General features: G+C 54.2%; 697 protein-coding genes, 24 tRNA genes, 1 other RNA gene and 12 pseudogenes. 345 read left to right on the top strand and 389 right to left on the bottom strand.

What is annotated here, in order from left to right; all coding sequences use genetic code 11:
• The first annotated feature begins 104 nt into the window (after positions 1 to 104).
• The 3 genes from ACZ5GQ_RS08080 (at position 105) to ACZ5GQ_RS08070 (ending at position 2,130) form a co-directional block, all read left to right on the top strand.
• Positions 105 to 443, top strand: coding sequence for a helix-turn-helix domain-containing protein (locus tag ACZ5GQ_RS08080; protein WP_498856629.1), 339 nt, complete (start codon positions 105 to 107; stop codon positions 441 to 443).
• Between the two features lie 354 nt (positions 444 to 797).
• Complete coding sequence (locus ACZ5GQ_RS08075) at positions 798 to 1,103, top strand: hypothetical protein (RefSeq protein WP_498856628.1); 306 nt, start codon at positions 798 to 800, stop codon at positions 1,101 to 1,103.
• Positions 1,104 to 1,347: 244 nt separating this feature from the next.
• The gene (locus ACZ5GQ_RS08070; RefSeq protein ID WP_498856627.1) at positions 1,348 to 2,130 is read left to right on the top strand and encodes a PIG-L deacetylase family protein; all 783 of its coding nucleotides are present in this window, start codon (positions 1,348 to 1,350) and stop codon (positions 2,128 to 2,130) included.
• Positions 2,131 to 2,165: 35 nt separating this feature from the next.
• On the opposite strand, the gene ACZ5GQ_RS08065 is transcribed toward ACZ5GQ_RS08070, so the two are convergent.
• The gene (locus ACZ5GQ_RS08065; RefSeq protein ID WP_498856626.1) at positions 2,166 to 2,462 is read right to left on the bottom strand and encodes a hypothetical protein; all 297 of its coding nucleotides are present in this window, start codon (positions 2,460 to 2,462) and stop codon (positions 2,166 to 2,168) included.
• A gap of 628 nt (positions 2,463 to 3,090) precedes the next feature.
• On the opposite strand from ACZ5GQ_RS08065, the gene ACZ5GQ_RS08060 reads away from it, so the two are divergent.
• Positions 3,091 to 3,663 carry a hypothetical protein gene (locus tag ACZ5GQ_RS08060; protein WP_498856625.1) on the top strand — a complete coding sequence of 191 codons (573 nt, stop codon included), beginning with the start codon at positions 3,091 to 3,093 and terminating at the stop codon, positions 3,661 to 3,663.
• Between the two features lie 112 nt (positions 3,664 to 3,775).
• On the opposite strand, the gene ACZ5GQ_RS08055 is transcribed toward ACZ5GQ_RS08060, so the two are convergent.
• Complete coding sequence (locus ACZ5GQ_RS08055; protein ID WP_498856624.1) at positions 3,776 to 4,207, bottom strand: hypothetical protein; 432 nt, start codon at positions 4,205 to 4,207, stop codon at positions 3,776 to 3,778.
• 519 nt (positions 4,208 to 4,726) lie between these two features.
• Between ACZ5GQ_RS08055 and ACZ5GQ_RS08050 the strand changes: the two genes are divergently transcribed.
• Positions 4,727 to 4,855: a hypothetical protein gene (locus tag ACZ5GQ_RS08050; RefSeq protein WP_498856623.1), complete on the top strand. Its 129-nt coding sequence runs from the start codon at positions 4,727 to 4,729 to the stop codon at positions 4,853 to 4,855.
• Between the two features lie 217 nt (positions 4,856 to 5,072).
• On the opposite strand, the gene ACZ5GQ_RS08045 is transcribed toward ACZ5GQ_RS08050, so the two are convergent.
• The 3 genes from ACZ5GQ_RS08045 to ACZ5GQ_RS08035 form a co-directional block, all read right to left on the bottom strand.
• Positions 5,073 to 6,578 (bottom strand): glycosyltransferase family 2 protein, encoded by a 1,506-nt coding sequence (locus ACZ5GQ_RS08045; protein WP_498856622.1) that lies wholly within the window; start codon positions 6,576 to 6,578, stop codon positions 5,073 to 5,075.
• 217 nt (positions 6,579 to 6,795) lie between these two features.
• Positions 6,796 to 7,440 (bottom strand): methyltransferase, encoded by a 645-nt coding sequence (locus ACZ5GQ_RS08040; protein ID WP_498857405.1) that lies wholly within the window; start codon positions 7,438 to 7,440, stop codon positions 6,796 to 6,798.
• 259 nt (positions 7,441 to 7,699) lie between these two features.
• Complete coding sequence (locus tag ACZ5GQ_RS08035; protein WP_498856621.1) at positions 7,700 to 8,404, bottom strand: GNAT family N-acetyltransferase; 705 nt, start codon at positions 8,402 to 8,404, stop codon at positions 7,700 to 7,702.
• A 234-nt stretch (positions 8,405 to 8,638) separates the two neighbouring features.
• Between ACZ5GQ_RS08035 and ACZ5GQ_RS08030 the strand changes: the two genes are divergently transcribed.
• Together ACZ5GQ_RS08030 and ACZ5GQ_RS08025 are read left to right on the top strand one after the other, a co-directional pair.
• Complete coding sequence (locus ACZ5GQ_RS08030; protein ID WP_498856620.1) at positions 8,639 to 9,322, top strand: PIG-L deacetylase family protein; 684 nt, start codon at positions 8,639 to 8,641, stop codon at positions 9,320 to 9,322.
• Between the two features lie 134 nt (positions 9,323 to 9,456).
• Complete coding sequence (locus tag ACZ5GQ_RS08025; RefSeq protein WP_498856619.1) at positions 9,457 to 10,767, top strand: sulfatase-like hydrolase/transferase; 1,311 nt, start codon at positions 9,457 to 9,459, stop codon at positions 10,765 to 10,767.
• Here ACZ5GQ_RS08025 and ACZ5GQ_RS08020 read toward each other — a convergent pair.
• From ACZ5GQ_RS08020 to ACZ5GQ_RS08000, 5 genes are all read right to left on the bottom strand, one after another.
• Positions 10,750 to 11,802, bottom strand: coding sequence for an FkbM family methyltransferase (locus ACZ5GQ_RS08020; RefSeq protein WP_498856618.1), 1,053 nt, complete (start codon positions 11,800 to 11,802; stop codon positions 10,750 to 10,752). The genes ACZ5GQ_RS08025 and ACZ5GQ_RS08020 overlap by 18 nt on opposite strands.
• A gap of 438 nt (positions 11,803 to 12,240) precedes the next feature.
• Entirely contained in the window at positions 12,241 to 12,657 is a 417-nt protein-coding gene (locus ACZ5GQ_RS08015) for an FkbM family methyltransferase (protein ID WP_498856617.1), read from the bottom strand.
• A 44-nt stretch (positions 12,658 to 12,701) separates the two neighbouring features.
• The gene (locus tag ACZ5GQ_RS08010; RefSeq protein ID WP_498856616.1) at positions 12,702 to 13,109 is read right to left on the bottom strand and encodes a class I SAM-dependent methyltransferase; all 408 of its coding nucleotides are present in this window, start codon (positions 13,107 to 13,109) and stop codon (positions 12,702 to 12,704) included.
• A 25-nt stretch (positions 13,110 to 13,134) separates the two neighbouring features.
• Positions 13,135 to 13,272 (bottom strand): hypothetical protein, encoded by a 138-nt coding sequence (locus ACZ5GQ_RS08005; RefSeq protein ID WP_498856615.1) that lies wholly within the window; start codon positions 13,270 to 13,272, stop codon positions 13,135 to 13,137.
• Positions 13,273 to 13,282: 10 nt separating this feature from the next.
• A complete protein-coding gene (locus ACZ5GQ_RS08000) occupies positions 13,283 to 13,423 on the bottom strand; it encodes a hypothetical protein (protein WP_498856614.1) in 141 nt (46 codons plus the stop codon).
• A gap of 1,380 nt (positions 13,424 to 14,803) precedes the next feature.
• Between ACZ5GQ_RS08000 and ACZ5GQ_RS07995 the strand changes: the two genes are divergently transcribed.
• Positions 14,804 to 15,451, top strand: coding sequence for a glycosyltransferase (locus tag ACZ5GQ_RS07995; RefSeq protein ID WP_498856613.1), 648 nt, complete (start codon positions 14,804 to 14,806; stop codon positions 15,449 to 15,451).
• A gap of 377 nt (positions 15,452 to 15,828) precedes the next feature.
• On the opposite strand, the gene ACZ5GQ_RS07990 is transcribed toward ACZ5GQ_RS07995, so the two are convergent.
• From ACZ5GQ_RS07990 to ACZ5GQ_RS07970, 5 genes are all read right to left on the bottom strand, one after another.
• Entirely contained in the window at positions 15,829 to 16,182 is a 354-nt protein-coding gene (locus tag ACZ5GQ_RS07990) for a carbamoyltransferase N-terminal domain-containing protein (protein ID WP_498856612.1), read from the bottom strand.
• An 829-nt stretch (positions 16,183 to 17,011) separates the two neighbouring features.
• Positions 17,012 to 17,308, bottom strand: coding sequence for a hypothetical protein (locus ACZ5GQ_RS07985; RefSeq protein WP_498856611.1), 297 nt, complete (start codon positions 17,306 to 17,308; stop codon positions 17,012 to 17,014).
• Positions 17,309 to 17,322: 14 nt separating this feature from the next.
• Complete coding sequence (locus ACZ5GQ_RS07980; RefSeq protein ID WP_498856610.1) at positions 17,323 to 18,009, bottom strand: glycosyltransferase family A protein; 687 nt, start codon at positions 18,007 to 18,009, stop codon at positions 17,323 to 17,325.
• Between the two features lie 153 nt (positions 18,010 to 18,162).
• Entirely contained in the window at positions 18,163 to 19,158 is a 996-nt protein-coding gene (locus tag ACZ5GQ_RS07975; RefSeq protein ID WP_498856609.1) for a glycosyltransferase family 4 protein, read from the bottom strand.
• Entirely contained in the window at positions 19,155 to 19,316 is a 162-nt protein-coding gene (locus tag ACZ5GQ_RS07970; RefSeq protein ID WP_498856608.1) for a hypothetical protein, read from the bottom strand. Before ACZ5GQ_RS07970 ends, ACZ5GQ_RS07975 begins: the two co-directional genes overlap by 4 nt.
• A gap of 456 nt (positions 19,317 to 19,772) precedes the next feature.
• Between ACZ5GQ_RS07970 and ACZ5GQ_RS07965 the strand changes: the two genes are divergently transcribed.
• Positions 19,773 to 20,735 carry a dTDP-glucose 4,6-dehydratase gene (locus ACZ5GQ_RS07965; protein WP_498857404.1) on the top strand — a complete coding sequence of 321 codons (963 nt, stop codon included), beginning with the start codon at positions 19,773 to 19,775 and terminating at the stop codon, positions 20,733 to 20,735.
• A gap of 2 nt (positions 20,736 to 20,737) precedes the next feature.
• Here the strand turns inward: ACZ5GQ_RS07965 and ACZ5GQ_RS07960 are convergent, their stop codons facing one another.
• The 3 genes from ACZ5GQ_RS07960 to rfbD are packed head-to-tail and all read right to left on the bottom strand — an operon-like array spanning position 20,738 to position 23,306.
• On the bottom strand, positions 20,738 to 21,808 hold the full coding sequence (locus ACZ5GQ_RS07960; protein WP_498856607.1) for a glucose-1-phosphate thymidylyltransferase: 1,071 nt from the start codon (positions 21,806 to 21,808) through the stop codon (positions 20,738 to 20,740).
• Positions 21,805 to 22,395: a dTDP-4-dehydrorhamnose 3,5-epimerase family protein gene (gene rfbC / locus ACZ5GQ_RS07955; protein WP_498856606.1), complete on the bottom strand. Its 591-nt coding sequence runs from the start codon at positions 22,393 to 22,395 to the stop codon at positions 21,805 to 21,807. The genes ACZ5GQ_RS07960 and rfbC overlap by 4 nt, the downstream gene beginning before the upstream one ends.
• Positions 22,396 to 22,427: 32 nt before the next feature.
• Entirely contained in the window at positions 22,428 to 23,306 is an 879-nt protein-coding gene (gene rfbD / locus ACZ5GQ_RS07950) for an SDR family oxidoreductase (protein WP_498856605.1), read from the bottom strand.
• Positions 23,307 to 23,463: 157 nt separating this feature from the next.
• On the opposite strand from rfbD, the gene ACZ5GQ_RS07945 reads away from it, so the two are divergent.
• Both ACZ5GQ_RS07945 and ACZ5GQ_RS07940 read left to right on the top strand, forming a co-directional pair.
• Positions 23,464 to 24,489, top strand: coding sequence for a glycosyltransferase family 2 protein (locus ACZ5GQ_RS07945; protein WP_498856604.1), 1,026 nt, complete (start codon positions 23,464 to 23,466; stop codon positions 24,487 to 24,489).
• Positions 24,490 to 24,510: 21 nt separating this feature from the next.
• Positions 24,511 to 25,629 carry a glycosyltransferase family 2 protein gene (locus tag ACZ5GQ_RS07940; RefSeq protein WP_498856603.1) on the top strand — a complete coding sequence of 373 codons (1,119 nt, stop codon included), beginning with the start codon at positions 24,511 to 24,513 and terminating at the stop codon, positions 25,627 to 25,629.
• On the opposite strand, the gene ACZ5GQ_RS07935 is transcribed toward ACZ5GQ_RS07940, so the two are convergent.
• On the bottom strand, positions 25,626 to 26,741 hold the full coding sequence (locus ACZ5GQ_RS07935; RefSeq protein WP_498857403.1) for a glycosyltransferase family 4 protein: 1,116 nt from the start codon (positions 26,739 to 26,741) through the stop codon (positions 25,626 to 25,628). The two genes, ACZ5GQ_RS07940 and ACZ5GQ_RS07935, sit on opposite strands and share 4 nt — an antisense overlap.
• A gap of 181 nt (positions 26,742 to 26,922) precedes the next feature.
• Between ACZ5GQ_RS07935 and ACZ5GQ_RS07930 the strand changes: the two genes are divergently transcribed.
• Positions 26,923 to 28,020, top strand: coding sequence for a glycosyltransferase (locus ACZ5GQ_RS07930; RefSeq protein WP_498856602.1), 1,098 nt, complete (start codon positions 26,923 to 26,925; stop codon positions 28,018 to 28,020).
• On the opposite strand, the gene ACZ5GQ_RS07925 is transcribed toward ACZ5GQ_RS07930, so the two are convergent.
• Positions 27,998 to 28,843 carry a glycosyltransferase family 2 protein gene (locus ACZ5GQ_RS07925; protein ID WP_498856601.1) on the bottom strand — a complete coding sequence of 282 codons (846 nt, stop codon included), beginning with the start codon at positions 28,841 to 28,843 and terminating at the stop codon, positions 27,998 to 28,000. The genes ACZ5GQ_RS07930 and ACZ5GQ_RS07925 overlap by 23 nt on opposite strands.
• Positions 28,844 to 29,323: 480 nt before the next feature.
• Here ACZ5GQ_RS07925 and ACZ5GQ_RS07920 point away from each other — a divergent pair, with 480 nt between their 5' ends.
• Both ACZ5GQ_RS07920 and ACZ5GQ_RS07915 read left to right on the top strand, forming a co-directional pair.
• Positions 29,324 to 30,502: a hypothetical protein gene (locus ACZ5GQ_RS07920; protein WP_498856600.1), complete on the top strand. Its 1,179-nt coding sequence runs from the start codon at positions 29,324 to 29,326 to the stop codon at positions 30,500 to 30,502.
• 137 nt (positions 30,503 to 30,639) lie between these two features.
• Complete coding sequence (locus ACZ5GQ_RS07915) at positions 30,640 to 31,029, top strand: hypothetical protein (protein WP_498856599.1); 390 nt, start codon at positions 30,640 to 30,642, stop codon at positions 31,027 to 31,029.
• A gap of 45 nt (positions 31,030 to 31,074) precedes the next feature.
• Here the strand turns inward: ACZ5GQ_RS07915 and ACZ5GQ_RS07910 are convergent, their stop codons facing one another.
• From ACZ5GQ_RS07910 to ACZ5GQ_RS07890, 5 genes and pseudogenes are all read right to left on the bottom strand, one after another.
• Positions 31,075 to 31,245, bottom strand: coding sequence for a glycosyltransferase family protein (locus tag ACZ5GQ_RS07910; protein ID WP_498856598.1), 171 nt, complete (start codon positions 31,243 to 31,245; stop codon positions 31,075 to 31,077).
• A gap of 49 nt (positions 31,246 to 31,294) precedes the next feature.
• On the bottom strand, positions 31,295 to 31,870 hold the full coding sequence (locus tag ACZ5GQ_RS07905; RefSeq protein ID WP_498857402.1) for a glycosyltransferase family 4 protein: 576 nt from the start codon (positions 31,868 to 31,870) through the stop codon (positions 31,295 to 31,297).
• Positions 31,844 to 32,155, bottom strand: a pseudogene (locus ACZ5GQ_RS07900) (glycosyltransferase family 4 protein); the annotation flags it as partial. The pseudogene ACZ5GQ_RS07900 and the gene ACZ5GQ_RS07905, both read right to left, overlap by 27 nt.
• A 139-nt stretch (positions 32,156 to 32,294) precedes the next feature.
• Positions 32,295 to 33,440 (bottom strand): glycosyltransferase family 4 protein, encoded by a 1,146-nt coding sequence (locus ACZ5GQ_RS07895; protein ID WP_498857401.1) that lies wholly within the window; start codon positions 33,438 to 33,440, stop codon positions 32,295 to 32,297.
• Positions 33,441 to 33,445: 5 nt separating this feature from the next.
• Positions 33,446 to 33,571 (bottom strand): hypothetical protein, encoded by a 126-nt coding sequence (locus tag ACZ5GQ_RS07890; protein ID WP_498856597.1) that lies wholly within the window; start codon positions 33,569 to 33,571, stop codon positions 33,446 to 33,448.
• 124 nt (positions 33,572 to 33,695) lie between these two features.
• On the opposite strand from ACZ5GQ_RS07890, the gene ACZ5GQ_RS07885 reads away from it, so the two are divergent.
• Positions 33,696 to 34,466, top strand: coding sequence for a glycosyltransferase family 2 protein (locus tag ACZ5GQ_RS07885; RefSeq protein WP_498856596.1), 771 nt, complete (start codon positions 33,696 to 33,698; stop codon positions 34,464 to 34,466).
• Positions 34,448 to 34,792, top strand: a complete 345-nt coding sequence (locus ACZ5GQ_RS07880; RefSeq protein ID WP_498856595.1) for a hypothetical protein — start codon at positions 34,448 to 34,450, stop codon at positions 34,790 to 34,792. The genes ACZ5GQ_RS07885 and ACZ5GQ_RS07880 overlap by 19 nt, the downstream gene beginning before the upstream one ends.
• A gap of 70 nt (positions 34,793 to 34,862) precedes the next feature.
• On the opposite strand, the gene ACZ5GQ_RS07875 is transcribed toward ACZ5GQ_RS07880, so the two are convergent.
• Positions 34,863 to 35,996, bottom strand: a complete 1,134-nt coding sequence (locus ACZ5GQ_RS07875) for a glycosyltransferase family 4 protein (RefSeq protein WP_498856594.1) — start codon at positions 35,994 to 35,996, stop codon at positions 34,863 to 34,865.
• A 101-nt stretch (positions 35,997 to 36,097) separates the two neighbouring features.
• On the opposite strand from ACZ5GQ_RS07875, the gene ACZ5GQ_RS07870 reads away from it, so the two are divergent.
• Positions 36,098 to 37,636, top strand: coding sequence for a lipopolysaccharide biosynthesis protein (locus tag ACZ5GQ_RS07870; protein ID WP_498856593.1), 1,539 nt, complete (start codon positions 36,098 to 36,100; stop codon positions 37,634 to 37,636).
• Here the strand turns inward: ACZ5GQ_RS07870 and ACZ5GQ_RS07865 are convergent.
• The 5 genes from ACZ5GQ_RS07865 to ACZ5GQ_RS07845 form a co-directional block, all read right to left on the bottom strand.
• Positions 37,633 to 38,649 carry a glycosyltransferase family 2 protein gene (locus ACZ5GQ_RS07865; RefSeq protein WP_498856592.1) on the bottom strand — a complete coding sequence of 339 codons (1,017 nt, stop codon included), beginning with the start codon at positions 38,647 to 38,649 and terminating at the stop codon, positions 37,633 to 37,635. The two genes, ACZ5GQ_RS07870 and ACZ5GQ_RS07865, sit on opposite strands and share 4 nt — an antisense overlap.
• 45 nt (positions 38,650 to 38,694) lie before the next feature.
• On the bottom strand, positions 38,695 to 39,273 hold the full coding sequence (locus ACZ5GQ_RS07860) for a cysteine hydrolase family protein (RefSeq protein WP_498856591.1): 579 nt from the start codon (positions 39,271 to 39,273) through the stop codon (positions 38,695 to 38,697).
• A 218-nt stretch (positions 39,274 to 39,491) separates the two neighbouring features.
• Complete coding sequence (locus ACZ5GQ_RS07855) at positions 39,492 to 40,469, bottom strand: glycosyltransferase (protein ID WP_498856590.1); 978 nt, start codon at positions 40,467 to 40,469, stop codon at positions 39,492 to 39,494.
• Between the two features lie 5 nt (positions 40,470 to 40,474).
• Positions 40,475 to 41,620: a glycosyltransferase family 4 protein gene (locus tag ACZ5GQ_RS07850; protein ID WP_498856589.1), complete on the bottom strand. Its 1,146-nt coding sequence runs from the start codon at positions 41,618 to 41,620 to the stop codon at positions 40,475 to 40,477.
• Positions 41,621 to 41,650: 30 nt separating this feature from the next.
• On the bottom strand, positions 41,651 to 42,646 hold the full coding sequence (locus tag ACZ5GQ_RS07845) for a glycosyltransferase family A protein (protein WP_498856588.1): 996 nt from the start codon (positions 42,644 to 42,646) through the stop codon (positions 41,651 to 41,653).
• A 40-nt stretch (positions 42,647 to 42,686) separates the two neighbouring features.
• Between ACZ5GQ_RS07845 and ACZ5GQ_RS07840 the strand changes: the two genes are divergently transcribed.
• Together ACZ5GQ_RS07840 and ACZ5GQ_RS07835 are read left to right on the top strand one after the other, a co-directional pair.
• Positions 42,687 to 43,574, top strand: a complete 888-nt coding sequence (locus tag ACZ5GQ_RS07840; RefSeq protein WP_498856587.1) for a glycosyltransferase family 2 protein — start codon at positions 42,687 to 42,689, stop codon at positions 43,572 to 43,574.
• Between the two features lie 177 nt (positions 43,575 to 43,751).
• Positions 43,752 to 43,886 (top strand): hypothetical protein, encoded by a 135-nt coding sequence (locus tag ACZ5GQ_RS07835; protein ID WP_498856586.1) that lies wholly within the window; start codon positions 43,752 to 43,754, stop codon positions 43,884 to 43,886.
• Positions 43,887 to 43,928: 42 nt separating this feature from the next.
• Here ACZ5GQ_RS07835 and fdhF read toward each other — a convergent pair whose 3' ends face one another.
• Genes fdhF through ACZ5GQ_RS07820 form a run of 3 tightly spaced genes read right to left on the bottom strand, consistent with a single transcriptional unit; the run spans position 43,929 to position 48,078 of the window.
• Positions 43,929 to 46,604 (bottom strand): formate dehydrogenase subunit alpha, encoded by a 2,676-nt coding sequence (gene fdhF, locus ACZ5GQ_RS07830; protein ID WP_498856585.1) that lies wholly within the window; start codon positions 46,602 to 46,604, stop codon positions 43,929 to 43,931.
• Positions 46,605 to 46,609: 5 nt separating this feature from the next.
• Positions 46,610 to 47,365 carry an NADH-ubiquinone oxidoreductase-F iron-sulfur binding region domain-containing protein gene (locus tag ACZ5GQ_RS07825; RefSeq protein ID WP_498856584.1) on the bottom strand — a complete coding sequence of 252 codons (756 nt, stop codon included), beginning with the start codon at positions 47,363 to 47,365 and terminating at the stop codon, positions 46,610 to 46,612.
• A 44-nt stretch (positions 47,366 to 47,409) separates the two neighbouring features.
• Positions 47,410 to 48,078, bottom strand: a complete 669-nt coding sequence (locus tag ACZ5GQ_RS07820) for a hypothetical protein (RefSeq protein ID WP_498856583.1) — start codon at positions 48,076 to 48,078, stop codon at positions 47,410 to 47,412.
• A gap of 79 nt (positions 48,079 to 48,157) precedes the next feature.
• Here ACZ5GQ_RS07820 and mobA point away from each other — a divergent pair, with 79 nt between their 5' ends.
• The gene (gene mobA, locus ACZ5GQ_RS07815) at positions 48,158 to 49,009 is read left to right on the top strand and encodes a molybdenum cofactor guanylyltransferase (protein ID WP_498856582.1); all 852 of its coding nucleotides are present in this window, start codon (positions 48,158 to 48,160) and stop codon (positions 49,007 to 49,009) included.
• A gap of 180 nt (positions 49,010 to 49,189) precedes the next feature.
• Here the strand turns inward: mobA and ACZ5GQ_RS07810 are convergent, their stop codons facing one another.
• Complete coding sequence (locus ACZ5GQ_RS07810) at positions 49,190 to 49,522, bottom strand: hypothetical protein (protein WP_498856581.1); 333 nt, start codon at positions 49,520 to 49,522, stop codon at positions 49,190 to 49,192.
• Between the two features lie 250 nt (positions 49,523 to 49,772).
• Here ACZ5GQ_RS07810 and ACZ5GQ_RS07805 point away from each other — a divergent pair, with 250 nt between their 5' ends.
• The 3 genes from ACZ5GQ_RS07805 to ACZ5GQ_RS07795 are packed head-to-tail and all read left to right on the top strand — an operon-like array spanning position 49,773 to position 54,503.
• The gene (locus ACZ5GQ_RS07805) at positions 49,773 to 51,497 is read left to right on the top strand and encodes an adenine deaminase C-terminal domain-containing protein (RefSeq protein WP_498857400.1); all 1,725 of its coding nucleotides are present in this window, start codon (positions 49,773 to 49,775) and stop codon (positions 51,495 to 51,497) included.
• A 1-nt stretch (position 51,498) separates the two neighbouring features.
• Positions 51,499 to 53,052, top strand: coding sequence for a glutamine-hydrolyzing GMP synthase (gene guaA / locus ACZ5GQ_RS07800; protein WP_498856580.1), 1,554 nt, complete (start codon positions 51,499 to 51,501; stop codon positions 53,050 to 53,052).
• A 41-nt stretch (positions 53,053 to 53,093) separates the two neighbouring features.
• Positions 53,094 to 54,503 (top strand): IMP dehydrogenase, encoded by a 1,410-nt coding sequence (locus ACZ5GQ_RS07795; protein ID WP_498856579.1) that lies wholly within the window; start codon positions 53,094 to 53,096, stop codon positions 54,501 to 54,503.
• Here the strand turns inward: ACZ5GQ_RS07795 and ACZ5GQ_RS07790 are convergent.
• From ACZ5GQ_RS07790 to ACZ5GQ_RS07775, 4 genes are read right to left on the bottom strand one after another with little or no spacing between them, the layout of a single operon-like run.
• The gene (locus ACZ5GQ_RS07790) at positions 54,497 to 55,483 is read right to left on the bottom strand and encodes an ABC transporter ATP-binding protein (protein ID WP_498856578.1); all 987 of its coding nucleotides are present in this window, start codon (positions 55,481 to 55,483) and stop codon (positions 54,497 to 54,499) included. The genes ACZ5GQ_RS07795 and ACZ5GQ_RS07790 overlap by 7 nt on opposite strands.
• On the bottom strand, positions 55,483 to 56,304 hold the full coding sequence (locus tag ACZ5GQ_RS07785; protein ID WP_498856577.1) for a carbohydrate ABC transporter permease: 822 nt from the start codon (positions 56,302 to 56,304) through the stop codon (positions 55,483 to 55,485). Before ACZ5GQ_RS07785 ends, ACZ5GQ_RS07790 begins: the two co-directional genes overlap by 1 nt.
• Entirely contained in the window at positions 56,301 to 57,125 is an 825-nt protein-coding gene (locus ACZ5GQ_RS07780) for a carbohydrate ABC transporter permease (RefSeq protein ID WP_498856576.1), read from the bottom strand. Before ACZ5GQ_RS07780 ends, ACZ5GQ_RS07785 begins: the two co-directional genes overlap by 4 nt.
• 15 nt (positions 57,126 to 57,140) lie before the next feature.
• Entirely contained in the window at positions 57,141 to 58,490 is a 1,350-nt protein-coding gene (locus tag ACZ5GQ_RS07775) for an ABC transporter substrate-binding protein (protein WP_498856575.1), read from the bottom strand.
• A 171-nt stretch (positions 58,491 to 58,661) separates the two neighbouring features.
• Between ACZ5GQ_RS07775 and ACZ5GQ_RS07770 the strand changes: the two genes are divergently transcribed.
• Positions 58,662 to 59,609 carry a sodium:calcium antiporter gene (locus ACZ5GQ_RS07770; protein ID WP_498856574.1) on the top strand — a complete coding sequence of 316 codons (948 nt, stop codon included), beginning with the start codon at positions 58,662 to 58,664 and terminating at the stop codon, positions 59,607 to 59,609.
• Here the strand turns inward: ACZ5GQ_RS07770 and ACZ5GQ_RS07765 are convergent.
• From ACZ5GQ_RS07765 to ACZ5GQ_RS07750, 4 genes are all read right to left on the bottom strand, one after another.
• Positions 59,593 to 60,969: an ATPase domain-containing protein gene (locus tag ACZ5GQ_RS07765; RefSeq protein WP_498856573.1), complete on the bottom strand. Its 1,377-nt coding sequence runs from the start codon at positions 60,967 to 60,969 to the stop codon at positions 59,593 to 59,595. The two genes, ACZ5GQ_RS07770 and ACZ5GQ_RS07765, sit on opposite strands and share 17 nt — an antisense overlap.
• A gap of 139 nt (positions 60,970 to 61,108) precedes the next feature.
• The gene (locus ACZ5GQ_RS07760; RefSeq protein ID WP_498856572.1) at positions 61,109 to 62,404 is read right to left on the bottom strand and encodes a type 1 periplasmic-binding domain-containing protein; all 1,296 of its coding nucleotides are present in this window, start codon (positions 62,402 to 62,404) and stop codon (positions 61,109 to 61,111) included.
• A gap of 85 nt (positions 62,405 to 62,489) precedes the next feature.
• Positions 62,490 to 63,173, bottom strand: coding sequence for a DUF2258 domain-containing protein (locus tag ACZ5GQ_RS07755; RefSeq protein ID WP_498856571.1), 684 nt, complete (start codon positions 63,171 to 63,173; stop codon positions 62,490 to 62,492).
• A 197-nt stretch (positions 63,174 to 63,370) separates the two neighbouring features.
• Positions 63,371 to 64,066 (bottom strand): 2-oxo acid dehydrogenase subunit E2, encoded by a 696-nt coding sequence (locus ACZ5GQ_RS07750; RefSeq protein WP_498856570.1) that lies wholly within the window; start codon positions 64,064 to 64,066, stop codon positions 63,371 to 63,373.
• 122 nt (positions 64,067 to 64,188) lie between these two features.
• On the opposite strand from ACZ5GQ_RS07750, the gene ACZ5GQ_RS07745 reads away from it, so the two are divergent.
• Positions 64,189 to 64,698 (top strand): hypothetical protein, encoded by a 510-nt coding sequence (locus tag ACZ5GQ_RS07745; RefSeq protein ID WP_498856569.1) that lies wholly within the window; start codon positions 64,189 to 64,191, stop codon positions 64,696 to 64,698.
• Between the two features lie 69 nt (positions 64,699 to 64,767).
• Here the strand turns inward: ACZ5GQ_RS07745 and ACZ5GQ_RS07740 are convergent, their stop codons facing one another.
• Both ACZ5GQ_RS07740 and ACZ5GQ_RS07735 read right to left on the bottom strand, forming a co-directional pair.
• On the bottom strand, positions 64,768 to 64,998 hold the full coding sequence (locus ACZ5GQ_RS07740) for a hypothetical protein (protein ID WP_498856568.1): 231 nt from the start codon (positions 64,996 to 64,998) through the stop codon (positions 64,768 to 64,770).
• 6 nt (positions 64,999 to 65,004) lie between these two features.
• Complete coding sequence (locus ACZ5GQ_RS07735) at positions 65,005 to 65,577, bottom strand: prenyltransferase (RefSeq protein WP_498856567.1); 573 nt, start codon at positions 65,575 to 65,577, stop codon at positions 65,005 to 65,007.
• A 110-nt stretch (positions 65,578 to 65,687) separates the two neighbouring features.
• Here ACZ5GQ_RS07735 and ACZ5GQ_RS07730 point away from each other — a divergent pair, with 110 nt between their 5' ends.
• From ACZ5GQ_RS07730 to ACZ5GQ_RS07720, 3 genes are read left to right on the top strand one after another with little or no spacing between them, the layout of a single operon-like run.
• Positions 65,688 to 66,278 (top strand): hypothetical protein, encoded by a 591-nt coding sequence (locus ACZ5GQ_RS07730; RefSeq protein ID WP_498856566.1) that lies wholly within the window; start codon positions 65,688 to 65,690, stop codon positions 66,276 to 66,278.
• A 44-nt stretch (positions 66,279 to 66,322) separates the two neighbouring features.
• Positions 66,323 to 66,856, top strand: coding sequence for a hypothetical protein (locus ACZ5GQ_RS07725; RefSeq protein ID WP_498856565.1), 534 nt, complete (start codon positions 66,323 to 66,325; stop codon positions 66,854 to 66,856).
• A gap of 35 nt (positions 66,857 to 66,891) precedes the next feature.
• Entirely contained in the window at positions 66,892 to 67,446 is a 555-nt protein-coding gene (locus ACZ5GQ_RS07720; protein WP_498856564.1) for a cysteine hydrolase family protein, read from the top strand.
• On the opposite strand, the gene ACZ5GQ_RS07715 is transcribed toward ACZ5GQ_RS07720, so the two are convergent.
• Genes ACZ5GQ_RS07715 through ACZ5GQ_RS07705 form a run of 3 tightly spaced genes read right to left on the bottom strand, consistent with a single transcriptional unit; the run spans position 67,425 to position 69,746 of the window.
• Positions 67,425 to 67,835, bottom strand: a complete 411-nt coding sequence (locus ACZ5GQ_RS07715; RefSeq protein WP_498856563.1) for an MFS transporter — start codon at positions 67,833 to 67,835, stop codon at positions 67,425 to 67,427. The genes ACZ5GQ_RS07720 and ACZ5GQ_RS07715 overlap by 22 nt on opposite strands.
• Positions 67,826 to 68,542: an MFS transporter gene (locus ACZ5GQ_RS07710; RefSeq protein ID WP_498856562.1), complete on the bottom strand. Its 717-nt coding sequence runs from the start codon at positions 68,540 to 68,542 to the stop codon at positions 67,826 to 67,828. Before ACZ5GQ_RS07710 ends, ACZ5GQ_RS07715 begins: the two co-directional genes overlap by 10 nt.
• A complete protein-coding gene (locus ACZ5GQ_RS07705; RefSeq protein ID WP_498856561.1) occupies positions 68,532 to 69,746 on the bottom strand; it encodes an MFS transporter in 1,215 nt (404 codons plus the stop codon). The genes ACZ5GQ_RS07710 and ACZ5GQ_RS07705 overlap by 11 nt, the downstream gene beginning before the upstream one ends.
• Before the next feature lie 94 nt (positions 69,747 to 69,840).
• Here ACZ5GQ_RS07705 and ACZ5GQ_RS07700 point away from each other — a divergent pair, with 94 nt between their 5' ends.
• The 4 genes from ACZ5GQ_RS07700 to ACZ5GQ_RS07685 are packed head-to-tail and all read left to right on the top strand — an operon-like array spanning position 69,841 to position 73,241.
• Positions 69,841 to 70,419: a hypothetical protein gene (locus tag ACZ5GQ_RS07700; protein WP_498856560.1), complete on the top strand. Its 579-nt coding sequence runs from the start codon at positions 69,841 to 69,843 to the stop codon at positions 70,417 to 70,419.
• 50 nt (positions 70,420 to 70,469) lie between these two features.
• Complete coding sequence (locus ACZ5GQ_RS07695) at positions 70,470 to 72,032, top strand: bifunctional ADP-dependent NAD(P)H-hydrate dehydratase/NAD(P)H-hydrate epimerase (RefSeq protein ID WP_498856559.1); 1,563 nt, start codon at positions 70,470 to 70,472, stop codon at positions 72,030 to 72,032.
• A 45-nt stretch (positions 72,033 to 72,077) separates the two neighbouring features.
• Positions 72,078 to 72,647, top strand: coding sequence for a hypothetical protein (locus tag ACZ5GQ_RS07690; protein ID WP_498856558.1), 570 nt, complete (start codon positions 72,078 to 72,080; stop codon positions 72,645 to 72,647).
• Positions 72,648 to 72,677: 30 nt separating this feature from the next.
• A complete protein-coding gene (locus ACZ5GQ_RS07685; RefSeq protein WP_498856557.1) occupies positions 72,678 to 73,241 on the top strand; it encodes a hypothetical protein in 564 nt (187 codons plus the stop codon).
• Here the strand turns inward: ACZ5GQ_RS07685 and ACZ5GQ_RS07680 are convergent.
• From ACZ5GQ_RS07680 to eno, 9 genes are all read right to left on the bottom strand, one after another.
• Entirely contained in the window at positions 73,238 to 73,987 is a 750-nt protein-coding gene (locus tag ACZ5GQ_RS07680) for an SDR family oxidoreductase (RefSeq protein WP_498857399.1), read from the bottom strand. The two genes, ACZ5GQ_RS07685 and ACZ5GQ_RS07680, sit on opposite strands and share 4 nt — an antisense overlap.
• Positions 73,988 to 74,104: 117 nt before the next feature.
• Complete coding sequence (locus ACZ5GQ_RS07675) at positions 74,105 to 74,371, bottom strand: hypothetical protein (RefSeq protein WP_498856556.1); 267 nt, start codon at positions 74,369 to 74,371, stop codon at positions 74,105 to 74,107.
• Between the two features lie 101 nt (positions 74,372 to 74,472).
• Positions 74,473 to 74,697, bottom strand: coding sequence for a CDGSH iron-sulfur domain-containing protein (locus ACZ5GQ_RS07670; RefSeq protein ID WP_427973381.1), 225 nt, complete (start codon positions 74,695 to 74,697; stop codon positions 74,473 to 74,475).
• A gap of 74 nt (positions 74,698 to 74,771) precedes the next feature.
• Positions 74,772 to 75,518, bottom strand: a complete 747-nt coding sequence (locus tag ACZ5GQ_RS07665) for a substrate-binding domain-containing protein (protein ID WP_498856555.1) — start codon at positions 75,516 to 75,518, stop codon at positions 74,772 to 74,774.
• Positions 75,519 to 75,575: 57 nt separating this feature from the next.
• On the bottom strand, positions 75,576 to 75,959 hold the full coding sequence (locus tag ACZ5GQ_RS07660; protein ID WP_498856554.1) for a M67 family metallopeptidase: 384 nt from the start codon (positions 75,957 to 75,959) through the stop codon (positions 75,576 to 75,578).
• 5 nt (positions 75,960 to 75,964) lie between these two features.
• Entirely contained in the window at positions 75,965 to 76,468 is a 504-nt protein-coding gene (locus ACZ5GQ_RS07655) for a metallophosphoesterase (RefSeq protein WP_498857398.1), read from the bottom strand.
• Positions 76,469 to 76,522: 54 nt separating this feature from the next.
• The gene (locus tag ACZ5GQ_RS07650) at positions 76,523 to 77,653 is read right to left on the bottom strand and encodes a site-2 protease family protein (protein WP_498856553.1); all 1,131 of its coding nucleotides are present in this window, start codon (positions 77,651 to 77,653) and stop codon (positions 76,523 to 76,525) included.
• Positions 77,650 to 78,894, bottom strand: a complete 1,245-nt coding sequence (gene ahcY / locus ACZ5GQ_RS07645; RefSeq protein ID WP_498856552.1) for an adenosylhomocysteinase family protein — start codon at positions 78,892 to 78,894, stop codon at positions 77,650 to 77,652. Before ahcY ends, ACZ5GQ_RS07650 begins: the two co-directional genes overlap by 4 nt.
• Before the next feature lie 60 nt (positions 78,895 to 78,954).
• A complete protein-coding gene (gene eno, locus ACZ5GQ_RS07640; protein ID WP_498856551.1) occupies positions 78,955 to 80,253 on the bottom strand; it encodes a phosphopyruvate hydratase in 1,299 nt (432 codons plus the stop codon).
• A gap of 135 nt (positions 80,254 to 80,388) precedes the next feature.
• Here eno and ACZ5GQ_RS07635 point away from each other — a divergent pair, with 135 nt between their 5' ends.
• Positions 80,389 to 80,721: a chromatin protein Cren7 gene (locus tag ACZ5GQ_RS07635; protein WP_498856550.1), complete on the top strand. Its 333-nt coding sequence runs from the start codon at positions 80,389 to 80,391 to the stop codon at positions 80,719 to 80,721.
• 3 nt (positions 80,722 to 80,724) lie between these two features.
• On the top strand, positions 80,725 to 81,054 hold the full coding sequence (gene cutA, locus ACZ5GQ_RS07630) for a divalent-cation tolerance protein CutA (protein WP_498856549.1): 330 nt from the start codon (positions 80,725 to 80,727) through the stop codon (positions 81,052 to 81,054).
• 272 nt (positions 81,055 to 81,326) lie between these two features.
• Here the strand turns inward: cutA and ACZ5GQ_RS07625 are convergent, their stop codons facing one another.
• Positions 81,327 to 81,902 (bottom strand): hypothetical protein, encoded by a 576-nt coding sequence (locus ACZ5GQ_RS07625; RefSeq protein WP_498856548.1) that lies wholly within the window; start codon positions 81,900 to 81,902, stop codon positions 81,327 to 81,329.
• 146 nt (positions 81,903 to 82,048) lie between these two features.
• Here ACZ5GQ_RS07625 and ACZ5GQ_RS07620 point away from each other — a divergent pair, with 146 nt between their 5' ends.
• On the top strand, positions 82,049 to 83,266 hold the full coding sequence (locus ACZ5GQ_RS07620) for a pyridoxal phosphate-dependent aminotransferase (protein ID WP_498856547.1): 1,218 nt from the start codon (positions 82,049 to 82,051) through the stop codon (positions 83,264 to 83,266).
• A gap of 104 nt (positions 83,267 to 83,370) precedes the next feature.
• Entirely contained in the window at positions 83,371 to 84,453 is a 1,083-nt protein-coding gene (locus ACZ5GQ_RS07615) for an NAD(P)/FAD-dependent oxidoreductase (protein WP_498856546.1), read from the top strand.
• On the opposite strand, the gene ACZ5GQ_RS07610 is transcribed toward ACZ5GQ_RS07615, so the two are convergent.
• The 3 genes from ACZ5GQ_RS07610 to rtcA form a co-directional block, all read right to left on the bottom strand.
• Complete coding sequence (locus tag ACZ5GQ_RS07610) at positions 84,450 to 85,262, bottom strand: SAM hydrolase/SAM-dependent halogenase family protein (protein WP_498856545.1); 813 nt, start codon at positions 85,260 to 85,262, stop codon at positions 84,450 to 84,452. The two genes, ACZ5GQ_RS07615 and ACZ5GQ_RS07610, sit on opposite strands and share 4 nt — an antisense overlap.
• Positions 85,263 to 85,387: 125 nt before the next feature.
• Positions 85,388 to 88,330, bottom strand: coding sequence for a glycoside hydrolase (locus tag ACZ5GQ_RS07605; RefSeq protein ID WP_498856544.1), 2,943 nt, complete (start codon positions 88,328 to 88,330; stop codon positions 85,388 to 85,390).
• Between the two features lie 154 nt (positions 88,331 to 88,484).
• The gene (gene rtcA, locus ACZ5GQ_RS07600) at positions 88,485 to 89,546 is read right to left on the bottom strand and encodes an RNA 3'-terminal phosphate cyclase (protein ID WP_498856543.1); all 1,062 of its coding nucleotides are present in this window, start codon (positions 89,544 to 89,546) and stop codon (positions 88,485 to 88,487) included.
• A 76-nt stretch (positions 89,547 to 89,622) separates the two neighbouring features.
• Between rtcA and ACZ5GQ_RS07595 the strand changes: the two genes are divergently transcribed.
• From ACZ5GQ_RS07595 to ACZ5GQ_RS07570, 6 genes are all read left to right on the top strand, one after another.
• Positions 89,623 to 90,507: a hypothetical protein gene (locus ACZ5GQ_RS07595; RefSeq protein ID WP_498856542.1), complete on the top strand. Its 885-nt coding sequence runs from the start codon at positions 89,623 to 89,625 to the stop codon at positions 90,505 to 90,507.
• A 106-nt stretch (positions 90,508 to 90,613) separates the two neighbouring features.
• Positions 90,614 to 90,973, top strand: a complete 360-nt coding sequence (locus ACZ5GQ_RS07590) for a DUF981 family protein (protein ID WP_498856541.1) — start codon at positions 90,614 to 90,616, stop codon at positions 90,971 to 90,973.
• A complete protein-coding gene (locus ACZ5GQ_RS07585) occupies positions 90,879 to 91,208 on the top strand; it encodes a DUF981 family protein (RefSeq protein WP_498856540.1) in 330 nt (109 codons plus the stop codon). The genes ACZ5GQ_RS07590 and ACZ5GQ_RS07585 overlap by 95 nt, the downstream gene beginning before the upstream one ends.
• 45 nt (positions 91,209 to 91,253) lie before the next feature.
• The gene (locus tag ACZ5GQ_RS07580) at positions 91,254 to 91,727 is read left to right on the top strand and encodes a YbbN family protein (protein ID WP_498856539.1); all 474 of its coding nucleotides are present in this window, start codon (positions 91,254 to 91,256) and stop codon (positions 91,725 to 91,727) included.
• Positions 91,728 to 91,822: 95 nt separating this feature from the next.
• Positions 91,823 to 92,347, top strand: a complete 525-nt coding sequence (locus ACZ5GQ_RS07575; protein ID WP_498856538.1) for a DUF123 domain-containing protein — start codon at positions 91,823 to 91,825, stop codon at positions 92,345 to 92,347.
• Positions 92,348 to 92,373: 26 nt separating this feature from the next.
• The gene (locus tag ACZ5GQ_RS07570) at positions 92,374 to 93,093 is read left to right on the top strand and encodes an HAD-IB family phosphatase (protein WP_498856537.1); all 720 of its coding nucleotides are present in this window, start codon (positions 92,374 to 92,376) and stop codon (positions 93,091 to 93,093) included.
• Positions 93,094 to 93,102: 9 nt separating this feature from the next.
• On the opposite strand, the gene ACZ5GQ_RS07565 is transcribed toward ACZ5GQ_RS07570, so the two are convergent.
• A complete protein-coding gene (locus ACZ5GQ_RS07565; RefSeq protein ID WP_498856536.1) occupies positions 93,103 to 94,392 on the bottom strand; it encodes an NADP-dependent isocitrate dehydrogenase in 1,290 nt (429 codons plus the stop codon).
• Between the two features lie 57 nt (positions 94,393 to 94,449).
• Complete coding sequence (gene mtnA / locus ACZ5GQ_RS07560) at positions 94,450 to 95,550, bottom strand: S-methyl-5-thioribose-1-phosphate isomerase (protein WP_498856535.1); 1,101 nt, start codon at positions 95,548 to 95,550, stop codon at positions 94,450 to 94,452.
• A gap of 73 nt (positions 95,551 to 95,623) precedes the next feature.
• Here mtnA and ACZ5GQ_RS07555 point away from each other — a divergent pair, with 73 nt between their 5' ends.
• Positions 95,624 to 96,124 (top strand): DUF2299 domain-containing protein, encoded by a 501-nt coding sequence (locus tag ACZ5GQ_RS07555; protein ID WP_498856534.1) that lies wholly within the window; start codon positions 95,624 to 95,626, stop codon positions 96,122 to 96,124.
• A gap of 12 nt (positions 96,125 to 96,136) precedes the next feature.
• Positions 96,137 to 96,601: a hypothetical protein gene (locus ACZ5GQ_RS07550; RefSeq protein ID WP_498856533.1), complete on the top strand. Its 465-nt coding sequence runs from the start codon at positions 96,137 to 96,139 to the stop codon at positions 96,599 to 96,601.
• Here ACZ5GQ_RS07550 and ACZ5GQ_RS07545 read toward each other — a convergent pair.
• Genes ACZ5GQ_RS07545 through ACZ5GQ_RS07530 form a run of 4 tightly spaced genes read right to left on the bottom strand, consistent with a single transcriptional unit; the run spans position 96,591 to position 100,326 of the window.
• Positions 96,591 to 97,352, bottom strand: a complete 762-nt coding sequence (locus ACZ5GQ_RS07545) for a GTP cyclohydrolase IIa (protein WP_498856532.1) — start codon at positions 97,350 to 97,352, stop codon at positions 96,591 to 96,593. The two genes, ACZ5GQ_RS07550 and ACZ5GQ_RS07545, sit on opposite strands and share 11 nt — an antisense overlap.
• A gap of 2 nt (positions 97,353 to 97,354) precedes the next feature.
• Complete coding sequence (gene ribH, locus ACZ5GQ_RS07540; protein WP_498856531.1) at positions 97,355 to 97,822, bottom strand: 6,7-dimethyl-8-ribityllumazine synthase; 468 nt, start codon at positions 97,820 to 97,822, stop codon at positions 97,355 to 97,357.
• Between the two features lie 40 nt (positions 97,823 to 97,862).
• Positions 97,863 to 98,546: a nucleotidyltransferase domain-containing protein gene (locus tag ACZ5GQ_RS07535; protein WP_498856530.1), complete on the bottom strand. Its 684-nt coding sequence runs from the start codon at positions 98,544 to 98,546 to the stop codon at positions 97,863 to 97,865.
• Positions 98,547 to 98,598: 52 nt separating this feature from the next.
• A complete protein-coding gene (locus ACZ5GQ_RS07530; RefSeq protein ID WP_498856529.1) occupies positions 98,599 to 100,326 on the bottom strand; it encodes a hypothetical protein in 1,728 nt (575 codons plus the stop codon).
• Between the two features lie 64 nt (positions 100,327 to 100,390).
• Here ACZ5GQ_RS07530 and ACZ5GQ_RS07525 point away from each other — a divergent pair, with 64 nt between their 5' ends.
• Positions 100,391 to 101,485, top strand: coding sequence for an ATP-NAD kinase family protein (locus ACZ5GQ_RS07525; RefSeq protein ID WP_498856528.1), 1,095 nt, complete (start codon positions 100,391 to 100,393; stop codon positions 101,483 to 101,485).
• A gap of 213 nt (positions 101,486 to 101,698) precedes the next feature.
• On the opposite strand, the gene ACZ5GQ_RS07520 is transcribed toward ACZ5GQ_RS07525, so the two are convergent.
• The 6 genes from ACZ5GQ_RS07520 to ACZ5GQ_RS07495 form a co-directional block, all read right to left on the bottom strand.
• Entirely contained in the window at positions 101,699 to 102,967 is a 1,269-nt protein-coding gene (locus tag ACZ5GQ_RS07520; protein WP_498856527.1) for an ABC transporter ATP-binding protein, read from the bottom strand.
• Positions 102,964 to 104,328: an ABC transporter ATP-binding protein gene (locus ACZ5GQ_RS07515; protein ID WP_498856526.1), complete on the bottom strand. Its 1,365-nt coding sequence runs from the start codon at positions 104,326 to 104,328 to the stop codon at positions 102,964 to 102,966. Before ACZ5GQ_RS07515 ends, ACZ5GQ_RS07520 begins: the two co-directional genes overlap by 4 nt.
• Complete coding sequence (locus ACZ5GQ_RS07510) at positions 104,325 to 105,287, bottom strand: ABC transporter permease (protein ID WP_498856525.1); 963 nt, start codon at positions 105,285 to 105,287, stop codon at positions 104,325 to 104,327. Before ACZ5GQ_RS07510 ends, ACZ5GQ_RS07515 begins: the two co-directional genes overlap by 4 nt.
• Complete coding sequence (locus ACZ5GQ_RS07505; protein ID WP_498856524.1) at positions 105,284 to 106,375, bottom strand: ABC transporter permease; 1,092 nt, start codon at positions 106,373 to 106,375, stop codon at positions 105,284 to 105,286. Before ACZ5GQ_RS07505 ends, ACZ5GQ_RS07510 begins: the two co-directional genes overlap by 4 nt.
• A gap of 73 nt (positions 106,376 to 106,448) precedes the next feature.
• Complete coding sequence (locus ACZ5GQ_RS07500; protein ID WP_498856523.1) at positions 106,449 to 109,322, bottom strand: ABC transporter substrate-binding protein; 2,874 nt, start codon at positions 109,320 to 109,322, stop codon at positions 106,449 to 106,451.
• 184 nt (positions 109,323 to 109,506) lie between these two features.
• Complete coding sequence (locus ACZ5GQ_RS07495) at positions 109,507 to 110,457, bottom strand: isoaspartyl peptidase/L-asparaginase (RefSeq protein ID WP_498856522.1); 951 nt, start codon at positions 110,455 to 110,457, stop codon at positions 109,507 to 109,509.
• A 170-nt stretch (positions 110,458 to 110,627) separates the two neighbouring features.
• On the opposite strand from ACZ5GQ_RS07495, the gene ACZ5GQ_RS07490 reads away from it, so the two are divergent.
• Positions 110,628 to 111,350, top strand: coding sequence for an ABC transporter ATP-binding protein (locus tag ACZ5GQ_RS07490; RefSeq protein ID WP_498856521.1), 723 nt, complete (start codon positions 110,628 to 110,630; stop codon positions 111,348 to 111,350).
• A complete protein-coding gene (locus ACZ5GQ_RS07485; RefSeq protein ID WP_498856520.1) occupies positions 111,337 to 112,041 on the top strand; it encodes an ABC transporter ATP-binding protein in 705 nt (234 codons plus the stop codon). Before ACZ5GQ_RS07490 ends, ACZ5GQ_RS07485 begins: the two co-directional genes overlap by 14 nt.
• 2 nt (positions 112,042 to 112,043) lie before the next feature.
• On the opposite strand, the gene ACZ5GQ_RS07480 is transcribed toward ACZ5GQ_RS07485, so the two are convergent.
• Both ACZ5GQ_RS07480 and ACZ5GQ_RS07475 read right to left on the bottom strand, forming a co-directional pair.
• Complete coding sequence (locus ACZ5GQ_RS07480) at positions 112,044 to 112,994, bottom strand: branched-chain amino acid ABC transporter permease (RefSeq protein WP_498856519.1); 951 nt, start codon at positions 112,992 to 112,994, stop codon at positions 112,044 to 112,046.
• Positions 112,984 to 113,874: a branched-chain amino acid ABC transporter permease gene (locus tag ACZ5GQ_RS07475; RefSeq protein ID WP_498856518.1), complete on the bottom strand. Its 891-nt coding sequence runs from the start codon at positions 113,872 to 113,874 to the stop codon at positions 112,984 to 112,986. The genes ACZ5GQ_RS07480 and ACZ5GQ_RS07475 overlap by 11 nt, the downstream gene beginning before the upstream one ends.
• Positions 113,875 to 114,143: 269 nt before the next feature.
• On the opposite strand from ACZ5GQ_RS07475, the gene ACZ5GQ_RS07470 reads away from it, so the two are divergent.
• Complete coding sequence (locus ACZ5GQ_RS07470; protein WP_498856517.1) at positions 114,144 to 115,433, top strand: ABC transporter substrate-binding protein; 1,290 nt, start codon at positions 114,144 to 114,146, stop codon at positions 115,431 to 115,433.
• Positions 115,434 to 115,504: 71 nt separating this feature from the next.
• Here ACZ5GQ_RS07470 and ACZ5GQ_RS07465 read toward each other — a convergent pair whose 3' ends face one another.
• A complete protein-coding gene (locus tag ACZ5GQ_RS07465) occupies positions 115,505 to 116,713 on the bottom strand; it encodes an amidase (protein WP_498856516.1) in 1,209 nt (402 codons plus the stop codon).
• Between the two features lie 69 nt (positions 116,714 to 116,782).
• Between ACZ5GQ_RS07465 and ACZ5GQ_RS07460 the strand changes: the two genes are divergently transcribed.
• Together ACZ5GQ_RS07460 and ACZ5GQ_RS07455 are read left to right on the top strand one after the other, a co-directional pair.
• The gene (locus ACZ5GQ_RS07460) at positions 116,783 to 119,017 is read left to right on the top strand and encodes a bifunctional alpha,alpha-trehalose-phosphate synthase (UDP-forming)/trehalose-phosphatase (RefSeq protein WP_498856515.1); all 2,235 of its coding nucleotides are present in this window, start codon (positions 116,783 to 116,785) and stop codon (positions 119,015 to 119,017) included.
• On the top strand, positions 119,014 to 120,153 hold the full coding sequence (locus tag ACZ5GQ_RS07455; RefSeq protein WP_498856514.1) for a glycosyltransferase family 2 protein: 1,140 nt from the start codon (positions 119,014 to 119,016) through the stop codon (positions 120,151 to 120,153). The genes ACZ5GQ_RS07460 and ACZ5GQ_RS07455 overlap by 4 nt, the downstream gene beginning before the upstream one ends.
• Here the strand turns inward: ACZ5GQ_RS07455 and ACZ5GQ_RS07450 are convergent.
• Positions 120,140 to 121,027, bottom strand: coding sequence for a metallophosphoesterase family protein (locus tag ACZ5GQ_RS07450; protein WP_498856513.1), 888 nt, complete (start codon positions 121,025 to 121,027; stop codon positions 120,140 to 120,142). The genes ACZ5GQ_RS07455 and ACZ5GQ_RS07450 overlap by 14 nt on opposite strands.
• Positions 121,008 to 122,192, bottom strand: a complete 1,185-nt coding sequence (locus tag ACZ5GQ_RS07445) for a PALP domain-containing protein (RefSeq protein WP_498856512.1) — start codon at positions 122,190 to 122,192, stop codon at positions 121,008 to 121,010. Before ACZ5GQ_RS07445 ends, ACZ5GQ_RS07450 begins: the two co-directional genes overlap by 20 nt.
• A 110-nt stretch (positions 122,193 to 122,302) precedes the next feature.
• On the opposite strand from ACZ5GQ_RS07445, the gene ACZ5GQ_RS07440 reads away from it, so the two are divergent.
• The 6 genes from ACZ5GQ_RS07440 (at position 122,303) to ACZ5GQ_RS07415 (ending at position 127,167) form a co-directional block, all read left to right on the top strand.
• Entirely contained in the window at positions 122,303 to 123,736 is a 1,434-nt protein-coding gene (locus ACZ5GQ_RS07440) for a SelD-related putative sulfur metabolism protein (protein ID WP_498856511.1), read from the top strand.
• Positions 123,729 to 123,995, top strand: a complete 267-nt coding sequence (locus ACZ5GQ_RS07435; protein ID WP_498856510.1) for an acylphosphatase — start codon at positions 123,729 to 123,731, stop codon at positions 123,993 to 123,995. Before ACZ5GQ_RS07440 ends, ACZ5GQ_RS07435 begins: the two co-directional genes overlap by 8 nt.
• Before the next feature lie 104 nt (positions 123,996 to 124,099).
• Positions 124,100 to 124,246, top strand: coding sequence for a hypothetical protein (locus tag ACZ5GQ_RS07430; protein ID WP_498856509.1), 147 nt, complete (start codon positions 124,100 to 124,102; stop codon positions 124,244 to 124,246).
• A gap of 50 nt (positions 124,247 to 124,296) precedes the next feature.
• On the top strand, positions 124,297 to 125,298 hold the full coding sequence (galT, locus tag ACZ5GQ_RS07425; RefSeq protein WP_498856508.1) for an HIT family protein: 1,002 nt from the start codon (positions 124,297 to 124,299) through the stop codon (positions 125,296 to 125,298).
• 34 nt (positions 125,299 to 125,332) lie between these two features.
• On the top strand, positions 125,333 to 126,403 hold the full coding sequence (locus ACZ5GQ_RS07420; RefSeq protein ID WP_498856507.1) for a galactokinase: 1,071 nt from the start codon (positions 125,333 to 125,335) through the stop codon (positions 126,401 to 126,403).
• Between the two features lie 44 nt (positions 126,404 to 126,447).
• Positions 126,448 to 127,167 (top strand): hypothetical protein, encoded by a 720-nt coding sequence (locus tag ACZ5GQ_RS07415; RefSeq protein ID WP_498856506.1) that lies wholly within the window; start codon positions 126,448 to 126,450, stop codon positions 127,165 to 127,167.
• Here ACZ5GQ_RS07415 and ACZ5GQ_RS07410 read toward each other — a convergent pair.
• Entirely contained in the window at positions 127,159 to 128,073 is a 915-nt protein-coding gene (locus ACZ5GQ_RS07410; RefSeq protein WP_498856505.1) for a dihydrodipicolinate synthase family protein, read from the bottom strand. The genes ACZ5GQ_RS07415 and ACZ5GQ_RS07410 overlap by 9 nt on opposite strands.
• A 116-nt stretch (positions 128,074 to 128,189) precedes the next feature.
• Between ACZ5GQ_RS07410 and ACZ5GQ_RS07405 the strand changes: the two genes are divergently transcribed.
• Positions 128,190 to 129,335 (top strand): MFS transporter, encoded by a 1,146-nt coding sequence (locus ACZ5GQ_RS07405; protein WP_498856504.1) that lies wholly within the window; start codon positions 128,190 to 128,192, stop codon positions 129,333 to 129,335.
• On the opposite strand, the gene ACZ5GQ_RS07400 is transcribed toward ACZ5GQ_RS07405, so the two are convergent.
• The 3 genes from ACZ5GQ_RS07400 to ACZ5GQ_RS07390 all read right to left on the bottom strand — a co-directional run bounded on the left by ACZ5GQ_RS07400 (position 129,332) and on the right by ACZ5GQ_RS07390 (position 131,815).
• On the bottom strand, positions 129,332 to 129,910 hold the full coding sequence (locus tag ACZ5GQ_RS07400; RefSeq protein ID WP_498856503.1) for a methylenetetrahydrofolate reductase: 579 nt from the start codon (positions 129,908 to 129,910) through the stop codon (positions 129,332 to 129,334). The two genes, ACZ5GQ_RS07405 and ACZ5GQ_RS07400, sit on opposite strands and share 4 nt — an antisense overlap.
• Before the next feature lie 219 nt (positions 129,911 to 130,129).
• Positions 130,130 to 130,885 (bottom strand): sulfite exporter TauE/SafE family protein, encoded by a 756-nt coding sequence (locus ACZ5GQ_RS07395; RefSeq protein ID WP_498857397.1) that lies wholly within the window; start codon positions 130,883 to 130,885, stop codon positions 130,130 to 130,132.
• An 81-nt stretch (positions 130,886 to 130,966) separates the two neighbouring features.
• The gene (locus tag ACZ5GQ_RS07390; RefSeq protein ID WP_498856502.1) at positions 130,967 to 131,815 is read right to left on the bottom strand and encodes a geranylgeranylglycerol-phosphate geranylgeranyltransferase; all 849 of its coding nucleotides are present in this window, start codon (positions 131,813 to 131,815) and stop codon (positions 130,967 to 130,969) included.
• A gap of 70 nt (positions 131,816 to 131,885) precedes the next feature.
• On the opposite strand from ACZ5GQ_RS07390, the gene ACZ5GQ_RS07385 reads away from it, so the two are divergent.
• Entirely contained in the window at positions 131,886 to 132,791 is a 906-nt protein-coding gene (locus tag ACZ5GQ_RS07385) for a hypothetical protein (protein WP_498856501.1), read from the top strand.
• On the opposite strand, the gene ACZ5GQ_RS07380 is transcribed toward ACZ5GQ_RS07385, so the two are convergent.
• From ACZ5GQ_RS07380 to ACZ5GQ_RS07365, 4 genes are all read right to left on the bottom strand, one after another.
• Positions 132,774 to 134,192, bottom strand: coding sequence for an aldehyde dehydrogenase family protein (locus tag ACZ5GQ_RS07380; RefSeq protein ID WP_498856500.1), 1,419 nt, complete (start codon positions 134,190 to 134,192; stop codon positions 132,774 to 132,776). The two genes, ACZ5GQ_RS07385 and ACZ5GQ_RS07380, sit on opposite strands and share 18 nt — an antisense overlap.
• Before the next feature lie 12 nt (positions 134,193 to 134,204).
• Positions 134,205 to 134,717, bottom strand: a complete 513-nt coding sequence (locus ACZ5GQ_RS07375; RefSeq protein ID WP_498857396.1) for a cob(I)yrinic acid a,c-diamide adenosyltransferase — start codon at positions 134,715 to 134,717, stop codon at positions 134,205 to 134,207.
• A 65-nt stretch (positions 134,718 to 134,782) separates the two neighbouring features.
• A complete protein-coding gene (locus ACZ5GQ_RS07370) occupies positions 134,783 to 136,921 on the bottom strand; it encodes an ATP-binding protein (protein WP_498856499.1) in 2,139 nt (712 codons plus the stop codon).
• On the bottom strand, positions 136,922 to 138,142 hold the full coding sequence (locus ACZ5GQ_RS07365) for a DNA double-strand break repair nuclease NurA (RefSeq protein ID WP_498856498.1): 1,221 nt from the start codon (positions 138,140 to 138,142) through the stop codon (positions 136,922 to 136,924).
• 115 nt (positions 138,143 to 138,257) lie between these two features.
• Here ACZ5GQ_RS07365 and ACZ5GQ_RS07360 point away from each other — a divergent pair, with 115 nt between their 5' ends.
• From ACZ5GQ_RS07360 to ACZ5GQ_RS07340, 5 genes are all read left to right on the top strand, one after another.
• Positions 138,258 to 138,926 carry a glycosyltransferase gene (locus ACZ5GQ_RS07360; protein WP_498857395.1) on the top strand — a complete coding sequence of 223 codons (669 nt, stop codon included), beginning with the start codon at positions 138,258 to 138,260 and terminating at the stop codon, positions 138,924 to 138,926.
• Positions 138,927 to 139,057: 131 nt separating this feature from the next.
• Positions 139,058 to 140,935 carry an APC family permease gene (locus ACZ5GQ_RS07355; protein ID WP_498856497.1) on the top strand — a complete coding sequence of 626 codons (1,878 nt, stop codon included), beginning with the start codon at positions 139,058 to 139,060 and terminating at the stop codon, positions 140,933 to 140,935.
• A gap of 65 nt (positions 140,936 to 141,000) precedes the next feature.
• On the top strand, positions 141,001 to 143,175 hold the full coding sequence (locus ACZ5GQ_RS07350; protein WP_498856496.1) for a glycoside hydrolase family 31 protein: 2,175 nt from the start codon (positions 141,001 to 141,003) through the stop codon (positions 143,173 to 143,175).
• A gap of 41 nt (positions 143,176 to 143,216) precedes the next feature.
• A complete protein-coding gene (locus ACZ5GQ_RS07345) occupies positions 143,217 to 143,564 on the top strand; it encodes a DsrE family protein (protein ID WP_498856495.1) in 348 nt (115 codons plus the stop codon).
• A gap of 48 nt (positions 143,565 to 143,612) precedes the next feature.
• Entirely contained in the window at positions 143,613 to 144,095 is a 483-nt protein-coding gene (locus ACZ5GQ_RS07340) for a deoxyuridine 5'-triphosphate nucleotidohydrolase (protein ID WP_498856494.1), read from the top strand.
• Here the strand turns inward: ACZ5GQ_RS07340 and ACZ5GQ_RS07335 are convergent.
• From ACZ5GQ_RS07335 to ACZ5GQ_RS07315, 5 genes and pseudogenes are all read right to left on the bottom strand, one after another.
• Positions 144,090 to 144,215 (bottom strand): LysO family transporter, encoded by a 126-nt coding sequence (locus ACZ5GQ_RS07335; RefSeq protein ID WP_498857394.1) that lies wholly within the window; start codon positions 144,213 to 144,215, stop codon positions 144,090 to 144,092. The genes ACZ5GQ_RS07340 and ACZ5GQ_RS07335 overlap by 6 nt on opposite strands.
• Before the next feature lie 34 nt (positions 144,216 to 144,249).
• A pseudogene (locus ACZ5GQ_RS07330) lies at positions 144,250 to 144,696 on the bottom strand (LysO family transporter); the annotation flags it as partial.
• On the bottom strand, positions 144,668 to 144,970 hold the full coding sequence (locus ACZ5GQ_RS07325) for a hypothetical protein (RefSeq protein ID WP_498856493.1): 303 nt from the start codon (positions 144,968 to 144,970) through the stop codon (positions 144,668 to 144,670). The pseudogene ACZ5GQ_RS07330 and the gene ACZ5GQ_RS07325, both read right to left, overlap by 29 nt.
• Before the next feature lie 48 nt (positions 144,971 to 145,018).
• Complete coding sequence (locus ACZ5GQ_RS07320) at positions 145,019 to 145,378, bottom strand: hypothetical protein (protein ID WP_498856492.1); 360 nt, start codon at positions 145,376 to 145,378, stop codon at positions 145,019 to 145,021.
• Positions 145,320 to 145,874, bottom strand: coding sequence for a hypothetical protein (locus tag ACZ5GQ_RS07315; RefSeq protein ID WP_498856491.1), 555 nt, complete (start codon positions 145,872 to 145,874; stop codon positions 145,320 to 145,322). Before ACZ5GQ_RS07315 ends, ACZ5GQ_RS07320 begins: the two co-directional genes overlap by 59 nt.
• A 155-nt stretch (positions 145,875 to 146,029) precedes the next feature.
• On the opposite strand from ACZ5GQ_RS07315, the gene ACZ5GQ_RS07310 reads away from it, so the two are divergent.
• From ACZ5GQ_RS07310 to ACZ5GQ_RS07300, 3 genes are all read left to right on the top strand, one after another.
• Positions 146,030 to 147,538, top strand: a complete 1,509-nt coding sequence (locus tag ACZ5GQ_RS07310; protein ID WP_498857393.1) for a PINc/VapC family ATPase — start codon at positions 146,030 to 146,032, stop codon at positions 147,536 to 147,538.
• A gap of 62 nt (positions 147,539 to 147,600) precedes the next feature.
• On the top strand, positions 147,601 to 148,659 hold the full coding sequence (locus ACZ5GQ_RS07305; RefSeq protein WP_498856490.1) for a HesA/MoeB/ThiF family protein: 1,059 nt from the start codon (positions 147,601 to 147,603) through the stop codon (positions 148,657 to 148,659).
• A gap of 10 nt (positions 148,660 to 148,669) precedes the next feature.
• Positions 148,670 to 149,668, top strand: a complete 999-nt coding sequence (locus ACZ5GQ_RS07300) for a pyridoxal-phosphate dependent enzyme (RefSeq protein ID WP_498856489.1) — start codon at positions 148,670 to 148,672, stop codon at positions 149,666 to 149,668.
• Here ACZ5GQ_RS07300 and ACZ5GQ_RS07295 read toward each other — a convergent pair.
• The 3 genes from ACZ5GQ_RS07295 to ACZ5GQ_RS07285 all read right to left on the bottom strand — a co-directional run bounded on the left by ACZ5GQ_RS07295 (position 149,646) and on the right by ACZ5GQ_RS07285 (position 152,550).
• Positions 149,646 to 149,795 (bottom strand): hypothetical protein, encoded by a 150-nt coding sequence (locus ACZ5GQ_RS07295; protein ID WP_498856488.1) that lies wholly within the window; start codon positions 149,793 to 149,795, stop codon positions 149,646 to 149,648. The genes ACZ5GQ_RS07300 and ACZ5GQ_RS07295 overlap by 23 nt on opposite strands.
• Before the next feature lie 293 nt (positions 149,796 to 150,088).
• Entirely contained in the window at positions 150,089 to 152,008 is a 1,920-nt protein-coding gene (locus tag ACZ5GQ_RS07290; protein WP_498856487.1) for an aldehyde ferredoxin oxidoreductase family protein, read from the bottom strand.
• A 152-nt stretch (positions 152,009 to 152,160) separates the two neighbouring features.
• Entirely contained in the window at positions 152,161 to 152,550 is a 390-nt protein-coding gene (locus ACZ5GQ_RS07285) for a single stranded DNA-binding domain-containing protein (protein WP_498856486.1), read from the bottom strand.
• A gap of 140 nt (positions 152,551 to 152,690) precedes the next feature.
• On the opposite strand from ACZ5GQ_RS07285, the gene ACZ5GQ_RS07280 reads away from it, so the two are divergent.
• Both ACZ5GQ_RS07280 and ACZ5GQ_RS07275 read left to right on the top strand, forming a co-directional pair.
• Positions 152,691 to 153,047, top strand: coding sequence for a hypothetical protein (locus tag ACZ5GQ_RS07280; RefSeq protein WP_498856485.1), 357 nt, complete (start codon positions 152,691 to 152,693; stop codon positions 153,045 to 153,047).
• Positions 153,048 to 153,103: 56 nt separating this feature from the next.
• Positions 153,104 to 153,181 (top strand) — tRNA-Val (locus tag ACZ5GQ_RS07275).
• Between the two features lie 10 nt (positions 153,182 to 153,191).
• Here ACZ5GQ_RS07275 and ACZ5GQ_RS07270 read toward each other — a convergent pair.
• The 3 genes from ACZ5GQ_RS07270 to ACZ5GQ_RS07260 all read right to left on the bottom strand — a co-directional run bounded on the left by ACZ5GQ_RS07270 (position 153,192) and on the right by ACZ5GQ_RS07260 (position 155,219).
• Positions 153,192 to 153,767, bottom strand: a complete 576-nt coding sequence (locus ACZ5GQ_RS07270; RefSeq protein WP_498856484.1) for an MBL fold metallo-hydrolase — start codon at positions 153,765 to 153,767, stop codon at positions 153,192 to 153,194.
• A 94-nt stretch (positions 153,768 to 153,861) separates the two neighbouring features.
• Positions 153,862 to 154,359, bottom strand: coding sequence for a hypothetical protein (locus ACZ5GQ_RS07265; RefSeq protein WP_498856483.1), 498 nt, complete (start codon positions 154,357 to 154,359; stop codon positions 153,862 to 153,864).
• Entirely contained in the window at positions 154,347 to 155,219 is an 873-nt protein-coding gene (locus ACZ5GQ_RS07260; RefSeq protein ID WP_498856482.1) for a hypothetical protein, read from the bottom strand. Before ACZ5GQ_RS07260 ends, ACZ5GQ_RS07265 begins: the two co-directional genes overlap by 13 nt.
• A 191-nt stretch (positions 155,220 to 155,410) precedes the next feature.
• On the opposite strand from ACZ5GQ_RS07260, the gene ACZ5GQ_RS07255 reads away from it, so the two are divergent.
• Complete coding sequence (locus ACZ5GQ_RS07255; RefSeq protein ID WP_498856481.1) at positions 155,411 to 156,076, top strand: type 2 periplasmic-binding domain-containing protein; 666 nt, start codon at positions 155,411 to 155,413, stop codon at positions 156,074 to 156,076.
• Positions 156,077 to 156,158: 82 nt separating this feature from the next.
• Here ACZ5GQ_RS07255 and ACZ5GQ_RS07250 read toward each other — a convergent pair whose 3' ends face one another.
• The gene (locus ACZ5GQ_RS07250; protein WP_498856480.1) at positions 156,159 to 157,412 is read right to left on the bottom strand and encodes an MFS transporter; all 1,254 of its coding nucleotides are present in this window, start codon (positions 157,410 to 157,412) and stop codon (positions 156,159 to 156,161) included.
• Positions 157,413 to 157,482: 70 nt separating this feature from the next.
• Here ACZ5GQ_RS07250 and ACZ5GQ_RS07245 point away from each other — a divergent pair, with 70 nt between their 5' ends.
• Together ACZ5GQ_RS07245 and ACZ5GQ_RS07240 are read left to right on the top strand one after the other, a co-directional pair.
• The gene (locus ACZ5GQ_RS07245) at positions 157,483 to 158,085 is read left to right on the top strand and encodes a TenA family protein (protein WP_498856479.1); all 603 of its coding nucleotides are present in this window, start codon (positions 157,483 to 157,485) and stop codon (positions 158,083 to 158,085) included.
• Between the two features lie 95 nt (positions 158,086 to 158,180).
• On the top strand, positions 158,181 to 161,090 hold the full coding sequence (locus tag ACZ5GQ_RS07240) for a PEGA domain-containing protein (protein ID WP_498856478.1): 2,910 nt from the start codon (positions 158,181 to 158,183) through the stop codon (positions 161,088 to 161,090).
• Positions 161,091 to 161,122: 32 nt separating this feature from the next.
• On the opposite strand, the gene ACZ5GQ_RS07235 is transcribed toward ACZ5GQ_RS07240, so the two are convergent.
• The 4 genes from ACZ5GQ_RS07235 to ACZ5GQ_RS07220 all read right to left on the bottom strand — a co-directional run bounded on the left by ACZ5GQ_RS07235 (position 161,123) and on the right by ACZ5GQ_RS07220 (position 165,346).
• Positions 161,123 to 161,455, bottom strand: a complete 333-nt coding sequence (locus ACZ5GQ_RS07235) for a hypothetical protein (RefSeq protein WP_498856477.1) — start codon at positions 161,453 to 161,455, stop codon at positions 161,123 to 161,125.
• Between the two features lie 69 nt (positions 161,456 to 161,524).
• Positions 161,525 to 162,610, bottom strand: coding sequence for an L-threonylcarbamoyladenylate synthase (locus ACZ5GQ_RS07230; protein ID WP_498856476.1), 1,086 nt, complete (start codon positions 162,608 to 162,610; stop codon positions 161,525 to 161,527).
• 81 nt (positions 162,611 to 162,691) lie between these two features.
• On the bottom strand, positions 162,692 to 163,861 hold the full coding sequence (locus tag ACZ5GQ_RS07225) for an MFS transporter (RefSeq protein WP_498856475.1): 1,170 nt from the start codon (positions 163,859 to 163,861) through the stop codon (positions 162,692 to 162,694).
• A gap of 78 nt (positions 163,862 to 163,939) precedes the next feature.
• Positions 163,940 to 165,346, bottom strand: a complete 1,407-nt coding sequence (locus ACZ5GQ_RS07220) for a YeeE/YedE thiosulfate transporter family protein (protein ID WP_498856474.1) — start codon at positions 165,344 to 165,346, stop codon at positions 163,940 to 163,942.
• A gap of 224 nt (positions 165,347 to 165,570) precedes the next feature.
• On the opposite strand from ACZ5GQ_RS07220, the gene ACZ5GQ_RS07215 reads away from it, so the two are divergent.
• Both ACZ5GQ_RS07215 and ACZ5GQ_RS07210 read left to right on the top strand, forming a co-directional pair.
• Positions 165,571 to 165,646, top strand: a tRNA-Ala gene (locus tag ACZ5GQ_RS07215).
• A 281-nt stretch (positions 165,647 to 165,927) separates the two neighbouring features.
• A complete protein-coding gene (locus ACZ5GQ_RS07210) occupies positions 165,928 to 167,181 on the top strand; it encodes a Cdc6/Cdc18 family protein (protein ID WP_498856473.1) in 1,254 nt (417 codons plus the stop codon).
• Here ACZ5GQ_RS07210 and ACZ5GQ_RS07205 read toward each other — a convergent pair.
• Both ACZ5GQ_RS07205 and glmM read right to left on the bottom strand, forming a co-directional pair.
• A complete protein-coding gene (locus ACZ5GQ_RS07205; protein ID WP_498856472.1) occupies positions 167,150 to 167,536 on the bottom strand; it encodes a Trm112 family protein in 387 nt (128 codons plus the stop codon). The genes ACZ5GQ_RS07210 and ACZ5GQ_RS07205 overlap by 32 nt on opposite strands.
• Complete coding sequence (gene glmM / locus ACZ5GQ_RS07200) at positions 167,533 to 168,921, bottom strand: phosphoglucosamine mutase (protein ID WP_498856471.1); 1,389 nt, start codon at positions 168,919 to 168,921, stop codon at positions 167,533 to 167,535. Before glmM ends, ACZ5GQ_RS07205 begins: the two co-directional genes overlap by 4 nt.
• A 131-nt stretch (positions 168,922 to 169,052) precedes the next feature.
• Between glmM and ACZ5GQ_RS07195 the strand changes: the two genes are divergently transcribed.
• Both ACZ5GQ_RS07195 and ACZ5GQ_RS07190 read left to right on the top strand, forming a co-directional pair.
• A complete protein-coding gene (locus ACZ5GQ_RS07195) occupies positions 169,053 to 169,985 on the top strand; it encodes a prenyltransferase (RefSeq protein ID WP_498856470.1) in 933 nt (310 codons plus the stop codon).
• A 5-nt stretch (positions 169,986 to 169,990) separates the two neighbouring features.
• Positions 169,991 to 171,241 carry a radical SAM/SPASM domain-containing protein gene (locus tag ACZ5GQ_RS07190; protein ID WP_498856469.1) on the top strand — a complete coding sequence of 417 codons (1,251 nt, stop codon included), beginning with the start codon at positions 169,991 to 169,993 and terminating at the stop codon, positions 171,239 to 171,241.
• Here ACZ5GQ_RS07190 and ACZ5GQ_RS07185 read toward each other — a convergent pair.
• Both ACZ5GQ_RS07185 and ffs read right to left on the bottom strand, forming a co-directional pair.
• Positions 171,231 to 171,869, bottom strand: coding sequence for a DUF973 family protein (locus tag ACZ5GQ_RS07185; RefSeq protein ID WP_498856468.1), 639 nt, complete (start codon positions 171,867 to 171,869; stop codon positions 171,231 to 171,233). The genes ACZ5GQ_RS07190 and ACZ5GQ_RS07185 overlap by 11 nt on opposite strands.
• Before the next feature lie 15 nt (positions 171,870 to 171,884).
• Positions 171,885 to 172,194: signal recognition particle sRNA (gene ffs / locus ACZ5GQ_RS07180), an RNA gene on the bottom strand.
• Positions 172,195 to 172,400: 206 nt separating this feature from the next.
• Here ffs and ACZ5GQ_RS07175 point away from each other — a divergent pair.
• Positions 172,401 to 173,970 (top strand): annotated as a pseudogene (locus tag ACZ5GQ_RS07175) (aldehyde dehydrogenase family protein).
• Between the two features lie 112 nt (positions 173,971 to 174,082).
• Here ACZ5GQ_RS07175 and ACZ5GQ_RS07170 read toward each other — a convergent pair.
• Genes ACZ5GQ_RS07170 through ACZ5GQ_RS07160 form a run of 3 tightly spaced genes read right to left on the bottom strand, consistent with a single transcriptional unit; the run spans position 174,083 to position 177,217 of the window.
• Positions 174,083 to 175,582 (bottom strand): carboxypeptidase M32, encoded by a 1,500-nt coding sequence (locus tag ACZ5GQ_RS07170; protein ID WP_498856467.1) that lies wholly within the window; start codon positions 175,580 to 175,582, stop codon positions 174,083 to 174,085.
• Positions 175,583 to 175,631: 49 nt separating this feature from the next.
• Positions 175,632 to 176,555, bottom strand: a complete 924-nt coding sequence (locus tag ACZ5GQ_RS07165) for an APC family permease (RefSeq protein WP_498856466.1) — start codon at positions 176,553 to 176,555, stop codon at positions 175,632 to 175,634.
• On the bottom strand, positions 176,531 to 177,217 hold the full coding sequence (locus ACZ5GQ_RS07160) for an APC family permease (protein ID WP_498856465.1): 687 nt from the start codon (positions 177,215 to 177,217) through the stop codon (positions 176,531 to 176,533). The genes ACZ5GQ_RS07165 and ACZ5GQ_RS07160 overlap by 25 nt, the downstream gene beginning before the upstream one ends.
• A 127-nt stretch (positions 177,218 to 177,344) precedes the next feature.
• Here ACZ5GQ_RS07160 and ACZ5GQ_RS07155 point away from each other — a divergent pair, with 127 nt between their 5' ends.
• The 5 genes from ACZ5GQ_RS07155 (at position 177,345) to ACZ5GQ_RS07135 (ending at position 184,229) form a co-directional block, all read left to right on the top strand.
• Entirely contained in the window at positions 177,345 to 177,626 is a 282-nt protein-coding gene (locus ACZ5GQ_RS07155) for a MoaD/ThiS family protein (RefSeq protein ID WP_498856464.1), read from the top strand.
• 94 nt (positions 177,627 to 177,720) lie between these two features.
• On the top strand, positions 177,721 to 180,639 hold the full coding sequence (ppdK, locus tag ACZ5GQ_RS07150) for a pyruvate, phosphate dikinase (RefSeq protein WP_498856463.1): 2,919 nt from the start codon (positions 177,721 to 177,723) through the stop codon (positions 180,637 to 180,639).
• Positions 180,640 to 180,789: 150 nt separating this feature from the next.
• Positions 180,790 to 181,689 carry an ABC transporter ATP-binding protein gene (locus ACZ5GQ_RS07145; protein WP_498856462.1) on the top strand — a complete coding sequence of 300 codons (900 nt, stop codon included), beginning with the start codon at positions 180,790 to 180,792 and terminating at the stop codon, positions 181,687 to 181,689.
• Positions 181,686 to 182,978 carry an ABC transporter permease gene (locus ACZ5GQ_RS07140; protein WP_498856461.1) on the top strand — a complete coding sequence of 431 codons (1,293 nt, stop codon included), beginning with the start codon at positions 181,686 to 181,688 and terminating at the stop codon, positions 182,976 to 182,978. The genes ACZ5GQ_RS07145 and ACZ5GQ_RS07140 overlap by 4 nt, the downstream gene beginning before the upstream one ends.
• A 309-nt stretch (positions 182,979 to 183,287) precedes the next feature.
• Positions 183,288 to 184,229 carry a hypothetical protein gene (locus ACZ5GQ_RS07135; protein ID WP_498856460.1) on the top strand — a complete coding sequence of 314 codons (942 nt, stop codon included), beginning with the start codon at positions 183,288 to 183,290 and terminating at the stop codon, positions 184,227 to 184,229.
• On the opposite strand, the gene ACZ5GQ_RS07130 is transcribed toward ACZ5GQ_RS07135, so the two are convergent.
• From ACZ5GQ_RS07130 to ACZ5GQ_RS07095, 8 genes are all read right to left on the bottom strand, one after another.
• Positions 184,213 to 187,761 (bottom strand): S53 family peptidase, encoded by a 3,549-nt coding sequence (locus ACZ5GQ_RS07130; RefSeq protein ID WP_498856459.1) that lies wholly within the window; start codon positions 187,759 to 187,761, stop codon positions 184,213 to 184,215. The genes ACZ5GQ_RS07135 and ACZ5GQ_RS07130 overlap by 17 nt on opposite strands.
• Before the next feature lie 137 nt (positions 187,762 to 187,898).
• Positions 187,899 to 188,207 (bottom strand): DUF131 domain-containing protein, encoded by a 309-nt coding sequence (locus ACZ5GQ_RS07125; RefSeq protein WP_498856458.1) that lies wholly within the window; start codon positions 188,205 to 188,207, stop codon positions 187,899 to 187,901.
• A gap of 12 nt (positions 188,208 to 188,219) precedes the next feature.
• Positions 188,220 to 189,416 carry an MFS transporter gene (locus tag ACZ5GQ_RS07120; RefSeq protein ID WP_498857392.1) on the bottom strand — a complete coding sequence of 399 codons (1,197 nt, stop codon included), beginning with the start codon at positions 189,414 to 189,416 and terminating at the stop codon, positions 188,220 to 188,222.
• A 57-nt stretch (positions 189,417 to 189,473) separates the two neighbouring features.
• Entirely contained in the window at positions 189,474 to 191,384 is a 1,911-nt protein-coding gene (locus ACZ5GQ_RS07115) for a glycoside hydrolase 5 family protein (protein WP_498856457.1), read from the bottom strand.
• Between the two features lie 299 nt (positions 191,385 to 191,683).
• Positions 191,684 to 192,388 carry a restriction endonuclease gene (locus ACZ5GQ_RS07110; protein WP_498856456.1) on the bottom strand — a complete coding sequence of 235 codons (705 nt, stop codon included), beginning with the start codon at positions 192,386 to 192,388 and terminating at the stop codon, positions 191,684 to 191,686.
• Between the two features lie 12 nt (positions 192,389 to 192,400).
• Positions 192,401 to 193,594 carry a radical SAM protein gene (locus ACZ5GQ_RS07105; protein WP_498856455.1) on the bottom strand — a complete coding sequence of 398 codons (1,194 nt, stop codon included), beginning with the start codon at positions 193,592 to 193,594 and terminating at the stop codon, positions 192,401 to 192,403.
• 491 nt (positions 193,595 to 194,085) lie between these two features.
• On the bottom strand, positions 194,086 to 194,976 hold the full coding sequence (locus tag ACZ5GQ_RS07100) for a coenzyme F420-0:L-glutamate ligase (protein ID WP_498856454.1): 891 nt from the start codon (positions 194,974 to 194,976) through the stop codon (positions 194,086 to 194,088).
• 254 nt (positions 194,977 to 195,230) lie between these two features.
• On the bottom strand, positions 195,231 to 195,902 hold the full coding sequence (locus ACZ5GQ_RS07095; RefSeq protein ID WP_498856453.1) for a DedA family protein: 672 nt from the start codon (positions 195,900 to 195,902) through the stop codon (positions 195,231 to 195,233).
• A 124-nt stretch (positions 195,903 to 196,026) separates the two neighbouring features.
• Between ACZ5GQ_RS07095 and glcS (ACZ5GQ_RS07090) the strand changes: the two genes are divergently transcribed.
• Positions 196,027 to 197,625 (top strand): glucose ABC transporter substrate-binding protein GlcS, encoded by a 1,599-nt coding sequence (gene glcS, locus ACZ5GQ_RS07090; RefSeq protein WP_498856452.1) that lies wholly within the window; start codon positions 196,027 to 196,029, stop codon positions 197,623 to 197,625.
• A 57-nt stretch (positions 197,626 to 197,682) separates the two neighbouring features.
• Here the strand turns inward: glcS (ACZ5GQ_RS07090) and ACZ5GQ_RS07085 are convergent, their stop codons facing one another.
• Complete coding sequence (locus ACZ5GQ_RS07085) at positions 197,683 to 198,117, bottom strand: pyrimidine dimer DNA glycosylase/endonuclease V (protein WP_498856451.1); 435 nt, start codon at positions 198,115 to 198,117, stop codon at positions 197,683 to 197,685.
• Between the two features lie 70 nt (positions 198,118 to 198,187).
• Between ACZ5GQ_RS07085 and ACZ5GQ_RS07080 the strand changes: the two genes are divergently transcribed.
• Positions 198,188 to 198,913, top strand: a complete 726-nt coding sequence (locus tag ACZ5GQ_RS07080; RefSeq protein ID WP_498856450.1) for a 5-formyltetrahydrofolate cyclo-ligase family protein — start codon at positions 198,188 to 198,190, stop codon at positions 198,911 to 198,913.
• Positions 198,914 to 198,916: 3 nt separating this feature from the next.
• Entirely contained in the window at positions 198,917 to 199,435 is a 519-nt protein-coding gene (locus tag ACZ5GQ_RS07075) for a class I SAM-dependent methyltransferase (RefSeq protein ID WP_498856449.1), read from the top strand.
• Here the strand turns inward: ACZ5GQ_RS07075 and ACZ5GQ_RS07070 are convergent.
• Positions 199,432 to 199,812, bottom strand: a complete 381-nt coding sequence (locus tag ACZ5GQ_RS07070) for a hypothetical protein (protein ID WP_498856448.1) — start codon at positions 199,810 to 199,812, stop codon at positions 199,432 to 199,434. The two genes, ACZ5GQ_RS07075 and ACZ5GQ_RS07070, sit on opposite strands and share 4 nt — an antisense overlap.
• Before the next feature lie 266 nt (positions 199,813 to 200,078).
• On the opposite strand from ACZ5GQ_RS07070, the gene ACZ5GQ_RS07065 reads away from it, so the two are divergent.
• From ACZ5GQ_RS07065 to ACZ5GQ_RS07045, 5 genes are all read left to right on the top strand, one after another.
• Positions 200,079 to 200,966 (top strand): helix-turn-helix transcriptional regulator, encoded by an 888-nt coding sequence (locus ACZ5GQ_RS07065; RefSeq protein WP_498856447.1) that lies wholly within the window; start codon positions 200,079 to 200,081, stop codon positions 200,964 to 200,966.
• 59 nt (positions 200,967 to 201,025) lie between these two features.
• Positions 201,026 to 201,802 (top strand): class II glutamine amidotransferase, encoded by a 777-nt coding sequence (locus tag ACZ5GQ_RS07060; protein ID WP_498856446.1) that lies wholly within the window; start codon positions 201,026 to 201,028, stop codon positions 201,800 to 201,802.
• A gap of 4 nt (positions 201,803 to 201,806) precedes the next feature.
• Positions 201,807 to 202,670 carry an EamA family transporter gene (locus tag ACZ5GQ_RS07055; RefSeq protein WP_498856445.1) on the top strand — a complete coding sequence of 288 codons (864 nt, stop codon included), beginning with the start codon at positions 201,807 to 201,809 and terminating at the stop codon, positions 202,668 to 202,670.
• A gap of 194 nt (positions 202,671 to 202,864) precedes the next feature.
• Positions 202,865 to 203,752 carry a ribokinase gene (locus tag ACZ5GQ_RS07050; RefSeq protein ID WP_498856444.1) on the top strand — a complete coding sequence of 296 codons (888 nt, stop codon included), beginning with the start codon at positions 202,865 to 202,867 and terminating at the stop codon, positions 203,750 to 203,752.
• Positions 203,753 to 203,787: 35 nt separating this feature from the next.
• Positions 203,788 to 204,009, top strand: coding sequence for a hypothetical protein (locus tag ACZ5GQ_RS07045; protein ID WP_498856443.1), 222 nt, complete (start codon positions 203,788 to 203,790; stop codon positions 204,007 to 204,009).
• Here ACZ5GQ_RS07045 and ACZ5GQ_RS07040 read toward each other — a convergent pair.
• The 11 genes from ACZ5GQ_RS07040 to ACZ5GQ_RS06990 all read right to left on the bottom strand — a co-directional run bounded on the left by ACZ5GQ_RS07040 (position 204,006) and on the right by ACZ5GQ_RS06990 (position 216,277).
• Positions 204,006 to 204,698 (bottom strand): hypothetical protein, encoded by a 693-nt coding sequence (locus ACZ5GQ_RS07040; protein ID WP_498856442.1) that lies wholly within the window; start codon positions 204,696 to 204,698, stop codon positions 204,006 to 204,008. The two genes, ACZ5GQ_RS07045 and ACZ5GQ_RS07040, sit on opposite strands and share 4 nt — an antisense overlap.
• Positions 204,699 to 204,731: 33 nt before the next feature.
• Positions 204,732 to 206,699, bottom strand: coding sequence for a hypothetical protein (locus ACZ5GQ_RS07035; RefSeq protein ID WP_498856441.1), 1,968 nt, complete (start codon positions 206,697 to 206,699; stop codon positions 204,732 to 204,734).
• Between the two features lie 110 nt (positions 206,700 to 206,809).
• Positions 206,810 to 207,049 carry a hypothetical protein gene (locus ACZ5GQ_RS07030; protein WP_498856440.1) on the bottom strand — a complete coding sequence of 80 codons (240 nt, stop codon included), beginning with the start codon at positions 207,047 to 207,049 and terminating at the stop codon, positions 206,810 to 206,812.
• 62 nt (positions 207,050 to 207,111) lie between these two features.
• Complete coding sequence (locus ACZ5GQ_RS07025; RefSeq protein ID WP_498856439.1) at positions 207,112 to 208,164, bottom strand: encapsulin; 1,053 nt, start codon at positions 208,162 to 208,164, stop codon at positions 207,112 to 207,114.
• A 174-nt stretch (positions 208,165 to 208,338) separates the two neighbouring features.
• Positions 208,339 to 208,689 (bottom strand): hypothetical protein, encoded by a 351-nt coding sequence (locus ACZ5GQ_RS07020; protein WP_498856438.1) that lies wholly within the window; start codon positions 208,687 to 208,689, stop codon positions 208,339 to 208,341.
• A gap of 59 nt (positions 208,690 to 208,748) precedes the next feature.
• Complete coding sequence (locus ACZ5GQ_RS07015; protein ID WP_498856437.1) at positions 208,749 to 209,420, bottom strand: B3/B4 domain-containing protein; 672 nt, start codon at positions 209,418 to 209,420, stop codon at positions 208,749 to 208,751.
• 40 nt (positions 209,421 to 209,460) lie between these two features.
• The gene (locus tag ACZ5GQ_RS07010) at positions 209,461 to 212,022 is read right to left on the bottom strand and encodes an ABC transporter transmembrane domain-containing protein (RefSeq protein ID WP_498856436.1); all 2,562 of its coding nucleotides are present in this window, start codon (positions 212,020 to 212,022) and stop codon (positions 209,461 to 209,463) included.
• 76 nt (positions 212,023 to 212,098) lie between these two features.
• Positions 212,099 to 213,361, bottom strand: a complete 1,263-nt coding sequence (locus ACZ5GQ_RS07005; protein ID WP_498856435.1) for a metal-dependent hydrolase family protein — start codon at positions 213,359 to 213,361, stop codon at positions 212,099 to 212,101.
• A 42-nt stretch (positions 213,362 to 213,403) separates the two neighbouring features.
• Positions 213,404 to 214,534 carry a hypothetical protein gene (locus ACZ5GQ_RS07000; protein WP_498856434.1) on the bottom strand — a complete coding sequence of 377 codons (1,131 nt, stop codon included), beginning with the start codon at positions 214,532 to 214,534 and terminating at the stop codon, positions 213,404 to 213,406.
• 40 nt (positions 214,535 to 214,574) lie between these two features.
• Positions 214,575 to 215,036 (bottom strand): hypothetical protein, encoded by a 462-nt coding sequence (locus tag ACZ5GQ_RS06995; RefSeq protein ID WP_498856433.1) that lies wholly within the window; start codon positions 215,034 to 215,036, stop codon positions 214,575 to 214,577.
• Positions 215,037 to 215,356: 320 nt separating this feature from the next.
• Positions 215,357 to 216,277 carry a hypothetical protein gene (locus tag ACZ5GQ_RS06990; RefSeq protein ID WP_498856432.1) on the bottom strand — a complete coding sequence of 307 codons (921 nt, stop codon included), beginning with the start codon at positions 216,275 to 216,277 and terminating at the stop codon, positions 215,357 to 215,359.
• A gap of 229 nt (positions 216,278 to 216,506) precedes the next feature.
• Here ACZ5GQ_RS06990 and ACZ5GQ_RS06985 point away from each other — a divergent pair.
• Positions 216,507 to 216,579: transfer RNA gene (locus ACZ5GQ_RS06985), tRNA-Thr, on the top strand.
• Between the two features lie 10 nt (positions 216,580 to 216,589).
• Here ACZ5GQ_RS06985 and ACZ5GQ_RS06980 read toward each other — a convergent pair.
• The 5 genes from ACZ5GQ_RS06980 to ACZ5GQ_RS06960 all read right to left on the bottom strand — a co-directional run bounded on the left by ACZ5GQ_RS06980 (position 216,590) and on the right by ACZ5GQ_RS06960 (position 219,345).
• Entirely contained in the window at positions 216,590 to 217,135 is a 546-nt protein-coding gene (locus ACZ5GQ_RS06980; RefSeq protein WP_498856431.1) for a PLP-dependent transferase, read from the bottom strand.
• On the bottom strand, positions 217,080 to 217,754 hold the full coding sequence (locus ACZ5GQ_RS06975; protein WP_498856430.1) for a PLP-dependent aminotransferase family protein: 675 nt from the start codon (positions 217,752 to 217,754) through the stop codon (positions 217,080 to 217,082). The genes ACZ5GQ_RS06980 and ACZ5GQ_RS06975 overlap by 56 nt, the downstream gene beginning before the upstream one ends.
• Before the next feature lie 117 nt (positions 217,755 to 217,871).
• Positions 217,872 to 218,198, bottom strand: coding sequence for a hypothetical protein (locus tag ACZ5GQ_RS06970; protein ID WP_498856429.1), 327 nt, complete (start codon positions 218,196 to 218,198; stop codon positions 217,872 to 217,874).
• A 76-nt stretch (positions 218,199 to 218,274) separates the two neighbouring features.
• A complete protein-coding gene (locus ACZ5GQ_RS06965) occupies positions 218,275 to 218,685 on the bottom strand; it encodes a zinc ribbon domain-containing protein (protein WP_498856428.1) in 411 nt (136 codons plus the stop codon).
• Positions 218,686 to 218,775: 90 nt separating this feature from the next.
• On the bottom strand, positions 218,776 to 219,345 hold the full coding sequence (locus tag ACZ5GQ_RS06960; protein WP_498856427.1) for a DUF998 domain-containing protein: 570 nt from the start codon (positions 219,343 to 219,345) through the stop codon (positions 218,776 to 218,778).
• Between the two features lie 163 nt (positions 219,346 to 219,508).
• Here ACZ5GQ_RS06960 and ACZ5GQ_RS06955 point away from each other — a divergent pair, with 163 nt between their 5' ends.
• The 3 genes from ACZ5GQ_RS06955 to ACZ5GQ_RS06945 all read left to right on the top strand — a co-directional run bounded on the left by ACZ5GQ_RS06955 (position 219,509) and on the right by ACZ5GQ_RS06945 (position 222,524).
• Positions 219,509 to 220,606, top strand: coding sequence for an MFS transporter (locus tag ACZ5GQ_RS06955; RefSeq protein WP_498856426.1), 1,098 nt, complete (start codon positions 219,509 to 219,511; stop codon positions 220,604 to 220,606).
• Between the two features lie 95 nt (positions 220,607 to 220,701).
• On the top strand, positions 220,702 to 221,697 hold the full coding sequence (locus ACZ5GQ_RS06950) for a DrrA family ABC transporter ATP-binding protein (protein WP_498856425.1): 996 nt from the start codon (positions 220,702 to 220,704) through the stop codon (positions 221,695 to 221,697).
• Positions 221,694 to 222,524 carry an ABC transporter permease gene (locus tag ACZ5GQ_RS06945; RefSeq protein ID WP_498856424.1) on the top strand — a complete coding sequence of 277 codons (831 nt, stop codon included), beginning with the start codon at positions 221,694 to 221,696 and terminating at the stop codon, positions 222,522 to 222,524. The genes ACZ5GQ_RS06950 and ACZ5GQ_RS06945 overlap by 4 nt, the downstream gene beginning before the upstream one ends.
• 53 nt (positions 222,525 to 222,577) lie before the next feature.
• Here the strand turns inward: ACZ5GQ_RS06945 and ACZ5GQ_RS06940 are convergent, their stop codons facing one another.
• Both ACZ5GQ_RS06940 and hjc read right to left on the bottom strand, forming a co-directional pair.
• The gene (locus ACZ5GQ_RS06940; RefSeq protein WP_498856423.1) at positions 222,578 to 223,774 is read right to left on the bottom strand and encodes a citrate/2-methylcitrate synthase; all 1,197 of its coding nucleotides are present in this window, start codon (positions 223,772 to 223,774) and stop codon (positions 222,578 to 222,580) included.
• Between the two features lie 52 nt (positions 223,775 to 223,826).
• On the bottom strand, positions 223,827 to 224,309 hold the full coding sequence (gene hjc, locus ACZ5GQ_RS06935) for a Holliday junction resolvase Hjc (RefSeq protein ID WP_498856422.1): 483 nt from the start codon (positions 224,307 to 224,309) through the stop codon (positions 223,827 to 223,829).
• Between the two features lie 92 nt (positions 224,310 to 224,401).
• Here hjc and ACZ5GQ_RS06930 point away from each other — a divergent pair, with 92 nt between their 5' ends.
• A complete protein-coding gene (locus ACZ5GQ_RS06930) occupies positions 224,402 to 225,514 on the top strand; it encodes an MFS transporter (RefSeq protein ID WP_498856421.1) in 1,113 nt (370 codons plus the stop codon).
• 30 nt (positions 225,515 to 225,544) lie between these two features.
• Here ACZ5GQ_RS06930 and ACZ5GQ_RS06925 read toward each other — a convergent pair whose 3' ends face one another.
• From ACZ5GQ_RS06925 to ACZ5GQ_RS06915, 3 genes are all read right to left on the bottom strand, one after another.
• A complete protein-coding gene (locus ACZ5GQ_RS06925; protein WP_498856420.1) occupies positions 225,545 to 226,474 on the bottom strand; it encodes a 2-oxoacid:ferredoxin oxidoreductase subunit beta in 930 nt (309 codons plus the stop codon).
• Positions 226,464 to 228,401, bottom strand: a complete 1,938-nt coding sequence (locus ACZ5GQ_RS06920; RefSeq protein WP_498856419.1) for a 2-oxoacid:ferredoxin oxidoreductase subunit alpha — start codon at positions 228,399 to 228,401, stop codon at positions 226,464 to 226,466. The genes ACZ5GQ_RS06925 and ACZ5GQ_RS06920 overlap by 11 nt, the downstream gene beginning before the upstream one ends.
• 101 nt (positions 228,402 to 228,502) lie before the next feature.
• Positions 228,503 to 228,799 (bottom strand): hypothetical protein, encoded by a 297-nt coding sequence (locus ACZ5GQ_RS06915; protein WP_498856418.1) that lies wholly within the window; start codon positions 228,797 to 228,799, stop codon positions 228,503 to 228,505.
• A gap of 180 nt (positions 228,800 to 228,979) precedes the next feature.
• Here ACZ5GQ_RS06915 and ACZ5GQ_RS06910 point away from each other — a divergent pair, with 180 nt between their 5' ends.
• The gene (locus ACZ5GQ_RS06910; RefSeq protein WP_498856417.1) at positions 228,980 to 229,339 is read left to right on the top strand and encodes a DsrE family protein; all 360 of its coding nucleotides are present in this window, start codon (positions 228,980 to 228,982) and stop codon (positions 229,337 to 229,339) included.
• Here ACZ5GQ_RS06910 and ACZ5GQ_RS06905 read toward each other — a convergent pair.
• Together ACZ5GQ_RS06905 and ACZ5GQ_RS06900 are read right to left on the bottom strand one after the other, a co-directional pair.
• On the bottom strand, positions 229,287 to 230,597 hold the full coding sequence (locus ACZ5GQ_RS06905; RefSeq protein ID WP_498856416.1) for an APC family permease: 1,311 nt from the start codon (positions 230,595 to 230,597) through the stop codon (positions 229,287 to 229,289). The genes ACZ5GQ_RS06910 and ACZ5GQ_RS06905 overlap by 53 nt on opposite strands.
• A gap of 44 nt (positions 230,598 to 230,641) precedes the next feature.
• Positions 230,642 to 231,610 carry an ROK family protein gene (locus tag ACZ5GQ_RS06900; protein ID WP_498856415.1) on the bottom strand — a complete coding sequence of 323 codons (969 nt, stop codon included), beginning with the start codon at positions 231,608 to 231,610 and terminating at the stop codon, positions 230,642 to 230,644.
• 77 nt (positions 231,611 to 231,687) lie between these two features.
• On the opposite strand from ACZ5GQ_RS06900, the gene ACZ5GQ_RS06895 reads away from it, so the two are divergent.
• On the top strand, positions 231,688 to 232,374 hold the full coding sequence (locus ACZ5GQ_RS06895) for a phosphoribosyltransferase (protein WP_498856414.1): 687 nt from the start codon (positions 231,688 to 231,690) through the stop codon (positions 232,372 to 232,374).
• A 1-nt stretch (position 232,375) separates the two neighbouring features.
• Here ACZ5GQ_RS06895 and pyk read toward each other — a convergent pair whose 3' ends face one another.
• Both pyk and ACZ5GQ_RS06885 read right to left on the bottom strand, forming a co-directional pair.
• Positions 232,376 to 233,767 (bottom strand): pyruvate kinase, encoded by a 1,392-nt coding sequence (gene pyk / locus ACZ5GQ_RS06890; RefSeq protein WP_498856413.1) that lies wholly within the window; start codon positions 233,765 to 233,767, stop codon positions 232,376 to 232,378.
• A gap of 50 nt (positions 233,768 to 233,817) precedes the next feature.
• Complete coding sequence (locus ACZ5GQ_RS06885; protein ID WP_498856412.1) at positions 233,818 to 234,375, bottom strand: nucleotidyltransferase; 558 nt, start codon at positions 234,373 to 234,375, stop codon at positions 233,818 to 233,820.
• 137 nt (positions 234,376 to 234,512) lie between these two features.
• On the opposite strand from ACZ5GQ_RS06885, the gene ACZ5GQ_RS06880 reads away from it, so the two are divergent.
• From ACZ5GQ_RS06880 to udg, 6 genes are all read left to right on the top strand, one after another.
• Positions 234,513 to 234,596: transfer RNA gene (locus ACZ5GQ_RS06880), tRNA-Ser, on the top strand.
• A gap of 63 nt (positions 234,597 to 234,659) precedes the next feature.
• Positions 234,660 to 234,736 (top strand) — tRNA-Pro (locus tag ACZ5GQ_RS06875).
• 183 nt (positions 234,737 to 234,919) lie between these two features.
• Positions 234,920 to 235,441, top strand: a complete 522-nt coding sequence (locus ACZ5GQ_RS06870) for a TQO small subunit DoxD (protein WP_498856411.1) — start codon at positions 234,920 to 234,922, stop codon at positions 235,439 to 235,441.
• A gap of 12 nt (positions 235,442 to 235,453) precedes the next feature.
• Positions 235,454 to 235,969 carry a TQO small subunit DoxA domain-containing protein gene (locus ACZ5GQ_RS06865; protein WP_498856410.1) on the top strand — a complete coding sequence of 172 codons (516 nt, stop codon included), beginning with the start codon at positions 235,454 to 235,456 and terminating at the stop codon, positions 235,967 to 235,969.
• A gap of 215 nt (positions 235,970 to 236,184) precedes the next feature.
• Complete coding sequence (locus ACZ5GQ_RS06860; RefSeq protein ID WP_498856409.1) at positions 236,185 to 236,847, top strand: hypothetical protein; 663 nt, start codon at positions 236,185 to 236,187, stop codon at positions 236,845 to 236,847.
• A gap of 64 nt (positions 236,848 to 236,911) precedes the next feature.
• A complete protein-coding gene (udg, locus tag ACZ5GQ_RS06855; RefSeq protein WP_498856408.1) occupies positions 236,912 to 237,544 on the top strand; it encodes a type-4 uracil-DNA glycosylase in 633 nt (210 codons plus the stop codon).
• On the opposite strand, the gene ACZ5GQ_RS06850 is transcribed toward udg, so the two are convergent.
• Positions 237,531 to 239,435 (bottom strand): hypothetical protein, encoded by a 1,905-nt coding sequence (locus tag ACZ5GQ_RS06850; RefSeq protein WP_498856407.1) that lies wholly within the window; start codon positions 239,433 to 239,435, stop codon positions 237,531 to 237,533. The two genes, udg and ACZ5GQ_RS06850, sit on opposite strands and share 14 nt — an antisense overlap.
• A 141-nt stretch (positions 239,436 to 239,576) precedes the next feature.
• On the opposite strand from ACZ5GQ_RS06850, the gene ACZ5GQ_RS06845 reads away from it, so the two are divergent.
• Positions 239,577 to 240,107 (top strand): hypothetical protein, encoded by a 531-nt coding sequence (locus tag ACZ5GQ_RS06845; RefSeq protein ID WP_498856406.1) that lies wholly within the window; start codon positions 239,577 to 239,579, stop codon positions 240,105 to 240,107.
• Positions 240,108 to 240,254: 147 nt separating this feature from the next.
• A complete protein-coding gene (locus tag ACZ5GQ_RS06840) occupies positions 240,255 to 240,656 on the top strand; it encodes a helix-turn-helix domain-containing protein (RefSeq protein ID WP_498856405.1) in 402 nt (133 codons plus the stop codon).
• Here the strand turns inward: ACZ5GQ_RS06840 and ACZ5GQ_RS06835 are convergent.
• Positions 240,646 to 241,020 carry a hypothetical protein gene (locus tag ACZ5GQ_RS06835; RefSeq protein ID WP_498856404.1) on the bottom strand — a complete coding sequence of 125 codons (375 nt, stop codon included), beginning with the start codon at positions 241,018 to 241,020 and terminating at the stop codon, positions 240,646 to 240,648. The two genes, ACZ5GQ_RS06840 and ACZ5GQ_RS06835, sit on opposite strands and share 11 nt — an antisense overlap.
• Entirely contained in the window at positions 241,017 to 241,682 is a 666-nt protein-coding gene (locus ACZ5GQ_RS06830; RefSeq protein ID WP_498856403.1) for an MBL fold metallo-hydrolase, read from the bottom strand. The genes ACZ5GQ_RS06835 and ACZ5GQ_RS06830 overlap by 4 nt, the downstream gene beginning before the upstream one ends.
• Before the next feature lie 84 nt (positions 241,683 to 241,766).
• Between ACZ5GQ_RS06830 and ACZ5GQ_RS06825 the strand changes: the two genes are divergently transcribed.
• The 3 genes from ACZ5GQ_RS06825 (at position 241,767) to ACZ5GQ_RS06815 (ending at position 244,617) form a co-directional block, all read left to right on the top strand.
• Complete coding sequence (locus ACZ5GQ_RS06825) at positions 241,767 to 243,014, top strand: phosphoglycerate kinase (RefSeq protein ID WP_498856402.1); 1,248 nt, start codon at positions 241,767 to 241,769, stop codon at positions 243,012 to 243,014.
• Positions 243,005 to 244,051 (top strand): type II glyceraldehyde-3-phosphate dehydrogenase, encoded by a 1,047-nt coding sequence (locus tag ACZ5GQ_RS06820; protein ID WP_498856401.1) that lies wholly within the window; start codon positions 243,005 to 243,007, stop codon positions 244,049 to 244,051. The genes ACZ5GQ_RS06825 and ACZ5GQ_RS06820 overlap by 10 nt, the downstream gene beginning before the upstream one ends.
• A 104-nt stretch (positions 244,052 to 244,155) precedes the next feature.
• A complete protein-coding gene (locus tag ACZ5GQ_RS06815) occupies positions 244,156 to 244,617 on the top strand; it encodes a hypothetical protein (protein ID WP_498856400.1) in 462 nt (153 codons plus the stop codon).
• A 71-nt stretch (positions 244,618 to 244,688) separates the two neighbouring features.
• On the opposite strand, the gene ACZ5GQ_RS06810 is transcribed toward ACZ5GQ_RS06815, so the two are convergent.
• From ACZ5GQ_RS06810 to ACZ5GQ_RS06795, 4 genes are read right to left on the bottom strand one after another with little or no spacing between them, the layout of a single operon-like run.
• Entirely contained in the window at positions 244,689 to 245,531 is an 843-nt protein-coding gene (locus ACZ5GQ_RS06810) for a triphosphoribosyl-dephospho-CoA synthase (protein WP_498856399.1), read from the bottom strand.
• Positions 245,506 to 245,886 (bottom strand): protein-tyrosine phosphatase family protein, encoded by a 381-nt coding sequence (locus ACZ5GQ_RS06805; protein ID WP_498856398.1) that lies wholly within the window; start codon positions 245,884 to 245,886, stop codon positions 245,506 to 245,508. Before ACZ5GQ_RS06805 ends, ACZ5GQ_RS06810 begins: the two co-directional genes overlap by 26 nt.
• On the bottom strand, positions 245,841 to 245,993 hold the full coding sequence (locus ACZ5GQ_RS06800) for a hypothetical protein (protein WP_498856397.1): 153 nt from the start codon (positions 245,991 to 245,993) through the stop codon (positions 245,841 to 245,843). Before ACZ5GQ_RS06800 ends, ACZ5GQ_RS06805 begins: the two co-directional genes overlap by 46 nt.
• Complete coding sequence (locus tag ACZ5GQ_RS06795; RefSeq protein WP_498856396.1) at positions 245,965 to 246,681, bottom strand: uracil-DNA glycosylase; 717 nt, start codon at positions 246,679 to 246,681, stop codon at positions 245,965 to 245,967. The genes ACZ5GQ_RS06800 and ACZ5GQ_RS06795 overlap by 29 nt, the downstream gene beginning before the upstream one ends.
• Before the next feature lie 243 nt (positions 246,682 to 246,924).
• Here ACZ5GQ_RS06795 and ACZ5GQ_RS06790 point away from each other — a divergent pair, with 243 nt between their 5' ends.
• The 3 genes from ACZ5GQ_RS06790 (at position 246,925) to ACZ5GQ_RS06780 (ending at position 249,969) form a co-directional block, all read left to right on the top strand.
• Positions 246,925 to 247,905 (top strand): COG1361 family protein, encoded by a 981-nt coding sequence (locus ACZ5GQ_RS06790; protein WP_498856395.1) that lies wholly within the window; start codon positions 246,925 to 246,927, stop codon positions 247,903 to 247,905.
• 61 nt (positions 247,906 to 247,966) lie between these two features.
• The gene (gene malQ, locus ACZ5GQ_RS06785) at positions 247,967 to 249,442 is read left to right on the top strand and encodes a 4-alpha-glucanotransferase (protein WP_498856394.1); all 1,476 of its coding nucleotides are present in this window, start codon (positions 247,967 to 247,969) and stop codon (positions 249,440 to 249,442) included.
• Between the two features lie 62 nt (positions 249,443 to 249,504).
• Positions 249,505 to 249,969 (top strand): DsrE/DsrF/DrsH-like family protein, encoded by a 465-nt coding sequence (locus tag ACZ5GQ_RS06780; RefSeq protein ID WP_498856393.1) that lies wholly within the window; start codon positions 249,505 to 249,507, stop codon positions 249,967 to 249,969.
• A gap of 145 nt (positions 249,970 to 250,114) precedes the next feature.
• Here ACZ5GQ_RS06780 and ACZ5GQ_RS06775 read toward each other — a convergent pair whose 3' ends face one another.
• Both ACZ5GQ_RS06775 and ACZ5GQ_RS06770 read right to left on the bottom strand, forming a co-directional pair.
• Positions 250,115 to 250,891 carry a metallophosphoesterase family protein gene (locus tag ACZ5GQ_RS06775; RefSeq protein ID WP_498856392.1) on the bottom strand — a complete coding sequence of 259 codons (777 nt, stop codon included), beginning with the start codon at positions 250,889 to 250,891 and terminating at the stop codon, positions 250,115 to 250,117.
• A gap of 100 nt (positions 250,892 to 250,991) precedes the next feature.
• Positions 250,992 to 251,069: transfer RNA gene (locus ACZ5GQ_RS06770), tRNA-Val, on the bottom strand.
• Between the two features lie 106 nt (positions 251,070 to 251,175).
• Here ACZ5GQ_RS06770 and ACZ5GQ_RS06765 point away from each other — a divergent pair.
• Genes ACZ5GQ_RS06765 through ACZ5GQ_RS06750 form a run of 4 tightly spaced genes read left to right on the top strand, consistent with a single transcriptional unit; the run spans position 251,176 to position 255,155 of the window.
• Entirely contained in the window at positions 251,176 to 252,666 is a 1,491-nt protein-coding gene (locus ACZ5GQ_RS06765) for an MFS transporter (RefSeq protein WP_498856391.1), read from the top strand.
• Between the two features lie 43 nt (positions 252,667 to 252,709).
• Positions 252,710 to 253,576, top strand: a complete 867-nt coding sequence (amrB, locus tag ACZ5GQ_RS06760) for an AmmeMemoRadiSam system protein B (RefSeq protein ID WP_498856390.1) — start codon at positions 252,710 to 252,712, stop codon at positions 253,574 to 253,576.
• A gap of 20 nt (positions 253,577 to 253,596) precedes the next feature.
• The gene (locus ACZ5GQ_RS06755; RefSeq protein ID WP_498856389.1) at positions 253,597 to 254,385 is read left to right on the top strand and encodes a hypothetical protein; all 789 of its coding nucleotides are present in this window, start codon (positions 253,597 to 253,599) and stop codon (positions 254,383 to 254,385) included.
• Between the two features lie 41 nt (positions 254,386 to 254,426).
• Positions 254,427 to 255,155: an isopentenyl phosphate kinase gene (locus ACZ5GQ_RS06750; RefSeq protein ID WP_498856388.1), complete on the top strand. Its 729-nt coding sequence runs from the start codon at positions 254,427 to 254,429 to the stop codon at positions 255,153 to 255,155.
• Here ACZ5GQ_RS06750 and ACZ5GQ_RS06745 read toward each other — a convergent pair.
• Genes ACZ5GQ_RS06745 through ACZ5GQ_RS06735 form a run of 3 tightly spaced genes read right to left on the bottom strand, consistent with a single transcriptional unit; the run spans position 255,139 to position 259,115 of the window.
• On the bottom strand, positions 255,139 to 256,602 hold the full coding sequence (locus tag ACZ5GQ_RS06745) for a DUF790 family protein (RefSeq protein WP_498856387.1): 1,464 nt from the start codon (positions 256,600 to 256,602) through the stop codon (positions 255,139 to 255,141). The genes ACZ5GQ_RS06750 and ACZ5GQ_RS06745 overlap by 17 nt on opposite strands.
• Positions 256,589 to 257,929 carry a DEAD/DEAH box helicase family protein gene (locus ACZ5GQ_RS06740; RefSeq protein WP_498856386.1) on the bottom strand — a complete coding sequence of 447 codons (1,341 nt, stop codon included), beginning with the start codon at positions 257,927 to 257,929 and terminating at the stop codon, positions 256,589 to 256,591. The genes ACZ5GQ_RS06745 and ACZ5GQ_RS06740 overlap by 14 nt, the downstream gene beginning before the upstream one ends.
• Before the next feature lie 52 nt (positions 257,930 to 257,981).
• Positions 257,982 to 259,115, bottom strand: a complete 1,134-nt coding sequence (locus tag ACZ5GQ_RS06735) for a saccharopine dehydrogenase family protein (protein WP_498856385.1) — start codon at positions 259,113 to 259,115, stop codon at positions 257,982 to 257,984.
• Between the two features lie 215 nt (positions 259,116 to 259,330).
• Between ACZ5GQ_RS06735 and ACZ5GQ_RS06730 the strand changes: the two genes are divergently transcribed.
• Together ACZ5GQ_RS06730 and ACZ5GQ_RS06725 are read left to right on the top strand one after the other, a co-directional pair.
• Positions 259,331 to 259,678, top strand: a complete 348-nt coding sequence (locus ACZ5GQ_RS06730; RefSeq protein ID WP_498856384.1) for a hypothetical protein — start codon at positions 259,331 to 259,333, stop codon at positions 259,676 to 259,678.
• Between the two features lie 75 nt (positions 259,679 to 259,753).
• Positions 259,754 to 260,884, top strand: a complete 1,131-nt coding sequence (locus ACZ5GQ_RS06725) for a cation:proton antiporter (protein ID WP_498856383.1) — start codon at positions 259,754 to 259,756, stop codon at positions 260,882 to 260,884.
• A 42-nt stretch (positions 260,885 to 260,926) separates the two neighbouring features.
• On the opposite strand, the gene ACZ5GQ_RS06720 is transcribed toward ACZ5GQ_RS06725, so the two are convergent.
• Positions 260,927 to 261,781, bottom strand: a complete 855-nt coding sequence (locus tag ACZ5GQ_RS06720) for an SPFH domain-containing protein (protein ID WP_498856382.1) — start codon at positions 261,779 to 261,781, stop codon at positions 260,927 to 260,929.
• A gap of 64 nt (positions 261,782 to 261,845) precedes the next feature.
• On the bottom strand, positions 261,846 to 263,156 hold the full coding sequence (locus ACZ5GQ_RS06715; protein ID WP_498856381.1) for an NfeD family protein: 1,311 nt from the start codon (positions 263,154 to 263,156) through the stop codon (positions 261,846 to 261,848).
• 58 nt (positions 263,157 to 263,214) lie between these two features.
• Here ACZ5GQ_RS06715 and ACZ5GQ_RS06710 point away from each other — a divergent pair, with 58 nt between their 5' ends.
• The 4 genes from ACZ5GQ_RS06710 to ACZ5GQ_RS06695 all read left to right on the top strand — a co-directional run bounded on the left by ACZ5GQ_RS06710 (position 263,215) and on the right by ACZ5GQ_RS06695 (position 264,602).
• Positions 263,215 to 263,451: a hypothetical protein gene (locus ACZ5GQ_RS06710; protein ID WP_498856380.1), complete on the top strand. Its 237-nt coding sequence runs from the start codon at positions 263,215 to 263,217 to the stop codon at positions 263,449 to 263,451.
• 20 nt (positions 263,452 to 263,471) lie between these two features.
• Positions 263,472 to 263,669, top strand: coding sequence for an NfeD family protein (locus ACZ5GQ_RS06705; RefSeq protein WP_498856379.1), 198 nt, complete (start codon positions 263,472 to 263,474; stop codon positions 263,667 to 263,669).
• A 142-nt stretch (positions 263,670 to 263,811) separates the two neighbouring features.
• Positions 263,812 to 264,162 (top strand): Rieske (2Fe-2S) protein, encoded by a 351-nt coding sequence (locus tag ACZ5GQ_RS06700; RefSeq protein ID WP_498856378.1) that lies wholly within the window; start codon positions 263,812 to 263,814, stop codon positions 264,160 to 264,162.
• A 101-nt stretch (positions 264,163 to 264,263) separates the two neighbouring features.
• A complete protein-coding gene (locus ACZ5GQ_RS06695; RefSeq protein ID WP_498856377.1) occupies positions 264,264 to 264,602 on the top strand; it encodes a DNA-directed RNA polymerase subunit G in 339 nt (112 codons plus the stop codon).
• On the opposite strand, the gene ACZ5GQ_RS06690 is transcribed toward ACZ5GQ_RS06695, so the two are convergent.
• Positions 264,599 to 265,099, bottom strand: a complete 501-nt coding sequence (locus tag ACZ5GQ_RS06690) for a DUF1947 domain-containing protein (protein WP_498856376.1) — start codon at positions 265,097 to 265,099, stop codon at positions 264,599 to 264,601. The two genes, ACZ5GQ_RS06695 and ACZ5GQ_RS06690, sit on opposite strands and share 4 nt — an antisense overlap.
• Before the next feature lie 355 nt (positions 265,100 to 265,454).
• On the opposite strand from ACZ5GQ_RS06690, the gene ACZ5GQ_RS06685 reads away from it, so the two are divergent.
• The 3 genes and pseudogenes from ACZ5GQ_RS06685 (at position 265,455) to ACZ5GQ_RS06675 (ending at position 267,006) form a co-directional block, all read left to right on the top strand.
• The gene (locus tag ACZ5GQ_RS06685; protein WP_498856375.1) at positions 265,455 to 265,931 is read left to right on the top strand and encodes a hypothetical protein; all 477 of its coding nucleotides are present in this window, start codon (positions 265,455 to 265,457) and stop codon (positions 265,929 to 265,931) included.
• A gap of 58 nt (positions 265,932 to 265,989) precedes the next feature.
• Positions 265,990 to 266,106, top strand: a pseudogene (locus ACZ5GQ_RS06680) (hypothetical protein); the annotation flags it as partial.
• Positions 266,107 to 267,006: a PP-loop family protein gene (locus tag ACZ5GQ_RS06675; RefSeq protein WP_498857391.1), complete on the top strand. Its 900-nt coding sequence runs from the start codon at positions 266,107 to 266,109 to the stop codon at positions 267,004 to 267,006. It begins immediately after the preceding pseudogene.
• Here the strand turns inward: ACZ5GQ_RS06675 and ACZ5GQ_RS06670 are convergent.
• From ACZ5GQ_RS06670 to ACZ5GQ_RS06660, 3 genes are read right to left on the bottom strand one after another with little or no spacing between them, the layout of a single operon-like run.
• A complete protein-coding gene (locus ACZ5GQ_RS06670) occupies positions 266,999 to 268,135 on the bottom strand; it encodes a M24 family metallopeptidase (RefSeq protein ID WP_498856374.1) in 1,137 nt (378 codons plus the stop codon). The two genes, ACZ5GQ_RS06675 and ACZ5GQ_RS06670, sit on opposite strands and share 8 nt — an antisense overlap.
• Before the next feature lie 46 nt (positions 268,136 to 268,181).
• A complete protein-coding gene (locus ACZ5GQ_RS06665; protein ID WP_427971839.1) occupies positions 268,182 to 268,370 on the bottom strand; it encodes a 50S ribosomal protein L37e in 189 nt (62 codons plus the stop codon).
• A gap of 15 nt (positions 268,371 to 268,385) precedes the next feature.
• A complete protein-coding gene (locus tag ACZ5GQ_RS06660; RefSeq protein WP_498856373.1) occupies positions 268,386 to 268,622 on the bottom strand; it encodes an LSm family protein in 237 nt (78 codons plus the stop codon).
• A 141-nt stretch (positions 268,623 to 268,763) separates the two neighbouring features.
• Here ACZ5GQ_RS06660 and ACZ5GQ_RS06655 point away from each other — a divergent pair.
• Positions 268,764 to 268,839: transfer RNA gene (locus ACZ5GQ_RS06655), tRNA-Arg, on the top strand.
• Positions 268,840 to 268,859: 20 nt separating this feature from the next.
• Here ACZ5GQ_RS06655 and ACZ5GQ_RS06650 read toward each other — a convergent pair.
• From ACZ5GQ_RS06650 to gins23, 3 genes are read right to left on the bottom strand one after another with little or no spacing between them, the layout of a single operon-like run.
• Positions 268,860 to 271,034 carry a DEAD/DEAH box helicase gene (locus ACZ5GQ_RS06650; RefSeq protein WP_498856372.1) on the bottom strand — a complete coding sequence of 725 codons (2,175 nt, stop codon included), beginning with the start codon at positions 271,032 to 271,034 and terminating at the stop codon, positions 268,860 to 268,862.
• Positions 271,035 to 271,045: 11 nt separating this feature from the next.
• On the bottom strand, positions 271,046 to 273,133 hold the full coding sequence (gene mcm / locus ACZ5GQ_RS06645) for a minichromosome maintenance protein MCM (protein ID WP_498856371.1): 2,088 nt from the start codon (positions 273,131 to 273,133) through the stop codon (positions 271,046 to 271,048).
• Entirely contained in the window at positions 273,130 to 273,690 is a 561-nt protein-coding gene (gins23, locus tag ACZ5GQ_RS06640; protein ID WP_498856370.1) for a DNA replication protein Gins23, read from the bottom strand. Before gins23 ends, mcm begins: the two co-directional genes overlap by 4 nt.
• A 122-nt stretch (positions 273,691 to 273,812) precedes the next feature.
• On the opposite strand from gins23, the gene ACZ5GQ_RS06635 reads away from it, so the two are divergent.
• Both ACZ5GQ_RS06635 and ACZ5GQ_RS06630 read left to right on the top strand, forming a co-directional pair.
• A complete protein-coding gene (locus tag ACZ5GQ_RS06635) occupies positions 273,813 to 274,802 on the top strand; it encodes a replication factor C small subunit (RefSeq protein WP_498856369.1) in 990 nt (329 codons plus the stop codon).
• Positions 274,799 to 276,250, top strand: a complete 1,452-nt coding sequence (locus ACZ5GQ_RS06630; RefSeq protein WP_498856368.1) for a replication factor C large subunit — start codon at positions 274,799 to 274,801, stop codon at positions 276,248 to 276,250. The genes ACZ5GQ_RS06635 and ACZ5GQ_RS06630 overlap by 4 nt, the downstream gene beginning before the upstream one ends.
• Positions 276,251 to 276,321: 71 nt before the next feature.
• Here the strand turns inward: ACZ5GQ_RS06630 and ACZ5GQ_RS06625 are convergent, their stop codons facing one another.
• Positions 276,322 to 277,776, bottom strand: a complete 1,455-nt coding sequence (locus ACZ5GQ_RS06625; RefSeq protein WP_498856367.1) for a class I adenylate-forming enzyme family protein — start codon at positions 277,774 to 277,776, stop codon at positions 276,322 to 276,324.
• A gap of 115 nt (positions 277,777 to 277,891) precedes the next feature.
• Between ACZ5GQ_RS06625 and ACZ5GQ_RS06620 the strand changes: the two genes are divergently transcribed.
• On the top strand, positions 277,892 to 279,157 hold the full coding sequence (locus ACZ5GQ_RS06620; RefSeq protein ID WP_498856366.1) for a mandelate racemase/muconate lactonizing enzyme family protein: 1,266 nt from the start codon (positions 277,892 to 277,894) through the stop codon (positions 279,155 to 279,157).
• A gap of 195 nt (positions 279,158 to 279,352) precedes the next feature.
• Here the strand turns inward: ACZ5GQ_RS06620 and ACZ5GQ_RS06615 are convergent.
• Positions 279,353 to 279,426 (bottom strand) — tRNA-His (locus tag ACZ5GQ_RS06615).
• 282 nt (positions 279,427 to 279,708) lie between these two features.
• Here ACZ5GQ_RS06615 and ACZ5GQ_RS06610 point away from each other — a divergent pair.
• From ACZ5GQ_RS06610 to ACZ5GQ_RS06590, 5 genes are all read left to right on the top strand, one after another.
• On the top strand, positions 279,709 to 281,088 hold the full coding sequence (locus ACZ5GQ_RS06610; RefSeq protein ID WP_498857390.1) for an RtcB family protein: 1,380 nt from the start codon (positions 279,709 to 279,711) through the stop codon (positions 281,086 to 281,088).
• Between the two features lie 114 nt (positions 281,089 to 281,202).
• Entirely contained in the window at positions 281,203 to 281,574 is a 372-nt protein-coding gene (locus ACZ5GQ_RS06605) for a PadR family transcriptional regulator (RefSeq protein ID WP_498856365.1), read from the top strand.
• A 34-nt stretch (positions 281,575 to 281,608) separates the two neighbouring features.
• Positions 281,609 to 282,898 (top strand): M20 family metallopeptidase, encoded by a 1,290-nt coding sequence (locus ACZ5GQ_RS06600; RefSeq protein WP_498856364.1) that lies wholly within the window; start codon positions 281,609 to 281,611, stop codon positions 282,896 to 282,898.
• A 225-nt stretch (positions 282,899 to 283,123) separates the two neighbouring features.
• Complete coding sequence (locus ACZ5GQ_RS06595) at positions 283,124 to 283,711, top strand: peroxiredoxin (RefSeq protein WP_498856363.1); 588 nt, start codon at positions 283,124 to 283,126, stop codon at positions 283,709 to 283,711.
• Between the two features lie 161 nt (positions 283,712 to 283,872).
• Positions 283,873 to 284,781, top strand: a complete 909-nt coding sequence (locus tag ACZ5GQ_RS06590; protein ID WP_498857389.1) for an Mrp/NBP35 family ATP-binding protein — start codon at positions 283,873 to 283,875, stop codon at positions 284,779 to 284,781.
• Between the two features lie 62 nt (positions 284,782 to 284,843).
• Here the strand turns inward: ACZ5GQ_RS06590 and ACZ5GQ_RS06585 are convergent, their stop codons facing one another.
• From ACZ5GQ_RS06585 to ACZ5GQ_RS06575, 3 genes are read right to left on the bottom strand one after another with little or no spacing between them, the layout of a single operon-like run.
• Positions 284,844 to 285,110: a 50S ribosomal protein L23 gene (locus ACZ5GQ_RS06585; RefSeq protein WP_498856362.1), complete on the bottom strand. Its 267-nt coding sequence runs from the start codon at positions 285,108 to 285,110 to the stop codon at positions 284,844 to 284,846.
• Positions 285,107 to 285,937 carry a 50S ribosomal protein L4 gene (gene rpl4p / locus ACZ5GQ_RS06580; protein WP_498856361.1) on the bottom strand — a complete coding sequence of 277 codons (831 nt, stop codon included), beginning with the start codon at positions 285,935 to 285,937 and terminating at the stop codon, positions 285,107 to 285,109. Before rpl4p ends, ACZ5GQ_RS06585 begins: the two co-directional genes overlap by 4 nt.
• A 4-nt stretch (positions 285,938 to 285,941) precedes the next feature.
• On the bottom strand, positions 285,942 to 286,979 hold the full coding sequence (locus ACZ5GQ_RS06575) for a 50S ribosomal protein L3 (RefSeq protein ID WP_498856360.1): 1,038 nt from the start codon (positions 286,977 to 286,979) through the stop codon (positions 285,942 to 285,944).
• A gap of 157 nt (positions 286,980 to 287,136) precedes the next feature.
• Here ACZ5GQ_RS06575 and ACZ5GQ_RS06570 point away from each other — a divergent pair, with 157 nt between their 5' ends.
• The 5 genes and pseudogenes from ACZ5GQ_RS06570 to ACZ5GQ_RS06550 all read left to right on the top strand — a co-directional run bounded on the left by ACZ5GQ_RS06570 (position 287,137) and on the right by ACZ5GQ_RS06550 (position 291,434).
• On the top strand, positions 287,137 to 287,799 hold the full coding sequence (locus tag ACZ5GQ_RS06570) for an HAD-IA family hydrolase (protein WP_498856359.1): 663 nt from the start codon (positions 287,137 to 287,139) through the stop codon (positions 287,797 to 287,799).
• A 76-nt stretch (positions 287,800 to 287,875) separates the two neighbouring features.
• Positions 287,876 to 288,253, top strand: coding sequence for a hypothetical protein (locus ACZ5GQ_RS06565; protein ID WP_498856358.1), 378 nt, complete (start codon positions 287,876 to 287,878; stop codon positions 288,251 to 288,253).
• A gap of 73 nt (positions 288,254 to 288,326) precedes the next feature.
• Positions 288,327 to 288,875 (top strand): macro domain-containing protein, encoded by a 549-nt coding sequence (locus tag ACZ5GQ_RS06560; protein ID WP_498856357.1) that lies wholly within the window; start codon positions 288,327 to 288,329, stop codon positions 288,873 to 288,875.
• A gap of 186 nt (positions 288,876 to 289,061) precedes the next feature.
• Positions 289,062 to 289,808 (top strand): ABC transporter ATP-binding protein, encoded by a 747-nt coding sequence (locus tag ACZ5GQ_RS06555; protein ID WP_498856356.1) that lies wholly within the window; start codon positions 289,062 to 289,064, stop codon positions 289,806 to 289,808.
• Positions 289,809 to 289,810: 2 nt separating this feature from the next.
• Positions 289,811 to 291,434 (top strand): annotated as a pseudogene (locus ACZ5GQ_RS06550) (ABC transporter permease subunit).
• Here ACZ5GQ_RS06550 and ACZ5GQ_RS06545 read toward each other — a convergent pair.
• Positions 291,431 to 292,357 (bottom strand): MDR/zinc-dependent alcohol dehydrogenase-like family protein, encoded by a 927-nt coding sequence (locus tag ACZ5GQ_RS06545; RefSeq protein WP_498856355.1) that lies wholly within the window; start codon positions 292,355 to 292,357, stop codon positions 291,431 to 291,433. The pseudogene ACZ5GQ_RS06550 and the gene ACZ5GQ_RS06545 sit on opposite strands and share 4 nt — an antisense overlap.
• A gap of 107 nt (positions 292,358 to 292,464) precedes the next feature.
• Here ACZ5GQ_RS06545 and ACZ5GQ_RS06540 point away from each other — a divergent pair.
• The 4 genes and pseudogenes from ACZ5GQ_RS06540 (at position 292,465) to ACZ5GQ_RS06525 (ending at position 293,942) form a co-directional block, all read left to right on the top strand.
• Positions 292,465 to 292,538, top strand: a tRNA-Met gene (locus ACZ5GQ_RS06540).
• A gap of 21 nt (positions 292,539 to 292,559) precedes the next feature.
• Positions 292,560 to 293,078, top strand: a pseudogene (locus ACZ5GQ_RS06535) (NAD(P)-binding domain-containing protein); the annotation flags it as partial.
• On the top strand, positions 293,058 to 293,492 hold the full coding sequence (locus tag ACZ5GQ_RS06530; RefSeq protein ID WP_498857388.1) for an NAD-binding protein: 435 nt from the start codon (positions 293,058 to 293,060) through the stop codon (positions 293,490 to 293,492). The pseudogene ACZ5GQ_RS06535 and the gene ACZ5GQ_RS06530, both read left to right, overlap by 21 nt.
• 66 nt (positions 293,493 to 293,558) lie before the next feature.
• A complete protein-coding gene (locus ACZ5GQ_RS06525) occupies positions 293,559 to 293,942 on the top strand; it encodes a RidA family protein (protein ID WP_498856354.1) in 384 nt (127 codons plus the stop codon).
• 4 nt (positions 293,943 to 293,946) lie between these two features.
• Here ACZ5GQ_RS06525 and ACZ5GQ_RS06520 read toward each other — a convergent pair whose 3' ends face one another.
• The 4 genes from ACZ5GQ_RS06520 to amrA are packed head-to-tail and all read right to left on the bottom strand — an operon-like array spanning position 293,947 to position 296,129.
• On the bottom strand, positions 293,947 to 294,696 hold the full coding sequence (locus ACZ5GQ_RS06520) for a DUF357 domain-containing protein (protein ID WP_498857387.1): 750 nt from the start codon (positions 294,694 to 294,696) through the stop codon (positions 293,947 to 293,949).
• 5 nt (positions 294,697 to 294,701) lie between these two features.
• The gene (locus ACZ5GQ_RS06515; RefSeq protein WP_498856353.1) at positions 294,702 to 295,217 is read right to left on the bottom strand and encodes a transcription elongation factor Spt5; all 516 of its coding nucleotides are present in this window, start codon (positions 295,215 to 295,217) and stop codon (positions 294,702 to 294,704) included.
• Positions 295,218 to 295,228: 11 nt separating this feature from the next.
• A complete protein-coding gene (locus ACZ5GQ_RS06510) occupies positions 295,229 to 295,408 on the bottom strand; it encodes a SecE/sec61-gamma family protein translocase subunit (protein ID WP_498856352.1) in 180 nt (59 codons plus the stop codon).
• A 34-nt stretch (positions 295,409 to 295,442) separates the two neighbouring features.
• Positions 295,443 to 296,129, bottom strand: a complete 687-nt coding sequence (gene amrA, locus ACZ5GQ_RS06505; protein WP_498856351.1) for an AmmeMemoRadiSam system protein A — start codon at positions 296,127 to 296,129, stop codon at positions 295,443 to 295,445.
• 156 nt (positions 296,130 to 296,285) lie between these two features.
• On the opposite strand from amrA, the gene ACZ5GQ_RS06500 reads away from it, so the two are divergent.
• Positions 296,286 to 296,543 carry a hypothetical protein gene (locus ACZ5GQ_RS06500; protein ID WP_498856350.1) on the top strand — a complete coding sequence of 86 codons (258 nt, stop codon included), beginning with the start codon at positions 296,286 to 296,288 and terminating at the stop codon, positions 296,541 to 296,543.
• Here ACZ5GQ_RS06500 and ACZ5GQ_RS06495 read toward each other — a convergent pair.
• Together ACZ5GQ_RS06495 and ACZ5GQ_RS06490 are read right to left on the bottom strand one after the other, a co-directional pair.
• The gene (locus ACZ5GQ_RS06495) at positions 296,515 to 297,324 is read right to left on the bottom strand and encodes an endonuclease V (RefSeq protein WP_498856349.1); all 810 of its coding nucleotides are present in this window, start codon (positions 297,322 to 297,324) and stop codon (positions 296,515 to 296,517) included. The two genes, ACZ5GQ_RS06500 and ACZ5GQ_RS06495, sit on opposite strands and share 29 nt — an antisense overlap.
• Positions 297,311 to 297,934, bottom strand: a complete 624-nt coding sequence (locus ACZ5GQ_RS06490; RefSeq protein ID WP_498856348.1) for an Ntn hydrolase family protein — start codon at positions 297,932 to 297,934, stop codon at positions 297,311 to 297,313. The genes ACZ5GQ_RS06495 and ACZ5GQ_RS06490 overlap by 14 nt, the downstream gene beginning before the upstream one ends.
• Before the next feature lie 141 nt (positions 297,935 to 298,075).
• On the opposite strand from ACZ5GQ_RS06490, the gene ACZ5GQ_RS06485 reads away from it, so the two are divergent.
• Both ACZ5GQ_RS06485 and ACZ5GQ_RS06480 read left to right on the top strand, forming a co-directional pair.
• Complete coding sequence (locus ACZ5GQ_RS06485; RefSeq protein ID WP_498856347.1) at positions 298,076 to 298,876, top strand: hypothetical protein; 801 nt, start codon at positions 298,076 to 298,078, stop codon at positions 298,874 to 298,876.
• Between the two features lie 60 nt (positions 298,877 to 298,936).
• Positions 298,937 to 300,094: an AAA family ATPase gene (locus ACZ5GQ_RS06480; RefSeq protein ID WP_498856346.1), complete on the top strand. Its 1,158-nt coding sequence runs from the start codon at positions 298,937 to 298,939 to the stop codon at positions 300,092 to 300,094.
• Positions 300,095 to 300,097: 3 nt separating this feature from the next.
• Here the strand turns inward: ACZ5GQ_RS06480 and ACZ5GQ_RS06475 are convergent, their stop codons facing one another.
• The 5 genes from ACZ5GQ_RS06475 to ACZ5GQ_RS06455 are packed head-to-tail and all read right to left on the bottom strand — an operon-like array spanning position 300,098 to position 307,743.
• Positions 300,098 to 300,928, bottom strand: coding sequence for a methyltransferase domain-containing protein (locus ACZ5GQ_RS06475; RefSeq protein ID WP_498856345.1), 831 nt, complete (start codon positions 300,926 to 300,928; stop codon positions 300,098 to 300,100).
• A gap of 47 nt (positions 300,929 to 300,975) precedes the next feature.
• Positions 300,976 to 302,538: a helicase HerA domain-containing protein gene (locus tag ACZ5GQ_RS06470; RefSeq protein ID WP_498856344.1), complete on the bottom strand. Its 1,563-nt coding sequence runs from the start codon at positions 302,536 to 302,538 to the stop codon at positions 300,976 to 300,978.
• A gap of 12 nt (positions 302,539 to 302,550) precedes the next feature.
• Complete coding sequence (locus tag ACZ5GQ_RS06465) at positions 302,551 to 303,759, bottom strand: DNA double-strand break repair nuclease NurA (protein ID WP_498856343.1); 1,209 nt, start codon at positions 303,757 to 303,759, stop codon at positions 302,551 to 302,553.
• 1 nt (position 303,760) lies between these two features.
• Positions 303,761 to 306,499 (bottom strand): AAA family ATPase, encoded by a 2,739-nt coding sequence (locus ACZ5GQ_RS06460; protein WP_498856342.1) that lies wholly within the window; start codon positions 306,497 to 306,499, stop codon positions 303,761 to 303,763.
• Positions 306,496 to 307,743: a metallophosphoesterase family protein gene (locus ACZ5GQ_RS06455; RefSeq protein WP_498856341.1), complete on the bottom strand. Its 1,248-nt coding sequence runs from the start codon at positions 307,741 to 307,743 to the stop codon at positions 306,496 to 306,498. The genes ACZ5GQ_RS06460 and ACZ5GQ_RS06455 overlap by 4 nt, the downstream gene beginning before the upstream one ends.
• Before the next feature lie 169 nt (positions 307,744 to 307,912).
• Between ACZ5GQ_RS06455 and ACZ5GQ_RS06450 the strand changes: the two genes are divergently transcribed.
• Positions 307,913 to 308,599: an orotidine 5'-phosphate decarboxylase / HUMPS family protein gene (locus tag ACZ5GQ_RS06450; RefSeq protein ID WP_498856340.1), complete on the top strand. Its 687-nt coding sequence runs from the start codon at positions 307,913 to 307,915 to the stop codon at positions 308,597 to 308,599.
• Between the two features lies 1 nt (position 308,600).
• Positions 308,601 to 308,897: a hypothetical protein gene (locus ACZ5GQ_RS06445; protein ID WP_498856339.1), complete on the top strand. Its 297-nt coding sequence runs from the start codon at positions 308,601 to 308,603 to the stop codon at positions 308,895 to 308,897.
• On the opposite strand, the gene ACZ5GQ_RS06440 is transcribed toward ACZ5GQ_RS06445, so the two are convergent.
• Both ACZ5GQ_RS06440 and ACZ5GQ_RS06435 read right to left on the bottom strand, forming a co-directional pair.
• Complete coding sequence (locus ACZ5GQ_RS06440; protein WP_498856338.1) at positions 308,866 to 309,774, bottom strand: MBL fold metallo-hydrolase; 909 nt, start codon at positions 309,772 to 309,774, stop codon at positions 308,866 to 308,868. The genes ACZ5GQ_RS06445 and ACZ5GQ_RS06440 overlap by 32 nt on opposite strands.
• 159 nt (positions 309,775 to 309,933) lie before the next feature.
• Positions 309,934 to 310,419, bottom strand: coding sequence for an OB-fold nucleic acid binding domain-containing protein (locus tag ACZ5GQ_RS06435; RefSeq protein ID WP_498856337.1), 486 nt, complete (start codon positions 310,417 to 310,419; stop codon positions 309,934 to 309,936).
• 196 nt (positions 310,420 to 310,615) lie between these two features.
• On the opposite strand from ACZ5GQ_RS06435, the gene ACZ5GQ_RS06430 reads away from it, so the two are divergent.
• Positions 310,616 to 311,230 (top strand): ParB N-terminal domain-containing protein, encoded by a 615-nt coding sequence (locus ACZ5GQ_RS06430; protein ID WP_498856336.1) that lies wholly within the window; start codon positions 310,616 to 310,618, stop codon positions 311,228 to 311,230.
• A gap of 14 nt (positions 311,231 to 311,244) precedes the next feature.
• Here ACZ5GQ_RS06430 and ACZ5GQ_RS06425 read toward each other — a convergent pair whose 3' ends face one another.
• The 12 genes from ACZ5GQ_RS06425 to ACZ5GQ_RS06370 all read right to left on the bottom strand — a co-directional run bounded on the left by ACZ5GQ_RS06425 (position 311,245) and on the right by ACZ5GQ_RS06370 (position 321,240).
• A complete protein-coding gene (locus tag ACZ5GQ_RS06425; RefSeq protein ID WP_498856335.1) occupies positions 311,245 to 311,679 on the bottom strand; it encodes a CBS domain-containing protein in 435 nt (144 codons plus the stop codon).
• A gap of 85 nt (positions 311,680 to 311,764) precedes the next feature.
• Positions 311,765 to 312,289, bottom strand: coding sequence for a Mut7-C RNAse domain-containing protein (locus ACZ5GQ_RS06420; protein WP_498856334.1), 525 nt, complete (start codon positions 312,287 to 312,289; stop codon positions 311,765 to 311,767).
• Positions 312,290 to 312,376: 87 nt separating this feature from the next.
• Positions 312,377 to 313,060, bottom strand: a complete 684-nt coding sequence (locus ACZ5GQ_RS06415; RefSeq protein WP_498856333.1) for a phosphatase PAP2 family protein — start codon at positions 313,058 to 313,060, stop codon at positions 312,377 to 312,379.
• A gap of 80 nt (positions 313,061 to 313,140) precedes the next feature.
• The gene (gene pyrD, locus ACZ5GQ_RS06410; RefSeq protein WP_498856332.1) at positions 313,141 to 314,046 is read right to left on the bottom strand and encodes a dihydroorotate dehydrogenase; all 906 of its coding nucleotides are present in this window, start codon (positions 314,044 to 314,046) and stop codon (positions 313,141 to 313,143) included.
• Positions 314,036 to 315,136: an amidohydrolase family protein gene (pyrC, locus tag ACZ5GQ_RS06405; protein WP_498856331.1), complete on the bottom strand. Its 1,101-nt coding sequence runs from the start codon at positions 315,134 to 315,136 to the stop codon at positions 314,036 to 314,038. Before pyrC ends, pyrD begins: the two co-directional genes overlap by 11 nt.
• A gap of 163 nt (positions 315,137 to 315,299) precedes the next feature.
• A complete protein-coding gene (pyrI, locus tag ACZ5GQ_RS06400; protein ID WP_498856330.1) occupies positions 315,300 to 315,797 on the bottom strand; it encodes an aspartate carbamoyltransferase regulatory subunit in 498 nt (165 codons plus the stop codon).
• Positions 315,794 to 316,732 carry an aspartate/ornithine carbamoyltransferase family protein gene (pyrB, locus tag ACZ5GQ_RS06395; RefSeq protein ID WP_498856329.1) on the bottom strand — a complete coding sequence of 313 codons (939 nt, stop codon included), beginning with the start codon at positions 316,730 to 316,732 and terminating at the stop codon, positions 315,794 to 315,796. Before pyrB ends, pyrI begins: the two co-directional genes overlap by 4 nt.
• Before the next feature lie 206 nt (positions 316,733 to 316,938).
• Positions 316,939 to 317,541 (bottom strand): orotate phosphoribosyltransferase, encoded by a 603-nt coding sequence (locus ACZ5GQ_RS06390; RefSeq protein WP_498856328.1) that lies wholly within the window; start codon positions 317,539 to 317,541, stop codon positions 316,939 to 316,941.
• Positions 317,538 to 318,221 (bottom strand): beta/alpha barrel domain-containing protein, encoded by a 684-nt coding sequence (gene pyrF, locus ACZ5GQ_RS06385; protein WP_498856327.1) that lies wholly within the window; start codon positions 318,219 to 318,221, stop codon positions 317,538 to 317,540. The genes ACZ5GQ_RS06390 and pyrF overlap by 4 nt, the downstream gene beginning before the upstream one ends.
• 32 nt (positions 318,222 to 318,253) lie before the next feature.
• Complete coding sequence (locus ACZ5GQ_RS06380) at positions 318,254 to 319,210, bottom strand: NAD-dependent epimerase/dehydratase family protein (protein WP_498856326.1); 957 nt, start codon at positions 319,208 to 319,210, stop codon at positions 318,254 to 318,256.
• A 60-nt stretch (positions 319,211 to 319,270) separates the two neighbouring features.
• Positions 319,271 to 320,383: an o-succinylbenzoate synthase gene (gene menC / locus ACZ5GQ_RS06375; RefSeq protein WP_498856325.1), complete on the bottom strand. Its 1,113-nt coding sequence runs from the start codon at positions 320,381 to 320,383 to the stop codon at positions 319,271 to 319,273.
• Entirely contained in the window at positions 320,374 to 321,240 is an 867-nt protein-coding gene (locus ACZ5GQ_RS06370) for a hypothetical protein (protein ID WP_498856324.1), read from the bottom strand. The genes menC and ACZ5GQ_RS06370 overlap by 10 nt, the downstream gene beginning before the upstream one ends.
• A 109-nt stretch (positions 321,241 to 321,349) precedes the next feature.
• Between ACZ5GQ_RS06370 and ACZ5GQ_RS06365 the strand changes: the two genes are divergently transcribed.
• Positions 321,350 to 322,339 carry an aldo-keto reductase family protein gene (locus ACZ5GQ_RS06365; RefSeq protein ID WP_498856323.1) on the top strand — a complete coding sequence of 330 codons (990 nt, stop codon included), beginning with the start codon at positions 321,350 to 321,352 and terminating at the stop codon, positions 322,337 to 322,339.
• Between the two features lie 121 nt (positions 322,340 to 322,460).
• Positions 322,461 to 323,576: a PLP-dependent aminotransferase family protein gene (gene mfnA, locus ACZ5GQ_RS06360; protein WP_498856322.1), complete on the top strand. Its 1,116-nt coding sequence runs from the start codon at positions 322,461 to 322,463 to the stop codon at positions 323,574 to 323,576.
• A 5-nt stretch (positions 323,577 to 323,581) separates the two neighbouring features.
• On the opposite strand, the gene ACZ5GQ_RS06355 is transcribed toward mfnA, so the two are convergent.
• Together ACZ5GQ_RS06355 and ACZ5GQ_RS06350 are read right to left on the bottom strand one after the other, a co-directional pair.
• A complete protein-coding gene (locus tag ACZ5GQ_RS06355) occupies positions 323,582 to 324,919 on the bottom strand; it encodes an NAD(P)-dependent malic enzyme (protein ID WP_498856321.1) in 1,338 nt (445 codons plus the stop codon).
• 105 nt (positions 324,920 to 325,024) lie between these two features.
• Positions 325,025 to 326,560 (bottom strand): cytosine permease, encoded by a 1,536-nt coding sequence (locus ACZ5GQ_RS06350; RefSeq protein WP_498856320.1) that lies wholly within the window; start codon positions 326,558 to 326,560, stop codon positions 325,025 to 325,027.
• 1,016 nt (positions 326,561 to 327,576) lie between these two features.
• Here ACZ5GQ_RS06350 and ACZ5GQ_RS06345 point away from each other — a divergent pair.
• The 5 genes from ACZ5GQ_RS06345 (at position 327,577) to glcV (ending at position 332,891) form a co-directional block, all read left to right on the top strand.
• The gene (locus ACZ5GQ_RS06345) at positions 327,577 to 327,951 is read left to right on the top strand and encodes a cupin domain-containing protein (RefSeq protein WP_498856319.1); all 375 of its coding nucleotides are present in this window, start codon (positions 327,577 to 327,579) and stop codon (positions 327,949 to 327,951) included.
• Between the two features lie 255 nt (positions 327,952 to 328,206).
• Positions 328,207 to 329,805: a glucose ABC transporter substrate-binding protein GlcS gene (gene glcS, locus ACZ5GQ_RS06340; RefSeq protein WP_498856318.1), complete on the top strand. Its 1,599-nt coding sequence runs from the start codon at positions 328,207 to 328,209 to the stop codon at positions 329,803 to 329,805.
• A gap of 276 nt (positions 329,806 to 330,081) precedes the next feature.
• Complete coding sequence (gene glcT, locus ACZ5GQ_RS06335) at positions 330,082 to 330,918, top strand: glucose ABC transporter permease GlcT (RefSeq protein WP_498856317.1); 837 nt, start codon at positions 330,082 to 330,084, stop codon at positions 330,916 to 330,918.
• A 5-nt stretch (positions 330,919 to 330,923) separates the two neighbouring features.
• Positions 330,924 to 331,775, top strand: coding sequence for a glucose ABC transporter permease GlcU (glcU, locus tag ACZ5GQ_RS06330; RefSeq protein WP_498856316.1), 852 nt, complete (start codon positions 330,924 to 330,926; stop codon positions 331,773 to 331,775).
• Positions 331,776 to 331,778: 3 nt separating this feature from the next.
• Positions 331,779 to 332,891, top strand: a complete 1,113-nt coding sequence (gene glcV, locus ACZ5GQ_RS06325) for a glucose ABC transporter ATP-binding protein GlcV (RefSeq protein ID WP_498856315.1) — start codon at positions 331,779 to 331,781, stop codon at positions 332,889 to 332,891.
• A gap of 122 nt (positions 332,892 to 333,013) precedes the next feature.
• Here the strand turns inward: glcV and ACZ5GQ_RS06320 are convergent, their stop codons facing one another.
• Together ACZ5GQ_RS06320 and ACZ5GQ_RS06315 are read right to left on the bottom strand one after the other, a co-directional pair.
• Positions 333,014 to 333,850: a PRK04328 family protein gene (locus tag ACZ5GQ_RS06320; protein ID WP_498856314.1), complete on the bottom strand. Its 837-nt coding sequence runs from the start codon at positions 333,848 to 333,850 to the stop codon at positions 333,014 to 333,016.
• Positions 333,851 to 333,874: 24 nt separating this feature from the next.
• Positions 333,875 to 334,294 (bottom strand): ASCH domain-containing protein, encoded by a 420-nt coding sequence (locus ACZ5GQ_RS06315; protein ID WP_498856313.1) that lies wholly within the window; start codon positions 334,292 to 334,294, stop codon positions 333,875 to 333,877.
• A 253-nt stretch (positions 334,295 to 334,547) separates the two neighbouring features.
• On the opposite strand from ACZ5GQ_RS06315, the gene ACZ5GQ_RS06310 reads away from it, so the two are divergent.
• The gene (locus ACZ5GQ_RS06310; protein ID WP_498856312.1) at positions 334,548 to 338,009 is read left to right on the top strand and encodes a S53 family peptidase; all 3,462 of its coding nucleotides are present in this window, start codon (positions 334,548 to 334,550) and stop codon (positions 338,007 to 338,009) included.
• A gap of 59 nt (positions 338,010 to 338,068) precedes the next feature.
• Here ACZ5GQ_RS06310 and ACZ5GQ_RS06305 read toward each other — a convergent pair whose 3' ends face one another.
• Both ACZ5GQ_RS06305 and trxA read right to left on the bottom strand, forming a co-directional pair.
• Positions 338,069 to 338,713 (bottom strand): hypothetical protein, encoded by a 645-nt coding sequence (locus tag ACZ5GQ_RS06305; RefSeq protein WP_498856311.1) that lies wholly within the window; start codon positions 338,711 to 338,713, stop codon positions 338,069 to 338,071.
• Entirely contained in the window at positions 338,692 to 339,141 is a 450-nt protein-coding gene (trxA, locus tag ACZ5GQ_RS06300) for a thioredoxin family protein (RefSeq protein WP_498856310.1), read from the bottom strand. The genes ACZ5GQ_RS06305 and trxA overlap by 22 nt, the downstream gene beginning before the upstream one ends.
• 244 nt (positions 339,142 to 339,385) lie before the next feature.
• Here trxA and speD (ACZ5GQ_RS06295) point away from each other — a divergent pair, with 244 nt between their 5' ends.
• Positions 339,386 to 339,835 (top strand): adenosylmethionine decarboxylase, encoded by a 450-nt coding sequence (gene speD / locus ACZ5GQ_RS06295; RefSeq protein ID WP_498856309.1) that lies wholly within the window; start codon positions 339,386 to 339,388, stop codon positions 339,833 to 339,835.
• Between the two features lie 78 nt (positions 339,836 to 339,913).
• Here the strand turns inward: speD (ACZ5GQ_RS06295) and ACZ5GQ_RS06290 are convergent, their stop codons facing one another.
• From ACZ5GQ_RS06290 to ACZ5GQ_RS06275, 4 genes are all read right to left on the bottom strand, one after another.
• Positions 339,914 to 340,648 (bottom strand): MBL fold metallo-hydrolase, encoded by a 735-nt coding sequence (locus ACZ5GQ_RS06290; protein WP_498856308.1) that lies wholly within the window; start codon positions 340,646 to 340,648, stop codon positions 339,914 to 339,916.
• A gap of 56 nt (positions 340,649 to 340,704) precedes the next feature.
• Positions 340,705 to 341,064 carry a peptidyl-tRNA hydrolase Pth2 gene (gene pth2 / locus ACZ5GQ_RS06285; RefSeq protein WP_498857386.1) on the bottom strand — a complete coding sequence of 120 codons (360 nt, stop codon included), beginning with the start codon at positions 341,062 to 341,064 and terminating at the stop codon, positions 340,705 to 340,707.
• 8 nt (positions 341,065 to 341,072) lie between these two features.
• Entirely contained in the window at positions 341,073 to 341,780 is a 708-nt protein-coding gene (locus ACZ5GQ_RS06280) for a hypothetical protein (RefSeq protein ID WP_498856307.1), read from the bottom strand.
• Positions 341,781 to 341,910: 130 nt separating this feature from the next.
• Positions 341,911 to 342,735: a nucleoside phosphorylase-I family protein gene (locus ACZ5GQ_RS06275; protein WP_498856306.1), complete on the bottom strand. Its 825-nt coding sequence runs from the start codon at positions 342,733 to 342,735 to the stop codon at positions 341,911 to 341,913.
• A 72-nt stretch (positions 342,736 to 342,807) separates the two neighbouring features.
• On the opposite strand from ACZ5GQ_RS06275, the gene ACZ5GQ_RS06270 reads away from it, so the two are divergent.
• The gene (locus ACZ5GQ_RS06270) at positions 342,808 to 343,284 is read left to right on the top strand and encodes a MogA/MoaB family molybdenum cofactor biosynthesis protein (RefSeq protein ID WP_498856305.1); all 477 of its coding nucleotides are present in this window, start codon (positions 342,808 to 342,810) and stop codon (positions 343,282 to 343,284) included.
• Positions 343,285 to 343,389: 105 nt separating this feature from the next.
• On the opposite strand, the gene ACZ5GQ_RS06265 is transcribed toward ACZ5GQ_RS06270, so the two are convergent.
• Positions 343,390 to 343,617, bottom strand: a complete 228-nt coding sequence (locus ACZ5GQ_RS06265) for a hypothetical protein (RefSeq protein ID WP_498856304.1) — start codon at positions 343,615 to 343,617, stop codon at positions 343,390 to 343,392.
• A 226-nt stretch (positions 343,618 to 343,843) separates the two neighbouring features.
• On the opposite strand from ACZ5GQ_RS06265, the gene ACZ5GQ_RS06260 reads away from it, so the two are divergent.
• Positions 343,844 to 344,488 carry a hypothetical protein gene (locus ACZ5GQ_RS06260; RefSeq protein ID WP_498856303.1) on the top strand — a complete coding sequence of 215 codons (645 nt, stop codon included), beginning with the start codon at positions 343,844 to 343,846 and terminating at the stop codon, positions 344,486 to 344,488.
• Positions 344,489 to 344,511: 23 nt separating this feature from the next.
• On the opposite strand, the gene ACZ5GQ_RS06255 is transcribed toward ACZ5GQ_RS06260, so the two are convergent.
• Entirely contained in the window at positions 344,512 to 346,488 is a 1,977-nt protein-coding gene (locus tag ACZ5GQ_RS06255; RefSeq protein WP_498856302.1) for an AMP-binding protein, read from the bottom strand.
• 237 nt (positions 346,489 to 346,725) lie between these two features.
• Here ACZ5GQ_RS06255 and ACZ5GQ_RS06250 point away from each other — a divergent pair, with 237 nt between their 5' ends.
• The 3 genes from ACZ5GQ_RS06250 to ACZ5GQ_RS06240 all read left to right on the top strand — a co-directional run bounded on the left by ACZ5GQ_RS06250 (position 346,726) and on the right by ACZ5GQ_RS06240 (position 348,814).
• Positions 346,726 to 347,727 carry a hypothetical protein gene (locus ACZ5GQ_RS06250; RefSeq protein ID WP_498856301.1) on the top strand — a complete coding sequence of 334 codons (1,002 nt, stop codon included), beginning with the start codon at positions 346,726 to 346,728 and terminating at the stop codon, positions 347,725 to 347,727.
• Between the two features lie 79 nt (positions 347,728 to 347,806).
• Positions 347,807 to 348,310, top strand: a complete 504-nt coding sequence (locus ACZ5GQ_RS06245; protein ID WP_498856300.1) for a DUF2258 domain-containing protein — start codon at positions 347,807 to 347,809, stop codon at positions 348,308 to 348,310.
• A 129-nt stretch (positions 348,311 to 348,439) separates the two neighbouring features.
• Positions 348,440 to 348,814, top strand: a complete 375-nt coding sequence (locus ACZ5GQ_RS06240; protein ID WP_498856299.1) for a NifB/NifX family molybdenum-iron cluster-binding protein — start codon at positions 348,440 to 348,442, stop codon at positions 348,812 to 348,814.
• Between the two features lie 45 nt (positions 348,815 to 348,859).
• Here the strand turns inward: ACZ5GQ_RS06240 and speD (ACZ5GQ_RS06235) are convergent, their stop codons facing one another.
• On the bottom strand, positions 348,860 to 349,243 hold the full coding sequence (gene speD, locus ACZ5GQ_RS06235) for an S-adenosylmethionine decarboxylase family protein (RefSeq protein ID WP_498856298.1): 384 nt from the start codon (positions 349,241 to 349,243) through the stop codon (positions 348,860 to 348,862).
• Between the two features lie 99 nt (positions 349,244 to 349,342).
• On the opposite strand from speD (ACZ5GQ_RS06235), the gene ACZ5GQ_RS06230 reads away from it, so the two are divergent.
• Positions 349,343 to 349,531, top strand: a complete 189-nt coding sequence (locus ACZ5GQ_RS06230; RefSeq protein WP_498856297.1) for a hypothetical protein — start codon at positions 349,343 to 349,345, stop codon at positions 349,529 to 349,531.
• 24 nt (positions 349,532 to 349,555) lie between these two features.
• On the opposite strand, the gene rpsB is transcribed toward ACZ5GQ_RS06230, so the two are convergent.
• The 11 genes from rpsB to ACZ5GQ_RS06175 all read right to left on the bottom strand — a co-directional run bounded on the left by rpsB (position 349,556) and on the right by ACZ5GQ_RS06175 (position 357,141).
• On the bottom strand, positions 349,556 to 350,275 hold the full coding sequence (gene rpsB / locus ACZ5GQ_RS06225; protein WP_498856296.1) for a 30S ribosomal protein S2: 720 nt from the start codon (positions 350,273 to 350,275) through the stop codon (positions 349,556 to 349,558).
• Between the two features lie 6 nt (positions 350,276 to 350,281).
• A complete protein-coding gene (locus ACZ5GQ_RS06220) occupies positions 350,282 to 350,512 on the bottom strand; it encodes a DNA-directed RNA polymerase subunit N (protein ID WP_498856295.1) in 231 nt (76 codons plus the stop codon).
• Positions 350,513 to 350,518: 6 nt separating this feature from the next.
• Positions 350,519 to 351,010: a 30S ribosomal protein S9 gene (locus ACZ5GQ_RS06215; protein WP_498856294.1), complete on the bottom strand. Its 492-nt coding sequence runs from the start codon at positions 351,008 to 351,010 to the stop codon at positions 350,519 to 350,521.
• 7 nt (positions 351,011 to 351,017) lie between these two features.
• The gene (gene rplM, locus ACZ5GQ_RS06210; RefSeq protein ID WP_498856293.1) at positions 351,018 to 351,473 is read right to left on the bottom strand and encodes an uL13 family ribosomal protein; all 456 of its coding nucleotides are present in this window, start codon (positions 351,471 to 351,473) and stop codon (positions 351,018 to 351,020) included.
• An 11-nt stretch (positions 351,474 to 351,484) separates the two neighbouring features.
• Complete coding sequence (locus ACZ5GQ_RS06205) at positions 351,485 to 351,841, bottom strand: 50S ribosomal protein L18e (protein ID WP_498856292.1); 357 nt, start codon at positions 351,839 to 351,841, stop codon at positions 351,485 to 351,487.
• A complete protein-coding gene (locus ACZ5GQ_RS06200) occupies positions 351,838 to 352,701 on the bottom strand; it encodes a DNA-directed RNA polymerase subunit D (protein WP_498856291.1) in 864 nt (287 codons plus the stop codon). Before ACZ5GQ_RS06200 ends, ACZ5GQ_RS06205 begins: the two co-directional genes overlap by 4 nt.
• 212 nt (positions 352,702 to 352,913) lie before the next feature.
• Positions 352,914 to 353,309, bottom strand: coding sequence for a 30S ribosomal protein S11 (locus tag ACZ5GQ_RS06195; protein ID WP_427970454.1), 396 nt, complete (start codon positions 353,307 to 353,309; stop codon positions 352,914 to 352,916).
• Positions 353,290 to 353,823 carry a 30S ribosomal protein S4 gene (locus tag ACZ5GQ_RS06190; protein ID WP_498856290.1) on the bottom strand — a complete coding sequence of 178 codons (534 nt, stop codon included), beginning with the start codon at positions 353,821 to 353,823 and terminating at the stop codon, positions 353,290 to 353,292. Before ACZ5GQ_RS06190 ends, ACZ5GQ_RS06195 begins: the two co-directional genes overlap by 20 nt.
• A complete protein-coding gene (locus ACZ5GQ_RS06185; RefSeq protein WP_498856289.1) occupies positions 353,801 to 354,322 on the bottom strand; it encodes a 30S ribosomal protein S13 in 522 nt (173 codons plus the stop codon). The genes ACZ5GQ_RS06190 and ACZ5GQ_RS06185 overlap by 23 nt, the downstream gene beginning before the upstream one ends.
• Before the next feature lie 12 nt (positions 354,323 to 354,334).
• Positions 354,335 to 354,718: a 50S ribosomal protein L7ae gene (gene rpl7ae / locus ACZ5GQ_RS06180; RefSeq protein ID WP_498856288.1), complete on the bottom strand. Its 384-nt coding sequence runs from the start codon at positions 354,716 to 354,718 to the stop codon at positions 354,335 to 354,337.
• A gap of 215 nt (positions 354,719 to 354,933) precedes the next feature.
• A complete protein-coding gene (locus ACZ5GQ_RS06175) occupies positions 354,934 to 357,141 on the bottom strand; it encodes a sodium-translocating pyrophosphatase (protein WP_498857385.1) in 2,208 nt (735 codons plus the stop codon).
• Positions 357,142 to 357,455: 314 nt separating this feature from the next.
• On the opposite strand from ACZ5GQ_RS06175, the gene ACZ5GQ_RS06170 reads away from it, so the two are divergent.
• The gene (locus ACZ5GQ_RS06170) at positions 357,456 to 358,202 is read left to right on the top strand and encodes a hypothetical protein (RefSeq protein WP_498856287.1); all 747 of its coding nucleotides are present in this window, start codon (positions 357,456 to 357,458) and stop codon (positions 358,200 to 358,202) included.
• A 67-nt stretch (positions 358,203 to 358,269) separates the two neighbouring features.
• A pseudogene (locus ACZ5GQ_RS06165) lies at positions 358,270 to 359,238 on the top strand (aldo/keto reductase); the annotation flags it as partial.
• A gap of 13 nt (positions 359,239 to 359,251) precedes the next feature.
• On the opposite strand, the gene ACZ5GQ_RS06160 reads toward ACZ5GQ_RS06165, so the two are convergent.
• From ACZ5GQ_RS06160 to ACZ5GQ_RS06145, 4 genes are all read right to left on the bottom strand, one after another.
• Positions 359,252 to 359,324 (bottom strand) — tRNA-Ala (locus ACZ5GQ_RS06160).
• A 179-nt stretch (positions 359,325 to 359,503) separates the two neighbouring features.
• A complete protein-coding gene (locus ACZ5GQ_RS06155; RefSeq protein ID WP_498856286.1) occupies positions 359,504 to 359,977 on the bottom strand; it encodes a hypothetical protein in 474 nt (157 codons plus the stop codon).
• Between the two features lie 5 nt (positions 359,978 to 359,982).
• The gene (locus ACZ5GQ_RS06150) at positions 359,983 to 360,402 is read right to left on the bottom strand and encodes a hypothetical protein (RefSeq protein ID WP_498856285.1); all 420 of its coding nucleotides are present in this window, start codon (positions 360,400 to 360,402) and stop codon (positions 359,983 to 359,985) included.
• A gap of 4 nt (positions 360,403 to 360,406) precedes the next feature.
• Entirely contained in the window at positions 360,407 to 360,730 is a 324-nt protein-coding gene (locus ACZ5GQ_RS06145; protein ID WP_498856284.1) for a hypothetical protein, read from the bottom strand.
• Between the two features lie 256 nt (positions 360,731 to 360,986).
• Here ACZ5GQ_RS06145 and ACZ5GQ_RS06140 point away from each other — a divergent pair, with 256 nt between their 5' ends.
• Positions 360,987 to 361,889, top strand: a complete 903-nt coding sequence (locus ACZ5GQ_RS06140; protein ID WP_498856283.1) for a protoheme IX farnesyltransferase — start codon at positions 360,987 to 360,989, stop codon at positions 361,887 to 361,889.
• On the opposite strand, the gene moaA is transcribed toward ACZ5GQ_RS06140, so the two are convergent.
• Positions 361,834 to 362,916 (bottom strand): GTP 3',8-cyclase MoaA, encoded by a 1,083-nt coding sequence (gene moaA / locus ACZ5GQ_RS06135; protein WP_498856282.1) that lies wholly within the window; start codon positions 362,914 to 362,916, stop codon positions 361,834 to 361,836. The two genes, ACZ5GQ_RS06140 and moaA, sit on opposite strands and share 56 nt — an antisense overlap.
• 127 nt (positions 362,917 to 363,043) lie before the next feature.
• Here moaA and ACZ5GQ_RS06130 point away from each other — a divergent pair, with 127 nt between their 5' ends.
• The 5 genes from ACZ5GQ_RS06130 to ACZ5GQ_RS06110 are packed head-to-tail and all read left to right on the top strand — an operon-like array spanning position 363,044 to position 367,879.
• The gene (locus tag ACZ5GQ_RS06130) at positions 363,044 to 363,970 is read left to right on the top strand and encodes a hypothetical protein (RefSeq protein ID WP_498856281.1); all 927 of its coding nucleotides are present in this window, start codon (positions 363,044 to 363,046) and stop codon (positions 363,968 to 363,970) included.
• Between the two features lie 6 nt (positions 363,971 to 363,976).
• Complete coding sequence (locus ACZ5GQ_RS06125; protein WP_498856280.1) at positions 363,977 to 365,296, top strand: glycerate kinase type-2 family protein; 1,320 nt, start codon at positions 363,977 to 363,979, stop codon at positions 365,294 to 365,296.
• On the top strand, positions 365,286 to 366,434 hold the full coding sequence (locus tag ACZ5GQ_RS06120; protein WP_498856279.1) for a PUA domain-containing protein: 1,149 nt from the start codon (positions 365,286 to 365,288) through the stop codon (positions 366,432 to 366,434). Before ACZ5GQ_RS06125 ends, ACZ5GQ_RS06120 begins: the two co-directional genes overlap by 11 nt.
• The gene (locus ACZ5GQ_RS06115; protein ID WP_498856278.1) at positions 366,427 to 367,242 is read left to right on the top strand and encodes a class I SAM-dependent methyltransferase; all 816 of its coding nucleotides are present in this window, start codon (positions 366,427 to 366,429) and stop codon (positions 367,240 to 367,242) included. Before ACZ5GQ_RS06120 ends, ACZ5GQ_RS06115 begins: the two co-directional genes overlap by 8 nt.
• Positions 367,220 to 367,879 (top strand): tRNA(Phe) 7-((3-amino-3-carboxypropyl)-4-demethylwyosine(37)-N(4))-methyltransferase, encoded by a 660-nt coding sequence (locus ACZ5GQ_RS06110; RefSeq protein ID WP_498856277.1) that lies wholly within the window; start codon positions 367,220 to 367,222, stop codon positions 367,877 to 367,879. Before ACZ5GQ_RS06115 ends, ACZ5GQ_RS06110 begins: the two co-directional genes overlap by 23 nt.
• Here ACZ5GQ_RS06110 and ACZ5GQ_RS06105 read toward each other — a convergent pair.
• Positions 367,776 to 368,801, bottom strand: coding sequence for a hypothetical protein (locus ACZ5GQ_RS06105; protein WP_498856276.1), 1,026 nt, complete (start codon positions 368,799 to 368,801; stop codon positions 367,776 to 367,778). The genes ACZ5GQ_RS06110 and ACZ5GQ_RS06105 overlap by 104 nt on opposite strands.
• A 71-nt stretch (positions 368,802 to 368,872) precedes the next feature.
• Here ACZ5GQ_RS06105 and ACZ5GQ_RS06100 point away from each other — a divergent pair, with 71 nt between their 5' ends.
• On the top strand, positions 368,873 to 370,261 hold the full coding sequence (locus tag ACZ5GQ_RS06100) for an MmgE/PrpD family protein (RefSeq protein ID WP_498856275.1): 1,389 nt from the start codon (positions 368,873 to 368,875) through the stop codon (positions 370,259 to 370,261).
• A gap of 49 nt (positions 370,262 to 370,310) precedes the next feature.
• Here the strand turns inward: ACZ5GQ_RS06100 and ACZ5GQ_RS06095 are convergent, their stop codons facing one another.
• The gene (locus ACZ5GQ_RS06095; RefSeq protein ID WP_498856274.1) at positions 370,311 to 371,552 is read right to left on the bottom strand and encodes a hypothetical protein; all 1,242 of its coding nucleotides are present in this window, start codon (positions 371,550 to 371,552) and stop codon (positions 370,311 to 370,313) included.
• 82 nt (positions 371,553 to 371,634) lie between these two features.
• Here ACZ5GQ_RS06095 and ACZ5GQ_RS06090 point away from each other — a divergent pair, with 82 nt between their 5' ends.
• On the top strand, positions 371,635 to 372,036 hold the full coding sequence (locus ACZ5GQ_RS06090; RefSeq protein WP_498856273.1) for a DUF120 domain-containing protein: 402 nt from the start codon (positions 371,635 to 371,637) through the stop codon (positions 372,034 to 372,036).
• 247 nt (positions 372,037 to 372,283) lie between these two features.
• On the opposite strand, the gene ACZ5GQ_RS06085 is transcribed toward ACZ5GQ_RS06090, so the two are convergent.
• The 3 genes from ACZ5GQ_RS06085 to ACZ5GQ_RS06075 form a co-directional block, all read right to left on the bottom strand.
• Positions 372,284 to 372,418 (bottom strand): hypothetical protein, encoded by a 135-nt coding sequence (locus ACZ5GQ_RS06085; RefSeq protein WP_498856272.1) that lies wholly within the window; start codon positions 372,416 to 372,418, stop codon positions 372,284 to 372,286.
• A 17-nt stretch (positions 372,419 to 372,435) separates the two neighbouring features.
• Complete coding sequence (locus ACZ5GQ_RS06080; protein ID WP_498856271.1) at positions 372,436 to 373,668, bottom strand: FAD-dependent oxidoreductase; 1,233 nt, start codon at positions 373,666 to 373,668, stop codon at positions 372,436 to 372,438.
• An 84-nt stretch (positions 373,669 to 373,752) separates the two neighbouring features.
• Positions 373,753 to 374,073 carry a hypothetical protein gene (locus ACZ5GQ_RS06075; RefSeq protein ID WP_498856270.1) on the bottom strand — a complete coding sequence of 107 codons (321 nt, stop codon included), beginning with the start codon at positions 374,071 to 374,073 and terminating at the stop codon, positions 373,753 to 373,755.
• A gap of 83 nt (positions 374,074 to 374,156) precedes the next feature.
• On the opposite strand from ACZ5GQ_RS06075, the gene ACZ5GQ_RS06070 reads away from it, so the two are divergent.
• Positions 374,157 to 374,987: a D-aminoacyl-tRNA deacylase gene (locus tag ACZ5GQ_RS06070; RefSeq protein WP_498856269.1), complete on the top strand. Its 831-nt coding sequence runs from the start codon at positions 374,157 to 374,159 to the stop codon at positions 374,985 to 374,987.
• 5 nt (positions 374,988 to 374,992) lie between these two features.
• Here the strand turns inward: ACZ5GQ_RS06070 and ACZ5GQ_RS06065 are convergent.
• Together ACZ5GQ_RS06065 and ACZ5GQ_RS06060 are read right to left on the bottom strand one after the other, a co-directional pair.
• Positions 374,993 to 375,084 (bottom strand) — tRNA-Gln (locus ACZ5GQ_RS06065).
• A gap of 180 nt (positions 375,085 to 375,264) precedes the next feature.
• On the bottom strand, positions 375,265 to 377,283 hold the full coding sequence (locus ACZ5GQ_RS06060; protein WP_498856268.1) for a 3-hydroxyacyl-CoA dehydrogenase/enoyl-CoA hydratase family protein: 2,019 nt from the start codon (positions 377,281 to 377,283) through the stop codon (positions 375,265 to 375,267).
• 114 nt (positions 377,284 to 377,397) lie between these two features.
• On the opposite strand from ACZ5GQ_RS06060, the gene ACZ5GQ_RS06055 reads away from it, so the two are divergent.
• Positions 377,398 to 377,664 (top strand): hypothetical protein, encoded by a 267-nt coding sequence (locus tag ACZ5GQ_RS06055; protein WP_498856267.1) that lies wholly within the window; start codon positions 377,398 to 377,400, stop codon positions 377,662 to 377,664.
• A 72-nt stretch (positions 377,665 to 377,736) separates the two neighbouring features.
• Here ACZ5GQ_RS06055 and ACZ5GQ_RS06050 read toward each other — a convergent pair whose 3' ends face one another.
• Together ACZ5GQ_RS06050 and ACZ5GQ_RS06045 are read right to left on the bottom strand one after the other, a co-directional pair.
• The gene (locus ACZ5GQ_RS06050; RefSeq protein ID WP_013266950.1) at positions 377,737 to 377,922 is read right to left on the bottom strand and encodes a chromatin protein Cren7; all 186 of its coding nucleotides are present in this window, start codon (positions 377,920 to 377,922) and stop codon (positions 377,737 to 377,739) included.
• Positions 377,923 to 378,549: 627 nt separating this feature from the next.
• Positions 378,550 to 378,652 (bottom strand) — tRNA-Lys (locus ACZ5GQ_RS06045).
• 138 nt (positions 378,653 to 378,790) lie between these two features.
• Between ACZ5GQ_RS06045 and ACZ5GQ_RS06040 the strand changes: the two are divergent.
• From ACZ5GQ_RS06040 to hmgA, 5 genes and pseudogenes are all read left to right on the top strand, one after another.
• Positions 378,791 to 379,844 (top strand): annotated as a pseudogene (locus ACZ5GQ_RS06040) (hydroxymethylglutaryl-CoA synthase).
• Between the two features lie 11 nt (positions 379,845 to 379,855).
• Positions 379,856 to 381,001, top strand: coding sequence for a thiolase family protein (locus ACZ5GQ_RS06035; protein ID WP_498856266.1), 1,146 nt, complete (start codon positions 379,856 to 379,858; stop codon positions 380,999 to 381,001).
• 1 nt (position 381,002) lies between these two features.
• Complete coding sequence (locus tag ACZ5GQ_RS06030; RefSeq protein WP_498856265.1) at positions 381,003 to 381,245, top strand: Zn-ribbon domain-containing OB-fold protein; 243 nt, start codon at positions 381,003 to 381,005, stop codon at positions 381,243 to 381,245.
• Complete coding sequence (locus tag ACZ5GQ_RS06025; RefSeq protein WP_498856264.1) at positions 381,236 to 381,421, top strand: PhlB family protein; 186 nt, start codon at positions 381,236 to 381,238, stop codon at positions 381,419 to 381,421. Before ACZ5GQ_RS06030 ends, ACZ5GQ_RS06025 begins: the two co-directional genes overlap by 10 nt.
• Positions 381,414 to 382,664 carry a hydroxymethylglutaryl-CoA reductase gene (gene hmgA, locus ACZ5GQ_RS06020; RefSeq protein ID WP_498856263.1) on the top strand — a complete coding sequence of 417 codons (1,251 nt, stop codon included), beginning with the start codon at positions 381,414 to 381,416 and terminating at the stop codon, positions 382,662 to 382,664. Before ACZ5GQ_RS06025 ends, hmgA begins: the two co-directional genes overlap by 8 nt.
• Here hmgA and ACZ5GQ_RS06015 read toward each other — a convergent pair.
• A complete protein-coding gene (locus ACZ5GQ_RS06015; protein ID WP_498856262.1) occupies positions 382,661 to 383,536 on the bottom strand; it encodes an NAD(P)-dependent oxidoreductase in 876 nt (291 codons plus the stop codon). The two genes, hmgA and ACZ5GQ_RS06015, sit on opposite strands and share 4 nt — an antisense overlap.
• Before the next feature lie 64 nt (positions 383,537 to 383,600).
• Complete coding sequence (locus ACZ5GQ_RS06010) at positions 383,601 to 384,110, bottom strand: hypothetical protein (protein ID WP_498856261.1); 510 nt, start codon at positions 384,108 to 384,110, stop codon at positions 383,601 to 383,603.
• A gap of 74 nt (positions 384,111 to 384,184) precedes the next feature.
• Between ACZ5GQ_RS06010 and ACZ5GQ_RS06005 the strand changes: the two genes are divergently transcribed.
• Both ACZ5GQ_RS06005 and ACZ5GQ_RS06000 read left to right on the top strand, forming a co-directional pair.
• On the top strand, positions 384,185 to 384,547 hold the full coding sequence (locus ACZ5GQ_RS06005) for a hypothetical protein (RefSeq protein WP_498856260.1): 363 nt from the start codon (positions 384,185 to 384,187) through the stop codon (positions 384,545 to 384,547).
• 48 nt (positions 384,548 to 384,595) lie between these two features.
• Entirely contained in the window at positions 384,596 to 385,834 is a 1,239-nt protein-coding gene (locus ACZ5GQ_RS06000) for an acyl-CoA dehydrogenase family protein (RefSeq protein WP_498856259.1), read from the top strand.
• On the opposite strand, the gene ACZ5GQ_RS05995 is transcribed toward ACZ5GQ_RS06000, so the two are convergent.
• Positions 385,831 to 386,997 (bottom strand): iron-containing alcohol dehydrogenase, encoded by a 1,167-nt coding sequence (locus ACZ5GQ_RS05995; RefSeq protein WP_498856258.1) that lies wholly within the window; start codon positions 386,995 to 386,997, stop codon positions 385,831 to 385,833. The two genes, ACZ5GQ_RS06000 and ACZ5GQ_RS05995, sit on opposite strands and share 4 nt — an antisense overlap.
• 57 nt (positions 386,998 to 387,054) lie before the next feature.
• Between ACZ5GQ_RS05995 and ACZ5GQ_RS05990 the strand changes: the two genes are divergently transcribed.
• From ACZ5GQ_RS05990 to ACZ5GQ_RS05980, 3 genes are all read left to right on the top strand, one after another.
• Positions 387,055 to 387,133: transfer RNA gene (locus ACZ5GQ_RS05990), tRNA-Gly, on the top strand.
• A gap of 148 nt (positions 387,134 to 387,281) precedes the next feature.
• On the top strand, positions 387,282 to 387,620 hold the full coding sequence (locus ACZ5GQ_RS05985; protein WP_498856257.1) for a hypothetical protein: 339 nt from the start codon (positions 387,282 to 387,284) through the stop codon (positions 387,618 to 387,620).
• Positions 387,621 to 387,675: 55 nt separating this feature from the next.
• Complete coding sequence (locus ACZ5GQ_RS05980) at positions 387,676 to 388,443, top strand: geranylgeranylglyceryl/heptaprenylglyceryl phosphate synthase (RefSeq protein WP_498856256.1); 768 nt, start codon at positions 387,676 to 387,678, stop codon at positions 388,441 to 388,443.
• On the opposite strand, the gene ACZ5GQ_RS05975 is transcribed toward ACZ5GQ_RS05980, so the two are convergent.
• On the bottom strand, positions 388,409 to 388,693 hold the full coding sequence (locus tag ACZ5GQ_RS05975) for a nucleoside triphosphate pyrophosphohydrolase family protein (protein ID WP_498856255.1): 285 nt from the start codon (positions 388,691 to 388,693) through the stop codon (positions 388,409 to 388,411). The two genes, ACZ5GQ_RS05980 and ACZ5GQ_RS05975, sit on opposite strands and share 35 nt — an antisense overlap.
• Positions 388,694 to 388,750: 57 nt before the next feature.
• Here ACZ5GQ_RS05975 and ACZ5GQ_RS05970 point away from each other — a divergent pair, with 57 nt between their 5' ends.
• Entirely contained in the window at positions 388,751 to 388,936 is a 186-nt protein-coding gene (locus ACZ5GQ_RS05970) for a preprotein translocase subunit Sec61beta (protein ID WP_498856254.1), read from the top strand.
• 435 nt (positions 388,937 to 389,371) lie between these two features.
• On the opposite strand, the gene rpiA is transcribed toward ACZ5GQ_RS05970, so the two are convergent.
• Entirely contained in the window at positions 389,372 to 390,094 is a 723-nt protein-coding gene (gene rpiA, locus ACZ5GQ_RS05965; RefSeq protein WP_498856253.1) for a ribose-5-phosphate isomerase A, read from the bottom strand.
• Positions 390,095 to 390,131: 37 nt separating this feature from the next.
• Here rpiA and ACZ5GQ_RS05960 point away from each other — a divergent pair, with 37 nt between their 5' ends.
• Complete coding sequence (locus ACZ5GQ_RS05960; protein ID WP_498856252.1) at positions 390,132 to 391,106, top strand: TatD family hydrolase; 975 nt, start codon at positions 390,132 to 390,134, stop codon at positions 391,104 to 391,106.
• On the opposite strand, the gene ACZ5GQ_RS05955 is transcribed toward ACZ5GQ_RS05960, so the two are convergent.
• The 7 genes from ACZ5GQ_RS05955 to ACZ5GQ_RS05925 all read right to left on the bottom strand — a co-directional run bounded on the left by ACZ5GQ_RS05955 (position 391,103) and on the right by ACZ5GQ_RS05925 (position 398,573).
• Positions 391,103 to 392,464 carry a vWA domain-containing protein gene (locus tag ACZ5GQ_RS05955; protein ID WP_498856251.1) on the bottom strand — a complete coding sequence of 454 codons (1,362 nt, stop codon included), beginning with the start codon at positions 392,462 to 392,464 and terminating at the stop codon, positions 391,103 to 391,105. The two genes, ACZ5GQ_RS05960 and ACZ5GQ_RS05955, sit on opposite strands and share 4 nt — an antisense overlap.
• 14 nt (positions 392,465 to 392,478) lie before the next feature.
• Positions 392,479 to 393,600, bottom strand: coding sequence for an AAA family ATPase (locus ACZ5GQ_RS05950; protein WP_498857384.1), 1,122 nt, complete (start codon positions 393,598 to 393,600; stop codon positions 392,479 to 392,481).
• Positions 393,601 to 393,771: 171 nt separating this feature from the next.
• The gene (gene porB / locus ACZ5GQ_RS05945; protein ID WP_498856250.1) at positions 393,772 to 394,689 is read right to left on the bottom strand and encodes a pyruvate synthase subunit PorB; all 918 of its coding nucleotides are present in this window, start codon (positions 394,687 to 394,689) and stop codon (positions 393,772 to 393,774) included.
• Positions 394,689 to 395,891, bottom strand: a complete 1,203-nt coding sequence (locus ACZ5GQ_RS05940) for a transketolase C-terminal domain-containing protein (RefSeq protein ID WP_498856249.1) — start codon at positions 395,889 to 395,891, stop codon at positions 394,689 to 394,691. The genes porB and ACZ5GQ_RS05940 overlap by 1 nt, the downstream gene beginning before the upstream one ends.
• Positions 395,888 to 396,202 (bottom strand): 4Fe-4S binding protein, encoded by a 315-nt coding sequence (locus tag ACZ5GQ_RS05935; protein ID WP_498856248.1) that lies wholly within the window; start codon positions 396,200 to 396,202, stop codon positions 395,888 to 395,890. Before ACZ5GQ_RS05935 ends, ACZ5GQ_RS05940 begins: the two co-directional genes overlap by 4 nt.
• Before the next feature lie 96 nt (positions 396,203 to 396,298).
• A complete protein-coding gene (locus ACZ5GQ_RS05930) occupies positions 396,299 to 396,850 on the bottom strand; it encodes a 2-oxoacid:acceptor oxidoreductase subunit gamma family protein (RefSeq protein WP_498856247.1) in 552 nt (183 codons plus the stop codon).
• A 406-nt stretch (positions 396,851 to 397,256) separates the two neighbouring features.
• Complete coding sequence (locus tag ACZ5GQ_RS05925) at positions 397,257 to 398,573, bottom strand: TiaS agmantine-binding domain-containing protein (RefSeq protein ID WP_498856246.1); 1,317 nt, start codon at positions 398,571 to 398,573, stop codon at positions 397,257 to 397,259.
• A 364-nt stretch (positions 398,574 to 398,937) separates the two neighbouring features.
• Here ACZ5GQ_RS05925 and ACZ5GQ_RS05920 point away from each other — a divergent pair, with 364 nt between their 5' ends.
• The 3 genes from ACZ5GQ_RS05920 to ACZ5GQ_RS05910 all read left to right on the top strand — a co-directional run bounded on the left by ACZ5GQ_RS05920 (position 398,938) and on the right by ACZ5GQ_RS05910 (position 403,027).
• The gene (locus ACZ5GQ_RS05920) at positions 398,938 to 400,296 is read left to right on the top strand and encodes an MFS transporter (protein ID WP_498856245.1); all 1,359 of its coding nucleotides are present in this window, start codon (positions 398,938 to 398,940) and stop codon (positions 400,294 to 400,296) included.
• An 87-nt stretch (positions 400,297 to 400,383) separates the two neighbouring features.
• Entirely contained in the window at positions 400,384 to 400,803 is a 420-nt protein-coding gene (locus ACZ5GQ_RS05915; protein WP_498856244.1) for a hypothetical protein, read from the top strand.
• The gene (locus ACZ5GQ_RS05910) at positions 400,769 to 403,027 is read left to right on the top strand and encodes a DEAD/DEAH box helicase (RefSeq protein ID WP_498856243.1); all 2,259 of its coding nucleotides are present in this window, start codon (positions 400,769 to 400,771) and stop codon (positions 403,025 to 403,027) included. Before ACZ5GQ_RS05915 ends, ACZ5GQ_RS05910 begins: the two co-directional genes overlap by 35 nt.
• Before the next feature lie 4 nt (positions 403,028 to 403,031).
• Here ACZ5GQ_RS05910 and ACZ5GQ_RS05905 read toward each other — a convergent pair whose 3' ends face one another.
• Entirely contained in the window at positions 403,032 to 404,453 is a 1,422-nt protein-coding gene (locus ACZ5GQ_RS05905) for an MFS transporter (RefSeq protein WP_498856242.1), read from the bottom strand.
• Between the two features lie 190 nt (positions 404,454 to 404,643).
• On the opposite strand from ACZ5GQ_RS05905, the gene cdd reads away from it, so the two are divergent.
• Positions 404,644 to 405,063 carry a cytidine deaminase family protein gene (gene cdd, locus ACZ5GQ_RS05900; RefSeq protein WP_498856241.1) on the top strand — a complete coding sequence of 140 codons (420 nt, stop codon included), beginning with the start codon at positions 404,644 to 404,646 and terminating at the stop codon, positions 405,061 to 405,063.
• On the opposite strand, the gene ACZ5GQ_RS05895 is transcribed toward cdd, so the two are convergent.
• From ACZ5GQ_RS05895 to ACZ5GQ_RS05880, 4 genes are all read right to left on the bottom strand, one after another.
• The gene (locus tag ACZ5GQ_RS05895) at positions 405,054 to 406,442 is read right to left on the bottom strand and encodes a dihydrolipoyl dehydrogenase family protein (protein WP_498856240.1); all 1,389 of its coding nucleotides are present in this window, start codon (positions 406,440 to 406,442) and stop codon (positions 405,054 to 405,056) included. The two genes, cdd and ACZ5GQ_RS05895, sit on opposite strands and share 10 nt — an antisense overlap.
• 331 nt (positions 406,443 to 406,773) lie before the next feature.
• Positions 406,774 to 406,847 (bottom strand) — tRNA-Ile (locus tag ACZ5GQ_RS05890).
• A gap of 34 nt (positions 406,848 to 406,881) precedes the next feature.
• On the bottom strand, positions 406,882 to 407,952 hold the full coding sequence (locus tag ACZ5GQ_RS05885) for a geranylgeranyl reductase family protein (protein WP_498856239.1): 1,071 nt from the start codon (positions 407,950 to 407,952) through the stop codon (positions 406,882 to 406,884).
• Positions 407,953 to 408,123: 171 nt separating this feature from the next.
• Complete coding sequence (locus tag ACZ5GQ_RS05880; protein WP_013266982.1) at positions 408,124 to 408,372, bottom strand: Lrp/AsnC ligand binding domain-containing protein; 249 nt, start codon at positions 408,370 to 408,372, stop codon at positions 408,124 to 408,126.
• A gap of 222 nt (positions 408,373 to 408,594) precedes the next feature.
• Here ACZ5GQ_RS05880 and prs point away from each other — a divergent pair, with 222 nt between their 5' ends.
• Complete coding sequence (prs, locus tag ACZ5GQ_RS05875) at positions 408,595 to 409,491, top strand: ribose-phosphate diphosphokinase (protein WP_498856238.1); 897 nt, start codon at positions 408,595 to 408,597, stop codon at positions 409,489 to 409,491.
• Here the strand turns inward: prs and ACZ5GQ_RS05870 are convergent.
• The gene (locus ACZ5GQ_RS05870; RefSeq protein WP_498856237.1) at positions 409,488 to 410,195 is read right to left on the bottom strand and encodes a phosphoribosyltransferase family protein; all 708 of its coding nucleotides are present in this window, start codon (positions 410,193 to 410,195) and stop codon (positions 409,488 to 409,490) included. The two genes, prs and ACZ5GQ_RS05870, sit on opposite strands and share 4 nt — an antisense overlap.
• Before the next feature lie 75 nt (positions 410,196 to 410,270).
• Between ACZ5GQ_RS05870 and ACZ5GQ_RS05865 the strand changes: the two genes are divergently transcribed.
• The 4 genes from ACZ5GQ_RS05865 to ACZ5GQ_RS05850 are packed head-to-tail and all read left to right on the top strand — an operon-like array spanning position 410,271 to position 413,318.
• The gene (locus ACZ5GQ_RS05865; protein WP_498856236.1) at positions 410,271 to 410,852 is read left to right on the top strand and encodes a DNA-directed RNA polymerase; all 582 of its coding nucleotides are present in this window, start codon (positions 410,271 to 410,273) and stop codon (positions 410,850 to 410,852) included.
• Positions 410,849 to 411,217: a methionine--tRNA ligase subunit beta gene (gene metG / locus ACZ5GQ_RS05860; protein ID WP_498856235.1), complete on the top strand. Its 369-nt coding sequence runs from the start codon at positions 410,849 to 410,851 to the stop codon at positions 411,215 to 411,217. Before ACZ5GQ_RS05865 ends, metG begins: the two co-directional genes overlap by 4 nt.
• A gap of 42 nt (positions 411,218 to 411,259) precedes the next feature.
• Positions 411,260 to 411,724: an RNA-binding protein gene (locus ACZ5GQ_RS05855; protein ID WP_498856234.1), complete on the top strand. Its 465-nt coding sequence runs from the start codon at positions 411,260 to 411,262 to the stop codon at positions 411,722 to 411,724.
• Position 411,725: 1 nt separating this feature from the next.
• Positions 411,726 to 413,318, top strand: coding sequence for a DEAD/DEAH box helicase (locus ACZ5GQ_RS05850; RefSeq protein ID WP_498856233.1), 1,593 nt, complete (start codon positions 411,726 to 411,728; stop codon positions 413,316 to 413,318).
• Between the two features lie 4 nt (positions 413,319 to 413,322).
• Here ACZ5GQ_RS05850 and sucD read toward each other — a convergent pair whose 3' ends face one another.
• The gene (gene sucD, locus ACZ5GQ_RS05845; protein WP_498856232.1) at positions 413,323 to 414,204 is read right to left on the bottom strand and encodes a succinate--CoA ligase subunit alpha; all 882 of its coding nucleotides are present in this window, start codon (positions 414,202 to 414,204) and stop codon (positions 413,323 to 413,325) included.
• Positions 414,205 to 414,216: 12 nt separating this feature from the next.
• Positions 414,217 to 415,353, bottom strand: coding sequence for a succinate--CoA ligase subunit beta (sucC, locus tag ACZ5GQ_RS05840; protein WP_498856231.1), 1,137 nt, complete (start codon positions 415,351 to 415,353; stop codon positions 414,217 to 414,219).
• Between the two features lie 349 nt (positions 415,354 to 415,702).
• Here sucC and ACZ5GQ_RS05835 point away from each other — a divergent pair, with 349 nt between their 5' ends.
• Both ACZ5GQ_RS05835 and ACZ5GQ_RS05830 read left to right on the top strand, forming a co-directional pair.
• Positions 415,703 to 417,673: a glycoside hydrolase family 13 protein gene (locus ACZ5GQ_RS05835; protein WP_498856230.1), complete on the top strand. Its 1,971-nt coding sequence runs from the start codon at positions 415,703 to 415,705 to the stop codon at positions 417,671 to 417,673.
• Positions 417,674 to 417,759: 86 nt separating this feature from the next.
• Positions 417,760 to 419,355: a glycogen/starch/alpha-glucan phosphorylase gene (locus ACZ5GQ_RS05830; protein ID WP_498856229.1), complete on the top strand. Its 1,596-nt coding sequence runs from the start codon at positions 417,760 to 417,762 to the stop codon at positions 419,353 to 419,355.
• Here the strand turns inward: ACZ5GQ_RS05830 and ACZ5GQ_RS05825 are convergent.
• Positions 419,342 to 420,172, bottom strand: coding sequence for an ABC transporter substrate-binding protein (locus tag ACZ5GQ_RS05825; protein ID WP_498856228.1), 831 nt, complete (start codon positions 420,170 to 420,172; stop codon positions 419,342 to 419,344). The two genes, ACZ5GQ_RS05830 and ACZ5GQ_RS05825, sit on opposite strands and share 14 nt — an antisense overlap.
• 138 nt (positions 420,173 to 420,310) lie before the next feature.
• Between ACZ5GQ_RS05825 and ACZ5GQ_RS05820 the strand changes: the two genes are divergently transcribed.
• The 6 genes from ACZ5GQ_RS05820 to ACZ5GQ_RS05795 all read left to right on the top strand — a co-directional run bounded on the left by ACZ5GQ_RS05820 (position 420,311) and on the right by ACZ5GQ_RS05795 (position 424,903).
• Complete coding sequence (locus ACZ5GQ_RS05820; RefSeq protein WP_498856227.1) at positions 420,311 to 422,011, top strand: methylmalonyl-CoA mutase family protein; 1,701 nt, start codon at positions 420,311 to 420,313, stop codon at positions 422,009 to 422,011.
• Positions 421,989 to 422,432, top strand: coding sequence for a cobalamin B12-binding domain-containing protein (locus tag ACZ5GQ_RS05815; RefSeq protein WP_498856226.1), 444 nt, complete (start codon positions 421,989 to 421,991; stop codon positions 422,430 to 422,432). The genes ACZ5GQ_RS05820 and ACZ5GQ_RS05815 overlap by 23 nt, the downstream gene beginning before the upstream one ends.
• A gap of 17 nt (positions 422,433 to 422,449) precedes the next feature.
• Positions 422,450 to 423,439, top strand: a complete 990-nt coding sequence (gene meaB, locus ACZ5GQ_RS05810; RefSeq protein ID WP_498857383.1) for a methylmalonyl Co-A mutase-associated GTPase MeaB — start codon at positions 422,450 to 422,452, stop codon at positions 423,437 to 423,439.
• Positions 423,440 to 423,570: 131 nt separating this feature from the next.
• Positions 423,571 to 423,954 (top strand): hypothetical protein, encoded by a 384-nt coding sequence (locus ACZ5GQ_RS05805; RefSeq protein WP_498856225.1) that lies wholly within the window; start codon positions 423,571 to 423,573, stop codon positions 423,952 to 423,954.
• A gap of 244 nt (positions 423,955 to 424,198) precedes the next feature.
• Positions 424,199 to 424,447 (top strand): 30S ribosomal protein S28e, encoded by a 249-nt coding sequence (locus tag ACZ5GQ_RS05800; RefSeq protein ID WP_498856224.1) that lies wholly within the window; start codon positions 424,199 to 424,201, stop codon positions 424,445 to 424,447.
• A gap of 27 nt (positions 424,448 to 424,474) precedes the next feature.
• Complete coding sequence (locus ACZ5GQ_RS05795; protein ID WP_498856223.1) at positions 424,475 to 424,903, top strand: Rpp14/Pop5 family protein; 429 nt, start codon at positions 424,475 to 424,477, stop codon at positions 424,901 to 424,903.
• A gap of 74 nt (positions 424,904 to 424,977) precedes the next feature.
• Here ACZ5GQ_RS05795 and ACZ5GQ_RS05790 read toward each other — a convergent pair whose 3' ends face one another.
• Entirely contained in the window at positions 424,978 to 426,168 is a 1,191-nt protein-coding gene (locus tag ACZ5GQ_RS05790) for a redox-regulated ATPase YchF (RefSeq protein ID WP_498856222.1), read from the bottom strand.
• Between the two features lie 124 nt (positions 426,169 to 426,292).
• Positions 426,293 to 426,775 (bottom strand): hypothetical protein, encoded by a 483-nt coding sequence (locus ACZ5GQ_RS05785; RefSeq protein ID WP_498856221.1) that lies wholly within the window; start codon positions 426,773 to 426,775, stop codon positions 426,293 to 426,295.
• Positions 426,776 to 427,010: 235 nt separating this feature from the next.
• Here ACZ5GQ_RS05785 and ACZ5GQ_RS05780 point away from each other — a divergent pair, with 235 nt between their 5' ends.
• From ACZ5GQ_RS05780 to ACZ5GQ_RS05765, 4 genes are all read left to right on the top strand, one after another.
• A complete protein-coding gene (locus ACZ5GQ_RS05780; RefSeq protein WP_498856220.1) occupies positions 427,011 to 428,192 on the top strand; it encodes a glycosyltransferase family 39 protein in 1,182 nt (393 codons plus the stop codon).
• A 74-nt stretch (positions 428,193 to 428,266) separates the two neighbouring features.
• Positions 428,267 to 428,686: a hypothetical protein gene (locus tag ACZ5GQ_RS05775; RefSeq protein ID WP_498856219.1), complete on the top strand. Its 420-nt coding sequence runs from the start codon at positions 428,267 to 428,269 to the stop codon at positions 428,684 to 428,686.
• Between the two features lie 190 nt (positions 428,687 to 428,876).
• Positions 428,877 to 429,242 carry a hypothetical protein gene (locus ACZ5GQ_RS05770; RefSeq protein WP_498856218.1) on the top strand — a complete coding sequence of 122 codons (366 nt, stop codon included), beginning with the start codon at positions 428,877 to 428,879 and terminating at the stop codon, positions 429,240 to 429,242.
• A gap of 365 nt (positions 429,243 to 429,607) precedes the next feature.
• Positions 429,608 to 430,156, top strand: coding sequence for a hypothetical protein (locus tag ACZ5GQ_RS05765; protein ID WP_498856217.1), 549 nt, complete (start codon positions 429,608 to 429,610; stop codon positions 430,154 to 430,156).
• On the opposite strand, the gene ACZ5GQ_RS05760 is transcribed toward ACZ5GQ_RS05765, so the two are convergent.
• The 5 genes from ACZ5GQ_RS05760 to ACZ5GQ_RS05740 form a co-directional block, all read right to left on the bottom strand.
• Positions 430,142 to 430,486, bottom strand: coding sequence for a hypothetical protein (locus tag ACZ5GQ_RS05760; protein WP_498856216.1), 345 nt, complete (start codon positions 430,484 to 430,486; stop codon positions 430,142 to 430,144). The genes ACZ5GQ_RS05765 and ACZ5GQ_RS05760 overlap by 15 nt on opposite strands.
• Positions 430,449 to 430,676, bottom strand: coding sequence for a hypothetical protein (locus tag ACZ5GQ_RS05755; RefSeq protein WP_498856215.1), 228 nt, complete (start codon positions 430,674 to 430,676; stop codon positions 430,449 to 430,451). The genes ACZ5GQ_RS05760 and ACZ5GQ_RS05755 overlap by 38 nt, the downstream gene beginning before the upstream one ends.
• Before the next feature lie 27 nt (positions 430,677 to 430,703).
• Positions 430,704 to 431,318: a hypothetical protein gene (locus tag ACZ5GQ_RS05750; protein WP_498856214.1), complete on the bottom strand. Its 615-nt coding sequence runs from the start codon at positions 431,316 to 431,318 to the stop codon at positions 430,704 to 430,706.
• 71 nt (positions 431,319 to 431,389) lie between these two features.
• On the bottom strand, positions 431,390 to 431,941 hold the full coding sequence (locus ACZ5GQ_RS05745; RefSeq protein WP_498856213.1) for a nucleotidyltransferase family protein: 552 nt from the start codon (positions 431,939 to 431,941) through the stop codon (positions 431,390 to 431,392).
• 56 nt (positions 431,942 to 431,997) lie between these two features.
• Positions 431,998 to 432,843, bottom strand: coding sequence for an MBL fold metallo-hydrolase (locus ACZ5GQ_RS05740; RefSeq protein ID WP_498856212.1), 846 nt, complete (start codon positions 432,841 to 432,843; stop codon positions 431,998 to 432,000).
• Positions 432,844 to 432,989: 146 nt separating this feature from the next.
• Here ACZ5GQ_RS05740 and ndk point away from each other — a divergent pair, with 146 nt between their 5' ends.
• Positions 432,990 to 433,415 carry a nucleoside-diphosphate kinase gene (gene ndk, locus ACZ5GQ_RS05735; protein ID WP_498856211.1) on the top strand — a complete coding sequence of 142 codons (426 nt, stop codon included), beginning with the start codon at positions 432,990 to 432,992 and terminating at the stop codon, positions 433,413 to 433,415.
• Positions 433,416 to 433,543: 128 nt separating this feature from the next.
• On the opposite strand, the gene infB is transcribed toward ndk, so the two are convergent.
• From infB to ACZ5GQ_RS05685, 10 genes are all read right to left on the bottom strand, one after another.
• Positions 433,544 to 435,373, bottom strand: coding sequence for a translation initiation factor IF-2 family protein (infB, locus tag ACZ5GQ_RS05730; protein ID WP_498856210.1), 1,830 nt, complete (start codon positions 435,371 to 435,373; stop codon positions 433,544 to 433,546).
• A 125-nt stretch (positions 435,374 to 435,498) separates the two neighbouring features.
• Positions 435,499 to 436,209, bottom strand: a complete 711-nt coding sequence (locus tag ACZ5GQ_RS05725) for a nucleotidyltransferase family protein (protein WP_498856209.1) — start codon at positions 436,207 to 436,209, stop codon at positions 435,499 to 435,501.
• 34 nt (positions 436,210 to 436,243) lie between these two features.
• Positions 436,244 to 436,315, bottom strand: a tRNA-Phe gene (locus ACZ5GQ_RS05720).
• A gap of 96 nt (positions 436,316 to 436,411) precedes the next feature.
• Positions 436,412 to 436,828: a type II toxin-antitoxin system VapC family toxin gene (locus tag ACZ5GQ_RS05715; protein WP_498856208.1), complete on the bottom strand. Its 417-nt coding sequence runs from the start codon at positions 436,826 to 436,828 to the stop codon at positions 436,412 to 436,414.
• The gene (locus ACZ5GQ_RS05710; RefSeq protein ID WP_498856207.1) at positions 436,825 to 438,102 is read right to left on the bottom strand and encodes a translation initiation factor IF-2 subunit gamma; all 1,278 of its coding nucleotides are present in this window, start codon (positions 438,100 to 438,102) and stop codon (positions 436,825 to 436,827) included. Before ACZ5GQ_RS05710 ends, ACZ5GQ_RS05715 begins: the two co-directional genes overlap by 4 nt.
• A gap of 109 nt (positions 438,103 to 438,211) precedes the next feature.
• A complete protein-coding gene (locus ACZ5GQ_RS05705; protein WP_498856206.1) occupies positions 438,212 to 438,943 on the bottom strand; it encodes a 30S ribosomal protein S6e in 732 nt (243 codons plus the stop codon).
• A gap of 78 nt (positions 438,944 to 439,021) precedes the next feature.
• Positions 439,022 to 440,359, bottom strand: a complete 1,338-nt coding sequence (locus ACZ5GQ_RS05700) for a BPG-independent phosphoglycerate mutase family protein (RefSeq protein WP_498856205.1) — start codon at positions 440,357 to 440,359, stop codon at positions 439,022 to 439,024.
• A gap of 65 nt (positions 440,360 to 440,424) precedes the next feature.
• A complete protein-coding gene (locus tag ACZ5GQ_RS05695; RefSeq protein WP_498857382.1) occupies positions 440,425 to 440,649 on the bottom strand; it encodes a KEOPS complex subunit Pcc1 in 225 nt (74 codons plus the stop codon).
• 35 nt (positions 440,650 to 440,684) lie between these two features.
• Positions 440,685 to 441,968, bottom strand: a complete 1,284-nt coding sequence (locus tag ACZ5GQ_RS05690; protein WP_498856204.1) for a hypothetical protein — start codon at positions 441,966 to 441,968, stop codon at positions 440,685 to 440,687.
• 93 nt (positions 441,969 to 442,061) lie between these two features.
• Positions 442,062 to 442,520, bottom strand: a complete 459-nt coding sequence (locus ACZ5GQ_RS05685) for a 30S ribosomal protein S15 (protein WP_498856203.1) — start codon at positions 442,518 to 442,520, stop codon at positions 442,062 to 442,064.
• A 114-nt stretch (positions 442,521 to 442,634) separates the two neighbouring features.
• Between ACZ5GQ_RS05685 and ACZ5GQ_RS05680 the strand changes: the two genes are divergently transcribed.
• Positions 442,635 to 443,153, top strand: a complete 519-nt coding sequence (locus ACZ5GQ_RS05680) for an eS1 family ribosomal protein (RefSeq protein ID WP_498856202.1) — start codon at positions 442,635 to 442,637, stop codon at positions 443,151 to 443,153.
• 8 nt (positions 443,154 to 443,161) lie between these two features.
• The gene (locus ACZ5GQ_RS05675) at positions 443,162 to 443,308 is read left to right on the top strand and encodes a hypothetical protein (RefSeq protein WP_498856201.1); all 147 of its coding nucleotides are present in this window, start codon (positions 443,162 to 443,164) and stop codon (positions 443,306 to 443,308) included.
• Positions 443,309 to 443,406: 98 nt separating this feature from the next.
• Here the strand turns inward: ACZ5GQ_RS05675 and ACZ5GQ_RS05670 are convergent, their stop codons facing one another.
• The 6 genes and pseudogenes from ACZ5GQ_RS05670 to ACZ5GQ_RS05645 all read right to left on the bottom strand — a co-directional run bounded on the left by ACZ5GQ_RS05670 (position 443,407) and on the right by ACZ5GQ_RS05645 (position 447,316).
• Complete coding sequence (locus tag ACZ5GQ_RS05670) at positions 443,407 to 443,697, bottom strand: transcription elongation factor (protein ID WP_498856200.1); 291 nt, start codon at positions 443,695 to 443,697, stop codon at positions 443,407 to 443,409.
• Positions 443,698 to 443,811: 114 nt separating this feature from the next.
• Positions 443,812 to 444,901 (bottom strand): annotated as a pseudogene (gene amrS, locus ACZ5GQ_RS05665) (AmmeMemoRadiSam system radical SAM enzyme).
• Entirely contained in the window at positions 444,901 to 445,776 is an 876-nt protein-coding gene (locus tag ACZ5GQ_RS05660; RefSeq protein ID WP_498856199.1) for a hypothetical protein, read from the bottom strand. Before ACZ5GQ_RS05660 ends, amrS begins: the two are co-directional and overlap by 1 nt.
• Before the next feature lie 105 nt (positions 445,777 to 445,881).
• The gene (locus tag ACZ5GQ_RS05655; RefSeq protein ID WP_498856198.1) at positions 445,882 to 446,514 is read right to left on the bottom strand and encodes a haloacid dehalogenase; all 633 of its coding nucleotides are present in this window, start codon (positions 446,512 to 446,514) and stop codon (positions 445,882 to 445,884) included.
• A gap of 43 nt (positions 446,515 to 446,557) precedes the next feature.
• Positions 446,558 to 446,651, bottom strand: a tRNA-Ile gene (locus ACZ5GQ_RS05650).
• Positions 446,652 to 446,695: 44 nt separating this feature from the next.
• A complete protein-coding gene (locus tag ACZ5GQ_RS05645; RefSeq protein WP_498856197.1) occupies positions 446,696 to 447,316 on the bottom strand; it encodes a hypothetical protein in 621 nt (206 codons plus the stop codon).
• Between the two features lie 119 nt (positions 447,317 to 447,435).
• On the opposite strand from ACZ5GQ_RS05645, the gene ACZ5GQ_RS05640 reads away from it, so the two are divergent.
• Entirely contained in the window at positions 447,436 to 447,609 is a 174-nt protein-coding gene (locus ACZ5GQ_RS05640; protein WP_427970631.1) for a 50S ribosomal protein L40e, read from the top strand.
• A gap of 153 nt (positions 447,610 to 447,762) precedes the next feature.
• On the opposite strand, the gene ACZ5GQ_RS05635 is transcribed toward ACZ5GQ_RS05640, so the two are convergent.
• Positions 447,763 to 448,050 carry a 30S ribosomal protein S26e gene (locus ACZ5GQ_RS05635; protein ID WP_498856196.1) on the bottom strand — a complete coding sequence of 96 codons (288 nt, stop codon included), beginning with the start codon at positions 448,048 to 448,050 and terminating at the stop codon, positions 447,763 to 447,765.
• Between the two features lie 221 nt (positions 448,051 to 448,271).
• Here ACZ5GQ_RS05635 and rpl18a point away from each other — a divergent pair, with 221 nt between their 5' ends.
• The 3 genes from rpl18a to ftsY are packed head-to-tail and all read left to right on the top strand — an operon-like array spanning position 448,272 to position 449,918.
• Positions 448,272 to 448,538 (top strand): ribosomal L18ae family protein, encoded by a 267-nt coding sequence (gene rpl18a / locus ACZ5GQ_RS05630; RefSeq protein WP_498856195.1) that lies wholly within the window; start codon positions 448,272 to 448,274, stop codon positions 448,536 to 448,538.
• 3 nt (positions 448,539 to 448,541) lie between these two features.
• Positions 448,542 to 448,997 carry a prefoldin subunit alpha family protein gene (gene pfdA, locus ACZ5GQ_RS05625; RefSeq protein ID WP_498856194.1) on the top strand — a complete coding sequence of 152 codons (456 nt, stop codon included), beginning with the start codon at positions 448,542 to 448,544 and terminating at the stop codon, positions 448,995 to 448,997.
• A 6-nt stretch (positions 448,998 to 449,003) separates the two neighbouring features.
• Positions 449,004 to 449,918, top strand: a complete 915-nt coding sequence (gene ftsY / locus ACZ5GQ_RS05620; RefSeq protein WP_498856193.1) for a signal recognition particle-docking protein FtsY — start codon at positions 449,004 to 449,006, stop codon at positions 449,916 to 449,918.
• Here ftsY and ACZ5GQ_RS05615 read toward each other — a convergent pair.
• From ACZ5GQ_RS05615 to ACZ5GQ_RS05595, 5 genes are all read right to left on the bottom strand, one after another.
• Positions 449,915 to 450,778 carry a CBS domain-containing protein gene (locus ACZ5GQ_RS05615; protein WP_498856192.1) on the bottom strand — a complete coding sequence of 288 codons (864 nt, stop codon included), beginning with the start codon at positions 450,776 to 450,778 and terminating at the stop codon, positions 449,915 to 449,917. The two genes, ftsY and ACZ5GQ_RS05615, sit on opposite strands and share 4 nt — an antisense overlap.
• Positions 450,779 to 450,782: 4 nt before the next feature.
• A complete protein-coding gene (locus ACZ5GQ_RS05610) occupies positions 450,783 to 451,763 on the bottom strand; it encodes a CBS domain-containing protein (RefSeq protein WP_498856191.1) in 981 nt (326 codons plus the stop codon).
• Between the two features lie 7 nt (positions 451,764 to 451,770).
• Positions 451,771 to 452,616, bottom strand: coding sequence for a CBS domain-containing protein (locus ACZ5GQ_RS05605; RefSeq protein ID WP_498856190.1), 846 nt, complete (start codon positions 452,614 to 452,616; stop codon positions 451,771 to 451,773).
• A gap of 144 nt (positions 452,617 to 452,760) precedes the next feature.
• Positions 452,761 to 453,609 carry a hypothetical protein gene (locus tag ACZ5GQ_RS05600; protein ID WP_498856189.1) on the bottom strand — a complete coding sequence of 283 codons (849 nt, stop codon included), beginning with the start codon at positions 453,607 to 453,609 and terminating at the stop codon, positions 452,761 to 452,763.
• Positions 453,610 to 453,690: 81 nt separating this feature from the next.
• Complete coding sequence (locus ACZ5GQ_RS05595) at positions 453,691 to 453,888, bottom strand: hypothetical protein (RefSeq protein WP_498856188.1); 198 nt, start codon at positions 453,886 to 453,888, stop codon at positions 453,691 to 453,693.
• Between the two features lie 241 nt (positions 453,889 to 454,129).
• On the opposite strand from ACZ5GQ_RS05595, the gene spt4 reads away from it, so the two are divergent.
• Both spt4 and ACZ5GQ_RS05585 read left to right on the top strand, forming a co-directional pair.
• Entirely contained in the window at positions 454,130 to 454,333 is a 204-nt protein-coding gene (gene spt4, locus ACZ5GQ_RS05590; protein ID WP_498857381.1) for a transcription elongation factor subunit Spt4, read from the top strand.
• 16 nt (positions 454,334 to 454,349) lie between these two features.
• Positions 454,350 to 454,877: a GTP-dependent dephospho-CoA kinase family protein gene (locus ACZ5GQ_RS05585; protein ID WP_498856187.1), complete on the top strand. Its 528-nt coding sequence runs from the start codon at positions 454,350 to 454,352 to the stop codon at positions 454,875 to 454,877.
• A gap of 74 nt (positions 454,878 to 454,951) precedes the next feature.
• Here the strand turns inward: ACZ5GQ_RS05585 and ACZ5GQ_RS05580 are convergent, their stop codons facing one another.
• Both ACZ5GQ_RS05580 and ACZ5GQ_RS05575 read right to left on the bottom strand, forming a co-directional pair.
• On the bottom strand, positions 454,952 to 455,152 hold the full coding sequence (locus tag ACZ5GQ_RS05580) for a hypothetical protein (protein ID WP_498856186.1): 201 nt from the start codon (positions 455,150 to 455,152) through the stop codon (positions 454,952 to 454,954).
• Positions 455,153 to 455,344: 192 nt separating this feature from the next.
• Positions 455,345 to 455,451: transfer RNA gene (locus ACZ5GQ_RS05575), tRNA-Pro, on the bottom strand.
• 373 nt (positions 455,452 to 455,824) lie between these two features.
• On the opposite strand from ACZ5GQ_RS05575, the gene ACZ5GQ_RS05570 reads away from it, so the two are divergent.
• Entirely contained in the window at positions 455,825 to 456,166 is a 342-nt protein-coding gene (locus ACZ5GQ_RS05570) for a hypothetical protein (protein WP_498856185.1), read from the top strand.
• A gap of 27 nt (positions 456,167 to 456,193) precedes the next feature.
• Here the strand turns inward: ACZ5GQ_RS05570 and ACZ5GQ_RS05565 are convergent, their stop codons facing one another.
• From ACZ5GQ_RS05565 to thpR, 3 genes are read right to left on the bottom strand one after another with little or no spacing between them, the layout of a single operon-like run.
• Positions 456,194 to 456,886: a hypothetical protein gene (locus tag ACZ5GQ_RS05565; protein WP_498856184.1), complete on the bottom strand. Its 693-nt coding sequence runs from the start codon at positions 456,884 to 456,886 to the stop codon at positions 456,194 to 456,196.
• Between the two features lie 47 nt (positions 456,887 to 456,933).
• Entirely contained in the window at positions 456,934 to 458,307 is a 1,374-nt protein-coding gene (gene cca, locus ACZ5GQ_RS05560; protein ID WP_498856183.1) for a CCA tRNA nucleotidyltransferase, read from the bottom strand.
• Positions 458,304 to 458,861: a 2'-5' RNA ligase family protein gene (gene thpR / locus ACZ5GQ_RS05555; protein ID WP_498856182.1), complete on the bottom strand. Its 558-nt coding sequence runs from the start codon at positions 458,859 to 458,861 to the stop codon at positions 458,304 to 458,306. Before thpR ends, cca begins: the two co-directional genes overlap by 4 nt.
• 68 nt (positions 458,862 to 458,929) lie before the next feature.
• On the opposite strand from thpR, the gene ACZ5GQ_RS05550 reads away from it, so the two are divergent.
• The 3 genes from ACZ5GQ_RS05550 to ACZ5GQ_RS05540 are packed head-to-tail and all read left to right on the top strand — an operon-like array spanning position 458,930 to position 459,811.
• Positions 458,930 to 459,313: a DNA-binding protein gene (locus ACZ5GQ_RS05550; RefSeq protein WP_498856181.1), complete on the top strand. Its 384-nt coding sequence runs from the start codon at positions 458,930 to 458,932 to the stop codon at positions 459,311 to 459,313.
• A 10-nt stretch (positions 459,314 to 459,323) separates the two neighbouring features.
• A complete protein-coding gene (locus tag ACZ5GQ_RS05545) occupies positions 459,324 to 459,479 on the top strand; it encodes a 50S ribosomal protein L39e (RefSeq protein ID WP_013267044.1) in 156 nt (51 codons plus the stop codon).
• Between the two features lie 11 nt (positions 459,480 to 459,490).
• A complete protein-coding gene (locus ACZ5GQ_RS05540) occupies positions 459,491 to 459,811 on the top strand; it encodes a 50S ribosomal protein L31e (protein ID WP_498856180.1) in 321 nt (106 codons plus the stop codon).
• Positions 459,812 to 459,874: 63 nt separating this feature from the next.
• Here ACZ5GQ_RS05540 and ACZ5GQ_RS05535 read toward each other — a convergent pair whose 3' ends face one another.
• From ACZ5GQ_RS05535 to priX, 3 genes are all read right to left on the bottom strand, one after another.
• Positions 459,875 to 460,555, bottom strand: coding sequence for a translation initiation factor IF-6 (locus ACZ5GQ_RS05535; protein WP_498856179.1), 681 nt, complete (start codon positions 460,553 to 460,555; stop codon positions 459,875 to 459,877).
• Between the two features lie 78 nt (positions 460,556 to 460,633).
• Positions 460,634 to 460,744: transfer RNA gene (locus ACZ5GQ_RS05530), tRNA-Gln, on the bottom strand.
• 150 nt (positions 460,745 to 460,894) lie between these two features.
• On the bottom strand, positions 460,895 to 461,386 hold the full coding sequence (priX, locus tag ACZ5GQ_RS05525) for a DNA primase noncatalytic subunit PriX (RefSeq protein ID WP_498856178.1): 492 nt from the start codon (positions 461,384 to 461,386) through the stop codon (positions 460,895 to 460,897).
• A gap of 158 nt (positions 461,387 to 461,544) precedes the next feature.
• Between priX and thyX the strand changes: the two genes are divergently transcribed.
• Positions 461,545 to 462,546 (top strand): FAD-dependent thymidylate synthase, encoded by a 1,002-nt coding sequence (thyX, locus tag ACZ5GQ_RS05520; protein ID WP_498856177.1) that lies wholly within the window; start codon positions 461,545 to 461,547, stop codon positions 462,544 to 462,546.
• On the opposite strand, the gene ACZ5GQ_RS05515 is transcribed toward thyX, so the two are convergent.
• The 3 genes from ACZ5GQ_RS05515 to ACZ5GQ_RS05505 form a co-directional block, all read right to left on the bottom strand.
• Complete coding sequence (locus ACZ5GQ_RS05515; RefSeq protein WP_498856176.1) at positions 462,457 to 463,125, bottom strand: PHP domain-containing protein; 669 nt, start codon at positions 463,123 to 463,125, stop codon at positions 462,457 to 462,459. The two genes, thyX and ACZ5GQ_RS05515, sit on opposite strands and share 90 nt — an antisense overlap.
• On the bottom strand, positions 463,122 to 463,538 hold the full coding sequence (locus tag ACZ5GQ_RS05510) for an RNA-binding domain-containing protein (protein WP_498856175.1): 417 nt from the start codon (positions 463,536 to 463,538) through the stop codon (positions 463,122 to 463,124). Before ACZ5GQ_RS05510 ends, ACZ5GQ_RS05515 begins: the two co-directional genes overlap by 4 nt.
• A gap of 80 nt (positions 463,539 to 463,618) precedes the next feature.
• The gene (locus ACZ5GQ_RS05505) at positions 463,619 to 464,281 is read right to left on the bottom strand and encodes an eL15 family ribosomal protein (RefSeq protein ID WP_498856174.1); all 663 of its coding nucleotides are present in this window, start codon (positions 464,279 to 464,281) and stop codon (positions 463,619 to 463,621) included.
• 188 nt (positions 464,282 to 464,469) lie between these two features.
• Here ACZ5GQ_RS05505 and ACZ5GQ_RS05500 point away from each other — a divergent pair, with 188 nt between their 5' ends.
• Positions 464,470 to 464,760, top strand: a complete 291-nt coding sequence (locus ACZ5GQ_RS05500; protein ID WP_498856173.1) for a hypothetical protein — start codon at positions 464,470 to 464,472, stop codon at positions 464,758 to 464,760.
• Positions 464,761 to 464,830: 70 nt separating this feature from the next.
• On the opposite strand, the gene ACZ5GQ_RS05495 is transcribed toward ACZ5GQ_RS05500, so the two are convergent.
• The 12 genes and pseudogenes from ACZ5GQ_RS05495 to ACZ5GQ_RS05440 all read right to left on the bottom strand — a co-directional run bounded on the left by ACZ5GQ_RS05495 (position 464,831) and on the right by ACZ5GQ_RS05440 (position 474,064).
• On the bottom strand, positions 464,831 to 465,100 hold the full coding sequence (locus ACZ5GQ_RS05495; protein ID WP_498856172.1) for a KEOPS complex subunit Pcc1: 270 nt from the start codon (positions 465,098 to 465,100) through the stop codon (positions 464,831 to 464,833).
• Positions 465,081 to 465,554, bottom strand: coding sequence for a hypothetical protein (locus tag ACZ5GQ_RS05490; RefSeq protein ID WP_498856171.1), 474 nt, complete (start codon positions 465,552 to 465,554; stop codon positions 465,081 to 465,083). The genes ACZ5GQ_RS05495 and ACZ5GQ_RS05490 overlap by 20 nt, the downstream gene beginning before the upstream one ends.
• 113 nt (positions 465,555 to 465,667) lie before the next feature.
• A complete protein-coding gene (locus ACZ5GQ_RS05485; RefSeq protein ID WP_498856170.1) occupies positions 465,668 to 465,940 on the bottom strand; it encodes a 50S ribosomal protein L37Ae in 273 nt (90 codons plus the stop codon).
• Between the two features lie 6 nt (positions 465,941 to 465,946).
• Positions 465,947 to 466,789: an exosome complex protein Rrp42 gene (gene rrp42 / locus ACZ5GQ_RS05480; protein WP_498856169.1), complete on the bottom strand. Its 843-nt coding sequence runs from the start codon at positions 466,787 to 466,789 to the stop codon at positions 465,947 to 465,949.
• Entirely contained in the window at positions 466,786 to 467,514 is a 729-nt protein-coding gene (rrp41, locus tag ACZ5GQ_RS05475) for an exosome complex exonuclease Rrp41 (RefSeq protein WP_498856168.1), read from the bottom strand. Before rrp41 ends, rrp42 begins: the two co-directional genes overlap by 4 nt.
• A 4-nt stretch (positions 467,515 to 467,518) precedes the next feature.
• A complete protein-coding gene (gene rrp4, locus ACZ5GQ_RS05470) occupies positions 467,519 to 468,223 on the bottom strand; it encodes an exosome complex RNA-binding protein Rrp4 (RefSeq protein ID WP_498856167.1) in 705 nt (234 codons plus the stop codon).
• The gene (locus ACZ5GQ_RS05465) at positions 468,220 to 468,924 is read right to left on the bottom strand and encodes a ribosome assembly factor SBDS (RefSeq protein ID WP_498856166.1); all 705 of its coding nucleotides are present in this window, start codon (positions 468,922 to 468,924) and stop codon (positions 468,220 to 468,222) included. The genes rrp4 and ACZ5GQ_RS05465 overlap by 4 nt, the downstream gene beginning before the upstream one ends.
• 101 nt (positions 468,925 to 469,025) lie before the next feature.
• Positions 469,026 to 469,798 (bottom strand): annotated as a pseudogene (gene psmA / locus ACZ5GQ_RS05460) (archaeal proteasome endopeptidase complex subunit alpha).
• 180 nt (positions 469,799 to 469,978) lie between these two features.
• A complete protein-coding gene (locus ACZ5GQ_RS05455) occupies positions 469,979 to 470,170 on the bottom strand; it encodes an eL24 family ribosomal protein (RefSeq protein WP_498856165.1) in 192 nt (63 codons plus the stop codon).
• Between the two features lie 44 nt (positions 470,171 to 470,214).
• Positions 470,215 to 471,036: a cation diffusion facilitator family transporter gene (locus ACZ5GQ_RS05450; RefSeq protein WP_498856164.1), complete on the bottom strand. Its 822-nt coding sequence runs from the start codon at positions 471,034 to 471,036 to the stop codon at positions 470,215 to 470,217.
• A 130-nt stretch (positions 471,037 to 471,166) separates the two neighbouring features.
• Positions 471,167 to 472,363 (bottom strand): cytochrome ubiquinol oxidase subunit I, encoded by a 1,197-nt coding sequence (locus ACZ5GQ_RS05445; protein ID WP_498856163.1) that lies wholly within the window; start codon positions 472,361 to 472,363, stop codon positions 471,167 to 471,169.
• Positions 472,364 to 472,375: 12 nt separating this feature from the next.
• Positions 472,376 to 474,064 (bottom strand): cytochrome ubiquinol oxidase subunit I, encoded by a 1,689-nt coding sequence (locus ACZ5GQ_RS05440; RefSeq protein WP_498856162.1) that lies wholly within the window; start codon positions 474,062 to 474,064, stop codon positions 472,376 to 472,378.
• 491 nt (positions 474,065 to 474,555) lie between these two features.
• Between ACZ5GQ_RS05440 and ACZ5GQ_RS05435 the strand changes: the two genes are divergently transcribed.
• A complete protein-coding gene (locus ACZ5GQ_RS05435) occupies positions 474,556 to 475,038 on the top strand; it encodes a hypothetical protein (RefSeq protein ID WP_498856161.1) in 483 nt (160 codons plus the stop codon).
• Positions 475,039 to 475,096: 58 nt separating this feature from the next.
• On the opposite strand, the gene ACZ5GQ_RS05430 is transcribed toward ACZ5GQ_RS05435, so the two are convergent.
• Entirely contained in the window at positions 475,097 to 475,432 is a 336-nt protein-coding gene (locus ACZ5GQ_RS05430) for a hypothetical protein (RefSeq protein WP_498856160.1), read from the bottom strand.
• 154 nt (positions 475,433 to 475,586) lie between these two features.
• Between ACZ5GQ_RS05430 and leuS the strand changes: the two genes are divergently transcribed.
• The 4 genes from leuS to ACZ5GQ_RS05410 all read left to right on the top strand — a co-directional run bounded on the left by leuS (position 475,587) and on the right by ACZ5GQ_RS05410 (position 480,929).
• Positions 475,587 to 478,484, top strand: a complete 2,898-nt coding sequence (gene leuS, locus ACZ5GQ_RS05425; RefSeq protein WP_498856159.1) for a leucine--tRNA ligase — start codon at positions 475,587 to 475,589, stop codon at positions 478,482 to 478,484.
• 85 nt (positions 478,485 to 478,569) lie between these two features.
• Positions 478,570 to 479,103: an HD domain-containing protein gene (locus ACZ5GQ_RS05420; protein ID WP_498856158.1), complete on the top strand. Its 534-nt coding sequence runs from the start codon at positions 478,570 to 478,572 to the stop codon at positions 479,101 to 479,103.
• 105 nt (positions 479,104 to 479,208) lie between these two features.
• Positions 479,209 to 480,339: a DUF763 domain-containing protein gene (locus tag ACZ5GQ_RS05415; RefSeq protein ID WP_498856157.1), complete on the top strand. Its 1,131-nt coding sequence runs from the start codon at positions 479,209 to 479,211 to the stop codon at positions 480,337 to 480,339.
• Positions 480,336 to 480,929, top strand: a complete 594-nt coding sequence (locus tag ACZ5GQ_RS05410) for a metallophosphoesterase family protein (RefSeq protein WP_498856156.1) — start codon at positions 480,336 to 480,338, stop codon at positions 480,927 to 480,929. Before ACZ5GQ_RS05415 ends, ACZ5GQ_RS05410 begins: the two co-directional genes overlap by 4 nt.
• 6 nt (positions 480,930 to 480,935) lie before the next feature.
• On the opposite strand, the gene ACZ5GQ_RS05405 is transcribed toward ACZ5GQ_RS05410, so the two are convergent.
• Positions 480,936 to 481,346 carry a YjbQ family protein gene (locus ACZ5GQ_RS05405; RefSeq protein ID WP_498856155.1) on the bottom strand — a complete coding sequence of 137 codons (411 nt, stop codon included), beginning with the start codon at positions 481,344 to 481,346 and terminating at the stop codon, positions 480,936 to 480,938.
• Positions 481,347 to 481,417: 71 nt separating this feature from the next.
• Here ACZ5GQ_RS05405 and ACZ5GQ_RS05400 point away from each other — a divergent pair, with 71 nt between their 5' ends.
• Positions 481,418 to 482,071 (top strand): dihydrofolate reductase family protein, encoded by a 654-nt coding sequence (locus tag ACZ5GQ_RS05400; RefSeq protein WP_498856154.1) that lies wholly within the window; start codon positions 481,418 to 481,420, stop codon positions 482,069 to 482,071.
• Positions 482,072 to 482,165: 94 nt separating this feature from the next.
• Here ACZ5GQ_RS05400 and tes read toward each other — a convergent pair whose 3' ends face one another.
• The 4 genes from tes to ACZ5GQ_RS05380 form a co-directional block, all read right to left on the bottom strand.
• Positions 482,166 to 483,941, bottom strand: coding sequence for a tetraether lipid synthase Tes (gene tes / locus ACZ5GQ_RS05395; RefSeq protein ID WP_498856153.1), 1,776 nt, complete (start codon positions 483,939 to 483,941; stop codon positions 482,166 to 482,168).
• 183 nt (positions 483,942 to 484,124) lie between these two features.
• Positions 484,125 to 484,553 carry a thioredoxin family protein gene (locus ACZ5GQ_RS05390; RefSeq protein WP_498856152.1) on the bottom strand — a complete coding sequence of 143 codons (429 nt, stop codon included), beginning with the start codon at positions 484,551 to 484,553 and terminating at the stop codon, positions 484,125 to 484,127.
• 53 nt (positions 484,554 to 484,606) lie between these two features.
• On the bottom strand, positions 484,607 to 486,019 hold the full coding sequence (locus ACZ5GQ_RS05385; RefSeq protein ID WP_498856151.1) for a phosphohexomutase domain-containing protein: 1,413 nt from the start codon (positions 486,017 to 486,019) through the stop codon (positions 484,607 to 484,609).
• Between the two features lie 294 nt (positions 486,020 to 486,313).
• A complete protein-coding gene (locus ACZ5GQ_RS05380) occupies positions 486,314 to 486,565 on the bottom strand; it encodes a hypothetical protein (protein WP_498857380.1) in 252 nt (83 codons plus the stop codon).
• Between the two features lie 210 nt (positions 486,566 to 486,775).
• Between ACZ5GQ_RS05380 and ACZ5GQ_RS05375 the strand changes: the two genes are divergently transcribed.
• The 4 genes and pseudogenes from ACZ5GQ_RS05375 to ACZ5GQ_RS05360 all read left to right on the top strand — a co-directional run bounded on the left by ACZ5GQ_RS05375 (position 486,776) and on the right by ACZ5GQ_RS05360 (position 491,670).
• Positions 486,776 to 487,963, top strand: coding sequence for a nicotinate phosphoribosyltransferase (locus ACZ5GQ_RS05375; RefSeq protein ID WP_498856150.1), 1,188 nt, complete (start codon positions 486,776 to 486,778; stop codon positions 487,961 to 487,963).
• A gap of 18 nt (positions 487,964 to 487,981) precedes the next feature.
• On the top strand, positions 487,982 to 489,448 hold the full coding sequence (locus ACZ5GQ_RS05370) for a hypothetical protein (protein ID WP_498856149.1): 1,467 nt from the start codon (positions 487,982 to 487,984) through the stop codon (positions 489,446 to 489,448).
• Between the two features lie 115 nt (positions 489,449 to 489,563).
• Entirely contained in the window at positions 489,564 to 490,355 is a 792-nt protein-coding gene (locus tag ACZ5GQ_RS05365; protein ID WP_498856148.1) for a P-loop NTPase family protein, read from the top strand.
• A 95-nt stretch (positions 490,356 to 490,450) separates the two neighbouring features.
• Positions 490,451 to 491,670 (top strand): annotated as a pseudogene (locus ACZ5GQ_RS05360) (methionine adenosyltransferase).
• 66 nt (positions 491,671 to 491,736) lie between these two features.
• Here the strand turns inward: ACZ5GQ_RS05360 and ACZ5GQ_RS05355 are convergent.
• On the bottom strand, positions 491,737 to 493,716 hold the full coding sequence (locus ACZ5GQ_RS05355) for a DUF460 domain-containing protein (RefSeq protein WP_498856147.1): 1,980 nt from the start codon (positions 493,714 to 493,716) through the stop codon (positions 491,737 to 491,739).
• A 33-nt stretch (positions 493,717 to 493,749) separates the two neighbouring features.
• Positions 493,750 to 494,661: a protein kinase family protein gene (locus tag ACZ5GQ_RS05350; RefSeq protein ID WP_498856146.1), complete on the bottom strand. Its 912-nt coding sequence runs from the start codon at positions 494,659 to 494,661 to the stop codon at positions 493,750 to 493,752.
• A gap of 266 nt (positions 494,662 to 494,927) precedes the next feature.
• Here ACZ5GQ_RS05350 and ACZ5GQ_RS05345 point away from each other — a divergent pair, with 266 nt between their 5' ends.
• Positions 494,928 to 495,290 carry an ArsR/SmtB family transcription factor gene (locus ACZ5GQ_RS05345; RefSeq protein WP_498856145.1) on the top strand — a complete coding sequence of 121 codons (363 nt, stop codon included), beginning with the start codon at positions 494,928 to 494,930 and terminating at the stop codon, positions 495,288 to 495,290.
• A 78-nt stretch (positions 495,291 to 495,368) separates the two neighbouring features.
• Here the strand turns inward: ACZ5GQ_RS05345 and ACZ5GQ_RS05340 are convergent, their stop codons facing one another.
• The 8 genes from ACZ5GQ_RS05340 to ACZ5GQ_RS05305 all read right to left on the bottom strand — a co-directional run bounded on the left by ACZ5GQ_RS05340 (position 495,369) and on the right by ACZ5GQ_RS05305 (position 502,879).
• A complete protein-coding gene (locus tag ACZ5GQ_RS05340; RefSeq protein ID WP_498856144.1) occupies positions 495,369 to 495,824 on the bottom strand; it encodes a competence protein CoiA family protein in 456 nt (151 codons plus the stop codon).
• 257 nt (positions 495,825 to 496,081) lie between these two features.
• On the bottom strand, positions 496,082 to 497,512 hold the full coding sequence (locus tag ACZ5GQ_RS05335; protein ID WP_498856143.1) for an MFS transporter: 1,431 nt from the start codon (positions 497,510 to 497,512) through the stop codon (positions 496,082 to 496,084).
• A 9-nt stretch (positions 497,513 to 497,521) separates the two neighbouring features.
• Positions 497,522 to 498,910, bottom strand: a complete 1,389-nt coding sequence (locus ACZ5GQ_RS05330) for a COG1361 S-layer family protein (RefSeq protein ID WP_498856142.1) — start codon at positions 498,908 to 498,910, stop codon at positions 497,522 to 497,524.
• Between the two features lie 176 nt (positions 498,911 to 499,086).
• Positions 499,087 to 499,548 carry a helical membrane plugin domain-containing protein gene (locus ACZ5GQ_RS05325; protein WP_498856141.1) on the bottom strand — a complete coding sequence of 154 codons (462 nt, stop codon included), beginning with the start codon at positions 499,546 to 499,548 and terminating at the stop codon, positions 499,087 to 499,089.
• A gap of 14 nt (positions 499,549 to 499,562) precedes the next feature.
• Positions 499,563 to 500,732: an NAD(P)/FAD-dependent oxidoreductase gene (locus ACZ5GQ_RS05320; RefSeq protein ID WP_498856140.1), complete on the bottom strand. Its 1,170-nt coding sequence runs from the start codon at positions 500,730 to 500,732 to the stop codon at positions 499,563 to 499,565.
• Between the two features lie 102 nt (positions 500,733 to 500,834).
• Positions 500,835 to 501,194: a hypothetical protein gene (locus ACZ5GQ_RS05315; RefSeq protein ID WP_498856139.1), complete on the bottom strand. Its 360-nt coding sequence runs from the start codon at positions 501,192 to 501,194 to the stop codon at positions 500,835 to 500,837.
• A 59-nt stretch (positions 501,195 to 501,253) separates the two neighbouring features.
• Positions 501,254 to 502,453, bottom strand: coding sequence for an NAD(P)/FAD-dependent oxidoreductase (locus ACZ5GQ_RS05310; RefSeq protein ID WP_498856138.1), 1,200 nt, complete (start codon positions 502,451 to 502,453; stop codon positions 501,254 to 501,256).
• A gap of 12 nt (positions 502,454 to 502,465) precedes the next feature.
• A complete protein-coding gene (locus ACZ5GQ_RS05305; RefSeq protein WP_498856137.1) occupies positions 502,466 to 502,879 on the bottom strand; it encodes a DsrE/DsrF/DrsH-like family protein in 414 nt (137 codons plus the stop codon).
• A 170-nt stretch (positions 502,880 to 503,049) separates the two neighbouring features.
• On the opposite strand from ACZ5GQ_RS05305, the gene ACZ5GQ_RS05300 reads away from it, so the two are divergent.
• The 9 genes and pseudogenes from ACZ5GQ_RS05300 to ACZ5GQ_RS05260 all read left to right on the top strand — a co-directional run bounded on the left by ACZ5GQ_RS05300 (position 503,050) and on the right by ACZ5GQ_RS05260 (position 512,989).
• Positions 503,050 to 503,466: an AAA-associated domain-containing protein gene (locus ACZ5GQ_RS05300; RefSeq protein WP_498857379.1), complete on the top strand. Its 417-nt coding sequence runs from the start codon at positions 503,050 to 503,052 to the stop codon at positions 503,464 to 503,466.
• A gap of 175 nt (positions 503,467 to 503,641) precedes the next feature.
• A tRNA-Lys gene (locus ACZ5GQ_RS05295) sits at positions 503,642 to 503,745 on the top strand.
• 155 nt (positions 503,746 to 503,900) lie between these two features.
• A complete protein-coding gene (locus ACZ5GQ_RS05290; protein ID WP_498856136.1) occupies positions 503,901 to 504,152 on the top strand; it encodes a DNA-directed RNA polymerase subunit H in 252 nt (83 codons plus the stop codon).
• Positions 504,153 to 504,165: 13 nt separating this feature from the next.
• Positions 504,166 to 507,693, top strand: coding sequence for a DNA-directed RNA polymerase subunit B (locus ACZ5GQ_RS05285; RefSeq protein ID WP_498856135.1), 3,528 nt, complete (start codon positions 504,166 to 504,168; stop codon positions 507,691 to 507,693).
• Between the two features lie 11 nt (positions 507,694 to 507,704).
• Positions 507,705 to 510,374 (top strand): DNA-directed RNA polymerase subunit A', encoded by a 2,670-nt coding sequence (gene rpoA1 / locus ACZ5GQ_RS05280; protein WP_498856134.1) that lies wholly within the window; start codon positions 507,705 to 507,707, stop codon positions 510,372 to 510,374.
• A 77-nt stretch (positions 510,375 to 510,451) separates the two neighbouring features.
• Positions 510,452 to 511,709: pseudogene (rpoA2, locus tag ACZ5GQ_RS05275) on the top strand (DNA-directed RNA polymerase subunit A'').
• A 10-nt stretch (positions 511,710 to 511,719) separates the two neighbouring features.
• Positions 511,720 to 512,034 (top strand): 50S ribosomal protein L30e, encoded by a 315-nt coding sequence (locus ACZ5GQ_RS05270; RefSeq protein ID WP_498856133.1) that lies wholly within the window; start codon positions 511,720 to 511,722, stop codon positions 512,032 to 512,034.
• A gap of 12 nt (positions 512,035 to 512,046) precedes the next feature.
• A complete protein-coding gene (locus tag ACZ5GQ_RS05265) occupies positions 512,047 to 512,499 on the top strand; it encodes a NusA-like transcription termination signal-binding factor (RefSeq protein WP_498856132.1) in 453 nt (150 codons plus the stop codon).
• Between the two features lie 52 nt (positions 512,500 to 512,551).
• Positions 512,552 to 512,989: a 30S ribosomal protein S12 gene (locus tag ACZ5GQ_RS05260; RefSeq protein ID WP_498856131.1), complete on the top strand. Its 438-nt coding sequence runs from the start codon at positions 512,552 to 512,554 to the stop codon at positions 512,987 to 512,989.
• A gap of 190 nt (positions 512,990 to 513,179) precedes the next feature.
• Here ACZ5GQ_RS05260 and ACZ5GQ_RS05255 read toward each other — a convergent pair whose 3' ends face one another.
• Complete coding sequence (locus ACZ5GQ_RS05255) at positions 513,180 to 513,671, bottom strand: bifunctional nuclease family protein (RefSeq protein ID WP_498856130.1); 492 nt, start codon at positions 513,669 to 513,671, stop codon at positions 513,180 to 513,182.
• A 126-nt stretch (positions 513,672 to 513,797) separates the two neighbouring features.
• Between ACZ5GQ_RS05255 and ACZ5GQ_RS05250 the strand changes: the two genes are divergently transcribed.
• From ACZ5GQ_RS05250 to ACZ5GQ_RS05225, 6 genes are all read left to right on the top strand, one after another.
• Positions 513,798 to 514,409, top strand: a complete 612-nt coding sequence (locus tag ACZ5GQ_RS05250; protein ID WP_498856129.1) for a 30S ribosomal protein S7 — start codon at positions 513,798 to 513,800, stop codon at positions 514,407 to 514,409.
• Between the two features lie 94 nt (positions 514,410 to 514,503).
• Entirely contained in the window at positions 514,504 to 515,814 is a 1,311-nt protein-coding gene (tuf, locus tag ACZ5GQ_RS05245) for a translation elongation factor EF1A family protein (protein ID WP_498856128.1), read from the top strand.
• Positions 515,815 to 515,841: 27 nt separating this feature from the next.
• Entirely contained in the window at positions 515,842 to 516,153 is a 312-nt protein-coding gene (gene rpsJ, locus ACZ5GQ_RS05240; RefSeq protein ID WP_013267101.1) for a 30S ribosomal protein S10, read from the top strand.
• 145 nt (positions 516,154 to 516,298) lie between these two features.
• Positions 516,299 to 516,384: transfer RNA gene (locus ACZ5GQ_RS05235), tRNA-Ser, on the top strand.
• 84 nt (positions 516,385 to 516,468) lie between these two features.
• Positions 516,469 to 518,292 carry an ATP-dependent DNA ligase gene (locus tag ACZ5GQ_RS05230; RefSeq protein ID WP_498856127.1) on the top strand — a complete coding sequence of 608 codons (1,824 nt, stop codon included), beginning with the start codon at positions 516,469 to 516,471 and terminating at the stop codon, positions 518,290 to 518,292.
• A gap of 13 nt (positions 518,293 to 518,305) precedes the next feature.
• A complete protein-coding gene (locus ACZ5GQ_RS05225) occupies positions 518,306 to 518,617 on the top strand; it encodes a ribonuclease P protein component 4 (protein ID WP_498856126.1) in 312 nt (103 codons plus the stop codon).
• Here ACZ5GQ_RS05225 and ACZ5GQ_RS05220 read toward each other — a convergent pair.
• Positions 518,614 to 519,474: an SDR family NAD(P)-dependent oxidoreductase gene (locus ACZ5GQ_RS05220; RefSeq protein ID WP_498856125.1), complete on the bottom strand. Its 861-nt coding sequence runs from the start codon at positions 519,472 to 519,474 to the stop codon at positions 518,614 to 518,616. The two genes, ACZ5GQ_RS05225 and ACZ5GQ_RS05220, sit on opposite strands and share 4 nt — an antisense overlap.
• 100 nt (positions 519,475 to 519,574) lie before the next feature.
• A complete protein-coding gene (locus ACZ5GQ_RS05215) occupies positions 519,575 to 520,297 on the bottom strand; it encodes a putative RNA uridine N3 methyltransferase (protein WP_498856124.1) in 723 nt (240 codons plus the stop codon).
• Between the two features lie 284 nt (positions 520,298 to 520,581).
• Here ACZ5GQ_RS05215 and prpB point away from each other — a divergent pair, with 284 nt between their 5' ends.
• Complete coding sequence (gene prpB, locus ACZ5GQ_RS05210) at positions 520,582 to 521,520, top strand: isocitrate lyase/PEP mutase family protein (RefSeq protein WP_498856123.1); 939 nt, start codon at positions 520,582 to 520,584, stop codon at positions 521,518 to 521,520.
• A gap of 104 nt (positions 521,521 to 521,624) precedes the next feature.
• Here the strand turns inward: prpB and ACZ5GQ_RS05205 are convergent.
• A tRNA-Leu gene (locus ACZ5GQ_RS05205) sits at positions 521,625 to 521,712 on the bottom strand.
• Positions 521,713 to 521,787: 75 nt separating this feature from the next.
• On the opposite strand from ACZ5GQ_RS05205, the gene ACZ5GQ_RS05200 reads away from it, so the two are divergent.
• From ACZ5GQ_RS05200 to ACZ5GQ_RS05160, 9 genes are all read left to right on the top strand, one after another.
• Complete coding sequence (locus tag ACZ5GQ_RS05200) at positions 521,788 to 522,189, top strand: PadR family transcriptional regulator (protein ID WP_498856122.1); 402 nt, start codon at positions 521,788 to 521,790, stop codon at positions 522,187 to 522,189.
• A 100-nt stretch (positions 522,190 to 522,289) separates the two neighbouring features.
• Complete coding sequence (locus tag ACZ5GQ_RS05195; RefSeq protein ID WP_498856121.1) at positions 522,290 to 522,535, top strand: hypothetical protein; 246 nt, start codon at positions 522,290 to 522,292, stop codon at positions 522,533 to 522,535.
• A gap of 81 nt (positions 522,536 to 522,616) precedes the next feature.
• Entirely contained in the window at positions 522,617 to 523,660 is a 1,044-nt protein-coding gene (dph2, locus tag ACZ5GQ_RS05190; RefSeq protein WP_498856120.1) for a diphthamide biosynthesis enzyme Dph2, read from the top strand.
• A gap of 425 nt (positions 523,661 to 524,085) precedes the next feature.
• The gene (locus ACZ5GQ_RS05185) at positions 524,086 to 524,673 is read left to right on the top strand and encodes an METTL5 family protein (protein ID WP_498856119.1); all 588 of its coding nucleotides are present in this window, start codon (positions 524,086 to 524,088) and stop codon (positions 524,671 to 524,673) included.
• Positions 524,654 to 525,283, top strand: coding sequence for an exosome complex RNA-binding protein Csl4 (locus ACZ5GQ_RS05180; protein WP_498856118.1), 630 nt, complete (start codon positions 524,654 to 524,656; stop codon positions 525,281 to 525,283). The genes ACZ5GQ_RS05185 and ACZ5GQ_RS05180 overlap by 20 nt, the downstream gene beginning before the upstream one ends.
• The gene (locus ACZ5GQ_RS05175; protein ID WP_498856117.1) at positions 525,283 to 525,897 is read left to right on the top strand and encodes a DUF2067 family protein; all 615 of its coding nucleotides are present in this window, start codon (positions 525,283 to 525,285) and stop codon (positions 525,895 to 525,897) included. Before ACZ5GQ_RS05180 ends, ACZ5GQ_RS05175 begins: the two co-directional genes overlap by 1 nt.
• Positions 525,881 to 526,186 carry an RpoL/Rpb11 RNA polymerase subunit family protein gene (locus ACZ5GQ_RS05170; protein ID WP_498856116.1) on the top strand — a complete coding sequence of 102 codons (306 nt, stop codon included), beginning with the start codon at positions 525,881 to 525,883 and terminating at the stop codon, positions 526,184 to 526,186. The genes ACZ5GQ_RS05175 and ACZ5GQ_RS05170 overlap by 17 nt, the downstream gene beginning before the upstream one ends.
• Entirely contained in the window at positions 526,183 to 526,476 is a 294-nt protein-coding gene (locus ACZ5GQ_RS05165; RefSeq protein ID WP_498856115.1) for a hypothetical protein, read from the top strand. The genes ACZ5GQ_RS05170 and ACZ5GQ_RS05165 overlap by 4 nt, the downstream gene beginning before the upstream one ends.
• 34 nt (positions 526,477 to 526,510) lie before the next feature.
• Positions 526,511 to 526,598: transfer RNA gene (locus ACZ5GQ_RS05160), tRNA-Leu, on the top strand.
• Positions 526,599 to 526,601: 3 nt separating this feature from the next.
• Here the strand turns inward: ACZ5GQ_RS05160 and ACZ5GQ_RS05155 are convergent.
• The 5 genes from ACZ5GQ_RS05155 to hemL are packed head-to-tail and all read right to left on the bottom strand — an operon-like array spanning position 526,602 to position 532,156.
• On the bottom strand, positions 526,602 to 528,563 hold the full coding sequence (locus ACZ5GQ_RS05155) for a molybdopterin biosynthesis protein (protein ID WP_498856114.1): 1,962 nt from the start codon (positions 528,561 to 528,563) through the stop codon (positions 526,602 to 526,604).
• A 3-nt stretch (positions 528,564 to 528,566) separates the two neighbouring features.
• A complete protein-coding gene (locus tag ACZ5GQ_RS05150) occupies positions 528,567 to 529,268 on the bottom strand; it encodes a uroporphyrinogen-III synthase (RefSeq protein WP_498856113.1) in 702 nt (233 codons plus the stop codon).
• Entirely contained in the window at positions 529,238 to 529,999 is a 762-nt protein-coding gene (gene cobA / locus ACZ5GQ_RS05145) for a uroporphyrinogen-III C-methyltransferase (RefSeq protein WP_498856112.1), read from the bottom strand. The genes ACZ5GQ_RS05150 and cobA overlap by 31 nt, the downstream gene beginning before the upstream one ends.
• A 1-nt stretch (position 530,000) precedes the next feature.
• Positions 530,001 to 530,900, bottom strand: a complete 900-nt coding sequence (gene hemC, locus ACZ5GQ_RS05140) for a type 2 periplasmic-binding domain-containing protein (protein ID WP_498856111.1) — start codon at positions 530,898 to 530,900, stop codon at positions 530,001 to 530,003.
• The gene (gene hemL / locus ACZ5GQ_RS05135; RefSeq protein WP_498856110.1) at positions 530,897 to 532,156 is read right to left on the bottom strand and encodes a glutamate-1-semialdehyde 2,1-aminomutase; all 1,260 of its coding nucleotides are present in this window, start codon (positions 532,154 to 532,156) and stop codon (positions 530,897 to 530,899) included. The genes hemC and hemL overlap by 4 nt, the downstream gene beginning before the upstream one ends.
• A gap of 190 nt (positions 532,157 to 532,346) precedes the next feature.
• On the opposite strand from hemL, the gene ACZ5GQ_RS05130 reads away from it, so the two are divergent.
• Positions 532,347 to 532,631 carry a hypothetical protein gene (locus ACZ5GQ_RS05130; protein ID WP_498856109.1) on the top strand — a complete coding sequence of 95 codons (285 nt, stop codon included), beginning with the start codon at positions 532,347 to 532,349 and terminating at the stop codon, positions 532,629 to 532,631.
• On the opposite strand, the gene ACZ5GQ_RS05125 is transcribed toward ACZ5GQ_RS05130, so the two are convergent.
• From ACZ5GQ_RS05125 to ACZ5GQ_RS05110, 4 genes are all read right to left on the bottom strand, one after another.
• Entirely contained in the window at positions 532,621 to 534,207 is a 1,587-nt protein-coding gene (locus tag ACZ5GQ_RS05125; RefSeq protein WP_498856108.1) for an HD domain-containing protein, read from the bottom strand. The genes ACZ5GQ_RS05130 and ACZ5GQ_RS05125 overlap by 11 nt on opposite strands.
• Before the next feature lie 72 nt (positions 534,208 to 534,279).
• Complete coding sequence (locus ACZ5GQ_RS05120; protein WP_498856107.1) at positions 534,280 to 535,281, bottom strand: bifunctional phosphoglucose/phosphomannose isomerase; 1,002 nt, start codon at positions 535,279 to 535,281, stop codon at positions 534,280 to 534,282.
• Positions 535,282 to 535,435: 154 nt separating this feature from the next.
• Positions 535,436 to 536,524, bottom strand: coding sequence for a coiled-coil protein (locus tag ACZ5GQ_RS05115; protein WP_498856106.1), 1,089 nt, complete (start codon positions 536,522 to 536,524; stop codon positions 535,436 to 535,438).
• Positions 536,525 to 536,529: 5 nt separating this feature from the next.
• Positions 536,530 to 538,665, bottom strand: a complete 2,136-nt coding sequence (locus ACZ5GQ_RS05110; protein WP_498856105.1) for an acetate--CoA ligase family protein — start codon at positions 538,663 to 538,665, stop codon at positions 536,530 to 536,532.
• Between the two features lie 219 nt (positions 538,666 to 538,884).
• On the opposite strand from ACZ5GQ_RS05110, the gene ACZ5GQ_RS05105 reads away from it, so the two are divergent.
• Positions 538,885 to 541,095 carry a CDC48 family AAA ATPase gene (locus ACZ5GQ_RS05105; protein ID WP_498856104.1) on the top strand — a complete coding sequence of 737 codons (2,211 nt, stop codon included), beginning with the start codon at positions 538,885 to 538,887 and terminating at the stop codon, positions 541,093 to 541,095.
• Positions 541,096 to 541,105: 10 nt separating this feature from the next.
• Positions 541,106 to 541,636: a class IV adenylate cyclase gene (gene cyaB, locus ACZ5GQ_RS05100; RefSeq protein ID WP_498856103.1), complete on the top strand. Its 531-nt coding sequence runs from the start codon at positions 541,106 to 541,108 to the stop codon at positions 541,634 to 541,636.
• Here cyaB and ACZ5GQ_RS05095 read toward each other — a convergent pair.
• Positions 541,633 to 542,088: a 30S ribosomal protein S19e gene (locus tag ACZ5GQ_RS05095; protein WP_498857378.1), complete on the bottom strand. Its 456-nt coding sequence runs from the start codon at positions 542,086 to 542,088 to the stop codon at positions 541,633 to 541,635. The genes cyaB and ACZ5GQ_RS05095 overlap by 4 nt on opposite strands.
• 58 nt (positions 542,089 to 542,146) lie before the next feature.
• Here ACZ5GQ_RS05095 and ACZ5GQ_RS05090 point away from each other — a divergent pair, with 58 nt between their 5' ends.
• From ACZ5GQ_RS05090 to ACZ5GQ_RS04995, 20 genes are all read left to right on the top strand, one after another.
• Positions 542,147 to 542,731 (top strand): PNPOx family protein, encoded by a 585-nt coding sequence (locus ACZ5GQ_RS05090; RefSeq protein ID WP_498856102.1) that lies wholly within the window; start codon positions 542,147 to 542,149, stop codon positions 542,729 to 542,731.
• Complete coding sequence (locus tag ACZ5GQ_RS05085) at positions 542,718 to 543,404, top strand: hypothetical protein (RefSeq protein ID WP_498856101.1); 687 nt, start codon at positions 542,718 to 542,720, stop codon at positions 543,402 to 543,404. Before ACZ5GQ_RS05090 ends, ACZ5GQ_RS05085 begins: the two co-directional genes overlap by 14 nt.
• Positions 543,405 to 543,543: 139 nt before the next feature.
• On the top strand, positions 543,544 to 544,197 hold the full coding sequence (locus ACZ5GQ_RS05080) for a molybdopterin molybdotransferase MoeA (protein WP_498856100.1): 654 nt from the start codon (positions 543,544 to 543,546) through the stop codon (positions 544,195 to 544,197).
• Between the two features lie 22 nt (positions 544,198 to 544,219).
• Complete coding sequence (locus tag ACZ5GQ_RS05075) at positions 544,220 to 544,420, top strand: molybdopterin-binding protein (RefSeq protein WP_498856099.1); 201 nt, start codon at positions 544,220 to 544,222, stop codon at positions 544,418 to 544,420.
• The gene (locus tag ACZ5GQ_RS05070) at positions 544,387 to 544,812 is read left to right on the top strand and encodes a MoeA family protein (RefSeq protein ID WP_498856098.1); all 426 of its coding nucleotides are present in this window, start codon (positions 544,387 to 544,389) and stop codon (positions 544,810 to 544,812) included. Before ACZ5GQ_RS05075 ends, ACZ5GQ_RS05070 begins: the two co-directional genes overlap by 34 nt.
• A 52-nt stretch (positions 544,813 to 544,864) precedes the next feature.
• Entirely contained in the window at positions 544,865 to 545,641 is a 777-nt protein-coding gene (locus ACZ5GQ_RS05065; protein WP_498856097.1) for a PIN domain-containing protein, read from the top strand.
• A gap of 71 nt (positions 545,642 to 545,712) precedes the next feature.
• Positions 545,713 to 546,297 carry a vWA domain-containing protein gene (locus ACZ5GQ_RS05060; protein WP_498856096.1) on the top strand — a complete coding sequence of 195 codons (585 nt, stop codon included), beginning with the start codon at positions 545,713 to 545,715 and terminating at the stop codon, positions 546,295 to 546,297.
• A gap of 42 nt (positions 546,298 to 546,339) precedes the next feature.
• Positions 546,340 to 546,546 (top strand): DUF5622 domain-containing protein, encoded by a 207-nt coding sequence (locus tag ACZ5GQ_RS05055; protein ID WP_498856095.1) that lies wholly within the window; start codon positions 546,340 to 546,342, stop codon positions 546,544 to 546,546.
• Between the two features lie 60 nt (positions 546,547 to 546,606).
• On the top strand, positions 546,607 to 547,155 hold the full coding sequence (locus tag ACZ5GQ_RS05050) for a 50S ribosomal protein L6 (protein WP_498856094.1): 549 nt from the start codon (positions 546,607 to 546,609) through the stop codon (positions 547,153 to 547,155).
• Positions 547,155 to 547,289, top strand: a complete 135-nt coding sequence (locus ACZ5GQ_RS05045; protein ID WP_498856093.1) for a hypothetical protein — start codon at positions 547,155 to 547,157, stop codon at positions 547,287 to 547,289. Before ACZ5GQ_RS05050 ends, ACZ5GQ_RS05045 begins: the two co-directional genes overlap by 1 nt.
• A 20-nt stretch (positions 547,290 to 547,309) precedes the next feature.
• Entirely contained in the window at positions 547,310 to 547,543 is a 234-nt protein-coding gene (locus tag ACZ5GQ_RS05040) for an eL32 family ribosomal protein (RefSeq protein ID WP_498856092.1), read from the top strand.
• 2 nt (positions 547,544 to 547,545) lie between these two features.
• Positions 547,546 to 548,010: a 50S ribosomal protein L19e gene (locus tag ACZ5GQ_RS05035; RefSeq protein WP_498856091.1), complete on the top strand. Its 465-nt coding sequence runs from the start codon at positions 547,546 to 547,548 to the stop codon at positions 548,008 to 548,010.
• Positions 548,007 to 548,645, top strand: coding sequence for a 50S ribosomal protein L18 (locus ACZ5GQ_RS05030; RefSeq protein WP_498856090.1), 639 nt, complete (start codon positions 548,007 to 548,009; stop codon positions 548,643 to 548,645). Before ACZ5GQ_RS05035 ends, ACZ5GQ_RS05030 begins: the two co-directional genes overlap by 4 nt.
• Positions 548,642 to 549,295, top strand: coding sequence for a 30S ribosomal protein S5 (locus ACZ5GQ_RS05025; protein WP_498856089.1), 654 nt, complete (start codon positions 548,642 to 548,644; stop codon positions 549,293 to 549,295). Before ACZ5GQ_RS05030 ends, ACZ5GQ_RS05025 begins: the two co-directional genes overlap by 4 nt.
• A gap of 6 nt (positions 549,296 to 549,301) precedes the next feature.
• Positions 549,302 to 549,775 carry a 50S ribosomal protein L30 gene (locus ACZ5GQ_RS05020; protein WP_498856088.1) on the top strand — a complete coding sequence of 158 codons (474 nt, stop codon included), beginning with the start codon at positions 549,302 to 549,304 and terminating at the stop codon, positions 549,773 to 549,775.
• A gap of 53 nt (positions 549,776 to 549,828) precedes the next feature.
• Positions 549,829 to 550,329: an uL15 family ribosomal protein gene (locus ACZ5GQ_RS05015; RefSeq protein ID WP_498856087.1), complete on the top strand. Its 501-nt coding sequence runs from the start codon at positions 549,829 to 549,831 to the stop codon at positions 550,327 to 550,329.
• On the top strand, positions 550,326 to 550,925 hold the full coding sequence (locus ACZ5GQ_RS05010) for a DEAD/DEAH box helicase family protein (RefSeq protein ID WP_498856086.1): 600 nt from the start codon (positions 550,326 to 550,328) through the stop codon (positions 550,923 to 550,925). The genes ACZ5GQ_RS05015 and ACZ5GQ_RS05010 overlap by 4 nt, the downstream gene beginning before the upstream one ends.
• On the top strand, positions 550,913 to 551,416 hold the full coding sequence (locus ACZ5GQ_RS05005) for a CDP-2,3-bis-(O-geranylgeranyl)-sn-glycerol synthase (protein WP_498856085.1): 504 nt from the start codon (positions 550,913 to 550,915) through the stop codon (positions 551,414 to 551,416). The genes ACZ5GQ_RS05010 and ACZ5GQ_RS05005 overlap by 13 nt, the downstream gene beginning before the upstream one ends.
• Before the next feature lie 132 nt (positions 551,417 to 551,548).
• Positions 551,549 to 552,700 carry a fructose-1,6-bisphosphatase gene (gene fbp / locus ACZ5GQ_RS05000; RefSeq protein WP_498856084.1) on the top strand — a complete coding sequence of 384 codons (1,152 nt, stop codon included), beginning with the start codon at positions 551,549 to 551,551 and terminating at the stop codon, positions 552,698 to 552,700.
• 78 nt (positions 552,701 to 552,778) lie between these two features.
• On the top strand, positions 552,779 to 553,456 hold the full coding sequence (locus ACZ5GQ_RS04995) for a triose-phosphate isomerase (protein WP_498856083.1): 678 nt from the start codon (positions 552,779 to 552,781) through the stop codon (positions 553,454 to 553,456).
• Here ACZ5GQ_RS04995 and ACZ5GQ_RS04990 read toward each other — a convergent pair.
• On the bottom strand, positions 553,440 to 553,817 hold the full coding sequence (locus ACZ5GQ_RS04990) for a helix-turn-helix domain-containing protein (protein ID WP_498856082.1): 378 nt from the start codon (positions 553,815 to 553,817) through the stop codon (positions 553,440 to 553,442). The two genes, ACZ5GQ_RS04995 and ACZ5GQ_RS04990, sit on opposite strands and share 17 nt — an antisense overlap.
• Before the next feature lie 71 nt (positions 553,818 to 553,888).
• On the bottom strand, positions 553,889 to 554,920 hold the full coding sequence (locus ACZ5GQ_RS04985; protein WP_498856081.1) for an acyl-CoA dehydrogenase family protein: 1,032 nt from the start codon (positions 554,918 to 554,920) through the stop codon (positions 553,889 to 553,891).
• A 76-nt stretch (positions 554,921 to 554,996) separates the two neighbouring features.
• On the opposite strand from ACZ5GQ_RS04985, the gene ACZ5GQ_RS04980 reads away from it, so the two are divergent.
• On the top strand, positions 554,997 to 555,578 hold the full coding sequence (locus ACZ5GQ_RS04980; protein WP_498856080.1) for a 50S ribosomal protein L16: 582 nt from the start codon (positions 554,997 to 554,999) through the stop codon (positions 555,576 to 555,578).
• Between the two features lie 89 nt (positions 555,579 to 555,667).
• On the opposite strand, the gene ACZ5GQ_RS04975 is transcribed toward ACZ5GQ_RS04980, so the two are convergent.
• Positions 555,668 to 555,994 (bottom strand): hypothetical protein, encoded by a 327-nt coding sequence (locus ACZ5GQ_RS04975; RefSeq protein WP_498856079.1) that lies wholly within the window; start codon positions 555,992 to 555,994, stop codon positions 555,668 to 555,670.
• Positions 555,995 to 556,317: 323 nt separating this feature from the next.
• Between ACZ5GQ_RS04975 and glyA the strand changes: the two genes are divergently transcribed.
• From glyA to ACZ5GQ_RS04955, 4 genes are all read left to right on the top strand, one after another.
• On the top strand, positions 556,318 to 557,619 hold the full coding sequence (gene glyA / locus ACZ5GQ_RS04970) for a serine hydroxymethyltransferase (protein ID WP_498856078.1): 1,302 nt from the start codon (positions 556,318 to 556,320) through the stop codon (positions 557,617 to 557,619).
• Between the two features lie 212 nt (positions 557,620 to 557,831).
• Positions 557,832 to 558,773, top strand: a complete 942-nt coding sequence (locus ACZ5GQ_RS04965; protein ID WP_498856077.1) for an ABC transporter ATP-binding protein — start codon at positions 557,832 to 557,834, stop codon at positions 558,771 to 558,773.
• 12 nt (positions 558,774 to 558,785) lie between these two features.
• The gene (locus ACZ5GQ_RS04960; RefSeq protein ID WP_498856076.1) at positions 558,786 to 559,760 is read left to right on the top strand and encodes an ABC transporter ATP-binding protein; all 975 of its coding nucleotides are present in this window, start codon (positions 558,786 to 558,788) and stop codon (positions 559,758 to 559,760) included.
• A 14-nt stretch (positions 559,761 to 559,774) separates the two neighbouring features.
• Positions 559,775 to 560,032 carry a hypothetical protein gene (locus tag ACZ5GQ_RS04955; protein ID WP_498856075.1) on the top strand — a complete coding sequence of 86 codons (258 nt, stop codon included), beginning with the start codon at positions 559,775 to 559,777 and terminating at the stop codon, positions 560,030 to 560,032.
• 44 nt (positions 560,033 to 560,076) lie between these two features.
• On the opposite strand, the gene ACZ5GQ_RS04950 is transcribed toward ACZ5GQ_RS04955, so the two are convergent.
• Together ACZ5GQ_RS04950 and ACZ5GQ_RS04945 are read right to left on the bottom strand one after the other, a co-directional pair.
• A tRNA-Leu gene (locus ACZ5GQ_RS04950) sits at positions 560,077 to 560,164 on the bottom strand.
• Positions 560,165 to 560,237: 73 nt separating this feature from the next.
• Positions 560,238 to 560,954 (bottom strand): CdvA-like protein, encoded by a 717-nt coding sequence (locus ACZ5GQ_RS04945; protein WP_498856074.1) that lies wholly within the window; start codon positions 560,952 to 560,954, stop codon positions 560,238 to 560,240.
• Between the two features lie 123 nt (positions 560,955 to 561,077).
• On the opposite strand from ACZ5GQ_RS04945, the gene ACZ5GQ_RS04940 reads away from it, so the two are divergent.
• The 3 genes from ACZ5GQ_RS04940 to rgy all read left to right on the top strand — a co-directional run bounded on the left by ACZ5GQ_RS04940 (position 561,078) and on the right by rgy (position 566,393).
• A complete protein-coding gene (locus ACZ5GQ_RS04940; protein WP_498856073.1) occupies positions 561,078 to 561,758 on the top strand; it encodes a Snf7 family protein in 681 nt (226 codons plus the stop codon).
• Positions 561,759 to 561,899: 141 nt separating this feature from the next.
• Entirely contained in the window at positions 561,900 to 562,625 is a 726-nt protein-coding gene (locus ACZ5GQ_RS04935) for a TrmB family transcriptional regulator (RefSeq protein ID WP_498856072.1), read from the top strand.
• 120 nt (positions 562,626 to 562,745) lie between these two features.
• Complete coding sequence (rgy, locus tag ACZ5GQ_RS04930; protein ID WP_498856071.1) at positions 562,746 to 566,393, top strand: reverse gyrase; 3,648 nt, start codon at positions 562,746 to 562,748, stop codon at positions 566,391 to 566,393.
• Here rgy and panB read toward each other — a convergent pair.
• Entirely contained in the window at positions 566,379 to 567,242 is an 864-nt protein-coding gene (gene panB / locus ACZ5GQ_RS04925) for a 3-methyl-2-oxobutanoate hydroxymethyltransferase (RefSeq protein ID WP_498856070.1), read from the bottom strand. The two genes, rgy and panB, sit on opposite strands and share 15 nt — an antisense overlap.
• On the bottom strand, positions 567,203 to 568,129 hold the full coding sequence (locus ACZ5GQ_RS04920; protein WP_498856069.1) for a ketopantoate reductase family protein: 927 nt from the start codon (positions 568,127 to 568,129) through the stop codon (positions 567,203 to 567,205). The genes panB and ACZ5GQ_RS04920 overlap by 40 nt, the downstream gene beginning before the upstream one ends.
• Positions 568,130 to 568,265: 136 nt before the next feature.
• Here ACZ5GQ_RS04920 and ACZ5GQ_RS04915 point away from each other — a divergent pair, with 136 nt between their 5' ends.
• Both ACZ5GQ_RS04915 and ACZ5GQ_RS04910 read left to right on the top strand, forming a co-directional pair.
• Positions 568,266 to 568,532, top strand: a complete 267-nt coding sequence (locus ACZ5GQ_RS04915) for a ribonuclease P subunit p25 family protein (protein ID WP_498856068.1) — start codon at positions 568,266 to 568,268, stop codon at positions 568,530 to 568,532.
• 74 nt (positions 568,533 to 568,606) lie between these two features.
• Positions 568,607 to 569,017 carry a translation initiation factor IF-5A gene (locus ACZ5GQ_RS04910; protein ID WP_498856067.1) on the top strand — a complete coding sequence of 137 codons (411 nt, stop codon included), beginning with the start codon at positions 568,607 to 568,609 and terminating at the stop codon, positions 569,015 to 569,017.
• Positions 569,018 to 569,215: 198 nt separating this feature from the next.
• On the opposite strand, the gene ACZ5GQ_RS04905 is transcribed toward ACZ5GQ_RS04910, so the two are convergent.
• Positions 569,216 to 570,172: a transcription initiation factor IIB gene (locus ACZ5GQ_RS04905; protein WP_498856066.1), complete on the bottom strand. Its 957-nt coding sequence runs from the start codon at positions 570,170 to 570,172 to the stop codon at positions 569,216 to 569,218.
• Positions 570,173 to 570,340: 168 nt separating this feature from the next.
• Here ACZ5GQ_RS04905 and ACZ5GQ_RS04900 point away from each other — a divergent pair, with 168 nt between their 5' ends.
• Positions 570,341 to 571,123, top strand: coding sequence for a GTPase (locus tag ACZ5GQ_RS04900; RefSeq protein WP_498856065.1), 783 nt, complete (start codon positions 570,341 to 570,343; stop codon positions 571,121 to 571,123).
• On the opposite strand, the gene ACZ5GQ_RS04895 is transcribed toward ACZ5GQ_RS04900, so the two are convergent.
• Positions 571,120 to 572,958 (bottom strand): aldehyde ferredoxin oxidoreductase family protein, encoded by a 1,839-nt coding sequence (locus tag ACZ5GQ_RS04895; protein WP_498856064.1) that lies wholly within the window; start codon positions 572,956 to 572,958, stop codon positions 571,120 to 571,122. The two genes, ACZ5GQ_RS04900 and ACZ5GQ_RS04895, sit on opposite strands and share 4 nt — an antisense overlap.
• A 190-nt stretch (positions 572,959 to 573,148) precedes the next feature.
• Here ACZ5GQ_RS04895 and ACZ5GQ_RS04890 point away from each other — a divergent pair, with 190 nt between their 5' ends.
• The gene (locus ACZ5GQ_RS04890) at positions 573,149 to 573,598 is read left to right on the top strand and encodes a DUF2153 family protein (protein ID WP_498856063.1); all 450 of its coding nucleotides are present in this window, start codon (positions 573,149 to 573,151) and stop codon (positions 573,596 to 573,598) included.
• A 65-nt stretch (positions 573,599 to 573,663) separates the two neighbouring features.
• On the top strand, positions 573,664 to 573,966 hold the full coding sequence (locus tag ACZ5GQ_RS04885) for a hypothetical protein (RefSeq protein WP_498856062.1): 303 nt from the start codon (positions 573,664 to 573,666) through the stop codon (positions 573,964 to 573,966).
• Here ACZ5GQ_RS04885 and ACZ5GQ_RS04880 read toward each other — a convergent pair.
• Positions 573,963 to 576,233: a ribonucleotide-diphosphate reductase subunit alpha gene (locus ACZ5GQ_RS04880; protein WP_498856061.1), complete on the bottom strand. Its 2,271-nt coding sequence runs from the start codon at positions 576,231 to 576,233 to the stop codon at positions 573,963 to 573,965. The genes ACZ5GQ_RS04885 and ACZ5GQ_RS04880 overlap by 4 nt on opposite strands.
• Positions 576,234 to 576,372: 139 nt before the next feature.
• Here ACZ5GQ_RS04880 and ACZ5GQ_RS04875 point away from each other — a divergent pair, with 139 nt between their 5' ends.
• Positions 576,373 to 577,656, top strand: coding sequence for an NAD(P)/FAD-dependent oxidoreductase (locus ACZ5GQ_RS04875; protein WP_498856060.1), 1,284 nt, complete (start codon positions 576,373 to 576,375; stop codon positions 577,654 to 577,656).
• Positions 577,653 to 578,963 (top strand): hypothetical protein, encoded by a 1,311-nt coding sequence (locus ACZ5GQ_RS04870; RefSeq protein WP_498856059.1) that lies wholly within the window; start codon positions 577,653 to 577,655, stop codon positions 578,961 to 578,963. Before ACZ5GQ_RS04875 ends, ACZ5GQ_RS04870 begins: the two co-directional genes overlap by 4 nt.
• A gap of 39 nt (positions 578,964 to 579,002) precedes the next feature.
• Here ACZ5GQ_RS04870 and surE read toward each other — a convergent pair whose 3' ends face one another.
• The gene (gene surE / locus ACZ5GQ_RS04865) at positions 579,003 to 579,806 is read right to left on the bottom strand and encodes a 5'/3'-nucleotidase SurE (RefSeq protein WP_498856058.1); all 804 of its coding nucleotides are present in this window, start codon (positions 579,804 to 579,806) and stop codon (positions 579,003 to 579,005) included.
• Positions 579,807 to 579,895: 89 nt separating this feature from the next.
• A complete protein-coding gene (locus ACZ5GQ_RS04860) occupies positions 579,896 to 580,426 on the bottom strand; it encodes a hemerythrin domain-containing protein (protein ID WP_498856057.1) in 531 nt (176 codons plus the stop codon).
• Positions 580,427 to 580,560: 134 nt separating this feature from the next.
• On the opposite strand from ACZ5GQ_RS04860, the gene ACZ5GQ_RS04855 reads away from it, so the two are divergent.
• Complete coding sequence (locus ACZ5GQ_RS04855) at positions 580,561 to 581,157, top strand: metallophosphoesterase family protein (protein ID WP_498856056.1); 597 nt, start codon at positions 580,561 to 580,563, stop codon at positions 581,155 to 581,157.
• A 74-nt stretch (positions 581,158 to 581,231) separates the two neighbouring features.
• On the opposite strand, the gene ACZ5GQ_RS04850 is transcribed toward ACZ5GQ_RS04855, so the two are convergent.
• Positions 581,232 to 581,777 (bottom strand): hypothetical protein, encoded by a 546-nt coding sequence (locus ACZ5GQ_RS04850; protein WP_498856055.1) that lies wholly within the window; start codon positions 581,775 to 581,777, stop codon positions 581,232 to 581,234.
• Positions 581,778 to 581,879: 102 nt separating this feature from the next.
• Here ACZ5GQ_RS04850 and ACZ5GQ_RS04845 point away from each other — a divergent pair, with 102 nt between their 5' ends.
• Entirely contained in the window at positions 581,880 to 582,302 is a 423-nt protein-coding gene (locus ACZ5GQ_RS04845; RefSeq protein ID WP_498856054.1) for an SRPBCC family protein, read from the top strand.
• Between the two features lie 91 nt (positions 582,303 to 582,393).
• Here ACZ5GQ_RS04845 and ACZ5GQ_RS04840 read toward each other — a convergent pair whose 3' ends face one another.
• Both ACZ5GQ_RS04840 and ACZ5GQ_RS04835 read right to left on the bottom strand, forming a co-directional pair.
• Positions 582,394 to 583,401 (bottom strand): acetate--CoA ligase, encoded by a 1,008-nt coding sequence (locus tag ACZ5GQ_RS04840; protein ID WP_498856053.1) that lies wholly within the window; start codon positions 583,399 to 583,401, stop codon positions 582,394 to 582,396.
• A complete protein-coding gene (locus tag ACZ5GQ_RS04835) occupies positions 583,353 to 584,363 on the bottom strand; it encodes an AMP-binding protein (RefSeq protein ID WP_498856052.1) in 1,011 nt (336 codons plus the stop codon). The genes ACZ5GQ_RS04840 and ACZ5GQ_RS04835 overlap by 49 nt, the downstream gene beginning before the upstream one ends.
• Before the next feature lie 95 nt (positions 584,364 to 584,458).
• Between ACZ5GQ_RS04835 and ACZ5GQ_RS04830 the strand changes: the two genes are divergently transcribed.
• Genes ACZ5GQ_RS04830 through ACZ5GQ_RS04815 form a run of 4 tightly spaced genes read left to right on the top strand, consistent with a single transcriptional unit; the run spans position 584,459 to position 587,833 of the window.
• On the top strand, positions 584,459 to 585,634 hold the full coding sequence (locus ACZ5GQ_RS04830) for a thiolase domain-containing protein (RefSeq protein WP_498856051.1): 1,176 nt from the start codon (positions 584,459 to 584,461) through the stop codon (positions 585,632 to 585,634).
• Positions 585,634 to 586,818 carry a thiolase domain-containing protein gene (locus ACZ5GQ_RS04825; RefSeq protein ID WP_498856050.1) on the top strand — a complete coding sequence of 395 codons (1,185 nt, stop codon included), beginning with the start codon at positions 585,634 to 585,636 and terminating at the stop codon, positions 586,816 to 586,818. The genes ACZ5GQ_RS04830 and ACZ5GQ_RS04825 overlap by 1 nt, the downstream gene beginning before the upstream one ends.
• A 14-nt stretch (positions 586,819 to 586,832) precedes the next feature.
• Complete coding sequence (locus ACZ5GQ_RS04820) at positions 586,833 to 587,369, top strand: Zn-ribbon domain-containing OB-fold protein (protein WP_498856049.1); 537 nt, start codon at positions 586,833 to 586,835, stop codon at positions 587,367 to 587,369.
• 5 nt (positions 587,370 to 587,374) lie between these two features.
• Positions 587,375 to 587,833, top strand: coding sequence for a Zn-ribbon domain-containing OB-fold protein (locus tag ACZ5GQ_RS04815; protein WP_498856048.1), 459 nt, complete (start codon positions 587,375 to 587,377; stop codon positions 587,831 to 587,833).
• On the opposite strand, the gene ACZ5GQ_RS04810 is transcribed toward ACZ5GQ_RS04815, so the two are convergent.
• Complete coding sequence (locus tag ACZ5GQ_RS04810; protein WP_498857377.1) at positions 587,830 to 588,450, bottom strand: undecaprenyl diphosphate synthase family protein; 621 nt, start codon at positions 588,448 to 588,450, stop codon at positions 587,830 to 587,832. The two genes, ACZ5GQ_RS04815 and ACZ5GQ_RS04810, sit on opposite strands and share 4 nt — an antisense overlap.
• 98 nt (positions 588,451 to 588,548) lie before the next feature.
• Between ACZ5GQ_RS04810 and ACZ5GQ_RS04805 the strand changes: the two genes are divergently transcribed.
• Genes ACZ5GQ_RS04805 through ACZ5GQ_RS04795 form a run of 3 tightly spaced genes read left to right on the top strand, consistent with a single transcriptional unit; the run spans position 588,549 to position 590,753 of the window.
• Entirely contained in the window at positions 588,549 to 589,430 is an 882-nt protein-coding gene (locus tag ACZ5GQ_RS04805) for a thiamine-phosphate kinase (protein WP_498856047.1), read from the top strand.
• A complete protein-coding gene (locus ACZ5GQ_RS04800) occupies positions 589,421 to 590,308 on the top strand; it encodes an N-glycosylase/DNA lyase (RefSeq protein WP_498856046.1) in 888 nt (295 codons plus the stop codon). The genes ACZ5GQ_RS04805 and ACZ5GQ_RS04800 overlap by 10 nt, the downstream gene beginning before the upstream one ends.
• 43 nt (positions 590,309 to 590,351) lie before the next feature.
• A complete protein-coding gene (locus ACZ5GQ_RS04795) occupies positions 590,352 to 590,753 on the top strand; it encodes a 30S ribosomal protein S8e (RefSeq protein ID WP_498856045.1) in 402 nt (133 codons plus the stop codon).
• 90 nt (positions 590,754 to 590,843) lie between these two features.
• On the opposite strand, the gene speE is transcribed toward ACZ5GQ_RS04795, so the two are convergent.
• Positions 590,844 to 591,767 carry a class I SAM-dependent methyltransferase gene (gene speE, locus ACZ5GQ_RS04790; protein WP_498856044.1) on the bottom strand — a complete coding sequence of 308 codons (924 nt, stop codon included), beginning with the start codon at positions 591,765 to 591,767 and terminating at the stop codon, positions 590,844 to 590,846.
• Positions 591,768 to 591,936: 169 nt separating this feature from the next.
• Here speE and cedA1 point away from each other — a divergent pair, with 169 nt between their 5' ends.
• The 4 genes from cedA1 to ACZ5GQ_RS04770 are packed head-to-tail and all read left to right on the top strand — an operon-like array spanning position 591,937 to position 595,800.
• A complete protein-coding gene (gene cedA1 / locus ACZ5GQ_RS04785) occupies positions 591,937 to 592,185 on the top strand; it encodes a DNA import protein CedA1 (RefSeq protein WP_498856043.1) in 249 nt (82 codons plus the stop codon).
• On the top strand, positions 592,182 to 593,570 hold the full coding sequence (locus ACZ5GQ_RS04780) for a hypothetical protein (RefSeq protein ID WP_498856042.1): 1,389 nt from the start codon (positions 592,182 to 592,184) through the stop codon (positions 593,568 to 593,570). The genes cedA1 and ACZ5GQ_RS04780 overlap by 4 nt, the downstream gene beginning before the upstream one ends.
• Positions 593,571 to 593,573: 3 nt before the next feature.
• Positions 593,574 to 595,121 (top strand): ATP-binding protein, encoded by a 1,548-nt coding sequence (locus tag ACZ5GQ_RS04775; protein ID WP_498856041.1) that lies wholly within the window; start codon positions 593,574 to 593,576, stop codon positions 595,119 to 595,121.
• On the top strand, positions 595,087 to 595,800 hold the full coding sequence (locus ACZ5GQ_RS04770; protein ID WP_498856040.1) for a 50S ribosomal protein L2: 714 nt from the start codon (positions 595,087 to 595,089) through the stop codon (positions 595,798 to 595,800). Before ACZ5GQ_RS04775 ends, ACZ5GQ_RS04770 begins: the two co-directional genes overlap by 35 nt.
• A gap of 2 nt (positions 595,801 to 595,802) precedes the next feature.
• Here the strand turns inward: ACZ5GQ_RS04770 and ACZ5GQ_RS04765 are convergent, their stop codons facing one another.
• Positions 595,803 to 597,191, bottom strand: coding sequence for a bifunctional hydroxymethylpyrimidine kinase/phosphomethylpyrimidine kinase (locus tag ACZ5GQ_RS04765; protein ID WP_498856039.1), 1,389 nt, complete (start codon positions 597,189 to 597,191; stop codon positions 595,803 to 595,805).
• A 6-nt stretch (positions 597,192 to 597,197) separates the two neighbouring features.
• Positions 597,198 to 598,268, bottom strand: a complete 1,071-nt coding sequence (locus tag ACZ5GQ_RS04760; protein WP_498856038.1) for an AIR synthase family protein — start codon at positions 598,266 to 598,268, stop codon at positions 597,198 to 597,200.
• Positions 598,269 to 598,342: 74 nt separating this feature from the next.
• On the opposite strand from ACZ5GQ_RS04760, the gene ACZ5GQ_RS04755 reads away from it, so the two are divergent.
• The 3 genes from ACZ5GQ_RS04755 to ACZ5GQ_RS04745 all read left to right on the top strand — a co-directional run bounded on the left by ACZ5GQ_RS04755 (position 598,343) and on the right by ACZ5GQ_RS04745 (position 600,966).
• The gene (locus tag ACZ5GQ_RS04755; protein ID WP_498856037.1) at positions 598,343 to 599,356 is read left to right on the top strand and encodes a glycosyltransferase; all 1,014 of its coding nucleotides are present in this window, start codon (positions 598,343 to 598,345) and stop codon (positions 599,354 to 599,356) included.
• A gap of 64 nt (positions 599,357 to 599,420) precedes the next feature.
• A complete protein-coding gene (locus tag ACZ5GQ_RS04750; RefSeq protein ID WP_498856036.1) occupies positions 599,421 to 600,329 on the top strand; it encodes a fumarate hydratase in 909 nt (302 codons plus the stop codon).
• Between the two features lie 10 nt (positions 600,330 to 600,339).
• Positions 600,340 to 600,966: a FumA C-terminus/TtdB family hydratase beta subunit gene (locus tag ACZ5GQ_RS04745; protein ID WP_498856035.1), complete on the top strand. Its 627-nt coding sequence runs from the start codon at positions 600,340 to 600,342 to the stop codon at positions 600,964 to 600,966.
• On the opposite strand, the gene ACZ5GQ_RS04740 is transcribed toward ACZ5GQ_RS04745, so the two are convergent.
• The 4 genes from ACZ5GQ_RS04740 to ACZ5GQ_RS04725 are packed head-to-tail and all read right to left on the bottom strand — an operon-like array spanning position 600,932 to position 604,746.
• A complete protein-coding gene (locus tag ACZ5GQ_RS04740) occupies positions 600,932 to 602,089 on the bottom strand; it encodes a SufB/SufD family protein (protein WP_498856034.1) in 1,158 nt (385 codons plus the stop codon). The genes ACZ5GQ_RS04745 and ACZ5GQ_RS04740 overlap by 35 nt on opposite strands.
• Positions 602,086 to 603,534: a Fe-S cluster assembly protein SufB gene (sufB, locus tag ACZ5GQ_RS04735; protein ID WP_498856033.1), complete on the bottom strand. Its 1,449-nt coding sequence runs from the start codon at positions 603,532 to 603,534 to the stop codon at positions 602,086 to 602,088. The genes ACZ5GQ_RS04740 and sufB overlap by 4 nt, the downstream gene beginning before the upstream one ends.
• On the bottom strand, positions 603,534 to 604,289 hold the full coding sequence (gene sufC / locus ACZ5GQ_RS04730; RefSeq protein ID WP_498856032.1) for an ABC transporter ATP-binding protein: 756 nt from the start codon (positions 604,287 to 604,289) through the stop codon (positions 603,534 to 603,536). The genes sufB and sufC overlap by 1 nt, the downstream gene beginning before the upstream one ends.
• Positions 604,290 to 604,347: 58 nt before the next feature.
• Positions 604,348 to 604,746 (bottom strand): HEPN domain-containing protein, encoded by a 399-nt coding sequence (locus ACZ5GQ_RS04725; RefSeq protein WP_498856031.1) that lies wholly within the window; start codon positions 604,744 to 604,746, stop codon positions 604,348 to 604,350.
• Positions 604,747 to 604,859: 113 nt separating this feature from the next.
• On the opposite strand from ACZ5GQ_RS04725, the gene ACZ5GQ_RS04720 reads away from it, so the two are divergent.
• Complete coding sequence (locus ACZ5GQ_RS04720; protein ID WP_498856030.1) at positions 604,860 to 606,482, top strand: B12-binding domain-containing radical SAM protein; 1,623 nt, start codon at positions 604,860 to 604,862, stop codon at positions 606,480 to 606,482.
• Between the two features lie 74 nt (positions 606,483 to 606,556).
• Here ACZ5GQ_RS04720 and ACZ5GQ_RS04715 read toward each other — a convergent pair whose 3' ends face one another.
• Positions 606,557 to 608,086, bottom strand: a complete 1,530-nt coding sequence (locus ACZ5GQ_RS04715) for an APC family permease (RefSeq protein WP_498856029.1) — start codon at positions 608,084 to 608,086, stop codon at positions 606,557 to 606,559.
• Positions 608,087 to 608,309: 223 nt separating this feature from the next.
• Between ACZ5GQ_RS04715 and ACZ5GQ_RS04710 the strand changes: the two genes are divergently transcribed.
• Positions 608,310 to 608,882, top strand: coding sequence for a class II aldolase/adducin family protein (locus ACZ5GQ_RS04710; protein ID WP_498856028.1), 573 nt, complete (start codon positions 608,310 to 608,312; stop codon positions 608,880 to 608,882).
• An 83-nt stretch (positions 608,883 to 608,965) separates the two neighbouring features.
• On the opposite strand, the gene ACZ5GQ_RS04705 is transcribed toward ACZ5GQ_RS04710, so the two are convergent.
• A complete protein-coding gene (locus tag ACZ5GQ_RS04705; RefSeq protein ID WP_498856027.1) occupies positions 608,966 to 609,466 on the bottom strand; it encodes a hypothetical protein in 501 nt (166 codons plus the stop codon).
• 78 nt (positions 609,467 to 609,544) lie between these two features.
• Here ACZ5GQ_RS04705 and ACZ5GQ_RS04700 point away from each other — a divergent pair, with 78 nt between their 5' ends.
• The 6 genes from ACZ5GQ_RS04700 to ACZ5GQ_RS04675 all read left to right on the top strand — a co-directional run bounded on the left by ACZ5GQ_RS04700 (position 609,545) and on the right by ACZ5GQ_RS04675 (position 615,659).
• Positions 609,545 to 610,456, top strand: coding sequence for a dipeptidase (locus ACZ5GQ_RS04700; RefSeq protein WP_498857376.1), 912 nt, complete (start codon positions 609,545 to 609,547; stop codon positions 610,454 to 610,456).
• A gap of 75 nt (positions 610,457 to 610,531) precedes the next feature.
• Positions 610,532 to 610,849 carry a DUF424 domain-containing protein gene (locus ACZ5GQ_RS04695; protein WP_498856026.1) on the top strand — a complete coding sequence of 106 codons (318 nt, stop codon included), beginning with the start codon at positions 610,532 to 610,534 and terminating at the stop codon, positions 610,847 to 610,849.
• Between the two features lie 90 nt (positions 610,850 to 610,939).
• A complete protein-coding gene (locus ACZ5GQ_RS04690) occupies positions 610,940 to 611,746 on the top strand; it encodes an electron transfer flavoprotein subunit beta/FixA family protein (RefSeq protein WP_498856025.1) in 807 nt (268 codons plus the stop codon).
• Positions 611,747 to 611,756: 10 nt separating this feature from the next.
• Entirely contained in the window at positions 611,757 to 612,665 is a 909-nt protein-coding gene (locus tag ACZ5GQ_RS04685) for an electron transfer flavoprotein subunit alpha/FixB family protein (RefSeq protein ID WP_498856024.1), read from the top strand.
• 128 nt (positions 612,666 to 612,793) lie between these two features.
• Entirely contained in the window at positions 612,794 to 614,710 is a 1,917-nt protein-coding gene (locus ACZ5GQ_RS04680) for a 2-oxoacid:ferredoxin oxidoreductase subunit alpha (RefSeq protein WP_498856023.1), read from the top strand.
• Entirely contained in the window at positions 614,700 to 615,659 is a 960-nt protein-coding gene (locus ACZ5GQ_RS04675; RefSeq protein WP_498856022.1) for a 2-oxoacid:ferredoxin oxidoreductase subunit beta, read from the top strand. The genes ACZ5GQ_RS04680 and ACZ5GQ_RS04675 overlap by 11 nt, the downstream gene beginning before the upstream one ends.
• A gap of 49 nt (positions 615,660 to 615,708) precedes the next feature.
• Here ACZ5GQ_RS04675 and ACZ5GQ_RS04670 read toward each other — a convergent pair whose 3' ends face one another.
• From ACZ5GQ_RS04670 to ACZ5GQ_RS04645, 6 genes are all read right to left on the bottom strand, one after another.
• Entirely contained in the window at positions 615,709 to 616,560 is an 852-nt protein-coding gene (locus ACZ5GQ_RS04670) for a DMT family transporter (RefSeq protein ID WP_498856021.1), read from the bottom strand.
• A gap of 10 nt (positions 616,561 to 616,570) precedes the next feature.
• Positions 616,571 to 617,014: a PPC domain-containing DNA-binding protein gene (locus tag ACZ5GQ_RS04665; RefSeq protein ID WP_498856020.1), complete on the bottom strand. Its 444-nt coding sequence runs from the start codon at positions 617,012 to 617,014 to the stop codon at positions 616,571 to 616,573.
• Positions 617,015 to 617,051: 37 nt separating this feature from the next.
• Positions 617,052 to 618,953 carry an aldehyde ferredoxin oxidoreductase family protein gene (locus ACZ5GQ_RS04660; protein ID WP_498856019.1) on the bottom strand — a complete coding sequence of 634 codons (1,902 nt, stop codon included), beginning with the start codon at positions 618,951 to 618,953 and terminating at the stop codon, positions 617,052 to 617,054.
• Complete coding sequence (locus tag ACZ5GQ_RS04655; RefSeq protein ID WP_498856018.1) at positions 618,940 to 619,257, bottom strand: 4Fe-4S dicluster domain-containing protein; 318 nt, start codon at positions 619,255 to 619,257, stop codon at positions 618,940 to 618,942. Before ACZ5GQ_RS04655 ends, ACZ5GQ_RS04660 begins: the two co-directional genes overlap by 14 nt.
• 316 nt (positions 619,258 to 619,573) lie before the next feature.
• Positions 619,574 to 619,652: transfer RNA gene (locus ACZ5GQ_RS04650), tRNA-Gly, on the bottom strand.
• A 27-nt stretch (positions 619,653 to 619,679) separates the two neighbouring features.
• Positions 619,680 to 621,206: a B12-binding domain-containing radical SAM protein gene (locus tag ACZ5GQ_RS04645; protein WP_498856017.1), complete on the bottom strand. Its 1,527-nt coding sequence runs from the start codon at positions 621,204 to 621,206 to the stop codon at positions 619,680 to 619,682.
• A gap of 69 nt (positions 621,207 to 621,275) precedes the next feature.
• Between ACZ5GQ_RS04645 and ACZ5GQ_RS04640 the strand changes: the two genes are divergently transcribed.
• The gene (locus tag ACZ5GQ_RS04640) at positions 621,276 to 622,427 is read left to right on the top strand and encodes a radical SAM protein (protein WP_498857375.1); all 1,152 of its coding nucleotides are present in this window, start codon (positions 621,276 to 621,278) and stop codon (positions 622,425 to 622,427) included.
• Here ACZ5GQ_RS04640 and ACZ5GQ_RS04635 read toward each other — a convergent pair.
• Together ACZ5GQ_RS04635 and ACZ5GQ_RS04630 are read right to left on the bottom strand one after the other, a co-directional pair.
• Entirely contained in the window at positions 622,390 to 622,842 is a 453-nt protein-coding gene (locus ACZ5GQ_RS04635; RefSeq protein WP_498856016.1) for a PadR family transcriptional regulator, read from the bottom strand. The genes ACZ5GQ_RS04640 and ACZ5GQ_RS04635 overlap by 38 nt on opposite strands.
• A 159-nt stretch (positions 622,843 to 623,001) precedes the next feature.
• Positions 623,002 to 623,475, bottom strand: a complete 474-nt coding sequence (locus ACZ5GQ_RS04630; RefSeq protein ID WP_498856015.1) for an NUDIX hydrolase — start codon at positions 623,473 to 623,475, stop codon at positions 623,002 to 623,004.
• 143 nt (positions 623,476 to 623,618) lie between these two features.
• Here ACZ5GQ_RS04630 and ACZ5GQ_RS04625 point away from each other — a divergent pair, with 143 nt between their 5' ends.
• Positions 623,619 to 624,419 carry a mechanosensitive ion channel family protein gene (locus ACZ5GQ_RS04625; protein ID WP_498856014.1) on the top strand — a complete coding sequence of 267 codons (801 nt, stop codon included), beginning with the start codon at positions 623,619 to 623,621 and terminating at the stop codon, positions 624,417 to 624,419.
• A gap of 33 nt (positions 624,420 to 624,452) precedes the next feature.
• On the opposite strand, the gene ACZ5GQ_RS04620 is transcribed toward ACZ5GQ_RS04625, so the two are convergent.
• Positions 624,453 to 624,695 (bottom strand): sulfurtransferase TusA family protein, encoded by a 243-nt coding sequence (locus tag ACZ5GQ_RS04620; protein WP_498856013.1) that lies wholly within the window; start codon positions 624,693 to 624,695, stop codon positions 624,453 to 624,455.
• Between the two features lie 124 nt (positions 624,696 to 624,819).
• Here ACZ5GQ_RS04620 and ACZ5GQ_RS04615 point away from each other — a divergent pair, with 124 nt between their 5' ends.
• Together ACZ5GQ_RS04615 and ACZ5GQ_RS04610 are read left to right on the top strand one after the other, a co-directional pair.
• On the top strand, positions 624,820 to 626,238 hold the full coding sequence (locus ACZ5GQ_RS04615) for a YeeE/YedE thiosulfate transporter family protein (RefSeq protein WP_498856012.1): 1,419 nt from the start codon (positions 624,820 to 624,822) through the stop codon (positions 626,236 to 626,238).
• 121 nt (positions 626,239 to 626,359) lie between these two features.
• The gene (locus ACZ5GQ_RS04610; RefSeq protein WP_498856011.1) at positions 626,360 to 627,634 is read left to right on the top strand and encodes a Glu/Leu/Phe/Val family dehydrogenase; all 1,275 of its coding nucleotides are present in this window, start codon (positions 626,360 to 626,362) and stop codon (positions 627,632 to 627,634) included.
• 104 nt (positions 627,635 to 627,738) lie between these two features.
• Here ACZ5GQ_RS04610 and ACZ5GQ_RS04605 read toward each other — a convergent pair whose 3' ends face one another.
• Both ACZ5GQ_RS04605 and ACZ5GQ_RS04600 read right to left on the bottom strand, forming a co-directional pair.
• The gene (locus tag ACZ5GQ_RS04605; protein WP_498856010.1) at positions 627,739 to 628,725 is read right to left on the bottom strand and encodes an NOG1 family protein; all 987 of its coding nucleotides are present in this window, start codon (positions 628,723 to 628,725) and stop codon (positions 627,739 to 627,741) included.
• Positions 628,726 to 628,758: 33 nt separating this feature from the next.
• Positions 628,759 to 629,298, bottom strand: coding sequence for a TFIIB-type zinc ribbon-containing protein (locus ACZ5GQ_RS04600; RefSeq protein ID WP_498856009.1), 540 nt, complete (start codon positions 629,296 to 629,298; stop codon positions 628,759 to 628,761).
• A gap of 178 nt (positions 629,299 to 629,476) precedes the next feature.
• On the opposite strand from ACZ5GQ_RS04600, the gene ACZ5GQ_RS04595 reads away from it, so the two are divergent.
• Positions 629,477 to 630,451 (top strand): tyrosine-type recombinase/integrase, encoded by a 975-nt coding sequence (locus tag ACZ5GQ_RS04595; RefSeq protein WP_498856008.1) that lies wholly within the window; start codon positions 629,477 to 629,479, stop codon positions 630,449 to 630,451.
• A 4-nt stretch (positions 630,452 to 630,455) separates the two neighbouring features.
• On the opposite strand, the gene ACZ5GQ_RS04590 is transcribed toward ACZ5GQ_RS04595, so the two are convergent.
• Entirely contained in the window at positions 630,456 to 631,199 is a 744-nt protein-coding gene (locus ACZ5GQ_RS04590) for a hypothetical protein (protein ID WP_498856007.1), read from the bottom strand.
• 186 nt (positions 631,200 to 631,385) lie between these two features.
• Between ACZ5GQ_RS04590 and ACZ5GQ_RS04585 the strand changes: the two genes are divergently transcribed.
• The gene (locus ACZ5GQ_RS04585; protein WP_498856006.1) at positions 631,386 to 631,952 is read left to right on the top strand and encodes a hypothetical protein; all 567 of its coding nucleotides are present in this window, start codon (positions 631,386 to 631,388) and stop codon (positions 631,950 to 631,952) included.
• Here ACZ5GQ_RS04585 and gatE read toward each other — a convergent pair.
• From gatE to ACZ5GQ_RS04570, 3 genes are all read right to left on the bottom strand, one after another.
• The gene (gene gatE, locus ACZ5GQ_RS04580; protein ID WP_498856005.1) at positions 631,949 to 633,877 is read right to left on the bottom strand and encodes a Glu-tRNA(Gln) amidotransferase subunit GatE; all 1,929 of its coding nucleotides are present in this window, start codon (positions 633,875 to 633,877) and stop codon (positions 631,949 to 631,951) included. The two genes, ACZ5GQ_RS04585 and gatE, sit on opposite strands and share 4 nt — an antisense overlap.
• Positions 633,864 to 635,198 carry a Glu-tRNA(Gln) amidotransferase subunit GatD gene (gatD, locus tag ACZ5GQ_RS04575; RefSeq protein WP_498857374.1) on the bottom strand — a complete coding sequence of 445 codons (1,335 nt, stop codon included), beginning with the start codon at positions 635,196 to 635,198 and terminating at the stop codon, positions 633,864 to 633,866. The genes gatE and gatD overlap by 14 nt, the downstream gene beginning before the upstream one ends.
• A gap of 124 nt (positions 635,199 to 635,322) precedes the next feature.
• Positions 635,323 to 635,493, bottom strand: a complete 171-nt coding sequence (locus tag ACZ5GQ_RS04570; RefSeq protein WP_498856004.1) for a 30S ribosomal protein S30e — start codon at positions 635,491 to 635,493, stop codon at positions 635,323 to 635,325.
• Positions 635,494 to 635,766: 273 nt separating this feature from the next.
• On the opposite strand from ACZ5GQ_RS04570, the gene ACZ5GQ_RS04565 reads away from it, so the two are divergent.
• From ACZ5GQ_RS04565 to ilvA, 4 genes are all read left to right on the top strand, one after another.
• Positions 635,767 to 637,020, top strand: coding sequence for a C/D box methylation guide ribonucleoprotein complex aNOP56 subunit (locus ACZ5GQ_RS04565; RefSeq protein ID WP_498856003.1), 1,254 nt, complete (start codon positions 635,767 to 635,769; stop codon positions 637,018 to 637,020).
• 6 nt (positions 637,021 to 637,026) lie between these two features.
• Positions 637,027 to 637,719, top strand: a complete 693-nt coding sequence (locus ACZ5GQ_RS04560) for a fibrillarin-like rRNA/tRNA 2'-O-methyltransferase (RefSeq protein ID WP_498856002.1) — start codon at positions 637,027 to 637,029, stop codon at positions 637,717 to 637,719.
• Between the two features lies 1 nt (position 637,720).
• A complete protein-coding gene (locus ACZ5GQ_RS04555; protein WP_498856001.1) occupies positions 637,721 to 638,146 on the top strand; it encodes a DUF61 family protein in 426 nt (141 codons plus the stop codon).
• 159 nt (positions 638,147 to 638,305) lie between these two features.
• Positions 638,306 to 639,430, top strand: a complete 1,125-nt coding sequence (gene ilvA, locus ACZ5GQ_RS04550; protein WP_498856000.1) for a threonine ammonia-lyase — start codon at positions 638,306 to 638,308, stop codon at positions 639,428 to 639,430.
• Positions 639,431 to 639,433: 3 nt separating this feature from the next.
• On the opposite strand, the gene ACZ5GQ_RS04545 is transcribed toward ilvA, so the two are convergent.
• The 3 genes from ACZ5GQ_RS04545 to ACZ5GQ_RS04535 are packed head-to-tail and all read right to left on the bottom strand — an operon-like array spanning position 639,434 to position 641,835.
• Positions 639,434 to 640,210 carry a hypothetical protein gene (locus ACZ5GQ_RS04545; RefSeq protein ID WP_498855999.1) on the bottom strand — a complete coding sequence of 259 codons (777 nt, stop codon included), beginning with the start codon at positions 640,208 to 640,210 and terminating at the stop codon, positions 639,434 to 639,436.
• Between the two features lie 28 nt (positions 640,211 to 640,238).
• Positions 640,239 to 640,736 carry an Lrp/AsnC family transcriptional regulator gene (locus ACZ5GQ_RS04540; protein WP_498855998.1) on the bottom strand — a complete coding sequence of 166 codons (498 nt, stop codon included), beginning with the start codon at positions 640,734 to 640,736 and terminating at the stop codon, positions 640,239 to 640,241.
• Positions 640,737 to 640,773: 37 nt separating this feature from the next.
• Positions 640,774 to 641,835 carry a geranylgeranyl reductase family protein gene (locus ACZ5GQ_RS04535; RefSeq protein WP_498855997.1) on the bottom strand — a complete coding sequence of 354 codons (1,062 nt, stop codon included), beginning with the start codon at positions 641,833 to 641,835 and terminating at the stop codon, positions 640,774 to 640,776.
• Positions 641,836 to 641,897: 62 nt separating this feature from the next.
• Between ACZ5GQ_RS04535 and ACZ5GQ_RS04530 the strand changes: the two genes are divergently transcribed.
• Positions 641,898 to 642,329 carry an archease gene (locus tag ACZ5GQ_RS04530; protein WP_498855996.1) on the top strand — a complete coding sequence of 144 codons (432 nt, stop codon included), beginning with the start codon at positions 641,898 to 641,900 and terminating at the stop codon, positions 642,327 to 642,329.
• On the opposite strand, the gene ACZ5GQ_RS04525 is transcribed toward ACZ5GQ_RS04530, so the two are convergent.
• Positions 642,326 to 642,865, bottom strand: coding sequence for an archaemetzincin family Zn-dependent metalloprotease (locus ACZ5GQ_RS04525; protein WP_498855995.1), 540 nt, complete (start codon positions 642,863 to 642,865; stop codon positions 642,326 to 642,328). The two genes, ACZ5GQ_RS04530 and ACZ5GQ_RS04525, sit on opposite strands and share 4 nt — an antisense overlap.
• A gap of 66 nt (positions 642,866 to 642,931) precedes the next feature.
• On the opposite strand from ACZ5GQ_RS04525, the gene ACZ5GQ_RS04520 reads away from it, so the two are divergent.
• From ACZ5GQ_RS04520 to ACZ5GQ_RS04490, 7 genes are all read left to right on the top strand, one after another.
• Complete coding sequence (locus ACZ5GQ_RS04520) at positions 642,932 to 643,624, top strand: endonuclease III domain-containing protein (protein WP_498855994.1); 693 nt, start codon at positions 642,932 to 642,934, stop codon at positions 643,622 to 643,624.
• Positions 643,570 to 644,106, top strand: coding sequence for a hypothetical protein (locus ACZ5GQ_RS04515; RefSeq protein ID WP_498855993.1), 537 nt, complete (start codon positions 643,570 to 643,572; stop codon positions 644,104 to 644,106). Before ACZ5GQ_RS04520 ends, ACZ5GQ_RS04515 begins: the two co-directional genes overlap by 55 nt.
• Positions 644,107 to 644,221: 115 nt before the next feature.
• The gene (locus tag ACZ5GQ_RS04510; protein ID WP_498855992.1) at positions 644,222 to 645,460 is read left to right on the top strand and encodes a Cdc6/Cdc18 family protein; all 1,239 of its coding nucleotides are present in this window, start codon (positions 644,222 to 644,224) and stop codon (positions 645,458 to 645,460) included.
• An 11-nt stretch (positions 645,461 to 645,471) separates the two neighbouring features.
• Positions 645,472 to 645,735 (top strand): helix-turn-helix domain-containing protein, encoded by a 264-nt coding sequence (locus tag ACZ5GQ_RS04505; protein WP_498855991.1) that lies wholly within the window; start codon positions 645,472 to 645,474, stop codon positions 645,733 to 645,735.
• Positions 645,736 to 645,797: 62 nt separating this feature from the next.
• The gene (gene moaC / locus ACZ5GQ_RS04500) at positions 645,798 to 646,229 is read left to right on the top strand and encodes a cyclic pyranopterin monophosphate synthase MoaC (RefSeq protein WP_498857373.1); all 432 of its coding nucleotides are present in this window, start codon (positions 645,798 to 645,800) and stop codon (positions 646,227 to 646,229) included.
• Positions 646,230 to 646,276: 47 nt separating this feature from the next.
• Complete coding sequence (locus ACZ5GQ_RS04495; protein ID WP_498855990.1) at positions 646,277 to 646,525, top strand: hypothetical protein; 249 nt, start codon at positions 646,277 to 646,279, stop codon at positions 646,523 to 646,525.
• The gene (locus ACZ5GQ_RS04490; RefSeq protein ID WP_498855989.1) at positions 646,525 to 647,595 is read left to right on the top strand and encodes a hypothetical protein; all 1,071 of its coding nucleotides are present in this window, start codon (positions 646,525 to 646,527) and stop codon (positions 647,593 to 647,595) included. The genes ACZ5GQ_RS04495 and ACZ5GQ_RS04490 overlap by 1 nt, the downstream gene beginning before the upstream one ends.
• On the opposite strand, the gene ACZ5GQ_RS04485 is transcribed toward ACZ5GQ_RS04490, so the two are convergent.
• Positions 647,592 to 648,752 carry an NAD(P)-binding protein gene (locus tag ACZ5GQ_RS04485; protein WP_498855988.1) on the bottom strand — a complete coding sequence of 387 codons (1,161 nt, stop codon included), beginning with the start codon at positions 648,750 to 648,752 and terminating at the stop codon, positions 647,592 to 647,594. The genes ACZ5GQ_RS04490 and ACZ5GQ_RS04485 overlap by 4 nt on opposite strands.
• A gap of 90 nt (positions 648,753 to 648,842) precedes the next feature.
• On the opposite strand from ACZ5GQ_RS04485, the gene acnA reads away from it, so the two are divergent.
• Positions 648,843 to 651,515, top strand: coding sequence for an aconitate hydratase AcnA (gene acnA / locus ACZ5GQ_RS04480; protein WP_498857372.1), 2,673 nt, complete (start codon positions 648,843 to 648,845; stop codon positions 651,513 to 651,515).
• 122 nt (positions 651,516 to 651,637) lie between these two features.
• Here acnA and ACZ5GQ_RS04475 read toward each other — a convergent pair whose 3' ends face one another.
• The 3 genes from ACZ5GQ_RS04475 to ACZ5GQ_RS04465 form a co-directional block, all read right to left on the bottom strand.
• Positions 651,638 to 652,993, bottom strand: coding sequence for an APC family permease (locus ACZ5GQ_RS04475; protein WP_498855987.1), 1,356 nt, complete (start codon positions 652,991 to 652,993; stop codon positions 651,638 to 651,640).
• 70 nt (positions 652,994 to 653,063) lie between these two features.
• The gene (locus tag ACZ5GQ_RS04470) at positions 653,064 to 653,663 is read right to left on the bottom strand and encodes an alpha/beta fold hydrolase (RefSeq protein WP_498855986.1); all 600 of its coding nucleotides are present in this window, start codon (positions 653,661 to 653,663) and stop codon (positions 653,064 to 653,066) included.
• A 51-nt stretch (positions 653,664 to 653,714) separates the two neighbouring features.
• Positions 653,715 to 653,897 carry a DUF7128 family protein gene (locus ACZ5GQ_RS04465; protein WP_498855985.1) on the bottom strand — a complete coding sequence of 61 codons (183 nt, stop codon included), beginning with the start codon at positions 653,895 to 653,897 and terminating at the stop codon, positions 653,715 to 653,717.
• A gap of 166 nt (positions 653,898 to 654,063) precedes the next feature.
• Here ACZ5GQ_RS04465 and ACZ5GQ_RS04460 point away from each other — a divergent pair, with 166 nt between their 5' ends.
• The 3 genes from ACZ5GQ_RS04460 (at position 654,064) to ACZ5GQ_RS04450 (ending at position 656,284) form a co-directional block, all read left to right on the top strand.
• Positions 654,064 to 655,395: an MFS transporter gene (locus ACZ5GQ_RS04460; RefSeq protein ID WP_498855984.1), complete on the top strand. Its 1,332-nt coding sequence runs from the start codon at positions 654,064 to 654,066 to the stop codon at positions 655,393 to 655,395.
• 100 nt (positions 655,396 to 655,495) lie between these two features.
• On the top strand, positions 655,496 to 656,020 hold the full coding sequence (locus tag ACZ5GQ_RS04455) for a hypothetical protein (protein ID WP_498855983.1): 525 nt from the start codon (positions 655,496 to 655,498) through the stop codon (positions 656,018 to 656,020).
• Positions 656,021 to 656,110: 90 nt separating this feature from the next.
• Positions 656,111 to 656,284, top strand: a complete 174-nt coding sequence (locus ACZ5GQ_RS04450) for a hypothetical protein (protein WP_498855982.1) — start codon at positions 656,111 to 656,113, stop codon at positions 656,282 to 656,284.
• Between the two features lie 8 nt (positions 656,285 to 656,292).
• On the opposite strand, the gene deoC is transcribed toward ACZ5GQ_RS04450, so the two are convergent.
• On the bottom strand, positions 656,293 to 657,039 hold the full coding sequence (gene deoC, locus ACZ5GQ_RS04445; protein WP_498855981.1) for a 2-deoxyribose-5-phosphate aldolase: 747 nt from the start codon (positions 657,037 to 657,039) through the stop codon (positions 656,293 to 656,295).
• 53 nt (positions 657,040 to 657,092) lie between these two features.
• Between deoC and ACZ5GQ_RS04440 the strand changes: the two genes are divergently transcribed.
• Complete coding sequence (locus tag ACZ5GQ_RS04440; RefSeq protein ID WP_498857371.1) at positions 657,093 to 658,502, top strand: FAD-binding oxidoreductase; 1,410 nt, start codon at positions 657,093 to 657,095, stop codon at positions 658,500 to 658,502.
• 16 nt (positions 658,503 to 658,518) lie between these two features.
• On the opposite strand, the gene ACZ5GQ_RS04435 is transcribed toward ACZ5GQ_RS04440, so the two are convergent.
• Together ACZ5GQ_RS04435 and glmS are read right to left on the bottom strand one after the other, a co-directional pair.
• Entirely contained in the window at positions 658,519 to 658,641 is a 123-nt protein-coding gene (locus tag ACZ5GQ_RS04435) for a hypothetical protein (RefSeq protein ID WP_498855980.1), read from the bottom strand.
• Positions 658,642 to 658,752: 111 nt separating this feature from the next.
• Positions 658,753 to 660,519 (bottom strand): glutamine--fructose-6-phosphate aminotransferase, encoded by a 1,767-nt coding sequence (gene glmS / locus ACZ5GQ_RS04430; RefSeq protein ID WP_498855979.1) that lies wholly within the window; start codon positions 660,517 to 660,519, stop codon positions 658,753 to 658,755.
• 51 nt (positions 660,520 to 660,570) lie between these two features.
• Between glmS and nagA the strand changes: the two genes are divergently transcribed.
• A complete protein-coding gene (nagA, locus tag ACZ5GQ_RS04425) occupies positions 660,571 to 661,734 on the top strand; it encodes an N-acetylglucosamine-6-phosphate deacetylase (RefSeq protein ID WP_498855978.1) in 1,164 nt (387 codons plus the stop codon).
• Between the two features lie 40 nt (positions 661,735 to 661,774).
• Positions 661,775 to 662,416 carry a LysE family translocator gene (locus tag ACZ5GQ_RS04420; protein ID WP_498855977.1) on the top strand — a complete coding sequence of 214 codons (642 nt, stop codon included), beginning with the start codon at positions 661,775 to 661,777 and terminating at the stop codon, positions 662,414 to 662,416.
• Here the strand turns inward: ACZ5GQ_RS04420 and ACZ5GQ_RS04415 are convergent.
• Positions 662,413 to 662,991 (bottom strand): O-methyltransferase, encoded by a 579-nt coding sequence (locus ACZ5GQ_RS04415; RefSeq protein ID WP_498855976.1) that lies wholly within the window; start codon positions 662,989 to 662,991, stop codon positions 662,413 to 662,415. The genes ACZ5GQ_RS04420 and ACZ5GQ_RS04415 overlap by 4 nt on opposite strands.
• Positions 662,992 to 663,103: the final 112 nt, after the last annotated feature.

The raw sequence follows: 663,103 nt of genomic DNA, 5'->3' as shown, positions 1-663,103 counted from the left end.
CGCCCTCAAGCCCTGAGAGCGGACGACTCCCGGGGCCGCATGTAGCCAATACTTATATTTCTGTACTAAATAATAGGTATACCGGCCTGTCAGGGGTCAACGTTTTGAGCGACCTCAACAGCACGCGGAGTCAAGGCTATGGCAGGTGCCCCAGGTGCGGCCTGCCAATAGACAACATAATCATAGTTAAGAGGGGGAAGCGAAAGTACATAGTGGCGTACCACTCCTCCAGCACCACCGGCGGGAGGCCCAGGTACTGCTACCTGGGGCCGGCGGACCACTACGTCTACGTGGCGGGCATGTACGGGCTCAACCTCATGTCGCCCTTCTTCCAGGACTACTACTCCCTGGCCCTGTGGGCCCTCAGCATGCTTGACGAAAGCCAGAGGGAGGAGATCCTGAGGGAGCTGGGCAAGGGGGACGACAGGGCCAGGCGGGGCTGAGAGCAAACCCGAGGCTGCGGCGTTCATAGCTGGCCGCGAGGCCGCCACTGTTAGCCCTGCGCCAAATCACGATAAGATGATTAGGGCGAAGGCGCAGGGACAAAAGGCGCCCGATGAAGGGCAACCTAAAGCCTGAGGGGCGCAGGTTAATTTGACCCCGCCCGCCGACCTGTAGGATACGCATGGCCAGGCTGGCCCATAGCCAGGGAGCTGACGTCGTGCAGCGTGAGGTGGCCTCTCAGGGAGGTGAGCCTAGGGCCAGCTGAGGCTTAGCCTCGTGCCGGAGCGGGGGAGCGGCCTCGAGGAGCTCATGGAGAACGCCAGGAGGTCGGGCAGGCCGCTTTCAGTAGCCGAATGAAGGCGCAGGAGGGAGACCCCGTGCTGGAGGCGGAGCTGAGGCAGAAGGCCTGCGATTACCTCAGGAGGAGGGGCGCCGGCGTTGACGACCCTATAATAGTGGTCGAGGAGGGGAACGGCTACAGGGTCCTGGACGGCAACGGGAGGGCCCTCGCGATGCCCTTCCTGCAGCAGGGAACCTCATGGAAGCAGCTTAAGGTGAGGGCCTACGCGGGCCAGGGTCCAGTGCCCCGCAAGGACATGGTAGTCCCATGGGGCATAGCGCACCTCCTGGACGAGTACGCAAGCGCTCCTGACGCCTAAGGCCGGCCACAGCTAGGGGACAGGCCGAGCCGAGAGGTTGTGGCGCTCCCCTTGCCTTAACTCTAATAATGCCAGTATCACGGCATCGAAAATTGCCCGAGGGCCAGAGACCCTTTGGATCGCGGGGGTACGCACCCGAGGCCACGCTATTGAATGGCGCAGGCAAGTTGTCAAGGCGTTGCGCCTTTGACACTTTTAATTCCAAGCCACCTAGGGGGCTGAGAGGCTTGGCGGTGAGTTCTCAGTGAGGGTGCTCTTCGTTGCCCCTCATCCCGACGACGAGTGCGAGGCCGGAGGGCTGCTCTTAAGGCTTTTGGCCGAGGGGCACGAGGTTCACATAGTTTACATGACGGACGGCAGGCTTGGGTCCCCAAGGCCAGAGGAGAGGGGGGACGCCCTGGCGGCGAGGAGGAGGCAGGAGGCCCTCAGGGCCCTGGGCGTCTTGGGCATACCGCAGCCTAACGCGGCCTTCCTCAACTTCAGGGACGGCGAGCTGATAGGCCACGTTCATGAGGCGGCGGCCGCCCTAGCAGGCATTTTGACCTCCCTGAGGCCTGACCTGGTGGTCTCGCCTCACAGCTACGAGCTTCACCCTGACCACAGGGCCTCTGGGCTGGCCGTTGACGAGGCCATGAGGGCCTCTGGCGTAAGGGCAGAGGTCGCCTATTACATACTTTACAGGCCTCCTCCCCATGGGTTGAGGTCCCTCGTTTGTCGTCGCTTCCCCTCCCTCTGTAACCGCCTTCACCAATATCTCCAATACCTCCCCCGGCGCAGGCGACTTTCCCCTGGCTGGAGGCCCCCTGACCTAACCATCTTCTACGTTGACGTGAGCGACTTCAAGGCCAGGAAGATGGAGTGCATGAGGGCTCACGAGTCCCAGCTGAGGTACATGACGAAAAGTTACATAAAAGAGCACTTTGAGGTCGACTGTGAGGCCTACTACAGCAGGGGAGGGCCGCCGCAGCCCCTGCTCAGGCTTCAGGGAAAGTGCCCGGGGCCGACTAGGCCATCAGCCTCCTCCTAATTTAATGCCTCGCCACACAGAAGGACCAAAGCTGGCTACAACGCGGGCTTCACGTATGCTGCTATCTCATCCAAGTCTATGCTCTCCACGCCCTCAAGCCAGTTAGGCGTTGGGAGCCTCTCGAAGGCCTCAAGCGCCCTAAGCCTCAGCAGCCTCATCCACTCTGGCTCCCCCTTTACCTTCGAGACCTCCTCTACTAGGTCCCTTGAGACCTTCCCCCTCAGCTCCACCTCCTTAGGGTAAGGAACAGTCCTCGCCGCAGCGCCCTTGCCGGACAGCTCAAGGACGTCCTTGAGCTTGTCAGTCCTTTCAGGCCTTACGCCATCCCTCAAGGTATATCACCTACCGGGCGGGCTGACGTAAGGGTCAGGGATCACCTGAGGGCTTTACCTTACGCGCCTCAACCGGCTGTCGAGGCGCGTTTAAGGCCGCCTCCGCAGCTAGGCCACAGAGGGCCAGGCTCCCAGCTGTTAACATGACGTTCGCCGGTCTCTTTAACGCAGTTAAAGTTAATAAGTGGTGTATATGCTGATACCATACCTCCTTCACGTCCTGGGAAGGGGAGGCCTCCAGCCCAGCTCGCCTTTCCGCGCCTTAACGACCTCACTCACCTTACGTTCAGTCGTGGCAGGCGCAATTGAACGGCCCTCTGCCGGCGTTCTCCACAGGGTTTCACGCGTGGGTCATGGGTACCCTTTGAGGTAGACGGCGCTGGGGCCCGCGCTCCTCCTATCGCTCCCGCCGCCTTAGGCGCTGCCAGCGTAAGCGCAGGGGATCACCGCTTATTAAGAAGGGGGCAAGCCTAAAATGACATGAAGGGCCTCTATTAACGTAAAAGCTGTTCAGCCCAGGCTGCTATGGCCAAACTACACATCAAGCAGGAGGCATGCCGACACGTTCTATTCATTAAAAAAGCTAATAATAAGTTCTGAGACATATATTATTAGAAAAGGGGCTAAAATGAGCCTGCCCATGCTTCCTCTGGCAGTTGGCTTTTTCGGCCTAGGGACAGGGTACTACGTCTACGGCGGGTGGGAGGTAAGCGGCTACCCAGGGCCTAGCGAGTCATTAAATAAATCGATGGGGCAGTGGGGCATTTGGATGCCTGGCTTTATGCAGTTTTTCACTTCCGTAATACTGTGGACATACATAGCTATGTACCACGTGACCCCGCCTAACGCGCTGTACATGGCAGCGGTCGCCTTCACTGCTTATGGGGTGCACTGGTTCGCTTTAGGCCTGAGCAGGTATAATGGAGGGGACGCCAGGGTAGATGGCTACATGGCGGTCGCCTTCCTATGGATATCGATAATAGGCGCGCTGGTGTTCTTTGAGGCAAAGGACATACCTGTAGGCATACTGTTCACACTGCTGTCGTTGGTCTACATCTCAGACATACCGGCGAGCCTACTAGCGTCCAAGCAGTGGACTAGGATCAAGGGGTACTTCCACCTGATAACTGGGACGTGGCTGATGTACCTCACGCTTGCTGCTGTAGCTGACTTCGCCCTGGGCTGGAGCCTACCTTTATGACTCCGTGGAGCTGAAGAAGTATCCTTACCTTTTCTATCTAACTTTACTATTTACTATTAAGTTTTTGCGCGGCCCATGCGTGGCTGAGGCAAGAGGCCTCCTAGCATGGGCGCTACGCCCCCTTTCCAAGCAGCCTCCTTAAGTAGGCTAGCCTAGGGCCCTGTTTTGCCCCGAGGGACTGGGCGTCCAGAAGGGCGTGAAGCTCAAGCAGCCTGACCCTAAGCCTCCTGTAGGCCTTGGCCTCGCCGCGTAGCTCTGCTATCGCTATGCCCCTTGAGCCGACCCCAAGCAGCTCGATGAACCTGCGGTACCGCTCCCCCGTGCCCTCCAGCCTTAGCGACCTCAAGGGCCCGCGGGGAGGCCTTAGCTTAAGGTCGTCGGGCGAGTCCACGTCGACGAACTGCCTCCCCCCGCCCAGCTGGCCCGAGCCCAACAGGAGGGCGCCTTCAGCGCCCCTTATGAAGTCGGTCATCCTCACCCTGAGCCCGGCTGAGGCCTTAAGGCAGGCCAGCCTCGCCGCCTCCCTAAGGGCGTCAGCCCTCACGGAGAGCAGGTTGGCCGCGACGCGCGGGCCCCGCCGACCTGGCCCTAGGTGTCCACGACCTGCGCGACTAAGGTCGGCGCGGCCGAGGGCTAAGCCCCTGCACTTAATAATGGCTGGCGGAGTGAGCTAAATGAGGCGCAGGGACGGACGGTCGTCACCTTCCCGCGCCTGCACCTTACCTGGTCAGGCACGGCCGCCTTCCAGGCCATCGCCAGGCTGACGGTTTACTCTGACGACATTAAAGGTCACAGCCGCCTAAGTTAACAGTCCTCCTGAACTTGAAGGGCGACGCGTAAGGTAATGAAGGCGCCAACGCCTGCCAGCAGGGCGGCTTCGTGACGACCCTTCCCAGCGCGCCCCGCTGCAGGCTGCCTTAAGTGCCCGTCAGCCCGCCGCCCCCGGCGGCCGCCGGCCCGTTGACCTCATCGCGGAGGGAGAACGGGGCCTAAGCCTGCGACCTAAAGGACCTCCTGGCGGAACAGTTATTAAAGTATAGCTCCACGCCTAATTGGAGCGCCGTTGACGCAGCCCAACATAGTAATAGTGCTCTGCGACACGCTGAGGAGGGACGTGCTGGACCTCTACGGCGTCCCCATGTACTTCGGCCCCCATCCCTCGTCACTGCCCTGGCACTCTCCCGAAGTGTGAGACTTAACAAGACAAAGGCCCGGTCACTATAGGCCGCACTGTAAACCCTTAGGACCTCCCTAAGCCTCTGGAGGTCTGTAAATTCAGCCACGCCTTAAGGGGCGCGGGTCTCGAGCGAGGGGGGCCATTTTTAAGACCCTTATGCGAATGCATCGGGTAGAGCCTTGATTTCTTAGCACCGTCACGCTTGAGCGTTTTCATGGAACTTAACGTAGTATTAAGTTTTACAAAGCATTCCACGACTTAGCTCTCGTAAAAGTGCTCCCCAGTTCTTTAGACGGGATGTTAACTTTTCCCTGAAACTGCTGTAGTAATAGTATTTTGATATTACGCTGCTTTTTGAAGTACAAATCAAGAAACCCCTTGCCGTCGATATAATTGTGCATATAAAACCTCTTCGTTCTATAATATTTTTTGCTTTGAGAACGCTATCGAATCTATCGTAGTCACCAGTGACCATTATGATACCCCTTCCCGACAGTAATTTAGGCAGGAACTTAGCAAACATTACTTTATCGTTACCAAAAGAGTCTATCACTATGCAATCTACTTTACCAGCTAACAAACGTGCGTCCTCCAAGGTAGGCACTAACCTCACGTTATTGTAATTTCCGATGACATTAAGTAAATCCTGCTTGTTGTATTCGGATATTAAATATAGTGAACCCAGCTTATTGGCCGCGATGGCTTCCAAAACGGCCTTCGTGACAACGCCTCTAAATGGATTCGTTTCGATGCATACTGACGGTTTGGTAGCCCTAATCAAGCTATATATGAGGTTCACGGTCTCGAGCTCTGGAGTTACGGCGTCTGTACAACTCCAGGCCTGAGCATCAAGTATTTTGTCATCTACAGCTTGAGGTTTGAAGAGCATAGAAATTTCTGGCTGAACCAATATATTAGTGTCAAGCTTGTAACCGAATTCAGTTTTCCTTTCTGGCTTTACTTTCTTTTCCCAATATTCTAACCTTTTTTTCAATCCGTGAACTCTCAGCCATTCCTTGGATTCATAGTTTTTAATATAGTAATCGATCCTTCTTATCATCTCTTGATATGAATGGCCCAGGTTTCTTACTAAATAGTAGGGCGACCATGCAACGATATACCCTAGCTTTTTAATATCTTGCGAGAGCCTCTCGTCGTCAGGGAACAGGAAGTTTTTCGTAACTATTGTATGGATTCTTACCCCTTTGTCCCATACCTCTCTTCTTATAACGCTCGATGTCCCCACATTACCAGCTGCTTCATAAATTATCTCCCCTTCTTTATATAAAACCTCTTTGATGGGATGAACTTCCCAAACCTCTTCATCGCTAGGAACGGGGGAGAATAAAGAAAGCTGGCCGAGTCTATCAAAGACTTTAAAGAGCTTTAGCACTTTACTTGACCAGTGTGGCAGGTATTCTAGGTCGTTTTCGCTTATATGAAGAAGATAACCTCTAGCTCTAGACAGCCCTATGTTTATGGCTTCACCACCTATGTTCTTTTCTAATAATATTACTCTGCTAATTTCGTCTTTATATTTATTTACTAGCTCGTTAATTACATGTACAGAATCGTCCGTAGATCCGTTGTCGACAATTATCAACTCGTAGGGGATTTCGACGGTCTTAATGTAACTTTCGATAGTGATCCTTAATAGATCCGATCTGTTCCAGTTGAGTACAACAGTAGTTAGCAATGGAATCGTGCCGCTTTGGTTATTAATGACGAACTCCCTCACGACATCCCGCCCCATATATAATGTAGGGTTCCCCTTATCAGATTTATGCTAAGGTTTAGTGTCATGACGAGTGTGAGTTCCCGCCTGCGCGGCGATAGGATAGCAAAGCAGTAGTATAAGGCCGAACAGCTGTGAATGACCTTGACCCTAAAGCGATATCTTCAATTATTAACTTCATAATACACTTTATTTACAACCTTTTCACGATACATCATTATCAAGGATTATATAGTTTCATAATCAAGAAATAAAAATGCCTATGCCAATAGAGGCTTATAAAGAACACCTCTTTTAATTCTGATATTAATTTTAATATATCATGACGGCGATCTCTCCTTCCAAAAAAGGCCAACATTGAAGCATAAATCGAATCTAAGATGTTTGGCTCCATAATATAGCATATAACTTTTTTATTAGTACAAATTACGTGAGAAACTACATTAAATGGCAAATTTACTTTGTCTTCCAGCAAGACCGCTACTCCATTCTCACTAAGATGATTTGGTAGCTCTTCTATAAATCTTTGATGAATAGAATAGTTGGGATCGACTGCCTTTAATCTTCTCGAAGGTTCTACTCCTTTGTAGTCCGGTATTCTTGGAGGGTTCCCAATTATTAGATCGTACCTCTTCTTTTCAAGATTATTGAAAAGGTCTGAAACTACTGCTATAGCTTTGGTTTGGAGCGCATTATGCTCTATATTTAATTTTGCGAATGCTATAGCTTGAGGATTTATATCGACCAGTTCCACAGAATTACATAAATTCATCGACAAAAGCGTTAGGCCTGTAATACCGACACCTGAAAACATTTCTAAACAAGTATTAAATTTTTTATTAAATTTTTTATAATAGGAATAAATAAATTGGCATGAGCTGAACCTCCGCCATCTAATTCATCTGTATAAATTAAGTTAAGCCTTCGTAAAGTAAAATACTTTATTTGATTACGCACTACGACTCACCTTAGTATGTAAGTTAATAAGGGCTTAAAATGAGACAGTATTCTAATAGCGGATCCTTTATAATGATAGTAAGGGATAGGTACGCTCCGCCCAAAAGTTTTTTTAAAATTCAAATATTCCTATGTGCTTCTTATCTGAGTCTGACGTACTTTTGCCATTATAGCTCAAAGGCCATACCCCTTTCCTTAAGTATATCTATAGCGGTCGAGACTAGTAAGTACCCAGCACCAGATTTACGCCCTTCCTCACATACTGCTGCTGGATTGAAAAAGGCTACGTCACTAAAGTCGTCTAACAATATTGATAGTAAACCGTGAATTTTGCCATCTTTCTCCGCGATGATTAGTAGCGATAACCTTTTTTTGAGTAGATAATCAAAATAATTGTATAATTGGTGGTAACTATAAGGGGGTCTATTGTCGTGTACATAGGTGTAACAGCTATAGTACCATTCTTTTATCAATTCTGAATCATCGATTTGATTTAGGATCCTAACCTTAACTCCATTATTTCTGGCCCGTTTAAGCCACGTATGAATCCTATGCCTAGAATTCTTGCTGAGTTTTACTTTCTCATCTACTACAAGATCGATGAATTCCTCTTTGTCGAAGCTGTTACTATCATAGTTCTTTTCATATATATTTAGCGCTTCCTTGTTATTTACATAAAAATGTACAGTATTAGAATTCATTAAGCTGCCTTTGATTCTTGATGTTATCAAATAAAATTTATTGGCGTCATCTAAGCTGTGAGTTATCGCTGGGAAGAAAAAGGTAATATGTGTAACAAGTTTATGGTACGTATTCTTGGTTATCATCGAATATCCTATATCATCTATTTTCAGGATTTTACTCCACTCCATAAGAGGCTTCTCGCCAAAATGTGAAAGGGATTTAAATACGGATGTTTAACGAAAGCGTTTTTATAAACATCTAATAGTTCCTCTGCTATTTCTTCATTTACTGAAGTCTCAGTAAACTTATAGACCCCCAAGTTGCTTGCCAGCCCCAAAGTGATTATCTATAGCTATGTTTTTAAAGCTTGTGAAGCGCTCTGCGATTCGAGCTAACAAGACCCATAGATGCGGGGTGACTAAATGGCTACTGTCGTTGTTGCACCTCATCCTGACGACGAAACTATTTGCTGTGGCGGCCTAATAGCTAAAAAAAGGTCTGAAAACGAAGAGGTCTACGTAGTTTTCATGACCGATGGAAGGTATGGCCGCCCCCGCAATTACGCTTCTGGAACTTCTGTCGTAGATCTCATTAAAAAAAGAAAGGAAGAAGCGATAGAGGCCCTCAGTACTCTTGGGGTACCTCAAGAAAATGCGATATTTCTGGGGTTTGAGGACACTAGGCTCATCTTTTACGTAGACTATGCCGCTAAAGTCTTAAGAGACCTATTATATAGGCTTAACCCGAAAGAGATTTATTTCCCTTCATCCGTTGATATTCACAAAGATCATGAAGCTGCTAGTAAAGCCGTTATGAAGGCGATGAAAGGTTTTGGTAATAATATTAAAAGATACCAATATGTAGTTCATGAACCATGCTTTCGCATTGCGTTAACCAAACACCTAAGCGAACATTACTATAACTTAAACGTCCTTATCAAGTACCTAAAGTCAAAGTCGCTTGAGCGATACAAGGTGATCTTAGACATCAGGGCATTCAAGGAACAGAAGGTGCTTGCATTTCTAAAGTACGAAAGCCAGCTAAACGCCTATTTATTAGATAAGGTGTTAAATAGAAACGAGGAAATATTTTATTTAGCTAAATAATCAACTCGCCAATTATACTGTTCTCATAAAACAATTTTATGTAAATAAGCCTAACCAACCCTGAATGGAACATTGAAGGTCTCACCATAACATTACTTTTTTTAAGTTTGTGGCCAGCTTGGTTTAATGGTGTAGTGCCGTTGACGCAATCCAACATAGTAATAGTGCTCTGCGACACGCTGAGGAGGGACGTGCTGGACCTCTACGGGGGCCCGGTCTCGACGAGGCCCCTCCTTGAGGCCCTCGGCGGAAGCGCGGTGGCCTACGTGGGCTACTCGAACTCCTTCTGGACTTTACCGTCGCACTTCAGCCTCTTCACCGGCATGCCTGTTAGCAGGCACGGTGTTCACGAGTCGCCGGGCAGGAACTCAGTACTTGACATAATGGCGCTGGGCAGGGAGTACTCGGGTACCACGCTGGCCTGGGAGCTGAGGAAGAGGGGGTACGAGACTATAGGGATATCAAATAACGTACCGATGGTTTCTCATTTTAGTGGCCTAGATAGAGGTTTTAGGGTGTTCCTTCCTTACGACTTTGAATATCAATTAATGCCTGGTCTTAATCTAGGCGAGAGAGAAGTCTTTGCTGAGTTAAGCGAAAAGTACTCAGGCAATCTGTTTAAGGCTTTCCTAGGGGAGGTTTGGAATAAAGGAATTAAGTGGGCGTTAAGCTTAACTCAAAGCTACCTCAGGGAGCGTATGGTAGAGCTCCTTCTCTCGGGCTACATAAATGATAAGGGGGCAATAAATACAATATCATCGATTAATTTCCTGATCAAGACAGAGCCATCCTTCTTGTTCATCAACCTTATGGAGGCCCATGAGCCATACTATTTCAACGATCCTAACCCTATTTTATTACTAGTTAAAGGCCACCCAAAGATTAGTTGGAGCGTACGCAGGAAAATTAACAAGCTGTTAATGGGATATCACATGGCAGCCAGGATATGCGTTGAGGCCGCAGCCGAGATAGCTAGAGTTATTCATAAGAAGGGCCTACTATCTAGAACGCTCTTTATCTTCACCTCTGACCACGGCCAGGAGTTCATCGAGCACGGCGCCCTCGGCCACGACAGCGGCCACCTCTACGAGGAGAACGTGGGGATACCAATGATAGTCAAGCCGCCCGAGGGCCTCAAGTTGTCCCCAAGCGGCTGCTACGTCGGCCTCCACGAGCTTTACGGCCTTGCCCTGGCGGCTGCGTCGGGTGACAGGGAGTGGGCGCCCTCGTGCGGCCCAGGCCTCGCGGAGTCCTACGACGGGGTCATGCCCGACCCGGGCGCGGGCAAGGGGGTCAGGAGGGTCGCCGTGTTCGAGGGCGACAGGAAGGCGGTGCTCAGGCTGAACGACAGAGAAGTCGAGGAGGTCATAGTCGGCGGCAGGAGGCTCGACCCGAGGTCTGAGGGGGCGAGGAGGATCGCCGAGGCCCTAGCCGTCCCCGGCTGAGGAGTCCTTGGCGCAGTGGTACATGTCAACCTGGCCCAGGGCCCTGTGAAGCTTGCACCTGAAGCCCGCCGACCTGAGGAGCCCCAGGAGCTCCTCGTTGGGGACCTTGGTTATGTACGGGTGGAACTCGACTATGACGTGCTCGAACTCGGCCACGGAGTCGAGCTCGCCCTTAATAAGCCTGGCCTCGCAGCCCTCGCAGTCCACCTTGAGCAGGTAGGGGTCGCCGACCTCCTTCACGAGCTCAGCGAGCCTCACCGACGGCACCTCGCACTCGCCCTGGGCAGAGAGCGTCGAGAACCCCCCGCTGTCGTGAACTGGGAATCCGCAGGGAACCCTCACTGCCCCGTCTGACCCTACCGCCGCGTTGACCACCTTGACCCTGTCCTCCAGCTTGTTGAGGGCCACGTTCTCCTGGGCGCACCTGGCCACGTTGGGGAGGGGCTCCACGGCGACAACCTTGCTTGCTCCTCTGAGCGCGAAGTATATGGCCGAGTCCCCCACGTTAGCGCCTATGTCGACCACGCCCCTGCCCCTGATGTTGCTAATAACGTCCGCCACGTCGTACTGGAAGTCGCCAAAGACTTCATATATAGAGTAGGACGCACACGAGGCCTTGAACGTGGCGGAGACGCCGTGGCCCCTCAAAACTAGCGCCCCCTTCTCGCTTACCCCAACTTCATAGCCCCTGGACGCAAACGACGCAAACAAGCCCGCATAGTAGTTAAGTAACCCGAGTAACTTGAGTAACGATACTGCCCCTAGAGGGCTCTGGGCCTCCGAGGCCGCCGACTCAAGCGCGGCGTCAGCAACCCCCGGGCCAAAGGCCCTCCTGAGTTCCAGGTAGCCCCCTATGAGTGTCCTAAGCCCTTCTCTGTCCAGCTCCAGGGCTGTGCCGCCCGGCGTCACTACCCTGAACCCCCTGCTCCCCAGCGCGTAGTGCAGGAGCGTCAGCGCCCACCCCCTGTCCACCTCCCTTAAGTACATGACGGCCTCGGCGTACCTCCCGACCTTACCTAGGCGCTGAAGGGCCAACAACATCACTCAGCCCTAGACCTACTCTATGCATTTAAAAAGGCAGCGCGCTTATGAAGTCTGCTGCTGACAGCGGAACCTTAAATGACGTTATCGTTGCTGTATACGTAGACGTGAGTTCTTTGCTGTAAGGGGGCTTTTGTAGTCTCAAGGCGGTCTAAGGGCCTTATGATCCGGAGGCCCTCAAGGCGTTAATTGGCCGCCCTGACCTGAGAGCCCATCAGCGCTGGACTTAAGATGGGCTATCGGCAAACTGCCAGATGAGCGTTACCAAAGTTCGAGGGCCGCGATCTACTCGTTCAATGTAGGCGCAGGCTACCCGTTATATGCTAGTGTGCGCACAAGGCTCCGCCAGTCCCCCTAAGGCAGGGCAGCCTGGTAGGCCTCTGCGACATCCACGTTGATGACATACTTAGCATAGACACACAATCAAATAGCTCAGGCCCTTTTAACTGCGTAAAGGCTCCCTGAGCTCCCCTTCTTACTTCTGCCGAGTTCGGTGACTGTTACGGAGAACCCCAATGTCTCAAGCTTATGCTTTAGAGCCTCGTACCCATAGTGGTATTCTAAAAAGATCTGCTCAAACTGCTGGAGCTGGCCGCTGCACAGCAGGGCCTCGTACTCGCAGCCCTCGCAGTCCATCTCCAGCACCTGGAAGGGGCCATACTTTTCTATAAGGGAGTCGAGGGTGCAGAGGGGCACCTGCCTTGCTGATGCCGCACCGCTAGCCTCGCCCCTCCACGGGGCTATGGAGTCAGCACTATCGAACGTCTTATAGGTGTGGCTAAGCACCTGGAGGAAGCAACCTTTGGCGGAGACATAAGGCAATGATATGCTCCCGGGCCTTCCGCTCACCCCGCAGTTGAGCAGGAGCACCCTGTCAGCCAGGTCATTGGCCTCTATGTTGCGTTAGCCACCTCGAACGCCCAAGGCGACGGCTCTACTGCGACGACTCTCCTTGCGCCCCTGGCTACAAACGCCAGCGGCGAGTCACCCACGTAAGCGCCCACGACAAGCACGTCCTTGTTTGACACGTCTAGCCGCTCATATGTCTTGATGCTGTCATAGAAGGTCTGGATGTCGTGTGTCTTCAGGGAGTAGCTCCTACCCTGATATGAGAACCTCAGCGTGGCGTCAGCAAACTCGTCGTAGTCGTCCAGCAGCGTTATATAGCCTTGCCTTAGCAGCTCACCAAGGAGTGCGAGCTCGTTCCACTGCCCCGCTGAGAGGACGACCTTCCTCCCACCAAAGCTGGCTACAACGCGGTCCTCATCAAGTTGCACGTACTCGAAGCCTTGGAACAACAAACGCGCCACAGCCCCTATCTTGGTTCTATCCCCACAAATCCTTGCTCCTGCCCGCTCCGTGGCGCAGCCCCTTCTTAATGAGAACCCCGAGGATGACGAGCGGCCAGTCCCTGTAGGCCCTCCTGTAGACCTTTATAGCACTGATAGCTTCTGTCGCCCTCACTAATTGTGCCCTAATCATGCAGTCCCTCCGCTGGACTATTAGCCTTTTGCGATGCCTGCAACTTTGAGGATGAAACCTTCAGCCTGTAGGCCTCCTCGACCACCCTCCCCAGCCTCTCCCTGAACCTCTCGTACGAGAACTCGCCCGCCACCTCAACTGACCTCCTCGACAGCCTGAGCCAGAGCCCACCGTCCCCTAGCAGCCTCCTGACTATTGAGGCGGCCTCGTCCCTCGACTTCGGGCACGTACTAGCGCTGCCAGGGAGGCTGACGCTCTACAGGATCCACGCCGAGAACACGTCAGCGGTAGGCAGGCTCAGCGCAGAGCCTGCCTTTGCGAAGAGCTGCAACGTACTGTCGTGGTGGGCTCCTTCAAAAAGATCCTATCGTCCTTCGATGCCGTTTACTAGGACAAAGTAATAAGATTTATAAATGTCGAAGGTCTTGTACTCGTCATATATGAGATCATATATGAGATCGACCACCTTGAGAGCCCAGGACTTACAGGCCGATAGCATTTCGAAAATCTAGCACGTTCCTGCTGCAGAGCACGTCATTAGGTAACCGGTCATCCGTATGGTCTATCATACACGACTAATCAAACTCGTCTACAATCAAAAAAATAGTAAGTTAAGTTATATAAGAACTTTATATAATATGAGGTCTCGTCAGCAATATTTTAACTAAACTATCGTCAACACGATAAGGTTAACATTGAGGACAGCCGTCCATGTATACTTAAAACCCCAAGCGTTATGAGCTTGAAGGCACTTATTAAAGCTTATTTTATAGCGAGCACGCCATCTGTAGGCTTTAGGCTCTCCACTTAGTAATTTTGAAAGTCTATATATTTCACCCTGCCTAACCTCTTGAGGTAGGGTAATGAGCGATTGAAGATCGCTATATTTCATGGAAACTTCCTTATAGGCGCTGGAGGCGCAGAAGTTGCGGCGCTTAGAATGGCCAAGGCGCTAATAGAGTTAGGCCACGAAGTCGATCTGTATACGATTTTCTTTGACAAATCGGTATTTCAAAGGGCTTGCGAGAACGCAGGAGTTTGCCTGACGCCAAAGGTCCTTAGTATATCTAATTACGGTAGCTCGTTATTTAAGGTGCTTGCAGAAAAGCATCTGCTTAGCAGTATCTGGGAAATAGAAGAACATAACAGCTTTTTTAATGAATTAGCTCATAAAATAGCGGATTTATCCACAAAATATGATATAGTTATAAGCAAACAAAGTCCTTTTCCTATGATCATTCCTGCTGACATTATGTACTTTCACTATCCATCAACATTAGTGGGAATGCCTCTTCCTGATTTATACATACCGGACTCCGCGTTTCCATTTGTAAAGCTATACAAAAAGCTCATTAAAAGTATGGAGGTCAAGGCGTTTTACAAAGAACTAGCTGTTACCTCTTCTAGAAAAACATATAAAGTTGCTTGCAATTCTTCATGGACCAAAAAGGGCCTAATTGAGCTGAATTTACGGTTGCTAGGGCCCCTCTCAGATAGCCTGAGAGCTTATGTGATGGGCCTGCTGAGCAACGCGAGCGTGATCTACCCACCCATAGAATATGAGACCTACGCATCTATATACGATCCTAATGTTAAGAATGACTTGGTACTTACTGTTTCTAGGTATACGCCAAATAAAAATTTATGGTCAATAATATATGTGGCCTCTAGAGTGCCGAACGCTAATTTTGTAATAGCTGGCACTACGAGGACTGTAGGCTCTGATAAAGTCGTAGCCCGGCTAGAGTCGCTTATAGATGAGCTCAAAGTGAAGAACGTGACCTTGGAGAAGGACGTGCCTAGGAGGAGGCTAATCGAGCTCTACTCGGAGGCCAGCGTGTACCTGCACCCAATGCACCCCGAGCACTTCGGCATAGCTATTGCAGAGGGCGCGGCGGCGGGCGCCGTGCCGGTAGTCTACAGGGACGGGGGAGGGTGGACCGACATAGCGTCAAGGGTTGACCCGATGCTGGGCTACACCACAGTTGAGGAGGCCGCCTCAATACTCAGGAGGCTCTTGGGTGACCGCGACCTCTGGCTCAGGCTGTCGAGGAGGTCAGTTGAGGTGGCGAGCGAGTTCTCATGGAGCAGCTACAAGAAGAGGGTGAGTTCTCTCGTGAAGGAGGTTTACGAGCTCAAGTACGGCAGGAAACCCAGTTAGTTTCAATAAAGCCCTTTCGCTAAGTTATTAATCAGATAAATGCTATAATGACAATTTAGAATGATCAGGACAGTCTTTCAAAGTCAAATTAAGAGGGCTGCAGAGCCATGCGTAGTTTAGTTGCAAGGTATACTAACGGCACTTGCAGGACAAGCTGCCTTACTAGATGAGCGTCACTGAAGGCTTTTCTGGGGCCGAATAATAGGCGAGCCGCTGAAGCCTAGCAGTGTCTTTAAGCCCTCTATGGGCTTGTCCTATGCCAGTTTATTATCTTAAGGGGGCTGGTACTTGACTTCTCTTAGCCCTATACGCCTTCTCGCCCAGCTGGTGTATTGCAGTCCTGACTAGTGAGGCCACAAGAGTAACGTAGTCACCCCTTAAGAAGAGGGGGCTAGCCTAAGTGCTGCCCTGGCAGCGCTGCCGGTCCAGGAGATGTTTACCCCCATCCTTTTCAGCAAAACAAGGTCTTCCCTAAAGAAATACAATCTATCTTGGCGAGGGAAGAGGTGAGGATCCCAATTGACGGCATAGGCGTCAACATCCTTGGGCTTAATGCCCTCACTCATGAGATAGCGATATGCTGCCTTCAGGGCGTTTAAGGGCGGCTCCTCTATAGAGTGCTTATGTCTAGTGAACCTCTCCTCCTCAGCGGCGAAAACTAGCCTGCCATCCTGTATGACGGCAACTGTATGATCGTGCTCTACAGGCCAGTTGAAGCCTATAACTATCAAGGCCATCGCCTGTTATGTTTAGCTGTATCTTCATTTTAAACCTTTTGCTTTACATCATTCATCGAACCTTGGTATTGTGCCTGATTCTCGGGAAACTCAGGATCCATTATGGTATTCTGCAGCCAAATACTCTCAAGTCTGGAGGTATGCCTCACCGTTATCTGGCACGAACCTTCAGGAGCTGTGTCGTGAGGGTAACCGTATTTTCTAGGATCTAGTAGCAACGTGTATAGCTACTAAATATAATCACATTCTTCACATCATTAACGACTAGCCTAACGGTCTCTCACATGCTCTAGAAGTCAGTTAACATCACAATGCTAGAGTCATGATCTTTATAGCGCGCTGGACTTACAAAGAGCCTATGGAGGTATTAGTGACCTATGATGAGGGCTCAAGCGACGATGCTCAAGTGTGATCTTTAAGCTGAGAGCAAGTTTCATGAAAACTCAGGAGAGACCTACCATAAGGCTTAGGGTCGTAAGCCATGCATGCCACGCTGTCTAAGGCTGCCCCTAAGGACCCCACGTTGTTGTGTTCCTTCATTATAGTTCTAGCTAAGATAGCCTTATGTCTGTTATTGTGTTGCACCCGGAGTCATTATAGTTTTTTAACTTATAAATATAACATGTTACGTTTAACCAATTGTTGCGAAGGATTATCTTTGCTCACTGACAAAGTAAATATAGCTCTACTATAACTAAGGATTGGCTTCCGCGGCTATCTGACATACTAGCCATCTGTAAAGCTAATCGCCTATAGTAGTCTCATTTATAAGCTCCCTATGTTCCGTGCTCGCATTCTGCTGATCTATGGTATCTATGTTAAGTTAAAGGCCAAGAACTATTTTAGCCTTGTTGACGATTGTCCTTGAGATATGGCTCAACCTGGATCTAAGGATATGCCTAATAATTAGGGTGTAAATGTGCACGTCCCCGTGGTCTCTTCTATTGGCCACTATTTGAAGGTGTAACTTTGAGAAGTAGATCAGCCTTGCCGCAAGCTGCTCCAGCAGGAGCCTCTTAAGGTTCTCATTAAGCGATCCCTTTTCAATTAAATAGAAGGTCGTTAAAGTCCGTAACTCTAGCTCCAGATTGTAAAGAAGCTTTAGCTTCGTCTGGTCCATGAAAGCTCCGTAGGTCATGTTGTCAGGATGAACCCTATACAGCACATAGGCGCGTTGAATGTGCCTTGCGCGCAGCGCCTTAATGCCAGAAGGGCCAGGAGCCAGTTAGGGTGGGCATCTTCTAAGTACCTTGATGTTAGGGATGAGACCAACGAGTAGAGCGTCTTGGCGCAGACGGCGCTGAATACCATCGTATTAGCATCTATATAGTTCCCCTTGATGAGCTCCCTAATGTCATAGGGGTTCTCAGGCATTTGAACTAGCCCCCTGCCGAGCGACCTGCCCTCGGCGTCTATCAGAAGGGCCTTAGTGAAAGCGAAGCCGACGGATGGGTCACTGGAAAGCTCCTCAGCAACTGTCTCCAGGTAGTTCTCTGGCATGACATTATCATAATCTAAGAAGATGACGTAGTCAGTTGTAGAGAGCTTAAGACCTAGCAGAGTAGCCCTTAATAATGTCATGTGCGTGTGCCTCTCTAACCTAAACTTAATGTTGGGACGAACATGGCTGTTCTTGAACTCGTCGCTTAGCCTGTAGAGAACGCTCAGCGTGTCGTCGCTGGATCCCTCGTCATATAGCACGAGGAGCTCTACAGGGCCCTGGTAGGTCTGCCTGTACACGGAATGCACTGCCTGTTCGATGTACCTAGAGGCGTTGTAGGCCCTTACTACTATTGTGAACGACGGAAATTGAGATCTCACGGCCTAGCCCCTATCTGCAATTAAGATTAAGAGGATGTTAAAATATGATGCGAGGGAGTTATAGGCTTAGCACCAGGTTACTTGTGTTGTTGTAGTGATCTACATGCGTGTCCAGAACGCTAACAATACAACATCACGCGAGTCCAAGAACTTCTATCCTGAGCCATCTTTGACGTCAACCACCCTGTCCCACGCGAACCTCCTTGCGGTCTCCAGGCTGCCCTGAATCAGCCTGTCCCTCAGCCCCTGGTCTGTGAGGACCCTGTAGGCCGCGTCAGCCAGGCCCTTTACGTCCCCTGGGGGCACAACGATGGCGTTATGCCCGTCTACAGCGTAGTCCCTGGTTCCCTTGGCGTCGGTCATGACTACCGGCGCGCCGCACGCCATGGCCTCAAGGGGAGGGAGGCCGAAGCTCTCGGCGTAGGAGGTGTAGATGAACAGGTCCGCGCTGGAGTAGAGCCTGGCCAGCTCCTCGTCGCTTACGCCGCTGAACACCCTGTAGGGGAACCTCGGCGGGACCGCCCTGAGCAGGTCCGAGATGTAATTCTTATCTCCTACCAGGATGGCAGTTATTGGCAGCCTCGAGGCCAGCTCGTTAATTGCCCTGACGGCGACCTCAGCCCCCTTGAGCCTTAGAGGCCTTAGGATTGCCATAACCTTCGGCCCCCGGCCCTCGTCATAGGCACCCTTAGTTGGGTGAAACACGGAAAGGTCGACACCAACGTAGGAGACGTAAACCCTCGCTGAGGTGTTCCGCTGGGCCACCAGTTCCCTCGTGTAGCCCGAGTTCGCAATGAAAGTGAGTGGGAGCCTGAGGGTGGCGTCAAAGGCCCTTAGGCCGTACTCCCCGTCACCCTCGGCCACGAGCTCTGGGAAGTCCTGGAGGAAGTAAAGCTTCCTGGACCCCTCGCGGCCGCCGAAGTAGACGGAGAACGCCGTGGGGTACCAGGTCGCCACGTAGGCGTCGGAGTCTGGAAGGGCCTCGGCGAGGTGCCTCACCAAGTCTATGCGCAGGCCCCTCCTCTCTAACCACGCGCCCAGGTCTAACAGGCCGTAAGGGCTCATCCTGCCGTGCCTGAGCAGCCTGTAGAGCCTCGACAGCGAGCTCAGGCCCCTTAGGGCCCCCCTCACGGCTGACCCAACGCTCACGTAGGTGACAGGCGCCCTGACGTTAAACCACTCATGGGAGCCCCTAGGGCCACTACGCTTACCTCGTGGCCCCTTCCGGCGAGCCTGTTGGCGACCTCAAATATGGCTCTGGTGCCCCCTGCCAGCCCAGTGTGCCACATGGCGAAGACGACCTTCACGGCTCGCACCGCTGATAAGTAGATGGCTTACCTCTGTATATTATTCTTGATTTGACTACTGATTCAGGATTAGTCCGACGTTAGTGCGACAGCGCCGTAGCAAACGTGCCCCGCTGCGGCGTCTCTATCACGAGCTTAATGTCAAGCCTCTCCACGGCAGCGCCCAAGACGTTCTTCTGCAATATATTTAATAAGCCCTGCCGCGACTAGCGCTCACCATCGCTTCCTGAGTCGTGTTAAGAGCTCAAGACGAGCGTACTGACAACCAGGGGAGACGAAGGGCTCTCCTTAGGGCGGCATGGGGACAGCCATGCAGATAAATTTTAATTTGAAGAGTTCATGAAAAAGGCTTAAGAGAGTTGTGGGCCTATGATGCCATTCTTCATGGAACCTTCGGCAAATGCGCCTTAAGGGTTTTATGTCGCGAGCCCCCCAGCTGCGACGGACGTGAGCACGTTGAGGGTAATGGTGCTGGGCGGCGCCGGGTTCATAGGCTCGGCCTTCGTCAGGGAGCTTAACAGGAGGGGCTTCAGGCCCCTCGTCTTTGACCTCCTCACATACGCTGGCAGGCCCGAGAACCTCCAGGGGACAGAGCACGACTTCATTAGAGGCGACGTCAGGGGACCTGAACTTCATGAGGCCATTAAGTCCTACAGGCCCGACGTCGTAGTTAACTTCGCCGCAGAGACGCACGTGGACCGCTCTATCTACTCGCCGCAGGACTTCGTCACAACTAACGTGCTTGGCGTCGTAAACGCGCTGGAGGCCGCGAGGCGCCACGGCTTCAGGTACGTCCACATCTCAACTGATGAGGTCTACGGTGAGGAGTGCTCAGACGAGGGCTCCCCCCTCAACCCGTCGTCGCCGTACAGCGCGGCCAAGGCATCTGCGGACCACTTCGTCAAGGCCTACGTCAGGACCTACGGCGTTAAGGCCATAATAGTCAGGCCTTCAAACAACTACGGGCCCAGGCAGCACCCCGAGAAGCTGATACCCAAGGCCATAATAAGGACCCTGCTTGGCCTCCACGTGCCTGTCTACGGGGACGGCTCACAGGAGAGGGACTGGATCTACGTTGAGGACACCGCCAGGGTCATAGCTGACCTTCTTGACAGTGCCGAGTGGAGGGGTGAGGCCTACAACGTGCCCGGCAACCAGAGGGTGAAGAACATTGAGCTCCTCAGGCTCCTCGGCAAGGTAATGGGCAGGGAGGTTAAGGTCAGGTTCGTCTCTGACAGGCCAGGGCACGACAGGAGGTACTGCATGAGGAACACGAGGCTGAGCTACTCTGTGACCCCGCTCGAGGAGGGCCTTAGAAAGACCTACGAGTGGTACCTTAACAACAGGTGGTGGTGGGAGCCGCTCATAAAGGACAGGTTCTTCGCTGAGGACGAGCCGTGGAAGGCTATGGGCCAGTAGGCTCATTCAACCTCAACGGCGGAGTAGTCGCCAACCGAGAGCTTTACCCTGACAGTGTTAGAGTTCTGGCGCCCCCTCACCCTGGTGTACCTCCCCACGAGGCTGTCCTCAAGCTCCACGTCTGAGACCTCAGCGCCCTCAAGGAGCACGCTGTTCTGAACCCTTGACCTCCTCACAGCGGAGGCCCTGCCAACGCTCGTGTAGGGGCCCACGAAGGAGGACTCTATGATAGCTCCCTCAGCAATTGAGGCTGGCCCCCTCACGACGCTGTCCCTTATTACGGCGCCCCTTCCAACTTCCACCCTGCCCTCAACCCTTGAGTTTATCACCTGGGCCCCTGGGTCTATGGACCTCCTGGCCCTCTCGTCAAGCATCAGCTGGTTCGCCAGTATTATGTCGTCCTTCTTGCCCGTGTCAAGCCACCAGCCCTCATGGATTGCGTAGCCCACCTTGTACCCCCTCTGAATCATGAGCTGGAGTGCGTCGGTTATCTCAAGCTCGCCCCTGGCGCTCGGCTTAAGGGCCCTGATAACGTCGAAGACCTTGGGTGTCAGCAGGTAAACCCCTATCAGGGCCAGGTTGCTGGGCGGCTCCCTGGGCTTCTCGACTAGCCTGACGAGCTTCCCATCCTTTATCTCCGCGACCCCGAAGGCCCTGGGGTCCTCGACCTCCTTCAGGATGACCATGGCGTCGTAGTCCCCCTCCTCAAACATCTTAACATACCTTGATATGCCCCCCTGAAGCAGGTTGTCGCCAAGGTACACCACGAAGGGCTCGTTGCCCACGAACTCCTCAGCCAGGAGCACCGCGTGGGCTATTCCAAGGGCCCTGCCCTGGTATATGTAGGTTAGGTTGACGCCTAGCCATGAGCCGTCGCGGTAGTATGAGACCACAAGGTCAGGGAACGTCTCGCCGAGTATCAGGGCTATGTCCTTAACGCCGGCCGCGGCTAGGTCCTCGATGACGTACTGGCTCACGGGCTTGTTGGCCACTGGTATCAGCTGCTTGGGCCCACTGAAGGTGAGGGGCCTGAGCCTGGTCCCCTGGCCGCCGTGGAGGACGACACCCTTCACCTCTGGGCCCCCTCCGCAGCCATAGGGTAGAGGAGTCCCTGACTCAGGGCCTCCTTCAGCGTTGGCCACGATGCGTCCTTCTTAGACAGGACCGCGTCGTCCCTTATGGGCCACCTTATGCCGAGGTCCGGGTCGTCCCACCTTATGCCTGCCTCCGCCTGCGGGGCATAGACGTTGTCAACCGCGTAGAGCACCAGCGTGTCGTCCTCAAGTGACTGGAAGCCGTGGGCGAAGCCCCTCGGTACGTACAGGGCTTTCCCGTTCTCTGCTGAGAGCTCCACCATGGCCCACCTGCCGAAGGTCCTGGAGCCAGGCCTTATGTCAACGACCACGTCAACGACTCTTCCCCTGAGGACGGCCACGTACTTGGCCTGGGCATAGGGGTCCCTCTGGAAGTGGAGGCCTCTTACTACTCCCCTCCTGGAGAGCGACAGGTTGAGCTGAACCACGTTAAAGGCCACGCCCAGCTGAAGCAGCTCGGAGGGCCTGAAGAGCTCCGTGAAGTAGCCCCTCTCATCGGGGAAAGTAGCCCTCTCGACCACGACAACGTCGGGCAGCTCCGGCAGCCTGTAGGCCCTGAACGGCAAGGTAGTTTACCTAGTTGTCCACAGCCTTAGGGTTAAATAAATTTGATAAGGCCGAGCGACCTTGCCTCGTCAACCAGCAGGCTAATGCCGTGTTCAATACTGCTGAAGTTGGCGCTCACATAGGAGCTGGCCCTCCCAGAGTCAAGGCTTGAGTCTACAGGCCTCCTGGCCTTCCACGTGAACTCTGAAGACCTGGCAGGCCTCACGAGGTCCTTAGGGAGGCCGGCGGCCTCAGCTATCTTTAGCGCAAGCTCGTACCTGGAGGTCCTCTCGCCCGCCACGTGCAGCACCCCGGTCCTCCTCTGCTCTATCAGCTCAGCTATTGCAAGGGCCAGCTGCCTTGCATGTATAGGCGAGTACCAGGAGTCCTCTATGGCGTTGACCTGCTGGCCGGAGGCCAGCCTCTCTATCACGAACCTAGGGAAGTTTGACTTGTAGCCGCTGTAGACGCCTGACGTCCTGACCACGAGCGAGTAGTCGTAGGAGAGGGCGTGGGCCTCGCCGAGTAGCTTTGTTAGCCCGTAGTAGTTTACCGGATTGGGCAGGTCTTCCTCCCTGTACATGCCCTTCTCGCCGTCGAAGACATAGTCCGTTGAGACGTGAACTAGGTACGCCTTGACTACCGAGGAGGCCCTGGCGATGTGTCTAACAGCCTCAGCGTTCACTGCATAGCACCGGGCCCTGTCCACCTCGCAGCCGTCCACGTCGGTCATAGCCGCGCAGTTGACCACGACGTCTGGCCTGAGCTTTATTATCAGGTCCTCGAGCCTCAGGTAGTCCGTCACGTCCAGCTTCGCGTCGGAGAGGGCCCTGGAGTTGTACGTGCCAACCACCTCAAAGCCCCTCTGCCTCAGGACAGTGTACAGCGCCTGGCCTAGCTGGCCTGAGGCGCCTAAGATGATCGCCCTCATTAGAGGCCTCGCCTCAACGACAGGTGCGCTAAGGGAAAATAAGTGCTCTGGCTTCGGCGCGGTGCAGCTCTCGCTGAAGGGGTGGCAACTTTCCTGAACGCTTTTAAGCCTAACCCCGACCAAGCTGTTGCATTGATGAGCTTCCGAGGCGAGGTTATTGACCCACCCCTACATCTCCGTCATAGTAACGGCCTACAACAGGAGAAGGTACCTGCCAGAAGCGCTGGGCTCCGTCAAGGCACAGAACATAGATGAGAGTGAGTACGAGGTGATAGTGGTTTCCAACTTCGAGGGCAGCTACGAGGGCATTAGCAACCTAAGGTGGATAACAACTGATGAGGAGGGGCTGGGCGCTAAGTTAGTTATAGGCTTTGAGGAGGCTAGGGGTGAGCTCGTCTCGATCCTAGAAGACGACGACCGGTGGCTGCCGGACAAGCTCAGGTACGTGAGGGACTTCATGAAGACCACCAGCGTGGACTACCTTCATAACAATATGATATACGTGAGAGACCAGGAGGTTTTACCGTCTAGCAGGCAAGACTTTTTGAGAAACTGCAGCTTCTCCATGATAGTAGGGCCGAGGTTTAAAGGCCTAGACCTTAGGAAGTTTAAGAGGTTATGGCTATGCGCATGGAACAATAGCTCCATCACCCTGCGCCGCGACTTCGTGCTGCAGGATGAGGGGCTGGTAAAGTTCCTCAAGGGTCTAGGCAATGCGCATGGCGTAGACTGGTTGTTGACACTTTACTCTATAGAGAACGGCCGAGCTGCCCACGTTCCTCGTGCGCTCACGCTGTATAATACACACAACTGGTACGAATTCGCCAAGCTCTCCGCCGAAGAGAGTTGTAAGCTCGCGCTCTTAAATACCATAAAGATTTCCCTGAACCATATAAGAATCCTGGATTTCCTGTCAGGTACATGTAAGGACGAGCTTTGCAAAAGGATAATCGACATGCTCAAGGTTATTTATGTCCCTCCGTATGTTTCACTGACTAACAATGATAGCCGCTTATCGTTAAGAATCCCCAGGCAGCGTCTGATGGCATTGATAGCAGGCGACATGGTCAGCTACTTCAGGCTTGCCTTATACTTTCCTAAAAGCTTCCTAGAGAAGATTTCGTATTTTGTGCTGCCAGACACTATGATTATGGCGAAAGAGTGCTCGTCAGGGAATACTTAAACCTTCCACAGGTGAAGTCTTATGGATCCTTACATCTCTGTCATAGTGACTGCTCACGACAGGAGGAAGTACCTGCCTGACGCACTGAGAAGCCTCGAGGCCCAGACGCTGGGCAGGGACAGGTTCGAGGTCATCGTGGTCAAGAACTTCGAGGACCCGGCCTCGGACAAGATAATAAGGAGGAACGGCTGGAAGGACATAGTCACCGACGTGGTTCCCCTGGGAGGCAAGGTAGCCATAGGCCTCGAGGAGGCCAAGGGGGACATCATAACCTTCCTCGAGGACGACGACATGTACTTGCCTGACAGGCTGCAGGTCGTGGAGGAGGCCTTCAGGGGCCACAGGGACGTCGTCTACTTCCACAACAGGCAGCTGGCTATAGACGAGAGCGGACGGCCTCTAAGGTCTGCGGGCGACCTTGGGTTACAAGGTTTACCAAGCGGAATAGAGGTTCTGATAGGTAGCGGCATCAAGAGCTTGCCGTGCGCTATTGACATTATATCCGAGATGTTAGGGGCGAACTTCAATAATTCGTCAATAGCTATCAGGCGTGACCTTATCGACCAGGCAACCTTTAAGGACCTCATGCAGATGTTCACCGGAGTAGATAATTACCTCTATGTCAAGGCTTTTGTAGGAGATAAGTTGCTGTATGTGACGGGACGGACCCTAACACTATATAGGGTTCATCCGCATAGGCTCTCTGCAGCTAACGGTTTGAGCGAGCCCCAGAGGCTCCTTGCACTGTTAAGGAGGCTCTGGGAACACAGAGCGTACTCCATAATTTCTCGTGTTGCCGACGTCAACTGTCAGCTAAACTCGTATAGGGCCGCGCTGAACTTCTCGCGACTTAGCGCTTCTCTTTACGCGAAGAGGCCCTTGGAGTTAGGGCACGTCCATCTCGACGAGGCCCTGGCCGCCGCGACGTTCCAGATTTCATATAACCTGAAGGTGGTGAGGGTCGCCGGTAAGGCGGCTGGCACGCTAGGACTCCACAATTACGGCAAGATTAAGGTTAGGGCGCTTGAGCTAGTGGTAAGGCCCTTGGTCTCTGCGCTCGGGGATTACCTGCTTCAATTCCTGCCGTGGGAAATCAAGAGACAGCTGGTAATGGGGCTTACAATTAAGATGCAGGGCTAATCAATATTTGACGGCGCGGTCAGCAGCCTGTGGTATCTACTGGCTGACACCCTTATGTCGTAGAGCTTCGAGGCCCTCTGCCTAGCCGCGCGAGACAGCTCCTCTCTCGTAGCATCGTCTTTAATTAGCGAGCATATGGCCTCGACGAAAAACGCTGGTTCGGGGCGCGGCACGTTGACTAGGGCGCCTTCGGCCTCCTCTATATGTATATATGACACCACCGGCATGGCAAGCGCCATGTACAGAAGCGACTTGAGCACGTCAACTGGATATATGGTGTTCTCGTGAACCAGCGAGAGGCCTATCCAGCAGTCGCCGCAGACACCGGAGAGCTTTCCGAACTCCACGTCACCAATAAACGTGAAGGCCTTGCTTAGGCCGAGGTCGGCCACCTTACGCTCAAGCCACCCCCTGAGAGGGCCCGTTCCCACCACTACGAACTCCGCGCCACCACACCGCCTGAGCGTCTCGCGAGCAATGTACGGGAGCATCTCGACCCCCCTGCCAACCAGAGAGCCTATGTAGGCTATCCTGGGCCTGTCAGACTTCCTGGTCGGCCTTATGATGTCGGTGTCTATGGATGACGCTATGTGCACTACCCTGCCCCTTAGCCTCTCTGGCAATAGCATCCTCGCTAGCTCTGTCATAGACCTCGTAGGCATCACGACATAGTCGACGAAGCCCTTAATCATTGCAATCAAGTACAACGTAGACAGCCTCTTGTAGAGCCGCGGGTCACGCCGGGAGTACCACACATCGCCGAAGTCAAGTATTACAGTTGATCTCATTAGCTTCTTGGCGGCTGAAACGTTGGCCCTAAATACTGGCGAGGGTAGCACCACTATCGCCGGCGCGCCGGTTAGGGCCCTCAGCGGTAACGCAAGGCCGTTGGCCAAGTAGGCCTTGAGCTTCTTAACAGGAGCGTCGGCAAAGACCTCGCGCTCAAGGAGACGATGAGGCTGCGCGATCAAGTCCTCGTAGCGGATCCTATACCACGGCGTCACAAGATAAACCTCGTAGTTGTAGTACCTGGAGAGACCGCGCGCTATCATGAGCGACCTGTGCTGGCCGCCTGGCCCTATGACATTGAACTGGTTGCTGTATATCTCCACTAACTTCAAGATCACCCTCCACCGCTATATTACTCAGCGCTGTGGCACAACTCATTTCAATTAAAAACCCTTAAATAAGACTCTTCCAACCGCCAAGTTACTCGCTCAAAGGATATGCCTTAATAAAGGATTACATAGCCTACAGTACCATGACAGGTCTAGCAGGATGAGAGGAGCTAAGTTGTCCCTACTGCTCGTTGATGACACCGACTTGTCTAAGCCTGGGAGTGGTCAGCAGACAAGGACTATTGAGCTATACTCGAGGGTAGCTAAATATGCTAATGTAAAACTGGTTCTCCAAGAGGTAAGACATCCTGAGAGATTGACGTGGGCCAGTGAACTCATGATTGCTGAGGCGTTCAGGTGGAGACCATCATGGGGAGGGGATCTCAAAGCATTAAAGGAGCTAATCGTCGCCGCTAGGGACTCTGATATAATTATAGCTGAGCACGTGTATGGTATCAACAGGCTAGCGCCGCTGGCTGCAAAGACGACCGGCATTCCATTCGTCTACGACAGCCATGGAAATGAGGTGGAGCTCTGCAGAAGCTCTAGGTGCTTCATTTCAGTGTACCCTTTCGAGAGGTACATGTATAGGTTCGCCAATGCGGTAGTTGCAATAAGTGAGGAGGTGCTTAATAGTGCCGTGAGGCTTTATGGGATCGCTGGCAAGAAGTCCCTCGTGCTTACGCCAGGGCTGAGGGAGGTAAGGTGCAATGACAGGAACATGCGTCAGAAGCTAGAGCAAATGGGGGTCAGAGAAGGTGAGGTTATAGTTATCACTCACGGATCCCTTGACTACGGACCTAACTCCGAGGCCCTTCAACTGCTGGTCAGTACGAGCGTGAGAGCCAGAGAGAGGTACGGCATAGTTTTCGTAGTTGCAGGGGCTTCCAAGCGCCTAAGACCAGGGTGGCTGTCCGACAGCGTACTCTACATAGGTTTTGTGGACGATCTTGATAACCTACTGTGCTCAGCTGACGCGGCCGTCTCGCTCAACGTGTCAGGGACAGGCGTGCACATGAAGGTCCTCGACTACCTTTCTGCTGGTCTGCCCCTCATAGTCACGCCAAAATCTCTAGAGGGCCTCCCTTTAAGGGCTCTTGAGGGCTACCCTGTGGCTATTGTGAGGCCCGGCAAGAGCGACCTAGGCAGGGTCGTCGCCAACCTCATCGAGAGGCGTCGGGGACCATTCTCAGGAAGAGCTAGCCTGCCCACGTGGGACGAACAGGCTGAGAAGCTCCTCTCATTTCTCTCTAGTGTTCTACAACAGGTCTAAAGCTTGGAAGGACCAAGCCTCTCAAGCACTCCCCCAGGTAGAGCCTAATCAGGTAGTTCTCATAGGGATCTGGAGGGCTACGGGAGAGGCTCCCATGGACTAAATGGAGGACCGGGTTATCTGGCACGTAGACATAAAGGAAGCCCTTAACGGCAAGGTAGACCCCGAGCAGCTGCTCGTTGCCCCTGGCAGCCCCTAGCCTTGGGTGCTCCGGCAGCCTCACATCCTCTATGGCTTCCCTCCTGAAGGCCATGTTGGCCCCCCTGAAGGGCAGGGAGACGCATGCCTCATCAGGTATGCAGGGGCCGTGGGCCACCCTCAGGTCGCGGGTTACGAAGACGCCCTGCCTAAATTGCTCTAGGCCAGCGTGAGGCCTCTCGAAGAACCTGACGTAGGTTTGCCTGTAGATCTTAACTAGCGGCTCGTCGTCGGGGGCCCTGAGCGGCCTCTGAGCTGATAGGTCATACGGTACGTCCCTGCTGCAGGCCCCAGCCACCTTCTGGGGCAGAGCCTCAAGAAGCTTAACATAGTTCTCTACGAGACTGCGGTTGGGAATAACGTCATCGTCAAGGAAGATTATTATGTCGCCAGTCGAGGACTCAATGCCTTGGTTTAGGGCGCCCGTGAAACCTAGTCGCCTCTGAGGCTCTGCTTCAACGCTTAGGCCCTTTACACTGCTGGTGAGCAGCTTCACGAGCTTCTCATCGCATTTATATATCAATACTACCTCGTCCGGCTTCCTCCTCTGTCGCTCCAAGGCCTTAATAAGGTAGCTTATGTATCCATCCCTGCAGAGCGTGGGCACCACAACGCTTACTTTCAAGTAGGTCCCGGTAGTACATTTACTCTTGTAGCGCAATTAAGATTTTAAGATTAACTGCCTCGATGAACGCGAATGTGTAGTCTATGATCTGAACTACCTGACTTTGTTCATAACCCTGCGCCCTGAAGTGATGAAAGACGTTGGGTATGTCAATCTATTAAACCGTTAAGTCCTATGCTTGTTTTACATCAAGATCTCTAGGAGGCCGTACAACGTATCTAAGGAGGCACTTATTTAGGGCCTCTCTGATGAGCTTCTAGGGCCACCAGAGCATCCACCCGTGATAGTAAGTAGCTAGCTACGGTGACAGCGCATGCCATACCATGATAAAGTGCTGGTGCTTATATTCGCTCATAAGCGCGACATGGCCTAAAATGAGTAAGAGATCGATGCGACTGCACTTTCAACCTTAACTAGAGGGTTGAAAGCCCCGTGAATTCTTCCAAAAGCTATTTCTATTAGCAACGCGCTAAATGCAGGGTGCTCGCCCTGAGGAGGCTAGCCCTATACTACGTCATGGCTGGGATCAACGCCGCGCTCGCCGCCTACCTTGCGGCGCTCTACTACCCGTTGACAGGCACCATATACTCTTACACTCAAATTTACGGCCCCCTCTCGCTGTCGCCCCTCATAGGTCCCCTGACGGCCTTCGTCTCAACGGCCTCCACCGCGGCAGTAGTGCTGGCCTCCAGGGACAGGCAGGTGTCTGGCAGGAGCTTCGCTGCCCTGTTTGCCATCTTCACGTCGTTCATAGTGATAGTCCAGATACTCATGCCTGACGAGGCCTCCAGGTACTACCTATCCAACTGGGTGAGCGACTCCTACGCCCACCTCTGGGGCGAGGGCATGTACCTCGCTATGTACGGCCGCCTCACGCCTTACCCTACCTTCATGTGGTTCAACAGGGCCTTCTGGTTCACCTTCGCTGAGTCCGTGCTAGATCTGTGGGGCCACCCAGGCTACTACATGGCCTCCCCGGCTACCTTCACGCCGAAGTGGTTCCCAGCGATAATGAGCGTGGCCGTCGCGCCCCCTGTATACCTGCTGGCCAGGGCGCTGGGCCTGGGAAGGAGGGCCTCAGCTGCCGCTGTCACCCTTACCGAGGCGCTGTGGCCGATACTTCCCTACGCGGCGTCCGAGTCCTGGGCCACCGTTACGTTTACCGCAGCGCTGGCCCTGTTCATTGCGGCGTCGCTTGAGGGCGACAGGAGGCACCTGGTCCTGCTGTTTATAGCTTCCCTGGCCCTCGTCTACACCCACGAGTACCCAGCGGCCATAGGCACTGTGGGCCTAACAGGGGCCGGGCTCCTGCTCGCTACTAGGGGCAGGGCAAGCAGGTACCCGCCGCTCGCGTCCCTTGCAGTTGTAGCGGCCTCGTGGCTCGTCATGGGGGTCTACGACTCCCACGGCTTCGTGCAGCAGGGCATACGCTACTACTGGGACGTCGTGACAGACACACTGCACGACCTACTCGTAAAGGCTCCCCAGGTGATCGCCCAGTCAACGGCTAAGGCCTACGTGCCGTATGAGAGGGCTGTGAGGGTAGAGGCGTACACGTTCATGTTGGACCTCCTGGTCCCCTTCCTGACGTCAATAGCTATTGTAAGGAGCCCTAGGGGCAGGGCGCTCTTCGGCGCAATGGGGGCGCGGGGCTCGTAGGGGCAGGCCTCTCAATACCTTCAACCTTCGGCCTCGGGTGGTCCTACAGGGTCCCGCTGCTCCTGGTCGGCCTCCTGTCAGCGGCCCTAGCCTCGCTGAGCGAGGCCAGGAGGCACCGCAGGGCGGCGCTTGCAGCAGTGGTCCTGGCTGTATCGCTGCTAGTGCCCCTGTCGGTCTACACGGAGTACACTGGTTACTCGCAGCTTGCGGTGCCAGACACGGGCGGGGGTCTGACACTCCTGGGCGCTGTGACGGAGAGCGGCGGCTACCAGCCTGGCATCGCTGGCGAGCTGGCCCCTGGGACGGCGGTCCAGGGCTATATACCGTGGTACGGCAGCTGGTGCTCAAACGCGACGCCCAGCTTCCCCAGCGGGGTCTACCTGGAGTACTACTACAGGGAGTTTGTATACTACCTCTACGTGGTCTGTCCTAATTATGCGCTGCTGTCAAGCCGCATAAGCAGCTTCGCGCAAAACAACAGTATTGTAGTGGACACTAACATAGGGTTCTTCTCGCTGACGAGGTAAGCACTAAAGCAGCTTCACGCGACCTCCGATGCGCCCAGGGCAGCCCTAGGCCCGCGATCTCCTGCTGAGGGCCTTGCCGTAGGCCTCCACGGCCATCTCGTAGACCTGGGGCCAGCTGTAGACCTCAGGCCTCCCGGCTGCGCCCATCCTATCATCTGGCGAGGCCGCGAGCCTGGCCATTGCCTTGGCCAGCGCCTTTGGGTCCCTCGGGGGCACGAGGGGCCGTTTACCTCGTCCCTGACCCTGTGCCTTAGGGCCCTTTGATTTATTTGTTATGAGAGCCTCTGAGAACTTCATTATATAGCTTTACGTACTCATAGGCTATGACGCTCCAGTCAAACCTCTTTGAGAACTCTATTCCACGTAGAGAATACAAACCCTGGTTTTCCATAACTTCTTTTATGGCCGCCATCAGCTGGCCTGCGTCCTTAAAAAGGAAGCCTGCCCCTGACGTCTCTATGAGCTCTCGCCTGGCGTCGTCCCTGTAGAGTGCTACCACGGGCATCCCAGTCGCAAATGCCTCAAGAATTGGCATCCCGAAGCTCTCCCATCTCGACGTTAGCAGGTAAATGTTGGCCTTACAGTAAAGGCTGGGTAGCTCCTCCTGGGGCACTAGGTCGAAGTCTATTATGTCGCTGCCCTTCAGCCCTACGCCGTGCGCTATGAGCCTTGCGCTGGGGTACCTCTCCTTTACGACCTTATAGTACCTTATGAGCAGGTCCCTGCCCTTCAGGTTATTGTAAGCTGTCACGTTGAGCAGAACCGGCGCACCAAGAGGCCTCTCCTTGCAGGGCCTGAAGAGCTCCAGGTCAACGCCATTGTATATGACTCGGGCCTTCACCCCATACATCCTCTCGAGCTGCGTCGCAGCATAGTTAGACACAGCTGTCACGTACCTGACCTTCCTCAGCAGCGGCCCGTATAGGTGCCTCAGCAGGTAGTTCACCACCTTATTCTTTAAGCCAGGGACGTAGATGGAGGGCGCGTAGCCGTGCCATGTAAAGACCACGTTGTCCAAGCCGCCTGAGATAGCGGCCTTCAAATAGGGGTAGGAAGTGTGTATGTGAACTACGTCATATTTCTTGGCCTCGTGTATAAAAGCATCACTATCTAAGGGCATTAAATTTACGTATTGAGGCGGCTTTAGCTTGACGACCCTTGCTGCAACTACAGCTTCGACTCAATACTTTGGAAGATATTAGCTAACGCGTTTACTACTGATGTGAATCCGCCGCCCTCATAGTACCCAAGCCCGATAAGTACTCTCAAGGCTGTTCGCCTAAGGGGCCTTTTGCCTTCCTATAAATCTGCAGGATAACGTCTACTATATAATCCCATGTGACCACATGCTCCCTGCCACGCTCTCCAAGCCTCCTCGCGAGGGCTTCATCGCTACGCAACTTCATCATTGAGTCAGCAAGCGTCTGAGGATCCCCTGGCCTTACCAGGATACCGTTGTACCCATCCTTGACTCTATACTGTATCTCCCCAACGGACGACGCGATCACGGCCTTCCCTCTGGCCCAGGCCTCAGTAACTGCCAGGGAGAACGCCTCAACGTAGTCGCTCACGCTAGGAATGATAAGGCCTACGGAGGCGTCTATGGCACCCACCTTCATCTCGTCGTCTATGAAGCCTGTGAAGAGCACCCTATCCTTGACCCCAAGCCTCTCTGCAAGCCTAACATAGGGCCTCTGGTCTCCAGGGCCTACTAATACGAGCCTGAGCTCCTTGTCCTCCTTAGCGACAACAGAGAAGGCCCTGATCAGCACGTCTATCCCTTTCAGCCTGTGCAGCCTTCCCACGTAAACAAAGAAGGGATCCCAAATGTTAAACCTCGTCCTAAAGGCGCCTGACATATCTGGCAGCACTAGCAGCTTCCTGTCGACGCCATCTGGCACATAAATTGCCTCAACCCCGTACCTCTCCTTCAGGACCTTCGCGTCCCTCAGACTCTTGACCATCTTAAGCTTGGCTGCCTCAATTGCTCTCCTCACCTGCACGCCCGCGTAGTAGGGCCCCACCAGTCTCACCAGCGGGTTTGGGTGATCCCTCAGCGAGTCGACAGCCATGAAGTGAATTGCCGTGGTGGCGCCGAGACCCTTTGCCTCCTCCAAGGCTTTCACAGTGAAGGCGCTGTTCTGGCTGTGCCCATGAACTACGTCCGCGCTCCTTAAGATCCCGCGGGGAAGCCCAAGTGGGTAGGTTAGGTCGGGGAAGCCGAGCCTCATTGACCTAACCCTGTGAACGTGGACCCCGTTTATGACCTCCTCCCTCGGTTTGCCCTCAGCTCCGTAGGCGCTAGTAATCACGTGAACCTCATGACCTAGGGCAGCCATGAGCTCAGATACGGACTTGACGACGCTCTCCATCCCACCGACCACGGGCCAGTAGTGGTGGTGCACATGCACTATTATCAACTCGTAAGCCCCCTCCTGGCCTGCCCCTCCGCGAGCCTGAAGATGGCAATCTCCATGCCTTCCCTGACTGGGAGGTAGCTGTGATGTACATGAACTATAACGGCTTTAGCTATGGGCTTCAACTTCTCATGCGCCCACCTGAAGTTCGCTGATGAAATCTTTTAAAAGGTGATGCTGCTCTCTATCAGCGGCGTGATGAAGTATTGAATATAAATATAGATAACGATCCTTATATTCTCCGTCATAGTGACTGCTCACGACAGGAGGAGGTACCTGCCTGACGCACTGAGAAGCCTCGAGGCCCAGACGCTGGACAAGGACAGGTTTGAGGTCATAGTTGTCAAGAACTTCGAGGACCCGGCCTCTGATGAAATTATAAGGAGGAACGGCTGGAAGGACGTAGTCACCGACGTGGTCCCGGTCGGAGGCAAGATAGCTGTAGGCCTCGAGGAGGCCAAGGGGGATGTCATAACCTTCCTCGAGGACGACGACATGTACAGGCCGGAGAGGCTCGAGAGGGTCTACGAGGCATTTTCGAAAGTGCCAGCTCTCGTATATTTCCATAACAATCAGCTGTTGGTTAATCATGAAGGGAAGCCGCTTTATAGACTACCTAAAAGCTCGCAACTCGACACAATTATATTGCCCAGCAGGATGCTGTCAAAGGTAGGTTCTGAAACTGGTCTTTGTTACTTTCAGTTTCTTCCAATGGTACCAAGCATTAAGTCCTTCCACGACTTTAACCTTAGCTCGATGGCCGTTAGGAGGAGCCTTTTAAATAGTCGCATAGATTTGATTGAGCACACAGGCTTAGCCATAGATGTGGCTATATACGTTGCTGCCATAACGAGTGAGGGATTTGCCATGTTCACTAATGAGCCGCTCACATACTACAGGGTTCATACAGAAAGCACAACCAACATAAGCAGCACTTCCCCTGATAAGCTCAACAGAAGGATGCACTATACAAAGAAGCCTTATATCAGCTTCGCTTGGCCTTGTCCAGGGATAAGATAGCTGCGACGCTCCCCAAGGATTGCAGGTGCAACAGGTATCGCAGCACGATAGTGAAGCTTCACCTTTATACAATACCGCTGCCAGGGCTCAAGTACATCTACGCTCAGCTTCCCTTAAGCCTAAATGAGCTGAAGAACTATGTAACCTGTCAAACTAGGCTTTTTAAGATCTCGGAGGGAGCACGCGCCATATTCAAGGATCTTGTACTAATGCCAGGCTCTCTGCTTTTGTTTTTTGCGGGCTATTCCAGGTCCCCCTCGGTAAAGGCGGCGATCTACGGACTTACAGCCAAGTTGACCAAAAGGCTTAACGCAGACTTCTCTTAGCGTCAATCACTATAATAGTGATTTCCATAAAGCTGCCAAGCGTGGGCATCAACAGCGGCGTATGCCGCCCTTAACTTAGAAGCTTCCTGTAAAGCTCCTCATACTTAGGAAGTATTCTGTCCCACTTATGCGCTTCCGCGACCCTCCTGGCGCCATTTGCCAGCTGCCGTCTCAGACTATCATCAGTAAGCAGCTTGACTATGGCCTCTGAGTAGGCCTCAGGCCTCGGCCTAGCCCATAGGCCGGCCCTGCCTGGAGGCGACGCCTCGAGCTGGCCCCCGTACCCCGTTATCACGGAGGGCGTAAGGTGGTAGCCCGCCTCGAGCAGCGTTATGCCGAAGGGCTCGTAGAGGGACGGGAGGGCGTAGGCCTCGCTCTCCGAGTAGAGCCTGTGCTTCTCGGCCTCGCTGACCTGGCCCAGGTAAGTTACGCTGGCGCCGTGCCTCCTAGAGTAGTCGACGAGCGTTGCGGCCAGGCCCTCGTCGGGGCCTGCCAGGATCAGCCTGGCGCGCCGAACCTCCTTAGCCACATACACGAACGCCTTCGCCAGGAGGGCCAGGTTCTTGGCGATGCTCACCCTGCCCAGGTAGAGGACCTGGCCGTCTACCTTGGAGTCCAGGCTCACTGCGCAGCTGTCCTCCTCGACGCCGTTGGGTATCACCCATGTCCTGTTGTCAGCAACGCCTAGCCCCTTGACCCTCTCAGCCTCAAGTCTAGTAAGGGCCACATATGCGTCATACCGCTTCATGTAGCCCTTGCCAAAGGCGTCTGCCACCCTGTAATAGAGCCACGTGATGAGCCCAAGCTGGCTCAGCCTGTGGAACGGCGCGTGGCCGTGTAGCACCGCACTGAACCCGAGCTCCTCCCTGAGCCTCGCGACCTGGAAGACGTGTGGGTGCCTCCAGACGTGCACGTGCACGACGTCAGGCCTAAGGCCCCTAATGAGCTCGGGCAGCTCTGGGCTGTAGGACCCGTGGCTCCACGTCAGCGACGGCCTCAGCCTGTGGACGTGGACCCCGTTTATGACCTCCTCCCTAGGCAGCAAGCCCCTGCCGCCGGACCTGAGCCTGTTGTACGTTATCACGTGAACCTCGTGGCCCCTTGAGGCCAGGTACTCTGAGACCCTCCTCACGACCTCCTCAACTCCCCCTACTACAGGCTGGTAGAAGGGGGCCACCTGGATTACCCTCAGCGTCGACGTCAAGCGGCCGCCTCGCCCCTTCAGGCCTAGCCTTTGTCTCAGTTAGCCTTCTGCATGAATTCCTTTTTAACTTAAAGGGCTCCCACAGACCGTGCGACGGCATAATGTCGCTGAGGGCCAGGGTGTTCAGGGGCGCCGCGAAGCTGCTGTCGGCCAGCACGTTTGTCACGCTGCTCCAGTTCGCCTTCTACCTCACCATAGTCAGGGTCCTGGGCCTGAGGGGCCTCGGGGCCTACTTCGACACAACTATAATATGGGGCTTCGTGGGCTTCGCCCTCACCTGGCCCGCAGGCGGCTTTGGGAGGTTCGTGACTGGCGAGTACCAGGCCGGGAGGGTTGAGAGGGCCAGGCACCTCTACAGGCTCGGGGTCCTGATAGGGCTTACGAGCGGGCTCTCAGCGTCCATTGCCTTCATACTTCTTGCCCCCCAGGTGGCGGCCTTCGCCTTCAGGAGCCCTTCGTACGCCAACGTAGTCAGGGCGCTAGGCGTTGACACGGCCCTCGGGGTCTACAACGCGTACGCGGGGGTTGGCCTTGGGGCTACCATGAGGTTCGGGAGGGCGTCGGCCCTGCAGATCCTGTGGGCTGTAGCAAGGTACCTCACGGGCTTAGGCCTCCTGCTGGCCGGCTACGGGCCTGTAGGCCTCATAGTTGGCTGGGTGGCTGGCGACCTGGTCAACGCGGCCTTCTACACGTACTGGACCAGGGACCTCCTCGTGGGCCCAAGGCTTGCGACTAGCCTGAGGCCGGTGCTCGAGTACGCGGCCCCGCTCGCCCTGGGAGGCGCGGTTGTTACAGTGCTCCAGAGCCTCGACAGGGTCTTCGTGCTTGCAAGGCTAGGGCTGCCTGAGCTGGGCTCCTATTCAACTATAATGCTTGCCTCCACTATACCGCAGATGCTGCCACGCGCCATAGCTGGGGCCCTGCTGCCTGCCATGGTTGGCCTCGAGGAGAGAGGCCAGCTGACGCCCGAGGCCGTCGAGGGGGCCGTGAGGTACGTCACCACGCTCTCAATACCTCCCCTCCTCCTCGTGGCGGCCCTCGGGAGGCCCCTTGTGCTCCTCTTCCTGGGCCCCAGCTTCGTGCACGACTGGGAGGCCTTCGTAATACTCACCGTTGGCCACAGCCTCATGTCATATGACATACCGATAACCATGGTGCTCACAGCTAAGAGGGACTCAAGGGCCCTGGCCCTCCAGTCCATCGCCTCGGCCGCGGTGATAGCTGCCCTTGCGCCCCCGCTGATAAGCCTGTGGTTCGCTGCAGGGGCAGCGATAGCGTACGTCCTGGCCAGGCTCACGGGCTTCCTGGCCGTAGCGATGCCAAGGGTCAGGAGGTACGGCCTGCTAAGGGTTAACGTGGGGGAGTACGCAAGGCTCGCCGTCGCCTCGCTGGCAGTGTTCTCAAGCACGCTGGGCCTGGTGCTCCTCACCGGCTCCTCGCTGGCCCTGCTGCCTGCCTACGCGGCGTTCGGCCTCGCCGTAACGTGGGCCAGCGTAAAGGGCCTTGGGGTGCTGAGGCCAGAGGACTACGACGCGCTGGTTGAGGCCCTGCCGCCCGAGCTCAGGGGCGTGACATCAAGGCTGTGGGTCAGGCTGGGCCTGCCGCGCCCAGTTAAGGGCGACGGCCCCGCTGACAGCTAGCCGAGGGACCACCTGAGGCGCCACCAGGCCTCCCGTACGGGGTTTGGCATGTGCGATACAAGGGAGTCCATCGCAAGGGTTAACATGAGCTTAGCGCTCCCCTCCATCCTGCCAGTCGCCCTTAGGTAAAGCGCCCTTGCGAAGTCGAGGGGCGACGACCTCGGCCTCTCGCCTAAGGCCCAGTCGGGGGCCGCCGAGGCCTCAAGCCTTCTAACGAGCTCCAGGTGCTCCGCGTAAGGCATGCAGGGGTGCCCCCTGAGCATCTTAACCATAAGCCCAGCCTCCCTGGCCCACCTTAGGTATGCCTTTGCAAGGCCTGAGATCGCCCCCCTCCAGTCGCCTTCCCTTAAGCCGTAGGCGTGGGGCGTCTGGGAGGCCGTGTGAACCCTCCAGAGGGTCAACCTAGAGCCGCTCAGAAGCATTGGCTTGCCTGCAAGCACGGCCCTGACCATTATTGCAAGGTCTGGGGAGGCCTGGACGCCCCTGAGGCTCCTCCTGAGGTCCTCCGAGAGCCAGGAGGCCACGGCTATTGAGCTCATGTTGTGAAATCCCCCGGGGCTGACGAAGAGCTCCCTGCAGGCCCTCTCCGGGCTCCTCACAATGATGTCCTGCATCTCGTCGCTGTCAAACGCCAGCGGCCTGCCCTCGGGGCCCACGGGCTCCTGCGAGTTGTGAAAGTACGCAAGCCCTTCATGCCTGGAGAAGTAGTCTAGAATCCTCTTGAGCCTCTCCGGCCTGTACATGTCGTCGTCCTCGAGGAAGGTTATGACATCCCCCTTGGCCTCCTCGAGGCCTACAGCTATCTTGCCTCCGACCGGGACCACGTCGGTGACTACGTCCTTCCAGCCGTTCCTCCTTATAATTTCATCAGAGGCCGGGTCCTCGAAGTTCTTGACAACTATGACCTCGAACTTGTCCCTCGGGAGGGCCTGGGCCTCGAGGCTTCTCAGTGCATCAGGCAGGTAGACTCTCCTGTCGTGGGCAGTTACAATAACCGAGATGTAGGGCTCCATGCTCTCAGGTGGCTTTCCTCTGCCAGCTTATTAAAATCGCTTGCCTCAGGCCCAGTACTGGGCCAGCTCGCCTGAAGTTATCACTGGGAACAGTTTCCTCATGTTAGCCAGCGACCTCTCGTGCGCCTCCCTGTCATAAGAGGACACGGCGTCAGACACGACTACAGGTATGAAGCCGAGGGCGTAGGCGTGCCTTGCTGTTGTCTCAACTCCTATCTCGGTTGCTATGCCAGTGAGGACCACGGCGTACCTCCCCGAGTTCCTGAGCAGCAGCTCAACGTTTGTCCCAACGAAGAGCGACGTCGTGTTCTTGTTGACAACTATGTCGTTGGCCTGGGGCTGGACGACGAGGTCCATCTCCTCGGGCCTCAGCGGGCTCCTCCACTGGGCCACCTTCAGGCTTATCGGCTCGAAGCCCGGCGGGTACGGGGTTATCCTTGTAAATATTATTGGCACCCCGGCCCTCCTCGCGGCCTCTATGGAGGCGAGCAGGGCCCTCATGAACTCGTCCTTGTTGAATATGTTGTTGTAGAGCGCCCTGTGAACGTCCCAGACCACCAGCACTGAGGAGCTGGGCTTCAGGAGGTCCCTCAGGGACGCCTGGGCCGACACGCCCAACACCACAGATATATCGAAAACTAACATTTAATAGGGTTTGCCTAAGGGCTTTTAGCCGAAAGGCCCATAGGTCAGCTGAGAGCATGGAGCCCTACATATCTGTCATAGTAACGGCCTACGACTGCGAACATCGCGATGATTGAGCCGAGGAAGAGGGTCAACCTCTCGTCGTGATCTACAGCCTCGGACACCCAGGCCCCCGAGCCTCTGGAACAGGACGGGAATTAAAGGGGCCTGCACCTCACGTTGGCCAGGGCGAAGGACTCCATGAGGCTCTCAAGGGCCGAGCGGCTGGCCGCCAGGATCACCCTGCCGTTCGTGCACTCGTAGGCCTTCAGCGGCGCCCCCACCCTCCCTGAGGCCCTCCTCGCGAGGGAGCCGAGGTCCACCTTGATGGCCAGGGTCCAGGCCAGGGGTATTGACGCCATGCTTCTCGGCGCCCCCACAGCCTCAGGGCTGACGGCCCTCAGCGCGCTGAGCAGGCCAGCGAGCTCCAAGTTCGTGAGCGCCCTCACCGTCCTGTACTTGCCCCTCGCGCTGGCGGCCAGGTACTCGGCCACCACGAGGGGGGCCGTGAGGGCCGCCCTTTGGCCCGCCCTCCTCAGCTCCTGCCCCAGCCTCTCGGGCAGCGTGTTCCCGTTGCCCCTGTAGTCGTCTATGCCGGCCCTGAGGGCCCTGGCCAGGTACCGCAGCAGACCCCCCACGTACCTCCTCTCCCTCGCGACCCTCGTCCTCTTCATGGGCCTCCTTATCGGCAGGGGGATGAAGTGGGAGAAGCCGACCCTGGCGAAGAACTCGACATCCTCTGCGTAGTTTAGGTCCCTCCAGCCTCCCCTGGCGATCGCGTATTCCCTCAGCGTGAGCCACGGCAGCGGGTCCGGGACCCCGAGCGACGCCCCCCACTCCACGCTCCTGTGGAAGTACACGTTGTACTCGTCGTCAAGGTCGAAGTAGGCCGCGTAGCTCCCCTCTGGGCACCTGTACAGCGCGTACTGCCTCCCGAGGCCCCTGCTGGAGCCCGGCAGCCTGTGGACCCTCAGGTTGTAGTCCTTGGACATCTCGAGAAGCCTCTCGTAGGTGCCGTCGGTCGAGCCGCCGTCAACGACCACTATCTCCGCGTCTGGCCTGTAGACGCTGCGTACTGACCTCTCAACCGTGTCGACAGAGTTAAGCACCGTGCCGTAGAGGCAGAGGCGGGGCAAGTTCCTCACTCCCTCAGCCCCTTGAGCTTCGCCACCTCCTCGACGACCTTCCCCAATCTCTCCCTGAACCTCTCGTACGAGAACTCGCCCGCCACCTCAACCGACCTCCTCGACAGCCTGAGCCAGAGCTGTTTGTCCATCAGCAGCCCCCTGACTATCGAGGCCGCCTCCTCAACGCTCGTGTAGCCCAGCATCGGGTCAACCCTTGACGCTATGTCGGTCCAGCCTCCGCCGTCCCTGTAGACTACGGGCACGGCCCCAGCGGCCGCGCCCTCTGCAATAGCTATCCCGAAGTGCTCGGCAAAGGGAGGGTGCAGGTACACCTTGGCGGCGGAGTACAGCTCGTCGAGCCTGCGCCTGGGCACGTCGGTCTCTATGGTCACGTTCTTCACTTTGAGCTCGTCGGCCAGCGACCTCAGCCTCTCTAGCACCGGCCCCGAGTAGGGGCTCGTGCTGCCCACGATGTAGAACTGGGCGCTGGGGACCATGCTGGCGACCCTCACTATGGCCTCGAGGTTCTTCCCGGGCGCGAACCTCGACACCGTGAGCACCACGTCCTCCTTCCTGGCGGGGTCCACGCCCTCGAACCTCTCGACGCTGACCGGGGGGTGCAGCACCCTCGCCTCCAGCCCGTAGGCCTGCCTTACCTTCCCCGCCGTCCAGGAGCTGTTGGTGAGCGTCATCAGGGGCCTGCCGGCCAGCCTCCTGGCCTCCCTGACCACGAGCCAGTCGTATAGCCTCCTCGCGGCGCCCGGCCTCCTCCCCATCTCGGCCAGGTAGTCCAGGACGGCCGGGTAGTGTATGTAGGAGGCGTCGAGGGGGACAGGGACGTTCGCCTGGGTCTCGACGTAGACGTCGTGGTCTCCCTCTTCCAGGAGCAGCCTCCAGGCCACCTTGGCGGCCTTCAGCCTCCTCAGCCTCGTGAGCCTGTCGCCTGCCAGCCTCCTCAGGAGGTCGGCGCGCCACGCCCTCAGGACCCTCGGCCTAGGGTCCTCGGGGCCCGCCAGGAGCGACCAGGCCCTCTCGTCGAGGTAGGTCGTGTAGAGGTCCACCTCGTGCCCCAGCTCCCTAAGGGCCCTGGCCATCTGCAGTGCAAGCCTCTCGCCGCCGCCCGCCTCCTCGAAGACCGTGTGGAGCAGCGCTACCCTCAAGGCGCCCACCCCCACCGGGGGCTCAGGGTTTTATCTGGCGAACCCCAGGGGCCTGCACCTCACGTCCGCCCTGGCCGCCGACGCCTCGTAGGCCTCCCTGCCCGCCTCGGACCTCGCGAGGAGGTAGTGGCCGTTGCTGCAGAGGTAAAGCTCTGGCAGGGGTCCTAGGGCCGACTCGGCCAACGCCCTTAGGTCGCCCAGCCTCACCTTCCCCGCCAGGGACCTGTGGAAGGCGACGTACGCCGCCTCTTGGGGGAGGCCTACAGCCTTGGCTGGGTCCTCGAGGGACTTGAGGCACGCTAGGTCGAAGAGCTCCCTGTTCGTCAGTGGCCCGCAGGCCCTGAACCTGGTCGGCGACATGAGCGACTCGATAACCAGGAGCGGCGCCGTTACCATAAGGCGGGCGGAGAGACCGACCCTCTCGACCTCAGCCCTCAGCCTCTCGGAGAGCCTGTAGCCGTTGCCCCTGAAGTCGTCTATCCCGACCCTCACGAGCCTTTTGAGGTAACGGAGCCCCCTGGCGTACCTGGCCTCCCTGCCGGCGGGCGCCCTGAATATTGTCCTCCTGAAGGGGACCTGGACGCACCTGCTGAAGCCCACCCTGACCGCGAAGTCAACCTCCTCGGCGTAGTTGAGGTCCCTCCAGCCTCCCCTTGCGAGGGCGTGCTCCCTCATGGCCACGAACGGCGCCGGGGCTGGGCCGCCCACTACCTCGACGGCCCAGTCCACGTAGCGGCGGAAGTACTCGTTATACTTGTCGTCCAGGTCTAGGACTGCGACCGTATATGATCCCTCTGGGCACCTGTACAGCGCGTAGTCCCTGCCCAGCCCTCTGCTGGAGCCCGGCAGCCTGTGGACCCTCAGGTTGTAGTCCTTGGACATCTCGAGAAGCCTCTCGTAGGTGCCGTCGGTCGAGCCGCCGTCAACGACGACTATCTCCGCGTCTGGCCTGTAGACGCTGCGTACTGACCTCTCGACCGTGTCGACAGAGTTAAGCACCGTGCCGTAGAGGCAGAGCCTAGCCAAGCGTCCTACCGACCTTTAAAGGCCGCGCTCTAGTACTTTAATGCACCGCAGAGGCGCTGCCTTGAACCCCTACGTCTCAGTTATAGTCACTGCCTACAATAGGAGGAGGTACCTGCCTGACGCGCTGAGAAGCCTCGAGGCCCAGACCCTCCCGAGGGACAAGTTCGAGGTCATAGTCGTCAAGAACTTCGAGGACCCGGCCTCAGATGAAATTATAAGGAGGAACGGCTGGAGGTGGGTCTACAGCGACGAGAGGAGGCAGGGCCCGTTCCTTCTCACAGGCATAGAGGAGGCCAGGGGCGAGGTAATAACCTTCCTGGAGGACGACGACATGTACGCCCCGGAGAGGCTGCAGGCCGTTTGCACCGCCTTTTCGTCTGACCCAGGCAAGGGCACCTCTATGGTGTACAACGCGCAGCAGGCGGTCGACGACAGCGGGACCCCCCTAAGCTTCAGGCTCAGGCCGGCCGAGCTCAGAGAGGAGCTGAGGGTCAGCGGCTCCTCGGATGGGAAGCCCGTCGCCCTCTACAACCTTGACTTCAACGCAAGCTCAATGGCGATTAGGAGGGAGGCGCTCGAGGCCGGGGGCCTCAGAGCCCTGAGGGCCGTCAGGAGGTCCGTTGACACCGCCCTGGCGGCCTCCGCCCTTGACTCTGGCCTCCTGCTTGCCATGCCAGGCAGGCTTACCCTCTACAGGGTCCACGCGGGCAACACCTCCGCAGTGGGCAGGCTGAGCGCCGAGGAGGCCATAGCGAGGTACAGGGAGTACTACGAGGACTACGTCAGCCTCCTTGACCTGGCGAGGTCAGGGCCTCCAGGGGCCTCCTCTCGTATAGGGCCGCTGTCACGGGTAGCATACTGTGCCTGGCCAAGGGCTCGCGGGCCTTCAGGGGGGTCAGGGCCAGGCCCCTTGAGGCCATATCGCTGAGGCTCAGGGGCTGGCCGGTGCCCAGGAGGGCGATGCTCGGCTCAGCCGCGTGCCTAATGCCAGGCAGGCTCGTGAAGTTCCTCGGCCTTGAGAGGCCCGCGCCGCCAAGGCAGGCCTAGCGGGCCGACGCCCTTCTCTAATAATGAAAATATAGCCTTTGGCCGCCTTGGCCACGCGGTGAGGAAAGCGTCGGAGGACGAGGAGGCTGAGGAGGAGCCTAACTACTCAACTGAGGGCCCCGGGGACGACGCGTACTACGACTATGACAACGAGGAGTGGGTGTCCGAGGAGGACGATCAGGGCTCGGCTTAGGCTCTTTCCCCTTTCGCCTCGTTAACTCCCCGGTTGACGGCCTCAGCTCGCCCTCTCGACCCTGACGGCGGTGACCTTGTACTCAGGTATGTGGGAGAGCCTGTCAACGTGCGGGCCCACCACCAGGTTTATCGAAGCCTCAGGGTAGTGCACGGTGGCGAACAGCGTGCCCCTGGGAACCCTGTCGGTCAGCCTTGCCCTGAGCACGGCGCTGCCGTACCTGCTTGTCACCCTGACCAGGTCGCCGTCCCTGACCCCGAGGGAAGCCGCGTCGTCAGGGTTCACCTCTATTATGTCCTCAGGGGCTATGACGGAGTTCAGCGTCCTCCTGGTCATTGAGCCCATGTTGAAGTGGTAGAGGACCCTGCCCGTTATGAGCACGAAGGGGTACTCGTCAGTGGGCTGCTCGGGGGAAGGTATGTACATGACGGGCCTCAGCCTGGCCCTCTCGCCGACGCCAAACCTGTCAGTGTAGAGGACCCTTGCGGGCGGCGCGTCGAGCCTTGGGGTCGGGTACTGAAGCCCTCCCTCCCTGTCAAGCCTCTCGTACGTTATCCCGTAGACGGCCGGCCACACGGACCTTATCTCGTTCCACACGTCCTCAGGCGAGGAGTAGTTGAAGGCGTCCCCGTAGCCCATGGCCCTGGCAAGCTCCACTACTATCTGCCAGTCGGGCTTTGACTCGCCGAGGGGCTCTATGACCTTCCTGACCCTCTGGACCCTCCTGTCGGCGTTTATGAAAGTGCCGTCCTTTTCGAAGGAGCTCGCGGCAGGGAGGAACACGTGGGCGTACCTGGAGGTCTCGTTGTGGAACAGGTCTACGAGGACCAGCAGCTCCAGCTTCGACAGGGCCCTCTCGGTCATCTCCCTGTAGGGGTGCGACATGACGACGTCCTCCCCGAAGACTATGAGGGCCCTTAGCTTGCCCTGGTCGGCGGCCTCTACCATCTCTATGCCGTCCATGCCCGGCTCCGAGGGGACCGGGTGGCCCCACGCCTTCTCAAACCTGGCCCTCTGGGCTGGGTCTGAGACTGGGACGGCCCCTGGCAGCTTCCTCGGGTGGGCCCCCATTATCGCGGTGCCCTGGACGTTGTTCTTGCCCCTCAGCGGCATGAGGCCTGAGCCGGGCCTGCCCACGTTGCCCGTAAGCAGCGCCAGGTCTATGAGCTGGTATATTATCTCAGTGCCCTGGACGTGCTCCGTGGCCCCCAGGCCCCACATGATCATTGAGGGCCTGTTGGTGGCGTAGAGCCTGGCGGCCTCCCTTATTGCCTTGGCAGGCACGCCTGTCACCCTCTCCGCGAACTCAGGCGTGTAGTTCTTGACTACCTCGGAGAACTCCTCGAGCCCCTCGACCCTCCTGGAAACGAAGTCAGAGTCGTAGAGGCCCTCGCCCAGTATCACGTTTGCCATGGCGTTGAATAGCACCACGTCCGTCCCAGGCCTCAGCTGGAGGTGGTAGTCCGCGTACTGGGCTATCTCGGTCCTCCTCGGGTCAACCACTATAAGCTTCACCCTGCCCTCCGAGGCAAGGCGCTTCAGCCTGACCCCTATGACCGGGTGGTTCTCAGTTATGTTTGAGCCCACGAGCATCACCGTCCTCGCCAGGTCGAGGTCGTCGAAGGAGTTGGTGGCCCCTCCCGTGCCCAGCACCTCCTCGAGGGCCGCCGCCGAGGGCTCGTGGCACACCCTGGCACAGCTGTCAACGTTGTTAGTACCAAGCACGACCCTTGCGAACTTCGCCTGGAGGTACTCCTCCTCGCTCGTGACCCTCGCGCTCACCAGGACGCCCACGGAGCTCGGCCCATACTTCGATACTATCTCCCTGAGCCTTGAGGCCACGTATGATATGGCCTCCTGCCAGCTCACCTGCCTCCACTGGCCGTCCACCTTTATGAGCGGGTGGAGCACCCTGTCCTGGGCGTAGACGAAGTCCCAGGCGTACCTGCCCTTGACGCAGAGGTTGCCCCTGTTAACAGCGCCTGGCCTCCTGGAGGGCCTCACGTCAACTATCCTGCAGTCCCTGACTCCAACAAGCATCTGGCAGCCCACGCCGCAGTAGGGGCACGTGGTCTCAACCCACCTCTCGGGCCAGCCGTACTGAAGCACGCTCCTGTCCTCGAGGGCCCCAGTTGGGCAGACGTCGACGCAGAGGCCGCAGCTGACGCAGCTGCTGTGCCCGAAGTCAGGGCCGTCGGGCCTTATCATTACCCTGCCTCCCCTGTACCAGGCCCTCCAGACGTGGTAGCCCTGGACCTCGTCGCACGCCCTGACGCACCTGAAGCACTTGATGCACCTGTTCATGTCTACGAAGATGTAGGGGTGGGACCTGTCCACCAGGTCCTCCCTCTCCTCGGCCCCCTGGGCCTCGATGCCGTACTTCGAGAGAAGCTCGTGGAACTCCTTCTCAGGGCGCTCCTTGACCGCCGCCGCGGGGTAGCTCATGGCCAGGAGCCTGAGCACCTCCCTCCTGACCTGCTTTACCTGGTCCGTGTCGGTGAGCACCTCCATGCCGTCCTGTACCTGCGTGGTGCAGCTGGTGACGAGCCTGCCGTTGACCTCAACGACGCAGAGCCTGCAGGCCCCGTAGGGCTCAAGCCTGTCGTCGTAGCAGAGGCCTGGCACGTAGTAGCCTAGAGACCTTAGGGCCTTTAGGAGGCTCTGGCCAGCCTCGACCTCGTGTTCGTTCCCGTTAACCCTTATCTTGACCGTGGTCAACCCCCTCACCCCTCGCCCACCATCTCGTCCCACGCCTTGTTGAGGAAGGAGATTATGGCGTCGCCGGTGGCCTGCCCGTGGCCGCAGAGGCTGGCAGACCTCATAACTGACGCTATGGACCTCAGCTCCTCCGCCTCGGCCCTCGTGAGCCTCCCCCTCCTGATCGCCGCAGAGAGGAGCTGGGCGGCCCTTGAGCTCCCCAGCCTGCACGGGAAGCACTTGCCGCAGGACTCGTAGGCTGAGAAGTCAACTATCTCGTACAGTGCCTCGAGGAACGTCGTGTCGTCGCTGAAGGCTATCACGTTGCCGTGCCCCAGGCTGGCGCCTATGGCCCTGAGCTCCTCAACTCCCAGGGGCGTGTCCAGCTCGCCTGGCAGCACTGGGCCTGCCAGGGGGCCGCCCACTATGAGGAACTTGAGCCTCCTGCCGCCCCTCAGGCCCCCTCCCATGTCATAGACCACGTCCCTGAGCTTGACGCCGAACTCGACCTCGTAGAGGCCCGGCCTGTTGAAGAGGCTGTTGAGGCTCAGCACCTTTGTGCCCCTGCTCCTGTTGAACCCAAGGGAGGCGTACTCCTCGCCCCCGTTCTCAACTATCCAGGGGACGCTTGCAAGGGTCTCGACGTTGTTAACCACCGTGGGCCTGCCGAAGAGGCCCCTCTCTGTTGGGTAAGGGGGCCTCGGCGTGGGCTCGGGCCTCCTGCCCATTATCGCGTTTATCATGGCAGTCTCCTCGCCGACAACGTATGAGCCCTTGCCCACCTCGACGATGACATCAAGGCCCCTCCCCTTGAGCGCGCTGGGGCCTATGTGCCCTGCGCCCTCAGCTCCTCCACGGCCCTCCTCACTGACCTGACGGCCCCGGGGTACTCCCTCCTTATGTAGAAGTATATCGTCCTGGCCCCTATCGCGTACGCGGCTATCATTGCCCCCTCGAGCACTAGGTATGGGTCCCACTCCATGAGGAACCTGTCCACGTACGCCCCCGCGTCCCCCTCGTCGCCGTTAACTATGACGTACTTCTCGTCCGAGGGCTGGGAGGCGGCGGACTCCCACTTCAGGCCTGTGGGGAAGTACGCCCCTCCCCTGCCCCTCAGCTGGGAGGCCTTGACCTCATCTATGACCTTCCTGGGGCCAAGCTCGAGGGCCCTCCTGAGGCCCTCCATGCCTCCCATGGCAACGTAGTCGTCAAGGCTGTTCACGGGCCCCCTGACTATGTGCCTGAGGACGACGCTGACCCTCGACCTGACCTCGACTACGGGCTTGCCAGTCATGTCAGCGTTTGAGGGCCCCTCGTAGCAGTGCCCAAGGCAGTACACCCTGGGCTCCTGCCTTAACGCGGCGTTCCAGGCGGCCGGGTTAAGGGACCTGGCGGCGAAGCACGCGAGGCCCCTGCACGCGGCGTGGGGCACGTCAAGGGTGGCCATGGTGTAGAAGGAGTCGACCTCGGGCCTCTTTAAAAGGACGCCTGGCACCCTGCAGCCTCCTCTTTTACCTCTGTTAGACCACCTATATTAGCCCTTGCCACGGCCGCGCCCTATTAGCCCTTAAGGCTTGCAGCCCCCAGGGCCCCTGGGACCCAGCAGGGTCACAGCAGTAGTGCTCGCGGGCGGCGCCTCGAGCAGGTTCGGCTCGGACAAGGCCCTCTTCCAGGTCGAGGGCAAGCCCATGATCATCAGGGCCGTTGAGCTAGCCTCCAGCGTCGCGGACAGAGTGCTAGTAGTGGGCAGGGAGCCCCCCGCGGCCCTGCCCCCCGGCGTCAGGCACCTGAGGGACGACCAGTCGCTGCCGTGCGGGGGGCCCGTCAGGGGCCTTGTGACCGCGAGCGGGGAGATCGAGGACGAGGAGGTCATAGTGGTCCCTGTCGACATGCCGTTCCTGAGGCCCGCCGCCGTCCACGCGCTTCTTGAGGCCCTTGGCTCCTCCGGGCTGGCCTCTGTCCTGCTGAGCAGGGGGTCCGTTGCCGCTAACTTGCTCTCAGCAAGGGCCGACGCCCTTAGGCGGTCCGTAGAGCTGACCTGCCTTAAGGCCTCCCTCGGACTTAAGGTTAGGATGACTGACATCATAAGGGGCAGCGAGGGGGCCCTGCTGCTGGGCTCGGGCCTGCTGGGAGGTGGGAGGCAGTTCGTCGACGTCGACTTCCCCAGCGACCTCAGTTTAAGGCCCCCTCGCGGGCCCAGGAGGGCGCTTAGGCTTGAGGGCACAGGGGAGCGGTACCGCAGGTTCATAGAGCTGCTCAGGGAGGGCTTGAAGGGCAAGGCAGTCAGGGAGCTCATGGACGAGGCCAGGGCCTACAGGGCGCTCAGGGTCAGGCTGCTTGAGCTCCACGCCCTCCTCGACGCCCAGTCCCTGGGGGCAGCGCAGGGCCCCAGGGCGAGTCGCCTGAGGGAGCTGCTTGGAAAGTAGGGGCGCGTGAAACAGACTTAAGCCATGACAGCTCATCATGTCAGCCTGAGGCGCCTTTTCATAAGCTTATGGCCTCCGTTTGCCGCGGGCCCCTGTTAAGGCGGCTAATCACAGGGCCGCAGTGGAAGGGGGATCTAACTTACCATAGGACCCCTTAAGCTGCCATGGGGGCGCTGGCCCTCACCGAGGGCGAAGCCTGTTCAGGGCCCTGAGCCACCTTACAAGCGCCCTGTAGAGGAGGAGCACCGCCGTGAGCGCAAAGAACAGGTGCCCAAGGTACACGTTTATGAAGTAAGCTATGAGGCTCATGAGGAAGAGTAAGCCCACCCTCATCCTCACACTCGCCTCCCTCCTCAGGTCTGATGAGGCCTGAGGGCGAAGGCCCTCCCTCTTAGCCAGGTCGTTAATCATGTACGCCCACGCGAAGGCCATGGAGACCATGAGCCCGCTTAGGTAATCTATGTCCCTTGACCTCAGCGCGGCGGGAAGCATGGACATCAGTATGAGCATCATGACGTCAATAAGCGGGAACCTGCTCTGAGAACCCTCGCCCTTTAGGGCGGGGAGGAGGTCAGAAAGGTGGTAATACTGATAGCCCTCCGGCCGCCTTGCAAAACGGCCTGGCGCGCCTCGGGCGGTGCCAAAAGTTACTCTCGGCCTTAGTCCTTTAAAAGCCTTAGTCAGCTTAACCCTTTAACTAACTACTTAATACTTCTGGGCCTCACAGGCTGTAACAAACAAAGAGTAGGTGCTAATCTTGACCGTGGTTAAGGACCCGCGCCCCTCGCCCCAGGAGCTGGTCCAGGCCTCAAGGGCAGCGCTGGGCCTTGAGCCCCTGGACCTGGTGATAGCCGGCGGCTACGTAGTCAACGTCTGGACTAAGTCAGTATCGAGGGCCGACGTGGGAATTAAGGGTCGCATAGTGGCCTGCGTCGGTGACTGCAGGGCGAGGGCGAGGAGGGTAGTCCCTGCAGAGGGCAAGTACGTGCTGCCTGGCTTCATAGACGCCCACATGCACCTCGAGAGCACCCTCCTCAGCCCGCCCGAGTTCTCAAAGGAGCTCCTGAGGCACGGCACCACCGCCGCCTTCGTTGACGTCCACGAGGTCGGTAATGTACTTGGCCTCAGCGGCGTCAGGGCGGTGGCAGAGATGTTCAAGGGCGTCAAGCTTAAGGTGTTTTTACTTGAGCCTGCCAACGTGCCCCCGTCCAGGGTCGTTGACGACGTCGGGGGAGCCGCGATAGGCTACGAGGACTCCCTCAGGGAAGCCAGGGAGCTCTCAGGCATGGGGGAGGTCATGGACCTCCACTCCCTGCTTGAGGCTGACGAGGAGTTCATGGAGTATGCTGCCTCCGCCTCGACCTCGGTCTTCACCCAGGGCCACATGGCCGGGCTCAGGGGCAGCGGGCTTGACGCCTACGTTAGCCTGGGCATAAGGAACGACCACGAGGTTGTAAGCGAGGAGGAGCTCATGGACAGGCTCTCGAGGGGCGTCTACCCCTACGTGAGGTATGGCTCCAGCTGGAGGGACCTGGACAGGCTCTACAGGCTCGTGCAGGCCTACTCGCCCCTCGTGCCCATAGTAGCGGATGACATACACGCCCTGCACCTGGTCAGGGAGGGCCACCTGGACAGGGCCCTCAGGAGGGCCGTGGAGCTCGGCCTTGACCCTGTGGACGCTGTGAGGGCAGTAACCCTGTCGCCTGCCATAGCCAGCGGCATAGAGGCCTGGTACGGTTCCGTGGCTCCCGGCAGGTTCGCAGACATAAACGTGGTCAAGGACCTCAGGGAGTTCAGGGTGGAGCAGACCTTCCTGGACGGCAGGGAGGCCTCGTGCTCCCCGACATTCGAGGCGCCTGACTTCATGAGGAACACCGTCAGGGTCTCCTTCAGGCCCTCACTTGAGCTCAGGGCCCCCGTGGAGACAGGGCAGGTGGTTGCAAGGGTCATAGAGGTCCCCTGGGGCTCCACGCTCACGGCAGAGTCCAGGGAGTTGCTGAGCGTCTCGGACTGGAGGCCCAGGGTAAAGGGCGACCTGACTGAGGTGCATGTGATAAACAGGTATGGCAGGGCCCTGGAGGGCAGCGGCATCCTGGGTCTCAGGGTTGAGGGTGCCGTGGCCTCATCAGTGGCCCATGACACGCACAACATAGTCGTGGTGGGCTCCGACAGGGCCTCCATGGAGAGGGCCCTTGACTACGTCGTCTCCCACGGGGGCGGCATAGCAGTGGCCAGGGGAGGCGACGTGGAGGCTGGCCTTCCCCTGCCCTTAGCTGGACTCATGTCAGACATGAGCTCCGAGCAGGTGGCCTCGTCACTTGAGAAGGTCACTTCGAGGCTCAGCTCCATCTGCAGCTGCGACGGCGAGGTGCTGCTTAACCAGGTGCAGCTGCTTACGCTCACAGTTATACCTGAGCTCAGGGTCACCGACAGGGGGCTTTACAGCGTGAGCAGGAGGTCTCACGTGCCGCTCTTCGAGGTGTCCTGAGTTGTCGTGGAGCCCCAGCGAGGAGCACGACACTGTACTAATTATTAGCTTTGGGGGCCAGTACGCCCACATGATATCAAGGAGGGTCAGGGATCTCGGCGTCTACAGCGAGGTCGTGCCCTATAACTCAGTAAGCCAGGACGCTGTTAAGGGCCTGAGGCCCAAGGCGATAATACTCTCAGGGGGCCCGAGCAGCGTCTACGAGCCCGGAGCCCCAACAATAGGAGACTGGGTCCTGAGGCTCGGCCTGCCGGTGCTTGGCATATGCTACGGCCACCAGCTGCTGGCCAAGATGACTGGGGGAAGGGTTGAGAGGGGCCAGGGGGAGTACGGGAGGACCAGGGTCACGGTGAGCGGCCCCGACCCACTCCTAGACGGCTGGGGGCCAGAGGAGGACGTCTGGATGAGCCACTCTGACTACGTGGCCTCGGTGGGCCCAGGCGTCAGGGTCCTGGCGACCTCAAAGGACACCGGCTACATAGCTGCCATGAAGGTCAATGAAAGGGTCTACGGCGTCCAGTTCCACCCCGAGGTGAGGCACACCGAGAAGGGGGCTAAGCTGATAGCTAACTTCCTCTTCAAGGTGGCCGGCGTCAGGCCAACCTGGAGGGTCGAGGACCTGGCGGGGAGGCTCGTTGAGCAGGTCAGGTCACAGGTGCCCCCTGGGGACAAGGCCATAGTTGCTGTCAGCGGAGGCGTCGACTCAACCACCGCGGCTGTCATAGCTAAGAGGGCCCTGGGCGACAGGGCGGTGGTATTATTCATAAACCATGGCCTTCTGAGGGAGGGCGAGGCCGATGAGGTGCTGAGGGCCCTCAGGTCGCTGGGCCTGAACCCAATATACGTTGACGCCTCCTCCAGGTTCCTGCAGGCCCTGAGAGGCGTGACGGACCCGGAGCAGAAGAGGCTAACAGTGGGGAGGGTGTTCGCCGAGGTCTTCAGGGAGGTGGCGGCCTCGGACCCCTCGATAAGGTGGCTCGTCCAGGGGACCACGTACCCTGACGTGGTTGAGAGCGGCGCGGAGGCAGGAGCTGACAGGATCAAGAGCCACCACAACGTCGGGGGCCTCCCGAGGGACATGGGCCTCAGGGTGATAGAGCCCCTGAGGTACCTCTACAAGGACGAGGTCAGGAGGCTCGCCCTCTCGCTCGGCGTCCCGGAGAGCATAGCCATGAGGCACCCGTTCCCGGGGCCAGGCCTTGCGGTCAGGATAATAGGAGAGGTCACTGAGGAGAAGCTGAGGATAGCCAGGAAGGCCTCCATGATAGTTGAGGAGGAGCTGAGGAGGGCTGGACTTTATAACTCAGTGTGGCAGGCCTTCGCCGTGGTCGGAGACGACAAGTGGGTCGGGGTCAAGGGAGATAGGAGGGCTTATGGCTACATAGTTACCATTAGGGTGGTGGAGAGCGAGGACGGCATGACCGCCGACTGGGCTAGGCTCCCCTATGACCTGCTGCAGCGCATGGCCTCCAGGATAACCTCTGAGGTGCCCGAGGTGGTCATGGTCACCTACGCCGTTACCACGAAGCCCCCGTCAACCATAGAGCCCGTTTAAAGTTAAAAGCGGCCAGCCCAAGGTCCCACGCGGTGGAGTGCATGGGGTTCCTCGAGAAGCTGGGCAGCGCAGAGAAGCTGTACACCTTTGACGACGTCTACATAGTGCCCGGCAGGGCGCCTACTGACCCCAGCAGGGTAGACATAAGCACTAGGTTCAGCAGGCACGTGAGGCTCCTCATACCCATATCATCGTCCCCCATGGACACCGTCACGGAGTACGATATGGCAGTGGCCATGTCACTCATGGGGGGCATAGGGGTTATCCACAGGAACATGCCGAGGGAGCAGCAGGCTGAGATAGCCAGCAGAGTCAAGAGCGCTCCCCCTGTTCCAACCTCCAGGATATACGTGACGCCTGACGAGGACTGCAGCAGGGTCTACGACGACCTCAGGTCCCTGGGCCTCAGGGACGCGCCGCTGGTCTCGGCTGACGGCAGGGTGATAGGCCACGTCAGGGCCAGCTCGCTCAGGGGCTGCAGTGGCAGGCCGGTGGCTGAGCTCGCGGAGCCCCCTAAGGCCTTTGACGTCAGACACGCGGAGGACGCGCTGAACTTCCTTGAGTCTGGCGGCTCCGACACGGTGGCCATCGTGGCCCCCGGGAACGCCTACGTCGGCACTGTGACCTTCGACTCCTCGCTCAACAGGGTCAGGCCGTCGCTTGACCCTGAGGGAAGGCTGCTCGTGGCTGCTGCCGTCTCGCCCTTTGACCTGGACAGGGCGAGGCTGCTCGACAGGTACGCGGACGCCCTGGTCACTGACGTGGCCCACTTCCACAACTCCGAGGCCATGGCTGCAGCCAAGGTCATGGCGAAGGAGGTCTCAGCGGACTTTGTCGTAGGCAACATAGGCACCTACGAGGCGGCGGTGGACGCCCTCACTGTGGTCGAGAGGGTCGACGGCTTCAGGGTCGGCATAGCAGGGGGCTCGATATGCACTACCTCCAGCGTGGGCGGTGCGTATGCGCCTGCCCTCTGGGCAGTGGCTGCGGTGAGGGACGCAGTTGACCAGCACGGGGCGGGCGACGTGCCCATAATAGCAGATGGGGGCATAAGGTCCTCGGGCGACGCCGTCAAGGCCCTGGCCGCGGGGGCCTCGAGCGTGATGCTGGGCTACCTGCTGGCTGGCACTGACGAGGCCTCAGCGCCCCTGATAAGGATAGGGGACTCGGCCTACAAGCCGTACAGGGGCATGGCGAGCAGGGGCGCCATGGAGAGAAGGTTTGCAGTTGACAGGTACACCAGGGCCTCCAAGAGGGTTGCCGAGGGCGTCGAGGGAGTCGTGCCCTACAGGGGCTCAGTGATGTCTGTGCTGGCTGACCTGGCTGAGGGCATAAGGGCTGGGCTCGGCTACGCTGGGGCCTCAAACATAAGGGAGCTGTGGGAGAGGGCTAAGTTTGGGGTGGCCGTGCCAAAGCAGGTGCCGGGCGAGCTCTTTAAGACGGGTCAGTGAACGTCCGCCTTAAGTAGCCTCCCATCCTTGTAGACGTTGTACCTAGTTACCTCAAACTTAACGCTGTCGCCTATGTTATAGGGATCATGGCTCAGGAGCGTGATGGAGTACTGCCCGTGGCTGCAGAAGAGGTACCTGAGCTCCCCAACTACCTCCAGCGAGTCCACGCGGCACTCTAAGCTTCCTCTGCCGACCTCCACCCACTCGGGCCTGAAGCCCACTTCTACGTCACTGCTCTCGCCCACTGTGCTCCCTGGCAGGAAGTTCATGGGGTAGTCCCCTATGAATTGGGCTACCCACTTCGTCAGGGGCCTCTCATAGAGCTCCTGGGGGGACCCCACCTGCTCGAAGACGCCGTTGTGAAGCACTGCGATCCTGGTGGCCATGCTCATTGCCTCCTTCTGATCATGCGTCACGTAGATGAACGTCTTCCTGAGCTCCATGTGAATCCTCTTCAGCTCGCCCCGAGCTATGGCCCTCATCCTGGCGTCCAGGTTGCTCAGGGGCTCGTCGAGGAGGAAGAACGAGGGGTCCCTCACTATGGCCCTGGCCAGGGCGACCCTCTGCTGCTGCCCTCCGCTTATCTGGGTCACCTTCTTGTACAATATGTCGCTTATGTTGAGCAGCTTGGCCACCTCTTGCACCTTCTTCTCTATCTCTTCCTTGGGGTAGTGCCTCATCTTCAGAGGAAATGCTATGTTATCGTGTACGTTCATGTTGGGGTACAGGGCATAGCTCTGGAAGACCATGGCTATGTTCCTCTTCTCCGTGGGGGTATCAGTGATGTCTTTTCCGTCCACTATTATCCTGCCGCTGTCCGGCCTCTCAATACCAGCTATCACCTTTAGGAGCGTAGACTTGCCAGCTCCGCTCGGGCCTAATATAACGAAGAACTCGCCGTCCTCTATCTTCTCAGAGATGCCGTTAAGGACCACAGTGTTGCCGTACCTCTTAGTTATCTTGACGAGCTCTATAGTCATCAGGCTGTCGCCCCCTTGAGCCCTCCTGCTATGTACTCCCCCTTAAGGTACTTCTGAAGTCCATAGGTTAATATTATTACTGGAATCGTGAACACTACGGAGAAGGCAGCTCCAGCAAGGAGGTTTCCTCTGGTCACGTCAATGTATATGGTCACTGGCAGCGTCGAGTGATACGGCATTAACAGTATTGCGTAGGTGAACTCGTCCCATGAGAACATCCAGGATATCAGGTAAGCTGCCGCTATGCCGGGGGCCGAGTTGGGCAGGAGCACATAACGAAGCCTGTCAATCAGGCCAGCGCCGTCAATCATGGCCTGGTACTCCAGGTCCCTGGGTATTGACGAGAAAGTGCCCTGAAGTATAAGCGTCGCCAGGGGCAGGGTAACGAGGGTCTGGGCCAGGGCAAGCCCCACTACAGTCTCATAAAGGCCTATCCTTATGAACTGAACAGCTATAGGTATCCCTATCACGACCCCAGGCATTATGTTCGTGAGCAGTATGAGCACCAGCACCGGGTACGAGATCTTAGGGGGCAGCCTGCTGAGGCCGTACCCTGCAGGTATGGCTAAAGCCAGGGTTATGATGCCCACCAGCGTGGCCGTTTCAACGCTCTTCAGGAAGGGGTCTATGAAGGCGGTGCCGCTCAGGGCCGCCATCAGGTTGGCCAGGGTCAGCTTCCTGGGCACAAGGGATGGGTAGAGGGCTGTTATTGTGTACTTAGGCGGCTGGAAGGCTATGAGGATTAAGATGTAGAGCGGGAAGAGGAAGAGCACTGATAGAATCCCAGCCGCTATATAAATGAGGGCTCTGCTAACCCTCACCTTCCCCTCACCCTAAGTATGATAACCAGGAATGCCAGTATGAACAGGAGGAGCACGGTGGCCGCTGCCAGCGATGGTCCCACTGCTGGGAAGCTGGTAGTATAAAGCTCATACACTAGCGTCGTCAGCAGCGGCGGGTGATAGCCTATCAATATAAGGGGCAAGGCGAATATGTTGAACTCCTGAACGCCCCTAATTATAAGCGCGATGGCTATGAACTCCCTGAGGTTAGGAAGGGTTATGTAGAAGAACCTCCTCAGGGGACCGGCGCCGTCCACAGAGGCAGCGTAGTAGAGGTCCTGCGGTATTGAGCTCATGCCGGCCGTGAGTATAAGAGCGACTATTGGCGTGTTCTTCCAGGCATCAGAAAGTATGACGACAAGCAGCGACATGGCGTCGTTGGCGTACCAGTCTATGCCCCTGAGGCCGAACAGGTGTAGCAGGGAGTTGGCGTAGCCTCCGCTCACCTCAAATATGAAGCTAAAGGTTACGGCAGCTACCACGGTTGCTATGCCCATGGGCGTTATCATGATGGTCGAGAAGGCCCCCTTACCCCTGAACTCCCTGGTGAGTAGGCTAGCTATTGCCAGGGCTAGGGCTAGCTGAACAGCCAGGGCGCCCACAGTAACTATGACTGTGTCTATTATGGCCCTCCCAAGCCCCACGGACTCCAGGAACCTGTAGTAGTATGTGGAGAACTTCCCGTCGGGCAGCACGAAGCTGAAGTAAACAGCCCTGGCTGCCGGGTAAACTACGAACAGGGCTATATAGAGGACCGCGGGGACCACGAGAAGAAAAGGCTTAACGTAGTCCTTTCTCATACAAACCCCCAACGCTTATGGGACGTAGAGCGGGGCGAACTTGCCCTCCTCGTACTCCTGCGCCACTGTGGCATTGTAGGTGCTCTTGAGGTACTCGTACATCTGCTGGTTGTAGTAGCTCAGTATGCTGGGTATCTGGCTGTAGGGGGCGTGGTCAACTATTATTTTGACGAACGCCTCGTCAGCTAAGGTGTTCCACTCGCTCTGCCACGGCACGGGCAGCCTGAAGAAAGGCTTACTAAGCGCCTGCTCCAGGGCCTGGTAGATGCCGCTTATGTTGGACGGCAGGTTCTGGTAGGCCAGCTGGTTCACGGCTGGCCAGCTGAGCAGCTCTATGAACTGCCTCTGGACCTGGGGTGACAGGAGGAACTCAGCGAACTCCAGGAGGGTGTGTATGTGCGTCGCAGTCTTAGGTATTGCAAGCACGTCGCCGCCAACAAGGTGATCCCCGTTGGCCGGTCCCACAGGGCCTGGGTAGAAGCTTATGTTGTCCTGGGCGCCTGCGGGCACTATGTAGGTTGACCAGATGTAAGGCCACTGGTAGTCAAGTATGAAGTAAGTTCCGTCGAGAAGGCCCTTGTAGCTCCCCCAGTAGCCGTGAACGTAGTTAGGCGCAAAGTACTGGGAGAGGTTGTAGAGGAACTCAAAGGCGTAGACGTCGCCGCTGTCGTTAAAGAGCAGCGGGTTGCCGCCGGCCTGAACCATCCACTGGTAGAGCTCCGTGGCCGTGCTGGCGCCACCGTGCCCCTGGAACATGACCGGCTTTACGCCGGTCTTGTTGTAGATGATCTGGGCATCATAGAGGAGCTCACTCCAGTTGGCAGGAGGAGTTATGCCTAGCCTCTTGAAGAGGGAGGCGTTGTAGAACACGAGAGGCACGTTGGCCCTGAGGGGCACGAAGTAAATGGCATGGAAGACGCTGTTCTCATAGTCAACTATGGCCTTCATAGAGGGTATGAGGCTGACGTTGGCGAGCAGCTGGTTTATGTAGGGCGTGAGGTTCATGAGGTCCCCTCCGTAGATCAGCTCGCCTATGACCATGTTGTCCTCCCCTATTATCACCGGCTCCTTTTTGTCAGCCTGGACTAATGCTTCTATGTCACTAGCTATGTCGTTCGCGGGCGCATCTATGTAATCTATGCGAATGTTAGGGTGAGTCTTCTCGAACTCGGGCAGTATGTCGTGCTGGAACACGCTGGCCTCCGTTGGCGCCAGGTCATCATAGTACGTGATAGTTATAACCTTGCTTGGGTGGTACGTCGCTAAAAAGACGCCTGCCACTACTGCTACTATTACAACTATTATTATGATTGCCATGACTGCAGTTGAGAGAGACCTCCGCCTACTTCCCCTGCTTTTGTGCAAGAAAGGCGCACCTCCCTGAGTACATGTTTTAAGGGGTCACTGCTTAAATTCGCATGTGTCCCACTACTTTTAAAGAAACTAAACTATTACAGAACTCATTTTATTGACTTACGCCCTTACTAGGCCCAGCCGCGTCAGAGTAGTAAGCTGAACGGCTGAAAGGTGTCAGCGGTGCCCTGGCAACTCGACGTCATAGCTGGCCTCGCCCTGACCCTGGCCTCCTCGGTGGCGTTTGGGGGCTCCATGGAGTTCCTGGGCTCCAGGCTCGGCCTCAGGTCAGGTCTGCTGGGATCTGTCGTGACCCCTCTCCTGACGTCAGTCCCAGAGCTTGTCGTGTTCCTTTACGCCCTGCTCGCCTACCGCGGGGGCATCGGGGTGGCTGAGGGCACTGTTATTGGGGAACCCTTTCTCGTGTCAACACTGATGTTGCCTCTTCTGGTGGCCCTCTCACTTGTAAGGGGCCGCGGGGGGCTGAGGGCCGGGAAAGAGCTCCTGGCCCCCATGGCGGTCTTCGCCGTATTCTTCCCCTCGGTGGTGACTCCTGAGCTGCTGGCCGACAGCAGGGCCAAATACCTGGCTGCGGCCATGCTGCTGGCCGCGTACCTGGCCTTCACGGCAAGGCAGGGTAGGGCAGGCGAACCGTTGGCGGAGCCAGTTAAGCCGCTGCTCCTGGGCAAGTCCAGGCTTACAGGGGGCGCCCTGCAACTCTTGCTCTCGCTGGCGGGCCTCTACGTCGGGGCAGAGGTCCTGGTTAGGGGGGTGGTAGCCGCGTCACGTAGCTTAGGCCTCTCGCCCTTCGAGGTCTCCGTGCTCCTGGTGCCGCTGGCCACCGCCGTCCCTGAGTCAAGCGTCGCCTTCCTCTGGGAGCTTAGAGGCCACGACAGCCTCGCGATAGGCGCCCTCATAGGGGAGACGGTGCTTTACGCCACTGTCTACCCCGCTCTGGGGCTGCTGATAACCCCCTGGCGGCTGGGACTCCATGGGATGGCTGCCGTGGCCGTCGTAGAGGTCGTGTGCGCGGCAGCCACGTATGAAGTGTGGAAAGGAAGGGTATCTAAGATCACTATGTTGCTGGGGCTAGGAGGGCTGGCAGCTTACCTGGCTATGCTGTGGGCCTGAGCCCGTTTGACCTTACGAAGTCGCAGGAGGCGAGGTCGGAGGCCTTAAAGTAAACCGCGCTGCCCGGCACCACCTCGCCCCACGTCTTGATGGGCCTAACCTCCAGCTGCTCCCCGACGGGCCTTACGGTAATTACGAAGTCGTAGAACTTGGCCAGCGGTATCTCAAACACCCTCTCAAGCGGCCACAGGTATATGTGGAATGTAACAATGTTGTTTGTAGCTAGGTAGGGCAGGCAGCTGTAGATGAGGTTAGCGTAGTCCTCCCTGTCCAGCAGCTCTAGGAGTACGTTATTACCTTCATCTATGACGACGTCTGGCTTAAATTCCTCGACAAGTCTGAAGAGGTTGGCCAGCAGCTCGCCGACGCTTATGGACGACGGCTCATAGGCCGGCACCATCAGCTTTCCCTGAAGGCCCTCCCCGATGCACTCGCTAACCTGATCCCTTATGGTAGAGGGCCCATGTATGAACGACTTGACAACAACCTTGAGCCCGGCCGAGATAGCAGATGAGGCCAGAAGCAGTGAAGTTATCTTAAGCGGATCCACCGAGGGGTCAACGGCAATTAACACGTTGGCACCCTCTGGTATCCTTAGCCCTAGAAGCGAGAAGCTCCTGCGGGGCTTCACGCCGCTAGGCATGGATGATATGTCAGGCGGCACAACTACTTCGACCCCTCTGGAGGTTATCGCTATGGGGAACTCGCTCCTCTTTATGTTGGTCCCCCTCATCTTCCTTATCTCGGCGTACCTCTCCAGCTTCCCCTTGACGACCCTGTACCTCAGGACTATTATGCCGTCAACTATGAACTCCTCCGGCCCCAGGCCCGAGGACTCCTGGCCGACCGGGAGCTCAGCTATGAGCAGGGCCGTGGCCCCCCTCCTCTTGAGCCCAAGGTATAGGGCTGAGTGCATTATCTCCCTGGCCCTCGGGGGGTCCCTGGCCAGCTGCTCAACCGCCGTCACGCTGTCAACCACCACGCGCCTGGCCCCCATGCTGTCGGCCTGCGAGAGCACGTCCTCGACGACGTCACCGAGGGCGTCGGGGTCGCTGACGCTGAGGGCCTCGTAGTACCTGAAGAGGCCCCTGGACTCCAGGGGCCTGAAGTCCATGCCGAACTGGGAGGCGTTCGCCATGAAGTCCTCCCTGGGCTCCACGAAGCTGACGTAGAGCGAGGGCTCCCCGGCCGCCGCCCCGGCGTAGGCGAACTGGCTGGCCAGCGTGGTCTTCCCGGCGCCGGGGTAGCCCGCAACGAGTATTATGGAGCCCCTCCTTATGCTGCCTGCAACCCTGTACCATGCGTTTAGAGGCATAACTATATTATTGTCGCTAGAAGTTAGCTCGGCCAAGTGAAACACCTCAAAGGTAGCGCCTCCCTTATATCCTTGAGCATCTCTCCGTAGCGGAGAGTTTTAAAATAATTTTTATTAATGCTGGCGGCGAACTGCTTATATACAGTCAGCAGGAGTCATTATATTGTGATGATGCAGTTTTACATCATGGGCACGGCTCAGGTACTACTGGAGTACTATTTGCAAACTCAGGCGGGTAAACTATGTTAACAGTTGTCGTCCCGTTGGGCCACACGAAGACCTGCCCTATGGGCGGCGCCTCGCCCACCTGCATCCCGTTTGAGGTCACGTTGAATACTCCTGCCAGAGTCATCACCTTGCCGCTTATGTCGTTAAGCACCGCCTGCTTGAGCGCCGCCTGGCTAAGGGTCCCAGCGTCCTGTATGGCCAGCTGGATTATGAGGCCTGCGTTGAAGCCGGCTATATTATTATAGTTGACACTGCTCGTGTGGAACTCCTGCTCAAACATCTGCTCGAACTGCGGCAGCGTGGGCCCAAACCACTGGAGGCCCAGCTTCGACGCCATCTGCGGCGTGTAGCTAATTATTGGCGGGAAGACAGCAGTGAAGGTACCATTCATGTCGCTCCCTATGTCGCTGAGCAGCGTTGGAAGCATTATGCCTGGGTAGTTAGTGAAGACTAGCGGGAAGCACGCCTTAGAGGCCACGAGCTGGGGCAGGAAGGCCTCATCGTTAGTTGGGTAGCCAAGCTCAACAACAGCGAACGGGTGCTCAGACTCCATAGCGCTTATCAGCGAGAGGTACTGGGTGGTGTCGGTGGCCACGCTGGTGTTGTAGACAACAGGTATGCCGTACTGCTTAAGGAAATAGCCAAGGTAGTAGGACTGGAACGCGTTAAAGTCGTTGTCGTCCCAGATCACTGAGACGTTGTGGACGTCCTCGTACTTTAGGAAGTCGGCCACGCTCTTCATCCAGACCTCTGAGACGGGTATTGAGGTGTCTATTATGTAGTTGTTATTTGTGAAGAGCCCAACAGCGCTGGCAGTAACGTCCCAGAGAAGCACGTGGCTGGCGTTTGTGAAGCTCACGGCTGGGGCCGTCATCACTGAGCCGAAGTCTGCCACGAGTATGTCAACGTGGTAGGTGTTGACCAGGGTCTCGTAGTCGCTCTCAGCCGTCGAGGGGTTGCTGGCGGCGTTGAGGGCGATTACCTTGACCGTGAGGTTCCTGCCGTACTGCTTAACGTATATGCCCCCGTGGCTGTTGACCCAGTCCGCCCAGAGCTCAAGGCCCTCGTACTGCGCCAGGGAGTCCACTGCCTGGCTTCCGCTGTTATCATAGACTGTGCCAACTAGTATGTACTTAGGGGCGGCCGAGACCCTATGAGAGTAGGCGCTATACGCCATGTAGCCTCCCACTGCGGCCACTACTATGATCACTACTATTACAGCAAGCGCAACGGAGGAGAGACTAGCCCTCATTACATTCCCACCAGCTGGCAGTATTAAAAGAAGGAGGTTTTATACAAATTTGTACGTACTTGTCAGTAAGGGCGTCGCTAATACTTTATGACTTATCTGCGCCTGCGATCTCAGGGCTAAGCCTTGACCTGAGCTCACTTATAATTTTAGATGCGCGCTCCCGGTCTTGCTCCTCCTGCAGGAGGTCCGGCAGCGAGTCCATTATGACGTCCTCTGGGGAGCGGCCCCTCAGCTTGAGCTGAGACCTCCTTATTGTAGCCGGCGTCGGCAGGAGCACCGCGCCTCCCTTCACTAACAGCCCGCCCTCAAGGGGGGTCACTATGATGGCCCCCGCGTCCTCGCCGTTTAAGCTAAGCGAGTAAAGTACGTCACCATCTATTGTTGAGCCAAGCTTGACGAGCGAGTACCTTGGTATGGCCGCCAGCTGCTCGGCGGCGGAAATGGTTTCGCGCAGCGCCGCCGTCAGGTCCTCCTGGCTAACCCTCCTGAAGGCCTCAACCGTTAAGGTGTCCCACTTCCACTTAACCTCCTTGGAGCTCTCGTCAACGTCGAAGTCTATCCTGACCCTGACGACGTCACCCTTGTCAAGTTTAAGCCTCCTCACCAGGAGCTCGAAGAGCACCCTGTTGAGCTGAGCCGACGAGTAGGCTATCCTCCTGGACCACTCCCTGTCACCCTTAGCCTTGTCGCTGAGAAGCGCGAAGAGGGCCCTTCGAACCTTTGTGGCGTAAGCGCCCACTATTATAAGGCCTGTGCTTAGTCGGGGCAAGGCTGACGCCCACTAGTATAGCTAATAGTGGCTAACTATATATAAATGATCTGAAAGGACTAGATATATACCTGAAAAAGGACAGCTCTATGGGTATCTTAAGACAATGCAGCTCACAAAAGGAGTTTAGCGGAGTAACCCCGTATATAAAGTTACTTACTTAATTTACTTAATATTAATTTTTATAAATAGTCTCATCAGGACAGGAGCTGGAGCACCAGATCCTTGTCAGCCAGCACGCTGGCGAGGTCAGCCAGGAAGGATCCCGTGACATCTGGCCCCACAACCCTTGGGTCCACGGTGAGCGTTACCCATGCTATGTTTGCGGTTACCGTCCTGTCCTTTGCCTCGTCGTATATGGGCCCCTTCCTGATTCTGCCTACCGCTACTGACGAGGCTATGCCCGGCAGGCTGACGCCCGTTATGGCATCTATGCCCATCACGCCCAGGTTCACGAGGAGGAACGTGGCCTTTGAGTAGTCCGTGCCCTCCTTTGCCGACTTGATCTCCGAGGACAGCTCCTCGAGCGACTTCCTGCCTACGTCCTCGATAACTATGACCGTGGTCCTCCCCTTCTCCTTGTATATTGGAAGAGCGACGTTGATGTACTCGTAAGTTATAACAGTGTCCTGGTCCACCCTGGAGTTAAGCTCGATGTACTGGGGCCTCGAGAGTAAGGCGCCCAGGACCTTAAGCAGGATTACTGTGGGCGTCAGCCTCTGGAGGGGGGCCTTCCTGCCGAGCTCCTCCCTCGCCTTAATCATGCCGTCGAACGGCACAAGCCTCATGAGGCTGAGCCTGGGGCCTGCCTCATGCAGAGTCATGGACGCGGCGAAGAACTCCTCAGCGCCCACTAGCCGCCTCTGGGTAGGCATCCCGCTCTCCACTATCACTAGGGCCCTCAGGTAAATATTTGTTCAAAGGGCACCGCAGGGTCATAAGACCAGTTCTGAAGGGCAAGGGCATCAGCAACCCTTTTTAAAGCTCCCTCGCTGAAAAGGCTCGGTGCCCATGTTTGCAGCAGACAAAGCCTGACGTTAAGTTCTTTACGATAGGGCTCGTCCTGGCTGTCGTGGCAAGCCTCATAGGCTTCATAATGTCCTACGTCTTGATATTCTACATAAAGTCCCCCGCAGTAATGAGTTACCTCAAGAGCGTCCTAGTGGAGAGGGTGCCAAACGTGAGCCAGTCCCAGCTAAACGAGACCTTGACAGAGGTAGTCCAGATAGCGAGGGGCCTCGGCTACTACCTCCTAGGTCTAAGCATCCTGGGGCTGGTCCTGGGCCTCGCGCTGCTGGCTCCGAGGAGCATGGCCCTTAACATGAACTTCGGCGGCGCCTCCTCGGCGTCGTTAGCTATAGGGGTTGTGCTGATAATACTTGGAGTCTTATCCATAGTAGACATCTTTCAGTTGGCACTCTACGTGGCCGCGGGCGCCATGGTTTTGCATGAGCGCACCCTCATAAAGAGAGCCGAGGCCCTGGCGGCGGCCCAGCCGGCAGGCGGCGTAAACATGACAGCCTAAATTAACGTCAGGCTTAAGGCCATACCTGCGAGCGCGAGGGCGCCAAGTATGTAGGAGTAGACAGCAGTGTCAAAGTCCAGCTTCTCCAGCCTTCCCCCCTAGGGCCTCCCTGAGCAGCTTTGCAGCGTAGGCCGCTGAAGCCAAGGAGATAAGCGAAAGGGGAGGGTACAGCCCTGTGAATATCAGGGCCGCCACTACAGCCAGGGAGGCTAGGAGCACGGCCGTGTAATAGGCAGCTGAAAGCCTGGGACCCAGTATCTGTGCCAGGGTTCTTGCGCCGAGCGAGCGATCCTTGCCCATGTCCCTCTAGTAGTTCGCGAAGAGGACGCCCTCAGTCGCGATGACAACTGGCAGCCCTGCCAGCAGGCCCTCTGGCAGTAGCCTCCCGCTCGCCAGGTAAAAGCCTGCCTCCGAAAGGATGATCATTGAGAGCGGGTAGGCAAGGTCGCCGAGGGCCCTGTACTTAAAGCCTATGCGGGGGTCACTGTAGCCGTAGCCAAAGAATATGCCTATAAGGCCAAACACTATGGCCAGAGGCCTGCCCAGCAGCGTCACGGCAACCCCAAGCGAGAGCCCTGCCAGACCAACAGCTACTGCGTCCCTCCTCAGGTTACATGACTTGACTATGCCGTTGAGTATTGGGTGAACCCTGACAGGGCTGGGAGCTGAGTCAAAGCCGAGCTTAAAGTCAAAGTAGTCATTAAACATGTTAACCATAGTGTGCACGAGGGCCTCCCCTGCAAGGCCCAGGCCCACCAGGAGGTAGCTGACTCCTAGGCCCATCCTGGCCGCGGCCATAACGCCCAGCATGTAGATTATCGCTGAGAAGACCACAGTCCAGGGCCTAGTGGACTTTATGTACTCTACTATGTTTGACACGCCCAGCCCTAGCGCTGAGCAGAGGCGGAGTCTCTAAAAGACGGGGTATAGATGTGGGCTGCCTGCAGAACTTTTAACATGGTGAAAGCCAAAGAGTCAAGGAGGTTACTTTGAAGTACAAGGGCTTAGCTACAGCAATTTCGTGGGTCTTTCATCCGACCGTTATGACTGCCGCCCTCTTCCTAGCGGCCAGCTCGACGCTTAAGTACGGGCCGCCGGGGGCCGCCATAGCAGTGTTAACTTACTCAGCGCTCCCCATGGCCTTACTGGCGGCCCTGAGGGCACTCGGGCTCGTGAGCTCCTTCGACGTAGTTAAGGCGTCGCAGAGGCTTATGCCGCTCGCCCTGGCGGAGGCCTCCTACGTGACAGGTGTAATAATAACTGCCCTGGCGGGCCACAGCCGCGGCCTACTGCTGCTTGAGTTGCTTTACCTTGTCAACTCAGCTATAATAGTGGCAGTGACGCTCCTGCTGAAGTTTAAGATAAGCATACATGTATCAACGGCGTCCGCCATAGTCACGGCAATTGTTTACCTTGATGGTCTTCCAGCGCTCCCCCTCATTGTTATACCTCTCGCCCTAACTTGGGCCAGGGTCAGGCTGGGGGTTCACACCCCGAGGCAGGTGGCAGCTGGATGGGCTTTCGTGCCGTTAACTCTCGCGCAGCTGCTCCTCTACCTGGGCCCAGCGTTTAAGCGATAGGCCGGCGCTTCAGCTGGGGGCAGCTGCAGCTCAGGTGGTCAGCCTTGGCGAGGCCAATCTATGGCAACGGCTTCTTTCATGTGACCCCCGGAACCATATTTTACACTATAGTTTTCGAGTACTCAGACGAGGACGAGGAATATTACAAGCTTATCAGTAGGGGCGAGGAGGGAGAGGAGGAGAGGAGGCTTAAGGCTGAGATGCAGAGGATACTTGACGATGAGAAGATAATAATAAACGGCTCCTACTCGAGAGCCTTTGTGATCTCAGCTAAGGCCGAGGTGAGGGGACTGAGGAAGCTCTCGTCAGCTACGTTCTTAATAGAGATACCCTATAGGCCCGTGAGCGGCACTAACACCTATGAGAACGTGTACGAGGAGGCGGTCGCTGAGTACGACTACACGGTCTACTGGGTAATGCCGAGAGGAGGCAGGGTGAAGAGCTTTGACATAAGCGGCGAGGCCAAGCTCTCTGAGGATGGCAGGGTGCTCTCGGTGAGGGTCAGGAGTGGCACCAAGGTCAAGGGCTACGAGAGCATAGCCTTTGAACTGCCGCAGCCTGTAAGTGCTAACCGATAAATACCTGGAGAACGGCTGTTCTCCAGGTGAGTTGCTTGAGGCCTGCCCTGGTAGTTGTTGACATGCTTAATGACTTCATTGATGGGGCGCTTGCCACCCCTGAGGCCAAGGCCACCGTGGCCCCGGCCAGGAGGGTTCTTGACGCCTTCAGGCGCAACGGCTGGCCCGTAATATATGTCAACGACGCCCACTACCCAACGGACATAGAGATGCCCCTCTGGGGCCCTCACGCCATGAAGGGCACTAAGGGGGCCGAGGTCTACAGCGAGCTGTCGCCCAGGGAGGGCGAGTACGTCCTCGAGAAGCACGCCTACAGTGGCTTCTTCGGCACTGCCCTGGACCACATACTCAGGTCCCTCGGCGTTGACACAGTGGTCCTTGTTGGGCTTGACGCTGACATATGCGTCAGGCACACGGCGGCTGACGCGTTCTTCAGGGGCTACAAGGTGGTCGTTGTCAGGGACGCGGTGGCCGCCAGGATCGACAAGAACTGGGAGACATACTACAGGAAGGTGTATGGCGCTACCGTGCTTAACAGTGATGAAGTCGAGGGCTACCTAAAGTCAGCTCAGTCAACCACGGCTAGGTAGCCCACCGACGACGCAAGGGCTACTGAGGCCATGAGGGCCCACCCATAGGAGACCCCCAGGGAGTAGGCGGCTGCAGCGAAGATTGCTGAGGACAGGTTCCTTCCAATAGTGTTGACTATACCATAAAGGCTCATGTGGGACCCCCTGGACCTGGGGGAGCTGAGCTCGGCTGCCACCGCCGATGAGACGGGCATCACTATCATTTCTCCCAGGGTAATTACCATTATGTCAGCTGCCGCCGCCGGGACGCTGTTGACCATAGGCATGAGGCCGTAGCCCAGGCCGTAGATTGCCATGCCTGTGGCCAGTGATTTGGAGGGGCTGTGCGCGCTGACTCTTTTAGCTATCGCATCCTGTAGCAGGACAACCATGAGGCCGTTTATCGCCATGAGCACACGGAGTAGCTGGTGCTTATCCTCAGGAACCCAGAGAAGTACTGCACAAGCGGGTAGCCCATGAGCCCTGCTATTATGAACGTCATGAAGGTGGGGGCCAGGAACTTAACCATGGCTGGAGTCGGCCTCTCGAAGGCAACTGCGGGCTCGGCCCTTGGTGGCTCCCCAAGGTTCCAGAGGGCTGCCAGGGAAGCGGCCAGGACGGCTGAGGTTACCACTAAGAGTGACCTAAAGCCTATGGAGGCATAGAGCTCCCCGCCCACGGCTATTCCCAGGGCCCAGCCCAGGTTGGAGCCTACCCTGAGCCTACCGTATGCCTTCACTAGGCTGGAGTGCTCGCTGAAGTAGTCGCCTACTATAGCCATGGTGGCTACGGAGTAAGCGTTGGAGAAGAACGACTGAAGGGCCAGCATTGACTCCACTGCAGCAGCCCTCCACAGGAGGGCCGCCACCGCCAGGCTGAGGGACGCCGCCAGCCCAGTGACGAGCATGGTCTTCACCCTCCCCGCCCTGTCGCTCACGTAGCCGCCCGCCACCTGGCCCATGGCGCTGGCTACTGCAAGAATTGCGTAGAACTCCGAGACCACGGCAAGGGGCTCCCTGAAGTCAAGGTTAAGTGCCAGCCCTGCGAAGGGCAGAGTTATCGAGAAGCCCAGCACCCTCAGGGCGCCTATTATGGCAAGCCTGTCCTCAGGCCTCAACTCCAGCGCTTGACCCCCTCAGCCTTGCCTCGTCAGCCCCGAAGAACCTCCTATAAAGGTATATGTTGGCCCCCATGGCCACGGCGTAGGCCATGAATGGCACCGCGTAAAGCGGCATGAGGCCGAGCAGCGAGGCATCCTGGAAGTAGAAGAACGGGGAGCCCATGAAGGTGCCAGCTGACGAGAGGAGGAGCCTTGAGCCCTGGTTGTAGCCCGAGACCCTCCCCCTCTCCTCAGGTGGGGTGAGCTCAAGCAGGAACGACTGCTGCACAGGTATTGCTATGACCCTCAGCATGGGGTACGCCAGGTAAAGGCCCGCGGCAGCCCAGAAGTTGCCTACCAGGGGAAAGGCGAGCATTATGGGTATCGTGAGCCCCCTGGTTATGTATATGCTCCTCAGGAAGCCCAGGGAGTCCTCGAGCTTCGGCGCCAACAGCATGGAGAACGTTGCTATCAGAGACGCCGCGGCTGTTATCTCGCCTGTAAGGTACCTCGGGGCGCCGTAGACGTAGATGAATATGGGCACTATGAACGGCACTGTGAGGCCGTTGGTGAGGCCATTGAGCATCCCTGTCACTGAGAACTTGAAGGCGTTGACCTTTGACCTCATGCTCAGGCTCCTAGCCCTCACGTCAGGGAGCCTGAGAGGCGGTATGAGAAGCATGGAGGCGGCGCTTATCGCCGTGGCCAGTAGCAGCTCCTCCTTGTAGCTGAACACGCCGCCTATTAGTGTTCCCACAGCTGCCGTAACGCTGCCCACGAAGAACATCAGCGATATAAGCCTTGTCCTGTTGCCCCTGTGAGTCAGGTCAGCTATTATGGCGTTCTGCACCGGCCCCACGACCCCTCCTACGCCCCCAGCTCCCATGGCCCCGGTAGCTGATATGCCTCCCAGTATTGCTGCCGCGAACGCTGTGGACAAGTTGAACTTGACGAGCATAACTATGGGGGTCAGCACCAGGAGGGCTGACGATATGTAGAGCGACGCCTTCCTCCCAATGAGGTCAGCCATGTAGCCTACTATTATAGAGAGCGCTGCCGTGGCAAGCCCCGCCACGGCGTACATTATGCTGAGCTCAAAGAGGCTGGCGTGGAGCAGCTCGCGCACCATGTAGGGGAACACTATGAAGAGTATCCCGGCTGCGAGGCTCCTAACGAACCTTAGCGCGCTCAGGTAGGCCAGCGACCTGGTAGGCTCCTTCATTTATTAGCTCCCCTAAGAGTAAATTTCCCATATATCTCTGTTAGAAATATCTAGGCTTTAAATTTGCTCCCTGGAGGCGCCATTGGTGAAGTGAATGGAGAGCAGCGTCAGGAGGCTTGAGGACATAGACATCTCAAAGTACAATGTTAGGCAGGAGCAGTACGCGGTCATATTCCCCATAACTGTCATGCCCAGGGAGTCCATCTACAGCGTCTACCTGGAGGCCCAGAAGAGGGCCATGCAGGCAGGCATAGCGTTCCTGAGCGGCAGCACGAGCAAAAGGCTTGTCGTGAGGCAGCTGAGGCCCCAGGACCTGGGACTCCCAGGCCCTGAGTGGAGGTTCCAGGTGAGGAGCGGCAGGAACGTCCTGCTGAGGTACAGGGTCAGGGACGACCAGGCTATAGTTGTTTTTGGGTTCTATAACCAGTCGCTCTCGCCCAAGGTTGTCCAGCTGGAGCTCATGCGAGGAGATGTCAGAAGACTCATAATAGTTATGCAGGAGCTCTACACGAGGGGCTACGACCCCATGGGCGTGCTCGCCGACTTCGAGGTCTTCAGGCCAGGCGACGAGGTGGAACTCATAGGCCACGCCATAGGCGACGGTGAAGAGATACTGGGAATAATGGGCTACGTAGCGGAGCCGGAGGGGAGGCTTAACAGGGCAGGACTCTAGCCCGTGGCCACTTAAATAGAGCCTTGAGCCCCAGACCAACGGGGTCCGGCTTGGACCTGGAGTGCCCCGGCTTTATCAAGAGCCCTGAGACGTGGACCACTGAGGACACCAGGGCCTACGAGACAAACACTGTGTGGCTCGGCCTCCCTCTGCTGCTCCTCATGGAGAACGCTGGAAGGGCCGTGGCGGACGCGGTGGAGTGCATCCTAGGTGACGTGAGGAACAAGAAGGTCATAGTTTACGCGGGCAAGGGAGGCAACGGAGGGGACGCCATAGTTGCAGCGAGGCACTTGGCCCTGAGAGGAGCTGACGTAACCGTCTACCTCCTGTACGACCCAAAGCTGGTGGAGCACAGGGACGCCGCGCTGAACCTGCAGCACCTCCAGAGGCTTAAGACGGTAAAGGTCATACATCTTGACGATCCCAGGGCCTACGCCCCTCAGGACGCCGACGTGCTCATAGATGGCATACTTGGCATAGGCGTCAGGGGTAAGCTGAGGGAGCCGGTGGCCAGCGCCCTGGCCGCGTTCAACGCCTCCAGGGGGCTCAGGGTTGCGGTAGATATACCGACCGGCCTTGACCCTGACACGGGTAAGGCCGTTGAGGGGACTGCTAGGGTTGACGTAACTGTTACCATGGGCACCCTCAAGCCAGGGCTTCTGGCTGGCGAGGCCAGGCCTTACGTGGGCCAGGTGCTTGTGGCTGACATAGGCATGCCCAGGGACGCCTACATCTACGCCGGCCCCGGCGACGTGGCCGCCAGGATACCCAGGAGGCCCAGGGACGCCTACAAGGGGGGCAACGGCAAGGTGTTAAGCGTAGGCGGCTCCTACCACTACTTTGGGGCGCCGTTCTACATGGCTTCGGCGGCGCTCTACGCCGGGGCTGACCTCTCGTTCCTGGCAGCGCCCGAGGAGGTGGCCAGGTCAGCAGCCACCGCCGACCCAGGCATAATACCGGTGCCTCTCAAGGGCGACATCATTACCAGGGAGCACGTTAAGGACCTGGTCGAAGAGGCTAGGCACGTGAACGCAGTCGCCATAGGCCCGGGACTCGGCACCGCTGAGGAGACCAAGGAGGCCGTGGTAGAGTTCCTGGAGGCCATAAGGGGCAAGCCAACAGTCATAGACGCTGACGCGCTCAAGGCAGTTGCAGAGCGCAAGCCTAAGCTGTGGCCGGAGGCCGTGCTGACGCCCCACAGGGGCGAGGCCAAGATGCTCGCGGGCCACGACGGGGAGCCACAGGAGCTCGCTGCCGAGATAGCCAAAGCGTACGGCGCCACGGTGATAGTTAAGGCGCCCAAGCCCCCGGGCGACGTCATATGCAGTCCCGACGGAAAGTGCAGGTTCAACCTGACAGGTCACCCATCCATGGCAGTTGGGGGCACGGGCGACGTGCTAACCGGGATAACCGCTGGCTTCCTGGCCAGGAGGTCGGCCCTCTCAAAGGACCTGGAGCCCCTCAACGTGGCCGCCGCGGCCGCCTGGACCTCGGGAAGGGCGGGCGAGCTGGCGGTCGAGGAGAAGGGGGACAACATAACAGCTATCGACGTGCTTAACAAGGTTCAGGCCGCCATAAAGGAGGCATACTCGCTCCTCTCGGGCGGCGGCTAAACAATCGCGAAACGTTATTAAATGCTCATATGTCCAGGGGCCTTGGTGGCTAACACGCTTATAGAGTGCAGGGACGGCACCTACGTCAGCTTCGGCACGTGCGAGGGAGTCAAGGGCTACAAGGGCATAACCCACTGCGTCGTTTACATAAGGAAGGCAGAGGGAGGCGTCAGGCCGCTGGCGTCCGTTGGTCAAGTTGCCTCATATGAGCGGAACTCAGCGAGGAGGTGGCTCTACGCTGCCATTGGCGTTATACTTGACGTTCTGCTTACCATAGTCCTCTCCCAGGCTAAGGCAGTGACGCCCCAGGAGCTTTACCTTGCTGCCGCAATACTTGCAGCAGTCATAATAGCGGCAGTGGCCCTGAGGGCCAGGTCCTCGCCCGCGCCGCGGATATCAACAGTTTCGCTCATAACAAGCAGGGACGAGCTGTGCATGGCCGGCGGCACGGAGTTCGCTACCATAACGTCAGCCGAGGAGCTGGAGGGCGCCGGGGACGCGAGGCAGGTTAGGGTTACGCTGTCCAACGGCGTCAGGGTCGCTCTTTACTTGAGCGCCAGGGAGCTTGAGCAGCTCAGGAGCCGGGGCGTCCTGAACCCGACGCCAACCTATTAGTTTCCCGCGCAAGCCTTATTTAGCACGGGCATGCCCTTAGGCCCTGAAATGAACAGGGACGGCGCCTGGCTATCGTATGTTCATAGGTGCAGGACCGGCGCATGGGTAGTCACCGGCATGTGCTCTGGGCCCGACAACACTGAGTACCCCTGCGCTGTCACTATATTGTCAGGGACTGCGGTGGAGAGGCCCGTGAGCGAGGATCTACTAATGGGCGCCGCGCGGGACAAGCGAAGGAGCGCCTTCGGCCTGGCCGAGGCCGTGGCGGCCGCCTTAACGGGCCTGAGCCTGGCTCTCCCATGGATTAACGCCAAGGGCCCCCTTGGCCCAGTCCTTGGCTTGACCGCCAGCGCCCTGACAGTGCTCGCCTCTGTGACGCTAGCGCGGGGCTCGCGGGAGCTTGCCAGAACGTTGAGGGAGTCATGCAGCGTGAGCGGGCTGCAGCAACACTATATAGAGTCCGTCCAGGTGGTTAAGGGCGGGCTCATAAGCGAGGTCCTCATAAAGTTCGGCAGAGGGCGCAAGGTCACAGTAAGGGTCAGCAGTAGGGCCCTAAGGAGGCTGGGCCTAGGCGCGTACCTAGAGCCTCCCTAAAAGACCCCGTGCAGCAGCCCGCCGTCAACGGGTATGGCGGCGCCGCTCACGTAGCTCGCCCTGTCGCTGAGCAGGAACTCCACAACCTCCCCAACCTCCTCCGGCTTGCCAATCCTGCCGAGCGGCACGTCTGCCATCTCCAGCCTTAGCTCCTCCTCGTAGCTTATGCCCTTAGCCTTGGCCCTGCTCTCTATCACCTGCCTCGACCTGTCCGTCTCTATGTTGCCAGGCAGCACCATGTTGACCCTGATGCCGTACTTGCCCAGCTCCCTGGCCAGGGTCCTCGTCAGGCCGGCCAGGGATATCCTTATCACGTTACTCAGGGCGAGGACCTCGACGGGCTCCCTTATGGCAAAGCTTGACAGTATAACTATGCTTCCCCTGCTGGCCTTGAGGTAGGGCAAGGCTTCCTGTACGAGCCACACGGCGCTGAGAAGGAGCTGCCTGGTGCCGAGCTCCCAGTCGGCTGGGCTGAGCTCTTCGAACCTCCCCGGCTTCGGGGGCGGCGCTATGAAGACGAGGCCCTCGAGGCCCCCCATGGCTTTAACTGCCTCGGAGACCAGCCTGACCACGCCCTCGCGCGTCGTTATGTCCGCCACGACCCCGTGCACTTTGCCCAGGGGCGACAGCTGCCTCAGCGCGATGTTCACGTGCTCCTCTGAGCTGCCATTTATTGTGACCTCGTGCCCCCTTGAGAGCATTACCTTGGCCACTCCGAAGCCTATGCCCCTGCTAGAGGCCGTTATTAAGGCCCTCAGCCTTAGCCACCGCTGGTGGGGCTGGGGCTACAAGTTAAAATGCGTAGGCCCGGTGATGTAATGTAATCGCCGATTGATGAGGACCCACTGCAGCACTGAGGGCCTTCACGTGACGCCAGCGGCCTGCTGGGGTCTCGCGACCACGCTGTTCACGACCTCTATGTTATGATAGCTGGCAAATCCTAGGAGCTGGTCAAGGTCCTCGACGAGCTGCCTCTTGTAGGCGCTCATAACTATGAACTCTATCCTTGACTCGTCGTCGCTCTTCCCCCTGAGCTCCTCAAGCCTTGCGTCAACATTGCCTATCTCCTCGAGAACCTCGGCCACCTCCTCCTTAAGAAGCCTCTCCACGTGAACGTCCAGGCACTCCAACAGGGACACCGAGAGGTAGTAGTCATGGAGGCCATTAACGCCAACAGGGGAAATAATACCTAAAGCAAAAAGCTAATGTTATAGCTTTAGCTTACTTGAGCTTACTTGCCCTGCTCCTCAGGGTAGTAACTTATGAGCTCGACCCTAGTGCCGTCAGGCTTGTAAACGTATATCTTGCCTGGCTCCTCGTTAAGGGTCAGCTTATGGTGGCCATCACAGTAAGGCTTATTCTGTGAGAGGCCGCAGGCACATATGTGGAGCTCCTTTCCGTTGTCGAGCTTTATAATGTAGGGGTGGTTCCTCTCGTGAAGTACTATCCTTGCCATTTCTGCTCACGGCTCACAAAAGGGCTTATTAGTTAAAAAGACTTCTTAATATAGGACTCACCTGGGCCTCTTTATCAACTCCCTATCCATCTGAAGCCGTAGGCCTCGTAGGCTGCCTTCAGCTCATCCCTTGAGCTCACTATGACCCTGTAGGCCCTCCTGGCCTCCTCGCTGGCGCCTCTGAGCAGCGCAAAGGCGAGCCTCCCCTTGAGCTCAGGCTGTGGCACCACGTAGTTGAAGCCCCAGTACTTGGCCTCCGAGATCCACATCACTCCTGCGTCCACCACGTTGCCATAGAGGAGCGGCGGTATCTCCCTGTGGTGAACCCTTGTTATGAACGACCGCGAGGCCAGGGACTCATACCCGCCGCAGGACCTCTCTATGGCGTCCCTGACCTGGGCCCCTATGCCCTCGGTTATGGGGTTCGGGATTGCAAGCCGTGGGAGCTCCCTGACGTCGCACCACGAGCTCACATTGGGCCTTGAACCCCTGTAGGCCAGCACTATGGTATCTTCGACATACTCGTACTTCTCCTCCACATCTAAGCCCTCGAGGAGGGCAGGGGGCAGGGACACCACCTGGGGCCTGGCCGAGAATGTAAGGGTGCCTACCTTCAGCGGAGCTCCAAGGGCTCTCTGCCTCACTATCCCGGGCGGTATCGTCTCCACGTAGGCCCTTATGCCGTTCCTCGCCAGGATGTCTATAATCCTGTCGACTAGGAACCACTGGTTGCCGGCGAACGACATAGGGACGCCATCAGTGTAACCATGTATATCAGAGAGCGAGTCGTAAGGGGGGAGCGTAAGCTCCACGGACTCCATGCCTGGTCACATTCGCTCAGTGACGCCTTTCACAAAAGGGCTTTCGCTTATACTCCGCTACACAATCTCAACCGCCAGCTCCTCGGGCAGGCTGCCAGCCAGGACCCATGCCCTGAGGCTGCCCCTCGAGGCTATTATCCAAGGAAGCGGCCAGAACCTCATGCCCTCTAAGTCCTTATTGCTCGGCACTGGGAGGCCCCCAGGGTGCGTGTGGTAAAGGGCCACCACATCAACCCTGAGGTTCTCGGCGACGGAGTAGCCGGCAACTATGTCAAGGGGGTTGGCCAGGAACTCGGTCGGCGACCTCAGCAGGTTCTCCGCGGGCTCCAGGGCTAGCACCCTGTTGCCTATCCCAAGGCATATGCCCGTCTCCTCAATCTTCCCCATGGATAGCCTCATGAGGTGCTCCGCGAGGCCCCTACCTATAATTAAGCCCTTCATCACCCTCAGCTCAGCCTCACCAGCCTGGCAGCCATGGAGTTGGTATCGAGCAGGGCCATGGATGGTCCTCCGAGGAATGAGGCCAGCGGGCCAGGGTTCAGTATCAGCACGCCCCTCTCGTAGGTGAGCTCCTGCTGGTGGGTGTGTCCATAGAGGACGCCGTCATACCTGCCGGACTCAGCAAGTGCATGGGCAAGCTCAACTGTACTGTCCGCGGGCCCCTGGCCGTGCATTATGAGGATCCTCCTCCCATCTATGTCAAGAACCCTCGGCCACCTCCCTATTCTGCCTCCCAGTGACCTTGCGACGTCGCTTAGCATCTCAAACTCGCCGTCGTTGTTTCCAAACACCGCCTCCACCTTAGCCCCAGACTGGCTGAGCTCCCTGAGCGTGAAGGGCGATATTATGTCGCCCAGGTGTATGATAAGCTTCGCCCCGAGGGACTTTACCTTAGCCGCCGCCAGCCTCATGGAGGCCACATCGTCATGCGAGTCGCTTATTACAGCCACTAACAAGGCGTGACCCCCTCTGACGTTGGCGGGGGACCTATTTTTCCTTAGCCCTCACGGGAGCCTGACGGGCGCGAGGGTCAGGAGGCTTATTATCAGTAACAGCGTTGCTACCTCGACACCAGCCGATATAGCGTAGCCCAGCCTGCCCGCGGCCCTTGACAGCACCTCCCTGAGCATCTGGCCCCCATCGCTCTCAACGCCGAAGCCTGGGAGCGGGAAGGCAAAGGGGGCGGCGTTTATGAGCGCCAGGCCCATGTTAACCACGTATAATGACGTGAGGAGCTCCATGAGCCAGTTGAGTCTGAAGCTCTGGACTACCTCTATGCCTATGTGATTCACCCCCGCGGGCTTGGCCACAGTTATGGCCTTCTCAAGCCCGTTGTATATCACCGTCAGGGTAACGTTTGCCGGCACCGCGCTCTCGGCACCAGCCTTTATTAGCTCCTGAAGGCCCTGAGTCACCGTCCTCACGGGCACTCCGTCTATGGCCACTATTTTCATGCCGGGCAGGAGGCCAGCCACGTAGGCTGGGCTGTTGGCCTCCACGGATACTATTGTTATGCCAGAGGCCAGCGACGGCGCGAGCATTGAAACCATGTAGGCGAAGAGGAAGCCCAGGGCCACGTTGGAGGCCACGCCGGCCGCGTATATCATTACCTTGGACCTCAGCGGGGCAGCCCTAAGTGACTCCTCATCAGGTTCCACGAAGGCGGCGGGTACGAAGGCCATCAGGAGCAGGCCCGCCCCCTTCACAGGCACCCCGGTGGCCCTTGAGACTATGGCATGGGAGAACTCGTGAATTAGAACGGCCACTCCGACGGCTATCAGTATGAATATGAACTCGTAGAGGCCAACCGTGACCCCAGGTATGAGGGGCACGAAGCCCTCCGCGCTAGCCTGCGGGGCCCTGACAAGGTACCTCTCAAGGAACAGGGAGCCACTTACTAGGTAGAAGTAGCCCATCGCAAAGGCAGTGGCAGCCAGGCCCGCAATGCCGTAGGCCCTCACAAGCCTTGACTTAAGGCCCGGCCTCAGGGGGCTCCTGGAGTAGCTCAGCCTGTAAATCAGGAAGAAGGGGTAAACCGTGAGGCCCTCCACCTTTCGGTTTCTCAGGCCCATGTAGATTAGGAGCCACGCAGCTACGAACAGGGCCACCGCCAGGGCCGCAGTGACTACGCTCATTTCCAGCTCCTCAGGTACTCCTGCTGCTCCGGCGTGAGTTCATCTATGTTTATGCCCATAGTTCTTAACTTTAGCCTCGCCACCTCCTGGTCCTGCTCCACGGGCACGTCGTAAACCTTTGGCTGCAGCTTTCCCCTGTTGTTTATGTGATACAGCACTGAGAGCGCCTGGTTGGCGAAGCTCATGTCCATGACCTCGCTCGGGTGGCCCTCAGCAGCTACCAGGTTGACGAGCCTTCCCTCGGCCAGGAGGTAGAGCCTCCTGCCGTCAGGCAGCGTGTACTCAACCGTGTTAGGCCTTATCTCCCTCTTGGACTTAGCTATAGACTCCAGGTCGGTCACGCTAACCTCAACGTTGAAGTGGCCTGCGTTAGCAAGTATTGCCCCGTCCTTCATCTTCAGCATGTGCTCCTTCCTTATCACGTCCCTGTCTCCCGTGGCCGTTATGAATATGTCCCCCAGGGGCGCGGCCTCGTCCATGCTCATAACGTCAAAGCCGTCCATGACAGCCTCAAGGGCCCTTATTGGGTCAACCTCGGTGACTATGACCCTAGCGCCCATGCCCCTGGCCCTCATTGCTATGCCCCTCCCGACCCAGCCGTAGCCGGCCACGACGACCCTCTTGCCTGCGAGGAGCACGTTAGTGGCCCTGAGCACGCCGTCCAGGGCGCTCTGGCCGGTGCCGTACCTGTTGTCGAAGAGGTACTTGGTCAGCGCGTTGTTAACTGCTATAACGGGGTACATGAGCCTCCCGCTAGCCTCCAGGGCCTTGAGCCTTATGACGCCCGTGGTCGTCTCCTCGTTGCCCCCAATGACGTTCCTCGCCACGCTGGGCATCTCCTCGTGAATGGTAACATGAAGGTCAGCGCCGTCATCTATTACTATGTCGGGGGAGGACCTGGCGGCCTCCCTTATGGCGTCAAAGTACTCCTGCTCGCTCATGCCCCTCCAGGCCCTCACTGCTATGCCCTCCTCGGCCAGGGCCGCAGCTACGTCGTCCTGCGTTGAGAGGGGGTTGCTGGGCACCAGGGATATCTCAGCCCCCCAGGACTTCAAGGTCCTTATGAGCACCGCCGTCTCCTTGGTCACGTGGAGGGCCGCCGAGATCCTGTAGCCCTTCAGGGGCCTCTTGTCCTGGTACCTGCGCCTGAGCTCCATGAGGACGGGCATGTGGGCCTCGGCCCACTCTATCTTAAGCCTGCCCTCGCCGGCGAGCGAGGGGTCCTTGACTCTGACCTCCACTTGGCTTCCCCAGCCCAGGGAGAGGGGGCTTGAAAATAAGCTTAGATGTGGGCCGCCCCCTCAGGCCCTGGTGATGAAGGGCTCCTTGCCAGCGTACGTGGCAGTTGGGCCCAGGGAGTCCTCTATCTCGAGGAGCCTGTTGTACTTGGCCAGCCTCTCGCTCCTGGCCGGGGCGCCCGTCTTTATTACGCCCGCGCCGATGGCGACTGCAAGGTCCGCTATGAACGGGTCCTCCGTGTCCCCGCTCCTGTGGCTTATCACAGGCCTTATGCCGGCGTTCCTGGCGACCCTTATATAGTCCAGGGTCTCCGTGAGCGTACCCACCTGGTTCACCTTGACCAGGGCCCCGTTGGTTGCCCTGGCCTTGATGCCCTCCTGCAGGTACTTGACGTTCGTGGCGTAGAGGTCGTCACCAACTATGAGGACCCTGGAGCCCAGCTTCGCTGTTATCTCTGAGAAGTGCTGCAGGTCCTCCTCGTGGAAGGGGTCCTCAAGATAGGCTATGCTGAACTCGTCTACAAGCTGCGTGTAGAGGTCTAAGAGCGAGCCTGGGTCGTAAAGCTTCCCGTCAACCCTGTAGGCCTTCTTCTCGGGGTCGTAGAACTCGGAGGAGGCGGCGTCTATGCCTAGGAAGAAGTCGGAGCCTAGCTCATAGCCTGCGGCCTTTATGGCAGCCCTCAGCGCCTCCAGGGGCTCCCTGACCTCATTCATGGGCGGGGCGTAGCCCCCCTCGTCGCCCACGTTGGTTGACGTCTTGCCGTACTTGTCGCCCAGGTAGCTCTTGAGCGACTTGTAGACTTCGACGGCCATCCTCATGGCCTCAGTGAAGGTGGGGGCCCCCGCGGGTATTATTATGAACTCCTGGAAGGCGAGGTTGTTGCCGGCGTGCACCCCACCGTTTATGACATTCATTAGGGGGGTCGGCAGCACCTTGGCCCCTGGCCCTCCCAGGTACTCGTAGAGCTCAACCCCTGAGGAGGCCGCGGCGGCCTTAGCTACAGCTATGCTAGTAGCTGTAGTGACGTTGCCCCCAAGCCTTGACTTGTTGGGCGTGCCGTCTATCTCTATCAGGACGCCGTCTATGAGTGACTGCTTCCTGGAGTCAAGCCCTATGAGCCTGGGGGCCACTATGGTGTTGACGTTTGACAGCGCCTGGTTAACCCCCATGCCGCCCCAGCTCCTGCCGCCGTCCCTCTTCTCTATGGCCTCCTTGCTGCTCTTGCTCGCCCCGCTGGGGGCTATGCCGACGCCCACACCGGCCTTAGTCTTGACGATTACCTTTACGGTCGGGTTCCCCCTCGAGTCAAGCGCCAGGACGCCGTGAACCGAGGATATAATGAAGTCCTCGTCGCCTGCCACTCAGATCACCTCGTTGTCAGTGAGGGCCCTAGGTAAAAAGCGATGGGTTTCGCTGCGGGCCTTGGCCTGGCACTTATTAAGCTACGAGCGCGGACGGCCCTGCTAGGTATTTTAACGCTAAGGGCCAAAGGGCCAGTGGGCGGAAGCTTGCCAAGGAAATCCAAGGGCAAGTCAGGGGACCCGTTCACGTGCCCCGTGTGCGGTGTGAGGGTAACGGACCCTGAGAGGACCTGGACGCTGGTGTCGCCGATACCTGACAAGGAGGGGAGAGTGACGATAACAGTTATGGGGGCCTTCAGGTGCCCCAACGGCCACACGTGGAAGGCGGTGATAAAGAAGTTCAAGAGCGGTGAGGAGGAGGGCAGCGAGGCCCCGCAGGCCGCTGAAAGGGAGGAGGGAGAGACCATAACTCTTGACCTCAGCGACATACAGAACTTTAACGATGAGCCGCCCGAGGAAGAGGGCTAAGCCTTGGCGGCCCTCGTGGTGCTGGTGACGGCGCCCAAGGGGGACGGCGCGAGGATAGCCAAAGAGCTGCTCGACAACAAGGCAGCAGCCTGCGTTAACGTGGTGTCCGGCGTTCACAGCTCCTACTGGTGGGAGGGCAAGGTGGAAGAGGCTGAGGAGGACCTGCTTATAATAAAGACTACCGAGGACGCCTACGGCAAGCTCGAGGAGCTCATAAGGAGAGTTCACCCATACAAGGTGCCCGAGGTGCTTGCGCTCAGGGTTGAGAGGGGGCTCCCTGAGTACCTATCCTGGCTTGAAGGCTCAGTTTCGCCCAGGGGTCAGCAGGGCTAAGGCTTAACCCAAGGCTCCCCTTCGCTTTTAACTGCCTAAGTCGCGATATTACCTTAGGGGCAAGTTGTCCAGGAGAAGCTCGGAGCTGCTGGAGTATGTCATTGTTGAGAACGTGGCCAAAATAGCCAGCGGCCTGGAGAGCCCCGAGAGCGCCGAGCTTGGAATGCTCTCAGGCCACTACGCTGAAGCGGTAAAGCTCGTGGGCATGAGGCTGAGGAGCCTCAAGGATGGGGTGCTCACATGCGCCCTCTGCAAGGAGAGGAGGGGGACATTCACTCCTCGGGGCTACTACCTTCACCTCCTCCGCTCTCATCGCCCTGAGATTCTTGATCTTGTGAGACAGGAGGCCTCAAGGATAGCAGGAGCCTCGCGAGCCTCTGGGCCCTTACAACCCTGACGCCGTCCTCAAGCTGAAATACGACGTACTCAACGTCGTCCTCCGCCTTGAGTGGCCCGTCAAATATGTATGTGTCAGGCGGGGCGTCGTACCACTCAAGCGAGCTCAGGGAGAACTTGGCCATGCCCTCGGTTTGAACTGATGAGAGGGACCCTAGCCTTATCACCGCGAGCTTCAGGAGCCTCTTGGGCAGGAAGCTGAGCTGCCTGGTCCCCACCCTGTCCCTGACGCCCTCACCAATGACGTACCTGGTCTCGGGCGAGTCAGCCGTGATTATGGCAAAGTCCCCCTTCCTATCCCTCATCAGCTTATCTGCCTCGCTCAGCATCGCATCTAAAACGTTGCCGCTGACCTCCACCGTATCATCAGCTACTGGGTTCATTACCTCGAGCTCCACAGGGCCTATTGTCAGCATTCTCCTTTTGAACCACTTGATCTGCAGCTTTGCCAATAGGCTCCCCCTCTAGTTGTCCTCTCCAAAGCGTATTTAATACGTAGTAGCGAGCTCTCTTATAGATTAAATACTTCAGATGTCCCTATCTGTATCTCAAACCCTTATAATTTCTGACAGTACAAGTTAACTTTGGTGCCTGAGAATTGTCGAATGAGCCTCCGACGCTGGGGCTCAAGCAGGAGATGTTTCTAATACAGGGAGAGAGTGCTTTCAGCTACCTCCCAATTATAAGGGAGCTCGAGTCCAAGGGAATTAAGGTTATCAGCTTTGGCATAGGGCAGCCCGACTTCCCAACGCCTAAGCACATAAGGGAGGCTGCCAAGGACGCGCTTGACCAGGGCTTCACTGGTTACACGGAGACCGCCGGCATACCGGAGCTGAGGGAGGCGATAGCTGACTACCTCAACAGCAGGTACAAGTCAGACGTCAAGCCAGATGAGATAATAGTAACCACCGGCACTAAGACAGCCCTCTTCATGGCAGGGGCAGCCTACCTAAGGCCTGGGGACGAGGCCTTAATAATAGAGCCCAGCTACTATGCCTACGCCCAGGTCACTAAGTTCTTCGGCGCCAAGCCGAAGTTCGTGAGCATGGACTTTGAGCCAGGCAAGGGGTTCAGCCTCGACATAGGCAAGGTTGAGGACGCCATAACTGACAGGACCAGGATACTCTTCCTCAATAACCCCAACAACCCGACGGGCCTAGTAATAGGCCCCAAGCAGATAGAGGAGCTAATGGACGTGGCGGCAAGGAGGAACGTTATAGTGGTCGCTGATGAGATCTATGACAACTTTATATATGAGGGGGAGTTCAGCAGCACCATAAGCTACCCAGGCTGGAGGGACAACCTGCTCTACATAAACGGCTTCTCCAAGACCTTCTCGATGACTGGCTGGAGGCTGGGCTACCTAGTGGCAAGGCGCGAGGTAATAAATAGGATGCTTGACCTCGCAGTGTCGATATACAGCTGTGCCACCAGCATAGCTCAGAAGGCCGGGGTGGCAGCGCTCAGAGGCGACTGGACTCCCGTGAGGAACATGATAGACGAGTTCAGGAGGAGGAGGGACACCCTCTACAACCTGCTTAAGGATGTGCCAGGCTTTGAGTCGTACAAACCCCAAGGCACCTTCTACATGTTCCCGAGGGTCTCGCAGCTCATGAAGGCCCTGGGGCTTGACAGTGTGGACAAGCTGGTCAACAAGCTCCTCTACGAGAAGGGAGTCCTAGTGCTGCCCGGCACCACGTTCCCTGACAGGCTCGGCAGGGACTTCGTGAGGTTCAGCTTCGCCACGTCAATGGATAACATAGTAGAGGGCGTCAGGAGGATAGCTGAGTTCGCCGCGGAGGCCATGAAGAGGTAGCCGCGGTCCCCTGCGTAACTTCTAAGTCAATCCCTTCTTTTGGACACGGCAACTACTTGTTAATGTTAATAACCCTCCGGGGCTACCGTCAACGTACAGGTGCGATGTTGCATAGACGAGGGAAGGCCGCAGTAGTAGGCGGCGGCCTCTCGGGCCTCTGGATATCATATGAACTTGCTCGAAGAGGTTATGACGTGACCCTCTACGAGGCTAACGCTGTCGGCTATGGGGCCTCGTCAAGGGCTGCGGGCATAATATCGCTGCAGCTCCCCAAGTCATTACTTAAGTATGCCATAGAGGGCCTGAAGGCCTACGCTGAGCTGGGCATAGAGAAGATGACAAGGACCCTGTGGATACCAAGGCCTGAGGAGCTCCACTGCATCAAGGACATAATCTCCACCCTGAGGCTCGAGGGCATAGACGCCGACGTGCTAAAGCTAGAGGAGCTGAGGGAGCTGGGCCTGAGGGTCACGGGCGACGGCGACCTGCCAGTTTCAACTATGGTGCAGGGCGTGGTAAGCCCAGGCGACGCCCTGGGCCACCTGACCAAGGCCCTAGCTGGCATGAGCTTCACCTTGAAGGAGGGCCCTGTGGTCCGAAAGGGTGGCAGGCTCCTCTACGATGGCCTTGAGATTGACGCTGACCTGAAGTTCATAGCGGCAGGGCCCTGGACGCCAGAGCTCCTAGGCTTAAAGGATAACTTCACTGTGTACAGGTGCTCCGCCCATAGTGTGCGGGGCCAGACGCCCGATGTGATAGTCGAGGACGATATAAATGGCTTCTACATAGTGCCTGAGACTGAGGGTCAGGCGATAGTTGGGGGCGGCGACTCCCAGCTTGTGAGGCCCGAGGACGGCTTCAGGCTATCCCAGGGCGAGGCCTATGAGGTGCTGGAGCTCGTGGCGTCCAGGCTTCCTGACGCCGAGAACTTCTACCCAGTCTCGTCGTGGGCAGCGCCGTGCATCTCGGCCTCCGACGGCATGCCTGTGGTGGGCGAACTCAACAACTACTATGTACTCACGGGCCTCAACGGGGCAGGGCTAACGCTTTCGCCAGGCCTGGCAAGGCTAGTGGTGGACATAGCTGAAGGCGTTAGTAAGGAGGACAGCAAGCTGTCGCCCAGGAGGCTCTTAGGGGGAAAGCTCAAGGGCCCCAGGGAGCCCTTCGACAGGCTCTGTGAGTGTTAAGGTGTCAAGAGCACCTCGTCGCCTACGTTTACGTTAAGCTTTGAGGCAGCGCTTCCCTGGTTTATGGCAAGCTCCACGAACCCGAAGCTGTTTATGTAAGCCACCGCGTCCCCAGGCTTGACGTCAGCGAATGTCCTGCCAGTGGTGAACACGTGCTGGGAGCCCTTGACGTTCACTATGAGCCTGCCGCGCGGCAGCCTGTACTCCCTCGTGGTGAGCCCTAGGGCCACGTTGCCGAACTTATCTATGTAGACTACCCTGGTGCGCGTGGAGCCCCTCAGGTGAACGCTGTACCTGAGGCGGAGGGACACGAGAGAGCTCACCGGTATAGGTGTTGCAAACTGAGACGGCGGAACTCCCTTGGCTATGAGGGCCGCCGCCGGGGCGAACACGTCCCTCCCGTGGAACGTGTAGGAGAGGGGCCAGGCGCTGAAGGCCTTAACGCCTGCCAGCGAGCGAACCCTGGAGTAGTTTATAGCGTAGGCCTCCCTTATGCCGTCCTCTGTGGCCGCCTCGTACACTACTCCGTTGTCAGGCGCCACGAAGTAGTAGTTGTTGGTCCTTACAACTACCGCTCTCCTGCTGGTTCCGACCCCGGGGTCAACTACCACCATTATTACAGAGCCCGGCGGCAGCCACCTGTAAGATGAGTACGTTATGTAGCTTCCGGCGAGCACGGAGAAGTGTGGGACCTCATTATCAATCCTTATCACGTTTATGGAGGGGTCCACGTACCTTATAACGGACTCCACAATACCGTCATAGACTGAGTCCCCGAAGTCAGTTATTAGCCCCACGAACCCGGGCAAGGTCCTCGCCCAGGAATGCTTCACAGTCTAAGTCGCAATAAACGCGTTCGCGCCTTGGAAGGTCCCCAAGGATTTATTATAAAAGAAATAAGGAAGGAAAAGGCCTTAAAGGGAAAGCCTTGTGCTCAGAGCCTAAGGTACCCTGCTAGGACCGCTATTATAACTGCAACAACTACTAGTGCAACTATTACCCAGACGCCGTAGTTGCCGGTGGGCTGCGCGACCTGCTGCGCTGCTCCAGGCGTTGTAGTGTTCATGTTAGCTATGTGCACCGCGTTAACATTGAAGGTGACGTTGCCGAGCCCGAAGGTGCCGCTGGATATCAGCAGCCCGTACTTGCTGAAGGGCACCACGTAGGAGCCCAGCTGCGAGGCGTTCAGTGGAGCGTAAATGTAGACTGAGACCGGCGACGATGGCTTGAAGTAAACACCTCTCACTATTGCTATGTCAACGCCAGGGTACAGGGTGACCTCAGCACTCGCGTTGGCTGTGCCGTTGCTCACCACAACTATTACGTGGGATGCTATGGGCAGCGGCGCGCCGAGGCTGTCATTTATGAATACTGTCACGCCCTTGAGCCCAGGCAGCGGTATGGCACCGCTTGGCGTTATCTCCGAGAGCTGGGACTTGACGTAGTTAACCATTGCGCTGTCATATATTATGGGCTGCACTGAGAACCACTCCGGCCCATAGTTGGGCGGCCCGGCCTGCCAGGTCCAGTCGCTGCCCTCGCTCACGTAGAGGTAGTTCCACAGGGTGTAGTACATGTAAAGCGGGTTGACCTCGACGTAGCCTGAAGAGTTTATGTAGGCGGGCATGTGGGTCATGGCCTCAAAGGCCGTTATGCTGGCGTTAGGCGCATGGGTGAAGGAGAGTGGCACCAGCGGCGACAGCGGCATGCCCAGAACGTTTGAGAACGCCACCAGGTACTCCCTGGCCTCGCTCACGTTCCTCCAGATGAGGACCTTGCCTATGTAGCCGTTGTTCCAGTTGTTGAGGCTCAGGGCCCAGCTCTCCTCGGGCAGGTTGGTGAGCACGGCTGAAACACTGTGGGCCGCTATGGCCTGATCAACGGTCTGCGTCACAAGCCATCCCTGGTCCTCGGCGTTCGATAGTGCCTGGTATATGGCGTAGAGGTCCTCGCCCGACAGGGGCATTGGGTTGAATATTATTGGGTTCTCGCCGTCTAGGGCCACCACCACGACCCCTCCTGGGTGCTCCATGTAGACCTTTGCCAGGTACTGGAGAAGCTCCTGCTCGGTCAGCTGCGGCGACTGGTGGAAGAAGAGGAACGCGAACTCGTTAGAGAGGTTGGTGTCCCTGAACAGCACGTAGATCCTCTGGCCCAGGGAGTTCTGAACCACGTAGACGCCATAGGGGCCGTTGTTAAGGCTTCCTGACACTACGGTCAGGTCAGGTGCCATCTGCACAAAGGCCTGGTAGTCCAGCACGGTGACGTTAATGCCCGTCTCGTTGTAGAGCCAGACTAGGCCCATGTTGAACGCCATCTCAGGGGTCCAGGCGCCGTTGGGCGTCACGCCGAAGACGTACTCAGTCATGTTTTTACCCATCAGTATCTGCGCCAGCAGGTCAGAGGACCAGCCGTTGTCGTACTCTATCGCCATGAGCGGGTGGTAGAAGGGCACCGTCAGCACCTGAAGCCTGCCCTCCTTGGCTAGCTTCCTGTAGAGGCTCAGGGTGTACTCTGTGGCGTTAAGGTCATGGGTTACGTTGACGCCTGGCGTCGTGAAGGTCGGGCTAGGCTGGTGCAAGAAAGCCTCCCACTGGTAGAGGAGCACTGGCGTGAAGTCTATGGTGACGTTTATGTTGGGGAACTCGTTGAGCAGCATGGCCTGCAGCTCATAGGCGCCTACGAGTTGCCCATCCCACTCCATGTCCTGGCCCGTGTGTATCTGCACCCACGGCTGGCCCCAGGTGCCGTTGGGCTCTATGTAGAGCGGCTGGTGCATGTTCCACACTATCACGACGCTTATGGGCTTCTTGCCAGTTGTGTTGAGCACGTAAAGCTGTGGCAGCGAGGTGTTCTGCCACAGACCTGAGGTGCCGACCAGGAAGTAAACGTTATAGATGCCCTGCGGGTAGTTAACGGGGAAGCTGAACGTTAGGTTAGTTGTCCCCGACGGTATGGTTACCGTTGAGTTGAAGACGGCGGTAGTGCCCACCACCAGGGCCACGTCGTAGCTTGCTGTCGGGCCCTCGTTCTGCACGGTGACGTTGATCTTAGCTTGCTCCCCGACGAGGTAGACATACTCGTTATAGTAAGCTGCCACCACGTGCACAGGTGTGTAGACGTCCTGTATGGCAAAGTTCGCGCTAGAGCTCACGTTGGCGTTGTGTATCCAGGCCCCGGTGGTGTTGTCGTGGTATACCCACTGGACCCACTGGCCAGGCTCAAAGGGGCCTATCATCACTGTGTAGTTGCCCCAGAGCGGGTTGTAGTGCATGACGCTCACGTTGTTCCCTGGCTTCCCAACAGTGTTGTACCATGGCAGGCCAGTCTGGGGGCCAGTAGTGAGGCCCCACCAGAGCAGCAGGGTGTCCGGCGGCCTCCCTATGGTGGTTATCATTATGGACCCGTTCGGCAGCACCCAGGCCCTGGTGAAGCCTATTATCTTGGCGGGCGGGTTAATTATGACGTTCCAGTTCCAGAACGGGTGGTTGTCGTAGTTAAGCCATGTGCTCCCGTTAACGTTGAAGACGTAGCCTATCCACGTGCCATTCTTGAACGGCCCTATGGTGGCCTGGAAGGCGCCTATGGAGCTGTTATACGTCATGGGAGTCTCCATGTTACCTGGGGTGCCGTTGACAGTGCTCCACGGCCCCTGAGGGTATGGCTCTATGCCCCACCAGAGCAGCACCTTGGACGACGGCGGCACTCCATAGAGGTAAACAGTCAGGTAGCCCGTTGGCGTCACTGTGAAGTTCGAGTAGACCTCGCCACTCTGGGCCAGGGATACGCTTAGCCTAAGCGGCGCGAAGGGCACCACTAGGGCTGCCACCACTAGGGCCAGCAGAAAAGCTGCCAGGGCCCTTCTAGGGGCTTTCATGGCATTCACCGCCGTAGCTTTATACTTCTTTACTTTTAACCTTTATGCTAACATGTATACAAGTAAATACAGAGCTATACCGTTATGTGCAGGAGCTGTACATCCTATTTATTAAAGAAGCAGCGACTTTACGATAGCCTAAAGCGCAGGTTACCTAGAGGAGGCCCAGGCCCTTCACCGTAACCGTGAAGGGAGCCTCAGGCCTCCCCTCGAGTGACATCGAGGCCTGTGGAGCCATTATTTTAACTAGGTCTATTACTGTGCTCGCGTGCGAGGTCAGTGATGCACCTCCAAGCCTGCTCACCCCGCCGGCCAACAGTGCATATATTATAAGCATGTCAGATGAGTGCCTGTCCAATGCCATGCCAGTGGAGAGGTCCTGCATCAGTGAGGCCGCGGCCTCCCTGCCGACCTGCTCCGCGGGCTTACCTCTCTCCCCAAGGGAGTCACCGCCCAGGACCGAGTTCTCTGTCAGGGCCCAAACCACGATACCGCTTCCTGGGCCCAGGTGGGGGTCCGGCCTGCCCTCGTAGTGTTCCACGCTAATGTTCACTGGCACCCCGAGACCGCTGAGGGCCTCGCTGGCGGCCCTGGCCTGCCTTATGGCCACGTGCGCCGGGAGCCTAACGCAGTGGCTGAGGCCCTCAATCCTTATGAGCTTCCCCGCGCACACCAGGTCAACGGGCCTGAGGGCCCCGGTCCTCCTAACCTTCACTAGGACCTCGCCCCCACCCCTGGGGTAGTGCCCCCTCCTGATGAGCTCCACGTTGAGCTCTATGCCAAACTTAGAGAGGAGGGGCCTCAGGACAAAGCGGTAATAATCTATTGGGGGTGACTTGGGCACGTCAGTGCCGCCCTTGACACGAACGCTGACCTCACCCTCGGCAGCAACCATGAGCGGCATTATGGCCTGGAGCAGAAGCGTCACGCTGCCGGCCGTGCCTATGTCAAAACTGTACTCGCCTCCTGATATCTTGCCGGGGTAGAAGGTCACCTCCGTGGAGCCGATCCTCGCGCCCTCAACTCTGCCGTGCGACATCTTCGCTATGGCGTTGACAGACTCCAGGTGTTGGTGCTGCAGCCCAGGCCTTGACCTCTTAACCCTTATGTTGTAGACCCTCACTGACACCCCAAGGACGGCCGCCAATGCCAACGCTGTCCTCAGCACCTGCCCCCCTCCTTCCCCCATGCTGCCGTCTATCTGGAGCACCTTCACCTGCCTCCCCAGCCACGACAGGGGCTAAGCCGTATATGAGGTGAAGGCCTACCTATCCACGAGCTGGGGACAGGGGTTGAAGGTACTGGTTGCCGGCCTAGTGCCAAGGAACTCAGGCAAGACTACGCTGGCGGCTAGCCTGACAGCGCAGCTTATAAGGGAGGGCTTCACGGCAGCCCCCTCAAAGCCCGTGGGCGCCACGGACCTGTGGGGCTCCCCGGAGGCGGTTGCGTACACTCGCAGCCTTCGCGTTCTGACCACAGAGGACGGGTACCTGCTTTACAAGGCATCAGGGGAGAGGCTACCAGTAGAGGTGGTGAACCCCGTTGGGGCTTTGCTCGTCCCCACGCCAAGGTCAAAGTACCCCAGCAGGACGGCATATGAGGCCTCGCTCTCGCAGCCCTACTCCAGGGCCGCACTGCTTAGGGTGACAAGCTGCGTCGGCGGCAGCTCCAGCGTCCACCTCGTAAGCTCCGCCGTGCTCTCAAGGGTGACCCGCCCCGTTGAGCAGGAGATCCAGGACATTGTTTCGTACCTTACTCCCCCGCCGGTCCAGGTAAATGAGCAGGTGGTGGAGGGGGTATTCATGGGCTCGGCCAGCGAGGCCGCCGACAGCTGCATATCGCTTGAGGAGAGGTCAAGCGACGTGGTTGTCATAGAGTCTAACAGTGACGTTGCAGCCCCCACGCCCGCCTCGGCGGCCCCAGACCTAGTGGTCCTGGTGTCGCCGGGGGAGGCCTACATAGTTGACGGGAGGAGGTACAGGAGCGCCATGGAGATACTCGTGATGAACGGTAAGCCGTGGGTCTCTAAGGCCTCGGAGCTCTTCGAGCTCACAGGCTACTCGGGCAGGGTTGAGCTGCCCCTGCTGGAGGACCCCCGCGAGGGCTACGGGCCTGAGGTGACGGAGCCCATAGTTGAGGCTGTGAAAAGCGTGGCTACATCAGGAAGTAAAGCCTAAGGCTTGCCCTCGTGAGCTCCACCACCTGTTAGAGGGGGCATACGCGTGCTCTTATTAGAGAAAAGCTTAAATATTATTATCTCTAACTAGAGAAAGGGAGACAGAGTTGTCGGATCCCCTCTTTGTGGACACCCTTGATATTTGGCTCGCTGTGCTGGCCTGGGGGCTCCTCACGGCAGCTGCCTGGGTCGCCTACAGGTTTGTCATGGGGAAGGGACAGCAGGCGGACAGGGGCTTCGGGTACGCCTTCTTAGCGATAGGCATCTACGCCCTGGTGATGGGCCTCTGGGGCTCCATGACGTGGCCTCTGCCCAGCTCCTACAATATAGTGCTCATGGACCCGTACGCCCTCTACGGGGTCGTGCTCCTGAATGCTGGGACTCTCACTGGTGGCTGGCGTGGACCTCAAGGGGCCCACGATTGCCATAGCTTTCCTCTCGGTCTCAGTGCTGATATACGCCGCTGACATAGCTAAGTATCATCTGACCAACTCCCCTGCGGCGGCAGCGGCCCTGTTCACATTGACAGGGCTCTCCGGGATACTCGGCCCATTCCTTAACCTGGGCAAGCCGTCAAAGTACTTTGCATACATTGAGTTGATACTGCTCGTCCTGGCGGCCCTGCTCTCGGCGTACATAGGAGGGGCTGCAACGTTTGAGCACACGGCTGACTGGATGAAGTGGGTGCCCTTCTACGGGTAAGTGATAAGCCTAACCTTTTCTTTTTGAACTTGCTCTAATAAGGGCGTGGTCGAGGGCGGGTCCGTGGAGCTTCAGATACCTAAGGCCGAGGGAGTTTACGTTTACAGCGGGGACAGGGGCTGGTCAAGGGCCAGCTGTCTAAGCGCGTCCTCCCTCAGCGATGGCCTGAACCTGATATACTTCAGGAATAACTGGTGCGCCTCCTGCGCCATCCTAGACCTTAAGATGCCCGACATAGTTGAAATGTACTCCTGCAGGGCTACGATTTATGTAGTCTCGTGTACCTGGTTCACTACAATGTGCCTGGACACCATGGCTAGGAGAACCTTCCAAGAGTTCAAAGTTAAGGACTCCCCGACGCTCTATTGGGCCTTGGTGTCCCAGGGGAGGCTGCTCAAGGAGCTGCGTATCATAGGGGTTCCTTCATTGTCTGAGCTGAAGAGGTACGTGGCCTCTAACTTAGGCATTAAGCCATGCGCCCAAGGGTTGGTTAAGAGAAGAGGTCAGAATAGCGGCTGACAGGCTCCCGTCTTACGTGACTCTTGGCTGGTCCTGTGACATAAGTATAATACCTTCACCTATGTGCATAGACCCAAGGCGGCGGGTGAAGTGAGTTGTGCCCGGAGGGAGCCCTGAGGGGCAGTGACGCTCTCCGGGGTATCAGACGCCGCCCTGAGGGCGTCGTTGACGCGCTGCCCTCGTGTAAGGGCGTCTACGCCATCTGCTTCAGGCTAGACCGCCCGGTCAGCGTTGTAGGCAGGAGAGGCAAGGTTTTGGGCTCTGTTGGGCCAGGACTCGTGCTATACGTGGGCAGCGCCGGGGGTCCGGGAGGGCTCAGGTCAAGGATCTCGAGGCACTTCCTGGGGGCTGACCGATGCTGGTGGCACGTTGACTGCATATCAATGGCAGCAGCCTTAGTGGAGTTCATATTCTACAGGGTTGGGGGCTCAGGCGTTAAGGCTGAGGACGAGCTCGCCGGGAGGCTTATGGAACTTGACGCCCTGAGGCCCATGGGAATGCTCGGGGCCACGGACTCCGAGAGGCCCCACATGTTCATGTGCAGTGACAAGGGGGCAGTTCTGTCACTCCTCAGGTCGTTGGGGACGCTTATTGACCTAGGCAGCGACCATAGTCAGTAGGCGGCCACGCTAATGGGTTGCTGTCATTGGTTCCAGAGGTGAAAAACATAAGGTCCCAGGCCCTCTGGGACTCGGGGACCCGTGGGACATTGAAGGTTAAGGCAGTGATATTTGACGTTGACGGGGTGCTCACCGAAGTTAAAAGCAGCTGGGGCTTCGTCCACGAGACGCTCGGGGTCGCTGACAGGGCCAGGCAGTACGCTGAGATGTTTGAGAGGGGTGAGATAACCTACCAGGACTGGCTGAGGCTGGACACAGGCCTCTGGGTTGAGGCGACGCATGGTCAAATAACTAGGTGGGACCTGGAGAGGATACTCTCAAGGATACCCCTGAGGCCGTGCATAAGGGACGTCTCTATATGCATCCACAGGATGGGCAAGAGGATAGCCCTGTTGAGCGGGGGCATAGACCTCCTGGTGGCAAGGGTGGCCGACGTAGTTGGCGCTGACCTTTGGATGGCAAACCAGCTGAGCTTTGACTCCAGGTGGAGGCTGGTCCCCGGAGGCATAGCTGCAGTTGGGGTCAACAAGGCCAGGGCCCTAAAGCTCCTGGTTGGCGAACTTGGGGTCAGCCTCGGGGAGGTCATGTACGTCGGTGACTCAAAGTGGGACGCAGAGGCCATGAAGCTTGTCGGCTACCCTGTTGCCATCGGTGATGACGGGTCCCTTGAGGGCGTGGCAAAGTACAGAGTCAACAGGCTCTCAGAGGTGTGCGATATCCTAAAGAAAATAGAGGGTGAGGGCTAAGGCAGGCCTTCACTGGCCCTTGAGGGCCTTGAGGTCCGCGTGCCTTATGTAGTCAACTAGGACATCGGTGTACTCCGTGGTCGATATTGGCGTTACCCCTCCCATCTCCCTGGCCAGGTCATAGGTCACCTGCTTGTGGGCTATCGCCTGCTTGACTGCGTACTCAACCAGCAGCTTGACCTCTGGCCATCCCACGAAGTCGCTGAGCAGGTACATGCCGCTCAGTATCTCGGCGGTCGGGTTTATGACGTTCTTACCAGCGTACTTGGGGGCGCTGCCGTGGACTGGCTCCGCAACCGCTATGCCATCGCCCATGTCAAGTCCCGCAGCCATTCCAATGCCGCCCACCAGGGCGTTGGCCTCGTCGCTTATGTAGTCACCGTTCAGGTTGGGGGTTACTATAACGTTGTACTCGCCGGGCCTGGTTATTATCTGCTGCAACATGTTGTCAGCAATCCTGTCATTAACTATTATCTTGCCCTCCGGCGCCTTGCCGCCGTACTTGGTGTTAACCTCCTCCTCGGTGACCACGTAGTCCCTGAACTCTGAGAGTATGAGGTCGTAGGCCCACTGCCTGAAGGCGCCCTCCGTGTACTTCATTATGTTGCCCTTGTGCATTATAGTCACGTGCTTATAGCCGTTCCTTATGGCCCACTCCATGGCCCTCCTGACGTGCCTCTGCGTCCTCCACTTGGATATGGGCTTAATGCCTATGCCTGTGTCTGGCGTCAGCTCTATACCGAACTCCTTCTTGAGGAAGTCCCTTATCTTCTGGGCCTCGGGGCTGTCGAAGGGCCACTCGATGCCAGCGTAGACGTCCTCCGTGTTCTCCCTAAATATCACCCAGTCTATATTCTCTGGGTGGCAGTGCGGAGTCGGCTGGCCGTACCACTTGACTGGCCTGACGTTTGAGTACAGGTCAAGCACCATCCTGAGGGTCACGTTGAGGCTCCTGAAGCCGCCTCCAACGGGCGTGGTCAGGGGCCCCTTAAGGTTGACGCGAGCCAGCTTGAAGGCCTGAAGCGTGCCGTCGGGCAGGAGGGAGCCGCACTCCTTCTGGGCCTCCTCGCCAGCTGTCACCTCCCACCAGACTATCCTCCTGGTGCCCCCGTAGGCCTTGTCAACTGCTGCGTCAAGCACCTTCTTAGCGCTTTCAACTATCTCAGGCCCTATGCCGTCGCCCTTGAAGTAAGCAACTATTAGGTTGTCAGGCACTATGAGCTTGCCGTTCTCAAACCTTGCCAGCTGGCCCTCTGAAGGAGGCTTAGCCTCATCTGCAGTGCATGGGTGAGAGACCATGAAAGGTCCCAGGTAGAGGGTACATACGAGGCTTTAAAAAGGTTAAATGTAGTCTTATTACGTTAGGCCTAAGATTTCCTTTAAGGTCTTCTCATAGGGCTTCCTTGCAACGCCCTTCTCAGTTATTATGCCGGACACGAGCTCGGGGGGCGTTATATCAAAGGCCGGGTTCCAGGCCTCCACGTCCTCAACGGTTATGGTCAGGCGGCCAAGCACAGTCTTCACCTCGTCGGGCGACCTCTCCTCAATTACAATTGAGTCCTCGCCCATCACGGGCTGTATGGTGCTTGTAGGAGCTGCCACGTAGAACTCCTTGCCGTTGGCGTTGGCAGCAAGAGCCAGGTTGTAGGTGCCTATCTTGTTTGCCACGTGGCCGGTGAGCGTTATCCTGTCAGCGCCGACTATTGCAAGGTCAGCCATGCCCCTCCTGAAGAGCAGGCCCGAGGCGCCGTCAACTATCAGGGTTACCGGTATGCCTTCCTTCTTGAGCTCCCACACCGTCAGCCTGGCTCCCTGGAGCAGGGGCCTGGTCTCGTCAGCGTAGACCTTAATGCTCTTTCCCTCGTGCCACGCGTACCTTATGACTCCCAGGGCGGTTCCAAAGCCCGCGGTCGCCAGGGAACCCGTGTTGCAGTGCGTCACTATCCTATCTCCGTTGTCTATAAGCTTGGCCCCGTTCCTGCCCATGTTAACGTTGTTCTCAACGTCCTCAACATATATGGTAAAGGCCTCCCTCAGCACGGCCTCCCTTATGGCGTCGACGTCGTTCTCCGCTTCGAAGGCCCTCTGGGCGGACCTCCACACCCTGTCGAGGGCCCAGAAAAGGTTGTAGGCCGTGGGCCTGGTGGCTGCAAGGACGCCGTAGGCCTCCTTTATTTCATTCATCAGCTCCTCGGCCTTCTTAGCCTTTGAGTGCACCGCAGCCAGCGTGAGGCCGAAGGCCGCCGTGACCCCTATGGCCGGCGCGCCCCTTATCTCCATGTCCTTTATAGCCTTGGCGACCCTGTTGTAGTCCTTGGTCCTTATGTAGACCTCGTTCCAGGGCAGCTGCCTCGTGTCTATCCAGACAAACTCGTTAGTGTTAAGGTCGTAGTAGAGGGGCTTTATGGTGAGGAACTCCCTGAGCTTGTCAAGCCTGGACAGCAGGTCCTCCAGCAAGGCTCTCGCCTAAGGTTAACGGCATTGAGAAGGTTAATAACTGTGTGTAGTTAGAAGCTATCAGGCGTCCAGCTTGGGACTTAAGGACGACGTGACCAGGTGGCTCAAGGACGAGGAGATAGATGTTGAGGAGGTTCCTGTGCCTGCCGGGGCGCCTGTTGAGTGGGCCCTCAACGCCACGGTCAAGGCCCCGCTCAGGGTCCTGTTGGGGGTTCAGAAGCCCAAGACTAGGGCCGACAGGCTAGTGATAAGCATGGTCGTCAAGGTGGCCGACCAACATAAGGCGGCGCTGTCATCCATGGCGCCGAAAGACAGGGCAAAGCTCATGAGCCAGCTCCTGGTGAACGTCACGTCCCTGTGCCCGTCCTGCATAATAGTCTTCCAGCCACAGCTTGACCTGCCGGACACCATAGTTGTCAGCAAGGTGATATATGACGAGGACATAGGACCCTCGGCCATAGGCGAGAGCGTGAGGGTGCTCGTTAACGAGTATGCGCTGATAGTGAGCTTCTTCAACGCCGAGGTAGCCCACGTGGACCAGGGCTCCGGTTTCAGCACGGTTATCCACATGTGAGGTGCCCTGCTCTTGGTCACGGTGAGGCCCGCGGCCATCCTGGCGTCCTCCAGGTGCCTTAAGGTGGCTGCCCCCCTTGAGGGCGCGCCATTTGCCGCAGAGCCTGACGTGGAGAAAGCCATAAATGACGTCTATCTCTCGTTCTCGCAGTGGAGCCCTCCCGCCGGGTGGGATTCAGTTAAGCTCTCACTGTGGTACGCCACTGTCTATGGAGGGCTCGTGCTTATGTACACGTGCGGTCCCGTGACGCCCATATCCAGGGTCACTACGTCGGTCGGAATAGACGTGACGGTCTCCGGTGACGCCACCCATAGGGCCCTTGACGACTCCAAGATTCTGGCCGCCTGGGCCAAGCTGTGGGCCGGGAATGAGGAGGAGGGCATAAGGGAGCTTGAGGGCGCCATGGAGTTCCCTCAAGGCTACTCGTGGAGGGCTGGGGGCACAGTCAGGATAGCCACGAGGGGGATCATGTATTGAGCGCCTTTCCCTCGTCGCCTGAGGCCGTCACTGGGGCGCTGAGGTCGCTCATAACCTTCACGTAGGCGGTTCCCCTGTGGCCCCTTATCCAGTCAAGCGACTTTGTTGCCAGCTCGGCCGCTCTCCTGGGCTTCACCGAGACCCCCACCCCGACCTTGACTCTATCAGTCTCGGAGAGCCTCTTGGCTAGGGCCTCATAGCTGTCGACTGGCATTACTACAAGTATGTTGTCGCCCCCAAGGTATTGGGCCACGCCGCCGTACAGCCTGGCCTCCCTTGAGACGTAGTGGAGCAGCTCCTGAACCCTGTGGAAGGCCTCAAGGGGGTCGGTCCTCTCCGTTAACCCCGTGACATCGTCAAGGTCCACGTGGCCCAGCACAGAGACCTCCTGACTGCAGTCCTCCTGGTGATTCTCAGGGTTACCTCTGAGCAGCGCGAAGGCCCTTGAAACTGCCGCGGCGGGGCTTCGCGAGGCCGCGGTGGAATACCTGACCTCAACGGGCGACTCCTCCTTTATTGAGTCAACTATGGCCCTCACGTCATCATCAGAGAGCCCGCTGGTGAGGAGCAAGAGGTAGTCGTACCTAAGGGGTATCGCAAGGCCCCCCCTTGAGGAGGCCGCCTCCTGCGCCCTGCTGTAGATCCTGGACTGCTCCTCCTGTATCCTCCACTCCCTGTCGCTTCCCAGCAGCTCAGTCCACTCCCTGTATCTCGCGAGCTCCACGAGCGTTACCTTAACGCACTCGCCCAAGGTCACTCCACCACTAGCGTCTGGCCTGGGGTGTACCTGAGGGCGGACATTTCTCTCTGCCTCCTTACCAGCTTCACGGCGGCCTCTATGGCTCTCCTCGAGTACTCCTCTATCCTCTCAAGGGCCTGGGCCCTGGAAGCCCCTGGACCTATGACCCCGAGGGTCACAGGCTTGTTATACTGGAGAGACAGGTCCACGAGGGCCCTCGTAGCCTGGTTAGCTATCAGCTCGTCGTGCTTAGTCTGTCCCTGAATCACAGCGCCTATTACTGCAACAGCGTCAACGTAGTCAAGCTTTATCACTTGGGCTACGCCGAACGGGGAGTCGTAGAAGCCAGGCACGTGAAACACCACAGGCACCTCAGCCCCAAGGAACTTGGCGTGGCTAAGCGCCTTCTCCTCCATCATCTTAGTTATGTCATAGTTGAACTCCGAGACCACGAGGGCAATCCTCACGGGCTGCGCCGACATGTCAGGCTCCCACCTGCCTGGCTCCCTTTAAAATAAAAGCCTAGAGGTCCACGGCCCTCCTGAAGAACTCGTTCCTCCACGCGATCCTCCTCACGGCGTCCTCTATTGGCTCGTCCGGGGGGACCTCGACCTTAAGGAAGGTGCCAGTCCTCCCTATCTCCCTCCTCCTGCTGAGTACCCTGAGCCTCTCCTCGACGGTGTCCAGGCTTATCCCCAGCAGCCTCGCCACCTCCGCTTCGTGGCCCGCGACGGGATACTCTATGTGCCCGTCCTCCGTGGGCACTATCAGGTTCAGCTCCTTGTTAACTCCTGGCACCCTCAGTCCCTTCCTGAGGCCCTCCAGGTCAAGCTTCCCTCCCCAGGAGTAGAACTCCGCCTCCCTCCTCTTCATCCTGCCCAGGGGGAAGCTGACTGTGACCTTGAGGTCAGGGTCGAGGTATATGTAGGCCTTTGGGACATAGTTAGGGGTCGCCTGGACTATCTCCTTAGCGTACGGCCTCAGGCCGGCGGCCTCAAGCTTCACCTCAACCATGAAGGGCGACACGTTATCAAGGACAACTACGTCAACGTCACTTGACGGCCTCACGTCCCCCCTGGCCACGCTGCCATAGACGAAGGCGTTGAGCCCGCTCAGGGCCCTGAGCAGCGCCTCGGCCTGGGCCCTCTTCAGCCTTAGCGTCTCCCACCGACTAGCGTCGTACTTTACCCTTAGCCCCTGTATCAAGCCTCCTCTGGCCTACGGTGTCAGGCCAAGGCTTATAATTAGTTGAAACTAGTCACGAGTAAACGATCCAGTACTCCTGGTCAGTGCACGCATAAAGGTAAAGCCCTGGCTGCAGCTGGGGCAGCGACTGCCCAACCCTCAGGGGGGCTCCAAGGGAGACCCGCAGCCCCTCTACCTGGGCGGGGAACAGCAGCCCAGGGCACGGTAGGGTCACGTTAGCGCCTGGTATCACTGCCACCACAGGCCCCGGCTCCGCGACGCCGTTGACAATTATGGGCCTGCTGCGGTAGGTGGAGGGCGACAGGAACACACTGTACGAGGAGTCGTTAACCTCAAGCAGGTACGCGAGCGGCTCCACGTAGAACGCTTCATCAGCCCAGGCGACGCCGGTCACGTAGCTGCCGTAGTTGGTGTAGCTAAATGTCAAGTTAGATGTTATCGGCATCATGAACGACTCGGGCGACTCCACGTATATGGAGCTGCTCGGTATAAGGAACGTGCCGTTGCCGAAGTACTCTGAGGCCTCCCCCAGCTTGGTCTGGAAGGATACCCTGAACGGCCTGTATATCGACATGAGTTCCTCTGCCAAGTAGGCCCTCTCGCTGGTATTAGTGTAAACTGGCACTGAGTAGAACGAGATTGGCGACGGAAGGCTTATGTTCGCGTGGGAGCTCCCCGCGACGCTGAAGATCTTCAGGCTCAGGGAGGCGCTAAGATTTATTGTTGTGGGCCAGAGCATCAGAGGGTCATGATAGAACATCACGTAGTAGGCGAGGTTTATGGGCCCAAGCGTTGAGCCTTGGCCGGAGGCTGTGGAGTTGTAGCGGTAGTAGTATGTGGTGTTAATTATAGGGTTGCCTATGAACCACTTCGAGGTGAAGTTGCCCGAGTAGCCCACCAGCGACGCTAGGACCGTAGAGAGTATAGTGGTGTAGGGGTTGGAGATGAACCCCCTGACGCTGACCTGCCCAGTGTAGTTAACTAAGTCGCCTGGGCCCCCCACCGCTATGCCAACTACGCCCCTGCTCGGTATATCATAGGCTGCTACCGCCACGTTCCGTCCAGAGACGCTGATGTAGCCCAGCAACGTCATATAGTTACCAGTTGAGGGGCTAACTGTCCCGCTGAAGCTCCTGCCCCCTGAGGTGACGACAACATTGATGTAACTGAACAGCTTGCCCTTCATGCGAACAGTTAGGTTGGCCTCCCCCAGGTACTCAAGCGTTGAGTTCTCCCCGTCGAGCCCTGAGATGTAGACCATGTCAAGGGCCGCAGGGTAGGAGTCCGGCCCAAGGTATGCCTGTGAGGGCCCCGCCGTCTGGTAGGCTCCTCCGGCAGAGGAGACGTTCCACCCGCACTCCTCAGCTATGAGCGGGTCTGAGGACGTGGAGTAAGCAAACATGGCCCCACTTGAGGTCACCAGGTACACGCTCACGTTCTGGCAGGCGGAGTAGTTGCCGGGCAGTGGTATGGCCGCCGATGAGCTGACTAGCTTGTTGACCCTCTCTATAAAAACGTTGCCGCTGGCCTCCACTATGGCGTAGGATATGTTTAGCGGGGAGTTAGGGGACACCATCAGGTAAAGCCTTGAACCGTTCACCATGAGCTCGAGCCTGGGAGGCGCCGCCTCCTCCGCGGCCCTCTGGAAGAGCTGTGACGACACCTTCTCCGAGTAGCCCACTATTTCAGAGCCCATCCTGATGAGCGATATGGCGGCGAGGAGCACCACGCCAAGTACTATGAAGGCGCCTATTACCTCGCTCAGGGACCTCCTAACCATTAACTTCACCAGAGGTGAGGCAGGTTAAAGAACATCCCCCACCCCTCGCTGAAAGTGAAGTAAGATGAAGGGCAGGGTCGGGCTTATAGTTAACCCGATAGCGGGCATGGGGGGCAGGGTGGGCCTGAAGGGGACTGACGGGGACGCCTACCTGAGGGCCCTAAGTCTTGGCTCAAAGCCCGTGGCCCCCTCGCGTGCTAGGGAGTTCCTGAGGTACCTACATCGCGACGTGGAGCTAGTGACGCCCAACGGCATTATGGGCGAGGAGGAGGCCAAGGAGGAGGGCCTCAGGCCCACCGTAATTAGATGCGCGAGCGAGGACAGGCTGACGAGCGCAGAGGACACCAGGAGGTGCGCCTCCACGATGATCAACCAGATCGACATACTAGTCTTCGTTGGAGGGGATGGCACCGCCAGGGACGTGATTAGCGCGGTTGACTGCAAGGTGCCAGTGCTTGGCGTGCCCTCCGGAGTTAAGATGTACAGCGGCGTCTTTGCCGAGACGCCGGCCGCGGCTGCCGAAGCCCTGAGGAAGTTCCTTAGCGGGGAGGCCAAGCCCGTTAGGGCTGAGGTGCTTGACATAGATGAGGAGGCCTTCAGGAGGGGCGAGCTTGTGGTAAAGCTCTACGGCTACGCTGTGGTTCCAGGGTCGCCGGAGGTCGTCACTGAGGGCAAGGACTCCTCAAGACATGACGCGGAGGAGCTCAAATCCATAGCAAAGTACGTGATTGAGAACATGGAGCCTGACACGCTCTACCTCCTGGGCCCTGGGACCTCTGTGGCTGCCATAGCTGAGGAGCTGGGAGTTCCTAAGACCCTCCTTGGCGTGGACGCCGTCTACAACGGTAAGGCTATTGGCCTGGACCTTAACGAGTCTCAGATACTTGACCTGCTGAGGACGTACCGTAAAGTTAAGGTGGTGCTGTCCCCGCTCGGAGGCCAGGGCTTCCTGCTGGGAAGGGGGAATCAGCAGCTGAGCCCCCAGATATTAAGGGCTGTTGGAGTGGACAACATAATAATAGTTTCAACCAAGGACAAGCTCTCAAAGCTTAGGGTGCTCCGCGTCGACACCGGTGATGAGGAGCTCAACAGGCAGCTCAGGGGCTACAGGAGGGTTATAGTTGGGTACGGCGAGGAGGCAGTCATAAAGGTTGTTTAAAGGTAAGGAGGTGACAGGGGGAGAACCATCGGAAGCCCTCACAGCCAGAGGCCGTGAGGGTTCCAGTGGGCCGTGGCGCCTTGGCCTAAGGGCTTGGGGCCCTTGGGCCGTGGCGTGCGGCCCTTTAGTGGTTCTCCCCCTGCCACCGCTGTTCCTACTACTGGCCCAGCATATATAAGGGGTCAGCCTGAGAAAGGGGTTTAACTCAAGGCTTCAGGCCTGAGGCCTTGGGCTAACTAGGTGGCATGCAGCGTAGTGGCCCCCTGAGACGGCTCTCATTGAGGGCTCAGCGTATCTAGTTAACCTTACGATCACCCTGCCGCCCTCCTCCTTGACCGACTCTATAGACTTAAGGGCCCTGACCTCCTCTGACTCGTTGTCTATTATGGACTTCAGCTCACCCGAGGATATGCCGCTGACTGCCAGGGTGAGCTCATCTATTACCTTTATTGAAAGCCTGCCGCTTAGCTCTGAGTACCTGGCCTCGGAGAGCCTTATGAGGGCCTCAGCCACCTCGTCAGAGGTCCACCCGCAGGTGGCAATCGCTACTGGGCACCTCTCGTGGAACCTGCACCCCTTGGGAGGGCTGACAAGGCTGGGCACGTCACCTTTAAGCACAACCCTCTGCATCAGCTTGCCCACCTGGGGCACCGAGGAGATCAGAGCCTGCGTGTACGGGTGGGCGGGGCTCTTTATCACCGCTGACTTGGGGCCCTTCTCCATTAGCTTGCCAGCGTACATGACGTATATCCTGTCTGCCATGTATGAGACCACGGAGATGTTGTGAGTTATGAGGAGCATGGCCATGTTGTACTTCTCTCTGAGGTCCTTCAGCAGCTCAAGTATCTCCGCTTGGACCGAGACGTCCAGGGCGCTCGTGGGCTCGTCAAGCACGACGAACTTGGGGTTAGTCGCTATGCCCCTGGCTATGGCCACCCTCTGCCTCTGGCCCCCGCTGAGCTCGTGCGGGTACCTGTCAGCGAACTCCCTGGGAAGCTGTACCTCCTCTAGGAGGTCGTAGACCCTTGACATTGCCTTGTCCCTGCTGGCGAAGCCCGTCTCTATCATGGGTTCGGCTATGATATCTGCTATCCTTAGCCTTGGGTCAAGCGACGAGTAGGGGTCCTGGAACACTATGCCGACTTCCCTGCGGAACTGCTTGAGGGCGGAGCCCCTTAGCCTAAGGATAGAGTACTTAGACGCTATCTTCTTCGCCGACTCAAGGTCATTCCTTTCGAGGGCGGCGTCGTAGTTTTCAAGCTCATTGTCAGGCACCTTGAACAGGACGTCACCCGCCGTGGGCTCAAGGAGCCTTATCAACAGCCTCCCCAGGGTGCTCTTGCCGCTGCCGCTCTCGCCCACAAGGCCTACTATCTCTCCCTCCTTGACTTCAATGCTGACGTCGTCAACGGCCCTTACGTAGGCCCCTCTGACGCCCTTAACAGGGAAGTACATCTTAAGGTTCCTTCCAGCTATTATCACTGCTTCTCACCTCCAGCGTAGAGCCAGCAGGCGACTCTATGCCCGTTGCCAAGGTCAACCGTCGGGGGCTCCCTGGACTTGCACACGGGCATGGCAAAGGGGCACCTCGGGTGGAACATGCACCCGCTCGGCGGGTTCCTGAGGTCGGGCACCTCGCCCTTTATGCCCTTGAGCTCGTGCGGCTCTATCGTGGGCACGGCCTCGAGGAGCATCTGCGTGTAGGGGTGCTTAGGTTCCTTGAACACTGCCTCCTTGGGGCCCACCTCGACCACTTTCCCCGCATACATTATGGCAATCCTGTCCGAGACCTGGTACAGCACGCTCAGGTCGTGCGATATGAACATGAACGCTGAGCCTATGTCTTCCTTCAGCTCCCTGAGGAGCTCCAGTATCTGGGCCTGTATGGTTACGTCCAGGGCGCTCGTGGGCTCGTCAAGTATCACCAGCTCAGGGCTATTAATCATGGCAGTCGCTATGACCACTCTCTGTCTCATGCCTCCGCTGAGCTCGTGCGGGTACATCTTGACTACCTTCTCGGGCTCAGGCATGCCAAGCAGGCCCAGGAACTCGGCCGCCTTGATGTAGCCTTCCTTGACGAGCTCCCTCCTTACCATTGAAGAAATTATCGGCGTCTTAGGTATCCTATTTGTTCTGGCCACGTCCTCCAGGGGCTTCGCCAGCAGCGGGCTGATCTTCTGGCAACAGAGGTTAAGGATCCTGAGCTCCTTGACTATGTCGTGCAGGTCCTTCCTCCTCCAGATGGCTATTGCCTGGTCATCGAGGCCCTCAAGGCCCTTTGCCTTGACGAACTCCCTCAGGTTGTCGTAGTCGTTAGATTTAAGGTAGCCCAGTATAGTCTTGACGTCGTCCTTCGTAGCCCTAGCCCTCGCAAGCCTCCTCTTGGCCAGGAGTGCAGGGTTGTGCTGAAGCACGACCTCAGCTATCTGGTAGCCCACCGGCAGCACGGGGTTAAGTGTCGTCATGGGCTCCTGAAACACCATTGATATTTTGGTGCCCCTTATGCTCATCATATTCTTGTGAAGCTTCTTGAGCACGTCCTCATTTTTGTCAGCCCTGAACTTCTTCGCCCTCTTGAAGTACTCCCTGAGAGGCGCGACTACGTCAAAGCCGTCCACAAGGACCTGGCCCTCGGTCACTGCGGCGTTCCTTGGTATAAGGCCCATTATTGTGAGGCCAAGGGTGCTCTTGCCGCAGCCGCTCTCGCCCGCCACTCCAAGCACCTCGCCCCTGTAGATCTCTAGGTCAACTCCGTTCAGCGCCTTGTAGATGCCTCTCCTCGTGTAGTACGCCAGCCTGAGGTTTCTGACAATAACTATTGGGGTCCTGTCCCTCTCGCTCATAGTGAGCTCCTCCTCCTTGGGTTAATCACATCCATGAGGCCCATTCCCATCAAATAAACTGCAACGGCAAATATTACAATGAAGGAGCCGGGCACTATGACAGTCCAGGGGGCCGTGGTGAGGTACTGTATGCCAAGCGTGGTGAGGTAGCCCAGCTCTGGGAAGTTGGAGACGGGCAGGAACCCTATGAAGGCCAGCGTCGATATGGTAAGCATTATAGTTCCAAGGTCCATTGACATCTGCACCAGAACCGGGGGCAGGGCGTTGGGGAGTATGTGCCTAAACATTATCTTCACGTTGCTGGCCCCAGCAGCCCTGGCGGCCTCTATGAACGTCATCTCCTTCACCTGGAGCGTGACGCTCCTCGTGTACCTAGCGTAGAGCGGCCACCACACGACTATGAGAGCTATTAGGAGGCTCTTCAGGTCCCTGCCGAGCACGTAGCCCACGGCAACTGCCAGGACCAGGTAGGGGATGCTGAAGAATATGTCTGTGAGCCTCATGAGCACATCGTCAACTATGCCGCCCAGGTAAGTGGCCAGTATGCCAATAACTATACCAATGGAGGCCCCTGGGAGCACGACGGCCACGGAGAGCGCCAGGTCAACTCTTATTGACTTTATAACGGCCCTGAGCAGGTCGACGCCTGGGTAGGTTGTACCTAGGGGGTGCCTCCACGAGGGGGGCTGCGGTATCGGGTTAGCATAGTTAGGCACCAGCGCGTAGGGGTGCCTGAGGCCAAGCATCCACGGCGCGAACTGCACTAGTAGGGCGTCAACCACGTAGGCCAGTACTATTATAAGGCCGGCGACGGCGGGCTTGTTTGAGAAGAACACCTGAAGCGAGAGCTTTCTCTCTGGCGTCAGGATTGAGATGGACCTCCGCCCTCTGGCAAGTGCAACGAGAGACGCTAAGAGGGCAACGGCTGCGACAGCCGCCACCGCTGTGGGCGCGTTCATCCTAGCCTCACCCTCGGGTCCTTGAGCGCAAACACTATGTCAAGCACGAGGCTGACGGTTATGAATATCAGGCCGAAGAGCAGGGTTCCAGCCATTATCCCCCCCATGTCGTTCTCCTCCATGGCCAGGGTGAGCCAGTAGCCTATGCCAGGGTAATTAAAGACATCCTCAACAACAACTACGCCGCTTAACATGCCAGCCACTGTGTAGGCGAAGTTAGTGTATACTGGGAACATGGCAGTTGGCCTGGCGTGCTTGTTTATAACCACCTTCTCTGGCAGCCCCTTGGATCTGGCAAACTTAACGTAGTCCTGGTCAAGCACCTCCAGCATTGAGGCCCTAAGTATGTTTATGACGCCGGCCATGACGGCTAGCGCCAGAGTGAAGGCTGGCAGCAGCAGGTGCTCAAACGCGCTTAGTGCAACAGGCCAGTCCTTGTGTATTATCGCGTCTATCAGTATTATGTGGGTAGGATAGGAGGTGCCGTCGCGGTACCAGCTGACTCCAGCTAGGAGGGCAGTGTTGACAGTGCCTGAAATGGGTAGCACCTTGAGGTAAACCCCGAATATGATTATCAGGGCGAAGGCTATCAGGTAGATAGGCATGCCGTAAAGCCCGTAGGAGAGAACCCTTATAGCTATGTCATCTGGCTTGTCCCTCCTGACTGCAGACCAGGTGCCCAGGGGTATCCCCATCAGCCACGTAAGTATGCCCGCAACTATTGCCAGCATCGCAGTGTTAGGGAAGAATATCTCTATGGCCTGGGTCACGGGGCCGCTGAAGAAGCTCGTGGTCGTGTAGCCAAGGTTGCCGTGGAGCACCGCGTCAAGCCAGTAGAAGTACTGGACATAGAGGGGCTGGTTGAGGTGGAACTTCTCTATTAGCATCTGTATCTGCTGCTGCCTGGCGGGCCCCGTGAGCCTCGGATTTATGTACATGGCTAGGAGCTTCGTGACTCCGCCGACGTGTATTAAAGCGAAGACTAATACTGTGAGCCCTATTAGCGTGGGTATATAGTAGAGAATTCTCTTAATTATGTACTGCCAGAGCTTTATTTTAAACCACCCTCCACGGCATACGGAGAACAAAAGTGGAACCTAAAAAGCGTTAGGGCGTGAAAAATCAATAAAATATTAAGGTTATTATTTGAAAATCTGCCGGCTAACCTTTAACCCACCAGAAGTACCAGCTGTCGCCGGAGCCTCCAACCATTGGGTTCTCTTCCCATGATATCATGCCCATATAGCCGTGCATGTAAGGCTTGATGACCCAGTACTCGTTGGGCTGTATGGTGTATACGTACATGTAGAGCTCTATGGCCAGGTCCTCGGCCTGCTTGTAGTAGGTGGAGGCCGCAGTCACGTTGTTGGCAAGCTCAGCGGCGTCGGCCTTGGTGATTATATTGTTAAGCTCCTGGTACTCCATGGCCTCCTGCCAGAGCCACTTGCCTATCTCGGGCTCGACGCTCGGGCTCAGGCCTGGGTAGCTAATCTTTGACTGGTTGAAGTAGGCGCTGAGGTTCTCAAAGTACTGCACCGTCCACCCGTCAGGGCTTGGGTAGGTTCCTCCCTGCTCGTACATGGCATTTATGAAGTCTGAGGCCAGCGGGTAGTCAGCTATCCAGCCCAGGTAGTATATTGGCATTGGGTTCTGGCCAGGTATCTCGTCGCTTATTATAGTTGAGAATGGCAGGTATATGGGCACGGCGTTTATGTTCGGGTCTATGTTGTGGAGGGCCGCGGCCCACATCTGGGCCGCCGTGTAGTCCGTCGTGTCGCCGCTTGATATTACTATCGGGAAGTAGACGCTTATGTTATAGAACCCGCTCTCCTCGAGCAGCTCCTTGGCGTACGTCAGGTTGAACGTGGGGCAGCCGGTGAGCTGGGACGGTGGGAAGTAATAGTTCAGCCCAGGTATGAGCACGCCGCAGTAGGGGCTGCCGAAGTTGAAGTGGTACTTCACGTTCCCAACTATGTCGTTTATGTACTCAGTGTAGTTGAAGGCGTAGGCGAAGGCCTCCCTGACCAGGGGGTTGGCGAAGTACCAGCTGGGTATGTGGTACGCGGGGTTGAGCTGGTGAAGCGCTGACTGGCTCACATTATTGACGAACACAAAGAAGAACTCGCTAAGAGTTGGGAACTCGTAGAGCTCAGCCTGGCCCTTGGACTCAAGGGACTCGAGGCTCGGTATGAAGCTGCTGGGCAGTCCTGTCACTATGTCCGCCTGGCCGGAGGCGAAGAGCTCATAGGCGGTCGTCGGGTCCTTGACCCACTCTATAACCACGGTATCGTTTGGCCTGGGGAAGTAGGTTATGTTGTCAGGCCAGTAGGGGTTAGGCTTGAGCACCACGCTCTGGCCCGGCGTGTAGACAGCTATGTAGTAGGGCCCCGTGAAGCCGGCGGACCGCCCTGAGGGCCACTGCACCGCCGTGTTGTAGCTGCCCTCGCTGCAAGTCTGCTCGTAGCTGTAGAAGGCCTCCGCCAGCTGGGTCATGTTGTGGTCGTAGAGGCCTGTGAAGTTTATGCCGTCCCCCACCTCCTCGAGCCACTTCGCGTCAAGGACTCCTCCTCCAAGCGGGTCTGCTATTGCTGTGAAGAATGCCTCAGGCGATGTTGGCTGTGCCAGGTGGAACGTGACAGTGTCGGTCTCGTTGTTGTAGCTGACAGCGTTTATGATCTCCTCGGCCCCCTGGGTGTCGTTGGGCGACGTGACGACGAAGGTGAAGGGCGTGTAGTTCGGTATGAGGTACTGGGTGAGTATCCAGCCCGGCGTGCCGGGCGTTCCGCCGGCGCAGAGCATGTCCCTTATCACGCTGTACCAGACGTCGTACGCTGTTATCGGGTCGCCGTTGGCGGCCCTAAGGCCAGGCCTGAGCTGGAAGGTGTACTCTGTGTAGTTAGAGTTAATGCCGTGACCAACAGTGGGCACATACTCGGCGAGCATTGGTATGAACTTCGTAGTGTTGGCGCCGAAGTACTGTATGAGCGTTCCATAGACGTTAGCTATAACTTCAAAGCCGACGCTCTCATAGTCTATGTCTGGGTCGAAGCTGAAGGGACCTCCTGGCACGTTCTCTGCAACCACGATGGTGCCTGGGTTGGGCACGCTTACAAGCGGGCTGAAGATCGAGAACGGCGCGCTGGTGGAGCTGACAGCTATAGTGTAGTATGCGGTGTACTTATACGTGGCCTTGGTGGTTATGTTCTCAGTTACTATCGTAAGCGACACGGCGTAAAGACCTGGAGAGCTGTAGCTCACACTTATGTACTTCTCCTTTGGCTCCAGGTAGGTCGTGTTACCTGAGCCGGTCAGCCACACCTGCTCCGCGTAGCCCGTGCCGTTAACTGAAGGTATGGTTATTGTGGTCCCGTTGCCCAGGTTCCAGACGTACTCCTCTATGGTCATGTTTGTCCCGGACGGCGGCTGCAGGAAGCCCGCTGAGAGGTTGACCGGCTGACCAACGCTGACGACTGGGGTGGTTGGGCTAACGAGGGTTATGACCGGCACCGTTATGAGCTGGGCATAGCTCTCGTTGAACTGAGGCGGCGTGACGAGGACCTCGAGCAGGTTGCCCTGGGAGCTCCCCACAAGCTGGCCGTTCCTGTAGATGGCGTAGTACACCAGGTAGTGGCCTGGGTAAGCATAGTAGAGTGATGCATAAGAGTTGGTGGTGTTAATCACTGATCCGTTGCCCGTGTATATGAGCACGTAGCTGCCAGCCGACGGTGTAAACGTTGATATAGTTATCGATATGGGGGAGCCAGCGGTGGTTGAGTAGGAGCTGAGGGCTGCTGGTGACATGCTGTAGGAAGGTGATATGGAGGTTGTCGTAGTTGTAGTAGTGCTTGTAGTGCTCGTGGTGATTGTAGTAATCGGCGTAGTAGGGGAGGTTGTCGTTACATGGTGCCTTGTAGATACGTAGGCATAGTACCCGCCTATGGCTACTATCACTACTATTACAATAATTATCGCCGCAAGGGCTGCTGTCGACAGGGACCTTCTGCCTTTTGAACCTATGCTATGCCTACCTTTCATAAAATCACCACTTTCTGGCACTGGGAGATTCCTCTCAATGGGAATATTTAAGGTTTATCCTATCAGAAAGGGACCCACTAATATGTGTACGTTTCAAAAACATGCTTTACTTTTTATAATATTGTTTTTGTTTAGTTGTACTTGGCTTCGCAGGCTTGCATCTTTCTAACAATTTCAAAACATGCTAGCGGTGGCTCTCGGGCAGGCCAAGTACTAGGAGCCTTTTACCGTCAGCCACTCCCCACGGCATGGCGTTGGTGTTTGCACTTCCCCACGCATTGCCCATAAAGTCTATTCCTATGAGGCCCGCCGTGCCAGGGCCGAAGGTTTCTGTTATGAGCTTTATCTGGGTCTCCACCGCCTGCGTGACGTCCCTGCTCTGGGCGTAGGCCAGCGAGGCCCTGATGCTGAGGCCCAGAGACATGATGTACTCACCTATGCCAGTTGCGGCAAAAGCTGAGAGCCTGTCGGCGTAAAGACCAGCGCCAACTATGGGGGAGTCCCCGACCCTGCCAGGGAACTTCATTATTACGCCCCCGGTGCTCACAGCCGCCGCCAGCGTTCCGTCAGAGTCGACGGCGACGGCCCCCACAGTGTCAAGGCCCACGGCCCTGGCCATCTCAAGCCACCTCCTTACAAGCTCGTCATCGCCTCCGCCGCTCTCCCTGAGCTGCCTCCACCTCTCCAGCGACCTCCTGCTAGGCCCTGGGAAGGGCTCAAGGCCCAGCCTCTTAGCAAGCTCGTCAGCCCAGCTGCCCACTATCATTACGTGGGGCGTCCTCTCCATGACTGCCTTTGCCAGCCTTATTGGGTTCTTCGGATATGTTACGGCTGCCACAGCGCCAGCCCTCAGGTCATAGCCTCTCATCACAGCGGCGTCCATGGTTACGTGGCCCCTTAGGTCAAGCACAGAGCCCACCCCAGCGTCAAAGACGCCAGAGTCCTCCATGGAGGCCACGGCCTCGACTACCATCTCAACACTGCTCCCGCTCCTTGAGGCCTCAAGGCCCCTCTCCAGGGACTCCCTTACTGCTCTGCTAACCGCCTCTACGTCGGCGTTTTTCCACGCGCCAGCGCCGCCGTGAACAACCAGGGCGGGCCTTGAGAGCCTGATGGGCCTCTCAGCGATGCTCATGGCTTGCCTCCTTGTAGGCCTGTGCCCTCTAGGACTTTAAGTTTAGAGCTTTGGACGTAACTGTGGGCTTCTCGTAAAGGCCCTTAAGGGCAAAACAATCAGTACCTGGGTCGAGGTTACGTATATTTCTTTCCTACCAGAAACCCTACATAAGGCGCGGGGAAGGGAAGTTGTTAGAGGCGGAGTCGCTGGTGAAAAGCTTTGGCAAGCTAGTCGCAGTTGACCACTTCAGCCTGAGCATAGAGAGGGGCGAGGTGAAGGCCCTCATAGGCCCCAACGGCGCAGGCAAGACCACCTTCGTTAACCTGGTGACTGGGGCCCTGGCCCCAGACGAGGGGAGGATAAGGCTTGACGGCAGGTGTATAGTTAAGTTGCCCTCATATAGAAGGGCCAGGCTGGGCATTGCCAGGACCTACCAGATACCTAAGCCATACCCAAACCTCACGGTGCTGGAGAATGCCCTAGTGTCGTCAATCTACGCTGCAGGCCTTGAGGGAGAGGAGGCGATGAGCGCTGCCGTAGAGGCGCTTAAGTACGTAGGCATCTATAACATGGCCGAGAGGCTGGCCTCGGAGCTCAACGCCGAGCAGCAGAAGCTCCTAGACTTCGCTAGGGCCCTGGCGGCCAGGCCCAGATACCTGCTCATTGACGAGATAGGGGCCGGCCTGAGCGTTGACGAGCTTGAGGGCCTGGCCTCAAAGATAAGGGCCGTGGCCAAGCAGGGGGTTGGAGTTCTCTACATAGGTCACATAATGAAGATGGTCAAATCTGTAGCAGACTGGGTTGTAGTGATGAACGAGGGCAAGAAGGTCGCCGAGGGGACCTACGACGACATAGCTAACAACGAGGAGGTCATAAAGATCTACCTGGGTGAGAAGGGTGCAGTCGAGTAAACCTATACTTGAGGTCAAGGGCCTCTGGGCGGGCTATGGAAAGCTAGTGGTCGTCAGGGACCTCAGCATCTCACTTGAGAGTGGAACTACCACTCTAATACTTGGACTTAACGGGGCCGGGAAGACCACGACGCTCAAGACTATAGCGGGCATACTGCCGGCCATAAAGGGTAACATAATCTTTGAAGGAAAGGACATCACCCGTACGCCGTCCTTCCAGAGGGCCAGGATGGGGCTAATCATGATAACCGATAACCCTATTTTCCCCGACATGACAGTCTCAGACAACATAAAGCTGGCCGCAAGGACCAGCGACAGCAGGGTCATTCAAGAGGCTGTTAAGTACTTCCCTGAGCTGTCAAAGTTTCTCTCCTTCAGGGCCGCCTCGCTCTCAGGGGGTCAGAGGAAGATGCTCGCCATGGCCATGGCTATGGTATCCAAGCCAAAGGTTCTGCTCCTTGACGAACCGTCAACGGGCCTCTCCCCCTTGATGGTGTCCAAGGTGGTGGGCTACGTGAAGCTGCTTAAGTCGCTGGGGATAACTATACTTCTTGCGGAGCAGAACCCCTCATTTATATCAGTGGCCGACTATGTAATGGTTATGGAAATGGGCAGGGTCAAGCTGTTCGGGAAGGCCGAGGAAATAGGAAAGCTGGAGGACGTCAGAAGGACCTTCTTCCAGGTGACCTAAGGCTAGGGCAGCCTCAGGTGCGCCTTTCTGTTAAGCAAATCCACTAGGCCTCTCGGCATGAAGAGTATCAGCAGCACCAGCAGAATGCCGAACACTATGTTAAGGTATTCCGTGTAGTAGATGCCTATGAACTGGTAGACGCTGCTCAGTATTATGGAGCCCAGTATGGGCCCCGTGAGGCTCCCCGCGCCGCCGAATATAGCGTAGGTTATCACGTAGACGTCGGTGGCGACGCTGAATATATCAGGGTAGAAGAACGAGACGTACCAGCCGTACATGGCTCCAGCGACAGCAGCCATGAGAGCGCTTATCATCCACGCCAGGCCCCTTATGAGGGGCACGTTAATGCCGTCCATTGATGCTGTGAGCACGCTGCCCCTTATGGCCCTGAGGGCTAGCCCATAGCGGCTGTACTTGACCAGAGAAGTCACGGCCAGGAATATCAGGAGGAACGCAAAGGTCACGTAGTACGTCAGGTTAGGGTCATAGATGGTCACCAGCGACGCGCCCTTGCCGCCTCCCGTCCACCTTGCCAGCTCCGAGGAGGCCACGAGGTAGTTGACTGCCAGCAGGGCTGCCAGGGTGGCTATGGCAAAGTAGTGGGACCTGAGCCTGAACAGGGGCAGAAGAACTGCGGCGACGGCCATTGAGATGGCTATGCTGAAAAGGAAGGCCAGGGCGGGGTGAAGGCCGAGGACCAGGCCTATGTAGACGCCGTAGGCTCCAAGGCCGTAGAACACCGTGTAGCCGAAGGGGAGGTAGCCCGTGAACCCGTATATCATGTTTATTCCGAAGGCCAATATCATGTATATCATCATGCTGAGGAAGAAGAACTGGTTCCTGTAGGCCAGCGGGCCAGCCAGGAATATGACTGCCAAGACTGCTGCAAGTATGGCCAGCTCCCTTGCCTCCCTCTTGCCGAAGCCCACGGGGTTCCTTAGCTCAGACCTCACGCTGCTCACCTCCCAGCAGGCCTCCCGGCTTCGCCACGATTATTGCAAGCAGCGCTATGAACACTACTGCATAAGCGAGCGACGGCACGAAGACCTCAAGCACTTGATAGAAGACGCCGAATATGAGCCCCCCTATGACGGTGCTGAGGGGGTTCCCCAGGGCCCCTATGATGACTATCGTGAAGGCTATAGCTGTTATCTGAGTCCCTGCGGCAGCGTAGATGTTGCCAAACACGTACGGGGTGAAGGCTCCGGCCGCGCCAGCCAGGGCTATGCCATAGGCAAAGGCGAAGAGCGCCACAAGCTTCGAGTTCACGCCTAGGGCGGCCGACTGCTCGGGGTTCTGCATCATAGCCCTGGTGGCCCTGCCAAGGCCTGTCGTCTCAAGGTAGTAGTAGGTGAGTGCGAGCACCGCCGCTGAGATGCCTGCCATCACTATAAAGGCCTTGGGTATGCCGTGGCCCATGAACTCAACGGATCCCCCTAACAGTGCTGAGAAGGGTAGGCTGAGCGGGTACTCACCAAATATCAGGGTCGCTATGGCCTCTATGAACATGGAGATGCCGAAGAAGGCTATGAACGAGAACATCTCAGGATCCGAGCTGCCCTGGAGCTTTGGCACAAGAACGTAGTAGAGGGCTATGCCTACAACAAAGAACAGCAGGAACGCCATCACCATGGAGCCGAGGCTGTTAAGCCTGAACGCAGAGAAGAGCACGAAGGCCAGGTAGCCGCCCATAACTATCAGATCCCCGTGAGCTATGTTGACCATCCTAACTACGCCGAAGACTAGGTTCAGGCCCAGTGCCATAAACGCGAAGTAGAGGCCCTCTAGAAGGCCGACCACTAGAGCGTACCCTATAAGTGGGCCAACGTTCAACCTGCTACAGCCTCTGATCAACGTGGTATACACGCCTGGACTTAAAAGTTAACTTCAAGGCCAGCAATGCGAAACCCACTCGGGAGCCCGGTCAATGAGCTCGCGCAGCTGTTTGAACGCCTTGCAGTCGCTTTACCGAGAGATAATCCCTGGAAAACTTTTAGGAATAATGATCAGCAATCATAATAATAAATTAATACTCTGATAACTCAACTGTAGTCACACGACATAATAGGTAATCTAGGAGCGAGGTGGTAGGGGTTTTGAGTATGGCCCGTAAGAGCATATCGACCACGATTCTGGCGGTCATTATTGTAGTGGTGGTCATAATAGTTGCCGTGGGGGGATACTACGCGTACGTGGCAACTAGGAAGCCGTCAGTTAAGTACATAACTATTGGAGTGGTTTACGACTCCAGCGGCGAGTTCGCGTCATCATCAATGCCTGAGTACGAGGGCCTTGAGCTCTGGGCGGACTGGGTCAACAGCCACGGGGGCATATACGTTAAGCAGTACGGCAGGAACCTCACGGTCAAGGTAATCGCCCTCAACGCCGCCAGCAACCCCTCGACGGCTGAGAGCGACTACGAGACCCTGGTCAACACCTACCACGTTGACATACTCGTGGCAGACTTCGGCTCAGTGATGACGGCCCCAGCCGTGAGCTTCACAAACGCCAGCCACGTGCTTCTCTGGGACGTGACCGGCAGCTCGTTCAAGTTCTTCACTAACAACAATTACATAATACTGACAAGCCTGCCAGTCTCGCCGTACTTCGTGCTCTACGTCCCAGGGTTCCTGCACATGCTAGGCATCCATAACGTTGCAGTAATATATGACGATAACGACTTCAACGCCTACCAGTCCTACTTCCTGGCCCCTGGCCTAAGCAACTATGGCATCAAGGTCGTCTATAACACGAGCGTGGCCACATCAACGTCACAGTACACTAGCCTGATAGCAGCTGTTGAGAGCCTACACCCGCAGGCCGTGCTTGAGCTTGGCTACCCGACCAACGATGAGGCCTTCCTCTCGCAGGTGGAGGCCTCGCACGCCTGCTTCCCGCTCGTGTTGACCAACTTCCCAGGACAGCTGCTCCCAATATTTGTCAGCAGTGAGCCAACTGCTGTTAACGGCACCTTCACCCTCGCCTACCCGCCCATAGTGGAGTACACGCCGCAGATGGCGTCGAAGCTGGGCCTCCAGTGGTTTGGGCCCACGCTGCCGCAGTTCGAGAGCATGTGGGTGAACTTCACCCACACGCCGCCCAACTTCCTGGCAATAGCCGGCTTCAACGCAGGCCTCATAATCCAGCTGGCCATACAGGACGCTGGGACCCTTAGCCAGGCGGCGCTCAAGCAGGCGGTGCTTAACGACATAAGCGGCAAGGTGATGACAATAGATGGCATATTCAACGTGACCTCAAACGGGATGCAGGTAGGTGAGAACCCAATACCTGCCCAGGTCTTCGTGTGGCCCAACGGGACGACCACTGTTAACCTGCTCTACCCGTCCGAGTACGCCAATGCCACAGCCGTCTACCCGGAGCCCTGTCCATGAAATTATAGATGATAAGCCCCCTGCTAAGGTTCCTGAGCCTTTTATTATTTCCTTTTTTATTTATTTTATTTTTAGAGACTCAACAGGCGTTCGGCCAGCCCTATGAGCTCCAGGTCCTCTCCAGGCTTCCCTATAAGCTGAAGTCCCACGGGCAGCCCCCCAACCTTAAACATAGGCACTGAGATCGCTGGCGCACCAACAAAGGGGGCGAGCCACGAGTCGCCAGTCAGCAGGTCCCTGATAGGTCCGTCCTCATTGCCTATAACCTCGTCTATCCGCGGCGCCGGTACAGCAGTTGATGGCAATATCATTGCATCAAAGTTCCTCATGACTGACATGAACTCATCCTTGACTCTCCTCATGACCTCCAGCGCGGTGGCGTAGTCAGTGGCTTTGAACTCCAGCCCCTTCTCGAGGAGTCTTCTGACGTCCGGGAAGTACTCCTGCCACCTGTCCCTGAAGGGCAGGTGAACGCTGGAGGCCTCGGAAAGCCTTATCACAGTAAACGACTCCCTGCCCCTGGCCCTTGCTATAGGGAGGTCAACCTCGACGGCGTTCAGCCTCGTGGCCAGGTCCCAGAAGGCCCTGGCGACCTCCCTGTCAGCCACGATAAGCCCCCTTGGCACGGCAAGCCTGGGCCGCCCCTGGAGAGGCCTGACCTTCCTCCTCCCCCTGATCATTATTGCCTGAAGGGCCCTCCGGAGCAGCTCAAGGTTTGACGCTATGACACCAACCTCGTCAAAGGTGGGCGAGAGCGGGAAGACCCCAGCCTTAGGCGTTGAGCCCGAGGTGGGCCTGAAGCCGAAGACCCCGCAAAGGGAGGCCGGGATCCTCACGGAGCCGGCAGTATCAGTGCCTATGGCGACCTCGACTATGCCGGCGGCCACCGCGGCGGCGCTGCCTCCGCTGCTCCCGCCAGCTATCCTGTCCCTGTCAAGGGGGTTCCTGGTGGGCCCAAAGACGGACGACGTCGTGGTTGCCCCTGAGGCGAACTCATGCGTGTTGCCTTTGCCTATAACTACAAAGCCCGCCCTGCGCAGTCTCTCGACCACCGCCGCGTCCTCCTTGGGCACGTAGTCCTTAAACACCCTTGAGCCCATGGTTGTCCTAAGGCCCTTGGTGTAAACTATGTCCTTTATTACTATTGGGACTGGGGTTAGGCCCCTTCTGACCACCGCTTTTGCCTCGACCTCTGCCTTATCGTTTATCGTGACCACGGCATTTATGTCGGCAAGCCTGGCGGCCTTCTCGAGGGACTCGCTGACCTCCAAGCCTTGCACCTGTATACCTAGAGCTCACTTGAAAAATATATGCCTCTTAGCCTCCTTGAGAGCTAAGGAGGGTTCATAGTGTCAAGCAACATATCTTACCTGCTGGGCACGTCAAGGCTGCTGCTGGTGTCCAACAGGCTTCCGTTCACGGTTAAGGTAGACCAGAAGGGCCAGGTAAGCCTAGCGCCCAGCACAGGAGGCCTCGCCACCGGCATGAGGCCGCTCCTGGAGAGCGGCATAGCCACGTGGGTCGGCTGGCCAGGGATCAGCGAGGAGGCCGCGGGAGACCTCAGGGACTCGATAGGCAAGGCCCTCAGGCTCAGGGGCGTGGTCCCGGTCTGGCTTAGCTCTAAGGAGATAGAGGGGTACTATGAGGGGTTCTGCAACAGCACCATATGGCCCCTCTTCCACTACTTCGTTGAGAGGGCAGTCTACAATGAGGACTACTGGAGGTGGTATGTGGAGGTCAACAGGAAGTTCGCTGACGTCGTGCTTCAGGTCTACAGGAGGGGCGACGTAATATGGGTTCATGACTACCACCTGATGTTATTGCCCTCACTGCTGAGGGAGAAACTAGGGGATGACGTTCCCATAGGGTTCTTCCTCCACATCCCGTTCCCCTCATTTGAGGTCTTCAGGCAGCTGCCATGGAGGGAGGACCTAATAAGGGGGCTCCTCGGGGCTGACCTCATAGGCTTCCACACCTATGACTACATGAACTACTTCCTTGAGAGCGTCAGGAGGCTCCTCGGCATAGAGCACTACCTTGGAGAGCTGAAGTACGGCGAGAGGAGCGTTAAGGTAGACGTCTTCCCGATGGGAATAGACTTTGGGGGCATCAGGTCTGCTGCCATGGGGGAGGCCGTAACAGCTAAGTACAACGAGCTGAGGAAGAAGCTGGGCAACGTCAAGGTAGTATTCTCAATAGACAGGCTCGACTACACTAAGGGCCTGCCCGAGAGGCTCAGGGCCTTCAAGAGGTTCCTCGAGAAGTACCCCGAGTACCGCGGCAAGGTATCCTATGTATTTGTTGTATCCCCCTCGCGGGAGAGGGTTGAGGAGTACGCCAGGCTTAAGAGGGAGATAAACGAGCTTGTGAGCGAGATAAACGGCCAGTTCTCAACGCTGGAGTGGACCCCAGTCATTTACATAAGGAGGTTCATACCCGAGGACGAGCTGTTTGCCTTGTACAGGCTTGCTGATGTGGCCCTCATAACTCCCCTCAGGGATGGCATGAATTTAGTGGCGAAGGAGTACATAGCTGCCAACGTTGGTCACAACGGCGTCCTTATAATCAGCGAGGGAGCGGGCGCGTCGAGCGACCTGGTGGAGGCCATAGTGGTAAACCCCAATGACTACGACGGCGTTGCCGACGCGCTGAAGAGAGCCCTTGACATGAGTGACTATGAACGCGAGAACAGGATGGCCTCCCTAGAGAGCAGGGTCTCTAGCTATGATGTCAACGCCTGGTCATATGACTTTATCTCGACGCTCCTGTCATTCAAGAAGACCCAGGTGACAGAGATAGAGGAGGCCAGGACCAGGAGGCTCTCAGGCATGCAGCTAACTATGGTCGTGAGCTCCTTCATAGCTTCAAGGAACAGGATACTCTTCCTCGACTATGACGGGACGCTTGTGCCCCTCACGCAGTTCTCGTGGATGGCCAGGCCTGACGATGAGCTCAAGGGGCTGCTGTCCAGGATGGCGTCAAAGCCTAACACTAAGGTAGTTATAGTGACCACCAGGTCAAGGACCTCGATAGAGTCCATGCTGGGGGACGTCAAGGGCATTGACATAGCTGCGGAGAACGGCGGCTGGCTGTACGTCGATGGGAAGTGGTCCCAGGGGGTGGCGGCGAGCGACCTAAGCTGGAAGCAGGAAGTGATGAAGATACTTACGTCGTTCACCAAGAGGACCCCTGGCTCCTACGTCGAGGAGAAGGACTTCTCGATAGTTTGGCACTACCGCAACGTGCCCAGCGAGCTCGGCGAGGCCAGGTCAAACGAGCTGATGGACCTGCTCTCAAGGTTCATAGCGGTTCACCCTAACCTGGCGGTGGTCAGGGGACCCATGAGCGTAGAGGTTAGGCTGGCCGAGCTCACCAAGGCGAGGGCTGCCCTGAACTGGCTCTCCAGGGGAAGTTACGACTTCATATTTGCGGCCGGGGACTCCGGTGATGATGAGGACCTATTTGCGTCACTTCCGCAGGGAGCCGTAACGGTTAAGGTAGGCTACGGCCCCAGCAAGGCTAAGTATTACGTGGCGAGCCCGCAGGAGCTGAGGGAAGTGCTCCTAAGGCTGGCTGAGTCATGATGACCCTGCTGAGGTACCTCCTCTACTTGCTGGTCTGGCTCCTATCAGCTGCAGCAACGGGGATCTACGCTTATGGCATCATCAGGTTCCGGAGGAGCGTCTCCCTCCTAAGGAAGCTCGAGGATGGCGAAGTTAAGAGGCCAGTGGAGGTAGTTGTAGCAGCCAGGAACGAGGAGCGCAGGATAGGGGAGCTCATGAGGTCCCTCTCGTGGCAGCCCCTCAGGGACGTGATCCTAGTTGACGATAACAGCTCCGACGGCACCGTCAGAAAGGCGAAGGAGGAGCTCAAGGGGGTGGAGCTTAAGGTTATCAGTGCAGAGGACCCCCCGCCAGGCTGGCTCCCTAAGCCCCACGCGCTTGAGCTAGGCGCCAGCAAGGTCAACGTAGGTTCCTCAATTCTGTTCCTTGACGCTGACGTCAGGGGAAGCCTCGGCGCAGTTATAGCGACGGCGTCCACTACGAGGCCCGGGGAACTGATAGCCTTTGAGCCTAGGTTCGTCTGTAGGACGTCACTGTGCAGGTTCACCCAGCCGCTGCTCACGTCAATAGTCCACGGTTTCTTTGGGTTTGACAGGGCGCTCAGCCCAGGAGACAGGCACTCGATGATGTTTGGCTGCTGCTGGTCAATAGACCCGTACTCATTCTGGGAGTCAGGAGGCATGGCCCAGGTCAGGGACAGCGTAGTTGAGGACAGGACCCTGGCAGTGAAGCTCAAGGAGAGGGGCTTCAGGCTGAGGCCCTACGACGCCAGGGGGAACCTAATGGTCGAGTCCTGGGGCACGGCGAGGGACTTCGTGAACCTAATAAGGAGGGTCTCCTACGCGGTGGCCAACACGATGAGCCTGCAGTCTTACCTGGCCTTCTCGGCGGGCGTCACGACCTTAATGGTTTGGCCCCTTGCGGCGATCCCGCTGGCAGCTCTAGGCTATACGCTGCTCGCCCTTGGGCCGGCCGTAAGTTATGTGGCGCAGGCGGCGTTCACTGCCATGGGCCAGGAACTGGAAGGCATAAGGGGGCCCTGGTTCCTCATGTCGCCGCTAGCCGGGGCCCTAGTCGCCTATGGGTTTATCACGGCGAGGTTTAAGCCCATCTCGTGGAGGGGCAGGACGCTCAGGCCGAGCATTACAGACACTTAAGTACAAGGCCGTCATTATCAAGTATCAGGGCCCCGGCCCTGCCTCCGTGGTACCTGCTTGAGAACACGGTTATCACCCCGCCGCTGACCTCACGCCTAGCGCGCCACTCGTTGCACTTAAGCGACCCCATGGGCCTGCCGTCGTGCCTTATCACGAAGGCGCCATCAACAACCTCGTGACCCCTAATTATTAGGTCCAGGCCGTTCTTCCTAAGGAACGAGGACCACGCCAGCCTCCCATAGTAGTAGATTCCAGGCCCCCTCGGGTTGGGCTCAAAGTACTCCACGTCTCCGTTTGGGTCGTTCCAGAGCATCTGAAAGAGCACGTCATCGGCCAGCTCCAGGTACCGCCTGGTGCCCTTGACGCCCGAGTAGTGTAGCTCAACGTCACTGAGCGACGTCGGCACGTCAGGCCTGGCGCAGTCAGAGCATGGTATGCCTCCGTGGACCAGGAAGGCCCCGAGGCCCACGGCCGCGGCGGGCAGGTCCTGGTATGCCCTTACCACGTGTGAGAAGAGCTCCGTGGCCTGCATGTATAGAACCTCCTCGTAGAACCCGTAGCCCTCGTTCATCCTGGGGTCCTCGTGGTCGCCCCTCAGGGGTATGAACCTGTTGGGCTCAGAGCTGGCGAGGCTGAGGACCTTAACTATGGTCTGGGAGCTGTTCGGCCCCCTGTCGACGTAGTCCCCTAACATTATAGCTTTGTCTACCGAGAACTCATCCACCAGCTGCTCGAACCTGTCGACAACCTCATCGTATCCATGGACGTCGCCGAGCACTGCCAAGCTCTTAGCCCCATCGAGGTGGACTATAAGGGGCAGCTTCCTTAGGGTTTCAACAGCATCATCAACTACCTTAATGGCCTCCTCCCACAACCTCCCCGCTCCCTAGCCTTGAGAGGTAGCGGTCCAAGTACTTAATGCCATGATCGGGGATCACTACTATGTAGTCTCCCTCCTCTAGCTTGCCTTTCTTACGCAGCGCTGCCACGGCCGCGCCTCCGCTCATCCCAAAGAGGAGGCCGTTGGTCCTGGCAACCGCTATTGCTGAGTCTATGGCCTCCGAGTCGGTGACGTCAATAACCTCGTCGGGCCTCTCGGCCATGGGCCACCACTTCGAGGGATCCTGCCTCCTGATGCCGGGTATAACGCTTCCCTCGGCGGGCTGCACGCCGAAGATCTTGACGTCGGGCCTCCTGTTCTTGAAGTAAAACGCTATACCAGCTGAGTGGCCGCGGGTGCCGAGGGTCACAAATATGCCCTTGAGCTTGAGGCCCAGGAAGTTGGCCTGGAGCTCTATCTCCTTGGCAGTGGTCCCTACGTGCGTTAACGGGTTGGCTATATTTTCAAACTGGTTAGGCATTATAGCGCCCTCGGCCCTGGCCTCAGCGATGGCAGAGGGGAGGGCCTCAACAGTAGACGAGCCCCTCACCACGACCTCGGCCCCTAGGACCCTCAGCATTGAGGGGCCGAAATCTTCAGCGGTGATCGGCACGTAGATCCTTGCCCTCAGGCCCAGGGCGGCTGAAAGCGCCGCGAGGGCTATGCCCGTGTTAGAGGAGGACACCTCAAAAATTTTACTGGCGCCAGGGTTCCTCGTGAGGGCGTCCATCAGTATCCCGAGGGCCGTCCTGTCCTTTATGCTGAGGCTGAGCGGGTTGTACCACTCAAGCTTGGCCCACACCCTCACTCCCTGGCCCCAGTCACCCCTCAGCATAACCATGGGCGTCGGCCTGTCGCTGTTAAGGAGCTCCATGACGTCCCTGTAGGCCCTGTACTCGTTAGACAAGGCGTTGTCGTAGAAACCCAGGGCCTCAAGTGGTATGGGCCCACCCTCCCTCAGGCCATCGCTGACGGGGGCCAGCCTGCACCTGAGCCACCTCAGGGCCCAGTAGTCGGCCGCGCCGTCGACTACCGCGTTTCCTTTCACGGCGAGCGAGGAGGCCACGGAGTTGGACCTCAGCATGGACCTCATGGAGTTCAGCAGCTCCTCAAGGCTTACATCCTTGGCAGTCAGCTCCTCGAGGGGCCTAAGCCTCAAGCCTGCACCAGCCCAGCTCTGCTACAGTTTAAGGACTTTTAACGGGCCATGCAATTCTCTTTATAAAAAAGGCTTAAATTCTCTATTAGAGAATATTATCGCGAGCAGCCATGGTAAGTGAGGAGGTCAAGGAGAGGCTTCGCAATGTGAGGTTGATGGCGGCCCACTACAGGTCCCTGGGGGCGGACCCCATGTCTTTGGCCGCGGGCTGCTCTGTCAAGGTGGACCTGCTCAGGGTTGTGTACCCCGCCATGAAGTCCCTGAGGCCCAAGCTTGGAGAGTCTATAGAGATTGCCGAGAGGGAGGACGCGGACGTCTTTGTAGGAAACCACAATGACATAGAGGTAGCCAGGTTCGTGGCGCCCCTGGGGACCGAGTTCGAGCCAAGCAGGAGGCTCTCAAGGCAGGCCAGGGCCGCGGTACTGATACAGGCTTACCAGCTTAACGCAGAGTCCCCGGAGAAGTTCGCAGCCAGCGTGGAGCCAGCCTACAGGTCTCTCGCCAAGTGCGCGCCCCGCATAAGGATAGGCAAGGGCCACTCAATAGTGACCCCATTCAGGGAGGACGAGTTCATACTTGCTGACCTCGTCTCGTCGGGGGAGGGCGACGAGTTCATAGCTATAAACAACGACACCATGCACATAATAGACCCAACCCAAGACCCGCTTGACATAAGGCAGGTCTCAGGGGCAATATCGAACGCCCTCAACGACCTGTTCGTCATAGGGGTTCACAGGGGCCTCATGATAGCGCCCGTGATAAATGCCCCCACTCAGGACCTCAGGGAGAAGCTCGTTGAGAACGCCCGCGAGTTCTCTAAGACCGTAGGGGCAGAGGTGCTCGACGTCCCAGGCCCTGGCAGGGGAAGGCTACTCATGGGCGCCACGGTAATAGGCTACAGCGGCAGGCAGCCGCCACAGTTCTACGACAGGGTTAGGCCAGGCATGAAGGTCATAGCCACAAGGCCCTTGGGGGAGCTGGCGCCGATAACTACGTACCTCACAGCAGCGATAGATGAGAGCGTCGTTGACGAGCTTGAGGCCGAGGGGATGAGCTTTGACGAGCTGGAGAGGCTTAAGGAACAGGCCGTCAACATAATATCGTCACCTAACGTGGCTGCGGCTGAGGTCATCGAGAAATACCTGCCCGCCTTTGGTGAGGAGTACAGCCCGGACGAGCACATAGCAGCAACTACTGACGTGACGGGGCCAGGGATTTATGTTATCAAGGAGCTGGCCGAGCTCTCAAGGACAACTATAAGGATAGACCAGTTCCCCCTGCTGTTCCCAGAGATAGCCAGGTTCGCCACGGAGCACTTCATTATGCCCAACGCCACCGCCGGGACCAACGGGGGCTTCATAATAATAGCCCCCGAGCAGGTGGCCGACGACATAGTGAGGGACCTGAGGTCTAGGGGCTACTTGCCGTCAATAATAGGTGAAGTCATTGCCAAGGGCGCGCCGAAGGTGATACCGCCTAAGGACATTTCACATTATATATACGATGAGGCCGTACTTTCTGAGCTGGGTGCGGGAGGTGCCTGAGGCCTGCAAGAGGATCAGGGTGACCGGCGTGGTCCAGGGCGTCGGCTTCAGGGCCTACGTGAGGAGGCACGCCACAATGCTGGGCCTCACGGGCTACGCTAAGAACATGCCGGACGGCAGCGTTGAGATAGTGGCCCAGGGCCAGGAGAGGTCCATAGAGGAACTGCTCCAACAGCTGAGGGAGAGCCACTTTGACATAGACAACATAGAGGTAGAGGACCTGACGGGCTGCAACTACGCCCACTTCACCACCATGTGAGGTGACCCGCCATAACCGATAGGGCGTCAAAGGTCCTTGACCTCAGGGGCCTCGACTGCCCAGAGCCTGCCGTACTGCTTTACCGTGAGTTTGGGAAGCTCAGCGTGGGCGAGTGGGTCGAGGCCGAAGTTGACATAAAGGAGTGCGCCTTTATCGCTGCAGAGCTCATAAATAGGAGCGGCTTTGGGGTGGCCACCGTAGAGGAGCTAGGAACTAGACGGTATAAGGTGAGGGCACTCAGGACGAGGTAAGGCAAGTCCGCCTTTATTTCTAGGGAGGCCCGCTGCACCCGGCGGGCAACTTGAGGGAGCTCAGGTACAACCCGCTCACCGGCCAGTGGATAATGGTGTCAAGCGAGAGGGCCCACAGGAGGTGGAGGCCCCAGGGGTATTGCCCGTTCTGCCCGGGGGCTGAGGAGACTGGCTACGGCTGGGATGCACTAGTACTTCCCAACAGGTTCGCCGTGCTCTCAAAGGACGCGGAGCCCGTGATGGGCGGTGACGTCCTCAGGAGGGCCCAGGCCTACGGCGACTGCGGCGTGATAGTTGAGACCCCAGAGCACAACGTTAAGGACCTGGACGAGCTCAGCCTTGACCACGTGGTCAAGGTCCTGAAGCTGTGGCAGGAGGTAACGGCCAAGGAAATGTCCGACAGGAGGATAATCTACCTGGCAATATTCAGGAACAAGGGCGAGGAGGTTGGGGTGTCTCTCACACACCCCCACGGGCAGTACTACGCCATGCCGTTCTTCCCGCTCAGGCCAAGGCTAATAGCTGATAACGCAAGGAAGTACTACAGGAGGTTCGGCAGGTGCGCCTTCTGTGACATAGTGAGGAAGGAGCTTGAGGACAAGGAGAGAGTAGTCTACTCCAACGGCCGCTTCGTTGCTTTCCTGCCCTACTACGCCTCGTGGCCCTTTGAGCTGCACGTCTACCCCCTCAGGCACGTCCAGTACATAACGGAGCTCAGCGACGAGGAGCTGAAGTATATGGCTGACGCCCTGAGGGCCTCGCTGGGAACTCTCAACGCCCTGTTCTCAAGGCAGATGCCTTACACCTTCAACCTTTTCCAGGCGCCGCTTAAGGGAAGGTGGCCCTTCCTTCACATGCACCTGGAGATATACCCGCTGCTCAGGGACAGGGACAAGCTGAAGTACGCGGCCGGCATAGAGATGTCCACCTGGGACTTCACCTATGACAGCGTGCCAGAGGAGAACGCCGAGCTACTGAGGAGGGCCTGCGAGTCAGTGAAGTCCAAGCTGGGCCTCATGGGAGTGTGCGGCGCGGGGCCAGGCATTATTTAGGTGGGGCGCCCACAGGGGTACCAGGAGGCTCAACATGATAACCGTCAGGTCGCCCGGCAGGGTTAACATAATTGGAGAGCACACAGACTACGCCCTAGGCTACGTTATGCCCATGGCCATCCAGCTGGGCACCACCTTCACCGCCGAGCCCTCCCTGGACGAGAGGACGTGCATATACTCTGAGGCCATGAAGGAGGAGCTTTGCTTCGGCGACGAGCTGGTCAGGGAGGGCAAGTGGATAGACTACGTCAAGGGGGTCTACTACGCAATAAGGAGCAGGGGGCTCAGGTACATGCATGTCAGCGGCAGGCTGAGCGGCGACCTGCCCATGAGCTCCGGCCTCAGCTCCTCTGCAAGCCTAGAGATGGCCATAGCTGTAGCCCAGAATGAGCTGGCAAGGCTGGGCCTCTCGAAGCTTGAGCTTGCTAAGTTAGGGGTCACCGCAGAGAATGAGTTCCTCGGGATACCAAGCGGCATCCTGGACCAGTTCGCTGCCGTGATGGGTAAGGAGGGCAGGGCCGTGTTTACCGACACGGAGACGCTCAGCTATGAGTACGTCCCGATACCTGACGATGTCGAGTTCCTGGTCTTCCACACGGGCATAAGGAGGGCTGTCGCAGGCACGGAGTACTCCGAGAGGGTCAAGGTCGTTAAGTCTGCCCTCAGGGCCCTTGGGGTCAACTCATCAAAGTACGTGAGGGAGGAGCAGCTCTCGAGGCTTGATGAGCTGCAGAGGAAGAGGCTTGGGTACGTCATAAGGGAGAACGCCAGGGTCCTGGCCGTGAGGGACGCCCTGAGGAACGGCGACGTGGTAACCGCCGGCAGGCTGCTGACGGAGGCGCACTGGGACATTGCTAAGAACTATGAGGTTAGCGTTCCAGAACTTGACTTCTTCGTGGAGTTCGCGACCTCCCACGGAGCCTACGGGGCTAGGCTGACAGGAGCAGGCTTTGGAGGCGCAGCCATAGCACTGGTCGACAGGGGCAAGGGGGAGCAGCTTGGCAGGGAGGCCGAGGAGGAGTACGTCAAGAGGTTCCCGCACAGGCCGCAGCACTGGGTCGTTACCCCGGCCGAGGGGGCAAGGGTGATCGAGGTCAGGCCTTGAATCAGCTTTATACCTTGCAATGCCGGACATAGAGGGGGTGGCGATTGGACAGGCAGGCAATTATTGAGGGCGTGGCCCTCATAGTAATAGGGGTCATCGCGCTGGGCCTCTACCTGGGCCTAGCTATGAGCCAGCTCACAATATATTACCCGCTGAGGGGCTCGTCACTGGCAGAGAACCCCACCTACGAGGCCCTCTTCTATAACGTGACTGCAAGGCTTTACCAGGAGAACAGCACCGGGTGGGCCCTAATAATGGTTAGGTTCAACCAGACGCAGCCTCCATTCATAGTTATGGGCGTCTATGTCATCCGTACAGGCGGGTCGCCTGTAATAACGGCGTCGCTGCAGAGCCTGGCCCTTCAGCCCACGGAGGTCCTTGAGTCAGCACAGCCCTTTGTGCTGAACGAGACCGAGCTCGAGCACCTGCCTCACCTTGTCTACTACCTTAACGGCGTTCCCTACGCCGCGGCCCAGCTGAACGTGACCAATATAAGTAATGGCAAGCTGAGGGGGTCCATAACGTCCTACTATGACCTGAGCACCGGGAACCTGCTCTTCGCCAACTTAACCTACACTTATGTCAACGGCACCCCGTACTCGACAGCCATCTACAGGCTCTATAACGTGACTGTGCTGTTCTATCACAACGGAGTCCTCAGGGTCCAGAACGTGCCCCTGGTTTACTTCGCCTATGGGGTCCTCGCAATGGTGGCCGGCGTCGGCATGGTGCTAGGGGCTATCAGGATAATCGGCTCAGCCTAGCTCTTTCTTGGCCTCCTCAACTATTTTCATAGCATCCCTCATCTCGTCGTCGCTGAGCGGCCTGAGCGGCTCCCTGACGAACCTCTTCACTGGGGTCCCCATGGCCTCCAGCGCGCCCTTTATCACTGCAGGCGACTCGGCCCCCTGTCCGCCCATCCAGTACAGCCTGCTCAGGCTAAGTATCGAGGCGTTGAACTTCTCCGTGAGCCCCCAGTCCTTTGACTCGAAGGCCCTTATGAGGCCCACGTAGGGCTCAGGCATAATGTTGCCGAGCCCTGGAACCACCCCGTCGCCCCCAGCGAAGAGCGTAGGGAGCAGCATGTAGTCAAGGCCTGTCAGCACGCTGAAGTCCTTCCTAACGGCCTTGACTTCCCTTATGAGCTCCACCAGGTATGAGAAGTCTGCAAACGTGACCTTAGCCGCCGACACGTTGCTGAACTCCTTAGCTAGCCTCACGTAGATGCTGATGGGCACGACAACCCCCGTGTTCAGCGGGTTATTGTATATTATCACAGGGACGTCAACACTCTTGGCCACTGCTGAGAAGTGCCTGTACATGATCTCATCAGAGGACCTGTAGAAGAACGGGGGCAGGACGACAACTCCGTCGGCGCCTACGTTAACGAACTCCTTTGCCATTTTGACTGAGTCCTCGGTCCTCAGGGAGCTGACGCCTGGGAGCACCATTACCCCTGACGGGGCTACGTTGACAGCTGTCTTCACGAGCCTAAGGGCCTCGTCAAAGGTTACGTGGACGAACTCGCCAGTGGTGGAGTTGGGGAAGAGGCCGTTGACTCCGCTCTCCACGAGCCTCTTAACGTGCCACTCGAAGGCGTCGTAGTCGACCTTAAGGTCAGCCGTGAAGGGCGTTATGAGGGGTATGACCACCCCTTCAACCCTGGGCAACCTTCCACCCGGCTCCCCCTTCAGCGTGGGGCATTAATAGGGCCATAGGAGCACTGAGCGCTTGTCGTTATTTATTTGCCACAGCCAAGAGAGGTCCCCAGCGGCCGGTGCCGACAGTGAGTGGACAGCCGGACGATCAAGTAAGGTCACGAGGAGTGAGGAGGATATCGCTTTACAACCTGGTAAACGGCATGACTAGCAGCGCCTACTCCCCTTACCTTTCATTCATAGGGGCCTCCCTGGGGCTCTCGGGGTACACCCTTGGCATAGTCTCAACTGCGGGCACGTTCTTCACTAACATGGCGCAGTACTTCTCGTCAGTCACGAGTAGCAGGGCAAGGCTCCTGGTGCTTGAGGGAAACGTGGTGAGGAGCCTTGGCCTCTTCCTCATGCTGTTCTTCCTGAACAACCACGTCATATACACCCTGCTCGTGGCCGTGATCATGGCGGGCTCGGGCGTAAGCTCACTGGGGCTCTCCCTCCTGAGCGAGTACTACAGCAGGGGCAGCAGGAGCATACTTCTGTCAAGGATGGCCTTCTACTCGGCCCTGGGCTCACTTCCAGTCATAGTGGCAGGAGGCCTTTATATGGCCACTAACGTGGAGCTAGCCAAGTACATCTTTGTAGCGTCTGCAGTCGTGACCGCCCTCTCCACGTTCATAGTGTTCAACCTGCCCTACGACGAGCCTCAGAGGCGAAGGTCCCTAAGGCTCTCAGCCAAGGGCCTTGAGAAGTTCCTGACGTTTAACTTCATCTACATGATAGTGTGGTCCTTTGCCTGGCCTCTCTTCCCCCTCTCACAGATATACATCTTCAGGATGACTACTGAGCAGGTGGCCATAATAAACGTCATAGCCACCTCCTCAACAGTCGTCGTCCAGAGGTTCATAGGGGGGTTCATAGCCAGGAGGATGAAGCTCTCCATGTTCCTGGGCAGGCTCACCAACACGTTCTTCGCGCTGGCCTACGCGGTGTCGCCCAACATCTACGGCATATACCTATCCCAGCTCCTCGCGGGCCTGGCCAACTCCATAAACAACGTGGCCTACTTCTCATACCTAGTCGATAAAGCAGAGGACAAGAGGGCCGCCATAGGCACCTATAGCGTCGTCATGGGCGTGGGGGCCCTGATAGGGGGCGAGCTGGGCGGCTGGGCGTTCGAGTATCTTAAGGCGATAGAGGGCTACGAGTGCCTCAGGCAACTGATGCTATACACTGCTATAGCCAGGGCCTCGGCAGCCTCCCTCTTCCTGTTGCTCTAAAGCGCTGCCCTGGCCTCCCTGAGGGCGTTGACCTGGGAGTCGAGGTCCCTGGGGGAGGAAACTATGACCCCGTCCACCACCCCCCTGAGCCTCTCAACGGCCTCCCTGACCTCGTCCATAGTTACTAGCTCCTCCCTGGGTATAGACCTTAGAACGTCGGCGTTGGCGCTAGTGAGGAGCACCAGGTACACGTAGACCTTAGAGCCCTTGAGGTGGGCCTCCCTTGCGACCTCGCTCACAAGGCCCGAGCGCCAGGGCCTCGTTATCACGTAGAAGTCGGCGCCTGAGGACACCCTCCTGAGCACCTGGTCCATTGGCTTTGCGAGGCTCAGCAGGTGACCGACCTTCACCCTTATCCCGAGGGACCTTATCACAGCGGCCATGGCCTCGGGGTCAGTGTTGCAGGGGTCCCCGAGGGTGGGCCTGTCCCCTCTGAGCAGGAGGAGCCTCGAGATGCCGGCAGCCTCCATTGACATAGCAATGTTGACAACCCCAAGCGGACTGACGTCAAGGAGTCTTAGGTGAGCAATTATTTCAGCCCTACCGCCCAGGGCCGACCTAATGACTGCAGCCATGACCGGGGATGAAGGGGCCGTGCGCCGAGCGGGGCATCAGGCAAGTCAAGGGAGTCCGCCAGCTCCAGGAGCCTTGACGCAGCCCTTGTCATCTTCTCCAGGGACCTCTTGGGTGGCAGCTCGGCGATAAGCTCAAGGTCTCCCAAGGCTCTCGCCTTTCAGCTCTGCTTCGGGGGCTGCTATTATAAACTACAAGGCTGCTTAACTGCTCATAGGGTCTCAAATTATTTTGACTAGCTCACTTATAGTGGTCAGCACAAACACGCTTCCAAGGAACTTGTATATTGTTGACGACCTCATCCTGTTGGCCAGCCTGGCGAAGTATATGCCTGACAGCATGGCTACAACGCCTATTACTATCGACGCCATGACGTCAGACATCCCATCAGCTATGTAGGCCTCCGCCCCTGAGGCCGCGGACATGAACATAGCTAGGGTTGCGGTTCCTATCATTCTCTTGACCTCCATAGAGAAGAGCAGCATCATTATCGCTATGAACATTATTCCTCCGCTGGCCCCAAGGGTGCCGGTGACCAGGCCGACCACGAAGCTCAGGGCGGGCGCCAGGGCGTAGGAGGCCCTGCCAAGGCCCAGGTTCCTTACGCCCAGCGAGGGGTTCTTGGACCTCCTAAATGAGACGTAGGCCATGTATGCTGTGAAGGCCGAGAACGCTACCTCAAGGGCCCTGACGGGGGCCCTGAAGGCTATAGCTGAGCCCACCTGAGCTCCAAGGACCGCCCCAAGGCCTATGATCAGGGCCTTCTTAACGTCGACGTTCCTATGAGTGAAGTAAACATATATCACCGAGGTCGTAGTTATGACGTCAACCAGGAGGCTCGACCCTATGGAGTCCTTGAAGCTGAGGCCCAGGTAGGAGAGGGCTGGAACCACTATAAGGACGCCGCTTGATCCAGTTATCCCCGTGAGGGCTCCAACGGCGACCCCTATGAGCACGAGCGCGTACAGTGGTATTATGTGTGCCATTGCTCGGTCCAGGAAGGCTATAATATGTAAACCAACTCTTTAAAGTTTTTGTAAGTAATTAAACAGGTAACGTCAGCCTATTGCGCCAAGCGCAAAACCTAGCAGGGCCAGGGGGACTACGTAGAGCTCCATGTCCTTCACCCTTGTGGCGACATCCTTAGTGGGCGACCTGACGAGCCTCAGGGACTCATAGATGAACACCGCATCCACCACAGCTACTGGCACGCCGTAGTAGAGCGGGTTTGCTATTCCAAGAAGGGGAGGCAGCGGGCTGAGTGCCACCGCGGCCAGGTAAAAGGCCAGGGAGGCCGCGGAGGCCCTTTCAGGGCCGTGCACAACAGCTAGGGTCTTAACTCCGTGAATCCTGTCACCCTCAACGTCAGCTACCCCCTTCGCTATCTCCCTCCCGACCATGGAGAGGAATATCATGATGGTCTCAAGCACTATAGCCGTGTTGACCCCGCCCCCCATAAAGGCGCCGTAGAGCAGGGGCGATACCCCAGTGAAGGCGACCATGAAGTTGCCTGGGAGGCCCGTCCTCTTAGTTACAGCGTCGTAAAGCACTGCGTCAACGTAGGACACGGCGGCTATGATCAGCTCTGGGAGGCCCATAGCTGCTGAAATTGCCAGGCCTGTAACCGACGTCAGCGCAAAGAGGGCTTTGGCCTCAGCTACGCTCACCCTGCCTGAAGGTATGGGCCTCTCGGGCGAGTTTACCATGTCGATCCTAACGTCAACTATGTCGTTAAGTATCATGGCCGACGAGGTCAAAGTGTATGCCACCAGGAAGCCCATGGCAAGCGTGGCCGCGGGCGGAAGCCTGCCGTGACCAGCAACGAAGGCCCCAACTATCACTATGATTCCCATCATGACGCCATTTAGTGGCCTCATCAGCTCTGCGTAGGCTGCAGCCTTCGACAAGCAGGGCCCCAAGAACGCTGGGACTGTCCGCTTATAAGCTGTAATAGCTATCTACAACAGGGGACAGGGCTTGAGCGAGCTTGAGTCGCAGTTAGGCAACGCGGTGGCCAGGCTAAGGTACCCTGACGCCAAGACGTTCAAGTCAATAATAGACTCCCTCTCAGACATAATTGAGGAGGCATCGTTCACCATCACTAAGGATGGAGTTAAGGTCTCTGGGCTGGACCCAGCTAAGGTTGCCTACATAGAGGTGACCATACCTTACTCGAGCTTCCTTGAGTATGAGTTGTCTCAGGACTCCGTCACCATGGGGGCCAACCTGGCCTCCCTCTCTAAAGCTTTAGTGGACACCAAGAAGGGCAACAGCGTTGAGTTCAGGATCTCCCAGTCCCAGGTGCTTATAAAGGTCGAGGGCCAGGCCAGGAGGGTCTACCTGCTCCCAAACATAGAGGTGAGCAGCGAGATACCCGAGATGAAGCTTGAACATGACGCCGACGTCAAGATAATGGCTGACCCCTTCAGGAGGGCCGTTGAGGACGCCGGGGAGTTCGGAAACGCCGTAGAGTTTGAGGCCACGGACACGTACTTTGCGGTAAGGGCCAGCGGGGGCAGGCAGGCAGAGGCTAAGTTCCTCAGCGGCTCCGGCTCCCTGATATCGCTTGAGGTCAAGGAGAACGCCAAGGCTACCTATGATTACAGCTACCTCGACAAGGTCCTGTCGTTAGCTAAGGTCGCCGAGCAGGTGGAAGTGATGTTTAAGACCGACAACCCGCTCGAGCTCAGGCTTGACTCGCCCAGCTTCTCGGTCAGGTACGTGCTAGCGCCATACACTGGCGAGGCCGCAGGAGGGGAGGAGACGGGCAAGAGGTCAAGGAAGAGGAAGGAGAAGGCCGAGGAGGAGGCTGAGGAATCCGAAGAGGAGTCTGAGGGGGGCGAGGAGGAAGAGGGCGAGGGCTCCTCAGAGGAGGAGCAGTGAAGTCCTTGTCGTTGGAACCTCCGGCTCTCCGCCAAAGTATTTAACTGGGTCCCCAACGACGTGACATAAGGCCTTTAGGGCCTCAAATGAGTCGTCCCTTCCCCTTATTATCACCCCCTGCCTTGACTTGGAGAGCTGCAGCGCCGTGCTCACGCTGCCGTAAACTAGCACCGCTGTAGCGCCCTCAATCATGGCGGCCACCTGCAGGGCCTCTGAGCAGTCGTCGTAAAGGGACACGGACACTATAGGTGCCTGGACGTCAGTCCACAGGAGCTCCGCGCCCTTGGGCACGTCACTTATAACTAGCGGCGAGACGTAGTTGCCATTAACGTTGACTTCATTGGAGAGCTCCGCGCCCTTGGAGGCGGCGTCGTTTATGAGCTTCACGGCCCTGTCCACCAGGCCCCTGGTCCTAAGCGGCCCCACGTCCTTGCCCTCCAGCGGGCTCCCGACGCTGAGCTGTGACATGTAGTCCTCCATTGAGTCTAGGAGCTCCCTGCCAAGGCGCCTTGACGCCAGCACCCACCTCACGGAGCCGCAGGCCTGCCCAGCGTTGGAGACTGCGGAGTCCACTACCTGCCTTGCCAGGGACTCTATGTCGTTGGGCTCGCCGCACAGGAGAAGTGCGGCCCTCCCTGAGCAGTTGGCCACCACGTTGCTAAATATCCTGCTGACCGAGAGCCTGGTGAACTCCCTGCCGAAGAGCACTGTTGTCGCGGCGTCCTGCTCCGCCAGCCTGCCGTAGCCGTTCATGTTGATAAGGGACACGAAATCCCCTAGGTCGGTGTTCCTAAGTATTGCTATGGCGGCAGCCGTCGAGGCGGAGGCCCCCCAGGGGGACTTAACTACCGCAGGCATGCCGTTTGCAAGGAGCGAGGCGGCGCCAGCCATGGCGCCGAAGAAGGGCGACGTGAAGGGGGGCAGAACCAGTCCAACGCCCTCCCTAGAGTGAACGGTGGTCGAGGTCCACTCGCCGCTCATGTCAAAGTGAAGCCTGCCCGTGAGCGAGCCGCCCCTGGCGCTGGCCAGCTCCTGGGCCTGGGACAGTATTGCCTGCGAGGCCTCGACCTCCTCCCTGGCCTCGGAGAGCTTCTTGCCCGTCTCCATGGAGATGATTTTTGTAATCACGTCCTTATAATCATCTATGGAGTCGGAGACCTCAAGGAGCGACTCAACCCTGTCAGAGGGCGACATGAGCGAAAGCGAGTCATACCTGAGTCTAAAGGCTGGTGATGGGTCAGGTGGGACTGCGACGTAATATTTGAGCCCCAGTGGGGTCTCAACCCAGACCCTCCTTCCCTGCTCGCTCGCCTGCCCTCCAACGACGTACCTAACCCCGAGCCCGTCGCCCGTGACGAGGGCCTCGTCTATTGACTTTAGAAGTCCTGGGACCTCACTCAAAAGTAACACCTCTCACACGGGCTCCTCGGGGTAGCCCATGCTTGTGGCTACGTAGACTGCCAGGGCGAACAGGGCGCTGCTCAGCCTGTTAACTATCTTCAGGGCGAGAGGGTCTATCTTGTACTCCCTCGAGGCCCTTACCATGGCCCTCTCGGCCCTCCTGACCACCGCCCTGGCCACGTGAAGCGCCGCCGCAGGGCTTGGGCCCGCTGGCAGCACAAAGTTCTTGAGCGGGTGCCTGCCGTAGTAGTTATCTGCCATGTCCTCAAGCCTCCTCAGGTCGTCCTCTGTTACAGAGGCCTTCCCGGACACGGTGTAGCCTACCCTGAAGATTAGCCTCTGCAGGTACTCCAGGTCAGCCAGCACGTCAGTCATGTAGCTGGGGACCAGCGACCTGGCGAGCCCGACGAAGCTGTTGGCCTCGTCCAGGGAGCCCATGAGCTCCACGAGGACGTGATCCTTCGGGACCCTCTCGTTGAGGAGGCTGCAGTAAGTCGTGCCCTCGTCGCCCGTCCTGGTGAACACGTGGGACAAGCGCTTCCACCGCCTGGCTAAGGCCTGCCAGGGTAATAAAGGCTGGCCCACGGCCGCTAGGCAGAGATATCGTAGTGCATGGTCAGCGGCGTGGTCGTCTGGGCGAAGACGTAGCCCTCCCTGAAGGCGTAGCTTATGACGGCCATGTACCTGTCCTGAAGCCTCGGGAGGTACTGCTTCACCTCCTGCGGGAGCGACAGCGACTCAACCTGGGACTCCTCGCTCCTGAGCAATATCTTAGTGTTGGTGAGCTGTATGACTATGCTGTTGAGGTCCTTTGGGCTGTGGGTGCTGAAGACGAGCCCTATGCCCCTTGACCTTCCAAGCCTGGCTATCCTCGATATCATAGCTGAGACCTCGCTCACCTCCTCCGCCTCCTCCTTGGACCTCCCCTCGCTTGGGAAGAACTGGTGGGCCTCATCTATGAAGATAACTACCTCGGGCGAGTCCCTCTCCCTCCTCCTCCAGGCCTCGTGCTTCCACGCTATGATCCTCTCCAGCATCCTGTACGTGAGCACCCTGAGGGACTCGGGACCTCCCTGGGAGCTCTCGAGCCCCCTCCTGAGGTCAAGGACCACGGGCACCTGCAGCAGGTTGGCCTCCCTTACTATGCTCTCCCAGCTGGGCTCCCTCAGGACCTCGAGGCCCTTCTCCGAGACTATCATAACGTCCACGAACCCCGTGTCCAGCAGGGCCGAGACCCTCCTGAACAGGGCCTCAACGGTGCTCCTGTGCGGCATGAGCGACAGTATTGCCTCGGCGGTGAAGTTTACTGCCTCGTCTATCTTGACAGCGTTGGCCCTCCCCCTCTCGTCGTAGCCCACAAGCCTCAGGAGCGGTATGTCCTCAGGGCTCGCGGCCTCCTCAGGCTCTCCCCTGTTGGCCACGTAGTTGCTCATGAGCTCCCAGGCCATCCTCATGGCCTCATCCTCGCTTGGCATGCTCTTCCTGAGCTTCATCAGGGTGATCAGCAGCGCCGCCTGCAGGATCTCCATGGGCGGGTTAAACTTGAACTTGGCATTGAACTTCCTCCTTATTGAAGTCAGCATGCTCCTTGCCAGCTCACTTAGGCCTGGCATGAGGCTGACGAGCGAGTCGGTGGTGCTCTTGCTGGTGTCAATGAAGTATGGCACCAGGGCCAGCTTAAACGGGAGCCCCTGCGCCTCAAGGTATGTCAGGCCGGTGGAGTCGGAGACCTTGTACTTCAGGTTGGCCTCGGACTCACTCTCAAGGAGGGGAGCTATGACGTCCCTTATGTACTCTTTTCCGAGCTCCCTGAGGACGTCGACGTACTTGCTTCCCTCCCTTGAAGTCCAGAGCCCGCTGAGGACCTGGGCCGTTATCGGTAGGACCACCATCACTCCGGGGGGCGGCGACACCTTTGAGTAAACGTTCTCGTAGACTTCCCGGGGCTCCGGGGGCCTCTGGGGCTTCATGGGCAGCTGCACGAAGTCGTCGTTGAGGTCGACTATTATTGCAGTGAACCCCCTCCTTGGGTCGCTGTAGGCAGCAGCTATCATGTTCTTCAACAGTGTGGTCTTCCCGGCCCCGGTAGTGCCTATGATCAGTATGTGGTGCAGGAACGTCTGAACTGGAAGTTTAACTGGTATCCTGCCGCCCTCTATGAGGCCTCCTGGGGTAGCGAGGCTGCCGAGGACCACACCCTCCGAGGGCAGGTCCAACAGCTCCCTGAGTGTCTGGGGCGACGGAACAACCACGGGGGCCTGAGGCTCTATGCTCTTGACCGCAGGCCTTGGCGACGGGTCCCCGTCGCCCTTCTCCAGAACAAGCTCCCCCTCTATTATGGCGTCAGTTATGAGCCCCCTGGGCTCAACGCTGTTAACTATCGGGCTCACCGGGGGCTGAAGGCCCATCATGGCGAGCTCGTCCCTCCTGTTTATTGCTGTAACCCTCACAAGGACGAGCCTCAGGTCCTTGGGGTCTACTATGACCAGGTAGTCGCCAACCCTCTGGAAGGGCGCCTCCCTCTCCCTGTAGTACGTGGAGGGGTCTATGACAAACTCTATCCTTGAGCCCTCGCCTACCTTAACCTCGTTGAACCTGGAGACCCTGCCCACCAGCCTGCCAACGCTGTTGGCCTTTTCGTAGGCGGCTCTCAGCATCTGGTCTAGCTTGTCTACCTCGCTCTCGACCGCCTTGAGCCTGTCCAGCTGCAGCCCCCCGCTGTCAGGCAATTACTCCTCACCCTCCTGGGCCAGCCCCCTCAGCTCAACCTCGCTCTCGTAGCCCAGCCTGCCGCCCAGCCCCACGACCTCCTTGGCCAACAGGGCTCTTAAGGAGGAAGTCAGGGCCTTGGCCCTCCTGTCGCTCATGGAGACGCTCACTGGCTCAAGGCTCTCCCTGGCCAGGGAATCGCCAAGGAACGCCTGAAGCGGGTCCACGTTAAACTCCTCGAGCATGTTGAGCGTCTCCTCGGTGTACTCCAGTCTAAAGACCTTGGACCTCACGCCGAGCTTCTGCCAGGCGCTGGGCATCATAATTACGTACTCCACTATCTTCTCTATGCCGTCGCCGCCCTTAACTATTATCTTTGGGGTAACATATACCCTGCCAGGTACCTCGTCCACGCAGCCCAGCGACGCCAGCCTCTGTAATATCATAGAGTCGGTCTCTCCTGAAGCGGGGACGCCGCAGCTCTCAAGGAGCCTTGAGTAGGTGGGCGAGGAGGATAGTATGGAGCTCCTCTCAACCCTCTTGACAACCCCTATCACGGGGACGCCGGCTGACTCAAGCTGTTTGACGGCCTCGTACCTTTGAACCATGAGGTTACCGACCCCCTTGCCCTGGCTTATGAATATGGGCCCGTCAAGCATGACCACGGGCCTCCTGCCGGCCTCGGCGAACGTTCTGGCTATCTGCTCGACTGGGACCTCCATGGCCCACTTCTCGAGCGAGAGCCTGGCGTAGTCCGCAAGCTTTGATATAAATGACTGGGAGAGGTCTGAGGGGCTTGCAAGGACTGAGGCCACCCCCTCTTGCTCAGGCAGCTCAACGGCCCCGTGTGGCACGACATATATAAAGGGCGGGGGCGAGGCACCGCAGCTCATGGGCCCGCCGTAGAGCGAGGGATAGTCGCACAGCTCCACGGGCCCAGGCCCTGACACTGAAAGGGCCGAGAGCACTATGTCGGCGTAGGGCGTGGCCAGGAGCCTCGTGCTCGTGTCGACGCCTATGTGAACTATGTCCTTTGAGTAGCCTGGCACCCTCCTGGGCAGGAGAGGCCTTGAGGCCCTCTCGAACATGTCAACTGGCCCCCTGTCCTCATCGCTTGACGCCTCAAGTATCTCAGAGAGGCTAAGTGATGACCTGCCACTACTCCTGGAGCTGCTGCCTGGGTTCAACAGGTTCCTTGCAAGCTCGCCCAGTATCTCTGAAACAGACGGCGTGCTGCTCACCAGCTATGCTCGTGGTAATAACGTTACAGTAATACCTAATAAAGAGACTCCCCTCCGGGTACGGCTATTATTCCCTGAAACTGGAGGAAAGTAATACGGAAGAACCTTGATCTCCGTGGTCACAGCCGCCTACAACGAGGCTGAGAACGTCCCAAAGCTCGCTGAGAGGCTCAGAGGCTCGCTGAGAGGCTATGACCATGAGATCATATTGGTTGACGACAGCTCCCCTGACGGCACCGCGGCGGTGGCAGCAAAGTACTTTGACAGGGTCATAGTTATGGGTAACGTGGGCCAGACGGCGAGCCTCCTGGAGGGCATCAAGGAGGCCCTGGGGGACGTGGTGGTTACCATAGACGCGGACCTAGAGAACCCGCCTGAGCTCATACCGGGCCTTATCAAGGCCGCGGAGCGCATGGGGTGTGACGTGCTAGTAGCCTCAAGGACGTGGCTCCCAAGGCCCGCTGAGGTGATGGCCTCAGCCACCCTTGGAAGGCTCCTGGGAGTCAGGGACCTCTTCTCAAACTTCAGGGTCTTCAGGAGGTCCCTCCTGGCGGACTATAACATTAAGCTTGGGGAGACCTTTGGGTGCGAGCTGCTGGCGGCCTCAAGGCTCAGGGGGGCTAAGGTCTGCGAGGTGCTTTACAGGCCGCCCCCGAGGAGGCGGAGCCCCAGGATTGGGGGAACCGTTAAGGCCAACGTCAGGGCGACGCTCGCCTGGCTCAAGTGCATGTACTTTTACCTCGGCCTCTCCGCGGCGAAGGCCCTAGGCCTAAACGCGGTATAAGTGGTGTTACATTAGAGCTCTTCTTCTGTGGGATAGATGCTCTTGTTAAGAAAGCATTTCATAAACCAGTGTAGCCAATGCAGTAATGTTTAAAAGACTACTTAGTGGGACCCACGCTGGTGTTTTAGTGCATGAGCAGTGAGGAGAGGGTTCAGAGGGCGGAGAGAACAGACAGACAGCTCAGGAGGTCCCTGTCGTTCATAGACATAACTGCGCTGGTCTTCGGCGCCCTGGTGGGAAGCGGGTGGCTCTTCGCCTCCTACTACACCGCAATGGCTGTAGGCCCCGCGGCCTTCATTTCATGGATCGTGGCCGGAGTCCTCATGCTCTTCGTTGCCCTGGCCTTTGCTGAGCTCTCAGCTGCTATACCTAAGTCGGGCTCTATAGTGAGGTACCCTCAGTACACTCACGGCAGCTTCGCGTCCTTCGTGCTCTCATGGTCATACCTCGTGGCATCACTTAGCGTCGCCCCGGCCGAGGCCATAGCCGTGGTGACTTACCTAGCCATCTTCTTCCCGTGGCTTTACACCACCAAGACCACGCCCCTGGGGAGCGTCACGGTGCTCACGGCCCCTGGCGTTGCCATAGCCTTTGCGCTGCTGACCGCGTTCTTCCTGATAAACTACTACGGAGTTAACATCATGGGCTCAACTAACACATTCCTGACGTACATAAAGTTCGTGGTGCCCGTGATCACTGTGCTGCTCCTCCTTGGCCTTGCGCTGCACCCGAGGAACTTCAGCACACCGTCATTTGTGCCCTACGGCACGGCCCCGATCATAATGTCTATATCGACTACTGGCATAGTGTTCTCATACCTTGGGTTCAGGCAGGGCCTTGACTTTGCCGGAGAGGCCAGGAACCCGCAGAGGGACGTGCCGCTCGGAACCATACTGGGCTTCGTGATGGGCATAATAGTCTACGTGCTCCTCCAGGTCTCGTTCACGGGCTCAATACCGTGGTCAGCGCTCCACTTAAGTCCCGGCAACTGGACGGGCCTCTCCGCCACGCCAATCTCGGCGGCCCCATTCTTTGAGGTCGCGAGGCTCTCAAGCTCCTCAGCCCTGAAGTGGTGGAGCTGGGGAATCATGTTAGGCGCCATAGTGGCACCCATAGGGACGGGCCTGATATACATAGGCACGGTGTCAAGGGTTCTCTACGGCATGTCAACTAACGGCAGCGTGCCGGAGACCTTCATGAAGCTCAACAAGCACAGGGTGCCGTGGATAGGGCTGCTCATATCATGGCTTATAGGAGCCCTCTACCTTCTGCCGTTCCCCTCGTGGGCCTACATAGCCAGCCTGACCGTGTTTGCCACGGTGTTCACCTACACCATAGGCGGGGCGGCGGTACCCGCGCTCAGGAAGCACGCGCCTGAGATAAGGAGGCCGTTCAAGCTCTGGGCCCCAACAGTCATGGGAGGCATAGCGTTCATAGCTGCCTACATGATAGTCTACTGGGCAGGCTTCAGCACCATGTGGATAGCCGTCCCGCTTGTGCTGGCGGGCCTGCCCATCTTCTACATTTACGTGGCGCCGCGCTGGTATAAGGTTAGCAGGTCGCTGGGAGCTGCCCTTGGCGTGATCTACTGGGCCGTGCTGGCGGCCACCACGTACTTCCTTATTTACAAGGGCATAGTGCTGCCCTGGGCCTCGATAGGCTATGGGCCGCTGCCGCTTAAGCCCATATACCAGCTGGACTTCTGGGCCTTCGTGCTAATTAACCTGGTCACCGCGGTTGGCTTCACGTTAGTGATATACTACAAGGGCAACGATGAGCTGAGGCACGAGATAAACTCGGGCTGGTGGGTCATAGCTGCCCTCTTCGTAGGCCTCGTGCTAGTCTTCTACGGCACCCTGGGACCCTTTGGGTCCAACGCGCCCATAGGCTATCCCCTTGACGACATTAGCACCGCCGTGGTGGCGGCCATACTTTACGTGTTTGCGTTGTTCAGTGCGCGTAGGACCAAGGACCTCGAGGCCCTGATACAGGCCCTCAAGGGCCCCTGACCTCGTCTGATTGACGTAGGTCCTTTTATTTGCATTCAAATAGCTGTTTTGTCCAGGGACCCTAATTGCCCACGTTTAGGTTTGATGAAAGCAAGTTCAGGGCGATAAGCTTCCTCCCGTCCTCCAACAGGGCCTTTGTGGACGGCTGCATAGCGAGCGACTCTGGCAGGATATGCATTTCGCAGGTCAGCGAGAGAACCATAAGGATAGCCGAGCCTGATGCCAAGGACTTCAGGGCCCAGCAGGCGGGGTCTCCTGAGCTAACCGTTGGGGAGTACAGGCTGCAGCTCCTACCCCACATAAAGGTGACCCGCGGTGGCGTGACCGTATTTGAGGAGTGGGAGCCAGATGACAAGCTTGTGCGCGGCGCCAACAGGACGTGGGTCGATCCGCTCTTCGCCGACGTGAGGCCCACCGAGAGCTGGCTCAGCTACCGCACCATAGTCACAGGCAAGGTCACGTGCTCCGACGGCAGGGTGTGCAGCTCCTTTGCCGTCTCCCTCAAGCCCGGCGAGCCCCTCTACGGCCTCGGGGAGCACTTCGGGCACATAAATAAGAGGGGAGGCGAGTTCATAACGTGGGCCGCTGACGCGCCCTCCACGCCAAATTACGCGACTTACGTGCCGGTGCCCTTCATATGGTCGCCCAGGGGCTGGGGACTCCTGGTAAACACTTACTCCCCGGTTTACTTCGACCTCGGCAAGAGCTCATATGATAGGCTCCTGATCATAGTCAGGGGGCCCCTGGACCTCTACCTCTTCCTCGGAAGCCCCAGGGAGATACTTGCAGAGCTATACAAACTGACGGGGGTGCCCAAGGCGCCGCCGCCCAAGTGGAGCTATGGCTTCTGGCAGAGCAAGTGCGCCTACTACAGCCAGGACGAGGTCCTGAGCGTTGCCAGGGAGCTGAGGAGCAGGGGCTACCCAGCTGACGTAATTCACATAGACCCCCCGTGGGAGGGCAACTGGAAGAAGTACAGGTGCGACACGATAGACCTTGAGTGGGACACCTCTGCCTTCCCCGACCCCAAGGGCCTCGTGGAGGAGCTGCACAGGATGGGCTTCAGGCTGTCGCTCTGGATGAACCCCTACATAGAGCCTGGAACCAGGCTGTGGGCAAGGCTTGAGAAGTACATGGTCAAGTCCAAGCTGGGAGGCCTTGCAACCCCAGCGGCTGACTGCCAGAGGAGGGAGGGGGCGGGCATAGTTGACCTCACGGACCCTGAGGGCTTCAGGGCGTTCAAGGAGGCCCTCAAGGACCTGGTGCTCCCCTACGCGGACGTGATAAAGGCAGACTACGGCGAGGCCGTGCCTGAGGAGGCGGACTTCAGGAACGGCATGAGCGGCGAGGAGGCCCACAACTACTACCCGCTCCTCTACATGAAGGCCGTCTACGAGGCTACCGTGGAGGCCAAGGGCTACGGCATAGTGTGGGGCAGGTCGGGCAGCACCGGGGTCTGGGCCTACCCCCTGAACTGGGGCGGCGACGTGCCCTCGAGCTGGGAGGGGCTCAGGCAGGCCATAAGGGGGCTGCTCTCGTACCACGCCAGCGGCGCCTTCTTCGGCTCCTTTGACGTGGGGGGCTTCATAGGGAGGCCGAGCGACGAGCTGTACCTAAGGTTCCTCCAGGCCGGCGTCACTGTCAGCCACGTGAGGGCCCACGGCGTGACTGACAGGGAGCCATGGAAGTACTCGCCCAAGGAGACCCTAGCCGCCCTTAAGCTGCGCTACAGGCTGCTGCCCTACCTCTACTCAGAGTCGTGGAGGTCCATAGAGGAGAGGGTGCCTCTGGTGAGGCCCCTGCCGCTTGAGCACCCAGATGACCCCAACACCTATGACATAGATGACGAGTTCTACCTCGGCTCAGCCCTGCTTGTGGCCCCGATAGTTGAGGAGGGCCAGACCAGCAGGAGGGTCTACCTGCCCGAGGGCAAGTGGATAGACTACTTCACGGGCAAGGAGTACGAGGGCGGCAGGTGGGTCACGATATCCTACGACTCCCTCGACAGGTTCCCGCTGCTGGTCAGGGAGGGCTCAGTGATACCGCTGCTCGGCGCAGAGGTTGACCACGTGCCTGACGGCCACTTCAGCCCAGTGGAGTTCCACGCGTTCAAGGTCACGGAGGCTGAGTATCCCTACTACGATGACGGGCTCAGGGCAACCGTCAGGTGCAGGGGAGGCACCTGCTCGGCTGATGGGATGCCGGCCGACGTCAGGTACGCGTTTGTCTACCACAGCTGAAGCGTTTAATCCTGCTGGGCACTCAGGTCAGGGCGACGTGCATGGTAAAGATATTTGTAATATGCACGGCTGGAAGGGATGACATAAACAGGGTTAACATGGCCATAAACTTCGCCCTCGGCGCCAGGAAGAACGCCGGCGCCGAGGTGTCGTTCATGTTCCTCGGCAGGGGCGTCGAGTACCTGATGAAGAACGCCGCCAACGCCGACGAGGTAAGGAAGCAGGTGGAGCAGATGAAGCAGGCGGGCATAGACGTCTCCTACTGCAGCGTCTCTGCCAAGGGGCTGGGGCTGACGCCCGACATGCTGATAGAGGGCGTCGAGCCTGTTATGGGCGGCGTGCACACGGCTAAGAAGATACAGGAAGGTTATGAGGTCGTCTCCTTCTGAGCCGCCACCTCTCCGCTTCTTTTAGGCCTCAGCCCTTAGGTATCCTAGGTGCAGGCCTTGGCTCTCCCAGGCCACGTGGCCAGGTCTTACGTCAGGGACTCCAAGGATGAGCAGGTCCAGCCGGCGGGCGTTGACATAAGGCTAGGGGAGGTTATGGAGTTCCTCAACGAGGGGGAGCTGAGGGCAGGCTCCAAGAGGCTCCCCGACGTCAGGCCCGTGAGGCCCGTGGAAGGCCTTTACAGGCTCCAGCCCGGCGCGTATAAGATAAGGTTCCTTGACGTCGTCACAGTTCCCCCAGACGCCGTCGGCATCTGCTACCCCAGGAGCACCCTGCTGAGGATGGGGGTCACAATATCGTGCGCCGTGTGGGACCCCGGCTACACGGGCAGGGGAGAGGCGCTCATGATAGTGGCTAACCCACACGGCGCTGTGATAGAGCAGGGTGCCAGGGTGGCCCAGATGGTGTTTGTCAGGCTTGAGTCAAGGCCCTTGTCGCTCTACAGCGGCTCGTACCAGGGCGAGAACCTATAGCCTGACCACTGCAGGTATTATAATAGGAATTAGCAGCGTAAGCACCACGCCCTGGACCAGGCCCTCTAGGCCCGCCTCGGGCCCAGCGTACCTGGTTATGACGCCCAGGGTCGTGTCCATCGAGGTCTGCGCCCCCCATGACCACGGAGCCCTCCCCTATGAGCCTGTCAATCGCGGGGAACAGGGCAAGCGTCAGGTCCTCCCTGAGCTGGTTCGCCACAAAGCCCACGACGCCCATTGATGGGCTGAAGAGTGACAGAAAAGGCCCTGTAAAGGAGTACCAGCCCGAGCCGAGGGCTGCTGCAACGGTGAGCCTAAGCGGAAGGCCCAGGAGTCTACCAATTGCCAGCCCCGCAACCACGTCGCCCGCTATGGCGGCAGCTGTGAAGAGGAGGCCAACCGAGAGTATCCTCCTGCCGGCCCTGGCGAGCCTCCTCCACGAGAGGCCCACGTAGGCCCCGGCGATCGCAACAACTATATACAGGAACAGGTAGGCGTAGGGGAGCACCTCGTCAGGCCTTGGCCTTATCAGGGCCCCTAAAGCTATGCCAAGTACAAATGCCGATGCGGTCCTAACCGCTGCCCTTAGCTCTTCCCTCAAGCCTCCTCAGCCCCCACTCAGCCATGTAGGCCCCCAGCAGGCCTGGAATGACCGCTATTAGCAGGGAGGCGATCGTTATGCTTATCGCGCTCCTACCTATGGAGAGCACCTCGGAGCCAACTATAAGGCCCATTGAGAAAACCAGGGCCAATATGAACACCGTCGAAGTCGTGTCAAGGGCCTTCAGGTGGTTCACGCCTTTGACCTCCAGCGAGAGGCCGACAATGAAGCCTATAATCAAAGAGAGGTAGAGGATTTCCTCCAGGTACTCCACAGCAACCCCTAGGGAGGGGCCGAGGAGCTAGGATTAAAAGGATGTGCGTCAGGCGTAGCCTAGCCTCCTGTAGAGCTGGGTCGCCTCGTTCAGGTGCTTCTTGCCTATCCTCATGTGCTCCCCCATCTCAACAAGTATGTCCATTCCAGCTATGAGGCTTTCAAGCGTTGCGTGTGACGTGTATATCCTCCTTATCTCGTCCTCGCCGGCCTTGTATATTAACATGGCTGGGGGCTTCGAGGCGTCATATACCGCGAGCTCTGCGGGTCTGTTGGGCTCTATGAGCGTCTCCTCAAGCCCCGCCAGCTTCCTGAGGGACTGGCTCATGGAGAGCACGTCCCCCAGACTCTCAAGTCCATAGCCTCCCCTGCCGCTCAGCACCAGGTGCTCCCTGTCGCCGTCCTCCACCTGGCCCCCTGGGCACTCCTTGTCGCCTATAGTAACTAGCCCCCTCAGTATGGGCTGTATGGAGAAGGCCTCGGTGCACGAAGGCCTGGCGACCCCGTAGAAGCCGCCTATCCTGCGCCAGATCAAGGGCAAGGGAACTTGAGAGGCTCTCTACCAGGGCGGTTGTCACCCCCATCATGTGGAGCTCGTAGACCCCCGGCAGGGACGCCGTGAAGAGCTCCTCCTCGTTGAGCCTCCTGTAGAACTCTATCCTCTCCGTCAGCGAGGGCCTCGCGTACCTCATTGGGTAGGCGGCTACGTCGGCCACAGCGGTGAGCCCAGGGACCACGACCCTGCCCTCACCGCCTATCACCAGGGTGGCGTCCTGTATGTCATCAGGGGCCGGCTGGGGCCCCACGTCCTTTATTATACCGTCCTCTATGTAGACGTAAGAGTCCCTTATGAGCTCCTTGCCCGTGTAGACGGCCGCCGCATTAATCAGCACTGTGAGGGTCATCTTTCATCCAAGCTCTCTTGGTTTTCGGTGGGTAATTACGCGTGTCGGCCCGTCCTTCTATTGAGGAAGTCCTCAGCTACGTGAGAGGTTAAAATCGCTGGACTTTATGCTTACAACAGTGGACTAAGGGGCCAGATGGGTTGAGCGGCGAGCCGATGACATACGTGGCAGACGTGGACTCCATAGTCGACGGTAGCCTCAGGAAGCTCATGGAGTCAGGCAAGGTAACGGGCAGGGTAGTCATACCGAAGGGCGCAGTCGACTACTTCTACTCAGAGGCCAAGGCGGGCAGGAGCGTGGGCTTCACGGGCCTCCAGGAGCTTGAGAGGCTGACCAAGGAGGCCCTCAAGGACGTAACCATAGAGGTCTCAGCCGAGATAGAGGGCGATAACTACGAGAGGCTCAAGCTGTCCGTGAGGGACTACGCGCTGAGGCGCGGGGCCGTCCTTGTGACCAGTGACCCCATACAGGCCCAGGCGGCCCAGTTCACGGGCGTCAAGGTGCTGTACACGGGCATGCCCAGGGAGGGAAAGCTCAGGATAGAGGAGTACTTCAACGAGAAGACCATGAGCGTCCACCTCAAGGAGGGGGCGGCCCCGCTGGCCAAGGTAGGGAGGCCCGGGAGCTGGCTCTTCGTGAAGCTCTCGGATAAGCCTCTCGAGAGGTCAGAGCTTGAGGAGATGGCCAGGGAGATAATTGAGAGGGCGCTGACCACAAGCGATGGCTTCGTTGAGATAGACAGGAGCGGCTCCACCATAGTTCAGCTGGGCGACTACAGGGTAGTCATAACTAGGCCCCCGCTGAGCGACGGGTGGGAGATAACGGCCGTGAGGCCAATAGCTAAGCTCAAGCTTGAGGACTATAACCTCCCGGAGAAGCTCATGGACAGGCTGCTCTCAAGGGCCGAGGGCATACTCATAGCGGGGTCGCCAGGCGCCGGCAAGACTACGTTTGCCCAGGCCCTGGCCGAGTTCTACGCCAGCAGGGGCAAGGTTGTTAAGACCATAGAGTCCCCGAGGGACATGAGGCTCCCGCCGTCAATAACCCAGTACTCAAAGAACTATGCTGACATGACGGAGCTCCACGATATACTGTTGCTCTCGAGGCCTGACTACACCGTGTTTGACGAGATGAGGGACGATGAAGACTTCAAACTATACGTGGACCTAAGGCTGGCAGGCATAGGGATGATAGGCGTAGTCCACGCCACGACGCCCATAGACGCCGTTCAGAGGCTTGCCACCAGGGTGGAGCTCGGCATGATACCCAGCATCGTCGACACTGTAATATTCATAGACAGCGGCCAGGTCAGCAAAGTATACGAGCTCGGCATAACTGTCAAGCTGCCGACGGGCCTCAAGGAGGAGGAGCTTGCCAGGCCAGTGGTGGAGGTCAGGGACTTCCTGACGGGTGAGCTTGAGTACGAGATGTACACCTTCGGCGAGCAGGTGATGGTCATACCTGTGGGCCAGAGGAGGTCATCGCTCAGCATAGAGGACAAGGTCTCAAAGATAGTTCCAGGTGCTGAGGCAGAGGTCAGGGACGGGGCCCTGATAGTTAAGCTCCCCAGGAGGGCCAACCTGAGCTCAAGGAAGGTCAGGAGCCTCAAGAAGCTCGCCAAGGAGGAGAACCTGGACCTGAGGTTCGTGCCGCGCGAGGACTGAGCCTGTCAGGCCGTTTACTAACGCTCAAAAACTCGCTAGGCCAGGCCCTAGCTGGGAGCTTTATGGCCTCAGCTGGCGTTGCGGAGATCCTCTCAAGGTTCTCGAGGGAGGCCCTGGTAAAGGGGATAGGGCAGGAGGGAGTCAAGAGGCTGAGGGAGTCAAGGGTTGCAATAATAGGCTGTGGGGCCCTCGGCTCCACGGAGGCGGAGCTTCTGGCAAGGTCAGGGGTAGGGTTCCTGAGGGTGGTGGACAGGGACGTAGTTGACTACACAAACCTCCACAGGACCCACATGGTAGGCGAGGCCGAAGCTGAGCAGGGGGTCCCCAAGGCAATAGCATGCAGGGACGGCGTGGCGAGGATAGACAGGTCCGTGAGGGTTGAGGCCTTCATAGACGACGTGGACTCGGACAACATAGAGGACATAGTTAAGGACGTTGACATAGTGCTTGACGGCACTGACAACATGGACACCAGGTTTGTTATAAATGAGGCGACAGTCAAGTACAACAAGCCCTGGGTCTACGCAGGCGTGAACTCCTGGTATGGCACGGTGATGTTTATAGAGCCCGGCAAGGGGCCCTGCCTCAGGTGCCTCATACCTGAGGGCCATGAGGGACAGCAGGCCTCATGCGATGTCATACCTGCCATAGGCACCGTGACAACGATAGTCGGCGCTATGGCAGCTAACATTGCTATAAGGTACCTGGCCGGCGACAGGCCTGAGCCCGGCGTCCTGTACTCCATAGACGCCAGGGAAAACACCATAGAGAAGGTTAAAGTTGAGAGGAACCCCTCGTGCCCCGTCTGCGTTAAGAGGGAGTTCAAGCTCCTCTCGAGGCCCCCAAGGGTTGGGGTTATCAGCAAGGTCTGCGGCAGCGAGGCCTTCAAGCTCAGGCTCCCGGCTGACGCGCCTGAGCCCCAGGACCTGGCGTCCAGGCTCTCAAACAGGTTCAGCTGGGTGATCTCGAGGCCCAACTACGTCAAGGTAGTCACCAAGGAGGGCGTCAGCGTCACGGTGCTGGGCAGGAGGGTAGTTGTTATAGAGGGCGCCATGAACGAGAGTGACGCAAGGAAGGCCTACGACGAGGTGGCGGAGGCCGCGGGGCTTCCCACATACTGAGGCCTGAGCCTTGACCTGGAGGCTCGTGTGCCCCAGGTGCGGCTTCAGGGGCGAGGAGGGTAGGTACTACCACAGGTGCCCAAGGTGCGGCTCGCCGCTCGAGTTCGAGGGGGAGAAGCCGAGGTATGGGAGGCTCCTCGGCGAGGGGTCGACCCCCCTCGTCTACAGGGAGACCCCCCTTGGCCCTATAGGCTTCAAGCTTGAGTACGTCAACCCTACCGGGAGCTTCAAGGACAGGGGGGCCTCCTACTCGCTTCAGCTGGCCAGGGACCTGGGCTACAGGTGCGTCGTGGAGGACTCGAGCGGCAACGCCGGCATCTCCACGGCAGCCTACGCCTCATTCCTTGGGCTCGAGGCCATAGTTGCGGTGCCGAGGACTGCGGCCCCCTCCAAGAAGTCCATAATATCGTCGCTGGGGGCGAGGGTTGTCGAGCTTGACAGCAGGGAGGACGCAGCGAGGTACGCTGAGGCCATGGCAGGTAAGTGCTTTTATGTTGCTCACTCGACCAGCGCCGCCTTCCTCGAGGGAATGACGTCCGCGGGCAGGGAAATGCCGGAGGGCTCCGCCGTGGTAGTGCCCTCGGCCAGCTTCTCACTTTTCCTTGGCATCTGGAGGGGCTCCGGAGGTAAGGTTAAGTTGTACGCCGTGCAGGGCGTGCAGAGCGCCACCCTCAGGGGGCTTGTGGAGCCCCTGGCTGTGGGCTCGGGCAGCACCTCTTCATTAGCTGACGGTTTAGTGCTCCCCTCGGCCCCCAGGGCCCAGGAGGCCGCTGATGTCATAAGGAGGAGCGGGGGAGGGCTGGTGCTGGTATCTGACAGGGAAATAGCAGAGGCCACCCGTGACCTCTGGTCCATGGGGCTCATGGCCGAGCCCACCTCAGCGTCAGCCTACGCCGCGCTGAAGCTGTTAAGGGAGGCAGGCGTTGACGTGAGCGGCTTCATAGCCGTGCTCACGGGCAGCGGGCTGAAGTTCTACGACCTGGTGTCTAGGCTCCGCACCTTGACTTGAGATCCTCGACGCACGACCTGACGCACTCGGCGAAGTCCTCCCCTCCCAGGCTTGTCGCCGCGCACCTCTCCCTGCAGACCTCAACCACGTGGCCCCTGATGAAGGAATCGCACTCGTCGGAGCCCATAGTAGGTCGTGTTACTAGCTCCGGAGACGTTTATTAATTTTTGTATACAGTATTACTATGGTATTTTCAGGTAAATATTAGGAGAAACCTTTTTTAGGCTTTTAGAGTTCTATTAAATATTTGGAGAAAAGGTGAGAAAAATGGAGAGGGGGTATAGGCAGGTAAACAGGCAGAACCAGAGGCTTGAGGCCGTGGCTGACCTGTACATTGCCATCTACAGGGTGAGGTCCGGTTGATAAATAGCCCCTGCAGCCGCCACTGAGCAAAAACTGCTTTCTTCCTTTTATTTCAGCTTAGTCGACTAGCTTACCAAGCTTCTGGAGCTGCTCCTCGACGTCCTTCATGCCAAGCCTCTCAAGCGTTGACCTCCTTATGTAGCCGGTCCTCCTGTCCCACCCAAAGGCGTCGTAGGCCTCGTCAACAAGCCCATCTGGGTTCTCAACCTTAAGTCCCTTGGCGGGCCCGGTTAGTATAGGCGTTATCATCCTCTTGGGCAGCCTGTCTTGCTCCCTGGTGAACCCCTCCCTCAGGTTAAAGGCCCTCTTGAGGTTCCACGTCCTCTCGCCTGCCAACAGGACGTCCTGAGGCGTAGTCTCTATGCCCGTGAGCGCTGTGTATATCCTGGCTATCCTTCTTGGGCTCATGACCCCGCTCTCGGGCCCGGCCGAGTAGAATATGCAGAGGCCGACGTTGTTGAACGCCTCCCCATAGCTTGCGAGCACCCTGTAGGCTACCCCCTTCCCAACGCCAGTCTCAGCAAGCCTGTCCGGCAGGGGCCACGGGAGGCCGAAGTCCTTGAGGCCGGCGTCAACCTGCATCATGTCGTATGAGGGATATATTGGGTGCACGTGGCAGGCCCCCCTTGGGCTTATAGCGTACTGTATTGCCAGCAGCTTGGACTCGACCCTTGGGTCGTGGGCGGGGAACTCGAGGCCTTTGACGTGGTTCACCAGCTCCTCGGCCCCCCTGCCTATTGCCTTAGCTGCCCTGTAGCTTCCCTCGGCCAGTAAGTTCCCAAAGCCCTTCCTGTAGGCTATCATCTCAACAAGCTTTACGTGGGTCTCAGGGTCGTTCCACCTGAGCTCTAGGCCTCCGGTGTCCTGCTTCGTTATTATCCCCTTCTGGTAGGCCTCTATGGCCCAGGCTATGGTGTGCCCTGTCGATATGGTGTCGAGGCCGTAGTTGTTGGCTAGGTAGTTCACCCTTATTATGGCCTCCATGTTATCTATCATGTTCATGGGACCGTTCATGTCGGTGGTCTCATACTCGGGGCCCTCGTTGGGCGGGGTGGCAAAGGGGCCGTATGCGACGTAGCTGTACCTGCTGCACCCTATTGCGCAGGCGTGGCAGGCCCTCCTCTTTATCATGTAGTTCCTCTCGAGGGTCTCGTGAGAAACCTTGTCGGCCGCCTCAAAGTACCCTGTCTCAAAGTTAGCCGTGGGGAGCCCTCCCATTGCGTTGGTTCCCAGGAGCCCCCCTATTGTGCCGTGCTGTCCCATGAACCTCTGGCCTGGGTCAGCCTTTATGCCCCCCTGGGCCTCCAGCACGGCAGCCATGAAGCCCTCGGGGTCGTAGACATCTATCCCCTCGCCGCCGGCTGCCACTATGGCCTTGAGGTTCTTTGAGCCCATGACGGCCCCTCCGCCGGTCCTGCCGGCGGCCCTGTCGTAGTCGTTTATTATAGCAGCGAACCTGACCAGGTTCTCGCCGGCTGGCCCTATGGCTGCCACGGAGGCGTCGTGAACTCCTGTGTCGTCCCTGAGAGCGTCGGTGACCTCATGTACTGTCATGCCCCAGTACTTCTTTGCGCTCCTTATCTCGGCCCTGCCCGACTCAAGGTATAGGTAGACGGGCTCGGGGGCCCTGCCCCTTATAACTATGAGGTCAAAGCCGCTGTACTTCATCCATGAGCCAAACTTGCCCCCTGACCTTGTCTCCCCCCAGCCGCCCGTCATGGGGGCCTTGAAGGCCCAGTATATGTTGCCGCTGCCTGGGGCCAGGGTTCCCGTGAAGGGGCCGGCTGTGGCTATGAGTATATTGTCGGGCGACAGCGGGTCCACGCCGGGCTGAAGCTCGTCCCAGAGCACCTTGGCCGCGTAGCCGAGGCCTCCCATGTACATCTTGACGTAGTCGAGCCTGAGCTCCTCCACGCTTGTCTTGCCCGCTGACAGGTCGACCCGGAGAACGCGGCCCTTGTAGCCGTACCACTTCACAGCAAGTCCCAGCCCGCTGAGAAAAGTCCAAACCGTATAAAGTGAAGCTCAGGCCAGTAAGGTCCATCTATGACTATAGGGAGGCTTAGTATTAAGACACAGATTACAGCCGGAGGAAGAATTAGCCTAAAACAGGGTGGTGTTAGGGAGGGTTAAAACCTGCGACCCCTCCCAAAGCTGCGCCTCCTGGGTGGGGCGTCCTCAACTACCTTGTCGGAGAGGTTGTTTGACGTGTTCACGTTCTCTATCTGGGCATCTGACTCGCTCAGCGTGCCGCCGCGGCCCAGGTTCAGCCTCATGTGGCCCTTGAACGTGCCCACGAAGCCGTTCCTGACGGTTATCACGGCGCCAGGCCTAACAGCGTCTATGTTCCTGTCCCACAAAGTCATCAGTATGCTTCCGCTCTCGTCCCCAACCAGGGCGTCAGCAACCCTATGGGTTGACCCATCCCTTCCGCTCACGCTCCTGGGCTCCTCAACCTTGACAACCTTCACTGTGAGGCTGTCAACGTTGACGCCAGGAGCCAGGTCCTTTACCTGCACTCCTATTTACCCAGTTGCTGTTGGGCGGGGCCCTTATAAGCTAAGATGAAGTACTTGGGAGGCGATGTAGCCGAGCTGGTTAATATCAATATTATTTTTATTTTTAAGTCCCACCAGAAGAGAGGGAAGCGCGTGGGAGCATGAAGCTGCTCTTCGTCGTGATGGACGACCCCTCGGGCCTCGAGGGATCCATAAGGGCGGCCCACGCCTTTCATTATGCCGTGAACCTGGCGAAGGCAGGCCACGAGGTAAAAGTATACCTAGACGGCCCGGGCGTTAAGATCCCAGTGTCGGAGTCCCCCTACAGGGGGCTCAGACAGGCTTTTGAGGAGGTGCTTAGGGGCAACCTCCTCCTGGGAGCCTGCGGCTACTGCGCCTCCCCTCCTCACCTGAACCTGAGGGAGAGGCTCAGGGGGCTCAGGCTCATAGGCGACGAGGAGCACCACTACGCCTTTGAGGACCTGGTGGCGCAGGGCTACCAGATAATCATAGCTTAGCACTTAAGGCCTGGCACAAAGCTTTAATTGGTTCCCCTTGGAGCTCTAGTGCTGGTGGGCCCGTCGTCTAGACTGGTTAGGACGCCGCCCTCACACGGCGGAGGTCGCCGGTTCAAGTCCGGCCGGGCCCACCACTGCAGGCATTCATGATAGGACTATGGGCCTTCCATGTCCAGGGTAAATGACCTTAGGCCTAAGGCTGAGCAGCCTCCTAAGGCTTTCCCTAGCCGTGGCGTAGTCCGCGTTGAGAACTCTGGAGGGCAGTGAGGGCCTCCCGCCGCGGCTCACTATGGCGTCGCCGCTGAACATAACATTATCCTTAACGTACGCAGTGCTGCCCGGGGTGTGCCCTGGGGCTGACACAGCCACGTAGCCCTCGACAACGTCTCCGTCATTAACTCTTATGTCAACGTGGACAGGCCTGACCCTTAAAAGGGCGTGAATGAGCGATGTGACGGCGCTGCCCGAGGGCCTGGCCCTCCCCTCGATCACTTCTGCCTCCAGCGATGGGGCGACCACCCTGCAGCTGAAGGCGCTGGCTATTTCAGCTGCGTGCATTACGTGGTCCGCGTGCTGGTGCGTTATGAGGAGGTACCTTACCTTCACGCCGTGCTCCTTAGCGACCCTGGCCACATCGCTGGCGCTGGCACCCGCGTCTATGAGGATCCCGTCGCTGGTGAGGTACGAGTTTGACATGCCCCTTATGTGAAAGACCTCCACTGGCGACGCCCTGGAAAGGGCGCAGGGAGGAGGTAAAAACGTAGGCCAACCTGGTCAAGAAAAAGAGGCTTGTCAATAAAGGCTAAAGGCTGCCTCAGCCTGAAGGCCCGGACCTTATGTAGAGGGGGGCCAGCGCGTTGAGAAGTAGGTCAAGCCCTGAGACGACAAGGGCCACCTCAAGCAGGGTAGGTATCAGGGTCATTGTGTAGAACTGGACCCCGAGGTAGCGGAGGAGGGAGGCGAAGGTGAGGTAGGCCAGGTACCTCTTGGCTCGGCCCCCTCCCTTAACTATGTAGTCTACTGCTAGCATGGTAGCGGCCAGCAGGGGTATTATCATGAAGGCTGTGACCAGGTGCCCCTTCATGAAGGTATCGTCGAACATGTAGCCGGGCCCCCCGCTGGGCGGCTGGCCAGGGCTCCCAAAGCCGAAGAAGGCCTCGTTGAACTCTATGAAATAGCCTATGCCCACGAGTATGGCCATGGCGGCAACCCACGTGGCCAGGGCTGCGAGCCTGTAGAGCCTCTCGTCGTTCTGCCCAGACCTGGCCAGGTATGCGAGAGGCCCAACGTAGAGGGCCGCTAGCACCAGCATAGCCCCCAGCCTGAGAGCCCCGTGGTGAAGTCATCGAGTGCCAGCCCGTTAACTCCCTGGGGCCCGAAGGGGGCTATCGTTGGTATAGAGTATGTGCCGACGCCTGAGATCCAGTACAGGTAGGTGAAGCCAATGACGCTGGCGACGCCTATCATAAGGCCTACCGTTGCGGCGGCCCTGGCCTTTCCCCTGAGCTCGGAGTACCCGAACCAGATGGCCGCGAGCCCAACTATGACGTCGCCTACGGCGGGGAGCATCTGGTGGGAGTGCGAGGTCACCAGGTCTGATACAAAGGTCTGGTTACCTACTGCGCTAACAGTGGAGGCCAGGAAGCTCAGTCGCCAGGTCTGCGGCATAAGTGATATAATTCCATAGACGGGGGCGAGAATTATGGAAACTCCGGCGACCAGTACCAAAGTGAAGGGAGCCCAGTAGGCCCTGAGCGAGGCCCTCTCGCGGGCCGCCTTTAGTATTGCTGCAACCAGGACTGCCAGGGCGACCAGGTAGAGCAGCACGTCCCTGACGCCCTGGACGGCGTAGTTAGCCAGGGAGGAGGGGTAGTAGTTTTGAAGTATAGCGTTACCCACGAACGTGAGAAGGAGCGTTGGGTAGGTCGCGTAGTTTGCCAACAGCCTAGCCCAGCGGGGCAGGCCGAGCAGCTCGCACGCGAGTATTGCCAGCAGCAGGGTCAGGGGTATCATGAGGGCGTGGTAGACCGCCTGGGTTGAAGAGTTGAAGTCGCCTGGCGACGCCCAGTTGGCGCCGAGCAGCGGCGATATGGCGAACACCACGGCAGCGTAGATCGCTATCGCGGTCAGGTTCTTCCTGGGGTCTGAGAGGAAGGATCCTCCAGCGGACACCTTCCCACCAATTCTATTATAAGAGAAAGGGCCATATATAAAGTTACTTATTTAGTAAAAATAAATATATACAAGAAAATACTGGCCTGCCATCGCGTTACGATGGCTGCGATAAACGGCTTATCTTAAATTATGTTATATATAGAAATGCTTAATAATGGTCGCGGCACTTGCGGCTGAGGTGACATACGTTGGCCGTTAAGGTGCTTGCTGCCCCAGGGCCTGTCTCATACCCGCTCGTGGCGGCCGAGGACAGGGCGAATATATCGCTGGAGTTCAGCAAGGAGGGCTCCGCGGACACCGTAGTTGACTCCATAGTATCCCTTATCAAGAGGGGGCTGAGGGTGGACTACATAACTGTAAAGGAGCTAATGACCGTCTACCCTGAGCTGAGGGGCCCAAGGATAGGCGTCTGGAGGAGGGGCTCAGCAGCCGACGTCCTGGTCAGGGCGGCCGCGGACATGTATGGGGTCAGGGCCACCTTAATCTACGCGGACGAGTGGCAGCAGCTCTACAGGATGGTCTCCTCGGGCGACGTGGACAGCGCTGTCTTAAGCATAGCAATGGTCAACAGGAGGCCAACCCTTGAGGCCATGGTTGGGGCCCCTGGGGCCTGCGGCGTGAGCCTCCTTAACCCTGAATCGCTGGGCAGCATCAGGGAGGCTTACGAGCTCGGCGTTGAACTCATGAGGAGGGACCCTGAGGGCTCAGCTGACATAATAGCCTCAAGGCTTCCTATAAAGGTTCCCAGGGACTTCGTGCTGGGCATAATAAGGAACGCCGAGTACTTCTTCAGGCCCGCGGAGGACATGGAAAGCTTCACGAGGCTCGTGATGAAGTACCTGGGCAACGCTTAACTTCCGCGGGGCCAACAGAGGCCTAGGGATGACGAGAGGTCTCATTGGGCTAAACGGTGGCCGAAGCGCTCTTCGCTGACCCTTAGGCCATGTTCCTGATCTCGTTGAATATGTAAGCGGAGCCTCCAAGCATGGCGCCAGCAATTACATAAGTATACCCAAAGCCCACTGAGTTGGCCAGGAAGCCCGATGCCAGGGACCCGGCGAAGTAGGCAGAGCCCGTGAGCGTGCTGTAGAGCCCAAGCCCCCTGCCCTCCCTGTTGCCCTTCAGCACCTCAAAGACCATTACGTTGGATGCCGTGAAGAACGTGGCGAAGGCTATACCTGCCGCCAGGGGGTAGAGAGTGAGCCCCGTGCCAAGCAGGTAAACAGGGGTTCCCCCTGCGGCCGTGGCGATGCCGATACCTATGTAGGAGGCCCCCCTGGCTAGGAGGGCCCTGAAGGAGGCTTGGGCGTTGCCCTTTGAGGCGGCTATTATCCTAGGTGCTAGCTGGAACCCAGCGACCTGCGCTGCCATGCCGGCCGATATTACCAGGAAGACCTCTGACCTGGAGAGGCCGAGGGCCTTAAGGCCGTAGGGGTAAAGAGTGTTGAATATGCCCGACGAGACGTAGAATACGGTTATCGCTATGAAAAGCATGGGCACGTAGGCAGCGGGACTCCTGCCCAGCTTTATAAGCCTCAGGGGCTTGAACGTGCTCTTTGATGGAAGCCTCAGGAAGAACGTGGGCACCAGCCTTATCCTGAGCAGGAAGCCCTCAATTATGTGAAGCAGGGACTCCCTCTCAAACGAGACTGGTGACCTGGGCACTGTGAGGGAGGCCCACACCACCGAGGCCGCGGTGATCGCCGTCATTACCTCAACTATGGTCCTGGTCGGCATGAGGCCCGACGCCACGGCCGCGGTCACGTCCCCTGACAGGTAGCCCACGGAGGAGAGCATGTTGTACCTTGAGTAGGCCGAGCTCCACCTGGACTTCTCTATGGTATCCATTACTAGGACGCTAACTGCCATGCCAACTGCTGAGGAGAAGAGGGACGCGGCTGCATAGTATGTCGCCACCTCCGCCAGGGAGCTCGAGAAGGCCAGGGCGAGGAGTGAGAGCAGGGTGCCAACAAGGCCCGCGGTCAGGACATCCTTCCTGTCGTACCTGTCCAGGGTGAACCCCCATATTATGGAGGCAACTATGGATGCTGCGGTGCCCGCTGACATGGCGTAGCTTACGCCTACAGCCCCTCCCCTGAGCTCGTAGACCTCCAGCGTCACCAGAGTGGAGAGTGGCCCCATGGCGAGGTTAAACGGCATCAGCGATATCATCCAATCCCTGCGGTTCAAGCTCTTCCCTTGAAAGCGTAAAGAGCGTCCTCTTTAAAGCCGAGGAGCCCCCAGGCCTGGGGGTATTCAAGTGGGCCGCGTGCTTGACGAGCTCAGGGAGTACGTGGCTGACCTTACCAGGCAGGTGGAGTCGGCCCTTCAGGGCCTCAGCCCAAGTCTTGAGGCTCTCAGGAGGTTTGCTGTGAATGAGATGTACATAGCGCCTTATGACTACAGGGCGCTCTCCCTCTTCGTCCCCAAGGCTAGAGCCGACGACGAGGTGGACTTCATAATGGGCCTCCTCGAGGGAGGCCCCAGATGGATAAGGAACATAAGGTCTCTCGCGGAGGAGCTGGGGGTTTCCTACAGCCCCGACCAGGTGAGCCCCGACGCTGTGGCCTACTCCCACTTCATGACGTGGCTTGGAGTAAACGGCACCATGGGGGACCTGGCGGTGCTGGTCGGGGTTAACTTCAGGTCCTTCTGCGTCAACACTAACATCCTGGCCGAGTGGGCTGAGTCCCTCGGCATAAGGTCGGCTGGCTTCCTCAGGTGCAGGGGGATTGACGAGGCCAGGGAGTCTCTAGCGGAAGCTATAGCCGAAAGGTACCTTGACATAGGCATGTACAGGCACGTGGCCTTGTCAGCCCAGACCTACGAGCTTAACTTCTGGAGGCGCGTAGGGGGTCGGTAACACCGAGGGGCACCTTTCAAAAAGCTGTACCTCAAGTTGGCTCAGGTAACGCAATTAGGTTCCCTTAGATTGAATTACGGTATTGGGGCGCGCCTTTGCCAAAGTTATGGGCAGTAATACTGTTGACGGCGATTGTAGCTACAAGCCTCGGGCCTTACGCCGCCAGTACCTTTGCCGAGGCCCCTGCTACCCTGCCGGTACTCCTTAACGAGAGCTCCGTAAGCCTGTGCTACCCCTACCTCATAGCTCAGGGCGGAGTGATGAACTTGGCAACTGGCTACTTCGCGGACCCCTGGCCCGGCGACGTAGCCCTTGGGGCCTCCTGCGGCGACGGCTTCATAGCAGTCCTGGGGCTCTACGGAACTTACTTCCTGTACTCCTCCAACGGCTCCCTGGCCTGGGTCGTCAGGGAACCGTACTCAAGCGTGATAGGAGCGTACCGCGGGCTTGTCGTCTATAACTTGAGCAACGAGGCCTACGTTGAGGGCCCAAGGGGCACAGTTGCGACAATTCCGCTGCCCCAGGGCTCTCGAGTCATATCGTTCAGCTACGCCGGCGACCCCCTGCTGCTGGAGGACGTCAACGGGACCCTGGTACTTCAGTCGCCTCAGGGCGAGCTACCTCTTAACGTGAGCGGCTTTGGCCTGTCGCAGCCTACGGGGATCCTGAACGGGACCAGGGTGTACGCCTTCGGCTACGTCAATGGGCAGGGCCCCATGCTCCTGACATTCAACGTGAGCGCAAGCCCCCTGAGGGCCACCCCTGTGGGGGAGTTTGCCATCAGCTTTGTGCCGCTTGCAGTCTACAGGGCTCAGGGCAACGAGCTCCTAGTAGAAGGACCCCTGGGACTGGAGCTGGTCACAGTCTGCTGCGGCAGGGCCAAGGTGCAGGTCATAGGTGACGCCCTGCCAGCGCCTGACGGATACTACGTTCCGTCCTCGGGCTACAGCTACGTCATGAGTGGGGGCTCCTGGTACCCCGTGCCAGGGCTTGAGGTGGCCTCGCTGGGAGGAGAGGCGTTCATAACTGACTACAACGGCGATACCCTGCTAGCGCCGGCAGTGTCTACAACTTTAGTCGCAAAGGTCCCGCTTCGCGGCATACTTAACGTAAGCGGCCTGCTGGTTCAGCTGAACCTCACCCCTGGAACCTATGAGCTACCGACGCCCTCACTGCTGGCCGTTGGAAGTAAGCTCATTGAACTGCTAGGGGGCACCATAGTTTACCCTGCCAAGGCCGCTGAGCCCGTGAGCACGGTTTACATTGTGAGGCCTCCGACCATGTCACCAGTGGAGGTCTTCCACGGAGTCACCTACATGGCCTCAGGGAATGGGGCGCTCCTGTTGGTGGTGCCGTCAAAGGCAATAGTGCTCTCCCCAGGCCTTAACGTCGCGCTGCCGCTGAGGCCCCTCGTAATCCCTGGCGAGTGGCTCTACGGGGGCCTTGGGCCGGGCGGCATAGCCCTGTACTCTACCAATGGCACAATTTACGTGTTCAGCTACAGCGGGGACCTCTTAACGACCTACAGGGCCAACATAACCTTCGTGCCCGTCTACATGGGGGTCTACAGGGCCTACGGCGGCTACTACATCGTGGTTGAGTCCTCAGGCCCCCTCGGCACCTACATGTACGTCTACGGCCCCGGCTGGACAGGAGAGTACCGGCTGCCGGCGCCGCTTGTTGAGGACCCCTCATCGGGGGTCTCTGTTACGCCTACCGGCGTCCAGGCACCTGGGCTTAACGTCAGCATTCCGGCGGTCGTGAGCACGGCGTCTGTAAACGGTTACTCAGCGGCCTTCCAGGGACCTGACGGCGACCTGTACATAGTGAACCTGAGCTCCATGACTGAGTACGTGGTGGTACCTGCCTGGGCCGGGTACCTAAGGTATGCCCCGGTGCCTGGGGGGCTCCTGGCAATCTACAATGAGAGCAGCTTCACCGTTGAGGTAATCAGCCTTGAGGGCCTGACCCAAGGCGCCTGGCAGGTTAACATATCAGTGACGCCTCCGTCAGCCACCATATATGTAAACGGCACCAGGGTCGGCGTGGGCTCCGCCACTCTCTATGACTTGGACGTACCCATTAACATAACCGCGTCGGCCGCGGGCTACGCAGTCTACTCGTCCACAGTGCTGCCCTTATCGCCTGAGGACATAAGGGTTAGTCTAAGGCCACTCGCGGTGTACGCGACGCTCTCAATAGAGTCCCCCATACCTGTGAGCTACGTTGGCGGCTACATAAACGGGTCAGCCTTCAGGCTGCCCGTTAACTCAAGCCTCCAGCTGCTCTCAGGGGTTCCCTACGAGGTCAAGCTGAACTACTTCTACCCACTCAACGTCTGCGCCCCGGTAAGCGAGCTGGTGACCCTGAGGTCCAACGGCACCCTTGAGCTCAGGTGCAGCCTCACGACGCCCGTCCTGGAGCTCGTGAGCTCTACCCCAGCCTTGGTTACAGTGAGCAAGGCCGGAATTACCGTGTTCTCGGGCCAGCTGGAGCCTGGGGCGCCTCTCTACCTGCCGGTGGCGCCTGGAGACTACAGCGTCTACTCAACAGCCAAAGGCCTCTCGTTCAAGGTAACAGCTAACATCACCTCACCCCAGCTCTACTTCTATAACGTGACCCCGGTGGCCCCTCCGCCGCCCCCAAGGGGCACCATAGAGGCCGTAAGCAACGTCAGCAGCGCCTCCGTCTACGTCAAGTTCCCCAACGGCACCATAGTGGCAGTTGGCGTTGGCCGCGTTGAGGTCTCCGTGGCCCCAGGCCAATACATAGTATCAGCGGAGGGCAGCGGCTACGTGAGCGTTAACAGAACGGTTACGGTCTCCCCTGGCTCAACCATAAACGTTACCTTGGGCCTTGTCCCGCTCAGGCACAGGGCCTTCACGATAAGTAACGTGAAGGACTACATCATAGCCGGGGCCCTGGCGGCCACTGCCATAGCCGCCTACATGGGCTACTCCTACTACAGGTCCAGAACCCCCTACCGGGAGCAGCAGGAGATCTGATGAGGCGGGGCCACGGGCCGTGGGGAGGGCCCTCACTGGGCCGCCCTGCTAAGGAGGGCGAGGAACTTGGATGGTATTCCTGTACTGAGCATCTGTAAGGCTAACTCGATGTCAGCTGAGGAGGCCCCCAGGCCAAGCCTCAGGGCAGCTCTGAGGGCAGCCTTGACCAGGCTATCCGGGTACCTCCTCGTGGCAAGCGTGTAGGCCTTGACAGGGTCCTCCATGAGGTACTGGACAAACCCCTTGCCGACGGTCTCCCTAAAGTAGACGTCTAAGTCTGCCAGGAGGCCCAGGGCGGCCCTCCTCAGGCCGTACTCCAGCATAACCGCCTTAGGGCCCTGCCTACTCGAAATGGACTCCACCAAGCTTCATTTTAGGCACTCATTGGTTAAAAACGAAGGCATACAGTTCAGCGGACTACGTCCAATGGGGCTTTAGACGCGGATAATACTGAAGCCGCTGGCCTTCCTGGCCCTGTTCATGACGGCGAGGCCCAGGCCCCTCTCCTCGAAGCCCTCCATGAAGGCCTCGTCAACGTCAAGCATCTCATCAATGTTCCTGAATGTCTTGAACAGGTTCCTGGCCACTATAAATATGTTACTCCTCGGGCCTAGGACTATGTACCTCAGGCCCTGCTGCTCGTAGTACTGGGCCGTCTCGGCTGAGCAGAGTATTATTGGCCTCATCCCTTTGGCCACCTCCTGCTTGACTATCTCGGCCACCTTGGCTGCATACGCCTTTAGGTCACTGTAGTCGCCCTCAACTATGGTCAGCCTCTTGAAGGGGGCGTAGTGCCTGTACTTCATGCCAGGCGCCAGGGCCACGTCGGCCTGCCCCAGGCCCCTCGCGAATGGCGGTATCACAATCTCCTTGCCCAGCTCCTTCTCTATCTCCTCCACAGGCAGCCCCCCAGGCCTAAGGAGCACAGGCGGGTCCCTGGTCATGTCTACTATGGTGGACTCAACCCCATACACGGTGTCGCCAGAGTCTATTATGACATCAGCTCTGCCGTAGAGGTCCCTTACTACGTGCTCGCCTGTCGTGGGCGAGGGCCTGCCAGCTAGGTTAGCGCTGGGGGCCGCTATCGGGACCCCGCTCTCCCTTATGAAGGCCAGGGCCACCGGGTGGGCGGGCATCCTCACTGCCACCGTGGGCCTCCCAGCGGTAACCTCGGGGGGCACCTTGTCGGACTTCCACAGAAGCAACGTCATGGGGCCTGGCCAGAACCTCCTGGCCAGCCTCTCGGCCTCAGGGGGTATCCTAACTGCCACCTCGTAGAGCTGGTCGAGCGAGTGTATGTGGACTATGAGGGGGTTGTCCATGGGCCTCCTCTTGGCTATGAATATCTTCTTAACAGCCTCAGGGTTGTAGGTGTCAGCGCCCAGGCCGTAGACGGTCTCCGTGGGGAAGGCCACTATGCCGCCCGCCCTTATGGCGGCCGCCGCCTCCCTGACCAGGTCCATGTCTATGTTCTCCGGGTCTATCCTCAGTATCTTGGTGTTCACTCTGAGGTCGTCCAAGGTAGCTCACTAGAGGTTAAGTTGGGTCTCTGAGGTTTAAACACCCTTTCTAAATTAATAAGTATAAAAATACATAAAGAGTCAATGAGGCCTACAGCCCCCTGCGGACCTTATTGCCCTGTAAGGGCCCCTGAACCTGGCGTAGAGGCTGACGTCATACGCTATCTTAATCACCCCCGCCAGGAGCACCGGCAGCTCAACGGCCCCAACGCTCACCAGGGCGCCAACCACTGCGCCACCAGGCAGGGAGGCGAGCAGCCTGGCTGTGTTAGTTAGCGAGTTGGCGGGCGCCAGGTCCTCCCTTGGAAACACCTCAGACATGAATGCCTGCCTCGTCGGCACGTCCATCTGGGAGAGCGACTGCCTCGCCAGCAACATGGCCGCTGCCAGGACGAAGCCGGGCGATAGCGCCACGTCTATGAGGAAGACGTTGGACAGCAGGTGGCTGAACACCATGACGTTAAGGTTGCCATACCGCCTTGCCAGGGGGTACGTGGCCAGTATGGATGCCCCGGTTAGGGCCAAGGCGGCTGAGAAGAGCGGCCCAAGCTGGGCCAGGCCGACGCCGTAGCGGTAGTGGAACCAGAACGAGAGCAGGGACAGCGACACAAGCCCTCCTCCAAAGGCGTCAGCCGCAAACATGGCCGCCAGCAGGGCGGCCGTTGACCTTGACCTGTCGTCAGAGAAGTACCTCCTCCTTTCAGGCCTCCTGGCCGGCATTGTAAGCCTGGAGTAGAGGGCCAGCATCATAAGGCCTGAGGCCACGAGGCCCAGGTATGCTTCCCTGAGGTCCCTGAGGGGCGTCACGGCCAGGCTGCCCAGCGAAGAGGCGGCGTAGCCAAGGAAGTTGTAGATGGTGTAGGCCATCTGGGGGTCCCCGGAGACCAGCGGCATTACGGATGCCTCGACGGACTGGTAGGGCCCTGCCTCGGTGCCCGTGGAGCTTATGTTGCCAACCGCCAGGAACACCATTATGACCGCTATGTCCCTGGAGACGTAAAGTGCAGCGCCGCTGGCGGCGGTCATCGCGAACATAACCATTAGCGCTAGCCTGAGGCTCCCTCCGCGGAGCCTGGCCACCACTAGGTTTGACGCCACGTTGCCTAAAACCATGAGCACAATAGCGGCGCCCACGTAGAGCGGCCCAAGTCCAAGGGACTCCAGGTACAGGGGCGTCACGACGCTGACGGCGGCCGAGCTCAACACCCTGATGAACTTCACCAGGTAGAGCGGCAGCTCCTGCGAAGTCAAGGTCCGCCCTAGGGGCCTCAGGAGGTTTGACGGAAAATAAAGGAAAAGGGTAAGATAGCCCTGTTTGCTAGCAGGGCTTTACTTCCTGAAGCCCCACTTGTTTATCTTCAGGCCGAGCACGCCGTAGAGGGTTATCCAGGCGCCTATCATCACGAATATCATGAAGACGAAGCTCGATATGGCCATCTGGGTGTTGCCGCTCAGTATGTGGCCGCTGGCGCAGCCGTTAGCCATCCTGGCGCCGAAGAGCACCAGGTAGGCTCCAAAGAAGCTGCCGAGGGCCCTCTTGGCCTCGCTGTTCCCGAACCTCCTGGCCCATATGGTTGGCACCTGCCCCTTGTAGCCCATGAACCTCCTGGTGACGAAGAGCGAGCTTATCAGCGCCCCCAGGAAGGTGCCGAGGTCGCTGAACGGCTCCCAGCCTATCTCGCTGAAGGGCTTGTCATAGGGCACTCCGTTCTTGAAGCCGAGGCCTCCGAAGAGCTGCCAGTACGGGTTGGCGGCGGCCCACCTCGGGTTGATGGCGTAGGCTATCTGGGCGCCTATCCATGAGTACGTCGTTGACTCGCCGAATATCTGCCTGAGGTAGATAACGGCCACGGCGGTTATCGTAAAGGCTATGCCCAGCAGTATAATTGACCTGGAGTTCCTTATGCTGCTCTCGTTGGTGAGCCTGGCTATGAACTTGTTGGCCCTGGGGTACTTCCTCATCTCCTCGGCCACTACCTCCTCCCAGACCACGGACTCCTTGCTGGCGCCCGAGAGGTGGTAGCCGCACGACTGCCTCACTGGCTGCCCAGGGTACCTGGGCAGGAACAGGAACAGGCTGAACATTATGATGAAGAACACCACTGCAACGGCGAAGTATCCGAGCCTGTCAGACATGCTGAAGCCAGCTAGGGTGGCCCAGGTTATTGGGCCGAAGTTGAGGGTGTTCCAGAAGAAGCCCCTCGCGGCGCCGAATATCAGCGACCAGGTGAGGGCGCCGAGCAGGCCGCCTATAACAGCGTATATGGCGTCCCTCCTCCCCTGGCCCAGGCTGATCCATATGAGCCCTGGGAAGTAGCCAGAGAGGCCTACGCCTATGCCGAAGAGTAGGCCTCCAACAACGATGCCAGGCACGAAGAAGTCCTTGATGCCGAAGTGGGGGGCTGTGCCAGGTATCAGGTAGAGGCCGTAGAGCAGCAGGGCGCCGAGCCCAATGGCGAAGCCGAAGCACACTATTAGGAACCTGTCCTGGAATGCCATGACCCTCCAAACTATGTCAGGGTCGCCCCAGTTCCAGATCTCCAATGGGGTGGCAAGCACGAAGCCCGCAAGTATGCCGAGGAGCAGCGGGGCAGGCTGGTGGTGCAGGTCAAGCTGGAAGTAGAGGCCAAGCCCAAGGAGTATTATGGCGAGCGCCAGCAGGACGCCGCTTATGGCCCAGTAGGCCTCCCTGTCTCTCTTCTCCTCAGCCTCCTGCGGTACAGTTGGATTCGCCATTGTATTCACCTCACAAAAGAAAGCAATTTTCATAAAACACTTTTAAAGTTTTATTATTTAATTAAAAGCATTTTTCAAAGATGTATTTTTAGTCTATATAATTAAGTTATTAAAATGTTTTTTAAAATATTTGATCAGCTTAATATCTTTATACCTAAAGCTTCTTCAGGGCTCCAGCTGTAAGCTTTTTAATGCTTCCCTTGAAGTATTGTTAATGGCCCTGTGGGCCGGTAGCTCAGCTGGAAGAGCGCTCGGTTGGCATCCGAGAGGTCCCGGGTTCAAGTCCCGGCCGGTCCACCAGGGCCTCCTAACCATACACAGGACAACTAGGGCTGGGCATTATTGTCAACTAAGGGCCAGGAGCCCTTTGACGTCGCACAAGGGTTCCCCCTGAGGTGCAGGCCTTCAAGGCTGGAACATCCACGAAGCCTTCGCGTCAAGTTAGGCCGCCTGCCTGTGGCCACGTTTTGCCCAGCAGCCTATGTCTGGGCCAGCTGCAGGGGCCCCTTCAGTCTGACGCCCCTGTGTTACCGCGGCCCACCCCCGCTCACCGGCAGCCTGCAAGGCTTCCTCTGGAGCCGGTGTTTCCCTTGGACGAGCTCGACAACATATTTGAGGCCGCCACGAAGAGCAGGATATTCAAGGACAGGGAGGTCCTGCTCCCTGACTACGTGCCCCTTGAGCTGCCCCACAGGGAGGCTGAGATAAAGAGGCTGGCCGAGGTCGTGGCGCCAGCGCTGAGGGGGGAGAGGCCCAGCAACGCGTTCATCTACGGCCTCACGGGAACCGGGAAGACCGCGGTCACCAAGTACGTGCTGAGGAGGCTTGAGGAGCTGGCTAAGACGAAGGGCTCCAGAGTATCATGGATATACGTTAACGTGAGGCAGAGGGAGACCCCGTACAAGGTCCTAGCAGACATGGGGGAGCAGCTGGGCCTCAGGGTGCCCTTCACGGGGCTCTCCATAGGGGAGCTTTTCGCAAGGATTGTCAAGAGGCTCTCAAAGCTGGAGGGGGTCTACATAGTTGTGCTTGACGAGATAGACTTCCTAGTCAGGAAGGGGGACGACGTGCTCTACGACCTCACGAGGATAAACGAGCACCTACCGAGGGCCAGGGTCTCCCTGATAGGCATAACTAACAGCGTGAAGCTCGTGGACTCCCTGGACCCCAGGGTCAAGAGCAGCCTGGGCGAGGAGCAGCTGGTCTTCTCGCCGTATAACGCGGAGCAGCTGAAGGACATACTTTCCAGGAGGGCCTCCATGGCCTTTAACGAGGGCGTGCTGGAGGAGGGCGTCATACCCCTTGTGGCGGCCCTGGCCGCCAGGGAGCACGGCGACGCCAGGAGGGCCCTGGACATGCTCAGGGTTGCGGGCGAGATAGCAGAGAGGGAGGGGGCCGAGAGGGTTAGCGAGAACCACGTCTACAGGGCCAGACAGGAGATAGAGAGGGACAAGGCAAGCGACGTCATAAGGACCCTTCCCCTGCACAGCAAGCTCATACTGGCCGCTATACTCAAGGCCTCCGTTGCGTCGCCGGAGGGCAGGGCCACCACTGGGGAGATATATGATACCTACAGGCAGCTGGTCTCGTCCCTTGGGCTTGAGGAGGTTACGCTGAGGAGGGTCAGCGGCGTCCTTGGGGAGCTTGACATGCTTGGCATAATAAGCAGCAGGGTGATAAGCAGGGGCAGGTACGGCAAGACCAGGGTCGTCGAGCTGGCGGTTAGCCCGGACACGGTAATAAGCTCGCTCTCCGAGGACCCAACAGTGGGCTCAATAGTTCAGTCAATGTCTATTAAGGGGCTCACTGGGAGGGGAGGGAGGGCCACTTCATGAGCTTCCTCACGTCCTCGGGCACCTTGTCCAGGTGGGACGTGAGCCAGGCCACGTCATCCTTGACCTTCCTGAACTTGTCGTCAAGCATCCTTGGTATGCCGTCAATTATGGGGTACCACCTGCCGCAGCTCCTACAGACCAGCACGCCCTCTATCACGTCCTTGTTAACGCACTGGGCGCAGGTCTCCAGGGGCACCTGCGAGGCTGGCCTCCTGAGCAGGTAGCACGTCTCCCTGCACCTGACCTTAGCTGGGTCCACGTTAGCCTTGCTCTCGTCCACCCTGAACTCGACAAGGGCAAGGTCAGGGCTCTTGCAGACCGGGCACGCCAGGAGCTCGAAGAAGTAGTACCTCACTTCCCTGCTCCCCCGCACCTCGACCTGTACAGGTCCTCGACCTGCTTGACCAGCGCCTCGGCCCTCTCCCTGGTCCTGGCCTCCACTGATATCCTCATTATGGGCTCGGTGCCGCTGGGCCTGACCAGGACCCAGAAGTCGTCGCCTATCACCTTGACTCCATCTATGGTTATCTGCCTGTAGCCCGAGAAGGCCTCCTTGACGGCCTCGACGCCGCAGAGGGCCTGCTCCCTGGTGGCCTCAACCTTTGTCTTTATGGCGTAGTACTGGGGCAGGGAGTCGTAGAGCTCCCCGAGGCTCCTGCCCTCCAGGGCCAGCATGTAGAGCGCCAGGGCCGTGGTCATGCCCCCGTCCCTGACGGTGTGATGAGGCACGTGCATGTAGCCGCCGTTGTCCTCGAAGCCGCTTATGGCGCCTCCCTCACTTAATATGGTCCTCGCTATGGTGACGCTGCCAACGGGCGTCCACCTAACCTCGACGCCCACAGGCTTCAGGTACTCCTCAACCAGCTGGCTGCTGGAGACCGCCGTGTACGTCCTCGTAGGGAGGCCCTTCCATCTGCCGCTCTCGACCACGAAGCGGGTCAGCAGGGCCCCCGCCCTGTCCCCCCATATTAGCCTCCCCCTCTCGTCTATCAGTATAGCCCTGTCAGCGTCGCCATCGTGGGCAACACCCATGTTGACGCCCGCCTCCCTCACGAACCTGAGCGTCAGGGCCAGGTTCTCCTCGTTGGGCTCAGGGTTCCTCCCCGGGAAGCCGGGGTCAAGGTTGCAGTTCACCGTTATGGCCCTGACCCCCAGCTCCCTAAGTATGAGCGGCGTCGTGACCGCCCCAACGCTGTTGGCGCAGTCGACTAGCACGGTGAAGTTCCTCTTGGCTATCAGGTCCTTGTCGACCTGGGACACCACAGCCTTGACGTAAGTGTCTATGACTACCTGGCTCACGTCGGTGACGTCGTAGACCATGGACCTCCAGGGCAGGTTGGCCTCGTGGCCCTTGAAGTAGTACTCCTCTATTATGGGCTCCCTCTCGTGGGGTATCTCAACCCCGTCGCGCTCGATGACCTTTATCCCGTTGTACTCCCTCGGGTTGTGGCTGGCCGTTATCATGACGCCCCCGTCAAAGCCCAGCGCCTTGACGCCGTACTGCATGGTCGGGGTGGGCACCATGCCGGCGTAATACACCTTCACCCCCTCAGCCATGAGTCCCGCGGCAACCGCCCTGGCCAGGGCGTCCCCGGCCGCCCTCGCGTCCCTGGCCAGCAGCACCCTGGAGCCGGGGCCGAAGTAGGCGCCTATGGCATGCCCCATCCTCAGGGCGAAGGTAGGAGTCATGAGGTCGCCCACGATCCCCCTGATGCCGTCAGTGCCGAACAGCTTAGCCAAAGGCTTCTCCCACTGCTGTGAAGTTAGGCAGGCTATTAACCCTTCAGCCAGCGGCGGCCTCCCCTTAACCACAGAGGGCGCCTCGCAAAACCACTTATAGGTGGTGAAATCCTCTGAGAGGTGGTGAAACGTTGAGGGACCTAGGGCTGAAGCTTAAGGGGTTCCTCATGCTCAGCAGGCTGCCGTTCCTGACGCCTGGGCTCTCACCGTTCCTCGCAGGCCTCCTGCTTGGATGGGAGCAGGAGGGCCTCAGGCTTTACGGCCTTGAGGCCGTGGGGCTTGCAGGAATAACCTTGATAATGCTCGCGACCTACTACTCAAACGAGTACTTTGACTATGAGGGGGACGTCATAAACGTCAACTTTAACAGGTTCAGCGGCGGCAGCAGGGCGCTCTCAGGAGGGCTGCTGTCAAGGAGGGTTGGGCTGATATCGCTTTACGGCGACTTGGCTGCCTTTGCGGCCCTCACAGCAGTTTACTTAGCCATGTACTTTGCGCAGAGGCCGCTGCTCATCATAATGGCGTTTATAGGAGTCATAGCAGGGGTCTTCTACTCGGCCCCTCCACTCAGGTGGGCCTACCGTGGCCTTGGTGAGCTGTTGATAGGTTTCTCATATGGCTGGCTCGCCACCGTCAGCGCCTACTATATAGTCACAGGCAGGATAACCCTTGACGCTACCCTCATCTCGCTGCCAGCAGCCTTTACGGTGTTCGCAGTCATAATAATAAACGAGGTGCCTGACTACGTAGCTGACCTCAGGGTAAACAAGAGGAACCTGGTGGTAAGGCTGAGCCCCGCAAGGGCCAGGTACCTCTACGTCATTGCAATGTCTTTAGCCGTAATATCTGCCGGTGTGGCCTCCCTCGAACTCTCTGGCGTAGGGGCTGCTGTCGCTTCCGCGGCAGCAATGGCAGCTATCGTAGCCTACCCAACGGCCAAGGTGCTTGAGGGCGGCGTGCTGAGCGACACCAAGGGGGCGCTGGAAAGGATTTGCGCTATGACTGTCCTAATTAACGCCCTTGCCCCCTACCTCGTGCTAGCGCCTGCCCTACTGCTAAGGTGAGCCCCTTGGCCAAGGTAGTGAGGCCCTACTTCATGCCTCCAACCCTGCTGCTGAGGCAACTTGGGGCCCTGACCGTCATTCATAGGTCCACGGGCTGGAGGATAAGCGGCAGGTGGGTCAAAGACCTGGACAGGCTGCTGAGGATTGCCGCCGGCGCCAAGGCCTTCAGCTGCTTCGGCTTCTCGCCTCACCCAGTGTATGAGGTTACATCGCTCTGCAACCTCAGGTGCCTCCACTGCCATGCAAGGGGAGGGGCCAAGTACCCAGGGGAGCTTGACACCGAGGGGGCCCTGCAGGTTATTAACAACCTGACATCAGTTAAGGACTTCAGAACGCTTGTCTTCACTGGCGGGGAGCCCCTGGTCAGAAAGGACATATTCCTGCTCACGCAGCACGCCAGCGACCTCGGCTTCAACGTGGTCTACGCGACCAACGGGGTCCTGATAACGGATGAGGTCGCCAGGAGGATGGAACAGTCAGGCGTCATAGGCGCCGCCATAAGCCTTGATAGCCTCAGCCCAGGCAGGCACGACTGGTTCAGAGGGGTGCCAGGCGCTTGGAGGGCCGCCATAAGTGGCATGGAGAACGTGCTTAGGCACAACATGTACCTGCAGGTGAACATAACAGTATCAAAGTTAAACATAGACGAGTTTGACAGGATAGTGGAGTTTGTCGACAGGATGGGCGCTCACGTCATACTACTTTACACGTTCGTGGCGGTAGGCAGGGGCGGCGAGAACAGGGGGCTCGCGCTCACGCCAGAGGAGGCCGTATACGTCGTCAGGAGGGCCGCGGAGCTCCAGGGCACTTCCAACCTAGTGATAGCCCCCATAGGGGTGCCGTGGTACTACGCCTACCTCGTCTCCAAGTCAGGCCTGCCTCTTAACGTCGCCAGGTACTTTGTATATGGATGCGCCGCCGGCAGGGGGATATTCTACATAAAGCCTGACGGCGAGGTGTGGCCGTGCCCGTTCTTGCCGATATCGGCCGGCAACGTGGCCAGGGATCCTGCCTCAAAGATATGGAACGGTCCTTTGTTCAGGTCCCTAAGGTTAAGGGACTCCCTGCAGGGAGCCTGCGGGAGCTGCAGGTTCAAGGATGTGTGCGGGGGCTGCAGGGCCAGGGCCTACATAAGGCACGGCAGCCCCTACGCCGAGGACCCCCTCTGCCCGCTGTCCAACGGAGCTAATGACCTGACAGAGGCCATCTATGCTGCTAAGCCGACTCCCTGCGGGGCCCCCATATTCATAGGGTAGGCGACGCTGCAGGTGCCGCGCTGGGCTGGCCCGCCTTGAGCTCCATTAGCCGCCTCTCAACCTCGCCCAGGCCAACGTAGCAGAGTATGAGACCTATGAAGCTAGTTATTAGCAGGGGTATGGCGGCCAGGATGCCTCCCGCCTCCAGTATGCCGCTGTTGTAGGATGAGCCGACCTCGAAGAAGCCAATGCCTATGAATATGTACCCCGCCACGATTACCACCAGGCCGGCCATTATAAGCAGGAGGCCCACCACGGGGCTCAGCAGGGCCCCAACTATGACTATCAGTATCCCAACCAGGACCACGAGGACCCCCACGGACCCCGTGAGGCCTCCCCTGCCGGCGGCGCTCAGTAGGCCAAAGCCCTCCCTGAGGTCAACAAAGGCGAGGACTATCAGGAGCAGCGATATGACGCCTATTATCACGGCAGCCACGAGGGCCCCCAGGGCCGCCCCGCTGTAGCCCGCGTACCTGAAGTGCGCCATGCCGGGCTCGACCACGATTTGATTGTACGTGAAGAAGCTCAGGCCCACTACGGCTGGCAGGATCATTAACAGCAGTGGCACTATTATCATGTAAAGCACTCCCGACCTCAGCTTCCTTATGCCATCAAGCTCCTGCGACATCTGCTCCACCGCGGGCGCGCGGACCCCCGCCGCGTTCCCAGAGCCAGGTCAGGCTTTAACCCCGCGGCTCCTTGCGCCCAGTCACCACGAACGTCAACGGCCGGGCTAGGTTGCTCCCTTCCGGGCCTGGCCAGGTTAGCCCGGCTGAGGCCGTCAACGCCCGTCCTCCGGCGGGCGCTCGGCCACCGTTGACCCCGTGGGCTGGACGCTCACCGTTACCGCGGGAGCCTTGGCCTGGCCCCGCGGCCCGCGGCGGAGTTACTGGCCCCCGCGTGGCGCCCTCGGGCTATGGGAGGGAGGCGGCCCCTCCGGCCCTTCCCGCGCGCCAAAAGTAAAGCCTTAGGGAAAGTTAAAAGCTACCCTCGGCTTGCCACTACAAGCCTTTTACGTAAGCCCTGAGGTCCACAGCCCTTAGCCTTGATCTTAATACTGTATTAATATACATCTAAGGTTCTTGATCCGTATGTATATATTTTCAAGGTTATCCAGCTTATTGTCCCCTTGGCTTACCTGGCCCCTCGGCGAGCCTCCATGCCATTCGTGAATGAGAACACGTACAACAGGTACGTGGCCGAGGGCAGGGAGGAGGAATTCCACAGGCTCTACGAGAGCGCCCTTGAGAAGGTGAAGGAGGAGCTGGGCAGGGAGTACCCAATTCTAAATAGGCAGGGAGGAGGTCAAGGCTGAGAAGAAGATGGTCGAGAGGTCCCCCATAGACATGTCTATAGTGGTGGGAATTTTCCAGTCAGGGAGCGTTGACGACGTTTCCCGCGCTGTTGACGTTGCCAAGGCGGCGTTCAAGGAGTGGTCCTCGGTGGACTGGAGGGACAGGGTCGAGCTGTCACTCAAGGCGGCGGAGGAGATCAGAAGGCAGAAGTTTGAGCTGGCCGCGCTGCTGACCTATGAGAACGGCAAGAACAGGTTTGAGAGCGTCGCAGAGATAGACGAGACCATAGATTACTTCACGTACTACGCGCACATACTTGAGGAGAACAGGGGCTTCGTAAAGGAGATGGAGAGCCGCATATACAAGAATGAGCACGCCTACTCCGTGATGAGGCCCTACGGCGCGTGGCTAATAATGGCCCCGTTCAACTTCCCGGCGTCGATCACCACTACCATGACCCTCGGGGCCGTGATCACGGGCAACACTGCCGTGGTGAAGCCGTCGCCCCACACGCCGCTGCTGCCCTACAGGATAGTTGAAGCCATGAGGAGGGCCGGCTTCCCGCCGGAGGTAGTCAACTACATAACGGTTGAGAACGAGGTAATAGCTAAGTACCTCGAGACTGACAACAAGCTTGACGGCCTCGCCTTCACGGGCTCCAAGGAGGTTGGCCAGAGGCTGCTGAAGCAGTTCATAAACATAAGGCCGAGGCCCGCGGTGCTTGAGCTTGGGGGCAAGAACGCCACCATAGTGACCGCCAAGGCCGACCTTAACAAGGCTGTGGAGGGCGTCTTCAGAGGGGCCTTCGGCTTCGGGGCACAGAAGTGCTCGGCCACGGCCAGGGTCTTTGTTGAGGCCCCGGTTTACGACAAGTTCGTCGAGATGCTCGTCGACAGGGTTAAGAAGGCCGTCATAGGGGACCCGAGGAAGAGGGAGACATTCCTTGGGCCCATAATAAACAGGGCAGCTGTCGAGAAGTACAGGAGGTTCATAGAGCAGGTCAAGAGGGAGGGCGGAAGGATACTTGTTGGCGGCCGCGTAATTGATGATGAGAGGAGCTACCTGGTCGAGCCCACGGTGGTGGTGGACCTGCCGTACACAAGCGACCTCTGGAAGGTAGAGCTCTTCGTACCGATACTCCTAGTGATGAAGGTGAACGGCCTCGAGGAGGCGGTAAGGTATGCTAACGACGTGGACTACGGCCTGACCGCTGGGATATTCTCTGAGGACCCGAAGGAGATCCAGTACTTCTTCAACAACATAGAGGCCGGGGTCACCTACGCTAACAGGACCGTGGGCTCCACGACAGGAGCGATGCCAGGCGTGCAGCCCTTCGGCGGGTGGAAGGGCTCAGGCTGGACCGGCAGGAACGCGGGAGGGCCCTACTACCTGCTCTCATTCATGAGGGAGCAGGCCAGGACCTGGTACGACTGAGGCCTATAGCTTAAGCCACACGAAATGCCTTTGAGGTTAAACATTTTTTCATTGTCCTTGCACTAGGCGGTACAAAAGCCCGCGGTCTCAAGGTCGGGGCTCTTCTATCCTCTCAGTGTTTAAGGTACTTAGATGAAAGGTAGTCCAGGAGCCTCTGGGCGTTGTACTCCTCTCCGAGCTGCCTCCTCAGGAGCTCCTTCGGGGCGTAGGTAGCGCCGTACTTGTGCACCAGGTCCCTCAGGAATGACTTTATTGTGTCGAAGTCGCCCTTGGCAACGTAGTCATATATGTCGCCGACGCGTGAGTTGAAGGCAAAGTACATCATGGAGGCCACTATGTTGCCGAGCGTGTAGGTCGGGAAGTAGCCTATAGTTCCGTGGGCCCAGTGCACGTCCTGGAGTATTCCCTCGGCGTCGTTCTTAGGCCTCACGCCTATCAGCTTCTCGCTCTCGTCGTTCCACATCTCCGGCAGCTCGTCCACCTTCACCTCGCCGTTTATCATAAGCTGCTCCAGCTCGAACCTCAGGAGTATGTGCAGGTTATATGTAACCTCGTCGGCCTCAGTCCTTATCAGGCTCGGCCTTACCGTGGCGAAGTACCTGTAAAGGTCGTCCTCGCTTATGCCCCTGGTCAGCCCTAGCTCCTGGTCGAGCACTGGCTTTACGAGGGATGCGAAGGCCCTGCTCCTGCCCACCACGTTCTCCCAGAACCTGCTCTGGCCCTCGTGCACCCCAAGGCTCACGCCGCCACCTATGGGGGTCATGGCTAGCTCTGGATCCACCTGGAGCTCGTAGGTTGCGTGGCCGAACTCATGGACTACGCTGAAGAGGCTCCTCTTGAAGTCGAAGCCCTCGTACCTCGTGGTTATCCTGACGTCGTTGACGCCCATGTTTGTGGTGAACGGGTGGGGGCTGACATCAAGCCTCGTCCTGTCCTGAGGGAACTTCAGGAGCTCTAGGACCCTCTGGTTGACCCTCCTCATGGCGCTCTCGTCATACTTGGCCTCCTCCAGGGGGCTCGGCACGGTGTAGTAGCCGTCGCTTATCACCTTGTTAAGCAGCGACCTGAGGCCCGGTCCAAGGACGTCAAAGACGGCCTTGACGTCCCTGGTCCTCAGGCCCTCCTCGTAGAGGTCTAGCAGGGCGTCATAGGGCACCTCGTCGTAGCCCAGCTTCTCCGCCATCTGCTTGTTCAGGTCTATGAGCTTCTGGAGGTACGGCTTAAAGGCGCTGAAGTCTGACCTCTTCTTGGCCTCGCTCCAGGCCACGAAGGCCTCCGAGGAGGTCTTGGCCATCTCGTAGGTCAGGCTCGGGGGCACCCTCTTGGCTATCCTCAGCTCCCTGTCGACTACCCTCACCACCCCCCTCTCGTAGTCGTTAAGGTTCTCCTGAGCCTTAGCCCTCTCTACAAGGGAGACGAACTGGTCGCTCAGGAGCAGCTCCTGGTAGAGGGCCCTCAGCTCAGCCGTGGCAACGGCCCTCTCCTCGACGCCCTTAGGCGGCATGTATGTCTCCTCGTCCCACCCCATCAGGGCCATGGCGTGATTGAGGGCCCAGAGCCTCCTATACTTCTCAATAAGTTCCTTTATCACAGGATTCTCAAACTTGGGCAAGGCGGACCCCAGCTCTGGGGGCGGTGTGGGATATAAAGGGTTGACACTTTCACCTGCCAGGCTCCAGCCTCTCCTCCTCTACTATGTTCACAGTTACCCCGGCGCTCCTGTAGGCCTCGGGCCTCGAGCGCCTCAGCCACGCCGTGTAGCCTACGGAGAACGCCAGTAGCGCGATGCCAACTGCCGCCGCCTGCGTCACCGGGAACTGGGGCGGCCATATGGACTCTACGAGCACGAAGGCGAATATGACCGTGGCCACGGCCGGCAGGAAGTAGTGGAGAACTGGGTGCACAACCTTGTTTACCCCAAAGTGCCTCTCTCTGAGCCTCCTGAACATAACCATGACTGCGGTGTTGTTTATGAAGTGCGCAGTTATGAAGCCCACGAGCGCTATTGTAGTAAGGAAGTCGAAGGTGTTGCCCAGCGCGGTCACGACCTTCTGTGACGTGGCGGGCAGCAAGAGCATGGCAAGTGGACTGACGCCGCTGTAGTAGCTGACTATGAAGGCGGAGGCCACCGCCGCCACGCTTGACGTTATCCCCACGAAGAGCAGCGACTTGCTTGGAGTCACCCACCTGGGGTGCACGTAGGAGAAGAACCTGGGAAGTATGCCATCCCTGCCCATGGCGAAGTAGACCCTGCCAGCGTTTGACTGCATGGCGACGCTGTCGGAGAACGCTGAGTTGAACGCGAAGAGGGCGAGCATGAGGCCGCCCGCCACGCCAAGGTATTCTGTGTAAACTATTATGCCCGGTATGGCGCTGCCCGCAAACGACACCAGCCTGTTGGTCCCCCAGCCCACGGTGAGCCCATAGGCCACCTCGGTCAGCACGACGCCAACTATGAGGACCCCGAGCACCAGGGCCTTAGTTATGTCCCTGCTCCTCTTGACCTCCTCGCCCAGCGGGGCTGAGCCGCCGTACCCTATGAAGCTGGTGAGCCCAAATATCATGCCCAGCCCCAGGGCCGCCATGGGCCCCCCCGTAGGCCTTCCAGTAGGGCCCATAGACGGCCTGCCAGGAGAAGGGGTCGAAGACCCTTCCAAGTGTTGTCAGGGGCCCTGATTATTATTATAAGGGAGCTCACCGCCAGGAAGCTGACCTCTGCGAGGGCGGCGTACCTCAGGAACTTCATCTGGGGCCTTATGCCCACCGCCGCGAGGGCTATGGGGACCATAATGAAGATCACTATGAACGGCAGCCACGTCCACCCTGGAAGGTTCATGCCCCAGAAGTAGTGCACGACTCCTGGCAGAACAACGCCGGCCACGTAAACTGGTATGGCGGCTGTGCTCGCTATCTGGTAGACCGGGTACATGAGGCCAGTTATTATGGCTGGGAAGGGGCCGAAGGCCGTCGCCACGTAGCCGTAGTAGCCGCCGGCGCTGGCGTGCCTTTTCGAGAGGTGGTAGAGGGTGTTGACCTCTATCAACATGGTCAGCGTCGCTAAGAGGAAGGCCAGGGGCGTTAGGACGAACGCGAACGCGGCGGCGGCCGTTATGAACGCCACCGTGTCGCAGGCAGGAGCCATGGCTGCTATCTCCTGGGCCACGGCCTCAAGGGTTCCCACCACGCCCCTCTTAAGCCTTGGAACTGCCCTGATCGCGCGCTTCCTCTCTGCCTGCGCTACGCTCAAGTTGCCCACTGAACCTCACGGTCAGAATTTGTGCATAAAAACCTTTGTACTTTCAAATCTGTGTGCACAAGGAGTATACTGGCTAAAGCCCTTATCCCTTGGCTACCACTGGCGGCGGGGCCTGGAATTGAAGGTTAACGTTATGTACGGCGGCGAGCTTGCCTCCATGGCCGGGGTCAGCAAGGAGACCGTGGAGCTCCAGGAGGGCTCCACGCTGTCCGACCTGCTGACCTACATAGAGAAGGCCCACGGCAGGAGGCTCCTCGAGGCCCTGGGCGACAGGCTGCTCGTCCTGGTCAACGGCAGGTCCGTCAAACTCTCGGAGGCGGACAACCTGAGGCTCTCGGAGGGCGACTTCGTCTCGCTCCTGCCCCCTGTCCTCGGCGGCCTGCGTGGGCGTACAGTTTAGCCGCGTTTATTTTTCAGGAACTTTATATTTAACTATATGAAAGCTAAGCTTTTATAAGAAGCTTTATACAGCGCAGCACAGGAAGTGGGATAAGTTGGCAAGGACAGGGCTGGTCCTATGGTTCGAGGAGGCTGACTGGAAGGACAAGAAGCTCCTGGGAGGCAAGGGCGCCTCGCTGGCCCAGATGACCCAGATAGGCCTCCCAGTGCCCCCAGGCTTCATAATAACCACCGAGGCCTGCCGCAAGTTCTACTCCTCTAAGAAGGCCGAGATGGACGAGCTTGAGAGGCAGCTCAGGGGCAACCCGCCGCCCGCGGTGAGGGACGAGATAATAAAGAAGATATGGGCCCTGATAGACCAGTGTGACCTGCCCGCGGGCCTAATGGACGACGTCAGGGAGCACATGCAGGAGCTGGAGAGGAGGACGGGCAAGAAGTTCGGCGCGGCCGAGGGCATACCGCTCCTGGTCTCCGTGAGGTCAGGGGCGGCGCTCTCAATGCCCGGCATGATGGACACCGTGCTTAACCTAGGACTTAACGACAACAGCGTCCAGGCCCTTGCCAAGGCTACTAACAACGAGTGGTTCGCCTACGACGCATACAGGAGGTTCATCCAGATGTTCGCCAGGATAGTGCTGGCGCTCGACGAGAAGCCGTTCAATGATGCGTTTGACAGGAAGAGCGAGCAGTTCGCCAGGGAGGCGGAGACCACTTACAAGGACGAGCTTGACGCCATAAGGAAGATTTACCCGGAGTACACGCCAAGGCTTGACGCCCAGCCGCCTAGGGACATAGCGCCAAGGCTGTGGGCGCGCTCGCTGGAGCTCATAAAGGAGCTGGTGAACGAGTACAAGGACCTCGTAAGGAAGATGTGGGGCGAGTTCCCGCAGGACCCGTACGTGCAGCTGGAGCTGGCCATAAGGGCCGTGTTCAGGTCATGGATGAACCCGAGGGCCATATTCTACAGGATAGCCAACAACATAACCCCTGACATGGCCGACTGCACCGCAGTGAACGTGGTCACGATGGTGTTCGGCAACATGGGCTGGGACTCAGGCACCGGCGTCTACTTCACCAGGGACCAGTCCACCGGCGAGAACAGGCCGTACGGCGAGTTCCTGCCCAACGCCCAGGGCGAGGACGTGGTAGCAGGCATAAGGACCCCGCTGGGCCTTGACGAGCTCAAGAAGAGGATGCCTGACGTCTATAACCAGCTAATAGAGGCCGGCAAGAAGCTCGAGCAGGTGAACAAGGACGTCATGGACATAGAGTTCACCGTCGAGAGGGGCAAGCTGTACTTCCTGCAGAACAGGCCCGCTAAGATGACCCCGCTGGCCAGGGTCAGGACGGCAGTTGAGATGGTGAAGGAGGGCCTGCTGACCAAGGAGGAGGCGCTGCTCAAGGTTGACCCAGAGCAGGTGAGGAGGCTGCTCTACCCAACCATAGACCCCAAGGTCAAGGCCACGCCGATAGCCAAGGGCCTGCCCGCCTCGCCTGGGGCAGCCAGCGGGCAGGTGGTCTTTAGCCCTGACGACGCCGTCGAGTGGGCCAAGCAGGGCAAGAAGGTCATACTGGTCAGGGTTGAGACCAAGCCAGATGACGTCCACGGCTTCTACGCGGCCCAGGGAGTGCTGACCTCCAGGGGAGGCATGACGTCGCACGCGGCCATAGTGGCCAGGGCCATAGGCAAGCCGGCCGTCGTGGGGGCTGAGGCCATAAAGATAGACTACGAGTCCAAGACGTTCACGGTGAACGGGATTACAGTGAAGGAGGGCGACTGGATAACCATAGACGGCAACAGCGGCTCGGTCTACCTCGGCGAGCTGCCGACGGTGACTCCTGAGCTCGGAGGGTGGCTTGACGAGCTGCTGAAGTGGGCTGACGAGGAGAGGAAGCTGGGCGTCAGGGCCAACGCCGACGTGCCCGAGGACGCCATGATGGCCAAGAAGTTCGGCGCCGAGGGGATAGGGCTGCTTAGGATAGAGAGGATGTTCAGGAAGCCGGAGAGGCTTGAGGCCCTGAGGAGAGTCATACTGGCCGCTGACGACAAGGAGAGGGAGGTTCACATGAAGGAGCTCGCGGATATGATAAAGCCTGACTTCAAGGAGATGCTGGACATAATGGACGGCAAGCCTGTAGTAATAAGGCTCATAGACCCGCCGCTCCACGAGTTCCTGCCCTCAGGCGAGGAGCTGCTAACTCAGATCTATGACCTCAGGGAGCAGAGGGAGAAGGCCCAGGCCTCCGGCGACGCTGCGAAGGTGAAGGAGCTTGACCAGAAGATAGCTGAGCTCCAGGACCTCTACAACAGGGTCAAGGCGCTGCAGGAGGCCAACCCAATGATGGGACACAGGGGAGTCAGGGTAGGCGTCACCTACCCAGTCATCTACTACTACCTGACCAGGGCGATGGCTGAGGCGGCGGCGGAGCTCATAAAGGAGGGCAAGCACCCCGTGCTTGAGATAATGGTGCCGCAGGTCTCAGACGTGAACGAGATAAGGTACGTCAAGAACAACGCCATACTGCCAGCTCTTAATGATGTTGAGAAGGAGTACGGCGTCAAGCTCAACGTGAAGATAGGCACCATGATAGAGACCGTCAGGGCTGCCCTGACGGCCAGCGAGATAGCCAAGGAGGTGGACTTCTTCAGCTTCGGAACCAACGACCTGACCCAGGCAACCTTCAGCTTCAGCAGGGACGACGTTGAGAACAAGTTCATGAACCAGTACCTGGAGAAGGGCATACTGGCCAACGACCCCTTCGACACCGTTGACGTCGCCGGCGTGGGGAGGCTGGTGCAGATAGCCACTAAGGAGGGCAAGGAGGCCAACCCCAAGCTTGAGGTTGGCGTCTGCGGCGAGCACGGCGGCGACCCGGCGTCAATCAACTTCTTCCACGGCGCTGGCGTTGACTACGTGAGCGCCTCGCCGTTCAGGGTGCCCGTGGCCAGGCTGGCCGCGGCCCAGGCGGCGATAAAGGAGAAGCTTGGCATCAAGGGAGCCATAGGCGAGTGAAGGGCTTCCGCTTTTTTGTAATTTATCGCTAAAGTCACTTTTGGCTGACGGTCATTTTCTGCACCCCAGTTGAGGTGGACCCCTGCAGGCACCTTACAGTGAGCACCTTTTTAATAGTAGTCACTTTTCAAGTCTAGTGAGGCGCTTAGCTTGCTAGAGCTGAGGGACGTGACCAAGTACTATGGAAAGCTGAAGGCCCTTGATGGCGTGTCCTTCAGGGTTAACAACGGCGAGATAGTCGGCTTCGTGGGGGTCAACGGGGCCGGCAAGACCACCACAATTAAGATTTCGGCCGGCGTCCTCAGGCCCACGTCTGGTCTAGTGCTCGTGGACGGCATAGACATGTTCAAGGACAAGGTCAAGGCCTCCATGAGGGTTGGGTGGGTGCCTGAGCTGCCGGCCTTTGAGGAGGAGTTCAGGGCCAAGGACTACCTGGTCTACCTTGCCGGGTACTATGGGATAACCGGCAGGCAGGCCGATGAGCTGGCTGAGAGGCTGCTCTCAGAGGTCGGCCTCAAGGGGGCCGAGCACAGGAGGCTTAGGGAGTACTCCCAGGGAATGAAGAAGAGGTTTGCCCTGACGGCCTCCATGATATCAGACCCCACTAACTACCTGTTCGACGAGGTGCTGAACGGGCTGGACCCCCAGGGCATAGCGTTCTTCAGGCAGTTTGCGGTTGAGGCCAGGAAGGGAGGGAAGGCCGTGCTCTTCTCGTCGCACATACTCAGCGAGGTTCAGAACGTGGCTGGCAAGGTGGTCTTCATACACAGGGGCAGGATAATAGCCGTGAAGGGGATGGAAGAGGTGTTGGCTGAGGCCAGCTCCGGGGTCAAGGTAACAGTTGAGAATCCCGATGAGAAGCTGCCCGACGTCCTGTCGAGGCTTGGCAGGGTAGTTAAGCTGGGTCCCAGCTCCTTTGAGGTTGTCGGCGCCCTGCCACAGGACGTCAACGCTGAACTCGTTAGGTCGGGCTACAGGGTCAGGGAGCTGACGCAGGTAGGAGGCCTTGAGGACTACTTCTTCAGGCTGATAGGAGGCGAGGGGCAGTGAGGGGCACCTTCATCTATGACGTGAGGAGGTCAACGCTAAACAGGATGCTCATAATTCTCCTGGTGGGCCTGATAGCCGCGGGCGTGGGCCTGGGCTACGCCTTCAGCAGGCTGGTCGCGGCCCAGAGCGGCGTAACCGAGTACCACTTTGTCGTGGCCTCGCCAGTGTCGAGCTCCCCGGGCGGTGAGCTCGGCCTCCTGCTCTCAAACTCAGGCCCGCTCGGAGGGGTCACGGTTTACTACGGGGCCATCAACGTTACCACCGGGCGGGCGCTCGCCGTAGTGGCCAGGACCAACTCCTCGGGCTACCTGAGGCTAGCGCCTGGCGTGAGGGTCACTTACATGTACGCCCTGATAGACGGCTCCAACAGGAGCGTTGACATAACGCCCGTCGCTGTCACTAACTTTAATCTGGCGTCCAGGCAGGCCACGCTTGTATTCGCGGTCCCCAACACGTCATACCCTAGCATGTACAGCCTCTACGTAGCCCAGCAGGCCAGGTTCAACAGCAACTTCAGCTGGACCTACGTGGGAGCCTTTGGGCCAGGCGTGCACCAGGTCAGGGTAAGGCTTGACATTAATAAGCCGATCCTGAGGGTGGGCCTCTCTGCCTCGAACAGCACCGGCGAGCTGCTGGTCTCCGCAGCGATCAACGTGCCACAGCTTATGGTGAGCAGCCTAAGGTCGCAGGCGCTGAGCGAGGCCCTGGACGTCTTCGCTGAGTTCTTCCCGCTCGCAGGGCTGTTCCTAGTTAACGACCTGTTCGCCAGGCACAGGTCCACCGGGGCAATAGAGTTCATACTAGCGAGGCCGCTGACCAAGCTTCAGCTGATAACGTCAAGGTACACGGGCGGGCTGGTGGCGCTCGTTCTCTCGTCCCTTGTGACGGCCCTTGCTGTGACGGCCAGCGCCTCGGCGTTCTATGGGCTGCAGTTCAGGGCCGCCGTGGCCCTGGTGGCCTTTGCGTCCCTGCTCACTGACCTTGCTGGCTTCTACTCACTGCTGTACCTAGTGGCGGTGCTCACCAGGAGGTCGTTCCTGGTTATAGCAATTGTCCTGTACCTGCTGCTCTACCTCTTTAACGTGGGCGAGGTGCTGTCGTTCATACTGAACTCCAGCTGGCCCCTGTACCTGACTCCTCTGAGCTCGGCGAGCTCAATACTTGCGAACTACCTGAGAACCTCCATCTTCAGCGTCAGCTACCTCTACGCTGCTGTCTCTTCAGCTGCGTGGGCAGTGGTGCCGGCGGCCCTGGCCTTTATGATTTACAATAGGGAGGCCGAGGCCTGACCGCTTTTACGGCTTTCCCATGGCTGAGGCTTTACATTAAATGGCCGTTGGCCGCTGACCTTCACCCGCCTCCGGAGAAAGAAACCCTTTAGCCACGGCATGGAGGTTCGGGCGCCTAACGAGGCTTAAGCAGACCTTATGATGGCTTCCGGCACGGCTCGCCCAGCAGCTAAATAAAAGGAAGGGCAGGGTCGCAGTGAGGAGGGTCTGGGCGTCAAGGAGTCATGGTCGCTCAACGCCTTCCCTCCTACATCATTGGCTGCTTCGTTTTTATAACATGCTTCTCTCCTGGCCGAGGCGGGAGGCAGGTTGAGAGCCCTTGCTGTGGCCGCCGCCCTTCTGCTGGTGGCAGCAATAGCCGTGGCCCCAGCCATGGCGGAGTGCGGGCCTGCAATAGCAGATGGCGAGGCCGCCTTCGCCTACGCTGAGAGGGCGTACCATAACTACCTCTTCGTCAACATGAGCTATGTCAACGAGCTCAACGAGCTCATGGTTAACGCATCATATGCAAATAGCGCTGTGTGCAGCTCGCTGGCTTCAACCGCTAAGGCCCTTGAGTCTCAGGGACCCCTTATCCTTGCAAGGGCCAGGGCGAGCTTCTGGAGGCTTATGGGCTCCGTCATAGCATCTGTCGTAGCCCTATTGCTCGGCGCCTTTGCCTCAGTAAGGTACGGCAGGAGGCTGACGTGGAGGCTCTGGATGTACGCGCACAGGAACTACAAGGTAATCCTGAGGGAGGGGCCGAGGAGGGAGGCTAGGCCGAGCAAGGCCGGCCCCGAGAGGTTCCCGCTCTACGTGGCTGGGCTTTTCATAGTGCTCGCTATAGGCCTCTCGGGCGTCACGCTGGCCCAGCTCTACTGGAGGCCTGGCCCCTTCAGCGTCATAGCCCTCCTCAACAGCCAGCTGGAGATAGGTGACTACCCCCAGGTGCTCCTGCCTAATACTAGCACCACGCTCTACGTGTTAATAAAGAACGAGATGAACGACGTCATGCTCTACCAGGTCAGGGTCGGGGTCCTGAACTCCTCGCTGCCCCCGGAGCCCTCCTCCTTAAACGAGTCCATAAACAGCTACGACATCTATATTGTTATACCGTCAGGCCACAACGCGACGGCGCCAGTGGTGCTGAGGGCCCCCGCGAGGCCAGGGCAGTACAAGCTGCTGCTACTGCTCTACTATTACAATGTGAGCTCCAGGAGCTTCTACTACTCTGGCCTGTTCAACCAGCTCTACTTCAACGTGAGCGGCTAGCGCGGCTCATCAGGAGGAGCACGACGGCCACTATAAGAATCCCCAGCGCCGCGGCCACGGCAAGGTTCCTGTAGCCCTCCAGGGACCTGACCCTTCCCTCATGGATTTGGGCTACCTGGGCCTGCTGTATCGAGGCTATGTAGGGCCTTGAGGATGGCAGAGATATGGAGCGCTGCAGGGTCCAACCAGCTATCCTTGCTATCTGGTACTGACCGCCCACGGAGCCTATGGTTGAGTAGCTAGAGGTGTAGTTAGAGCCCGGCCCAAGTATCAGCTTGCCCACGCTCGAGTACCTGAGGTAGAGCCTGCTGTCTATCAGCACAACCTCGTTGGCGCTGACGTAGCTCATAGTGACCACGCTGTCATATATTATGAGCTCCCCCTCCACGTCGTCGAACTCAAGGCCAAGGCTGCTGTTGCGTATGGAGTTAACGCCCTCAAAGTAGCTCCAGCTCACGTTGCCCCTGTAGCCCTCTATGGTGACGTTGTTAAACATGGCGCCCGTGGTCTCAAAGGGGAAGGTTAGGGCCTCGTTGGCGTAGTACGCCACCCTGCCCTCTATGACTGAGGCCTGTGAGTAGGTCAGCACGTTGCCAAAGGGGCTGACCCCAGTGACTATTATGTACCACTCCTCGCCCTTGCCCACCTCGAAGGGGCTCACGTTGCCTATGGAGCTCGGCCCTGGAAGGTACGCCTGGCCCACCCAGAGGCCGAGGGTCGAGTTGTAGTAAAGGGGCACCTCCACCTGCCTGCTCGCGTTCTCATAGAGCTGCGCGAGGCTGGCCGGGACTATGGTGGCGGAGAACAGGCCGTACCTGACGGGGGTCCCGTTCTGGTACGTGATCCTGGCCTCTATGGATACCCTCCCGCCCCCCTCAACTATGGGCGGGAGCACTGCTACCTGGGCGCTCAGGGGCTGCCCCACGTAGATCATGTCGACGCCGTAGCCCTTGACCAGGCCGCCCAGCGTGGTGGAGTTGTATGAGGCGTTGAGCAGCACCCAGTAGTAGCCTGGCTGGGCCTGCCTGGGCACCTGGAGGAAGCCGTAGTAGAGGCCCGAGTCCGTCAGGGGCACCTGGGAGGAGGCCTCCTCGCCGCCCCCAGGGCCCACAATGCTTACCGTGACGTTGGAGCCGTAGAGTATGGCGTCGAAGAGGTCAAGCCCCGTCTGAGAGGACACAAGGGCCGCGGTCTCTATTGGAGGTACGGGAATCCCTTCAACCATTATATAGCCTCCCTCAGGCACGGCGCCAGGCATTGAGAGCACCTGGGGGAGCAGGATGAAGAGCTGCATGAGGTCGCCCATGTATATGGGCGTCATGCCGTAGGCCTGACCGGATAACTTGACTATGTAGTAGCCCGGCGGGGCCGTGAAGTTTATGCTCGAGGTCCCCAGCGTTATGGGCTGCGAGTAGACCTCCGTGTAGGTGTTGTTGAGTGGGTTATACCTGAGGATCTCAACCTTCATACTGACGTTTCCAGGGGCCCCCGTGGGCGACGTGGCGAAGGCCGCCAGCGGCACGCCCAGGTACGGCATGTACGGGTACATGGGTGTCGGGAGCGACATGGCCCCGAAGTAGCCCACGAAGTCCTCAACTGCGCATGAGGCCTGGGAGCCGTTGTAGCTGCCGCTGACCTCTATTAAGGCAGGGCCTGAGGAGTTAAGGGGCACGTGGAGGGACGCCTCCCAGAGCCCTGTGGTGGAGTTAAAGTGCATGGGCTCCTCGGCCACGGTCCCGCTCATGAGCTCCAGGCCTGCCACGAAGGAGCCGTTGACAACCTTGGAGCCCCTGTAAGTTATCTTAGCGCTCACGTTGATAGTAGAGCCAGGCTCTATGAACTGGGACGCGTTGCTCGGGATCACCTTTATGGAGAGGCCCTGTCCGTGGAGCCCTGAGAGGTAGAGGGCCAGGTTGCCCGCGTTGATCGCCCCGAGCCCTGTGACTAAGTTGTAGCCGTTGGACGCGACCCAGGGTATGTTATAGCCAAACGTCACCGGTATGAACGCGTTCCTGGTCGACTGGTTTAAGTAAAGGCTGTAGAGCGTGGGAGCTATGAGGCCCAGCCTGTGGCCCACGTAGCCCTCAACCAGGGCCAGGAGGCCCGCAACCAGCTGGACGGCCTCGCTCGTGCCGCCGGCCAGGACGGTCTCGTTGTCCTCAGTAACCATTAGGGCTCCCGGGAAAATGTTAGCGTTGGCAGAGACGTCAGGGACAGCCCTCCCGTGTGGGAACCCCTGAGGGGGGCTCGGGGCCACGCCCTGCTGCCACCAGGGCATGGGCTCATATGCGCTGTAACCTCCCGTGGAGCCTCCCACGTTCTGCATGTACGGCACGAAGCCGGCCGAGGACCAGGCCGTCTGGACGCTTGAGTTTCCGCTAATGTAGGTCGTCGTGCCCCCAACGGAGAGCACCCAGGGCGACGAGGCTGGGTAGTTCACGTCCCCAACTGGCCCAGCGCTGTACCCCATGCCGCCGCCGTCGCCGCTCGCCGCGAGGAAGGTTATTCCCTCCGCAGCCCCAAGCGCGTAGTAGACGTCGCTAAGGTAAATATTGTAGTAGTAGAAGCTGAAGCCATAGTATGAGAACACCGACTCAGGTATGCCGAAGCTCTGGCTCACTATGGATACGTTGTCGTGCTGGTCTATGTAGGCTATTATGGTAGACAGGGGGAGGGCTCCCCCGGCCACGTACAGGTATATGTGGGCCCTCGGGGCCACCGAGTGCACAGCCTCAACGTCAAGGTCTATCTCCACGTCCCAGCCGGTGAGCACGCCCAGGTTGGGGTTGTACGGCCCTATGGGGACCACGGTTATGTTGGCGGGCGGGAGGCCCAAGAGGGAGTCGTAATAAGCTATGTCCTGGAGCAGCGTCGGGTCACCGTAGAAGTCTACTATTCCAACGTTGACTCCCTGGCCCTCATCGCCAAGCGAGTAGAGGTATGTGGCGTTGTAGGCCTCGGCAAGCGAGGTCATGGGGTACACCTCCTCAGGGTATGAGACGTTGACGTCGTAGAGGGACCTGAGCCTAATCAAGTTCTGAGCAGTTACCAGGAACTTGGGGGTGCCCAGCACTATTCCTGTAATATTAGATATGTAAGGGAGGGGCCATGGAAGCCCGCCCCTGTATCCGGTCACCGCGTAGTAGCTTGAGGTGCCGTTGCTGAAGAGCCCCAGGGAGACGCCGAGGGCCCCCTCGACCAGCGACGCGGGGCCGCTGAAGACGACCATTGAGCCCGCCACCGCAATGACCCTGAGGCCCCTCGACCTCAGGTAGCCTACGGCCCGCTCCACCTGGGCCTCAGGCACGAACATGGACTCAGCCTGGGACGGTGTCAGGAACCTGCGGTAGAGCGGCGAGCCTGGGTCGCCCACCGCCTGGGCGTAGTAGAATATCAGGGGCACGTCCCTGAGAGGCACGTAGAGGACACCTACAACATTAACATTTCCTGGAAGGGGGCCTACATACTTGAAGCCCCTCAGTCCTCCTATCATGTAGTTAAGCAGGCCGTTAGGGCTGGCGGGCTCGCCCACTGCCTTGACGTAGCTAACTGGCAGAATGGTGGCCGCGGCTAGGAGCGCTAGGAGGACTAATGATATTACCTTAACGCTCAGAGCCAGTCGCCCAGGGGGCTCTGCCGGCCGGTGGGCTTAAGCTTAAGCTGTTATTTTCAAGTGGGCCTCAGGAGCAGGGCCGCCAGCGACTCCGCCTTAGGTATGGTCATGCCCCTGGCCAGCAGCATCAGCACTACCGATATCACTATGAGCACCACCGCCAGGATCATAGCTATTATCGCCATCTTCCACGAGGTGCCAAACACTATGGGTATGGGGCCTATCATAACCACGCCGCCGGCCTGCACCTGACCCTTGGCCTGGGAGGACTGCCTGTAGGCCTCGTAGATGCCTGCCGCCATTATTATGAACATGCCCACAAGTATTATTAGGAAGCCTATGAGGAACCAGGCCGCGGCGTTCATATAATCACCACTTTACCTCTCCGCCCGGGCCTTAAAGGCCTTGCCTCTCCTGTCGAAGTAGCTAAAGAAGGCGTAGTATAGCACCGGGTCGAGCAGTGATATCCCAGCGGCCGCCGAAAACACGACGACAAAAGCGCCAACCTGGAATAACACAGAGCCAACGGCAGCTGCCGCGCCGTATGGAAGCCTCCTGAAAACGCCAGTTATGCTGAGCCCCCTTGACCTCTCCGAGGGGTCGTAGAGCTCCATGCTCACGTTCTGCCTTATCGGCAGGGCGGCCTGGTAGAGCCCAGTCCTCAGGGCATATATGGCCCCTGCCAGGGCGAGGGGCCTTGAGAGGGGTATTGCGGCCAACAGCGCCGAGCCAAGCCCCCTGAGTATCAGTATCGACCTCACGGGCCCCATAGCCTTCTCGGCCAGAGGCGCGATGAGGGCGCCCACCGCGGCGGCCGCGTAAGAAGCGTCGTATATCAATGACACCTGGAAGTCGTTAGCTCCCAGCTCCTTGAAGTAGACGGGGAGCAGCGACATGACCATTCCAAGGCCAAGGCTGCCGAAGAGGCCGGCGAGCGAGACCTTGCCTATGTTCCTGGCCGACCTCCTGGGGACGGCGCTGGAGGGCCTCTGCGACCTGTCCGGCTCCTCCGAGACAAGCAGCACTAGGGCGGCCGTGCTCACGGTTATCAGCAGCGCTATCATGAAGAGCTCAAGGTAGTAGGCCTGCGAGAGTCTCATGACGGTCCCTGAGAAGGCCGAGCCTGCCAGGGCTGAGACTATGGCTGCCATCATTAAGTATGAGTAGATCCTCGTCCTGGCCTCCTGGCTCACCCTGCTGGCCACCATGGCCGTCTGGAGGGGCGCCACTGGGCCGCCGCCCGAGCCCCCGCCCATGGGGCTCATGGTGAGCCCAAAGGCAGCCGAGGCCATGAGCACCGCGTGGTTCTTGGTTAAGAGCACCGCCGCGTAGGTGCCCGCGGGCAGCAGGGACATTATGGCCAGGGCCTTCCTCCTGCTGTAGAGATCGCCGAGCCACCCGCTCACGAGGGTCAGGACAGCGCTGCTTATGGTAGCTATGAGTGTGTAGAGGCCTATCATCTCATAGGAGAAGCCCACGTGTTTAAGGTAGAGCGGAAGCAGGAAGGCTACGTAGCCGAAGCTGAAGCTCCTGAGGGTCCTCACGGCGCCAAGTATGTATATGTCCCTGGACACGCGATCCAAGGCGTCTCATGGAAACCGTGAGCCATGAGGGTAAATAACTTATATCGCTCAAAACCTTATCACGGCCACGCCCCTGGGCGGCATCACCGCCCTCCCCTCCTTCACCTGCGAGTTGCCTGCCACCAGGTCGCCCTTAACCGGCAGCGAGGCGGTCAGCTCGCCAGGCCAGTGGCTTATCATGAAGGCGAGCCCCCTGCTGCCGTCGCTCAGCACCTGGACCTCAACCCTCGGGTCGTCGCTGGCGGCAAGCTCAACCCCGGCCTGGACCGCGAGGGCCCTGTACAGGGCCGCGTAGGGCGACCAGTCGTCCACATAATACAGGTCGGCAAGCACCGCCTCAAGCGGGAGCAGCGAGAGGACCACCCTTCCGGCCCCCCTCCTTGCCATGAACGCCACGGGCCTGTCGTTGGCGGTAGCTATGACCTCAGCGTCGACAGGCCTGACGTCATACGTCAGCAGGGGCTGCTGAAGGGCCACTGGGACCTCATGCCCTGCCCTGAGGTCGCCAAGGTCGACCTCCAGCCTCAGCCTGACCGCGCCCTCCAGCCTCACCCCTGGGGAGCCCGCCCTCAGCGACGGCTCCACGCCGAAGAGCTCGCCCCAGAGGTGCGTGGCGGACTCATGCATGAACGCCGCCTGCCCGAGGCCCCTGAGAAGGGACGCGTAGACCAGCCTCCCGCCCTCGGCCAGCCTGAGCAGCCTCCTCCAGGTTACCGTGAGCCCGCCTATGGTAGAGGGGAAAACCACGAGCTTCCTAGGGTCGTCCTCCTTAAGCTCGGGCTCGTACCTTATGGAGGCCTGGGCCCCAGCCATGGTCAGCAGCTGGTGAGCCACTAGCGTCGGCCTGGCCGCCTGGAGCAGGCCCCCAAGCCACCTCCTGTAGTCGGCGAACTGGTACTCGCCGAACACGTAGAAGGGCGCCACCACCAAGGCCTTGGAGGTCCTCCTGAGGCCCTCGAGCCCGAGGCCCTCAAGGGCCTCAAGCTCCCTGGAGAACCTCCTGAAGCTCTCAGCTGATGGCTTAGGCCTTCCGTCCCTGTCAAATAGGCCGAAGCCAAGCTCGAGGGGCCTCCAGAGGTAGGGCATGTCGGCCTCGTCTGGGAAGTCGGAGAAGCACCACACGAAGGCGCCAGAGGCCCTGTGGGCTAGGGCCGAGTAAAGCACCTCGTATATGAAGGCGGCCCTGTCCGCCTCAGAGTACTGGAGGCTGCTGAAGCCGAACTCCTCAAGTATGACCGGGCTCTGGCCGTCGTCGGAGAACAGCTCAAGCATGCCCGAGTATAGGTAGCCGTGCCTGACGGGGTCGCCGTCGTAGAGGTACAGGTGAGGTCCCACGTAGTCCGTCACCCCCCTGACCAAGTGGGGGGTCTGGCCGTAGCTGTCAGGCACGTCGCCCGAGCTGAAGACGTGGTTGCCGTCGGCTGAGCTTATGGCCTGCCTCACGGCCCTGAGCAGGGTCAGCTCCTCCTCAGGCCTCGAGGCCCGCCTCACAAGGCTCATCTCGTTGCTCAGTATCCAGCCTCCAAGCCCCCCGCTGTCCCTGACCTTCTCTGCCACCTGCCTGGCGAACGCCGCGGCGCCCTCCACGGCCCTGGGCGAGTATATGTCGTTGTCGGGGGCCCACGGTATCCCCCAGTTCCTGCCGCTCATGTGGCCAACCATCAGGGTCACGAAGCCTGCGATGTTGTTGTCGCCGAGCCTGTCAAGGAGCCACCTGAGCCTCTCAAGCTGTTGACCGTTGACGTCGCCGCTGGAGCTCACGAAGTCCTGGTCGAGGAGGAACAGCCTCACAGCCCTGACCCCTATGGACTTCATGGAGTTTATGTCATCTAGCACTGCGGCCTCGTCCCAGTCCCTCCACATCCTTATGTTGGTCTTCCTCGGCCAGTAGTTGACCCCGAGCAGGAACCTGAAGGAGCCGTCAGTAACGACTAGGCCGCCCCTGACCTCGGTCCTCAAGCTAACCTACCGTGAGCGCAGTGATTGACAGATTATTTATAAGGATTATAATCATGGAAGCCTTAACGCATGGCCTTAGTTACAGTCGCAACGTCTAGCCGCAGGCCGTGGGCAGGGAGGCCAGCAGTTCAGGATCCATGAGCTCTCCGCGATCCTGGTCGGCGCACCCTCGCCCATCGCTCCTTGGTGCGACACTTATTGCATTAGGTGAACGCGCTGACCGTTGAGGTGGAATGCCTTCAGGCCTTTCGCCGTGCGCCGTTTCAGCGGCCCGAGGCGCTTCTCGGGGTTGCCTGGCTTCAAATACTGGCCTGCCCCGAAGGGTAGGAATGTTTGTACTCCTTCCTGTCAATGCCCAGCTCGTCCACCAGGGCCTCAAGCTCCCTGGTGAAGCCGCTGAGCTGTAGCACCGGCACCACGGCGACCCCGTTGACTACCTTAGGGAGGTCCTCCCTGAGCACCACCAGGGCCGGCAGCAGCCTCCTCGGGGCGCTTGGAAGGCCCAGGCGCTCCCAGAGGGCTATGAGCCTCCTGACCCTCTCAACGTGCCTTGAGGCGGCCTCGGCTATCCTTGAGGGCGAGCTTGACCTGTAGGACCACCTCTTGCAGTCCACCACGACGCCGCTGTCGCCGCCGAGGCCAAGCACGTCGACCTCGAGGCCGCCCCTGCCCGGGACCCTCAGGTTCCTCCATACCCTGAGGCCGGCCTCGCTGAGGGCCTCCGCCACAAGCCCCTCAAAGTCCCTCCAGCTGAGGAGCCTAGACACGGCCTCAGGGTCAGCGCCAAGCCTCACTGCCGCGGCGGCCAGGAGCGCCCTGTTGAGGGGGCAGATGGAGTCGCCGTCAACGCTCAGGCCGCCGAGCTCCTCCAAGCGGCTAAGGTATCCCTGGACGACGTCGCCGCCGAGCCCCGTCCTTGAAACTACCTCGCCCAGCGGCACGCAGCCGGCGGAGCTCAGCAGCGCTAAGGCGATGTCCGTGGCAGGCCCCAGCAACTCAGGCAATCCTAGCGCTGCTCAGAGGCCCGCCCTTATAGCCGCAGCCCTTATGTGGGACACCTTAATGTAGAAGAGCTTCATGAGGAGGCTAACCGTGTAGAGCCCCCTGCTGGTTGGCATAATGCTTCTCCCCGCGTCCCTGACAAGCCCGAGCAGCTCCATTAAGAGCAGCTCCTTAGGCATTGCCCTGTAGACGCTCCTCCCGAACCTCCTCCTGAAGCCCTCCTTGTCGAGCCTGAGGCCGTAGAGGCCGTAAAGCGCGTAAAGCCTTTCCTCCTCTTCCCTGCTGAGCCTCCTGACAAGGCTGACTGCCGGCCTTCCCTTGACCACGAGGCGCTCGTACCTGGATATGTTGAAGGTGTTGGCGCTGAAGAGCCCCTCAAGGTGGCTCATGGCCCCCGCCCCAGCCCCAACGAAGAGGTCTGAGTCAACTATGTACTCGTCCTTGAGGCCGCTGGGTGACTTGGAGAAACACCAGGCCGTAATCTGGGTCAGGCCCAGCCTCCTGGCCTCGCTGACCGCTGACCTGTAGAGGGTCCTCTCCTTCTCCTCGCCGCACGGGCATACGGTTGCCCGCCCCCTTATTGACGGCATGAGGGGGTAGAGGGTCAGCTGGTTGGCCCTGCTGTCATAGAAGGCCTCGAGCTCCTCCCTGAGCTCCCTCTCCCCCTGCCCTGGGTAGTTGAAGAGTATGTCTACGTTGACGGTCCTCACCCTGGAGCAGGCCTCCACGGCTGAAGTTATGGCGTCACAGCTTATCCTCGGCCTTCCAAGCCTGGCAAGCCTGTCAGGGAAGAAGGACTGGACCCCCAGCGAGATCCTGGTAACCCCGGCGGACGTCAGCATGGAGACCTTATCGTCGTCAATGTCGTAGGGTGATCCCTCGACTGACGCCTCCACAGACCCCTGGTAGGACCTTATAACGTCAAGGAGCTCGCAGACCCCCTCAGCTAGCACGGTGGGGGTGCCCCCTCCTACGTAGACCTCGGGGAAGCGAACTCCTTCCCAGCGGCTCATGAGGCCCTCAACCTCGGCCATCAATGACTTGACGTAGGTCCTGGCCTCGGCCTCCCTGTAGGGGACGCTGAAGAACACGCAGAAGGGGCACATGAAGGGGCAGAAGGGCATGTGCACGTAGAGGGGCAGGGGGCCGTCGGGCTCCGGCAGCTCAAGGCCGTCCACGGGCTCAACGTTAAAATTAAAGCTATTCATCATCTTTTTTATAAAACCTTCAAACGTAAGCTACTCCCTGTATAAATTAGTCGTACGAGAGATAAAAGCTTTTCCTAAGAAGAGAAAGGAATCACCGATGAGGCCGCTTAAGGCTCTGAGGAAGCTCAGCATACCTTCCATGAATGTTACGGGCCCCGCTACAGCCTTAGTTAGCTGCTGTTAGTACGCACCATATAAAACATGACCCTCAGCGTGACGTACTCAAGCCCGGAGGCACTCCGGCGTCAGGCTAGAGAAAGTAGACGGCCGTTTAGGGCCATATGCGGCGAGGGCTGTGGGCAACCTCCTCGGAGGAAGAGGTGGAGTAAGGCCTCACCCTTCTATGGTGGCTATTCCAACAGTAGTGGTTATGAAACTTCCAATTAGGCCGCCCAGAGGGCCCTTCGCTCGCAGGCGACACCAAAGAGAAAACTCGCTGATACGGTGCTAAGCGTAACGCCTTGGCACGCTCAATGCCGGGACAGCTGGGCTCATGGCAGGACATCGCCTACTAGCTTGGCCAGGGCCTCGGGGCCCAGCGCCCTCAGGCTGGCCCTTATCACTGCCCTCAGCGCCTCAGCCGGCTGCCTCATGGAGAAGTCCCTTAGGCCCCCCTCGTACCACTCGTAGCTTATGCCCCTCACGACGACAACAGGTATTGACTCGCTCGTTTGCCTCGCCAGCAGGGCGGCGGAGGCGCAGACCTCGTTAGCTATATGGTCAACGCCGCCATACTTGGGCACGCCGTTCCTGTCAGGCTTGCCGAAGCCCCTGTCAACCGGCCTTATGCCGTAGGATCCTATGGCCCTGTCAGTTGAGGCGCCCGCGACGCTAACCTCAGTGTCGCAGAGGACAACAGCAACCCTGACGCCGCACCTGGACGCTATGTTATTGGAGAGCTCCCTGGCCTCGGCGTCCGGGTCCGGGGGCGGCACAGCGTAGAGGCCCCCTGGGACGTTTGAGGCGTCAATGCCCGCGTCAGTCCATATCATGCCTGAGCGCCTAACTATGAATAGGTAGGGGAACCTCTCAAGGGCCCTCCTGGCGGCGTCCATATCGTATGCCACGTCCTCGAGCCTCAGCACGCCGGAGTCGTAGAGCTCCTTGACAGGTATGACGCCCAGGACCTCGTCGCTCTGGCTGAGCACGAGCTCAACCCACCTGGGGTCCATGCCGAGGGCTGACGCTATCCTTGATGCCTTCTCGCTCGGCCTCACCGAGCTCAGGTCGAGGAGGTAGCCCTTGGCCTTCGAGACCACCTTGCTGGCTATCGCGACCACGTCATGGTCCTGGAGCCTGGCGGAGGAGCATATGAGCGAGGCCAGGTCGTCACCCCTCTTAACCTCAGGAAGTTCAACCCCTATGAGCGACGCCTCCCTCAAGAGGAGTCCCGAGCTACTGTTCGCCAGGGGTTAATTATGCCCGTCGAGTTTTACCTGGCTGAGGCCCCTCGCTGCCGCAGGCCTAAAAGTAATCCTTAACGCCTCAGGCGCCTAGCCTTGAGGCCTGCGCGTTAAGCCGTTATGTAGCTGCAGAAGTGTAAAGTCCTCATCGCTGAAATTCATAACAGTTTGATGGCTCTGCGCTCGGACACTTAAGGCCCTTTGGCGCAGGGATTCAAACGCGGCCAGGGCATTCATGCCCTGAGGAGCATCGCAAGGCCTAACGCCACGAGCCCTGCGGCGCCGGCGTAGTCAAGCCATGGTGAGGTTATTATGGAGTAGCCGACGCTATAGCCCAGCCACGCCAGGAGCGAGTTCCAGGCCACAGAGCCCGCAAGCGTGTATGCCAGGAACCTCGCGGCGGCCATCCTGAAGAGCCCCGGAGGGGCGGATATGTAGGTCCTGACGGCAGGCAGCATCCTTCCTATGAGCACAGCCAGGCCTCCCCTGCTGGCGAAGAACTCCTCGGCCCTCCTCAGCTCCTCCCTGCTTACGCCTAGCGCTGAGGAGTACCTGTAAAGGAGCTCCCTCCCGCCCTCCCTCGCAGCATAGTAGAGCGCCGCCGAACCCAACAGGTTGCCGGCCGTCGACGCCAGGACAACACTGATGAGCCCCTGGATGGACCTGAAGTGGAGTGACGCCAGAGGAACTACAACCTCGCTGGGCACAGGCACGGCGGCGCTCTCAAGGGCCATGAGGCCAGCGATGCCAGCGTAGCCAAGCCTGCCTATGGCGAGCTCCGTCAGCCCCGCCAGGTACGATAACACCGCCGAGTCTGGCCTCAAAGCCTTGAACGCTGCCAGGCCGACGCCCACAGCGATCACTGCCGCTGCAAGCCAACGAACGGCATTCAACTGTCCTCCCACCGACAGCGGCTTTGCAGACATTTTAATATAGACTTGCCATGCGGCGCTCCTAATAAGGCCTAAATGTGTGTATACATGTTAAGCTCTTTAACTTCCAACTCTATGGTTCAGAGGTGTGAATAAAATGGGCTCGAGGTCCTTAAGCACGGCAGCTGTAGCGGCCATAGTAGTAGTTATTGTTATTATCGCCGCTGTCGGCGGCTACCTGGCTTACGTGTCGACGAGGCATCACGTGACAACAACCACTATAACGAGCCCCACGGTGACCACGCCCATTACAACATCAACTACGACCACCTCTGTTACAACGATAACCTTCTACACGTGGTGGGCCACTGAGGGCAAGATAGCGCTGGACCACGTCATTAACGCCTTTGAGGAAGCTTACCCGCAGTACGTGATAAGTCCCGAGGTCATACCCGGCGCGGGCGGCACGAACGCCAAGTTTGTGGTGCTTGGCATGATGGCGGCCGGCAAGCCGCCCGCCGCCTTCCAGGCCGACACCGGCCCCCTGATAGCCTCCTACGTGCTCGCGGCGCCCGAGGGGGCCAAGAGCTTCGTGAACTTCACCCCAATTATGATGAGCATGAAGGGCCTCTGGGACAACATAGTACCTGCCGTTATCGAGGCCAGCGCCTACAACGGAACCATGCCCTCAGCCCCCATAGACCTTGAGAGGGGCGCGCTGCTATTCATCAACATAAAGCTCCTCAGGGAGTACAACCTGCCGCTGCCGACTAACCTGAGCACGCTGATCTACGACACTGTGCAGCTTGCAAATCACGGCGTCTACCCGTGGATGGTGCCTGGCGCCGACGGAGGCTGGGACCAGCTTGAGCTGTGGAACAACATATACCTGTCCCTGCTGGTCCAGAACTTCGGGCCAGTCGGAGGGACCAGGGTATACCTGGAGACCATGTACGGCGTGGTTAACCTCGACAACTCCACCATACAGGACATAATAAACGAGACTGACGACCTCTTCCTTAACTTCACCTCGTACGACTACCCAGGCTGGCAGGACCTCACCTGGACCCAGGGCCTCAGCGACCTGATAGAGGGCAAGGTCGCGTTCCAGGCCAACGGCAACTGGGTGCCGCCCTACGCCTACGACTACGACAACACAACCATATACCCTGCCACCGAGCCCTACATAAGCTGGCCCAACGTTACGGTTGTGGCTGAGCCGTTCCCAGGCACCCAGGAGGTCTACGCGATAGCCATAGGCTCAATAGGGGTGCCTGCTGGGTTCCCGACGACGCAGGAGGGCGTGACCTTCGCTAAGTTCTTCATGTCATATCAGGGGCAGGTCACGTGGGGCACCTGGAAGGCAGTGCCCATGTACAAGAACGCCACTTCGCCAAAGTGGTGGTCCTTCGCGCCCTCTAGGTACGTTGACTGGGAGCAGGCCATATCGACGCCTCCCGACCAGTTCGTGTGGTGGATGCCCGACGGGGGAACCTTCGCTGACGTCTTTGGCACGTGGATATCGCAGCTCCTGGCCCTCCAGGAGGTGGGGAAGCCCTACATACCTGTCTACAACAGCCAGTTCGCCTCAATGATGCACGAGGAGTGCAGCGAGTGGTACTCAGCAGCCAAGGCGGGCCTCGGCTACCTGGGCCTCTCGGGCAAGCCATTTGACGGCTACTACCCGCCCTGGGTCATCGCGTCCACGAACTCCGTAAACATGAGCTACGTCTGCCCGACCTATTCCCTCCCATGAGGAGCCTAAGTCTTAGGCCTTTCTTTAGCTCCTTCTTTTTATTTTTATTTATTTTCTTTATTTTGCCCTCTCCCAGGGCTCCACGGGGCCCTCGACAACGTAAAACAGCGGGTGCGGCCTCACGTCCCTCACGTTCACCAGCTCCCTGTACCTCCCCGGGTCCCTGACGAGCAGCTTCCTGAGGAGGTGGCTGAACTCATAGGTCAGCTGCCCGCTCGTGACCGGGAGCCTTTCCACGGAGGTGCTATACTTGACTACCCTGCTTAAGTCGAAGCGGTAGCCCCTCCTGGCGCCCTCAAGGTACACATAGTAAAGGTAGCTGCCTATGTAGAGCACCGGGTCGCTGGTCGCCCTAAACCTTACCAGCTGCGGGTGGTTAACGTAACCCCTGGTTAGTCCCATCAGCACCCTCTGTGCTAGGAGGCCCTCCCTCCAGAGGGCTGTAAGGCCCTTTGAGTCAAGGTAAGAGGGGTCTATCGACCAGAGCCTCAAGGTCCCCAGCGGAGGGTGAGGGGGACAGCTAAAAGGCCTCAGGCCCGTAGCCCCAGGAGAGCTGGGAGCCTTGGAGGTAGAGGAGAAGCAGAGGCTCAGGCAGAGGATATGGGACCTCATGGAGAGGACAAACGTGGCCTCGTTTCCAAGGCCCGTCCACGGCAGGATACCGAACTTCGTGGGCTCCAGGAGGGCCGCTGAGAACCTAGCATCAACTGAGGAGTTCAGGAGGGCCAGGGTGATCAAGGTCAACCCGGACTCGCCCCAGAGGCCCGTCAGGGAGCTGGCCCTGAGGGCGGGGAAGCTGGTGCTGGTGCCGACGCCCAGGCTGAGAGGCCAGTTCTACCTCCTCGACCCCTCCAGGGTTGACCCTGGCTACGCGTCCTCAATAAGCGGCTTCACCAGGATAGGCGAGAGGGTGGGCGTCGAGTCGGCGCCTAACATAGATCTTATTGTGGTCGGCTCCGTCGCCGTCGCGCCTAACGGCTTCAGGGTGGGGAAGGGCGAGGGGTACAGCGAGCTCGAGTACGCCATGCTGAGGGAGATGGGGAAGGTGAGCGACTTCACGCCCATAGCGACCACTGTGCACGACGTCCAGGTGGTCAGCGAGGTCCCCCACATGCCCTACGACGTGCCAGTTGACATAATCGCCACGCCTACCAGGGTCATAAGGGTATCCCCGAGGCAGCCCAGGCCGCCCGGGCTGCTCATGGAGTACCTAAGCGATAAAAAGGTGCTGGAGACCCCTTACCTTAAGGCCTACCTCCAGAGGACAGGCAGGTGGCCGAGGAGGTAGCAGTTGGTCGGTGACAGGGAGCTGGCCGCCAGGTATGACTACGGCGCGGAGGCCTACGAGGAGCTCTATGGAGACGAGCAGCTTGAGAAGTACGAGGTTGGCCTCAGGCTCCTGCCTCCCAGGGGCAGGGTCATAGACGTGGGCTGCGGCACCGGGCTCCTGCTGGAGTACATGGCGTCCGCTGGCCTGCTGGACAACGTTAATGAGTTCGTGTGCCTTGACGTCAGCCGCTCCATGATCCTGGCCGCGGTAAGGAGGATGTCAGCCCTCTGCCCTGGCAGGTGTGCGGCCCTCATAGCCAACGCTGAGGCTCTGCCCTTCAGGGACCTGCAGTTCGACGTCGCCTACTCCTTCTCCGTGGTTAACCTCCTGGAGCGACCGGCCACGGCTATGGCAGAGATAGCCAGGGTCTCAAGGCACTCGCTCGTGACCCTGGTGCCGAGGGTGAGCGACTTCAGGCCGGGGGAGGGCTGGAGGCGCGTGGGCCCAGCAGGGAAGGACGAGGCCTACATGAGGCCCTAGGCGCCTATGACGGGCAAAGCCACCTCCCTGCCGCTGTTCATGTAGGCATAGGCGACAGCAGTTATGGCCAGGTTTATGAGCACTATAAGCAGGCTCACTATCTCCGTTGTCATGTCAAGGTTTGACTGGACCAGCAGCCAGGCCATCACCACATTGAATATGACGCTGACGGCTAACATTGACCTCCTGTAGCCTGCCATGGTTAGGCCTAGCGAGCCCCCCATGCCTATGAGTATGAATATCAAGGCCCCAAAGAAAGTGTAAAAGTCGTGCCTGAGGGCGGGCCCTCCCACGGCCAGGGCCACCACAAGGAAGACTATAGCTACTATCAGGTCCACCAGCAGGGCCCCAACCATGAGGTAGGTTGAGTACTTCAAGCCGCACCCCGCGTAGGCTTTGGCCTAGAGGCATTTATGCATTTAAGTTACGGGCCTTGCCAAAGCTAAGCGTCAGTACCTCACCTTATATTCCGTTCCATAAAAAGGATTGCGGGTGGCCTTAATGTCCCAGGAGCAGAAGGCCAAGAGGAGGGGCGGCTGCGGCCAGTGAGGATAGCCGCAGGGTCAACGTAGTTACCTTTTTACCTAGGTTGAGTTTCTAAAGCTTAAGAGCCCGGCCTTATACGTCATTCCCGGTTGCCCTTATGAGGCTTGCGGCCGCCGCCTTGGCAGTACTGCTGCTGGCCCTGCTTCCAGCGGCCAGGGCTCAGGCCGTCTGCTACTCGTCGCGCGCCTCTATAGACGTGGCAGGCGACCTGAGCCTCTGGGCGGCCTACAACGTCACTAAGGCCCCAGCGCTCATAGTGCTCCCGGCCGCCCTCCCCGTGGCATACCAAGCTGTAGAGAACGGCACGACGCCCCTGCCCATAAGCTACAATGGGTCTGACCTGGAGGTGGCGGTTGACGAGCCCGGCGTCGTTAACGTGAGCTACCTGACGCTCCAGGCGACCTCTAAGAGCGGCGACCTCTGGCAGGCGCAGCTTTACATGCCGTGCGAGGGCTGGCTCGTCATGCCTCCTGGCTCCGCCCCGGTCCAGGTGAGCCCGCTCCCCATACAGGTGAGCTACATTGACAGCTCCCCGGAGCTCCTGCTGCCCGAGGGCCAGGTCTCCGTGAGCTACATGCTATCACCGGCAACGACAACGGCGACTCCGACGCTAACCACGTCCACGAGCCCGCCGGCCACCACGACCCCCAGGCACGTGACGAGCTCGGAGGCGTACCTGATAGCGGCAATGGTTGTTGCTATAGTTGTGATCGCCCTCCTCCTGGGCTTTAGGGTTGGCAAGAGGCTTAGGAGGGCTGAGGCGGCCGGGCCTGAGAACGCGCTCGACGACAGGGACAGGGCCATACTCGACGCCCTGGCCAGGAGGGGAGGGGAGGCGACGGCGTCGGACCTGATGAAGGACACGGGCATACCCAAGACGCCCATGTACAGGAGGCTCTCCAAGCTCGAGGGCATGGGCTACATAGACGAGTACATGAAGGGAGGGGTGAAGGTCTACAGGTGCAAGAGGCCCGGCTGCAGGTGAGCCGCTAAAAGAGCCGTTTAGCGTAAGAGCCCCGCAGCCTTGCCATCCCCGGGAGCCCTATGTGCAGGATGGTGGGAGCTGTATCGTCCTCCCCCGGCGAGGTCAGGCTGCTGGCCTCCTGCCTAGCCAGGGCGGCCCAGAGGGACGTGCTGAGGTATGACGAGGTTCACGGTGACGGGTGGGGCATGGCCGTCTACTCGCGTGATGGGCTGTTGGTCAGGAGGAGCGCAAGGCCAATATTTGAGGACCTCAAGGACCCCGGATCCCTTCAGCTGCCCTCAGGGGAGCAGGTGGTCGTGCTGCACGCCAGGGCCGCCTCGGACAGGTCAAAGGTTGGCATAGCCTACTCACACCCCTATGAGGCGCTAAGCGTGGACGGCGAGAGGCTCTACCTGCTGGCCCACAACGGCTCCGTCGACAGGGAGGGGGTTGGAGGGGCCCTAGGCCTCGGCGGGCTCTCCAGCAATTACGTCGACAGCGAGCTGGCCCTCATGCTGATAGCCAGGGAGGGGCTCAGCGAGGGGACCCTTGAGCTCTTAAGGAGGTACACGGAGACGGCCCTGGACCTCCTAATAGTGGAGGTTGAGAGGCGCTCAGGCACTGCAAGGCTCTACGCCTACAGCTACTGGAGGAACCCTGAGGACGGTGAGTACTACGAGCTCAGGGCGGTCAGCACGGGCTCCACCACGGCCGTCATGTCCTCAACTGTAGCTAAGTACTGCGAGGAGCTCGGGCTGAAGCACAGCGGCCTCAGCCCCGGCGAGCTGGTCAAGGTGGGCGAGCTCTCAGTCAACAGCTCAGGCGACCTTGTGAGCTTTAGCCGCTGGCGGGGGTAACTTCTTGAGCCTCCCTGGCGACGCCGCGGCCCTGGCAACGGCAGTAATATGGGCCTACGCCAGCCTTGCCTACAAGCCGTTCATAGTCAGGCTCGGCGCCCTCAGGACCAACGTGATGAGGATGCTCTACGCCTCACTGGCCACACTCCCCTTCGCCGTGGCCCTAATGACCTTTAAGGAGGGGGAGGCCTTTGCCGTCCTGAGCGGCGTCCTCTCGCTCAGCGTTGGGGACACCCTGTACCTGGCCTCAATAGGCTCGGCTGGCCTCTCAGTGGCGGCCCCGCTGTCATACACCTACGTCATATTGGCTGAGATGATGTCAGTCCCTGTCCTGGGCGAGAGGCTGACCCCCGGCCTGGCAGCCGCGGGGGCTCTCATAGTTGCCGGCGTCACGCTTATCAGCGCCGGCCCGGGCGGCAGGGCCTCGCCGAGGGGGGTCGCGATGGCCCTGGGGGCCTCGGCGGCCTGGGCCCTGGGACAGGTCATGATAGGCCTCGCCGACGCGGGAGGGGTGCCGCCGGTGGTCATAGCTTTCCTGAGGGTGGCGGCCTCGGGAGGCCTGCTGGCCCTGGGGCTTAAGCTGGCTGCCTACGCCAGGGGTAATGACTCTGGCCTGCTCATTGCCCTGAGGAAGACCGTGCGGTCCTCCCTCCCGCTGGTGGCTGCCCTGGACCTCGGCCTCGGCGTCACGCTGTTCGCGTTCTCAGTCAGCGCCTCGGGCTTCGACCAGGCAGTCGTGCTCGTCAGCTCGCTTCCGCTCTTCGCCCAGCTCATGGCGTGGCTCTCTGGGGCTGAGAGGCCCAGGCCGACCGAGGTAGCGGGGGCCGCGGCCGTGGTCGCAGCTGTGGCGGTCGCCTTCATGGCCTAGCTCAGGGCCCTGGGGTTCTTCCCAGCTTTCCAAGGGCCCTCCTGCGCCCTCTAACGCGCCATCGCTGCGGGCCAGCTAGCGCTGTTAGCCCTTAAGTTGGAACGCGGGCCCGGCGTCGGATGGCTTCAGCCATCCAAGGCGCGGGGCAGTTAACGTCTAAAAGCAGGCCGGGTACTCGCTGGGCGGCAGCCGTCATGAGGCCCCAGCTGACCTCGGTGGGAAGCTACAACGTAGATTATTACATAGTCGTTGACAGGCTGCCCGTGCCGGGGGAGACCATCAGGGCAAAGGAGTTCTACCTGGGCCACGGCGGCAAGGGCTCGAACCAGGCGGTCTCGGCAGCCAGGCTCGGCGCCTCCGCAAGGCTCATAGCGGCCGTCGGGAACGACGAGGAGGGCAGGAAGGCCCTGGAGTTCCTCTCGTCCGAGGGAGTTGACACCTCGGGGGTCTCAGTGAAGCCCTCCAGGACAGGCAGGGCTTACATACTGGTGAGCAGGGGCCAGAACATGATAGTTGTGGACCCGGGCGCAAACTCCATGCTCAGCGAGGAGGACGTGCTCAGGTCGCTGCCAAGGGGAGGGGCGCTGACGGCGTCCCTTGAGGTGCCCCTGAGCGCTGTCAGGGCTGCCCTGGAGTCCTTCAGTGGCGTCAAGGTTTTCAACCCGGCCCCTGCGGCTCCTGAGGCGAGGGAGCTGGCGAGGCTGGCAGACGTAATAACGCCTAACGAGGTCGAGGCGCTTCAGCTCACCGGGGCCTCAACGCCCGCCGAGGCCGCCGAGAGGCTCCTTGAGCTCGCCCCAGCGGTGATTATAACCCTGGGCGAGAGGGGGGCCATGGTGGCCGAGAGGGGCAGGGACAAGGCCATCATAGAGGCCCCCAAGGTTGACGCAGTTGACCCCACCGGGGCAGGGGACGCCTTCAACGCAGCCCTGGCGTACTCGCTCGCCTGCGGCCTTGACCTTGTGGGGGCGGCGTCGGTGGCCGTTAGGGCGGCGTCATACAAGGTGACCAGGAAGGGGGCCCTGGGCCTCAGGGCCTCGGAGCTCCTCAGCCTTGGCCTTGAATTGCCCTGCAGCAGATAATAGGCTTGCCCTTACACCAGGAGGGGGGAGATGGCTTGAAGCTGCTGCTCTTGATAGCCCTCGTCGTGGCCGCGGGAGGGCTTGGCGTGGCCGCGCACGCGGCCGTGGGGCACGGCCTGCTCCTGGTTCACCTGCTTAGGGTCATCCACGTCCTTCACGTTGCACGCAGGGCTGCCCCCTCAGGGCCCGTCGTCTCCAGCGGCCCCTCTAACCTGTTAATCTCAAGGACTTTGACTGGCATAGCTGTGCCTCCCTAGAGCAGGTTGACCAGGTCCCCGTACCTCTTCAGGACGTCCTCGCCCTCCGAGAGCTTAAGCCACGAGAGCCAGGTCACGGCCACTGGGCTGACGCCGTACTTCCTGAGGGACTCAAGGAGCCTCACGAACTCCGCGTCGTCCTGAGGCACTGTGACCCCAGCCCTCTCGCCCACGGCCTGGACATACTTCTTGACTATCCTGTCTGGCATGGCCGTGTCAACGCCTCCCATCATCCTGAGGTACTGATAAGTTATGAGCCCCACCCCCCTGACCGAGCCGACCGGGTCGGACCTCCAGCCCTCAAGCCTTGACTGGGCCGCCCATGACCTTAGCCTTGACCTGTCATCGTCCCCGAATCGCAGCAGCGACGAGGCGACACCCTTGGCGACGGACCACGACCTCCTGTTCCTCCAGTACCTGAGCAGGAGGCCCTCGTCAGCTGAGGCCAGGTCCTCCAGCCTCCTCACCACGCCCGAGTCCACCAGCTCCTCCTTGAACCTGAGCACCCTCGGCACCACAGCTGTGAAGTAGCTGAGCCCGGCCGAGGTGAAGGAGGCGTCGACTACCATGAGGACCACGCTGCCTCCCCACCTCATGGAGTTGAGGCACCTCTGAGCGAACTCCTCAGCCGAGGGCTCGGACTCCAGCTCCCTGGCAAGCTCCCTGGCAAGCCTTGAGGGGGCCTCCAAGGCGTTCCCCTCAGCCCCTCCGCGGCCTCAGACTTAAGGCAGGCCTCCCCATCTATAGAGGAACACTATAACCGCGTAGAAGTACGTGACCCCTGGCCCCTGCCACGAGTACGGCACTGATACGAAGAACGCCACGGGCACGTAGTAGGGCTCAGGGCTCGGCGCGCTAACCGGGGCGGGTGCTATGCTGCCCGTGGGCCCCACGTAGGCCACCGCGGCCGGGGTGAACGAGGAGGCGCTCCTGAGCCACGAGGCCCCCTGGCCAAGGACCCCATACCTGCCCAGCTGGGAGAGGCCGTACATCATGAGGTCGTATATGGTGGTGTTGAGCACGTTGCTCACGTTCCTGGCGGGGCCGCCTGTGAGGCCGGGGAACTGGAGCACCTCAACGTTGTACTGGTAGCTGGCCGAGGAGTAGCTGGTGAACAGCGCTTGGCCCGAGTAGGGGTTGACCCTGCCGGCTATCCTGAGCATCTGATAAGACTTGGCCATGTCGCCCAGGCCGTAGGTCACAGCGTAGACTCCTGGTCCCACGCTGATTATGTTTGGGAACGGCATTATGGTCACGGAGCCGGTGGAGTTGTCATATATTCCAAGGAAGACGTCGTAAACCATAACGTACGTCTCGTTCGCGGGGAGCCTCAGCATCCTCAGGTAGGCCCCGGACTGCCCAACGGTGGCCGTGAGGGCGTCTGCAACCAGCTCTATCTGGGTGCCATTTATGGTTGAGCCATCTACCACGGACGTCCTGTTGGCCAGGACGCCTATCCAGTAGCCGTAGTCCCACCAGGCCACTATCACCGAGCCGGGAGGCGTGTTGTCCCTGACGTAGCTGAGGGCGAGGGGCCAGGCGTTGTTAACTGGGACTATCACCTTCCCATCAGGGGACCTCAGGGCCCCAAGCCAGCCGGTCTCTATTGACGGCGCCTCAAGCTGAAGCGTGTTGTAGTCGGACACCGCATAGTAGGCCATGGACGCCAGGACTATGGCTGTCAGCAGAGCCGCTCCTATCGCTGCGCCTCTACTGGTCGTCGCCTGCTGGGGCCTGCGGCGCCTCGCAGCGCTATGGACTGGCCTGAGCGACCCTAACAGGGCTATTGAGGTGCCCCCTGCAATCACTGCATAGAGCGCAGCTGACGGCAGGTAGTAGGCCTGGTTGACGGAGGCGTAGGTGAATATAGCCATGAGCTCCAGCGACGTCACAGCAATGACGTCGATGGGGGAGGGCTCCAGCCTTCCAGTTGCCCTGCCGGCGAGCACGGCAACCATGCCTATCAGCGACAGGACGAAGAACGGCGCATATGACGATATCACCTGCTGCGGCGGGACCCCCATGTACTCCTGCACCGTCAGGGGCACCACCGCCCCAGGCGGCGGAGCTACGCCGAGGCCCATGAGGACCCTGGAGGGGAGGCTAACCATACCCGAGGCCACGGCTACCACTGCGAGGCCAGCCAACACTGTGAGGGCCCACGCGTGCACCCTGAGCCTGCTGAGACCCCTGAACCTGGTGAGCATGAGGAGCTCTATGGCGTAGGTTATCAGCGAGGCCTCAGCGACCAGCCCCACCCCCCTGGTGAAGACGTGGGGGCTCACGGCCGGCGAGGTCAGGGCGACGGCAACAAAGGCCGCCCACGAGGCCAGCAGCCTCCAGAGCCCCGTCAGGGAAGGCTTGTATAGGAAGGGCTCGGTGAGGGCCAACAGAGCCACGAGGAGGGCCATGTACTGGTAGCCTCCCCAGAGCCACGCTATGAGGCCCCCTGAGGCCCCCGCGGCTATGGCCATTGTAGCTGCCGCGGCGGCCCTGGAGGCCCTGTAAGACCTGGCGATGAAGTAGAGGGGGTAGGGGAGCAGGGCTATGCCGTCAAAGACCTTGGCTGGGTCAGTTGCAAAGCCGTGGTCCAGCACCGTTATTGGCAGGAAGGCGAAGCCCGCCGCGGCCGCGAGGGCAGCCATGGAGCTGCCCCTGACCTCCTTAACTGCCATGTAAACGCCTACCACGCCAAGCACTGCAAAAGCCACGGGGGACAGCGAGAGGGTGACCTCGACGCTGGCGCCCGTGAGCCTTGAGGCCAGGGCTGAGAGCCACGGGAGCCCAAGGTACTCGCTGTTCAGGAAGTCCCTTCCCCAAGGGTACCACCAGAAGCTTGAGGCGCAAGGCCAGCGAGGCCGCCGAGGCCGTGTGAGTAGAAGTAGTTGGCAAGCCAGAGGTACTCGTAGGGGTCTACCTCGCTCAGCGTTGGCCCGTACCTGAGGTACGGCACGAGCCTCAGGGCCGCCGTGAGGGCCGCCACTAGGGCCAGCAGGGCGTACTCTATAGCCCCCTTGAGGGCGTTCCTCAGCCTTATCAAGCCTCTTCACGAAAATGGCGAGGACTAACATAAAAATACTTTGTAAATAATTACAAATAAAATCAGCCCGTAATTACAGCTATGGCCTGGGGTGACTTGACCCTAACGGCCAGGGTCTCCCAGAGCGCGAACCTGTGGGAGCTCCCGCTGGGGCCAAGGTAGTCAAGCCTCAGGTCTGAGCCGACGACCACGTCAGCGACGTCAGGGTAGGGCGGCACCAGGATTGCCACACCGTCGCCCACGCCAGCGGAGACCACGACCTTGTCGACCAGCCTCGAGGCCCTGCTGAGCTCGTCAACCCCCGCTGGGTCAACCACCGAGGCCAGCCTGGCCCTGGTCGAGGGGGAGATTAGCAGCAGGTACGAGGGGTACCTGACCTTCAGGTCCTCCAGGGCCTTGGCCAGGAGGGACGTGAAGGAGCCTGGGGACGACCAGCCGCCGGCCTCCCTGACTGAGGCCGCGGAGGCCAGCGAGTTGGCTATAAGCGAGTCCTCCTCAAGCCCAAGGAGCGACGCCGCCCTGGCTGCTGATGCCGGCCTGAGAGGGGCGGAGAGCCTGCGAGAGTAGTCTATCAGGTCCTGCTCCACCTCAAAGTAGGTTATCAGCCTCGAGAGCTGCACCGGCTGCGAGGACGCCTTAATCACGTCCCCCTCAGTTATGGCTTCCGACGGGGCCACGAGGGAGCCGTCGCCTAGCACAGTGACCGGCAGGGATGACCTCAAAGCCCTGGCCCTGCCAAGGGCCTCTTTTATGGTAGACCTGAGGGAATCTGCCTCGTCGCCGCTCAGCGGCCCAAGGGGCTGCGGGTCGCCTTCCTGGCCCTTGCCCTTGCCGCCGCTGACAAGGGACGCCACCTCCTTGGACCCCGCCTCAAACTCCTTGACCTGCTCAGGGTCAAGCCTTTTGAGGAGCTCAAGGAACTCGCCGAAGTGGGTCTTCTCCTCGCCGGCCACGTCCAGAAGCACCTTCCTGACGGACTCGTCGCTCACGGCGTCCGCAAGCTGCTGGTAGAGGTTTATGGCGTCAAGCTCAGCTATTATGGCAAGCCTCACGGCCTGGGCAACTCCAGAGCCCTCAACCTTCTGCGAGGGCTCCGTCGGGTTCCTTGAGAGCAAGCTTTGCACCGCGCTTTTATGGAGATGTAGGTTAATATTGATATACTGTCGTGGAAGTCGCGAGGCCAGGACTTGAGCCGCAGCCCCGGGGTGACGCGTTGCATGACCGCGCTGTCTCCGGCTGGCAGCACAGCTTAGCGCGTCCTGTGAGGGGCCGACCCTGAAGACTCCCCTTTACTTGAAGAAAGCCACCGCGGCCCCTATGAGGAACCCCACGAAAATTATAACTGACGTGAACAGGGGCTCTATGACGCTCAGGAACGGCGCGAGCGACTTAAGGCCCTCGGCCAGCTGCGTCGTGTTGCCCGAGACGACGCCCGCCGCCAGGGACTTGAAGTTCAGCGCGCTAATCCTCCAGACGCTGAGGAGGTCGCCCACTATTAGTATAAGGAAGAACGCTATGATGTACTTAAGGCCCTTGAACAGCACGTACCCAGCGCCGAAGCCCAGGAGGAACTCTATTATGGTGATAGCTATGCCTGTAGGCGACGAGAGGTCGACCCCTAGCGCCTGAAATATGTTCACTATTATATCACCGCCTCGGGAGGAAAGCCTTTGGCAAAGGTTATAAGTTTTGATCACCTTCACGCCTCGCAGGCGGGGCCCTCCTGGGCCCAGCCAACGGCCGAGGAAAGCCTAACCGTGAGGTCAACGGCCTGCCCCACCAGCTCCCTCCCAACCCCTGGGACGCCAGTGCCGACTATCAGCGCCCTCCTAGTGGACTCCCTCACTGAGGTGAGCGAGGAGTCCCTGTGGGCGTAGAGGTGCACGACGACGCCCCTAGAGTCAACCATTATCGGGTACCCCTCGGGCAGCTCCTGCTCCCTGCCGCCTATGGGGTAGAACTTGACCCTCTGCCTTGACAGAGTTATGGTAAGCGGAGGGGAGGCCAGGTCAAGGTCGTAGATGCCTATGGGCACCAGGGTCCTCAGCGACGCCAGGTTGCCCGCGTCCACGAGGGGGCTTACCCTTGGGAACTCGCCCCTCAGGGCCCTCCTGGCCAGGGCCTCGGAGCTGGGCCTGACCTTAGTTGGGTCTATGCCAAGCCTCCAGAAGAAGTCCCTGTAGGCCCTGACCACGGGGTGGTCCTTGAGCCCCTCAAGGGTCAGGGAGGACCTAACGTAGGCCACGTAGTCTGAGACGACGCCTCCCAGGGGGTCCCCGTCTACCCTTCCCCTGAGCTCAACGGTAGTGTAGACCACGAAGATGCCCCTCTCCCTGGCCTCCTCAGAGACCTTGACCAGGTCGCAGCTCAAGCCTGCCCCCGCGGGTCCCAGGCCGGGCGGGCTTTTGGGCTTAGCCCACGGTCTCCCTGAGGAGCTTGAGGCTCCTGCCGTCCAGCTGGTCTGGGTAAATCTCGTATATCACCCCGCTCCTGCTGTCGATGACCGCTATCCTGTTGTTCAGCATTATCACGTCGCCCCTGCTCTGGGAGAGCACGGAGGCCTCAAAGCTCCTGGAGCCGTCAACAGCTATCACCCTCCACGACAGCCCGTCGCCCGTGGCAACTATGTCCCTGATCCTTGAGACCCTGTACTTCACAAGGCCCCTCCTTATGGCGTCTGCCAGGGCCCTCCTCGATGCCTCGTCAAGCCTGTTCATGTCAAGTATTATGGCCACCTCGTTGCCCTCGCCGTCGTAGAGGCCAACAACCTCGGGGTGGGTTATTGGGAAGAGCAGCTTGGGCCTGAGCCCCCTGTACGTGATACCGCCTAGGGTTACGTCAACGAGGCTCCCCCTGTCCGACGGCATAACCTTGACCGTGGATGGGTCCTCTATTATGGGGGCCTCCCTCACCTGCCTGGGAGGCGGGGGCGGGACGTACTCGGCGTAGCCATACGATGACATGAGGTCGTAGAGCTTGCCGTGGGACTCCATGAGCTCCCTTGGCGTGCCCACCTCCACCACCCTGCCGTTCTCCATGACCACCACCTGCTCGGCCCCCATGATCTCGACCGGGTTGTGGGTTATCATTATGGTCGTCCTCCCCCTGGTCAGGTTCGTTATGGCCTGGTACACCAGGGTCTCGCTCTCGACGTCAAGGTTTGACGTGGCCTCATCAAGTATAACCAGGTCAGGGTCCTTTATGAGCGCCCTTGCTATCCCAACCCTCTGCCTCTGCCCGCCCGAGAGGTAGGTGCCCCTCTCGCCCGCTATGGTGTCGTAGGCCAGCGGGAACTGGACTATCTCGCCGTGTATCATAGCGGCCCTGGCGGCCTCTATTATCTCCCTTGGCCCCACGGGCTTCTCCGCGCCGAAGGCTATGTTGTTCCCAATGGTGTCGTAGAACAGTGTGACGTCCTGGGGCACGTAGGCGACCCTTGACATGAAGTGCCTCCTGTCAACCCTGCTCACGTCGACGCCGTCCACAGTTATCGAGCCCTCCTGCGGCCTGTAGAGGCCGAGCAGGAGCTTGACGAGGGTGCTTTTGCCCGAGCCTGAGCGGCCCACTATGGCGACCCTGGAGCCTCCCCTGACCCTTATGTTCACCCCCTTCACCACGGGGACCAGAGGGTCATAGCCGAAGGTGACGTCCCTGAACTCCACGTCACCCCTCATGTTTGGCCTCTCAGACCCGCCTGGGCTTGAGGCGGGGGCCTCAAGCAGCTCCCTGAGCCTGTCGGCCGAGGTCAGCGACTGCTGCACGAAGGGGAGCACGTTGCCCAGGTTGTTTATGGGGGCGTAGAACTGGCTGGCGTAGGCAACGAAAGCCACAAGCACGCCGAGCTTGACCGTCCCGTTTATTACCTCCGTGCCGCCGACCCACCATATCACCACTGTGGCCAGCGAGAGCAGGAAGCCCAGGAGGGGCCAGTAGGTCTGGTTCATCAAAGTTATGTCGATGCTTGACCTCAGGAGCCTCCTGAGGCCCGACTCAAGCCTTGAGCTCACCGCCTCCTCCTTGCCGAAGGACCTTATTACTACGTAGTTCGGCACCGTGTCGTTTATCAGCGACGTGACGTCGGCGCTGTTCCTCCAGTTCCTGTGGTAGAGCCTGTGCGACTTCCTCCTGTAGCTGTATATCATGTAGGCCACCAGGGGCACGGGGATAACCAAGTAGGCCGCCAGCCTGGCGTCCATAGTGAAGAGTATGACCCCTATGCCTATCACCGTGAGCACGTTAGTTAGCACAGTAGGCAGCCCCCAGACCATCAGCCAGTTGGTGTTGCCGGCGTCTGTTGTGAGCCTGGAGAGTATCCTTGACGGCGTCACCCTGTCTATGAACGAGGCCTCCACGTTGTTTACTACGTGCCTGTAGAGCTCGTGCCTTATGTGGTTTATTATCATGGAGCCCGTGGAGTTCAGCACGTAGTTTTGGACAGCAGAAACTATGGTAAGGGCCACGTAGGAGCCCAGGAGGGTCGCTATGAGCTCCACGAAGAGGCCCCGCGGGTGCGACGGGCTCTCCAGGACGCTGTCTATGAGCACCTTCAGGAGGTACGGGGGCACCAGGTTGAGGGCAGTGGCCACGAGCGCCAGGGAGGTGCCTATTATGAGCCTCCTCCTGTAGGGCCTTGCAAACGTGTAGAGCCACCTTATAGTGCTCGCCCTCCTCTCCCTCCTGCCGCCGCCCTCGCTCGACGGCTCGCCCTGGACCCTTAGCCTCCTGTTTATGGCCTCGGCCAGCCTCCTGAAGTCGTCCTCCCTGGGCCTGGTGAAGTAGAGGGCCTCAACCTGCCTCCCGTCGTTCAGCTCAAGGACCAGCCTGCTGACGTTAACCCCTGGCTCCACGAAGGCCCTCCTGACGTCGCTTAGCCTAGCTATTACCCTGCCGTCGGCCAGCAGGGCCTCATCGCCTAGCTCAACGTTTATGCACGCTGGCGTCATGTCAGGGCCCAGGTCAGCGCAGGCTCTCAACCCTCAGTTCCCTTTACCCACTAAAGGGTGGAAGGGGCCCATTTACGTGTTGAGGTTACTTTTAACAGGAGAAAGGTCAGGCCTTAGAGGTCAGGTCCTTTATTATGTCCCCTCCCCTGACCACCAGCTTTATCCTCGACCTGTCCGTGAGAACTCTGACGTTCTCAAGTGGGTTGCCGTCGACAAGTATGAGGTCAGCCAGGGCCCCCTTGGCTATTACGCCCGCCCTGCCCTCGAGGCCTGCGGCGTAGGCCGCGTTCCTGGTGGCAGCTATGAGCGCCTCCTGCGGGGTCATGCCTACCTTCTCGACGAATATGGCGACCTCTTCGGCGTTCTCCCCGTGCCTGCCCACGCCGCCCGAGAAGTCTGTGCCAGTGGCCAGCCTCACGCCCATCCTGTAGGCCCTCTTTATGTTCTCGAGGTGGACGTCTGCCAGCTCAGCTATCTTCTTCATGCCCCACTCGGGCACCCCTAGCTTCTGGCCCTCCTCGAGGAGCCTGTAGTCTATGGCGAACGTGGGCACGCAGGTGGCCCCTGCCTTGAGGACCTCCTCCGCGGCCTCCTCGTCCATCATGTCGCAGTGGGCCACTATCTTAACCCCTGCCCTGGCGGCGTTCACTATGCCCGCCTTGCCCTCCGCGTGGGCGTGAACCCACCTGTTGGCGGCCCTGGCCTCGTCAACTATTGCCCTGAGCTCCTCGAGCGTGAACTGCCTGTACTCGGGCCTGTCCCTCTGGCTCAGCACACCTCCGGAGGCCATGACCTTTATGAAGTCTGCCCCCTCCCTCATTGCGTACCTGGCGGCCTTCCTGCACTCAGCCTCACCGTCGCATATGAGCGCGGCGAAGGGCGTGAGCTTCCTGGTGGTCCTGTAGTCGACCCACTCCACGGGCAGGTAGTGGGTGTCGGCGTGGCCGAAGGTCTGGGACAGCACGGGGCCGGCGGCCACCACCCTGGGGCCCCTCACCGTGCCCTCGGCCACGGCGTCCCTCAGATGAAGCCCAACTATGCTCCCCGCGTCCACCACGGTGGTGAAGCCGGCGTCAGCCAAAGCCTCCAGGTCCCTCACGGCCCTGGCGAAGAAGACCCCTATGGGTGTCAGCAGGTCCTCCTCTATCTTTCCGCTCCTTGAGCCCGTGAGGTGCATGTGGGCGTCTATGAGCCCCGGCATGAGGAACATGCCCCTGGCGTCTATAACCCTGGCCCCCTCCGGCGGCGAGACCTCGCCCCTGGTGCCGACGTCCTCTATTACGTTGTCCTTAACTACAACCGTGCCCCTGAAGGGCTGCCCTCCGGATGAGTCGAAGATCAGCGCGTCCTCTATAACAAGCGTGCCCACTATCAGGCACCTGGCCCAGGCGGGCCAGGCCAAAATATAAGCCTAAGGCCTGCCCCTCCTGATAGACCTGAAGTAGGAGCCCCCCGCCAGGGCGAAGGCCCCCGGCACCAGAGGCGAGGCGAAGGGGCCCAGGGAGTTAACCAGGGCGAGCACCAGGAGGCTCGCGGCGACCCTGCCAGTGTTGAGCATTAGGTGCCTGTTCGTCATGTACTCGGCGAACCTCTCGTGCCTCATGGAGTTCCACGTGTCCACGTCCACGAAGGTCACCATCTGCCCCATGAAGGAGGAGGCGACCAGGTAGGCCGGGGCGGCCCTCCAGGTGACCGCGGTGGCCGCAGCAGATGCCATAAGTGCTACGGAGGAGTACATCACCAGGTTGCCGGCGCCGAGCCTGCTTGCCATCCACCTCCTGGCCCTCACCACCGCGACCCCCAGCGCGTTGAGGGCGTAGTTGAACTCTGCGAACCTGGCGTAGCTGTCGCCAAAGTAAACGTACGTCAGTATTGGGTTAACGTAGGAGGTGGCGTAGCCGTAGCCGAAGAGCATGGAGAGCGCTGTCACCAGGCCCCCGTACCTCCTGTCCCTGGCCGGGAGCGAGGCCATGTGAAGGACTGAGAAGCTGCCGAGGCTGGGCCTGAGGCTTGGCATGAGGGCGCTGGCAACGGCTAGCCCAACGGCTGACGAGGCGAAGAGCACGTAGTAGCCTGACGACCTGAGGGCGGCCAGGACGCCGCCGTATATAGCTGGCAGCGCCAGGGAGGAGGCGAACCCAAGGTATGAGAGCCTGTTGAAGAACGTCAGCCTGTCGCTTATGAACTCGTAGTAAGCTATGTCCCAGCCGCTCCAGTAGAGCCCGGAGGCCACTCCGTAGAGGGCCGCCAGAGGGGGCACGTAGCTGTGGGCCCTGGGGCCGAGGGCCAGGAGGGTGAAGTAGAAGGCCGCCAGCAGGGCGAGGCCCGGCCTGTAGAGGGAAGCCGTTGACCTGAGCCTCCCGCTTGACATTCCCACTGCTATGTATGTCGCCAGTATGAACGCTGCGCTCACTATGTAGAACTCTATGGAGGTCTCCATGGAGCCCCCAGTAAAGAGGTACAGGCCCAGCACTGGCGACGAGAGGCCGTTGGCGACGCTGAAGGTCCAGCTGGCCCACAGCAGCCTTGAGCCTTTGTCCAAGGGCCCGCCCCAAGGTCCTGGCCAGGGCTAGGCTTTAATCCTACAAGAACTTGTCAAGCTCCCTGTAGAGCTCCTCCCACTCCTCGCCCTGCCCAACTATCCTGCCTCTGACGAGGGCCTGGTAGAGGTCATGGAGGACCACGTGGTGGAACTTCTCGTCCCTCAGCAGGAGCTTGAGGATGAAGGTGAGCTGCAAATTGGAGGCCACAGAGGGGTTCCTCAGCTGGGACTCGAAGAACTTGACAGCGTCCTCCTCGGTCACTATGTGCTCCCTTATGTCGTTGAGGGTGTCCTCAAACTCCTCAAGGCTGAGCTCGCTGTTAGTAAGTAGCTCCTCCGCTATCTTAAGCAGCTGGTAGTGCTTTTCAGAGTCAACAGCCACTGCGGTGAGCACCGCCCTCACCAGTGGGCTCCTTACCTTCCTGGCGGTGGCGGAGAGCCTGGCAGCGTGGGCCGTCTCCACGTTGGCCCACTCCTCAAGCTGAGCCCTGATGTCGACCAAAGGCACTGGCACCGCGTAACTGGCAGGGGCCCTTAATTATTAAGTTTTTTTAAAGCCTGCTGACAACGTAAGCCCCTAAGGCTTTCACTGGGGCCCCGCCCTAGGAGAGCCTCAGGACAGCGAGGAGGATAGCCTCACCCTGTCAGGAACTTCGGGTGGCTTTATAGCGAAGGGCGGGAGACGTTCTTTAGCTCCTCTAGACCAACAAGCTAAGAACCGCGACATTTAATGAAGCGGCATGACTGCCCAACGGATTTCCACAGCGCGCTGATTCTCCTTAAAATTAATTATTGTGCATAAGTTAAGTCAAGTTAACTGCCTCAGCCCTGGCGTACGTTTGTGCCGCTCATGCTGCTCAGCTCCCTGTAAGCCTTTATCATGCTCCCTATTCCTATGCCTCCCACCACTGTAAGTACAAGAACTAGCCCTACGTCTACAGCGTCTAGGTTAGGTATTGGCACCCCAGTGCTCAGGGCCATGTAGTCTATGGCTGGGAACAGCACTATGAGAAGACCTATTGCCATGAAGGCTATACCTCCATAGTATAAGGTCCTCCCGGCAGTGGCCGCGCCAAGCCTCTTTACGCCCTCCTCGCCCAGGCCCTTAAGTCTTGCCAGGTTGGCGAACAAGGCCCCAAATATTATCTGCATGGTCATAGTTCCAAGGCCGAACATCACGCCTGGGAGGGGGGCGTAGAGCAGGGAGCCGACCCTAGGCGCAAGTATGAAAGTTATCACGCTGGCGTAAGCGCCGAACCCGAAGCCAGCTATGAGACCGTGCACAATGGTCATCTTAAGCGGCACGTCCCTCAGCTGCTCATATATATTCCTCCTCTCTGCCCTGCTGCCGTGGGTCCTGCTGCCCAGCAGCCTGTCAAACTCAAGGTGCAGGTACCTGCCCTTCAGTATGTAGGACCCAGCTATGGCCATGACTATGCCCACCACAAAGTACACAGGGCCGTCAAGGTTATACCTCTGGTAGAAGTACGCCAGCCCCAGGAAGCCGAGGGTCGTGAGGAGAGCCCTCTGCAGCGTGAACCCGAGCGAGAAGAGGAGGCCTGCCTTCATGCCCCCCCTCGTGCTGTACTTGCCCACGGCGTAGCTGAAGGTTATTGGCCATGTGTGCTCGTCGGGCGTCGCACCGTGCAGAAGGCCAAGCACGTAAGACACCAGCAGTATCATGCCCAGCGACAGGTTCTGCGGCGGGTTCAGCAGCCACTCCACCCAGCCCCAGGCGCTCATTGTGCACACTCACCAAAGGGATTAATGCTTGTTGTGCACATATAAACCTTTCTTTAGATCTGCCAGCGAGGCCGCGCTTAAGGCTGTTACATGGTTTTGTCCTGCCTACGCATAGGGGCTCAAAACGTGGGAATTCATCGCAATATAGGCGATACAAAGGCCACGAAAGTTATAAAAAGTTATAACTAGCTAGGGTAGGGAGGAGTTGGGGGTCAAAGGGGCCCCCAGCGCCGCCGTAGCTCAGCTGGTAGAGCGCTGCCCTGGTAAGGCAGAGGTCCCGGGTTCAAGTCCCGGCGGCGGCTCTGCCATGCTTTAACTTATGGACTCCAGAGCCTTACCAAAGTCCTCCACAAGGTCACTCTCATCCTCCAGGCCCACGGAGACCCTTATCAAGGACTCCTCTATTCCTAGCGCTCTCCTCTCCTCAGGGTTTATGTGGCTCGACGCAGTAAACGCCGGCAAGGTCACTAAGGTCTCCGTGCCTCCGAGGCTTGGAGCTCTCCTGGCCACCCTGAGGGCCTTCACAAGCCTGAGGGAGGCCTCTGGACCTCCCTTGGGAATGAAGGAGAGGACGCCGCCGTATAGGGGCCTCTCGAAGAGCCTTGAGGCCACACCATGATATGGGCTATCGGGAAGGCCTGGATAGTAGACACTGGCCACCTTGCTGCAGTCATGAAGGAACTCGGCCAGCGCCATAGCTGTCCTGCTCTGCCTCTCAAACCTCAGGGACAGCGTCTTCAGGCCCCTGTAGGTAAGGTAGGCCTCGAACGGCGGCTGCACCGTTCCGAGCTTCCTCCTCCACTCATAGAGGCCCTCCGCCTCTTGCGCCTGCGGCCGCCACCCCGCCCACCACGTCATTGTGGCCAGCTAAGTACTTAGTGCTGCTGTGCACCACTATCGAAGCTCCCATCTTGAGGGGCCTAACCAGCAGGGGGGTTGTGAACGTGCTGTCAACTATAAGTTTGGTGCCGACCTCGTTGGCGGCTTTACCTATCTCCCTTAGGTCCACTACCTTGAGCGTTGGATTTGTCATCGTCTCGAGCACAGCCACATCATACTTTCCTCTCACGAGCTCATTAATTACCTCCTCCGTTGAGGGGTAGACTTTAACCAGGGAGCCTCCAACTAGGTTCACTAAGTCCTGAAGCAGCTGGATTGTAACGCCGTACATCTCCATCAAGGCTAGGATTCTCACGCCCCTTCTCAGCAGGGCCAGGAGGGACGCGGCCATGGCGCCCATGCCTGAACTGAAGGCCAGAGCGTCATCAGCGCCCTCCAGCGCGGCTACGGCCTTTTCGAGGGGCCTTAGGCTTGGATTTGTCTCCCTTGAATACCTGACTACCCTGCCCCTGTCATCCCTGACTGCGTTGTCGTCAGTTATGTAATCATAAGCAACGCTGAGGTAGATGGGAGGTACAACAGGTCCGTAAGGATCATTGCCGTACTGAGACCCTAAGATCCTCGTGTCCTCGCGCAAGTTAAGCACCAGGACTTAGATATGGCTATAGCTTATATACGCTGCTAAGTAAGGCCATTACAAGAATTAATATGACCTAAGGGACCTTCGATCAAAACTATGAAGGGCGGTAAAACTTTAATGCTTAGAGGTGCGAAGGCTTGAGTGCCTAGCTGTTATCAGTAGGTACCTTAGGTACTCATAGGCGTCCTTGGCGTTGGGGGACGCGTAAACTACTAGGTCCTCAATGCTTCTGCTCTCCACTATCTCATATGCCTTCTCGACGTCACCTTTGGCCAGGTACATAGTAACCTCCTTAGCGCTCTCCTCGAGCGACTTAAGGGCTTCAGCCACGTCCCTGAGGCCCTCCCGGTAGGCTAGGTTGGCCTCCCTTCTGGCTTGCCTCGCCAGCTCCATGGAGGCCCTCATCGCCTCGTCTGGGAGAGCGCTGATCACAGCTCTCACTACACTTGTAGTGGCTGCCGAAATTAAAAAGATTTATTGAAAAGTTTATGATCGATACATTATATTTAAGCAGCCATCATCCGCCCTTTCCCTTGGGGACTGTATATGGTCTGCCTCCCTGGGCAAGCGGGTAGAAGTACCTGAACTTAAGGCCGCACCTGGGGCACTGAAGGCTTCTGCCCACGTACTTGCCAAAGTACCACGGGGGACGAAGGAGCTTGAAGTCCCTGACCCTGCCTTTAAAGCCGCAGCCTGGACACGTGAGCTCCGAGTCCCAGCCTATCATAGCGTCACTCAGCAGCTTTATTGCGTCTGCGAGCGACCTAACGTCGCTGAGAAGGCTCGCCAGGTCACCCCTGCCTATGTAGTCAAGCCATGCCCTTATGTGGCCCTGAGCCAGGTGGTACTCCACAGCCTTGGAGTCAACCTGGGAGAGCCTCTTCATCTCGGCCAGTAGCTCCTCCTCATCTTTGGCGACGCCTATCACCCTGTCGAAGCTCTTGAAGTAAAACGGCTCCTTAGACGTGGCGGTCCCCAGTTATTTAGTGCAGCAGCTTCTACTTATCCTTACCTGCGACTAGCTTCTTCCCTCGCCCAGCAGCGCTCCTGAGAAGCCCGCGGCCCAGAGCAGGTTAGGGTAAACTATGAGCCTCTCCATCCCGCCCCACCCAAGGCCTAGGTATATCCCGCCCACGTAAAGCGCCAAGGCGATAAGGCCTACAGTGCCTAGGATTCCCCACAGGGGATTCTTAAGTCCTCTGTAGAATGACGCCGGGTACGAGGCCAGCGAGGAGGCCAGGAAAGTCACGAGTGAGAAGACTAGGTGAAGCCCATGCGGAGACCCCTCTGGGAAGAGGCCAACGCCCGCAGCTCCGATGCCTGAGGCAGCCACCAGGGCTCCGAGCGCCCTAGCGGTCAAGTCCCTTCCAGAGCGGTATAGCAGTGCGCCGCCTGCTATTAGCAGAAGGCCCAGCAGCACTATTGAGGTGTTGAAAATAACCGCGTGGGGCGTGGAGGGCTCTAGCCTTGGATTGCCCAGGTCGCTTATGTAGTTCCTCGAAACGCTATACCCTGGGTATATGGCCTCGGCTATTAGCATAAAGAGAACGAACTGCGAGATTCCAACAAATATAACGTATCCAGCCAAGCGATTCCCACTCAAGCGGGACCCCGGACAGCTCGCCGGCGGAAGACAATAAGCGTGGTTATCGCTCCCGTAACTTTCCACGTAAAGGCCCTAAGCTTATAAACCCATCAAGGTTGGCGTTAGCCTAAAGGGCGCAAAAGGCACGAGCAGGCTGAGGCAAGAAGTGATCCTCCTGCTGACAAGGCTTGTTTACTCGATGCAGTGGTACGTCCTAGCGCCAGCTATGCTCCAGATGCTCTCAGAGTACGGCGCCCCCAGCTGGCTCTCAGGCGTATTGCCGCTGGTCTTCATAGCGGGGGCCGCGTCAACGCAGCTGGTCAGCGTGGCCCTCTCCGCCAGGATAGGGGCAAGGAACACTTTTGTCATCGGCCTTGCTATACTCTCGCTCTCGGACATCATGATATACTTTGCTGACAGCACCTGGGAGGCGGTGGCGCTCAGGCTAATAGCTGGTCTCGGCACTGGCCTCTTCTTCGCCCCAGCGGGCTTCGTGCTCGTGAACATAAGTGACTCGTCGTCAGCAAGCCTCATGGGACTTTACAACGCCACGTTTAACTTAGGGGGCCTTGTGGCCCTGGCCTGGGGGGTTGTGGACGGCCTCCTGGGATGGAGGCTCGGAACCCTCACAGCGGGGCTCCTGGGCATTGTTATGGACGTCGCCAGCGCCGTGACGATAAAGTTCAACGGAAGGCCCGCCAACGCAAGCCCAAGCGCTAAGAGCTCGTGGACTGACCTCCTGATAGTGGGCGCGGCTGGGGCCGGCGCCTTCGGAACCTCTTACGCCTTTGGCTTCCTCCTGCCATCCATGGCTCAGCTCTCGTTCGGCGCATCCCCCTTCGGCTCTGGGTCCCTGACGCTGCTCATGTTCGCTGGTGCCGCCCTCGGGGGCTTCCTTGCGGTATGGGTGCCCATCAGCTGGGCCAGGAGCAGGCTGCTAGTCTCCATCCTCTTAGCAGTGTCCTCCATAAGTTACCTTTTAATTTACAGCAGATCGTTCACGTTTTTCCTGGTAGCCTCCTTTATTAACGGCTTCCTGGTTGACCTAGCCTTCAGCGTCTACTACGCGTACATTGTAGAGAGGTACGGCAGGGACCAGAGCGCCCTCTCACTTGCGTTCATTAACATGGCTAACATGGCCTTCAGCCTCTGGATATTCCCCCTAGCTGGGTATGCGCTTTCCAATGGCCTCCTGGCTGAGGCCCTGATCCTGGGCGCCGCCAACGTGGCGACCGTGCCCCTGCTTTACGTTACCAGGAGATGACAGGCGGCTAGTGCACAGAGGGTTAGGAAGAGAATGTTATGATTCACAAATATAGAATAAAGATATATAAAGCTCTTAGATAATCAAAGGCCTAGGTGGCCCATACGTCAGACGTGAGCATACAGGCCATAAACCTCACCAAAAGGTATGGCAGCCTCTTGGCGGTTGACCACATAAACTTTAAGGTTATGAGGGGCGAAATTTACTCTTTGCTGGGACCTAATGGAGCTGGTAAGACCACTACCATATCCATGTTAGCGACTCTCAGAATGCCCTCAGAGGGCGATGCCCTTATTGAAGGCTACAGCATAGTGAGGGACAAGGTCAAGGTCAGGAAAGTCATAGGCATTGTGCCCCAGGACCTCACGGCTGATGATGAACTTACAGGCTTCGATAACGTGCTGCTTATGGCTAAACTTCACGGCTTCAGAGGTAAGGAGGCCGAGGAGAGGTCCTGGGAGGCCATCAAGTTCATGGAGCTTGAGGACGCGGCCAAGAGGAGGGTAATGTACTACAGCGGCGGCATGAGGAGGCGGCTCGAGATAGCTATGAGCATAGTCCATAACCCTAAGGTGGTGTTCCTTGACGAGCCCACTGTTGGGCTTGACGTTCAGAGCAGGAGGCATATATGGGACCTCGTAAGGGCCCTGAAGAAGGAGGACGTCACTATAATACTGACAACCCACTACATGGAGGAGGCCGAGGAGCTTTCCGACAGGGTGGCCATTATAGACCATGGCCGCATAGTGGCCGAGGGCACGCCTGAGGAGCTGAAGGCCAAGGTAAAGGGCGACAGGATCTACATAAAGTTCTCAAGCGACGCTGAGACGGAGAAGGCCATGAAGGAGCTCTCCCGCAGCTTTAGTGACGTAAAGCTGCTAGACAACTACGTCGTAATAAAGGTAGAGTCCTCCGCAGAGGCAATGCCGCAGCTCATAAAGGAGCTCTCCCAGTTCAACGTGCTTGAGCTCAGGGTCGTGAGGCCTAACCTAGAGGAGGTCTTCCTGGAGCTAACGGGCCACGGGCTAAGGGATGAGGAGTCATTTGACGCGTTTAAGTTCAGGAGGCTCATGAGGGCGGTGAGATCATGATGAGGGAGACCTACGTGCTAGTTGAGAGGGAGCTCAAGAAGTGGGTCGGAAGGAGGGGCACCTTCTTCATATCGTTAATAACCCCCGTCGCGTGGCTGGCCCTCTTCGGAAAGAGCCTCAACTTCGTCAACATGTTCTCATCCGCGGGTCTACAGGGGGCCAACCCTGTCATCATTAAGCAGTACGTTGACCAGACGCTACTCAGGCTCTTCGGAACTACCAACTACTTTGCCTACCTGGCCACCGGCATGTTCGTGGTCTTTGCCTTCTTCCAAAGCGTCTTTGGCGGCGTTAATATAGTGTTTGAAAAGAGGCTAGGGAGCATGAACAGGCTAAGAATGACGCCGGCTCCCAGGTCCAGCATATTCCTGGCCAAGATGATAGCCACACTCATAAGAACGTTCTTCTATGAGACGGTGCTCCTAGTAATAGCAGTGGCGCTGGGCTTTAGCGTTGACTGGAACGCCATTAACTTCGTTGAGGCGGGCGCGGCGATAGCCCTCTTGGCGGCGGGCTTCATAAGCATATTTGAGGCCATAGGCTTCACCGTTGACAACCAGGAGATAATGTTCTCCATAGTCAACCTCATAAACCTGCCACTCATGTTCGCGTCGCCGGCCCTCTTCCCCCTCCAGCAGATGCCGTGGTGGCTCAGGGACATTGCAAGGTTTAACCCGCTCACGTATGCTGTTGACATAGTTAGATATAACCTGCTTGGAGTTCACAGCTTCAATATACTTGAGGACTGGATGATACTTATAGCAATAACTGCCATTTTCATAATTGCTGGACTTCTGGCAAGCCTAAGGGTGCTTGAGAATTACTAATCGGAATATAATATAAAATAAACATTTTAAAAGTTAAAAAGTGAGTAATAAAGTTACTTCCTCTCACTCATGGGGACGTACTTGAGGCCTGTGGGGCCTACGTACTTCTCATCGGGCCTTATTAACCTGTTGTTGAGGAACTGCTCTATATAGTGAGCAGTCCAGCCTACTATCCTGCCCATGGCAAATATTGGCGTGTACATCGGTATCGGGATGCCGAGCTGGTAGTAGAGCACCCCAGTGTAGAGGTCTATGTTGGCCGGCAGGTTCTTCTCCCTCTTCATGACCTCCTCTGCCTTGGCGAGAACCTTAACCCACATGTCACCGTTAGGCAGCTGGGCCACGAACTTCCTGGCTACATCGGTCCTTGGGTCGTGCACCTTGTAGACCCTGTGGCCGAAGCCCATTATGAGCTCCTTCCTGGCTAGCCTGTCCTTTATGTACTGCTCTATGTAGTCCTCGAGCGGTATTCCCTTCGCCTGGGCCTGCGCCTGGGCCTCAAGCAGCATCTTCATAGCCTGCTCGTTGGCCCCTCCGTGCAGCGGTCCCTTGAGCGAGGCTACGCCGGCGGCCACGGCGCTGTAGATGTCCGTTAGCGTGCTGGCGGCTACCCTCACAGTGAAGGTGCTGGCGTTGAAGCCGTGATCCATGTAGAGGACCAGTGTGGCCTCAAAGGCCCTTGCCTCGATGTCGCTCGGCATCCTCCCCAGGATCATCCTCAGGGCGTCCTTGGCGTGAGGCAGGCTTGGGTCAGGCCTGTAGAGGACGCCGTCCCTCGGCAGGTGCCACGCGGCGGCGAAGATGAACGGGGTCAGCGCTATGAGCCTCATGGCGTGCTCCTCTAGGAACTCGAATGAGGCCTTCTGGGGCCACTCAGGCGCGTAGAACTGACCCAGCAGGTTGTAGGCATACTGAGCGTAGTACATCGGGTGAGTTGCAGGGACCAGCTTCAGCGCGTCTATTAGCTTCTCAGGTATCTCGGCCCTGTAGCTGTCAAGCTTCTTCCTGAACTCGTCATACTCCTTCTGGTTTGGCAGGTGCCCGTAGTGTATGAGGTAAGCGGCCTCGTAGAAGTCTGCGTTTGCGCCTATGTCATCTATGGTGTAGCCGCGGTATATAGTGGCCTTGCCCGTAGGGTCGACGCCGCTTATGTTAGTAGTGTCAACTATTACATTGTCAAGGCCCTTTGGAACCACGATCCTTCTGCCAAGCGGGCCCTCTTCGTACTGGCACTCCACCTGCTTGGACAAACTGAACCTACCTCCGTCCGCGCTAAACTGTACGTGAGGCTCAATAAGAGAGTTAGAGGTCAGTCGTATCTAACTTGCCAAGACTTGGAGAGTTAGAGTCCAGCCTAAGGTATGTTGAGAGGTCCTTATGCTTCCTTTCTAGCAGCTCCTCGACGTCCCTGAGCCTCATGCCGCTCGCTGGGTCGTCCACAGCAAAGCTGGAGCCCGTGGGCCTTAGGGACTCAACCGTGTGGAACCTCCACTCGCCTCCCCTGGCTCTGAACGCTATCAGGGCCAGCCCTCCCGCCCTTCTTGCGAACTCCGCCAGGCCTACAACCTGCTCCGCCTCTATGTAAAGAGGGCCTGAGCCCGACCTGGACTTAACTTCGATGACTAAAACCTTACCGTCCTTGACGGCCACCAGGTCAGGCTGAAATCTCCTCTTAGTCCCTCCCCCGCTGGCAGGCCCCCTGACCACAGCGAACCCTCTTTCCCAGAGCATGTCGGCAAGCTCGTTCTCAGCCCTCGTACCCTTTGCCTTAGGGTTCCTAATCATCTGCGCTTCAATGTCTATATAGTCCTACACGATTATTAATTCTTATGTCCTGGACCTCCAGGCGCGGGGAAAGGACTTTGCGGCATAGACTTATGACTACAACGTCTGTGTCGCTCTCGTTCCTGTGGGCTGCGGTATCAGTCCTGTCGCTGGGCTATGATATAAAGGGCGTGGCGCTGTCCCTGAGGGCCAGCATAAGCGAGGTCTCAGTGGCCATACTGCTCTCGTGGGAGGTCGGTGCGATAGCTTCCGTGCTCCTCGGCAGGCTTGCAGACCTACTGGGTGACAGGCCAGTGATGGTTATGTCATCATCCCTCCTTGCCCTTGGCCTCCTGCTTGCCTCAACCTCAAGGTGCCTCTGGCGCCTGTACGTAGCGTGGTCCCTGGTCGGCGTGGGCGCCAACTCAAACAACGGAATAGCCTACTACGTGGCTGCAGGCCTTCATCCATCTAAGTCTGGAACTATAATCGGCGTGCTCGAGAGCCTGTACTTCATAGGAGCCATGGTAATGTCTGGCATCTACGCATCGCTTGGAGCCTCCGGCTGGAGATTAACATTCCTGCTCCTCTCCATGGTTAACGCGCTCTCTGCCGCGCTTCTGGCGGCATCGGAGTTCCCTCAAAGGGAGCGAAGGGCCTCCTTCAGGATTTCAAGAGTCCCCGCAGGCCCCCTTCTCTTCTCATCTATCGTAATGGCGTCGTACTTTGTGCTAACAGTTCCACTACTCACATACCCAACATATACGCTTTCACTAGCTAACATAGGCGAACCCCTAGCGTCAGTAATTATAAGCGCTGCCAGCGTAGTCGGCATAATATCATATGTAGGAATGGGCGTCATTTCAGATAGGGTTGGGAGGAGGCTTCCGCTGGCGCTCGCGGGCATCATAGGCGTGGCCGCGGGCGCCCTTATGATAGCCCTGACCAGTGACAGGGCGGTGTTTGCAATAGCTTACATAGCTGCGGTGGCCGCCGGCGGCTTCTTCTCGGCAGCAGGCGCGTGGATAACTGAGATATTCCCAGAAAGCAGCGAGGGCATAGCCGTTAACCTGTCACTTCTGCTTGGAAGGATAATAGGGGGGCTGGCCCCATTCCTTGTGACTCTTCCTAGCTCCGGCAGGGGGCTTATCATGGCAGTGCTAGCGGCCTCGGTCACTCTTATTGTAAGCTCAGCCCTCGTCCCTGGCGTACATGAGGGGAAGTAAGGAAAAGAAGGGGGAACTTAAACCTAAAGCTCAAGTAGGCACGAGCCTGTCCTTAAACGCGTCAAACGGGTTCGTCAAGGCTCTTCCGTTAACGTCGATCACTCTCCTTGCTGGCGGATTCTGCAGGTAGCCAGGCATTATCTTCTCTATCCTCACGTCGAAAGGCTCCACCATGGTGTTCCTGTAGAATATGCCCAGCGGTATCCTGGTGTCCCACTCCAGCATCTTCTCAACTATCTTCGGTATCTTCTTTATGTCCTCAGGCTTCTCTATGTTGGGGTCCCAGCTCGGGTCCTCCTTGTCCAGGTAGTATATCCTCTTCTCGTACCACTCCTTTGTCATCACGTCGTTGTACGTTGGGCACGGCTGGAGTATGTCAATGAGCGAGGTCCCCTTGTGCTTTATGGCAGCCTTTATCATCTCCTTCAGCTGGTCTATGTGGTAAGCGTAGGCCCTCGCTATGAACGTGTAGCCGCTGGCAAACGCAAGCATGAGCGGGTTAACAGCGCTCTGTATGTTGGGCTGTCCTAGAGCCTTGGTCTTAACGTAAAGCGGCAGCGTCGGCGCCGCCTGGCCCTTAGTGAGCCCGTAGACAGCGTTATCATGAAGCAGCACCTTTATGTCTATGTTCCTCCTGCCGACCGCGACAAAGTGGCCAGCTCCTATTCCCAGGAGGTCGCCGTCTCCTGAGGCCACTATAACCACCTGGTCTGGGTTGGCGAGCTTTATGCCCTGGGCCACAGGTATGGGCCTGCCGTGAAGGGTGTGCACGTTTGACGTCTTAACGTAATATGGCATCCTGCTGGAGCACCCTATGCCTGAGACTATGGTGACCTTCTCGTTCGGCAGGTCAAGCTCCGCTAGCGCCCTCTGCAGGGCGGTCAGTATGCCGAAGTTGCCGCAGGCAGGGCACCACTGGACCCACGCGTCCGTCTTATAGTCCATCCAGCTACGAGCCATCGCTCACCACCACCAGGCCCTCCTTCATTCCGAGCGCCTTCTTAATTCCATTATAAACCTCCTGCTCCATGAGGCTCCTGCTGTTGAGCTTTGCGACCCTCTTCTTTATGTCAAGCCCTGTGAACATCCTTATAGCCATGACCATCTGGCCAAAGGCGTTGTTCTCGACAGCTATGACATCGTCTGAAGAGCCTATGATGCCCTTCACGACCTCCGTTGGGAACGGTAGGAACGTCTTTATCTGGAGGAACCTGACCCTGAGGCCATCAGCCTTGAGCCTCTCCATGGCGTCCAGTATCGGCCCCTTGGTGGACCCCCAGGACACTATAGTTATCTTGGCGTCTGGGTCGCCGTAAAGTACCGCCTTCTCTGAGTCGGGTATGCCCTTCTCTATAGTCTCCATCTTCTTTATCCTCTTCAGCATCATCTTCTCCCTAGTCACTGGGTCCTCGGTCACGATGCCGTACTCGTTGTGCTCCAGGCTCGAGACAAGGAACCTCACGGTGCCGAGCGGGGCCCTTGGGCTTATGCCATCCTCAGTTATCTCATACCTCTTGTAGTCAGGACCAGGGTTCACCACGTAGTTGCCCCTAGTGAGGGGCACCTTGTATGGATCTACGTCCTCCCTATCAAAGCTCATCATGCTTGCCGCCATGTACTTGTCTAGCAGGTGAATTACTGGGACCTGGAACTGCTCAGCCCAGTTGAGGGCCTTTATTGTGTCGTAGTAGGCCTCCAGGTGGTCGCCGCTGGCGATCACTATCTTAGGCCACGCCTCGCCGTGGCCAGCAAATATGGCATGCAGGAGATCCTGCTGGCCCTGCCTGGTAGCTATCCCAGTTGAAGGCCCAGTCCTCATCCAGTCACTTATGACAACTGGCGCCTCGGCCATCACCGCAAAGCTTATGGCTTCATTCATAAGCGAGAGGCCGGGGCCGCTCGTGGTGGTGGCTACCCTGGCGCCTGCTATGGCTCCGCCTATGGCCATGTTGAGCGCTGCGAGCTCATCCTCAGCCTGAAGGGTCAGCGAGTTCATCTTGCTGGTCCCAAGGGCCTTGCTTGCCTCCTCGTCAAGGTCGAACACCCTGTGGGACTCCATGTAGAACGCCTCGTCCTGGCTTGGCGTTATTGGGTAGTAAGTCTCAAGTCCAACGCCGCCCACTATTTTGGCCATGGCAACTATGTCGTTGCCCGTGGCTATCATTCTTACCTTGCCCTTATGGGGCCCATCTGGAAGCTCCTTGGAGATGCCGAAGTTATTCTTGACGTAATCATAAGTCACCCTGGCCGCCTCCACGTTAGAGTCGATGATGCTCTTTCTTCCTGAGAAGTAGAGGTTTATGGACTTCTCGACAGCAGTAAGGTCTATGCCCAGCACCGTGGCCAGGGCGGTTATCGTCATTGTGTTAACTGTCTTCGAGACGCTTACCACGGTCGTCTTAAGCCTGTCCGCGGTCTGCTTCAGCAGGTCCTTTAACGGAAGCCCTATAGTCTTTATGCCGTTCTTGGAGAGGTACTTAACCAGCTCAGATGCTATTGGCTCTACTCCCTTAGACTTGAGGTCGGCTATGACCCTCTCCTTGACCTCAGGCTCCATTGGAGCTATCTTCTCTATCCTGGTCTGCAGGGAGTCGAGGTCATATATTAGGTAGCTGCCCTCCTTCAGCTCATTATAGTGCGTAAATATAGCCTCGGCATCGAGAGCCAACAGCGCGTCGGCAGGAAGCCTGACGCTCCTAGGCCTTGATGCCTTCACCCTTACATTATAATAACTGTGGGCCCCAATTATGTCGCTGTGGTACTCCCTTATACCGAAGACGTCATATCCCTTAAGCATGAAGACCCTGAGCATCATCTGCCCTGAGGACTCTATGCCGCCTCCCTGGGGCCCCCCTATCATGACGTCAATGTCTACTGCTTCGCTCAATCTCAGCAGCACCCCCACACCGCGCTCTGTTGCCCTAGCAGGACTTATTAAGCGAGATCAAATTACCTATAAGTTTGACCTTAAAGCTTACGTTGGGGCCTTTAAAAGGCCCCGTAGATCTCCTCCCTGACGTCAGGGTCAACATATGCAGCAACGTAAACCTTTACGCCCTCCTTGACCAGCAGCATCGCTTCCTCCCCGCTAACCCTTGTCCTGAGCTCTGGCACCCAGTAGAACGAGCTAGGGTCTATCTTAAGCTCGGCGTGCCTTTCACAGCCATCATCGTCCATGGTAAGCTTGCCCCAGGCAGTACAAAGGCCCACGAAGGGGTAAACTACGTGCGGCCTCCAGTAGGCGCACGTGGAGCAGCTTTCGGTCTCGTTCAAGTCCTCTCCCAAGCGCTACATAGTGACAGTTAACACTTAAAAGAAGTAAGATATTTGCCGTCAACAGCTGACAGGTACCATTGTGGGAGCCTTAGAGCAAAGGATCCAGGGGCGGCTAAGCCAAAATGTGAGGAGGCCCAGCTCCTGCCGCCTGCTTAAATTTTCGGCAGAGCCCCGCCACTGGGACCAACGGTGAGCGCTGAGTACAAGGCAATTATACATGTTGACGAGGACTCACGTGAGAAGTTAATGGCCGCGCTGAGGAACGCCTATAACCTACTTGACAGTGTCGGCGAGAAGAACGCCGAGGTTGCATTTGTATTCAACGTCAGAGGGCCCTTGACATTACTTAAGGGATCCCTAGACGACTACACCAGGGAGCAGATAAACGAGCTGCTCAGCATGGGCGTAAAGTTCTTTGTGTGCTCAATATCGCTTCGGTCGCTTGGGGTTAAGAAGGAGGACCTCGTTGACGGCGTTGAGGTCGTGGACTCGGGCGTCAAGAGGATAGTTGAGCTTGAGAAGGAGGGCTACGCCTATATAAAGCCCTAAGGGCCGTCCCGCTGAGGCCTGCGGCGGCTGCCACGCATATAGTGGGCATAACCCCGACCAGGGCTGTCACAAGGCCCTGGGAAATTACCTCATAGTAGAGCCCTGCAATCATTAGCGCTGCTCCCCCTACAGCCAGCGGCAGCCCTCTCACTGCGCTGTTTAGGTACTTGCGCGAGAACGCCGCGTAAAGCAGTGATATTACTGAATGTGACGCGAACAGCGCCGTTAGCGAAATTATCACTGAGTAGAAGTAGACGTTCAGGGTTCCTACCGCCATTCCAACAAGGTTGACCCCTACAACCACGGCCAACACTAGCAGCGCTGACCTGTCCACCCTAACGCCGGTTAATGCATAGGTCAGCCTCTGCACTGCCATGAAGGCGGCCACCAACGTACCAAAGAGGCTGCTCAAGGTGAGCGCCGCGTAGATATAGGGGAACCAGCCCCCGACGAACCTCTCAGCAACCCAGAGGCCCGGGTACTGGGTCTCCGCCAGCATCGAGGAGACCCCGCTGTTCGTGAAGCCTGCAGCGGCGACTTCATAGTATGCCGCAAATGATATGGCAGCCGCGCCTACCATGAAAGCAGCAAGAAACGAGAGGCTCACGTCCCTCGACCCTCTCCTAGCCTCATACCCCATGAAGAACGAGGCTCCGCCTCCTGCTACAGTGAAGGCCGCAGCCATGGAGCCCGCGAAGAGCTCCTGGGGAGTGACCGTGAGGCTGAGGGGCCTCAGCCCAGTGTGCATTAGCACTAACACGCCAAGGGACGCTATCACCGCTATCTCAGCCGTTGAAGTGAAGAGCGTGACGCTCAAAGGAGCTGTCGTGCCAGCTATTGCGAGCCCTGCCACGACCAGGGGCACCAGCACCGCAGCAAGCTCTACGAGAGTCCTTGACGCAGGAATCAACATGGGGAGCACCGCGCCGGCAAAGTACGACGAAATTGCGGAGATGTAGATAGTATAGCTGAGCCAGTAAGTCCAGCCGACTGCCCTGGCTATGCTTTCCCCTGCGGACCTTCTGGCGAACTCGTAGGTGCCGCCGTAGGACGCTATAGCCTTAGAGTAGCTGTAACCTATGGCCACCCAGATCCCATACATGGCCACGCCGAGCAGGGCGGCCAATGGGGCTGACGCGAGCGACTGAGCCATGACTATTGTCAACAGGGCGGCCGTCGAGCTGAGAGGGGCTATTGAGCTTAGCGACTGGGCAAATATCATGTAACCGGGAACAGACGACTTCCTTAATTCCTTCACTGGATACCCTATCCAGCTATTTAGGGGAGCTAATAAAAGTGCTTCTACTTTGGCCTATAGGCGTTCCTAGCTATTGCCTGCGGCGGCGTTATTGCCGTGGCAGCGGCGCCGTAAAGAACTTCGTCATCTCCAAAGGTGCACCTCTCTATTCTAGGCACCCCGAAGACGCCCACGTACTCTTTCATGAATTCCATAAGCTCACCCTTTATTAGATCCTCGTTGTATAGATATATACTGCCCCCTATGAATATGACCTCAGGGTCGTAAGCCGCCACTATGTTCATCATGCCTGCTGCGTGAACCCTGTTTATGAAGCTCACAGCGTATCGCGCAAACTCGTCACCCTGCCTAGCCATGGAGTAAAGGGCCTCTGGGCTGAGCTCACCCTTAGAGGCAAGCTCAAATGCCTTAGTGCGGGGGCCTGACCACCTTGAAGTCAAGTACTGGGCAGTCCTAGGTATGTTCCTCCCCCCAACGTAGGCCTCCCAGTGGCCATTGCCACCGCAGCCGCACCTGAGCTCGGACTCGAAGTTAACCACGCTGTGCCCTAGCTCGTGCGCGTTGCCCCTTCTTCCAACTATAAGGTTGCCGTCCACTACAGCGCCCACCCCTAGCCCAGTGCTCATGGTAACGTAAGCTAGGTCGTCAAGCTCCTTGCCAGCCCCGAGGACCTTCTCCGCCCAGGCCCCCGCCAGGGCGTCGTTGGTTAGGTAAACGGGCCTCTGAAACTCCTTGCCAAGCGAGTCCCTTATGTTAACGTTACCATAGCCTAGGTTGGGCGCCCAAAGGAGGGTCCCCTCCCTTAGGTTAAGGGGCCCTATGGAGGCCACGCCTATAGCCTCAAAGTCGGAGCCCCCGCTCACTTCACCTATCAATGATATTATTGTCTTAACTAGGTCGCTGCCGCTGGTCTTGGGCGTCTGAGTCTTTCTTACCGTAACAGGCCTATCACCATCAAACAGGGCAACGCGCAGGTTAGTGGCGCCTATGTCAACGGCTATTACCTTCCTCATAGACTTCCCCCGGCCCACAAAAGCGTAGCTCCCGATATATTTTTAAATGCAGTCAAATGGCTCCAGTGGGGATAGCTGTGCCCAAAGTGGTCACTAAATTAGTCTCCTGGGACGAGGTCGTTGAGTGGAGCCTTGGGCTTGCCAGGAAGATCGAGGAGTCCAACTGGATTCCTGACATGGTGGTGGCGGTTGCAAGAGGCGGGTACGTGCCCGCCAGACTCCTGTGCGACTATCTAGGCATAAGCGACCTTATGAGCCTACAGAGCCAGCACTGGACCGAGGCGGCCAGGGCCTCACAGAAGGCCATCATAAGGAACCCCTACTCAGTTGAGGCCAAGGGCCTGAAGATCCTGGTAGTTGATGATATAGTTGACACCGGTGAAACTCTTGCCCTGGCAAGGGACTTCATAGCGAACGAGTGGAAGCCTGAGGAAGTGAGGACTGCGGCCCTGCAGTGGATAAGCCCCGTGGCCAAGTTCAAACCTGACTACTACTACCTTGAAGTTAAGGACTGGGCCTGGTTCCAGTACCCGTGGACCCGCCTTGAGGACCTGACGCAGTTCATAGAGAGGATCTTCAGGGAGGACGAGAGGGCTAAGAAGGGCCTGAGCGAGGATCAGCTTAAGTCACTCTTCGTTGAGTGGTATGGCGTTAAACCTGAGGACTTCGGCAGCTACTGGAGGCTGGCAATAGACAGGCTGACCTCCAAGAGGGTTCTAGAGGTCAAGGACGGAGTCTTCGTGCTGTCCAAGCTAAAGACGTAGCTCAGAAGACCTGCTTTACCTTAACTACGGCTGTGCTCCTGTCAGGGGTCCAGGACAGCTCTACCAGCAGGCTCCCAGGCCCCGTTATTCCCCTGTTCTCGAGCTCCTTCTCAGTGGCCTCAAGCCCCTGCTCCTCGCTGTCTGCGGGTCCTACCACTATGGGCACCGTAGCCCAGAGCAGCGAGAGCTGTCTGGCAAGCTGCGCAGTGGGCACGCCCACGTATATTGAGGTGCCTGGCCTGAACGCTGATATCAGCCTGGCCACGTCAAAGTCGTGAGCGTAGACGACCACCGAGGCCCCAACGTTCTGCGCCATCTCAACCACCCCTCTTGATATCCTGCTCTCAAGGCTTGATGTCAGCTGGTCGACGCGCCTAGGCCTCACGTTCTTGTTTGCCTCCTCTATTACCCTGCTCAGCCATGAGACGACCTCGGCAGGGTACTTACCTATGGAGGTCTCTGAGGTAACCAGGAAGCCGTCAACCCCCTCCTCAATGCCTGCATAGACGTCTGAGATCTCGCCCCTAGTCGGCAGGGGCCTCTCTATCATGCTCATGAATATCTCCGTGGCCAGTATAACTGGCTTCAGCTTCCTCCTGGCGGCCTCTATTATTCTCCTCTGAATCACCGGTATGTCCTCTAGCGGGAAGTGCATGCCCAGGTCCCCCCTAGCCACAACTATGCCGTCCACCACGTCAAGTATGGAATCTATGTTGTTGACCCCGCTCGGAGTCTCTATCTTTGCCAACAGCTTCACGTCCTTGGCCCCAGCGTCGCTAAGGGCCTTCCTTATGATCTCCACGTGCCTCGCGCTCCTGACGAAGCTGGCCATTACATAATCAAAGTCGTTGGCCGCTATGAACTTCATGTTCTGCAGGTCCTTCTCGGTAACTGGGGGCAGGTCATATTCCTTGCCGGCCAGCACGACCCCCTTCCTTGGCTCCAGCCTCTGGCCACTTATCACCCTGAGCGTGGCTGAGTCCCTCTCAACGTCCTCCACCGAGAGCACGACCTTGCCATCATCCACAAGCACTCTGTCGCCCCTCTCAAGGGACGCAAAGAAGGCCCTGTTGTCAACTGGCACGCCGTCACCTTGGGTGTCCTTATACTTGAACCTGACCTGTTGCCCTGGAGCTATGTCCATTCCCTGAAACTCGCCAAGCCTGACCCTCGGGCCCTCAAGGTCTGCGACCTTGGCCACGTAAACGCCAAGCTCCTGGGAGGCCTTGTCTATGAGCTCAAGGAACGTTGCCCACTGCTTCTCATCGCCGTGGCTCATGTTTATCCTGAAGCCATCAGCTCCCGCTGACATCATCCTCCTGACTATGGCGTAGTCCAGCGTAGAGGGGCCCATGGTAACCATTATCTTGGCTAGCCTCTTCACGTGCAGCACCCACTAGCCCTGGCCTGCTAGGGAATATTAGCTCAAGCAGTCATTTAGCGCTAAATTATGCCGTGCTCACGAAGTCTTCTAAGTATCACTTGCCTTTCGTCGAACTCGCCTGCAAGCTCCTCAACCCTACCCCTGTCTACCCTTAGCCTGCCTCCCTTCACTAGGCTTCCTATTTCCTTCAGGGCGTCCTCGTCCTGCTCCCTTCCCGCCCTGGCCTTAAGCACCAGGTAGTGCTCCACACCTATGGACTTAACCTTGATGCCCTCCACCTCAACTCTCCTCGCGCTTGATATGAAGTCCTCTGGCACGTAGAAGTCATAAAGGTTGTCGTAGAACTCCACTGGTACCTCCTCACCCTCCACGAGCATGGTTATTCTCGGGGTGCCAAGCCACGTCTGTCCGTAATCCCATGAGTTGGCCTCGGCCATAGCGCGGTATGCGTCCTCATTATCTATTACGTTGGGGGACTCCGCGAAGAGGTCTATGTCATCACCTAAGTCGCTGGCACCCACCGCTATGGCTATGACGCTGCCCCCTATCAGCGTGAACTTAACGTTATTCGACGTGAGCATCCTTATCGCCTGGGCGAAGGCCTTCCTGCTGACCATCTTGCCCTACCTCACGTCATACTTCCTTGGAGGCCTTAAAGTAACTTAATGAACTTCATCACAGTCAACTTAGCTTCGCCAACTCAAGCAGTGCTAGTGGAAGCGATAAAAGGGCCTCGTGACAAGTTAGTGCGTGAGCCGGGGTGGCCGAGCGGTCCAAGGCGACGGGCTCGAGACCCGTTACCCGCAAGGGTGCGTGGGTTCAAATCCCACCCCCGGCGTCATGAGGGCCCTCGGGGCCTGAGTCCTAAAGCTTAAATGTATGGGGAGAATACACCCACCATGGGGCCGTAGTCCAGCTTGGTAAGATGCGAGGCTTGGGCCCTCGTGATCCCGGGTTCAAATCCCGGCGGCCCCACCACCTCCTCCTTACAGCCATGAAAGATTGGCCGCCAAGGGCCCTTCATAAGGGATCGCCGCAACTTCGGTTTTATTAAACTATAAAATAGTTATAAAGTAATTTATATGAACTTAATTGATATATTTAATTACTTGTTAAAAACGTTTAAACATCGCTGCCTATCTTGAAAGTTTTGTGAGATATATGAGCAGAAGTGTTGAGACCACACAAATGTACCTTCCTATACTTCGCGTGACCCTCGGCTTCATGTTCTTCTCAGCCTTCGTAAGGAGAACCATAAACGTCCCGGACAAGCTGAACCCACATTCCTCGGCCTACGTTGGAGGCAAGCTGATAACCTTCCTGCCCCACGCATGGGCGCCCATAAGGGGGACCCTTGAGTACGTGCTCCTACACCCAGCCCTCCTCTACGAGTTCCTGATCTTCTTTACGGCTATGGAGGCCCTCTTCGGCCTCCTGATGATGCTTGGCCTGCTCACCAGGCTCTCTGGCCTCGTGCTCGCCTTGCTCTCGTGGGGCATAGGGCTGGGGGCAGGCTGGCTAGGGCCCACATGCGTTGACGAGTGGCAGATAGCAGTAGTTGAGGGCGCCGCGGCCTTCATGTTCATCTTCACCGGAAGCAGGTGGCTCTCGCTGGACCAGCTGCTCTCAAGCAGGTTCCCGCAGGGCCTGAAGATAGGGAAGGTGTACATACCCCTGTGGTGAGGGGTGAGCCTCATGAGCTTCTCGCCTAAGGTCATGGAAGCCATAGCAGTGGTAGCATTCATATTCGTTACTGGAGTCACCCTAGCTATGTACCAGATAAACTTTGGAGGCCTGAGCCACTTAGTAAACTACTCCAAGACCCCAGCCTATGAGCTCTATGGGACCAGACTTTATGAGAATGGCACCCTATTCCTCCAGATAGCCAGGGTGGCGGGGCCTGACACCTACGGCGGCTTCATATCGCTTGTGCAGGTGCTCTACCCTAACGGCACGGTGCTGTACCAGTGGAATGAGAGCCAGCTGGCTCACATACCCTCAAGCGACATAACTAATAGGTATGACCTACCGGGCCACCTAACGCACTCCACAGGCTTTGCCCTTGAAGTTCCCCTAGGGCAGAATTCAACGGTTATTCTTCAGATGCCCATGCACGTGAGCCCTGGTAACTACATAGTTAGAGTTTATGACGTTGATGGACAGGACTCGGCCTACGGTATAACGTTCCAGGTCGAGGTAACGGTAAGCTGAGAGCTCTAGCTTGGGGTACGATATCCTCCACTTCTTTCTCTTTCTTTTCTTATCCTTAAGTTCTTTCCACTTCATGCGCTAAGGCTTAAACCTATTATAATCATAATTGCATAAGCCTGGCCGCTGGGCCTTGTTGGAATTGCTGCGCCAGAGAGCCATATCTCTCAGATCAGCATAAAAACGCCGCGTGCAAGGTAACTTGTGACGTGATGGACTTGAACTTGAAGGTGGCTGTGGCCGTCGCAGTAATAGCAGTTGCTGTCATTGGTAGCCTCTACTACTTCATTGTTGTAAGACGACCAGCAGTGCAGCAGTCAGGCAGCATCAGCCTAGGGCAACTGGTTGCAGCTAGGCCTGGAGCCGTCAACTCGAGTGAGCTCTCCTCGCTCCTGGGAGGCAATTGGACGATGTTAAGCAACACCTCCTTTGCAGCCGTTGTGAACCTGAAGAAGGGCCAGCTGGATGTTGCATACCTCAACGGCACCAGCAGGGTCCTAAACCTAAGCAATGGACTTGAACTTATAGGCCCAACAGGCCAGGCCAACGGCGGCTACCCCCTCTGGGTCACGGGGTACTTCTACTATTACAAGGTATCGCCCAACGTGACCTACCAACTTGGAATAGAGGTTTTCAGGGCGACCAACTCCACTCAGATAAACTGGACCATGAGTGCCGTCGAGGATCACTTTAACATCGCGCCCCAAGCCACTGACGGCATAACCTACGTTGTAGTTCAGCCCTACACGCCGATATATAACATAACCTTCGTATATGCATCATATAGGTCATCTTACCTCATTATAGTGATTAGTCTCTCAAACGCCAGCAAGGAGCAGCTAGTGCAGGTCACCGCCGCGGCAGCCAAGACTATTGGATAAGGCTGCCGCAGCGCTGGCTTTAGCCTCTACAAGAAATTATTTGTTTAAACTGGGGTGCCTCCCAGTGAGCCTTGAAGACAAGAAGGCTCACTACGACGACATTGCAGAAAGGGTGAGGGGCTGCAAGGCATGCCCACTTCACAGGCTGAGAACTAACGCGGTTCCTGGGGAGGGGAACCTCAACGCAAAAATCATGCTAGTTGGCGAGGCCCCGGGGAAAAACGAGGATGAGCAGGGAAGGCCATTTGTAGGCGCCGCTGGGCAGCTCCTTAACTCGCTGCTCGAGCAGGCGGGCCTGGGGAGGCAGGATGTCTACATAACTAATGTCGTAAAGTGTCGCCCACCCAACAACAGGACTCCAACGGAGGACGAGGTAGCGGCATGCATAGGGTTCCTAAGGGAGGAGATATCACTGGTCAGGCCAAAGGTTATAGTGGCCCTTGGCAACACTGCTGGTTCCGCAATAATGTCCCTCGCAGGAAAGCGCTGGAGGGGAGTCACAGCCGAGAGGGGAAGGAAAGTAAGGACGTCCATAGAGGGCGTTGAGCTGGTTGTCATTCCAACTTATCACCCTGCGGCAGCCCTCTATAAGCCGGACCTAAAGGGTTACCTGGCTGAGGACATCAGGAAGGCCGCTGAGGAGGCTACAGAACCTAAGGGCAGCAGGAGAACCCTGCTTGACTTCATGGACGGCTGAGACCCCTTATATAGTTCTTGTATGACCTCAGCGAGACAGCTGCCACCGCCATGGCGCCCACTGCCATGGCGGCCAGGACAAGGGCTAACGTCACGCCTAGGCTAGGACCCGACTGCTGTACGCTCACTGCCTGAGGCCCGCCGCTGCTGTAACCTATAGCACCTATATACCACACAAGCTCGTCGACCACAGCGCTTTCCATTATATAGATAGCGTCCTGCGGATCTGAGGGCATCAATGTGACGGCGTAATTCATGTATGAGGCGTCAAGTGAGCTGCTGAGCCCCCTCATGGACAGCACTGAGCCTAACAGCGAGTACTCCATCTCAAGCTCCTTCGCGTACGCATTAATAACTGCTGGGTTCGAGAAGCTCTGCGTCTCTATGAATATGACGTTAAGGGCGTTAGTGAGGGCGTCCTCATAGACTCCTATGGCAGCCAGGTAGTAGCCCTGCGAGAGCATGTGGTCCCCTTCGCTGACGAGGAAGTTTAGGTCATTCTCCATGGACTGCAGCACCTGGGCGTCTGCTAAGTCCCCCACGCTCTCAAACTCCTGTACGTAGTAGCTTATCAAGGAGTCGGCATACTTTATTGCCGTGTCCGTGAAGGCTCCCACAGAGCCTGCTGTCGAGGCCACGAACTGAGGAGACACCAGGGGTCCCGTGTCCCTGGTCGCGTTCGCAGCTAGCAGCCAACCTATGGCGCTCTGTATCCTTGCCTTAGCTACCCCAAGGTAGTAGGCCGGCAGGTAGGCTGTGCTGACGTTTACCTCCTGGGATATGCTTGAGGCGTAGCTCGCATAATATATGGAGTCTGCTAGCCTTGCAAAGGCTGTCGCCGCGAGCTCGTCATATGCAAGCCCATTGGAGCTGTTAGTATAAGCTACCGCCTGAGCTATTAGGCTCTCGGCGTCAGAGGTTATGGCGCTCGACTGCGAGGAGAAGAACTGTGAAAGCCCCTCCCCTGACTGGTAGGCCCTGTAGGCCCAAACCGTGTAGTTAGCTGCCAGGGCGTTAATGTAAGCCGTGAACGCGTAGCTGGCAGCCGCGTACGGGAGCGTCTTGAGGAACTTCTCGGCTAGACCTATGTCCTGCTCACTGCCATTTATGTAACTTTCCACTTCACCCTGAATGGGCTGCGGCTCGTCAAACAGGTTCACGCTATGTAGGAGCGAGCTAGTCTCGTTAATGAAGCCCGTGGCTACGTTCTCCATCACCGAGTTAAACATGGGCAGGGGCTCCACACTTAGCGTTACATTGAACCTATAAGAATGAAGCACCTTAACTAGGGCCTCTACTATGCCGGCCACTGGCACCTGCTCCGTGTCGTTGCATGACGTTATGCCTGTCTCAAGGTTCCCCACCGGGTATACTATTCCAAGGTTATGGCTGCTCGCGGCCTCGCACTTGTAGGGAAGACCTCCTATGGGGCCCGAGAGCCCTGACGGTGACACCGCGCCAGTTATAGCGAACCTGTGAAGGTACGTGTCGTTGAGGCCCGTAGCTAGGGTGTAAACCGCAAGCATCACTCCAAAGCTGCCGCTAGGCCCCGATATCTGGCCGCTTACATTTATGTGGACGTTAAGGTTATAGTACCTCCAGTTAAGGCCAGCATAAGTCATGGCCACCATGAATGCAGTCTCCATGCTGTACAGCGTTGACGGCTGTGCGGGTCCAGTGTTGTCACTTACGGTGACCTGACCGCTACCCGGGTAGGAGAGCGTTATTGTGGTGTTCGTCACCACCCCGCTGGTGCCCTCCACTGCCGGCAATAATATCCAGGTGCTCCTGCTCCACGAGATCTGCTGGGCCCTCGCTGTTGAGGATGACGCGGCGGCTAGCAGTGCTATTATCAACAATGATGCTAGCAGGATAGCTAAGCCTTTGGGCATGCTACCCCCCGCGAGTGAGCCTCCTGTAAAGATTTATATGTTCTGATTATGTCAACGCAAAGGCCCATGGAGTTAACCATTGAGCATCACTTTTTAAGGGCCTGGAAGCCCTAGACAGGTGAGCCTGTTAGGTGAGAGGTTATGGGAGGTAGAAAGCAGCCAAGGCTTAAGGAGGCCTCCATTGACGAGAAGGCAGGGTCCGCCAAGGAGCTCAGGATAACGCCTACCCAGGTGGTCACCAAGGACAAGGTGCTCCAGAACCCTAAGCTCATGTCACTGGTGTACCTCGTCAGCAGGCTGGGCCCCATACATGAGAGGACCCTTCACATGGTAGTCAACGAGGTCCAGCAGAAGGGCTTTGACCTGGGCTACCAGTTCTTCAAGGTGGGCCAGGACCCCTATAGCCCTGCGTTAAAGAATGACATTGTAGCGCTGCTGTACGTTGGCCTACTTGAGGCGGAGCCCAGGTATAAGAAGCTCGTCGTGAGCTCCTCAGGCAAGGAGGCCTTAGAAAAGGTTGGCACCCCCAAGGGGCTGCAGGACATAGTGGAGAGCTCCATACAGGAGCTCAAGGCCAAGAGCTCTATGATGGACGCCAGGATAGATGTGGAGATACGCAGGGGCGTCGGGGCCCCCAGCCGCCGCTCCTACAGGCCTCCCATGGGTCTCTGAGGCTTTATTGCGGCCTACGCTCAGCCCTCGAGCCCTACATTGATGATCCAGTTTAGGTGAAGTCTAGGTGGCCTAGGCATTTATAAGGCGTAAGGCCCACGGGCGGTTTCTAACACCCCAATTAGCTTAATGGCCTAGCAAGCCACGGTGCTGCTATTGCCCAGTTATGTGCACCTGCTAGGGAAAGAGACCAGAAGGAAGATCATAGAGCTCATGGCCTCAGGAAGGGGGGTGAGGCAGCTGGCCGAGGAGCTGGGCGTGACGCCGGCGGCCATAAGCAAGTACCTTAAGGGCGAGACGCACCCGTCAGATAAGGTACTTGAAAGGGCCATAGAGTCCGCGAGCCCTGAGGAGGCCCTGGAGATCTCAAGGATGGTGGCTGCCGAGCTCCTTGATGGAATAGATGACTACGTTAACTGGTCCCTGGAGAAGGGGGTCATAGACCCTAGGCTCTCGGTTAAGCTTTCAGAGATAGCCGCTAAGGTAGGCCTGGCCTCCCTCTCCTCAAGGAGGTTCTCGGAGCAGGTTGACGAGAAGGTTAATCCTTAGGCATCTGGTACCTGGACCTCAGGCCCAGCATCATAAAAGACTCGGCCGCCTCCACCAGCCACCCAGCTATTATAAAGAGGAGCCTCTCCACCGCCACCTCCTCGGGCTCCCCCAGGGCCCTCGAGGCGACCCCTGGGTCAACCCTGCCCTGAAACCTCGTCATTATTGCGTCCACTAGCTCAAGCAGGGTCATTGAGGGTGACGACTTGACCAGACCCTCGACAAACTTAAAGTCGTCCTCGCTTAGCATGGACTTCTCTACCAGGTCCTCCCTGCCCTCCGCCCTGGCCCTCTCCCAGTATAGGAACAGCGGCGTATAGTCGCTGACTATCTTGCCTGTAGCAAAGGGTGGCGCCCTGCTCAACTTTGCTCACTTTCCAGGGGTAGTATTACAAGGGCAGGGCCGTTAAGCTTGCCTGGCTCAACTTCTAATGGCCTGCTTAACTTAACGACGTCGCCGCGCCAGAGCGAGAGCATCACATCCAGTGGGTCAAGGGGCACGTTGGATCCAGCGACCCAGTAGTGCATGGGCAGTATTAGCCTTGCGCCAAGCCGTGCAGCCCACTCAAGGGCCTCAGACTGCTTTACTGTGGTAACATTGCCTGCTGGCACCATAATAATGTCGACCTTGCCCACGGACCTAACTATTTCATCGGTGGGGCCCACGCCCACGTCACCCATGTGCATTATTCTTAGCCCCTCTGCGCCAATGACGTAGGCCACGGTCCAGCCGTACTTAGATCCGCCCTCGGCGTCGTGAGGCAGCCTGAAGCCGATCACCGAGAACGGCCCCATAGTGAATGACCCCTCCCTTGAGAAGGCCACACCCTTAGTACTGGGCCCCCTGGCCGTCTCTACAGAATTATGATCATAGTGGTCGTGCGTCACAAGGACATAGTCTGCGTTGGGTTCGCATCTAGGCAGTCCCAGGCTGTCGCCATCATGGGGGTCTATGGCGAGCTTCACGCCGTTGCTCTTTATAACAAAGTACGACTGCCCGCACCAGCTGATCCTCAACTCCCTCACTCAGGGCCCCTGGGGAGGCAAGGCCTATTATTGTTAGGCCTCTTGTTTCAAAATTTTTATATTTCTGGTTCTGAAAGATGCCTGGTGCTGCTCTTGCTTCACGTGAGGTTCAGGGGAATTATAGTAGGCACCATGGACGACGTCAACTTCTGGGGGAAGAAGGTTCTGGCAAGGGTCGACATAAACAGCCCCATGAAGGACGGCAAGCTCCTCGACAGGAGCAGGATAGAGGCCCACGCAAAGACCATAAGGGAGCTCCACGAGTCCGGGGCAAAGGTAGTAGTCATGGCTCACCAGGGCAGGCCTGGAGGCGACGACTTTGATCACCTTGAACAGCACGCCAGGGCGCTCGAGCCCCTGGTGGGCACCTCGGTGAAGTTCGTGAAGGACGTCGTGGGGCCTGAGGCCATCAGGATGATAGACTCCCTCGAGCCCGGCGAAGTCCTGGTCCTTGACAACGTCAGGCTCCTCGCGGAGGAGAACCTGCAGGCCGAGCCCGAGAGGCTGGTGAAGACAATCCTGGTCAGGGAGCTAGCCCCCCACTTTGATGTATACGTTGGCGACGCCTTCGCTGCGGCCCACAGGAGCCAGCCCAGCATAGCTGGCTTCCCGTACGTTCTTCCCTCTGTGGCGGGCCGAGTCATGGAGTCGGAGCTCAGGGGGCTCTCTAAGGTGCTTGACGTGGGCTCAAGGTCATTCTTCGTGGGGGGCTCCAAGGTTGACGACGTAGTTAAAGTCATGCCAAACCTGATTAGTAAGGGAACAGTTATGACCGGGGGCCTCGTGGCCCTGGCGTTCGCTAAGGCCTACGGCCAGTACCTGGGGCCGGCGGAGGACATAGTTAAGTCGCTTGGGGTTGAAGTTATCGAGGGGGCCAGGAGGGTCCTTGAAAGGGGGAAGGTTATGGTTCCCGTTGACTATGTCGTTGAAAGGCCTGACGGTGAGGTTGAGGTCCAGGAGGCTGGGCAGGAGCTGAGTGGGGTGCCCAAGGACATAGGTCCCATGACTGTGGCCGCCTACAGGGACGTCATAGACGCCTCAGACGCGGTGATTTTTAAGGGCACTGCGGGTGTTGTTGAGGATCCAAGGTTCAGGAGGGGCACCGTAGCCCTCCTTGAGGCTGCGCTGAAGTCAGGGGCCTTCGTGCTCGTCGGCGGAGGTCACATCAACGCAGCCCTCTCCTGGGTCGAGGAGGACCTGAGGAAGTCGGTGGGCTACACAAGCACCGCCGGGGGTGCAATGCTTTACCTTGCCGCTGGGCTTAGGATGCCCGGCGTTGAGGCCCTCGCCTACTCCTACTCAAAGTTCATAGCCAGGGGAGGGTGGCCTTGAGGGGCAAGGTGGCCGTTGGGGTAAACGGGTACGGGACCATAGGCAGGAGGGTCGCATGGGCGGTAGGCCTTCAGCCCGACATGGAGCTCGTGGGCGTGGTGAAGACTAAGCCGGACTACGCGGCCCTCCAGGCCATGAGCGCGGGGATCCCTGTTTACGTGCCTGGGGAGGCCGAGGCCGAGAGGTTTAGGAGGGCGGGGCTCGAGGTCAAAGGGACCTTAAGGGACCTGCTGAGGGAGGTCGACGTTATAGTTGACGCCACCCCGGACGGCGTTGGCGCCACATATGCCAAGCTCTACAGGGAGGCCGGCGTCAAGGCGGTTTTCCAGGGAGGCGAGGAGGCCTCGGTGGCCCAGGTGTCATTCAGCGCGCTGTGCAACTATGACGAGGCCGTAGGGAAGGACAGCGCCAGGGTAGTCTCATGCAACACCACGGGGCTCCTGAGGTCCATATGCGCCGTGAACTCTGCCATAGGCGTCAGGTCGGTCAACGCCTTCCTGGTAAGGAGGGCGGCCGACATGCACGAGGTCAAGAGGGGCCCCATAAACTCCATAGTGCTCAGCCCGCCCAAGGTTCCCAGCCACCACGCAGGCGACGCAAGAACCGTGCTCCCCTGGCTCGACATAACTACTGCCGCCGTGGTGGTGCCGACAACCCTCATGCACGTCCACTACGTTACCATGAAGCTGAGGAGAGAGGCCTCAAGGGAGGAAGTACTTGAGGCCCTGAGGTCGTCACCGAGGGTACTTGTGGTCAGCGCGTCAAGGTCAGGGGTGGAGGGCACCTCCCAGATCATTGACGCCGCCAGGCATGTAAGGCCAAGGGGGGACGTGCCTGAGCTAGTGGTGTTTGAAGAAAGTATAACAGTTAAGGGCGAGGAGGTCTCCCTCATACAGGCAGTACACCAGGAGTCCATAGTGGTGCCGGAGAACGTGGACGCCATAAGGGCCCTCACGGACCTTAGTGACGGCGCAAGCTCGATTAAGTTAACTAATAGTGCGCTAAGCCTTGGGAAGCTGCCAGGGCTCTCTTTTTGAATTAGCCGGTAATACCTTTCGCACGTTGCCAAGCGTGTTTTTAAAGAAGGAAAGAGAAAAACATATTTAGGGCACACTTTTAATAAATATCATAGGCGCCAGGCATGGCTAGGAGCAGGAGGTCTATTTCAGATATAGTAGCAGTAGTCATGCTAATAATAATAGCGATAGCCGCAGCAGTCCTCATATATGCTTGGCTCAGCGGCCTTATAGGCGGCGTTCACGGCGGTAATGCGGGCTTATACACAAAGGTGGAGATAGTGGGTGGAAACATCTCTGGCCCTACCAGCGGTACTTATAAAGTATATGCAACTGTTGATAATTTAGGCGAAACCACGGCTACCATCAACTATATGGCAGTTGAGTTCGCAGCTAACTCCTCCGTCATATGTAGCACCTCCTCGCCGCTGCCTAGCAGCTCGACAACCATACAAGTAGACAAAAGCGCTACCCTCTACTTTACATGTAGTTCATTAAGTATAACGCCAGCGGCTGGCACGGAAGTGGAGATCGTAGTATCGACTACTGATGGCATTACTGCAACATATTCAACTACATGGCCATGAGGCTACAGTCGCTAACTTGACACGAAGTCTTAAACTCTTATTCTCGATCCAATTCACCTTTTTGCCCCACATTACCCCTTTAAGCCCTCATAGGCTAGCAGGGATACGGCCGCGCTCAAGATGTCAAGAAGAGAGCCCAGGTTCCAGCCGCGGGACCTCCACGCTAGGTTCAGCGAGGCGCCTGCCAATGAGGCCTCGGCTGCCGCTATAAGCGACGCCCTGATGCCCTTGGACCTGGCCAGCAGGGAGTCATGTACTGTCGACGCTAGGTATAAGTAGGCCCACACCACCGCACTCTCAAGACCCTCCTTGGCCTTCTCCCTTATAATTTCAGCCACCGCCTGCGTCAGCCTGTAGCCGTTAACGACCTCCTGAGAAGTTACATCATCGACCATGCCTAAAACAACTCCAAGGCCTACCTTGGGCTCGCCCTCACTGACGTCAGGAAGCGGCCCCCAGTACCTGCCCAGGTGCGACGGCGCAAGGAGCCTCAGGAGCCTGTAGTAGGCGGCCGAGGCCCTTGGCGTTGACCTCCTTACTAGCTCGCTGGCCCTCCTGCAGAGCTCCTTAACGTCAGGCCTGCCCAGCGATGCAGAGGCCAAGGGCACTATCATGAGAGCCTGGCCCAGGCCCACATTTGACCTTAGCCCCACCTCCTTAATGGCCCTCAGGTACTCCTCAAGGCCTGCAGCAACAGGGTCCTCATTTCCCTCCGCTGCTGCCATACAGGCAGCAAAGGATCCCCTCTCCACTGCCTCATGGTTGAGCGTGAAGTCAAATACGTCCTTGTCCTCCTGGCCCTCCACCCTGGTCACGGCGCCGGGCTTTGGGTGCGCCAGGGGCTCTAGGATGGCGCCAAGGGAGAGCCTTGAGGCGTTAGCCATGCACTCATACGCCTGAGAGGACGTCGCCAAGCCCCATCCCCTGGGACAGCTCCCTTATGGTTCCCCAGGGCCCCAGCCTCCTCTTCATAACCTCAAGTAAGTCAAGGAACATCAGCTGTTCCTCCGACTCAGGCCCACAGCCCCTAGCGCCCTCAAAGACGCTGACCGCTTCATCAGGGCTCATGCCGCGAAAGAGGACCAGGTAGCCTGAGACCACGGTGCCCGTCCTACCGCAGCCGGCGTAGCAGTGAACGTAGACCCTCCTGCCCTGGTCAAGGTGCCTCGCTATTGCACTTATTGCGGAGGCCGTGTTGCTTATGGGCTCCACCTCCATGTCCCTTATGGGGTAGACCTCCCTTGAGGCACTGTGGCGCTCGCCGGACATGAGGGCTCAAGGGTTATGATCACGTCTACCTTTATGTCGTATTCATCAAGGTCTATGCAGCCTGGCCCCGCGTAGAGGTTAGGCATTACCTCCGCTGGGCCTCTCACACTTATCACCTATACCGGCCAGCTGCTTGGCCCTCTCAAAGATGTTCCTGAGGTCCTCTATGCTGAGCGCCCCCGTGTTCACGTTCCTCGGGCTTGGGTGGTAGCTGGCTATGAGCCACCTGCCGTCCGGCAGCCTGTACTCGGCCCCGTGCCTGAACTCCAGCCTAACGTTAAAGGCCTTACAGAGCTGGTCAAATGCAAGCCTTCCCAGGGCCACGAAGACCCTGGCGTTGGGCAGGAGGCTAAGCTCCTCCTTAAGGTATGGAAAACAGTTGTCGACCTCCTCCCTCAGCGGCCTGTTGTCAGGCGGGGCACAGTGGAGAGACGCAGTTATATAAACGTGGTACACCTGAAGTCCGTCATCCCTGCTGACGCTCGTCGGCTTATTGGCTAGGCAGGCCTCGTAAAGCGCCCTGAAGAAATTGTTCCCTGACTGGTCGCCCGTGAACATCCTGCCAGTCCTGTTGCCACCATGAGGCGCAGGGGCCATGCCGACGACCACTATGGGGGCCAGGGGGTCTCCAAGGCTTGGAACTGGCCTTGACCAGTAAGTCTGACCCCTGAACCTCCTGGGCGGGTTGAGCCCCACCTCCACGTCAAACTTCCTGAGCCTTGGGCATTTGTTACAGCTCAGTATGGTGTCCTGAAGCTCCCTCAGCTTCCTCAACCTCTCCTGGAGCTCCTGCAAGTCGCTCCCTCTTGCCTGCATTCGCCACAGCAATAGTCAGTGCTAACTTAAATGATTGCTCTCCCTAGGAAAGTCGCTTTCTTGTTGAAATAGTATATACCCAGCTATACCTGGGCAGGGAGGGCACTTCTCTTTATAGAGATAAGTATAAGCACATGGCTCCCTAGGGGAGACGTAGGTGGGAATACGAGGTTCCTAGTAGCCTTCCTCATAGCTGCCCTCCTCATAGCCCTGCTGCCCTCCGTGGCCATGGCCCAGTACGGCTACGGGACCTCGGAGGTAGTAGTTAACAACAACAATGTTACCCTTTACCCAGGAGGCTCTACGACGATATCGTTTACAGTTAAGCTCGTGAGCGGCAACACGTGGGGGACTAACGTCAAGATAGTAACATCGTCAAGCTATATCAGCGCCACCGCGTCACCCTCGTCAGGCGACCCAACGTTCTCAGGCAAGCTGACAATAAGCGTCGCCGCCAACGCAGCCCCTGGAGTCTACGAGATAAATATTAGCGCCACGGGCGATGACCCCTCAAGCTCGTCAACAACCATCTACGTGTACGTTAAGTCCAATACTTCAACTACGATGACATCCACGACTACGACAACGACATCCACGCCAAGTAGTGTTGCGACGACGACCATGGTGACCACAACGAAGACAGTAACTACCACAAGCACATACACCGCTACTGCGCCCTCCCCCTCTTCAAGCTCAAGCCTTGCACCGCTCGGCGCGTTCGTGGTTGTAGTAATACTTTCGCTGGCCGCGGTCCTCGGCCTAGGGCTCCTCGGGCCGCGCAAGTCGGCGCCGGCACTGTCGTTGCTGTCGCTCGTCCCAGAGGGCTACCTGCTGGCCTTTGACCCTGCCCTTAAGGCCACGGCCCCCCTTCACTATTACCTGTTAGCAGCCTACACTGCCTTCAGCGTGATAGTGGGCGTGGCGCTCCTCTTGAGGCCCATGAGGGCAGCTTATGTGCTTGCTGCTGTAATTACGGGGCTTATGACGCTCGCGATGATACTTGACGCTGCCCTGGGGCTCCCGCTCAGCGCAGTGTACTCCCCAGGCTCCATGGCTGGCATAGACTACCTGTTCGGCATGGGCATAACGCCGTTCTCGTCCCTTGGAGTGACGCTCTCGTTCACCTCGCTCATGCTCTTATCCGCAGGAACCTCAGGGGCCTCGATAAGGGCTCTAAGGGCTGGCCTTAAGCTGAGCAGGTAACCCCTTTTCTTAATTCTTAATAAACTTCTTTGCCTGCCAGCATTTCCAGCTGGGAAGCTAAGTGGAAAGGGGTAGCGGCCTGCTGCTGCACATAACGTCCCTCCCAGGCCCTCCTTTAGTGGGCGACCTTGGCCCCTCAGCCCACAGCTTCCTTGAACTGCTCAGGGAGGCTGGACAGAGGTACTGGCAGGTGTTGCCCTTAAGCCCCACCGCTCCGGAGCACGACAACTCGCCCTACAGCGGCCTCTCAGCGTTCGCCGGGAACCCCATAATGGTGAGCCCCCAGCTGCTGACAGACGAGGGGCTCCTCACCGCTGAGGAGCTGGCGTCCCTCCCGCGGGGCGAGCCTAACAGCGTGGACTACAGGCTTGCCTATGAGCACAGGATGAGGCTCCTAAGGCTGGCCTTCTCAAGGTTTAAGCCGAGCGGCGACTACGACAGGTTCGTTGACAGGAACTCCTGGTGGCTTGAGGACTACGCGCTTTACGTCGCGCTCAGGGAGCACTTTAACGGCTCTGACTGGTCCTCGTGGCCTGAGAGCCTTAGGCGCAGGGAGGTGGGCGAGCTCAAGGCCTGGCGCGAGAAGCTGAAGGACAGGGTAGAGCTCGAGTACTTCATACAGTACAAGTTCTTCTCCCAGTGGTCCTCGCTCAGGGCGCACGCCAGGAGGCTCGGCATAAGGATAATAGGCGACATACCAATTTACGTGAGCTATGACAGCGCTGACGTTTGGTCAAACCCCGGCATATTTAAGTTGGGCCGCGACCTCAGGCCCACCTACGTCTCTGGGGTGCCGCCTGACTACTTCAGCAAGACCGGGCAGCTGTGGAACACGCCAGTCTATGACTGGGAGTCGCTCAGGAGGGAGAGGTACTCCTGGTGGATAAGGAGGTTCGCCCACGCCGCGGAGCTCTTTGATGCCGTCAGGCTTGACCACTTCAGGGGCTTCGCCGCCTACTGGGAGGTTCCGGCGGGCGAGAGGACTGCAGTTAACGGCAGGTGGGTCAGGGGCCCTGGGGAGGACCTTTTCAGGCAGGTTATGAGGGAGGTGCCGAGGCTTCAGCTCATAGCTGAGGACCTGGGGTTCATAACGCCTGACGTGGTGCAGCTCAGGGACAGGCTCGGACTCCCTGGCCTCAAGGTGTTGCAGTTCGCCTGGGACGGCAACCCGAACAACCCCTATAAGCCGCACAACTACGGCAGGAACTTCGTCGTTTACACGGGAACCCACGACAACAACACAATAGTCGGCTGGTTCTTCCGCGAGGCCTCCCCCAGGGCGAGGCGTGAGGCCATGAATTACATGGGGCTCAGGGATACCAGGGAAGTAAACTGGGCCTTCATAAGGCTTGCCATGATGAGCGTGGCTGACGTGTCGATATTCCCTGTGCAGGACGTGCTTGGCCTTGGCCCCGAGGCCAGGATGAACACCCCAGGCACGATGGGAGGCAACTGGAGGTGGAGGCTGGCGTCTTTCGATGGGCTCAGGAAGGTTGCAAGGAGGCTCAGGGACATGACTAGGGCCTACGGACGTTAGCTTACTCTATATAGAGAAAGTTATAATAGCTCCCAAGGTCTTTCTAAAGAGCGGCGAGAGCCTTGGGCGAGGGTAAGAGGAAACTAGGTATAGTGTTCGCCTCAGGCGCCTCCAACAGGATATGCTGCCTAATAATATATGGGGCTACGGCCCTTGCAATGGGCTACGACGTCAGGGTGCACCTGGTTAACGAGGGTTTAGTGGCATTTAAGAAGGACGTCCTGCCCAAGCTGAGCACTGACGACATAGATTTAACCACGTTCCCTCAGTACTTCAGGCCCTACGTTGAGACTTACCTGAGGAACCTCAAGGAGTCCGTCAGCTCCGGCAAGGTCAAGGACTGGTACTCGTGGATAAAGGAGCTCAAGGACCTCTACAGGGACTCGTTCAAGATATATGCCTGCCCTCTGGCAGCCCAGTTCTACAACATTAAGAAGGAGGACCTGGCAGACGTAGTTGATGATATAAAGGGCGCCGAGGCGTTCCTTGACGAGGTTTACGGAGGCCCCATACTTTACATAGGTTAAGCTAACGCTTCCTTTTATTTGGTTTGGCGTTTCAGGTAAGCGCCTCAGACCGGTACCCTTTTTTGGCCTCGCACGAGAGCTTTCAATCACCACATCAGCCGGTTCGCTACCGCTCATCGGCCACCTGACCCATTGGACTAGGACGTTAATTAGCTGAGCCCCTGGAAGCCCTTGAAGGTACCCTGGCCTCCAGGAACATCAGCTTAAGGGCGCTCATGTAGGGCTCCGGCACCCCGAGGGCCTCAAGGTCCCTGACAACAAGGCTGGTATCATACTTAACTCTCTTTAGCTCCACTTTTCCTTTCTCCACATCAATCACTGCGTAGGCCGCCCTTGGGTCCCCGTCCCTTGGCTGGCCCACGCTGCCTGGGTTCACGAGGAGGCTGCCCCCAACCCTTCTCACAAACTGGTAATGCGTGTGTCCAACCAGGTACAGGGAATAGCCAGGTTCGTAGTTAGCTGAGTGCGAGAGCCTTAGGCTCCTCACGAGCATTCTTTTCACTGTGTCATCGTCAAGCCATGGATATATGTAGCCGTAAAGGGGGCTTGAGGGGGAGCCGTGGACGGCCAGCGACCTACCCATGGGGCCCATGTCGAGCTCCAGTCGTTCATGCCATGAACTGACGAACGCTAAATCGCTACCAGAAACTAGCTTTTTCGTGTAGTTCTCCCTGAAGAAGACGCTCACCCAGTGAGTCTCCTCGCCGCACATGCAGTCAACGCCGTGGACCAGGGCGTTATCATGGTTTCCCATGACAGCCCTTGCGCCCACAGACCTTAGAGTATCTATTACCTCGCTCGGCCTTGGGCCGTAGTCCACTGCGTCCCCAAGAAATAGCACCTGATCGTAGCTCTCGGAGTTAATGACAGCCCGTAAAGCGTACGAGTTTCCATGCGCATCACTTAATACTAGCAGCTTCACTGTGGCCCCTCAGCCAAAAGGTCTTGCGTCGTTTAAAGTATTTAGTGAGGACCCCCTCTGTTTCATAATATCCGCTATTTACATGGCCTAACCGAGCAGGTGGTGGGCCCGGCCGGACTTGAACCGGCGACCTCCGCCGTGTCAGGGCGGCGTCCTAACCAATCTAGACTACGGGCCCACCAGAACTCTCGGCTTTCGGTCTAGTTTTTAAGCTCTGTGCAACCACAAAAGCCTATAGTAAGGTATAAGATATTTCGGTTAGCTTAATGCTCAGGGCGGCCAGCTTGGAGTACAAGTGGAAGGCGCTGTCAGTCACGAGCGTCGGCTCACTGATGTCGGCCATAGATAGCACTGTCGTGCTCCTGGCCCTAGTCCCCATAGCTGAGGACCTTCACGCCGACTATGTTACCATAGTCTGGATAGTCGTGGCCTACCTGCTCGCTAACACCTCCCTTGTACTCACGTTCGGCAGGGTTGGCGATACCTACGGGAGGAAGAAGATCTACAACGCTGGCTTCGCAGTGTTTACCATAGGTTCCCTGCTCTCGGCTCTGTCGCAGAGCGGCCTTGAGCTGGTCATGTTCAGGGCCCTGCAGGGCATAGGCTCAGCCATGATGCTCTCTAACTCGCTTGCAATAATTTCCGAGGCATTCCCAGTCAACGAGAGAGGCAGGGCCCTCGGCATAAACTCCATAGTGTGGTCCTCGGGCACAGTGCTCGGCATAATTCTAGGAGGGCTAATAATAACATATACTACATGGAGGTGGATATTCCTAATCAACGTCCCCATAGGAATCTTCGGGACCGTCTGGGCCTACGTGACCCTCAGGGAGACCAGGTTCAGGAGAGCCGGTGAAAGCTTCGACGTACCCGCCGCCGTCCTGTTCACAATGGGCATACTCGCGCTTCAGCTTGGTTTCACGTTCGGCCTTCTGAGAGGGTGGACTGACATGTACACGCTGCTGTCGTTTGCAGCGGCGCCCCCGCTGCTCGCGGTGTTCACATTCTGGGAGCTGTATAAGGTTAGGGACCCCATAATAGACCTCAGGATGTTCAAGTACAACAGGATGTTCACTGCATCTATATTTACGGCTACCGTGCAGAGCCTGGCCATGTTTGCCGTCAACTTCCTCCTCCTGTTCTACCTAGAGGGCATATTCGGCCTGCCGGTGCTGACTGCCTCCTACCTGATAATACCCATGGCAGCCGTCAACATGATAGCCGGTCCCATAGGGGGCAGGCTGACAGACAAGTATGGCCCAAGACCGATAGCCACGGCGGGCCTCATTATACAGGGGGTTGCGCTGCTCCTGCTGGCCATGATGAGCGTGGGCACCCCGCTCTGGTGGGTTGCCATGGTGGAGGGCATCTATGGCCTTGGAGGCGGCCTCTTCTGGCCCTCAAACACGACCGCCGTAATATCGTCAGCTCCCAGGGAGAGGTACGGCGTTGCCTCTGGAACCCTGACCACATTTAGGAACACAGGCATGATACTAAGCTTCGCTGTCTCCTTGACGTCGGTGGCGGCTGCCCTGCCCGCGTACTATGTATACCAACTCTTCGTTGGCACGCTGAGCGGCCACCTTCCTCCATCGTTGATGATAAGCTACCTCAACGCGCAGGCCTTCGCCTACCACGTATCCCTTGGACTTCTAGTTGTGGCAACCGTGCTCTCAGCCCTCAGGCCCTCTGGCGCCCTGGCCAAGCACATGAAGGTAAGGGAGGGAACTGCTCCCCCCATAGTTAGGGCAAACGATGATAAGGGCAGGAGCTAACTGTTTAAATTTTGACCGCCTAGCTAGCCCAGGTGAAGAGGTAGTGCAGGAAGTAAGGAAGCCTGCCCACGCCGGCAGCTTTTACCCGGCCGACAGAAATGACCTCATAAAGTCGATAGAGTCGAGCTTCCTTCACAGGCTTGGGCCTGGAAAGCTCCCCCAGGTGTCGCCCTCAAGAAACAGAACAAGCGTTGGCTACCTGGTTCCCCACGCCGGGTACATGTACAGCGGCCCCGTGGCAGCGCACAGCTACTATAACATGGCCCAGGAGGGAGCACCTAAGGTAGTTGTGGTGGCAGGCCCTAACCATACGGGCCTTGGCGAGGCCGCCTCGCTCTGGCAGGGGGATGCGTGGGAGACCCCCCTTGGAACTGTTGAGATAGACAAGGAGGTCGAAAAGCTAATAATAACAAATACTAAGTACTTCACCTTTGATAATGAGGCGCACCTCTACGAGCACTCCGTTGAGGTTCAGATACCGTTTCTTCAATACATCTTTGACTCCAACTTTAAGCTAGTCCCCATAGTGATAAAGCTTCAGAACCCTGAGGTGTCCAAGGACCTCGCCGACGCCTTAGTTAAGATAATGAATGAGAACGGAGTTGACCTTCTCTTCGTGGCCAGCAGTGACATGAATCACTACGAGCCCCATGACGTGACCCTCTCAAAGGACAACGAGGCCCTGAGGTACGTGGAGTCCCTGGATCCTGAGGGGCTTTTCAGGGTACTTGAGGCTGAGGATATAACTATGTGCGGCCCTGGCCCGGCGATGACCCTACTTTACATGGGTAGAAGCCTGGGCGCCACGAGGGCAGTCATATTGAAGCACGCCACTTCCGGCGACGTTACTGGAGAGAGGGACTGGGTAGTTGGTTACGCCTCGGCAGTTGTGCCTCTTCCTGGCAAGTGAAGCCGTTCACGGTGGCCTCCTTGAAGGTGTCGCTAAGGCTGCCTCTCATAGTAATGGGCATTCCAATAGAGGAGGTCGAAAACCCTTACCTTGTGGTGCCGGGTGAGCAGGTAAAGTTTGAACTTAAGTATCAGGAGAACTGCGAGAGGGCGGACCTCAGCGTCGAGGGACTGCCTCAGGAGGTTGTCGGAAAGGCGAGGGAGTTCTGGGCAAAGCTGATGAGTGGCCTTAACATGAACGACTGCTCCTACGTTAGGTCTGAGGGCCTGCCCCAGAGGTGGCCCATTGCGAGCGCTTATGCGGCGCTGACCACAGCGCTGCTTTATCTCACTGCCAGGTCGCACTCGGATGTCTTAGATGAGCTCGAGATCGTTGAAATGGGAAGAATGTCAGATCCGTGGGGCGAAGGGGCCACGTGGTGGCAGAGCTCTATTGATGCCATGAGGTACGCGGCCGCCAGCGGCAAGGCTGCAGCTTACAGAAGTGAAGATGAGGTTGTGGACCTACAGTTGAGCCAGGCCAGCCTTAACGTAGAGTTCAGGGCATCCTCAGTGGTTGGTAAGGGCGCCACCAGACAGGAGCTAGGCGAGAGCCTCTTTGATGCTGCTGTGCACATGATAGGTCAGGCTGTAGTGGACCTATCGGACTCCCTGATGTCAGGCTCTTCACTTAAAAGTGAGCTGGCTAAGAGGCTGAGAGTTCAGAACGCCACCGCATACCTCTTCTATGGCGTGCAGACCCCCCAGGGGGAGTGCGAGTGGGTTCCTGGGCTTCCCGGCGAGCTGGAGCTGGTGTGCCTCAACGTCTAGGCTTATTTTCCCTTTAGCCAAAGCTTACATGGAGATGAAACTTGAGGTGCAGCCTGGCTGTAGTTAAGCTGGGGGGCTCAGCTATAACCGATAAGTCCTCGCCAGAGACCGTCAGGTGGGATGTGCTTGAGAGTCTCTCGGCGCAGGTGGCCAGCTACCTAGAGGCGGGCGGAAGGCTGGCCCTAGTTCATGGCGGAGGAAGCTTTGGACATTACATCGTGAAAAAGCTACTATCTGAGAGGGGGAGGCTGGGCCCCAGCGAAGTTGCAGAAGTTCAGAGGGAGATGCTGCTCCTCGGAATAACAGTAGTTAACAGCCTCCTGTCGCACGGAGTGCCAATAAGCCTTCACGCCGCCCACAGCATGTGCATCAGCGAGAGGAGTTGCGACCTGACCCCGATGCTGAGGGACCTCGCCGTCGGCCTGACCCCGCTGACCTATGGGGACGCCGTGCTCACCGAAGGTAAAGGAGTGGTGGTCAGCGGTGACACCATAGCGTCCATGCTGGCCTCTAAAGCTAACGCTGACTGCCTGATCTACGTGTCTGACGTTGAAGGCGTGATAGGCCCTGAGGGAAAAGTCTTAAGGGTTGTTAGCCCGAGAGATGAGATAGCTAATGTAGCTGCGCGTGGAGTCGACGTCACAGGCAGCATGAGAGGCAAGATTGTGGAGGCGGCCTCCGCTAAGATCCCAAACACTAGGATAGTTAGGTGGGACATGCTCCTGAAGGCCCTCAACGGCGAGGACGTGGGCACTAGGGTTGTGCCCTAACCTTTACTACTATGGCGTCGCTTAGCCCCGTCCATTTAAGCGAGTAACCAATCAGGGCCAGGGCCTCCTGAACCCAGGGCCCATACCTTGAAGTTAGCTCAGAGAGCCTCCTGCCCTCAAGGTTCTCCCTGCCGAGCCTCTCAAGGAGCTCCCTTTTGACAAAGTAGCTCCTGAGCTTGACGTAGCCCTCGACCGCGCCATTAAACCTCCTCACGTCGTCGAGCGTAACCCCAAAACGTTTCGCTAAATCTTCAAAGCTCACGTAGTCACCCTCAACCCTGAGCTCCTCAGGCAGCTGCCTAGGGCAAGGCGCAAGCCTGGCCTTCAGCCACTCGTAGATAGGCGCCACGTTGACTCTATCCTTGTAGGAAACGACGTCATGACCCGTCAACCTAAAGGCGTCAACTCCAAGCGACTCATTAACAACCAGGAGCATGGGATCCCTGAGGTTGGACAGCTTTCTGAGCTTGTTGTTTATGTACTCCCTAGTCCAGAAGCCTATGACCTCTATGAAGACCTTAGAGCTGCCGTTGCTAACGGCAAAGTCAGGAATCATTATCTCACCAGTGGACGTCACCAGGGGCTCCGGCTCCCTCATGACCAGCCAGCCGTTGTCCCTTGCCAAGAGAACAAGCTTCCTGTAGAGGTCCTCCTCGACGGAGCTGTCAAAGGTAACGCCTGAGGCGATGGGCTTCCTGGGCATGGGGGCCTCATTGCTTGTAACCTCTACGGTTACTACCCTCCTGGCCTTTCCTACAGCCACCTGCGCCCTCAGCCTCCAGCTGGAGCTCCTGAGCAGCTGAGGCACAAGCCTTGCCATTAGTCTGCCATACCTGTCCGTCAGCTTGGCCAGCGACACGGGCCCATAGACGTCTACCTGTACAGGCCCTGACCTTGCATAGTACATAAGTCCCAGCGCCTTAACTGACCTGAGCAGGTCCTTCCAGTTGCTGCTGACCTCAAATGTGACCATGTAGGACCTCAGCAGGAGGCCCTCCAGCTCCTCCATGTTATATTCCTCCATGAGGTCCCTGGCGTTCACTGCAGGCCCAGCTACTATGACTCGCTCTAGGTCCAAGTCCGAGTACATGAACCTCTCGGCGTCAACCCCAAGCTGTTTGCTCACCTCCTCGAGCCTCCTGCGCCTCTCCTCCTCAGAGAGGGCGGGGCCTCCCTCGAAGAGCTTCTGCCTTATCAGGTACGGGCTCACCGGGGAGTCCTCCTCAAGAACTATGTGCCTCAGGGCAACCTCTGTAACGCCGTCAACGAGCCTAGGGTCATATATTCTCCTGAGGGGCTTCAGCTCCTCAAGGGCTTCCCCAAGCTTAAGCCCGGGCCTGAGGCGCCCCAGCACCTCAGAGAACAGTTCCAGGTCCTCCTCACTTGCAAAGAGCACTGAGGCCCTGTCCCCCCTTATTGCAAGCCTTACCAGGTCAGACCTCAGCACCTGACCTCCTCCTCACGCTCAGCCTGCTGTCGCTAGTGCCCCTGCTCACTAGCTCTATGAGGACCGCCCTCTTGCCCTCCGCAGGCCTCAGGATTCTGCCAAGCCTCTGTATGAACTGCCGCGGGGTTCCATAGCCCCCGACTACTATGGCTACGCTTGCGTCTGGGACGTCAACTCCCTCGTCAAACACGCTTGAGGCCACTATGACCCTGTAGTCGCCTCTCCTGAAGAGCTCAAGTATCTTTAGCCTCTCTTGCTTCGGCGTCTTGTAGGTAACAGCTGGCACTAGGAACTCCCGCGAGATCCTGTATGCCATCTCCGTGTCCCTAGTGAATATCAGGACTTTCCTGTCGCTGTACTCTGCGAGAAGCTTCCTCAGCGCCTCAATTTTTGCCCTGGAGTTAATTGCTATCCTTACGGACTCGTACCAGGCTTCCACGGCGTCCCTGGCCACCCGGTTCCTTGCGGCCAAGGATAGCAGCCTGTGAAAGTCGTCCAGCGACCTTAATGTGACGCCAAGCCTCTCTAGGTCCTCCTTCAGCCTGGCCCTCAGGGACTCATATCTTGACTTCTCGTCGTCCATAAGGTTCACGTAAATTCTCTTAATGTCGTAGTCAGCGAGGTACTTGCCCCTCAGCTCAGCCGGCGAGACCCTCATTACTATGGGGCCTACTAGATCTGGAAGCAGGACGTGCCTCCCATCCTCCCTCTCAGGCGTTGCCGTGAGGCCGAGCCTGTAGGGGGACGCGAGCATTTGGGCTACCTCCATGTAGCCAGGCGACGGAAGGTGGTGCACCTCGTCAAAGATCGCTAGCACAAACTTATTGCCAAGCTCCTCAGCCCTGCTGTAGGCGCTGTCATATGTGGATACTGTAATGCCCGCTATGTCACTTTCGCCACCGCCTAATATGCCAGGCGTTACGTTCAGGTGTCTCATTATTGCGCTTTTCCACTGGTGGAGCAAGTCTATTGTAGGCACCACCACTATTGTGGCGGCGCCCACCTCCTGGATGGCAGCTAGCGCGACGAGGGTCTTGCCAGCCCCGGTGGGAAGCACTATTATCCCTCTCATGCCAGCCCTCTTCCACGCCTCAAGCGCCCTCTCCTGGTAATCCCTAAGCTTAACCCTTGGAGCACTGATGGCTTGGAATGGGAGAGGATCGAGGACCCTATCGTCAACCTCTAGGCCAGACTCGCGAAGGTAGCTCAGTACTTCGGGGTACTTGTACGGCAGCCCGACGTAGCCCCCAACTCTCTCATCGTACCTCAGGCCTGGCGCGTAAGAGTCGCTTATCAGCAGCCCCCTTCTGTAGCTGAGCCTAACCAAAGGGCTCCCTTTACCTTAGAGGATCTGTTATAAGGCGAGGTTAAAGGCGTTCTCAGCGGATTTCAAGCTCCCCTGTAAGCTCCTCTTCCTCCACTGGCATGCCATTTATGGCCAGCCTAGTCATTATGTCACCTGAAGCGTCCTCACTGAGACCCAGGGACTCGGGGTACACCAGGCCCGCGCCCTTTACTTTGCCCTCCAGCATGGCAAGCGCGGCAAACCCAAGGAAGCTTCCAGTGACCTTGGCCATGGCTGTCGTCCCGCCTTCAGCCCTAGTGACCTGCGTAAACCTGATTCCGCCGCCAGACTTGCCATAAACGTCCACCACAAGCACCACTATATCCTTGAAGTTAACCCTCATGGACCATATAAGGGAGGCGAGGACCTCATCAGCCATAACCTCGTAGTTGCCAACGTGCACCGGCTTATGTTCAAGTAGGCCAAGCTTCTTGAGACCCTTAATGAATGCCACGTGGCCGGGCCACCTCAGCGTGTACTCTGCTAGGAAGGACGCGTTGGAGTAGCTCTTGAGCAGGGTTCTGAGGCCGTCGGTCGGGAAGTACTCCAGCTCCCCAACTCCTGGGACATATATTGTCCCCATGGGGCCTGAGAGCGGGTCTATGGCCACTACCTTGCCGTCAACTATTGTCCTAGCAGGCCTCCTATACTCATCTATTAAGTCGGATATGCTCCAGCTGGGCACGAGGCCAAGGGGAGGGTCAGGTCTCTCGCTTATGCCGCCCACGTAAATTTTGGCCCCCTTAAGGCCCCCCAGCTTCCTGTCGCCTATTCCAACAAGCATGTTTGAGAGCCCAGGGGCAACCCCAGCATCCATGAGCAGCAGGATACCGGCCTTGGAAGCCAGCTGGCCCAGCTCCTCAGGGTCCTCCGGGAAGAATGAGACATCAACTATGTTGGCTCCCAGGCCTATCAAGCCCTTAAGGGCCCTATAGGCTATGCTCCCTGGTAGGGCAGTGACTATGAGGTCTACCGTGCCAACGGCTTTCTTGACGTCCTCTGGCGATAGCGCATCGGCCACTGCATAGGGCATCTTGAGCTTCTCGGCCGTTCTCGCCAGGGAGTCCCTGGCCTTGTCCACAAGGATTACGTCATGGCCTTCGCTCCTTATCACTGATGCCGCTACAGAGCCCACGCCTCCAGCGCCTATTACTGCAACCCTGGCCAAAGCTTAGCACCGCCAGAGAGATGCTGCGTCTCCACCATATTTAAAGTTGATCTTATTGCCTGCAGTTAGCCCCGGGCTAGGAAGTTCCGATATTCCTCACCGCTCGGTAGACCCTCTTGTCCTCACTGCCCGAGGCGCGCTCTCCAGTGTGAATTAAAAAATAAATTCGACTTAGCCCTATAACCTCTGCCTGTCAAATTATAGGCTGAGGAGCCTTGGAGGACGAAAGGCTCTCCAGGGCCTTGTACAGGGTTGTTGAGCTTGAGAGCAAGGTCCCTGACAGCATAGCTGACGGCTCCCTTGAGGAGGCCCTGAGAGAGCTAGCTGAGACGCTCAGCTCCCTTGAGCTGTCGGCAAGGGAGCCTCAGGTTGTCAGGAGGCCTTACACTGGGATCAGCACCGAGGTAAAACTCCTGAGCGAGATGGCGCTGGCCCTCAGGCTCAGGATGCTTCAGACAGGCAGGCATAACGTGATTGGGCTCAACTATTTTTACCATCGGCTGGACCAGGTAATATCTTACCTACTTGAGGGCAGGCAGAGCAGGGGAGCGCTGTCATTATAATCTGCATGTAGGCGTGTAGAACAGCAGGGGCCAACCTCGCAGGAGCTGGGACTTGAGCTGCTCGGCCTCTCGCTTATGATACTGGCTGGCAAGGTTCTCGGCAACGTCACCGAAAAGTACGGATATGGGAGAATAACTGGCGAGCTGCTAGGAGGAATGATAATGGGTCCTTTCGCTTTAGGAGGCGTCATAAACAGCCTCTTGAACGTTAAACTATTTTACCTTGGCTCTGAGGTGCTGTTTCTTTCACAGCTTTCGGTCATTTTCCTGGTATTTGCGTCAGGCCTAGAGCACGGCTCGGCCCCCCTGAGGAGGGCAGGGGCGTGGGGAGCGCTAGGGGCTATCATGGGCGCTCTCGTGCCCTTCGCGCTTGTCGTTGCCTTAAGGGACTACCTCTCACTGAACCTTGACGTATCCATGATAGTAGGCTCCGCCCTGGCGCCAACTAGCTTAGCCGTTGTTTCGGGCTCGCTTCAGTCAACGAAGGTCAGCGGCAAGTGGACGGACTTCCTGCTTTCAGCCTCAGCTATAGATGACGTGGTCTCACTAATTCTTCTTTCAATAGCCTTCGGGGTCTCGGAGTCCCATGGCACGACGTTTCTCAGCGTAATCAAGGTTATAACCTTCTACTCCGTGGCATGGATAATAATATTTGTCACCTCAATAAAAGTGGTGCCGTTCCTCACGTCACGGGTTGGAGGCCAGTACATCCTTGAGATGTCACTGGTAGTCCTCTTTAGTATGATAGCCATAATGCAGGCCCTTGGATTCTCACCAATAATAGCAGCCTTCATAGCTGGCGTCTCGCTGAGCGAATTCACAGGCTCCCAGAGGCTCCAGGAGTTCTCGAGATCCTTTCTGTTGATCTTTGGATCAATATTCTTCGTTGTAGTTGGCGCGGAGTTCAACTTAATTGCAATAGGTCTGGCCGGTCTTTTGGCCTCGCTCGCTATGACTGCGGCGGCCTTGGTAGGGAAGTTGGTCGGCGTTCTGCCTTTCGCCTATGCAATGACCAGGAACAGGAAGGAGTCTGTGCTTGCTGGAACAGGCATGGAGCCAAGAGGAGAGGTCGGCCTTGCCATTGCGTCGGCTGCGCTTCAGCTGGGCTTCATAGACCAGCAATGCTACAGCGCATTAACGCTTTCACTCATGTTAACAACAGTGCTAGGTCTCATAGCATATAGCAAGGCCATACGGAGATTATAAAAAGGCTCTGAGGTTCGCAGATGTTTAAAGGGTTCCTTAAGATCACTTCTGTTGCTGCCCTGCCTGCTGGCCTCCGCCCTGTTTCTTTTCCTCGCTGACAACTAGGTCCCTAACGCCCATGAGACCCACCGGGGACATGGGCCCTCCAGTGGGCGGACCCGCGACAGGCAGGTTAGCAGGTATGAAGACGAGCATGTTCTTGCCCTCCATGCCCAACTCATATATCATGTTCATCCACCTTAACATGAAGGCCCTGTCATTGTTAACGTAGAGGTTCGCTGCTTCAACCATCTTCTGGGCAGCCTCGTACTCAGCCTGGGCGAGCGTCACTCTGGCCCTCCTCTCCCTCTCGGCCTGGGCCTGCCTTGACATGGCCTGGACCAGGTCAGGGGGTATCTCTACGTTCCTTATCTCGACGGCGGTGACCTTAACTCCCCACGTCTCAGTCTTGCTGTCAATTATGTTCCTGGCGAGCGCTGCCACCTTCTCCCTCTCGGTGAGTATCTCGTCAAGCATAGTCTGTCCTATGACCTCCCTTAGGGTCGTCTCAGCGGCGAGCCTGGTGGCAACGTTGTAGTCCTCCACCTTAAGCACAACTTTTTCTAGGTCAACAGGCTGATAGTACATCACAGCGTCCACTATGACTGGTATGTTGTCCTTCGTGAGGCTCTGCTCAGTCCTGAAGGCTATTGCCTGAAGCCTTGTTGATATCCTCATGGGAACCCTGCCTATTATTGGCGGCACATAAACTATCCCTGGTCCTTTAAGGCCTGCGAACCTGCCAAGTATTAGTACTGGAAGCCTCTCCCACTCATTAACTACTTTTATCCCACTCAGCAGAATTATGGCCACTATAATCACAATAAACGCTATTATCAAGTCAAGCGATAAGCTCACTCAAACCACCACTTCTATGTAGTTAGTGAACTACTTAAACCTATCTAAGGTTTGAAACCTACTATCATGGACCCTTGCTTTCACCCGTAGCTTTCTCAACAAAGAGCGTTATCCCCTCTACTTTGACCACCTTCACCTTTTCTCCGACCTTTATGGTCTCGCCTGAGGCTGAGACGGCCCTCCACACAATGCCCTGCACCCTGACCTCACCCACGGGAGCCAGGTCACTCACTACGATGCCAGTGTCGCCTATCAGGGACTCGGGCCCAGCCATCACCCTCTTACGCTTCATAGGCGACGCTATCCACCTTATATAGAGCCCCAGCATGACACCAACCACAGCTACGACGGAGTCGGTGAGCACGTACTTTGACGCAGTCGGGACACTGGTGGCCACGTAGGGTATTCCCATGGCCAAGAGGTATATGCCCAGGGCTGAAGTTATAGCTCCCGCTATCATTGCGAAGCCGTGGCCCATCTTAAGCTCGAGGAACATTATTATGGCCCCCAGGAGCAGCAGTGTCAGGCCTATTGCTGAGGCGCCCACTATTTCAGCCCCCACGAGCCCCATTATTATGGCCGTCACCCCCACTGCCGATACTATAAACGTGGGGTGGAAGAGGTCTATCAATATGGCCATGAAGCCCAGGGTTATCAGTATGCCGTCAACCGTGCTGTTGCTCAGAACGCTTAGGAACTGCTCGTAGGCGTTCTCGGAGATCTGCACCTGGGTCGCGTTGGCGAGGCCCCACTCACTCATAGCCTGCGAGAGGCTGTTTGAAATGTTGTCTATTAAGTGATGCCTTAGAGCCTCCTCAGCTGTGAAGGCTTTGTCATCAACTACCATTATCTTGGCTGCCGTCGCGTTCCTGCCCCACTTGCTGGCCAGCGACTCCATAAAAGCTATCATAGCGTCCTCTGTGTGGTTCTGCTCAAGGGGGGTACCCCCAACAACTATGGGGGTTGAGGGGCCTATGAAGGTGCCGTTGGCCATTATGATGCTGTTAGTGGCCATAGCTATGTAGCTGCCTGCCGACGCGGCCATGCCGTCTGGGGGCACGTAGGTGTAGACTGGTATGCCGGCGGCCTGGGCCTGCTCTATATAGTTTACTATCTTAAGCATGTCACTTAAGTAGCCGCCAGGCGTGTTCATCACTATTACTATAGCCTTGGCTTTCAGCAGCTCTGCCGTGGTTACAGCCCTCTTCATCATAGTTGATGAGCCTAGGTCCACGGGTACGTTAAAGTTAACAACTACTACCGTAGCGTTGCCTGCCGGGGCTGACGCAGCCTCTGCGTGCCATGGCTGAACCGCACCTATGGCGACCAGCGTGATGAGCGCCCCTAAAAGCCAGAGCAAGAGCTTTATCTTCAACTTAGCCCCTTTTATGTAGAGTAGGCGAAAGCTATAAAGTAACACTAAGGCGATAGGCATGAGCGAGCAGGCAAACGTTGGCTTCTTCTCAAGGCTAAGGTGGGGGGTTGGCAGCACGGTCCTGGTGATAGGGCTCACTGCGGTCGCTGTTTACCTGATAGCCACAGGCCTAGAGCACAACGATGCCCTGAGGCTTTTCTCTGGCGGCGTTCTAATGGTGGTGGACATAATAATTATTGTGGCCAAAGGGCTCGAGAGAATAACGCCCATGAAGCCCCCTCAGAGAGCCTCATAGGGAAGAGCGGCGTTGTAGTCATGGCTATAAGGCCTCCGAAGCCAGGCGTTGTCAAAGTAGATAATGAGCTATGGTCAGCCGTGGGCGACCTTGAGATCAGTGAGGGAACTAGGGTCGTAATAGTCGAAACGCAGGGTCTTTACGTTAAGGTTAAGCCTATAAGCGAGGAGGGCGTTGCCGCTGATAAGGCTGGCGCGACTAATGTTAAAAACCCGTAAAGTCATCGTTTCAACGCTGTTAAACTGGCATTCGCAGCTTCTAGTTAAAGGGCTTTGCCACGTTAATAGCGCTTCTCAGTGCTGTCCCTCTAACAAAAGTTTTAATTGAACGCTAGGCTTGCAATAGCTAGGTGACACATGTATGGTATTCCGTAAGATTTCCGTCATGGCTAAAATCTTTGACACAAGGAATCATGCGGTCGTCATGGTGGACGGCGCTCCAATACTCATAGTTAAGCATAACGGCGAGTTCTATGCCATGGATGCCAGGTGCCCTCACATGGGCTGCGGCGTGCTCAGCGATATCGAGGATGGGCATATAGCCGTCTGCCCGCTTCACAAGGCTAAGTTCGACATCCTCACGGGCAACATGATCTCTCAGCCCATAGTTATGCCCGATAAGCGGTGTGAGTTCAACAAGGAGCTACAGCCTCCGCTCAAGACATACAAGGTAAGGGTGAGCCCAGAGGGCCTTCTTGAGATTGACATCTAACTGCGTCAATGTCGCGCCCTCGCGTGCAACTCCTTTGCACCTTCAACCAGCGTGAGAGGTCAGCTTTTAAGCGGGCTCCACAGAGCGTAAGCGGAGCTGAGATGATAAGCCTGAGCCTGGAAGTCAAGGATGTTCAGCCCTCGAAGCTCGAGGGTGTTAAGATAGCTAAGGCCGAAGGGCAGAACGAGACCGTAACTTTTGATGTAATTGAAAGCATTTACACCGTGAGCTCTGGGGATAAGATAGAGATGGTAATAGATGAGGATAAGCCCAACGACCTTGATTCCTTCGAGTTCTGCGGCCACGGATACCTGGCCGCTGACGAAAGCAAAGGGTTCACGCTGCTGTCCCTTTGGGGCATCCTGTTTAAGTTCGCGCCACCCCTTGGGCTTAAGGCCGATACTAAGTACTACCTCTGCATGAGGAGGGTCAAGGGTTAACTTATTAACTTCCAGAGCTGGTCGCCTGGGTAATGTATGTTCTCCACAACCTTGCCCTTAGACTTCTCCTTAGCCATCTGTGATATGATCTCACTATCCTTAAGGGCCCTCCCGACACCCACCGGCACATTGCTCTGTTCATCTACTATCGCGACAACGTCGCCCTCCTTAAAGGTGCCGACCACCCTCCTTATTCCGGGCGCCATTAAGTCCGCGCCACGACCTATGGCCTGAGAGGCCCCCTTGTCTACCACCACATACGGCAGCCACGAGAAACCCCTCCTCAGGAGGCACATCAGCGTAGGTATCAGAAGCCCCTTAACCCTAGCGAGGCACGCCAGCCCCGAATCAAAGTAGACGACGTAATCTGAAGCCTTAGCCTCCTCGACCTCGTCCCAAGTGATGGGCACGTTACCAAGTTTGGCCCTAGCCTCATCGGCTAGCTGCTTGGCCGCCTTCTTTGAGAGCTTATACCTAGTTGAGAACTTTCCCGGCAACTTAGTCCCTCAGCCTTACATTAACATAGCCCTAAAATAAATCTTCCACGCAACCCTATGGGATTGGCTATCAAATGACGAGTTAAAGGGCGCGTCCTCACAGACCCGTTGCTCTTCATCCTTGAATCCGCCAGTGAGCGCCTGTCATCGGACGCTATTAGTACGATACGCTGACGGAGCTAAAAAAGGGCAGTATTGGAACCCATCACCATAGAACGTGATCGGCGGACCCCATTCCTAGCCTTCAAAAGCTTCAAGCCAAGGTACATCATGGAGGTATTTAAGGGCCGAAGAGCGTGCGGCAACGGGGAAGGACTTGAGCCAGAATAGCAATCAGGGTAGAAGGTCCTCACTTATGCTTATAATTATCGCTATGTTCCTGATAATTGTAGGCGGCGCTGTAAGCCTAGCCTACGCTATGTCTATGTTCTCAGCATCGTATAACCCTAACTCTAACCTAACAGAGACCCTCTACAACGAGTCCCTAGCTAGAGGGTATAATTATACTATCGCGCAAATACAGTCCCTTATGAGGCAGGCTTCCGAAGCAATTATGGGCGTAAGCGTGTTCATGATAGTGCTTGGTGTTCTCACGTGGCTCTTCGTCTACAGGCCTGACACCGTTGGGCAGTACTCGAGGGCCTCGCTAAGCGCCCTTATGTTAGGGATACTTTACATACTGGTTGGCCTTGAGGGCTTAGCCTATAGCCTGCTCCTCTGCCTAATTGGAGGCGGCATACTGATATATGTGTGGTATAATTTGAGGAAATATGCAAGGCTTGCGGCTGCCTCATCGCCAGAAACTGCGAATTACATGCAGGGCGGCATGTAACGCTCAATACAGAACCTTTTAAGCATTATCTATTGATACCCTCTAATAAGGATCTGTAATGACCATACTTAGTGCTCCAGCGGTCAAGATCTACGAGTCTCCAAAAGCCAAGTGCGTGAAGTGCGGCGCTCCAGCTAGAATTAAGCTAAGCTATGCTAATGCCTGGTTCTGTGATTTGCACTTCAAGGAATATATCAAGGAAAGGGTTGCAAACAACATAGTAAAGTACAACATGGTGAAGAAGGGTGAGACGCTCCTCCTGGCCGTGTCGGGCGGCAAGGACAGCATAACGCTCATGAACGTGCTTGATGAGATAGCTCCAGAGCTAGGGATTAACATAGTGGCCGTCCACATAGTTCTAGGCATGGGAGAGTTTTCCGAAAAGTCGCTCGAGGCGTTCAAGGACGCCTGCTCAAGGGCCAAGAACGTTAAGTGCATTACCGTGGATCTGAAGGAGCTCCTAGGAATGTACATGCCTGAAATAATAAGGCGCAGCAGGAGGCCTGCGTGCAGCGTCTGTGGCCTGGTTAAGAGGTACATACTCAACGCTATGGCCATGTCCATTGGCGCCTCAGCGATAGCTACAGGACATAACATGAATGACCTGATGACTTATGCCATCAAGAACTTCATGGAGCAGAAGCTTGACAGCATAACCAAGCTGGGGCCTGTCAGCGAGACTGAGGGCTCTGCCGTCAAAAGGGTAAGGCCCCTTTACGACATCTACGAGGACGAGACCAGGGCCTTTGTCAAGGTCTATGGCCTGAATTACGTTGATATAGACTGCCCATTCAAGAGCGCCTCGACGCTCGAAACTATAATAAAGGACATGCTCAACAGGGCCGAGAGCGAGAGCCCCAGCATCACAATATCGGCGGCCAGGGCGCTCGCTAGGAACCTGCCATCATATCCAAGGCCTGTGAACCCGCCTAACAGGTGCCGCCTCTGCGGCATGCCATCAAATGGCGACGTCTGCGGCTTCTGCAAGCTGACTAAAAGCCTGACTGGCACCCCACTGGGGCCAGAGGTGAGGAACCGCATAGAAAGCATGGCGAGCAGCCTAAAGACTAACTAATTATCCTAGAGAGCCTCGTCAGGAGCCTCGCGCCCTTGGCCGTCACCAGAACCATGTCCTCTACTCTGACGCCATAAACTCCTGGGATGTAGAAGCCCGGCTCCACAGTCACAACCATGTTCTTCTCCAGCACGTCCGTTGAAGCTGGGGCCAGGTATGGCATCTCATGAACCTCCACCCCGACGCCATGGCCAAGCCCGTGGTTGTAGAACTTGTCCAGGCCCTCCTTGGCGAGCACCCTGCGAGAGGCCAGGTCAGGGCTCCTGGCCTCAACCCCTGGAGCTATCTGATCTATAGCCGCCGCCTGGGCCTCAGCCACAAGCTCGATGAGCCTCTTATACTCGGCTCCTCCCTCGCCGTGCCACATGCTTCTGGTAGTGTCACTTGCGTAGCCATACATGTCCGCGCCAAAGTCTATCAGCACGGGGCCAGGCTTCTGCAGCCTTACAGGCGTCGGCGTGTGGTGAGGCAATGCGGTGTGGTCATAAAACGCTACAATCGTTGGAAATGACTCGCCCCAGGCGCCCTGCCTCATTAACGATGAGTAGAACGCGGCCTCGACCTCGCCCTCTGAAGGGTTTGAGTCGAGCAGCTCTATGGCATCCCTGAACGCCTGCTCCGCGGCGGCTATCGAATCTATAATCGCCTGAACCTCCCAGTCATCCTTCACTGCCCTTACCTTAGCTATTGAGCTGCTCAGGTCCTTCGCCTGGAGCTGCTGCGCTATGTTAATGGAGCTGTAGTCAGCCCACTGAAGGTCTGCTCCCAATGATTTGACGTTACAGCTTTCCAGGGTCTGCTTCACGGCATCTATAAGCCCTCCGCTTATTAGGTCGCTCTGGGGCACCATTGCCATGCCCACGGAGGCCTCGCCCGACCTCCTGTAGAAGGCCTTAACAGCCACGTCCTTGGGCGACATCGATGAGACCCTGTTATAATCAAGGACGGAGGTGAATATCGTGTCGCCGCAGTCCCTGGTTATCAGCATAGCTCCCGTGGGCTCCCTAATGCCTGTGGCGTATGTTATGTTAGGAGCTCCCAGAAGCAGCAGGGCATCTATGGACTCCTTGTCAAGGATGTCGCGCAGCTTCCTCCTGTTCAGGTCCCACCTGGCCTCCAAGCCGCGCACCAAGGACTTGCAGCCAGGCCACCAAAATAAACGCTGGCCCTGTCACTCACACTATTCTTACTCTGTTTACCTTCTTGTTCTGCCACGAGTACCTCCTTATCCTCTTGCTCCTGCCGAAGCCGCAGGCGGCGCAGTAGCCCTTGGCTACGTTAAAAGCCCTCCTCCCGCACCTCCTGCAGACTATGTGCGTGTACCCCCTTCCCATCTTACCAAACGAGGCCGTTCCCTTAACCATGGCCTGTCACCGCCATTACTTAACCGGGCTTATGGCTACTATGCTGTCGCCCCTCACCAGCACAGTGCCAAGGCTCCTAGAGCCCTTCTCTGTGAGCTCCTCTGCGTTTTCGAGCACAAGGTTCAGGTGCTGGTCGAAGCTCTTCAGCACGCCCTTAACTCCCTCGCCTCCCTTGAGCTTTACGTAGACGTTGGCATTTAGGTACTCATTCATCACCTTAAACGTGTTCGTCCTCTCGGCCTGATTTGCCATGTACTTTCACCTACAGTGGCTGGCCCCCAAGGAGTTAAAAGCGTGCGTGAGACCATGTGATATAAGGGCGGCTGACCTCTATTATAAGGGGCCTTTCCAACAACCCTTATTTTAACCCGCCTCTAGATACAGGGAACTGAAGGGCCCGTAGCCCAGCCAGGATCAGGGCGCCAGCCTGCGGAGCTGGAGGTCCCGGGTTCAAGTCCCGGCGGGCCCGTAGTTCGCTTAAGCTAAGCCTCAAGCGGTGAACCTCTCAAGGCCTATTCCATCACGGCCCCTTCCCTTGAGGGGGGCTGCCTCCTCCTTCCTTCCGAAGAACTCAAGTATAGAGGCCACAGTGGCAGGCCCTATGCCTGGAATCTTTAACAGCTCCTGGGGGCTTGCCGTCGCCAGGGACTCGAGGGTCTTGAAGCCGGCGTTATAGAGCCTCCTGGCCCTAACCCTTCCGACACCCGGTATCTCCACGAGCTGCAGCAGCTCAGGCTTGACGCCCTCCTCTATGCGCTTTGAGAGCAGCCTCAGCTTCTCTGAGACCTCCTCAGGGAGCCCAGCCGCAGGCGCTATCTCAGCCAGGGAGCTGGCTATCCACTTAGCGGTGTCTATTATTGAGGCCACGTCGCCTGGGCCCACGTCGTAGGTCTCAGCGATCTTATCGTCTGGAACCTCCTCTATCCAGTCAAGGAGGGCCAGGGTCGTCTTAACCGCGGCCACGCTGTCGGGGTCATCCCAGTCTACTATGTCTATTAATGTTGGCACCCTGTCCACAGCCATGTCCATGATCTTCTCGCTCTCTGAGCTCCTGACGGGAAGCAGGTTCATGTCTGGCATGGACGAGACCACGTAGAGGAGGTCCTCGGTAGTGAACTTGCCGTTAAGCCTCTTGGCAAGCTTTATTAGCTTGGGCACGCTCGCCGGGTCAAGGTAAGTCCTTGAGACTGCGTAGCCTAGCTGCGTGGCCTTGAGCTTCCCGTTAACCTCAGTCACGAGGTTCCAGGCTATGAGGTCATCAAGTGATATCCTGAGGATTTGGCTCAGCTTCTCCTCCCCCCTCTGCACGTAGTAAAGGGTTCTCCTGTGCAGCTCTAGCAGGGACTGGAAGTCGTTAGCTATGCCTGAGGCCACGGCTCCAAGGGCTGAGTGCCTGACCCCCCTTACACCGTAAAGCCTGCTCTCAAGCCTCTCGGGCTTGGCATTTATGTACTCCTCCATGAGCTCTCTGACGCTCCTGGGCCTTGAGGCTACTATTATTGCCTCGCCGTAGGGGTCAAGGCCCGGCCTGCCGGCCCTTCCGGCAAACTGCTTGTATTCAAAGACCTTTATGTCACGCGGAACGCCATAGCTCTCGTCATATCTCTCAACCTCTGCAATAACAACCCTTCTAGCAGGGAGGTTAACGCCGGCCGCTAGAGTTGGAGTGGCAAATATGGCCGCCAAAGCCCCGTCCCTGAATGCGTCCTCTATTATAGTCCTCTGTTCATTTGAGAGCCCAGCGTGATGGTACGAGATACCTGACATTATGAGCTCCGCCACCTCCTCCTTGAGGAGCCTAGGGCCATCCGTTGCCAGCATCCTAGTAGCATACTCCTTGGCTTTGGCTTGGTTGAACTTAAGGAGGTTCCTTGGCAGCTTGGCGGCCATCTTTGCCAGCTGGACAGCCCTCCTCCTTGACTGAACAAAGACGAGTGTCTGGCCGCCTTGCTTGCTCTCATCAACCACAAGGTTTATGCTGGGGTTGACACTTACCTCCTCCACCTTTCTCTTAGTGCCGTCTGAAAAGTGGATAACGCCGTCCTTGTAAACGCCCTCGCTCAGGGGCACCGGCCTCCAGTCGGACTTGACCAGCTTGGCTCCTATCCATCTAGCTATCTCGTCAACGTTTGACACGGTGGCGCTCAGGGCCACCACCTGAACCTTCTTTGACCTATAGAGTACCTTGGAGAGGAGGGTCTCAATTATTGGCCCCCTTTTCTCGTCATCAACATAGTGTATCTCATCGACAACCAGCGAGCCCATCTTGTCGATAAGGGAGGGGTCATTCCTTATAATGGAGTCCAACTTCTCATAGGTGGTTATTATAACGTCGTTCCTGTTCACTATGGCCTCATCATTAACGTTTAGGTCCCCTATGCTTATGCCAACCTTAAGGTTCAGCTTTGCAAGGGCTTCCCTGAACTCCCTGTACTTCTCAGTGGCTATGCTCCTCAGAGGCGCCGTATAGAAGGACTTCATGCCCCTCAGGGCTGCGGACGCCAGCGCCACCATTGCTATGAAGGTCTTGCCTGAGGCCGTAGGTGATGATACAAGAAGGCTCTGGCCGTCCTCAACGCCAGCCTCAATGGCAGCCTTCTGCGGGGGGTACAGCTCCTTGTAGCCCAGTATTTGCATCAGCTTCTCTGCGACCTTCGCTGACAAAGCTCCTCACGTTAGACCTCCTTGTAGCAGTTAGACCTAATTTCTGCTATCTGGCCCTGCCTGTTCATGGCCCTTATGGTCTCCTCTACCTTGTCTGGCGACACCTTCGTCTGAGACATCACCTCCTTTATTATGTCGTCAAGCTTAACGCAGGGCCTTCCGTCCTCCCTGAGCCTCTTTATGGTGTCAACTATGATTGTCATGAGCCTCCTGGTGTGGAAGCTGGCGCCCGTCGCTATCATTGAGTAATCTATGAAGCCTGACTCTACGTCAAGGCCCACGCTGCCCAGGAACGATAACATTAGCCTCACGGCCTCCTCCGCGTCCTCCGCGTCCACCCTGTCCTTTATAGCCATCCTAGCGTGAGCCTCTGAGAGCCTCACGAGCGCCTCAAGCTGCCTTGCGGTGACGGGCACCGGCGTCTGGCCCTCGTTGCCGTACTTAGAGGCCGAGGATCTCATAGTGACGAAGAACGACTCGATTATAGACTTCGCCTCGTCGGTAAGCTTAGGCCTCGAGTACCTCTTGGCATATATTATGTACTTCTTAAGCAGCTGCGGGTCTATCTCGGGCACGTACTTTGAGTAGTCGCTGTGAACGTCCAGTATGTACCTAGCTAGCCTCCTGTCGTGCTCCATGGCCATAACGTCCTTCACTACGAATATCAAGTCGAACCTGGAAAGCACTGTAGGCGGCAGATTGACGTTGTCTATAAAGCTCCTCTGAGGGTCGTAAAGCCCGTACTTGGGGTTGCCGGCGGCGAGGACCGCAGCCCTTGCGTTTAGCCTGGCCACTATGCCCGCCTTCGATATGCTTACCGACTGCTGCTCCATGGCCTCATGTATTGAGGCCCTGTCCTCAGGCCTCATCTTGTCAAACTCGTCTATTACGGCGAGACCTCCGTCGGCTAACACCAGGGCGCCCGCCTCAAGGAAGTACTCGCTGGTCTTCGGATCCTTCAGCACTGCAGCGGTCAGGCCGGCAGCTGTTGAGCCCTTGCCGCTGGTGTAAACGGACCTAGGCGCTATCCTGGCCGCTGACTGCAGGAGCTGGCTCTTTGCCACGCCCGGGTCTCCAACGAACAGCACATGTATGTCACCCCTTATCCTGGTGCCGTCAGGGGCTACCTTGGGCACCCCTCCAAAGAGCTGAAGCGCTATAGCCTCCTTGAGGTCCCAGTGTCCATATATTGTGGGCGCTATGCTGGCTATGATCTTCTCCCTTATCCATGGATCCTTGGAGAGCTCAAGTATCTTCTCCTCGTCGTCCCTAGTTATAGCTACCTCCTCGAGCACCTTCTCAGAAACCCTCAGGCTGTTCGCCTCTATCTTCAGCTCAAAGTAAGGCGACTTGTCGTTCCCAGCCGCAGGGCTTGGTCTAACTATGCCTACTACCGTGACCAGGTCCCCGGGCCTAGCCATGTCAACCAGGTCCTCAGTGAGCTCTACAGTTATGCTCCTGGGCATCTGGCCTCCAGGTACGTCCTCGGGCCTCTCCTGAAGCGTTATCTCCTGCCAGTCAATGTAGATGGATTTATCCCTGAGCAACACGAACCTGCCGCCGGCCTCGCCACAGACCGGGCACTGGGTTGGCTTGTCTATTTTATCCTCTAGGTACTCGTCCTCCTCGTAGGGCCACTGGAACTCGGCGTTACAGCCCTCCTTCTCGTGCCTGTAGACTGCCTTGATCATCTTGCTCCTGACGGGCCTCATCCTGGTTATTATGCCCTCCACCTGGACCAGCTTGTTCATATACTGAGTCTTGATGTCCCTGATCCTGGTGGTCTCGTAGAGGCCCTGCACCCTCACGTGGAACTTCCCTTTGCGCTTGGCAAACTCCGCGTCCTCACCAGCTACGAGCTCCAGGAGGGCCTCGTCAAACTCCTTTAACACCTTCTGCGGCTCATCTATGAGCATGTTAGCGAGGTCCGTGTTATACCTGTAAAGGTCCTGGAAGTCAACGATTAAGCTGCTCATGTCTAGGTTTATCATCCTGTGCAGCCTGTCCATGTACTTTAGGCCCTCGACGCTTCTGAAGTTCCTGACAAAGTCCTTGAACTTCTCCCCTATGCTTAGCTGCTCCTGCTCAGCGGCGCTCAACTGCCGTTCACCCCCATGAGGGACTGGATGTAGTTCTTCCACGACTCGAAGGCCTTCTTAAGCTGCGAGTAGATGAGCACCTCCTCAGGAGTCATGTTAGGAACCTCCTCGTCACCCATGTCAGTCTGAGCGAGCCTAACTATTTTAGAGAGCCTCAGCTGGGAGAGCTCTAATACGTTCTTCTCGCTTACGTCCTTGTCGTTTATCAGCATGTGTGAGGGGGACCTCTTTATGGCCTCGTCGAGGGACCTTATGAACTCGCCAACGGCAACGTAGAAGTCTGGAGGCAGCTGAGCAAGGTGAGAGCCGCTGGCGGACCTCCTCTCCTTGTAGTGATAGTTGTTTATGTAGTTGACATCGACTTCCTCCTTAGGTTTAGCGTACCCCTCCTCCGTGAGCACCTCGGCTATCCACCTGGGCACCTCAACCTCATCCCCCTTCTTCGCCTGGAGGGGGCCATCGGGCAGAGGTATGGTGCAGTCGTTCAATATCATAACCTTTATCGGCCTCAGCATGCCGTCAAGGCTCAGCAGCTGCAGCCTCTCTTCAAGTTTCACTGTGCTCCCTAACCTAACTCTGCCGGCGGGAACCAATAAGGCCGGAGGGCCCCTCCAGGGCTTGGGTGCAAGCCACCTTATTAGCCCAGGCTACAACAATAGTTAACGAGGGGCTCAATAGCTTGAGCACAGCCATAGAGGAGCTTCTGTGGACTGAGAAGTACAGGCCCAGGAGCCTGAAGGAAATAGTAAACCAGAAGGAAATAGTTGAAAGGCTCTCTAAGTTCGTCGCAGAGAAGAACATGCCCCACCTGCTCTTCGCAGGCCCGCCGGGCACAGGGAAGACCACTGCGGCCCACGCGCTAGCGCACGACCTCTACGGTGACAACTACGCTCAGTACATGCTAGAGCTGAACGCCAGCGACGAGAGGGGCATAGATACAATAAGGGAGAAGGTAAAGGAGTTCGCCAGGAGCAAGACGCCGCCTGACATACCGTTCAAGATAGTGCTCCTTGACGAGGCAGATAACATGACGGCAGACGCCCAGCAGGCCCTTAGAAGGCTCATGGAGCTGTATAGCGCTAACACGAGGTTTATACTGGCCGCCAACTTCCCGTCAAAGATTATAGACCCCATACAGAGCAGGTGCGCCTTTTTCAGGTTCACTCCACTTAGCAAGGAGGACGTAGTGGGAAGGCTCAGGTACATAGCTGATAAGGAGAACGTCAAATATGACGAGGATGCCTTAGAGGCTATTTATGATATATCAGAGGGCGACATGAGGAAGGCCATAAACATACTTCAGACGGCGGCCTCCTTGGGCAAAGTCGACGTTGACTCCGTATATAAGGTCGTTGGAATGGCTAGACCTAAGGATATAAGGGAGATGGTCGAGGAGGCCCTCAAGGGCAACTTCATGGGCGCCAGGGAGCTCCTCAGGAAGGTTATGATCGAGTATGGCCTCAGCGGTGAGGATGTCGTCAGGCAGATACATCGCGAGCTGTTCAGCAACGACCTCAATATACCTGAGGAGCTCAGAGTTATGATAGCTGACTACTTGGGAGAAATCCACTACAGGATAGTTGAGGGGAGCGATGATGACATACAGCTCAGCGCCTTCCTGGCATGGCTTGCAATGATGAGCAAGCGCGTGGGGGCCGCAACAACATGAGCCTCCAGCAGCGAATTCCATGGATAATAAAGTATAGGCCCAAGAGCGTTAATGAAGTAGTAGACCAGGAAGAAGCGAAGAGCCAGTTCCTTACATGGCTTGAGGCATGGCTCAAGGGAAGGCCCCCGGAGAAGAGGGCAGCACTTCTTTATGGCCCTCCAGGTGTCGGGAAGACAAGCCTTGTAGAGGCTGCGGCTCATGACTACAAGCTTGAGGTATTGGAACTGAATGCCAGTGATTACAGGAGGGCCGAGGACATAAGGAGAACTGTTGGCGTCGCCGCCTTTAGGAGGCCCCTGACCGGGAGGCTCATGATAATACTTATGGATGAGGTTGACGGCATAAGCGCTAGGGGAGACGCCGGAGGCCTTGACGAGCTTCTGAGAATAATACCTAACACGCAGAACCCCATAGTACTTACCGCTAACGACCCTTGGAAGGACCAGCTTAGGCCCCTCAGGGAGCTAACGCTAATGATAGAGTTCAAGAACCTCTCCACAGGCAACATAGTATCGCTGCTACAGAACATATGCGACAGGGAGCACATAGAGTGTGACCGCGAGGCTCTTAGATACATAGCCGACAAGAACATGGGAGACGTGAGGGCCTGCGTCAACGATCTTGAGGCGGTTGCTGAAGGCTATGGTAAGGTCACTATGGAGCTTGCCAGGGCGCTCGTCAGGGGAAGGGATAAGAGCATTGACCTCTGGAGGACCCTTAATGACATCTTTTACGCCAAGGCCGGGTGGATGGCTAAGAGGGCCGTGACCAACTCTGAGGAGGACTATGAGACTATTATGGCCTGGCTCAACGACAACATCCAAAACAAGTACGGAGATCCTGAAGACGCCTTCAGAGCCTGGGACGCCCTTGCGAGAGCGAGCCTCTTCCTCTCCAGGGCCAAGGCCGGCGACTGGGACTTCCTCTCCTACGTCTTTGACTTAATGGGTCCAGGGGTTGCAATGGCCAGGCAGGTGGAGCAGTCGCCCCTGAGAAATAAGTATCAGTATCCATCTAGGATAGCGCTTATGGCTAAGCTCAAGGACGTCAGGAGCGTCAGGGACTCCATAGCAGAGAAGTTTGCCTCGAGGCTCCACATATCAACGTCTACGTTCAAGGAAGACGTACTGCCTTACCTCTTCATAATATTTAGGCAGGGTGACATAAACGTGGCAGGGGGCCTCACGGTAGGCTATGACCTAACAGAGTCTGAAGTGCAGTACCTAGCGGGCCCCAGAAGTAAAGATGTTCTAAAGTCCGCCGAAGCAGTTCGCGAGGCGCTTAAGAAGAGTTCTGAGACTAAGGTTGCTGAGGAGAAAGGTCCTCAGAGTCAGCCGACGCATGTTGAGAGGGGCAGCAAGGGACAGCTGACGCTTGACATGTTCGGGCTAGGCTCAAGCTCTCTCAAGGCCTCAGGCGAGAAGGGCAGGAGGAGGTCCCGCAAGTGAGCGTCACAGCTTATCTACAAAGTATATCTTGTGCAGCTTCTTATAGAACGCCACTTGGCTATTAACAAAGTTCAGAAGCTCCTCCTCTGTGACTCTGGCACAGGCCTAAGGACTACTTTAGCCACCGGCCTCTCTCCAACAGCTGGATCCTTCTCTCCATAGACGTATGCCTGCTGGACGTCGGGGTGCCTCATGAGGACTACTTCAAGGTCTCTCGGAAATATGGGGTAGGCCTTGTACTTTATCATCCTTTTCCTCACGCCCCTGAAGTAAAGCAGCCCCCTATCATCAATGCTCATAAGGTCCCCCGTCCTTAGCCATCCGTTATAGAACGCCTTATTGGTCTCCTCAGGGTCCTCATAGCCCTCCATGAGCCAGGGCGACTTAGCTAGCAGTTCTCCTGTCTCGCCCGGACCCCTCTCCTCAGCAGGGTTATCGGGGTTCACTATCTTTATGTCAACGCCTGCTATGGGGGCGCCTACGGTACCTTTGACTTCCCCGACAGCGGTAGGCTGATATGTAAGGACCCACGACTCCGTCATCCCATAGAACTGCACCAGTGGGGCGCCGAAGACGTTACGGAACCCCTCCTGGGTTTCAGGCCTTAGGGGGGCCCCACCAGAGAGCCCCAGCTTAACCACTCCGGGAGGAGCGCCGCGCTTCTGCGCGGCCTCAACTAAGGAGTCGTGCATAGTGGGAGCCCCTGACACGAAGTTTATGCCATAAATTCTTATGGCCTCTAACGCCGCAACGTCATTCCATCTCTGCATAAGGACCACCGAGCCCCTAAGGTAGAGGGGCGTCAGGGTGCTGACCTGAAGGCCCAGCACATGGGTCATAGGGGCTACGACTATCGACACGGGTCTAAAGCCCAGCTTCATTGAGTCAGCTAGGGCCTTAACTGCTGTTGAGAGGGCGCGGTGAGTGTGATAGACCTGCATTGTCCGTCCTGCTATGCCAGCATAATACATTACTAAGGATCTTGAGCCGGGCTTCACGTCATCGCCATAGACCTCGTCGCTCTTTATAACGTCGCCCATGGTATGGACTTTAACTTCTTCCTCCTTGGGCTGCCCATCGACTACTATTACCTCTTCGACGCCCGCCCTTGCCAAGGTATGGCGCTCCCTCTCATAGAACTGCTGTGTCACCACACCAACCTTAATTCCTCTTCCCCTTAGCTCTTCATAGAGGTCCTCAGATATCGTCAGCGGGTCTACTAAAACCGAAATAGCGCCAGATCTCCATATTCCAAGCAGCCCCGCCAAAGCCTCGATCCTGTTATTTGCTGCAAAGAGCACAGGCTTCCCTTCGTCAACGCCGAGGGACTTCAAAAAGCCTGCCACCTTAGCCGAGACTTTTCTTAGGGCCCCCCATGTGTAGCACGCGCCCGTCTCGAGCTGCAGGGCGGCGCACTCACCTTCATGGCCTTTCCACACATCGTCAAGGAGTGAGTGTACGGGCTCCTCAACGGGCTCAAGCTCAGGAAGGCCTCCCTCAAAAAGCCTTGACCACACCTTCTCCACTTAAATCCCACCAGAGTAGGGAAGCTGAGGCTCTTAAATCCCTTAAGCCCTTAACCATCTAGTACCTGTCACGCATATATACTACCTCTAGGGCAGCGCTACGGGGCATCCTAACTTGAAAGAGCTCAGGATTACAAAAGTCACATCGTTTACTGTGCAGGCTAACTTTGAGTGGACCTTCGTAAGGGTATACTCCGGGGATCTCTACGGCACTGGGGAGGCAGGCCCTACTCCTGGGGCCTCGGCAATAGCTAATGTGTTGGGCAGCGTAATAGTGGGCGAGGACGCGTTCAAAGTAAACAGAATCCTCCAAAAGCTCAGGTGGGCCACGCTTTACGCCGGCACCTCAGCATACCATATAATATCTGCTATAGACATGGCACTCTATGACCTAATTGGCAAGTACCTTAACCTGCCAGTTTATGCTTTACTTGGCGGTGACAGGACTGAGATACCTGTGTACGTTGACGCCCATGGAGGTAAGGGCCTAGAGGCCATGAACTCAGCGCTTATGCCCGTTGAACCCTCATGGATTTCACAGGCTAACGTTGAAAAGGGCAGAATAAAGGAGCCAAGCCCTATTCACGGCAGGCTAACTATAGAGACGTGGACGGCCGACTACACGCCTGAGGCCTACGCGTCCAGGGCTAAGGAACTTAAGGCCGAGGGCTGGAAGGCCATAAAGTTCGACCTAGACGTGCCGACTCCCTACTCAGATCCAACTAGGCTAAGGAGCGGGAGGCTTAGTCAAGCTGAGATACAGTACCTTGCATCCTTGGCCGAGGCGGTAAGAGATGCGGTGGGTTACGACGTAGATATCATGTTTGACCTTCACTGGCGCTACGACCTAAACACGGGCATCGCACTGTGTAGGGCGCTCGAAGGTATTAAACCAAGGTGGGTTGAGGACCCAACGCCAGCCGTCACCACGCTGACTAACTTTGACGAGCTAAAGGTACTTACCTCGCAGTGCCACGTTCCCATAGAAGTTGGAGAGAACCTCTATACGTACTACCAGTTTAAAGACCTTCTTGGCACAGGGGTCAGCGTGTGGGCCCCAGATCCGGCCAAAGCTGGCGGTATAACTGAGCTAAGGAGGATAGAGGAGCTGGCATCGCTTTATGACATAGAGGTCTCGCCTCATAATATAGGCTCCCCCATAGCCACCATGGCCGCTGCTCATGCAGCGTCCATTAGCAACACCTTTGGGGCCCTTGAGTTCCATGGTCACGATTTGCCGTTCTGGAATGACCTGGTCAAGAGCAGAAAGAGGATAATAGACGTTACCAAGAGCGCTATACTGCTAACCGATGAGCCAGGTCTTGGAGTAGAGCTAGACGAGAACGTAGCTGCGAGGCTGTGGCCTGAGTTCAAGCTCTAGTCAGGGGCCCCTATGCCAGCTTTTTATTTCCTAACTTTTTAGTGCGCAAAGGGGCGGCGAGTGAGGACCCTGGCATGTTCTGAAATAATGAGGACTACGAACCCCCGACCTGACGCCGCCCATGAATGTATTGAACACGAATTAGAAGCTGGTTGCGTATCTGCCACTTTTTATTGTTATACTCGCAAATGAAGGGGCCCGGGCCGGGATTTGAACCCGGGACCTCCGGGTCCACAGCCCGGCGCTCTAGCCAGCTGAGCTACCCGGGCCACAGGGCCCATGCCCTCAGCTCATCGGCGAGGCGCCTCAGGCCGGGCCCCTCCACAGCTACCTGTGACTATTGACTCTATTTACCCTTTTCCTCTGTGGTTGGCCGTCCACGTTGATTAAGAATATGGGACACTATATAGCGGCGCATGATCATAGACACTGGCAGCTAGACTAAAAGGCCCTTGTCACCTCTCTGGCCTGGGTGAAGATGGTTGCCAGAAGTGCCCCTGAAGAGAGTTGACAAGAACACGTGGATAATAGACAAGGGCTTTAAGGGTTGCATGAGGGTACCAGCAATAATATATGCCGACGACCTGCTCATTCAAAAGATGCAGCAGGACCTCACGCTTGTTCAGGCTGCTAATGTAGCCTGCCTGCAGGGAATACAGCAGTACAGCATAGTCATGCCTGACGGCCACCAGGGCTATGGCTTCCCCATAGGTGGCGTGGCGGCTATGGATATCGAGGAGAACGGCGTCATAAGCCCTGGAGGGGTAGGTTATGACATAAACTGCGGGGTTCGCCTCATAAGGACGGACCTAACAGTCAATGACGTTAAACCCAAGATAAAGGATCTCATAAACACGATATATGAGAACGTGCCCAGCGGACTTGGCAGCACGGGCAAACTAAAGTTGAGCTTCCAGGAGCTCAACAGGGTCCTTGACGAGGGGGTCCAGTGGGCCGTCGAGAAGGGCTACGGCTGGAACGAGGACATAGAGAGGATCGAGGAGCGCGGCAGCTGGAAGCTAGCAGACTCCAGCAAGGTGAGCGACACTGCAAGGAGAAGGGGGGCCAGCGAGCTGGGCACCCTGGGGAGTGGGAACCACTTCCTTGAAGTTCAAGTAGTTGACAAAGTGTATGATGAGAGGCTGGCCAAGGCCTTCGGCCTCTTCGAGGGACAGATCACTGTAATGATACACACGGGCAGCAGGGGACTTGGCCACCAGATAGCAAGCGACTACCTACAGATCATGGAGAGGGCCATGAGGAAGTATGGCACAATACCGCCGGACAGGGAGCTGGCCAGCATACCATATAACACTCCTGAGGCCCAGGACTATGTCAGGGCCATGGCAGCTGGGGCTAACTACGCCTGGACCAACAGGCAGATAATAACTCACTGGGTCAGGGAGAGCTTCCAGCAGGTGTTTAAGGTGGATCCAGAAAAGCTTGAAATGCACCTAGTTTACGACGTAGCCCACAACATAGCTAAGATAGAGGAGTATGACATAAATGGGAAGAGGAGAAAGGTCGTGGTACACAGAAAAGGCGCCACAAGGGCATTCCCGCCAGGAAGCCCTGAGATACCGAGCATCTACAGGGAATATGGACAGCCCGTACTTATACCTGGCAGCATGGGCACCGCGAGCTACGTGCTCGCTGGCGTTGAGACTGGAGTTAAGACCTGGTTCACGGCACCTCATGGAGCTGGAAGGTGGATGAGCAGGTCCGGAGCTAAGAGGGAGAAGACCTATAAGGAGGTAATTCAAGAGATGGAGAGCAAGGGCATATACCTTAAGGCAAGCAACGTGGCCACCGTAATAGAGGAGATGCCCGAGGCCTACAAGGACGTTGACAGAGTGGCGCAGGTGGCGCGTGACGTTGGTATAGGAAAGCTCGTGGCGAGACTCAGGCCTCTAGGCGTCACCAAGGGCTGACGAGCCCTTTGGATATCTTGGAGATCTAGCGCATTAAATGACATGGGCTATACGGCGTAGCGTATTTTACTTTTTCCCATAACAGCCGACCTGGAAAGAGCTCGGTGCCAGATCATGAAGGGAGGCCTGCTGAGGGGGCTCGCCACATTTATGATATTAGCCGAGCTCGCTGAGAGACCAAAGTGCGGCTATGAAGTGGGCAAAGACATATCGCAGAAGGTTGGAGGCAAGCTCCCTCCTGGCTATGTATACGTGATGCTCAGCATGCTGGAAAAGAAAGGCCTCGTGGAGAGCAGCCCTGCGGGCGAGAGGAAGAAGGAGTACAGGATAACAGAGAAAGGAATAGATTTCCTCATAGAGCATGAGCAGCACATAGATAAAGTAATAGCCCTGCTGAGGGAAGTGCAGGACGTTGCTAGATCATTGAGGTACTCTAGGCTCCAGGAAAGCAGTGGGCTGCGCAAGGGTGAGCCTGGCCAAAGTTAATTAACCTCATATACAATTGAAGCCTGGGATATATATGAACGACGTAGAGAGCCTCGGCACAAGGTTAGCGAAGCTCGCCTCTGACATGATAAGAATAGACACTTCTAACCCTCCCGGCCACACAAGGGAGTTTGTGAACTTCCTTGTGGATTACCTGCAGCTACAGGGCTTTAGCCCTGACACTATTGAGATAGCCGAAGGTAAGCCGAACCTAATAGTTAGGGTTGGCTCGGGGTCGCCAACACTAATACTTAACGGCCATATGGACGTGGTGCCCGCCGGTGACAAGGAAAAGTGGACCAAGGCTGACCCCTTCTCTGGAGAGATAAAGGACGGTAAGGTTTACGGGAGAGGCGCCACGGACATGAAGGGCGGACTAGCTGTAATAGTAGCGCTGTTCTCTGATATAGCAAAGCTTGTGGAGGAAAAGGAGGCTGGATCCCTCGTACTGGTCGCCAGCGCTGACGAAGAGGTTGGAGGCGCTAATGGGCTAGGGGCCTTGGTCTCTAGAAAAGTCATCGCTGGAGATGCAGCAATAATAGCCGAGCCCTCAGGCGTCGAGACCATTTCCATTGGAGAGAAGGGGCTCTGCCAAATATCGTTAACGGTTAAGGGCAGGTCTGCCCATGGCAGCATGCCTATCCTCGGCGATAACGCCATAACGAAGTCACTTGACGTCATAGAGTTACTTTCGCAGGCCATAGACTCCTACAATTCTAAGATAGAGCCACCTAAGGACATCGAAGAAATGCTTGAGAGCTCTATAGACGTCCTAGTCGAGGAAGCTAGCAAGTCTCAAGTTAAGATATCAAGGAGCGAGGCTGAGTACGTGCTCAAGAAGATAACATTTAACCCGGGCGTCATGCGCTGCGGCACAAAGATCAACGTGGTGCCTGACAGGTGCGATATCGAAATAGATACTAGGCTACCGCTTGGGGTCAAGGGCAACGGCGAGCACAGCGCCTGCGAACTCCTGCTTGAGGACATAAGAAGTATACTCCTGGAAAACCTGCCACCTGACAGCTTTGAGCTCGAAATTCTTAACAGCAGTGAACCTAACTACACAGACCCTAACAGTAGCATAGTTAAGGTGGTATCTAACTCCGTTGAAAGAGTTCTCGGCATCAGGCCCAGGTACCGCATAGAGACGGGCGCCACGGACGGCCGTTACTTAAGGTATGTTGGCATACCTGTGGTGGTATACGGCCCTGGAGAGCCGTTCCTAGCGCATGCCTACAACGAATACGTAAAGATTGAGGACTTAGAGAAAGCCTACAGAGTTCTAAAGGATGCAGTATTGTCGTTCTTCAATCTAAATAAGTGAAGGCATTGCTCTGCTCAACCAGTCCTTATACTTTTAAGGATTATTATACTTGCTTGATAAGTCAAACCTTAAGGCCTTTATGACGGCTTCTATTGGTATTTAGCCCGAAAGCCCATCTGGCTAGTCCCTTAGTATCTACGCTACTTTGCTCTAAAGCTTTTCGATAGACTTTCTTAATAGAAACTTTTTTAAACTAGCAAACGCCTCTGATACCTGCGTGAGAACATGATAGAGGTTGGTTCACCCGCGCCTGACTTCACTGCAAACGCATACTTCCCTGCAGAGAACAGGGTTGGAAAGCTGAGCCTACATGACTATAAGGGCAAGTGGGTTATTTTAACGTTCCATCCCGGTGACTTCACCTTCGTCTGCGCCACGGACCTTGAGGCCTTCCAGGCCTACTATGATAAGTTTAAGGCTAACAATGCCGAGGTCCTGGCAGTCAGCACTGATAGCGTCTACTCGCACAAGGTCTGGGTTGAGACAAGCCCAAGGGTTAAGGGCGTCAAGTTCCCGCTGGTAGAGGACATAAATAAGCAGATATCTACTGCCTATGGCTTCCTTAACACAGTCACCGGCATGACAAGGAGAGGGACTGTCATAATAAACCCTGACGGGATAGTTGAGTACATATCCGTGTTTAATGACAGGCTTGGAAAGGACGTGCCTCACATCTACAACGCCTTCATTAACTTGAAGTACCTCTACGAGCACCCGCCAACGCCAACAGAGTTCGACATAGTGAGCGCCAACAAGGGAGAGGGTCACCAGGTGCTCCACATAAGGATACCCGACAGCATAGGAAAGCTGTGAAGATAGTCTTTTAACTTTATTTTAGTTTTTATATTTATTTCAAGTTATTTTTCCTTATCTAACCTTATCTAACTAACGTTTAATTCCCGCGACCTCAGAGAGGTAGAAGGGAGATTACATTGGCTGAGAGCCCCAACGAGGGTGAGAAGAAGGGCCTCAGGATGTCGCTTCCTCAGAAGTCATCGCCTTCAGCGGCGCCCGGAGGCGGCCAGAGCTACAGGGAGATCGCAGAACGCATGAGGCAGGCTCAGGAGGAACAAAAGCTTGTGGTTAAACGAATGAAGGAGATCCCGTATAAGGTTGCCATACTGAGCAGTAAGGGAGGCGTTGGAAAGTCTTTCGTGACTGCCAACCTAGCCATGGCACTAGCAACCATGGGCAAAGTTGTTGGCGTTCTGGACGCCGACTTTCATGGTCCTAGTATGCCCATGATGCTGGGCCTGAGGAACGTCAGAGGCCTCCTGGCCAGGGAGGACGGCAGCATAGTTCCTGCGGTTAATGTTTATGGAGTTAGGCTCGTCTCAGTGGGCCTGATGCTTCCAAGCGATGATGCCCCAGTGATCTGGAGGGGAAGTCTAAAGACTACAGCCATAAGACAGCTGTTGGCCTACACTGACTGGGAGGGGGCTCAGTACCTTCTCATAGACCTGCCTCCTGGCACGGGCGACGAGCAGCTCACCATAGCTCAAACCATACCTGGCCTCACGGGCTTCCTGCTTGTCACGATACCTAGCGAGGTCTCTAAGATAGTCGTTAAGAAGGCAGCCGCCTTTGCTGAGAAACTAAACGTGCCGCTGCTTGGCATCGTAGAGAACATGAGTTACTTCAGGTGCCCGGACGGCAGCGTGCAGTACATATTTGGCAAGGGAGCCGCCGAGGAGATAGCTAAGGAATTCAACATACCGTTCTTAGGGCAGATACCTCTGGACCCGCACATACGGGAAGCCAATGACGACGGGGAGCCGTTCTTCCTCGAGTACCCTGACTCGGAGGCCGCGAAGTCGTTCCTTGACATAGCGAGGAAGTTCGTAGAAGTGGTAGAGAAAGGCAATAAGGCGCAGAGCTCCTAATGCCCACGAGATTGACCCTTTTCGCATACGATATGTGCTATAAGTAAATGGGTCAAAATGGGTCATAAGAGGCCCAGCTTAGCGGCTACATCGGAAGCTTTGTACTCACTTGTAAGCCTCACGTAGGCCTTCTTCTCGCCAGTAGGAGTTATCAAAGTGTTTACGGACTGCACCTTGACGCCATAGAGCGACTCCACAGCCCTCTTTATTTCCTGCTTGTTCGCATCGCGGGCCACTATCAGCACCAGCGTGTTGGCTCTCTCCATGAGGCTCATGGCCTTCTCGCTCATAACGGCCCTAATTATTATCTCCCTAGAGTTTGAGCTCATGATGACACACCTCCTACCTTAAACCTCTCAGCAATTGCATTGAGCGCATTTGATGTTATAACTGTGAGCCTGCCGGGCTCGCCTCCTGGGGCCAGCTCAAGTACGCTCACGAGCTGAGGCTCCACCACGTCAACTCCTGGGAAGCCCCTCACCGACCTAGCAAAGGGAGAGTCTATGTCATCCACTATAAAGAGTATGCTGACAGGCGTCACGTACCTCCTGCCGCGCATCTTGCCCTTCCCGGCCCTTATCCTGGTTCCCTCGTAGGCTCTCTCTATGTCCGAGTATACGCCTATCTTGTTCAGCAGCTCCCTCGCGTCCGACGTCCTCTTTATGGCCTCTAATACCGAGGAGTCTAATACTATCGGAGTTGCGCTTGCTGAGAACACGTGCCCTCTGTCCCTCACCAGCTCAGGCACAGCGGTCGCAGCCAGGGCGCTCATAGTGCCCAGTACTCTTTCAGTTCTGTTGACTTCCTCCTTTATCTTCTTCTCCACGGTGGGCGGGAAGGCCCTTCTGCCCCCTCTTACAAACGGGGCAAGCCTTGCCCTTGTAGAGCCTTTAACCCTCGGCACCCTAGCAAGGCCGTGGTGAATTCCAAGGCTTATCGCAGTCGTCCTCTTGCCAGCCATGGGATCCCTTCCTTTGGGCTGCAGAGCGGCTGTGAACTCACTCATGAAGACCCTGTGTATGAGGTCCCTCCTTACTGGCACTCTGAAGACGTCTGGCAGCTGAACCTCTCCAGCCTCTTTGCCCTCAGCGTCATACTTAGGTACTACTATGGGCGGGTTCATATAGAGTAGGAATCCAAGACTTGCCCTGCTCATGGCTTCACACCCCCTGCTTGCTCTGCAGGCTCACGAACGTTATTGTAGGCTTGACAACGCCGAGCTTCAGGTACCACTTGGGCGGCCTCACGGGGTACCTCATAACAATTGGCCTCTTGACGACGCCCGGTATAGTGCCCTCTAGGACCACCAACGTGCTCCTCGGTATGCCATAGTGCAGGAAACCGCCAGCCGGAGTGTAGGCGGCCCAGTTATCAGTTATATCAAGTATCCTCTTGTTGTACTCCGTCCTCCTGTGGAAGCCTAGCTGTCCTGGGTTTGGTATCTCCCACCAGGTACCCTTGCCATGGCTCCTGGCCCCTATGCCCCTAGCCTTCTTCCTGTGCTTGTGCCACCTCGGCAGTATCTTTACTCCAAACCTCTTGACGTCCCCCTGGAACCCCTTGCCCTTGGTTACAGCAATGACATCCACCATGAGGCCTGGCTGAAATACCTCGCCAACAGAGATTGTCTTGCCAAGTATTGACGTTGCGTATTCGAAAGCTGCCTTAGCGTCGTCGCCCGGGGAGGCCACCTTTATCTCAAGCAGATCAGGCGACTTCTTGCTGAGGCCGCCGGTCAGCTTAGGCTGTGTCGCCACCAGAACCCTAACCTCTTTGATGTCGCTCAGCGAGGCCTCGAGCCTCTTGAGCATGGACTGCGTGTCAAAGGCTCCGAGGGTGCTTACCCTCCTCTCAAGCTCCAGGTCAAGCGGAGGCTTAGTCCAGGCCTCGCCTATGGTATAAAGCCCCTTGTTCTCATCGTAACCGTAGCCCCTCACCGCGAGCACGAAGGCAGGCGGGGCCTCAACCACGGTTATTGGCCTGAAAACTTCCTTGCCAAAGGTTGGCGAGCCCTGCCTGTTATCTATTATGAAGGCGTGGGTCATACCGACCTTGTAACCAATGAAGCCCAGCAGCGTTGGCTTCTGCACGCTGACCTCAGGCCACGTGCTGACGCTAGGCACAAACTCTGATGAGCGCTTCCTCGGCATGAATCCTAGGCTGCCACGTCTTGGCGCTGACTTTTTACGATGCCCCACTCCTTAGCACCTCGCTACATCAGCCTCGTATAGGCTGGGGGCTGGCATTTTAAAGGTTGAGCCTCCAGCAAGATCTTCCTAGAGGCGTTTAGCTGGCAGCTGTGGGAGCCGAGCATTTTAGATAGCCTAGCCTCTAAGGTTCTCCGGGGCCGCAAACTTGGGCGTAAAGTCAGGTGTCTTCGATCTTGACGGCACGCTGGCAAGCACGGCAAGTGCGCACTTAGTGTCATGGATAAGAGCCCTTCAGGCCCTGGGCATTGACAATGTAACTATAGACGAGAGGCAACTCCTAGGAAGAAGAGCGGTAGACATAGCGCCCATAATATTGAGCTCCCTAAGACCTGTTAACATAAAGGTGACAGTAGACGAACTCATAACCTTAAAAACAAAGTTCTTTGAACAGGTCGTTAAGAATCATGTAAAGCCCATGCCCTGCGCTGTTGAACTGACCTCTGCGGTTAAGAGGTCCGGCGGAAAGGTAGTCGTGGTCACTTCCTCACTCAGCGCATCGGCAAGACTAATACTGGAAGCCATTGGCATTAAGCCTGACGTCCTAGTGACCGGCGATGAAGTCGAAAGAGGCAAGCCTGACCCAGAGCCCGTGCTTAAGGCTCTCTCGCGAGCCGGCCTGGCCCCCTCTGAAGTTTTTGCCGTAGGCGACACAATTAATGACGTTGAGGCCTACTGGAGAAGCGGCATAAGCGATATTTATCTAGTGAAGGGTGACGTGCCCATGCAATATGAGGATAAACTGTTAGCTAAATTTGGCGCAAAAAAGGTAGAGAGCCTATGCGATGTCCTTAAGGCTGAGTACCCTTAATGACTACAAGCGCTACACGGACCATTTGACGCCTTAGTGCCATCTAAGAATTTAAGGTCCTGCTTTCCACAGCTACTTGAGATGTAAGGACTTGAGGATAGCGATATTCTATGGAGGGCAGGACTTTGCCCTGCAACCACTGAGCAGGGCTGAGGTCCTGGGTATAATAGATGAGGAGCAAAAGGTGGTGGAACAGTACGAGAACCCCGCCCCTGAGATGGGAAGCCAAGCAGCAATTGAGGGCCTAATAGAGCTCGGAGCGAAGGCTGTCATAGTTAGGGATGACACGCTGAGCCAGAGCGAATATAAGGCGCTGAAGGGTCAGGTAAAGTTCATGCCTACCCAACTGGGGAACCTGTACGATGTACTTGAGCACCTGGAGGAGGTAAAGCTGGGAGCTAAGGATCAGCTTGAGAGCCTAGAGCAGGGCGAAAGCGCCCAGAGCGAAGGCTAATTTTAACATGAGCTTGCATTCCCAAAGCGTTGAGACTTTTTAGACCGTTTTCCACAGCATATTAGGGGTAGCTTTGCTCGCAGTTAGATATGGCCAGGTCACAGTTATAGTTAAGCTTGGCGACATAACCGAGGAGGAGGTTGACGCTATAGTTAACCCAGCCAACTCCTACTTAATAATGGGTGGCGGCGTCGCGGGCGCTATAAGGCGAAAGGGCGGTAAGGTGATAGAGGACGAAGCCATATCCAAGGCCCCTGTCAACATAGGGGATGCGGTAGCCACGGGCGCAGGCAAGCTCAAGGCCAAGTATGTAATACATGCGCCTACCATGAAGGAGCCCGCATCGCTCACCAACGAGACTAACGTAAGGCTTGCCACTAGGGCCGCCCTCAAGGTTGCTAGGCAGCTCAACGTTAACAGCATAGCTTTCCCTGGGATGGGCACTGGAGTGGGAGGCGTTCCGTTCACAGTAGCGGCTAATGCCATGGTCGATGAAATAAAGAAGTTCATTGACTTAAATGGCCCGCCGCCCTTTAAGATAATACTTGTAGCAATAGAGGAAGGCCTCTACGAGGCGTTCTCCGCAGCAGTAAGCTCCTCCTTAGGCTCTAGGGGCATTTAACGCGGGTTTCCAAAGGACCTAAGAGGTCGCCTGACAGAGCTTCCTACTATTTAGGGATGCTCGGCACTATTGAAGAATTAATAACCCTGAAGCTAGGTGCATAGTTGACCAATAACTAGGTGGGGTGAATACGTTGGAAGAACGAAATCTCTAGAGGCTGCTGCCCCAAGCGCTATCACCGGTCCTGTGCTAGAAGCTGAGGACGTATCGTTCTCATATAATAGTTATAAAGTCCTCGACCATGTAAACTTAGAAGTTGATGAAAATAACTTTGTGGTTATAGTGGGGCCCTCTGGCGCTGGCAAGTCAACGTTATTAAGGATACTTGGAGGCTTCATCAAGCCTTCGAGCGGCAGGGTCCTCCTTATGGGTGAAGAGGTGACGAGGCCTACACCCAAGATAATGATGGTTCACCAGTCCATAGTGACATTTCCATGGATGACAGTGCTTGACAACGTTCTCATGGGCGCCGAGGTCAGGCACCTGCCCAAGGACGTAGCGAGGCAGGTGGCCCTTCAAATGATAGAGGTTGTGGGCTTGAAGGGCTTTGAGCACTTTTATCCCAAGGAGCTGAGTGGCGGCATGAGGCAGAGGGTTGCCATAGCTAGGGCCCTGGCCGCTGATCCCATAGTGCTACTCATGGACGAGCCTTTCTCCCACCTGGATGAGCTTACTGCAGAGTCTCTAAGGAGAGAAGTCTACAACATGCTATTTAACGTGAACACGCCGCTCAAGGGTGTAGTTATGGTGACTCACAACCTTGCAGAGGCTGTGGAGCTTGCAGATGTAGTCTATGTATTAAACGGCAGGCCTGCAACAATAACAGGCAAGGTTAAGATAAACCTGCCAAGGCCAAGGAACCCAAGGGATCCAGAGTTCATGAACTACACCGACATGCTTTATGACTATATAGCTGAGAGCAGAGGGGCGTGATCATGAGCTATGTCAACGTCTATATTACTATCGTCCTCGCAATACTCGCGACCACAGGCAGAGTCTTCCTGACGATAGGGCTCTCCATAGTGACTGGCTGGCTCCTCGGATACCTTGCCATTAAGAGCAGGGCCTTTGAAAGCGTCTACGTTAGCCTTAGCGAGGTCCTAGAGTCGGTACCTGTTATATCATTCTTCCCGGTGGTGCTGATCTTCTTCGTTGACAGGATCGGAGGCTACATAGGCGTTGAGCTGGCCGTCAATTTTCTAGTGTTCACGGCAGTAGTATGGAACATATGGATGGGCATCTACCAGGCATTCAAGACGTTGCCACTTCCAATGCTAGAGGTGGCCGAGAACCTGAGGTATGGCTTTTTCGCCAAGATGAGGAAGCTCTACATACCTTTCTCTATGCCCCGCATAGCGGCTAACCTAATTCCTAGTTTCGCCGATGCATACTTCTACATAACCGTGAGCGAGGTGTTCTCAATAGGGGCCACCAGCTACCACGTGTTTGGCATAGGGTCTCTGATAGTCAGCTTCATGAACGATGGTATGCTTAGTTACGTCTACTACTCGCTCCTAGGCCTCGCTATACTTGTCGCTGGCATAATCTTCGCTTTAAGGAGCTTCGCCAACTGGGCAGTGGCGAAATACGGGCTGGACACACCGCCCAGGCCTGCCCACTTGGGGAGAGTCAGGTGGATATCCCTGAGCAGGTTCTACGTGGCCGCCAGGCCGCTGCGCAATAGCAACTGTCACCTCCAGGCCTGTCAGGGCGGTACCTTTACGGAGGGTTGAAAGGATACAGCTGACTGAGAGGCAGCTTGACTGGGCCCTTAGAGCTGTTGGCATAGTGCTGCTGTTGCTAATAGTTTATGGAGTTGTAGATGCAGTGCTCTCGGTGAAGCCAAGCACCTGGAGCTACCTCCTCTCCCAGACATGGCCCATACTTGTAGGTCTGGCCTATGACTATGCAAGGGTGGCTGTGATCACGCTGATATCTTTTGCAATTGCTGTCTTCATAGGATACTACCTAGCCTTCCACAGAAGAGCCGAGGCAGTCTTTATACCGCTCATTCAGTCCATCTCAGCACTGCCAGCCCCGGCCTACTTCCCCTTGCTCTTCCTTGCAACCAGCGCCGTGCTTTACAGGATGTTTGGGGGCTTCACAAACGAGCTCTACGTCCTGTTCCTTGGCTTCGTGAGCACATTCTATTATATATTCTACGCGTACTGGATGGGCATTAAGGCTGTCCCACACGAAGTTGTAGAACTCATGGATAACCTTAACATGGGCTTCTTCAAGAAGCTGCGCAAAATACTGATACCTGGAACTCTGCCATACATAGTCACCGGGCTGACGTCAACTATAGACAGCGCGTGGGGAGGGCTCATGATTGGGGAATACTGGCCTGACATCATAGGTGACAGGACCCTCGAGGTATCACATGGAATACTAAAGATTCTTGACGTGGCCACTAACGAGGGCAACATAGCGCTAGCCGCCTATGCTTCCCTCATATTTGGTCTAGTCGTGGTGGCCTTCGCCCTGCTATTTACCAGGCATCTGCTCGAGATTTCAAGGAGGAAGTACGTCATAGAGGAATCCATATATGCCGCCTAAGGCTTGAGCACAGCCCTACCTAGGACTTTTCCACTCAAAACATCATTGTATGCCACATTAACATCACTGAGCCTGTAGGCCTTGTAGAAGGGCTTTACTACGCCTTCGGCTATAAGCTTCACAGCCTCCTCATACTCTGATTTAGTGTAGGCTGACGTGCCACTTATCTTAAGCTCCCTCATTACTATTAGCGCTGGCCTCTCTATCACAATAGGCTCCCCATTGACGTTCCCTACAAGAACTAGCGTGCCTCCACGCCTTAGGCTTCTCATACTTTCGTTTATCAGCGGTGCGCCCACTATTTCAAAGACGTAGTCCACTCTACCTAGACTTCTATAGAACGACAAGTCAGTTACTGCATTAACGCCCAGGCTCTCCAGGACGTGCGCCTTCTCCCTAGACCTCGTGTAAGCAATTACCTTGGCCTGGAGCACATTGGAGAGGTACTGAATCCCATGTATGCCAACGCCGCCGCTTGCACCCGTAACGAAAACTCTGTCGCCAGGCTTAAGCCCCGCCACCTTTGAGGCGTGAATCATCGTGGCCACGCCACAGGTGGCGGCCGCGTACTTGTCGAAATCCTCGTCAGGAAGGCGAACTATGTTTGACCTAGGCGCCGCCACAACTTCCGCGTAACCGCCCTGCCTCCTCTCGCCTATTGGAAGGAACTCTTCAGAGCTAGGGTCTGCGGGGTAAACGCCCACTGGTTCCCCATCCTCAGTAACGCCAAAAACCTCATGACCTAGCACCAAAGGTAGCTTTAAGTTTCTGAAGCCACCGCGCCACACTACTATATCTCTACCGCACACTCCTGTAGACTTGACTTTTACTATAACGTCGTCCTCTCCAGCAGCAACATTTATGTAGTCCATCTCAAAAGGTCGGCCAAATTCCCTTAGGACGGCTGCCCTAGCCCTTACCACTGCAGACCCCTCGATAATATGTGCAGACGAGACGGTAGATATCGCATAAGCTTATAAGCCGCATAGGCGGCCTCTTGCTAAAAGGGCAAAGGGAGGCGGGGTAGGGCAGCGGGGTAGGGCAGCCTGGTAGCCCGCGGGGCTCATAACCCCGAGGTCGGTGGTTCAAATCCACCCCCCGCTATAACCCTTTGCCCGTCGCGCTTCCCACTCCTACAGGTCGCAGCGGCTAGGCGTTTATTCCCGAAAACTCACGCCCAGAGCCGGTGGACCCTTGACCAGGGTCTCGGTTATAGGCCTTGGAAGAATGGGAAGGGGGATAGCTAAGAGACTCTCGTCCAGAGGTTATGATATACTTGGATATGACGTTATAGCCTCTGCATACTCATACCTTAAGGACCTAAAGAACTTCAGGCCCCTGAGCAGCCCTGCTGATGCTTCAGAGAGCGACTTTGTGCTTCTTTCTCTCCCAGGGGGCTCTGAGCTTCTAGAGGTCCTGCCCCAACTTAAGGGCCTTGAAGGCATAGTCATAAACTTAACCACTGTAGGCCTTGAGGAGGCCAGGAAGGCTAAGTCGTTAGCTGATGATCTAAGGCTCAAGTACATAACGGCTATGATGGAAGGAGGCCCAGCAAATGCCGAAGCGGGGACACTGGTGCTTTACGTGGGCGGCAGAAAGGATCTCTACGAGGCCTCGGCGCAAGTGCTAAGCGACCTAGGGCAGCATATTTACGTAGGAAGCGATGAGTCGGCAGTGGCCCTTAAGCTCATAAGTACGCTAATACTGATGGCCAACACCGTAGTCCTTGCAGAAGCGGCATCAGCGCTGAGGAACCTAGGCGCGTCTCCAGACGACATTGTTAAGGCCCTTTCCATGGGAGGCGCCGACTCAGCGCAGCTAAGGGCGAGGTTACCTCTCATGTTAAAGGGCTCCTATAAGGAGCTCTTCTCGATAGAGCTAGGCAGCTACGTGGCTGAGGAGGCGCTCAAGGCCCTTAAGGAGCTGGGCTCCACGTTTACTCCAGTGCTCGCCGAGGTAAGCGAAGTGCTGGCGGCCGCTAAGCAGAGAGGTCTAGGAAAGAGCGACATCTCAGAGGTCGAAGAGCTCTATAAGCTGCTTTCCCCGAAGCAAGCTTAGCTACTAAGTGACCTAAGCTCTTGAACCTTTTATATTTGTTGGCATAGTCTAAGCTGGGACCTTGATATGAAGGAGGCCGTGTTCAGTGAGAAGGCCCCAAGGCCTATAGGACCTTATAGCCAGGCAATAATAGCCGGAGATCTTATCTTTGTGTCAGGCCAGATACCGATAGACCCCTCTACAGGCCGCATAGTTAGTGACGACTTTAAAGAGCAGGTGAAGAGGGTTCTGGAGAACGTTAAGGCCATATTGGAGGCTGGCGGCTCCTCACTTGATGATGCAGTAAAGGTGACGGTGTACCTTAAGGACCCCTCTAAGTTCCAGGACTTCAACCAGGTTTACTCGGAGTACTTCAAGGGGTCCTTCCCGGCAAGGACTACAGTCTTTGTCAACGAGCTTCCAGCGGGGGCCCAGATAGAGGTTGACGTGATAGCGGTCAGACACACTTGAAGTGTTACTTGTTGTTATTTCCCTCCTGCTGCATCAACAGCTTACAGGCTCTCTTTATTATATCCGTTGACCCCCTTAGGCCTCCAGAGAACTCCCTCTTAGAGTCAAACCTTATCACGATTGGTCTCTTGCCCGTCCTCCTCTCCACCTCGGCAGCTAGCCACTCCTCATCCATGGCTTGGTCTGGACCCAGTACTATGTAGTCGGGCCTTATGTCCTCTATAGGCTTCAGATAGTCCTTCTCATCACCCAGTATAGCCTTATAGACGAACTTTATTGAGTTCAGTATCTGCAACCTTGACTGTTCGTCAAGTATGGTGGGCCTTCCCTTGTCCCTCTGAGCATTTAAGTCCCTTGCCACTATAACATATAGCTTGCCCAGCCTTGAGGCGAAGCTAAGCAGCTGCAGGTGGCCTGGGTGCAGGATGTCGAAAGTTCCTGCAACAACCACTTTCTTGGAGTCGACGGGAGGCGAGGGCCAGTTGAAGTCAAGCATGCCCAGGAACCTAAGTGAGTCCAACAGGCCCTCTGCATATGACACAGAGACTAACGCTGTTGCAGGATCGCCCTTAGCGAGGTAGTACTCAGCATCGTTTATATAGGCGGACACGTTCTCTAGCAAGGCTCTCGCTCCAGGTAAGGCGTTAGAACCTGAAAGGTTCAGCTTCTCCTCAGCTGCACGAAAGGCCTCCCTGACCCCGGCTAAGTACTTTCTTACCCTGTCGCTAAGATCCTCATTAGCTGTTGTGGCGATTCAGCTCACCCGCCCTGCTCCTCTTGACCCTCGCGCTCTTTGCCTACCGGCTTCACTTGGTCTATCGGTATGGTAACTATTATCTTGGAGTCTCCCTCAAGTAGATTAACATCAACCTCCCCCTTTCTGACCTCTATTACTCTGCCTCTCATGCCCTTGAAAGGCCCACCTATTACCTGTATTACGTCGCCCTTTGCAATGGGCTCCGCAGCGGCTGGCGGCTTCACAAGTTTAAGTATGTCGTCAATTGATACCATAGTTGGCCTTCTTCTCTTTATATTCCTTACTCCCCTTATGAGGTAGTAGAGATCTTTGACGTCACCAACCTCGACGAAGACGACTCCCTTTAGGTCAGGCGAGTAAACAATGCTTCTCACGTCAAGTTGAAGGGTCCTGGCTCTCTCGCCGAGGACTGCCACAACCCTCTCTTCATAACCCCCTGTCACGTAAATAGCGTAGAACCTGCTGCCCTGGGCGGCGCCTCCCTTCTGCTGTGCGCCCGAGTCCGCTTGAGATGGCATGTTAACACCTCTTAGCTAAGGAGTATGACATATATCAGATGTATGACGTATGCTATGGCGCCCACCAGCAGCATACCAAGAAGGGTCAGCCTTGTCAGCAGTCCAAACTCCTCGTCGTCAGGCTTTCTCGAGAGCAGCAGTATCCTCTTCCACGAGGCCACATGGTTCTGAAGCTTTTCCTTTAAGCTCATGTCGCCCGCCTTCAGTAATAGGTGAGACTAAAGTTTAAGTGCTCTGCGTCAGCAGCCCCCTGGCCTCAAGCGCCTTTCTGTACTCCTCAGCCAGGTTCCTCCGCACTACCCTGCCCTTTGGCTTCTCCTCAAGCCACGCAGCTGTCCTGAACCTGTAAACCTTGACCTTCTCGTCGTACCAGCAGTCAGGCCAGAGGCCAGCCTTTATGCATGTCTCTGAGAGGAAAGTCTCGACGTCCCACATGTTTTCAACGGGGACCTCAGGCAGCAGGAGGCCACGGTAGAACCCCCTCTCAACCACAAGCCCGTCCCTACCTATAGTCACGAAGGCCTTGCGCCCCTCTGGAGTTCGGGGCGCCTCCTCAAGCTTAGAGAGAACAGACACCTCAAAGGTCACAGTATCGAGCTCCCCTCTCTCCATGGGCATGAACCTAGGATCGTTAAAGGCGGCCTCAACGGCAACCTCTATGACGGACCTCACCAAAGGCTTGACAGGCTCTATAAAGCCTATGCAGCCCCTTAAGCTCCTAGTCTCACCTTCGTAAGTCTCTATTGTCACGAAGGCCGCCCCAGGCCTTAGGAGCAGGGGGTCCAGCCCCTGGGGAGTTGGCATGAGGGCTCTGTTCTCAAAATAGTATTCAACGCTTCTCCTCGCAATTCTGACAAGCTCTTCACCTAAGGCATCGCTTACTTCGTCAGGGTCCACAGGCTGCTGGCTCACGTGGTTCGCCTCCTGACGCTAATTAGCAGCAAAGCTTAAATAACAAAGCGTGTGCCTAAACCCTTTTCACGTCCTTAAGCTCAGTAACTTAAGAATAAAATCTCGGCAAACCAGTAGCGCCTGGAACTGAGCAAGCTAAGTCGCGGTGAAAGCCGTATGCAGAGCTCAGAGATCGAAGTGCTGTGCCCAAGGTGCAAGGTCCCCATGAATTTTTACTCTAGGACCGAAAGGACTTCCAGAAGCGACGGAGCTGAGATAAGCATAGTCAGGTACTACAAGTGCCCGGTGTGCGGCAGGACTATAGTTGACGAGGAGCTGCTTGTGAAGCAGACCTCAGAGGGGCTTAAGATAACAGTGAAGCACAATGGGCTGAAGAAGACTGCCATCATAAGGGAGGTGCCCAGCTCAGGCTAAGTGAGGCCCTCCTCGCGACCTCAGCAAAGTTTTTGAACATTGCAATATCGTTAGGATCACAGGCTTTTACCTTAACTCCCTCGGCCTCCTCGCTCCTAAGCATCGACCTCAAGTCCTTGCTTATAGCGTCAGCTGCCTGGAGCGGGTAAGGAAGCCTAAGGCCGTCTATGAGAAGGGTCTTAACTACATCTATACTGTACTTAAGGCTCACTAGGTTACCTGGGCTTACATAGATACGGGACCCTGTGGGAGTCCTTAGCACTGCGCCTACCGCGGTGTTACCTATGTAGATACATGTACCATAGTCGCATGGGGCCTCCTGGCCGTAGAGAAGCCCCTTGGCCACCCCTATGGATGGAAGTCTCAGCGCAACGCCTAGGTGAGACGCTAAGCCAAAGCCCCTTGGGTGAGCTATGCCATGGCCGTCGACCAGCAGGAGGTCAACTTTTCTTCTGCCGACAGCTTTTATGAGGGCCGGCGCCATTAGCTCCAGCTCCCTAAAGGCGAGGAGTCCAGGAACGTATGGAATACAGACGGGCCCGTAGGAGTAATAGCATTCAAAGGACCTTGACGTTACATCAACTGTTAGCGCTACTGCAACTCCAAAGTCGCCTCCCTGACCCCAGTAAGCCGCGTCAACAGCGGCTAGAATTCTGGGAGGTGCAATATCTTCATCAAGTCTCAGCAAGTTCTTAAGCTTCAGCTGGTCGTCCCTAGCTACTCTGTAGCTGAAGTTTGACCTAACCCCGAGGCAGGCCCTCTGCCACTTAGGACTCTTCAATAACCCTCAGCCTTAGGCTCTTCTCCCTCACGTCGCCGCTCGTTGATATAGAGATGACATCTATGCCGTCGCCTGTGGACGCGTCCCTCTCCATTGATATCCTTAGCGCGCCTATGGCTACCTGTTCTGCCTGGTCAAGGGTAAGCGAGTCATTGTATTGATCCTCTAAGAAGCCTAGCGCCGTGGTGGCGCCGCTTCCAACGGCCATGTACTTGTCCTCCGAGACAGAGCCCAGGGAGTCAAGGGTGTAGATTCTGGGCTGCCCATCCCTGTCTATGCCGCCTACCAGAGCCTCTATTATAAATGGGAGCATCTTATATGAGTAAAGTATGCCTGAGAGCAGCTTTGATATGGCGTAAAGGCTCATAGCCCTCTCCTCTGTGAGCTCATAGTATTTGCTCTCAGCCGTAAGGTACCTAAGTATGGCGCCTACGTCAGCATAAAGGCCGCTCATGGCTATTGCAGCCCTGTTGTTTATCAGGAACACCTTCTTAGCGTTCCTGCTCATAACGAAGGAGCCGTATGCCATCCTCTTGTCAGTTGCCAATACAACCCCATCCTTAGCCTTAACGCCAACGGCTGTTCCTTGCTCTATTTCGTAAGCTGACATGGGAGTCTCCGCCACCTAGGGGCTAGTGTAGTACGGGGAATTTAAAAGAGGCGCCTAATAATTTGCCCGTTCAACCAGTAATACTTGCCCTCCTGAGCTAACACCTACCCTCCTCTAAAGGTTCCTAGGAGGCTGAGCGAGTTGCCAGGAATTACGGATGTGATAAGAAAGGCGTTCGGCTGGGGGCTTAGCAGGGATAGCAGCGGCTCAGAGGAGCTCTTCAATCAGGGGGAGGGGATAGACTATGATGAGATACTTGCGCAGCTAAACATTGTTAAATCAGAAGTGGACAGGTTCAAGCTGAAGATACTCAATGACATAAATGCCTACCATGCTAAGTTAATAAGCGCCATAAAGGCTCACGATAATGAAGGAATAGAACTCAGCGCGTCAGAACTTGTCATAAAGAAGAGGGTCTATAAGCTGGTAGCCACGTACGGACATCTGATAAGTGTCGCCATAGAGAGGATAAACGACGCTAGAACCGTAGAGTCCATAGTTAAGGCCGTGGCTCCGCTCCAGTACGCTATGAACGCCATAAGTAACTACCTCTCGGGCCTGGCTCCGGATGCCTCCGCGTCCCTGGCATCCGTGTTTGAGTCGACGGAGAGCGTAATAAGGAAGGTCAACATGATAAGCAACATGCTGCCAGAGAGCAGGAGCATAGCAATGCTTGACGATGAGACTAAGAAGGTGATAGCTGAGGCCATGAAGGAGGCCCAGGAGGAGACGGAGAGGCTGACGCCTGAGGTGCCTAGGTCTGTCAACCCTGAAGCGATTGAGGAGAAGCTCATCGAGTACATAAGGGCCTCTGGAGGAGTTATCAGAATATCAAAGGCAGCCGAGTACCTGGGCGTCTCTACTGAGGTGGTGAAGGATCTGTTAGCAAGACTTCAGGCTAAGGGTGTGCTCAAGGTTGAGAGCATGGGCCAAACCACATGAGGCCTCACACCCTTAATATGATCTATAAAGTAATAGCTAAGGGAAGCGGAGGCGACCACCATGTCATGGAGCCCAGTACAGATGCTAGAGAACATGGCTAAGAAGAAAATAGAGGAGGCTTTGACTGCCGAGAAGGAGAAGGACTATGCCACTGCCGCTGATAAGTACAGGAAGGCCCTAGAGGCCCTTGATGAGATACTTAGGAACTACCCTGACCACCCTCTCATAGGTGTTTACAGGAGGATGTACTATGACGTGAGCATGAGACTTAAGTACGTCGAAGCTAAAGGGGCACAGCCCCTGAGTGAGGGAGATGATATAGTTAAGGTTGACCTCAAGGGCGAGACCAGCAATGATGATAATGAGCCGCCCGAGTTCGTGCTCAGGGAGAGGCCCAAAGTCTCTTTCGATGATATAGCAGGCCTTGATGACGCCAAGAGAGCTATAAGGGAGGCAATCATCTACCCCATAACAAAGCCGGAGCTGTTCCCACTTGGATGGCCCAGGGGCATACTTCTGTACGGCCCGCCAGGCACGGGCAAGACCATGCTTGCCGCCGCTGTGGCCAGCGAGGTGGCAGGGGAGTTCCTCTACGTTGACGCTGCTAGCATCATGAGCAAATGGCTTGGAGAGGGAGAGAAGAACGTCAAGAAGCTCTTTGATTACGCTAGATCCAGGGCCAAGGGCGGCGTACCTGTCATAATATTTATCGACGAGGTTGACGCCCTCTTTGGAGTCCATGCTAATGAGGTAGGAGGGGAGGTCAGGGTAAGGAACCAGTTCCTCAAAGAAATGGACGGCCTTCAGGACAAGGGCGAGAGACTTCATGTGTACGTCATAGCGGCCACTAACAAGCCATGGGATCTCGACGAGCCATTCATTAGGAGGTTCCAGAAAAGGATATACGTTGGACTTCCTGACTTCACGGCAAGGAAGAGGCTCCTGCAGATGCTGCTTTCCAAGCTTCCCGCAGGAGCTAACGTGGACATAGATGAGCTGGCAAGAAGGCTGGAGGGCTACTCGGGAAGCGATATAAAGGACCTAGTACAGGACGCCTACATGAGGACTGTGAGGGAGTACTTTGAAAACAAGCTGAAGGACCTCAGGCCTGTAAATATGGCTGACTTCGAGGAGTCCATGAAGAACAGGAGGCCCAGCGTTGACGATAAGATGCTTAAGGCCTATGAGGCTTGGAGTGAGAAGTTCAAGGCTGTCTAAGCGTCACCGAACTCTCTCGCCGACAATGCCCATGACGTCATTTAAGTATCTCAACCTCTCAAAGCCCACTGACCTGAGACTTCGCATAACGCTTGCGTAAAGGCTTCGCCCTCTGACTCTCCCGGGCTCCCCCGTATAGTGGAATATCCTTCCGCCAGGCCTGAGCAACTCAAAGAGCCTGGCATGAAAATGGCTAGAGTAAAGACATCCTGTGTCGCCAGTTAGCCTAGGTGGGTCATGAATTATGACATCGAAAGGCCCCCTAATATAGTTGACAATCTCGCACGCGTCGCCATGTATAATGGTTATATTCTTAGACTCCTTAAGCCGAAAGCTCCAGGGATTTCTCTCCGCAATCCAGAGCACCTCCTCCTTGAGCTCTATGCTGACTACTCTGGCCCCCCTCTCTAGGGCCTTTGTTGCAGTGTAGCCCAAGCCCGTGCCTACCTCAAGGACTCTATCCCCTCTTTTCACGCCAGCGGCCTTTACCTTGAGCTCAGCATCAATTAGGGGAGTGGTATCAGAGATCCTATGCATGTGTATGCCATTTATTTCCAAGGTTGGAGTGCTGTCCTTTAATGGCACCAACTTATAGTATGATGTGGGCGTCCTGAGCTCTATCTCGTAGAAGTCACCATTTGGTAGGACTGCCAGAATGGACCTCCTCTTGGAGTGTTCCCTTAATATACTTATCGCGACCTCGTATGTAACGCCGTCAAGGTTGATAGCCGCAGAGCCGCCGCTATATGAAGCCAGAGCCTTACCAAGGCCAACATTCACGCTGACTATAGAGCTTCTTCCCTCGACTATTGCAAGGCTTTCCCACGGCGCCAACAGGAGGCAGTTACAGGGCCTGAACTCAAAAATCTCAGGTGATGTCATTAAGTTAACTCACCGATTATATCATCGATGTCATTACTTTCATTTTCACTTCTGGAGCCTTTCCATTCTTTCACTAGATCTAAATCGCCTCCTCCCTTCTTGCAGGACTTCCCATCCTCGCAGGTACACGGGTCTATCTTAATTACCGCCGGCAGCCTAACCATGCTGCCAATCACTATGGCCTCACCCGGGTTAAGGCTGGGCAGCATGTTAGCTAGATCCTCGCTGAGCTCCTCGCTGGCCTCCTGCACGTACTTTATGTCCTGAGGCTCTACCATCCTAAGTATTATCTTGTTGTTTGTCTGACTCAACACGTCGGGGTCAACATTTCTTGGCCTCTGGCTCACTATGACAAGCCCTATGCCGAACTTCCTCCCCTCCCTGGCTATTCTAGCGGCCCAGTACTTTGTCAGCGTTGAGTCCCTAGCCGGTATGAGAACGTGCGCCTCCTCTACGACAGCAATTACAGGGCTCGGATAGCCTCTCTTCCCGCCGCTGTGTTTCCACGCCTTTCTCTCGGCCAGAAGCCTCCTAAGGTAATGGCTAACTACAGCATCGGCTCCCAGCTCGTCAAGTTCGCTCAAGTCAAATACGTTAAGCATGCCAGGCTTAATGACTTCCTTAAGCTCCAAGGGGACGGACTTACTTAAGATATCACCATAGTAGTCCTGGAGATCACTGAGCCTGTTCAGCACGCCGACAGCTGGGTCTGAGTTACCCCTGTCACGCGCTCTCGATACCTCATTTACTAGTTCCTCTATTAGGTCATCAGAACGGAGCCTGCCAGCGTAGTAGTCATCCATTACCGTGCTCCAGGCCTCCCTGAGAACCCTGAGCTGATTGGTAGCGTTATCCGGTATCCTTGTAAGCTCCACAAGCTCGTTGAACGAGAGCTTGGCCGGGTTTATCGCAGGCCTAGCTATGTAGTTAGCTTTGGGGCCAAGCTTAAGATCCCCGTATTCTCCATGCATGTCAAATATAACAACAGTTGCTGAGAGGTCACTGACTAACCTTCTAGCCAAGACGCAGACGGTGTTGCTCTTGCCTCCGCCTGTCACTGCGAGTATTGCCAGGTGCCTAGTGAGTTTGTTAACATCTATGCCATAGCTTATGCTATCATTTATAAGCGATCCTATCCTCAGCCAGTTGTTCCCATCACCCTTGAAGACCTCTTCCAGGACATTACGAGGGACCTCATAGACCTCAGTGCCAGGCCTTGGGGGCACCTTGGGCAGTTGGATGCTGCCCCTCAACAGATCCTCCTCATAGCTTAGCCACCGCACGCTTCCCTTTATGTAAGTTGGAGAGACCGCTGGGCTCTGCTTCAGTATCTGAACTAGCCCGTCAACGGACTCTGGGCTCGTGACATCATCGGGAAGCAGCCTGTTGCCTGACGACACTGACTCAACAATGCCAAAGAGGCACCCGTCTGGCGACTCTGCCAAGACGTAGGTGCCCGTGTGCGGCACCCTGTCCTCCGCAAAGAGCACCTGACTAGAGCGTGGAGTGCTCTCGCCAACTATCCAGCCCAGCCTCTTGCCGCTTGAACACTCGTAGCTCATCTCACACCACCTCTAAACCCTTAGGACGCTTCTGCTCTCGGGGATCAGGTCGAGGCTAACGGCCCTAAGCGCAGCATCCATTTCAGCCGAGGTGACCCTTGCCTTTGAGTCCGCCATAAGGAGTGGCAGCGGGTACCCTTCAGCTGTGAGCGGGAGTGCTGAAAGCTTAGAGAGAGCTTCCCTGAGCACCTCCTCATAGCTTTGAGCCTTGCGATCATAGACTACTTCAACCTTGAATATGTAGCCCCCGCGCCTTAACCTTACGAAGGCAGTTGCCACGGAAAGCCTATTCTCGTAAAAGTCCCTCAGGTCACCGACATCTGGGTACATGCTCCGTCCGCTCCTCTTCAGGCCAAAGTAATCATAAATGCTTTCATATACATTGGCAACGGTGTAGCCTGGCTCCAGGTTACCCTTGGCCCTGAGGGCGCTCTCTATCACATGAACGTCAGGAAGGCTCCTGTTGCAGAAGCTCGTTGACCTGCTGGTCTTGACCACAAAGACCGGTATGGAGTTCTGAGACCACGCTTTCTCAACTACGCTCTTGAATAGGTATAGTCTCTCAAGGTTTTCCATAGCTAAGACTGAGTAGATGAGCTTCCTCTCGCTACCTAAGCCGAGGTTCAGACCGCCCTGCGCTGCGAGCCTCATGAGGGCCCTCGCCGTCAGGGGCCTTCTTAAAGCATTACTTATGAGATCCAGCACGCAGTCCACGTCAGGCTCACTGCACATGCTCTGAGTGAGCCCTTTCAGCGCCTCAGGACGGCTGCTGAGAACCTTGGCCGCCAGCTCTAGGCTTTCGCCCCACGTAACCTCCGTGCCTATTCTCCCCCACCGCATTGGGGGAGCTCCATCAAACAAGGCTATGCCCTCCTTTGCGACGCTTTTAGCAGAAACGTCCAATTCCAAGACCTGCCTGTAAAGCCTTAGCCTCTGCCCAGGCTCCAGGCCCTGCGGCACCACTAGGCCGACAAATCCCTCCTGGACGCTGTTGTACTGACCATTATCGCTGAAGCTGGCTCCCCACGCTTTCACGGCAAAGAGGGTGTAAGTTCTCAGCTTCCTGTCTCCCTGGCCTCCATCCTCAACAGAGTACGCTATGGATCCTTTGGAAGGCTCAGGCAGGCTGTGCCACTCAAAGTCGCAGGCCTCGGGGATGCCGCTCACCAAGCTCCTTATTATGTCCCTAAGCTCTAGGGCCTCGGCCACCACGCTGCTCATCCTACTCACTCTCACACTTAACTGAGGAGGCGCCATCGGGGCCCTTCTCCACAGAGCAGACCTTGTCTACGTTATCAACCAAGTCTGTGTGGTGAGTTATCACTATGAGCTGCTGCAGTCCTCCCTCCTCAGTCAGCTTGCCAAGCACGTCGACCAGCGCCCTCCTTCTCTCATCGTCAAGCATGTCCGTGGGTTCATCCAACAAGAGGAACCCTATGTTAGAGTGCATCATCCTGTTGAGGGCAAGCACGTAGGCTAAAGCTATCACTATCTGCTCGCCGCCGCTAAGGCTTGCTATGGGCCTCTCACGACCCTGCCTATCAACGACAACGAAGTAAAAGGCGTCCTCTGTCTCCTTAACCTCAATCCTTGCGTAGTCCAACCCGAAGACCCTGAATATCTCGTTCATCTCGTTCTCAAGGCTCACAAGCGCCCTCCTGTAGAGGGTCCTCTCGAGCCTTTCAATGGCCTCAACAGCTCCGAGAGCAGCGTCAAGTTTATCCAAAGCCTTGGACAGCGACTGCTCCTCGTCATAAGTTCTGTCAACATCCTTCTTGGCCTGCTCAATGCGTGAGCTTAAGGAGGCTAGCTGTGCGCTAAGCTTAGTGTAAGCGTTCCTCAGGTCATTTAGCTTAGACCTCTCGGCCTCGCATGCCGCGGCCTGCGACCTGAGGGACTCCAATTTAACCTTGAGCTCACCCATCTTTGTCTCCAGCGCTGCACGCTCCGAGCTTAGATCGCTCAGGCGTGACCTCACTATGTTGAGCTGCTCCAGCAGCGACGGAAGTTCTGCAACTCTTCTGACGGCGTCCTCCACGATGCCCTTTGCCTTCTCATAGCTGGAGGCCCCTGTGGCCTCCAACAGCCTCCTGACCGCGGAGTCCCTGGCGTCAGTCTTGGCCTTAAGCTCACTGGCCAGGCTTTCATACTTGCTTCTCAGGCCTTTCGCAGCCTCTATATCATTGATTCCAAGCGACGAGAGCCTGTTCCTTGCAGACACATAGGCCGAGTACTCTCCCTCTAACCTCTTAAGCCTGTCCTTTACCTCCTTTTCCTCCCTGATAACCTCTTCAAGCTCCCTCCTTATAGACCCCACGTCTACGGTCTTAACTTTAGCAAGCGAGTCCAGCAGGCGCTCAAGCTGGGCCTCCAGAACCTGAACACTGCGGAGCCCGTCCTCAAGCTCTGAAATGGATCTATTGATCTTATTGAGTTCATCCAAAACAGCCTTTTCTTCAGCGGCCAGCCCCTTTCTCTCGTCGTCAAAGTGCTTCAGCAGCTCCTCCTTCCTCTCTGCTGAGAGAGGCGAGCCGCAGACTGGGCACCTGGCTTCACCGCTAGTGCCCAGAACCTTAACTATATCATTGAGCTGCAGGGCCCTCTGCTTTATAGAGCCAAGCCTGGCCTCAAGCTCCTGCTGCCTCCTGCGGAGTGACTCAAGGTCATCTGCGAGCTTCGCGGCCCCCTGCCGCGCGACCTCTAGGCCCTCGGGCGAGGTTGGCACGGAAACGCCCACCACGGAGCTCAGCCTCTTAGTTATGTCATCTATTTGTGACCTGAGCAAGTTAGCCTGAGCCTCTGCGGCCTCCGCACTGCTCAGGGACGTTGCAAGTTCCATCTCCTTCCTGCGCAGCACGTCTTCAAGCCTTGTCCTGAGCTCCATGTATTGCCTGTAGCTGTTCTCATAGCGTTCTACGTCGTCTAACGCCTCTACCACGGACTTCAGCGTTGTTAAGTCTCTATAAATGCCAGCTATCTCGGCGTTGAGGGAGTCTACTTCTTTGACCTGGGGCTCTAAGGAGGCCAGCTCTTTGGCCTTCTCGGCTTCCCCAACCCTGCGCTCAAGCTCCCCCAACTTAATCCTCAGCTCCTCGGCCTCCCTTGACCGGGCGGTCAGTTGCTCTTCGAGCTCCTTCAGCTGCCGCTCTAGCTCAGGTATGGCGCCAACTGGGCCGCAGAGCTCATTGACTTTAGTTTCACGTCCCTTTATGTCCTCCTCTAGCTTCTTAACCTCCCCCTCAAGCTTACCTAGCTCCTCCTCAAGGGCCTTAACCTCGGAAAGCTTCTCCTGCCTAACCTTCCTGACGTTCTGAAGCATCATAGCAATCTCTGACCTTCTCCTTGGGCCTACTTCAACAGAGACTATCGTTGTGCCGTCGCTTCTAGAGGCCCTTATGGTGTGAGACCTTATGTTATCAGCAGCGGCCCTAAGCTGAGGTATTCCTATGGCTGTCTCCACGAGCTCCCTAAGCCTTTTGCTTTCCTCACGGGCAAGTATCGAGGCTATTTCCTCAAGGCCGCCCTGCCTTATGATTACTGCCGAGTCTATGAAGCCCTTGTAGTCGTTAACCCCGTGAAGGCCGAGGACCTTAGCCATCTCCTCCCTGTAGTCCGATGCCGTGCTCGCGGCGAGCTTGCCATCTACGGTGAGCTTATAGCTTGATGTAGCTGAGTCCTGCCTGCGCTTCTCTATGCTCGCGACTGCTTTGACCTCACTCCCTGATTCCACATCCTTAAGTACGAGCTCCACAGAGGCTCTGGAGAAGCCCGCCCTGACAAGGTTGGACAGCTTTCCTCTCCACCCATTTGTAGTGAGGGCATAGTAAATGGCCTCGAACATGCTTGTCTTACCGGCGCCGTTCTGGCCAACTATGGCAATGCTGCCCCTGGGCAGCTCGATTGTAGTGTCCTTGTGGCTAAGGAAGTTGCTCAGCGTCAGCTTACTTATTATATAGGTCATGACGCTGTCAACCTCCTAAGTATCTCAAGTGACTTAGGCCACGAAGTCAGCTTCTCAAGGGCTGAGTCTACGGCCTCCTCCTCGCCCTCAGCTGCTGCAGCTGCAAGCTCCAGCACAACCTTAGCTGTAAACTCGTCATCTCCCACTATTTCCTGTAACATCTTAACTATGTCAATGCTTGTCTTGGCCTCGCCCTTAGGTAAGCCTGTGCTCTCGTCAGCAGCCCTAGTAATGTGAGGTATAAGTATTAAGTTTAGTTCCTTCGCTATCCTGTTGGCCTCAGCCTCTATCAGCCTCGTTGGGATCCCTGGGAGTGCCGTTATGTCTAAATGAACTAACGGCTGGTAGTTGGGGCTTTTTACAACTTTTGATAAGGCGCTTTTCAAGTCATAATATACAGAGCTAGGCTCCTTTACCGTGAGCGGTATTACATAGTGTTCCCTTACAGTCACGGGAACCTCGCTGACTGTAGCCTCCTCAGAGGAAAGATCTATAAGGAGCGGGCCCCTCTTATGAGTTTCCCTGGCCTCCTTTATGTCAAGCGGGTACAAGGATCCAGGGTAGGCATACCAGAGGTTTCCGTCGGCGAACTTCTCATAATTTATCTCCCTCTTATGTATGTGGCCCAGAGCCACGTAGTTGACCCTGGGAAAGGACCTTACCGAAGTGACCGTCTCGTCAGTAAAGGGGAACACGGGATCAACCGGCATATGAGCCACAAAGACTGACTTAACGCCGTCCTTCCTCAGCTCCCTGGCGCGGGAGTCATAGAGGGGACCTAACCTCCTATAGAGTTCTCTCCTTTCGTCTATGCTCACCTTGAAGAACGGGTAGACCATGAATGCCACTCCGTTTAACTTAACGGTTGTAAGGTCCACTAGCTGAGGTCCCGTTAGACTGCCTGCCCCCAGAAGGGTGGGCGCGTAGAAGCCCTCTATTGCCTCAGACATCAACGACAGGAGGCTGTGCTCCCTCCTCCCTGGCGTGTCGTGCTCCCCATGCGCTGCTACAACCTTTATGCCGTGGGATGCGAAGTTCTTTATCAGCTTGAGCGCCCTCACGAGCGTAGTGTTGTCAGGGTGTGGTGAATCGAAGAAGTCGCCAGATATTACTAGGACCTCTGCGTGCTCCCTTTTCACGGCCTCCAAGGACTCCTCAAAGGCTCTGAATATGTCCTCGTATATCACTCGCTCGCCGTATTTCTTAGCGCCTATGTGTACGTCAGACATGTGCGCTAGCAGCAAGAGTCAAGACCCCGACCTGACCCCAGACTTCACTACTTATCCGTAATACCCTAAATCTCTAAGCCTTTCGCCCTAGAGCCTCACACGCTATAAGCTCACGAGAAGCATAACACCGTAACCTCAATCAAGCTATAATTCCGCCCCCTTCCGTGAAAGGCAGGTGCGAGGCTTGGGGAGCCTAGTTGAGAGGCTTGGCGAGTGCGGCCACCTGCTTCAGGTAGCCCTTGACTTCACCGACCTCAGGGACGCAATAAGGGTGGGCTCACTCACGTCCCTGGGACCTGCAGTGATACTTGAGGCTGGAACTCCTCTCATAAAGTCTGAGGGCATGAAGAGCGTCGACATCCTTAGGTCGCTCCCCGGAAGACACCTCGTGATGGCTGACACAAAGACTGCTGACGTAGGCGGCCTAGAGGCCAGGCTGGCCTTTGAGCACGGCGCTGACGCTATGAGCGTCCTGGCTGCCAGCAGCGAGGAAACCATAAAGGAGGCCGTCAGGGAGGCCGAGGCCACTGGAAGGGATGTTTATGCTGACCTAATAGGCTTCACAGACCTTGACTCATGGCTTAGGAAGGCTAAAGGCGCGGGCGCCCACGTGGCTGTGATACACATAGGGATCGACGTTCAGAGGGCCCTAGGTATAACTGCGGCGCAGGCCGTAGACATTGTGAGGAGGGCCAAGGAGGTCTTCGGAGGACCCGTGGCAGTCGCAGGCGGAATAAAGCCATCAGACGTCAGCGCCTTAGCGGCTGCCGGCGCGGACATAATAATTATAGGCTCAGCGATAACCAAGTCGCCTGACCCGGCGGCCGCAGCCAAGGCAGCCCTTGAGGGGCTGAGGCCAAGGTGCCAGTAGCATGGACAACATAAAGACAATAGTCAAGGAATCCATTAAGGAGTATAACAGGTACAGGTCCCCTGAGGCTGTTGCTAGGCTCGTCACTAGGAAGGGTGACACCTACTATGTCAAGTTTGATGGAAGCTACTGCGAAACCTGTGGCCTTTATGACTGGATTGACGACCTAAGGTACATAATGATTGAGAAGGGCCTTGACGTTGAGGTAGAGAAGCTCAATGAGCCTGAGGGGCCTGAGGGAAGCGTCAGAATAGCGGCATTTAGGGTCAGGCCCTCGAAGGGCCCGCAGAGGCCCTAAAGCTTAGCCCTCTTTCGCCAACTTCAACTTCTACGGCATTCTCATCCCTAAGGCACCTTATATAGCCCTTGACCGTGGCCTCCAGCAGCATAAGCACGTCAGGCGTTAGTTCAGAGTACTTGAACCTCTTTAGTAATGCTATCACTATGTCCTCGAGCGTGGCTGATTTAGATATAACGCTCAGAACGACCTCCTTGGCCTCCTCTATCCTTTTGATATTAGCTTCTATGAAGGGGCCTACCTCTGAGGCCTTAATCAATGGGCCGTGCGAAGGCACTATAAAGTCAACTTTTCCCTCAAGTCCCTCTATAGTGCTTAGGCTCCTTTCTGCGACGCAGGGCATCCTGTGGTATGGTACCCCGTACTTCTCAAGGACCCTGTCGCCGAAGAGCGCATCCGCAACATAGAAGACCCCATCTGGAGTTATAGCGCCTAGCTGACCGTCTGTGTGGCCTGGAAGCCTTACTAGCTTAAGAGGGCCGTAACTGTCGACCTCAGGAGGTATCTCCAAATCAACTCTGATCGGGGGACCATGGAACGTGAGAAGTTTATCGCTTGGGTTAACGGGATAGCCGAAGGTCATCATTACCCTGAGCTCCGGATTTTTGGCCACGGGCGCGTCAAGGCTGCTCATAGCTACTTCATCCACCTGCAGTTCTCCCAGCGCAGACAAGTGATCGCTATGATAATGTGTGACTAGGACCGCTCTCCTCCTTGCTCCAAGCCTCTCCAGGTCCCTCCTAAGCGCCCTCGGCCTATCCTCCCCTTGGCCTGGGTCAACCATGTAAACGGTTCCAGTCTCCCTATCAACATAAAATATTGTCGCAGGACTACCCTTTTCTAAGAATGTGGACCCCTTAACTGCGTTAGCGGTCAAGTAGTCCCTCCTCCTCTTCCTAAGCGTCCGCGTTATATAAAGTAAAAGCAAAATGCTTGTACGCAGAATTCAACTTAGCTGCCGGAATCATATGTACAAAAAGGGTAATCATAAAGCTGTTAAAGCTATGTTGTAAAGAAACTCTAGGGCCGTCAGCTCTTAGAACTCCTCCCCGCCCTCCTCACTGCTCTCCTCATTCCTTGGAGATCTTCTACCGCCTCCAAAGCTACGGCGGCCTCCAAACCTCCTCGAGCCTCTTTGTGGCCTATATCCCGTTGACTGAGCCTTCGGCGTGCTTTCTGGGATCTCCTCAGCCTTGGGGACCTCGCTGTCGTCTATCTTCTCTATGGATCCTCTGCTGCCTATGTTGAGCTGCACCTGCCCTTTAAAGCTCGTAGTCCACGCGCCTTTCAGCTCTACGGCGTCACCTTCGTTAAGCTTGCCCGCCTGCTGGCCCCACGCAGTGAGCTTTATCCTGCCAGTCTCGTCGCCTACTACAGCTTCGCTTATCGTTCTGTCCCCTCTCTGTGTATGTATAGTCTTTGGAGGTTCAACGCTCAAAACACGAACCTTTATGTCTATATTATCCTCGCCCTCGCGAAGGCTAGAAACCTTGCGAGGGGACTCTCCACCCTCTCCCGACACTTCGCACACTCTCTCTAGTTACGCGCCCCTCCCTGTTTCCAGGAAAGGGCCAAGAGCGACTGGCCTAGCAGGGTTTATAAGCCTACCTGCTCCTTTGAAAGCCCTAAACTAACCTGACAAATGCTTATTTTCTCTTTTTTTGTCAGCGCCCCGGGTGCGGAGCTGATGAGCCTTTGCTGATGAAAGGTCGCTTAAGGTGAGCATAGCCTCCATTGAGGTGGATCTTATAAGGCCTCATGAGATGTTCATCCCTGAGCGAGTTGATGAGGTCCTGAAGAGCATTACCAGGAGCATGGTGCTGGCCAAGCCCTTAGTGATTGCCGCCAACTCGTGGATTTTAGTGGACGGCGCTCACAGGCTAGAGGCGCTAAAGAGGCTTGGAGCCCGTTACGCGCCTGCCGTTATCATAGATTATAATTCTGATGAAGTGAAATTGTTCGGATGGATGAGGAGCTATTCATACAGCAATGAAGCGCTTAAGGAGCTTCGCAGGCTGACCGCCATATCGAAACTTAGGAACCGTCACGACGGCTCTGTTATGGTATGGCTTGATGGTTTGGACTCCTACTACGATATTAAGAAGTTCGAGTCCTTAGGTTTTACCCTAAGAGGGGTCTCAACATCTGCAAGGTCGCTCAGGGGCCTCATAGTGATACCTCCTCCGCCTACCAAGGATCTCGTAATCAGGGCAGCCATGTCAGGAGAGCTCCTGCCACCCAAAACAACCCGCCATATAACTGCTGCTAAGAATATAATTCTTCCAACGTCACTCAGAAGAATAATTCATGATGGTAAGGAGTGGCCTTGGTGAGCTACAAAAGCCTCTCATCGCTTCTCTACCTGGGACTGCAACACGTACACCAGGGTTATGTAGTGCGGCGCCAACCTTATTATGTCCCTCTTAGAGATCATGCCAATAGGTTTCATGCTGCCTCTGGAAAGAACTGGGAGATGACCTATATTATGAGCTCCCATAAGCTCGGCGGCCTCCTTAACTGTGTAGTCTTCAAGCACGAAGTAAGGGTTCCTGGTCATTATGTTGCCTACAGGTACGTTACGGGACAGCCCTCTGGCTACTACCTCCCTAACTATGTCGGTCTTAGTAACTATGCCTATGAGATTATCGCTGTCATCAACTATGATAAGGGAGCCCACGCCCTTGTCCATCATTATTTGAGCTGCCTCATTAACGGGCGTTATGGGAGTGACCTTAACTGGCGGAACATGCATTATGTCTCTAACCAGCGGCTCTGTAGCCATAGAGTCCCCAGATATCCTTTAGCCTCTGTCAATTAAAACGTGATGGTAGCCGTCGCTAAACGCGAGGAAAACCTAATATCTGCCGTTAAGCGCCTTTCTCATTACTTTCTCCTACAATCTCGCTGCGCTGGACAAGCATACGAGCGTCATTAATCATTTTCCTTATGTTATTCCAGTGGCCGCCCTCCCAGTATACGTGGCCACACTTTACACAAACGTAAAACTTGGCGTACCTGGCTAAGGCCCCTGGCGGGACACGGCCTCTTATAATATTCTTGTCAGTGACTTCCTTAAGAGGCCCATTGCATAGAGGGCACCTGCTCATCGAGGGGTCAGCTCTTAGCTCTATGAGCCCCTCACTGGCAAGCTTAGCAAGGTTTCTAACCACATCTACCTCAGGGAGAAGAACGGCTCTCAGCTTCAGCTTCTCAGCCCTCCTATAGAGGCCCTTGTCGCTAGTGATTATTATCCTACCAGTCCTCGCTGCTATGCCTAGTATTTGAGCATCGTTGTATGACTTGGAGTAAAGAGTGTCGTATCCTATCATCCGCAGCCACTTAGCCAAGGTGCCCAGCATCGCGTCAACTATGAACTTGTTGCTTTGCTGCACTGCCTGCGACCTCTGTGGGTGTGCGCCGGTGAAACCTTAAATTTCATCTAAGACAACCGCAGAAGTTCATAACTACCCATTAAGGTCTCACTCCCTTAGTCTCAAGAAGCTGAGACGGCCAAACGTAGCATTGTAAAGAGGTACCCATAGCTTCTCGCCAACGCCGTCAACCAAGAGACTTGACCACACGCCTACTGCAATGCCGCCTACTATGTCCCACAGCCAGTGAACCTGCAGAAGCAGCCTGGTGAACATTATCACTACGGCATAAAGTATAACGACATAGTTGAGCCCCTTCCTTCTCATTGACGGTGCTGCGGTGAAGTAATATGCAAGAACTGTCACCCTCACCGTATGCCCCGAGGGGAACCCGTAGTAGTCTGCGTTCAACAGATTGCCTAGGAGCCCGAAGTAAATGAACTGCTCGTGAGGGCGCGGCTCCATTACGTACGCTTTAAGTATCGCAGTCACTATCATTGAGAATATAATAGCGACTGCGAAGGATGTTATTCTCTTCGAAGCGCCTTTGTGGATCCCCGCGTCCAAAAAGTAGACTATGGCTGTGAGTACGGCGAATACCTCCAAACTTGCAGTATAAGAGACGTACTTCACTATAGCTTGCCTATCAGGCCCTATGCTCCTGAGTACGATCTGATTTACGAAATCTATGCCATCTACCCCCCTTAGAAGTTCTAGAACTAGGACTACCACAAGAATTACTGACGCTATGAGGAAAGCTCTAAAGCTAGCGGTAGGCTTCCTTAAGCTCATAAACGTTCGCCCAGAGGTCCTGTGACTCCCAGCCCCTCAAAACTATAAAACGTGGCTCTGGACCTTGAGCGTTCTCAGAGTCACTGACGAAGTGCTGCCCCCACCATCTCTGTGAGCGTCCTGAAACCCATGTAATTCATGTAATCCGCTATGCCCCTCTTTATCTCACCTATTACATTAAGGCCTTTCCTTACGAGCCCCGAGCCTACCTGAACAGCCTTTGCTCCGGCCAGGATGAGCTCTACAGCGTCCTCCCAGCGCTCCACGCCGCCAACGCCAAATATGTCTGGCCCGAGTTCCTTATAGACTTCATAGACGGCCCTTACTGCTATTGGGTGGATCGCTGGGCCGGAGAGCCCTCCAATTTCATGACCGAGAGCAGGCCTTAGGTTGTAAATGTCTATCTTCATAGCTCTTACGGTATTTATTAGCGTGAGTCCTTTAGCTCCAGCCTCGAGTGAGGCCTCTGCTGTTTCGATCATCCTGTCAGAGATGCCAAGCTTAGCTATTACCGGTATCTTAACTGTTGAGGCTACAGCGCTTACGACCTTCCTGCTCATCACGGGATCCATGCCTATGTCTAGGCCCATCTTCTCAACGTGAGGACAACTCAGGTTAAGCTCTATGGCAGCTGCTCCAGCCTCCTCGGCTGCGGCAGCAACCTTGGCGAAGTCCTCAGGAAGGGAGCCAGCGACGCTGACTATTATGGGGACTCCAAGTCCCTTGAGCAACCTCATGTGATCCCGTAGGCCCTCTATGCCTGGGTTCGCCAGGCCTATGGCATTTAATGAGCCCACGTCTAAGTGAAGAACCCTCGGCATAGGGTAGGGTTGTCTTGGGGAAAGAGTGTAAGACTTCGTAACCAGCGCGCTGACGCCTGATCTTCCTATCGCGAGGAGGCCGTCAAGGCTCTCACCCATAATGCCGCTGGCGTTCAGAACCGGGTGCTGCAGCTCTAGGCCTGCTACCCTTACCTCAAGGTTCAACGTCTCCCCTCCTGCTGAAAGGATTAAGTGCTGGGGGCTTAAGAATAACCTCCATCTCTTCAGCGGCGAGCTGACCCCCTACGAAGACCGCCCTAGGGATGGCCGCAAGCTCCTCCATAAATGCGTGGCCGTAAGGCGCTTTGCTGTATGTTGATAGGAACCTTGAGGGGCTTTCGCTGACTACAACTAAGTTGCCCCTGTAACCTGTCTCAATAAGGCCATAACGGGCTCCAAGGCCCAATATCTTGGCTGGGCCGGAAGTTAACGGTCTTAGGAACTCGGACCTACTTAACGCATGAGCTCTGACTAGCCTGTAGAGTAGCCAAGGCCATAGGCCAAGCCAGGGTATACCCGCTGGGCAGTGGGGCCACGCGGACTTCTCGCCCAGCGAGTGCGGCGCGTGGTCACTTGCAAGGGCGTCAAAAAGTCCCTCTATAAGGAACCTCATCATAAGATTCCTTGTAATTGGATCCCTAAGCGGCGGATTGACCCTGAAGTAGCATCCCCTCAGCGTGTAGTCGTAAAGTAGATAGTGCGGGGTCGTGTCAACACTGAAGCCCATGCTCTTGGCTAACATTAAGGTACCTGGGCATGACACGTGGGTTATGTGGACTCTGGCCGCGGCTTCAGCGAAGTAATAGAGGCTTGCCCCCTCCATCCAACAGCCTCTAAGCTCCCCCCTCTCATAGTTGTCATCATCCCATATTTTATCCGCCTCAGGGAGTTCCGGGTGAACTATGACAAGCACGTTCCTTAATTCAAGTATTCTCTTAACGCTGCTCCACCTTTTCATGAGGTCCTCCGGGAATATCTTGAAGCCGGCAACTGCAAGGCTCAGCACCTTTGTTATTACCTCAGGCGAGCTAGGGACGCCGGCATAAACCGTGTAGTCTACAAACGATTTTTCGGCAAGCTCATCAAGCTTAAGTTTTATTGCCTCAGGGGTCGATAGCCTTGGCTTAGTGTTAGGCATATCAGCCACGAGAGTTATGCCAGAGGAAAGTGCTGCCTCGGTGCCTGTTGCCTCATCTTCCTTATATGACAGCTCAAGACCCCTTAAGTGAACATGTATGTCTATTAAGCCGGGCATATATACTCACCTTCGCCCTCATAGGAGTATACTTTGTCTCCCATCGGTGCCTTAGTTATGGATTTTATGATGCCATTGCTGTCTATATTAACACAGCCGCTGCCCAGAAAACCTCGCGAATCAACCAGCTTGCCGCAAACAGACACACTATTATCATAACCTCTCAGCTTCGCCCACCACCGACAAGCTGCTCTATAACATCGCTTTCGCCTATTTCCGTGCCGCAGTAATAGCACTTAAGCCTAAGGGGCGACTCGCTGACCAGCAGGAACCTGCTGCTTATGGGCTCCCCGGGCTTCCTTGATATACACGTCGGGTTAGGGCACCTGAGCACGCCCTCTATTACCTTAGGTATCTCAACCTTCCTCTTTTCAACTACGCTGTAGTCCTTTATTATGTTTATTGTTGCATCCGGGGCCACAAGGGAGACCTTCATGAGGTCCTCCATCCTTGGATAGTAACCTTCTAACTTCACTATGTCCTTTTTCTTCATTCTAACGCTATCAACATTCATGACTACTGCTACTCTGAAGCCTTCATTGCCGGTTACTCCAAGTATTTTGAGCACTACGAGGGCCCTCCCGGCTGGTATATGATCTATGACTGTGCCCTCCCTTATCTTGCTAACGAGCAGCACCCCTTCCCGGCCTTTCCCGCTCAACTCGCCTCCTCACCCCCTAGTATCAGGTTAAGGAGAGCCATCCTAAGAGGCACTCCAAGACTTGCCTGTAGGAAGTAAGCCTGGTACTTAGTGCCATCTACATCAGTTGCCAACTCGTCAACCCTGGGCAGGGGGTGCAGTACTTTGGCAGTGCTCTTAGCATAGGTCTCTAGCAACCTCCTAGTAATTCTGTAGCTGCCTCTAACCTTTTCGTACTCCTGAGGGTCTGGGAACCTTTCCCTTTGTATTCTAGTCACGTAGATTACATCAGCTTTAGAAAGCCCCTCCTCGAGATTCACATATTCAAGCCTCAGCCCCCTAGACTCCACGTCCCTTCTAACCTCATCTTTCAGCTGAAGCTGCTGCGGAGCTGAAAGCATGACCGAGGCTGGCTTAAACAGGGAAAGCGCCCTCAAAAGGCTTGCAACGGTCCTTGCATACTTAAGGTCCCCGACTATAAGGTAGTTAAGACCGTCAACGCTTCCAAATAATTCCCTCACAGTATAAAGATCCAACATAGCCTGAGTTGGGTGGTGCTGGCTTCCATCGCCTCCATTAATTACCGGCACCCTAGCTACTTCTGCAGCGAGGGCTGCCGCGCCTTCATACTTATGTCTAACTACTATTAGGTCCGCGTAGCCGTCCAGCATCCTAATAGTGTCAACGAAGCTTTCCCCCTTAGCCACACTGGTGGCCTCCTCAGCAGAGAAGCCTATAACGTCGGCTCCAAGCCTCTTGGCTGCTGCTTCGAAGCTTAGCCTCGTTCTAGTCGATGGCTCAAAGAACGCTGTAGCTATTATTTTCCCTTCGAGAGTTCTAGTTACCTTGCCAGAGGAGAGCTGACGGCGCATCTTGTCCGCCTCTTCAAAAAGAACCTCCAGATCCTCCCTTGTGAAGTCTCTTGGGTCTATTACATCGCGACCGCGCCAGGGCAAAATGCCCACAAAAGGGCAGGGCGGTTGGGGCTTTAAAGCGCTTACAACCTTCTCCGGCTGCTTAGCAGGTTCTCCATGAATAACATTACCATAGCTTAGCAACAGTTTTACTGTTTAGCTCGTAATGCCGCCTTAACCCTATCTAAAGTTTGACCGCATCCTGCGGTGCCTATTAAATGAATGCCACGAATATCGCTCTGATATCCTTACTTAGTCTCCCAAAGTTCGTTAACCAAGGAGCTCAATTGTTCATCACTTATTATGCCGAGCCTTCTGGCCTCCTCGAGTATGCTCCTTAAAGTGGTGACCGAGAGCAGCCTGACACCGACGCTCTCCAGGGACTCCCTAGCTCCCTGCTCGCGATCTACTACAACAGCACTAATTATCTCCTTGGCTCCGTGAGACCTAAGAACATGAACGCCAAAGGAGAGGCTGCCGCCCGTGGTAGCTACATCATCTATTAGCAGCGCTGTCATATCCTTAATGTCGGCCCCTTCAAGGTCCTTTTCAGTTCCATGCCCTTTGGGCTGACGAATGTAAGCCAAGGGAATTCCTAAGCTGAGGGCGACCGCAGCGGCCCAGGGGACTCCTCCGGTTGCAACTCCTACAGCAGCACAGTTACTGCATTCGCCTACGTTCTCTATTACCTTATGGGCCAGCTCCAGTGATATTATTCTAAAGGCCTTGGGATGTCCTATGGCCTTCCTAAGGTCGACATAGACGTGGCTCACCCTGCCGGAAGCAAGCTTGAACTCGCCGAAGAGCACAGCACCTGTGCTGAGCAGAAGCCTATCAATGGCCTTGCTCAACCGCGACACCTCCTTAAGGCCTCCTCTTGCTCAAGGGCTATGAGCTCTACGGCCTTCCTAGGGTCTGGGCTCTCCGTTATGCTTCTTCCTACTATTTCATAATCGGCCCCAGCACAAAGCGCATCGCCAGGCCTTGCGCCTTGGGCGCCAATGCCAGGGGCTAGTATTTTCACGTCACTGTCAAGAGCTCTCCTTACAAGTGAGATCACGTCAGGCCTTGTAGCCGGCGCCACGACCCCCCATGGATTCACTTTCTTCGCTAAATCGATTGTGGCGTCCAAGTTCCTGTCGTAGAATTCTCTTGACCCTTCGTGGCTCATCGAAACTACAAGAATTAGCTTGATATTCCACTCTTTAAGTTTCTCGGATACCTCGTCAAGGGCGCCTCTATAGCCTATGAAAGAGTGAGCTATGACTGCATCGACGTAATCCTTCACCAGCGAGACCGTTCTAGCCATTATATCGCCTATGTCAGCAAGCTTAAGGTCTGCTATCAGTAGGCTGCCCTTGGCTCTCAACCTTGCTGCAGCGAGCCGCTCAAGGCCGCACTGCATAATGAATGGAATGCCTATCTTGAAGCCAATCACCTCATCCCTTAGGTTATCCATAACCTTTACTAAACCTTGGCAACCGCCAAGCACAGGACCGTCTATAGCAACGATTATGGGGCTTACCTTCAACTAAACCCTCCTGTCAATAAGCTGAGGGAGTTTTAAGCGTGAGCTGGCCTCAAGGCCCACTCCAGGAACTTGGAGACTGCCTCGTCTAACGAAGTAAACTTGAAGTCCCTTAAGTATCTACTGGAATAATACCTGTAGTTACTTGAAAGCATGCGGTACATCATCTTAAACGGCGACGAGGGTATAGCCGCGGCTAGCCTGATAGCCCACCTCGCGCCTACTATGCGGCAACTCTTCCTGAGCATCCCGCAGATAAGCCGGCCTACGTCACTTATGTCGACGTCGAAGGGCCAGTTGGCGTAAACCCACTTCCTGTCAAAGGCGCCAGAGCCAGCCATGGCGAGTATTCTGGCCAAGTCTCCTGAGTACACCATGTTTCTTGAACCGAAGCGTAACGCAAGTCCACGCTTTGCAGCCCATAACGTCACCTTCCACTGGGCCTCGTAGCCCCAGGGGCCAAAGACTAACGATGGCCTAACTATGGACCACTTGCCGCCTAGCCTCTCGCCCTCTGATACAAGCAGCCTCTCGCCCTCGGCTTTAGTGACCTCGTATGGAGTTCTGTGGATAAACACCTGGGGGTTCAGGTGCTCGCTCTCCTCCTCAACCAGGGCCCCCCTTGGCACCCCTCTTAGCTCAGCTGCTACGGCTGTTGAGCTTACGTAAACGACCCTTGCGCTAACCTGGGACGCGGCCTGAATCACACGCCTGAGGAGGCCCACATGGGCTTCCTCAAATTCCCTGTACCTTCCATATATTTTGCCAGCTATATGATAGTACACGTCACCTCCCAGTTTGCTCATAGCTTCAGATGTTAGAGAGTCGAGTACAACTATGTCCACGCCCATTTTACTTAAGCTGTCCGAAATCTCAGGTCTTCGCCTTATGGACGACCTCCTGGCCACGACCACAACCTCATGGCTTCCTTTAAGCTCAGCCGCCAGGTTCACACCTACAAAGCCTACGCCGCCAACAAGCACGTGCTTCACGGCTATCTCTCTCTAGGTGTTGATTAGAGGGGGCCCAGTTAAAAGGCGTGGCAAGTATGGCTAAAAAGAGGTCTGGTAAAGCCTTTTGGCTGTTTTACGCACGTAATCTTCGAGCACTTCAACCCCTATGCCGCTCCTCGTGGGCGCCGATATGGTGCCGTCCTTGTTAAGCTCCCAGGGAGGCTCCACTATGTCGTTTTCATAGTACCTAGAGCTTGCACTTATGTCGTTAGGGTACCTAACCCCTTCTAGGGTTGCGGCCGCCACCAGGTGCCCTCTGCCCACGCCCGTCTCAAGCATGCCGCCTATCCATATCGGCCTCCCCAGCTGCCTGTACCAGAAGTCGTGTATTCTCAGGGTCTCGCCGAGGCCCCCCACCCTGGCAGGCTTCACATTTATTATCATCGCTGAGCCCAGCTGATAGGCCTTCCTAGCGTCTTCTAGGTCAGTAATGCTTTCATCAAGGCATATTGGCGTCCTTATCCTCCTGGCCAGCTCAGCGTGATCCACCAGGTCCCTCCAGCCCAAGGGCTGTTCTATCATGAGCAAGCCGTACTCGTCCAGCTTCCTGAAGGTCTCTATATCGCTTAGACTGTAGGAGGCGTTTGCGTCAACCTGGAGTGGAAGTCCGTCCCCGAAGGTCTCCCTCAACTTCTTGACCGGGGCCACGTCATAGCCCGGCTTTATCTTTATCTTTACCCTTACGTAACCCTGCTGAAGGTAGCTGTCAACGACCTTTACTAGGTCCTGCAGCGAGGGTTGTATGCCAACGCTTACTCCACTCACTATTTTGTCCCTGACCCCTCCTATGTACTTCCAGAGCGGAAGCCCCTCAAGCTTGGCCGCAAGGTCCCACAGGGCCATTTCAACGCCTGCCTTGGCCATGTTGTGACCCCTTATTCTGCTCACTAAAGTAGGGAAGCCCTTTGGGGTGACGTCGCCCTTCAGCTGTGGCAGGATGAAGTCCCTTATCACGTGCCAGGCGGTCTCGTTCGTCTCATAGCTGTACCACGGGCCTGAGTCGGCCACGACCTCGCCCCAGCCCACCTCGCCGCCCTTCTCCTCGGCTCTAACTAAGATGGCAGGTCTCTCCTCGGTCCTCCCAAAGCTTGTCTCAAAGGGCGCCCTTAACTTGACCCAGACCTCTATGAGCTCCACTTTCCTCAGCTCCAAGGTCTCACCCCGTCGAGAACTTCCCCTAGGCTTTCCCTCACCATTATCACATAGCCGTGCCCATGTTCGTCCCAAGTGAAGTCCGAGGCCACATAGCCCTCGCCGAGGTACTTAAGGTAGGCCTGCCTAGTTGCCTCCCTCCACCTGGATGCCAACTCACTCCTCACGGAGCTCAGCTCAGATATTGAGTAAGGAAGCCCTATGGCAACCACCAGCGGGCTCCTGCTGAGGTCCGGCCCCTTTGGCTCCTCGCTACCCCTTGGGCCAGCCGGGGCGACAGCCACATGGGTCCCTAGCTCTATCAGCTCCTCAAGGGAAGGAGTTCTCGCAGTTCCAGATATCTTGCTAATAACGTTCTTGCTGTCAAGGTACCATTCAGCCAAGGCCCTGTCGGTCTCAAGGCCGGCGTTTATTGAATCGTGAAGCTGGCCGTAGTACCTGACCTTGTACTTCGTGAAAATGGCCCCAAGCTTGCCGAGGTTGAAATGCGCGTTAAGGCTCTGAAGCGGATCGAAGGTCCACCTTATTATCCTGACTCCTGCGGCCAGGACCTCCCTCCTCTGGGCAAGCTTAAGGCTCGTGCCCAGACCGCTGTACTTTCTCTCCTTCACAACGCCGGTCATATGGCTGTAAAAGTAAGGCCCCTCGGGAGTCTCCACGAACCAGCCTAGCGAAAAGCCTACAAGCCTGTCACCGTCAAAGGCCCCCAGCACAAGGCCTCCATTATCAACTATAGCCTTAAGTATATGAAGCGGCACGGCCTCGCACTGGGACCTGTCCATTCCCCAGGCGGAGAGCTGAACCTCAACTACTTGCGACAGCTCTGAGGGGTCGCTTAACTTCCTGATCTCAACCAACGAGGCCCCCCACATATAAGTTACTTCAGGAGGGTAAAATTACGTTAGTGGCAAAGCTCAAAGGCTTAGGCCTCAGTGATACCTTAGAACCTGCAAGGGCTGTGATGCCATGATATATGTGAGGCTTGGCAAGGGAGGCCCTAGGGTTAGCGCCGTAGGACTTGGCTTTTGGGAGATAGGCTCAACCTCGTGGAAAGGCAGCGAAGGGGCCTCAGTCGATATAGTGAGGGCCGCGATAGATAACGGCATTAACTTTTTCGACACGGCTGAAGTCTATGGAATGGGAAGGAGCGAGAGGTCCCTAGGCTACGCGGCGAGAACTCTTGGGCTTAGATCTGACGACATAGTAATAGCCACCAAGGTAGCAGGCTTTAGGCCATTGAGGTGGCTCGTGGTCAAGGCGGCTGAGGCCTCTGCAAGAAGGCTTGGCCTAAGGCCTTCCCTGCTTCAGCTTCACTGGCCGCCCCCGGCCTGGGTGCCCCTCTGCGAGCCGCTGAGAGGGCTTGAGGATGCAGTCAAGATGGGGCTGGCTGAGTTCATAGGGGTCTCCAACTTCCCTGGGCGCATGCTTGAGGAGGCGGCTAGCTGCCTCAGGTCAGCTGAGATCGTGTCTGACCAGGTGGAGTATAGCCTCGCCTTTAGGACTCCCGAGCTTGACGTGTTCAGAACCGCGGGAAAGCTGGGCGCCAGCATCATAGCTTACTCGCCGCTGGCCAAGGGGGCCCTCGCAGGCGCCGCCGCTGCTAGGCGCGTCCAGAAGATGGATTCAAGGTTCAGGGAGGCCTCCCAGGACATAGAGCTTCAGGAAGCCTTAGCCAAGGTAGCCATGTCTCACGGGGCTACAAAGGCGCAGGTGGCCCTCTCATGGATAGTCAGCAAGGGCGCCGTTCCTATACCTGGTACCACCAAGCCGGGGAGAGTTGCTGAGCTTGCTAGGTCTGCCGAGCTAAGGCTAGCAGACGATGAGCTCTCACTCCTTGACAGGACAAGCTCTAAATATGTAACCATGTGGGGGAAAGGCTACTCTAACCTAAGGATGCTCAGGTTTATACCATGCGGGCTCCAGTACCTTGGGGTCAAGGCCATGGGAGGCGCCTAATGCTCCTAGGCACATAGTGACAAGGCCTAGAGCTAGGTAATCCTATAGATAGCCCGCTGCTGGCGGCTGCCTAGCAGCTTAGCAATAAAAACTAAGGGCCTACTTTCTTTGAGGGAAAGCCGTGGATCTGGAGGACATAATGTCAAGACTGGCCGAAGTGGCCAAGTCAGTGCCGGTCCACTACAGGGACGGCATACTGGGCTCCATGACCACCCCTCCTCATCCAGTAGCCAAGGTGGCCTTTGACATGTTCCAAGGGCTTAACGTAAACGACGAGGAGCTTTACAGGCCCCTCAGGAAGCTGGAGGAGGAGGCCATTAGGGAGCTCGGAAGCTACCTGGGCTGCAGCGGGTGCACAGGCTACATAACTAGCGGCGGCAGCGAGTCCAACCTGGCGGCCCTTTACCTGGCAAGGGAGCACGGCTTTGACGTCGTCTACTACACAGCGGCTGCGCACCACTCTATAACTAAGGCTGCCTACCTGCTCAGAATGAAACCAGTTGAAGTTAACATGAAGGGGTACCGGATGGATCCTACTTCCCTCAGATCCCTGTGCAAGGCGAACGGTCCGGGCGTCGTTGTGGCCACCGTAGGCACTACGTCAGTGGGCACAATAGACCCTGTAGAGGAAATTTCTGCCGTAGCCGCTGAGTGCAACTCCGTAGTTCACGTCGATGCGGCCCTGGGCGGCCTTGTGGCCCCCTTCGTTTACCCCAACAGAAGGCTTGGATTCCAAAACGAACCGGTCATGAGCGCAACGCTTGACCCTCATAAACTTGGACTTGCCCCGCTGCCTGCGGGCGGCCTGATAGTCAGGGATGAGGAATGGTTTAAGCCCCTTGACTTTAAGGCCGAGTACTACCCTGCGGGGCATCAAATAGGCCTCTTTGGAACCAGGAGCGGAGGCCCTGTAGCAGCCACCTGGGCTATAGTAAAGTACATGGGCCATGACGGCTATGCGGCGCAGGCCCAGGAGCTCATGGAAAGAACCAGGTACTTGGTGAACAGAGTTGAAGATCTAGGGCTTAAGACACCTGCGAGCCCTGAGACACCGGTTGTGTGTATAGAATATACCAATGACGAAGCCCTGATGAGGTTCCTTGCCAGGAAAGGCCTCTATGTGTATAAGTGTGGCTTGGTGCCCGGCATAAGGATTGTAGTGATGCCCCATGTAACCAGGGCCCTGCTTGACAAATTCTTACTATCGCTTAAGGACTACCTCTCCCAACGCAGCTAAAATACTCACATAGGCATTGTTATGAGGCCCTTATCAAGTAATGTGTTGATCTTCTGCCTGACGGAGCCTATTATCTCAGTGGCCCTCTCCAGCTCCTCCCTGTACGTGGTAGACCTCCTGGCCACCCCCTCCTCGACCGCCCTAACTGCGACGGCGGCGGCCACCCTGGGGTAGACCTCCCACTCCTCCATGGTCGGAAGTATCTTGTCCTCGGATATGCCCCTCTCCTCGGCGAACTTCGCCAGCTCGACGGCCGCGGCTATGGCCATGGTGTCGGTTATGGTCCTCGCCCTGACGTCCAGGACGCCGCGGAAGACGGCAGGGAAGACGAGGCTGTTGTTGACCTGGTTAGGGAAGTCGCTCCTGCCGGTCGCCACGACCCTGGCGCCGGCCCTCTTGGCCTCAGAGGGCCATATCTCGGGCACGGGGTTGGCTAGGGCGAACACGACGGCGTCCCTGTTCATCCTTGAGACCCACTCGGGCCTTATGACCCCTGGCCCGGGGGAGGAGGCGGCTATGACTACGTCAGCGCCGTCGAAGGCCCTCTCCACTGGGGAGCCAGGGGGGAGGCCTCCCCCTCCCGTCTCTATGGCTATCTGGTACTGGTACGGGTCGGTTAGCATGAGCTTGTCAATGTCCTTCATCTCAGGGTGAAGGACTCCGTATTTATCAATTGCTACTATATGGTTAGCCTTAACGCCCATGTACTTCAGTAGCCTGTAAAATGCTGTATTAGCTGCGCCCACTCCAAAAATCACTATCCTGACGTCCTGGAGCTTCTTGCCGACAACCTTAAGCGCGTTTATGAGCCCCGCGAGCGCGGCGGTGGCCGTGCCCTGCTGGTCGTCGTGCCACACGGGTATCTGCAGCTTCGACCTGGCCTCGTCAAGTATGACGAAGCACTTCGGCTTCTCTATGTCCTCAAGGTTTATGCCGCCGAAGGAGGGCTCTATAGCCACGAGCAGGTTCACGAAGTCCTCGGCCTTTGAGAATCTGTGCACTATAGGCACCGCGTCCACGCCGCCTAGGTACTTGAAGAGCAGAGCCTTGCCCTCCATCACCGGGTACGCCGCCTCCGGGCCCACCTTGCCCAGGCCGAGGACCCTCGTGCCGTCGCTCACCACGGCTATCGTGTTCCACCTTGACGTGAGCTCGAAGGAGAGGTCAGGGTCTGAGCTTATGAGCCTGCTCACGGCGGCGACGCCTGGGGTGTACCATACTGCAAGGTCCTTGAGGCCCCTCACGGGCACCTTGGGCAGGACCTCTATCTTGCCGCCGTAGAACCTGTGCATATTGATGCTAAGCGAATACCACTCCTCTGTGGCCGGCTCCCCCTCTGACACTCTGGTCACACTCACGCTGGCGTGAGCCTGAGCCCTTAACACGCTTTTCAATAAAAAGTGACAGAATTAGGTCATAATATTATTTTGACGACCTTATAGAAATCGCTAAGCGCTATCGACCATGAATACCCTCCTGGCGTATGGACTTAGGTAGCCCCTCAGCAGGCCACCGCTGAGCTGCGGCTGATATTTTGGAATGACCCAGTACTTCATGAGGGGCAGGTATATCAATCCCGAGACTGTGAATGAGAGCAGCCATGAGCTGTTGAAGAGGACCTGGTGGTAGGGTAGAGGCGCATATATGAGCACCGTCACTATTAGGAAGGTGATGACTGCCGCTGGGTTTATGCCGTACCAGTACCTATAGATTCCATCGCTTCTAAACACGTCGGCCAGGTCAAGCTTGAACCTCCTTATCACGGCATAGTCGAATATAATCACGCCCTCTATGCCTCCAAGGAGGCCTCCATACGTCAGTAACCAGTTAGTTATGTAACTGTAAGCGTTACCGTAATAGCTCCATGCGCCTATTCCAACCGCTATTGCAATAAGCGCCAGGGACCCCTTAAACCAGCTCATGTGCTTCGGGAACGTGTTGGCTATGTCATATGCAGGGCCAACGGCGTTAGCGAAGGCATTAACCAGGAACGTGGCCAGCATTATGGATATTAGGATGAAGTAGCCAAGAGGCTTAGCCATGTAGAGGGTCGTTAGGACTATGGGATCCCATATTACCTTGCCATAGAGCTCGTAGGCGGCTGCGGTAGTCATTACGGAGAATGTCGCTACGGCGAGCATCAGGAACGGCATGGTCAGCTGCCCATAGGCCTGCGAGCTCTGCGACTTGGCGAATCTAGTGTAGTCCGGCATCGTAAGCGCCATAGTTGCCCAGAAAGCTATGTTTGCGTTAAGGAACGCCAGGAAGCCCAGCCAGGTGAAATGGCCTTGTCCTGATATGGCTGAGAGGTTAACAGACCAACCGGCCGCGTTCATAAAGTAAACCCATAGGTCTACGAAGGCGATCATAACTATGGGCCCTCCTACCCTGGCAAGCCACCTGAGGGCAGGCTGCGACTTCACTATGGGCGATAGGTAGAAGACTAGCATCTGCGCCGCTATAACGACCACGAACGTGGCCCAGAATATTCCTGGAAAGTCCTTCGCAAGCACGAAGGGGTAGTTCTGGAAGTGGGCCACAGTGTATGCTATAACTGAGGTCTTGCCAGTGTATATGGCGTAAAGCGCTGTCGCAGCCTCAGCTATTATGTAGCTCTCTATGCCCCACCAACCTGCCCCTATTATTGCCCTCACCCAGCTTGGGAACATGGCCCCATAGGTTCCCCACCTGGTCCTGGTGAGCTGCGGCTCGGCTATGCCGTACCTAGCCCCTCCGTGGGACTGTATTATCATAGGGACTACCACTATGAGGTTCCCTAGGAACACTGTAAGTATGGCCTGGAGCGGCGTCAGGCCCATGAGCAGTCCTATGCTGGCTAAAGTCCACGACGGCACTATGAATGCCATCGAGACCCATATCAGGAAGTAGGTCAGTGCACCCCATGTCCTTTTAGATATTGGCACTGGGTGTATGTCAGGGTTCCAAAGGAACTTCTCTTCGGGGAAGCCAGCGGTGAGCTCCACCTGGCCCTTCTTGGGGTCATAGCGAGTTATGGAAAGCGAGTTGGGACTAGAGGAACCTAACCCAGAGGAGCCCGATTGCCGGAAGCCTGGGCCTCCCAGTTTCCGCGCCAAAATGCCTTCTCTCGCCTGTGAGGCTGCCCACTTATAAGGGTTTCTCAACTTGAGTTATGGCCTTCCAGGCCTTAAAGAGCCGCCGCTGTATGACAACTTACCATACCCATAACTGCCGCCAGGCGCAGCCAGTCTACCTATCAATAAACCCACCAGGAGACTTAGGGCTCTGCGCGGCCTGTCTACAAAGGCCTGTAGACCGCCTTTTTACCCTAAAAATTATTTAGAAAGTTAACACACAATTGCGGGGCTTACAGCTAGCTGCTACAGCCCCGCAGGGCAGACAGCCTCCAAGCCAGGTGTTACCTAGTGACACGCACAGGAACCCAGCAGTCTGCAGGTAACACTGACCTAGCGAACACTTCATAAAGTGCCACCCTTTGAGCTATATGGCGCGGTCAGAGGAGTTCACCCAGCTAAAGCGCCGGTGTTACTTAAGGGGGCCAAACGCTGTATGAGCGACCGCGGGAACTCTTAGGCCTCTTTGGGACAAGAGGGTCCCATCAGCTAGGTTAACTTTTTGCTAACATTTTTAATTTAGAGTTAACGCGCACTTAACTCCGCCCCCCTCATTTGCCGCCCTTGGTTTAACTGGAGTTAACTGCGGCAACTTGACAGGGCAGTTAACTGATTGGCCAGCCTCCCCCCACTTGGGGGCGCACAGCCGATGGCCTGCCTCGAGGCCGCGATGGGGAGGCAAGGCTGCAGACGCCCAACAAATATCTACTGCTCTGTAGACTAGTGAACCGCCCTGTAAAGCGGCCAGTGCGTGAACCGAGCAGCTATTATAGCTGGCAAAGGATCCCTGTGACTAAAGTTGGCCGCAGTTTAAGCTATCGAGACGCCTGTGATGAATGAGCTTAAGCTTATTTGCGCGGGCAACATAGTTACGGGCAGGGAACAGCATGAAGTTCGGCAGCTACGCAGAAGTGCCTTCTCAGGACGTCTCCGCTCTCCTGCCAGGCACTAAAGGGGTCACAGTGCAGTGGCTTGTTAGCAGAGCTGACGGCTCTGACAAAATAGCTCTGAGGAGGTTTGTGGTAGAACCCCATGGAGCTATGCCGTACCACAAACACAAGTACGTCGAAGCGGTATACATAATTAAAGGGACGCTTAAGGTCACTATAAACGGCGTCGCTAAGGTGCTGAAGGCTGGCGACTTCTTCTACACGGGCCCTTACGAGCCCCACAGCATAGAAAACCTATCGGACGAGGAGGCAGTGTTTATCTGCGCTATAAGCTACGAAGATGATATGAGTCTTCAGCCGGTCAACACGTAAAGCCTCGCCAGAAAGCGCCATCCTCAAGGTAAACCTTAGTTAATTAATGTGATGTTTATTTGACCTATATCATAATTAAAACAAATATCATCGTAAAACTGTACTATGCGGCTTCCCTTTTAAGCTACTTCAAGTAGACAGCACTGTTAATTTCCTTACATTAAAGCCAAAAATAACTTATGAGATCAGTGTAAGCCTTCCATCATAGAATAAAAGCCGCCTAGCCCGACAAGCTTCAGCTGAGGCGTGTGTAGCATGTTGCACACCAGCAGGCGTTCTATAAGTGGTACAACTATTGCTATAATAGTGATAGTAATTGTTATAGTCGCGGCGGTTGGAGGTTACGCCGCGTACCTGGCCACTAGGAAGCATGTAACTACCACCACGACGACTACGACGACAACCCCAGTAGTTACTACTACACCAATTACTACGACGACTACGACAAGCGTTACAACGATAACCTTCTATACCTGGTGGGCAACCGAGGGCCATATAGCGCTGGAACACTTCATACCTGCCTTTGAGGCCGCTAACCCGCCCTACACGGTGTCGTTGGAAATAATACCGGGCGCAGGGGGAACCAACGCTAAGTTCACGATAGCGGGCATGATGGAGGCTGGCAAGCCTCCTGCAGCGTTCCAGGTGCACTTCGGCCCGGAGATGCCTTCTTACGCCTTAATAACGTCGCCTAAGGACTTCGTCAACTTCACGTCAATAGCTATGAAGATGGGCCTCTGGACCGGTGCTGTGAAGGAGGTCCTTCTGGCGGGCACTTTCAACGGCAGCATGCTCTCAATGCCTGTCAACGTGCACAGAGGCGCCATCCTCTACGTTAACGCGAAGCTGCTCAGGCAGTATGGGCTCCCAATACCAACCAACTTTAGCGCCCTAGTCTACGACACTGTGCAGCTGGCAAATCATGGCGTCTACCCGTGGATGGTGCCTGGCGCCGACGGCGGCTGGGACCAGCTGAACCTCTGGGAAGACATATTCCTGTCGCTGGCCATTCAGAAGTATGGGCTCGCCGGCGGCGCTAGGCTGTACAACGAGTTCGCCTACGGCACAATAGACCTTGCGAACACCTCGATACAGCAGCTGATAAACGAGACGGACTACTGGTTCATAAACTTCACGTCCTACGACTACCCAGGCTGGCAGAGCCTCACCTGGACCGAGGGCCTGACTGACCTGATAGAGGGCAAGGTCGCGTTCCAGGCCAACGGAGACTGGCTGACTAACTATGCCTATGACTTTGACAACGTCACAACGTACCCATATGTGCCGCCCTACAGCAGCTGGACCAACGTAACAGTCTATGCTCTCCCGTTCCCTGGAACAAACGGCACATATGCCCTAGTAATTGACTCAGTAGGAGTGCCACAGCCGTACCCGACTACCCAGGCTGGAATAAAGCTCGCCACGTGGTGGGCGTCCTACGCTGGCCAGGAAGTCTGGACTAAGTGGAAAGCTACAACCTACTGGATAAACGCAACTGACTACTTCAACACGCCAGAGCAGTGGTGGAGCCACGAGCAGCTGATCAGCACGCCAGCGGACCAGTTCGTCTACCAGCTGTCTGACGGGGGCCTGTTTGACGACGTGTTCGGCAGCTGGATATCGCAGGTGCTGGCCCTCCAGGAGAGCGGCTCGGCCTACATACCTGCTTACAACGCCCAGTTAGCGTCGCTGGTTCATGAAGAGTGCGAGGACTGGCTGTCTGCTGCAAAGATAGGGCTTGGCTACATGGGCATAGCTGGCCAGCCCTTCGCTGGCTACGTGCCGCCGTGGGTAATAGTTCCAGGATACTACTTCAACAGCAGCTATGCGTGCCCAACTTACACGCTGCCTTAAAACGGCGACAGATAATAGACAACACCATAAATACATCTTTAATGTTTTATATTTTATACGCGTTTTGTTTTCTTTAAAAAGATTAAGTTTCTAGCTATTCTTTGAAGCTCATAAACGATCTAAGAGAGTGCTCCATAAAGGAATATAAATGTGCCTACGTATATGTATGCAACTAGAGGTGAAAAATATATAATGGCTTCAAGTGGTTACCATAACAGTAGTGACCATTCTAAAACCAAAAAGAAAGGCCTATCAAGTAGCGCTCAGATATCCCTAATGGTGCTTCCAACGCTCTTCTTCAGCGCAATGCTAATCTATATAGTTATCTGGAACGCCTGGCTGTCTACGCTGAACTGGTCACTGCTCCACAGCAGGCCGACCTTTGTGGGATTTGGCACATATACTTCCATGTTTAAGGGCTTGTTCTTTAGGGTAGCACTGTACCACTCGGCCATATTCTCGATAGGCCTCGTAGCAATAGGCGACCTAGCAGGCCTCCTGCTCGCGGGGCTACTGTACTTCCTTCCTAACACGCAGCGCAGCATTTACCTTTCCGTGTTTCTGTACCCGCTCGCGATATCCATGGCAACAAATGGCCTCATATGGGATTGGCTGTTCAACCCAGAGCTAGGCTTTGGATGGCTCCTTTCAAGCCTAGGTCTGCCAAGGATTAACCCCCTTGCGAATGCCACAAGCACCGTACTCTCCATGTTCTTAGTTGAATTCTGGGCCTACACGGGGCTTGCTGTGTTGTTCTACCTGGCCTCATTCATGGGGATAGATAAGTCCATAATAGAGGCGGCAAGGATAGATGGCGCTGGAGGCTTCAAGATACTCTTCAGGGTCCTGCTCCCAAACTCCATGAACGGCTTCATAGTGGCCACCGCCCTCTTGTTCCTATTCTCATTCAGGATGTTCAGCCTTCCCTTTGTCATAGGCGGAGGGCCTACAAACCTAGACTTAATGACGCTCACAGAGTTCGTTTACTATGAGTTCTATACAGAGTTCTTCAGCGAGTCCGCAGCGGCCTCAACCCTCATAACCTTGATAGCTGCGGCGGTCGTAATACCATATGCCGTTTATGGCATTAGGAAGTGGGTCATAAGGGGGTGAGCCAAGTGGCCTCATATAGGACTAGGGTAATAAAGTATGCTCTCCTGCAGCTGGCAGGGGCCGTGGTAATAATCTTCTGGCTTATACCGCTTTATGCAATGCTAGTTGATGGCTTCAAGACAAACCTGGAGGCCACGGCAACCTCTGTGTTCCAGCCCCCAGTAAAGGCGACGCTCTCGGCCTACATAGCAGTATGGAATGGCATGAAGAGGCCGCTCCTGAACAGCCTAATAGTTACAATACCAGTCACCATCCTCTCCACCATACTTGGCGAGATGGGCGCCTACTTCTTTTATGTTATTGGCGAGAGGCACTCCTTCATGAGTAACGTAGGTTTCTCTATAATATCACTTGCCACGTTTATACCGGTTGAGTCTACAATGCTGCCCCTCCTGCTGTTTGAGACTCACACTGGAATCTTCAACACTTACTGGGGCCTCATAATAGCTAACATGATATTCTACGTTCCCACCGCTGCCCTGCTGATGTCAATATTCCTGCCAACCGTGCCTAAGTATCTCATAGAGGCAGCCAGGATGGATGAAGCCAACCAGTGGACCATATTCTGGAAGGTTGTGTTCCCACTTGCCATCCCAGGCTTCCTCTCAACTCTGATATTCGTGTTCATAATGTCATGGAATAACTTCTTCCTACCCCTCATACTGACGTCCACGCCATACATGAGGATGGTACCTGTTGAGGAAAGGGTGTTCACGGGAGGTTATGGGACTCTTTATAACGAGACTTACGCTGCCGCGGTGCTAGCGTCAATAGTACCGCTGGGAGTTTTCATAGCCCTGGGAAGGTATTTCATACGTGGGCTGGCGGCCCTCGGAGGAGGAGCTAAGGGGGTGTGAATCATGACAACCGTGAGGGTTGAGAATCTTAAGAAGATATTCAGGAGAGGCAAGATAGAGGTACACGCTGTGGACGGCATAACTATAACGATCCCAGACGGCACTGCCTTTGGCGTGCTGGGCCCCAGCGGCCACGGCAAGACAACATTCCTTAGACTGATAGCAGGCCTGGAGACGCCCACCGATGGCAACATATACTTTGACGAGGAGCTTGTTTCAGCCCCAGGAAGGATAGTTGTTGAGCCGGAGCACAGGGGAATAGCCATGGTCTTCCAGCTCTGGGCGCTTTACCCAAACATGACTGTCTACGATAACATAGCGTTCCCACTGAGGAACATGCACCTGCCTAAATCTGAGATAGATAAGAGAGTTAAGGAGGTCGCTGAGGAGCTGGGCCTGACGAGGGTGCTGCAGCATTACCCAAGGGAGCTCAGCGGAGGCCAGATGCAGAGGACTGCCATAGCCAGAGCGCTGGTGAAGAACCCCAAGCTGCTCCTAATGGATGAGCCCTTCAGCAACCTGGACGCAGCTGTGAGGGACAGCGCCAGGGCCCTAGTCAGGAAGATACAGAGGGAGAGAAAGTTAACCACTATAATAGTGTCTCACGACCCGGCAGACATCTTCTCTATAGCCGAGGTTGCGGGCGTCATAATAAACGGCAAGTTCGCGCAGGTCTCGTCACCTACTGACATTTATGATAATCCAGCTAACGAGGTTGTTGCAAAGCTTGGCGGTGACATAAACATAGTGAACGTCACGGCCTCCAATGGCTTTATCTACATATCTAACTCTGTTAAGGTGCCGTCGCCCAACCCTAAGCTAGAAGGCAAGTACAAGCTTGGCATAAGGCCCGAGGACGTAATCCTTAGTGACAGCACCGACGCGCCTGGAATGACGTTTGTTGGGAAGGTTAAGGTCAAGGTATCAAGCTATGTGGCAGGTGTCTTCAGGACCGTCGTCTCGCCCATAGACGACGATTCAGTAGAGCTCCTAGTTAATATGGGCGGCTACGTAGAGCCTGGGTCCGAGAAGAACCTTCTCATGAGGGCTCAGAAGATAAAGCTCTTCGATGAAAATGGCAACAATGTGACCTTAACAGCCCTAAGGCCCAGCTAGTTTTTAAACCTGTTAAGGACCCCATAAGCCTGAAGCATGAAAAATAGTGATGATACGACGGTAAGCTGAGCCGCGGGCTGTGAAGAACGTTCACCCTTGCTGATGGAGCGTTTTCGTTTTAATTATTCCTCATATTCCTCCTTGCTTACACTCTCAGCGCCTTCTGATAGGGCCTTCTTCATTTCCTCGACCTCCTCCTTTGGGAGCTCGACAATTGATATTGAGTTAGGCGCAACTTTAAGGTACTTGTCCCACATGACTACTATGCCCTCATCAGTTATCTCCATAGGGTGTCTGACCATCGATATCTTAGAGTCCCTCATCTTCCAGACTATTATTGAACGGTAAAGCTTGCCTTCTATCTCGTCCAGGTCTAGCCTTATTATGCCGTCAACGGCGTGTTCAACTCCAGGGCCTCCGAAGCCCCTCTCGCCCACAGAAACCTGACTCACAAAGAACGCAGTACAGCCCAGGCCAGAGACCACCCTCTTTAGTATCATCACTATGTTCCTGGCGACCGCAGGCTTAGAGAGGTACAGGGTGCTTACAGAGTCTATCACTACCCTCTTAGCCTTGGTGTCCTTGATGGCCTGTCTCACAACGTCAACAAGCTCTGAGACATTATCAAGGTCCTTTACTATGTACTTCTCTCGCTGGGCTGCAGATCCTATGCCTGTGGTGAACGCGTCCACTATGGCGAAGGTCCCCTTCCTCTCATATTCATCGATGTTCCAGTTGAAGTGCCTGAAGCTCCTCCTGACGGAGCTTGGGTGCTCCTCAAGTGCAACGTAGACGCCAGGCTCCCCCCTGACGAGGCCATTGTATATAAACTGTTGGGCCATTATGGACTTGCCTGTGCCGGGGCCTCCAGATACCATGACAACGTTCCTCTCAGGTATGCCACCGTAAAGTATCTCGTCAAGGCCTGGTATGTATGTTCTGACCCTTGGCGTTGCCATAAGCTACCACCCCGCATAATACCTTTACTGCTTCCTAGCCCTTTTAACCTGACTTTGTAGGTTCATCGCGGATGCCCTGCCTCTAGAAGTTTCATGGTTCCAGCCTGCCTCAGGGTCCTCAAGGACCTTTACAAGGGAGAACCTTATGATAGTTATATCATCGTCAAGCATGAAGTCCCCATATATTGACCTAAGCTCCCTGAAGAGCTCCGTCAGGCCGTTAAACCCATCAAGCTCTGCATCCTCATCGGTCAAATCCTTAACCTTCTTGTGTATAACCTCCTCTACTCGCACTACTGCCACGGGCCTGCCCGAGCTGACTACCTTGAGGTACCTACTCCTCACCTGAAGGCTACCAAGCCTAATGGTACTGGTCTTCCTCCCGCTAAGTATGAGCCTTACGTACCTCCTTTTAACTGTAAGCATGTTTAGGCTTCTGGTCAACTTACGCTCTCTCCCGCCTCTGTAGCCCGTCTGACCTCAGCCAATAAGTTCTAGCTGCAGAAGACGTAAAAGCAACCTTAAGTCACACCCTGGCGGCTCTCAAGTACTTTTTGATATGAACCTGCAACAAGCCGCAGCACGCTGCAGTAGGTCATTAGTAGGCCATTTATTTTTGCTGAGAACACTATTTTAACATAATCTTAAATACTGCTGTAGACGTTTCTGATACCAGACACCTAAAGGGTGTGGCCTTATGAGGGAAAGGAATCTGCTGGGCTTAGCTATACTCCTACTGATGTTGATCTCATTTATATCAGTGATGCCCCGAACCCCTGCAGCCAGAGCCCTTGAACCTAATGCAACCTACTACGGACCTCAACTTAACGGCAGCGCTATAGGGCCTCTCAACCCCGATTACCCAGTGAGCCTATCAGTGCTCATACCGCCAAGAAACCTCAACGAGCTAATGCTAATAGCCCAGGAGGTTGCCGAGCACCAGGCTAAGCCCCTGTCAAGGAGTGAGGTTCTTCAGCTCTTCGCGCCTCCGCAGCAGGAGTTCGATAACATCAGAAACTTCCTTGAAGATAACGGCTTCACAGTGACTTATATAAGCCCTGACAGGCTCTCCTTGATGGTCCAAGCGCCGGCCTCCGTAGTTGAAAAGGTGTTCGGAGTCCAGCTGGAGCTTTACAAGGGACCTGACGGCGAGGTCTACTATGCGCCCGCAGGTATGCCCAGAATACCGGAGACGCTCCAAGGAACGCTAATACTGGGTCTCACCAACAGAACCACGTTTAAACCGCAGTACGTCATTGCTGGCAAGATAAGTCACTACACGTTCATACCAGCGAACTCAAGCCTGCCGGCGCCTTTACAGGTAGCGTCGTCGTATACTTACTACACGCCGGCCGACTTTGAGGGCGCGTATAATGTGACGAACCTAATTCCCTATAGCCAGGGCGCATCAATAGCCATAATAGACGCCTACGGTGACCCCTTGATCTACCAGGACGTGGCAGAGTTTGACCAGCTATTTAACCTGCCGCCAGCGAACCTCACGGTCATACCTATAGGGCCCTACCACCCATCACTTGGCCTGCAGACGGGCTGGTACATAGAGACTGCCCTAGATGTTGAGGCAGCGCAGAGCATGGCCCCCTTAGCCCATATATACCTGGTGATAGCCTCCAACAATGGAAATGCGCTCTTTGAGGCCATAGATTACGTCGTAAGCACAGACCTTGCTGACGTGGTCTCCATGAGCTGGGGAGCGCCTGAGAACCTGTTTGCTGAGTCGGGCGTTTACACCACGTACCCAGCCTTCATATTGAACTACCCATTCGCTGACTACTACTTTGCCCTTGGAACTGCCGAGGGCATAAGCTTCTTTGCCTCCTCAGGCGACGAAGGCGCCTTCGACGCTACCCCCACAACTTACGGAGCTGTGCTGTTCCCGTCCTCGTCACCTTTTGTGACAGCTGTAGGAGGCACTACCCTCTATGTCAACGTGACCTCTGGCTCCATAGAGTTCCTCAACTCTACTGGCACCTACGGCTATGAGACCGCCTGGTCGGTGAGCCCGCTCTACGGCTTCAGCGAAGTGGCCTCGACTGGAGGTTTCTCAACCTTCTTCCCCAAGCCTTGGTACCAGTACGGCGTCGTTAACGGTACGTTCAGGACAACGCCTGACGTTGCTGCAGACGCCAACCCGTACACGGGCTTTGTTGAGGTAGTAACTGGACAGATGATAGTTATCGGCGGCACCAGCCTAGCCTCACCCCTCTGGGCCGGCATAACTGCTGACATAGACGGTTACCTTGGAATAAAGCTGGGCCTCATTAATCCGCTACTCTACGACATCTATAAGAATAAGACTCTATACGATATGGCCTTCCACCAGATAACTTTCGGCTACAACGGCAAATACCTGGCTCGCGCCGGCTATAACCTGGTCACAGGGCTCGGCTCTCCGAACGCTGGCCTGCTGGCATATGCTATCAGGTATGAACTGATGCACTTCCCATCGCTGAAGATAGCAGTGACTACTTATGAGCCTGGGGCCGAGTACTCGTGGTATTTCTACAACTCAACCTTTGAGGTAGTGGCGGCCATATACTACCCTAATGGAACACCAGCGACCAGTGGAACGTTCAACGCCTACGTCTTTACCACTAAGGGGCTTGGCGAGGAGGTTCCGCTACAGTTCAACGGCACTTACTGGGTAGGGAAAGTCTACGTCAAGCCTGGGCTACCACCCAACGTGTGGACAGTAGTAGTTAATGGCACCTCTGCGGGCGTGAGCGGCACCGGCGCCACCGATGTTTACATAGGCACAGGTATAACGATCATAGCGCCCACACCCTATCCATACGCGCCCGCTATAGCGGTTAACGAGCCTTTCCAGATAGAGGTCTATGCCACATACCCCAACGGAACTCCAGTTACCTCGCCTTCGATCACAGCCGCCTTCTATCATGATGGCATTAATTACTTCAATGCTACACTGCTGCCTGTTAACGTAACGGAGTACCCAGGCCTTTACGAGGGCACAGCCCTACTGCCTTACCCAGAGCCGCAGGGCGCCTACATTATGTACATCTACACAACCGCTGCCAACGGAGCCGTGGACGGCGACGCCTATGAGTACGTTTACTTTGGAGAGCAGATCGTAGAGGCCTACGTCATTACTCCTCTCAACGATGGCACCCCCAGCGTCTCGCCGGGCCAGGTATTAATATTCCTGGCCATGGTCTCTAACCCATTTGGGTACGGTTATTTCACCAGCAATGTGTTCGTAAACATCTACAACCTCAACGGGACCCTAGTTGCCCAGGTGCCCTTACAACCAGCGCCCTCGCCGCTACTCTACTACCAGATAGGGTACTTTGTTGTGCCAAATAACATGCCTCCAGGATGGTACGACGCTGTCTTCGTCAGTGAGGAGAATACAAGCACTGGGCCGCTCTTTGGCTACTTCAACCAGTCATTCTACGTGGGCTCGACGCAGCTTAGCGGTAATATAATAGCTGCAGCGTACTCCATAGAGGGCGTGTGGCTAAATGTATATGTCTCCATAGATTACCCCAATGGAACCCCGGTCACTCAGGGAACATTCCTCGCTACGCTTGTGCCAACTCAGGACCTCTATAACTTAATGTTGTTAGGGTTTGAGGTCGGCATACCTCTTCAGTACAACAGCTCTCTAGGAATGTGGGCCGGAAAGGTGTATGTTCCATCAGTTTACACCTCATATCTCTTGCCGCCCTATGTAGGTGAAGGGCTCTACAGCCTGGCAGGTCCGTGGACCTTAGTGGTCAGCGGTGAGAGCGACGACGCCGTGAACCTGTACCCCATCAGCTACAACATAACTATCTCACCATTTGCAGCGCCCGCAGACGGCGAGGGACTACTGACATACGTAGAGTCCCACTCGGCCGAGGAGATCTCAGCGCTATCATCAATGGTGACAGGTAATATAGAGAACTCTAGGGTAGTAGAACCCTCAGCAGCCACCTTGTTGACCAGCCCAGTTAACGTACAAGGCTTACAGGGAGCAGCCGAGGCTAACATGGTTAACCTAATGGATGCCATTAGGGTCGCCCAGAGCGCTGCAACAAAGCCCGCGCAATCATCCGCGCCTATAGCATATTATGTAATAGTAAGCGTTACCGTAGCACTATTGGTGGGCATTGCGGCAGGAAGAAAGCTACGATGAGGTAGACCTTTCCTATAGGAAAAGGACTTTTTAATACTTTTATTTATTTTTATTTATTCTCAAAAGTATGAAGCTGAACCCTTGACCATAGATCTAAATATCTGAGCTATTTCCCACAGCTTTACCGTCTCATGCTCGTTGGGTCTTGGCCTGCTAGCAAGATAAACTCCATATGGGTCGTACCTGTCCTGGTACTTAGGGCCATAGGGCGAGAACAGTATAAACTCGTCAGCCTCTAGTACAACTTTCCTCACGGCCGCATCTATGGCTGCATACAGCGAACATACATCAGGTTTAGATACTCTCTCCAAAGCCGTTATGGCGGCTATGACAGGACCTGACTCTAAAGATTCGAGTATTGCGTCACGTACGGCGTTAATTTCCTCTTCGGCATTTACTGAGGCATCCATTGAGAAGCTTGGCTTACCATAAGTTGGGTTCGTTAAAGGTATGTTGATTATGGTAGCGCTAGTTTCCGTGAGCAAGGGGATCTCAGGCACGGAGGTAAGAAAGCCCTGTACATGCGTTTCTTTGCCGGTAAGCACTGTGAGCCAAGCCGATGGGGGGTTCTGGACAGTGGCGTTCTCAGTGACCCCCCTAAAGGTCGTGTCTAGCAGCGTCAGGAGGTTCCTGGCGTTACATTTCATAAAGTACTTGTATGTAAGCGAGTCTATCCCTAGCATCAAAGCTTTGACTCTAGCCATTGTACCCTCTCCTCCAGCACCTCCTCAGGAACTGCGCCAACGACCCTGTCAACTTCCTGTCCATCCAAGAAGAACATTATTGTTGGCAGGCTCATTACATAATATTTAGAAGCGGTCTCTGGGCTTGCGTCTGCATTTACTCTAGCAAAAGCTATGTCCTTGTGCTGAAGGGCTAGGTCATCTATTATTGGTGCCACGAGGAAGCATGGTGCGCACCAAGGGGCCCAGAAGTCAACTACCACTGCTCTGTGGGAGGCTATGAACTCTTCAAATGTAGAGTCGTTAAGCTCCGTCACTGGAGGCTCCTGGCTGCCGCCGCTGTTGCTGGAACCGCTTTCAGAGTTCTGAGAGGAAAGCTTAGCTAGAAGCTCCTCCTTCTTCTTCTGAAGAATTCTCCTGAGCTCCTCATCATCATTCTCTGCTGGCATACTTCAAGCCCAAAAAGTTTATAATGTTAAGCTGGAATTAAAAAGAGTTGCTTAATATATTATATGAAAGATTTTTTAATTTCTGAAATGACAAAAACAGAAAAGAGAAAGAAAAGAAAGATTATAAGCTCAGTATTTTTAATAGCCTAAATCCACATCTGTTACCTCTCTACTCCTGCAGAATAGCTTATTAGGCACACTTGATTAAAAGGTACCAGGCCCTGAGGAGGGCATGAACTGAAAAGTGTCAAGTAGCCCTAGTACAGAGGTCTCAAGGGACTACATAGTAGGTAAGCATGTTTTTGGAAGTCTATATGGTATACCGCCGGAGATAGCTGACGATGAAAACCTAGTGCGTCAGGCCGTGCTTGACGCTGTTAAAGCCGCTAACGCCACACTGATAGAGATAATGAGCTGGAAGATAGGAGGCCACAAGGGAGGAGTCTCTGTAATAGCGCTAGTAAATGAGAGCCATATTGTAGTACACACCTGGACGGAGTATCGCTACGCAACCGTTGATGCCTACACTTGCGGCGAACACACAAAGCCTGAGAAAGCGTTTGAAGTTATAGTTGAAAGGCTAAAGCCTGAGTACTATACCTATAACTATGCCGACAGAACTCAGTTCCCAGCCTCAAGTCCCGTCATAGTTGTACGTAAAAAAGAGAGCAAAAGCGTTGCAGTTACCTCCTAGCTGCCGCTGAAGGTTTTCTAAAACTTAAAATAATTGAAATATTTTATCTACAATAATTTGCCTTAGCCGCCAATAAGGTCATAGGTCTAGGGGTAAGACCACCTTGTCTCCAACGGAAACTTGTAAAACCTTCATACCTAGCTTTGATGATTCTAACCTAATTGCATCGCCACTACAGTGAAGCGGTATGAGAACCTTGACCCCAAGCGTTTTCAATGCTTCGGCCTCCAGCCTCACCTTTTCTTGAGGGGCCCAGGCCAAATGAAGGCCGCCCACTACGGCGTATGGCGTCAAAGAGAGGTCGTACAAGACCTTGCTTATCATACGTGACGGACCAGGGTGAGAACACCCTAGGAAGCTTACCGCATTATTGCCATCGAGATTTACTACAAGGGAATGCTCGTAGGGAGGGCCGTACTGCTGTGGTGTTACAATGGCTGCCTTAGCTATCCTGGTTCCAGCTATTAACTTCTTAACGTTAAGTCCCAGGTCCTCAGCGCTCTTAAGTAACCGCCAATTAACGCCGGCCGGCATATACACTGGGGCGTTATCCTTAAGCAGCTGCTTAAGAGCTGAAAGGCCTCCCACGTGATCCATGTGCTCGTGCGAAATGACCGCAAAGTCTAAGGACTTACTTCCTATACCTATGAGCTCGGAGTTCTTGTGAAGCACCTGAGGGCTCTGCCCAGCGTCGAAGATCCCTTTCCACTCCTCAGTCTCAATAAATAAAGAGAGCCCGTACTCAGCTACAAAAGGAGGTCTTGCCTGTTGGTCGACAAGCAAAGCTATCCTAAGCCAAGGTACTGATTCCACAGGGATCCCACTTTTATAGAAGGCCTCAAGCCGTTTATGTCTATGTGACATTAACATCAGTATAGCTTGAGCTTTCCAGTTATTTTATCAACAAGCTCAGCCGGCGCAGGGCCTATGGCCACGGCGGTCCTAGTTCCAGGAGGTAGCTGAGTGAGGCCAGCATCCTCTATTATGGACGTCGGCAGGCCAGCCGCTCTAGCTTCTTCATAGACCCTGCCTAGCTCGCTTTCACTTTCTACCCTGAGCACTACCTTCTTCTGCCCCTGGGATAACCATGCATCTAACCAATGGGACCACTCAGAATTGTTGCTCCTAATTATTAGGAGCACGGCCTCGCAGGCCGCATGAGCCGCCTGGGCTGCCGCCTTGCCTTTTCCCATTTGGAGGTCCCTTCTAATAACTATGGCCTGTTTCATATCCTGAGTCAAATGACCCTACCCCCTACTAGGACTGCCACCATTGAGGCATAAAGATTAGCTGTAACGGGATCTACGTTAAACAGGAGCTTGACTATCTTTAGGTTAGCCAGCCTCATAGAAAGCTCCACATCCTTATAATCGTGCTCCTCTACACTGCTTACAATCTCTACTACGGGGCCTGTGACCCTGCTAAATGATGTGGCCTCGTCAAGCAGCAGCATAGCCTCGCATCTGTCTGTTGCCACGCTACAGAGGTACCTAGCGCTGGGCTCCATGATAGGCCCATAAACAGTCGTAAATTTTTGAAACTTTGAAATCTCCTCGGCCTGTTGCCCGTACTTTTCATTTGACCACAAGAATGAGGAGCTGACGTCGGCCACCTCGGCCTTTAGCCTGTTGCCCCTAGGCCCCTTCATTTCTGAGGACCACAGCGCTGAGGCAACTATCATAGTCAAGAGCGGCGCCTGAGAGGGTAGCAACACCCTATTGATCTCCTCATGCCTAGATAACGCAGCCTCTAGCACGTCGTCCAGCTGAGGGGCAATAAAGTAGGTGGTTATGCCCATGAGAGCCGCCTCTTCGGCTGCCCTCACAGCCCTGCCGTCCTTGGGCCCCAGGGAAAACACCAAGACCTCGCTTACATCCCTGTACGGCATTATGAGTGTTGAGGCCTCGGTGGGACCTGCTAAAGTTACGTTTAAACCTGATGACAACATAGAAATATACAGAGACTTTGCCGCAGGAAGCGCACTATAAGAGGATATAAGAAGAGCCCCATCTACAATCTTGGGTTTTAAAAGTCTCTTGGCAGCCTCTATGGAATTCCTAACCTGAGGCTCAAGCTCACTGTATCGCATTTTGAAGCGCCCTGCAGCAACTACAGCGCGACTCGTCAGGTGAGCCCGCTAAGCGAGGTATTACGTCATATAGTATCTTTCTCGCCTTCTCGGTGTTCTCCTCCATTACCCTCGCCACTTCCGCGGCGGTCACAGGGTGCTCCGCCCAGACGTCATAATCGGTTACGGTTGCAAGTGTGGCGTAGCAGAGCTCCGCCTCGCAGGCTAAGTTAACCTCGGGCACGAGAGTCATGCCTATAATGTCGGCCTTAAACACATCCCTCCAGACCCTGCTCTCCGCTCTGGTTGAGAAGCGAGGGCCCTCTATACATACGTAGGTGGCACCCCTGTGTACCCTGTAGCCAAGCCTCAGTGCACTGTTGTAAAGCTCGTCAACCAGGTGCTTACAGAACGGGTCAGCCATGCTGACATGAACCGTCACTGGGCCATCGAAGAAAGTGTACCTCCTGCCCTTAGTCATGTCTATGAACTGCTCTGGCAGCACTATATCCCCCGGCTTCATCTCCTCCCTCAGGCTGCCAACTGCAGAGACACTTATGACCCACTTAACCCCAAGGGCCTTCAAGGCCCATATGTTCGCTCTGTAATTAACCATGTGAGGCGGGTACCTATGTCCCCTCCCGTGCCTCGGCAGGAAGGCCACCTTGACCCCGGCCACCTCCCCTACCGTTATGTAATCACTTGGCTCGCCGTACGGCGTGTTTACCTTAACCTCGACCGGACTGTTTAGTATCCCAGCCTCATAAAGGCCTGAGCCACCTATGACGCCAACTTGTGCCCTTATCCCTGGAGGCGAGATTATCTCCATCATTTCAAAGCCCCTCTGCGGATGTATGAATTAACATTTTAAGTTTAACAAAGGACTCTGGGCTGGGAGGTCGTTATGGTGAGCTTTAGCCTCGTGGTTACCAGTGACCGTGTGTACAAAGGTGAGAAGACTGACGAAGTGACTCCGCTAGTCAAGGAGAGGCTTGCAAGGGAGGGCCACCCGCTACTCTATAGCGTAATAGTACCGAATAGCCCCGATGCTATCAAATCGGCCATTCTCGATGCTGCGTCGCGCACAGACGTAGTCCTAGTTAGCGGCGGCACAGGGCCCTCACCTAAGGATATATCCTATGACGTAGTTAAGGGGTTGGCATCTAAGGAGCTGCCAGGCTTTGGCGAGCTGTTCAGGTTAAAGAGCCTCGATAGCGTGGGCTCTGGCGTCATACTTACCAGGGCGTCGGCCTTCGTGGTAGGCCACTCACTTGTGGTTGTCGTGCCGGGAAGCCCCTCTGCTATGGGCATAGCCCTTGATATACTTATGCCTATAGTCAATCATGCCGTGGAGCAGATACATGGGGAGCCTCACCACTAAACGTTAGATGTTGGACGGCTCCCTGATGAACCTTTACCTTTTAAGGCTATGCTAGTTTTTAGGCTATGAGCTAAACAGCAAAGGTCTGGGACCTGAATTGCAATATCAGAGGCTCTTAAAGGTCCTACAATCTAGCTCGAGAACATTAGTATACTGCATGATAGCAGGGCTCTTAGTCTCTCTGTACGTAGTCACGATGGGCTTAGAGATCCTGCACGGAGTCATAATGTTTAACTTGGTCGTGCCGCTTCTCATCACTGCGGTCTCTGGCCCATACGTTGTCTCAGGCCTAAGGGCGTCGGCTAAGGCGTACGCCTGGCTACTGTTCTCCATCGCTGCTGAATGGCTAGTTTTAATTGCGTCAGTTATGACCTTAGCACTTAAGTCTTATCTTTATCTTGGGCTTTCCATGATTATTTTTTCTATCTCGCCCATTTGGGGCGCGGCGCTGACAAACCTAAGAAGCGACGTTAAGGCTTCCTACCTTATTTTGGGGACTTCGTTTCTCGTTAGCGGGTCTACGCTTGTGCTGTGGAGGTCGTCAGTTTTCCATGTAGCTATGGTCTTGTTTACACTCCTAGGCCTCGGCGCTATTTATGCTGTAACTTATCATTCGCTGCCGGCTACCTTTGAAGAGAGACAAAACCTTGCGTGGGGATTGCTGCTGGAGCTGCTGCTGGTAGTGGAGGCTGTAAGCCTCTTCATGGGAGGCTTCAGGCTCTTCCTTATAATATCGGGCTTAACGGATATAGTCTCGCTGCCAGCTCTGGGACTAACTAAGCTGCGAAAGTTCATGGCTATCAGTAAGGCGTCTAAGAGCCCCGTTGCCCGGGCCGGGGAGCTATACTTCGTTGATGGACATGCGTTCTCAGCCGCATTTCTTGTAACCACCGGCCTTGCGACCCTCCTAAGGGGTCTAGGCCTCAACGTGCCTACGCTCGTGCTCATACACCTGCTAGCACTTGGTGTATTAGTTATGTTCGTCCTTATTCACGCGCCCCTCATGTTACCGGTTATATTAAGGTGGCCCTCTGCAAGGAGGTATAATTTAATGCCTTATGTACTTGAGTCCATGGCTACCGCCATATGGCCGCTCAACCCTCACGTGGCGTTCTTCTTCCTTGGACTTTCCATAGTGTTCCTTGTGCTAATAGTCAAACCTACAAAGGAGCCCCTGCCGCTAAGTCTCATAAAGGAGAGTTAAGATTAAAGATTATTGAGTGCGCCTTAGCTGCTCTCCTTCATAGCCTCCCTGAACTGTTCTATGGCCTTTCTTATCTCGTCCACCTCGCTCTCGTCCTCTAACGTTGAGAGGTCTCCAAGGGGCTCGTTGAGATACACAGCCCTTATGACCCTCCTCATTATCTTTCCGCTTCTCGTCTTTGGAAGGGCCTTGACAATCTCTATAGTCTTGAAGACCGCTATAGGGCCATACACCTTCTTTACATGCTCTATAAGCTCTTTCTTTAACTCCTCGCTGGGCTTGTAGCCCTCCTTAAGCACCACGAAGCCCACCGCCACCTGGCCTCTGGTGGGATCGGGTACCCCTATCACTGCCGCCTCGGCCACTGCTGGATGGGAGACCAATGCGCTCTCGAGCTCAAAGGTCCCTATGCGGTGCGCGGATATCTTAATTACATCGTCAGCTCTTCCGAGGAACCATATGTAGCCGTCCTCGTCAACCATAGCGGCGTCGCCTGAGTAGATGAGGCCCTTAAGCTGGGGCCTCGCCTCCCAGTATGACTTGAGGTACCACTGGTAGTCCTGCCACAGCTCAGACGTGTAGCCAGGGAACGGGTGCTTTATTACAAAGACCCCCTTCTCACCGGGCTTAGCGGGCTGCCCCGTCTCCTCGTTGGCTACATATCCCACTATCCCAGGCAGCGGTATGCCCGCGCTGCCTGGCTTTATTGGTATCATCTGGATGCCGTATGGGTTGCCAACTACAGGGCCTCCTGTCTCTGTCTGCCAGTAATGATCTATAACTGGAACTCTGCCTTCAAGCACATCATACATGAGCCAACGGAGCGGCTCAGGGTTTAGCGGCTCGCCTGCGCTGAACACCACCTTCAGGCTTGACAGATCGTGCTTCTTAGCGTACTCGGTGCCGTACTTAGCGAGCAGCCTGATGCCGGTTGGTGATATCCAAAGCTTAGTGACGCCGTTACGCTCTATGACATCCCACCACATGTCTGGCCTCGGATAATCGGGCGTGCCATCATATACTATGCTGGTTGCGCCAAATATAGGCACGCCCCACACCATATAGCTGACTCCAGCCTGCCAGCCCACGTCGCTGGTTATGAACCAGGTGTCCTCAGGCCTAAGGTCGTAAACCCACCTACCCATAGTGACCACGTGAACCTGGAACGGCCCATGTTTGTGAACTACTGGTTTAGGCTTAGCCGTTGTTCCCGACGTAGGCGTTATTAATAAGGGCTCATTGGACTCGAGCCACTCGACGTCTGGGGAGCCCTGCTTGCTCATATCAAGGAACTCATCAAAGTAGAGGTCGCGGCTCCTGGTCATGGGTGCCTCCTTCTCAGTGTACTCTGACCTGAAAACCACGACCTTCTCTACGGGCGATTTTTCAATAGACTTTAGGGCCTCGTCTACGACTCCCTTTAAATCTATTAGCTTACCCCTCCTCATGTTGAAGTCCTGAGTAAAGACCGTCTTTGCGCCAGTCAATATTATACGATCCCTTAGGCTACCGGCCGAGAAGCCGGCATATACTGAAGACGCTATGGCGCCTATCCTAGCGGCAGCGTGCAGCACAGCTATAGCCTCAACCCTTGTGGGCATGTAGAGAAGCACCCTGTCGCCCTTCCTAATGCCAAGGGCCCTCATAGCAGCTGCGTACTTTAGCACCATGGATCTGTACTGAGCAAATGTATAAACCTTTGTTATGCCTAGCTCTGCGTTCTCATAGATGTATATGGCCTTATTGCCAAAGCCTTTCTCCACGGGAAAATCTATGTGACTGTACTCCGCATTGGTCACGCCGCCAACGAACCACTTATAAGGCTTTCCAGGTTCCCACTCGAATGTCTTGTCCCATAGCTTCTTCCAGTAGATAATGTTAGTCTCCTCTCTGGCTATAGAGTCCCAGAAGGCGACCGGATCTTTCTCGGCGAGGGACTTAAGGTAGGAGACCTGGGGAGGTATAAGTATAGGCTTGCCTCCAAAGCCTTCTGCAGACATGTTCTTACCTATTCCCTTATTTGTGGGATTGGCTTAAAAATAGGCATACATCAATGTATATATCTAAGGTCGCACTAATCTCTACTAGGCTTTTCTCTTTTTATTTTAGCTAGGACAGCTATGGGATTAGCCTTGAACTGCGAGTCTTATTGCCCGCGGTGCGGGTTCACCAGTAATGATATGTCATTAATGACCTGTCCGCGGTGCGGGTTCACCATTGTTTATAGGTGTCATGATGTGAAACTCAAGACGAGATCTGACTATGCAAACATGTGGAGATACTCAGAGATGATGGCGATAAGACCTCCTCAAATAGTGAGCTACGGCGAGGGCCTCACGCCCATAGTTAAAGTTAACGGCGTTCTCTGTAAGCTCGAGAGCAGAAACCCCACTGGAACTTATGCAGATAGAGCCTCGTCTGTCATAGTGAGCGCCTTAGGCCACAAAACCTACAGGGTTAAGTATGAAAGCGACTTCGCCTACTCGCTTGCGTTTTACGCAAAACTAGCAGGCTCGGAAGTCTCTGTCATAGCTGAGCCCAAAGAACTTGACCCTCAGGATATCATTGGAATAGCATCCCTTGGAGGCTCCCTAGAATTTGGAGGAAGGCCTGAGCTACGATATGAGAACCCGCTCAGCGTGGAAGGTCTGAAGACCATAGCTTTTGAACTTGTCGAGAGCTCCCCGAAGGCGGAGAGAATCTACGTGCCCTCGTCGTCTGGCCTCCTGGCGTTCTCCATAGCTGAGGGCTTAAATGAGCTTAAGGAGGCCCCGCCCATGGAGGTCATAGCCGTTGTAGTAAAGGGCGGCCCCACACCCTCGTTTCTAGGACTTTCTAGGACCATTAAGATCGTCGAGATAGAGCCCGAGGAGGTTATAAATAGCATAGTAAGGCTGGCCAGAAGAGGCCTTTACATTAAGTTCCTGGCAGCCTCTGCTTATGCATACGCCTCTAGGGACGAGAAGGGCGTAGCGCTAATAAGCGGAGGAATTAGAAAGCCCCAGCTAAAGAGGCCGAGGTCCCCTGAGGAGGCCTCGCTCAAGAGGAGGGTGCTAGACGTGCTGTCACGAAACGAAGGCCTGAGCGCCTATGAAATATGGAAAGAGGTTCCCCAGTTCACGTTAAGAGGGGTATACTCCGCTCTCAGGTCTCTTGAAGCTGAGGGAAGCATATGCGTACAGTATAAGATGAAGGGGAGAAGGAAGGTGAGAATCTACGAGCTCTGCAGACCAGGCTAAACTCAGCATCGCTTTATTAAGAAACTTCGCTAAAATTTAAGAGGCCTTAACATATTAATAAATAACTGTGGTGAGCGCTGTGAGCGCTCAGCAGAACACCTCCTCGGACGAGAGCGTTTCCAGAGACCTAGAGAGGGCTGAAGAGTATGAGGTAACCGTGGCCGGAGGCTCCGTGCTAGGCGCCAACAAATATCAGATAAGCACGGGAATCATAATAGCTGCCAGATATGCAGACAAACTCAGAAGGGTAGCTCTTGTAGCCCTTGGAAAGTACATACCAAAGGACATTATAATAAGGGACGTAGCTCAGCTTAACAAGGACCTTTACCATGAGATTGTGGAGAAGAGAAAGCTTGGAAAGCTTGACCTAGTAAGAATAACCGTAACCCTTCACTACGATGAAAACGAGAAGAAGTTAGTGTTCGACGACGTGAAGATATCAGCTTTCGTCAATGAAGATGAATGTAAGCAGACCTATGAAAAGGAGCTTGAGGACCTTAGAAGGCAGGTCCAGGAGCTCTCTGAAGAAAATAATAAGCTTAAGGAAAGTCTTAACAAGATTAAGGAAATAATACAGGCCTAGCCGCCTTTAACTACCTTTTTAAAGGCTCTTACGAACTACCTTAGAGCTTGCATCTCTTTGGCGTTTGCAATGTAGATAATGATTAAACGTTTTTAAACTTGTATCGCTTATCCGAAACAGGCGAGCCCCTTGAAGGTAGCCCTTGCAACGGACGACTGCAAAAGCATGTCATTCCATGGACCTAGGTCAGGTCTTTTTCTAGTAGTTTACATTAATAATGATGGAAAGGTGGAGAATGTGGAGTGCCGCAAAGTTAACGCAGAGCATCCCCATGATGAGGGCCATGATAGCTATGAAGGACATGAGAAAGGCCCTGAGCATGCTAGGTGGCACCTAGCTGTTCTGGAAACCTTAAAGGACGTTGATATTGTAATGGCAATGCACATGGGCCCCGTGCTAGTTGAAGCGCTACGATCCTTGGGCAAGGTAGTGGTGCTTGGAGTCAGAGTAGACGATATAAGCGATCTAGGCACGGCTTTACGAGACCAGGGGCTATTACCATAATAGGCCAGAAGTAAAAAGGCTCCCTTTTTATAGATTTGGAGCTCCCTATTCCAGGCTCCTGTCAGCAGAACCCATAACTACGTCCTCAGGCTCCAACGCCTTAACTATATAATTGAAGGCCTTGAGGGGGTCGCTACGGGGTCCACAACTGTAGACGTCTACCGTGGCGAACTTATATTCGGGCCAGGTATGTATGGTTATGTGGCTCTCAAGCACTATAGCAACAGCGCTTACACCTTCGCCTATCTTCCACGACTTAACGTCCAATATGGTCATCCTGCCTACCCTGCCCGCCTCGCGTAGCAGCTCCTCAATGGCCTGAGGATCTCTTAGTATCTCATCGTTACGGCATCCCTTTAGGTTCCCATAAACATGGCGGCCGATGACCTTAGGTGTATTTTCAAGCAGTTCTTCTTCTATGTTCTGCACACCCCCCACCCCCTATTTAAGGGTCCGTACGCTATATTAACCCCCCTATCCTTTTAAGCGTTACCCCTACCCCTCTAACTGGTTCAAAAGGTGCCCACTTTGGAGGATCTGCATTCAAGGACTCCCCACGAGCTCATAGACCTCGTGCTAATAAGGCTTGAACTTATAGAGAAGACTGCCAGCGAAATGGCTAAGGATGAGAAGAGCGCGGGAAAGCTGCTGGCTATAGTTCAGGAGACTGAAAGCATAAGGGAACTCCTGGCGGTGCTAAGAGAGAAGTGCCGATAAAAGCGGCGGAACATAAACTAAGAGCTAGGCTGTGCTGGAGCCCTCGGTCACTTTGCCTGCCATAAAGTCTTCATAAGTGAACGGAGGTTCCTGGCCCGGCTGAAGTAAGCCCCTGTTCCTCATTATCTCTCTTGTCAGAAGCCAGTAGACTAAGGCCAGACTTCTCCTGCCCTTGTTGTTGGCAGGTATTACTAGGTCCACATCTTCTACCCTGCTGTCAGTGTCAGCGAGCGCCACCACGGGCACGCCTATTTTTGAGGCCTCTACAACCGCCTGTCTGTCAGTCCTGGTGTCAGTTACTACGACAACCTCAGGCTCCACGTATATGTCTAGCTTTGGGTTAGTGAATATGCCAGGCACTATCCTGCCAACCACGGGCTTGCAGCCTATCTTTTCGCACATAGCGGTGACGGGCCTCTGTCCATAGATTCTAGTAGCCACCACAGCAATCTTCGATGGATCGAAGTTCGCCAGGAAGCGGCCTGCTATTCTTATCCTTTCGTCTATCTTCTTTACATCAAGGAGATAGAAGCCGTCAGGTAGTACTTTATAAACGAACTGCCTCATGTACTTCGTACATATCTGGGTTCCATAGACAACGCCTGCCTTCTTGTAGAGATCAGAGGGAACCAGCAGGCCCTGCTCCTCGGCCTCACTTATCTGCTGTCCCTCGACAGCTCTTTCCTCAGTCTCCTCCCTCTCAGTCTCAGGGTTAGGCCCCTCCTGCTTCTGCTCGTCACTCACTCGACTTCACCCCCTTCCCCCAGCCCTTAGCCTATTTACCCTCACAGCGCTGTAGCTGGCCACCTGCTCTATATAAACGACGCTGGTGTAGAGGGTCCTCCTGCAACAATACCTGTAGACTCCCAGGTCATCGAGCACCTTGTTTGGATCCTCTCCGGCTTCAACTCTCCTACGGAACTCCTCCCAAAGGTGACCTAAGGGTGCGCCGCAAGTCATGCACCTGACAGGGGGAAGCAACGCCTGTCACCTGTATGATGTCTGCCATCCTCTCCTTGCGCTGTACCTCATGTACTTCTCAGGCTCAGTCCTCCTCTGGTCGCCAGCTAGCATGGTCCTGTCGTACTCCATGAAGAGGTTCTTTAGCTTCTGCGCTATCGCCTTACTGTGTTCGCAGTTGTCCTTGCTTGGCACGCACTTATCGAAGAAGTCTACAAGCCCCCTTGCTATTGCCATCCTTACAGCGTCTGCTTGGCCCATAAAGCCTCCCCCACGCACGTTAACGTCTATGTCTACTAGCTTGACCACCGCATCACCAGCTATTATGAGGGGCTCCATCATCTTAAGTCTTGCAACCTCGACGGGCCATATCTCCACAGGAACTCCGTTGACCCTCACGCGTCCTTGGCCAGGCCTTATATAAGCTCTGGCTATGGCTGTCTTTCTCTTACCTACAGATATTATAACGTTGCTCTCAGCCTGAGCCTGCTTAGGTTGTACGGCTCCCTGCTCAGACATGCCTCACTCACCTGCTCCAGCCGAGCTGCCTGGCTATATCTGCTAACGTTGCATACTTTGACTTTGTAAGCTTCTCTACGGTCATATCACTTGGAAGCTTTACCATACTCTTACCAGTAAGTTCCTTAGGTACTCCCACGTAGACTCTCAGTCTGGAGTACGCTTCCCTGCCTTTGTCATTCTTAGGCAGCATGCCCCTCACCGCCTTCCTAACTAGCATCTGGGGGCTCCTGGCCCTCTTGGGCCTCCACTTCTCAGAGAGGTGTACCTTGACCCCAAGTATTGTCCTTCTATAGAAGTAGACAAGCCTAACAGGGTCGCCACTCACAGCCACCTTGTCAGCATTAACTATAGTAACCTTTCTGCCACTAAGGAGCTGCTTAGCTACGTAAGTGGCAAGCCTGCCCAGTATGGCGCCGCTTCCATCAATTATTAGTTCCTCCTGAGCCGTCTGCTGGCTCAACTGCGAACACCTCACACCAGTATCTTAACCTTGGTATAGTCCTGCACCTCATTCACAGCGTCCCTGAGGGTTAAAATTCTTCCTCCCGCGGACGTTATCTGCTGCGCGGCCTTAGCTGAGAACGTGAAGGCTGCTACTGTGACCTTTTTATTCAACTTACCTGCGCCTAAAACCTTGCCAGGCACTATTATGAAGTCTCCGTCTGACGCGTATCTGTTTATCTTGCTCAGGTTCACCTGGGGGCGCCTCCTGGCCGGTCTGCTCAGAAGCTCAGCCACTCTTCCCCAGATTGGCTTCTCCTTAGCCTTAGATCTGAGCAGCCTGAGGGTCTCAATCATAGTCTCGTTTGTAGTCACTACCCTCCTCATTTGGACCCTACCTCCTCCACGACCTGCACCTCCTCAAGCTCCTTTAACAGCTTATCTGCCTTCCTCGCAAGACAGTTTGTGGCCTCCCATATAATCCTTGCGGGTTCAAGGGCCCCCGTGGACTCCACTGTCAGGTAAAGCTTTGACGGATCATAGATTACCTTTATGGCGCCCTTGCAGCTCTCCCCTTCGCAATACCTTAGGGCGCTGGTGTTGGCCTTATAGTCCAGCTCCAGCCGTCCAGCATTACCACTTTTGATGGCTTCTAGCAGGCTCTTGTAAGCTGAAATGCACTCCAGGCATTCAGCGGTTACTTTTGAGGGGTCGTAATCAACATATACAGAGTACCTAAGGATAGACACTGAGGCTGGGCTCCACTTGCCATGTTCATAGCCCCTGCCTAACCTTGCATATCCAACTAGGTGAATTCTTTGACCAGGAGCCAGGTATACTATGGGCGTCTCGGGATAGACGGGCTTTATGTCAGGGTCTGAGAACTTTAGATCTGATGCTTTTACATAGACGCCAGAAGCGGCGTCCTGAGGAACCTCGTATTCAAGGTACACTTGAGCAAAGCAGTGGGAGTCGTTTTCGCTGGCATTGGAGCACTCCTCAGGCAAGCCATACTTTCTGAGGGCCTCGTCTGACTTAAGCACCAGGAGCCCAAGCCTATGGGCTATTATCTCATCATAGACGCTGCTCTCATTATCGTAGAAGTAAACAAAATCGACTGCCATAGTGGGGACGTCTGAGAGCGCAAGCCTTCTAAGAGCGTTACCATAGGCTACTGGGAAGCCCTCCATAGACACAGTTATCCTGTTGTCTCTGAGCTCCACTATGCTGACCTTCTGATCCTGCATCAGCTGTTCCCACAACGGCTAGGATAGGTTTCAGTTATAAGTTATAGGTGGTTTCAACGTCATTAAAGCCAAATGGTTGCTATGTAGCTTAACAAGCTGATCTTTATAAAACCCGCATCAAAAATCCTCCTGCGGCGCCGACGCAGGAATATAACTTAATCAATAATAAAAGTGAATACGTGTAAGAAATGGCATGGGAATGTTGAAAGTCGTTAGACCCTTCTTCCCCTTCTTCCTCCGGGTCTCCTTGTTGTATCATGAGGTATAGGTGTCACGTCCTCTATCCTTCCTACAACGAAGCCCGCCCTTGCAAGAGCCCTTATAGCTGCCTGGGCTCCAGGCCCTGGAGTCTTAGGACCATGACCTCCTGGGGCCCTGACCTTTATGTGTATAGCTGTTATCCCTCTGTCCATGGCCGTCTGCGCGGCCCTGGCGGCCCCAAGCATAGCTGCATATGGGGACGGCTTTTCACGGTCAGCCTTTACTACCATGCCGCCCGATACTCTTGCAGCTGTCTCGGCGCCGCTCATGTCAGTTATGTGGATAATTGTATTGTTGAAGCTGCTGTATATGTGCGCAACCCCCCACTTAAGCTCCCTGAGCGACATTCTGCTCACCACCTGACTGCTGGGCACTCGCCCTTAGCGGGCTTCCTGGAGCTATTTCTATTCTATCCTCCTCATCGCGCGGAACTATATAGCCTGGGCTCGTGACCCGCCTGCCATTAATAGCTATGTGCCCATGGACTACTAGCTGCCTAGCCTGATAAATGGTCTTTGCGAGGCCCTTCCTGTAGACCAGCGTCTGAAGCCTCCTCTCAAGGACGTTTTCCGCCGTAAGCCCAAGTACGTCGTCTAACACGGCGTCTTTGCCCACAAGTCCCATCCTGTAGAGGGTGTCCAGCAGGTTCTTGGCCGCTATGGACCTCTCCTGCTCTGGCAGGGCTAGAAGGGACCTTGCCCTTAGCCTGAAGTTCCTCACTATGGACTCAGCTATCCAGACCTCCCTCTTGTTCCTAAGCCCATACTTACCTATAAGCTCCAGCTCATGCTGGAGCCTGTCCTTTATCCAGGGGTGACCCGGAGTTAGCCACTTATGCCTACTTTTCTTGGGATCCCCCACCGCTGCTCACCTTACCCCCTTCACCACCAGCACCTGGAACTGCGGCTGCTCTCTTAACACCTACGGTCATTCCAGTCCTTCCAGTAGTGTGCGTTCTCTGGCCTCTGACTTTATATCCTAGCTTGTGCCTTACTCCGCGCCAAGACCCTATCTTTATCTCCCTGTCTATGTCACGCCTTGCAACGAATATCAGCTCGGCGCCTACTAGGTGCTTGTCCTGGCCGCTCTCATAATCCTTCCTTCTGTTATAAAGCCACGAAGGCAAGTTAAGGTGCGTTAAGTCGTTAACTGCGTCTTCTAACTTCTTTATTATGTCAGGCTGAAGGTAACCTATACGGGCCGTGGGGTCAATTCCAAGCTTTCTAGCTATGGCAAGGGCAGTAGTGTAGCCTATGCCCTTTATTCTGGAAAGACCATAAATTACGGTATCCTCTCCTGGTATGTCGGTGTTTGCAATTCTTACAACCTGCGTAAAGGACGTTGACTCTCTCCTGGACATGCCCTAGTTACCTCACTTACCTGACTTGGCTCTGAGCTCCTTTACCCTATCAATCACCTTCTTTAGGTCCTCGCCCGCCTCGCCAGGATCCACTATCGCCACGCTGGCAGCCGCCACGTCTATCTTAACTGCCTCGCCGAGCCTCTTCTTGCTGGGTACATAAACGAAGGGTATCTTCTTGCTATCGCAGAGAAGTGGCAAGTGCTCAACTATCTCGGGCGGGTCAACGTCAGTGGCTATCACCACTAGCTTTGCTATACCGCGCTCAACAGCCTTAGTAGTTTCGTTGGTGCCTTTCTTTACCTTGCCGGTCTCCCTGGCCTTGGTTACAAGCTTATACACGTCCTCCGCTAGATCGTCCGGCACATCAAATAGCACATAGCTGGGCTTAGACATAGACCCTCATCCTCCTCCTAGCGTCGCTACGAATTCACAGCTGAGGCGGGTTTAAAAGAATAACTAGACTTCCTTTGATGGCCGAAAAACAACACGTCATGAGGCATATCTCAAGGCGATTCTGCTTGTTGATATAGAACTTAAGAACTAACCTGCCGCATTTACTATTAAAAATAAAATGAATATTTTCAAAATAGCTTAGATTCAAAATCTATTTACAATGCAAGGAGCCCGTGCACTAGCATCCACGCGCCTAAGCTTGCGTTAGCGGCAACTATCATGGGCGCAAAGACCACTGAGAGGGTATTAAGAACCTTTATTAATGGGTTCATCGACGGACCTGTGGTGTCCTTGAAGGGGTCTCCCACTGTATCGCCAACTACAGCGGCCTTATGCGCATCGCTGCCCTTACCTCCAAGCTTCGGATCAAGACCAGCCTCTATGTACTTCTTGGCGTTGTCCCAGGCGCCTCCAGCGTTAGCCATTAAAAGCGCCCTTGGAACACCGACCAATATAGCGCCCATGATAAGCCCTGCTATGGCCTGCCATCCAAGCACAAGGCCAGTTACGATAGGCGCTATTATTGCAACTAGCACCGGCATCATAAACTCCTGTAAGGCTCTTCTCGTGGCTATGTCGACGACCCTGGCATAGTCAGGCTTCTCCTTCCACTCCATTATACCTGGCTTCTCCCTAAACTGCCTCCTTATCTCCTCAACTATCTCCATCGCAGTTCTTCCTACTGCCCCAAGAGTTCTGCTGGCGAGCACGTAAACTACTATAGCGCCTACCAGCGCACCAATGAGCACGTTAGGGTTAATTACACTTATGCCGTTCAGCAGATTGACTGGATCTGACACATACTTGCCTGCAACGCTTATAACTTCAAATATGAAGCCTATGAATAGAACTAGCGCTGCCATGGCTGCGCTGCTTATGGCGTATCCCTTAGTTGTCGCCTTAGTGGTGTTCCCCACAGCATCAAGAACGTCGAGCCTATCCCTCACCTCCTCCGGCAGGCTTGCCATCTCAGCTACGCCAGCTGCGTTGTCGCTGACGGGCCCAAAGGAGTCGGCTGTTATTATTATGCCAGCCACTGACAGTAGGCCTACAGAAGCAAGGGCTGTTCCATATATGCCGGCAAGGAATCCTGAGTACCCGCTAAGGACACTGCTGGACACCAGCGAACTGAAGGCAAAGTACCCAAGCGCGTAGGTCAGGCCTAACACGAACGCTATCAATAGTATCACAGGTATGGCGCTTATTAGGCCATAGGCGTAGCCTGTAACTATCACCGTGGCAGGGCTTATCAACGCCTGGTTAGCTATCTCCTTAACTGGTTTGTAGGTGTAGTGAGTGTAGTAGCCGGTGAGTGCAAGCACTAGCGGGGCCACCACTGCCCCCAGGGAGGCCGCCAGCGGAGCTATCAGGGCCACCTTAAGGCCTAAGCTGCCTAGCAGGGCCACGCTGGCTATGAAGAAGAGCACTATGGATATTGCTATAGTCTCATATATGTCGACGGATATCGCAGTGAGGGGGTGTTGGGACCCCTTCAACCTTAGTATCGAGACCCCGACGAAGGTTGCTATCAGGGCCAGGGCTCCATATAGTAGTGGCAGCACAACAAGCTGCGGGTACGTAGTTGACCAGCCCATTATCCACGAAAGGAATATAGCGCCTGTCACTATCACTATATACGACTCAAAGACGTCAGCAGCCATGCCAGCTACGTCGCCTACGTTATCGCCCACGTTGTCAGCTATAACTCCAGGGTTCCTTGGATCGTCCTCAGGTATGCCCTTCTCTACTTTGCCTACAAGGTCAGCGCCTAGGTCAGCAGCCTTGGTGTAGATGCCTCCGCCCACCCTCATGAAGAGGGTAACCAGGCTAGCGCCAAAGGCCATAGCTACCAGGGCCAGGGCCCACGAGCTTGGTATTATTGAGGTGAAGCCAAGGTAGAGGACGCTTATAAGGAACAGCGCAATGCCCGCAAGCGAGAGCCCCATTACAGCGCCGGCACGCCAGGCCACCCTGAGCGAGGCAAAGACGTTGTTCCTGGCAGCCATTGCAGCCCTTGAGGCGGACCTTGTAGTTACGTACATGCCTATGTAGCCCGCTGCCATGGAGCCTAAGGCGCCTACTATGAATGCTGCAGCTGAGGACCCTCCCAACGCATAGCTGTGGTTGACAGCCGAGATGCCTACGCCTATTATTATTGCCAACACTACTAGCACTATTGAGAGGGTTCTATACTGCCGGAACAGGTAAGCCTTAGCACCACTTGCAATTGCATCAGATATGAACTTGACGTTCTCAGGCCCCGGGTCCTGAGAGAGAACCCACCTGGCGAGCCATATGGCTATCGCTATACTTATGAAGCCCACCACCGCGCTAAGAGATGCTATCAATAAGTCTATCTTCATGTATGATGACACCATGCATATTAAAAAAATGAAAGTGGGGGTTAAAAACTTTCTTAACTCACCATTAATACACACATTCTCTTATACAGTTTCTAGAATGCGTATCCTTAGTTGTCTCCGCCCTTTATATTTCTGACCCGTGGCAACGAGGCCGTGCAAGCGAAATAACAACCAGAGGTCGCACTGCCGAAAGCAGAATGTAATATTTTTCTAGGGCCTACAGCATAAGGGTGAGAGAGCTGCTCTCCACAGTAAAGAGATCTTTAATGCTTACTTTGTCGGCTCCCATTAAGCCCGGGGCTATCCATAGACTTGTGCCTGACAGTGACTTTGAGAGAAGGCTGTATGAGGTTATGGAAGTTATTCCCTACATAGACGAGGCGTACAGGAAGTCCCAGTTGGTAGCCGAGGGAAGGCTCTCTTCAAAGGAGCTGGGACTAGGCTTAGTAATAGGCAAAGCGTTAAGGTCCGCCTTTGACGCGAGCGGCGAGCTTCCCCTAGTGGGTCTTTGGAGCGCTGCAGTGGTAGCTGGGGCCATAGAGGGTTACTCGGAGACTGCTAACCTGAAAATACCTGACAACCTTAAACTTATAACTACTAGGCTGCTATATGGCAGCTCCACATATGACGTTGAGGCATTAATAGAGGCTCTAAGTGACGTAGGCGATTCTGACCTACTTCAGTTCCTTGAGAATAATGGCGTGTCCCCTGGCAACATACAGCTTAGGGCCCCTACTCTTGGCGACCTCTTTGAGGTGGCTCAGGGCCTTGATAAGGGATTTATGATAAACTCTAGAGGCGTTGAACAGATTATGGGACTATCTAAGCTCTTTGACGAGGCAAAGGGAGCTATAGCTGGCGTCGTGAAAGTCTACATGCAACTCGCCAGCGAGGTTATCAAAGGCCCAGACCTTGCCCTAGCCTCTAGGTCTCTGGACCCAGCAGTTCTCCTTAAACTTGATAAAACCTTGGCCCAAAACAGGGTCACGCTTAATAGAACCCTTGGAGGTGTGTTCCTTGCCTCGTACATTTACGGCGTTACTAAGGGGTTAACCATCTGAGAGCTACACCGACACGTAAGTACAAGAAGTTAATGCCACGCGCTGAGACCGCTCTTAGCGATGATCCATGAACTATAGGAGGCTCCCAAGCGGTCTAGAGGTTTCTGAGCTTGGCGTTGGCGTTTGGTCGCTAGTCACTAACGAGTGGGGTGCCGATACCAGTATAGCAGAAGATATTATCAGGGAGGCTTTAAAATATGGCATAAACTTTTTTGACACGGCTGACGTCTATGGCAGGGGCAAAGGGGAGGAGGTCCTTCATAGAGCGTTAGGTTCGAAGAACGACAAAGTCGTTATTTTGACAAAAATAGGTCTTGACTTTTACAACTGCGACGGCGTAAAGCCTAACTTCAACATAGATTACCTTAGGGTGGCGCTGTCCAGGTCCCTCGAAAGGCTCGGAGTTGGGTATGTCGACATACTTATGTTGCATAACCCCACAATGAATGTGATCAGAAGTCATGAAATCCTTGAGTTTATGAGTGAGGTAAAGAAGAGCGGAGAGGCAAAGATCATAGGCGTTGCGCTAGGACCTACGCTAGGCTGGGGCGAGGAAGGCGAAGCAGCCATCTACATGGGCTACGAGGCGCTCGAGCATATATTCAATATGATTGAACAGCTTCCAGGACTTGAGCTACTCAAATTCAATGGCATCGCTCAGTTCATTAGGGTACCCCATGCCTCTGACGTACTTGATGAGGAAAGGTGGCCCCTGAGGCAAAGCCAAAGCCTTCATAGAAGCCTTAAAAGCTACTCGTGGATTCAACGCGCCTTGACTAAATCAAAGGGCCTTATGGACATAGCTAACAGGGCAGGACTCAAGCTTTACGAGCTAGCCCTGAAGTACGTCCTTGCATATAATAATGTGAGCTCCGTCCTACCTAACATAACTTCAAAACACGACCTTCAAAGGTTTGTAAACGCTGTAGAAAAGGCGCCTCTAGATAAAAACACTGTCGAGGAGGTGCTCTCCTACTGGAGGTCAAACCTCCTTGACCTAAACTATGAAAGCATTGACGAAACCAGAAAGTTTAAACATTATGAACAGGTGGACCGGCCGGGACTTGAACCCGGGACCTCCGCCGTGCGAGGGCGGCGCTCTTCCAGCTGAGCTACCGGCCCACTTACCGGTCCACCCAGCTACTCTTGATTATAGGACGTCTTATAAACGTTAGCGCGACGAGAATAAACCACGCTCTGATGAGGAGTATGCCATCGAAAGACTTTACATACATGTCAAACCTACGTTCTTGTGACTGGACGTGCTTACTTTACTTTAGCAGAGGGTCGAGTTGGGCGACTCACGTCTGGCTGCTATTATAAAGGAAATATTCAACGAACGGCAATATTGCAAGCGGAAGCAAGATAGTTAAGAGAAAAGCAAGTATCAGGGGATAGACTCCTATAGATATGTATACCATCTCATTAGTCGCCAACTCAAGGGATGCCCTTATATAGCCTCCAGGCATAGCGCTGTTGACAAGATAAACCGTTATTAGCACTCCTAAGAGGGAGTCCAAGGACCTTAGGAAGGGGCTTATGACGTTGTCCCTAAATATCCTGCTAGCAACGGTCAGGGCCTCAAAGATGGCTATGTACATTATTAGTATGCCCTCTGGATATGCGCTAGTAAGGTAGCTTAGGTAGCCCTCTGCTCCAGCTTGACGAAGTATAAAACTCAAGAGGAGAGGAACCAAGAACATATAGAGTATTACGTAGAGGAGCCCGTCTATGAGACCTTTAAGCGCTTCTATCATGGCCCCCCTTAAGTTCATCAAAGTCACCCTCCACTAAGCCTTGCTTCAAGGCTTAGAGTTATGGGATATATACCATAAATGCTCCCATTAAGTACAAAAGTTGCATAGGAAGCTTTCTCCAAGTAGCCTAAGGGCACACACACGTAAATGCTCTCCCCTTGTGATAGGGAGGACCTAACTACCGTTATGTTAATCTTATCGCCGTTAGCCAGTACAAGGGACAGCACAAAATGCGATGAATAAAGGGGTACGGCCCCATTATATGTGACCGTGAGCTTCTCTGAGCTCCCGTTGCAGGGCGGGGCTCCTTCCGTAGGCGATGCAGTTATGTTCAGCAGGCCCCTCTGTGACGAGGCGGAATAAATGAAATCTGCCAAGGGGTAAGTCATCACGAACACTATTACAAGACCTACTATTATAAACATGGCTCTAAGGCTAACCATCTACTTACTTCCCCCTCAGCAGTTCGACGCCTTTACCAAGTAGTATCGAGCCCGCCGCTAAAGCTATGCTTAGGAAGACTACCATTATTAGAAGTATAATTATCAGGTCTGCATACGTGCCCAAAGCTCCAAAGTTTGAACTTGTCGAGACGCTGGCCTGAAGATAACTCAAGGCGCCGCCAAATGTGGACTTGAACTTCTCCACGTTCTGAACTGAGAGATAAGCCTCTAACGCCAAGTAAAACACTATAACTATCAAAGCTAGTCCTACGCCTACAAGAGCTAGGCCTAGCCCCCTATTTTGATGGCCTTCAGATGGCGATCCCATTTAAAATCCCCCAGCTACCCTCTAATAGAGCTTTTAGGAAGGCTATTTATATGCAAAGTTAGTTATAAAGTGTAGCCAGAAGCCCTTAACTGAAGGAAATGAGAGCGGCCACTCCAGGAATTCTCTAAAACTTAGCTTATGGCTCTAACCTCGGCACTGTGACCTTCACATTATTGTTACAACTCTTAGGTTGCAAATACAGGTATTAACAGACATTATTTAATATGTATCATGATGTAATTTCTCAAGGGCAAGCATGAGTATCCTATCAAAAACTAAGTACGTGATTGAGATGACAAAGCCTCCCCAGCTAGGGCTGCTGACATTTACAGCGTATAGCGCTTACTTTGCGGCAGGGGGCACTCTTAATGTCGCTAAGCTGCTGCTACTCGCTATAACATCTGTCGGTTCCATAGGCGGCATAACAGCCCTTAACATGGTTCTAGAGGCGGATATAGATGCTATAATGGGTAGGACAAGAAAAAGACCCATACCATCCGGCAGGCTCAGCCATCGCGAAGGTCTTATAGCGTCGCTGATAATGATTGCAATAGGAGCGGCTGCCGCCCTGGCCCTTAACTTATATGTATTGCTTGCTGTCCTGCTTGCGTTCATCTTTGATATACCAATTTACACCATATTGCTAAAGAGAAGGAGTCCTCTAAACATAATCTTTGGCGGCATCGCCGGCGTCATGCAAGTATTGGGAGGGTGGGCCGCCGCCGCTGGCGGTTATAGCCTAGCATCGCTTTTCCTTGCCTTAGCAGTCTTAGCATGGATACCCATGCATATATGGTTTATAGTGTACTATTATTATGATGACTACAAAAAGGCGAGAATACCCATGTACCCCGTAGTGGCGCCGCCTAAGAAGGTTTCAGCCGTTGTAATAGGGTTCTTAGGTGTAATGCTAGCCAGCATGTGGCTCTATTGGGCCACTACTTCTAAGGGGTTGCTAGGTGACGTTCTGCTTACTCCATTAACTGCCGTGGCTGCCTATAAGATCTACAAATTCTCCGCCCTGCCTAGTAGAGAGGCGGCCAAGTCCATATTCATGTTTGCCAACCCAACTCTCATAGTCGCCTTCCTGTTTGCCCCCTTAGCTATACCTCACGTGGCGGCGCCATTAGTCCAGCTGGGCTCGCTGCCGTTGACGTGACCTTCTTGGGTAATTCGAGTCTGCCAGTCGCTCTGTGAAAAGTCATGATGTGGCCGTCACCGCCAAGGGGCCACATGTAGAAGGGCCTCCTTAATTGATTGACTTTGATTAAAGCCTTTACTACGCTATCTATGGCTTCTTCTTTGCTCTTCGCCTCCCTGAGCGCCCTAATTATGCTGACGCCTGGGCCTACGTAATTTATACACGGAGTCAGGCGGCCGTCTGAAAGCAACCTAACCCTCCTACAGCCCGCGCAGAAGAGTGGGTTGTTGAATGGTTTTACTATCTCCACAGTAACGCCGTTCTCAAGGACGTAGATAGGTCTGTTATGAAGGGGCCTCAATATAACCTTGCTGCTACGCTCTTTAAGCTTGGACTCTATGTAAGACAGGTCCACATGCATGTCTTTGAAGACCCTGAGGCCCTCATTTACGGGCTGAAGCTCTATCAGTTGAACGGCTATCCCCTTAGTTGAGGCAAAATCTATGATATCCCACACGTCGTTTATATTGACTTTAGTCACCGTAACGTTCACTTTTACCTTGAGTCCGACCTGTAGGGCCCTTTCTATGCCATCAATTACCTGGTCAAGGCCATCAACCCCAGTTATTATCCTATAATGTTCTCTGTTAAGCGAGTGAAGAGATACATTAACTCTTCTTAGACCTGAATCGTAAAGCGCTTTTGCGTAGATAGGAAGAAGGTAGCCGTTGGTTGTCATTGATATGTCTGTATCAGGGCCTGAAGCGCTTCTTATGTTAGATATTATAGAAGCTATGTCGCTTCTTACTAGCGGCTCCCCGCCAGTTATTTTGAACGCCCTTATGCCGAGCCTGCTGGCAGCCGCTGCCACTATATAGTAATCCTCTGGCTTAAGCTGGGGCGGGCTAGTCCCTATCCTGGCAGGACCGCCGGATGGGTCGCCCTCTATGTGACAGAAGAAGCACCTGTAGTTGCACTCCCTAGTTACGGCTATCCTGAGGTTGTCCAGCGGCCTACCATAGGCGTCACTGATGTGGGCGCCCAAAGCTCTTCCCATATCTTATAAATCATTAGAGAGATTAAATGTAGGAACACGGGCTAGCTGGACGGAAAGATAAAGCTGTTATACTGCATTAAAATCCCGGCGACATAGACACTCTTAGGGCTAGGGCTTGTTAACTGGAGTGATAGCCTCTCTAGTATCAGCTGACATAAATAGGGCGCAGGAGCTGGCTAACTCTATAGCCAAGCTTAACGACAAAGGGCACCTCCTCATGTACTACAGGAGGCTCTCTGAGGAGAAGCTTCTCTCTATAATAGTGCCCGCTGAGTACCCATCCACAGTAATCAACGCCACTATATCTATGTCCTTAGCCGACATAGGCGTTGTAGTTACAGGGTATGAGATGGATTGGAGGGATGGGGAGCTCTTGACGCTAGTTGACGCCTCGTCTTCACAGCTTGGGTTGACGGCGGCTGACTCCAGGGAGGGCGTAGAGAGGCTGGTAAAGAGTAGTGGCCTAAGGCTTAGCACAATAAACGCCTCTGAACTTGCTACGTCTCTATTAACATATGGAGAGAAAATATCGTCACGCAACGAAGGTTATGTATTCATAGACAGAGCGTTCCTAGTTAAAGGTGTTGGCCCTGTAGTCCTTGGCTATACCAAAACTAATGTGTATGTGCACGACAAGCTCTACGCAGTACCCATAAACAAGCAGATTGAAATAAAAAGCATAGAAGTGCTTGACGAAGAAATGGACTCCGTGGGACCTGGAGTAAGAATAGGCTTTGCTATCAAAGGGGCCGAAGTTGATGAACTCAAGGACGTTTACGCCCTAGTTCCTGAGCCCTCCAAAATAGTTAACAAACTAACCCTAAAAGTAAAGGCCTACCCTTGGACTGAGGTGCCAACTTCCGGCACATTGCATGTAGTGGGCGGAGGGGCAGCTGTAGTGGCAAGCATAGACAGATATGATAACAATTCTATGGAGCTCTCTCTATCTAGGCCCCTTCCACTGCTTGACAAGTACCTGCTAGTTAACGTGAATGCAAAACAAAAGCGCTCAAGGGTGCTTGGCTACCTGTTCTCCGGATGATATGCTATGGAGCTCACGAAGCTTAAGGAGAAGGTCATAAAAGCTACGCTAGATTCGTCTTCGCTTTACAGTAAGGTTAAGTCCAAGGCCGCTGAGCTTGCAAAGTTTCTGGAAGGAGGCTATTTAATCATATCCATGGGCAAGGCGTCAATACCTATGCTTAAGGGCTTCATTGAGGGCAGCGGCATAGAGCCTGACGAGGGCCTTATAGTAAAGCCTAAGTACCTTAGTTACGACATTACCCTCGATAAAATTGATGTAATAGATGCAGGCCACCCGCTACCAGACGAGGGCAGCTTGAGAGCCGGGGAGAGAGCCCTAGCGATTGCCAAGAGGGCTAAGGAGCTCGGAAAGCCCCTGGTGGTCCTAGTGTCAGGCGGGGGTTCAGCAATGGTTGAAAGTCCTATCGGAGACGTTAGCCTCAAAGACTTAATCACCGTTAACAGGCTTCTCCTCAACTCTGGGGCCTCTATATCGGAGATAAATATAGTAAGAAGGCACCTCTCTAGGATCAAGGGAGGAGGCCTAGTCAAAGCTGCTGGCAACGTCAAAGTTTATGGTCTTTATGCCAGCGACGTGCCGGGCGATTTCCTAGAGGACATAGCGTCTGGACCTACCGCTCCTGATCCCACGACGTTTCATGACGCAGTTGAGGTCCTGAGGAGGTATGGACTACTGGATCAGGTCCCTGAGAACGTAATTAAAGTCCTTCAAGAGGGTGAAATGGGGGTCCTTGAGGAGACCTTAAAACCTGGGGATCCGCGGCTTAGGGAAGTCACCAATATGATAGTTGCCAGCGTTCTTGATGTAGTAAAGGGCGTTGCTGAGGTTCTCTCAACGGACGGCTATAACGTCATTATATTAACAGCTACAGCCCAAGGGGAGTCAAGGGAAGTAGGCAAGTTCCTGGCATCGATAACCTTTGACATTATTAGGAGAGGCATGCCTGTGAAGCCGCCAGCGGCTATAGTTATTGGCGGCGAGACCAGCGTCAGCGTTAAGGGCCATGGCCTCGGGGGAAGGAACCAGGAGCTCGCCCTCTCTTGGGCCCTTGAACTGAGGAGGCTTGGCATAAGCGGGGATGAGGCCATGATGATAGCGATAGCGACCGATGGGATAGACGGTCCTACGGACGCTGCTGGAGCAGCCGTAACTCCGAGCTCCATAGATCTAATGTATAGGTCTGGCGTAAACCCTGTAAAGGCTCTGGACGAGAACGACAGCTACCATGCTCTGGACGCTATCGGTGCCCTGATAAAGACTGGGCCTACGGGGTCTAACCTTAATAATATTGTAGTAATTCTAGTGAACGGCCATGAGCGTTGAGAGCTTAGTCTACGACCAAGGCCTGCTTGAGGCATTAAATGCAGTTTCAAGGAGAGGCCTAAGAAGCCTTCTAGAGTCCCTTTTGAGGCCCCCCAGGAGGTTTTACCTAAGGGTTAACACGCTCAAGGCGGACACAAGCACTGTGCTAGAGTTGCTTTCCACAAGTGGCGCGAGGTTCTATGCCGATGAGCAACTCCCCTACGCTGTCTGGACTGACGTCAGGGGCCCATTTAAGGTGGACCTTCATGACAAGGTAGTTGTTGCCGACAAGAGGTCTGCAGAGTCAGTCTACGTGGGCAGCGACCTTTATGGGCCCGGCGTACTTAAAGCTGAAGGCGTCAGACCTGGCGATGAGGTTACCATAGTTACTATTGATGGCAGACCCGTGGCAGAAGGCCTAGCCGTAATGGACGGTAAAGAAATGGCTGAACATAAGAAGGGAGTTGCCGTCAAAGTTACTAAGTCTGTCTACGTTACCCCTAAGGTCAGGGAGTTGCCCGGCTTTAATGAGGGCCTTATCTACAGCCAGAGCCTGCCAAGCATGTGGGCAGTCGCCATAGCATCGCCGTTGCCGGGAGAGACCATAGTCGACTTCAACGCGGCCCCTGGAGGCAAGACTAGCCTAGCGGCGCAGCTGGCCGGCAGAAAGTCAAGGATAATAGCGATAGATCGAATAAGCAAGGTTGGAAGGCTTAAAGATAACCTCATTAAGCTTGGCGCGGACTGGGTTAACGTAATAGGCGGTGACTCCAGGAGGGCATCAACGCTGCTCAATATGGAGGGCAAAGCTGATCTAGTGCTTATAGACCCTCCGTGTACAAACCTGGGCGTAGTCCCCAAGTTGTACGATACCAAGTCGCTAGTTGATGCCGTTACCCTTTCGAGGTATCAGAGGCAGTTCATAAGCGAGGCATGGAAAATACTGAGACTTGGAGGAAGGCTTGTTTACTCAACATGTACGCTCACGGACCTCGAAAACGAGGCCAACATTATCTTCGCTACAGAGCTGGGTTTCGACGTAGTTAAGCCGTACCCAATGCCAAAGGAGGCCAGTTATAATGGGTTAGGCCTAAGGTTCTCCCCTGAAGACGGCCATCCCGGGTTCTTCATCTCGCTTATGGTGAAGCCCCATGCCTGACGAAAACTTTAAATTTAAGGTGGAAGTTATCGGGGACATAGCATTGGTTAAGCCTCCCCACGGAACGAAGCCTGACCTCGAGCTGGCCAGAAGGTATGGCAATGAACTCTTAAAGAGCCCAAGCATTAAGTCCGTGTGGCTCGTGGGAGGGCCTGTCGAGGGGCCTTACAAAGTTAGGAGCGACCTTGTATATTTGGCTGGAGAGAAAAGGACGGAGACTGTCTACAGAGAACATGGATGCAGCTTTAAGGTTGATATAGCTAAGGACTTTATAACGCCTAGGCTAAGTTATGAGCACCTAAGGGTTGCTAAGCTCATAAGGAGTGGAGAAGTTGTAGTTAACATGTTCGCTGGCGTTGGAATATTCTCGATAATAATAGCTAAGCACTCCGCTGCGAAGCTTATTCATAGCATAGATATTAATCCAGACGCTTTCGAAAAGATGGTCGAAAACATCAGGCTCAATAAGGTTGAAGGTAGAGTTCTACCGTACCTTGGGGATGCGGCCAAGGTCGTGGAAGAAAAGCTCGTAGGCGTCGCTGACAGGGTGCTCATGCCGCTGCCGGATCTGGCCATACCCTACTTTAAGTATGCAGTAGATGCCATCAATCGCGAAGGATATGTTCACGTTTATCTTCATGTACATGCTAGCAAGGGCGAAAACCCGGAGGACAACGCAAAGAGGTTGTTCGAGGAACAAGCGAGAAACATCGAAGCTAGCCTGGGCATCGAGTCCTCCCGCGTAGTAAGGATGGTGGGACCCCGCTTCTATCAGGTGGTATTGGATGTCCAGGTCAGGAAGCGATGAGATCCATAAGATACTTCTTGAGGAGAGGCTGATAGGCTATTTGGATCCCTGCGCTGAGAGCTATCTAATGAAGCTAAATGGTCCTTTAATCAGGACTACTAGCAGTTGCACGGGCAGAATAACCATTATAGAAGGCAAGTGGCACTGGCTCAGGGACTCAGCTAGGGTCGTGTTTAAGACCCACTCAAAGATAAGCGTATACCAGCTTGCCTCAGTGCTCGCCAGGCCTTTCGACAATCTCTGGCTTAAGGTAACGGGCCCTATAATACATGCCAGGGTTCGCGGCGCTGAAACTGTGAGACAGTTAATGTTAGTGGCCAGGGAGGCTGGATTCAAGCACAGCGGCATAATGTACATAGAGACCGACGGCGAGGAGTTTATTGTCGAGATGCTTAGCGCAGTGCAACTCTCTATGCCGCTTAGGTACCAGGGCCTCTGGACCATTAGGCCTGACCTGTTAAGCACTATTGTTGATATGGCTAATAGCGCGCTAGAAGACGGCTGGAGGAGGCTTGCTAGGCTTTCTGAGTTAGTTATGAGGGTACAGGCTTCTTTAGCTTTGCAAGGTTCCTCTTATACGCAAGGAGAGGGTGAGAGGCGCCGCAATCCATCGGGCAAAGGCCCCTGCTCTTCATGAACCTACAGCTATATGGCCTATACGTGGATCCAAGGCCCGCCTCTATCAAGCTTCTGGCCAAGGTTTCTCCAGCCTCGAGGTCTAGCCTAAATAGCCTAGCTAGCTCACCCCCTATGGTCTTATAGTCAACCCCAAGCGATGCCAAGAATGAAGTATAGGCATATACCTCCTCGTCAGTCTTAGCCCCCTCTTTAAGCTTCAACATGCAGGGTGGGAAAGCTTCAACGTTAGGTCCCTCCTGGCTAACAGACACCTTAGCGTCCCTTGCGTTCAACGCTATGATTGCTTCCTGGGCTAGCAAAAGCGGCTTGTAGTCCTCGGCACGCGCAGCATCTATTACCTTATATATAGCCTTCTCGGCGGCAAGTGACAAAAAGTCCCTCAAGGTTTCCTCGTCCATAAAGACGAGACCGCCCTTTACCATTGAGTTTACCAGGGACCACCTTTCATGAGGTACGGGAACTACAACTTTAAGGTAATCTGATATGGGGATCGCGTAGCTCAGAAGCTTATAGGTTATCTTACCACTCTTCAGTTGCGACCATGGAATCTTTACATGAGTCCGAACTACGTTGACCCCAAGTCTGTTTGCTAGCATAAGAAGGGTTTCCTCGTCCTCTCCTTTAAAGAACTCGCTGGCTCTCTTGGCCTCTGACTTTGAGAACATTTCCTCAAGCCTCTTCGAATTGGCTGCGGCGGCCGCCGCAGCCGCCAGGTAAAAGGAGGCCACTTCCTCCTCAGTACTAACACCCTGGAAGACCCTTACCTTGCCTTCCCTTATAGCGTCAAGAAGCCTTGTCTTAGCTAACTCAAAGACCTTTTGGTCTTCAGCCAGATCCTTAAGCGAGACCTGATAGCCGTAAGCCTCAGACAGGTACCTTTTGGCGTCCACTATGAAGGGATACTTTGAGTACGCTAGCAAGGCAGCTCTTCGTAACAGGTGTCTTTGTCAGACATTAATAAGGGTAAAGAGTCTCCACCTATGGTGGTAACGTGGAGGACTTAGCTTCCCGCATAGCGAAATGGGCTGTTGATCTTAACTTCAATAAGCTTCCGACCGAAGTTATTGAGGAGGCTAAGAAGAGAATAGTGGATACCTTAGGCGTCGCCCTTGGAGCCTTCAATGAAACTCCTCCTAGCATAGCTAGGTGGATTGCACAGTCATCAGCAAGCTCCAGGTTACCAGCCACCATATGGGGAACGAAGTTCATGGGGCCAGCGGACCATGTTACCTTCGCCAACGGCTGTGCCGCCAGGTACTTTGATTTTAACGACACCTACCTCTCCCGCGAAGCCCTTCATCCGAGCGACAATATAGCTCCAGTTATAGCTGCTGCTGAGATCGCAGAAGCAGATGGACGTAAGGTCATAGAGGGAATCGTGGCAGCGTACGAGGTTACGGCTAGGCTAGCAGATGCGTATAGCGTCAGGAACAGAGGATGGGATCACGTACTCTATATAGCAATAGCTTCAGCAGTGGGCGCAGGTAAGGTACTTGATCTTGACGAGAACAAGATGACTCAGGCAATAAATTTGGCCACGGTAAATGCTGCTGCCCTTAGGCAGACAAGGGCAGGAGAACTGAGCATGTGGAAGGGGTGCGCCGCCGCCAACGCCGCGCGCAATGGCCTCTTTGCGGCTCTCCTGGCCTGGCGCGGCATGACAGGTCCCTCGCCCATATTCAGCGGCGAGTTTGGCCTCTTCAAAGTGGCCCTGGGAGGCGACACCTTTGATATACCAAGGATGGGAGGGGAAGGTAACGAAGGCTACAAGCTCCTCCAAACTAGCATAAAGTACTGGCCCGTTGAGTACCATGCTATGAGCGCTGTTGAGGCCGCGCTAAAGATAAGGCAGGAGGCTGGCCCAATAAGTCCGGATGAGGTAGAGTCCGTTAATGTTGAGACGTTCACAGTTGGATATAATATAATAGTTAAGGACCCTGAGAAGTGGGACCCAAGGACCAGAGAGACAGCTGACCACAGCATGCCTTACATAATAGCCGCAGCGCTCCTGGATGGAAAGGTTTGGCTTGATACCTTTAGGCCTGAGAGGTACCTAGCCGACGACGTAAGGAAGGTGCTTAAGGTGATGAAGGTCACTATAAGCCCGGAGGGTGACAAGCTGTATCCTGAAGGGATAAGGAACTCTATAACGGTAAAGTTAAAGGACGGCCGCACTTTCACAGAGACGTCAATATATCCGCCAGGCCACTACAAGAACCCACTTAACAAGGAGGGTGTTGAGTCTAAGTTTAAGTCTCTGGTGGGAAGTTCCGTGCCCAGCAATAACGTAGATGTTGGCCTAAGAACTCTCTGGAGCTTTGAGAAATGCTCAAATGTAAGCCTAGCCTTGAGGCTCTTCTCTCGCACAGACCAACTATGATATCCCTAAAAGGGCGTTTTCTTTGAACGATGCAAAGGAACCATCGCTTTTACCTTCTTTTAACTTGTCTTCTTCCAACTCCACCAGGACTCAGAAGGTAAGCGCCTCCCAGGACGCCTATGACAACTCCAACTATAAACATGCCGCCAGCTAATATGCCTCCTCTTTTAGCCAAGTGAGCATAGTAACCTTCCGCGCTCTCCGCGACTGAGAGCTGCTTCTCATAATAGTATAACTTAGCGCTGAGGTTGTTGACTTTCTGCACGAGATTTCTAACGCTACCATTCAGCAGCGAAAGCTGGGAGTTAAGTGAGGAGATGACTCCATCGATGTTCATCGACTGAGGCACCATGCTTTCTACTCCTGGATATAAGGTCTCGGCGGCCTCCAGGGAGTTTACGGAGGCCAGCTCGAACGGGTTAAACCCAACTGCAAATAAGTTAAGGCTCACGTTAAAGCTGCCGCCTGGCTTCAGTACGGGAGTTCTTATGAAAGTAATGATGTATGCCTGCGACTCGTTTATTCCAAATAGCTTGCCCTCTAGGAATTCTACCGAAGATGGATAGTCCGTGGAGCTTATACCTAAGGCCATCACCGGTGATGAGTTGCTGGAATATGCCGCTAATGCTGTTGATATGAGGCCTGAGACTTCAGAACCGTTGAATAGGTTTAAAACTCTGAAACTTCCATTTGACGTATTTTCAAGCTGCGCTGCCGCGCTCCAGGAGCCTGTCAAGTTAGCAGCCCCTACGCCGTAAGCTAAGTAGGCAAACGCTGGCCTGTCTCCTACGTTAGCGATCGATATAAGGACTCTCACGTAAGGTTCGAGCCTACTAAACGTCATGTAAACTTCTATGCTGAATGGGTACGCCAGGTCGCTCGCAGGAGTCAGCTTCAAGGTCTCGGAGTTGTTGGTGCTCTGCACCACGACAGCCAGCCAGGTAGTTGAGGATAGGTTACCTGGCAGCAGGACTTTCGTTGAGTTAGGAGGAGATATTGATATCAGAGGGCTCGGCACTTCTGTGTTGCCCGTAGGGACTATTGGAAGTAACGAGGGAGATGTAATATTAACAAGCCACGAGGAGGCCCTTAAACCGTTGTGTAGGTTAAGCTCCATATAGTAAAACAGGTTGCTTACCGTAAGGGTTCCGTTGGTGGCGCTCGGAGGGGATACGCTAAAAGGCAGCTCTGCAAAGGCGTAAGGTTGCAAAGAGAGCGCCAATACGCTAATAATGAACATCATAATTATTAGGGAAGTCATAATATTCGCAGCAAGCCTCCTCGCATTCAATGCCTAATGGCACCTTAGGTGAAGCGGGTTCCAAGGGACTTTAAAAATTATTGAGACCTTGACTCTTTACTGTGATGAAAGGTTGAAGGTAAACATAAAGGCCAGAGTGTTCAGCGGTTTAGGCGAAGGCGAGTTCTTCGTCAACCTATATGCTAAGAACATAAGGAAGGCCCTAGGCTTTACTCCTTTTCCAGGAACCCTTAACCTCAAGGTGGAGGAACTTTACGTCGACGCACTTTCTAATACATTAAGTAGAATCGACCCTATTATAATAGAGCCTCCCATGGTTCCTGGCATGAGACTTGGAAGGGTTCTAGCTTATCCTGCGCTCCTTAACTGTACGGTCAAAGTTTTTATAGTGAGGCCAGAAATAACCGTGTACAAAAGCGATGTTATAGAACTTATAGCGGAGGTTAAACTTAGGGACCTCCTAAACCTGACTGACGGCTCAGAGGTATTAGTAACTATAGAAACGCCCGGATAGCAAAGCTCACCTATAGCATTTGTACTTTGGTAACTATGATAATGAGTGTCACCAATTTTGAACTGCAGACGCAGTGGTGCGTTTACCTAAAACTTACTTTAGTCGCGCATTCCTTGTCTTCATAAAACTCCAGCTATTGCTTCAACGTGACGCTATTAAAATAATAGCAACCTTAAAGGCTCAAGTTGTAAAGGTAGTTTTCATAAGGTTAGCTGCTGGCTAAGAAACCCTTGGCTCGTGTCGCGCTTTACCACGGCTTCTCGCCGAAGGTCCTCATGAGAAGCCTGGCAGCTATTACTAAGGGATCCCACACCGGTGATAGCAGGGGCTGATAACCATAGTCTGCGTTAAAGAGATCCCATACAGTGCCCTTCCTGGTCAACAGCGAGGCCACAACATTTATTCTCCAGAAAGCGCTCTCGTCAAAGCCCACCGCCTGCGCGCAAGCAGCCTCCCAGTTTTTTCATCGGCCACTACTTTAAGCGTCATCTTGCTGCCTCCTGGTATATAGTGAGCTTTCGTGCCGGCGTTCAGCGATACTTCTACTGGCTTAAAGCCGGCCCTGGAGGCCTCTGATGCGCTTAGGCCAGTCCTTGCCGCTACGACGTCAAATACCTTGAAGGCTGAGGTGCCGACGCTTCCAAGGAAGACCGAGTCCACGCCTCCTAGGTTGCTACCAGTGACGTGCCCCATCTTGTTGGCTATCTGGGCAAACGGCCTCCAAACCAGCTGTCCAGTGACGAGATCCTTATGTTCCGTGACGTCACCTGCCGCGTAGACGTCAGGGTTGCTAGTAAGCGTTCTCTCATCGACTATTACACCACCGCTCTGGCCTAGCTTAAGGCCTAGCTGTTTAGCTAGCTCGTTGTTAGGTTCAATGCCAACACCTACAACGAACATATCACCCTGATAAGTGCCTTTGCTGGTGACAACCTCCGTGGCTACTCCGTTTGTTATATTGAACTTTTCAACTGCCGCACTTGTTACCACCTCCACTCCTTTGGACCTTATATTGTCCTCCACGATCTTGGCTAGCTCGGGATCAAGCATCCTTGGGGCCACCTGCCCTAGGGCTTCCACAATAGTAACTTTAAGCCCCAGTTTGGCTAAGTTATCGGCCATCTCTAGGCCCAAGTAACCAGCACCTATAACTACGGCCCTCTTGCCCGGCCCCAGGTGCCTTGCATAATCTCTTATTTGTTGACCTGACTCCATGTGCACTATGTAGAACACATTCCTAGCCTCCTTTATCTCGGGCCAAAGCTTGGGTGCTTTGGACCTAGCACCGGTAGCGAGAACAAGCTTATCCCACTCAAGGCTTTCCTTAGCCCCACTGCTATTATCCACGTATGTGAGTTTCTTGGAGTCTGGGTCGACCTCGACTACTGTTTTGTTAAGCCTAAGGTCTATTCCCCTCTTAGTGAACTCGCTTGGAGGATAGTATAGGAGCTCGTCGAGATCTTTAACCTCGCCACCGACTAGGTAAGGTAGCCCACAGAACGCAAAACTTACCCACCTGCTAGAGTCAATAACTATTACCTCATTCGATGGCTTAAGCCTTTTGGCCCTTGAAGCTGCCGACATTCCGGCAGCTCCAGAACCAATAATCACTATCCTAGTCAAGCTGCTCACCGAGCAATTTATATTAAGGGCTAGATTTAAAGCAGCGTACTTAGGGTCACTTTAATTCTCGCGAAGGCTCCCTAAATTGCCGCTTTACTCGTGCAAGAGGAGAACTCCACCGCCCGTCGATTTACCTATCTCGAGGATTAATCCGGAAATTGCAACTAACTCGTCAGGCTCGCCCTCCGCAGTCACCGTTATAGAGCTGTGAGACCTCAAAGGTCCCCCTATGCCCTCGGGAAGTAGCGCAAGGGCTTTAACAAAGGTGCCTCTACATGAGGCCACTATCCACGAGGGACCAACGGTCATTATACAGTTCGCCCTCTCTAGACCTCTCTTTATGGCTTCAAGCCCCTTAACTATTAAACTTGGATCCTCGTATACTATGTTAAAAGTGACCTTTGACGTGCTCATTAGCTGGTTCCGCCCAGCTTGACAGACCTAAAGAAGCCTTATTTTATGCTATGCAGCCTCCTCCCTAAAAGAAGGCGCTGCACATGCTTTCAGTGGTGTTCTCGCTCAGGGACCCTGTGGGCGTCAAGGCATCAAAAATTTTAATAAACCTTGTAGGCGCAAAGCCAGCAGAATGCCCTGCAGCTCCCATATGCTACAGGGCTGAGAGCTCCGTAATAGCCGGTTTTGATGTTGATCAAACAGAGTTCGAGTTTTTAGATAAGACACCCGAGCCTAACGCAGACGCCGCAATAGTTCTATCAAGGCATGAATCTGAGAGCGGCAAGAAGTCGCTTACACTACATTTCACGGGGAATCCGACGGCTAAGGCTCCCTTTGGGGGCAGGCCAGCAGAGCTTTCCTTTGCGCCGGCTCCCTTAGCCAAGGCTCTCCTGCGAAGGTACTATTATCATGCTAAAGACCTAGGCTTGCTAGAGGCATACTCCATCTCTCTTGAGGCAACGCATCATGGCCCCACCACTAACAGGAAGCCGCTTGTCTTCATAGAAATTGGCAGCACCATCAGGGAGTGGAACGATGAGCTGGCACTGAAGGCCATGGCTAACGCTGTGGCGGACGTCATACAGTCCTCTGAGGCCCCCCAGGAGTGTAGCCCAGTCTTGGGACTTGGTTCCACTCATTACCCGGCGAAGTTCACGGAACTTGAGCTCTCCTCCGAGATATGCATGGGTCACATACTTTCAAAGCATGTCCTGGGTGAGCTGGCTCCTGGAGTTCTAAGACAGGCTGCGGAGAAGTCTCTCCCCAAGGGCGCCCGCGTAGCCCTGATTGAAAAGAAGAGCGTTAACTCATCCATAAGAAAGGCGCTGATGGATGAGCTTAGCTCCATGAATGTTGAAGTACGACTTATATGAAAAGATGGTAGCCGGGCGGGGATTCGAACCCCGGTCACGGGGGCTCCTCCCTCTGAGGTCCAAGGCCCCGCATCCTGGGCCGCTAGACGACCCGGCTGCTTCACCCGGCCATCTAGGATAGATGCGCCACCTCCTTTTAAACGAAATGCTAAGTAGCGCCAAGGCGATAATCACCTAAAATCAATTAAAAAGAGAAAGTCCGACATTGGCCTTGCGTTGATGAAGTTGCTAAATTATAACTTTAAATTATGTCTTGAAAATGATATCTTGACGAGATTCACTCTCCCTTAAATGACGGCTTTCTCTTTTCTAGAAACGCCGAAACCCCCTCAGCAACGTCCTTAGTGCTGAAAAGTAAGCCGAAGAGCTGAGACTCAAGAGCCAGGCCAGCCCATATATTAGATTCGAGGCCCATTTCAACTGCTAGCTTAGCGGCCAGAAGCGCTAATGGAGGCTTTTCTGCAAGCTTAAGCGCAAGGCTCCTAGCTTCCTGCTCAAGCCTCTCCGGCGGCACCACGTAGTCTACCAAGCCTAACTCCTTAGCGTCCTTGGCTGATACCATGTCACCGGTGAATATCAGCAGCTTGGCTGAGCTCCTTCCAATCAGCCTGGGAAGTCTCTGAGTTCCACCAGCACCTGGTATGAAGCCTAAGTTTATCTCGGGCTGGCCGAGCATTGCAGTTTCCGCGGCTATCCTTATATCTCCGCTCATCGCTATTTCAAGGCCACCTCCTAGGGCATAACCGTTTATGGCTACAATGATAGGCTTCGTGTAGTACTCCATCTTAAGCGTAAGCTCCTGGAACTTCCTCGAGAATATGGCAGCCTGTATGGGCGTTATCCCCGCGAAGCCAGTTATGTCAGCCCCAGCGCTGAATGCCCTGCCAGAGCCTGTCAGTATAACTACTCTGACGTCTGGGTTCTGTTCTATTTCATCAAGTGTCTGGGACAGCTCGTTGATCATATCAACATTAATGGCATTCAACTTATTGGGTCTGTTGAGTATTATCCATGCTATGGGCTTCTCGTACCTTACTAAAATAGTGCTTTTAGCTACCTCCTCGTAATGGCCGTACTCATAGAAGCCCTTGCCAGTCTTAACCCCCAGAGTCCCCTGAGAGATCATTTGAGTGAGCAGGGGCTCTGGGGAGTACTCAGGGCCTATATCCTGCTTCAGCTGATCAAGCGCGGCAACTATGGAATCTATGCCGTACTGATCTGCCAGCTCAAAGACTCCCTTAGGCCACCCTAGCCCCAGCCTAACGGCCTTATCTATGTCTTCCTTAGTGGCTATACCATTTTCGAGCAGCCATGCGGCCTCGTTCACAGCGCCAGCTATGAGCGTCACCGGATCTACCTTGCCGGCGAGGTCCTTAGGTATCTGCGGCCTCACGTAGGCCCCGGGCTTGGGATACTCATAGAAGCCCTTGCCAGTCTTCATGCCAAGGGTGTTAGCCTTATACATCTGTTCAAAAAGTGGACATGGAGTTTGCTTAAATCCTCTCTGAGTCATAGCCACTGCTATCAGGTAAAAGACGTCTATGCCGCTGTAGTCCGCCAGTTCAAATGCCCCCATTGGGAATCCCAGGGAGAACCTAACCGTTGAGTCAACCTCCAGTACGGAGGCCCTGCCCTTGGCAACCAGCCAACAGGCCGTGTTGAGGAACCTTGCAAGTATCCTGTTAACTATGAAGCCCGGCACGTCCTTGTTGACTACAACAGGCTGCTTCCCTATTCTCTTAGCAAGATCTACAACGCTCTGGACTACGTCATCAGAGGTCCTCTCGCCTCTTATGATCTCTATTAACGGCATTAAGGGCGGTGGGTTGAAGAAGTGCATGCCCACTACGAGCTCGGGCGATGATGTGACTGAAGCTATCTCAGTTATGGGCAGGCTACTGGTATTAGTAGCCATTATAATCTTGCCCTTCCTGTGTTGATCAACAAACCTAAACAGAGCCTGTTTCACATCTAGCCTCTCAGTTACTGCTTCTATCATCATGTCGGCCTGCGAGGTGACTACTGCCAGATCATTACTGAAGCTACCGTCAGGGTTGACACTTATAATGGTTGTTATCCTTGACATCACTGAGTCTACGCTCTCCTTTAACTGCCCCCTCTCAGCTAACTTTGAGAGGCTCCACCTAATTTTCTCCAGTGCTGAATCGAGTATCTGCTTATTTACATCGGCCAAGAACACCTTGTAGCCTGCCATGGCAAAGACTTCGGCTATTCCGTGGCCCATCGTGCCAGCTCCAACAACTAGAACTTGTTTCACGTCGTCTGCCGAAACCATTAACTGCCCCTCTCAGCTAGTTTGGAGCCCTAATATTAAATGAGTTGAATTTAGGGACACATATAACAAAAAGGTTATAAGGTTGCTTAAATCTGAGCTCCTAGGTGAACATAAATGAGCGAGTACCTCTCTCAGGTCAGAGAGATGCTCTCCAAGGATGCAGGCAAGTATAACATAAAGGTCGAGAGCAAGGGTAAGAACGCCCTCTCAATAACTCGCGAGGGATCCGAGCTCATGAGCATACGCGATGCCGACGATAATGTAGAGCTGACGTTCAAGGGGCAGAAGTACACCTATGACAAGTGGTATACAAAGCCGCAGCATCTTGTCCAGGTAATAATAAATGTTCTAAATGCCAACACTCAGCAGAATAAGGCTTAAAGAAAAAGAACCGCAAAAATAAAGAAAGTATTTTGCTACCTTCTATCGTGTGTTTACCTTAGTACCAGCCAGTTACTTGGCTGGGTAGTCGTCCGGGACCTTAGCCCTGAAGAACTTACCGCTCTCAGGGCTCTTAAAGAGGCCTATCTTGACGCCCTTCCTGGTCTTGGGAGCCAGAGTCCAGACCTTTATGGGCGAGAGCTCTACCTCCTTGCCCGTGGTCGGATCCTTTACCTTTACAGCCGGGAGCTTGGACATCTACCACGCACCTCCCTTAGTCTCGTGCTGTATTGTTTTCAACCTAAGCTATTAAGTGTTATTGGAGTAACTTAAAATAAATCAAGGTGCTATGCTAAAGAACTTTAAAAGTATTATTAAAGGTTTCCTTTAATATTAGTGGGATTAAGTTCGTGAGCGCTAACCTACCCGCTATTCGATGCAAGCCTTTCAACTTAATATGCAAAGAAACCCTTAAGGAGCTGCGAAGTAAAGAGGGGCCTCTGGAGGAGATCAGTACATATATAGCTGGCGTGGCCGCGAAGCGCAGCTAAACGCCAATAGTAATAAGAAATGAGCTCTCGCAAGTTCCCTTTAGCCACAACCATCATGAGTAGCTCTGGGTAAGGAGGCAGATTCTACTAATTATACAAAATAATGATACGAGTTTTCAAAACCTCGTAGTAACCATATGTTCGCCTCCATGAAGCGCTTTACTCCATCGCTATTATTATCGTTTCTCCTAGCAGCTATTCGGCGTTAAGCTCCCCTCCTTATGACCTTCCTTAAAAGATGCGACATTATGTGAGGTCGTCCTGGAGCCCCTTGGGGCGACGCGGGATAAGACTCAAAGTAAATACCACGAAGTGAAGGAGCCCTTCAGGGCTGTGGCGGGCCCGCCGGGATTCGAACCCGGGACCTCCGCCCGCGGCTAGGCGTCGCGGCCTACGGGTTAAGAGCCCGCCGCTCTACCTGGCTGAGCTACGGGCCCACAGCCAGGAGGCATAGAGCAAGGAGACCCGCTTAAGAATCTTTATGAGAAGGCTTGTTTAGACAACTGTCTATAGAGTTACGGTCAAATGTCTATATACTTTTAAACCCGCAGGGCAAGGGTCCCGCGGTGCTATTCGTGGCAGGACCTAGAGCCGGCATACATGGCTGGGGGGCCTATATACCAGCCTACAGGCTTCCTATGAGTGAGATAGCCAGAATCTGGGGCTGGCATCCAGAGCAGTATAAGGGGCTAGCCGTGGAGGAGAAGGCCGTCGCTGGCCCCGACGAGGACTCCACCACCATGGGCTACGAGGCTGCTAGGAATGCCATAGCTAGGGCCCAAATAAAGCCCAGCGACATACAGTCTGTATTCTTTGGGACGGAGTCTAAGCCCTATGCCGTTAAGCCCAGCGCAACTATAATTGCTGAGGCACTCGGCATTACCCCATACACTATGGCTAGTGACCTTGAGTTCGCCTGCAGGGCCGCGAGCGAGGGCATGAGGGCCTTGCAAGGAATGGTGGCCTCAGGCCTCATAAGGTATGGCCTTGTTATTGGCAGTGACACAGCACAGGCAAACCCAGGTGATGTGCTGGAGTTCACGGCAGCCAGCGGCGCTGCGGCCTTTGTCATAGGTCCCGAGAGGGGTTCGGCCGCTATAATTGAGGACTCCGTTACCTTCGTAACGGATACCCCTGACTTCTGGAGGAGAGCCCAGGAGCCTTATCCCCTTCACGGCGAGGGCTTCACGGGAGAGCCGGCCTACTTCTATCATATAGAGAATGCCGTCAAGGCGCTCTTTGAGAGGACAGGCCTGAGGCCCAGTGACTTCAAATACGCCATATTCCATCAGCCCAACGGCAAGTTCCCAGTGAAGGTTGGCACGGACCTGGGCTTCACTATGGATCAACTTAAGGAAGGCCTGGTGACGCCTATGATAGGTAACACGTATAATGCCAGTGCACTTCTAGGACTTGCAAAGGTTCTTGACAAAGCCAAGCCAGGAGACAGAATTCTTCTGGCACCCTTTGGCAGCGGCGCAGGCAGCGACGCGTATTCCATAGTTGTCACAGATGCCATTGAGGAGAAGAGAGCCCTAGCGCCCACGGTTGAGCAGTACCTTGCGCAAGATAGTGGTTGACTATGGCTTCTACTCAAAGAGCAGGGGCATAATCTTTACGATTAAGTAAGGGGTGAAAACATGGTCTCGTACATAGAGGGCGCTGGAATGGTGAAGGTGGAGAGGCACTACGAGAAGAGCCTCTTCCAGCTGGCTGCAGAGGCGGCCTTCAGCGCCATTGACCAGGCCGGAGGCGCCTCGGGAATAGATTACATTGTCGTGTCTAACGCGCTCGGCAGCGTGCAGGACGAGCAACTTGACCTCGGAGGCTACCTTGCCCTAAGTTTAGGGCTCAGAGGGGCTAGAGCTATAAAGGTAGAGGCTGGCGAGGCCTCAGGCCTAGCTGCCGTCGCCGTAGCGCACTCCCTAATAGAGTCCAATATGGCTGATAAAGTTTTAGTAGTGGGCGTCGAAAAGGTCACAGAGTTCCAGAGCTCAAAGACTTACAGACAGCTGCAAATGGTCTTTGACTCTAACAGCAGAGCCTTCTATAACGTGGGCTTTGCCGCTGATGCCGCCATGCTTACTAGAATTTACATGGATACATACAATGTTGATCGTAATCTGCTGTCCTACTGGCCCGCGCTAATGCACAACAACGCCAAGGAGAACCCCTACGCAATGCTTAACTTTGCCATAAAGCCAGATAGGGTACCCAAGTCGCAAGTTATGGCAGACCCCATAACTCTGCTTGACAGCTACCCTCTAGGCGATGGCGCAGCAGCCCTGGTGCTCTCCAGCAAGGACTCTTCCAAGAGCCCTCTGGCCAGAATAACTGCTGTCGAGTCAGCCTCAGGCCTTGGATCCCTAGAGCTGGCTGACGACCCGCTTATAATAGATAGCCTAGCTGAAGCGTACAGAAGGCTTCAGAACATAGCTTCAGCTGACAATGTTGACGTTATAGAGCTTCACGACTCGTTCACAATAATGGGACTACTCACCCTTGAAACTATAGGGCTGGCGCCCCGTGGCAAGGCAGCAGAACTAGTGGCCGGCGGCAGGTTCTCCTTAGGTGGGGAAGGGCCAGTGGTGAACCCCAGCGGAGGCCTCAAGGCTCGGGGACACCCCATAGGGGCCACAGGTGTCTACCAGGTGGCCGAGGTGGCCCTACAGGTAGCTGGCAAGTTCCCAGGGCTGCAGGTGAGGGGTGCCAGGAAGGGGCTGGCCATATCAATCAATGGCGTGGGCTCTAACTCTTATGTTGCACTTGTAGAGGGGGTGGAGTGAGATGTCCATGGATCTCTCAGTTCCTAGGTACTGGAGGATGAAGCTCTCCCTTTACAGGCTCCAGGGAGCCAAGTGCAAGGCCTGTGGCCGTGTGCACTTCCCTCCAAGGCAGGCATGCCCATACTGCGGCAGCCGCGACCTGGAGCCCATAGACCTGCCCAAGAGGGGTAAGCTGATTTCGTACACCACTGTCTACGCGGTCCCTGAGGGCACAAAGAGTACTCCCCCATATATGTGGGGCTAATAGACCTTGGAGTCACCAAGGTCGTGGCTGAGCTGACGGACATAACGGACCCCTCGAAGCTCAAGAAGGGTCTAGAAGTTGAGGCCGTGCTGAGAAGGACTAGAGTGGACAGGGAGGCAGGGCTAATATACTATGCACTGAAGTTTAGGCCCTCTATGGGTGTACCTGATGTCTGAGGAGGGGCTGAGCTCCAAAGTTGAAGAAGCCCTTTCTAAACTTGAATCTGGGGAGCTTAGCTTCAGCAAGCTGGACTCCTTTCTCGGTAACCCTAACTTAGCTGCCTTAGTAAGAAGGCTATTTCTTGAAAAGAAGTACAACGTGAGGCTAACCTCTATAGCTTCTACAATTATAGACTTCGTAGGCGTCGTTGGGCACAATATAGAGAACCCCATAGGCGCGGCGCAAATACCTCTAGGCGTTGTCGGGCCGCTCAAAGTGCAGGGGGACTATGCCAGAGGCGAATTCTATGTACCCATGGCTACTACTGAGGGAGCGCTCGTAGCAGGAGTCAACAGGGGAGTAAAGGCAATAACTATGAGCGGGGGCGCCAGGTCAAAGGTGTTATATGATGGCATGACGAGGGCCCCCATAATATGGACCCCAAGCGTGCTCGAAGCCCAATCGTTGGCCTCCTGGATAAAGGATAACATAAACGCCCTAAAGGATGAGGTTAAGAAAGTCACTCGTCACGGCGAGCTAGTTGACGTACAGACGTATATTGTAGGCAACATTCTCTGGCCAAGGTTTGTCTTCAGAACAGGTGATGCCATGGGTATGAACATGGCCACCATAGCATCTGACCTGCTCTGCAACTACATGGACAGGTATTACAAAGGTGAGCACCGCTGCCTCAGCGTCAGCGGCAACCTCTGCAGCGATAAGAAGCCAAGTAGCATAAACAGGCTTTTAGGAAGAGGTAAGTACGTGGTTTCAGAGGCCATAGTTAAGGGTGACGTGCTAAGGGATGTCATGAGGACTACGCCTGAGGACATAGATTTTATAAATAAGTCAAAGAACCTTCTTGGCAACGCGGTGGCCGGCAGCCCCAGCTTTAATGGACATGTAGCCAACGTAATAGCAGCCATATTCATCGCTACAGGTCAAGATGTAGCTCAAGTGGTTGAAAGTAGCATGGCTTACACTTGGACCGAGGTCAGAGGGAAGGACCTTTACATATCGGTCACTCTTCCCAGCCTTGAGGTGGGCACTGTTGGCGGTGGAACATGGCTTCCAACTCAGCGAGAGGCCCTGGAACTCCTGGGAGTGGCCGGCGGTGGGAACCCTGCAGGGGTCAACGCGCTTAAGTTTGCAGAGATAGTCGCAGCCGTAGCTTTAGCCGGCGAGCTTAACCTCCTAGCCTCCCAAGTCACTGGGGAGCTTGCAAAAGCGCATGAAAGATTAGGAAGAAGTCGCGACTAACGCTGCTGGGAGAGCCTTCTGTAAAGCTCCACTATAGCTGAAACGTCGAAGTCCCCTAGCCCTAGCCCCTCGGACATCCTGAACATGTTAGATACCAATGATGTCAATGGTATCGGCACGCCCAACTTCTGCGCCTCCCTGACCATAATCTCGGTATCTTTTCTCATATGTTTAAGGGCGAACTGTACGCTGTAATCAGAGTTCAGCATCTTAGGAACCTTAAGTGAGCTGCTGGGGGACCTAGTACCACTGATGTTAAGGAATAAGTCTGCTACCTGCTCTGGCGAGAGTCCTGCCCTCAAAGCATAGTTTATGGCTTCCGCAAGGCCATTCATAAATATGGCAAATATCATATTTCCGGTTAACTTCATGTAAAGCCCCATGCCGTTAGGCCCCACGTAGACAACCCTGCCGCTGGTGCTGCTTAGTATAGCCTCGACCTCTGCATAGCGGTCTTTCGGTCCTCCTACAAGAACCGTTATCCTCTTTTGCTCGACGTCGACGGATGTGCCCATAATAGGCGCGTCAAACATCACTCCCCCAGCGCTACTGACCTCCTTTGCCAGCGAAACGCTGGTAGTGGGTGATATAGTTGACATGTCTATGAGCACCTTACCTTTGAGGTGGGGCAGTAGGCTCCTAACCACAGCACTTACAGCATTATCGTCGGAGAGTACAGTAATTACGTAGTCCACGTTGTCTGCAAGGTCCGAAGGTGTTGTAAATACCTCTACCTGAGGATACGACCTATGAAAGTCCTCAGCCCTGGCCTTCGTCCTATTGTAAACTCCTATGAGAAGACCTGCCTTGGCTAGGTTAGCCGCTATTCTATAGCCCATGACGCCTAGGCCTATGACGCCTACTCTAGCCATCCTTAACCCAAGGTGCCATCAACTCGTAGTATAATAAAAGGCTTATCTAGTAAAGCTTCAAGGCCTAGCACTTAATACCTTGGGAGCGGGCGCACTGGCCTAAGGAGTCCGCTAAAGTCTTCACCTTGGGCAGGAGCTTCCTTATTGCCTGAAGAATTAACTGAGAATCCTTAATGAGCTGTTCCTGGGTGAGCTGACCGCTTATTGAGGAGCCCCACAGCCTAGCCCTATAGGATGTCTGGTCTATTTGGACGCTGAAGTTCTTAGTGCTAACAAGGAAAGTGTCGGGCCCCCTAACTATTGATATCGCGTTGGCGCCCACCTTCCATATCTTGAGTAGGCCAGAGTCATTCATATAGAAGGTCTCGCCGCAGCTCGCGGAACAGAGAGAGGTTCCGTTGAGCTGAGTGCAGCCTCCCTTAGCCGAAGCCAAGCACTCTACATATCTTGCTACCTGGTCTACAGCACCATTAAGCTCCATGATTTCAGATATCATGGAAGACACCTGCAGCGATACAGTTCCCTTCTTAGATGTCCTTGAGATCTCTTCAAGCTTGCTGAGCGGGGAGCTCAATATTTACACCTTGCAGTGGGTAGTGCTGACTCACTTTTAAAGTCTACCAGAGAGGACCCATACCTGGATAAATAATGAGCTGCCGCTGCCTCAGTAAAGGAGGACTTGAACTTATACTGTGCCTAGCGCCACCGCCAGGAGACTATGAGGTATCTATTGATATAGGCAAAGGGCGCGAAGTAATCATTAACTCTACAGGCATCTACATTAGGGCAGCTGTCAGCGACGACTATCTTCCATTCATAAGAACAACCTCCCTACCAGTAAGCGAGGCTACGCTGAAAAAACTTGGCCTTAACTATGAACGCCTTCTCTGCAAGGCGGTTAAGGGGCTCCTTGAGGCTTCTAATCATGGATCAGAAACCGCTGAAGTTATTGTAAAGGAGTGTGGTGACCTGATAACCTCAATACTCTCTAGCTGCGGCGAAGGTAACTAGACAGCTAACTTGGTAACACTTAATATTTTCCCCTCCTGGGCTACATTGGTGAACGTGTTGGACTTTGAGCTATCTCAGGATGAGAAGCTGTTCAAACAGTCCGTTCATGAGTTTCTCTCCAAGGAGCTAGCTCCTATATGGAGTGACATGGATGCCAAGAAGATGATACCTACAGACCTGATCCATAAAATGGGCGAGCAGGGCCTCTTTGCGATCCCAGTGCCAGAAGAGTATGGAGGGCAGGGGGGCAACTTCTTGCTAGCAGCGCTGGCTGTTGAGGAAGTGGCTTACAATGACCCCGCTGTAGCAACGGCCGTCTTTACGTTGCTTAACAACGCATGGCCCTATATACTTTATCTTTATGGCAACGAGGAAGTTAAACAGGAAATACTGCCCCTAGTAGGCAAGGGCAGGGCATTCTTTGGTATAGCCTCCACGGAGCCGACGGGAGGCAGCGATGTAGCTGGGGAGAGGACTTCAGCCATAAAGGAAAGCGACGGTCTCTACAGGGTTTCAGGAGAGAAAGTCTACATAAGTGGTGTCAGGGAAGCCATGGAGCAGCTGGACCTGGGCTCCTGGTACCTAATAGCTCGCACCTCGCCCGAGCCCGGCCACAGGTCGCTCACAGGGTTTGCCTTCGTAGGCAACTACAAGGGCCGGAGGCCTGAGGGCTTTGAGTACACGATACTTAACACTATAGGAAGGCACGCTATATCCACTGGCACCCTCAAGTTCAACAGAACCCCTGTGGAGAGCAGATACGTGATTGGTCAGGAGGGAAGAGGGTTCTATATAGCTATGGAGGGCTTCTCACTGGCCAGAGTCCTCGTCAGCGCGGCAAACGTAGGCGCTGCCCAGTGGGCCCTAGAGACCGCAATTAGCTACGCCAGGGAGCGCAAACTCTTTGGGGACAAGCCGATAGCTTCCTACCAGGGCGTCAGCTTCCCAATAGCTGAGGTGGCTTCAAGGCTCGAGGCCGCCAGACTACTTGTCTACAAGGCGGCGCAGGTGGCTGACAGAATTTACATAAAGAAGGAGGCCGGCCTGAGACCCCATGACCTTGACTACTGGGCCTCAGCCGCTAAGATAGAGGCGGTCGAGACTGCACTAAATGCTGCCGAGGTGCTAATGAAGACCTACGGAGCGCTTGCCTACACCGAGGAAGCTAACGTGTTCAGGAACCTCCTGGGCGTGCTGTCGTACTTTGTCGGAGCTGAGGGAACGCAGAACATAATGAGGTACATAGTGGCGAGGGAGCTCATAGGGAAGGACTACGTTAAAGGTTAAATCATAGACGTTAAGAGCTCCGTCAGCTTTTGTTCATCAAGGTTTATCCTTCCAAGCCTGGTTCTAAGCCTCTCAGCTACTATTGGGTTGCTGAACGCCCTCCTCACGGCTTCCCTCACTATGTCCCTACCTATGCCGTAATAGCCGAGCCTCTTGTTGAATCCAACGGACTCTGCAAACCTTCTAAGTATGTCGCCGGCCGTCTCCGCTGTTATGTTCCCAGAGGGTTCTAGTATTCTCAGAAGCTTTGTAGATATCTCGGGGGAGGCAGAGTGTATTATTGGCGCTAAGGCGGGCCCTATTATCGCCAGGCCACATCCATGGGGCAGTGAGGGCACCAGGCCGCTTAATATGTTCTCTATCTGATGTACTATGTTTGTTGGACTGAGGTCTATTGCGACGCCCGATATCATAGATGAATACATGAGCCAGTACCTTGGAGTCTCATCCTTAGGGTTAGCCACTGCCAGGGGCAAGTTCTCAGCAATCCTTCTTATGGACTCCTCAGCCAAAGCCCAGACCAACGGCGAGCTTCCCACTGTTGTAGCGGCCTCGTAGGCGTGGTATAGCGCATCAAAGGTAGTGCAAAGGACCTGTTCCATGGGCATAGAGATCGTGTACCTCGGATCGTCAAAGGCAGCCTTAGGGTAGCAGACCTCGTTGCCAAGCTTATCGCCTCTGGTGACATCTGTCATATTGGCATAGCGATTAACTTCTGATCCAGTTCCATGAGTTAAGTTCACTGCGTAAACTGGTAAACATGTCTGAGCACGCCGCTTACCATAAAGGTAATCCAGGGCAACGCCACCATTAGCAACTATGGCTGAGGCAACCTTAGCGGTATCTATAGTGCTTCCTCCACCTATCGCTATTAGGGCCTCAGCCCCAAAGTCCTTAGTGTACTTTGCTAGTTCATCTGCAAGCGATGAAGGCGGGTTGGCAACCACCCTATCAAATATCGAATATTCTACCCCATTATCTCTCAGTATAGCTATGACATCGTCGAGCGCCCCACTGGCCTTGGCTGCAACCCTGCCCGTCACTATAACGACCTTCCTGACACCTTTAATGTAGCCCCTCAATGACTCTTCGGAGCTAGGTCCGAAGTGTACCTTTGTGCAGCTGTAGGTCCATTCGAAAGGCTTTAGGGGCAATACCCTCACCGCGCACTAAGATAGAAGCTAGCTTAAAAAAGGGGAGCTATAGGTAACTCAACTGGTGCGGCGGTAGTCTAGCTTGGACTAGGACGCCGGCCTGCCACGCCGGAGGTCCCGGGTTCGAGTCCCGGCCGCCGCACCACTTACTTCACTTCGAGGCACTACTTGCCTTGCCAGGTTATTGAAGCCCAGTTAGGGATCCGCCACCCTATCAAGTTCAATTACCTTAAGATGTGAAGAGGCTTAGATTCAGCGAGCTATTTAACTTCGTCAAGGAGTGAGACAGATGGGTGGCAAGGGTGGCAAGAAGAAGGAAGAGGAGAATTAAACAAGTCAAAAGAGTAAGGAAGCCTTCAAGGTACTTCCAGTGCCCCCGCTGTGGCGCTATGACATTAACTGTTGACTTCAAAAAGCTAGACTCCGCTGACGAGAAGTTAGCAATAGCTAAGTGCGGCACCTGCCACCTGTACTGCGAGCTCAAGGTTCCAGTAACCCTTGACAGGGTTGACGTGTATAATAAAATATCCGACTTGGCCTACGAAAACCGCCTAGATGAGTGCTCACGCCCGACCTCTGAGGAAAGCAGTGAAAGCGAGAACGAGGGCGGCGAGGAGGGAGAGGAGGAATAACATTTAAAATTTAGGAAGTGCTTAATTTCTCAAGCCGACTCAGAGGAAGGGAGCTTTGAAGATAGGAAAAGTCCTGAGGATGCTGCTCTCAGAGAGGGATGAAAAAGGCAAGATACACTTGACCCTCATAGATCCTGAGAAGACCTCACCCGAGGAAGCCGAAAGAATAGCTATGACAGCAGCTGACGCGGGCTCTACGGCAATCCTGATAGGAGGCTCGCTAGGAGTTTACGAGCCCCTGCTGTCAGAGGTTGTTAAGGCTGTCAAGAAGTCTGGACTTCCCGTAATACTGTTCCCAGGAAACATCAACGGTTTAACGCCTCATGCCGACGCCGTACTGTTCATGACTCTTGTGAACAGCGATGACCCATATTACGTTACGGGCGTTCAGGCCCAGGCAGCCCCCATAGTACTGAGGATGGGTATAGAGCCCATCCCAACAGCCTATATAATAGTTGGATACGGCGGCGCCGCAGGCTACATAGGTAGGGCGAGGCCTATACCTTATGAGAGAAGCGACATACTGGCCGCCTATGCCCTGGCAAGTGCTATGATGGGGGCTTCGCTGATTTACCTAGAGGCAGGAAGCGGCGCTCCACAGCCCATACCGCCTAGCTCTATCAGAGTTGTTAGGGCAGCGCTTAACTCAGCCGGCTTTGATGGCCTTCTGATAGTTGGTGGTGGCATCAACTCACCTGAGATCGCCGCAGCTATAGCTGAGGCTGGAGCTGATGGCATAGTTAATGGCACCCTTGTAGAGAAAGATCCACGCTCACTATATGATATGGTTAGCTCTTTGCGCCTTCGCAGCAGCCGGCCTTAGCAAGCTCCCGTCCATATTTGCCCCTTAACGCCTCCTCGACGTCTATGTCAAGCAGGTTGGCTATGCTTATGGCCCACGCTATGACATCCGCAAGCTCCTCCGAGATGCCTGCCTTATCTCTCTTTAGCAGGGCCTCACCAAGTTCTCCAACTTCTTCTATAAACCAAGCAAATGTCTGAAAGAGCCCCCTCTCGCTGTCCCTGCTAAAGTACTCATCCTTCATTGCCCTCTGGACGCACCTGAGCTCCAAGGGTTCGCCCCAAGTTAAGTTAAATAACGCCAGCTAACATTAAGGGCGCGAGGCCCTATGCCCGACAAGAAAAAGAGCGCCTCAAGTAAGAAGAGGAAGGAGTCAGGACCCCTGACGGCTGCTGGCCTTGTGGCCTTCTACGAAAATTATAAATCTAAGATTGAGATATCGCCCACTACGCTCGTTATAGTGTCCGCTGTAGTGGCGGCGGCCGTTATCATAGCTAGGATGGTAGTTCACTAGACTTAAGAGGAGCCTTTTTGTGCGCTATTATACAGGAGCCTTCTTAAGGTGACGCTCTGCCCTAACGTTAACACCTCGCTCACTATTTTAAGTAAGTCTCCTATGGGCAGGCCTTCCAAGCTATGAGGACTACCCTTCCTTAAAGCTTCGCCGAATGCAATTACATGGGTACACCCAAATTCGTCCTCAGTAAACAACCTCCTTTGAAACCCCTCACAGCTACAGTATACGGGCTTCGCATAAGCGCTTTTGGGAGTACGCTGCCTAGGAGCTGCTGGGACTATGATATGATCGCCGTGAGCGCCCATGTAAATCCATAGCTCAAGCCTTCCAGAGCTTATTTTGACATACCTTTGCGAGGATTCCTCCTCTGCTATGCTAGGCTCCCACGACTTAGGGTAGCCTCTGAACAATATCATTGACTCTATGGCCTGCTCAGCGTCGTAAAGCTGAGGCCTTGGTCTTCCTTGTAACCCTGAGAACCTCATACCTGCAGTCCCTCCTGCCCACCACCACATAATCCGCCATCCCAAGGAAGAGGCCAGTGTCAACCACGCCAGGTATATTGTGCAGCTTCATATCGAGGTTTCCTGGATCCTCTATGGGTCCCGTGTATACGTCGACTATCATACCTCTCCAGTCACTTATTAGGGGGCCTACCTTGCCACTGCCCTCCCTAGGAAGCGCCTTAAATCCCATAGACCTGAGCTCGTTCACCACCATAGGGTAAGCCTCTGGAACCACCTCAAGCGGCAAGGGCCCCCTGGAGCCTAGCCTTTCAACAAGCTTATCCTCGCCTACAACAAATATGTTAACCTTACTGAAGAACGCCAACATCTTCTCTCCCAGCAGCGCTCCTCCCCGACCCTTTATCATGTCTCCACTTAATGTGACTTCGTCAGCTCCATCTATGTAAACGTCTATTAAGGAGTCACCAGCAGGATAATATATTACATCTACGCCTTCGTCGCTGAGAGAGATTGCCGTTGATAAACTAGAGCTTACCACTCTCTTGCCCCTAAGCATGCTAGAGGCCCTGACAAGAAATTCCTTGACAGTGGTTCCCGTGCCTATGCCTACTAGGGAAGCATGCGCAATGAACTCCTTAGCAAGCTCAACGGCGCCAGCTGCCGCAGCTTTCTTTGGATCGCAGCTCACTTAAGCTCACCCAAGGGTTTTCAGGACCAAGCTGTTAATGAAGTTTAAAGCCGCTACTAAGCTTGCAGCACAGGGACTATTAAAACAACATAATATAATACTCTCAGAGGCGTCACATGGTTCGGGCATCTTTGATATGAATGCCGACAAAAGCTTTAAGGTGCCCATAGCTGACGCCCACTCACACGCTAACACTGTCAAGGGCCTTAGTGTAAACGAGCTCGCGGAGTCCTTTCAAAAAGTGAACGGATGGTTCTTAGCCCTGGTTGGAGTATCTCCCTGGGACTACGGCATAGCGCTCCCTAGCCTAAGGGATGCTTACCTAAGATCCATCGATATACATGTAAGAACTTGCTCTGAGCTACGCTCCAAGGGGCTTCGTGTAGCTTGCATAGATGGTTTTTATCCTGGAGATGTCGACAAACTTCTATCCATGGGGCTGAAACCATCCGAAGCCCTGAACCTTGGCAGGGAGATTCTGCAGTATGAGCTAATGCTTTGCAGGGACGGCGCCCTTGATGGAATAGGTGAGGTAGGAAGACAGCACTACAAGGTTATGCCTCTCAGTCTCCTGGTGTCAGAGCTGTTAATGGAGGAAGCTATTAAGATTGGCGCTGAGGAGGGCTGCATAATTCACCTCCATTTGGAGGACGTGGGTCCCGATACTGTAATTTTGACCCACGAAGTTATTAAGAGACTTAACGTGAAGCCCTCGAACAGGATAATATTTCATCATGCACGTCCCGATATGGTTCCAATGGCCTCTTCTCTCGGTTATGCTGCCACGGTATTTGGGAAGAAGGAGGTGCTGAAAGCTACTGCTTCCTTGAACACCTGGAACTTTATGGTAGAAAGTGACTTTCCAGGGGTAGCGCTAAAGGGTGTAGTTACTCCGTGGTCGCTTGCAGAGGTTGAGGCGGAGCTGCTAAGAGACTCCCTAGTTACAGAGGAGCTCCTGTACAGGGTTAACGTAGACAACGTCGTAAAAAGCTACGGGGTATCCCCGCCTTAACTGAAGTCTATAACTTCCAGCGCTTCCTTACGCTCAAGTTTGCGAACGGTTAGATACCTGTATGAGACCTGCTGCAGGAAGGTGTTATGCCCCTGTATCATGACTGAGTGGAGATGCGCGTTGACCTTCTTTAACATGCGCTGGAGAACTTCAGGGCTTAGCCTGTCCTCGCCGTCAGTAATTAGTATTATGTCGCTTGGCCTGTCCTTGCCTCCCAACTTCATCTTATCGATGTCATCAACAGCTGATGAGACAGCCCTAGTTATGTCAGTCCCTCCGCCCGCCTTCACTCTAGCGAGGTACGAAAGTAACCTTAACACGTCGTTGGGTTTAGAGTTGCTTTTCACTACCATTGAGCTATAGGGTATGGAATCGAAGAACCTCACTATGAATGTCCTGCCCTCGTCCATAGACTTTTTGAAGAGAGCTACGGCAACGGCCCTGGCCCAGTCTATCTTAGAGCCGACCATACTGCCGCTCTTGTCAAGGAGCACATAAATAGGACCCCTGGAGGCTGGTAACTCCTTCTCATAAAGCAATAGCTTGCCGTTGGCCAGGTCTGCATAAAAAATGTCATCAGGCAGCGCAAGTTGGCTGTAGTGAATTCTCTCTATGTCGCCTCCGTACTCAAGCCCTGCGATCCAACCCTTAGAGAACTTGGTGGTATTCCTGCCCTTTACAGAGGGCAGCTTGAAACCTTCTATCTTTTCAAGTATTCTAGCCACGTCGGTCTCCCTTGCAAGCCTCAACACCAGCTCGGCTGAGCTCTCTAGAGAGAAGACGCTTCCTTTGCCTGCGCCTAACCTCTCTGCCGTCATCTTTATTCTCTTGGCCATCTCAGAGTCCTTCATTGCGGCCTCGGCGGCCTTCTGAACAGCCTCCTGAATGTTAGGAGGTCCTGACTCAGGTCCCTCCTGCTCCTGCTGCTCCTGTTGCTCCTGTGACCTGTTGCCCCCGCCTGAGCCCTCAGGAGGTGGGAGCAGCCTGTTCAGCCTCTCTATGAATGACGCCGCAGCTACTATGCTAGTTAAGGTGTCCGCTGTGGTGTAAATCTTGGACTTCCACAGGCTCTCACTCTTCACCATAGCTGAAACTATGGACCTCCTGAAGCTCATATCTTTGTCATCAGTCTCGCTTTGCTCTGGTATCAGGGGCACGGGCAAGTAGTACGTGTAAAAGACGTCAACGGCCAGGGCGGCCGTTATCCTCTGATCGAGGTCCTTCTCCGCTATTTTCTTAGCTACAGAGAGGACCTTCTCGCCGCGGTAAAGTTTTATCTCATCTATCAGGCCTACCTCCGGGTGAACGCTCATCAGAGGCTTCTTCTCACTGCCTCTCCTCTCGCTATTCTCACTCATCATTCTCACTCTTTTCACATGTTTAACTTTATCATGATCTCCTGCGTCAAGTTCTCTATCATCTCGTCCACCTCCTCAGCCTTTTTCCTGACCTCTTCATCTTCAACGTCCTGTACAAGGCTCTGAATCTTGCCTTTGGCCACCTTCAAGTTCTTGTATATGTCCAGAAGCCTAGGATCGAAAGCTTCGAGCTCCTTTATAGACTTCTCGGCATTCTTAACGTTGTTAGCTATCTCGTCGAGCTCACGCAGTATCCTCTCCTTTGTCTTAAGCTCCTCCACCAATATCGTGTTTACCTTATCAAAGTCATCTATGTCCTTAGGTACTGTGTACCTAAGGACTATGAGGTCCGACTCCGTGGCCTGCATCCTGCCCTCGAGCATCGCGTGGGCCGCTATAGCCTTCAGTATCTTGCCCTTCCTTCTGTCACTTATGTGGAGCTCCTTCTCATTCATTATCATGAATAGCCTTATCAACTTGCTCTTTATGGGGCTTAGGTCGACCTTAAACATTAAGTTATTGATGGCCTTAAGGTCATCCATAGACATAACTTTAGGAACTGCCTGCGAGGCCCCCATCTCGAGCTTCCATGCAGCATCGAGGAGATTATCCCACGACTCTTCATCCAACGGCCTGACGTTCTGCCTGAAGAGGAACCTGTCATACAGCGCCTCAAGCTCGGGCTCCTCAGGAACTCTGTTGGAAGCCCCTACAAGGGTCCAAAGAGGCACCTTTATCTCTGTGTAGCCATCATACAAGACTCTCTCCTGCATTATACTGAGTATGCTGTTGAGCACGGCGCTGTTGGCATTAAATATCTCGTCTAGGAACGCTATCTCAGCCTCCGGCAGCTTTCCACTGGTTATTCTCCTATAGACCCCTTGCCTGAGCGACTTTATGTCAAGGGGTCCGAAGAGCTCGCTTGGCTCTGTGAACTTCGTCAGGAGATACTTGAAGAACTTAGCGTTAAGCAGGTCAGCGGATCTCCTCGCTATGGCGCTCTTGGCAGTGCCTGGCTCTCCTATGAGCACCACGTGCTCGCCCGTCATGAGGGCCAGCGTTATCACCAGCGACTCCTCATGCCTGCCCACAAACGGTGCCTCAAGCTCTGTGAGAAACTGTGAAGCCAGCTTCATCAACTCCTCAGGCTGCCGTTGGGTTGACACTCACGTAACACCTATGCTCAGCTACCTAGGTAGTAATTTGGAGGTGAAAAACCTGCACTCCTAGCGGACCTATGGATGCTAAAACCTCTTTAACTGCTCGATACAAAAACTTGAAATTATGTAAAAGAGTTAAACATACTTTCACTTTAGCGCCTGTGGTCCATACTTCTCTAACATCTCTATCCAGCGCCACATAGTGTCTATCTCTTCCTGTAGGCCCTTAAGCTTCTCTGGATCTTTAAGCACAGGCTGGAACCTGCCCTGAAGCTTGAGGTACTCTATAAGGGGCACCCTCTTCTGTGGGTTTCTATACATGCCGCTGTAGGAGCTCAGCCTGAACTTGCCGTTCTCATACTCAAACAAGGGGAAGACCCCTGTCTGAACCGCCAGCTGGGCTATCTTAGCGGTGAGACCTGGGTCAAACCTCCACCCTATCGGACATGGTGCATGTAGGTGTATATACTTGAAGCCCTTTATGGAGGCTGCCTTCCTCAACTTCTCTATAAAGTCCTGTGGATACCCAACGCTAGCAGTTGCCACGTAGGGCACGTTGTGGGCTATCATTATGAAGGGTAAGGGCTTCTTCTTCTCGGTCTTCCCTGCATAGGTAGTAGTGGTCCATGCACCATATGGCGTTAGACCGCTCCTCTGTATACCCGTGTTCATATAAGCCTCGTTGTCGACGCATATGTAGATTATGTTATCATTGCGCTCAGCGGCCCCGCTCATTGACTGGAACCCTATGTCAGCGGTTCCACCGTCGCCGGCCCATACAATCACGTTGTAGTTCTTGCCCATCATCTCGAACGCTGCCTCCATGCCGGCTGCAGAGCTCGCAGCTGATGCGAAGACTATATTGAGTATTGGGAAGTTTATGCCGCTCTTGGGTACTATGCCCTGAATTACGCTGCTGCAGCCGGCCGGTATCACTAAAACTACGTTGTCTCCAAGCGCCATCTTAACGTACCTTAGCCCCATGGTCTCGGGGCAGCCAGGGCATGCAGCGTTCCCTGGCATGCCGTACCGTCTCCTGGGAAGGTCGGCTAGCCTTATGGGCATCAGAGGCCCACCTCCTTGCTTATGTGAGCATACTTCTTAGGCAACATCCACCTCTGCGGCTCGTAGACAAGGCCTCTCTCCTCAACCCTGCTTACGAAGTCCATGACCTCAGACATTATATCTTCAGGCCTCACATCAACGCCTCCAAGTCCTGCTACGACTCCCCTTATGGACACCTTGGTTCCGTACAGCGTTGCAGCAGTGTCACTGAAGAGCTGCCCATAGCTTCCGAACGAGACGCTTCTGTCAAACACTATGACTCCCCTCTTGTTGGACAGCTTGTCCCTCAAATCCTCCTCGGGCCACGGCCTGACAAACCTTATCCTTGCAACTCCTGCCCTGACGCCCTTGTCCCTCAGCATGTCAACGGCTTTCTTAGCATCGCCGGCCCAACTGCCCGTTATTACAATTACATAATCAGCATCATCGCAGCGATAGCACTCCACTAGTCCACCATAAGACCTTCCAAAGGCCTTTCCGTACTCAAGGTCGACCTCACTTATAACTTGTTTGGCTGCCTTCATTGCCGCCTGTATTGAGTACCTCATCATAAAGTAGTCCTCGTCTGACGCTATGTTACCCATTACTACGTTGCTCTCGGGCGTTATAACATAGGGCTGTCTCCTGGGCGGCAGCCAGTTGTCCACCTCCTCTTGTGAGGGCACGTCAACAGGGGCTACGGTGTGGGACAGTATGAAGCCGTCAAGCGTGACTATCATGGGGAGGTATACCCTGGGGTCCTCGCTTATCCTGAAGGCCTGCAGGGTCAGGTCAAACGCCTCCTGGTTCTCCTGGGCCACTGATATTATCCACCCTGTGTCCCTCTGATCCATGACGTCGCTGTGCTCAACGTGAATGTTCCACGGCGGCCCTATGGCCCTAGCAGCCACTGCCATAACAACCGGTATTCTGGCCCCTGCAGTCCACCAGAGCACCTCATGCATGTACAGGAGCCCGTGGCTCGAAGTTGCCGTGAAAGCCCTAGCCCCTGCAGCCGCGGCTCCAAGAGTGGCCGCCAGAGCGCTGTGCTCGCTCTCCACCCTTATCATCTTAGCCTCAAGCTCGCCCTTATCTACCATCTCGGCAAGCTTCTCAACCATGGTCGTCTGAGGAGTTATTGGGTAAGCCGCTATTACCTTGACCCTGGCCAGCTTCACAGCTTCTGAGACTGCATGATTACCAGTCAGGGCTTTCATGGTCATGCGCTTTCACCTCCCAAAGAAGGCTCAGGAACCATCTCTATAGCATGCGTTGGGCACACCTGGGAGCAGATACCGCACCCCTTGCAGTAATCATAGTCTACATAAACATAATCATCTTCCCTTCTTATTATAGTGTCCTCAGGGCAGTAGAGCCAGCAAAAGAGGCACTTGACGCACTTATCTAGGTGCACTACCGGCCGCTCTGTCCGCCAGAGGCCAGTCTTGCCTGAGGACCCCTCCGCCGGGTATGATATTGGCGCCGCCCAGTACGTGCGAGGCTTCTCAACTAACGCCTCCGTCGTGGCAAACACCCCTTCCTAATGTACCCATTACTGAATACCGAACTCTACTGTAAATAAGCTTTATATGTACTGAGTAAGATTATTTTGTTAGGCCCACTTTTAAAATTAACACTGGGTTATCTCTTCGAAAGCCCTTACCGCTGCGTCGCTATTAGCCTTAGCTAGCGCCGAGGAGCTAAAGTACTCGCCAATAGCCTTTACAACAGAATCTATGCTAACAACGCCGCTGGCCTTAGCTAGGGCCCCTACCATAGCTGTGTTGACCGTCGGCCAGCCGCTTACTATCAGGTTCAGGTCTTTAGCTATCTTGGTAGCGTTAACACAGAACGTCTTGAACTTGGGGAAGGGGCTTGTATTAACCGGGGAGTTTAACACGACTATACCATCAGGCTTAAGGCCCTCGGTAACGTCTATTAACTTTAGAAGCTCATAGTCTAGGACTACTACTATGTCTGGCTCTACCACAGAGCTGTGCACCTGAATGGGCTTATCAGAGATCCTGGCGTAAACCCTGACCGGGGCGCCCCTCCTTTCAGCTCCGAACTCAGGTATTGCCTGAGCCCACTTACCCTCGAAGAGCGCTGCCCTCGCAAGTATGGTTGCGGCTGTTACGGCGCCCTGCCCTCCCCTACCATGAAATCTAAGCTCTGTATACATTCTTTCGCCCAGGCTACTAAAGGCCCCTGATCTTTTTTAGCGTTGTTGCAAAGCCGGCCAGGCCGAGGGAGTTCCACAGGAAACAGAGGGGTGTATTTAAGCTCCGGGTCCTTGGACTGGTTGGGCCACCCCTCTGTTTCCTGTGGAGAAACAGGGAGGTACAAGCCCCTGTAGGGCTCGCTCCGGCCTGGATTCTTGATCATGTCAAATAAATTTTATAACTTAAAAAGCTAATATATTACAAATTATTGCAATATACATTATACAAACTACTTGCTTCCATTTCTCAAGAATTTTATCACCTGTCCCTCACAGCTTCTATATGTTGCAATGGAAGCTGAGGGGAGGGGCAGTGCTCAGAACCTCCACAGGAAACAGAGGGGTGTATACTGGGGAGTTAACATAATTAGAAAACCCTCAAAACGTCGCTGATGTTAAGCGTTATTGGAAGGCCACTTAACGTCGGCAGCCTAACTCCAACCGGAGATAGGTGTCTGGCCCTGCCAGCTTTGTAGTAATAGCTGCCTGGCATGAGCTCCCTCTCAACTACGAGGGACTGCTTTTGTGCGCTGCCCAGCCTCAGGCCGCACCTAGGGCAGCGGTAGCCTTTACCCTTGCCCAAGCTCTCCATACGCGCTCCACAGCTAGGGCAGCGAGGGGGAACCCGCACATAGCGCTGAGCTATGCTGACGACTTTCATAGCCTCTACAGATATGGTTAACTTTCCTCGGGGCGAGTACGGTCTAACGCCTCCCGCAATATTAATGACATCTCCTGGGTAAAGGTCCTCAGCCGCCCTGGCCAGGGGGCCTGAGTCCTCATAGAAGGCGGCATCATATATGTTTACCCCGTCACTAACCTCTACTATAACGTGCCCTCCAGGGAGCTTGAGCGGAGAGGACCTAACACTTACCACCAGGTCCACGGAGCGGTATATCTTAGGCTCCTGGGCTTGTAGGTGAACTCCTGTGTGCTGGTTTGACCTATAAAGCACTGCAAAGTGAGGCCGCTCACAGAGGGCCTCCTCAAACTTCCAGAGCTCCCCAGGGTCTGTGCCTCTGAAGCCTGCCAACACTGGATCAGGGCCGCCCGGCGCCGCGCTCGTTACCCCTTTGTCAAGCTCCAAGTTGTTCAGAGTGCTACTGCTGCTGCCCTCCAGGTAGGCCACTTTGTCCGAGTCGACACACCTCCTGCTTCCCCAGTTCTCTGGCCTTCTGTAAAACGTCAGCTCAAAGGTGTAGGGCTCGCCGGGTGAGAGGGCAGCCAGGGAGGAGGCAGCCCCTATCACCCCCCTGCCGCCGCGCCACAGGGCCCCATACTTGTTAAGGCTCTCAACAACAACGTCAAGTGTAACTACATCTGAGAGAGCCTTGTGGTAGAGCCACCTGAGCCGCTCCGACTCCCAGGGCCTGCCAGAGGCCACCACCAGGCCAGGCGACTTACCAGGAAGAGGAGGGCGGGGCTCCGTGTACTCCTCTATCATGGACCACAGCGTTTCCATAAGGTCCTTGGGGTCTCCATCGTAGAGAAGCCTAAGCACCGTGGCGGCGTTGCCCCTCGTCCTCCACGGTATGTTTGGGTTAAGCCTGACCAGGAGCGGGTAGTCAGCCAAAACAACCTTGCTGCTAAGCTCCTTGAGTATAAGCCCAGTCAGATGGGTCGTGCACCCCCCATATTGGCTATCAGTGTCGTCTATGGCAACTGTGAGCAGCTGGCGCTCCACCCGGCGTCCCCTCCGGACGAGGGCAGCAAAGGTTAAGAAGGAGCCTTAAGTTAGCCCATGGGGCGTGGGCTCCTGCAGTTTCGTGTTTAGGCAATTATAACTTGTGCTAAGCGCTAGAGCAATTGGTAATGACAGCAGTATATATCAACTGCAGTAGCGTGTTAAGAGCAAAGCGATCGCGACCTAACTTACGTTCCAATGTGCTAGAGGAGCTGGCTGGCTAAGTTAGGTAGGAGAGGGGTGTAAGTAAGGCAGTTACGAACCTTTTTAACGTCCTAGGTAGACTGTTTTTACTTAGTTAAGTTAATTTTCAAGTAGGTAGGAACCATGAGGTTTATAAGGACTCTTTCATAAACAACCCTCGGTGCCTGGCTTGAGCTCGAAGAGCTCACAGCAGTGGCTAGCCTTTGCAGCCCTGTCGATAGGTATGATAGTCTATGGGCTAGCGGAGAGCTATGGGCCTGTCAGTGTAGCAAGCAACGTAGTACCCAGCTCCTACAGTTGGCTTGGCTACAGTCTACCATACATATTTGGCGGGCTAGGAGCTATATTCGCCGGGATCACACTTGATAAGCTGGGAAGGAGAAAAGCGTTCCTGTTAACATCAATAATACTAATAATTGGACTATTGCTTTACGTTCCCATATACTTCTTCGATATAGACAACCTGGCACTGCTTGTAGCCTCAATGGCCCTGGTAGGGATGTCAGCCATAGGCCTTGAGAGCCCTGTGCTTACCGCTATAGCAGAGAGCTATGACCCCGCCAAGAGAAGTAAGCTGCTGGTTTTAGCTCCAAACTTTGGCAATCTGGGCGTGGCCCTAGCCTTTGTGCCGCTGATCATATTTCATGGTAACACTGCCTCTATAATGAATGAAAGGCTGGCCCTCATGCTCATGTATATAGCGCCTGTGCTGGCTTTCATCGTTGCCTGGTTTGGCCTTTCCGAGAGCCTTCCGTGGAAGGCTGCGAAGGAGGGAACCTTGGACATTAGGAGCGCATGGAAGGCTGTTGATGGGGGCTCCGCAGCGCCTGTAGTTCCTACATCTGGCATGGGGCTCAGGTTTGCCACCCTCCTAGCTCTGGGAATTTCACAGGACGTAGCTTTCGTGTACATAACCTATGGGGTAACATACTCCTACTTCTCATCTTCGCAGTTTGCCGGCATGGGCGTAACGACCCTGGTGCCACTCCTTGGGGGCTTCATAATGACAATTGTTGGTATCGTAGCGGCGTTTGCAATAACGCCCAAGGTTGAAAGGAGAACGTTCGCCACGCTCTCATTTGGTCTTCAGCTGCTCCTGTGGATAGCGCTGGCCTCCATATCCTATGCCTATCATTTAACCTTCACGCTGCCGCTCTTAGTTGCGTTTGCAGTCGCGTTCATACCGGTGGAGTTGACCTGGGCTGCTAGGGCCCTGCTTGAGCCTGAGCTGTTCCCAACCAACAAGAGGGGACTCTACGTGTCGAGCGTAAGAGCTCTTGTATGGATACTCACAGGCATAATAACCGGCGTTCTCACGCTGCCGTACGTCAGTAACAGCTTCATTTTAGGGGCTTCAATAATGACTGCCATGGCACTGCTCGGTATTGGCGGCGCTGTTGTATGGAGGATCTTCGGTTTTGAGACCGCTAACAGAAGTTTAGTAGGCCTTGATCTAGGCCACCTAGCTCCTATAACGGGGGGCGGCTCTGACCCTTCAAATGATAGGAACGTCCATTAGACGTTGCTTCTCATTAACCCCTAAGAGGTTATTGGAGGAACTATCCTAATAGCCCTTTGCTACAGCTCTTAGATCAGGAGCTGAGGCTTGGAGCTTCCAGTCGAGCTTACTAAAAGCCGCAGTGGCTTACATGTAAAGAGAACAGTGGTTGTTGTGGTTAGCAGGCAGAACCAACGCGTTATAGCAGAGCCTGAGAGACCCGGCAAGGGAACCTACAGCAGAGGCAAGGCTGGCTACGTTGAAGTAAAGCTTGGTCACGGTGAGTATGCCGTGGTGGCCTCGCTTGTTATGGGGCCTAGAAAGAGGGTTAAGGGGTTATTCACAGTCTATGACGAGAGCGGCGCTGAGAGGCTGAAGGTCAAATACGAGAGGTTTAAGTTGAGGTTATCTGAGGGATCTCCAGAGCTCTCCTGGGTTGTCGACGCTGCAGTAGGAGTTCTAGGCCTAGACAAGTTTGTGAGGCGCAGGAACTATGGAAAGCGTGGGGAGACTAGAAGAGCTTCTTAGTAAAGCTGTCAAAGGTGGCAATGGAAAGATAATTTACATATATCACGAGGCTGAGGGCGAACCCGAGCTGGGCCCCTCGACGGCAGACCTTGCACTTCCTGAAGAGTTGACCAAGTCCCTAGAGGCCCGGGGCATATCTAGGCTCTATAGGTTCCAGTGGGATTCCATATCAAAGATAAGGCAAGGCAAGGACGTGATAATAGTGGCCGGCACAGGGACAGGTAAGACGGAGGCCTTTATGATACCCCTCATAGAAAAAGCGCTTAAGAACAAGGAGGAGAGGTTTCTATTGGTTTATCCCACTAAGGCCCTCGCGAGGGACCAGGCAAGAAGGCTCTCATCGCTGCTATCAGGAGTTGGCTTGAGGTACGCAGTACTTGACGGTGATACGCCCCCGGCAGAGCGTAGGGCCATATATGAAGACCCCCCGTCATTCATAATCACAAACCCCGATATGATACACATAGGCTTAGCCGAATCCAAGGACTTCAAGGAGCTGGTGTCCGGGATAAGCACAGCAGTGTTTGATGAGATGCATGTATATCAGGGGGTCCTGGGCTCTCACGTAAAATGGGTCATATACAGGCTCTCCCAGGCTGCTGGCGAGCTGCAGCTTGTGGGGGCGGGCGCCACTATAGGCAACCCAGGTGACCTGGGAGCTAAGCTTTTCTCCAGGGACAGCGTGGAGGTTGTGGAAGGCCCCAGGAGGCGCAGAGGGGAGGCGCTTCACGCGTTTGTTGATTACGGTAGGCTCAGCAGGTGGTCCTTCGCGGCCTACTTGATAGCCTCCTTGGCCTCAGAGGGCCTCAAGGTGTTGGGCTTCACCGACTCGCAGCAAATGGCAGAACTGGTGGCAAGGATTATCAGGAAGAACTACCACGTTAACGTCGAAGTTCACAGGGCGGGGCTTCCAGCCGAGCATAGGAGGAGGGTGGAGCGAGAGTTCGCGGAGGGCTCCCTTAACGCGGTTGTGGCTACGTCGACCCTGGAGCTTGGCATAGACGTAGGTGACCTGGACGCCGTGGTTATGGCATCCCTGCCAAAGAGCTATTCAAGCTACATTCAGCGCGCCGGCAGGGCTGGCAGGAGAGGGAGGCCAGGGCTTGTAGCGACGCTTATGGGCGACGACCCTATAGAGGCCTACTACGCTTCGAGGCCTCAGGAGTTCTTCTCAAGGGAGCCAGACCCTAGCTATATAGAGCCAGGTAACTTAGAGGTGACGAAGCTTCACCTGGTCGCCTTAGCAATGCAGAGAGGGGCCCTGAGGAAGAGCTCCCTGCCTAAGGAGCTTCAGACCCCCGTAACGTGGGCTGTCGAGAGGGGGTTACTAAGCCTCAAGGGAGATATAATAATGCCCCAGTGGAGGCCTGCCCGTGAGTTCCTGGCCTCTCAGGGCCTAAGGTCTACAGGCCCTATGGTTAAGATAGTTCTTAATGGCAAAGTGGTGGGCGAGAGGGAAATGCCTATGGCCCTCTATGATTTGCATCCAGGGGCCCTCTACTACCACGCGGGGCTGCCACTGCTCTCCTCAAGGCTGGACCTCAGCTCCATGAAGGCCTACACGGTAAGGCTCTCAGAGAACGTCAACTTCTATACAAAACCTCTGTACAGCATAGATATACTTGAAGTCAAGGCCGAGAGCTCCACTAACTATGGGCCAGTGGCTGCTGCATATGGGGACGTTCACGTTAGAGTTTCAGTGACAGGGTATGTTATTAAGGATGAGTTCAGCGGCGTTACGCTCAACGAGGTGGAGTACGAGAATCCCATAACATGGGACTATTGGACCAAGGGGGTGGCTCTAAGGTATCCTATGTTAGAATTTGACACGCTAGAGTCGTCGCTTAGCGCCTACCACGCGTTAGAGCACGTGCTCATAGCTGCCTCAAGACCCGTCGTGGGGGCCAGCGACACGGACTTAAGCGGCGTCAGCTATCCTACGGGCCACATAGTTATCTATGACTCCCACGTTGGAGGCAACGGGGCCTCTAGACTAGTCTATGAGAGGCTTACGAAAATACAAGAGATAGCGAAGAGCATAGTCTCATCGTGCACATGCGAGGATGGGTGCCCCCGCTGCGTCTACTCGCCGTACTGCGGTAATAACAACAGGTACCTCTCTAGGCACGGCGCGCTAAGAGTGCTCAACAGCCTTACGTCTGCGGAGGAGGGGAGTCTGGGAATCGATGAGATGTTAAGATGGCGTAGGCTTAAGGCGGCTTAAAGTTTTAATGAGAAGGCACGGGCACTGGGGACTCCACGACTAACTTCTCTCTACTTGCCTCCTCAAGGGGTACCATCTTGGTCTCAGGTATAAAGGCGGCAGTTATCGCTATAGCTATGATGCTGACGGCCGCCAGCAGGCTAAAGATGAACGCCAGCCCCAGGCTACTGCCCAGGGAAGCCTTTATGAGTGGGAATGTAAACGTCGTTATCGCTGCACCCGCCTTGCCTGCGGCAGCCGATATTCCATGACCTGTGGACCTGTACCTGACTGGGTAGACCTCGGCTGGTAATATGAACGTGGTGGTGTTCGGTCCTAAGTTGAGTACGGTGAACGAAAGCCCGAAGAAGGCGTAGAGCAGGTAGCTGTTTACGTCTATGACCTTCATATAGTAGAGGGCCATGGGTATATAGATGCCAGTTACGATAGCAAACCCCATTAGCTGAAGGGACTTCCTGCCTAACTTATCTACCAGTGCTGCGGCGGCGAAGTATCCTGGTATTCCTACCAGTAGGGGTATGCCAGCCCTCAGGACAGAGTCGCTCAAGCTCTTTGCGGGCAGTAAGGAAGAGGTAACGTAGGACGAGAACACTCCGGTGCCGTAAAGTGACATGTCCATAAACGTCCACGGCAGTGTGGTGCCTATCAGCAGGGGCCAGTACTCCTTGAAGAACTCGAGGATAGAGCTGCGCTGGGCCTTGGCATTGATGACCTCACCATCGGAGCCCAGGATCAGCCTGAGGCCTTTCCTGGCTTCGTTAACGTCGCCCCTTACAAGCAGGGAGTATCTGGGGGTCTCAGGCACATGCCTCCTAAAGTAAACTACAAACGCTGGAGGTATAGCTCCCACTAAAGCCACCACTCTCCAGGCCACGTCTGCAGGCAGGTAGGTTGCTGCTAGTAGGCCTGTAACGACTGCCGTGGCTATGCCAAACCCCTGCATTGAGAAGACTAATGCCACGCTTTTGCCTCTGCTAGACGTAGGCGCGTACTCGCTTGCTATGGTGGCCGAGGCTGGGTAGTCGCCACCTATACCTAGGCCCATGATAGTTCTGGTGGCTAGTAGCATTGCGAAGTTAGTTGAGAAGGCGCTGAGGGCGGCCCCAGCGGCAAGTATGCCTGCCTCTATTCCATAGATCCTCTTCCTTCCAAGGAGGTCAAGTAGCCTTCCAAAGAGCAGCTGGCCTACAATTGCTGAAAATATAGCCGAGGAGGCCAACAAAGCCTCCTGCACACTGGTAAGGTGCCACAGGGGTGTCAGGAAGAGCAACATTATGTTAATATTGAAGAGATCGTAAGCATCCGTGAAGAAGCCCATTCCTGAGATCAGGACAACCTTAAGAAGGCCTAAGGTGAACCTTCCTTTATCAAGAAGGCTGAAGGGGGAGCCCTTTGCACTACTGCTTGGCCATTTTCCGTCTGACACAGGCTCACCAAGTGATCCGTGCTACTTATCCTATTTAAACTATTCTATACTATATGCAGAGTTCTATAGAATTCTATAGATAATATATATGCTATGTTGTGGTATTCGAAGCTATAAAAACTACAAAGAGCGGCGCTGAGAAGCTCTTTAGGCGAACGGTTAGATTATGAGGAAAGGGTGTGTTTAGTCTATGAGCGTGCCAGAGGACCTGTTGAGGGAGGCCGAGAGGGCTATAAATAAGGCTTATGCGCCCTACTCTGGCTATCGGGTGGCCTCGGCCGTAAGGGCCGGTTCTGGGACCATTTACAGCGGCGTCAATATAGAGAACGCTAGCTATGGATTAAGCATGTGCGCCGAGAGGGTTGCCATATTTAAGGCTGTAAGCAGCGGGGAGAGGAAAGTGAGGGAAGTCCTGGTTATGGTAGAAAGGGGGGAGCCCGCTCCCCCCTGCGGGGCGTGCCTGCAGGTGATAGCTGAGTTTGGAGATGACAATACAGTAATATACTCAGTTTCAAGGGAAGGAAATAAGTTAAGAGTCTGGAGGCTCTCGGAGCTGTTACCTCATAGGTTCTCAAAAGAGTTCCTAGGGATCAAGGAAGGTCAGAAGTAGGGCCTCAGGGCGTAGTTTATGGATTCAAATGTCAGCGGGTGAGGCCCAGCCATCCACGCAAGGTTCTTGGCGGTCAGGTTGTTCTCTATGGCCGCTGCAAACACGGCGCTCAGCTCAGCGGCGTCGTGGGCGTAGGCCTCGAAGCCCAATATCCTAAGGGACTCCTTCTCGAGCAGTATCTTCATCCAGCCCTCCCTGTGGCCCACTATCTCTGACTGGGCGTCGTGCCTGAGTGAGTAGTTAACCACCTCGTACTGCACTCCCAGGGCCTTTAACTCATCCTCGGTATAGCCAACCATGGCAATTTCAGGATAGGTGAATATGGTGTATGGGACTGAGTGGTAGTTAAACCTATAGACCTCCTTGCCTGCTAGTATGTTCTTCGCTACAATAACGCTCTCCTTGACCGCGGCGTGGAAGAGCATAGCCTTGCCAGTGACGTCGCCAGCAGCGTATACGTTAGGCAAGGTAGTCCTAAGGCCAGGCGTCACCTGCACGCCAGTCTTGTCAACTTTAAGCCCCTGGCTCTCAAGAACCTCTAATCCATAGCCCCTGGTTCTAGGCCTCCTTCCTACAGCCATCAGTACTTCTTCTGCTTCAACCTCGACCTCCTTGCCGTCAGCGCTCTTAGCCTTAAGTACCTTGTACTCCCCCCTCTTCTCGATGCTCTGAGCAGGGCTTCTGAGGTACACGTCAACACCGGCCTCCCTCATGCGCTGCATCGCGGCCTCTGAGAGCTCTGGAGGCATGTTTGGTAGGAGTCTGTCCATCATCTCTACAATGGATACATGAACGCCAAGCCTGCTCAGCATATCAGCTACCTCAACGCCTATGTAGCCACCACCTATTATTGCTAAGGACTTTGGTAAATGGCCCATGGTCTTCTGGTAGGCGAACAGGGCGTCGCTAGTTATGGCAAGCTCCTTGCCAGGGATTGGTATTATGACGTGCTCTGCCCCAGCCCCTATGACAAGTCTCTTGGTCTCAACCTCAAAGGTTCCCCCCTCGGTATCTACTTTAACCTTGTTGGGCCCAAGTATCGTGGCCCAGCCCTTAGCAAAGGATAGGTTAGGCTCATGCTCCTTTATTTCTTCCATATGGTGTTCGTACCTGATCTTCTGGACCTCCTCCTTAGCTCTTACGACCTCCTGCCATATCTGCTCAGGGTCTATCTTATTTGTAGTCGAGGTGTACTCCAGGATCTTTGTCCTTACAGCCTTTGATGGTATGCAGCCTGCGTAGAGGCAGTCTCCTCCTAAGTTACCTTTCTCGTCGACCATGAGCACTGAAAGTCCAGCCTCTGCCAGCTCGAATGCTCCAGGATAAGATGCGCCACCGCCGCCTATGAATAACACGTCAACCTTCTCTGGAAGCTTCATAGGTCACCGCCGTCAAAAGAAGAGAGCTGTATACAGTTGCTTAAAAGCCTATTTTAAGATCTTCAGTTCACTCATTAGCTGAATACATTTTACTTATCTATAAGTTTTTCTAGTAGGAAAAGGAAGCCAGTTATATTTACTTAAAAGGCAGCTCAGAGGATAGTCGCACATCATCGCTCAGAGTCGCTCCACCATCCTCATCGCTGCCACTTGTTGTGTAGAGTTTGCACCTTTTACTTTTGCGTCCTCGCTTACTATTTAGTCGGCTTCACAAGACGGCTGTCTACTGGTTGAGGGCCAAGTAAGTGGACATGAAGGGCCTTAAAGGCTATGGGCCCGCGGGGGTTTGAACCCCGGACCACCCGGTTATGAGCCGGGCACTCTACCTGGCTGAGCTACGGGCCCTCAGGATAGAGCCTTTCAGCGCTCACTTTAAAGCTTATCTTTTGTCCTCCCGCCTCACTAACATAGAAGCCATAGCTTGAGGGACAGCCCTAAGTAGGTCGTCTATATTGAGCTCTTGCCTGACGTAGAGGTCCCAGGCCCACTTGGGCATATCCTTTAGGAGAACTCCAGCTAGGGGGGACCTATAGCTGGCCCTAGTTAGAAGCCGCGATAGTATCGCTGAACTCAGAAGACCGGATACACCTTCGGAATATTTCCTAAGGATAGAGGCTCTATCATTGACATCATAACTTGCTATTGCGCTGGCTAGCGCTTCAGCGGAAACTATAGAGGGCCTGTTGCCCTCGCCGCTCCAGGCCATTACAAGGCCCGCAGCCTCACCGACATTAATTATGTCGCTGGTGCTAAGCGAGGGGTTGGTGAACACATTTATAGGCGCGCCCTTGACTTCTAGGACGTCAAAGGTTGGGTTTACCTTTTCTCTGACATACTCTCGTACTAGGCCTTCCAGTCGCGCCGCGTTGTAGAGACCTATAAAGCCAGCGCCTACATTTATTAGATGACCGCTGTCATCATAAGGGAATACCCAGTAAAGGCCTCCTGAAGAGGGTCTAAAGTCGAGTATTGCCTCTTCAGGGCTCCACGAAGGCACCTTTGCTATAACTCTCAGTGCTAGAACCTCGGAGGAAATGGGTAAGTTGTAAGGCCCCCTTGAATCTATGGTCAGAATTCCTCGCTCGCCATTCCACGGTCTCCTTATTATCTCAACGCCGTTATCTACGGCCGACTTTCTGAGCGACCTTATGAGTCGGGGCTTATCTACTATGGCCCACTTAGAGTTTCCGCTCATATTGGTCGTGGTCACATATTTACCTTCAACGAAGACATGAACATAATTTACTATAGTCTTTATGACACCATAGGCTTTAGCCAACCTTAGTGGTAAATCCTCAAGCGTCAGCTGCTCGCCGCAAGGCTTAACATAAGAAAGCTCTACGGGTTCGAAAGCCGTAACCTTAAAGCCTCTCTCGGCAAGCCTTAACGAGAGTAGGGAGCCAGCAAGGCCTAAGCCAGCGATGACTATGCGGTCCGCGAGCCTTCTCAAGGGGCGTCACGCTCTTTACAAACTTTGTTTTATTGCCAGCCTTATTCTGCAGACGGCGCTCTTAAAAGAAATAACATAAACCTGGGCATTATGACTTAAACAAAAGCGCGGTCTATTAGCAACAAGCTAGCAACAAAATATTAAAAGTATGAAAGAACAGAGTTGGCCTCTTCAGCTCCTCTCCTTTCCAACAACTATTATGCTAGTGAGGGTGCTCTTCACTCCATTGAGTTTTCTTATTTTGTCAGTTATCAGGGACCTAAGTTTGTCCATGTTCTCGGCTTCTACAAAGGCCACAAGGTCGTGAATGCCATACACCATGTAGACCTTCTTGACCTCATCAATCTTGAGCAACTCATTAAATATATCGTTCTCCTTGCCGACATCCGTGTTTATCATAACGATAGCCTGCGCGCCCATATACAGTCCCCAAACCACTTTATATTATCTAAGGCTCTGCCAAATATAACCTTTAGTGGTTCATTAGGCGTAATGGTTTTACGTTAGGGAAAATGTTAGCTTATAAGAGGTTCTACTGAACTTTCTCACTAGGTTGATATGCATCGCGCGTCCTCTAAGGTTCGACTTTAACTTATAGAGCTAAATTCCTAAAGGCTCAAAGGGAGTCCAAGGGCGCGAGCCTTGTATGCGGTAGTGCCGGGTTCGGACGACGTGTCTAAGGCCTTCGCTAGGTCATTAGCTAACTCAATAAATGGGTACCTCTGCGAACCGCAGTACAAGGAATTTCCTGACGGGGAACAATACATTAGAGTCACGTGTGATGTTAAAGGTATGGACGCCATATATGTCAAGACCATGATACCTAGACAGGACTCATCAGTGGTGGCTAGCCTGTTGGCAGCTGACTCACTTAAGGCTTCCGGGGCCAACAGGATAGTATTAGTAGCCCCCTATATGGCATATGCCAGGCAGGACCGGCAGTTCCTTCAGGGGGAGCCCGTCAGTATAAGGTCTGTGCTGAGGGCCCTCTGGTCAGCAGGATTTACTCACGTAGCTACGGTGGAGATTCACAAAGCCGAAAGCTTAAGACAGTTCCCTGGCGTTGCGCTTAACATAAGGCCCTACCCCTACATGGCCGACGTTCTTGGAATAAGCGGCTCTAACTACGCGGTCTTATCGCCTGATCTTGGGGCCCTTGAAAGGGCTAAAGCACTTGCGGAGCACCTAGGCGTTCCCTACGATTACCTTGAAAAGCAGAGGGACAGGGTCACGGGCGAAATCACCATGAGGCCAAAACAGCTTGACGTAGCTGGTAAGGATGTGATAATAGTAGACGATATAATAAGTACAGGAGGCACGGTAGCCAAGGCCGCAGAGATACTTAGGGAGCAGGGCGCCAGAAGCATTATGGTTATAGTTGCTCACGCAGTCCTAGCTCAGGGGGCTGAGGAGAGGCTTAGGTCCGTTGGCATAACCCAGGTTTATGCCGCTAACACCACACCAGCTCAGGGCAGCCTTGTTAAGCAGGTCGACGTGGCTCCCCTTGTGGCCAAGGAGTTGGCGAAAGCCTTGGGTTAGCCTCTTATTTCTAGTAGAGCCTCGGAGTTCTCGGCCACTTTCCAGTCAGTTCCCACCGCTACTACTACTACTGTTCCAACGAGCTTGGCCCCAGCCTTCCTGACAAGCTCAGCCAGAGCTCTAAGCGTATGGCCATGTATACTAAAGTCGTCAACTATTAGTACCCTGGAGTCCTTGGAAAGCTCCCTCTTAGTAACGTAAAACACGGTGTAGGAGGCCGGCCCAGAGAGGTACATGGCCTCAAGTATGGGCTCCTCTGAGGGAGGCCTCTGCTTTCTGGCGACCACTATAGGCACGTTGGCTGTCAGGCCTATGGCTGTGGCCAGGCTTATACCTCCGGCCTCGGGCGTCAGCACGCACGTGAAGGTCTTGTCAAACCTTTTTACGACGTATTCAGAGACCAGGGTCAGGGCCATGGGGTCAAGCGTTACACCTGTTATGTTATAGAAGCCATTGTATACCTTTATAGCCTTAGCCACAATACTTGTAATCACTTCCCTCGAGAGAATGGTGTCCACAATCTTCTTGGCGTTGCCCTCTGAGGGTAGTGTGCTGCCGTTTATGTAGCGCGACAGCATGGGAGACGGTAAGCCCGTTATCTTTGATAAGTCCGTGAGCTGGAAGAAGGCCCTGGCTGCCCTAAGCAGCTTGACAGACCTGTACCTGAGCTCATTAGAGCTAAAGTTGCTCAGATCAGATCCCAATACTCGCTAGCTTTGTGAGAGCTTAAAGGCCTCCTAATTTCTGAGTGGAGAGGAGCCAAGAACAGGTGGGCGCGGTTGTACGCTGAATATACACTTTACGAGTGGGTTGGAGTGAGGCCCGAGTTAGCCTACAGCGGTGAAATAAAGCAGGCAGTGCTTCAGTCGCTCAGAGAGGAGCTCGAGGGCCAAGTAGATGAGACCATGGGAATCATAATATCCGTGATAGACGCCAGCGTAGAGGGCGATGGAGTTTTGTTACCTAACGATCCCCAGATTTACTTCCCTGTCAGGTATAGAGTTCTAAGCTTTGAGCCTCTGCTTCAGGAGGTGGACAAGGGCATAGTTAGCGATGCGAGGGAGTTTGGCGCCTTTGTGAGCCTTGGGCCAACCGACGGCTTTGTACATAGGACTCAGCTGATGGATGAGGACGTGGACTTTATGCAGGAGACCAGGAGCTTCAAGGGCCGCGAAAGCGGCAGGGTGGTTGGAGTCAATGACATAGTCAGGGTGAGGATAACTCAGGTTAGCAAGGCTTCAAGGAGGATGGCAGCAGTTAGGATAGGTCTAACTATGAGACAGCCTTACCTTGGTAAGGAGGAGTGGTATGCTGAGAAGCAGCAAGCCGCTGGAGGGAGCGGGGGAGGTGAGGCCTCTTGAGCCAGGAAGGTCAGCCGCAGGGTCAGGCAGGTAGCAACATTATTGATTACTCCGAGTTCGCAAAGGTTGACCTGAGGGTTGGCAAGGTCTTGTCCGCCGAGCCCGTAGCTAATAGCAGGAAGCTGATAAGGCTCACCGTTGATCTTGGATCAGAGCAGAGGCAAATACTAGCTGGGCTGCTTAAGTGGTATAAACCTGAAGACCTGGTAGGAAAGTATGTAATAGTTGTGGCCAACCTTAAGCCTAAACAGATGGCAGGACTAACGAGCCAGGGCATGCTGCTGGCAGCTCCGTGCGGAGACTCGGAGAAGCCCGTTATACTTACCGTAGCTGAGCCTGTCCAGCCTGGCTCAAAGGTCTGTTAGCTACTTTTGACTTCCGGGCATACGTAGCTTAGGGGGCTGGCTATGAAGAGGGTTTTAAGAGGGGACTCCCTCGAGGGAGATGGCCTAGAACCCACGCCAGGAGCCAGCCCCCTCTGCCTGGAGGATCTTTTTACAAGCATTAGTAGAGATGACGTCTATGAACTGTTTTCACAGCTGGTTCCAAGCGAGATAAATTATGTCGACGTGCTCCTCTACTCAGACGACGACAGCGAGATTTACGCCAGGTGCTTTGTGTCACTTACATGCCTTGAGGTTTTAAAGGTGGTGGCGAGGCTCTGTGGAGATAAGGCCCGCCTGGAAGTCGTCAATTTGCCGGAGGTGGACGCAGCTGCTTTAGAGGGCAATTGCATCGAACTCGTATCAAGACCTGACCCCCCTATAAAGATAAGGAACCTCCTGAGAAAGCTAGGTATAGGAGAGCCCAGCGAGGTGCAGGGCTACAGATTGTTAAAGGATGATCAAGTTGGAGATCCCACCGAGGTTTAAGGTGCGCGGCTGGCTTAGCGACGAGGACTTCCAGAGAATCCTCGAGTTCTCTAAGTACGTAGGTCGCGATAGGGGGTTCTCCGTATTTGAGTTAAGCTACGAGAAAGCTAAGGAGTCAGGCTTAGGTCCCGCCGACATATTAAGGGAGCTGGAGGAACTCAAGGACTCAATTCCCCAGCAGGATCTAGAAGTATTGAAGGAGTACCTTAGGAGGAAAGGCACTGTTGAGATAAGTCTTAATCCTGGTAATGAGGTTGTTATATCTAGCGAGCTTATGCTAAAGCCATACTTGCAGGAATACCTAGCACAGCTTAAGTATAGCAAAGAGTTGAGGAGCTACATAGCTAAGCCTTACCTATATTACGATCTCGTTAGGCATTTGAACGGCGAAGGGGTAATAGTTGATGATAAGATAGGGCTGCTAGAGAGGGCCAAGCTGCCCAGGCAGGTAAAGTTCGTGGGCCAGTTGAGGCCGTATCAGCAGGAGGCCCTGGACGCCTGGTCAAAGAATAACAATAGAGGAGTAATAGTTCTGCCCACGGGTGCAGGCAAAACAGTTGTTGCCATAGCTGCCATAGCTGCAGTAAACGTGAAAACGCTTATAGTAGCCTACACCAAAGAGCATGTAAAGCAGTGGAGCGATGCCATAAGGAGGTTCACAGATGCCGGCGGCCTGCTGGGCGCGTTCTATGGGGATGAAAAGTCCATAGGCGACATAACTATAACCACTTACCAGACGGCGTACAGGTACGTGAGGCAGTTATCTCCAAGGTTCGCCCTGGTCATTTTTGATGAGGCGCATCACCTACCGGCAGATAAGTTTAAGGTTATAGCGGAGTACATGTTGGCGCCATACCGTATGGGACTTTCCGCTACGGCTGTCAGGGAGGACAACAAGCAGGAGGAGGTGTTCCCGCTGGTGGGAGGCATTGTTTATCAGAGAAGCGCATCCGAGCTAATGCAGGAGGGCTTCCTAGCGCCCTATGTGATAAGAAGGGTCACCGTCAGGCTCTTGCCGGAGGAGCAGAAGCTATACGATGAGTTAAGGAAGCGGTACATGTCGTTTGCCATGGGAAGAACTTTCCAAGAGGTTCTGGAGGCCGCCAAGAAGGGCGAGCAGAACGCCATAGAGGCCCTGAGAATCAGGGCCCAAATGCAGTCAATAGTGCAGGAGAGCAGGAGCAAGCTGGACAAGGTAGTTGAGATCGCAAAGCAGGAGCTGAGCAAGGGCTCTAAGATAATAATATTCACACAGTACAAGAAGCAGGCTGAGGAGCTGGCCCAGAGGCTCGGCGCACTCCTTATACATGGGGGCCTTGAGAGGGAGGCCAGGGACAAAGCCCTCGATGAGTTTAAGAGACTTAAGAGCGGCGTGCTCGTAGTCACGACCGTGGGTGACGAGGGCCTTGATATACCAGACGCCAACATTGGTATACTCGTCTCTGGAACCGGTTCCAGAAGGCAGTTCATTCAGAGGCTTGGCAGGCTGCTGAGACCTATGCCCGGAAAGACTGCAGTGTTATATGAAGTCGTGGCAAGTGGCACCAGCGAGATCGTGCAGTCCAAGAAAAGGAGGGAAGCGATTGGGAGCTAGCAATTTAGGCCCTGCTGAGGGCCTCGCTCACTAGCTTGGGGATCTCGTAGGGTGTAGTTGCTACTCTTACTCCGGCGTCCTCCAGTGCCGCAACCTTATCCTTGTAGGCTCCGGTGCCAAGCATTATTATGGCACCTGCGTGGCCCATCCTCTTGCCCTCAGGCGCCGTGCGGCCAGCTATGAACGCCACTATGGGCTTCCTTATCTTGCCCTCCTTAACCATCTTGGCTACTCTTTCCTCGGCGTCGCCGCCTATCTCACCTACCATAACTATGGCTTTAGTCTGCGGATCCTTTTCGAACATCTCAGCAACCTCTGGGAACGTGAGTCCAGTTATGGGGTCACCACCTACCCCTATCACTGTGGACTGTCCTAGGCCAGCCTTAGAGAGGAAGTAGCTCACTTCATAGGTAAGGGTACCGCTCCTGGACATCACTCCAACGGGCCCTGGCGTAAAGACATTGGCTGGCATTATGCCGACCTTGGTCTTGCCCGGAGTTATTATGCCTGGGCAGTTAGGCCCTATTATTATGGAGCCCTTCTCCCTGGCGTAGTTAACAAACGCCATGGCATCATGTATGGGTATGTGCTCAGTTATGACAACTATGGTCTTAATGCCCGCGTCTATGGCTTCAAAGACAGCGTCGGCGGCAAACTTAGCTGGCACGAAGATTATTGACGTGTTGGCCTCAGGATGTGCCTTGACGGCTTCGTCCATAGTGTCATAAACTGGCACGCCCTCAACTGTGGTACCTCCCTTACCTGGGGTCACCCCAGCTACTACCTTGGTGCCATATTGGAGCATTAGCTTCGTGTGGAACGAACCCTCTCTACCAGTTATGCCCTGCACGATTACTCTAGTGTTCTCATCGACTATTATGCCCATCTTTACCTCACCTCATAGGTTCTTAAGCGCCTGGAGCGCCTCAAGCGGGTCACTGTACGGCGTTATACCCACTTCCTTAAGAATCTCCCTTCCTTGCTCCTCGTTGGTTCCGGTCAACCTCACTACCAAGGGCTTAGCTTTGCTGCCCAGATCCTTGAGCGCCATCACTATGCCCCTAGCAACCTCATCAGCCCTAGTTATGCCTCCGAATATGTTTATGAACACCTTCTTGACCTTGGGATCGCTCATAACGAACTCAACTGCATCCCTTATGTGCTCGGCCTCAGCACCTCCTCCTACGTCAAGGAAGTCTGCAGGCTTCATGCCAAACTCGTAAACGAGGTCCATGGTAGTCATAGTGAGTCCTGCTCCGTTTCCGATAACTCCTACGTCGCCGTCAAGTTCCACATAGGCGAGGTCCTTCTCCCTGGCAGCTATCTCCCTCTCGCTGAGCTCCCCCAGCCTCTCCTTCTCAGTGGCCGCATATTCTGTATGCCTGAAGAGGCTGTTATCATCAATAATTATCCTGAGGTCAAGGGGCAGGACCTTGTCTGGCAGAAGTGCTAATGGGTTGCTCTCAGCCAGCTCGGCGTCGTAGTCCATAAACGCTCTATACAGCGCCTGCAGGAAGTTCTCAAAGCTTGAGAGTGCCTTGCCTGTGAGGCCTAACTGCTTGCCCAGTATCCTAGCCTCGTAGTTCCTTAGACCCTTGTATGGGTCTACGTAGTACTTTATTATGGCCTCTGGGTGCTCCCTGGCGACCTCCTCAAGATCCATGCCGCCGTACTTGCTTACCAGCACTAGGGGCTTCCTCTCGGCCCTATCAAGCACTATTCCTGCATAGAGCTCCACGTCGTGCTTTATAGCCTGTTCTATGAGCAGGATAGAGGGCTTTATACCCTTGATTGGCGTCTTAAAGAGCTGCTGAGACACTGTGACGGCCTCATCGATGCTGTTTACAAGCTTTATTCCACCCGCCTTACCCCTTCCGGCAACTAGAACCTGTGCCTTAACGGCCAGCGGAGGGGTCAGGCCCGAGCTCTCTATGGCCTTCTTTATGTCGTCACCCTCGCGCACTATTACGCCCTTCGGCGTTTCAATACCGTACTTCCTTATGATCTCCTTGGCCTCATACTCAAACAGCTTCACAGGCCCACCCACACTCCCTAGTCCCGGGTTTAATTAATAAGCTCTGAAGAGAGTCTGTTTAGCGTTTCAGAAGCGCCGCCAACAAAACGATAACGAGAGCCTTGCCCTTGACCCAGAAGTAGACTTTACTTAAGTTTTGCTATTGACGAGGGCTGCAGAGCGAGTTTAATTAACCTTTGCCAAGTCGAGAATAGTGGCTACCCTTTTTACATAGAGCAAGCTAAATCGTAGCATAAATGTGGATGTCAAAACAGCTGGTGCTGAAGCCATGTATATGAGCATCAGGCCGCGGCTAGGTAAAGATAGGTATGGCGAGCCAGACCTTATCTTTAGCTATCCGTGGCCTAAGGTGGCTGAGGGGAGGCACTTATACGTGGTGTCGGAGTTCACGTCATACTTCCCCGGCAGGGTCGAACTGAAGAGAAGAGGTAGTAGGGGTATCGCGCAGGTACCTGTCAGGGAGGGACTTTACCACTACGCGTTTGTAGATAGCCTCTACAGGGTCTACGTAGATTATGAGAATCCAAGAAGTGACGAAATCGATCTAGGTCTAAACATGGGAAGAGTGACAGCAAGCGTTGCTGAGGCAGGACTCAGGGAAATCAGAGATGCTATTTCAGAGGGTGGACTTCATGGCAACCTGATACTACACGACGAAAGGTGGCCAGGCTACCTCTCAGGCTATGGAGAGGCCGTCGCAGTGAGAATTTTTACCGTACGGGAAGAGGTAGATTCTGTAACACTTATGGCCCTAGTAGAGGGATCGTGGAGGTCATTTGAGGCCGAGCTTATCCTAAGGGATTCCTACAGAGATTATTATGAGGCAAAGGTTCCTAAGAGAGTCGAGGCATACTACTTCTTGCTCTTGGTTGATGGCAGGGAGCTGCCTTTTGGGTTTAATGGACTGGGTTCAAGGGAGCCGTGGATACCAGAGGACGGCTACTACTATAACTCTATACCGTGGTATCTAGGCGCCTCATATTATCTCGTGTTTCCAGACAGCTTCGCAGGCTATAATGAAAGTTTTGCTAATATGAAAACAAGGCCTAGGGAGCGCATAGGAGGTAACCTTAAAGGATTAATAGATAAGCTCGACTACATAAAATCCATGGGGTTTGAGGCCATTTACTTAACTCCCATTTACATCTCTAACAGCTACCACCGTTATGATGTTATAGATCAGCATCACGTAGACCCATCGTTAGGTGGCGACGGCACCTTAGAGAACTTAGTAGAGAGGTCTCATAAGCTTGGAATTAAGGTGGTTTTGGACCTAGTTGTTCACCATACATCACCCTGCTCTAAAGAGTTCTCCGACGCCTTGAAGAGGTGGAAGAGCTCTGCTTACTGGAGCTGGTACAGGTTTCTTGTAGACTCAAAGGATGAGATCGCTCATGATGCAGAGTTGCTAGAGGGATACATAGAGTCTGGCTGTAGAAACTTCCCCAAGGAGCTTAGCTTTAAGGACCCGTTCTATGAGACCTTTGCAAAGCTTTGGGGGATGCCAAAGTTAAACCATCAAAACGAGGCTGTCCTGAACGACCTCTGTGAGATTACAAATGAGTGGGTAATGAAAGGTATAGATGGCTTTCGTATAGATGTAGCGCACGGGCTTCCAGACGATGCCATGAGGTATCTGTACGAGTGCATACTGCGCAAGAGGCCTGACTCACCTGTCATAATGGAAATAATGGGCGAACTCTCGGCATTTCCCATGGGAATAACTTCGAATTCAGCCATGAACTATGAGGCTAGAGGCCCTATAGTGGGCTTCTTCAGAGGTGAGGTAACAGCCTTAGAGCTCTCAGAAAAGCTTAACAGACAGTACCTTAGACTGCCCCTACAAGTTGCTAACGCGCTCTATAACCTCTTAGGCAGCCACGACACGCCTCGCATAATTGATGTACTGGGTTCTAGGGACCTTGTTGCCAGAGCTTTAGTTTTATTGGCCCTTATGTACGGCTCCTTTAGCATTTACTATGGCGACGAAATTGGACTTAGGGGAGGCAAGGACCCTGACAACAGGCTCCCAATGCCATGGGATGAGAGCCTGTGGGACAAGGACCTTCTCAACTTAGTTAAGAAACTCATAGCTCTTCGGAAGGCATCTAAAGCCCTAAGGTATGGCTACTTCAGGGCTAGCCCCCTAGGCCCTGACGCTATTTATATAGAAAGAGCCTATGGAGAGGAGACCGTCACGGGTTATGTAACCCGCCGTCCTGTAGAGTTACCTTCGCTAATAAGGTGCAAGGAAGCGCTGTTGGAGAGGGGCTTAAGGGGCGACTCCCTGGATGGATTCGTCATATGCAGGGTTCGGTGAAGGCAACCCAATTAAGGTTCTCCAGTTGCGGCCCTAAAGCGATATAAATATTATTTGCTAGGGGCCCTGCTCCTGCAGGTGAAAATATGACAAGGGATGTGATAGTTTCCGTTACGCCAGAAATAGCGCTAGACGAACTGTATAGCTACGCTGGAGGCCTAGGAGTTCTTGAGGGGGATAAGTTTTATGCCATGGCGAGGAGGGGCGCTAAATACTATGTAATAACGCTCCTCTATAGGCATGGGTACATTGATTACACCTTTGAGGAAGACAATACTCCAGTGCCCAGGGAGCAGGAGCAGCCAGTAGAGCTGGAGACTCTGCTAAGGCCCGAAAAGGAGTTTGCGGTGAAGGTGAAAGGAAATAACATAATAGCAAGACCTTGGGTTTACGAGAGGGGTAAAGCCAAAGTAGTATTCATGGAGGCGGTATGCCCTGAGTGGGCGAGAAGGTATAGTGAGCAGGCCTACATAGAGAACTGCTTTGAAGAGAACATATATAAATACGTGTTCCTTGCTAAGGCCGCCGCTACTTATATCAGGGACTACATAGGCCTCGACAACATAAAGAACATAGACTTGCAAGAGGCGTACACGGTGCTGGTCATGTTAGCGTTGCCTGAATTCAAGCAGTACCGCTTTATAACGCATACGCCAGGGCCCTGGGGGCATCCAGCGTACCCTACAGCAATTCTAGGTGAGGAGTTCGGCTTTGGCAGCCCCGACCCATATGTCATATTAACCAGGGTAGGCATGGAACGCGCTGTAATAACATATGCCGTTTCGGCAAAGCATGAGGAGATAACGAAGAAAACATTCAAGGAGTACTCTGAGAAGATATCCCACATAACTAATGGCGTTGACGTTGAGAGATGGCAGCATCCTGCCCTGAAGCAGTTGATAACCTCCAAGGGCCTTGATAACTTGACAGAGGATGACGTGTGGCAGGCTCACGCCCAGGCCAAGAAGGACCTCATCAACATGGTGAAGGCCTACAAGGACATAGGCGATAAATATCTGGACAGGCCAGTTGTGGTGTGGCTAAGGAGGAACACCCGCTATAAGAGGCCGTACTTTATAGCTAGGTTTATAGAGGAGAGCGGTTTGAACGATGTACTCTTTGTGGTTGGCGGCAAGGCGCATCCAAGGGACACAGACGGCCTTATGTATATGAAGGAGTTCCACAGGCTCTCAAAGCAGTTCCCAAACGTGGTGCACATATATGATTATGACGTAGTTAAGGCTAAGGTTCTTCAGGCAGGGGCTGACATACAGACCTTCACTCCCTTCTCAGGGTGGGAGGCAAGCGGTACCAGCTTCATGAAGTCTCTGGTGAACGCTATACCTGTAGTGGCTTCCAAGGATGGCGCTGTAGTGGAAGTAGTCCAACATGGAGTTAATGGATGGCTCTTTGGTGAAGACCTCAGAGACCTCATAAACATCTACACGGATCCAAAGGCCCAGGAAATTGATGAAAAGGATTACGAGGAGTTCTCAAAGTATCTCGGCGAGGCTATAAACATCTACGGGAGCGAGAAGTACAAGTCGATGGCACTCTCCGCGCTAAAGACTTCGTATAAGTTCGTTGACATTAACAGAACCCTCAACGAGTTCTACTTTGAGGAAGGGCAAACAAAAGCTTCGCAAGCGGCGGGCAACGGTAAAAACGCTAGCTCTTCTTGATTACTTTGAGAACCTTCTCAACCATGTCATTTAGCGCGGAGAAGAAGCTAGGACCGTAGTGTGCCAGGCTGTCATAGTCAAGTACAACTATGCGATTCTCTCTAACGGCCCTGAGGTTGTCAAAGCCCCTAGAGGCCAGCCTTCCAGCTACTTTTTCTGGCGTTGCGTGTTCCCCTAGCTTCTGCTCATAGATTATGACGTCAGGGTCGAAGCTCCTGATGGCCTCCGTGTCAGGGTTAACTATGTAGGGAACCCTGCTCCTTGAAAACGGATGCTCAGCGCCAAGAAAGTCAAAGGCGTCACCTATATAGCTGTGAGCCCCAACGCTGACAGGTCCCCCTAGGTCTATCTCATAATATAGCTTTATGCCCCTCAGGGCGTTCCTAAGGCCTGTTAACTTACTGAGTAGGCTCGATGCGAGATCCCTGGCCCGCGAGAGCTCTCCAATCACTATGCCCGTTATGATGATATTATCAAGTATCCCATATATGCTAACTGGAAGCGGAATAGGGTACACTAAGTAACCCTTGGACTCTAGCTCAAAGATTTTATCTCTCTGAGCCCCTGTGGTCACAAGTACTAGGTCAGGGCTCAGCTTCTGAAGCAGCTGGTAGTTTATGTTTAGGTAGGCCCCAACCCTAGGTTTCTTAGAGACCTCCGGCGGCTTGTCACAGAAGAAGCTTACGCCGACAACTCTGTCCTCGGCTCCAAGCAGGTAAAGAGTCTCCGTTATGGCAGGTGAAAGGCTGACTATTCTTGATGGCCTCTCTGGCACCTCGACCTCTTTTCCTAGAATTTCAGAGAACAACTTTACCATATACTCCCCTCCTCCTCGAGCCCCCAGATGTTTATAGAGCTAACTTAAATGCAGTAGCTATGTTTGTGTGAGTTTAGTTAAGTTCTTTAGATTACCTATAAAAACTTTGTAATAGGTTATACCTTTGGGTGCTTAGTATTGGGTACAGTATATAACAATGACGAAATTAAGAGAATAAGTGATAAGGCGTCAGAGTGGCGGAGGACTACCCTACAGCAGTGGCTTCAGAGGCTCCCTGAGAGGCAGCAGGAGTTTACCACGTTAAGCGATATACCCATTAAAGAGGTTTACACGCCCGCTGATATACCTAACTTCGATTACATGGAAAAACTTGGCATGCCTGGCGAGTACCCGTTCACTAGGGGGATACATGCGACTATGTACAGGGCGCGCCTTTGGACAATGAGGATGTTCAGCGGCTACGGTAGCCCTGAGGACACTAACAAGAGGCTTAAGTTCCTTATAGAGCATGGCGAGACAGGCCTAAGCTTAGCCTTCGATTATCCAACCCTTGTAGGCATAGACCCCGACGATCCTATGGCAGAAGGCGAAGTAGGAATCGTTGGCGTCAGCGTGCCGACAGTGGTTGACATGGAGGTAGTCTTTGACGGCATAGATATGAGCAAAGTTACAACTAACATGACCATAAACCCGCCGGCGCCCGTGCTGCTCTCATTTTACGTTGCGGTTGCTGAGAAGCAGGGTGTGCCTTACTCTCAGATAGGGGGTACGACGCAGAACGACCCTCTGAAGGAGTTCATGGCGCAGAAGAGTTATGTCTTCCCCCCAGAGCCTGCAGTCAAGGTGGCTATGGATCTAATAGAGTGGAGCGTCAAGAATCTCCCTAAGTGGAACCCGATAAGTATAAGCGGCTACCATATAAGGGAGGCGGGGGCCACCGCTGTCCAGGAGTTAGCCTTCACGTTGGCTGACGGCATAGAGTACGTGAGGCAGCTTAAGAACAGGGGCCTTGACGTAGATTCCTTCGCGCCCAGGCTCAGCTTCTTCTTTGACGCCCATATAAACTTCTTTGAAGAGATAGCCAAGTTCCGCGCGGCAAGAAGAATGTGGGCCAAGATAATGAGGGATTGGTTCGGCGCTAAGAATCCAAGGAGCTGGTGGCTCAGGTTCCACACGCAGACCGCAGGCGTCTCGCTGACCGCCCAGCAGCCGTGGAATAACATAGTAAGGACAGCGATAGAGGCGCTAGCTGCAGTGTTAGGAGGTACCCAGAGCTTACATACTAACAGCTTTGATGAACCTTTCAGGGTACCTAGCGAGTTTGCAGCCAAGATAGCCCTTAGGACACAGCAGATAATAGCATATGAGACTGGAGTGGCGGACACTATAGATCCCCTTGCAGGAAGCTATTATGTGGAGTGGCTAACTGATGAGATAGAGGAGAGGGCCTGGAAGTACATCGATAAGATAGAGAGCATGGGAGGCATGTTAGAGGCCGTCAAGAAGGGCTTCCCGCAGAGAGAGATAGCTGACGCCGCGTATAAGTTCCAGAAGGACGTGGAGGAGGGAAGGAGGTTCATAGTGGGCGTTAACATATTCACGGAGAACGAGATAGAAGATGTTAGGAAGGTACCTCTTCTGGAGTTTGACCAGCAGGAGATAGAGAAGAGGCAGAAGCAGAGAATAGCGCAGGTGAGATCCATGAGGGACCAGCAGAGGTGGTCTAGAGCCCTTGACGAGCTGAGGAGGGCCGCCGAAAAGGGTGAGAACATAATGCCTTATGTGCTTAACGCGGTAAAGGCCTATGCAACCTTAGGTGAGATAATGAACACCCTTAAGGAGGTGTACGGGGTTTATGTCGAGCCCCCAATATATTGAGGAGAGGCCTTACAAAGTAATAGTGGCTAAACTAGGTCTTGATGGACACGACAGAGGAGCTAAAGTCATAGCGAGGGCTCTCAAAGATGCAGGTTTTGAGGTAGTTTACACTGGGATAAGACAGACCCCTGAGCAGGTCGCAAGGGCTGCAATAGAGGAGGACGCTGATGTCATAGGTGTTAGCATACTCAGCGGAGCCCACATACATCATGTTAAGCTGCTCATGGAGAAGCTAAGGGAGCTGGGAGGCGAAGATATACCTGTTGTGGTCGGAGGGACAATACCTATAGTTGATGTTGATGAACTTAAGAGGCTGGGCGTTAAGGAGGTATTTTTGCCAGGCGAGAGTCTGAAGAGGGTAGCTGAAATAATAAGGGAACTCGCGGCTAAGAAGCGCCAGACAGAGGCTTTGATGGGGTGACAAAAGCCTTGGCCACTGTGGAGAGGGAGGCGCTGGAACACCTTCTCGAAAGCGCTTCCAAGGGCAACCTGAGGAGCATAGGCAGGTTCCTGACTCTCATGGAGAACCCCTATAGGTTGCCATCAGAGATATTTGACTCCATAGCCCGTATGGCTGGTAAAGCCCATGTCATTGGCATTACCGGCATACCGGGGGCCGGCAAGAGCACTCTAATATCGAAGCTTATTATGGAGTTCAGAAGGCGAGGCTACAAAGTTGCTGTCATAGCTATAGATCCTAGCTCCCCGCTCACGGGCGGCGCCCTGTTGGGCGATAGACTTAGGATGCAGGAGAAGGCAGAGGATCCAGGCATCTTCATAAGGAGCGTCTCCACAAGGGGGCTGAAGGGAGGCCTTAGCTTAGCAGCCCTCTCAATGATAGAGGCCTTAGACGCCCTAGGATATGATAAGATAATCATAGAGACCGTAGGAGTAGGTCAGTCAGAGACTGACGTCATGAACACCGTTCATACCGTCGTAGTAGTTACGATGCCTGGTGTTGGAGACGACATACAAGCGCTGAAGGCAGGAGTTATGGAGATAGGCGACATATACGTGCTTAATAAAAGCGACATGCCGGGCGCCCAGGAAGCGTTCGAGTACCTCTCGTTTGCCATAGATAAGGGAGAGCTAGGCCAGCAGAACCCTGGATGGAAGCCGCGGCTTCTAAGGGCGAGCGCCGTGATGGGATCAGGGATAGCTGATGTGGCAACTGCGATAGAGGATCACGTGAACTATTTGAGGAGCAGCGGCATGATCAACGAGAAGGTTGTGATGAGGAGACTTACGCTAGTGAGGCTTATGGCTGAACGGATGCTTGCCGACGAGGTTCAGAGGGCGCTACAAAACAGGATAAATGAAGTCAGGGAAAGGATAATAAAAGTCAACAGCATACTAGAGGTGGCCTCTGAGTTAGCCCGCTGCGCCTGCAGCTCCCTAAGCAATTCTTCCGAGCTCTCCAGGGAATGAGTTATGTTATATAAGTCCTAGTTATCTTGATAAAACGGCTTCGACCTACCCGAGCGTCAACATCTTCTTCAGAGTATCACGGAGCCTGAGCCTCAATAAGTTCCATACAGGTAATCTCTTCTGGGTTGAGGATGAGCGTCTTGAGGGCTACCTATGTGCAGGGCGTGATAGAGGAAAGGCTCTCGGCCGCAGCCAAGATACGGGGTTCCCTTTCAACTAACGTGGTCAGCGCCTACGACTTTAAGCAGTTACAGTCTAACCTGCTCTCTTACGTGAGCGCTCTGAAGTCTCTATTGATAACGATACCTAGGGATTCCCTGGGAGACAGCTACCTGCTTTTGTACCGTAGAGTAAGCGGGCTGGAGCCCCTTGTGCTGAGGGCAACCGACGTACCCCAGCTTCTAAAGTATGTTGACCTAGCCGATGACGTTTTCGTTGATATAATCAATTCACTCTTCAGGGCAGGCATAATAACAGAGCCTAGCGCCTCTACCATTGTAGGAAGTAAAGGTTAGGATCTAGGACCTTAGTCTAGCTTATTACCTGGCTTTTGAGAGGCAGTAGGACAATTTTAAATTTCTTGTAATCACTTTACTCCTTGAATTAGATTACTGCTAACTTTAACTGGGCGAAGACGTTACGAAAGCAGCAACCATATGGTCATTACGCTGTTTCGTTAAACAGGTCTCAAGGTCTACGCAGGCCCAATTGATAAGAGCTTAAAATTACCTGGAATAATCTACTGCGCGGGAAGCGACAATGAGCTCAGCGGGTGGTACTCAGCAGACTTCCACGACCGAGGAAATAGGATTCCCAGCAGAGGTTATACAGATAATAGGAAGAACAGGTGTCGCTGGCGAGGTAACTCAGGTAAGGGTTAGAATACTTGAAGGTAAAGACAAGGGCAGAATCATAACAAGGAACGTCATGGGCTCGGTAAGAGTAGGAGATATAATAATATTGAGGGAGACCGAAAGGGAAGCCAGGAAGCTTACTAAAAAGAGGTGAAAACTAATAAACTTAAGCATAGCTGTAGTGATAACGATCTCCATACTGTTTTCGGCCCTAACCTCCCTGTTAGTCTCGTTGATAATTGTTAAGACCTCCAGACAGCTCGTACTCCTTACCCAAAGGAGTAAGGGGCCTGGAGGCCGCATAAGGAGAAGATATGTTGTATTCGAGGTAGCTACTGTAGCTGAAATACAAGAGAGCGATATAAGGGCTGCCATAGAGAACAAGTTTAAGGAAATCTTTGGACTAGAGGGCCTGGCATTATCAGGACTTAGGCTCATCATGTATGACCCTAAACTTAGGAGAGGCATCATAAGGGTTAGGTCTAATTATTTCGATCAGCTAATGACCACTCTAGGCTTTATAAGGAGCATAGATAACTACAGAGTGTTCCTATACCCCTTAGCCACAAGTGGTACCATAAAGAGGGCCTTGAAGAAGCTTCGATCTTGAGATTAAGATCTAAGGCGAAATTAATAGTAGGACTCCATTACATTAGCCTTTAGCTCCAGCTGCTACTATCTTGATTACGTCATTATCATTAAGTTTGTAGTCGTGCCTACCCTTTGCTTGGTCTTAGCATTTATCGCATAAAGGAAGGTCTCTCCTAAATCTGTGTGTATCCTGTAGGCTAGCTCCCTAGCGGTAGTGCCCCTGGGAACTAGCAACACGTCAGGAAGCACTCTACCGCTCCTGTCAGTGTACTTATTGAAATCTTCAACAGGGTACGTTGCTATAAGCTTAAGTACATCAAATAGCGCCGTGTTTATGGCTTGTATGACTCCGGTGCCCCCGTATCGGTTAAACAGCTCTCTTATCATGTCAATAGCCCTTTGGGTTTTCTGGTCTAGAGCCCCCTTGACTTTGAAGTCTGAGTCGCCAGGCAGATAATCTACAAGACCCTGTTTTGATAGCTTCCTCAGCAGAAGCTCGGCCAGGGCGCTGGTGGGCACTACCGGCACTTCAGGGAAAGCCTGTTTAAGCCTCTCTACATTCTTCTCCGAGCCTGGCACGTCTACCTTATTGGCAACTATTACCATAGGTTTAGTCATCTTTCTCAAAGTAACTACGAGCTCCCTTAGCTGGGCATCGTCTAGCTTAGGCAGCTCGGTATCGCTAATCTTCAAGCTCTCTAGGGCCATCTCTACCTGGGCTTTAGTTATCCCAAACCCCGATACTCTCTGAGAGAAAGCGCCAACAGGATCTTTTAGAGCTCCTACGGAGGCCAGCTTTGTGAACTTATCCCAGTCACTTTTAATGGACTCGTACATCCACTCGTCAAGTTCAAATGTAACAAACTTGACCTCTTCTACAGGGTCATAAGCGCCAGGCCCCACCTGGATACCCTCTGCAGTCGTTGAGCCGCTAGCGTCGACAACTAAGAGAAACACATCAGACCTACGTAGGTCATCTAAGAACTTGTTGCCAAGCCCCTTGCCCTCATGAGCTCCAGGTATAAGCCCTGCGACGTCCATTAGCTTGACAGGTATGTAGCGGTATCCCATAACACACGCACTGTTAGAGGCGTCACACTTGGGCAGGCCAAGTTCTACGTGGACGCACCTCTTTCTAGCATAACCTATTCCTACGTTGGGCTCTATGGTCACGAACGGCCTGTTCTCTATCGGGACCTCTATTCCGGTAGCGGCCGAGAAGAATGAGGATTTGCCCACGTTAGTTTTGCCAACGATGCCAATTAACGTGTTGGTGGGCTCCATACTCTATCATCTGCCATGTTGTTAATATACATAATAAGATGCTTAAACGTTTTTAGAACGATGGGACTTTGGTCAACCTCATCAAAGCTAGGATACCAAAATATAGTCATGATTTGACACGGCGTTAGGCTTTAGAGGTCTCCATCGCTTCGGGATTATTAGTGGCGCTCGACTTCATCTTAGACAAGTCTTCAATGGCCTTCTTGCACGCCTCAGCAACCTCGGGACACCGAGGGCCATATGCATTTGCGGCTTTTGTAAGAAGCTCTATAAGTACATCCCGGACAAACTCCCAGGCGTCAGGAGTGTCCTTAAGTTCGCCAAAGGTAAGCTCTACAAGACCCCTCCACTCGGGGCTAGATAGATACTTAATGAGATTGCGAACGTCACCGCCGTATATGCTAAAGTCATATTTTACCTCTGCATTGCTCATGCCTTTCTTTATATCTAGCAAGGCAGATGTCATCTTTTGAAAGATCTGCTTGCTCTCATCCTGATTCTTAGCGTGTAGCTTTACATTACCATTGTTGATATTGACCATTGCCAGTGCTAAGGTCGGGTTGGCTATATGCCTAAGGAAGTCTAAGTTAACTTTGCACTCACTCACAGCTTCTACCCTCTTAGTGTTCGTCAGTTGCAACTTTATAGCCTATCGCCATTCTGTTAAATTCATGAGGTGAAACCTCTCGGACAGCGTAAGTTAAATACATTATCCATAGCTCGTGCGACCTCTTGTAAGGAGCAAGGCAAAAGGGGTCCTTGCTGGTTCCGCTGCTTTACAAATCACTAGCTCACTATGAAAAACTAAAAGCTCTTGAAGGGAGAGTTGAGCGGGGCACAATTTGAGCTCAGATAGATACACTGCAGATGAAGCCTCTTCTACTAGGAGGCTTGGCAGGAAGTTCACTCTAGCAGTGTTCTTGGGAGGCCTAATAATAGTGGCTTTGGCATCCTATCACGTTGCTGCGAAAGCCTCCTGGTATGCATCGCATGTCGAAGGAGGAGGTTATGATAACGCATATATTAGCGACGAGATATATTATGTTGATGCTGCAAGGAGAATTTTGGTAAACGTGTTTGGATATCATGGAAAGCTCTTCCCCTACAGCGGTGAGACCGCGTCCAATTACTATAATTTCGAGCACCCCCCGCTAGGCAAATATCTAATAGCGCTATCTATGGCGCTCCTTGGGGACAAGCCGTTTAACTGGCGGGTACCAAGCATAGTTATGGCATCTCTTATTCCGCTAATAATATATATCGGGCTAGCCTGGGGCAAGGACCTTAGATGGATAGCTATAGGAGCCATAGCTGGGCTCGCCGCGTCAGCGGATCATATATTAATTGTCATGGGCTCTGTGGCTATGCTTGACATCTATGCGGCGTTTTTCTTATCCCTGGCTATTGTGACCGCTTTCAGGGAGCACTATTACGTATCAGCGGTATTTGAAGGTCTCGCATGGGCTTCCAAGGAGACCGCGCTGCCAGGCCTCCTCGCCCTTCTTATTTTGGTGCTTTCTCGCAGCCCTAACAGGTCAGGCGTCCTGAAGTTCCTGAAAATATTCGCTATAGTTTTAGGGGTGTTTATAATTACCTATATTCCTCTGTTTGTTCACTTTGGAGTCATATATGTAATTCAAGAAACTTTAGGAGGATATAAATGGGATTTGGTAAGTCGCCCTCCAGGGCCACCTACCAGCACGCCAAGCGGCTGGTTCTTCAACGTCGACCCCTTTGTGCTTTCATATTCACCGCTGCTTGAGGCCTCGATGACAATATCGTTAGAGCTCGTGGCGTTGGTATCTGCCATATCGCTGTTTGTAGTAGGCGTTTCTAAGGAAAGAACCCTTATAAGAGCTGGCAGCACATTCTTCATTGTGGAGTTCATAGGCCTCTGGGCCGTTTACATTGCTGGCAACCATACACTTTACAGCTTTTACTCTGTTGTTTTCACTCCTGCAATGGCGGTCACCTTGGCTGAAGTCTTGGACGTTTTATCTAGAAAGGTAAAAATATTTAGATAAAAATTCTATATATAGTATGTGTTACTGTTTATATACTCTCGGAGACTATAAGAGAGTAAGAGGCGACCACCCAAATGGTAAATCCTAGCGCTATCAAACGTGAGCCACTGATACAAAGGGTAAGGGCCAAGGTTCTGAGCGAATACGACAATATGAGGATGCAGCTAGTTAACGAGGGAGGCTTATTAGTAACTACTGCATTGGACGACTCCGATATCGAGAAACTGGTGCTACTGGCGCTAGAGGAGGCAAAGTCACCCGTGAGCTGGAGGGAGCTGAAGGCCATCTTCCAGGGCATAGTTGGAGAGGATAGGCTGAGAAGGATATTGGGAAGCCTTAAGGCTAGAAACGTGGTCGCAGAACTTACTCACACCAGGTATAGTCTTCCAAACTACGTGTCCGAGCTTGAGATGAATAAGGTGAAGAACCCGCTAGTGTTCAGGAACATCAATGAGGATCAAGGAGACCTGTACTACGAAGATAATGACAACTGACTATCCCTTTATTTTATGATTATTGACTTAAGTGAACACTTGAGTGGCGAGTTCTGTCGTCAAAAAGTCTTGTTATGAAAGGGCTTCTTGTCATCAAGGTATATAGGAGAGCCTTTTTTGAAACATAAAAGGAGAGGTCTCAACCTTCTCTTTCTGAGCTAAAAAGCTTCGACTTGTCATAGAGAGCTGGGTGCAGGGCACGAGCATTGGATATAAGCTTTGCGAGATCTGCGAAGCCTCTGAAGCAGTGTATAAATGCAGGCTCTGCGGCAGAGAGGTCTGCGAGAGGCATTTTAATAAAGAGAAAGGCATCTGCACTATATGCGAGGGATCCCTCTGTGAGCTGTGTCACCAGAGGCCCTCAATAACCTTCTGCCCCATATGTGGAAGACTAGTGTGCTATGAGGATAGTGTTCAGCTGGATGAAGTAAGGAGAGTTTGTAAGGAATGTTATGCCAAGGGGCTTGCAAACTCTTATTCCAAAGGGTTTAAAATTAATTTAACTTATGTAGGTGGCGCGCTTAAGCTGGCTAGAAGGATCGTGGAGCTATCATGATTAGCCTTTGTATTAGTTCATGCGATCTTTGGCCTCTCTGATAATTTCAATTTCACCTATACAGTAATTGCTAGGGCAAACACAGCAGTTGGCTTGTAGGCATTCGCGTCCTTTACTCTTTTAGAGACTCAAGATAACGCCTATGGCCACTGACGAGGCCGAGGCTCTGCGAGGAGCGCCTGGGACCCTCGAGAGATGAAAGGAGGCAGTGGAGCCTCCATTAGTCATAATGGGAGCTGAACTCAATCTGTGAGAGTTTCTGAAATAATAGATGTTAGAGAGGCAAGAGATATAGTTAAAGCCTCTCACCGCAAAGAAGACCTATTGGGGGCCATAAGTTAATGTCACAGGAATCCAGAACCTCTTTGCACATAGAGAGTATGAGACTTAACCTCGATGGTAGGGTCTATGAAAATCCTCACATGATAGTTGTCGGCCTTAAGAGGCTTACCGGTGAGATATCATTTGGCATAGTTAAGATAGATGGCGAGTTTGACACACTCCCTCAGGCCAGTTCCTCGGAGGATGTAGTTGAGGTCTCCTCAGGCGGAACTTTTGAGTCTGACATCTCAGGCTCAGGAGTAATAAGTTTAAACGAGCTTGAGGATGGCTATATAGTAGAGTTTAGTAGGATTACCATAAAATTTGATGTTGATGAGACGACCAGTAAAGTCGGCATAAAGGTACCTAAGATAGGCACCCTTAGGGCTTCAAAGCTCCTACTTGACATTAGCGGCAACGTTTCCATTAACTTGATAGTGAGCCCCTTTGTTGTGGGCGCAATAACTCTCTCTAATGATGGCAAGATAAAGATTACCGCAGGTGACGAGATTAAGATAACCAGCGAACTTGAAGATAGCGGCGCCGGTGAATCCAGGCAGCTGCAGATTCAGCGGGCTTCAGGGAGAGCTTAATCTGGGCTTTGCAGCGAGAATCTTAGTCTTGCTTATTATTCTGGCAGCAACCTCCTTAGGGTTGCTGGCCAACACGTAGAGACCTCGCGGTGAGTATATAGCCTCCTCGCAGCCGCCAACCTCGTCAGTAATCTTCACTAATATAAGGTCAGTATACTTCGGTTCTAAGAACACTAATCTAATCACATTATTATCGTTGAGCTCAACGTAGCTTTCAAGGCACTCACCTAAATCCTCAGGTTCCGAACATCTATATCCTAGCTCTCTGATTTCTTTGACTACCTCTTGCGCCTCAGTCGCTATCCTCTTCTTCATCTTCTCCTTCGACATCTATTTCCACCTCCTCCTCATTATGAGGTGTATACTCTACGCACTTAGGCATCTGCCCGCCCTCGACAGTAATATCAAGATGGTATCTTGCTATGAACGAGCAGATAGTGTCCCATGGAATTACAGCCTTTTGGCCTAGCTCCGTCTCAATAAACGCGAGGTTACCCCTTTTGGTAACTTTAGCCTTCAAGTTCCCTGCCCTAGCAGTCCTTAGCCTCTAGCACCTAAAGATCTCTCTGCTCTTCACATCCCTTCTGACGACGCAGCCTGGATATATTATCGCATAGGAGCCTACCTTAACCCCAGGCATAAGTGACACGTTGATCCCTGTCTGAGAGTGGCCACCCATTATTGCGCCAAGCTTCTGGAGGCCGGTATCAACCAGTTGATCCTTTACTAGCATTTTTACATGGTTATGATCAAAGCGCAGGTTAGCCGTTATAGTGCCAGCGCCTAGGTTAACGTCTTCGCCTATCACGCTGTCTCCAACGTAGTTAAAGTGAGGCGCCCTTGCATATTCCATAAGCACGGAACCCTTAAGCTCAACTGCGTACCCTGCTTTGGAGCCTTCCAAAAGCACCGTCTCTGGCCTAATGTGGGTGGAGGGTCCCACTTTAACACGATCCCCTATATAGACAGGGCCTTCTATGACAGCATAGGGGCCTACCTCAGACCCTTCCCCTATATAGACAGGGCCTTCTATGACAGCAGTGCTGTGAACTTCACCTTTTATAATTTGTCCCTTTAGCTCTCCAAGGGCTCTTCTGTTGGCTATCAAGTAGTCCCATGGCCTACCCACATCTAACCAGTCATTTACATCTATGGAAACCACGTTGACATCATTCTTGCTAGCGAGCATATTTATGGCGTCCGTGACTTCGAGTTCCCCTCTTGGGGAGGGCTTTAGTTGCGCAGATATTCGATGAATTCGTAGTCTACGGAGAGGCCCCCTGAGTAGACCAAGTCACTCTTTACCTCCTCCTTGGGAGGCTTCTCTATGATATTGGTTAGCTTATCCCCGCTCACTTTTGCAACGCCGTAATTCCAGGGTTCCTTGGCTTTAGCCGTTAGCACCGTGTAGGGCTTCATCGTAGATATAACGTCATAAGCCCTTTCTGAAAGGTAAAGGTCACCATAAACTATAAGGTACTTGTCTGGACCTCCAAATTCCATCGCAACTCTTATGGCATCTCCTGTGCCACGTTCCTCGCCCTGATCCACAAAGCTAACCTTTAGGTTTAGGTTCTTTGCACACTTAGATACAGCGTCAGATATTACATCCTTCATATACGAGACCACGATAATAACTTCATCCGGACTAAGGCGGCTAGATAAAAGTCTCAGGTGCCTGCAAAGAAGCGGTTCACCTAATATAGGTAGAAGGGGCTTAGGTCTAGTTTCTGTTAGCGGCTGGAGCCTAGTTCCTTTGCCGGCGGCTAAGATTACTAGCTTCACAGCGCATTACCCTTTGGCCCTTATGAGCCAGGGTGAACTATCAGTTTTTAATTCTGCTATACCAAGCTGCTGCAACGAAATGGCGTAGCCCAGAAGGCTTCTGCGCCTACCCACTTAACCACGGGGTCAGCTTTAGGATAGAGAACATCTAAGTAATCCTTTAAGGGTCTCCAGTGGCCGCCAAGAAAAGAGGCCAATTTAATCATCTTCTCAACCTTGCTTCTGAGCAGCTCAGAGAGCCATTGAGCTGTCTGCTCCCTGGTTACTTCTGGGCCATGTCCTGGATGAGCTACACGCCAGTCGGCAAGAGCGAATAACTTCAGCATAGAGCTTATGTAATCAGGCACACTAAGCAGCGTAAGGCCTTCACCAGGATTTATTGAGTCGCCAACGAAGGCATGCTCCCCTACTATGTAACACACGTGATCATCAGAATGGCCAGGGCATTCAATAGCATTAACGTAACCTAATCTCACAGGGTCACATGATTTTACATCAACCAGTCTATGTCTTCCCTTAGAGAAGTGCTCTAGTACAGTAGTTGTGTTGCTTAGGGATCTGCGAGCTATAGCCTCTAGTTCGGTAGGCATAGCCCCAAACGCATTTTTCAGTGCCTGGAAGCCTTCATACATAGGAGGCTTTTTAGATATGTAATTGATAGTTCTCGAGGAGGTGCAAATAGTAACATCGAGACCTGAGTCCACTAGACCTAGTACATGGTCCCAGTGCCAGTGGGTTAAAAGGATGTAATCTATACCATAGGACTTTAAGCTTGATATAGGTGACGAGCCACCATCTATGAGTAAGTTGTACCTATCAGTTATCACAAGATAGCTGTTGGCAGGTCTATCTAGGGGTGCCGCCCAGGACTCAAACCTTACAACCTCTTTAACTTTGACCATTACCCCTCCAGGTACTAGACCCATAGGTACATTAATAAGTTAGGTCTAAGAGGGGATGTTTAATGTGCGGCGACTTTGGTATTTTATGCTCTAGAGCAAGCTTAGCGTTTAAATCCGTCTCATTTATGAGTGCTGTGGGAAGTGAAATGGCTGTAGAGAGGACTCTAGTACTAGTTAAACCTGATGGAGTTAGGAGAGGCCTGATAGGCGAGGTCATCTCACGCTTTGAGCGGAAGGGACTGAAGATAGTAGCTATGAAAATGTTAAGGCTATCCCGCGAGAAGGCCATGGAGTTTTACTCTGTACACAAGGACAAGCCGTTCTTTAAGGATTTAGTGGACTTCATGACAAGCGGCCCAATAGTAGCTATGATATTAGAAGGCGACTCTGCAATCTCGGTAGTTAGGCAAATGATAGGTTCCACAGATGGCAGGAAAGCGCAGCCAGGCACCATAAGAGGAGACTTCGCTCTCTCAGTACAAGAGAACGTAGTACATGCCAGCGACTCGCAAGAAAGCTTTGAAAGGGAGTCCAAAGTTATATTTAGTGATGAAGATTATGTGAACTACTAATAGCTCCGCTTTTTGATTATAGGCTATCGCCTGGAGATTTCGGGCATCAAAGCAAATTATAGAGTGCTCAAATGCTCAAAAGAAGTAGTACCTAAGGCGCTAAGAGGCCATCCATTAGTTCGGTAAGGTTAAGATCCCAGCCTGTTCAAGACTACCACATACTCCCTTTGGCCTAGCTTTTTCTTTAGTTCAGCTATCTCCTTTAGAACTATAATCTCATCATCACTTATGAATTTCCTGAAGTCCGTTAACAGCTTAATTGCATGATCTACGGGTACATCTGTATAAATTATGTCGCCCTCGTCTATTTGTCTGCCTACCATTACTTTACCCTCTATCGAGATAGCCACTTTTGCACCAGTTCTAACTATGTCGAGGCTTTTATCGTTATCCTTTATCGCAAGAACCTTGCCCACTTCCCTTCCCTTAGAGCTAATTAAGGGGTACCCTGGCCTTATGACGCCGCCTAGCACTTCTATCCCTACTATTGCGGGGTCGCTCCTTCTAAAGACGAATCCGGGCAGTATCATAAATTTGCCAGGTCTGACAAGTTGGTTCAGCTGCGCGTTTATCTCTTCCTCCTTCAGCTTTTCACGCCACTCTGTGTACTGATCTAAGAGGTGATATATTATGTTGTCAGAGAATATCTTAACCCCACTCCTGGCAGCCTCTTGTTCTGCCTCAGGTAGAACCTTCACGTTGAACGCAAGTATGACTCCAAGGCTTTTGTCTACCTTAGCCGTCAGGCTAGCCTCCAGCACGTCATTTTTGCTTACGTTGCCTACGTCGGCCGACCTCACGGGCACGTTAAGTCTTCTAAGGGCCTCAAGCAAAGCCTCAAGAGTTCCTAAGGTGTCAGCCTTAACTATTACTCCGTTGTTATCACCTTTGAATATGAGCTCTTTAACTTCACCCCTAAGCTTCTCCGCCAACTCTTTGGCCTCATCAAGGCTTGTAGCCACATAAAGTGAAGACCCAGCCAAAGCATCGTCAAGCCCCGAGGCCGCTATTCTTACGCCTGCAGCAGCCTGAACCTCAGGGACGGAGATAAACTTGACGCCCTTCGCTCTCATATCACTCAGCGGTGCTGGCATTAGAAGGGACCTTACAGTGGTTATTATTGGTCCGTTTTTACCGTTAAGTACTATGATGTCACCCTCCTTTATGATCCCATCGTAAATTATGGCATCTATGACCGTTCCAAGACCAGGTATCTCCTTCACTTCGAGTACAGAGCCCTTGGCAGGCCCCTCGGCATACTGTAGCCTCTTCCTAAGGTACTGCTGCGTAAGGCCTGCAAGTACGGCCAGGAGATCAGGTATGCCCTCTCCAGTTTTGGCTGAGACAGGCACTACTGCTACAGTCTTAGTGAAGTCCTTGATCCTGGTGAAGAGATCGGCGCTAAAGCCCTGCTCTGACAGGCTTAGAACTATCTTGCCATATATGACTTCTTCTAGGTTTCTTCTAGCTTCCTCGCTCTGCTTTTCATACGATATTATAAATGGCTCATCCGGGTATGAGACCCAACCGGGTATTCGGTCGATTTTGTTAGCAGCCACCAGGAAGGGCACCTTGCGAGACCGCAGCAGGTCAAGGCTTTCATAGGTCTGGTTCTGAAAGCCCTTGGTAACATCAACGACTAAAATTGCAAAATCGGCTACGCTGCCTCCCCTTTTCCTCAAGTTTGAGAACAGCTCGTGCCCAGGAGTATCTATAAAGAGGAGACCTGGTATAGTTAGCTTTATCGGTATAAGCTTCTTGAGGGGCTCCGCCAGCTTTTCTATGACGTCGGCAGGAACTATGCTTGCGCCTATGTGCTGGGTTATGCCTCCAGCCTCCTTGGCAGCAACGGCAGTACTTCTAATTTTGTCAAGGAGGCTGGTCTTACCATGGTCAACGTGACCTAGGACTACCACTATGGGCTGTCTTAGCTTAGGCTGCTGCGACTGTGTTGACAAGTCGCTTCCCTAGCTAGGTTAGCTAGGTTCTGCCGTTAAGAACTGTTAGTGACTGACCTAAAGTAAGAACAAGCGCCTGTAAAGATCATATGTCTGCCTAGTTTATATGTGGGGCTGCAAAGATCTCAAATCAGGGGCATTATCTGTAAATCTGCTGAGGCCTCCTCAAGGTCCTTGTACGTGTCTATGCTCTTCCAGTAGTTCCTCGTGAGCTCGTACTTGACTGCTATGAGCTTGCCCTCGGCCGCGAGCCTGGGGAACGCGGTCCTCTCTATGTCGCCCCTGTCGGGCAGGTACTCCACCACTGAGGGCCTCATCACGTAGACCCCAGCGTTCACCCAGTAGTTGCTTATGATGGGCTTCTCCTTGAAGCTGACGACGCGGTTGAGGCCGTCAGTCTCCACGATGCCATAGGGGCTCCTCAGCTGCACCAGGGCCATGGCCGCCACGGCCTGCGGGCTGGCCCTGAGGCTGTCAATGAGCGGCCCCACGTCTATGTTAGTTATTATGTCCCCGTTCACAGCTATGAAGAACTCCTGCGACGAGTAGACAAGCCTCGCGTTCTTTATTGCGCCTCCCGTGCCGAGGGGCTCGTCCTCTACGACATATGAGACTGAGACCCCAAGCTTTGACCCGCTCCCCAGGGCCTCTATTATCTTCTCCTTTCGGTAGCCCGCCAGGACCACGAAGTCCGTTATCCCGTGTTTCCTGAGCCACTCTATCTGCCAGATGATTATGGGCTTGCCAGCGACCTCAACAAGCGGCTTAGGCCTGTCATCCGTGAGGGGGCGAAGCCTCTTCCCATAGCCCCCTGCGAGTATGAGCGCAACGGTCATCAGCTTGCACCTTTTATCTTGTTTGTATTAAAGGTGCCGCCGGCGGGACTTGAACCCGCGACCACCCGGTCTTCAGCCGGGCGCTCTCCCGCTGAGCTACGGCGGCACCACAACTCACGTCTGTAGTGGCGACTTTTAAGCTCTTACATGACCTACGCTCGATTAGCGACTGTTTAGATTGAGCCATTTTAAGTGCGCGAAACTAAAGAAGAACGCTCCATGAAAGACTTAGTCTCTTTCCACGATTCCTTAAGAATATGTAAGGTACGGAGGCATCTCTTAATTTCCTTTGAAGCTCCTTATCGAGAGTTGCAACTACCACGGGCTCGTTCACGCTCTTAAGTTTCTTAGCGAGGCTTATAATGGATTCATCGCCATCGGCTATGCCTGTAGGAATTATTTTTACCTTGAGCCTTCTAATAATTTCGAGCGAGGCAGAGGCCATTCTCGAGAGCTCGTCGTTATGCTTTGACATGTCATTAAGCTCTTCTATTACTGAATCGGTCGTTATTAATGAATACTTAACATTTAAGACTTCATCTATCATGGAGGGGGCAATCACACCCTTAGAAATCTCAATTATAAAATTAGTATCAAGTATAACCTTGACTTCCCTCAAACTTTGGCTAGCCCCCAGCCTATAAGGCGCCATCTACCTGCCACGCGCCTACTTATGGCTATTCTAACGTTCTTCCATGCCGCTACGGGTCTTCTAAGCCTAACAGTTATAAGGTCCTTTGTAGAAGATATGACGTCCCCTAGCGTTAGAGCCGGCCCCACAGCCAACAGAAGGGGCTCGCCCTTGGTTATCGGCTCCACTCTCACGCTCTCCTTCATGCCTACAACTGTCTCGAATAGGTGATGTTCTATGGTGATGGTTTCAAAAACTTCGGGCATGCGATCCGCTTTGCCAACTACATTACCAGCTAGGTTGTCAGCCTTTGTAATCGAGGGATCCAGCTTAGTGCCTACCGCTACAAGGCCTCCTGGCCTGGCCTCTTTAACTGGATACTTGCCGAAATATAGGCTTGTGACCTCAGTCCTTATGGGCTCGTATCTTGTTTTTGTGCCTTCCTTTACCTGTATTCCTGGGCGGATCTCTATCTCGTCGCCAACCTTTAGGATACCTGTTACCAGCGATCCTCCTAGGACGCCGCCTACCAGTTCGCCTGGAGGGGTACCTGGTTTATTTACGTCAAAACTTCTGATCACGTACATCAACGGAGGGCTGGAGAGATCCCTTTCAGGGGTAGGTATGTAAGTCTGTATGGCCGCCAGAAGCGCGTCTATGTTAACTCTTTTCAGGGCGCTCACTGGAATTATTGGAGCGTCCTCGGCCCATGTGCCTTCGAGGAACTTCTTAATTTCCTTGTAGTTCTCACGTGCTCTCTCAGGCGAGACTACATCTACCTTGTTCTGGACTACTATAAGGTTCTTGATGCCAAGTATTGAGAGCGCAAGGAAGTGCTCCTTTGTCTGAGGCTGAGGCGCTGGCTCATTTGCAGCAACTACAAGTATGGCCCCATCCATGAGGGCAGCGCCTGAAAGCATGGTAGCCATAAGTATCTCATGGCCAGGAGCGTCCACAAACGACACTCTTCTGAGTAATTTGGGCTTGGCGCCTGGGTTGCACTCGCACACAGGTTCTGTGGAGAACTTGTCTGGGAACTCACAGCCCTCGCACTCCCAAATTTCACCGTCAGCATAGCCGAGCTTTATTGTCATACCCCTTTTAATTTCCTCGCTGTGCCTCATGGTCCAAATTCCAGTTAGGGCTTGGACTAACGTAGTCTTGCCGTGGTCTACATGGCCAACAACCCCTATGTTAACCTCTGGCTGAGGCTTTGTCTCATCCTCGCTCTTGACTTCAGCGGCGCTCTCCTCTGACGACAAGGCTTATAGCACCACCTTATCTATCTAATTTAGCGCCTCCTTTTTAAACTAAGGTGCCTTAGTTAAAGACTATACAGAATAACTTCAGTAAAGAAACCCTTTAGGCGTCTCACTGCTGGACCGCTGCCTTCTCCTCCGTGCGTCTTACTATTACTATGTTAAGCTGTGCCAGCGAGGTCTTCCTCCTCTCAGCTCTGGGGTCCGGAATTCTATTGCCGCGCACGGTCTTTTTCCTTCTCTCGCCCTTCTTCTGAGGATGGAATCCTGGTGGGCCGCTGAGTACTATCTTTCTTCTTACAGATCCTGGAAGTCCTGGGTGCATGGGGAACCCTGAGGCGTCGGTACCACCAGTTATTCTCATTGTTATGCCAGGCATGCCTATCAGTACGCCGTCGAACTCGTCACCTATCTTAAGTCCTGCAAGCCTTATGGCTACGTCGTCAGGGACCGCTATTTGCCAGGCTTTGGCTTTAAATACATAGGCTTCGGCCTCGTCGCTTCCAGAGGCTTCATTCACTAGGGCTTTGTGGGCCCACACCTCATTCTCAGGTACAGAGTCGTCAATTAGAACCTTTGCTGGCACGTTAGTTTTACTGCCCTCTGATCTGAAAGATAAGGTTATCACGCCGACCTCGTCAAGGCCAAGCTTCTGGGCCAGCTTTGAGCTTATCTTAACCTTTGGGAGCTCCGTTCTCTCCTGCTCCTTGGTCTTCTTCATGGAGTCGGTGTAAGCTATGCTCTCATCATCTATTCCTTTAACTTTAACCTTAACTTCAGGTCCCTTTGCCGAGGGGTCTGAAACCACAATCCTTAGCGGGGGCCGTTCCTCCCTTCCTGGCACCCTTAGCGCACCCCAGCCTTATTCAAACTAGACGACCTCACTACGAATTTTAAGCAATAATGGTTCGCTGCGGAGACCTTAGGGTATTTCAATAGACTTAATGATTTTTAACGCTGTGGGTACTATGAGCGTTCCGCTGCTGAGTACCCCTAGCGATCCCTTAGCGCAAGTTGCCTCGTCAAACTTGCCATAGCCTTCCTTTATGGATGGGTTGGAGAACATTATTGGTACTGGGTCATCGCTGTGGCTCTTAAGGTACCAGGGAGTTGAGTGGTCTGAGGTTACTATGATCAGGGTCTCGTCAAGGTTTATAGAACTGAGAAGGCGTGAGAAGAAGTATTTGTCTATGAGCTCTATGGATGTCTTCTTGGCCTCATAGTTGCCGTCATGGCCTGGCTCATCAGGGCCTTTCAAATGTACGTAGAATGCGTCGAACTTGTCTAAGTTGTTTATAACTAGATCTGCTTCCTCCCTAAGTATCTGCTCCTTGCTCTTGCCCTCGGTATCATAATGTAGGTCATGTAGGCCGAAGGTTATCGCAATGCCTCTCTCTACGGGCATCTCGGTTACGCTGGCAAAGTTTAGGCCATGGAGCTCAGTTATCTTAGGCGCCTTTGGCAGGCTGTCTCCGGCATCCCTCGAAAGCACGGCATTCGCGGGCAGCTTGCCCGCCTTTCTTCTGGCCTCGTTAACTGGGTGCTTGTCCAGTATGCTTATAGCTTTCTCGGTAAACTCATTAAGCAGTTCGGCGGCCTTGACGGCGCCCTTGTCAGAGGGATCAAGGGCTCTGCTCTTGAGAACGTATGGTTCGAAGCTCTGTTTGGCTTTGCTTATGAGCCCCTCCTTCTCATAGGCCGGGTCGGTGTTGCTTATGTTTGCGCTAAGCTTTATCTCATCATGGCTTAGCACAAGAACGCCGCGATGCGCTACTGTGTGAACAAAGTGCGCCACACCATGTCCATAATCTAGTCTCAAGCCATCTATAGCTTTAGCTAATTCCTTACCTTCAGCGTTAGACACGTCGCGCCCTGCCCTACGGTCTGTTATTCTCATGGTGGCTGGATCTACGGTTGCCAGGTCTGACCTCAGCGCAACTTCGCCTTCCCTGAAGGCTATTCCAGCGCCCACGGCCTCGAGGGGGCCACGGCCTGTGTAATACTTATGTGGATCATAGCCAAGTATGCTTATAACTGCTTCATCGCTTTCTGGCGCAATGCCCTTGCCTACTGTATAAACAAGTCCACAGATAGCATGGGATGCAAGGCTATCTATGTTGGGCTTGAACGCCGTTCCGAGAGAGCTCTTAGGCGCGTTAAGGCCGTCAGCGGCTCCGTCAAGTACCACGTAAATTATTTTCTTTGTCAACTTAGATCCCTTCTCAACTGGGGTAGAGATAGCTAAAACCTTTTCCTGCATACTAATAATTTATAAGATGCGTGGTTGTTAGCGTAAGGAGGATATCATAAAAACAGGGCAAACCACTACGTTGTCGCCTTGGAAGTCTTTACCAAGGAATCTATGGCTGCCTTAATGTTGATAACGAGGTCATCGAAGGTATTTCTAAGCGTTAATATCCTTAGGGGGTCCTCAACCGATGGCATCTCTATGTTACAGATAAGTGCCTTCCCACCGAGTTCGCATGCTATCTTGAGGTCTTTTGGAGTCTGCACGTTATCGGGTTGTAGGGCTCTGACTACGGCAGCCATATCGATATCATTGCACAACACCGAAACTCGTAAGCTTACTGATGCTGGCGAGGAATCCATATCCTTACGCCTCTGAGCTCAGCCCCCTCCAGCGAGGCCAGCTTACTAACTCCTATATAGCCGAAAGCTTCATAGGCCTGTGGTAACGAGACGAGAAGTCCATCATCTTCATCAACGGCTAGAAGAGAGTGCGGATCTATATATCCAAGTAGCTTCAGGGCCCTCCAGAGCAGTTGGAGGGGCACGGAGGGGCTAACGTCTTTGATGGAGTAAACCTTGAAGCCTGAAATGTAGCCTTCATCAACTAGCTTGACATTATTAACTATATCTGACATAGTGCTGGCTACGATGCTTAACTGGGAGGACGCCTGGGGGTATTCCTCATCATAGTTGGAAGCCAAAGATATAGCTGACTGAAGCCCCCAAGCTTCGCTAGAGAACTCCACAAGGTTAAGGGCTTCTCTTGGATCATTTATAATTAGCTTCTCAGACGCAAGATAGTTGCCCCCCACGAACTCCGTAACGTCAAAAGGCCTTTTTATAACATCTTTAAGATATGTCAAAACAGCTTTTGCTGTCGCGTTAACTTCATCCACATCCATCATAGAGGTCCTCTTCCTCGCTAAATCCCCAAGGCCACTTGACTCGAACAGAACCATACACTGTTCTTTGTTACCTGTAAGTCCTTTATAGAACGGGTCTATGGTTACTTGGAGCGAGTCGCAGACATCGAGTATGTGGGCTCTATAGCTCTTTATAGAGGTTAGCATAAACAAGGAGATTTTATCATCATTTGCTAAAGCCGAGGCTAATATTTTATCTAGACCAGCTATATGTCCTGCGAGGTCCATATACTTGCTGGCATATGTAGATGAAATGGAGAGAACGGCGTATTCAGGTTCGATAGCAGTCTCATTAGCGCTCTTTAAGGCCATATAGGTGCATGCTCCGACGCTACCATCGCAGGATATGTAGGAAGCGTTAAGCGGCGGAGGCTCATTAATGCTTGAGGAGATTGCTACGGTCAAATCTCTCGCAGTCTCGTTCGTGTAGCCTAAAGGGGATTGAAATCCAAGTAGAAGGGTAGGCTCATAAATCGCTGTGGGAGGCTTGGGCGACACAGAAGCGGAGACCATGAAGCTCTTCTTATTAATAACAGAGAAGGCAACTAACATCGCCACTATGGATTCTGAGTTTGTAGCTGAGACTATCCTTAGGAAACCCTCCTCGGAGGCTGCTTTCATAAGATTTTTTAGTGCAGAGCCGGCCGAGGCCAACGATTTATCTAAGTTTTGTCCTGGCTCTATCTTTATTGCCAACACCTTTAGGTCACCGGCTCGGCTGCTGTAATAGTAGCAAAGGCATTAAATATAGCCGGACAGCCTATCTTGTGCTGTAAACAGCTTAAGGAATTACGAGGAGCCGGCAACCAGGAGCCTGGCCCTCTCGGGGTCGTACTCCCAGTCAGGCGGTAGCTTGCCCACTTCCTTGTAGTACCTCACAAGCCTCCTTATCTTTGATTCTATAAGTATCAGGCCACGCTTGCTATCAAAGTCCTTAGGATGTTCTTGGAGGTGCCTCCTCAGATTTACAGCCCTTTTCATAAGGTTAAAGAGGTCCTCAGGTATCTTGGGTTCAAGGCCCTTCTCCTTTAGCACCTCAGTTATGCTCTTACCAAGTATAGGTTTCACCAGTGGAACTCCGAACTGATCCCTAAGTATCAGGCCTATCTGGCTGGGCGTGTACCCTTTCTGCGCTAGCTGTTCGATTATGGTCTCTATCTCATCGGGCGCGAGGGACAGCCACGAGGGAGGCCTTGGGTGAGCTGGCCTTGTGGAATGCGATTGACCCTTCCTGCTCTTCTTGTGCATCCGCTCATCCCAGCCTCCTGGAACCCATACTGGATTTAAACCTTTATTCAGCAGTCTGTGACTAACATGAACATTTTATAATCCCTAGCTGTGAGAGGTTCTGGGAGAGCACTAATGCCAAGGCCAAAAGTAACTGCAAGGGAGACTTGGAGGGTAAAGAAGTGGTATGACGTAGTGGCTCCTGAGTCCCTAGGAGGTATGGTAATAGCCTCTGTTCCAGCGTTAGATCCCTCTTATCTGCCAGGAAGGACTGTAGAGATAACACTTTACGACATAACTGGTGACTTCACGCACGTTAACACTAAGCTGAAGTTCCAGATATATAGCGTTGACGGAACAGTCGCAAGAACCTTCGTTAAGGGCATAGAACTTATGAGGGACTATCTTAGAAGCCTTACCAGGAGGAAGAGCAGCAAGATAGCTCTCATACATAAGCTTACAACTAAGGATGGTGTAACGGTAAGGGTGACGGCAGTAACATGGACCCAGTTTAGGTGCAAGAGCAGCCAGAAGAGTTCTATAAGGCTTCTCATGAAGGAGGTGCTTGAGGGCAAGGTACCTCAGATGACATTTGACGACTTTGTGAAAGCTGCTGTGTTCAGCGATCAGGAGGGCAGCCTGTGCAAGAAATAACAGCAAGAGTGAGAAAAATATGCTCAATAAGGAAGGTCGAGATAGCTAAGGTAAAGGTCCTTACGCAGCCGCCCTATGCAGCCTCAACGCCAACTGCGCTGGCCACGGCCCAGGAGGTTGCAAAAACAAGTCAGCAGAACGCCGCAGTTTCTTAAGCCAGTGCTGGTGTTCTCAGACTTATTATCATGAATAAAGATTTGAAAGGAAAGGCCGCATTCCAACAAACGTGGCAGTCAGTAACGTAATTTCCTATTCATGACGTCTGATCCCCATATTCGCCCATTTCGTCGAGCACTAGCTCGTAATAATCCTCTTTGGCCTGCTCCAGCTCTTCCTTGTTCTCTTCCTTATTTGGCTGAACCTCCTTGCTAACGACTGTAGTTGTAAGCACCTTTTTCTCGTCGGCCTTAGAGGCGCCCTTATAATCCCTCTCGCTTGACTTGTCAAGCGCCATTTCATAGCCGCACTTTGTGCATCTGAGCACGACCTTATCCCCTTTCTTAACGGGGACCATAACGCCTCCGCATCTAGGGCAGAATCTCATATATCTCACTCCTAGACTCTCACAGGCCTAAGAAGAGGACCCTGTAGAGCTAATATTGCTTTCTGTGGGTCTTAGTGGCAGAAGCAGAAGAGGCCAGAGAGACCTATTTAAGGTTTACATTAGCGATATAGGGGTCGTGCCAGCCTTATTTCTAAAGGTGCCAACTATATCAATCTTGGCCCCACACCTGGGGCACCTGTTATCCTTGGTAAGGCGCCACGCAGTTACGTAAAAGCCGTACCTTTCTATCACGGGGTAGCCACAGTTAGGGCAGTAGGTGTGCTCTAACGGATGGCCAGGTACATTGCCTATATAAACGTACTTAAGGCCTTCCTCTTTAGCTGCTTTGGCCAACCTCTCGAGAGTCTTAACTGGCGTGCTTTCAAGGTCTATCATCTTGTACTCTGGGTAAAACTTTAGTAAGTGGAAGGGCACCCGGTCACCTAAGTTATCGATTATCCACCTAGCAAGTTTCCTTATATCATTCTCATTATCGCCGTACTTTGGGACTACGAGGTTTGTGATCTCTATCCACATGCCCTTCTCCTTCATGGCTTTGAGGGTCTCAAATATTGGCTCGGGATCCGGAACTCCCATGAACCTCCTGTAGAAATCTTTGTTGCCACCGCCCTTGAAGTCCACGGTGGCGGCATCCATATAACCTCCGATTTCATCAATAGCCTCGGGCGTTATGTAACCATTAGTTACCATAGTATTAAAGAGGCCAACTTTCTTCGCACGAACTGCGACATCATACATGTACTCATACATTATGGTAGGTTCGTTATAGGTGTACGAAATGCCGTCAGCGCCTACATTAACGGCGTCTCTAACCACATCATCGGGAGAGCGATACTCACCATAGAGGCCCTTCTCGAGCCTGCTCTGGCTTATCTCCCAGTTTTGACAGAACTGGCAGTAAAAGTTACAGCCAACCGTTGATATGCTTAACACTTCACTTCCTGGGTTAAAGTGACTCAAAGGCTTCTTCTCTATGGGGTCAAGATTATAAGCGGTGAGAAGTCCATAGACGTAGGTGTAGAGCTTTCCATCGAGGTTCCTCCTAACTCCACAGACACCCCACCTTCCTGGCGCTATTCAGACAGCGCCTGTGGCAGAGGTTACACTTGACCCAGCCTTTTCTGTCCGCAAGGGGCTCCCAGAACTTAGCTTCCCTGAGGTTAGGCCTCTGCTCGTTGTTCATCATAATATCACCGCTCTAGGGTCGTACCACCTAGTCCCCCCGCCGCTTAGAGCTAGTAGTTGGGCAGAGGTTTTCTTTGATATTACATAGCGGAAGGGAATCTCAAAGCCGCATTTCCAGCACCTGGACCCATCCTTTAGCTCTAATGACTTTAGCGCGGCGCCTTCTCTATAAGCTACGGGGCTCCCACACCTTGGGCAATAGGTGTTTAGCTGCTCATAGAGGTCCACATGAATATATGTATAGGGGTTGACCTTAAGCAGGCTGTTATAGAGGTATCTGACCGCGCCACCGCCTTCATGTTCAAGTAGATGCACGTGAAGTGGAAAGCCGTAGCTTGCGGTTACCTCAGCCTCCCCAAGCACTTCCTCTACACTAGGTCTTTCCAAATATGTGTTAACCTCAACCCACTGACCAAGCTCCCTCGCAAGCCTGAGCGTCCTATCAAGGTCAAGCCCGCTATAGCTGTAATTAGTGTAGCAGTGCTTCAGGTAATCTATCACGAGGAAGTCTAAGCCCTCTAGGGTTTCTAGCGATGGTGTTTTAATGCCTATCTTAACCTTGGGATTTCTCACTTCATTAATTAGTTCGCTGAGCTCCCTCCTAGGCTTAACTGCATCAAACAGAAGTCCCGAGGCCTTCCACCTTTCTATTACCCTTAAGATATCCTTGCTGTCAAGCTCCCTCAATGGAGGGCCTTCTGCAGAAAGCCTATAGACTTCAGCAATATCATTAAAATCATCACAGCTTCCTCCATCATATGACGTCCTGCTAAAAACTATTACCCTCATTACAGACCCGCCGCTCAACATGTGGAAGAGCGGTATCGATTCAGCTGTAGCATATCCTAGACTGACTGCTTCTACTTTGGCCATACGTTTTCCACAAAGACTCATATTAAGTTAAGGGCTTAAATTGACTTAAGGGCGCCGGGAGCCTTAGCGAAAAGGAGGGCCTGTTTTATTTTTATGTTTTATGTACTATGCTCTTTTGGCCTCTGCTAAGGCCCTTTTTAGTTCTTCTCTAGACTGGATATCGACCAGAATGGCTTTGGTATCGTCTATAAGGCTCCTTGCAACGTCGACCTTATGCCTAACCCCAGGAAGCACAGAGTCCGGGTAGTCAAGGGATCTCATCGAAGTATATATAGCCTCCATGATCTCTAGGAGCCTCCATGCTAAGTCTATGTTACCTTGCCTTAGCTTCTCTAGCGCGAACCTCCTAAGCTCCCCGACTACGTCGCCCAGCCCCTGGAGATAAGGAACTGGGTGTACTTTGAGCTCGTCAAAGCTAGGGACTCTGCCCTCAACTATTATAGAGTAGAAGAGTTTAGCCTCAACGTACTCGCTCACCGCGTTGTACACTAGGCCCGAATAGGCAAGCTCGGGATGGGCGGAGGAGAGGTCAAGCATTTTTCTGGTAAGCTTCTCACACTCGTCAAGGTTTTCCCTTGCCTTAGCTAAATCGCCCTGATGTAAATAAGTAATGCTCCAGCCGCTATACCTTATGACATCTCTTGACGTTTTAACTATTTCTTCCCTGTCAGCATCTAATGACTTAAGGAACCTATCCGCGCTTTCGACCACCAAAGGTATGATGTCCTTCACATCCATCATGAGCACCTCTAGGTAAAGGCCTTAGGCCTTTTATATATAGTGGGCCCGGGGGGATTTGAACCCCCGACCGCCCGGTCTCTGACATGCCTGGCTTGATATCAGCCGGGCGCTCCACCGAGCTGAGCTACGGGCCCTTCAGGGACTGGGGTAGCTATTGAGTTTTAAAAAGTTAGTAGCATTACTGGGGCGGCAGAGAAAGCTTCAGCAAGTTTGCATGTTCATCTGTTATGTCCGTTTCCATGTACTTAGTTAGCGATATGCTGCCGTCAGGGGCTACATTAACTACGTGGAAGAAGAACTTCTTTAAGTTGGCATCGGCGGTGAATAGCCTGATCTCCTTAAGCGACCTAAGGTACTCCCTTAGCTCTGGATCAGACGTTATGGTTGAGAACTGCTTGGTGGCCAGCCACGCCCTAACATGTATTAGGAGCGCGCCCCTGTAGTTGGCTGATTTAAGCGACTTCAGCGTCTGCAGAACCATCTTAGCGACGTCGCTCATTTTCTGCTCTCCGCCAAATGCTAGGTAGACGGCCTCCGCGCCCCATGCAACTATCCTCTTTACAACGTCATCCATGTTGTCTGCGTAGTCGAAGAAGGCGATCTTGCCGGGGCCGTAGCCATAGGTGTCCAGGTAGGCTGTTGCAGCTGCCGCAGCTATGGACTCGCATATTCTGTCAGGATAAGGTATGATTGCAATTCGGTTGAAGCCCTTGAAGAGCCCTATGCCTACTAGTCTGCCAGTGAGCGACCTTAAATAAGCCTCCTCACCTATGGAGAGCTTACCCAAACTTGCACTCATGTTTATTGCACCACTAATTAGAATAGCTTTTCTAATATAAAAGCTTTTAGATTAATTAAGGTTCTGTAACGCTTAAAAACCATTGAGTGGAAAACTGGGATATGTAGGAGGTACTGAGCATGCCAGTGACTGATCCAGAACTGGTTAAGATAGTTCAGAACAGAGTGTTTAATGTGCTCATATGTAGGAAGTGCGGCGCCCATAACCCCCCTGGCGCCACCAAGTGCCGGAGGTGTCATAGCAAAGATCTAAGGCCTAAGAGGAAAGAGCTAGCTAAGGTAAAGGCCGCCTAAACATATTTTAGATATCTTATAAATAAAATTACAAGCGCACACAACTATATGCTGCTTGTAATGCCATAAGTCTTAATTCCTGCTATATTTGTAGCCGCGTAATCAGGACGGAGCAGTGACAAGATGTTGAAAAGACCCTACCTAAGGTCAGGTTTAGATTAGGCTTAGTTTTGGCTTCCTCTCTTCTTCAGGTCTTATCTTAACGAGGCCATAGTGTATGGCGCAGCTTATGCAGTAGCACTTGGTGACTGGGTACTTTGGTATTATGGCTCCCTTCTTTTCAAGCTCTGCAGCAAGCTGCGGGTCAACGGGCGAGTAGCTCCTTGTGACGCAGATGGCCTTATCCTCGGGAACGAGTCTTCCGCAGTTATCGCACTGAATCATCCTAGACTTGCCCTTGTCGCCTTTTCTTCTTCCCCTGCTCTCCCTTTTCTTCGGCATAAGTTAGGCACCTCATACTTGCTGCGACTCTGCGTTATTAAGTTATTTTGAAACTAAACGAGATACTCTTCTCGTACCTTCTATTTAGCTAGCAGGTTCTTCCTTCACTATCAGCTTGGTATCTAATTAGGGTCTAGCATAATGCCTTGTAACCAATGCACTAGGGGCTAGCGGTACGCTTTTATTTAGGGTAACCTCCATCTGGCTAAGGGGACCTGCTCATGAACAGCGACGTGAGGCCGAAGGTATACCTAATAGAGGGCCAGATGATGCTATCTCATGATAAGTTCCCAGAATGGCGCAAATTTAGGGTGTTTGTAAGGGCAGTCAAGGAAAAGGACGCCCTTGAAAAGGTCTACTCAGAGCTGGGAAGCAGGCACAAGCTGAAGAGGTATCATATAAAGGTTCTTAGCGTGAAGGAGGTTCCTTTGGAGCAGGTGACGGATGCACATATACTCTCCCTAGCAGAGGCTACCAGGGTGAAGTAAAGTTTGGCTGAGCAGCAGAGGCGCGTTGTAACACTTGACGAGCTGGTAGCTCAATTAGATGCTATAAAGGCCGAGGTTTCAAATTTAAAGGATCTCCTTACTCAGCTAATAGCCCAGAGGGACTCGGTCACTAAGACTAAGGAGGGCCTTGATGCAATCGCTAGATCTCCTGAGGGCTCATCAGTGCTATTTCCATTAAGTAGCGGTTACGAAGCTCTGGTAGAGGCCATGCCAAACGACAGAAATAAAGTGATAATTCATCTGGGGGCGGACATATATGCAAAGCTTGACGTGGCCGAGGGCCTTAAGGTTTTGAGTGAGCGGGAGGGCGAGCTTAACAAGATAATAAATGAGGTGAGCCAGAGGCTCGCTCAGCTGGAGTCCCTAGAGGCTCAGTATGAGAGCGTGATTCAGCAGGCCGTGGCCTCAGCGCAACAAGGCAAGAGCAGGCAGGGTTGAGCCATCGTGTTTGACAAGCTGAGAAGCGCGCTGAAAGGCTTTGCGGCGTCTATAAAGGAGGCCGTGGAGAAGAAGGAGCTTAGCGAGAAAGATCTGGAAGCTCCCCTGGAGGAGCTTATGACTAACTTAGTTGAGGCTGACGTAGCTTATGATGTTGCGGAATCTATAGTCGCGGAGCTCAAGGCCAAGCTCGCTGGAAGCAAGGTGCCCAGGGGCACTGATGTAGAAGAGTATGTTTTAAATTCTCTTAAGAGCTATATCACTACGTTCTTTAACAACAGTATTGACCTAGTGTCCGAAGTTAAGAACAAGTGCAGCTCTGGGCTGCCCTACGTAATAACGTTCTTTGGAGTAAATGGGGTTGGGAAAACAACAACTATCGCAAAGATAGCTTATATGCTAAAAGGCTCTGGGCTAGCGCCAGTCATAGCGGCCGCTGACACATTCAGGGCAGGGGCTCAGGAGCAGCTAAAAGCGCATGCCGAGAGGTTGGGAGTTGCATTTATAGGTGGCAGCTACGGCGCCGACCCTGCGAGCGTAGCCTACAACGCCATAAACTATGCTAAGAGCAAGAAATTATGCGCCGTTCTGATAGACACCGCCGGCAGAATGCATGTAGACGCTGATCTAATGTCCGAACTTAAGAAGGTAGTTAGGGTGGCCAACCCTGACCTGAGGGTGCTGGTCGTAGATTCTCTCACGGGTAACGATGCGGTTGAACAGGCGAGAAGCTTTAACGAGAGCGTGGGCATAGATGCAATAATACTCACCAAGCTTGACGCCGACCTGAAGGGAGGCGTAGCTATATCAGTTGCAGCCGTTACCAAGAAGCCTGTGATTTACGTGGGCGTAGGACAAAACTACAGTGACCTAAGGCCCTTCAGCCCCGATTATGTGATTAATGCTATATTTGGCAACTAAAGAACTCTGGCCGCCAATTGCACTATGTCCTGTTTGGTAACTATTCCGATCAACCTTCCTGCATCATCAATTACGGGCACGCAGCCTATTCTTTCGGCTGACATAGATTTTGCCACTGCCGCAGAGTCGTCATCACCTTTAGCCGTTATAAGGTCCTTTGACATTATGTCCTCGGCTACTGGCACTAAGTAGCTTCTAAGGCTCACTATCTTGTCCTTAAGCGGATCTACAACTTTGTTTTTTACATACCTATCCTTACCTCTAGCCATAAAGAGAGCCGATGGTATATAAGCAAAGGCCAAATCTTTCTTAGAGACCACGCCTACGGGCCTTCCCTCGCTGTCAACGATAACTACTTTGCGAACCGGGCTTGACTCTATTAGTTTTGCCAGGTAATATATGCTATGAGTTGGAGTGGCTTTGGGGAAATCTGTTCTCATTATATCTAGAACTCTTAGCTTGCCCTCATACTTATCCCCATAGGCTTTCACCACGTCTGTGCGGGTTATTATGCCAACCAGCTTCCCATCCTTGTCAACTACTGGGAGTCCTCCGACTTTGTTCCTTATCATGAGCGAGGCTGCAGTTCTGAGGCTCTTATTCTGGTCTATGGTTATTATGTTCTTGCTCATAACTTCCGAGACTTTTATGTCATCGAGGGGCCTGTAGTAATTCGAGCCGTAGAGCGAGTCTATGATATCAGTCATGGTTATAACTCCAATGGGTTTCTCAGACTCATTTATAACCACAAGTCTCCCTATGTCTTTCTTGAGCATGAGGTTCCTGGCATAGGCTAACGTGTCGTTAGGTTTTACTACATAAACTGGACTGCTCATATAGGTGGAAACTCTCGGGGCCATGCGCTCACCTCAAGGCTACTGAGATAAGCACGTCCCTCTCAGTGACTATGCCCTTGACTTCATTATTCTGATCTACAACTATGAGGCTGTTCGTGTTGCGGGAGTTCATTAATGAGGCGGCCTCTGCAATATCAGCGTCTTCACTAATAGTGGCGACGTCCTTGCTCATAATCTCTGAAATTCTAGTGGAGAGCACATCCTCTATGTCATAACTAGACAGCTTCTCAAAGGCTTCATGGGATCCAAAGTATGAGATAAAGTCTATGGCGCTCACAATGCCGACCAGGTAGGAGCCGTCCGCTGAGAGCACAGGTATTCTCCTAAACCCATATAGAGACATTAGCTGCGCAGCCCTTTTAAGGGAGTCTGTTTCAAAGGCTGCAACTAGGTTAGTTGTCATGACGTCCTTTACTTTAACGTTAACGTCTTTATTTACAAGATATCTTACTAGATCATGTTCTGTAACTACCCCATAGGGTGTACCGTCACTTGAAACTATAGGTACAAGTCCTATACCATTAAGCACCATTATCCTGAGGACTTCTGAGAGCTTCGATGAAGTAGTTGCGTAAAGGGGGGTTGGATTCATAAGGCTCTCGACGCTCTCGGACCTCAATGCGCTAAATAAGTCCCTTTTGTGGCGTTGCTCTACTATGGAGTAAAGCTTTCCTCCTCCCAGATAATTCACGATATCAGTTGCCATAATCGTGCCTCTAAGTTTATTGCTTGAGTCAACTACCACTAGTCCTCTCACCCTCTTTGAATACATAAGTTCTATGGCTTCTAGTATAGTACTAGTGAAGGTTATAGATATGGCGGGTTTTGACGCTATAAGGATTATGTCGCCTTCCTTCTCCTTGACTCTCTGGCTCCAGTTAGGCTCAGAGTCCGCCCTAAGATATTTAGTGCCCTCCCACTTACGAATCCCAACAGAGGACACAACCCTAGCGCTCCTTGACAGCTTAAGGCTGTTCTGCCTGTTCACTTTCGTCTCACCTTGTCACCAGCCTAGCTATGTCTTCTCTATCAATGATGCCTACCAGTTTAAGTTCCTTACTGGAGTTAACTACAGGAATCCTTCCATAGCCGTGCCTTGACATCAGGCTTGCTGCCTCATAGACGGTAGACCAGGGGAACAGGTAAACGGGCCCGCGTGTCATAACCTCTTTAACGCGAGGCCCGCGTGAAACTCCGGCCTCACTCTCAAGGTGTATTCTACTGTATCCTTTGCTTATTAGATCGTATTGAGTTATCATACCTACGAGCCTCCCATTAGAATCAACCACTGGAAGGCCTGCGTACCTTAGTTCTCGCATTCTATTCCATATCTTAGAGATGAACTCGTCCTCTTCAGCAGCGATTGGCTCTTTAGTCATATAATTTTCAATCGTGAGATCTTTAAGAGTATCTTTGCAGTAGTTAACAGCTAGCGATATTACGTCATCAAACGTAAAGAAACCAAGGAAGCGGCCGTCAGCATTAACAACTGGCGAAGCCCACTCATCAGCCTTTATCATAAGCGAAGTTGCCTCCTTAACCGACTGATCAGGCCTTAAGGTAACTAAGGGCTGCTCGGCCAGAGAGCCGGCTATGGCCTCAGTTTTAGAAGAAGCCACAGTAAGCACGGTGCCCCTGGTTATGACGCCAACTAATCTGCCATAATTATCAACGACCGCAACACTTCTCACCGCTTTCTCCCTTATTATTCTTCTTACCTCCGAGAGCTTCGTCTGGGGATTCACCGAAATTTTAGAAGAACGTTCTAAATCAACGACATTTACTATCTTAAGCTCGCCTATCTTGCCTAACGAGGAGCCCTTCTTTATATCTGATAGCACAAGCAGCCCCCAATATTTTGTAGCTTTTAAAGGATTTAAATTGTAATAACTAGGGTTGCACAGAGCGCCTTCTAGCAATAAGACATAAAGCATAGGCTTAGTTTGACGATCTCTTCAGAAAATACCTAATATTAGTCTAGCGGCTCAGAATTCCGTTATAGTTTCGCTTGTCGAGACCTTCTTACACTCCTGTGGGTTACGGTCGCAGAACTCCATTAGCGAAACCACTTTTACATCGAGGCCAAGCTTGTTCTTTAGGAACTCTTTAAGCTTGTTTTCTGAACCCATTACTACAACGACCCCAGCCAAAGACGCCTGCCTGACCCTGACAACATCTATGAGCGACGAGAGCTGGTAAAGCTTATTCCCGTCTACAAGTACTATGACTACCCTGCCTTTGCGCGGGACGCACTCTTTGGGGAAGATAAGCGAATCGTAGTAATCCTGCGTAACTTTATAATTCTTAACTATTATATGGCGAGAGTATGGAGTGCTTGAAGGGGCGCACAACCTGCAGTGAAACGCGTCTGAGAGCATAGCCCCGAAGGCCGTTGAATAACCATCTTTACCCGTCACTATAGCGCTGACCTTTTCACCCTTGAACAGCTCCATGGCTTTCAGCTCAGCCAAGGTCATTATGCCAGGGTTGCTGAGTATCTGCCACGGTTCATCGCTATCCTGTAGAGACTTCTTTATTGCCTCATCTATGAGGCCCTCTTTCTCTATTTTTTGAAGAAGTTTCTCCGCTGTCACCCTCTCTGGGACACTTCTAAGCGAGACGTAGCGCCAAAGTATTTGCGCTGAGACTCCAAGCCTATTCTCGAGCTCCTTAAAGGAATAGAAGTGCTTAAGGGCGCTCAGCACCTTAAACAGAAGGAACTTGAGGTTACTGTCACCATTCATGGTCTGTTGCACATACTCCTGCTGCGGGGTATTAGTGTCTTGTAAAGGTCCTGCAACGCCCTTAGAGCTACCTTCCCTGCTGCCCTCCATAGGCTCTCTGACTCTCGATAAACTCTTGCACCTATTATGTTTAAAAGGCTGACGCTGCTGAAAAACTTAGAACTCATGACCTCAGAATTCTTCCTCCTCTCCCTCTTCCTCGTCCCACTCCTCCTCGCTTTCCTCCCCTTCCTCTCCCTCTTCTTCCTCTCCCCAGTCTCCCTCTTCCTCGTCACCTACATACTCCTCGTCCCACTCCTCCTCGCTTTCCTCAGGCTCCTCATTCTCTTCCTCTTCCTCCTCGTCTTCGAATTCTATGTCCTTGGGCACGTGTATTCACCTCGGCACTTTTTGGTTGCGCTTTGTGCGAAATTATATAAATGTCTACTTATAAGATGCTACAGCATGAGTAACTCTAAACATAAAATAATAGCAACACACGATAATGTATAATGAGCAGACTCGTCAAGGGATCCCTTAGGGTATCTTGAAGGTAATTAGCCTTATAAGCAACTGCTATAACCTCCTCCATGAGGAGAGCAAGGTGCCCGTAAGAGCACCAACGAAGAGGATGCCCTACAAAGCATGCAAAAGTTGTGGTGCACTGGTCCCTAAAGATTCGAACGTGTGCCCCGTATGCGGTGGGACAACCTTTGTTGATGACTGGGACGGAGTAGTAGTAATACTAGATAATTCTGAACTTGCGGCGAAACTAAAGTTTGCAAGGAAAGGTATGTTCGCGCTCAAGGTGTCAGGCTCCTATGTGTTCAAGTAGAAGGGGCAGCTATGCGGTGATAAGTTACGTTATACCGCCTTCTGTGAGGGTTGACTTCTCGGGTCCTAGAGGAGCTCTTGTGAGCGGGCAGCTTAGGCATATCATAGAACTGCGGGGCTGGAGCAAAGTAATATGCCTAGGTGATGTGGTGTCAGCCTTCTGCATTGAAGGTGTCAGGCTTCCTGATGTAATAGTCTTTGATGGCAGAACCCAGCGCTCTGAGAGTAAATATATCAAGGAGAGCATACTCAGGGACATGGGTTTCAGTTTAATTGAAGTAAACAACCCTCCAGGCGGTCTCAGCGTTGAAGCCATGGAGACCTTATGCAGTGCTATGAGTGGCAGTCATGGCAGAGTGGCTATTAAAGTAAACGGCGAAGAGGATATGCTTACGCTTGCGGCACTCTCCTGCGCGCCTGTAGACAGTCTCGTAATTTATGGAATACCAAATAGAGGCGCCGCGGTCGTGGTTACAAATGCCATAATATCGCGTGAGGCGCAAACTAGGTTGCTCAGACTTGTTCCCTCAAGCATCGCGGTTTAGACCTAAGGCAGAATAGGTATTTGCGCAGAGCTTGGAGATCCGCGCAGAAACCATTGCAGAAACCATTAACTAGCCTAACCTACTGTGTAGTTTCTCAGAAGCCATGAAGGGACGCTTTTAACGAGCTCATAAGCCTCCTCCCATCCGCTTAAAGATAGCTCGCTGGCCAGCTGCTCTAGTGTCATATTAGTCTTAACATATTTCCTGAGAGCCTTTAATACATCGTCCGTAAGTTCTATCTCCTTATCATTAATCTTAACCTTAGGCCTCTCCATGCGGTCTCCCAAAATGTTTTTGAATGCTAGGTTAAAAAGCGTTGAGCTATCAAGCTGAGTTTCATAGTAGTCGCTTCTTAGCGAGGCTTATGTTAGGTACGAGCCCCGTAGATACCTTAACTTAGTAGCTTAACATTGCATAAGTCTGTTGCTTTGTGTTAACAAAGACTTTTACTGCTTCTTAGGTAGAGGTGGTGGGGCCGCGGGGATTTGAACCCCGGACCACCAGCGATCCAGGCGGGCCTGGCATGGGGGTCCGCTCCCCAGGCTGGCATCCTACCAGGCTAGACGACGGCCCCACCATTTCTCGTACTGAAGTTCTATGGGTTTAAAACTGTTAGCTGGCTATACTACCGCTAGGACAATTTTCCTTGGTAGAGTTCATAACTTATGATAACCCATAATCCTTGAGGTGTCTATCAAGATTAGATAGGCATTGCTAAGATTAATCATAACAGGATCCAACCTCTTAAGACTCTATAAAAACTGTACAAAAGTGTACCTTATTATAATGTTATTTTAGAAGCACTCTATGTAATGTCGTTTGGAAGTTTTCAACTCGCTGGCTAGGTGTTTTCCTGCGATCCTTTAGAAAGAGCCGTTGCAGAAGGACTTTGTTGTCTATTAATGTAGCTTAAGAATAGGTATTACTTAGGAGGCCGGTGGAGGCTTATGGAAAGCCTCAGAGGAGGAGTCGGCAGAATAATTATAAGGTGCCATAATTGTGGCACCATTCTTTATAAGTATGCCATAGGGGACAAGAGTGATAGAAACAAGTTTAATGGACCACCGCTTCCTAAGAAGGCCCTCAGCGGCTTTGATGGCATGACGTGTCCTGTGTGCGGGGCAAAAATATCGCCAAAGCCTGTAAGTATCAGGTTCCACTCGGCTGAAGAGTTCGAAAACCTGTACGTAGAGGATAAATACAAGCTTGTGCTAAGAAGCTCCTTACCTAACGGTCTGCTACCCGCTCAGCATTCTGCAAGTAGTGCTGTAGATCTAGAGGACGAGTAAACACGGAAAGTTTAAAATATAGGGCCCCTATTGCTTTCTTAACTTATCTATGATTAGTTTTATAATGGAACTTTCCACTTCACTATACTTTTGAAAATCACAGTCAACCTCGTACATTTTGAGCAACTCACTTATCTGCTTAGGAACGTTGCCGTGAAACCTTACGAGGAAGAAGCTTGCTATCCTGTTTACGTTACCGCAGCCATTGGAAGAAGATTCAAGGTCCACTATTAGGGCACTATTCAGGTTCAGCGGATCAGGGTACATAACATTATTCAGGGGCCTGCTTAGCTCTGCGTGAAGCAAGCCTGCTAAATCTAGCGCTCTCGCGGCCCTCAGAGCTCCCCTGATAGCCGCGGCTAAGTCATCTATGTCATAGAAGTGCGCGAAGTATAAATTCATAACCTGCTTCAGTGGCATAGAGCCTACATAATCCATTAGTATCATGTTTTCTGTATATCCATAAACCGTGGGAGTAGCGCCATAGCGGGAGCCTAGAAGAAGTCTTCTAGCCTCATCTGAGAGGCGGGCCCTCTTGCTATCGGCTCTTTTGATCTTAAGCGCTCTTACGACACCATCTGCTAGGACTTTAACTACTAACCCAGCGTGGCCTTTACCTAATACTCTAAGCCCCTTTAAGATAAAGTCAAGCCTTGTGGGGCCTTCTAAGCATATCTTCTCAACCCCTAGCGACGAAGCTTCCGATACGAGCCTGTTCACATCGCAGTCCGCGGTTGTTTTAGGGTAACAAAGTAGAAGTCTTGCTGCTAAGGAGCAAAGGGGTACGTCAGCCATGCAGGTATTGACGCCAGCTCCTTGCGAATCCATTCCCTAAGCCCCCACTCACCGATCTGAAGCTTTCTTACATCATCAGATATCACAACTTTGCAGTTCTTGGTGCCCTCAGGAAGGGGGGCCTGCTTAATTGCGAGATTTAGGAAGAACCCTATGTCCGTGTGGTCAAGTCTTTTCACGCTCACTAGTCTCTTCTCGCTCACCCATACTCCATCATCAATTCTGTTAGATATGAAGTCCTCTACATAGTCTACGTTAATGTAAGGCTCTGGACCTTCTACAACATCTAGGCCATTTAGCTGTAGCGTGTTAACTAAGAAACCTGCTGCAGCCTTAGATTGCTCGTCAGTAAAAAATGAGCGCTTAATTACCTTAAATCCGTACTTAGTCAGTAAGGTAGCTATGGATCTCGAAGCTCTTGCAAGCCTTCCCCATACGTCGCCCGGAGGGTAGTTTGCATAGTCACCTTCGCAGATAACTATGGCCGCTGGGATGCTGTACTTTAGGCTAACATATCTGGTGAAAATGTGGAAGAACTCCTTCCGAGGTCTCTTAAGATAGAGCTTCGCTGCAACCACCGCAGTTGAGAGTTTTTCCAGGGTTACTGCTGCGGCAGCGTTCCTTCTGGGATCTACCGGATCTACAACAATTAATGGCGAGTCAGGGTAGCGCTTGAAAAGCAGATTCTTATCGCCAACATTTTCAGGGTCAACATAGACTGGAGGTCTCCACTTAGAGATGGCCTGAAGGGCCCCCCTAAAGCTGCCATAAGTTATTATTAGGAGCTCTGTGAGATAGCCTGAGAAGCCGCCTATATGCGCCTCAGCCCCGTAAACTCCCACGCCCTTAAAGAAGGACTTAAGTAGCCTTACTTCGTCAGTGCCGCCTTTGTCAAGTTTAGATAATACGTATCTGGTATGAAAGGGGGTTCTGCTAACCCCCATCATGTTCCCTGTTGGTTTCTCTCTATACACCGCTGGTACTACGTCTGCTTCTATCCCCATTAAGGTCACAGTAATGTAGGGATGCTCACTATACTTTATTATTGTAGGAAAATCCTTCAGGGAGCCTTCAAGTAGATACCTTCCTCTGCTCCTTATCCACTCATCGCTAACTCCCTTAAGTAGTACAAAGATATCCAGTTCCCAGTGGTCTGCAAGCAGCGTGCCCTTTGCAAAACTGCCCTCAGGCTCTACAATAAAGTCAAGGCCCTTCCCACTAAGATTGGCTTGTAGGCGAGACCTAATCATTTCATAGAACCTAGAGAGCGTCCTTAATTGAAGTGGCGTGGGCCTAAGCCTTTCCAGGACCTCATCTTCAAGCAGCTGAGGAGCCTCGCCGCTCATTCAACGCGGGCCTCCGCTATGGTCTCATATATGGGGCCCTTAGGTGTTAGCGTGCTCTTCTTAAGTCTAACAGCGTTAACTATCATCTCACCGACCTCATATGAGGAGTGTTCCATTATGAACTTAATTATCTCTGGGCTTGGACGATACTTAAGTCTCGCTATAGTTATATGCGGCGTAAACTCTTCATCGTTTTCATACTTGATACCAATATCCTTAAGCAACCTATCAAGTTGATCCCTTATCGACTTGAGCTCGTCAAAGCCCTGTACTATGCCAACCCAGATTACCCTCGCGGAGTTTGGTGAGGGAAAGGCGCCTACCCCAGAGAGCCTCAAAGTAAACGGTTTAAACTTCAGCTTAGGCAGCACGCCAGACCTTATGTCGCTGACCGTGGAGTCCGGTATCTCCCCGAGGAACCTGAGAGTTACGTGGAAGTTCTCCGGCTCAACGAGCTTTATCCTAACTCTTGTCGCCTCTAGCTCCATCTCTAGCTCCTTAAGTTTGTTGACTAGCTCCGGCTTGTCTATATCAACTGCTATAAAGGTTCTCAACGTCGCCCCCCTGGCTGGTGGCACTAGACCCCTTAAGATGTTTTATTAGGCCTCTGGATCAAAGTTTCTTGGGATCAGCAGTGAGCGGGTACGGAGACTACGATGACTCAGACGAATATGACGAGGAGCTTGAGGAGATCAAGAGGAGGAAGCTCGAGGAGCTAAGGAGGCAGGCGGAGGCGCAGAGAAAGCAGCAGGAGGAGGCAGCTAGGCGCGAGGCAGAGCTAATGGCTGTCTTAAGGGCAATACTTGACTCTGAAGCCTTAAATAGGATAAATAACCTTAAGCTTGTGAAACCTGAGCTTGCAGATGCAGCTATTCAGACCATAATATCACTTGTGCAGGCCGGGAGGCTCGTACCTCCAGTGGATGATGAGACCGTGAAAAACATTTTAATACAGCTAGATAGTAGGTCTCGTAGGGAATACGAGATAAAGTTCAAGTGGAAGTGAGGGAGATCCCATGTCAAGGCACAAGCCACTTGCCAGGAAGTTGCGCTTGGCTAAGGCTTTCAAGAGCAATCAGCCCGTCCCCGCGTGGGTTATAGTAAAAACTTTAAGGAAGTTTACGTTAAATCCCAGAAGGAGGCACTGGAGAGTATCAAAGCTGAAGGTGTGAGGTGAATAGATATGGAGCCTGGGGAGGCTTTCGTGTACAACTTCAACTTAAGCAGGGTCTACTATGGTCGTAGGACTAATAGGGCCAGAAGGGCTGTAAATCTGTTGAGGTCCTTAGTGGCCAGACATGCCAAGGTTTCACCGGAGTCAGTAAAGATACTTGATGATGTTAACAATTACATCTGGAGCAGGGGCATACAGAGGCCTCCGAGAAGAGTCAAGGTGCTGGTAAAGGTTGTCAAGGATGAGGAGGGGAATGTGAAAGCCTTAGTTGAGATGGCCAATAAGAAGCTAAGGCCAGGTAAGGCTGAGCTCAAGGAAAAGGCCAAGTAAGAACCTCATGTAGAAACTTCTTTAAAAAGAGGAGCTAAGGTTATCTAGGTATTAATGTTTCGGCTAAAGACCTGAGAAAACCATCTGTATTCTTGCTATCTCAGGGCCGCTAGTGTTGGCGCCTACTAGTGCCCCTCTGTTATTAACGACCAGGCCGGTCTTGATAAAGGAAACCCCAAAGTTTATGGTGCCTGTCTTAAACGGCACCTTAAACAGGTCCTTCAGGAACTCGAGCTCCTCGTCACTGGTATCAGGGTGAGAGAGCCCTCCTATGTCGGTCACTGCTACGATCGCGCCAACTGTGCTTATGCCTGATATAGCCCTCTTTGCGACTTCTACGCCGAGTACATCAGATATAATCTTAGTTGCTGCATTATCAAGGCCTGGGTACACCAGAGCTCCATGACTATTAGCTGCCACCAGGTTGCCTATCGCGTTATTAGACGAAGGAACGACGCCTATATTCATGAAGCTCCCTATCGCTTCTTTGAGCGCTTGAAGCTCCCCCTCAGTTATAGTGCTTGGTACTAGGAGGCCATTATTATTACCAGCTACAAGAACACCTATTAGCCTAGTTCCCATAATTGTCACTTCATAGACGTCGACCCCTAGTATATCTTCTATTAACTGTTTATCCTTCTGTTCCATGTCAGGGGGCACCAGGGCTATCTTATCGTTAGCGAACATGTACACGCCTATGTTGCTGTTACCAAACACCTGCATCTTAGCTACATTGAAGGTCAAAGCTCTCCCTCTTCACTACTTCTCTAGCAGAAGTTCTCATGGTTAAAAGGTTAATTAAATGACTCGTTGACATCATTGTGGTAGCCGGGCGGGGATTCGAACCCCGGTCACGGGGGCTCTCCCGGCCTCCGCAGTCTAGCGGCCAGCACGTCCAGAGCCCCGCATCCTTGGCCGCTAGACGACCCGGCTACCCATACAGAGATCCCTTGTTTTGGGTTTAAAAGGATTGTAGGGGACTCCAATATAATTATGGTTCTGGACTACAACAACACCAATTGAGTAAGGTTAAGGTTGTCTATGAAATGGAGCATTCTACTTTGGTAGCGAGAGGGCCAACAATTAGCTCTTTAGCCTATTAACTTGCTCTCTGCCATTCTCGCTGGTCAGTTTAAGTACAGTGTTGTAGAGGTCTGGATCCTGCTCCTTTAACTTTTCAAGGCTCCATGGTTTCCAGCCTCCGGACTTGACTTTACTTACAACGTTTCTAATCCAAGAATCATACACCTTGCTGCAGTTACCGAAGTTTTTACAGCTCCTCTCTAAGAAGCCCTTTATCTCATTCACAGCGTCAGCCTCATTTAAGCCCTTTATATTAGTTAAATATCTTGAAATGACGTAGAGTATGAGCCTATGCCTTCCATCAGGAACGCCGGTATTTAATATGCCTTCTATCCATGAAAAGTCGCCCCTATTCTTAGTAGCGGTAATACTGCATAGGCCTAAGTTTGGGCACATTGTCCTAAGCAAATTCTCAACTATCTGAGTGCACTCTGTCGGCGATTTCTTGCACCTCTGCGCGGCTTCGATGAATGCAGAGATTACTCTCACCACGATATTTATGAAAAGGCTCAGCCTTAAGTAGTGTAGACCCTAACATTCACAATAAATGATCGTAAATGCACTTAGGCCTTAAGGTAAGCCTTCAGGAGCCGACATGTCGAGAGCCTGATAGTTTAAAACTGTGGCCGCGCAACGCATCTTTGGGTGCTTTGGAAGCCTTACAGATAGATCTAGGTATAACGGTGAGGCTTGTTCAATATACTCCTGATGCGCCTAGAATAGTTGCTGCGGCATCGAAGATGAGTACTTCAAGGAAGGGCTCCTCTGAGCTCTTAAAGATGGACGATAATGAGATTGAGACCTGGATAAGGGAGACGCTAAAGAGAGGTCACCTGAGTCCCTGGGAGCACTCTAGCTATACCTTTATAGTTGAGGGCTGCTCCAGGGTCTGCTCTCACCAGCTTGTGAGGCACAGGATAGCAAGCTTCACGCAGCAAAGCATGAGGTACACAGAGGCCTCGCTGAGGGAGATGGCCATAACTGCGGCCTCAAAGCTTGGCCTAGAGTGTCCCCAAAAGCCTAAAGGCGAAGGGGCAAGGGAAGCTTATGCCTGCTACTCAGAGTCCCTCAGAAGGGCAGCTGAGGAGCTACCTCTGGAGGAAGTGGCAAGGCTAGTCTCAGCGGCTTACGTTATACCGCCCTCGTTGAATGATGAGAAGAGGCTCGAGGCGTATGCAAAGAACCTGATGCTGGCAACCTCTACCTACTACAGGTTGCTTTCTACAGGTGCCCCGAAGGAGGACTCAAGGTTCATCATACCTATGGCCGTGAGGACCAAGCTGACGTTTACCATGAATGGAAGGGAGCTTATAGCCTCATTCCTGCCCCTTAGGATGTGTACCCATGCTCAGTGGGAGATAAGGCATGTTGCTTGGCTGACGTGGTCAGAGCTCATGAAGGTTCATCCTCAGCTCTTCAAATACGCGGGCCCCAGTTGTGTGCTGCTTAACAATGGCCAACTAGAGGAGCCAGCAAGTCTCAAGGACTACCTATCAGGTAAGGCAAGGTTCGTCATAACAAAATGCCCCGAGCTGGTGCCAAACAGGAGCATACCGAGTTGCCTACTTTTCGCCTCCCGCTCCCTGAGTGGAAACCCACTTGAGCCCGAGTCCTCTACGGGAGAGGACGAAACCTGGGGAGCTGGTGAGTGAAGAGATAGCATACTCCTTTGGAATTCCAAGACTTGCAAGCAGGCCTATGATCTCAAGAGGGTGCCAGAGCTCATAGGGACTCTCGGCGTCGCTGACAACCACGGATCTGAGCCCAACCCTATAGCACCTTGCCATGACTTCATGAAGAAAGTTAAGTAATCCTTCATTACTTATCAACGGCCTAAGCGGCACCTCGACAGCGCCGCCGCCTCTCTGAAGCAGTAAGTTGAGAGTTTCTTTATCGGGACGAACCGGGCTTCCTGGCGCAAATCTTATCAGATCTACTCTCATATTCTTAGCCGCCTCCCTGTACGCACGGAAGTCCAACGGAATCACTGACACCAGGGTTTTGCTATCGACTTTCCTTAGCAAGCTGTTAAGATCTGTCCTGCTATCAGCTTCAAATGTCACCCTCTTCACTATTGTTACCTTAAAGAGGTTCTCCAGGTTACTAAGGTTATATTCTGCGAGATCGCCAACTCCAATGACCTTAAAGCCAAGGTTGGAGGCTCTTGCTATAAGCTCTTCTGGCTCCTTAGCTGGCCTGACAGAAAGGTCTACAAAGATGCTATGCGTCACTTCCTTAAACCCTCTATTTCACTTCTTAGCTCCTCAATCAACTGCCCCCTTGATTCCCTATAAAATCTAACCTTAACCTTTATTACGTCATCTGAGTCTGAAAGCATGACCTTACCCAGATAGGCTTTCTGCTTATCAAACCTCAGATGCAGCGAGCCCTCTTTGTCTATTCTTTCCTCTAAAGATGATAGCAGGAATCTCCTGTCAGGCTCCGTTAGCGTCGAAATTATCTTGTTAAACGCCTCTTCGGCCTCCTCATTTTCCTTAGATGCAGAGATTACTAATATAGGGTTACCGAAGTACCCTTTGAGTTCTTCTACGACTATATTAGAGGGGCCTATCAAGTTATGCAGAGCATGGACGACCTTTTCCTCATCTTCAGTAGCGTGAGCGTAAACTCTGGCCTCTAGCAATCTAACGTGCAACGGTCTCACCAAGTTTTGGAGCTTTAAGTTATATCAACGCCCTATTTAGAAGCTTAGAGTTACTTGGTTTATTTGTTATCATTCTTAGTGTGGGGCACTATTAGCCTCGCGCCTCTGCTAGCCTCGTGCCTAGCCTTCCTGGCCCTCTCCCTGGCCTTCTTCTTCCACTTCTGTATGTGGGTTCCCTTAAGTCCCCTACTGCTCAGCAGACCTCTGGACTTCTTGCCAGCGGCCGTGAGTCCCCTGAATGGCCGTCCCTTGGCGCTAGCGCTAGTTGTGACCCACTTAAGCTGCGGGTCGGACCTTATAGTAGGTGCGTTGGGGTCTACCATTATCACCTCAAACCACTTGTGCTGGCCGTCCTCGGCCAGGTAGTAGCTTCCAAGGACCACCAGGTTGGGGTAAGCTCTCTGCGCCTTCTCCTCTGCAACCTGCTGTAGGCTCTTAGCTAAGGTGTAGCCTTCTACGCCCATCCTCTTCGGCCTTCTGCCAGAGTCGGGCCTTGCCTTCCTCTGCCCTCCCTTCCTGACCCTGACTCTGACTACAACGAAGCCCTGCTTTGCCTTGTATCCTATGGCGCGGGCCCTATCAAGTCTCAACGGTTTATCGACGCGAACTACTGTAGGCTCTTCTCTCCACTCTATTAGCCTCTCCTTCATTAGTTTGCCATGTTCACCATCGTAGGGTCTCTTCCACGCCTCAGCTATGTAGTGGTATAGCCCATAGGCCACAGCTTACAGCCTCCCACTCACTTGCTGCAGGTTTGGGTTTTTAAGCTGACAGCATTCTCCGCGGTTCGCTTTAGTTAGGATGCCTGCAGAGCTCAAAATGAAACATCAAAGCTAGGTGATAACCATCAAATGCCTTAAACGCGAGGATTTTAGCCTTAGCCTTTTACAAAAGGAGCAGGTGCAGGAGTTTGAAGCTTGATAAGCTTTTGCGGTTCGTTTCAGGAAATCCAATGTATAAGGTTAACTTATTGGAGGATACCGTGGAGCTTATAGCAATAACTCCAAGTATAGGCGAGGCAGCCTCAGACACCGAAGCGCAGCCCACGGAGTCCCGTCGCATGATTGTATTATTTAAGCTGAGCCAAGATAATGAGGTGATACCTATAGAGGCTTATGTGGAAGAAGGCGATAAGAGAAGGCCCCTCTCTATTGACGAAATAAGGTGGTGGCTTGACGTCTTAGAGACCATGATTGGTTAAATTGCTTAATGTAGGCCTTGTTATATTTTTCAATAATAAAATAAGAAGTGGCAAGATTGATCTTAGACTCTTAAGGGCTGGTACGCCTGTCTAGCGATAAACGCCTTATGACTGAGTATGAGGCATAGACTAAGTAAAGGTACGAGTTTACGAGAGCTCTTAAGTCACCTAGTTCATTAGAGGCTATAGATATTTTAAGGCAATCGTTCTTAATATTTACATCGATGCTGCCCTTCCTTGGTGTGCCTGGCTGGGAGGCTTCGGCGATCAAAGCCCTGTATATGGCAGTTATGTCAGCAGGCTTTCCACAGAGCTTAAACTCAGCCTTTGCTGAGCCCATTTGGAACCACCACCCTTAACAGGGGTCCTAGGATGGCATTATTTTCTCGCTTTCGTGGCACTATGGTTATATAATCCTCATCTAAGGAAACTTCAAGGTAATCCGTGGTGGGCCTTTCGGCTATTTTAAGCTGAAAAGCGTCGGCTAGTAGTTTTGCTACGTAGGCGATCGTATCATCTTCGCTAGCGCTTACAACTTCTTTGCATAGTCCGGCGTTTCTCCGGCCCAATTCTCTCCTCAGCTTAACTCCAACTATCCTTAGCCTCCCAATCTCTATGAGACCCCTCTCGGAAGGAGAGTAGGCTACCATTAGGCCTGGGTTACCCTTCCATTCGTTTATTATGACGACACGTTTAAACCCGTTAGCATTAGCTATATTATTGATGCTCTTTAAGGACTCGTGACCCCTAGTAAACCTGACAATTCCATATATTACCAGCTCCAGATCTTTCATAAGGGTTCGGGTTCTCCTGCTGGGCCTCCTACTGCTAGTAAGCAGCGTCGTGAAGTCAGAAGGCCTTTCCCTCAGCTCCCTTAAGAGCCTTAGGGGGCCCTCGCTCAAAAATCTCACGTCCCTGATGTTGAATAGTAAGGAGGCAGATACGTGGCTACCTCCGTGCGCGGCACATACGCGCCTCCTGCCCATATCTTGCCGCACTTGACGCACTTCCATACTCCTGTGGAAACTCTCTTTACGGTGCCTACGCTGCCGCAGAACGGACACGTGTGATCCGCATACCTCTTCTCCAGGACAGCCTTGACCCTCTTCCTAAGCGTGGAGCCGTACCTAGCGCCATATCTTCCTGTTATCCCTACTGACTTAGTATGGCTATAGACCACAGAGCCTCACCTCTGGCCACTGCCGCTCTGAAGCGCCTGGTCTAGTAATTTAAAGTAAACTTGTGAGGCTTTTCTTGAGATATCAATGACCTTAAGTAGCTCATCCTTGGTGTAACCTCCCATGCCGCTCTTCTGCATGCCCACTATAGTCCCCTGCTCATCAAACGCTATAACCATTCTGCTGTCGGCCAGCAACTCTTCATCAAGGTTAGGATCTATTAAGATATAGTCGCCCACCTTAACGCTTGTAACTAGTACGACGCGTCTATTTAGCTTAAGTGGAGTTCCCCTTTCCCTGTTTATTATTATTTCTCCGGACTCCGTCTCCTCATACTCAGGAACCTTGGTGTTCATCAGAGCAGCCATAACCCCTAGCATGCTTGCGTCAAAGTAGTTGCCATCATAGTCTAACACGTAAACGTCTATCCAAAGAACCCAGGCCTTCTCGCCAGGCCTTATTACGAGGGAGCTCAGGTCTATTGCCTTGGGATCCCTTAGGCTCCTATCTATAACTCTTGACAGTTCGACTGCGTTTTCATCAGGGGGACCTGGCTCAAACGTAGGTGAGGCCACCGGGGTCAGCTCAGAGTTAACCTGGAGAACCCCCTCATTTGGGGTATCCCTGTAGGGGCTCCCTACTTCTAACTTAACCCCAACGAGCACTTGCGTGTTGCCAAGTCTAACCCATGCCGAGCCGTCAGCCTTATCTATTACACCTACCTGTATCGAGAGGTTCCTGGGCGTGGCGAAATCGCGCTGGTCACTTCTCACACCCTTCTTATAGAGGCTAATTAGGCTCTTGCTTCTGATCTTTGATACGACAGGCACCCTGTATGGCGTGTAGCTCACTCCACATCGACCTCCTCTATGGAGCTCTTGAGGGCCTGCTTTTCCTTTTCAACCAGCTCGCTTATAGCTTTAAGCGCCATATCAAGGCCTCTCTGAGTCTCCTCTATTGTCATAACTCCGTTAAGCTGGAACAATGTGATCAGGCCCAGGTCAGGCGCAGCCACTACAGGCATGTCGGCCTCGCCGAAGTTATCTTCAGGCTCGTTAAGGTCTAATACTACTACGTTATCTACCTTGCCGACGGCCACCCCGGCCACGAGGGCCCTCATAGGTATACCGGCGTCTGCGAGAGCTAATGACGCAGCAGTCGCGCTGGCAGTCCTAGTACCTCCGTCAGATTGGAGCACTTCTACATAAACCTCTATTGTAGTCCGTGGGAAGAGCTCGGTTATTACAACAGGTTCTAAGGCCTCCCTCAGAACCTTGGAGATCTCCACCTCCCTTCTGGTAGGTACCGGGCTTTTGCGCTCCTCGGTAGAGAAAGGGGCCATGTGGTATCTCACGAAGAGTGACGCCCTGTCAGGCAGTACTGTGTACTTCTGCGAAGGCTCCCTGGGGCCATAGACAGCGGCTAAGACTTTAGTTTTGCCATATGAAACTATTGCGGAACCATCGGCGTTACTTAGGACACCGACCTTCATGTCCACAGGCCTCATCTCGTCAGGCAGCCTTCCATCGAGCCTTCTGCCATTTTCATCGAAGAACTTAGTCGGCCTTACATGCATTCTCTCAGACCCCTCTAACCTTCCTCTCCTCCTCTATAAACTGCTTCACTCTGGCCGTGAGGCCCGTCGTGTGGGACTGCGATTCGATCATCTTTATAGCTTCAGCTACTATTTCCTCAAGAACCTCGTTCTGGCACGTTATGTGTACCCTTCCATTTACTGCTATAAAGAGATCGCAGCCACTGGCGCTTCTTATGGTCTCTATCATTGAGCCCTTTTTGCCTATGATCCTTGGCACCTTAACTGGCTTTACAGTGACAACGGTGCCCTCTGTAATTCTCCCTAAGCCCTTATCTTGAACTGTGAGGACAGGGCTCCTCACCCGGTCAAAGGCAACTATCTTTGCCTTAACGTAGTCACCTATTTTAAGGTACGTGAACGGGTCGTCGGGAATCTGACCTCCCTGCTTGACTCCGAAGAAGTCCTGAATGCTTAACGTGGCCTGGTAAGGCGAATTTATGTCAAGGAACCAGTTGGCAGCAGCGTGGGAAGTCACCAGGCCAATGACTATATCTCCCTCGTTGGGGAAGTAAAAGCCCTTCAGCGGCACGAAGGATGTTCCGTCGCTCTTTATGTTTAATAATCCAACTACTGCCGCCCTCTTCTCCCCATTATAATCGAAGAGGTAAATGTTCTGTGCCTGTTTAACACCCTCTACCTTATCACCTGGCAGCACCAGAACTCTCTCGACCTTCTCCTCTTGACTCACTGTGAGCTCACCTTCACGTTAATCTGTGCCTGCCCCTTAGCGAGGCCCTGGATCTTATCTATAACTTCAAGCTGCATGCCGGCTGGTATCTCAAGCTCTACCTTGAGGCTGCCGTCATCAAGCCATGTAGTCTTCTTTACGTCACCCAACCTCTTAACCTCACCCATGGCCCTCCCTGCAAACTCAGGAGGTATGGTAACCTCGATCAAGGCCTTTGCAATCTTTATGGGAATAACCGTGGCCATTTTCTTAATGGCCTCTAGCGCCTGCTGTTCTACAGGCTTAAATGGATCTACACCTATTCTTAGCTCTTCAAAGAGGTTCTCTATTCTCTGTTCAGGTATTGGAGAGCCACTTTTAGGGTCGATGGCGTTTCTTGCAATATATGTTATTATCTGCCTTCTCTTCATCTCAATTATTTTCCTTCTCTCCTCTTCGGTTATTTGGATTTGCCCCTCCTTAAGTATACGTTCAGCAATAGAGTTGATATCGTCCGTTCCAAAGGCCTTCTTAATGGCCTCTGGGCTGGCCTTCAGCCCCTTTCTAACATCCTTGAAGACTGTGTCGGACCAGAGCACATCGGATATAGATAACTTTTCCCCCTCCTTGAATTTGAACGCCTCGTCCGGCTTCACCAGAATCTCGAAGTGCTGCCCCCTTATATCAATCCATGCAATTACGTAGTCTTGCTTTTTAGGCAAAATCTCGCCCCAGCAGCTTTTGATCCATAAATGCAAGAGGCTTTAGTAGCTATAAAAGGCTTAAGCAAGAACCTAATGGCAACAGGTAGCTCAATTTATGTCTACGATGACAGCATCTCACCTTTGCTGGACTTCACTACCTCCTTGATAACGTCACGACTTACCTTGTTGAACATCCTTTCCTTAGTGTCGATATAGGCCACCTCTACATACTCGTCAAAGGCGTTTGCTAAGTCCTCCTTCTTTTCGTCAGAGGAGGCTATTCTTCCCTTGAACAGAGCCACGACGGCTAATCTTATGGCATCATCAAGGCTGAGATCCTTCTTGTAGTTCTTTTCAAGGTAACTGTTAGCAGCGTCACCTCCAAGGCCTATAGCTATGGCGTAATAACTAAAGTACTGGCCTCCAGGCTCTGTTCTAAAGAGTCTCGGAGTTCCGTCAGAGTCCACGCCACCAAACACTAGCGCGACACCAAACGGCCTGACACCGCCATGCTGTGTGTATAGCTGCTTCAGGTCAGCCACAGACTTGACTACGTATTCGGTGCTTGTGCCTCCCCATATGTCAGCCTGTGCCTGACAGCTACTAGTCTGGCGTAGTCTATAAGGACCCTCCCGTCGCTGCCCATGCCGGCAAACGTTACACCTATGTGGTCATCTACCTTATAGATCTTCTCTATGCCATTAAGGTCGAGCAGCGGCGTTATCTTTCTCTTCTCGGCAGCCAGAACCACACCGCTGTCAGTCAGCACGCCTAGACTAGTCCATCCCTTTCTGACAGCCTCGAATGCGTACCTCACTTGATAGAGCTCCCCGTCAGGGGAAAATATGGTAATTGCACGGTCGTAGGCAGACGGAGGTGCGGCCATAGCCATTTTCTATACCCCAGGTACCCAGTAGGCACGCATTTTTAAGTATCTATTGGTAACATTCCCTTGTTTGACTAAGAATTCTTCCATGACTGATGTCACGATATCAAATTGTAGCAGAAGTTACACCACGTGGCTATAAGGACTCTGACATAAGATGCCATAGCTATCATTAACTGGCGAGTCTTAGGCTAGCGACTTAAGGATCCAGGGTCTGGCCCACTTAAGCTTTCTTGGGTTACGCCTTAGCTTAATGGCGCTCTTAAAGCACTTATTGCTGCAATACCAGAGCACCTCACCCCTCTCATTTACATACATTTTGCCTGTGCCAGGCTCTATGGGCCTGCCGCAGAATGCACAGGTCATTTCCTTAGGCATATTGTTTGCACCCGCGCTGACTGAGGAAAAGTCCCTTTAAAAGTTTAGGCCTGCTCAGGCTCTACGTGAACTACTAGTTTGACGTTATATTTTTCCAGGGCCATCCTTTCTATCTTGTCAGCAAGTCCATGCGCGGCTTCCACGCTTTCCGTGGGAGGAGCCTCTATTATTACATAGCCTGCTATATAATTATCCCCTACGCTCCTAAGCTTGAGATCCTTGACCTTAACTCCCATGGAGCTTATGTCCTTAGCAAGTCCCTCTGATACACTTCTAGGGGGCGCTGGTCCACTGACCTTGTAAAGTATAGTTTTTGAGTTTGTTATTACCTGATAAGCAAGGTAAATTAGCATAGCAGCTGCTCCAGCTCTGTCTATTTCAAATGACACATAGTGGGCTAATGGTAGGACAGCAAGGGCCACGAGACTTTCGGCTATCTCGCTTGTAGTCACGTTGGAGTACGTTACAAACTGTCCGCCAAGCTTCCTTATTGTAACCACGCTGATTGTGTAGAGCCCGGCAACCGCCAGCGGCACCAACCAGGCTATACCTGCGACTGAATAACGGGCTGGATTAAACACTTCATCGACGCCAAGCCCAAGCATGAAGGCATAAACTAGCAGGGTTAGCACGGAAGCGCTGAGAGAGTAACCGGCGTGACCAAACGGGTGGTCGGAGTCCTCAGGCTCAAGTTCTTTCCTATAGAAGTAGGCATTTGATATTATTACCACCAGGTTAGCTATGCAGGTGAGGCCATTAATGATAAGCAGTCGGCTATGAAAGAGCACCCCTCCTGCTGTGTTAAGTGTTGAGGCTAGGGCGGCAGCTATTATAGATATCATCAATGCACGCTTGGCCTCCTCCATAGCGATCACCGGCCTATATCGGATGTCCGATAGCAATTTTAAGCCTCTTCATTCTTCTTCATACTACCATAAATCGCTAACGGAAAAAAGGCCGAGTTGTTTTTAGCGGCAGCTAAACAATAAATGGAGGCTATTTGGAGTAGCCCTTAAAGAAGACTACATAAATGAATACTATTATGACGACTATCATTATAGCCATCATCAAGCTTGTGAAGAACTGGCCAAAGGACGCTGCGGCCAAGGTGTTGTAGTTGGTGAGGTTGTTGTAAGTTGCTATGAATACGTTCCACGGCTTTGGGAAGGACGCGGCCTGGGTGGCATTAAGTGATGCTATAAACCTTGGGAACTGAGAGAACGCGTTGAGCATCTCGCCAGCCTCTATTGTGCCCAGCGCTGCAGCGCCACCAATTATGGACCACAGGGCCACATGCCTGGACAGTATATTGCCCCTGAGTGCAGCGTAGGCTATGTAGAGAAGAGCTATGAATTGTATAGTGACTAGGGCCAGGTGTAGAACAAATATCCAGGTGAAGTTATAGGCAGCGTCGCCTCCAATAGTGATTCCAAACCCAACCATTATGTTATTGAACTTGTAGGGAACGCCTGTGAGTGACATGAGATAGGCGAACATAAGTGGAATCATCAGCAAGAGGCCCACCAGTGATGGTATGAAGAACTTCCTTATAGCAGCCTCAAAATAAGCTCTCTCGCTGTCAGGATGCCTCAAATAAGCTATGGCAAAGCCAGCCATTATTGCTATCATCGTTGCAGTCAGCGCGCCTACTATGCTTGAGAGGTAAAGTGGCCAGAAGGTCGGGTTGGTGTAGGCCTCAGCTACATTGAGGGAGGGACCTTTTGGCGTGAAGTAAAGGCCCACGGGCTCGTTAAGGAACGCAAACACGCCCCTGAAGCCGAAGGGTATGAGTACCGCTGACGCCGCCATCAGGAGTCCTATCAGGTTGTGGGTCCTCGGGGACCACCTGTCCCAGCCGTACCAGTAGGTTATTAGTGAGAAGAAGTTCAGCGCCACCATAGCTATGGCTATTGCAAATGGGACTATGGCAATGGTCCCTATTACTAAGGTGGCGAAGGGGTAGTAGGAGAAGAGGAACACAGTAAATGCGGTGCCGAAGACTCCGGCTATGCCGTACGTGGCTGCATAGTACTTCATGAGCCTCCTTGACATGGCTACGGTGAGCTGGTCATTATGTTTCGTTCCAAGGTACTTAAGGAGCGGTATCAGAATGGCGAGACCTATGACTAGGTTTACCATAACTATATGTATGCCGAAGTTAAAGGCAAGCCAGAATATAGAGCTGTAGAACATAGCCTCACCCCCTTAGTATGTCATCTCATCAAGGACTTCCCTCTTGGAGGGCACCCAGAGGAACCTGTAAACGGCATAGACTAGGGCGGCGCCTATAGTTATGTAGAACAAGCTGAAGAGGGCCTCGCCCCAGGCCGGAGGAACATTAACGGTGACGGTGTCACTTAATGTCATTATGCCATAGACCACCCATGGCAGCCTTCCCATTTCCCTGGCGGCCCAGCCCATGTAGCTCGCCAGCTGGGCTAGCACTGCAGCTGGAACAAGGAGGTAGAGCCAGAACCTTGGTATCCTGTCGGCTCTGTGGAACGCTATGTAACCTGACAGTATCAGTGCGTAGACGCCAAGCGCCACACCAAGAATTACCATAGCATAGTATGCATAGTCCACTATTAGCGGCGGTAGGTAAGTCGAGGTGCCGGGAACCCCTAACGTTGGTGAGATGTTGCCCCAGCTGCTGTAGTGCGTCATAAGGTAGCCGTAGTTTGGCAGGTGCGCGTTCAGCGTGCCATAGGCCAGGAGCTTCTCTATGGGCTCCGTGTGAAGCAGCTCAGCGATGGAAGTGAAGCCTGGAACCCCTAGGCCTTCGAACGCGGCAAACTTCTCGGGCTGGTAGCGTGCTACAGTCACGCCCATCTCATGGCCAGCTATGAGACCCTGGTATATAATTACTATGAGCGAGAAGACCACAGAGAATTTGAAAGCCTTGAGCAGGTACTCCCTATACCTCTTGTCCTTAACGCTCAGCAGCCTGGTGCCGAAGCCGGCCATTGCAGTGAAGCCTGAGACCGTTAGGCCAGCACCTATGGAATGCATCACGGATGGAGCGAAGTCAGGGCTCTCAAACAGGTACAGGTATATGTTGTAATACCTTACGGTAGAGTCCATTATTGAGTTAACCACGTTGAGCACTGGCACAGCAGCTAGCCCTGGATCGTTTAAAGCGCCGTGTTTTAGCACGAGCTTCAGTATACTCTGATTTAAGGTGTAGCCTGCAAAGGACTCGTAGACAAGCCTGTCCACTATAGTGACGGGCACCGCAGCTATTACACCATCGTTGGTAGTGCCCATTATCTGAACGTGAAGGGACTGAAGAGTCGTTACGTTCAGCAAGGACGCTATGCTGTTGGGTATCACAAGGGTCAGCTTTGGATAGCCCTCAGCGTAAAGCCACTGGCCAGTAGTTGCGTTGTAGTCTGGTATTAGGCCTGTGGGTATTTGCATGTAAGAGTTGGCAGCAACTATCATGGCGCCTGAGTACCAGGGGCCTACAAATGCAAAGAAAGTCAAGACAAGCCTGGCCTTAGGCGACAGCTTGTCCCAGCCATACCATAACATATAAATGACTAGGACCTCCATGATAAATGCAAAGACCTCGGCGTACATAGGGAAGTAGAGCCACTTTCCAACAGCAGTTAGCACCCTTGGCCACACAGTTATGAGGCCAAACTCGACAAGAGTTCCTGTCGCGGCTCCTACGGCGAAGACCAGAGCAGTGCCCTTGACGAGAACCTTAGCTATCCTCATCCAGTCAGGATCTCTTGTCTTAAAGTATATGAGCTCCGCCACGAAGGCCATGAACGGAAGGCCAAGCACGTACTGAAGGATTCCCCAGTGCATGCCAATGCCGACCATCGACATGGCCCTGGTGCTCCATGAGCCGTATTCCACAAGCTGCTGCCATACGTTAATGCTGGGCACCTCACACCGCCAGTTTTAGATCCTAAGTAAATGTGTCCTTTATAAAAATATTTCACATAGTACGTTATAACGTATATAAAGTTATTTATTTTGATAAATATTTTCTTATTTTTGTTAAGATGATAGAGTCTGCGACGCCAATGTGTGTGACTCAAGGAAGAGGCGTAGGGTCTGATGGACTAGGATTCATCATTGGGAAGCCCTCCGCTGTCCGGGTTCTACTCTTCATCCCACTACCTAGGCTTCGCTGAAAGGAGGTTTAAGCCTGTTCTTTTAGAGGCTTCATGCGTTCTTATCGAGGGCAGAGGCTGAAGAGGCCTTATTAGCGTGCGCCCAAAGTTAAACTGGCCAGGGTGTTCGGCATTTCTTAACTTCTAGTGGACGCGCCTTTAAAGCTGAAGCGAGAAGTATATTAGGTATCAAGGTCTGTGCATCGGCCTCCTTCCAAAAAGGGAGGTCTTCACCTTACTTCTTCCTTAGAGGTGCGTGCTATGTCCAGCGATGTAGAAACTAGCTCACAGCCGGCCACTGCAGAAGTTTATCCAGAGGACGTAAAGGGAATAGCTGATGAGGTGGCTAGGCTTCTCTTTATAGCAGGATCTACCAAGGGCAGCGCCGCGGTTCAGCTCTCAGTTTATGCATCAAATCTTTATGATGAACTGATAGCTAAGGTCAACTTGAAGGACCATGCCGATGGTATAATTAACCTCATAGGTAAGCCCCTCTCTAGCGCTGCCGACGTCGTAGACTGCATGGGTTACAGGGCTGTAGCTTCACTCTTAGTGGCAGCATCTAAGGCCTTGGAAGGCGAGAGCCTAGAGGCCTACAAAAGGGATCTAGAGCTCTTCGCAGACTGCATGGGCTGGCTTGTGTCGCCGCACAAGATGCTCAGCGACGAGCAGAGGGGGGCAGCCGTGCTAGCTTCATTTGCCGCAGCTATAAATAAATGGCTTGAGGAGCTCGCTTCATTATAGGCCTTATAAGGGGATAAGTTAGGCTCCCTGCTGTAAACTGTTTGAAGAAGGTTTAGCGTTATTGTTCCTCTTCGTAGAGTCTGATAGTTATTTCAGCTTTAACCTTCTGTGATGAGAATGGCGGCATCTCCTTGCCTAGATCAATCGCAATGCTGACTGGGTTGCCCAGGTCATCAGTGAACCTCACTTCTGCTATGTAGGTCTGTTCGGGCCCTCCGGACTCCATCATCTTCATTATGGACTCATAAAGCCTTGATATAGCCATCTGAAAGGATGCAGGACTTGATAGATCATCAGGCTTAAGGCTTATCATGGCAATGTTTTTAAGCGCTTTGCCTACTTTAGCCTCGGCCTGAACGTGCCTTACTATTTCAGCTCTCTCCTCCCCGCTCATCTCTTACTACCACTAAGGCTGTTCGCGGCTGAGCTTATTATATATGTTAAGCAGCTTTGTTGACGCCTCCTTAGGTCATTCCGAGTTATATCTAATTTAAGCGGCCAGCTGGTAACAACTTTTAATTTAGGGTCCTAGGTGATGTCCAGAGAAGGTGGAGCAGTTGACGCTAATATCAAATGTGAAGGCGGCCGAAAGGTTAAAGCACATAGAGGATAAGTGGCAGGCCGAGTGGAGCAAGGCTAAGATCTATGAGGCTAATGCCGATCCATCTAAGCCTAAGTTCTTCGTCACATTCCCATTTCCATATATGAACGGTTTACCTCATTTAGGCAGCGCGTTCACCATACTTAGGGTTGATATAATAGCAAGATATAAGAGGATGAGAGGCTATAATGTTCTTTTCCCTCAGGGCTGGCACGCCACAGGAGGCCCTATAGTAGCTGCTGCCCGCAGGCTCAGCGAAGGCGATGTCAAGATATTGAATGAACTTAAGACTATGGGAGTGCCTGAATCTATGATACCTCAGTTTAAGGACCCTGCCATGTGGGTTAGGTATTTCACCCAGGAATGGAAAAAGGACCTCATGAGGTATGGCCTTAGCATAGATTGGAGGAGAGAGTTCTTCACCACAAGTCTTAATCCCTATTTCAGCAAGTTCGTCGAGTGGCAGTACCTTAAGTTACGGGACCTGGGCTACATAAGGAAAGGAGAGCATCCTGTAGTCTGGTGCCCTCGTGAGAAGAAAGTGGTAGGTGATCACGACAGGCCTGATGAGTATGTGGGCATAGGCCCTGTTGAGGCTACGGTAGTGTTGTTCAAGCAGGTCAGCGGCGATGCCTACTTAGCCACCCTAACGTACAGGCCCGAGACTATATTTGGCGTGACAAACCTGTGGGTTAACCCCGAGGCTGAATACGTAGTAGCAGAGGTAGACGGGAAGAAGGTTATACTTAATGAATATATGGCCGAAGAGCTGGCGGACCAGAGACACGAGGTCAGGATTATAGGTAAGGTCCCCGCCCGTGAGATCATAGGAAGCAAAGTCATCGTGCCCTTGACAAATGCCATGGTGCCTGTCTTACCGGCCACTTTTGTTGTGCCAGACGAGGGCACGGGGCTCGTTATGAGCGTCCCAGCGCATGCCCCTTACGACTATGTCGCACTGATGGATATAAAGCGAATGAGCGAGGACGCACTGAGGGGATATGGTCTAGACCCATCGGAGGTCCGCTCGATAAGGGTTAAGAAGATAATAGAGACCCCTGGGCTCAAGGGGGTGCCTGCAGAGAGCATAGTATCTAAGCTTGGCATAAAGAGCCAAGAGGACAAGGATCTTCTTGAGAAGGCGACCAAGGACCTCTACTCAAGGGAATATTATATGGGCGTAATGAAAGGTGATGTTGGAAACTATAACGGGCTTAAGGTTATCGAGGCCAGGCCTGCCATAGAAAGTGAGCTTGTTAAGCTGGGCTACGCAATTAAGGTCTACACGCTCCCCTCTAAGGTCTACTGCAGGTGCGGTGCTAGGACTCATGTTAAGTTTGTCGAGAACCAGTGGTTCCTTACCTACAGCGATGAGGGGTGGAAGCTGAAGACTAAGAAGCTGCTCTCAAACATGAATATCTACCCTCCTTACCTTAAGTCTGACTTTATGCAGCTTGTGGACTGGCTCAAGGATTGGGCCTGCACTCATCAGAACGAGCTAGGTACGCCGCTGCCTTGGGATAAGGACTGGGTTATAGAGAGCCTCAGCGACTCCACCATATACATGGCCTACTACACCATAGACCATCTGATACAGGGCAAAGTGAACCCTGAACAGCTGAAGCCTGAGTTCTTCGACTATGTTTTCCTAGGCAAGGGGTCGGCCGAGGAGGTCTCGAAGTCTACTGGCCTGCCCCTGGAGCTCATAGAAGCGGCAAGGAAGGAGTTCACTTACTGGTACCCGGTTGATCTCAGGATAAGTGGTAAGGATTTAATGCAGAATCACCTGCTGTTCTTCATGTATCATCACGCAGCAATATTTGATGAGAGCCTCTGGCCTCGCGGCATAGGAATAAATGGCTGGGTTCTGATAAACGGCGCCAAGATGAGCAAGTCTACTGGAAACTTCATAACGTTGCGCCAAATGCTTAACGAGGCCGGCGCTGACGCCACGCGCGTTGCAGAGGTATTAGCAGGCGCGGACGGCGGTCTGGACGACGCCAACTTTACACTACATGACGTTGATGCCGCGCTTTCAGACCTTGTTAGCTGGCTTGACTTTGTTAAGGATAACTATGGGAAAGGCAGGGATGAGAAGCTGGCCATAGATGACTGGTTTAAAAGTGTTTTGAACTCCACCGTTAAACGCGTCACCGAGAACATGGAGCAGCTGAAGTTCAAGACCGCTTTTACCCTAGCCTTCTATGAGCTTCAGAATAGGTTCAGGTGGTATCTCAAGAGGGCCGGAACACCTAACAAGGATCTATTGAGGAAGTACATAGAATACGTCACATTGATGTTAGCCCCCTTTGCCCCTCACACAGCTGAGGAAGCCTGGCACATTATTGGCCACTCAACATTTGTTGTCACGGAGAAGTGGCCCGAATATGACGAAAGACTAATAAGAAGCGACGTTGAAACGGCAGAGAGAGTCATAGAGGTCCTATTGAATGATATAAAGGATGTGATGGGACTCTTAGGTGCAGCCAAGAGCGTAACTGTTACTGTAGCTGCCAGTTGGAAGTATGTAGTCCTCAACGACGTCAAGAGGGCAGTGGACGCGGGTAAGCCATTAAAGGAAGCTGTTAAGGACGTCATGGAGAAAGATTATGGCGTCTCTCGCCAGGACCTGTCAAAGGTATTGCAAAGCGTGCTTAGAAGCCCCGAGGTGTTAGAGCTGCTAATCCCAAGGGACGTGGAGCTTAGGGCCCTGGAGGAGGCCAGGGACTTCCTTTCAAGAGAGCTAGGGGGCGTTGAAATAATTATCGAGAAGGAGGAGGAGGGCACCTCGCCAAGGAAAAACAATGCCTTACCTGGCAAGCCAGCCATTTACATCTCTAAGTGAAGCTAACCCTCCGCACGCCACACAGCTATGCCACGGGTTTAGCTTGATATAAATTTACACCGAACGAGAATACAGGCGACCTAGAGTGAGGCTGCCTGATGTCATAGCGGCCCTAAACTCACTCTCAAGGACTGGATGGATGCTAAGGGGGGTTCCCTCTTCGTTGGCCGAAAGCGTTTCTCAGCATTCTTTTGCCTCAGCGCTCATAGCAGCGGAAGTGGCCTCCTTGGCAGGCCTTGACCCCTTTAAGGCAGCATTCATAGCTTTAGTTCATGATATAGGCGAGTCAGTCATAGGCGACATATCGAGGAGTGCTAACATCAAGAAAGAAAAAGAGGTTGCAGAGAGGAGAGCCATAGAGGGCTTAGAAATTAGCTACCTCATAAAGGCCTCCGCCATAGAATACGCTGAGGGCAACACTCCCGAGGCTCAGGCAGCTAAGGTGGGGGACCTAGTTGCGACAATGCTTCAAGGTCGCTACTATGAGGCATTTGGCTTCAGGGTATCAGACATCGTTATCTCATCATGTAAGGAGGCAAAAGAAGTTATAGCCAGGCTACCCAATAGCTCGAAGATCTTGGAGACCTTAAGCAGTGACGGCATCGAGTTGAAATGCTAGTGGCACAAGTAGGGCCAGTGACATTTGTAAGCGGCCTACTGCGAAAGCTAGCCTGAGTTTCAAAGCAATTAAGGCTTGCCAGACAATCTTTTGTGGGGCTAACGATTGACAGGCGCCGCCGATCTTCCATTACATGATGGCCACGTGCCTCCTTGGATGCTAAAGGTTATGAGGTCCCTTACCGAGAACATAGTTAAGGTTATCATTGATGAGAGGGGGCCTGAAGGTTTAATAAGAGCTTTGGCTGACCCCTTCTGGTTCCAGGCATTCAATAACGTCATTGGAATGGATTGGGATAGCAGCGGGAGCACAACCGTGGTGGTGACACTACTTAAGGAAATCAGTTGGTCTAACGGTTTGGGCTTTCTAGTGCTTGGCGGTAAGGGCAAAAGAATGCTGCAAGTTAAAGAGGAGGCTAAAAAAGCTGAAAGGCTGCTAGGGGCGGATCCCGAAGAGGCCTTCACGTTTAGTAAGGTAGCCGCCCGCGCCGCCTCAACTTTCTTGCAGGACGGCTATGAGACCTATGTACATGCGCTAATACTTACCGATAAGGGGCCTCAGCTTGTAATTCAGCAGGGCATGAACTTAAGGGCGCGAATGGCAAGGCGGTACCATATAGACAAGGCCTCAATAGAGGAGCCCTTCTCCGGCGTGGCAGGGTATCACAGCGAGATAACTCTTAACGCAACAGCAAAGGAGAGCAGGGAGGCCAGGAAAGCTTACCTTGATATAATTGCCGAGGGCAAAGAGAGGCTTTTAAGGCTGCTAGCGCAAAGCAACGCAGCCCTAGGCGCGCCTAACCTCCTGAGGTATATTGAGGGGGAGGTTAAGGCATCGGAACCAAAGGCTTACTACAGGCCGGTTATGCCATCAAGGCAGCTACTTAGGTCGCTGGATGTAATTTATAGGAACCCGCCCCAGGACGAGAAGGAATTGGCGACCGTGGAAGGCCTTGGACCTGCCGTAGTAAGGGCCTTGGCTCTTATAGCAGATATCATATATTCTGTGCCAACCTCTACTAAGGATCCCGTCACTCTCTCCATGGATCCCTTCGCCTACGCTTACGCAATTGGAGGTAAGGACGGGGTTCCATACCCATTTGACAGAAGGATTGCCGAGGAGGCCATAGAGTACTTGGCAAGAGCCATAGAGGAGTCATCGCTAGGGAACATGCAAAGGCTAAGGGCTATGGCTAGACTAAGGCAGTACCTGGCCAGGTATGGCGTGGTACTATGATAATTGCCCACGTTTCTGATGTGCACTGTGATACTGAGACTTTTAGGGAGCTTTTGTCGTCTGAGAAGTTCGACCTTCTACTGGCCTCTGGGGACTTTGAATGCGTGGAAGCAGCTGAGATCCTAGTCTCCTGCTGTCCAGGGAGAGCGCTGGCAGTGACCGGCAATCTGGATGACCCATCTGTAAGGAGGGCTTTGGACAGAGGGGGCGTTCTACTGGATGGTAGGCTTGTTAAGGTGCAGGGTTTCAACATAGCAGGAGTAGGAGGCATAGACTTTAGGAGTGACATCACCAAGCTAAGGAGGACTGTAAGCAAGGGCGATACAGTAGATGTACTGGTGAGTCATTACCCGCCTAAAGGCATGCTTGACTTGACATATACGGGGGTTCACATAGGGTTGCCGGAGATAGAGCTTCTAGTCAGGGAGCTAAGGCCAAAGGTACACCTCTTTGGTCATGTACATGAGTCGCCGGGGGTAGAGCTTAACGGAACTACCCTCTCAGTAAATCCAGGACCCCTGAACATGGGCAAGTACGCGATTATAGTTCTAGGCGATGGGCCTCCTCGGGCTGAGTTGAAGGCCCTTTAATTCGCGTCACTCCCCAACAAACGTTAGCTCCAGATGCCTTGTCCTGGGGCCGTCCATCTCAACCAGGAGCACCCTCTGCCAACGGCCTAGCTTAAGACTTCCGTTTATTATCGTTAGGCACCTGGAGTTGCCTATGAACGAGGCCGCTATGTGCGCGTGTGCATTGTTATCTATTAGGTTATGCTTCCAGGGCCCTCCCGGCTCAAAGAGTCTCTTTATGGCAGTAAGTATGTCATCCATAAGTCCTGTCTCCGCTTCATTTATTATAACGGCTGCAGTTGTATGGGGTACCGATATTAGGAGGAGACCATTAGTTACGTTGTTCCTATAAAGAAATTCCCTGACCCTGTCAGTCACATCTACTATATCAAACCTGTCCCTAGTCTTAACATCTAGGGTCTCATTAATAAATTTCAACGCCCACCCCTTATTGCGTATAGTCTTTCGATTTTATTAAAACTAGAGCACATAGGCCGCCAGGGGGTCAAGTGAGGCCTTACACAATAATATTCTCGACCATGAGCGTTGACGGGCGCATAGCTACGGAAAGCGGCTTTTCAAGACTTAGCTGCGACGAAGATTTTAAGATTCAACACGAGCTGAGAGCGTGGTCGGATGCCGTTTTAGTAGGCGCCAACACTGCGATAAAGGACAACCCTTCCTTGACTGTCAGGAAAGCCATCGGTAAAAACCCATTAAGGGTCGTAGTTGACGCCTCGCTTAGAGTACCTCCTACTCTTGATATGTTTTCCATTCCCGGAAAGGGAGTCATAATAACGACTGAAGACCATGATAGCGAAGAGCTGGCTAAGTATGAGGAAAGAGGCGTAGTAGTAGTGAGAGCTGGCAGGGGGCCCGAGGTTGATCTAAAGAAAGCTGTGCGCGCCCTGTTTGAAATGGGCATAAGAAGGCTAATGATAGAGGGTGGAGGGGCTACCAGCTATAGGTTTCTGAGAGAGGGCCTCGTAGATGAGCTCTGGGTTACACTTTCACCTATAGTGTTTGGTTCCGGTGTAAGCATAATCGATGGAGAGAGGAGCCTACTTCAAGATCTGTACTTGAAGGAGTTAAAGGTGCTGTGTGGTGGCTGGGTTCATCTAAGGTATAAAGTTATCAGGAAAGAAGGAGAGAACCTGAACTAAGCGCAAAGCAGATGTGGTGCGCAACAGCCTATCGGTTCTAGCAAATGAAGAGTAGAACTTTCGTTGTAAGGCCTCTTTCAGCCAAAGCCCAAGTCTAATAAATCAGGCCCTTGTAGGTTTCATAGTAGAGTGGGTCCTTCTTTATCCTAAGTATGTATTTGGACCTATTGTACTTCTCTCCGGGGTTGAAGCCTTCCATCTTGCTTACCTGTAGGTCCATCTTCTTATACTTAGCCTGTATGTAGTCCCTATAGAGGCTCTCCATCACATTGAACGTGCAGAAGGGCACTACCCTGCCGTCAGGCATAGTGTAGTGTATGTTGCACCTCCTGACCCTCTCCACGTCATAGTTGTAGAGGTCCATGAAGTGCATCATTCCTATGAATAGCATTCTGTAGTGCAGCTCTCCTAAGGCATCATAGTTCCTCCTTATTAGGACGCTAGTAAGCAGCTTGGAGAAGCTGAGCTCTTTGGGCATCCTCTCTTTATCTGTGAACTTTCTGAGGTCTATAATTCCCTTGAGTAACGCTAACTTCTTAAACTTAGAGTCCTCTATGTCGAACCTCTCCTCGTCGAGGAACTCTATGAAGCCCTCTATGTCGAAGAAGTTGCCTAGAGGGACGAACTTAGTCGGTATACCGTCAGGCCCTCTCTCAACGAAGACATAGTTAGCGGCACCGCACATGGGGTGATTTGCCATACAGAACTGCTCGGTGCCGACTGCAGCCTCTACGAACTTGGCAAACTTAGCAGCTACTGGTATTGGGTACCAGGTATCCGCGGGTATCTGGCCGTCGGTCTGCTCCTCTATGCCCTTTATGGCGTCAGCTATAGTAACCCTCATCTTCTCCCTCTCGCTCCTCTTCAGCTGTCCACTTAGGCTTACGGGCTGGAAGTTGACAGCCCTTACTATATCCATGTGTTTTCCTGCAAACTTGAGTATAAGACCCATCTCATTAAAGTTGGCGTTCTTAATGAGGGTCGGGACAAGGACCACGCTTGTCATGCCTGACTTCCTGAAGACTTCAAATATGAAGGGCACCTCCCAGTGGTTCTTGGGGTTAGCCTTTGGGGTCACGCCATCAAAGCTCATGTAGACTGTGTTTACGCCGGCCTCCCTTAGCGTTCTTGCATAGTTTATAGCTGCCTGGGGATCGTTGAAGTACATCTCAGCAAACTTGATCCCTGCAGTGTTAAGCTGTATGTGCCTGACCCCCTCTTCCTTGAGCATCTTTATAATTTCAGGTAGATCTTCCCTTAGGGTTGGCTCGCCGCCAGTTATCTGAACAGCCATGGTGAAGCCCTGCTTCTTTATCTGCCTTACCTGGTACCTCAGCAGCTCTATGGAAGGTTCATAAATATAGCCGGCCTTCTCTGCGTAGAAGAAGCAGTAGTAGCAGCTCAGGTTACACCTGTTCGTCACTACCAGGTTCACGAGCGCTGAGTGGTTCTCGTGCATTGGGCATAGACCGCAATTATATGGGCACGGCGCTGTGAGGGCGACATAAGCCTTTACGTGGCCTGCTCCTTTGCCGCTCTCCTCGTATTTCATCATCTTATAGTAAATCTTAGCATCTCCATAGTAAAGCTCCTCAAACTCGCCGTGCTCTGGGCATACCTTCCTTATGTAGATTTTGCCGTCCCTCTCTATAATCCTTGCCGGCAGGAGCCTCATGCACACTGGGCAGAGGCTCGTTGTGTAGTTTACGTGCTTCTCGCCTTCTCGTAGCTCAGGGAGAGGTCCACCTATGGGGATCCTTTTTCCGGCTATTTCTACAAATACCTCATTACCTTCCCTAACGAGCCTGCCAGGGGCAGGCAGGGTAGGCGGTCCCTCTACACGGGTTCTTGATACCTCAGTTACAGCCAATTATGTTACCTCCTGAGATTATTTTACAGAAGCGTCAGTTATTTAAGCCTGTGCAAGTATCCGTAGGGCCGTACTTAATACGACCTAAGTGCCAGTATAATTACGGTCTCTTAATCTGAAAAGCCAAGAGTTATTCAGAGCCATTCCTAGAGCCGTTATTGAGCATAACAGGGCCTTCACTTTTCAGGAGCTGCTAGAGGCCCTTTCAACATATATGTTCATCCTTCTCTTAAGCTCATCTTTGCTTACTTGGCCTACTATCGTATCAACGACCTTGCCGTCAGCTATTATTAGTATTGAGGGTATATGCCTTATCTGGTACTTGTCTGCCACGGAATAGGCAGCATCTACATCAACTTTGCCGAAGGCCACTCCAGGCACCAGGAGCTCTGTTGCCACGTCTTTAAAGGTCTTGTAAAAGTTTATGCAGGGGCCACACCATTCGGCTGTGAAGTAGAGGAACACAACCTTGTTCTCTTTAAGTAGCGAGTCTAGGTTTGCCGAGCTGACGTTTACTATGAACTCCTTCAACACCTTCTCCAGGTAAAGGGCTCTCTCCTCTAGCTTCTCCGAGAGGTCAATCCAAGGGTTAGTCTCTTTTTTACTGCTCAACGCCTACACCTGGTCATCTGCTGGGCAGGCCCCTTTAAAAATAGTGAAAGCAGTTATATCATGCTTATTGCTTCCTCGATGTTAGTTAAACTTACACTGAGCTCTTGCGCTGAGCTTAAGGCCATAGATTTGACTTTATCAACTATTTCCTTTAGCCTCGCAGGCCTCGTTGCCTGAGCATAAATTCTTACCTTATTTTCGGTTCCGCTTTTTCTGACAAGTATCCAGCTCCCATCATCACCCTCAACTCTAACGCCATCCAGGGTTAGCAGATTAACTACCTTAGTCCCTAGGGCCTCTTCAATGCGGTGCGATAGGCTCGTATATAAGAGGTCCTTGTCATGATCTCCCTTGACCACGAAGGACAGCCTCGCACTAGGGTATGAGGGTAGGGAGAGCACTAGTTCATTGATTGAGACGCCGCTTCTCATGGCTTCGTCAACTATCAGAAGGGCCTGATAGATACCATCGGGCCATAGCCCCCAAGCAGGGTCTATAAGCTTCCAGGGCTCAGCCGCCATAAGAGTGTTACCGGTTATATATTCATGTAGCCTTCCGAGTGGAGCTCTGACTATCCTGCCTCCCATCTTCTCCACTACCTGCTGAACCTCGTAGCCAACATCAACTGACACGACGATATCGCCCTTCTTATCTGTTAGCTTGCGACGGGCCAACATAGCTATAACGAGGTCCTGTTTGATAAAGCCTAACCCCCTTACTAATAGTGCCAGCCTGTCAGCGTCGCCATCATGAGCAAGTAGCATCTCAGCCCCTGAACTCTCGAGCATTGGCTGAATGGACGCCATTACGTCAGGCCTGGGCTCTGGTAGCCTGCCAGGAAAAGTCCCGTCCAGGTTACAGTTTATGCTAACGACCTTCTCAATGCCCGCTTCCCTTAACAGCTTTGGAGTTACTATGCTGGCTGCCCCGTTGGCGCAGTCAACTAGCACCTTAGGCTTGTCAGGCCTTTTCCAGCTGTTAGTGTCTACAAACTCTAAGGCATCGTTTATATATGAGTCAACAGCATACGTCTCGATGGTGAAGGACCCCACCTTGTCCCAGGAAACCTCATGAACAGATCCGAGGTTGTTTTCAATGGACTCCTCCTCGCTCCTAAAGAGCTCCGTGCCATCTTTTTTCAGGAGCTTTATGCCGTTATCGGCAGGGGGGTTATGGCTGGCGGATATTGACGCGCCAAGTGAGGAGCGGGAGCGCTTGACCTCGTGGGCTATCACTGGTAGCGGCGCTATGCCTATGAGAATAGTATCAAGGCCTCCGGCCATAAAGCCTGAGGCTGCGGCTAGTGAGAGCAAAGGACTTGTCAGCCTTGAGTCGTGACCGACTACAGCACTGCCTCTGGAGCCGGCAATTATTTTGGCCGCGGTCAGAGAAATGTCATATATAAGTTTAGGGCTTACCCTTTCTGGGAAGGGCCCCCTGGCTCCGGCCGTTCCAAACAGCGGCAACTGGTTCACCTTAAGCGCTCCACTGCTGCAGTGGTTAATGATATTGCAATAAAACCTTTATAAAACCTTTCCGCGGGGCTTCTGACAGCTCGATAATGTATTGATATGGCGCACTTTTCAGGGTGGAGCAGCTAACAGGGTCGCCGAAGCCCTGCCCTTCGACGTTATTTGGATATAGTGGCGTTTCAGGATCCTGCATAGATACAGGCCATAACAGTGCTAGGGGCGTTAACCACTCTCGGAGCTCAAAATATACTCTTCTGATAGCCTTTAGTGGCAAGGCTTGTTGCGGGCTTAGCTCCCTCCCTTAAGGGGTATGGCAGGGCACTTGGCGAGGCCTAGGAGGTCACCTATCTGCTTAGGCTTAATGCACACGACTCCGGTATCTTCATCAACCTCTACAACAAAATCTTTGCCCCACCTCTCAATAACATACTTCTTAATGTAAAGGTTCAGAGGCAACGTGTAGTACTCATATTCATAAACTTTGCCATCAACTTCCTTTTTGCCCTTCATTCTTCTTGCCTCAACTGCTCTAACTTTCATCTCACTCGCCTCTCTTTTCTTCATTAGGAGAAGAGACCTAGATAAGCTTTTGTTAAAACATATCATAATAGCGCGATAGTGGCTAGTTCCAATCTCGCTAGGCTCTTGGCAGCTTCATCAACTAAATCTTTAAGCTAACCGAGACTTCTTAAGTGTAGTCCTTGGAACTTTAAAATTTGCTAGCATGATCTGAACAGGGGGCGAAGCGTAGTGCCCAGGGATCCGAACATATTTGTTGCCACCAAGGAGGAGATAACGACCGGCGAGGCGAGCGACATATATTTCAAGCGCACCCAGGAAGTTCTAAGGTTCGCTAACCTGAGCAATGTGAAGGTCAGAATGGAAGTTCACCTATACAGCAACCCTCCCGAGGGTGACTGGGCCGTCTATGCGGGATTGGAGGAGGCCTTGGCAATACTTAAGGACAAGCCTTTTACTGTATACTCTGTTCCTGAAGGGACTATTTTCAGGAGAAAGACCCCACTTATGCTCATAGAGGCCCCATATGAGGCCTTTGCTCCTTTCGAGGCCCCAGTCCTTGGAGTTCTAAGATTCGAAAGCAGCATAGCTACTAAGTCGGCTAGAATACGCGTTGCGAGCGGCGACAAACTGTACCTGTTCTTTGGGTTAAGGGCATTACATCCTGCAGTCTTCCCGGCTGCTGACAGGGCCGCCTTCATAGGAGGGGCCGATTCGGTGAGCGGCATACTCTCAGAGAAGTACCTGGGACTCACACCGCAGGGCACTATGCCTCACGCTTTAATAATAACGATAGGTGACCAGAGGAAGGCATGGCAGCTCTTTGCAGAGCTTTACGGCAATAAGATAAACATAGTCGCGCTGGCAGATACGTTTGATGACGAGAGAATGGAGGCCCTGGCGGCAGCCGAGCTGTTAAAGGAAAAGCTGTGGGGCGTGAGGCTAGACACACCTTCGAGCAGAAGAGGCAACATGCATGACATTGTGGAGGAGGTCAAGTGGACTCTTAAGCTACATGGTTATGATAACGTCAAGGTTATAGTTAGTGGGGGCCTCGATGAACAGGAGATAATGGAGCTGCGCGATGTGGCGGACGGATTTGGGGTAGGGACGAGCGTGGCTATGCCTAGGAGCGTTGACCTTAGCATGGATATAGTGGAGGTTGACAGAGGTAATGGATGGGAGCCCATCTCTAAGAGAGGTAAGATGCCAGGGGCCAAGATGGTTTACTCCTGTGGTGCGCTGAAACACTACGTTGTGCCATGGAGCGCTGAGCCCCCTATATGTGAGGATGGCAAGAGAGCAGCCCCCTTGTTGGTTAAGTACCTAGATAATGGGAAGCTTGTACGTGACTTGCCTTCACTTAACGAGATAAGGTCTTATGTCATATCCCAGCTTAAGGAACTTAAGCTGCTCTAGTGACGGTGCTTTATCGCTTTGAGCCGCGTTCCGACAAGGGTGGTGCTTGGAAGGATAATGCTTTATGGCGCAGCCCTTGTACTAAACATAGCCGTAAGCATATTGTTGGCCAGAAGGCTAAGCGATGTTAGCTATGCCGCATATCAATATGCTACGAAGAGAATAATAACATATGCAACTGTACCTATAGGCCTCTTTGGAGTTTGGATGTACAGGTATCTGGTTACCAGAAGAAGAGGGTCCTTCGCAGCAGGCCTCGTGCTCTCACTTTTAAGCGGCCTTATGGGTATAATCCTTGGCTTTGCATTGGAGTATGTAGAGGCAAAGGTAGGCCTTCTGGTGGCCGTGGCTGCAGGAGTCACCATAATGTTACAGTCTATAATGGGTGGCTTAACAACCATGATGGACGCCGTAAGGCCCCTCAGGCTGGGCCTTTTGCTTCTAATCTATAGGCTTCTTTATTCAATGCTGATCATTCTAGCGCTTTATGTCGAAGCACCCTCGCTACTTCACGTCTTTATAGCCACATCAATATCAATATCAATAGCTACAGCCCTCGGCTTTAGATGGCTTTACGAGGCCCTGGGAGGAAAGGCCATTGAAGCGCCCTGGAGCGTTCTAAGCGAGTGGGCTAGGACCTCGAGGCCCTTGATAATAGCTTACGTTACAGGCTTTGTGGCGTCGTTAGATGCTACCATCGCATACCCGCTTGCAGGCCCAAACGTGGTTGCGGCCTTCTTCATAGCGGCTGCAGTAGCTACCTTAGTAAGGGAGTCGTCAAATACTGGGCTAAGGTATCTTCATGCGTACGTGCTTACAACAAACGATATTGTCGGTGGCTTAAAGTCAGCGTTCTTGGTCACTATACTTGCAGTTCCACTTTTAATATACGCAGCAGTTCACCCCTTATACATAATCTATGTGTTTAACTATAGCTATTCGTGGGCTTCTCTGGCCTTGACCATTTTTATGTTAACTGCTATTATAGAAATAGTTAATGGCGGACTGTCCAACATTGTTATGGGTTCAATAAGCGAGGTTGGAGAAGAAAGTCTACCTAAGTTTGAGAGACTTAATATTATGACTTCAACCTCCTCGCTGATTTATATAGTTCTGTTGGCGTTAGTGTTGGCTTTGCTTAGAGGTAAGGCCGCCGCCGTTCTGTTAATAGCCTGGTCATTGATCTATATGGCCAGGTTCATAATATCCGTTACAATCTACTACTATAAATTTATCCCTGACAACGGAAAAGCCGTCATAAAAAGTTATGCCAAGAGGCTCCTCGCTTATGTAGTCTTAGCGCTCATATTGTCGTTTCTCTTTAAGCCGCTGGAGCCCCCTAGCAGGGGGCTCTTAAAATCAATATATGTCCTCGCAGAGATGGGCCTGCCTTACCTTGCAGCTTATTATGGGCTAGTAATACTGATAGATGAGAGCCTGAGGGCTACTGCTACCAGGCTTCTAAGGTCTAACCTAAGGCGGTGAAGCAACATTTAGATGTATCATGCTTGGAGCATTCGGGATACAGGAGGTTAGCCTTTCCGCGTCTAAAGTCAAAATATTAACTTTGAGCATTACAAAATATTAGGAAGCGCTGAAGATGGCCGTGCATATAGAAAGGCTTTCGACAGGGGTTCCTGGCATAGATAGAATGTTAGCAGGCGGTATACCTAGGGGCTTCTTTGTGGCAGTTGTCGGAGAACCTGGCACGGGAAAGACTGTTTTTGCACTTCATTATGCATGGCAGGGCATAAAGGATAATGATAAGGTGATTTATGTAACCACAGAGGAGAGCAGGGAAAGCATAATAAAGCAGGCCAAGATGTTTAACATGGATCTCGACAAGGCCGTTGATGAAGGCAAGGCTATAATAATTGATGCCCTTCTTAAGTCTCAAAATGACGAATGGTCTCTGGAGGAAGTTGATGTCGAGACTCTTGTTAACAAAGTAATAGAGGCTAAGAGGAAGCTAGGGTATGGCAGGTCAAGGCTGATAATTGACAGTATGAGCACGTTCTGGCTTGATAAGCCCGCCATGGCCAGAAAGTACAGCTACGCAGTGAAGAGGGTTCTCTACAGGTGGGATTTTACTGTGCTCATGACAAGCCAGTACGCTATAACGACGTCCAGCGCCTTTGGGTGGGGCCTTGAACACGTGGCCGATGGCATAATAAGATTTGGGAGAAAAGTCATAGGAGGTGAGCTTAAAAGGTATATCCTGGTTGAAAAGATGAGGCAAACCCCTCATGACCTAAGAGTTAACTATATTGACATAAGGGATGGCGAGGGACTTGTGATACTAGGGCCTGCCAACTTCACTAAAGAGGATCTGGCGCTGCCTGAAGATGTTAAGAGAAGAATAAGGTCTGCAGGCAAAGATTTGGGCCTATGAGTGAAATAGCATAGGCTAACTTCCTGGGCTCTCGTCAAATTAGGGTATAATTTAAATTTGCGAGGGGTCTAAAACCCGCGCAGGTGAGCGTATAAGTGACAAGAAACATAGTGGTAAGACAGTTAAGTCAACAGCCCATAGAAGACACAGAAGTGGAGCTGGTTGAGAGGAAGGGCCTTGGTCACCCTGATTATATAAGTGATGCCGTGGCCGAAGAGGCCAGTAGGCAGCTTAGTGCCTATTATAAGGAGCGCTTTGTGCTATAATGCACCATAACTTAGATAAGGTATTGTTAGTGGGAGGACAGGCATCGCCCAAGTGGGGAGGAGGTGACGTCATAACTCCCATATACATCATAGTGTCTGGTAGGGCCACAACAGAAGTCAGAACTTCTTCGGGTATAGAGGAGGTTCCCGTGGGAAGGATCATATTAAGGGCCGTTAAGGATTGGATTTCAAGGAACCTCAGGTTTCTCGACCCAGAGGTTCATGTAGTGGCCGATTACAAGATAGGTAAGGGCAGCGCAGACCTCAGGGGGATATTTGAGTCGAGGACGGCATCCTATAGGGCTAACGACACTAGCTTTGGAGCGGGCTTCGCGCCCCTCAGCACGCTCGAGAGGTTGGTCTTTGAGACCGAGAGACTGCTTAACAGCAAGGAATTCAAGTCAAAGGTTCCAGCCTCAGGCGAGGATGTCAAGGTAATGGGCCTTAGGAGGGGCAAGAGCATAGAGCTAACTATAGCTGACGCTATAGTTAGCCGTTTTGTGAACGGTCCAGAGGAGTACATGAGCGTGAAGGAGGAGATCAAGGAGGCCGTGCTTAATCTAGCAAACAAGCTGGCGCCAGACTATGACGTGAAGGTTTATGTAAACAGCGGCGATATACCAGAGGAGGAGGTCTTCTACCTTACGGTCACAGGAACCAGCGCTGAGCACGGAGATGATGGAGCCACAGGGAGGGGCAACAGGGTCAACGGGCTAATAACTCCCATGAGGCCCATGAGCCTTGAGGCAGCGGCCGGTAAGAACCCTGTGACTCATGTAGGCAAAATTTACAACGTAGCTGCCATGGAGATCGCGCAGCTGATATATGCTAAGGTACCTAACATAAGGGAAGTCTATGTGAGATTGCTTGGGCAGATAGGAAGGCCCATAGATGATCCTTTAATAGCTGACGTATCTGTAATACCCGACAAGGGCGTCCAGCTAACCTCTGACACTAAGCAGGAAATCGCTAGCCTTATTGACGAATATATGTCTAGGCTTCCGACGCTCTCAGAGAGGTTCCTTAGGGGAGAGGTGCAGCTCTATTAAGTTAGGTTCGTTTTCTTGTTGGTTCTTAATACAGCGCCTTTTAAGCCTAATCCTTTGCGAAGGCGTTTAATGCGAGGAGCTCTTGCTTCTCATGGTTCTATACTCGTTTAGCAGGGTTAGCAGAGTTGCGTCTGAGCTTTCCTGGGCTTTGAGCTTCGCTAGTAGATCCATAGCGTCCTTAATTACTTTAGAGCTAACGAAGTACAGACCTGCCACTTGTATTACAGTATAGTTGTCGGCCTTGAGGGGGGCTATACCATGATTTCTGGCAGCGTTGGCTAGCGGTGAGTTAACGTCGCTGACAAGTATGGCTTTAACTCCAGCTTTAGAAAGGTCATCTATGGCATTGCTGTCAAACGTTGTAACATTGTCTATGATAATTACTTCGTTAGCGCTTATGGGACCCAACTGCTCCTCAGCCCTTTTGAGCTGCGAGCTTCTTAGCTCGCTTAACCTCCGGGCGACGACTAGTTTTCCTGAGGCCACATCAATGAGCATTCTTTTAAGATTCTGAACCTCTTCTTGAAGCGACTCCTGTAGCCCCTGAAGCCTAACAAGCGAGGCCTCAAGATCTGAGATCCTCCCTTTGAGGGTCCTTATCTCGTCATCCTTAAGCAGTTCTGCCTTGAGCTGCTTCTTGGCTAGGTAAAGCTCCCTTTCTTCGTAGAAAAGCCTCTGGCGCAGCTCTTCGAGCTGCTTCTCAAGCGACGCCTTCTGGGCCTCAAGGAGCTCAAGCTTTGAGCTGCCTATGCATGGTTGCTGCGGCTGTTGTTTATTGGTAATGCTTATGCGCTCGTACTTCTCATCAGTACTGCCTAAGAGCTTCGTTATTTGTTTCTCTACGGCTTCAGCTAGAGTGGCTCCCTTGACTACGTCCGCCTTAAGCTCATCTATATCTATGTCGAACTCTAGCTTTGAAGCGTAAGCTTCTACTTGTGAGAGCTTATTGTGGTATTCTATGAATGCTCTATATGCTGCCGCAAGGGAATCCCTCTCATGCGGAGTCTTCGGTTTAAGCTCTGAATCCGCAGTGGCCCTAGAGGCTAGGTACTCCTTCTCAGCTACGGACAAGTTATAATTAGGTAGGTAGAGCTGGGCCCCCAGCTGGGCTGCAAGCTTTCTAACAAGTTCGGGTGGATCAGCAACATCTGTAGCTACGACAACCGGTCTCCCAAGGCTTGAAACTATGCTGACGATCTTGCCTCTGTCAAGTTCTTTATAACTGCCAAGATGCAGGACTCTGCCTTCAAGATCAAGTACTGCAAGGCCTGTAGTCATTCCAGCATCAACGCCAACTATAAGAGGTCTCGAGGGCCTCGGCTCCGCGCCGCCAAAGACAAGCTCACCCTCATACTTAGTCTCTACCCTTATAGAGTAATCTATGCCACGGTGCGGCTTGACTATTCCTACCAGCTTCTCGCGAGGCGCATATACGATGAATATGGCTGAGTCAAGGCCTCCCTCACTCGTCTTGTAGAAGACGTCATAATCTATATTAGCGTTGTCTAAGGCCTCCTTAACCTTGTCCGCCGCTATTTTAACTGAGGCCCTTATCCTCCTCTGGTACCGTGCTTGGCTCCATCCTCCGCTCTTGGTGTTCCGCCCCCTGCTCACTACTATGTAAGTCTTCTCCCTGCTAAAGCCTATGCTTTGGCCTCCCCCTCTGGCCACCACGGCGGCTACTATGAAAGCCGTCCTCATGGGTGAAAGCTTAGAGGAAGCGACGTCAATGCCAGCCCTCCTGGCGGCCTCTAGTACGTCCACTAGGCCTTCCTCGGTAGCAGTAGCCTGGACAAGCTTGGTGCCAGGGGGAAGTAGGGAAAGGAGCCTGGCTATGCTCTCAGTGGAGCCATCAAAGGAGAGCTCCATAACGTTATCCGAGGCAATGGATCTAGGCCTGTACTCCCATGCCAGCCTTATAATTGTTGCCAGGGGCACTGACTGGTACTTAGCTATGAGCTTAAGGGACTGATCTATAATAACTACCGAGTATCTGGCCCTGTTAGTTGATGAGAGAGGGCTCCCGGACTCTATGTCTATGCCCATGTAGAGCTCCTGGGTGCCCCCTCTGAGGACATGTCAGCCGTTCCCCGTAACTCTCTTGGCTAGGTCCTCAGCTGAGAGTTCCAGGCCGAAGCTTTTATTAAAATATGAGGTCAGCCTTCTTATGTCCTCTATAAGGATCTCTTTGGCTCGTGGGTCTGAGGCGTCTACATATTGAGGCCAATCTATTACGTAACCGCTTATATTGTTGTTGCCACTGTGCACGACTAGTATGTTGTAAGGACTTAAATCCCCGTGCACGATGCCTGCATCTTTGAATGCTATGGCGATCGTGTTTATAACGTCCTCAAGTACTTTGAGCGCCTGCTCCTTGCTGAGCGCCTTGTAATATATGAGCTCTGCTCCATCCAAGTATTCTGTAACGACACAATGTAGCTCAGAAGTTATAGGTTTAGGCACCAGGCCCCCCATCCTGCTTACCATAACTAGGGCTCTCATCTCTCTCTCAGCGCTTTCAATGGCTACGTCTATCCACTGCGATCTCTCGAGGACCCTTCCATAACTCCTCTTCCTGGCTAGTGCCCTGAAGGATCTGGCTCCCTCCTTATGAAATTTTAGCGAGACAGGATTACCTGAGGGAGTCCAGGCCAGATACACTTCACCCTCCTTGCCAACACCCACTTTGTCGCCAACCTTTTCAATAATGCCTCTTCTGATAAGTTTAACCGCTGAGAGAACGTCCAGGCCAGCGAAGGTGAGCTGGTAGGCATGCTCGCCAGCTACTATTCTCGATCTCAGGAGGCCCGCATCCGTTAGCTTAGAAAGGGCTCTAACGGCTATTTCGTGAGGAATCTTAGATGTCGCCTCTATAACGCTAAGCGGTACAAACGAAAATCTCTTGTGCATCCTGTAGATAGATAGAAGTAGTTCGTGTGAGGTGTAGTCTATTATTCGCATCCTATCGTTTAATGTCAGCGTTGGGAGCACCTTCTCAGCTTTAATTTGAGGAAGCGAAAAAGTTTAAGTGTATAAATATTTTAAATCACTGCACTCTTTTAATTTGGACTCTATTAAGTAGAGCTATCATCATAAGGTTATAAAGACTTTCTTTATTACTTCATGATGAAGTTTATATGTATGCATAAGGCCTGTTTAAGTGTGCGTAGTATATGTGCTAAGCTTGAATACAAAAAAATATTAACTCAGTACAAATATAGTAACAAATGGTTGCTAAAGAAAAGGTGAGGGGGCATATGGAGGAGAGCATACCGACAAAGGAGGGGATTTATCCGAGAGACGGAACTCTTTACGTAGTAGGCTCACGCGCTATAGCAAAAGTTTCATCTGCGCTTGCAAGCGAGAGTAGGGCAAAAATATTGGCTATACTTCAGAAAGGGCCCACGGATCTCGAGGATATAGCCATCCTGATAAACCAGAGCAAAGCTAACGTGAGCAGCCAGATAAGGAAGTTGGAGGAGGCGGGCATAGTTAGGTCTCACTACGTGCCGGGGCAGAGGGGCATCAAGAAGGTAGTGGAACTTATGATAAACAAGATAGTATTCATGATAACTCCTGAGCAGGAGCACAACGCAGGCCAGACTAGCTCCAAGAGCTAACTGAAACCAGCTAGGAACCTGCCAATGGCCTTTTCTTTAGCTACATTTATGTTATGATACGAAAGCTCGATAAGCTAGCTACTGGAACTTCTCTATATAGAAGTCCCTCCTTGATATGTTGACGTACATGGCTCCCGAAATCTTGCACACAGGACCTCTGCTTAGCAGCAGGGCCTCCCACTTATCACCGAAGAAGTCCCTTACTTTGGAACCAAGAATTTTGAGTTCACTCAGATTCGTTAGGTCTGTTGAGAGCACCCGAGGTATAGGGAGCCTCAAGTAGGAGGGAGTTGCTATATAGAATTCATCGGCTGCACATGAGTACTTAAGGGCCTTAACGGCTATCTTGGCCTCCATGTATTCTTCAGCTCTATTTATGAACATGGGAGGCAGGTAACCTGTCTCGACCTCTATAATCATGCTTTTGCCATAACCTTGAGCATAAATATCAGCAATATGCACGTCGTCTATTTGATGTTCAACTGCTACATCAAAGCCTAACTCCCTTAGCTTCTCAGCAATTATCAGCTGCACGGTGGCATGAAACCTTGAGACTTTGGAAAGCCTCTCCTTCTCAATAACCTCAGAGGTCCTTTGCCTCGAGGCGCCCCCATCTTTTGGTTAAGACTGTCTGAAGCTTTACATTGCAGCTTTTGTTAGTAGCCTCGGGTCTGTGCAAAGGCCGAAGCTGTTGCTAATACCGTTGTAATAGGTGTTATTCAATCGAAATTACCTACATCTCAAGTTTTTAATTGGCGTGAGGTAGCTAAGGATAAAATACATGTTAAACGCTAGAAAGCTGCTACACGACTTCTCTCCCTGAGGACATAGTTCTTAGTGAAGAGCGAGACCGCTAGCGTGATGAGCGACGCTAAAGCCCCTATATAGAAGATGTAGTTAAAGGCATCACTGCCGCCCTCTGAAAATACGAAAAGCCTCCCACTAAACTCGAAGAACAGGTAAGCTTTGTAGGTTGTCATTAGCGTGGCTGCTAGGACAGGGCCAACGGAGGAGCCCAGGAACCTAACCATAGTGTTAAACCCTAGGCTCACAGTTACGCTGTCAGCAGGCACCGAAACAGCTATCATGTTAACTATAGGCACCAGTATGGAAACTATGCCTACCCCTGTAACGAATGAGTCTATGGCGAGCTGAAGGGGCCCCGACCTGTCCATAACAAAGAGCAGGAAGCCTACGGTTGAGACCAGAGAGCCATATATGAGGACTGGCTTGGGCCCCAGTGTCGAGGTTGCATAGCCAACAAGAGGGGAAATGACTATCATTGCGAGGGTCGCCGGAAGCAATGACATGGCGGCGCCTATGACTGAAAGACCCAGGCCGTAGGGCGGAGACTCCTCCGCGAAGTATATAACGCCAAGGTAAAGCATAAACATTGCAACGCCCGATATGAGGCCTGCTATGTTAGCTACCATAACGTTTCTTTGTCTAAGCAGGTCAAGCCTTATCAACGTCCTTGTAGACCTGGTTTCGTATGCAAAGAAGCTGAAGTAAAGTGCCGCCCCTGTAATTAAAAGCAGTAGCTGGGTCAGTGTAATCCATCCCCTGTAGGGGGCCTCGGTTAGGTACAGAAGTATTAGCGCCGTGCCCAAGGAAAGGAGCACGGTGCTGACGTAGTCTATGCGTTCGTGGCTTACAGGGGGGTAGGATTCGAGCACTATCAATGATGTTACAAGCATCACTATTGAGAGCCCAAAAGCTATATGAAACATGGCGCGCCACCCTAGGTACTCCTCTATGTAGGCGCCCGCTATCATGCCTATAGTCATGCCTATGGCGACCATGGCGCTCAGTACTCCCTGCGCCACGGCAACTAAGCGGCGCGGGAACGTGTCCGTTATTATAGAGAGCCCCAGCGGGAACAAAGTGAAGCCAAAGCCTTGGACTGCCCTGGCAGCTATAAGCGCTAAGATGTTAGGCGCAAAGCCTGCAGTGAGGACCGCTATAGAGTAAAAGGATAACGCAGTTATGTAAAGCTTCTTCTTGCCATAAACGTCGCCCATCTTTCCAAAGAGGGGCGCCACCGCGGCACCGACCACAAGGTATGCCGAGACAACCCACGCGGCCTCCTCGTTAGTGGCCGCAAGCGCTGATTGAATGTGGGGCAGCGATGGTATAACCATGGCTTCAACGTACATAGTTAGCATAGTTACCAGCGTCAGAACAGCTAGTGTAGCGTAGGGGCTTCTGGAGGTCCTCCCCATTAAGTGGCATCACCTTCTTCTTGCGCCTATCACTGCCATAACTACTAGTATTATGATTACAAGCGCAGCTATTACATACAGCACAGAGTTTGACGAGCCGCTAAGAGATGGCATGCTAAGCTGAAGGCCAGCGCCAACCTTTATTGGAACTAATATAATTTGGTGCATAACCTGCATGGTTGGAGGCTGGTACCAGGTTATCATTAATGGCAGGTAATAAGTCCCAGGCCTTATGCCTGAGCTCACGGAGATTACGAATGTAACATTTTGCGCCTCACCGCTGTTAAGGTCTCCGATGCTTTCATTCATGAAGTCTACTGCCAATAGCGGGTTTTCGCTGGAGGGCACATATGGTGTGAAAATAGGGTTGGGCAGCAGCGTTGCTGTGACGTACTCGGCCTTACCATAGCCTACATCGGCCAGCTCTACAGTTACGTAGACGTTTGAGGCGCCAACAGATATAGAGCTATGGTACATATTTATGGCTGCGAAGTATGCTGATGGCCTTAGATATAGGCTTATTGGCACAAAATAGTATCCCCCAGAGTAAGTGACGTTAATATAAACCGTGGCGTTAAGGGGCTTTGGCACAGTAAAGTAGCCGAAGGGATAACTTGTTATCTGTGTGACATTAGCTATTGCCAGCGGCACACTAAGGTTAACTACGCGGCCCGGCGGCAGGTAGCCCAACTTTATTGTAGACATGTTAGGGTATAGCATGCTTAGGGGGTACTGGGGCTCCACTTTAACTGTGACGTTGGAGGCCAAGCTATTGCCCTCATCTTCAAGGTATATTCTAAGTAGTGCGGCGCTCTCGCCAGAGTAAAGGACCTCTGGGTAGGTGCCATACCCTATTACTACAACCTTCGAGTACCCCGTTATCGCTACCTCGACGGGAAGCGAGCTCATGTCCTTCACTATTATCGCTTCGCCTGTAGGCAGCCGCTCCTCAACGTAGTAGGTTAGGTTAACAGTCATGTTGTAGACCCCTGGCGTTGCATTGTTTGAGACGTTGTAGAGGGACACCAGCTTCAGAGCGCCCCCAGGTTCAAGCACCGGTACGAATGCCTCAGGAGTAGGTTCACCCTTTACCAAAGTTAACGGGTAGGAGTACTTCACGTAGGCAGTTACGTTAAGCAACTTCACAGGGCCTAAGTAGTAGACCACGATTGTGAGAGGCAGGAACGAACTTCCAGGGGATGCCTGAAGGGGCTGTGAGGAGTTAAGGCCCCAATAACTTATAGCTGTAAACGTAGGTTTCAGACTCTCTGCAGAGGCGTTAAGCTGGCCGCCGCCAACCATTATTAACATCGATATTACTAAGAAAAACAATATTGCTATGGGGACGACCCTTAAATTTCTCGGCACAGCGTCCACCGCTGATATTACGAAGCTCAATATATAAAAGTATTACTCTTAGATCGCGGCCACGCTATACATAGAGTTTGGGATCTCGCATGGGTTCTACAGATGATGTTTTCTGTACGTTAATCATCGCAAAAGGGGACAGCCTATATAGCATCATGACTTTATCAAAAATTCCAAAATAGACCTAACAGCTTTGTTACAACGGCTTACGGTTTAGACCGGCCTTTGCTCCTTGCACAGGCGCCTAGCTGTTTTGCTATATCTAATAATATTCCAAGGCCCTGGGATATGTCTGGGTCGCTCAGCGCGCTCATCAAGCCTAGAAGGCCAACATTCCTTGGGTGACTCAGGTCTAGCTTTGCCAGGGACTCTATGGTGCAGGACGTAAGGTCCGTCAGGGTGTTCTGGGCGTTTGCCAGGTCTGTGGCGTCAACCTTGGTTATGCCATTGCTCACTGAGGCCAGGAGGGCCATGAGCCTCATCAGGGCGGGATCGGTAGCCGCTGAGAGGAAGGAGTCTTCGGCCTTGTCAGCCAGGTAGGAGATCATGCCTAGCAGGCCGCTCCTCTTCAGATTCACTATGGCATCAAGGAGCTCGGCAAGGGCCTGAGCCTGAACCTCAGGCGGTACGGACTCTGCAGGGGTCTCCTGCTTCTTGGCCTCTGCCATATCCTTTCACCCCCTTAGAACTTGAGTCCATCTATCCAGCCGTGGTAGAATGACTGCTTGAGCAGCCTTCCAATCGAGTAGACGCCCGTGAAGTAGCACTTGAAGGTGTACATCCCTTTGCTGGGGTCGAATGGTAGCTCGCAGGTGCCAGCCCATCCCTTGTCACCGGCGTAGCCAACGCATGATACAGGGCTTGGGGCAAATGCTGGTCCGAAGCCCCCAATGAGGTCGCCAACTATATTGGTTGCTGCAGTTATAGCCACGGACTCTACAAAGACGCCAGCTAGCCCTATGCCCATGGGGGGCAGCGAATGCTCACTGGCCATATAGATGTCATCGTACTTGGGGTGCCTTGCATTGGGCAGCGCGGGAGCCCACCTTGGATCCTGCTTAAGGACGAAGTCCTCGCCGCTATTAGCAAGGGCCTTTGGAAGCCTGGACGGGGGCACCTTAACGAGCAGATCATACTTGAACTCGCCGCTGGCGGTTATGACCTCCTTCTTGCTTGGATCCACCTCCCTAAACTTTGAGTTAGGCACGTACTCCACTCCGTACTGCTCTAGCTGATCGGCAAGGAATCTAGATATTGAGGGGCCCAGCGGCGCTATGGGGCTTGGCATCGGATCTATAAGCCTTATGCTGACTTTCTTATTCCTTGCCCTGAAGAATGCCGAAAGTGCAGTGGCAGCCTCATATGGGTAGATTCCGCACCTAAATGGCAGCTCTGGTATCAATATAGTTATGTTCTGGCCGTCTTTAACCTGGTTTAGGGCCTCCTTCATCTTGATAGCTCCATCAAGGTCGAAGTTATGAACACCATCCTTGTCTAGGCCTGGGTAGGCGCTCCACCCATAATCTATTCCTAGAGATACCACCAGGTAGTCATATTGGTACTTGCCCCTGGCCCCTACTACCGTCCTATTAGCGGCGTCTATGGACTGAATTTCATCTACGGTAACCTTAATTCCATACTTTTCCATGTTCTGTATCGGCGCCCTTGTATCGTCAGGAGTAGCATAGCCTAGCGCTACGTCGAAGAAAAGCGGCGGCATAAAGTGGTATGGGTCCTTATTTATAACGGTGACCTCTGCATCAACGCCGCTCTGTTTAATGTTGTCAACAATTCTCTTTGCGGCAACATAGCCACCGATGCCTCCACCAGCTATTACTATCCTCTTGGTCAAAATCTCACCTTCTCTTAGGTGGCCAGGAGGCTGAGTACAGAGAGGTGTATAAAAATAATACATTGGTAGGTTTCCTTGACGTTTTAAGTAAACGCAGAGTGGCTACTTAGAGTTCGTTAGGCGTTTCGACCCAAGCACCTTTACGGCGTTAAGTGTCATAGCAAGCCCATTTATGACGTCCCTATCGCCCAGTGACCTAATTAAGTCACTTAAGTTGTTAGCCTGAGCCTTAGCGGACAGAGACGAAGCTATTGACCTTAGAATTTCTAAGTCAAGGCTATCTAGCACTTCAGCTAATGCATTAAGCTTCTCCAAGGTTTCAGGCCTAGTAAGCCTTTCAAGAAGCTGCATTATCTGGGGTAACCTGTCTATTATAAGCAGGGTCTCAGGCGTAACTAATAATTTAGCAACAGCTCTCAGCAGCTCCTCATCTGAGAGCAGCTCGTTCAAGGTGGAGGCCATGTCAAGCAGCCTCTCAAGGGCCTCTGCCTGCCTCTCTGCCTGCGACGTACGACCTCACCTCACGGGAACATCTTCCACAGCCTCTCAGGAGATGTGGCCTCAAAATAGACGTCAAAGATTGGATCCCAGAACTCCGGGTGCTTTAGAACGTCCCAGTAAGTGTCGGCGAAGAGCCTCTTCATTATAAAGAACACCCTCTTAGGCGGTAGCTTGACTGAGGGATGATTAAAGTCGCTTATGACGAAGGTGCCCATCTCGAATCCTACTTCTGTGGGGCAGTTAGTCCTCCCGGTGTTCTGGGCGCTGAAGCCAAGCAGTCTCTTCTCAACTACCTTAGCCTCCAGGTGAGCCGTTACACCAGTTCTAACGGTGGTTGACGTAGAGGAGTCCCCTATCGCAAAGGCGTCATCAAAGTCCCCTATCCGGTTGGTCAACTTATCCGCCTTTATGAACCCATCCTCGGTCTTTAGATCTTCTGGGAGTACCCTTATCTTTGGGCCTCTGTGAATAGGGACGATTATGGCCGCGTCGAATGATAGCTCCCCTCCCTCAAGTGAGGTCATTTTCTTGTTGTCAAAGTCCACGGAATCAACCGTGAAGAAGGTCTCTATGTTAATTCCTCTCTCCTTAAGTATGGGCTCTAAGACTTCATTAAACGTCTCGGCCGGGTAAGCCCTTGGGTACGGAACCGCTAAGGTTATCTCAACCTGATCTCTCACGCCTCTGGCCCTCAGAGCCTCGTCAGCTAACAGAGCGCCCTCGTAAGGAGACGGGGGGCATCTGTGGCCAGGGTCGGCTACTGCTATTACAAGCCTGCCCTTCCTAAAGTTGCTTATTAAGTCAAATGTCTTCCAGGCATTGTCAGGCGTAGAGTGGAAGTCGCCGTAAAGTGAGACGAGTCTTTCGTTTCCTTTAATTGCTGTGTGGTCTATGGATAGCCCTGGGGCTAAGACTACTATGTCATAGCTGATGGATTTGCCCGACCTCGTAAGGACAGTCCTGTTGTTAAGGTCGACAGCATCAACAGAATCTATGAGAAGGTCCACGTTTTTCTTTACTAGCTCTGCCAGCTCCCTTTTTAGCTGAGAGTCGTCGCCCCTGAAGGCTATTTGAAGCAGCTGAGGCAGGTAGTAATGGTATGGGGTGTCGTTTATTAGGGTTACGGAAAACTCCTCCCTCCTCGCAAGCGAGTTCGCAAGTATAAGGCCTCCGGCGCCACCACCAACTATTACAACCTTTTGCCCTTTCTGAGGCCGCATAGGCCCCACCGGTTATATGAATATGACCTGCCCGCCCTCGGCCTCCTGTAGGAAAGTTGCCACGCCAACAACATCATCAATAAGGCTTGGGTCGAAGTCCTCCTTCTTAAGGCCCATCACTTGCGCCATCATGCTGCAGGCGTAAATCTTGGCGCCCAGGTTCTTGGCCTCCTTAAGCATGTCAAGCCAGCTTGGTACGTTATTCATCTGCATGCCTTTAGCCAGCTGCGGCACCATGGCCTCGAACTCCTTGGGCCAGGTTGGTTGGGCTGGCTTCCTGAGGAACCTTAGAATCGCCCAGCCAGTCACAAAAACCCTAACTTCATAACCTAGGACGGCGGCTCCCTGCGATATAACTCCGAGAGGTATGAGCTTGTCCTCTGTTCCTGAGAACACAATAATTGAGAGCTTGCCCAACTCATTCACCTCTATTTAGAGAAAGGATCTCTGAGATTTAAAAAGTTATGCAGAACGAAGATCTATACATAGGAAATTGTGCCCCTGCCGCTAGCCTGCTGCTAAAAGGCTATAAGTTTGCTCTCCAGTAATTTACACAAAAGGAATTGGTGAACCATGAAGTGAAAACTTTGCCTCCCGTGACTCTTGACCAAGTGCTAGGGCTCGTGAGGTATATAGCCACCTCGGGAGGTATCGTTGACTCATCCAGGCTAGACGAGCTTCTCAACGTTGATATGGACCTGCTACCTCACGTCGTTGACGCAGCTGTCTCTTTAGGCCTCCTGAAGGAGGACGACGGAAACCTTGTGATAACTGATGAGGGCAAGAGAGCTGTAGAGCTGCAGGGCAGGGAACTCAGGCTACTGATAAAGTCGCTTAGTGACGATGTAGAGCCATTTAAGGATATATTTGATGCGATAGGGGACTCCGACTCAATAAAGAGATCTCAGTTAGAGAGCATCCTAAGAAACTCAGGCTATACCGACATAGAGGCCGTACTTCCAGTATTTGTAGAGTGGCTGGCCTATATGGGGATTGCAACTGTGGAGGACTAAGTCACTATTAACGTTGCTTTAGCTATATTACGTAGGTTAAAGGGTAGAAGTACGTTAAGCCTATTGACAACTTAACCATTTACGTATAGTAGTGCGCTATACTAAACCGCGAATTGCCAATACTAGTGCGGTTAATCAAATTTAAAAAACTTGCGTGGAGACTATGAGCTTCGGTGGGCCCGTAGCTCAGCCAGGATAGAGCGGCGGGCTTTTAACCCGTAGGCCGCGACGCCTAGCCGCGGGCGGAGGTCCCGGGTTCGAATCCCGGCGGGCCCGCCACAGCCCTGAAGGGCTCCTTCATATTTCGATAGCTGTTCAAGCTTGCCCTTTTGAATGATCATAGTTAAGCGCAAATCCTCTAAGAGACGTTAGCGCTTCAGTTAACTAGATAACCTCGGGGTCCAACAGAGGCTGTAGGAGAGGTGCTGGGTAACTTGCCATCCGCCAGGCCGGATGAAAGAATACTCAATCATGAGCTTGTGCCAAAGCACCGTATATTGAGCATAGAGGAGGCTGTTGAAGTGCTTAATAGGCTCGGCGTTAAGCCTTGGCAGCTCCCTAGGATAAGCGCCAACGACCCTATCATTAAGCTGCTGGGAGGCAAGCCAGGGGATATCGTAGAAATAGAGCGCAACTCGCCCACAGCAGGAAAACATGTAGTTTATAGGGTAGTCGTGTCCTACTGAGCGGGTGAGCTTAATGGCATCTGAACAGCTGACTAAGGATGACTTATGGATTGTGTTCAGGCAGTACATACGTGAGACAGGGCTTGCCAGGCAGCACCTGGACTCGTATAATGCCTTTGTAACCGAGCGCATGCAGGAGATAGTTGATTCCTTCGGAGAAATAAGGCCCCTTTATGAGCAGGTCAGCAGAAGGAAGGGGGTAGCCCCAGAGGAGGGTCCTGACATAAAGATAGTACTCGGGAAAATACGTCTAGGTGGACCAGAAGTAAAGGAGGCTGACGGCACTAAGAGGGACAAGAATATAACGCCCCTGGAGGCAAGACTTAGGAACTTCACATACTCAGCGCCTCTTTACCTTCAGATGAAGCTTATAGAAAATGGAGTCGAGGTCAGCAGCGATGAGGTGAAGATAGGGGACTTCCCTATAATGGTTAAGTCTGTGGCCGACCCACTCTCTAAGGCCAGCTACAGAGAGCTTCTGGAGGCCGGAGAGGATCCTAACGATCCTGGAGGCTACTTCATTATAAACGGCAGCGAGAGGGTAGTAGTTGCTCAGGAGGATCTGGCAGTAAACAGAATAATAGTGGGAGTTTCAACCGCTAACACAGCAAAGATAACGCACAGCGCTAAGACCGTCTCAACGATACTTGGCCTGAGGAGACAAGTTATAGTGGACAGGATGAGCGATGGATCCTTAGAGATAAGCATGAGCAGGCTTAACTATAGGATACCGTTTATAGTGATGATGAAAGCGCTTGGACTTGAGAAGGACGCGGAGATAGCGGCCGCCGTTTCGCCAGACCCCGACGTACAGAGGGAGCTATTACCAAGCTTTGAGAAGGTTAGCGCAGCGATAAGGACCAAGGAGGACGCGCTGGAGTTCCTCGGCAATAGGATAGCGCCTGGGCAGCCTAGGGAGATAAGGATTCAGCGCGCAGAGGAGTTCATAGACACACAGTTCTTACCTCACATAGGTCTAACACCAGCTGACAGGCTAGCCAAGGCATACTTCCTCGGCGAGATGGCGAACAGGGTTCTGCAGCTTTACCTAGGCAAGAGGCAGGAGGACGACAAGGACCACCTGGCTAACAAGCGCTTAAGGCTTGCAGGCGACCTCATAGCAGAGATCTTTAGGGACGCGTTCCAGCAGCTTGTGACCTTGATAGCAAGCGAGCTTGAGGAGTACATAAGCCAGCACAGGAAGGTTAGAGACCTTAAAACTCTGGTGAGGCCGGACATCATAACTGAGAGGATAAGGGCCGCTTTAGCTACGGGCAACTGGACTGGTAACAGAACTGGAGTAAGTCAAGCACTTGACAGAACTAACTGGATGAGCCTGCTTAGCCACTTAAGGAGAGTCATATCGCCGCTGAGCAGAGGAGAGTCAAACTTTGAGGCCAGGGATCTACATGGAACTCACTGGGGAAGGCTTTGCCCGTTTGAGACACCCGAAGGCATAAACTGCGGTCTGGTCAAGAACTTGGCCATGACAGCCTATATATCGGTTGGCGTCAATGAGCAGCACGTGAAGAACTTACTGATGAATATGGATGTAATACCACTGGACGAAGCCATTAAGGAGATAGCAAGCGGCGAGCCCGAGGCCATAGAGAAGTACACTAGAATGGCCAAGGTGTTCCTCAACGGTAAGCCTATAGGCTATGTTCAGGATGGCGCAGAGCTGCGCAGGAAGCTTATAGCTATGAGGAGATCAGGAAGCTTAAGCTATGAGGTGAGCGTAGCTTATATAGAGCAGGGAGACATTAAGGAAGTTTATATAAACACTGACGAAGGCAGGCTGATGAGGCCTGTCATAGTTGTCGAGAACGGCAAGCCAAAGCTGACGAAGGAGATGGTCGAAAAGGTTAAGCGGGGCGAGATGTCCTTCTGGGACCTCGTGAGGAACGGCGTCATAGAGTTCCTTGACCCAGATGAGGAGGAGAACGCCTACGTTGCTGAGTCTCCCGAGGAGGTGACGCCTGAGCACACTCACCTAGAGCTGTGGACGCCAGGCATATTCAGCGTGGTCACGTCAATAACCCCGTTCTTAGAGCACAACCAGAGCCCGAGGAACACCTACCAGGCAGCTATGGCAAAGCAGGCCTTAGGCCTTTATGCGCTGAACTACCAGTACCGCATGGACAGCCACGCCTACCTGCTCCACTACCCACAGAAGCCCATAGTTCAGACAAGGTCCCTTGAGGAGATAGGCTACAATGATAGGCCTTCAGGGCAGAACTTCATAGTAGCCATAATGCCTTACATGGGCTATAACATGGAGGACGCCATAATAATGAATAAGACCAGCGTAGATTATGGCCTTGGAAGGGCCCACTTCTTTAGGGTATACACGGTTATGGAGAACACGTACGCTGGCGGCCTTAAGGATACCATAACAGTCCCTTCACCAAAGCTTTATGATCACAAGGGGGATCAGTATTACACCAAGCTGGGCCCGGACGGAATTATAGAGCCTGAGGTTGAGGTCGAGGGCGGAGACGTGCTTGTAGGCAGGGAGAGCCCGCCGAGGTTCCTTGGCGAGGAGCGCGTCATGAGCCTGGGAACTTTGACCAAGAGGGACACTAGCGTGCAGCTGAGGTATGGGGAGCATGGCGTAGTGGACACTGTGCTCATAACACAGACTCTCGACAGGAACCTGCTGGTCAAGGTGAAGGTCAGGGATCTAAGAATACCTGAGCTTGGTGACAAGTTCGCAAGCAGGCACGGACAGAAGGGCGTTATTGGCATGCTTTATCCTAAGTATGACATGCCATACACTGAGGACGGCATAGTACCTGACATTATAATAAACCCTCACGGAATACCTTCACGTATGACAGTAGGACAGATACTTGAGCTCATAACGGGTAAGGCTGCAGCCGTGGAGGCCAAGTACGTTGATGGTACGCCATTCTACAAGGACGATATAGACCAGTATAAGATCATATTAATCAAGCATGGCTACAGTCCCGACGGCACAGAGGTCATGTATGATGGTCGTACTGGCCAGCTGCTTGAGACGCCGATCTCCATAGGTATAGTGTTCTACCAGAGGCTGTACCACATGGTAGCCGACAAGATGCACGCAAGGGCCACAGGTAAGGTGCAGCTCCTCACGAGGCAGCCTACAGAGGGTAAGGCCAGGCAGGGAGGCCTGAGGTTCGGAGAGATGGAGAGGGACTGCCTCGTAGGCCATGGGGCGACAATGCTGCTAAGGGATAGGATGCTTGACGGCAGCGATGCCTACACAATGTACGTCTGCACCTTATGTGGTCACATAGCTTGGTATAACAGCAAGAAGAACGTATATGAGTGCCCGATACACGGTGAGAACGGTGACATAAAGCCCGTGAAAGTGCCCTATGCATTTAAGTTGTTCCTGCAGGAGATCATGAGCATGGGCATCAAGCCCAGGATTGAGGTCTCAGACAGGATCTCACTTTTGGACAGGATCTCACGGGCCGGCATGTCTAAGTTAAGCGCCGCAGGTGAGAGCCAGGGAGGCGATGGCAAGAGTAATGGTAATGGAAGCGCACAGTGAGGTGACGAATCATGTCGTATGGCCCAGGCGAGGAGCACGAGAGGTACACAATTAGTGGCATAAAGTTCAGCCTTCTGAGTCCTCGTGAGATTAGAGAAATGGCCAAGGTAACTGTGATAAGGCCGGAGATATACGAGGTTGACGGCTCGCCAGTTATGGGAGGGCTCAGGGATCCACACTTCGGCGCTATAGAGCCTGGCGAGAGGTGCCCCGTCTGCGGCAATACAAGGCAGGACTGCCCTGGGCACTTTGGCAAGATAGATCTTGCTAGGCCGGTGATACTTCCGCACTTAGGAGACAAGATCTATCAGCTGCTGCAGTCCACCTGCAGGAGCTGTGGAAGAATACTCATACCGCCCCAGAAGGCAGCCTATATGCTAACCATCTATAGGAGGCTCAAGGAGAAGTGGCCGCTGCTCGCCGACATATTTGTAGAGGAGGTAATAAAGGAGGCATCCTCCACCACTGAGTGCCCGCACTGCGGCGCCAAACAGTACAAGATAAAGTTCATCAAGCCATATAACTTCTATGAGGTTAGACCTGAGGGCGAGGTCAGGCTAACGCCAAGTGATGTTAGGGAGAGGCTAGAGAAAATACCGGATGACGACGTGGAGCTGCTGGGCTGGGATCCCAAGTCCGCGAGACCTGAATGGGCTGTCCTCACAGTACTGCCAGTACCCCCGCTCTCCGTAAGGCCCTCAATAACTATGGAGAGCGGCTCAAGGGCTGAGGACGACCTGACTCATGCGCTTGCAGAGATAGTTAGGCAGAACGAGAGGCTCAAGAACTTCATTTCATCAAGCGCCCCTGAGTCCATGATAGAGGAGGCCTGGCAGGCGCTTCAGAACGTGATAGCAGCATACATAGACAACGAGCTACCTAACATTTACCAGCTCTCGCACAGAGGTAGGAAACAGCTCAAGACGCTGGCGCAGAGGCTCAAGGGCAAGGAGGGCAGGCTGAGGGGCAACTTGAACGGTAAAAGAGTTAACTTCTCCTCAAGGACTGTCATATCTCCAGACCCACTGATAAGTATTGATGAGGTAGGTGTCCCGATAGAGGTAGCAAAGATATTGACCGTGCCTATGGTGGTTACGAAGTTTAACATTGAGGAGGCAAGGAAGTACGTCCTGAACGGCCCCTACAAGTGGCCTGGCGCCACCATAGTGTACAAGAAGAGGGAGGGAGTTAAGCTGGACCTGAGGTACCAGCGCAACCTAAGGCAGCTAGCTGAGAGCCTCGAGATAGGCGATGTTGTTGAAAGGCACCTGATAGATGGTGACATAGTGCTGTTCAACAGGCAGCCCAGCCTTCACAGGATGTCAATAATGGGTCACAAGGTAAGGGTTATGCCAGGCAGGACTTTCAGGCTGAACCTGCTGGTGTGCGCGCCATACAACGCCGACTTCGACGGTGACGAGATGAACTTGCATGTACCAAGGCTTGAGGAGGCCCGCGCAGAGGCCCTGAACCTGCTGCTTGTGGAGAACCACATATTGACTCCAAGGTACGGCGGACCCATAATAGGCGGAAGGCAGGACTACATAAGTGGAGCGTACCTGCTGACTGTTAAAACTACGCTACTTGACAGGGAGGCCGTAGGCAGGCTGCTAGCGGCGGCAGGTTATAGCGGCGAGCTGCCAGAGCCAGCCATACTTAAGCCAAGACCTCTGTGGACTGGAAAGCAGCTGGTCAGCCTCTTCCTGCCAAATGACTTCAACTTCAGCGGCAGGGCTAAGATAAATGCCGGAGACCTTAAGTGCGACAGTGAGGACTGCTTCTTCGACTCATATGTTGTAATAAGGAGGGGGAGGCTTCTAGAGGGCGTGTTCGACAAAAATTCCATTGGCGCCGAGCAGCCAGATAGCGTGCTCCACTACATAGCGTTAGAGTATGGCAACTCAGCTGCAAGGCAGATGCTTGATACTATGTATAGGATGTTCATAAGGATGCTGGAGATCAGAGGCTTCAGTATATCGATAAGCGACATAGAGATACCCAAGGAGGCCAGGGACAAGATAGCTAAGATGACAGAGGAGGCTAAGGAGGACGTAATGAAGCTGATAGAGCAGTACAGGAACGGCACGCTTGAGATAATACCTGGCAGAACGCTTGAGGAGAGCCTGGAGCTCAAGATAATCCAGAGACTCCAGAAGCTGAGGGACGACGCCGGTAAGACCGCTATAGGCTACATGAACCCATTCAATAACGCCTTCATAATGGCCAGGACAGGGGCCAGGGGAAGTGATATTAACATAACGCAGATGGCCGCCATGCTAGGACAGCAGACGGTGAGAGGAAGAAGGATAGTGAGAGGCTTCAGAACCCGCACGCTGCCGCACTTCAGGCCAGGCGACCTCTCGCCAGAGGCGAGGGGCTTCGTGGTCAGCAACTTCAGGGATGGGCTGAAGCCTCATGAAGTGTTCTTCCACGCTGCAGGCGGTAGGGAGGGCCTGGTCGACACTGCCTTGAAGACTTCACAGAGCGGCTACATGCAGAGGAGGCTGATAAATGCCCTGCAGGACCTCTACGTTGCGTACGACGGCACTGTGAGGGACTCGCAGGACAACATAATTCAGTTCAAGTATGGCGAGGACGGCGTGGATCCGCAGAAGACTTATCATGGCAAGGCAGTGAACATAGACAGACTAATTGAAAAAGTTAAGCAGGGAGGTGCATGAAGATGGCCAAGAGGTCCTCTGAGGAGGGGAAAAAGGCTAGGTCCAGGAAGGCTAAGAAGGAGGCGGAAACTTCCGAGATGGAGCTCGGAGAGACGCTCAAGAGAAAGCTTGATGCGGCTAAGTCGCTGCTGCCCCCAAGCTTATACGATGAGCTCTACAGCAAAGTAGCTGAGAACCAGGAGCTGAGCACTGAGCAAAAGATCAAGGTTATAGAGGATGCCGTGAGAACCTATATCTCGTCGATGGTCCAGCCAGGCGAGGCTGTTGGCGTAGTCACTGCTCAGTCAATAGGGGAGCCGGGAACTCAGATGACTTTGAGGACTTTCCACTACGCAGGACTCATGGAGTTCGACGTTACCCTAGGGCTTCCGAGGCTTATAGAGATAGTTGATGCCCGTCATGAGCCCTCGACGCCTATGATGAAGATATACCTTGAAGAGAAGTATGCCGACAACCTAGAAATGGCGCAAGATAGCGAGGGAGATCGAGTACACAACAATAGGTAACATAGTTGACGAAATAAGCTATACGTTAGGCGACAGGACTTTTGTGGTTAAGTTAGACCCAGACATGGTGGTTGACAGAGGGCTGACAGAGGACGAAATAATGGAGGCCTTTGAGAGGCTTAAGCTAGGTGACGTGAGTAAGGGCGAGGACGAAAACACTATAGTGCTTAACGTCAGTGAGAGCATATTGCCTGATGACGCGCTTTACGACCTTCGTAGTTACTCTGAGATAGTATCCAAGATAAAGAAGGGGTACGTGAAGGGAATAAAGGGCATCAGAAGGACAATAATACAGGAGCACACTGATGAAAAGACGGGCAAACACGAGTATGTTATAATAGCTGAGGGCAGCAACTTAGCTGAGGTCATGAAGGTGGATGGGGTAGATGCCACAAGAGTAGAGACCAACAACATATACGAAATCGCAGATGTGCTTGGTATAGAGGCCGCCAGGAACGCAATAATAAGGGAAATAATGGATGTTCTGCAGAGCTCAGGCCTAGATGTTGACATAAGGCACGTCATGTTAGTGGCAGACATAATGACGTGGACGGGTAAGATAAGGCAGATAGGCAGGCTAGGCGTCGTAGGTGAGAAGCCCAGCGTCATAGCTCGTGCGGCCTTCGAGGTGACCGTTAACCAGCTCTATAATGCAGCTGTCAAAGGCGAGGAGGAGAAGTTCAGCGGTGTCACTGAAAGCATAGTGGCCGGTCTACCTCCGAGGGTCGGCACCGGCATAGTGATGCTATCAGTAGGCATCAACGCTCTTAAATCTCTGCAGCCTAAGGTAAGCCAGCAGGAAGAACCAAGCAAGACAGGGCAGGAGTGAGGTGACTTACGTGTCAGAGGCCCTATTCGAGAGGGAACTTAAGGCGGCAGCTAAGAGCGGTAAGCTAAGCTTAGGGGCCCGCAGGGCGCTGAAGCTGTTGCTTAAGAACCAGGCCAAAGGCATTATAATAGCCGACAACATTCCATCAGACTTGAGAAAGAGCATAGAGTCCTTAGCCACTATAAATGGCATTCCATTATACGTCTACAAGGGAACCTCAGCAGACCTGGGCTCACTAATAGGAAAGCCCTTTAAGGTCTCTGTAATAGCTGTCCTGAACCCTGGCGACTCGAGGATCCTTGACGTCCTGTCAGAGAGCAAGTAAGGGGAGGTTGGGGTGGCGCAGTCAGACGCCAATCCTAAGGGAGATAGGATAGGACTTGAGGAGCTGCGCTTCATATCCCTCTTCCAAGACATTACAGGGGCTATGGTTTACAGAGCAATAGAGGACACCGAAGGCAACAGAATATTCTATTTGGTCGATAAGAACGACATAGGGAAAGCCATAGGAAAGGATGGCAGGAACGTGAAGACGTTGTCCAGGATATTGAACAAGAACGTTGAAGTCGTTGAGTACTCGGCGGATCTCGAATCAATGGTCAGAAACCTCTTCCCAGGGGTGACGATACTCAAGATAGATGTAGTTGATAGAGGTGATGGCAAGGTAGTTTACGTCAAGGTTAAAGATGACGAGAAGGGTAAGGCCATCGGAAGGGACGGCAGGAACGTCAAGAGGGCAAGGATAATACTGACCAAGCTCTTTAACGTAGACAAGGTAGTCATCAGGTAACCGATGGAAGTTTTTAAATTCATGCTTGGAGCAGAGTGAGGGGATTAGTGAAATGCCAGAGGGACCGAACGGCCTGTTCGCGGCGCGCAAGCTCAGGAAGAGCAGGCTTAAGTTCAGGTGGGCCAAGAGGGAGTTCAAGATAAGGATGCTAAGGCTTAAGGAAAAGTACGACCCACTTGAAGGCGCACCTATGGCCAGGGGGATAGTGCTTGAGAAGGTTGGCATACCTTCAAGGCAGCCCAACGCAGCGCTGCGCAAGTGCGTTAGGGTTCAGCTGGTTAAGAACAAGAAGGTAGTGACCGCCTTCGTGCCTAAGGACGGAGGCATATTATACATAGACGAGCACGACGAAGTTATAATTGAGGGCATAGGAGGTCCCAAGGGCAGGGCCATGGGTGATATACCAGGAGTCAAGTACAAGGTAATAGCTGTTAACGGCGTTTCTCTAGATGCCCTGTGGAAGGGTAAGAAGCAGAAGGTCAAGAGATGAGCAACCTTATTTTATTACTTCGCGGCTCTAGGGCAGCCGCGGCATAGAGATATGCGTTAACCGTTTCTCTGCAAACCTTAATATAGCAGGGCCCGCTAACCCTCTTGCTTATGCACTGACAAGCCCTTTGGCTAGCCCTCCTTCAACAGGAAAAGGAAGTGGTACTATTGCGCTTAGGAGCTATGGACGGCTAAGGCTGATCCCCTTCCTCGCCCTCGCCACTTTCGTTGCCCCACCACTTTTCCATGTCAACAAGCTTCTTGCTAACAAATATGGGCTTGCCGCTTATAAGCGCTAGGTATATAGCATGACTGGGTATCATCTTAACGCTTATGCTTATGCCTCCGTCTTCGAATTCCACAGTTGCCGTGTAGACCCCAGTGTCGGCCTCAAGCTCATCTATTACGACTCTCTTTAGGGTCCTTCTCAAGATCTCTTTAAAGTCCTCATGGGAGGACAGGAAAGTGTATATGCTCTGCCTTCTGGGTGGCATGTCGCCGTCATTTATTAATTTTATGGCTTCAGCAACGTCCATAGGTATGTTAACCATGGTGAACTCCTCATTATTTTCAAGCAGCAGAGAGAGCCCTACTACATAGGCCCCAGCCCCGCTGCTGACGTCCTGCAGGAGCTTGTAAAATGGCTGGACGTACTTGACTTTCAGCAGCTCGTCCTCTGACAATGCCTAAGCGCCCCTTACACTACTGGCCTCTAAGGCTCTTAAGTCCATCTTTGCAGACTTGGCACGCATTTATAGTCTTGAAGTTAGCTTAAAAACTACAGCAGCGAAGGTGTAAGGGGTGCAGCCATGGCAGAGCAGGCTAAGTTGCCAGAGCTCTCTGAGGTGGGCAACCTAGGCGCAATAAAGCTCTTTGGCAAGTGGAGCTGGGAGGGAGTAGAGGTAAGAGATCCAAGCCTTAAGAAGTACATAAGCCTAAGGCCCGTCATACTTCCCCATACGGGAGGGAGGCACGAGCACAGGAGATTTGGCAAGGCCGAGGTGCCCATAGTAGAGAGGCTCATAAACAGGCTGATGCAACCTGGCAGGAACGGAGGAAAGAAGGCGCTGGCCTACAACATAGTAAAGGCAGCCTTTGAGATCATAAACCTGGAGACGGGCGAAAACCCGATTCAGGTACTAGTTCGTGCCATAGAAAATGCCGCGCCCAGGGAGGAGACCACAAGGATAATGTACGGCGGAATAGTCTACAGGGTCTCAGTGGACGTTTCCGCCCAGAGGAGGGTTGATCTGGCCCTTAGGTTCATGGCTGAGGGAGCCAGGCTCTGCGCCTTTGGGTCGTCCAAGACTATAGAGGAATGCCTGGCCACTGAAATAATAGCCGCGTCTAAGGGAGATCCCTCAAGCTACGCCATAAGACAGAAGGAGGAAATAGAGAGGATAGCCCTCAGCTCAAGGTAAACAGCTCTCCTTCGTTCCACATCAAGACCTTCAGCTGTATTTTTAAATCCCTCGCACTTCACTAATTGCAGGCGGAATGAAGAGGTGAATCAAAGTGCCCGAGAAGCCACACCTTAACCTAGTAGTGATAGGGCACATAGATCACGGTAAGAGCACGCTCACGGGTAGCCTACTCTACAGGCTTGGGGTCATAGACCCCAAGGTAATGCAGCAGCTCGAGGAGCAGGCTAAGGCCGCTGGAAAGGAGTCCTTCAAGTTCGCCTGGCTTCTGGACAAGATGAAGGAGGAGAGGGAGAGGGGTATAACTATAGACCTCTCCTTCATGAAGTTCGAGACCAAGAAGTATTACTTTACAATTATCGACGCCCCTGGCCACAGGGACTTCGTAAAGAACATGATAACCGGCGCCAGCCAGGCCGACGCGGCGCTGCTAGTGATATCATCAAGGAAAGGAGAGTTTGAGGCTGGGATGAGCGCTGAGGGTCAGACCAGGGAGCACGCCCTCTTGGCCAAGACCCTGGGCATAGATCAGCTAATAGTTGTAATAAACAAGATGGATGCCCCTGACGTCAACTACAGCCAGCAGAGGTACGAGGAGATAGTGAACACGATGAAGAAGTTCCTGAAGGGATTAGGCTACAACGTTGACGCCATACCTTTCATACCTGTAAGCGCATGGACTGGAGAGAACCTAATAGAGAGGAGCCCTAACATGCCCTGGTACAAGGGACCAACCCTCGTTGAGGCCCTCGATAACCTGAAGGTACCTCCAAAGCCCGTTGATAAGCCTCTGAGGCTGCCTGTGCAGAGCGTGCTAAGCATACCTGGCGCTGGCACTGTAGTAACTGGCAGAGTTGAGACTGGAGTGCTCAAGCCTGGAGACAGAGTAATAGTGATGCCTGAGGGCATAGTTGCCGATGTTAAGAGCATACAGATGCACTACCAGGACCTACAGCAGGCCGAGCCTGGAGACAACGTAGGAGTTGCGCTGAGGGGCGTTGAGAAGAACCAGGTCAAGAGAGGTGACGTGATAGGCAAGACAGATAACCCGCCCACTGTGGCCGAGGAGTTCACCGCGAGGGTAGTTGTAGTCTGGCACCCGAGCGCTATAGCAGTTGGCTACACTCCAGTGATACACGTTCACACCGCCTCGGTTGCCTGCAGGATAACGGAGATAGTTGCTAAGCTGGATCCAAGGACTGGAAACCCAATAGAGCAGAACCCACAGTTCATAAAGGCTGGCGACACCGCTATAGTTAAGTTCAAGCCGATAAAGCCACTCGTCATTGAGAAGTTCAGCGACTTCCCGCAGCTCGGCCGCTTCGCTATGAGGGACATGGGCAGGACCGTAGGCATTGGAATAGTTACAGATATAAAGCCTGCCAAGATAGAGGTTAAGAAGTGAAGCTAACAGCTCAAGCGGTGCCGCACAATGGCGTTCAACGTTAGAATATGGCTGTGGAGCACTAATGCAAAGAGCCTGGAGCAGGTAGTGGCGCAGATAAAGGACATAGCCCAGAAGACAGGCGTTCCCATGAGGGGGCCCATACCGCTGCCCACAAAGAGACTGGAGGTTCCTATCTTCAGGCTTCCGCACGGTGAAGGCAGCAAGCATTGGGAGCACTGGGAGATGAGGATACACAAGAGGCTTATTGACATAGAAGCTGATGAGAGGGTCTTAAAGAAGCTCATGAGGATACAGGTACCAAGCGACGTTTACATAGAGATAAAGTCCGGCAGGTAATTCATAGAATCTTTTTACTAAAGGTAAGAGGCCTTTTAAGGCTAGGATCTTTCAAAGCTCTTCTAACCCCCCGTTAGGAAGTCGTCTCTAGGCTCCTTTGGGTACAAATAGCTTTTAGAACCAATTCCTCCATAGGCTACCTGGCGCCGGGGTGCCCGAGCGGCCCAAGGGGACGGGCTTGAGACCCGTTGCTCCATAAGGGGCGCGTGGGTTCAAATCCCACCCCCGGCGCTCCCTGTCCATTTTATTGACTGTTTTGGCTTTTGCTTCTCCGCGTTTTAACTCTGAGCGACTTACTATAGTATATTGGGATAGATGTTGCCCTCAGATATGATGTTCGAGGATATAGCCAATACGTTTAGCTCGATGGAGGGGATAACTTCAAGGACTCAGCTAACCCAGCTCCTGGCAGGCTTGCTGAAGAGAACACCTGCCGACGTTATAGATAAGGTAGTTTACATGATACAGAGCAAGCTAGGCCCTGACTGGAAGGGCATACCCGAGCTAGGTGTGGGTGACAAGCTTCTGGTGCAGGCCATAGCTTTGGCTTATGGCAAGAGCGAGAGCGATGTCCAGAAGCTTGTTGACAAGCTAGGGGATCCAGGGAAGGTAGCTGAACAGCTTGCCCAGACCGGTGGGCACCTTAAGAGCAACTTGCTGACCTTTATGGGAGGAGGTTCTTCGCGGCTGACAGTCAGCAGGGTCTTTGACTCCTTCATGAAGATAGCCTATGCCACGGGGGAGAGCAGCAGGGACCTTAAGCTGAAAACGTTAGCGGGGCTTCTGAAGGATGCTAAACCGATAGAGGCGAGGTACATAGTCAGGTTCGTTGAGGGCAGGCTAAGGCTTGGTATAGGGGACGCTACCATACTGGACGCTCTTGCAGTTGCTTATGGCGGTTCCTCAGCGGTAAGGGACCTAATAGAAAGGGCGTATAACCTAAGGGCTGATCTTGGGGAGATAGCCAAGATAGTGGCGACGCAGGGCGTTGAGGCCCTTAAGGGTCTCAAACCAGAGGTCGGCACGCCAATAAGGCCTATGCTGGCTGAGAGGGCTAACGATGTTAAGGAGATCTTAGCCAAGGTGGGTGGCAAGGCCTATGTTGAGTATAAATATGATGGCGAGAGAGGTCAGATACACAAGGATGGTGATAAGATAAAGATATTCTCCAGGAGGCTTGAGGACATAACCTCTATGTACCCTGATATAGCCGATGGCGTAAGAGAGGCCATTAAGGCCGAGAAGGCCATAGTAGAGGGGGAAATAGTGGCTATAGACCCAGACACCGGAGAGCTTAGGCCTTTCCAGGAACTGATGCAGAGGAGAAGAAAATACGACATAGAGAAGATGATGAAGGAAATACCAACCAGGCTGTTCCTATTCGACATAATAATGAAGGATGACGAGGATCTAACTACCAAGCCCCTGCCTTACAGAAGGAAGGTCCTTGAGTCAATTCTTGAGCCAAACGATCGGGTTGTCATGAGCAATTACATAATGAGCTCCGATCCTGACGAGATAATGAACTTCTTCCTACAGGCGATAGCTGATGGTGCAGAGGGAGTCATGATAAAGGCCATACACGACGAGAGCGTCTACAGGGCGGGCGTTAGGGGCTGGCTTTGGGTTAAGCTGAAGCGTGACTACAGGAGCGAGATGACGGACACTGTGGATCTCGTTGCTGTGGGGGCCTTCTATGGCAAGGGCAAGCGCGGCGGTAAGCTTGGCACGCTGCTGTTGGCCGCCTACGATCCTAACAACGACGTCTTTAAGACGGTGTGTAAGGTGGGGAGCGGCTTTACTGATGAGGATATAAACAACATGTACGACCTGTTCAAGCCATATATAATAGACCACAGACATCCAAGGGTGGTATCAAACCTTGAGGCGGACGTGTGGTTCGAGCCAGTTAAGGTCGCAGAGGTTATAGGCGCGGAGCTCACGCTCTCTCCGGCTCACACCTGTTGCATGGACGCTGTGAGGAAAGGGGCAGGCATTTCGATAAGGTTCCCAAGGTTTATAAGGTGGAGGGACGACAAAGGTCCAGAGGACGCCACGACAGAGCAGGAGCTGCTAGAGATGTATAAGAGGCAGCTGAAGAAAATTGAAGAGAAGCCGCAGCCGGAGGGCGAGGCGTAATAGAACCGAGCTAGTGCTAGAGGACATTATGAGACTATCTCAGTTCGCCCTCAGCGCCGCCCGCGAAGGCGACTTTAACTTATCATCGAGCGTTAACGAGCTCATAATTGCAATATCTCAGATGACAAGGGTTAGGCTGCCGCGTGAGTTAAAGAGATCATACTGCAAGAAGTGCAAGGTGACGCTCATACCCGGCGTGACCCTGTCTGTGAGGATAAGGTCTCAGGGAAGGCAAAAGTATGTGGTGAGAAGATGCCTTGTGTGCGGCTATATACACAGGTTGCCCCTAGACCGCCAGAGCAGTGCTGAGGAGCACACCGCCTAAGCTTCCCCAATGCCAAGGGATGCCCCTGCGTCAACCACTATAACTTGGCCCGTAACTCCGCTTGCCTCGGGGCTTGCCAGGAAGGCCACTACAGAGGCCACCTCTTCAGGTGTCACCAGCCTGTGAGGAGGTATCCTAGACAAGTACCTATCAAGGCTTCCAGTCCTCCCGGTCTTCTTGTCAAGCCACTCGAAGTAGCTAAGCCCTAGCCTAGTGGGCACAAAGCCTGGGGCAACTACGTTAACAGTAATGTTATGTTTTATAAGCTCTATTGCGAGGGATTTGGCCAGTCCTATCAGTCCTGCCTTGGCTGCGGAATAGGCTGTTAAGAAGTCTAGGCCGTAAATGCCGGCCACGCTAGATATGAATATGACGCGCCCCCATCCCTTGGATATCATGTCTTTCACTGCTTCCCTAGTTATAAGGTAGGGGCCAGTTAAGTCATAGTTTATCTGGGCATGCCATGACTCAGGGCTCATGCTAAGGAATTCAGATGCGTAACCCACGCCTGCGTTATTGATTAGGATATCTATACCCCCAAGCTCCTTTCTGACATGCTCTACGGCAGACATTATGTCCTCTGGGGAACCTAAGTTCATCCTTACAGCAGTGGATGGGACGCCCATTTGCTTTATCTCTCTTAGGGTTTTCTCCGCCTCGTCGGCGGCTTTCCTGTAAGTTATGGCTACGCCGGCGCCCATGGATGCCAGCTTAATAGCTATGGACCTTCCTATGCCTTTATCGCCCCCAGTGACGAGGGCCACCTTTCCCTTAAGCTGAGTAAGGCGGTCAGAAGCCATGTACTCACCATCCCCCGTTAGGGGTCTGTTCCCGAGTTCCAGATCATCCCAGTTCAAGGAGGCCTCTTTGAGATTATAAACGCTGCGAACTTAGGAGCTCAGTCAGTGAGGAACGCGTTAAGCAGCGTTAAGGACGCCAGAAGGGCCTCCTCACTCCTTAAGGTCTCGGTGCCCTGCAGGGCGCGGCGTTAATCACTAAGTCAAAGGCTTTGCGGGAGGTGTACTGAAGCAGGCCGCTCTTTGGACCGCCTACCACCAGGGCTACAGGTCTTCCTGCAAGTCCCCTAAGAAGCCAGTAGTCAACGGTTCCATACTTGCTAGTGCCTACTAGGGCTACCCCTTGTTCCTTAAGCTCTTGAAGATCTGATAAGATCTTGCCGGAGCGTAGAACCTTGTACCCGGTATATATGTTGCCCCATGAAGAGGGTTCGAGCTCAAACTGCCTCCCAGATCTCTTTACTATACGCGCAGTAACAATATCATTGACATTAAAGTGGCAGGGCTTTAACAGGCCCTCGCCGGCCTCCCCCATGTAAACACTGCATTGTGACCCTTTCCTCGTTGTTATCAAAACGTCTATAAGGTCCCCCTCCTTAAGGCTCTTTGGAGGTAAATGGTTAGGGAGGTTCAGCGGTGGCATGAGGCCGGCGTACTTAAGCCTCTCGCTGAGGCCTACAACTTTCTTCTTAAGATGAGATGGAACCACCTGATAATTGAGCAGCTCTGAGAGGGTTTCCTGGTCGTCCGATGTTGAGTCCTCATCCAGAAATATCCTGACCTCGTCAACTCTAAATATTGCTAAAGTCCTAGATATCAGTCCAGCCTTATATGTTTTGTCCCTCAGGTCCTGTTCAACACTAAGCACGCTGGCGGGTAACAAAACAATGAGCTTATGCCGCCTTCTCGGCGATGGCCATGGCGGGCTTATCAAGCCGAGCTGCCTTCCTCCTTGCTCTTACCGCCTTTTCTCTCAGAGCCTCTCTGCTCCTTAGTCATGAAGAGCGTTGTCCTCTGCCTTCCTCCCACGCGGCTCACCCGTGCAACATCTCCAGACTTCAGGCTTAAAGCCGTTATTTTAGGGCCCTGCGCTTCTTAGTCGCACTTGCGGGGATTGCGTGAAATTTAATTAATTTTACGAGAGCGCTAGCTGATGGGCTGGACGAGTTGGCATACCTTTACAGGAAGAAGAGCGACGTGCACCCAGCGGTCAGGTTAAGGGAGCTTATGAAGGGCAGCGGCATAATTATAGTGCCAGGAGTTTTTGACCCCGCATCAGCGCTTTTGGCGGAGAGCGTGGGCTTTAAGGCAATATACCTATCAGGCGCCGCGCTGACTGGAAGCCTTGCTATGCCTGACCTCAGCATAATAACTTTCTCTGAAGTCCTTGATGCCACAAGAAGAATCATGGAGGTGGTAGACCTACCCATGATAGTTGATACCGACACCGGCTTCGGCGAGGCGATAAATGTCTACAGAACCGTTAAAGAACTCGAGGAGGCGGGAGCCGCCGCCGTTCAGATAGAGGACCAGGTGCTTCCTAAAAAGTGCGGCCACCTCTCTGGTAAACACGTAGTCCCAGCCGACGAGATGGTTAAGAAGATAATGAGCGCGGTAGAGGCCAGACGTCATGATATGGTCATAGTAGCCAGGACGGATGCGCGCGAGGTGGAGGGCCTAGATGCGGCTATAGAGAGGGCTCAGATGTACGTAGAGGCTGGAGCCGATGTTATATTCCCAGAGGCCCTCCATAACCTAGAGGAGTTCAGGGAGTTCTCGCGTAAGGTGAAAGCGCCGCTTTTGGCTAACATGACGGAGTTCGGCAAGACCCCCTATATAACTGCCAAGGAGTTTGAGGAGGCAGGCTATAAGTTTGTAATCTTCCCGGTGACCATGTTCAGAGCAGCCATGAAGGCTATGAAAGACACCCTGCTAGAACTTAAGGAGAAGGGCACGCAGAAGTATATCTTAGATAAGTTAATGACAAGGCAGGAGTTCTACGAGCTAATAGGCTATTATGAATATGAAAAGAGAGATCTTCAGATAGCAGAAAAGGCCGAGGCTCTAATGAAAGAGTTAAAGCGCGGGGTTCAGGGGCAGGCATAAAAAGATAACATCCCTTTAGCATAGTGCATCATACGTACGTATATAAGCTATTTTAGCAATTGGGTAAATCGACTTGAGGGATTAATTGTTGTCATTTATCATTATGGTGCGGGGGGTGGGCTTCGAACCCACGCAGGCCTACGCCATCGGGCCCTCAGCCCGACCCCTTTGACCAGGCTCGGGCACCCCCGCACCGATGTTCTCTACAGTGCGGAAGGCTATTTAAGTAGTTTGCTTATTTTAACTTCTCAGGGGAATTAGTAAAGAGTGGTAAGCTTGGAGAGGGAGGAAAAGACAAGTAATGGCTTTAACAAGGCAATAAACAGGCTCCTGGTAAACATAACTGTCAGAACCCTTTGGATATACGTGCTGGCAACCTTAAAGGAGAGCCCTACCTACCCGTATCAGCTAAAGAAGATAATAAGGGAGAGGTTTTCATTTAACCCGCCCACAGTGACTCTTTACACAGTTGTCTACAAGCTGGAGAGGGACGGTTTAATAGAGAAGACGCCAGATGGCATGTACAGGATAACTAGCGATGGGCTAAAGGCCCTCGGCGAGGCATCTAAGTTACTTATGGAAATAGCTAAAAAGATAAACAATGCTGAGAGCCCGGCCATTGCTGAGGGAGCTGCGGAAAGCTCTGAGGAAATTAGGAGGCCTCAGTGAGATCGGTGTTCCTCATACCAGAGGTCAGCGCAGGTCAGCCTGATCATCGGCCCAGTTATTTAAAGGTGCAGAGCGTAAAAAGTCAATTGGCGCGGGCAGGATGGGATCTGCGGTGGAGCAAAGCAACTTGAAGGAAGTCATAGTTGAGTTTTCAGGATCTAGGTTCAGGGCATTTATAGACACCAGCTCAGGCCTCCTGGTCTGCCCCATCTGTAGGAGAACCAGAGTAGCGTCCCCAGAGGACTTAGTAGCTCACATCCTAGCCCATGCAATGAAGGACCTTGATAAGAGGAGAGAGCCTCCTCAGAGAGCGCATGCAACCTCCGAAGCCTCCTCGGAGGAGTGACAGGCCCTTTATTCGAGACTTCGAAACATTTACCTCCAAATTAAACCCTTCTCTACAATAGCGGCATGGAGAGTGAAATTAATGAAACTGAGATGCCAAGAAATACCATATGTGCTGGAGCTGCCTGACGACCTAGAGAAAGCGCTAGCCGGGACTACTGCTATGCTCCAGCTGCCTGACGGCTTGAAGCAGTATTCTAGAGAGATAGCGGATTGTCTTTCCGAGGCCGTAAAGGCCAAGGTTCTTATACAGGGGGATAGTGTTTTCGGCGCTTGCGACCTGCACTATGGCGAAGTGTCAGCATTGGGCTACGTGGATGCAATACTTCACGTAGGTCACACACCATATCCTGATTATTTAGGTGATAGGGTTAACGTAAATCCTAAGGGTAAAGTTAAGGTGTTCTTCATAGCTGCAAGGTACGTGGGGCTTCCCAGCGAGCAGACTATGGAGTCCTTATTAAGTTTGCTGAGGGCCAGGTCGCTCAGAAAGGTGGCCATTGCTACCACCACTCAGTACATATACGCCTACAAATTCGTCGCGAGCTATCTCAGAGAAAGAGGCCTTGAGGTAGTCACATTCCGCGGCCCAGCCAACTACTACGAAGAGGGCCAGGTTATAGGATGCGACTACAGCTTCGTTCCAAGAGGGGTGGAGGGCTACGTAATTATAAGCGGGGGCGAGTTTCACGCCTTAGGTCTTTACTTAGCAACCTTCAGACCAGTGATACAGGTGGACGTATATAGGGATAAAGCCTACGACATGACCGGGGCTGGGGAGAAGCTTTATGCCTCAAGGCTTTTCAAGGTGTCCATGGCAATGAACTCCAGCAGGTGGGGAATAATAGTAGGTACCAAGACAGGTCAACATAGGCCATGGGTTGTCTCGGCGCTAGAGGTTATGTTGTCCAAGCGCAGTCTACATTATAGGGAACTTTACGTTGGTCTGCTAACCCCTCAAATACTTGCAAACTTTGACAGCGAGTGGTATCAGGCCTTTGTTATAACTAGTTGTCCTAGGCTTCCAATAGATGACTTTAATGAGTATCCTAAGCCTGTGCTAACCCCAGGAGAGGCTTTCATGGCAATAGAGGGAAGGCTGAGCCCTTACAGATTTCCATGGTAGTAAGGACTCGCTGTAAAGCGTTGGGCTAGATCAAGCTTTGACGAGGTTCAGTACTTGTGGCCAACAGTTGTCCCTTTGCGACAGTTGTTAGCTTCTCCTCCAACAATTCTGCGATTCCGAGCGCTTGGAAGTGCAGCATCTCATAAGCGCTGTTAGCTTAGTCGTTGTCTATGAACCTCATCGCAGCGTCCTCTAGTTGCTTATTTGCTTGAAATGCTGTAAGTTACTGTGCTGATGTAGTACGGCGTCAGTGTTAAGTTTAAGACTATGAATCAATGAAAGGGTCTGTTGTGTAAAGTATTAAGACTCGGTCTTGATTTTAAAGCAGAAATGCAAGTGTTCTTAACTTCGAGTTTATACTTAAAGGACAAGGGCGCCAACTGCCAGGGCAGCTAAGTAGGCTTAAGGTTATACTTGAGAAGTACGTGCCGAAAATAGAGTCCCCCTCAGTTAAATTAGAACAATATACAACTCCTGCGGAACTAGTGCTTGCCATGTTGAAGGTTCCACTGCTTAGAGGGCTAGTGAATGATGCCACAGTTGCTGATTTAGGTTCAGGCACTTGTAGGATAGCTATAGCATCGCTTCTCCTGGGGGCAAGGAAGGCTATAGCTGTTGACTATGATTATAGGTTTGGCAGCATCTGTAGGCTTTCAGCAGAGAAGTTAGGCGTTAGCGAAAGGCTGGCATTCGTATCTGCGTGGATAACAAAGGACTCTGGCCCCCTCAGGCAGGGCCTTGTAGACCTCGTAATAATGAACCCGCCCTTTGGCGTGTGGAGAAGGGGGGCGGATAGAGAGTTCCTTGAGTACGCTATGAGCCTTAATGTTAGGGAAATAGTGGCTCTTGTGAAATCGGGGAACCTCGAGTTTCACGCGAGACTAGCTAGGGCTGGAGGGTACTCATTCAACTTTTTAGGTACGCACGAGTTTCCTATACCTGCGGCTATGCCGCACCACAGAAGCAGAATAAGGAGAATAAAGGTGGACTTGGTTGAGCTCTCAAGAAGCTAGCTATGTAGTTCCAGGCGACGTGATCGCGGTTGAAGAGGAGTACTCTGAGGGCCAAAACGTGTACGTTGATTACGATGCCGGCGTTCTCAGGGTAGCGTCTGTAGGGAGGCTTAAACTTGATAACGTTAACAAGATAGCTGAAGTCATTCCTGCAAGGAGGCTCAAGAGCCCCAAGAAGGGCGCCACAGTACTTGGCCTAGTGACTCAGGTGAAGGAGAACTTAGCCTTCGTTGATATCTACGGTGAAGTTATACTTGAGCCTAGGCCAAGCCGCTTCATAGAGTATTCTGGCGTTCTAGACGGCGTTATAACCCCAGAAAGCATAGGCGTCGACAGAGTAGATGACATCATGAACTTTGTAAGACCTAACGACATCATAATGGCCAGAGTAATGAGCACCATAAGTCCCTACCTGCTCAGCTTAAGAGGTCCTCAGCTCGGCGTAGTTTATGCGTTATGCTCAAGGTGCGGCGAAATACTAACCATAGAGGGCGGTAGCCTCAAGTGCCCTGCCTGCGGAAATGTGGAGAATAGAAAGCTTTCGACCTTTGCAGGCTCAAAGCTGATAAGGCTTGACGTAAGGCGCTTAATTCTCAGGAGGTTCCAGTAGTGGCCTCTGGGCAGAAGATCATAGTCAGATTACCGCGCAACCTTACTGATGTTGAAGCGCTGCTAGAGAAGATAAGCGAGAAAGCGTCTGCCAGCATAATTTCGACAGAAATTAGGAACGACAAACTTATAATTGAAATACAGGGTTCCGTAAGGGCTTCCAAAGATATTAAGAGGGCTATTCATGATATATTGAGAGGCTCGACGTCTAGGAGCTTCAGGACCGTGATCACAGAAGACAAGGTAAGGAATATAGGATACAAGGGACCCATGGATGTGCTTTCCTTTACGCTGAAGAAGATGGGGTTCGACACTGAGTGGGAGCCTCCAGAGCTTAGAAGCAATGCTCAGCTGAATGTAATAATGCAGGTTGCCCAGAAACTTTCTGAGGCACTAAAGATGGTGAACGGCCTCAGCCTCAGTGAGTCTGCCAGGAAAGCCGTTGCGGCCGTGCTAGCCCTTTCAGGGGCTGTCGATGTGAATGGAGTGATTTCCGTAGGTTTGTCAAAGGGCGTCCTGGTCAGAGATAGAAATAATAAAATACTCTCGGTAACAGAGTGGAGGGAAGCGGCTGATCTGATAAGGGGGTCGTTAGAGGTTGGCGGAGGACCTTAAGATTTACAAGTCAGGCAACAATTACATAATAGAGATAGAGAACGAGGATCACACTATGGGCAATCTGCTCTCCTCAACGTTAACTGAAGTTAAGGGTGTAATAGATGCATACTATGAGCTAGAGCACCCTCTATTCAGGAAAATTAAGGTTTATGTAAGGTTAGAGGACGGCTACGACATAAAGGATGTTTTGAGGGAGGCATTAAATAGGATAAAAGATATGAATGAAGCTTTTAGGAAAGAGTTCCTTGAGCAGGCTAAGTCTCTGGGCATAGAGGATCTCTCTTGAAGCGCGAGGCAAGGGTCCTGGCGAGCAAGTGCCATGGACACCTGTGCGTTGGTGTAGTGGTCAGGTTAAACTCAATAGACGGCTTAGCCATCTCATTTGATGGTTGTGAGGGGCTCTGCAGGAGGCTTGGCTATAAGGGATTTCTTGATGAGACTAGGTACTACATTGGCGATTGCAGCTGCGGCTTGGCATTAGTGCCTGTCCATCAGGAAAGGCTCAAGTGGGCAGTGACCTTTGCAGAAGACATAGTGAATTCCTTGACTAGGGCAAGGGATCTTCTAGGTGAATAATTTAAAGGGAGCAAAAATATTCTGTAAGTCTGGTGCGGGGGTGCCCGAGCCTGGTCAAAGGGGACGGGCCTAAGACCCGTTGGCGTAGGCCTGCGTGGGTTCGAAGCCCACCCCCCGCACCACGTTTAGGGATAAACTACTTTGCCGCTTTCAGGTAGAGTTCTGTACCCTGGAAGCGCGCCGCTCAAGGCCTTTGAGAACTCTGGACTCTTCAGAGTCTCTAAAAACGCCCTTATGCTCGGCTTGTTAATTCTGTCTTTCCTTACAACGAAGTCATAAATTTCCTCGCCAACTGGTATGAAGTCAAGGTTAAACATCTTTGCCACGGCCTCTAGGGATAACCCCACGTCAGCTCTCCCCTGTATTATAGCTGTCGCGACTGCCGTGTGAGTCTTAACCTCATAGGTGTAACCGTTTATCACCTTTTCAGGCCTCTCGCCCTTGAGCAGGGGCCTGAGCTTCATGTCGAGGAGCACCCTTGTGCCTGAGCCCTTGTTCCTGTTCACTATGACTACGTCAGGCCTCAGGAGGTCCTCAAAGCCCTTGATGTTCTTTGGGTTCCCCTTTCTCATCAGGAGCCCTATCCTCCTGGCATAACCTCTGTATATGTAAACTTCGTTCTCAAGGCCCATTATCTTGGGCATGTGCACGTTGTACTGCATAGTGTTCTCATCAAGTATGTGAGTTCCAGCTATGTCGGCGTCCCCTCTCTTGATGGCTATCCATCCACCCATGGAACCGACGCTTATCACCCTGGAGCTCTTTGTCAGGCCGGCGACTCTGAGAACCACTTCGATGCCAGGGCAGTTACTGCCTATTATGTTGAGCTCAGGTATCCTGAGGCTGGGGGAGAAGAGGTTAACGGTTACTTCTTCGTTTTCATCGAAATACTCCCTGCTCTCCTCCGCAGCTATGAAGCCATCAGAAAGGCCTATACCAGCGACCGACCCAGAACCCGTCATCAATGGGTAGGCGGAGAGGCTGCCGTCAACGTTTTGCACTAACTGAACAGGTATTAGCTCCATGAAGCCTCTCCCAGCCGGGAACCTGAAGGGTATCCTGGCCTTAACCTTAGGCAGCTCGACGTTTGGCTCGAGGCCCCTCATCATCATTATCACAGGGGCTACTATGGTGTACATGTTCATCATGGCCGAGAGGGGAAATCCAGGAAGGCCAAACAGTATCTTACGACCTTTTACTGCTATAGCAGTTGGCTTCCCTGGCCTAGCCTTAAGGCCATGTACTATGAGCTCAGCGCCTATGTCCCTAAACACTTTATATATCATATCGCCGTAGCCAGCAGATGTGCTCCCCGTAGTGACTACAATGTCAGAATTTTCTAGAGCCTCAGCTATGGCGGACTTCATGGCATCATAGTTATCTGGCAGGATGCCCTTGAAGGTGGCCTCCGCTCCCAGCTCGTTAAGCATGGAAGTTATAACGTATCCATCTACATCATAAAGCTTAGCTGTGGTCAGTGGCTCCCCAGGTGGAACTAGCTCTACTCCTGTCGAGAACACCGTGACCTTAGGCGGCCTATACACTTTGACTTTACTTATGCCTAAGCCTGCTAGTACCGCTATCTCCCTTGAAGTTATCAGGGTGCCAGCTCTAAGGACGTAGTCACCTGCTGATATGTCTGACCCAGCCTGGTTTATGTTCTCTCCGGGGGCAGTCGGCCTGTAAACAGTTAACATGTCGCCTTTCCTAACTACATATTCCTCCATGACCACGGAGTCCGCCCCTCTAGGTATCATGGCACCTGTGGCTATCTCAATCGCCTCACCAGGGCCCACGTGGCCCTGAGGGATCGAACCTATGGAAACCTTGCCTACAATCTTAAGCTGCACAGGAGTTACGTCGCTCGCGCCAGCTACGTCAAAGCTTCTTATTGCATAGCCATCAACCATGGAGCGGTCAAAGGGCGGATAGTCTATGGGGGCCTGTATATCTTCAGCTAAGACCTTGTTGAGAGAATCCAGCAGAGGGACCTCGATAACCTCAAGGGGCTTTATACCGCCTAGCTTTTCCTCGAGCAGCCTGAGAGCCTCATTTACGGAGACCAGCTTATGAAATACCAGCGCCAAAGTTCACCTGCACCCAAGCGCTTTCAGTAGCTCTCCAATGGCATTAAACGTGTACCGGGACGGGACAAGGAGCCTGGCTTCAGGACACATGGAGCTGACCACTGAGGCCGCCTTAGGTCCCATAGCTATAACTATGGCATTACCTAGGTAAGGCCTTACGTGGTTACAAGAGATCCTGGCGATCTCGGCGGAGGACACTATTATTAAGTTAAAGTGGGAGGCCAAATCATTGATGTCTATGTTCGCTGGAACCTCACGATATATGTTAATTCTGTTCACCTCAATTCCGGCTTCCCTAAGCTTCTCCTCAAGCTCATTATCTCCAGCCTCAGACCTTAGGCTTAGGACCCTTCTGCAGCGGGACAGCTTAATGAGCTCTGCAAGCCTGCTACTGTCATAGGTCTCTGGGTATGAGGCGTTTACGTTGAAAATTTCCTTGAAGGAGGCTGCCGTGGAGGCTCCAACAGCGAATACCCTAACGTTAGGTGGCCAGGAGCTCATAAATTGCCTTAGAAACCTTGGAGATCTTGGGCTCAGAAACGCGACGCAATCGTAATAGCCCCCAACTACATGCTCGGCCGCGGCCCTAAGAGCCTCAGGGATGGGCTCTATCTCTACAGACTTTACCCATTTGATGCAGCTGAAGCCGCTCAGCGCCCTCGGGAGCTCAGGCCCTAAGTAGAGTACTCTGCACCCCGCCTCCAAAGTTTTACCCTCTTGTTGACGCCCCTGCCAACATATATGACGGCCGGATTAATTATTACTCCTCTTCTCCAGGCATCTAATAGCGAGGATATGGTACCAACCACGGTTAGCTGCCTCTCCGTAGTGGCCCAGATAACGGCGGCCGCTGGCTCGTCCCAGCCTCTGGCCTTAGCGATTTCGCTAAGTATTAGTTCAAGATTTTTAACGCCCATGAGTATCACTATCATGTCAGCAGCCTGCGCTAAGGTCTTTACCTTCTCTAGGTACTCCTTCATATCTTTGCCTTCAGCCAAGTGGCCAGTTATCACTGCAAACGAAGAAGCGAAGCCTCTGCCAGCCAAGGGAATGCCTGCATATGCTGAAGCCCCTACAAAACTTGGTATCCCTGGGACTACCTCGCATTCAACATTATTCGAGATTAAGAACTCGCACTCCTCCTCCCCCCTCCCAAAAGTGTAGGGATCACCCCCCTTCAGCCTCACGACCAGCTTGCACTCCCTGGCCAGCTTCACAAGGAGCTCATTTATCTCTTCCTGTTTCATCTCATGTTTCTGCGGCTCTTTACCAACATAGATCTTGACGGCCTCAGGCTTTGCATAGCTTAGAAGCTCGACCGGAACTAGCCTATCATATACTATTGCGTCGGCTGTTTTAATCGCCTCTAGAGCTCTGACAGTAATTAGGGCTGGATCCCCTGGGCCAGCTCCCACTATTAGGACCTTAGTGGGCAACTCATGGCACCCTCAGGTTCTTGAGTAGTTCTTTGGCTATCCTTTCAGGCTCTTCCAGGCCGCCAGAGGCCTTGGCAAAGTTCATAACTTCGCCATCGGGCGAGGCAGCAGCTGCTATCATAGTTAGCCTGTCTTCTCCTTCCAGTATAGAGATGGCTCCTATTGGCGTGTGGCACCCGGCTCCTACGAGCTCCACGAACTTCCTCTCAGCCATTGCCATAGCATAAGTTGTCTCGTCAGAGGCTCTACGCAATAGATTAAAGAGTGGCGATGAGGAGGACGCCACTACAGCTATTATTCCCTGGCCGGGCTCCGGTGGAAACTTATCCAGGGGCAGCAAAACCCTTTTCTGCGGTATACTGAGCCTCCTCAGGCCTGCCTCAGCCATTATTAGATAGTCAACTTCCATTCTGTTGAGCTTAGCTATCCTTGTATCAACATTGCCCCTCACGACCTTTACTACAACGTTTCTATTATAGTGCTTCAGAAAAGCTGCCCTCCTCACGCTTGACGTGCCAACGCTGAGACCTGAGGGCAAGTCCTCCAAGCCAGCGACCTCGGGGGATCGCGGGCCTATTACCAAGGAGTCGTTCGGAACCTCCCGAGGAGGCACCATTGCTATCTCTAGGTCCCCCTCAAGTTGTGAGGGCAGGTCCTTCATGCTGTGGACAGCCACGTCAGCCTCGCCATTAAGGACCGCCCTGTTAACCTCTTTTTCAAAGACTCCTTTAACGCCTATGCTGAAGAGGGGTTTGTCCTGTACTATGTCGCCTCTGGTCTTAACTATCACTGGCTCATATTCTACTCGCTCTCCAAGCCTTAGTTCAAGGAACCTCATGGCTATGGCTACCTGTTCAAGGCTCAGCTTGCTGCCCCTTGTGGCTACCCTGAGCTTTATCATTTCAGTTCACTTGCAACCCTTTTGAGGGCCTCCTCCGTAATTGAAATTGCCTCATCATTATGAGCAGCGCTTGTGAACTGGGATTCAAATTGGCTTGGGGGTACAAATACGCCATACTTCTTCATAAGTTCGTGGAACTTGGCGTACTTCTCACGGTCGCTGGTCCTAGCGTCATCAGGGCTTGTAACCTTACGCTGCGTGAAGAACAGCTGGAACATGCTTTCTACTCTGTTAACGCTGACAGCGCCATTGAAGACTTCTTCAACATAATTAGCAATCTCCTTCGCGGCTTCCGAGGCCTTCAAGAGCGCGTCAGTGGTCTCAAGGATCTCCAAAGTTGCTAGCCCTGCGCTCATGGTAACAGGGTTAGCGTTGAAGGTGCCGGCGTTAAATACTGGCCCTCTAGGCGTGAGAAGGTCCATAATTTCGGACCTGGCAGCTACGGCACCTACAGGGAAGCCCCCGCCTATGATCTTACCTAGCGTCACTATGTCCGCCCTAACTCCAAAGTAGTGTTGGGCGCCTCCCATGGAAAGCCTGAACCCTGTTATAACTTCATCAAATATTAGTAGAGCCCCATATCTATCAGCTATCTCCCTGAGGCCCCTGAGGAACTCCTTGTCTGGAGGTATAACGCCCATGTTGCCTATTACTGGCTCCACTATTATTGCAGCCAGGTCGTCGCCTGCCACCTTAGCGGCCTTCTCCGCAGACTCAAGGTCGTTGTATTTAGCTACAAGCGTGAGTGCGGCCACCTGAGGGGGCACCCCTCTGCTGTTTGGCACTCCATATTCGCTGGCCGCGCTTCCGGCCTGAACTAGAACGTAGTCATGCGCTCCATGGTAGCAGCCGTCAAACTTAATTATTTTATTTTTCCCTGTAGCCCCCCGGGCCAGCCTTATGGCGGTCATTGTGGCCTCCGTGCCAGAGTTTACAAACCTCACTTTGCCTCCAGGCATTACATAATTAGTGACTTTTTTAGCAAGCTCAAGCTCTACCTTAGTTGGCGTCCCATAAAGCCATCCTTTCTCTATCTGCTCTATGACCCTCCTCTTGACGGCCTCGTTTGCATGACCAAGTATGAGGGGCCCATAGCCCAGCACATAATCTACTAGCTTCTCGTTGTCCTCAGTAATTATGTAGGGCCCTGTCCCCTCCTTGACAAAGAAGGGGTAAGGCCTCACAGCAGCTCGCACTGGGCTGTCAACGCCGCCTACTAGGAACTTTAGAGCCTCATCATAGAGCTCCTTACTCATCTTCCGTGCCCCAGAGGGAGCGCTTCTAGAACTTTAAATAGGAGGAACCTAAAAGGCTGCTTATACAAAGTTAGTCTTTATTTGTGTGATATCAATAGCTTTCGCTCATGAGGTCTCTAGTGGTATTACAGGCCAGCCTACACCTTGTGGGGAAGCCGAGCTAAGAAATGTAAGAGGTGCAACCTCTATGTTGAGTCGGACGGATTGGGAGCTCTCTAAGGAAGCGCCAGCAGCCGTAGTCGAGGCAGCGATGAGAATAGCGGGATCAAGCAGTTTGCCAAGCTTGATGGCAGTGCTTAAATCAATGGCTGACTCGGGGGACTCTTGGGTTTCAAGGGTCGCGGCAGAGCTCTCAAACAACGTGCAGGAGCTAAGCGCCTTGGTAAAGGATATGGAGCATGGCCTTAGGCCTAGGGACGAGCTTGTAAGGGAGGTCCTGAGCAAGGTTAAAGGCATGACGGAGCCTAAGATTTGATATCTCTAACGCCCTCGTTTAATACGTCTTGTAAGATCTTCTTAGCGGCCTCCCTTACATCCTTAGCTTTTGCCCTGATTAGGTTTAGGTGATCATTCATGTAATCGGAGTACGCATAGAGCAGAAGCACAGGTATGGAGCTCTGGTCTACAATAGCCCTTAGATAAGAGGACTCGCTCCAGTTGAACATGTTGGAACCTCTCCGTAGCTTTTCCAAATTTATTATGGTGTTGGAAAAGCAGTCTACCATAATATTAGGATTGCCCGTGGCTTTTCTAAGATCGTCCTGAATAGCGGAAACCTTGTTACTGACATAACTTAGCAGGCGGGATAAGTTGGAGGGCGAAGGTTCCAGGTCGTGCTTTCTCAGAATCTCCGTAGCTAACACCATCACTTCCTCGCTCCTCTTTATTAATGAAAGCGGGAGGAGGTCACGCCTCTCCAGGAGACTCAGAGCCCACCGCTTAATCAGCTTCTCCTCTCCACGCGCTGCCGATCTAATTATTACATCTAGCTCTGAGTCATCGAAGTAATAGAGATCTTCGGCTATGGCGTTAGCCAGAGAGCTAGGCCTTATAGCCTCCCTCAGGTCATCGCCATAAGCCTCGAGCAGCTGCGCGTGCGACTGAGGCAGCTCCCTTATGAACCTAGAGACGGACTTAGATATGGCTATGACCTTGTGATGATAATATACTGAGCGGTACATCTTATACCTTGCATCAAAGACGTCCTCAAGTGTCTGAAGGCTCTTTATGTCAAGTGATAAGAATGGCCTGCCGTCATCAAGCAGCGAGACGCCTATACCCTCGACTAGTCTATCCAAGTCAATGTTGCCATATACTATTCCCGTGGCCTGCGCGTCCCTCTGAAGGTAGTCCAGCCTGTCAGCATCGGCTATCTCATTTGATATGATGTCATGAATGATGCCGTAGGCCTCAGGCCTTATGCCAAGATCCTCCAGAGGTTCCCTCACGGTGGGTCCTCCGGGCTTCAGGAGCTCTGCTACGGCTTCTAGGTAAACATCAAGCTGGGGCCCTTCGAAGGATGACGAGAGGCTCTCTAGCTTTGAGATAAAGGAGACGCCATAGGCCTCATGTACTTTAAGTGCGCCGCCTGAGAGCCTGCTTAGCTCCTCAAAAAGCTTTCGTGAGTGCTGATCCTCCCCATACTTAGCCATATATTCTATGGCCTCTTCGCTCATATGGCTGTAGGCCAGGTGCCCTATGTCGTGGAGCAGGCCGCTGAGCCTGACTATCTGCACGAAGTTGTTAAGGTGCTTATAGTTACATTCGTATAGGACTTCGGAGCAAAGCCTATCATTATGTGACAGCGAGCCAGCTATTCTCTGAGCCATGCGCGAAGCTATATGCATGACCCCCAGCGAGTGCTCAAGTCTGCTATGGTGAGCTGACGGGAACACTAAGAACGCCATGCCAAGCTGCTTTATGTTATGAAGCCTTCTCATAAAAGCCGTCTGAAGGAGCCAGTACTCTGCTTCATTTATTGGTATAAAGCCGTGCACGGAGTCCTGCACTACGCCTTTCTGCTGATATGCGCCTACTAGCTCGCCCTGCATTAACTGCACCTAAATGCTCTTCCGCCTGCTGGTACCTTGCAGAACCTTAAAATACATTGCTAAAATCTTAGTTTAGGAGAGCCCAGCCCTCTCAAGGGCCTCCTTGTACTTTCCTGTTATTGAGGTGTCGCGCGGGTCCACGCCATTAAACATGGCTAAGTATGTTGACGTGTAGCCTCCCAGCAGCGAGCCCTGGAGCAGCTGGGCCAAAATTCCATTGCCTCTGGGCGTCACCCTAACAACCGTATCCCTCTGGTCACTATAGATTTGTTTTAGAAGGTCCTCGAGGACGGAGCACACCTTGCCGTCACCCTCTATTAGCACAAAGCCCTTCCTTACATTGTGCAGCTGCTGCCACACGACCATGTCATTATGGGCCGACTCAGGGTAAAACTCTGTCTTGGTTATGGCCTTAGCGTTCTCGCTGAACTCCTGCCTCCACCTGTGAGCTACTATGTCAAAGAGGCCGCACCCAGCAACTATATATAAGTCCTTGCCAGCGAGGGCCCTTGCTATGGTTTCGCCCTCACCCCTTGAAGTGGACCTAAGGGCGTCAGCCGCATCCTCAACCTCCTTGTCAGCAGCTATTTTAATTCCAGCTGAGTTAATAATTCCTATGGTGGCCCCAGCTAGCATTCCAAGCGCTGTTCTTGGGTAATATCCTGGCTGTATAAGCGCAAGTGGAAGCCCGCTCTCTTTAGCCCACGATGCCAGCTTGCCGCCGCTTGTTACTGACAGCACCGTGGCCCCTCTGGCCTTGGCCTCCCTTGCGCAGCTCACAGTCTCATAGGTGTTCCCGCTGTAACTTATGGCAACAACCAGATCTTCAGCTGTCACCCAGGAAGGGACGCCCTCAGCCTTGTGAACTATAACTGGGAACTTTAGGGCTTTGGCCGCGGCAAGTGCCCAGATATAGTCTCCTGTGACCCCACTACCCCCCATGCCACATAGCAACAACGCGCGGGGGCTCACCTGGGGCGATTTAATTGAAACTGCACTGTTATATGAGGAGAGTAGCTGGGAAGGCCACGTATCATAAAGCTTCAACATTTCCTCAGCTGCCTGTGCGCTCAAGGCCTTTCACGCCGGGTGGTTGAGTTCAAAAACTAACTAATAAGGTCTTGTAGAGTTATGAGGTTGCCAGTAAGGGCCTTAACTTATCTAGGCTTAAATGCTGTCCAAGGATAATTAAAAGGATTTTACGAGACTATATAGGGCCGATGAGCTCTTAAGTTAGGTCAAACTCTCCATATAGTATCCTCATTTCATCAAGGCTTAATGCCTCTCCTCTCTTAGCTTTCTCCTCGATCTCCTTGCGCCTCTCCTCAAGGGCCTTGAGCTCAATGCCGCGCTGCCTTGAGATCTTGAGCTCCTTTAATTTCACCATTAGCTCCCTGTACTTGTTGTAGAGCGCGTCAAGCTCCCCAGACAGGGCGTCTATGTTCTTGCTCTTTTCGTCAATGGTCTGTTTAAGCGAGTTTATCTGCTTGTTAAGCTCGTCGATCTTGGGCGTTAAGGACGCTATCTGGGCCTTAAGGTTCCCTGCCTTCTGCCTGAGCTCGGCTATTTTTGTGTTGAAGTCGTTAAGCTTCATCTTGAGCGCCTTGACCTCAGCCTCTATCTCCATTATTGAAATCTCTTCCTGGCGTGCCTTCCTTATCCTCTCTGCAAGCTCCTCTAGTCTCTCTATTTCCTCTATGAGCCTCTTTTCCTCCTGTGGCGGAAGGACAGAGGTCTGCTGTCTCCACTCAAGCTCCTCTATCCTCTTCTGAACCTTCTTAAGGCTAAGCTTAGCGACGTTGCCCTCCTTGTCAAGCAGCTGTCTGGCCTCCTTAAGCTGCTCTATCTTAGTCTTAAGGTCGTTGAGAGTTGAACTCTTGTCCTGGTTAAGCTTGGCCAGCTGGTCAAGCACCTCCTTACGGTCGGACCTCAACTTAAGTAGTTGACTTACAAGTTCCTTCTTCTGCTCAATTAACTTAGCTCTCTGCTCGCGTAGCCCCTTGACCTCATTAATGAGTTGCATCCTGTTATTTTTGACCTCAATAATCTTATCCCTTATAACATCTACGAGCTTGTAAAGGTCTTCCTCCTTCATATTAGAGGTATCTGCGGTAACCAGCTGCCTTATATCTTCAGGAAGGGCCTCTGGTGGCAGAGGCTCAGGAGCCCTCCTGGGCCTTCTAGCTTCCTGCTGGTTCACTGCCTGCTGGGCTTGGCCCGTTTGGGAGGGAGTCTGAGTCTGGGCGCTCTTGGATTCGTCGTTGTTCGCATTGATGTCCTGAGGCTTCTCAGCAGCCAGGCGGTCACTTCCCTCCAAGCTTTTTATCCACCTCCAACTATTATGCGTGCGTCAACAGCTGTCGCTTGTTCTATGCGTGCCAGAACGGGATTTATATCTACCTCTTTTATGGTCAAGTGGTCGTAAAGTAGGATACTTAACCTGGAGATTATCTCTGCTATACTTTCCAGGTTAGCCCGCTGCATGCCCCTGTAACCCTTAAGTAATGTGTAAGTCCTGGTGGCCGAGATCATCCGTAAGGCCTCTCTGAGGCCAACAGGGGCTAGCCTCATTGTCACGTCGGAAACAAGCTCCACCAAGAGGCCTCCTGAGCCGAAGGTAACTATAGGGCCGAATTGAGGGTCGCGCATACCACCTATCATGACCTCATAACCATCTCTTATCATCTTCTGAAGTAGAACACCTCTTATGTCAGCGTGCGGCGCATGAAGCTTAACATTGGAGAGCATAGACCTATATGCAGAGGCCGCTTCGTCAACGCTATTAATGTTAAGCACTACGCCGCCCACGTCACTCTTATGAACAATGTCAGGGCTTAATATCTTCATAACGAGAGGAAAGCCAAGCCTCTGTGCGCACAACTTTACATCATTTTCAGTAGTGGCCGTGCAATAGTCAGCAACAGGGATCCCGTAGGCCCTCAGGACTTCCATTGCTTCATCTTCAAGTAGCTTACTACGGCCCTCCTTGATCGCACGAGCTATTATGCCATCTACCAACTTGGCAGCGTGGCCGTCAACGTTTGGCATAATGTCACTAGCCCTTTCAGCTTCAACGCAGAGCCTGCATTTCCATAGGTCAGACAAAGCCCTGGCGGCGCGGTCAGGGAACTCAAAGGTTGGTATTCCAGCCGTCTCGAGCATATTAGCTAACTTTTCACCATAGCTGGCACCTATAGTAACTACGGCCAAGGGCAGATCAGGGTGGCGCTTCCTGATGTTTATTATGACGTTAAACGTCTTGTCAAGATCCATGGTAGGCGGCTGCACAAGGGTCACCAACAGGAGAGCGTCAGCGTCGTTGTTAGATAGCAATGTCTCAGCGACAAGTTCAACATGCTCAGGCCTCGCATCGCCTGTCAGGTCAAATGGGTTGCGCAGCGACACCCGGTAAGGGAATAGAGCCTTAAGCCTCTCTACTGTGGCCTGTGATGGCTGAGGCACCTGCAGGCCCCTGGACACCAGGTTATCGGTAGCTATAACGCCGTGACCGCCTGAGTTTGTTATGACGGCCACCCTGGGCCCCCTTGGCAAGGCGCCCGAGCTGAGAACCCTGGCAGCGTCAAACATCTCCTGGAGATCCTCAACCACTATTGCGTTGGCCTCGCTCATGGCCTCCTTGAAGACATCGTAGGAGCCAGCTATTGATGCTGTATGGCTAAGCGTGGCCCTTGAGCCCTCCGCGGTCCTGCCTCCCTTGAGCACAAGCACTGGCTTCTTGCTGTCGTAGGTCACCTTTCTAATAGTGTCAACAAGCTCCCTGCCCTTTGTGACCCCTTCCAGGTACATTAGTATGACCTTTACGTCAGGCGAGCTGGCGAGGTAGTTTAGGCTGTCAATTTCGTCGATGTCAACTTTATTGCCAAAATTTATAGCTTTAGATATGCCTACGTTGTTAGCAGCTGCCCAGTCCATGAGGGTTGCCAACAGCGCTCCGCTCTGGCTTATTATTGCTATAGGTCCAGGCCTAGGTCTTCTCATCCTCTCCTCTGGCAGGAAAAACGTGTCAACGCCGTTTGCAGAATTGTAAACTCCTATGCAGTTTGGCCCAAGGATTCTTACGGAGTACTTCTTGGCTATAGAAACAACTTCCTCCTGTAGCTTTATGCCCTCCTCGGTGCCTGTCTCAGCGAAGCCCCCACTAAATATTATAGCGCCCTTGACGCCCTTCTTGCCAGCGTCCTCAAGCACCGAGGGCGTCAGCGTGGCGTTGACGGCAACCACGACTAGGTCCACATCGTCATCTATCTCGCTCAGCGAGCGGTAGCTCTTTATGCCTTCAACGTTGTCATATTTGGGGTTTACTACATATAGCTTACCCTTATACTTCAGCTTCAAGTTGGAAAGCATCACTCGGCCCATATTGTCAGCTCTTGGAGACGCGCCTACTACAGCTATGCTCTTTGGTTCGAAGAAAACTTTAGCATCAGCTGTATACATCTTACATCATCACTTGTTACGCCCGCCTTGAGTTTAATAAGGCTTAAGGTTTAAGGATGAGGGAATCAAAGTCCTACACCTTTAGAAAAAGGGTGCTGTGTTAACTCTAGGAATACTTTAATGAGCTGACAGTCAGTTGAGACCAGCAATTCCCTATGCCTTCATTAGGTAGGAATACATATTAGTCCTGTCAGGGTTGATGTATCAGGGGCTTATTAAATGGTCTCACAGAGCGTAACGCTAACCGTGGAGGAAGCTTACAGGAGCGACAGGCCAGGAAGGAAGATCGTGAGGATAAGCGACTCTGCCATGGAGAGGCTTGGCATAGAGACGGGGGACTTCGTGCTGATAAGGAGCTCTAAAGCCGAGGAGGTCGGCGTGGCATGGCCTCTAAGGGATGACACCAACCCTGATATAATAAGGATGGACGGCCATATGAGACAAGTACTTGGAGTCAGCGTAGGTGATAAAGTGGAGGTGATGAGAGCTGATAACGTTAAGCCAGCGCACAGGATCGAGCTCGCCCCTGTTGGCCAGGCCACAGTTCAGACGTTCTTTGGGGCCGTTCCAATAAACATGGTGGTGTCGCCCGAGGACCTAAGGGATGAGCTCATACGTAAGCCTCTCATCAGGGGCGACCTGGTGCCGCTTTCTGACGAGATACAGCTAGCTGTAGTAAACACTAATCCTTCAGATCCAGTTTATGTAACTGACGACACGGAGATTGTAATAAGGAGCGAACCTGTCAAGCCTTCAGAGTACCCGCTGCTGAGCAGGGGCACCAGAGTCACGTGGGAGGACATAGGCGACCTTGAGGAGGCGAAGCAGCGCATCAGAGAGATAGTTGAGCTCCCAATGAAGCACCCCGAGATATTCCAGAGGCTTGGTATAGAGCCTCCTAAGGGCATACTCCTTTACGGCCCACCAGGCACTGGCAAGACATTGCTTGCCAAAGCGCTGGCAAACGAAATAGGCGCTTACTTCATAGCGATAAACGGACCTGAAATTATGAGTAAATACTATGGTGAGAGCGAGGAGAGGCTAAGGGAGGTGTTCAAGGAGGCTCAGGAGAACGCGCCCTCAATAATCTTCATTGACGAAATAGACTCCATAGCGCCCAAGAGGGAGGAGGTAACGGGCGAGGTTGAGAAGAGGGTAGTGGCGCAGCTCCTGACCTTAATGGATGGCATACAGGAGAGAGGAAAGGTGATAGTGATAGGAGCAACCAACAGGCCTGAGGACCTGGACCCGGCCCTCAGGAGACCCGGGAGGTTTGACAGGGAGATAGAGATCAGGCCGCCAGACAAGCAGGGAAGGCTTGAGATACTTCAGGTTCACACAAGGAACATGCCGCTTGACAGTGATGTAAACCTTGCTGAGATAGCCGACCTCACTAAGGGCTACACTGGCGCTGACCTGGCAGCGCTGGCCAAGGAGGCAGCTATGGCAGCCGTGAGGGAGTTCATGAGCTCGGGTAAGGTAGACCTGTCAAAGCCTGGCGAGATAAAGAAGGAGATACTAGAGACGCTAAAGGTGAGCAGGAGACACTTCCTCGAGGCGATGAAAGTAGTCAGACCGACGCTCATACGCGAGGTCTTCGTAGAGGTGCCTGAGGTTCACTGGGATGACATAGGCGGGCTTGACAATGTAAAGCAGGAGCTGAGGGAGGTTGTCGAGTGGCCGCTCAAGCACCCAGACGTGTTCCAGAAGATGGGCATCGAGCCCCCCAAGGGCGTGCTGCTCTTCGGCCCGCCCGGCACCGGCAAGACAATGCTTGCAAAGGCCGTAGCCACAGAGAGCGGGGCCAACTTCATAGCCATAAGGGGCCCCGAGGTCCTGAGCAAGTGGGTCGGCGAGAGCGAGAAGGCCATAAGGGAGACATTCAGGAGGGCACGGGAGGTGGCGCCTGTTGTGGTCTTCTTTGACGAGATAGATGCCATAGCGCCTGCAAGAGGCTACAGCTTCGACAGCGGAGTTACGGATAGGATAGTGAACCAACTCTTAACGGAGATGGACGGCATAGTTCCGCTCTCTAACGTGGTCATACTGGCCGCCACTAACAGGCCTGATATACTAGACCCCGCACTACTTAGGCCAGGAAGGTTTGACCGCGTAATCTATGTGCCGCCGCCTGACAGGGAGTCCCGTAAGCAGATATTCAAGGTGCACCTCAGAAAGGTGCCTCTGGCCAACGATGTTGACATAGATAGGCTCGCTGACCTGACAGAGGGCTACACTGGGGCAGATATAGCAGCTGTTGTAAGGGAGGCCGTCTTTGCTAAGCTGAGGGAGAAGTTGGAGCCAGGCCCTGTAGAGTGGAAGCACTTCGAGCAGGCCCTCAAGAGGGTCAAGCCGAGCCTTAGCCGCGAGGACATAATGAGGTATGAACAGATGGGCGATAGGCTCAAGAAGATGATCATGTCTGTCTGAGGCGATTCACTTGGATCACATAGAGGTGGAGGTCAAGCTGAAGGTGCCCTGCAGCCAGCTTAATGTAATAGCTCAGAGGGCTGTGGAGGCAGGCGGCAAGGTGGAGGGGCCCTTCGAGGAGGTTGACGTCTATTATCAACATCCCTGCAGGGATTTTAAAGCATCTGATGAGGCGTTGAGAGTTAGATACGTTAACGGAAGTCCTCGATCTATAACATACAAAGGGCCTAGGGAGGCAGGCCAGTTCAAGGCAAGGAGGGAAGTTATTGTGGACGTGAGCTCTGACCCAGATACGCTCCTGAGGCAGCTGGGCTTCGAGCCAGCTATAAGGGTGTCCAAGGTTAGAACTTACATAAAGCTAGGTAATGTAGAGCTTACGCTTGATAATGTAGAGGGCCTCGGATGCTTTATTGAGATCGAGTCGCTGAGAGGCAAGGGCGAGGATGTGAACGGGGCTATTAACGCGCTTAACATACGCGGTGAGGTCGTAAATCGCACGTATGCAGAACTTGTGGCAGGGCTTTCCTCAAAGGTTAGTTAGAAGTACTTGGCCAGCTCGGGTCTCTCCTTCACTACCTCATTGGCCACTTCTTTAGCAACCTCATCAAGGAGCGAGCGTCCCTTGGGGGTTAGGACCCTTCCATGCCCTGTGCTTTTAACTAGGCCCGCCTGCTCCAGCTGCTGCAGTATTCTCCTTATATTGCTTCCCCCTCCCTCTGCAAAGTGCGCTGGCCTAACACCGTTACGCTTTCTGCCACCATATATAACCCTAAAGGCGCCCACGCCTATAGGCTCCTCTGCGAGGTAAAGCTTCCTTAATATTGAGGCGGCCCTCGTATACCACCAGTCCGGATCATCGGGGGGCCTCTCCCTTGAGACGCCAGTCTTGGCGTAGAGGGCCCACTCGGGCCGCTTTATCTGCTCAATGTTCTTCAGCCTTGCAGCAAGCCTTTCGATGAGCCTGTCGGCTGGTACGTCAGCCACGTTCACCATATCTACTCCCACAAGCCCTTATTCGCTTAGGGAATTAAAGCGTTTTGGGCGGTGGAAGTTGATAGAAGGCGCATATTATGAGTTCATAGCGTTTCCATGCGGGGCTGACTCAAGGTACTCAATGCCACTAGGTGTTCTGTGGGGCGATAACAAAATGTTCTCTGTGTATCGCAGCGCTGGCCTTCTTAGGTTCCTTGCCGACAGAGGGACTTTAATGCTGCTTTCACCGTCCGACCCTCTTCTCTTTGCAAAGAGCGTCAACCACACCTTGGAGCACGAGGTCGAGTGGGGTCCTGATGGCTGCCCTAAGCTCTCAGGCTTAGGTGGAATTTACACGTGTGAGTACCAGAGGCTGATGGAAGGCCCTGAAAAGGTGACTTTTGGGTGCAAGCTGACAGAGGTGGAGGGTCCCCACGTGCCCTATACTAGGGCCTATGGGTGCCTTGTCGAGCTATTAGTTCTGCTAACTAAAGCTAGGGCTGGAGTTGGTGAGAGCTGGTACGTTGACTATGCCAGAGGGCTCAGGTGGTGCGTTGAGAGGTCAACCAGGGGATTGCGGGACTATGTGGACACCGCTGACGCAATACTGCATGAGCTTGAGAGAATTATTAAAGAGGGCAGAGGTAGGGGTGAGAGCCTATAGAAGAATAGTCGAGGGAACGCTTGGGTATCCTGAGGTTAACGAGCTTAACACAGCAATGTACTTCGATGGCTTCATTTCATGTGATGAGCTGTGTAACAAGCTCCTAGAGATCATGGCAAAAGTGTCTGGGAATGAGGTCTGCGTGGTAGGTCCCTTAGCCTCGCCGGATGAAATTAGGGGCTGCGGCATAGTAATAGCGCCCGAGGGCGGAATTATCCCTCTGCTTAAGGCGGGTCTCAGGCCACTTGCACTTACTACAGATGGGGATTCTTCCCCTCAGGTGTTTTACAATGCAGTGGAAATCTCGGACTATGTGCTGTTGCACATACATGGAGATAACCTGAACAGGGTCTCATCGCTGGTTATGGAGATTCCCAGGAGCAAGCTGCTTCTGACGTCACAAGTCTATACGCCCTATTGTGTGTATCCCTCAGGCGCCTTTACAGACGGGGATAGGGCTGTGGCTATATCTATGGAGATGGGGGCTAAAAAGGTCAAGGCGCTCGGGTTCAACTTTGATCTAGTCTCATGCACCCATAAGGACTACTGCTATGCTGACACAAAGCTTCAGAAGCTTAGGGTCGGCAGGGCGGTCCTCCTTGATATAGCATTGAAGCTTGGATATAGTATAAGCATAGAAGGCAACTTAATGCTTTTCGAGCAGGACAAGTAAGGCTTGGCCCTAGCTCTCGAGAGTCCTTTAAACCTTAAGGTCCAGCTCTTTTCGCAAGAGGCAGAAAATGCGGACACTGGAAACAAGTATAGAGCGCAGATGGAAAAAGGGTAGCTGGACCCGGAGCGCGGGGGATACTATGTCAGTGAAGAGGACTATGGAAGGCTTTAAGATGCTAGTCAGCGTCGACGAGGCTCTAAGGAGCATCTTGGATAACATAGGCGTGACTCCAGAAATAATAGAGGTAAACATACAGGACGCCTTGGGTTTGCCGGTGGCAGAGGACGTAGTAGCGCCATTGGATGTGCCACCCTTCGATAGGAGCGCCGTGGACGGTTATGCTGTGAGGTCCTCGGACACCCTTGGGGCAACCCTCCTGAACCCTGTGAGGCTTAGGATCGTAGGTGAAATCCAGGCGGGTGACGACCCGTCAAAGCTCCCGCGGGTTGGCGAGGGTGAGGCTGCAATAATATACACTGGGGCGCCGCTGCCCCCAGGGGCCGACGCTGTAGTAATGGCTGAGGATGCATCCAGGGTTGGGGACTATGTCGAGGTTAAAAGGCAGGTGACGCCATATATGAACGTCTCAAGGAGGGGCGAGGACTTCAGCAAGGGCAAGATAGTGATTAGAAAGGGTTATAAGGTTCAGCCATGGCATGTAGGCGCCCTGGCTTCGCTTGGCATAAGGAAGATCAAGGTGTTCAGGAGGTTAAGAGTTGCAGTAGTCTCTACGGGCAGTGAGGTAGTAGAGCTAGACGATCCGCGCAGGTACTCCTGGAACAATAATAAATAGCACAAAGCCTATGCTAATTTCGTTGCTTAGGCAGGACGGCTTTGAGCCCATAGATATGGGCACAGTGCCTGACGACACTGACATGATAGAGTCGAGGATATCTGAGGGGCTAAGGGTGGCCGACGCTATCATAACGACGGGGGGAACAAGCCTAGGGACCTACGATCTAGTTCCTGAAGTAGTTGGCGCATGGGCAAAGTTCTCTTTAACGGCGTCAGGATGAGGCCCGGGAAGCCCACCGGAGCCGGCGTAATTAACGGCAAGCCCATATTCATGCTCTCAGGGTTCCCGGTGGCGTCACTCACAGGCTACATAACGTTCGTAAGGCCAACGCTAAGACATATTACGGGCACTCCCGAGGACCCAATGCCCATGGTGAAGGGTAAGATAACCAGAAGGGTGGCTAACGTGGCAGGCATAAGGACCTACCTGAGGGTTAGGGTTTACCCTAATGAGAGGGGGGAACTCATGGTTGAGCCGCTGGCGATAACGGCATCAGGGGTGCTCTCCACCCTGACGGAAGCTAACGCGATACTAGTGCTAAATGAAAACGTGGAGGGCTATGACGCCGGTGATGAAGTCGAGGTCATGTTAATCTCCCCTGTTGAAACTTAGTGGCTGCTAAACTTATTTGTCCTTCAGGTAAACCTGTGAGAGGGCCTCTGTATTGGTAACCAACATAGAGATTTCGGGGTTCACCGAAGAGGTTCTGGAGACCCTAGTGAAAGCAGGCATCTATGGAAGCAAGACAGAAGCTATAAGGGATGCCATAAGGAGGCTCCTGGAGAGCTACGACCTTAAAGAAATATCCCTTAGGGCCTACAAGAACGGGGGCATCAGCTTTCAGTTAGCGGTAGAGATAAGCGGCCTCAGCATGGATGAGCTAACGTGGTACTTTCTCTCAAGGGACACCGCCCCGCTGCTTGGATCTGACGACGCCTCCGAGGTTGCGGCGGGAGAGGAGCAGCTAAAGTCTAGGGGTTCCCTCACCTTCGATCTATCATCGCTTTATGCGGTTCTTGAGTTGAATGCGCTGGACCTCCTCTCGCAACTGGGCAAGAAGCTCTCCATACCATCTAAGACTATGGAAAGAGCTAAGGCCCTAGTGCTGAGGCTCTCCAAGGCTAAGGGTATTGTATATACGCTGAACAACTTCGACGTAGTTAATGTGAACAAGTCACTTATGGAGTTCTCAAGAAGGAATGGCATATCGCTCCAGGAGGCGCACTCCATTTACATAGCCAAGAAGCTAAACGGCGTCCTAGTCAGCGACGATGCTAAGACCAGGCAGGTTTCAAGGTCGTACGGGGTTCCTGCTGTTCCTACGCTCTCCCTTTTATCCTATGCCAGGTCCCAAGGGTTTGTAAGTGACAAGTACTTTAAGGAGTTAGTGGTAAAAATGGCTACAATACCTTTTATGGTTCCCAAGGACTTCATAAGCTAGTGGATAATCATGGGATGGTCCTTTAAGGCTTATTACTGTGATATTGTAGTAAAGAAGAAGGTACTTGGGTATTGAGTGTCAAGACCTACCAGAAGGGCCTGGGCCTCGCACTGGTGATAGCCATAGATAGTAGTGCCAGCATGCTGCTAAAAGACGTGAAGCCTAATAGGTTGGAGGCTGCAAAGAGAAGCGCAATTGTAATAATTAGGAGCGTCATAGGAAGCGGCATTCCAACGTTGGTTGGTGTAATCTCCTTCTATGGCAACTCCTTTCCGGTGATGGATCTTACGGATAGTGTGGAGGAACTTGAGGAGGCAGTCAACTCAATAAGGGTCTCAGGTAAAGCTACAAACCTAAGCATGGCTGTGAAGGACGCGTTCTACATGTTTAAGGACTCGCCGCCTGGCTACTCAAGGAGGCTCATAGTGATAAGCGATGGTGACTTTAACGAGGGACCTGGACCTGACGAGGTTCAGTTCCTTGCCAAGTCCAGTGGCATGAGGATAGACTTCCTAGTAATAGGTAACTCGCAGCATGTAAAGTCTGACCAGATCGCCAAGCTTGCTAGCATAACGGGAGGCAAGGTGGTCTACGCCAGGTCCCTTGAGGAGGCAATAAAGAATGCCTACAAGATAGCCATAGGCGAGACTCCTTAGCTTTTTAAATTGCTCAGGCCCTTTAGGCCTGGTGCAAATGGCATGGGAGATAAGAGGAACAAGGTGGTCTTTATATTCATGGGGAAGGGCAAGGGGTACCTCAAGGTCAGACTCTTTAGAAAGAGAAAGGAAGAGGACCCTGACAGAGTGGTCGTACTTGGCAGGGTTGAGAAGCCCCTTCCAGGGTACCAGGTAATAAGGCTTGAAGAGCTGGAGGCGACTGTCAGGGAGAAGCTTGAGAAGGCTTAGAACGCTTAAAAAGTAGGCTTCAGCCAAGGGAGCGAGGAGCTGATAGGCAGGTGCTGAAGGTTGCCAAAGGCGCTCTACGTCAAGAGGGAGGTTGAGGTTCCGCAGGGCGTGACGGTGAAGATAGAGGGCCTTAAGGTCACTGTGAAGGGGCCTAAGGGCGAGGTTCAGAAGGACTTCTCTCACGCCAGGGGCTTAGAGCTGAGGCTTGAAAACAACAAGGTTATAGTAGAGGCCAGGCTCGCGGACACTAAAACTAAGGCGTTAGTAGGTACCGTGGCTGCGCATGTAAAGAATATGATAACAGGCGTTTCCAAGGGCTTTAGGTATAAACTTAAGATAATATCAACCCACTTCCCTATAACCGTCAAGGTTGAGAAGAGCAGAGTTGTGATAAGTAACTTCCTAGGGGAGAAGGCCCCACGCTATGCTACAATAATGCCTGGCGTCACAGTGAAGGTACAGGGGCAGGACATAATAGTTGAGGGAAGCGATGTAGAGGCGGTTGGCCAGACCGCGGCTAACATTGAGAGAGCAACGCATATATCTGACTTTGATCGCAGGAAGTTCATGGATGGCATATTCATATACTCAAGGGAGGTGGCCAGCTGATGGCCTTAGAACAGCTAAAGGAGAGGAGGAGGGTGCAGGCTCTCATAAGGAGGAAGCTGAGGCTCCACTTTATAAGGTACCTCTCGTGGCGCCTGAAGAGAGTAGATGAGTCCTGCGCAAGCCTAAGGGAATAGACAACAAGCTAAGACTTCAGGTGAAGGGCTTTGGAAGGCTCGTTAAGGTGGGCTACGGCTCCAGCTCCGAGATCAGGGGAAGACACCCTTCGGGGCTCATACCAGCCGTAGTTTCATCTATAAAGGACATTGAGGGCCTTAGCCCAAGCACTCACATAGTTTATATTTCCGCTAAGGTCGGGCTGAGGAAGAGGCTCCAGCTGCTTAAGGAGCTCAGGAAGAGGGGCTTTAAGGTAGCCAACGGTGGTGAGTGATCATGGACTACAGGCTTCAGAGGAGGCTGGCTGCTGAGATATTGGGCGTCGGCGAGAGCCGGGTGTGGATAAGTCCAAACCCTGAGGACAGGGAGGACATAGAGGGAGCCGTCACAAAGGACGACGTTAGGTCACTGATAAACAGGGGGCTCATAAAGGCGCTTCCTGCTAAGGGAAACGCCCACAGATGGCTTGAGAGAAAGGAGAAGAGGTCCGAGGGCCACAGGAGAGGTCCTGGAAAGAGAAAGGGAACAGCGTTCTCGCGCACGGACCCAGAGACCATGTGGGTCAACAAGGTTCGTAAGATGAGGGCCTACATAAGGTGGCTTAGGGATCACGGCATGTTGAGCAAGAAGGACTACAGAACGCTTTACACGCTTATTAAGGGCAACAGGTTTGCAAGCCTATCAGACCTAAGGAGGTACGCAGAGTCAGCAGGCATGATCAAGGGAGGTGGGGCCAAGTGAAGGGAGGTCCTAATTACAGGGTTCCGCTGAGGAGAAGGAGGGAGGGCAAGACTAACTACTACAAGAGGTTCGCACTCCTTAGCTCAAAGAAGCCCAGAATGGTAGTTAGAATATCGAACAAGTACATATGGGTGCAGTTCATTCAGTTCGACCTTAAGGGGGACCGTGTCATAGCTGCGGCACACTCGAGGGAGCTAGCTAAGCTCTATGGCTGGAAGGGAAGCGGCAAGAGCGAGTGCGCCGCTTACCTAACTGGTTTCCTCGCTGCAGCAAGGGCTCTGGAGAAGGGCATTAAGGAAGCGGTACTAGACATAGGCCTTCACAGGCCAACGCCGGGAGGGAGAGTGTTTGCAGCCCTTAAGGGTGCCATAGATGCTGGCGTGCAGGTACCACACAGCGACGAGGTCTTGCCCTCGGATGAGAGGATAAGGTGCGAGCACGTGGCCTCATATGCAGCTGAGCTGAACAAGAACGACCCAGAGAAGTATAAGAAGCTCTTCTCGGCGCAGCTTGCTAGGCTGCCGCCAGAGGAGATGCCTAAGAACTTTGATGAAGTTCTAGAAAATATAAAGAAGGCCTATAAGACAGTCCTGGAGGCTGCCAGAGGAGCCGAGCAGGCGGTGATGGAGAAGTGAGTGAGCAGACAAGTGCACCAGGTCCAAGCACTCCCCAGGTGGAGGAGTGGACGCCGAAGACTAAGGTAGGTCAGCTTGTAAAGGAGGGCAAAATAGCCTCCATAGATGAGATATTTAGGAGGAATTTGCCGATATTAGAGCCAGAGATCGTTGACGTCCTACTGCCAAACCTACAGACAGAGGTGCTGGACATATCTCATGTCCAGAAGATGACCGACGCTGGAAGGGTCACGAGGTTCAGGGTAGTAGTTGTAGTAGGTAATAGGGACGGGTATGTCGGCATAGGGAAGGGCAAGGCAAGGCAGCTCAGGGAGGCCCTAGACAAGGCTATCAGGAACGCCAAGCTTAACATAACCCCGGTTAGGAGGGGCTGCGGCAGCTGGGAGTGCACGTGCGGAGAGCCCCATAGCGTGCCCTTCGTAGTTGAGGGCAAGAGCGGCAGCGTGAGGGTTATACTCAAGCCAGCCCCTAAGGGCACGGGTCTCGTTGCTGGCAACATAGCCAAGGTAGTGCTCTCAATGGCTGGCCTCAGGGACGTGTGGTCCCAGACGTTTGGAGAGACTAGGACAACTTACAACTTTGCAAGAGCCGTGTACATGGCGCTTCGCAACACCTACAAGGTGGTCACTTACCAGGACTGGACGAGGTGAGCAGGTATGGCTTACCTTATAATAAGGATACGGGGCGAGCCTGACCAGAGGCCCGAGGTCAGGGCAACTCTTAACGAGCTGAGGCTGCGGAGGATATTCACAGCTGTAGTGTACCCAGACAACATGCAGGGCATAAAGGAGATGCTAAGGAAGGCCCAGCAGGCTATTACTTGGGGTGAGGTCTCGCCTGACGTTCTAGCCAGCCTGATAGCCAAGAGAGGCAGGCTGGTGGGAGATAAGCCAATAACTGATGAGTGGGTAAAGGAAAAGCTCAAGCTCAGCGGCATAAGGGAGCTCGCAGAGAAGGTTTCAAACAACGAAATTAAGTATTACAAGCTCGACGAGGTCGGAGTTAAGCCCTTCTTCAGGCTTCACCCGCCCAGCGGCGGCTTCAAGAGGTCGGTTAAGAAGCTGTACCCTGCTGGGGAGCTGGGCTATCGCGGCAAGGAAATAAATGACTTGGTCCTCAGGATGTTCTGAGCTCCCTAACTTTTTAATCCCCTTTCCTTAGTGTGGTAGGTGGCTGAGCTGACATGACCTGGACAATACCAAGGGCTCGTAAGAAGGTTAGAAAACTAAGGGGAAGGACTCGCTCAATGAGCTGGGGCCGCATAGGGCAGCATAGGAAGACGGGCAAGAAAGGAGGTAGAGGAGCCGCAGGCATGGGTAAGCACAAGAAGAGCTGGATGCTCAAGTATGCCCCAGACTGGTTCGGCACAAGGGGCTTCAGAAACCCCACGAGCAGAGGTGAACTTAACACTATAGACCTGGAAGGCCTTGATAGGATAGCGGCTGACCTAGCAGCCAAGGGCCAGGCTAAAGTAGAGGGCGGGCTCATAGTTATAGACCTTAAGGCCTTGGGCTACGAGAAGCTGCTTGGAAGAGGAAGGCTTACAAGCAAGGTTAAGGTAATAGTGCCTATGGTCAGCGAGAAGGCGGTCCAGAAGGTTAAGGAGGCAGGCGGGTTGGTGGTCACAGAGGAGGCGAGCGAGGGCTCGGCAGGGCAAGGCGACGGGGAGAATGAGGGCCAGTGAGCGGCTCCTGCAGGCCCCTTTCACCTCTTCCTAAGGAGCTTTCTGAGCTTATTGATAACGACAGGTTTGTAGTGGTCTATGGCCCCTTTGGCACTGGGAAGACTAGGCTGGCCTTCGAGGTCGCCAGGCATTTCATGTCAAAAGGCCACGAAGTAAGGCTACTAGCTACGGAGCCAGGCACTTTGTCCTATGCTAGGAACGTAGTGACATGCGTGCCCTACATTACTATATTGACAGCCGACCAGCTAGTGAGCGAGGTCGTTAGGGCCGCGGCGGAGGGCACGAAGATAATAGTAGACTCCATAAACTGGCCTTTCAGGTCACTGCAGGGAGAGTACCCGCTTAGGCTGCTCTCTTTCGTCTCGGCTATCATGAGGCAGGCGGGAGGTTTTGCAGTAGGTCAGGTAGCTGAGGTGGAGGGCGGCGAGTTTGAGATGTCTCTAGGAAGGTGGGTCTTGCCGTGGGCCGACGCTATAGCGTACACAAACAGGATAATGTGCAAGAGGGGACCCTGCGTGGCTCTAACATTTATCAAGCCGTTCATCAGTACGCTCATATTTGAGCTGAAGAAGGAGGGTGTTGAATGGGTGGCCTGATCTTTTCGCTGCTAGTTATGTTGGAGTACATAGCGCCGGCCATGGTAGCTAACGGGACCCCCGTGATACTTCATGGACCGCCGCCTATAGACTTTGGAAAGAGGCTGCCGGACGGCAGAAGGATCTTTGGTGATGGAAAGACCTGGGGAGGCCTCCTAGCTGGCGTAACTTCTGGAACATTCATAGGGGTCATAGAGTGGCCCATCCTGGGCCCCCTACATATAGTCTATGCGGCCCTGGCGTCCGTGGGCGCCATGTGCGGCGATCTCTTCGGCTCATTCATTAAGAGGAGAATGGGCCTTGAAAGGGGGGCTGAGGCCCCAGTCCTTGACCAGCTGGGATTTTATGTCTTCGCGCTACTGTTCCTCTACGTGGGAGGCATAGCGTTTCCCATATACGCTGAGCTTATATGGGCCGTCATAATATATGCGCTTCATCGTACGACAAACTGGGCAGCCTATAAACTAAGGCTTAAGTCAGTCCCCTGGTAGCCGCTATTGTTAATTGTGACTAGTAAGATGTTAAACGACCCCTACCGAACCGACGTTATCAAAGCCCTATAGGTCTCACGTTTCAAAAATAGAAATATAAGAGCGACCTGCACCAAATTCATGGGGATTCTGGTGTCATCTGGTGGAGCTAAGACTACTCTGAGCGTGATAAAGGCTGACATTGGAAGCATTGCAGGGCATCATAAGGCTCACCCAGACACGTTACTTGCCGCTTCAAGGATTCTGGCTGAGGGCAAGAAGAAGGGCATAATAGCGGATTTCTATGTTACTGCAATAGGTGACGACATTCAGCTTATAATGACGCACTTCAGGGGCGTTAACGATCCTCAGGTCCACGAGCTTGCGTGGGATGCATTTAAGGAGGCGACATCTGTGGCTAAGGACCTGGGTCTATATGCAGCTGGCCAAGATCTGTTAAGCGATACGTTCAGCGGCAACGTAAGGGGACTGGGGCCCGGGGTTGCGGAGCTGGAGTTTAACGAGAGACCCTCGGAGCCGGTCGCGATATTCATGGCTGATAAGACCGAGCCCAGCGCCTTTAACCTGCCCCTCTACAAGATATTTGCTGACCCATTTAACACTGCAGGGCTCGTCATAGACCCCAAGATGCATAACGGCTTCGTGTTTACGGTATTAGACCTTTATGAGGGTAGGGCAGTTGATCTCTCGACTCCTGAGGAGCTTTACGACCTGCTTGCGCTCATAGGCACTACGTCAAGGTATGTTATAAAATACGTCCATAGGAAGGATGGCGAGCCTGCGGCTGTCGTCAGTTCAGAAAGGCTTAACCTGATAGCGGGCAAATACATAGGTAAGGACGATCCGGTAATGATAGTTAGGCTCCAGTCAGGCTTCCCCGCGCTTGGGGAGGTGCTTGAGGCTTTCTCGTTCCCCCACCTGGTGGCCGGTTGGATGCGTGGCAGCCACTTTGGTCCACTTATGCCAGTAGGCCTTAAGGACGCAAAGATGACAAGGTTTGATGGGCCCCCGAGGGTGCTGGGCCTCGGTTTTAACATAAAGGCCGGCAGGCTCGTGGGTCCCGTGGACCTCTTTGATGATGTAGCCTTTGACGAGGTGAGAAGGCAGGCTATGGAAGTAGCTGATTATATGAGGAGACATGGTCCATTCATGCCGCATAGGCTAGGCCCCGATGAGATGGAATACACTACACTACCTGACGTTCTAAAGCGCCTTGAGAGTAGGTTCAGGCCATTCGACCTTGGTTATAAGCCAATTATAAAGCACGAGGACATGCTGGAGTGATCGCCGCTATGTGAGCAAGTCTTGGAAAACCTAAAGCCCTTTTAGGAGGTTCGCTTTAATTTCAACCTGTGACCAGGAATGTCCAGGCTAGTCTTTGCTGTAAACTTTAAGGCTTATGAGACGGCCTTTAATGAGAAGTCACTGGAGATAGCTAGGGAGGCGTCTAGGGTCTCGTCGAGGTATAACAACGTCCGAGTAATTCTCATAGTACCTGCAGCGATCGTATCAAAAATGCTTCAAATATATGATGATATCTATGTTGAGCACGTAGATCCAGTGGACTATGGAGCTTACACTGGCTACCTGCCAGCTAAGGCGGCTAGGCTGCTTGGAGTCAAGGGTGTCCTAGTAAACCACAGCGAGCACAAGATGATCTATAGAGACGTAGCCAAGGTTGTTGAAACAGCATCAAGGGATGGCCTTGAGACCATGGCATGTGCTGACACGCCTGGCGAGGCTGCAGGGCTGGCTTATCTGAGGCCCACCTACATAGCGATTGAGCCGCCAGAGCTCATAGGCACCGGGATATCAGTTTCTAAGGCTAAACCCGAAGTCATCACTGAGGGCGTTAAGGCTGTGAAGGCAGTGGCTGATATACCTGTGCTGGCAGGCGCCGGCATCACTTACAGGGAAGACGTTATACGCGCGGTCCAGCTTGGCGCCAGCGGCATACTGCTGGCCAGCGCTGTTATGAAAGCTGCAGATCCAGGCAAGGCGATTGATGAGTTTGTCGACGCGCTCAGCTCTGCTGCATGACTGTTTGAGGCCCTTCAACCTCCTTAGCCTTGGACTCTATGAGCCTCTCAACCTCGTCAAGGCTCTTCCTGCACTCGTCTAGCATCGCCAGTAACTTGTTAATGTTGAGTTTGACTAGCTTTCTCGGTCTTCCTCTCCCTTCTATCTTGAGCTTGCTTGTAGTAACTATTCCTAGGCCTGTCAGGTCATTTATTACCCTCAGGACAAGCGGATAGCTAACGTTAAGCTCCTTCGTTATATCCCTGACGCTTATCTCTTTGCGGTCAAGCAGCACCTCTATTATTTGCGCGGAGACCTCAGGATCAGGTACCGAGGCGCACTGAATTAAGGCCTTCAGATACTTTAATGTTTTACCTTCCACTTCTAGTCCCGTGTCGCACTTTTCAAAGGGAACTTATTAATTTTTCTCTTTTAAATATTAAGACTTAGAACCTAGGGGTTGACGCCCCTGTACTTCTTAACGGCTAGGTCACCTATGAAGTCATAGAGAACCTCCCTGGCCCCTGCGCCTATGTCCAGCATCCTGGCGTCCCTGGCAAGCCATTCAAGCCTTGACCCTCTTGAGAAGCCTACGCCACCCATTATCTGTATCGCTGTCCACGTAGCCTTTTGAGCTACCTCGGCCCCAAGTAGCTTAGCCATAGCTGCATCGTATGGATCTAGGCTTCCCTTCTCAGCCTTATCTATAGCATCTTTTATAAGGGCGTCAAGGGCCCTAGACCTAATTTCCAGGTCAGCCAACATCCACCTTATGCCCTGAAACTCTCCCAGCTCCTTGCCGAATATGACCTTTCTTAGCGCCCTGGGGCCCGCCTCCTCTAGAGCCCCCTCCTTTATGCCGAGGCCTATCATGCCGTATCCCAGCCTCTCATAGTTGACCGTCTCGAGCGCCTCCCTGATGCCTTTGCCGGGGGTTCCGACTCTGATGCCGTGAGAGCCATTGAACTTAACTCTTGAAACGCCGGCACCTCTGAACGTGAATAGGTCCTGAACTTCAACTTCAACGGAGGAGTCTCTAGTAACCATGTACAGGGTCGGCCCTTTAGGACCATTAGCAAGAACTAAGAACCTGTCAGCGTAGGCGGCGTTGCTGGCAAAGACCTTCTCGCCAGTAACTATAGCTTCATCTCCCCTTTCCTCAGCTACAGTCTTCAGGTTGGCCTTTATGTCAGTGCCTCCTCCGGGCTCGGTTATGCAGATTGAGTATACGTGGCCCTCCTCCTTAAACCTGAGGGCTACAGTAGATGATGACATTATTATGTGCGCTACCGCTGGGCTCCACTTGGAGGCCTCCCTCACAATATCGTACACGGACCTCATACCAAGGGACACAGAGTTAAAGGCCCCGGCCGAGGACAGCCTATCTATGAAATCCCTATCAACTAAGTTTTTATCATCTATTTCCTTTGCCTTGGCGGGTAACAGCTCGTTAAGCACCTTTAATACTTCTTCTTTTGAGGTCATGTCGAACACCCATATGATTAGGCTTCAAACTAATATTTAAAGTCCAACCAAGAAGCTATCTGGAGGGCGAAGCGCTATGCCCATGAGGCCTGGTCGCTGTTACTCTCACATAACTAGTCAGCCCTATACTAGGAAGGAGTACATACATGGAGCTCCACAGCCAAAAATATCAAAGTTCACCGCTGGGACTCCGGCGGTCCAGAACAACTATGAGGTGAGAGTTCAACTTATATCGCTTGAGAGAGGCCAGATAAGGTCTAACGCCCTGGAGTCCGCGAGGCTTATGGCCTCTAAGTACCTCACAACAACCGTGGGGGATCCAAACTACTTCCTCGTGGTGAGGAGTTACCCACATCAGGTCATAAGGGAGAATAAGATGATGGCCTTCGCAGGTGCCGACAGGCTTCAGGATGGCATGAGGCTCTCGTTCGGAACTCCCGTTGGTGTGGCTGCAGTTGTAGACATAGGTGACGCGATAATCGACGTATATGGCAGGGCATCAGATCTAGATAAGATAAAGGAAGCCCTCCGGAGGGCTGCCTCTAAGATACCCCAGAGAACCCGTATCGTGATAAAGGAGATAAGGACCCGGAAGGAGGCCACGCAGGAGGCGGCCAGAGAACCTCAAAGTGGCTCAGGTTCAATGGCCAATTCTTAGGTTATGTACATATCCTTCATTGCGCCCTTTTAGCGTGTGGCCATCAGTAACAACTATTACATCATTATGTAGTAATGCCAACGAAAGTTCTAGGCCGCTACCGAGGGGTGCTGTTGGGTGCTGGTAAGGATGAGCTCTGAGCTGCTAGGTCCACTTAGTGCTGCATTCTCTATGGCAGCTTGAATGATCTCTTCCACGAGCTCGCTATATGACTTGAGTGGGTCAACTCTTATCTCTTTATCGCCTACAACTATAGTCGGATCCTCCGCTGTCTGGATAGGTGCTGCTAGATGGCTGTTTATTTCGACAAATACCATGAGCGAGTACTCTCTCCTTAACACAGCAGCGGCATCGAAGGCCGCCTTCACTATCATATCATCGTCCCATGGCGACTCGTTGACTACCAGGTTAAGCATTTCCCCACACCCGGGTAGTCGGAAACCCCTTACTCCAACCGGAATACTTGTTCATAAGGTATATTTATTATATAAGGGCTCGTAATCCGGCGTTTCTGGGCGAGGCTAACTAAAACGTAAAATATGACTACCATGTTAAAATGATGCTTTATCAGTACGGTATACTTTTAATCAAAGTATCAGAACCTGTCTGTAGCCTAACGTTATTTTTCAACGCTTATCATGTTATCGCGCATTTACATTTACACCTCAAGGCCACCTAGAGGTGGGATATTGATACACATAATAACTCGCGGTGGCTATTCACTTGTGAGTGAGGAAGATTGATAGACAGGGATACCTTTGTCAGGATCTTTGAGCTGACAAACTCTCAAAACGTGTGGAGGTTAAAGGAGACTATAAACCTTATAGCAAGCGAGAACGTTATGAGCCCTGCCGCCATGGCAGTTTACATTAATGACTTTATGCACAGGTATGCAGAAGGTAAGCCATTTAAGAGGCACTACCAGGGCACCAAGTACATAGATGAGCTTGAGGTCCTCGCAGACAAGCTCATGGGTGAGCTTATGGACACTGACATGGTCGACCTGAGGCCCATAAGCGGCACCATAGCTAACGCTGCCGTGTTCAGGGTGCTTGCGGCCCCAGGCGAACAGGCGGTCATAGCGCCAGTCCAGGCGGGCGCCCACGTAAGCCACACTAAGTTCGGCACGCTCGGAGCCCTTGGCATCAAGCAGATAGAGCTGCCCTACGATGAGGAAAGGATGAACGTAGACGTGGACAAGGCCGTCAAAGTAATAGAGCAGGTAAAGCCTAAGTTCGCAGTTCTGGGAGGCAGCGTCTACCTTTTCCCACACCCAGTTAAGGAAATAGCCGACGCCGTTCACTCGGTTGGCGGCAAGCTAGTGTATGATGCAGCGCACGTACTTGGGCTTATAGTAGGTAAGGCATGGGAAAACCCGCTTAAGCATGGCGCGGACGTCGTCACAGCGTCAACGCATAAGACGTTCCCAGGCCCCCAGGGAGGGGTCATATTCTTCTCTGACGAGGCCGCATACAAGGAGGTCGGGAAGACTATATTCCCATGGTTTGTAAGCAGCCACCACCTGCACAGGATACCTGCCACTGCGGTTGTAGCTCTAGAAATGAAGGAGTATGGCCACAGCTACGCTGAACAGATAACTAGGAATGCGAAGAAACTTGCTGAGGCCCTCGCAGAGAGGGGGTTCACCGTGCTTGGAGAGTCCATGGGATATACTATGAGCCACCAGGTTCTAGTCGACGTTTCAAAGCAGGGAGGCGGAGCTAAGGTCGCCGCTGAGCTAGAGCAGGCCAACATAATACTTAATAAGAACCTCCTCCCGCACGACCCACCTGAGGCCGTAAAGAACCCGAGCGGGCTAAGGATAGGAGTACAGGAAATGACAAGGTTTGGCATGAGGGAGTCTGAGATGGAAGTGATTGCAGACTTTATGGAGAGGGTGGTGATAAAAGGCGAGGATCCAGCTAAGGTAAGGGAGGAGGTTAAGCAGTTCAGGTCGCAGTTCACTAAGATACATTATGCCTACACGCTCGAGGATCTGCAGGGCATAACTTATATGGACGCTATAAAGCTCCTGGAGTGACCTTCCCGCCTTAAGCTCACATAAATAATAGTATACGTGTTTGTATTAAGATTTGTTGCCTGAGGTTAAAGTCTTGAATAGATGCTAATTAAACATGGCTTCGTTTTAGGTGGCTCTCCAGGTGCTTACAGTAAGAAACAGACCATTTGGCATAATAATTTAAAGTTCAGATCCGTAGCTGTAAAAAGGCCCCAAGAAGGAAGGGGAATTGCATGCCGCCTCTGCTTAAGGTGGAGAACCTTAAGATATACTTCCACATGCCAAGAGGCTACGTGAGAGCTGTAGATGACGTGAGCCTCGAGCTTGACGAAGGTGAAATAATAGGTGTGGCCGGAGAGAGCGGCAGCGGCAAGAGCACCCTAGCCCTAGGAATAATGAGGCTTATAATGCCCCCAGGGTTTATAGAGGGAGGCAACATATACTTCGAGGGCAACGAGATCCTGCACCTGCCTGAGAAGGTCTTTAACTCAGAGTACAGGTGGAAGAAAATAGCCATGGTCTTCCAGGGCTCTATGAATGGCTTCACGCCAGTTTATAAGATAAGGGATCAGATCAAGGAGGTTCTAGAGGTTCACGGCTACACTGGGGATCCTGACCAGCGGGTCAACGAGCTCATGAAAATGGTAAACTTAGACCCCTCAATAGCCGACAGGTACCCTCACGAGCTCAGCGGAGGCCAGAGACAGAGGGCGTTCATAGCTATGGCTCTGGCGCTTAACCCAAAGGTTCTGCTGGCTGACGAGCCCACCACGGCGCTCGACGTGATTACTCAGACGCACATAATAAACCTGCTTAAGCAGCTGAAGAAGGAGCTCAACATCTCAATACTTTTCATAACGCACGACCTGGCGCTTATGTCTATGTTGGCGGATAGAATTTATGTGATGTACGCTGGTAGGATAGTTGAGCACGCTACCACTGAAAACATAGTTAAGAGCGCGAAGCACCCGTATACTAAGCTTCTCATGGAGTCAGTCCCCGACCTAAGTAAGGACTATGTAAAGGGCATACCAGGCTCAATGCCTGACCTGGCAAGGCTTCCGCCTGGCTGCAGGTTCAGCACTAGGTGTCCCTTCGTAATGGACAGGTGCAAGGTAGAGGAGCCAAAGCTAAAGAGGGTTGGTGAGAACGATGTCGCATGCTGGCTTTATTGAGGGGTGATACTTATGGTGTCAAATGAGGTCTTAATAGAAACTCGTAACCTCAAGGTGTATTTCCAGAAAGGAGGCTTCCTTAGCAAGAAATCCTTTGTTAAAGCTGTAGACGACGTAACCATACAGATACGCAGGGGCGAGATACTAGGTCTTGTGGGCGAGAGCGGCAGCGGCAAGACAACCCTTGGCAGAACTACTATAGGCCTTCAGGCGCCAACCTCGGGGCAGGTCATATACTACGACAGTAAGGGAATGCCACACGAGATAACTCCCAAGAAGATAACTAAGGAAATCAGGAGGAAGCTCCAGATGATTTACCAGGACCCATTTTCATCGATAGATCCTTACATGAAGGTGTACGACGCTTTAAGGCAGCCTCTCTACTACGCCGGCGTTAAGGACTCAGCAGAGGCCACCGAGATCATTCATAAGGCTTTTGATGAGGTAGGGCTTCCATATGATCTCTTGTCGAACTTTGTATTCCAGCTCAGCGGAGGCCAGAGGCAGAGGGTGGCCATAGCCAGGGCCCTCATGTTAAATCCTGAGTACTTGGTTGCTGACGAGCCAGTGACTATGCTGGACGCTTCACTCAAGGGGCTCATAGTTGATGACCTGAAAAAGATAAACGCCGAGAGGGGCATATCCATACTATTCATAACCCACGAGCTTCCGATAGCAAAGGTTATCTCGCACAGAATAGCAATAATGTACCTAGGCAAGATAGTAGAGATAGGTCCAACCAAAAAGGTAATTGAGAACCCACTTCACCCGTACACGCAGGCTCTACTTCAAGCCTACCCAAGGCTGGATCCGAGCCTAAGGGATAAGATGATTAAGGTAAATGTCAAGGAGCTGGAGCTGGTTGTACCTAAGAGCGGCTGTAGGTTCCATCCCAGGTGCCCCTTCGCGATGGACAGGTGCAGGGAGGAGGAGCCGCAGCTTAAGGAGGTGGAGCCTGGCCACTTCGTGGCATGCTATCTTTACTAGGCTGGTGGCTTTTGTTGAAAGTATACTTCAGGTTCCTCATTGTTGGGTCAATAATGATGGGATTAACATATGTCCTCACAATAATAGCCATAAAGTATACGAGCCTTCCGTTGGAGGTATTGGCGTTTGCTATAGCCTTGGCGGGCGCCATGATACTCTTCAGAGGTCTTGCAGAGTTCTTGAGGGACGTGATTAGTGGCGAATACAAGAAGGAGAAGGGCGGCTCTAAGAAGCTCAAGGACTACTCTGATGAGGAACAGCAAGCTGAGTGAAGGCGTAGCCTTTCTCTTTTCCAATGAACTTAAGCAGGCGCCTGTGGTGCGGGGGGTGGGCTTCGAACCCACGCAGGCCTACGCCAACGGGTCTTGGGCCCGCCCCCTTTGGCCAGGCTCGGGCACCCCCGCACCATAAGAAGCTTGTAAGTGCGAGTGGAAATAAGGCCTTACTCTGGGCAGGACACGCCTAGCCGTTCACAAGTTAGGCCTCTATCTTAACCACCATGGTCTGCTGCGTGCTGGGACTTGGAGCCGCTGGGCTTGGAGTTGTTGAAGGCTGGGTCTGTAGAGCCTTCTGAACCTCGCCCTCACTGGCCAGCTGTATTACCTTATCTAACTTGTCCAGCAGGTCCTTAGCAGCCTTCTTCTCCTCGCTCAGGCTATCCTGAAGTTTTCTGAGATGATTCATGCTCTGCGTATACCCCCTTTCGCTGATCTCGCCGCTGAAGTAGGAGATCCCTATGGTAGCTATGGCCCTGGCGACTTTGAGGCTTTCGTCTTCTATTTCATTTATTCTAGAGTTTACGACCTTCTTGACCTCGTCAGCCTTGAGCTTGAGCGCCTTTATCTCGTCTTCAAGCTTTCTCTTCATGGGCTCTATCACTACGGCCGGAAGGTCATTCCTGCTGCTTATGTTCTCAATAGCTTTCCTCCTCTTGTAGGCCCTGTCAAGGTTCTCTATCACTTGTAGTATCTCGAACTTCCACTCCGGGGTTACTGTTACCTTGTCATCGCCAACCTTAACCCTTTCGCCCTCTATAACTTCAAGTGAGAGATCCTCGGACTTGACTATTATGGATGACACCTTGCCATCTATGTCGCTTTCAACTGCTATAAGCGTGCCGAGACTTCTGCCAAAGTCGTCAAACACTTCAGAACCTATGAACTTGGAGATTTCATCAACCTTAATTGCAGGCATTCGCTGCACCAGTGGGTCCTAGCTGGGCCATATATAAAACGTGGAAGCCCGCTTAACGTTGGCTGTTCCCCTTTAAGCCTATGTAGTCAAAGCACTGTGCGGAGCAAATCCCGGTGATAAGAAGTGAGCGGGATAGAGAACTGGCCCAAGAGGTGGAGCGAGGAGCCAAAGAGGGACACGATAGCTGAGAAGGTTAAGAACTTCATATCCCCGCCCCCGCCCCTGAAGAGGCAGATAATGATAGCGAGCTACAGGGTAGCCACACAGATGAACAAGCTAGACTACACGCTCAGCAAGCTGCAGGCCTACGACAGGCAGCTCTTCGAGAAGGTAGTCAACAGCCTCACTGAGGGGGACAGGAGCAGGGCCGCCATGTACGCTAACGAGGTCGCAGAGGTAAGAAGGATGACTAAGGTGATAATGACCGTCAGGTATGCTCTCGAGAAGGTCAAGCTGAGGCTCGACACGACGCTGATAATGGGTGACGTCAACGCCGACCTGGCGCCTGCCATAGTGGCCCTGAAGCAGGTGGCTGGGTACCTCAGGGGCACCATGCCTGACGTGTTCACTGACCTGATGGACATAGACGAGGAGCTGCAGACCGCAGTGACGCAGTACACAAGCGGGGCAGTGCCGATGCTTGACAATGAGTTCGTGACTGAGGAGGCGCAGAAGATACTGAAGGAGGCAAGCATAGTAGCGGAGCAGAGGATGAAGCAGGAGTTCCCAGAGCTGCCCTCCGTGGAGGGAGTTCCAACCTCCACGGGCCAGCAGGGGAGCGCAACGGCTGGGGCCTCAAAGTGAGGCCCTTTGGCCTCAGCCTCATTTAAGGTTATTTTATAATTATTCTTTAGATTTGTTGATAATAGCTAGACAATTCTGTTTCCTTTGTAGGAGTAGGAGATATTAGGTCTTTGCGGCATCAAATAAAGGGCAGGGCAAGGATTGAGCGGTGAGGACAACATAATAGAGGTGCTCAGGAGGGCCCTGGATCTAACGCTTTATGAGGCGAAGCTTTATGTGGCCCTCCTTCAAGGAGCTAAGGATCCAAAGGAGGCAAGCGCAATAAGCGGCGTGCCCCTCCCCAGAATATATGACGTTATAAGGGTCCTTGAGTCTAAGGGCATGGTTTATCGTGATCCAAGCGGTTGGTACAAAGCTATAAGCCCCCAGTCGCTGGCTGCAATGAGCATCATAAGGATAGAGGAGGAAATGAGGAGAAAGGTAAAGGATGTAGAGAGCGCGGTTAAGATGTTAGAGAAGTTTGACAAGAGACTTTCGTCCCCTCCGGCCACAGTGGTCAGGGGCCTCCTTAATGTGATAAGTGCCGCCGTAGATTATTTCAGGACTTCCTCGCTGGTTTACGTCACCGCTGTTTACGTGCTGGCAAATGGTGATTATCTGGGCAAGCTCGTCAGCTCCCTGGCCACATACATTTCTGACGTTAGAGTTCTAGCGAGCTTTACGCCTCAGCTTCCTCAGTCGCCCGGGGTTAAGCTGAAGAGCAACGTGGCCTCGCTCTATGCAGACTCTGTAGTCTCTAAGTCCTCATTAATGGTTATAGTTAAGGACCCTACAAACGATGAGCCTATGAGCCTCCTAGTTAACGACCCTGTACAGGCCAGCACTTCATTCAAAGCCCTCTCAGCCCTCTGGCAAGCAGCCCAGTAGATAGTGATTACTTAATGTATATCATTTAAATCAGCGAGTGGCTGTGCTGGTGGCGTGGCCTGTAAGCCTTAATACCCTAGCTTGTGAGAAACCTGAATACGGTATAATGGGAGAAAAGCTGTGCCCGCGCTACTGCCGATCTACGAGCGAATGTGTCCTAACTGCGGCAGGGAGATAACAGCAGACAGACTTGAGAAGGGGCTTCCTTGTACAGTTTGCCTCCCAAGAGAGCCTAAAAGCAGCGACATACTTGAGATAGGGCTTGAGCTGGCGAAGGAGGGCAAGTTAAAGGGTTATTCCTCGCTATATCTCATGGAAAAGAGCTTTCGTGAATTCTCGAAGTTCTTTGAGGAGAAATACGGTTTCAAGCTTTCAAGTGCTCAGAAGAGCTGGGCTAGGAGGCTCCTCTCAGAGGAGAGCTTCTCCATAGTGGCGCCAACAGGTGTTGGAAAGACCACCCTACTGATGGCTTACGCTGCCTTCAAGGTATTGCAGGAGAACTACAAAGTAATGTACCTTGTCCCGACAGAGAACCTGGTAGCGCAGACGGCTGAAAGGCTCGCTTCAATGTTGGGGGACAGGGTCGCCTTTTACTACAGCAGCCTTCCAAAGAACCAAAGAGGTCAAATGTTAGATAAGATAACAAAAGGGGACTATTCCGTTGTTGTGATAACTCCAGGCTTCATGGTAAAGAACTTTGACATGCTTAAGAAGCAGTCGCCGTTTAATCTAATGATAGTTGACGACGTTGATAGCCTGTTACGGAATAGCAAGAATATAGATAGAGCCCTGATACTCATAGGGTTTGACGAGGACTCCATAGCTACGGCGTTTAAGATAGTTCAGGAGAAACTTGAGCTGGCAACATTAGAGGCCTCTGGGAGGAGCGAGGAGAGGATCAGGCAGCTTCAGAGCGATATAAGTTCACTGTCGCTTAAGCTTAGCGAGAAGGTACTTGAAGGCCCTAAAGGCCAGCTAGTAATAGCGTCAGCCACTGGAAGGCCTAAAGGTGTAAAGCATCTCATATTTAGGGAGCTATTAGGCTTTGAAATAGGTGGCGGCACTGACTACCTCAGGAACGTCGTAGATACTTTTCTCATAACGAACTCGCCTGTGGAATTAGCCGTAAGCTTAGCTAAGAGACTTGGGAAGGGAGGCCTGATATTTGTCTCTCAAGCTTATGGGAAAGCTTATGTTAAGGAGCTCATGAGCAAACTCTCGGAGGCTGGGATCAGAGCCGTTCAGGCGATAAGTAACTCCAGGAGGGCAGTGGAGAAGCTCTCGTCAGGCGAGGCTGACATAGCCATAGGCCTTGCGAGCAGGTACGGTGCGCTGGTAAGGGGCATTGACCTGCCCGAGGTCATCCGTTATGCTTTATTCCTTGGGACTCCAGCAGTAAAGATAGAGCTCAAGACCGCCCTTCTCTCGCCCAGGAGGCTCCTCAGGGCCCTAATATTCCTTGAGGACAAAGATAGCAGCTTTAAGGAGTATAGGGAAAAGCTAGAGAACCTGCTCAAGAGCTTTAACGTCGAGAGTAACATATTGTCAGCCGCCATTAGGGGTGAAATAGAAGCTAAGGGAAAGCTGGAGGCGTTGAGGGAGCTCGTCCTGGAGGCCTCAGCTAAGGCGGTCGAGGAGTTCAACAAAATGATTACACAGGACGGGCAAGTTCTGAGGATAGGCACAATGGTGCTCAGGAGGGAGGGTTCATCAATATGGCTCTACTCGCCTGACGCGCCGTCCTATTTGCAGGCGAGCGGTAGAACCAGCAGGCTTTATCATGGAGCTATGACCAAAGGGCTCTCAGTCATAATCGACAGCATGAAGGAGCTTGTAGACGCTATGGAGGACAGACTTAGGTGGATGAGCCAGGCGACCTTCGTGGACTTCAACACTATAAATCTTGAGGACGTGATGCGCGAGATAGAGACCAGCAGGTCTGAGAAGGGCGAGAGAAAGCAGGTCAACATAGTGACGGAGCTTATAGTGGTGGAGTCGCCCACTAAGGCAAAGACCATAGCTAACTTCTGGGGCAGACCAGCGAAGAGGTCTGAAGGAAGGGTTAGCATATATGAAACTACGGTAGTTGACCAGGAAACAGGCACCGTGCACTTGATAACCATAACTGCATCTAAGGGTCACATATATGACCTTGTAATAGAGGGAAGCGACGAGGCCAACAACAGCCTCTTTGGGGTCAGGTTTAACAACGCTATACAGCCTGTCTACACTACAATAAAGAGGTGCCTCAGCTGCGGCTACCAGTTCACTGAAAACGTTGACAGGTGTCCAAGGTGCGGCTCAACTGCAATAATAGATTCTAAGGGCATAGCTGATACCCTGAGAAAGCTCGCAATGCAAGTCGACAGAGTAATCATAATGACAGATCCTGATAGGGAGGGGGAGAAGATAGCGTGGGACCTTTACCTTACGATGAGACCATATAACCAAAACATCTACAGAAGCGCATTTCATGAGGTGACTCCGAGAGCTTTTATGGAGGCCCTAAGGCATCCAGGCTCCATAGATGTAAACCTAGTGAACGCGCAGATCGCAAGAAGAATAGACGATAGGTGGATAGGCTTTGTGACTAGCCAGTACCTCTGGCTTAAGATGAACAAGAATTGGCTCGGGGCTGGAAGGGTTCAGACCCCGGTCCTGGGCTGGATAATAGACAGGTATAACGAGTACAAGGAGGTCATGGGCTATAAGGTCAGGGGCCTGCTGCCCTCTGGCACCCCAGTTATATTTTACACAAAATCAGACGAGGAGGCCGAGAACGCTTCAAAGCTCAACGTAGCAGTCGCCGTTACGGAGAAGGTGTGGACCGAGGACGTAAATCCGATGCCCCCATACACCACGGATGAGATGATCTTTGATGCTTCAGCCAAGCTTGGTTACTCGGCAGAGCTTACGATGAAGCTGGCTCAGGACCTCTTCTATTCAGGGCTAATAACATATCACAGAACAGACTCAACAAGGATTTCAGAGGCAGGCATGGCAGTTGCGAAGCAGTACCTTGAGTCTCATGGACTTGCCCAGTATTACAAGCCAAGAGGCTGGGGTACTGGCGGAGCTCACGAGGCCATAAGGCCCACGAGGCCCCTGAGCGCTGAGGAGGTTGAGAGGGCTATCCTTGATGGTTCCCTAAAGGTTCCTATAGCGCTTTCAGGTGCTCATTACAAGCTATATCAGCTAATATTTGAGAGGTTCATGGCAAGTCAGATGACTCCTGCAACGCTCGAGAAGGCCTCAGTGACGCTGAGGCTCGGTAGCCTCACTCAGACTATGGAGGTGGTGACGGCGGTAGTAAAGGAGGGCTTTACAGCGATAATGCGTCCAAAGATAGAGTCCTGGGTCCTGAGAGAGACTAATAAGGAGTATGAGGTTCCATTAACTAACGTGATTATGTTTAAGGGGAGTCTCATACAGCCTTACAGGAGCGGCGACCTTGTTATGCTGATGAAGAAGAAGAACATAGGAAGGCCGAGTACATACGCCAAAGTAATAGAGGCGAACTTAAGGCACGGGTACGTGATTGAGACTAAGAAGCTGAAGTTCTTAATACCGACTCGCCTCGGGATAGAGGTCTACAAGATGCTCGCTGGCTCGCCCTTTAGCGACATGCTAAATGAGGAGGCTTCAAGGAAGCTTGAGGAGAGCCTTGACGCTATAGAGTCTGGATCCCAGGACGCTGGAAGCTTTATAATGAGCGTTAGGGAGGAGCTGTTCAGAAAGCTCAGTGAAGCTAATCTAAGACTCAGGTGACGTGCTGCCGCGGAGCATATTTAGCAGTTTGTCGTACTCTCCATCCTTCATGTGCCAGTACATGCCATCTTGGGGGAACTTGCCGTTCTCTACGTCATCCTTATACGACTTTACTGCTGAGGCTATGACCTCCTTGAGATTTACGTACCTCTTGGCAAAGGGCGGCGAGCTTTCAGACAGCCCTAGTATATCATGAATTACCAGTACTTGACCATCACAGGAGGGGCCCGAGCCTATACATATAGTAGGCACCTTAACCCTCTTAGTGATCTCTGCGGCGACCTCAGAAGCTGTATACTCTATTACAATTGAGAAGGCGCCGGCCTCGGCTATAGCCTCTGCGTCATCAATTATCTCTTTCGCCTCCCCGGCCGTTTTGCCCATAAGCCTGTAGCCTCCCAGGAGCTTGTGTTTTTGAGGAGTTAAGCCTATATGACCCATGACTGGGATGCCGGCGCGTGTTAAAGCCTTAACTACATCTACGTACTCTGAACCTCCCTCAAGTTTAACTGCATCTGCGCCGACTCTGAGGAACTCGCCAGCATTTCTCACAGCTTCATTTACGTTTACCTCATAACTTAGGAATGGCATGTCAGCCACTAGCAGCGCCTTAGGCTGAGCCCTTGACACTGCTGCTGTGTGCCTTAGCATGTCATCCATGTCAACTTGCAGGGTTGAGGGGTTGCCGAGGACAGTCATAGAGAGGGAGTCTCCAACAAGTATTATGTCAACACCCGCCTCGTCGACGATCCTTGCAGTAGGGTAGTCGTAGGCTGTTATCATTACTATAGGCTTCTTGCCCTTGAGGCTTACGATCTTGCGCACGGTGACCTTCTCCCTCTCAGCCACCTAGAGGCCACCTCCACAGCCCTGTACACAGAGAGGTTTGCTACGGCGCGTACCTGTAAGCTTACTGAGGCGTTCCAGACAGCTAGGTTAATATACTTAAGCTCCGTCTCCCTGCCAGCTGCTAGGTCCTGGACTGTTGAGCTACAGTTGTCAGCCGTTTCGCTAGCAGTCCTATAGGTAGCTTCAACAGGATCATCATGGAGCTTTATGCCAAGTTGTGATGCCACGCTGCCCGTTTCCGTTGCAAGATCAGCAGCAAGATCTCTGGCGACTTCGTCCTTAATTATTACTTCATTTCTATCCCAGGAGAGTGCCGTGACAGGGTTTATGGCGCTGTTAACTGCCAGCTTAAGCCACCTTTCTGACTGAAAGTCATCGGGCGTGACTACTGTAGCGTCAAGGCTGCCAGCGTTTAAGGCCTCGGAGAGGTCCTTTAATAGAGCTATGTCGCAGCCCTTGCGACATCCAAGTATTACTCTCCTGCCCCCATTGTACTTAGATCTGCACCTGGACATCTTTGTAGCTCCATAATAGACTATGGCACCTGCAGCCCTACTTCCAGTGGTGTCTTCAAGAAGCTCGAGCGGGCCAAGACCATTGTGAGGGGAAATGTAGAGCTTAGCATTAAGTCTTACAGCCTCTTTTATGGCGCTCTCAGCATCGTATGCCTTAGTGAAGAGGATAACAATGTCATAGGGTCCTCTTGCTGAGTCCCAACCGCATACTGGTAGATGTCCCTTCCAAAGGCCCTCTACTTCAATATCCTCGCTGCTGCAGCCCTTCTTGGCCCTATCTATTATCTCAACTTCGGCGCCGCCCCTAGCAAGGGCAGCGGCGGTCACCGAGCCCGCGGCGCCGCACCCGCCAACTATAGCAATGCGAAGCAAAGCCCCTCAACCTAGTTCTAGCGCTGGGCTCCTAAAGCGACTATGCTTCGAGAAGGGGCCCTTCGAAGAAGGCGTAGGACCAAAGTCACAGTTAAGCTAAAAAGCCAGTAAATCCATAGTGGTTTTGGGAAATGCCATGGAGAGCAGGAGCAGAATAAATGTAACCTCAAGCAGTTCAGCTGAAGACTATGCTCTGCAGGCCATACTGGAATTTAACAAGGGCTTCAAACAGGTAGAGCTTTACGCAGATAGTGACAATGCCTGTAAGCTAGTAGATGTTTACTTAATAATGAAACAGAGGATGGGCGAGGCGCTTAGAGTCGTTTCAGCTGACATTGGATCGTCAAGGCCAAGAGGAAGGAACGCCGGCTACCTTAGTATAATCATTGAGAGGCTCGCTTAGTGAGCGGCAGCCTATGTCGCGGAGGAACCTTTTTAAAGAGAGAGCGGTAGGTAGGCTTTTGGGTGTAAGACAAAATGAGCGTTCAGTTTGCCACGTTGGGTGACCTAAAGAAAGGCAATTACATTGTAATTGATGGAGAGCCCTGTAGAATAGTTGAGATCACAAAGGCAAAGACCGGGAAACACGGCAGCGCTAAAGCCCACGTAGTTGCAATAGGCCTGTTCACCGGCACTAAGAAGACGCTGGTGGCGCCCACTGACACCCAGGTTCAGGTCCCAATAATTGAGAAGAGGAATGGACAGGTTCTCGCGGACCTGGGCGACTCAATTCAACTAATGGATTTAGAGACCTACGATACTATAGAGGTGGAGAAGCCTAAGGATGACCCTGAGCTCCTGGAGAGGCTCAAGCCGGGAGCTCAGATAGAGTACTGGCTAATAATGGGGAAGCCTAAAATTATGAGAACAAGGCCTGAGGAGAGCTGACGCCTTTTGACGGGCCTTCTCTCCAATATCACTGGAGTTGTAGAGGCGAACTTAAGGCAACTTTATGGCGAAAAGCTAAACAGTGCTCAGGGCTACGGATCTCAGTAATCTAATAATTTGAAGTCTTATTATGTGAGAGGTCAAGCCTATAGCTATTGTTACCCTTAACTAAAAAAGGCATAAAATGAGAAAAGGACGTTACTGAGTTTCTCCCTTAAGCTCATCTCCCACAAGCTCCTTGTACCTGTTTCTTACGGTGACTTCGGTAACGCCGGCCACGTGGGCTATTTCCTTCTGGGTCCTTCTTAGGCCGTTCTTCAGAGCGGCCAGGTAAACAGCTGCAGCTGCTAGGCCGCTCGGGTCTTTGCCGGCGGTAACTCCCTTGCTTCTGGCTTCTCTCAGTATCTTGGCAGCTTCAATGGTTATATAGTCCGGCAGGCCAAGGGCGCTTACTATCCTGCCTATGAATAGCTCTGGCTCTATGACAGGTATATCGACTCCTAGATCCCTCACAAGCAGCCTGTAGCACCTGGCGATCTCTCTCTTGACGTCGGCGTTTTTGCTGGGTAGGTTCTTAGCTATATCATCAATGGTGCAAGGTATCTTGAGCTTACGACAAGCGGCATAGAGAGTAGCAGCAACAACGCTCTCTATGCTCCTGCCTCTGGTGAGGCCCTTCTCAGTGGCGTCCCTGTAGAGCTTGGAGGCCTCCTCCTTAACTCCATCCGAGAGCTCCATTCTGGTGGCTATCTCGTCGAGTATTTTGAGGGCCTGGTTTATGTTCTTCTCGATGCCGCTTAGCGTCCTCCCCATCTTAAAGCTGCGCTGTAGTCTTAGGTTCTCTATCCTCCTGGAGAGCCCCCTTATCCTCTTACCGCTTCCCTCGTGGAACCCGCTTAGGTAAACATCAAGGCCCATGTTTGGCTTGGCAAGCGACAGCGGGCCTCCAACCCTGGTTCTCCTGGCCCTCTCGTCAGGCGTGTAGGCCCTCCACTCGGCCTCATCACCTATAACCTGCTCCTCTATAATCTCGCCAGTGTCAAGGCATATCCTGGCGCCAGTGTTAGGGTCATAAATTATGTGGTCAGGGGGGCACTTAGAGGACCTCTGAGAGGCTGCCTCGGAGTCCTTTTTAGGCTGTTCAGCGGCTGACACTCGCTGACCCCCCAAATACTTGCATCTATCTAGTTAGAAGAGCAAAGCTTATAAGCTCAGATGCTTGCCGCAATATCATGACTTCCGGAGCTGATATAACGCATAAATAGTAGTAAACGTTTATAAACACTTAACTTGCCGCTGAGGGCCTAATCTAGGGAAAGCTATATGCAGCTGGCAGACTGGCGATCCCTGGCCAGAATAATAAAAAGGTCCGACGGCGTGCTTGAGGTCCTTGATGCAAGGGATCCGCTGGGCACCCGAAGTCTCAGAGTTGAGGAGATGGCAAAGGCCTTCAATAAGAAGGTCCTGTTAGTTATCAACAAATCTGACCTAATACCCAGGTCTGTGGCTAGGGCGTGGCTGGAGTACTTCAACTCCCGTGGTATCGCTGCAGCGCTAGTCTCAAGCCTTAAGGGTTACGGTAAGGGGACCTTGAAGGCCGAGCTTAAAAAGATGTCTCAGGCGGGCGGCCCTTCGACTTACTGCGTGGTTGGCTACCCCAAGACAGGCAAGTCCAGCCTGATAAACATGCTAAAGGGCTATAAAAGCGCCCCTGTTAGCAAGGTGCCAGGAAGCTGGGGGTACACTAAAAGTTACACTATCTACAGGGTTGCTAGCGACTTATACATCATAGACACCCCAGGCACCATACCTATCGAGGGTGATGAGCTGGAGTCTGTAATTAGAGGCAAGAGCCCAGAGGAGCTCTACGATCCAGTGAAGCCCGCGATGCTTCTGCTTGAGAGAGCTTTGAAGTATAACCCTAACTCTGTTGTGGAAGCCTATGGAATAGTTGAGAGGAATCCTTACAAGATACTTGAGGAGCTGGCGGCAAAGAGAATGTGGATATACAAGAGCACTCATGAACCTAACGTAGAGGAGGCGGCTAGGGCTGTCATAAGGGACTACCACAGGGGCAAGCTCTGGTTCTTCGTGCCACCGCCTTAGCTTAGCTTTACGTACTTTTCAAGCTCCGGTATAACGAAGTCGAGGCCTAGCCTATGGAGGGTCGCCTTGGTGGGAACGCCGTTGTAGTCCCAGCCTCTCAGCTCATAGTAGTAGTTTAGCAGCTGGTTATACTTGTCATAGTCCAGGTGCATGCCACTTAGTGGCCCCTTAGTCAAAGGCCTCTTAAACCACTTGGCGGGTGGCATGTCATAGTCCCTGCTCCAGCCTCCCTTCTCCCTTATCCAGAGAGCCCTTATCAGAGCGTAGATGCGGTCACCTATAGCATAGAGGTCGTCCCATGTGTACTTGACGCCTGTTGAGTAGTATAGCAGCAGTGGGTAGTGCTCTATGTTGAGCCCTACTTCAACCCATGGCAGCCTGCAGGTGGTGAAGCTCTCAAAGAGTCCACCCCTTATCCTCTGCAGCTCTATAACCTTGGCGGCCTTTTCCTTGCTGTACGCGAACCTGTCGTTCTGGACCTCCCAGCTTATAACCCAGGCATCCTTATGGTGGGCCCCTATAGGGCTCGTTGCAAAGGCAAGAGCCATGCCTGGGGCTGCGTGGCAGTCATATGCGCTTACCCCAAGCCCCTTGACGTCCATTGAGAAGTCGCAGCCCCCTACCTTTCTGCAGGCGCCCGAGCTGGCCTCGGCTAACAGGTCTCCCAACGGCGTTGACCTGTTGGCTATCTGGTAAGCCACGTCCGCCAGAGTCTTAGCGTCTCCCCACTCAAGCTTTAGGCCGCCGTCGTAATCCTTCAGAAGCCCTGCCTGACTAGCCTCTATGGCCCAGCTCAGGGTGGTCCCAAGGCTTTCCGTGTCATAGCCCATCTGATCCCCTATCCTGTTAAGGTACGCCGCATCTGCTAAGTGATCAATGCCAAGGTTGCTCCCAAGAAGCGCCACGTTCTCATAGTCTAGCTCGCTCTTGACTCCGGCTCTGTCAAGCACTACATTGCCGCACTGCATGTTACAGTTAGGGCAGCCCCTCTGCTCCACCTTCATGCTCTCCATAGTATAGCCATCTATTCCCTTAAAGCCGTCAAAGACCCCCTCATTGAAGTTATAGGTGGGAAGCACGCTAGTCTCCTGGGCCCAGTCTATGGTAGCCATGGTACCCTGGCGCATCCAGAACGGGTACCCAGGCCTATTCTTTATCTCTATGAGGGCCTTGGTGGCCTCAGCCATGTACTCCTTGTTATCATAAAGCTCGTACTTCTCACTGCCCCTCATGACCACTGCTTTGATCTTCTTAGAGCCCATGACAGCGCCTATCCCGGGCCTCCCCCCGCTCCTGCCCTCTTGACTTATAATGGTTGCAAACTTAACCAGGTGCTCACCCGCAGGGCCTATCTCCACTATGCCTGCAAAGCGGCCATAGCGCTTCCTCAGCCTTTCCTCGGTGGTCCAGGTGTCAAGGCCCCACAGGTCGTCAGCAGGCTCAAAGTTGACCTTAGTATTCTCTATTTCAACGACGACTGGCTTATCAGAGGCCCCGCTGAACACTATAGCGTCAAGGCCCGCCTTCCTCATCTCATTGGAGAACGTGGTTCCAACGTTGCCGTCCCCGTAGCCCCCAGTAAGGGGGCTCTTGGCCGCCACCTGAAGCTTACCTGTGCTAGGTCCTGGAAGGCCTGTGAGGGGTCCAATTGCAAATATCAGGAGGTTATCAGGTCCCAAGGGGTCAGCTCCTGGCCTCATGTACTCCCAGAGGATCCTGGCCGCAAGCCCCCTGCCTCCAAGGTACATCAGGGCCCACTCGGCAGGGTACCCAACGACCTTTGACTCCCTCCTAGTCAAGTCGATCCACAACAGCCTGCCGTTCCATCCTCTCATTGAGGGTTACCTTGCCTACAATTGTATGTTGTGAAAATTAATATAGTTATCTTCATTAACGCTATGAAGAAGTAGCAGGTGGTAATAAGGAGGGAGGCGGTTTGTCTTAAGTTAAAGAGCTGCCCAGTGCGGGCCCCTAATGCATCAAAATAATAGGCCTGGAGGCCTTTCTCGCGCAGAGGTGCGGGAAGTGTCGTCCAGGCAAGATATAACAGACTTCCTGCGTAACCTGGATAGATGGGTGCTTATGCAGCAGAGCATACTTCAGACATTCAAGGAGAACGAGAAGAGGATATCGCAGGCTGACAGGCTTGAGCTTATAGTTAACACTAGGCTCGCCTTTAGCCATATGATGAGAACCATAAAGGCTTTTGACGACTGGTTACAGGATCCCTTCATAACTACGAACGCGCCCAGGGACCTCCTCGTTGACGTGTGGGAGAGGACTGTCAAGATACTTGAGGAGCTCCTGGAGCTTGACATAGAGCACACCTCAAGCATGAGGAACACCCTTGACAACTACTTTAAAACCGGTCAACTGAACCCCATACTTACTAGGCTGAGGGAGATAGGCTCAACTCTTGGCGGCGAGCAGGAGAGGGGACGGGGAGAAATAGGGGGTACGACGATATCGTTCTAAGGTGATCCACTCGCTCTTAATCTTTTTAAACTAGCCTAAGTCGTTCATAGGTTAGGTGATGCTAAGTGTCAGAGCAGCCAAGAAGGCAGGAGCAGGGCAGGAAGGCTCAGGGAGCCAAAGGCCCAAGGCCGCAGGCCAGAGCGCAGACGGCGTTGCCCGCGCTCGACGTCACACCAGAGCTCATAAATAGGGCCAAGAGGGACATAACGAAGATGAACTACGTGACGCCAGCAAAGCTAGCATCTGCGCTCAACGTAAAGCTGTCAGTGGCCAGGAAGATACTTAAGAGGCTAATTGCTGACGGCTCTGTAGAGGTTCGTGCAAAGAATAGAAGAATTATAGTCGCTGTGCCTAAGTCCTCCTCTTAGAGGTCACAGGTCGGGCACCCGCCGGCATATTCTTCGCTGACCGTTGAGAGGGTGGAGCCCTCGACATTTACAACACCGGGTACCATCTTAGCCTTAGCCCTTATCTTCAGCTTTGGCGGCTCCCTGATGAGGGCATCAATGTTTTGATTTACACTCATAACCTGAACTCCCTTGCTTTGATCTCTAAATATTGTTATGCCCTTGCACTTAAGCCGCCAGGCCTCGATGAAAACCCCCTTAACATCATCAATGGTAGCGTCTCTCCTCATGTTAACGGTCTTACTGACAGCATTGTCAACCCACCTCTGGAAGACCGCCTGCATCTTGACGTGCCACCTCCAGTCTATGTCAAGCGCCGTGCCAAGGACTGCCTGAATGTCGTTTGGAACCCAGCTCAGGCCCCTGACGGATCCTCCGTGCCTTATAATGTCCTTGATTTTCTCCGCGTTTAAGTTGCCGCTCTCCTGGAGCCAATCTCTCAGGAATCTATTTAGCTCAACCCATGAGAAGAGGGAGCTCTGCCTTATGTATATCAATGAGTAGAAAGGCTCTATGCTGCTACTAGCGTTTGCTATTATGCTTATGCTCCCTGTAGGTGCGATCGTTGTCACAGTGGCGTTCCTGGTGCCTTCCATCATCTCAGACCTTACCTTTTCCCAGTCAAGCTTAGGCCTTGAGCTAACTATTGAGCGAACAGCATCAGAGACCTTCGACTCATCATAGATCTGCGAGCTGCTGACCTGTGGCTCAAAGTTAAACCTTCCATCCTTATGTATGCTTCCTGGAAACTCAGGGTAAGGTCCTCTCTCCCTTGAAAGCCTGTTGCTCTCGTCCCTAGCAACGTAGGCTATGAATTCCATCAGCTTATCAGCAAGGTACAGCGCTGAGTCGCTATCATAGGGTATCCTTAGTTTGGCTAGCATGTCAGCCCAGCCCATTACGCCGAGCCCTATTTTTCTGGTGCGCTTAACGGCGGCCTCTATTTCAGGCCTTGGGTACCAGGAGGTCTCTATTACGTCGTCCAGGAATCTGACTGCAATTCTTATATCATGTTCTAGCAGCTCCCAGTCTATGCCGTCATTCTTAACATAGCGCCCAAGGTTAAGCGACCCTAAGTTACAGGCCTCCCAACTCAAGAGCGGGGTCTCCCCGCATGGGTTCGTGGCCCTTATCCTGCCAAGCCTTGGAGTTGGGTTGTGCTGATTTATTGTGTCAAGGAACACAAGGCCTGGGTCCCCAGTCTCCCAGGCGGCCCTCGCGGCCTCCTCGAGCAGAGAGCTTGCCTTCACGGTTTTCCTGGGGCTACACCTTCTCCAAAGGTCAGGCAGGTCACCGCTGAGGAGGCCCACTAGCTGGGGGCATTCGCTCGGGTCATAGAGGTTCCACTCACTATCACTTAGGGCAGCCATCATGAAAGCGTCATGAACTCCTACGCTTATGTTAAAGTTCTCCAGGCCGCCTGACAGCTTTGAGTTTATGAAGTCCTCCACGTCGGCGTGAACATCGTGAAGCACCCCCATCATAGCTGCTCTCCTTCTGCCTCCCTCCTTGATTACGTCGGCTACCTCGTCGAAGAGCTTCATAAAGCTGACAGGGCCGCTAGCGGTGCCTCCAGACGAGAGCGGTGAGCCCCTACCTCTTAGGGGGGTGAAGTCAAAGCCCGCTCCCGCCCCAGTCTTGAAAATCCAGGCTGCAGTGTTGAGCGCTGAGAATATAGAGTCCATGTCGTCCTCTAGAGGTATAACGAAGCATGCAGCTAGCTGGTGGTACTTAGTCCCAGAGTTCATTATTGTAGGGCTATTTGGCATAAATCTTCCTGACGACATTATTTCGTAGAACTCCTGCCTAGCAGCGTCAAGGGAGCCTCCGAGGCCGAGCTCCGCCTCGGCCACGAAGGAGGCGACCCTTTCCAGCGCCTCGTTGGGGGTCTCAACTACTAAACCTTTACGCTTAGCAAGGTACCTTTCATAAAGTAGGTTGAGGCCTACCCAGGTCGCCCAGGACTCTATGCCCTCAAGCTTGGCAGGAGCTTCTAAGCCCCTCTCATCATATATCTCGTAGAGGACGAGCCTCCTTGCGGCCTCTTCCCACCTGGGGTCTAAGAGGCTCCATGATGCAAAGGTGCTGAGGGCCTTAGTAAAGAGCTCCTGTGGGCTGCTTGCCTGAAGCCTCAGCAGTTCGAACTCTACCTGGGATGAGTCAAGGCCTGCTTCGCGTGAGGCCTGCTTGGCCCATGTGATGACCTTAGTCCTAGTGAGCTCTCCCATAGTTACCCTGCTCTATATTGTAAGGAAAAACTAAATAGTTAGCCTCATTAATTCAAATCAAAAGGTTAGGTCGTGGGATTTCTTACGATAGATACCTAATAAAAGCCACTGCTCGGCAATGTATACACTAGGAGGTCAAATGTACGATTACATAGTAGTAGGCTCTGGCATAACGGGACTTGCCACTGCTTATCACATAAAGTCGATGAGCCCTGACTCCTCGGTAATAGTTATTGATAAGGAGGACTCCGTAGGGGCTGGTGATACATCTAAGAGCGCCGCAGCGTTCAGAGCGGCGTTCACAAACAAAGTAAATTTGATGCTAGCCAAGGGAAGCATAACGTTTTATGAGAAGATCCAAGATGAGGGCTTTAGCTTAGGGATGCTTAAGGTGGGCTACCTCTTTGCTGTCGACGCCAGCTCTGATAAAATAGTAAGACAGGGAGTTAAGGCGGCTGAGTCCATGGGGGTTGACGTCGATGAACTTCAGCCAGAGACTCTTAGCAGGCTGTTACACATGAGGACGGATGTCAGCGGGAGCGAGGAGTCTAAAATAGTTGGCGTAGGTGACATAGTAAAGGGGTACCTGTTCAAGTATGCCGGGGTTCTAGACGCCGAGAAGCTGGTAGACTATTATTATGGTAAGCTCAAGTCTATGGGCGTGGAGTTTCAGCTCGGAGTCCCAGTGAAGGAGTTCTTGATCTCCCCCACTAAGCCGCTTGGCATAGAGGGCGAGCCATTCCCCTGGGAGGAGGCTAGGGTCAGTGGCGTCAGGCTAGGGGATGGAAGGGTCCTGGAGGCCAAGAAGAAGGTAGTGGCTGCCATGGGGGTCTGGGCCAACGACCTCCTGAACCCTATAGGGATAGACACCTACAGCAGGCCCAAGAAGAGGCAGATCTTCGTGATAAAGGCCGATACGCAGGAGCTAAGGTCGGTGCTTTATGCTGAAGGTCTTAACAGCGAGAAGGTAATGCCGTTCACCGTTCTGCCTAAGGGCGCCTACATAAGGCCCAACCCTGCGGAGAATACCTTCTGGGTTGGGATGGCTGATGAGCTTGGCAGGCCCTTTGCCAGGGACGAAAACCCAACGGCCGAGGAGAGGTACTACACATACGGGATCCTGCCAGTATTGAGCCTCTACTTCCCTCAGCTTGGCCTTAAGTACCCAGAGGCCTCGTGGGCAGGGCATTATGACATAAGCTTTGACGGGCTGCCTGTAATATATGAGCCCTACTCGAGTGGCCTCGTGGTGGTGGCTGGGACCAGCGGCAGCGGTATAATGAAGGGGGACTCCATAGGCAGGGTGGCGGCAGCTCTTGCGCTGGACATGGAGGAAGTTGAGCTAGGCGACGGCACCAGCTTCAAGGTATCCCTGCTGGGCCTGGAGGGTAGAGGAGCAGAGAGGGAGCTGCTGATACTATGACTAAGGTACTTCTCGTAGTCACAGGCGAGGCTTCTAAGTTTAGGGATACTATAATGAAGAGGGCGCCTCACGGTATTGACGTTGACTTCTTAGAAGTTGATGATTTGCTTTTCTTGGACCCTGAGAGCCTTAGGGCTACAATAGTTCAAAGGGCGGGGACAAACTATGATTACATAATAATTCCAGGAAGCTATCCATGGAGCGCCGAGCTGGTAGGCGCCAATGTGTATAAAGGCCCTGAGGGCTTAGGGCTCCTGGCTCAGCTTTTGGAGAAAGGGGACCTTAATCTTAGCAAGGACCTCAGCCTAGAGAAGTATAGGCCCGACCTTGTAAGCGCCATGGCTAGGGAGGCCTTAGGGAGCCTCAGAAATCGCGAACTTATCCCTATCAGGCCTCCCCCCGTAAGGGTTCTCTCAGAGATAGCTATCAAGGGGTCTGAGAGAGTAGAAGAAATAGCTGATACAGCCAAGACTCTAGCTGCCGATGGAGCCGACGTAGTAGTGCTGGCTCCCATAACTGAGAAAGCTGAAGGCATGCTTATGGACGTCCTGGCCGCGATAAGCGACGTTAAAATCGCTCTAGGCCTTGACGCAAGGTCTGAGGTCCTGAGTAAGTACTCCTCAGAGTTTGAAGTGCTCCTGAGCCTTAGGCCGTGGCAGCTCAGGGATCTCTCGTGGGCCAGCGGCAAGTACCTTGTAATAACCGTGAGCAATGATAGTGAGATAAGCCTTGTAAGAGACTATATGAAGCATGCGATAAGCCAAGGCGTCAGGCCAATTCTAGACCCGGTGATAAGGCCCCCCTTGGTGCCAGGCCTCTGGGGTTCACTTGAGAGGCTCGCCGCGCTTAGGGAGCTTAGTGCGCCTATGATGGTAGGGCTCAGCAACGCAGTAGAGCTCATGGACGCAGACACAACAGGCTCGGCGGCGATGCTAACATTTATTTCTGTAGAGCTTGGGGCCTCGGCGCTCCTCGTGGAAGAGGCGAGCTTCAAAGCTAGAGGGCTGACGGCTGAGGCCAGGACGGCAGCGGATATGGCCTCGCTCTCACTGATGTGGCTAAAGCCACCTAAGGACGTTGGCGTGAGCCTGCTCAGCTCTAAGCTTAAATGGGGTGCAGTCAATGGTGGAAATTTTGAGGTGAGGCTCCTAGGCAGGGACGAGATAGAAGTGAAACTGGGCAACAAAACCCTCACGTTAAGTTGCAGGGACAAGTGTCCACCCAAGGCTCTTGGGGCAGTGAACCCCTCGCTTATAATAGCAGTATACAGGGCCTGCCTGCCCTGGTCATCAAGGTGGAGCTGTTAAGTGGAGGTTAGAACCTGAAGTAAGTCTAATGGATGGGCTCTAGAGGAGCCCTGCGAGGGCTTCTTTGAGCCTGCCCAGGGAGCTCACGGGATAGGTAGCGACGCTCAGGCACCTTATACATATAGGAGTCAGTGAGGCGTAGCCCTTCTTGACAACGTCAACGTCGCTTCCTTCCTCTCCCCCCGAGTAAGCCACGCCGAGGTCGTCAGTCCTCCAGCCGAGCACGTGGTAGGTGTTCTCGTCCTCGCCATTATAGATCTCTATGTTAGCGATGTTTGCTATAGGCGCTATAGTTATTCCCTTGGGCTCCCCTCTGGGGAAGTTGAGGTTTATGATATCTATGTCGGCCAGCTCATAAATTATATCTACAAGTCTCGACACTATATCAGCTGTAATCATGGATGCAGTCCTGAGACCTCTTAGATCCTTTTCATCCCTGAGGCCGCGCAGCACCGCATAGCTAGACGCCACTGCCTTAACGCCTAGCAGAGAGGCCTCAATGGCTGCGCCTATTGTGCCGCTCGTGAAGAAGTCCACGAGACCCATGTTGGGGCCAATGTTTATTCCCGATACAACCATCGCGGGTCTCGAGGGCAGCAGCGCCTTTATTCCTATGGCCACAGCGTCCGCGGGCCTCCCATCTATCGCCCAGGCCTCCCTAGCCCCCTCAACTCTACGCTTCTCCACCTTCACTCTGAAGGAGTTAGATTTGCTGGCGCCGCTCACCTGTGAGGCAGGCGCTATAACATAGACTTCGAGCCCCCTTGAGGCGAGCTCCTCCACCAGATATCGCAGCCCCACGCTATCTATGCCATCATCGTTGGTCACTAGCAGGTTCTGCAATTCCTTCCACGCTCCAGGGCTTGCGAAGCGTCAAATCTGTGATGCGCAGAAGATAAAAGCGTTAACATTGGGCAATAAGCTAAGGTCCGTCAGCCCTCCATGACTGAGAACATGTAACTGAGCTGCCTCTCTAGGGACGTCTTATTGCACTCGGGCTTTGAGTCAAATTGCCTTAGCTCGTTCAGCAGCTGGCTCTTCTCGTCGTCATTAGTGTACATTTCCACGTAGGCGAATGCGACGCTGTTCTCCTTCTCCTGGTGGCTAAGGAGCCTCTTTGTGAGGTCTCCGAGCGTGTCATCTAAGAGCCCAACATCGCCGGTCTCCCAGGCAGTCTTGAGTTTGTCTACAAGCGTCCTTATGGTGTTGTGATCCTCCTCAAGCTCAAGTTCTAACGACTTGACGTCGCCGCCAAGGGCCCTTAACTTAGGAAATATGTAAAGCTCTTCCTTTGTGAAGTGACATGAAACTACAAAGTCCCTAAGAAAGCTTAGCTGCGACGAAATAAAGTCGTCGTCCAGGCCTATGCCCGATTCTAATCTCGTCCTCGTCCACTCAAGGACCGCCGTGAACCTTTCTATTAATATGTGTTCCTCCTGGAGACCCAGAGTGACTGCCTCCACTTGAAGCCCCATCCACCAGATGTCACCTACTTGCAGCGTTTTTTAAGTTAGGGTCGCACCCAGCAGAGTTAACAAGGTGAAGTTGAGGCTAAGCTTTTACCCGTAATAGGTAAGGCTAATTGTGGAGACTCTGCGTGGAGGCCACGCTGGTGTTATCAGACGTTCATTATCCTCACACTAACCTAGAGCTCTTAAGGCGGGCTCTGGAGGAGGAGCACGACTCCGTGATCCTGCTAGGAGACTCTGTTGATTTGGCGACGTCATTGCCGGAGCTCCTGAGGCTGGTCAGTGATGGCGGTTCTAAGTCCGTCATACTGGTGAGAGGGGATAACGAAGAGGCGCTAGGAGTAGGGGGCTTAGATTCCTACTCTGCGCTCGGAGGAAGGGTGCTCATGATCCATGGACATCAAGGTAATGTGGTCAGCGAGGGCTTCACAAAGTTCGTCACGAGGCTCGCTGCCAGGGCCAGTAAGAGGCTCGTCCTGAGCATCTATGCTATGAGGCTGCACAGGCCCAGGGTTTTCGTTGTTGCTGGCCATGCCCATGCGTTATGGTACTCGCGCGCTTTCAGGGTAGCTATTGCTGGCTCACTTTCTACTAAGAGCAGCTCAAGGCCATTTAACGAGCAGGGCTATGCGGTCTTAAGCGGAGAAAGCTTAATGCTTAAGACTGATCCCGACGACCTCGTGGCCTCTATAAAAGTATCTGAAGAGAAGAAAACAAGGATATAAGGAGCCTAAGAGGAAGAAAAATCTTTGCATTGCCTTCCTAACCAAGGAAAGAGCTCCCTAACCCTGGCCAGACCTTACTCCTGGACAACTATCTTCTTAACGAGCTGGCACCTCTTGGCGAGCTGAAGCACAGGTATCCCTTTTGGAACAACCAACTCGTTGACGACCTTAATGGACCTCACCTTTGAACTTATGGTGTCCCAGTCAACATCAGGCAAGAACACCAACCTCTTAATGTTTGAGAAGACTACAGGCTTGTCTAGGCTCAATAAATCGTTCTTGCTCACTGTGAGTTCGTCTATATCGCTTATAAGGTCAAAGTCGCCAACCATGCTAACCATGGTCTTTATAGCGGCTGACTGGGCGGCCTTGAGCTTCTCAGCTATCTTGGACATCTTAGACGAGGCCTTCTGGGCCGCATCCTTGGAGACCTCAAGCGTCACCAGCAGGTTGCTCATAGCCATGTTCATTAAGTCACCAACAGTGACCCCTACCTCCTTTGCGACCTTTGTGAACCTATCATAGAGGTCTGGGTCAAGACCTCGTATGGTGTACACTTTCTCCTTCTGCTGGACCCTGTTTTCTGAGGACTCCCCTTGCTGGTTCCCTTCCGAGCTCATACATGTCACCTCTGTATTACAAGTATTCTTTGAATGCTTATAAATGTTGCTATATAAACAAATGTTCTAAAAAGAAGCTGCTATAGAGTTAAGGGGGTCACCGTGGCGATAAAGTTCACAATTTCTAAGGAGGTCTCGGACCCTGAATGCGCTTGGAGAGCGGTGACTAACCTAAGCCAGATGCCAAGATACTGGAGAGGGCACAGGGAGGTCAACGTTAGGAACTATGATGGGCGTAGGCACTATATTAGTATAAGATTCGCCTTTCCCGGGCCTCTGAATAAAGGGCTGGCGACCGCGCTAGTAAATGAAGCCGAAAGATATGTAGCCATGGAGTATGTTAAAGGCCCTGTGAGGGGCACCGTGACGATTAAAGTTCAAGGGAACAACATGATCACTGTTTGGGACGTCGGGCTCGCATGGTACTTAAAGCCTTTTGAGCCATGGGTCAAGGGCCACTTCATGAAGGGGGCCTCTGACGCCCTTGAGAGGATAGCTTTAGAGTGCAATGGAAGACACGCCTAAAAGGCTCCGCGCATTTCTACTATCTGGCCGCTGTGAGGAAAGGTTTCGGGCCTGAGGGCGGTGAAGAGGGCTAGATTGTCCGAGCGGTCCTTCACTTCATAACCCTCTTTAGCATCACTACGGCCTCTTTCACGTAGTTTATGGACTCTGGGTTATCAATTACGGGGGACTGTTCCACCTGCTTGTCAAGGGCTGCATCTCTCACAATTCTCCTCATTATCTTTCCACTCCTTGTCCTGGGCAGGTCCTTAACTGGCACTACGGCCTCAGGCTCGAAGGGCTTTCCAAGTTTTTCTGCCACCAGCTTCTTTATGTTATCTAGGTCAGCGCTCTCAAGCGTCTGGCCTGGCTTAGGTATTGCAAAGCAGACAACTACCTCGCCTTTGACGGGGTGCGGGTAACCTATGCACGCGCTCTCGGCGACCTTGGGGTAGCTGTTTACTATGGTCTCAACTTCTGCTGGGCCCAGCCTTTTGCCGGCTACCTTTATGACGTCGTCGGCCCTTCCAAGTATGTACCAGAAACCATCCTCGTCAATAAGTGCGTAGTCCCCGTGGTACCAGACCCCTGGGAACCTGGACCAGTAGGTCTCTATGTATCTCTCAGGGTCTTTCCAGAGCCCCCTTGTCATGCTTGGGGCAGGCTTCTTGGCAACTAGGTAGCCCGGCCTGCCTCTCACCGGCGAACCATTGTCGTCAAATACGTCAACATCCATGCCAAGGCCCGGGCCCCAGAGCGTGGTGGGCTTAAGCGGCACTACTGGGCTTGGCAGCAGGAAGCATCCCATTATCTCGGTGCCCCCGCTCAGGTTTATCATAGGCCTCCTCTCCTCGCCGAGGTCCTTGACCACCCACATCCAGGTATCCTCATCAATGGGCTCGCCGGTGTTACCAAAGGCCCTGAGAGAGGACAAGTCGTGGCTTTCATAGGCATCCTTGCCAAGGGACTTAAGCAGCCTGCCTGCAGTAGCGGCGAAGCCCAGGTGAGTTACCTTAAACTTCTCTATTATGTCCCAAACCCTGTCCTTGGTGGGGTAGTCAAGGGCTCCCTCTATTGAGAGGTGAGAGGCGCCAGCGCCTGGGAACCAATTACCATCCATGGCCCCATCATCCAGCCCAGGTCAGTTATCCACCAGAGGGTGTCATTGAATCCCTCCCAGCCAGGCTTTATATCAAGGTTGAAGTAGTGCTCCTTCGTAGGCTGAAGCAGCATGCCTGCATGGCTTATCACGGCCCCCTTGGGCTTCCCGGTGGTGCCGCTCGTGAACATCAGGATTGCGGGGTCCTCGGCTTCAGTCTCCGCGGGCTCAAAGGTAGGCCTCTTGGACTGCACCTCCTTATCAAATATAAGGTCTCTCTCCTCATTAATGGGAACCTCTGCGTTAAGCCTCCTTATTACTACTACTTTAGGTTTAAGTCCAGAGAGCCTAACGGCCTCGTCAGCATTAGGCTTAAGCAGTATCACTTTTCCCTTCCTATAATAACCGTCGACTGTTACTAGCACCTTGGCATCTCCAAGCTTTAACCTTTCAGCTACAGCTTCGGGCGCGTAGCCGCTAAAGATAGGCGCCGCTATGGCTCCTACCCTCATGGAGGCCAACATTGCTATGACGCTCTCAGGCATTATCGGGGCATATATAGCTACTACATCACCTTTGCCAACTCCAAGCTCCACTAACAGGTTAGAGAATCTGTTAACGTAGTCCAGCATTTCATTATATGTTAGTCTGACAACCTTTGAGTCCTCGCCTATCCACGTCATAGCAACCTTATCTCCAAGCCCCCTCTTGATAGGCCTGTCAAGGACGTTATAGCTCACATTTATCTTACCGCCTATGTACCACTTGGTCCACTCGATGCCCCTGGAGGAGTCATAGACCTCCCTGGGCTCGGTAAACCATTCAAGTTCTAGCCACTTGGGCAAGTTACCCCAGAACCACTTGATGTCTGACGTACTGCGCCTCACGAGGTCTTGATAGCTTTCTATCTTATGGGACTCCATGAAGCGCGTGACGTTGGCCTGCTGTACTAGATCTCTGGGCGGAGTCCAAATATAGGTCACAATCCCACCCTTAATACTGGACCCGATTATGTATCCAGTAAGTAGCACAGCTTTTATTTTAATAAAGGAGTTCATTTATAATAGGCAGAGTAAGTATGGGAAGTGGAAGGATAGCGGTAATAGGAGTGGGCTTTTACGGCTTCAAACCGTCAACGCCTGAGGTAAGCTTCCAGGGAATGATGTTTGAGTCATCCCACAGGGCCTACGCAGACGCTAACGTGGATCCAAGGAAAGACATTGACGTCTTTGTGGACTGCCAGGAGGACTTGTGGGAAGGCATAGCTATAACTGACGAGTTTGCCCCAGAGCCCATAGGTGGTACTTTAAGGCCTACCTTCACGGTGCCAGGCGACGGCTTGCAGGGAGTAGCTCACGCGTATATGCTGATAAAGTCGGGCCTTGCCAACGTGGTAGCCGTTGAGTCTCACGGAAAGCCCAGCGAGATAAAGACCTTACAGGACATCTACTACTTCGCTATGGACCCGCTTCACATAAGGCCCCTAAGCACGGGCAACCCGTTCTTCATAGCAGGCCTTGACGCCCAGGCCTACATGAGTAGGACTGGGGCTAAGAGGGAGCACCTAGCAATGGTGGCGGTTAAGAACAGGAACAACGGCCTTCGTAACGACAGGGCCCCATACTCATCAAGGATAACGCTTGATGAGGTTCTTTCGGCGCCCTACTCATTATACCCTATGACTAGGTATGAGATAGCCGAGTTCTCGGACGCCTCTGTAACTGTGGTGCTGGCAAGCGAGGACGTGGCAAGGAAGTTCACGGACAAGATAGTGTGGCTTGACGGCATTGGATACTCAACCGAGGTGGGGAGCGGCTCCATCGAGTGGCACCAGTGGGGCAGGATGCCGTCGCTGAGAAGCGCAGCCTTAATGGCTTACAAGCTCGCTGGGCTCTCTGACCCCCAGAAGGACGTCAGCTTTGCAGAGATAGAGGACAGGTTCAGCTTTATGGAGCTGCTCTCAGCCGAAGAGCTAATGTTGTCGCCTGAGGGCGAGGCCCACAAGATGCTGGAGGCCGGGGAGTTTAACTTTGATGGAAGGCTCCCGCTTAACCCCAGCGGCGGTAGCCTGGCCATGGGAGTTCCGCTGGAGGCCACAGGCTTAGCCAGGTTCCTTGAGGCGGTCCTCCAGCTGAGGGGCGAGGCCGGAAGGCACCAGCTCAAGGGGGCCAGGAGGGCGGTGGTCGCATCATGGAGGGGGGTTCCCACGTATACGAGCGTTGTGGCTGTTTTGTCTTCAGACGTTGAGGGGTGATGCGCGTGGTGAGTAACCTGTTCGTTAAGGATAGGGTCGCGATTGTGGGTGCGGGTATAACCACTTTCATGAGACGCGCCCTTGAGACGCCTAGGGAGCTCGCGTGGGAGGCCGCAAAGCAGGCCCTTGACCAGGCAGGGCTGACGCTAAGGGACATAGACTGCGTGGTAATAGGCTCGGCGCCGGACACCTTCGACGGCGTTCACATGAAGGGCGAGTACCTTGCAGACGGCTCAGGCGCCCTAAACAAGCCCATGACAAGGGTTTTCGTAGGGGGCGGCACTGGCGTCTTCGTGCCAGTAGCAGCCTGGTGGCACGTGGCCAGTGGCCTCTGCAGAACAGTCTTAGCGGTAGCCGAGGAAAAGATGAGCCCAGCTCACCCTCACCCGCAGTACGTCTTCAGGTACATATGGGATCCAATACTTCACAGGCCCCTAGAGCCAAACCTGATATGGATATTTGCTATGGAGATGAGGAGGTACATGGCTAAGTGCGGCGCCAAGAAGGAGGACATAGCGTTAGTCAGCGTTAAGAACAAGCGCAATGCGCTCGACAACCCTGCGGCGCAGGTGGCGGCGAACATAACAGTGGATGACGTTCTTAAGAGTGAACTTCTGGTATGGCCAGTTAACGAGCTTGACATATCACCCGTAACTGACGGCGCGGCGGCGCTAGTCATCACCAATGAGAACACCGCAAGGCAGGTTACCGACTCCCCAGTATGGATAGACGGCATAGGCTTCACGCTTGACAACCAGCACTGGGAGAACAGGGAGCTGGCATTCCCAAGGTATCTCAACTACGCAGCAAGGATGGCCTACAAGATGGCTGGAATAGAGAGGCCTTGGAAGGAGATAGACGTCGCAGAGCCGTACGACCCATTTGACTACAAGGAGCTGCACCACATAGAGGGCCTTATGCTGGCCAGGCCCTGCGAGGCGTGGAAGCTGCTTAAGGAAGGGTACTTCGAGAGGGACGGGGAGCTGCCTACGAGCCCAAGCGGAGGCCTGCTGGGAGTTGGCAACCCGATAGCCGCAGCTGGGCTAATGAAGGTAGCTGAGCTCTTCTGGCAGCTGAGGTATGAGGCTGGCAAGAGGCAGGTTAAGAAGCCGGTCCACAAGGCGGTAGCCAATGCGTGGGGCGATCTCATGCAGGCTGGAACGGTTGTTGTTTTAAGTAATTGAGGGAGGTGATATATATGAGCTCAAGGGAGGGTGTGAAGCTTCCAGGAACTAAGCTCAGCGCAAAGGAGATGTACTCTCTGTTAGGCCTTGTGGAGTCAAGCCCTCAGGCCAAGTATGAGTTCTCAGCGGGGCCTAGCATCTCAAGGTTCCTGCAAGGGCTCAAGGAAGGAAAAATACTTGGACGCAGGTGCCCTAGGTGTGGCAGAATCTACGTGCCGCCGAGGGACTATTGCGAGTACTGCCACGTGGCTCTAACCGACTGGGTTGAGGTTCCTGACACGGGCACCGTGCAGACCGCTGTAGTGAGCTACATATCTGTGAGGAGGGAGAAGCTTGAGAAGCCCGAGGTCGTCGGCGTCATAAGGCTCGACGTGCCAGGTTATAAGGAGGACAGCTATGAGTTTGCAGGCCTCTTCCACAAGCTCTGCATAGACCCAGAGGAGGCAAAGAAGGACAGTACCATAGGCATGAAAGTTAAGGCCAGGTGGAAGCCGGCCGAGCAGAGAACGGGGTCTATTTTAGATATTGAGTGCTTTGAGCCTGTGAGGTGATGGATATGAGCTGGAATAAGCATGGTAGGGTTCACGACTTAATATTCTGGCCTGAGCGTGAGGAAGTAGACAAGTACGTCTACACTCCAGGACTTCATGGGCTCGAGCTAGCCAAGGCCTTGGTTGAGGGCAGAATACTTGGGATGAAGTGCAGCGACGGCTCGGTATACGTGCCGCCTAAGACCTTCTGCCCTGACTTCAGCGAGGGCTCACTAGTAGAGATCAAGGGACCGTGGAGGCTTCAGTACTACACAGTGGTTTATGAGGACCTCTATGGCAACAGGCTTGAGAAGCCCATAGTGGTCGGCGTCATAAAGCCTGACGATGCGACTAATGGAATGATACACATAGTAAATGCAGATCCAAGCAAGGTCTACGTGGGCATGGAGCTAAAGCCTGTCTTTAAGCCCAAGGACCAGAGAAAGGGCACTATAACAGACATACAGTACTTTGAGCCTGCTTAGGCCCCGAAGTTCCTCCTCTGCAGCTCGAACCACTCGAGGGCCTTTTTCAGCTCCTCCCTGCTGAACTCGGGCCAGAGCGTGTCAGTGAAGTAGAGCTCAGCGTAGCTCGCCTGAAGCGGGAAGAAGCCGCTCAGCCTCCTCATGCCCCCGGTCCTTATGACCAGGTCTATGGGCGGCACCCCTGCGGCTATGGAGGGCGCCTGCAGGCCTGACGCTATGAGCCCCCTCTCCCACTCGCCGCTGTAGCACACGCCCAGGTGCAGGGAGCCGCCGTCGTAGCCTGAGGTGTGCTCCTCCAGGGCGGCCGCCTCCCTCCTGGCGGCCTCAGAGACAAGGCCCAGGTCACCGACGACCCTCACCCTTATCCTCTCGCCGTTTACCACCTCGTCCTCCCTCAGCTCCCTCAGCCCGTTGACAAGCAGGTCCTCCAGGACGGCCCTCTCCACCGGCGACCTCCTGGTGCAGTTCTCGTAGCTGAGCACGTAGACCACGGCCCTCCTGACCCCCTCCTCTATGACCCACCTGAGGGCGTCCCTCAGCCTGCCGTACCCCTGCCTGTAGGCCTGAAAGTAGCTCAGGCCGTGCTTTTTGGCGAACCTCCTGTTGCCGTCAGGTATGATGCCAATGGAGCTGGGTATCGTTGAGGCGCACCGTGCAGGTTAGAGGTGTCAAGGTTAATAAGAATTAGTTTCCTTAACACTCGGGACGTAACGGGTTGCAGGGCGAGGAGGGTATTTTAAGAAGGCTAGCGGAGCTGGCCGGAAACGCCGACATTTTTAGTGTAGACGCTGCAGGGCCTCAGGGTCTCCTTATTAATATAGATGGCTACGCAGCCTCCATGAGCAGGCTCCCATTCATGAGCTGGAGTGACTGGGGCTACAAGTCCACAGTGGCGTCGGCCAGTGACGTCGTGGCCTCAGGGGGTAGGCCCATAGCAATAGCCTATAGCGTAGGCGCAACGTCAGTAGACGTGCTCGAGGAGGTGGCTAAGGGGGTTGGAGACGCCTCCCACGACGTGGGGGCCAAGGTGTACAAGGCTGACGCTAATAAGTCTGTCGCTGATGCATGGATCGATGTAGCAGTGGTAGGCTCCACTAATAGGCCTGTGGCGAGAAGCGGGGCGGCTCCAGGCGACGTTGTAGTGCAGGTTGGCTACCTTGGATATGGGGCGCTAGCCTACAAGATTATGAGGTCTGAGGTTTCGCTTAGGGACATCGATGAAGGGATCATAAAGAGGATTGCAAGGCCTCGCCCCTACGTTGATGTGGCTGAAGCCATTTCAAGGTATGCTCATGCCTCATCGGACAACAGCGACGGGTGGCTTGTGACCCTCAGCAACATAGCCAGGTCCAGCGGCGTACTAATATCGTTAGAAGATGTAGTTGTGGACCCCCGGCTAGAAGGGCTGCTCACGTCAGAGGAAAGCGTCATGAGCTGGGAGGACTACAACCTGGCTGTGGTGGTGCCGGCGGGCTCCCTTGATGAGTTTCTTAGGTCCTGCGGCTCGCTTTGCTTTGTAGTAGGGAAAGTTAAGGAGGGGCATGGAGTAGAGTTTAGGGGGAAACCTTTGGAGCCACGGGGCTGGTCGTGGTGGTAGCTATAGTAGACAGCGAGAGGGTTAGAGCCGTAGCGTCGGTCATCTCGGCAGCGGGAGTAGATGGCATTCTAAGGCTTGAGGAGGCCCTTGACCCACAATATGATGACATGCAGAGGCTCGCGGAAAGGGTAGGGAGAGGGCCGGCCACCGTTTACGCTCTCCTGGTGGCCCTGTCAAGCTATAGATTGACTATGAGAGGCGAGGAGTGGTGGCAGTGTGTCTCAGACATGCTAGGTGACAGGGGGGCTCCAAGGTCCATTAATGAGGCCATAGATAATGTAGTATGGTTCCTGAGCAACTGTCCTGGCTCCCTAATTGGCAGGGACATCAAGATAAGGAGGGTTAGGAGGGTGGGAATACATATGAAAGACCTCCTGGAAAGGATCATGGCCCAACCTCAGCTAGTCATAGAGAGGCCACAAGAGATCCTAAGCTCCGTGGCAGCCTCGCTGGGCTCCAAGGAGGCTAGAAAGACAGTGGCGTTCTCCGTTAAGATGGCTTACTATGCTGCAAGGGCCAGGGGCATCATGAGACCGTTAGTCTTTGACCTTCCGATGCCCATAGATGTTAGGGTAGCTTGCGTCACTCTAACAAGCGGGCTCGTCAGAGGGCCCAGGGACTACCACGAGCTTGTCAGGTCGCCCGCGGAGGCCCAGAGGGCCTGGAGGGACGTCTCGCTGATGAGTGGTGTGCCAACGCCTCACTTGGACTCCCTGCTGTGGGTGGTAGGCTGGGCTCCGAGGGACCTTGACCAGAGCGCGGCCAGGGAAGAGATAAGGAGGGCGTTATCAAAAGTAATTCCGGATGCTGCAGAGGCTATCGCGAGGGAACTTACCTATCTACCTTGTCCCTCCGGCGGAGGCCTGCGTCGCCATTAATGCTTTTATGTGTAAGACCAATGCTTAACCCTGGTGCCAGGCAATGGGCGTGTACCAGTACAGGGACCTTAAGAAGCCCAGTGGCGGCCTCAGGTCATTGCCGCACAAGAGGAAGAGAAGGTATGCCATGGGTGACTACTTCGTACCTACCGTGCTGGGCGATTCTCGCGACGTCAGGGTCAAGAGGGTTATGGGGGGCAACTATAAGCTGTCACTTAGAGCCGTGAATGAGGCAGTGGTCAGCGACCCTAAGACTGGCAAGAGCGTTAAGGCTAAGATACTCGCTGTTGTCTCAACGCCTGCCAACAGGGAGTACGCGCGGAGGAACATAATAACTAAGGGCACTATAATTAGAACCTCAGCCGGCCTAGCTAAGGTCACCTCGAGGCCAGGGCAGAACGGGGTCATTAATGCCGTTCTGATCGAAGGGCAGCAGGCTAGCTAAATTATAAAGCCAAGGTCGTTGTGCTTAGTTTGTATTAAGAACCTAAATTCCTAAATTATTAAATGAAAAGGCCATCAGAAGTCATTAGAGTTAGGCTGGCAGGTAAACGGGGTGACTTAACGTTGAGACCTCGTTCCATGACGCCAGAAGGTTCCTTACATTTTTAGGTACGTTGAACATCGAGCGATGGCTCTCGGAGTCGTAGAACCTGTTACCCTTTACTCCTATGGAGCTGAGCCGGGAGTCCACGTCGTTCATAGAGCGCAGAGACTCAACTTCTACATCGTCAGAACCCATGACAAAGCCCCAGAGCCCCTCAAAGCTCCTTATGTAAACGTAGTAAGACACTACATGCTTGAAGGCCGCTTTGGCCGTATTATAAATGGTTGCATGCACAGAGGGCGTGAGCACAGGGCTTGTGGCCTGCGTTACGAAGACTCCTCCCCTGTTAAGTTTTGTCTTAAGCAGCTCGTAGAACTCCTTGGTGTAAAGCCTCCAGGCTGGGCCTCCCTCCTCTGGATCAACTAGGTCAGCTATTATCACGTCAAACTTCTCGTTGGTAGTTGTGACGTAATGTTCAGCATCATCTATAACCAGCTTTAGCCTCGGGTCGTCAAAGGCTCCCATGTGCCACTCCGGCAGGAGCTCCTTGCAGACGTTTACTACCTCCTCATCTATGTCCACCATTACTACCCTGTTCACTGAGGGGAACTTAAGTACCTCGCGCACTGTGGCGCCTTCGCCGCCCCCAAGTATAAGGACGCTCCTTGGGGAGCCGTGAGCTATCATGGCTGGCTGGACGAGGGATTCGTGGTAAACGAACTCATCTATAAGGGCTGACTGGGTCTTGCCGTCAATAACGAGCGCCTTTCCTAAGTCCTCGAATTCCACTACAAGGTAGGTCTGATACTTGCTCTTGCCAAATGCATAAACCCTCTTCACTGCGTGCGCATGAAACGTGCCAGGGGTGCTCCACTCATGAATCCAGTGCCACTCAGGATAGTTCGCAGACAAGGCCCTCGCCGCACTCGAGGGTTCATAAGGGAATTTAAAGTCTTTAACAATCCTCTTTGGCGCTGCTAACGCCTGAGAACTCAACGACCCTATATGGGTTCCTCACTTTCGCCTGTTCCGCTTACCCCTCCCTGCAATTTTTGGCCGCGCTATAGGCTGGTGTCAAGCAATGGCTGACGTGGTGAGCTTCATACAGCAGCTCACGCAGGAGGTCACGCTGGCGGCTTGGGCCCTCTTCCTGCTAACGTGGACTATAGGGTGGACGCTGCGGGGAGCCCCTATACCGCTCTCAAGGTTGAAGAGGGCCGGCTCGGGGCTAGTTGAGGACTCCATATGGGCAGCGCTCTGGCTGGCCCTTGGAAGCACCGTGTTTACATTCATAACTTACGTCGTAAAGGCGGTGGTAGGCTCGCCATGATTTCTTATGGCTACCTTTTTCAGCTTGCAGTCAAGCTGGCCCTGCTCTCCTTCTATATAGGGGTCCTGATCTACGCCCTGCCAATACCTATTAGGGGGATAAAGAGGTGGGGAGGCACACTGCTGAGGGACTCCATGTTCTCCTTCATATTGGCCATATCGCTAACTGCCATCATGGAGTTTGCCCAGGGCATAGCAGGCATGCTCGGCGGCTCATGGCCTTACTTCGACTCCTGGCTTACTAATGGGATAGAGCTGCTCCTGAGCGTTAAGGTAGCGCTCCTGGCGCTCTCCTCGCTGGCCTCATATGTGCCGGGCGGCTCCGCGGCCAGGGCACTTGTGTCCCCCTTCAATGACGCCCTGACGGCCGACCTGCTTTTAATGATAACGCTTGCGGCCATAGAGGCCATAGTTAGGTACGCTGGGACCTTAATTGCGCTGCTGGGCCTCGTGCTCTTCGCGCTCCCCTTCAGGCTAGGCCGTGAGGCTGGAGCGTGGTTCATAGCTTTCGTTGTGACGTTCAGTGTGGGCCTGCAGGTGATGCCAGCGTTTGAGTCAGCCATAGCTTCTTCCCCTTCCATAGGCGTCTCCCCGGGCGCGGCCGCCCTGGGGTTAACATATGAGAAGGTGGCCGTCTACACCGCCAACGGCCAGCCCTTGGGTTACTCCGTGCTCGAGCTCTACGCTAACGTCAGTGGAAGCGCCACCAAGGTAGCCCAGTACTGGGTTGAGAGTGACGGCTATGCGTATGACCCCCAGTCACCCCAGCCCCAGATGGTTTCAATGCCAAGTTCGCAGCCCGTCTACGCCTATGTCGTGATAGACGGTGTGGGCTCCGCGCTAGAGCCTTACCCATTTAACCCGTCTAACTATAGCTTCTCGCAGCAGGTAACCCTCAGGTCCCCCTACATTATCTATAGCGCAGGCAATGACGTTATGATATTCACCAACCAGCCAAACCAGGTCAGCTTAGAGCAGACAGCTAATGGCGTCAGGGTTGAGGCCAACCTTGGCTATGGGGGGCTTCTGGAGGTCAGGGCTCCACAGGGCTGCGAAGTTAACATATCATCTAGCGTGGAGCCAGGGCGCTCCACGTGGACATGGCTTGGGGTGAGTGGGAACTCCTGGTACTTCGAGGGGCCCCTGAACCTCTCGGCCTCCCTCAGCCTTGGTAGGTGCCAGGCCCCTAACGTGAGCGGATTCGTCACCATGGACTATGCCACCAAGTTCTTCGGCATAAACTACTTGTCCGTCAATGTCATTGAGGAGTTCATAGTCTACTACCTAGTTGTGCCATTTATGTATATGGCTACTCTCACCACAATAGCGTATGCGCTCGCAAGGCTGCTCGGAGGCAGGAGGGGAATAATGCCAAGGGTGTTCTGAGCATTGAACCCGTCATATGCCTTTGACTTGTTCCTAGCAGGCGTCGCCACGGCCACAGTGGCCCTAATGGTAAGGAACATGCGGGCCTCGAGGGAGCTAAGGCTTTCGCTTGGGATAAAACACGAGGGCGGCGCAAGGCCATCAGTGTACATAGATGGCAAGAGGCTGGTGGGCATAGGTTATGTGGCGGACGGAGTTCCCAGGGAGGGCAGCGACCTCCCACTTAGGCTTGCTAAGCTGGCCAGGTCGTCAAGGCTCTCGGTTACGTTCCTGAGCAGCATGTACTCGGTCAGCAAGAGCTCCCTGCTTAAGGAGCTTGAGGAGGAGATACGTAAGGCCGACTTTGCTTATAGCGCTACCAGGCATGTGAAGTACCGGGAGAGGCTGAGCTTCCTTGAGGGTCTGTATAAGGAGGTGCTCCGCTCACAGGTACCCTACGTGGGGGGCTTCTCATTTATAGTATGGGTTCCCGAGGGTGACAGGGAAGCCGAGCTGAACGCTGAGGCCTTCAAGGAGCTTGTTGAGGCAGAGGCCCAGGTGAGGCTTAGGAGGGTCGCGGCCTCAGACATATCTACCTTGTTGGGCTCGGCTGAGCCCACGTGGCTGAGCGAGAACAGCAACAACCTCGTCATAGTTAATAGAGAGGACATAAACGATGAGGACGGGGTCGTGGTAGGCGAGGACATAAATGAGCCGGGGAACCTGGTCGTGCTAAGGTGGCCCTACGCCTTCAGGGTGCACATGGGGGTCTTTGGGCCCACCGGCAGGGGCAAGACGGTGATGCTCTCTGGCCTTGCGTCCCAGCTCGCGTCGTTGCATCAGACTTTTGGCGACCCAAGGGCCGTAGTGGTTGTAGACCCTAAGGGCGACCTCGCCTCCATGCTTAGAGAGGTCGCGGATTCCTACGTGGTTCCTAGCGAGGACGAGTGCGTCCCTATGAGGAGGCTTGACGGCATAGCAGTAAAGCTTCTAGAGAGCAGCCGCGAGACGGGCGAGGGAGCTAACATTAAGGTCTGCATCGGAAGGCTGGATCCGGAGGGCCTCGTGGTTTATGATCTGACGAGGCTGCCTAATGAGGTTAGGAACGTCTACGGCTCGCTGCTCGTGAGCTCTATGGCATTAAGTGCCAGCGAGGGCGACCTCAGGGGCAGAGTCGTTATGATACTTGATGAGGCCTGGCGCTTTGCCAGGGGCTCCGCGGTTCACATGGAGTTCGCCCTGAGGGAGGGCAGGAGCAAGGGGCTTTACGTAGTCTACGCGACTCAGCTGCCCTCAGACGTAGGCCGCCCAATAGTTGACAACACGGGCTACAAGCTAGTCTTTGGCGGGTTCACCAGCTATTATGCGGAGCTGGGGGCCCAGCTTGGCATTGAGAGGCCCGAGGAGCTGAAATCCCTGCCGGTGGGCCATGCCATTATGATAGATGAGGTAGGCAGAACCAGGCAGGTGAGGGTGCTGGACTTCACGAAACTGCTTAAAAACCTACCCACTTCACCTACAGAGGAGGGCGTAAGGGATGGGAAAGAGCTTAAGGCAACAGAGGGCAGGTAAAGGGTCGCCGACATTTAGGAACCCAGACCACATACACCCAGGTCCGGCAAAGTACCCTCAGCTCTCCGACAAGACCCTTGAGGGAGTTGTTAAGGAGCTAGTGCACGACCCTGGCAGGTACGTGCCCCTTGCCAGGGTGGTGTTAACTAACGGCGAGGAGTTCCTGATGCCAGCAGCCGAGGGCATGTTCGTTGGCCAGAAGATAAAAGTAGGCCCTGACGCTGAGCCTACATTTGGTAACGTGCTTCCCCTCTCTAAGATACCTGAGGGCACCCTGGTCTACAACCTGGAGCTCAGGCCTGGTGACGGGGGAAAGCTGGCCAGGCAGGCGGGAAGCTACGCTATAGTCCTAAGTAAGTCAGGCGACACCGTGAAGGTGCTGCTGCCGAGCAAGAGGGAGAAGGAGCTCTCAGGCGACTGCAGGGCTACCATAGGGGTCCCAGCTGGGGCTGGTAGGATAGAGAAGCCCCTCCTGAAGGCTGGCAACAGCTACTACAAGTACAGGGTCAAGGGAACTAAGTGGCCCACAGTAAGGGGCGTCGCTATGAATGCCGCCAATCACCCGTTTGGAGGAGGCTTCCACCAGCACGAGGGCAGGCCGACGACGACCTCAAGAAATGCCCCGCCGGGCAGGAAGGTAGGTCACATAGCTGCAAGGAGGACCGGGAGGAAGCGTTAGCCCTACTTCCCCTGCTTCATCAGCTCCCTTACCTTCCTTCCAATTTCAATCATCCTGCTGGCAACCTCCATGGCGTTGCGCCCAAAGACGAAGGATCCGGGCTCTTTGCCAAAGTCCCCGTTGTCGTAAATTACCTCGACAGGTCCGCTAGTCTTCTCAAGGGCCCTCCTGATGCCCCACGGTATGGAGCCGCCCTCGGCCTCCTTGACGTTCTCAGGCTCCTCGGACCTGTCGTAGTAGGACCACCTAAGTCCTAGGGACTCAACGGCTTTCTTTATGTAATCGTTTAGGGCTATGTTGGCGGCAGCCCTGTACTCTGGGTACTTGCTCATGTATGCAAGGATAGCCCTAGCTACATGGCTTGAGGCCCCTGGCGTAGGATCGCCGTGAACCATTATTTTATCACCATACCTTGTTATCCTGCCTGGAATAGCTATCACATCATTAACGCCCCTGGCGTAGGGGTGCTCGAGCGCCTCCCCTATGTTTATTGATATCTCAGGAACGAGAACTGAAACGTAGTACTCCTGCTGCTTAAGCATGTCTATGGCTGCTCTGAGGTCCTCTATGGCGCTGTACTTCATCGCTGGTACATAGCTCCACGCTGAGGGGTTCACGGGCCCATGCCCCTTGCCCAGCCTAAGCGAGTACCTTATAGACTCTGTTATCACGTCCTTGGCAGCCCTCACGGCGTCAGGTAGCTGGAGGCCTTTGGCTAGGAAGGCGGTTATGGCAGCTGATAGCACGTCCCCTGTGCCGTGCGTGTCCTCAGTGTTTATCCTAGGGGCCCTGAACTCCCAGTAGCTTCCATTGTAATACAGTACGTCAACAGACTCGTCGCCCCCCAGGTGGCCACCCTTGACTAGGGCTGCGACGGCCCCTGTCCTGTCTACGATAGCCTTAGCCGCGCGGCGGGCATCTTCAACATTTCTTATTGTAATGCCTGAGAGTCGCTCTGCCTCAGGCGCATTTGGAGTCACGAGCGTGGCCCTGGGCAGGAGCTCCTTAATAAGCACGTCTACAGCATCATCCTTAAGCAGCTGCGCGCCGCTCTTAGCGACCATGACTGGGTCCACAACTAGGGGGAAGTCATACTTTTTCAGCTCGGCTGCAACGGCATGAACTATGTCCCTGTTACTTAGCATGCCGGTCTTGGCGGCGTCTATACCCATGTCCTCATAGACCGTCTCTATTTGTCTTACAACGGCCTCTGGGCTCATGTCATATATGCCCGTCACTGAGTACGTGTTCTGAGCAGTGACGCTAGTCACGGCGACAGTTCCATGAACTCCGAGGGCGGCAAAGGTCTTCAGGTCGGCGTTGGCCCCAGCGCCGCCGCCACTGTCTATGCCGGCTATGGTCATTGCCACTGGTACGCTCCACCTGCCCACGTCAGCTCACCTCCGCATCTGAAGCACTTTGAAGAAGAGCTCCCAGAAGGGGTCCTTCTCGGGCTGGGAGATAGGCTTCTCACTGCCGTCGTCCACTAGGTAAACTCCCTTGCCCTCCGTCACCTCGCCTATAACAGCTGCGTCAATGCCCTTAGACCTCAGGAGCTGCACCGCCTTTTCAGCAACCTCAGGCTTAACGGTGGCTATCAGTGTGCCCTCGCTTATTGATGCGTATGGGTCTACAGGCACAGACGTATACTCCGAGAAGGCATCAACTACCTTCTTTACGTCATCTCTTATGAACAGTCTCTCCCTGTGAACCCTTATCGAGACTCCGCTGGCCTCAGCTATGTCGTTAAGCGCCCCCCATACGCCGTATTCAGTAGCGTCGTGCATTGCTGTGACGCCAGTCCTTAGTCCTAGCTGCGAGAGTGTGAGCGCATCGTCGACCACGGACTGGAGCCAGAAGATACCCTGAGCCTTTCTGGCGAAATCATCGCCGTACTTTCTGCTCAGCACGTCGGGGAACATGGATGCAAGTATCCCCGCGGTCTCCACAGCGGCGCCCTTAGTCATTATGACGACGTCCCCAGGCCTCGCCATGCCGGGCGTCACATAGTGATCTTTAGGGGTCACTGCAACCATGGTGGCGCCGCCGATCATCGGGTAGTCAACGCCTCCGTAGCGGCCTGTGTGGCCGGCAACTATTGATATGCCCAGCTTATTACACTCCCTGTGTATATAGCTCCACAGCGCGGCCAGCTCCTCGTCCTTCATGTTGAGTGGCAGGTTAAGGTCTATGAATAGGTACCTTGGCGGTACCCCTGACACGGCAACGTCGCTGGCAAGTATGTGCACCGCGAACCACGCGCTCTTTTCCCAGCCATACTCAGGCACGACATAGACGGGGTCTACCTCAAATATCAGGTCATAGTCTCCAACCCTCACAACCCCGAAGTCAACCCCGAACTGAGGCCCAACTATGACAGAAGGGTCCTTCGCGCCCAGCTGAGGGTAAATGACCTTCTCAAAGAGCTCCCTGTTCACCTTACCTATGACTATACTCAAGTTCAGCACCTCGTTACTATTCCTGGTGGTAACATAGAGCAACGCGTTAAAATACGCTTTAGTACGTGCTTCAGGTGCGAGGCTTGAGGCTTAAGGTACTGTACGTTAGCTCGAGCGTAGGCCTAGGCCACGTGACCAGGGACTACAGGCTCTCGAGGCTGCTCAGCTGGGCCGACATAACGTGGCTTACAGCCGGCAGGGCAGCTAAGTACCTTGAGGCCAGGGGCGAAAGGCTTCACGAGTTGTCCAAGGAGTTAAGGAGCCTTGGGGACTCGATCACAAACATAATAAAGGACTGCAGGGTGACGTTCTCGCCTGTTGGGTTGGCTAAGCTTTACCTTGACTTGAGGCGCAACTCTCGAGCCATAGCTGAGCACCTGGACCTGGAGGACTTCGACATGGTTATAGGTGATGAGCCGTGGGAGCTTCTCATGAGTGGCCTTAAGTTACCTCAGCGGTCAGCGCTCATAACTGACATAACGTCACTGGGTAGCTCAGCTAACTATGTTTCCAGGAGGATCAACTCATGGGTCCTAAGGAACTTTCTCAGGTTTACCCTTAGATTTAATGTGGGCCTCTGGGATGATAACAGAGGCTTTCTGAGGTATGGCCAGATCCCAACTCATGAAAGCTATCTTGAGCCTAAAGAGGATGATTATGTGGCAGTCAACATAGGCGGGACGAACGCCGGCCTTAGGCTGGCCATGCAGCTGGAGGCTTATCTAACTAAGGCAGGCGTTAACACCATTATCCTTGGCGGAGAGAACTTCGTTCCTGACCCAACTAAGGTTATAGCTAATGCTAAGGCACTGGTGGTGCTAGCCGGTTATGGGAGCCTTGTTGAGGTCTCAATGATGAGGAAAAGAGCTATCATACTGAAGATCGATGGACACTTTGAGCATGAAGAGAATGCAAAGCTGTTTGAGGGCAGGAAAGGCTACAGGGTGCTCAGCTGCAGCGAGGCAACGCCTGAGAGAGTCCATGATGGCTTGCTCCAGGTTCTCAAGGAAGAGCCGCAGCCTCCCCAGCTAAGGGACGCCTCCTATGATATAGCGTCAGAAATAGGGAGGCTGGCTAGCTCGGGTAGTCTAACTTAGTATTGAGGATTTTATAGTAAAGGAATATTTAGCTTAATGCGACAGCCTGAGCCTGGTGTGAGGATTGGGCATAACTGAGCAGGATCTAGTGGGAGTCTTCTATGAGATGATAAGGACGGCCGCCACAAGCATACCTGAGGACGTCTACAGGGCGCTGAAGGAGGGCTATGAGAAGGAAACAAACCCGCTGGCTAAGAAGCAGCTCGAGGCTATCTTAAAAGATATAGATATTGCATGCACAAGGAAGGTCCCCATATGCCAGGACACGGGAACCCCCTACTTCTTCTTTGAGATGGGTGAGAACTTCCCCCTTAGGCTGGGCGCTGTTAACGCTGCACGGGAGGCCGTCAGGAGGGCTACTAAGGACGGCTACCTGAGGCCCAACGCGGTGGACCCGTTCTATAAGAAGAACAGCGGCGACAACACAGGTAGGTATATACCATGGATTCACATAGATATAGTGGAAGGCGATGACTTAAAGGTATGGTTTATGACCAAAGGAGGCGGGAGCGAGTTTCCGGCAACGCTAATAATGAGCGAGCCTATACTTGGCTTTGAAAAGCTCAAGAGCGGCGTCATAGACACCATAGTGAAGTACGGCCCCCTGCCATGTCCCCCCGTGATAGTGGGCGTCGCGGTGGCTGCTGGCGCGGACATAGCCTTAACCCTTGCAAAGAAGGCCCTGCTGAGGCCCGTTGGGGAGCGCAACCCTGACCCCAACATAGCCAAGTTAGAGGTTGAGCTGCTTAACGCGATAAACAAGCTCGGGCTAGGGCCTCACGGCTTTGGCGGAGGCCTCACGGCCCTGGACGTTAAGATAGATTACTCTTACAGGCACCCAGCAACCTTCGCCATAGGTATAGTGACCAGCTGTTGGGCCACCAGGAGGGCCTCTGCAGTTGTGCACTCGGACGGCAGTTGGGAGATGACAAGCAAGCACATAAGGTACGCTGGGACGGGCTGCGTAATATGAGGTGGTGAGAATGAGCTCGGCTAGGGAGTTTCACCTGAGGACTCCCCTTAGGGACGAGGACGTGGAGAAGCTCAGGATAGGTGACGTCGTCTACCTTACTGGCACCGTGGTCACTGCGAGGGACGAGGCGCACGAGCTGGCCCTTGAGGTGCTCCGTGGGGGAGGTTCTCTTCCTGTGGACCTCAGGGGACTGGCGCTTTACCACTGCGGGCCAGTAGCAGTCAAGGATGCTAGCGGCAGCTGGAAGATCATAGCCGCCGGCCCCACGACAAGCATGAGGATGGAGCCCGTGGAGCCGGAGTTCATAGAGAGGACCGGAGTAAAGATGATAATCGGCAAGGGAGGCATGGGCAAGGGGACAGCAGAGGCCATGAAGAAGCACAAGGCCGTCTATGCGGTCTTCACTGGAGGCGCCGGGGCGCTCGCAGCCGAGGCAATAAAGAGGGTGCCGGCGGTCTACTGGCTCGACAAGCTTGGCATGGCAGAGGCTATGTGGGTCTTCGAGGTAGAGGAGTTCGGTCCGTTAACTGTAGCCATAGATACTACGGGCGCCAACCTTTATGAGCAGAGGCTGGCGGAGGTGGCTGAGAAGGCAAAGGAGGTCAAGAGGGAGCTTGGGCTTCCTGCTGAGGAGTAATCTTTGTCCCCATGGCCTCAACGGCTTTCTTTATCAGCCTTATTCCTAGGTCCTCGGCCTGGAAAGTCAGCTCGGCCGGCAGGCCTTCTAGGGTCGACTGCAGCTTGCCCCTGAGCAACAGCTCGAAGGCCTCCCGCTCACTAAGGCCCCTGGATTCAAGGTAGAAGAGCTGGTCTATGGGCACCCTGTACTGGGCTGCACGATGGGAAGCAGCACTTATGTCCCCTGTGTCTATCCTCATCATAGGCATAGTATAAGCCCTGGACTCCTCGCTCAGGAGCAGGGCCTCAACTATGAAGCTTGACGACGAACCGTAGGACTGTGGGTTCATGATTACTGTACCCCTCACGGACACCAAAGACTTGCCAGATGAGAAGCCAAAACCTATTATATCGGCGGCGCTGTCGTGGCCCGTCTGGACAGTGTCTATTATATCATCAACTGTCTGGCCCTCTGATGACGCTACAAAGGACCTGTGTACGAGCTTTGAACCGGAGCTCAGGAGGCTCTGTTCGTCAACTCTGGTCATAACGCTGCCGCCTGAGACCACAGTCGACCTAACCCTGGCCCCAACCCCTAGGGCCCTCCTTAATATGAAGGCCATGGGCTTCTCGGCCTGCGGCTCTGCCACCACCACAAGGTTAAGGTTTGAGTTCCTCTTGGCCCTGACCTCTATCCCAGTAGTTCCAGGTGCGGCCCTCGGCACGTAGACCAGGATGTTTGCGTTGACCCCCTCATTAACATTTATGAGAAGGTGGTAAGAATACCACCCGTCCCCCTCAGGCTTGCAAAGGGCTATCTTATAGGTGCCGCTCGCGGGCTCAAGCTTGTGCGCACCGGCCAGCCTAGCTATGTGCTCCGCATAGAGCTTAGAGGCTGATAGGTCTAGCACGCTTTCATCAATGTCATAGTTGTAACCAACCCCGCAGGGCCCCAGAACCATGTCCCAGCTGCCCTTGGGTTGCGAAAAGCTCAGAGGCCCGTTTAAGGTCAATGACTCCTCAAAGAGCCTCCAGTTGGTATAGTTCTTAGTAGTAGGCGAGTCTGCAATCGTTTGCCACGCTACTCTGGAAGCTATTCTCCTTGCTCTCTCAACTAGGAGTGAGGTCATCTTAGTGTTCACCCAACGCTCCCAAGCTGGCTGAACTCAAGCTCTATTACCTTTGTTAGTATGCTCACAGTTTCAAGCGGCAGCCCCTTCAGCACGTCCCTTATGAAGCCGTTGACTATCATGGCCTTGGCTTCGCCCTCGGTTATGCCTCTCGAGGCCAGGTAGAACAGCTGGTCCTCGCCGAGCCTTCCAACGGTGGCCTCGTGGGTCACCTCTGCAGTAGGCTCGTCAACCTCATTCCTCGGCAGGGTGTAGGCCCTGCTCTCCCTGTCCATTATTAGGCTGTCGCACTGCACATGGGCGACGCTGTTCTTAGCGCCCTTAAGGACCTTGACGAGGCCTCTGTAGGCAGCTATGCCACCTCCGGCGCTTATGCTCTTCGATATTATCAGGCTTCTGGTCTCTGGCGCCACGTGTATTGCCTTGGAACCAACGTCCTTTATCTTGGATGGGCCGTTGGCTATGCCTATGGATATGTTCTTAGTTGAGGCGCCCCTTCCCTTAAGTACAGTGCTCGGGTAGGTGAACGTTATCCTGCTCCCTATGCTGCCCTCAACCCACTCTACGTTGGCGTAGTCCTCTGCTATGGCCCTCTTGTTGTTGAAGTTAATTATGCTGCCACTCCAGTTCTGTATTGTTGTGAAGTGGACCTCTGACCTCTTCTTAGCGTAGATCTCAACCATGCCGTCGTGGAAGCTGAACTTAGGCAGTATCGGGGCTGCGCAGCCCTCTATGAAGTGTATGAAGCTGTCCTCATCGGCTACCAGGAGGGTGTGCTCAAACTGGCCCTCAAGCTCGCTGCCTATCAGGAAGAAGGCCTCGACAGGGTTAAGCACCTTGACCCCCTTGGGGACATATACAAATGCACCGCCGCTCCAGAGGGCATAGTGAAGTGCGGCGAACTTGTGGTCATTGTATGGGAACACCCTGCCGAAGTACCCCTTAACTAGGTCAGGGTACTTCTTCACGGCCTCGTCCATAGACGTGAATATCACGTTCTTCTTCTTCAGCTCCTCCTTGACCCTGGTTATCATGTTCTCGCTGTCAAAGACCGCCGTGAGACCTGAGAGCACCTTGGCCTCGGCCTCCGGAAGCCCGAGCTTCCTGTAGGCGTCCTTCATCCAGTCAGGCAGGTCCTCCCAGTCGCTGGAGCTCTCGGCCTTTGGCTTAACGTAGGCGGCTATCTCATCGAGGTCTATGCTCTCAACGCCTTCAAGCCAGTTGGGCATGGGCAGCCTCTCGAAGGCCTCTAGTGCCCTGAGCCTGAGGAGCCTCATCCACTCGGGCTCTCCTTTAGACCTTGAGATCTCCTCCACAAGGTCCCTCGAAATCTTGCCCTTAACCTCCACTTCCTTGGGGTAAGGCATCGACCTGCCTAACAGTGACCCCACGTCGAAGTGCATGACTTCCTTAAGTTCCCTCTCCCTCACAAGCTTAACAGGCTCAGTCAATGCCATCACCTCGCCACTTGAAGGTTCTCATAGCCCTTAGTGAGCACCTCATCAACCAGTTCGGGCCCTCCAAAATTCACTATCCTCCCATTGATCAGCACGTAGGCCCTTGAAGGTCTTACGAACTTTGTTATCTCGGCATGGTGAGTTATTATTAGTACCCCTATGCCCTGGGACGCCATGGAAGCTATGGTGTTCCCTATGATCCTTATGCCATCAACGTCAAGGCCGCTGTCAGGCTCGTCAAGGATCACGTACTTAGGTTTCATAGCGAGCACCTGAAGGATCTCTGACCTCTTCTTCTCACCGCCGCTGAAGCCAACGTTGACTTCCCTGTCAAGTAGGTCCTTTGACATGCCAAGCTCTGACGACTGTTGCCTAACCCACGAGACAAAGTGTGGGTCTACGTAGCTCAGGTCAAAGCCCTTAACTCTCTTGGCATTTATTACATTAAGTAGGTAGCTCAGCTTTACGCCTGGGACCTCTACCGGGCTCTGAAAGGCCAGGGTGAGGCCCCTGAGGGCGCGCTCGTACGTGGGCTCGTTAGTTATGTCGACGCCATCTATCAATATTTTGCCGCCTGTAACCTTATATCTTGGATGTCCCATGAGGGCGTATGCAAGTGAGGTCTTGCCGCTGCCGTTAGGGCCCATCAGTACTACGGCTTCGCCCCTCTCAACCCTGAGCGAGACGCCCTTCAGTATCTCCTTGTTATCTACGCTAACTCTTAGATCCTGAACTTCTATAGCCAACTCGCTCACTCAGACCTTTAACGCGCGTTAAAGTTAATAAGCGGTGGTCTGTGCCTTGAAGGGGGACCTACCTTACTAACCTGGAGGGCTCCCCTAGGGCCTTTCTGACATACTCAATTATAACCCTCGCGCACTCCAACGCCTTTACAGCATCCTCCTCAGAGGCCTCGCTGACCTCATAACCGCCTGGGAGCTCGTCGCTGCAGGCATCGTCACAGGAGTCGCTTGTAAGCATGCTAAGCGAGTCCAGGATTCCAAGGCACGCAGGAAGCTGGGGATCCCTTGGCGCGCCCCTCTTAACGGCCTCTGAGTAGGCCTCCCTTAGGCTATGCGATGACCTGGCCCCAAGCATGGCCAGGGATGAGAGCGCTGCCTGCCTGGACTCGTAACACGAGACTCCGTAGAGCCCAGCCTTCAGGTGCCTTTCTGCAGACTTAAGCAGCTCCTCGCTATATCTGAGCGACAAGCCAGAGCCCTGGGAACTCAGGAGGTCTAAGGCGTAAAGCCTGTAATCAGGTTCCATAAATGTTAATTTAAGTTAGTACTTTTAAAGTAGCGGTATTCTACATATCTACATGTGTGCCGCAGGTGAAGGTGATGAGCGAGGGCTTCAAGGTAGTGCTGACAGCCGAGGGGGCCACGGCCAGCGACACCTTGGGCGCCAGCGTGGCAGGCTTTGTAAGCGCCCTGCCTGACAGCTACATTAGGCCCCTCATAGCGAGGACTTACTTCAGGGTGAAGTCAAGGAATGGCATAGCTGAGAGGGCTCCGTACGGCCTGGCTAAGGTAGAGGCCTCGCTCGTGGCCAAGGGCGTGGTAAGCAGGGACGAAGTTGTAATAGCTAGCCCCTACGAGCTTGACAAGGTCATAGGGCCTAACACAAGGGTGCTCGGCATATATGTCATGGATCCTCTCGGACTTAGTTTTGGGAGCGGGATAGTCTACTGGATACTTAAGCTTGCAGGCCTGCCCTATAGGGGCATACCCTTCATTGCTAGGTCTTTCCTGGAGATATTTACAAACCCGGCCGTTAAGGCGCATAGGAACCACATGAAGGTAATTGTCGGAGGACCTGCCACGTGGCAGCTGACGGACACGGGCTATCATAGAAAGCTTGGAATAGACGTCGTGTATGAGGGGGAGTTCGAGAGTCTAGGCCCCTCAGTGTTCTCCAGGCTTCTGAAGGGGGAACCCCTGCCTCCAGTAGTCTCAGCTCCTCCGGCTAAGCTTGAGGACATTCCAATAATACTGACGCCCGCAAACGGAGGCCTGGTAGAGGTCTCAAGGGGCTGTGGCAGGGGCTGCGCCTTCTGCACGCCAACGCTCAGTGGTGCCATAAAGTCGCTCCCGTTCGAAGGTCACATAGATCAGGAGATAAGGGTCAACATAGAGAAGGGTGGGATGAAGGACATAAACCTTCACAGCGAAGAGTTCTTCAGGTATGGGGCCAAGGGCGTAGAGCCCAACCCTGAGAAGGTTATAGAGCTCACCCAGAAGGCTTACAAGCTCGTCAAGTCGTACGGCGATGAGTATACGATATCTACGGACTTTACAACAGCCGCCGCAGTGGCCTACAAGCCTAAGATGGTTGAGGAGGTAGCACAGTACATAAATGAGGGCAGCAGGAGGACGTTCATAGAGATGGGCATAGAGACGGGGTCCCCCAGGCTGTTAAGAAAGCTCATGTCTGGCAAGGCGCTTCCCTACACTCCAGAGCAGTACCCTGAGGTGGTGGAACAGGCCATAGGCATACTTAATGACAACAGGTGGGTCGTGGTTGGCACAATGATAGTTAACCTCCCAGGGGAGACAGAGGACGATATAATGTATGACTTAGAGCTCTTGGACAGGATTAAGAAGCTAAGGGTAATAACGTTCCCACTGCCTTTCATACCAATGGGGGCCCTGAGACACACCTACTTTACTCTCTTGAATAAGATGCTGCTGGATCCTGTCAGGGGGCAGTTTATAATTGAGGCGCTGTCAAAGGCTTTCAGTGAGGCCGCAATGGACATGGACATGGCTGTGGAGAAGATGGAGAACCCCTTCGCTAAGGCAATAATAGGAAGACTTGGCAAGGTATTAGCCTCCATGCTAGTTAAGCGTTACGAGGAGGCAATGAGCGAGCTTGCGTCAAGAAGGCTGAAGGTGCCTGAGGTGAACGAAAGTTACACAACGTTAAGAACAGCAACTACCTATTAAAATGTCTGTTGCATGTAGCGTTGAATCAAGTAGCCGTTATATATAATATAATTGAGGGAGTAAGGGGGCCTGCTTTACGAAGAGCTCGCGCTGAAGACTCCCCATGGGAGAAACACTAGAACCGAGACAATGGCCACTAAGATGCTCGCCGGTATGAAACCTATGATTGAGAGAGCGCCATCGCTGCCTATGTAAGACATTAGCACTATGAAGCCTAGGTATGCAAGGTACCATAAGGAGCTTAGGAAGCCTCCTTTAACCCTAAATATGGCGCCAAAGACTAGGGCGCCGGCAAGCCCTATGGCTACTGCATAGGGCACCGCAGGCCAGCCGCTCCAGAACGATATGAGCGAGGCACTGGCAAAGGCCAGGGCCGCCCATATCCATGAGCCTGGCAGCCTATACTCCTTAGGTATCAGGCCCTTCCTGTGGCCAGCTAGCATGGCAACGGGGAGAGTTGCGAACGCCAGGTAGCCGCCCACCACGGCATCCTGAAGCATTGCATAGATGGTCGGCACGGGGGCTGTCAGGAAGGTCAGGACTGCGGCAACTACAGCAAATGCTATAAGGGCCCAGTAGGGGATTGCGTAGGACTCGCTTATTTCCTTAAGCTTCTCTGGCATGTAGCCTGATCTGGCCATGGAGAACAGCACTCTAACTCCGCTGCCCAGGTAGATGTAACCTGTGACGAACGGGCCTAGTATGGCTACGACAAGCGTTAGGTAGAGCGCAAGCGAGGACCTGGCGGCTTTTGCTAGGTCTACAAAGGGATTTCCTGGCAGGGAGCTCACGGCAGTCCAGTTGCCAGGAGCTATGCTAAGCGCGCTCCACTTTAGTCCACCAATGAAGATCACGCTGAACAGTATGTAGAAAAGCGTCTGGCCCAGTACAGTCAGCAGTATGGCCTTTCCTAAGAATGACTTGTCCTTCACCTCCTCGGCGAAGTCAGGTATGACCCTTATGCCTCCATATGCAAACATTGCAAAGGGTATCGCGAGGAAGATGCCACTGAACCCAAACGGCATAAAGCCTCCCTTGACTGCAGTGAAGTTCCTGACGTCAAAGAACGCAAAGGCCAGGGCCAGGGCTGCGGCAACGTAGACGAGCAGCTTTATAATGCCAACAGAGGCCGTGGCCTTACCAAAAGCCTTTACACCGAAGTAGTTAAATGGCACGAAGAACAGCAGCAACAGGGTTCCTACTGCCGCTCCCTGTAAAGTTGGAATGGTAGTATGTGGAACTATCAGTGATGGAAATATGAAGGAGAGCCCTTCAACAGTGGCCAGGGCCTCTATCGGAGGTATGAAGAGGTACCAGACCAGGTTCATAAATGATGATATTAGGTTCAGGGTGTTGCCATGGGTATATAAGGGGTACCTGGCAGGTCCTCCGGCCTCAGGCCAGGTGAGGGCCAGCTCTATGATGGGTATTGAGATGAATGTGTAGAACACGGCGCCGAGAATCCATGCCACTACTAGGCTCGGCCCCGCGTCGACAGCCATCTGAGCAGGCGCAAAGAGCACGCCTGTTCCTACGGCGCCTACTATTCCAGCTATTAGTATCTCAAGGAACGAGAGCTCCCTCCTTAGGGACCTGCTAGACATACCTACCACCTAAAACTTTGGGCCACTGACGGTATCCATGTTTATAAGGTATTAATTCATGGACACAACTTTCGTACAGATCCTACGTAGAGAACAACAGCTTTGGTCTTAGTCTGGACAGCTAGCTATGTCTAGGAAGTCATCATCATGAGGTTTCTCGGCTCGCCTTAACAGTTTTAACTCAGTTGTAATAGTCCTGGTAGATGGGTTATGGAGGTTGAGGTTGAACGAGGAAGTAATGGAGGTAGTTGCAGACGTTGCGAGGCTCCTTTACCAGAGGGGGTTGGTACAGGTGAAGGGAGGCAACGTTAGCGTCATAGACAGATCGTCGGGGCTCGTTTACATAACCCCGACGGGGGTTCCAAGGCACCAAATTAAGGCCGACGACATAGCAGTTATGACGCTTGACGGAAACGTGATAGTCGGGACTCCAAGCAGTGAGTTCAGGATGCACCTAGGAATTTACAGCTCAATACCTTCAGCTGTAGGCGTTGTGCACGCCCATCCGTCTAAGGTGATAGCCCTCTACGAGCTCGGTTCCAGGTTAGACCTTTCCATAACTACTGAGGCCAAAGCGAGAGTTAACTGCGTCAGCGAGGTCCCCTATATAAAGCCTGGCACCCAGGAACTCGCGGCTGCCGTGAGCGACGCACTTAAGCAGTGTCAGGCGGCAGCGCTCAGAGGTCACGGCATAGTTGCCTACTCCTCCCGTGACATCTATGAGGCTCTAGATATCGTTGAAGCTCTGAGCGACTTGGCAGAGATTCAACTATATATTAGTTTGATGAGAAAGTGAGCATGATATAGAGGAAAAGGATCTTTAGTCAAAAGGCCCTCAATTCAAAAGAGCATCACGTACATAACAGGGAGCTTCGTTGGTTAGCCTCCCGGCGTTCCATGATATGTCGCGTCACGCCACACGGCGTCCCAGATCTCCTGCTCGCTGAGGGTTATGTTCTTTATTATTGCATTGTAAATCTGCGTGAGGAGGGCATGATGGAAATTCTCGTCCCTCAGAAGCATATCTATAAGGAACATAAGCGCTGGGTCTGACTTTATTATATCATCGTTTTTAAGCTTCTCAAGCTCCTCTATGCTCTCCTTCTCCATCTGTATGTGCGACTCTATGTCATTGAGCACCGCCGAGGACTCTGCCTGGTCTATGAGACCGGCGCCCTGAAGTATGGAAGCCATGGTTTCGTAAATCTTTGAGTGCTTTATTGAGTCCTGGGACACGGCCTCTATTATAAGCCTTACCACCGGGTTCTGGGATCTCTCGGAGGTAGCCCTCAGTTTTTCCGCATACTCAAGCTCGCGCTTAGACTCGTTCCTAAAGTACTCCGCTAGCCTTTTCTTGGCTTCAAAGTTTTGCAGAGCCATTTCGCTCACTAGTTAGAAAGCCGTTCTAGCTACGTATAAAGCTTCAACGCATGAACGTATAATACTCAGCATTTAGCCATAGGCTGCCCTGGTGGGATCACGAGGCTTATTGACTTACATGAGGATATAGGGTACTGGTACTCCAGAGGCTATGACTTCGTGTCAGGGCAAGGTCCCACGAGCCTTGATAAGCTTTCAAAGCTGGGCGACGTTGCAGTGGTTGCTATGATTTTCCCTGCCGTTGGCAGGGGAAGGTATGACCTAACTCTTAACGTGCTGCTCAACCAGCTTAAGTACTTCCTAAGCCTTGAGCACGATGGTAAAGTAAAGATAGTGAGGAGGGCCAGCGACCTGAACCAGCCTGGGGTGAAGCTAATAATAGGGCTTGAGGGTACTGACGCCCTCAGCGACGCCTATGACCTGCTCTGGCTCTTTAATGCCGGCCTCAGGGTAATAGCTCCTACCTGGAACTATAGCACTAAGTTTGCGTCCTCCTGCACCTCTAAGAAGGACTATGGCCTTACAGACCAGGGCGAGGAGCTGGTCAGGCTTGCCAACGAACTCGGAGTAGTAATAGACGTGTCACACTCATCCAGGCAGACAACCCTTGACGTGACAGCCATAAGTAAGAAGCCCGTTATAGCTACGCACAGCAACGTAATGGCATTGAAGCAGCACTACAGAAACCTTGACGACGCCGAGATAGAGGGCATAGTGAAGACCGGGGGCGTAATTGGTGTGACAAGCATACCTGGCACTCTGCCGTCTGACGACATAAATGGTATGGTCGCGGTGGCTAACTATATTGGCGAGAAGTTCGGGTGGGACTACGTAGCCCTGGGCACGGACTTCCTAGGACTTGACAAGTACCCGCAGGGGTTCTCAGACCTCTCCAATATAGATGACCTAGCCTCAAGGCTTGGAAGCCACGCAGAGGCCGTCCTGTGGGGCAACGCGCTGTGCGCCCTCAGGCAGGCGCTGCCACAGTAGCCGAGCGGCTGGCCAAGCGATTTTACTTGAGCTTTTAAGCGTCCCTCCTCATTTTAAAACCTTGAGCTGATTAGTATGGGGGATAAGCTAGTTTACAACATAATAAGGTCAGAGTCTGGCACGGTGCTCGCAGTAGCTGACGCCGAGCTGCTGAATAGGAGGTTCACAAGGGAGGATGGAGCGGTGCTTGAAGTTAACGAGGAATTCTTTGGAGACAAGGTAGGTGATGAGAGTGACGTGCTAAGGCTCATTGATGAGGCGGACATGATAGTGCTTGTCGGCAAGAGGTCTGTTGGGCTTGCCACGAGGCTTGGCCTCGTAGCTCCTGGATCTGAGATAGTTATAGGCGGGGTGCCCTACGTGCAGGTCTTTAAGTCGCCCATGCTAGGGTAAACTCCAAAAGAGCTAATCCAAGCCCCTTATATGCAGCTCATAGGCTTGGCCTTTTATTTACAGGGCCAAACATAGCAGGAGGGTGATCACGTGGGAGACATAGTGGTATTGCTGAAGCCTGCCCTCAACCCTGAAATGATAAGGGGAACCCCCGAGGGTCTCGTGGACTTCGACTACATGCCTTTGAAGCTCTCCGATATTGACAGGAACGCAGTAGAGGAGGCCGTAAGGATTAGGGACCAGTACTTCAAGGGCTCAAAGATATATTCTATAAGCGTGGCCACCTGGGGCCCCATTGCGAAGAGGGACAAGGACATAAAGATGGCGGTTCAGGAAGGCCTGGCGAAGGGAGTAGACGAGGCCTACATAGTCGAGGATGACTCAATAACTCCCGGGGACCAGGTGACCACTGCCTCCGCTATAGTGGCCGTACTCAAGAAGTTTAACATAAAGCCTGACATAATACTAGCTGGTGAGGCCACCATTGACGGGTTCTCGGGCCAGATAGCGGGCAGGGTGGCCGCGAAGCTTGGCTTACCCTATGTGAGCTTTGTGAGAAAGATAGACATTAAAGGCAATACGCTTGTGGCCGAAAGGGACGTGGAGGACTATGTAGAGGTCGTAGAGGCCCCGCTGCCCGCGGTTGTGAGCGTCACCAGGGAGATAAACTCCCCAAGGCCTCCAACCCTGATACAGATAAGGATGGCCTCAAGGAAGCCGCAGCATGTGGTTAAGTTGAGTGACCTAAGTGATGTGGCAGCGCCTAAGAAGAAGCTCTCCGCTGCCAGGGTACTTGCGGTCAAGAGAAAACAGGTAATGATAGAGGGCAAGACTCTCGAGGAGACAGCTGACAAGTTGATAGATGCTCTGGTCTCCGAGGGCGTGATAAAGGCGTGAGGTGATGGGTATGGCGTCCTCGCTGGTCGTTGGAAGCTCCGAGGACGACATAGCTGAAGCCCTAACTATAGCCAGGCAGCTGGGCGACGTCTACATAGTGGCTTATGGTAACGTTAACGCCGACTCATTGACTGAGTACGGCCATACAGTGTATCACATAGCCCAGGACGACCCCGAGTCCATATTTAAGGCTGTTAAGGAGGTCTACGACCAGGTTAAGCCATCCCTTGTACTTGCCCCAACCTCCAAGAACCTGAAGGACGCGCTCTCGAGGCTTGCAGGGCTCTACGATCTTCCTATGGCAACGGAGGTCTTCAACGTGAAGCTCACAGGCGACCAGGTATCGTACACCCGTGGCTTCCTCAGCGGGAGGGCGCTGGAGGACGACGTAGCCCCGCTGCCAGCAATACTGCTTCTAGCTGCCAGGAAGATGCCCAAGGCGCAGAAGTCTCAGGCCAGGGGCAGCGTAAAGGAGCTGAGCGTTGCGCCCTCCCTTAAAGTCGTCGAGAGGAGGCCCAAGGAGAGGGGCGGCGTTAACATAGAGGCTGCCGAGATAATAGTGAGCGTCGGTAGGGGGTTCAGGAGCAAGGACGACCTCAAGCTGGCCTTCGACCTGGCCGAGGTGCTTAATGCCCAGATAGGCTGCTCAAGGCCCATAGCTGCAGACCTCAAGTGGCTCAGCGAGGATCACTGGGTTGGCCTGAGTGGCCACAAGGTGGCCCCAAAGCTTTACATGGCAATAGGCATAAGCGGCGCACCACAGCACCTGGCGGGCATAACCGATGCTAAGCTCGTGGTAGCAATAAACAACGATAAGAGTGCCCCAATATTCAAAAACTGCGACTATGGGGTTGTGGCAGACCTATACCAGTTTGTGCCAGTCCTTACGAAGAGGCTGAGGGAGAGGCTTCACAAGTAATCTGGATACACTTTATAATACTTTTCTATAAAAATATTTTGAAGAAATTATTTAAGATTATGAAAAAGAAAAATACATACATCAGTGTAAAAGCGTTTTAGGCTAGCTTAATTTGACGAGTGCGAGAGATGGCACTTAAGGAAGTTCACCTGTTACTTGGCGGGCCGCAGGGCGCTGGTGTTGAGACCAGCGCCTCGGTGCTCACAGCCTCCCTGGCAGGGCTAGGCTACGGCATAATGTCAGACAGGGAGTACTACTCAAACATAGTAGGGAGGCACTCGTACGTGCACTTCACAATATCCGCCACGTCGTTCCCGCGCAGCTTAACCTACCCTGTTGAGCTTATAGGGGCTATGGACGCTGAGTCCGTCCTGACCCACTTCCACGAGGTTGCGCCAGGAGGGGCCTTAGTCTATGACGCTGGAGTGGAGAAGACCAAGATCTCCCAAATAATAAGCATGGAGCCGGAGGTAAGGGAGAGGGTGGAGGCGAGGTTCAAGGAGTACGGCCTTGAGCCCACGGTGGGCAACGCTGCCAAGATAGTCGAAGAGAAACTGAATGCCCACGCTGTCCCCCTTGACTTCAGGAAAATACTTGATGATGCCAGGCAGAAGCTCGGGGTTAGCAGCGTTGAGGTGCAGCGTTACAGGAACAGCATACTGCTGGGAGCCACGGCCGCAGTACTAGGCGTTGACCCGGAAGTCATAAGGGACGGCCTTAACGTGAGGTTCAAGGGCAATAAAAAGGTTGTTGACGCTAACATGGTTGTCGTAGGACTTGCAATGGAAAGCGTTCCTAAAGACGTGAGGGGGCTGGCCAAGCTTGACGAGCCCAAGCTTGACGTTGAGGAGATGATAAGCGCCAGCGGAAATGATGTCATAGGTATGGCCAAGATAGTGGGCGGCGTCAGGTACCAGTCATACTACCCGATAACACCAGCGTCAGACGAGTCGGTGTTTATAGAGGCTCACCAGGCCGTCAGCGTTGATGGCAAGCCTGTGGGCTCAATAGTTGTCTTCCAGACAGAGGACGAGCTGGCCGCGATAAACTCTGCCATAGGCGCCGCCCTTACTGGAGTGAGGGCTGCCACGGCAACCAGCGGGCCAGGCTTCAGCCTGATGGTTGAAGGCCTTGGCTGGGCCGGCCACAACGAGGTACCGCTGCTAATAACCTTCTACCAGAGGGGAGGCCCAAGCACCGGACAGCCCACAAGGGGGGAGCAGGCCGACCTGCTGTTCTCACTCTTCGCCAGCCATGGCGAGTTCCCAAGGATTGTCATTGCTAGTGGTGACATAGAGGAGGCCTTCTACGACACGCTGAAGGCCCTCAACTGGGCCGAGAGATTCCAGGTGCCCGTAATACACCTTGTTGACAAATATATGGCCAACGTTATATCATCCATGAGGATGCCTGATCCGTCTAAGGTTAAGGTCGATAGGGGCAAGCTGATACTTAAGGCTTCAGGACCCATGAAGAGGTTTGATCTCAGCGATCCCATAAGCCCAAGGCCTGCCATAGGCTCAGGCGCCATAACCTGGTACACAGGCGACGAACATAACGAGTGGGGCCATATAAGCGAGGACCCCATAAACAGGGTCAAGATGTATGACAAGAGGATGAAGAAGCTTGAAATCATGGATCAGGAGATACCTGTGGAGGAGAGGGCCGTATACTATGGCGATGATAACGCTGACTTCCTGCTGGTTGGCTGGGGCTTCGTGAAGGGTGCGGCCCTTGACGCGCTCGAGGAGCTAAGGCAGGAGGGCTACCGCGGCGCCTACCTTCACTTAAAGGTCTTCAGCCCATTCCCATCAAAGTACGTGGCCAGCATACTTTCAAAGTTTGATCCCAAGAGGATTATAGATGTTGAGCACAACTACCTTGGCCAGGCAGCTAAGGTCATAGAGATGAACACGGGCTTTGAGATATCAAGGTTTATTTTGAAGTATACGGGGAGGCCCATGTATCGTATGGAACTCAAGGAGGCCGTGAAAAGGATCCTTGAGGGTAAGAGCGTGAGGGAGGTGTTGACCTATGGTGAGTGAGGCCGCATATAAGACAAACGTGTGGGTCGACTGGTGCCCTGCCTGCGGCAACTTCGGCATACTGACTGCCGTACAGAGGGCGCTGGCGGAGCTTAACATACCTCCAGACAAGGTTGTCGACGTCTCAGGCATAGGCTGCAGCGGCAAGATATCACACTTCCTCAATGTAAACGGTGTCCACAACCTTCACGGAAGGTCCATACCTTACGCCGAGGGCATAAAGCTCGCCAACCCAGAGCTCACGGTGCTAGTTGACGGTGGCGATGGCGATCTCCTCGGAATAGGCATGGCGCACTTCGTGGCGCTTGGAAGGAGGAACCTGGACATAAAGGTGATTATCCACGACAACCAAGTATATGGCCTGACCAAGGGACAGGCGTCGCCAACCCTGAGGGCAGGCCAGAAGGTCAAGTCAATGCCTTTACCTAACATGCAGGACTGGGTCAACCCAATATCAGTTGCACTCGCGAGCGGTTACACCTTCGTAGCCAGAGCTTATGCTCTGTGGATAGACGACCTTAAGGAAATACTGAAGGCCGCAATAAAGCACAGGGGCGCGGCCGTTATAGACGTGCTACAGCCGTGCCCAACCTGGAACAACATCTACACGCCGGACTTCTACAAGCAGAAGCTTTACAAGCTTGACAGCGAGAAGGACTGGGATCCATATGTAAGGAGCCCTGACCCAAAGGAGGCGGCCGAGAAGCTGAGCAGGGCATTCGCCAAGGCCCAGGAGTGGGGCGATAGAATACCCGTCGGCATATTCTACGCTAACCCCTACGTTGAGAGCTTTGTTGACAACGTCTCTAAGGTAAACCCAATGTACATGCAGATGCCGCCAGCAAAGAATGTGATAGCGAAAGAAGACGGGACGCCCATAGTGGACGTGCCAACGATGAGGGCTATATTCAAGGACTATATAATAAACGTTAGAAAAGGGCACGCTTAGCCGCGCGTTTCTAAACCTAAATTATTAGCTAGCTTTTTTGTTTTAATAATTACAATGATATTGTCCCTGAAACTAAAAGTATTCCAAGAAATGCTACGCAGGCCGCAGTCCAGTGCCTTATCTTAGGGTGCTTGCCAGCCTCCCTGGTAGCGCCGTAAAGTAGGGCAGTCGCCACTATGGGCCTTAGATTTTGAAGCGGCGTCACGATGTCAACTCCCAAGGACGTGAGGGCCACATACCTGAGAAGCTGGCCCAGGGCTGCGGCTAGACCCATTATAGTGACAGGTCCCCCAGATCTCCTCAGCAGGCCTAGGTTAGCCCTAGGGCTAAGGGCTGCCAGCCCCGAGAGGTAGGCTATTATAACGCCAAGCCCTGGGCTGCCGCCGTAGAGGTCACCAAGTTTTATTATAGCTACAGATGAAGCTATGGCGAACCCTGTGGCAAGCCCAAGGCCAAGGCCTGAGGGGCTGAACCTCTCGGTGCCCCAGTCCGACGCTAGGTAAACCGCGGCCATTATAGCAGCTACGCCTAGGACTACTGATAGCGTTATCCGCTCACCAAGGATCAAGCTCATGAGTATTGAGAAGGCCGCGCTGGAGCTAGTCATGACGCTTGCACCGCTGGAGGAGAGCCTGGATGTAGCGGCATACATGAGGGTCCTTCCGACGCTGAAGTTTATTATACCGGCTGCTATGAAGAGTCCAGCTGATGCAAGGGTTAGCCTAAGGCCGCCAGCGAAGGGCAACATTATAACGAGTAGCGGAAGCCCTGCCAGGAGCGTTGAAAAAGAGAGAAGCGAGGGATCAGCTCCCTCAAGCTTCATTTTTGCAACAGCGTCGTGTATCCCAAATGCTATGCCAACCGATACAGCCATTACAAGGGCTGCTGTCCTGGGTATCAAGCCGGCGGCCTCACAAGGTCAACGCCGGTAGCCCTATTGATTGGTCCATGAGCCTCCTGAGGGTCCCGGAGGTGCTCACTATGAAGACTTCAGCAAGAGGGCTGACCACGCCCTTAAGCAGGTGTCCTGACACGGGCTGATGATTTGGCAGCGTCGCCGTCACGTGTATATGGGGCGAGGGGGCCCCCGTCTCATCAAGGGCTAGGCTCCCTATGGCGGACGTGAGCTCTATGGTCTCACCCTCACCTGCGTCGAAGCTTTGAACGTCGTATTTCCCCAGCTTGTAAACACCCACCTCCAGATGCTTCAAGCCCCCGATGGCTATTATGAGGCCACCGCTTATCGAGTACTTCTTGGAGAGCTGCCTTATAGAGTCGAGCAGCTCCTCCCCAGGGTGAAGCCTTGCAACCACCAGGGAGGAGGGTGAAAGGCTTACCTCCACAGCCAGCTTCACCTGTTAAGTTTTGTCCGGGAGGCAATTAACGCGTTAGCTAGTCCTCAAGCTTTACTCCTCTAGCCTCTAAGTCCCTGGCCACCTCCTCTAGGCCCAGCCTCAGTAGGGTGGACCTTCTAGGCACCCCATCCCTGGTCCAGCCTCTCACGTCATAGTACTCGTCAAGCATAGCATCAAGCTCTATCACGTGCCCCCTGGCCGGTCCGCTCCTTAGCGGCTCCTCAAGGAACCTCCTCGGCAGCCTGTCGTGGGCCCTCCTTACCCCCTCCCTAACAAGGTAGGCCCTCTCTATGTTAACTATCCTCATGCCTGCCTCTCTCATATCGCTCTCCGTGGTGTGGATGCCGGTTATTGCGCTGTAGGCTCTAGCGGCCATCTCAAAATCCAGTATTAGCATGTTCTCCGCGGTGTTCTTGCACGACTCAAAAGAGTCTACGATTGCATTGAGGTCCTCGAAGTAGTTTATTAGCTTGCCCTTACCCTTAACTCCTAGCCTCATCGTAGCCTCTGGCTCCCCGAACATCCTCTTGCCAAGCTCAGGGTCGTCCTCAACCTCAACGAAAGGCTCAGACCTAAGGTGATCCGCGCCCCTGCTAGCCACTGCAAAGCCAAGTCCGTAGCCCTTGAGGGCCCTTGGGTCCGCCTGTATCATCTCAAGCCCCTTGACGTGGAACGCTATGTCCTTGCCCTTGTTTAGGATCTCAGAGGCCCTTTTGACGCCCTCAGCCAGAACCCTGCCTATGCCCTTCCTGTAAGCTATCATATCTACAAGCTCCTCTATAGTGTCAGGGTTGCCCCACTCCAGCTTCACCCCAACGTCCTCATCGCTTATCTCGCCGCGCTGCCTCAGCTCCATGAGCCACGCTATGACTTCGCTTGTTGTTATGGCATCCATGCCGTAGTCCGCCACCTTGAGTATTATCTTGAGCGCCCTGTCGAGGTCCCTGTTGCCCACCCTGACAGTGAAGCCGCCAAGGGGCTCGTACTCGGGGCCCTCTCCCATGAGGCCTGCCAGCGGCCCTCTCTTTATTAAGAAGAACCTCGCGCAGGGCAGAGCGCAGCCAGCCGAGCACGCCCTCACCTTGACGTTGTACTCCCTGGCCAGCCTCTCGCCACTGACCTCATAAGCGTAGTCAACCACTGGGTCCTGGAAGTGCCTTCCTGGGAGGAAGCCAAGCCTTTGTCCAGCCATTAATACCCTGGATGTACCCATTATCCTCCTTGGCCAGTACTGGGGGTTCTCATAAATTCTGTGTAACATCTCATCTATGACCTTTAGTAGCTCATCTACGTTCTCGGCCTCGATGTAGCCGTCCCCCCTCACGGCAATAGCCTTAACGTTCTTAGAGGCTAACACCGTTCCCATGCCTGTCCTGCCGGCGGCCCTGTAGATGTTGAAGAAGACTCCAGCAAACTTCACAAGGTTTTCAGCGGCGGGCCCTACTGCGCCTATCTGAACCCTCTGGTCTCCGAGGTCGTGCCTTATAGCCTCGTGGGTCTGCGAAACGGTTAAACCCCAGAGGCCCTCGGCATCCATGAATTCAACGCCCGACTCCGTTATGTAGAGGTACACGGGCCTGTCGCTCCTGCCCTCTATGATCAGCTGGTCATAGCCCGCGAACTTCATCTCCTCAGAGAAGTGCGTGCCGGCGTTGGAGTCGCCAAGGAGGCCCGTCAAGGGCGAGCGGGAGGTCACGTTTAGCCTGGATCCAAGGCCGTGGGGGAAGCCGACCAGGGGACCCGTAGCTATCATTAGCTTGTTCTCAGGCCCCAGGGGATCGGTGCCTGGCGGGACCTCCCAGTAAAGCCTGTAGACGTTGAGCCCCCTGCCGCCTATGAACGCCTTGGCCAGTGAGGGGTCGAGCTCCTCGGCCCTGTAGGTCCTGTGGGTGAGGTCTATCCTGAGAACCTTGCCGCCATAGCCCTTAAGCCTCGTCAACGTCTACACCCCACTCCTCCGCCAACTTCCTGAGCTCGCTTATAGCGAAGGCCTCGGCAGCGTTGCGGGGCTTTACCTTTACCTTAGTTACATTAGAGAGCGACAGCGCGTTAGTCGGGCATCTGGCGACGCACATGGGCTCTCCGCCGCAGAGGTCGCAGATGAGGGGATAGCGGGCCTCCCTGGGCTCCATCCTTGCGGCGCCGTAGGGGCAGACCTCGCTGCAGACCCTGCAGCCTATGCACTTGCCCTTGTCTAGGTTAACCTCGCCAAGCTTGCCCTTGCTAAGCGCACCGTGGGGCACAGCTCAACGCATGGGGCAGGCTCACACTGCTGGCATACAACTGGGTAATCAAAGCCTAGGCGTTCATAGGTTATGACCGATATCCTGGAGAGGGACCTTGAGAACACGCCTTCATGTTCATACGAGCACCAGAGCTCACATATGTTGCAACCTACGCACTTAGAGGGGTCCACAACTACGTGGACCCCCCTAGACTCCATTGGCTCAAGGTCTCACCACTGGGGTGGGCTGAGGGCTTTACCATTTTAAAGGCTAACATATATGTGCTAATGAGCTTCACGCAAGTCCCTTTGACAGATTATTAAGAGGAGAAGCCTGGTGCGGCGGCCGGGATTTGAACCCGGGACCTTCGGCTTGGGGGGCCGACGTCCTAATCCAGGCTAGACGACCGCCGCACCCAGGTTAAGCTTAAGGTGAGGGCTTTAAAATATTCCCTTGACATCCCCAACCTCCTCTATAGCCTCAGGGACCTCGGCCAGATACACCTTGAGCCTCATTCTTAGCTCATCCTCATCCAATGCTCCTATTACGTGGCTCCACGGCAACGGGGACTCCCTAGGCTTCAACGCGTTGGAGAGCATCCCCTCGGCGGCGCGCCTTCTCCAAGCGCCCCTGTTAACGCCTTCCATGGCCGTCTCAACTATGTACTTTAGGGTGTCCCTGCTGCCGAGCGATATGGAGGCCTGGACAAGCGCAAGGAAGGGGTCGTAAAAACCGAAGTTAAGTCCTGGCACAAGCTCACGGAAAAGCCTCAGCCTCCTGTTGAGCTCCTCCTCGCTCTTCATAGGGAGCCACTGGAGCGGGGTCTGCGGCTTAATGATAAGGGGGTTGACGCTGAGCTCAACCCTGGTCACCCGTGACATGCTTTTAACCAGCTCCGCGGCCTCCCTAAGGTCTCCCTCCCTCTCCCCAGGTACTCCAACCATCATGTAGAGCTTAACCGTGAGCCCAAGCCTACCAGCTCTCTCGGCTACACTTAGGAAGTCCTCGTTCCTTGAGGACTTACCGAGGGCAAACCTGAGCCTCTGCGAGGTCTCGGGCGCTAGCGTTATTGTCCTCTGGCCAGCGGACGCTATTAGTTCCATGGACTCTTCATCGAGAAGCTCAGCCCTCATGGAGGGCAGGGAGAACTTTATGCCCTCCCTGAGGAGTGACCTAATGACGTCCTTAAACCATGGGCTGGCGTTCACAGTGAGACCTATCATGGCGACCCTCTCGTTGTACCTTTGGTAAAGCTGCTTGGCCTCCTTGACCACGTCATCAGCGGGCCTAGGCCTGAATGGCTTAGTGAGGTAGGAGTCCATACAGAAGATGCACGAAAAGGGGCAGCCCCTCACGAGTTCGACGGCTATTGTAAACGCCGCCTCAGGCGCCATTATCCTCCTGGGGTCCCCCTTTACCTCGCTCGAGGACGCTATGTGTACTTCGTGGGGCCCACGCGATGGAACGTAGACGTGCTCCGACGGCTCTATGGGTGCGCCCTCGTTGAGTACCTCCTCAATCCACTGGCTTGAGGGCTCCAGGTCACCCATTATTATAGCGTCAGCCACGTCTGCCATAGGCTCTGGGTTCGCAGTTATGGCTGGTCCTCCCATTATTATCTTTGGTCTAGGCCTACCGGCTGACCTCACGTCGACTCCAGAGCCTATGAGCGCTCTGACGATGTTTGCATAGTCAAGTTCGTAGTGCACCGGTATCAGGAGGTAGTCATAAGACCTGAGGGGCGTGCCGCCCTCCAGCCCCCTGAGCTGCACTGGGCCTCCAGAGGCGCTGGGCATCACAAGCCTTTCAACGTAGACGTTCTCCATGTCGTTTAACATGAAGTAGAGCCTGTGGTATATCAGGGATGACATGGCAACCTCATAGGTTGATGGATAGAAGAGTCCTACCTTTGTCATACCCCTCCTGTACTTCTTTATTATGGCGCCGGCCTCCAGTTGGTTTGCCATTAGCTTCCTAGCAGGTAGGAGTCTTACTAAGACTAATAACTGCTAGTAGCTAAGTAAACCTTGGAAGACGTGTTGAAAAGCAGCGAGAAGCTCGACGACGTCCTTGCGAAGGCGTTCCTTACTGAGTGCCCGGCTACGCCTCTGAGCCATCTGGTTGAGGGCTCGGAGGGCCTAACTGTTGAGGGAGTTCCATATCAGGTCTCGGCGTACGTTACTAGGGCCTGTAACCTCAGATGCCTTCACTGTTACATCTCAGCTGGCAAGCCCCTCCCCAATGAGTTGAGCTATGATGAATGGTCCAGGGTGTTCTCAGAGCTCGCAGACCTGGGCACAAGGGTTCTGTACATTCTTGGCGGCGAGCCCATGCTTAGGAGGGATATCTATGATATCATAAGTTCAGCCTCACGGTTAGGCATGAGGGTCTCCATGAGTACCAACGGCACGCTAATAGGCAGGAGCGAGGCCGTCAGGCTGAGGGACTCAGGAGTTTCTGAGGTTCAGGTCTCCCTTGATGGTCCAACTGAGGGCATAAACGATTCCATAAGACCGCCAGCCTCCTTTAGAGCCGCAGTCTCGGCCATAAGGTACCTAAAGGAGGTAGGCCTCAGGGTCACCATAGGGGTCACGCTATTCAGCGCAAACGAGGCCTATATCAAGTCCATGGTTGACCTAGCAAAGGAGCTGGGAGTGGATGGTATAACTTTCGAGGCGCTGGCGCCCTTTGGAAGGGCGTTGGTAAACGGGCTCAGAGGGCCCTCAGGGGGCGTCTGGGGCGTCATACTGCCTTTGGCGGCCAGCAGCCCAAGGATCTCCCTGAGCTCTATGAGGTTCCTTATGCCTGTGAGCCTATTGCAGGAGAGCTATAGGAGGTCCAAGGAGCTGTTGGGCAAGGTCAGCTATCAAACGTGCCCAGCCGGCAGGTCAAGGATGGTAATAGATGCCAACGGCGACGTTTATGGCTGCGAGCTCCTAATAGGGCTCACGAAGCCCGAGGGCAACGTGAGGAAGAGCAGCGTTAGGGAGCTATGGAGGAGCGGCTTCAGGGACCTCAGGCAGAGGGACCTGAGCAGCGTAGAGCCGTGCAGCTCATGTAATATGTACAGCCTCTGCCACGGCGGTTGTCCCGCCAGGGCGCTGCAGAGGTTCAAGACGCTCAGGGCCCCTGACCCTATGTGCCCATACGTCAAGGACCGGCCTGTCCTCCAAGCTTCTCAATTATAGCTTCAAGCCTCCTCTTTGCCTCAAGCAGTCGCTGAAGCTTGTCCTTGAGCGCCGCCGGGGACCCATTAAGCTGCTCCTCAAGGTCCCTCAGTGCGTTGTCAAGCATCACGAAGGGGTCAAGGGCCGACGCCAGCGGCGTGTAGAGGGTCTGCGCCAGCTGCAGGCCCCTCTCGGTGAGCTCGTACCTTCCGTCCTCACGCCTTGAGATGAAGCCCTCATCGCTGAGCTCTGCAAGAGTAGGGTAGATGCTTCCTGGCGAGGGCCTCCAGAGCCCTCCTGTGAGTCTGTAGATTTCCTCCATGAGCTCCATGCCATTCATGGGCCTCTTAGCGAGGAGGGAGAGGACAAGCGGCCTAAGCCATCCCCTTCTCCTCCCCCTGGCCATATGAACCCATGGTGGTCCCCAGCCCTGCAACTCAAGGGCCCTCGTGTGCTGGGTTTTTAAAGGACTTATATCTGTTAGCTTGGCAAAGGCATGTGGTCAAAGGCATGTGGTTATAGGCCCTTTCCTGCATTTATTACCTGACGCTCACTTTACGACAAGCAGGTGAAGTCACACTAATAAAGGGGCCCGCTATCTGGACGATGTAGTAATAACCTCAATGGGGCTCACCATGGTCACTAGGCCTCTCACGACCTTTTTGAGGAACTCGCGCGTTGAGGCGGCAACCTCCGCGCTTTTTGACGCCTCTTCAATGTCAAACAGCCTGACATCTATAGCATCGCTTGAGGCCCTTGGAGCTCCCCTGCAGTTTTCCATGAGTACCGTTACCAGGACGTAGTGAAACATCACCTTTCCATGTTCGTCCCTAGTTATTATTTCATCAACGTTCACCACGCCCTTGGATTTACACAGCAGGCCCGTCTCCTCAGCCAGCTCCCTCTCGGCGGCAGCGTAGAGCCCCTCTCCGAGCTCCACTTTGCCCCCAGGTATGGCCCACTTGTCCTTGTCAGGTGGCGCCGCCCTCTTAACTAGGAGAACCTTGCTGTCGATTATTACGAGGGAGCCGACGCCCACAATAGGCTGATCAGGGTAAAGCCCGCGCAAGACTGCGCACACCCGTTAGCTGATAAAATGTGTTGTTAACTATTTACTGTGCTAACTGAGGCTCTATTTATTTTTTAGTATGAAAAACTGCTTTGGAAAACTTTTTAAATAAAATTACTATCAAAGAAAGCTGGGTGACTTTAGTGAGCGGCGTACTCTCAACGCTAAGCTACGCCCTTACTCAAAGCCTGCCCTCAATAATAGAGTTCATTATAATAGTGGTAATAGGCGTCATCGTTGCTTACGCGGTCGCCGCGATCCTAAGAAGGGTACTAAGTCTCAGGTTCTTCGCCCAGTACCCTGACGTTGCCAACCTATTGGGCCTCAGCGTAGGCGCTGTAAAGGCGTTCATAATACTGATATCGTTGGCCATAGGCTTCTCAGTGCTAAAGCTCGGAATGGCAACAGTCTATATGGCTGAGATAGCCAACTACTTACCCTCTTTGGCTGGCGCTATAGTGCTGCTAACGCTTGGAATAGCGCTTGTTAACATACTCGTGGACTACATGCAGAAACAGGTGGGCGGCTCTGGGAGCCCGTTCTTCGGGTCCATATTTAACGTGCTTAGGTTCGGCCTCTACGCGGTGATAATAACAGTTGCAGCTCAGCTGGCAATATTCTACTGGATAAAGTTCGTAAACCCATACCTATTCTATGACATCATAATAGCCTCCGTGATACTTGTGGCCACCTTGAGCATAACTGACACAGTAGTTGACAGCCTACTGAAGTCGCACCCTGAGCTCAAAGACCTGGCCGGCTACGGCAGGTTCCTGCTTTACGTCGTGTTCTTACTCATAGCAATAGCTGTCATAGTGCAACCATTCTCTAACGTCACGAGCATCATATATGCGTTCAGCTGGGGCTTCGCCGTGGCCTTTGCAATAGCTATCATACCCTTGGTCTACATGCTCATAAAGAAGGTCTCTAAGGAGCTGGCATGAAAAAAAAGGAGGGATGTAAAAGGAGATAACGAGCTATTTTTTGGCTGTAACCTTTATCACGGCAACTATTTTGTCCTTCTCCTCCCTGACCTCTACCAATTGGTTTCCAGTCCTCTTAACCCAGGCCTCAACGTCAGGCTTGAAGCCGGGGTCTGTGGCCCAGATCTCTATGGTGTCTCCGTTCTTTAGATTCCTGTAGGCCTTAACTATTTCAGTTATGGGGCCTGGGCACGAGAGCCCCCTGGCGTCTACCAGAACCCTTCTGCCCTCGCTCATGCTTCCACTCTCATATTAGAGAAGGGCATTCTCTCTATAAAAATCTTACCCTATAGCGCCTACGCTTTTCTAAAGAGAGAAAGTTTTTAAGCAATTTCTCTATAATGAGAATTGGTGGGAATAGTTGACAGGGGTCCCCCTGTTCAGAGTGGACCCCTGGGTTGACGCAGCCTTCTACGCAGTCCTGGGCTTCCTGTTCGGAGTCCTGGCGGAGAGGACTACGTATTGTATAGTGATAGCAACCCATCAGGTCATGGGCGTTAAGTACAGCAGAGTTTACGAGATGATACTTGTTGGCGTGGCCGTCTCCGCGCTCCTTGACGGGCTCCTGGTGGCGTCAGGGCTTGTGCCTGCGGTAGACGCCTACTTTAAGGTGCCAGGAGCTGGCTGGTACACCCTGTTAGGCTCTTTCATATTTGGCTTCGGCATAATGCTCGGCCAGGGCTGCATGGTAGGCATGCTTTGGAAGGCCGGTCAGGGCTACCTGGTCAACTGGCTTGAGATAGCTGGCATGATAGTTGGCACTGTCGTATTTGCCTTTCCAATATTTGACGGGCTCAACCTTAACTGGTGGTGGCACCACGACACCTCGCTCAGCATAATGAATGGGGCCCCTCAGAACTACGTGCCAAGCCTCCTTGACGGCTTTCTGTCAATGAGGCTCGCCGCTGCCCTTGTTGGCATCATATTCTTCACTGGAATTATGGCAGTTGCCCTCTGGCTGAGGCATAACAGGCTTGCGTGGACAGGCGGCGAGAAGGGAAAGGTTTGGAGCTCGCCGTACTTGCTTGGGACTGTCTTTGGGCTCTTCATGGTGGCATCCTTCGTGTTCCTGGCGGGCAGGGGCTTCAACTACCTCGGGGTGACCACGCCCGTTGGGCTCCTTGGCGAGTACCTAACGGCTCCCTTTGGTGGGGTACTCGGCTCTACGTCAATGCCAACTAACTGGTTCCAGACAGTTGGCATAGCCAGCGTGTTCACCTTCTTCATACTAATGATACTCTCCGGCGCCATGGTGTCAGCCATCTGGAGGGGCACGTTCTCAATCAGGCTCCCAGCCAGGAACACTAACGCCGCAGCTGAGATGGCGATAGCGTTCCTCGGAGGCGTTATACTTGCTATAGGTGCCAGGATGGCTCAGGGCTGCAGCGTCGGCGGCTTCTGGAGCGGCCTTGCCGCGCTGAGCATCTTTGGGCTCATATTCACAGCAGGCTTCATACCTGGCACCATAGCTGGTTACTATGCCTACGTTGCGATGAGCAGCGCGGCGGCGCGGAAAGTTAGGACAATAAGGCAGGCCTCATCTATTGAACTAAAGGTTGGCAACGACGACGTGAGCGGACTTGTAGCTGCAGCGCTTTGGTCGCTAGCTCTTGGCGCCATTGGGGTAGAGTTCAGAGCGTTTAACTCCGCGCTCAGGGTTCACATGAGCCCTGCGGCGGTGTCGCAGTGGTCCACGGTAATGGAAGTGGCAGCCCTTGTAGTGTTGTTACTAGCAATTATAGGTTGGCTTAGGAGGAGTCGCTCAAGGACTTCCTTTTAATATCTTTTTTAGAAAAATGGTCTATTTCTTTTAAAGCCTATAAGAATAACTCTTAGACTATTTTAGCAAGAATTTATATATCTTGTGAAACATCTCTGTATACACGCGAGGTGCATTTGCGTTGGCCGTAAGGCTGGACCCCTATGAAGAGGCTAAGAAGCAGCTGGAGGTCACGGCAAGCATATTGGGCCTGAGCAAGGAAGTCTATGACATGCTGGCTACGCCTGAAAGGATAGTGCAGGTCAAGATACCCGTTGTTATGAGGGACGGAAGCCTAAGGGTCTTCATAGGCTGGAGGGTTCAGCACAACAGCGCCCTCGGCCCTTACAAGGGAGGAGTCAGGTACAGCCCTGAGACCAACCTGAGCGAGGTAATGGCCTTAGCCATGTGGATGACCTGGAAGAACTCACTGGCAGGGCTTCCCTACGGAGGCGCTAAGGGAGGCATACAGGTAGACCCATTCCAGCTTAACCAGTATGAGCTCATGCAGCTCTCCAAGAACTACTTCTCAGCAATATCGCCCTTCGTGGGCGTTGACCTTGATATACCAGCCCCCGACGTAAACACAAACCCGCAGACCATGGCATGGTTCCTGGACGCCTACGAGTCAAGGACTGGGCTAAAGCAGTTGGGCGTCGTTACTGGCAAGCCTCTTGAGCTGGGAGGCCTCGAGACTAGGATATACTCAACAGGCCTCGGCGTGGCCACAGTCGCCCAGGCCGCGGCTAAGAAGCTCTGGGGAGGCATAGAAGGTAAGACCGTGGCCATACAAGGATTTGGCAACGTGGGCTACTACACCGCTAAGTTCCTCAAGGAGATGGGCGCTAAGATTGTTGCAATATCAGACATAAAGGGAGGCATATACAACAGCAAGGGCTTCGACCCTGACGCCGTTAGGGACTATATAACTAAGAAGGGCTCCGGCTTTGTCATTGACTACCCGGACGTTGAGAGGAAGATAACCAATGACGAGCTGCTGACCAGCGACGTTGATATACTGATCCCTGCGGCTGTGGAGAATGTAATAAATGCCAGCAATGCTAACAATGTGAAGGCTAAGCTCATAGTTGAGGGCGCCAACGGGCCCACGTCCCCCGAGGCAGAGCAGATACTTGTAAAGAAGCAGGTGGTCATAGTGCCCGACATACTTGCTAACTCAGGAGGAGTAGTCATGAGCCACATAGAGTGGGTCAACAACAGGATGGGCGGCTGGATAACCGAGGAGGAGGCCAAGAACAAGCTGATGCAGAAGATGACTGACAACTTCAACGCTGTCTGGAACTACTGGGAGCAGAAGCTCGGAGGCCTCGGAGGAGCCTACAGCATGAGGACGGCCGCGCAGGCCATAGCTGTGGACAAGGTAGTAAGGGCAATGAAGCTGAGGGGCTGGATTTAAGCCTTGTCTTGTCAAGCTTGGCCCCTTTTTGACTTAGATTAGCCTTATATTTTTGGCTTGCAGCCAATATTTCCTCTCTTTCCTCGATAGTCTTTGATAGAAGCCTATGTTTTAGGCTTCAGGGCCTCCCTAAGGACTTTAAGGCAGGCCTCCTTGTCCAAGGCTGAGATCTTCATATACTCTGAGACGCCTAACTCCAAGAGGAGGCTCTCCACAAGGTTAAGTCTGTTGGCATCAACTGCATCTATCTTGTTAATTACTACAATAACTTTGCGGTTACTTCCCAGCATATCCTCGATTCTGAAGAGGAGGTTGACCTGGGACTTCAGGTCTAGAGAGGCCTCAGGCGTCGGATCCATAAGGTAAAGAACAGGCCCTGGAAGCTCCTGAAGGGCTGTCACTGCCCTTAGTTCAACCTCATTCATCTTAGAGACGTCCCTGTCAAGCAGGCCTGGGGTATCAATTACTTGAACTTCAACGCCATCAATGTCAGCGTGCCCTACTATAATGTTCTTAGTTGTGAAGGGGTAGGGGGCTATCTCAGGCTTTGCCCTTGAAACTGACGAAAGGAACGTGGACTTGCCGGCATTTGGGGGGCCAGAGACTATAACTATGTGCTTGCTCACGTCTATGCCGGGCAGCTCGGCGAGGAACTTAACTATCTCCCTGAGCCTCTCAAGGCCCTGTGAGCACTTCTTAAGTTGGGACATCATCCTTCCTCTGGCCTCCCTGCCTATGGCTCTGGCTTCCCTTTCACTTTCGGCGGCGAGCAGCCTGTACCTGTAGCTCTGCCACATCCTCTGCGCTAACGCCCTGGCCTTCATGACACACTCTATGTCCTTGTTAACCTGTTCCATGTCAAAACTTATGCTGAGGAGCCTTAAGTAAAACGGGTGGAGCCCCCTGAGCAGCGACCTCAGCTGAACTACGGGCTCCGTCTTCCCCACTATTACGTCCTTAACTAGGTCAAGGGATCTCCTCTCCCTCTCGTAAGTGCCCACGTTGTGAGGGTACCTGTTCTTAATTCTCTGCATCACCTCGCTGTAGGAGGGCACGTGTATCTTCTTAGCTATGGCAGCTGGGTCTGGCAACCGCTAACCCTAGATTTCGGAGGGAGCCCATGGTTATTTGCGCTCTGGGCTCAGGAGCCTCTCCCTCACGAGCTCCTCATACATCATGAAGGCCGCCCTGTGCCTCCTTACGGCCGTCTCTATGGACTTAGGTGAGGCCCCTGACCTCCTTGCAGCCTCGGAGAGGGCCCTGGAGGAGCTCATTCCGAGGGCCTTAAGGGTTGCGTAGACTGCCAGGCCAACCTTAACCCTCTCGGTTCTTGACTTAAGCTCGGGAAACTCCTCTATTACCTTGAGGGCCTCCAAGGACTCACTGTCATGCCTAGTCGCAGGCGACTTAAGCCTTATAATGCCATTTACGACTTCAACTAGCTTGCCTCTGCTCACGGCCCTGGCCGAGGCCCTCTCAAGGGCCACCTCAAGAGGCCCCTTAGGGGGAGGGCCTTCAATGGCCCTCCGCGCATCATCACCGAACCGTGGAGGTCTATCATCTATCAGGTCCTCTATTATTGCCCCGCAGTCCTGGCATACTAGGTGACCTGTCTCTTCACTCCACGCAAGCCTTTCGGAGCCGCAGTAAGGGCACCTAAGCACGCTAATCACCACGGGGTCCCTATAAGCAATGGGCTGTAAATTCATTGTGATAGCTCGGTTATGCAGGGAGGGAGGCCCTGGCGTAACTGAGATTATGTTTTGTGAAACTGTTGCGGTATCACTGGCTCCGAACCCTTAGCGGGCCCAGCTGGCTACTCGTCTCCGGTGAGCGATAAGTTTGCCTGCTAAGAGGCTTCAGCCGCCCCAGTCAGATATTCATTTAAGGAGCGTTGCCGACGCCATTGAAAGCTTCCTTAGCGCGTTGGAGGCCTCTGGGGCCTCAAGGCTAACACTCAAGTCGTACAGGGCGGCGCTGCAGTCCTTCGCGTCTCACGTAGGCGCCTCAAGGCCTGTTTCCCAGCTGTCTCAGGCCGATTACCTTTCCTGGCTTTCGGAGATGAGGTCCAAGGGGCCTGTGGGACCAAGAGGGGGCAGGTGGAGCTCGACAGTTCACTATTACACTATCTTTGTTAGGAGGTTCCTCCAGTGGCTCGGCATCTCAGGCCTTCCGGCAGAGCCTCAGCATAGGTCTGAGTTCAGCGGAGCCTTAAGTTGGAAGGAGGTCGAGGCCATGATGTCTAAGGCCAGGGACCTCTACGACCTGCTCATACTCTCCCTGATGGCTGAGTCAGGACTAAGGGCAAGGGAGGTGGTCAACTTGACGTGGGGCGACATAGACTTAGCTAAGGGGGAGGCCAGGGTCAGGGGAAAGTACGGCAAGGAGAGGCTTGTGGTGCTTGGCCAGGTCGCCAGGTCAGTGCTCTCTGTGCTGCCGCCCGGCGGACCTAACGAGAGGGTGGTGAAGCTAAGTTACCAGGCAATATACGACAGGGTAAAGTCCCTTGCGAGAAGGGCCGGCATAGATGCCAACAGGGTGAGGCCTCACGTGCTTAGGCACACCTTCGCGACCGAGGCTCTGAGGAGGGGGATGAGCCTTCCCGTGCTTCAGAGGCTTCTAGGCCACAGCGATATAAGGATCACGCAGGTGTACCTTCACCTGCTAGATGAGGACATCAGGAGAGAGTACGAGAGGGCCTTCGTGCAGGCCCAGCAGCCTTACTACATGGCGCCTCAGTACCCAGGGCAGATCTACATGGGCTACCCTCCATATCCGCAGGGCTTTTACCCAGGCATGGCAGGTCAGAAGGCTTGAAGCCTTATATCATGCCCTCCTCCATGACTTGCTCTCTCACCTTTCTTCTGAGCTCCCTGTTCTCAAACGGTATGAGATCCTTAAACTGGTCAGGGACGCTGAGCCTAGAGTTCTTCATCATTTTTAGCAGCGCCTTGTAAGCGCTGTAGGAGGCCAGGCCCTCGTCACTTATGTCGGCCTCAGCTATGGCCTTGGCTATCTTGTAGAGGCTCCTGAGCTCCTCCTCGTTGCTCACCACGGCGACCTCCCCATCTCCTCCCTGGACTATTTTAACCAGCTGGGCGAAGTGCTTGGCCGGCAGCTTAACTATAAGCTTGTCTCCATCAAGCAGCTCAGCCTCCGGTTCATCAGGTTCGTCCAAGTCGGCGTCATTATAATAATCCTCCCCCTCATCGCCTTCAAGGCCAAGCTCAAAAGGCTCAGGGTAGAAAAGTACCAAGTCATCAGTGAACGCCACCATCTCTACGGATTTAAGGTGGCCATATATCTCCTTGGCTATGTTTGAGACTAGGTAGTACACAAGGAACACGTCCTCATTATCATACTCATCATCGCCATCCTCCATAGTCTTGTCGCCTCCGTAATCCCCTTCGTCCTCGCCAGAGCCTACCGCGGCCGAGATTATATTGCTAAGCCAAGTCTCGAACTCCTTTGAGGCCCTCCTGAGGAACACAAAAGATAGAGCTACTGTGGCTATCCCAACAATTGGCGGCACAAGGGAGGGCCACCTGAAGATGTTCGAGAGCACCAACAGTGATGAGAATGTGAAGACTCCAAGTAGAGCTGAGATGACTGTGATAGCTATGTAGAGCCTTACACCCGTCCCTATCAGCCCAACCTGCAGTATGTTAAGGGCCCTATTAAGGCTAATGCTCTATCGAAGCCTTTTTCACTGGTTCACTAACCCTTAGGCTAGAATTACCAGGTGAGCGGCTTGCCGAGAGTCGACACTGGCATGTACCTTGTGGAGTCAGCCACCATATTCACGCTGGGCAGGCAGGAGATCATGTCGCTAAGGGACTGGGCCCTGGCCAGCGGCGCCATATTTGTTACGTCGCCGTCGATCGTCAGCGTGAGCACCTCATCAGGCCCAGTTAGGCTAGCCGCCGGCGTGGGCTCCCTCATAAGCAGTGAAAGGCCTCCAGCAAGGTGGCTTCAGATAGTATCGCATGACTGGGTTGACGGCTGCCTCTCAGGCTCGAGGGAGCCCAACTATCATGTGACGGCCTCAGGCGACGTTATGGTCAGGGGCGTTGCTGTCGCCATAGACTATAGGGATCCTCCGTCACTTATGGTTAATTCTATGAGGACTGAAGCCCTGCTGGGGTCGCAGCCCGAGGGGCAGCCGCTACTGGTTCTTGTTGAGGATGGGACAGGTAAACAGTGGCCTCTTGTAACGTTGAGGGGAGATGTTTATGAGATAAATGTGGCTGAGGGCAAGGTCAGGGACCTGTTGGAGTACGCGACCTCCCTTTACTCCTCTTGCGCTCAGGGTGATTAGCCTGAGGAGGTTAGCTGCCTTAGCTTTGACCTCAGGATCTCTGAAACCGTCTTACCGTCAACCTTACCCCTGAGAATTCCCATGGCCTTGCCCATTAGCGTGCTGAACGAGGCTTCGCCCTTCTGCTTTATGAGTTCCATGTTCTCAGCTATTACCTTGTCTATCACTGCCTCGGCCTCCTCCCTGCTCATGCCCATGAGCCCCAGCTGCTTGGCCGCCTCCTCGGCCGTTATCTTGGGGTCCTCGGACATCTTAGTGAGTATAGGCTCAATGGCCTCCTTAGCTATTTTGCCGTCAGCCAAGAGCTTTATGAGGCCTTCAAGTCTGTCCTCGTCTATGGAGTCTACGTCAACGCCTTTACCCCTCAGGCCTTTCATTATTGTCACAAATATGGAGGCTATCAGCGTGGGCTGCACGGAGGAGCCATATGTATATATCATTTCCTCTATTATGGGCAGCCTGGGATCTGAGACAACCTTCTGTGCAAGCTCCCTGCTCATGCCATACTTTTCAACGAAGCGCCTTACCTTGGCCTCGGGTGGCTCTGGCACAAGCTTCTCTGCCTCAGCAAGTATGTCAGGAGTCACCCTCAGCGGGGGTATGTCGGTCTCAGGGTACATCCTCTCCTTGCCAGGCCTTGGCCTCATGTACTTAGTCGTGCCGTCCTCGTTGGCGGCCCTTGTCTCCTCTGGGACTCCGTCAAGCGCCTGCCTAACCCTGTCCACAATGACTGACAGCGCCTTGAGCGCCCTGTCCTCCCTCTCAGCCACCATGGCGAAGGCGTCTACGCCTGGGTCAGCCCCCAGGGCCTTATAGACAGCATTCACCTCGTCCTGCGATATGCCGTAGTTTGGCAGCTCGTCACTGTGGAACAGACCCTGTACGTTGGCCCAGAACCTAACGTAGTCAGCTATCTCGGTGCCAAACCTCCTGCCAGGCTGCACATAGGTGCCGAGGAGGCCCTTCATCTTGGGAAGCTTTATAGCTAGGACGCGACCGCCTGAAGCTACGGCCTTAGCTATTACCTTGCTCTTGGTGTCCCTGAATATGTTGGTCACGTCAACAGGCTCCATCCTTATGAGCTCCTTAGTTATGCCTCTCTTTATCATCTCGTCCCTTATCTTGAGTAAGTTTACCTGCCTCATCACCTCATACTTGACTATCTTATCTATGAGCTCCAGGGTCTGGACTCCCTTAATCTCGGTCTTGGCGCCCCCCACTATGCTTACGTTAAGGTCCTGCCTTATGGTTCCAAGCCCCCTTCTAACGGCGCCTGTCATGCGGAGCAACATGCCTATCGCGAGTGCCACGTCCCTGGCCTCGGAGGGCGTGTGCATGTCAGGGGCCGTTGAGATCTCTATAAGTGGTATTCCAAGCCTGTCAAGCCTGTAGGAGATCTCAGGCCCGCTCTCGCCGACCTTCCTGGCAGCGTCCTCCTCGACAACTATTGTCTGTATGCCGTAGTCCTTCCCGTTAACAGTTATCTTGCCGCCCAGCGCAACTATCGCAGTCCTCTGGAAGCCGCTTGTGTTGCTGCCATCTATGACTATCTTCCTCATGACATGAACCTCGTCTACAATTGTTGATCCTAACGCCTTAGCTACGGCAATAGCTATGGCCACCGCGTCCCTGTTTATTGGGTGTGGCGGCTCCTCGTCAGATTCTACAAGGCAGTAGTGCCCCCTGGGCGCCTCGTACCTGTAGACCCTGCCTTTCCTGTACTCGAAGAGCGCGGCTATATCAACGTCTCCGGTCTCGCTGCGCGTGGGCCTGAGCCTTCTGACGAAGTTTTCAGGTGCGCTCTCCTCTGTGAGCTCTGCTGGGCAGTTGCAGAACAGCTTAGTCCTGGTCTTGAGCTGCTGGTGTATCTCAAGGCCCACCTTAAGTCCTAGTGCCTCATAGTTAAGTTCGTCACTCTCTGTCATGGTACCACCTCGGGAACAGCTTAAGCTCATGCCTTGGATTTATCTCGCCCGCAAGGTTAGTTAGCATCAACCTCCTGACCTCTCCCAGGTCCCTGGTTCTGTGGAGCGCCCAGGAAAGCTTTACGTAGGCGGTCTCCGGCAGCATGTCTTCCGCCGGTATGACCCCGGCCTGAAGCATGCGCCTTCCCGTGCTGTATACATTGAGGTTAACCCTTCCAAACAGTGTCTGGCTGGTTATAACCACGGGTACCCCCTCCTCCACGGCCCTCTGCACGGAAGGTATCAGGGCGTTGGCTATGTGGCCGAAGCCCGTGCCCTCTATCACTATTCCATGGTAACCCTTGTCGACGAGGAAATCTATTATGTCGTTTGTCATGCCAGGGAAGAACTTTACTAGCGCTACCTTGTCGTCAAAGCCGTTCTCGGGCCTGAGCTCCCTCGACCTACGCTTGTAGTCGTCCTTGAGCATCTCTATCTTGCCCTCATAGGGCCAGACCTTGGCTAGGGGCACGTCATTTATGGACTGAAAAGCGTCCCTCCTGCTGGTATGCATCTTCCTCACCTTTGTCCCCCTGTGGGCTAGAGCATACGTGTCGCCCGTCTCACCGTGCATCACCACGCAGACCTCCCCGAAGGGCGCCCTTGAGGCCACGAGGACAGCGGAGGTCATGTTAAACGCCGCGTCGCTGCTGGGCCTGTCGCTGCTCCTCTGGGCGCCGACCAGCGCCACGGGCCCTGGCAGGCCACTGTGGAAGACAAATGAGAGGGCGGCCGCTGTGTACGCCATGGTATCAGTCCCATGAGCGACCACTACGCCGGAGTACCCCTTGTCAAAGTACCTTGCTACCTCCTCAGCTATAGCTTGCCAGTTCCTTGGGGTCATGTCCTCGCTAAATATTGACATGAACTGAACGGAGTCTACAGCAGCGTACTTAAACATCTCTGGCACAGAGGCTGCCAGTTCCTTGGAGTCCATGTATGGGTTAACAGCCCCAGTTTCATAGTCAACCCTGCTCGCTATAGTGCCTCCGGTGCCCAGGATAAGAACCCTCTCGGCTGGGGGCCTAACCTCCTCCTCCGAGAGGCTCACAGGCTCGCCTGGGTGGCTCGTTAACGACCCCTCCTCTACGACCCTAACCTTGGAGGCCTCATCTATCCTTACACCTACGTTATAACCATTATCAAGCTTAAGTACCACTATGTCAGGCGCGGAGAACTCGCTCTTAGGCATTAAGGTTCCCACAAGGCTGGAGCCGTCGGATCTCAAGACCTCTATTATGTCCCCTGGCTTTGCTGAGGCCTCTATCAGCTTCTTTGCCACGGCGCCTGTGTAGCCGTAGTAGGGTCCGCTCTCGTTGGGCGAAATACGCCTCACCGCAGGCTACAGGTGAGCTCAGGGTTAAATAACAAGTAAAATAATGGGTCGAAAAGAAGAGGAAGGCAGCTCAGCTGGCTGCCCTTGAGGGAGCGGCCTGCTGGGCTGCCTTGAGCACCCTCCTGGTGAACTCTAACTTGTTCCTTATCCTTGGCGGCTGGTTCTTCTTATGCTTGGGCTCTATCTTGGGCGTCGCTTTCCTGACCTTACCAGCCTTGGTCATTGATCCGTGCGTAGGCAAGTAGCGCTCACCGCTATGGAAATACCGCCTGCACTTAAAACCTTTCCTCCAGCGCCTCGTATTTCAATTCAGTTTTTGCACTTCTGACGCTCCAGCTGAGCGAGCCTAAGCCATGGCCTTCCTCCTCACTTCTTGTTACCCTCCTCAGGTTTCTGGTATCAGCGGAGACGCCTTAACTGAAGAAGTTCTGCCGGTTGACAGCTATGCAAGAACTACTGGCAAAGGGCTCGTTTAAGGTTATAATCTTCTTTTATCAGACGTTAGCCAGGAGCGGTGAAAGGGTTGAAGATTTACATCGTTGACACCATGGCAGGTAGCTACGTTGTCGACGAGAGCGGCAAAGAGCTAGCATTTGAACCTTTGCCGAAGTCTTTTGACGATCTGGTGGCCGAGACTATTAAAATATCCAAGGGCGAGCTGAGCGAGTCGTTTATCAAGCTGGTTGACAAGGTAAAGCAGCTCAACCCTGAGGAAGTAATAGTGGAGAGCGAGGAGGAGGCTAAGTACCTAAACCAGCAGGGACTTAAGGCCACCGTTGACGAGGGAAATAAGGTGGCCCTTTCTGTGAGGTCCAGAATTCCTCAGCTTTTGGTGGAGTCGGAGTTCATTAAGAACGACTCTGAGGCTCCTGCCTTTGAGTTCAACGTGGCCTTCGAGTTTACAAGAAGGGGCCTCATGGGGGCGGCCAAGAAGCGTGACCTCCTGGCAGCACACTCAATAAGGACCATAGATGACATAGATAAAACTGTGAACCTGTTTGTAAACAGGCTGAGGGAGTGGTACAGCGTAAGCTTCCCTGAGCTTAACGATATTGTAGAGGATCACAGGCTGTACGTCAAGCTTGTAGCTGAGCTAGGCGACAAGGAGAACTTCACGGAGGACAAACTAAAGGACCTTCACGTCCCGCCCCAGCTGGCTGAGAAGATAGCCAGCGCCGCGAAGAAGAGCATAGGTGCCGACCTATCAGAGCACGACATAGAGGCTATGAAGACCTTCGCAGGCATAATACTTCAGCTCTACGACCTCAGGGACCAGCTGGAGGGCTACGTAAGCAGGGTAATGAAGGAGGTGGCCCCCAACGTAACCGAGCTGGTAGGGCCGCTGCTCGGCGCTAGGCTCATAAGCCTTGCAGGTGGCCTTGACAGGCTAGCCACGATGCCAGCGAGTACCATTCAGGTGCTAGGCGCGGAGAAGGCGCTCTTCAGGGCCCTCAGGACCGGCGGCAGGCCGCCAAAGCATGGAGTAATATTCCAGTACCCAGAGATATTCAGGGCCCCCAAGTGGCAGAGGGGCAAGATAGCCAGGGCCCTAGCGGCAAAGCTTGCAATAGCGGCCAAGGTTGACGCCTTCAGCGGAAGGTTCATAGGCGACAGGCTCAACTCTGAGCTTCAGCAGAGGATAGCAGAGATAAAGAAGGTATACGCCTCGCCGCCCAAGAGGAAGGAGGCCCCGCAGGCCCCACAGAGGGGGCAGAAGCCTCCAAGGAGGCATGGCAAGGGAGGAAGGGGAGGAAAGGGCAAGAGGTGATGAGAAGTGCGCGTGTACGAGCACCAGTCTTGGAAGAACGTGTATGTAGTCGAGTTGGACGACGGCAGCTTAAGGCTAGCCACGAAGAACCTGGTTCCAGGTCAGAGAGTCTACGGGGAGCACCTTTACTCTTATGAAGGCGTTGAGTACAGGGAGTGGAACGTATACCGCAGTAAGCTTGCGGCCGCGCTGCTCAAGGGCCTTCAGGAGCTGCCTATAAGGGAGGGCGACAAAATACTTTACCTTGGCATAGCGAGCGGCACCACGGCAAGCCACATAAGCGATATCATAGGTCCCAAGGGCCTGATATACGGAATAGAGTTCTCGCCAAGGGTAATAAGGGACCTGCTCCAGATAGTGTCTGATAGAAGGAACATATTGCCCATTCTGGCGGACGCCAGGGAGCCCGTCAAGTACAGGCACCTTGTTGGTGCCACGAGAGGGCTTTATGCTGACGTAGCCCAGCCTGAGCAAGCTGACATAGTGGTGAGGAACGCCAAGCTATTCCTTGAGGATGGAGGCTACCTGTTGTTAGCGATAAAGGCAAGGAGCGTGGACGTTACCAGCGAGCCGAGCGAGGTCTACCTTAAGGAGATGAGAACCCTGGCAGAGGGAGGCTTTGAAATAAAGGACGTAGTTCACCTGGATCCCTTTGATAAGGACCACGCAATGGTTTACGCCATATACAGGAGGGGCTGAAGTGGGCTCTGAGGAGGGGCCTGCAAGGCACATAGCCAGGATGTATACCGAAGAAGTCAGGAGGCTCCAGGCCTCCTGGCCGAGCAAGCAGGTGAGGCTGCGAGAGCTGAAGGACGTTGATTACATAACTCTTAACGACGGCACGGTGCATGAGTTTGATAAGGACGAAGTCCTCAGGCTTCTTTCTCAGGTGCCTGAGTACTTCTGGGACTTCATGATGGTACCCCTGCTGCTTTACTATGTGAGAACGGAGTCGGGCGTGGCCAAGTATATAGTGGTTGGTAACAGGTGGCAGAGGAGACTGGCAGAGATAATGCTAAGGGGCGACTACAGCGCGGAGGGCATAGGGGAGCTAAGCGTTGATGAGTTCCTAACTGTTATAAGTAAGTACAGGAGCCTAGTCTTTGTCTCGCTTAGCGTGGCTTGACGCGCACCTTTTATAACTCTGTATACACGTCAAGTCGTGGTGTCAAGCTTTGGAAAGCGGCCTAGTAGATGAGATTTACCAGAACGCCCTAAGGGCCAGGGACGTGCTCAAAGGCCTTATACATGAGACCCCCTTGACCTGAGCTCAACGTTCTCGTCTATGACGGGCGGGGAGGTCTACCTTAAGCTGGAGAACCTGCAGAAGACTGGCTCCTTCAAAGTTAGGGGGGCCTACTACAAGATGTGGACCCTGGGCGACGCTGCCAAGAAAGGGGTGGTGGCCGCCAGCGCTGGAAACCACGCTCAGGGGGTGGCTTTTGCAGCGAAGCTGCTGGGAGTCAAAGCGACCATAGTGATGCCACTTGTAGCTCCACTCTCCAAGATACTTGCCACGAGGTCCTATGGGGCTGAGGTGGTGCTCTATGGAAACGTAATAGATGAGTCCATGAAGAAGGCCTACGAGATAGTCGAGCAGACAGGGGCCACGCTGATACACCCCTACGACGACCCTGCTGTTATAGCTGGCCAAGGGACTATATCGCTTGAGCTGCTTGAGCAGATGAGCGAGCCGCCGGACGTGGTAGTTATTCCAATAGGCGGCGGAGGCCTCATATCAGGCAACGCCGTGGTTCTTAAGAAGAGGCTCGGCAACAAGGTAAAAGTAATAGGCGTTGAGCCCTCCTACCTGCCCAAGTACTCTATGAGCCTCAAGGAGGGCAAGCCGGTCAATATAACTGGCGCCGTCTCAGGGCTGATGGACGGCCTCATAGTGAAGACTGCAGGCAAGCTCACCTTTGAACTGATAAGGGACCTCGTAGATGACGTTGTTACAGTTGATGACAGGGAGGTCGCCAGGGCCATGTTCCTCCTGCTGGAGAGGGGCAAGACCCTCGCCGAGGGCGCGGGGGCCGCCTCCCTGGCGGCAATACTTGAGGGCAAGGTCAACGTAAAGGGTAAGAGGGTAGTCGCCCTCATAAGTGGGGGCAACGTTGACCTGACGAGGCTGGCCAACATAATTAACTACGAGCTCTTCAGGACTAAGAGGTTGATAAAGCTCGTGGGCACAGTGCCTGACCAGCCGGGCTACCTTGACAGGGTCCTGAGGAAGCTCGCTGACGCCAGGTTCAACGTAATAGACATAAGGCACGACAGATTCTCGCCGAGCCTAGTCCCAGGTTACGCCATGGTGGAGGTGCTTGTTGAGGCTCCAGATCCAGACGCCGTGCCCGAGGCGCTGCAGGCCCTAAAGGCTGACGGCTTTGACTTCAGGGAGGCCGAGGGGTAGCTCCTAGAGCTCCTTTGCCTCGCTAGCCGAGTTAACTACCTTCATGTATTCTTTGTCAGAGTATATGCCCTCCTGCTCCTCCCTAACCTTCTCCAGCAGCCCGCTGGCAGTCCTTGAGACGAACCCGGCGATCCACTCTATGTCCTCAGCCGCAGAGCCTTTGGGATTATAGGGTAGCGCTGACCTCCCAAAGCTACCCTTGCCAAGCAGCCACAGGCCTACTACCTCAGGCCTTGAGAGCTCCCTGACGTGTTGAGGCGTCAGGGCGCCGCCGGAGGCCCAGTAGAGCTCTCTGACAAAGCTTACTGAGAGCGCCCTCCTCAGCTTCTCACGCCAGTTTGTAAACAGCTCCCTGTCCCCTCTAACTACTTCATCTATGACCTCTTCTGGCCTAACGCCGCTCACTGGGGACCTCACGGCAGCACTGGCCAGCTCCCTGAGGGCCACGGGGACTAGGGAGCCGTGAAGGATGGCGACTGCTGACGCCAGGGAACTGTGAAGGACCGCGTTCATGAACGCCTCAACGGGATCCCCTACGTCTATCCTTGAGCCGTTAACCATTTCGATAACTTCCTCGGCGCTCACTGGGTCGGTCGCCGCGGGCGCGCTGCCAACCGTTATCCAGGGCACGCTGAGAACCCCTAGCTTGACAGCCTCAAGGGAGCTTACCCTCACCAGCCTAACCTTATCCAGGATCCCAGCCTTACGGAGTCCAGTTATCACTTCGTAGCTTGTCTCACAGGAGGGGTGGAAGTATATCGTTATATCGCGGCTTGACAAGCCTGAAGCCCTCTAGCTCGCTGTTAGATTAGCTTTTAGACTTTTCTGACCAGCTCTCGTAGATGCTGGCAACGCTCGTGGTTCTCTTCAGCTCGCTTATTACCATTATTGACGAGACCTCCACAACTCCAGGCGCGGATGCTATGCCATCTAATGCTACAGAGAGGTCCCTCTGCGTCGGCGCTAACACTTTGATAAGGAAGTTGTAAGGCCCGCTGACCTCGTACGCCTCAGCCACATAGTCGAGGCTTCTGAGAAGCTCCCTGACCTTGCTGAGGCTGTCAGCTCTGGCCTTTACCAGGAAATAGGCAGAGACCTCAAGGCCAAGCTTTGATGGCTCGACGTTTACCGTGAACCCCCTTATGACCCCCTCGTTGATTAGCTTCTTGACCCTCAGGTAGACAGTAGCCTCGCTGACCTCCATCTTAGACGCTATCTCGCTCCACGGCATCCTTCCGTCCTCCTCTAGGTATCTTATGAGCTGGAGGTCCCTTTCGTCGACTACAGGGGTCGCCTGCCTCCTCAAGGCTCTCTCACCGGCCGGACTTCAGGCTACGTTGCCGTCAGCTAATCATAATATACTTCATTATCTTAGCCGCTAGCAGGGGCTTTGAGGCTAGGGCTTTCACTATCCTACTCATATTCATGGTGCCCAGGGCCACCTCCTCATGAACGGCTGCGGGGATCTCAAACATGAACTCCCTCCTCCTCTCCGGACTCATGCCCTTAAGCGCCTTGAGTATGGACCTGTGGACCCTAATTACCCTCGATATGTTAAGGGACTCAAGTGTGTTATTAACGTCGAGGCCTGTAAGGTAGGCCTTGGCGGCCTCATAGCCGGATATGGCTGAGGGTCTAATCCCCTCCCCAGTCAAAGGGAGCACGAAGCCGGCGGCCTCGCCGACTTTGAAGAGGCCTCTGACGCTTCCCGTTGACACTCCTCCCACCGCTATGGGGGCCCCCGAGATTGAGAGCACGGAATAGCTGCCCAGGAGCTCCTTATGCTTCTCAATGTACCTTTCCAGGAGCTCCCTGAGCCTCTGGGGGGACTCAAAGCCTCCAACACCAACTTCAACCCCCTCCTCGGCTGGGAATATCCAGTAGTAGCCTATCAGGTTTGTGTCAAAGTCTATGTAAAGGTAATCCATGGATTCAAGGTTAGGCGCCCTGACTATAGCCTGGACTCCGTAGATCTTCTCACCCTCGTAGAAGGCAACGCCGCCAGCCAGGAGGCCTGTCCTGACGTCCCTAACCTGGCCGTTCACCTTAACCGTGCCGTTGGACGCGTTGTAGGGCGACGACGTGTAGAGCTCCGCCCCGGAGGAAGCTATTACGTCACGTATCATGCCCTCCTTGTCAACTATGTACCCCCTGACGGTATCTCTGACCTCAACCGACTTAACTCCATCAACGTAAAGGACGGCACCCCTTATGTCAGCTATAACCCTTTCCCTGGGAACCTCAAAGGGCAAGTTGGAGAGCGTAGGTATGCCCCTTCCGCACGGTTTAACTGCAGGCCTTGGGTTGGCCTCGTAGACCACGGCCTTAAAGCCAAGCTTTGAGGCAGCATAAGCTGCAGCGGCGCCCGCGGGACCTGCTCCAACTATGTTTAGGGCCTCAGCCAAGCCCGTTCCTCTAAAGCCTTTTACATTTGTAGCAAAGTAATAAACCTGCGCAGGGTGAGAGGTTGCAGGGGTGCCCTGGCTATGACTTTCTGGACCACACGGCTGACGTACTCATAGAGGCCAGGGGAAGGACCAGGGAGGAGGCCCTGGAGCAGGCAGGGCTGGCAGTCTACGAAATAATGACTGACACTTCAAAGGTCAGGCCTCTAACGCATGTAGACATAGAGGTTAACGGAATGGATCTCTACAATACTGTTTACAGGTGGATCGAGCAGCTCCTGGTGAACACTGACGCTGACGGCCTGGTCTTCAGCATATTTAGGGTGTGCGACCTGAGCGACGACGGCACTAGGCTTGTGGCCAGAGTCTGGGGCGAGAAGTTTGACCCGTCAAGACATGAGCAGAGAACCATAGTAAAGGCCATGACCTACTCTCAGATGGAGTTTACTGAGGAGGACGGCTGCTGGAGGCTCCGCTTCGTGGTGGACATCTAGTCCGAGGGGTGAAGGGACCTAAGCTTGAACTTACAGTCATCGCAGAAGTCGGCAGACTTAAAGTCGACGTCGCTCAGCGAGTTACTGAACGACATGACGCACAACCTGTTACTGCAGTGCCCAAGGCCAAGGAGGTGACCAACCTCGTGGATGGACTCCTTGAGGAGCCTTTCTATGTACTTGTTATGATCTTCGGACTCAAGCCTTGCGGTGTAGACGGTGGCAACTCCAAGGTTTGGGTCCGCGAGGCCAAAGACGTAGTTGAGGCCAGGCACGTAAGCGTCAGCTCCCACAAGGCCCAGGGCCAACCTTCCGCTCTTAAGGAGGGGCTCAAGGTTTCTGTGAAGCCATGAGTTGATCTCGTCGGCCCTGTACTGCATCCTGCTCCAGTCATAAGTTGACGCAGGGGGCTGAAGCGACCACATGGACGGCATGGCCTTTAACTTTACTGGAAAATGCTTCACTATCTCAGAGCTCACGAAGATCGCATCCTCAGGCCTGGTCCTGCCCACGGGCTGCACTATCAGCTCTATCATGACTCTCAACTGCCAGGTGCTCCTTAAAGTTAAAACCTTAACTTAGACAAAGCTAAGGGGACAGCCTTGGGAAATGGGCAGAAGGTCATATCTGCGGATGGCGTCACCGTCTACAATATACTTAAGAAGAGCGTCGTCATAAGGCAGGAGGATTTCACGGCGCTTCACAGCCTTCCTGACGGTCCCTTCGCCCTCCTGGTTGCAATAATATTAAGCCAGAACTCAAACGACAGGAACTCTATAGCCGCGTATGATGACCTCAAAAGGGCCACGGGCCTGGACCCGGCCAGGATACTCGCCCTAGGCGATGGACTGGAGAGGGTGATCAGGAGGGCTGGAATGGTTAGGCAGAAGGCCAACGCTATAAGGGAGTTGGCCAGGCTAACTCTTGAGAAGGGCGTCGACTTCCTTGAGCACGGCGATATCAATGAGGTCGAGAGGGCATTGCTCTCAATAAGGGGCGTCGGCTCGAAGACTGTTGACGTGTTCCTCTCGCTCTACAGAAAGGCGCCCAGGTTTGCGGTGGACACCCACGCCAAGAGGATAGCAGCCAGGTGGGGGCTAGCAAGGAAGGGGGCAAGTTATGAGGAGGTCTCAAGGGCCCTGCTTAACTTCTTCGGGCCCGAGAGGTCTGATGAGGCCCACAGGCTATTAATAGCCTTCGGCAGGGCCTACTGCACGGCCAGAAACCCAAGGTGCTCGGAGTGTCCCCTGAGGAGCTACTGCCCCTCAGCTACTGTGACAGGTGCCCAAGGCTAGTGGTCACCTCACTTCCAGGGAGGGACTCCTGGGCACTTGAGGAGCTCATGGATACCGTGGTCGCGAGGGACCCCTCGGCTAAGTTTGAGGCCACAGGGTACAGGGGGGTTGTGGAGGTCTACTCAAGCCTCAGCCCTAACGAGATCGCAAGGCAGTTCCTGCTGTATCAACATGCCTTCATAGCCAGGGTAGTCCCGGTGCTAGCATGCTCGACGCTTGAAAAGCTGGGCGATGCGATAGCGAGGCTTATACCTCAGGGGCTTTCGGCTGGCCTGGAGTTCAAGGTAAGGGTGCCCCTTAAAGGCAAGGTTAGTGAGGATGATATCAAGAAGATTCTGAGAAGCGCTGGGGTGTTGCTTCAGGGCAGAGAGGCCAACCTTAAGATTGTATTAGAAAGTGTTAGGAGCTGTTTTCTGATATCACTTGGAGAGTGGCGCAGCTGTGGGCCTCACTGCGCCGTCCTGATTCCGGTATTACCCTGAAGGGGGTACTAGTGAGGCGCTCGGGCGGGGCTCGCCGATTCCCTTAATAAGTTCAGCTTCTCTTCCGTTAATAGAAGGTATGAAAGTACCCTAGCCGACCGGAGGACAGGCCTTGATGGGAGGGAAAATATTTACTGACAGGAGGGTGTTTGAGGAGACTTACGTACCCAACATACTGCCCGTTAGGGACAAAGAGGCGGAGATGCTGCTGAACAGGTACATGTCTAGGTTCAGCGAGGGCCCGGGGGCTACCGACATAACAGTAATATATGGTTCCATAGGAAGGGTTGGCATAGGCAAGACCACGCTGGCAAAGTACGTGGCCCACGCCCTCGAGGAGCACCTGAAGAGAAGGGGCGTCAACCTCAGACCTGTCTACATAAACGTCTATGGCGCCCCCAGCGTACACCAGATACTTTCTGGCATAGTCTCAGAGCTCAACATAAACGTGCCAGTGAGAGGTACCGCTGCTATAGAGATGCTTAAGGCGATAACGGACTACCTTTACATAAAGGACTCATACGCCCTCGTGGTCCTAGACGAGTTTCAGTCGCTCCTAATGTCAACCAGGGTCAGCAACGAGGACCTCTATATGCTGCTAAGGGTTTATGAGGAGATACCCCCTAAGGATAACGTAAACAGGCTCAACTTCCTCCTGGTCTCACAGGACTTCAAGGTACTCAGCTACATGAAGGAGAGGATACCGCAGGTAGAGTCACAGATAGGTTTCAAAGTATATCTGAAACCTTACACGGCCGACGAGCTGAGGGCCATACTTGAGCAGCGGGCCGCCCTGGGCCTTGCGGACAGCGCGTGGAGCCATGACATAATTGACATGATAGCCGATTACTATGGCTACTCCGAGACTAAGGGAGGCGATGGCAGCGCCAGGAGGGCTATACTTGCGCTTAGGATGGCGGCCGAGATGGCAGAAGCCGAGGGGGCCATCAGGATAACGGAGGAGCACGTGAGGAGAGCCATAAGCACCGACGCCATATCAAACGTTCCGCTGGACGTCATGAGGTCTTTGAACATACACGAGCTACTCATACTGTTGGCGATCTCAACACTTATAGCAACCAAGGGAGGCTGGCTCTCCACCGGGGAAATAAAGGGCGAATATGAGAGCCTTGCCAGGGCCTACGGCGAGGAGCCAAGGAAGCACACCCAGTTCTACGAGTACCTCAAGGACCTCTCAAACCTGGGCCTCCTTGAGTCCAGGGTGACAAACCTGCCTCAGAGGGGTAGGACAACTATGGTGAGGCTTCCGCCCGAGATACCTGCGGACAGGCTCAGGGAGGTAGTTGAGTCCATAATAATGGACAGGGTAGGAGGCCCAAAGGTCTCGCCCTGAGGTGTTAGGACTTGAAGGTAGAGGACCTGCTCTCCAGCAGGGGCAGGGTGAAGGTACTGAAGGTGCTCCTGAGCGAGGGTCAGGCCAACATAACGAGGATAGTGAGGGAGTCCGGGCTCAACCACAGGCTCGTGGAGAAGCACCTTGAGGAGCTGGTTAAGATGGGCATAGTTCAGGAGAGGAGGTACGGGAGGCTTAGGATGTTTATGGTTGACCTTAGGGATCCCAGGGTCAGCGGCCTCAGCGAGGTCCTGAAGCAGCTGGAGAGCCTCTAGGTTTATGCAAGTTGATTTAACTTCAAGCGTGTAGGTCTCATTAGGTGACCTCAATGGCCCACATGGTTGACGTCACTAATAAGCCCGTAGTTTACAGGGAGGCCACGGCCTCCGGCGAGATAGTGCTTAGGCCTGAGACCGTTAGGAGGATCAGGGAGGGCCGCGTCGAGAAGGGCAACGTGGAGGCCGTTGCCTCCGTGGCCGCCATAATGGCCGCCAAGGACTCGTCGAAAATTATACCACTGGCTCACCCGATACCGATAACTGGCGTTGACGTAAGCTTTGACTACACTGAAAACAGCGTCAAGCTGAAGGTAACAGTCAGGACCAAGGCTGAGACGGGCGTTGAGATGGACGCCCTAGCAGGCGTCATGGCCGGCCTCCTGGCCATATGGGACATGGTCAAAGCGTATGAAAAGGATGAGAAGGGCCAGTATCCTGTAACTGCCATAAGGAATGTAGTGGTCAACTCTAAGATAAAGGGAGAGGCCTAGGTGCACCCATTTTTCCTCCCCCTCCACCTAGAGCTTAGGGAGCTGGCTTGAGGGTTCACGACGCGCTCAGGAAGGCATTCACCAAGTACAACGCTTACGCGGACCCATTCACGTTAATGGAACTAGAGACATTCGTTCAGGCGGCCGTCAGGGAAGGGCCTCAGGGTAATAGCATGAAGTCGCTGGTTGACAACATAGAGGTTATACTGAGGAGGTCCGAGGACCCTGACGCTGAGACGAAGGCGAGGGAGATAGCCGACTACGTGCTCCAGCTCTGCAGCTCAGGGTGCGACTAATGAGCCTCAGCAGGAACTCCCTGGCGTCACTGCTAGCTAATGCGGAGCCCCTGATAATACATCACTGGGACGTTGATGGCATAGCGTCCGCGGTGACCGTGGCTCAGTTCGTGGGGCCAGGGGCTGTTTTCATGGTGCCGCCCTTCACCTACAGGCCCCAGAGGGACTTTATGGGGCAGGTGTCTAAGCTGGCGGCCAGCAAGGACGTGATCCTTGTTCTAGATTATGACGTCTCTCCAGAGGTCTACGCGTCAATTGTGGCGGCCTCGGGAGGAAGGCCCGTGGTTGCCGTGGATCACCACACGACCACTTATCCAAGGGTCTCGAACTTCTATTACTATAACCCTGCAGCTGAGGGTGACCCCAATGGCCTCTGGCCCAGCGCGGCTCATGTAATAGCTGACGCCCTAGGCTTCTATGACCCCATGCTGGTTGCCATGAGCATATATGGCGACCTATGGGATGAGGCGGTTAATAACAGGGTCTACAGGGAGTATATGGAGGAAGTAGGGCTCGACGTTAAGGAGGACTCCGACCTGATAAGGAACTGTGCCATGCAGATATGGGCGGCGGAGGCGGCAAGGCTTAAGGACGTAATTGATGGTCTTGCCTACTCCCTAGCTTATGGCGGGGCAGACCCGTGTGAGGCCATAATGAGCGACCCCCGGATGACCAACGCAAGGGAGGCGGTAGAGGAGGAGCTGAGGAGGGCCCGCTCCTCCGCCTTAAGGAGGGAAGAGCTCAACGGAAGGGTGCTGACCTTCGGGGTTACAACCAAGTATAAGATAACGGGCATGCTAGCCAGGGAGCTTGCCAGGGAGAACGCCGGCAAGGTAGTGGTAGTTTACTCTATAGAGGAGGGATCCACGGGCAGGATCTACGTCAGGGGTCTCGCCCAGGCCAAGCCCCTCATAGAGGAGCTCCGCTCAAGGGGGCTTAACGTGGGCGGGAAGAGCCAGAGGGGCAACAACGTGGTCTCGCTTGAAGTTCAGCCAAGTAGCCTCGAGCAGGCGCTGGACCTAGTTATTAAGTCCATAGGAAAGCTTGCTGACCAACAGGTCAGCAGTTAGACCATATCTGCAAGGATTGACGCCAGAAGCCTAAGTGAAGTCATGGGGCTAATCTTTACTGCATCGGCTGCAGCCAGGTAAAACCTCCACGACTTAATTGACTCCCTGAGGAGGCTCTCATGAAGGTCATAGTCAACCCTGCCTGATACCCTCCCCGCAAGGCCTGAGTCCGTGGCGGCCCTAATAAGAACGTCAACGGCCTCTGGCCTATCGTGAAGCAGCCTGGAGAGCCTGTAGGTCCTCCTCAGGCTCTTAAGTACGTTCAACACGGCGCTCTCTACAGCGTCAGCGGGTTCAGCCCCGCCATTAATCAGGGCCTGAGCCTTCCTGGCGGCGGCCGCTGAGGGGTAAAGGCCTCCGCCGGTGAGCGGCTTATTCATCGAGGCAGCGTCGCCAACCGTTATTACCTTGCCTAGCCTCACCTTCCTCGGCATTGGGCCAGTTAATATGGGCCCCCCGTAGGTCTTCAGTGGCCTCCCCTCGGCCCCGTGAACCCTCATGGACTCCTCCAGCAGCCTTCCGAGGGGCCTTGGGTCCCTCGAGGCAGTGCCTATTATGGTGAGGTCGCTGAGGGAGACCCTCCACGAGAAGAAGCCGTTTGACGTGGTCCTGTCGAACTTAGCCACAAAGTCATCGCTTCCGCCAGCCTCAAACTCTGCGTTGACCCCGAAGAGGGGCTGCCCCGAGAACCCTATGCCTAAGGCTTTCCTCAGGCGGCCGTTAAAGCCCTCTGCTAGCACAACTACATCATAGCTCCTGCCTGAGGGAAGTACCTCGCCCGAGGGTAGGGGCCTAGCCCTGGCCCCCTTCACGAATTTCACCCCCTCGGCCTCGGCCTCCTCAAGCATAAGCTCCTCAAGCCTCACGCGGTCAAGCTTTACTATGGGCTGCGAGGCCCTGAGCCTAAGGGACAGCCTGGGGCCGGCTATGACGAAGCTCTCTATGGTTCCCAGCTCGGAGCTCAGGGCAGGGCGACCTATCATCTCCTGGGTAGCCTTGGATATGAGCCCTGTGCAGTGCTCGGGGTAGCCGACCCTGCTATGCTCCTCGTATAGGTCAACGTTCACTCCGCTCTGGGCCAGCGACAGGGCGAACATGAGCCCTGAGAAGCCGGCCCCTATTACGGCCGCCCTCATGTCCTGGGCCTGTAAGTTCACGCCTAGATGCAATAGCTAAAAATCCAGATGCTTAGGTTAGGAGGGGACTGAAGTTTGAGCGCACAGGACATAAGCGTGGCCTTTGAAAAGATGGACTCATACGCAGGCCCAGTGACAATAGTGAACCTCCGCAAGCTCGAGGAGAAGGGCCTAGTAAAGGTCAGCGAGATGCCCTACTCGATAAGGATCTTGCTGGAGAACATAGTGAGGAACTATGACGGCTTCGTGGTGAGGGACGAGGACCTTAAGACCATATTTAACTGGAAGGAGAACGCAGGGAAGGTTGAGATACCTCTCCTGCCTGCGAGGGTGATAATGCAGGACCTCACGGGAGTTCCGGCCATAGTGGACCTGGCTGCCATGAGGGACCAGTTCGCCCAGATGGGGTATGACCCTAACATGGTCAACCCTCTCATACCGGTTGACCTGGTCATTGATCATAGCGTCCAGGTTGACTACTATGGCACTAGCCTGGCCCTGAAGAAGAACATGGAGAAGGAGTTTGAGAGGAACTCGGAGAGGTACAGGTTCCTCAAGTGGGCGCAGAAGTCCTTCCAGAACCTGAGGGTCGTGCCTCCTGGCAAGGGAATAATTCATCAGGTCAACCTTGAGTACCTGGCCAAGGTTGTCTGGATAGGTAATGACAAGCGCAGGGGCCTCACCGCCTACCCTGACAGCGTCCTTGGCACTGATAGCCACACGACTATGATAAATGGCCTCGGGGTGCTTGGCTGGGGAGTTGGAGGCATAGAGGCGGAGGCTGTACTCCTTGGCCAGCCATACTATATGTTGGTACCGCCTGTGGTTGGAGTTAAGCTCGTGGGCAAGCCAAAGGAGGGCGTCACGCCAACGGACATAGTGCTCTACATAACCGAGACCCTGAGGAAGGCAAACGTCGTGGGCAAGTTTGTTGAGTTCTTTGGCCCAGGCCTGAAGTACCTGAGTGTCCCTGACAGGGCTACCATAGCTAACATGGCGCCAGAGTACGGGGCCACCATGGGTTACTTCCCAATAGATGATATAACCATAAGCTACCTGGCCATGAGCGGAAGGGATCCGAGGCACGTGAGCTTTGTGGAGGAGTACGCTAAGAGGGTGGGCCTCTGGTACGACGAGAACGCCCCACAGCCTTCCTACAGTCAGCTTATAGAGGTGGACCTGAGCAAGATAGAGCCAGCCATAGCTGGCCCAGCCCACCCCGAGGACAGGATACCCCTGAGCGCCGCCAAGCAGCAGCTTAACGCCATATTAGAGTCATACGTCAAGTCCCAGGGCAGGCAGAGGAAGGTCTCGAAGCTCACTATAGACGGCGAGACCTACGAAGTGGGCGATGGCATGGTAATAATTGCAGCCATAACCAGCTGTACCAACACGAGCAACCCAACTAACATGATAGCAGCCGGCCTCCTGGCCAGGAACGCAGTCCAGCGCGGCCTAAGGACGAAGCCGTGGGTCAAGACAAGCAACGCCCCGGGAAGCAGGGTGGTCACCGAGTACCTCACAAGGCTTGGCCTCATGCCTTACCTTGAGGCGCTGGGGTTCCACATAACTGGCTACGGCTGCACGGTCTGCATAGGCAACACTGGGCCTCTGAGGAAGGAGGTCGAGGACTTCGTAAGGTCTGAGAAGGTCTACACGGCTGCGGTGCTCAGTGGTAACAGGAACTTCGAGGGAAGGATACACCCGCTCGCCACGGGCGCCTTCCTGGCCTCGCCGCCCCTGGTGGTTGCGTACGCCATAGCCGGCAGGATAGATATAGACTTCGACAAGGAGCCCATAGGCTACGACCCCAACGGCGAGCCTGTTTACCTGAAGGACATATGGCCCTCGGCTGAGGAGGTGGCCAAGTATGTTCAGGGAGCCCTTGACCCGAAGGAGTTCCAGGAGAAGTACAGCGACGTATTTGAGGGGACGGAGGAGTGGGTGAAGCTTGAGGCGCCAGCCACGCCAACGTTCCAGTGGGATCCCAAGAGCACCTACCTCAAGAGGCCCCCGTTCTTCGAGGGAATGAGCGAGAACCCTGAGCCACTTAAGGACATAAAGGGAGCGAGGGTGCTAATCTATGCCCCGGACAGGATAAGCACTGACCACATAAGCCCGGCAGGCGCCATAAGCCCAACATCAAAGGCAGGCCAGTACCTGCTCAGCCTGGGAGTGAAGCCTGAGGAGCTCAACACGTGCGGGAGCAGGAGAGGCAACCACGAGGTAATGATGAGGTGCACCTTTGACAACCCCAAGTTCAAGAACCTGCTGACCCCTGACAGGACTGGAGGCTACACCATATACTGGCCTACCAAGGAAGTCATGCACGTGTTCGACGCAGCGATGAAGTACAAGGAGGCAGGCATATCCGTCATAGTACTGGGCAGGAGCCAGTACGGCATGGGGAGCAGCAGGGACTGGGCGGCCAAGGGACCCTACCTACTCGGCGTCAAAGCAGTCATAGCTAAGAGCTTCGAGAGAATTCACAGGAGCAACCTGGTAGGCATGGGAATAGTTCCCATAGAGTTCATGCCTAACGAGGGCCCTGACGAGCTGGGGCTTGACGGCAGCGAAACCTATGATATAATAGGGCTCTCTGACCTGACCCCAGGCAAGATACTGACCATAAGGGCGGTGAAGCCAGACGGCAGGGTGATAGAGTTTAAGGCCAAGGCAAGGGTTGACACGCCCATAGAGGTCGAGTACATAAAGCATGGAGGGATACTGCACTACATGCTAAGGCAGCTAATGAAGGAGGCAAAGGAGAAAGCTAAGGGGTGAGGGGTGCAGCCCTGAACGTCAAAAACATTTACATAAAAGTTTAGGAGGCCGGAACTTTTTTCTATATGTCTTAGTTCCTTCACCTCCCACAGAAGTGGGTAACAGGCGGAAGTTATAAGTGTTCACCTGCGAGCGCGGCTCAGGTACCTTCTTACGGGACCCCTTGAGATTGACCGACTTCCGGGCTGCCCGCCTCCGAGCATGTCTAGTATCTCGGCATAGAAGAAGCCAAGGATTATCCACCCCATGAAGACGTAAACCACGTACTTGTTGACGCTGGGAAGCGAGTAGAGGAGCACGAATACGCTGAGGAGGCCGCCGGCAAGCCCTATTATGAGCTCATGCAGGTGCTTGAGGGCCCTCTTGGCCGAGAGCCTAGCCAAGGAGAAGTTAGCTGAGGAGTGTATGAACAGGTTAAACATGCCTGCGAGGGAGCCAAGGGCCACAAACGTGTAGAAGAGCCCGAAGCTGTAGGCAAGGAGCGTGAGGACTGTAACGAAGAGGGCAGCTGCCATGGCCTCAGCGTAGAGAGGCCTGCCCCTCACCCTGGCTGACAGCGCCTTCGGCATGTAGCCGTCCAACGCTATGGCCTCTATAGTCCTCGAGAGCGCAAGCATATAGGAGACGCCTCCGAGGGCGCCATCATTTATCGCTATGATGGTCAGGGGGATCAGGCTGTAGAGGCCAAACCTGTGAAGAGAGTACCTAACCAGGTTCCCTGAGAACTTCATGGCTTCAAGCGAGTACAGGAAGAGGGAGGCCAGCGAGCCACCGTAGAGGACAACCATGACGGCAGCCTTGCCTATGTTCCTGGGCTCCGCGTCGTTGCCAAGGGGCGCTATGGAGCCGTAGCCCGTCGGTATTCCAAGTCCCAGGAGGGTGGCCGCGAGGAGCGTCGAGCTCAATCTGAAGCTAAACGGGTTGTAGAGCCTCCAGCCCGAGTCCCCGAGGAAGATTACAGAGAGCGACACAATTATTGCCATCTCAACTATGGAGAAGGCCTCGGCGTACTTGGCTGAGTACCTTATGCCCAGCATTACTACGATAGCTGCCGCGGAGCTCAGGAGAAGCGCGAGTGCCCACTGGGGCAATATATCGCCAACTCCCTGCTGGAGCACGTAGGCGCCTCCGGTGAGCAGGGTGCCGCCGTAGGCTACTGCATAAGCCAGGTACGTCCAACCCGTGTTAAGGCCAAGGTTTGGAGTTAAGGAGTAGTAGGCGTAGACGTAGTAGCCCCCTCCCCTCTTAAACCTCCTGCTCATGAAGTAAACCACGAGGCCATTTATGCTGACCACCGCAGTTGCTATGAGCATGGCCAGGGGCGCGGCCTCCCGCGCAAGTATAACCATTGCGGTTCCAAACGTGAGCAGCGATATAAGCGGCGCCTGGCCTCCAAATGAGAGGAAGAAGAGCTCCCGGAGGCCGAGCTTCCCATGTTTGTCTTCCTTTACCTGCAGTAGCTCAGCCCTTTCTGGCACCAGAACTCAGCCAGGAAGCCCTGGGGCTGAGAGGGCTAAAGGATATTCCAGGAACAAAAACTTAAAAGGCTCAGGCCTGAGCTACCCTGCTCCTCAGGAACTCTACCACCGTCTGCACGAAGCCCTGGGGGTCATCAAGGTAGCAGGCGTGCCTCTCGCCTATTCTGACCAGCTCAGCAGTGTTAACCCTACTCATTACAGCTTCGGCGTTGTCTATCGGAGACACGTCATCGTGCTTGCCCCATATCAGCAGTATTGGTTTGCCTGTAAGCACCTTGAACTGAGGCCCGTGCCTCACGAGGTCCACAGCGCCCACCAGGACCAGGCCAAGCACCTTGTCGGGGTGGGCCAGCGCGTATGTGGCAACGGTGTTGCCTCCAAGGCTCGCGCCAAGCAGCACCCCTGCGTTGAAGTTGACCATGGGCAGGAAGTCCTCCAGAAACTTCAGGCCTCCCCCGAAGCCATACTTGCCCTGGGGGGTCTCGCCCTGGCCAGGGGGGTCAACGGATACGGCCCTGAACCCGGCATCAGCTACTGCCTTAACGAGGCCTACCTGCACCCATGTCCTGGCGTTGTAGGCGGCGCCGGGCATCATGACAACGGGGGTGCCGGAGCCCTCCTCTATGTAGTGAACCCTGACTCCTCCAACGGTCACATACTTGTCGGGCACTCTGGGTCCCAGAGGAACTTCAGGTGCTTGAAGAAAAACGGCTATCTCTGCTTACCGCAGCCTCAGCCCAGCCCTCCTAATCTTGCCTATGGCCTTCTTTGTTATCTCCATGTTGCAGGATCCGTGGGCTGAACACCACGACTCACAGCTCCTGGCGGTGTCGCTGTCGGCATATATCATGCCGCAGACCTCACAGGCATAGTATCTCGAGCTCCCTAGGACTACCTCCAGCACCGGAAATCGCCACTGGTAACATGCACTCAATACTTTTATAAGAGTAGGTCCTTATTGAGGCCGGACACGCGCTTGCTTAGGTAAACGGCAGGACTTTTAGTGGGCATCTGTGCGCTAAGAATGCTTTTAAATAATTGAGAACAGTTGTTCTTAATGGTGGCGAGAGTTGCCCGAGGACCTTGGAGGCCTAATAGACAGGGCCCGCTGGGGGAGGGCTCACACGCTAATATTTGCGTCAACAGCTGTGGGCTTCTTCATATGGGGCATAATTAACGCCCTCGCGTACTCTGTCTACCCGAGCTATAACAACATCTACTACATAGTGGTTGTGGCCGCAGCGCCACTGCTGGGCGACCTAATACTTTCATGGCTTTCGGACAGGTCCCTCGGTAGGAAGAGCATGTACATAATAACCATGAGCCTTTATGGCGTAGGAAGCGCGATAATAGCTCTTGACCTGTTGATGCTTAAACCGGGCACCTGGCAGATGATAATATTCCTGGCGGCCTACGCGCTCTCCATGATAGGCGTTGAGGGTGAGGTGCCCGTAGGGCTGGCGCTTCTGGCGGAGATAATGCCTGTCAAGTGGAGGCAGAAGAGCCTGATCATAAGCCCTAACTTTGAGAACATAGGGGCAGCCGTGGGCGCGGCGGCTATATACTTGGCATACTTCCTAGGCCCTCACGCCCCGGTCGTGGACGCGCTCTCGATAGTTGGCATAGCCATGGGAGGCCTTATAGCAGCCATCGTAATTAGGCTCATGATGCCTGAGTCCATAAGGTGGCTAACTACCAAGGGACTGGCCAGCGCAGCCAGGAAGGAGGCTGAGAGGGCCAACTTCACCGAGGACCCTGACGTGAAGGTTGAGGATGTTAACAACAGGCTGGGCATGAAGTCAAGGTTCCTCGTGCTCACCTCCTGGAGCATCGCGAACTACCTGACGTGGTCACTCATGGCTTTTGTGCTGGCAGACTACTACTTCAAGCCGCCGCAGCTCTACCTGGTGATGTTTTATGCTAACCTGGGCGCTTCAATGGCAGGCCTGGTGGTTCCGCTTTTCATAGAGAGAATCAACACTAAGAGTTACAGTCTGCTGTCGTTCGCGCTGGCGTCGCTTAGCTTTATACCGGTGCTGCTCTACATAGCTCTAGGCCTTAACAACGCTACCATATTCTACGCCCTGACGTTCTCTAATCTGTTCTTCATAACATTCACCTGGTTTGCCAGGACTATATATGAGCCGCTGCTCTTCCCGACAGACAGGAGGGCCTTCATGGTGGGCTCCGTGAGGGCAGTGGCGATGACCGCGTACACAGCGTCTACCTACGTCACTTACAGCTTCTCAGAGCTCGACTTCGCGCTCTATGGACTTGCCATGGAGCTCATTGGGCTGGCCGGGGCCCTGTGGTGGACCTTAAAAGGCTATGACGTGAGGATGAAGTCGACCGACTCCCTGTCGGCGATGCCAACAAGGCCTTCCTATAGACCGCTGCCTTGAGGGAGCGTCAACTTTTTATAAACTAATTATTATAAACTAAATTAATTAATACATTAGTTTTAAAGGATTCATTGCCTTGTAGAACTATGGGACTCCCACGTTGGAGATTCCAAGCTACCTGGAGCTACTGGACTACCAGGACGACAGCATAGCCATTAAGGCGTGGGGCGAGGCCATTAAAAACCTGTCAATGGACTACGTGAGAGCCAGAGTAATAGCCAGCAGGGCAAGGCTCCTCTCGCTGCTCTCATCGAGCAGCATACAGGTCAGGGTGACAGCTTGGCCGATGGCTGTAACGCTACTAAAGGAGGGGCTGCTAAGCGAGAGCGAGCTGAGGCCGTTGGGCAAGTACTATGTGGAGGCCTTGAACTCCATAGGCCCTGAGGACTACATCAAGGCGATCTTCGTCTCCGTTGCTCCAGAGCTTATCTCAAGAGGTATAATAGGTAAAGAGGACGTCAAGGCGGCCAGCGGCACTATATGGGGGCTTGTGGACAGGCTAGGCGCAAGCCTCCCCCAGCTAACTAAGGCTGTGGAGGAACTGCTCAGGGTCGGTGCGCTTTCAAAGAGAGGGAGCTGGTCCAAGGGCGTCAGGATCCTGAGCGACGACACCATAATTCTTTAAGCTCAGTTAAACTTTTTAGCCTGTGCTAAACAAGTATAAAGGTAAGTGGGTGATCCTCCAGAGTTGGAACGACGGAAGTCGGGTAGGCTTATGTATGTAGTTCAGGGTCTGGTTTTTCTTGTCTCCCTGGCGTGGGCGCTGGCAATGCAACACCAGGCCTCCCTGGCCGGGCTCGCAGGGGCTGTTGGGGCCTCAATGATAGATGACGTGGCCATGGCGGCTGCCCCGCTGCTAATTAAAGCTGTGAGGGGGAAGCCTAGATAGCTAAAGGATTAAGCCATGGCTGAGCTGACGTCCCTCCATATCAAGGCCGCCGCGCTCGTGCCAATCCTAAACCTTGAGGGGTCTGGGGGCCTTCCAGAGGCCTCAAGTAGCTCTTGGACCTGCCTCAGGGTCCTTATGCCGCCGGCCGCCTTTATCCCAAGGGAGGGGTTGTACTTGTTAGCAACCTCTACCATAAGCCTTACGTTGTCGGTCTGGGCCCCTGGCCTGTTACCTATTGAAGACGTGTACTCCTTGTCCTCAAAGCCAGTGCTGGTCTTTATGAAGTCGGCCCCTGACGTGGCCACCATCTCGTAGAGTTTAAGCTTCTCGTCCCTCGTCGTGTAGGCGTCCTCCACAATGACCTTTATTACAAGGCCCTCGTCGTGGGCCGCCCTGACCACCCTCTTCAGGTCCCTGGAGACCTCGGCCCACCGACCTGACTTGACTAATGTGATGGGCGCCACTACGTCCACCTCATCTGCTCCATTGGCCGCAGCCCTGACTACCGCGTTAACCCTGGACTCCGTGTCCATGGCTCCAAATGGGAAGTCTATGACAGAGCAGACCCTCAGGTTGGCCCCTGAGTCGTCCACAAGGCTCCTGACGAAGCTCACGTAGACAGGGTTCACACAGATGGAGTAGCAGCCAAAGCTGACAGCCTCCTGAAAAACTTTCATGACGTCGTCCCTCGTGGAGTAAGGCTTAAGGATGGTGTGGTCTACGAGCCTCATAATATCAGCTCCGGTCAGGCCCAAAGTTACCTCCCTAAGGCGCTAGGCTTATTGCCATTATAAGCCTAAGATACGTGGTGCGGCCATTGGAGGACAGGGTAAGCGAGGCCGTCAAGCTTCTGAGGGGTGAGCTGGGTGAGGATAAGATAATAACTGACCCTAACGTGGTGGCTCTGTACTCGAGGGAGCCGGACGGGCTGGCGCATCAGGCCAGCGCTGTTGTGTTCCCGTCGACGCCTGAGGAGGTAAGCAGGGTCTTAGCCATAAGTTACTCCTACGACGTCCCTATATACCCTCAGGGAAGCTCAAGTAGCCTCTCAGGCAACGCTGTGCCTGTAAAGGGAGGGCTCGTGCTTAGCCTCGAGAGGATGTCTTCAATACTTGACGTTAGCCTGGCGGACTCCGTCGTTGACGTTGAGCCGGGCGTCAGGATAGACGAGCTGAACGTCGAGCTATCAAAGGTCGGCTACATGTTCCCCGTCGATCCAGCGAGCCAGGCGGTGGCCACCGTGGGAGGGGCGATAAACAACGGCGCAGGCGGCATGAGGGGAGCAAAGTATGGCACCATGAGAGACTGGGTCAACGGCCTTGAGGTAGTGCTGGCGGACGAGTCCGGCACGAGGATCTGGCTGGGGTGCCGTACGGTTAAGTGCAGGGAGGGCTATGACCTGGTTAGGCTTATAGTTGGCAGCGAGGGCACCCTGGCGGTTGTGACAAGGGCTACCCTCAGGATAGCGCCTCTGCCCGAGAAGGTTGTGACGGCGCTGGCGTTCTTTGATGACATAGATTCGCTGATGAAGGCCTACATGGCCATTAAGACCAGCAGGGTGCAGCCATACATAGCTGAGTTCATGGATGCGCCAACAGTTAAGCTCGCCTCGCAGGCCGTGAGCCTCCCGTTTGAGGCCAGCGGAAACATGTTCCTGGTGAGCCTTGAGAGCACGCCTGAGAGCTCGGAGAGGCACCTAAGGTGGCTTGAGAATGTAATGAGGTCCTCAGGGGCCAGGAGCGTCTACACGGCGGACAACGATAAGGATGCCGAGCCCCTCTACCAGCTCAGGAGGTCCCTGTTTCCAGCCCAGGTTAACATGTTCAGGAGGCCTGGGAGGCCGTTCCAGCTGTTCATAGAGGACATAGTGGTGCCCCCTTCCAGGGTGCCTGAGGCCATAAGGGAGCTCAGGGCCCTTGACGACAAGTATGGCCTAACCTCGTCCCTGGGAGGCCATATAGGCGACGGCAACCTGCACCCTGCTATAGGCTTCGACCCAACGGACCCCGAGTCTAGCAGGATGGCCCTACAGTGGTTTGACGACGTGGTTGATATAGCCCTGAGGTTGGGAGGGGCCGTGAGCGCGGAGCACGGCATAGGCATAATAAAGAGGGAGGCGCTGAGGAAGGCAGTCGGCGACAGGCAGCTCGAACTTATGAGGTCCATCAAGGCAGCCTTTGACCCGAAGGGCATACTCAACCCTGGGAAGCTTTTCTAACACGAAGAGGAAAAGATTACCTTGTGAACCTGTAGAGGCCGCTCTGCACTAGAAAGCTGATCTGCAGGGAGTCCTGTTGGCCGTGCGGGGACCTAACTATCCTGGCAGAGCTCCTGTTCTCACTCCTTATGGTTGACATTTTTCTCTCCCAATCGGTGTGTACTGTTTCAGCACTTTTAAACAGTTATTCGTATTAATGAATCAGTAAAAATAGACATTGATTGATAATAAAATGTGTACAGCGAGCTGTTCACGTGGTTATGGCCTTGGCCAAGCCGGGCGGCGAGTCTATAGGCAGGCCCTTCTCAAAGCCGACCCTATATGCAAGTAGCTGAAGCGGCACAACTGCGGCTATTGGATAGAGCTCAGGCCTCACTGCGCGGGGCGCTTGGAGGGCGGCCTGCGGGGAGTCAGAGACCTCTATTACCTTGGCCTCCCTAGCCCTCAGCTCCGACATGACCCTTGAGTAAAGCTCCTCGGCCGCCTCCTCCCTGGGCTTAATAACTATTATTGGGTAGTTGCCCCTAGCCAACACCATAGGGCCATGCCTCAGCTCTCCCAGCTGAACGCCCTCGGCGTGAAGCATCGCGGCCTCCTTGAGCTTGAGAGCCCCCTCCAGCGCCACGGGGTATGTTATGCCGCTGCTCACCACGTAGGCGTCCCTGGAGTCCCTCAGCTCCCCCGCTATCTTTGACGCGGCCGCGTCTATGATCTGCATGCTCTCCGCCAGGGACTTGGAGAAGGACCTCACGTCATTGTAAAGCTCGTTGAGCTCCGCCTGGGAGAGCCTGCCCGCAGTGAGGCCTACGTAGGCTGCCAGGAGCATGAGGGCGACCAGGGTCGACGTGAAGGTCTTGGTTGCTGGCACTGCGAGCTCAGGCCCAGCGCCTATTGGAAGGTAGACGTTGGACTCCAGCGCGAGCCTTGAGCCCAAGACGTTGGTGACCCCGACTATTACAGCCCCCCTCTGTTTAGCCATCTTAACGCTCCTTATGACGTCGCTTGTCTCGCCGCTCTGGCTGACCGCCAGCACCACCGTGCCCGTTCCGACGCTGTCAAGGGCGTAGTAGGGGAACTCCGCCGCGCTGACCACGTCTATGTTAATGCCTCCAAGTGACGAGAAGTAGTAGGCCGACACCATCCCTGCGTGGAGGCTGGTCCCGTTGCCTATTATGAACGTCCTCCTGGCGCCGTAGAGTATCATGCCTGAGAGCCTCAGGTACTTGTCCATCAGCGAGTGGATGGTCCTCTCGAGGGCCTCAGGAATCTCATAGATCTCCTTAAGCATGTAGTGCGGGTAGCCTGCCTTGTCAAGGGACCCCGGCTCGTACTTGACCCTCTTGGAGGTGAGCTGCTGCAGGGGGCTCCCATCGGCGCTGAAGATTGAGAACTCGCCTGAGGCGGATATGTAGCCATAGGAGCCCTCAGGCACTATTATGGCCTCATCGGCGAAGCCGTAGAGGCTTGGCAGGTCGCTGGCCAAGTACAGGCAGTCCTGCCCCTTGCCTACCACCAGGGGCTGGCCTACCTGTATGAACCAGACCCTCTCGTCGCCCGACCTCACGTAGGCCACTGAGAATGTGCCATGAAGAGCGCCCAGCAGGTCCCTGGGGCCCTTGCCCTCCTCAAGCAGGTGCGGCACTACTTCAGTGTCAGTCGTGGTTACAAGCCTGTGCCCCCTGGAGGCCAGTGAGGAGCGGAGCTGCTCATAATTATCTATAACCCCGTCCATGACGACCGCCACGCTTCTCGTGCAGTCAAGTATTGGGTGGGCGTTCTCAATGGTTGGCCACCCCCTGGTTGCATACCTTGTATGGCCCAGGGCCACGCGCGACGTAAACGAGAAGAGCCCAGCATTTCTGTCCGCAGGTCCCATGGCCTTCTTAACCTCAAGCCTGTCGTCCAGAAATGCGACGCCGACGCTGTCATAGCCCCTGTAGGTTAACCTTCTCAGCCCCTCAAGTATTGCTGAGCCGTCCCTTCGCGACCTGCAGGCGAACGCGAATATTCCTCCCAAGTTTCCACCAAGTAACCTGGGCCGCGGGAGCTATAAAGGAGGCCTCTGTCCATGGGCAGCTTAACCCTAAGGCACGCAGTGCTAGTAACACCACGGGAGGTCATACCTGACGGCTTCGTGAGGATCGTTAATGGAACAGTGACAGAGGTAGGCCCTGAGCCCACAGGGCAGGGGGCCGACGACATTAACTTAAGGGGCTACTTGGTGGCCCCAGGGCTTGTGGACGTGCACATACACGGCGCGGGCGGCTATGACGTTATGGACCTGACGTCAAAGGACCTGGAGGGGATGGCCAAGTTCCTCGCGTGCAGGGGCGTGACGTCCTTTGTGCCGACCACCGTCAGCCTTCCGCCCGATGATATAAAGAGGGCGTGCAGAGCCCTGGTTGACTTCATCGAGTCTAGGCCAAGGGGTGCGGCCAGGGCCCTAGGGCTTCACCTCGAGGGGCCTTACATAAGCCCTAGAAGGCGTGGCGCCCACCTCGCGGCTAACCTCAGGACCCCAGAGCTCGGCGAGATCAAGGAGCTACTCGCTGAGTGCGGCGGGGTAATAAGGGAGGTCACAATAGCGCCTGAGCTGCCGGGCGCCATTGACGCTATAAGGCTGCTGTCGTCCAGCGGGGTTACAGTCCAGCTGGGCCACACTGACGCCACGTTCTCTCAGGCCATGGAGGCCCTCAGGGCCGGAGCCACTAAGTTCACGCACCTCTTCGACGCCATGAGGCCCTTCCACCACAGGGAGCCGGGCACGGTGGGGGCGGCGCTTCTCAGCGATGCCTACGTTGAGCTAATAGGTGACATGATCCACGTGTCCCCTGAAGCGGTGCTCCTGGCATACAGGGTCGTTGGACCCCACAGGCTGGTACTAGTCTCAGACGCAACTCCGGCCGCAGGGCTGCCTGATGGGGAGTACTCGTTCTGGGGCCTCAGCGTGGTCAAGAGGGGCGGGGCGGCGTGGATCAGGGGCTCTGACACGCTGGCCGGTAGCGCCTCAACCCTGGAGACCGACATGGCTAACCTTTACAGGGTTGTGACTAACGTCTCCGATGCTGTAGGCGCTGCCACCCAGAACCCAGCTATGTCAATAGGGGCCCACGTGAAGGATGGCGTTGGCGAGCTGAGGGCCGGCATGAAGGGTGATGTAGTAGTCCTCGACAAGGACCTGAAGGTCATAGCTGCTATAATGGGCGGGGACGTCGTCTGCGGAAACCTTTAGGAGCGCAGGATTATATAGAAGACCTTTCCCACTAGCAGGGGTGCAGGAGCTGCAGGCGCTCCAGCTCATAGGCCTCACTGTGGCCCTCTCAGCGAGCGGGGCCCTCTCGCCTGGGCCCCTCTCAGCTGCGGCGGTGGTCAACGGTGCCAGGCACTCCTGGAGGGCAGGAATTAAGATGGCCGCCGGCCACATGACCTTTGAGCTCCCCTTCGTCATAGCAATAGGCCTAGCCGCCTATGAGCTCAGGTGGGTCCTCAGCATAAGTCTCGTCAGGTACTTCCTTGGAGGCGTGCTCGGGGCCTTCATAGCTTACTTCTCCGCTATAACGGCGGTTGACGGCATAAGGATGCTCAGGGGCAGGGACCCAGAGGCAAGAGCCTCTATTGCCTCAACCCCATACATTACTGGGCTTGCCCTCACGGCCCTCAACCCCTTCTTCCTCCTGTGGTGGCTCACGGTGGGTCTCCTGCTGGTGGAGGCCGCGTCTACTATGGGCCTCGTGGTGGGTTACTCAATAATGTACCCAAGCCACGTCTGGATGGACTACGCATGGCTCACCCTGCTCTCGGGCCTTGGCCATCAGGGCAGGAGGCTCCCAGGCAGGAGGTACGGCATCCTCCTCCTGGCCCTCTCAGCCGTTATGCTGGCCGCCGGGGCCTACTCGCTTATGGCCCTGGCCTAGGGCCTTCTGGCTATCAGTATGCCCTCCAGCGTGGGCACTACGGCGTACCTCCAGCCGGCGCTGCTGAGCTGCTGGAAGGTCTCGGCGGGCGGCGGGGGCCTTATGGCGTTGTGGAACAGGACGAGGCCTCCCCTCTTAAGCTTCCTAAGCATGAGCTCAGCGACCCTTGGGTAAAGGCTCACGTGGACGTCTACAAAGGCGGCGTCTATACCCTCATCATCAACCCCCTCAAGCACGTTGACCGCGTTGCCCTCAATAAACGACACCTTGGCCTTCTCAAGCTTGACGCCCTTAAAGAACTCCTGGGCGGCCTTGACCCTGTCGCCCCTGAGCTCGACAGCTATGACGTCGCACTCGCCCGTGCATGAGTCCTCAAGGGCCTTGGATATCCAGAGGGTTGAGTAACCCATGGCTGAGCCCAGGTCAAGGACCTTGGCCCCGGAGGCCCCGCTCAGGTGGGTGAACAGGGCGGAGTAGATGACAAGGCCGTCCTCAAAGTCAATCCTGCTGACACCTGCGGAGTCAGAGTCAAGCCTGAGCTTCAGCTCCAGGTCCCTGAAGTCGCTCTCCCTCAAGCTGTAACCCCTGCGCTTGGTTAGGGCATTGCTAATTTAAGGTAACTCTTTTTTGAAATATAATAATTACTAATTTAAAACGTAATATAGAGACTTAGGATTTGTATGCGAA

Source organism: Caldococcus noboribetus (assembly GCF_055389385.1).
This window is presented reverse-complemented; position numbering and strand designations above follow the sequence as displayed.

Excerpts from the sequence above, each read along its gene's own strand:
- ACZ5GQ_RS07050 (WP_498856444.1), top strand. The coding sequence starts at position 202,865 with ATGAGGCCCCAGCTGACCTCGGTGGGAAGCTACAACGTAGATTATTAC.
- ACZ5GQ_RS07940 (WP_498856603.1), top strand. The coding sequence starts at position 24,511 with ATGGATCCTTACATCTCTGTCATAGTGACTGCTCACGACAGGAGGAAG.
- rpl18a (WP_498856195.1), top strand. The coding sequence starts at position 448,272 with ATGAACAGCGACGTGAGGCCGAAGGTATACCTAATAGAGGGCCAGATG.
- ACZ5GQ_RS04915 (WP_498856068.1), top strand. The coding sequence starts at position 568,266 with ATGGAGAGCAGGAGCAGAATAAATGTAACCTCAAGCAGTTCAGCTGAA.
- ACZ5GQ_RS07615 (WP_498856546.1), top strand. The coding sequence starts at position 83,371 with ATGTTGCATAGACGAGGGAAGGCCGCAGTAGTAGGCGGCGGCCTCTCG.
- ACZ5GQ_RS05815 (WP_498856226.1), top strand. The coding sequence starts at position 421,989 with ATGTCGAGCCCCCAATATATTGAGGAGAGGCCTTACAAAGTAATAGTG.
- ACZ5GQ_RS05495 (WP_498856172.1), bottom strand. The coding sequence starts at position 465,100 with ATGGGCTCAGCAAAGGCTGAGTTTAAGCTCTGTGGAAAGCCTGCTGAC.
- ACZ5GQ_RS06465 (WP_498856343.1), bottom strand. The coding sequence starts at position 303,759 with ATGAGCAGCGTGGTGGCCGAGGCCCTAGAGCTTAGGGACATAATAAGG.
- ACZ5GQ_RS07220 (WP_498856474.1), bottom strand. The coding sequence starts at position 165,346 with ATGGCGAATCCAACTGTACCGCAGGAGGCTGAGGAGAAGAGAGACAGG.
- ACZ5GQ_RS05680 (WP_498856202.1), top strand. The coding sequence starts at position 442,635 with ATGCCAAGGCCAAAAGTAACTGCAAGGGAGACTTGGAGGGTAAAGAAG.
- ACZ5GQ_RS06305 (WP_498856311.1), bottom strand. The coding sequence starts at position 338,713 with ATGGCTAGAGTCAAAGCTTTGATGCTAGGGATAGACTCGCTTACATAC.
- ACZ5GQ_RS06515 (WP_498856353.1), bottom strand. The coding sequence starts at position 295,217 with ATGCCATCTCAAGCGGACTCGGGCGCACAGCAGAAGGGAGGCGCCGCC.
- hemL (WP_498856110.1), bottom strand. The coding sequence starts at position 532,156 with ATGAGTAAGGAGCTCTATGATGAGGCTCTAAAGTTCCTAGTAGGCGGC.
- ACZ5GQ_RS06075 (WP_498856270.1), bottom strand. The coding sequence starts at position 374,073 with ATGAGCACGTCAAAGGTCACTTTTAACATAGTATACGAGGATCCAAGT.
- ACZ5GQ_RS06185 (WP_498856289.1), bottom strand. The coding sequence starts at position 354,322 with ATGTCCAGGAGAGAGTCAACGTCCTTTACGCAGGTTGTAAGAATTGCA.
- porB (WP_498856250.1), bottom strand. The coding sequence starts at position 394,689 with ATGCCCATAAGGCTAGCCGACCTTCCCAGGAGACGGTACGGCATGCCA.
- ACZ5GQ_RS07865 (WP_498856592.1), bottom strand. The coding sequence starts at position 38,649 with ATGGAGCCCTACATCTCGGTTATTGTAACTGCCCACGACAGGAGAGTC.
- ACZ5GQ_RS06630 (WP_498856368.1), top strand. The coding sequence starts at position 274,799 with ATGAGCCTCCAGCAGCGAATTCCATGGATAATAAAGTATAGGCCCAAG.
- ACZ5GQ_RS04995 (WP_498856083.1), top strand. The coding sequence starts at position 552,779 with ATGTCCAGGCTAGTCTTTGCTGTAAACTTTAAGGCTTATGAGACGGCC.
- hemC (WP_498856111.1), bottom strand. The coding sequence starts at position 530,900 with ATGATAAAGCTCAGGGTAGCCACAAGGGGCAGCAAGCTGAGCCTTGAA.
- ACZ5GQ_RS05285 (WP_498856135.1), top strand. The coding sequence starts at position 504,166 with ATGGCATCTGAACAGCTGACTAAGGATGACTTATGGATTGTGTTCAGG.
- ACZ5GQ_RS07810 (WP_498856581.1), bottom strand. The coding sequence starts at position 49,522 with ATGATGCTCATACTGATGTCCATGCTTCCCGCCGCGCTGAGGTCAAGG.
- ACZ5GQ_RS07470 (WP_498856517.1), top strand. The coding sequence starts at position 114,144 with ATGGCCCGTAAGAGCATATCGACCACGATTCTGGCGGTCATTATTGTA.
- ACZ5GQ_RS04975 (WP_498856079.1), bottom strand. The coding sequence starts at position 555,994 with ATGCTTAACCTGGTAGTCAACGAGTCGCCATGGGACGATGATATGATA.
- ACZ5GQ_RS04450 (WP_498855982.1), top strand. The coding sequence starts at position 656,111 with ATGTATGTAGTTCAGGGTCTGGTTTTTCTTGTCTCCCTGGCGTGGGCG.
- ACZ5GQ_RS07305 (WP_498856490.1), top strand. The coding sequence starts at position 147,601 with ATGGCCTCAGCTGGCGTTGCGGAGATCCTCTCAAGGTTCTCGAGGGAG.
- ACZ5GQ_RS07715 (WP_498856563.1), bottom strand. The coding sequence starts at position 67,835 with ATGGCGATAAACGGCCTCATGGTTGTCCTGCTACAGGATGCGATAGCT.
- ACZ5GQ_RS07760 (WP_498856572.1), bottom strand. The coding sequence starts at position 62,404 with ATGAGGGCTAGTCTCTCCTCCGTTGCGCTTGCTGTAATAGTAGTGATC.
- ACZ5GQ_RS05055 (WP_498856095.1), top strand. The coding sequence starts at position 546,340 with ATGGGAGATAAGAGGAACAAGGTGGTCTTTATATTCATGGGGAAGGGC.
- ACZ5GQ_RS04850 (WP_498856055.1), bottom strand. The coding sequence starts at position 581,777 with ATGAGCTCGGAAGGGAACCAGCAAGGGGAGTCCTCAGAAAACAGGGTC.
- ACZ5GQ_RS08075 (WP_498856628.1), top strand. The coding sequence starts at position 798 with ATGAAGGCGCAGGAGGGAGACCCCGTGCTGGAGGCGGAGCTGAGGCAG.
- ndk (WP_498856211.1), top strand. The coding sequence starts at position 432,990 with ATGGCTGTAGAGAGGACTCTAGTACTAGTTAAACCTGATGGAGTTAGG.
- ACZ5GQ_RS07700 (WP_498856560.1), top strand. The coding sequence starts at position 69,841 with ATGGAGAGCAGCGTCAGGAGGCTTGAGGACATAGACATCTCAAAGTAC.
- ACZ5GQ_RS06525 (WP_498856354.1), top strand. The coding sequence starts at position 293,559 with ATGAAGGAGGCCGTGTTCAGTGAGAAGGCCCCAAGGCCTATAGGACCT.
- ACZ5GQ_RS05580 (WP_498856186.1), bottom strand. The coding sequence starts at position 455,152 with ATGGAGAGGCCTAAGGTTAAGATTAATGATAAGGAGATAGAACTTACG.
- ACZ5GQ_RS05015 (WP_498856087.1), top strand. The coding sequence starts at position 549,829 with ATGACCTGGACAATACCAAGGGCTCGTAAGAAGGTTAGAAAACTAAGG.
- ACZ5GQ_RS06260 (WP_498856303.1), top strand. The coding sequence starts at position 343,844 with ATGGTCTTGTTTACACTCCTAGGCCTCGGCGCTATTTATGCTGTAACT.
- ACZ5GQ_RS08060 (WP_498856625.1), top strand. The coding sequence starts at position 3,091 with ATGAGCCTGCCCATGCTTCCTCTGGCAGTTGGCTTTTTCGGCCTAGGG.
- ACZ5GQ_RS05250 (WP_498856129.1), top strand. The coding sequence starts at position 513,798 with ATGGCAGAGCAGGCTAAGTTGCCAGAGCTCTCTGAGGTGGGCAACCTA.
- ACZ5GQ_RS06590 (WP_498857389.1), top strand. The coding sequence starts at position 283,873 with ATGTCGCTTCCTCAGAAGTCATCGCCTTCAGCGGCGCCCGGAGGCGGC.
- ACZ5GQ_RS05445 (WP_498856163.1), bottom strand. The coding sequence starts at position 472,363 with ATGTTCTACAGCTCTATATTCTGGCTTGCCTTTAACTTCGGCATACAT.
- ACZ5GQ_RS07790 (WP_498856578.1), bottom strand. The coding sequence starts at position 55,483 with ATGACTATAGAGCTCGTCAAGATAACTAAGAGGTACGGCAACACTGTG.
- ACZ5GQ_RS05960 (WP_498856252.1), top strand. The coding sequence starts at position 390,132 with ATGAAGTTTAAAGCCGCTACTAAGCTTGCAGCACAGGGACTATTAAAA.
- ACZ5GQ_RS06900 (WP_498856415.1), bottom strand. The coding sequence starts at position 231,610 with ATGAGGAAGGTAATAGCCGTTGACATAGGCGCCACTAACCTGCGCGTT.
- ACZ5GQ_RS05070 (WP_498856098.1), top strand. The coding sequence starts at position 544,387 with ATGGGCAAAGTTCTCTTTAACGGCGTCAGGATGAGGCCCGGGAAGCCC.
- ACZ5GQ_RS05805 (WP_498856225.1), top strand. The coding sequence starts at position 423,571 with ATGAGCGTCTTGAGGGCTACCTATGTGCAGGGCGTGATAGAGGAAAGG.
- ACZ5GQ_RS05645 (WP_498856197.1), bottom strand. The coding sequence starts at position 447,316 with ATGAGTGCAAGTTTGGGTAAGCTCTCCATAGGTGAGGAGGCTTATTTA.
- ACZ5GQ_RS06275 (WP_498856306.1), bottom strand. The coding sequence starts at position 342,735 with ATGATGGAGATAATCTCGCCTCCAGGGATAAGGGCACAAGTTGGCGTC.
- ACZ5GQ_RS05685 (WP_498856203.1), bottom strand. The coding sequence starts at position 442,520 with ATGCACAAGAAGAGCAGGAAGGGTCAATCGCATTCCACAAGGCCAGCT.
- ACZ5GQ_RS07565 (WP_498856536.1), bottom strand. The coding sequence starts at position 94,392 with ATGGTCTCTCACCCATGCACTGCAGATGAGGCTAAGCCTCCTTCAGAG.
- ACZ5GQ_RS05950 (WP_498857384.1), bottom strand. The coding sequence starts at position 393,600 with ATGAAGCTGGCTTCACAGTTTCTCACAGAGCTTGAGGCACCGTTTGTG.
- ACZ5GQ_RS06110 (WP_498856277.1), top strand. The coding sequence starts at position 367,220 with ATGTCCAGGTCAGGAAGCGATGAGATCCATAAGATACTTCTTGAGGAG.
- ACZ5GQ_RS06490 (WP_498856348.1), bottom strand. The coding sequence starts at position 297,934 with ATGTCAGCTTACGAAATAGAGCAAGGAACAGCCGTTGGCGTTAAGGCT.
- ACZ5GQ_RS05435 (WP_498856161.1), top strand. The coding sequence starts at position 474,556 with ATGTCCAGCGATGTAGAAACTAGCTCACAGCCGGCCACTGCAGAAGTT.
- ACZ5GQ_RS06175 (WP_498857385.1), bottom strand. The coding sequence starts at position 357,141 with ATGAAGATAGACTTATTGATAGCATCTCTTAGCGCGGTGGTGGGCTTC.
- moaC (WP_498857373.1), top strand. The coding sequence starts at position 645,798 with ATGGTTGACGTCACTAATAAGCCCGTAGTTTACAGGGAGGCCACGGCC.
- ACZ5GQ_RS05760 (WP_498856216.1), bottom strand. The coding sequence starts at position 430,486 with ATGTCGAAGGAGAAGATGAAGAAGAGGATAGCGACTGAGGCGCAAGAG.
- ACZ5GQ_RS05970 (WP_498856254.1), top strand. The coding sequence starts at position 388,751 with ATGCCCGACAAGAAAAAGAGCGCCTCAAGTAAGAAGAGGAAGGAGTCA.
- ACZ5GQ_RS06050 (WP_013266950.1), bottom strand. The coding sequence starts at position 377,922 with ATGTCCAAGCTCCCGGCTGTAAAGGTAAAGGATCCGACCACGGGCAAG.
- ACZ5GQ_RS06215 (WP_498856294.1), bottom strand. The coding sequence starts at position 351,010 with ATGTCTGAGCAGGGAGCCGTACAACCTAAGCAGGCTCAGGCTGAGAGC.
- ACZ5GQ_RS04880 (WP_498856061.1), bottom strand. The coding sequence starts at position 576,233 with ATGGGAGAGCTCACTAGGACTAAGGTCATCACATGGGCCAAGCAGGCC.
- ACZ5GQ_RS04960 (WP_498856076.1), top strand. The coding sequence starts at position 558,786 with ATGGTGTCAAATGAGGTCTTAATAGAAACTCGTAACCTCAAGGTGTAT.
- spt4 (WP_498857381.1), top strand. The coding sequence starts at position 454,130 with ATGCCCTACAAAGCATGCAAAAGTTGTGGTGCACTGGTCCCTAAAGAT.
- ACZ5GQ_RS07685 (WP_498856557.1), top strand. The coding sequence starts at position 72,678 with ATGCCCTTAGGCCCTGAAATGAACAGGGACGGCGCCTGGCTATCGTAT.
- ACZ5GQ_RS07315 (WP_498856491.1), bottom strand. The coding sequence starts at position 145,874 with ATGACCCTCACAGTGCTGATTAATGCGGCGGCCGTCTACACGGGCAAG.
- ACZ5GQ_RS07310 (WP_498857393.1), top strand. The coding sequence starts at position 146,030 with ATGACATACGTGGCAGACGTGGACTCCATAGTCGACGGTAGCCTCAGG.
- ACZ5GQ_RS05830 (WP_498856229.1), top strand. The coding sequence starts at position 417,760 with ATGACAAGGGATGTGATAGTTTCCGTTACGCCAGAAATAGCGCTAGAC.
- ACZ5GQ_RS06700 (WP_498856378.1), top strand. The coding sequence starts at position 263,812 with ATGGTATTCCGTAAGATTTCCGTCATGGCTAAAATCTTTGACACAAGG.
- ACZ5GQ_RS06030 (WP_498856265.1), top strand. The coding sequence starts at position 381,003 with ATGTCCATGGATCTCTCAGTTCCTAGGTACTGGAGGATGAAGCTCTCC.
- ACZ5GQ_RS04620 (WP_498856013.1), bottom strand. The coding sequence starts at position 624,695 with ATGAGCGAGGGCAGAAGGGTTCTGGTAGACGCCAGGGGGCTCTCGTGC.
- ACZ5GQ_RS07335 (WP_498857394.1), bottom strand. The coding sequence starts at position 144,215 with ATGGACACGACCCTGGGCGTCATAACCAGGTACGCTGGGCCCGAGGCG.
- ACZ5GQ_RS04435 (WP_498855980.1), bottom strand. The coding sequence starts at position 658,641 with ATGTCAACCATAAGGAGTGAGAACAGGAGCTCTGCCAGGATAGTTAGG.
- ACZ5GQ_RS04985 (WP_498856081.1), bottom strand. The coding sequence starts at position 554,920 with ATGACCTCAAAAGAAGAAGTATTAAAGGTGCTTAACGAGCTGTTACCC.
- ACZ5GQ_RS05380 (WP_498857380.1), bottom strand. The coding sequence starts at position 486,565 with ATGAAAGTTAGAGCAGTTGAGGCAAGAAGAATGAAGGGCAAAAAGGAA.
- ribH (WP_498856531.1), bottom strand. The coding sequence starts at position 97,822 with ATGTCGGCGCAGCCCGTGAGGATTGCCCTCGTGGTCTCGGAGTTCAAC.
- ACZ5GQ_RS06200 (WP_498856291.1), bottom strand. The coding sequence starts at position 352,701 with ATGCAGGATCAGAAGGTCAGCATAGTGGAGCTCAGAGACAACAGGATA.
- ACZ5GQ_RS06070 (WP_498856269.1), top strand. The coding sequence starts at position 374,157 with ATGCTTTCAGTGGTGTTCTCGCTCAGGGACCCTGTGGGCGTCAAGGCA.
- trxA (WP_498856310.1), bottom strand. The coding sequence starts at position 339,141 with ATGCCAGCAGAGAATGATGATGAGGAGCTCAGGAGAATTCTTCAGAAG.
- ACZ5GQ_RS07660 (WP_498856554.1), bottom strand. The coding sequence starts at position 75,959 with ATGAAGGGCTTAATTATAGGTAGGGGCCTCGCGGAGCACCTCATGAGG.
- ACZ5GQ_RS05310 (WP_498856138.1), bottom strand. The coding sequence starts at position 502,453 with ATGCGGCCTCAGAAAGGGCAAAAGGTTGTAATAGTTGGTGGTGGCGCC.
- gatE (WP_498856005.1), bottom strand. The coding sequence starts at position 633,877 with ATGACAGAGAGTGACGAACTTAACTATGAGGCACTAGGACTTAAGGTG.
- ACZ5GQ_RS04695 (WP_498856026.1), top strand. The coding sequence starts at position 610,532 with ATGGGGGATAAGCTAGTTTACAACATAATAAGGTCAGAGTCTGGCACG.
- ACZ5GQ_RS06500 (WP_498856350.1), top strand. The coding sequence starts at position 296,286 with ATGCAGAGCTCAGAGATCGAAGTGCTGTGCCCAAGGTGCAAGGTCCCC.
- ACZ5GQ_RS04965 (WP_498856077.1), top strand. The coding sequence starts at position 557,832 with ATGCCGCCTCTGCTTAAGGTGGAGAACCTTAAGATATACTTCCACATG.
- ACZ5GQ_RS05335 (WP_498856143.1), bottom strand. The coding sequence starts at position 497,512 with ATGGGGAGGACCTCCAGAAGCCCCTACGCTACACTAGCTGTTCTGACG.
- ACZ5GQ_RS06695 (WP_498856377.1), top strand. The coding sequence starts at position 264,264 with ATGATAAGCCTGAGCCTGGAAGTCAAGGATGTTCAGCCCTCGAAGCTC.
- ACZ5GQ_RS06265 (WP_498856304.1), bottom strand. The coding sequence starts at position 343,617 with ATGGAGAACAGTAGCCAGGCGTACGCCTTAGCCGACGCCCTTAGGCCT.
- ACZ5GQ_RS05325 (WP_498856141.1), bottom strand. The coding sequence starts at position 499,548 with ATGGCAGAGGCCAAGAAGCAGGAGACCCCTGCAGAGTCCGTACCGCCT.
- ACZ5GQ_RS04830 (WP_498856051.1), top strand. The coding sequence starts at position 584,459 with ATGGGAAGTGGAAGGATAGCGGTAATAGGAGTGGGCTTTTACGGCTTC.
- ACZ5GQ_RS05450 (WP_498856164.1), bottom strand. The coding sequence starts at position 471,036 with ATGGAGGAGGCCAAGCGTGCATTGATGATATCTATAATAGCTGCCGCC.
- glcT (WP_498856317.1), top strand. The coding sequence starts at position 330,082 with ATGGTGCTTCCAACGCTCTTCTTCAGCGCAATGCTAATCTATATAGTT.
- ACZ5GQ_RS04870 (WP_498856059.1), top strand. The coding sequence starts at position 577,653 with ATGACTAAGGTACTTCTCGTAGTCACAGGCGAGGCTTCTAAGTTTAGG.
- ACZ5GQ_RS07510 (WP_498856525.1), bottom strand. The coding sequence starts at position 105,287 with ATGAACGCGCCCACAGCGGTGGCGGCTGTCGCAGCCGTTGCCCTCTTA.
- ACZ5GQ_RS05430 (WP_498856160.1), bottom strand. The coding sequence starts at position 475,432 with ATGAGCGGGGAGGAGAGAGCTGAAATAGTAAGGCACGTTCAGGCCGAG.
- ACZ5GQ_RS07185 (WP_498856468.1), bottom strand. The coding sequence starts at position 171,869 with ATGTCGCAGGAGCTTGATGGCATAAGGAAGCTGAGGTCGGGAGTGCTT.
- ACZ5GQ_RS07740 (WP_498856568.1), bottom strand. The coding sequence starts at position 64,998 with ATGGGCAAGGATCGCTCGCTCGGCGCAAGAACCCTGGCACAGATACTG.
- ACZ5GQ_RS04875 (WP_498856060.1), top strand. The coding sequence starts at position 576,373 with ATGTACGATTACATAGTAGTAGGCTCTGGCATAACGGGACTTGCCACT.
- ACZ5GQ_RS06310 (WP_498856312.1), top strand. The coding sequence starts at position 334,548 with ATGAGGGAAAGGAATCTGCTGGGCTTAGCTATACTCCTACTGATGTTG.
- ACZ5GQ_RS07795 (WP_498856579.1), top strand. The coding sequence starts at position 53,094 with ATGGGGTTCCTCGAGAAGCTGGGCAGCGCAGAGAAGCTGTACACCTTT.
- ACZ5GQ_RS06610 (WP_498857390.1), top strand. The coding sequence starts at position 279,709 with ATGAGGGTACCAGCAATAATATATGCCGACGACCTGCTCATTCAAAAG.
- ACZ5GQ_RS04745 (WP_498856035.1), top strand. The coding sequence starts at position 600,340 with ATGAGCTCGGCTAGGGAGTTTCACCTGAGGACTCCCCTTAGGGACGAG.
- ACZ5GQ_RS06685 (WP_498856375.1), top strand. The coding sequence starts at position 265,455 with ATGCTTATAATTATCGCTATGTTCCTGATAATTGTAGGCGGCGCTGTA.
- ACZ5GQ_RS07705 (WP_498856561.1), bottom strand. The coding sequence starts at position 69,746 with ATGAAGGAGCCTACCAGGTCGCTGGCCTACCTGAGCGCGCTAAGGTTC.
- ACZ5GQ_RS06595 (WP_498856363.1), top strand. The coding sequence starts at position 283,124 with ATGATAGAGGTTGGTTCACCCGCGCCTGACTTCACTGCAAACGCATAC.
- ACZ5GQ_RS05355 (WP_498856147.1), bottom strand. The coding sequence starts at position 493,716 with ATGGGCATAGACATAGAGTCCGGGAGCCCTCTCTCATCAACTAACAGG.
- ACZ5GQ_RS06930 (WP_498856421.1), top strand. The coding sequence starts at position 224,402 with ATGACTACAACGTCTGTGTCGCTCTCGTTCCTGTGGGCTGCGGTATCA.
- ACZ5GQ_RS06470 (WP_498856344.1), bottom strand. The coding sequence starts at position 302,538 with ATGAGCTACGAGTGTTCAAGCGGCAAGAGGCTGGGCTGGATAGTTGGC.
- ACZ5GQ_RS05880 (WP_013266982.1), bottom strand. The coding sequence starts at position 408,372 with ATGGGCGCGCAGGCTATCGTTATGATAAACACGGATGTCGGCAAGGAG.
- glcS (WP_498856452.1), top strand. The coding sequence starts at position 196,027 with ATGGGCTCGAGGTCCTTAAGCACGGCAGCTGTAGCGGCCATAGTAGTA.
- ACZ5GQ_RS05095 (WP_498857378.1), bottom strand. The coding sequence starts at position 542,088 with ATGGTGAACGTGGCTGACGTACCAGCCGACAGGCTCATCGAAAGGCTT.
- ACZ5GQ_RS04645 (WP_498856017.1), bottom strand. The coding sequence starts at position 621,206 with ATGGCAAACCAACTGGAGGCCGGCGCCATAATAAAGAAGTACAGGAGG.
- ACZ5GQ_RS06035 (WP_498856266.1), top strand. The coding sequence starts at position 379,856 with ATGGTCTCGTACATAGAGGGCGCTGGAATGGTGAAGGTGGAGAGGCAC.
- ACZ5GQ_RS07280 (WP_498856485.1), top strand. The coding sequence starts at position 152,691 with ATGAAGCTGCTCTTCGTCGTGATGGACGACCCCTCGGGCCTCGAGGGA.
- ACZ5GQ_RS06460 (WP_498856342.1), bottom strand. The coding sequence starts at position 306,499 with ATGACCTATATAATAAGTAAGCTGACGCTGAGCAACTTCCTTAGCCAC.
- ACZ5GQ_RS04980 (WP_498856080.1), top strand. The coding sequence starts at position 554,997 with ATGCCCATGAGGCCTGGTCGCTGTTACTCTCACATAACTAGTCAGCCC.
- ACZ5GQ_RS06990 (WP_498856432.1), bottom strand. The coding sequence starts at position 216,277 with ATGAGCGCCTGGGGCTGGGTGGAGTGGCTGCTGAACCCGCCGCAGAAC.
- cdd (WP_498856241.1), top strand. The coding sequence starts at position 404,644 with ATGAGCGTGCCAGAGGACCTGTTGAGGGAGGCCGAGAGGGCTATAAAT.
- ACZ5GQ_RS05365 (WP_498856148.1), top strand. The coding sequence starts at position 489,564 with ATGGCCGTGCATATAGAAAGGCTTTCGACAGGGGTTCCTGGCATAGAT.
- ACZ5GQ_RS05740 (WP_498856212.1), bottom strand. The coding sequence starts at position 432,843 with ATGGTCAAAGTTAAAGAGGTTGTAAGGTTTGAGTCCTGGGCGGCACCC.
- ACZ5GQ_RS07455 (WP_498856514.1), top strand. The coding sequence starts at position 119,014 with ATGATGACCCTGCTGAGGTACCTCCTCTACTTGCTGGTCTGGCTCCTA.
- rpl4p (WP_498856361.1), bottom strand. The coding sequence starts at position 285,937 with ATGAGCAGGGCAAGTCTTGGATTCCTACTCTATATGAACCCGCCCATA.
- rpl7ae (WP_498856288.1), bottom strand. The coding sequence starts at position 354,718 with ATGTCTAAGCCCAGCTATGTGCTATTTGATGTGCCGGACGATCTAGCG.
- ACZ5GQ_RS06815 (WP_498856400.1), top strand. The coding sequence starts at position 244,156 with ATGGCTAGGAGCAGGAGGTCTATTTCAGATATAGTAGCAGTAGTCATG.
- ACZ5GQ_RS07420 (WP_498856507.1), top strand. The coding sequence starts at position 125,333 with ATGATAACCGTCAGGTCGCCCGGCAGGGTTAACATAATTGGAGAGCAC.
- ACZ5GQ_RS07995 (WP_498856613.1), top strand. The coding sequence starts at position 14,804 with ATGGGCCTGCTGAGCAACGCGAGCGTGATCTACCCACCCATAGAATAT.
- ACZ5GQ_RS05640 (WP_427970631.1), top strand. The coding sequence starts at position 447,436 with ATGCCAGTGACTGATCCAGAACTGGTTAAGATAGTTCAGAACAGAGTG.
- ACZ5GQ_RS05195 (WP_498856121.1), top strand. The coding sequence starts at position 522,290 with ATGGGATCTGCGGTGGAGCAAAGCAACTTGAAGGAAGTCATAGTTGAG.
- ACZ5GQ_RS05490 (WP_498856171.1), bottom strand. The coding sequence starts at position 465,554 with ATGAAAGATCTGGAGCTGGTAATATATGGAATTGTCAGGTTTACTAGG.
- rpsJ (WP_013267101.1), top strand. The coding sequence starts at position 515,842 with ATGGCGTTCAACGTTAGAATATGGCTGTGGAGCACTAATGCAAAGAGC.
- ACZ5GQ_RS04795 (WP_498856045.1), top strand. The coding sequence starts at position 590,352 with ATGGGCGTGTACCAGTACAGGGACCTTAAGAAGCCCAGTGGCGGCCTC.
- ACZ5GQ_RS04705 (WP_498856027.1), bottom strand. The coding sequence starts at position 609,466 with ATGGCTCTGCAAAACTTTGAAGCCAAGAAAAGGCTAGCGGAGTACTTT.
- hjc (WP_498856422.1), bottom strand. The coding sequence starts at position 224,309 with ATGATTAGGAACCCTAAGGCAAAGGGTACGAGGGCTGAGAACGAGCTT.
- ACZ5GQ_RS07665 (WP_498856555.1), bottom strand. The coding sequence starts at position 75,518 with ATGGAGTCCGTGGAGCTTACGCTCCCCCCTTACGACTCGCTCTCTGAT.
- ACZ5GQ_RS04945 (WP_498856074.1), bottom strand. The coding sequence starts at position 560,954 with ATGCCTGCAATTAAGGTTGATGAAATCTCCAAGTTCATAGGTTCTGAA.
- ACZ5GQ_RS05930 (WP_498856247.1), bottom strand. The coding sequence starts at position 396,850 with ATGTATACAGAGCTTAGATTTCATGGTAGGGGAGGGCAGGGCGCCGTA.
- sucD (WP_498856232.1), bottom strand. The coding sequence starts at position 414,204 with ATGGGCATAATAGTCGATGAGAACACTAGAGTAATCGTGCAGGGCATA.
- ACZ5GQ_RS05045 (WP_498856093.1), top strand. The coding sequence starts at position 547,155 with ATGGCCTTAGAACAGCTAAAGGAGAGGAGGAGGGTGCAGGCTCTCATA.
- rfbD (WP_498856605.1), bottom strand. The coding sequence starts at position 23,306 with ATGAGGGCGATCATCTTAGGCGCCTCAGGCCAGCTAGGCCAGGCGCTG.
- ACZ5GQ_RS05315 (WP_498856139.1), bottom strand. The coding sequence starts at position 501,194 with ATGGCCTCCACCTTGAACGAGCTGCTCTCAGATGAGGAGCTGCTGAGA.
- ACZ5GQ_RS04840 (WP_498856053.1), bottom strand. The coding sequence starts at position 583,401 with ATGGATGGTAATTGGTTCCCAGGCGCTGGCGCCTCTCACCTCTCAATA.
- ACZ5GQ_RS05455 (WP_498856165.1), bottom strand. The coding sequence starts at position 470,170 with ATGCCTAAGGAAATGACCTGTGCATTCTGCGGCAGGCCCATAGAGCCT.
- ACZ5GQ_RS07650 (WP_498856553.1), bottom strand. The coding sequence starts at position 77,653 with ATGAGCGTAGTCACTGCGGCCCTGGCGGTGGCCCTGTTCGTAGCTGCG.
- ACZ5GQ_RS06115 (WP_498856278.1), top strand. The coding sequence starts at position 366,427 with ATGCCTGACGAAAACTTTAAATTTAAGGTGGAAGTTATCGGGGACATA.
- ACZ5GQ_RS04675 (WP_498856022.1), top strand. The coding sequence starts at position 614,700 with ATGGTGAGTGAGGCCGCATATAAGACAAACGTGTGGGTCGACTGGTGC.
- ACZ5GQ_RS06445 (WP_498856339.1), top strand. The coding sequence starts at position 308,601 with ATGGACAACATAAAGACAATAGTCAAGGAATCCATTAAGGAGTATAAC.
- ACZ5GQ_RS05035 (WP_498856091.1), top strand. The coding sequence starts at position 547,546 with ATGGACTACAGGCTTCAGAGGAGGCTGGCTGCTGAGATATTGGGCGTC.
- ACZ5GQ_RS05790 (WP_498856222.1), bottom strand. The coding sequence starts at position 426,168 with ATGGAGCCCACCAACACGTTAATTGGCATCGTTGGCAAAACTAACGTG.
- hmgA (WP_498856263.1), top strand. The coding sequence starts at position 381,414 with ATGTCTGAGGAGGGGCTGAGCTCCAAAGTTGAAGAAGCCCTTTCTAAA.
- ACZ5GQ_RS05855 (WP_498856234.1), top strand. The coding sequence starts at position 411,260 with ATGAAGAGGGTTTTAAGAGGGGACTCCCTCGAGGGAGATGGCCTAGAA.
- ACZ5GQ_RS04900 (WP_498856065.1), top strand. The coding sequence starts at position 570,341 with ATGCAGCTGGCAGACTGGCGATCCCTGGCCAGAATAATAAAAAGGTCC.
- ACZ5GQ_RS06270 (WP_498856305.1), top strand. The coding sequence starts at position 342,808 with ATGGTGAGCTTTAGCCTCGTGGTTACCAGTGACCGTGTGTACAAAGGT.
- ACZ5GQ_RS07985 (WP_498856611.1), bottom strand. The coding sequence starts at position 17,308 with ATGGACCAGACGAAGCTAAAGCTTCTTTACAATCTGGAGCTAGAGTTA.
- ACZ5GQ_RS05570 (WP_498856185.1), top strand. The coding sequence starts at position 455,825 with ATGGAAAGCCTCAGAGGAGGAGTCGGCAGAATAATTATAAGGTGCCAT.
- ACZ5GQ_RS05005 (WP_498856085.1), top strand. The coding sequence starts at position 550,913 with ATGGGTGGCCTGATCTTTTCGCTGCTAGTTATGTTGGAGTACATAGCG.
- ACZ5GQ_RS06140 (WP_498856283.1), top strand. The coding sequence starts at position 360,987 with ATGAGTATCCTATCAAAAACTAAGTACGTGATTGAGATGACAAAGCCT.
- ACZ5GQ_RS05800 (WP_498856224.1), top strand. The coding sequence starts at position 424,199 with ATGAGCTCAGCGGGTGGTACTCAGCAGACTTCCACGACCGAGGAAATA.
- ACZ5GQ_RS06145 (WP_498856284.1), bottom strand. The coding sequence starts at position 360,730 with ATGGGATCGCCATCTGAAGGCCATCAAAATAGGGGGCTAGGCCTAGCT.
- ACZ5GQ_RS06885 (WP_498856412.1), bottom strand. The coding sequence starts at position 234,375 with ATGGTCAGCAGGAAGGCCTTCGCCCAGGCGATAAGGATGCTCACGTCG.
- dph2 (WP_498856120.1), top strand. The coding sequence starts at position 522,617 with ATGAAACTGAGATGCCAAGAAATACCATATGTGCTGGAGCTGCCTGAC.
- ACZ5GQ_RS04815 (WP_498856048.1), top strand. The coding sequence starts at position 587,375 with ATGAGCTGGAATAAGCATGGTAGGGTTCACGACTTAATATTCTGGCCT.
- ACZ5GQ_RS06945 (WP_498856424.1), top strand. The coding sequence starts at position 221,694 with ATGATGAGGGAGACCTACGTGCTAGTTGAGAGGGAGCTCAAGAAGTGG.
- ACZ5GQ_RS07525 (WP_498856528.1), top strand. The coding sequence starts at position 100,391 with ATGAAGGGCAGGGTCGGGCTTATAGTTAACCCGATAGCGGGCATGGGG.
- ACZ5GQ_RS07125 (WP_498856458.1), bottom strand. The coding sequence starts at position 188,207 with ATGAACGCCGCGGCCTGGTTCCTCATAGGCTTCCTAATAATACTTGTG.
- ACZ5GQ_RS05700 (WP_498856205.1), bottom strand. The coding sequence starts at position 440,359 with ATGCAGGAAAAGGTTTTAGCTATCTCTACCCCAGTTGAGAAGGGATCT.
- ACZ5GQ_RS07265 (WP_498856483.1), bottom strand. The coding sequence starts at position 154,359 with ATGCTGGTGCTAGCGGCCCTCTACGTTGGGCCTCTCGCATACCTGGCC.
- ACZ5GQ_RS07495 (WP_498856522.1), bottom strand. The coding sequence starts at position 110,457 with ATGAGCATCGCTGAGAGGCCCATCAGGCTCTCAAGGCCCGCCCTGGTT.
- cca (WP_498856183.1), bottom strand. The coding sequence starts at position 458,307 with ATGAGCGGCGAGGCTCCTCAGCTGCTTGAAGATGAGGTCCTGGAAAGG.
- ACZ5GQ_RS04685 (WP_498856024.1), top strand. The coding sequence starts at position 611,757 with ATGGCGTCCTCGCTGGTCGTTGGAAGCTCCGAGGACGACATAGCTGAA.
- ACZ5GQ_RS07515 (WP_498856526.1), bottom strand. The coding sequence starts at position 104,328 with ATGAGCGAGAGGGACAGGACCCCAATAGTTATTGTCAGAAACCTCAGG.
- ACZ5GQ_RS06870 (WP_498856411.1), top strand. The coding sequence starts at position 234,920 with ATGAGCAGAAGTGTTGAGACCACACAAATGTACCTTCCTATACTTCGC.
- ACZ5GQ_RS06585 (WP_498856362.1), bottom strand. The coding sequence starts at position 285,110 with ATGAGCTCAAACTCTAGGGAGATAATAATTAGGGCCGTTATGAGCGAG.
- glcV (WP_498856315.1), top strand. The coding sequence starts at position 331,779 with ATGACAACCGTGAGGGTTGAGAATCTTAAGAAGATATTCAGGAGAGGC.
- ACZ5GQ_RS05020 (WP_498856088.1), top strand. The coding sequence starts at position 549,302 with ATGGCTTACCTTATAATAAGGATACGGGGCGAGCCTGACCAGAGGCCC.
- ACZ5GQ_RS07500 (WP_498856523.1), bottom strand. The coding sequence starts at position 109,322 with ATGAAAGGTAGGCATAGCATAGGTTCAAAAGGCAGAAGGTCCCTGTCG.
- ACZ5GQ_RS08035 (WP_498856621.1), bottom strand. The coding sequence starts at position 8,404 with ATGGAGTGGAGTAAAATCCTGAAAATAGATGATATAGGATATTCGATG.
- ACZ5GQ_RS05895 (WP_498856240.1), bottom strand. The coding sequence starts at position 406,442 with ATGAAGCTTCCAGAGAAGGTTGACGTGTTATTCATAGGCGGCGGTGGC.
- ACZ5GQ_RS04780 (WP_498856042.1), top strand. The coding sequence starts at position 592,182 with ATGATTTCTTATGGCTACCTTTTTCAGCTTGCAGTCAAGCTGGCCCTG.
- ACZ5GQ_RS06005 (WP_498856260.1), top strand. The coding sequence starts at position 384,185 with ATGAGCTGCCGCTGCCTCAGTAAAGGAGGACTTGAACTTATACTGTGC.
- ACZ5GQ_RS05345 (WP_498856145.1), top strand. The coding sequence starts at position 494,928 with ATGGAGGAGAGCATACCGACAAAGGAGGGGATTTATCCGAGAGACGGA.
- ACZ5GQ_RS06865 (WP_498856410.1), top strand. The coding sequence starts at position 235,454 with ATGAGCTTCTCGCCTAAGGTCATGGAAGCCATAGCAGTGGTAGCATTC.
- ACZ5GQ_RS04525 (WP_498855995.1), bottom strand. The coding sequence starts at position 642,865 with ATGATAGAGCTGATAGTGCAGCCCGTGGGCAGGACCAGGCCTGAGGAT.
- ACZ5GQ_RS07870 (WP_498856593.1), top strand. The coding sequence starts at position 36,098 with ATGTCGCTGAGGGCCAGGGTGTTCAGGGGCGCCGCGAAGCTGCTGTCG.
- ACZ5GQ_RS05540 (WP_498856180.1), top strand. The coding sequence starts at position 459,491 with ATGGAGCCTGGGGAGGCTTTCGTGTACAACTTCAACTTAAGCAGGGTC.
- ACZ5GQ_RS07105 (WP_498856455.1), bottom strand. The coding sequence starts at position 193,594 with ATGAATAGCTTTAATTTTAACGTTGAGCCCGTGGACGGCCTTGAGCTG.
- ACZ5GQ_RS06705 (WP_498856379.1), top strand. The coding sequence starts at position 263,472 with ATGGCTATAAGGCCTCCGAAGCCAGGCGTTGTCAAAGTAGATAATGAG.
- ACZ5GQ_RS07060 (WP_498856446.1), top strand. The coding sequence starts at position 201,026 with ATGTGCAGGATGGTGGGAGCTGTATCGTCCTCCCCCGGCGAGGTCAGG.
- ACZ5GQ_RS06255 (WP_498856302.1), bottom strand. The coding sequence starts at position 346,488 with ATGTCTGCAGAAGGCTTTGGAGGCAAGCCTATACTTATACCTCCCCAG.
- ACZ5GQ_RS04715 (WP_498856029.1), bottom strand. The coding sequence starts at position 608,086 with ATGTCTAGCAGGTCCCTAAGGAGGGAGCTCTCGTTCCTTGAGATACTA.
- ACZ5GQ_RS04510 (WP_498855992.1), top strand. The coding sequence starts at position 644,222 with ATGGGAGGGAAAATATTTACTGACAGGAGGGTGTTTGAGGAGACTTAC.
- ACZ5GQ_RS07605 (WP_498856544.1), bottom strand. The coding sequence starts at position 88,330 with ATGAAAGCCCCTAGAAGGGCCCTGGCAGCTTTTCTGCTGGCCCTAGTG.
- rrp41 (WP_498856168.1), bottom strand. The coding sequence starts at position 467,514 with ATGCATGTAAGGCCGACTAAGTTCTTCGATGAAAATGGCAGAAGGCTC.
- ACZ5GQ_RS06925 (WP_498856420.1), bottom strand. The coding sequence starts at position 226,474 with ATGGCTCGTAGCTGGATGGACTATAAGACGGACGCGTGGGTCCAGTGG.
- ACZ5GQ_RS08030 (WP_498856620.1), top strand. The coding sequence starts at position 8,639 with ATGGCTACTGTCGTTGTTGCACCTCATCCTGACGACGAAACTATTTGC.
- sufB (WP_498856033.1), bottom strand. The coding sequence starts at position 603,534 with ATGGCATTGACTGAGCCTGTTAAGCTTGTGAGGGAGAGGGAACTTAAG.
- pth2 (WP_498857386.1), bottom strand. The coding sequence starts at position 341,064 with ATGAAACAGGCCATAGTTATTAGAAGGGACCTCCAAATGGGAAAAGGC.
- ACZ5GQ_RS07355 (WP_498856497.1), top strand. The coding sequence starts at position 139,058 with ATGAGCAGTGAGGAGAGGGTTCAGAGGGCGGAGAGAACAGACAGACAG.
- ACZ5GQ_RS05105 (WP_498856104.1), top strand. The coding sequence starts at position 538,885 with ATGGTCTCACAGAGCGTAACGCTAACCGTGGAGGAAGCTTACAGGAGC.
- ACZ5GQ_RS07530 (WP_498856529.1), bottom strand. The coding sequence starts at position 100,326 with ATGGTTAGGAGGTCCCTGAGCGAGGTAATAGGCGCCTTCATAGTACTT.
- ACZ5GQ_RS06415 (WP_498856333.1), bottom strand. The coding sequence starts at position 313,060 with ATGAGCTTAAGGAAGCCTACCGCTAGCTTTAGAGCTTTCCTCATAGCG.
- ACZ5GQ_RS05600 (WP_498856189.1), bottom strand. The coding sequence starts at position 453,609 with ATGGAGGGCAGCAGGGAAGGTAGCTCTAAGGGCGTTGCAGGACCTTTA.
- ACZ5GQ_RS07295 (WP_498856488.1), bottom strand. The coding sequence starts at position 149,795 with ATGGGCTCCGACGAGTGCGATTCCTTCATCAGGGGCCACGTGGTTGAG.
- ACZ5GQ_RS06055 (WP_498856267.1), top strand. The coding sequence starts at position 377,398 with ATGAGCGAGTACCTCTCTCAGGTCAGAGAGATGCTCTCCAAGGATGCA.
- ACZ5GQ_RS06205 (WP_498856292.1), bottom strand. The coding sequence starts at position 351,841 with ATGAGGAGGGTAGTGACTACAAACGAGACTATGATTGAGACCCTCAGG.
- ACZ5GQ_RS07400 (WP_498856503.1), bottom strand. The coding sequence starts at position 129,910 with ATGGCTGCAGTCATTAGGTCGGCCCTGGGCGGTAGGGCTGAAATAATT.
- ACZ5GQ_RS07585 (WP_498856540.1), top strand. The coding sequence starts at position 90,879 with ATGCTGGGACTCTCACTGGTGGCTGGCGTGGACCTCAAGGGGCCCACG.
- ACZ5GQ_RS06665 (WP_427971839.1), bottom strand. The coding sequence starts at position 268,370 with ATGGTTAAGGGAACGGCCTCGTTTGGTAAGATGGGAAGGGGGTACACG.
- ACZ5GQ_RS05080 (WP_498856100.1), top strand. The coding sequence starts at position 543,544 with ATGTCAGTGAAGAGGACTATGGAAGGCTTTAAGATGCTAGTCAGCGTC.
- ACZ5GQ_RS06120 (WP_498856279.1), top strand. The coding sequence starts at position 365,286 with ATGAGCGTTGAGAGCTTAGTCTACGACCAAGGCCTGCTTGAGGCATTA.
- ACZ5GQ_RS04895 (WP_498856064.1), bottom strand. The coding sequence starts at position 572,958 with ATGAGAGGATGGAACGGCAGGCTGTTGTGGATCGACTTGACTAGGAGG.
- ACZ5GQ_RS05410 (WP_498856156.1), top strand. The coding sequence starts at position 480,336 with ATGATAATTGCCCACGTTTCTGATGTGCACTGTGATACTGAGACTTTT.
- ACZ5GQ_RS06015 (WP_498856262.1), bottom strand. The coding sequence starts at position 383,536 with ATGGCTAGAGTAGGCGTCATAGGCCTAGGCGTCATGGGCTATAGAATA.
- rpoA1 (WP_498856134.1), top strand. The coding sequence starts at position 507,705 with ATGTCGTATGGCCCAGGCGAGGAGCACGAGAGGTACACAATTAGTGGC.
- ACZ5GQ_RS06845 (WP_498856406.1), top strand. The coding sequence starts at position 239,577 with ATGGGAGGTAGAAAGCAGCCAAGGCTTAAGGAGGCCTCCATTGACGAG.
- ACZ5GQ_RS07165 (WP_498856466.1), bottom strand. The coding sequence starts at position 176,555 with ATGGCGGCCCTGGGGCTGGGCATGATATTTGGGCTCACCAGCTTCATA.
- ACZ5GQ_RS05655 (WP_498856198.1), bottom strand. The coding sequence starts at position 446,514 with ATGGATGTGAAGGACATCATACCTTTGGTGGTCGAAAGCGCGGATAGG.
- ACZ5GQ_RS06850 (WP_498856407.1), bottom strand. The coding sequence starts at position 239,435 with ATGCCCAAAGGCTTAGCTATCCTGCTAGCATCATTGTTGATAATAGCA.
- ACZ5GQ_RS05545 (WP_013267044.1), top strand. The coding sequence starts at position 459,324 with ATGTCAAGGCACAAGCCACTTGCCAGGAAGTTGCGCTTGGCTAAGGCT.
- ACZ5GQ_RS07670 (WP_427973381.1), bottom strand. The coding sequence starts at position 74,697 with ATGGCAAGGATAGTACTTCACGAGAGGAACCACCCCTACATTATAAAG.
- ACZ5GQ_RS06320 (WP_498856314.1), bottom strand. The coding sequence starts at position 333,850 with ATGGCAACGCCAAGGGTCAGAACATACATACCAGGCCTTGACGAGATA.
- ACZ5GQ_RS04820 (WP_498856049.1), top strand. The coding sequence starts at position 586,833 with ATGAGCTCAAGGGAGGGTGTGAAGCTTCCAGGAACTAAGCTCAGCGCA.
- ACZ5GQ_RS06155 (WP_498856286.1), bottom strand. The coding sequence starts at position 359,977 with ATGAACTTAAGGGGGGCCATGATAGAAGCGCTTAAAGGTCTCATAGAC.
- ACZ5GQ_RS05940 (WP_498856249.1), bottom strand. The coding sequence starts at position 395,891 with ATGACCATGAAAGCCCTGACTGGTAATCATGCAGTCTCAGAAGCTGTG.
- ACZ5GQ_RS05660 (WP_498856199.1), bottom strand. The coding sequence starts at position 445,776 with ATGGCCAAAGTAGAAGCAGTCAGTCTAGGATATGCTACAGCTGAATCG.
- ACZ5GQ_RS04910 (WP_498856067.1), top strand. The coding sequence starts at position 568,607 with ATGAGCGTTCAGTTTGCCACGTTGGGTGACCTAAAGAAAGGCAATTAC.
- ACZ5GQ_RS06510 (WP_498856352.1), bottom strand. The coding sequence starts at position 295,408 with ATGAGCTTAAAGGAAAAGCTTCAGAACCATGTGGCCTCGTGGAAGAGG.
- ACZ5GQ_RS06060 (WP_498856268.1), bottom strand. The coding sequence starts at position 377,283 with ATGGTTTCGGCAGACGACGTGAAACAAGTTCTAGTTGTTGGAGCTGGC.
- cedA1 (WP_498856043.1), top strand. The coding sequence starts at position 591,937 with ATGGCTGACGTGGTGAGCTTCATACAGCAGCTCACGCAGGAGGTCACG.
- ACZ5GQ_RS06345 (WP_498856319.1), top strand. The coding sequence starts at position 327,577 with ATGAAGTTCGGCAGCTACGCAGAAGTGCCTTCTCAGGACGTCTCCGCT.
- ACZ5GQ_RS06725 (WP_498856383.1), top strand. The coding sequence starts at position 259,754 with ATGATACTGGCTGGCAAGGTTCTCGGCAACGTCACCGAAAAGTACGGA.
- nagA (WP_498855978.1), top strand. The coding sequence starts at position 660,571 with ATGGGCAGCTTAACCCTAAGGCACGCAGTGCTAGTAACACCACGGGAG.
- ACZ5GQ_RS06195 (WP_427970454.1), bottom strand. The coding sequence starts at position 353,309 with ATGTCGCTCAGGGAGCTTAAGTGGGGGGTTGCGCACATATACAGCAGC.
- ACZ5GQ_RS06425 (WP_498856335.1), bottom strand. The coding sequence starts at position 311,679 with ATGGCTACAGAGCCGCTGGTTAGAGACATAATGCATGTTCCGCCAGTT.
- ACZ5GQ_RS05910 (WP_498856243.1), top strand. The coding sequence starts at position 400,769 with ATGGAAAGCGTGGGGAGACTAGAAGAGCTTCTTAGTAAAGCTGTCAAA.
- ACZ5GQ_RS06480 (WP_498856346.1), top strand. The coding sequence starts at position 298,937 with ATGTCATGGAGCCCAGTACAGATGCTAGAGAACATGGCTAAGAAGAAA.
- acnA (WP_498857372.1), top strand. The coding sequence starts at position 648,843 with ATGGACTCATACGCAGGCCCAGTGACAATAGTGAACCTCCGCAAGCTC.
- ACZ5GQ_RS07840 (WP_498856587.1), top strand. The coding sequence starts at position 42,687 with ATGCACCGCAGAGGCGCTGCCTTGAACCCCTACGTCTCAGTTATAGTC.
- ACZ5GQ_RS05110 (WP_498856105.1), bottom strand. The coding sequence starts at position 538,665 with ATGTATACAGCTGATGCTAAAGTTTTCTTCGAACCAAAGAGCATAGCT.
- ACZ5GQ_RS04680 (WP_498856023.1), top strand. The coding sequence starts at position 612,794 with ATGGCACTTAAGGAAGTTCACCTGTTACTTGGCGGGCCGCAGGGCGCT.
- ilvA (WP_498856000.1), top strand. The coding sequence starts at position 638,306 with ATGACGGGCGGGGAGGTCTACCTTAAGCTGGAGAACCTGCAGAAGACT.
- ACZ5GQ_RS05670 (WP_498856200.1), bottom strand. The coding sequence starts at position 443,697 with ATGAGATTCTGCCCTAGATGCGGAGGCGTTATGGTCCCCGTTAAGAAA.
- ACZ5GQ_RS06365 (WP_498856323.1), top strand. The coding sequence starts at position 321,350 with ATGATATATGTGAGGCTTGGCAAGGGAGGCCCTAGGGTTAGCGCCGTA.
- ACZ5GQ_RS05230 (WP_498856127.1), top strand. The coding sequence starts at position 516,469 with ATGTTGCCCTCAGATATGATGTTCGAGGATATAGCCAATACGTTTAGC.
- ACZ5GQ_RS05695 (WP_498857382.1), bottom strand. The coding sequence starts at position 440,649 with ATGGCTGCCGTAGTCAGAGCCCTACAACCCGATAACGTGCAGACTCCA.
- ACZ5GQ_RS05125 (WP_498856108.1), bottom strand. The coding sequence starts at position 534,207 with ATGCAGGGCGAGCTAGTAGGCGCATATCAGCAGAAAGGCGTAGTGCAG.
- ACZ5GQ_RS06710 (WP_498856380.1), top strand. The coding sequence starts at position 263,215 with ATGAGCGAGCAGGCAAACGTTGGCTTCTTCTCAAGGCTAAGGTGGGGG.
- ACZ5GQ_RS04490 (WP_498855989.1), top strand. The coding sequence starts at position 646,525 with ATGAGCCTCAGCAGGAACTCCCTGGCGTCACTGCTAGCTAATGCGGAG.
- ACZ5GQ_RS05635 (WP_498856196.1), bottom strand. The coding sequence starts at position 448,050 with ATGCCGAAGAAAAGGGAGAGCAGGGGAAGAAGAAAAGGCGACAAGGGC.
- ACZ5GQ_RS06805 (WP_498856398.1), bottom strand. The coding sequence starts at position 245,886 with ATGTCCGGCGAGCGCCACAGTGCCTCAAGGGAGGTCTACCCCATAAGG.
- ACZ5GQ_RS05615 (WP_498856192.1), bottom strand. The coding sequence starts at position 450,778 with ATGGCCCCGAGAGTTTCCACCTATATGAGCAGTCCAGTTTATGTAGTA.
- pyrC (WP_498856331.1), bottom strand. The coding sequence starts at position 315,136 with ATGCCCGGCTTAATAGACATACATGTTCACTTAAGGGGTCTTGAGCTG.
- ACZ5GQ_RS05955 (WP_498856251.1), bottom strand. The coding sequence starts at position 392,464 with ATGAGTGAGAATAGCGAGAGGAGAGGCAGTGAGAAGAAGCCTCTGATG.
- ACZ5GQ_RS06150 (WP_498856285.1), bottom strand. The coding sequence starts at position 360,402 with ATGGTTAGCCTTAGAGCCATGTTTATAATAGTAGGTCTTGTAATAGTG.
- ACZ5GQ_RS04825 (WP_498856050.1), top strand. The coding sequence starts at position 585,634 with ATGCGCGTGGTGAGTAACCTGTTCGTTAAGGATAGGGTCGCGATTGTG.
- ACZ5GQ_RS05775 (WP_498856219.1), top strand. The coding sequence starts at position 428,267 with ATGGTAAATCCTAGCGCTATCAAACGTGAGCCACTGATACAAAGGGTA.
- ACZ5GQ_RS06980 (WP_498856431.1), bottom strand. The coding sequence starts at position 217,135 with ATGACGTGGTGGGCGGGGTGGCGGCCGCAGGCGCAAGAGGCGGAGGGC.
- ACZ5GQ_RS07780 (WP_498856576.1), bottom strand. The coding sequence starts at position 57,125 with ATGAGAAAGGACTACGTTAAGCCTTTTCTTCTCGTGGTCCCCGCGGTC.
- ACZ5GQ_RS07065 (WP_498856447.1), top strand. The coding sequence starts at position 200,079 with ATGAGGCTTGCGGCCGCCGCCTTGGCAGTACTGCTGCTGGCCCTGCTT.
- ACZ5GQ_RS05825 (WP_498856228.1), bottom strand. The coding sequence starts at position 420,172 with ATGGTAAAGTTGTTCTCTGAAATTCTAGGAAAAGAGGTCGAGGTGCCA.
- ACZ5GQ_RS05725 (WP_498856209.1), bottom strand. The coding sequence starts at position 436,209 with ATGACCGTTGCGCTCATACTCGCAGGGGGCTATGGGAAGAGGCTTCGC.
- ACZ5GQ_RS07345 (WP_498856495.1), top strand. The coding sequence starts at position 143,217 with ATGGTAAAGATATTTGTAATATGCACGGCTGGAAGGGATGACATAAAC.
- ACZ5GQ_RS07440 (WP_498856511.1), top strand. The coding sequence starts at position 122,303 with ATGGTAAGTGAGGAGGTCAAGGAGAGGCTTCGCAATGTGAGGTTGATG.
- ACZ5GQ_RS06125 (WP_498856280.1), top strand. The coding sequence starts at position 363,977 with ATGGAGCTCACGAAGCTTAAGGAGAAGGTCATAAAAGCTACGCTAGAT.
- ACZ5GQ_RS04770 (WP_498856040.1), top strand. The coding sequence starts at position 595,087 with ATGGGAAAGAGCTTAAGGCAACAGAGGGCAGGTAAAGGGTCGCCGACA.
- ACZ5GQ_RS05260 (WP_498856131.1), top strand. The coding sequence starts at position 512,552 with ATGCCAGAGGGACCGAACGGCCTGTTCGCGGCGCGCAAGCTCAGGAAG.
- ACZ5GQ_RS06660 (WP_498856373.1), bottom strand. The coding sequence starts at position 268,622 with ATGGCAAATCAGGCCGAGAGGACGAACACGTTTAAGGTGATGAATGAG.
- glcS (WP_498856318.1), top strand. The coding sequence starts at position 328,207 with ATGTTGCACACCAGCAGGCGTTCTATAAGTGGTACAACTATTGCTATA.
- ACZ5GQ_RS06600 (WP_498856364.1), top strand. The coding sequence starts at position 281,609 with ATGAACGACGTAGAGAGCCTCGGCACAAGGTTAGCGAAGCTCGCCTCT.
- ACZ5GQ_RS06605 (WP_498856365.1), top strand. The coding sequence starts at position 281,203 with ATGAAGGGAGGCCTGCTGAGGGGGCTCGCCACATTTATGATATTAGCC.